At 47.5% G+C, this 922746-nt stretch carries 804 protein-coding genes, 61 tRNA genes, 22 rRNA genes, 1 other RNA gene, 3 pseudogenes and 3 riboswitches (2 of these 894 running past the window's edge); of the genes and pseudogenes, 473 read left to right on the forward strand and 418 right to left on the reverse strand.

Features of this window, described 5'->3' with window-relative positions:
• On the forward strand, positions 1–51 hold the end of the coding sequence (locus VV1_RS03540) for a DMT family transporter (protein WP_011078806.1). The gene continues 822 nt to the left of window position 1, outside the view; the window shows 51 of its 873 coding nt (coding positions 823–873); its start codon lies beyond the left edge, outside the window; it ends in the stop codon at positions 49–51.
• A 73-nt stretch (positions 52–124) separates the two neighbouring features.
• Here the strand turns inward: VV1_RS03540 and VV1_RS03545 are convergent, their stop codons facing one another.
• The gene (locus VV1_RS03545; RefSeq protein ID WP_011078807.1) at positions 125–688 is read right to left on the reverse strand and encodes a LysM-like peptidoglycan-binding domain-containing protein; all 564 of its coding nucleotides are present in this window, start codon (positions 686–688) and stop codon (positions 125–127) included.
• A 287-nt stretch (positions 689–975) separates the two neighbouring features.
• Between VV1_RS03545 and bamJ the strand changes: the two genes are divergently transcribed.
• Together bamJ and VV1_RS03555 are read left to right on the forward strand one after the other, a co-directional pair.
• A complete protein-coding gene (gene bamJ / locus VV1_RS03550) occupies positions 976–1536 on the forward strand; it encodes a BamJ family beta-barrel-assembly machinery protein (RefSeq protein WP_011078808.1) in 561 nt (186 codons plus the stop codon).
• A 133-nt stretch (positions 1537–1669) separates the two neighbouring features.
• Positions 1670–2165: pseudogene (locus VV1_RS03555) on the forward strand (DUF2780 domain-containing protein).
• Positions 2166–2431: 266 nt separating this feature from the next.
• Here the strand turns inward: VV1_RS03555 and rplQ are convergent.
• The 48 genes from rplQ to VV1_RS03795 all read right to left on the reverse strand — a co-directional run bounded on the left by rplQ (position 2432) and on the right by VV1_RS03795 (position 47339).
• Positions 2432–2815, reverse strand: coding sequence for a 50S ribosomal protein L17 (rplQ, locus tag VV1_RS03560; protein ID WP_011078810.1), 384 nt, complete (start codon positions 2813–2815; stop codon positions 2432–2434).
• A gap of 26 nt (positions 2816–2841) precedes the next feature.
• Complete coding sequence (locus tag VV1_RS03565; RefSeq protein WP_010445384.1) at positions 2842–3834, reverse strand: DNA-directed RNA polymerase subunit alpha; 993 nt, start codon at positions 3832–3834, stop codon at positions 2842–2844.
• 23 nt (positions 3835–3857) lie between these two features.
• A complete protein-coding gene (gene rpsD / locus VV1_RS03570; RefSeq protein ID WP_011078811.1) occupies positions 3858–4478 on the reverse strand; it encodes a 30S ribosomal protein S4 in 621 nt (206 codons plus the stop codon).
• A 27-nt stretch (positions 4479–4505) separates the two neighbouring features.
• Positions 4506–4895 (reverse strand): 30S ribosomal protein S11, encoded by a 390-nt coding sequence (gene rpsK / locus VV1_RS03575; protein ID WP_001118870.1) that lies wholly within the window; start codon positions 4893–4895, stop codon positions 4506–4508.
• Positions 4896–4913: 18 nt separating this feature from the next.
• Complete coding sequence (gene rpsM / locus VV1_RS03580; RefSeq protein WP_011078812.1) at positions 4914–5270, reverse strand: 30S ribosomal protein S13; 357 nt, start codon at positions 5268–5270, stop codon at positions 4914–4916.
• Positions 5271–5416: 146 nt separating this feature from the next.
• Entirely contained in the window at positions 5417–5530 is a 114-nt protein-coding gene (gene rpmJ / locus VV1_RS03585; RefSeq protein ID WP_000868186.1) for a 50S ribosomal protein L36, read from the reverse strand.
• A gap of 38 nt (positions 5531–5568) precedes the next feature.
• Complete coding sequence (gene secY, locus VV1_RS03590) at positions 5569–6903, reverse strand: preprotein translocase subunit SecY (protein ID WP_011078813.1); 1335 nt, start codon at positions 6901–6903, stop codon at positions 5569–5571.
• A 20-nt stretch (positions 6904–6923) separates the two neighbouring features.
• On the reverse strand, positions 6924–7358 hold the full coding sequence (gene rplO / locus VV1_RS03595) for a 50S ribosomal protein L15 (RefSeq protein WP_011078814.1): 435 nt from the start codon (positions 7356–7358) through the stop codon (positions 6924–6926).
• Between the two features lie 6 nt (positions 7359–7364).
• Positions 7365–7541, reverse strand: a complete 177-nt coding sequence (gene rpmD, locus VV1_RS03600; protein ID WP_011078815.1) for a 50S ribosomal protein L30 — start codon at positions 7539–7541, stop codon at positions 7365–7367.
• Positions 7542–7548: 7 nt separating this feature from the next.
• Positions 7549–8052 carry a 30S ribosomal protein S5 gene (gene rpsE / locus VV1_RS03605; RefSeq protein WP_011078816.1) on the reverse strand — a complete coding sequence of 168 codons (504 nt, stop codon included), beginning with the start codon at positions 8050–8052 and terminating at the stop codon, positions 7549–7551.
• Between the two features lie 14 nt (positions 8053–8066).
• Positions 8067–8420: a 50S ribosomal protein L18 gene (gene rplR, locus VV1_RS03610; protein ID WP_011078817.1), complete on the reverse strand. Its 354-nt coding sequence runs from the start codon at positions 8418–8420 to the stop codon at positions 8067–8069.
• A gap of 9 nt (positions 8421–8429) precedes the next feature.
• Positions 8430–8963 carry a 50S ribosomal protein L6 gene (gene rplF, locus VV1_RS03615; RefSeq protein ID WP_011078818.1) on the reverse strand — a complete coding sequence of 178 codons (534 nt, stop codon included), beginning with the start codon at positions 8961–8963 and terminating at the stop codon, positions 8430–8432.
• Between the two features lie 12 nt (positions 8964–8975).
• Positions 8976–9368, reverse strand: a complete 393-nt coding sequence (rpsH, locus tag VV1_RS03620; protein ID WP_011078819.1) for a 30S ribosomal protein S8 — start codon at positions 9366–9368, stop codon at positions 8976–8978.
• A gap of 30 nt (positions 9369–9398) precedes the next feature.
• Positions 9399–9704, reverse strand: coding sequence for a 30S ribosomal protein S14 (rpsN, locus tag VV1_RS03625; protein ID WP_011078820.1), 306 nt, complete (start codon positions 9702–9704; stop codon positions 9399–9401).
• 17 nt (positions 9705–9721) lie between these two features.
• Positions 9722–10261, reverse strand: coding sequence for a 50S ribosomal protein L5 (rplE, locus tag VV1_RS03630; protein WP_011078821.1), 540 nt, complete (start codon positions 10259–10261; stop codon positions 9722–9724).
• A gap of 26 nt (positions 10262–10287) precedes the next feature.
• Positions 10288–10605 (reverse strand): 50S ribosomal protein L24, encoded by a 318-nt coding sequence (gene rplX, locus VV1_RS03635; protein ID WP_011078822.1) that lies wholly within the window; start codon positions 10603–10605, stop codon positions 10288–10290.
• A 13-nt stretch (positions 10606–10618) separates the two neighbouring features.
• Positions 10619–10990: a 50S ribosomal protein L14 gene (gene rplN, locus VV1_RS03640; protein WP_011078823.1), complete on the reverse strand. Its 372-nt coding sequence runs from the start codon at positions 10988–10990 to the stop codon at positions 10619–10621.
• A gap of 162 nt (positions 10991–11152) precedes the next feature.
• Positions 11153–11407 (reverse strand): 30S ribosomal protein S17, encoded by a 255-nt coding sequence (gene rpsQ, locus VV1_RS03645; RefSeq protein WP_011078824.1) that lies wholly within the window; start codon positions 11405–11407, stop codon positions 11153–11155.
• Entirely contained in the window at positions 11407–11598 is a 192-nt protein-coding gene (gene rpmC, locus VV1_RS03650) for a 50S ribosomal protein L29 (RefSeq protein ID WP_011078825.1), read from the reverse strand. Before rpmC ends, rpsQ begins: the two co-directional genes overlap by 1 nt.
• Complete coding sequence (gene rplP / locus VV1_RS03655) at positions 11598–12008, reverse strand: 50S ribosomal protein L16 (protein WP_004728605.1); 411 nt, start codon at positions 12006–12008, stop codon at positions 11598–11600. Before rplP ends, rpmC begins: the two co-directional genes overlap by 1 nt.
• 11 nt (positions 12009–12019) lie before the next feature.
• Positions 12020–12721, reverse strand: coding sequence for a 30S ribosomal protein S3 (gene rpsC, locus VV1_RS03660; RefSeq protein WP_011078826.1), 702 nt, complete (start codon positions 12719–12721; stop codon positions 12020–12022).
• Positions 12722–12739: 18 nt separating this feature from the next.
• Positions 12740–13072 carry a 50S ribosomal protein L22 gene (rplV, locus tag VV1_RS03665; protein WP_005528535.1) on the reverse strand — a complete coding sequence of 111 codons (333 nt, stop codon included), beginning with the start codon at positions 13070–13072 and terminating at the stop codon, positions 12740–12742.
• Between the two features lie 10 nt (positions 13073–13082).
• Complete coding sequence (gene rpsS, locus VV1_RS03670; RefSeq protein ID WP_011078827.1) at positions 13083–13361, reverse strand: 30S ribosomal protein S19; 279 nt, start codon at positions 13359–13361, stop codon at positions 13083–13085.
• A 21-nt stretch (positions 13362–13382) separates the two neighbouring features.
• Positions 13383–14207, reverse strand: a complete 825-nt coding sequence (gene rplB, locus VV1_RS03675) for a 50S ribosomal protein L2 (RefSeq protein WP_011078828.1) — start codon at positions 14205–14207, stop codon at positions 13383–13385.
• Between the two features lie 16 nt (positions 14208–14223).
• Entirely contained in the window at positions 14224–14526 is a 303-nt protein-coding gene (gene rplW / locus VV1_RS03680) for a 50S ribosomal protein L23 (protein ID WP_011078829.1), read from the reverse strand.
• A complete protein-coding gene (gene rplD, locus VV1_RS03685; RefSeq protein ID WP_011078830.1) occupies positions 14523–15125 on the reverse strand; it encodes a 50S ribosomal protein L4 in 603 nt (200 codons plus the stop codon). The genes rplW and rplD overlap by 4 nt, the downstream gene beginning before the upstream one ends.
• 16 nt (positions 15126–15141) lie before the next feature.
• Positions 15142–15771 (reverse strand): 50S ribosomal protein L3, encoded by a 630-nt coding sequence (rplC, locus tag VV1_RS03690; RefSeq protein ID WP_011078831.1) that lies wholly within the window; start codon positions 15769–15771, stop codon positions 15142–15144.
• A 14-nt stretch (positions 15772–15785) separates the two neighbouring features.
• Positions 15786–16097, reverse strand: a complete 312-nt coding sequence (gene rpsJ / locus VV1_RS03695) for a 30S ribosomal protein S10 (RefSeq protein ID WP_004410492.1) — start codon at positions 16095–16097, stop codon at positions 15786–15788.
• Between the two features lie 1555 nt (positions 16098–17652).
• Positions 17653–22206, reverse strand: a complete 4554-nt coding sequence (locus VV1_RS03700; protein WP_011078833.1) for an SslE/AcfD family lipoprotein zinc metalloprotease — start codon at positions 22204–22206, stop codon at positions 17653–17655.
• A 749-nt stretch (positions 22207–22955) separates the two neighbouring features.
• Positions 22956–24296, reverse strand: coding sequence for an MBL fold metallo-hydrolase RNA specificity domain-containing protein (locus VV1_RS03705; protein WP_011078835.1), 1341 nt, complete (start codon positions 24294–24296; stop codon positions 22956–22958).
• Positions 24297–24359: 63 nt separating this feature from the next.
• Positions 24360–24659 (reverse strand): GIY-YIG nuclease family protein, encoded by a 300-nt coding sequence (locus VV1_RS03710; RefSeq protein WP_043920916.1) that lies wholly within the window; start codon positions 24657–24659, stop codon positions 24360–24362.
• A 1463-nt stretch (positions 24660–26122) separates the two neighbouring features.
• Positions 26123–27289 (reverse strand): nucleotide sugar dehydrogenase, encoded by a 1167-nt coding sequence (locus VV1_RS03715; protein WP_011078838.1) that lies wholly within the window; start codon positions 27287–27289, stop codon positions 26123–26125.
• 175 nt (positions 27290–27464) lie between these two features.
• Entirely contained in the window at positions 27465–29417 is a 1953-nt protein-coding gene (locus VV1_RS03720; protein WP_011078839.1) for a polysaccharide biosynthesis protein, read from the reverse strand.
• A gap of 24 nt (positions 29418–29441) precedes the next feature.
• Complete coding sequence (locus VV1_RS03725; RefSeq protein WP_011078840.1) at positions 29442–29996, reverse strand: sugar transferase; 555 nt, start codon at positions 29994–29996, stop codon at positions 29442–29444.
• Between the two features lie 3 nt (positions 29997–29999).
• A complete protein-coding gene (locus VV1_RS03730) occupies positions 30000–30911 on the reverse strand; it encodes an NAD-dependent epimerase/dehydratase family protein (RefSeq protein WP_011078841.1) in 912 nt (303 codons plus the stop codon).
• A complete protein-coding gene (locus VV1_RS03735) occupies positions 30908–32038 on the reverse strand; it encodes a glycosyltransferase (protein ID WP_011078842.1) in 1131 nt (376 codons plus the stop codon). Before VV1_RS03735 ends, VV1_RS03730 begins: the two co-directional genes overlap by 4 nt.
• Positions 32025–33434 (reverse strand): heparinase II/III family protein, encoded by a 1410-nt coding sequence (locus tag VV1_RS03740; protein WP_224655478.1) that lies wholly within the window; start codon positions 33432–33434, stop codon positions 32025–32027. The genes VV1_RS03735 and VV1_RS03740 overlap by 14 nt, the downstream gene beginning before the upstream one ends.
• A 208-nt stretch (positions 33435–33642) precedes the next feature.
• Positions 33643–34764: a glycosyltransferase gene (locus tag VV1_RS03745; protein ID WP_011078844.1), complete on the reverse strand. Its 1122-nt coding sequence runs from the start codon at positions 34762–34764 to the stop codon at positions 33643–33645.
• Positions 34761–36482, reverse strand: coding sequence for a heparinase II/III family protein (locus tag VV1_RS03750; RefSeq protein WP_011078845.1), 1722 nt, complete (start codon positions 36480–36482; stop codon positions 34761–34763). The genes VV1_RS03745 and VV1_RS03750 overlap by 4 nt, the downstream gene beginning before the upstream one ends.
• Complete coding sequence (locus VV1_RS03755; RefSeq protein WP_011078846.1) at positions 36451–37575, reverse strand: glycosyltransferase family protein; 1125 nt, start codon at positions 37573–37575, stop codon at positions 36451–36453. Before VV1_RS03755 ends, VV1_RS03750 begins: the two co-directional genes overlap by 32 nt.
• Positions 37529–38728 carry a hypothetical protein gene (locus VV1_RS03760; protein WP_237282471.1) on the reverse strand — a complete coding sequence of 400 codons (1200 nt, stop codon included), beginning with the start codon at positions 38726–38728 and terminating at the stop codon, positions 37529–37531. The genes VV1_RS03755 and VV1_RS03760 overlap by 47 nt, the downstream gene beginning before the upstream one ends.
• A 65-nt stretch (positions 38729–38793) precedes the next feature.
• Complete coding sequence (locus VV1_RS03765; protein WP_011078848.1) at positions 38794–39942, reverse strand: polysaccharide biosynthesis protein; 1149 nt, start codon at positions 39940–39942, stop codon at positions 38794–38796.
• 39 nt (positions 39943–39981) lie between these two features.
• Positions 39982–41253, reverse strand: coding sequence for a UDP-N-acetyl-D-mannosamine dehydrogenase (gene wecC / locus VV1_RS03770; protein ID WP_011078849.1), 1272 nt, complete (start codon positions 41251–41253; stop codon positions 39982–39984).
• Between the two features lie 188 nt (positions 41254–41441).
• Complete coding sequence (wecB, locus tag VV1_RS03775) at positions 41442–42566, reverse strand: non-hydrolyzing UDP-N-acetylglucosamine 2-epimerase (protein ID WP_043920918.1); 1125 nt, start codon at positions 42564–42566, stop codon at positions 41442–41444.
• Positions 42567–42649: 83 nt separating this feature from the next.
• A complete protein-coding gene (locus VV1_RS03780) occupies positions 42650–44833 on the reverse strand; it encodes a polysaccharide biosynthesis tyrosine autokinase (protein WP_011078851.1) in 2184 nt (727 codons plus the stop codon).
• 210 nt (positions 44834–45043) lie between these two features.
• Positions 45044–45484: a low molecular weight protein-tyrosine-phosphatase gene (locus tag VV1_RS03785; RefSeq protein WP_011078853.1), complete on the reverse strand. Its 441-nt coding sequence runs from the start codon at positions 45482–45484 to the stop codon at positions 45044–45046.
• Between the two features lie 277 nt (positions 45485–45761).
• A complete protein-coding gene (locus tag VV1_RS03790; protein WP_038964895.1) occupies positions 45762–46121 on the reverse strand; it encodes a four helix bundle protein in 360 nt (119 codons plus the stop codon).
• 81 nt (positions 46122–46202) lie between these two features.
• Positions 46203–47339: a polysaccharide export protein gene (locus tag VV1_RS03795; RefSeq protein WP_011078856.1), complete on the reverse strand. Its 1137-nt coding sequence runs from the start codon at positions 47337–47339 to the stop codon at positions 46203–46205.
• Between the two features lie 629 nt (positions 47340–47968).
• Here VV1_RS03795 and VV1_RS03800 point away from each other — a divergent pair.
• The 12 genes from VV1_RS03800 (at position 47969) to VV1_RS03860 (ending at position 60446) form a co-directional block, all read left to right on the forward strand.
• Positions 47969–48229 carry a hypothetical protein gene (locus tag VV1_RS03800; protein ID WP_011078857.1) on the forward strand — a complete coding sequence of 87 codons (261 nt, stop codon included), beginning with the start codon at positions 47969–47971 and terminating at the stop codon, positions 48227–48229.
• 346 nt (positions 48230–48575) lie between these two features.
• Complete coding sequence (locus tag VV1_RS25520; protein WP_425086440.1) at positions 48576–49190, forward strand: hypothetical protein; 615 nt, start codon at positions 48576–48578, stop codon at positions 49188–49190.
• A gap of 311 nt (positions 49191–49501) precedes the next feature.
• A complete protein-coding gene (locus tag VV1_RS25065; protein WP_243742144.1) occupies positions 49502–49960 on the forward strand; it encodes a hypothetical protein in 459 nt (152 codons plus the stop codon).
• 269 nt (positions 49961–50229) lie between these two features.
• Positions 50230–50940, forward strand: coding sequence for a hypothetical protein (locus VV1_RS25070; protein ID WP_243742143.1), 711 nt, complete (start codon positions 50230–50232; stop codon positions 50938–50940).
• Between the two features lie 32 nt (positions 50941–50972).
• On the forward strand, positions 50973–51704 hold the full coding sequence (locus VV1_RS03825) for a YjbF family lipoprotein (RefSeq protein WP_011078863.1): 732 nt from the start codon (positions 50973–50975) through the stop codon (positions 51702–51704).
• Positions 51701–52498, forward strand: a complete 798-nt coding sequence (locus VV1_RS03830) for a capsule biosynthesis GfcC family protein (RefSeq protein WP_011078864.1) — start codon at positions 51701–51703, stop codon at positions 52496–52498. The genes VV1_RS03825 and VV1_RS03830 overlap by 4 nt, the downstream gene beginning before the upstream one ends.
• Before the next feature lie 2 nt (positions 52499–52500).
• Positions 52501–54750, forward strand: a complete 2250-nt coding sequence (locus VV1_RS03835; RefSeq protein ID WP_011078865.1) for a YjbH domain-containing protein — start codon at positions 52501–52503, stop codon at positions 54748–54750.
• A gap of 274 nt (positions 54751–55024) precedes the next feature.
• Positions 55025–55966 carry an ADP-glyceromanno-heptose 6-epimerase gene (gene rfaD, locus VV1_RS03840; protein WP_011078866.1) on the forward strand — a complete coding sequence of 314 codons (942 nt, stop codon included), beginning with the start codon at positions 55025–55027 and terminating at the stop codon, positions 55964–55966.
• 171 nt (positions 55967–56137) lie between these two features.
• Positions 56138–57118: a lauroyl-Kdo(2)-lipid IV(A) myristoyltransferase gene (gene lpxM / locus VV1_RS03845; protein WP_011078867.1), complete on the forward strand. Its 981-nt coding sequence runs from the start codon at positions 56138–56140 to the stop codon at positions 57116–57118.
• 2 nt (positions 57119–57120) lie between these two features.
• Positions 57121–58179 (forward strand): lipopolysaccharide heptosyltransferase II, encoded by a 1059-nt coding sequence (gene waaF / locus VV1_RS03850; protein ID WP_011078868.1) that lies wholly within the window; start codon positions 57121–57123, stop codon positions 58177–58179.
• A complete protein-coding gene (gene waaA, locus VV1_RS03855) occupies positions 58173–59432 on the forward strand; it encodes a lipid IV(A) 3-deoxy-D-manno-octulosonic acid transferase (protein WP_011078869.1) in 1260 nt (419 codons plus the stop codon). Before waaF ends, waaA begins: the two co-directional genes overlap by 7 nt.
• A gap of 12 nt (positions 59433–59444) precedes the next feature.
• The gene (locus tag VV1_RS03860) at positions 59445–60446 is read left to right on the forward strand and encodes a hypothetical protein (protein WP_011078870.1); all 1002 of its coding nucleotides are present in this window, start codon (positions 59445–59447) and stop codon (positions 60444–60446) included.
• 50 nt (positions 60447–60496) lie between these two features.
• Here the strand turns inward: VV1_RS03860 and VV1_RS03865 are convergent, their stop codons facing one another.
• From VV1_RS03865 to VV1_RS03915, 11 genes are read right to left on the reverse strand one after another with little or no spacing between them, the layout of a single operon-like run.
• The gene (locus tag VV1_RS03865) at positions 60497–61438 is read right to left on the reverse strand and encodes a Gfo/Idh/MocA family oxidoreductase (protein WP_011078871.1); all 942 of its coding nucleotides are present in this window, start codon (positions 61436–61438) and stop codon (positions 60497–60499) included.
• Between the two features lie 15 nt (positions 61439–61453).
• Positions 61454–62416 carry a Gfo/Idh/MocA family oxidoreductase gene (locus tag VV1_RS03870; protein ID WP_011078872.1) on the reverse strand — a complete coding sequence of 321 codons (963 nt, stop codon included), beginning with the start codon at positions 62414–62416 and terminating at the stop codon, positions 61454–61456.
• Positions 62409–63110, reverse strand: coding sequence for an acylneuraminate cytidylyltransferase family protein (locus VV1_RS03875; RefSeq protein WP_011078873.1), 702 nt, complete (start codon positions 63108–63110; stop codon positions 62409–62411). The genes VV1_RS03870 and VV1_RS03875 overlap by 8 nt, the downstream gene beginning before the upstream one ends.
• Positions 63111–63113: 3 nt before the next feature.
• Positions 63114–64160 (reverse strand): nucleotidyltransferase family protein, encoded by a 1047-nt coding sequence (locus VV1_RS03880; protein ID WP_011078874.1) that lies wholly within the window; start codon positions 64158–64160, stop codon positions 63114–63116.
• Between the two features lie 17 nt (positions 64161–64177).
• Complete coding sequence (locus VV1_RS03885) at positions 64178–64663, reverse strand: GNAT family N-acetyltransferase (protein ID WP_013572540.1); 486 nt, start codon at positions 64661–64663, stop codon at positions 64178–64180.
• Entirely contained in the window at positions 64653–65648 is a 996-nt protein-coding gene (locus VV1_RS03890; RefSeq protein ID WP_011078876.1) for an aspartate aminotransferase family protein, read from the reverse strand. Before VV1_RS03890 ends, VV1_RS03885 begins: the two co-directional genes overlap by 11 nt.
• On the reverse strand, positions 65632–66795 hold the full coding sequence (gene neuC / locus VV1_RS03895) for a UDP-N-acetylglucosamine 2-epimerase (protein WP_011078877.1): 1164 nt from the start codon (positions 66793–66795) through the stop codon (positions 65632–65634). Before neuC ends, VV1_RS03890 begins: the two co-directional genes overlap by 17 nt.
• Positions 66795–67796 carry an N-acetylneuraminate synthase gene (gene neuB, locus VV1_RS03900; RefSeq protein ID WP_011078878.1) on the reverse strand — a complete coding sequence of 334 codons (1002 nt, stop codon included), beginning with the start codon at positions 67794–67796 and terminating at the stop codon, positions 66795–66797. Before neuB ends, neuC begins: the two co-directional genes overlap by 1 nt.
• A gap of 8 nt (positions 67797–67804) precedes the next feature.
• The gene (locus tag VV1_RS03905; protein ID WP_011078879.1) at positions 67805–68797 is read right to left on the reverse strand and encodes a GNAT family N-acetyltransferase; all 993 of its coding nucleotides are present in this window, start codon (positions 68795–68797) and stop codon (positions 67805–67807) included.
• Between the two features lie 9 nt (positions 68798–68806).
• Positions 68807–69949: a LegC family aminotransferase gene (locus VV1_RS03910; RefSeq protein WP_011078880.1), complete on the reverse strand. Its 1143-nt coding sequence runs from the start codon at positions 69947–69949 to the stop codon at positions 68807–68809.
• A 12-nt stretch (positions 69950–69961) separates the two neighbouring features.
• A complete protein-coding gene (locus tag VV1_RS03915; protein WP_011078881.1) occupies positions 69962–71152 on the reverse strand; it encodes a UDP-N-acetylglucosamine 4,6-dehydratase in 1191 nt (396 codons plus the stop codon).
• A gap of 140 nt (positions 71153–71292) precedes the next feature.
• On the opposite strand from VV1_RS03915, the gene VV1_RS03920 reads away from it, so the two are divergent.
• Positions 71293–72291, forward strand: coding sequence for a hypothetical protein (locus VV1_RS03920; RefSeq protein ID WP_011078882.1), 999 nt, complete (start codon positions 71293–71295; stop codon positions 72289–72291).
• A gap of 10 nt (positions 72292–72301) precedes the next feature.
• Here the strand turns inward: VV1_RS03920 and VV1_RS03925 are convergent, their stop codons facing one another.
• From VV1_RS03925 to VV1_RS03935, 3 genes are read right to left on the reverse strand one after another with little or no spacing between them, the layout of a single operon-like run.
• The gene (locus VV1_RS03925; RefSeq protein WP_011078883.1) at positions 72302–74137 is read right to left on the reverse strand and encodes a DUF3413 domain-containing protein; all 1836 of its coding nucleotides are present in this window, start codon (positions 74135–74137) and stop codon (positions 72302–72304) included.
• 44 nt (positions 74138–74181) lie between these two features.
• The gene (locus tag VV1_RS03930) at positions 74182–74892 is read right to left on the reverse strand and encodes a 3-deoxy-D-manno-octulosonic acid kinase (RefSeq protein WP_011078884.1); all 711 of its coding nucleotides are present in this window, start codon (positions 74890–74892) and stop codon (positions 74182–74184) included.
• 43 nt (positions 74893–74935) lie between these two features.
• On the reverse strand, positions 74936–75325 hold the full coding sequence (locus VV1_RS03935) for a diacylglycerol kinase (RefSeq protein ID WP_011078885.1): 390 nt from the start codon (positions 75323–75325) through the stop codon (positions 74936–74938).
• Positions 75326–75426: 101 nt separating this feature from the next.
• On the opposite strand from VV1_RS03935, the gene VV1_RS03940 reads away from it, so the two are divergent.
• Together VV1_RS03940 and VV1_RS03945 are read left to right on the forward strand one after the other, a co-directional pair.
• Complete coding sequence (locus VV1_RS03940) at positions 75427–76488, forward strand: glycosyltransferase family 9 protein (RefSeq protein WP_011078886.1); 1062 nt, start codon at positions 75427–75429, stop codon at positions 76486–76488.
• Positions 76473–77264: a glycosyltransferase family 2 protein gene (locus tag VV1_RS03945; RefSeq protein WP_011078887.1), complete on the forward strand. Its 792-nt coding sequence runs from the start codon at positions 76473–76475 to the stop codon at positions 77262–77264. The genes VV1_RS03940 and VV1_RS03945 overlap by 16 nt, the downstream gene beginning before the upstream one ends.
• Here the strand turns inward: VV1_RS03945 and VV1_RS03950 are convergent.
• On the reverse strand, positions 77233–78267 hold the full coding sequence (locus VV1_RS03950; RefSeq protein ID WP_011078888.1) for a glycosyltransferase family 9 protein: 1035 nt from the start codon (positions 78265–78267) through the stop codon (positions 77233–77235). The genes VV1_RS03945 and VV1_RS03950 overlap by 32 nt on opposite strands.
• An 86-nt stretch (positions 78268–78353) precedes the next feature.
• On the opposite strand from VV1_RS03950, the gene coaD reads away from it, so the two are divergent.
• The gene (coaD, locus tag VV1_RS03955) at positions 78354–78848 is read left to right on the forward strand and encodes a pantetheine-phosphate adenylyltransferase (RefSeq protein WP_011078889.1); all 495 of its coding nucleotides are present in this window, start codon (positions 78354–78356) and stop codon (positions 78846–78848) included.
• Between the two features lie 76 nt (positions 78849–78924).
• Here coaD and VV1_RS03960 read toward each other — a convergent pair whose 3' ends face one another.
• From VV1_RS03960 to VV1_RS03990, 7 genes are all read right to left on the reverse strand, one after another.
• Positions 78925–80901, reverse strand: coding sequence for an LTA synthase family protein (locus VV1_RS03960; protein ID WP_011078890.1), 1977 nt, complete (start codon positions 80899–80901; stop codon positions 78925–78927).
• Between the two features lie 146 nt (positions 80902–81047).
• Positions 81048–81857: a bifunctional DNA-formamidopyrimidine glycosylase/DNA-(apurinic or apyrimidinic site) lyase gene (gene mutM / locus VV1_RS03965; protein ID WP_011078891.1), complete on the reverse strand. Its 810-nt coding sequence runs from the start codon at positions 81855–81857 to the stop codon at positions 81048–81050.
• Positions 81858–81886: 29 nt separating this feature from the next.
• Positions 81887–82384, reverse strand: a complete 498-nt coding sequence (locus VV1_RS03970; protein ID WP_011078892.1) for a hypothetical protein — start codon at positions 82382–82384, stop codon at positions 81887–81889.
• 281 nt (positions 82385–82665) lie between these two features.
• Complete coding sequence (gene rpmG, locus VV1_RS03975) at positions 82666–82836, reverse strand: 50S ribosomal protein L33 (RefSeq protein ID WP_011078893.1); 171 nt, start codon at positions 82834–82836, stop codon at positions 82666–82668.
• Between the two features lie 15 nt (positions 82837–82851).
• Positions 82852–83088, reverse strand: a complete 237-nt coding sequence (gene rpmB, locus VV1_RS03980) for a 50S ribosomal protein L28 (RefSeq protein WP_011078894.1) — start codon at positions 83086–83088, stop codon at positions 82852–82854.
• A 311-nt stretch (positions 83089–83399) separates the two neighbouring features.
• Positions 83400–84074 carry a RadC family protein gene (gene radC, locus VV1_RS03985; RefSeq protein WP_011078895.1) on the reverse strand — a complete coding sequence of 225 codons (675 nt, stop codon included), beginning with the start codon at positions 84072–84074 and terminating at the stop codon, positions 83400–83402.
• Between the two features lie 113 nt (positions 84075–84187).
• Positions 84188–85855: a methyl-accepting chemotaxis protein gene (locus VV1_RS03990; RefSeq protein WP_011078896.1), complete on the reverse strand. Its 1668-nt coding sequence runs from the start codon at positions 85853–85855 to the stop codon at positions 84188–84190.
• Positions 85856–86136: 281 nt separating this feature from the next.
• Here VV1_RS03990 and coaBC point away from each other — a divergent pair, with 281 nt between their 5' ends.
• The 3 genes from coaBC (at position 86137) to VV1_RS04005 (ending at position 89025) form a co-directional block, all read left to right on the forward strand.
• Positions 86137–87342 carry a bifunctional phosphopantothenoylcysteine decarboxylase/phosphopantothenate--cysteine ligase CoaBC gene (gene coaBC / locus VV1_RS03995; RefSeq protein ID WP_011078897.1) on the forward strand — a complete coding sequence of 402 codons (1206 nt, stop codon included), beginning with the start codon at positions 86137–86139 and terminating at the stop codon, positions 87340–87342.
• A 150-nt stretch (positions 87343–87492) separates the two neighbouring features.
• Entirely contained in the window at positions 87493–88083 is a 591-nt protein-coding gene (gene slmA / locus VV1_RS04000) for a nucleoid occlusion factor SlmA (RefSeq protein WP_011078898.1), read from the forward strand.
• Between the two features lie 3 nt (positions 88084–88086).
• Positions 88087–89025: a Kdo(2)-lipid IV(A) acyltransferase gene (locus tag VV1_RS04005; RefSeq protein WP_011078899.1), complete on the forward strand. Its 939-nt coding sequence runs from the start codon at positions 88087–88089 to the stop codon at positions 89023–89025.
• 213 nt (positions 89026–89238) lie between these two features.
• On the opposite strand, the gene pyrE is transcribed toward VV1_RS04005, so the two are convergent.
• On the reverse strand, positions 89239–89880 hold the full coding sequence (gene pyrE, locus VV1_RS04010) for an orotate phosphoribosyltransferase (RefSeq protein ID WP_011078900.1): 642 nt from the start codon (positions 89878–89880) through the stop codon (positions 89239–89241).
• 226 nt (positions 89881–90106) lie between these two features.
• On the reverse strand, positions 90107–90823 hold the full coding sequence (gene rph, locus VV1_RS04015; RefSeq protein WP_011078901.1) for a ribonuclease PH: 717 nt from the start codon (positions 90821–90823) through the stop codon (positions 90107–90109).
• Positions 90824–91015: 192 nt separating this feature from the next.
• On the opposite strand from rph, the gene VV1_RS04020 reads away from it, so the two are divergent.
• Complete coding sequence (locus tag VV1_RS04020) at positions 91016–91882, forward strand: YicC/YloC family endoribonuclease (protein ID WP_011078902.1); 867 nt, start codon at positions 91016–91018, stop codon at positions 91880–91882.
• Positions 91883–91949: 67 nt separating this feature from the next.
• Here VV1_RS04020 and VV1_RS04025 read toward each other — a convergent pair whose 3' ends face one another.
• The 8 genes from VV1_RS04025 to VV1_RS04060 all read right to left on the reverse strand — a co-directional run bounded on the left by VV1_RS04025 (position 91950) and on the right by VV1_RS04060 (position 99827).
• Positions 91950–92921 carry a DMT family transporter gene (locus VV1_RS04025; RefSeq protein WP_043920920.1) on the reverse strand — a complete coding sequence of 324 codons (972 nt, stop codon included), beginning with the start codon at positions 92919–92921 and terminating at the stop codon, positions 91950–91952.
• A gap of 114 nt (positions 92922–93035) precedes the next feature.
• On the reverse strand, positions 93036–93416 hold the full coding sequence (locus VV1_RS04030; protein ID WP_011078904.1) for a hypothetical protein: 381 nt from the start codon (positions 93414–93416) through the stop codon (positions 93036–93038).
• Positions 93417–93573: 157 nt separating this feature from the next.
• Entirely contained in the window at positions 93574–93999 is a 426-nt protein-coding gene (locus tag VV1_RS04035; protein ID WP_039552275.1) for a phosphate-starvation-inducible protein PsiE, read from the reverse strand.
• A 143-nt stretch (positions 94000–94142) separates the two neighbouring features.
• Positions 94143–94982 carry an ABC transporter ATP-binding protein gene (locus VV1_RS04040; RefSeq protein ID WP_011078906.1) on the reverse strand — a complete coding sequence of 280 codons (840 nt, stop codon included), beginning with the start codon at positions 94980–94982 and terminating at the stop codon, positions 94143–94145.
• Between the two features lie 10 nt (positions 94983–94992).
• Complete coding sequence (locus VV1_RS04045) at positions 94993–95862, reverse strand: ABC transporter ATP-binding protein (RefSeq protein ID WP_011078907.1); 870 nt, start codon at positions 95860–95862, stop codon at positions 94993–94995.
• A gap of 26 nt (positions 95863–95888) precedes the next feature.
• A complete protein-coding gene (locus VV1_RS04050; protein ID WP_043920921.1) occupies positions 95889–97715 on the reverse strand; it encodes an extracellular solute-binding protein in 1827 nt (608 codons plus the stop codon).
• Positions 97716–97756: 41 nt separating this feature from the next.
• On the reverse strand, positions 97757–98800 hold the full coding sequence (locus tag VV1_RS04055) for an ABC transporter permease (RefSeq protein ID WP_011078909.1): 1044 nt from the start codon (positions 98798–98800) through the stop codon (positions 97757–97759).
• A gap of 1 nt (position 98801) precedes the next feature.
• Entirely contained in the window at positions 98802–99827 is a 1026-nt protein-coding gene (locus tag VV1_RS04060; RefSeq protein ID WP_011078910.1) for an ABC transporter permease subunit, read from the reverse strand.
• 833 nt (positions 99828–100660) lie between these two features.
• On the opposite strand from VV1_RS04060, the gene VV1_RS04065 reads away from it, so the two are divergent.
• The 13 genes from VV1_RS04065 (at position 100661) to VV1_RS04125 (ending at position 116442) form a co-directional block, all read left to right on the forward strand.
• Positions 100661–103249, forward strand: a complete 2589-nt coding sequence (locus VV1_RS04065; RefSeq protein WP_011078911.1) for a TonB-dependent receptor — start codon at positions 100661–100663, stop codon at positions 103247–103249.
• 83 nt (positions 103250–103332) lie between these two features.
• Positions 103333–104097 carry a DUF3450 domain-containing protein gene (locus VV1_RS04070; protein WP_043920922.1) on the forward strand — a complete coding sequence of 255 codons (765 nt, stop codon included), beginning with the start codon at positions 103333–103335 and terminating at the stop codon, positions 104095–104097.
• Between the two features lie 2 nt (positions 104098–104099).
• Entirely contained in the window at positions 104100–105461 is a 1362-nt protein-coding gene (locus VV1_RS04075; RefSeq protein ID WP_011078913.1) for a MotA/TolQ/ExbB proton channel family protein, read from the forward strand.
• Between the two features lie 9 nt (positions 105462–105470).
• Positions 105471–105998, forward strand: coding sequence for a MotA/TolQ/ExbB proton channel family protein (locus VV1_RS04080; RefSeq protein WP_011078914.1), 528 nt, complete (start codon positions 105471–105473; stop codon positions 105996–105998).
• Positions 105999–106079: 81 nt separating this feature from the next.
• Entirely contained in the window at positions 106080–106487 is a 408-nt protein-coding gene (locus VV1_RS04085; RefSeq protein WP_011078915.1) for an ExbD/TolR family protein, read from the forward strand.
• Positions 106488–106491: 4 nt separating this feature from the next.
• Entirely contained in the window at positions 106492–107124 is a 633-nt protein-coding gene (locus VV1_RS04090; RefSeq protein ID WP_011078916.1) for an energy transducer TonB, read from the forward strand.
• A gap of 10 nt (positions 107125–107134) precedes the next feature.
• Positions 107135–108352: a tetratricopeptide repeat protein gene (locus VV1_RS04095; protein ID WP_011078917.1), complete on the forward strand. Its 1218-nt coding sequence runs from the start codon at positions 107135–107137 to the stop codon at positions 108350–108352.
• Between the two features lie 285 nt (positions 108353–108637).
• Complete coding sequence (gmk, locus tag VV1_RS04100) at positions 108638–109261, forward strand: guanylate kinase (RefSeq protein WP_011078918.1); 624 nt, start codon at positions 108638–108640, stop codon at positions 109259–109261.
• 127 nt (positions 109262–109388) lie between these two features.
• Complete coding sequence (rpoZ, locus tag VV1_RS04105; RefSeq protein WP_011078919.1) at positions 109389–109661, forward strand: DNA-directed RNA polymerase subunit omega; 273 nt, start codon at positions 109389–109391, stop codon at positions 109659–109661.
• A 34-nt stretch (positions 109662–109695) separates the two neighbouring features.
• The gene (spoT, locus tag VV1_RS04110) at positions 109696–111816 is read left to right on the forward strand and encodes a bifunctional GTP diphosphokinase/guanosine-3',5'-bis pyrophosphate 3'-pyrophosphohydrolase (RefSeq protein WP_011078920.1); all 2121 of its coding nucleotides are present in this window, start codon (positions 109696–109698) and stop codon (positions 111814–111816) included.
• 87 nt (positions 111817–111903) lie between these two features.
• Entirely contained in the window at positions 111904–112590 is a 687-nt protein-coding gene (gene trmH, locus VV1_RS04115) for a tRNA (guanosine(18)-2'-O)-methyltransferase TrmH (protein ID WP_011078921.1), read from the forward strand.
• Positions 112591–112701: 111 nt separating this feature from the next.
• Positions 112702–114783 carry an ATP-dependent DNA helicase RecG gene (recG, locus tag VV1_RS04120; RefSeq protein ID WP_011078922.1) on the forward strand — a complete coding sequence of 694 codons (2082 nt, stop codon included), beginning with the start codon at positions 112702–112704 and terminating at the stop codon, positions 114781–114783.
• A gap of 255 nt (positions 114784–115038) precedes the next feature.
• Complete coding sequence (locus tag VV1_RS04125) at positions 115039–116442, forward strand: uracil-xanthine permease family protein (RefSeq protein WP_011078923.1); 1404 nt, start codon at positions 115039–115041, stop codon at positions 116440–116442.
• Positions 116443–116518: 76 nt separating this feature from the next.
• On the opposite strand, the gene envZ is transcribed toward VV1_RS04125, so the two are convergent.
• The 3 genes from envZ to greB all read right to left on the reverse strand — a co-directional run bounded on the left by envZ (position 116519) and on the right by greB (position 119312).
• On the reverse strand, positions 116519–117817 hold the full coding sequence (gene envZ / locus VV1_RS04130; protein ID WP_011078924.1) for a two-component system sensor histidine kinase EnvZ: 1299 nt from the start codon (positions 117815–117817) through the stop codon (positions 116519–116521).
• A gap of 92 nt (positions 117818–117909) precedes the next feature.
• Positions 117910–118629: an osmolarity response regulator transcription factor OmpR gene (gene ompR, locus VV1_RS04135; RefSeq protein ID WP_011078925.1), complete on the reverse strand. Its 720-nt coding sequence runs from the start codon at positions 118627–118629 to the stop codon at positions 117910–117912.
• Between the two features lie 200 nt (positions 118630–118829).
• Positions 118830–119312: a transcription elongation factor GreB gene (gene greB / locus VV1_RS04140; protein WP_011078926.1), complete on the reverse strand. Its 483-nt coding sequence runs from the start codon at positions 119310–119312 to the stop codon at positions 118830–118832.
• 235 nt (positions 119313–119547) lie between these two features.
• On the opposite strand from greB, the gene VV1_RS04145 reads away from it, so the two are divergent.
• Positions 119548–121872 carry a Tex family protein gene (locus VV1_RS04145; protein ID WP_011078927.1) on the forward strand — a complete coding sequence of 775 codons (2325 nt, stop codon included), beginning with the start codon at positions 119548–119550 and terminating at the stop codon, positions 121870–121872.
• A gap of 215 nt (positions 121873–122087) precedes the next feature.
• On the opposite strand, the gene VV1_RS04150 is transcribed toward VV1_RS04145, so the two are convergent.
• Entirely contained in the window at positions 122088–122558 is a 471-nt protein-coding gene (locus VV1_RS04150; RefSeq protein WP_011078928.1) for a hypothetical protein, read from the reverse strand.
• 137 nt (positions 122559–122695) lie between these two features.
• Positions 122696–123463 (reverse strand): pimeloyl-ACP methyl ester esterase BioH, encoded by a 768-nt coding sequence (bioH, locus tag VV1_RS04155; protein WP_011078929.1) that lies wholly within the window; start codon positions 123461–123463, stop codon positions 122696–122698.
• A gap of 88 nt (positions 123464–123551) precedes the next feature.
• Between bioH and VV1_RS23080 the strand changes: the two genes are divergently transcribed.
• The 4 genes from VV1_RS23080 to cysQ all read left to right on the forward strand — a co-directional run bounded on the left by VV1_RS23080 (position 123552) and on the right by cysQ (position 126489).
• Positions 123552–124262, forward strand: coding sequence for an amidophosphoribosyltransferase (locus VV1_RS23080; protein WP_043920923.1), 711 nt, complete (start codon positions 123552–123554; stop codon positions 124260–124262).
• A 130-nt stretch (positions 124263–124392) separates the two neighbouring features.
• On the forward strand, positions 124393–124977 hold the full coding sequence (gene nfuA / locus VV1_RS04165; RefSeq protein WP_026050270.1) for a Fe-S biogenesis protein NfuA: 585 nt from the start codon (positions 124393–124395) through the stop codon (positions 124975–124977).
• 115 nt (positions 124978–125092) lie between these two features.
• Positions 125093–125647 (forward strand): ADP compounds hydrolase NudE, encoded by a 555-nt coding sequence (gene nudE, locus VV1_RS04170; protein WP_011078932.1) that lies wholly within the window; start codon positions 125093–125095, stop codon positions 125645–125647.
• 14 nt (positions 125648–125661) lie between these two features.
• On the forward strand, positions 125662–126489 hold the full coding sequence (gene cysQ, locus VV1_RS04175; RefSeq protein WP_011078933.1) for a 3'(2'),5'-bisphosphate nucleotidase CysQ: 828 nt from the start codon (positions 125662–125664) through the stop codon (positions 126487–126489).
• 127 nt (positions 126490–126616) lie between these two features.
• Here the strand turns inward: cysQ and VV1_RS04180 are convergent, their stop codons facing one another.
• From VV1_RS04180 to gspC, 12 genes are read right to left on the reverse strand one after another with little or no spacing between them, the layout of a single operon-like run.
• Positions 126617–127378 (reverse strand): type II secretion system protein N, encoded by a 762-nt coding sequence (locus VV1_RS04180; RefSeq protein WP_011078934.1) that lies wholly within the window; start codon positions 127376–127378, stop codon positions 126617–126619.
• Between the two features lies 1 nt (position 127379).
• The gene (locus VV1_RS04185; protein WP_011078935.1) at positions 127380–127871 is read right to left on the reverse strand and encodes a type II secretion system protein M; all 492 of its coding nucleotides are present in this window, start codon (positions 127869–127871) and stop codon (positions 127380–127382) included.
• 7 nt (positions 127872–127878) lie between these two features.
• Positions 127879–129078: a type II secretion system protein GspL gene (gene gspL / locus VV1_RS04190; RefSeq protein ID WP_043920924.1), complete on the reverse strand. Its 1200-nt coding sequence runs from the start codon at positions 129076–129078 to the stop codon at positions 127879–127881.
• Positions 129047–130069, reverse strand: a complete 1023-nt coding sequence (gene gspK, locus VV1_RS04195; RefSeq protein WP_011078937.1) for a type II secretion system minor pseudopilin GspK — start codon at positions 130067–130069, stop codon at positions 129047–129049. Before gspK ends, gspL begins: the two co-directional genes overlap by 32 nt.
• Entirely contained in the window at positions 130062–130763 is a 702-nt protein-coding gene (gene gspJ / locus VV1_RS04200; protein ID WP_011078938.1) for a type II secretion system minor pseudopilin GspJ, read from the reverse strand. The genes gspK and gspJ overlap by 8 nt, the downstream gene beginning before the upstream one ends.
• A complete protein-coding gene (gene gspI, locus VV1_RS04205) occupies positions 130750–131112 on the reverse strand; it encodes a type II secretion system minor pseudopilin GspI (protein ID WP_011078939.1) in 363 nt (120 codons plus the stop codon). The genes gspJ and gspI overlap by 14 nt, the downstream gene beginning before the upstream one ends.
• Positions 131105–131809 carry a type II secretion system minor pseudopilin GspH gene (gspH, locus tag VV1_RS04210; protein ID WP_080553400.1) on the reverse strand — a complete coding sequence of 235 codons (705 nt, stop codon included), beginning with the start codon at positions 131807–131809 and terminating at the stop codon, positions 131105–131107. Before gspH ends, gspI begins: the two co-directional genes overlap by 8 nt.
• On the reverse strand, positions 131736–132179 hold the full coding sequence (gene gspG / locus VV1_RS04215; RefSeq protein WP_011078941.1) for a type II secretion system major pseudopilin GspG: 444 nt from the start codon (positions 132177–132179) through the stop codon (positions 131736–131738). Before gspG ends, gspH begins: the two co-directional genes overlap by 74 nt.
• 53 nt (positions 132180–132232) lie before the next feature.
• Positions 132233–133450, reverse strand: coding sequence for a type II secretion system inner membrane protein GspF (gene gspF / locus VV1_RS04220; protein WP_011078942.1), 1218 nt, complete (start codon positions 133448–133450; stop codon positions 132233–132235).
• Positions 133450–134949, reverse strand: coding sequence for a type II secretion system ATPase GspE (gspE, locus tag VV1_RS04225; RefSeq protein WP_011078943.1), 1500 nt, complete (start codon positions 134947–134949; stop codon positions 133450–133452). The genes gspF and gspE overlap by 1 nt, the downstream gene beginning before the upstream one ends.
• Entirely contained in the window at positions 134949–136970 is a 2022-nt protein-coding gene (gene gspD, locus VV1_RS04230; RefSeq protein ID WP_011078944.1) for a type II secretion system secretin GspD, read from the reverse strand. The genes gspE and gspD overlap by 1 nt, the downstream gene beginning before the upstream one ends.
• A 36-nt stretch (positions 136971–137006) precedes the next feature.
• Complete coding sequence (gene gspC / locus VV1_RS04235) at positions 137007–137882, reverse strand: type II secretion system protein GspC (protein WP_172665345.1); 876 nt, start codon at positions 137880–137882, stop codon at positions 137007–137009.
• Between the two features lie 384 nt (positions 137883–138266).
• On the opposite strand from gspC, the gene hslR reads away from it, so the two are divergent.
• The 4 genes from hslR (at position 138267) to VV1_RS04255 (ending at position 143586) form a co-directional block, all read left to right on the forward strand.
• Positions 138267–138653 carry a ribosome-associated heat shock protein Hsp15 gene (hslR, locus tag VV1_RS04240; RefSeq protein ID WP_011078946.1) on the forward strand — a complete coding sequence of 129 codons (387 nt, stop codon included), beginning with the start codon at positions 138267–138269 and terminating at the stop codon, positions 138651–138653.
• A 31-nt stretch (positions 138654–138684) separates the two neighbouring features.
• A complete protein-coding gene (gene hslO, locus VV1_RS04245) occupies positions 138685–139560 on the forward strand; it encodes an Hsp33 family molecular chaperone HslO (protein ID WP_011078947.1) in 876 nt (291 codons plus the stop codon).
• A gap of 333 nt (positions 139561–139893) precedes the next feature.
• Positions 139894–141522 (forward strand): phosphoenolpyruvate carboxykinase (ATP), encoded by a 1629-nt coding sequence (pckA, locus tag VV1_RS04250; RefSeq protein ID WP_011078948.1) that lies wholly within the window; start codon positions 139894–139896, stop codon positions 141520–141522.
• Between the two features lie 123 nt (positions 141523–141645).
• Positions 141646–143586 (forward strand): AsmA family protein, encoded by a 1941-nt coding sequence (locus VV1_RS04255; protein WP_011078949.1) that lies wholly within the window; start codon positions 141646–141648, stop codon positions 143584–143586.
• Positions 143587–143601: 15 nt separating this feature from the next.
• On the opposite strand, the gene VV1_RS04260 is transcribed toward VV1_RS04255, so the two are convergent.
• Genes VV1_RS04260 through VV1_RS04270 form a run of 3 tightly spaced genes read right to left on the reverse strand, consistent with a single transcriptional unit; the run spans position 143602 to position 145921 of the window.
• Complete coding sequence (locus tag VV1_RS04260) at positions 143602–144528, reverse strand: bifunctional GNAT family N-acetyltransferase/hotdog fold thioesterase (RefSeq protein ID WP_011078950.1); 927 nt, start codon at positions 144526–144528, stop codon at positions 143602–143604.
• Positions 144529–144570: 42 nt separating this feature from the next.
• Positions 144571–145005 carry a D-aminoacyl-tRNA deacylase gene (dtd, locus tag VV1_RS04265; protein WP_011078951.1) on the reverse strand — a complete coding sequence of 145 codons (435 nt, stop codon included), beginning with the start codon at positions 145003–145005 and terminating at the stop codon, positions 144571–144573.
• Complete coding sequence (locus tag VV1_RS04270) at positions 144980–145921, reverse strand: virulence factor BrkB family protein (protein WP_011078952.1); 942 nt, start codon at positions 145919–145921, stop codon at positions 144980–144982. Before VV1_RS04270 ends, dtd begins: the two co-directional genes overlap by 26 nt.
• A 44-nt stretch (positions 145922–145965) precedes the next feature.
• Between VV1_RS04270 and VV1_RS04275 the strand changes: the two genes are divergently transcribed.
• A complete protein-coding gene (locus VV1_RS04275) occupies positions 145966–146607 on the forward strand; it encodes a DUF2959 domain-containing protein (protein WP_011078953.1) in 642 nt (213 codons plus the stop codon).
• A gap of 57 nt (positions 146608–146664) precedes the next feature.
• Here the strand turns inward: VV1_RS04275 and VV1_RS04280 are convergent, their stop codons facing one another.
• Both VV1_RS04280 and typA read right to left on the reverse strand, forming a co-directional pair.
• On the reverse strand, positions 146665–147186 hold the full coding sequence (locus tag VV1_RS04280) for an AAA family ATPase (RefSeq protein ID WP_011078954.1): 522 nt from the start codon (positions 147184–147186) through the stop codon (positions 146665–146667).
• Positions 147187–147262: 76 nt separating this feature from the next.
• Complete coding sequence (gene typA / locus VV1_RS04285; RefSeq protein WP_011078955.1) at positions 147263–149092, reverse strand: translational GTPase TypA; 1830 nt, start codon at positions 149090–149092, stop codon at positions 147263–147265.
• A gap of 530 nt (positions 149093–149622) precedes the next feature.
• On the opposite strand from typA, the gene glnA reads away from it, so the two are divergent.
• The 5 genes from glnA (at position 149623) to gepA (ending at position 157024) form a co-directional block, all read left to right on the forward strand.
• Complete coding sequence (gene glnA, locus VV1_RS04290; RefSeq protein ID WP_011078956.1) at positions 149623–151032, forward strand: glutamate--ammonia ligase; 1410 nt, start codon at positions 149623–149625, stop codon at positions 151030–151032.
• A 197-nt stretch (positions 151033–151229) separates the two neighbouring features.
• Positions 151230–151766, forward strand: coding sequence for a DUF4124 domain-containing protein (locus VV1_RS04295; RefSeq protein ID WP_011078957.1), 537 nt, complete (start codon positions 151230–151232; stop codon positions 151764–151766).
• Positions 151767–151894: 128 nt separating this feature from the next.
• On the forward strand, positions 151895–152947 hold the full coding sequence (glnL, locus tag VV1_RS04300; protein ID WP_011078958.1) for a nitrogen regulation protein NR(II): 1053 nt from the start codon (positions 151895–151897) through the stop codon (positions 152945–152947).
• Positions 152948–152965: 18 nt separating this feature from the next.
• Positions 152966–154375 carry a nitrogen regulation protein NR(I) gene (gene glnG / locus VV1_RS04305; protein ID WP_011078959.1) on the forward strand — a complete coding sequence of 470 codons (1410 nt, stop codon included), beginning with the start codon at positions 152966–152968 and terminating at the stop codon, positions 154373–154375.
• Between the two features lie 117 nt (positions 154376–154492).
• On the forward strand, positions 154493–157024 hold the full coding sequence (gepA, locus tag VV1_RS04310) for a phosphodiesterase GepA (protein WP_011078960.1): 2532 nt from the start codon (positions 154493–154495) through the stop codon (positions 157022–157024).
• A gap of 77 nt (positions 157025–157101) precedes the next feature.
• On the opposite strand, the gene hemN is transcribed toward gepA, so the two are convergent.
• From hemN to VV1_RS04335, 5 genes are all read right to left on the reverse strand, one after another.
• Positions 157102–158493 carry an oxygen-independent coproporphyrinogen III oxidase gene (gene hemN, locus VV1_RS04315; protein WP_011078961.1) on the reverse strand — a complete coding sequence of 464 codons (1392 nt, stop codon included), beginning with the start codon at positions 158491–158493 and terminating at the stop codon, positions 157102–157104.
• Positions 158494–158637: 144 nt separating this feature from the next.
• A complete protein-coding gene (locus VV1_RS04320) occupies positions 158638–159126 on the reverse strand; it encodes a DUF2489 domain-containing protein (RefSeq protein WP_011078962.1) in 489 nt (162 codons plus the stop codon).
• 8 nt (positions 159127–159134) lie between these two features.
• Positions 159135–159680, reverse strand: coding sequence for a Der GTPase-activating protein YihI (gene yihI / locus VV1_RS04325; RefSeq protein ID WP_011078963.1), 546 nt, complete (start codon positions 159678–159680; stop codon positions 159135–159137).
• Positions 159680–160318, reverse strand: coding sequence for a class I SAM-dependent methyltransferase (locus VV1_RS04330; protein ID WP_039555099.1), 639 nt, complete (start codon positions 160316–160318; stop codon positions 159680–159682). Before VV1_RS04330 ends, yihI begins: the two co-directional genes overlap by 1 nt.
• Positions 160319–161057: 739 nt before the next feature.
• Entirely contained in the window at positions 161058–161675 is a 618-nt protein-coding gene (locus VV1_RS04335) for a c-type cytochrome (protein WP_011078965.1), read from the reverse strand.
• A gap of 158 nt (positions 161676–161833) precedes the next feature.
• On the opposite strand from VV1_RS04335, the gene yihA reads away from it, so the two are divergent.
• Entirely contained in the window at positions 161834–162484 is a 651-nt protein-coding gene (yihA, locus tag VV1_RS04340; protein WP_013572586.1) for a ribosome biogenesis GTP-binding protein YihA/YsxC, read from the forward strand.
• Between the two features lie 563 nt (positions 162485–163047).
• Here the strand turns inward: yihA and spfP are convergent.
• The 3 genes from spfP to hemB all read right to left on the reverse strand — a co-directional run bounded on the left by spfP (position 163048) and on the right by hemB (position 167945).
• A complete protein-coding gene (spfP, locus tag VV1_RS25575; protein ID WP_438356636.1) occupies positions 163048–163095 on the reverse strand; it encodes a small protein SpfP in 48 nt (15 codons plus the stop codon).
• Positions 163096–163288: 193 nt separating this feature from the next.
• Positions 163289–166084 (reverse strand): DNA polymerase I, encoded by a 2796-nt coding sequence (gene polA, locus VV1_RS04345; RefSeq protein ID WP_011078967.1) that lies wholly within the window; start codon positions 166082–166084, stop codon positions 163289–163291.
• An 817-nt stretch (positions 166085–166901) separates the two neighbouring features.
• Positions 166902–167945 carry a porphobilinogen synthase gene (gene hemB, locus VV1_RS04350; RefSeq protein ID WP_011078968.1) on the reverse strand — a complete coding sequence of 348 codons (1044 nt, stop codon included), beginning with the start codon at positions 167943–167945 and terminating at the stop codon, positions 166902–166904.
• A gap of 148 nt (positions 167946–168093) precedes the next feature.
• Here hemB and VV1_RS04355 point away from each other — a divergent pair, with 148 nt between their 5' ends.
• Entirely contained in the window at positions 168094–168864 is a 771-nt protein-coding gene (locus VV1_RS04355; RefSeq protein WP_011078969.1) for a TatD family hydrolase, read from the forward strand.
• A 328-nt stretch (positions 168865–169192) separates the two neighbouring features.
• Here the strand turns inward: VV1_RS04355 and tatC are convergent, their stop codons facing one another.
• From tatC to rmuC, 7 genes are all read right to left on the reverse strand, one after another.
• Complete coding sequence (tatC, locus tag VV1_RS04360) at positions 169193–169942, reverse strand: twin-arginine translocase subunit TatC (protein ID WP_011078970.1); 750 nt, start codon at positions 169940–169942, stop codon at positions 169193–169195.
• A gap of 66 nt (positions 169943–170008) precedes the next feature.
• Positions 170009–170401 (reverse strand): Sec-independent protein translocase protein TatB, encoded by a 393-nt coding sequence (gene tatB, locus VV1_RS04365; RefSeq protein ID WP_011078971.1) that lies wholly within the window; start codon positions 170399–170401, stop codon positions 170009–170011.
• A gap of 3 nt (positions 170402–170404) precedes the next feature.
• A complete protein-coding gene (gene tatA / locus VV1_RS04370; RefSeq protein ID WP_011078972.1) occupies positions 170405–170641 on the reverse strand; it encodes a Sec-independent protein translocase subunit TatA in 237 nt (78 codons plus the stop codon).
• A 51-nt stretch (positions 170642–170692) separates the two neighbouring features.
• Positions 170693–172327 (reverse strand): ubiquinone biosynthesis regulatory protein kinase UbiB, encoded by a 1635-nt coding sequence (ubiB, locus tag VV1_RS04375; protein WP_011078973.1) that lies wholly within the window; start codon positions 172325–172327, stop codon positions 170693–170695.
• A complete protein-coding gene (locus VV1_RS04380) occupies positions 172324–172929 on the reverse strand; it encodes a ubiquinone biosynthesis accessory factor UbiJ (RefSeq protein WP_011078974.1) in 606 nt (201 codons plus the stop codon). The genes ubiB and VV1_RS04380 overlap by 4 nt, the downstream gene beginning before the upstream one ends.
• An 8-nt stretch (positions 172930–172937) precedes the next feature.
• Positions 172938–173720 (reverse strand): bifunctional demethylmenaquinone methyltransferase/2-methoxy-6-polyprenyl-1,4-benzoquinol methylase UbiE, encoded by a 783-nt coding sequence (ubiE, locus tag VV1_RS04385; protein ID WP_011078975.1) that lies wholly within the window; start codon positions 173718–173720, stop codon positions 172938–172940.
• A complete protein-coding gene (gene rmuC, locus VV1_RS04390; RefSeq protein WP_011078976.1) occupies positions 173720–175306 on the reverse strand; it encodes a DNA recombination protein RmuC in 1587 nt (528 codons plus the stop codon). The genes ubiE and rmuC overlap by 1 nt, the downstream gene beginning before the upstream one ends.
• 131 nt (positions 175307–175437) lie before the next feature.
• On the opposite strand from rmuC, the gene VV1_RS04395 reads away from it, so the two are divergent.
• Positions 175438–176346 (forward strand): DMT family transporter, encoded by a 909-nt coding sequence (locus tag VV1_RS04395; RefSeq protein ID WP_011078977.1) that lies wholly within the window; start codon positions 175438–175440, stop codon positions 176344–176346.
• 17 nt (positions 176347–176363) lie between these two features.
• On the opposite strand, the gene VV1_RS04400 is transcribed toward VV1_RS04395, so the two are convergent.
• From VV1_RS04400 to trxA, 21 genes are all read right to left on the reverse strand, one after another.
• Entirely contained in the window at positions 176364–177191 is an 828-nt protein-coding gene (locus tag VV1_RS04400; protein ID WP_011078978.1) for an HDOD domain-containing protein, read from the reverse strand.
• 167 nt (positions 177192–177358) lie between these two features.
• A protein-coding gene (locus VV1_RS24520; RefSeq protein WP_133295485.1) for an IS630 family transposase occupies positions 177359–178394 on the reverse strand; the annotation gives its coding sequence in 2 pieces (ribosomal slippage) (positions 177359–177934 and positions 177936–178394; 1035 coding nt in all).
• A 351-nt stretch (positions 178395–178745) separates the two neighbouring features.
• Positions 178746–178822: transfer RNA gene (locus VV1_RS04415), tRNA-Asp, on the reverse strand.
• A gap of 31 nt (positions 178823–178853) precedes the next feature.
• Positions 178854–178969, reverse strand: a 5S ribosomal RNA gene (gene rrf, locus VV1_RS04420).
• A gap of 123 nt (positions 178970–179092) precedes the next feature.
• A 23S ribosomal RNA gene (locus VV1_RS04425) occupies positions 179093–181980 on the reverse strand.
• 339 nt (positions 181981–182319) lie between these two features.
• Positions 182320–182395 (reverse strand) — tRNA-Val (locus tag VV1_RS04430).
• A 14-nt stretch (positions 182396–182409) separates the two neighbouring features.
• Positions 182410–182485, reverse strand: a tRNA-Ala gene (locus VV1_RS04435).
• A gap of 14 nt (positions 182486–182499) precedes the next feature.
• A tRNA-Lys gene (locus VV1_RS04440) sits at positions 182500–182575 on the reverse strand.
• Between the two features lies 1 nt (position 182576).
• A tRNA-Glu gene (locus VV1_RS04445) sits at positions 182577–182652 on the reverse strand.
• A gap of 67 nt (positions 182653–182719) precedes the next feature.
• Positions 182720–184262, reverse strand: a 16S ribosomal RNA gene (locus VV1_RS04450).
• Positions 184263–184591: 329 nt separating this feature from the next.
• A 5S ribosomal RNA gene (gene rrf / locus VV1_RS04455) occupies positions 184592–184707 on the reverse strand.
• A 123-nt stretch (positions 184708–184830) separates the two neighbouring features.
• Positions 184831–187718 (reverse strand): 23S ribosomal RNA (locus VV1_RS04460).
• A 279-nt stretch (positions 187719–187997) separates the two neighbouring features.
• Positions 187998–188073: transfer RNA gene (locus VV1_RS04465), tRNA-Ala, on the reverse strand.
• 10 nt (positions 188074–188083) lie between these two features.
• Positions 188084–188160, reverse strand: a tRNA-Ile gene (locus VV1_RS04470).
• 62 nt (positions 188161–188222) lie between these two features.
• Positions 188223–189765, reverse strand: a 16S ribosomal RNA gene (locus VV1_RS04475).
• Positions 189766–190228: 463 nt separating this feature from the next.
• Positions 190229–190942, reverse strand: a complete 714-nt coding sequence (gene fre / locus VV1_RS04480) for an NAD(P)H-flavin reductase (protein WP_011078982.1) — start codon at positions 190940–190942, stop codon at positions 190229–190231.
• 14 nt (positions 190943–190956) lie between these two features.
• Entirely contained in the window at positions 190957–191229 is a 273-nt protein-coding gene (locus VV1_RS04485; RefSeq protein WP_011078983.1) for a 2Fe-2S iron-sulfur cluster-binding protein, read from the reverse strand.
• Positions 191226–193079 (reverse strand): 4-hydroxy-3-polyprenylbenzoate decarboxylase, encoded by a 1854-nt coding sequence (ubiD, locus tag VV1_RS04490; RefSeq protein ID WP_011078984.1) that lies wholly within the window; start codon positions 193077–193079, stop codon positions 191226–191228. The genes VV1_RS04485 and ubiD overlap by 4 nt, the downstream gene beginning before the upstream one ends.
• 92 nt (positions 193080–193171) lie before the next feature.
• Positions 193172–194164, reverse strand: coding sequence for a hypothetical protein (locus tag VV1_RS04495; protein WP_011078985.1), 993 nt, complete (start codon positions 194162–194164; stop codon positions 193172–193174).
• A 103-nt stretch (positions 194165–194267) separates the two neighbouring features.
• Positions 194268–195527, reverse strand: coding sequence for a transcription termination factor Rho (gene rho / locus VV1_RS04500; RefSeq protein WP_011078986.1), 1260 nt, complete (start codon positions 195525–195527; stop codon positions 194268–194270).
• A gap of 198 nt (positions 195528–195725) precedes the next feature.
• Positions 195726–196052 (reverse strand): thioredoxin TrxA, encoded by a 327-nt coding sequence (trxA, locus tag VV1_RS04505; RefSeq protein WP_011078987.1) that lies wholly within the window; start codon positions 196050–196052, stop codon positions 195726–195728.
• Positions 196053–196163: 111 nt separating this feature from the next.
• On the opposite strand from trxA, the gene rhlB reads away from it, so the two are divergent.
• Positions 196164–197471 carry an ATP-dependent RNA helicase RhlB gene (gene rhlB / locus VV1_RS04510; RefSeq protein WP_011078988.1) on the forward strand — a complete coding sequence of 436 codons (1308 nt, stop codon included), beginning with the start codon at positions 196164–196166 and terminating at the stop codon, positions 197469–197471.
• Positions 197472–197478: 7 nt separating this feature from the next.
• Positions 197479–198972: a guanosine-5'-triphosphate,3'-diphosphate diphosphatase gene (gene gppA / locus VV1_RS04515; RefSeq protein ID WP_011078989.1), complete on the forward strand. Its 1494-nt coding sequence runs from the start codon at positions 197479–197481 to the stop codon at positions 198970–198972.
• Positions 198973–199052: 80 nt separating this feature from the next.
• Here the strand turns inward: gppA and VV1_RS04520 are convergent, their stop codons facing one another.
• The 3 genes from VV1_RS04520 to recQ form a co-directional block, all read right to left on the reverse strand.
• Positions 199053–199724 carry a 7-cyano-7-deazaguanine/7-aminomethyl-7-deazaguanine transporter gene (locus VV1_RS04520; protein ID WP_011078990.1) on the reverse strand — a complete coding sequence of 224 codons (672 nt, stop codon included), beginning with the start codon at positions 199722–199724 and terminating at the stop codon, positions 199053–199055.
• Positions 199725–200000: 276 nt separating this feature from the next.
• Positions 200001–200315, reverse strand: coding sequence for a DUF3630 family protein (locus tag VV1_RS04525; RefSeq protein ID WP_011078991.1), 315 nt, complete (start codon positions 200313–200315; stop codon positions 200001–200003).
• Complete coding sequence (recQ, locus tag VV1_RS04530; RefSeq protein WP_011078992.1) at positions 200308–202143, reverse strand: ATP-dependent DNA helicase RecQ; 1836 nt, start codon at positions 202141–202143, stop codon at positions 200308–200310. The genes VV1_RS04525 and recQ overlap by 8 nt, the downstream gene beginning before the upstream one ends.
• Positions 202144–202324: 181 nt before the next feature.
• Between recQ and rarD the strand changes: the two genes are divergently transcribed.
• The 3 genes from rarD (at position 202325) to VV1_RS04545 (ending at position 204869) form a co-directional block, all read left to right on the forward strand.
• Positions 202325–203239, forward strand: coding sequence for an EamA family transporter RarD (rarD, locus tag VV1_RS04535; RefSeq protein ID WP_011078993.1), 915 nt, complete (start codon positions 202325–202327; stop codon positions 203237–203239).
• A 73-nt stretch (positions 203240–203312) separates the two neighbouring features.
• Positions 203313–204110 (forward strand): AraC family transcriptional regulator, encoded by a 798-nt coding sequence (locus tag VV1_RS04540; RefSeq protein WP_193387259.1) that lies wholly within the window; start codon positions 203313–203315, stop codon positions 204108–204110.
• Between the two features lie 87 nt (positions 204111–204197).
• Positions 204198–204869: a LysE family translocator gene (locus tag VV1_RS04545; protein ID WP_011078995.1), complete on the forward strand. Its 672-nt coding sequence runs from the start codon at positions 204198–204200 to the stop codon at positions 204867–204869.
• 692 nt (positions 204870–205561) lie between these two features.
• On the opposite strand, the gene uvrD is transcribed toward VV1_RS04545, so the two are convergent.
• The gene (gene uvrD, locus VV1_RS04550) at positions 205562–207736 is read right to left on the reverse strand and encodes a DNA helicase II (RefSeq protein ID WP_011078996.1); all 2175 of its coding nucleotides are present in this window, start codon (positions 207734–207736) and stop codon (positions 205562–205564) included.
• Between the two features lie 265 nt (positions 207737–208001).
• On the opposite strand from uvrD, the gene VV1_RS04555 reads away from it, so the two are divergent.
• From VV1_RS04555 to VV1_RS04570, 4 genes are all read left to right on the forward strand, one after another.
• Positions 208002–208262, forward strand: coding sequence for a BufA1 family periplasmic bufferin-type metallophore (locus VV1_RS04555; protein WP_011078997.1), 261 nt, complete (start codon positions 208002–208004; stop codon positions 208260–208262).
• Positions 208263–208379: 117 nt separating this feature from the next.
• The gene (gene bufB / locus VV1_RS04560) at positions 208380–209255 is read left to right on the forward strand and encodes an MNIO family bufferin maturase (RefSeq protein WP_011078998.1); all 876 of its coding nucleotides are present in this window, start codon (positions 208380–208382) and stop codon (positions 209253–209255) included.
• An 11-nt stretch (positions 209256–209266) separates the two neighbouring features.
• Complete coding sequence (locus VV1_RS04565) at positions 209267–210040, forward strand: HvfC/BufC N-terminal domain-containing protein (RefSeq protein ID WP_011078999.1); 774 nt, start codon at positions 209267–209269, stop codon at positions 210038–210040.
• Positions 210033–210479, forward strand: coding sequence for a DoxX family protein (locus tag VV1_RS04570; protein WP_011079000.1), 447 nt, complete (start codon positions 210033–210035; stop codon positions 210477–210479). Before VV1_RS04565 ends, VV1_RS04570 begins: the two co-directional genes overlap by 8 nt.
• A 36-nt stretch (positions 210480–210515) precedes the next feature.
• Here VV1_RS04570 and tsrA read toward each other — a convergent pair whose 3' ends face one another.
• The gene (gene tsrA, locus VV1_RS04575) at positions 210516–210800 is read right to left on the reverse strand and encodes an H-NS-like global regulator TsrA (protein WP_011079001.1); all 285 of its coding nucleotides are present in this window, start codon (positions 210798–210800) and stop codon (positions 210516–210518) included.
• A 94-nt stretch (positions 210801–210894) separates the two neighbouring features.
• Complete coding sequence (locus VV1_RS04580) at positions 210895–212055, reverse strand: multidrug effflux MFS transporter (RefSeq protein WP_011079002.1); 1161 nt, start codon at positions 212053–212055, stop codon at positions 210895–210897.
• A gap of 139 nt (positions 212056–212194) precedes the next feature.
• Between VV1_RS04580 and VV1_RS04585 the strand changes: the two genes are divergently transcribed.
• On the forward strand, positions 212195–213136 hold the full coding sequence (locus VV1_RS04585) for a LysR family transcriptional regulator (protein ID WP_011079003.1): 942 nt from the start codon (positions 212195–212197) through the stop codon (positions 213134–213136).
• 156 nt (positions 213137–213292) lie between these two features.
• A complete protein-coding gene (locus tag VV1_RS04590) occupies positions 213293–215080 on the forward strand; it encodes an aminopeptidase P family protein (RefSeq protein ID WP_011079004.1) in 1788 nt (595 codons plus the stop codon).
• 183 nt (positions 215081–215263) lie between these two features.
• Here the strand turns inward: VV1_RS04590 and thiH are convergent, their stop codons facing one another.
• From thiH to VV1_RS04630, 8 genes are all read right to left on the reverse strand, one after another.
• A complete protein-coding gene (thiH, locus tag VV1_RS04595; RefSeq protein WP_011079005.1) occupies positions 215264–216388 on the reverse strand; it encodes a 2-iminoacetate synthase ThiH in 1125 nt (374 codons plus the stop codon).
• Between the two features lie 36 nt (positions 216389–216424).
• Positions 216425–217198 carry a thiazole synthase gene (locus tag VV1_RS04600; RefSeq protein WP_011079006.1) on the reverse strand — a complete coding sequence of 258 codons (774 nt, stop codon included), beginning with the start codon at positions 217196–217198 and terminating at the stop codon, positions 216425–216427.
• Positions 217199–217202: 4 nt separating this feature from the next.
• Positions 217203–217412, reverse strand: coding sequence for a sulfur carrier protein ThiS (thiS, locus tag VV1_RS04605; protein WP_011079007.1), 210 nt, complete (start codon positions 217410–217412; stop codon positions 217203–217205).
• On the reverse strand, positions 217393–218229 hold the full coding sequence (locus VV1_RS04610; protein WP_011079008.1) for a HesA/MoeB/ThiF family protein: 837 nt from the start codon (positions 218227–218229) through the stop codon (positions 217393–217395). Before VV1_RS04610 ends, thiS begins: the two co-directional genes overlap by 20 nt.
• Positions 218219–219553, reverse strand: coding sequence for a thiamine phosphate synthase (locus VV1_RS04615; protein WP_011079009.1), 1335 nt, complete (start codon positions 219551–219553; stop codon positions 218219–218221). Before VV1_RS04615 ends, VV1_RS04610 begins: the two co-directional genes overlap by 11 nt.
• A 2-nt stretch (positions 219554–219555) precedes the next feature.
• On the reverse strand, positions 219556–221499 hold the full coding sequence (gene thiC / locus VV1_RS04620; RefSeq protein ID WP_011079010.1) for a phosphomethylpyrimidine synthase ThiC: 1944 nt from the start codon (positions 221497–221499) through the stop codon (positions 219556–219558).
• 146 nt (positions 221500–221645) lie between these two features.
• Positions 221646–221744: riboswitch (TPP riboswitch) on the reverse strand.
• 71 nt (positions 221745–221815) lie between these two features.
• On the reverse strand, positions 221816–222196 hold the full coding sequence (gene crcB, locus VV1_RS04625) for a fluoride efflux transporter CrcB (RefSeq protein ID WP_011079011.1): 381 nt from the start codon (positions 222194–222196) through the stop codon (positions 221816–221818).
• A 123-nt stretch (positions 222197–222319) separates the two neighbouring features.
• A complete protein-coding gene (locus VV1_RS04630; protein ID WP_011079012.1) occupies positions 222320–223705 on the reverse strand; it encodes a multicopper oxidase family protein in 1386 nt (461 codons plus the stop codon).
• 402 nt (positions 223706–224107) lie between these two features.
• Here VV1_RS04630 and VV1_RS24530 point away from each other — a divergent pair.
• Positions 224108–225083, forward strand: a protein-coding gene (locus tag VV1_RS24530) for an IS630 family transposase (protein ID WP_133295518.1) whose coding sequence is annotated in 2 segments (ribosomal slippage) — positions 224108–224506 and positions 224508–225083 — 975 coding nt in all. Because the reading frame shifts where the segments join, the coding sequence is not laid out codon by codon here.
• A 103-nt stretch (positions 225084–225186) separates the two neighbouring features.
• Here the strand turns inward: VV1_RS24530 and VV1_RS04645 are convergent.
• From VV1_RS04645 to VV1_RS04685, 9 genes are all read right to left on the reverse strand, one after another.
• Positions 225187–225263: transfer RNA gene (locus VV1_RS04645), tRNA-Asp, on the reverse strand.
• 31 nt (positions 225264–225294) lie between these two features.
• Positions 225295–225410 (reverse strand): 5S ribosomal RNA (gene rrf, locus VV1_RS04650).
• A gap of 123 nt (positions 225411–225533) precedes the next feature.
• Positions 225534–228421, reverse strand: a 23S ribosomal RNA gene (locus VV1_RS04655).
• A 280-nt stretch (positions 228422–228701) separates the two neighbouring features.
• Positions 228702–228777, reverse strand: a tRNA-Ala gene (locus VV1_RS04660).
• 10 nt (positions 228778–228787) lie between these two features.
• Positions 228788–228864: transfer RNA gene (locus VV1_RS04665), tRNA-Ile, on the reverse strand.
• Between the two features lie 62 nt (positions 228865–228926).
• Positions 228927–230469, reverse strand: a 16S ribosomal RNA gene (locus tag VV1_RS04670).
• A 435-nt stretch (positions 230470–230904) separates the two neighbouring features.
• Positions 230905–231432 carry a menaquinone-dependent protoporphyrinogen IX dehydrogenase gene (gene hemG / locus VV1_RS04675; RefSeq protein WP_043921081.1) on the reverse strand — a complete coding sequence of 176 codons (528 nt, stop codon included), beginning with the start codon at positions 231430–231432 and terminating at the stop codon, positions 230905–230907.
• A 9-nt stretch (positions 231433–231441) separates the two neighbouring features.
• A complete protein-coding gene (locus tag VV1_RS04680) occupies positions 231442–232899 on the reverse strand; it encodes a TrkH family potassium uptake protein (protein WP_011079016.1) in 1458 nt (485 codons plus the stop codon).
• Between the two features lie 45 nt (positions 232900–232944).
• On the reverse strand, positions 232945–233568 hold the full coding sequence (locus VV1_RS04685; protein ID WP_011079017.1) for a YigZ family protein: 624 nt from the start codon (positions 233566–233568) through the stop codon (positions 232945–232947).
• 247 nt (positions 233569–233815) lie between these two features.
• Between VV1_RS04685 and fadB the strand changes: the two genes are divergently transcribed.
• The 3 genes from fadB to acuI all read left to right on the forward strand — a co-directional run bounded on the left by fadB (position 233816) and on the right by acuI (position 238304).
• Positions 233816–235987, forward strand: a complete 2172-nt coding sequence (gene fadB / locus VV1_RS04690; RefSeq protein WP_011079018.1) for a fatty acid oxidation complex subunit alpha FadB — start codon at positions 233816–233818, stop codon at positions 235985–235987.
• A gap of 12 nt (positions 235988–235999) precedes the next feature.
• On the forward strand, positions 236000–237163 hold the full coding sequence (fadA, locus tag VV1_RS04695; protein WP_011079019.1) for an acetyl-CoA C-acyltransferase FadA: 1164 nt from the start codon (positions 236000–236002) through the stop codon (positions 237161–237163).
• A gap of 160 nt (positions 237164–237323) precedes the next feature.
• Positions 237324–238304 carry an acrylyl-CoA reductase (NADPH) gene (gene acuI / locus VV1_RS04700; protein WP_011079020.1) on the forward strand — a complete coding sequence of 327 codons (981 nt, stop codon included), beginning with the start codon at positions 237324–237326 and terminating at the stop codon, positions 238302–238304.
• Between the two features lie 71 nt (positions 238305–238375).
• Here acuI and VV1_RS04705 read toward each other — a convergent pair whose 3' ends face one another.
• Positions 238376–239317, reverse strand: coding sequence for a LysR family transcriptional regulator (locus VV1_RS04705; protein ID WP_038963351.1), 942 nt, complete (start codon positions 239315–239317; stop codon positions 238376–238378).
• A 152-nt stretch (positions 239318–239469) separates the two neighbouring features.
• On the reverse strand, positions 239470–239655 hold the full coding sequence (locus VV1_RS04710; RefSeq protein WP_011079022.1) for a hypothetical protein: 186 nt from the start codon (positions 239653–239655) through the stop codon (positions 239470–239472).
• A gap of 131 nt (positions 239656–239786) precedes the next feature.
• Here VV1_RS04710 and tusA point away from each other — a divergent pair, with 131 nt between their 5' ends.
• The gene (tusA, locus tag VV1_RS04715; RefSeq protein ID WP_011079023.1) at positions 239787–240032 is read left to right on the forward strand and encodes a sulfurtransferase TusA; all 246 of its coding nucleotides are present in this window, start codon (positions 239787–239789) and stop codon (positions 240030–240032) included.
• A gap of 40 nt (positions 240033–240072) precedes the next feature.
• Here the strand turns inward: tusA and VV1_RS04720 are convergent, their stop codons facing one another.
• Complete coding sequence (locus VV1_RS04720; protein WP_011079024.1) at positions 240073–240333, reverse strand: hypothetical protein; 261 nt, start codon at positions 240331–240333, stop codon at positions 240073–240075.
• A 159-nt stretch (positions 240334–240492) separates the two neighbouring features.
• A complete protein-coding gene (locus VV1_RS04725; RefSeq protein WP_011079025.1) occupies positions 240493–241047 on the reverse strand; it encodes a TMEM165/GDT1 family protein in 555 nt (184 codons plus the stop codon).
• 480 nt (positions 241048–241527) lie between these two features.
• Between VV1_RS04725 and glyQ the strand changes: the two genes are divergently transcribed.
• Positions 241528–242445 carry a glycine--tRNA ligase subunit alpha gene (gene glyQ, locus VV1_RS04730; protein WP_011079026.1) on the forward strand — a complete coding sequence of 306 codons (918 nt, stop codon included), beginning with the start codon at positions 241528–241530 and terminating at the stop codon, positions 242443–242445.
• 13 nt (positions 242446–242458) lie between these two features.
• Positions 242459–244540, forward strand: a complete 2082-nt coding sequence (gene glyS, locus VV1_RS04735; protein WP_011079027.1) for a glycine--tRNA ligase subunit beta — start codon at positions 242459–242461, stop codon at positions 244538–244540.
• An 81-nt stretch (positions 244541–244621) separates the two neighbouring features.
• Here the strand turns inward: glyS and VV1_RS04740 are convergent, their stop codons facing one another.
• Entirely contained in the window at positions 244622–244984 is a 363-nt protein-coding gene (locus VV1_RS04740) for a hypothetical protein (RefSeq protein WP_011079028.1), read from the reverse strand.
• A gap of 298 nt (positions 244985–245282) precedes the next feature.
• Between VV1_RS04740 and VV1_RS04745 the strand changes: the two genes are divergently transcribed.
• On the forward strand, positions 245283–246539 hold the full coding sequence (locus VV1_RS04745) for a valine--pyruvate transaminase (RefSeq protein WP_011079029.1): 1257 nt from the start codon (positions 245283–245285) through the stop codon (positions 246537–246539).
• 37 nt (positions 246540–246576) lie between these two features.
• Positions 246577–248820, forward strand: a complete 2244-nt coding sequence (locus VV1_RS04750; protein ID WP_243742142.1) for a bifunctional diguanylate cyclase/phosphodiesterase — start codon at positions 246577–246579, stop codon at positions 248818–248820.
• Here the strand turns inward: VV1_RS04750 and VV1_RS04755 are convergent.
• The 5 genes from VV1_RS04755 to dnaA all read right to left on the reverse strand — a co-directional run bounded on the left by VV1_RS04755 (position 248801) and on the right by dnaA (position 255763).
• Complete coding sequence (locus VV1_RS04755; RefSeq protein WP_011079031.1) at positions 248801–249235, reverse strand: Hsp20 family protein; 435 nt, start codon at positions 249233–249235, stop codon at positions 248801–248803. The two genes, VV1_RS04750 and VV1_RS04755, sit on opposite strands and share 20 nt — an antisense overlap.
• A 435-nt stretch (positions 249236–249670) precedes the next feature.
• A complete protein-coding gene (gyrB, locus tag VV1_RS04760) occupies positions 249671–252088 on the reverse strand; it encodes a DNA topoisomerase (ATP-hydrolyzing) subunit B (protein ID WP_011079032.1) in 2418 nt (805 codons plus the stop codon).
• 18 nt (positions 252089–252106) lie between these two features.
• Positions 252107–253186, reverse strand: a complete 1080-nt coding sequence (gene recF, locus VV1_RS04765; RefSeq protein ID WP_011079033.1) for a DNA replication/repair protein RecF — start codon at positions 253184–253186, stop codon at positions 252107–252109.
• A gap of 9 nt (positions 253187–253195) precedes the next feature.
• The gene (dnaN, locus tag VV1_RS04770; RefSeq protein WP_011079034.1) at positions 253196–254296 is read right to left on the reverse strand and encodes a DNA polymerase III subunit beta; all 1101 of its coding nucleotides are present in this window, start codon (positions 254294–254296) and stop codon (positions 253196–253198) included.
• Between the two features lie 60 nt (positions 254297–254356).
• Complete coding sequence (gene dnaA / locus VV1_RS04775; protein WP_011079035.1) at positions 254357–255763, reverse strand: chromosomal replication initiator protein DnaA; 1407 nt, start codon at positions 255761–255763, stop codon at positions 254357–254359.
• A 312-nt stretch (positions 255764–256075) separates the two neighbouring features.
• On the opposite strand from dnaA, the gene VV1_RS04780 reads away from it, so the two are divergent.
• The 23 genes from VV1_RS04780 (at position 256076) to glmU (ending at position 276209) form a co-directional block, all read left to right on the forward strand.
• A complete protein-coding gene (locus VV1_RS04780; protein WP_011079036.1) occupies positions 256076–256828 on the forward strand; it encodes an amino acid ABC transporter substrate-binding protein in 753 nt (250 codons plus the stop codon).
• 81 nt (positions 256829–256909) lie between these two features.
• On the forward strand, positions 256910–257581 hold the full coding sequence (locus VV1_RS04785; RefSeq protein WP_011079037.1) for an amino acid ABC transporter permease: 672 nt from the start codon (positions 256910–256912) through the stop codon (positions 257579–257581).
• On the forward strand, positions 257578–258315 hold the full coding sequence (locus VV1_RS04790; RefSeq protein WP_011079038.1) for an amino acid ABC transporter ATP-binding protein: 738 nt from the start codon (positions 257578–257580) through the stop codon (positions 258313–258315). Before VV1_RS04785 ends, VV1_RS04790 begins: the two co-directional genes overlap by 4 nt.
• A gap of 227 nt (positions 258316–258542) precedes the next feature.
• On the forward strand, positions 258543–258683 hold the full coding sequence (rpmH, locus tag VV1_RS04795; protein ID WP_011079039.1) for a 50S ribosomal protein L34: 141 nt from the start codon (positions 258543–258545) through the stop codon (positions 258681–258683).
• A 46-nt stretch (positions 258684–258729) separates the two neighbouring features.
• Positions 258730–259053: a ribonuclease P protein component gene (gene rnpA / locus VV1_RS04800; protein WP_013572637.1), complete on the forward strand. Its 324-nt coding sequence runs from the start codon at positions 258730–258732 to the stop codon at positions 259051–259053.
• Complete coding sequence (yidD, locus tag VV1_RS23095) at positions 259020–259277, forward strand: membrane protein insertion efficiency factor YidD (RefSeq protein ID WP_072599185.1); 258 nt, start codon at positions 259020–259022, stop codon at positions 259275–259277. Before rnpA ends, yidD begins: the two co-directional genes overlap by 34 nt.
• A 2-nt stretch (positions 259278–259279) precedes the next feature.
• A complete protein-coding gene (gene yidC, locus VV1_RS04805) occupies positions 259280–260899 on the forward strand; it encodes a membrane protein insertase YidC (protein ID WP_011079041.1) in 1620 nt (539 codons plus the stop codon).
• Between the two features lie 117 nt (positions 260900–261016).
• Positions 261017–262378 (forward strand): tRNA uridine-5-carboxymethylaminomethyl(34) synthesis GTPase MnmE, encoded by a 1362-nt coding sequence (gene mnmE, locus VV1_RS04810; protein WP_013572640.1) that lies wholly within the window; start codon positions 261017–261019, stop codon positions 262376–262378.
• Positions 262379–262425: 47 nt separating this feature from the next.
• Positions 262426–262860, forward strand: a complete 435-nt coding sequence (gene mioC, locus VV1_RS04815) for an FMN-binding protein MioC (protein WP_011079043.1) — start codon at positions 262426–262428, stop codon at positions 262858–262860.
• Between the two features lie 468 nt (positions 262861–263328).
• Positions 263329–265227 (forward strand): tRNA uridine-5-carboxymethylaminomethyl(34) synthesis enzyme MnmG, encoded by a 1899-nt coding sequence (gene mnmG / locus VV1_RS04820; RefSeq protein ID WP_011079044.1) that lies wholly within the window; start codon positions 263329–263331, stop codon positions 265225–265227.
• Positions 265224–265859, forward strand: a complete 636-nt coding sequence (gene rsmG, locus VV1_RS04825) for a 16S rRNA (guanine(527)-N(7))-methyltransferase RsmG (RefSeq protein WP_011079045.1) — start codon at positions 265224–265226, stop codon at positions 265857–265859. The genes mnmG and rsmG overlap by 4 nt, the downstream gene beginning before the upstream one ends.
• A 10-nt stretch (positions 265860–265869) precedes the next feature.
• Positions 265870–266643, forward strand: coding sequence for a ParA family protein (locus VV1_RS04830; RefSeq protein ID WP_011079046.1), 774 nt, complete (start codon positions 265870–265872; stop codon positions 266641–266643).
• 24 nt (positions 266644–266667) lie between these two features.
• A complete protein-coding gene (locus tag VV1_RS04835) occupies positions 266668–267549 on the forward strand; it encodes a ParB/RepB/Spo0J family partition protein (protein WP_011079047.1) in 882 nt (293 codons plus the stop codon).
• A 189-nt stretch (positions 267550–267738) separates the two neighbouring features.
• Positions 267739–268128 (forward strand): F0F1 ATP synthase subunit I, encoded by a 390-nt coding sequence (locus VV1_RS04840; protein WP_011079048.1) that lies wholly within the window; start codon positions 267739–267741, stop codon positions 268126–268128.
• An 8-nt stretch (positions 268129–268136) separates the two neighbouring features.
• Complete coding sequence (atpB, locus tag VV1_RS04845; protein ID WP_011079049.1) at positions 268137–268949, forward strand: F0F1 ATP synthase subunit A; 813 nt, start codon at positions 268137–268139, stop codon at positions 268947–268949.
• Between the two features lie 52 nt (positions 268950–269001).
• Positions 269002–269259 carry a F0F1 ATP synthase subunit C gene (gene atpE / locus VV1_RS04850; protein WP_011079050.1) on the forward strand — a complete coding sequence of 86 codons (258 nt, stop codon included), beginning with the start codon at positions 269002–269004 and terminating at the stop codon, positions 269257–269259.
• A gap of 71 nt (positions 269260–269330) precedes the next feature.
• Positions 269331–269801 carry a F0F1 ATP synthase subunit B gene (atpF, locus tag VV1_RS04855; RefSeq protein WP_011079051.1) on the forward strand — a complete coding sequence of 157 codons (471 nt, stop codon included), beginning with the start codon at positions 269331–269333 and terminating at the stop codon, positions 269799–269801.
• A 14-nt stretch (positions 269802–269815) separates the two neighbouring features.
• Positions 269816–270349: a F0F1 ATP synthase subunit delta gene (gene atpH / locus VV1_RS04860; RefSeq protein ID WP_011079052.1), complete on the forward strand. Its 534-nt coding sequence runs from the start codon at positions 269816–269818 to the stop codon at positions 270347–270349.
• Positions 270350–270362: 13 nt separating this feature from the next.
• Positions 270363–271904 carry a F0F1 ATP synthase subunit alpha gene (gene atpA, locus VV1_RS04865; RefSeq protein ID WP_013570873.1) on the forward strand — a complete coding sequence of 514 codons (1542 nt, stop codon included), beginning with the start codon at positions 270363–270365 and terminating at the stop codon, positions 271902–271904.
• 43 nt (positions 271905–271947) lie between these two features.
• Complete coding sequence (atpG, locus tag VV1_RS04870; protein ID WP_011079054.1) at positions 271948–272814, forward strand: F0F1 ATP synthase subunit gamma; 867 nt, start codon at positions 271948–271950, stop codon at positions 272812–272814.
• 35 nt (positions 272815–272849) lie between these two features.
• Positions 272850–274253: a F0F1 ATP synthase subunit beta gene (atpD, locus tag VV1_RS04875; RefSeq protein WP_011079055.1), complete on the forward strand. Its 1404-nt coding sequence runs from the start codon at positions 272850–272852 to the stop codon at positions 274251–274253.
• An 18-nt stretch (positions 274254–274271) separates the two neighbouring features.
• Entirely contained in the window at positions 274272–274694 is a 423-nt protein-coding gene (locus tag VV1_RS04880) for a F0F1 ATP synthase subunit epsilon (protein ID WP_011079056.1), read from the forward strand.
• A gap of 153 nt (positions 274695–274847) precedes the next feature.
• The gene (glmU, locus tag VV1_RS04885; protein ID WP_011079057.1) at positions 274848–276209 is read left to right on the forward strand and encodes a bifunctional UDP-N-acetylglucosamine diphosphorylase/glucosamine-1-phosphate N-acetyltransferase GlmU; all 1362 of its coding nucleotides are present in this window, start codon (positions 274848–274850) and stop codon (positions 276207–276209) included.
• A 59-nt stretch (positions 276210–276268) separates the two neighbouring features.
• On the opposite strand, the gene VV1_RS04890 is transcribed toward glmU, so the two are convergent.
• Positions 276269–277009 carry an amino acid ABC transporter permease gene (locus VV1_RS04890; protein ID WP_011079058.1) on the reverse strand — a complete coding sequence of 247 codons (741 nt, stop codon included), beginning with the start codon at positions 277007–277009 and terminating at the stop codon, positions 276269–276271.
• A 107-nt stretch (positions 277010–277116) separates the two neighbouring features.
• Here VV1_RS04890 and VV1_RS04895 point away from each other — a divergent pair, with 107 nt between their 5' ends.
• On the forward strand, positions 277117–277893 hold the full coding sequence (locus VV1_RS04895) for a transporter substrate-binding domain-containing protein (RefSeq protein ID WP_011079059.1): 777 nt from the start codon (positions 277117–277119) through the stop codon (positions 277891–277893).
• 68 nt (positions 277894–277961) lie between these two features.
• Here the strand turns inward: VV1_RS04895 and punC are convergent, their stop codons facing one another.
• The gene (punC, locus tag VV1_RS04900; RefSeq protein ID WP_011079060.1) at positions 277962–279167 is read right to left on the reverse strand and encodes a purine nucleoside transporter PunC; all 1206 of its coding nucleotides are present in this window, start codon (positions 279165–279167) and stop codon (positions 277962–277964) included.
• A gap of 151 nt (positions 279168–279318) precedes the next feature.
• Between punC and punR the strand changes: the two genes are divergently transcribed.
• On the forward strand, positions 279319–280239 hold the full coding sequence (gene punR, locus VV1_RS04905) for a DNA-binding transcriptional activator PunR (RefSeq protein WP_011079061.1): 921 nt from the start codon (positions 279319–279321) through the stop codon (positions 280237–280239).
• A 19-nt stretch (positions 280240–280258) separates the two neighbouring features.
• On the opposite strand, the gene ilvA is transcribed toward punR, so the two are convergent.
• The 5 genes from ilvA to ilvG are packed head-to-tail and all read right to left on the reverse strand — an operon-like array spanning position 280259 to position 286538.
• Positions 280259–281788 (reverse strand): threonine ammonia-lyase, biosynthetic, encoded by a 1530-nt coding sequence (gene ilvA, locus VV1_RS04910; RefSeq protein ID WP_011079062.1) that lies wholly within the window; start codon positions 281786–281788, stop codon positions 280259–280261.
• A 3-nt stretch (positions 281789–281791) separates the two neighbouring features.
• The gene (ilvD, locus tag VV1_RS04915) at positions 281792–283633 is read right to left on the reverse strand and encodes a dihydroxy-acid dehydratase (RefSeq protein WP_011079063.1); all 1842 of its coding nucleotides are present in this window, start codon (positions 283631–283633) and stop codon (positions 281792–281794) included.
• A gap of 12 nt (positions 283634–283645) precedes the next feature.
• Positions 283646–284584 (reverse strand): branched-chain-amino-acid transaminase, encoded by a 939-nt coding sequence (ilvE, locus tag VV1_RS04920; protein WP_011079064.1) that lies wholly within the window; start codon positions 284582–284584, stop codon positions 283646–283648.
• An 11-nt stretch (positions 284585–284595) separates the two neighbouring features.
• Positions 284596–284880, reverse strand: coding sequence for an acetolactate synthase 2 small subunit (gene ilvM, locus VV1_RS04925; protein ID WP_011079065.1), 285 nt, complete (start codon positions 284878–284880; stop codon positions 284596–284598).
• A gap of 11 nt (positions 284881–284891) precedes the next feature.
• Positions 284892–286538 (reverse strand): acetolactate synthase 2 catalytic subunit, encoded by a 1647-nt coding sequence (gene ilvG / locus VV1_RS04930; RefSeq protein WP_011079066.1) that lies wholly within the window; start codon positions 286536–286538, stop codon positions 284892–284894.
• 469 nt (positions 286539–287007) lie between these two features.
• Here ilvG and VV1_RS04935 point away from each other — a divergent pair, with 469 nt between their 5' ends.
• Complete coding sequence (locus VV1_RS04935) at positions 287008–288531, forward strand: YifB family Mg chelatase-like AAA ATPase (protein ID WP_011079067.1); 1524 nt, start codon at positions 287008–287010, stop codon at positions 288529–288531.
• A gap of 38 nt (positions 288532–288569) precedes the next feature.
• Here the strand turns inward: VV1_RS04935 and VV1_RS04940 are convergent, their stop codons facing one another.
• Positions 288570–289544: a DUF2860 domain-containing protein gene (locus VV1_RS04940; protein WP_011079068.1), complete on the reverse strand. Its 975-nt coding sequence runs from the start codon at positions 289542–289544 to the stop codon at positions 288570–288572.
• 142 nt (positions 289545–289686) lie between these two features.
• Between VV1_RS04940 and yihG the strand changes: the two genes are divergently transcribed.
• Entirely contained in the window at positions 289687–290568 is an 882-nt protein-coding gene (gene yihG, locus VV1_RS04945) for a 1-acylglycerol-3-phosphate O-acyltransferase, YihG family (RefSeq protein WP_011079069.1), read from the forward strand.
• 53 nt (positions 290569–290621) lie between these two features.
• On the opposite strand, the gene VV1_RS04950 is transcribed toward yihG, so the two are convergent.
• The 5 genes from VV1_RS04950 to VV1_RS24900 form a co-directional block, all read right to left on the reverse strand.
• The gene (locus tag VV1_RS04950; protein WP_011079070.1) at positions 290622–291227 is read right to left on the reverse strand and encodes a thiol:disulfide interchange protein DsbA/DsbL; all 606 of its coding nucleotides are present in this window, start codon (positions 291225–291227) and stop codon (positions 290622–290624) included.
• Between the two features lie 32 nt (positions 291228–291259).
• Complete coding sequence (locus VV1_RS04955; protein ID WP_011079071.1) at positions 291260–292246, reverse strand: serine/threonine protein kinase; 987 nt, start codon at positions 292244–292246, stop codon at positions 291260–291262.
• Positions 292247–292297: 51 nt separating this feature from the next.
• The gene (gene ccoG, locus VV1_RS04960; protein WP_011079072.1) at positions 292298–293719 is read right to left on the reverse strand and encodes a cytochrome c oxidase accessory protein CcoG; all 1422 of its coding nucleotides are present in this window, start codon (positions 293717–293719) and stop codon (positions 292298–292300) included.
• 275 nt (positions 293720–293994) lie between these two features.
• Positions 293995–294261: a YihD family protein gene (locus tag VV1_RS04965; protein ID WP_011079073.1), complete on the reverse strand. Its 267-nt coding sequence runs from the start codon at positions 294259–294261 to the stop codon at positions 293995–293997.
• Between the two features lie 118 nt (positions 294262–294379).
• The gene (locus VV1_RS24900; RefSeq protein ID WP_011079074.1) at positions 294380–294547 is read right to left on the reverse strand and encodes a hypothetical protein; all 168 of its coding nucleotides are present in this window, start codon (positions 294545–294547) and stop codon (positions 294380–294382) included.
• A 316-nt stretch (positions 294548–294863) separates the two neighbouring features.
• Here VV1_RS24900 and VV1_RS04970 point away from each other — a divergent pair, with 316 nt between their 5' ends.
• Complete coding sequence (locus VV1_RS04970; protein WP_043920927.1) at positions 294864–295658, forward strand: sporulation protein; 795 nt, start codon at positions 294864–294866, stop codon at positions 295656–295658.
• 152 nt (positions 295659–295810) lie between these two features.
• The gene (gene trhA, locus VV1_RS04975; RefSeq protein WP_011079076.1) at positions 295811–296455 is read left to right on the forward strand and encodes a PAQR family membrane homeostasis protein TrhA; all 645 of its coding nucleotides are present in this window, start codon (positions 295811–295813) and stop codon (positions 296453–296455) included.
• A gap of 47 nt (positions 296456–296502) precedes the next feature.
• Here trhA and VV1_RS04980 read toward each other — a convergent pair whose 3' ends face one another.
• The 5 genes from VV1_RS04980 to def form a co-directional block, all read right to left on the reverse strand.
• Positions 296503–297948 (reverse strand): TrkH family potassium uptake protein, encoded by a 1446-nt coding sequence (locus VV1_RS04980; protein ID WP_011079077.1) that lies wholly within the window; start codon positions 297946–297948, stop codon positions 296503–296505.
• A 9-nt stretch (positions 297949–297957) separates the two neighbouring features.
• Positions 297958–299334 carry a Trk system potassium transporter TrkA gene (gene trkA, locus VV1_RS04985; protein WP_011079078.1) on the reverse strand — a complete coding sequence of 459 codons (1377 nt, stop codon included), beginning with the start codon at positions 299332–299334 and terminating at the stop codon, positions 297958–297960.
• Positions 299335–299390: 56 nt separating this feature from the next.
• A complete protein-coding gene (rsmB, locus tag VV1_RS04990; RefSeq protein WP_011079079.1) occupies positions 299391–300671 on the reverse strand; it encodes a 16S rRNA (cytosine(967)-C(5))-methyltransferase RsmB in 1281 nt (426 codons plus the stop codon).
• Between the two features lie 83 nt (positions 300672–300754).
• The gene (gene fmt, locus VV1_RS04995) at positions 300755–301702 is read right to left on the reverse strand and encodes a methionyl-tRNA formyltransferase (protein WP_011079080.1); all 948 of its coding nucleotides are present in this window, start codon (positions 301700–301702) and stop codon (positions 300755–300757) included.
• Between the two features lie 31 nt (positions 301703–301733).
• Complete coding sequence (gene def, locus VV1_RS05000; RefSeq protein ID WP_011079081.1) at positions 301734–302246, reverse strand: peptide deformylase; 513 nt, start codon at positions 302244–302246, stop codon at positions 301734–301736.
• Positions 302247–302384: 138 nt separating this feature from the next.
• On the opposite strand from def, the gene VV1_RS05005 reads away from it, so the two are divergent.
• Genes VV1_RS05005 through VV1_RS05020 form a run of 4 tightly spaced genes read left to right on the forward strand, consistent with a single transcriptional unit; the run spans position 302385 to position 305660 of the window.
• Positions 302385–303482: a LysM peptidoglycan-binding domain-containing protein gene (locus VV1_RS05005; protein WP_011079082.1), complete on the forward strand. Its 1098-nt coding sequence runs from the start codon at positions 302385–302387 to the stop codon at positions 303480–303482.
• Positions 303482–304585: a DNA-processing protein DprA gene (dprA, locus tag VV1_RS05010; RefSeq protein ID WP_011079083.1), complete on the forward strand. Its 1104-nt coding sequence runs from the start codon at positions 303482–303484 to the stop codon at positions 304583–304585. The genes VV1_RS05005 and dprA overlap by 1 nt, the downstream gene beginning before the upstream one ends.
• 2 nt (positions 304586–304587) lie before the next feature.
• Entirely contained in the window at positions 304588–305067 is a 480-nt protein-coding gene (locus VV1_RS05015; protein WP_011079084.1) for a DUF494 family protein, read from the forward strand.
• A 23-nt stretch (positions 305068–305090) separates the two neighbouring features.
• A complete protein-coding gene (locus VV1_RS05020) occupies positions 305091–305660 on the forward strand; it encodes a DNA topoisomerase family protein (protein ID WP_011079085.1) in 570 nt (189 codons plus the stop codon).
• Between the two features lie 64 nt (positions 305661–305724).
• Here VV1_RS05020 and VV1_RS05025 read toward each other — a convergent pair whose 3' ends face one another.
• The gene (locus VV1_RS05025; protein ID WP_011079086.1) at positions 305725–306858 is read right to left on the reverse strand and encodes a 5-(carboxyamino)imidazole ribonucleotide synthase; all 1134 of its coding nucleotides are present in this window, start codon (positions 306856–306858) and stop codon (positions 305725–305727) included.
• A gap of 3 nt (positions 306859–306861) precedes the next feature.
• Positions 306862–307347, reverse strand: a complete 486-nt coding sequence (purE, locus tag VV1_RS05030; protein ID WP_011079087.1) for a 5-(carboxyamino)imidazole ribonucleotide mutase — start codon at positions 307345–307347, stop codon at positions 306862–306864.
• A 180-nt stretch (positions 307348–307527) separates the two neighbouring features.
• Between purE and tsaC the strand changes: the two genes are divergently transcribed.
• The 4 genes from tsaC (at position 307528) to VV1_RS05050 (ending at position 310267) form a co-directional block, all read left to right on the forward strand.
• Positions 307528–308085, forward strand: coding sequence for an L-threonylcarbamoyladenylate synthase type 1 TsaC (gene tsaC / locus VV1_RS05035; protein ID WP_013570891.1), 558 nt, complete (start codon positions 307528–307530; stop codon positions 308083–308085).
• Between the two features lie 28 nt (positions 308086–308113).
• Positions 308114–309031 carry an oxygen-dependent coproporphyrinogen oxidase gene (gene hemF / locus VV1_RS05040; RefSeq protein WP_011079089.1) on the forward strand — a complete coding sequence of 306 codons (918 nt, stop codon included), beginning with the start codon at positions 308114–308116 and terminating at the stop codon, positions 309029–309031.
• 135 nt (positions 309032–309166) lie between these two features.
• Positions 309167–310000 (forward strand): shikimate dehydrogenase, encoded by an 834-nt coding sequence (aroE, locus tag VV1_RS05045; RefSeq protein WP_011079090.1) that lies wholly within the window; start codon positions 309167–309169, stop codon positions 309998–310000.
• A gap of 3 nt (positions 310001–310003) precedes the next feature.
• On the forward strand, positions 310004–310267 hold the full coding sequence (locus tag VV1_RS05050) for a DUF1488 family protein (protein WP_011079091.1): 264 nt from the start codon (positions 310004–310006) through the stop codon (positions 310265–310267).
• Here VV1_RS05050 and VV1_RS05055 read toward each other — a convergent pair.
• Positions 310257–310823, reverse strand: a complete 567-nt coding sequence (locus tag VV1_RS05055; protein ID WP_011079092.1) for a gamma carbonic anhydrase family protein — start codon at positions 310821–310823, stop codon at positions 310257–310259. The two genes, VV1_RS05050 and VV1_RS05055, sit on opposite strands and share 11 nt — an antisense overlap.
• Before the next feature lie 475 nt (positions 310824–311298).
• On the opposite strand from VV1_RS05055, the gene VV1_RS05060 reads away from it, so the two are divergent.
• The 7 genes from VV1_RS05060 (at position 311299) to VV1_RS05090 (ending at position 316765) form a co-directional block, all read left to right on the forward strand.
• Positions 311299–312843: ribosomal RNA gene (locus VV1_RS05060) — 16S ribosomal RNA — on the forward strand.
• A 67-nt stretch (positions 312844–312910) separates the two neighbouring features.
• Positions 312911–312986, forward strand: a tRNA-Glu gene (locus VV1_RS05065).
• Position 312987: 1 nt separating this feature from the next.
• Positions 312988–313063 (forward strand) — tRNA-Lys (locus VV1_RS05070).
• Positions 313064–313091: 28 nt separating this feature from the next.
• Positions 313092–313167: transfer RNA gene (locus VV1_RS05075), tRNA-Val, on the forward strand.
• A gap of 278 nt (positions 313168–313445) precedes the next feature.
• Positions 313446–316333 (forward strand): 23S ribosomal RNA (locus VV1_RS05080).
• A gap of 123 nt (positions 316334–316456) precedes the next feature.
• Positions 316457–316572: ribosomal RNA gene (rrf, locus tag VV1_RS05085) — 5S ribosomal RNA — on the forward strand.
• A gap of 102 nt (positions 316573–316674) precedes the next feature.
• Positions 316675–316765 (forward strand) — tRNA-Ser (locus VV1_RS05090).
• A gap of 114 nt (positions 316766–316879) precedes the next feature.
• Here VV1_RS05090 and VV1_RS24535 read toward each other — a convergent pair.
• A pseudogene (locus tag VV1_RS24535) lies at positions 316880–317915 on the reverse strand (IS630 family transposase).
• Between the two features lie 83 nt (positions 317916–317998).
• Entirely contained in the window at positions 317999–318889 is an 891-nt protein-coding gene (gene ilvY, locus VV1_RS05105) for an HTH-type transcriptional activator IlvY (RefSeq protein ID WP_011079095.1), read from the reverse strand.
• Positions 318890–319030: 141 nt separating this feature from the next.
• Here ilvY and ilvC point away from each other — a divergent pair, with 141 nt between their 5' ends.
• Complete coding sequence (gene ilvC / locus VV1_RS05110; protein WP_011079096.1) at positions 319031–320515, forward strand: ketol-acid reductoisomerase; 1485 nt, start codon at positions 319031–319033, stop codon at positions 320513–320515.
• Between the two features lie 195 nt (positions 320516–320710).
• Here the strand turns inward: ilvC and ubiK are convergent, their stop codons facing one another.
• From ubiK to VV1_RS05130, 4 genes are all read right to left on the reverse strand, one after another.
• Positions 320711–320962 carry a ubiquinone biosynthesis accessory factor UbiK gene (gene ubiK / locus VV1_RS05115; protein WP_011079097.1) on the reverse strand — a complete coding sequence of 84 codons (252 nt, stop codon included), beginning with the start codon at positions 320960–320962 and terminating at the stop codon, positions 320711–320713.
• Between the two features lie 145 nt (positions 320963–321107).
• On the reverse strand, positions 321108–324227 hold the full coding sequence (gene vmeD, locus VV1_RS05120) for a multidrug efflux RND transporter permease subunit VmeD (RefSeq protein WP_011079098.1): 3120 nt from the start codon (positions 324225–324227) through the stop codon (positions 321108–321110).
• Between the two features lie 11 nt (positions 324228–324238).
• Positions 324239–325345 carry an efflux RND transporter periplasmic adaptor subunit gene (locus VV1_RS05125; protein WP_011079099.1) on the reverse strand — a complete coding sequence of 369 codons (1107 nt, stop codon included), beginning with the start codon at positions 325343–325345 and terminating at the stop codon, positions 324239–324241.
• Positions 325346–325362: 17 nt separating this feature from the next.
• A complete protein-coding gene (locus VV1_RS05130) occupies positions 325363–325944 on the reverse strand; it encodes a TetR/AcrR family transcriptional regulator (protein ID WP_011079100.1) in 582 nt (193 codons plus the stop codon).
• A gap of 167 nt (positions 325945–326111) precedes the next feature.
• Here VV1_RS05130 and rep point away from each other — a divergent pair, with 167 nt between their 5' ends.
• A complete protein-coding gene (gene rep / locus VV1_RS05135) occupies positions 326112–328130 on the forward strand; it encodes a DNA helicase Rep (RefSeq protein ID WP_011079101.1) in 2019 nt (672 codons plus the stop codon).
• Positions 328131–328191: 61 nt separating this feature from the next.
• On the opposite strand, the gene VV1_RS05140 is transcribed toward rep, so the two are convergent.
• On the reverse strand, positions 328192–328596 hold the full coding sequence (locus tag VV1_RS05140) for a c-type cytochrome (RefSeq protein ID WP_039552050.1): 405 nt from the start codon (positions 328594–328596) through the stop codon (positions 328192–328194).
• 302 nt (positions 328597–328898) lie between these two features.
• Here VV1_RS05140 and VV1_RS05145 point away from each other — a divergent pair.
• The 10 genes from VV1_RS05145 (at position 328899) to VV1_RS05190 (ending at position 337271) form a co-directional block, all read left to right on the forward strand.
• A tRNA-Arg gene (locus VV1_RS05145) sits at positions 328899–328975 on the forward strand.
• A gap of 38 nt (positions 328976–329013) precedes the next feature.
• Positions 329014–329089: transfer RNA gene (locus VV1_RS05150), tRNA-His, on the forward strand.
• 26 nt (positions 329090–329115) lie between these two features.
• Positions 329116–329192: transfer RNA gene (locus tag VV1_RS05155), tRNA-Pro, on the forward strand.
• 74 nt (positions 329193–329266) lie between these two features.
• Positions 329267–329342 (forward strand) — tRNA-His (locus VV1_RS05160).
• Positions 329343–329366: 24 nt separating this feature from the next.
• Positions 329367–329443 (forward strand) — tRNA-Pro (locus VV1_RS05165).
• A 1279-nt stretch (positions 329444–330722) separates the two neighbouring features.
• A complete protein-coding gene (locus VV1_RS05170) occupies positions 330723–332438 on the forward strand; it encodes a dipeptide ABC transporter ATP-binding protein (protein ID WP_011079103.1) in 1716 nt (571 codons plus the stop codon).
• A 75-nt stretch (positions 332439–332513) separates the two neighbouring features.
• Positions 332514–334070, forward strand: coding sequence for an ABC transporter substrate-binding protein (locus VV1_RS05175; RefSeq protein WP_011079104.1), 1557 nt, complete (start codon positions 332514–332516; stop codon positions 334068–334070).
• Between the two features lie 151 nt (positions 334071–334221).
• Positions 334222–335199, forward strand: coding sequence for an ABC transporter permease (locus VV1_RS05180; protein WP_011079105.1), 978 nt, complete (start codon positions 334222–334224; stop codon positions 335197–335199).
• A gap of 2 nt (positions 335200–335201) precedes the next feature.
• Entirely contained in the window at positions 335202–336140 is a 939-nt protein-coding gene (locus tag VV1_RS05185) for an ABC transporter permease (protein WP_011079106.1), read from the forward strand.
• 186 nt (positions 336141–336326) lie between these two features.
• A complete protein-coding gene (locus VV1_RS05190; RefSeq protein ID WP_011079107.1) occupies positions 336327–337271 on the forward strand; it encodes an SPOR domain-containing protein in 945 nt (314 codons plus the stop codon).
• Positions 337272–337328: 57 nt separating this feature from the next.
• Here the strand turns inward: VV1_RS05190 and VV1_RS05195 are convergent, their stop codons facing one another.
• Positions 337329–340055 carry a hypothetical protein gene (locus VV1_RS05195; protein WP_011079108.1) on the reverse strand — a complete coding sequence of 909 codons (2727 nt, stop codon included), beginning with the start codon at positions 340053–340055 and terminating at the stop codon, positions 337329–337331.
• A gap of 252 nt (positions 340056–340307) precedes the next feature.
• Here VV1_RS05195 and VV1_RS05200 point away from each other — a divergent pair, with 252 nt between their 5' ends.
• Positions 340308–341171: a hypothetical protein gene (locus VV1_RS05200; RefSeq protein ID WP_011079109.1), complete on the forward strand. Its 864-nt coding sequence runs from the start codon at positions 340308–340310 to the stop codon at positions 341169–341171.
• 21 nt (positions 341172–341192) lie between these two features.
• Here VV1_RS05200 and VV1_RS05205 read toward each other — a convergent pair whose 3' ends face one another.
• The 5 genes from VV1_RS05205 to VV1_RS05225 form a co-directional block, all read right to left on the reverse strand.
• A complete protein-coding gene (locus tag VV1_RS05205; protein WP_011079110.1) occupies positions 341193–342761 on the reverse strand; it encodes a hypothetical protein in 1569 nt (522 codons plus the stop codon).
• An 8-nt stretch (positions 342762–342769) separates the two neighbouring features.
• Complete coding sequence (locus VV1_RS05210) at positions 342770–343342, reverse strand: sigma-70 family RNA polymerase sigma factor (RefSeq protein ID WP_011079111.1); 573 nt, start codon at positions 343340–343342, stop codon at positions 342770–342772.
• A complete protein-coding gene (locus VV1_RS05215) occupies positions 343339–344778 on the reverse strand; it encodes a hypothetical protein (protein ID WP_011079112.1) in 1440 nt (479 codons plus the stop codon). Before VV1_RS05215 ends, VV1_RS05210 begins: the two co-directional genes overlap by 4 nt.
• A 28-nt stretch (positions 344779–344806) precedes the next feature.
• Complete coding sequence (locus tag VV1_RS05220; RefSeq protein WP_011079113.1) at positions 344807–346141, reverse strand: serine/threonine protein kinase; 1335 nt, start codon at positions 346139–346141, stop codon at positions 344807–344809.
• A 152-nt stretch (positions 346142–346293) separates the two neighbouring features.
• The gene (locus tag VV1_RS05225) at positions 346294–347091 is read right to left on the reverse strand and encodes a chromosome segregation ATPase (protein WP_011079114.1); all 798 of its coding nucleotides are present in this window, start codon (positions 347089–347091) and stop codon (positions 346294–346296) included.
• 100 nt (positions 347092–347191) lie between these two features.
• Between VV1_RS05225 and VV1_RS05230 the strand changes: the two genes are divergently transcribed.
• A complete protein-coding gene (locus VV1_RS05230; protein WP_011079115.1) occupies positions 347192–348088 on the forward strand; it encodes a response regulator in 897 nt (298 codons plus the stop codon).
• 75 nt (positions 348089–348163) lie between these two features.
• Complete coding sequence (locus VV1_RS05235; protein WP_011079116.1) at positions 348164–349171, forward strand: substrate-binding domain-containing protein; 1008 nt, start codon at positions 348164–348166, stop codon at positions 349169–349171.
• Between the two features lie 50 nt (positions 349172–349221).
• On the opposite strand, the gene edd is transcribed toward VV1_RS05235, so the two are convergent.
• Together edd and VV1_RS05245 are read right to left on the reverse strand one after the other, a co-directional pair.
• On the reverse strand, positions 349222–351018 hold the full coding sequence (gene edd, locus VV1_RS05240) for a phosphogluconate dehydratase (RefSeq protein WP_011079117.1): 1797 nt from the start codon (positions 351016–351018) through the stop codon (positions 349222–349224).
• Positions 351015–351536: a gluconokinase gene (locus VV1_RS05245; protein ID WP_011079118.1), complete on the reverse strand. Its 522-nt coding sequence runs from the start codon at positions 351534–351536 to the stop codon at positions 351015–351017. The genes edd and VV1_RS05245 overlap by 4 nt, the downstream gene beginning before the upstream one ends.
• Positions 351537–351688: 152 nt before the next feature.
• Here VV1_RS05245 and VV1_RS05250 point away from each other — a divergent pair, with 152 nt between their 5' ends.
• The 4 genes from VV1_RS05250 to VV1_RS05270 all read left to right on the forward strand — a co-directional run bounded on the left by VV1_RS05250 (position 351689) and on the right by VV1_RS05270 (position 355282).
• Positions 351689–353065: a GntP family permease gene (locus VV1_RS05250; protein WP_011079119.1), complete on the forward strand. Its 1377-nt coding sequence runs from the start codon at positions 351689–351691 to the stop codon at positions 353063–353065.
• A 9-nt stretch (positions 353066–353074) separates the two neighbouring features.
• The gene (locus VV1_RS05255) at positions 353075–353686 is read left to right on the forward strand and encodes a bifunctional 4-hydroxy-2-oxoglutarate aldolase/2-dehydro-3-deoxy-phosphogluconate aldolase (RefSeq protein ID WP_011079120.1); all 612 of its coding nucleotides are present in this window, start codon (positions 353075–353077) and stop codon (positions 353684–353686) included.
• Positions 353687–353954: 268 nt separating this feature from the next.
• A complete protein-coding gene (locus tag VV1_RS22970) occupies positions 353955–354752 on the forward strand; it encodes a M23 family metallopeptidase (protein WP_011079121.1) in 798 nt (265 codons plus the stop codon).
• Positions 354752–355282, forward strand: coding sequence for a hypothetical protein (locus VV1_RS05270; protein WP_043920928.1), 531 nt, complete (start codon positions 354752–354754; stop codon positions 355280–355282). Before VV1_RS22970 ends, VV1_RS05270 begins: the two co-directional genes overlap by 1 nt.
• Before the next feature lie 167 nt (positions 355283–355449).
• Here the strand turns inward: VV1_RS05270 and gorA are convergent, their stop codons facing one another.
• On the reverse strand, positions 355450–356805 hold the full coding sequence (gene gorA, locus VV1_RS05275; RefSeq protein WP_011079123.1) for a glutathione-disulfide reductase: 1356 nt from the start codon (positions 356803–356805) through the stop codon (positions 355450–355452).
• A 137-nt stretch (positions 356806–356942) separates the two neighbouring features.
• Positions 356943–357782 (reverse strand): 23S rRNA (adenine(2030)-N(6))-methyltransferase RlmJ, encoded by an 840-nt coding sequence (locus tag VV1_RS05280; RefSeq protein ID WP_011079124.1) that lies wholly within the window; start codon positions 357780–357782, stop codon positions 356943–356945.
• Positions 357783–358055: 273 nt separating this feature from the next.
• On the opposite strand from VV1_RS05280, the gene prlC reads away from it, so the two are divergent.
• Positions 358056–360098 (forward strand): oligopeptidase A, encoded by a 2043-nt coding sequence (gene prlC / locus VV1_RS05285; protein ID WP_011079125.1) that lies wholly within the window; start codon positions 358056–358058, stop codon positions 360096–360098.
• Positions 360099–360178: 80 nt separating this feature from the next.
• Here prlC and asnC read toward each other — a convergent pair whose 3' ends face one another.
• Positions 360179–360643, reverse strand: coding sequence for a transcriptional regulator AsnC (gene asnC, locus VV1_RS05290; RefSeq protein ID WP_011079126.1), 465 nt, complete (start codon positions 360641–360643; stop codon positions 360179–360181).
• A 126-nt stretch (positions 360644–360769) separates the two neighbouring features.
• On the opposite strand from asnC, the gene VV1_RS05295 reads away from it, so the two are divergent.
• From VV1_RS05295 to VV1_RS05305, 3 genes are all read left to right on the forward strand, one after another.
• A complete protein-coding gene (locus tag VV1_RS05295) occupies positions 360770–363898 on the forward strand; it encodes an EAL domain-containing protein (protein ID WP_193387260.1) in 3129 nt (1042 codons plus the stop codon).
• A 109-nt stretch (positions 363899–364007) separates the two neighbouring features.
• The gene (locus VV1_RS05300; RefSeq protein WP_011079128.1) at positions 364008–364787 is read left to right on the forward strand and encodes a class I SAM-dependent methyltransferase; all 780 of its coding nucleotides are present in this window, start codon (positions 364008–364010) and stop codon (positions 364785–364787) included.
• Positions 364788–364946: 159 nt separating this feature from the next.
• A complete protein-coding gene (locus VV1_RS05305) occupies positions 364947–365444 on the forward strand; it encodes a hypothetical protein (RefSeq protein ID WP_011079129.1) in 498 nt (165 codons plus the stop codon).
• A gap of 91 nt (positions 365445–365535) precedes the next feature.
• Here VV1_RS05305 and VV1_RS05310 read toward each other — a convergent pair whose 3' ends face one another.
• Both VV1_RS05310 and uspA read right to left on the reverse strand, forming a co-directional pair.
• Positions 365536–366426, reverse strand: a complete 891-nt coding sequence (locus VV1_RS05310; protein ID WP_011079130.1) for a carboxylate/amino acid/amine transporter — start codon at positions 366424–366426, stop codon at positions 365536–365538.
• A gap of 65 nt (positions 366427–366491) precedes the next feature.
• Positions 366492–366917, reverse strand: a complete 426-nt coding sequence (uspA, locus tag VV1_RS05315) for a universal stress protein UspA (RefSeq protein WP_011079131.1) — start codon at positions 366915–366917, stop codon at positions 366492–366494.
• Between the two features lie 167 nt (positions 366918–367084).
• Here uspA and ftnA point away from each other — a divergent pair, with 167 nt between their 5' ends.
• The 3 genes from ftnA (at position 367085) to VV1_RS05330 (ending at position 369312) form a co-directional block, all read left to right on the forward strand.
• The gene (ftnA, locus tag VV1_RS05320; protein WP_011079132.1) at positions 367085–367612 is read left to right on the forward strand and encodes a non-heme ferritin; all 528 of its coding nucleotides are present in this window, start codon (positions 367085–367087) and stop codon (positions 367610–367612) included.
• An 86-nt stretch (positions 367613–367698) separates the two neighbouring features.
• A complete protein-coding gene (gene uspB, locus VV1_RS05325) occupies positions 367699–368022 on the forward strand; it encodes a universal stress protein UspB (RefSeq protein WP_011079133.1) in 324 nt (107 codons plus the stop codon).
• Positions 368023–368124: 102 nt separating this feature from the next.
• A complete protein-coding gene (locus VV1_RS05330) occupies positions 368125–369312 on the forward strand; it encodes a BaiN/RdsA family NAD(P)/FAD-dependent oxidoreductase (protein WP_011079134.1) in 1188 nt (395 codons plus the stop codon).
• Positions 369313–369393: 81 nt separating this feature from the next.
• Here the strand turns inward: VV1_RS05330 and VV1_RS05335 are convergent, their stop codons facing one another.
• From VV1_RS05335 to hemC, 4 genes are read right to left on the reverse strand one after another with little or no spacing between them, the layout of a single operon-like run.
• Complete coding sequence (locus VV1_RS05335) at positions 369394–370575, reverse strand: heme biosynthesis protein HemY (protein ID WP_011079135.1); 1182 nt, start codon at positions 370573–370575, stop codon at positions 369394–369396.
• Positions 370572–371783: a uroporphyrinogen-III C-methyltransferase gene (locus VV1_RS05340; RefSeq protein WP_011079136.1), complete on the reverse strand. Its 1212-nt coding sequence runs from the start codon at positions 371781–371783 to the stop codon at positions 370572–370574. The genes VV1_RS05335 and VV1_RS05340 overlap by 4 nt, the downstream gene beginning before the upstream one ends.
• Positions 371784–371797: 14 nt before the next feature.
• On the reverse strand, positions 371798–372529 hold the full coding sequence (locus VV1_RS05345; RefSeq protein WP_011079137.1) for a uroporphyrinogen-III synthase: 732 nt from the start codon (positions 372527–372529) through the stop codon (positions 371798–371800).
• A gap of 1 nt (position 372530) precedes the next feature.
• The gene (hemC, locus tag VV1_RS05350) at positions 372531–373469 is read right to left on the reverse strand and encodes a hydroxymethylbilane synthase (protein ID WP_011079138.1); all 939 of its coding nucleotides are present in this window, start codon (positions 373467–373469) and stop codon (positions 372531–372533) included.
• A 363-nt stretch (positions 373470–373832) separates the two neighbouring features.
• Here hemC and VV1_RS05355 point away from each other — a divergent pair, with 363 nt between their 5' ends.
• The gene (locus VV1_RS05355) at positions 373833–376367 is read left to right on the forward strand and encodes a class I adenylate cyclase (protein ID WP_011079139.1); all 2535 of its coding nucleotides are present in this window, start codon (positions 373833–373835) and stop codon (positions 376365–376367) included.
• A gap of 116 nt (positions 376368–376483) precedes the next feature.
• On the opposite strand, the gene cyaY is transcribed toward VV1_RS05355, so the two are convergent.
• Positions 376484–376798: an iron donor protein CyaY gene (gene cyaY, locus VV1_RS05360; protein ID WP_011079140.1), complete on the reverse strand. Its 315-nt coding sequence runs from the start codon at positions 376796–376798 to the stop codon at positions 376484–376486.
• A 75-nt stretch (positions 376799–376873) separates the two neighbouring features.
• On the opposite strand from cyaY, the gene lptM reads away from it, so the two are divergent.
• The 7 genes from lptM to VV1_RS05395 all read left to right on the forward strand — a co-directional run bounded on the left by lptM (position 376874) and on the right by VV1_RS05395 (position 384128).
• Complete coding sequence (gene lptM / locus VV1_RS25525) at positions 376874–376990, forward strand: LPS translocon maturation chaperone LptM (protein WP_013570924.1); 117 nt, start codon at positions 376874–376876, stop codon at positions 376988–376990.
• Between the two features lie 48 nt (positions 376991–377038).
• A complete protein-coding gene (gene lysA, locus VV1_RS05370; protein ID WP_011079141.1) occupies positions 377039–378292 on the forward strand; it encodes a diaminopimelate decarboxylase in 1254 nt (417 codons plus the stop codon).
• A gap of 10 nt (positions 378293–378302) precedes the next feature.
• Complete coding sequence (dapF, locus tag VV1_RS05375; RefSeq protein ID WP_011079142.1) at positions 378303–379133, forward strand: diaminopimelate epimerase; 831 nt, start codon at positions 378303–378305, stop codon at positions 379131–379133.
• Positions 379134–379175: 42 nt separating this feature from the next.
• Positions 379176–379877: a DUF484 family protein gene (locus VV1_RS05380; protein ID WP_011079143.1), complete on the forward strand. Its 702-nt coding sequence runs from the start codon at positions 379176–379178 to the stop codon at positions 379875–379877.
• The gene (xerC, locus tag VV1_RS05385; RefSeq protein WP_011079144.1) at positions 379846–380796 is read left to right on the forward strand and encodes a tyrosine recombinase XerC; all 951 of its coding nucleotides are present in this window, start codon (positions 379846–379848) and stop codon (positions 380794–380796) included. Before VV1_RS05380 ends, xerC begins: the two co-directional genes overlap by 32 nt.
• A complete protein-coding gene (gene yigB / locus VV1_RS05390; RefSeq protein WP_011079145.1) occupies positions 380793–381509 on the forward strand; it encodes a 5-amino-6-(5-phospho-D-ribitylamino)uracil phosphatase YigB in 717 nt (238 codons plus the stop codon). Before xerC ends, yigB begins: the two co-directional genes overlap by 4 nt.
• A 129-nt stretch (positions 381510–381638) precedes the next feature.
• Positions 381639–384128: a bifunctional diguanylate cyclase/phosphodiesterase gene (locus VV1_RS05395; RefSeq protein ID WP_011079146.1), complete on the forward strand. Its 2490-nt coding sequence runs from the start codon at positions 381639–381641 to the stop codon at positions 384126–384128.
• A 49-nt stretch (positions 384129–384177) separates the two neighbouring features.
• On the opposite strand, the gene VV1_RS05400 is transcribed toward VV1_RS05395, so the two are convergent.
• Positions 384178–384783: a tRNA-uridine aminocarboxypropyltransferase gene (locus tag VV1_RS05400; RefSeq protein WP_011079147.1), complete on the reverse strand. Its 606-nt coding sequence runs from the start codon at positions 384781–384783 to the stop codon at positions 384178–384180.
• Positions 384780–386330, reverse strand: a complete 1551-nt coding sequence (locus VV1_RS05405) for a COG3650 family protein (protein ID WP_011079148.1) — start codon at positions 386328–386330, stop codon at positions 384780–384782. Before VV1_RS05405 ends, VV1_RS05400 begins: the two co-directional genes overlap by 4 nt.
• A gap of 41 nt (positions 386331–386371) precedes the next feature.
• On the opposite strand from VV1_RS05405, the gene VV1_RS05410 reads away from it, so the two are divergent.
• A complete protein-coding gene (locus tag VV1_RS05410) occupies positions 386372–386842 on the forward strand; it encodes an EVE domain-containing protein (protein ID WP_011079149.1) in 471 nt (156 codons plus the stop codon).
• Between the two features lie 97 nt (positions 386843–386939).
• Here VV1_RS05410 and VV1_RS05415 read toward each other — a convergent pair whose 3' ends face one another.
• Positions 386940–387770: a Cof-type HAD-IIB family hydrolase gene (locus tag VV1_RS05415; protein ID WP_011079150.1), complete on the reverse strand. Its 831-nt coding sequence runs from the start codon at positions 387768–387770 to the stop codon at positions 386940–386942.
• Between the two features lie 180 nt (positions 387771–387950).
• Entirely contained in the window at positions 387951–388949 is a 999-nt protein-coding gene (locus VV1_RS05420; RefSeq protein ID WP_011079151.1) for an alpha/beta fold hydrolase, read from the reverse strand.
• Between the two features lie 63 nt (positions 388950–389012).
• Between VV1_RS05420 and rhtB the strand changes: the two genes are divergently transcribed.
• The 7 genes from rhtB (at position 389013) to VV1_RS05455 (ending at position 395287) form a co-directional block, all read left to right on the forward strand.
• Positions 389013–389630: a homoserine/homoserine lactone efflux protein gene (rhtB, locus tag VV1_RS05425; RefSeq protein ID WP_013570931.1), complete on the forward strand. Its 618-nt coding sequence runs from the start codon at positions 389013–389015 to the stop codon at positions 389628–389630.
• Between the two features lie 53 nt (positions 389631–389683).
• On the forward strand, positions 389684–390907 hold the full coding sequence (locus VV1_RS05430) for an EAL and HDOD domain-containing protein (protein ID WP_011079153.1): 1224 nt from the start codon (positions 389684–389686) through the stop codon (positions 390905–390907).
• Between the two features lie 106 nt (positions 390908–391013).
• Positions 391014–391349 carry a metalloregulator ArsR/SmtB family transcription factor gene (locus VV1_RS05435; protein ID WP_011079154.1) on the forward strand — a complete coding sequence of 112 codons (336 nt, stop codon included), beginning with the start codon at positions 391014–391016 and terminating at the stop codon, positions 391347–391349.
• Between the two features lie 29 nt (positions 391350–391378).
• Positions 391379–392380, forward strand: a complete 1002-nt coding sequence (locus tag VV1_RS05440) for an ArsJ-associated glyceraldehyde-3-phosphate dehydrogenase (protein WP_011079155.1) — start codon at positions 391379–391381, stop codon at positions 392378–392380.
• Positions 392380–392889, forward strand: a complete 510-nt coding sequence (locus tag VV1_RS05445; RefSeq protein ID WP_011079156.1) for a phosphatase domain-containing putative toxin — start codon at positions 392380–392382, stop codon at positions 392887–392889. Before VV1_RS05440 ends, VV1_RS05445 begins: the two co-directional genes overlap by 1 nt.
• A 67-nt stretch (positions 392890–392956) precedes the next feature.
• Entirely contained in the window at positions 392957–394174 is a 1218-nt protein-coding gene (gene arsJ, locus VV1_RS05450) for an organoarsenical effux MFS transporter ArsJ (RefSeq protein ID WP_043921083.1), read from the forward strand.
• Between the two features lie 99 nt (positions 394175–394273).
• On the forward strand, positions 394274–395287 hold the full coding sequence (locus VV1_RS05455; protein ID WP_011079158.1) for an acyltransferase: 1014 nt from the start codon (positions 394274–394276) through the stop codon (positions 395285–395287).
• Here the strand turns inward: VV1_RS05455 and VV1_RS05460 are convergent.
• The gene (locus VV1_RS05460; protein WP_011079159.1) at positions 395284–395613 is read right to left on the reverse strand and encodes a DUF2500 domain-containing protein; all 330 of its coding nucleotides are present in this window, start codon (positions 395611–395613) and stop codon (positions 395284–395286) included. The two genes, VV1_RS05455 and VV1_RS05460, sit on opposite strands and share 4 nt — an antisense overlap.
• 235 nt (positions 395614–395848) lie before the next feature.
• Between VV1_RS05460 and VV1_RS05465 the strand changes: the two genes are divergently transcribed.
• The 4 genes from VV1_RS05465 (at position 395849) to VV1_RS05480 (ending at position 398954) form a co-directional block, all read left to right on the forward strand.
• Positions 395849–396217, forward strand: a complete 369-nt coding sequence (locus tag VV1_RS05465; RefSeq protein WP_013570937.1) for a hypothetical protein — start codon at positions 395849–395851, stop codon at positions 396215–396217.
• 1031 nt (positions 396218–397248) lie between these two features.
• Positions 397249–397869 carry a lysoplasmalogenase gene (locus VV1_RS05470; protein WP_011079161.1) on the forward strand — a complete coding sequence of 207 codons (621 nt, stop codon included), beginning with the start codon at positions 397249–397251 and terminating at the stop codon, positions 397867–397869.
• Positions 397870–397945: 76 nt separating this feature from the next.
• Positions 397946–398167 (forward strand): YecH family metal-binding protein, encoded by a 222-nt coding sequence (locus VV1_RS05475; RefSeq protein ID WP_011149125.1) that lies wholly within the window; start codon positions 397946–397948, stop codon positions 398165–398167.
• Positions 398168–398360: 193 nt separating this feature from the next.
• On the forward strand, positions 398361–398954 hold the full coding sequence (locus tag VV1_RS05480) for a YhgN family NAAT transporter (RefSeq protein ID WP_011079163.1): 594 nt from the start codon (positions 398361–398363) through the stop codon (positions 398952–398954).
• A gap of 65 nt (positions 398955–399019) precedes the next feature.
• Here the strand turns inward: VV1_RS05480 and VV1_RS05485 are convergent, their stop codons facing one another.
• Together VV1_RS05485 and rsmD are read right to left on the reverse strand one after the other, a co-directional pair.
• Positions 399020–399286, reverse strand: a complete 267-nt coding sequence (locus VV1_RS05485; protein ID WP_011079164.1) for a DUF1145 domain-containing protein — start codon at positions 399284–399286, stop codon at positions 399020–399022.
• Between the two features lie 18 nt (positions 399287–399304).
• Positions 399305–399898, reverse strand: a complete 594-nt coding sequence (rsmD, locus tag VV1_RS05490; RefSeq protein ID WP_011079165.1) for a 16S rRNA (guanine(966)-N(2))-methyltransferase RsmD — start codon at positions 399896–399898, stop codon at positions 399305–399307.
• A 205-nt stretch (positions 399899–400103) separates the two neighbouring features.
• Here rsmD and ftsY point away from each other — a divergent pair, with 205 nt between their 5' ends.
• The 6 genes from ftsY to glpG all read left to right on the forward strand — a co-directional run bounded on the left by ftsY (position 400104) and on the right by glpG (position 405662).
• Positions 400104–401291: a signal recognition particle-docking protein FtsY gene (ftsY, locus tag VV1_RS05495; RefSeq protein WP_011079166.1), complete on the forward strand. Its 1188-nt coding sequence runs from the start codon at positions 400104–400106 to the stop codon at positions 401289–401291.
• A gap of 20 nt (positions 401292–401311) precedes the next feature.
• A complete protein-coding gene (gene ftsE / locus VV1_RS05500) occupies positions 401312–401989 on the forward strand; it encodes a cell division ATP-binding protein FtsE (RefSeq protein WP_011079167.1) in 678 nt (225 codons plus the stop codon).
• Positions 401976–402944: a permease-like cell division protein FtsX gene (gene ftsX / locus VV1_RS05505; RefSeq protein ID WP_011079168.1), complete on the forward strand. Its 969-nt coding sequence runs from the start codon at positions 401976–401978 to the stop codon at positions 402942–402944. The genes ftsE and ftsX overlap by 14 nt, the downstream gene beginning before the upstream one ends.
• Positions 402945–403120: 176 nt before the next feature.
• A complete protein-coding gene (rpoH, locus tag VV1_RS05510; RefSeq protein WP_011079169.1) occupies positions 403121–403978 on the forward strand; it encodes an RNA polymerase sigma factor RpoH in 858 nt (285 codons plus the stop codon).
• Positions 403979–404414: 436 nt separating this feature from the next.
• Positions 404415–404735: a thiosulfate sulfurtransferase GlpE gene (glpE, locus tag VV1_RS05515; protein WP_011079170.1), complete on the forward strand. Its 321-nt coding sequence runs from the start codon at positions 404415–404417 to the stop codon at positions 404733–404735.
• 84 nt (positions 404736–404819) lie between these two features.
• Entirely contained in the window at positions 404820–405662 is an 843-nt protein-coding gene (gene glpG / locus VV1_RS05520) for a rhomboid family intramembrane serine protease GlpG (RefSeq protein ID WP_011079171.1), read from the forward strand.
• Between the two features lie 48 nt (positions 405663–405710).
• On the opposite strand, the gene VV1_RS05525 is transcribed toward glpG, so the two are convergent.
• Positions 405711–406121, reverse strand: a complete 411-nt coding sequence (locus tag VV1_RS05525) for a flagellar basal body-associated protein FliL (RefSeq protein WP_011079172.1) — start codon at positions 406119–406121, stop codon at positions 405711–405713.
• A gap of 172 nt (positions 406122–406293) precedes the next feature.
• On the opposite strand from VV1_RS05525, the gene VV1_RS05530 reads away from it, so the two are divergent.
• Both VV1_RS05530 and ubiA read left to right on the forward strand, forming a co-directional pair.
• Positions 406294–406833, forward strand: coding sequence for a chorismate lyase (locus VV1_RS05530; RefSeq protein WP_013570943.1), 540 nt, complete (start codon positions 406294–406296; stop codon positions 406831–406833).
• The gene (ubiA, locus tag VV1_RS05535; protein WP_011079174.1) at positions 406834–407688 is read left to right on the forward strand and encodes a 4-hydroxybenzoate octaprenyltransferase; all 855 of its coding nucleotides are present in this window, start codon (positions 406834–406836) and stop codon (positions 407686–407688) included.
• A gap of 89 nt (positions 407689–407777) precedes the next feature.
• On the opposite strand, the gene plsB is transcribed toward ubiA, so the two are convergent.
• Positions 407778–410207 (reverse strand): glycerol-3-phosphate 1-O-acyltransferase PlsB, encoded by a 2430-nt coding sequence (plsB, locus tag VV1_RS05540; RefSeq protein WP_011079175.1) that lies wholly within the window; start codon positions 410205–410207, stop codon positions 407778–407780.
• 317 nt (positions 410208–410524) lie between these two features.
• Here plsB and lexA point away from each other — a divergent pair, with 317 nt between their 5' ends.
• Together lexA and VV1_RS05550 are read left to right on the forward strand one after the other, a co-directional pair.
• Entirely contained in the window at positions 410525–411148 is a 624-nt protein-coding gene (gene lexA, locus VV1_RS05545; protein ID WP_011079176.1) for a transcriptional repressor LexA, read from the forward strand.
• Between the two features lie 187 nt (positions 411149–411335).
• Positions 411336–412148: a class I SAM-dependent methyltransferase gene (locus VV1_RS05550; protein ID WP_011079177.1), complete on the forward strand. Its 813-nt coding sequence runs from the start codon at positions 411336–411338 to the stop codon at positions 412146–412148.
• A 53-nt stretch (positions 412149–412201) separates the two neighbouring features.
• Here VV1_RS05550 and sthA read toward each other — a convergent pair whose 3' ends face one another.
• On the reverse strand, positions 412202–413602 hold the full coding sequence (gene sthA, locus VV1_RS05555; protein ID WP_011079178.1) for a Si-specific NAD(P)(+) transhydrogenase: 1401 nt from the start codon (positions 413600–413602) through the stop codon (positions 412202–412204).
• Between the two features lie 284 nt (positions 413603–413886).
• On the opposite strand from sthA, the gene fabR reads away from it, so the two are divergent.
• Positions 413887–414528 carry an HTH-type transcriptional repressor FabR gene (gene fabR / locus VV1_RS05560; protein WP_011149134.1) on the forward strand — a complete coding sequence of 214 codons (642 nt, stop codon included), beginning with the start codon at positions 413887–413889 and terminating at the stop codon, positions 414526–414528.
• The gene (locus VV1_RS05565; RefSeq protein WP_011079180.1) at positions 414528–414908 is read left to right on the forward strand and encodes a YijD family membrane protein; all 381 of its coding nucleotides are present in this window, start codon (positions 414528–414530) and stop codon (positions 414906–414908) included. Before fabR ends, VV1_RS05565 begins: the two co-directional genes overlap by 1 nt.
• 57 nt (positions 414909–414965) lie before the next feature.
• Here VV1_RS05565 and trmA read toward each other — a convergent pair whose 3' ends face one another.
• Positions 414966–416075 carry a tRNA (uridine(54)-C5)-methyltransferase TrmA gene (trmA, locus tag VV1_RS05570; protein WP_011079181.1) on the reverse strand — a complete coding sequence of 370 codons (1110 nt, stop codon included), beginning with the start codon at positions 416073–416075 and terminating at the stop codon, positions 414966–414968.
• A 154-nt stretch (positions 416076–416229) separates the two neighbouring features.
• Positions 416230–416425: riboswitch (cobalamin riboswitch) on the forward strand.
• 52 nt (positions 416426–416477) lie between these two features.
• On the opposite strand from trmA, the gene VV1_RS05575 reads away from it, so the two are divergent.
• From VV1_RS05575 to murI, 3 genes are read left to right on the forward strand one after another with little or no spacing between them, the layout of a single operon-like run.
• The gene (locus tag VV1_RS05575; protein WP_011079183.1) at positions 416478–418298 is read left to right on the forward strand and encodes a TonB-dependent receptor domain-containing protein; all 1821 of its coding nucleotides are present in this window, start codon (positions 416478–416480) and stop codon (positions 418296–418298) included.
• Positions 418299–418346: 48 nt separating this feature from the next.
• The gene (locus tag VV1_RS05580) at positions 418347–419030 is read left to right on the forward strand and encodes a Dph6-related ATP pyrophosphatase (protein WP_043920930.1); all 684 of its coding nucleotides are present in this window, start codon (positions 418347–418349) and stop codon (positions 419028–419030) included.
• A gap of 33 nt (positions 419031–419063) precedes the next feature.
• Positions 419064–419855 carry a glutamate racemase gene (murI, locus tag VV1_RS05585; protein ID WP_011079185.1) on the forward strand — a complete coding sequence of 264 codons (792 nt, stop codon included), beginning with the start codon at positions 419064–419066 and terminating at the stop codon, positions 419853–419855.
• Here murI and VV1_RS05590 read toward each other — a convergent pair.
• Positions 419833–420279, reverse strand: a complete 447-nt coding sequence (locus VV1_RS05590; protein ID WP_011079186.1) for an RNA recognition motif domain-containing protein — start codon at positions 420277–420279, stop codon at positions 419833–419835. The genes murI and VV1_RS05590 overlap by 23 nt on opposite strands.
• Before the next feature lie 531 nt (positions 420280–420810).
• Here VV1_RS05590 and VV1_RS05595 point away from each other — a divergent pair.
• The 7 genes from VV1_RS05595 (at position 420811) to VV1_RS05625 (ending at position 426189) form a co-directional block, all read left to right on the forward strand.
• Positions 420811–422353, forward strand: a 16S ribosomal RNA gene (locus VV1_RS05595).
• Positions 422354–422420: 67 nt separating this feature from the next.
• A tRNA-Glu gene (locus VV1_RS05600) sits at positions 422421–422496 on the forward strand.
• 1 nt (position 422497) lies between these two features.
• Positions 422498–422573 (forward strand) — tRNA-Lys (locus VV1_RS05605).
• 28 nt (positions 422574–422601) lie between these two features.
• Positions 422602–422677 (forward strand) — tRNA-Val (locus VV1_RS05610).
• A gap of 277 nt (positions 422678–422954) precedes the next feature.
• A 23S ribosomal RNA gene (locus VV1_RS05615) occupies positions 422955–425842 on the forward strand.
• A 123-nt stretch (positions 425843–425965) separates the two neighbouring features.
• Positions 425966–426081 (forward strand): 5S ribosomal RNA (gene rrf, locus VV1_RS05620).
• Between the two features lie 31 nt (positions 426082–426112).
• Positions 426113–426189, forward strand: a tRNA-Asp gene (locus VV1_RS05625).
• 229 nt (positions 426190–426418) lie between these two features.
• Here VV1_RS05625 and VV1_RS05630 read toward each other — a convergent pair.
• The 4 genes from VV1_RS05630 to VV1_RS05645 all read right to left on the reverse strand — a co-directional run bounded on the left by VV1_RS05630 (position 426419) and on the right by VV1_RS05645 (position 429253).
• The gene (locus VV1_RS05630) at positions 426419–426952 is read right to left on the reverse strand and encodes an IS630 family transposase (RefSeq protein WP_011079187.1); all 534 of its coding nucleotides are present in this window, start codon (positions 426950–426952) and stop codon (positions 426419–426421) included.
• A 25-nt stretch (positions 426953–426977) separates the two neighbouring features.
• Positions 426978–427259 (reverse strand): helix-turn-helix domain-containing protein, encoded by a 282-nt coding sequence (locus tag VV1_RS05635; RefSeq protein WP_013570954.1) that lies wholly within the window; start codon positions 427257–427259, stop codon positions 426978–426980.
• A 126-nt stretch (positions 427260–427385) separates the two neighbouring features.
• Positions 427386–428726, reverse strand: coding sequence for a CDP-diacylglycerol--serine O-phosphatidyltransferase (gene pssA / locus VV1_RS05640; RefSeq protein WP_011079189.1), 1341 nt, complete (start codon positions 428724–428726; stop codon positions 427386–427388).
• An 89-nt stretch (positions 428727–428815) separates the two neighbouring features.
• On the reverse strand, positions 428816–429253 hold the full coding sequence (locus tag VV1_RS05645; protein ID WP_011079190.1) for a GNAT family N-acetyltransferase: 438 nt from the start codon (positions 429251–429253) through the stop codon (positions 428816–428818).
• A gap of 63 nt (positions 429254–429316) precedes the next feature.
• Here VV1_RS05645 and murB point away from each other — a divergent pair, with 63 nt between their 5' ends.
• Positions 429317–430360 (forward strand): UDP-N-acetylmuramate dehydrogenase, encoded by a 1044-nt coding sequence (gene murB / locus VV1_RS05650; protein ID WP_011079191.1) that lies wholly within the window; start codon positions 429317–429319, stop codon positions 430358–430360.
• Complete coding sequence (gene birA, locus VV1_RS05655) at positions 430357–431325, forward strand: bifunctional biotin--[acetyl-CoA-carboxylase] ligase/biotin operon repressor BirA (protein ID WP_011079192.1); 969 nt, start codon at positions 430357–430359, stop codon at positions 431323–431325. The genes murB and birA overlap by 4 nt, the downstream gene beginning before the upstream one ends.
• Before the next feature lie 31 nt (positions 431326–431356).
• Here the strand turns inward: birA and coaA are convergent, their stop codons facing one another.
• On the reverse strand, positions 431357–432280 hold the full coding sequence (gene coaA, locus VV1_RS05660; RefSeq protein ID WP_011079193.1) for a type I pantothenate kinase: 924 nt from the start codon (positions 432278–432280) through the stop codon (positions 431357–431359).
• Positions 432281–432491: 211 nt separating this feature from the next.
• Between coaA and VV1_RS05665 the strand changes: the two genes are divergently transcribed.
• The 13 genes from VV1_RS05665 (at position 432492) to rpoC (ending at position 446402) form a co-directional block, all read left to right on the forward strand.
• Positions 432492–432567, forward strand: a tRNA-Thr gene (locus VV1_RS05665).
• Positions 432568–432614: 47 nt separating this feature from the next.
• Positions 432615–432699: transfer RNA gene (locus VV1_RS05670), tRNA-Tyr, on the forward strand.
• Between the two features lie 35 nt (positions 432700–432734).
• Positions 432735–432809, forward strand: a tRNA-Gly gene (locus VV1_RS05675).
• Between the two features lie 14 nt (positions 432810–432823).
• A tRNA-Thr gene (locus VV1_RS05680) sits at positions 432824–432899 on the forward strand.
• Positions 432900–433000: 101 nt separating this feature from the next.
• Complete coding sequence (gene tuf, locus VV1_RS05685; protein ID WP_011079194.1) at positions 433001–434185, forward strand: elongation factor Tu; 1185 nt, start codon at positions 433001–433003, stop codon at positions 434183–434185.
• Between the two features lie 232 nt (positions 434186–434417).
• Entirely contained in the window at positions 434418–434798 is a 381-nt protein-coding gene (gene secE, locus VV1_RS05690; RefSeq protein ID WP_011079195.1) for a preprotein translocase subunit SecE, read from the forward strand.
• Positions 434799–434811: 13 nt separating this feature from the next.
• Positions 434812–435360 (forward strand): transcription termination/antitermination protein NusG, encoded by a 549-nt coding sequence (nusG, locus tag VV1_RS05695; RefSeq protein ID WP_011079196.1) that lies wholly within the window; start codon positions 434812–434814, stop codon positions 435358–435360.
• Between the two features lie 142 nt (positions 435361–435502).
• Positions 435503–435931, forward strand: a complete 429-nt coding sequence (gene rplK, locus VV1_RS05700) for a 50S ribosomal protein L11 (RefSeq protein WP_011079197.1) — start codon at positions 435503–435505, stop codon at positions 435929–435931.
• Positions 435932–435935: 4 nt separating this feature from the next.
• Positions 435936–436637 carry a 50S ribosomal protein L1 gene (rplA, locus tag VV1_RS05705; RefSeq protein ID WP_011079198.1) on the forward strand — a complete coding sequence of 234 codons (702 nt, stop codon included), beginning with the start codon at positions 435936–435938 and terminating at the stop codon, positions 436635–436637.
• 290 nt (positions 436638–436927) lie between these two features.
• Positions 436928–437416 (forward strand): 50S ribosomal protein L10, encoded by a 489-nt coding sequence (gene rplJ / locus VV1_RS05710; protein ID WP_011079199.1) that lies wholly within the window; start codon positions 436928–436930, stop codon positions 437414–437416.
• 60 nt (positions 437417–437476) lie between these two features.
• The gene (gene rplL, locus VV1_RS05715; protein WP_011079200.1) at positions 437477–437845 is read left to right on the forward strand and encodes a 50S ribosomal protein L7/L12; all 369 of its coding nucleotides are present in this window, start codon (positions 437477–437479) and stop codon (positions 437843–437845) included.
• Between the two features lie 250 nt (positions 437846–438095).
• Positions 438096–442124, forward strand: a complete 4029-nt coding sequence (rpoB, locus tag VV1_RS05720) for a DNA-directed RNA polymerase subunit beta (protein WP_011079201.1) — start codon at positions 438096–438098, stop codon at positions 442122–442124.
• A 75-nt stretch (positions 442125–442199) separates the two neighbouring features.
• Positions 442200–446402: a DNA-directed RNA polymerase subunit beta' gene (gene rpoC / locus VV1_RS05725; RefSeq protein WP_011079202.1), complete on the forward strand. Its 4203-nt coding sequence runs from the start codon at positions 442200–442202 to the stop codon at positions 446400–446402.
• Between the two features lie 141 nt (positions 446403–446543).
• Here rpoC and VV1_RS05730 read toward each other — a convergent pair whose 3' ends face one another.
• Entirely contained in the window at positions 446544–447038 is a 495-nt protein-coding gene (locus VV1_RS05730) for an Rsd/AlgQ family anti-sigma factor (protein WP_011079203.1), read from the reverse strand.
• A 194-nt stretch (positions 447039–447232) separates the two neighbouring features.
• Between VV1_RS05730 and nudC the strand changes: the two genes are divergently transcribed.
• From nudC to hemE, 4 genes are all read left to right on the forward strand, one after another.
• Entirely contained in the window at positions 447233–448018 is a 786-nt protein-coding gene (gene nudC / locus VV1_RS05735) for an NAD(+) diphosphatase (protein WP_011079204.1), read from the forward strand.
• A gap of 105 nt (positions 448019–448123) precedes the next feature.
• On the forward strand, positions 448124–448609 hold the full coding sequence (locus VV1_RS05740) for a hypothetical protein (RefSeq protein WP_011079205.1): 486 nt from the start codon (positions 448124–448126) through the stop codon (positions 448607–448609).
• A 4-nt stretch (positions 448610–448613) separates the two neighbouring features.
• The gene (locus tag VV1_RS05745) at positions 448614–449354 is read left to right on the forward strand and encodes a hypothetical protein (RefSeq protein WP_011079206.1); all 741 of its coding nucleotides are present in this window, start codon (positions 448614–448616) and stop codon (positions 449352–449354) included.
• Positions 449355–449668: 314 nt separating this feature from the next.
• The gene (gene hemE / locus VV1_RS05750; RefSeq protein WP_011079207.1) at positions 449669–450736 is read left to right on the forward strand and encodes a uroporphyrinogen decarboxylase; all 1068 of its coding nucleotides are present in this window, start codon (positions 449669–449671) and stop codon (positions 450734–450736) included.
• Between the two features lie 115 nt (positions 450737–450851).
• On the opposite strand, the gene VV1_RS05755 is transcribed toward hemE, so the two are convergent.
• Positions 450852–451445 carry a uracil-DNA glycosylase family protein gene (locus tag VV1_RS05755; protein ID WP_011079208.1) on the reverse strand — a complete coding sequence of 198 codons (594 nt, stop codon included), beginning with the start codon at positions 451443–451445 and terminating at the stop codon, positions 450852–450854.
• 3 nt (positions 451446–451448) lie between these two features.
• Positions 451449–452375: a D-2-hydroxyacid dehydrogenase gene (locus VV1_RS05760; protein ID WP_011079209.1), complete on the reverse strand. Its 927-nt coding sequence runs from the start codon at positions 452373–452375 to the stop codon at positions 451449–451451.
• A gap of 66 nt (positions 452376–452441) precedes the next feature.
• On the opposite strand from VV1_RS05760, the gene VV1_RS05765 reads away from it, so the two are divergent.
• Complete coding sequence (locus VV1_RS05765) at positions 452442–453032, forward strand: YjaG family protein (protein WP_011079210.1); 591 nt, start codon at positions 452442–452444, stop codon at positions 453030–453032.
• A gap of 53 nt (positions 453033–453085) precedes the next feature.
• Here the strand turns inward: VV1_RS05765 and VV1_RS05770 are convergent, their stop codons facing one another.
• Positions 453086–454174 carry a CNNM domain-containing protein gene (locus VV1_RS05770; RefSeq protein WP_011079211.1) on the reverse strand — a complete coding sequence of 363 codons (1089 nt, stop codon included), beginning with the start codon at positions 454172–454174 and terminating at the stop codon, positions 453086–453088.
• A gap of 264 nt (positions 454175–454438) precedes the next feature.
• On the opposite strand from VV1_RS05770, the gene hupA reads away from it, so the two are divergent.
• Together hupA and VV1_RS05780 are read left to right on the forward strand one after the other, a co-directional pair.
• A complete protein-coding gene (gene hupA / locus VV1_RS05775; RefSeq protein WP_011079212.1) occupies positions 454439–454711 on the forward strand; it encodes a nucleoid-associated protein HU-alpha in 273 nt (90 codons plus the stop codon).
• A gap of 52 nt (positions 454712–454763) precedes the next feature.
• Entirely contained in the window at positions 454764–455456 is a 693-nt protein-coding gene (locus VV1_RS05780; protein ID WP_011079213.1) for a DUF1481 domain-containing protein, read from the forward strand.
• Positions 455457–455534: 78 nt separating this feature from the next.
• Here VV1_RS05780 and purD read toward each other — a convergent pair whose 3' ends face one another.
• A complete protein-coding gene (gene purD, locus VV1_RS05785) occupies positions 455535–456824 on the reverse strand; it encodes a phosphoribosylamine--glycine ligase (protein ID WP_011079214.1) in 1290 nt (429 codons plus the stop codon).
• Positions 456825–456881: 57 nt separating this feature from the next.
• Positions 456882–458474, reverse strand: coding sequence for a bifunctional phosphoribosylaminoimidazolecarboxamide formyltransferase/IMP cyclohydrolase (purH, locus tag VV1_RS05790; RefSeq protein ID WP_011079215.1), 1593 nt, complete (start codon positions 458472–458474; stop codon positions 456882–456884).
• 270 nt (positions 458475–458744) lie between these two features.
• On the opposite strand from purH, the gene zntR reads away from it, so the two are divergent.
• Positions 458745–459143 carry a Zn(2+)-responsive transcriptional regulator gene (gene zntR, locus VV1_RS05795; protein WP_011079216.1) on the forward strand — a complete coding sequence of 133 codons (399 nt, stop codon included), beginning with the start codon at positions 458745–458747 and terminating at the stop codon, positions 459141–459143.
• Positions 459144–459202: 59 nt separating this feature from the next.
• Here the strand turns inward: zntR and VV1_RS05800 are convergent, their stop codons facing one another.
• The 10 genes from VV1_RS05800 to VV1_RS05845 all read right to left on the reverse strand — a co-directional run bounded on the left by VV1_RS05800 (position 459203) and on the right by VV1_RS05845 (position 470819).
• Complete coding sequence (locus tag VV1_RS05800) at positions 459203–460843, reverse strand: methyl-accepting chemotaxis protein (RefSeq protein WP_011079217.1); 1641 nt, start codon at positions 460841–460843, stop codon at positions 459203–459205.
• A 254-nt stretch (positions 460844–461097) separates the two neighbouring features.
• Complete coding sequence (gene fis / locus VV1_RS05805; protein WP_000462885.1) at positions 461098–461394, reverse strand: DNA-binding transcriptional regulator Fis; 297 nt, start codon at positions 461392–461394, stop codon at positions 461098–461100.
• Between the two features lie 23 nt (positions 461395–461417).
• The gene (gene dusB, locus VV1_RS05810) at positions 461418–462386 is read right to left on the reverse strand and encodes a tRNA dihydrouridine synthase DusB (protein ID WP_011079218.1); all 969 of its coding nucleotides are present in this window, start codon (positions 462384–462386) and stop codon (positions 461418–461420) included.
• Positions 462387–462525: 139 nt separating this feature from the next.
• Complete coding sequence (gene prmA / locus VV1_RS05815) at positions 462526–463413, reverse strand: 50S ribosomal protein L11 methyltransferase (RefSeq protein WP_011079219.1); 888 nt, start codon at positions 463411–463413, stop codon at positions 462526–462528.
• Positions 463414–463533: 120 nt separating this feature from the next.
• On the reverse strand, positions 463534–464880 hold the full coding sequence (accC, locus tag VV1_RS05820) for an acetyl-CoA carboxylase biotin carboxylase subunit (protein WP_011079220.1): 1347 nt from the start codon (positions 464878–464880) through the stop codon (positions 463534–463536).
• 12 nt (positions 464881–464892) lie between these two features.
• Entirely contained in the window at positions 464893–465357 is a 465-nt protein-coding gene (accB, locus tag VV1_RS05825; RefSeq protein WP_011079221.1) for an acetyl-CoA carboxylase biotin carboxyl carrier protein, read from the reverse strand.
• 60 nt (positions 465358–465417) lie between these two features.
• A complete protein-coding gene (gene aroQ / locus VV1_RS05830) occupies positions 465418–465867 on the reverse strand; it encodes a type II 3-dehydroquinate dehydratase (protein WP_011079222.1) in 450 nt (149 codons plus the stop codon).
• 296 nt (positions 465868–466163) lie between these two features.
• Positions 466164–468116, reverse strand: a complete 1953-nt coding sequence (acs, locus tag VV1_RS05835; protein ID WP_011079223.1) for an acetate--CoA ligase — start codon at positions 468114–468116, stop codon at positions 466164–466166.
• A gap of 174 nt (positions 468117–468290) precedes the next feature.
• The gene (locus tag VV1_RS05840; protein ID WP_011079224.1) at positions 468291–468926 is read right to left on the reverse strand and encodes a 3'-5' exonuclease; all 636 of its coding nucleotides are present in this window, start codon (positions 468924–468926) and stop codon (positions 468291–468293) included.
• A 66-nt stretch (positions 468927–468992) separates the two neighbouring features.
• The gene (locus VV1_RS05845) at positions 468993–470819 is read right to left on the reverse strand and encodes a DUF294 nucleotidyltransferase-like domain-containing protein (RefSeq protein ID WP_011079225.1); all 1827 of its coding nucleotides are present in this window, start codon (positions 470817–470819) and stop codon (positions 468993–468995) included.
• Between the two features lie 213 nt (positions 470820–471032).
• Here VV1_RS05845 and VV1_RS05850 point away from each other — a divergent pair, with 213 nt between their 5' ends.
• Positions 471033–472223 carry a 3-phenylpropionate MFS transporter gene (locus tag VV1_RS05850; protein ID WP_011079226.1) on the forward strand — a complete coding sequence of 397 codons (1191 nt, stop codon included), beginning with the start codon at positions 471033–471035 and terminating at the stop codon, positions 472221–472223.
• A 92-nt stretch (positions 472224–472315) separates the two neighbouring features.
• Positions 472316–475747 (forward strand): hybrid sensor histidine kinase/response regulator, encoded by a 3432-nt coding sequence (locus VV1_RS05855; protein ID WP_011079227.1) that lies wholly within the window; start codon positions 472316–472318, stop codon positions 475745–475747.
• 109 nt (positions 475748–475856) lie between these two features.
• Here the strand turns inward: VV1_RS05855 and VV1_RS05860 are convergent, their stop codons facing one another.
• From VV1_RS05860 to aspA, 10 genes are all read right to left on the reverse strand, one after another.
• On the reverse strand, positions 475857–476318 hold the full coding sequence (locus tag VV1_RS05860; RefSeq protein WP_043920931.1) for a DUF6795 domain-containing protein: 462 nt from the start codon (positions 476316–476318) through the stop codon (positions 475857–475859).
• Between the two features lie 60 nt (positions 476319–476378).
• Positions 476379–476858, reverse strand: coding sequence for a DUF6795 domain-containing protein (locus VV1_RS05865; protein WP_225484578.1), 480 nt, complete (start codon positions 476856–476858; stop codon positions 476379–476381).
• Positions 476859–476917: 59 nt separating this feature from the next.
• Positions 476918–477463 carry a DUF6795 domain-containing protein gene (locus tag VV1_RS05870; protein WP_043920932.1) on the reverse strand — a complete coding sequence of 182 codons (546 nt, stop codon included), beginning with the start codon at positions 477461–477463 and terminating at the stop codon, positions 476918–476920.
• Positions 477464–477664: 201 nt separating this feature from the next.
• On the reverse strand, positions 477665–479368 hold the full coding sequence (locus VV1_RS05875; protein ID WP_011079228.1) for a sodium:solute symporter family protein: 1704 nt from the start codon (positions 479366–479368) through the stop codon (positions 477665–477667).
• A gap of 12 nt (positions 479369–479380) precedes the next feature.
• On the reverse strand, positions 479381–479647 hold the full coding sequence (locus tag VV1_RS05880) for a DUF4212 domain-containing protein (RefSeq protein ID WP_011079229.1): 267 nt from the start codon (positions 479645–479647) through the stop codon (positions 479381–479383).
• 215 nt (positions 479648–479862) lie between these two features.
• The gene (locus tag VV1_RS05885) at positions 479863–480486 is read right to left on the reverse strand and encodes a MarC family protein (RefSeq protein WP_011079230.1); all 624 of its coding nucleotides are present in this window, start codon (positions 480484–480486) and stop codon (positions 479863–479865) included.
• 148 nt (positions 480487–480634) lie between these two features.
• Positions 480635–481270: a response regulator transcription factor gene (locus VV1_RS05890; RefSeq protein ID WP_011079231.1), complete on the reverse strand. Its 636-nt coding sequence runs from the start codon at positions 481268–481270 to the stop codon at positions 480635–480637.
• Between the two features lie 185 nt (positions 481271–481455).
• Entirely contained in the window at positions 481456–483237 is a 1782-nt protein-coding gene (locus VV1_RS05895) for a protein-disulfide reductase DsbD (RefSeq protein WP_011079232.1), read from the reverse strand.
• A gap of 142 nt (positions 483238–483379) precedes the next feature.
• On the reverse strand, positions 483380–484687 hold the full coding sequence (locus VV1_RS05900) for an anaerobic C4-dicarboxylate transporter (protein WP_011079233.1): 1308 nt from the start codon (positions 484685–484687) through the stop codon (positions 483380–483382).
• A 155-nt stretch (positions 484688–484842) separates the two neighbouring features.
• Positions 484843–486294: an aspartate ammonia-lyase gene (gene aspA, locus VV1_RS05905; RefSeq protein WP_011079234.1), complete on the reverse strand. Its 1452-nt coding sequence runs from the start codon at positions 486292–486294 to the stop codon at positions 484843–484845.
• 308 nt (positions 486295–486602) lie between these two features.
• Here aspA and VV1_RS05910 point away from each other — a divergent pair, with 308 nt between their 5' ends.
• Positions 486603–487133, forward strand: a complete 531-nt coding sequence (locus tag VV1_RS05910; protein ID WP_011079235.1) for an FxsA family protein — start codon at positions 486603–486605, stop codon at positions 487131–487133.
• Between the two features lie 89 nt (positions 487134–487222).
• On the opposite strand, the gene trmL is transcribed toward VV1_RS05910, so the two are convergent.
• The 4 genes from trmL to VV1_RS05930 form a co-directional block, all read right to left on the reverse strand.
• On the reverse strand, positions 487223–487696 hold the full coding sequence (gene trmL / locus VV1_RS05915) for a tRNA (uridine(34)/cytosine(34)/5-carboxymethylaminomethyluridine(34)-2'-O)-methyltransferase TrmL (RefSeq protein WP_011079236.1): 474 nt from the start codon (positions 487694–487696) through the stop codon (positions 487223–487225).
• A gap of 107 nt (positions 487697–487803) precedes the next feature.
• Positions 487804–488412, reverse strand: a complete 609-nt coding sequence (locus VV1_RS05920) for a superoxide dismutase (RefSeq protein WP_011079237.1) — start codon at positions 488410–488412, stop codon at positions 487804–487806.
• 76 nt (positions 488413–488488) lie between these two features.
• Positions 488489–489877: an envelope stress sensor histidine kinase CpxA gene (gene cpxA / locus VV1_RS05925; RefSeq protein WP_011079238.1), complete on the reverse strand. Its 1389-nt coding sequence runs from the start codon at positions 489875–489877 to the stop codon at positions 488489–488491.
• Between the two features lie 3 nt (positions 489878–489880).
• On the reverse strand, positions 489881–490564 hold the full coding sequence (locus VV1_RS05930; protein ID WP_011079239.1) for a response regulator: 684 nt from the start codon (positions 490562–490564) through the stop codon (positions 489881–489883).
• A 188-nt stretch (positions 490565–490752) separates the two neighbouring features.
• Between VV1_RS05930 and VV1_RS05935 the strand changes: the two genes are divergently transcribed.
• The 3 genes from VV1_RS05935 to pfkA all read left to right on the forward strand — a co-directional run bounded on the left by VV1_RS05935 (position 490753) and on the right by pfkA (position 493545).
• Positions 490753–491268 carry a CpxP family protein gene (locus VV1_RS05935; RefSeq protein ID WP_011079240.1) on the forward strand — a complete coding sequence of 172 codons (516 nt, stop codon included), beginning with the start codon at positions 490753–490755 and terminating at the stop codon, positions 491266–491268.
• A 119-nt stretch (positions 491269–491387) separates the two neighbouring features.
• Positions 491388–492296 carry a CDF family cation-efflux transporter FieF gene (gene fieF, locus VV1_RS05940; protein ID WP_011151351.1) on the forward strand — a complete coding sequence of 303 codons (909 nt, stop codon included), beginning with the start codon at positions 491388–491390 and terminating at the stop codon, positions 492294–492296.
• Positions 492297–492582: 286 nt separating this feature from the next.
• On the forward strand, positions 492583–493545 hold the full coding sequence (pfkA, locus tag VV1_RS05945) for a 6-phosphofructokinase (protein WP_011079242.1): 963 nt from the start codon (positions 492583–492585) through the stop codon (positions 493543–493545).
• An 80-nt stretch (positions 493546–493625) separates the two neighbouring features.
• On the opposite strand, the gene VV1_RS05950 is transcribed toward pfkA, so the two are convergent.
• Positions 493626–494972, reverse strand: a complete 1347-nt coding sequence (locus VV1_RS05950; protein WP_011079243.1) for an MATE family efflux transporter — start codon at positions 494970–494972, stop codon at positions 493626–493628.
• A 251-nt stretch (positions 494973–495223) separates the two neighbouring features.
• Here VV1_RS05950 and VV1_RS05955 point away from each other — a divergent pair, with 251 nt between their 5' ends.
• From VV1_RS05955 to VV1_RS05965, 3 genes are all read left to right on the forward strand, one after another.
• Positions 495224–495514, forward strand: a complete 291-nt coding sequence (locus VV1_RS05955; RefSeq protein ID WP_011079244.1) for a co-chaperone GroES — start codon at positions 495224–495226, stop codon at positions 495512–495514.
• A 73-nt stretch (positions 495515–495587) separates the two neighbouring features.
• Positions 495588–497228, forward strand: coding sequence for a chaperonin GroEL (gene groL, locus VV1_RS05960; RefSeq protein WP_011079245.1), 1641 nt, complete (start codon positions 495588–495590; stop codon positions 497226–497228).
• Between the two features lie 342 nt (positions 497229–497570).
• A complete protein-coding gene (locus VV1_RS05965) occupies positions 497571–498125 on the forward strand; it encodes a VC2662 family protein (protein WP_013570978.1) in 555 nt (184 codons plus the stop codon).
• A gap of 102 nt (positions 498126–498227) precedes the next feature.
• Here the strand turns inward: VV1_RS05965 and VV1_RS05970 are convergent, their stop codons facing one another.
• Positions 498228–498722, reverse strand: a complete 495-nt coding sequence (locus tag VV1_RS05970) for an MgtC/SapB family protein (RefSeq protein WP_011079247.1) — start codon at positions 498720–498722, stop codon at positions 498228–498230.
• A gap of 49 nt (positions 498723–498771) precedes the next feature.
• Positions 498772–499794 (reverse strand): EF-P beta-lysylation protein EpmB, encoded by a 1023-nt coding sequence (epmB, locus tag VV1_RS05975; RefSeq protein ID WP_011079248.1) that lies wholly within the window; start codon positions 499792–499794, stop codon positions 498772–498774.
• Positions 499795–499826: 32 nt separating this feature from the next.
• Between epmB and efp the strand changes: the two genes are divergently transcribed.
• Entirely contained in the window at positions 499827–500393 is a 567-nt protein-coding gene (efp, locus tag VV1_RS05980; protein WP_011079249.1) for an elongation factor P, read from the forward strand.
• 226 nt (positions 500394–500619) lie between these two features.
• Positions 500620–502023: an SPFH domain-containing protein gene (locus tag VV1_RS05985; protein ID WP_011079250.1), complete on the forward strand. Its 1404-nt coding sequence runs from the start codon at positions 500620–500622 to the stop codon at positions 502021–502023.
• Positions 502024–502091: 68 nt separating this feature from the next.
• Here the strand turns inward: VV1_RS05985 and frdD are convergent, their stop codons facing one another.
• The 4 genes from frdD to frdA are packed head-to-tail and all read right to left on the reverse strand — an operon-like array spanning position 502092 to position 505443.
• Positions 502092–502469, reverse strand: a complete 378-nt coding sequence (gene frdD, locus VV1_RS05990; RefSeq protein ID WP_011079251.1) for a fumarate reductase subunit FrdD — start codon at positions 502467–502469, stop codon at positions 502092–502094.
• Positions 502470–502481: 12 nt separating this feature from the next.
• On the reverse strand, positions 502482–502865 hold the full coding sequence (gene frdC / locus VV1_RS05995) for a fumarate reductase subunit FrdC (protein WP_011079252.1): 384 nt from the start codon (positions 502863–502865) through the stop codon (positions 502482–502484).
• 2 nt (positions 502866–502867) lie between these two features.
• Positions 502868–503626: a succinate dehydrogenase/fumarate reductase iron-sulfur subunit gene (locus VV1_RS06000; protein WP_011079253.1), complete on the reverse strand. Its 759-nt coding sequence runs from the start codon at positions 503624–503626 to the stop codon at positions 502868–502870.
• Positions 503626–505443 (reverse strand): fumarate reductase (quinol) flavoprotein subunit, encoded by a 1818-nt coding sequence (gene frdA, locus VV1_RS06005; RefSeq protein WP_011079254.1) that lies wholly within the window; start codon positions 505441–505443, stop codon positions 503626–503628. Before frdA ends, VV1_RS06000 begins: the two co-directional genes overlap by 1 nt.
• Positions 505444–505847: 404 nt before the next feature.
• Here frdA and epmA point away from each other — a divergent pair, with 404 nt between their 5' ends.
• From epmA to VV1_RS06030, 5 genes are all read left to right on the forward strand, one after another.
• Positions 505848–506819 (forward strand): elongation factor P--(R)-beta-lysine ligase, encoded by a 972-nt coding sequence (epmA, locus tag VV1_RS06010; RefSeq protein WP_011079255.1) that lies wholly within the window; start codon positions 505848–505850, stop codon positions 506817–506819.
• A gap of 8 nt (positions 506820–506827) precedes the next feature.
• On the forward strand, positions 506828–507196 hold the full coding sequence (locus VV1_RS06015) for a VanZ family protein (RefSeq protein WP_011079256.1): 369 nt from the start codon (positions 506828–506830) through the stop codon (positions 507194–507196).
• 122 nt (positions 507197–507318) lie between these two features.
• Complete coding sequence (locus VV1_RS06020; protein WP_011079257.1) at positions 507319–507954, forward strand: TetR/AcrR family transcriptional regulator; 636 nt, start codon at positions 507319–507321, stop codon at positions 507952–507954.
• Positions 507955–508087: 133 nt separating this feature from the next.
• Positions 508088–509041 carry an acetyltransferase gene (locus tag VV1_RS06025; RefSeq protein WP_011079258.1) on the forward strand — a complete coding sequence of 318 codons (954 nt, stop codon included), beginning with the start codon at positions 508088–508090 and terminating at the stop codon, positions 509039–509041.
• A 128-nt stretch (positions 509042–509169) separates the two neighbouring features.
• Entirely contained in the window at positions 509170–510495 is a 1326-nt protein-coding gene (locus VV1_RS06030) for an IS4-like element ISVvu2 family transposase (protein ID WP_017790637.1), read from the forward strand.
• Between the two features lie 53 nt (positions 510496–510548).
• Here the strand turns inward: VV1_RS06030 and VV1_RS06035 are convergent, their stop codons facing one another.
• The 5 genes from VV1_RS06035 to VV1_RS06055 form a co-directional block, all read right to left on the reverse strand.
• Positions 510549–511712, reverse strand: coding sequence for a murein hydrolase activator EnvC family protein (locus VV1_RS06035; RefSeq protein ID WP_011079260.1), 1164 nt, complete (start codon positions 511710–511712; stop codon positions 510549–510551).
• Between the two features lie 20 nt (positions 511713–511732).
• Positions 511733–512554, reverse strand: a complete 822-nt coding sequence (cysE, locus tag VV1_RS06040; RefSeq protein ID WP_011079261.1) for a serine O-acetyltransferase — start codon at positions 512552–512554, stop codon at positions 511733–511735.
• Positions 512555–512593: 39 nt separating this feature from the next.
• Positions 512594–513631, reverse strand: coding sequence for an NAD(P)H-dependent glycerol-3-phosphate dehydrogenase (gene gpsA / locus VV1_RS06045; RefSeq protein WP_011079262.1), 1038 nt, complete (start codon positions 513629–513631; stop codon positions 512594–512596).
• A 183-nt stretch (positions 513632–513814) separates the two neighbouring features.
• Complete coding sequence (secB, locus tag VV1_RS06050; protein ID WP_011079263.1) at positions 513815–514282, reverse strand: protein-export chaperone SecB; 468 nt, start codon at positions 514280–514282, stop codon at positions 513815–513817.
• Positions 514283–514465: 183 nt separating this feature from the next.
• Positions 514466–514900 carry a rhodanese-like domain-containing protein gene (locus VV1_RS06055; RefSeq protein ID WP_011079264.1) on the reverse strand — a complete coding sequence of 145 codons (435 nt, stop codon included), beginning with the start codon at positions 514898–514900 and terminating at the stop codon, positions 514466–514468.
• A 414-nt stretch (positions 514901–515314) separates the two neighbouring features.
• On the opposite strand from VV1_RS06055, the gene gpmM reads away from it, so the two are divergent.
• Positions 515315–516847 carry a 2,3-bisphosphoglycerate-independent phosphoglycerate mutase gene (gpmM, locus tag VV1_RS06060; RefSeq protein WP_011079265.1) on the forward strand — a complete coding sequence of 511 codons (1533 nt, stop codon included), beginning with the start codon at positions 515315–515317 and terminating at the stop codon, positions 516845–516847.
• 59 nt (positions 516848–516906) lie between these two features.
• Here the strand turns inward: gpmM and VV1_RS06065 are convergent, their stop codons facing one another.
• The 4 genes from VV1_RS06065 to rsgA form a co-directional block, all read right to left on the reverse strand.
• The gene (locus VV1_RS06065) at positions 516907–517794 is read right to left on the reverse strand and encodes a DMT family transporter (RefSeq protein ID WP_011079266.1); all 888 of its coding nucleotides are present in this window, start codon (positions 517792–517794) and stop codon (positions 516907–516909) included.
• Between the two features lie 116 nt (positions 517795–517910).
• Positions 517911–519326 (reverse strand): SLC13 family permease, encoded by a 1416-nt coding sequence (locus VV1_RS06070; protein WP_011079267.1) that lies wholly within the window; start codon positions 519324–519326, stop codon positions 517911–517913.
• A gap of 160 nt (positions 519327–519486) precedes the next feature.
• The gene (asd, locus tag VV1_RS06075; RefSeq protein WP_011079268.1) at positions 519487–520344 is read right to left on the reverse strand and encodes an archaetidylserine decarboxylase; all 858 of its coding nucleotides are present in this window, start codon (positions 520342–520344) and stop codon (positions 519487–519489) included.
• Between the two features lie 108 nt (positions 520345–520452).
• Entirely contained in the window at positions 520453–521511 is a 1059-nt protein-coding gene (gene rsgA, locus VV1_RS06080) for a small ribosomal subunit biogenesis GTPase RsgA (RefSeq protein WP_011079269.1), read from the reverse strand.
• A gap of 131 nt (positions 521512–521642) precedes the next feature.
• Here rsgA and orn point away from each other — a divergent pair, with 131 nt between their 5' ends.
• The 10 genes from orn to VV1_RS06130 all read left to right on the forward strand — a co-directional run bounded on the left by orn (position 521643) and on the right by VV1_RS06130 (position 523345).
• Entirely contained in the window at positions 521643–522188 is a 546-nt protein-coding gene (orn, locus tag VV1_RS06085) for an oligoribonuclease (protein WP_011079270.1), read from the forward strand.
• Between the two features lie 156 nt (positions 522189–522344).
• Positions 522345–522420, forward strand: a tRNA-Gly gene (locus VV1_RS06090).
• Between the two features lie 33 nt (positions 522421–522453).
• Positions 522454–522529 (forward strand) — tRNA-Gly (locus tag VV1_RS06095).
• 33 nt (positions 522530–522562) lie between these two features.
• Positions 522563–522638, forward strand: a tRNA-Gly gene (locus VV1_RS06100).
• Between the two features lie 33 nt (positions 522639–522671).
• Positions 522672–522747: transfer RNA gene (locus tag VV1_RS06105), tRNA-Gly, on the forward strand.
• Between the two features lie 34 nt (positions 522748–522781).
• Positions 522782–522857, forward strand: a tRNA-Gly gene (locus VV1_RS06110).
• A gap of 55 nt (positions 522858–522912) precedes the next feature.
• Positions 522913–522989 (forward strand) — tRNA-Met (locus VV1_RS06115).
• Between the two features lie 42 nt (positions 522990–523031).
• Positions 523032–523108: transfer RNA gene (locus VV1_RS06120), tRNA-Met, on the forward strand.
• A 41-nt stretch (positions 523109–523149) separates the two neighbouring features.
• Positions 523150–523226: transfer RNA gene (locus VV1_RS06125), tRNA-Met, on the forward strand.
• A 42-nt stretch (positions 523227–523268) separates the two neighbouring features.
• Positions 523269–523345, forward strand: a tRNA-Met gene (locus VV1_RS06130).
• 575 nt (positions 523346–523920) lie between these two features.
• Here the strand turns inward: VV1_RS06130 and queG are convergent.
• Complete coding sequence (gene queG / locus VV1_RS06135; protein ID WP_011079271.1) at positions 523921–525042, reverse strand: tRNA epoxyqueuosine(34) reductase QueG; 1122 nt, start codon at positions 525040–525042, stop codon at positions 523921–523923.
• 191 nt (positions 525043–525233) lie between these two features.
• Between queG and tsaE the strand changes: the two genes are divergently transcribed.
• The 8 genes from tsaE to hflC all read left to right on the forward strand — a co-directional run bounded on the left by tsaE (position 525234) and on the right by hflC (position 534362).
• Positions 525234–525698 carry a tRNA (adenosine(37)-N6)-threonylcarbamoyltransferase complex ATPase subunit type 1 TsaE gene (tsaE, locus tag VV1_RS06140; protein WP_026130582.1) on the forward strand — a complete coding sequence of 155 codons (465 nt, stop codon included), beginning with the start codon at positions 525234–525236 and terminating at the stop codon, positions 525696–525698.
• Entirely contained in the window at positions 525692–527410 is a 1719-nt protein-coding gene (locus tag VV1_RS06145) for an N-acetylmuramoyl-L-alanine amidase (RefSeq protein ID WP_011079273.1), read from the forward strand. The genes tsaE and VV1_RS06145 overlap by 7 nt, the downstream gene beginning before the upstream one ends.
• Before the next feature lie 8 nt (positions 527411–527418).
• The gene (gene mutL, locus VV1_RS06150) at positions 527419–529413 is read left to right on the forward strand and encodes a DNA mismatch repair endonuclease MutL (RefSeq protein WP_011079274.1); all 1995 of its coding nucleotides are present in this window, start codon (positions 527419–527421) and stop codon (positions 529411–529413) included.
• Between the two features lie 4 nt (positions 529414–529417).
• Positions 529418–530365: a tRNA (adenosine(37)-N6)-dimethylallyltransferase MiaA gene (gene miaA / locus VV1_RS06155; RefSeq protein WP_011079275.1), complete on the forward strand. Its 948-nt coding sequence runs from the start codon at positions 529418–529420 to the stop codon at positions 530363–530365.
• Between the two features lie 177 nt (positions 530366–530542).
• Complete coding sequence (gene hfq / locus VV1_RS06160; protein ID WP_011079276.1) at positions 530543–530803, forward strand: RNA chaperone Hfq; 261 nt, start codon at positions 530543–530545, stop codon at positions 530801–530803.
• A gap of 41 nt (positions 530804–530844) precedes the next feature.
• Positions 530845–532134: a ribosome rescue GTPase HflX gene (gene hflX / locus VV1_RS06165; RefSeq protein WP_011079277.1), complete on the forward strand. Its 1290-nt coding sequence runs from the start codon at positions 530845–530847 to the stop codon at positions 532132–532134.
• A gap of 45 nt (positions 532135–532179) precedes the next feature.
• A complete protein-coding gene (gene hflK, locus VV1_RS06170) occupies positions 532180–533379 on the forward strand; it encodes an FtsH protease activity modulator HflK (RefSeq protein ID WP_011079278.1) in 1200 nt (399 codons plus the stop codon).
• Between the two features lie 2 nt (positions 533380–533381).
• Positions 533382–534362: a protease modulator HflC gene (gene hflC / locus VV1_RS06175; protein WP_011079279.1), complete on the forward strand. Its 981-nt coding sequence runs from the start codon at positions 533382–533384 to the stop codon at positions 534360–534362.
• Positions 534363–534442: 80 nt separating this feature from the next.
• On the opposite strand, the gene VV1_RS06180 is transcribed toward hflC, so the two are convergent.
• Positions 534443–534628, reverse strand: a complete 186-nt coding sequence (locus tag VV1_RS06180; protein WP_011079280.1) for a DUF2065 domain-containing protein — start codon at positions 534626–534628, stop codon at positions 534443–534445.
• Positions 534629–534801: 173 nt separating this feature from the next.
• Here VV1_RS06180 and VV1_RS06185 point away from each other — a divergent pair, with 173 nt between their 5' ends.
• Both VV1_RS06185 and motX read left to right on the forward strand, forming a co-directional pair.
• Entirely contained in the window at positions 534802–536118 is a 1317-nt protein-coding gene (locus VV1_RS06185) for an adenylosuccinate synthase (RefSeq protein WP_011079281.1), read from the forward strand.
• 234 nt (positions 536119–536352) lie between these two features.
• Complete coding sequence (gene motX, locus VV1_RS06190) at positions 536353–536988, forward strand: flagellar protein MotX (protein ID WP_011079282.1); 636 nt, start codon at positions 536353–536355, stop codon at positions 536986–536988.
• A 104-nt stretch (positions 536989–537092) separates the two neighbouring features.
• Here motX and hmpA read toward each other — a convergent pair whose 3' ends face one another.
• The gene (hmpA, locus tag VV1_RS06195; protein WP_011079283.1) at positions 537093–538277 is read right to left on the reverse strand and encodes an NO-inducible flavohemoprotein; all 1185 of its coding nucleotides are present in this window, start codon (positions 538275–538277) and stop codon (positions 537093–537095) included.
• 130 nt (positions 538278–538407) lie between these two features.
• Between hmpA and nsrR the strand changes: the two genes are divergently transcribed.
• Positions 538408–538833, forward strand: coding sequence for a nitric oxide-sensing transcriptional repressor NsrR (gene nsrR, locus VV1_RS06200; protein WP_011079284.1), 426 nt, complete (start codon positions 538408–538410; stop codon positions 538831–538833).
• A 63-nt stretch (positions 538834–538896) separates the two neighbouring features.
• On the opposite strand, the gene VV1_RS06205 is transcribed toward nsrR, so the two are convergent.
• Positions 538897–540303, reverse strand: coding sequence for an amidohydrolase (locus tag VV1_RS06205; protein ID WP_013570995.1), 1407 nt, complete (start codon positions 540301–540303; stop codon positions 538897–538899).
• Positions 540304–540553: 250 nt separating this feature from the next.
• Between VV1_RS06205 and rnr the strand changes: the two genes are divergently transcribed.
• From rnr to VV1_RS06260, 11 genes are all read left to right on the forward strand, one after another.
• Positions 540554–543007 (forward strand): ribonuclease R, encoded by a 2454-nt coding sequence (gene rnr / locus VV1_RS06210; protein ID WP_011079286.1) that lies wholly within the window; start codon positions 540554–540556, stop codon positions 543005–543007.
• Positions 543008–543044: 37 nt separating this feature from the next.
• Positions 543045–543788: a 23S rRNA (guanosine(2251)-2'-O)-methyltransferase RlmB gene (gene rlmB / locus VV1_RS06215; RefSeq protein WP_011079287.1), complete on the forward strand. Its 744-nt coding sequence runs from the start codon at positions 543045–543047 to the stop codon at positions 543786–543788.
• A 94-nt stretch (positions 543789–543882) separates the two neighbouring features.
• Positions 543883–544569: a phosphoglycolate phosphatase gene (locus tag VV1_RS06220; protein ID WP_043920933.1), complete on the forward strand. Its 687-nt coding sequence runs from the start codon at positions 543883–543885 to the stop codon at positions 544567–544569.
• Positions 544570–544704: 135 nt separating this feature from the next.
• Positions 544705–545721, forward strand: a complete 1017-nt coding sequence (trpS, locus tag VV1_RS06225; RefSeq protein WP_011079289.1) for a tryptophan--tRNA ligase — start codon at positions 544705–544707, stop codon at positions 545719–545721.
• Positions 545722–546191: 470 nt separating this feature from the next.
• Positions 546192–547283 carry a porin gene (locus tag VV1_RS06230; RefSeq protein WP_043877340.1) on the forward strand — a complete coding sequence of 364 codons (1092 nt, stop codon included), beginning with the start codon at positions 546192–546194 and terminating at the stop codon, positions 547281–547283.
• A 23-nt stretch (positions 547284–547306) separates the two neighbouring features.
• Positions 547307–550447: an ExeM/NucH family extracellular endonuclease gene (locus tag VV1_RS06235; protein WP_011079291.1), complete on the forward strand. Its 3141-nt coding sequence runs from the start codon at positions 547307–547309 to the stop codon at positions 550445–550447.
• Between the two features lie 142 nt (positions 550448–550589).
• Positions 550590–551168, forward strand: coding sequence for an aminodeoxychorismate/anthranilate synthase component II (locus VV1_RS06240; protein WP_011079292.1), 579 nt, complete (start codon positions 550590–550592; stop codon positions 551166–551168).
• A gap of 350 nt (positions 551169–551518) precedes the next feature.
• The gene (locus VV1_RS06245; RefSeq protein WP_011079293.1) at positions 551519–552730 is read left to right on the forward strand and encodes an aspartate aminotransferase family protein; all 1212 of its coding nucleotides are present in this window, start codon (positions 551519–551521) and stop codon (positions 552728–552730) included.
• Between the two features lie 235 nt (positions 552731–552965).
• The gene (astA, locus tag VV1_RS06250) at positions 552966–553985 is read left to right on the forward strand and encodes an arginine N-succinyltransferase (protein WP_011079294.1); all 1020 of its coding nucleotides are present in this window, start codon (positions 552966–552968) and stop codon (positions 553983–553985) included.
• 17 nt (positions 553986–554002) lie between these two features.
• Positions 554003–555460, forward strand: a complete 1458-nt coding sequence (gene astD / locus VV1_RS06255) for a succinylglutamate-semialdehyde dehydrogenase (protein ID WP_043920934.1) — start codon at positions 554003–554005, stop codon at positions 555458–555460.
• Between the two features lie 212 nt (positions 555461–555672).
• Positions 555673–556464, forward strand: coding sequence for a DUF1338 domain-containing protein (locus VV1_RS06260; RefSeq protein ID WP_011079296.1), 792 nt, complete (start codon positions 555673–555675; stop codon positions 556462–556464).
• A gap of 210 nt (positions 556465–556674) precedes the next feature.
• Here VV1_RS06260 and crp read toward each other — a convergent pair whose 3' ends face one another.
• From crp to VV1_RS06290, 6 genes are all read right to left on the reverse strand, one after another.
• Entirely contained in the window at positions 556675–557307 is a 633-nt protein-coding gene (gene crp, locus VV1_RS06265) for a cAMP-activated global transcriptional regulator CRP (protein ID WP_011079297.1), read from the reverse strand.
• A 242-nt stretch (positions 557308–557549) separates the two neighbouring features.
• Positions 557550–558419, reverse strand: coding sequence for a phosphoribulokinase (locus tag VV1_RS06270; RefSeq protein WP_011079298.1), 870 nt, complete (start codon positions 558417–558419; stop codon positions 557550–557552).
• Positions 558420–558547: 128 nt separating this feature from the next.
• The gene (locus tag VV1_RS06275) at positions 558548–558760 is read right to left on the reverse strand and encodes a YheU family protein (protein ID WP_011079299.1); all 213 of its coding nucleotides are present in this window, start codon (positions 558758–558760) and stop codon (positions 558548–558550) included.
• 55 nt (positions 558761–558815) lie between these two features.
• Positions 558816–559793, reverse strand: a complete 978-nt coding sequence (locus VV1_RS06280; protein WP_011079300.1) for a hydrolase — start codon at positions 559791–559793, stop codon at positions 558816–558818.
• Between the two features lie 145 nt (positions 559794–559938).
• Positions 559939–560418 carry a TIGR02444 family protein gene (locus VV1_RS06285; RefSeq protein ID WP_011079301.1) on the reverse strand — a complete coding sequence of 160 codons (480 nt, stop codon included), beginning with the start codon at positions 560416–560418 and terminating at the stop codon, positions 559939–559941.
• A complete protein-coding gene (locus VV1_RS06290; protein ID WP_011079302.1) occupies positions 560415–562337 on the reverse strand; it encodes an ABC transporter ATP-binding protein in 1923 nt (640 codons plus the stop codon). Before VV1_RS06290 ends, VV1_RS06285 begins: the two co-directional genes overlap by 4 nt.
• A 202-nt stretch (positions 562338–562539) precedes the next feature.
• On the opposite strand from VV1_RS06290, the gene kefG reads away from it, so the two are divergent.
• From kefG to VV1_RS06315, 5 genes are all read left to right on the forward strand, one after another.
• Positions 562540–563118: a glutathione-regulated potassium-efflux system ancillary protein KefG gene (kefG, locus tag VV1_RS06295; RefSeq protein WP_013571005.1), complete on the forward strand. Its 579-nt coding sequence runs from the start codon at positions 562540–562542 to the stop codon at positions 563116–563118.
• Entirely contained in the window at positions 563102–564904 is a 1803-nt protein-coding gene (gene kefB, locus VV1_RS06300; protein ID WP_011079304.1) for a glutathione-regulated potassium-efflux system protein KefB, read from the forward strand. The genes kefG and kefB overlap by 17 nt, the downstream gene beginning before the upstream one ends.
• Before the next feature lie 2 nt (positions 564905–564906).
• Positions 564907–565113 (forward strand): YheV family putative zinc ribbon protein, encoded by a 207-nt coding sequence (locus VV1_RS06305; protein ID WP_011079305.1) that lies wholly within the window; start codon positions 564907–564909, stop codon positions 565111–565113.
• Between the two features lie 95 nt (positions 565114–565208).
• Positions 565209–565808: a peptidylprolyl isomerase gene (gene slyD / locus VV1_RS06310; RefSeq protein WP_011079306.1), complete on the forward strand. Its 600-nt coding sequence runs from the start codon at positions 565209–565211 to the stop codon at positions 565806–565808.
• Positions 565809–565934: 126 nt separating this feature from the next.
• Positions 565935–566876, forward strand: coding sequence for an isoaspartyl peptidase/L-asparaginase family protein (locus tag VV1_RS06315; RefSeq protein WP_086016916.1), 942 nt, complete (start codon positions 565935–565937; stop codon positions 566874–566876).
• Between the two features lie 94 nt (positions 566877–566970).
• On the opposite strand, the gene VV1_RS06320 is transcribed toward VV1_RS06315, so the two are convergent.
• Both VV1_RS06320 and VV1_RS06325 read right to left on the reverse strand, forming a co-directional pair.
• Positions 566971–567198: a SlyX family protein gene (locus tag VV1_RS06320; protein WP_011079308.1), complete on the reverse strand. Its 228-nt coding sequence runs from the start codon at positions 567196–567198 to the stop codon at positions 566971–566973.
• A 2-nt stretch (positions 567199–567200) separates the two neighbouring features.
• Positions 567201–568181 carry a WD40 repeat domain-containing protein gene (locus tag VV1_RS06325; protein ID WP_013571009.1) on the reverse strand — a complete coding sequence of 327 codons (981 nt, stop codon included), beginning with the start codon at positions 568179–568181 and terminating at the stop codon, positions 567201–567203.
• A 128-nt stretch (positions 568182–568309) separates the two neighbouring features.
• On the opposite strand from VV1_RS06325, the gene fkpA reads away from it, so the two are divergent.
• The 11 genes from fkpA to bfr all read left to right on the forward strand — a co-directional run bounded on the left by fkpA (position 568310) and on the right by bfr (position 576585).
• Positions 568310–569092, forward strand: a complete 783-nt coding sequence (gene fkpA / locus VV1_RS06330) for an FKBP-type peptidyl-prolyl cis-trans isomerase (RefSeq protein WP_011079310.1) — start codon at positions 568310–568312, stop codon at positions 569090–569092.
• 151 nt (positions 569093–569243) lie between these two features.
• Positions 569244–569966: a helix-turn-helix transcriptional regulator gene (locus VV1_RS06335; protein WP_011079311.1), complete on the forward strand. Its 723-nt coding sequence runs from the start codon at positions 569244–569246 to the stop codon at positions 569964–569966.
• On the forward strand, positions 569963–570358 hold the full coding sequence (tusD, locus tag VV1_RS06340; protein ID WP_011079312.1) for a sulfurtransferase complex subunit TusD: 396 nt from the start codon (positions 569963–569965) through the stop codon (positions 570356–570358). The genes VV1_RS06335 and tusD overlap by 4 nt, the downstream gene beginning before the upstream one ends.
• Positions 570355–570711 (forward strand): sulfurtransferase complex subunit TusC, encoded by a 357-nt coding sequence (tusC, locus tag VV1_RS06345; protein ID WP_011079313.1) that lies wholly within the window; start codon positions 570355–570357, stop codon positions 570709–570711. Before tusD ends, tusC begins: the two co-directional genes overlap by 4 nt.
• An 8-nt stretch (positions 570712–570719) precedes the next feature.
• The gene (gene tusB, locus VV1_RS06350) at positions 570720–570995 is read left to right on the forward strand and encodes a sulfurtransferase complex subunit TusB (RefSeq protein ID WP_011079314.1); all 276 of its coding nucleotides are present in this window, start codon (positions 570720–570722) and stop codon (positions 570993–570995) included.
• A gap of 171 nt (positions 570996–571166) precedes the next feature.
• On the forward strand, positions 571167–571541 hold the full coding sequence (gene rpsL / locus VV1_RS06355; RefSeq protein WP_011079315.1) for a 30S ribosomal protein S12: 375 nt from the start codon (positions 571167–571169) through the stop codon (positions 571539–571541).
• A gap of 117 nt (positions 571542–571658) precedes the next feature.
• The gene (gene rpsG / locus VV1_RS06360; protein WP_011079316.1) at positions 571659–572129 is read left to right on the forward strand and encodes a 30S ribosomal protein S7; all 471 of its coding nucleotides are present in this window, start codon (positions 571659–571661) and stop codon (positions 572127–572129) included.
• A 75-nt stretch (positions 572130–572204) separates the two neighbouring features.
• Positions 572205–574304, forward strand: coding sequence for an elongation factor G (gene fusA, locus VV1_RS06365; RefSeq protein WP_011079317.1), 2100 nt, complete (start codon positions 572205–572207; stop codon positions 574302–574304).
• Positions 574305–574454: 150 nt separating this feature from the next.
• Positions 574455–575639: an elongation factor Tu gene (gene tuf / locus VV1_RS06370; protein WP_011079318.1), complete on the forward strand. Its 1185-nt coding sequence runs from the start codon at positions 574455–574457 to the stop codon at positions 575637–575639.
• A 207-nt stretch (positions 575640–575846) separates the two neighbouring features.
• Complete coding sequence (locus VV1_RS06375) at positions 575847–576035, forward strand: (2Fe-2S)-binding protein (protein WP_011079319.1); 189 nt, start codon at positions 575847–575849, stop codon at positions 576033–576035.
• 73 nt (positions 576036–576108) lie between these two features.
• On the forward strand, positions 576109–576585 hold the full coding sequence (gene bfr, locus VV1_RS06380) for a bacterioferritin (protein ID WP_011079320.1): 477 nt from the start codon (positions 576109–576111) through the stop codon (positions 576583–576585).
• 96 nt (positions 576586–576681) lie between these two features.
• Here bfr and galE read toward each other — a convergent pair whose 3' ends face one another.
• Positions 576682–577692, reverse strand: coding sequence for a UDP-glucose 4-epimerase GalE (gene galE, locus VV1_RS06385; protein ID WP_011079321.1), 1011 nt, complete (start codon positions 577690–577692; stop codon positions 576682–576684).
• A gap of 178 nt (positions 577693–577870) precedes the next feature.
• The gene (tpiA, locus tag VV1_RS06390) at positions 577871–578641 is read right to left on the reverse strand and encodes a triose-phosphate isomerase (protein ID WP_011079322.1); all 771 of its coding nucleotides are present in this window, start codon (positions 578639–578641) and stop codon (positions 577871–577873) included.
• Positions 578642–578943: 302 nt separating this feature from the next.
• On the opposite strand from tpiA, the gene VV1_RS06395 reads away from it, so the two are divergent.
• Together VV1_RS06395 and VV1_RS06400 are read left to right on the forward strand one after the other, a co-directional pair.
• Positions 578944–579291, forward strand: coding sequence for a 5-carboxymethyl-2-hydroxymuconate Delta-isomerase (locus tag VV1_RS06395; RefSeq protein WP_011079323.1), 348 nt, complete (start codon positions 578944–578946; stop codon positions 579289–579291).
• A gap of 57 nt (positions 579292–579348) precedes the next feature.
• Positions 579349–579771 carry a DUF805 domain-containing protein gene (locus tag VV1_RS06400; RefSeq protein WP_011079324.1) on the forward strand — a complete coding sequence of 141 codons (423 nt, stop codon included), beginning with the start codon at positions 579349–579351 and terminating at the stop codon, positions 579769–579771.
• A 67-nt stretch (positions 579772–579838) separates the two neighbouring features.
• On the opposite strand, the gene VV1_RS06405 is transcribed toward VV1_RS06400, so the two are convergent.
• The gene (locus VV1_RS06405) at positions 579839–580177 is read right to left on the reverse strand and encodes a DUF3135 domain-containing protein (protein WP_011079325.1); all 339 of its coding nucleotides are present in this window, start codon (positions 580175–580177) and stop codon (positions 579839–579841) included.
• Between the two features lie 245 nt (positions 580178–580422).
• Between VV1_RS06405 and VV1_RS06410 the strand changes: the two genes are divergently transcribed.
• Positions 580423–581049, forward strand: coding sequence for a helix-turn-helix transcriptional regulator (locus VV1_RS06410; RefSeq protein WP_011079326.1), 627 nt, complete (start codon positions 580423–580425; stop codon positions 581047–581049).
• 72 nt (positions 581050–581121) lie between these two features.
• On the opposite strand, the gene glpX is transcribed toward VV1_RS06410, so the two are convergent.
• From glpX to priA, 9 genes are all read right to left on the reverse strand, one after another.
• The gene (gene glpX / locus VV1_RS06415) at positions 581122–582129 is read right to left on the reverse strand and encodes a class II fructose-bisphosphatase (RefSeq protein ID WP_011079327.1); all 1008 of its coding nucleotides are present in this window, start codon (positions 582127–582129) and stop codon (positions 581122–581124) included.
• A gap of 216 nt (positions 582130–582345) precedes the next feature.
• Positions 582346–582588, reverse strand: coding sequence for a cell division protein ZapB (gene zapB, locus VV1_RS06420; RefSeq protein ID WP_011079328.1), 243 nt, complete (start codon positions 582586–582588; stop codon positions 582346–582348).
• A gap of 221 nt (positions 582589–582809) precedes the next feature.
• Positions 582810–583331 carry a ribonuclease E activity regulator RraA gene (rraA, locus tag VV1_RS06425; RefSeq protein WP_011079329.1) on the reverse strand — a complete coding sequence of 174 codons (522 nt, stop codon included), beginning with the start codon at positions 583329–583331 and terminating at the stop codon, positions 582810–582812.
• A gap of 75 nt (positions 583332–583406) precedes the next feature.
• Entirely contained in the window at positions 583407–584324 is a 918-nt protein-coding gene (locus tag VV1_RS06430; RefSeq protein ID WP_011079330.1) for a 1,4-dihydroxy-2-naphthoate polyprenyltransferase, read from the reverse strand.
• A 165-nt stretch (positions 584325–584489) separates the two neighbouring features.
• Complete coding sequence (hslU, locus tag VV1_RS06435) at positions 584490–585821, reverse strand: ATP-dependent protease ATPase subunit HslU (protein ID WP_011079331.1); 1332 nt, start codon at positions 585819–585821, stop codon at positions 584490–584492.
• Positions 585822–585848: 27 nt separating this feature from the next.
• Complete coding sequence (gene hslV, locus VV1_RS06440; protein WP_011079332.1) at positions 585849–586403, reverse strand: ATP-dependent protease subunit HslV; 555 nt, start codon at positions 586401–586403, stop codon at positions 585849–585851.
• Between the two features lie 151 nt (positions 586404–586554).
• Entirely contained in the window at positions 586555–587112 is a 558-nt protein-coding gene (locus tag VV1_RS06445) for an SPOR domain-containing protein (protein WP_011151294.1), read from the reverse strand.
• Between the two features lie 109 nt (positions 587113–587221).
• Positions 587222–588229 (reverse strand): DNA-binding transcriptional regulator CytR, encoded by a 1008-nt coding sequence (gene cytR, locus VV1_RS06450; protein ID WP_011079334.1) that lies wholly within the window; start codon positions 588227–588229, stop codon positions 587222–587224.
• A gap of 228 nt (positions 588230–588457) precedes the next feature.
• The gene (gene priA / locus VV1_RS06455) at positions 588458–590662 is read right to left on the reverse strand and encodes a primosomal protein N' (RefSeq protein WP_011079335.1); all 2205 of its coding nucleotides are present in this window, start codon (positions 590660–590662) and stop codon (positions 588458–588460) included.
• Positions 590663–590942: 280 nt separating this feature from the next.
• Between priA and rpmE the strand changes: the two genes are divergently transcribed.
• Entirely contained in the window at positions 590943–591164 is a 222-nt protein-coding gene (gene rpmE, locus VV1_RS06460) for a 50S ribosomal protein L31 (protein ID WP_011079336.1), read from the forward strand.
• Between the two features lie 278 nt (positions 591165–591442).
• Positions 591443–592720 (forward strand): malic enzyme-like NAD(P)-binding protein, encoded by a 1278-nt coding sequence (locus VV1_RS06465; protein WP_011079337.1) that lies wholly within the window; start codon positions 591443–591445, stop codon positions 592718–592720.
• Positions 592721–592806: 86 nt separating this feature from the next.
• On the opposite strand, the gene metJ is transcribed toward VV1_RS06465, so the two are convergent.
• Positions 592807–593124, reverse strand: a complete 318-nt coding sequence (metJ, locus tag VV1_RS06470; RefSeq protein WP_011079338.1) for a met regulon transcriptional regulator MetJ — start codon at positions 593122–593124, stop codon at positions 592807–592809.
• A 211-nt stretch (positions 593125–593335) separates the two neighbouring features.
• On the opposite strand from metJ, the gene VV1_RS06475 reads away from it, so the two are divergent.
• The 3 genes from VV1_RS06475 to metF all read left to right on the forward strand — a co-directional run bounded on the left by VV1_RS06475 (position 593336) and on the right by metF (position 598007).
• Positions 593336–594502: an O-succinylhomoserine (thiol)-lyase gene (locus VV1_RS06475; protein ID WP_011079339.1), complete on the forward strand. Its 1167-nt coding sequence runs from the start codon at positions 593336–593338 to the stop codon at positions 594500–594502.
• Positions 594502–596913: a bifunctional aspartate kinase/homoserine dehydrogenase II gene (locus tag VV1_RS06480; protein WP_011079340.1), complete on the forward strand. Its 2412-nt coding sequence runs from the start codon at positions 594502–594504 to the stop codon at positions 596911–596913. The genes VV1_RS06475 and VV1_RS06480 overlap by 1 nt, the downstream gene beginning before the upstream one ends.
• 200 nt (positions 596914–597113) lie before the next feature.
• Positions 597114–598007 carry a methylenetetrahydrofolate reductase gene (gene metF / locus VV1_RS06485; RefSeq protein ID WP_011079341.1) on the forward strand — a complete coding sequence of 298 codons (894 nt, stop codon included), beginning with the start codon at positions 597114–597116 and terminating at the stop codon, positions 598005–598007.
• A 106-nt stretch (positions 598008–598113) separates the two neighbouring features.
• On the opposite strand, the gene VV1_RS06490 is transcribed toward metF, so the two are convergent.
• From VV1_RS06490 to argE, 3 genes are all read right to left on the reverse strand, one after another.
• Positions 598114–598653 (reverse strand): PadR family transcriptional regulator, encoded by a 540-nt coding sequence (locus VV1_RS06490; protein WP_013571025.1) that lies wholly within the window; start codon positions 598651–598653, stop codon positions 598114–598116.
• A 615-nt stretch (positions 598654–599268) separates the two neighbouring features.
• Positions 599269–601902 carry a phosphoenolpyruvate carboxylase gene (gene ppc, locus VV1_RS06495; RefSeq protein WP_043921084.1) on the reverse strand — a complete coding sequence of 878 codons (2634 nt, stop codon included), beginning with the start codon at positions 601900–601902 and terminating at the stop codon, positions 599269–599271.
• A 219-nt stretch (positions 601903–602121) separates the two neighbouring features.
• Positions 602122–603258 (reverse strand): acetylornithine deacetylase, encoded by a 1137-nt coding sequence (argE, locus tag VV1_RS06500; protein ID WP_011079344.1) that lies wholly within the window; start codon positions 603256–603258, stop codon positions 602122–602124.
• A gap of 148 nt (positions 603259–603406) precedes the next feature.
• Between argE and argC the strand changes: the two genes are divergently transcribed.
• The 4 genes from argC (at position 603407) to argH (ending at position 608640) form a co-directional block, all read left to right on the forward strand.
• The gene (gene argC, locus VV1_RS06505) at positions 603407–604411 is read left to right on the forward strand and encodes an N-acetyl-gamma-glutamyl-phosphate reductase (RefSeq protein ID WP_011079345.1); all 1005 of its coding nucleotides are present in this window, start codon (positions 603407–603409) and stop codon (positions 604409–604411) included.
• 22 nt (positions 604412–604433) lie between these two features.
• Positions 604434–605225 (forward strand): acetylglutamate kinase, encoded by a 792-nt coding sequence (argB, locus tag VV1_RS06510; RefSeq protein ID WP_011079346.1) that lies wholly within the window; start codon positions 604434–604436, stop codon positions 605223–605225.
• Between the two features lie 88 nt (positions 605226–605313).
• Positions 605314–606525 carry an argininosuccinate synthase gene (locus VV1_RS06515; protein WP_011079347.1) on the forward strand — a complete coding sequence of 404 codons (1212 nt, stop codon included), beginning with the start codon at positions 605314–605316 and terminating at the stop codon, positions 606523–606525.
• A 240-nt stretch (positions 606526–606765) separates the two neighbouring features.
• On the forward strand, positions 606766–608640 hold the full coding sequence (gene argH / locus VV1_RS06520) for an argininosuccinate lyase (protein WP_011079348.1): 1875 nt from the start codon (positions 606766–606768) through the stop codon (positions 608638–608640).
• Between the two features lie 162 nt (positions 608641–608802).
• Here the strand turns inward: argH and VV1_RS06525 are convergent, their stop codons facing one another.
• Positions 608803–609075, reverse strand: coding sequence for a DUF3624 domain-containing protein (locus VV1_RS06525; RefSeq protein WP_011079349.1), 273 nt, complete (start codon positions 609073–609075; stop codon positions 608803–608805).
• A 272-nt stretch (positions 609076–609347) separates the two neighbouring features.
• Between VV1_RS06525 and oxyR the strand changes: the two genes are divergently transcribed.
• On the forward strand, positions 609348–610247 hold the full coding sequence (oxyR, locus tag VV1_RS06530) for a DNA-binding transcriptional regulator OxyR (protein WP_011079350.1): 900 nt from the start codon (positions 609348–609350) through the stop codon (positions 610245–610247).
• A gap of 70 nt (positions 610248–610317) precedes the next feature.
• Here the strand turns inward: oxyR and VV1_RS06535 are convergent, their stop codons facing one another.
• Positions 610318–612831 carry a penicillin-binding protein 1A gene (locus tag VV1_RS06535; protein ID WP_011079351.1) on the reverse strand — a complete coding sequence of 838 codons (2514 nt, stop codon included), beginning with the start codon at positions 612829–612831 and terminating at the stop codon, positions 610318–610320.
• 139 nt (positions 612832–612970) lie between these two features.
• Between VV1_RS06535 and pilM the strand changes: the two genes are divergently transcribed.
• The 14 genes from pilM to rplI all read left to right on the forward strand — a co-directional run bounded on the left by pilM (position 612971) and on the right by rplI (position 624285).
• Positions 612971–613978 carry a type IV pilus assembly protein PilM gene (pilM, locus tag VV1_RS06540; RefSeq protein ID WP_011079352.1) on the forward strand — a complete coding sequence of 336 codons (1008 nt, stop codon included), beginning with the start codon at positions 612971–612973 and terminating at the stop codon, positions 613976–613978.
• Positions 613968–614558, forward strand: coding sequence for a PilN domain-containing protein (locus tag VV1_RS06545; RefSeq protein ID WP_011079353.1), 591 nt, complete (start codon positions 613968–613970; stop codon positions 614556–614558). The genes pilM and VV1_RS06545 overlap by 11 nt, the downstream gene beginning before the upstream one ends.
• Positions 614551–615141 (forward strand): type IV pilus inner membrane component PilO, encoded by a 591-nt coding sequence (locus tag VV1_RS06550; RefSeq protein WP_011079354.1) that lies wholly within the window; start codon positions 614551–614553, stop codon positions 615139–615141. The genes VV1_RS06545 and VV1_RS06550 overlap by 8 nt, the downstream gene beginning before the upstream one ends.
• The gene (locus tag VV1_RS06555; RefSeq protein ID WP_011079355.1) at positions 615131–615643 is read left to right on the forward strand and encodes a pilus assembly protein PilP; all 513 of its coding nucleotides are present in this window, start codon (positions 615131–615133) and stop codon (positions 615641–615643) included. Before VV1_RS06550 ends, VV1_RS06555 begins: the two co-directional genes overlap by 11 nt.
• Positions 615644–615656: 13 nt before the next feature.
• A complete protein-coding gene (locus tag VV1_RS06560) occupies positions 615657–617441 on the forward strand; it encodes a type IV pilus secretin PilQ (RefSeq protein WP_011079356.1) in 1785 nt (594 codons plus the stop codon).
• 201 nt (positions 617442–617642) lie between these two features.
• Entirely contained in the window at positions 617643–618161 is a 519-nt protein-coding gene (gene aroK, locus VV1_RS06565; protein ID WP_011079357.1) for a shikimate kinase AroK, read from the forward strand.
• A gap of 32 nt (positions 618162–618193) precedes the next feature.
• A complete protein-coding gene (gene aroB / locus VV1_RS06570) occupies positions 618194–619285 on the forward strand; it encodes a 3-dehydroquinate synthase (protein WP_011079358.1) in 1092 nt (363 codons plus the stop codon).
• 50 nt (positions 619286–619335) lie between these two features.
• The gene (locus tag VV1_RS06575) at positions 619336–620832 is read left to right on the forward strand and encodes an AAA family ATPase (protein ID WP_011079359.1); all 1497 of its coding nucleotides are present in this window, start codon (positions 619336–619338) and stop codon (positions 620830–620832) included.
• Between the two features lie 79 nt (positions 620833–620911).
• A complete protein-coding gene (locus tag VV1_RS06580) occupies positions 620912–621739 on the forward strand; it encodes a Dam family site-specific DNA-(adenine-N6)-methyltransferase (RefSeq protein WP_011079360.1) in 828 nt (275 codons plus the stop codon).
• Positions 621740–621860: 121 nt separating this feature from the next.
• Complete coding sequence (gene rpe, locus VV1_RS06585; protein ID WP_011079361.1) at positions 621861–622529, forward strand: ribulose-phosphate 3-epimerase; 669 nt, start codon at positions 621861–621863, stop codon at positions 622527–622529.
• A 346-nt stretch (positions 622530–622875) separates the two neighbouring features.
• Positions 622876–623247, forward strand: coding sequence for a 30S ribosomal protein S6 (gene rpsF, locus VV1_RS06590; protein WP_011079362.1), 372 nt, complete (start codon positions 622876–622878; stop codon positions 623245–623247).
• A gap of 8 nt (positions 623248–623255) precedes the next feature.
• Positions 623256–623558, forward strand: a complete 303-nt coding sequence (gene priB / locus VV1_RS06595) for a primosomal replication protein N (protein ID WP_011079363.1) — start codon at positions 623256–623258, stop codon at positions 623556–623558.
• A gap of 16 nt (positions 623559–623574) precedes the next feature.
• Entirely contained in the window at positions 623575–623802 is a 228-nt protein-coding gene (gene rpsR, locus VV1_RS06600) for a 30S ribosomal protein S18 (RefSeq protein ID WP_000090472.1), read from the forward strand.
• A gap of 33 nt (positions 623803–623835) precedes the next feature.
• Positions 623836–624285: a 50S ribosomal protein L9 gene (gene rplI, locus VV1_RS06605; RefSeq protein ID WP_011079364.1), complete on the forward strand. Its 450-nt coding sequence runs from the start codon at positions 623836–623838 to the stop codon at positions 624283–624285.
• Positions 624286–624369: 84 nt separating this feature from the next.
• On the opposite strand, the gene VV1_RS06610 is transcribed toward rplI, so the two are convergent.
• Positions 624370–625131 (reverse strand): DUF481 domain-containing protein, encoded by a 762-nt coding sequence (locus VV1_RS06610; protein WP_013571038.1) that lies wholly within the window; start codon positions 625129–625131, stop codon positions 624370–624372.
• A gap of 173 nt (positions 625132–625304) precedes the next feature.
• Between VV1_RS06610 and VV1_RS06615 the strand changes: the two genes are divergently transcribed.
• Genes VV1_RS06615 through VV1_RS06625 form a run of 3 tightly spaced genes read left to right on the forward strand, consistent with a single transcriptional unit; the run spans position 625305 to position 629008 of the window.
• Positions 625305–626699 carry a replicative DNA helicase gene (locus VV1_RS06615; protein WP_043920935.1) on the forward strand — a complete coding sequence of 465 codons (1395 nt, stop codon included), beginning with the start codon at positions 625305–625307 and terminating at the stop codon, positions 626697–626699.
• Positions 626671–627789: an alanine racemase gene (gene alr, locus VV1_RS06620; protein WP_011151272.1), complete on the forward strand. Its 1119-nt coding sequence runs from the start codon at positions 626671–626673 to the stop codon at positions 627787–627789. Before VV1_RS06615 ends, alr begins: the two co-directional genes overlap by 29 nt.
• A 7-nt stretch (positions 627790–627796) precedes the next feature.
• Positions 627797–629008, forward strand: coding sequence for a BamA/TamA family outer membrane protein (locus VV1_RS06625; protein WP_011079368.1), 1212 nt, complete (start codon positions 627797–627799; stop codon positions 629006–629008).
• A gap of 53 nt (positions 629009–629061) precedes the next feature.
• Here the strand turns inward: VV1_RS06625 and VV1_RS06630 are convergent, their stop codons facing one another.
• Positions 629062–629481, reverse strand: a complete 420-nt coding sequence (locus VV1_RS06630; RefSeq protein WP_011079369.1) for a secondary thiamine-phosphate synthase enzyme YjbQ — start codon at positions 629479–629481, stop codon at positions 629062–629064.
• Between the two features lie 320 nt (positions 629482–629801).
• Here VV1_RS06630 and pgi point away from each other — a divergent pair, with 320 nt between their 5' ends.
• A complete protein-coding gene (gene pgi / locus VV1_RS06635) occupies positions 629802–631454 on the forward strand; it encodes a glucose-6-phosphate isomerase (protein WP_011079370.1) in 1653 nt (550 codons plus the stop codon).
• Between the two features lie 100 nt (positions 631455–631554).
• Here the strand turns inward: pgi and VV1_RS06640 are convergent, their stop codons facing one another.
• Positions 631555–632016 (reverse strand): chemotaxis protein CheX, encoded by a 462-nt coding sequence (locus tag VV1_RS06640; RefSeq protein WP_011079371.1) that lies wholly within the window; start codon positions 632014–632016, stop codon positions 631555–631557.
• Positions 632017–632041: 25 nt separating this feature from the next.
• Positions 632042–632491 carry a zinc uptake transcriptional repressor Zur gene (gene zur / locus VV1_RS06645; RefSeq protein ID WP_011151269.1) on the reverse strand — a complete coding sequence of 150 codons (450 nt, stop codon included), beginning with the start codon at positions 632489–632491 and terminating at the stop codon, positions 632042–632044.
• A gap of 293 nt (positions 632492–632784) precedes the next feature.
• Here zur and dusA point away from each other — a divergent pair, with 293 nt between their 5' ends.
• The 15 genes from dusA (at position 632785) to VV1_RS06720 (ending at position 648392) form a co-directional block, all read left to right on the forward strand.
• Positions 632785–633765: a tRNA dihydrouridine(20/20a) synthase DusA gene (dusA, locus tag VV1_RS06650; RefSeq protein ID WP_011079372.1), complete on the forward strand. Its 981-nt coding sequence runs from the start codon at positions 632785–632787 to the stop codon at positions 633763–633765.
• A 158-nt stretch (positions 633766–633923) separates the two neighbouring features.
• Complete coding sequence (gene pspG / locus VV1_RS06655) at positions 633924–634142, forward strand: envelope stress response protein PspG (protein ID WP_011151268.1); 219 nt, start codon at positions 633924–633926, stop codon at positions 634140–634142.
• Positions 634143–634239: 97 nt separating this feature from the next.
• Positions 634240–634902, forward strand: a complete 663-nt coding sequence (locus VV1_RS06660; protein WP_011079374.1) for a TIGR04219 family outer membrane beta-barrel protein — start codon at positions 634240–634242, stop codon at positions 634900–634902.
• A 148-nt stretch (positions 634903–635050) separates the two neighbouring features.
• The gene (locus VV1_RS06665) at positions 635051–635281 is read left to right on the forward strand and encodes a hypothetical protein (protein ID WP_011079375.1); all 231 of its coding nucleotides are present in this window, start codon (positions 635051–635053) and stop codon (positions 635279–635281) included.
• 93 nt (positions 635282–635374) lie between these two features.
• Complete coding sequence (locus tag VV1_RS06670; RefSeq protein WP_011079376.1) at positions 635375–637246, forward strand: assimilatory sulfite reductase (NADPH) flavoprotein subunit; 1872 nt, start codon at positions 635375–635377, stop codon at positions 637244–637246.
• Positions 637246–638982 (forward strand): assimilatory sulfite reductase (NADPH) hemoprotein subunit, encoded by a 1737-nt coding sequence (gene cysI, locus VV1_RS06675; protein ID WP_011079377.1) that lies wholly within the window; start codon positions 637246–637248, stop codon positions 638980–638982. Before VV1_RS06670 ends, cysI begins: the two co-directional genes overlap by 1 nt.
• The gene (locus VV1_RS06680) at positions 638975–639751 is read left to right on the forward strand and encodes a phosphoadenylyl-sulfate reductase (RefSeq protein ID WP_011079378.1); all 777 of its coding nucleotides are present in this window, start codon (positions 638975–638977) and stop codon (positions 639749–639751) included. Before cysI ends, VV1_RS06680 begins: the two co-directional genes overlap by 8 nt.
• Positions 639752–640269: 518 nt before the next feature.
• Positions 640270–641812 (forward strand): 16S ribosomal RNA (locus VV1_RS06685).
• Between the two features lie 67 nt (positions 641813–641879).
• Positions 641880–641955: transfer RNA gene (locus tag VV1_RS06690), tRNA-Glu, on the forward strand.
• Positions 641956–642232: 277 nt separating this feature from the next.
• Positions 642233–645120: ribosomal RNA gene (locus VV1_RS06695) — 23S ribosomal RNA — on the forward strand.
• 123 nt (positions 645121–645243) lie between these two features.
• Positions 645244–645359, forward strand: a 5S ribosomal RNA gene (rrf, locus tag VV1_RS06700).
• Positions 645360–645389: 30 nt separating this feature from the next.
• Positions 645390–645466, forward strand: a tRNA-Asp gene (locus tag VV1_RS06705).
• A gap of 53 nt (positions 645467–645519) precedes the next feature.
• A tRNA-Trp gene (locus tag VV1_RS06710) sits at positions 645520–645596 on the forward strand.
• A gap of 224 nt (positions 645597–645820) precedes the next feature.
• Positions 645821–646951: an FIST signal transduction protein gene (locus tag VV1_RS06715; protein WP_011079379.1), complete on the forward strand. Its 1131-nt coding sequence runs from the start codon at positions 645821–645823 to the stop codon at positions 646949–646951.
• 1 nt (position 646952) lies between these two features.
• Positions 646953–648392 (forward strand): sensor domain-containing diguanylate cyclase, encoded by a 1440-nt coding sequence (locus VV1_RS06720; RefSeq protein ID WP_011079380.1) that lies wholly within the window; start codon positions 646953–646955, stop codon positions 648390–648392.
• Between the two features lie 29 nt (positions 648393–648421).
• Here VV1_RS06720 and VV1_RS06725 read toward each other — a convergent pair whose 3' ends face one another.
• Positions 648422–649756, reverse strand: a complete 1335-nt coding sequence (locus VV1_RS06725) for a cation:proton antiporter (protein ID WP_011079381.1) — start codon at positions 649754–649756, stop codon at positions 648422–648424.
• A 193-nt stretch (positions 649757–649949) separates the two neighbouring features.
• On the opposite strand from VV1_RS06725, the gene metH reads away from it, so the two are divergent.
• On the forward strand, positions 649950–653630 hold the full coding sequence (gene metH / locus VV1_RS06730; RefSeq protein WP_011079382.1) for a methionine synthase: 3681 nt from the start codon (positions 649950–649952) through the stop codon (positions 653628–653630).
• Between the two features lie 81 nt (positions 653631–653711).
• Here the strand turns inward: metH and lysC are convergent, their stop codons facing one another.
• Entirely contained in the window at positions 653712–655061 is a 1350-nt protein-coding gene (lysC, locus tag VV1_RS06735; protein WP_039554802.1) for a lysine-sensitive aspartokinase 3, read from the reverse strand.
• Positions 655062–655181: 120 nt separating this feature from the next.
• Positions 655182–655360: riboswitch (Lysine riboswitch) on the reverse strand.
• 215 nt (positions 655361–655575) lie between these two features.
• Here lysC and VV1_RS06740 point away from each other — a divergent pair.
• The gene (locus VV1_RS06740; protein ID WP_011079384.1) at positions 655576–656697 is read left to right on the forward strand and encodes a pyridoxal-phosphate-dependent aminotransferase family protein; all 1122 of its coding nucleotides are present in this window, start codon (positions 655576–655578) and stop codon (positions 656695–656697) included.
• 64 nt (positions 656698–656761) lie between these two features.
• On the opposite strand, the gene VV1_RS06745 is transcribed toward VV1_RS06740, so the two are convergent.
• The 4 genes from VV1_RS06745 to VV1_RS06760 all read right to left on the reverse strand — a co-directional run bounded on the left by VV1_RS06745 (position 656762) and on the right by VV1_RS06760 (position 663262).
• The gene (locus VV1_RS06745; RefSeq protein ID WP_011079385.1) at positions 656762–658525 is read right to left on the reverse strand and encodes a PglL family O-oligosaccharyltransferase; all 1764 of its coding nucleotides are present in this window, start codon (positions 658523–658525) and stop codon (positions 656762–656764) included.
• A gap of 66 nt (positions 658526–658591) precedes the next feature.
• Entirely contained in the window at positions 658592–661414 is a 2823-nt protein-coding gene (gene uvrA / locus VV1_RS06750; protein ID WP_011079386.1) for an excinuclease ABC subunit UvrA, read from the reverse strand.
• A 142-nt stretch (positions 661415–661556) separates the two neighbouring features.
• On the reverse strand, positions 661557–662429 hold the full coding sequence (gene galU / locus VV1_RS06755; RefSeq protein WP_011079387.1) for a UTP--glucose-1-phosphate uridylyltransferase GalU: 873 nt from the start codon (positions 662427–662429) through the stop codon (positions 661557–661559).
• Positions 662430–662614: 185 nt separating this feature from the next.
• The gene (locus VV1_RS06760) at positions 662615–663262 is read right to left on the reverse strand and encodes a response regulator transcription factor (RefSeq protein ID WP_011079388.1); all 648 of its coding nucleotides are present in this window, start codon (positions 663260–663262) and stop codon (positions 662615–662617) included.
• Positions 663263–663561: 299 nt separating this feature from the next.
• Between VV1_RS06760 and VV1_RS06765 the strand changes: the two genes are divergently transcribed.
• From VV1_RS06765 to tldD, 26 genes are all read left to right on the forward strand, one after another.
• Positions 663562–664101 carry a single-stranded DNA-binding protein gene (locus VV1_RS06765; RefSeq protein ID WP_011079389.1) on the forward strand — a complete coding sequence of 180 codons (540 nt, stop codon included), beginning with the start codon at positions 663562–663564 and terminating at the stop codon, positions 664099–664101.
• Positions 664102–664253: 152 nt separating this feature from the next.
• On the forward strand, positions 664254–666251 hold the full coding sequence (gene csrD, locus VV1_RS06770; RefSeq protein WP_043877331.1) for an RNase E specificity factor CsrD: 1998 nt from the start codon (positions 664254–664256) through the stop codon (positions 666249–666251).
• Between the two features lie 12 nt (positions 666252–666263).
• Positions 666264–667724: a hypothetical protein gene (locus VV1_RS06775; RefSeq protein ID WP_011079391.1), complete on the forward strand. Its 1461-nt coding sequence runs from the start codon at positions 666264–666266 to the stop codon at positions 667722–667724.
• The gene (locus tag VV1_RS06780) at positions 667721–668371 is read left to right on the forward strand and encodes a type II secretion system protein M (RefSeq protein WP_011079392.1); all 651 of its coding nucleotides are present in this window, start codon (positions 667721–667723) and stop codon (positions 668369–668371) included. The genes VV1_RS06775 and VV1_RS06780 overlap by 4 nt, the downstream gene beginning before the upstream one ends.
• The gene (locus tag VV1_RS06785; protein WP_011079393.1) at positions 668364–668684 is read left to right on the forward strand and encodes an MSHA biogenesis protein MshK; all 321 of its coding nucleotides are present in this window, start codon (positions 668364–668366) and stop codon (positions 668682–668684) included. The genes VV1_RS06780 and VV1_RS06785 overlap by 8 nt, the downstream gene beginning before the upstream one ends.
• A 15-nt stretch (positions 668685–668699) precedes the next feature.
• Positions 668700–670346, forward strand: coding sequence for a pilus (MSHA type) biogenesis protein MshL (gene mshL, locus VV1_RS06790; RefSeq protein WP_011079394.1), 1647 nt, complete (start codon positions 668700–668702; stop codon positions 670344–670346).
• Between the two features lie 7 nt (positions 670347–670353).
• Positions 670354–671202: an ExeA family protein gene (locus VV1_RS06795; protein WP_011079395.1), complete on the forward strand. Its 849-nt coding sequence runs from the start codon at positions 670354–670356 to the stop codon at positions 671200–671202.
• Entirely contained in the window at positions 671199–672320 is a 1122-nt protein-coding gene (locus tag VV1_RS06800) for a tetratricopeptide repeat protein (protein ID WP_043920937.1), read from the forward strand. The genes VV1_RS06795 and VV1_RS06800 overlap by 4 nt, the downstream gene beginning before the upstream one ends.
• Complete coding sequence (gene mshE / locus VV1_RS06805) at positions 672317–674041, forward strand: MSHA fimbrial ATPase MshE (protein ID WP_011079397.1); 1725 nt, start codon at positions 672317–672319, stop codon at positions 674039–674041. The genes VV1_RS06800 and mshE overlap by 4 nt, the downstream gene beginning before the upstream one ends.
• 9 nt (positions 674042–674050) lie before the next feature.
• Entirely contained in the window at positions 674051–675271 is a 1221-nt protein-coding gene (locus VV1_RS06810; RefSeq protein ID WP_011079398.1) for a type II secretion system F family protein, read from the forward strand.
• A 3-nt stretch (positions 675272–675274) separates the two neighbouring features.
• A complete protein-coding gene (locus tag VV1_RS06815; RefSeq protein WP_039554781.1) occupies positions 675275–675736 on the forward strand; it encodes a hypothetical protein in 462 nt (153 codons plus the stop codon).
• 78 nt (positions 675737–675814) lie between these two features.
• Positions 675815–676393 (forward strand): prepilin-type N-terminal cleavage/methylation domain-containing protein, encoded by a 579-nt coding sequence (locus tag VV1_RS06820; RefSeq protein WP_011079400.1) that lies wholly within the window; start codon positions 675815–675817, stop codon positions 676391–676393.
• Between the two features lie 33 nt (positions 676394–676426).
• Complete coding sequence (locus VV1_RS25345; protein WP_011079401.1) at positions 676427–676882, forward strand: type II secretion system protein; 456 nt, start codon at positions 676427–676429, stop codon at positions 676880–676882.
• A 52-nt stretch (positions 676883–676934) separates the two neighbouring features.
• Entirely contained in the window at positions 676935–677420 is a 486-nt protein-coding gene (locus VV1_RS06830; RefSeq protein WP_011079402.1) for a type II secretion system protein, read from the forward strand.
• Positions 677420–677986 (forward strand): prepilin-type N-terminal cleavage/methylation domain-containing protein, encoded by a 567-nt coding sequence (locus tag VV1_RS06835; RefSeq protein WP_011079403.1) that lies wholly within the window; start codon positions 677420–677422, stop codon positions 677984–677986. The genes VV1_RS06830 and VV1_RS06835 overlap by 1 nt, the downstream gene beginning before the upstream one ends.
• Positions 677986–678675 carry a PilW family protein gene (locus VV1_RS06840; protein WP_011079404.1) on the forward strand — a complete coding sequence of 230 codons (690 nt, stop codon included), beginning with the start codon at positions 677986–677988 and terminating at the stop codon, positions 678673–678675. The genes VV1_RS06835 and VV1_RS06840 overlap by 1 nt, the downstream gene beginning before the upstream one ends.
• Positions 678665–679081, forward strand: a complete 417-nt coding sequence (locus VV1_RS06845; protein WP_011079405.1) for a hypothetical protein — start codon at positions 678665–678667, stop codon at positions 679079–679081. The genes VV1_RS06840 and VV1_RS06845 overlap by 11 nt, the downstream gene beginning before the upstream one ends.
• A 3-nt stretch (positions 679082–679084) precedes the next feature.
• Entirely contained in the window at positions 679085–683344 is a 4260-nt protein-coding gene (locus VV1_RS06850) for a DUF6701 domain-containing protein (RefSeq protein WP_011079406.1), read from the forward strand.
• A gap of 153 nt (positions 683345–683497) precedes the next feature.
• The gene (locus VV1_RS06855; protein ID WP_011079407.1) at positions 683498–684541 is read left to right on the forward strand and encodes a rod shape-determining protein; all 1044 of its coding nucleotides are present in this window, start codon (positions 683498–683500) and stop codon (positions 684539–684541) included.
• 56 nt (positions 684542–684597) lie between these two features.
• Entirely contained in the window at positions 684598–685488 is an 891-nt protein-coding gene (mreC, locus tag VV1_RS06860) for a rod shape-determining protein MreC (protein ID WP_011079408.1), read from the forward strand.
• Positions 685478–685966 (forward strand): rod shape-determining protein MreD, encoded by a 489-nt coding sequence (gene mreD, locus VV1_RS06865; RefSeq protein ID WP_011079409.1) that lies wholly within the window; start codon positions 685478–685480, stop codon positions 685964–685966. Before mreC ends, mreD begins: the two co-directional genes overlap by 11 nt.
• 4 nt (positions 685967–685970) lie before the next feature.
• The gene (locus VV1_RS06870; RefSeq protein ID WP_011079410.1) at positions 685971–686531 is read left to right on the forward strand and encodes a Maf family protein; all 561 of its coding nucleotides are present in this window, start codon (positions 685971–685973) and stop codon (positions 686529–686531) included.
• A 22-nt stretch (positions 686532–686553) separates the two neighbouring features.
• Complete coding sequence (gene rng / locus VV1_RS06875; RefSeq protein WP_011079411.1) at positions 686554–688023, forward strand: ribonuclease G; 1470 nt, start codon at positions 686554–686556, stop codon at positions 688021–688023.
• Positions 688024–688033: 10 nt separating this feature from the next.
• On the forward strand, positions 688034–691921 hold the full coding sequence (locus VV1_RS06880) for a YhdP family protein (protein ID WP_011079412.1): 3888 nt from the start codon (positions 688034–688036) through the stop codon (positions 691919–691921).
• A gap of 10 nt (positions 691922–691931) precedes the next feature.
• Positions 691932–692756 carry a carbon-nitrogen hydrolase family protein gene (locus tag VV1_RS06885; RefSeq protein WP_011079413.1) on the forward strand — a complete coding sequence of 275 codons (825 nt, stop codon included), beginning with the start codon at positions 691932–691934 and terminating at the stop codon, positions 692754–692756.
• 22 nt (positions 692757–692778) lie between these two features.
• A complete protein-coding gene (gene tldD, locus VV1_RS06890; protein WP_011079414.1) occupies positions 692779–694224 on the forward strand; it encodes a metalloprotease TldD in 1446 nt (481 codons plus the stop codon).
• Positions 694225–694405: 181 nt separating this feature from the next.
• On the opposite strand, the gene VV1_RS06895 is transcribed toward tldD, so the two are convergent.
• Complete coding sequence (locus VV1_RS06895) at positions 694406–695785, reverse strand: PhoH family protein (RefSeq protein ID WP_011079415.1); 1380 nt, start codon at positions 695783–695785, stop codon at positions 694406–694408.
• 521 nt (positions 695786–696306) lie between these two features.
• Here VV1_RS06895 and rapA point away from each other — a divergent pair.
• The 3 genes from rapA (at position 696307) to VV1_RS06910 (ending at position 701221) form a co-directional block, all read left to right on the forward strand.
• Complete coding sequence (rapA, locus tag VV1_RS06900; RefSeq protein WP_011079417.1) at positions 696307–699216, forward strand: RNA polymerase-associated protein RapA; 2910 nt, start codon at positions 696307–696309, stop codon at positions 699214–699216.
• 233 nt (positions 699217–699449) lie between these two features.
• Positions 699450–700202, forward strand: coding sequence for a bifunctional tRNA pseudouridine(32) synthase/23S rRNA pseudouridine(746) synthase RluA (gene rluA / locus VV1_RS06905; protein ID WP_011079418.1), 753 nt, complete (start codon positions 699450–699452; stop codon positions 700200–700202).
• A gap of 56 nt (positions 700203–700258) precedes the next feature.
• Positions 700259–701221, forward strand: coding sequence for a D-2-hydroxyacid dehydrogenase (locus VV1_RS06910; RefSeq protein WP_011079419.1), 963 nt, complete (start codon positions 700259–700261; stop codon positions 701219–701221).
• A 59-nt stretch (positions 701222–701280) separates the two neighbouring features.
• On the opposite strand, the gene VV1_RS06915 is transcribed toward VV1_RS06910, so the two are convergent.
• The 5 genes from VV1_RS06915 to arcA all read right to left on the reverse strand — a co-directional run bounded on the left by VV1_RS06915 (position 701281) and on the right by arcA (position 705804).
• On the reverse strand, positions 701281–701670 hold the full coding sequence (locus tag VV1_RS06915) for a RidA family protein (RefSeq protein WP_011079420.1): 390 nt from the start codon (positions 701668–701670) through the stop codon (positions 701281–701283).
• Positions 701671–701778: 108 nt separating this feature from the next.
• The gene (gene pyrI / locus VV1_RS06920) at positions 701779–702240 is read right to left on the reverse strand and encodes an aspartate carbamoyltransferase regulatory subunit (protein WP_011079421.1); all 462 of its coding nucleotides are present in this window, start codon (positions 702238–702240) and stop codon (positions 701779–701781) included.
• 14 nt (positions 702241–702254) lie between these two features.
• Positions 702255–703184 carry an aspartate carbamoyltransferase gene (gene pyrB, locus VV1_RS06925; protein WP_011079422.1) on the reverse strand — a complete coding sequence of 310 codons (930 nt, stop codon included), beginning with the start codon at positions 703182–703184 and terminating at the stop codon, positions 702255–702257.
• Positions 703185–703443: 259 nt separating this feature from the next.
• Positions 703444–704448 carry an ornithine carbamoyltransferase gene (gene argF / locus VV1_RS06930; RefSeq protein WP_011079423.1) on the reverse strand — a complete coding sequence of 335 codons (1005 nt, stop codon included), beginning with the start codon at positions 704446–704448 and terminating at the stop codon, positions 703444–703446.
• Positions 704449–704583: 135 nt separating this feature from the next.
• Positions 704584–705804 carry an arginine deiminase gene (arcA, locus tag VV1_RS06935; protein WP_011079424.1) on the reverse strand — a complete coding sequence of 407 codons (1221 nt, stop codon included), beginning with the start codon at positions 705802–705804 and terminating at the stop codon, positions 704584–704586.
• Positions 705805–706368: 564 nt separating this feature from the next.
• Between arcA and rraB the strand changes: the two genes are divergently transcribed.
• A complete protein-coding gene (gene rraB, locus VV1_RS06940; protein WP_011079425.1) occupies positions 706369–706791 on the forward strand; it encodes a ribonuclease E inhibitor RraB in 423 nt (140 codons plus the stop codon).
• A 155-nt stretch (positions 706792–706946) separates the two neighbouring features.
• Positions 706947–707723: a glycosyl hydrolase 2 galactose-binding domain-containing protein gene (locus VV1_RS06945; RefSeq protein ID WP_011079426.1), complete on the forward strand. Its 777-nt coding sequence runs from the start codon at positions 706947–706949 to the stop codon at positions 707721–707723.
• Between the two features lie 5 nt (positions 707724–707728).
• Here the strand turns inward: VV1_RS06945 and VV1_RS06950 are convergent, their stop codons facing one another.
• A complete protein-coding gene (locus VV1_RS06950) occupies positions 707729–708223 on the reverse strand; it encodes a GNAT family N-acetyltransferase (RefSeq protein WP_011079427.1) in 495 nt (164 codons plus the stop codon).
• A 46-nt stretch (positions 708224–708269) separates the two neighbouring features.
• On the reverse strand, positions 708270–708680 hold the full coding sequence (locus tag VV1_RS06955; protein ID WP_039554750.1) for a DUF2061 domain-containing protein: 411 nt from the start codon (positions 708678–708680) through the stop codon (positions 708270–708272).
• A gap of 273 nt (positions 708681–708953) precedes the next feature.
• Between VV1_RS06955 and VV1_RS06960 the strand changes: the two genes are divergently transcribed.
• Together VV1_RS06960 and VV1_RS06965 are read left to right on the forward strand one after the other, a co-directional pair.
• Positions 708954–710126, forward strand: a complete 1173-nt coding sequence (locus VV1_RS06960) for a YjgN family protein (protein WP_011079429.1) — start codon at positions 708954–708956, stop codon at positions 710124–710126.
• Complete coding sequence (locus VV1_RS06965) at positions 710126–711121, forward strand: M48 family metallopeptidase (RefSeq protein WP_011079430.1); 996 nt, start codon at positions 710126–710128, stop codon at positions 711119–711121. The genes VV1_RS06960 and VV1_RS06965 overlap by 1 nt, the downstream gene beginning before the upstream one ends.
• Before the next feature lie 95 nt (positions 711122–711216).
• Here VV1_RS06965 and VV1_RS06970 read toward each other — a convergent pair whose 3' ends face one another.
• The 3 genes from VV1_RS06970 to pepA all read right to left on the reverse strand — a co-directional run bounded on the left by VV1_RS06970 (position 711217) and on the right by pepA (position 716179).
• Entirely contained in the window at positions 711217–714072 is a 2856-nt protein-coding gene (locus VV1_RS06970) for a valine--tRNA ligase (RefSeq protein ID WP_011079431.1), read from the reverse strand.
• A gap of 85 nt (positions 714073–714157) precedes the next feature.
• Entirely contained in the window at positions 714158–714607 is a 450-nt protein-coding gene (locus VV1_RS06975) for a DNA polymerase III subunit chi (protein WP_011079432.1), read from the reverse strand.
• A 63-nt stretch (positions 714608–714670) separates the two neighbouring features.
• Positions 714671–716179: a leucyl aminopeptidase gene (gene pepA / locus VV1_RS06980; RefSeq protein WP_011079433.1), complete on the reverse strand. Its 1509-nt coding sequence runs from the start codon at positions 716177–716179 to the stop codon at positions 714671–714673.
• Positions 716180–716371: 192 nt separating this feature from the next.
• Between pepA and lptF the strand changes: the two genes are divergently transcribed.
• Positions 716372–717472 (forward strand): LPS export ABC transporter permease LptF, encoded by a 1101-nt coding sequence (lptF, locus tag VV1_RS06985; protein WP_011079434.1) that lies wholly within the window; start codon positions 716372–716374, stop codon positions 717470–717472.
• Positions 717473–717475: 3 nt separating this feature from the next.
• Positions 717476–718549, forward strand: a complete 1074-nt coding sequence (lptG, locus tag VV1_RS06990) for an LPS export ABC transporter permease LptG (RefSeq protein WP_011079435.1) — start codon at positions 717476–717478, stop codon at positions 718547–718549.
• A 101-nt stretch (positions 718550–718650) separates the two neighbouring features.
• Here lptG and VV1_RS06995 read toward each other — a convergent pair whose 3' ends face one another.
• On the reverse strand, positions 718651–719127 hold the full coding sequence (locus VV1_RS06995; protein ID WP_011079436.1) for an RDD family protein: 477 nt from the start codon (positions 719125–719127) through the stop codon (positions 718651–718653).
• Positions 719128–719315: 188 nt separating this feature from the next.
• Here VV1_RS06995 and VV1_RS07000 point away from each other — a divergent pair.
• A tRNA-Leu gene (locus tag VV1_RS07000) sits at positions 719316–719400 on the forward strand.
• Positions 719401–719677: 277 nt separating this feature from the next.
• Here VV1_RS07000 and cod read toward each other — a convergent pair.
• Entirely contained in the window at positions 719678–720961 is a 1284-nt protein-coding gene (gene cod / locus VV1_RS07005; RefSeq protein ID WP_011079437.1) for a chitin oligosaccharide deacetylase, read from the reverse strand.
• A 268-nt stretch (positions 720962–721229) separates the two neighbouring features.
• Between cod and VV1_RS07010 the strand changes: the two genes are divergently transcribed.
• The 16 genes from VV1_RS07010 to VV1_RS07085 all read left to right on the forward strand — a co-directional run bounded on the left by VV1_RS07010 (position 721230) and on the right by VV1_RS07085 (position 734380).
• Positions 721230–721535: a PTS sugar transporter subunit IIB gene (locus tag VV1_RS07010; RefSeq protein WP_011079438.1), complete on the forward strand. Its 306-nt coding sequence runs from the start codon at positions 721230–721232 to the stop codon at positions 721533–721535.
• Positions 721536–721623: 88 nt separating this feature from the next.
• Positions 721624–722955 carry a PTS sugar transporter subunit IIC gene (locus VV1_RS07015; protein WP_011079439.1) on the forward strand — a complete coding sequence of 444 codons (1332 nt, stop codon included), beginning with the start codon at positions 721624–721626 and terminating at the stop codon, positions 722953–722955.
• A gap of 53 nt (positions 722956–723008) precedes the next feature.
• A complete protein-coding gene (locus VV1_RS07020) occupies positions 723009–723317 on the forward strand; it encodes a PTS lactose/cellobiose transporter subunit IIA (protein ID WP_011079440.1) in 309 nt (102 codons plus the stop codon).
• A 9-nt stretch (positions 723318–723326) separates the two neighbouring features.
• Positions 723327–724649, forward strand: coding sequence for a 6-phospho-beta-glucosidase (locus VV1_RS07025; protein ID WP_011079441.1), 1323 nt, complete (start codon positions 723327–723329; stop codon positions 724647–724649).
• 19 nt (positions 724650–724668) lie between these two features.
• Positions 724669–725427, forward strand: coding sequence for a chitin disaccharide deacetylase (gene chbG, locus VV1_RS07030; RefSeq protein WP_026130615.1), 759 nt, complete (start codon positions 724669–724671; stop codon positions 725425–725427).
• A 95-nt stretch (positions 725428–725522) separates the two neighbouring features.
• A complete protein-coding gene (locus VV1_RS07035) occupies positions 725523–726518 on the forward strand; it encodes a LacI family DNA-binding transcriptional regulator (protein WP_011079443.1) in 996 nt (331 codons plus the stop codon).
• Positions 726519–726587: 69 nt separating this feature from the next.
• The gene (locus VV1_RS07040) at positions 726588–726995 is read left to right on the forward strand and encodes a VOC family protein (RefSeq protein ID WP_011079444.1); all 408 of its coding nucleotides are present in this window, start codon (positions 726588–726590) and stop codon (positions 726993–726995) included.
• 94 nt (positions 726996–727089) lie between these two features.
• Entirely contained in the window at positions 727090–728346 is a 1257-nt protein-coding gene (locus VV1_RS07045; RefSeq protein WP_011079445.1) for a cyclic di-GMP phosphodiesterase, read from the forward strand.
• A gap of 507 nt (positions 728347–728853) precedes the next feature.
• Positions 728854–730396 (forward strand): 16S ribosomal RNA (locus tag VV1_RS07050).
• A gap of 62 nt (positions 730397–730458) precedes the next feature.
• Positions 730459–730535, forward strand: a tRNA-Ile gene (locus VV1_RS07055).
• Positions 730536–730545: 10 nt separating this feature from the next.
• Positions 730546–730621 (forward strand) — tRNA-Ala (locus VV1_RS07060).
• A gap of 279 nt (positions 730622–730900) precedes the next feature.
• A 23S ribosomal RNA gene (locus VV1_RS07065) occupies positions 730901–733788 on the forward strand.
• Between the two features lie 87 nt (positions 733789–733875).
• Positions 733876–733991 (forward strand): 5S ribosomal RNA (gene rrf, locus VV1_RS07070).
• Between the two features lie 49 nt (positions 733992–734040).
• A tRNA-Thr gene (locus VV1_RS07075) sits at positions 734041–734116 on the forward strand.
• A gap of 8 nt (positions 734117–734124) precedes the next feature.
• Positions 734125–734240, forward strand: a 5S ribosomal RNA gene (rrf, locus tag VV1_RS07080).
• Between the two features lie 63 nt (positions 734241–734303).
• A tRNA-Asp gene (locus VV1_RS07085) sits at positions 734304–734380 on the forward strand.
• A 334-nt stretch (positions 734381–734714) separates the two neighbouring features.
• On the opposite strand, the gene VV1_RS07090 is transcribed toward VV1_RS07085, so the two are convergent.
• The 15 genes from VV1_RS07090 to mutY all read right to left on the reverse strand — a co-directional run bounded on the left by VV1_RS07090 (position 734715) and on the right by mutY (position 741929).
• Entirely contained in the window at positions 734715–735446 is a 732-nt protein-coding gene (locus VV1_RS07090) for an oxygen-binding di-iron domain-containing protein (protein WP_011079446.1), read from the reverse strand.
• A 17-nt stretch (positions 735447–735463) separates the two neighbouring features.
• The gene (locus tag VV1_RS07095; protein ID WP_011079447.1) at positions 735464–736075 is read right to left on the reverse strand and encodes a hypothetical protein; all 612 of its coding nucleotides are present in this window, start codon (positions 736073–736075) and stop codon (positions 735464–735466) included.
• A gap of 164 nt (positions 736076–736239) precedes the next feature.
• Positions 736240–736315: transfer RNA gene (locus tag VV1_RS07100), tRNA-Asn, on the reverse strand.
• Between the two features lie 40 nt (positions 736316–736355).
• Positions 736356–736431 (reverse strand) — tRNA-Thr (locus VV1_RS07105).
• 35 nt (positions 736432–736466) lie between these two features.
• Positions 736467–736542 (reverse strand) — tRNA-Asn (locus VV1_RS07110).
• A gap of 39 nt (positions 736543–736581) precedes the next feature.
• Positions 736582–736657, reverse strand: a tRNA-Phe gene (locus VV1_RS07115).
• 7 nt (positions 736658–736664) lie between these two features.
• Positions 736665–736740, reverse strand: a tRNA-Thr gene (locus VV1_RS07120).
• A 58-nt stretch (positions 736741–736798) separates the two neighbouring features.
• Positions 736799–736874 (reverse strand) — tRNA-Phe (locus VV1_RS07125).
• Positions 736875–737107: 233 nt separating this feature from the next.
• Complete coding sequence (locus tag VV1_RS07130; RefSeq protein WP_011079448.1) at positions 737108–738733, reverse strand: methyl-accepting chemotaxis protein; 1626 nt, start codon at positions 738731–738733, stop codon at positions 737108–737110.
• A gap of 234 nt (positions 738734–738967) precedes the next feature.
• Positions 738968–739043, reverse strand: a tRNA-Asn gene (locus tag VV1_RS07135).
• Between the two features lie 14 nt (positions 739044–739057).
• Positions 739058–739133 (reverse strand) — tRNA-Thr (locus VV1_RS07140).
• A 54-nt stretch (positions 739134–739187) separates the two neighbouring features.
• Positions 739188–739263: transfer RNA gene (locus VV1_RS07145), tRNA-Phe, on the reverse strand.
• Between the two features lie 100 nt (positions 739264–739363).
• Positions 739364–740503 carry a membrane-bound lytic murein transglycosylase MltC gene (mltC, locus tag VV1_RS07150; protein WP_011079449.1) on the reverse strand — a complete coding sequence of 380 codons (1140 nt, stop codon included), beginning with the start codon at positions 740501–740503 and terminating at the stop codon, positions 739364–739366.
• Between the two features lie 79 nt (positions 740504–740582).
• Positions 740583–740855 (reverse strand): oxidative damage protection protein, encoded by a 273-nt coding sequence (locus VV1_RS07155; RefSeq protein WP_011079450.1) that lies wholly within the window; start codon positions 740853–740855, stop codon positions 740583–740585.
• A 21-nt stretch (positions 740856–740876) separates the two neighbouring features.
• Positions 740877–741929, reverse strand: coding sequence for an A/G-specific adenine glycosylase (gene mutY, locus VV1_RS07160; RefSeq protein ID WP_011079451.1), 1053 nt, complete (start codon positions 741927–741929; stop codon positions 740877–740879).
• A gap of 165 nt (positions 741930–742094) precedes the next feature.
• Between mutY and trmB the strand changes: the two genes are divergently transcribed.
• The 3 genes from trmB to VV1_RS07175 all read left to right on the forward strand — a co-directional run bounded on the left by trmB (position 742095) and on the right by VV1_RS07175 (position 744541).
• Positions 742095–742814, forward strand: a complete 720-nt coding sequence (gene trmB / locus VV1_RS07165) for a tRNA (guanosine(46)-N7)-methyltransferase TrmB (RefSeq protein WP_011079452.1) — start codon at positions 742095–742097, stop codon at positions 742812–742814.
• Between the two features lie 126 nt (positions 742815–742940).
• Complete coding sequence (gene glsB / locus VV1_RS07170) at positions 742941–743861, forward strand: glutaminase B (RefSeq protein ID WP_011079453.1); 921 nt, start codon at positions 742941–742943, stop codon at positions 743859–743861.
• Between the two features lie 53 nt (positions 743862–743914).
• Positions 743915–744541, forward strand: a complete 627-nt coding sequence (locus tag VV1_RS07175; protein ID WP_011079454.1) for a DNA-3-methyladenine glycosylase family protein — start codon at positions 743915–743917, stop codon at positions 744539–744541.
• A gap of 1 nt (position 744542) precedes the next feature.
• Here the strand turns inward: VV1_RS07175 and hemW are convergent, their stop codons facing one another.
• From hemW to VV1_RS07210, 7 genes are read right to left on the reverse strand one after another with little or no spacing between them, the layout of a single operon-like run.
• Positions 744543–745712 carry a radical SAM family heme chaperone HemW gene (gene hemW, locus VV1_RS07180; RefSeq protein WP_011079455.1) on the reverse strand — a complete coding sequence of 390 codons (1170 nt, stop codon included), beginning with the start codon at positions 745710–745712 and terminating at the stop codon, positions 744543–744545.
• Positions 745713–745721: 9 nt separating this feature from the next.
• Entirely contained in the window at positions 745722–746324 is a 603-nt protein-coding gene (locus VV1_RS07185; protein ID WP_011079456.1) for an XTP/dITP diphosphatase, read from the reverse strand.
• Positions 746325–746334: 10 nt separating this feature from the next.
• Positions 746335–746766, reverse strand: a complete 432-nt coding sequence (locus tag VV1_RS07190; protein WP_011079457.1) for a DUF4426 domain-containing protein — start codon at positions 746764–746766, stop codon at positions 746335–746337.
• 42 nt (positions 746767–746808) lie between these two features.
• Complete coding sequence (yggU, locus tag VV1_RS07195; protein ID WP_011079458.1) at positions 746809–747099, reverse strand: DUF167 family protein YggU; 291 nt, start codon at positions 747097–747099, stop codon at positions 746809–746811.
• Positions 747099–747656, reverse strand: coding sequence for a YggT family protein (locus tag VV1_RS07200; protein ID WP_011079459.1), 558 nt, complete (start codon positions 747654–747656; stop codon positions 747099–747101). Before VV1_RS07200 ends, yggU begins: the two co-directional genes overlap by 1 nt.
• 41 nt (positions 747657–747697) lie before the next feature.
• Positions 747698–748516, reverse strand: a complete 819-nt coding sequence (gene proC, locus VV1_RS07205) for a pyrroline-5-carboxylate reductase (protein WP_011079460.1) — start codon at positions 748514–748516, stop codon at positions 747698–747700.
• Positions 748517–748550: 34 nt separating this feature from the next.
• Positions 748551–749261 (reverse strand): YggS family pyridoxal phosphate-dependent enzyme, encoded by a 711-nt coding sequence (locus VV1_RS07210; RefSeq protein WP_011079461.1) that lies wholly within the window; start codon positions 749259–749261, stop codon positions 748551–748553.
• Between the two features lie 24 nt (positions 749262–749285).
• Between VV1_RS07210 and VV1_RS07215 the strand changes: the two genes are divergently transcribed.
• Both VV1_RS07215 and VV1_RS07220 read left to right on the forward strand, forming a co-directional pair.
• On the forward strand, positions 749286–750323 hold the full coding sequence (locus VV1_RS07215) for a type IV pilus twitching motility protein PilT (RefSeq protein ID WP_011079462.1): 1038 nt from the start codon (positions 749286–749288) through the stop codon (positions 750321–750323).
• An 18-nt stretch (positions 750324–750341) separates the two neighbouring features.
• Positions 750342–751448, forward strand: coding sequence for a PilT/PilU family type 4a pilus ATPase (locus tag VV1_RS07220; RefSeq protein WP_011079463.1), 1107 nt, complete (start codon positions 750342–750344; stop codon positions 751446–751448).
• A gap of 92 nt (positions 751449–751540) precedes the next feature.
• Here the strand turns inward: VV1_RS07220 and ruvX are convergent, their stop codons facing one another.
• From ruvX to rsmE, 4 genes are read right to left on the reverse strand one after another with little or no spacing between them, the layout of a single operon-like run.
• On the reverse strand, positions 751541–751963 hold the full coding sequence (gene ruvX, locus VV1_RS07225) for a Holliday junction resolvase RuvX (protein ID WP_011079464.1): 423 nt from the start codon (positions 751961–751963) through the stop codon (positions 751541–751543).
• A 21-nt stretch (positions 751964–751984) separates the two neighbouring features.
• Positions 751985–752548 carry a YqgE/AlgH family protein gene (locus tag VV1_RS07230; protein ID WP_011079465.1) on the reverse strand — a complete coding sequence of 188 codons (564 nt, stop codon included), beginning with the start codon at positions 752546–752548 and terminating at the stop codon, positions 751985–751987.
• 54 nt (positions 752549–752602) lie between these two features.
• On the reverse strand, positions 752603–753556 hold the full coding sequence (gene gshB / locus VV1_RS07235) for a glutathione synthase (protein WP_011079466.1): 954 nt from the start codon (positions 753554–753556) through the stop codon (positions 752603–752605).
• A 14-nt stretch (positions 753557–753570) separates the two neighbouring features.
• A complete protein-coding gene (rsmE, locus tag VV1_RS07240; protein WP_011079467.1) occupies positions 753571–754302 on the reverse strand; it encodes a 16S rRNA (uracil(1498)-N(3))-methyltransferase in 732 nt (243 codons plus the stop codon).
• Between the two features lie 237 nt (positions 754303–754539).
• Here rsmE and VV1_RS07245 point away from each other — a divergent pair, with 237 nt between their 5' ends.
• Positions 754540–755874: a hypothetical protein gene (locus tag VV1_RS07245; protein ID WP_043921085.1), complete on the forward strand. Its 1335-nt coding sequence runs from the start codon at positions 754540–754542 to the stop codon at positions 755872–755874.
• A 45-nt stretch (positions 755875–755919) separates the two neighbouring features.
• Here the strand turns inward: VV1_RS07245 and VV1_RS07250 are convergent, their stop codons facing one another.
• From VV1_RS07250 to metK, 4 genes are all read right to left on the reverse strand, one after another.
• Positions 755920–756615, reverse strand: coding sequence for an endonuclease (locus VV1_RS07250; protein WP_011079469.1), 696 nt, complete (start codon positions 756613–756615; stop codon positions 755920–755922).
• Positions 756616–756717: 102 nt separating this feature from the next.
• Complete coding sequence (locus VV1_RS07255; RefSeq protein ID WP_011079470.1) at positions 756718–757224, reverse strand: SprT family zinc-dependent metalloprotease; 507 nt, start codon at positions 757222–757224, stop codon at positions 756718–756720.
• A 73-nt stretch (positions 757225–757297) separates the two neighbouring features.
• Positions 757298–758092: a DUF2189 domain-containing protein gene (locus tag VV1_RS07260; protein WP_011079471.1), complete on the reverse strand. Its 795-nt coding sequence runs from the start codon at positions 758090–758092 to the stop codon at positions 757298–757300.
• Positions 758093–758344: 252 nt separating this feature from the next.
• Positions 758345–759499 carry a methionine adenosyltransferase gene (gene metK / locus VV1_RS07265; RefSeq protein WP_011079472.1) on the reverse strand — a complete coding sequence of 385 codons (1155 nt, stop codon included), beginning with the start codon at positions 759497–759499 and terminating at the stop codon, positions 758345–758347.
• A gap of 328 nt (positions 759500–759827) precedes the next feature.
• Here metK and tkt point away from each other — a divergent pair, with 328 nt between their 5' ends.
• Positions 759828–761822, forward strand: coding sequence for a transketolase (tkt, locus tag VV1_RS07270; protein WP_043920938.1), 1995 nt, complete (start codon positions 759828–759830; stop codon positions 761820–761822).
• Positions 761823–761873: 51 nt separating this feature from the next.
• Here tkt and VV1_RS07275 read toward each other — a convergent pair whose 3' ends face one another.
• On the reverse strand, positions 761874–762110 hold the full coding sequence (locus VV1_RS07275) for a hypothetical protein (protein WP_013571101.1): 237 nt from the start codon (positions 762108–762110) through the stop codon (positions 761874–761876).
• A gap of 200 nt (positions 762111–762310) precedes the next feature.
• On the opposite strand from VV1_RS07275, the gene epd reads away from it, so the two are divergent.
• The 4 genes from epd (at position 762311) to mscS (ending at position 767047) form a co-directional block, all read left to right on the forward strand.
• The gene (epd, locus tag VV1_RS07280) at positions 762311–763351 is read left to right on the forward strand and encodes an erythrose-4-phosphate dehydrogenase (protein WP_011079475.1); all 1041 of its coding nucleotides are present in this window, start codon (positions 762311–762313) and stop codon (positions 763349–763351) included.
• Positions 763352–763501: 150 nt separating this feature from the next.
• Positions 763502–764662 carry a phosphoglycerate kinase gene (locus VV1_RS07285; protein ID WP_011079476.1) on the forward strand — a complete coding sequence of 387 codons (1161 nt, stop codon included), beginning with the start codon at positions 763502–763504 and terminating at the stop codon, positions 764660–764662.
• A gap of 149 nt (positions 764663–764811) precedes the next feature.
• Positions 764812–765888, forward strand: a complete 1077-nt coding sequence (gene fbaA / locus VV1_RS07290; protein ID WP_011079477.1) for a class II fructose-bisphosphate aldolase — start codon at positions 764812–764814, stop codon at positions 765886–765888.
• Between the two features lie 295 nt (positions 765889–766183).
• Positions 766184–767047: a small-conductance mechanosensitive channel MscS gene (mscS, locus tag VV1_RS07295; RefSeq protein WP_011079478.1), complete on the forward strand. Its 864-nt coding sequence runs from the start codon at positions 766184–766186 to the stop codon at positions 767045–767047.
• Positions 767048–767115: 68 nt separating this feature from the next.
• Here mscS and VV1_RS07300 read toward each other — a convergent pair whose 3' ends face one another.
• The gene (locus tag VV1_RS07300; protein WP_011079479.1) at positions 767116–767736 is read right to left on the reverse strand and encodes a LysE/ArgO family amino acid transporter; all 621 of its coding nucleotides are present in this window, start codon (positions 767734–767736) and stop codon (positions 767116–767118) included.
• A 127-nt stretch (positions 767737–767863) separates the two neighbouring features.
• On the opposite strand from VV1_RS07300, the gene VV1_RS07305 reads away from it, so the two are divergent.
• Complete coding sequence (locus VV1_RS07305; protein ID WP_011079480.1) at positions 767864–768760, forward strand: LysR family transcriptional regulator ArgP; 897 nt, start codon at positions 767864–767866, stop codon at positions 768758–768760.
• A gap of 128 nt (positions 768761–768888) precedes the next feature.
• A complete protein-coding gene (locus VV1_RS07310) occupies positions 768889–769581 on the forward strand; it encodes an oxidative stress defense protein (RefSeq protein ID WP_011079481.1) in 693 nt (230 codons plus the stop codon).
• Positions 769582–769640: 59 nt separating this feature from the next.
• Here the strand turns inward: VV1_RS07310 and serA are convergent, their stop codons facing one another.
• The 5 genes from serA to zapA form a co-directional block, all read right to left on the reverse strand.
• The gene (gene serA, locus VV1_RS07315; RefSeq protein WP_011079482.1) at positions 769641–770870 is read right to left on the reverse strand and encodes a phosphoglycerate dehydrogenase; all 1230 of its coding nucleotides are present in this window, start codon (positions 770868–770870) and stop codon (positions 769641–769643) included.
• Positions 770871–771129: 259 nt separating this feature from the next.
• The gene (gene rpiA, locus VV1_RS07320; RefSeq protein WP_011079483.1) at positions 771130–771786 is read right to left on the reverse strand and encodes a ribose-5-phosphate isomerase RpiA; all 657 of its coding nucleotides are present in this window, start codon (positions 771784–771786) and stop codon (positions 771130–771132) included.
• Between the two features lie 52 nt (positions 771787–771838).
• The gene (locus tag VV1_RS07325; protein ID WP_011079484.1) at positions 771839–772438 is read right to left on the reverse strand and encodes a 5-formyltetrahydrofolate cyclo-ligase; all 600 of its coding nucleotides are present in this window, start codon (positions 772436–772438) and stop codon (positions 771839–771841) included.
• 3 nt (positions 772439–772441) lie between these two features.
• Positions 772442–772626, reverse strand: a non-coding RNA gene (gene ssrS / locus VV1_RS23130) — 6S RNA.
• 6 nt (positions 772627–772632) lie between these two features.
• Positions 772633–772944, reverse strand: coding sequence for a cell division protein ZapA (zapA, locus tag VV1_RS07330; RefSeq protein WP_011079485.1), 312 nt, complete (start codon positions 772942–772944; stop codon positions 772633–772635).
• Between the two features lie 246 nt (positions 772945–773190).
• Between zapA and VV1_RS07335 the strand changes: the two genes are divergently transcribed.
• Genes VV1_RS07335 through VV1_RS07345 form a run of 3 tightly spaced genes read left to right on the forward strand, consistent with a single transcriptional unit; the run spans position 773191 to position 776202 of the window.
• On the forward strand, positions 773191–773766 hold the full coding sequence (locus tag VV1_RS07335; RefSeq protein WP_011079486.1) for a YecA/YgfB family protein: 576 nt from the start codon (positions 773191–773193) through the stop codon (positions 773764–773766).
• A gap of 14 nt (positions 773767–773780) precedes the next feature.
• Complete coding sequence (gene ubiH, locus VV1_RS07340) at positions 773781–774956, forward strand: 2-octaprenyl-6-methoxyphenyl hydroxylase (protein ID WP_011079487.1); 1176 nt, start codon at positions 773781–773783, stop codon at positions 774954–774956.
• A 13-nt stretch (positions 774957–774969) separates the two neighbouring features.
• The gene (locus VV1_RS07345) at positions 774970–776202 is read left to right on the forward strand and encodes an FAD-dependent 2-octaprenylphenol hydroxylase (RefSeq protein WP_011079488.1); all 1233 of its coding nucleotides are present in this window, start codon (positions 774970–774972) and stop codon (positions 776200–776202) included.
• Positions 776203–776284: 82 nt separating this feature from the next.
• On the opposite strand, the gene VV1_RS07350 is transcribed toward VV1_RS07345, so the two are convergent.
• From VV1_RS07350 to ygfZ, 3 genes are all read right to left on the reverse strand, one after another.
• Positions 776285–776491: a DUF1107 domain-containing protein gene (locus tag VV1_RS07350; RefSeq protein ID WP_011079489.1), complete on the reverse strand. Its 207-nt coding sequence runs from the start codon at positions 776489–776491 to the stop codon at positions 776285–776287.
• A 588-nt stretch (positions 776492–777079) separates the two neighbouring features.
• Positions 777080–777592, reverse strand: coding sequence for an aminoacyl-tRNA deacylase (locus tag VV1_RS07355; protein ID WP_011079490.1), 513 nt, complete (start codon positions 777590–777592; stop codon positions 777080–777082).
• Positions 777582–778556 carry a tRNA-modifying protein YgfZ gene (gene ygfZ / locus VV1_RS07360; protein ID WP_011079491.1) on the reverse strand — a complete coding sequence of 325 codons (975 nt, stop codon included), beginning with the start codon at positions 778554–778556 and terminating at the stop codon, positions 777582–777584. Before ygfZ ends, VV1_RS07355 begins: the two co-directional genes overlap by 11 nt.
• A 196-nt stretch (positions 778557–778752) precedes the next feature.
• On the opposite strand from ygfZ, the gene VV1_RS07365 reads away from it, so the two are divergent.
• Positions 778753–779013, forward strand: a complete 261-nt coding sequence (locus VV1_RS07365) for an FAD assembly factor SdhE (protein ID WP_011079492.1) — start codon at positions 778753–778755, stop codon at positions 779011–779013.
• Positions 778982–779413, forward strand: a complete 432-nt coding sequence (locus VV1_RS07370) for a protein YgfX (RefSeq protein WP_241750887.1) — start codon at positions 778982–778984, stop codon at positions 779411–779413. Before VV1_RS07365 ends, VV1_RS07370 begins: the two co-directional genes overlap by 32 nt.
• A 27-nt stretch (positions 779414–779440) precedes the next feature.
• Here the strand turns inward: VV1_RS07370 and nadB are convergent, their stop codons facing one another.
• Complete coding sequence (gene nadB, locus VV1_RS07375; protein WP_011079493.1) at positions 779441–781048, reverse strand: L-aspartate oxidase; 1608 nt, start codon at positions 781046–781048, stop codon at positions 779441–779443.
• Between the two features lie 350 nt (positions 781049–781398).
• Between nadB and rpoE the strand changes: the two genes are divergently transcribed.
• The 14 genes from rpoE to VV1_RS07445 all read left to right on the forward strand — a co-directional run bounded on the left by rpoE (position 781399) and on the right by VV1_RS07445 (position 793804).
• Positions 781399–781977 (forward strand): RNA polymerase sigma factor RpoE, encoded by a 579-nt coding sequence (gene rpoE / locus VV1_RS07380; protein ID WP_011079494.1) that lies wholly within the window; start codon positions 781399–781401, stop codon positions 781975–781977.
• A 27-nt stretch (positions 781978–782004) separates the two neighbouring features.
• Positions 782005–782625: a sigma-E factor negative regulatory protein gene (locus tag VV1_RS07385; protein WP_011079495.1), complete on the forward strand. Its 621-nt coding sequence runs from the start codon at positions 782005–782007 to the stop codon at positions 782623–782625.
• Entirely contained in the window at positions 782622–783599 is a 978-nt protein-coding gene (gene rseB, locus VV1_RS07390) for a sigma-E factor regulatory protein RseB (RefSeq protein ID WP_011079496.1), read from the forward strand. Before VV1_RS07385 ends, rseB begins: the two co-directional genes overlap by 4 nt.
• A complete protein-coding gene (locus VV1_RS07395; RefSeq protein WP_011079497.1) occupies positions 783596–784066 on the forward strand; it encodes a SoxR reducing system RseC family protein in 471 nt (156 codons plus the stop codon). The genes rseB and VV1_RS07395 overlap by 4 nt, the downstream gene beginning before the upstream one ends.
• A 113-nt stretch (positions 784067–784179) precedes the next feature.
• On the forward strand, positions 784180–785973 hold the full coding sequence (lepA, locus tag VV1_RS07400; protein WP_011079498.1) for a translation elongation factor 4: 1794 nt from the start codon (positions 784180–784182) through the stop codon (positions 785971–785973).
• 106 nt (positions 785974–786079) lie between these two features.
• Positions 786080–786979, forward strand: a complete 900-nt coding sequence (gene lepB, locus VV1_RS07405) for a signal peptidase I (protein WP_011079499.1) — start codon at positions 786080–786082, stop codon at positions 786977–786979.
• Positions 786980–787001: 22 nt separating this feature from the next.
• Positions 787002–787679 carry a ribonuclease III gene (gene rnc, locus VV1_RS07410; RefSeq protein WP_011079500.1) on the forward strand — a complete coding sequence of 226 codons (678 nt, stop codon included), beginning with the start codon at positions 787002–787004 and terminating at the stop codon, positions 787677–787679.
• Positions 787672–788634: a GTPase Era gene (gene era, locus VV1_RS07415; RefSeq protein WP_011079501.1), complete on the forward strand. Its 963-nt coding sequence runs from the start codon at positions 787672–787674 to the stop codon at positions 788632–788634. Before rnc ends, era begins: the two co-directional genes overlap by 8 nt.
• Positions 788635–788719: 85 nt before the next feature.
• Positions 788720–789451 carry a DNA repair protein RecO gene (gene recO, locus VV1_RS07420; protein WP_011079502.1) on the forward strand — a complete coding sequence of 244 codons (732 nt, stop codon included), beginning with the start codon at positions 788720–788722 and terminating at the stop codon, positions 789449–789451.
• On the forward strand, positions 789448–790179 hold the full coding sequence (pdxJ, locus tag VV1_RS07425) for a pyridoxine 5'-phosphate synthase (RefSeq protein ID WP_011079503.1): 732 nt from the start codon (positions 789448–789450) through the stop codon (positions 790177–790179). The genes recO and pdxJ overlap by 4 nt, the downstream gene beginning before the upstream one ends.
• Positions 790180–790560, forward strand: coding sequence for a holo-ACP synthase (acpS, locus tag VV1_RS07430; RefSeq protein WP_011079504.1), 381 nt, complete (start codon positions 790180–790182; stop codon positions 790558–790560).
• 291 nt (positions 790561–790851) lie between these two features.
• A complete protein-coding gene (locus VV1_RS07435) occupies positions 790852–792132 on the forward strand; it encodes a hypothetical protein (RefSeq protein WP_011079505.1) in 1281 nt (426 codons plus the stop codon).
• Positions 792133–792144: 12 nt separating this feature from the next.
• Positions 792145–792552, forward strand: coding sequence for a hypothetical protein (locus tag VV1_RS07440; RefSeq protein ID WP_026130621.1), 408 nt, complete (start codon positions 792145–792147; stop codon positions 792550–792552).
• Positions 792533–793804: a GGDEF domain-containing protein gene (locus tag VV1_RS07445; RefSeq protein ID WP_052298468.1), complete on the forward strand. Its 1272-nt coding sequence runs from the start codon at positions 792533–792535 to the stop codon at positions 793802–793804. Before VV1_RS07440 ends, VV1_RS07445 begins: the two co-directional genes overlap by 20 nt.
• A 102-nt stretch (positions 793805–793906) precedes the next feature.
• Here the strand turns inward: VV1_RS07445 and barA are convergent, their stop codons facing one another.
• On the reverse strand, positions 793907–796693 hold the full coding sequence (gene barA, locus VV1_RS07450) for a two-component sensor histidine kinase BarA (RefSeq protein WP_011079508.1): 2787 nt from the start codon (positions 796691–796693) through the stop codon (positions 793907–793909).
• A 172-nt stretch (positions 796694–796865) separates the two neighbouring features.
• On the opposite strand from barA, the gene rlmD reads away from it, so the two are divergent.
• From rlmD to rpoS, 13 genes are all read left to right on the forward strand, one after another.
• The gene (gene rlmD, locus VV1_RS07455) at positions 796866–798182 is read left to right on the forward strand and encodes a 23S rRNA (uracil(1939)-C(5))-methyltransferase RlmD (RefSeq protein ID WP_011079509.1); all 1317 of its coding nucleotides are present in this window, start codon (positions 796866–796868) and stop codon (positions 798180–798182) included.
• A 95-nt stretch (positions 798183–798277) separates the two neighbouring features.
• Positions 798278–800503, forward strand: coding sequence for a GTP diphosphokinase (gene relA / locus VV1_RS07460; RefSeq protein WP_011079510.1), 2226 nt, complete (start codon positions 798278–798280; stop codon positions 800501–800503).
• Between the two features lie 232 nt (positions 800504–800735).
• Positions 800736–801545, forward strand: a complete 810-nt coding sequence (gene mazG, locus VV1_RS07465) for a nucleoside triphosphate pyrophosphohydrolase (protein ID WP_011079511.1) — start codon at positions 800736–800738, stop codon at positions 801543–801545.
• A 191-nt stretch (positions 801546–801736) separates the two neighbouring features.
• Positions 801737–803374, forward strand: coding sequence for a CTP synthase (gene pyrG / locus VV1_RS07470; protein WP_011079512.1), 1638 nt, complete (start codon positions 801737–801739; stop codon positions 803372–803374).
• Between the two features lie 77 nt (positions 803375–803451).
• Entirely contained in the window at positions 803452–804753 is a 1302-nt protein-coding gene (eno, locus tag VV1_RS07475; RefSeq protein ID WP_011079513.1) for a phosphopyruvate hydratase, read from the forward strand.
• 244 nt (positions 804754–804997) lie between these two features.
• Entirely contained in the window at positions 804998–805279 is a 282-nt protein-coding gene (gene ftsB, locus VV1_RS07480) for a cell division protein FtsB (RefSeq protein WP_011079514.1), read from the forward strand.
• On the forward strand, positions 805279–805992 hold the full coding sequence (gene ispD / locus VV1_RS07485) for a 2-C-methyl-D-erythritol 4-phosphate cytidylyltransferase (RefSeq protein ID WP_011079515.1): 714 nt from the start codon (positions 805279–805281) through the stop codon (positions 805990–805992). The genes ftsB and ispD overlap by 1 nt, the downstream gene beginning before the upstream one ends.
• Complete coding sequence (gene ispF / locus VV1_RS07490) at positions 805989–806465, forward strand: 2-C-methyl-D-erythritol 2,4-cyclodiphosphate synthase (RefSeq protein ID WP_011079516.1); 477 nt, start codon at positions 805989–805991, stop codon at positions 806463–806465. The genes ispD and ispF overlap by 4 nt, the downstream gene beginning before the upstream one ends.
• A 35-nt stretch (positions 806466–806500) precedes the next feature.
• Positions 806501–807544 (forward strand): tRNA pseudouridine(13) synthase TruD, encoded by a 1044-nt coding sequence (gene truD, locus VV1_RS07495; protein WP_011079517.1) that lies wholly within the window; start codon positions 806501–806503, stop codon positions 807542–807544.
• A gap of 5 nt (positions 807545–807549) precedes the next feature.
• Positions 807550–808317 (forward strand): 5'/3'-nucleotidase SurE, encoded by a 768-nt coding sequence (gene surE / locus VV1_RS07500; RefSeq protein WP_011079518.1) that lies wholly within the window; start codon positions 807550–807552, stop codon positions 808315–808317.
• Between the two features lie 2 nt (positions 808318–808319).
• The gene (locus VV1_RS07505) at positions 808320–808946 is read left to right on the forward strand and encodes a protein-L-isoaspartate(D-aspartate) O-methyltransferase (RefSeq protein WP_011079519.1); all 627 of its coding nucleotides are present in this window, start codon (positions 808320–808322) and stop codon (positions 808944–808946) included.
• Positions 808947–808989: 43 nt separating this feature from the next.
• Positions 808990–809886 (forward strand): peptidoglycan DD-metalloendopeptidase family protein, encoded by an 897-nt coding sequence (locus VV1_RS07510; protein ID WP_011079520.1) that lies wholly within the window; start codon positions 808990–808992, stop codon positions 809884–809886.
• 80 nt (positions 809887–809966) lie between these two features.
• Positions 809967–810959 carry an RNA polymerase sigma factor RpoS gene (gene rpoS / locus VV1_RS07515; protein ID WP_011079521.1) on the forward strand — a complete coding sequence of 331 codons (993 nt, stop codon included), beginning with the start codon at positions 809967–809969 and terminating at the stop codon, positions 810957–810959.
• A 75-nt stretch (positions 810960–811034) separates the two neighbouring features.
• Here the strand turns inward: rpoS and mutS are convergent, their stop codons facing one another.
• Positions 811035–813596 (reverse strand): DNA mismatch repair protein MutS, encoded by a 2562-nt coding sequence (gene mutS / locus VV1_RS07520; RefSeq protein WP_011079522.1) that lies wholly within the window; start codon positions 813594–813596, stop codon positions 811035–811037.
• 83 nt (positions 813597–813679) lie between these two features.
• Here mutS and pncC point away from each other — a divergent pair, with 83 nt between their 5' ends.
• The 23 genes and pseudogenes from pncC (at position 813680) to luxS (ending at position 832836) form a co-directional block, all read left to right on the forward strand.
• A complete protein-coding gene (gene pncC, locus VV1_RS07525; protein ID WP_011079523.1) occupies positions 813680–814183 on the forward strand; it encodes a nicotinamide-nucleotide amidase in 504 nt (167 codons plus the stop codon).
• A 133-nt stretch (positions 814184–814316) separates the two neighbouring features.
• The gene (gene recA, locus VV1_RS07530; RefSeq protein ID WP_011079524.1) at positions 814317–815366 is read left to right on the forward strand and encodes a recombinase RecA; all 1050 of its coding nucleotides are present in this window, start codon (positions 814317–814319) and stop codon (positions 815364–815366) included.
• A 103-nt stretch (positions 815367–815469) separates the two neighbouring features.
• The gene (gene recX / locus VV1_RS07535) at positions 815470–815931 is read left to right on the forward strand and encodes a recombination regulator RecX (RefSeq protein ID WP_011079525.1); all 462 of its coding nucleotides are present in this window, start codon (positions 815470–815472) and stop codon (positions 815929–815931) included.
• A 179-nt stretch (positions 815932–816110) separates the two neighbouring features.
• On the forward strand, positions 816111–818693 hold the full coding sequence (alaS, locus tag VV1_RS07540; protein ID WP_011079526.1) for an alanine--tRNA ligase: 2583 nt from the start codon (positions 816111–816113) through the stop codon (positions 818691–818693).
• Between the two features lie 196 nt (positions 818694–818889).
• Positions 818890–820076 (forward strand): annotated as a pseudogene (locus VV1_RS07545) (aspartate kinase).
• A gap of 91 nt (positions 820077–820167) precedes the next feature.
• Positions 820168–820359 carry a carbon storage regulator CsrA gene (gene csrA / locus VV1_RS07550; protein ID WP_011079528.1) on the forward strand — a complete coding sequence of 64 codons (192 nt, stop codon included), beginning with the start codon at positions 820168–820170 and terminating at the stop codon, positions 820357–820359.
• A 380-nt stretch (positions 820360–820739) separates the two neighbouring features.
• Positions 820740–820832: transfer RNA gene (locus tag VV1_RS07555), tRNA-Ser, on the forward strand.
• Positions 820833–820861: 29 nt separating this feature from the next.
• Positions 820862–820938: transfer RNA gene (locus tag VV1_RS07560), tRNA-Arg, on the forward strand.
• A 23-nt stretch (positions 820939–820961) separates the two neighbouring features.
• Positions 820962–821053 (forward strand) — tRNA-Ser (locus VV1_RS07565).
• A gap of 84 nt (positions 821054–821137) precedes the next feature.
• Positions 821138–821214: transfer RNA gene (locus tag VV1_RS07570), tRNA-Arg, on the forward strand.
• Positions 821215–821304: 90 nt separating this feature from the next.
• Positions 821305–821381: transfer RNA gene (locus VV1_RS07575), tRNA-Arg, on the forward strand.
• 44 nt (positions 821382–821425) lie between these two features.
• A tRNA-Arg gene (locus tag VV1_RS07580) sits at positions 821426–821502 on the forward strand.
• A gap of 89 nt (positions 821503–821591) precedes the next feature.
• Positions 821592–821668 (forward strand) — tRNA-Arg (locus tag VV1_RS07585).
• Between the two features lie 42 nt (positions 821669–821710).
• Positions 821711–821787, forward strand: a tRNA-Arg gene (locus tag VV1_RS07590).
• Positions 821788–822293: 506 nt separating this feature from the next.
• Complete coding sequence (locus tag VV1_RS07595) at positions 822294–822551, forward strand: oxaloacetate decarboxylase subunit gamma (protein ID WP_011079529.1); 258 nt, start codon at positions 822294–822296, stop codon at positions 822549–822551.
• Positions 822552–822582: 31 nt separating this feature from the next.
• The gene (gene oadA, locus VV1_RS07600; protein ID WP_086016918.1) at positions 822583–824367 is read left to right on the forward strand and encodes a sodium-extruding oxaloacetate decarboxylase subunit alpha; all 1785 of its coding nucleotides are present in this window, start codon (positions 822583–822585) and stop codon (positions 824365–824367) included.
• A gap of 9 nt (positions 824368–824376) precedes the next feature.
• Positions 824377–825507, forward strand: coding sequence for a sodium ion-translocating decarboxylase subunit beta (locus VV1_RS07605; RefSeq protein ID WP_011079531.1), 1131 nt, complete (start codon positions 824377–824379; stop codon positions 825505–825507).
• 119 nt (positions 825508–825626) lie between these two features.
• Entirely contained in the window at positions 825627–826577 is a 951-nt protein-coding gene (locus tag VV1_RS07610) for an NADP-dependent oxidoreductase (protein ID WP_011079532.1), read from the forward strand.
• On the forward strand, positions 826571–827032 hold the full coding sequence (locus tag VV1_RS07615) for a YqaA family protein (protein WP_011079533.1): 462 nt from the start codon (positions 826571–826573) through the stop codon (positions 827030–827032). Before VV1_RS07610 ends, VV1_RS07615 begins: the two co-directional genes overlap by 7 nt.
• Positions 827033–827041: 9 nt before the next feature.
• Positions 827042–829900, forward strand: coding sequence for a M16 family metallopeptidase (locus VV1_RS07620; RefSeq protein ID WP_011079534.1), 2859 nt, complete (start codon positions 827042–827044; stop codon positions 829898–829900).
• Between the two features lie 158 nt (positions 829901–830058).
• Positions 830059–831624: a glutamate--cysteine ligase gene (gene gshA, locus VV1_RS07625; RefSeq protein ID WP_043920940.1), complete on the forward strand. Its 1566-nt coding sequence runs from the start codon at positions 830059–830061 to the stop codon at positions 831622–831624.
• 37 nt (positions 831625–831661) lie between these two features.
• Positions 831662–832267 (forward strand): transglycosylase SLT domain-containing protein, encoded by a 606-nt coding sequence (locus VV1_RS07630; RefSeq protein WP_223370886.1) that lies wholly within the window; start codon positions 831662–831664, stop codon positions 832265–832267.
• Positions 832268–832317: 50 nt separating this feature from the next.
• Complete coding sequence (gene luxS / locus VV1_RS07635) at positions 832318–832836, forward strand: S-ribosylhomocysteine lyase (RefSeq protein ID WP_011079537.1); 519 nt, start codon at positions 832318–832320, stop codon at positions 832834–832836.
• Positions 832837–832925: 89 nt separating this feature from the next.
• Here the strand turns inward: luxS and VV1_RS07640 are convergent, their stop codons facing one another.
• The gene (locus tag VV1_RS07640; protein ID WP_011079538.1) at positions 832926–834203 is read right to left on the reverse strand and encodes an HlyC/CorC family transporter; all 1278 of its coding nucleotides are present in this window, start codon (positions 834201–834203) and stop codon (positions 832926–832928) included.
• An 86-nt stretch (positions 834204–834289) separates the two neighbouring features.
• On the reverse strand, positions 834290–835084 hold the full coding sequence (locus VV1_RS07645; RefSeq protein ID WP_011079539.1) for a cytochrome C assembly family protein: 795 nt from the start codon (positions 835082–835084) through the stop codon (positions 834290–834292).
• Between the two features lie 213 nt (positions 835085–835297).
• Between VV1_RS07645 and ffh the strand changes: the two genes are divergently transcribed.
• The 5 genes from ffh (at position 835298) to rplS (ending at position 838933) form a co-directional block, all read left to right on the forward strand.
• Entirely contained in the window at positions 835298–836674 is a 1377-nt protein-coding gene (ffh, locus tag VV1_RS07650) for a signal recognition particle protein (RefSeq protein WP_011079540.1), read from the forward strand.
• 274 nt (positions 836675–836948) lie between these two features.
• Positions 836949–837197: a 30S ribosomal protein S16 gene (gene rpsP, locus VV1_RS07655; RefSeq protein WP_011079541.1), complete on the forward strand. Its 249-nt coding sequence runs from the start codon at positions 836949–836951 to the stop codon at positions 837195–837197.
• A 15-nt stretch (positions 837198–837212) separates the two neighbouring features.
• Positions 837213–837761: a ribosome maturation factor RimM gene (gene rimM, locus VV1_RS07660; RefSeq protein WP_011079542.1), complete on the forward strand. Its 549-nt coding sequence runs from the start codon at positions 837213–837215 to the stop codon at positions 837759–837761.
• Between the two features lie 27 nt (positions 837762–837788).
• Entirely contained in the window at positions 837789–838538 is a 750-nt protein-coding gene (gene trmD, locus VV1_RS07665; protein WP_011079543.1) for a tRNA (guanosine(37)-N1)-methyltransferase TrmD, read from the forward strand.
• 41 nt (positions 838539–838579) lie between these two features.
• The gene (gene rplS, locus VV1_RS07670; RefSeq protein ID WP_011079544.1) at positions 838580–838933 is read left to right on the forward strand and encodes a 50S ribosomal protein L19; all 354 of its coding nucleotides are present in this window, start codon (positions 838580–838582) and stop codon (positions 838931–838933) included.
• Between the two features lie 207 nt (positions 838934–839140).
• On the opposite strand, the gene yacG is transcribed toward rplS, so the two are convergent.
• From yacG to nadC, 8 genes are all read right to left on the reverse strand, one after another.
• A complete protein-coding gene (gene yacG / locus VV1_RS07675) occupies positions 839141–839335 on the reverse strand; it encodes a DNA gyrase inhibitor YacG (RefSeq protein ID WP_011079545.1) in 195 nt (64 codons plus the stop codon).
• Between the two features lie 62 nt (positions 839336–839397).
• Complete coding sequence (gene zapD / locus VV1_RS07680; protein ID WP_011079546.1) at positions 839398–840138, reverse strand: cell division protein ZapD; 741 nt, start codon at positions 840136–840138, stop codon at positions 839398–839400.
• A 32-nt stretch (positions 840139–840170) separates the two neighbouring features.
• Entirely contained in the window at positions 840171–840779 is a 609-nt protein-coding gene (gene coaE, locus VV1_RS07685) for a dephospho-CoA kinase (RefSeq protein WP_011079547.1), read from the reverse strand.
• Between the two features lies 1 nt (position 840780).
• Positions 840781–841650, reverse strand: coding sequence for a prepilin peptidase (locus VV1_RS07690; protein WP_011079548.1), 870 nt, complete (start codon positions 841648–841650; stop codon positions 840781–840783).
• Between the two features lie 93 nt (positions 841651–841743).
• Positions 841744–842970 carry a type II secretion system F family protein gene (locus VV1_RS07695; protein ID WP_011079549.1) on the reverse strand — a complete coding sequence of 409 codons (1227 nt, stop codon included), beginning with the start codon at positions 842968–842970 and terminating at the stop codon, positions 841744–841746.
• Between the two features lie 47 nt (positions 842971–843017).
• A complete protein-coding gene (pilB, locus tag VV1_RS07700; RefSeq protein WP_011079550.1) occupies positions 843018–844706 on the reverse strand; it encodes a type IV-A pilus assembly ATPase PilB in 1689 nt (562 codons plus the stop codon).
• Entirely contained in the window at positions 844706–845152 is a 447-nt protein-coding gene (locus VV1_RS07705) for a pilin (protein WP_011079551.1), read from the reverse strand. Before VV1_RS07705 ends, pilB begins: the two co-directional genes overlap by 1 nt.
• Before the next feature lie 219 nt (positions 845153–845371).
• The gene (gene nadC / locus VV1_RS07710; RefSeq protein ID WP_011079552.1) at positions 845372–846259 is read right to left on the reverse strand and encodes a carboxylating nicotinate-nucleotide diphosphorylase; all 888 of its coding nucleotides are present in this window, start codon (positions 846257–846259) and stop codon (positions 845372–845374) included.
• A gap of 92 nt (positions 846260–846351) precedes the next feature.
• Between nadC and ampD the strand changes: the two genes are divergently transcribed.
• The 5 genes from ampD (at position 846352) to lpdA (ending at position 854409) form a co-directional block, all read left to right on the forward strand.
• The gene (gene ampD / locus VV1_RS07715) at positions 846352–846924 is read left to right on the forward strand and encodes a 1,6-anhydro-N-acetylmuramyl-L-alanine amidase AmpD (RefSeq protein ID WP_011079553.1); all 573 of its coding nucleotides are present in this window, start codon (positions 846352–846354) and stop codon (positions 846922–846924) included.
• 388 nt (positions 846925–847312) lie between these two features.
• Positions 847313–848080, forward strand: a complete 768-nt coding sequence (gene pdhR, locus VV1_RS07720; protein ID WP_011079554.1) for a pyruvate dehydrogenase complex transcriptional repressor PdhR — start codon at positions 847313–847315, stop codon at positions 848078–848080.
• A gap of 53 nt (positions 848081–848133) precedes the next feature.
• Complete coding sequence (gene aceE, locus VV1_RS07725) at positions 848134–850794, forward strand: pyruvate dehydrogenase (acetyl-transferring), homodimeric type (protein ID WP_011079555.1); 2661 nt, start codon at positions 848134–848136, stop codon at positions 850792–850794.
• Positions 850795–850813: 19 nt separating this feature from the next.
• Positions 850814–852724, forward strand: coding sequence for a pyruvate dehydrogenase complex dihydrolipoyllysine-residue acetyltransferase (gene aceF / locus VV1_RS07730; RefSeq protein ID WP_011079556.1), 1911 nt, complete (start codon positions 850814–850816; stop codon positions 852722–852724).
• A gap of 257 nt (positions 852725–852981) precedes the next feature.
• Complete coding sequence (lpdA, locus tag VV1_RS07735; protein WP_011079557.1) at positions 852982–854409, forward strand: dihydrolipoyl dehydrogenase; 1428 nt, start codon at positions 852982–852984, stop codon at positions 854407–854409.
• Between the two features lie 131 nt (positions 854410–854540).
• On the opposite strand, the gene VV1_RS07740 is transcribed toward lpdA, so the two are convergent.
• Positions 854541–855158, reverse strand: a complete 618-nt coding sequence (locus VV1_RS07740; protein ID WP_011079558.1) for a LuxR/HapR/OpaR family quorum-sensing transcriptional regulator — start codon at positions 855156–855158, stop codon at positions 854541–854543.
• A gap of 391 nt (positions 855159–855549) precedes the next feature.
• Between VV1_RS07740 and hpt the strand changes: the two genes are divergently transcribed.
• Positions 855550–856080: a hypoxanthine phosphoribosyltransferase gene (hpt, locus tag VV1_RS07745; RefSeq protein WP_011079559.1), complete on the forward strand. Its 531-nt coding sequence runs from the start codon at positions 855550–855552 to the stop codon at positions 856078–856080.
• A 99-nt stretch (positions 856081–856179) separates the two neighbouring features.
• Here hpt and can read toward each other — a convergent pair whose 3' ends face one another.
• Complete coding sequence (gene can / locus VV1_RS07750; RefSeq protein ID WP_011079560.1) at positions 856180–856848, reverse strand: carbonate dehydratase; 669 nt, start codon at positions 856846–856848, stop codon at positions 856180–856182.
• A gap of 241 nt (positions 856849–857089) precedes the next feature.
• Here can and VV1_RS07755 point away from each other — a divergent pair, with 241 nt between their 5' ends.
• The 3 genes from VV1_RS07755 (at position 857090) to VV1_RS07765 (ending at position 860622) form a co-directional block, all read left to right on the forward strand.
• On the forward strand, positions 857090–858760 hold the full coding sequence (locus tag VV1_RS07755) for a SulP family inorganic anion transporter (protein ID WP_011079561.1): 1671 nt from the start codon (positions 857090–857092) through the stop codon (positions 858758–858760).
• Between the two features lie 166 nt (positions 858761–858926).
• Positions 858927–859850: an ABC transporter ATP-binding protein gene (locus VV1_RS07760; protein ID WP_011079562.1), complete on the forward strand. Its 924-nt coding sequence runs from the start codon at positions 858927–858929 to the stop codon at positions 859848–859850.
• A gap of 1 nt (position 859851) precedes the next feature.
• A complete protein-coding gene (locus VV1_RS07765) occupies positions 859852–860622 on the forward strand; it encodes an ABC transporter permease (RefSeq protein WP_011079563.1) in 771 nt (256 codons plus the stop codon).
• 97 nt (positions 860623–860719) lie between these two features.
• On the opposite strand, the gene panC is transcribed toward VV1_RS07765, so the two are convergent.
• From panC to sfsA, 7 genes are all read right to left on the reverse strand, one after another.
• Entirely contained in the window at positions 860720–861625 is a 906-nt protein-coding gene (gene panC, locus VV1_RS07770; RefSeq protein ID WP_011079564.1) for a pantoate--beta-alanine ligase, read from the reverse strand.
• 12 nt (positions 861626–861637) lie between these two features.
• Positions 861638–862432 (reverse strand): 3-methyl-2-oxobutanoate hydroxymethyltransferase, encoded by a 795-nt coding sequence (gene panB, locus VV1_RS07775; protein ID WP_011079565.1) that lies wholly within the window; start codon positions 862430–862432, stop codon positions 861638–861640.
• 23 nt (positions 862433–862455) lie between these two features.
• Positions 862456–862941, reverse strand: coding sequence for a 2-amino-4-hydroxy-6-hydroxymethyldihydropteridine diphosphokinase (folK, locus tag VV1_RS07780; protein ID WP_011079566.1), 486 nt, complete (start codon positions 862939–862941; stop codon positions 862456–862458).
• The gene (gene pcnB / locus VV1_RS07785; protein ID WP_193387261.1) at positions 862938–864305 is read right to left on the reverse strand and encodes a polynucleotide adenylyltransferase PcnB; all 1368 of its coding nucleotides are present in this window, start codon (positions 864303–864305) and stop codon (positions 862938–862940) included. Before pcnB ends, folK begins: the two co-directional genes overlap by 4 nt.
• 79 nt (positions 864306–864384) lie before the next feature.
• Positions 864385–865266: a tRNA glutamyl-Q(34) synthetase GluQRS gene (gene gluQRS, locus VV1_RS07790; protein WP_043920941.1), complete on the reverse strand. Its 882-nt coding sequence runs from the start codon at positions 865264–865266 to the stop codon at positions 864385–864387.
• A gap of 62 nt (positions 865267–865328) precedes the next feature.
• A complete protein-coding gene (gene dksA, locus VV1_RS07795) occupies positions 865329–865775 on the reverse strand; it encodes an RNA polymerase-binding protein DksA (RefSeq protein WP_011079569.1) in 447 nt (148 codons plus the stop codon).
• 132 nt (positions 865776–865907) lie between these two features.
• Positions 865908–866624: a DNA/RNA nuclease SfsA gene (gene sfsA, locus VV1_RS07800; RefSeq protein ID WP_011079570.1), complete on the reverse strand. Its 717-nt coding sequence runs from the start codon at positions 866622–866624 to the stop codon at positions 865908–865910.
• Positions 866625–866690: 66 nt separating this feature from the next.
• Here sfsA and hrpB point away from each other — a divergent pair, with 66 nt between their 5' ends.
• From hrpB to acnB, 4 genes are all read left to right on the forward strand, one after another.
• Positions 866691–869153 carry an ATP-dependent helicase HrpB gene (gene hrpB, locus VV1_RS07805; protein WP_043920942.1) on the forward strand — a complete coding sequence of 821 codons (2463 nt, stop codon included), beginning with the start codon at positions 866691–866693 and terminating at the stop codon, positions 869151–869153.
• A complete protein-coding gene (mrcB, locus tag VV1_RS07810) occupies positions 869150–871519 on the forward strand; it encodes a penicillin-binding protein 1B (protein ID WP_011079572.1) in 2370 nt (789 codons plus the stop codon). Before hrpB ends, mrcB begins: the two co-directional genes overlap by 4 nt.
• A 67-nt stretch (positions 871520–871586) precedes the next feature.
• Positions 871587–873926, forward strand: coding sequence for a patatin-like phospholipase family protein (locus tag VV1_RS07815; RefSeq protein ID WP_011079573.1), 2340 nt, complete (start codon positions 871587–871589; stop codon positions 873924–873926).
• Between the two features lie 270 nt (positions 873927–874196).
• Positions 874197–876794 (forward strand): bifunctional aconitate hydratase 2/2-methylisocitrate dehydratase, encoded by a 2598-nt coding sequence (acnB, locus tag VV1_RS07820; RefSeq protein ID WP_011079574.1) that lies wholly within the window; start codon positions 874197–874199, stop codon positions 876792–876794.
• A 61-nt stretch (positions 876795–876855) separates the two neighbouring features.
• On the opposite strand, the gene VV1_RS07825 is transcribed toward acnB, so the two are convergent.
• The 3 genes from VV1_RS07825 to VV1_RS07835 form a co-directional block, all read right to left on the reverse strand.
• Positions 876856–877992 (reverse strand): glycerate kinase, encoded by a 1137-nt coding sequence (locus VV1_RS07825; RefSeq protein WP_011079575.1) that lies wholly within the window; start codon positions 877990–877992, stop codon positions 876856–876858.
• 14 nt (positions 877993–878006) lie between these two features.
• Positions 878007–879272 carry a GntP family permease gene (locus tag VV1_RS07830; RefSeq protein WP_011079576.1) on the reverse strand — a complete coding sequence of 422 codons (1266 nt, stop codon included), beginning with the start codon at positions 879270–879272 and terminating at the stop codon, positions 878007–878009.
• A gap of 87 nt (positions 879273–879359) precedes the next feature.
• A complete protein-coding gene (locus VV1_RS07835; protein ID WP_011079577.1) occupies positions 879360–880556 on the reverse strand; it encodes a sugar diacid recognition domain-containing protein in 1197 nt (398 codons plus the stop codon).
• 70 nt (positions 880557–880626) lie between these two features.
• On the opposite strand from VV1_RS07835, the gene VV1_RS07840 reads away from it, so the two are divergent.
• The 6 genes from VV1_RS07840 to VV1_RS07865 all read left to right on the forward strand — a co-directional run bounded on the left by VV1_RS07840 (position 880627) and on the right by VV1_RS07865 (position 886702).
• Positions 880627–880995, forward strand: a complete 369-nt coding sequence (locus VV1_RS07840; RefSeq protein ID WP_011079578.1) for a YacL family protein — start codon at positions 880627–880629, stop codon at positions 880993–880995.
• A gap of 191 nt (positions 880996–881186) precedes the next feature.
• Positions 881187–881525 carry a P-II family nitrogen regulator gene (glnK, locus tag VV1_RS07845; RefSeq protein WP_013571157.1) on the forward strand — a complete coding sequence of 113 codons (339 nt, stop codon included), beginning with the start codon at positions 881187–881189 and terminating at the stop codon, positions 881523–881525.
• Between the two features lie 27 nt (positions 881526–881552).
• Positions 881553–882782: an ammonium transporter gene (locus VV1_RS07850; RefSeq protein ID WP_011079580.1), complete on the forward strand. Its 1230-nt coding sequence runs from the start codon at positions 881553–881555 to the stop codon at positions 882780–882782.
• Positions 882783–882935: 153 nt separating this feature from the next.
• On the forward strand, positions 882936–883949 hold the full coding sequence (locus VV1_RS07855) for a Fe(3+) ABC transporter substrate-binding protein (RefSeq protein WP_011079581.1): 1014 nt from the start codon (positions 882936–882938) through the stop codon (positions 883947–883949).
• Between the two features lie 99 nt (positions 883950–884048).
• Positions 884049–885674, forward strand: a complete 1626-nt coding sequence (locus VV1_RS07860; protein WP_011079582.1) for an ABC transporter permease — start codon at positions 884049–884051, stop codon at positions 885672–885674.
• Positions 885674–886702, forward strand: a complete 1029-nt coding sequence (locus VV1_RS07865; protein WP_011079583.1) for an ABC transporter ATP-binding protein — start codon at positions 885674–885676, stop codon at positions 886700–886702. Before VV1_RS07860 ends, VV1_RS07865 begins: the two co-directional genes overlap by 1 nt.
• 64 nt (positions 886703–886766) lie before the next feature.
• Here the strand turns inward: VV1_RS07865 and VV1_RS07870 are convergent, their stop codons facing one another.
• The 14 genes from VV1_RS07870 to hemL all read right to left on the reverse strand — a co-directional run bounded on the left by VV1_RS07870 (position 886767) and on the right by hemL (position 909543).
• On the reverse strand, positions 886767–888179 hold the full coding sequence (locus VV1_RS07870) for a phosphoglucomutase/phosphomannomutase family protein (RefSeq protein ID WP_039554575.1): 1413 nt from the start codon (positions 888177–888179) through the stop codon (positions 886767–886769).
• Between the two features lie 71 nt (positions 888180–888250).
• Positions 888251–890656: a glycoside hydrolase family 94 protein gene (locus VV1_RS07875; RefSeq protein ID WP_011079585.1), complete on the reverse strand. Its 2406-nt coding sequence runs from the start codon at positions 890654–890656 to the stop codon at positions 888251–888253.
• A gap of 90 nt (positions 890657–890746) precedes the next feature.
• Positions 890747–892666, reverse strand: a complete 1920-nt coding sequence (locus VV1_RS07880; protein WP_011079586.1) for a beta-N-acetylhexosaminidase — start codon at positions 892664–892666, stop codon at positions 890747–890749.
• 9 nt (positions 892667–892675) lie between these two features.
• The gene (locus VV1_RS07885; protein ID WP_011079587.1) at positions 892676–893566 is read right to left on the reverse strand and encodes a glucosamine kinase nucleotide-binding domain-containing protein; all 891 of its coding nucleotides are present in this window, start codon (positions 893564–893566) and stop codon (positions 892676–892678) included.
• A 1-nt stretch (position 893567) separates the two neighbouring features.
• On the reverse strand, positions 893568–895289 hold the full coding sequence (locus VV1_RS07890) for a glycoside hydrolase family 9 protein (protein WP_011079588.1): 1722 nt from the start codon (positions 895287–895289) through the stop codon (positions 893568–893570).
• A 75-nt stretch (positions 895290–895364) separates the two neighbouring features.
• A complete protein-coding gene (locus VV1_RS07895; protein ID WP_011079589.1) occupies positions 895365–896360 on the reverse strand; it encodes an ABC transporter ATP-binding protein in 996 nt (331 codons plus the stop codon).
• Between the two features lie 37 nt (positions 896361–896397).
• A complete protein-coding gene (locus VV1_RS07900; RefSeq protein WP_011079590.1) occupies positions 896398–897381 on the reverse strand; it encodes an ABC transporter ATP-binding protein in 984 nt (327 codons plus the stop codon).
• Between the two features lie 2 nt (positions 897382–897383).
• Entirely contained in the window at positions 897384–898409 is a 1026-nt protein-coding gene (locus tag VV1_RS07905) for an ABC transporter permease (RefSeq protein WP_011079591.1), read from the reverse strand.
• Positions 898410–898411: 2 nt separating this feature from the next.
• Positions 898412–899398, reverse strand: a complete 987-nt coding sequence (locus tag VV1_RS07910) for an ABC transporter permease (RefSeq protein ID WP_011079592.1) — start codon at positions 899396–899398, stop codon at positions 898412–898414.
• 168 nt (positions 899399–899566) lie between these two features.
• Positions 899567–901240, reverse strand: coding sequence for an ABC transporter substrate-binding protein (locus VV1_RS07915; protein WP_011079593.1), 1674 nt, complete (start codon positions 901238–901240; stop codon positions 899567–899569).
• Between the two features lie 940 nt (positions 901241–902180).
• Positions 902181–905570, reverse strand: a complete 3390-nt coding sequence (locus VV1_RS07920; protein ID WP_011079594.1) for a response regulator — start codon at positions 905568–905570, stop codon at positions 902181–902183.
• Between the two features lie 246 nt (positions 905571–905816).
• Positions 905817–906839 (reverse strand): 16S rRNA (guanine(1207)-N(2))-methyltransferase RsmC, encoded by a 1023-nt coding sequence (gene rsmC, locus VV1_RS07925; protein ID WP_011079595.1) that lies wholly within the window; start codon positions 906837–906839, stop codon positions 905817–905819.
• A gap of 73 nt (positions 906840–906912) precedes the next feature.
• The gene (locus VV1_RS07930) at positions 906913–907998 is read right to left on the reverse strand and encodes an AI-2E family transporter (protein WP_011079596.1); all 1086 of its coding nucleotides are present in this window, start codon (positions 907996–907998) and stop codon (positions 906913–906915) included.
• Between the two features lie 249 nt (positions 907999–908247).
• Positions 908248–909543: a glutamate-1-semialdehyde 2,1-aminomutase gene (gene hemL, locus VV1_RS07935; RefSeq protein WP_011079597.1), complete on the reverse strand. Its 1296-nt coding sequence runs from the start codon at positions 909541–909543 to the stop codon at positions 908248–908250.
• A gap of 286 nt (positions 909544–909829) precedes the next feature.
• Here hemL and erpA point away from each other — a divergent pair, with 286 nt between their 5' ends.
• The 3 genes from erpA (at position 909830) to VV1_RS07950 (ending at position 914584) form a co-directional block, all read left to right on the forward strand.
• On the forward strand, positions 909830–910171 hold the full coding sequence (gene erpA / locus VV1_RS07940) for an iron-sulfur cluster insertion protein ErpA (protein WP_011079598.1): 342 nt from the start codon (positions 909830–909832) through the stop codon (positions 910169–910171).
• A 125-nt stretch (positions 910172–910296) separates the two neighbouring features.
• Positions 910297–911391, forward strand: a complete 1095-nt coding sequence (locus VV1_RS07945; RefSeq protein WP_011079599.1) for an efflux RND transporter periplasmic adaptor subunit — start codon at positions 910297–910299, stop codon at positions 911389–911391.
• 10 nt (positions 911392–911401) lie between these two features.
• Positions 911402–914584, forward strand: coding sequence for an efflux RND transporter permease subunit (locus tag VV1_RS07950; RefSeq protein WP_011079600.1), 3183 nt, complete (start codon positions 911402–911404; stop codon positions 914582–914584).
• A 72-nt stretch (positions 914585–914656) separates the two neighbouring features.
• Here the strand turns inward: VV1_RS07950 and shyC are convergent, their stop codons facing one another.
• Complete coding sequence (gene shyC, locus VV1_RS07955; protein ID WP_011079601.1) at positions 914657–915949, reverse strand: peptidoglycan DD-endopeptidase ShyC; 1293 nt, start codon at positions 915947–915949, stop codon at positions 914657–914659.
• Between the two features lie 127 nt (positions 915950–916076).
• Here shyC and tyrS point away from each other — a divergent pair, with 127 nt between their 5' ends.
• On the forward strand, positions 916077–917264 hold the full coding sequence (gene tyrS / locus VV1_RS07960) for a tyrosine--tRNA ligase (protein WP_011079602.1): 1188 nt from the start codon (positions 916077–916079) through the stop codon (positions 917262–917264).
• Positions 917265–917307: 43 nt separating this feature from the next.
• Here the strand turns inward: tyrS and VV1_RS07965 are convergent, their stop codons facing one another.
• From VV1_RS07965 to VV1_RS07975, 3 genes are all read right to left on the reverse strand, one after another.
• Complete coding sequence (locus VV1_RS07965) at positions 917308–917724, reverse strand: YbaN family protein (protein WP_011079603.1); 417 nt, start codon at positions 917722–917724, stop codon at positions 917308–917310.
• Positions 917725–917798: 74 nt separating this feature from the next.
• Positions 917799–919229 (reverse strand): serine-type D-Ala-D-Ala carboxypeptidase, encoded by a 1431-nt coding sequence (dacB, locus tag VV1_RS07970; RefSeq protein WP_011079604.1) that lies wholly within the window; start codon positions 919227–919229, stop codon positions 917799–917801.
• A 94-nt stretch (positions 919230–919323) separates the two neighbouring features.
• The gene (locus VV1_RS07975) at positions 919324–920346 is read right to left on the reverse strand and encodes a porin (RefSeq protein ID WP_011079605.1); all 1023 of its coding nucleotides are present in this window, start codon (positions 920344–920346) and stop codon (positions 919324–919326) included.
• Positions 920347–920874: 528 nt separating this feature from the next.
• Here VV1_RS07975 and greA point away from each other — a divergent pair.
• On the forward strand, positions 920875–921348 hold the full coding sequence (gene greA, locus VV1_RS07985; RefSeq protein ID WP_011079607.1) for a transcription elongation factor GreA: 474 nt from the start codon (positions 920875–920877) through the stop codon (positions 921346–921348).
• A 72-nt stretch (positions 921349–921420) separates the two neighbouring features.
• Here the strand turns inward: greA and yhbY are convergent, their stop codons facing one another.
• Positions 921421–921717 carry a ribosome assembly RNA-binding protein YhbY gene (gene yhbY, locus VV1_RS07990; protein ID WP_011079608.1) on the reverse strand — a complete coding sequence of 99 codons (297 nt, stop codon included), beginning with the start codon at positions 921715–921717 and terminating at the stop codon, positions 921421–921423.
• A gap of 138 nt (positions 921718–921855) precedes the next feature.
• Between yhbY and rlmE the strand changes: the two genes are divergently transcribed.
• Together rlmE and ftsH are read left to right on the forward strand one after the other, a co-directional pair.
• Positions 921856–922485 (forward strand): 23S rRNA (uridine(2552)-2'-O)-methyltransferase RlmE, encoded by a 630-nt coding sequence (gene rlmE, locus VV1_RS07995; RefSeq protein ID WP_011079609.1) that lies wholly within the window; start codon positions 921856–921858, stop codon positions 922483–922485.
• Between the two features lie 107 nt (positions 922486–922592).
• Positions 922593–922746 carry the beginning of an ATP-dependent zinc metalloprotease FtsH gene (ftsH, locus tag VV1_RS08000; RefSeq protein ID WP_039468633.1) on the forward strand. The gene runs 1799 nt beyond the window's last position, so only the first 154 of its 1953 coding nucleotides appear in the window; it begins with the start codon at positions 922593–922595; its stop codon lies off the right edge, out of view.

Below are 922746 nucleotides of genomic sequence, written 5' to 3' on the forward strand. Positions count from 1 at the left end.
GAGTGGTTACATGCCAGGCAACGGAAACATCGCTCTCCATCATCGAGCTAGAAAAAAAGAGCTCGCATAAACGCAATAAGGCGCTCAACGCGCCTTATTGGGACTGATTCATAACACCGCAGCGCTACTTGCTGCGGCCAAAACCACCATCAGACAAGCGGAAAAACATCACTGAAGTGGTGCCTTTTTCCAACTGTAAAATGTCCAATTGGCCAGTGTCATTAAGCTTAAAACGCACCAACTGACCTTGCTTGATCTGGCTGAGCGGTTTGTCATCCCCTTCGATGCGCACCAGTGCATTGAGATCCGACATCGACAATTGATTATTACGAAACACCTGAGAAAGGGTGTCACCATCACGCACTAGGTATTCCTTCCAGCTATTGGACTTTAAGTTGTTCTGCTCTTCTGTGCGTTGCTGGCTTAACCCGGTAGTATCAATATCCAAAGCAATACGCTGCGGCGTGCTAGGCTCTGACACTTTGAGCTCTGGTTCGCTACTTGGCCACAGTAACAAGACAAACAGGACAGGAACCAAAACATAAAGCGCACGTTGATGTAAACGTGGCAACGTTGCCCAAAACTGCTTTACGTTGGACAAAATACGCTGGTAATCAAATTGAGCAATACGCTGTTTACACAGCGCCAGATAATCTACCTGAGCCTTCTTCTTTCTACGTCGATTCATGCTAGTGCTTCTCCAAACCCTTTGCACTCAGTATAAAAATACAAATTGGCTGAGTATAGTGCTTTCCGATGACAGTGAGTCATTACAAGGTAAAAATGGTTAAAAAGCGTGAAGGAAAACGTTCCTTTTACACGGCCATTCGCCCCTCGGTGAGAGATGGGCCATTTAAACCTGTAGCCTAAACTGTTATCCTTTCGCTTTCATTCGTTCAATAAGAGTGACTTTTATGTCCTGACATTAAATTTGAAACCGTAGAAGAGAAAGCAAGCTACGGTATCGGCCTACAAATGGGCCAGCAGCTAGCAGGTTCAGGTCTTGATGGCCTAAACGTTGCAGCCATCGCAGCGGGTATCGCCACATCTCTAACAGGCGACATGCCAGCGGTAGAAGTAGACGAAATCAACAAAGCGCTACACGAGCTATACACTCGCGCAGAATCTGCGCGTGCAGAAGCGGCAAAAGCCGCAGCGGCTGACGGCGAGGTATTCCTAAAAGACAACGCGCTTCGTCCAGAAGTAACGGTTCTTGAGTCTGGCCTGCAATACGAAATCATCACCGAAGGTAATGGCGAAATCCCAACGTCAGACAAAACCGTACGTGTTCACTACCATGGCGAACTGGTTGACGGCACCGTTTTCGATAGCTCAGTATCACGTGGCCAACCAGCGCAATTCCCAGTAACGGGTGTGATTAAAGGTTGGGTTGAAGCACTACAACTGATGCCTGTAGGCTCTAAATGGAAACTGTACATCCCACACGATCTTGCTTACGGCGAGCGTGGTGCGGGCGCGTCCATTCCTCCATTTGCAGCACTTGTATTTGAAGTAGAACTGCTAGACATCGTTTAATCTAAACTTGTAGCATTTCTCATAACGGCGACACATTGTGTCGCCGTTTTTTTTGGATAATACTGAAACCATTCAAAACAAGAATATTCGGTTGCGACAATACCGAAAATAAGTCAGAAAATAAGGAAATATTATGTACAAGAAAATCGCTATCGCCGCCTTTGTCAGTGTTGCACTTATGGGATGTCAAACGACATCGAAACAAACTCAAACAGGTACCGAAAGTGGCTATAGCGAAATCGCTAATGCGGCGCTGATGGGCGCAGTTCAAACATGGTCTCAAAAAGGAGCTGCCGATAGCGATCTCGTCTCCGCGATACAAAATAGCACTAATGTGTCATCTGAACAGGCTATTGGCGGGATCGGCTCACTACTCGCGTTAGCTCAAAACTCATTGAGCAGTAACGAAAACAATGAGTTATCGGGGCTCATTCCGGGATTTGATTCTTTACAGTCAAGTGGCTTGACGGCTTTAATTAGTAATAACGAAACGGTTAAGAGCGCATTTTCTGCATTGGGCTTAGATCCAGCTCTTATTTCAACCTTTACACCGATCATCCTAAGCGCACTACAAAAACCAGGGCGCAAGCTCAGGTTTGCTAGATAGCCTTTCTTCTATCTGGAAATAAGCGAAGCGAGAAGCGAGAAAATGTTGAAGGGTTGGCGCAGTGCCAACCCTTTTCTTTAAATTCGATAATGAAATCCAAATTAGGACCCAGTGCTGTCTGCAACTTTTGACTCTCTCTCCGCGATCTCATCTCGAAGAACGGAGTTCGCTCGCGATTCTCTGAGCGAAGCTTTCTCAAAGGAAGTAAGGTGTGGCTCGTTATTTCCTTACCTTACAAACGCAAAAAAGCCGAGCTAATGCTCGGCTTTTCTGTTCTTACGAACCTGATTACTCAGCAGCAGCTTCTTCAGCAGCTGGGCGATCTACAAGCTCAATGTAAGCCATTGGAGCTTTGTCACCAGCACGGAAGCCAGCTTTTAGGATACGAGTGTAACCGCCCTGACGAGCAGCAAAACGTGGACCTAGTTCGTTAAATAGCTTTGCAACTACTTCGTTGTCACGAGTACGTGCAAACGCAAGACGACGGTTAGCAACACTGTCAGTCTTAGCTAGTGTAATCAAAGGCTCAACTACGCGACGTAGCTCTTTAGCTTTTGGCAATGTAGTCTTGATAACTTCATGACGTACAAGAGAGCTAGCCATGTTGCTGAACATCGCTTTGCGATGTGAGCTGTTGCGGTTGAGTTGACGACCACTCTTACGATGGCGCATGACCTAATCCTTCTAACTAGTATCGATTAATCTTCAGCGATTGATGCAGGTGGCCAGTTTTCTAGGCGCATGCCCAGAGACAGACCACGTGACGCAAGTACGTCTTTAATCTCAGTAAGAGATTTTTTACCAAGGTTTGGCGTTTTAAGTAGCTCAACCTCAGTACGTTGTACTAGATCACCGATGTAGTGAATCGCTTCTGCTTTCAGACAGTTAGCAGAGCGAACTGTTAGTTCAAGATCGTCTACAGGACGCAGTAGGATCGGATCGAATTCTGGCTTCTCTTCCTTCTCCTCAGGTACACGTACATCACGAAGATCTACGAACGCATCCAATTGCTCAGCAAGAATAGTTGCTGCGCGACGGATTGCTTCCTCAGGTTCAAGAGTACCGTTCGTTTCCATATCGATAACAAGCTTGTCTAAGTCAGTGCGCTGTTCTACACGAGCTGCTTCTACAGCGTAGGCAATTTTGTCTACTGGGCTGTAAGTAGCGTCTACGAGTAGGCGACCGATTGGACGCTCATCTTCTTCAGTATGGATACGAGCTGAAGCTGGAACATAACCACGACCACGTTCTACTTTGATGCGCATTGCGATCTCTGCGTTGTCATCCGTTAGGTGACAAATTACGTGTTCAGGGTTAGCGATCTCTACATCACCGTCATGGGTGATGTCACCTGCAACCACAGGGCCCGAGCCTGATTTGTTCAGTGTAATGAACACTTCATCTTTGCCTTCGGCAACGCGTACAGCCAAACCTTTTAGGTTTAGTAGGATTTCAAGAATATCTTCTTGAACGCCTTCTTTAGTGCTGTACTCATGAAGAACGCCTTCAATTTCTACTTCTGTTACAGCACAACCTGGCATAGAAGATAGAAGAATACGGCGAAGTGCATTACCTAGAGTATGGCCGAAACCACGCTCCAATGGCTCAAGAGTTACTTTTGCGTGGGTCGAGCTGATCTGTTCGATGTCAACTAGACGTGGCTTAAGAAATTCTGTTACAGAACCCTGCATTGTGTCCTCTCTTTAGTTTAACCTTACTTAGAGTAAAGCTCGACGATCAATTGTTCGTTGATGTCAGCTGATAGATCTGAACGTTCAGGCATACGCTTGAATGTACCTTCCATCTTGCCAGCATCTACTTCAATCCAAGTTGGTTTTTCACGTTGTTCAGCAACTTCTAGAGCTGCTTTGATACGAGTTTGCTGTTTAGCTTTCTCGCGAATTGAAACAACGTCGTTAGCCGCTACTTTGAAAGAAGGAACGTTTACAACTTTACCGTTTACTAGGATAGCTTTGTGGCTAACTAGCTGACGTGCTTCTGCGCGAGTTGCGCCAAAGCCCATGCGGTAAACTACGTTATCAAGACGACCTTCAAGAAGCTGAAGTAGGTTTTCACCTGTGTTGCCTTTAAGACGAGCAGCTTCTGCGTAGTAGTTACGGAATTGTTTTTCTAGAACGCCGTACATACGACGTACTTTTTGCTTCTCACGAAGCTGAACGCCATACTCAGATAGACGACCGCGACGAGCGCCGTGTACACCTGGTGCGTTATCAATTTTACACTTGGTATCGATCGCGCGAACACCAGACTTAAGGAACAAGTCAGTGCCTTCACGACGGCTAAGCTTCAGCTTAGGACCCAAATATCTTGCCATGATCTTTCTCCAGTAATCTAAAAAACGTTATACGCGACGTTTCTTAGGTGGACGACAACCGTTATGAGGGATTGGTGTAGCATCAACGATGTTGGTGATGCGGAAACCAGCTGCGTTCAGTGCGCGAACAGTAGATTCACGACCTGGACCAGGACCCTTAACCATAACTTCCAAGTTCTTTAGGCCGTATTCTTTAGCCATTTCAGCACAACGCTCAGCAGCAACCTGTGCAGCGAACGGAGTAGACTTACGAGAACCACGGAAACCTGAACCACCAGCAGTAGCCCATGCAAGAGCATTACCTTGACGGTCAGTGATAGTTACGATTGTGTTATTGAAAGAAGCATGGATGTGCGCAACGCCATCCGCAACTTGCTTGCGTACGCGCTTGCGCGCGCGAGTTGGTTGTTTAGCCATTGTACTCTACCTTCCCGATTATTTCTTGATCGGCTTACGCGGACCCTTACGGGTGCGAGCGTTGGTTTTAGTACGCTGTCCACGTAGAGGTAGACTGCGACGATGACGAAGACCACGGTAACAGCCAAGGTCCATAAGACGCTTGATGTTCATAGATACTTCACGACGTAGATCACCTTCTACAGTGTACTTAGCTACACCATCACGCAGTTGATCGATCTGCTCTTCAGTTAGTTCACTGATCTTAACATCTTCAGCAATACCCACGTCAGCTAGGATAGCTTTTGAGCGAGTTTTACCGATACCGTAGATCGCAGTTAGAGCGATTACAGCATGTTTCTGATCAGGAATGTTAATGCCTGCAATACGGGCCATTATTCACTCCTAGGTTTCATAAAAGAATTATCCGCAGCAAAGCCCGTGTCGGATACGCTGCGGGATACTACTTCTTTTGCACGCAAAAGGTAGGCCGAGGAATATACTCGACACTACCTTTTATTTCAAGTAAAAATTTCTGCTGATTAGCCTTGGCGCTGCTTGTGCTTTGGCTCACTGCAAATCACGCGAACTACACCGTTACGCTTGATTACTTTACAGTTACGGCAGATTTTTTTAACGGAAGCACGAACTTTCATTGCTAAACTCCGTAATTGAAACTGAAACTACCGCCGGATTAACGACCGTAGCCTTTCAGATTCGCTTTCTTCAACACAGACTCATATTGATGAGACATCATATGTGTCTGTACCTGTGCCATAAAGTCCATAATTACAACAACTACGATAAGTAGTGATGTACCGCCGAAGTAGAAACGTACGTTCCACGCGACCATCATGAACTCCGGAATCAGACAGATAAAGGTAATATAAAGCGCACCAGCTAAGGTTAAACGCGTCATTACTTTATCAATGTACTTGGCTGTCTGCTCGCCTGGGCGGATACCGGGTACGAATGCACCTGACTTCTTCAGGTTATCTGCTGTTTCACGCGGGTTGAAAACCAACGCCGTGTAGAAGAAACAGAAGAAAATAATCGCTGCTGCATAAAGCATTACATATAGCGGTTGACCAGGACTTAGAGCCAATGACACGTCAGTTAACCAACCGAACGCGCTGCTTTCACCATTCTGACCGAACCACTGGGCCAATGTTCCAGGGAACAGGATAATGCTTGATGCGAAAATCGCAGGAATTACACCAGCCATATTAATTTTCAATGGAAGGTGCGAGCTTTGTGCTGCAAATACTTTACGACCTTGTTGACGCTTCGCGTAGTTAACAACGATACGACGTTGACCACGCTCCATGAAAACAACGAAGTAAATTACAGCAAAAGCCAAAACTGCAATTAACAGCAGAAGAAGTACATGCAATTCACCTTGACGCGCTTGCTCGATTGTTTGACCGATTGCCGAAGGCAATCCAGCAACAATACCTGCAAAGATCAGTAATGAAATACCATTACCAATTCCACGCTCAGTAATTTGTTCACCTAACCACATTAAGAACATGGTACCGGTTACTAAACTCACGGTTGCAATTAGCGTAAACATGGTTTGATCGATAACGACCAGATTGTCGACCATGTTTGGTAAGCCAGTTGCAATACCAATAGCCTGGAATGTTGCAAGTACAAGCGTGCCGTAGCGTGTGTATTGGCTGATCTTACGACGGCCTGCTTCACCCTCTTTCTTGAGTTCAGCTAACGCTGGATGAACTACAGTTAGCAACTGGACAACAATAGATGCCGAAATATACGGCATGATGCCCAGAGCTAAAATAGATGCACGCTCAAGAGCACCACCGGAGAACATGTTAAACATTTCAACGATGGTACCTTTTTGCTGTTCGAACAAATCGGCAAGTACAGCAGCGTCAATACCAGGAATCGGCACAAAAGAGCCAGCTCGGAATACTAAAAGTGCACCAATTACGAATAATAAGCGCGACTTCAGTTCACTTAAGCCGCTCTGAGCACTACGAAAATCTTGTCCTGGTTTCTTAGCCATCTGTACCTCGTTCCTCGAGATTATTCCTCGATTTTACCGCCTGCAGCTTCGATTGCAGCTTTAGCGCCTTTAGTCACACGTAGACCTTTAACAGTCACTGCCTTGTTGATTTCACCAGAAAGAACGATTTTCACGTTCTCAATGTTTTTGGTGATAACGTTAGCAGCTTTAAGGCTGTTTAGATCAACCACGTCACCAGTTACTTTCGCTAGCTCAGCTACGCGAACTTCAGCAGACACTAGGCTCTTACGAGAAGTGAAACCGAATTTTGGTAGACGTTGTTTTAGAGGCATCTGACCGCCTTCAAAACCTGGACGAACTTTACCGCCAGAACGTGACTTTTGACCTTTGTGACCGCGGCCACCTGTTTTACCAAGGCCAGAACCGATACCGCGACCTACACGCTTAGGAGCATGCTTAGAGCCAGCAGCCGGTGATAGAGTATTCAAACGCATTTCTGATTACTCCTCAACTTTAACCATGTAGTAAACCTTGTTGATCATACCGCGAATGCACGGAGTATCTTCAAGTTCTACTGTGTGGTTGATACGACGAAGACCTAGACCACGAAGTGTAGCTTTGTGCTTAGGTAGACGACCAATTGAGCTTTTAGTTTGTGTTACTTTGATAGTTGCCATGGTGTTCTTACTCCGAAATAGCTTCAACAGTTAGACCACGTTTAGCAGCAACCATTTCTGGTGACTTAACGTCTACTAGCGCATCAATCGTTGCACGAACGATGTTGATTGGGTTAGTAGAGCCGTACGCTTTAGACAGTACGTTGTGTACACCAGCAACTTCTAGTACTGCACGCATCGCACCACCTGCGATAACACCAGTACCTTCTGCAGCAGGCTGCATGTAAACTTTAGAGCCCGAGTGGCGACCTTTCACTGGGTGGTGAAGTGTGCCTTCGTTAAGTGCGATAGTAACCATGTTACGACGCGCTTTTTCCATTGCTTTTTGGATCGCTGCAGGTACTTCACGAGCTTTGCCGTAACCGAAACCTACACGACCGTTACCGTCACCAACTACTGTTAGTGCAGTAAAGCTCATGATTCGACCACCTTTAACCGTTTTAGAAACACGGTTAACTGCGATTAGCTTTTCTTGCAAATCATTCGCTTGAACTTGTTGTTCTTTAGCCATCTTCCAACCCTACCTTAGAATTTCAGACCAGCTTCGCGAGCAGAATCTGCTAGCGCCGCTACTCGACCGTGGTATTGGAAACCAGAACGATCGAATGCAACAGTAGATACGCCTTTTTCAAGAGCGCGCTCTGCTACAGCTTTACCAACTGCTTTAGCTGCTTCGATGTTACCAGTGTATTTCACTTGCTCACGGATCGCTTTTTCTACAGTAGAAGCTGCTGCGATAACCTCAGAGCCGTTTGCTGCGATAACTTGAGCGTAAACGTGGCGAGGAGTACGGTGTACTACCAGGCGAGTTGCACCAAGTTCTGCAATCTTACGACGTGCACGTGTAGCACGACGGATGCGAGATGCTTTCTTATCCATAGTGTTACCTTACTTCTTCTTAGCTTCTTTACTACGCACATTTTCATCTGCGTAACGAATACCTTTACCTTTGTAAGGCTCAGGCGCGCGGTAAGCACGAATGTCTGCTGCAACTTGACCGATCAACTGCTTATCACAACCAGTTAGAACGATTTCAGTTTGGCTAGGACACTCAGCTTTGATACCCGCTGGCAATTCATGCTCAACTGGGTGAGAGAAGCCAAGAGTTAGACCAACCGCATTGCCTTTGATAGCAGCACGGTAACCTACACCCTTAAGGATTAGCTTACGGGTAAAGCCTTCAGTAACACCTACAACCATGTTGTTAACTAGAGCGCGAGCAGTACCTGCTTGTGCCCATGCGTTAGCAACACCTTCGCGAGGACCGAAAGTTAGCTTGTTTTCTTCCTGAGCGATAACTACTGCGTTGTTGATAACGCGAGATAGTTCACCTTTAGCACCTTTTACAGTGATTTCTTGGCCGTTCAGTTTCACCTCTACGCCAGCTGGAATAGCGACAGGTGCTTTAGCAACACGAGACATATTCTACTCCTATTAAGCTACGTAGCAGATGATTTCACCACCAAGACCTGCTTTACGAGCAGCACGGTCTGACATCAGACCCTTGGAAGTGGAAACTACAGCAACACCTAGACCACCCATAACAGATGGCAGATCGTCTTTCTTCTTGTAGACGCGCAGACCTGGGCGTGAAACACGCTTAAGTTGCTCGATTACTGGTTTAGCTTGGAAGTACTTAAGAGTAACTTCTAGCTCAGGTTTTGCTTCGCCTTCAACAGCGAAGTCAACGATGTAACCTTCAGCCTTTAGTAGTGCAGCGATTGCAACTTTCAGCTTTGAAGAAGGCATTTTAACAGCAACTTTGTTTGCTGCCTGACCGTTACGAATACGGGTCAGCATATCCGAAATCGGATCTTGCATGCTCATATGATTTACTCCAAATGATTAAAGTGGCAATTACCAGCTAGCCTTACGAAGTCCAGGAATCTCGCCTTTCATGCAAGCTTCACGAACTTTGATACGGCTCAGACCGAATTTACGTAGGTAACCGTGTGGACGACCAGTTTGGTTACAACGGTTGCGCTGACGTGACGCACTAGAATCACGTGGAAGAGTTTGCAGTTTTAGAACCGCATTCCAACGATCTTCTTCAGATACATTTACATCGCTGATGATAGCTTTTAGAGAAGCACGCTTTTCAGCGAACTTAGCTACTAGCTTTGCACGTTTTGCTTCACGTGCTTTCATTGATTGTTTAGCCATAACAGTAACCCTTCACCTTACTTACGGAATGGGAAGTTAAAGGCAGCCAGCAGAGCACGGCCTTCCTCATCAGTACCAGCAGACGTCGTAATAGTGATGTCTAGGCCGCGTACACGATCAACTTTATCAAAGTCGATTTCCGGGAAGATGATTTGCTCGCGAACGCCCATGCTGTAGTTACCGCGACCGTCAAAAGACTTAGCGTTAACACCACGGAAGTCACGTACACGTGGAAGAGCGATAGAGATTAAACGCTCCATAAAATCCCACATACGTTCGCCACGCAAGGTTACTTTACAACCGATAGGGTAGCCTTCGCGGATTTTGAAACCTGCAACAGATTTACGCGCTTTAGTGATAAGTGGCTTTTGACCAGAGATCGTTGCCATATCAGCAGCTGCGTTTTCTAGCAGTTTCTTATCGTTGATAGCATCGCCCACACCCATGTTAAGGGTGATCTTTTCGATTCTAGGGACTTGCATGACGCTTGTGTAACCGAACTGTTTGGTCAGTTCAGCGACTACAGACGACTTGTAGTAATCATGCAGTTTCGCCATAGTAGAACTCCAAATTACTTTCTAAATTAGTTAGAAACAGTTTCACCGTTAGACTTGAAGAAACGAACCTTTTGGCCGTCTTCAAAACGGAAACCGATACGGTCAGCTTTACCAGTAGCTGCGTTAAAGATCGCCACGTTAGAAACGTCGATTGCTGCTTCTTGCTCTACGATACCGCCTTGGATACCTAGTGCAGGAACAGGTTTCTGGTGTTTCTTAACAAGGTTGATACCTTCAACGATAACTTTACCAGTTGCTAGGACCTTAGTTACTTTACCTTTCTTGCCTTTATCTTTACCAGCAAGAACGATTACTTCGTCGTTACGACGGATTTTAGCTGCCATTTTTTGCCGCTCCTTACAGAACTTCTGGAGCCAGTGAAACGATCTTCATGAACTTATCGCCACGAAGTTCGCGAGTCACAGGACCAAAGATACGTGTACCGATTGGTTGCTCAGTGTTGTTGTTTAGCAACACACAAGCATTTCGGTCGAAGCGAATGACAGAACCGTCTGGACGACGTACGCCTTTACGGGTGCGAACTACCACCGCCTTCAGAACGTCACCTTTTTTAACTTTACCGCGAGGAATTGCTTCCTTAACAGTAACTTTGATAACGTCACCGATATGTGCATAACGGCGGTGAGAGCCACCCAGAACCTTAATACACATTACGCTGCGAGCGCCTGAGTTATCAGCTGCGTCCAGCATACTTTGCATTTGGATCATGTTAGTGCTCCGCTAAATATTAAAAAAACTAGACCCTCTCGGGTCGGGCTGCCTCTTTATAAGGGACGCGAATTGTACCACCCTTTTTTGTGATTGGGTAGTCAAAAAATAAACGGCCCCAAAAAAATTTTGGAGCCGTTTATATTCATAGAATAGTGAAGATTAGATCTTCGCTTTTTCTACAACTTTTACCAAAGTCCAAGACTTAGTCTTAGACAGTGGACGACATTCACGAATTTCAACAGTGTCGCCAATGCCACACTCGTTGTTTTCGTCATGTGCGTGAACTTTAGTCGTGCGCTTAACGAATTTACCGTAGATAGGGTGCTTCACCATGCGCTCGATAGCAACAACGATAGACTTGTCCATCTTGTCGCTAACAACACGACCTAGTTGAGTACGAATTTTGTCGCTCATTATGCGCCTGCCTTCTCAGTCAAAACAGTTTTCACACGTGCGATATCACGGCGTACAGCTTTCAGAGTATGAGTTTGCTGTAGTTGACCAGTTGCAGCTTGCATGCGCAAGTTGAACTGTTCACGTAGCAAATTCAATAGCTCAGAGTTAAGCTCTTCAACGCTCTTTTCGCGTAGATCTTGTGCTTTCATCACATCACCTGCTTAGTTACAAATGTAGTCTTGAATGGCAGTTTGCGAGCCGCTAGGCGGAACGCTTCACGCGCCAATTCTTCAGGTACACCATCAACTTCGTACATAACCTTACCAGGTTGGATTTGGGCTACCCAGTACTCAACGTTACCTTTACCCTTACCTTGACGAACTTCAAGTGGTTTTTCAGTGATCGGCTTGTCTGGGAACACACGGATCCAGATCTTACCTTGACGCTTGATGTGACGCGTCATAGCACGACGTGCAGCTTCGATTTGACGAGCAGTCAAACGACCACGGCCAACAGCTTTAAGACCAAAAGAACCAAAGCTAACTTCAGTACCTTTAGCTAGACCGCGGTTACGACCAGTATGAACCTTACGGAACTTAGTACGTTTAGGTTGTAGCATCTGTCGACTCCTTACTTACGGCCTTTACGCTGCTTCTTAGGCTTGTCAGCCTTTGGCTCTGCAGCTTCAGTTGCTGCTGGCATACCGCCTAGGATCTCACCTTTGAAGATCCAAACTTTAATGCCGATTACACCGTATGTGGTGTGAGCCGAAGAAGTTGCGTAATCAATGTCTGCACGTAGAGTGTGTAGAGGCACACGGCCTTCACGGTACCACTCAGAACGTGCGATTTCAGCGCCGCCTAGACGACCGCTTACTTCCACTTTGATACCCTTAGCACCTAGACGCATTGCGTTTTGTACCGCACGCTTCATAGCACGACGGAACATTACACGACGCTCTAGCTGAGACGCGATGCTGTCACCAACAAGTTGCGCATCTAGTTCAGGCTTACGTACTTCAGCGATGTTAATTTGCGCTGGTACACCTGCAATTTTCGCTACAGCTGTGCGTAGCTTCTCAACGTCTTCACCTTTCTTACCGATAACAACGCCTGGACGAGCAGTGTGAATAGTCACACGGATGCTCTTAGCAGGACGCTCGATAACGATACGTGATAGAGACGCTTTTGAAAGTTCCTTAGTTAGGAACTGACGTACCTTGAAGTCGCCGTCTAGGTTGTCAGCGAAATCTTTGGTGTTAGCAAACCATGTAGCATTCCAAGGCTTAACGATGCCTAGACGAATACCATTAGGATGTACTTTTTGACCCATTGCTTACTCTCCTAGTCTCTAGCGATCTGCTACAACAACAGTGATGTGGCTTGAACGCTTCAAGATACGATCCGCACGACCTTTAGCACGAGGCATAATACGCTTCATGGTTGGGCCTTCATCTACAAAGATTTTTGCGACATTCAGATCGTCAATATCTGCACCTTCGTTGTGCTCCGCGTTAGCGATAGCAGACTCTAGAACTTTCTTAACTAGTACAGCAGCTTTTTTGTTGCTGAAAGTTAGGATTTCAAGAGCTTGGTCAACAGATTTACCACGAATTAGATCCGCAACTAAGCGAGCTTTCTGAGGCGAAATGCGAGCAAAGTTATGTTTAGCAATAGCTTCCATTATTTACTCCTTAACGCTTCTTAGCTTTCTTATCCGCAGCGTGACCGCGGTAAGTACGAGTTGGTGCGAATTCACCCAGTTTGTGACCGATCATTTCTTCGGTAACGAAAACTGGAACGTGCTGACGACCATTATGGACAGCGATGGTCAAACCGATCATCGTAGGGATGATCATTGAACGACGGGACCAAGTCTTAAGTGGCTTTTTGTCTCCGCTTTCCACCGCTTTCTCTACCTTCTTCAGCAAGTGTAGGTCAATAAATGGACCTTTCTTGAGAGAACGTGGCATGGCGATTCCTCTTTATATAGATTACTTGTTACGACGACGTACGATGTACTTGTCAGTGCGTTTGTTGCTACGAGTCTTGTAGCCTTTAGTTGGTACACCCCAAGGTGAAACTGGATGACGGCCACCAGAAGTACGACCTTCACCACCACCGTGTGGGTGATCTACTGGGTTCATTACCACACCGCGAACGGTTGGACGAACACCACGCCAGCGACTTGCACCAGCTTTACCAAGCTCACGAAGCATGTGCTCAGAGTTACCAACTTCACCGATTGTTGCGCGACCTTCAGATAGAACTTTACGCATTTCGCCAGAACGTAGACGGATAGTTACGTAAGAACCATCACGAGCTACTAGCTGAGCGTAAGCACCCGCTGAACGAGCCAACTGTGCACCTTTACCAGGAGTCAATTCAACACAGTGAATTGTAGAACCTACTGGGATGTTGCGCATTGGTAGAGTGTTACCCGCTTTGATCGGTGCATCAACACCAGATTGGATAACGTCACCAGCTTGCATACCTTTAGGTGCAATGATGTAACGACGCTCACCGTCTGCGTACAGAACTAGAGCGATGTTTGCGCTACGGTTTGGATCGTATTCTAGACGCTCAACTTTCGCTGGGATACCGTCTTTAGTACGTTTGAAGTCAACTACACGGTAGTGTTGTTTATGACCACCACCGATGTGACGTACTGTGATACGACCGTTGTTGTTACGACCACCGTTCTTAGAGTTTTTCTCTAGAAGAGGTGCGTAAGGCTTGCCTTTGTGTAGGTCAGCGTTAACAACTTTAACAACGTGACGACGACCAGCCGAAGTCGGCTTACATTTAACAATAGCCATTATTCAACTACTCCTGTTATTCCGCGCCGCCAACAAAGTCAAGATCTTGACCTTCTTTCAAAGTAACGTACGCTTTCTTCACGTCTGAACGACGGCCTTGGCGTAGACCTTGACGCTTGGTCTTACCCTTAGTGATAAGAGTATTTACAGACTTAACTTCAACTTCAAATAGCTGTTCTACAGCTGCTTTGATCTCTTTCTTAGTTGCATCTTTAGCTACTTTGAAAACGATAGTGTTCGCTTTCTCAGCTGCCATAGTTGCTTTTTCAGAGATGTGCGGTGCACGTAGAACTTTTAGTAGACGCTCTTGAGTGATCATGCCAGCATCTCCTCAACTTGCTTAACTGCATCAGCAGTCATTAGAACCTTGTTAAACGCGATTAGAGAAACTGGGTCAATACCAGCTACGTCACGTGCGTCAACTTTGTATAGGTTACGTGCAGCTAAGAATAGATTCTCGTCTACTTCGCCAGTTACGATAAGCACGTCGTTTAGCTCAAGTTCTTTAAGCTTAGCAACTAGCTCTTTCGTTTTTGGTGCTTCAACAGAGAAGTTATCAACAACGATTAGACGCTCTTGACGAACTAGCTCAGAAAGAATGCTCTTCATCGCACCACGGTACATTTTCTTGTTTACTTTTTGGCTGTGATCTTGTGGTTTCGCAGCAAAAGTAACACCACCTGTACGCCATAGTGGGCTACGGATTGTACCAGCACGTGCACGGCCAGTACCTTTTTGACGCCATGGCTTAGCACCACCGCCAGAAACTTCTGAACGTGTTTTTTGAGCACGAGTACCTTGACGAGCACCTGCTGCGTACGCAACAACTACTTGATGAACAAGAGCTTCGTTGAACTCACGTCCGAAAGTAGCTTCGGAAACAGTTAGTGCAGCAGCACCTTTAACCATCAATTCCATTACTTACTCCTAGACGTTATGCTTTAACAGCTGGTTTAACGATCACGTTACCGCCAGTTGCGCCAGGGACTGCACCTTTAATAAGAAGCAGATTGCGCTCAGCGTCAACACGTACGATCTCTAGGTTTTGAGTCGTTACACGCTCAGCACCCATGTGACCTGCCATTTTCTTGCCTTTAAATACGCGACCTGGAGTCTGACATTGACCGATAGAACCAGGAGCACGGTGAGACAATGAGTTACCGTGAGTCATATCTTGAGTGCGGAAGTTCCAGCGCTTAACAGTGCCTTGGAAACCTTTACCCTTAGATGTACCAGTAACGTCTACTTTTTTAACTTCGTTGAATAGCTCAACAGTTAGTTCTGAACCAACTGCAAACTCTTCGCCGTTTTCTAAACGGAATTCCCAAAGACCACGACCAGCTTCAACGCCAGCTTTAGCAAAGTGACCTGCTTCAGCTTTGTTTACGCGGTTAGCTTTCTTTGTACCAGCTGTAACTTGGATTGCTGCATAGCCGTCAGTCTCAAGAGTTTTCACTTGAGCAACACGGTTCGCTTCAACCTCAACAACAGTTACAGGGATAGAAACGCCTTCTTCAGTAAATACGCGGGTCATGCCCACTTTACGACCGATTAGACCAATCATTCTTCTAATCTCCCTTAACCTAGGCTAATTTGAACGTCAACGCCTGCAGCAAGGTCTAGACGCATCAGAGCATCAACAGTTTTGTCTGTTGGCTCAACGATGTCGATTAGACGCTTGTGAGTACGAATTTCGTACTGGTCACGAGCTTTCTTGTTAACGTGTGGAGAGATAAGAACGGTGAAACGCTCTTTACGAGTAGGTAGTGGGATTGGACCACGAACCTGTGCGCCAGTGCGCTTAGCTGTTTCAACGATTTCCGCTGTTGAAGCGTCGATTAGTTTGTAATCGAAAGCTTTAAGGCGGATACGGATACGTTGGTTCTGCATGAGACAGAGCTCCAATATTAAAAATTACACAAACAATATCGCCACTCAAACTCGTTAAGACGAGAGAATGCCGATTGATTTATGTGAAACCGTAGCATCCAAGATTAGGACGCATTGTCAGTTAATTTTCGATTAACCATGTATCTATGGAAGGAACGCTATCAGATAGGAACACTAAAATAGATAAGCTAATTGTATTAACTGCGAACATAAGCTGAGTATACATTACCCCACAACCGAAGCTGCTGGCTCCTCGCTGCTCATTGGTTCACAACTGAACAAGTCAGTGCGGCGTATTATACAGATCACAGTTTTGCTTGCAAGGGCTGTTTGAAAAATAATCGGAGAAAGATTCAGACGATTAAGATCCTCGCAACCTGGAGTAGCCGAGATACAACTCACCTCACTCAATACACATGGCAGATAAACACAATCGCTATAATGGAGCTCAATACCCTCCCCGTACCACCAGCCGTCATTCCCGTGTACACGGGAAACCATTTATCCACACACACCGAATCCTGCGTTAAAACAAAAGCTCACAACGGTAAAACGTACACAGGGCCATCAAACATTTACCGATAGTGAGGCAGTACGACCAACCCACGGTGCTTGCCGTATCATGGGGCTCCGCGTTCGCGGGGATGACGAGCTTTGAGGCTATGGCATAGATAGGAGCACCCATCCTCTATCCGCATTCCTATCTCTCAGCCGCCTCCCCCTGCTGTCATTCCCGTGCACACGGGAAACCATTTATCCGCACACACCGAACCCTGCGTTAGAACAAAAGCTCGCAACGTTAAAACGTGCACAGGGTCATCAAACATTTACCGATAGTGAGGCAGTACGACCAACCCACTGCGCTTTCCGTACCATGGGTCCCCGCGTTCGCGAGGATGACGAGCTTTGAGGCTATGGCATAGATAGGAGCGCCCATCCCCTATCCGCATTCCTAACTCTCAGCCACCTCCCCCTGCTGTCATTCCCGTGCACACGGGAAACCATTTATCCGCGCACGCTAGATGCCGCGTTTGGAGATACACTCACCACAACAGACAGCAAGAACAACGACAATGCAGTAGTAATACCTACCCTCCACGCTCGCCGTTCCATGGGTCCGCGCGACCGCGAGGATGACGAGATAAAAGAAGGAAAGAAAAAGCCGATCGAAGATCAACGCCAAAGAACAAAAACTCTGAACACCGCCTCCCCCTGCTGTCATTCCCGTGCACACGGGAAACCATTTATCCGCACACGCCAGATGCCGCGTTTGGAAATACACTCCCACAACAGACAGCAAGAGCAACGACAATACAGTAGTAATACCTACCCTCCACGCTCGCCGCACCATGGGTCCCCGCGTTCGCGAGGATGACGAGATTAAAGATGAAAAAGAAATGAATCGACCTAGAGCTCAAATATAAGTCAGAAGTGCTGGAAACTAGAGAGCTAGGATCTAGGAACTAGGAACTAGGAACTAGAAAACTAGAAAACTAGAAAGGCAACTGCAACTTAGCACGAAAACAAAGGCCCTAGAGAACTAGGGCCTTGTCTATTATCTTGATAACTGATTTATCGCTAATGGATCACGTTGTGGCTTAGGCAACTTGAGCTCTTTCACCTTGTCTAGCCCACTTTGCGTAATCCCGCCTTCATACCTTGGTGTTGGGTCACCTGGGTAGAGAAACGCTTTAGACCCCGGATTCCACGCTTGGAAGAAAGCACTCAGATCCGTTTGAGCCGCATAAGAGGCGCAAAGCATCAACATGTCACTCTTTCCAAACCCTGACGCTTGGCATATGTTCTCACCTTTTAGCTCAGACAAACCCTCAGTCTTATTACGCGTTAATCGATGCATTAACTTAAAGAGGTTCCACCCTGTGACCCCTTCTTTTGAGCTGTAGTAACTTGGCAACTCATCGCCATACCACTGCTGAATATCAAATTCATTCTCAGCCCACTCTTTCAGTTGTGCAAACATCACTAAGCGTTCACCCGCACCGCCCGCGCCCCATGCATAGCCATTCTCCATACGCACAAAATCTGGCGCGATTCGGATATCTTGCTCAACGCGCGCCATTTTTCCTAAGTACTGATCCTGCATGTACAACGCCAGTAGGTTATTCACCACTTCCGTTGCGCCATCTACATTAAACGGTGCCTCTGCGGCGTTATGTCCAACCTCATGCCATAACAGCCAGCTGTTCAGTGGCGCTGTATTTAGACTTTGGCTCTTAGCATTAAAGCTCCCATTCATCACTGGGTAACCAGAGTGAGCCGCGCCAATACTGATCGCAACATCATTTACAAAGTGATGGCGATTATTAGGATTACTTGGACTGGTCGCTTGACGATTTAAGCGCCCTTCAACCCCTTCATCGCGAGCGTAAAAATCATTGAGATCCGCCGAAAAACGATCGAGATCCCGGGCGAACTGTTCGATACCACCAGAGTAACCAGAAGCATTTAAGTTTGCTTTCGGGGCAGTAAAGATAAAGGTATCTGAAATCACCTCACCCATTGGCGCAGGAGAGCTCAGTGGATTTTGCCATTTGCCCTGTTTATACAGAGGCGCATCGACCGTGCCAGTAAACGTTAAGCTCACTTGCTCGCTATTGCCACCTTGGGCATAAATCAAACCACCATAAGGAACGGTAAACTGCTGACTTGTGGCATGGCTGCCACCAATGACGAACGACTTGGTCATTCTTGGCGGGCGCTGCAAACCAAGCTCATGTTTTTCGCGACCAGTTAAATCATCCGCCAAAGCGATAGTGATAGTGACGGGCGCTTCCTCCCCAGCCACCGATACCGTAAACGGCTGCTGCGCGACCGCCCACTGCCCTGTTGGCTGACGGTTGCCCGCAAACCATGCGGTCGTCAAATTACGCATATCCAAAGTAACATTGCGGCCACCCGCCCCTTCACCTGCTTCTCCGGGGAATGCACGGACATCCACCTTGATGTCTAAATCCCAAAAAGAGCGACCAAGCATTAATCGGGTTAACGGTTTTTCCATATAGTTGAGCGGGTAGCTAGGGTTCATTTGACCGGCATACTCACCAGCCTCATCACCATAGACCATGTTCAACCGGTTCAATTCAGATTTCACCTCTTCTGGGCAATGGGTATTACCGCCTGCCACATCATTGGTGTAACAGTTTAAGAATTGGGTAAAACGCTGGAAACCTAACTCATCCTCACTGCTTGATTCGTAGCGATAATCGAGGTCGTTCCATAGCCAAACCGTCATATTCTGGTAAATACGGTTGAGATCAACACTGCTTAGACGCTCACCCACTTTCCCTTTGGTACGGAAATAGCGCTCATGCTGATACAGCGCCTCAATATTGGTCCCTAAGTTAGCCGCTTTCACCATGGCTTGCGATTCAGCTTCACCAAGTTTGAGCTCAGTGTAATGAGGCACATGCATACCCCCACCAGTGGGTATGCCGTTCCCTGGGCGGTATTCCAAACAGTTCACTTCATAATGAAATTGGCTATCGTGACACTCTTGATAAGCGGGTTCTCCGTCTACCAAGAAAGCGTTCAAAATACGTTGCTTTGCCTTGGCAAGGCTGTCTTGATCCAATATAGGCTGTTGATGTTCATCGACAACCACATGGCCCTCTTTATCTTTGCGCCAATGCTGTGATTCATCAATAAAGGCGACGTTAATGATCGGGTTGCCATCTTTATCCAGTTTTGGCTCGCCATGCTCATCCAACTCAGGCCAACGTGCGATCTCTAGATTGGGTTTATCGTCTGGCTTGCCTTCTACTTGATATTGCCACTCAACCGAACCATCGTCGTTAATGGTGTACGGCAATACTGGTTTACCATCCGCGCCTTGTACCGCCGCATAGCGCTCCAATACCCAAATACCGTGCTGACGCTGATTGCGCGGGCGATCAGGATAACCGCCACTTGGTCCATTGCCATTTGGCACCACACTTTGCCCCATGCCAAACGCGATGCCAGCACTATCGAGTAGCCGAGCAACTTCACCCGCGTTAGCACGATTGATGATGGTTTCCATCATCAAAACATTGCCACCACGATTCACGTAGTCGATGAGATCCGAGACATCTTGCTGGCTCAATTTAGGCTTATTGATATTGGCACTCATTGGCAGATCGTAAGCGCCGATACCCGCATGACCTAAATACTCATACCCATTGATGATCACAACGGGCATCGCTTCAGGGTCAAGATAGCCAAAATCAGAGAGTTGCTCCGTTTTAGCCGCTAAACGAGGGTCGATAACAAAATCGGCCCGCTCGCCCATCACTTGACCATGACGCTTAAAGTAGACATAAGGAATATTGGTGCCAACCGTCAGCTCTTGCGCTGATTTGCCGGTTAAATAACGCAGCGTGTTAGCAAAGAAGTTTGCCATGTCGTCAGTGTCGCTGGATTGCTTACACGAGCCATCTTGATTCACCCCGCCATTCCAACTAAAGCCATTCGGGCAAACCAACACACTGTTGTAGCGCGCGTTGCCCATCACCATCACTTTGCCTTTGCCCAACTCACCAATGCTCATGAAAGGCAGATTGAAGGTCGCCGTTTCCGCCGACACTTTTTCTGGCACAACAGAAGAAGGGGCTTCGGTGATAAATGCCAGACCTTGCGCATCCCAAGCTTTCGGTTGACCAAAGTCGATCCAGTAATTGTTGTCGTTACGAGCCATCATGACCGGAAACGCGCTATTGGCAATATTCACCGCCGCCTGGCCACGTGCATTACCTGTACTCCCGTAGAAGTTGGTACTGTCATGGAACACATGGAAACGTTCTACTTTTTTCCATCCGGCTTGCTGCACTTGGTGAGTAGCCCCCCAAAGTTTTTGGATATCCGCTTGAATGCGGCTTGCTTGCGGATCGAGTGCGCCTTTAACCACTGGCAGCTCAAAGTTAGAGCGAGCAGATGGCTTGGCGAGCTGTTGATCGATATCCGCAGCGAGACCATGAGCAAATTGCTGTTCAAATTCACCCGGAACCAGTTGCGTTTGACCTCCCCCCACGTCAAGTAACGTATCATCACTATTAAGCGACAAAGAGATCGCTTCATTGACCACGTTCGGATAGAGGGCAAAAACCTCCGTGACTTGTTGAGGAAGCGTTACTTTACTGTCAGTACGGTCGGCATAACGATGCACCAGTTTTTCAACGTTTTTCCCCTCATTTCCTTGAGCAAGTTCTGTTAGCTGGAAGGCCGTTTTGTTGCCACGTATCTCACCCAGTTCAAACGTATCGATAGCAAAACTGATGTTTTCGCCCCAAGAGAATTCAAAGCGGCCATCACCGATCATATTTCCTTGCTTATCGACTCCAGTGACACCTCGACCATGAGCACTGAAATACGCAATACCATTGACAGGCAAACCTTGCTCATTAAGCAACTGTGCTTGAGTTAAGATAACTTCGCTCGGTTTATAAACCAGAGACTCTTCAGCACTTGCTGACACAAAACCACTCGTTAAGTCACTCGATGCGCCAGGCGTCACCGCCGGTGGAACATCGGGCACGTGCGTTGTAGGCTGCTTATCCACTTGGTTATCATTGCTCACTTTCTCGGTGATCAACGCTCGAAACTCATCAACAGGCATATCTAGGTTGTGGTCAAAATAATGTTCGAACGTGAGCGCATCGCGTGACGAAGACAAATCCAGCTCTATTGTATTGCCCTGAGTGCTACCGATGTTTTTAATCAGCGTTTGAATATTGCTCAAGCGTACTGGTGAAGCTTTGTATTCATCGGCTTGAGCCAGCGACAAGACTTCCACATTGACGGCACGACTGCGAGTTTGTTCCGCAACGTATGGGGTTGTGAAGGTTGCAAGTGTGCGACCTTGCACCATGCACACGACATCCTCTTTTTGAGGAACATCGAACTGATTTGCTGGCCCACCATTACACTCAATCGAACCACTCAACATCAAATGCCCATCCAAAGATAAGGCGCTGACGATGATCGGGTCATCAACCCCAATATCGGGCAGCTCTGGTTCAACCGTTGGAGGGAGAACGGGTGCAAGTACTCGATCTTCACTGCCACAAGCCACTAGCATAGAAGCAATCAAAAGCGACAAAAGGCTTCGTTTCAAGATGTCATCCTTCTTAAGAATACATTGAACAAGCAGACTTTCTTAATTAGCTCAAAACAAAAAAGAAAAGACGAAAGAACTGCAATTTACTTAATTTTAAAGCTCATTTTTTACAGTTCAATATTCTATATATGGATTCAAATTTGGGAAATAGAAATAAATCGCTACCTCCGAAAATGTGGCAGAGATAGAGATTTAGTAATAAAGAACCAGGGCACCAGCCATCATTCCCGTACTCACGAGAACTCATCCACACACCAGATACCACGTTTGGAAATGCTCTCACCGCAACAAACAACGAGAACAACGTCAATACAGTAGTAATACCAACCCACAGCACTTGCCGTACCATGGGTCCCCGCGTTCGCGAGGATGACGAGATAAAAGACGGAAAGAATAAGCCGAGCTAAGATCAACAGCAAAGAACAAAAAACTCAGCACATCGCCGCCACACCACCAACTGTCATTCCCGTGCACACGGGAAACCATTTGTCCGCACGCGCCGGATGTCGCGTTTGGAAACACACTCGCCACAACAGACAACAAGAGCAACGACAATACAGTAGCAATACCTACCTACTACACTCGCTATACGATGGGTCCCCGCGTTCGCGAGGATGACGAGATAAGAGATAAGAGATAAGAGATAAGAGATAAAGGACTAGGGACTAGGGACTAGAGACTAGAGACTAGAGACTAAAGCAAGTAAAAGACAGAAATGGAGAGTAGCAACAAAAGAAACGGAAAACCTAGAACCGCATAGCTCCAAGCAAACTTTGTTTTGCATCGTCTTCACCATGGATCAAATGGATCTCCTTCGGCTTTTGCGCAATACCTTGAATAAACGCCAGTAGATCGGCTTGGTCTGCATGGGCCGAGTAGCCAGACATCGTATGTATCTGAGCGCGAACCTCCACCATTTTCTGCTCAATTTGTACCATTTTCTCACCAGTCTGAATCTCACGCCCCAAAGTACCGCTCGCCTGATATCCAGCAAACAACACATCCGTACGCTCATCTGGCAACAACGCTTGGAGATAGTCCATAATCCGGCCACCTTGGCACATGCCAGATGCAGCAACCACAATCGCTGGCTCCCCCGTTGATGCGAGACGATTCACTAATGCTTTATGTTGGCGATAATCATCTATCGTTATGCACTGCTCAAAGGCCAAAGGATGACGATGAACCTCCAGCCGCCGCTTCGCCTCCTTTCCCCATAGTTTTTTAAATCGGCGATACGATTGAGTTACTCTTTTGGCTAATGGCGAGTCGAGAATAATAGGGATGTCGGTGCCGATATTATGCTCAAATATCAACTGCTCAATATCAAACAACAACTCTTGTGTGCGGCCCACACTAAACGCCGGAATCAAGATGGTGCCACCGTCTTGCAATGAGCGATTGATGATCGACTTGAGGCGCTCTCCTCTTTCTTCAACGCTTTCATGCAATTTGTCACCATAAGTGCTTTCTATATACAGATAATCGGCTCGAGGAGGAGAAATGGGATCTGGCAGCAACGGCGTATTTCGAGGCCCTAAATCACCAGAAAAAACCACAATTTCGTCGTTTGGTAGCTTAAACTCCAAATATGCCGAGCCTAGTATATGACCTGCAGGATTAAAACGCAGATAGAGGTAGTTTTCTAAAGCATGAGAAACAGAGCGCGAAGCCCGATTGCCATTTTTTATGCGAGGAGTCAGCCTTAGCCATTCTCCATACTTCACAGGTTTTAAGCGTTTTTTGACCAAATCGAGCACTTGGTGTAACTGCTTGTGGTTTAAGCCTAGCTGTAACCTTAACCCATCCTCCAACATCAGCGGAACAAGTTCAGCAGTCGCTTCCGTACAGTAGATAGAACCAGAAAATCCTGCGGCAAGTAGCCAAGGAATACGACCAATATGATCGATATGCGCATGAGTCAGCACTAAGGCATCAATATGTTTGACAGGGAAATCCACTTCTGGAGGCCGCGCATCTTTCCCTTGGAAAAGCCCACAGTCGATTAAGAGCGCGATACCCGCAGCGCGAAACTCATGACAAGAGCCTGTGACGGTATCCTTTCCCCCATGGTGAATGACTTGCATGCTTACTCCTTGCTCCCCTAAAGCACTCCTTCACAACGAAACGGCACAAAGCTAATAACGCACTTATCGGATCGTAGTACGGAGATTTTTATACACATCCAACCAATGAGGATTGGCACTTTCAATTAATTGAATCTTCCATTGTCGATTCCACTTTTTTAGCTGCTTCTCTCTTAAAATCGCATCACTCATGGCTTCAAACTGTTCAAAGTATACAAGATGCACCACTCGGTACTTTTTGGTAAAACCGTCACTCTCACCATTCTTGTGTTGCCAAATGCGCTTAATGAGATCACCAGTCACACCAATATATAAAGTGCCATAGGGCTGACTTGCCAGAATATACACACATGGAAGGCTCACCAAGTTTCTCCTGGTAACTCTATTGGTTTTGACGAATCAACGTAATAGGGAAACTAACACGCCAGTAACAAGCCATTTGTGAAGATGAAGGAACACGCGAGGAAGTTGGCAAAAATACATACTAAGGCGACATTTACACTACCAACCGTCATTCAACCGTATCCGCCGCCAGTCGTCATTCCCGTGCACACGGGAAACCATTTATCCACATGCGCCGGATGCCGCGTTTGGAAATGCACTTACCGCAACCAACAACTATATAGAGCAAAACCCACAAAAACACCGGCAATTAAGCGGTAATACCAAGCCACAACACTCGTTGAACGATGGGTCCCCGCGTGCGCGAGGATGACAAGATAAGAGACAGAAAAAGGCTAAAAGACCGAAGTTAGAAGGAAGAAGTTGGAATAACAAAGATGAGACAGACACATCAACAGCGCAACTCTCAAATAAACACTCAGCACACCGCCACGCCCCCCTGTCGTCATTCCCGTGCACACGGGAAACCATTCATCCACACGCGCCGGATGCCACTTTTGAAAACACACTCACCGCAATAGACAACATAGAACACCCCAACAGCAACACTGGCAGTAAAGCGGTAACACCCAACCACAACACTCGCTATACGATGGGTCCCCGCATCCGCGAGGATGACGAGATAAGAAAAGAAAAAGCAGAGCTAAGTTCAACTCCACCACACCCCCAGCCGTCATTCCCGTGTACACGGGAAACCATTCATCCACACGCGCCGGATGCCGCGTTTGGAAACGCACTTGCCACAACCAACAACTACATAGAGCAAAACCGACAGCAACACCGGTAGTCAAGCGGTAACACCAAACCACAACACTCGCTATACGATGGGTCCCCGTGTGCGTGAGGATGACGAGATGAGAGACAGAAAAAGGCTAATAGACCGAAGTTAGAAGGAAGAAGTTGGGAATAACAAAGGATGAGACAGAAAACATCAACAGCGCCACTCTCACATCAACACTCAGCACACCGCCGCCACGGCCCACAGCTGTCACTCCCGTGCACACGGGAAACCATTCAACCACACGCACCGGATGTCACGTTTGGAAACATACTCACCGAAATAGACAACATAGAACAACCCAACAGTAACACGTCAACGTAGCGATAACAACGAGCCGCACGCTTGCTATACGATGGGTCCCCGCGTGCGCGAGGATGACGAGATGAGAGACAGAAAAAGGCTAATAGACCGAAGTTAGAAGGAAGAAGTTGGGAATAACAAAGGATGAGACAGAAAACATCAACAGCGCCACTCTCACATCAACACTCAGCACACCGCCGCGACGCCCCACAGCCGTCATTCCCGTGCACACGGGAAACCATTCATCCACACGCGCCGGATGCCGCGTTTGAAAATGCACTCACCACAACCAACAAATACAGACATGCCACCGACAACCATGCTCGCTATCTAGTCAAATGCTTCAGTCACTACCAAACAAATCACGGGTGTAAACTTTATCTGCAACGTCAGTTAATTCTTTCACCATGCGATTTGAGACTATCACGTCCGCTGTTTGCTTAAACTCATTCAAATCTTTGATTACACGAGAATGGAAAAATTCAGCCTCTTTCAAAACAGGCTCATAAACCACAACTTCAATGCCTTTGGCCTTGATGCGTTTCATGATTCCTTGAATCGAGGAAGCGCGAAAATTATCCGACCCTGCTTTCATGATTAAACGATAAATACCTACGACTTTGGGCTCGCGCTTCAAAATCGACTCAGCAACAAAATCTTTGCGAGTACGGTTAGCATCAACAATGGCACCAATAATGTTGTTGGGTACATCTTGGTAATTCGCCAACAGCTGTTTGGTATCTTTAGGTAGGCAATATCCACCATAACCAAATGATGGGTTGTTGTAGTGATTGCCAATACGAGGGTCTAAGCCAACCCCTTCAATGATCTGGCGAGCATCTAAACCATGCGCTTCGGCATAGGAGTCCAACTCGTTGAAGTAAGCGATGCGCATCGCCAAATAAGTGTTTGAAAACAACTTGATCGCTTCAGCTTCGGTTGGGTTAGTCAGCAAAATGGGCACATCCCTTTTCTCGGCAGCGTTGGCAAATAATTCCGCTATTTGCTGCCCACGCTCACTTTGTTCTCCGATGACAATACGAGAAGGAAAAAGATTGTCGTACAGCGCCTTACCCTCACGCAGAAACTCAGGAGCAAAGAGAATATTGCGCCTTTCCACTTGAGTGCGCATTCTTTCTGTAAACCCGACTGGCACAGTTGAACGGATAAGAATCGTGGCATTCGGGCTAATTTGAATCGCATCTTGAATCACCTGTTCAACAGAAGTCGTATCAAAACCATTGGTAATGGGATCGTAGTTTGTAGGAGTAGCAACAATAATCAGCTGCGCATCGTGGTAGGCAATCTGTGGTGATGTGGTGGCCGTAAGCTGAAGTGCCCCCGACGATAAGAACCGCTCAATATCCACATCTACGATAGGGCTACTTTTGGCATTGATTTGTTCGACTCTTTTAGAGTCTACATCGAGCAGAATAATGGAATGGTACTGTGCCAAAAGTGCAGCATTAGCCAGGCCGACGTAGCCAGCCCCAACGACGGTGATTCGCATAACATTTCCTGTCATTGACAACGTTACACGCTATATCAACAACTGAATGTTACACCTCTAAGACGCTAAGATAACAAGAAAGGAAGATAAAGGCCGATATGGCTGAAGAGAAATAGGACGTGAAAAAAGAAGGAGCTTGCCAAGGCTTACTCCCTTTTTTTCTAGTGCGAATAGACTAAGCGGTGACTTTAATCTCAACCACCTTATCTTTAGAGGCATTGAGCTTTCGCTTGGCATTCCAAACTAAATCACCAATACCGTCTGTAGGGTTAAAGCCTGTAGGTGTTTCCAACAAGATTTGACGGATGGTTTCATGATCAAACTCGTGACAGGCTTTGTCTAAGTTGTCGAGAATCTGATTAAACTCTTCGAGCGGCAAAAATTGCTCGTTCGCAGTCATGATTCGTTCGTGATCGGTGCCTTCCACATTGTCACCAATCAATAACTCTTCATAGAGCTTTTCACCAGGGCGAAGACCTGTAAATTTGATTTCGATATCACCGTTTGGATTATCAGAAGACTTAACTTCAAGGCCTGATAACTGAATAAGATTTTTCGCCAGATCGACAATCTTAACTGGCTCACCCATATCCAACACAAACACATCGCCACCTTTGCCCATTGCACCAGCTTGTATAACGAGCTGAGCAGCTTCAGGAATGGTCATAAAGTAGCGGATGATATCTGGGTGGGTAACGGTAATAGCCTGCCCTTCTTCAATTTGACGCTTAAACAGTGGAATTACCGAGCCTGAAGAGCCAAGCACATTACCAAAGCGCACCATGCAAAAACGCGTACCGTTCACTTTGTCATTTTCTTTTGCCGCCAAGGCTTGCAGTGCAAGTTCTGCCATACGTTTAGAAGTGCCCATCACATTGGTTGGGCGCACCGCTTTGTCTGTTGAGATCAACACAAAAGATTCCACACCAGCTTCAATAGCGGCTTTCGCGCTGTAGTAGGTGCCAAATACGTTGTTGCGAACCCCTTCCACCACATTGTATTCCACCAAAGGAACGTGCTTATAAGCCGCTGCGTGATAAACCGTTTGCACGCCAAACGCTCGCATTGTGGCACTTAGGCGGTTGATTCGCTGGACAGAACCTAACAAGGGTATGATTTCCACTTCAAGCTGCATAGCTTCCACCATGCCAGACAGCTCTTTATCGATTTCGTACAAGCCGTATTCTGATAACTCAAATAGAATCAAGGTCTTTGGCTTTTGGCGTACAATCTGACGGCAAAGCTCAGAACCGATTGAACCGCCTGCACCAGTGACCATCACCACTTTACCGTGAATATTGGCTTTCATGAGTTCAGGATTCGGCTCGACAGGGTCTCGGCCGAGCAAGTCTTCAATGGCAACATCTTTAAGCTCATCGACCGTGGCGTTGCCATTAACGATGTCTTTAAAGTCTGGAACCGTTAATACTTCTACGGGTAAGTGCAGTAATCCGTCAATAATGGCTTTACGCTCAGAGCGTGTAGCTCTTGGCATGGCCAGCAAGATTTTTTCAATTTCTTGCTTTTCAACCAGACGAGAAATTTGCTGGGAAGAGTGTACGGTTAAGCCTTGGATAATGGTGTTTTCAAGAGAAGGATCATTATCAATAAACCCTTTCACTTGGTAGGTTTCCGCATTGCGAAGCGCAATGGCCAACTGGCGCCCTGTACTTCCCGCACCATATATCAGTACACGCTCGCACCCTTTACGGCTAGCCTGCACGATTAATGACCGCACCATCATGCGTGCACCACCGCACAACAGTGCTAAAAACGTCATGTAGATAACAGGCACTGTACGAGGCACTTCTGCATTTAAAAAATACGCAAAAGTTGTGATCGAGAGTGCGGAAATCAACGCACCAAGCACCACCACGGTAAGCGCATGAAAGGTGAGATAACGCAGTACCGCTCGGTACAAGCCTAGCCTTGTAAAGGTGATTAGGGTAACAACAACCGTGCCCGCGAGTGTTAGCCATGTTTCCGCAGAAACGGAAACAGCCACTTCACCATGACGCACCCAGATTGCCATGAAAAAAGAAAAGGTAATCAATAAGGTATCTATGGCCAAACTGATCAAGCGCTTATGCACTCGAGGTAAAGACCATATGTAAGCCAACTTATCCATAAATCGTATTCACTTTTAGTATCGTTATGATTTTTTTACTGCATCGCCCGAGCCGCTACCCGTGACTGTCATAATTATATACTTAAAGTAGTTTTTTATCGTTAGAGTATCGATCATTTCTCGGTCGGTCTTAGCGAGTAGCTGAGGAGTAGACATATCGATGTTTTGCACCTGTGCCAAGCCTGTGATGCCTGGTAGGACATTGTATACGCCTAAAGCATCACGCTCTTTAATCAACTCTTCTTGATTGAACAGATTCGGGCGAGGACCGACTAAACTCATTTCACCTTTCAGTACATTGATTAACTGTGGCAGTTCATCAATCTTAGTTTTACGCAAAAAAGCGCCTAACTTAGTGATTGAGCTAGTACTCGCTAAGTGAGAAGCGACTGATTGGGTATCCACCGACATTGTTCGAAACTTAACTAGTTTAAAAGGCTTTCTGCTGCGACCTACTCGCTCCTGAACAAAGATAGGCGAGCCAGTATCAAACAAACCGATAACGGTAACGACAACCAATATTGGCCATAAAAACAGCAAACCAAAGAATGCTGCGAGAAAATCTATTAGACGAATCATTTGTTACTTATCCGTATGTTTTAATAAAGCCATCGATTGTTCCATCGCAAATGGAGGAGTCCAACCCAAGACTTCTTTGATATTGCAAGAGTCAACTTCTAAGTTGCCATAGAGTTGCTCAATCATAGCAGATTTACCAGTCAGCTTCCCTGCAAAGCCCATTAAGCCCACAGGAACTGGTAATTGGAACACCTTCTTACCTAACCCTTTAGCAATAGCATTCGTAAATTCCTTAATCGAAACCGTTTCACCATCACTCGCTAAAAAGGTATGTCCTGCTGCATTTGGATGAGTAGCACAAGTAACCAAAAGATCTGCGAGGTTTTGCACTGAAATGAAATCACGTCGATTAGTCGCTAAGCCAAACGGTAAGACTGGTAGTCTTTTAATCAACTTAGTTAACATTCCAAAGTTACCTGGTGCATCTGGACCATAAACCAAAGTTGGACGCACGATAACAACCTCAAGACCAGTTTCCTTCGCAATTTTTTTTAGACCAATTTCAGCATCGTATTTAGATTGGGCATAATCGTTGTGAGGAGAAGGTTCAGAATCTAAAGCAAATGGTTCTGCCTGAGTAGACGTCCCATTGACGCCAATAGAACTCACAAACACAAAGCGACGAACGCCAGCTTCAGCCGCTTTAGTCGCCAGTCTTAATGTGCCAGCAACATTCACTCTGTTGTAATCTTTTGATGAAAAAGAGTGAGAATGAGCAAGTCCTGCAAGATGGATGATTGTGTTTACATTATCAAATGCTCCATCCCAGACAGTTTTCCCATCTATAGAATCAACAAGATAACCATCTGAAAACGTAACCTCATCAGTTGCCCTAAAGACAGCTTTCAAGTCCCCTCGACCCAATGCAAACAGGGTACTCCCCACAAAACCACTCGCCCCTGTAACCAAAATCATTTTAATCCGATCTCACAAACAAATTTTTTTACTGCGCTTTCCCGAATAAAATTTTTATGAATTAAATTTCTATTCAAGTTTGCGTCAATTGTTGACTGACCATTGAAAATCTTGCTAATTGCTAGGTCAAACATTTCCTGGTTTTTAGGTTCTATAAATTCAATTCCTGAAAAATCACTAAAAAAAGATTCCAGTTTTATGTCTCCACCATAAATCACTCGCTTACCAGATGCCAAGTATTCATAAAGCTTAGATGGAATAGCAGTTTGAAACTCCTCTGTAAGTTGCGCAAACAAAACATCAGTTTGCTCATAGAGCCCTAATACTTGCTCCCAAGAAAGTCGACCAGTAAGTACTATATTCTTTAGGTTCCTCTCTAAAACCAAGCTCCTGATTCGTTCAAGATCATTTCCTCCACCCACTATATTAAACTTGAAGTTAGGATGAGATTCAGCGAGTTCTACCATAAAGCTCAAATCTTGAGCCAATCCAACATTACCTATGTACGATATTACTAGATCTTCAGTAGAATCTTTTTCTTGGATAAGCACCATTTTCTCAAACTGTTCAATAGATATACCATTTGATATCAACTTGGTCTTTTCTTCAAATCCAATACTTTTTAGATGAGAAAGTTCAAATTTATTGGAAACAGTTATATAGTCTGCAAATCGGGATAAATACCAAAACAGAAACCTATAAAATCTTTTAAAAAAATAATGAGTGATATTATTATCTTTAAGATATTCCCAAGTAAGATCTCTTACATCCAGGATCTTAATGTTACATTTAATAAATGGCAATAGTAAAAGTAAAAACATAGATGGCATTGTAATAAAAGCAATATCAGAACTACAACTTACTTTCTTATATTTCACTAGGAGTTGAAAGGTTAGCTTCAACTCTAAAAATGCTCTTTTAATAAAAGACCCGCTAACTATCTTAGGTTCATCCAGCATAATCTGCTTAGCATCAATACTTTCAAAATTATAAAGTGCACCTTTGGGTTGAAAAATGTTTATACTATAACCTAATTTACCAAACTCAAAAATAAATGGAAGTAATCTATTCTTTATAACCGGCTCATCACACAAAGGATAGCTAGTAATTATACTAATTGCTTTCATTTACAACCTCAATTTTTGAAGTCAAACATTTAACAAAACTAACACATATCGTCTTGTTATTATCAGACAGCCCAAAACCTGGATAATATTTTGAATCAACTAGAGTAATAGAGTAAGAACCAAAAAAACTAAATTTAACAACGACATTGGAAATGTTCAACATGGCAGAATCGTTTGCAATATCTAACACTATAACATCTGGATGAAAATGGAAGAAGGCAACACTTTCAAATCTATCCGTATTAATTAAGTCATGTATTTTAATCAACTTCTCTGATATTTCAAATTTCCTGGTATGTATCACTTTAGGTTTAAGTCTTTGATATCCATCGTGGTACCCTTCAATTATAATGTTATCTAAATCATCTGACCTGACATTTATAATTTCCGTCTTAGCTCTTCGTGCAACTCTAAATCCGGCCCACATTTCAGAAGAGTTTTGATTATCAACAACTACAGTATTATGGCATGATGTACTGCGCTGCAATTCACGCTCTTGATCATTACCATATTTAGACACACCTGAATTTACAAGGAAACGAGCATCGCCAATATCTAGCTCAAAACTTAAATTGTCAGCATGAGCATGCCCTGGTAAATATGACGGTCCTATCTGAGCAAAATCGGCAATCAGCTTAAAGTTGTCATTCTTAACCACAAAATAACCAGATCCAGACAAGTGCTTAAAATAACATTTTGGCAGAGGCTTCGGCAAATCTAAATTTAGCATGCTTGCATATGAAAAAATATCGTCTAGATTTGGGGAAATACCTAACGTCGAGTCATTAAAAAACGCCACATCCCCATCAGAATGAGACATATATATAGACCATTCAAAACACTTATAAACCAATTTTCCAATATCTTCAATTAAAATGTTATCAAAGCCAAAGCGAGCTTTTAAAACATTATATATATCCAGCAAGTCGAACAACATGATATTATTATACATCGGTGATAATTCAAAGTGAGCACCATCACTTAGAAATTGCTCTTTCAATTCATCACTTAAAATACTTAGCCCTAGTTTTAACGCTTTAGCACCTACTTCCCCATACAAGTATGAGCCCACTATAGTTAGAGCCTTTGCATTAGCAAATAAATGATTGCCTAAAAGGTGGAACTCCACATTTGCAATTAGCGACTGAGTTTGTTCAACTATAGATTTTTCAATCTTATCGTTATAAATATTTCTTGTCTGTAAGAATTTAATCCAATTAACAAGTCTTAAAGAGATAACATAAGGCTCATAAGAAACATGCTTATGATATTCAACAGCATCCAACCAACTGGAGATGTAACTCAGCGCTATTTCATCATCTAAGTCGTGTATATAATCGAAATAGTGAAGATTGAATAACCACAAATGAGATGCAGGAGCACTCCATGTTGACATATCTACTATTCTTTCTTCATTTAGAAGATTAAATTTATCACTATATACTTTTTGATTTATAGACACCATGTAAAAGTTCAAATCATGATGTTTAAATAAATAAGAAGAATCACCTATCGAAAAATTCTCAATCGGTAATTTTCTCTTAAGTCTATAGAATACCTGCTTGAATTTAAGAAACTTTAAAGTATACAAGTACAAAAAAAATTTATTTAACATCACTACCCAAGTGTTTTTTAATTTCAATGAGATACTGTTCGCAACGACTAATCCAAGTGTGCTCATTAGAAAAAAAAGTAACTATCTCATTTTTGTCTAACTCAGTATTATTAGAATAAATCATTGGAAGAACTTCATCTATAGAGTTTTTGTAAAAATAAACCGACTCTGGAGAGATATTTTTCCTTTTAGCCAAAATATCATATGGCTGACCGAAGGATGTTGATATTATAGGTAAACCCAGCGCTAAATATTCAAATAGCTTCGTCGGAGAACCATAGTCAGCGATAGTACCTTCTTTATAAGGAAGCAACAAATAACAATCTCCATCCAAGCCCCCATTTTCTATCAATTGATTTAAATTGTACCGTCCATAAACGAAAACATTATCACAACTTTTTGATATTTTTTTAAGCTCTTCTTCTTGCTCACCAGCACCATGTAAGTGAAGCTCAAAACTAGAGTTATTCGAAATAGTTTTGGCAGCTTCGACTAGTGAATAATAATGATGGTACATACCAAAATATATCAACTTCTTTTTAGTACTTTTCTTTGTTTTAATCTTCTCATACGGTAATAACTCGCCAGCGTTTGGCAATTCGACAACATTGCGGTTAAACTGACTTAATTCATTTTTAAGCTTGCCAGAGACACAATTTAAGAATGGAGCTCTAGAAATCAAGAACTGTTCTATAGGCTTAATAATTTTAGAAATTAATCTCTTTTTGTAAGAATCACCAGAAGACCATTGATGATAACCAAGACCATTGACCTCAAAACCCCACCTGTTACCAAACATCATAGTAAACAAAAACAAATTTAACCAACCTAGCGAAGTTGAGTATCTAACTATAACAAAGTCATAATCATTCTTACGTTTTAACAATTCAAAAACACAATGTAGATACCAAAAAAAACAATTACACAATGGAATAACAAGCAAATTACCCGTGGTGCTATGTATGTGTTTACTAGTTGACTTAGATGAAAAAACATCTACAGACACTTCGTTACCCAACAACCCAGAAACAATACCCTTCGCGTGAGTTACTCGACCATTACAACCTAGTTCAAAAAAGTCTTTTCTCGCTAAAACATATGCCAACTTCATATTAAACTCATATAATAATCAGGGTAGTAATTTTTATTTTCAACAACCAAATCTCGAGCGCAATATAAACTCACTCCAGAATTGTTTTTAATTAGCGTAAAGAATAGTTTTTTTTCACTCCTTACATTCAAAGTTCCAAAAACATCATCAAAAAATACGAAATCAGGTTTATCTACATAACTAACATTATGATTGGTATTTCTCTTATTCTCTAAATAACATTTCCTATTCTGATTGTAGCTATATGTACCATTATCTTGATATAACCATTCTCCATTCAAGTTGAGCGTTATAGATAAAATATCATCATGATGATGGCCTGGTATAATCCTCCCTTGACAAGATGTTTTAATCGTCATAAACAAGCCATCTCCCTTAACAACCAACAAACCAAACGATGGAAAGTACCTATAGGAAACATCCTTAGCAACGTGATTAAATAATAATGACATTGATTGCAACTCAACGTTAACAACTTCATTATCTAAAGTAGATAGCGTTATAAAATCAGCCGATTCATCAACTTTAAGTATATTATCAAAACCTAGCAAATGATTAAAATTCGACCAGGACATTTTATTTTCACTTACCAACGGGTACAACTTAATTATCCTCCCACTGTCGTTATCTCCAATCAAAGGAAACTCTCCATCAGATGTGGCAATTGACTTAAAAAACTTAATCGCTTTATTAATACGTATAAAGTAATCAACTTTTGAATCATCTGACCTAAGTTTCAACTCAATTGGGCACATGGGGTATTTGAACAACAACTTCAACACTTTAATAAAATCAATACATTTTAATATTTCTTTATGTTCCTCTCTCACTCTTAAAAAATATAACAGTGATTCTATATTTAGCTTATGATACCCAGTGGACAATTCGGCCCCACCACCATCATCCAATATATGCACGTTCAATTCACAATTTATTTCTTTATTTGCAAAACTAGCCAATAAAGAATAATCATCATCTTTAGAGTATCTGAGTGAGGCATATAACAAACCGAACAAACCGACAAAATAATGATTATTTCTAATACCTCCTCGCCACTCAACATTAGACATCATGTGACTAATAGAATAGCGGATATAACTTTCAATCTCGATCAGTTCAATCTGTTCATTATCTCTAGCACTACAAATATCCAATGCTAGTATCATATTTGTTAACCTAATTGATACCTCCATAGAATAGTACCAGTTAATTCCTTTCATTGGTGGATTACTATTAATAAATATCTTCAAGTGCCTAACCATTGCCTCTTTATATTTAACTTCCCCTGTTAAATAATATGCAATGGAAAAAACAACCAATTGATGCAAGCGAGAAAACTCCCAAGGAACTTTTATATCAGCACTTTCAGTTGGGCGAAGAACAGTATCCCTATAATAGATATCCGAAGCCCATAGATATTTATTAATATAATCAAATGAAAAATATTTCGATACTTCCTCTCCAATATCCACAATCTCATATCTATATATGTAATATTTACCTTCCAATTGATAATCAGCAGTACGTATTATTTGATTTTTATCATGAGAGTCAATTATCTGGAGGATCAAGCCTTCATCAAAAACGACTTTAGGAGGAATAACATTTGAAACGTCGAGCTCGAATTTATACAGTTTCCTCCTCATAATCTGGTCAAAAAAACGCCTTTTAAACTCTTTGTTTACTCTAAGGATTTTTTTTGCTATTGAATATATCATTCAGTTTTTCTTCTTGTGATTTCCACTTTGTGGCTATTATACTAGATTTAGAAGGTCTAATTTTTTTAAAGTCATTAATTGATTTTGCAATTTTTTCCGAACAACTACCATCAGTATCAGATATATAAACCCCCACTTCTCGATACTCTTGGAATATTGGATTATTGCCCGATATTACTGGTATATTTCTACTTAACGATTGGTATAGTCGATTTGGAGCACATAGCCAATTGTTCATATTGCCTTTTTTGTAGAAAACAAGTGAAGCAACTGAGCGATCAATGTAGTTTACTAATTCAAGTTGAGGAACTGAAGGTTTAATGAAAATATAGTCACTATGGCCATCAAATTTCTTTAATTTTATATTCAGTGATTCTTGAATAGGCCCTACAAATATAACTTTAACTTTCTCTTTGATCGCTGCCTGAACGATCTCAAAAAATGCACGATCCTCCCTCATACCACCTTGACAAAGAAAGTACTCATCACCGTTTAACCAAGTAACTATTGATGGATCAATTTCACCAGCCTTTCTTTCGTAAAACACTTCATCTGGATAATTATTAATAATTGTAAATTGCACGTTATCATTCAAACAGTTATTAATATATTTAGCCCTTTCATCACAAGCAACTATATTCATATCTGATAATGACAGTGCCTTACGATAAAATATTTTCTTCCATTTACTCTTTAGAAATGAACTTGGTGGCAACTCATGTTGATCCCAAACAACTTTAAAGTCAGCTCTAGTTAAGTGCTTTATAATCCTCAATATATAAACCATTCCTATCGATTCAAAATTATGAATCCAACAAACGTCTGGCTTTTCATCGAGAAATTTCGAAACATACCTCATATACATTTCAATAATTTTAAAAGCAACTAGATTACCCTTAGGAAAGATCATTCTTGTTTTTAAATTATGCCTAATGACTTGAACACTCTCGTATTCGCTATCGATGTCATCGTGCCTATTTTCAAAGCTTGATATTACAACTCTACTAAATTTACTAAGTGTTCTTGCTTCCTTCCTAACTCTATCATCAAATGCTAGAGAAGGAGTCCTTATTAACATTAGTATTTTTTCCACGAATCACCACATTTAAAAAAATAAAAACAAAGATAAATAATAAAATATTTTTCGGATTTAGATAGCTATTAAACTGTGAGGCCTGAGAAAGTTGGAGTGATAAAATAGAGCTATATACTAAAAATATCAAACTTAAATCTCTATTTTTTATAGAAAACAAAAAACGCTCAAAGAAAAATATTAACAATGGCAAAGTTACTATATATAAAATTGTAGCAAACGTACCAAAATTGGCATATATTTCACCAACAGCAGGTACTGACATAGAACCATCATAACCAATATATTCATAATGAATTATTTTCGGTAAATATATTGGTTCAAAAGGAAACAGCCCCATTGGGTTAATAAAAGTCGTACCGTAATAATAGCCAACATTTTCTACATGCTTAATTGTCAAAGCCACTGATTCAGAATAAACACCAATAATTCTATGAATAATTGATAATGGCATATCAAACAGGTAGTAACTTAACTCCCTCCCAGGAAAGTATATCACATAGAATACAAAGACAAGAATTATAGATATTATCGTAAGATAAATAATTTTTTTAACATTAACCTTTCCATTAGATAGAATTCTGGTCATAAAGACAGCGAATAAAAGAATTATTATCGGCATCTTATGCAGGAATATAGAAACAGTAAAAAATAGATATATCAGTGTTAAAAATTTTTTAGTTCGACTTTTACTTGCCAAGATCGTCATAGATGCAAGTAAATACGACAAGTTGTAGAAAATGAATGTAATCCCTGCATTTTCTCCTGTAGCTAACTCAGAGCGCAAGCCAATAATCTCTTTAGCATTAGCTCCCTGTACTAACAGACTTACTATTTGGTAAGGTCCTTTTGATAAAATATAGTTCAAGAAAAACATCAAGTGCACTAATAACAAAATATTAAGTAGCAACTTGAACTTACCAAGAAATTTCAACTCAGCTTTATAAGCTCCTCCAGCCAAACCATAACACAAGTTAATCATATATATTGGTAGAATAGATACTGATAAAAAGCAAAGAATTATCATATACTCCACTGATTCCAAGTTTCCTCGATAATAAAAATTATCTCCATCTAATGAGTAACCAGAACCAAGCAGTATAAAAAGAAAAACACCAAGGAAGTATGAGTATACCACTGGATTATTTTTCATATTCCCTATCCTAAATAAGTAACATAGAACAGGGAATGACAAGACCATGACTAACAAATAATTCATTAAATACTTCTTATATACAACCTAAAAATATAGGCGTTTTGTGAAAAATACCCAACTATAAATGATATAGCCATTCCAACTACTCCAATCTTAGGTATAAGAATAAAAGATAATGAAATTAAAACAAATAATAATAAAAACACTGAAATAACTAAGTTTCCGTACATCCCCTTAACCTGGATCATTTCTGAGCATGGGCTTAAAAATGTTGATATAAAAGATGATAGCAACATCAATACAAGGGCAACATCTAGTCCGTCACTAGAACCCAAATCAACATACTTAACTAGATATCTAGTTGATACGAAATAGGTTACTGCAATAACGGGAATCATAAAAATAGCAACACGAAACGAGTAATAAAATATATTCCTCTCTGTGTTACCTTGCGCAAAATATGGTAAAAGGAACTTTTTTAGCGCTGTATTTATTACATTGATAGCCGTATATATTGAAAAAACAAACATCCATATTTTTATTTCACCTCCATCTATTGATAGATTACCAACTAAGCTAACTGGTATACTTGCCAGTGCGGGAAGAATTGAGAAATAAACCAATAAATATTTTTTGTTTTTTAAGAATGCTCGTTTGTTCTCTACACAACTTTCTAGAACTTTATTTCCAGAACAAGAAAACAAATTTACCAATGCATAAGAAGCAAAAAATGAAGTCAACCATAGAATATGACTATCTTTACCTTCATATAAATATAGAACTGCATTTACGAGAACAATGTAAATTCCAGTTCTCGCTAAACTAAAGCGTAAGAATTTTTTCGTATCTAATTCTTTTTGATAAAAGGTGCGCTCTAACTCATATTTAACTATTATGTACGAACATGTATAAACAAATATTAATTGTTCCAGGTTCAAAGAAAAAACAAAACATGCCAAAGTCACTGTAAGGCATAAAAGATATTTTTGACTCTTAATTGCGCTTAAAATATCATTTTCACTTTTAGAAAGAATAATAATTCTATTAGTAAGTCCAGATACTATACTTGCAGAAAACAAGCAAGACGTAGTTAAGATTGTAAATGTTAAATACTGTTGATTACTAAGATGCTTTATCGCTAGTAAACCAACAAACATCGTTATGGCTTGTGGCACTCCTAGCGAAATTACAAACAAAATGATCTTTTTCATTTAAATTTCACTCCCCTAAAAAGAGGAGTGCCTATTATCTCAACCCCATACACCCTTTGTATCGACTACGATTCCATTGCTAGGTATATCTGATACTTTAAAGTTAGTATGATCAACCAGCATCACATGGATGCTAGCTTCAAGTTTTGCAAAATCTAAACTAGTTAATTCTACATTTTCTAATTTTTTAGGTACTACATCTATATTTGGCTCGATTGCTATAACTCTTCCATTATGCATTTCAGCAATTTTTTGTGTTATTGCCATTGCTGGACTTTCACGTAAGTCATCAATATCTGGTTTAAATGCTAAACCATAGCATGCAATAGTCACATCTTTAGCGGTTTTGTCTGGGTTGGCTTGTAAAAAGTCTGCAATTGCTAATTTTACTTTGTTAATCACCCACTGCGGTTTGCTATCATTGACTTTGCGTGCCGTATGAATAATTTGTGCTTCTTCTGGTGTTTTTGACACAATAAACCAAGGGTCAACAGCAATACAGTGACCGCCTACACCTGGGCCAGGCTGGAGAATGTTGACACGAGGATGGCGGTTTGCCAGAGCGATTAGCTCCCATACGTTGATGTCTAGCTTGTCACAAATAATAGATAGTTCATTGGCAAAGGCAATTTGTACATCGCGAGAGCTATTTTCGGTAAGTTTCGCCATTTCCGCGGTACGCGCGTTGGTTACTACGCATTCACCTTGAACAAAAGTTTTATAGAGTTCAACCGCACGCGCCGAACACTTAGCTGTTAAACCACCAATTACTCGGTCGTTTTCAACTAGCTCACGAACTACATGGCCAGGCAAAACGCGCTCGGGGCAATGGGCAATGTTCACATCCGCGTCTTCACCGTGGGCTTGCGGGAAGGTAAGATCTGAACGAGCTTCAGCGAGCCAAGCTGCCATTTGCTCGGTTGCACCAACGGGTGAGGTCGATTCTAGAATCACCAAGTCACCTTTTTTCAGTACAGGGGCAATCGCTTTACTAGCTGCTTCAATGTAAGAAAGATCAGGTGCTGGGATTTCGCCCTCTGCACAAGGTAAAAATGGTGTTGGCACGGCAATCAAAAAGGCATCGGCCGCTTCTGGTGTAGTGGTTGCTTTTAAGTAGCCGCCGCTGACTGCAGCATGCACCATCATATCGAGATCTGGCTCTACAATATGAATCTTACCTTGATTAATGGTATCAACAGCGTGTTGGTTAACATCCACACCAATCACTTTCTTTTTACGCGATGCAAACATCGCCGCTGTAGGTAAACCAATGTAGCCTAAGCCGATTACTGAAATGGTTTCAAAAGACATTTTTGTGAGTCCTAATGTTATTTTATAAATTTAGTTCTAGGTTCTAGGTTCTAGGTTCTAGGTTCTAGGTTCTAGGTTCTAGGTTCTAGGTTCTAGGTTCTAGGTTCTAGGTTCTAGGTTCTAGGTTCTAGGTTCTAGGTTCTAGGTTCTAGGTTCTAGGTTCTAGGTTCTAGGAGATAGTTTAATAGTTACTTGCACAGAGAATCGAGAATTCTTTGGCACGCTTTACCATCACCGTATGGGTTATGGGCAAAGCTCATTGCTTGATAGGCTTCGCTATCGCTAAGCAAGGTGTTTAGGTTGGAGACGATTTTTTCCACATCTGTTCCCACCAGTTTAACTGTCCCTGCAGCAACCGCTTCGGGGCGTTCGGTTGTGTCGCGCATCACTAACACGGGCTTGCCAAGGGATGGCGCTTCTTCTTGAATACCACCGGAATCGGTGAGAATAATGTTCGCTCGGTCCATTAAGTAGATAAAGGGCAAGTATTGTTGCGGCTCAATCAGCAGCACATTTTCCACGCTACCTAGAATACGATTAACCGGTTCACGCACGTTAGGGTTTAAATGCATAGGGTAGAGAATTTGCACCTCAGGGTGCTGTTTTGCGGTTTGGGCTAGTGCTTCACAAATACGCTCAAAACCACCGCCAAAGCTTTCTCGTCGATGGCCAGTCACCAAGATGAGCTTTTTGTTTTCATCTAAGTAAGGGAACTGTGCGGCTAAGGTTGCTTTTAGATCAGCATCTTGCTCAATTTTCTCTTTCACCATTAGCAGCGCATCAATTACCGTATTGCCAGTGACGAAAATATTCTCTTCTGAGTAATTCTCTTGCAGCAAATTTTGCTGCGAGGTTTCTGTTGGAGCAAAATGGTATTTGGTTAACGCACCGGTGAGCTTGCGGTTAGCTTCCTCTGGCCAGGGTGAATAGATGTTGCCTGTGCGCAGGCCTGCTTCAACATGCCCAACAGCAATTTGCTCATAATAGGCTGCTAAGCTGGCGGCAAACGTTGTAGCAGTGTCGCCGTGAACGAGTACGACATCGGGTTTAAATTCCTGCAAAACAGGTTTTAACTCTAACAAAATTCGCGCCGTCACTTCATTGAGCGTTTGACCTGCTTTCATCAGGTTTAGATCATAGTCCGGAGTAATTTCAAACAACTCTAAAACTTGATCGAGCATTTCACGGTGTTGAGCCGTTACACAACATTTTGCTTCGAAACGTTCATCCGCCGCTAAAGCATGCACTAATGGCGCCATTTTTATTGCTTCTGGACGTGTTCCAAAAACCGTGAGAACTTTCTTCTTTGACATATAACTAACCAACAATAATTTAGATACAAAATTCTGGAGATACTGAGGAGATAACAGCCGAATAGCAGTTCTCCCCGGTTAATTTAAGCTTTATTACTCTCACCATAGCTATAGTTGTAGTAACCGTAGCCATAAGATGAAGAAGCTTTTTTCTCTATCGCGTTTAGAATCACGCCTTTTACTTCGATGCCCGCTTGCTCAAAGCGGCTACGTGCCACATCGATCTCTTTCACCGTGTTTTGACCAAAACGAGCGACCATTAATGTGGTGCCCGCAATTGCACCCACTATGCTTGGATCAGTTACTGCGAGTACTGGTGGTGTATCAATGATAACTAAGTCGTAGTGTTCACTTGCCCAATCGACGAGTTCTTTAAAACGAGGGTGCATTAGCAGCTCTGAAGGGTTTGGTGGCACTTGGCCGCGGGTAATGATGTCCAAGTTCTCGACTTTGGCAGATTGCACTGCGACGTCTCTTGTTACTTTCCCGCTGAGCAGATCCGATAGGCCATTTTCCCAATTCAAACCAAAGCACTGCTGCAAGTAGCCTTTGCGCATATCTGCATCAATCAGCAATACTTTTTGCCCTGTTTTTGCTGCTACCGCAGCAAAGTTGGTGGAGACAAACGACTTACCAATGCCAGGCGCTGGGCCTGAGATCATCAATACGTTGTTTTTTGCTTCCATCATCGCAAAGTGTAAGCTGGTGCGAAGGCCACGCAACGCCTCAATGGAAAGATCGGCTGGGTTACTTTCCGCCAGTAGCGTCAAATCTGTATTGCGCTTCTTGCGAGCAAGCTTATTGGCAAGCTCTAGCTGTAGGTTCGATTTAGGAACACTTGCATACACAGAAAGGCCAATCTGTTCAATTTCATCTGGGGTTTCTACACCGCGATGAAGTGCGGCTTTAACCAGAACCAAAGCCACACTGAGCATGCCACCTAACAGAGTCGCAAGCACTACGATCAGAGGTTTCTTCGGTTTGACCGGTTTTGCGTAACTTTGCGCTTCATCGAGAATACGCACGTTACCTACGGTACCTGCTTTGATGATGCTGAGTTCTTGGACTTTGTTCAGTAACTGAATGTAGATCTGTTGGTTAACTTCTACATCACGCGTCATGCGCAGCACTTCACGCTGTGTTTTAGGCAGTTTTTGCACCTGCTGGTTTAAGCGCTCGCGCTCTTTAAGTAGCGTTTCTCGCTTATCGAGTAGAGAACGGTATGCAGGATGGTCTTTGGTAAAACGTTGGCTGATTTCACTTTCTTTGAAGGTCAGCTCGTTTAGCTGTGCTTCCAGTTTAACCATCACATCCAGAGTCGATTTGGCTTCTAAGCCTAAGTCGATCGACTCATTGTCTTGACGGAATCGATTCAGTGTATCTTCTGCCGTTGTAAGGCTGTTTTTGATGTCTGGTAAATGGCCTTTTAAGAAAGTTAAGCTTTTTTCCGCTTCCGCCGAATTTCGCTCAACGTTTTGTAAGAAGTAGGTTTGGCTAATATGGTTGAGAATTTCACTGATTTGCTTACGGTTTTCACCTTCAAAACTCAGCATTAAAATGCCCGTTTGCTTACCACGCTCACTGATCGCTAAGTTCTTTTTCAGCCACTCAATCGCCTCTAGGCGGCTCTGTTGCGATAGAGAAAACTCTTGCTCATTGTGGGAACGTAATTCCGTAACAAACAGCTCGTAACCGTCATTTTTTGCTAGCTCTCCCGCAACACCTTGCAGCACCACTTGCTCATCACCACGTACTAATTGATACGTTTTCTTCTCTGAATCCAGCACCACTAAGGTATGCTTCATCTCTTGCGCGTATTCTGGCACTGCATAACGGCTGATTTCGATTTGGTTTACCTTTCCAGCGATGCGAGCCAACCCCTTACCAATGACAGGCAAGTATTTTGACTCTGCTACTGTGGTCAAATTGAACTTATCTACCGTGTCACCCAAAATCATTCGCGATTTGATGATTTCGATTTCCGTTGTAGCAGAAGATTCTTGTGAGAATAACTCCCCCATATCTCCACCAACTAAAGAGCCTATCCCACCTTTGCTTTTTTCTTCGATTTGCAATAAAGCATCCGCTTTATAGATAGGTGTTGAAAGTAGCGCAACCGCGACTCCACCAACCGCAAATAAGAAGGTTGTTACTAGGATGATCCATTTTGCATCCAAAAGAATGCCAAGCAGCTTGCCTAAATCGATTTCGTCAGACGAGTTATCAACGGAAGATCGGTTTTGTGGTGTTGTCATTGTCTCGTTCATTTCCGGGTTGGTGGATTTATGATTTGTTTGTTGGAAAAACGGTCCTGTGGTCCTGTGGTCCTGTGGTCCTGTGGTCCTGTGGTCCTGTGGTCCTGTGGTCCTGTGGTCCTGTGGTCCTGTGGTCCTGTGGTCCTGTGGTCCTGTGGTCCTGTGGTCAAGGCTAAAAGCATTGCAAAGGAATACAAGCGTCTAGGTCAGTTTTTCCTTTTATTACAATTTCTTTGCCCAGGCTTGTGCGGCTTCGTCAATCAACTGATAAGCGTGCACGAAGGCTTCTTTGCTTTGACGGTACGGATCGGGGATATCTTTTTGCCCGATCCATTGGCCGAATAGCATAGTTTTTCCGCGAGCTTCTGGGGCGATTTGTGTTAATGCTTCCATATGGCCTTTTTCCATGACTAGGATCAGATCATATTGGCTACACAGCGCAGAGGTAAGTTGCTGTGATTGATGGTTTTCTACATCAACACCATTCTCTTTTGCCACTTCTATCGCCATTGCATCGGCTGGCTTACCAATTAAACGGCTTTTCTCTGCTGCAATACCGGCAGAAGCAACGGTTTTATTCGGAAGTAGTTTTTGTAGCACACGCTCACCAGTTGGAGAGCGGCAAATGTTACCGACACAAACGACTAAGATTTTGTTAAACATGAGTAATGCCTATTGAATTATTGGTCCTGTGGTCCTGTGGTCCTGTGGTCCTGTGGTCCTGTGGTCCTGTGGTCCTGTGGTCCTGTGGTCCTGTGGTCCTGTGGTCCTGTGGTCCTGTGGTCCTGTGGTCCTGTGGTCCTGTGGTCCTGTGGTCCTGTGGTCCTGTGGTCCTGTGGTCCTGTGGTCCTGTGGTCCTGTGGTCCTGTGGTCCTGTGGTCCTGTGGTCCTGTGGTCCTGTAAAACAGGAGAGCAACAGCCACACCAATTATGTCAAGTGTTATCGTACCGTGCCTTTGCGAATTTTGATCAACTTCGCCAGCATGACAGAAATATGTTTAGCTTCTTGAACGAATACCATTCCCTGCTCTTTGCTGAGGTAACCCAGCTCTATCGCGATGTAGAGTTGAGTAATCATTTCTCCACAAGAGCCCTTAGCAATATATAAGAATCGCGCTGATTCTTTGGCCGTTTCCCTTTCCTCACCTTCTGAAATATTGGAAGGGATGGAAAGGGAACTTCGCGTTATCTGATCAACCAATGCATAGTTTTTACAGCGATGAAGGGCTTTGACGATATCAACAGAAAGTCTTGAACTCTTTTTCCATACTTCAAGCCTCTCAAATCCCAAAACCCTCATCAACCATCCTTGCTTACACGAGACTTATCCAATCCATTAGCCCCTAGGACCCAAGGGCCATAGGACCGCTTTTAAATTATCTTACGGCCACGTTTTAACGCGTAGAGCACCTTCAGTTAGGTTGTTGAAGCCGTTGATCGTTGGTAATAACTGACCAATTACACGGTTCCAGCGAGAGATCGGTGCGGCGGTCACATAAACGATATCGTATGGTTTTAGATCGAATTCTGTGCCAATCACTAGTGCAGAGGCATCTTTAATATTGAGCTGATAGATGTCCGCCATGCGTTCAGATTTGTTGTCTGACGTACGGATAACGAACACACCAGTTGCATCTGCTGAGAGCTCGTTGATGCCGCCGACACTGCTGAGTGCTTCCGTCAGGCTCATGCCTGAACGATCCATTTTAAGCAGTTTGGGATCTTTCACTTCTCCCATTACAAACACTTTTTGGCTGTCGTTGCGTGGCACGTGGATGATATCGCCCGGCTCTAATAAACGGTTTTGCGTTAAATCACCGCGCTGCATAAGCGCGTAAAGAGAAATAGCTTGCTCTTCACCGTTGCGAGTAAGCGTCACGTTGCGCCAATCGGCATCTTCCGCTAGACCACCAGCACGGTTAACCGCATCAAGAATGGTTAAAGGGATATTGGTGATGGCTTGTTGGCCTGGATTTTCAACTTCACCAGTAATGTAAGCTTTTTTAGAGCGGAACGCGGCAACGTTGACATCGACCTGTGGGCTTTCAATAAATTTCGCAAGACGTTTAGCGATATCGGCGCGGATCTCACGCACGGTTTTATCTGCCACTTCTACAGTGCCAATGTAAGGATAGAAAATGGTGCCATCTGCATGCACCCAGTTACCTGCTTCAGATGCACTACGGTAAGAGCCTGCGGGAATCGTCAGTTCAGGGTGATCCCAAATGGTAACGTTAAGAATGTCGCCAGGGCCCACTTTGTATTCATAGCGTGCGATCTGCACATCAAGTTCTGGGTTTGCGCGAGAAGCAAAATGCTGCGCTTTGGCGTATTCCGTGACCGATTGAGCGTTTAGCGGATACAGATTAACCACCTCAGAAAGGTTACTTTCTTGGCTGCTATCGTTCACTTCAACAAGGTTTTTATTATCGGTGGATAGATGTGAGCCGGGTACAGTACAACCGGCAAGCAAGGCAGGCGCTAGCATCGCTAGCAGAAGTTTTGTTTTTAGTTCCATGTAAGCCAAATCGTCTAAATTAAGAGTGTTTACAGCACTCTTGAATGAGCAAAGGTTCGATTGAACACCATTTCTTTCTAACGCTTTTGAAAGCATAGGTATTCAACATAGTTAAAGGCGTTTTCCTTAACCGCATTTAACTATACTTTATAGCCTAGCTCCCACACTGACTGCGATTTTAAGCAGCTTCGCACAACATTCTACGCTAACTGAACGTAAGAAAATGTAAGAACCCGTTAAAAGTGTGGTTTTCCACCCATATTTGTGGCTTTTTTGACACGCTACCGCCCTTTGGTAAGCACGCAAAACCACATAGCGCTGGGACAATTTGCTGCGCAATAGCTCTAATAATGGCTTGCTGCAACAAAGTACTGACGTTTTATGACACCACTGAGTATTGTGTCATTATTAATATTTTTTATGGGCGGTTATTATCCATATTGTGGCTTAGAGCACAATGATTTTTGCTACGCAAACGGTACTATCAATGAGATAAAAACCATAAATTCACATCGTTGCAGCTACAACTAATTGTTTACATTCCGTCCAAATTCTACCTAAAATAAACACCGGAGCTATTAAAGTTCCGACATCGATGTTTGAAAACGTATATATACAAAGGAATAATCATGAAAAAAATCGCATTAGCAGCGTTGATTGCACTAGGTGTGTCTTCTACTGCATTTGCTGCGGGTGAAGCTGCAACAGCAACTACAGCAACTAGTACAACTGCTTCTACAGGCGCAGCAGCAGGTGCAGGCGCAGGTGCAGCTGGCGCGGGTGCAGCAACAACTGCAGCAGTAGCGGCAGGTGCAGCAGTAGCGGCAACAGCGGTTGTTGTTTCTTCAAACAACACTACTGGTACTACTGGTACTACTGGTACTAACTAAGTTTTAGTGCTTTAGTCTCTAAGCCAACACTTGAAAGAGTGTTGGCTTTTTTGTTTTAGGGAAAGTGAACGTAAGTTGCTGGGATTGTTGTGTTCAACGTTAGTGATGGCGGGTGCTGACGGATGGTTCCCCGCGTCCGCGAGGATGACAAAAATAAGAAAAGAAAAAGCAGTAAGTGCAGCGGCAAAGAACAAAAAACTCAGCACACCGCCGCCGCCCCCCTAGTTGTCATTCCCGCGCATGCGGGGATCCATTCATCCACACGTGCCAGAAGCCGCGTTTAGAAATAACACTCACCGCAGCAGACAATAACTAAAGTTACACCACCAACAACACGGATAATGAAGTGCTAAAACCAAGCCACGGCGCTTGCTACACGATGGGCCCCCGCGTTCGCGAGAATGACAAAAATAAGAAAAGAAAAAGCAGAGCCAAGTTCAGCGGCAAAGAACAAAAAACTCAGCACACCGCCGCCACGCCACCAACCGTCATTCCCGTGCATACGGGGGATCCATTCATCCACACGTGCCAGAAGCCGCGTTTGGAAATGTACTCACCGCAACAGACAACAACGAAAGCGAAACCAACAACAACAATGAAGCGCGAAAAACGTGCCACGGCGCTCGCTATCCGATGGGTCCCCGCGTTCGCGAGGATGACAAAAACAAGAAAAGAAAAAGCAGAGCTAAGTTCAGCGGCAAAGAACAAAAAACTCAGCACACCGCCGCCACGCCACCAACTGTCATTCCCGCGCATGCGGGGATCCATTCATCTGCACGTGCCAGAAGCCGCGTTTGGAAATGCACTTGCCGCAACAGACAACGACGAAAGCGAAACCAGCAGCAACAATAAAGCGCTAAAACCGAGCTACAGCGCTCGCTATACGATAGCTCTCCGCGTTCGCGAGGATGACAAAAACAAGAAAAGAAAAAGCAGAGCTAAGTTCAGCGGCAAAGAATAAAAAACTCAGCACACCACCGCCACGCCCCCAACGGTCATTCCCGCGCATGCGGGGATCCATTCATCCACACGTGCCAGAAGCCGCATTTGGAAATGCACTCACCGCAACAGACAACGACGAAAGCGAAGCCAACAGCAACACAGGCAATGAAGTGCGAAAAACAAGCCACGGTGCTCGCTATACGATGGGTCCCCGCGTTCGCGAGGATGACAGTGTGAGAGAACTGATCCGCACCACCAGCAACACGAACAATAAAGCGCTAAAACCGAGCTACAGCGCTCGCTATACGATAGCTCTCCGCGTTCGCGAGGATGACAAAAACAAGAAAAGAAAAAGCAGAGCTAAGTTCAGCGGCAAAGAACAAAAAACTCAGCACACTGCCGCCACGCCCCCAACTGTCATTCCCGCGTATGCAGGGAGCCATTCATCCACACGTGCCAGAAGCCGCGTTTGGAAATGTACTCACCGCAACAGACAACAACGAAAGCGAAACCAGCAACAACACGGATAATGAAGTGCCAAAAACGAGCCACGGTGCTCGCTATCCGATGGATCCCCGCGTTCGCGAGGATGACAAAAATAAGAAAAGAAAAAGCAGAGCTAAGTTCAGCGGCAAAGAACAAAAAACTCAGCACACCGCCGCCACGCCACCAACTGTCATTCCCGCGCATGCGGGGATCCATTCATCCACACGCGCCAGATGCCGCGTTTGGAAATACACTCACCGCAACAGACAACAACGAAAGCGAAGCCAGCAGCAACACGGATAATGAAGTGCTAAAACCGAGCCACGGTGCTCGCTATACGGTGGGTCCCCGCGTTCGCGAGGATGACGGAGTGAGAGAATTGATCCGCACCACCAGCAACACGAACAATAAAGTGTTAAAACCAAGCCACAGCGCTCGCTATACGATGGGTCCCCGCGTTCGCGAGGATGACGGAGTGAGAGAATTGATCCGCACCACCAGCAACACGAACAATAAAGCGCTAAAACCGAGCTACAGCGCTCGCTATCCGATGGGCCCCCGCGTTCGCGAGGATGACAAAAATAAGAAAAGAAAAAGCAGAGCTAAGTTCAGCAGCAAAGAACAAAAAACTCAGCACACCGCCGCCACGCCCCCAACTGTCATTCCCGCGCATGCGGGGATCCATTCATCCACACGTGCCAGAAGCCGCGTTTGGAAATACACTCACCGCAACAGACAACGACGAAAGCGAAACCAGCAGCAACAATGAAGCGCGAAAAACGAGCCACGGCGCTCGCTATACGATGGGTCCCCGCGTTCGCGAGGATGACGGAAATAAGAAAAGAAAAAGCAGAGCTAAGTTCAGCGGCAAAGAACAAAAGACTCAGCACACCGCCGCCACGCCCTCAACCGTCATTCCCGTGCATACGGGGATAAATTCATCCATACATGCCAGAAGCCGCGTTTGGAAACGCACTCACCGCAACAGACAACGACAAAGCGAAACCAACCACAACACGGATAATGAAGTGCCAAAACCGAGCCACAGTGCTCGCTATACGATGGGTCCCCGCGTTCGCGAGGATGACAAAAATAAGAAAAGAAAAAGCAGAGCTAAGTTCAGCGGCAAAGAACAAAAAAACTCAGCACACCGCCGCCACGCCACCAACTGTCATTCCCGCGCCAATAAGGATGGCAAGACAGAGGCTTCACTTGACGATTGTTTAATCTCTCCTTTTCTCATTACGCCTTCCATAGTACCCTTGAACACTATTTTTTATTGATGGATTCCTACCAACAACAAGGTTGTTAGTCGATGATAAATCTCCCTTTTCAGCAGGCTATTTTGCCTCGTTTTCTTATGCGTAGTGCAGCCGTAGCCAGTTTGATTCTCCTTTCCGGTTGTGTGCAACGTTTCGATGACATGAGCACCACGCTACATGAAGCGTTCTTTGGCGCAGAAGACATTACCCAAACCTCTCAGCAGGTGTTAGCACTTCCCTACGCCAGTACTTATATGCGAATTAATGACGGCCAGCGCATTTTCATGGTGCTCGGCTACGCTGAGAAAAACCCAGACAACAATCAACTACAGCTAAAATGGGTTTCTTCAGACGGCGGGATGATTGTGACGGAAAACGGCCGAGTGGTTAAAACGCTTAATCTTCCTTATGGAAATCTTATACGTAGAGAGGTGGATTTAACGCACTCTCAACAAGCAAAATCTTGGCAAGCCAACCTTCAATGGCAAAGCCAGTATGATTGGAAGACACAAGGCTCCGATAGCAATAAAGGGAAGCATTACGGGTATCTTGGCGATGTGACGCTCACGCAAATGGGGAGTGAAGAGGCTATTTCCGCTATTTGGCAGCAAACGTTAACCATTTGGCAAGAGAACATCTTCTTCCCTCAATTAGATACCACGGTGCAAAACCAATACTGGGTTAATGACAGTGGTCAAGTAATGAAGAGCATTCAATATCTTGGGCCTGAAATGACGCGCATTGAATTCGAGATCTTGAAACCGTTTGCGGAGGCTGCACAATGAAAAATGGCTTTTCCTTTGTCACTCTGTTGAGTGGAATTGTGGCGTCTGCATTGACTCTTTCACCTAGCGCTGTAGCTAGTTCACAAGAGAGCAATATTCAGCAAGCCACTCAAGTGGTATTGCTCAATCACGATTTACAACTCAACTACCCACAACCGGTTCGTCTTGAGCAAGTGCTCTTGGATGCCCAGCAGCAAAATCGCCAACAAAATGGCTCGTCGAATGCACAAGCATTAAGTTTTCATGAAGGCTTCCAGCTGTTTAATCTTAACAAACAAGCCGAGACGGATGCACTGCTACAGCACGTTCGCCAGCAACTTATTGAACTCGCTAAAGATGAAGATTATCGCCAGGCCAGCCAGCTTTTACTAACGCTACTGGAAAAACATCAATACGGTTATCGCGAAAATATTAATTTGGATATTGATGCGGTTCGTTTGAAAGCGGATCTCAACCCTGCCCTACCGGGTCACTATGCCTTGAAACAAGCCTCACGCGAGAACAAGGTGCTTTTATTAGGATTAATTGACCAAAAAACAGTGCCTTTTTCTGCAGATCTCGACGTAGCAGATTACATTGCCACTAGCACATTGAATAACAATGGCAATAAAAGCGAGGCATGGGTGATCGCGCCAAATGGCAACAGTAGCAAAGTGGGTTATAGCTACTGGAATAATCAGCATATGTCCGTGCTACCTGGCTCTACGATTTTCATTGGCTTTAACTCCAGTAATGATGAGCTTCAGGCGCTAGAGAGCGACATCGTCAAACTATTAGGGATGATCAAAGGTTAATTATGACGTACTTAAATTCCTCATCAGAAATCCCAAGCGTTGGCTTTCGCTCTCAAATTTCCGCCGTTTGTCTTGGTGTACTCTCCGCGCTCGCAGGCGTAACTTCTTTGCATTCACAAGCCTCTGAGCTTGAAACCGTGACACTTCGCCCCTCACAAACTGATTTTGGTGGCGTGGGTTTAATGCAAATGCCATCTGGCCGTATGGCAAAAGAAGGTGAATTCAACTTTGGTGTTAACCTCAACGACGATTATCAACATTATTACACCTCGCTGCAGTTGTTCGATTGGTTTGAAACCACCATTCGTTACACGCGTGTGCCGGATATGCTGTTTAACCCGAACCCAGATTACAGCGGCGATAATCTCTATACCGATAAAGGTATTGATTTCAAAATACGCCTTTGGCAAGAGAGCTACTGGTTACCTGAAACCTCAATTGGTATTCGTGATTTTGGCGGGACAGGTTTATTTGATGGCGAGTTTATTGCCGCGACCAAACGGTTTGGCCCTATCGACTTTACCCTAGGTATGGGATGGGGTTATATCGGCCAAAGCGGCAATTTTACCAACCCATTTTGTAAAGCCAGCGACAAGTTTTGTGAAAGGCCGAGTGATTATAAAGGCTCAGGTGGCAGCGTTGATTTTGAGCGCTGGTTTAAAGGCCCTGCTGCCCTCTACGGCGGCATTGAATATCAAACACCGTATCAACCGCTGCGCTTGAAAGTGGAATACGATGCCAACGATTACAGCCAAGATTTCCCTTATGTTCAAGGTGGTAAGCCAATGCCACAACATACCCCTTGGAACTTTGGCGTACTCTATCAACTTGGGGATTGGGGCGATGCTAAGCTAAGTTATCAACGTGGCGATACACTGACGTTTGGTTTTAATCTCTACACCAATTTTGATGATCTCAAAGCCGTTTGGCGAGATGAACCAAAGCAAGCCGTTACGGGAAGACCAAGCGAAGGCAACACCGATTGGCAAGCAGTCGCCCAGCAACTAGACAGCAACGCGGGTTATCAGCAAAGCACCTTGTATGAACAAGGCGATGCTTTGGTGATTGCGGGTGAGCAGGTTAAATACAGTGATATAAAAGAAGCGCAAGATCGCGCCGCCACGATTTTAGCCAATAACGCACCAGACTACATCACTACCTATAAGATTGTTGAAACGCGCAATGGCGTGGACTTAACACAAACCGAGTTTGATGCAGAAGCTTATAAACAAGCGGCGACGTATCAATACCTTGGTGCCAATAGCCGTGAGCTAGGCAGTACCAGCGAGCCCGATTACCGTGAAAACGCAAAACCATTGACGACACATCGCGAGCGCTGGAACGCAGGTATTTCTCCTGTGTTGGCGCAATCATTGGGTGGCCCTGAAGCGTTCTACTTGTTCCACCTTGGTTTTAATACCGAAGCGAACTATTGGCTAACCAACAACATCGAAGCGAGCGGCTCTATCTACGTCAACCTTGCCGATAACTACGACAAGTTCAACTACGTAGAGAAAGATCCTCATATTTCGAACTTCGCCGTGCCGCGCGTGCGAACGATGTTCCGCTCCTACGTGAGCGATAACCCTGTTCGTCTAAACCATATGCAGCTCACTTGGTTTGCTCAACCTACGCAGCAAGTCTATACCCAGATGTACGGCGGTTATTTGGAAACCATGTTTGCTGGTGTGGGTGGTGAAGTGCTTTATCGTCCATTAGGTAAAAACTGGGCGCTGGGCTTGGATGCGAACTTAATCTCACAGCGTGACCCAGATAGCTGGTTTGCTACGTTTGATGAACCGTTTGTTTATTACGATGGCTACGATGCCTCTAACTGCAAACCAAACGATGTTGGCTGCCAAGCTTACGTGCTTGATAAAGGCACAACGGGTCAACTTTCGGCTTACTACATGCCTCAGTGGTCTTTGCTAGAGAACACGTTATTTAAAGTCAGCGCGGGTAAGTTCTTGGGCGGTGACAACGGGGTACGCGTCGATTTCTCCAAACAGTTTAAATCCGGCATGATTGTTGGCGCATTTGCGACCGTGACGGACCTGACGACAGAGGAATATGGCGAAGGCAGTTACAACAAAGGCTTCTATATTTCGATTCCATTTGATGCGATGACGATCAAACCAAGCACGGCGCGTGGTGTTTTTGCTTGGCAACCAATCACGCGAGATGGCGGTCAAACACTGAGCCGCAAGTACGAGCTATTTGAAGTGACCAACGCGAGAAGCCGTTGGTATTAAGAGAGAAGGGTCTAGGGTCTAGGGTCTAGGGTCTAGGGTCTAGGGTCTAGGGTCTAGGGTCTAGGGTCTAGGGTCTAGGGTCTAGGGTCTAGGGTCTAGGGTCTAGGGTCTAGGGTCTAGTTTTCTTATTTCTCCACTCTAGGCAACTGAATTCTCATCTGATTGGGAATTCAGTTGCCTTCATACGAAGAACCCAGGTTAAGACCAAGTTCTAGCACCCTCCTCCTTTTCCTGATAAAATTTTTTGGCATTTTTAACCTTAGGTGGAAGATTTATGATCATCGTAACTGGCGGCGCTGGCATGATTGGCAGCAACATTGTTAAAGCCCTCAACGAGATTGGTATCAATGACATTCTGGTTGTCGACAACCTGAAGAACGGTCGAAAGTTCAAAAACTTGGTTGATCTAGACATTACCGATTACATGGATCGAGATGACTTTCTCACTCAGATCATGGCGGGTGATAACTTTGGCCCAATCGAAGCGGTCTTCCACGAAGGTGCTTGCTCTGCAACAACAGAGTGGGATGGCAAGTACATGATGCTCAACAATTACGAGTATTCAAAAGAGTTACTTCACTACTGCCTAGAGCGTGAAATCCCATTCCTATATGCTTCTTCTGCTGCCACTTACGGTGAGACCACTGTCTTTAAAGAAGAACGCGAATACGAAGGTGCGCTCAACGTTTACGGCTATTCAAAGCAGCAATTCGATAACTACGTTCGCCGCTTATGGCAAGATGCCGAAGAACATGGCGAGACGCTATCGCAAATCACAGGGTTCCGTTACTTCAATGTTTATGGCCCACGTGAGCAGCATAAAGGCAGCATGGCATCGGTTGCTTTCCACCTTAACAACCAAATCCTTGCGGGTGAAAATCCAAAACTGTTCGCAGGTAGCGAGCAGTTCAAACGTGACTTCATCTACGTTGGTGACGTGTGTAAGGTAAACTTGTGGTTTATGCAAAATGGCGTTTCTGGCATCTTCAACTGTGGTACGGGCAACGCTGAGTCTTTTGAAGAAGTGGCAAAAGCTGTGATCAAGCATCATGGTAAAGGGGAGATTGAAACTATTCCATTCCCTGAACATCTAAAAGGCGCCTACCAAGAGTTTACTCAGGCAGATCTCACAAAACTGCGCGCCGCTGGGTGCGATGTTGAGTTTAAGACTGTCGCTGAAGGGGTCGCGGAGTATATGGCGATTGTTAATGGTTAGGTTCTAGGTTCTAGGTTCTAGGTTCTAGGTTCTAGGTTCTAGGTTCTAGGTTCTAGGTTCTAGGTTCTAGGTTCTAGGTTCTAGGTTCTAAAGTGTGTATCTCTGGCGCCTAGGAGTAAAGAGCTAACTCATGAATCTTAGCAGACGCTATGACTAGAATATTGACAAAACATGAAAACTGAACGAAACGACTTCGATCCTAAAGCATATCACCCCACCTTCCAGTGGGGTTTTCTTGCTCCTAAATACTGGGGTACTTGGATTGCTATACTTTTTGCTATTCCAATTACATTTCTACCAGTAAGCATCAAACGACGAATTGCTCGTACGATTGCCAAAGTTCTCATAAAGAAACGTAAAGGTACTATTCACAATGCATGGGTAAACTTGCACCTATGCTTTCCAGAGCGCTCTCACGAGGAACGAGAACAGATTCTGTTTCGCTGTTTAGAGACTGCAGGCATTTATTTGCTGACCTTCGCGTCCTTAACAACTCGCAGCAAGAAGTGGCTCACACGAAATACCAACATTAAAGGAATGGAACACCTCCAAGCTGTGTTAGACCGAAAATCGAATGTGATTTTGATGGTACCGCATACGTGGACCATTGATATTCCTGCCATCGTACTGGCATCTAGAGGACTGCCAGTCGTGGGTTTTTCAAAACCTCAAAAAAATGCACTAACAGATTGGCTAATGCATCGCCAAAGAGTGCAATATGGTGGAAAAATATTTGAGCGAGATGCGGGTGTAAACCACTTTATCCGAGCAATCCGCAAAGGCTATCTAGGCTATTATTTAGCCGACCAAGATCATGGACGTGAGCAACGAAGCGTATTTGTTGATTTCTTTGCTGCCACTAAAGCGACACTACCCGGTGTGGGTAAATTAACCAAGGTAGCCAAAGCAGAAGTTGTTCCTATGGTCTCAAAACTCGATGTAGACACAGGACAATTTAATGTAGAGTTTTTCCCAGCATGGGAACACTTCCCTACAGAGAACGAAGAGACTGATGCGCGCAAGATGAATACACATATCGAAAATGTGATCGCTGAGTCCCCAGAGCAGTATATGTGGATTTTCCAACTTTTGAGGACTCAAGAAGATAAAACCGCCCCCAACCCTTATCGCGATCCACGGTATATGGACTAGCTATGACAAAAATTTTAATCATTGGCCCTTCTTGGGTCGGCGATATGGTGATGTCACAATCACTCTATACCACGCTAAAACAGCAACATCCCGATGCTCTCATTGACGTCATTGCTCCTGGATGGTGTAAACCGATCTTGGAGCGGATGCCTGAAGTCAACCGAGCGATTGAAATGCCGCTAGGCCATGGCGAGTTCAACCTGTTAGGCCGTCGTGAAATCGGTAAATCCCTACGTGAGTTTGGTTATGACCACGCTTACGTCTTGCCTAATTCAGCGAAATCCGCCTTAATCCCATGGTTCGCCAATATTCCCAAACGTACAGGCTGGCGTGGCGAAATGCGTTATGGGCTACTGAACGATCTTCGACCAAACAAGAAAGCTTTTCAGTATATGGTCGAACGTTATGTGGCCTTGGCTCACCCACGTGAGCAAATGATCGATTCCTCATCGTTAGGTGGGCTAGAAACCTTGCCTCGCCCTAAATTGTCTATTCATACTGATGCTCAGCAACAAACACTAGCGAAGTTTAGTCTTACGGTGCAGAGCAAAGTGATCGGTCTTTGTCCTGGTGCTGAATTTGGGCCCGCCAAAAAATGGCCGGAAAATCATTATGCCGAAGTCGCCCACGCCATGTGTCAACAAGGTCATCAAGTATGGTTGTTTGGTTCGCAAAAAGATCGCGATACCTGTAATGGCATTAAACAAAGCGTACCTAGCGAATTTCATCACCAAATTCACGTATTGGCTGGCGAAACCAGTTTAATTGAAGCGGTGGATCTACTGGCGGCTTGTCACACGGTTGTCAGCAACGATTCAGGCCTAATGCACGTCGCGGCGGCGGTTGGGTGCAATGTCGTCGCGGTATATGGTTCAACATCACCAAAATACACACCGCCTTTGGCAGAAAACGTAGAAATTGTTCACACCGATATCGAGTGTCGTCCCTGCTTTAAGCGCGAATGCCAATACCAACACCTCAAATGCTTGTCTGAACTGACACCAAAACAAGTGTTAGATAGTATTCGTAAACTCGACGCCATTGCGGTGAACGCATGTTAGTGAGATTGCTCTACACACTCCTACTGGCTTTAGCGGCACCTTTGCTGTTGTTTGGTTTGTATCGTAGCAAGCCAAACAAACCCAAGTTTGGCCAACGTTGGAAAGAGCATTTCGGCATCACCCCAAAGCTTGATGGGCAAAACCAACCACTCTGGATCCATGCTGTTTCTGTCGGAGAAAGCCTCGCGGCAATTCCGCTAATTAAAGCAATTAAAGAGAAAACGCCAGACCAAGTGATTGTTGTGACCACCACCACGAGCACAGGCGCAGAACAAATCGCAAAATTAGGGAACTTAGTTGAACATCGCTACATGCCTATCGACTTCGCCTTTGCGGTTCGTGGTTTTCTTAAAGCGATAAATCCGGCTAAAATGCTGATCATTGAGACAGAACTGTGGCCCAACACCCTCGCAACCGTGCACAAAGCCAATATCCCGATTATCGTGGTCAATGCTCGTTTATCAGAAAAATCTCAGCAAAACTACGCCAAAGTTCAGTCGCTATTTAATCTTATCCACCCTTGCTTGAGTAAAGTCCTTTGCCAATCCCAAGCGGACGCTGATCGTTTCGCCCAACTTGGCGTCCCGACAAACAAACTCTGTGTGACGGGCTCGATCAAATTCGATATCCATATCTCCGATGAAATCAAACATCAAGGAGCGGAATTACGTACTCTGCTTGGCCAACAAAGGCCTGTGTGGATAGCCGCAAGTACCCACAAAGGCGAAGATGAACAGGTATTGGATGCTCATAGACAAGTGTTAGACACGCATCCAAATGCACTCTTAATATTAGTGCCCCGCCACCCAGAGCGTTTTGACTCAGTCTTCGAATTATGCCAAACACAAGGTTTCGAAACGGTAAGGCGTACACAAGCAAACACCATTGCTGACTCCACGCAAGTGTATCTGGGTGACACAATGGGTGAGATGCTGATCTTACTCGGTGCAGCTGATGTCTGCTTTATGGGCGGAAGCCTAGTTGGAGACAAAGTCGGCGGGCATAATGTGTTAGAGCCAGCAGCTTTGGGAGTTCCGGTTATAACAGGGCCGAGCTATTACAACTTTACTGAAATTATCGATAAATTAATGGCCCAAAAAGCCATTATGATTGGTGAGGATAAAACGCAAATTAGCACATACTTATTGCTGCTATTATCTGAACCAGAAGCTCGAAAAAGACTTGCGTGGAATGCCTATACCTTTTTACAAGCAAGTATGGGTTGCACCCATAAAATCATTCACTCGCTTTAAGCCGAGACTATCATGAACATATTTGTTGCTACATCACCATTTCAGTACATTTGCGCTAATGAAGCGAGAGTTGCCTATCAAACTCAAAACAATATCCTTTTTCTCGTCAAACAAAACCGAGAGCCTGGAATCAGTCAACTGAATCATGTTTTCTGTTCAAATGACTGGGATCATGTTATTTGGGTAGAACGTCATCAACGCACGTTTAATGTACCGAAAGCCATCAAACAAGCCATCCGTATTAATGGTGGCAGTAAAACATTCGAGCGTTTTTTCTATGCCGAATACAACGCTTGGCGAACAAAGTTGATCCGTCGTAATCTCACTTTTTCGCAAGAAATCTATTTTGATGATGGAACAACTACGGTTTTTGAATACGAACGCTATATTCGCGATGAAAAAACCTTCTACCGACCTCGCTTTGTGCAAGACAGTTTGATCCGCTTACAAGGCCTAAAGCCCATTGGCCATCTTGAGCATTTTCCACAGTTTGAAATCTTTTCCATTTTTGACCTGCTGGATCCCATCCATCCACACCGCCAAAATGACTTCAGTGCGCTAAAAGCAAAATATGGTAATCAGCCGGTTTACTCAGCAGATGCGCCAGTCGGGTTTCTCGGACATGGCGCCGTCGGTGGCAAAAATGGCAAATGCATCGACACTTATCTGTCGGAAGTCAAACAGTTTGTCCGCTACGCCAATGGCCAAGTGATGTACTTTCCTCATCGCACCGAGCTACCAGACGTAGCGAATGAGATCAAGAACATGGCCAATGTCATTTACCACCACTCCTCTCTACCACTAGAGATCGAACTGCTGGATAAAGGCATTTGTCTCTCTGCGTTATATGGCACCTACTCCAACGCTCAGTACAGCCTCTCTGTTCTGTATCCCGATTTACCGGTTTACAACCTGATCCCAAGTGGCGAAGGCATTAACCAAACGAGAAAAGATAGCTATACCGTTATCCATCGATTGTTTGAAAAAATTGCCATCCCAAACGTACAAATTTAATAAAAAAGGCCTTTCATTCGAAAGGCCTTTTCTCTATCAATGCGAGTTTATCAAGATTGATAACCCGCCATTTTTTCATAGATAGGGAACAGTGAGCACTGCTCTTCTAAACGACACAGTAAACGCGCATCATCGCCCAAGAAAGCTTCCACCTGCTTAAATAAACCAGGCTTAAACTCTTTGTCAAGAGCATCATCAACTTCAACCGCCACTAACGGAATCGTGCCTCTTTTTTGCACTTGTAGTGCTTCCATTGGTCTGAATACGTAGCGATTTTCTTTGGTTAATACTTCAACAGACCAGCGACCAGCCGATTCCCAGTTTGCGGCATAATTAAACAAGGCACCTTGTTCTGTCATTCCCGCGCCAGAAAATACTGACCCTGCTTGATGCCAGTTTAGGCTGCCTTGAATAAAGCAGCAGATATCTCGAGGCTTGCCACCCAAGTAGAACGCCAGATCGGCAACATGAGTCGAATTAGCTAAGAACCACTTGTTTAACACCTCTTGAGGTTTGTCGATTTTTTCAATGACATGCGCCCATTCTGTCAGTTCAAAGTTGAATGAAGTGACCCCACCTTCCTGCTCAATCAAGCGCTGCGCTTCCAGTACTGAGGAGAAGAAACGACGGTTATATGCAATATAAACCGCACAACCATGCTGCTCACTGAGTTGGCGCAATTCTTCGATTTCCGCCAGTGTGGTGGCACCTGGTTTTTCGACCAGAATTTTTTTTACGCCCGCTTCGATGAGTTGCTTGGTGGTTTCATACAGTTGAGCGACGCCCACGCTCACAATCGCCGCCTCTGCTACCGCCTTGGTATTGGCAATATGCTGCGCTAATCCACCACAAATCACTGCTTTACCCGTTTTTTCAGTGAACGATGCTGCTGAGTCACTACCACGGCCGACCACCTGATAATCACAGCCTTGAGCATCGAGTACTTTGGCATAGTCAATCGACATCAAACCAGAACCAATTAGCCAGATCATACTTACTCCTCAATATTAAGTAATTGGGCAAGCGTCCAAATGAACGTTAAGGGTTTTCGATAGGTGCTCAAGGACCACCTCAATAAATGGGGTATGCAGCGAGCATGATTGCGTAAACGGCGTTAACTGACACTGATTGGTCGTCAACAGTTCGGTGACATTCGCTCCCGTCAGTTGGCTTTGGAACAGCGGAGTGTGGCTATGTTGTGTCGTTGTGCCATCTTGGCTAAACAGCCAGGTTTGCTCCACTTCGTTAACAACATGGCGTGAGAGACCATTGTCGATAGTCACAGCTAAACTTGGGATGAGATCTTGGCCACTTTCAATTCGTAACGTGTTTACACCAATGGCATATTCGATCGCGCCTGTCACTTCATAAAAGCCTGCACGCTTACTTTCAATCAGCTCAGCATCCAATGCCACATTGGTAACTTGTAGCGCAGCACTGTCGACAAGGTAAGAGAACAAATCGATAAAATGAACGCTATTACATGCCATACCCCAAGCGTTACCTTTAACGGTCATGTTCACTGGCTGACTCGTATCCAAATAAGATTTAAGCTCTTGGTAACTTGGGAAAATACGGCGTGGGCAGTTCACCCAACCTTGTACTTGATGCTGCTCAAGTAAAGCTAGGATCTCAGGATAATGCGCCAACTTTTGGAACAGTACCTTTTCAAAAATGATGTGTTTGACGCGGTTCGTACTCAGCAGTGCTTTGGTAACGTCGGCACGAACTTGCGCAGCAGTAGCGATGATGCAAACTTCAAATGCCTTAGAATCAGGTAACGTGGTGCTATAGCTGATCTGGCTATTGTCATTGCCCCACTCCACTTGCTGAGCACGTTCTTCAGCAATATTCAGTGAGTCTTGTGACGGATCGACAACAGTAATATCTAAGCTTTCAGTCGCAGCCAGTGCACCTTGCAAATGGCGGCTACCCAATTGTCCCGCACCGATGATCAATAACTTATGCATTTTGTTCCCTATATTTTAATACCGTTTCTGCAATCAGAAAATCCAACTCATGGTCAATATCAACCGAGCTTTCATTATCCATTACATAGGCAAATATGTTTGAAGATAAGAATAGCGAGTTTTCTTGGTAGAATCTGCTCACTCTTGTTAAGTAGATTGCACCATTAATTCGATAGTAATCAGGAAGATCCTGACTTCTCAACTGGCTAACTTCATGACGGATAAAATCGGCCATCGAGCGATCGTCTGGTAAGGTATTAGCCCAAAGTGGCGAGTGATCACAAGGGCACACTGACACGACGGCATCCGCCGTATGCGCTATAAGTTGCTCGATCGCGTGGCGGATGTCATCCGCACTGCGAATTGGTGACGTGGGTTGTAACAGTAAGACAAAATCAAACTCTTCACCTTGTGCGCGATAAAAATCCAGCGCATGACGGATCACATCGGAACTGGAACTGGTGTCGGTGGCTAACTCTGGTGGGCGGATAAACGGCACCTCTGCCCCCGCTTTTTTCGCAATCTCCGCAATCTCGTCACAGTCCGTCGTCACCATGACGCGAGCGATCTCTTGCACCGCTAAGGCGGCATCTATTGTCCATTGGATTAGAGGCTTACCATTTAAATTTTTGATGTTCTTGCCTGGTAGCCGCTTGCTGCCCCCGCGGGCAGGAGTAATCGCCAGTATTTTCATTATTTATAAACCTAACGTGAGAATATCCACTTGTGCACGCTTATAGTCGTCCATGCGACCAATATCTAGCCAATATTCATGAAATGGAAATACATGGATGTCTCGGCCAATTTGCTGTTCAAACAAGGTTGGCATATCTAAGTATTCTCCTTTCGCCACCGAAGTAATCAGCGATTTGTTCAACACATAAATGCCCGCGTTGACATGAAAGCGGTAGGTCGGTTTTTCCACAATCCCAGTAATTTTGAAATCTTGAGCTTCAATTACACCAAAAGGCACTTGATATTCAAACTCACGGACACACATGGTCGCTTTTGAGTCATTTTTATTATGGAACTCAAGCACATCTTCAAAGTTGATCTTGGTCAGGATGTCTCCATTCATCACGATAACGGGCAGATCTGGCAGACTATCTGGTAGCAAGCCTAACGCACCGCCAGTGCCTAATGGAGTTTCTTCATGAATATATTGAATCGACACGCCCCAACGCGAACCATCGCCCAAAGCTTCATGGATCATTTCTGGTAAATAATGGGTTGAGATATAGAAATTACTAAATCCTGATCGAATAAAACTCAAGATGACCGTTTCTAAGATCGGGCGCTCACCCACTTTGAGTAATGGTTTAGGGCAGTTATCCGTCAATGGTTTAAGGCGAGTCCCAAAGCCTCCTGCCATTAAAAAGACCGGATTGGCGTATTCGGGTTTATGTAACAAGCCATGCAATGTTTCCAAGCCAATCACGATCCCATTACTTAAGATTGGAATGGCATGCAGCTCTTTGCGTTCCATCAAAGAGAGAATATTGTCTCTCGACATGCTGACATCGGCAGTGGTTGGCTGGGTATTCATCACCAAATCAACACTGTCTTCCAATGAGGCATCTCTTAAGATGGCACGACGAATATCACCATCGCTGACCGTTCCTAACAACTTGTTCTGCTCATCTACGACTAGGGCTAGTTTCAACGCTTGTTGATCAATAGTCCTCAACACAGAACGAATCGAAGCGGAGGGTGAGACTAAAATCTTTTTCCAGTTGTGGCTCATGCGTATGCCTTATTTGCTTAGAGACTGTATTTAATAAATTTTACTGGTGTTGGGCTTTGTGCTAATTGGCGATATTCGCATTCATCGGTAGCCCGAAAACCCAGCGCAGTAGCGGTCTTGACCGAAGCAATGTTGCTTTCCGCAATCCATGCAACTTGCATGGTGAACATAGGTTCAATGTGTTCCAGTCCAAGTTTGATCATTATCTTGGCGAGTCCACGTCCAGCATATTTTGCCGAAACGCCATAAGAGATTTCGACCGTATTATTGAGACAATCTTTATCGACACAAAAGTAACCAATTCGCACATTGTTCCCTTTGAGAATATAGATATCTCTATTTTCATTGTTCAGCATCGCCGTGTAGTGTTCAAGTAAACAAGTCCTATCCGGCGCAGTATTAAAACCTGACCAATAAATACTTTGGCTTTCCGATTTGATTGCGTGATAAAAGGTAAAGTCAGATTTATCTGCCAAAACAAGGGTCAGATGGTCAACATTCATCGGCATACTCCATGATCATATTGCAGACACGCTCAATGTCTAACTTCGAGTATCTTGAGTCCAAAGGCAATGACAGTAAATAATCACTCAGCTGATTGGAGACCATCGACAACTGGGGCCAATGCACAGCCAAGAAAATCTGGTGCTGCATGAGTTGCTTTCTAACGGCATCCCGATTTTTCAGGACAATGGGTAAAAAACTTGGGAATTCAGGCACCACATCAAGATAGAGATGCTCCGGCAGCAAGTGTTTGGCTAAGGCGAGATTGCTCTGTCTATGCTGGTTTTCTTGATCCAAAGTACGATAGAACGTGTTGGCCAGCATACTGCTGCGTCCACTTGGCTGATAGATCCCCTGTGAGGTATCGAGCAGGTGCTCCGCTGCGACAAACGATGCTAAATAAGAAGCCTCATCACCCAGACCATCGGTGAGATATTTCGCTTTAAGATCTTTGGCTTGATATTTAAGCTGAGCAAAATTCGCCAACGATTCGACCGTCACCGTCGCCAGTGCTCGATTGGAAATCAGCTGACTGTAGTCTGGAATCGCGGTGATTTTTCTTAAGCTATTGAAATAGACCCAATGACATGGGTTGTCAAAGTGCGGCTTACTGATGCCAAACACGTCATCGAGGATAAAGGGAATTGTTAAGGTCGCCAATAGATTGTCTAAACTAACCGTTTGCGCGCCAAAATATCGCACCAAATAAACTGCATCAATCCCAAGCAACGATTCACTGTTGAGATCAATCGACAAATCTGGGTTTACCCGATAGAAATCGAAGTTCACTTCTTGTTCGATTAATACATCAATAACGATCTGACAAATAAAATCTGGAACCAGTATCTTTTGATGTTTTAACCCCATTGACTCAAGCGCCCATCGTAACGATGAGCGCCCAGAGTTGGTGACCCCATAATGAAGATGGTCCGATAGCAGCTCTTGCTCACCACCAATCGTTTTTTGATTAGTATTCGACATCATAGAACTTCTTGGATTTCAATTTGCTCAAGTCGACTGACTTAATGATACTCACCAACTTTTGCGAACTGTTGCCCTGGCCGTAAGGATTAATGACCGTGTGGAGTCGCTCTTGGAAAGCATCTGTATAGATAGTAGCAATGGCGTCGATAATCTGCTGCTTTTCAACCTCAACGTCAATGGTGCTATCAGCTCGTACTCGCCCTTTTTGACGAGAGCCGATATTAATCGACGCTATTCTAAATGAAGGGGCTTCTACGATACCACTCGACGAATTCCCGACCACCGCATCGACATATTGCAGAGCAGACAAATAGCGCAACTGCCCCAACGAGGTAAACGCCACTGACTTGTCTTTATGGTCGACCACGTACTGATCAATCATTTTGTTGATCAGACGGCCACCCACATCTGCATTCGCTTTAGTGAAAATGATCAAACAATCATCAAGAGTATCTAATGCCGCAAGGATATGGTTAAAATCCGCTTCAATCTCATCAACTGATTGGGTTGTTTCCGGATGATAGGTAAACAGCAGATTTTTCTTTTTTAACTTCACGCCAATAGACTCTTCAAAGGCACTCTTAGAGAGCAACTCCATTCTTAGAATGTTATCCAAACCCACTTCACCAATATTAAACACTCGATCTGGACTTTCACCCATTTGAATGACACGTCGAGAGTATTCTTCCATCGCAGTGAAATGCAGTTGCGACAGTTTGGTGATCGCATGACGAATGAGTTCATCAATCGCCCCTTCTGTTAACTCGCCGCCATTGAGGTGAGCGACTGGAATACGCGCAATATTGGCCGCCGACACAATCGGGATCAACTCGTAACGGTCACCAAGTACCACGACTAAATCCGGTCGCAACTCTTCAAAGGCTTCAGCAAAACTGATTTGGGCCAAGCCCATACTTTTACTCACTCCCACTGGGGTATCTGAAGAGAGTAAGATCTCAATTTGCTTGTTAACACGAAAACCATCATCCAAGATTTGCTGATTGGTGTAACCAAACTCTGGCGACAAATGGCTGCCAGTAGAGATGATTTGTAACTCAAGTTGCGGATCATTTTGAATATCATCCAGCAAACATTTCAGTAAGCCATATTCCGCTCGCGTGGCGGTGACTACACAGATTTTACGCATTAGATCAGCTCTCCAATCTGGTAATCTTTCTTCGCTATAGAGCCAACCACTTCATCCCAACGCGTTGGAGAAATACCATTACCTGGACGTTTAATTTCTAACATATCTGCACAGATGATGCTGCCCGCCATGATCGGCTTGCCAGCCACTAAGCTCTTGCGCACAATGTTACGGTTTTCCTGTTCGGTTTTAGTGGGTACCTTCCAGCCATTACCCAGAGCTTGTTCAATATTGCGGATCGCAGTGACCATGTCGGCGAGCTCTTGTGGCTCGAGGCTAGCTTTATGATCCGGCCCAGACATGGTTTTATCTAGCGTGAAATGTTTTTCAATCACTTTCGCGCCTAGCGCCACCGCTGCTACTGGTATTTCAGTACCCAACGTATGATCAGAGTAGCCGACAATAATGCCCGGGAACGCTTGTTCGATCGTCTTCATCGCCAACAAGTTAACGTCTTCTGGCGCGGTTGGATAATCGGTTGTCGCGTGTAAAACCGTGATCATGTCGAGTGATAAGCCCGCGTCGCGCAACGTCACCACCGCATGCTCCACTTCCGACAAATAGCCCATCCCCGTTGACAAGATCACTGGCTTGGCAAAGCTCGCTATATGGCGTAGAAATGGTGTGTTGGTGAGCTCTCCCGAGCCAATTTTGAATACGGCTTGTAAGCCATCTAAAAATGTGGCGCTTTGCTCTTCGTCTGGCGTTGACATAAAGGTAATACCTTTATCATCACAGTACGACTTTAATTCTGTAAAATCATCGTAGCTCAATTCCAAACGCTTCAGCATTTCAAATTGCGTTTCTTCACGTTGAGTGTTTTCAACTTGATATTCCGCCATTTTTGCGTCTTCTGTTACCAGTAATTCGGTTTTCCAAGTCTGGAACTTCACCGCATCGACGCCCGCATCCGCCGCCGCATCAATCAACTGTTTGGCTAAACGAATATCACCATTATGGTTTACACCGGCCTCAGCGATGATAAATGTCTTGTTTGTCATAAGTACCTCTAAGCTCGGTATAACTGGAATAACTTTGGTGCTTGGCGTTGCGGGTTTTGCTCAATCCACAACTGATTCAACTGGTGCCTCTTCTCTGGTAAGAAATCTAATCCAGCAATATAAAAGGCTCTATTGAGTGGTGAGAACTTGCTCTTAAACTTAAATAAACTGTCTTCTGGTGACGATGTCCGTCCCCCGCCTAACATCATATATCGGCATCCCTGCGCTTTTGCGTGTTCAAAAGCAGCATCCAACAGTAAGTAATTGCCATTGTCTTTCGCCAACTCTTGGTTGTTTGCTGAAAGATGATAGTGGGCAAGCTCATTGCTACACATAAAAAAGCCAATCGAGGCATATTGTTGCTCTTTTTGGATGGCGAGCAAGCTGACCCCTTGGATTTTCATTAAAGCCTCAAAATATGGCTCTTTAAAGTAAAAGAAGTCACTTGCGGTGTTCTTTTGCATCGTATCGTAATACATACTCATAAACTCACTGAGCGGTACATGTTCGTACTTTACCGTTAAGTTGTTCGCCGCTTTTTTCACAATATTACGCGTAGTTTTGGAATACTGCTGTCGACGCTCTTCACTGCTTTGCTCGAGATCCACGATCACGACTTGACGTTCAGCAAAATGCATATCAAATAGCGCATTGTTTTCAGCCAACGAATTGAAAGGGTGGAAGCGAATAAACTCACACACAATACGTTGCTGCTGGCAATGCTCGCGATACGCCGTAAACGCCCGTTGTAGAAAAGCAGGAGCGTCACAGTTTGATAGTGGCCCACCATAGCCATATGGCGTCTCTAAATCGTAAAGCTCTTCTTGTACCTCAACCCCAGCAACATGACTAATACGATGTTTAAGTGCCGTGAACCTCACATAGTGTTCGCCTTCTTGATAGGTGTACTCAAAATGATCACATCCCTGTTCATACAAGGCTGAGTAAGCACGTTGATAATAAATATCAGCCGATAAATCTGTGGTAGGAGCTATAGTCATCTTGTTCCCTTACGCAACCGGCGTACTCGGTAAGTTAATCAGGTGTGCTTCAATAAACTCTGAATGGGTCAAATCCCCGCGCAGGGCTTGTTCGAACATTGGCAAACGATGCATTAACTGCCAAATTGGGCGAGTCATTACGCCAGCGGCATTAGTTTGCTCAAGCAGTTCATTGCGCTGCTGTGCATCCGCGCAAATGATGGCATTGAGCCAGTAGTTAGATTGCGCGTATTCTGGCTCGACCACAAAGGTCACATCGCTGCTGGCGAAAAACGCTTGGTATTGATGTGCCAGTTGGCGTTTTTGAGCCAGATAGTGTTCAAGTACTTCCATCTGCGCACAACCCAGCGCCGCATTTAAGTTCGGCATGCGGTAGTTAAACCCTGGCTCATCATGGAAGAACTCATACGGGTGCGGCACTTTCGCCGTCGTAGTCACATGCTTAGTGCGTCTGCCCGCTTCTTCACTCCCGCAAAGCACCATACCGCCACCACCTGTGGTAATGATTTTGTTGCCGTTGAAACTCACCGCACCAAAATCACCGATTGTCCCCGTGTGCTTACCCTTGTAAAACGAGCCTAGGCTTTCCGCAGCATCCTCGACTAACGAAATATTCCATTTCAAACAAACAGCAACCAGTTCATCCAATTCTACCGGATGACCAAAAGTGTGCATTGGCACCACGGCTTTGATTCTTCTGCCCGTTTGCTTATGGATGCAACCTGCCTCAGTGACTTGTGCATTATCTTCTAAGAAAGCACTCATCGCTTTAGGGCAAAGCCCCAAGCTTACAGGGGAAACATCCACAAAAATCGGCTCGGCGCCCATGTGATAAAGCGCATTACAAGTAGCAACAAACGTCAGCGCTTGTGTGATCACCAAATCACCACGTTCAACCCCTGCCATGTAGAGGGCTGCGTGCAAGGCTGCGGTACCATTGACCGTCGCCACCGCCTTTGGAGTACCAGTAAACGCTTCCATTTTACGTTCAAACTCATCGACAAACTTACCGACGCTGGAGACAAAGGTGCTGTCAATGGTTTCCATCACATACGCTTTCTCATTGCCCGCAAAAGTAGGGGCATGCAACGGAATAAAATCTTGGGTTTGGTATTGGTCGCGTACAAACTCAACCAGTAACTGTGCGTTCATTCTTCTTCACCCTTACATCTTGCTATCGAGGTATTTGCCCGTTTCTTTATGACCGAAATCGGGGATCATCGTAAAGAAGAGCGCCACAATCTGCTCTTTGCTCCAAGCTCGTTGACCTTTCATTTGGGCAATTTGTTCTTCAAAAAGACTCAACAGCTCCGGTTGATACAGAGGTTCATTTTTGATGATGCCCAAATTTTCAAAACGTGCCATATCAAGCACTTCTTTATCAGTGAAAAACTCTTCGAAATCCTTTTCACCCGTCGTATCACTTTCGGTGAAAAGACAAGGCCATTTGCCTTGTGCTGGTAGTGTTTTGGCGAGCTCACGCGCTTCATCTTCATTGGCACACAAGTGAGGCTCGTAACCACGTTGCTTGAGGTACTTCACTGCAATGTCGGCAAAAGTGATCAGATGCAATGCTTCACTGAGTTTCGGGAAGAAAATGTCGCGATTTTCACCAAAAATACACGACATCAAACACAGCTCACCCGATTCTTGAGGGGTAACAAAATAACGTTTGATATCATTTGGTGCGACAATCGGCTGATTTTTTTGGATACGTTGGTTAAAACCATGCAACAGTGAACCATCAGAAAAGGCCACGTTAGCAAAACGCGCAGTTGAGATGGCAATTTGCTCACTCTTACGCATCAAGAACATTTCCATAATGCGTTTGGACGCCCCCATCATATTGACTGGGTTGGCCGCTTTATCCGTCGAGACACAGAAGTACTTTTTAACGCCAGCATCAATCGACTGTTGAATCGTCTTATCAGTGTTGAATACATTGACATCGATCATTCGCATTAAGGTAAATGGGTCTTTCTCACTGCGAACATGCTTAAGTGCAGATAAGTTCAATACATAGTCATATTGGCCATCCGCCTTAATAAACGCATCATACTCAATAGAACCGATGTCCAACGCGAATGTTTGGAAATCGCCATCTATGTAACCGAATGAACTGCGAATATCGCGGACCAACTCCACCATATTGTTCTCACTGATATCAACAACGTGCAACTTCTGCGGATGGCGCTTAAAGATTTCTTTAGTGACCGCTTGGCCAATCGACCCCGCACCGCCAAGAACAAGAAAGCGTGACTCTGAAACGATACGAGATAGCTCAGCTTCATGCTGAGCAATGTCTTGAGTAAACAGCGCGTCGGTACGACCGATAAGAGGTAGAATTGGGTTCATAGTATTTATCATGTAATTGTTTCAACTGCCTAAATTATACTATAGACTTAAACATGATTAAATCTTACCACGCAACCATGTTTGCGATGTCAGCAAACAAAGATGCTCAACCAAAGTAGACAACTGCACCTCTTCTGACTATGAACCTTTTTCTCTCTACCTCACCACTCCAGCTCATTTGCTGTATAGAAGCTAAACGCTTTTATAACACAAAAAACAATATCTTAATTCTAAGAGAAGAACGTTCTTCAGCAGGTAATGAGCAGATTAACAAGCTACTAGATAAGAGTGAGTGGGATTCAGTACTAATACTGAAACGAAATAGTAAGATTTGGAACACAGCACGACTTATACATAAGATAAAAAGTTTAAATCCAAGCTTGCAGTTCGAGCATTTCTTTTTTGCAGATTACTTGGCGTGGAGAACCAATGTTCTTCTCGCAAACATAAAAGCTAGCAATGAAGTCATGCTCGACGATGGAACAAATACAATATCAACATTCAAGACTCTTATTGAAACTGAACAGCATGTTTATCGGAACAAAAGAAGTCGAGATATACTAATGTCTGCTCTTGGTATTAAAAAAGCTAGAGTGATTTATCCAAGAAAAACATTCCGCCTTTTCACTTTTTTTAATCTAGTATCTAAAAAATTCCCCATTGATAGAAACGATTTCATCACACTGAAAGAAAGACTTAATATAAATTATTGTTTTTCAGAAACAGCCCCAGTCGGCTTCATCGGTCAAGGTCTGGTTGGCAGTCGAGGAATGAAAATTACGGAATATTGCAACCTGTTAAAAACAATTATAAAAAAGCATCCGAGAGGACTCATTTATTTTCCACATAGAAGTGAAACTAAAGACGTTGAAAATATAGTAAGGAGCATCAATGGTGTCGACTACAGAAAAACGTCTTGTCCAATTGAGTTCGAAATATCTAATGAAGAAATAAAGCTATCCACCATTTATGGTATAACATCCGCAGCTTCATTTACATTAAGTAAAATCTACACCAACATACCAATCTATGATATCGAAGTTCCCATTGAAAAATACGAAATGCCATTACTTGGGGAAACTTTGGAATCATTAAGAAAAGAAATTGGGTTACCTTATGCAGAGTTGCCAGATTGGTAACCCCTCGACTCTATCGACTAAATCGACTGATCTGCTCTAAGGCTTGCTGCAGATAGGTAAAATTCGGTTGTTGATCTTTCAACTGGCGATTGGTTTTGTCCATAAATTGGTACTGGCCACCGCCACTCACTTCTAGGATATTGTCATCGGTAATAATGGCATAACCGCTGTAGTTTGAGGAAATGATCCAATCACGTTTTACTGCATCACCGAGTAAATCTTCGCCAACCGAGTAATCTTTCACATCGTTGGTCACCCCGAGATAGTGCTTCATCAACGTCGGTACAACATCTTGGTGGCTAGTGAGCGCTTCGCTACTCCACTGCATCTTCGCCGCATCAACGCCAGGGCCAAAGATAGCAAACGGCACGTTGACCTGCGCATCGGTAAAGTTGCTGTTGTGCCCCCAGAAGTTGAGTTTGTTGTCATTCATCTCTTGCCCATGGTCACCGGTAATGATCACCAAGGTGTTTTCCAGATCGCCACTCTCTTTGAGTTTATCGAGCACTTTTGTTGCCATTGAATCGACATAACGCACACTGGTTTTGTAGCGATTGAAAAATGGCGTCGGATCCGTGTCGTTGTGCAGCTTGAGATAATTCACCTCTTTGAGTATCGGTTCGTATTTCGGCTCAAAATCTGCAGGGAAATCGTAGCCATGTGGCGCATCGTAAAACAAGAAAGAGAACGTTGGCTTCGACTTATCACGTTGATCGTACCAAGCTAACCAATCTTGAGTGAGGTTAGCATCCAGCTCAGACGGGCGACCACCTTCAGAGCCAATACGTAAGTTTTCCACTTTGGTGAAAACCGTTTGATTGAATTCCGGTTTACGCAACTGAGCGGCAGTGAAAATACCTAATTGGTAGTCCAGAGCCTGTAGACGGTCGATCAGTACCGGGCTTTGTTGGTTTGCTAAGAAGCCATGCCAGTAGGTGCCCGGAATGCCGTAGAAAAGACCAAAGATACCTGTACGAGTCGCGTTGCCTGTCGCGATGTGATTATTGAAAACCACACCCGACTGCGCGTATTTCCACATGTTTGGCGTATTGTCTGCGTTGAAGGTATCGGCACGCCAAGAATCCACCACCAGCAACATAATATTGAGCGGTTTCTCTACAGGTTGTGTTTGAAGTGGTGCTAATGGGTAATTCAAATCATTTTTGCGTTTAAACGCCAGTGCCTTTTGACGCTCAAGCGCCTCTTCATCCACCCAACCTTGTTTGCGCATAAATTTATCTGCTGTAGCAGGATAAAACAGCGGTAAATAGCGCTTCACCGTGGTCACCGGTTGATAGGCATGCGCTGCGGCCCAAATATGAATCGCATTGGTGGCCAGTAGCGCAGCAAAGGTCAACAACGCAAATTTGCGGCCAAGTTTCAGCGCTCTGACGGGTGCACCATTTTCTAGCCAGCGAATTGTCCACCACTGAGCGGCCAACAACAAAGCAACACCGCCAATCACCATTAACCAAGTGATCAACGGAAAGCTAACAATTTGCCCCGACATCACGAGCTCTAGCACCACCGCATTAATATGGAATCGATACTGTGCAAACACGATGGTATCAATAAACAAAGTCGCGACGCCTAACGAAGCAATTAGAGCTTGGGTACCATTACGAAATGGTTTCGGCAAAAATAAGGTGGGAATGGTCACCAAACCAATGAGCGCAGCAAGCAGCGTCATCTGCCCCCAAGTACCAGCAAGAATAAAGGTGATGCCTAATGGATCCGTCGGGAACTCTGGCAGAAAGGCGAAATAACGACTGGCAATCAACATTAACACCAAAGCGTTAATTAGAATAAACCAGCCGTGAGCGTGCAGCTTTTGCTTAAAAGACATGTAACTAACTTCCTGAGACTTACGTCTATTAATGAGAATAGCGATTATTGTTGACTTTCGTAGCCTGTCAGTAAGGCGTGAAAATCTTTGTCGTGCCAGTGAATACTTCGCTTCACTCGCTCTTTGTTAAATGAGCGTTTGAGTCGATCTAAGTTCTCTTGTTTCCAACCATCCCCAGCTTGCGGATAGCATTTATCAAAATCGATAATCCAGATCGTTTCCTGCGCATCAATCAGAATGTTGTGAATATTAAGATCGGTATGATTGACGCCAACGCGATGCATTTTCGCAATTTCGACACCGATTTTTTGGTAAAGCTCCGCACTCAGTGAGTGTTTTTGCAGTATGGTCACTAAATCTTGCGCATTGGCAATGCGTTCACTCAGCAAGTCCGCTTGGTAAAAAAGCCCTTTTCTCATCGCATAGGCTGCGATCGGTCTCGGTACATTGACCCCGGCTTCGCGTAATTGTTTAAGCAGATGAAATTCTGCGAAACTGCGTGTTGCAGACCAGCTTTGAAACCAATAGTGATCTTTCACCAACTTGCCGAATAGTCCACCGCGACGATAGTGACGCAGTGCTGCTGTGATCTTGGGCAGTTGCACAAACCACGTGGTGCCGCGCCCAGTGGCACTTCCCACCACTTTGTTTTGTGCTTGCCAATACTGCGGGTCAAATAAAGCCAGCTCTGGCGAACTCACCCATTCGCTGTCGTAACAAATTCGACTTTGACCAAACTGCTGTTGTTCAATCATGCTTTACCACCACCAATCATGCTTTACCACCACCAATCATGCTTTACCACCAATAGTGACTACCAACGATATAAAGCCATGTAAAACCAGCGAAAATCAACGCCACCAGCACCGCCGCAGAACCAATGTCTTTAGCTCGGCCACTGAGTTCGTGATGCTCCACCCCGATGCGATCCACTACCGCTTCCACCGCTGAATTCATTAATTCAACAATCAGCACCAGCACAACCACCGCAAGCAACGTGATACGTTCAAGCATCGATACATCAAACCAAGTCGCTAGCACTATTGCAACGACGAGCAAAGCAAACTCCTGACGAACCGCAGCCTCATGCTTAAATGCCGCTTTCAAGCCCTGAATCGAGTAGCCTGTGGCTTTTATTATGCGCTTAATACCAGTATTGCCTGGCTTGCCTAAATTTGGCTGAGTCATAGAAGGGATTGCCTTATCGTTGCCATCAATGAAAGAGGGGTATTTTACATTTATCTTGGGTATCTGCATAATTTAGCCAGATATTTTTTTGAGCAGAACTTATGCCGCTTTTTGAACAAGCCCCAAACTCCGTCTGTTTCCTACGTTTGTCCGCCATTGGTGATGTTTGCCATGCGGTCGCTGCCGTTCAGGCGTTGCAACGCCACTGGCCTTCCACCAAAGTGACCTGGGTGATTGGCAAAGTCGAAGCGCAACTGCTACAAGGTTTAGAAGGCGTTGAGCTGATCGTTTTTGATAAAAAGCAGGGGCTCGATGGCATGAAAGCCGTTTGGCGCCAGTTGAAAGGGCATCGTTTTGATGCGCTTGTTCATATGCAACTTGCCCTAAGAGCAAGCATAGTCACTCTTGGCATCAAAGCCACGTATAAGGTTGGCTTTAACTTTAAACGCGCAAAAGAAGGGCAATGGCTGTTCACCAATCGCAAGATCTCCGATACAGAATCTGCGCACGTCTTAGACAGTTTCTACTCGTTTATCGAATATTTGGGTGTGCCCCGAACGCCTCCTCAATGGCAATTGCCCATCAGCGATGCTGATCATCACTTTGCCCAAGAGACCCTCGGTGACCAACCCACCCTTGTCATTTCGCCGGCAGCCAGTAAGGATGAGCGTAACTGGTTGGCAGACCGCTACGCGGCATTAGGTGATTATGCTTATGAACAAGGCTATCAAGTGGTGATTTGTGGTTCTCCCGCTGAACGCGAAAAAGCCTTGGCTGCGGATATTCTACGCCACATGCAGCACCCTGCGCTGAATTTAGTGGGTAAAACCAACCTCAAACAACTCACCGCACTATTAAACAAAGCTGCCGTGGTATTGGCGCCCGACTCTGGTCCCGCGCACATTGCCACGACCCAAGGCACCCCCGTCATTGGCCTTTATGGACACAGTAACCCCAAGCGCACCGGACCATACAATAACCTCAACGAGGTAGTGAGCGTCTATGAGCAATTTATTGTCGAACAACACGGCAAAGCGGCTGAAACTCTGCCTTGGAGCACTCGCGTTAAAGGCGATCATATTATGCAAGCAATCTCGGTCAGCGATGTGATTCACAGCTTTGACCACATCACGAAAAAGGAATCAGCATGTCTGAATCAATAAACAAGCCAACGCTCGCCGTGGCTCTGATTGTTAAAAATGAAGCCGCTAACTTGGATGCCTGCTTAAAAACGGTTGAAGGTTGGGTCGATGAGATCGTTATTTTGGATTCAGGCAGCAGCGATGAAACCGAAGCCGTTGCCAGACGCTACACCGACAAATTCTTTATTAACAAAGAGTGGCCGGGCTTTGGCCCACAACGCCGTCTTGCTCAGCAGTATGTTGAATCCGATTATGTGCTTTGGCTCGATGCCGATGAGCGTGTCACACCTGAGCTGAAGTTGAGCATTCAACAAGCGGTAGAATCCAATGAAGCGAATACCCTTTACAGCATGTGTCGCCTAAGCTGGGTATTTGGTCGTTATATCCGTCACTGTGGCTGGTATCCTGATCGTGTGGTGCGTCTCTATCCTACCAAGTTGACTCAATACGACGATGCGTTGGTGCATGAGAAGGTGGAAATCACCAAAGCAATGAAAGTGAAAGAGTTACAAGGGGATGCCATCCACTACACTTACAACGACTTGCACCATTATTTGGTGAAGTCTGCCGGTTATGCCAAAGCATGGGCAGAGCAACGTGAGAAACGAGGTAAAAAGAGCAGCATCTCTCAAGGCGTACTGCATGCCATTGCTTGCTTTGTCAAAATGTACATTGTCAAAGCGGGCTTTTTAGATGGTAAGCAGGGCTTTCTGTTGTCGCTACTTTCCGCGCACTCCACACTGGTGAAGTACGCGGACTTGTGGATCAGGACAAGTACGGAGAAACCCAAGGATTAAGCTGCACCAGCGCCGCATCAATGTCGATGCGGCTCATATCCGCTTCCATTGCTTCACCGCCACCTTTTGGTGGGCAAAACGCCAGATGGCGTCCTTCTGAGTTGAGTGGTCTCCAGCGCAATGGCGTTGAAGAACGCTTACTTGGAAAAAATCCGACAGTTGGAACATCCAAGGTCGCCGCAATATGCAACGGTCCTGTTGAGCCAGCAATAAATAGATCAGCGCAGGCAATGGAGCGCGTAAAGTCGACAAGGCCTTCATTCTTGTCATACACCACCCCTTGGCCACCTAACTGAGCGTATTCTTTCAATAGCTGTTGTGCTTTTTCCGTTTCCCCCGGCCCCGCCGTGACAATCAGTTGAAAATCTTGCTCGATCCCTTTTAGCAACTCGGCATATTGTGACAATGTCAGGTTATTGGCTGAGCCACCCGTGCCGGCATGCACCATCACCCAAGCCTTATGCGCTTCAATGCTGAGCTGTTCGCTGAGCTTGAGTTTTTGCACACTCAATTCGGTTTCGTCAAACGAAAGAAAAGGCGCTTGAGGCTCAACTGCCGTGACTTTTTGCTCATTCAAGAAGGTGCGAATGAGATCAAGATTGTACTGATATTCCGGTTTGGCGGATTGTGAGCGTTTCTGCTTAATTCTGCGGTTATAAAAAATCTGTGCGATTTTTGTTGCAGGTGCCAAGCGATACTTAATGCCCGCTTTCCACACGAGTAACGCATTATACGTTGTCGAAAACAAGTTGATTGAGGCATCAAACTGACGTGACTTGATCTCCTGAACCAACTGCTTCGTGGCTTCTTTGCCTGCCTTTTCAGTTGGGTCCAATAATACATCGTCAATCCATGGGCAAAGTCGCGCCAACTCTTGCGTATAACTTGGTACTAAAGCGGTAATGTGCGCTTCTGGCATCGATTGCTTGAGCATGGCGAAACTTGGCCACGCAAGCATAAAGTCGCCAATTTTATCATTCCGGATAACCAGTATTTTTTTCATTGTTCTGCTGCCGTTTGATTTTTATGTCGTCATGATACATGCATATTGATAGCATGTAGACATTTTGAGCTGAAGAGTATTCCAACGTGTCGAAAAAAGCCCTTTCCAGAGTTGTCTACCCAGGCACTTTTGATCCGATTACTAATGGCCATCTCGATTTAATCGAGCGTGCGGCAAAAATGTTTGATGAGGTAATCATCGCTGTTGCGGCCAGTCCAAGTAAGAACACCATGTTTACCCTCGAAGAACGTGTTGATTTCGCCAGACAAGTCACCCGTCATCTCGACAATGTCACCGCACAAGGCTTTAGCGGTTTGATGGTCGATTTTGCACGCGCGGTTGATGCAAATGTCTTAATTCGCGGCCTACGCACCACCGTCGACTTTGAATACGAATTTGGCTTAACCAATATGTATCGTCGATTGCTGCCAGGGCTTGAAAGCGTCTTTCTGACCCCTTCGGAAGAACATGCCTTTATCTCTTCCACCATCGTACGTGAAGTGGCCATTCATGGCGGCGATGTAACGCAATTCGTTCCCACCGTGGTGGCAGAAGCACTGCATCAAAAGAAAAAAGTGTGAGAAATAAAACAAAACCCGCCCGATGAAGCACCTGAAAGCGGGTTTCTCTTTTTTATTGCTGCGTGGGCTGACAATGCTATGGTTGCGTGACCTGCAAACGCAAATAGTCATTCATCAATTTACGGTAATCCGCTGCCCATTCGGGCTGAGGGTTAGCAATGGTTGTTTCTTGCGAATACAACCCATCGCCCCATGGGTAAAGCCGCTCTGGCTTCGACGTGCTATATGCACCCTGCTCTGTGATCACTCGAGACGCATTAAAACCGACATTGCTCACACCCTGAGTTGAGAGCATATTTTCCCCGCCAAGAGAGACATACTGCTGCGCAGATAAACTCAAATGGTAGAGCGTAGGAAAAATATCGCGATGAGAACCGATACGACTTGGATCATACTGATGTTCCACATGCTGTAGGATGCTTTCAGGCACATAGAGATAGAAAGGCACCCCAAAGGTCAAGCCAAACTCTGCCTCTTCATCGATGGCTAAGTAACGCACGCGATGATCGCCAGAGGCCGCAATGACGGTTTTCTCAGCCAATGGGGATTGCTTCACACCATGGACAAATTGACCTAGAGAATCGTTCGCGTATTGGTAGGCTTGCAACAAATCATCCGCCTCTTCCTCCATTGGACCCAGCAAGGTTTTTAATCGCTCACTTGCTTTAACAGGCTTAGCCTGATAATCGCTCGGGGCGCGAAATGGCGAGTGGTTGGTCACCGTCATGATGTAAATCAGCGTCGGTTGCGTGGCTTCATCAAGCACTTTACGCGCAAACTTGAAGGTAAACGCATCGGGCACGCCCCAAGTATCGGCATGTTTAGCGGCATCAGGAAAGGCGTTTTTAATGCTGTTTTCATCGTAAACCTGATCAAAACCTTGTACCGGCAAATAATTGGACAAGTTACGCCACATCCCATTGCCACCGTAGATAAACACCACACGATAACCTGCCTGCTTGTACGGTAACACCGCTGAGGATGCCAACGGTTTTTTCTGTGCACTGGAGTGGCTGATCGTCGGAACATCGCTGTGCATTAGCATCATTACGATGCTATCAATGGTTGCCGAAGTGCCAGCCATAAAACGTTTGAAAACAAAATCTTGCTCAAATCCTTCACGTAATGCTCCTAACAAGTCGTTACTTTGAGCATCGTCTTCAATTAACACGTTGGTGCCCATCCCCTCCATCAGTGCCATCACCACATGCGGGGGATTTTCCGCGAGATAGGCATTCTCTGGCGTGGCGAAGTAAGGTGTAGGCTGTCCAAGCACTTTCATCATTTGCGCTTCCACCGCTTGAGCAGAAATAGGCTCAAATTTCGATTGCTTCTTATAGTCACTTTTTGCCCAATCGAGCGCCATAAAGGCATTAGGGGTGATGATATTCAGTAGCTTGTTATCTGACACATTGGCGTGATAACGCTTAAGTGGCAAGGTACCGATGGATCCTCTTGCGATCACCACATAAAGCAGAATCATCACCACAATGACTGCCGTCGTATAACTCCAATGACGAGGCATGAAACGGCGTTTTTGTAAACGCTCAACCAGCCACTGCGCGCCAACTCGGCTCAACCATGCCACGGCAAGCGAAACGAAGAAGGAGCGCAAGATCGGGTAATCTTCCCAAGCATTTTCTAATACCGCTTCGGTATCATCATCGAATAAACCAAACGCAAACACGTCAATATAGTTGCCATAAGTGACGTAGTAGTAATAGTTGCCGATGGAAAAGGCCGTGAGTAAAAAGAAAATCACAAACGCATAATTGGGAACGGCGCGTTGCCAGAGCGAAAAACCTCGAGCAAAGGCCGCCAATATCAGCCCGGCTAAAAATAATGGCGCAAAAGCAATCGCAATGATTTTGGCATCAAAACGCGCCCCCACCCAAAAGGCTCGGAATAGATCATTGCCTAGTCCAGTAAGATCAGAGAAATCTGCGGCCAACAATAAAAAAAGGCCGCGAGAGACCGTAAGCAGTAGTAACGCCGCAACGATTAAAGAGAAAATGATGCGCATCGCTCGGCGCGCATTTTGCTGGAAATCCATTGACTAAAAACCTAACGGGTGAGCACTAAAGGGCGCACATCATAGCATAGAGAGCAAATTGCACCTCAACTCTGGGTGTCAAAGCAGTGATCAAACACACGGACGATCGGCATTTCTATCTCAGCCTTCAACCCGTTTCAGGTTCATTAGCACTGACAGTAAGAACAGTAGAAGGTATTGCGTTGCCCTATCTTCTGCTCTTGAATCGCTTCGCCGCATTCTGGGCATGGTTCTCCCGCTTTTCCATACACTTGCAATTCTTGGGCAAAATACCCCGGCTTACCATCGGCTTGGGAAAAGTCTTTCAATGTCGTGCCACCTTGCTCAATCGCCGTTTGCAAGGTTTGCTTGATGTGGCTCACCAAGCGTTGCCATTCCTCGGCACTGAGTGACATCGTCGCTCTGGTCGGCAGGATGCGTGAGCGAAACAAAGATTCGCTGGCATAGATGTTCCCCACACCCACTACGATTTTGTTGTCCATAATAAACTGCTTCACCGCAACGCGTTTTCCTTGCGCTTTTTCAAACATGTATTGCCCATCAAAGGCATTCGTTAGCGGCTCTGGACCAATATTACCCAACACATCATGGTCTTCCCCTGGCGCTGCATAAAGCCAAGCACCAAAGCGACGTGGATCGTTGTAACGCAGCACTTTGCCATTAGAGAGTTTGAGATCGACGTGATCATGTTTGCCTGCTGGGAAGTCAGCGTCCAGCACACGCAATGAACCGGACATGCCTAAATGCACAATCGCACTGCCGACATCGGTTTCGATGATCAGATATTTGGCTCGGCGGCCAATATGACGAATCACTTGCCCTTGCAGCTTTTTTAGCTCACTTGGAATGACCCAGCGCAGTTTTGGGGTACGGAAAATCAGTGATTGAATGGTTTGATTGAGCAAATGCGGCGTAATGCCCATTCGGCTCACTTCCACTTCTGGTAATTCAGGCATGGTGGCTCCAAGGTCAAAATGCTCAATGTCTAGTAGGGAAACAAATAATCGGTTGAAACTGAAATGGCAATCCATTGGTCTTGCCAATTCTTAAAGACCCAAAAATCCGTAAGACGGTAAAACGTGATTCTTTGTGGCTCTTCCTGATCTTGGTACCACACTTCGATGGTTTCTGGTTCAATCAATTGTGGCGCCAATTTTTGCATTGTCGCCTCATCCAATTGCGTCCCGAGTAACGATTGCCATCTCTGCGCCCACTCTTGCGGAGAAATGGAGAGCTCACGCGCGGTAACCCACATTCCCTTTTGCCACTCTAAGCTATTATCGGAAAGCTGGATGGAGAGTAACTGAGTCTCGGGGTTCAATAGAGAAGGATAGCCGTTGATACTTTCAATCTGAGTCGTGCTCTGATCGTCAAGCAAATAGGTTTTGATCAACGTCGGGGCATTGATGATCACAATAAAGAAGGTGATGCCAGCGATGAGGATATTATTCCATCTCCGGCGACGCTTTGGTGAAACCCGCATATTCTCAATCCTGACTGATAACTGAGCAAAGTATACCAACCAAGAGAAAAGCGAGGTACTAGTTTTCTAGGTTCTAGGTTCTAGGTTCTAGGTTCTAGGTTCTAGGTTCTAGGTTCTAGGTTCTAGGTTCTAGGTTCTAGGTTCTAGGTTCTAGGTTCTAGGTTCTAGGTTCTAGGTTCTAGGTTCTAGGTTCTAGGTTCTAGGAGGATCTTAAAAAACAGCAAATAAAAAACCCAGCTCGAAAGCTGGGTTTTCTACAATCTTCAAAGAGACTCAATCAATTACTTGATTTTCGCTTCTTTGTACACAACGTGCTGGCGTACTACTGGATCAAATTTTTTGATCTCGAACTTGCCTGGCATGTTGCGCTTGTTTTTGTCAGTTGTGTAGAAGTGACCAGTATTTGCAGTAGATACTAGACGAATTTTCTCACGAATGCCTTTCTTAGCCATTGCTAATTCCTCTTATTAAACGTTTTCGCCGCGTGCACGCATATCAGCTAGAACAACATCGATGCCTTTCTTATCGATGATGCGCATGCCTTTTGCAGTCAGGCGTAGTTTAACAAAACGTTTTTCGCTCTCTACCCAGAAACGATGAGTTTGTAGGTTCGGCAGAAAACGACGCTTAGTAGCATTTCGTGCGTGTGAGCGGTTGTTACCAACTGCAGGACGCTTACCAGTTACTTGGCATACTCGGGACATGAATGTCTTCTCCAAATCGTTTCAGCTCGATATCAACCTTGGTGGCCGAACCTCATCAATTAGAGGTCAAATACCATTATGGAAAATCCATACAAGGCTATCAAAGGTCGCGCATTATACTAACTTGCCATGCATTGCTCAAGACCCGAACAGATCCTTTTTACAGGTTTTCGTGATCTTTTTTTAGACAGCACGTTTTCAAGTAGTCCAAGCTGAATGTAAGTTAAAAATTTTGAGTGGCGAGGATTGTAGCAGAAACTCACTTATGAACAACAAAAAGTTTGCCTGTCAAGAGCGATGATTTTATTAACTCAAATCCAGCCTCTTTCTGCAAAGGAAACCACTTCCCCATCGCCCACCACAAAGTGGTCCAATACCCGTATATCCACTAAGCCCAATGCGTCACTCAAACGTCGAGTAATTCGCCGATCTGCTTGGCTTGGCTCTGCTACGCCTGAGGGATGGTTGTGCGCCAATATTAAAGCTGCCGCATTATAGTGTAAGGCTCTTTTAACAACTTCCCGAGGATAGACCGAGGCGGCATCGATGGTGCCTTCAAACATCACCTCATCTTTAATGACACGATTTTGATTATCGAGGAACAACACATAAAACGCTTCTCGATGGCGATCGCGCAGCATGGAAGAGAGATAAAGCTTAGTGTGCTGTGGACTGGTGAGCGCATCACCACGTTGCAATGTTTCGGCCAAATAACGTTGCGTCATTTCCAAAACAGCTTGTAATTGAACGTATTTTGCCTGCCCCAATCCTTTGTGACGGCAAAAGCTCTGTTCATCGGCGGAAAACAGTTTTCTCAGCGAGCCAAAGTCTCGCAATAAAAAATCGGCAAGTTCAATTACGTTCATTCCTTGTGTGCCTGTTCGCAAAAAGATCGCAAGCAACTCGGCATCAGACAAAGATTGAGGCCCTCGCTGAAGCAACTTTTCTCTTGGCATGGATTCACTAGGCAGGTTTTTTAGGCTCATCGTCTCTCTCAGTCATCTTAGATGCGCCTATTGCAACGAGAAAACCAGCAAAGTCTAGTATGACGATGCTGGTTCGTTATTAATAGAAGACAATAATGTAACTGAGCATTTTATCAGAGCTTAAAGTGACCGACCAAATCATGCATTTCTTGGCCAGATACACTCAAGCGTGTGCTAATGGTTTCCGACTCTTGTAAGTTGTGATTAATCTCATTAACGATTTGCTGAATGGTGACCAGGTTTTGATTGATGTCCTCAGCGACCGCGCTCTGTTGTTCAGCGGCGGATGCCGTTTGAATGCCCATATCACGGATCATTTCCACCGCCGACTGGATACCAGCAAGTGATTCTTTGATTTGCACTGACTCAAGCGCCGTTTGTTCGCCACGCTCTTGGCTGGCAGACATAGTGGTGACCGCTCTGGCCACACCATTTTGCAACTGCTTAAGCATATCGCCAATTTCCAGCGTGCTGTTTTGTGTGCGACTCGCTAATGAACGAACTTCATCGGCAACCACGGCAAATCCGCGGCCTTGCTCTCCCGCACGCGCCGCTTCAATGGCGGCATTCAATGCCAGTAAGTTCGTTTGCTCGGCAATTTCGCCTATCACTTGCAACACTTTGGTGATTTGATCGGTCTGTTGGCTAAGCTGAGAAATGGCGTCTGAGGTGATGTTCACTTCGTCGACCAATTTACCAATCCCTTCTATCGCGTGATTCACTTCGACTTGCGCTTCTGAGATCTGCGCATTGGCAGAATCAATGGCCTGCGCCGTGGCATGGGTATTGTTGGCGACTTCTCTCGCCGTGGCGCTCATTTCCGTCACGGCGGTGACTACTTTATCCGTCTCCAAACAGTGCGTTTGCATTTGGTTACTGGCTAACGAGGTTTGTTGATCCAGCCCAGAGGCAGCGCTTTGCACTGTTTGCGCCGAGCTGCGAATATCGACCATCAAAGGATGCAATTTGTCCATAAACTGGTTGAAGGCTTTGGCCACTTCCCCCACTTCATCTTGGCTTTCGACACTCAAACGAGCGGTTAAATCGCCACCGCCTGCCGCTACATCTTGCAATGAGGCCGCGATATGTTGCAGCGGCAAAATCGCCCGAGAAACAATCACGCTGATCACACCACACGCAATCAATAACCCCACCAACGTGAATCCAATCGCCGATAAGGTATGCTCATTCAAACTGGCAATACTTTGTACACGATGCTCTGCCACTTGCGTGTCGATATCGTCAATGTAGATCCCTGTGCCGAGTACCCAATCCCATTTTGGTAGATATTCCGCATAACCCAATTTAGGCGCTTGCGCATTGATGGTCGGCTTGTGCCAAGAGAAATAAAGAAAGCCATCGCCTTTTTGTGAAGCGTCAATCAACCCCGCTATCACCGCGACACCATTGTCATCTTTCATGCCGTAAAGGTTTTTACCTTCCAACTCCGGCTTGATCGCGTGCAGCGTGTTGACGCCTTTGGAATCATAAGCAAAAAAGTAACCATCACTTTCAAAGCGCATTGCTTTCAAAATCTGTTTGGCTTGTTGTTGATTGTTGCCATTCACATCCGCGTCATACAGCGGTTTAATGGCGGTGACGCCCATCATCAAATAGGCTTTTAACTCGCTTTTGCGCGTTTCAATCAGCTCATTTCGATATTCGCTGAGTTCAACGTCTAAGCTTTTTACACTGTTAAAATAGAAAACCGCTGTCACCATCGCTGTCAGCAGCACTAATGGGATTAACGTTAGCAGCAATAATTTGTTCCGACTCTTCATAACAAGTTCCGTCGCTATCCATATGATTGTTTTAATTTTTAAGAGGTATCGCAAACATTATCTGGTGTCTATTTAGTCAATGTCTGTGAGCAACGTGCTGTTTCTCTGATCTCTTTGTCGAGTTTGTCTTCAATTAGAGAAGTAAAACCGCCCTGGTCGTTTCTCTATTATTCAGGCGAACAATCCGATCCCAACCTTGCACTATCAATCGCCTATCTTTCAATCACCTGAGCAGATAATTTGTGTTAGGATCGGCAACAGTTATTTTGGAGAGTAATCAAATGCAAACATTGGCAGGAAAGAAGATTCTACTGGGTATCAGTGGTGGTATTGCGGCCTACAAATGTGCAGACCTCACCCGACGTCTTAAAGAAAGAGGCGCAGAGGTGCAAGTGGTGATGACCAAAGCCGCGAAAGAATTTATTACCCCGCTCACGATGCAGGCAGTCTCTGGCCGACCAGTCTCGGATAGCTTGCTTGATCCCGCCGCCGAAGCCTCAATGGGCCACATCGAGCTGGCGAAGTGGGCCGATTTAATTTTGCTTGCTCCTGCCACTGCGGATCTGATTGCTCGCATGGCCGCTGGCATGGGCAACGACCTACTGACCACCTTAGTGTTGGCCACTGACGCCCCTGTTGCGGTCTCTCCAGCGATGAATCAACAGATGTATCGCAACGTCGCGACCCAAGAGAACATTGCGACTCTGAGCCGACGCGGTATGGAAATCTGGGGCCCAGCGGCTGGCGAACAAGCGTGTGGCGATGTGGGCCCAGGCCGTATGTTAGAGCCGATGCAGTTGGTTGCGTTGTGCGAACAATTCTTCCAGCCAAAACCGCTGCAAGACAAATCGATTTTGATCACTGCGGGTCCAACTCGCGAAGCCATTGACCCTGTGCGCTACATTACCAACCACAGCTCAGGCAAAATGGGTTATGCGCTGGCGCAAGCCGCAATGCAATTGGGTGCGAATGTGACACTTGTCAGCGGCCCGGTTTCTCTGCCAACCCCCGTCAATGTCAACCGCATCAACGTCGACAGTGCCCAAGAAATGTATGACGCCGTGATGGCTCAGGCATCTGATCACGATATCTTCATCAGTTGCGCGGCCGTGGCAGATTACCGCCCAGCTACAATTGCTGAGCAAAAACTGAAGAAAACTGACGACAGTGATGAAATGACCATCACTATGGTGAAGAATCCCGATATCGTCGCGTCTGTCTCCGCCATGACGGAGAATCGTCCTTTTACAGTCGGCTTTGCGGCAGAAACCAACGACGTTGAAGTGTACGCTCGCCGTAAACTGGAAAAGAAAAAGCTCGATCTGCTCTGCGCGAACGACGTGTCCGTGGAAGGGCAAGGCTTCAACAGCAGCGACAATGCGATTACGCTTTACTGGTCACAGGGAGAGAAAGCCCTGCCACTCAACAGCAAAGCGGTATTAAGTATGGAGATCTTGAAACAGATCCAAACCCTGATGGGTCACTAATCGACATATCGCCCTCCGTTATTGATCAGGTTATTCGTACAGCTTTTTGCTAAACGATCTCACAAAACCTGATCGATACCTGATGTCTTGAACTGGGCATGCTGATATAATCGCAGACGAAAAAACGTCTATTCAAAAGGAAGTTAATCAATGGCAGGCAGTAAAAAATCAAACCGCCGTGAAGAGATCCTCCAAGCTCTTGCTCATATGTTGGAGTCTGCGGAAGGGGCATCGCGTATAACCACCGCGAAGTTGGCACAACAGGTGGGCGTATCAGAAGCGGCACTTTATCGCCATTTTCCAAGCAAAGCGCGTATGTTTGAAGGTTTGATTGAGTTTATTGAAGAAGCCTTGATGTCGCGTATCAACCGTATCTTAGATGAAGAGAAAGACACGCTAGAACGTATTCGTTTGGTACTGCAACTGCTGCTCGCCTTTGCGGAGCGCAACCCAGGGTTAACGCGTATTATGTCCGGCCATGCGCTGATGTTTGAAAATGAACGACTGCGCGATCGCATTAACCAACTGTTTGAACGCATCGAAACTCAGCTGCGTCAGATTCTACGTGAGCGCAAATTGCGTGAGGGGAAATCCTTCCCTGTCGAAGAGAAAATCCTCGCCGCTCAGTTACTAGGCCAAGTGGAAGGCAGTTTGAATCGCTTCGTTCGTTCCGATTTTAAATACCAACCAACTGAAAATTTTGAGGAATACTGGGCATTGCTCAGTGCACAGATTAAGTAATTTATGGCAACTGCAACAAAACCTGCGTTTTCAATTTCGCTGCTTCACCCTAAATACTGGCCTGTTTGGCTAGGCTTTGGCTTACTTGCCATCCTTGTCACCATCCTGCCGTACAAATTGCAACTTTGGCTAGGTCGCGGTCTTGGGCAATTTTCCATGCGCTTCGCCAAAAGCCGTGTGCATGTCGCTCATCGTAACTTGGAGCTGGCCTTTCCAGAAATGGGCGAGCAAGAGCGCGAGGCCATTGTGGTTGAAAACTTCAAAAACACCGGCTTAGCATTGTTTGAAACGGGCATCGCCTGGTTTTGGCCAGATTGGCGCATCAAACGTCATGTTGTTTTTGGTGACACCCGAGAACTGATGGAACTGGATGCCAATAAGAAAGGGGTGTTAGTGGTGTGTACGCACTCACTTAACCTTGAGATCACTGCACGTGCCTTTTCATTGTTTGCGCCCGGTTATGGCGTGTATCGCCCACATGACAACCCCGCTTACGACTTTATTCAAACTTGGGGTCGCACCCGTTGTGGCAACCAAATGGTGGATCGTAAAGATGTCAAAGGCATGTTGAAAATTCTACGCGGTGGTGGCCGCTTGTGGTACTTGCCTGACCATGACTATGGCAACAACCATGCGGTATTTGTCCCCTTCTTTGCAGTACCCGATGCGTGTACAACAGCAGGAACAGGCGTATTAGTGGATGCGAGTAAGTGTGCGGTGATCACCGCGTCTAGTTTCCGCAAAGGCGAAACGTATACGCTAGAAATCGACCCGGATATCAGCGACCAATTCCCACGTAAAGACGCGGTTGGTGCGGCAACGGTGATGAACCAAGCGATTGAGAAAGTGATTTTGCGTGGATTAGATCAATGGATGTGGCTGCACAAACGCTTTAAGAGCATGGCTGACCCAAGCCAACCACGCGGCATTCGTTATAAATAGTTAGGTTCTAGGTTGCTAGGGACTAGAAGCCTATATAACTAGATAACTAGATAGCTAGATAACTAGATAACTAGATAACTAGATAACTAGATAACTAGATAACTAGATAACTAGATAACTAGATAACTAGATAACTAGATAACTAGATAACTAGATAACTAGATAACTAGATTCTAGGAGCTGCTTTTCCTAGAATCTAGCCCCTGCCTTTACTTAGATCCCGTATTGGGCGCGATACGCTTTCACCGCATCAAGATGCTCGGCTGCATCGCCTTTCTCTTCCAAGAAAGTGATCAAATCCGACAAGCTAACGATAGAAATCACTGCACAAGCGAAATCACGTTCAACTTCCTGAATCGCCGACAGCTCACCCTTACCTTTTTCTTGGCGGTCAATCGCCACCAATACGCCAGCCAGATCGGCACCATTGGCTTGGATGATTTCCATAGATTCGCGAATCGCTGTGCCCGCAGTGATCACGTCGTCCACCAGCATAATGCGCCCTTCTAGCGCAGAGCCAACCAAGTTACCGCCTTCGCCGTGATCTTTGGCTTCTTTACGGTTGAAGCAGTAAGGCGTGTCGATATCGTGGTGATCGGCAAGTGCAACCGCTGTCGTAGTCGCGATTGGGATACCTTTGTATGCAGGGCCAAAGAGTACGTCGAACTCAATGCCAGAATCCGCTAACGCCGCCGCATAAAAACGACCTAGGCGTGCCAAGTCACGACCTGTATTGAAAAGACCAGCGTTAAAGAAATATGGGCTTTTACGGCCAGATTTCAACGTAAACTCGCCAAACTTAAGGACTTGTTTCTCTAGTGCAAACTCAATAAATTCACGCTGGTATGCTTTCATTACTTTCTCCGTCTATAAGTTTCTAGTTCCTAGCTTCTAGTCCCTAGAAAGATAACTAAAACTATAAAAGTGTTTTCAAAATAGATGTCTTTACGCGAGGCAGCGAGACTTTTCAGCGCCTGAGCAGAGTGCGCTATGTGATGGCGTGAAAAGTTAAAGCGAACAACGCGGCTCAGTTCTCTATACAGAAAACAAAAAAATAGCCCCCAAATGGGAGCTATCTAAATCAATTGGCTAACGCCGCCTTCTGCGCGGCGACGATCTCGCTAATGCCCTTTTTGGCCGACTCTAGCAGAGCCAGCAATTGTTCATGGCTAAATGGTTCGCCTTCTGCAGTGCCTTGGATTTCGATCATCTTGCCTTCTTCCGTCATCACCACGTTCATGTCGGTATCAGCCGCCGAATCTTCCACGTATTCCAAATCGCACAGTACATCTTCACCCAAAATGCCGACTGAAACCGCGGCCACATGGCCTTTCATTGGGTTTGCTTTTAGCTTGCCACTGTCAACAAGGTGTTGGAATGCATCCGCCATCGCCACGCTAGCGCCACTGATTGACGCGGTGCGCGTACCGCCATCGGCTTGGATCACATCACAGTCAACGGTGATCATAAACTCGCCCATCGCTTCCAAATCCACGACTGCGCGCAGGCTACGTGCGATCAAACGTTGAATTTCCATGGTACGACCGCCTTGCTTGCCATTGGCCGCTTCACGACGAGTACGTGAATGAGTTGCGCGTGGCAGCATGCCATATTCCGCCGTCACCCAGCCTTTACCTTGGCCTTTTAGCCAACGAGGCACCGATTCTTCCACGGTCGCATTACACAGCACCTTGGTATTACCAAACTCAACCAGCACGGAACCTTCCGCATAAGCCGTGTAGTTACGAGTAATTTTAATTGGGCGCACTTGGTCTGCCGCGCGATCATTTGGACGCATGGATGAATACCTTTTCTGGGGATCGATTTGATTGGGGGTGAAGTATAGCGGAAACCACCGCAAGGCACTAGGGAAAGGCTCACGGTTTTTAGCTCACAGTTTTAGCAACAATGCTTCACGCCTAGCCGCAACGCCATTCTGTGCTACTATTGCCAAGCGTTATTTTCAAAGATGATAAAACAGGAAAATTCGATGATTTACAGCATGACCGCATACGCGCGCAAAGAGATCAAAGCCGATTGGGGCAGCGCGGTATGGGAAATCCGCAGTGTTAACCAACGCTACCTAGAAACTTACTTCCGTATGCCAGAGCAGTTCCGTGGTCTAGAACCCGTGCTGCGTGAGCGTTTCCGCCAGCGCCTTGCTCGCGGCAAAGTCGAGTGCAGCCTAAGATTTGAAGCCAACCCAGCGGCGCGCAGCGAACTGACGATCAATGAGACCTTAGCGAGCCAAGTAATTGGTGCCGCAAAGCAAATCATGCAGCTCACTGGTGAAGATAGCCGCATCAACCCATTCCAAGTGATGCAGTGGCCTGGTGTGATGGAAACGCCAGAGCAAGATATGGACGCCATTAATCAGCAATTGTTGGCCGCTTTTGACCAAGCACTTAACGAGTTTATCGAAGCGCGCGGCCGTGAAGGCGACAACATGAAAGCCTTGATTGAGCAGCGCCTAACAGCCATCACCGCGGAAGTGGTGAAAGTACGCGCCCGCATGCCAGAAATCATTGAGTGGCAGCGTGAGCGTCTGTTCTCGAAATTCGAAGAAGCCAAGGTGGAACTGGATGCTTCTCGCGTAGAGCAAGAGCTGATCATTTTGGCGCAGAAATCGGATGTGGCAGAAGAGCTGGATCGCCTCGATTCTCACGTTAAAGAAACCACCAACATTTTGAAAAAAGGCGGCGCCGTTGGCCGTCGTTTGGATTTCATGATGCAAGAGTTCAACCGTGAATCCAACACACTCGCTTCAAAATCGATCGCCACTGACATCACCGCTTCAGGTGTTGAGCTTAAAGTGCTGATTGAACAAATGCGTGAGCAGATCCAAAATATCGAGTAACTTCTGACTCAATAACGATTTGATAAAGCCCCGAGATTCGGGGCTTTGTTTTGGGTAACGTTCTCGTCTAAACGTTCAGCTCCTTCATACATCGCTCGCACAGCACTGGCTTTGACTTAATGCGCTTGCGGCCAAAACGAGCCCAAAACTGAGGTTCTGCTTTGGTCACAAAAATCCCACCGAGTAGTGGCAACAACAAAACCACCGAGGTCGAGGAAATACTGTTGCCTGACATCCAAGTAGAAAGACTCAGTGCGATCAACGGGAAAAACAAGAAACAAATCGAAGCGGTAAAGGGCGTTGAAACCTGGCCCAGTTTGAAATAGGCCACAATGCCACCCACGCTGGCAAAGACCCCCAAGTAAATGACAGATAACATCGACACTTGAGAGAAGACTGAAAACGCCGGCTTTTCAATTATCCAAGATGCCGTCAACAACAGCATGGATGCCATCAAACTCGGCAGCGCGTTGTACGTCAACACTGGAATGTCTTGGCAATACTTCTGCACGCACACATACATCACGGCATGAATGGCAACTGCGCCACCAAGCGCAAGAAAACCAAGTAGATAGTCGTCTCCGCCCAGACTCATCTCTTTCGCCAAAATCAGGACCAAACTGAGTACGGCGATCAACAGCCCAGCCGTTTGCAAACGACGCAACGTCAATCCGAGAAACCATCTCGACGTGATCATCACCGCGATAGGCATGGTGGCAAAAATAATCGAAGCCAAACCTGACGAAATATACTGTTCACCAAAAATCATCAAGGTAAACGGGATCGCAAAATAAAAAATCGCGACGATGAACATCCAATGCATTTTTCCTTTTGGAAAAAAGAGTGGCTGTCTAAGACGTTGCCCGAGTATGAGCAGCAGAGGGGCGGCAATCAAAAATCGTAGCCCAGTAGCGAAAATAGGCGGAATAGTTTGCACGGCAATCTCCATGGCAAACCATGTGGTTCCCCAAATTAAACATACCGAGAGAAACAACAACGCAGGTAGAGACTCAGCAAAAGTAAATCGATGAGTTTTCATTTTTGAATTCCTATCACTAGGTGGTGCAAATAGTAATCTATTCACACGCATGACTAATTCACACGGCATAGCGTGCAATAAGGTTTTGGGCAGTAAACCACTGCGAGATAGGAATTACGCTATTGGGGGACGATAGTGGGTACGCATCTCTGCGCTGGTGTAAATGACAATCGGGCTTGCAATCCATTCATTACGATATGGCGCTTCGTCAGTATATTGCTGGCTTTCAATCACCGCAGCCCCCATCGAATGTCCATAATGGGTACAACATTGGTTTTGATAGCAGCGACCACCGGGCTCACAACAGCCTGGCTCGTCCTTTTCTACCGCTTCCAACGACCAATCACAGTAGCTCACATTCGTGATGTCGTTGCTCATCTTATGATGAAGGTTTGATGGTGGCTCCGTCTGCGCACGTGCAAACCCGCTTGATAGCAACAATGCCATCAAGAGACTCAACAGAAGCAACAGGTTCGCGGTGCCTTTACGCAGCATCACACTCTCTCATTCAGCGGTGAAACGGGTCACTGTGACGATACTCATCCAAGGAGTAAGAGACAAGCGGCCTTGAGATGACTTTACACTTTTTTAACCTAGTCACTCCCACCATCCATTCGGAGTGAAATAAACCCGCACGATGGCGGGGCAATAATCATTCGTCTTTTTCTGCTGTGTGATTATCCACATACGGCCAGTAGTGGTGACCCACACGTATCAGCAACGTGGCAGCCGCCAAAACAAACGCAGCAACAGAGAGCCAAACCACAAGGGTCGCATCGAGTTCTTTCATCCCTAACGTGATGTAACGTGCAATCGCCATCATCGCTATATAAATCGGATAGCGGACTGGAATCTTACCGTTCATCACAAACTGCTGCACCATCGCCAGCACTTCGAGATAAATAAACATCAAAAGGATGTCGGTGAGTAGCACCCGTTTTTCCACAAACACATGAATGAATTCTTGCACCATGGCATAAAGCGTGGCCAGCGTAATGGCAACCAGCAAGACCGCTTCCAAGATATGAAAGATTTTTAAGAATGGGCGACTGAATGATTTAGGTAGATGTGACGGCACTTGTAACATTCCAAGCAAAACAATGAATTAAGCTGGCAGTGTAACATGCGGTATTGGCTAAGCAGAAGAGAGCGTCTCTTTCGGCTCAGCCAAACACGACAAAAGCCGTGGGTTTGGCTGAGTTGGATCGGATGTAAGCGTCGTTACGCCACATCTTGTTGCTGCTCGGCTTTGCGTTTGTGTTTGCGATATTTGGGATGGGTAATTGGAATCGCAGACAAGAGTTTTTTGGTGTAATCGTTTTGTGGATTGGCGTACACCTCTTTGGCGCTGCCCTCTTCCACCACTTTACCAAAGTACATCACTGCCACTTTGTCGGAGACGTGTTTCACCACCGACAGATCGTGCGAAATAAAAATGATCGCCAAATTCATCTCTTGCTGAAGCTGCAGCAATAAATTGAGGATCTGTGCTTGCACGGACACATCCAACGCAGAGACCGACTCATCACAAATGAGCAATTTAGGCTTTAACGCAATCGCGCGTGCAATACCAATACGCTGACGTTGACCACCAGAAAATTCGTGTGGATAGCGATTGACAGCCTCAACAGGCAAGCCCACTTTCACCAATAACTCTTTCACCCACGTTTTACGCTCCTCCGGAGTGCCTATTTTGTGGATGATGTAAGGTTCTTCCAAAATCATGCCAATGGTGTGACGCTGATTGAGTGATTCCATTGGGTCTTGAAAAACAATTTGCATCTCTTTGCGCAGTGGGCGCATCTCTTTGGGAGAAAGCTTGGTGATATCGCGCCCTTCAAAGAAAATTCGCCCTTCCGTTGGTTCATACAGTTTAAGCAGCGTGCGCCCTAAGGTGCTTTTGCCACAACCCGACTCGCCAACCAAACCTAAGGTTTCCCCTTGGTTGACCGATAAACTGACGCCATCCACCGCTTTGACAGTATAGCCTTTACGAAACAAGCCTTTGCCAGAGACAAAATGTTGCTTGAGATTTTCAATCCTTAATACTTCTTTACTCATCCTGAATTCCTTAGCTCCTCTGACTGACTTCAAACATGCTGCTATCCATCGGCTTAATGTCGATGAGCTGCTTAGGCTCACTGTCCAAGCTTGGCATTAAGCCCATCAACCGCTCAGTGTAAGGGTGCTTAGGATGATCAAACAGTTCAAAAATCTCTGCGTACTCAACAATCCGACCACCGTACATGACCGCGACGTCATCGCACACTTCCGCCACCACACCCAGATCGTGCGTAATGAAAATCATCGCCATACCCGTTTCTTGTTGTAACTCGTTCATCAGTTCCAAAATGGATGCCTGAACGGTCACGTCCAACGCGGTGGTTGGCTCGTCACAGATCAAGATATCCGGCTTGCACGCCAGTGCCATCGCAATCATCACTCGCTGACGCATCCCACCAGATAGGTTGTGCGGGTACTCATTGAGGCGCTTCTCTGGCAGTGGAATTTTCACTTTTTTCAGCATCTCAAGCGCGTACTCGTTGCGAGCGCGTTTATCCAAATCCGGGCGGTGCAACTCTAAGACTTCGTTAATCTGGCGACCAACGGTGTGAACTGGATTAAGCGCCGTCATTGGATCTTGAAAAATGATGGAGATTCGATCACCACGCATCGCGTACATCTGCTCAGCAGGCAGCGTCACCAAATCGGTGCCGCGATAGAGAATTTGTCCATTCACAATCTGACCATAAGGCTTGGGCAACAACCCCATGATCGACATGGAAGTGACACTTTTGCCACTGCCAGACTCACCAACCAGTCCCAAAGTGCGTCCTGCGCGAACGTCAAAGTTGACGCCGTGCAATACCTTGACTGGGCCATCATCGGTGGTGAAAGAGACCTCAAGATCTCTGACACTCAGAATCACATCATCCTGCATCGTGCTTCCCTCTTTTGGCCAACTTATCATTTATAGGTGTCATCAATGACCGTCACAGGAGCAAACGCCTTCCCTGCTTTAATGGCTTTTTCAGTTTCTTTCTTCGCGTCTTTATCGATCCAGAATGTCCCTAAACCAATCGCACCACCACTGGTAAATAAGACTTCCGATTTTTTGGTCATCGCCTTTTGTGGGTACTTCAACCAGCGCCAGTAACCCACACGGGTATACGGTACCATGTAGCCTGGAACAATCAGGTTCGCATCGCTAATAATTTGCTGAATTTGATGGGAATAGCTGTACTTCTTCTCCAAATCAAATTCGTTTTTGTACGCCATGATTAACTTGTCCAGTTCAGGCGTGCTGAAATTGGTGTGGTTATTGGTTTGTGGGCGATTCGCATTGGCCGAATGGAAGTACTCCCAATAAGCTGGCACATCGGAAGTACCCATATCTAAGAACGCCAGTTCATGCTTTTTCTCGAGGATGAATTTAAACGCAGAGGAACCATCCACCAGTTTTAGTTCAAACTCCAATCCTGCTTTCTTCGCTTGCTCTTTCAAATACGCGATACGTGGCGTGTGGTGAGCATAACCATAGGTGATGGCGAAACTGAGACGCTGCCCTTTATCGTTGACCCGCACCCCATCGGCACCAATTTGGTTAAAGCCCGCCGCTTCAAAGTAACGAATGGCTAATTCCGGATCAAACTTAGGCGGCACTGGGTTAGGCAAGTCGTATTTACCATGGCCAGAACCGAGCGCGTGAGGCTTACGTGAGTAGTCACCACGGGTGATCTTATCGATCATGCCATCGTAATCTGTAGCATGCATGATCCCTTTACGCACATTGAGATCATCCAGCAGAGGCGTGGCAACGTTCATCCACAGTCCACCCGCGCCTTGCGGGGTTTGGTTGTAACCCCAGAACTTCTCGATGTAGCCTTTTTGGTACGGTTCTGTGTTGGATTTGTCGTGCCACAAATCGGGTAGGATTAGGCCAAAAGTATCCAAATCGCCTTTTTCGAAATGCTTCATCGCGATGTCGTTATCGCGGATCACCGTGATACGGATTTTCTCCACATTGTAACGGTGTTGATAATACTTGTTGCTATACCCCCACCAATCTTGACCAACGTGTTTGAAGGTGACGCTTTTGCCCTTCTTAATGTCATCAAGGTAATAAGCGTTGGTGGTTGGCTCAGCTTTGAAGTTGTATTTGCGCACGAAGTTATCGTCGATGCCGTCGCCATTTTCATCTTTCGCTGGCTTGGCATAAAAGTGCGCAGGTCGCGGACGAAGCGCGCCTAAGGTATAGAGAAGATCTTCTTGGTTTTTCTCAACTTTGCTCACCGCCGCGAAGGTGTGCTGATCAATTTTCTGCACATCGTCAATCACATTGGTGTAGTACTCGTTATACCAAGGTGCTACCAAATCTTTTGAGCGGTAAAACTTGAGCATAAAAACGAAGTCATCGGCAGTCACGGGTTTGCCGTCCGACCATTTGGCATTGGGGTTTAATTTGAAATAAACCGTGCGGTTATCCCTAGCGAAGGCCCATTCATTGGCTAAGGCCGGGATCCACTCCAACGTGTCTGGATGTTGGTCTACCAGCGCAGGTGTCTCATCGAGGAAAAACGAACGCAACCCTGAGTTAGAATCAGGCCCAACACTGCGTAAAGTTTGTGGAAAGCTTTGAATGAAAGTACGGAATGTCCCGCCAAATTTGGCATCTGAAGAAGCAAACAACGGCTCATCCCAGTTGGTCTGCCAGTTCACATCCGCAGGTAAAGTGGTGGCGTAAACACCAGCACTCATCAGCGATAACGCTGTGGTTAGTAACGTTTTTTTCATCATTATGTCCCTATATTATCCGTTCCAACAGTATTGACCATCTAAACGTAACGGGTGAATTTTTTCGGATCAAAGGCTGCACGAATGGCTTCACCAATAAAGGTCACCATCACCAACACAGCAACGATAGAGCTCACCACTGAGGCCACAATCCAAGGCGAATCCAAGTTTGATTTCCCTTGCTGTAGCAGTTCACCCCAACTTGGCGTTGGCGGCATCAATCCTAGTCCTAAGTAATCCAACGCCGTTAATGCCGTAATATTGCCAGCGATGGTAAACGGCGCTAGCGTCACGATCATCACCATGGTATTTGGCAAGATATGCTGGAAGAGAATCCGCGAAGTTGAAGCACCAAGCGCTTTGGCCGCCAGTACATATTCGCGCGCTGACTCTTTATAGGTCATGGTACGCATGTACCACGTCATGCCCATCCAACCAAATAGAACGTTGATGCCAACAAAGAGCGCGAAAGTCGGTTGCACAATCGAGACCAAAATCATGATGACGTACAAAAACGGCACCATCGACCAGATCTCAATCAGTCGCTGGACAAACAGGTCAAATTTGCCGCCCCAATAGCCCATCGCACAGCCCACCGCAGTACCAATTGTATAAGAGATGGCCATCGTCAGCAGTGCGAACCCCATCGCGGTCCGAAAACCGTACACCAGTCGCGCGAGAATATCGCGACCAATCACATCGGTACCGAGATAGTGTTTTGATTCTGCACTGGGCGCTGTCGGCGGAAAATCGCCCGAAAAGTCCTGTTCGTAGGGGTTCCATGGCACAATCGGCATGATCACGAAGTTGCCGGACTCTTCCGCTGCAAACTGTTTTTGCAACTGGCGATAGTTGGCTTCACCCGCAGACTCTTGCCCAAACTCACTGCCACTTCTCACATCACTGATGACGGGAAAGTAATAGTGGCCATCGTATTTCACCATCAAGGCTTTGCTGTTGATCAGCAATTCAGCGAACAGCGATAACACCAACATTGCAGAAAGAAGAATGAAAGACCAATAGCCACGCTTGATCGCCTTGAAGCTTCTTATTTTCTTTTGAGTTAACGGACTCACTTTGATCATATTAAGCTCCAAACTTCACACGAGGATCGACCAGCGCAACACAAACATCGGAAATGATATTTCCTAGCAGGAGAAGCACCGCATTAATTGCCACAATACCCATTACAACAGGATAATCACGCTCAATGATCGACTCATAGCCTAATAAGCCTATGCCATCGATATTGAAAATAACCTCAATTAAGAACGCACCAGTCATAAAGAAGAGTAAGGAATTACCAAAATGGCTCGCGATAGGAATTAAACTATTTCGTAAAGCGTGTTTGCGTACTGCCGTTTTAAACGGCAAGCCTTTGGCGATTGCGGTACGAATATAATCCGATGACAAGTTCTCCATCAGGTTATTTTTCATCGTCAATGTCAACGTGGCAAAGTCACCAATCAAATAACAGATAAGTGGCAATACCGCGTGCCACATGACGTCTTTCGCACGCTCAAAAAACGTCTCCAAATCATCAAAATCATCGCCGACAAAGCCCCCCATCGGGAACCATTCCAAATGGTAGGAAAAGAGTGTGATCAGCAGAACACCCACCACATAACCGGGCAGCGCATAGCCAACAAAAATTAGAATCGACGAGGCGGAATCAAAAACCGAACCATGCCGAAGCGCTTTGTAATAGCCCAGTGGAATAGAAATGAAGTAACTGATAAAAAAGGTCATTCCACCGTAGAAGAGGGAAACCGGAAGACGCTCTGCGATCATGTCTCCCACCGGTTCGTAATAGCGAGTGGACTCGCCGAAATCTAACCTAACCAGCTTGCTTAGCCAATCCAAATACGCCTGTGCAACAGGTTTATCCAAACCATAAAAGGCATTGAGTTCCGCCATTTGCTCTTCAGACAGTGCCGAGTTGCCCCCGGCAGTGGTCATGGCCGCAGCACCGTCGCCTTGTGCCTGCATTTTAGACAGCATGCGTTCCACTGGACCACCAGGAACAAAACGGGTAATAGCAAAGATAAGAATAGTAATTCCTAGGAAAGTAGGAATGACCAGCGCCAGTCGGCGCAGAAAATATGACAGCATATACAACTACTCCATGTCGACTGCCTATAAATTAGAGTTTGTTAAATTAATAAATAATCAAATTCTAACTTATCTAGAGAATTAGGAACTTAATTGAAATAAGTCGGTCGAAATGTTCATCCTGAACAGCTTCAATCTCTGGAATTCAAGTTCAACGCCAGATATTAAGCGCCATATGTATCTTGAAATAACCAAAGCTTCAAGTATTTGTGATGAAAGCATGACAAATTACCAACCACATCTAAATTCTATAAATAAATTTGTAAAAAAATATAAAAGACTGCTCATTTTCCAATCACAGAATATCAAACTGTAATGAATGGGGCTTTTGCACTACATAAAAATGCAATATTGCACAATAAACAGTCAGCCATTCTAACAGTTAAAAAACGCAAAAACCATGATGAGCCCTTATGATACAAGGGGTATCATAATTTGATACCACCAGACTCATCTTACCAGTTTGCACAAAAATGAAGCATAAAACATCATTCAGTTTAAAGCTTCAGCCAAATGAGATTAATCAACACATTTCACTACAATAGATCCACCCTCCAACACATACCATTAGATAATGCGCACAACACAAAATACGGTGTTTTATTGAAACATTTCACAATAAAGTGCGCCAAATCACAGATAATCATGCTGTATATATAACTTAATTTAAAATTTTACATATTTTTTACATTTCATTAGCCGTGCATCCCACTGGTTTGACTTGCAAAATTCATCTCATGTATATCTGTCGCGAAACGTTAACGAAACATTAACGTCACATTTGGTCGTCGTTCAGACCAAACATAGGAATTAAGCAACACGGAGCAACACGGATGTATAAAAACACAACAGCCTTATCCGTTGCGATCAGCCTTGCATTGGGTACAGCAGCCATGTCCCCGATAGCTTTCGCAGAAGAGCAGCAAGTCGAGCAACTACAAAAGATGAAAGTCACCGGTTCACGAATCTCAACCACTGAGATGGAAGGACCTTCTCCTGTCACCGTCATTACCAGCAAAGATATTGCGGCGAAAGGTTTTAACAGCGCACAAGACATTCTCAACAGCTTGACGCAAAACACAGGTGGTACACTCGCGCAAACCAACTCATTCTCGTTCACTCCTGCAGCACAGTCCGTTAACCTTCGTGGTCTAGGCGCTTCACGTACGTTGATTTTGATCGATGGCCGTCGCATGCCGCAGTACCCACTGGCACAAAACGGCGTTTCAAACTTCCAAGACATCGGCCAAATCCCTGTATCAGCGATTGAGCGTGTGGAAGTAATGACTGACTCAGGTTCGGCCATCTACGGTTCTGATGCGATCGGCGGTGTGGTTAACTTTATCCTCAAGAAAGACTTCGACGGCGTGTCAGTGAAGGCGCGTTATGGCGATGCCACTGAAGGTGGCTACGAAAACGGCCGTCTTGATATCGTTGCGGGTAAAGACATGGAAGATAAGCGTGTTTTGTTTGTTGCGCAGTTAGCGGGCAACGAAATGCTGCAACAAAGCGACAGAAGCTGGGCGGGTGACGATAACTCTGATCGCTCTGCCTTTGGCGCTTACTCTAGCTACGGTGCGAGCTTTGTTGAAAAAGGCACCGGCAACGTTCTAACACCTGCGGTCAATGGTAAAACGTGTCAAGACGTTGTGGGGGAACATGGTATCGATCGCGCCGATGGCAAGTGTGGCTTTAACCGCTCAGCGTATCGCTCCTTAAAACCAGAAAACAAACAAGTCGACCTACTACTTCGTGGTGAAATGGATCTTAATGATGATCTGACTGCGATGGCAGAAGCGCGTTTCGGTTACAAATCTACCTCTTCCATTTTCGAACCGAACCCATACGACGTTGAAACAGACGCAAAGCACTCACGTGGTGAAGGTAAATACACTCGTCGTTTGGTGGAATTTGGCCCACGTGAAAGCAATACGGAAGCGAACGCATTTGGCTTGACCACAGGTTTAACTGGTTTACTGGCAAATACCTACGATTGGGAAGTGTACGCCAGTTACTCTGAGCAAAAAGTCGAGACCGACAACCCTGCAGTGTTGAACACTCTCGATCAAGCGGTTCAAAACGGTTACATCGACCTACTCGATACGATCTCTGCTGCCGACGTTGCCAAATACAGCGGCCGCTCAACCAAAGAAGCGTACTCAAAACTCTACTCCATCAATGGCTCACTTGCTGGCGATCTAGTGGAACTGCCTGCCGGCATGTCTGGCTTTGCGGTTTACGGTGAATGGAACCGTACCGATTACAACGAATCTATCGATGCGATCACCAAATCAGGCGGATTCTCTGGTCTAGGCGGCACCTCTGGTGGTGGTGAGCGTGATCAAATCGGTTTAGGTGTGGAAGTGCTTATTCCAGTACTGGAAGACCTAGAAGTGACGCTAGCGGGTCGTTATGACCACTACTTTGATGATTCAGCAACTGGCGGTGCCTTTACACCGAAAGCGTCGATCGCTTACCGTCCTACCGATACCCTATTGCTACGTGGTAGCTACGGCCTTGGTTTCCGCGCACCAGACCTAAAACGTCTGTTTGGTGAAGAGACCAAAGCGTTTGGCTCAGGCTTCGATCCACAACTTTGTGCTTCTGTCGGCGGTACTGGCCCTAACGACACCATTCCTGAGTGTTCAACACAGTACTTTGATACGGTAAACGGTCCAAACGCCGAGCTTGAAGAAGAAACCAGCACCAACATCAACTTGGGCCTAGCGTGGGAACCTGTGGATGATCTTGGTTTAACCGTTGACTGGTACCACATCAAAATGGAAAACGTGGTATCCGCACCTTCTTACCAAGACGTTATCAACGATCCGTCAAAGTACCCAGGTACCCAAGTGGTTCGTAACCCAGATGGCACCATCAAAACCGTTATTTATGGCCCAGTAAACCAAGCGTTTGAAACTCGCTCGGGTATCGACTTGTCATTGGGTTATGCGTACGACACGGTGAGCATGGGTTCATTCTCAACCAAGTTCTCTATCACTAAGATCTTGATTGCAGAATCTCAAGAAAGCAGCAGTGAGCCAGTGATCGATGAGCGTGACTTCCTACCGGAATACACCGCGACATTGAACCTAGGCTGGGCATACCAAGACGTGAACGTGAACCTATTTGGTAAGTTCCGCGACGAGATGTGTACAAGTTACGCGAACGACTACTACTTCGAAGATTGTGATGCAGCGAAAAAAGCGGGTTACGAAACCAAGATCTCTAGTATGACAACGTGGAACCTAACAACGTCTTACCAATTCAACGAAAGTGGTCGTGTCACTCTAGGCATCATCAACATGTTTGATAAAGAGCCGCCAAAAGATCCTCTAAACGACACTTCTCCTTTCTACGCAGACACTTATGACGATCCAATTGGTCGCCAAGTGTATGTTGAGGCGTCTTACGACTTCTAGATAGCAACACTTTGTAAACCCTTTTGGCGCGGGAAATGCCCGCGCCCTTTTCGACTGACAAAAACACTGACAAGGATGCAACCATGACGTTAAAGAAATTTGGCGTGAGTGCACTCACCGCAGCGATGCTGAGCCTAACAGGCAGCGCGTTAGCCGCAGACGCAGGAAGCGTGATTTCCACTCAGGCAGGCACCAATAAAGCCGCTCAAGTCTCTCAAGACAAAATCGATGGCTACGCGGATAGTACCGACACCATGCTCGCCGAATACAAGGCCATCATGCGCCAAGTAGACAGCATGAAAGTCTACAACGAGCAGATCAATCGCATGGTGCAATCGCAGCAAGGCGAACTGGATTCATTAGATCGCCAAATCGCGCAGATTGACCAAACCGCGATGGAAGTGGTGCCACTGACTTTAAAAATGATTGATGCGCTCGACGAAATCGTCACGCTCGATCTGCCGTTCCAAACCAAAGAACGCAACAAACGAATCAACGAACTACGCGAACTAATGGATCGCGCAGACGTCACCACCTCGGAAAAATTCCGCAAAGTGATGGAAGCGTACCAAATCGAAGAAGGCTTCTCTCGTTCCATCGAATCTTACAAAGCCAGCTTAGATCGCAATGGTGAAGTGGTGACTTACGACTTCCTACGCATTGGTCGTACTGCGTTGCTTTACCAATCGCCAGACGGTGTTGAAACCGGTATGTGGAACCAGCAAACCCGCCAATGGGAAGCGCTGCCTGAAAGCTACCGTATTGCCGTGCAGCAAGGAATTCGTATCGCGAAGAAACAAGCGCCACCGGCTCTGATCAAATTGCCAGTGTTTGCTGGGGAGGAATAATCATGAAAGGATTCAAAACCATCGCCGCCGCACTGCTGGCTAGCCTGTTTATGGTCTCCAGCGCGCATGCGGAAGCACCAAAATCACTCAACGAACTGCTCAAGAACGTCAAATCGGAAAGCATCGTTGAGTCAAAAGAAAACAAAGCGCGTGAGCAAGAATTTCTTGCCGACCGCAACAAACAAGCGGAGCTGCTCAAGCAGGCAAAAGCCCAACTCAAAGCCGAAACGGCACTGGGTGAGCAACTGAAAGCCACCTTTGACGACAACGACAAAAAGCTGACCGAACTGACTGAAACGTTACGCCAACGTTCAGGCACTTTGGGCGAAATGTTTGGCGTGGTTCGTCAGTATGCGGGTGAATTCAAAGGCCTATTCAACGCCTCTCAGAACGCAGTTCAGTTTCCACAACGTGACGCTTTGCTCACCAAACTGGCCGAGAGTAAAGAGCTGCCTTCCACCGAAGAACTCGAGTCGTTCTGGCACACCGTGCTGCAACAGATCATTGTGTCTGGGGAAACCTCAACCACACCTGCAACCGTGGTTTACGGCGAAGGTAAAGAAGCCGTACGTGATGTCACCTTGGTGGGTGAATTTAACGCCATCGCTGATGGCAAATACGTTACCTACGTCCCTCAAACCGGCAAGTTCGAAGAGTTGTCTCGTCAACCACGTGCCAATATCACCCGTCATGTAGCGGGATTTGAATCCACCTCTTCAAGCTATGAGCCGCTATTTATTGACCCTTCTCGCGGCGTCATTTTATCTCTCTTGGTACAAAGCCCCACCGTAAAAGAACGCATCGACCAAGGTGGTATCGTGGGTTACGTGATTCTCGCCATGGGTGCATTAGGCGCATTGATTGCCCTATTCTGTTACCTACGTTTACTGGTGATCGGCGGCAAGATGCGTAAGCAAGCCAAATCTGATGCGGTGATTGAAGGCAACCCACTGGGTGAAGTGATTCAAGCGTATCAAGATCACAAAGGCGACAACTTGGAAGATCTAGAAGCGAAACTGGATGAAATCATTCTACGCAACGCGCCTAAGATCGAGCGATTCATTGTCTCCATCAAACTGTTTGCTTCCGTTGCGCCACTACTGGGCCTCTTGGGTACGGTAATGGGGATGATCGGCACCTTCCAAGCGATCACTCTCTTTGGTACTGGCGATCCGAAACTGATGGCCGGCGGTATCTCGGAAGCACTCGTGACCACCATGCTTGGTCTGGTTGTGGCCATCCCACTGCTGTTCTTCTACACCTTAGTACACAGTAAAGGCCGTCGTTTAGTGCAAACCCTTGAAGAGCAAAGCGCTGGCTTTATTGCTCGCTACCAGGAAAAACTGCACACAGCCGAACGCTAAGGAGGCGCTATGTGGTGGTTAATTGAAGAGTTAGAGTCCATCAGACGATTCCTTGGCATGGGTGGCGACGTATTGGTCGCGATCTTTGTCCTCAGCTTCATGCTGTGGGTCGTTTTGCTGGAACGCTGGTTCTACTTTATCGCCGTCGCTCCTCGTGCCATGAAGCAAGCTCTTGCCACTTGGACCGAGCGCACGGAGCACACCAGCTGGAACGCCAGAATGATCAGACAGGAGATCATCTCCCGTCAGGATATCGAGAATAAAAAAGGGTTACCGATCGTCAAAGTGTTGATCGCCCTCTGTCCACTGCTTGGTCTTTTAGGCACCGTGGTGGGCATGATTCAAGTATTCGATATTTTGGCCATCGTCGGAACAGGAAGCCCTCGCGCCATGGCGTCAGGGATCTCAAAGGCAACCATTCCAACACTTGCAGGAATGGTGGCATCGCTATCGGGGTTGTTCTTTAGCACCCGCTTAGATCACTTAGCGAAAGTCACCACTCGTAAACTGGAAGATAAGTTGAAGCATATTGCCTAATACCAATGGCAGAGCGATCGCCTTTTCTCTCTATCGCTCTGGCTGATTTGGTATCAATAAATGGAATTAGAGGTATAGGTCATGAAAAGACGCTATAGCAGTGACAGTAATGATGAAATGGCCATTGATATGACCCCGATGCTCGACATCGTTTTCATCATGTTGATCTTCTTTATTGTAACAACGTCATTTGTAAAAGAAGCGGGTATCGATGTGAACCGCCCTAGTGCCAACTCGGCACAAACCGTCGCCAAAGGCAACATCATGGTCGCGGTTGGCGCGGCGGGTGATGTCTGGATCGACAAGCGACGCGTCGAAGTCGATGCGGTCCGTGCCAACGTTGAACGCCTGCGTGCAGAAAGCCCAGATGGTGCAGTGGTCATCCAAGCGGATGAAGAAGCGAATGCTGGTGTGGTTGTAAAAGTGATGGATCAGATACGCATGGCTGGTGTAGCCAATATCTCCATCGCCGCGACCAACAAGGATTAAGCTTATGCGTTATCTGGCCTCAATTGCACTGGCGCTCGTTGTCTCCCTCGGATTGTTCTGGGGGATGGACAAGCTGGTAAATAAAGAGCGCCACGAACTGGCATCGAACGATGATCTGCGCATGGTGGATTTCATTCGAGTCAAACCCGAAGAAAAAGTACAGGAGAAAAAACGCGAGCTACCCAAACCGCCACCACCGAAACGTCCACCACCACCGCCGGAGATGAAGATCACCTCCACAGTAAAACCGGTGATGGAACAGATCCCTATAGACATGCCCAAGCTGGATCTGCCCGTCAACATTACTGGTGGTTCCGTTCTTGGTCATTATTCCCAAGGTGGCGGGGCACAAGTAGCTGGCACTGGTGGTCCGATGCCATTAGCGACTTTCCAACCGCAAATGCCGCGTAAAGCCGCCAAAGCGGGATTGGAAAAAGGTTTGGTTGTTCTTGAGTTCACCGTCAACGAGCGTGGCGGGGTGGAAGACATCAAAGTTCTCAAAGAGGAACCTCGCCGCATGGATTTGGGTAAAGAAGCACGGAAAACCGTGTCGAAATGGACCTTTAAACCCAAGATGGTCGATGGCAAACCTGTGAGCTCTCGTATGGCTCAAGAAATTGAGTTCTCGGTAAATTAAGGAGTCAAACATGATGAAATCATTCAAAAATGTCCTGGCTTCCCTCACCTTGATTGCTGGTGTGATACTCACACCAGCGCAAGCGAAAGAAGCTCCGGAACTGTCTGACCGTACCTTCCGTACTGTGAATAAGGTGCAGGAACTGATCGCAACAGAGAAATACTCTGCGGCATTGGAAAAGCTCTCTGACGCGCTGGAAGGCACCACCAAAAAATACGATCGCGCGGTACTGCTGCAACAAACGGGCTTTTTGTACTCCCTCAAAGAGGATTACAAAAATGCGGCAAAATACTTCGCGGAATCGTTAAAACTGGAGGCTTTACCGGTTCCTGTGGCTCAGCAAGTGCGTTATAGCTTGGCCCAATTGTACCTTTCTGAAGAAAAGTACAAACAGTCGGTAGAGACGATGAAAACGTGGTTTGAAATCGCCAAAACCACCGATGAAAAGCCTCAAGCCCATGCGTACATCACTCTCGCCAGTGCCTACGTTCAAATGGATGATTACAAAAACGCGATTGCACCTACCAAGCAAGCCATCGCAATGAGTAAGAATCCAAGTGAATCCTGGTATCTGCTGTTGATGGCATCGCACTACGAGCTGAAGCAATTGAAAGAAGTGGTGGGCGTTTTAAAAATACTCACCACAAAATACCCAGAGAAAAAACGGTATTGGATGCAGTTGTCGGGAACCTATATGGAACTCAACCAAGAGCGCAATGCCCTTTCTGCACTCGAAATGGCTTACAAAATGGGGCTACTCGATGAAGAGAAAGAGTTTCTTCGCTTGGTGAATTTCTTAGCGTACCAAAACATCCCATACCGAGCGGCGAAAACGCTGCAAACGGAACTGGATAACGGCAATATCACGCGAAATCAGGACAATTTGGAGCGTTTAGCCAGTTTTTGGCAACAAGCAAAAGAACTGGATAAAGCGATCGACACTTATCAACAAGCGTATACTTTGGCCCCTACTGCCAAGAGCCAAATTCGCATCGCGCGTTTGATGCTTCAAGATAAGCAGTTTGATAAAGCGACCGAGTTTACTGGTACGCCAGCGGCTGATGCCAAATTGGATCAAAAAGCAGAGCTGGAATACGTTCGTGGCCTTGCTTACTTTGAACTGAAAGATTCTCAGCGTGCGTTACGCTCAATGCAAAGTGCTGCTCAGTCAGAAAAAATGCGCCAAGTGGTTAGCCCTTGGATCACATATCTGGCGGGTCAAGGATAACCAAACGTCTGAATTGTTAGCAATTCTGGCATCTGGTTAAGTGTGAGTCAGTCGCACGTGTCTGGGGAAGCTTGTCTTCCCCTTTTTTCTTCTACACAACAGGCAAATCGCGTTCATTTTGGAGACAACTTCAACTGGCAACCACCCTCAGTTCGTGATACTCTTCGCCTCCATTTTTCTGGCCGAAAAGTCATCAACTGGTGAATTTTAGATGGTCAGTGCTATCTTTTAGTAGCAGATATTCCCTATCCGCTCTCAATCCAAACCAAACGTGGACTAAAACAGATGGGCAAAGGTACTCTTTACATCGTCTCTGCTCCAAGCGGTGCAGGCAAATCCAGCTTAATCTCCGCGATGCTGGAGAAAAACCCGACTTACGCAATGAAAGTGTCGGTCTCTCACACCACACGTGGCATGCGCCCAGGTGAACAAGATGGCGTGCACTACCACTTTGTCGAGAAAGAGCATTTTGAAGATCTGATTACCAAAGGCGAGTTTCTGGAATACGCAGAAGTGTTTGGTAACTACTACGGCACCTCACGTGTTTGGATTGAAAACACCCTAGATAAAGGCATTGATGTTTTTCTCGATATCGATTGGCAAGGCGCTCGTCAAATTCGTGAGCAAATGCCACACGCTAAGAGCATCTTTATCTTACCACCATCCAATGGTGAACTTGAGCGTCGTCTTAATACACGTGGTCAAGACAGTGAAGCGGTGATCGCCAAGCGTATGGCGGAAGCGAAATCCGAAATCTCGCACTACAACGAATACGATTACGTGATCATCAACGATGATTTCGATACTGCTTTGATGGACTTTAAAGCCATTATCCGAGCAGAAAGATTGAAGCAAGACAAACAAGCTGCTAAATATAGCGGTATGCTTGACGCGCTTTTAGCGGAATAAGACCCCAGAAAGCATTCTGTGGCACTAATAATACAACTCAAGGTACCTCAAGCTAGACACTGAGAACTGAGAGCCTGTATACTTTCTCGTCATTCAAAAAAATTTAGTTAACTAATTTGGAGTTCTCATGGCACGCGTAACTGTTCAAGACGCTGTTGAAAAAGTTGGCAACCGTTTCGACTTGGTTCTGATTGCGGCTCGCCGCGCTCGTCAAATGCAAACTGGCGGCAAAGATTCACTAGTGCCGGAAGAGAATGATAAGCCAACCGTTATCGCTCTACGCGAAATCGAAGAAGGCCTTATCACTAAAGAAGTGCTTGATGCGCGTGAGCGTCAAGAGCAACAAGAACAAGAAGCAGCAGAACTAGCGGCCGTTAGCAGCATCGCTCGCAACCGTTAATTCGCCTTAAAACACAACATCCCGGGCCCATAATTTGTATCTATTCGATAGCCTCAAAGACGTTGCCCAAGAATACCTTACAGAGCCTCAACTTGAGGCTCTGCGTCAATCTTATGTGGTAGCGCGAGATGCCCATGAAGGGCAAACCCGCTCAAGCGGTGAACCGTATATCATCCACCCAGTCGCGGTGGCGCGCATTCTGGCCGACATGCGCCTGGATGTTGAAACTCTACAAGCAGCGTTACTCCACGACGTCATCGAAGATTGTGACGTCAGCAAAGAAGATCTCGAAGCGCAATTTGGCCATACGGTGGCAGAGTTGGTTGATGGGGTTTCCAAGCTGGATAAGCTGAAATTTCGCGATCGCAAAGAAGCACAAGCGGAAAACTTCCGCAAAATGGTGCTGGCGATGGTACAAGATATTCGCGTTATCCTGATCAAACTGGCCGACCGTACTCATAACATGCGTACCTTGGGCGCACTTCGCCCAGATAAAAAACGCCGAATTGCCCGCGAAACCCTCGAAATCTATTCACCTTTGGCTCATCGCCTTGGTATCCACAATATTAAAACCGAATTGGAAGAGCTCGGCTTTGAAGCCCTCTACCCCAATCGCTACCGCGTATTAAAAGAGGTGGTGAAATCGGCGCGTGGTAACCGCAAAGAGATGATCCAACGTATCCACAGTGAAATTGAAGGCCGCTTGCAAGAAGTGGGCTTACAAGCGCGCGTCTTAGGTCGTGAAAAAAATCTTTTCTCCATCTACAACAAGATGAAAACCAAAGAGCAGCGCTTTCACACCATCATGGATATTTACGCGTTTCGTGTCGTGGTCGATACCGCCGACACCTGCTATCGCGTACTCGGGCAGGTGCACAGCTTGTACAAGCCTCGTCCTGGTCGTATGAAAGATTACATCGCGGTCCCCAAAGCCAACGGCTACCAATCGCTGCATACCTCGATGGTGGGTCCTCATGGCGTCCCGGTGGAAGTGCAAATCCGCACCGAAGACATGGATCAAATGGCGGACAAAGGGGTTGCGGCTCATTGGTCTTATAAAGGCAATGGCGAACGCACTGGCACTACGGCGCAAGTGAAGGCGCAGCGCTGGATGCAAAGCTTGCTGGAACTTCAGCAAAGCGCGGGTAACTCCTTCGAATTCATTGAGAACGTAAAATCGGATCTCTTCCCGGATGAGATTTACGTCTTCACACCGAAAGGCCGCATTGTTGAACTGCCTGTTGGGGCGACGGCGGTGGATTTTGCCTACGCCGTGCATACCGATGTTGGTAATACCTGCGTTGGTGCACGTGTCGATCGCAATCCATACCCACTGAGCAAAGCGCTGAAAAATGGCCAAACCATTGAAATCATCAGTGCGCCAGGCGCCCGTCCTAACGCAGCTTGGCTCAACTATGTGGTGACTTCTCGTGCGCGCACTAAGATTCGCCAAGTGCTGAAAACCATGCGTCGTGAAGAGTCGATTACTCTTGGTCGCCGTTTGTTGAATCATGCGCTCGGTGAGCACTCACTTGCCGACATCAGCCCAGAAAATCTCAACCATGTCTTGAGCGATCTCAAAATCCAATCTTTGGATGATCTGCTTGCGGCCATCGGCTTGGGTGAGCGTATGAGTATCGTGATTGCTCGCCGTTTGTTAGGTGATGCAGACGAGCTCACAGAACTGCGTTCAAACGACAGCAAAACCAAGAAGAAGCTGCCAATTCGTGGCTCAGAAGGGTTACTGCTGACGTTTGCCAACTGTTGTCATCCAATCCCAGATGATCACATCATTGCCCATGTTTCACCGGGCAGAGGCTTGGTGGTTCACCGTGAGACCTGTCCAAACGTACGTGGCTACCAACGCGAGCCCGATAAGTACATGGCGGTGGCTTGGTCAGACGATTACGATCAAGAGTTCATCGCGGAACTTAAAGTCGATATGCTCAACCATCAAGGTGCTTTGGCAGAACTGACTAACGTGATTTCCAAAACGGGTTCAAACATCCATGGCTTATCGACTGAAGAGCGTGATGGCCGTTTGTATACTGTGACGGTGCTGCTGACCACCAAAGATCGCGTGCATCTTGCGGGCATCATGAAGAAGATTCGCGTCATGCCATCTTGTTCACGCGTGCGTCGTCGCAAGAACTGATCTCCGCATTCGATCGCTTTTCATCGCCCTTGAAATCAAGGTTTCAAGGGCTTTTTATTTTTATCAGAAAGCCAAATTCAAAATGTTATGAATGAAGAACGTTATCAGAGAATCCAACAAGTTTTAAAAGCACGTCAAACCGATCTCACCCTGTGCCTTGAAGAAGTGCATAAACCCAATAATGTGTCAGCAATGATCCGCACTGCCGATGCCACGGGATTGCACAAAGTGCATGCTGTGTGGCCCACCGAGCAGATGAAGACATTGAAAAACACCTCTGCCGGTGCAAGAAACTGGGTGGAAGTGGATACGCATGATTCCATCGCAGACGCCGTGAGCGCTTTAAAAGCACAAGGGATGCAAGTGTTGGTGACCAACCTCTCTGATAGCGCCGTCGATTTTCGCCAAATCGATTACACCCAACCGACCGCCATCATTTTGGGCAGCGAAAAGATTGGCGTTTCCGAGCAAGCCAAGGCACTGGCGGATCAAGACATCATGATTCCTATGGTGGGCATGGTGCAATCACTCAACGTTTCTGTGGCTTGCGCGGTGATTCTGTATGAAGCGCAGCGCCAACGTGAAGCCGCGGGTATGTACCAAAACGACGAAAGCTCAATTGATGCCGAAACCATCAACCGCATTTTGTTTGAGCGTGGCCACCCGGTGTTGGCCAAAGTCGCCAAACGCAAAGGACTCGCTTACCCACCACTGGATGATGCCGGACAAATTGTTGCGGATCCTGACTGGTGGGCAGACATGCAAAAGAAATAGTCGTTATCTAGTTATCTAGTTTTCTAGTTTTCTAGTGCCTATTTTTTCCTGTACAAAAACACAGCCTAATGGTTAACATAACGCTATGTTTATCATTGTCTTGAGGCCAATATGTCTGCCCAACTGTTATCTGCTATCCCCCTCACATCCCTCAGTGGGGTCGGTGCTAAGGTGGCTGAAAAACTGGAGAAAATTGGCCTAAGCAGCGTGCAAGACCTGCTGTTTCACTTGCCACTTCGTTACGAAGACCGCACCCGCATCTACCCGATTGCCAAATTGCATGCTGGATTGTGGGCCGCTGTGCAGGGCCATGTGATGCAAGTGGATACCTTGTTTGGTAAACGCAAGATGTTGACGGTGAAGCTCAGCGACGGGAATGGCACCATCACGTTGCGTTTTTTCAACTTTACCGCGGCAATGAAAAACAATTTTGCTGAAGGTAAGTTAGTACACGCTTACGGCGAAATTAAGCGCGGTAATATGGGGCTGGAGATCGTTCACCCAGACTACAAGTTTTTCGCCCCAACGCAGAAGCCCGATGTGGAACAGAGCTTAACGCCTGTTTATCCTACCACCGATGGCTTAAGGCAAATCACGCTACGTAACCTCACAGACCAAGCCATCGCCCTGCTCGATAAAGCCGCGGTTCAAGAGTTACTGCCTGCCGGGTTGTATGACCAACAACTGACCATGGGGCAAGCGCTGCACATTATCCATCGTCCTTCGCCGGAGATTAATCTGGAACTGTTCGACGAAGGGAAGCACCCTGCCCAAGTTCGCTTAATTATGGAAGAGTTGCTGGCTCAGAACTTATCCATGCTCGCCGTGCGCAGCAAAGGTCAGCAAGATGTCGCGCTGCCACTTCCCCCCGTCCACCAGCTTAAACAACAGCTGTTAGCCCAACTGCCTTTTTCACCGACCAATGCCCAAGCGCGAGTGGTGCAAGAGATTGAAGAAGATTTGCAAAAAGCGCATCCGATGATGCGTTTGGTGCAAGGGGATGTCGGCTCGGGTAAAACCTTAGTGGCAGCCTTGGCCGCGGTACGCGCTATCGAACATGGCTACCAAGTGGCGCTGATGGCGCCCACCGAATTGCTGGCCGAGCAGCACGCGATCAACTTCGCCAATTGGTTTGAAAAAATGGGCATTCCCGTTGGCTGGCTCGCAGGCAAGCTCAAAGGTAAAGCCAAAGAAGCCGAATTAGCCCGCATTGCCAGTGGCGAAGCGAAAATGGTGGTCGGGACACATGCGCTGTTCCAAGAACACGTGGTGTTTGACCATCTTGCTCTTGTGATCATTGATGAACAGCACCGCTTTGGCGTGCATCAACGCTTGGAACTGCGCGAAAAAGGCGCCAAACAAGGCGCTTACCCACATCAACTGATCATGACTGCTACTCCGATCCCTCGCACATTGGCCATGACCGCTTATGCCGATTTGGAAACATCGGTGATCGACGAGTTACCGCCGGGACGAACCCCTATCCAAACCGTCGCGATTCCCGACACCAAACGCGAGGACATTGTCGAGCGCATTCGTCATGCCTGCCTCAATGAGGGTAAGCAGGCGTATTGGGTCTGTACCCTGATTGATGAATCGGAAGTATTGGAAGCCCAAGCGGCAGCAGACACTGCCGAAGAGCTGCAACGTAAATTGCCTGATGTGCGCATTGGTTTGGTGCATGGCCGAATGAAACCGGCTGAAAAACAAGCGGTGATGCAAGCGTTCAAAAACAATGAATTGCATCTTTTGGTGGCCACCACAGTGATCGAAGTCGGGGTCGATGTGCCCAACGCCAGCTTGATGATCATCGAAAACCCCGAGCGCTTGGGTCTCGCACAATTGCACCAGTTGCGCGGTCGCGTCGGTCGAGGCTCGGTAGCAAGCCACTGCGTATTGCTCTATCACGCTCCGCTGTCCAAAACAGCGCAAAAGCGCCTCTCGGTATTGCGCGAAAGTAACGATGGTTTCGTCATTGCTCAGCGCGATCTTGAGATCCGTGGGCCAGGTGAGTTGCTCGGCACCAAACAAACCGGCCTAGCGGATTTCAAAATTGCCGATCTCGTCCGCGACCAGCGCCTTATCCCCGAAGTTCAGCGCGCTGCACGCTACATTCACCACAATTACCCACAAAATGCCGCCGCGATTATTGAACGCTGGTTGGGCGAGCGTGATATTTATTCTAAGGCGTGATCCACGCCTTTCATTGACCATCTTCTCTTCGCTCCCTGTCGAATCCATCATCCTGTTTAGTCAATAGAAAATAGCAAACGATTGCTTTTTAGAATAATCGCCCTATAATGCCGCACAAATTGTGAGGATGACTTTTCTCACCTTCCCAACCAGAGCGGATTTCTGAATAACAGCAATCACAGATGATGACATCCGTTCACCTTGGCCTCCCATTCAGCGAGCGCTAAGTCTGCGTACAACAATTAGGAACATACCATGACAACGCCGAACCCGACGCGTAAAACGGATCTGATCTATCAACTCAACGATCGTCCACCTTTGCCTCAAACTTTGTTTGCTGCACTGCAGCACTTGCTGGCGATGTTTGTCGCTGTGATCACTCCATCCTTGATTATTTGCCAAGCGCTTGGCGTGTCTGCCGAACAAACCAACACCATCATCAGCATGTCGCTGTTTGCTTCGGGCATTTCTTCCTTTATTCAAATCCGCACTTTTGGTCCGATTGGCTCTGGGCTGCTGTCTGTACAAGGCACCAGTTTTAACTTCTTAGGTCCAATTATTGGCGCTGGTTTAGCGCTGAAGGCAGGCGGCGCCAGCGTTGAGAGCATGATGGCGGCGATTTTTGGCACCATTTTGGTTGCCTCGTTTGCAGAGATTCTCCTTTCACGCGTGCTGGAATACGCGCGTCGCATCATTACGCCATTGGTTTCTGGCATCGTCGTGACCTTAATTGGTTTAACCCTGATTCAAGTCGGCTTGGTATCGATGGGCGGCGGCTACGCGGCCCTGGGCGATGGCACTTTTGGCAGCCTCGATAAGTTGGCGCTGGCGGGCACCGTACTGGGCCTGATTGTGTTACTCAATCGCGCCAAGAACCCTTACGTACGCGTGGCGTCGATTGTGATAGCCATGTTGGTGGGCTATGTCATGGCCTACTTCATGGGCATGGTAGACACTCGCCAAGCCAGCAGCAGCGCACTGATTGCCTTACCAATCCCGATGCAGTTTGGTCTGAGTTTCGACTGGTCGCTGTTTATTCCACTGGTTCTGATTTTCCTCATCACCGCGCTGGAAGCGATTGGTGATATTACCGCCACCTCGGAAGTGTCTGGCGAACCAGTCAAAGGCCCGGTGTATATGAAGCGCATTAAAGGCGGCGTATTGGCCGACGGTCTGAACTCGGCATTGGCGGCGGTATTCAATAGTTTCCCAAACTCCACTTTCAGCCAAAACAACGGCGTGATCTTGCTAACGGGTGTCGCAAGCCGCTACGTCGGTTACTTCATCGCCGGCATGTTGGTACTGCTTGGTCTGTTCCCTGGCGTTGCTGGTTTTGTTCAGTTGATTCCGGAACCAGTTTTAGGCGGTGCAACCATCGTGATGTTCGGCACCATCGCCGCTGCAGGTGTGCGCATCATTTCTCGTGTTGACCTCGATCGCCGTGCCATTCTCATCATGGCACTGTCGTTCTCGATGGGTTTAGGCATTGCGCAGAAACCGGAGATTTTGCAGTTTATGCCTGAGTTCATTAAGAGCATTTTCTCTTCCGGCGTTGCTGCTGGTGGCATTACCGCGATTGTGCTTAACCTTCTTCTGCCTGAAAAGCTTCAGGGTGAAGAAGAGGAAAAGGCGCACGAGCCCGCGACTGTAAAGCGCTAATCTACACAAAGAAAAAGGGTTGCCGACTGTGGCAACCCTTTTTTAACCCAATGACCCTTCCTAAATAGGGTTACGACTAACGTTCGCTGGTCGGAAAGCTCAACTGTACTTTGAGCCCACCTTCGCTGCGGTTGTTCACCACCACCGAGCCGTGATGCTGGCTGACAATACGTTTGACAATGGCCAGCCCTAAGCCGGTTCCTTCGCTACCACGAGCCGTATCGCCACGGGTGAAAGGTTCAAACAACTTCGCCACTTGTGATTTTTCAATCCCTGGGCCGTTATCTTCCACACACACCCACACCAACTTGCTGTCTGCGGTCATCCCCGTGCTGATTTTCACCCATCCATTACCATAACGCAGCGCATTGACCACTAAGTTGCTTACGGCACGCTTAATCGCAATCGGGCTGCCAAAAGCGGTGCGAATCGAAGGCTGGAAGGCGGTCTCAATCTGCACTTCGTAACCCCCTTCGGAGCTCGCCACATCCCCAGAAATACCATTGATGTCGACCTCGGTGAAACTTTGCGTATTCACCGGTTTGAGGTAGTCCATAAACTGGCTGATGATCTCATTACACTCTTCAGTATCACTGATGATCCCTTCCGCTAAATAGCTGTCTTCTGGTGACATCATTTCAGTCGCAAGGCGAATTCGTGTTAACGGCGTTCTTAAATCATGGCTAATACCCGCCATCAACAACGCACGGTCAGCTTCCAACTCTTGAATGCCGCGAGACATTTGGTTGAACGCGCGCGTCACCGCACGGATCTCTGTGGCCCCTTTTTCTGGAAGCGGTGGAGGGATTTCCCCTCGACCGACTTCCTTGGCCGCCTTCTCCAGCGCGATGAGTGGCCGGTTTTGTAAACGGATAAACAGCCAACCACCAGCGATGATCAACAGCGCCACAATCAAACTGTTGCGAAACAGTGGAGCGAAATCTTCTTCTTGCAGTTCAGAGAGCGGAATGCGGATCAGTGAGCCTGGAAGCGCGTCAATTTTCATCCACAAAATGTAGCTTTCGCTGCCCAACAGCAGACGCACTTCGGTTGGCGAACCAAGCTCGTGAGTCATCTCTTCACTCATCAAATCGATGGTCATCGCATGGTCAAACTCTTTGGCTTGTTCACTATCTTCCGCGTGCACCGTCACACCAAGTTGCTCCAAAACCTGCCGACGCAACGGCGCATCCGCCATCAGTGCGCTGTCGTCATCGAGCACCAAATTCAGCTCATGGGCGAGGATTTTGTTGAACTGCTGCAAACTCGGCAATAGCGCGTAGTTGAACACCGCGTAATAGGAGAACACTTGACTGGCGAGCAGCAACGTAATGAAGATAAATATCGATTGGGTAAAGGAACTACGAAAACGCATCAAAGACCTCGGCAGCTAGGTAGAGTACGAAGGTAGAATAAACAACAATCCCTGGTCAAAGCCAGGGATTGGAGAAGAATCATCATGTCAGATTAAGCTGGTTTGCCATCAGGAACAAACACATAACCTAGGCCCCATACAGTTTGGATGTAGCGAGGTTTGCTTGGGTCCTCTTCCAACATACGACGTAGGCGAGAAATTTGTACGTCAATGGAACGTTCCATCGCGGAGTATTCACGTCCGCGCGCCATGTTCATCAACTTGTCGCGCGACATCGGTTCACGCGCATTGGTCACTAGCGATTTCAGTACCGCAAATTCACCCGAGGTGAGTGGCATCGGCTCATCACCACGGAACATTTCACGCGTGCCCAAGTTCAGACGAAACTCACCAAACTCGACAATTTTCTCTTCCGCACTTGGCGCACCTGGCAGCTCGATGGTTTGACGACGCAACACCGCTTTAATACGCGCAAGTAACTCACGTGGGTTGAACGGTTTTGGCAGGTAATCGTCCGCACCCACTTCTAAACCCACGATGCGGTCAACCTCATCCCCTTTTGCTGTCAGCATCAGGATAGGCAACATGTTGTTGGCATTACGCAGACGACGACAGATCGAAAGACCATCTTCACCAGGAAGCATTAAATCCAGTACCATTAAGTGGAAGTTTTCACGGGTCAATAGGCGATCCATCTGTTCCCCATTGGCGACACTGCGCACTTGGAAACCTTGTTCTGACAGATAACGCTCCAACAACGCACGCAAGCGAGCATCATCATCAACCACTAAAATTTTAAAATTCTCTTGCATGTGTCCGTCCACCTATTTCATAAGCTTCCACCAAATCTGGTTCGGTAAAATGTAACACCGATTATCCATTTATGGCGCAAAGAATTGTTAATCTTTATTACTTTTAGCGGATGCACCACCCGCTTGCAACGTCGTACGTCACTAATCGTTAAGATAAAACAAACCCGCACGAGGCGGGTTTGAAAAGGTGACAAGAGAAATCACTCCCCTTTATCGTATTCGATCGAGTTGATGAACCACTCTTTGATGCCGCTTGGGGTTGGCACTTGCACTTCGTCATCGACTTCTTTTTTCAACAGCGCGCGTGCCATCGGCGAGTCAATCGAAATGTAGCCTTTGGCATCACCGTAAATTTCTTCTGGGCCGACGATGCGAAATTTCATCACTTCGCCCGCTTCGTTTTCAATTTCCACCCACGCACCAAAGAAGACTTTGCCCTCTTGCTGCGGTGCGTAATCAACGATTTTGACTTCCGGTAAAAACTTACTCAAAAAGCGCACACGGCGATCGATTTGACGTAGCAAACGCTTGTTGTAGGTGTAGTCGGCGTTTTCTGAACGATCGCCGAGGCTCGCCGCCCACGACACTTTCTGCGTGATCTCAGGGCGGTGCTCTTTCCACAGATAATCGAGCTCTTGCTTGAGCTTGTTGTACCCTTCACGGGTAATCATTTTGGTTTTCACGAACTTTCCCTTAATGGCTCGAACGGAATCAGATGGAGCGAAAAGTAACGAGTTTTGCCGCGCTTTGCCAGTCACCTGCGAAGATTTGACGCAATACTCTCAAAAGCGGCGGTAAAACGTGTTATTGATCACCGACATGAACGCAGGTCACTCAGCCACTCTCCCACAAGGGTAGAAACTGACGCGAACTGTCCCCATATTAGACCCACTAACGAAGAACAAAGAGATCCCACGGATGAGCCAAGCTATCTGTCGTCTGATTGCTCAAGAGCTGAATGTTCGCCCTGAGCAAGTCACTGCTGCCGTTGCCCTAATTGATGATGGCAACACCGTTCCTTTTATCGCCCGTTACCGTAAAGAGGTAACTGGTGGGTTAGATGATACTCAATTGCGCAACCTTGATAGCCGTTTGTCCTATCTGCGCGAGCTGGATGACCGTCGCCAAACCATTCTTAAATCGATTCAAGAACAAGGCAAACTTACCGCTGAACTGGAAAGTGAGATCCTCACTGCCGACAGTAAAACGCGCCTTGAAGATCTGTATCTGCCTTATAAGCCAAAGCGCCGTACCAAAGGGCAAATCGCGATTGAAGCAGGCCTAGAGCCACTGGCCGATACACTTTGGAACCACCCACAAACCGAGCCTGAAAGTGAAGCGACCCGCTACATTAATGCCGACAAAGGGGTGGAAGACAGTAAAGCCGCACTCGATGGCGCACGTGCCATCATCATGGAGCGCATTGCCGAAGACGCCAACTTGCTGGAGAAAATTCGCCAGTACCTCAATCGTCATGCCGAAATTGTGTCACGCGTGGTGGCGGGCAAAGAGCACGAAGGCGAGAAGTTCAAAGATTACTTTGAGCACAACGAAGCGATCAGCAAAGTGCCTTCTCACCGCGCTTTGGCGATGCTGCGCGGCCGAAATGAAGGTTTCCTCAGCCTGACGCTCAATGCCGATCCACAGCAAGAAGAAAGTGTACGCCAATCCTATTGCGAGACCCTGATTGCCGATCACTATGGCGTGACGCTGAGCAGCGCCCCTGCTGACAACTGGCGCAAGCAGGTCATCAGTTGGGCGTGGCGCATCAAGGTTTCAATGCACATGGAAACCGAGTTGATGGCGGCAATGAAAGAGCGCGCGGAAATCGAAGCGATTGAAGTGTTCGCCACCAACCTCAAAGATCTGTTGATGGCTGCGCCTGCGGGCCCACGCGCAACGCTTGGCCTTGACCCTGGCCTGCGCACCGGTTGTAAAGTCGCGGTGGTGGACGCCACCGGTAAAGTGCTGGCCACCGACACCATTTACCCACACGTGCCGCAGAACCAGTACGATCGCGCCATGCAAACGGTGGCGGCCTTGATCAAGCAACACAACGTCGATTTGATTGCGATTGGTAACGGCACTGCTTCACGCGAAACCGATGCCTTTGCTGCAGATTTGATTAAACGTGGCAATCTCAAAGTACAGAAAATCATGGTCAGCGAAGCAGGCGCTTCGGTCTACTCTGCCTCAGAACTGGCGGCCAAAGAGTTCCCGAACATGGACGTGTCACTGCGTGGCGCGGTGTCGATTGCTCGTCGCCTGCAAGACCCACTGGCCGAACTGGTGAAAATCGATCCGAAATCGATCGGTGTCGGCCAATATCAGCACGACGTGAGCCAATCCATGCTGGCCAAACGCCTTGATGCGGTGGTGGAAGATTGTGTAAACGCGGTCGGTGTGGATGTGAATACCGCTTCTGCCGCACTGCTGACCCGCGTGGCTGGTCTCTCGACCACGTTGGCGCAGAACATTGTCGATTTTCGTGATGAGAATGGCCGTTTTGACAGCCGTACCACGCTGAAAAAAGTGCCACGTTTGGGGCCAAAAGCGTTTGAACAGTGTGCGGGCTTCCTGCGCATTATGGATGGCAAAAACCCACTCGATGCCTCTTCGGTTCACCCTGAAGCCTACCCTGTGGTCAAAGCAATTGCCGAGAAAAACCAAAAAGCGGTCAAAGCGCTGATTGGCGATTCGAGCTTCCTGAAAGGATTGCGCGCAGTGGATTACACCGATGAACACTTTGGTGTACCAACGGTGACCGACATCATCAAAGAGTTGGATAAACCGGGCCGTGACCCTCGTCCTGAATTCAAAACCGCCACCTTCGCCGAAGGCATTCATAATGTGTCCGATCTCGAAGTGGGGATGATTCTTGAAGGGGTGGTATCAAACGTGGCCAACTTTGGCGCCTTTGTTGACATCGGCGTTCACCAAGATGGCTTGGTGCACATTTCAGCGCTGACCGATCGCTTTGTTTCTGATCCGCGTGAAGTGGTTAAAGCGGGCGACATCGTCAAAGTCAAAGTGATGGAAGTGGATGTGCAGCGCAAGCGTATCGCACTGTCAATGCGCCTCAGTGATGAGCCAGGGCAAGACAATCGCAGCCAACGCGCTGCCACACCACGTGGCCAACAAGAGCGCCGCGCTCCATCGCCACGTCGCCATGACAACGACAATACACTTGGCGGTGCCATGGGTGGTGCATTTGCCGCCGCGTTTGCCAAAGCGAAAAAGTAACAACCTCATTATCCCCAAATTGCTTGGAGTCGCAGGTAGGCGGCAAGTGAGTGAATCCCCATGAGCATAGATGAACTATGCAATTGGGGTGAACGAACGTAGCCAACACCGCTTCAGCTTCAAGCAAAAAGGGGATGGGTTACTGAACGAAAATAAAACCCACTATGCTTCCATAGTGGGTTTTTATTGTCAGTCACTGCGGTGGTGTTTGCTTGCTATAACACCGCAATCACTTCTGAAGGGGTATGAGGCGCGACAGAGTGACCGTAATGGTACTTGATGATCGCTCGACGCTTCTCCATGATCCCTTCTCTTATCGCCGCATCCAAGATACGTTTGGGCAGACGATAGCGCATTGCGTAGCCTTTACCCTGTTCTTCACTGTAACTTCGCAGTGCCAGAAGTCCAAAAAGCCGCTCAAGCGTGTCTTTGGGGTCTTCATGATAGACCGAGATCTCTTGCGTATTGGTTTCCATCTCATAGCCAGGGTGCTCTGAAGGATCCCACGAAGATTGACGTCGGCGTTTATCATCACTTTTGACTTTACGTTCCGCGTTAGATTTGGCCAACGCAACGGTTGGCGCCACAGGTTCACGCACTCTATTATCGCGCGCGGCCTGCTCTGTCTGCACATTTACCGATGGGGCGATCAGTGGCACACTCACAGTGGTCGGTGACACTATCATCGCGATACCTCCTCAAAGAATCGCCCTACCATGCACATCACTGCACAGCCCCAAAACCGCTTCACTAACCGTAGTAAGTTGCCTTGGTTACTTCTTGTATCGACCAATATTTGAACAGGTTTAATTTTATTTTTCGCTTACTTGCCGGCAAAGCTCAGCAACTGGTGGCAAAAGCTCTCTGGTTCAGTGATAAAAGGCGCGTGTGACGACTGGGTGAAAATGAACTGCTCACTGGCGGGTAACACTTTCTCGAGATCCTGCGCCACCTTGATCGGCACCAACCCGTCCAAACGGCCATACAGACGCAACATCGGCATCGTTAAGTGCGGCAGATGGTCACGCAAGTCCACCTCCGCCAGCATTTGCAGCCCAGCCAAAAGTGATTGGGGGTTGGGTTGCGGGCGCGAGAACACCGCTTGTTTGAGGTTTTTTACATCTTGTCGCGCAGAGGGGCTGCCCATGGCTTGCAGCGCCATAAAACGCTCTACCGTGGTGTGAAAATCTTCACTCAACTGCTCAGTAAAGGCGCTCAATACTTGCGGCTGAATGCCACGCCAACGCGCTTCTGCAGCGAACTTGGGTGAACTCGCCACCGTCACTAACTTGCTGACGTAATCGGCGTGATGCAGCGCCATGTGCGTCGCCACCAGACCACCTAATGACCAGCCAACCCAAATGGCTTGTTTCGGTGCATGCTCGAGAAGCTGCTGGGCAATCTCTTCTAAACTTGCCGCATGAAGATGGGCACTGTGACCATAGCCAGGCAGATCCACCACATGCAAACGAAAGTGCAGCTCCAGCCTTTCAACCACCTGCTGCCACACTGCGCCATTCATGCCCCAGCCATGCAACAACACCAAATCGGGCCCCTGACCTTGTGTTTGCCAGTGTAAATCTGTGCTCATCTTCCCTCTTACTCCTACTTTTTCCAGCCTCAAGCGCCACGTGTGGTCGAGTACGCTAGCGACACGATTCATTCGCCCCACTGCCCGTATGTTAACCGATTGGCTTAGTGAAAAAATACTCCGATCTCTTCCTCGCCTCTGTCATCTGTGCGGCTTGCCGATGAATCACGACCATCACCCGCTTTGGTGCCAGCACTGCCTAACCCTGTTCGATGCCGAACCGCGTTGCCAACGTTGCGGGCTGCCGACGTTAACGGTTGTCCCCCAGTGCGGCCAATGTCTGAAATCTCCGCCCCCTTGGCAAAGGCTTTACTGCCTCACGCCGTATCGCTTTCCAACCTCACACTACGTCAATCAAATCAAACATCAGCGCAAGTTCTGGTACTGTGCCAGCTTGGCACCTTTGCTCATCCAACGCATTGACCGCCCCGCGCCACTGCTGCTCTCTGTGCCAATGCATTGGCGTCGGCAATGGCTACGAGGCTTCAATCAAAGCGATGTGTTGGCGGCGCAACTGGCCCGTAGATTAAATCGCCCCTTCCTTGCTCACGCGTTTACTCGTTTATTGCACACTCCGCCACAGCAAGGGCTCAATAAACAGCAGCGTCAGCGCAACTTAGCGGGTGCCTTTCGCCTCAATCGCTCGGCTCTGCCCCATGCGATTCCCAAGCATGTCGCGATTGTCGATGATGTGGTCACGACGGGCAGTACGGTACGACAATTATGTCAATTACTGCTTGCAGTCGGCGTGGAAAGCATTGATATTTATTGCCTCTGCCGAACTCCCGAGAAGGATTAAGTTGGATGTCACTGTCGCTTGACAGTGTGGTGTGCGCTCTAAAGCATGTTTTCTCATCAAAACACTAGATCCTTTCGTTATCAGGAGTAAAATGGCGTCAATAACCTACAAATTTACTCGGGTATTCGTCGTGTCAAATATTACTATCACTGAAGCAGCACAAACTCATTTTGCCAATCTATTGGGCCAGCAGCCTGATGGAACCAACATTCGTGTTTTCGTCGTCAACCCAGGCACACAAAACGCAGAATGCGGCGTATCTTACTGCCCACCTGAAGCGGTAGAAGCTACCGATACCGAAATCCCATACCAAAGCTTTTCTGCCTACGTTGATGAACTCAGCTTGCCGTTCCTTGAAGATGCGGAAATTGACTACGTGACCGACAAAATGGGCTCACAGTTAACACTGAAAGCGCCCAACGCCAAAATGCGTAAAGTCGCGGATGACGCGCCACTGCTTGAGCGCGTTGAATACGCGATTCAAACTCAGGTGAACCCACAACTTGCTGGTCACGGCGGCCACGTGAAACTGATGGAAATCACTGACGCTGGCGTTGCGATTGTTGCCTTTGGTGGCGGCTGTAACGGTTGTTCAATGGTCGACGTGACGCTAAAAGAAGGCATCGAGAAAGAGTTACTACAGCAATTCTCAGGTGAGCTAACGGCAGTTCGCGATGCCACTGAGCACGATCGCGGCGATCACTCATACTACTAAGTTATTCTCATTTTGGTTATAACTGAGACGAAATTTAAAGGTTGGCACACTTGGGCCAACCTTTTCTTTTAGTATATATTCCAGTCATCAATGTTTTGCAGGAGGAATCAACGTCATGAGCAGAAGGAAAGAACCCGATATTCTCAATCGTAATGTCGTTGCCCAATCACGACTCTTTTCTATCGAAAGCCTTGAACTGCGTTTCTCCAACGGCGAAGAGCGAATTTACGAGCGCCTCAAACCAAGCGGTAAAAATGCCGTGATGATGGTTCCCGTTACTGAGCAAGGTGACCTATTATTAGTGAGAGAGTACGCTGCAGGTACAGAGCGCTATGAGCTTGGCTTCCCTAAAGGGCTTATTGATCAGGGAGAAAGCGCCGAACAAGCAGCGGATCGGGAATTGAAAGAAGAAATCGGCTTTGGCGCGAAACAATTAACGCCATTGAAGCAAGTGGTGCTGGCTCCTTCCTATTTCTCAAGCAAAATGACGCTGTTTTTGGCACAAGATCTGTATCCAGAAACATTGGAAGGCGATGAGCCAGAGCCACTTGAAGTGGTTCGTTGGCCACTCGCGCAGGCAGAAGAACTTCTTCATCACTTAGATTTTTGTGAATCCCGCAGTATCACAGCGCTACTATTGGCACTGAGAGCACTTCGACCGGCCAAGTAGTAAGGAAGAGAGTTATGCCTACCTCACAGGATTTATCGGCACTGTTGCCGCAAGTTATCGATATTGCTCGCACCGCGGGGCAATTGATTCTGGATATCTACCAAAGTAAGCAGTACCAAGAATACACCAAAAGCGATGAGACGCCGGTCACCAGCGCCGATCTCGCCGCGCACAAATTGATCAACCAACGACTGAGTGAGTTAACCCCAGACATTCCAGTGCTGTCTGAAGAAGCGGCGGATATCAGCTTGGAACAACGCGCGCAATGGAACCGTTACTGGTTGGTGGATCCTCTTGATGGAACGCAGGAGTTTATCGCCCGCAGTGGGGATTTTGCCACCATCATCGCCTTAGTGGAGAACAACAAGCCGGTAATGGGCGTGGTGTATGGTCCGGTTTCAGGCGTGACCTACTATGCGTATCAAGGTAAAGGCGCATGGAAGATCCCTGAGATGAACGAAAGCTTGAAAATTCAAACCCACAAACATGAACTGCCCGGACAAAACATCGCGATTGCCATCAGCCGCCGTCAGGACATCAATCGCATCACCAACCGCATGAGCAGCAGTTGGAATTACGATTTGGTGCCGTTAGGCTCTGCGGCGTTGAAAGCGTGCTTGGTCGCGGAAGGAGCCGTGGATTGCTATTTGCGCCTTGGTCCGACTGGGGAATGGGACACCGCGGCGACACAATGTATCGTGGAAGAAGCTGGCGGACGCATCCTCAGCACCTACTTGGAACCGCTTTCTTATAACGAACGAGACACCTTGGAAAATCCGAACTTCATCGTATTAGGCGATGCCGATTTGCCGTGGAACGACATTTTGCAGGTCAAAGGCTAGGGACTGTTGACCTAGCTGCCGGCGGAAAGTCCCAGTGAAACGTGCCAACGGAAACGTAAAAAGCGAGCTCTGCTCGCTTTTTTTGTGCCATTAATCTTTCTTTGCGTTCAGCGCCAAGGCAGTCTCGCTAAAAGCGCCCTTGGTAGTCAAACTCATACTGCCCTTGACCATTCGGGTTCCCTAGCCAGCTCAGCTGTGATTTCATCGCCGCTGGGAATTCTGCACCCGGTTTAAACCAAGCCGAGGTCGTGTATTGACGATTTGGCGTCACTTGAGCACTGAATTGCGCGCTGACTTGGGCGCTTTGTTGCTCGCCCTTCACCGACAATTGGCTATTTTCACAGGTGAAATCGGAAATCACCGGCCCCAAGTCCAATGCGCCGATCGGGGTACCGACTTTACTGGCACTCCACACTAACGTGCCCGTGCCACTGGCGCACCAAGGCGCTTGGTAAACCGCGTGACGCACGTTCACTTCCACTTGCCCTTCCACTTGCAGAGGCAAAGGCATGGGCAAACGTGAGGCCACTTTTTCCGCGGGTAACGAAGCGACAAGATTTTCCACATACGCCCCTTGGCCAAGACCATAGCCGACCAAACCTTTGCCACGCAGATTCAAATCGCTGCCGCGACCAAAGCGCAATGCGTATTGCACGTTACCGGTGAACAATTTGCTGGTTTGAAAATCCCAATGCACCTCACCAAAGCTCTGACCTTGCCAACGAATGGTGCTTGCACTGCCCTGCCACACCGTACCGGAGGTGCCCTCAATCGTCAGGCCACGCACGGGTGGCAAATAATTGAGCGCAAAGCTAACCGGAATGCTCGACAGTAAACTGATGCTAAAAAAGAGAACAAAAATCAGGCTGTAAATAATCGCGCGCTTCACCCTAGCCTCGCTTAAACTGTAATCGGTTAACTTCCACTAGACCGGACTCTTTACCACGGTCGATGTCCATGAATTCCACTTCAATGCCTTGCTTCTCTTTCAAAAAGGTAAGCCAATCCACTAAACGGTTAAATGGCATCGGAGCGACCCACACTTGCAACATCTCATTGCGGGGCTGAACACGTTGTAGCTCCACCTTAAATTGGCGCGCGGATGACGCAATTACTTGGTTTAGCGGCTGATTGGAAAACGACACACCGCCACTGGCACGTAAACCGGTGAGCTCATCGGCTTTCTCACTCACCCAACTGAGTAGCTGTTTCTCACTTTGGATACGTAACTGAGCTTGCTCAGCGCGCGCATTGATAGGCTGCAAAACGCCCCAGTAAATCAGCCCGATAAGACCGAAGACACCACACACCACCACTAAACGTTGCTCACGCTGGCTAATGCTGCTCCACCAAGCTTGGAACATATTGAGTAAATTTGTCATCTGCTCCTCACTTACGCTTTAACACAAAGCTGCCAATCACAGCGTCGCCAGTGCGGTTAAGCTGCCCTTGCTCCACTTGGAACTGCTCGCTCAACTTCACGCGTGCCTGTTCAAAAATTTGGAAATCGTTACTTTTCGCCTGAATGCGGACTTCGCCTCGATTCCCATCGTATTTGATGCTCAGCACTTCAAAGTTCTTCACTTGGCCAATGGTACCCGGCAATTGTGCCATCCACTGCAACATCGAATCACCCGCGCCCCCCCCAGACAAACGGCGAATTTCGTCTTCCATTTGGCGTTTGAGGTAACTGACGGTTGGGATCTTGTTTCGGCCCGGCATCACTTGACGGAAAATGCGCTCGCTCTCTTCTCGATACGCCTGTGCTTGCGACTCATAGCGCTGAATCGTGAGCACTTGTTGCGCGACCAACGCGGCGATCAATAAGCTGCCACTGATCGCCACCTTCTGCCACACTTTCCAGTGCTTAAAGAACGAGCTTTTCGGCTTAAACTCACCGGTTAGCAGCGAGAATTTACCATCGGCAACGCCTTGGCTGAGTAACGCCATGGTCATTTCCACTGGGCGACTCAGCCAATGCGCTTGACCTTGCTGCTCAGGCAACGAGCTAAAGCAGGCCACAGAAAGGGGTTGCTCGCCGGCAAGGGCATTCAAATAGACGGGCATCCAGCTGTCGTCGACTGCGCTGCCTTGGCAGGCAGAATGACGGAACAACCACTGCTCTCCCAACTGCGCGGCGCTGATGCCTTCGTCGTCGAGTGGCAGCGCCAGTGAGTCTGGCAGCACACGTTTGACATCCAAACCTTGAGCGCGAAATGCATCAAGCATATGTTGCAACCAACGTCGATCCACACCACACACTTGCGCTTTGCCATTCTCTTTGGCCAACACAGAGAAATGCAAATCGTCCACATCTTGGGCGATTTCATCTTCCAGCAGGTAAGGCAACATCGACTCAAACTGACGTGAAGCGCCCGGTGGGATGTCCACTTCGGTTAACACCACATCGCTGGCCGCGACCAGCACTACGATCGGCCTCTGCTCAGCATAATTTTTGAGATCGTCCAGTTGTTGCCAATCCGACAACTCCCCACTGGCGATCACTTCTTGTTGGCTTGATGACCAAACCAACCAAGGAATGGGGCTATATTGTTCGCTACTCAGCCGAACGGTCAGAAACTCGCTCACTGATTCCTCCAAAACGGCGACGCACAACGGTCACGGTTTCTCTGTTTTTACTGTACATAAGGCTGCGAATTCTCACCCGAGAGTCCTCGACTAACACCTGTGCATCCAATTCAAAGTATCGGCTATCAACGCCAAGATACGCTTTTGCTAGTTTTTTGATTTCTTCGCTGATGCCCGCCATTTCAGACTCTGAAAGAAAAGCATCAATGTTCGCCCAGCCATCAAAGGGGCGTTTTTCTATCAGTTGCTTGGCATCAGATTCACTCAACGCAGGCGAAAACAGCGCCACCAGCAAAGCGGCTTGCTCAGCGCTGATGGTATTGACGTTCAAGCGCCACTCATCGGTCGGTAAAGCACAGACCAAAGGCTGCAGCGTTGCCATCATTTCACCCGACACTTGGTAAACCGCGCGCAGTTCACTGCTATCAGCAATGTACCCATTCGCCGCCAAATAGGCGGGTTTCATCCCTTCATAAGTCGAGTCTTCCACCCCAGAAGAAGAGCGCACCGCGTCATTGGGATCGACAAACTCCCACATGGAGTCGGCAATCACTTCGGATTCATAACTTTCAACGCCTGACTCTTCGAGCAAAGCACGAAAGACTTTCACCAAATAAGGACGCTCTACCGCTGCGTCTTGCATCACCACGGGAGAGAGGGCATTGAGATTAAAGCACGCTTGCTTATCAAAAATGCGTCCTTTCGCTTGGCCATAGTCCAAGGGATAGGTTTTCTCTTCCAAGGCCCAAGGCTGGTTTAAGTTAATGGTGTCACTGTCTTTGTAACTTTGCTCAATACCGACCTTCGCCAACGCTTCCACGCCAATGCTGTACCAGTACGCTTGCTGATAGCTGATCTGGTTAGTGCCACGCTTAAACTGTGCAAACAAACGCTCAGACATACTGCCGGCGATGGTGGCCATAATGGCCAGCAACAGCAAAATGATGATCAGGGCCACTCCAGATTGGCGCGAGCGGTTCGATTTAGCCATTGTTGCCTGCTCCACCACTATTGTTTTGCCCGGAGTCTTCGCTACCTGACGCTTGTTTTTGCAAATTCCCCTCTGGAGTGAGGTAGGTTCGCGCGATCTTTCCGTAATCTTTCAACGTCAGCTCTACCGAGATCGCCGCCGGCAAGGTCAACTCGTTGCTCCACTCATTACTCCACTGTTTGCCGTCATAAAAACGCACATTAAGCTCTTCCACATCACTGAGTAACGGAGTCACGACCCCTTCTTGCCCTGCTGGGGTATCTGGGTAACGCCACCATACTCGCTCTAAACGCTCATCTTTGATGCGATAACCCACTTTGGTGACCTCCCCGCGAGGGAATTGCTGCTGCGGATTGTGCCAACCTAAACGCGCGAACATGATGCCTTTGCTGTCTGAATCTAAGAGGTAATCCGCCCAATGCAGCAGTTTTTTGCTCGGCTCTTCGCCGTTGGTGCGTGTTTGACGCAGCGCTATCTGGCGAAAATCGCTGTCCATCATCACCAAGGCACGTTGCAATTCATTCAATCGTACGGTGCGCTCTTGTGATAACTCATTGCTGCGTTGCACCTGATTGACCACCTGATACGCGGCCACACTTAAGGTGGCAAAAATGGCAATCGACACCAACACTTCGATGAGGGTAAAACCACGTTGGCGCGTGTTTCTCTTTCGACACGTTTTATTTCGCCACATAGCTTCTCACCGTAATCATTGGGCTGGCCTGCTTTTCTGCTGCCACACTCACATCAAACGCTTTCAGCAGCGGTTGAGTCGTGGCTACAGGAGCCACTTTCCAATACCACGTTTGCCCCGCTAACTCTTCTTCACCGTTGCTGGCTTTTAGATTTTTGGGGTTGAGCATCACCATCGCCATTTGATTGTCTGCCACCATGGCAGCAAACATCTTCTGCTCCAAATAACCGACGGTGTTGATGTGCTGGCTAACGGCACGGATCACGCTCATCGCCGCAGTGGCAAATATCGCCAACGCCACCAGCACCTCAAGCAAGGTCATGCCTGCGTATTTGCGTCGTCTAACCATCGTCTTGCTCTTCTTCACCGGGAGCCAGCAGAATAATCTGCCCTGTGTCTTTGGCTCGTACTCGCCAACCATTTTCGGTCGCGTCCTGATCGTTGGGATAAAAAGACAATGAAAACGGCGTCAATTCTCCGCTGGATAAAATGAAAATCTGCGGCGGTCGCTGTTTTTTCTCTTTTTCTTCTTCGGCAAACATCTCTTCATCAAACAGAGAGCCCGGCTTGAACAGGCGATCGTCTTGCTGCCATGCCCCTCCCCCTAAGGTCAGTTGCATCGCTACTTCATCTTCAAGCTCGGTGGTGGCGGGGATTTTATTCAACTCCAACGTCTGCCAGCCATCGGCTTCCAATTTGAGTAAGGTGTAGCGTGATTTTTCTTCCTCGACCCGAACACCAAAGTCTTTACCACTGAGCACCGCCTCTTCGTTGAGGAGCTGTAATCGTTGGTAAAAACTCTGCGCGTATTTCTTGCCCCGCTCGTCACTGCGAGTGGGAAGGGTGGCGATAACCGCCACCGCAGTCAGAGACAACAACACCAGCACCAACAGAATTTCGATCAGTGTAAAACCCGCTAAGCGAGATGAAAAAGGTGGTTTCAAGTGGTTGCCTCTTCGACTCAACGTCCTGTTATTGGAAGTCTTGCATGTTCCAGTTGCCAATATCTGCCGCTGCGCCTTCACCGCCTTCTTGACCATCTGCACCTAAGGTGAAGATATCAATCGTGCCTTTGTCGCCAGGGCTCATGTATTGGTACTCGTTACCCCAAGGGTCTTTTGGCAGACGCTTGATGTAACCGCCATTACGGTAGTTGCGTGGCTCTGGGCTGCTTGGCTTAGTCACCAACGCTTCCAAACCTTGATCGGTGGTTGGATACACGCTGTTGTCTAATTTGTACATGTCCAGCGCATTTTCCAACGCGACGATGTCGGTAATGGCTTTTTGCTGGTCAGCCTTTTCTTTGTTACCTAGCAGGTTAGGGACAACGAAACTGGCCAGAATGCCCAGAATCACCACCACAACCATGACTTCAAGCAGGGTGAAACCCGCCTGTTTTTTTGCTTTATTTTGCATTGTTTTCTCCAGAATAATGAGGCCGAATGACCAAGCCACTCAGCACCCCAAAATCAGCCACTCATTAAATTATTCATTTCCAGCATCGGCATCAGTGTCGCCATCACAATGAACAACACCAATCCCGCCATTAGCGCAATCAACGCTGGGGTAAAAATACCCAACGCGATATTGACCGTCGATTCAAAACTTTGATCTTGGTTGTCCGCGGCACGCGTCAGCATGCTTTCCAACTCACCACTTTGTTCTCCACTGGCAATCATGTGCAACATCATTGGTGGAAAAAGGCGAGTTTGATCCAAAGCTTTACGCAGACTGGCCCCTTCACGCACACTGTCTGCCGCCAATAAGACCTGTTGTTTGACGAATTGGTTCGACATCACATCGACCGCCACACGCATCCCTTCCAAAATGGGAATCGCACTGGAGGTACAAATGGATAAGGTGCGAGCAAATCGAGCGGTGTTCAACCCTTTCGAGATTTTGCCCAGTAGCGGCAGGCTCAGTATGCGGCGATCCCACGCCATGCGAACATTGGGCTTTTTCAAGGCCGTTTTGAGTAGGTAAATGGCAAACACGATGCTTCCCAACAGCAATAATCCCCACTCTTGAACAAACTCACTCGCCGCCAATAAAAATTGCGTCGACTGTGGCAGCTCTTGACCCATTTGGATGATCGGCTCGACGATTTTGGGTACCACTGTGGCGAGCAAAAACGCCACAATCGTGACAGCAAACACCACCAATACCACCGGGTAAATCATCGCTTGCAGTAACTTAGAACGCATCTTCTGGCGATTTTCACAGTAATCGGCCAAGCGCTCTAACACCGCATCCAAATGACCCGATTTTTCCCCTGCCGCCACCATAGAGCGATACAGTTCATCAAAAATATGCGGGTAGTCTGACAGGCTGTCTGCCAAGGTGTAACCTTCGGTGACTTTGGCCCGCACCGCTGCCAACATACCTCGAATACGAGGCTTCTCTGCTTGATCGGATACCGCTTTGAGACACTCCTCCAGCGGCATACCCGATTGCACCAGGGTCGAGATCTGACGAGTAATCAACGACAGTTCGGGAGTGGAAATGCCCCGCTTAAAGCCACCTGACGATTTGCTTTTGGCCAACTTGGCTTTGGTTTCCATCACCTCGATGGGCACCATGCCTTGCTCTTTCAAGCGTTGGCGTACTTGGCGGGCATTGTCGCCTTCCAAGGTGCCTTTTTTGGTGCGCCCTTTTGCGTCGAGCGCTTTGTATTCAAACGCCGCCATTAAGATTCCTTGGTCACGCGCATCACTTCTTCCAGTGACGTCACGCCTTGCAACACTTTGTCTAAACCGTCGCTGCGAATGCTCGGGGTATGTTCACGAATGTATTTGTCCATCGCCTGCTCTCCCGCTTCAGCATGGATCAGCTCTTGAACTTTATCGTCCACCATCAACAGCTCATGGATACCGGTACGGCCACGATAACCTTTGTGGTTACATTTTTCACATCCCTTGGCACGATATAAGGTCAGCGCATCTTTCTTCTTCGCGCCAAACAGTTTGCGCTGCTCTTTGTCCGCCTCGTACGGTTCTTTACAGTCTTGGCATAAAGTCCGTACCAGGCGCTGAGCCAGCACGCCCAGCAGTGAAGAAGAGATCAAAAAGGGCTCAATGCCCATGTCACGCAGACGGGTAATTGCACCTACGGCGGTGTTGGTGTGCAAGGTTGACATCACCAAGTGACCGGTCAATGACGCTTGTACGGCAATTTGCGCGGTTTCCAAGTCACGAATTTCCCCGACCATCACCACGTCTGGGTCTTGACGCAAAATGGCTCGCAGACCACGAGCAAAGGTCATGTCGACTTTTGGGTTCACTTGGGTTTGGCCGATACCATCAATATCAAATTCGATCGGGTCTTCCACCGTTAAGATGTTGCGCTCGTTGCTGTTCAGCTCTTGCAGGCCAGCGTACAAGGTGGTGGATTTACCCGAACCCGTTGGACCTGTGACCAAGATAATGCCGTGAGGACGCGAGATAAGATGACGGAAATTGTCGTGGTTCACCGGTGTCATGCCTAGGCTATGCAGGTCAAGACGAGTGGCGTTTTTATCCAGCAAACGCATCACCACACGCTCGCCGTGTGATGAAGGCATGGTCGATACACGCACATCGACAGCGCGACCACCGATACGCAGTGAAATACGGCCATCTTGTGGCACACGTTTTTCTGCAATATCCAGTTTGGCCATAACTTTAACACGTGACACCAACAGCGGCGCCAGTTTGCGACTCGGAGACAGTACATCGCGCAAAACGCCATCGACGCGGAAACGAATCGACAGAATTTTCTCGAACGTTTCGATGTGAATATCCGACGCCCCTTCTTTGATCGCTTCGCCCAACATGGCGTTGATCAATTTGATGATCGGCGCATCGTCTTCCGTTTCGAGCAAATCTTCATCTTGCGGCAACTCTTCAGCCAAAGAGAAGAAGTCATCATCCGAGCCAATGTCCTCCATCAGCTGACGCGCTTCTGACGAGTCGCGTTGGTACGCTTCGGTCAGTTTTTTTTCAAACGCTTCAGCGGCAATGGCTTGAGGGACAAACGTCTGTTTGAGCACACGACGCACTTCAACTAACGCCTGCGCATTGAGAGGCTCAACGTAGTAAAGTACCGGCGGCCTTTCTGGGTGCTCGACTTCCAGCACCATTTTAAAGCGGTTAGCAAAACTAAACGGTAAACGGCGATACGATGGCGCCGTATCCAGTATATCTACCATTACTGCTGTTCCATTTGATCGATAAAGGCTTGAATTTCAGCCGGATGGCGTTTGTCTTCACCAAATTTCGGCAACACAGGAATGTGGCCATCATCCATCAATTTAAGGCCCTGATCCGCTTTGTAAAGCTGTTCGGCGCGAATGTAGTTGTACTTACGCTGGGTAATACCATCGGCCGTCATGCCATCACGAATGATAGTTGGCTTGATGAACACCATCAGGTTTTTCTTTTCAACTTGAGTATTGGTTGATTTAAACAAATGCCCCAGCACGGGAATATCCCCTAGCAGTGGCACTTTTGATTCACTCTCTAGCGCACGTTCATCAATCAAGCCGCCGAGCACCAACATTTGGCCATCTTGCACAATCACCGAGGTATTGAGCTGACGCTTAGCAAAACGTACGTCCACCGCGCCATTGGCACCCAAAACGTTTGACACTTCCTGTTCAATATTCAGTTGAACCGAGTCGCCTTCGTTAATTTGTGGCACCACTTTAAGCTTGATGCCCACTTCTTTGCGGTCAACGGTTTGGAATGGGTTGTCGTTATTGGACCCCGCTGTGGAGCCTGTGATGACCGGTACTTCTTCACCCACAATAAATGAGGCTTCACCGTTATCCATTACGGTAATACTTGGGGAAGACAGGATATTTGAGTTGGAATCACTCGATACCGCGCTAATCAACGCCGTCCAGTCACCCATCACGACACTGAGGGCCGCGCCATTGACCTTAGACAATGCAGAAGCCAGTGTTGAATAGTCCCCTTTTTCAGTGTACTGACGATCCACCCACTGATTTTTATCTGGATCCCAACGGCTTTCAGTCTTAGTTGTATCCTTTGCTTCCTCTAGACCAATCATTACTTGGCCAATCGATGCCCCTGTATTACTGTACTGGATCATCGCACCCGTTTCCAGGTTACCCCATTGCACACCCAAGTTCACACCATCGCCCTCTGCCATTTCGACAATCAAGGCTTCAATCAGCACTTGTGCACGGCGAATATCTAACTGGGTAATCACATCTTGCAGCGCCAACATAATATCGGGTGGCGCAGTCAATACCAGTGAGTTGGTGCCTTGATGCGCGGCGATCACCACATCGTTGCGCTGTGAAGACGCGCCCTTTTGACCAGAGTTTTTCTCTGCTTGTAAGTTGTCTGAGACCCCTTTCAATACGTCGACTAAGTCTTCCGCTTTGGCGTACTTGAGGTAAACAACACGGTTGTTGCCTTTGCTCGCCATTTCCACATCAAGTTGGCGAATCAAACGCTTCAAGCGATCACGCACTTTGGGATCACCCGAAATCAAAATCGAGTTGGTGCGCTCATCGGCCACCAATTTTGGCTGCAAAAATTCTGGGGTGTTTTTCGCATCGGTAGTGCGGTTTAGCGCATCAACAATACGGACCATTTCCGCCGCCGACGCATTACCTAGCTCTACCACTTCGATTTCGGTATCGCCCGCTTGGTCCACACGTTTGATGATTTCTGCCAAACGATTCACCACCGCTGCACGGCCCGTGATCAAGATGATATTGGCCGGATCATAGTGCACCACGTTACCAGCGCCCGCATTATCAATCAGTTGGCGTAGCAAAGGAGACAGCTCTCGCACGGAGACATTGCGCACCGCAACCACGCGTGTAATGACATTGTCGCCCTTCACGGTGTCATCACTGACCACGGGAATGGCGGAGGTTTTGGAATCTTTGGATTTGACGACTTTCAGTACGCCATTTTCCATTTCAACCACCGCGTAGCCATACACTTCAAGTACGTTTAGGAAAAAGCTGTAGTACTGCTCTTCATTTAATACGTCGTAGCTGCGTACATCAATTTTGCCTCGCACCGAAGGGTCGACAATGATGGTCTTTTCTAAGTTTCGACCGACAATATTGATGAACTCTTGAATATCGGTGCCTTTAAAGCTTGCACTAAACTCGTTTGCCAGCACGCCGCTTGAGCAGGCTAAGGTACCTGCGAGTAACCAAGCGCTTTTGCTAAACCAATGTTTCACGTTTATCTCCCTGAACTTACGCTTTGAGCCTAAGTGTTAAAACTGGATGTAAATATCATGCTGCTGTCCGTCTCGTTCCACCGTGAGGTTCAACTCGGTGAGCTCTGAAACAGCATTAAAAATTTTGCCCATGGCGGCTGGGTCGGTGAGATCATTGCCATTTAACTGCACAGCAATGTCCCCATCTTGTAACCCAACGGCTTCAAACAGTTGTGGGCTTTTTCCCGGACTCACGCGATAACCAATCACTTTGTCTTCTTGCTTCACTTGAGACAAACGCACGTATTGGAAAATCTTCTGCGGATCGGCGGTAATTTCTTCTCGAATTTGCGCTAGCTGCTCATCCGTATCTGGCGGGTTATTCTTAGCGATCGTCGATGACGGAATGACACGCGGAGTAGATTCAGACAATTTCTTGTATTCCACGCCTTCAAGCATCAGGGTCTCGTCACGCCCTTCATTATCGATGATCACACGATCAACCAGAACTGCTTTTAACTTAGCGCGAGTGCCTTCGATTTCTTCCCCAACCCCGTAGGTTGCTTGCTGACCACGGTTGGCGATAACGGCCAAGCTGGTTTGAGGATTGCTGCTCGCCACCGCCCCAACTAACACCAAATTTAGCCGCGTTTTAGGCGCGTCTTGCACCACCGGCTGGCTGACAACAGGCTTAGGTTTATTCTCGTTGTAAACCCCAAACAAATTGATGGCTTGCAGATCGGCGAGGTTTAATCGCTCACCTTGTTTACCTTGTGCGTTTTGCTGCGGTGCAGGTCGCCAAGCGACGATCTGCGTATTGCTCTCTTGTGTTAGCCAGACGACTTGCCCTAAAGTCCAGCCTGTCAAAGCCACCAGCACGCCTGCTAATAAAGCACTCGCTCGACTCTGAATCATGCCGTTGTTAGCAATCATCCGCGTCAGCAATGGGCTATTGGCCAATCCGGCACTCAGCTCTGATGGTTTCACTCAATCGGTTCCTTTCACTGTTTAAATTTTGCGCTTTCACTTTCTTTGCTTGAACGCACTGCGATTTATCTTTCTTTATTCGACTGAAGATAATCGCTCGCACTTTTCCTGATCAAGGTGGAAAAATGCTCTCCTAAAACAGCACGTTATGCTGTTGTTGCGTCGATAAATCTCGCTTCGACACAGAGCTTTGCACTATATCACAGCTTGCTTGTGACACGCCTCTCTGATTCCGATTTTGCCAACTGCCTTGAAAAATTTGCGGTAAGTCACCATTGTAAAGTGCAAGATTCAATCATTCACAGCAGTGATTAGAGAGTAAAAGTGACCATGAGTTCCCCAAATGAAGCCGTTAGGCTCGATAAATGGCTGTGGGCTGCAAGATTTTACAAAACCCGTTCAATCGCTCGCGATATGGTCGATGGCGGTAAAGTCCACTATAATGGCCAACGTGCAAAGCCCAGTAAGATTGTCGAAGTGGGCGCGGTATTGAAACTTCGCCAAGGCAATGAAGAAAAAACGGTTGTGATAGAAAAGCTATCCACTCAGCGACGTGGCGCACCAGAAGCACAAACGCTCTATAGCGAAACGCAAGAGAGCCAAGCAAAGCGAGAAGCACAAGCAATGCAACGTAAACTCAACGCGCATAACCCAAGTCCAGATCGCCGCCCAGATAAAAAGCAGCGCCGCGACATTATCAAATTTAAACACCAGTAAAAGCCGGAAAATACCTACGAGGAATCGCTAAATGGCAAGCAATGTTTTGAATCGCTACTTATTTGAAGATCTTTCAGTACGTGGCGAGTTGGTACAACTGGATGAAGCGTATCAGCGAATTATTTCTAGCAAGGATTATCCGGCAGCCCTACAAAAACTGCTTGGTGAGCTATTGGTTTCTACCACTCTTCTGACTGCAACTTTAAAGTTTGAAGGCTCAATCACGATTCAGCTACAAGGTGATGGCCCTGTTTCACTGGCTGTGATCAATGGTGACAATGAGCAGAAAATCCGCGGTGTGGCTCGCTGGGAAGGCCATATTGCCGACGACGCGACCCTACACGATATGATGGGCAAAGGTTATATGGTCATCACCATCGAACCGAAAAAAGGCGAGCGTTACCAAGGTATCGTTGGCCTAGAAGGTGACAACCTTGAGCAAGTTCTGGAAGGCTATTTTGAACGCTCTGAGCAGTTGAAAACCCGCATCTGGATCCGTACGGGCGAGCACGAAGGCAAAGCACACGCAGCGGGTATGCTGATTCAAGTCATGCCTGACGGTACTGGTTCAGAAAATGATTTTGAGCATCTGGAGCAATTGACCAATACGGTGAAAAACGAAGAGTTGTTCACGCTACCAGCAAACGAGCTACTTTACCGTCTCTACAATCAAGAGCAAGTGCGTCTGTTTGAACCGCAAAATGTCGAGTTCCGTTGTGGTTGCTCACGTGAACGCAGTGGCGCGGCGATCGTGACCGTCGACAAAAATGAAATTTATGACATTTTGGCATCTGATGGATCCGTTTCTTTACATTGTGATTACTGCGGCACGACTTATTCGTTTGATGAATCTGACGTCAACAAGTTGTACGAAGAGGCAGCATCGGAGCCAAAAACGCTGCATTAATTTACCCGCTTTACCAAGCACGTAATTTACCCATCAAAAGGCCAGCTTATGCTGGCCTTTTTGTGATCAAAACCCGATAAAACATGGGTTTATACGTAATTAAATAACCCCTTAATTTTTGGCAATTAATAATTCTTTTGATCTAGCGCAAAGGTTTGCGTGCGCGATAAACTATCTCAGCCAATATGTGACGGGACACCTAAAACCATAGGAAAATTAAGGGTAATTTTTGAACTATATCCCTGTTTTCTCCCCCACCCGTTGTTAGCATGGTGAGCAGAAAAATTAATAAATTCTTACAAAATCCCTACAAAAATCCTATAAGGAGCACCTATGACCGTTATGGAACATACAAAGGCTGCATCAATTGATCTAACCAAGCATGGTCTTCGCAACGTAAAAGAGGTTGTGCGCAACCCAAGTTACGAAATGCTGTTTGCAGAAGAGACTCGAGCTGATCTCGAAGGCTACGAAAAAGGCGTAGTGACAGAGCTCGGCGCGGTGGCTGTAGACACAGGCATCTTCACTGGCCGCTCACCAAAAGACAAATACATTGTGAAAGATGCGACAACCGAAGAACATATGTGGTGGACAACACCAGCCGTCCCGAACGATAACAAGCCAATCACACAAGAAGTGTGGAATGACCTAAAACAACTGGTCACTAACCAGCTTTCTGGCAAGCGCGTTTTTGTCATTGATGGTTATTGTGGTGCCAACCCTGATACCCGTCTTAGCATTCGAGTCATCACCGAAGTGGCGTGGCAAGCGCATTTCGTTAAGAACATGTTCATCCGCCCAACCGAAGAAGAATTGGCCAGCTTTGAGCCTGATTTCGTGGTGATGAACGGTGCAAAATGCACCAACCAAAAGTGGAAAGAGCACGGTCTGAACTCTGAAAACTTCACGGTGTTTAACCTAACTGAGCGCATGCAGTTGATCGGCGGTACTTGGTACGGCGGTGAGATGAAGAAAGGCATGTTCGCGATGATGAACTACTTCCTGCCTCTTAAAGGCATTGCGTCGATGCACTGTTCTGCCAACATGGGCAAAGAAGGTGATGTGGCGATCTTCTTCGGTCTATCTGGTACGGGTAAAACAACGCTGTCGACCGATCCAAAACGCGCGCTGATTGGCGATGACGAGCACGGCTGGGATGACGACGGTGTGTTTAACTTCGAAGGTGGTTGTTACGCGAAAACCATCAAGCTGTCGAAAGAAGCTGAGCCTGATATTTACAATGCCATCCGCCGCGATGCACTGCTTGAAAACGTAACTGTTCGCAATGACGGCTCGATCAACTTTGATGATGGTTCGAAAACCGAGAACACTCGCGTTTCTTACCCAATCCATCACATTGAAAACATCGTTAAGCCAGTATCAAAAGGCGGTCATGCCAACAAAGTGATCTTCCTTTCTGCCGATGCGTTTGGCGTGTTACCTCCGGTGTCTAAACTGACCCCAGAACAAACTAAGTATCACTTCCTATCTGGCTTTACTGCGAAGTTGGCTGGTACTGAGCGTGGTATTACTGAACCAACACCAACTTTCTCTGCGTGTTTTGGTGCCGCGTTCCTGACGCTTCACCCAACCAAGTACGCTGAAGTACTGGTAAAACGTATGGAAGAAGCAGGGGCAGAAGCCTACCTCGTCAATACCGGTTGGAACGGTAGCGGCAAGCGTATCTCAATCCAAGATACGCGCGGTATTATCGATGCGATCCTTGATGGTTCTATTGAAGAAGCGCCAACCAAACACGTGCCTATCTTCAATCTAGAAGTACCAACATCACTTCCTGGTGTGGATCCAACCATCCTTGATCCACGTGACACTTACGTTGACCCGCTACAGTGGGAAAGCAAAGCGCAAGATCTTGCTCAACGCTTTATCAACAACTTCGCTAAGTACACCGACAACGCGGAAGGTCAATCACTTGTGGCTGCAGGCCCACAACTCGATTAGTGACCTAGCTACGAAAAGCAAACTTAAGCCCCTCACCTGAGGGGCTTTTTTATTGAATCGTTGCGAAAATTAAGCCAAGCTTATCTGCACTTATTTGCAAACGTTAGTGATCAGTAGGCAGGGATGAAAAAAGCACTAATCAGTGTCGCGCTTTTGTTGATTGTCATCGCTCTAATTCCAATCAGCATTCTAGTGAGCTTACAAACGCGCTATGCCAGCCAAGTGTTTAATCAGCTCAGTCAGTTCAGCGGGCTTGGCATGCAAGCTGAGTTGGTCCACTATCAGTATCCTGACCATTTTTCGTTTAAGAATGTCTCTTTTGCGCATAATGAAGTGAGCTATGTTGAACAGTTGGAGATTTGGCTAAGCCCAGATCTGTATGCCAACGGACGCGTGCAAATTGCCAGTGTGTTACTGGATGGTTTGAGTCTACAAACCGGTCTTTCCCGCTCGCCAAAAACGTTTATTCCCAACACCGTACAGATTCACCAATTGGCCATTTCAAACCTCGATTACGCCGACAACCAGTTGAGTGCGCGCGGTATTAAGTTTCAGGTAAAGCAACCTCAATGGCAACGCAGCGATCAGTTCATTCCTTTCGGTGAGATTCAGTTCTCCGCACAGCAGCTTTACTGGCAGGGCGAAGCGTTTAACCAACCTTTGCTCGATATCGATTACAAACCTCAAGACAGCACCCTTTATGGTCTGTCTTTGTCTTGGCGTGGCGCGAAAGTCTCTGGCCAAGCGGAGCAATACCCGCAAGGTTGGTCATTGGTCAATGTCACCGTTGAAGGTCTCGATTTATCACAGCAGCAACTCACGTCCATTTTGGCTAAGCCATGGAAGAGGTTTGGCTCGCAGATTACCCACATCAACAGCTTGGACATCTTACGCAGTTCACTCGCGTTAGAAGATTACCGCTTGATCAACTTTGAACTGAGTAGTGAAAATTTGACCTTGCCTTTCTCACTTTGGCAGCAGCAACAGGGGCTCATTTCCTTCTCAGCAGAGAGCGTGCAAGATCAGCACAACGTGTGGGTTGAGCCGCGCATCAAATTCACCCTCGATCCCAACGCCATTAACGTAGAGGAAGCGTCTGCTCAGTGGCAACAAGGGAACCTTCTCTTCTCTGGCACACTCAAGCCCGATGCGATAGCGCTGGATCAGCTCATGGTCAACAACGTGAAGTGGGCGGCAGAGCAACCTGGCGAAGGCGCATGGCTTTGGCAATGGCTTGAAAATACGTCACACGTGAGTGTAGAACGACTGAACATCGAGCGCAGTCAGTTTATCCAATTGATTCGCCAGCCTTACTGGCAGCTCTCTGGTCTCAATATCGATGGGGAAAAATTGCTGCTCAAACAAGAGCAACAACTCGGATTGTGGCAAGGCAAGCTGCGGGCCACGGCGGCCAACGCCAGTTATCAAGATATATTGAGCTCCCATCCGCTAGTGGAAATGCACAGCGACGATGGGCTTTGGCAACTTGACCGTCTCTTTGCACCGCTCAAACAGGGTTATATTGAGGCTTATGGCCAATTGCAACTCAACAGTTTAAGTAAACCGTGGCAAGCCACACTTAATGCAGATGGTTTACCCATGGGCTTATTGCTGTCACAGCTGCCATTGCCTTTTGATCTCAATGCCATCAGCAGTATTGATGTCAGTGCAACGGGGTTGGGTGGCGACTGGGCGATGTTTTCCCATTCACTGACCGGTGGCGTTCATGCTCGCCTACACGAAGCCTACACGCCATTTGATGAAGGGAACATTCTTCCTCTGCAAGTCTCTGAAATCAGCTTGAGTATGGAGAGAGGCAAACTCACCCTCGCTCCCGTCAAACTGCAAGGCCCCGACATCGAGGGCACGATCGGTGGTGCGAGCGATCTTACTGCGCCGGAACAAGGTGGCATTCGCTACCAAGTAAAAATGGGCTGCCAACAATTGAGTGGCGATATGATGTCAGACGAACATCAACGCGTAAATCAATGCCCAGAGCAAAGCCAAGCGGCGCAAGAGACTCCACTGGCTCAAACAGAAGAGGCCGAAAACGCGGCCTCTTAATGCAGTCAAATTCCATTACGCCTGCTGCTGTTCCAATTGCTTTTTGTAGTTCGGCAGCAGCATGTAAGTACCGGTAAACTCCACCGCCGCGACATCACCACTGTAAATGGTCACCAAGATAACAATGCGCGCTTTACGGCCACTGGCAAGGCGATCTAAATCGCCACTGATCCCATCGAGCGAGGTGCTCGCAATCGGCGTTTTATCCACTGGATGACGATAGCGAATGTTGCTGTCTGCCAGCACGATATCGCCTTTCAAACCACGCTCTTTGAGTAACAGCCACGCCATCCCCCACCCCGTTAGCGTCGCCAAGGTAAAGGCTGAACCCGCAAACAAGGTGTTGTGGGGGTTGAGATTGGGATTAAGCTGCGCGCAGCACTCAAATTGATAACCGGTGTATTGGTTAATTTTGATGCCCATTTTGTCGGCGATTGGAATTTGCTTTTCCCAACGGTCTTGCAGCTCGGTGCACCATTCTGGTTTGCGCAGCACATTCGCCATCGGGTCCAATGGCTTCACCATTTGTTGGTGACGAACAGGTCCGCGCTCGTCAGTCAGCTCACCGCGACGTTCAAAACCATTCTTTTGATAAAAGGAAATGGCATCTTCACGCGCGTTACACACTAAGCGTTTCGCCCCTTCTTGACGCGCTAGCGACTCTAACGCAACCAGCACTAACGAACCCATGCCTTTGCTGCGGCGATTGCCTTTGACCGCCATATAACGAATTTGACCTTCATTATCCGGCGTGATGTAAAGACGGCCAATCGCAATCGGACGACCTCGGCCATCCACAATCATACGATGATGGCTCATCGGATCGTATTCATCGCGCTCAGAGCCTATCGGCATGCGCCAAGGTTCGCGCAGCATTTGCCAACGGAAGTGGAAATACTTGTTCAGTTGATTGTCCGTTTCTGGGGTGATCAGTTTAAACATAAAATTCCTTTTCCATGCATTATTCGCCCGTTTTTGGGGTCACTATACCTGTAACCAAAACGTCACTGGGCCATCGTTAATTAACGAGACTTTCATATCCGCAGCAAATCGTCCACGCTCCGTTGGTAGCACTTGCTGACACAAATCGGAGAAATAGTCGTATAAACGCTCAGCATCAGCAGGATGTGCACCACGAGAAAAACCAGCACGCGTGCCTTTTTTGGTATCGGCAGGCAAAGTAAATTGCGAAACCACCAACACCTTACCGTCCACTTGCTGCACGTTGAGGTTCATTTTTCCTTCGCTGTCTTCAAACACGCGGTAGGTCGTGACTCTCTCCATCAAACGCTTGGCTTTGGCCTCATCGTCGTCTTTTTCTACGCCGAGTAACACCAAAAGTCCCTTGTCTATCTGACCAACCACTTCACCATCGACGCGTACAGCCGCTTCACTAACTCTCTGAATCAAAGCGATCACGTTGAGTATCCTTTTCTAATTCTGTGTCATTGTTTGGCAACGATTGTATCACGTCCTCAGCTGGCCTCCAGTGCTCCCGTTCACCGAGTGCAGCGGTGACTTCAGCACCGATTAAAACAATCAACCAACAGAGATACACCCAAACAAAAAGAATCGGAATGGCGGCTAAAGCGCCGTAAATCAGTTGATACGACGGAAACTGTGTAATGTACGCAGCAAAACCTTTTTTACTAAGCTCAAATAACACCGCCGCAATCATGGCACCAACGACAGCATGAGAAAACTGCACCTTCTTATTCGGCACCAACAAATAAAGACCAACGAAGGCCGAAGAAGAGAGGATAAATGGCAGCCAACGCAGCAACTGATCGTAAACGGTCGAGATCGCTTCACTATCAAGTAAACGCAGTGAGGTGATGTAAGAGGTGGCCGCAATACTGGCTCCGACCAAAATCGGCCCAAGCGTCAACACCATCCAATACATCGAAAACGAGAACACCGCACGACGCTTCTTCTTCACTCTCCAAATATAGTTGAGATTCTTGTCGATGTTGGAAATCAGCATCAACGCCGCCACAAACAGAAACGCCGCCCCCACCGCCGTCATTTTGCCCGTGTTCGCGATAAACTCTTGCAATGCCGCATGAACAGCGTCTCCCGATGCGGGTACAAAGTTATTGATAATGAAACTTTGCAATACGCTACCAACGTTCTCAAAAACGGAAAACTTCGACAAAATGGATAAGAGAACGGTGAGCATAGGAACAATCGAAAGTAGCGTGATATACGCCAAGTAACCGGCATTCACATTAATCCGGTCATGATTCATGCGCGCTATCAAATAACGAACAAATGCAATGCCCGCTTGCGCCCTTTGCGGCAATCTCAACTTGTCACTGCCAAACAACTGGTTCATAGTCCTAACCATACGTAACTTAAATAGATCATTGAGAAATAAGCATGCCTTATTTAATCACCATACTACTAACGATTTTTGCCCTGACTGGTTGTCAGTCCGCATACTACTCTGCAATGGAAAAAGTGGGTTACCACAAACGTGAGATCATGGTCGACCGAGTCGAAGACGCCAAAGAATCTCAGCAAGAGGCCCAACAAGAGTTTACCAGCGCCTTGCAGGCTTTATCCAGCCTAACCCAATTTAATGGCGGTGAATTGGAAGAGGTGTATAACCAAATCAACGACCAGTACCAAGAGAGTGAAAAAGCGGCGCAGGAAGTGCGCGATCGCATTGCAGCGATTGAAGATGTCTCGGATGCTTTGTTCGATGAATGGCAACAAGAGCTCGCACTTTACACCAATGCCAAGCTGCGCCGCTCTAGCGAACAAAAGCTCAAGGAGACCAAAGCCTCTTATCAACAGATGCTCAAAGCGATGAAACGAGCGGAGCAAAAAATGACGCCAGTGCTCAACACGCTGCGCGACAATACCTTGTATTTGAAACACAACCTCAACGCCAGCGCCGTTGGTTCGTTGCAAGGCGAGTTCATGAGCTTGGAAAAAGAGATCGCCAATGCCATCTCGCAAATGAACGCTGCAATAGCCGAATCCGACAAGTTCTTGCAAAAACTCAACCAGCAGTAAGCTTCTCAAACCTCCTGCTTTCGGGAGGTTTTTTTGTTGCGCCTCGCTAGAGGCTGTTCACCTTACATACTGCAGAATAAACGCCACTCGCTCAGCCACACTTCCCCACGGCACTTCCACCACTTGATAGCCTAGCTCACGGTAGCATTCCACCAACATTTGATGAATCTGCAACGCTTCGGCAAACGTGTGTGGCCGCACTTCGTCTTGGACATAAATGGACGACTCTGGTTTGCAGACGAACACTTTGGCGTAATAGCCTTGACTGGCCTGATGCAACGCGGTGGGCACCTCACAGCGCCCCATTTTGAGATAGCCAATGATATCGGGAATGGCGCGGTCGAAAAACGCGACTGTGGCACCACTGGCTTGGCGCTTTTGCTCACTCATCAACGCCAAACACAACTCAGCGAACGCGGGAAGATTGGTCCAGGGCAGAATGCCGTCAGCGCGTACACTTTGCTCCTCGATCAATGTGCGAGAGCCTTCCGCAAAAGTCATGTAACCCTGTGCCGACAGCGCATTAATTAACGTGGTTTTACCCGCTCCGGGGCCACCACTGATGATCACCAAATCCATGTTTTGCTCCTAAATAAACAAAAACCCTGAGTCGTTGCCAACTCAGGGTTTCTCATTTAATTAACCGAAAGCGTAATTACTTCGCTTCGCGAGAAGCACGTTTACGATCGCTTTCCGTTAGGAACTTCTTACGAATACGGATGTTTTCCGGCGTTACTTCTACTAGCTCGTCGTCATCGATGAACTCTAGTGCTTGTTCTAGGGTCATCGTGATTGGCGGCGTTAGCACCTGTGCGTCATCCGTACCAGAAGCACGAACGTTGGTTAGCTGCTTGCCTTTCAGTGCGTTTACAGTTAGGTCGTTATCACGGCTGTGAATACCAATAACCATACCTTCATACACTTCCACACCGTGACCGATGAAGAGACGACCACGCTCTTGCAGGTTAAATAGCGCGTTAGTTAGCGCTTTACCCGCTGCGTTCGCAATCAATACACCGTTGATACGTTGACCGATGTTACCGCCTTTGTGTGGGCCGTAGTGATCAAACGTATGGTAAAGAAGACCTGAACCCGAAGTCAGTGTCATGAACTCTGTTTGGAAACCGATCAGACCACGAGATGGCATCATAAAGTCCAAACGAACACGGCCTTTACCATCTGGAGACATGTCTTTCAGTTCGCCTTTACGCATACCGATCTTCTCCATAATGCCACCTTGGTGTTCTTCTTGAACGTCGATGGTTACGGTTTCGAACGGTTCCATTAGCTGGCCGTTTTCTTCTTTCAGGATTACTTCTGGACGCGATACTGCAAGCTCAAAGCCTTCACGACGCATGTTCTCGATCAGGATAGATAGGTGAAGCTCACCACGGCCTGAAACACGGAATTTGTCTGGATCTTCTGTTTGCTCAACGCGCAGTGCTACGTTGTGAACCAGTTCCTTCTCAAGACGCTCAAGGATGTTACGTGAAGTCACGTATTTACCTTCAAGACCCGCAAACGGAGAGGTGTTTACTTGGAACGTCATGGTGACGGTTGGTTCATCAACAGACAATGCTGGCAACGCTTCTGGCTTGTTTACATCACAGATGGTGTCTGAGATTTTTAGCTCGCCAAGACCAGTGATTGCGATGATGTCGCCCGCAGTTGCTTGTTCAACTTCGTGACGCTCAAGGCCCATGTAACCCAGTACCGTGCCCACTTTACCGTTACGTGTTTTGCCATCAGCACCAACGATGGTTACTTGTTGGTTTGCTTTCACTTTACCACGAGTCACACGACCAACACCGATAACACCCACGTATGAGCTGTAATCGAGCTGAGAGATTTGCATCTGTAGTGGACCATCAAGGTCAACATTTGGCGCATCAACTACATCAACGATCGTTTGGAATAGTGGTTCCATGTCTTCGCCAGTTTCGCCTTCTTCTAGAGAAGCCCAACCGTTAAGTGCTGAAGCGTAAACCACTTTGAAATCGAGCTGTTCGTCAGTTGCACCTAGGTTGTCGAATAGGTCGAACACTTGGTCCATAACCCAATCAGGACGCGCACCTGGACGGTCGATCTTGTTGATTACAACGATTGGCTTAAGGCCGTGTGCGAATGCTTTTTGCGTTACAAAACGCGTTTGTGGCATTGGGCCATCTACTGCGTCAACGATAAGCAGTACGCAGTCTACCATCGACATAATACGCTCAACTTCGCCACCGAAGTCCGCGTGTCCCGGGGTATCTACGATATTGATGCGGTAGTCATTCCAACGGATAGCGGTGTTTTTCGCCAAAATGGTAATGCCACGCTCTTTTTCGATGTCGTTCGAGTCCATGACTCGCTCTTCTACATCGCCGCGAGATTGTAAAGTGCCCGATTGCTGCAGCAATTTATCAACCAGTGTTGTTTTACCGTGGTCAACGTGCGCGATGATCGCGATATTTCTTAATTTATCAATCTGTGGAGTCGTCATGGATTCTGATTCACTTGTTTAGACAATATTACTCAAACCGCTCACTTTTTAAACAAAGCCCGGTTTGATTAAAAAAACGGCCATAATGTACCAGATTTTGATAAAAAACCCAGAAATATGTGATCTATTCGTGAGTATTTTTCTTTTATTGACGCTAATCGCCCCTCTTCAACCCCAACCATTTCTCGAGCCGCCTCACTCTATCAAGCTTTTATGCAAAGATGAGCACACGATCGTTGACAAAAGCAACAAACAGGGGCGAAATGGATCGCGCTTATGATTCACAATGGTGCAACGAACATTAATTCGCACCATTAAGGTGCACTCAAGGATCATTTTGGTGCACAAAGGAAGAGCGGATGCACACAAAACAAAGCAAGTGCATGATTAATATGGACTTAAAAAATTGGCACGCTTTTAGCTTTGTAAGAATCAGCATCGATTAATAAGAATGAAATGAAATTAATCAATGCTGGATTCCAAACCGAATCTGACTATTACCGCTTTAATAACACTGGAGGTTATCCAAGATGTCAGTAGAAAACGTTTTATCGCTGATCCAAGAAAACGAAGTTAAGTTTGTTGACCTGCGTTTTACCGATACTAAAGGTAAAGAGCAGCACATCTCTATTCCTTCTCACCAAATCGATGCTGACTTCTTCGAAGACGGTAAAATGTTCGATGGTTCGTCTGTTGCTGGCTGGAAAGGTATTAACGAATCAGACATGGTGATGATGCCTGACGCATCTTCAGCTGTTCTAGACCCATTTACTGAAGAAGCAACGCTAAACATCCGTTGTGACATCCTAGAACCTGCAACGATGCAAGGTTACGACCGTGACCCACGCTCTATCGCGAAACGCGCTGAAGAGTACATGCGCTCTACTGGTCTTGCAGACACCGTTCTAGTTGGTCCAGAGCCAGAGTTCTTCCTGTTTGACGATGTAAAATTCGCCACTGACATGTCGGGGTCTTTCTTCAAGATCGACGACGTAGAAGCGGCATGGAACACAGGTTCTGACTACGAAAACGGTAACAAAGGTCACCGTCCAGGCGTGAAGGGTGGTTACTTCCCTGTAGCTCCAGTGGATTCTTCACAAGACCTACGCTCGGCAATGTGTCTAGTGATGGAAGAGATGGGCCTTGTTGTTGAAGCGCACCACCATGAAGTAGCGACAGCGGGTCAAAACGAGATCGCAACTCGCTTTAACACACTAACGACTAAAGCAGACGAGATCCAAATCTACAAGTACGTGGTACACAACGTTGCACACGCATTTGGTAAAACAGCAACCTTTATGCCTAAGCCACTCGTCGGCGACAACGGTTCTGGTATGCACGTTCACCAATCACTAGCAAAAGATGGCGTGAACCTATTTGCTGGTGACAAGTACGGCGGTCTATCTGAAATGGCGCTTTACTATATCGGCGGCATCATCAAGCACGCACGTGCACTAAACGCGTTGACTAACCCATCAACCAACTCGTACAAGCGTCTGGTTCCACACTACGAAGCACCAGTTATGCTAGCTTACTCTGCGCGTAACCGTTCTGCCTCTATCCGTATCCCAGTGGTACCAAGCCCGAAAGCGCGTCGTATCGAAGTTCGCTTCCCAGATCCAGCAGCAAACCCATACCTAGCGTTTGCAGCCATGCTGATGGCTGGTCTTGACGGTATCAAGAACAAGATCCACCCAGGCGAAGCAATGGACAAAGATCTGTACGATCTACCAGCAGAAGAAGCGGCAGAGATTCCAAAAGTAGCGGAATCGCTAAAACAAGCGCTAGAGTACCTAGACAACGACCGTGAGTTCCTAACTGCAGGTGGCGTATTCTCTGATGATTTCATCGATTCTTACATCGAGCTGAAAACAAAAGAAGTTGAGCGCGTAAACGTTGCGGTTCACCCACTAGAGTTCGAACTATACTACTCAGTATAATTTGCTCACTATGTAAACTTTGTAACCTTAGTTACATCAATTTTAAGGCTCGCCTCGCAGGCGAGCCTTTCTTTTATTTTCCAAATGTAAACCGAGTAATAACATAACCTTGCTATAACAAAAACTATATCGGAACCCTGCACTCCGCAGAGGCTTCGTTCTATTAACGTGAACTCGCATCTCTTTGGAGGTGAACAATGAAATTGCTTTTTGCTCTGGTTCTCTCTTTGAGCGCCCCTTTAGTGTGCGCCCAAACTGTCTACACTTGGGTCGATGACAACGGCGTGCTCCACATGAGCGATACCCCCAACAATGGCGCGAAAACCGTCAAACTGCCCGATCTCGAAGCCAGTGCCCCCCCTCCTCAAGTGGAATCAACCCAATCTCTCGATAAACCAGCAGAGCTGACCAAAGAGAAACCGAAAAGCCAACAGCAAGAGGCGGTACCTCTTGCGTTGACACTGGCGTCTCCCAGCCACGATGCCACGATTCGCAGTAATCAAGGGATCATCACCATTCAGGTTCAAACCAACCGTAAGCTGGACATTGGTGAGCAGCTGCAACTGGTGTTTGATGGCAATCGCTACGGTGCTCCACAAACCTCAACATTGTGGCAGCTCAAAAACATCGACCGCGGCACGCACATTATTGCCATTCAGGCCGTACGAAGCGGCAAGCTTATTGCATCAACTAGCCCTATATCAGTGCATCTTCATCGCACCAAGATAAAATAGCGGCTTGCAGGCAATATTAAGTAGCTGATAGACGGAAATTCTCCTTTCTCTTGTCTTTGTAATCCGCCATACTGAATTCATTTGCACCAACTTAGTGCAATGCACCAGAAGATAACAAAGACAAGGATGTGAAGGTGAATTCCGCTCTCTCAAATACCATACTCAGCAACATGGTGACTGCGACGCTCATCTTGGATGATGAGCTGCAAATACACCACGCCAATCCTGCGGCAGAGCAATTGTTTTCTCAAAGTGCCAAGCGGATTGTGCACCACCCACTCTCGCAGTTGATTCAGCATGCGTCGCTCGATCTCGCCTTGCTTTCACAGCCATTACAAAGCGGACAAAGCATTACCGACAGTGACGTCACTTTCGTGGTGGATGGCAAACCTTTGTTGCTGGAGGTTACAGTCAGCCCGATTTCAATCGAAAGAGAGCTGATGCTCTTAATGGAGATGCGTAAAGTCGACCAACAGCGCCGAATCACTCAGGAGATGAACCAGCACGCCCAACAACAAGCCGCAAAGCTCTTGGTGCGAGGCCTCGCTCATGAAATCAAAAACCCGCTAGGAGGTCTACGTGGCGCAGCACAACTGCTGGAAAAAATGCTGCCCGATCCTTCATTAACGGAATACACCCAGATCATTATTGAGCAGGCAGACCGATTGCGCGCGTTAGTCGACCGGCTACTGGGCCCACAAAAACCGGGCAAAAAACAACAAACCAACCTTCACCAAGTTCTCGAAAAAGTTCGCCAACTTGTGGAGCTGGAGTCCGAACAAACGCTGGTCATCGAGCGAGACTATGATCCAAGCTTGCCCGATATTTACATTGATGCTGACCAAATAGAGCAGGCGATGCTCAATATCGTTAGCAATGCTTCGCAAATTTTGGCTCACCAAGAGGATGGTAAAATCTCCATTCGCACCAGAACGGTGCATCAGGCCAATATCCATGGCCAACGCTGCAAAGTGGCGGCCCGGATTGAAATTATGGATAACGGGCCAGGTATCCCCGTTGAGCTTCAAGATACTTTGTTTTACCCCATGGTCAGTGGTCGAGAAGGCGGGACAGGATTAGGTCTTTCTATTTCTCAAAACCTTATTGATCAGCATAACGGCAAAATTGATGTCGAAAGCTGGCCAGGGCACACCAATTTTACGATTTATCTGCCAATTTAACGCTGCAAGGAATACGTCATGAGTAAAGGCTATGTTTGGGTTGTCGACGACGACAGTTCGATTCGCTGGGTAATGGAAAAAACCTTATCCTCTGCCAACATCAAATGCGAAACCTACGCCAACGGCGAAAGTGTATTGATGGCGTTAGAACGTGAAGTCCCGGATGTTTTAGTCTCCGATATTCGCATGCCAGGCATCGATGGCATTGAACTGCTGCGTCAAGTGCATGAGAAGTGCCCGAATTTGCCCGTCATCATCATGACGGCACATTCGGATTTGGATGCGGCGGTTAACGCGTACCAAAAAGGGGCGTTTGAGTACCTGCCAAAACCCTTCGATATCGATGAGACGCTGACGCTGGTTGAGCGCGCCATCGCGCATGGCCAAGAACAAAAGCGTGAACAAATGGCTTCAGCGCAGACCCACACCGCGCACACCCCAGAAATCATCGGTGAAGCACCGGCGATGCAAGAGGTTTTCCGCGCCATTGGTCGCCTGTCTCGCTCTTCCATTTCAGTGCTGATTAACGGTGAGTCAGGCACTGGTAAAGAGCTCGTCGCCCATGCTTTGCACCGCCACAGTCCTCGCTCAAGCAAACCCTTTATTGCGTTGAACATGGCAGCCATCCCAAAGGATTTGATTGAGTCCGAACTGTTTGGCCACGAAAAAGGCGCGTTTACAGGTGCCAACTCGGTGCGCCAAGGTCGATTTGAACAGGCCAACGGGGGCACGTTGTTTCTCGATGAGATCGGCGACATGCCGCTTGATATTCAAACCCGCCTCCTGCGCGTGCTCGCAGACGGTCAGTTCTATCGTGTCGGTGGCCACTCACCAATTAAAGTGGATGTCCGTATTGTCGCGGCGACCCATCAAAACCTCGAACGTTTGGTGCAACAAGGCAAATTTCGTGAAGACCTTTTTCACCGCCTCAATGTCATTCGCGTGCAGATCCCAGCCCTTCGCGAGCGCAAGCAAGACATCGAAAAACTGACCCAGCACTTCTTGCTGCGAGCCGCAGAAGAGCTCGGTGTAGAAGCCAAAACACTGCATGGCAGCACTGTGGAAATACTTAACCGTTTGAACTGGCCAGGCAACGTACGTCAGTTGGAAAACATTTGTCGCTGGCTTACCGTAATGGCCAGTGGCAGTGAAGTGTTGCCAAGTGATTTACCTAGCGAGTTGGTCAATGAAAAACGCGTGGTGGATGACAACAACGCTTCTGGCACTTGGCAAGAAACCTTGTCGAACTGGGCTGAGCACGCATTGGAATCTGGAGAAAAAGAACTGCTGGCTTATGCACTTCCTCAATTCGAACGTATACTGTTAGAAGCAGCACTAAAGCACACCAATGGACACAAGCAGGATGCCGCCAAGGTTTTAGGCTGGGGACGCAACACGTTGACGAGAAAACTAAAAGAGCTGTACTAACCACACTCACCCGATACCGTCGCGTCTGCCCATTTGGCTTATTCGGTTTTGCGCCTTTTTTCGACACGTTCGAACACAGGTGCAAACCCCAAGCACTCAAGGAGAGACGCTTTTTCTATGTACGAGCTCAACGACAGCAGCAAAATTTCTCTCAAAGCAGCAGTCATCACCCCTTTTGTGGTGATTTTTCTCTTATCGATCAGCTTAGTCATTCTCGTTCAACGACACAGCTATGAACGTGCCGTGGTTGATCTCAGTAACAAGCAACTCTCTGCGTTAACGGAGAATGTACAAACTCATCTCACTGAGTATTTAGGCGCACCGTTTGATGCAGGTTTGGCGATGGCACACACCATCAGCTTCAATCACCTCTACAAAGCTGATGATACCTCACAGTTGCAAGACTATTTTTTGAATGCTTTTCAAACCCTGTACGCCGATATCCCACAACTGGATGTGATTGGCTTTGGCTCGGAAGCAGCGGATTACATCGGCTTTCGCAAAGAGAGCAACGGCACACACACATTAATGATTCAAGATGACCGCACCGACAGCAAATTGGTCATTTATCGCGGCGATCAAATCAGCAAAGAGATTGTCTCGGTGATCCCCAACTACGATCCGCGCGTGCGACCTTGGTACGCACCCGTTGCTGAAAAGCGCCAAGTGATGTGGTCATCCATCTATGCTAATGCTGACGAGCGCCAAGAAATCACGCTTTCCGCCCTCTCGCCGGTTTACGACAAGCAACATTTTGTCGGCGTGATGGTTACTGACATTCGCATCAATACCTTCAACGCGTTTTTAAATCGCTTGCAGGAGAAAACCAAGGCGACCGTCTACATCATGGATAACGATCAGCGCCTCGTCGCACATTCCGCTCAAGGCAGCGTGGTGTCATGGGGGACCGAGTGGTCGAAAAAGGGCGACCGACTGTTAGCCACCGAAAGTGCCGACCCTATCATTAAGCAGCACGCAGAACGAGCGAAAGCAGAACGCATGTTGCAACATGAAGAGGCACAACAATTTGAGTTCGAAACCAAGAATGAACGTTATTTCAGCCTCTTGTCGCCATACACCGACCAATATGGCCTCACGTGGTTTATTGGCATTTCCATCTCTGAAACCGAGCTTCTTGGCGTATTGCCGAAGTCACAACAGCAAAGCTGGCTGATCGGCATACTGGTAAGTGCGATTGGGATGTCTTTCTGCTTAGTCATTTTCAGCCGTATCACTCGTCCTATTACGGCCACCGCCACGGCAGCAAGAAATTTGGCCAACGGCAATTGGGATAGCTCAATGCCAAAACCTGGCCGCATTCATGAAACCAGCTTACTGGTCAACGCCTTTAACGAAATGGCCAATAACCTCAAAGCGTCCTTTAAAGCCCTGCATAATCAACTGGTGTTTGATTCCCTGACCAAGCTGTACAGCCGAGAAGGATTGATTGATGTAAGTAAGCGCAAACTTACTGAGTCTGGCAGTTTATTTATGCTTGGGGTTAATCGCTTTCGCGATATCAACGACAGCTTGGGACATCACAACGGTGACCAACTGCTGATCAAAGTCTCCGAACGAATCCAAACCTTGTTTGACGATCAGTTTTTGCTCGCTCGCACAGGAGGAGACGAATTTGCGATATACGCTCCCCACATCAATCAAAGCGAAGAAGTGACGTTGACGGTGAATCGCCTTCAGCAACTCTTCATTGCCCCGTTTTATATGAATGATGAAAGTGTGGTGATGAAGGTGTCGATTGGTGTCGTGATCACCGACAGTGATAGCAACATGACACGCTGGCTACGGAATGGCAGCATCGCACTGAGCAATGCAAAACAAGATGTTTCGGGCGTCAGTTACTATCGTCCTGAAATGGCCGACGCTTCGAAATTTCGCACTCAAATGCTGGCAAAAATCCAAGATGGTATCGACAGCCAAGAATTTATCCCCTATTACCAACCCATTATTGAGCTTAAGAGCGGCAAAGTGATCGGTGCTGAAGCACTGGCACGCTGGCTCAGCAAACAAGGAATTATCTCCCCACTCGATTTTATCCCTATCGCAGAAGACAGTGGCCTGATTCAAAAAATTGGCAGTCAGATTTTACGCCAAGCCTGCCATGATTGCGCCAAAGCGATCGCCGCTCAGCACTGGGATGCTCGCTTTCAACTGCATGTGAACATTTCCGTCAATCAACTGCTTCGCGATGACTTTGTCGCTGAGGTTTCGCAAATTTTGCAGGAAACGGGGTTAGCTGCCACTAACCTTACGTTGGAAATCACCGAGTCGCGCTTGGTTGAAAGCGCACATGGCACATTAGACAACATGCACAAGCTCCGTGCTTTGGGCATTAGCATTGCCATTGACGATTTTGGTACTGGCTATTCCTCTCTCGCCTATCTGCATTCGCTGCCGTTTGATTGCCTGAAGATAGACCGAACGTTTGTCGAAAAATTAAATCGCCAAGAAATCAACAATTCCGTTGTCGCCGCGGTGGTGAACATTACTAAAGGGTTCAACGTTAATGTTGTGGCTGAAGGGGTTGAAACCAGCTTGCAAGCCGAGCTGCTGATGGAGTTAGGATGCACCCTAGCGCAAGGTTATCTCTATAGCCGCCCGGTGCCATTTGATGAGTGGCCATCGCTATAAGCACAAACCGTTGAGATACATTAAAAATGCCAGCGTTTTCGCTGGCATTTGTATTTAAAGAGGCATCGATGCTGTGTTTAGATCACACGAGAAAACTGCTGCTGACGCGCTTTGGCTCGCAAGTACTTATCAAAGCACATACAGATATTGCGAATAAGCAAACGGCCACGAAGTGTCACGCGGATCGCTTGTTCATCCACTTCCACCAGCGCATCATCAATAAAGGTCTGTAGCAATTGTAGGTCTTCTTTAAAGTACTGATTGAACGTCACGGCAAACTGCTTCTCAATCGCCACTTTGTCGAGTTTGAAGTTACAAATCAGCTGTTTGATCACTTCTCGACGCAATAAATCGTCACCATCCAGCGCAACACCCTTCCACAGAGCATGACGTAAATCATTCACTTGTGCATAGTACTTTTTCAGCTCTTTTTGGTTTTGCGCATAGGCATCGCCAATCATGGAAATGGCCGATACACCAAAGCCAACCAAGTCACACTCTCCTTGCGTTGTGTAGCCTTGAAAGTTGCGATGCAGCACGCCATTACGCTGAGCCACCGCCAGTTCATCGTCAGGCAACGCAAAGTGGTCCATGCCGATGAATTGATAGCCCGCATCGGTCAACGTCGCGATGGTGTTTTGCAGAATCGCCATTTTCTCTTCCGCTTTCGGCAGATCTTCATCTTTGATTTTGCGCTGCGCAGCAAAAAGCTGAGGCATGTGAGCGTAGTTAAACACCGACAATCGGCCTGGCTGCATGCTGAGGACTTGTTCTAACGTTTTGGCAAAAGAATCTCGATCTTGCTTAGGCAAACCGTAAATCAAGTCAAGGTTGGTTGAACGGAAGCCGAGCTGCTTCGCGCGCTCAACCATCGCGAAAATAAATGCTTCATCTTGCTCGCGATTGACCAGCTTTTGCACTTCTTTGTTGAAGTCTTGCACACCGATACTCAGGCGGTTAAAGCCTTCTGCACGTAGGTGACCCAGCATTTCCAACGCAATTTCTCGTGGGTCAACTTCAATACTGATTTCGGCTTCCGCTGTGAAGGTGAACTCTTCACGCAGCAGTGTCATCAAGCGGGTGATTTGCTTAGCACTAAGAAATGTTGGTGTACCACCACCAAAATGCAATTGCGTTACGCGACGACCTTGCAGTAAAGACGCACGTTGGCGAATCTCATGCTCCAACACATCCAAATACTCATCCGCTTTGTGCGAATGGCGTGTTATCACCTTATTACAGCCACAGTAGTAGCACAGCTTATGGCAAAACGGGATGTGAATGTACAGGGATAGCGGTCGCTCTGGGTATTGCGTGCAAGCCATATCGTAGTCAGAAATGGTAAATGCTTCATGAAACTCAAGCGCCGTTGGGTAAGACGTATAACGCGGACCTGAATAGTTATATTTGTCTAATACCGCTTGGTCCCAAACAATTTGTTGGTTCGATTCAAGGTTCTGATTCGACATGGTGGTACTTCCATAAAATGCTGTGGGGCGCTATTTTGCCACATCAATGAGACGCTCATGGCGCTGTGATATGGCTTTTTTATCGCCAATTTTTAGAAGTGCTAGCCTGATCACGATAGCCCTACTCAAAAGTAGGGCTATGGATTAGATCATCTGAATATGGATTTGATTATTCAGCGGCTTCACTTTCTGTTGCAGAGTTTTTAACTCTTCAATCACCGCTTCGCTGAGGCGACCTTCCGCTTTGTGGCGCTCAAGGTTTTGCTTCATGCGTTGCTGTTTCTCCAGCTTTTGTCTCTCTTCGCCACGCGCCATATCTTTTACGATGTGGTAAAGCTCCGCAATGGCGGGATAAGTGGCATCGAAGTCGACGCGTTCCTCACCTTGAACGTAGTCCATGATGCAATAAACCCGAATCGCAATTTCGGATAAGTCACACTGACCCTGAATGCCCGCAAGGCATAGGGTATTTACGCTATCAAAGATATTGGCGTTGCGCTTCTCTATCGCCAATTTTTGATGCTGGAGCTGCAACTCCTTTTGCTTTTTAAGCTGGAGTAGAAGGTAACCAGCATACGACGCTAAACCAAGAATGATTGCGCCACCAAGAATGGCCAGTAGGGTTACACTCATCCGTTCGCTTATCCTTTGTAATCATCCATATCAAAGTCTTCAAAATCCGCCAGCAGATCATCATCAGAGCGTGATTTGCGCACTGGTGCTTCTTCTTCAAACTCTTCTTCCGCTTCTGGCTCTAGCAGACCAAGCTGGCTCATCAACTGCTCGATGCGATCCAGTTTTTCATCCACGTATTGCTGTAGACCACGGCCTAGGTTTTCACCTGATTCGATGCGGTCAAGCAACACGTTCAGTTTCGCATCATTTTCGAGCATCTCGAGCTCTTGTTCTGCAGACAGACGACGCTCTTGTTTCGTCAGCTTTTTCGCTGGCTCAACAATCAATGGAATTTTCTTTTTGCTGCCTAAACGCGGATCACGAACCTGCGAAGAGCCGTGTTTTTGCTGCGCACCTTCTTCCGAATTGCGACCGCCCGCTTTTAGGCCTTTACGTTTTTTATCTTTCTTGCGTAAACGACCAGCAACATCTGACTCTGAACGATTACGGGTAACCATAAATTCCGGGGCGCCAGCGGCACCCGGCTTTCTCGATTTTTTCTTACGACTCATTACTGGGTCTTCCTCAGTAAAATTACATCTTTGCCAATAAATTCAAGTTCGAGCTTATCTCGCTCTGCCAGATACTGAAACGTTGCTTGGCTAAAAAAGATCACATGCGTGGGGTCATTTTTATAGTGCCAGTTCGCAAACGCTTCTCGATCAATCACCATTTTGGTCATTAGACCGATCCAGCCTCTGGGTTTAACTAAATTCAACCATTGTTGCCACACCACATTGGGTTCATAGAGGTGCTCGATCACCTCAGTAGCCGTCATGAAGTCATACTCTCTTCTCAGCACTGAACGGTCTGGATGATAATAGAGATCGTACAACGACATAACGTGACCATGCTCTTCTAGCATCAGTGAGAGCGTTGGTCCGGGTCCACAACCAAAATCCAGTCCATTTGATTGGGGTGCGATTCGTTCTAAAAGAGGATCGGTAATACGCGATAAGAAGCGGCGATAACCGAGGTCCAATGGATTGTTCTCATGCAGATCATAGTGAGATTTTTCAGTTTTTGCATCCAAGCGTTGCTCGGGATTAACAAACACCAACTCACAGCGCGCACATTGCAGATACTCACGACGCTTGTCAGTAAAATAGTGCAGAATCTGATCATGCTGACATAAAGGACAAGTATGCATTCGGACTTCCTCAAACAGGGATGCGAAACATACCAGAAAGTCGACCCAGATTGGAGAGCCAACGGGCAAATAATCACCAATTTCGTAAAAAAACGGCCAAAATAAAAAAAGCGACAGCCATGCTGTCGCTTTCCGAACGGCCACTGAGTGGCCAAAACTGTGTTGCACTCATTCAGTGCACCAATAATCCATTTGTTTTTCGTGCTTTCCATGCCAAAAGGTGTTGTTCGTCATCTTCCTGATGATTTTTGGCTTTCCATCGACTTCCTGTATCACGGCTTACTCCCTAAGCCTGATCCTTTACCCTGTCTTAACCTTTAGACGAGATGACCATCCTTATCTGACCTGTATCCTACAGGTCTAACGTCCTTTTCTCCGACTACCAAGCGATCCGTTGCTTGCATCCTTGGAGACCATCTTGGTCTGAATCCTTCACCAACTCCCTGCTGGTGATGCCTAATTTACCTTGTCATCAAAATGAAACAAGCGAGTGAAAACGATTTCGTCGACGTTTTTAACTTAATTTTTATTTTTCTCTATTTATCAATGCATTAAATAAAGCACTTAGACAAAGGCGGGAAAAGAAATGGCAAATGTCTTACAAAGACTAAGGCGATTTGTCTTTTCTCTTCTTTTCTACCTAAACCATGTGAGTACATGGCTATCAAAAAAGAAAACGCCCTAGTACAGTAGTACCAGGGCGTTTTCATACAACCTTTGCTCGAGCGGTTCAGGCTAATTAGTGAAGACCACCAACATATTTAGACAGAATCTCAATGTCTTCGTCGGTCAGTTTCTTCGCGATGTCACGCATCATTGCATTCATATCATTGCCACGTGACGCGTCGCGGAATTTAACAAGTTGAGCTTTGATGTAGTCAGCATGCTGACCTGAAATTTTAGGGAAACCTGAAAGCTCAGTACCGTTACCACGAGGGCCATGACAAGCAATACATGCTGCAATACCACGGTTGGCATCGCCTGCGGTATAAAGCACTTTACCTTGCTCCACCACATTTTCTGGCGTGGTGTTGTGAGAAATTGGCAGTGAGGCATAATAAGCCGCGAGATCCGCCATGTCCTGTTCACTTAATGGCATAGCCATGCCACTCATAACCGGATCGTAACGACCTTGCTTACCAGCACTTTCCATACCTAATTTGAGATCTTTCAACTGCTTCTCAAGGTATTTGGCGTGTTGACCTGCCAGTTTTGGGTAAGTAGTGATTGCACTGTTGCCGTCAGCACCGTGACACGCAACACACGTTTGGGATTTTGCTTTACCAGCTTCAATATTACCTTGGGCCCATACTGAGCAGCTGGCTATAAGACTCAAAATTAGCGCTAATTTCTTCATGACATTCCATTATAATTATCAAGCTTCCAGTACCACGGATGTGAACATACCGAGTACACTCATGGTACAATAGGCGACCTTATGCCGAGCACGGTTATTTTACACAATTTCACAAAAAAGTAATCAATCGACTACACAAAGTCGAGATGGAGTTAACAGTGAGCGTAAAAATTCATTACCAAAACACGCATTTCATCACTAGTGCACCCGATATTCGCCATTTACCCGCTGATGAAGGGATCGAAATTGCGTTTGCAGGACGCTCAAATGCTGGTAAGTCCAGTGCACTGAATCGCTTAACCAATCAGAAAAACTTAGCTAAGACCTCGAAAACCCCAGGTCGTACTCAGTTGATTAACTTGTTTAAAGTCACGGAAGGTTGCCACATTGTCGACCTACCTGGGTACGGCTTTGCACAAGTGCCACTTGAAATGAAAAATAAGTGGCAAAAATCACTTGGTGAGTATTTGCAAAAACGCGAATGCTTGAAGGGCTTAGTGGTACTGATGGACATTCGTCATCCAATGAAAGATCTCGACCAACAGATGATCTTTTGGGCAATTGAAAGTCGTATCCCTGTGCAAGTACTGCTGACAAAAGCAGACAAACTGAAGAGCGGTGCGCGTAAAGCGGAATTGCTCAAAGTGCGCAAGTTGGCGGAAACCTTCGGTGGGGACGTACAAGTGGATGTCTATTCCTCCCTCAAAGGGCTTGGGGTGGATCAGCTTAGAGCCAAACTGGATACTTGGTTTGCACCTGCGCTTGCTCACCTGCTGGAAGACGAAGAAGGGTCAAATTCAGCCGAGTAAAACGGATAACCATCGCTTCGCTCTCAAAGCCCTGCTGTTTATAAGCAGGGTTTTTTGTGTCTCTTCTTACTTGGCGGATTGGTCATCACTGAATACGCCTTTCCGTCATTGTTCAGCGCAAAGTTCTCTCCTTTAGATACAAAAATCCCCGCCATCCTGGCAGGGAAACGGGAGAGAAAAATCGGTAGTTATTGTTATGCTTTGAAGCATTACCGATGTTTGTTTCTATTTCAATAGCTCAGTCATTGATGAAAATGACACACCCTCTCAGCTTTCGCCCTCTAAAAACCATCTAACTAACTGATAAAAATAAGAAATACATCAATAACATCCTATTTATATATGCACTTAGTTTTCCAAGAGAAATAATCAGAGTGTGAGTGGTGTAAATTTACATATTGATATAACGCTCTGTTGCGTTCGTTTTTCAATCTGAAACCGTATAAAAAGAAACAAACAAGAGGCGTTAAGAATGGAGATGCGATATAGATATGATTTAATTGAAATTTTATTTAGCCCAATAAAAAACGCCCCAGTCAAATAACCTGACTGGGGCGGCTGAATCAGCCTAATCCAATAACGTGAAACAAAAGGTCTGAAAGATAGAACATCTTACCTCTGTACCCTACGCGTACTAATGTACAACAATTGGTCAGAATTGCAAACTTTTTCTGTAGTTTTTTTTCATGATTTTTTTATTTAACTACAACTCAACAATATTTCTGCAAACTTTTTTGATGCTAAAAAAAAGCCAGAGTTTGTGCTCTGGCTCATGATATTTATTCGTTTTTGTACAAAAAATGCTTAATGCGCTTGATCCCAGTTGTCACCATGGCCAGCTTCCGCCACCAAAGGAACATTTAACTGTGCTGCAGATTCCATCAATTGTTGTACTTTACTTTCAATTTCGGTCAAACAGGACTCTTCCACTTCAAACACCAGTTCATCGTGTACTTGCATCAGTAATTTGACTCGACCATTGCCTTCCTCTTGAATCCACTGATCCACCAACAACATCGCTTTCTTGATGATGTCTGCTGCAGTGCCCTGCATTGGAGCGTTGATCGCCGCACGTTCTGCTGCTTTACGACGCATCACATTGCGAGAGGTAATTTCCGGTAGATGCAAACGACGACCAAAAATGGTTTCAACATAACCATGTTGAGCGGCATTTGAACGTGTGTCTTCCATGTACTGCATGACACCAGGGTAGCGCTCGAAATATTTATCCATATAAGCTTGTGCTTCACCACGCGGAATTCCAAGCTGTTTCGCTAAACCAAACGCACTCATGCCATAGATAAGACCAAAGTTGACGGCTTTGGCTCGACGACGCTGCTCACTGGAGACTTGTTCAATCGACACGCCCATGATTTCTGCCGCGGTTGCCGCATGGATATCTTTGCCTTGCTGGAAGGCGTCAAGCAGTGCTTGGTCACCAGACAAGTGCGCCATAATACGCAATTCAATCTGTGAATAGTCGACCGCAAGAATTTTATAGCCATGTGGCGCAACGAACGCTTGGCGAATACGGCGTCCTTCTTCATTACGAATTGGAATATTTTGCAAGTTTGGATCGGTTGACGATAAACGACCAGTAGCCGTCACGGCTTGATGGTAAGACGTATGCACGCGCCCTGTGTGTGGGTTAATCATTTTCGGCAGCTTATCGGTGTAAGTCGATTTCAACTTCGCTAAGCCACGGTACTCCATAATGACGCTCGGCAGTGGGTAATCCAACGCGAGTTCTTGCAACACTTCTTCTGCTGTAGAAGGGGTACCTGAAGGCGTTTTCTTGATAACAGGTAAACCCATTTGCTCAAACAAGATGGTTTGCAGCTGCTTTGGCGAGTTCATATTGAATGGCTGGCCTGCGATTTCATACGCTTTTTGCTCTAACTCTCCCAAGCGCACAGCGATCTCTTGAGATTGCGCAGACAGTTTCATGTCATCAATCAACACACCAGTCCGTTCCATACGTGATAACACTGGCACTAATGGCACTTCAATCTCTTGATAGATGGCGTTGAGTTTCTCATCTTGTTCAATATTGGCAAACAAGCGGTTGTGCAAACGCAAGGTGACATCCGCGTCTTCGGCGGCATAAACCGCAGCTTCATTCAGATCAATTTGATTGAAAGTCAGCTGATTCTTGCCTTTGCCAGCCAATTGCTCAAACGAAATACAACTGTGCTGTAGGAAGCGCAGTGCCAAGCTATCCATGTCGTGCTTGCCGCCCACGCTGTTGTACACATAAGAAGCCAGCATGGTGTCGTGCTTGATGCCCTTCATCTCAATACCATAGCGAGCCAGCACTGAGGCATCGTACTTCAAGTTTTGGCCAACTTTTGCCTTCGTATCATCTTCCAGCAGTGGCTTAAGTTGAGCCAGCACCCAATCGCGATCAAGTTGCTCCGGAGCATCCAGATAATCGTGTGCGACAGGCACATAGGCAGCTTCACCTTCTGCCACAGCAAATGACAGGCCCACTAAGTTAGCGACCATGTAATCAAGGCTGTCCGTTTCGGTATCGAAGGCAAACAGCTCTGACGCTTTCAGCTTGTCCAACCAAATGTCGAATGTCGCTTGGTCGAAGATGGTTTGATATTGGCTACGGTCAATATTCGCCGCAGCATTGTTGATTTCACTTTCAACCGGAGATGCGCCACTGCGTACCGAGGTTTGTGCTTTTTCATCCGCTTCAACAACACCAGTGCCACCTTCTAGTAGCTCATTGAGCCAAGATTTAAAGGCCAGTTGGCCATAGAGCTTGATCAGCTCATCTTTATTTGGCTCTGTTTTTAAAAGGGATTCTGGCGTTTCTTGCAATGCAACATCAAGCTTGATCGTCGCTAGCTGATAAGACAGCAACGCATTGTCTTTGTTGTCCACCAGCTTCTTCGCCATGGTTTTTGAGCCGCGGAAGCTCAGTGCCGCAATGTCATCCAAATGGTCGTACAACTGACTAAGACCACCAATACCTTGCAGCAGAGCTGTGGCGGTTTTATCACCCACACCAGGCACGCCAGGAATGTTATCGACCTTGTCACCCATTAACGCGAGATAATCGATGATCAGTTCAGGTGGAATACCGAATTTCTCAATGACCCCTTCTCTGTCCATCACGACATTGGTCATGGTGTTGATTAGGGTAATGTTGTCGTCCACTAACTGAGCCATATCTTTATCACCGGTACTGATCAGCACCGGCATCCCTTGTTGAGAAGCTTGATAGGCCAGCGTACCAATCACATCGTCCGCTTCAACACCTTCAATAGCAATCAAGGGAAGCCCCATTGCTTTAATAACTTGATGAAGAGGTTCTATTTGGCAACGCAGATCGTCCGGCATTGGTGGTCGGTTGGCCTTATATTCCGGATACATATCGTCGCGAAAGGTTTTGCCTTTGGCGTCAAACACCACCGCAATACGATCAGAAGCAAACTGACGCATCATGCTGCGCAGCATGTTCACCACACCGTAGACCGCATTGGTTGGGATATCACCATTACTCATGGTGCCAGGATAGGCATGAAACGCTCGATAGAGGTAAGAAGAGCCATCAATAAGAATTAATGGATTTTCAGGAATAGTGGCCATAGTTGTCGTTATCCAGCAGAGAATAAAATGATCTGCTAAGGATGCCACGTCTAATCCAGTGAATCCACGCTCTCGCATAAAATCCGTTAGCTAAGATGTCACAATTAGCTCACATTTTCCTCTCCATCTGTGGATAAGTCTGTTTATATTAATTATCCACCGGATATTCAAGTCGTTAAAACCAGTATAAAAATGAAAATATCACATTGAAAAATAAGACAAAATATCAAGATCGAAGCGAAAGAAAACGATCATTTAGCGATCATCCATTGTGGACAAAGATAATCACTGAGAAAAAATAAGTCTTTCTGTACAGAAAAAAACCAATAAAAAAAGCGACATCGTTTGATGTCGCCTAGCAAAATTGCGGTGAAGCTAATTCGTTGAATACGGCAGCTTAACCATAAAGCTATAAATTACACTGGAAGCAATGTGAGCAATGTCGTGTCAAAAAGAATTCGTGCAAGTTCAGAGCAATTTGTATCATCACCTTTTCAACACCGTTGTTTGGGGTAAATCAACATCCTTGTGAACTTTTCCTCATTCCCTAAGACGCCTTAATAATAACAATTCTCATTTGCATGTCAACTATCAAATGAGAAAAAATCTCATTTATTTACCGTGATACTCAAGCTTTATGAGCCATTTAATTTGGACTCTCATGTTTCTATATTATTTTCAAAGAGATATACATTAACGCTCCCTCTTAGTGAGCACATACCCATCAAGCAAAGCGCTTTTTTGATTGTTATCTTCCTGACAAAACGTAAAAAGGCTGGCACAAGCCAGCCTCATAACCTCGCAAGAGGGATTACCACTATTCAGTTTTCAAGAATTGCGCCGCTTGCGCATTGTCTTCCGCTAACCATTGTGCGACATCTTTGGCAAAGTAAGTCAAAATGCCATCCGCACCCGCTCGTTTAAAGCAAAGCAACGATTCCAACACCGTTTCACGCTCTTTCAACCAACCATTTTGAATCGCGGCTTTGTGCATCGCATATTCGCCCGACACTTGATAGGCGAATGTCGGTACTTGAAGCTCTGTTTTAACACGGCGTACAACATCGAGGTATGGCATGCCCGGCTTCACCATCACCATATCGGCACCTTCATTGATGTCTAATGCTACTTCGTGCAACGCTTCATCGCTGTTGGCGGGATCCATTTGGTAGTTCTTTTTGTTTCCACCTTTTAGGTTGGATGCAGAGCCCACCGCATCACGGAATGGCCCGTAGTAGTTGGATGCGTATTTGGCGGAGTAAGCCATGATTTGAGTATGAATGTAACCCGCTTCCTCTAGAGCGTCACGGATACGGCCAATTCGACCATCCATCATATCTGAGGGAGCCACTACATCCGCACCCGCTTCCGCATGCGACAACGCTTGTTTGATCAGAACTTCCGTTGTCTCATCATTCATCACATAGCCTTCTTCATCAATGATGCCGTCTTGACCATGGGTGGTAAAAGGATCAAGTGCAACGTCTGTAATGACGCCCATTGCTGGAACGTGCTCTTTTAATGCACGCACTGCTCTCTGAACCAAGCCTTCAGGGTTATAAGCTTCCGCGGCACAAAGGCTTTTCGCGTCTTGATTCACCACAGGGAAAAGAGCAATCGCTGGCACACCAAGCTGAGCAAGGTACTGTGCTTCTTCAAGCATCAAGTCAATGGAAAGGCGCTCTACGCCAGGCATAGATTCAACACTCTCACGACGATCTTTACCCATTAAGATAAACATCGGGTAGATCAAGTCGCTAACCGATAGCTGATTCTCCGCCATCAAACGACGACTGAACTCATGCTTGCGCATACGGCGCATACGGCGCGCTGGGAATGGGCCTTGAATAGATACAGACACTCTCGTCTCCTTGTCTGGTGTACAGAATTGGCAAAATCATATCACTACGAAGGCTGCGCGCCAGCAACAATAAAGAAAAATCGCAAAAATGACCAAATGCTCACACTGGCGTATACTCTGCACACCTTTTGAACGCTGAGATAACCTAATGATTGACACTCATGCCCATATTTACGCCAAAGAATTTGACCAAGACCGCGACCAAGTTGTGCAACGCGCGCTTGAGCAGGGCATTGAAAAAATCTTACTACCCAATATCGACCTCGATTCCATTGAGCCGATGCTACGCACCGAAGCCGCGTACCCAGACATATGCCATTCAATGATGGGGCTGCATCCATGTTATGTGGACAATAATGTGAAGCAGACGCTCGAGACGATCCACGCTTGGTTTGCAAAACATTCGTTCATTGCTGTCGGTGAGATTGGTATCGACTTGTATTGGGATAAAACGTATCAAAAGGAGCAAGAGTGGGCCTTTGCCACTCAGCTTAATTGGGCAAAAGAGCTTAAACTGCCCGTTGTCATTCATACGCGAGATTCCATTCAAGAAACTCTCAAACTCCTAAAAGCCGAGCAAGACGGTACATTGAGTGGGGTATTTCACTGCTTTGGTGGTTCAATTGAAGAAGCCAACGCCATCAACGACCTTGGTTTCCATCTTGGTTTAGGCGGGGTCACCACCTTTAAGAATGGTGGCATGGACAGTGTCATTCCAAGCCTAGATCTCAACTATGTGATTCTCGAGACGGATTGCCCTTATTTAGCCCCCGTTCCACATCGCGGCAAACGGAATGAACCTGCTTATACCCGATTGGTCAATGAACGGATCGCCGATCTACGACAACTCTCCAATGAGGAAGTGGCTAAAATAACCTCAGAAAATGCCAAACGTTTGTTTCACTTACTGGATAAATAATGAGTGCCACTTAATGAGCAATTAGATAAAACCTTGTTTTTACTGTGTAAATAGTAAATAGACTCATCACTTTTAAGCAATAAATATGAGATCAGAATCACATCCACTAATGGCATTATAAGTGAATTGCATATATGATCTCTGCCACAAAAATCATAACAAAAGTGAGAAGTTACATGTGTAATCACAGTATTCACTTACAACGTCATCATCGCTCCTTCTGGCAAAAAATCATCGGCATCAAAGAGATTTATATTTGCCAAAATTGTGGTCATACGATCAAAGTGAGATAAAAAAAGCGGCTTCATTTCATGAAGCCGCTTTTTTATTATTCTTGCTCTTGTTCTTCGCTTTCCTCTTTGCGGGTATAGAAACGCGCAAAGAATAAACCGACTTCAAACAACAAACACATCGGAATGGCCAATAGGGTTTGCGAAATCATATCTGGCGGAGTTAACAGCATCCCTACGATAAACGCACCAACAATAATATAGGGACGTTTTTCGCTTAAGCTCTTCGGATCGGTTGCTCCTGTCCAACACAGCAAAATGATCGCTACTGGTACCTCAAAAGCAATACCAAATGCTAAAAACAGCGCTAAAACAAAATCCAAATAACTGGCGATGTCGGTGGCAAACTCCACACCTCCTAAAGAGATGGCGGTGAAAAAGCCAAACACCAGGGGAAAGACAACGTAATAGGCAAACGCCACGCCGCAATAAAACAACAACGAACTGGAAACCAACAATGGCATGATTAAGCGACGCTCATGCTTATACAAGCCAGGCGCCACAAAGGCCCAAACCTGATAAAGAATAAACGGCACAGCCAAAAAGACCGCCACGATCAAAGTCAATTTGAGTGGCGTGAAAAACGGTGAAGCCACATCCGTTGCGATCATCGTCGCCCCTTCAGGAAGACGCTCCACCAGCGGCGCCGAGATAAACTCGTATATTTCACCAGAAAAATAGATTAGGCCGACAAAGACAATCAACACTGCAAGGATCGCTTTCAATAAGCGATTACGCAGTTCTAACAAGTGGCTAATCAAAGGTTGAGTCTGCTCAACGGTAGACATGTCAAACCTCTAGAATCAAAACGGATCAAAAAAGAGCTACCCAAAGAGTAGCTCCCCTATGTGAGACTATTCGGACTTGGTATTTGCCGCCGATGTTTTTGTCGCCTCTGTTTGATGAGTCGCGTCACTAGACGAGCTGGACGTGGCTTCATTTTTGGCTGACACATCTGCGTATGGGCGATTCACCGACTGAGCAGCTTGTTTTAGCTGCTCCACGGACGCTTTCAGGTCTGGCGAAAGTTCTTCCATCCCCATTTGCTCTGCTTTACGCAAGTTTTCTTGTAGCTCCTGAACTTTGAGTTCATGAGCTAACTCGTCTTTAACGCTATTTGCCATGCTTTTCGCTGCACTAACAAATCGCGCCACACTACGAATCGCATGCGGCAAACGCTCTGGCCCTAAAACAACCAGACCCACGACAAATATCAATACCAGTTCCCAAAAACCGATATCAAACACTTATTACGCCTGCTCTTTGTCTTTTTTACTTTCGGTCGCAGCTTGTTTGCTTTGCTGCTCTAGACTTTTCGGCTCAAAGTCTGCGTCTTTCTTCTCAGACTCTTCTTCGTTCATCGCTTTCTTGAAGCCTTTAATTGCGCCGCCTAAATCACTACCAATACCGCGCAGTTTTTTAGTTCCGAATAGCAATACAACGATGACAGCAATAATCAACAGTTGCCAGATACTGATACCACCCATTCTTTTTACCTCGGGTCTTTTGTAACAAAAATTAGATCAAGAGTTTAACGTCTAACGACGATAAGCTCGCCAACTGAACAGCCAAAATGTGACGCCTGCAATAGCCGTCGCCAGTGAAAGCTGTTCATAAGTGTGGTCCACCAATATTGCCGAGCATACGACTAATGTGGCCCCAACGCCAAATAAAAACTTTCCTGTTGCCTGCTGGCGCTTGCTGGCTCGATAGCCTTGGTAAAGCTGATCCATTCTCTGGTTCATCGCTTTGCCCTGTTTGAGGCTGTCATACAGCAACTCCGGCAGTTCAGGTAATTTTTCCGCCCAATAAGGCGCGCGGTCTTTTATTGCATTGATCAACGCCTTAGGACCAACTTGATTCATCATCCACTCTTCAAGGAAGGGTTTTGCGGTTTCCCAGAGATCAAGCTGAGGATAAAGCTGGCGCCCTAATCCTTCCACATACAGCAAGGTTTTTTGCAATAACACCAGTTGCGGCTGAACTTCCATATTGAATCGCCTTGCGGTATTGAATAGGTTCAATAACACATGACCAAAGGAGATTTCACACAACGGTTTGGCAAAAATCGGCTCACAGACAATACGAATCGCAAATTCAAATTCATCAATATTGGTGTCTGCCGGTACCCAGCCAGAGTCCACATGCAGCTCTGCCACACGTCGATAATCACGATTAAAAAACGCCAAAAAGTTTTCCGCTAAATAGCGTTTATCTTCGCTATTTAATGTGCCAACAATGCCACAATCCAAACCAATCCATTGTGGGTTCTCGGGATGTTCAGGGTTAACAAACACGTTCCCTGGATGCATGTCTGCATGGAAGAAGCTGTCGCGAAAAACTTGGGTAAAGAAAACACTCACCCCTCTTTCTGCCAACAACTTCATGTTGGTGCCATTCGCTTTCAGGCCTGCAATATCCGAGACTTGGATGCCGTATATTCGCTCAGAAACCATGACAGTTTCATTACTAAAGTCCGGATAAACTTCAGGAACGTATAACTCTTCGCTGTCGGTAAAATTACGTCTTAGCTGTATCGCATTGGCCGCTTCGCGACGCAAATCAAGCTCATCCAGTAAGGTTTTCTCATACTCTCGAACCACTTCGATCGGTTTAAGACGACGTGCTTCAGGCATTGCTTTGGCGACTATACGCGCCATACGTCGCATCAGTTTTAGATCTGCATCAATGATGGGACGAATATCTGGGCGAATGACCTTTAATACCACTTCTTGGTTAGTCGTTTTCAGCTTGGCGGTATGCACCTGCGCAATGGAGGCCGACGCTAAAGGAACTAGGTCAAAATCACTAAACCAGGTTTCTAAAGGCCCACCGAGCGCTTGCTCCATTTGTGCTTTCGCCAATGCACCATCAAAAGGCGAGACTTGATCTTGCAGCAGTGCAAGCGGGTCTGCAATGTGAGGAGGAAACAGATCGCGACGAGTAGACAACATCTGGCCAAATTTAATCCAAACAGGCCCTAACTCTTGCAGTGCAAGACGCAGACGATCCCCTAACGGTTTTTCTGGATGCTGATTTTTAAGCCAAAACAAGCTTTTGCGCATCCAACGTGGGGCTTTGGCAAGTTGATGGTCTGGCAGTAGGTCATCCAAACCATATTCAAGCTGAACTTTAATGATGCGATAAAGGCGCTTTAGCTCTGTCGGGGTCATGCTTTCTCCAACAGTTTTTGCAGACGAGCTTCTAGTCTGGCGAGTTCACTTTTGACCTCGTCTACTTGGTCACAGAAGTAAGCCACTTCCAATGGTCCAGGTGCCAGACGCCATTCTTCGGTAATCACCTGAGCAAGATGATGCTGCTGCTTTTTCGCTTGACGCCCGACGAAGCCACCGACATTCTTTACACCCTGAGCCAAAGAGTGAGCGACCACATCCCCAGTGACACGCGATACCCATTCCTCGACATCCGGTTTTGCATCCGTGATGAGCTGAGCAAATTTCTGCGCTAATTGAATATCCCCCTCAAGGATCAGCTTGTCTTGCTTAATCAGCTTCGTGATATTGGCTTGCTCTCTCAGCTCAGGCAACACCGCCAATTTAAGCGACAAATAACAATCCGGTTGGCCTTCATAATTGGCTAATACATCGATCTGTTGGCTAAAAATAAACGTCAACGTTTTGTTCAGCTCCTGGAGATGAACTTGGATCACTTGCCCCTTTAAACGTAATAAACGCTTTTCGAGATCCGGATTGTCTTTCACCAGCACATTGAGGCTAGTTTCAATCACTGCGGTAATGAGTGGTTCAAATGGCATAGAGGCTCCTAAAATTTGTAGCCACGATGCAGGGCAACAATGCCACCCGTCAAATTGTAGTATGAGGTATTTTCAAAGCCCGCTTCTTGCATCATCCCCTTAAGGGTTTCTTGATCAGGGTGCATGCGAATCGATTCGGCCAAGTAACGGTAGCTATCGGCATCGTTCGCAACTAACTCACCCATTTTCGGTAATAGATGGAAAGAGTACGCATCATACACCTTGGATAACGGGTCAAAGACAGGTTTGGAAAATTCCAATACCAACAAACGACCACCCGGCTTGAGCACTCGGAACATCGAACGAAGCGCTTTATCTTTGTCAGTCACGTTACGTAGGCAGAAACTGATGGTAATGATATCAAAGTAATCATCCGGAAATGGCAATTCCTCGGCATTCGCTTGTACGTAATGAACGTTACCGACAATGCCGCTGTCTCGTAGCTTGTCACGACCGACATTGAGCATAGAATTATTGATGTCAGCAAGAATGACATGGCCCTTTTCACCCACGATACGGGAAAACTTGGCCGTCAAATCGCCTGTGCCACCACCTAAATCTAATACTCTCTGACCAGGACGAGCACCACTGCAATCGATGGTAAAGCGCTTCCACAAACGATGAATTCCCCCTGACATCAGGTCGTTCATAATGTCGTATTTGGCTGCGACTGAATGAAATACTTGAGCAACCTTAGCGACTTTTTCTTCTTTCGCTACGGTAGTGAAACCAAAATGCGTGGTTTCTGATGATTCTAAAGCTGTATTCGATTGCACGCTGATGTCCGTCATTATTTTTCCTCTTGGGCAGTGCGGTTCGATTGAGGGCCGAAATGGTTTTCTTGGCCCAAGACTGCGGTCGAATAGTTTACTTTATCCTCAACGGGATGTCTTTCTACTAAAGAGTCATTTTGTGCTAATTGAGTTAAATCCGCCGAGATAGGGCGTTTGACTTCAACACCCAGCTCTTTGAAACTTTCAGCCTGACGAATGACATTTCCTCGCCCGGTCACTAATTTGTTCATTGCCCCTTGGTAACTTTGGTTAGCTTTATCCAGCGCTCCGCCTAAGTTTTGCATATCATCAACAAACAAGCGCAGCTTGTCGTATAGCTTGCTTGCTCGCTGTGCAATGATCTTCGCGTTCTGGCTCTGACGCTCATTGCGCCAGAGGTTATCAATGGTTCTCAAAGCAACCAGTAACGTGGTTGGACTCACCAAGATGATATTTTGCTCCATCGCGTCTTTGACGAGGCTCGGATCAGCTTGTATTGCCAATTGGAAAGCGGGCTCGACCGGTATAAACATCAGCACATAGTCCAAGGAGTGAATACCTCTGAGCTGGTGATAATCTTTTATACTTAACCCTTTAATGTGCGCACGAATCGCAGCAAGGTGATTGGACAACTCAATGTCGCGCTCGCTGTCCGACTCCGCATGGAAATAGCGCTCATAGGCTACCAACGTCATTTTGGAGTCGATCACCACTTGCTTATCTTGAGGCAAATAGACGATCACATCGGGTTGATAGCGTTTACCCGCTTCATTTTGCAAACTGACCTGAGTTTGGTATTCATGCCCTTCACGTAATCCTGATTCCGCAAGCACACGCGCCAGCACCACTTCTCCCCAGTTTCCTTGCTGTTTATTATCTCCTTTGAGCGCTTGCGTGAGATTCACGGCTTCACGAGTCATCTGCTCATTCAAGCGTTGTAAATTTTTCAACTCATGCACGAGCGTATGACGTTCTTTTGCCTCATGACTAAAACTATCATTGACCTGCTTCTTAAAGCCTTCTAACTGCTCTTTTAAGGGTGACAATAGTCCTTCTAAACTGAGGCGGTTTTGTTGATCAACCTTAGCGCTTTTCTCTTCAAAAAGTTGATTAGCAAGATGCTCAAACTGCTGTTTCAAGCGCACCTCTGCTTGTTCCAGAATTTGCAGCTTCTCCTGATTCGCTTGAGTCAGTTGCTCATGGCGAGCCTGCTGCTCACGCAGTTGTGTCTCTAACTTTGCGTTGCATTCCCTTAGCGCCGTTAACTCATCAAAGTATTGTTGACGCTCTTGTTTTACCGCATCGAAGTAGCGTAGTTTTTCAATTGCGGCCATCAACTTACCATGAGTCTGTTTGACCTCATAAGCTGCCTGATCGCGCTCCTGATCATAATCATCTAATTCTGTTTGGAGCTGTTGCATTCCGTGCTGCAGTTGTTCGATTTTACTGGCAGATAAACGTTGTTCACTTTCTAGCTGTTGTTGCAACAACTGATTCACCACCGCAAGCTTCTGGCGCTGCCACCAAGCGGCTAAAATTGCGGTCAATAGCGAAGAAAAAAGGGTCATCAGAAGGGAAGCTTGGTTATCGATAATCCATTGCATAGTAAGGCGTTCTAAGAAAAGAGATGCGTGTTTCAATGGTATTTACATACTGGATAAATGTCCAGTTTGTTGCACAGAAAATCCTCGCTTACACTAGGTGCTTTGCTTGCTGACTATCATTTTGAGGATTTATGAACGAGCGTCGCGCCCTAGGATTCGGGCTTTCTGCTGTATTGTTATGGTCTACTGTAGCGACCGCCTTTAAACTTACGCTCGCTGAGTTTAGTCCAATCCAAATGCTCACCATAGCCAGTGTTGTTTCTGCAATGGCCCTTCTCGCGATTTGCGCCTTGCAAGGAAAGCTGACACAGATCAGTGCTACTTTCTTATCAAATCCTTGGTATTACTTACTGCTAGGGTTGATTAACCCATTAGCCTACTACCTCATTTTATTTAAGGCCTACGATCTATTACCTGCCTCTCAGGCCCAAGCGATCAACTATAGCTGGGCCATCACACTGACACTGATGGCCGCTGTGTTTCTTGGACAGAAAATTCGTAAGCAAGATTGGGTAGCCTGTGTATTCAGCTACGTTGGTGTGATTGTCATTGCGACAAAAGGCGATTTATTAGGACTGTCATTTGAAAGCCCTGTGGGCGTAGCGCTAGCACTCACCTCGACTTTACTTTGGGCTGGCTACTGGATCCTCAATACTAAAAACCAAGCCGATCCTATTGTTGGTGTGTTGCTTGGTTTCTTAGTCGCGATTCCTTTTGCCATTGCTTTGACGGTAATCGAAGGCCAGTCATGGGGGCAGATTTCGATGCAGGGCTGGCTTGCTGTCACTTATGTTGGCCTGTTTGAGATGGGAGTGACTTTTGTCCTATGGCTTTCTGCACTAAAACTCACCAATAACACAGCAAGGATAAGCAACCTCATTTTCGCCTCACCATTTATCTCTCTCATGCTGCTTTCCTCCATAATTGGCGAGGAAATTCACCCTACAACCCTCATTGGCTTGATGCTCATTATTGCAGGGCTGGTGATTCAGCAGATCAAATGGGGCAAAAGAAAGCTCGCTGCCGCGGATCACTCTTAACTGATGCTGGCTTACTGCTAACTAAACATGTTGTAAGCCATTTCACTTCCTTGCCCTCTGATTTGATCGATCACAAAGGCGCGTCCGGGAGTAATGCCCAGCGCCGCTGCCGCAGGGTGTTCAGCCAAGTAATGTTGCTTTTCCTCTTCTTCTAACATCGAATCCCAGCGCTTATTGATGTCTCTTGCCAAGTAGAGCAAGCAAGCTAACCGCTTGGCTATCTTAGCCTTGCCAGGATGATTGATGTTTTCAATGGCGTCTTTCATTTCTGGCGGAAACTTCCAAGCTTCGGCGAGCTTCGCTCCAAGTTCCGTCGCATCCGTGCCCAAGACCTCTCTTTGTGCACTTAACGGAGACTGCCCTTCCGCGATTTTATTACTGATTTCTATCGCTTGTTCTGGCACCAATGAGTGAATCATCAACTCTCCAATATTGTGCAGCACACCCGTCGTAAATACTTCATTGGCATCCAACTTCGCTTGATCTGCTAGCTTGCTCGCAATCATCGCGACCTCAAAGGTATTGGCCCAATAATCCTTGATATTCAATGTTTCAATTTTAGGGAACGCGCTGTAGAGAATTGAAGAAGAAACAAGAGTGCGAACAGCCCCACTCCCAACACGTATAACCGCTTCATTGAGGTTGGAAAGAGGTTTGTTACCGGCAAAATGTGCCGAGTTAGCCATTCTGAGTAATCGAGCACTGAGTACCTGATCCATCGCCAATTTTTTTGATAGCTCAGAAAAATCAAAATTATCTCGATTGACCATCTCAAGTAATTCTTGCAGCACACTCTCAATCCGAGGTAATTCGTTGAGACGTGAAATCAGAGCTTCTTGGGACATACCTCTCTCCTTAGACTGTCGTGTTACTTAATTAATATAGGACACATTAAGCAAGATAGACTCCTCGTTCTCTATTTAGTTTTTGGTATTGATTTAAAGCCAGTTAGGGGTTTTAAATCAACTAGAGTGGAAGAGCCCAGAAAATTGGCTAATACCAATCTGGAAAATTAACTGTTCAGGTCTATCCAGCTTCTCGAGCACATCTGTCTGACTCTGGCCGAACATTCCAAAAAACTATTCCAAGCCCTACATACTTTGGAGACAATGTCTTCGTAATCCGCAAAAGATTGATTGGCGAGATAGTGTTGTCTTAACCAACTCCACACTTGTTCTATCGGGTTTAGCTCTGGTGAATATGGCGGGAGCTTGATGATACTGACATTGTCAAATGGCTCAGCAATGTCATTTGTATGCCAACCCGCGCCATCCATAATGACCACTGCGTGACGACCTTTTTCGGTCACCGCGAAGAGTTGCTTCAGATGCTCAACCATAATGTTCTTGTTAACCCAAGGAACGACCATTGCCTCACCAATACCTCTAGCGGGGCATACTGAGCCAAACAAATACGCATATTCAAACTGCTGCTGTTTTACCACTCTTGGTCTTGAGCCACGCTCAGCCCAAAGTCGAGTTGTCGTGTTTTGCTGGCCAAATCTTGCTTCATCTTGAAACCAGACATCGACGTTATCAAGCCCCATGTGACCGGGGATCTTAAGGATCGTTTCAATTTTGAATTTTTTTAAAATCGTCTTGGATTTGCTGGGATTGACGAGGGTGTTTGGAGCGTGAAGTTATCCAAGCAAAGCCCATATGGTTGAGCAAGTAGTAGATCGAATCTGGGTGGTAGTGTTTGCCAAATTCATTAACGATATAAGCATGAATATCGTTACCAGTTAATCGACCGCCAGACGAATCCATCGCTCGAGCTTTTATATACTGACTTAATTGTTCTCGCTGCTCCGCGTTAAGAAATGCTGGGCGACCCGTTCTTGGTTTCTCTTGCAGTCCTTCAAGCCCTTCTTCAAGGAAGGTTTGTACCCATTTATTCACACTGGCTCTGCTTACCTTAAGGAACTTAGCAATTTGGGTTCGAGAGTGACCATCTTTAAAATGGGCCAATGCGAGCAATCGCATCTTCATTTGAATCGATTTTTGTTGGCTAGCAAGTTTTTTGAAATCAATGTTATTAAGACTGTCCATAGCGTCATTTATCACGAAGAAGTAACAGCCTTAATTAGATCATATTTTTAGTTAGGTTGGTATAAGTTGGATGAGTACAAACAAAAAGACCCAGCATGTCAGCTAAGGTCTAGCATAAGTAGTAAACAGCAAAGCTTTCAACTCTGGCATAAGCGGGATGCACTCCCCTTAAAAAAATTCACTACGCTTAAAACGACCAAACCCAGTCTGAAGACTGGGTTTCTAAATAAGTGGCTGACGGCTGGGGTGGCAGTCAACGGGCAAACCTTTTGCGGGACTCGTTGGTCACAGACCAAAATAATACAACAGAAACAAAAAGACCTCAGCATTTCTGCTGAGGTCTGGAATAAGTGGCGGAGCGGACGGGACTCGAACCCGCGACCCCCGGCGTGACAGGCCGGTATTCTAACCAACTGAACTACCGCTCCGCACTGGTTAGACCTAAAGTCTAAATTAAAAGCCTGGCGATGTTCTACTCTCACATGGGGAAACCCCACACTACCATCGACGCTATTTCGTTTCACTTCTGAGTTCGGAATGGATTCAGGTGGGTCCAAAACGCTATGGTCGCCAAGCAAATTCTGTTTTTGTCTTCACTTTTTCTAAAAAAGTGAAAGCAAAAAATCTGGAAAGCTGCTTATGTTCTCTACACATTCAATGTTCTTACATCGAGTCCATCAAAACCCTTTGGGTGTTGTATGGTTAAGCCTCACGGGCAATTAGTACAGGTTAGCTCAACGCCTCACAGCGCTTACACACCCTGCCTATCAACGTTCTAGTCTCGAACAACCCTTCAGGATACTTAAAGTATCAGGGAAGACTCATCTCAGGGCTCGCTTCCCGCTTAGATGCTTTCAGCGGTTATCGATTCCGAACTTAGCTACCGGGCAATGCGTCTGGCGACACAACCCGAACACCAGAGGTTCGTCCACTCCGGTCCTCTCGTACTAGGAGCAGCCCCCTTCAATCTTCCAACGCCCACGGCAGATAGGGACCGAACTGTCTCACGACGTTCTAAACCCAGCTCGCGTACCACTTTAAATGGCGAACAGCCATACCCTTGGGACCGACTTCAGCCCCAGGATGTGATGAGCCGACATCGAGGTGCCAAACACCGCCGTCGATATGAACTCTTGGGCGGTATCAGCCTGTTATCCCCGGAGTACCTTTTATCCGTTGAGCGATGGCCCTTCCATTCAGAACCACCGGATCACTATGACCTGCTTTCGCACCTGCTCGAACCGTCATTCTCGCAGTTAAGCGGGCTTATGCCATTGCACTAACCTCACGATGTCCAACCGTGATTAGCCCACCTTCGTGCTCCTCCGTTACTCTTTGGGAGGAGACCGCCCCAGTCAAACTACCCACCAGGCACTGTCCGCAACCCCGATTAGGGGCCAACGTTAGAACATCAAACATACAAGGGTGGTATTTCAAGGACGGCTCCAACGCAACTGGCGTCACGTCTTCAAAGCCTCCCACCTATCCTACACATGTAGGTTCAATGTTCAGTGCCAAGCTGTAGTAAAGGTTCACGGGGTCTTTCCGTCTAGCCGCGGGTACACTGCATCTTCACAGCGATTTCAATTTCACTGAGTCTCGGGTGGAGACAGCGTGGCCATCATTACGCCATTCGTGCAGGTCGGAACTTACCCGACAAGGAATTTCGCTACCTTAGGACCGTTATAGTTACGGCCGCCGTTTACCGGGGCTTCGATCAAGAGCTTCGCTTACGCTAACCCCATCAATTAACCTTCCGGCACCGGGCAGGCGTCACACCGTATACGTCATCTTACGATTTTGCACAGTGCTGTGTTTTTAATAAACAGTTGCAGCCACCTGGTATCTGCGACTCTCGTCAGCTCCATCCGCAAGGGACTTCACCATCAAGAGCGTACCTTCTCCCGAAGTTACGGTACCATTTTGCCTAGTTCCTTCACCCGAGTTCTCTCAAGCGCCTTGGTATTCTCTACCCGACCACCTGTGTCGGTTTGGGGTACGATTCCTTACAATCTGAAGCTTAGAGGCTTTTCCTGGAAGCATGGCATCAATGACTTCACTACCGTAGTAGCTCGACGTCGTGTCTCAGCCTTAAGAGTGTCCGGATTTACCTAAACACTCAGCCTACGCACTTGAACCTGGACAACCGTCGCCAGGCCCACCTAGCCTTCTCCGTCCCCCCATCGCAATTGTAAGAAGTACGGGAATATTAACCCGTTTCCCATCGACTACGCCTTTCGGCCTCGCCTTAGGGGTCGACTTACCCTGCCCCGATTAACGTTGGACAGGAACCCTTGGTCTTCCGGCGGGGAGGTTTTTCACCCCCCTTGTCGTTACTCATGTCAGCATTCGCACTTCTGATACCTCCAGCATGCTTTACAACACACCTTCAACGGCTTACAGAACGCTCCCCTACCCAATGTTCAAAGAACATTGCCGCAGCTTCGGTTTACAACTTAGCCCCGTTACATCTTCCGCGCAGGCCGACTCGACTAGTGAGCTATTACGCTTTCTTTAAATGATGGCTGCTTCTAAGCCAACATCCTAGCTGTCTAAGCCTTCCCACATCGTTTCCCACTTAGCTGTAATTTGGGACCTTAGCTGGCGGTCTGGGTTGTTTCCCTCTCCACGACGGACGTTAGCACCCGCCGTGTGTCTCCCGGATAGTACTTACTGGTATTCGGAGTTTGCAAAGGGTTGGTAAGTCGGGATGACCCCCTAGCCTTAACAGTGCTCTACCCCCAGTAGTATTCGTCCGAGGCGCTACCTAAATAGCTTTCGGGGAGAACCAGCTATCTCCGAGTTTGATTGGCCTTTCACCCCTAGCCACAAGTCATCCGCTAATTTTTCAACATTAGTCGGTTCGGTCCTCCAGTTGATGTTACTCAACCTTCAACCTGCCCATGGCTAGATCACTCGGTTTCGGGTCTATATCCAGAGACTATGGCGCCCAGTTAAGACTCGGTTTCCCTACGGCTCCCCTAGATGGTTAACCTTGCCACTGAATATAAGTCGCTGACCCATTATACAAAAGGTACGCAGTCACACCACGAAGGTGCTCCTACTGCTTGTACGTACACGGTTTCAGGTTCTATTTCACTCCCCTCACAGGGGTTCTTTTCGCCTTTCCCTCACGGTACTGGTTCACTATCGGTCAGTCAGGAGTATTTAGCCTTGGAGGATGGTCCCCCCATATTCAGACAGGATAACACGTGTCCCGCCCTACTCGATTTCACTGAACATGCATCGTCAACTACGGGACTATCACCCTGTATCGTCGGACTTTCCAGACCGTTCGTCTAACACATGTAAAGCTTAAGGGCTAATCCAATTTCGCTCGCCGCTACTTTCGGAATCTCGGTTGATTTCTTTTCCTCGGGGTACTTAGATGTTTCAGTTCTCCCGGTTCGCTTCATTGAGCTATGTATTCACTCAATGATACTGGCTTATGCCAGTGGGTTTCCCCATTCGGAAATCGTAGACTCAAGTGGCTGTTACTGCCTCATCTACGCTTATCGCAAGTTACTACGTCCTTCATCGCCTCTGACTGCCAAGGCATCCACCGTGTACGCTTAGTCACTTAACCATACAACCCCAAAGGGTCTTTGTTAAACAACCAAAGTTGCTATCTCATTATTTGAATGAGCGAGATAGCGTTGATTTTGCCGGACTCAATTTCGAATAGTCACTAAAAGTGACCTTCCCAAGAACACTTGAATGTGTTTGTTGGTGTTTGTCTTAAAGACAAACATTGAGAACTTTACAAACAACAATAAATTGTTGTTTTGTCAGCTTTCCAAATTGTTAAAGAGCAATGCAATTCTCTACGAGAAACACACTTTTTAAAGACTCTCAGCGTCGAAAAATCAACCACAAACATAAAGAAGGTGGTTTTCATCAAGAAACACTAAAAATATTTAAAGAGTGGTGGGCGATACCGGGTTCGAACCAGTGACCCCCTGCTTGTAAGGCAGGTGCTCTCCCAACTGAGCTAATCGCCCATTGCATTCAAGAATGGTGGAGCTATGCGGGATCGAACCGCAGACCTCCTGCGTGCAAGGCAGGCGCTCTCCCAGCTGAGCTATAACCCCAACTCTTGAAGTAATGGTGGGTCGTGCAGGATTCGAACCTGCGACCAATTGATTAAAAGTCAACTGCTCTACCGACTGAGCTAACGACCCATGGTATCCCGTAGGGGAGTCGAACCCCTGTTACCGCCGTGAAAGGGCGGTGTCCTAGGCCTCTAGACGAACGGGACACTAAGATACTCTAAACTTTCTAAACCGTATCAATCTGTGTGAACACTCATCGCAATAATCATCGTATAAGGAGGTGATCCAGCGCCAGGTTCCCCTAGCGCTACCTTGTTACGACTTCACCCCAGTCATGAACCACAAAGTGGTGAGCGTCCTCCCGAAGGTTAAACTACCCACTTCTTTTGCAGCCCACTCCCATGGTGTGACGGGCGGTGTGTACAAGGCCCGGGAACGTATTCACCGTGGCATTCTGATCCACGATTACTAGCGATTCCGACTTCATGGAGTCGAGTTGCAGACTCCAATCCGGACTACGACGCACTTTTTGGGATTCGCTCACTTTCGCAAGTTGGCCGCCCTCTGTATGCGCCATTGTAGCACGTGTGTAGCCCTACTCGTAAGGGCCATGATGACTTGACGTCGTCCCCACCTTCCTCCGGTTTATCACCGGCAGTCTCCCTGGAGTTCCCGACATTACTCGCTGGCAAACAAGGATAAGGGTTGCGCTCGTTGCGGGACTTAACCCAACATTTCACAACACGAGCTGACGACAGCCATGCAGCACCTGTCTCAGAGTTCCCGAAGGCACACCTGCGTCTCCGCTGGCTTCTCTGGATGTCAAGAGTAGGTAAGGTTCTTCGCGTTGCATCGAATTAAACCACATGCTCCACCGCTTGTGCGGGCCCCCGTCAATTCATTTGAGTTTTAATCTTGCGACCGTACTCCCCAGGCGGTCTACTTAACGCGTTAGCTCCGAAAGCCACGGCTCAAGGCCACAACCTCCAAGTAGACATCGTTTACAGCGTGGACTACCAGGGTATCTAATCCTGTTTGCTCCCCACGCTTTCGCATCTGAGTGTCAGTATCTGTCCAGGGGGCCGCCTTCGCCACCGGTATTCCTTCAGATCTCTACGCATTTCACCGCTACACCTGAAATTCTACCCCCCTCTACAGTACTCTAGTCTGCCAGTTTCAAATGCAGTTCCGAGGTTGAGCCCCGGGCTTTCACATCTGACTTAACAAACCACCTGCATGCGCTTTACGCCCAGTAATTCCGATTAACGCTCGCACCCTCCGTATTACCGCGGCTGCTGGCACGGAGTTAGCCGGTGCTTCTTCTGTTGCTAACGTCAAATGATGCCGCTATTAACGACACCACCTTCCTCACAACTGAAAGTGCTTTACAACCCGAAGGCCTTCTTCACACACGCGGCATGGCTGCATCAGGCTTGCGCCCATTGTGCAATATTCCCCACTGCTGCCTCCCGTAGGAGTCTGGACCGTGTCTCAGTTCCAGTGTGGCTGATCATCCTCTCAGACCAGCTAGGGATCGTCGCCTTGGTGAGCCCTTACCTCACCAACTAGCTAATCCCACCTGGGCATATCCTGACGCGAGAGGCCCGAAGGTCCCCCTCTTTGGCCCGTAGGCATCATGCGGTATTAGCCATCGTTTCCAATGGTTATCCCCCACATCAGGGCAATTTCCCAGGCATTACTCACCCGTCCGCCGCTCGCCACCCGAGAAACAAGTTTCTCTGTGCTGCCGCTCGACTTGCATGTGTTAGGCCTGCCGCCAGCGTTCAATCTGAGCCATGATCAAACTCTTCAATTAAAAGTTTTTTTGAAGCTTGCGCTTCGGCTCAATGAATACTGAATAAATTGACTGTGCCGATACTTAGTATCGTTTTGGTCACTCAGTTCATTGATAAATCTTTTGGATTATCATCAACGAGTGCCCACACAGATTGATAGGTTTATATTGTTAAAGAGCTTTGCTTTCAGCGCTTTAGCACTTAAGCAGGACGCGTATAATACGCTATTGACTCTGTAAGTCAACATAAAACTCTAAGCTTTTTGCTTAAAACTTTATGGTGACTGGTCTAATTAAAGACAAGTCGAACCTTTTGTCTTCACTTTTTGAAAAAGTGAAAATAAATAGGAGCCTGGCGATGTTCTACTCTCACATGGGGAACCCCCACACTACCATCGACGCTATTTCGTTTCACTTCTGAGTTCGGAATGGATTCAGGTGGGTCCAAAACGCTATGGTCGCCAAGCAAATTCTGTTTTTGTCTTCACTTTTTCTAAAAAAGTGAAAGCAAAAAATCTGGAAAGCTGTTTATGTTCTCTACACATTCAATGTTCTTACATCGAGTCCATCAAAACCCTTTGGGTGTTGTATGGTTAAGCCTCACGGGCAATTAGTACAGGTTAGCTCAACGCCTCACAGCGCTTACACACCCTGCCTATCAACGTTCTAGTCTCGAACAACCCTTCAGGATACTTAAAGTATCAGGGAAGACTCATCTCAGGGCTCGCTTCCCGCTTAGATGCTTTCAGCGGTTATCGATTCCGAACTTAGCTACCGGGCAATGCGTCTGGCGACACAACCCGAACACCAGAGGTTCGTCCACTCCGGTCCTCTCGTACTAGGAGCAGCCCCCTTCAATCTTCCAACGCCCACGGCAGATAGGGACCGAACTGTCTCACGACGTTCTAAACCCAGCTCGCGTACCACTTTAAATGGCGAACAGCCATACCCTTGGGACCGACTTCAGCCCCAGGATGTGATGAGCCGACATCGAGGTGCCAAACACCGCCGTCGATATGAACTCTTGGGCGGTATCAGCCTGTTATCCCCGGAGTACCTTTTATCCGTTGAGCGATGGCCCTTCCATTCAGAACCACCGGATCACTATGACCTGCTTTCGCACCTGCTCGAACCGTCATTCTCGCAGTTAAGCGGGCTTATGCCATTGCACTAACCTCACGATGTCCAACCGTGATTAGCCCACCTTCGTGCTCCTCCGTTACTCTTTGGGAGGAGACCGCCCCAGTCAAACTACCCACCAGGCACTGTCCGCAACCCCGATTAGGGGCCAACGTTAGAACATCAAACATACAAGGGTGGTATTTCAAGGACGGCTCCAACGCAACTGGCGTCACGTCTTCAAAGCCTCCCACCTATCCTACACATGTAGGTTCAATGTTCAGTGCCAAGCTGTAGTAAAGGTTCACGGGGTCTTTCCGTCTAGCCGCGGGTACACTGCATCTTCACAGCGATTTCAATTTCACTGAGTCTCGGGTGGAGACAGCGTGGCCATCATTACGCCATTCGTGCAGGTCGGAACTTACCCGACAAGGAATTTCGCTACCTTAGGACCGTTATAGTTACGGCCGCCGTTTACCGGGGCTTCGATCAAGAGCTTCGCTTACGCTAACCCCATCAATTAACCTTCCGGCACCGGGCAGGCGTCACACCGTATACGTCATCTTACGATTTTGCACAGTGCTGTGTTTTTAATAAACAGTTGCAGCCACCTGGTATCTGCGACTCTCGTCAGCTCCATCCGCAAGGGACTTCACCATCAAGAGCGTACCTTCTCCCGAAGTTACGGTACCATTTTGCCTAGTTCCTTCACCCGAGTTCTCTCAAGCGCCTTGGTATTCTCTACCCGACCACCTGTGTCGGTTTGGGGTACGATTCCTTACAATCTGAAGCTTAGAGGCTTTTCCTGGAAGCATGGCATCAATGACTTCACTACCGTAGTAGCTCGACGTCGTGTCTCAGCCTTAAGAGTGTCCGGATTTACCTAAACACTCAGCCTACGCACTTGAACCTGGACAACCGTCGCCAGGCCCACCTAGCCTTCTCCGTCCCCCCATCGCAATTGTAAGAAGTACGGGAATATTAACCCGTTTCCCATCGACTACGCCTTTCGGCCTCGCCTTAGGGGTCGACTTACCCTGCCCCGATTAACGTTGGACAGGAACCCTTGGTCTTCCGGCGGGGAGGTTTTTCACCCCCCTTGTCGTTACTCATGTCAGCATTCGCACTTCTGATACCTCCAGCATGCTTTACAACACACCTTCAACGGCTTACAGAACGCTCCCCTACCCAATGTTCAAAGAACATTGCCGCAGCTTCGGTTTACAACTTAGCCCCGTTACATCTTCCGCGCAGGCCGACTCGACTAGTGAGCTATTACGCTTTCTTTAAATGATGGCTGCTTCTAAGCCAACATCCTAGCTGTCTAAGCCTTCCCACATCGTTTCCCACTTAGCTGTAATTTGGGACCTTAGCTGGCGGTCTGGGTTGTTTCCCTCTCCACGACGGACGTTAGCACCCGCCGTGTGTCTCCCGGATAGTACTTACTGGTATTCGGAGTTTGCAAAGGGTTGGTAAGTCGGGATGACCCCCTAGCCTTAACAGTGCTCTACCCCCAGTAGTATTCGTCCGAGGCGCTACCTAAATAGCTTTCGGGGAGAACCAGCTATCTCCGAGTTTGATTGGCCTTTCACCCCTAGCCACAAGTCATCCGCTAATTTTTCAACATTAGTCGGTTCGGTCCTCCAGTTGATGTTACTCAACCTTCAACCTGCCCATGGCTAGATCACTCGGTTTCGGGTCTATATCCAGAGACTATGGCGCCCAGTTAAGACTCGGTTTCCCTACGGCTCCCCTAGATGGTTAACCTTGCCACTGAATATAAGTCGCTGACCCATTATACAAAAGGTACGCAGTCACACCACGAAGGTGCTCCTACTGCTTGTACGTACACGGTTTCAGGTTCTATTTCACTCCCCTCACAGGGGTTCTTTTCGCCTTTCCCTCACGGTACTGGTTCACTATCGGTCAGTCAGGAGTATTTAGCCTTGGAGGATGGTCCCCCCATATTCAGACAGGATAACACGTGTCCCGCCCTACTCGATTTCACTGAACATGCATCGTCAACTACGGGACTATCACCCTGTATCGTCGGACTTTCCAGACCGTTCGTCTAACACATGTAAAGCTTAAGGGCTAATCCAATTTCGCTCGCCGCTACTTTCGGAATCTCGGTTGATTTCTTTTCCTCGGGGTACTTAGATGTTTCAGTTCTCCCGGTTCGCTTCATTGAGCTATGTATTCACTCAATGATACTGGCTTATGCCAGTGGGTTTCCCCATTCGGAAATCGTAGACTCAAGTGGCTGTTACTGCCTCATCTACGCTTATCGCAAGTTACTACGTCCTTCATCGCCTCTGACTGCCAAGGCATCCACCGTGTACGCTTAGTCACTTAACCATACAACCCCAAAGGGTCTTTGTTAAACAACCAAAGTTGCTATCTCATTATTTGAATGAGCGAGATAGCGTTGATTTTGCCGGACTCAATTTCGAATAGTCACTAAAAGTGACCTTCCCAAGAACACTTGAATGTGTTTGTTGGTGTTTGTCCTAAAGACAAACATTGAGAACTTTACAAACAACAATAAATTGTTGTTTTGTCAGCTTTCCAAATTGTTAAAGAGCAGATTTCTTTCGAAACCATTTTTAAAGATTCTTAAGGAAAAACCCTTAAAGATGGTGGAGCTAAGCAGGATCGAACTGCTGACCTCCTGCGTGCAAGGCAGGCGCTCTCCCAGCTGAGCTATAGCCCCATCGTTTGAGTGGTGGGTCTGAGTGGACTCGAACCACCGACCTTACGCTTATCAGGCGTACGCTCTAACCACCTGAGCTACAGACCCACTAGATACTCTAATCTAAACCGTATCAATCTGTGTGAACACTCATCGCAATAATCATCGTATAAGGAGGTGATCCAGCGCCAGGTTCCCCTAGCGCTACCTTGTTACGACTTCACCCCAGTCATGAACCACAAAGTGGTGAGCGTCCTCCCGAAGGTTAAACTACCCACTTCTTTTGCAGCCCACTCCCATGGTGTGACGGGCGGTGTGTACAAGGCCCGGGAACGTATTCACCGTGGCATTCTGATCCACGATTACTAGCGATTCCGACTTCATGGAGTCGAGTTGCAGACTCCAATCCGGACTACGACGCACTTTTTGGGATTCGCTCACTTTCGCAAGTTGGCCGCCCTCTGTATGCGCCATTGTAGCACGTGTGTAGCCCTACTCGTAAGGGCCATGATGACTTGACGTCGTCCCCACCTTCCTCCGGTTTATCACCGGCAGTCTCCCTGGAGTTCCCGACATTACTCGCTGGCAAACAAGGATAAGGGTTGCGCTCGTTGCGGGACTTAACCCAACATTTCACAACACGAGCTGACGACAGCCATGCAGCACCTGTCTCAGAGTTCCCGAAGGCACACCTGCGTCTCCGCTGGCTTCTCTGGATGTCAAGAGTAGGTAAGGTTCTTCGCGTTGCATCGAATTAAACCACATGCTCCACCGCTTGTGCGGGCCCCCGTCAATTCATTTGAGTTTTAATCTTGCGACCGTACTCCCCAGGCGGTCTACTTAACGCGTTAGCTCCGAAAGCCACGGCTCAAGGCCACAACCTCCAAGTAGACATCGTTTACAGCGTGGACTACCAGGGTATCTAATCCTGTTTGCTCCCCACGCTTTCGCATCTGAGTGTCAGTATCTGTCCAGGGGGCCGCCTTCGCCACCGGTATTCCTTCAGATCTCTACGCATTTCACCGCTACACCTGAAATTCTACCCCCCTCTACAGTACTCTAGTCTGCCAGTTTCAAATGCAGTTCCGAGGTTGAGCCCCGGGCTTTCACATCTGACTTAACAAACCACCTGCATGCGCTTTACGCCCAGTAATTCCGATTAACGCTCGCACCCTCCGTATTACCGCGGCTGCTGGCACGGAGTTAGCCGGTGCTTCTTCTGTTGCTAACGTCAAATGATGCCGCTATTAACGACACCACCTTCCTCACAACTGAAAGTGCTTTACAACCCGAAGGCCTTCTTCACACACGCGGCATGGCTGCATCAGGCTTGCGCCCATTGTGCAATATTCCCCACTGCTGCCTCCCGTAGGAGTCTGGACCGTGTCTCAGTTCCAGTGTGGCTGATCATCCTCTCAGACCAGCTAGGGATCGTCGCCTTGGTGAGCCCTTACCTCACCAACTAGCTAATCCCACCTGGGCATATCCTGACGCGAGAGGCCCGAAGGTCCCCCTCTTTGGCCCGTAGGCATCATGCGGTATTAGCCATCGTTTCCAATGGTTATCCCCCACATCAGGGCAATTTCCCAGGCATTACTCACCCGTCCGCCGCTCGCCACCCGAGAAACAAGTTTCTCTGTGCTGCCGCTCGACTTGCATGTGTTAGGCCTGCCGCCAGCGTTCAATCTGAGCCATGATCAAACTCTTCAATTAAAAGTTTTTTGAAGCTTTCGCTTCGGCTCAATGAATACTGAATAAATTGACTGTGCCGATACTTAGTATCGTTTTGGTCACTCAGTTCATTGATAAATCTTTTGGATTATCATCAACGAGTGCCCACACAGATTGATAGGTTTATATTGTTAAAGAGCTTGCTTTTCGAGAAGCTTTTCTCTCAAAGCGGAGGTGCATTCTAGCGAGTTAATTTGAAGAGTCAAACACTTTTTCAAATTTATTTTCTCAGAAGCTTTTGCCTCACCCGACCTTGCTGAAGCCTTACGCTGTCTGCCGTGTCGGTGGATGCGCATTATAGGGAAGGCAGTTTCATTGGCAACCCCTAATTTGAAAAAAAGTCACCAAAAGCGTTTGTTTGATTACAAAGCCAACAATGTGGCGCAAAAGAGAGCAAAACACCCCCTTTCGCGACTAATAAGATGGGGTAAATGATAGGACAAACTTAAATAAAGGCGTATGCATCAGCAAACATTCTTTCACGCTTAGCTTGTTTTTGCTGTGTAAATTGCTCTCTTGCTAAGCCAGCCATCTCAAATCGACCTGCGATGTAAATATCGTAGTTTTCCAAACTACTGAAATCCTCGTGGATGGCTTGTAATACGTTACCCACTTTGCCCTGCCAATTCGCAGGAGACTCTTCCACGACGGAAATAAAATGCACATTCGCATTTTGGCTGGCAATCAAAGCCAACTCTTCGCTCGCGTAAAGTTGTGAATAATCTCTAGCGCCCCAGTAAAGATAAATTGAGTTTGGCTTATTCTGCGCGATACAGTGATCGAGAATAGAACGTACATAACTAAAACCCGTTCCACCAGCAATGAGTAACATCGGTCTTTCGCTCTCTTCGCGGATCCACGCATCGCCATGTGGTGCATCGATATCAATATAGCTATCGTTATCCAATGCATTCTGCATCACCTCCACCACTTCAAGTGCATAAGCATTATGTTCGGCAGCACCGATATGTAACTCTAACTCCCCTTCGTGACGACAAGGGCTACTGGCAATGGAAAATGGACGCTTGTCTTTCTCACCCATCACCACCATGAGATATTGACCTGCTTTAAAGGAGACTGGTTTTTCAGGATGCAATAGGATCTGGTAAGTGTTGCTGGCTAGTGGCTTAATCGACTTTACTTTACATTGAATTGTCATGGTATTCCTCTGACTTACTCTTCGGCGAAGGTAAGTTCTAAATTACTTTCTGTATAGGCCAGACAAGGAAATATCCAGCCTTGTCGTTGTTCTTGTTCAGTTAATAGTGGCTCTAGTTGATAACGAATCTCTCCAGAGACTTTTCGGCACATGCACATGGCACATGAACCCATTTGGCAACGGTTTGGAAACGCAATGTTATTGTTGAGCGCAGCGTCCAAAACCGTTTCACCTTCTCTAACGACAAAAGAGATATCCATAGGAAGAAGGCGTACCATATGGCTCATAGAATACCGAACTCCTGCCAAAGCGCATCGACTTTAGCCACAAGTTTAGGATCTTTTTTAATCGGTTTTCCCCATTCTCTCGTGATTTCTTCAGGGTACTTATTGGTGGCATCAAAAACCAATTTAGCGCTACAACTCTCACTACCGTCTATCTTCAACGTATCGCGTGCTGGATCCATCCGCGTAGTGATCGCCCAGATGATGTCATGCCAATCATCGGCTTTGACATCGTCATCACACACCACGATAAATTTATTGCGCTGTTTGACGCTCTCGACTTGCCATAAGCTTTCTACCACTTCTTTGCATTGCCCAGCATGGGTTTTATTGATTTTAACAACCATAAACTGACCACTCGCAACCGCTGGCACATAGATATCTGATATTAGAGGATGGACCGCTTTAAGTGCATTCACATCGATACCAATCTGCGACGCAAACTCTGTGGACACCGTCGCCCCTTGCAATGCTAGCTCCGCCTCCCATTTTATGGTGGCATCTAGGCCCATCTTTGAACCTAACCCAGCCACAGGTGAGGCAAAATCGAGAGAATCTATCGGCGTGCTCTCAATAAATAGAGAGTCGAGTATTGGGTTCATATTTTCCGTCATCGCCTTAACGACATCATCCCAATCACGCGCATTCACTGATTCATCACACACCACTACATACTTGGTATACATGAACTGACGTAAAAAAGACCAAACGCCCATCATCACGCGTTTCGCATGGCCTGGGTATTGCTTTTTCATCGTCACGACAGCCATTCGGTAAGAGCACCCTTCCGGTGGCAGATAGAAATCTTCTATTTCAGGGAACTGCTTTTGCAAGATTGGCACGAAAACTTCATTGAGGGCCACCCCTAATACCGCGGGTTCATCTGGTGGGCGACCAGTGTAAGTACTATGATAGATAGGCTCTTTACGCATCGTAATATGCGTGATGGTAAAAACGTGGTGCTTTTCCTTTTCATTGTAATAGCCAGTATGGTCACCATAAGGCCCCTCATCGGCATACTCGTTTGGGTCGATATAGCCTTCGAGCACAATCTCTGCACTCGCGGGGATTTCGAGATCATTGCTGACGGACTTAACCACTTCGGTTTTACTCCCACGCAAGAGACCTGCAAAAGCATATTCCGAAAGTGTATCTGGTACTGGTGTCACCGCCCCTAGAATGGTGGCAGGATCCGCACCGAATGCAACCGACACAGGAAAAGGTTTTCCGGGGTATTTTTCCATCCAGTCACGCAGATCCAAAGCCCCACCTCGGTGTGCTAGCCAGCGCATGATGATTTTGTTTTTCGCGATTTTCTGTTGACGGTAGATTCCCAAATTTTGGCGCTTCTTGTTGGGACCTCGCGTAATGGTTAATCCCCAAGTTAACAGTGGCGCAACATCATCTTGCCAGCAGCTCATCACGGGAATCTTGTCCAGATCAACCTCTTCACCTTGCCAAACCACTTCTTGGCATGCTGCTTTGCGTAAACGCTTCACAGGCATATTTAAAACTTGTTTGAACACAGGCAGCTTATCCAAAGCGTCTTTAAAACCTTTAGGTGGCTCAGGTTCTTTGAGATAGGCAAGCCACTGCCCAACCTCACGCAATTCTTTAACTTGTTCTCTTCCCATCCCCATCGCAACACGCTCAGCGGTACCAAATAAGTTTGTCAACACTGGGATATCGTAACCAATTGGGTTTTCGAACAGTAAAGCCGGGCCGCCCGCTCGTAGTGTTCGGTCACTGATCTCGGTCATTTCATAGGCGGGATCAACTGGGTGAGTAATGCGCTTTAATTGCCCTTTCTTCTCTAGGTGATTGAGGAAGTCGCGTAAATCCTTAAAACTCATAGGCCTTCTACATGAAGTGGGTAAACTTGAGGCAGTATAACAAAACGCATTTCGATAGGATCCGCTAATTTTGTGAGGCTATTTTGCAACTTTTATTTTAAAGCTTGTGCGATGAGATGACGCTTAACCGGGTAGCCACCCGATAATACCTCTTGCAACCATCCCTCATGACCTTGTTTACTGAGCTCTTTCGCCACCAGCACAGCATCATCAGGCAGAGCCATTCTCGTAATAAGAAACTGCTTCACGTCTTGGGAGAGCGGATGTTTACTTGCCAGCGCCTGAATCGCTTGTTCTTTCAGGCTTGGATTCAACGCTGCCGCCATCACTTGTTGCAACGCCTGTTCATCTCCCATAGACGCCAAACGTGTTAACTCTGCTTGGCTGTTGTGATCCGCTTTCATCCGCCACAATAGATGATACACATCTGGACGCTCGCTCACTTGAGCAAAACGCACGACGACGGCGGAAGAAGGTAACCAAGTGGTGATGGGCTTATCGACTAATTGATTCACTAATCGATCTAACGCTTCTGGCGATAAACTGTCCAACTCTTTGAGTAGCAAAGATTCACGCAATTGAACTTGATGAGTAGAGCCTGAGAGCCACGTCTGCAAATCAAGCTTTCCTTGCTCCGCTAATAAAATGAACTCCAACGTGGATTGGTCTTGTTTCCAACGTTTGATAAGTCGACTGGCAATGGCAGGATAGTTAAACGCAGGGACAGTAAACTCGTAACCATCCCCTTTTTCAACCACTTGGTAAGCTGGTGTTTGCTTGATTTGTGAATCGACAAAAAGCGCCATCCGAGGCGTTAAGATCACTTGATTTTTCTCAAGCTTATCGAGCAAGACATAACGCACCACTTCTTGTTGAGGGAGTGCCAATCGTTCTAAAGAAAACTTCAGCTCATTTGTTTTGTCGCGAAGTGCATAATCCAAAAGTTCAGAGACTTTGCTCTCGACTTGTTGATCTTGAAGCCACTGCTGCACCGTGTCGGCTGGCACTTCCTTCGCCAACGCAATCTGCGGCATCCAAAACAGTGATAAAGAGAGGAGTAGCGACGACAACAATCCATGTTGCATATTAACCTCCTGTTAACATTCAAATCCATTCTGAACAGTTATTCGGCTAAATGCAAACAAAAACGCCACTCGAGGTGAGTGGCGTTTTCTTAAAGTCAGTCTTTTATTGACGGCGCATTGCGTCAAAAAATTCATCGTTGGTTTTCGTCATCGCAAGCTTGTCGATGAGGAACTCCATCGCGTCTGTTTCGCCCATAGGATGAACAATCTTACGCAGAATCCACATTTTCTGTAGTTCATCTGGCTTCGTCAGCAACTCTTCACGACGAGTACCAGAGCGGTTGAAGTCAATCGCAGGGAATACACGTTTTTCCGCGATCTTACGGTTCAAATGCAGTTCCATGTTACCAGTACCCTTGAACTCTTCGTAGATCACTTCGTCCATCTTAGAACCTGTGTCAACCAACGCAGTCGCGATAATGGTTAAGCTACCGCCTTCCTCAACATTACGCGCCGCACCGAAGAAACGTTTTGGACGATGCAGTGCGTTTGCGTCCACACCACCAGTCAGTACTTTACCTGATGAAGGGACAACGGTGTTGTATGCGCGAGCAAGACGAGTAATTGAGTCAAGTAGAATCACCACATCTTTCTTGTGCTCAACGAGACGCTTCGCTTTCTCGATAACCATTTCTGCAACTTGAACGTGGCGAGAGGCTGGCTCATCGAAAGTAGAAGCAACCACTTCACCTTTCACTAGACGCTGCATCTCGGTCACTTCTTCTGGACGTTCGTCAATCAGTAGAACCATCAACACACACTCAGGGTGGTTGTAAGTGATACTCTGCGCAATATTTTGTAGCAGCATGGTTTTACCCGCTTTTGGCGGAGCAACAATCAAACCACGTTGACCTTTACCAATCGGCGATGCCAAATCCAATACACGCGCTGTGATGTCTTCTGTCGAACCATTACCACGCTCCATCACCATACGCTCATTCGCGTGCAGCGGCGTCAAGTTCTCAAATAGGATCTTGTTGCGAGCGTTGTCTGGTCTATCATCGTTAACCGTGTTGACTTTCAACAGTGCAAAGTAACGTTCGCCATCTTTAGGTGGGCGAATTTTCCCTGCAATCGAGTCACCAGTACGTAGGTTGAAACGACGAATTTGGCTTGGTGATACGTAGATATCGTCCGGACCAGCTAGGTACGAACTGTCTGCACTACGTAGGAAACCAAAACCGTCTTGCAGAATTTCCAGAACCCCATCGCCAAAGATATCTTCGCCGCCTTTCGCGTGCGCTTTGAGGATTGCGAAGATGATGTCTTGTTTACGTAAACGCGCCAGGTTTTCCAGACCCAAGCTTTCGCCAAGCTTGACCAGGTCTGATACCGGTTTGTTTTTCAATTCGGTAAGGTTCATGGTGGTGGATTCTTGTTTAGTCAAAATAAGATCTGTTTTCTAGTTAAGATGGATTTGGTCTCAGGATCGACCAAGAAGAGAAAGTTGTTTAATTAACGTGCGATAAATTAGCACTAAATAAAACTCTAGTCCAGAGTTTGAAAAAAACAAAACCGCGCATTTTGATATTGCACGGTTTTGTTATTAATCACTTATGGATTATAGGTTCGCATCCAAAAACTCTTTCAATTGAGTTTTTGACAGTGCGCCCACTTTCGTCGCAGCTACGCTGCCGTTTTTGAAAAGCAGCAGGGTTGGGATGCCACGAATACCAAACTTAGGTGGTGTGCCCGCGTTGTGGTCAATATTCAGTTTGCCGATAGTGAGTTTGCCTTCGTACTCTTCTGCGATTTCGTCCAGGATTGGGGCAATCATCTTACAAGGACCACACCATTCTGCCCAAAAATCAACTAGTACTGGGCCTGCAGCGTTGATAACGTCGTTTTCGAAACCTTCGTCAGACAGCTGCAAAATCTTGTCACTCATCTTCCACTCCAATGTGTTTTTCGAAACTGGTTGGATGATAACCAGTAATTTGATGCTCTATTGGAATGTATTTGCTTTCTTAATGCAAGCTTTAGCTGATATTCTATAGCCATGAAAAAGACGCATATCACAGAGCAAAAGTTCGCCGATTTGGGTTTAAATCCCCAAGTTGTTGAAGGATTGGAAAAAAAAGGGTTTGAGTTTTGTACCCCTATCCAAGCCTTGGCGTTGCCGGTACTGCTCTCCGGCCAAGACATCGCAGGCCAGGCCCAAACCGGGACTGGTAAAACGCTCGCGTTTCTTACTGCTACCTTTAACCATTTGTTGACCACACCTGCACACGAAGGCCGTCAGCCAACCCAGCCACGTGCCATCATCATGGCGCCAACACGTGAGTTAGCGATTCAGATCTACAACGATGCTGAGCCTCTAATCGCAAGTACTGGCATCAAAGCAGCCCTCGCTTACGGCGGTGAAAGCTATGATAAGCAGTTAACCAAGCTACAAGGTGGCGTTGACGTTCTGATCGGCACCACTGGTCGTATTATCGATTTTTACAAGCAGCGTGTGTTTAACCTCAATAACATTCAAGCGGTTGTGCTTGATGAAGCCGATCGCATGTTCGATTTGGGTTTCATTAAAGACATTCGTTTCTTGTTCCGCCGTATGCCAGCACCACAAGAGCGTCTGAACATGTTGTTCTCAGCAACGCTTTCTTACCGCGTGCAAGAATTGGCGTTTGAGCACATGCATAACCCAGAGCACGTTGTGGTTGAGCCTGAACAAAAAACTGGCCACCGCATTCAAGAAGAGCTGTTCTACCCTTCTAATGAAGATAAAATGGCGCTGCTACAAACACTGATTGAAGAAGAATGGCCAGATCGCGCGATCATTTTCGCTAACACTAAATATAAGTGTGAATCCATCTGGGCTCATCTTGCTGCCGATGGTCACCGTGTTGGCCTGCTCACTGGTGATGTTCCACAGAAGAAACGCGAAAAGATTCTTGAGCAATTTACTCAAGGTTCTGTAGATCTCCTCGTGGCAACCGACGTGGCAGCTCGTGGCCTGCACATACCGCAAGTAACGCATGTCTTTAACTACGATTTACCTGATGACTGTGAAGACTACGTTCACCGTATTGGCCGTACTGGCCGTGCTGGTGCAAGTGGCCATTCGATCAGCTTTGCTTGTGAAGACTACGCCATCAACTTGCCAGCAATTGAAGAATACATTGAGCACACCATTCCGGTCTCGGATTACGATTCAAGTGCCTTGATCCAAGATCTACCAGCGCCAGTCCGTACACCTTCTGCGCGTAATCAGCAACGCCGCACGAACACTGGCGGTGCACGTTCAGGTGATCGTAAGTCAAACAACCGTCGTCCACGACAACCGCGTCAACACAAGGAAGCGTAAACCGTTTATGAGTCAGGCAGGCAATTCTCCGCTTTATGCAGCCATCGATCTCGGGTCGAATAGTTTTCATATGCTCGTAGTGCGTCATATCGATGGCAGCGTTCAAACTATGGCTAAAATCAAACGCAAAGTGCGTCTTGCCGCTGGGCTTGATGAACACAATGCGCTCAGTAAAGAAGCGATGCAGCGAGGATGGGATTGCCTGAGCTTATTTGCGGAACGGTTGCAAGATATCCCCGCAGAGCACATTCGTATTGTTGGCACAGCCACACTGCGCACCGCCACTAATGTCGATCTGTTTCTGCAAAAGGCCAATCAAATCCTTGGCCACCCGATTGAAGTCATTTCTGGGGAAGAAGAAGCCGCGACGATTTACAAAGGCGTGGCGCACACCTCAGGGGGAAGCGGCCGACGCTTAGTGGTGGATATTGGTGGCGCGAGCACCGAGCTGATCATCGGTGAGGGGTTTGAAGCCAAAGCGCTGACGAGCCTCAAGATGGGTTGCGTAACTTGGCTGGAAAACTTTTTCAAAGATCGCCAACTCAGTGCACGCAACTTTGAGGCCGCCATTGAAGGGGCCAAGCAAACCTTATTACCGATCCTGGAGCAATACAAATCACTCGGTTGGGATGTTTGTGTGGGCGCTTCCGGTACCGTACAAGCTCTGCAGGAAATCATGTTAGCGCAAGGCATGGACGAGGTCATTACCCACGCTAAGCTTAAGCGCTTACAAAAACAGGCCATGCTTGCGGATCATCTCGAAGAACTTGAAATTGAAGGGTTAACCCTCGAAAGAGCACTGGTCTTCCCTAGTGGTTTATCGATTTTGATCGCTATTTTCGAACTGCTGGAAATCGACGCCATGACGCTTGCTGGCGGCGCTTTGCGTGAAGGCTTGGCTTACGAGATGATGAGTGAGTTACGCCAAGATGATATTCGAGCACGCACGATTGGTAGCATCCAGAGTCGTTACCAGCTCGACAGTCAATATGGTCAGCAAGTCGCGAATTTGGCCTTAAAGCTGCTGCAACAAGTGGGCGACGTGATGTGGATCCCTGAACCACAAGGGGCCATGTTGCTAGAGACCACAGCCAAACTGCATGAAATTGGGTTGACCATTGATTTCAAAAAAGGTGGTGAGCACAGTGCGTATCTGATGCAGCATCTGGATCTTCCAGGGTTTACTCGCGCACAGAAATTCTTAATGGGTGAAATTGCCCGTCGTTATCGTGAAGGCTTAACCTCGCTCCCAGAACAGCATGCACTGTCTGGCAACAGCGGCAAGCGCCTGCTGCGTTTATTACGCTTGGCCGTGATATTGTCGCATCGCCGTCAGCCATCCTTAGAGCCTGAGGTGACCCTGAGTGCTGAGGGTGACAAACTCACTTTAGCGATTGATGCGCAATGGTTGGAAAACAATCCACTCACTGCAGCGGAACTGGAACTGGAAGCCAACCGCCAAACCGACATTGGCTGGCCTTTGGTTATAGAAAGTCGCTAGCTCACAGAGAATAAAAAATCCCGAACCATGATGATTCGGGATTTTTTGTTTGTGCCACTCGAAATGAGAGCAACTGGCCATTAACGTGATGCGGAAGCAACCGTAAAGTGAGGATTCACCGCGGTCAACTTCTTAATCAAGTAATTCAATAGCACGCCATACATAGGGACAAACAGACCCAAGCTGATCACCAGTTTAAAGCCATAATCCACCAGCGCAATTTCCGTCCAGTGTTCCGCCATAAACGCGTCTGGGCTTTGATAAAACGCGATAGCAAAGAACGCCAACGTATCCAGCGCATTACCAAATAGCGTCGAGCAAGTCGGTGCGACCCACCACTGTTTCATCTGGCGTAGACGGTTGAAGACGTGCACATCGAGGATCTGCCCTAGCAAATACGCCATAAAGCTGGCGATCGCGATGCGTGCAACAAATAAGTTGAACTCACCAAGATGAGCAAAGCCTTGGAACTGCCCTTCAAAGAACAATACCGATAACGCGTAAGAGACAATCAACGCCGGCATCATCACTAAGAATATGATTTTACGTGCCAACTTAGCACCAAAAATGCGGACGGTGAGATCAGTCGCAAGAAAGATAAATGGAAAGGTGAAAGCGCCCCAAGTGGTATGAAAACCAAAAATGGTAAACGGTAGCTGAACAAGGTAATTGCTCGATGCGATAATGACCAGATGGAACAGGGCCAAATAGATAAGGGCGTTGCGCTGCTGCGCAGGGGTAAAGTTACTCATGCGATACCTTTTTAGTTTGGTTTGGGGGCGAGGGAACCCAAATCGAGTCTTCTCCAACAGGAAAACACTCTTACCAACAATGTAAAATGAAAATGTTTCCGTTCATCGTTTTGCCGATGAAGCGGCGGGCGATTATACATTAATCGATATCAAGTACAAGCAGTGAGCGGTACGCAAACGATTGAACACCATTTCGCCGCTAGCAGAGCCAAAATGCATCGATAAAAAAGGGATGTTTCATGTGAAACATCCCTTTGAAAATGAAAGATTTCGCACCTAAAAACCTTTGGCAAAAAGTTGGGCTAAGTAGTCCATTACCTCTCGGCTATCATCCACAGTTAATGACTCAAACCACACCGCCTCACTGTAATGTTCCGCTTTCAGGAACAGATGTGTCTCTTCAAAATCGACCAACCAGCTGTGCACGTCGCCATCCCACTGTTTTTCCACCGCTTGAGCAGACAACAGTTTGAGAAGCCGTTCAGCCAGCGCGGGAAAGGTATCAAGATTAAAGCGTGGCGTGCGAATCAACAATCGACCTTCTTGCGCCATGTATTCCGTTAAACCAAATTCCTTGTTGTTCTCATCCATAATGAGTGATGTGCTCCTGAATCAAATCTAAAAACGGATCCGCGTATTTTTCTAGTTTGCGCTGCCCGACGCCGCTCACCGCGAGCATTTCACCATATGAAGTCGGCAATATTTCAGCCATGTCGATCAGCGTGGCATCACTGAACACCACATAGGGTGGGATCTCTTCCTCATCGGCAATCGATTTGCGTAGCTTACGTAATTTGGCGAACAGCTTTTTGTCGTAATGTTTGTTCGATAGCTTATCTGCTTTGGCACTGCGCGCGGCAGTATCTAAACGTGGCACCGCCAGCTCCAACGTCATATCACCACGCAGCAATGGCCTTGCTTCTTCAGTTAACTGCAAAGTCGAATTGCGGGTGATGTTTTGAAACAGCAGCCCTTTGTGGATCAGTTGGCGGAAAATGCTCACCCAATAGTCATGGCTGTGATCACGCCCTAAACCGTAGGTCGAAATCTTATCGTGGCCATGTTCCCGGATACGAATGTTTTGCATCCCACGCAACACTTCCACTACGTAGCCCATACCAAAACTCTGATTAACGCGATAAACACACGACAACGCTTTGCGTGCTTCTTCCGTCGCATCAAAATGCTTCGGCGGGTCTAAGCAAATATCGCAATTGCCGCAAGGCTTCTCGCGGTATTCACCGAAATAGTTCAGCAGCACTTGGCGGCGACAGGTTTGCGCCTCAGCAAAGGCACTCATGGCATTGAGCTTATGACTTTCCACTTGTTTTTGCGGGCCGTCGTCTTTCTCATCCAACATGCGGCGCAACCAAGTGATGTCTGCCGGATCGTAGAGCATCATTGCTTCGGCGGGCAGGCCATCACGCCCTGCTCGACCCGTCTCTTGATAGTACGATTCGATATTGCGTGGAATATCAAAATGCACCACAAAGCGCACATTGGGTTTGTTGATCCCCATACCAAAGGCCACTGTCGCCACCACAATCTGGATGTCGTCTCGTTGAAACGCTTCTTGCACATAAGCGCGCTCATCGGCGTCCATACCAGCGTGATAACCCGCCGCTCGAATATGGTTGTTGCACAGCTTCTCGGTCAGCATTTCGACTTTCTTACGGCTACCACAATAAATAATGCCGCAATTGCCTTTCTGGCTTTCCAAATAGCGAATCACTTGAGAGACCGGCTTGTGCTTCTCCACTAGGTCATAACGAATGTTGGGGCGATCAAAACTGCCGAGATAAACGTGAGGCTCATTAAGATGTAAGCGACTTAAAATGTCTTTGCGCGTCGCATCGTCTGCCGTGGCCGTTAGCGCCATAAACGGCACGTGAGGAAAATGATGCTTCAATTGCCCTAACGCGGCGTACTCGGGGCGGAAATCGTGTCCCCACTGAGAGATACAGTGCGCTTCATCGACAGCAATCATCGCCAAGGGCAAATTTTCCAGCCGCTCAATAAAGTCGCGCATCAACACCCGCTCTGGCGAAACGTACACCAATTTGAGCTGTCCCGCGTGCATGCGGTTGTAGACGCTGAGCAAAGCGTCACGTGATAAGGTCGAGTTGACACATTCTGCCGCGACACCATTGGCTTTAAGTTGGTCAACCTGATCTTTCATCAGCGAAATCAAAGGGGAGATCACTAAGGTAATACCCGGGCGTACCAGAGCAGGAATTTGATAGCACAGCGATTTGCCGCCACCGGTGGGCATGATCACCAAACTATCTTTCCCCTCAACAGCCGCCTCGATCACCGACTGCTGCCCCTCACGGAAGGTCTGATAGCCGAACACCTGTGATAAAACGCTTTGGGGCGTCATCGAGCCATCGGAAGGGTCGGCAAGCAGCGTGGAAGTCATGAACAGTCTCAGTATTGGTCTTGATGGTGGTCTCGAAAGCACTCAATATTGCGAAATGCCCAAGATAATGAGGGCACATTGTAATGGCGTTTGATGGTGAATTAAACCGCAAAATACTAGGTGATTCCGGACCTCGCTCTTATACTGACCCATCCTTGATAACTAAGTTGGCTATCGTTCAATGACCGCAGAAGAACAACAAAAAGCACGCCAAGGGGTGTTACTCGCCTTAGGTGCTTATACCATGTGGGGCATCGCGCCCATCTATTTTAAGTCGCTCGCGGCGGTCTCTCCGCTCGAAATACTCAGCCATCGCGTGGTGTGGTCTTTTTTCTTGCTCGCCGCCCTGCTCCATTTTGGCCGTCATTGGCGCACCGTGCGCGACGTTTTAACCAGCAAGAGCAAGATGCTCTATCTGGTCACGACCGCCATTTTAGTCGGCGCTAACTGGTTAATTTTTATTTGGGCGGTCAATGCCAACCACATGCTTGACGCCAGTCTTGGCTATTACATCAACCCACTGATCAATGTGTTGCTCGGCATGCTGTTTCTTGGCGAGCGATTACGTAAGTTGCAGTGGTTTGCAGTCACCTTAGCGGCTTGTGGCGTGCTGGTGCAGCTTATCGTGTTTGGTTCGGTACCGATCGTCGCGATTGCTCTCGCCTTTAGCTTTGGCTTCTACGGCTTGCTGCGTAAAAAAGTCAGCGTTGATGCCCAAACCGGACTGTTCATTGAAACCTTAGTGATGTTGCCAGCCGCAGCGATTTACCTGTTGTTTATTGCTGCTACCCCCACCTCTAATGTGTTGGCCAACCCTAGCCAGCTCAATCTGCTGCTCATTGCCGCAGGTGTCGTTACGACGCTGCCTTTGCTCTGCTTTACTGGCGCCGCCACTCGACTCAAGTTGTCCACCTTAGGCTTTTTCCAATACATAGGCCCAAGTTTGATGTTCTTACTGGCCGTGTTGATTTACGGTGAAGCCTTCACCAGTGACAAAGCGCTCACCTTCGCCTTTATCTGGGGGGCACTCGTGGTATTTAGTTTCGACGGCTTACGCTATCGCCGCAACAGCCGAAAAACCGCACTCAGCCACTGATCGTTTTTTACAAGACAAATGCCATTGAGCTCGCTAAGCTTGGTCACAAACTGACCAAGCTTTTTTGTACTCTATGGAGCAGATCCACTACATCCCAACACAAGATGACAAGCTCAGCCTGATTGATGCGAAGTATCAGAAGTTTGCCTTTTCACGGCACTATCATCTGGATTTCCATATCGGGCTGATTACTCATGGCGAACAGCAGTTCCATTCACAGGGTTGTCGTCATCACGTTGGTCATGGGCAGATTGTTATCATGCCTCCTGACGAGCTGCACGATGGCCATTCCAAACAACAAGAAGGCTATCAGGTGAATGTGTTTGCGATCGAACCTCATCTGTTAAGCGATCTCGCCGATCTTAAGCAAAATGGTCAAATTATCAGCTTTAATCAGATGATCATCTCCGATCCTGTGGTTTTTTCACAACTTCGTAACCTGCACGCTTGGTTGCGCAGTAAAAACATCAGCCAACTCGCCCAAGATTGTTTGCCATTTGAAGGGTTTAGCACCCTTTTTGATCGCTATGGATCCACTTGCCGCCAAAAAGCCGTACCACTGGGTCAGCAATCGTTGGCGACACTCAAAGAGTTTCTACTGGCGAATCTCGATCAACCTGTGCGCTTAGAAACACTGGCACAACTCTGCCAACTTTCCCCCACTCAATTTCAGCGCCAGTTCAAAACCAGAATGGGCATGACACCCTATGCATGGCTGAGCCGCTTACGTTTAGAACAAGCGATGAAGCTGCTTCAAGCGGGCCAATCCAGCACTGAGGTGGCGCACCAAATTGGCTACTATGACCAAGCACATTTCAGCAAAGCCTTCAAACAGACCTACGGTATTACCCCATCGCAAATTGCACGTTAGTGTTGCCTGTGTCAGTTTTTTACAAGCGCAAAGCCGCGCAACCCGAGACAATCTACACTCGATTTTGATGATGCACGAGAAACACTCATGAACGAACTGACGATTTTACTGACGCTGGCAAGCGTCCACTTTATTGCTTTGATGAGCCCCGGCCCCGACGTGGCACTGGTCGTGCAAAACGCAAGCCGCTATGGCCGCCAAACGGGCCTTTTTATTGCCCTCGGTTTGTCTGTTGGCATTTTGCTGCATTCTCTATTAAGCCTGACGGGCGTGAGTTACTTGGTCCACCAGCAACCGATGTTGTATGCCTTATTACAACTGCTGGGTGGCAGCTATTTGCTCTATTTGGGCATTGGCGCGTTGCATTCCGTATTACGTCATTGGCGTCAGCCATCGGTGAATCCCACCATCACTCAACGGCAGTGGACGCTGAACACGAAACGCCAAGCTTTTCTCAAAGGCTTTGCCACCAACATTCTCAATCCCAAGGCGTTAGTGTTTTTTGTCAGCCTGCTATCGAGCTTAATCCCAGCAACCATGTCGCTCTCTGGCAAGGCCACAGCGGTGATGATTTTATTTGCGTTGTCATTTCTTTGGTTTGCCAGCTTAGCGTGGGCGCTCTCTGGTCGCCGAATGCAACAGCATTTACACAAAGCGAGTGTCTATATTGATGGCATTTGCGGCGTTTTATTCTGCTTAATTGGCGCAGGCATCCTCTACAACACGGTGATTCATCAAGTCATCAGCCAAGTTGCATAGTTTTTTGCTCTTCGCCGTGTAAGAGATCTCTCACAAACAAGTAAGCCAATGTCGTTTTTTACCTAAGACACTGGAGAGAAAATAACACTAACCACATGATTTTATTGAATATGAATGCTTTTTAGCCATGTTATGTATGTAGAAATGTGCGCTGGATCCGTTGTTGGTGCTGGGGAAAAAGTTACTATGAATACGTCGGAAGGATGCTGACACGGAACAGGAAATGACTACGGATTAGGTCATCTTCAGGAAGGAGATACGGTTATTCAGGATGAATAGTCGGCATGGAAAGCAAATTGGACATTGAACGGACGCAATAGTAACTAGGATGGTTACTACTAAGGAAGGCAATGGACACCTCTGGATGAGGCAAGGACTGAACATCAGGAAGATGTCAGGGACACCGCTCAGGGAACAAGTGATGTGAGCCAACGAGGATTGTTGGTAGACCAGGATAGGTCAAGGACACCGCTAGGAAGGCGACGAAAGGATTAAGCTGACGGATTCAGCATACTATCAAGGATTTGATGCAGGGAGCACTTTAGTAGCTGGATTGCTGCAAGTAAGACCATAACCCCGAAGGGCGTAAGCCCTCGGGGTTTTTCTTTGCTTGCTATTTGTCCCCGCTCACTGAGACATAAAAAACGGCGCCTTCAGCGCCGTTTGCAGATCGAAGATCGATCGATAAACCATCACAGTTTTTCCAGCCTCGCGTAAGCGGTCACTAGCCACTTGATTCCTTCCCCATTGAAGGCCACTTGAACTCGACTTTGTGGCCCACTGCCTTCAAAGTTGATGATCGTCCCTTCACCAAACTTTGGGTGACGCACACGAGAGCCGAGCGAAAAGCCCGTTTCATTGAAGCTCTCTTTGACCACAGTTTGGCTAAAGCGACCACTGCTGGCAGGACGGCTGACTTGCGCTTTCATGCGCACTTCATCCAAGCAGCTTTCCGGCAGCTCTCGGATAAAACGTGATGGTTTATGATATTTGTCTTGCCCGTACAAACGACGCATTTCAGCGTAGGTAATATAGAGCTTCTGCATTGCCCGAGTCATGCCCACGTAGCACAAACGGCGCTCTTCTTCTAAGCGGCCCGCTTCTTCGGCGGACATCTGGCTCGGGAACATGCCTTCTTCCACGCCCACCATAAACACCAATGGGAACTCCAATCCTTTGGCGCTGTGTAAGGTCATCAGTTGTACCGCATCTTCGAAATCGTCCGCTTGACCTTCACCCGCCTCCAAAGCGGCATGGGTTAAGAAAGCAGTGAGCAAACTCATCTCTTCGGCTTCTTCCGGTTTTTCAAACTGACGTGTCGCCGTGACCAACTCTTCCAAGTTCTCAATGCGAGCCTTGGACTTCTCGCCTTTCTCTTGCTCATACATGGTGTACAAGCCTGAGGATTTGATCACATGGTCGGTTTGAATGTGCAGTGGCATTTCAAAGCTGTCGTCTTCCAGCGCCGTGATCAGCTCGATAAAGCGACTTAACGCACCAGCAGCACGCCCCGTTAACACTTTTTCTTCGATCAAAGCGATACTGGCTTCCCACAAGGTGCAGCCACGATCGCGCGCGGCAAAACGCACCGTTTCCAAGGTTTTGTCCCCTAAGCCACGCGTTGGAGTATTAACCACACGTTCAAAGGCCGCGTCGTCATTGCGGTTGGCGATGAGGCGCAGATAGCTCAATGCATCTTTGATCTCTTGGCGCTCGAAGAATCGCATCCCGCCGTAAATGCGATAAGGCAAACCCGCTTGAATCAACGCTTCTTCCAGTACACGCGACTGGGCGTTATTGCGATAAAGCATCGCTGCGTCGTTCAACACGCCGCCTTTGTCCTGCCACTCTTTGATTTTGTTCACCGCAAAACGCGCTTCATCCAATTCGTTGTAAGCAGAATAAATCGAGATCGGTTCACCTTCGACGCCATCGGTCCACAGCTCTTTGCCCATACGCTCGGTATTGTTGGCAATCAAGGCGTTTGAGGCTTCTAGGATGGTTTTGGTCGAACGGTAGTTTTGCTCGAGGCGAATGGTGTTGACGCTCGGAAACTCAAGGGTGAACTTTTCGATGTTTTCCACTTTCGCGCCACGCCAACCGTAAATCGACTGGTCATCATCACCGACGATCATCACATGGCATTCAGGCCCCGCCATCATACGCAGCCAAGCGTATTGAATGTTGTTGGTGTCTTGGAACTCGTCCACCAAGATGTGTTTAAAGCGCGCTTGATAGTGTTCGCGGATAAATTTGTTCTCACGCAGTAGCTCATGCGCACGCAGCAAGATCTCCGCAAAGTCGACCAAGCCTGCGCGATCACACGCTTCTTGATAGGCGGTGTACAACTGTAGGTAGGTTTTGGTCACGGGATCGTGGTAGGCATCGATGTGCGCAGGGCGTAATCCTTCGTCTTTTTTGCCATTGATCCACCAAGCGACTTGGCGCGCTGGCCACTGTTTGTCATCCAGGTTTTGCGCTTTGATCAGTCGCTTAAGCAAACGTTGTTGGTCGTCGCTATCAATAATTTGGAAATCTTCCGGCAGCTTGGCATCCAGATAGTGCGCTCTGAGAATTCGGTGGCAAATACCGTGGAAGGTGCCATTCCACATGCCCGACGCACTGCCCATCATCAACTCTTCGATTCGACCACGCATCTCCGCCGCCGCCTTATTGGTAAAGGTCACAGACATAATAGAAAACGGAGAAGCCTGCTCGACTGACATTAGCCAAGCAATGCGATGCACAAGAACGCGCGTTTTACCACTGCCTGCGCCTGCCAACACCAGCAAGTTTTCCAAAGGTGCAGCAACAGCCTCACGCTGTTTGTCGTTCAAGCCATCGAGAAGAAGTGAAGGATCGATCATGATAAGAAGCTACTGGTTATTTATACAGAAACAAGGATTATAACCTAAACCGTGCTCGCTTTTCAGACTAAATTGCAATTTAAGAAAAAGGCATCAACCAGTTACAAATCATAGAGATAGTTACAGGCGTGATGAATTTATAAAAAATAATCGCCATTTTTTTGAAAGTTTTTCCCGCAACTTGCTGTCCTTTTAACCAAGCAAGTGAGTCCACTCGGACGCACGAGCTCAATAAGTAAAGGAAAATCAGTCTGAGGAAAGAACCATGAAAAAATCAAATCTTGCTGTTACTGCTGTTGTTACCGGTTTAATCGCAATGGGTGGCACTATGCTGACTGCAGCGCCTGCTATGGCGGCAGAAAAAGAGAAATGCTATGGCGTAGCCAAAGCGGGCAAAAATGACTGCGCCACCAAAACCAGCTCTTGCGCTGGTACGGCAAAAGAAGACAACCAAAAAGACGCTTTCGTGGTTGTTCCTAAAGGCTTATGCGGCAAATTGGCCGGTGGTAACACACAATCTTCTTAAGCCCCTTATTGAGGTGAACACCACCGCAAAACAGCAGGAGCACAGAGGCTCAACCGTGCTCCTCCTTTCTCACCTCATGTCACACCGTCCGCAAATTTTGCCGCAGGGAGTCTAACGATGTCGAACACTGAGTTTCATCCCCATATTGGTGTTGGGCTTAGACTGCCCCATCACGATCATTTTCATCACCATCGACCAGCGTTGTCTTGGTTGGAGATTCACAGCGAAAATTACTTCCAACCCAATTCTTTCCACCGCCAGCAACTCAACCAAATGGCGGAGCATTACCAAATCAGTTGCCACGGGATTGGTTTGTCGCTCGGTTCTGTGGCTGGGGTTAATCCACAACATTTATTACGCTTAAAACAGTTGGTTGATGACTTACAACCATTTTTGGTTTCGGATCATCTCAGCTGGAGCGAAAACGGTGGCCACTACTTTAATGATTTGCTGCCTTTGCCCTACACAGAGGAAGCACTCGAGGTTTTTTGCCGTAACGTGCTGCATGTACAAGACGCACTAAAACGGCCGATCTTGATCGAGAATCCTTCCAGCTATCTCAAGTACCAACATTCCACCATCAGTGAATGGCAGTTTTTGACTGAGGTGCAGCGTCGTACCGACTGCCGCTTGTTGCTCGATCTGAACAATGTCTATGTTTCTGCGTTTAACCATGGTTTTGATTGCCAAACCTACCTTGAGGCGATACCAGCAGCGTGCGTTGACGAAATTCACCTTGCCGGCTTCACTATTAAATCGTTAGAGCAAGGAGAGATCTGGATTGATACCCATAGCCAGCCGGTGTCTGCCGAAGTTTGGCAATTGTATCAGCAGTGGATTGCCCAGCACGGCAGCCGACACACCTTGATTGAGTGGGATTTGGATTTGCCCCCCGTCGATGTGCTGCTCAACGAAGCAAAAAAAGCCGACACTCTGTTGCGAGCGTCTCTGCTTCATACCAACCCAATGCACCCTTCACTAGCGTTAGGTTAACAGGAGGCCAAATGCAACTCGCCGAATTTCAACACCAGTTTCGCCAAGCACTACATTATCAAGCCAGTGGTGAATCCTGCGGCATTGTTAGTGACCAATTCAGTGCCGAGCAGCGGATACAAATTTACCGCAATAACTTTGTCATGAGTCTCAATGAAGTGTTAGCACTTACTTACCCCAAGACCTTAGCGTTGTTGGGAGAAGAATGCTTCGAGCAAATGGCGCGCCAACACGTACTCTCTGTGCCATTACACACTGGGGATGTGTCGCAATACGGGCGTGGATTTGCCAAGACGTTGGAACGTTTCCCCAACGTGAGCCAAGCGGTACCCTACTGTGTTGAGTTTGCGCGCTTGGAAGATCAACTCGATGAAAGCCAACAGCAACAAAATGAATTCCAGATACCGCGATATTGGCAATCCCTAGAGCAACTTTCACAACTCGAACCAGCACAGCATCAGGCGTTGGTGCTGCACCTTTTTCCCGGTTGCACGGCTTTTCGTTCCCACTACGCCGTTTTTTCACTCTTTACGGCGATTGAAACACAACAATTCGATCAACTTGAGATTGCGCAAAGCGAGCAAGGGATATTGCTCTGCCATCAAGCAACACCGCCGCGCTGCATAACGATGACGCCCGCACAATACGAGTTGGTCTGTTTGCTTGAACAACCACTTCCCCTCGCACAGATACCCGCACCTTTGCTTGCTGAACTGGCTTTTCTGTTCGAACTGGGTATTTTCGCGGGTTTTTCTCTCGCACCACAAGGAGGCTCCGATGCGTGAATGGCTGAATCGTTATGACACTACCGTTACCCACTTACAATCTTGGGTGGTGCCCGGAGTATTACTATTTTGTCGCCTTTGGGTGGCGTGGGTTTTCTTCAATGCTGGATTAAGCAAAATCACCTCATGGGATAGCACTCTCTATCTGTTCGAGTTGGAATATCAGGTGCCTATTTTACCCTGGGAGTTGGCCGCTTATCTCGCCACGGCGGCCGAGCTTAGCTTACCGATCTTACTCGCCCTCGGCGTGTTCACCCGCATCACCAGCCTAGTGCTATTTGCCTTTAACGCGATGGCCGTGATCTCCTACCCGCTTTTGTGGGAGAAAGGGTTTTACGATCATCAACTATGGGGGCTGATGCTGCTGATGACGTTTCTTTGGGGCGCGGGGCGAATTTCGCTCGATCACTGTTTTCGCCAAGAAATAGAGAAACGCTAGAAAGAAAAATCCCCGCTCAAATTGGCGGGGATTCTTTTATTTGTTCTGTAGATAAGCAAGCAGCTCGTCAGCGGAAATACCTTGCTCGGCAAGCTCTTTCGCCATGGATTCAACCTGCTCTCCTTTCCGAGAATTGATAACCTGCTGAAACTGATAAACGATATCTCTGAGAACATGCAGTGGCACCTGTTTTGCTGCACTGCGAATACGCTCTTCACTTTGATTGCCCAGTTCAACGAGCAACTTGCCGAACATAATTTTCTCTGGTGACTCTTCCATTTGTTCAAGGATTCGAGCCATTTCATATGTGGTTAACGACATTACCTATCAATTCCGTTAAGTGTCGAATGGTGGAGTGAGCGACAAATATACACGGCTTCGCCATACAGTAAAACTCTAAATTGGCGTTGCGTGGTTAAGCCACCACGCCTTTGCTGTGCCACTGGCGGCCCAATTTTGAAAACAGAATCCCTAATGCCGGAACCAGCAGCCACATTTGAATCGCAATCATCAGTTGAGGTTCTAACGCAAAACGCTGCATGGTGCCCACTAACAGACCCGCACCACTCATTTGGAATAAGCCCAGCAGTGCGGCAGCCGTGCCGGCTTTATCGCCAAATGGCTCTAACGCTTTACCTGCGGCGGCACCAAGAATCCAAGCAAAGCCGACGGATGACAGGAAGATAGGCAACATAAAGGCAAATGGCGTCGCGGTTTCTGCCATCACCAACATGACTACGCCAGCGATCGCCAGAGTCACCACGCCCACCACCAGTGTATTGTGAGTACCCCATTTATCCATGAACTTAGGTGCCAGCATACAAGCCGCGATATTGATCGCCGCGTTGACACCAAACCAGAAAGTAAATTGGTTCATGGTTAGGCCAAGCCCTTCCATCAACACCACAGGTGCTGAGGTTACGTAAGCGAGGATCACCGCCATCGCCAGCAAACACAGCGTGGCATGGAAAACAAAAGAAGGGGTACTCAACACGGCCCAGTAGCGGCTGAGTTTAAACACCGCTTGTTTTTCCGTCGCCGGGTTGCTCTCGCGCATGTTAAACAGCATCAGCGTGCCAACGACAACGGCAAAGCCCGCCATAAAACTGAAGTTAGCGCGCCAGCCAAACTGCTGGGTTAGCCAGCTACCCAGAATGGGGGCAAGCGCCGGAATGAAACAAATGGCCCCGTTAAGATAGCTGATCATTTTGCCACTTTTCTCTGGGCCGAAAATATCGCGAACTGTCGCAAAGGCTGCTACCGATGTTGCACACGCACCTAAGCCTTGTAGCAGACGGGATACCAACAACCATTCAATATTCTGCGCGCTCCACGCCAATAAAGCGCTCAGTGCATAGATGGTGATACCGCCCAATGCAACAGTTCGACGTCCGAGTTTATCTGCTAACGGACCGGCAAACAGTTGACCGACGCCCATCGCAAATAGGAACCAAGTAATCGTGTCTTGTGCTAATGCGTGTTCAACCGAAAAGGTATTGGAAATAAGTGGCAACGCGGGAAGATAAATATCAATTGCCAACGGGCTGAACAACACAAGCAAGGTTAACAACGCCATTTGTAATTTACTGGTTTGGCTCTGACCTGACACAAAACACTCCAAATTGAACAAGAACTTTGATGAGAGTTTAACCGCCTCGTGATATGAACGGAAATGATGTATATTCATCGCTGATATTCTTATTGGGAAATTCAGAATGAACATCGAAAAACTCTCCCGCCTCGACCTTAATCTCCTAGTCTGCTTGAAAGTGCTGTTCGAGGAACTCAATGTGACTCGCACTGCGCATCGACTTTGTTTAAGTCAATCAGCGGTGAGTAAAGCGCTGGCAAAACTGCGCCAACAGTTCGATGATCCCTTATTCGTTCGACATTCACACGGGCTTACTCCGACAGCGCGAGCGCTGTTTCTCAAACCGAAACTGGATCTGTTGATCAATCAGTTAGAGCATCTTACTTTGCCGGAAGAGTTTCACCCTGAAAGCAGCGAATACCGCTTTCGTATTGCCGCAGTGGAAAGTGTGTATCCCCTGATCTTGCCGCACTTTCTGCCATCGATTTTCCAGCAAGCGCCCAACGTCACCATCAGCACTCATTCATGGTCAGAACAGACCTTCAAAATGTTGCAGCGCGGTGAACTGGATTTGGGTATGACTGGCAAAGACATCGACATCAACGATGCCAAGCTCACCATGCTGCCGCCGTTTGATATTTGTGAGCAGGAAATTTATCGCGACAATCAGATGTGCGTAGTGCGAAAAAACCACCCAGCGCTGCAGCAGCCTTGGCATTTGGAAAACTACTTATCGCTGCGCCACGTGCAAGTACGCTGTGACGGTAATGAACGCTGGCTGTTAGATTATCGCCTCGCAGATATTGGCCGTGAGCGCGATATCGCCATCACCGTACCCGACTTCAATAGTGCCGCGAACCTCTGTTCTTACACCGACTTTGTCTTCACCGCACCCAGCCACTTTGTCTTGCTCGCCGCCAAACAACTCGATTTACAGGTGCTGCCTTTGCCGATCGAATTTCCACCGATGGCATACACTCTGTTTTGGCACAAAGACAGAGAAAATGACCCAGCCTTAAGTTGGCTACGCAACATGATCACACAGAAAACCCTGCACCTTAGGTAAAAATTTCGCCAATTGATTGCGCTGTTGGGCTAAAATGAGTAGCTTAACCGCCGATAGTCCTCCGGGCTCATCTATGGTCTGTGGTCCTTACATGGAAGATAAGGAGCAGCTCCCAACCTGAGCAAACGGAGCAAAAAGAACAAAGGAATCGTACAGATGCACAAATCAACTCACGAGCGTGTTGTTGCCATTCGCACTTGGTTGCAGCAGCACAATATCGACGCCCTACTCGTCCCACACGAAGACGAATACCTAGGTGAATATGTTCCCGACCATAACGAGCGCTTACATTGGCTAACTGGCTTTACCGGTTCCGCCGGCGCTGCCGTTATCACCCAAGAAAAAGCCGCCATGTTTGTTGATGGTCGCTACACTGTTCAGGTGACCAAACAAGTTCCTGCCGATTTGTTTGAGTATCGCCATTTGATTGAAGAGCCAGCGCTTGAATGGTTGCAAGAAAACCTCGCTCGTGGTGCATCTGTGGCCATTGACCCACGCATGCACAGCGCCGCTTGGCTAAACATGGCACAAGCGAAATTGGCGGGTGTGCTTGAGCTTACCATTCTCGACAGCAATCCGATTGATGAGTTGTGGCATGATCGCCCACAACCTGTGGTTTCTGACGTTCGACTGATGTCGACAGAGGCCGTCGGCCAAAGCTCTGCCGATAAACGCGCGAACATCGCACAGCTGATCACAAAGCAAGGCGTTGATAGCGCCGTTATCACCGCGCTAGATTCGATTTGCTGGTTGCTCAACGTCCGCGGTTTGGACGTCTCTCGCTTACCAGTATTACTGTCCCACGCGATTCTGCATGCTGATGGCCAGGTAGAGTTCTTCCTCGATCCTGCTCGCTTACCTGAAGGGTTTGATGTTCATGTCGGCCAAGGGGTGCACGTTTTCCATCCTGAGACGCTGCAAGCTCGCCTTGAAAGCTTGACGGGCAAAAAAGTTCTGCTCGATGCCGGCACCAGTAACGCATGGTTTAAACTGGTTCTGCAAAACGCAGGCGCCGTCGTTGTCCCGGGTGCAGATCCTTGTTTGATGCCGAAAGCCGCCAAAAATGCGGTTGAAATTTCCGGCATGAAAGCATGTCACCTGCGCGATGGTGCTGCGATGGTCAAGTTCCTAAGTTGGCTTGACGCACAAGTGGCACAAGGTATTTTGCACGATGAAGCAACTTTGGCCGACAAACTGGAAGCCATTCGCCGCGAAGATCCCACTCTGAAGGATTTGAGTTTCGATACCATTTCGGCAGCCGGCAGCAACGCTGCGATGTGTCACTACAATCATCAAAACCAGCCTCAACCAGGCCAACTCAGCATGGATACGCTCTACTTAGTTGACTCTGGCGGCCAATATCTTGATGGCACCACCGACATCACTCGTACGGTTGCCATCGGCCAACCTTCAGCAGAAATGATCAAGCAGTTTACTTTGGCTCTGAAAGGCCATATTGGTGTGGCTCGCGCTCGTTTCCCGAAAGGCACTCGTGGCTATCAAATTGATACCCTGGCTCGTCAACACCTATGGGCGGAAGGCTACGACTATGATCATGGTACTGGTCACGGTGTGGGCCACTTCCTGAGCGTGCATGAAGGCCCAGCCAGCATTTCAAAACGTCAGATCGACGTGCCTCTTGTCGAAGGGATGGTGCTCTCTAACGAACCAGGTTACTACCGCGCGGACGCGTTTGGTATTCGTATCGAAAACTTGGAATTAGTGGTTGAGAAGCAAACCCAAGGTGACTTCCCTATCTTGACCTTTGAATCTCTGACTCGCTGTCCAATCGACAAACGTAACATCAATGTCGATATGCTCACGCGTCCTGAACTCGCTTGGCTAAATGACTACCACCAAAAAGTGTGGGATGACATTAGCCCATTGGTTGAAGGTGACGCGCAAGTTTGGCTACGTGAAGCGACGCTACCACTCAGCCACTGATAAGCAAATAGACACTGTCATTTGCAAACAATAGAAAAAGGGTTAAGGCATTTTGCCTTAACCCTTTTTGTTTCACGTGAAACATATCCACATGCCACTTTCGCTCTTTGCTGACATTATCGAACCGCGCTCAGACTCGCTCGATAACGACTGTATTGCCTAAGATAAGATTAGCTTTTTTGGTTAAGAGAAGCGAGCCCCAGAATAGGCGGCATGCCAATCGCGCCATACGGGATCGAACCCTTTACTACGAATCATCTGCTCCACTTCCGCCGCACTCCTTTCATCACTGATCTCAAACTGCTCGAGTTCAACATCAGGCATCGCATAACCGCCCGGCTGAGTTTTCGATGCCGCTGACATCGACGTAATACCCAGTGGCAGTACGTTATCGCGAAACAGTGCCGATTCGCGTGTAGACAACGATAGCTCGACTTCTGGATTAAACAAACGATAGGCACAAATCAGCTGAACCAGCTGCTTATCACTCATTACCGATTTAGGCTGCAACGCCCCTGCGCAAGGACGCAAGCGAGGAAATGAAATTGAATAGCGTGTCTGCCAATAGGTACGTTCCAAATAGTCCAGATGCGCAGCAACGTAGAAGCAGTCCGTACGCCACTCCTCCAAGCCGATCAGTGCACCAATGCCAATTTTATCGATCCCCGCTCGCGCCAAACGGTCAGGCGTTTCGAGACGATAGTTGAAATTGGTTTTGTTGCCACGCAAGTGATGTTGTGCGTAAGTCGCAGGGTGATACGTTTCCTGATAAACCATCACAGCGTCCAAACCCAAAAGCTTCAACTCTTGATAATGCTCTTGGCTAAGCGGCTGCACTTCCATCGCTAGATAGTTAAAAGCGCGTTTGATTTGCGGCAGCACTTGGCGGAAATAATTCATACCAACCTTGCCTTCATGCTCACCCGTCACCAGCAAAACGCTGTCAAACTTCATTGCCTTAATCGCCGCCATTTCTGCATAGATTTCTTGCACCGTGAGTGTGCGGCGCTTTAGGCGATTCTCCATCGAGAAGCCACAATACGTACACGCATTGGCACAGAGATTGGAAAGATACAGTGGTATATAGAGCGATAACGTATTACCAAAACGTTTACGGGTTAACGCATAGGAACGCTGCGCCATCGCTTCTAGATAGTGCTCCGCGGCTGGCGAAATCAGCGCTTTAAAGTCTTCTAAATCGAGTTTGTTTTTACTCAGCGCTCGCTCGACATCGAGCGCGGTTTTAGAGTAGATCGATAATCGAATATCGTCCCAATTGAGCTGATTAAAATGTTCGACGAAACTCATGGTGTTGCTCCGGTCAACAGACGGCCCTTTCTTTTGCTAAGAAAGGCACTCATCGAGAAAAGAGGTCAATGGGCTGGATGCCACCGCATGCGACACTTTGCCTGCAAGCCCCGACTCATACGCCAAACGCCCTGCCTCAACCGCCAATTTGAATGCACGGGCCATGGCGATGGGATCGCGTGCAGCGGCGATCGCGGTATTCACCAGCACCGCATCAGCACCCAGTTCCATCGCATAGGCAGCATGAGACGGTGCGCCAATCCCCGCATCCACCACAACAGGAACCTTCGCTTGGTCGATGATGATTTGTAAGAAGTCTTGCGAAACCAAGCCTTTGTTTGAGCCAATTGGCGCTCCCAAAGGCATGACGGCAGCGCAACCTACTTCTTCCAATCGCTTACACAACACCGGGTCTGCATGGCAATAAGGCAACACCACAAAGCCGTCTTTGACTAGCTGCTCTGCTGCCGCCAATGTTTCAATCGGATCGGGCATCAGGTATTTCGGATCGGGATGAATTTCCAATTTCAGCCAATTAGTGCCCAATGCTTCACGCGCTAAATGCGCGGCAAAAATGGCGTCTTTGGCGTTTTTGGCACCAGAGGTATTAGGTAGCAAATTAACACCCGCTGACAACAGTGGTGACAAGATGTCATCTTGCTGATTGTGGATATCCACCCTTTTCAGCGCCATAGTGGCGAGCTGTGAACCTGATTGTTCGATGGCTTGTGACATCAATTGGCTGTTGGCAAATTTACCGGTGCCCGTGAACAAGCGAGAATGAAATTGTTTGTCTGCGATTTTGAGCATGTGCTTATCCTCCAGCAATCGCCTGAAATAGTGAGATAGCATCACCACGACTGAGCGTTTTGGTTTGCCATTCGCTGTGTGGGACAACTTGATTATTGATTGCAAACACACAACCCAAGTTAGGTAGTGAAAGATGCTCAATAATGGATGCCAAAGTCGCATTGGTTGGCACCTCGTAGCTTTCGCCGTTGATACTAATTGCTATGGTGTTCATTGCTTGATTCCTGTTTCTGAATCTGACAAACGCGGCAACTTGGATCTTTCACTACTGCCAAATGCTGCCAACTTAACTTGAGCCCATCAAACAGATGCAACTGATGGCAAGTGGTTTGAAACGCGCCCGTTGCCAGCTTTTGAATCGTTGCGATTGCCTGATAATTTCCCATTAGCCCCACGACAGGGCCAATCACCCCAGCATCACTGCACTTGGTCTGCATGGCATTTTCTGCAAATGGAAATAGGCAGTGGTAGCACGGAGGGTTTACTGAACTCGCGGCCGACGAGGTATCTTGCTGGGATTGGATTGAGTGGTATGAGCTAAAATCAAACGCAATGAATTGCCCTTTCCAGCCAATTGCCGAGGCCGACACTAATGGGGTACGTTGATTCAGGCAGGCTTGGTTGATCAGTTGGCGCGATGGAAAGTTGTCCGTACAATCGAGCACAATGTCCGCCAACATCACTTCCAAGTTGAGACGTTCTTCATCCAAACGGTGGCTAATGGTGCGAACGCGCAATTCTGCATTGAGCTGCTTCAATTGCTCTGCGAGTGCATCCACTTTGGGGCTGGCGAGATGTTGCTGACGAAACGCAATTTGACGCTGCAAGTTACTCTCTTCAACCACATCATCATCCACCAACACTAAATGGCCAACGCCCGCAGCAGCCAAATAAAGCGCCGCTGCGTTACCAAGACCACCGCAACCGATGATCAGCACATGTGCTTGAAGTAAGTTGGCTTGCCCTGACTCACCAAATTCCGTTAATGCAATTTGTCTTTGATAACGAGTAAAGAGCCGATCAACCAACATGATTGGCCTCACTTGTTGGCTCAAGACTATGTGTGGATACTGAGTCTAAACGCAGCAGTGTTGTGTTAGGTGCCATCACTTGCTTGAAGTACTCTATTACCGCTTTCACATCTTTCGCCAAGGTAATCGCTCTCACTACCGCTAATGAAGAGACACCACATTGCCATACTGTCGCCGCATTGCTTTGATCAATACCACCAATGGCTACCGTGGGAACGCCGGTGATGGACTCATCATAAGGTATGGTATCAATCAATTGCTGATAGAGTTTTAATCTCACCAGCCCTTGCGGTAATGAAGGCATTTGTTTTGTGGTGGTCGGGAAAATGTGCCCCAATGCGATGTAACTTGGCTGGAGTTGAACAATGCGTAACAGCTCATAATAACCATGCGTAGATAACCCTAACGCAATGCCTGCATTCGTCAGGGCGGCTAAATCAGCCACCTGCAAATCTTCCTGCCCTAGATGTACGCCATAGGCTTGATACTGAATAGCTAACTGCCAGTAGTCGTTGATATAGACTTTCGCGCCATAGTCACGACCTAGCTGGATCGCACGCACAATCTGTTGCTCCAAATCGACTTGGTTTGGATCTTTAATCCGCAATTGGACCGTTTTAATCCCCAAAGGCAATAACTTCTCAATCCAACTGACATCATCAACCACCGGATAGAGCCCTAACTGTTGAGCGATAACCCGCGGAAACGCTTTTGTTAGCCCTTCTAGATTGTGGCTTGGTAAGATGCCGAACTCATCCAAATGCAACACTGGTGTAGGAAACAAAGCAAAATCCGACACCCATGTTTCACGTGAAACATTCAACATCGCACGCGCCAAAGTAAGGCAATCTTCGATTGGGAAATCAAGAGCACTGAGCGTGACCACCCACGCTAAATGTCGATAAATCGATTCTACGCTCTCGTTTTGAGAGTGGTTTTGTCGTGATAAAAATCGTAGTGCGCGAGTTTCATCGGCTAAAGGATGTTGCCAAACATCAAACGCCTCACCTTGCTCCCCTTGCAAATTGATCAACAGCGTCTTGGCCTTGCACTCTGAGCCCAAATAACTGGATACCTCTGTCAGAGCAAGCGAATGATGGTAGTGAAGCGCAAAGTCATGCGCTCCGAGATGACGACTATCGTTATGGATAAGATCCGTCTCGAATACGACTGTTTTGGCTGAAGAAATCAGTTGCAGTGTACGAGTTGGGCTGACGCCCAACTCTATATGGTCAATGGCAAAACCTTGCTGCTTTGCCAAGAGCAAACACTGCTGAATTTCTCCCGTCAGCTCAATAATGGCAGAAGGAATCAGCAGTCTCATACTTAACCCTCTGCCACTTCTTCGTGACTCACTGCAGGATGGTACAACTCCGAACCCGACGCTTTGAATTCCGCGGACTTTTGCTTCATTCCTTCCAATGGGTCATCCAACAGCTTCACTTCTATCGCCTGTCCTGCCTCACCTTGTTGCCCTTTAGCGTACTCACGAACCTCTTGCGAAATCTTCATCGAGCAGAATTTTGGACCACACATCGAACAAAAGTGTGCCACCTTGCCTGATTCCTGAGGTAAGGTTTCATCGTGGAATGCACGCGCCGTATCGGGGTCAAGAGAGAGATTGAACTGATCTTGCCAGCGGAACTCAAATCGTGCTTTTGACAAGGCATTGTCACGTACTTGTGCACCCGGATGCCCTTTAGCTAAATCCGCCGCGTGTGCAGCCAGTTTGTAGGTTATCAAGCCGGTTTTCACGTCTTCTTTATTGGGTAGACCTAAGTGTTCTTTTGGCGTTACGTAGCAAAGCATGGCACAGCCATACCAACCGATCATGGCTGCACCAATCCCAGAAGTAATGTGGTCATAGCCAGGGGCAATGTCGGTGGTCAGTGGACCCAAGGTATAGAATGGTGCCTCATGACAATGCTTGAGCTGCTCATCCATATTCTCTTTAATCATGTGCATCGGTACATGCCCAGGACCTTCAATAATCACTTGGACATCGTATTCCCACGCGATTTTGGTCAGTTCACCCAATGTTCTGAGCTCGGCAAACTGCGCTTCATCATTGGCATCGGCAATCGAGCCAGGACGCAAACCATCACCTAATGAGAGCGCTACATCGTACTTCGCACAAATCTCACAGATCTCGCGGAAATGGGTATAGAGGAAACTCTCTTGATGATGTGCCAAACACCACTTAGCGATGATCGAACCCCCACGCGAGACAATGCCCGTCACGCGTTTCGCCGTCATTGGGATATAGCGCAGCAGCAAACCAGCATGAATCGTGAAGTAGTCCACCCCCTGCTCAGCCTGCTCGATCAACGTATCACGCATCACTTCCCACGTTAGGTTCTCAGCAACGCCATTGACCTTCTCTAGTGCTTGATACATAGGCACGGTTCCAATCGGTACTGGGCTGTTGCGTAGAATCCATTCGCGAGTTTCGTGAATGTTTCTCCCCGTCGACAGATCCATCACCGTATCACCGCCCCAACGAGTCGACCACACCAACTTCTCCACTTCTTCTTCAATCGACGAGGTCACCGATGAGTTACCAATGTTGGCGTTAACTTTCACAAGGAAGTTGCGGCCGATGATCATCGGCTCGGATTCTGGGTGATTAATGTTGGAAGGAATGATCGCGCGACCTTCCGCCACTTCACGACGCACAAATTCTGGGGTAATTTCCTTAGGTAGATTCGCACCAAAGCTTTGCCCTGCATGCTGCTGAGTCAAAACTTCATCTTGATATTTGGCGCGCCCCATGTTCTCGCGCAAAGCGATGTATTCCATCTCCGGGGTGATGATTCCCTTACGCGCATAATGCAACTGAGTGACACAATACCCAGCTTTGGCGCGACGGATGCGAGGCAGATTGCCATATCTCAACTCGTCCAGCGTTTCATCTTCTAAGCGCTCTTTCGTGTAGACCGAGCTGACATCATCAAGCACTTCGGTATCAGCACGCTCTGCAATCCACTCTTCTCTTAACTTAGGAAGGCCATTATAGAGATCGATTTGATGGGTCGGATCAGTGTAGACACCCGAAGTGTCATACACTCTTACCGCTTCGTTTGGCTGAAAGATCGGTGCCTCTTTGGTCCCGCCAACTAAGCTGTCTGCCAAGGAGATTTCGCGCATTGGCACTCTAATGTCTGAGCGAGAGCCCTCGACATACACTTTGGTGGAATTGGGATACGGCTGCACAGAGAGTGTATCGATGAATTGTTTAGCTTCCAGTCTCGCTTGCTTGCGATTCGACATAGCATTTTTCCTTTCTTGTTATGCTGGATAAAAAGGTTTTGGACAAAAATGCTTGGCGGAAAGTTGTGACAAGAGGCGTTGAACACACAATTTAGAGTTTCAATTTGTGGATTCAAGCTTTGATAAGACACCAGTTCGCACTGGTACAAGTATCTTCTCTTGTTCCCTTCGCAGGTTCTAACCTGATCAGGTTCAACGGATCCCGAATAAACGGTCTCAGCCCTAAGGCACTCCGACAAGTGAAACGATTATATGAAATCGGCTTGGTTAAACCAAGCCGACCTGTTTAAAATTTAACTCAATTTCGCCCATTGCTTCACGATTTAAGTAATTGGAAGCCTACCCAAGCAGCAGTGATACTCAAGGTCACGTTTAACACTACGTTTAAGCCCATTTTGAAAAATGCGCCTTGCTGCATCAGCAATACGTTATCCATCGAGAATGTCGAGAACGTTGTTAGTGCACCCAAAAAGCCCAAACCGATTATTTGTCGCCATGGCTCTGTCGCCAACAACTCACTCTCAAAGGCGGCAATTAAGAGACCCATAATAAAAGAACCGACCACGTTTACGGTTAACGTGCCATAAGGAAAACCTCTGCCTAACAGCACAACACAGAGCTCTGACACTAAGTAACGAGAACAAGCGCCAAATGCGCCGCCCAAAGCAATGAAACCCAATATCGCAAATTGACTCATAGCAACCTCACAAATCTAATGGCCACATTGTAGCCACATCCACACAGAGATCGAGTACAAAAAACAATAATTTCATTTAGACAATGTATCTGTGAATTGCCAAGATTTAAAAAGTTACAGGAGTCACTTTACTTCAATATATCCCATTAATCCGGTTTTCATATGTTCAATCACGTGGCAGTGATACATCCAGCGACCGGGGTTGTCCGCAACAAACGCCGCTTTGGCACTGCCATTCTTACCTAGCAAAACAGTATCCGTATGAAACGGTTCTGCGAGCGTCTGGCCATTTAATTCCAATACGGTAAATGTGTGCCCATGCAAATGAATGGGGTGATGGTATTGCGTCACGTTCTTAAGATTAAATATGTAGGTCCGCCCTCGTTCTAACGTCGCTAACGGTGCTGGAATTGAATCTTGGCTCATCCCCTCCCAAGCGCGTTTATTCACCAACCAAAACGTCGGCAGAGCTTGGCCAGATTTATCCATCGGAGTAACAGCACCTTCCCACTCGAAGACAAAATCAATTTGTTCAGCCGTATCTAAATCTAACGGCGCAATAGGGTTGAGCGGCAATGTTGGCAATATATTCTGGTTTAATAGGTCCGATTCAACCGATTCGAATGCACAAAGAGGAAACGGAAACTTCCCTTTCATTTGTCGCACATAGAAACGCTCTCCAACACCTGGAGCAATTAACCCGACATCAACCCTCATTCCAGGCCCAATCTTGTGTTCAGAGAGCTTATAAGGGGTTTTTATTGGGTTTCCATCTATTGCTATAACCCATGCGTCCACACCTTCAATAGCGATAGGATAAGTGATGGTATTGTCCACATTTGCGATTCTCAGCCTCGTCATCGCATTCGCTTTCAACGGATAGATGGGCTCATGGACGCCATTCACAGTTCCCCACTCACCAGGAGTTCCCATGCGGGCACTTAAGCGTGGGACCAATAACGATTTCCACTCACCTTTCTCATTGAGATGCCAATGCTTAAGCATTAGAGCATGGTCTTCATCAAAAGAAACTGGCTCTGCTTCATCAACAATGATTAACCCAACTAGCCCCATACCTAGCTGCTTGACACTGTTCATATGCGGGTGATACCAAAATGTCCCTGCGTCAGGTGGAGTAAAGCGATAGGTAAAGCTCTCCCCTGGCATAACGGGTTTTTGACTCAAAAAGGGAACACCATCCATCTCAATAGGTACACGCAAACCATGCCAATGGATTGTCGTTGGCTCGTTGAGTTTGTTGGTGAAGTGAATGATCACTTCTTCTCCTTGTCGACAACGAATCGTAGGGGCAGGGATAGCACCATTAAAGGCGAGCACATCCGTAGCAAAACCAGGCACCACCTCAGCAGTAGCCGGTTCTGCAGTCATCTCATAGACAAACCGCCCATGATGAAGCGATGTTCTACGCGAAAGTGAACACGCAGGGAGAAGCGTTAATGCGGAAAACGCCAATGAAGTTTGAAGAAAGTGGCGGCGAGAAATATCCATATGTGGCCTACTGATTTGATTTATTGCCTAAGTGTAACTAAATATTAATAATCATTCTCAACAATCTATCAAAGTAATGCTAAAGACTAGTTGATATGCTGACAGATGAGTCAAAACGCAAATGTATTAGATTACAGCCTAGATTTAACGCAGTTGAGAGAGGGTTAAGGCTGTCTAGTTCAAGATGCAACCAAATGGAATCTGGATGGTTAGCCTCAGTAGCTAAGAGATAAGTTGTATAAGTACAAACAAAAGACCCCAGCATCTCTGCTGAGGCCTAGAATAAGTACTAAAATAAGCGGGACATATTCCCCTTAAAAAATTCACTACGCTTAAAACGACAAAACCCAGTCTGAAGACTGGGTTTCTAAATAATACCAACCTAACTAAAAATCTATTCAAATGAAGATGCGATTGCTCGCATTGGCCCATTTTAAAGATGGTCACTCTCGAACCCAACTTGCTAAGTTCCTTAAGGTAAGCAGAACCAGTGTGAATAAATGGGTACAAACCTTCCTTGAAGAAGGGCTTGAAGGACTGCAAGAGAAACCAAGAACGGGTCGCCCTGCATTTCTTAACGCGGAGCAGCGAGAACAATTAAGTCAGTATATAAAAGCTCGAGCGATGGATTCGTCTGGCGGTCGATTAACTGGTAACGATATTCATGCTTATATCGTTAATGAATTTGGCAAACACTACCACCCAGATTCGATCTACTACTTGCTCAACCATATGGGCTTTTCTTGGATAACTTCACGCTCCAAGCGCCCTCGTCAATCCCAGCAAATCCAAGACGATTTAAAAAAAATTCAAAATTGAAACGATCCTTAAGATCCCCGGTCACATGGGGCTTGATAACGTCGATGTCTGGTTTCAAGATGAAGCAAGATTTGGCCAGCAAAACACGACAACTCGACTTTGGGCTGAGCGTGGCTCAAGACCAAGAGTGGTAAAACAGCAGCAGTTTGAATATGCGTATTTGTTTGGCTCAGTATGCCCCGCTAGAGGTATTGGTGAGGCAATGGTCGTTCCTTGGGTTCACAAGAACATTATGGTTGAGCATTTGAAGCAGCTCTCCGCGGTGACCGAAAAAGGTCGTCACGCAGTGGTCATTATGGATGGCGCGGGTTGGCATACAAATGACATTGCTGAGCCATTTGACAATGTCAGTATCATCAAGCTCCCACCATATTCACCGGAGCTAAACCCGATAGAACAAGTGTGGAGTTGGTTAAGACAACACTCTCTCGCCAATCAATCTTTTGCGGATTACGAAGACATTGTCTCCAAAGTATGTAGGGCTTGGAATAGTTTTTTGGAATGTTCGGCCAGAGTCAGACAGATGTGCTCGAGAAGCTGGATAGACCTGAACAGTTAATTTTCCAGATTGGTATGACATGAGCAAGATGCATTCCTTTCCAAGGAAATTCATCACACTGAAAACGACAAAACCCAGTCCGAAGACTGGGTTTCTAAATAAGTGGCGGAGCGGACGGGACTCGAACCCGCGACCCCCGGCGTGACAGGCCGGTATTCTAACCAACTGAACTACCGCTCCGCACTGGTTAGACCTAAAGTCTAAATTAAAAGCCTGGCGATGTTCTACTCTCACATGGGGAAACCCCACACTACCATCGACGCTATTTCGTTTCACTTCTGAGTTCGGAATGGATTCAGGTGGGTCCAAAACGCTATGGTCGCCAAGCAAATTCTGTTTTTGTCTTCACTTTTTCTAAAAAAGTGAAAGCAAAAAATCTGGAAAGCTGTTTATGTTCTCTACACATTCAATGTTCTTACATCGAGTCCATCAAAACCCTTTGGGTGTTGTATGGTTAAGCCTCACGGGCAATTAGTACAGGTTAGCTCAACGCCTCACAGCGCTTACACACCCTGCCTATCAACGTTCTAGTCTCGAACAACCCTTCAGGATACTTAAAGTATCAGGGAAGACTCATCTCAGGGCTCGCTTCCCGCTTAGATGCTTTCAGCGGTTATCGATTCCGAACTTAGCTACCGGGCAATGCGTCTGGCGACACAACCCGAACACCAGAGGTTCGTCCACTCCGGTCCTCTCGTACTAGGAGCAGCCCCCTTCAATCTTCCAACGCCCACGGCAGATAGGGACCGAACTGTCTCACGACGTTCTAAACCCAGCTCGCGTACCACTTTAAATGGCGAACAGCCATACCCTTGGGACCGACTTCAGCCCCAGGATGTGATGAGCCGACATCGAGGTGCCAAACACCGCCGTCGATATGAACTCTTGGGCGGTATCAGCCTGTTATCCCCGGAGTACCTTTTATCCGTTGAGCGATGGCCCTTCCATTCAGAACCACCGGATCACTATGACCTGCTTTCGCACCTGCTCGAACCGTCATTCTCGCAGTTAAGCGGGCTTATGCCATTGCACTAACCTCACGATGTCCAACCGTGATTAGCCCACCTTCGTGCTCCTCCGTTACTCTTTGGGAGGAGACCGCCCCAGTCAAACTACCCACCAGGCACTGTCCGCAACCCCGATTAGGGGCCAACGTTAGAACATCAAACATACAAGGGTGGTATTTCAAGGACGGCTCCAACGCAACTGGCGTCACGTCTTCAAAGCCTCCCACCTATCCTACACATGTAGGTTCAATGTTCAGTGCCAAGCTGTAGTAAAGGTTCACGGGGTCTTTCCGTCTAGCCGCGGGTACACTGCATCTTCACAGCGATTTCAATTTCACTGAGTCTCGGGTGGAGACAGCGTGGCCATCATTACGCCATTCGTGCAGGTCGGAACTTACCCGACAAGGAATTTCGCTACCTTAGGACCGTTATAGTTACGGCCGCCGTTTACCGGGGCTTCGATCAAGAGCTTCGCTTACGCTAACCCCATCAATTAACCTTCCGGCACCGGGCAGGCGTCACACCGTATACGTCATCTTACGATTTTGCACAGTGCTGTGTTTTTAATAAACAGTTGCAGCCACCTGGTATCTGCGACTCTCGTCAGCTCCATCCGCAAGGGACTTCACCATCAAGAGCGTACCTTCTCCCGAAGTTACGGTACCATTTTGCCTAGTTCCTTCACCCGAGTTCTCTCAAGCGCCTTGGTATTCTCTACCCGACCACCTGTGTCGGTTTGGGGTACGATTCCTTACAATCTGAAGCTTAGAGGCTTTTCCTGGAAGCATGGCATCAATGACTTCACTACCGTAGTAGCTCGACGTCGTGTCTCAGCCTTAAGAGTGTCCGGATTTACCTAAACACTCAGCCTACGCACTTGAACCTGGACAACCGTCGCCAGGCCCACCTAGCCTTCTCCGTCCCCCCATCGCAATTGTAAGAAGTACGGGAATATTAACCCGTTTCCCATCGACTACGCCTTTCGGCCTCGCCTTAGGGGTCGACTTACCCTGCCCCGATTAACGTTGGACAGGAACCCTTGGTCTTCCGGCGGGGAGGTTTTTCACCCCCCTTGTCGTTACTCATGTCAGCATTCGCACTTCTGATACCTCCAGCATGCTTTACAACACACCTTCAACGGCTTACAGAACGCTCCCCTACCCAATGTTCAAAGAACATTGCCGCAGCTTCGGTTTACAACTTAGCCCCGTTACATCTTCCGCGCAGGCCGACTCGACTAGTGAGCTATTACGCTTTCTTTAAATGATGGCTGCTTCTAAGCCAACATCCTAGCTGTCTAAGCCTTCCCACATCGTTTCCCACTTAGCTGTAATTTGGGACCTTAGCTGGCGGTCTGGGTTGTTTCCCTCTCCACGACGGACGTTAGCACCCGCCGTGTGTCTCCCGGATAGTACTTACTGGTATTCGGAGTTTGCAAAGGGTTGGTAAGTCGGGATGACCCCCTAGCCTTAACAGTGCTCTACCCCCAGTAGTATTCGTCCGAGGCGCTACCTAAATAGCTTTCGGGGAGAACCAGCTATCTCCGAGTTTGATTGGCCTTTCACCCCTAGCCACAAGTCATCCGCTAATTTTTCAACATTAGTCGGTTCGGTCCTCCAGTTGATGTTACTCAACCTTCAACCTGCCCATGGCTAGATCACTCGGTTTCGGGTCTATATCCAGAGACTATGGCGCCCAGTTAAGACTCGGTTTCCCTACGGCTCCCCTAGATGGTTAACCTTGCCACTGAATATAAGTCGCTGACCCATTATACAAAAGGTACGCAGTCACACCACGAAGGTGCTCCTACTGCTTGTACGTACACGGTTTCAGGTTCTATTTCACTCCCCTCACAGGGGTTCTTTTCGCCTTTCCCTCACGGTACTGGTTCACTATCGGTCAGTCAGGAGTATTTAGCCTTGGAGGATGGTCCCCCCATATTCAGACAGGATAACACGTGTCCCGCCCTACTCGATTTCACTGAACATGCATCGTCAACTACGGGACTATCACCCTGTATCGTCGGACTTTCCAGACCGTTCGTCTAACACATGTAAAGCTTAAGGGCTAATCCAATTTCGCTCGCCGCTACTTTCGGAATCTCGGTTGATTTCTTTTCCTCGGGGTACTTAGATGTTTCAGTTCTCCCGGTTCGCTTCATTGAGCTATGTATTCACTCAATGATACTGGCTTATGCCAGTGGGTTTCCCCATTCGGAAATCGTAGACTCAAGTGGCTGTTACTGCCTCATCTACGCTTATCGCAAGTTACTACGTCCTTCATCGCCTCTGACTGCCAAGGCATCCACCGTGTACGCTTAGTCACTTAACCATACAACCCCAAAGGGTCTTTGTTAAACAACCAAAGTTGCTATCTCATTATTTGAATGAGCGAGATAGCGTTGATTTTGCCGGACTCAATTTCGAATAGTCACTAAAAGTGACCTTCCCAAGAACACTTGAATGTGTTTGTTGGTGTTTGTCTTAAAGACAAACATTGAGAACTTTACAAACAACAATAAATTGTTGTTTTGTCAGCTTTCCAAATTGTTAAAGAGCAAGATTTCTTTCGAAACCATTTTTAAAGATTCTTAAGGAAAAACCCTTAAAGATGGTGGAGCTAAGCAGGATCGAACTGCTGACCTCCTGCGTGCAAGGCAGGCGCTCTCCCAGCTGAGCTATAGCCCCATCGTTTGAGTGGTGGGTCTGAGTGGACTCGAACCACCGACCTTACGCTTATCAGGCGTACGCTCTAACCACCTGAGCTACAGACCCACTAGATGCTCTAATCTAAACCGTATCAATCTGTGTGAACACTCATCGCAATAATCATCGTATAAGGAGGTGATCCAGCGCCAGGTTCCCCTAGCGCTACCTTGTTACGACTTCACCCCAGTCATGAACCACAAAGTGGTGAGCGTCCTCCCGAAGGTTAAACTACCCACTTCTTTTGCAGCCCACTCCCATGGTGTGACGGGCGGTGTGTACAAGGCCCGGGAACGTATTCACCGTGGCATTCTGATCCACGATTACTAGCGATTCCGACTTCATGGAGTCGAGTTGCAGACTCCAATCCGGACTACGACGCACTTTTTGGGATTCGCTCACTTTCGCAAGTTGGCCGCCCTCTGTATGCGCCATTGTAGCACGTGTGTAGCCCTACTCGTAAGGGCCATGATGACTTGACGTCGTCCCCACCTTCCTCCGGTTTATCACCGGCAGTCTCCCTGGAGTTCCCGACATTACTCGCTGGCAAACAAGGATAAGGGTTGCGCTCGTTGCGGGACTTAACCCAACATTTCACAACACGAGCTGACGACAGCCATGCAGCACCTGTCTCAGAGTTCCCGAAGGCACTCCAGCGTCTCCGCTAGATTCTCTGGATGTCAAGAGTAGGTAAGGTTCTTCGCGTTGCATCGAATTAAACCACATGCTCCACCGCTTGTGCGGGCCCCCGTCAATTCATTTGAGTTTTAATCTTGCGACCGTACTCCCCAGGCGGTCTACTTAACGCGTTAGCTCCGAAAGCCACGGCTCAAGGCCACAACCTCCAAGTAGACATCGTTTACAGCGTGGACTACCAGGGTATCTAATCCTGTTTGCTCCCCACGCTTTCGCATCTGAGTGTCAGTATCTGTCCAGGGGGCCGCCTTCGCCACCGGTATTCCTTCAGATCTCTACGCATTTCACCGCTACACCTGAAATTCTACCCCCCTCTACAGTACTCTAGTCTGCCAGTTTCAAATGCAGTTCCGAGGTTGAGCCCCGGGCTTTCACATCTGACTTAACAAACCACCTGCATGCGCTTTACGCCCAGTAATTCCGATTAACGCTCGCACCCTCCGTATTACCGCGGCTGCTGGCACGGAGTTAGCCGGTGCTTCTTCTGTTGCTAACGTCAAATGATGCCGCTATTAACGACACCACCTTCCTCACAACTGAAAGTGCTTTACAACCCGAAGGCCTTCTTCACACACGCGGCATGGCTGCATCAGGCTTGCGCCCATTGTGCAATATTCCCCACTGCTGCCTCCCGTAGGAGTCTGGACCGTGTCTCAGTTCCAGTGTGGCTGATCATCCTCTCAGACCAGCTAGGGATCGTCGCCTTGGTGAGCCCTTACCTCACCAACTAGCTAATCCCACCTGGGCATATCCTGACGCGAGAGGCCCGAAGGTCCCCCTCTTTGGCCCGTAGGCATCATGCGGTATTAGCCATCGTTTCCAATGGTTATCCCCCACATCAGGGCAATTTCCCAGGCATTACTCACCCGTCCGCCGCTCGCCACCCGAGAAACAAGTTTCTCTGTGCTGCCGCTCGACTTGCATGTGTTAGGCCTGCCGCCAGCGTTCAATCTGAGCCATGATCAAACTCTTCAATTAAAAGTTTTTTGAAGCTTTCGCTTCGGCTCAATGAATACTGAATAAATTGACTGTGCCGATACTTAGTATCGTTTTGGTCACTCAGTTCATTGATAAATCTTTTGGATTATCATCAACGAGTGCCCACACAGATTGATAGGTTTATATTGTTAAAGAGCTTTCTTCTTTTGTGAATCGCATCACTTCGGAAGAGGCGGCTATTTTAGCGAGTTAAGTTTTAGTGTCAACCACTTTTTTCAAAACTTTTTTCAGGTGATTCACCTGGCTAAATGCCTTGACTGATAGACTCTGGTTTCTTTCGAAGCCTTGCCGTGTCAGCGAGGGGGCATTATAGAGATCGGCGTCACGTTGGCAAGCCCTTTTTCACGTTTTTTTTTGATTTTTCTATCGTTCGTTTAAAAAAGAGTCAAAACAAGCAAAAAGTGCAGGTTATTTCTACAAACAAGCAAACTTCTCAGAGAATTGGCGTACTTTCTTCCAGTTGGTGTACTCCACTTCTTTACTGGTGTCCGTCTCTCCGCCAGTTAATGTCATGATGAGTTTGATCATATTTCTATCAAACCAGTTATATCTGGGATAATAGAGCGCGCCAGCGAAAACACCGATTAGGTTAGGCTGCCAAGGAGACTTTTTAAGAAATGTTCGAATATAAGCGCTTCCCTCTGGCGTATCTTTCCCTTGCTCTTCTTTTCTTGCGGTTAGGTTGACGCAAAAGAACGCCACTTTATGTTCATTCAACTGAGTTAGGTTATGCTGGATAAATTGATAGAGCTTTTGATTCAAATGACCATAGCGAATCGACGCGCCAATCAGCACTTTGTCATAAACAGAAAAATCCACCGTATCGATGTCATGTAGATTCTTCACATCACATTGATAGCTCGGTAACTGTTCTTCTATATATTGAAGGATTTTCTTGGTCTGCCCCTCACGGGAAGAATAAAGAAATAGGGCTTTCACTATCATTTCTCCTTAACTGCGCCAAAACGTAGGGGTTAGCAATATAAGTAAGGTAAAGATTTCTAAACGACCAAAGAGCATAGACACCACCAAAACCCATTTGGCTTTATCGTTCACATCCGCAAAATGCACTGCAACTTCCCCCAAGCCTGGGCCTAGGTTGTTTAGCGTCGCTGCGACGGCTGAAAAAGCGGTAAGTTCGTCCATTCCTGTCGCAATAAGTGCGAGCATACAAACGACGAACACCAATGCATAAGCGGAGAAGAATCCCCACACCGCATCCACCACACGTTGCGACAGAGCATTGCCACCCACTTTGATGGTGTAGACCGCTCTAGGGTGAACTAAACGCTTAAGTTCACGCGCACCTTGCAACGTGAGCAATAAAATCCGAATAACTTTCATACCACCACCGGTTGAGCCTGCACATCCGCCAATAAAAGAGGAGAACAGCAGTAACACGGGTAGAAATAGTGGCCAATCTGAAAATCCCGTGGTGGTGAAACCCGCAGTCGTTGAGATGGAGACTGTTTGGAACAACGCTTGGTCGAAGGCATCGTAAATGGAGTCGTAAGAATGGTGTGCCAACAATAATAAAAAGCAAATGACAAACAGCAGTGCTTGAATAAAGATAAACGCTCTAAACTCTGGGTCTTTCCAATAATATTTTGGATGAACACCGCCAGAGGCAAAGGCGGCAAAGTGAAGTGAGTAGTTACATGCCGAGATCAGCAGGAAGATAACCGTGATTAAGTTAATCGCATAGCTATCGAAATACCCCATACTGGCGTCGTGGGTAGAAAAGCCACCAATCGCGATGGTCGAGAAACTATGGCTAATCGCATCAAACGGCGTCATTCCCGCCAACCAGAAAGCTCCCGCACAAGCGATAGTCAGGCTCAAATAGATATACCACAGCGCTTTAGCCGTTTCTGCAATACGCGGGGTCATTTTACTGTCTTTGACTGGACCAGGAATTTCAGCACGATACAACTGCATGCCACCGATGCCGAGAACCGGCAAAATCGCGACCGCCAGCACGATGATCCCCATACCGCCAAACCATTGCAGTATCTGGCGATAGAACAAAATCGCTTTGGGCAGTTCATCTAAACCGACGATAACCGTCGCACCCGTGGTGGTCAGCGCGGAGAAGGATTCGAAAAACGCATCGGTGATCGAAATACTGGGGTTATCAGCGATCAGGAAGGGCAACGCACCAGCACTGCCGAGTACGGTCCAAAACAGCACCACAATTAAAAAGCCATCGCGCGCTTTGAGTTCGTGTTTATGCCTACGGTTTGGAAACCAACACACGGTGCCGCAAAACAGCAGCACAAAAAAGGTCGTAACAAAAGGAACACCCGCACCATCGCGATAAATAAGCGCCACCAACGCGGGCGCAAGCATAGTGACACTGAAGAGTGCGAGCAACAGCCCGACAATACGGATAATTGAACGAAATTGCATGGGTGATTGAATCAATAAAGTCGACAGACTTCCTAGTTGTTATTGTTATTTCCCGATATAAGGCGTCACGAGCGCTTTTGCACTGCTTTTGTTGATCATGGTTTGAGTAAACATCTCCACGTTTCTCACTTCCAGTTCAACCACCAGCACGACGCTCTCACTGTATTGAGCGTCAACCTCAACAGCGTTGAATTGCTGCATTATAGATTGCGCAATTGGTACGAACGCATAGTCTAACTCCAGTCTGAGTTTTGTGGTTATTTTTTTCTCAATTGTTTGAAGCAGCTTGAGCGCCTGCTGCACGCCACCGCCATACGCTTTCACCAATCCACCGGTGCCAAGGCGAATACCACCATAATATCGTGTTACGACTGCGGTGATCTCACCAACACCCGACCCAGAGAGCTGCGCCAAAATCGGCTTTCCAGCTGTACCAGATGGCTCGCCATCATCACTAAAACCCCACTTCATTGAATCCTCTGGTCGCCCAGCAACAAACGCCCAACAGTTATGACGCGCATCGGCATGTTGCGTTTTAATCCTCTCTACAAAAGCTTTTGCCGCCTCTATCGTCGGGGTATGAGCAAGATAAGTAATAAAGAGACTCTTTTTGATTTCTTCTTCAAATTGAACCGCTTGGGCTGGGATGAGGTATGGATTTTCGTTCATGACATTCGCACTATCAACAAGAACGGCAAGTGTAGCATGCCCCTATTCAGAGTGCATAAGATCTGCTTTAACGCACAATGTTAAACACTTGTTTAAAAAATGTATTGAAATTAGACAATCCGAGGTCCACACTAAGCAAACTGGTCTAACCAGAATATAAATACAACACTTTCCACTATACCTACATCGGCGAATGTGCGCCTTAGGTATACAGACAATCCAAGATTGTATGTCATGGAGATAGACAATGATTTACCAAGCCGAAACCCTACAGGTAAAGGAAGTACAAGATGGAGTGGCAGAAATCCTTTTCTGCGCGCCAAATTCCGTCAATAAGCTCGATCTAGCAACCCTTGCTTCACTCGACAAAGCGCTTGATGCGCTCACCGCTCACTCCGGTCTGAAAGGCGTAATGCTTACATCAGACAAAGAAGCCTTTATTGTCGGAGCAGATATCACTGAGTTTTTAGGACTGTTTGCCAAGCCAGAAGAAGAGCTCGACCAATGGCTTCAATTTGCCAATAGCATCTTCAATAAATTGGAAGATTTGCCCGTTCCGACTGTCGCGGTTGTCAAAGGGCATACCTTAGGCGGTGGATGTGAGTGTGTACTTGCTACCGATTTACGCATTGGTGATAAAACCACCAGCATTGGTCTTCCTGAAACCAAACTCGGCATTATGCCTGGCTTTGGCGGTTGTGTGCGTTTGCCGCGCGTGATCGGCGCAGACAGCGCCATGGAAATCATCACTCAAGGCAAAGCTTGCCGTGCAGAGGAAGCTCTAAAAATTGGTTTGCTTGATGCTGTCGTCGATTCCGATCGCCTCTACGCATCCGCCCTGCAAACACTCACCGATGCCATCAATGAAAAAATTGACTGGAAAGCACGTCGCCAGCAAAAAACCTCAGCGTTAACGCTAAGCAAACTCGAAGCGATGATGAGTTTCACCATGGCCAAAGGCTTGGTGGCTCAAGTAGCAGGGCCCCACTACCCTGCACCAATGACCGCCGTTGTCACGATTGAAGAAGGTGCCCGTTTTGCACGCAATCAAGCGTTAGACATCGAAAGAAAACATTTCGTTAAACTGGCGAAGTCAGAAGAAGCCAAGGCCTTGGTGGGTCTTTTCCTCAATGACCAATACATCAAAGGCATCGCGAAGAAAGCAGCAAAATCCGCCAATAAAGAGACCCAACGTGCAGCAGTGCTGGGCGCAGGTATTATGGGGGGCGGCATAGCCTACCAATCTGCTCTCAAAGGTGTGCCCGTGATCATGAAAGACATCGCCCAAGCATCACTGGATCTGGGCATGACGGAAGCGTCAAAGCTACTCAATAAACAGCTTGAACGTGGCAAGATTGATGGCTTTAAAATGGCCGGCATTCTCGCTTCTATTACACCAAGCCTTCACTACGCGGGCATCGATAACGCCGATATCATTGTTGAAGCCGTGGTCGAAAACCCGAAAGTGAAAGCAGCCGTGTTAAGTGAAGTGGAAGAGCAAGTGAGCGAAGAGACCGTTCTCACCTCGAACACCTCGACCATTCCAATTAACTTGCTGGCCAAATCACTCAAACGACCAGAGAACTTCTGTGGTATGCACTTCTTCAACCCAGTGCATCGCATGCCTTTAGTCGAAATCATTCGTGGCGAACACACCTCCGATGAAACCATCAACCGTGTCGTTGCTTACGCAGCCAAAATGGGCAAATCCCCAATAGTGGTCAATGACTGCCCAGGGTTCTTTGTGAACCGCGTGCTGTTCCCATACTTTGGCGGTTTTAGCATGTTGCTGCGCGATGGTGCCGACTTCACTCAAATCGATAAAGTGATGGAACGTAAATTCGGTTGGCCAATGGGCCCTGCTTACTTATTGGATGTGGTCGGTATTGATACCGCACACCACGCTCAAGCCGTCATGGCGCAAGGGTTCCCTGAGCGCATGGGTAAACAAGGTCGCGATGCGATTGATGCCTTGTTTGAAGCCAACAAGTATGGCCAGAAAAACGGCAGCGGTTTCTACACGTACACCATGGACAAGAAAGGCAAACCGAAGAAAGCATTCAGTGATGAGATCGTACCGATTCTTGCTCCTGTTTGTGCCGCTCAACAAGCCTTTGATGATCAAACCATTATCCAACGCATGATGATTCCGATGATCAACGAAGTGGTGCTTTGCTTGCAAGAAGGCATCATCGCCTCAGCGCAAGAAGCGGATATGGCGCTGGTGTATGGCCTTGGTTTCCCTCCTTTCCGTGGTGGTGTATTCCGCTACTTAGATAGTGTTGGTATTGCAAACTTTGTCGCAATGGCACAGCAGCATGTTGAACTTGGCGCTATGTATCAGGTTCCACAAATGCTTATTGATATGGCTGAAAAAGGGCAAACCTTTTACGGCGCGCAACAGCAAGGTTCTATCTAAGGAGTTCCCACAATGAAAAATGTCGTAATTGTCGATTGTCTACGTACGCCAATGGGTCGCTCTAAAGGTGGCGCCTTCCGCCACACTCGAGCAGAAGATCTTTCTGCCCATTTGATGAAAGGGATTCTGGCGCGTAACCCACAAGTTAACCCAAGTGAGATTGAAGATATCTATTGGGGATGTGTTCAACAAACCCTAGAACAAGGCTTTAACGTAGCGCGAAACGCAGCGCTGCTGGCAGGTTTGCCAATTGAAATTGGCGCGGTGACGGTCAACCGTCTCTGTGGCTCATCGATGCAAGCGCTGCACGATGGTGCGCGCGCCATCATGACTGGTGATGCAGAGATCTGTTTGATCGGCGGTGTTGAGCATATGGGCCACGTGCCAATGAACCACGGTGTGGATTTTCACCCGGGCATGTCGAAACACGTTGCCAAAGCGGCGGGTATGATGGGCCTAACCGCTGAAATGCTTGGCAAGCTGCACGGCATTAGCCGTGAGCAACAAGATGAGTTTGCCGCACGCTCTCACGCTCGCGCGCATGCAGCAACGATGGAAGGTCGATTCAAAAACGAAATTCTGCCCACCGAAGGGCATGCCGCGGATGGCACCTTGTTCACCTTGGATCATGACGAAGTGATTCGCCCAGAAACCACAGTGGAAGGGCTTTCTCAACTTCGCCCTGTGTTTGATCCGGCCAATGGCACCGTCACTGCTGGCACATCCTCTGCGTTGTCAGATGGTGCATCTGCGATGTTGATCATGAGTGAAGAAAAAGCCAATGAGCTTGGCGTGACGATTCGTGCTCGTATTAAAGGCATGGCGATCGCCGGTTGCGATCCGTCCATCATGGGTTACGGCCCTGTACCTGCGACGCAAAAAGCACTTAAACGTGCCGGTCTATCGATTGAAGACATGGATGTGATTGAGCTAAATGAAGCGTTTGCAGCGCAATCTCTACCGTGTGCGAAAGACCTAGGTCTGCTGGATGTGATGGATGAGAAGGTCAACCTTAACGGTGGCGCGATCGCTCTTGGTCACCCACTGGGTTGCTCGGGGGCTCGTATTTCAACAACTCTGATTAACCTGATGGAAGCCAAAGACGCCAAATACGGCCTTGCGACCATGTGCATTGGTTTAGGTCAAGGCATTGCAACGGTATTTGAACGCCCTTAACCTTGTCGGTTAAACGCCTTCACTCACTAAGAGCGGCTTGAGCCGCTCTTAGTTTATGCACAGAACGCATTGCTATAATGCTAAAGTTTCATTTTATTCATAGTTCACTTGCGCCTACACTTATCCCGTTTGACCTATCTGCAATCGCTGGAGAAATCTCATGTTTCACGCTTTAGTTCTTAATCAGGAAGAAAAACGCACCATCGCCACTATTGAACAAATGGATGAGTCTCAGCTACCCGAAGGCAACGTGCTGGTGGCCGTTGACTATTCATCTCTCAACTTTAAAGATGGCTTAGCGATCACGGGGAAAGGCAAAATCATCCGCAACTTTCCGATGATTCCAGGTATCGACTTAGCAGGTACTGTCATTGAATCACAAGACGGGCGCTACCAAGCAGGGGATCAGGTTGTGCTCACGGGTTGGGGTGTCGGCGAAAATCATTGGGGCGGAATGGCGCAGCGTGCGCGTCTTAACGCTGATTGGTTAGTGCCGCTACCAACAGGAATCGACAGCAAAAAAGCAATGATGATTGGTACTGCGGGTTTCACCGCCATGCTGTGTGTCCAAGCACTGCTCGATGCTGATATCAAACCAGAAGCGGGAGAAATCCTTGTCACCGGCGCAAGTGGCGGTGTCGGCTCTGTGGCCGTGACACTCTTGGCTCAACTCGGTTACCAAGTGGCAGCGGTGACTGGTCGTGTTGAAAAAAACGGCCCACTACTCAAACAACTTGGCGCCAGCCGCATTATTGATCGGGTTGAATTTGAAGAGCCCGCTCGCCCACTAGAAAAACAAATTTGGGCTGGCGCAATCGACACCGTTGGCAGCAAAGTACTGGCAAAAGTGCTAGCGCAAATGGACTACAACAGTGCGGTCGCTGCATGTGGCCTCGCGGGCGGCTTTGATCTGCCAACCACCGTCATGCCGTTCATTCTACGTAACGTTCGCCTACAAGGTATCGACTCAGTAATGTGCCCAACAGAAAAACGCATCGCAGCGTGGGAAAAACTGGTAGCGCTACTGCCAGAAAGCTACTTTGAACAAGCGTGTACCGAAGTTGAACTCAGAGAAGCGGCAAAATACGCGGAAGACATCACCAATGGCCAAGTGACCGGTCGCGTGGTCATCAAGCTGTAGATCTTGCCGTACAAATAGCGAAAAAAAGCCGAGTCACACTCGGCTTTTTGCTGTTCTTTCGCCCGCTTGCGTTAATCGAGCCCCATATCTTCAATACGTTTGGCAATCAGCCGACTGCACTCTTCACGCACGACGGAGCGCAACCATTCTTGAGCCGGAGAATGTTCACATCGCGGATGCCAAATCATCGAGTAATCAAACGGGGTAAACTGAAACGGCAACGCTTTCACCACCAAATCGTAACGCTCAGCGACCAAGTAGGCTAAATCGGCGGGGACGGTAATGATCAATGGCATGGTGTCCACTATCGCCAGTGCCGCTTCAAGATGATAGGCACGCAGCACCATCTTACGTTGCGGTTGGTCGACTAACGCCTGCTCGATCAGCGCTTTCACACCATCACTGATGGCAATCATGGCATGGGGATAATACAGATAATCTGCCAGGCTCATCTCTTTTCCCGCGAGCGGATGCTGTTTGGAAAGCAAACACAGCACCCCCACTCGGCCCAAGACTTCGCTACGCAGCGGTTCAACCGGACCTGTGGGACGGCAAATCGCCAGATCAGCCCCTTCATACGTCAACTGATCCGCCAAGCGATCGTGTTGCAAAGGAAGAAAATGAAACGACACATTGGGCGCTTCTTGGTAGATCCTCGGCAGAGCAAACGGCAAGATCGTCTGCATCGCGTAATCAGTGGTGGCGATGGTAAACGTTTGAGTGCAGAGATGAGGATCAAACTCAGATGGAGAGAGCAATTGACGTAACGATTCCAGTGGCTCGCCGAGAGCCCGATCGATCTCCAAGGCTTTTTCAGTCGGCAATAAATGCTGCCCTTCACGCGTAAACAGCGGGTCGCCAAGCAAATCGCGCAAGCGCCCCAACACTCGACTCATCGCAGATTGACTGAGATTCAAACGCACTGCGGCTTTGCTGACACTGCTTTCTTCAATTAACACTCGCAGCGCCACCAGCAAATTCAGATCTCGACGGTAAATCTCTTCCAACTCCACGTTGAAGCTCCTATCCACGCCCATGTTTATGGCAATTGTACTCTTCAGGCAAAAAAAATCCCGCCTTTCAGCGGGGAAGCCCAAGAAAAATGGGGATAGTGTCGGAATGAAGTGTCGTTAAATTGGTGAGCGTAGGTTTGTTAACAAAAGCGCTAATTCTCTTGTTCTTCAGATGCACCGGACCATCGATGCATCTCAATCCAAATCCCGATGATGGTTGCGCTCATACCTAAAATAGGCATCAATGAGGTTTCTGCTGGCGTTCTGAACACGAGTGCACAAAACGAGATGAAGCACAAAACCGAATAAATGGTCAATCTATCTAATGCTGTTAGCATCGCTCCCTCCGCCAGTTGTTACCAAATTGTTAACTAAAGTTAAAACAAAATGATCGCTTTGCCAAGTGGTTATTGAATATTTTTTCTACGAAAGTAGAATTCACCGCTAAGTAAGTTAAGAGAATCACATTATGAGCTTTAATCCTGAACTGGCGACCAAGACCTTAGAGGCGGAAGGACTACGCTGCCCAGAGCCAGTAATGATGGTCAGGAAGACAATTCGAACCATGCAAGACGGTGAGGTTTTACTGGTAAAAGCGGATGATCCATCCACCACCAGAGACATTCCAAGCTTTTGTCGCTTTATGGATCACCAACTCATTGCGGCACAAACCGACGAGCTACCCTATCAGTATCTGATTAAAAAAGGCTTATAACGCGAGATAAAAAAACGGCAGCCACACGGCTGCCGTTTCTTTATTGGTCGTATTCGATAGTGCGAATTTCCGATTGCAGTTTATTCAACTGCTTTTTCATCGATCGCATCTCTTCATGCATTGGAATGATGTGTGCGACTCGAATCCACGCTTCAACAGTCAATCCTGTCAAAATAAAGGATCCCGCCACAATTGGTAGCCACATATCTGTTAAAACCATTGCCAACAAACAGAGCGCCAAACCAAAAGTGAATAAATAACTCTGACTTTTTGGGGTCATCCCCATGTAACGTGTAAGCATAAACTAGCCCTCTCGCTATCATTCACAAGAATAAGGTAGCATGACAATCATGACACGGATATGTCCGAGGTCACGCTACTGCAAGATGGCTCTGACAATCAGATAATAGACTGTTATTTAACTGATATTTATCTCTATTTTCTCGCTAGGCATCGCGCTTTAAAATAAAGCTGCACCAGCCGCTAACGCGACAAATAGAGCTGCTGTGACTTTGCGGATTAACGCCAGTGGCAGTTTATCCGCAGACAGTTTACCAATCAGCACCACAGGGGCATTGGCCAGCAACATACCAATGGTGGTTCCTAACACAACCCAAGTCAGTGCATCGGCATACTGCGCGCCGAGAATGGACGTCGCGATTTGGGTTTTATCCCCCACTTCAGCAATAAAGAAAGCGATGAAACTGGCCACAAAAGGACCTCGGTTTGAGATCTCTTCTTCGTCATCCAACTTATCGGGAATCAACACCCATCCCGCCATGGCTAAGAAACTGGCCACCACCACCCACTTCAACACGTCGGGAGAAAGATAATCGGCAACAACGACACCCAGCCAAGCAGCCAAGGCATGGTTGGCAATCGTAGCGAAAAAGATCGCAGCAATGATTGGGATTGGTTTGCGGTAACGGCTGGCTAACAGCAGAGACAACAATTGGGTTTTATCGCCAATTTCGGCTAAGGCGACAGTAGTAATTGAAATAGCTAAAACGCTCACGACATGCTCATTGGGGCGGGATAATTATAGTAACCATAGACAAACCCCACGCCCCACCCCGGTTCGTGTTGTTTGTCTAAGGTCTTGCTAAACTTGAAAGGCTTCAAGTCTCGAACGCCATGGTGATTTGGCACCAATTATGTTGACGGACGAACTCGATGAAAATGGCTTTTCATCCAGTAAGCTACTCCCCAAAGACAGGCGCAATTCTAGCCAGCTTACGGCAACATCTCAAGTGTGAAATCCGTCAAAAACTCCCTTTTAGGAAAAATTCAGCCGATAACGCGGTAAAAATCCATTAAACGAGAAAATTGCCCACGAATTAATCAAGATTAGCTCTACTCCCATGCTGAATATCTGGGTATACTTGATCGTTATTTTATTCAACCGTCATTACCTTCATTCACCCCTGTTGGCAGCAGAAAACCCAACAAATTCGATGAATGAATCCGTAATAAGAGAATCGCGCGAACCTGACTTATGCAAAAATACGATATCAAAACCTTCCAGGGAATGATCCTCGCGCTGCAGGATTATTGGGCTCAAAATGGTTGTACCATTGTTCAACCGCTGGATATGGAAGTGGGTGCGGGTACCTCTCACCCAATGACTTGTCTACGAGCGCTTGGCCCAGAGCCAATGTCGACAGCTTACGTACAACCTTCTCGTCGTCCGACCGATGGCCGTTACGGTGAAAACCCTAACCGTCTACAGCACTACTACCAATTCCAAGTTGCGCTAAAACCGTCGCCAGACAATATTCAAGAGTTGTACCTAGGCTCTCTAGAAGTTCTTGGTATTGACCCACTGGTTCACGACATTCGCTTCGTGGAAGACAACTGGGAAAACCCAACGCTAGGCGCTTGGGGTTTAGGCTGGGAAGTTTGGCTAAACGGTATGGAAGTGACTCAGTTTACTTACTTCCAACAAGTCGGCGGCCTTGAGTGTAAACCGGTTACTGGTGAGATCACTTACGGTATCGAACGTCTTGCGATGTACATCCAAGAAGTTGACTCGGTTTACGATCTGACTTGGAACATCGCACCTGATGGCAGCAAAGTGACTTACGGTGATATCTTCCACCAAAACGAAGTAGAACAATCAACTTACAACTTCGAGCACGCTGATGTGGATTTCCTGTTCAGCTTCTTCGAACAATGTGAGAAAGAGTGTCAACAACTGCTTGAGCTAGAAAAACCACTCCCTCTACCTGCCTACGAGCGCATTCTAAAAGCGGCTCACGCGTTCAACCTACTCGATGCTCGCAAAGCGATCTCAGTAACTGAACGTCAACGCTACATCCTGCGCATCCGTAACCTGACTAAATCAGTGGCAGAAGCATACTACGCATCACGCGAAGCACTTGGCTTCCCAATGTGTAAGAAAGAACAAGCGTAAGAGGTAGAGTAACATGGCAAAAGAATTTTTAATCGAGCTAGGTACTGAAGAACTGCCACCAACGCAACTTCGTACTCTGGCTGAAGCATTTGCAGCAAACTTTGAAGCAGAGCTAAAAGGTGCTGAACTAACGCACGAAGGTGTGAAATGGTACGCAGCGCCTCGTCGCCTTGCACTGAAAGTCACCGCATTAGCCGAACACCAAGCAGACAAAATCGTTGAAAAGCGTGGTCCTGCCGTTTCTGCCGCTTTTGATGCAGACGGTAATGCAACCAAAGCCGCTCAAGGTTGGGCACGTGGTTGTGGCATCACGGTTGATCAAGCAGAGCGCATGATCACTGACAAAGGCGAATGGCTGCTGTTCAAACAAGAAGTCAAAGGCCAACCAACGGCTGATATCGTGGTTGAGCTGGCAGCAAAAGCGCTAGCAGGTCTACCTATCGCAAAACCTATGCGTTGGGGTAACAAAACCACTCAATTTATCCGTCCAGTAAAAACGCTGACTATGCTCATGGGTTCTGACCTTATCCAAGGTGAAATCCTAGGCGTAGCCTCTGATCGCGTTATCCGTGGTCACCGCTTTATGGGTGAGCGCGAGTTCACTATCGAATCTGCAGAGCAATACCCATCGATCCTCGAAGAGCGCGGTAAAGTGATGGCAGATTACGAAGCGCGTAAAGCCATCATTCTTGCTGACGCACAAAAAGCAGCAGCGGCAATCGGCGGTATCGCTGATCTAGAAGATGACCTAGTCGAAGAAGTCACCTCTCTGGTTGAATGGCCAGTGGTACTGACCGCTAAGTTCGAAGAAGAGTTCCTAAAAGTCCCAGCTGAAGCATTGGTTTACACCATGAAAGGTGACCAAAAGTACTTCCCTGTCTACACCGAAGACAAGCAGCTACTGCCTAACTTCATCTTCGTGTCTAACATCGAATCGAAAGAGCCTCGTTATGTGATTGAAGGTAACGAGAAAGTAGTTCGTCCACGTCTTGCGGATGCGGAATTCTTCTTCAACACGGACCGTAAGAGCAAGCTCATCGATCGTCTGCCAATGCTAGAAAACGCGATTTTCCAACAGCAACTTGGCACCATTAAAGACAAAACCGATCGCATCACTGAACTGGCTGGCTACATTGCTGAGCAAATCGGTGCGGACGTTGAAAAATCAAAACGCGCAGGTCTACTTGCAAAATGTGACCTAATGACATCAATGGTATTCGAATTTACCGATACTCAAGGTGTGATGGGCATGCACTACGCTCGCCATGACGGTGAAGCGGAAGAAGTAGCAGTGGCACTAAACGAGCAATACATGCCTCGTTTCGCTGGTGATGACCTACCATCAAATGGGGTATCCTCCGCCGTTGCGATGGCAGACAAGCTCGACACCATCGTGGGTATCTTCGGTATCGGTCAAGCGCCAAAAGGTTCTGACCCATTTGCACTGCGCCGCGCATCACTCGGTGTACTGCGTATCATCGTTGAATACGGTTACAACCTAGACCTTGTTGACCTAGTAGCGAAAGCGAAATCACTGTTCGCCCAACAAGATGGTACTAGCCGTTTAACTAACGATAACGTTGAGCAAGAAGTGATTGAGTTTATGCTGGGTCGTTTCCGCGCTTGGTACCAAGACGAAGGCTTCAGTGTCGACATCATCCAAGCGGTATTGGCACGTCGTCCAACGAAACCTGCTGACTTTGACCAACGTGTTAAAGCGGTTTCTCACTTCCGTGAACTGGAAGCGGCAGAAGCACTGGCGGCAGCGAACAAACGTGTCGGTAACATCCTAGCGAAATTCGATGGCGAGCTAGCAGCAGACATCGACCTTGCGCTACTGCGAGAAGACGCAGAGAAAGTACTGGCTGAAAACGTGGAAGTGATGACAGAAGCGCTTGAGCCAGCATTTGCCACTGGTAACTATCAAGAAGCGCTAAGCAAACTCGCTGACCTACGTGAGCCTGTGGATGCATTCTTCGATAACGTAATGGTTATGGCTGATGATGAAGCACTGAAGACCAACCGTCTAACGCTCCTGAACAACCTGCGTAACCTGTTCCTACAGATCGCTGACATTTCTTTGCTTCAAAAGTAATTCATGACTTTTGAAGTGATTAAGAGATAAGCAAAAGGGAAGCATCGGCTTCCCTTTTTTGTTTCTCGGCATCCAAACGGCTTAGTTGGTGGCCTCTTGTTCGCAGCGAGCAAAGTCATAATGCTCTTCACGACCACCTTTCCCTTTGAATCCCATGCGAACGACAAAGCCTTGGCGCAAAGCGTTGATCATATCTTCACATGCCCACTCGTACCCGCCTTTCTTAATTGCGTGGGTATCCCATTGATAACCTTCTGGCACCCAAACGTAGTAATCAATATAGCCTTCATCGGTGACTTTTAAATCTTGGATCTCTTTTAGTTCATCTTGTAATACTGCCACCAGCTCAGGGGCTGCTGTTGGTGCACTGGCTTGATAGTTCATTGTGTTACACGCGGTTAAGCCTGCCAACATGGTCAATAATAAGCACTTTCTCATTTTCATTGTAATTCCATTTAGTTATGTAATGCGCACGCATAATACATTCACAGTAAGCATAATAACAAAGCCATATGGCGTTCTAATTTATCAAAATGTTATATGGATCATCCGCTCTTACATTTGCTGAATTTTTCTTCTTTACCGAGAGGGATTTCGTGGGAAAAAGTTTCAGCTTACGAGTAATTTCACGCTTTTACTCTCTGTTACATTCAGGTATGTTCAACTATTACTCTATCAGCCAGCAACGTACTGGCCATTTAGGCACACAAAAGCAATCACAATGAATTAGGTATAACAACAAATGCAGTTTTCAAAATTTGGCGAAAAGTTTAATCAGTATTCTGGAATAACCCAATTAATGGACGATTTGAATGATGGTCTGCGCACACCAGGTGCCATCATGCTCGGTGGAGGTAATCCTGCCGCTATCCCAGCCATGCTCGAATACTTTCACCAAGCCAGCGAAAACATGCTCTCTAACGGCGAATTGCTTGCAGCACTGGCAAACTACGATGGTCCTCAAGGTAAAGATGTCTTTGTTAAAGCACTGGCTCGCTTACTCAAGGAGACCTATGGTTGGAATATCAGTGAAAAGAACATCAGTTTGACCAATGGCAGCCAAAGCGGCTTTTTCTACCTGTTTAATCTTTTTGCTGGTCAACAACCCGACGGCTCACATAAAAAAATCTTGCTACCGCTGGCGCCAGAATACATCGGCTATGCCGATGCGGGGATTGATGAAGATATTTTTGTCTCTTATCGTCCTGAGATTGAGCTTCTCGATAATGGCTTGTTCAAATACCACGTGGATTTCGAACAACTCAAACTGGATGAATCTGTCGCTGCGATTTGTGCCTCCCGTCCAACCAATCCAACCGGTAACGTGCTGACAGATGAAGAAATTCGCAAGTTGGATCAGTTAGCCAGAGACAACCAGATTCCCCTCATCATTGATAACGCCTACGGTTTGCCCTTTCCAAATATTATCTTTGAAGATGTTGAACCATTTTGGAATGAAAACACCATTCTGTGCATGAGTTTGTCCAAACTAGGGCTCCCTGGGGTTCGCTGTGGCATCGTCATTGCGAATGAAGCCGTGACCCAAGCCCTGACCAATATGAATGGCATTATTAGCCTCGCTCCAGGCAGCGTTGGCCCTGCTCTCGGTCACTACATGATAGAAAAGGAAGATCTACTGCACCTCAGCTCAGAGGTGATCAAACCGTTCTACCAACAAAAATCGCAACGCGCGGTTGAACTGCTCCAAGCCGCCATGCCCGATGATCGCTTCCGTATCCATAAACCGGAAGGCGCGATTTTCTTATGGTTGTGGTTTGATGAGCTTCCTATCACCACCATGGAACTGTACCAACGCTTAAAGGCTCGAGGCGTGCTGATCGTGCCAGGGGAATACTTCTTTATTGGCCAAGAAGATAATTGGGAGCATGCCCATCAGTGTTTGCGCATGAACTATGTGCAGGATGATGAGCTCATGCAGAAAGGCATTGCGATCATTGCTGAAGAGGTCAATCGTGCCTATTCTGAAAGAGAGTCCTAATTTTTAATACCTTAAAATAATGAAAACGGGTTTGCTCATGTTCAATGAGCAGATCGGTTTTACCTTTTTGCTCTATTTCGTTTGGTGTGCATGGATGAATACCTTTCTCAATATAAAGCATCCCCTCATTGCGACGTTGCTCTTATTTGCGTCAATACTCTCAATCACTTTGTGGATTATCCATTTAGTGACCGACGCCAATTTGCGCGAAAAAGAGCTATTGGTGAGTCAAGTCGCGATGACTCAAGCAAAAAACTTAGAGAAGGAACTGCACACCGCGTTGATCGCCTCCACGCAAATCCTTGCCGTCGAAGTGATTCAAAACAACGGTAACATGGAGAATTTTGAAGAATACGCGCAAGAAATTCTCTCTTTAAGCGAAGTGATCTCCAATCTTCAATTGGCACCGAATGGCATCATTCAATTCATTTACCCTCTCGCTGGCAACGAAAAAGCCATTGGTCACAACTTACTCAAAGACGATGCAAGAAAGAAAGAGGCGCTGAGTGCCGTGGAGTCAGGCAAGCTCACTCTCGCTGGCCCATTTACCCTAAAACAAGGTGGAATAGGCATGGTTGCTCGCCGACCCGTGTTTCTTAAACTGCAAGATAAAAGCGAGTTTTGGGGATTTGTCTCCGCGCTGATTTTGTTAGAAAACTTAATTGCCAGCAGCGACCTTCAAGAGTTACAGAAAGACAACCTTCGTTTTCAACTCTCGCGCATCCACCCCGACACCAACCAAGTTGATGTCTTTTATGGTGAGTCGATATCTCAAGACTGGATCAGCAGCCAGGTCACCATTGACGTGCCCAACAACCAATGGACGCTCATCGTTGGTCTACCACAAAGCCAGCAACTGTTTGGCTCTGCGTTAATTCAATTGGCCATTGCTTTAATAGTCAGTGGCTTCGCCAGTTTTTGCTTTTTTTACTACGTCACACTACCGAAGAAGCTGCAACATGCCGTCGAAAAAAAGACATTTCAGCTCAAAAAGCTGGCCAATACTGACATGCTTACTGGATTGGACAATCGGCGAAAATTCACGGATGTGCTTAACCAGATTCTACAAAAATCAGACGCATTGGCGCATTGCCACGCCCTGTTGTATCTCGATATCGATAATTTCAAACAGATCAATGACCAACTGGGCCACTATGTAGGAGATCAAGTGCTAAAAGTCGTGGCCCAACGCTTATGCCACCACGTTTCCGATGCACAATCGATCACACGAATCAGTGGTGATGAGTTCGCCGTTCTCCTTGAATATCAAGAGATCGACAGCCTCAAAGCGCGTCTTTCTGCGCTGATTGTCGCACTATCACAACCGAGTGAACATATTCCGAACTCTCATCGCCTAACCGTCTCCATCGGCGTCGTGCTTATTCCACAAGATGGCCAAGACCTCACGCTACTGATGCAACACGTGGATTTTGCGATGTATCAAGCCAAGAGCCAAGGTCGCAACCAGTATTGTTTTTTCGATAGGCTCATGAAGCTCAGAGATGATGAGAAAATCCAACTCATTGAAAGTTTGAAGATCGCCATTGAGCAAAATCAGTTTGTGCTTCATTACCAACCTATCTATGACATTCGATCACACCAGATACATTGCTATGAAGCCCTTATCCGTTGGCAACACCCAACGAAAGGTTTACTCTATCCCGCGAGCTTTATTGAGCTTGCAGAGCAAAGTGGTTTGATCAATGAGATTGGCGATTGTGTCCTTGCTCAAGCCTGCCAATTTATTGCACAAGCAGCACCAGAGAAACCGATCGTGTCGATCAACATTTCCGCCAGCCAACTGTCCGATCCTCAACTCTTTGAACGGTTTATCGGCATTATCCAGCAGTATGGTGTAGATGCGCATTCACTGAAGTTTGAGCTGACCGAAACCACCTTGATGCAAAATATTCAGGCCTGTATCAATATCTTGCTCAAGTTTAAACAACTGGGTATACAGATAGCGATTGATGATTTTGGTACCGGCTATTCTTCATTGGCGATTTTGAAAGACGTGCCAGCCAACTACTTAAAAATTGATAAGTCGTTTATTGACCAAATCAATTCCAATACTGGCGATCAGAAAGTCGCGCAAAGCATCATTACTTTGGCGCATCATCTTGATATGCAGGTGATAGCGGAAGGGATTGAACAGATTGAGCAAGAAGAGTTGCTTGCTCAATTTCAATGTGATTTTGGGCAAGGCTACCTGTTTGGTCGCCCTGCCCCAGTCGACTCGCTGCTATTTAACAGCACAGACATCAATTCTCGAGCAGTTTAGTGCCACCTATAGCAATCTTACGTGGTTGCATCGCTTCTGGAATTTCACGCACCAAATCGATGTGCAGTAAACCATTTTCCATCGATGCCCCCACCACTTTGACGTAATCCGCTAGCTGGAATTTACGCTCAAAGTCGCGCTCTGCAATGCCTTGATAAACGTAGTTTTTGCCTTCTTCGGCTTTGCGTTCACCCTTCACGATCAACATGTTTTCGTTTTGCGTCAAATCGAGCTGATCTTCAGAAAAACCTGCAACTGCCATCGTAATACGGTAGTTGTGCTCATCTTTTTGTTCAATGTTGTATGGAGGGTAACCGCCAGAACTGTTTTTGGCTGCGCTGGCTTCCATCAGGTTGAACAGACGGTCAAAACCAATCGCATTACGGTATAGTGGTGAGAAATCTACATTACGCATAATCCTATCCTCTTTTAAGCAATAGTCTTAGCCCAGATAAACCTATCTTGTTGGCGTGTTTATGCAAGAAAACGCCGAGCTAAGGGATTCGATAGTCCACTCCACAACCCAACTTTGGGGACGGGGACATGGTGTCGAATCTAGGGTCAAATTGAGTGCTAAAACTCAGTATCCTCTCTTGAGCGATCTGGTTTAGCGATGCCAGAGGTGCTGTTCTTCTCTTGTTGAGCAAGCTAGCCATCCCTCTTCCTAATTAGATATAAGGCCTAGAAATGGGGTTTCAAGGGATCAGAAAAAGAATTTTTCAGTCTGTGCTGTCAGGGTCTAGGGTCTAGGGTCTAGGGTCTAGGGTCTAGGGCAGTTTTTCCTGCCCTAAGTAAAAATGCCACCTCTTGCGAGGTGGCATTTTCATTAATGTTGATAGCGTCTTATCGATTACACGTCTAGGTTCGCTACTTTCAATGCGTTTTCTTCGATGAAGTTACGACGTGGTTCAACTTGATCACCCATCAAGGTCGTGAACAGCTCATCCGCACCAACGGCATCTTCAATGGTCACACGCATCATGCGGCGAGTTTCTGGATCCATGGTGGTTTCCCAAAGCTGATCTGGGTTCATCTCACCCAAACCTTTGTAGCGTTGTAGGCTCAAACCACGACGAGATTCCTTAATCAGCCACTCAAGCGCACTTGCAAAGCTGTTCACGGGTTGAGTACGTTCACCACGCTGAATATACGCACCTTCTTCGATCAAACCGTCCAGCGCATCCGCCAGCTCTGCCAGTTTCTGGTATTCTTTCGAGTTGATCAGATCCACGCTCAGTGGGTACTCGTGCATCACACCGTGGGTACGAACCACAATCTTCGGTGAGAACAGTCCGCGCTCTGCATCGTGTTCGATTTCAAAGCTGTATTGGCTTGCGCCCACTTCTTTGGCGTTCAACTGAGTAACCAGTTGCTCTGTCCATGCCGCCATTGCTGCTTGATCGGCAAACTGTGTTTCGCTGAGACGCGGAACATAAATCAGTTCATGAATCAGTGCACGTGGGTAACGACGGCTCATACGATCCACCAGCTTGATCGCTGCATTGTATTGCTGAACCAGTTTCTCCAGTGCTTCACCGGCCAATGCTGGTGCGTCTGGGTTCACGTGCAGTGCTGCGTTATCCAATGCCAAGGAAATTTGGTACTGGTTCATCGCATCTTCATCTTTAATGTACTGCTCTTGTTTGCCTTTCTTCACTTTGTACAGTGGTGGCTGAGCGATATACACGTAACCACGCTCGATAAGCTCAGGCATTTGACGGTAGAAGAAGGTCAACAGTAGCGTACGGATGTGCGAACCATCGACGTCCGCATCGGTCATGATGATGATGTTGTGGTAACGCAGTTTGTCTGGGTTGTACTCGTCACGACCGATACCACAACCTAGTGCAGTGATCAGCGTTGCGACTTCTTGAGAAGAGAGCATCTTGTCGAAACGCGCTTTTTCTACGTTTAGAATCTTACCTTTTAGCGGTAGGATTGCTTGGTTCTTACGGTTACGGCCTTGTTTTGCGGAGCCGCCTGCCGAATCACCCTCCACTATGTAAAGTTCAGACAGTGCAGGATCTTTTTCCTGACAGTCAGCAAGTTTACCAGGAAGGCCAGCAAGGTCTAACGCCCCTTTACGGCGTGTCATTTCACGCGCTTTACGTGCTGCTTCACGCGCACGTGCGGCGTCGATAATCTTAGAACAAACGGTTTTCGCTTCGCTTGGGTGTTCGGCCAAGAAGTCGTTCAGTTTGTCTGCCATGAAGGATTCCACTGCGGACTTCACTTCACTAGAAACCAGTTTGTCTTTGGTTTGGCTTGAGAATTTTGGATCCGGCACTTTTACTGAAACAACAGCGGTCAAACCTTCACGCGCATCGTCACCAGAAGTCGCGGTTTTCGCTTTCTTCGAGTAGCCTTCTTTGTCCATGTAGCTGTTCAGTGTGCGCGTCAATGCCGCGCGGAAACCCGCTAAGTGGGTACCACCGTCACGCTGTGGGATGTTGTTGGTAAAACAGTAGATGTTTTCTTGGAAACCATCGTTCCACTGCATCGCCACTTCAACCGCAATACCGTCTTCACGCTCGGCATTAAAATGGAATACTTTTTCATGGATGGGGGTTTTGTTGCGGTTCAAGTGAGTGACGAACGCTTGAATACCACCTTCATACATGAAGTGATCTTTCTTATCTTCTTCGCGCTCATCAAACAGTTTGATCGACACGCCAGAGTTCAGGAAAGAGAGCTCACGTAGACGCTTCGCTAGGATGTCATAATGAAATTCGATGTTGGTGAAGGTTTCAGCACTTGGCCAGAAACGTACCGTGGTACCGGTTTTTTCGGTATCACCGATGATAGCAAGCGGTGCATCAGGCACACCATGACGATAGGTTTGGCTGTGGGTATGACCACCACGATGAATCGTCAACAGCACTTTTTCAGACAGTGCGTTTACCACCGAAACACCTACACCGTGAAGACCGCCAGACACTTTGTAAGAGTTGTCGTCAAACTTACCACCAGCGTGCAGTACCGTCATGATAACTTCGGCAGCAGACACGTTCTCTTCTGGGTGCATTTCGGTCGGGATACCACGGCCATCATCGCTAACAGAAACTGAGTTATCCTCATGAATCGTGACTACGATATCTTTACAGTGGCCTGCTAAGGCTTCATCAATTGAGTTATCCACCACCTCAAAAACCATGTGGTGCAGACCGGTGCCATCATCTGTGTCCCCGATGTACATACCCGGACGCTTACGTACCGCATCCAGACCCTTCAGTACCTTAATACTCGATGAATCGTAATTGTTCGACATGAGTTACTCTCTCATTATTTATCCTTGCTCGATTACACCCTGCTCCACATGAAACAGTCGGCCAGAGTCATCGCGCATGTCGCTGATCTGGTTTTCCGTAATCGAACTTACAAAAACTTGAGCCCCCGTCTGTTTCAAGCAATCAGCAAGACGCTTGCGACGTTGACTGTCTAATTCAGAGGCAAAGTCATCTATGAGATAGACGCATTGCTTACCGGTTTTTTCCGTTAGGTGCTGGCCTTGTGCCAAGCGGAGCGCACACACCATTAATTTCAATTGGCCACGCGATAACACATCTTCCACCGGGGTGTTATTCACTTTTATCCGTAAATCGGCCTTATTTGGCCCGCTAACGGTATAGCCTAGCGTTTGATCGCGCTCGAAATTCTCTTCCAGTATTTGTTGGTATGGGGTTTCTTTTTCCCAGCCACGATAATACTTCAATTGGATATGAAATTCTGGCAAAAATTCTTGGCACAACTGTTCCGCTTTGCTTTGCATTTGGGCAACGTAATCGGCGCGCCATTGGCTAATCAACTCGGCCAAACGTGCCATTTCCTTGTCCCAATAACTCAGCTCTTGATAGCTCTTTGCCGACTTCAACAACGCATTACGTTGTTTGTTGAGGCGCTTAAAACGCCCCCATGCATCATAAAACGCGGGCTCAGTATGAAACACGCCCCAATCAATAAACGCTCGACGATGCTTGGGCCCATCCGTTAATAAATCGAAGCCTTCGGGATGAATCAATTGCAATGGCAACACTTGTGCTAGCTGCGCTAACTTTTGCCCAGATTGACCGCCTATTTTAACCTCTGTTGTGCCATCACGCTGCTTATTAATGCCGATCGGTAGCTCAAATTGATCCGAGTTCAAAAAACGACCATAGACAAACAGTTGATCACACTCATTTTGAATCACGCGTCCGGTCAAAGCACTTTTAAATGAGCGCCCATGACCGAGCAAATAGATGGCTTCCAAGACACTGGTTTTGCCACTGCCATTCGGACCAATAAGAAAGTTAAAGCCTGGCGACAGTGCAATGTCGCAGGCTTTGATATTACGAAACTGCTGAATAATCAGACGAGAAAGCGGCATTCAATCAGCTTATAGACGAATTGGCATAACCACGTACATGGCGCTGTCGTCATCGACATTTTCAACCAGAGCACTGGCGTTGGCATCCGACATTGAGATTCGTACTTGTTCACAACGCAAGGTGTTCAACACATCCAATACGTAGCTAACGTTGAAGCCAATCTCAATCGCCTCGCCCTCGAAGCTCACATCCAACATCTCTTCCGCTTCTTCTTGCTCTGGGTTGTTGGCGGTAATGCGCATTTCACTGCCAGCGAGGTTAACGCGAACGCCACGGAATTTTTCATTCGACAAAATCGCCGCGCGTGAAAACGCTTGGCGTAATTCATCACAACTCGCTTCCAGCGTTTTGGTTGTGTGTTGCGGCAACACGCGACGGTAATCCGGGAAACGACCATCCACCAACTTAGAAGTAAAGACAAAATGGTTTACTTCGGCGCGCAGATTTGAGCTGCCAATTTGCAGCGTGACGGGTTGCTCTGGTGTATCCAGCAATTTAACCAGCTCTTGCACACCTTTACGCGGTACGATGATCTGCTTTTGTGCAAAGTCAGCACTCAACGCTGCCTGCGCCACAGCCATACGGTGACCATCGGTCGCGACACTGCGCAGTGTGCTGCCCTCAATTTCAAACAACATGCCATTGAGGTAGTAGCGTACGTCTTGGTTCGCCATCGAGAATTGTGTTTTCTCAATCAGCGCGCGCAATTCGCCCTGAGTGAGGGAGACTTCCACTTCACTTTGCCAATCTTCAATATTCGGAAAATCATTGGCCGGCAGAGTGGCCAACGAGAAACGGCTTCGCCCGGAGCGCACTTGCACGCGATCACCTTCCAATACAAACGTGATCACCGCATCGTCGGGTAATCCACGGCAGATATCGATAAACTTGCGCGAAGGAACCGTAATACTGCCCGCTTCAAACTCCCCTTCCAAGGTCACTTTACTGATCAGCTCCACTTCTAAGTCCGTGGCGGTCATTGACAGTTGACCATTTTCAACGTTGATCAGCAAATTACCGAGGATCGGTAGCGTTGGTCGCCCACCGAGTGCACCGGAAACCTGTTGAAGGGGTTTAATAAAATGACTACGTGCGATAGTAAATTTCATGCTTGGCTCTTTACGCTGTCCGCTTCAATAAAGTGTTTAGAATTGTGTCATTCTAACCGATTAAGACGACAGGGTGCGAATCAAGTTAGAGTAATCTTCTTTAATATCGTGGCTCTCTTCACGCAGCTGCTCAATCTTACGACACGCATGCAGCACTGTGGTGTGGTCACGGCCACCAAACGCATCGCCGATTTCCGGCAAGCTGTGGTTGGTAAGCTCTTTGGCCAATGCCATGGCTAATTGGCGAGGACGCGCAACCGAGCGAGAACGTCGCTTAGAGAGTAGATCGGCCACTTTAATCTTGTAGTATTCCGCAACCGTCTTTTGAATGTTGTCGATGGTCACCAGCTTCTCTTGCAGTGCCAATAGGTCACGCAGTGCTTCACGCACAAAATCAATGGTAATTGGGCGGCCAGTAAAGTTGGCATTGGCGATCACGCGGTTTAATGCCCCTTCTAGCTCACGAACATTAGAACGCAGACGCTTAGCAATAAAGAACGCCACTTCATCGGCAAGATGGATTTGGTGATCTTCGGCTTTCTTCATCAAGATCGCCACACGGGTTTCCAGTTCTGGCGGCTCAATCGCCACCGTCAAACCCCAACCAAAGCGTGATTTCAGGCGATCTTCTACCCCGCTGATCTCTTTTGGATAACGATCCGAAGTCAGGATAATCTGTTGGTTGCCTTCCAATAGCGCGTTAAAGGTGTGGAAGAACTCTTCCTGCGAACGCTCTTTGTTAGCAAAGAATTGAATGTCATCGATAAGTAAGGCATCAACACTGCGGTAGTAACGTTTGAACTCTTCAATTGCGTTATTTTGCAGGGCTTTAACCATGTCTTGCACAAAACGCTCAGAGTGCATGTAAACCACTTTGGCGTTGGGCTTGTTATCAACAATGGCGTTGCCAACGGCGTGCAACAAGTGGGTTTTACCTAAACCGGTGCCGCCGTATAAGAACAGTGGGTTGTACGCCCCACCAGGGTTATCCGCCACCTGACGTGCTGCGGCCAAACCCAATTGGTTCGACTTACCTTCGACAAAGTTATTGAACTTATGCTTAGGGTTCACATTTGAGCGGTGATTGATGTCAGCGATCGCTTGAGCATCATCATCCCAAGTTTTGTGTACTGGCTTACGCGCTTGCAATTGTGCGGGTGCCGACGATTCGGCCGCCACATCCGCTGGTGTGCGAGTTGGTGCTGGCTTAGGTGCAGCCACAGGACGGCTGCCGACTTCAAAACGCAAGTTAGGAATGTCATGACCGCAATATTCTTGCAATAAACGATTAATGCTATTGAGGTATTTGTCTCGCACCCAATCCAAAACAAAGCGGTTTGGCGCGAACAGAGTGAGCGTATTGTCATTGAGCTCCGCTTGTAACGGGCGAACCCACATACTGAATTCTGTAGCTGGTAGCTCTTCTTGAAGCCGTTGCATACACTGCAACCAAAGCGAAGATGACACGGTGCCCCCACTGAGTACGAAATTAATCTGAAAAGATTGGCAATTTTACCTGTTGATAACCAAGATCGCCAGCGATTGATCGACGATCCAGTGAATAAGATCCAAGTTATTCACAATAATTTCGCTTGATTTTTGCGGATCAACACATCTTGCCCAATGATTACCCACAAGACGATCCACTTTTCCACGGATCTTGGCGATTTATCCCCAAAACAGACTGTTCATCTGGTTATGGTTAATAACAACTAGTTATTTATTCTATTGAGATAAATCACATTAACATCACCTCCCATAAAGATAAGGAGTCACAAGATGAATAACTGGATTAAAGCGAGTATTGCTGCCATCGCGCTTTCTGTAGCAACTTTTCAGGCGGTTGCCGAAGAAGTGGTTAAAGTGGGTATGTCTGGCCGCTACTTCCCATTCACCTTTGTAAAGCAAGACCAACTGCAAGGTTTTGAAGTGGATATGTGGGATGAGATTGGTAAGCGTAATGGCTACAAAGTCGAATACGTAACCGCAAACTTCTCAGGTCTGTTTGGCTTACTTGAAACGGGTCGCATCGATACCATTTCCAACCAAATCACCATGACGGATGCGCGCAAAGCCAAATACCTTTTTGCTGATCCTTATGTGGTAGACGGCGCTCAGATCACCGTACGCAAGGGCAATGACAGCATCAAAGGCGTTGCAGACCTTGCAGGTAAAACCGTTGCGGTCAACCTAGGCTCAAACTTTGAGCAGCTATTACGCGATTACGATAAAGACGGCAAAATCAATATCAAGACTTACGATACCGGTATTGAACATGATGTTGCGTTAGGACGTGCCGATGCATTCGTGATGGATCGCCTGTCAGCACTAGAACTGATCAAGAAAACCGGTTTGCCACTACAATTGGCAGGTGAACCGTTTGAAACCATCGCTAACGCATGGCCATTTGTGAACAACGAACGTGGCGTGAAGCTGCAAGGTGAAGTCAACAAAGCCCTTGCTGAGATGCGCGCAGACGGTACGGTTGAGCAAATCTCAATCAAATGGTTTGGTGCAGACATCACCAAATAAAGCGAATAGCGCTCGTCACAGCTTTCTTTTTTAAGGTGGAATTTGCGATTCCACCTTTTGTTTTCTTTAAGGGTAACTGGTATGGGATTTGATTTTAACTACATGCTAGAGCTACTGCCGATTCTGCTCAAATACCTCGGCACCACCATGGAAATGGCGATTCTGGGTCTGGTTTTCTCTTTGGTCTTGGCGGTAATACTGGCCAATATTCGTGTGTTCCGCCTCCCCATCCTCGATCCACTCAGCCAACTCTACATCAGTTTTTTCCGTGGCACACCGCTGCTGGTACAACTGTTCTTGCTTTACTATGGCTTACCTCAAATCTTCCCAATCATGGTTGGTCTCGACGCGTTCAGTGCTGCCGTTATTGGTTTAACACTGCATTTTGCCGCCTACATGGCAGAAAGCATTCGCGCCGCGATTATTGGTATTGACCGTAGCCAGATGGAAGCCAGCTTGTCGGTAGGCATGACCACCTCTCAAGCAATGCGTCGCGTTATCTTGCCACAAGCCACTCGCGTCGCTTTGCCATCATTAATGAACTACTTTATCGACATGATCAAATCCACCTCTTTGGCTTTTACGCTAGGCGTAGCGGAAATAATGGCCAAGGCGCAAATGGAAGCTTCGTCTAGCTTCCGCTTCTTTGAAGCCTTTTTGGCTGTCGCACTCATCTATTGGGGTGTCGTACTGGTGCTAACCCGAGTGCAAATTTGGGCCGAGAACAAACTGAATAAGGCGTATGCGAGATGATCAAATTAGACAATATCCACAAACGCTTTGGCGACACAGAAGTACTCAAAGGCATTGATCTGACCATCAACCAAGGTGAAATCATCGTCATCATTGGTTCAAGTGGGACTGGCAAATCCACCTTGCTGCGCTGTGTTAACTTTCTAGAGCAAGCGGACCAAGGCAAAATCACCATTGATGACATCAGTGTCGATAGCCAACAACACACCAAAGCCGAAGTGCTTGCGCTGCGCCGCCGCACTGGCTTCGTGTTTCAAAACTACGCGTTATTTGCCCACATGACGGCGCGACAAAATATTGCCGAGGGTTTGGTCACCGTTCGCGGCTGGAAAAAAGAAGACGCTCTGAAACGCGCACAGCAAATCTTGGACGACATTGGTCTGGGAGAAAAAGGCGACAGCTACCCGGCGGCCCTCTCTGGTGGCCAGCAACAACGCGTCGGTATTGGCCGCGCCATGGCACTGCAACCCGAACTGTTGCTTTTTGATGAGCCAACTTCGGCATTGGATCCAGAATGGGTTGGAGAAGTCCTCTCATTAATGAAGAAGTTAGCCAACCAACACCAAACGATGCTGGTGGTCACCCATGAGATGCAATTTGCCCGAGAAGTGGCGGATCGCGTGATCTTCATGGCGGAAGGCAAGATTGTTGAGCAGGGATCTCCACAGGATATCTTTGGAAATCCACAGGATCCTCGCTTACAAAAATTCCTGCGCCAAGTAGGAATGGAGTAAAGATCCCGACAAAGATCGCGAGATCCTTGAGATTTTACTCACACTCCGTATAATCGCCCGGCGGATTTGTTGATACACCACAAAGATTGACACTTTGTGTGACTGTGATTACAATTCCGCCTCTTTGTTGAGAGGCGTCGGTGAACTCTTCTTTATATAGAGAAGAAAACAGACCCACGCCGGGTTAACTTAGAACCTAAAACTACTGATCAGTAAAGGTAATAACAATGGCTACTAAACGCACTTTTCAACCTTCAGTTCTAAAGCGCAAGCGTACTCACGGTTTCCGTGCACGCATGGCGACTAAGAACGGTCGTAAAGTAATCAATGCACGTCGTGCGAAAGGCCGTGCGCGCCTGTCAAAATAATCGCTAGCTTATTTTGAATACGTACGCGTTCAATCGGGAGTTACGTTTGTTAACTCCCGAGCATTATCAAAACGTCTTTCAGCAAGCTCATCGAGCTGGCTCTCCTCATTTCACTATCATTGCTCGCAATAATAACCTTTCTCATCCTCGTTTAGGCTTGGCTGTACCCAAGAAGCAAATCAAAACTGCCGTTGGTCGCAACCGATTCAAACGCCTAGCCCGTGAAAGCTTTCGTAACACACAACATCAACTTCCCAATAAAGATTTTGTTGTGATCGCCAAGAAAAGCGCGCAAGATTTGAGCAATGAGGAACTGTTTAAGTTGTTTGATAAGCTATGGCATCGCCTGTCTCGCCCCTCGCGTGGTTAACAATCGGACTCGTCCGTCTTTATCAAGGTCTTATCAGTCCTCTCCTTGGACCGCGCTGTCGTTTTACTCCAACCTGTTCTACATATGCCATAGAAGCGTTGAAAGCTCACGGTTTTGTAAAAGGGTGTTGGTTATCAGGCAAACGTCTATTAAAATGCCACCCTTTGAATGAAGGGGGCTTTGACCCCGTTCCACCAGTCCAAAAACAAGACAGAGATAAATAACGATGGATTCTCAACGTACTCTCCTGGTCCTGCTTCTGGCGCTGGTTTCTTTCTTGCTGTTCCAACAGTGGCAAGTCGCAAAGAACCCAGCCCCTCAAGCCGTTGAACAGGCTCAAACAAGCAGCACTTTACCTGCACCATCTTTTGCTGATGAACTGGACCCAGCGCCAGCGCAACAAGCGTCAGCAAAACTCATCACGGTAACAACGGATGTGTTGACTCTGTCAATCGACACTGTTGGTGGTGATGTAGTGGCTGCGGATTTGAACCAATATTCTGCAGAACTCAATTCTGCGAATGCCTTCGAGCTTCTTAGAGACACTCAAGGTCATCAATTCATCGCACAAAGTGGTCTGGTTGGCCCACAAGGCATCGACCTAAGCAGCAACAATCGTCCAAGCTACCAAGTGAGCGCGGACAGCTTTACGTTAGCTGACGATCAAAACGAATTACGTATTCCAATGACCTACCAAGCGAATGGCTTGGAGTACACCAAAACCTTTATCCTAAAACGTGGTAGCTACGCGATTGACGTTGAGTTCGATGTCATCAACAAATCAGGTAACAACGCAACGTTAGGCATGTACGCACACCTACGTCAAAATCTGATGGACGCGGGCGGCAGCATCACCATGCCAACCTACCGTGGTGGTGCTTACTCAACCGAAGATACTCGTTATAAAAAATACAGCTTCGAAGATATGCAAGATCGCAATCTGTCTCTTACTCTGACCAATGGTCAAGGTTGGGCAGCAATGATCCAGCACTACTTCGCTGCGGCGTGGATCCCACGTAACGAACCAGGTGCAAACCTGTACACTCGCGTGATTGGCAATATGGGTGACATTGGCGTTCGCATGCCAAACAAAACCATTGCTGATGGCGATAGCGCACACTTCACCGCAACCCTTTGGGCTGGTCCTAAACTGCAAGACCAAATGGCGGAAGTCGCACCAAACCTTGACTTGGTTGTCGATTACGGCTGGTTGTGGTTCATCGCGAAACCACTGCATTGGCTACTGTCTGTTATCCAAAGCTTTGTGGGTAACTGGGGTGTGGCGATCATCTGTCTGACCTTCATCGTTCGTGGTGCGATGTACCCACTGACAAAAGCACAGTACACCTCAATGGCCAAAATGCGCATGCTACAGCCTAAGCTGCAAGCAATGCGTGAGCGCATCGGTGATGACCGTCAGCGCATGAGCCAAGAGATGATGGAACTGTACAAGAAAGAGAAAGTTAACCCACTCGGTGGCTGTCTTCCTCTCATTCTGCAGATGCCTATCTTCATCGCTCTGTACTGGGCATTGATGGAATCGGTTGAGCTGCGTCACTCGCCGTTCATCCTATGGATTCACGACCTTTCAGCACAGGACCCATACTTCATCCTGCCGCTATTGATGGGTGGATCAATGTTCCTAATTCAGAAGATGAGCCCAACGACTGTGACCGATCCTATGCAGCAGAAGATCATGACCTTTATGCCGGTGATGTTTACCTTCTTCTTCCTATGGTTCCCATCAGGCCTGGTTCTATACTGGCTAGTATCGAACATCGTTACTCTGATCCAGCAGTCTTTGATATACAAAGCACTGGAGAAAAAAGGCTTACACACTAAGTAAGTGACAACAGAGTAAAGAAAGGCGGCCAAAAGGTCGCCTTTTTGTTTTCGGCTGATTACAATTCAGCTAATTGATTCCCTGACCAGACAAATGGTCGTTAAAACGATAGGCTCATTTATGACAACAGATACGATTGTCGCCCAGGCTACAGCGCCGGGCCGAGGTGGTGTCGGGATTATTCGTGTTTCTGGCCCGCAAGCCGCTCAAGTTGCCTTGGAAGTAACAGGTAAGACGCTAAAAGCGCGCTACGCTGAATATCTCCCTTTTAAAGCCCAAGATGGTAGTGAACTTGACCAAGGGATCGCCCTGTTCTTCCCAAATCCTCATTCATTTACTGGCGAAGATGTCCTTGAGTTGCAAGGCCACGGCGGCCCTGTGGTGATGGACATGCTGATTAAACGCATCCTGACCATCTCTGGTGTTCGCCCCGCAAGACCAGGGGAGTTTTCTGAGCGAGCCTTCCTTAACGATAAGATGGACCTCACGCAAGCTGAGGCGATCGCAGACCTGATTGATGCCAGCTCCGAAGAAGCGGCCAAATCAGCACTCCAATCGCTACAAGGGCAATTTTCTAAGCGAATTCATACGCTGGTGGAATCTCTCATCCATCTGCGCATCTACGTTGAAGCGGCCATCGATTTTCCTGAAGAGGAAATCGACTTCTTAGCCGATGGTAAAGTGGCGGGCGATCTGCAAGCCATCATCGACAACTTAGACGCAGTACGCAAAGAAGCCAACCAAGGCGCGATTATGCGTGAAGGGATGAAAGTGGTGATTGCGGGTCGACCAAATGCCGGTAAATCGAGCTTGTTGAATGCGCTATCAGGTAAGGATTCCGCGATTGTCACCGACATTGCTGGCACCACACGTGATGTCCTCCGTGAGCATATCCATATCGATGGCATGCCATTGCACATCATCGATACCGCTGGTCTGCGTGATGCTTCAGACGAAGTAGAAAAAATCGGTATCGAGCGCGCTTGGGATGAGATCCGTCAAGCCGATCGCGTACTCTTCATGGTCGATGGCACCACCACCGACGCCACCGACCCTAAAGAAATCTGGCCAGACTTTATTGATCGCCTGCCAGAACAAATCGGCATTACCGTGATCCGCAACAAAGCGGATCAAACCCAAGAATCACTCGGGATCTGCCATGTTAGTCAACCGACGTTGATCCGTTTGTCGGCCAAAACAGGTCAAGGCGTTGATGCATTGCGTAATCACCTAAAAGAGTGCATGGGCTTTTCTGGCAACAGTGAAGGTGGCTTTATGGCAAGACGCCGACATCTGGATGCACTTCAGCGCGCCGCAGAGCACCTGCTGATTGGCCAAGAACAATTGGAAGGGTATATGGCCGGAGAAATTCTTGCAGAAGAACTCCGCATCGCTCAGCAGCATCTCAACGAGATCACGGGCGAGTTTAGTTCCGACGATTTGCTCGGACGTATTTTCTCTTCATTCTGTATCGGAAAATAACTTCAAAGCGTGGCCATTGGCTGCGCTTTTTCATTTAAGGACATACTATGATTCACATCATCACAGGCAGCACACTCGGTGGCGCAGAATACGTGGGCGATCACTTGAGTGACCTACTGCAAGAGGCTGGGTTTGAAACCACCATTCACAATCACCCTCAGTTAAGCGAAATCCCTAATCAAGGCACCTGGTTGATCATCACCTCTACGCATGGCGCAGGCGAATATCCAGACAACATTCAGCCTTTTATCCACGCTCTGCAAGCGACCCCACCGAAAATGAGTGATGTTCGTTATGCTGTTGTAGCGATTGGAGACTCCAGTTATGACACTTTTTGTGCCGCGGGTCTGCACGTCCACGCGTTACTGACTGACATTGGCGCCAGTGCGATCACTCAGTGTCTGACCATTGATGTGCTCAGCCATACCGTACCAGAAGACGCCGCCGAAGTTTGGCTAAAACAACATATCGAGCAGTTTTGATGCCTATTGCGGGGGAAGCACTCCCTCGCTTTTCCCTTCTGTGAATAACCTTTCTACAAATCCCATCATCAATTCGACGAAAAATCACACGATCCATCTGTGGATAAAATAGAGAAGATCCAGTGTTTTTCCTATAGTTATCCAAATAATAACTTTTACACTTCGCGTCCCCTGTGCATAACCACCCATTTTGATCCCAGGTAATCCTTATGTAGATCAAATCATGATCACACGATATGATCCAAATAAGATCCATGATCTTGTTGATCATTTTTAACTTATCCACAGATCACCTCGATCCTAATAATAGATCCAATAAAAGATCATATATAAAGATCTTTATATATATTTAGTGGGATGATCTCGTGATTCGCGAGACGAAAACAATTTTCACTCATCCACAAAAGAAGGTAGAATATCGCTCTTTTTCTCTCACTGTTGAATCCTTTGAATACCTGAGGTCAGTTCATGCTTTATCACGAAACATTTGACGTCATTGTTGTCGGTGGCGGACACGCAGGAACGGAAGCCGCACTCGCATCAGCACGCACCGGTCAGAAGACCTTATTACTCACGCACAATATCGATACCTTGGGCCAAATGTCTTGTAACCCAGCCATTGGTGGTATTGGTAAAGGGCATTTGGTCAAAGAAGTGGATGCGATGGGTGGTTTGATGGCGCAAGCGATCGATCACGCGGGTATTCAGTTTAGAACACTAAACGCCTCGAAAGGGCCAGCAGTGAGAGCAACACGTGCACAAGCCGACCGAGCGCTTTACAAAGCTTACGTGCGTGATTTTCTCGAAAATGCGCCGAATCTGACCCTTTTCCAACAAGCAGTGGATGACTTAATTGTCGAACAGGATCAAGTTCGTGGTGTGATCACGCAAATGGGATTAAAGTTCCATGCCAAAGCGGTCGTTCTGACGGTAGGTACTTTCCTTGGTGGAAAGATCCACATCGGTTTGCAAAGCTCTTCTGGTGGACGCGCAGGGGATCCTCCTTCGATCGCGTTGGCCGATCGTCTGCGTGAACTGCCATTTAGAGTCGATCGACTCAAAACGGGTACACCACCACGCATCGATGCACGTAGTGTCGATTTTTCTGTGTTAGAAGCACAACACGGTGACAATCCAACGCCTGTATTCTCCTTTATGGGCGATCGCACTCATCACCCACGTCAAATTCCTTGTTTCATTACCCATACCAATGAACAGACGCATGAGGTGATTCGTAACAACCTTGATCGTAGCCCAATGTACGCTGGTATCATCGAAGGTATTGGCCCTCGTTACTGTCCTTCTATCGAAGACAAAGTGATGCGCTTTGCCGATAAGAACAGCCACCAAATCTTCATCGAACCAGAAGGTTTAACGACTCACGAATTGTATCCAAACGGCATCTCCACCAGCTTGCCATTTGATGTGCAGGTGCAGATTGTTCGTTCGATGAAAGGTTTTGAAAACGCGCACATTGTTCGCCCTGGTTACGCAATTGAATACGATTTCTTCGATCCACGTGACTTGAAACAGACTTACGAAACCAAGTTTATCCAAGGTTTGTTCTTTGCTGGCCAAATTAACGGCACGACTGGTTACGAAGAAGCAGCCGCACAAGGTTTGATGGCGGGTCTCAATGCCAGCTTGTTCAGCCAAGAGAAAGAAGGTTGGAGCCCACGTCGCGATCAAGCCTACATGGGCGTATTGATCGACGATCTCTCAACCATGGGTACCAAAGAACCATACCGCATGTTCACATCGCGTGCGGAACACCGCTTGTTACTGCGTGAAGACAACGCGGATCTACGTTTGACAGAAAAAGCACGCGAACTCGGCTTGGTCGATGATGCTCGTTGGGCTCGTTTTAACCAGAAGATCGACAATATGGAGCAAGAGCGTCAACGTCTGAAATCGACGTGGATGAATCCGGCTTCTACTGGTATTGAAGAGCTTAACCAATTATTAAAATCACCAATGAACCGTGAAGCCAGCGGTGAAGATCTTCTTCGTCGCCCAGAGATGACTTATGAGCAGCTCACTTCGTTGGCCGCTTTTGCACCTGCACTCGACGATCTTGAAGCCGCAGAACAAGTGGAAATTCAAGTGAAATACGAAGGCTACATCAAGCGTCAGCAAGATGAGATTGAAAAATCCCTGCGTCATGAACACACCAAATTGCCAGCGGATCTTGATTACAGCGATGTGAAAGGCTTATCCAACGAGGTGGTACTTAAACTCAACACCGCCAAGCCCGAGACATTGGGGATTGCATCACGCATTTCTGGTATTACGCCTGCGGCCATTTCGATTTTGCTGGTTCACTTAAAGAAAATCGGCATGTTGAAAGTGGGAGAAGAAAACGCATGAGTGCTCTTCGCCAAAAACTGGATGCTTTAATCGAGCAAACCGATTTGCAGGTCAATGAACGTCAACGTGAACAACTGTTAGGTTATGTGGAACTGCTCAATAAGTGGAACAAAGCCTATAACCTGACCTCTGTGCGTGATCCGCAAGACATGCTGGTGAAACATATTCTCGATAGCATCGTAGTAGCGCCTCACCTTGACGGTGAGCGTTTTATCGATGTGGGTACTGGACCTGGATTGCCTGGTATTCCGTTGGCGATCATGCATCCAGAGAAAACGTTCTTTTTGTTGGACAGCTTAGGTAAGCGCATTCGCTTTATCAAACAAGTTCTCCATGAACTAAAGATTGAAAATGTGACCACGGTGCAAAGTCGTGTCGAAGAGTTCCAGCCAGAAGAAAAATTTGATGGTGTTCTAAGTCGCGCATTTGCTTCAATGACAGATATGGTGGAGTGGTGTCATCATCTACCGAAAACGGGTCAAGGTGTCTTCCTTGCTCTAAAGGGGCTGCACCCTAAAGATGAAATTGATCAGCTTCCTGAGTGGTGCAGTGTGACGGAGATCATATCTTTGACTGTTCCTGAGTTGGAAGGGGATCGCCATCTAGTAATCTTATCGCGCAAGGATAATTAGCGAGGTCATCGTGGGTAAAATAGTAGCAATTGCCAACCAGAAAGGTGGTGTGGGTAAGACAACAACGTGTGTCAATCTAGCAGCGTCAATGGCCGCAACCAAACGCAAAGTATTGGTGATAGATTTGGACCCACAAGGTAACGCTACGATGGCGAGTGGTGTGGACAAATACATGGTGGATGCCACCGCATACGACTTGCTGGTTGAAGAAACCCCATTTGACCAAGTGGTGTGCAAAACGACCACTGGAAAATATGATCTGATTGCGGCGAATGGCGACGTCACCGCCGCAGAAATCAAATTGATGGAAGTGTTCGCGCGAGAAGTCCGTCTAAAGAACGCTTTGGCGTCAGTTCGCGATAACTATGATTTCATCTTTATTGATTGTCCTCCTTCTTTAAACCTTCTTACAATCAATGCCATGGCTGCGGCGGATTCCGTGCTGGTGCCAATGCAATGTGAATATTTTGCATTAGAAGGTTTAACGGCTCTTATGGATACCATTAGTAAGTTGGCGGCAGTGGTGAACGACAAACTCAAAATCGAGGGATTGTTGCGTACCATGTACGATCCTCGCAACCGCCTGTCTAATGAAGTCTCCGATCAACTCAAAAAGCATTTCGGCAGTAAAGTCTACCGTACAGTGATCCCACGAAACGTGCGCTTAGCAGAAGCGCCAAGTCATGGGAAACCGGCAATGTACTACGACAAGCACTCTGCAGGCTCAAAAGCGTATTTAGCGCTGGCGGGGGAAATGCTGCGTCGAGAAGAAATCCCAGTTTAACCTTCACCAAAGGAATTCATACCAATGTCTAAGCGTGGTCTAGGAAAGGGGCTGGATGCACTGTTGTCTACCAGTTCATTAGCTCGTGAGAAACAACATATCGCCACTCAGAGTCAGGCACTTTCCGCGGAAGGAGAGTTGACCGATATTGCGGTAGGTCAGTTGCAACCTGGGGTATACCAACCACGAAAAGACATGTCACCACAGGCGCTGGAAGAATTGACGGCCTCGATTCAGTCGCAAGGCATCATTCAGCCGATCGTGGTTCGACCGGTGCAAGATGGCCATTTTGAGATCATTGCCGGTGAGCGACGTTGGCGAGCCGCCAAATTAGCAGGGTTAAAACGCGTTCCTTGCTTGATCAAGCATGTCGAAGATCGTGCTGCTATCGCCATGGCGTTGATCGAAAATATTCAGCGCGAAGATCTTAATGTGATCGAAGAAGCGCAAGCGCTTGAGCGATTGCAAGACGAGTTTTCTCTGACTCATCAGCAAGTGGCGGATGTGATTGGTAAGTCACGTACTGCGGTGAGCAACCTGCTTCGACTGAATGGCTTGGAGCTAGAAGTGAAACAGTTTGTTGCACAGAAACTGCTCGATATGGGTCATGCTCGTGCCTTGTTAGCGTTGGAAGGCGAGCAACAAGTGGAAGTGGCTCAGCAGGTCGCCAGCAAAGCGCTCACGGTTCGTCAAACTGAGCAGTTGGTAAAAAAATGTCTCACACCTAAGGTTGAAGAAAAAAATCAGCCAAAAGATGAAGAAACACAACAAATATCACAAAAACTAAGTGAAACGTTGGGAGCAAAGGTTTCTTTAGTGAGAAATGGCAATGGAAAAGCCAAATTGACGATAAGTATTGATGAGCCTCACAAATTAGAGCAACTAATTGCCAAGCTAGAGAGCTAAATGAGATAATTGATTTAGGTCAATTATGTAAAAAAGCAATTTTTGTACGAAAGTTGTCGGTTTGTAAACAAAACTGTAAGTTTTTGCTGCGTTTTAATTGCAATCAGTTGGACTCACCGTATAATTTTCCGCAACTTCCCAGACCCTCAAAAACGGAGGAGCCGTGGGATTTACTAGAGGTACGAATACATGGTAGCTGCGTTGGCTAGGCCAGGACGAGAGCTTGCAAAGCAATTGTTAATGATCGAGTCCGGCGCGGTTATTTTTGTGGCAGCAGGAGTGGCTTTGGTTGTGAATGCTGAGTGGGGATTTTCCTCGCTGATAGGCGGCGGCATTTTTGTTGTCGCCAATGCAGTATTTTCTGTGTGTGCATTCTTGTTTGTAGGAGCGAGAGCGTCAAAGTACGTTGCTATCTCTTTCTACACGGGTGAAGCGCTGAAAATTCTCATTACAGTAGTGCTGTTTTCTGTCGCCTACATGTATATGCAGGTGGAACTTGTTCCCCTGAAACTAACCTATTTGCTGGTTCTTGGTATTAATATCTTTGCGCCAGCGCTATTCATTAACAACAAAAAATAGGATGAGTTATGGCTGCGCCAGGTGAAGCGCTAACACCTTCCGGTTACATCACTCACCACCTTACTAACCTTTCAACTTACAAGTTGGGGCTAGTGGCGGAAGAGTCGAGTTTCTGGAACGTACATATCGATAGTCTGTTTTTTTCTTGGTTTACAGGGTTAATTTTCCTCGGAATTTTTTACGCTGTAGCTCGAAAAACAACAGCCGGTGTACCAGGTAAGCTTCAGTGTGCTGTTGAAATGATCGTAGAATTTGTCGCGACAAACGTCAAAGATACGTTCCATGGACGCAACCCGCTGATTGCACCTCTAGCACTGACTATCTTTTGTTGGGTATTTTTGATGAACTTGATGGACTTAGTTCCAATCGATTTCCTTCCATACCCGGCAGAGCATTGGCTCGGTATTCCTTACTTGAAAGTAGTACCTTCAGCTGATGTGAATATCACCATGGCTATGGCACTAGGCGTATTCGCTCTGATGATCTATTACAGCATCAAAGTGAAAGGTCTAGGTGGCTTTGCAAGAGAATTGGCTTTACACCCATTCAACCATTGGACAATGATTCCGTTCAACCTACTAATCGAAGTGGTATCGCTACTGGCGAAACCTCTTTCTCTTGGTATGCGTCTATTCGGTAACATGTTCGCGGGTGAGGTTGTATTTATTCTTTGTGCGGCAATGCTACCATGGTATCTACAATGGATGGGCTCGCTACCATGGGCGATCTTCCATATTCTGGTAATCCTGATTCAGGCCTTCGTGTTTATGATGTTGACAATCGTATATATGTCAATGGCTCACGAAGACAGTGATCATTAATTTTGTTTATTCTTATTAGACTTTTAGTTAATCGCTATAATTGGAGATAGTAATGGAAACTGTACTAAGCTTTTCTGCAATCGCAGTAGCAATCATCGTTGGTCTGTGTGCTCTAGGTACTGCAGTAGGCTTCGCGGTTCTAGGTGGTAAATTCCTAGAAGGTGCTGCTCGTCAACCAGAAATGGCTCCTATGCTTCAAGTTAAGATGTTCATCATCGCTGGTCTACTTGATGCGGTTCCAATGATCGGTATCGTAATCGCACTTCTATTCACGTTTGCAAACCCATTCGTAGGTCAATTAGCTGGTTAATCATCGGTATTGAGCGGCATGCGTCAGCGTGTCCTTGATGAACACTAATTCCGAATAGAGGGGTAGCTGTTGTGAATATGAACGCAACTCTGCTAGGTCAAGCAATCTCGTTTGCTATGTTTGTGTGGTTCTGTATGAAGTACGTATGGCCACCAATCATGCAAGCGATTGAAGAGCGTCAGAAGAAAATTGCTGACGGTCTACAAGCAGCAGAACGTGCTGCAAAAGACTTAGATCTAGCACAAGCTAATGCTTCTTCTCAATTGAAAGAAGCAAAGCGCACAGCAACTGAGATCATCGAACAAGCGAACAAACGTAAAGCTCAAATCTTGGATGAAGCTCGCGAGGATGCACAGACTGAACGTCAAAAAATCCTAGCGCAAGCGGAAGCTCAACTTGAAGCTGAACGTAATCGTGCACGCGATGAACTGCGCAAACAAGTTGCAACTCTGGCTGTAGCTGGTGCAGAGAAAATCCTTGAGCGTTCAATCGATAAAGATGCGCACAAAGATATTCTCGATAACATTACTGCAAAACTTTAAGTTTGGGGGCGAACATGGCTGATTTTACAACAATCGCGCGCCCCTATGCTAAAGCAGCCTTTGACTTTGCGGTAGAGAAAGGCCAACTAGACCAATGGGGTCAAATGTTGTCTTTCGCTGCTGAAGTAGCCCAAAACGAACAAATTAGTGAGCTGTTATCTGGCTCAATGTCAGCCGACAAACTGGCTGAACTGTTTATTGCGATTTGTGGCGAACAAGTGGATGAATTTGGTCAAAACCTTCTTAAGGTGATGGCGGAGAATGGTCGTCTTGCGGCCCTTCCTGATGTATGTACCCTGTTCTTCGTTTTGAAGAAAGAGCATGAGAAAGAGATTGATGTAGAAGTGATTTCTGCAACCGAACTTTCTGATGAACAATGTGCAAACATCAGTCAGAAACTTGAACAGCGTCTAGAGCGCAAAGTTAAGCTGAATTGCAGTGTAGATGAGGCCCTACTAGGTGGGGTGATAATTCGAGCCGGAGACTTAGTCATCGATAACTCAGCTCGCGGTCGTCTGAATCGCCTGAGCGATGCATTGCAGTCTTAATGGGGATTGGAGCATGCAACTTAATTCCACGGAAATTAGCGATCTAATTAAACAGCGTATTGAATCTTTCAACGTTGTTAGTGAAGCTCGCAATGAAGGTACTATCGTATCGGTAAGCGACGGTATCATTCGCATTCACGGCCTAGCGGACGTGATGCAAGGTGAAATGATTGAATTACCGGGTGGCCGTTATGCACTAGCACTTAACCTTGAGCGTGACTCGGTTGGTGCGGTAGTAATGGGTCCATATGCTGACCTTAAGGAAGGCATGAAAGTAACAGGTACTGGTCGTATTCTTGAAGTGCCAGTTGGTCCTGAGCTATTGGGTCGTGTAGTGAACACACTAGGTGAGCCAATTGACGGTAAAGGTCCAATTGAAGCGAAATTAACGTCACCTGTTGAAGTGATTGCACCAGGTGTAATCGACCGTCAGTCGGTTGATCAACCTGTACAAACTGGTTATAAGTCAGTTGACTCAATGATCCCTATCGGTCGTGGTCAGCGTGAACTTATCATCGGTGACCGTCAGACTGGTAAAACAGCGATGGCGATCGATGCGATCATCAACCAGAAAAACTCTGGTATTTTCTCTATCTACGTAGCGATTGGTCAGAAAGCTTCTACTATCGCCAACGTAGTGCGTAAACTGGAAGAGCACGGTGCTCTGAAGAACACAATTGTGGTTGTGGCTTCAGCATCTGAATCTGCTGCACTGCAATACCTAGCGCCATACGCAGGTTGTGCAATGGGTGAATACTTCCGTGATCGCGGCGAAGACGCACTGATTGTTTATGATGATCTATCAAAGCAAGCGGTCGCTTACCGTCAGATTTCTCTATTGCTAAAACGCCCACCAGGCCGTGAAGCATTCCCAGGTGACGTATTCTACCTTCACTCTCGTCTACTAGAGCGTGCAGCTCGTGTAAACGCAGAGTATGTAGAGCGTTTCACTAACGGTGAAGTAAAAGGTAAGACAGGTTCTTTAACCGCTCTTCCTATCATCGAAACTCAGGCTGGTGACGTTTCTGCATTCGTACCAACCAACGTAATCTCGATCACCGATGGTCAGATCTTCCTACAAACTGAGCTATTCAACGCGGGTGTACGTCCAGCGGTTGATCCAGGTATCTCAGTATCTCGTGTAGGTGGTTCTGCACAAACGAAAATCATCAAGAAGCTGTCTGGTGGTATCCGTACAGCACTAGCGGCTTACCGTGAACTTGCAGCGTTTGCTCAGTTCTCTTCGGATCTTGATGAAGCGACTAAGAGACAGTTGAACCACGGTCAAAAAGTAACTGAACTGATGAAGCAGAAGCAATACGCTCCGATGTCAGTGTTTGACCAGGCTCTAACTATCTTTGCGGCAGAGCGTGGCTACCTAAGCGATATCGAACTTTCTAAAGTTCTTGATTTCGAAGCAGCTCTACTATCGTACGCTCGCGGTCAATACGCTGAATTAGCAGCTGAGATCGACAAGACGGGTGCTTACAACGATGAAATCGAAGCTCAGTTGAAGAAACTGACTGACGACTTCAAAGCAACCCAAACTTGGTAATAGGTCGGTGGCAGTGGCTGCCACCAACTAATGGAGAGTAACGATGGCCGGCGCAAAAGAGATACGTAGTAAAATCGGGAGTGTTAAAAGCACTCAGAAGATTACGAAAGCGATGGAAATGGTAGCAGCTTCAAAAATGCGTCGTTCGCAAGACGCAATGGAAGCTTCTCGTCCATACGCGGAAACAATGCGTAAAGTGATCGGTCATGTGGCAAATGCAAGTCTAGAGTATCGTCATCCGTACCTAGATGAGCGTGAAGCCAAGCGTGTTGGTTACATCATCATTTCAACGGACCGTGGTCTGTGTGGCGGCTTGAACATCAACGTGTTCAAAAAAGCGGTTACAGATATGCAGGCATGGAAAGAGAAAGGTGCTGAGGTTGAGCTTGCGGTAATTGGCTCAAAAGCGACAGCTTTCTTTAAACATGGCGGCGCGAAAGTGGCAGCTCAGGTTTCAGGTTTGGGTGATAGCCCAAGTTTGGAGGACCTGATCGGTTCGGTTAGCGTGATGCTAGAAAAATATGATGAAGGTGAATTGGACCGTTTGTACCTTGTATTTAACAAGTTCGTAAACACCATGGTTCAACAACCAACGATCGATCAATTGCTACCTTTGCCTAAATCGGACAGCAAAGATATGCAGCGTGAGCATTCATGGGATTACATCTATGAGCCAGAACCTCAGGCTCTACTCGATGCACTATTAGTGCGTTATGTAGAATCTCAGGTTTATCAAGGTGTAGTTGAGAACCTTGCTTGTGAGCAAGCGGCTCGAATGGTTGCTATGAAGGCTGCAACTGATAACGCAACCAACTTGATTGACGACTTAGAACTTGTGTACAACAAAGCCCGTCAGGCTGCGATTACACAAGAACTATCGGAAATCGTTGGTGGTGCAGCAGCGGTTTAAGCTTAGGTTAAACGAAACAGTTTAGAGGATTAACGATGGCTACAGGTAAGATCGTACAGATCATCGGTGCGGTAGTCGACGTAGAGTTCCCACAGAGCGATGTACCAAGTGTATACGACGCTCTAAACGTAAAGGACTCAAAAGAGCGTCTTGTTCTTGAAGTTCAACAACAGCTAGGCGGTGGCGTAGTTCGTTGTATCGTAATGGGTAGCTCTGATGGTTTACGTCGTGGAGTTGAAGTAGTAAATACAGGCGCTCCAATTTCAGTACCAGTAGGTACTAAGACCCTAGGTCGTATCATGAACGTGCTTGGTGATGCGATTGACGAGCGTGGTGAGATCGGTGCAGAAGAGCTGTACTCAATTCACCGTCCAGCGCCAAGCTACGAAGAGCAGTCAAATGCGACTGAACTTCTAGAAACAGGCGTTAAAGTAATCGACTTGATTTGTCCTTTCGCTAAGGGTGGTAAAATCGGTCTATTCGGTGGTGCAGGTGTAGGTAAGACCGTTAACATGATGGAACTTATCAACAACATCGCACTGCAACACTCTGGTCTATCTGTATTCGCAGGTGTAGGTGAGCGTACTCGTGAGGGTAATGACTTCTACCACGAGATGCAGGAAGCGGGTGTTGTAAACATCGAGAAGCCTGAAGAATCAAAAGTAGCGATGGTTTACGGTCAGATGAACGAGCCTCCAGGTAACCGTCTACGTGTTGCACTGACTGGCCTGACAATGGCAGAGCGTTTCCGTGACGAAGGTCGTGACGTTCTACTGTTTGTCGATAACATCTACCGTTACACACTTGCTGGTACAGAGGTATCTGCACTGCTAGGCCGTATGCCTTCAGCGGTAGGTTACCAGCCAACTCTTGCAGAAGAGATGGGTGTACTTCAGGAGCGTATCACGTCAACGAAGCAAGGTTCTATCACGTCTGTACAGGCGGTATACGTACCTGCGGATGACTTGACTGACCCGTCTCCAGCAACAACGTTCGCGCACTTGGATGCAACGGTTGTACTTAACCGTAACATCGCAGCGATGGGTCTATACCCAGCGATCGACCCACTGGATTCGACGTCTCGTCAGCTAGACCCACTTGTTGTAGGTCAAGAGCACTATGACACTGCTCGTGGTGTTCAGCAGACACTTCAGCGCTACAAAGAGCTGAAAGACATCATCGCAATCCTAGGTATGGACGAGCTATCTGAATCAGATAAGCAAGTGGTTGCGCGTGCACGTAAGATTGAGCGTTTCCTAACTCAGCCTTACCACGTAGCGGAAGTATTTACAGGCGACCCAGGTGTTTACGTACCTCTTAAAGAGACTCTACGTGGCTTCAAAGGTCTACTAGCTGGTGAATACGATGACATTCCAGAGCAAGCGTTTATGTACTGCGGTACTATCGACGAAGCTATTGAGAATGCTAAGAAGCTATAAGGCTAACTAGGAGGCGATATGGCAGCAATAACCTTTCATCTGGATGTGGTAAGCGCGGAGAAGAAAATCTTTTCTGGTCGCGTTGAAACGTTTCAGGTGACCGGTAGCGAGGGTGAGCTGGGTATTTTCCATGGCCACACACCGCTGCTGACCGCTATCAAGCCTGGTATGGTGCGTATTGTTAAACTTCACGGCGAAGAAGAGTTCATTTATGTCTCTGGTGGTATCGTAGAAGTTCAGCCTGGTACTGCAACAGTACTGGCTGATACTGCGATTCGTGGTGAAGAACTAGACGCAGCGAAGGCAGAAGAAGCAAAACGTCGTGCGAAAGAGAACATTCTCAACCAGCATGGCGATATGGACTTCGCACAAGCGGCCAGTGAACTGGCTAAAGCCATTGCTCAGCTTCGTGTTATCGAGCTGACAAAGAAACGTCGTTAATTTTAGCGGTGTTTTAATAGTGATAAAGGCGGTCAATTTGACCGCCTTTTTGCTTAATTTTTATTAGAAATTTTTATCCATAAGTTAACTATTCGTCATTAGCTGGGTAAAATAGCCGACAGAATTTTTGGCAACGTCAATAGGTTATAAATAATGAAATTTAGCGCGGTGATTCTCGCGGCGGGGAAAGGAACCCGTATGTACTCCAATATGCCGAAGGTACTGCATACGCTTGCAGGCAAACCAATGGTGAAACATGTGATTGATACCTGTACGGGTCTTGGAGCACAGAACATTCATTTGGTCTACGGCCACGGTGGCGACCAAATGCAAGCTGCTTTGGCAGAAGAGCCAGTTAATTGGGTGCTGCAAGCCGAACAATTGGGTACTGGTCACGCGGTGGATCAAGCCTCTCCTCAGTTTGAAGATGATGAAAAAATCTTGGTTCTTTACGGCGATGTTCCGCTGATTTCCTCTGAAACCATTGAAAGCTTGCTTGACGCCCAGCCTAAAGGCGGCATTGCGCTGCTTACTGTCGTCTTGGATAACCCAACGGGTTACGGTCGTATCGTGCGTAAAAACGGTCCGGTGGTGGCGATCGTTGAGCAAAAAGACGCGAATGAAGAGCAAAAATTAATTAAAGAGATCAACACGGGCGTAATGGTGGCGACTGGTGGTGATCTGAAGCGTTGGCTTGCAGGCTTAAACAATGACAACGCTCAAGGTGAGTACTACTTAACAGACGTCATTGCTGCTGCGCACGATGAAGGCAATGCGGTTGAAGCGGTTCACCCAGTTAGCCCAATCGAAGTGGAAGGGGTGAATGATCGCGCTCAGTTGGCTCGTCTAGAACGTGCATTCCAAGCAGCCCAAGCGAAAAAGCTGCTTGAGCAAGGCGTGATGTTGCGTGATCCTGCACGCTTTGACCTACGTGGTGAACTGCAGTGTGGCCTTGATGTTGAGATCGATGTGAATGTGATCATTGAAGGTAACGTCTCCCTTGGTGATAACGTCGTTATCGGTGCTGGCTGTGTGCTTAAAGACTGTGAAATCGATGATAACACCATCGTTCGTCCATACAGTGTTATTGAAGGTGCGACGGTGGGTGAGCAATGTACCGTTGGTCCGTTTACTCGTCTGCGTCCTGGTGCTGAGATGCGTAACGACTCTCACGTGGGCAACTTTGTCGAAGTAAAAAATGCACGTATTGGTGAGGGGTCTAAAGCCAACCACCTGACTTATCTTGGCGATGCTGAAATCGGTCAACGCACCAATATCGGCGCTGGTACCATTACCTGCAACTACGATGGTGCAAACAAATTCAAAACCATTATCGGTAACGATGTGTTTGTTGGTTCAGATAGCCAACTGGTCGCTCCGCTGACGATTGCTGATGGTGCAACGATTGGTGCCGGTACCACCTTGACCAAAGATGTTGCAGAAGGTGAGTTAGTGATTACTCGCGCCAAAGAACGCAAAGTTACAGGCTGGCAACGCCCAGTTAAGAAAAAGTAATTATCGCTGGATAACAAAAACGCCGCTGCAATAGCGGCGTTTTTTTTGATGATGACGAACTAATGGCTGGGAATGGCACTGCGCTTTTCTAGCCAACGTACGGCTTGAGACACCATCAAGATCAACAGCAAATATTCCAGCACTAAGAAAGTATAAATCTCTAGAGGTAAGTACTCATTCACCACCAACTCATTGGCTCGCCTCGTCAAATCACTTAGACCAATGACACTGACCAATGAGCTCATCTTGAGAATATAAACAAACTGGTTGCCGAGCGCGGGCAGCATCTGACGAAATGCTTGCGGCAAAATCACCAAACGCATTTTTTGCCAATAGTTGAGACCAAGCGACTTTGCTGCTTCATGTTGGCCACGACCGATAGATTGAATGCCACCGCGAAATACTTCTGCCATAAATGCACTTTCCGCGATCGTCAGTGCAATAATTCCCGCCCAATAATGGTCTAGTGAAACATCGAGTAATGTGGGTAGGCCGTAATACACCCACAACAGCAGAACCAACACGGGAATGGCACGTATTACTTCAACGTAAATCCGGTTTAAGCGTTGTAGGGATTTGCGGGGAGAAAGGGCCGGTAGGGCAACCATTAAGCCCAGAGTCATGGCAAACAGCATACTGAGTAGCGATACGCTGATGGTGTCGGCAAAGCCAGCGATAAGAAACTTCACGTTCGTTAGGCCTTGCTCGGTCGTCGGATCAAGCACATACCAGCCCCATTGATAGTCAGAACAGCCAGTGAGTGGCAGTAACATCATTAAACATAAATATCGACAGGTCACACTACACCTTATATCAACTAAAAAAATGGTTGTGTTGCTGCTATGTTATCAATGATGTAACGCGAAATCTCAACTAATTACGGAACAATAAGTTAAAGGAAAATAAAATGAAAAAAACTTGGTTAGCGTTGGGGCTTGGTTTGCTTGCTGCGTCCACTCTGGCTAATGCACAAAGTCGTTTGAATGAGATTCTCGACAACGGGGTATTAAGAGTCGGTACGACTGGGGATTGGAACCCTATGACGATGAAAGATCCGGCCAATAACAGTTATCGTGGTTTTGATATCGATGTCACGACTGAGCTGGCGAAAGACCTCGGCGTCAAAGTTGAATACGTGGCGACGGATTGGAAAACGTTAGTTAATGGCATCACCGCGGATAAGTATGACATTACAGGCAGCGCATCACTGAGTATGTCTCGCGCGAAAGTGGCAGGTTACAGTCAGCCTTACTTTTATCTTGCGTTTGTGCCTGTGGTGCAGAAAAAAGATCTCGGTAAGTACTCTGATTGGAGCGATTTTGATAAAGCGGATGTAAAAGTGGCGGCAACTCTAGGTACCGTACAAGAAAAAATGGTTAAGGAGTTTTTCCCTTCCGCACAGCACATCGTGATTGAAGCACCAGCCCGTGATTTCCAAGAACTGTTGGCCAAACGAGCGGATGTCTCTGTGACCTCAAATGTGGAAGCGGCGACGCTGGTGGAGAAATTTCAGCAATTGGCGATTGTGCCAGTCAAAGAGCCGCGCAAGCCGACACCGATCGCCATGCTATTGCCACAGGATGATCAAGTTTGGATTAATTACGTTAACCATTGGGTTGAACTGAAAAAGACACAAGGTTTCTTTAAACAGACCGCAGAAAAATGGGGACTCAAAGGGTTATAACTGGCTATTAGCCTCGCCTCGAAATATAAAGCCGCATACTTATTATGCGGCTCTTGTGTTGCTAGAGATTAGATCTCTTCATCACTCACTACGCGTGCATTGTCTGGTGTTGTGAAGTGCTGCGACAACTCTTTGTTGGAGACGATATAGCCGATCCAAAGTCCGCCCATACAGAGAACAATCGCAATACCGGTAACCGCTTGCGCTTGGCTAGCAAGAGCGGCGACCAGCGCGCTAGATAAGCTGCTGACGGTGATTTGTAAGCTGTTTTGCAAACCTGCGGCTGTGGCTGGGCTTTGCTTAGCACTGGCAAGTGCGCGGTTAACCACGATAGGGTAAAGGGCACCATTTGCCACGGCAATCAAACAGAATGGCGCTAAGATTGGCCAAATAGACGTTAATTGCCATTGTGATGCGATGAAAATCAGCAGCGCTGCGACGCTAAACAGACCAATCAGTTGACGCAGGACTTTTTCATCACCAAATTTACGCACACCAACTTTACCTAAGTATCCACCGACCATAAACGCGATGGTTTGCGGCACAAAGCTCATGCCGATGTCTTTGGCATCGTAGCCAAGCTGCGCCATGATTTCAGGCATACCTGTCAGGTAAGCAAAGAAAGCGGCAGACGCGGTGGCGAACATCATTACATTGCCCAAATAGGTTTTTGAGCTGAGTAGATGTTTGATATCCGATTTTACACTGCTTTGCTTTGGCTCATTGGCGACACTAGGTTGTGCCATGGTCGCCGCAACCAAGACCAAACCGAGTACCGTTAACGCGACAAAAATACTGTGCCAACCAAAACTATCAGCCAACACAACACCCAACTGAGGGGCGAGCGCAGGAGAAAGTGCTACCAGCGGCATAATGGTGGCAAAAATTTGTTGGCTACTGCTGGAGTAACGTTTGATGACCATGGCTTGCCAGATCACGGCTGGCGCGCACACCCCGATCGCTTGAACAAAACGCAAGCTGAGCAGTTGCCAAACTTGATCACTGAACGCCAAACCCAATGAGGCCAGCGTAAACAGAGCGAGGCCAGCTGCCAAGGTATTGCGGTGACCAAACTTATCAGAGGCAAGACCCCAAAGCAGTTGACCGACTGCCATGCCGACTAAAAAGACCGTTAAGGAAAGCGCGATCTGTTCTGGTCCGGTCATAAAGTCGATTTCCATCGCTTTAAACGCAGGGAGATACATGTCTGTTGCGACAAAGCCGAGCATCGAGAGGGCTGCAAGATACACAAGCTGTAATTTTGAAATGTTCATACTTATTCCATTCAATTTTTTTCACTACAAATGTTTTGTGATCAGTTGGCGCCAACCCTGATTTATATGCCCTGCTATTCTATTTTTCGCTTTTGAGAAAATAAAACGCTAAAATTCATGGTTATCAATCAAAATTTTTGAAAGGTAAGCTGTGTTTTCAAAGCCATCGCTAGAAATGTTGGATACCGTCGCTCGTTTAGGCAGTTTTACTGCCGCCGCTGAGGTGTTGCACAAAGTGCCCTCGGCCATCAGTTATGGTGTGCGTCAGGTGGAACAAGAACTTGGCGTGTTGCTGTTCCGCCGTTTACCGAGAAAAGTAGAACTGACCCCAGCAGGTGAGCTGTTCATCGCCGAAGCGAGAATGCTGCTAAGGCAGATGGAAGAAGTGAAATCGCAGACGCGGCGCGCGGCGCAAGGCTGGCAATCCACGCTGAAGTTGACGCTGGATAACGTGGTCAAGCTCGACAAACTCAAGCCTTTGGTCGAGGATTTCTATCGCGAATTCGATTTTGCAGAACTGCAAATCAATATGGAAGTGTTCAATGGTTCTTGGGAGGCGATTGCCCAAGGGCGCGCGGATATCGTCATCGGCGCCACCTCGGCCATTCCTGTTGGGGGCGATTTTGAAGTGCGCGATATGGGACGATTGGATTGGGCGTTTGTTATGTCTCCAGCGCATCCTTGCGTGCGTCAGCAAGTGCTGACAGAAGCGTTTGTCAGTCAGTTTCCCGCGATCTGTTTGGATGATACCTCCAGTGTGCTACCCAAGCGCCATACTGGACATTATCCGCAGCAGCGTCGTCTGTTGTTGCCCAATTGGTACAGTGCTATCGAGTGTTTAAAAAATGGCGTAGGCGTGGGTTATATGCCGCGTCATATTGCCATGCCACTGATCAACGACGGTGTGCTGGTGGAAAAGGTGCTACCGGACGACAAACCGCTGAGTCAATGTTGTCTGGTGTGGCGAAAAGATGACAACCACAAGTTGATTCAGTGGATGGTGGACTACTTAGGAAACTCACATCAACTGCATCAAGATTGGTTGCTGAGCGAAACAAAACGCCCTGTCTGACAGGGCGTTTTTAACAGCATTAGGAAAGAAAGAAACGGTAGGATGGGTTATCCGTGACATCTTTGCATTGGTAGCCAAGTTCGCGCAAATGCGCCGAAAAGCGGGATAAATCACTCTCATCAAGCTCAAAACCACACAGTACGCGGCCATAATCGGCTCCATGGTTGCGGTAGTTAAACAGGCTAATGTTCCAGTGTGTGCCCAGCGTGCTCAGGAACTTAAGCAGCGCGCCTGGGTATTCTGGAAACTCAAAGCTGTATAAGCGCTCTTTGAGTGGTTTGGAGGGTTTACCGCCAATCATATAGCGTACGTGCAGCTTGGCCATTTCATCCTCAGAAAGGTCCACCACTGGGTAGCCGCCTTCGCGTAAGTCGCGAATGATACCATCCAACTCCTCTTGACCATTTTGCAGACGAACGCCGACAAAAATATTGGCCAGCGAGTCGTCGTTGTAACGGTAGTTGAACTCCGTCACCGCACGGCCACCAATCAAATGGCAGAACTCAAAAAACGCCCCTTTGCGCTCTGGAATGGTCACCGCAAGTAAGCCTTCGCGTTTTTCACCTAGCTCACAGCGCTCGGAAACATAACGTAAACCGTGGAAGTTGGTATTGGCACCCGAAAGCACGGTACCCAAGTTGTGTCCTTTGAGTTTGTGTTTCTCGGCATACTTTTTCAGCCCCGCCAGCGCCAGTGCTCCGGAAGGCTCAGCAATCGCACGGGTGTCTTCGAAAATATCTTTGACCGCCGCGCAGATTTCATCACTGGAGACGGTGACGTGATCGTCAATGTAGTGCTGGCATAGACGGAAAGTTTCATCGCCAATGCGTTTTACCGCCACACCATCAGCAAACATACTGACTTGATCCAGCACCACAGGCTCACCAGCATCCAATGCCGCCTTAAGGCAGGCAGAATCTTCAGGTTCCACCGCAATGACTTTGATCTCTGGCATCAGCTGTTTCACCAACACCGCCACACCAGCGGCTAAGCCACCGCCCCCAACAGGGACGAAAATGTGGTCGAGATGGCCGTTTTGCTGCAGCATTTCCATGCCGATGGTGCCTTGCCCAGCAATCACTAAAGGATGATCGAAAGGCGGGACAAAAGTGTAGCCTTTCTCTTGCGAAAGACGCTCGGCTTCGGCTTTGGCTTCATCGAAGTTGCTGCCGTGCAAGACGACTTTGCCGCCAAAGCCGCGCACTGCGTCGACTTTGATATCTGGCGTCGTGCGAGGCATCACGATGGTGGTTTCAATGCCAAGGCGTGTGCCTGACAGAGCCATGCCTTGCGCATGGTTGCCCGCAGAGGCAGTAATCACCCCCGCGTCCTTCTGTGCTTGCGACAGATTGGCCACCATATTGTAAGCGCCACGTAATTTAAACGAATGCACCGGCTGGCGGTCTTCACGTTTGATCTGCACATTGTTGCCAATACGTGCGGACAAACGCGGCATCTCTTGCAAGGGGGTGACGGTCGCCACTTCATACACAGGAGCGCGTAGTATCTGGCGCAGGTAGTCTGCGCCAGTTTGTTGGGTTAATGACATTGCTTAGCCCTCAAGCTTTGACTTGTCTCTTACCGCACCTTTGTCGGCACTGGTTGCCATGCTGGCGTAGGCTTTCAGTGCAAACGACACTTCGCGTTGGCGAGAGACGGGTTTCCAGCCAAGCGCGTCTTGTTCTGCTCGGCGCTCTGCCATTTCTTGATCGGAAACTTGCAGAGAAATCGTGCGATTTGGAATGTCGATGGCAATCAAGTCGCCCTGTTTGACCAAACCGATCGCGCCGCCGTTGGCCGCTTCTGGTGAGGCGTGGCCGATGGAAAGACCCGATGTGCCGCCAGAGAAACGTCCGTCGGTCAGTAGCGCGCACGCTTTGCCTAGACCCATCGATTTCAAATACGTGGTAGGGTAGAGCATCTCTTGCATGCCTGGGCCGCCTTTCGGGCCTTCGTAGCGAATCACCACCACATCGCCCGCTTTGACTTTGCCACCCAAGATACCTTCCACCGCGTCTTCTTGGCTTTCAAAAACCACAGCAGGGCCAGTGAATTTTAGAATGCTTTCATCCACACCCGCCGTCTTAACGATACAGCCATCCAGCGCAATATTGCCTTTGAGGACAGCAAGGCCACCATCTTGGCTAAAGGCGTTTTCTTTGGTGCGAATACAGCCTTGGGCGCGATCGTCATCCAAGGTATCCCAGCGGCAATCTTGCGAGAATGCTTGGGTGGTACGAATACCCGCAGGGCCTGCACGGTAGAAGCGTTTCACCTCTTCCGAATCGGTCAGCATGATGTCGTATTGGGCAAGCTGTTCTTCCCAAGTGAGGCCAAGCACCGTTTTCGATTGATTGTGCAGCAGGCCCGCTCGGTTAAGTTCGCCCAAAATACCGACCACACCACCTGCGCGGTGCACATCTTCCATGTGGTATTTCTGGGTTGATGGCGCCACTTTACATAGGTGAGGCACCATGCGTGACATGCGATCGATGTCTGTCATGTCAAAATCCACTTCACCTTCTTGCGCTGCGGCTAAGAGGTGTAAAACGGTGTTGGTTGAGCCGCCCATGGCGATGTCTAGCGCCATGGCGTTTTCAAACGCGGCTTTGGTCGCAATGTTGCGCGGCAGTGCGCTTTCATCATCTTGCTCGTAGTAACGCTTGGTCAGTTCGACAATGCGTTGGCCTGCACTGATAAACAGTTGTTTACGATCGGCATGCGTTGCGAGCAAAGAGCCGTTACCTGGCTGAGAAAGGCCAAGCGCTTCGGTGAGGCAGTTCATCGAGTTGGCGGTGAACATACCTGAGCAGGATCCACAGGTAGGGCAAGCACTGCGCTCGATCTGTTCGCTCTGCTCATCCGAGACTTTAGGATCCGCGCCTTGGATCATGGCATCGACCAGATCCAGCTTGATGATCTGATCCGAAAGCTTAGTTTTGCCCGCTTCCATTGGTCCACCCGAGACAAAGATCACCGGGATATTAAGGCGCATTGACGCCATCAGCATTCCCGGGGTGATTTTGTCACAGTTGGAGATACACACCATGGCATCGGCACAGTGCGCGTTGACCATGTACTCCACCGAGTCGGCAATCAATTCACGAGAAGGCAGTGAATAAAGCATGCCTCCGTGGCCCATGGCGATACCATCATCCACCGCGATGGTGTTGAATTCTTTGGCAATGCCGCCTGCTGCTTCAATTTCTCTTGCCACCAATTGACCAAGGTCTTTCAGGTGCACGTGGCCCGGTACGAACTGGGTAAAGGAGTTGACCACGGCAATAATCGGTTTGCCGAAGTCTTCATCTTTTACGCCCGTAGCACGCCATAGTGCACGTGCACCGGCCATGTTGCGACCATGAGTGGTGGTGGCTGATCTGTATTTAGGCATTCTGTTGTCTCCCTACTTCTTCTCTGGGTACACGTAATCTAACCAGCCCCACTTATCTTCGGTGGTGCCATTGAATAAGCCAAAGTAGGCTTCTTGAACCGCTTTGGTGATTGGGCCGCGTTTGCCTGCGCCCACTTGAATTTGATCGACACTACGCACCGGAACCACTTCTGCGGCAGTGCCCGTCATAAACACTTCGTCTGCCAAGTAGAGAGCTTCACGTGCGATGTTGGCTTCACGGACTTCATAACCCATCTCACGCGCGAGTGTCATGATTGAGTCACGAGTGATGCCTGGGAGAATCGCAGCCGTCGCTGGTGGTGTGGTGATGACGCCATTTTTGATCACGAAAATGTTTTCACCGGCACCTTCTGAAAGGTAACCATCAACACTTAATGCAATCCCTTCGGCATAGCCATGTCGACGTGCTTCACCACCAACCAGTAGAGAAGAGAGGTAGTTACCGCCTGCTTTCGCTGCGGTTGGAATCGTGTTTGGCGCAGCGCGGTTCCAGCTGGATACCATGGCATCAACGCCATTTTCCAACGCTTCTTCCCCTAAGTAAGAGCCCCAAGGGAAGGCGGCAATGATCAGATCCATTTCGGTATCTGTGGGAGGACAAACGCCCAAGCCTACGTTGCCAACAAACGCCAGTGGGCGAATGTAGGCGTTATCCAGCTTGTTTTGACGCAGAGTTTCGCGAGTCGCTTCCATGATCTCTTCCACCGAAAAGGGGATTGGGAAGCGGTAAATTTTGGCAGAATCTTTCAGACGCTGCGCGTGTTCTTGGTGACGGAAGACAATCGGCCCTTTTGGCGTGTTGTAACAGCGAACCCCTTCAAATACCGAGGTGCCGTAGTGCATGGCGTGAGTCAGAACGTGTACATTCGCTTCTGCCCAGGGAACCATCTTGCCATTAAACCAGATATAATCTGCTGTTTTCGTTGCCATTATTGCCTTCCTTATGCACTTACGTGTTGTTGTAGATTGTTGTTAGGGAGTTCGTCGTTACGAATCTTCATCACCTCAACACTACGAATATCCCACAATTTTTCAATTTGATTGGTGAGAAATGAGATAGGGCGATCGCTGTCTACGATGATTTCGACACTGGCGACCTTACTCTCATGGTTTTGCGTCGCAGCAACTTGTTTGATGACAAAGCCGCGGTGGCGAATGACACGGAGAACACGCTCTAACAGCACGGGTTTGTCATCGGCTTTGATGTCTAATAAATAACGTTCCATCAGTGGCTCTCCTAGGTGTTTTCCAACATATCACTGTTTGACGCACCTGGCGGTACCAGTGGCCACACATTTTCTTCTTCATCAATCAACACATGTAGCAAGTAAGACGTTTTGCTTGCGAGCATCTCTTTGAGTGCCGGTTCCACTTCTTCTTTCTTGGTAATGGTTTTGCCCGGAATATCGAAGGCTTTCGCCAACATGACGAAATCAGGGTTGTCATCAAGGATGGTTTCACTGTGACGACCATCGAAGAACAGCGATTGCCACTGACGCACCATGCCAAGACGTTGGTTGTTCAACAACACGATTTTGACTGGGATTTGGCGGCGCTTCAGCGTGCCTAACTCTTGGATGTTCATCATGATTGAGCCATCACCAGAGATCAGCACTGATTGTGCGTCCGGCCTTGCTACCGCTGCGCCCATCGCCGCTGGCAAGCCAAAACCCATGGTGCCAAGGCCCGCTGAGGTAATGAAATTTTGTGGCTCGCGTGGCTGAATGTGCTGCGCTGCCCACATCTGGTGTTGGCCTACGTCGGTGGAGACGATGGTGTTGTCTGGCATCAGATCGGAAAGTTGCTTGAGCAGCCCCGGCGCATAGATGAGCTCTCCTGGGTGGTCGTAACGCCACTTAAAGCCGCTGCGTAAGCTTTCACAGTGATGAACCCAAGGAGAAATATCACGTGTCAGTTCTAACTGAGGCAGGATGACATTGATATCGCCACGTAAAGGCGCATTCGCGTGACGCAGTTTATTGATTTCTGCCGCGTCGATATCAATGTGGATCACTTTGGCGTGAGGGGCGAAGGTTTCTAATTTGCCCGTCACACGGTCATCAAAACGTGCTCCCACCACCAGCAAAAGATCCGCTTCTTGCACCACGAGGTTGGCCGCTTTGGTGCCATGCATGCCGAGCATGCCCAAATAGTGAGGATCGTGACGCTCGATGGTACCTAACCCTTTTAAGGTGCTGACGGCAGGCATTGGGTTGAGGCGTAAAAATTCGCGTACCGTGTGGGTCGCTTTAGCCAGTTGCACACCACCACCGACGTATAACACCGGGCGGGTGGATTGATCGAGAAGCGTTTGGGCTCGAGCCACATCAACTTGGCTGACTTGGGGTAATGCTGGAGGCGTAAAAGGAGGAAGCAATTCAACAGGCGCTTTTGCAAGCTGGACGTCTTTGGCGATATCGACAATCACTGGGCCCGGTCGTCCGGTTTTGGCCACTTCAAAGGCTTCTGCCAAGGTTGGGGCCAGCTCGTTGATGTCGGTCACTAAGTAACTGTGTTTAGTACACGATAGCGACATACCAATCACATCCATTTCTTGGAATGCATCGGTGCCGATATGAGAACTGGCAACCTGACCGGTGATGGCAACTAACGGCACTGAATCAAGAAAGGCATCGGCTAAACCGGTGACAAGGTTGGTGGCTCCGGGACCCGATGTGGCCATACACACCGCAACATCCTGCGTGGCTCGCGCCATCCCAATCGCTGCCATCGCAGCCCCTTGTTCATGACGACACAAAATGTGTTCAACACCACCGTCATACAAGGCATCGTAGATTGGCATGATGGCACCACCAGGGTAACCAAACACGGTTTTGATGCCTTGCTGTTTTAATGCGGCAACGACTAACTCTGCTCCTGTCATCGTTGGCCTCCTTGGCTACTTTTTTGGTTGTAGCCGTTTCCATACATCTTGCACATAGCGTGCGCTCCCATACTTCCCGTCATTTCTGAACTGTCTAAAAGTGATTCAATCAGTTTAGAACTTCGCCAACCCATGGCTGAAAAAAAACCCCCGAACTTTTCAGTGCGGGGGTTTGTCAATCTAGTGGTTATTTTGCGCCCACTCTCCCCCGCGCGGTGCTAATGAGGACCACGATAATCAGGTTAATCAGAGAGTTAATTTGAGCGGCAAAGTTCATCTGTCTGTCGTTAAAATGTTGTGTAATGTTCTACGAAATTGTTTGCGTCACTAGTGGTAACACACAAAACTGTTTCGTGACAAGCAAAAAGTCATTCTTTTTTCACATTTAAGCCTCATCGCTTCACGCTATATAACAGTTCTGTATAAAAAAACTTGTATTTATAGAACAACTAAAATTGAAGAGGCAGTGATGGGGTTGGCGATTATTCATAGCCGCGCCAGTGTGGGCGTCGAAGCGCCTTCAGTGAGCGTGGAAGTGCACATCAGTAACGGTTTACCGGGATTTACCTTAGTGGGGTTGCCGGAAACCACCGTGAAGGAGTCAAAAGATCGCGTACGCAGTGCGATCGTCAACAGCAACTTTCAATTTCCTGCCAAGCGGATCACCGTCAACTTGGCACCTGCCGATCTGCCCAAAGAAGGGGGACGTTTTGACTTGCCGATCGCACTTGGCATTTTGGCCGCTTCTGAGCAGATCTCCGTTCAGTTTCTTCAGCAACATGAATTTGTCGGTGAATTAGCCTTAAGTGGTGAGCTGCGAGCGGTGAAAGGGGTGCTGCCAGCCGCTCTTGCCGCCAAAGGGGTCTCCCGCAGTTTGGTGGTACCTCATGCGAATGGGGATCAAGCCGCCTTGGTGGGTAAGAACATGCATAAGTCGGCGTGCTCGCTGATTGAAGTTTGTGCCCATTTATGTGGCCAGCAAGCCCTGTCATTACATCAAACCAAGCAAGCATTGCAGCCCTCATCACACAGCCGAGATTTACAAGACATCATTGGTCAGCAACAAGGAAAGCGCGCGTTGGAGATTGCCGCTGCGGGCAATCACAATTTATTGTTTTTAGGGCCTCCAGGGACGGGCAAAACCATGCTGGCGTCACGTTTGCGAGATTTGTTGCCTGAAATGAGTGAGGAAGAAGCGATGGAAACGGCAGCGGTGGCTTCTTTAACACAAAGCGATATCAATGAGCATAATTGGAAGCAACGGCCGTTTCGCGCACCGCATCACTCGAGTTCTATGGCGGCGTTGGTGGGCGGTGGAACCATTCCGCGTCCTGGAGAAATCTCACTCGCCCACAACGGCTTACTATTTTTGGATGAGATGCCGGAATTTGAGCGCAAAGTGCTCGATTCAATGCGCGAGCCGCTAGAGTCGGGGGAAATCATCATTTCACGAGCGCAAGGTAAAACTCGTTTTCCTGCTCGATTTCAGTTGGTCGGAGCGCTGAATCCGAGCCCCACGGGCTATTACGAAGGGAACCAAGCTCGCGCCAATCCTCAGGCGATTTTGCGTTATTTAGGCCGTTTATCGGGTCCACTTTTGGATCGTTTTGATATGTCACTCGAGATCCCCGCATTACCCAAAGGCACATTGGCGGAAGGGGGAGACCGAGGTGAACCAACGGCGGTGGTGAAGGCGCGAGTGGCGCAGGCGAGAGAGCGAATGCAGCATCGTAATGGCAAGGTGAATGCCCTATTGGGCAGCCGAGAAATCGAAGCGTTTTGTCCACTAAGTAAGCAGGATGCCGAGTTTCTTGAAACTGCGTTGCACCGTTTGGGGTTATCGATTCGTGCGTATCACCGCATTATCAAAGTGGCGCGAACCATTGCCGATTTAGAAGGCGCACCTCAGATCATGCGTGCGCACTTAGCCGAAGCACTCGGTTATCGGGCGATGGATCGCTTGCTCAAACAGCTCACTCTGCAAGCGGTTTAATCGTGGTAAACCTTAGATTAAACCGCCTTGGCGATGAGTTAAAACTTGTAGTTTACGCCAACAGAAAGTAAGTAATCACTCTGCTCGTAAAACTCGATATTGGAGTCGGTTTGGTTGTACCCAGCCAGAGCAACGAAAGACCAATCGGGGGAAGAGAAAAGTTGGGCATACTCATAAGCAAGAAATAGGCTGAGCTGCTGGTCTTCACGCGTTTTGCCAAACAGTTGACTGGCGGCTTGATAATCTTGCACTTTATAACCCGCGGTCAGAACTAAGCGGTGCTTAGCAAACAGATTAAACCAACTCACTTCAGCCCCGAGTGAATCATAAGAGGCCGCTTTGCCATCTGCTTGATGCTTTAAGTAAACCACAGCTGGCTGAACAAAGCTGGTGGGTTTGAGTCGGTAGCGGTAATCCAGTTTGGCGTAATAACTCTCTCCATCACGTTTGAGGCTTGGATCGGTGATGGTGTCTTTATCCAGTTCTTTGGTGCCATATGCGGTGTCGAGGTTAACATTGCCACCCCAGAGGTTGTGAAACTGCAGTCGGTACGCAATACCACTTTCATCGGTGACCGTGCGTTTTTGGTTGAGCAGATAAGGATCTTGCCAAGTTTCTCCAGACATCACGGTTGGCAACAATGAAAAATCAATCACCACGCCAGAGCTCAATTGGTATTGATAACCTAACTCAAAGGCCAGGGTACCAACAGCGATGTCCTCTCTTGCGGTACCGAGGTAAAACTGCTGTTCGAGCTGCTGACCAAAGGTGTAAGCGATGTTCCCCAATGGTGCAAACAGAGCGGCACCTTCGCGGCTGGCGCTGCTTGAGTAGTTGCTGATGGTTGCATCCGTTTCCGTATTAAAGTGTGACTGAGAGGCGCCATAGCCAGTCAGTAGTGAGATTTCCCCACTAAACCCTGCGGTGTCACTCAGTCCTGCTTGCGCCATATGACTGAATATCAGTGCGGTGGTGATTAAGATTCGGTTTTCCATTGCAGATCCTTGAGCCATTCATCCTGACGAGGGTGGTTTGCCACAGTTTCGGTCACAAACTAATCTGACCATTTTGACAAAGATTCCAAACTGGGCCGGGAGCAGTATAATTACACGCTGTTTTTTTCTTCATCGAATATAAGAGTTTTCGAACATCACTATGTTGGCATATCTGTTACTTTTTATTAACGTTTTTTTGGTCATTCTTAATTCTGCAATGTGCTCGATGACGATCTGTTTGATTGCGATCGTCAAACTGGTCTTGCCGACTCAAGGGCTGAAAGCGAAAGCAACCGATGCGGCCAACAAAATGATGTGGTTGTGGGCGACGATAAACGCGGTGATTCTCGCTCTGTTTAACCGCATAGAATGGGATGTCGAAGGCGGCGAAGGGCTGAAAAAAGAGGGATGGTATCTGATGATCAGTAATCATCTTAGCTGGACTGATATTGTGGTGTTGTGCTGCGTGTTTAAGGATCGTATTCCCATGCCCAAGTTCTTCCTCAAGCAACAACTGCTGTACGTGCCCTTTATTGGTATGGCTTGTTGGGCATTGGACATGCCGTTTATGCGCCGTTATTCCCGGGAATACTTGATCCGTCACCCAGAAAAGCGCGGACAGGATTTAGCAACGACACGTCGTTCTTGTGAGAAGTTTCGCCATACGCCCACCACCGTAGTCAACTATGTGGAAGGCACTCGCTTTACGACTGAAAAGCGTAAAAAAAGTAACGCGGGGTATGATTATTTGCTGCAGCCGAAATCCGGCGGTATCGCTTATACACTCGCGGCGATGGGTGAGCAGTTTGATCACATTATCGATGTGACGTTAGCCTACCCGAAAAATACCGATAAACCTTTCCAAGATATGTTAATGGGTCGGATGCGCAAAGTGGTTGTAAAGATTCGTTTGTTGCCAGTGGATGATCAGGTGAAAGGGGATTACTTCAACGATAAGCCGTATAAACGCCAATTTCAGCTCTGGTTAGGGGATGTTTGGCAAGAAAAAGATCAGTTGTTGAAAGAGATCCACAAAGGATAAACATCAGGGAGCACAGCGGCTCCCTGTTTTGTTGGTGAGTTTTTGTTGGGTGTTTACTGTTTTTTCAGCAGGAAGTTCACCAGTTCGAAATACTCATCCATGGTTTTGATGCCTTGAGCCTGCACCAGGTATTTGTTGTTTACAATCACCGCAGGTACACCAGAAAGGCCACTGTCTTTAAACTGCTTGTCAAAACGGCGCACCATCGAATCCACCGCGAAACCGTTAAAGGCTGCATCGAATTTATTCGCATCAACGCCTTCATCAAGGAAGATCTGGCGCAGTTCCGCGTCATCTTTTGGCGCTTTACGCATGTTGTGGATGCGGTTGAACATCACTGGCACCATTTTGTCTTCGACTTTAAGTGCGATCATGGTGGCGTACGCTTTGCTCATTGACGGCCCCATCGCACCACCCATAAAGGAAACGTGGTTTTTTTGCAGTTTTACCCCTTCCGGCAACTGTGCTTTGAGTTGCTGGATGATAGGTTCGAACGTATTACAGTGCGGGCAGTAGAAAGAGAAAAACTCACTTACCATGGGCTTTTTAGAAACTTGCGTATCCAGCACCTTGTAGTGTTCACCTTCTTTAAATTGGGTTGCTGCGTTGGCTGTCAGGCTGAGTAACAGCATCGAAAAAAACGCGAACAGTTTCTTCATCTATTTATTTCTCCGTTATGTTATTGAGGCAGTTACCATTGTGGCATCAATGAAAGAGGGGGTTCTTCCAATGCGGCGATTTGTTCTTTAAACGCCAATACCTGACCTTCCCAGTATTTTGGCTCATTAAACCAAGGAAAAGCGAGTGGGAACGCAGGGTCTTGCCATCGTTTTGCTAACCATGCCATATAATGCACCATTCGTAGACCACGCAAAGGCTCGATCAGTTTCAACTCTTGGTGCGAAAAATCACTAAATTCGCCATACGACTCCAGCAAAATATCGAGTTGCATGAGCTTTTCTTGGCGATCACCATTGAGCAACATCCAGAGATCTTGAACCGCAGGGCCATTGCGGGCGTCATCTAAGTCAACAAACATCGGGCCATCACGCCATAAAATATTGCCGGGATGACAATCACCGTGCAAGCGGATAGCGTGAGTGTCTTTTGGCCACTGCGCTTCGATGGCGGCGATGAGTCGGTCGAGATCCTGAAAGAAGCTGTTCTCTAAATGCATCGGGATCATGTTGCATTGTTGCAGGAGTGCACGTGGCTGATAGAGGTACTCATCTAGCCCTATGCTAGGTCGGTGCTGGAATCTCTGTTTTGCACCCACTTGGTGAATTCGACCGAGGAAGCGGCCAACCCACTCGAGTTGATCGAGATTATCCACTTCAAATTGACGGCCACCGACGCTGTTGAACAAGGCAAATTGGTAGCCTTGATAATGATGTAGGGTGGTACCGTTGATGTTGACCGGCGCGGCAACAGGAATGTCATTTTCCACCTGCTCTTGAGTGAACTGATGTTCTTCAACAATTTGTGCCGGCGTCCAACGCTCTGGGCGATAAAACTTCACCACAAAACGGCGACGCTCTTCATCGGTGAACTGGTATACGCGGTTTTCGTAGCTGTTGAGAGGCAATAAACCTGATTCAGCGCGAATGCCGATGCTCTCAAGGGCATACCACATAAAATCGGGCGTTAATGCGTCAAAATTGAATGCGCCTAGCGACATAGTAAATAAAAAGGCTCATTGCTGAGCCTTTGTCCATGAATTGGGTTGAAGTTACAGTTTCTTGATGAAACGGCTTTCTACTTCAATGGTGAAGTCGTTGCTCTTGTCGTCCAGTATAAACTGAATCGTGCTAATTGGAGAGGAGAGCTTCTCGGGATCCACGCCAAGACTGAGTGGTAAGTTGAGAACTTCGCCTGGGTTGACCTGAATGGTTTGCTTACCATACCAAGTTACCTCACTGAGCCCCTTCACATCCAAGTGATATTCTTGCACTTGTTGAGTTTTGTTGATGATTTTGAGGGTGTAGGTGTTTTCCACTTCACCGGCACTGTTGACGCGGAACAGCTGGTTGCGATCGCGAATCACGCTGAGGCCCGCAGGGTCAACGGCAGCAATTTGTGCGAAGAACAAACCCAACATCACCAGCAATACCAAGCCATAACCGATCAACTTAGGTCGCATGACTTTGGTGTGTTTCCCAGACAGACGATGCTCGGTGGTGTAGTTGATCAGCCCTTTTTCATAGCCCATTTTATCCATGGTGGTATTACAGGCATCGATACACGCACCACAGTTAATACACTCGTATTGCAGGCCATCACGAATATCAATCCCCGTTGGGCACACTTGCACACACAGATCGCAGTCAATACAGTCACCTAACCCGAGCTGCTTCGGATCGGCTTTGCGTGAACGTGGGCCACGCTGTTCGCCGCGCTGACTGTCATAACCGACGATAAAGGTGTCTTTATCAAACATCGCTGATTGGAAGCGCGCGTATGGGCACATGTGCAAACAAACGATAGAGCGCATCCAACCTGCGTTGGCGTAAGTACAGATGGCAAAGAACATCACCCAGAAAACAGGCCAGAAGCTGGCGTTAAAGGTAAAGAAATCCACCACCAGTTCACGCACCGGGACAAAATAACCGACGAAGGTGAAGCCTGTCGCGAGCGCGATGGCAAACCACGCGACATGCTTTGCGCTTTTTCGCATGGCGAGATTGGGCGTCAGTTTGCCGGAATCTTGCTTGCGGCGTTTGTTGGCGCTGCCCTCGAGTTTCTCTTCAAACCAGATGTACATAAAGGTCCAAACGGTTTGTGGGCATAAGTAGCCACACCACACTCGGCCCAAAAACGTAGTGATGAAAAACAGACCAAAGGCGGCAATCATAAACAGCAAGGCCAGCAAGGTCAGGTCTTGTGGGTAGAGGGTAGTGCCGAAGAAGTTGAACTGTTGGCTACCGATATCCAACAGAATCGCTTGGCGATCGCCGTAGGAAATCCATGGAGTTAAGGTAAATAGCAGCAGCAAAAACCAGCCACCATATCGGCGCAGTTTTTGGAATGTGCCTTTACTCTCACGTACGTAAATGCGGTTATTTGGGTTAAACCGATCCCCCTTGCCTTTGTGGGTCTTGGGGTTAAAGGTTTTCGGAGTCACATCTTTGATATCGATTTTATCCTGACTCATGGATTGATCCTTCTTAGGCTTTAATGGCGCAATTTCTCTTGGTTTGCGCTCACTGACTTTGCTCACAAATGCCGATGTGTTTATACACAATCAGGCTTTGCTAATATTTTAGTAAAAACTGATGGACGACGATTATACAATCAATAACATTTGTATTTCTTTAAGGCTATCAACCTTTAACAACAAAAAGCAGGACAATTAACGCAATTTTTCGCTGAACAGTGGCAGAAAATAAAAAAGCGACCAGAAGGTCGCTTAGTGAATGAGTTGTTAACTTATTTAATGATACCGCGTGCGCGTAGAATCGCTGTTTTGAAATCATCTTCTTGGTCTTTTTTCAGGCCTGGAATCATTTCATCTTTCGCACTGTTACGCATTTTTAGGTGGTAGATCAGCACATCGTCAGTCAGCTCTTCTAGCTTGCCGTGATAACCCGCTTCGCCCGCTAGCTTGACGATAAACTGCAGTAAGTTCATCTCTTGGTCTTTTTGCCATTCTGGCTCAAGCAACTCAAGTAGCTCTTCAATACGGTGACACTTCATTTCTTTCTCCACAAATTTTATAGGTCTTTGGCGTAAAGGTATCAAATTGCTTGGCGAAGCAAAATAACAAACCGAGTGGAGAGAAAGAAAAAAGCGCAGCGGTGGCTGCGCTTTTTCATTAAGCGGCTTGAACGACTTTAGCCGGAGTCTGCGGCATAAGTGCATTTTTCTCGACCAAGGTCATACCTGAAGCCGTTTTTTTGCTTGTCGGAGCTGCGGCAAAGCCGCTACGACGACGCATCGCACTGCGATTGGTGTGCGAGAACCTGACTGTTGTTGGGCGCATTAAGTTACCTAACTGTCAGGCATATCCATTGCCAATGTAATGGCCTACATTTTTATGAGTTGAGCTTCAGTTGAGTGAAGGTTGGCTCTTTCTGGCTTTCGCCAATCCAAATAAAAGTGTAGGAATAATGATATGCATGCATATCGAACATAGAGTAGCACCGTTATGGTGATCGATCGATAGTTGAGCAGTGGCAGCGATAAAAAAATGTCTGCAAAACGTTACAGTATTGATAAATATCCGATGAGATGTGAGCTAGATAGTAGTACTCAATCAGACATTATCAGTACTATCAGAACAGCAGCAGGAGGTGCGTATGTCATTTTTGAAGAAAACCCTCGCCAGTTTTGGTATTGGAAGCGCGAAAGTCGATTCCATCTTACAGCAAGAAGTGCTTTACCCTGGTCAAGCGGCCAATATTAAGGTGCATGTTTATGGCGGTTCGAGCGAGCAAGAGATCGACAATATTCATTTGAAGCTGTGTTGTCGTTACATTGCGGAAGTGAAAGAAGATCGCGGCAGCAGCTCTCAAGGGCAGCAAACTCGCCGTGTGCCACAAAGTCATGTGCTGGCCAGCTGGAGTCTGCCATACGCATTTGTCATCAAACCGAGTGAAGAGCGGGTGTTTGATGTTGCGTTAGACATTCCGTTCAACACCCCGATTACCATTGGTGATGCCAAAGTGTGGTTGGAAACCGGTTTGGATATCGCTTTGGCGATTGACCCAACAGACAAAGACATTCTCACCGTACGGCCTGATCCTATGATGGACGGCATTTTTACCGCTTTGGAAGAGCAAGGGCTGCGTATTCGCCAAGTGGAGTGTGAGGAAGTGAAAGGCTTTGAACTGCCCTTTGTGCAAGAGTTCGAGTTTGTCCCAACCACTGGGCCATTTCATGGTCGTTGGCGTGAGCTGGAAGTGGTGGCTTATCGTTCCCCAAATGAGCTGAAGTTGTGGTTTGAAATTGATCGCCATCGTGAGGGGGGAAGAGGCATGCTGGCCAGCTTGTTGGGGTTAGGAAAACTACAGCGTGAGTTGGTGTTACCACTGAACTTATCGGCAAAACAGGTGGGAGAGACAGTGCTGGGTTATTTAGAAGAAACGACCTAGCATTCACTAACATGATGATGGTAAAGCGAAAAATACGCCCTCATTTTAAGCTGACATCAAATAACCAAAATTTAACCTTTTTAGCTTACACGTGTAAGCTAAGTGTGACATACTAGAGCAACTATTCCATTAGAGGTTTCAGTGTATTTGCTATGTCAGTCAGTCAATATAGTGTGCGCGAAGAAGTGGCGAATGCGGTCACACACGGGTTAGGCATGATTTTTGGTATTGTTGGTTTGGTGATGCTGTTGGTGAAAGCCACGGAGCACCATGCCGACGGGCTGACCATTGCCAGCATGGCGATTTACGGGTCGAGCATCATTGTGCTGTTTTTGGCCTCGACGCTTTACCATGCCATTCCTTACCCTAAGGCGAAACGTTGGCTCAAAACCTTTGACCACAGTGCGATTTATCTGCTCATTGCGGGAAGTTATACCCCGTTCCTGCTGGTGAGTTTGCGCACGCCTTTGGCGATCGGCTTAATGATTGTGATTTGGTCGATAGCCTTGTTGGGCATCATTATGAAAGTGGCGTTTGTTTATCGCTTTAAGCGCTTCTCGTTGGTGAGTTATCTGTTGATGGGTTGGTTGTCACTGATTGTGATTTACCAATTGGCGATCTCATTAGAGATTGGAGGCTTGACGCTGCTCGCTGCAGGTGGATTGATTTATTCGCTCGGGGTTATTTTCTATGTGGCGAAGAAGATCCCCTACAATCATGCCATTTGGCACTGTTTTGTGTTGGCCGGTTGTGTGTGTCACTTCCTCGCGATCTATCTTTATGTGAACCCGGTTTAAACCGGGTTCTTTGTTTTGGGGCGGTAGATAGAGCCCCAAAACAAAACTTAACGGCGCCAGAAAGCAGGAAAAAATAGCACCAATAAGGTGAGAATTTCTAAACGTCCCATCAACATGCCGAAACTGAGTAGCCACTTAGCGGCATCAGGCAGTGGGGCAAAGTTACCCGTTGGCCCAATGATGCTGCCCATGCCTGGGCCGACGTTGGCCACTGCGGTAATTGAGCCAGAAATACTGGTGACGGGATCAAGCCCCATCGCGCTTAAGCCGCCCGCAATGGCGATGATGGTAATGAAGAACATTAAACCAAACGCCACCACAGAGCGCACAATGTCATCATTCACTGGTCGTTGATTGTAGCGTTGGACAAAAATGCCTGATGGGTGAATCAGTTTCATGATCTGTTTATTCAGCAGTGTCATGGCGATCTGGAAGCGGAAGATCTTAATACCGCCAGAAGTGGAGCCTGAACACGCGCCAGCCATCATCAAAAACGCAAATAAGGTCGTAGGGAGTGCGCCCCAAGCGGTGAAATCTTCTAGGCCGAAGCCCGTCGTCGTCACCACAGAAACAATGTTAAACATCGCCACGCGCAGTGCATCGGCAATGGTATAACCGTCACGAATCACCAACCAAGCTGAAATAACCAAGCTGGTGCCTAAAAACAGGTAGGTAAAACCGCGTACTTGAGCGTCTTTGATCAAAGCATCAAGGCGGCGCTTGCGCATCGCAGAAACAAACAACAAAAATGGCAAACCACCCAAGAACATAAATAAGGTGGCGACCCAGTGTGCGCCGTTAGAAAAATGGTTCATTGAACCATCAGAAGTGGAGTAGCCGCCCGTTGAAAGCGTGGTGAAGGAATGGTTGATGGCATCAAACAGGTTCATGCCGGTCAGTAGATACCCAATCAAACAGAGCCCGGTGAGTACCAAGTACACCACCACAATGTTTTTCGCTACGGTTTTGGCTCTTGGGCTGCTTTTGTCTGACCAATCGGAAGATTCTGTTTGGAACAGCTTCATCCCACCGACGTTAAGCATCGGCAACACCGCAACGGCCATCACAATAAAGCCAATTCCTCCAAGCCATTGTAAGATCGAACGCCACAGCAAAATACTCGGAGCCATGTTATCCAAACCGCTCAGCACGGTGGAACCGGTGGTGGTGATACCAGACATGGTTTCGAAGTAGGCGTCAGTAAAGCTGATGTGGTTGATAAACATAAACGGTAGCGCGGCAAACGCGCTGGCGATGGTCCACACCAAACTGGTGATGAGGAACATGTCGCGCACACTGAGTTTAAAGTGTGCGGTGCGGCCAATGCTCAGGCAGACAAACGCGGCAAAATGGGTGATCAACACCGCTTGGCCGAAATCAAGAAAGCCGCCTGTGCCAGTAAAAAAGGCCACAAGGGTAGGGACGTACATGAAAAGGGCGAGCTTGGAAAGCACTAGCCCAATTACAGACAGTACGGGACGAAAGTTCACCATAGGAAAATCCTAGAGGAAGAATGGGCTCGGCTGGAACAAGGCTTCGACGTCTGGTACGTATTTCTTATCGACCAAGAACATCACCACGTGATCATCTTGTTCAATCACGGTGCGGTCATGGGCAATGAGCACCTCTTCACCACGCACAATCGCACCAATGGTGGTACCCGGTGGCAGTTTGATGTCGCCAACGGCGCGGCCCACCACTTTCGAGTTGCTTTCATCACCGTGTGCAACCGCTTCAATTGCTTCAGCAGCGCCGCGGCGTAGAGACGATACGTTAACGATGTCGGCACGACGAACGTGGGTCAATAGCGCTGAAATGGTCGCTTGTTGAGGTGAAATGGCCACATCAATCACGCCGCCTTGCACTAGATCGACGTAAGCACCACGCTGGATCAGCACCATCACTTTTTTGGCACCCATGCGTTTGGCCAACATCGCCGACATGATGTTGGTTTCGTCCTCGTTGGTGAGGGCGATAAAGACGTCGACCTGGTCGATGTTTTCTTCCGTCAGTAGCTCTTGATCGGCAGCATCACCACAAAACACGATGGTGTTTTCCAACTCTTCTGACAGCTTTTCTGCTCGCTGTAGGTTGCGCTCAATCAGCTTTACGCTATAGGTTTGTTCTAAACGCTTGGCTAAGCTGGCGCCGATGTTACCACCGCCGACGATCATGATACGGCGATAAGGTTTTTCCAGTCGCTGTAACTCGCTCATCACAGAGCGAATGTGGTTACTGGCGGCAACGAAAAAGACTTCATCATCGGCTTCAATGATGGTGGTGCCTTGAGGACGAATCGGACGGCCTTGGCGGAAAATCGCGGCAACACGGGTATCAATGTGAGGCATGTGTTCGCGTAAGGCAGAAAGTGCGTTACCCACCAACGGGCCGCCATAGTAAGCTTTTACGGCAACGAGGCTGACTTTTTCTTCCGCAAAGCTCACCACTTGCAATGCACCAGGGTATTGAATCAAACGTTCAATGTAGCTGGTCACCAGCTCCTCGGGGGCAATCAAATGATCGACAGGAATCGCGCCGGATTTAAACAGTGCTTCTTTTTGCGCCAAATATTGTGGCGAACGGATGCGAGCAATGCGGTTTGGGGTGTTAAACAGAGTAAAGGCGACCTGACAGGCTGCCATGTTGGTTTCATCGGTATTGGTCACGGCCACCAGCATATCGGCATCTTGTGCGCCTGCTTCATGCAATACGTCTGGGTGACTGGCATGGCCATTCACCACTCGCAAGTCATATTTATCCTGCAGCTCTCTGAGGCGATCGCCATCCTTATCGACGATGGTGATGTCGTTGTTTTCGCCAACCAGGTTTTCTGCCAGTGTGCCACCCACCTGACCTGCACCAAGAATAATGATTTTCATACTCTGTTCTCGTGATTCGAAAAAGGCGACTGAAGAGGCTTCAATCGCCCATTTACTTATGCTTGCTTAACTAGCACGGCATAGTAGAAGCCATCCATATCTTCCTCTCCGGGAATAATTTGGCGACCAGGATTCTCGCGCTCAGAGCCAACCAGTTGTGCTGCTGAGGTTCTGGCGAGAAACGCCTTCACTTGCTCCACATTTTCCATTGGCGTGATTGAGCAAGTGGCGTAAACCAAGGTGCCACCTGGCTTGAGTTGTGCCCACATGGCATCAAAAATTTCGCTTTGTAACTGTGCTAACGCAGTGATGTCTTCTGCTCTGCGCAGCCATTTGATGTCTGGGTGACGACGAATCACCCCGGTTGCAGAGCAAGGTGCATCGAGCAAAATACGGTCAAATTGCTCGCCTTGCCACCATTGTTCAGGATTGCGTGCATCACCGCAAATCACTTTTGCTTGAAGATTGAGGCGTTTCAGGTTTTCCGTCACTCTTTTCAAGCGTTGTTCATCGCAGTCCAGTGCCACGACTTCACGAGCAGAGACTCGTTCTAAAATGTGCGCGGTTTTACCACCAGGTGCCGCGCAGCAATCGAGGATCAGTTCGCCATCTTTAGGTTGTAGATAGTTAAACGACAGCTGTGCGGCGGCATCTTGCACAGAAACCCAACCTTGCTCAAACCCTGGCAAGCTGTGTACATCACAAGGGGCGGCCAATTTTATGGCGTCCATCGCTTCACTGTGCAGAGTGCTATCAATGTTTGCATTTTTGAGCAGTTGCAGATATTCGTCGCGATCATGATGAGCGTGATTCACGCGTAGCCACATCGGCGCTTTGTTATTGTTGGCTTCAACAATCGTCTGCCATTGCTCAGGGTAAGCATCTTGCAGGATTTTCAGTAGCCAACTTGGGTGAACGTATTTGCCGGCATTGTGGCTGACAGAAAACTCATCCAATGCTTGTTGTTCACGCTGATAGTTGCGCAAAACCGCATTGATCAAGCCGCGTAAGCGAGGACCTTTCAGCGCTTGTGCGCCTTCCACCGTTTCACCAACCGCCGCGTGTGCCGGAATACGCATGTGACCTAACTGGTATAAGCCAACCAAAATGAGGTGATGAAAAACACGTTGTTTACCTTTGAGAGGTTTATCCATCAACTTACCGGCAATGCTCTCTAAACGAGGCAGGTAGCGTAATGCGCCGTAGCAGATCTCTTGCAGTAAGGCGTGGTCGCGAGGGCGAATGGATTGTTGAGCTTCAGGAAGGGCGGTCGATAGAGAGTTGCCTCGGTCGACAACTTGATACAAGACGTTGGCAGCCGCAGCGCGAACATTCATGATGAGTACCTTAAAGTTAAAGAGGGCGTCTCTGCCCTCGTAAAGTTCTTAAACTGGGCAAAAATGCCCGATTGCTTGGCAGGTTAACTCAGTACACTGCCAACTTCAAACCAAGCGGCGCGAGCGTTGAGAACATCTTGTACTGGCATCGCTTTTTTGCCTGGAATTTGGATCTGCTCCAATACTAGGCAGCCATGGCCAGTGGCGACATAAATGCCGCTTTTATCCGCTTTGAGGATGGTCCCCGCGGGTGCGTCATGACTGCTGGCTTCGACGCGGCTTTGCCACACTTTAATGCTGTTTTCTGCCACTTCGAAATGGCTCATTGGCCATGGATTGAAAGCACGAACACAACGTTCGATGTGCTCTGCATCGTCTTGCCAATTGATGCGTGCTTCTTCCTTGCTGAGTTTCTTGGCGTAGTTTGCTCGCTCGTCATCTTGCTTAATTGCGATGGCTGTGCCAGCGGCGATATCTGCCAAACACTCAACCAGTACCACAGGGCCAAGCTTGGCCAATTTATCGTACATGGTGGCGCTGGTATCGCTTGCGTCGATCGGCAGCGTGGCAATTTTCAGCATGTCGCCGGTATCTAAGCCGATGTCCATTTGCATGATGGTCACGCCCGTTTCAGCATCACCCGCCCAAATAGAGCGCTGAATCGGTGCTGCGCCACGCCAGCGAGGCAGAATCGAGCCGTGGACATTGATACAACCCAATTTCGGTGTATCTAACACCGCTTGTGGTAATAACAAGCCATAAGCGACCACGACCATGATGTCAGCATTGAGATCCGCGAGGGCTTGCTTGGCTTCGTCAGACTTAAAGTTTTCTGGTTGGTAAACCGGAATGTTGTGTTCCAAAGCAATGGTTTTGACAGGGCTTGCTGTGAGTTTTTTCCCGCGACCGGCTGGGCGATCAGGTTGGGTGTAAACTGCAATGACTTCATGCTCCGAAGACAACAACGCCGCCAAATGTTGGGCGGCGAAGTCCGGAGTACCTGCAAATACAATACGTAAAGGCTTGCTCAAGGTACCTTCCTTCTTATGGTATCAGCGCAATTTAGCGCTGTTTCTCGTTAAAGCGTTTGATTTTGGCTAGCTTGTCTTGGATACGCTTGCGCTTTAGCGGTGATAGGTAGTCGACAAACAGCTTACCTTGCAGGTGATCCAATTCGTGTTGAATACAGATAGCCAGCAAATCATCGGCTTCGAGGGTAAATTCATGACCATCACGATCTAACGCTTTAACCGTGACTTCAGCGGCGCGTGGCACGAGTGCGCGGGCACCTGGGACCGATAGACAGCCCTCTTCAATGCCATCTTCGCCACGCTTTTCTAAAATTTCAGGATTGATTAACACCATCGGCTCGTTACGGCTCTCAGAAATATCAATCACCACAATACGTTGATGGATGTCGACTTGCGTTGCGGCAAGGCCAATACCTTCTTCGTCATACATGGTTTCAATCATGTCATCGACGATTTTTTGGATTTCTGGTGTCACCTTTTCAACCGGTTTGGCTACTGTACGAAGACGATCATCCGGGAATGTTAATACTTGTAATACAGACATATGCACTCGAAATGTTGAACTGTGCCGAAACAGCACAAACCTTGTTGGCTCAATTCTAGACATTTTATAGCCTAAATGACAGCATCCTAGCAGCAATTTCCCATTTGTCGCTTCGCTAATCCATCTAGGAGTTAAGGCATGAACTCAGTGCTGCAAGCCGCTTCACGCGCATTGTTACCCTTGTTGTTTAGTGTGAGTGTGGCTGCCCAGGAGTCGCCAGCTCCGTTAAACATCAAGCCAGACGCACCTCAAACTTATGTCGTCGTAAAAGGAGATACCCTTTGGGATATCTCAGCGCTCTATTTGGATAGCCCTTGGTTGTGGCCGCGTTTGTGGCAGATCAACCCTGATATTGATAACCCTCACTTAATCTACCCTGGCGATAAGCTCTCGTTAGTTTGGAAAAACGGTCAGCCGATGTTGAGTTTAAAACCGGTGGTGACATTGAGCCCGAAAGCTCGAATCACGGAGAAAAAAGCGGTACCAACAGTAGATGAAGGGTTGGTTCTGCCTTATCTGCAATCTGACCGACTACTGAGTAAAGAGAAGCTCAGCAGTGTCGCGCGCGTGATGGGAACCAGCGATGGACGAAAATACCTTGCCAAAGACGAGCGTATTTTCATCAGCGGCCAACAAACGGAAACCCATTGGGCGATTTATCGTCAAGTGCAAGAGTTTGAACGAGCAGATCCCGATGCCAACATGATCGCGCTACGTGTGGTTGCACAAGGTGAGCTTAAAGAATCGGCACAAGACTATTCCGGTATTGAAGTGACCAGTCAGCGACAAGAAGTATTGATCAACGACATTGCATTGCCGCAATCTGAAAACCTCGTCGAAGAACTGTCTACGACCTTTTATCCTGCGCCAGCCCCTCAAGATGTGGATGCCAAGATATTGGGCAGTATTGATGGCATCGATTACAGTGCACCAAGCCAAGTGGTGATTTTGGACAAAGGGAAAGTGGACAATTTACGCCAAGGGCATATTTTCGAACTCTATAAAGCCTCAAACAACGTTTATCGTAGCAGTGACAGCCAATTCAGCTACGAGAAAAGTGGTTCTTCTGATGAGATATCCTTGCCGAAAAGTCGCATTGGTGAGTTGATGATCATTCGTCCTTACGAATACTTCAGCTTGGCGTTGATCACCCGCAGTACTCAACCGATCAGTCGTGACATTTTGGTCGTGGCGCCAGTGCAAGTTGACGAATCAGTGACGGCGCAAACGCCCTGATGAGTCAGGATGAACTGCATGCTTGGTTAGCACTCAGTTTTACGCCCAATATTGGGGTTAAGAAGCTAACCAAGTTACTCAGTATTGATTCCCCGCTCAATATTCTGCGTTACTCCCAAGAGCAGCTACTGTCGCTGGGGCTGTCGTCCCAGCAAATCATCACCTTGCGAAGTAGTGCTCAGCAAGACGCTGAAGCCGCCCTTCAATGGCAGCAGCTTTCCTCCCAGCATCATATTCTTACCCTTCATGATGGCCTATATCCGCCGCTGCTTAAGGAAACGGCTTCACCGCCTTGCCAACTGTTTGTACAGGGTGATCCTCATTGCTTAACCAAGCCACAAATTGCGCTGGTGGGGAGTCGTCATGCGACCATGCAAGGGTTGCAACATGCTCGCGACTTTGCGGCTCAACTGGTACAGCATGGGTTGGTGGTGACCAGTGGTTTAGCGCTTGGGATTGATGGCCATGCCCATGATGGTGCGCTGAGAGCGGGAGGCGAAACCGTTGCCGTTCTTGGTTCGGGCTTCCAACATATTTATCCCGCTCGCCACAAAGGCCTTGCCGAGAGAATTGGTCAGCAAGGTGCGCTGGTTTCGGAGTTTCGTCCCAATACTAAAGCCAAAGCCGAACATTTTCCTCGTCGAAATCGAATCATTAGTGGCTTGTCTCTGGGGGTTTTGGTGGTCGAAGCGGCAGAGAAAAGCGGTTCTTTGATTACCGCCCGTTATGCCGCTGAGCAAGGTCGAGAAGTCTTTGCTTTGCCTAACTCTCTCCATATTACCAATGCACGCGGCGGAAACTTGCTGATAAAAAGCGGAGCGTGTTTAGTCACTGGGGTAGAAGATGTGCTGAGTGAAGTGCAAACTTTGCTCGACTGGTCGACAAACCAACAAGCGGATTTATTTTCTTCCTCTAATACGGAAGAACAATTGCCATTTCCTCAGCTGTTAGCTAACGTAGGTAATGAGGCTACACCAGTTGATATTCTAGCAAACAGGACCAATATACCTGTGCAAGAAGTCATGATGCAGCTCTTGGAGCTTGAGCTTTCAGGGCATGTTGTTGCAGTTAACGGTGGCTATATTCGAAGGGGGAGGGGCTAGCTATGATGATGGATATACTGATGTATCTATTTGAAACCTACATCCATAGCGATGCAGATTTACAAGTGGATCAAGATGAGCTTGAAGACGAATTGCTTCGAGCAGGATTTCACCAGCAAGATATCTACAAAGCCCTTCTTTGGTTAGAAGAGCTGGCGGCGTTACAACAAAGTGATGCCCATTCTGCGATTTCACGTTGCAGTGCGGTTTCTTCGACACGGGTTTATTCGCCAAAAGAAATGCAACGACTTGATATTGAGTGTCGTGGTTTTTTGCTATTTCTCGAACAGATCAATGTGTTAACCACTGAGACTCGTGAAATGGTTATCGATAGAGTGATGGGGTTGGAAACCAACGAGTTCGAGCTTGAAGATCTCAAGTGGATTATTTTGATGGTGCTATTCAATGTTCCCGGCAACGAGAACGCCTACACGCTAATGGAAGAGCTGTTATACACCAAAGAGCAAGGCATTCTTCATTAAACTGTTCCGCGAATACGGTAGCTATGAGTAGTAAAATTGATCGCACTTTGTTTTCCGCTCACGAGCACGCGCTTGAGCATACGCCTTGTCCGCAATGTGGTGGAGAGTTGGTGTTAAAACACGGTAAGCATGGCGCGTTTTTGGGGTGTAATCAGTACCCACAGTGTGATTACGTCAAGCCCCTTCATCAAAATGATGGCCATATCGTCAAAGAATTGGGGGTTGCTTGCCCTGAATGTGGTAACGAGTTGGTGCTTCGTCAAGGGCGTTACGGTATGTTTGTCGGGTGCAGCCATTACCCACACTGCCATCACATTGAACCAATCAATCAGCCTGAACCTGAGCAGAATTCCAAAGCGTTGTTTGCTTGCCCTGAGTGTGGCAAAGGACACTTAGTTGAGCGTAAAACTCGCTTTGGTAAAACCTTCTATGCCTGTGATAACTATCCGAAGTGTAAGTTTGCGGTGAACTTACCGCCAGTCAAAGGGCATTGTGAAACATGCGGTTTTCCCTTGTTGGTCGAGAAGAAACTCGCCAGTGGTGTGAAGCTACAATGCGCAAGCCGCAAATGCCAGCATACTCAATCGCGTTGAGTTCACATTGAAAAGGGTCGCACATGGCGCCCCTTTTACTCTTTATGCATAAGCACAAGCTTTGCTACGCTTGCCACTTTTTTGCAAACTCATGCACCGCGGGGAAGGCTTTCTCATCCAATACATTGGCGAGAGCACAAAGGCGGCGCTGTAGCTCTCCGCTGTAATCACCACACACGTTGATATGGCCCATTTTTCGGCCGGCGCGTTTCTCTTTGCCATACCAATGAATATGACAACCGTCCATCGCCATCACGCTTGCGGGCAGAGTATCTTCACCAAGGATGTTGATCATTGAGGTTTCACGAACCAGCTTAGTGCTCCCAAGTGGTAAGCCACAAACGGCACGCAAATGATTTTCAAACTGGCAAGTTTCTGCTCCTTGCTGGGTCCAATGGCCGGAGTTATGAACTCGAGGTGCAATTTCATTGACCAGCAATTGTCCGTCGACATCGAAAAATTCAAGCGCCAACACACCAACGTAGTTCAATGTTTCAGCAACAGCAGTAAACATGTGTTTGGCTTGCTCTTGTAGGTCCGGTGAGTCGATTGCCGTTGAAAGGCTTAACACGCCATTAACGTGAATGTTTTCTGCCAGTGGGTAGACTTCGATTTGCCCTTCTTTACCACGAGCGCCGATCAATGAAACTTCACGTTGAAATGGAACAAATTCTTCAGCGACAATCGCTTGAGTTGGCGTAGCAGCGATACAAGCTGCCATTTCTTGCCAAAGGGTTTCAATTTGTGCGGCATCTTTTAAGCGCCATTGCCCTTTACCATCATAGCCACCTAATGCGCTTTTCAACACCATAGGTATCCCAACGTGTTCAATCGCTTTATTGAAGTCTTCACGCGTTTCAATGACGTAGTAATTGGCATTGCGTACGCCTGCATGGTCAAGCAAGGCTTTTTCCAAACGACGATCACCGCCAGCCTTAATCGCCTCACTACTTGGAAGAAACTTGCCACTCGCTTGGCAGATCGCCAATACGTCATGAGGAATGTGTTCAAATTCTGCAGTGATCACATCAACGTATTCAATCGCTTGCTCCAAGCCGTGACCAAGGAGATGCAATGTCAAAGGATGAACGACATCACCCGTTGTCACATCGTAGGCAGAAATCTGAATATTCAAAGGCGCACCGGCTAACGACATCATACGTGCCAATTGCCCTGCGCCTAGAACCAATACGTGCATGATTTAGTCCTCTGCAGGATTTGGGTTAGCGAGGACGCTTTCAGTTTGCTCACTGCGGAAGGCTTCAACTTTGGCCATGATATTTTCGTCGTGAGTTCCAAGGATTTGCGCAGCGAGAAGACCCGCGTTCGCGGCACCGGCTTCACCAATGGCCAATGTACCTACTGCGATGCCTTTTGGCATTTGCACAATAGAGTAGAGAGAGTCGAGCCCTGATAAAGCACGTGATTGCACGGGTACGCCCAAAACGGGCAAGCTGGTAAATGCCGCTGCCATGCCCGGCAAATGCGCCGCGCCACCTGCACCGGCAATAATCACTTTCAACCCACGCTCTTTGGCGGTTGAGGCATATTCAGCGAGGAGATGAGGAGTTCGATGTGCTGAAACCACTTTGGTTTCGTATTCCACGCCAAATCTGTCCAGCATTTCTGCTGCCAGTTTCATGGTTGGCCAATCTGATTTAGAACCCATGATGATACCGACTTTCATCTCAAACTCCTTCAAGCTGCATAATTGGGTGAGCTGATCAATTTTGTGCGCATTATACGAGGTTTTTTACCTCAAGCAAACGTTTGCTTTTGAGTGGAAACCACCATGCGCGTTTTTCGCTGGCATTCGGCTGGTTATTGGCTTATTTGTAATAGGTTGAGTGTCTAGAGAGAAGAAGTGGTGAGTAATTTACAACAAGTCGTGAAGGCGTTAAAGCAAGGTCAAGTGGTGGCTTACCCGACAGAGGGAGTGTTTGGCTTAGGTTGCGATCCTGATAATGAGGTGGCCATTGAGCGTCTTTTGACGATTAAACAGCGACCCAGTGACAAAGGCTTGATTTTGATCGCTGCTGATTTTCAACAGCTCCAACCGTATCTCGATTTAACAAGCTTGTCAGCGGAGCAACTTCAGCGAGTTTTTGCCACTTGGCCCGGTCCTTATACATGGGTCATGCCTGCAAGTGCTCGGGCATCGGCGCTCGTCACGGGCTATCGTCAGACCGTTGCGGTTCGTGTGAGTGATCATCCTTTGGTGCAAAAGTTGTGCAGTGAGTATGGAAAGCCGCTAACCTCTACCAGTGCGAATTTGTCGGGCCAAACGGAGTGTAAAACCGTTGAGCAGGTTCAAGACCAATTGGGCAGCCAGATCTCTGTCATTTTGTTTGGTGAGATTGGTGAGCGCCATCGACCTAGTGAAATCCGCGATGCTCGTACAGAACAATTATTAAGACAGGGATAACCCTGCTCAGCTTCAAAAGGTAGTTTAGATGTCCACAATAGATAAAGAAGCCGTCAAGCTTTACTTGATGCAGTTACAAGATCAAATTTGTCAACGACTTGAACAAGAAGATGGCAAAGCAACATTTATAGAAGACGCTTGGTATCGAGAGCCAGGAGATCGATTGGGTGGCGGTGGCCGGACGCGCGTTATGCGTGATGGTAACGTGTTTGAGCAAGGGGGGGTTAACTTCTCCCATGTGCAGGGTAATGCAATGCCAGCTTCTGCAACGGCGCATCGTCCAGAATTGGCTGGGCGCCGATTCGAAGCCATGGGCGTTTCGCTCGTCATGCATCCTCACAATCCTTACGTTCCGACATCGCATGCAAACGTGCGTTTCTTCATTGCTGAAAAAGAGGGGGAAGCACCGATCTGGTGGTTTGGTGGTGGGTTTGACTTAACTCCCTTCTATCCGTTTGAAGAGGATTGCCAATTTTGGCACAACACCGCCAAGGAAGTGTGCGCGCCTTTTGGTGCTGATGTGTATGCGCAGCATAAAGCTTGGTGTGATGACTATTTTTATTTGCCTCACCGCGGTGAAACTCGAGGCATCGGCGGCCTGTTTTTTGATGACCTCAATCAGTGGGAGTTTGATAAGTGCTTTGACTACATCAAAGCCGTTGGTGAAGGGTATTGCGATGCTTACTTACCCATTGTTGAGCGTCGTAAAGTGACAGAATATGGCGAGCGTGAACGCGAATTCCAGTTGTATCGCCGTGGCCGCTATGTTGAGTTTAACCTAGTGTATGATCGCGGGACTTTGTTTGGCTTACAAAGTGGGGGGCGTACGGAGTCGATTTTGATGTCGATGCCACCACTGGCTCGCTGGGAATACAGCTATGAACCGCAGGCTGATTCGCCAGAAGCAAGCCTTTACCAGCATTACTTAAAACCGAGAGAATGGTAAGAAAGGAATCTCCTCTTCTATTGCTCTTTTCTATATAGATAGATAGTGATAGGGTCATCGTTAATCAGATGGCCCTGTTTTCGCTATAGCTAAGCAAGAGCGAAATAGCTCGGTAAGAACAACAAAGGTAAGGAAATGACTCAACAAATCGATCGTTATGCCGTGTTTGGTAACCCTATCGAACACAGTAAATCGCCATTTATTCACACCTTGTTTGCTCGCCAAACCAACCAGCCTTTAATCTACACCGCAGAAACCGCGCCAAAAGAGGGGTTTGTTGAGGCAGTGAAAGCGTTTTTTGCTGAAGGGGGAAAAGGGTGCAATGTGACTTTACCTTTTAAGGAAGAGGCGTATCAGTTTGCGAGTCGTTTAACGGAGCGAGCCCAATTGGCTGGCGCAGTGAATACACTAAAAAAACTGGATGATGGCGATATCATTGGTGACAACACTGATGGCGCTGGCCTTGTGCAAGACTTGTTGCAGCACCAAGTTGTGTTAGCAGGTGCACGTATTCTAGTGATAGGCGCTGGTGGTGCCGCTCGTGGCGTGCTTAAACCACTACTCGACCAGAAACCAACCTCTCTCACCATTACGAATCGTACTTTCTCTAAAGCTGAAAAACTGGCTGTGTTGTTTGCTGCCTATGGATCTGTTACCGCAAAAGAGATGAATACAGTGACGGAAGAGTACGATGTTATTATCAACTCTACGTCTGCCTCATTGAGTGGTGAGTTACCTGCCCTCTCTTCATCTATATTTGCCGCCAACAGTACTAGCTATGACATGATGTATGGCAAGGGCGATACCACCTTCAATCAATGGGCTAAGCAACACGGCGCTGCTCATGCCTATGACGGGTTGGGTATGTTGGTTGGGCAAGCTGCCGAAAGTTTCATGCTATGGAGAGGGTTGCGTCCCGGGTCTAAACAAATCTTGCGCGAGTTAAGAAAAAATCTTGAAGGGCTATAAGCGATGAATCAAGCCATCTTATTTCCAGACATGCAATCTTGGGATGAAGCGTCACAATCAGTGAACTTCGCCGCGCAACAATCGGGTGCACTAATAGAGTGTTTTGTGGCGAAACATAAGCTAGAAAAATTATCGGGCTTAGAGCTCGATACTGAGCAAGCGGTGATCGCTGCTTTTATTGATTACCGATTTGATCTGGAAGAAATAGCAGAAGAGTTAATAGAAGATGAAGCCTTCAACGAAGAAGGCCATATCATTATCGATTAGTTTGTCTTTCATGAAGGTCTTTTACTTCAGTTAAATAGTCATTCTTGTTTTGGACATAGTTGTCCGCTGACTTTAGTAAAAAAGCTCGTTCTTTCTCTGATAGAGGGCGAGCTTGTTTTATTGGGCTACCAACATAAAGATAGCCGCTTTCTAATCTTTTCCCTGGCGGTACTAGACTGCCCGCACCAATCATCACGTCCGATTCAACCACGACATCATCTAAAACAATCGCCCCCATACCAACCAACACACGATCGTGAATATCGCAGCCGTGCAGCATCACTTTGTGGCCAATGGTCACGTCATTACCAATCAGCAAAGGGTAGCCATGAGGATTTTCTGCGTTTTTATGGGTCACGTGCAGCACGCTGCCATCTTGAATGTTAGTGCGAGCTCCGATGTGGATATGGTTAACATCGCCACGTGCCGCAACCAATGGCCAAATACTCGAATCATCACCTATTCGAATATCACCGACAATGACTGAGGTTGAATCGATATAGACGCGTTCGCCTATTTGGGGATGAATGCCTTTATAACTTCTAATCGAACTCATTTTTCCTCCTAATAAAGCCTGATGAATGGTGATATCGGGTGAGAAGAGTAGCAAAAACTCATCGTTTAGAATAAAAAACACTCAAACGATAGAAAAATCAAAAAAAACGTGAAAAAGGGCTTGCCAATGTGACGCCGATCTCTATAATGCCCCCTCGCTGACACGGCAAGGCTTCGAAAGAAACGAGAGCCCATCAGCCAAGGCATTTAGCCAGGTGAATCACCTGAAAAAGTTTTGAAAAAAGTGGTTGACACTAAAACTTAACTCGCTAAAATGGCCGCCTCTTCCGGAGTGATGCGATTCACAAAAGAAGAAAGCTCTTTAACAATTTAAACCTATCAATCTGTGTGGGCACTCGTTGATGATAATCCAAAAGATTTATCAATGAACTGAGTGACCAAAACGATACTAAGTATCGGCACAGTCAATTTATTCAGTATTCATTGAGCCGAAGCGCAAGCTTCAAAAAAACTTTTAATTGAAGAGTTTGATCATGGCTCAGATTGAACGCTGGCGGCAGGCCTAACACATGCAAGTCGAGCGGCAGCACAGAGAAACTTGTTTCTCGGGTGGCGAGCGGCGGACGGGTGAGTAATGCCTGGGAAATTGCCCTGATGTGGGGGATAACCATTGGAAACGATGGCTAATACCGCATGATGCCTACGGGCCAAAGAGGGGGACCTTCGGGCCTCTCGCGTCAGGATATGCCCAGGTGGGATTAGCTAGTTGGTGAGGTAAGGGCTCACCAAGGCGACGATCCCTAGCTGGTCTGAGAGGATGATCAGCCACACTGGAACTGAGACACGGTCCAGACTCCTACGGGAGGCAGCAGTGGGGAATATTGCACAATGGGCGCAAGCCTGATGCAGCCATGCCGCGTGTGTGAAGAAGGCCTTCGGGTTGTAAAGCACTTTCAGTTGTGAGGAAGGTGGTGTCGTTAATAGCGGCATCATTTGACGTTAGCAACAGAAGAAGCACCGGCTAACTCCGTGCCAGCAGCCGCGGTAATACGGAGGGTGCGAGCGTTAATCGGAATTACTGGGCGTAAAGCGCATGCAGGTGGTTTGTTAAGTCAGATGTGAAAGCCCGGGGCTCAACCTCGGAACTGCATTTGAAACTGGCAGACTAGAGTACTGTAGAGGGGGGTAGAATTTCAGGTGTAGCGGTGAAATGCGTAGAGATCTGAAGGAATACCGGTGGCGAAGGCGGCCCCCTGGACAGATACTGACACTCAGATGCGAAAGCGTGGGGAGCAAACAGGATTAGATACCCTGGTAGTCCACGCTGTAAACGATGTCTACTTGGAGGTTGTGGCCTTGAGCCGTGGCTTTCGGAGCTAACGCGTTAAGTAGACCGCCTGGGGAGTACGGTCGCAAGATTAAAACTCAAATGAATTGACGGGGGCCCGCACAAGCGGTGGAGCATGTGGTTTAATTCGATGCAACGCGAAGAACCTTACCTACTCTTGACATCCAGAGAAGCCAGCGGAGACGCATGGTAGTGCCTTCGGGAACTCTGAGACAGGTGCTGCATGGCTGTCGTCAGCTCGTGTTGTGAAATGTTGGGTTAAGTCCCGCAACGAGCGCAACCCTTATCCTTGTTTGCCAGCGAGTAATGTCGGGAACTCCAGGGAGACTGCCGGTGATAAACCGGAGGAAGGTGGGGACGACGTCAAGTCATCATGGCCCTTACGAGTAGGGCTACACACGTGCTACAATGGCGCATACAGAGGGCGGCCAACTTGCGAAAGTGAGCGAATCCCAAAAAGTGCGTCGTAGTCCGGATTGGAGTCTGCAACTCGACTCCATGAAGTCGGAATCGCTAGTAATCGTGGATCAGAATGCCACGGTGAATACGTTCCCGGGCCTTGTACACACCGCCCGTCACACCATGGGAGTGGGCTGCAAAAGAAGTGGGTAGTTTAACCTTCGGGAGGACGCTCACCACTTTGTGGTTCATGACTGGGGTGAAGTCGTAACAAGGTAGCGCTAGGGGAACCTGGCGCTGGATCACCTCCTTATACGATGATTATTGCGATGAGTGTTCACACAGATTGATATGGTTTAGAAAGTTTAGAGTATCTTAGTGTCCCGTTCGTCTAGAGGCCTAGGACACCGCCCTTTCACGGCGGTAACAGGGGTTCGACTCCCCTACGGGATACCATGGGTCGTTAGCTCAGTTGGTAGAGCAGTTGACTTTTAATCAATTGGTCGCAGGTTCGAATCCTGCACGACCCACCATTTCCTTCCACGGGAAAACAAATAATGTGGGCGATTAGCTCAGTTGGGAGAGCACCTGCCTTACAAGCAGGGGGTCACTGGTTCGAACCCGGTATCGCCCACCATCTTTAAGCATTCTTGCGAGTGTGTTTAAAAATGGTTTCGAAAGAAATCTTGCTCTTTAACAATTTGGAAAGCTGACAAAACAACAATTTATTGTTGTTTGTAAAGTTCTCAATGTTTGTCTTTAAGACAAACACCAACAAACACATTCAAGTGTTCTTGGGAAGGTCACTTTTAGTGACTATTCGAAATTGAGTCCGGCAAAATCAACGCTATCTCGCTCATTCAAATAATGAGATAGCAACTTTGGTTGTTTAACAAAGACCCTTTGGGGTTGTATGGTTAAGTGACTAAGCGTACACGGTGGATGCCTTGGCAGTCAGAGGCGATGAAGGACGTAGTAACTTGCGATAAGCGTAGATGAGGCAGTAACAGCCACTTGAGTCTACGATTTCCGAATGGGGAAACCCACTGGCATAAGCCAGTATCATTGAGTGAATACATAGCTCAATGAAGCGAACCGGGAGAACTGAAACATCTAAGTACCCCGAGGAAAAGAAATCAACCGAGATTCCGAAAGTAGCGGCGAGCGAAATTGGATTAGCCCTTAAGCTTTACATGTGTTAGACGAACGGTCTGGAAAGTCCGACGATACAGGGTGATAGTCCCGTAGTTGACGATGCATGTTCAGTGAAATCGAGTAGGGCGGGACACGTGTTATCCTGTCTGAATATGGGGGGACCATCCTCCAAGGCTAAATACTCCTGACTGACCGATAGTGAACCAGTACCGTGAGGGAAAGGCGAAAAGAACCCCTGTGAGGGGAGTGAAATAGAACCTGAAACCGTGTACGTACAAGCAGTAGGAGCACCTTCGTGGTGTGACTGCGTACCTTTTGTATAATGGGTCAGCGACTTATATTCAGTGGCAAGGTTAACCATCTAGGGGAGCCGTAGGGAAACCGAGTCTTAACTGGGCGCCATAGTCTCTGGATATAGACCCGAAACCGAGTGATCTAGCCATGGGCAGGTTGAAGGTTGAGTAACATCAACTGGAGGACCGAACCGACTAATGTTGAAAAATTAGCGGATGACTTGTGGCTAGGGGTGAAAGGCCAATCAAACTCGGAGATAGCTGGTTCTCCCCGAAAGCTATTTAGGTAGCGCCTCGGACGAATACTACTGGGGGTAGAGCACTGTTAAGGCTAGGGGGTCATCCCGACTTACCAACCCTTTGCAAACTCCGAATACCAGTAAGTACTATCCGGGAGACACACGGCGGGTGCTAACGTCCGTCGTGGAGAGGGAAACAACCCAGACCGCCAGCTAAGGTCCCAAATTACAGCTAAGTGGGAAACGATGTGGGAAGGCTTAGACAGCTAGGATGTTGGCTTAGAAGCAGCCATCATTTAAAGAAAGCGTAATAGCTCACTAGTCGAGTCGGCCTGCGCGGAAGATGTAACGGGGCTAAGTTGTAAACCGAAGCTGCGGCAATGTTCTTTGAACATTGGGTAGGGGAGCGTTCTGTAAGCCGTTGAAGGTGTGTTGTAAAGCATGCTGGAGGTATCAGAAGTGCGAATGCTGACATGAGTAACGACAAGGGGGGTGAAAAACCTCCCCGCCGGAAGACCAAGGGTTCCTGTCCAACGTTAATCGGGGCAGGGTAAGTCGACCCCTAAGGCGAGGCCGAAAGGCGTAGTCGATGGGAAACGGGTTAATATTCCCGTACTTCTTACAATTGCGATGGGGGGACGGAGAAGGCTAGGTGGGCCTGGCGACGGTTGTCCAGGTTCAAGTGCGTAGGCTGAGTGTTTAGGTAAATCCGGACACTCTTAAGGCTGAGACACGACGTCGAGCTACTACGGTAGTGAAGTCATTGATGCCATGCTTCCAGGAAAAGCCTCTAAGCTTCAGATTGTAAGGAATCGTACCCCAAACCGACACAGGTGGTCGGGTAGAGAATACCAAGGCGCTTGAGAGAACTCGGGTGAAGGAACTAGGCAAAATGGTACCGTAACTTCGGGAGAAGGTACGCTCTTGATGGTGAAGTCCCTTGCGGATGGAGCTGACGAGAGTCGCAGATACCAGGTGGCTGCAACTGTTTATTAAAAACACAGCACTGTGCAAAATCGTAAGATGACGTATACGGTGTGACGCCTGCCCGGTGCCGGAAGGTTAATTGATGGGGTTAGCGTAAGCGAAGCTCTTGATCGAAGCCCCGGTAAACGGCGGCCGTAACTATAACGGTCCTAAGGTAGCGAAATTCCTTGTCGGGTAAGTTCCGACCTGCACGAATGGCGTAATGATGGCCACGCTGTCTCCACCCGAGACTCAGTGAAATTGAAATCGCTGTGAAGATGCAGTGTACCCGCGGCTAGACGGAAAGACCCCGTGAACCTTTACTACAGCTTGGCACTGAACATTGAACCTACATGTGTAGGATAGGTGGGAGGCTTTGAAGACGTGACGCCAGTTGCGTTGGAGCCGTCCTTGAAATACCACCCTTGTATGTTTGATGTTCTAACGTTGGCCCCTAATCGGGGTTGCGGACAGTGCCTGGTGGGTAGTTTGACTGGGGCGGTCTCCTCCCAAAGAGTAACGGAGGAGCACGAAGGTGGGCTAATCACGGTTGGACATCGTGAGGTTAGTGCAATGGCATAAGCCCGCTTAACTGCGAGAATGACGGTTCGAGCAGGTGCGAAAGCAGGTCATAGTGATCCGGTGGTTCTGAATGGAAGGGCCATCGCTCAACGGATAAAAGGTACTCCGGGGATAACAGGCTGATACCGCCCAAGAGTTCATATCGACGGCGGTGTTTGGCACCTCGATGTCGGCTCATCACATCCTGGGGCTGAAGTCGGTCCCAAGGGTATGGCTGTTCGCCATTTAAAGTGGTACGCGAGCTGGGTTTAGAACGTCGTGAGACAGTTCGGTCCCTATCTGCCGTGGGCGTTGGAAGATTGAAGGGGGCTGCTCCTAGTACGAGAGGACCGGAGTGGACGAACCTCTGGTGTTCGGGTTGTGTCGCCAGACGCATTGCCCGGTAGCTAAGTTCGGAATCGATAACCGCTGAAAGCATCTAAGCGGGAAGCGAGCCCTGAGATGAGTCTTCCCTGATACTTTAAGTATCCTGAAGGGTTGTTCGAGACTAGAACGTTGATAGGCAGGGTGTGTAAGCGCTGTGAGGCGTTGAGCTAACCTGTACTAATTGCCCGTGAGGCTTAACCATACAACACCCAAAGGGTTTTGATGGACTCGATGTAAGAACATTGAATGTGTAGAGAACATAAACAGCTTTCCAGATTTTTTGCTTTCACTTTTTTAGAAAAAGTGAAGACAAAAACAGAATTTGCTTGGCGACCATAGCGTTTTGGACCCACCTGAATCCATTCCGAACTCAGAAGTGAAACGAAATAGCGTCGATGGTAGTGTGGGGTTTCCCCATGTGAGAGTAGAACATCGCCAGGCTTACTTACTGTCTTTAGGTTATTCCTTTTTGTAAAGTGATGTCTAAAGACAAAACTAAAACCTAGCATTATATAAGTAAGACTAAGTTTTAGGACAATTTGTGGAGAGATGGCTGAGTGGTTGAAAGCACCGGTCTTGAAAACCGGCGTACGTTAATAGCGTACCTAGGGTTCAAATCCCTATCTCTCCGCCACTACATAGAAAGCCTGCAAAGTAATTTGCAGGCTTTCGTCATTTCTGGTGTTTGATAATAAGAAGGGATTTGTGTCAAACCCCTAGTTGTCAAATATCATACCAATATGGAAAATTAACTGGTCAGGTCTATCCATCTTCTCGAGCACATCTGTCTGACTCTGGCCGAACATTCCAAAAAACTATTCCAAGCCCTACATACTTTGGAGACAATGTTTTCGTAATCCGCAAAAGATTGATTGGCGAGAGAGTGTTGTCTTAACCAACTCCACACTTGTTCTATCGGGTTTAGCTCTGGTGAATAGGGTGGGAGCTTGATGATACTGACATTGTCAAATGGCTCAGCAATGTCATTGGTATGCCAACCCGCTCCATCCATAATGACCACTGCGTGACGACCTTTTTCGGTCACCGCGGAGAGCTGCTTCAGATGCTCAACCATAATGTTCTTGTTAACCCAAGGAACGACCATTGCCTCACCAATACCTCTAGCGGGGCATACTGAGCCAAACAAATACGCATATTCAAACTGCTGCTGTTTTACCACTCTTGGTCTTGAGCCACGCTCAGCCCAAAGTCGAGTTGTCGTGTTTTGCTGGCCAAATCTTGCTTCATCTTGAAACCAGACATCGACGTTATCAAGCCCCATGTGACCGGGGATCTTAAGGATCGTTTCAATGTTGAATTTTTTTAAAATCGTCTTGGATTTGCTGGGATTGACGAGGGTGCTTGGAGCGTGAAGTTATCCAAGAAAAGCCCATATGGTTGAGCAAGTAGTAGATCGAATCTGGGTGGTAGTGTTTGCCAAATTCATTAACGATATAAGCATGAATATCGTTACCAGTTAATCTACCGCCAGACGAATCCATCGCTCGAGCTTTTATATACCGACTTAATTGTTCTCGCTGCTCCGCGTTAAGAAATGCTGGGCGACCCGTTCTTGGTTTTTCTTGCAGTCCTTCAAGCCCTTCTTCAAGGAAGGTTTGTACCCATTTATTCACACTGGTTCTGCTTACCTTAAGGAACTTAGCAATTTGGGTTCGAGAGTGACCATCTTTAAAATGGGCCAATGCGAGCAATCACATCTTCATTTGAATAGATTTTTGTTGGCTAGCAAGTTTTTTGAAATCAATGTTATTAAGACTGTCCATAGCGTCATTTATCACGAAGAAGTAACAGTCTCAATTAGATCATATTTTTAGTTAGGTTGGTATGACAGGCTTTGCATTGCTGCTTAAATCACGATGTACTTACTTTCAGCAACTTTCCATAAGGCTTGAATTAGGGGATTTTCGAGTTGAGATTTGATGCAGCATACCCCCAACTCAAAAGGTTTAATGGGAGCGACTTTTAGTCTCTGTATTTTCTCTTTGACTGGGCTGTTGTTGATCACAACATCCGGAGCAATACCGATACCACACCCCAAAGCTACCATACTCACAATCGCTTCATGACCTGAAACCTGAGCATAAATATTGGGTTTAATTTTCATCTTTTTAAACCAAGTATTCGCCCTTTCTCTAGCGGTACCTGCTTCAGGAACTATATAGGGGATCGAAGACCAATCAGGCTTATCACGGTTCATTTCATCCGTGAAACTGCTCACTCCTTGAGGTGCAATTACAGAGAGTGGAATTTCGCTGATGGGCTCAAAAGCCACTTTTGCTGGTACTGTGTCTGGTTTGGCGGAAATAGCAATATCAGCCTCTCCGTTCAGAATTTTATCCATGGCTTGTGCAGGATCACCGGTAGATATTTTGAATTCAATAAAAGGATGTTGTAGTCGAAATTCAGAAAGAAGTTCTGGCAAGTGGCTATAGCTGGCGGTGACGGAACAAAATAAGCGTATTTCCCCTTTGAGTTCGGTTTCTGAATAACGGTTTTGTAATTGATACTGTTGCCATTCGTTAAGCATTTTAAGTGCAACTGGCATCAGTTTTTTACCTGCAGGTGTTATTTCAACACTACGATTGTCTCTAGTGAAGAGTTGCTGGCTAGTTTCTTCTTCTAGCTTTTGAATTTGACGACTGAGCGCGGATGGACTGATGTGCATTGCTGCTGCCGTCTTGGCAAAGTTTTTACTATCACAGAGGTGAATAAATAGCTGTAAGCTTTTGATGTTCATTGTATATGTCTTTCCGTGTTGCACTATTTGCAATTACTAATTGTGAATATATCACTTTGAGCAACTTAAAGTCTGTTTTAGTATGAATTCATTCGGTGAGTAACCACCGACCGTGATGGATGAATTTTAAGGAGAGCCCTGATGGCGAACTATTTCAATACTTTGAACCTTCGTGAGCAACTAGACCAATTGGGTCGTTGTCGTTTTATGGATCGCAGTGAATTCGCTACAGAGGCGGATTACCTTAAGGGTAAAAAAGTCGTCATCGTAGGTTGTGGTGCGCAAGGCCTAAACCAAGGTCTAAACATGCGTGACTCCGGTCTTGATGTTGCTTACGCGCTACGTCAAGCCGCGATTGATGAGCAGCGTCAATCATACAAAAATGCTAAAGAGAACGGTTTTGAAGTGGGTAGCTATGAAACGCTGATCCCTCAAGCTGATCTTGTTGTTAACTTGACACCAGATAAACAGCACACCAATGTGGTTGAAACCGTAATGCCCCTAATGAAAGAAGGCGCGGCTCTTGGCTACTCACACGGTTTTAACGTTGTTGAAGAAGGCATGCAAATCCGTAAAGACCTAACGGTTGTTATGGTGGCGCCTAAGTGTCCTGGTACAGAAGTTCGTGAAGAATACAAACGTGGCTTTGGTGTTCCTACATTGATTGCTGTTCACCCAGAGAACGATCCAAAAGGTGAGGGTTGGGACATTGCGAAAGCTTGGGCGGCTGCGACTGGTGGTCATCGTGCGGGTTGTCTTGAGTCTTCATTTGTTGCTGAAGTGAAATCAGACTTGATGGGTGAGCAAACCATTCTATGTGGCATGCTTCAAGCTGGTTCTATCGTATGTTACGAGAAGATGGTTGCGGAAGGCATTGACCCAGGTTACGCAGGTAAGTTACTGCAGTACGGTTGGGAAACCATTACTGAAGCACTGAAGTTCGGTGGTATCACTCATATGATGGACCGTCTATCAAACCCAGCGAAGATCAAAGCATTTGAGCTTTCTGAAGAGCTAAAGGATCTGATGCGTCCTCTGTACAACAAACACATGGACGACATTATCTCAGGTCACTTCTCTAGCACTATGATGGCTGACTGGGCGAATGATGATGCGAATCTGCTAGGCTGGCGCGCTGAAACGGGTGAAACGGCGTTCGAAAATTACCCATCAACGGATGTTGAAATCTCTGAGCAAGAGTACTTTGACAACGGTATCTTAATGGTTGCAATGGTTCGTGCTGGCGTTGAACTGGCGTTTGAAGCAATGACGGCTTCTGGCATTATTGACGAATCGGCTTACTACGAGTCGCTGCATGAGTTACCACTTATTGCCAACACAATTGCACGTAAGCGTCTATACGAGATGAACGTGGTTATCTCAGACACAGCGGAATATGGTAACTACCTGTTTGCTAATGTGGCAACACCGCTACTTCGTGAGAAGTTTATGCCTTCGGTAGGGACAGATGTGATTGGTAAGGGGTTAGGTGAAACTTCTAATCAAGTTGATAACGCGACACTCATTGCCGTAAATGAGACTATCCGCAATCACCCTGTTGAGTACATCGGTGAAGAGCTGCGTGGTTACATGACTGACATGAAACGTATCGCTGTTGGTGGCTAAGTCTCGCCTTTCCACCTATTCTCATTCTAGTGTCTAGAAAAGGGCGCTAACAAAACTCCAGGCAGACTGGGGTGATAAATACAAAAGAAAACACAACATGTAATTAAAAGGCTTGGTCTCTGACCAAGCCTTTTGTTTATTCGCTTATCGCTGCTTTAGAACGAAGAAAAACGCCCTAACTGTCGCGTTTGGGGATTACTTATCAGCGAGCTTTGCTTCAAGCTCTGACAGTTTCTTTTCCATCTCACTGAGCTTTTGACGAGTGCGCAGCAAGACTTGCGTTTGCACATCAAACTCTTCACGGCTAACCACATCAAGCTTGTTGAGTTGGCCTTGAATGACTTGACGGATTTTTTGATCCACATCCGCACCTAAATCCTTAACGGGTTGTGGCATAGAGTCGTGAATTTGTTTTGCAATCTGCTCAATTTTCTTTGGGTCAAACATGAGGTAGCTCCTGATTTCTTTGTTGGTATTCTATGTAATTGACTGGTGAAAGTCGCTATCTCTGGCGTAAAAAAGCGACACAGATGTAGTGTGAAAAGTAACAAAAAGGCCGCATAAGCGGCCTTTCGTTTATATTGCATCGCAATTACTGTTCTGCGATTTGGCGTTGAGCGGCTTTTGCTTCATCCACTCGAGCGAGTTTTTCCAAATCTTTATCTTCTACAAACACAGGTAGCGGTTTGTGTTTTTCAGCGAGGTAGCTGTAAATCACAGGCAACACGAATAAGGTAAACAGTGTACCAATCGCTAGACCTGCGACGATAACGATACCGATGCTGAAGCGTTGAGCGGCGCCAGCGCCCGTTGCATACATTAGTGGGATCAAACCAGCAATCATAGCCGCCGTCGTCATTAGGATTGGACGAAGACGTACTTTCGCCGCTTCCATCACCGCATCGATACGAGACCGCTTGTTATGTAACTGCTCTTCTTTGGCCACCTCACAAATCAAGATGCCGTGCTTGGTGATCAGGCCAACCAAGGTAATCAGGCCCACTTGCGAGTAGATGTTCATCGTCGCAAGACCCCATGCCAACGCAATCAAAGCACCACAGATCGCCAGTGGCACCGATACCATGATAACGATTGGATCGCGAATCGATTCAAACTGAATCGCCAATACCAAGAAGATAATCGCCAAAGCAAGACCAAAGGTGGCGTACAAGGCGCTGCCTTCTGTAACAAACTGACGAGCTTCACCCATGTAGTCATGGTTGTAGCCAGTTGGTAGCTTGCTGCTAGCAATGTTTTCGAACCAATTGATGGCATCGCCCATCGCTGTGCCTGGTGAAGGTACTGCGCCGACGGTAGCGGAGTTCAATTGGTTGAAGTGAGGCAATGAACGAGGTTCAGCGATAACATCGATGGTGATCAAGCTACCCAGTGGCACCGCTTTGCCATCGGCAGCGCGCACATAGTAGTTCTTCATCGACTCAGGGTTCAAACGCCATTTACGTTCCACTTGCGGGATCACTTCGTAAGAGCGGCCATTAAGGTCAATGCGGTTGACATAGCCGTCAGCCATCATGGTTCCTAGCGTGATACCAATATCTTGCATCGTAACGCCATACGCGCCCGCTTTGTCTTTGTCGATCTTGATTTTCATCGTCGCAGAGTCGTATTTCAGATCCAAATCTGAATACACAAACAACGGACTTGAAGTCACTTCCGTCAGAATGTCACTGGCGATGGTGTACAAGCTCTCAAAGCTATTTGGTGTGGTAATCACGAACTGGATTGGTAGACCAGAGCCTGCGCCTGGAAGTTCTGGCATTTGGAAAGCCGTCACTGCCATACCTGGGACGTTGGAAACCAAACCACCCACACGCTTAGTGATTTCCGCTTGGCTCGCTTCACGCTGGCTCCATGGCTTCAATGTTGCTAGACCAAAGGCTTGGTTCGAGTTTGGCACCCCAGTAAACACCTGAGCAAACTCAACCTCTGGCTGATCAGACAGAATTTTGTTTACGTCATTCATGGTGTTTTGTAGGTAATCCAAGTTTGCGTTGGATGGGCCAGTACCCATTAACATCACCACGCCTTTATCTTCTGAAGGCGCCAATTCACTTGGAATGAACTTAAATAGAACAGGCAGCGTACCAAAAACAATCAGTGCGAAACCGATCACCACAGGGCGATGGTCCATGACCGCTTTGAGCATTTTTTCGTAGCGGTTGGTCATGCCATCTAGCACATGATGCACTTTCTCTTCAAATTTGCTTGGCTTTTCATGTGCCTTTAGCATCTTCGAACACATCATTGGCGATAGTGTTAACGCGATAATACCGGATACAAATACCGAACCCGCAAGGGTCAGAGCAAACTCTTTAAACAGCGAACCAGTGATGCCTCCCATGAGCGCAATCGGTGCGTACACCGCGCCAAGTGTGAGCGTCATGGCGATAACCGGTACCGCAATTTCACGCGTACCTATGATGGCGGCACGGAATGGCGATTCACCCTCTTTGATGTGGCGGTCGACGTTTTCTAGTACGACGATCGCATCATCCACCACCAGACCGATAGCCAAAACCATCGCCAGCAGTGTCATCAGGTTCCACGAGAACCCCATCGCTTGCATCACCATCGCCACACCGATCAATGACAGTGGAATGGTGACGATAGGGATGATAACGGCGCGAAACGATCCCAAGAATAGGGTGATCACCACCAGTACGATCACGGCTGCTTCAACAATGGTTTTCACAACTTCGTGAATGGACTCATTGATGGCGATGGTCGAGTCGTACATCACGTTCATCTTGATATTGCTAGGCAGGTTGCGCTCAAGCTGAGGAAGCAGTTTAAGAACATCTGCCGCAATGTTAATTGGGTTGGCACTTGGTGCTGCGTTGATGGCGGCTACCACGGCTTCTTGGCCATTTGCGCTGGCGCGGTAAACATCATGGCTTTTTTCCAGTGTGACTTTTGCGATATCGCCTAAGCGAATCACTTCACCATCACCCGATTTCACCACCAAGTTTTCCAGCTCTTGTACGTTCGAGACCTGAGTATCGGCACTGCCGTTGTACAGGACAAATTCGCCCGTTACCTGACCCGTTGCCGATTGGTAGTTGTTGGCGTTGAGTACGCCCATCACGTCGGTTGCAGTGAGGCGTAGTGCGCCCATTTTGGCAGGATCCAGCCACACGCGTAGTGCGTATTTCAAGCCACCATAGAGGTCAACTTTCGACACACCATTGATGGTGAAAAGTTGTGGGTTAATCACGCGCTCTAGGTAGTCCGTGATTTGGCTTGATGACAGCTCATCACTGGTGAAGCCGATATACAGCACCGCCGTTGTCGAACCGGTCGACATGGTCACCGTTGGGTCTTCGGCTTCTTTTGGTAACTGCGATCGAACCGAGTTCGTTTTGGCCAAAATATCCGCCAAGGCGGCATTTGGATCGGTATTGAGCTTCATGTTCACCGTGATGGTTGATTTACCCAGCACCGATTGTGAGGTCATGTAGTCAATATTATCGGCCTGCGCAACGGCTTGCTCCAAAGGTTGAGTAATGAAACCTTGGATCAAATCGGCACTGGCGCCGTAGTAACTGGTGGTTACCGTTACGACGGTATTGGTCATTTCAGGGTATTCTCGCACCTGCATCTTGAACACCGCTTGTAAGCCAAGCAAGGCGATCAAAAAGCTGATGGATACCGCTAAAACTGGACGTTTTATAAAAACATCAGTAAAGCGCATGATGCCTCCAATTACAGCATAGGGGTTTCAGCCGGAGGTGTAATCGCGTCGCTTTCGACAACACGAACCTTGGCATCGTTACTCAAGCGAACCTGGCCAGATGTCACCACCTGATCACCCACTTTTACGCCATCGAGAATGTGTGCGATATTCCCAGTGCGTTCACCCACTTTCACCACATGTTGTTTCACGCGCTGCACGCCGTCTTCTTCCGTTAGAATGTAAACATTGTCACCGTAGAGCGTAAATGTGATCGCCGTTTGTGGCAGTGTGACTTGGTCTTCTAACTTCGGCAGAATGATGTTGGCACGGGCAAACATACCACTACGCAGTTTTCCGTCGCTGTTTGGAATATCTGCTTGTATTTGAATCAAACCACTTTGGATATTGACAGCTGGTTCAATCGCAGTGATTGAGCCTTTGAATGGGTTTTGCGGATAAGCATCGACAAAAATATCCACTTCCTGACCGAGATTGATGCGAGAAATATCGTTTTGCGGCACGGTAAAACGTAAGCGCATCACGCTGGTGTCTTCCAAACGTACGATATCAGAGCCTGCTTGCAGATATTGGCCTAGGTAGACATTACGAATACCAATCACTCCAGAGAATGGTGCTTTGATCTCACGGCGTGCAATCGAAGCTTTCAAGCTTTCAATATCGGCTTTTAACGAGTAGTAATTGGCTCCAGCTTCATCGTACGCTTCTTTTGAAATCGAGCCTTTTTTGAAGAGGCCTTGATAGCGTTTGTACTTCGCTTCTGCCGCTGGCAGTTTTGCTTCACTGCTCTTCAGGTTGGCTTTTTCTACATCAGAGTCGAGCAGAACAAGCGGTTGGCCTTCTTTTACTTGTGTGCCGGATTCAAAGCGGATCTGTTTAATGACACCGCTGGTTTCATTGGCAATCGTCACACCTTGGTTGGGTTCGATAAAACCGATCGCTTCAATCACAGGTATCCAGTCGACCGGTTTCACTTCTGTGACCGTTACTGGGAATTCTGGCTCAGGACGATTTGCCAGGTATTCGGCAATTTTCTTTTGTTTGAAGAGGTTGAAACCTATCACGCTGCCAAACAGCAGAATGGCGATAAGTAACATAAAAAAGGTCCACTTTTTCATTCTATTAAGAACTCCAATTAGTGATTAATGATTGCATCCCAGCTGGCGTCGATGGCAGCGTCAAGTGCCTTGTCATCCAGTTGGTAAAAGCCTAATGCGTGTTTTTTCGCTAGCCTGACGCTGGTCTCCAAACTTAGACCAAACAAAATTTCGTTATCCAGCGTTTTGAACACCCCTTGCTCCTTGCCCATATCGAACATTAAAGCAACTTGGTGAAACATTTTCTTTTCTAGCTCGCGGGTTTTGTGGCTATTCGAGCAAGGTAGTGATTCGTACTGAATACGGTTGCTCAAAGTAGACAAGTTTGAAGCCGCTAAATTCCATGTGTTTAGCCACATGGTGCGATATTGTTGTTTCAAAGGCATATCACGGGTTACGTTGGCTTGAATCGCCGTGGCAACTCGTTGAGTAATACGTAGCCTGAGTTCATCCAGCAGGTGTTCTTTATCGTCAAAATAACGATAAATCGTACCTGCTGCGACGCCTGCTTCTTTGGCCAATTTACTCATCGATAGACCCTGAAAACCGGACTCCGCAATCAACTTCTCTGCCGCAGCCAGGATTTGTTGTTGCTTGTCGTTCTGCTCTTCAGATGACATGGGTTATCCACCAGTGAATGAACGTTCATTCATTATAGCGGAAACAATAGCCATATTGGCAAGTGCTATGTGTGCTATTGAGTAAAAATCTTGTCAATGAGGCAATGGCAATCTCATCACTCGACGACTATTATATGGGCCTCGATTTTTGACCACAGATAAGCGCTATGAAACTGAATCCAAGACAAGACGAAGCCGTGAAATACGTATCAGGTCCCTGCCTCGTGCTTGCGGGTGCGGGTTCAGGCAAAACACGCGTGATCACCAATAAGATTGCCTATTTGGTGCAACAGTGTGGCTACAAAGCGCGTAATATTGCGGCGGTCACCTTCACCAATAAAGCCGCACGTGAGATGAAAGAACGTGTGGGACAAACACTGGGGAAAGGGGAATCAAAAGGCCTGATGGTGTCAACCTTTCACACGCTTGGTTTGAACATCATCAAACGAGAGTATCGCCATCTGGGTTTGAAGTCGGGCTTTTCCTTGTTTGACGATCAAGATCAGCTTGCACTGCTTAAAGAGCTGACTGAAAAACAGCTGGATGGCGATAAAGATTTGCTGCGTCAGTTAATGAGCACCATCTCAAATTGGAAAAACGACATGCTCTCACCAGAGCAGGCCGTGGCACGCGCGCAAGGCGAACAGCAGCAGTTGTTTGCCTTCTGTTTTGAGATGTATCAGAAGCAGATGAAAGCGTACAACGCCCTTGACTTTGATGATCTTATCTTGCTGCCTGTATTACTCCTTCGTGGGCATGATGAGGTGCGTCAATACTGGCAAAATCGTATCCGTTACCTTCTGGTCGATGAGTATCAAGACACCAACACCAGTCAATATGAACTGGTGAGACTGCTGGTGGGTGAGCGCGGACGCTTAACCGTGGTGGGGGATGATGACCAATCGATTTACTCTTGGCGTGGGGCGAAACCGCAAAACTTAGTGTTGCTGGGGCAAGATTATCCCAACTTACGCCTGATTAAATTGGAGCAAAACTACCGTTCGACCAGCCGTATTTTGCGTGCGGCGAACATCTTGATTGCCAATAACCCACACGTGTATGAAAAGTCGCTCTTCTCGGAAATTCCCGATGGAGAAAAACTCAAAGTGCTGTTGGCCAATAATGATGAGCATGAGGCGGAGCGCGTCACGGGGGAAATCATTGCCCACAAGTTTCTCAATCGCACCGACTATCGTGACTACGCCATCCTCTATCGTGGTAACCATCAATCGCGTCTCATCGAAAAGTCGCTGATGCAAAACCGCGTTCCTTATCGACTGTCTGGTGGTACGTCTTTCTTTGCGCGCGCGGAGATCAAAGACATCATGGCGTATTTGCGAGTGTTGGTGAATCCGGATGATGACAACGCATTTTTGCGCATCGTCAACACACCTAAGCGTGAAATTGGCCCTGTGACGCTGGAGAAGTTAGGCAGCTATGCCAACATGCGTGGCAAAAGTTTATTTGAAGCCAGCTTTGAACTTGGCCTTGAGCAGCATCTGACCGGACGTGGTCTCGATAATTTGCGGCGCTTTACTCATTGGCTGGTGGCGATTGCCGATCAAGCAGAGAGGGGAGATACCGTGGAAGCGGTGCGCTCGTTGGTGCGAGATATTCATTATGAGGATTGGTTGTACGAAACATCTGCCAGCCCGAAAGCCGCAGAAATGCGCATGAAAAACGTCTCTGATCTCTACTCTTGGATTGTCGCAGATTTAGAAGGTGACAATAACGATCAAGAAGAGAAAACGTTGAAAGAAGTGGTTCAACGTTTGACACTGCGTGACATGATGGAACGTGGTGAAGAAGATGAAGACAGTGATGCCGTACAACTGATGACACTGCATGCGTCTAAAGGTCTGGAATTTCCATATGTGTACCTGATCGGGACTGAAGAAGGGATATTGCCGCACCAAACCAGTATCGATGAAGATAACGTCGAAGAAGAACGTCGCTTAATGTACGTCGGCATTACGCGTGCGCAGCGAGAGCTGACTTTCGTGATGTGTAAAGAGCGTCGTCAATATGGGGAGTTGATCAAACCCAGCCAAAGTCGCTTCCTAGACGAGTTGCCTTTCGATGATGTGGAATGGGAACAAACCAAAAAGCCAGTGACACAGGAAGAAAGAATGGCCAAAGGCCAAGCGCACATTGCCAACTTACGTGCCATGTTCAACAAGAAGTAGCGTTAGTCAAATAAGAAAAGGGCTTGGAAAACCAAGCCCTTTTGCTTTAGGAAACTTTGTTTTATAGACCTTTGATCATGTGATCAATCGCGGCAATGATTTCGTCGTCAGAACAGTCCATACACGTACCGCGAGGAGGCATGGCATTAAAGCCCTCAATCGCGTGCTTGTTCAACACATCATGACCTTGTGCGATACGAGGAGCCCAATCTGCAGCATTGCCCGTTTTTGGTGCGCCATTTACCCCAGACGAGTGACAAGCAATACAAAAAGTGCCGTAAACTGTTGCGCCATCACGCGGTCCGGTTGGTTCAGCTTTGACTGGCTCACTACCTGCTAGATAAACATCACCTACTGGCTTGATGCGCTCTGCAATGGCATCGTGGTCAGTACTGGTAGCCATAGCTGCCGTAGAAAAGGTTAAAGCAGCGAATAAAACGCTAATCATTCGTCGAGACATATCCATTAAACTCACTTTACATTCCCAAGGTAAGTCAGCTGGCTTACCAAACATTTATATAGTTAGAGTGCTGTTTTGATTTAACGGTAAATTATCACTGTTAAATCAATGTAAATAATGGGTGATTATATCCCGTTAACTTGTTGCAATAAACAACAAGTTATCAGCTACAGGGGCTGAATCACATCTGTTATTTACATTTGTAGCCAGATAACTGACGAAAAAGAGACCAAACGGAAAAAAAACTAAAAAAAACACTAGACGCCATAGTGTGAACTACGTATTATTCCACTCCGCCGATAGGGCATGCGCCCGTAGCTCAGCTGGATAGAGCGTTGGCCTCCGGAGCCAAAGGTCGAAGGTTCGAATCCTTTCGGGCGCGCCATTTGGATGCCTGGGGGAGATATCGGTGAAAAAACAATGGTGGCTATAGCTCAGTTGGTAGAGTCCCGGATTGTGATTCCGGTTGTCGCGGGTTCGAATCCCGTTAGCCACCCCATTCTTTTCTAAGAATGAAACATTTGTCGGTGAATAGCGCAGCTTGGTAGCGCATCTGGTTTGGGACCAGAGGGTCGGGGGTTCGAATCCCTCTTCACCGACCACTATTATTTGGGTTTTGCTAAAGGCGAGGCTCAGGTTTATGGCTTAAATAAGCGGTAAACATGACAATCTGATGGTGGCTATAGCTCAGTTGGTAGAGTCCCGGATTGTGATTCCGGTTGTCGCGGGTTCGAATCCCGTTAGCCACCCCATTCTTTGTTTAAAGAATAAAATTTCGGTGAATAGCGCAGCTTGGTAGCGCATCTGGTTTGGGACCAGAGGGTCGGGGGTTCGAATCCCTCTTCACCGACCACATTCTAAAGCCTCACTAGCAATAGTGGGGCTTTTTTACATCTTGTATTAAATGCTGATGATTTTGTGTGCATACTGGGTCGGGGTCTGGAAGCCCAGCCGCGTCGAATCCCTCTTCACCGACCACATTCTAAAGCCTCACTAGCAATAGTGGGGCTTTTTTACATCTTGTATTAAATGCTGATGATTTTGTGTGCATACAGGGTCGGGGTCTGGAAGCCCAGCCGCGTCGAATTCCTCTTCATCGACCACATTCTAAAGCCTCACTAGCAATAGTGGGGCTTTTTTACATCTTGTATTAGATGCTGATGATTTTGTGTGCATACTGGGTCGGGGTCTGGAAGCCCAGCCGCGTCGAATTCCTCTTCACCGACCACATTCTAAAGCCTCACTAGCAATAGTGGGGCTTTTTTACATCTTGTATTAGATGCTGATGATTTTGTGTGCATAGTGGGTCGGGGTCAGGAAGCCAAGCCGCGTTAAATCCCTCTTCACCCCCACCGTAGAAAGCCTGCTTTTGTCACCGGCTTTCGTTGTTTTGGCATCGTGGACTAAAGCGTCTGTGCGATCTTCTTCTCTCTACGGTTCTCATTTTCTTGCCTCAACCCACGAGCCTTACTGGGTATGCCGATGCGCTCGCTTTTGTCTCTGATAAGAGACGTTTAAGGCTTTCTAAGCGAAGTTGCTGATGAACCTCTCAATCTGAGAGGAAATCTCCCCTTTCTCATAACGCGTGGCTCTTTTGTGTCTATATTTTAGTTTCTTGGCATTTAACACTTTGATTTTCAAACACCAGTGAGTTCCTAATGTTGTGAAGGAAAAACACAGCGGATACCCAGTGTCTATAATTCCATATTTAGCATTTTATGCTTAATGATTAGTTACACACTAAGCGTATTAACTGGTTTTTCTAAATGGAATAAAGTGTTGTTTTGTATTTGTTAATATTCACATGAAAAAATCTCACGGTAGATTGTGATGAATAATTGGCCTTTTTTGGCGACACTTTCTAGCAAAAATGCCAACTGGCACACAAAAAATGTTGTTCTGATTTTTGTTAAATATCTATTAACGAATATTTATTCGATATTTTTGCCTTGAAATTAACCGATTGCTGGCTGTTAAACTTTAATTGTTGCTTTTTTGTGTGTTTTTTGCCAAATTGTGTTCCGACCTGATTTTTAGAGTAATATTCTGCAATCAGAAGGGATTCATTGGTTTGTTGAATGATCATCGTGTTTGATTATTCAGCACCACAGACAAGGCAGTAGAGGTCTGAAATGTCACTATTAGAAGTGAAAAATCTTCGTATCGAGTATCCATCGCGGCATGGTATTCATGCGGCGGTGAAATCGTTGTCGTTTAATATTGAACGAGGCGAAATTGTTGGCGTCGTCGGTGAGTCGGGTGCGGGCAAGTCAACCGTAGGTAATGCGGTGAGCGATTTGTTGAGCCCTCCTGGTCGTATTGCCAGCGGTGATGTGTTCCTTGATGGCGAAAAAATTTCAGGCCTTTCTCCAGAAGCAATGCGCAAAGTGCGTGGCTCTAAAATTGGTTTTATCTTCCAAGATCCCATGACCTCGCTCAATCCTCTCTTTACTGTTGAACAGCAGTTAAAAGAAACCATTCACGCCAATATGAATGTCTCTGACGAAGAGGCTTACACGCGCGCATTGTCATTAATGAAGCAGGTGGGCATCCCTCAACCTGAAAACCGCTTAAAGCAGTATCCTCACCAGTTTTCTGGCGGTATGCGTCAGCGTGTAGTCATTGCGATTGCCCTAGCGGGCGAGCCGGATTTGATCATTGCCGATGAACCCACCACGGCACTCGATGTGTCGATTCAAGACCAAATCCTCAACCTGATCCGTGAGTTATGTATTAAGCATAACGTGGGTTGCATGTTGGTCACGCACGACATGGGCGTGGTATCGAACGTGACTGACCGTGTTGCTGTTATGTACCGAGGTGACTTGGTTGAATTTGGTCCAACGGCCAAAGTGTTGGGCAACCCAGATCATCCTTATACGCGCAGCTTGATTTCAGCGGTACCACGTTCGGATAGGAAGCTTGATCGCTTCCCTCTGGTCAGCTACATCGAAGAAGCGAGTGAATTGCAGCCTCTTGATATTAAAAATCACTGGCTGGGTCAGAGTGAAGATCAGAGAAAATACACCGGACCACTGCTTAATGTGGAAAATGTTAACTTGCGTTTCGTCACTAAGGACTCGCTGTTTGAGAGCCGTCGTGAGTATGTGCAGGCATCAAATAACGTTAGCTTCCAAGTGCATGAAGGGGAAACCTTTGGCTTGGTGGGGGAATCGGGTTCGGGTAAATCCACTATTGCACGAGTCATTGCCGGGCTGTATGCGCCTAACTCAGGTAAGGTGACGTTTGAAGGTATTGACCTTACCGCATTGACCTCAGAAAAAGCGCGCCGTCCTTTGCGTCGCCAAATGCAGATGGTCTTCCAAAATCCATACACTTCGATGAACCCGCGCATGAAGATTTTCGATATCATCGCGGAGCCCATTCGTTTCCATAAGTTGACCAACAGTGAAGCGGAAACGCGCCAAATCGTGAACGATCTCTTGGAGCACGTTGGCTTAGGGCGAATGGCTGGGGTGAAATATCCACATGAATTTTCGGGTGGCCAGCGTCAGCGTATTTCGATTGCGCGCGCATTGGCGACTCGTCCACGTCTTTTAATTTGTGATGAGCCCACCTCGGCACTGGATGTCTCGGTTCAAGCACAGATTCTGAATTTGCTCAAAGATCTACAAAGCGAACTGAACTTAACCATGCTGTTTATCAGTCATGACCTTCCGGTTATCCGCCAAATGTGTGACCGAGTCGGTGTGATGCAGATGGGGACTCTGCTCGAAGTCGCACCGACTGAGCAACTGTTCCGCTCTCCACAGCATGAGTACAGTAAGCACCTGATTTCCTTGATGCCAGAGTTCACTGGTTTGAGGGAAGAGGTGAAAACGGCATAACCAAGCTTGCTTGGCACAATAACAGACGCAAATACAACAACTAGGGATTCGGATTCCCGCATAAGGAGTTATGCAATGAAAACCATGAAAAGCAAACTGACCGTGGCTTTAATGGCTGCAGGCCTAAGCCTGAGTGCTGCTGCGGCAGACATCAAAGTTGCTTATGATGCAGATCCAGTGTCACTTGACCCGCACGAGCAGTTGTCTGGTGGTACGCTACAAATGTCGCACATGGTGTTTGATCCACTAGTTCGTTATACCCAGAAATTGGATTTTGAACCTCGCTTGGCTGAAAAATGGGAACGTGTCAACGACACCACCTACCGCTTCCAGCTGCGTAAAGGGGTGAAGTTCCATTCCGGTAACGAACTGACGGCAGATGATGTCGTGTGGACATTCGATCGTCTGAAAGATTCTCCAGACTTTAAAGCGATCTTTGAACCGTATGAAAAAATGGTCAAAGTGGACGATTACACCGTTGAGTTGGTGTCCAAAGGGGCTTACCCATTGGTACTGCAAACCGCCACTTACATCTTCCCAATGGACAGCAAGTTCTACTCTGGCACGACAGCCGATGGCAAAGACAAAGCGGAAGTGGTGAAGCACGGTAACTCATTTGCTTCGACCAATGTATCTGGTACTGGCCCGTTCATCGTCACTTCTCGTGAGCAAGGCGTGAAAGTAGAGTTTGAGCGCTTTAAAGATTACTGGGACAAAGAGTCAAAAGGTAACGTAGATAAGCTGACGCTTGTGCCAATCAAAGAAGACGCGACTCGTGTGGCTGCGCTCCTTTCTGGTGGTGTTGACATGATTGCGCCAGTGGCGCCTAACGATCACCAACGTGTGAAAGATGCGAAGGGCATCGAGCTTGTGACGCTGCCTGGTACGCGTATCATCACTTTCCAAATGAACCAAAACAGCAACGAAGCGCTGAAAGATGTGCGCGTGCGTCAAGCGATCGTTCATGCCATCAACAATCAAGGTATCGTTGATAAGATCATGAAAGGTTTCGCGACAGCGGCTGGCCAGCAGGGCCCTGAAGGCTACGCGGGCTACAACGCGGAGCTGGTTCCTCGTTTCGATCTGAAAAAAGCGAAGCAGTTGATGAAAGAAGCGGGTTATGAGAAAGGCTTTACGCTGACGATGATCGCGCCGAACAACCGTTACGTTAACGATGCGAAAGTGGCTCAAGCGGCGTCTGCCATGCTATCGAAAATCGGTATCAAGGTAGACCTAAAGACCATGCCTAAAGCGCAATACTGGCCTGAGTTTGATAAGTGTGCAGCAGACATGTTGATGATCGGCTGGCACTCAGACACAGAAGATTCGGCGAACTTCTCTGAGTTCCTCACCATGACGCGTAACGAAGAAACGGGCCGTGGTCAGTACAACTGTGGTCACTACTCAAACCCAGAAGTGGACAAGTTGGTGGAAGCGGCGAACGTAGAAACCGATCCTGCTAAACGTGCAGCGATGCTACAGAAAGTCGAAACCACGCTGTACAACGAAGCAGCATTCGTTCCTCTACACTGGCAAAACCTAGCGTGGGGCGCGAAATCTACGCTGGATATCAAACCAATCGTCAACGCGATGGACTTCCCATACTTTGGTGACTTGGTAGTTAAAGAGTAACACTCGCTTTCTCCCACTCAAGCGTTGGGTGGGATGAGTGATTTTAGGCGCTCAACTTTGTTTCAGTCGGGTTGAGCGCCGTTTTCAGACTGAAGTTTATATGGCCGTGATAGCGAACGGGCATAGTCATGGATAGCAAAAGGGGCAAGGAATGTTTTCGTTTCTGGTCAAGCGCCTGTTTCAGGCACTGATAGTGATGTTTGTGATCAGTTTAGTGGCGTTTGCCATTCAGGATAACCTAGGCGACCCGTTGCGTGAGCTAGTGGGCCAGTCAGTTTCAGAAGCAGAGCGCCAAGCGCTGCGAGATGAACTTGGTCTAAACGATCCCTTTATCACCAAATACACACGCTTTATCGGCGCTGCATTGCAGGGCGATTTAGGCACTTCATACTTTTTTAAACGTCCTGCGGTGGATGTGATTCTTGATAAACTCGTTGCCACTCTAGAGTTGGTGTTTGGCGCGACCGTATTAATCATCGTCTTTTCGATCCCGCTTGGGGTTTATTCCGCGATTCATCCGAAGAGTTTCTTTACCAAAGTGGTCATGGCAGGCAGTAGTATCGGTATTTCGATCCCCGTTTTCTTAACCGCGATCATGCTGATGTACGTCTTCTCGATTGAGCTGCAATGGCTGCCATCCTATGGGCGAGGGGAAACGTATAACCTACTCGGTTGGGAATCGGGCTTTTTTACTATTGATGGCTTAAAGCACTTAGTGCTGCCTTGTATCGCGTTGGCGTCGATCATGCTGCCACTGTTTATTCGTCTGGTGCGTTCAGAAATGCTGGAAGTGCTGAGTTCGGAATACATCAAATTTGCCAAGGCGAAAGGTCTCGCGCTGAACAAAATTTATTACCAACATGCGCTCAAAAATACCATGCTGCCAGTGTTAACCGTTGGTGGCGTGCAGATTGGTACCATGGTGGCGTACACCATTTTGACTGAAACCGTGTTCCAATGGCCGGGAACAGGCTTCCTTTTCCTTGAGGCGATCAACCGCGTGGATACCCCACTGATCACCGCTTACGTCATTTTTGTCGGACTGATTTTCGTGGTGACCAACACCATCGTTGACCTGCTGTATGGTTTAATCAACCCGACCGTGAACTTAACAGGCAAAGGAGCATAATCATGGAACACGTTAATAAAGCTCCTTCTGTATGGGGACGCTTTAAAGAATCGGATTTTCTTTACTATTTTAAACGCGACAAAGTGGCGATGAGCAGCTTCGCAGTGTTCATGCTGTTTTTGCTGTTGGCGATTGCCGCGCCGTTAATCGCGCCGAGCAACCCATATGATCTCTCATCGATTGACATTATGGACGCGGAGCTGCCGCCATCTTGGATGGAAGGTGGTGATGAAAACTTCGTGCTGGGCACCGATGAGCAAGGTCGCGATATTCTTTCCACCATCTTATATGGTTCGCGTCTGTCGCTCACCATTGGCTTCTTGGCGGTGGCGCTGCAGCTGTTTTTGGGCATCGTGATTGGCCTGTCGGCGGGTTACTTTGGTGGCCGTATTGACAACTTCTTGATGCGTTTTGCGGATGTTCAGCTCTCCTTCTCGACCATGATGGTGGCGATTATTGTCTCGGCGATTTTTAAAGCCAGTTTCGGCAGTGATTTCTACAGCCAATATGCGGTGGTGATGCTGGTGGTGATCATCGGTGTGGCGGAATGGCCACAATACGCACGTACGATTCGCGCCTCGGTATTGGCGGAGAAGAAGAAAGAGTACGTTGAAGCGGCACGTGTGATGGGCTTTAAAGCACCGCGCATCATGTTCCGTCATATTCTGCCGAACTGTTTATCACCGATTTTGGTTATCTCAACCGTGCAAGTCGCCAACGCGATCATGTCGGAAGCGGCGCTCTCGTTCTTAGGGCTGGGTTTGCCCGTTGACCAACCGTCATTGGGCGCATTGATCAGCATTGGTTTTAACTACATCTTCTCCGGCGCTTGGTGGATCACCGCCTTCCCTGGCATTGTGCTGGTGACGCTGGTGTTAGTGATCAACCTATTGGGTGACTGGTTACGTGACGTATTTAACCCAAAAATCTACAAAGGGTGATCTGAGCTGATTGATTTATAATCGGAAAACTACCTAAACTAAGAGTCGTAAGCCAATTACGGCTCTTTTTTTGCTTGTCATTTTTTATTCACCAGGACGCGGCAAATTTTTGGCCTTACAACGTGTTGTAGGCAGCAGTCTGAGCGTCACTGAACAATTCATTGATGAAACGGGTAGAGTGAAGTTATGGAACTAAGCAAATCGGCACGCTTGCCGATCTTCAAACCTCAACGATTGTGGCTGATGGCGGCATTGTGCTTTTTGGGTGTTGCTACTCCTGCAGCGGCGGAAGGCTTTCTATGTGAAGCCACACAGGCAAGCACCAACGAATTACCCATGTTAGATAAAGCCTGCCCGATTGGTGATGGTGTTTGGGGTAAAAAAGCGCCCAAAAGCGGCAAAGAGGATTTCTTTTGGATTCAATGCGGTATTTTAAATCAGCCAATGCCACTGGCCGACGCCAAACCGCTTTACAAGCAGATCACCACCGATGTATGGATGAAACCAGAAAATAAAACCTATCGTTGTTTGATTGGCCCGTATCAATCTTTTTCCCAAGCCAGCAAAGATCTTAAACAGGTCAAAAAACTGGGCGATTACCGAGAGGCCTTTATTCGATTTGTTAAGCCACATTCTGCGGTAAAACCGGTAACAGCCAGCAAAGAGGCGAAGGCGATAACCAAGCCTACCGCCCAAAAAGCACAACCGAAAGCACCGGCTGCGGCCAAAAAGCCAATGGCAGCCCCTGCGCAGGCGACCTTGGCCACAACGCCAGCTAAGCGTAGTAACGATGACTCTTCATCCATCGACATTCGTAAAAGTGCCGAGTTAAAAGGTCGTACTTATGCAGTGCCTTATTTGATGGATGATGAGCACCAGTTTTATATGGAACACAACCAAGCATGGAATCGCTTGGATTACAGCAGTGCGGAAGTGGTGTGCAGTGATCTGCACATGCGTTTGTTAACCGAAGAGGAATTTTTTACCCTGCTGGACTCCAAAGTGATGGAAAACCAGCAGTGGCCAATGCAGTTGCCTTATTGGGGAAGAGGAAAAAAAGGCTTCTTTACCGATGGCCGTGTGACGCAGGTAAAAGGCTCTTCATTGCTCAATGTGCTGTGTGTGAAGTAGTTGGATGAAATCAAAAACAAATAAGCCCCGCGATGCGGGGCTTACATTATGATGTCTCTAATTCGTCATTAAAGGCATTGCTTTAACCAGTTTATCCATGGCTTCTTGGTTGTGGCTGAAGAGCGAGTATTGAGCTGGAGATTCATAACCATTGACTTCTTTACTCCATGTAATGCCGATGTAAAAGTCACCAAAGTCACGATGGACATATCGAACACGCGTCTTCTGATCTTCACGTTCTTCTTCTAGCTCTGCTCTTTCCAAGCCGGCCATGTCTTTAACGCTTTGCCATGTTCCTGGCGTGTTAAAGCCTTCTGGCAGAATCGAGTTGTCTTGATATTGGTTATTGGCTTGGTACTCTCGTTTGCCGTACGAGTAACTCAGTTTCGGGCCATCCAGTTCAGGGTGATGCTGACCATCGCCTTCCACCGACATGTAGTACTCGACTTTGCCTTCAGCGATTTGTGTGTTCACTGCTAGGGTTTGGTCAAGTGGTGTTGATGCCGAATCGAGCCAGAACAGCTCCTGATTGTTGATTTTCACAATAATTTGATAGTGACCATTGTTGCTGTTTTGGTACAGCATTTCGTAGTTCCAGTTAGTGTCAACTCCCTCATCACTGTGATGCGCTGTCAATGTGCCGTCATTATTGAGTGTTACTGGCCAGCAATCTTTATTGGTGCTTTCCAAATATCCAGAGACCTTGTTAAGCGCGCTAAGTGTGTTGATAGGATCTGGCGCACCGTTGGAATCACTGATGTTAGATTTGAAGACTTGATAACCTTCTCTTTCTTGATCGCCCCAGCACCATTCAAATGTACCGTTGGTATTGAGTAGTGAGGCGTAACCAATTTCTCCATCACGATCGGCAAAGCTGCCCATAACCCATTGCTGATTGTTAAAGTGTTGCTTGGTAAATCCTAAAGAAACTGGAGGAGGAGTGTCAGCTGCTTTGACTTCAGGAAGTGCAATGCGCGTCATTTCTGAAATAACACCATCTTCCGCATCTGGGTAGATCCCAGCAGCAATATAAAACTCACCGTTGGTGCTTGCTTCTAGAGGCGTACCCGAGATGGTTAGAACACCCATGTTGTCAACTGCGACCTTAATACCCGCAACACTGGTATTGTGATCTTGATTTTCCCCTTTCATACCAGCGAAGTACTCAACAGGACCATGAGCGTTAACGGCTTTAAAAATATCATCCAGTGTGATGCTGATCTGCACGCTTGGCAGCGGTTCATTCACTTTTAGGTCAACAAGCTGTGATGTGATTTCGCTTTGTAGGTTTGCTAAGGCGTTTGTGTTCACTTCAAAACTTGCGATAGGTTTCGCATCCACCTGCTTTAACACAAAGCTCTTTGAAGTACGTTCAATACCATCGAATGCGCTAATGGTGATGGTTTCACCGGCGGGGTAAGTATTCGTTGGCGTTCCCGCAATTTTCAGTTCTTTAGTGCCGCCTACAGCGATGACCGACAGTTCTAGTTCCTTGATGGTTGAACTTGCATCAATGATAAGTTCATCACCATCCGCATCGGCGAACAGGTTGTCGATACGGTATTGTTCATTCGTCACCGCCACGCCTTGAGTCAGTTCGATACTACCAATCCAAGCTTGCAGGTCTTCGGCGATTTTAGGGACGATAGTTGGCGCGCTGTTTGGTGTTTCAACTGTCAGCGTAAAGAGGGTAGATACCTTACCGACAACTGCCGCTTCTGCATCGATATCTGTACCAGTGATTTGCAAAATATAGGATTGGCGGACAGGGGTGAGTTCACCTTTGATGGTCAGTGAGCCACCATTGTTAGCCGTGATGATTAGACCACTAACGGCTTGGTTGTCGATCGGGTCGATCACTTGCACGTCTAGTGCAATGTTGTTGTTGTCACTATCAGAGAACAATGCATCTTGGCCAACTGCCAGATCTAAAGTGAGATCCAAGCTATGTGACGTGCTTGGTGTGTTCAACTGCGCTCTGATGTTGTCGGCAACACTCTTATTCACTATTAGCTTGTTGTTGACGGTGACTTGCACATCCCCTGACGGAGTAACTTCAACGGTTGGCTTAAAGTTTGGCTGGTCTAACTTATCTTGGTTTTCAGGTGCAGTAACAATTTTATTTGCTTCTTGAGCAATTTTTAGTGCGTTTTCAGCTGTGTAGTTAACGCCTGCATTGACTTTGGACTCTGTGAGAATCTGAGCAGTCTTATGCAATGCATGGTTTTTCGCGGCGATAACATCGGTAAACGCGATATTTCCTGTGATGCCAAGCGTCTCGTTAACTTCTGTTTTGGCTTCTTCAATTTTTTCTTTTGTTGGGTTTGCGCCTGCTTGAACGACAACAAGGTCTGTGAGAGGAGAAATGACTTTTTCACCCGGCAGGGTACGAAGAACCACTTCATGCGCCATCGCTTGAGTTGGATGATCCATATCGATGGTGTATTTGCCCGCATAAGTGTCGGCGTCATACTGGGTTAGAGCAGTTTGAACGGTGCCGCCCGGAGTGAGCGTTTGCAGTGCCAGCACACCTTGTGTTCCTGCAGGGATTGTTCGACGGCCTTCTTTATCCGTTAGACCGAAAATCGTATCGCTGCCGATATCGAGCTTGCCGTTGTTGTCTTTATCAAGAAACACTACTGCTTGATTAAAGTAACCGTCAAAGCCTGTCACGATAATGCCGCCAGGTGCGACGTTGCCATTAGAACCTGAACCACTGTCTGAACCGCCACAACCGGTGAGGGCGATCGCCACTGACGCTGCTAGTAAACTAACCTTTTTCATCTAAGAGTCCTTTGCTTCTTTATTCTGACTAAATTGAATAACGCACATCGTTAGAGTCTTCTTTCATCTTTTTATAAATCATGCGAAAGAAGGGAGAATTTCGGGGCTTTTTTATCCGGTTAGAGCGGGAGTTTCAAGGCACGAAAAACAGCGAAAAAACCGTAAAATTTATTTTAATTTTTTTATCAGTAGCGGGGTTGGCAAATGGATCGTGCGGGTTAACATCTGGGCCCAAAATTTAAGGAGAAACAGATGAAACAGTGGGCTAGGTTAATCACTATTGGCGCGTGTTTAGGCTCAGCATCGGCTGGGGCGCAAGCGACCCTTGATAAGAGTAAATATGGTTACTCTTACTTTACCCTTGGCTTTGAGAATGTGGTGTATGAAGAGCTGTTTCCCGGCTTAGACTCCGATGCCAGTGTGGTGAGCCCTGTGCTGAATACTGGCGGGCTTTATCACATCAATACGCGCTTTGATTTTTCCATTGATGCGTTAGCGACCTTTTCGCCGATGAGTGCCACCGAAGAGTGGCATAAAAACGGTACGCTGATTCAAACCAACCAGTTTGAATACTTGAAAGCGGCAACCAACATTTTGCTGCATTACAAACTGCAAGATAACTGGCGTGTGTTGGGCGGGACATCGTTGACCTATCAAACCTACAAACGCTATGGCCTGAAAAACCACAATGGTTACGTCAATGATGTGTTTCGCGAAGGCAATACGTGGGAAGAGAAATCGACGGATATTTTCCTCGATGCAGGCGTAGCCTACGATTCTGGCCACCTGTATGGGGAGAGCGATTGGCGTGTTAGTGGCCGTTGGATCTTCGGTGTGCCGATTTGGAGTGTCACTGAAAACTCACGTTTTGAAGACATTCAATTTAACGACTTCGGTTTTAGAACCAATGCGGAAGCAACCCTTAGCTATCAGATCATGCCAGGTTTGCATTTGGGGTGGTTTGTGATGCTCGGTTACGAGAAACGCTTCGAGTCTGATCCGCAACGAGTGATGTATACCACAGCAAGTGGTGTGGAGAAGCAAGGTCAAGCTTGGTTGCCAGAAGCACAAACTTGGACACTCAACACGGGATTACAAGCGTTGTGGAACTTCTAATCCCGTTTGTTGGGCTCAATTTCACAATTGCGGGTGGTGGTAAATCAGATTGATTTTCAACTCCTCCAACAGGTGTGCGAATTGCGGTTTCGGGCGCAGGATGTAGCTGTAAATCTCGCCTTGTTGCAGATCGTTGTCATCTCGGTAGTCATGATTGATGGCCAAAGAGCGCTTGTTTGGTCCGGATGGAAAGACAAAACAGGCGACCGAGGAGACGCCATCCTCGTTGTGGCTGTAGGAGATGACATCTTCGTAGTCGCCCCGCCCCGCAATGACGGAGAGCTCAAAGTAAGGCAGCAGGGTGGTGCAATCAAAACTGCCGCTAACGCGATGAATGTTGAGGTCGGAGTCAAAGCGCTGATAAACCGTGGGGTCCGCGGCTTGACGCTCGTAGATGTAGTTACCGACTTCTGCGGGAAGGTAATTTTGCTCAGCGTCGATAAAGAGGTAGTCAAAAAAGGTCATCTCATAAAGCTTTCGACCCGTTTCCACGTTGAGCCTTGCCTCCATCGCGGCTTTGTCGGTGAGCATGGTGTAAGTTTCATACTGGTTGCCGTCATGCACCGTGGTGAGGTGGTTTACCAACCCTTCCGTGAGGTTGGATGGGTAGCTTTGGCGAGTCATCCAGGTTTGTTTGGCATCAAAGGCGGACTGACTGCTGGTGAGAATCAGCTTATCGTCTTGCTGCTCAAACTCGCCAATCAATTTAAGTTCTTCATCGCTCGGACATTGGCGACGATTGCGCGCTGAGGCGAAATAGACCTGATGATTGATCAGCTTCCACGCTTGGCAGTAAATCACCTCATAGGGATAACGAATACCCGCCAAGGTTTGGGTGGTTTCTAAGCGATAGAAGGTTTGACCAATCAGTGGATGGTCAAATGGTGCGGCTGTTTCACCAATCGCGGGCAGGTCAAAATAAGCTTTTACCCACGCTTGGTCGTCGCTGCCGTGGTGATCATCGCGTGCTGCGATCATCAGTTGCGGTTGAGCAACGGCTTTGGTTGCGGTGCCTAAAATCTGCACGGTACCCAGATTGCGGATTTTTAACCCCGGCACATTGATGCGTACGGTGAGGGTGAGAAAGTCGTCATCGGCATCCACAAACAGTTGATCAATGTTGAGGGAATAGTGAATGGGCGCGCCTTGGTCGAGCTCCCAGCCGAAAATCTGACTCTGGATTTGTCTGGCCACTTCAGCGTTGAGCCTAGGTTTGCTGTTTGCGCCAACGCCTTTGGCAAGTTCTTTGTCGGAGACAATCACAGTGGTGCCCGATGCGCTGCTTGGCAGAGCGATTTCGAGCTCTTCCTCTGGCGTTGGTGTTTGCCCAGTTTCCTCTGATGGTGGCGTAGGCAAAATGGCTGCCGCCTGAGTGAAGAGAGGCGAAACGTGAAGGTTCGCGTTTTGGGTTGGCGTTGTCGTGTTTGGTACCTTGCTTTCAACCGAAATGGCTTTGGCATGTGGCGCTGCTACGCGGGTTTCTGCCTCAGACAGCACACTCGAGGTCGCTTGGCTTGAAGAGAGCCAAAACCACATTCCAGTGACAAACGTGATGGCGAAGACGACGAATAGGGGCTTACGGTGAGTCATGATCCGGATTATGCCATTCGTGATTGCAGCCAACTGCGTGAGAACTTGAGGTCTTTTTCAATCAAACTGGCACTGCATTCGAGTAACTCACTGATCTCTTGGTTTTTCATCCCCATCAAGTACTTCAGTTTGAGCGCGTTGGACTGACGAGGGTAGCGAACACTGAAGTTATCCAGTGCTTTGTCCATGATGATCAACTGCTCAAATTTTTCCTGATGTTCACTCGGTAGCTGTGTCACTTGCTGACGTTTTTGTGCTTGCAGTGAACGTGCATTGTCGATCAAGATTTGGCGCATCACTTTGGCGGCCATGAGGAAAAAATCGCGCTTGCCGCTGATTTCACTCATGTCGCTGGTGGAAAGCTTAAGGTACGCATCGTGGATCAAAGCGGTGGTGCTGTTCACGCTGTCTGCCAACACTTCGTTTTCAAGACCATACTTTTCGGCGTTGCGCTCGCGTTCTTGCTGGGCAATTTTGCGCAGTTGTAAGTAGGCGAATTGATACAGCTGGCTTTCGGCTTCTTTGTCACCGGCTTGCCACTGCTGAATGATATGGGTAAGAGAAGTCGATTGTGCACTCATGACGGCTCTCCTTGTTGTTTAACGAATTCGGAAATGGTGTAAGTATCAATGCGATCAGAGCCATCACGCTGAGGTGAGACTTGCTGTTGATAGCGATACAAGATGCCCTGATCCCAATTTTGTCCGGCAGGGAGGTATTCCCATGTGGTGTATTGCGCTGGGTAAGGTTGTGGAAACCAGCGCACCATTACGTTCATCTGCTCTAATTGTGCGTGGCCAGAGGCATTACGTAACCACCACATATCTTTATACTCTTGTGTCACATCTTGGCGATAGGCTGATGCCGCCAGCGGGCATGACGACACATTGCTTGGGCCAAGCCACACTCGGCCATCGACAATGTTTAAGCAGCGTTCTGTGAGGGTTTGATCTTGGTATTGGGTTTCTTTCCAGATCCCTTCATAGGCGATGCGTTGGCCTTTTGCTTCTGGGTAGGTAAACCAGAGGGACTCAGCCTTATTGCTGTGTGCGACTTGGGCTTTGCGTCCCAAACCTTGCATTTTCCCCATCAGCAGCTGCGTTTGAGGGTCAAAATTCAGGGCCACGGAGCGGTATTTCCAATCGCCTTCGTCATCGAAATCTTCCAGTGAGAAACCGTTGAGATCGTGACGCGTGCAACCTTGGCTCGCACAGCCAACAACCCCTTCCCATTGCTCAAAATGGCTCAGTGGTTCAACGGTTTTTTCTCGATAGGCGTGCTGTCGGTTGAGGTAACAGCCGTTGAAATAATCGCCAACGCTCGGGTACTGAATCAGGCTGTCGTGGGTCACTTCAAAGCTCATGACCCCGACTGGGGTACGATAATCAGGGCGATCAAGATGGCGTAAATCGAGGGCGCAAGCACGTCCTTGCCAGTCTTTTTTGTTAATGATGATATTGCGCAAGCGTACATTGAGTGGGGAGAAAATCACCTCCTCGGAGGTGAAATGCTGCTCGATATAACGCTGGCTTTGGTTGAGGTGTTCAACCGCTTCTTTGACGGAAACCAGTTCGACGTCCAGTTGGTTTGTGGAAGAATCAAAAAAATTGAGGTCGAGCCCTTGCAACTGCTGCTGCAATTTGGGATCGGACAACAGTTTGTTCAATAGTACGATTTCATCACGATTCTCAGGGGTGCTGTCGAGCGAGAGCAGCAAGCGAGTCATATTGATGCTGCGGCTCGGTTTCGTGCTGGCGAGGGTCGGCGTGATGACTTCTTGACCCGATAAGGTGGTCAGCAAGTAGCCGCTATCATCATTGCCCAAGAAAAAACTCACCACATCGCCGGGATGATACTGAAACGCCCCTTTGTGAGTGGTGCCAGAAAGGTTTGAACTGGTTTTGTAGTACAGCCCCGTCACCGGAGAATCGATGAAATAGCCCGTTTTTGGGGTGGAGGCTTGGCAGTAAAAAGCGCTCAAACCCAGGCATAGCGTGAGAGTGTGTAACAGTTTCATGGTCTATCTTCGCTTATCCTATCGGCATTCAGGGGTGCTGGCAGTTGGGTTGGCAATCCACCTCAACCACTTGTTTCTCTGGTGTGGGGGTGATCATCGCCAACAACATTTTCTGTTTGATGTGCTTGGGAATATCAGGATTGGATAAGATTCGCCGCCGCGTGATTTCGAGCATCGAGCTCACCGACATTTGTGCTAACTGATTACCTTTGGTGTGGAACATCAAACGCGTCACTTCGTACATCATCTCTTCTGCAATGAGCTTTTCCTGTTCAAGCTGACGGTTTTTGTTGATCAGCGTGCTGGTAAACATCACGCCCGTCATCACCAAAAGCGTCAACAGGAAGGTCGGCATTGGTCTTCTTTGGATTAAGCGCTTAGTGGTGTAGAGCGGAATGTGCTGTTTGAGGGAAATAGGACGGCACGCCAGCATGTTCTCAATATCGACGCGTAATTCGCTCACGCTTAAGTAGCGCTGCTCCGCGATCGCTTGGGTGGCTTTCTCGGCAATAAAGCAAAGGTCGGAGCGCTTTTTCATGTGCGGGAACAGCAGCTGCAGGATTTTCCCGAGCGAGTAGATATCGCTTTGCTGAGTTAAATAGCCCCCCGATTTTTGCTCAGGGCTGGCGTAATGTTCGCTAAACGCAACCAAGCCAGTTTTGCCTTGTTGCTTTGCTTGGTCACTGACTTTTTGCGTTAAGTTAAAATCGAGTAACTTTGGCCGCTGAGCGTGGTCGATGAGAATGTTTTCTGGCTTAAGATCCGCGTGTAAGACCTGATTGTGGTGCGCGTGCTCGACCGCTTGGCACAGTTGCAGAAACAGGGTGAGCTTGGCTGTTTGATCCAGCGTGTGGTGTTTGAGGTAGGTGTCGAGTGTTACGCCGTCGACTTGCTCCATCACAATGTACACCGAATCTTGGTAGACCCCGCCATCAAAGACTTTGGCAATACAGGGGTGATTAAGCCTGGCCAGTAACTGCGCTTCATCAAACAGTGCTTTCTTACCGAGGACTTTGGTCAGAGAGGGTTGAATAAACTTGATGGCCAGTTGTTGTTCAAACGTTTCGTCAGCGCGGTAGGCCGCGTACACCACCCCCATGCCACCTCGGCCGAGCTCGTGAGTGAGCTGATATTTGTCGATCAGTTGGCCGGCCAAATCGAGCGAGGTATCGGTGGCGTGATGGGCGTGAAAACCCAGTAATTCGGTGAGGGGCTCGCTCTCTTGCGGTTGCATGAGAGGGGTTAACGCTCGATAGACTTCCGGGGCGTCTTGTTCGAGTTGTTGGAGCGCTTGTTGTTTTTCTTCTTCATTGAGATCCAGCAAGCGATAGAACACTTGCGTGGTACTGGTACCTAGCTGCACGACGATAACGATTTCTTATATTTTTATTAGCAGCTAGTTTATAAGAAATTTGTATTATAGGTGAGAATTTTCTTACGAGTGAGAAAGTATAAAGCACAATTTATGAATTCAGCCGAGATCTGTGAAATGTTGTCAGGCAAAAGTTGAGAACATCAGCGATCTTCGTTTTCCAGTTTTTGTGTCAGTTCCAGATATTTCTGCTCGATAAACGCCTTTTCTTTGTTGACGTGCATCAGCTGTTTTTGCATCGCAAGTAGCTTCTGTTTGAGCTCATCACTGGCAGCGCCACTCGTGCTGGTAGAAGCCTGATTGGCCAACTGCTGTTTGTAGTTCTCAATGGTGGCGAGCAGTTGATCCTTCTCTTTTTGAAAGCCTTGCTCGACATCTTGAAAGCCACCGCTTTCGCTGATCATGATGTATTCCCGCTCCAGTTGCTCAAACTGTTTCTCAATATCCTCTTTCTGCTTGCGTAGGCCATCAACGGTATCATTTTGTTCAAGTAATTTGGCTTTGGCTTTACGCAGGCCACGCACGCTTTTGTCGAGATCCCCCTTGAGTTTACGAATCAACTGTTGGGATTTACTTAGCTTTTGATTTAACGCTTCAATGGAGGCGAGGTCTTGCTCACTGGGATTTTGGCTGGCGGCTCGAATCTCGGCCACCTGTTTTTCCAGCGCTTGTTGAATTTGAATGAGTGCATTGAGCGTGTCGCGGTTCTCATTGCTGTAGTCGATGGCGTGATTGACCGACTCCTCACACATGGCGATAGTGGCTGGCGAAGCCGCATCGCTGGCCACGGTGTCGCTGGCTGGGCGCATGGCTTTGCGGAACTCACGCAGCATCAACCACAGCAACACAAACCAAGCCAACAAAATCAGCAAGCCAAGGTTGATGCCCAGCATCAGCAACAACTCTTTATCCCAAGATTGGTCGAAGAACTCGAACGACATCGCGTGCTTACCTCGTTTAATCGCGTATTGATAAGTTTAGAAGCTGCGACGAATTGTGCCTATAATTTAAACACTTCTTGCAACTGGACGCGCATCAACGGTGAAAATACTGATTGTCGATGACAGCAAAGCAACGCTGGAAATTGTTCGCAAAGCCCTGCTTGGGTTTGGCTATCGTCGCTTGTCGATTGAAAAGACCAACTGTGCTCGTGAGGCACTGGAAAAAATGGCGCATTGGCGTCCGGATATCGTGCTGACGGATTGGCATATGCCAGACATGAGTGGCTTGGAACTGGTGCAAACCGTTGCCTCCCGTTTTCCTGAGGTGAAAATTGCGATGATCACCACCGTTGATGATGACGAGCAGATTGCCCAAGCAAAAGCGGCGGGGGCCAGCTTTGTGTTGAGTAAACCGTTTGATGACGATGCATTGCATCGCAAGCTGTTGCCATTGGTGCAAGGGGCGGAAGAGAGTGAAAAAGCGTTTGATGAGCTGGTGGAAATCCAAAAAGAGCTCGCCTTGCCCAAGTTAAGTCAGTTGGAGAAGCTACTGCGAAAAGTGGTGCATGATGAGATTGCCCTCACCAATATCCGCTTACAACAGTTTGATGAAAGCAAAGTGCCCTGCATGATTGCCATTTATGAAGATGGGGAAACGCAAAAGCCACGCGCGGTGGCGGTGCTGGATATTTACGCGGTGTGCGTGCTGGCGAGTGCCAATACGCACATTACGGCAGAACAACTGAGCCAAGCCATCCATAAAAAAATGGTCAGCAAAGCGATTTTAGACACATGCCAGATGGTGTTGGATAAATCCTCTTTGGCATTTTTGGACAGCTTAACGCGCAAAAGCCTACGGCTAAAAAGCGTCAGTTTTGTGCCAGAAGCGTTTGATAAGTTGAAGGTGCTATTTAGCAAACCCGCCGATAAACGCCTCGATTTCTCCTGCCAGTTAGGGGAGATGGCGCAGGGGAAGATCACATTGGTGGGTTTTTAGCACTGCACCTTGGTTGTGTGTGAGGATCGGATTGGTCATAATGTTACAAGTAACATTAATGACAAAAATCTTTTTATGGCTCAACACAATAAGAAACCGCGCACCACTTTGCAGGATGTGGCGGATCAAGTCGGCGTGACCAAGATGACGGTATCGCGCTACATGCGCAATCCCGATTCGGTGGCGGAAAAGACCCGCGAGAAAATCGCCACTGCGATTGAACAGATGGGGTACATCGAGAACCGTGCCCCAGCGATGTTGTCGAAATCCTCTAGCCGAGCAATTGGGATCCTGCTGCCTTCTTTGTCCAACCAAATTTTTGCTTCCTTTGTTCAGGGCATTGAAACCGTCACCAAAGCGCATGGTTATGAAACCCTCTTGGCGCACTTTAGCTACGATGAGCTGGAAGAGGAGCGCAAAATCGCGTCGCTGCTCTCCTATCAGGTGGATGGTTTGATTCTAACGGAAAGCCACCACACCGAACGCACGATGCAGATGATCAAAAACGCAGGCATTCCCGTAGTGGAAACCATGGAACTGCCAGCGCAGCCAATCGATATGGCGGTGGGGTTAGACCACGAAGATGCCTCTTACAGCGTGGTTAAACGCATGTTGGCTTCGGGTAAGCGTACCATTGTGTATTTTGGTGCACGCTTGGATACGCGTACCAAACTGCGTATGCAAGGCTATGATCGCGCCATGCGTGAAGCTGGCTTAGAGCCGAAACACGTGCTGACGGGCGAACACTCCAGTTTCTCGTTGGCGGATGAGCTGTTAGAGCGCGCCTTAGCGACGTATCCAGAGATGGATGGGGTTTTTTGTACCAATGATGACATCGCCATCGGTACCTTGCTGTGCGCGCAGCAGCGTGGCATTGAGGTGCCGAAGCAACTGGCCATTGTGGGCTACAACGCATTGGATATCGGCCAGACGATTCGTCCGAAATTGACCAGTGTCGATACGCCGCGTTTTCAAATTGGTGAGAAAAGTGCCGAGTTGTTGCTGGCCCGTTTGCGCGGTGAAACGTTAGAACAAAATGTGGTGGATATGGGCTACCGCATTACCGCTGGCGAGAGTGTGTAACTCAGTCGATGTGATTAAAAGCAAGGGCGCGATAAACGCGCCCTTGTTGATCAGACGATAAAACTCGCACCGTGTTCGGCGCTAGACACCGATTGGCGAAGGGTGCTGAACAGATTGCGTCCCCAAGTTTGCTGGCTTGCCTCGGTATCGATTTCAAGCATGCAGCGACCTGTGGTGTCGCTGAGGTTGTTTAACTCGCCTGTCTGGCAATCGACACGAATTACATCACCATTACGCACTAAGCCAATCGCGCCGCCACGAATCGCTTCTGGAGAGACGTGAATGGCCGATGGGATTTTACCTGAAGCGCCAGACAAACGGCCATCGGTCACCAGCGCCACTTTAAAGCCCGCCTTTTGCACATTGCCGAGAATCGGCATCAACTTGTGTAGCTCTGGCATGCCATTGGCAGCTGGGCCATTGTGCGTCACCACCACAATGCAATCTCGGTTGAGCTCACCACGTTGGTACGCCGCTTCCACCTCATGTTGGCACTGGAACACCAGCGCTGGCGCTTCAATCACGCGCTGATCTTCTTTCACCGCAGAGACTTTCACCACCGCTTTGCCCAAATTGCCAGTCAGCACTTTTGTGCCGCCTGTGGATTGGAAAACACAGCATTTGTCGGCGATCACATGGCTATCGAAGGTGCCCTCACATGGTGTCCAAACGAGCTTGCCGTCGACAAGGCTTGGTAGGCTCATTTGGTCGTCGAACTCGCCAAACACTGGCTTGACGTCACGATGCAGCAGAGCCGATTCATTGAGACGATGCAGCAGCGCAGGCACGCCACCCGCTTGTTGGAAGGCGTTCATGTCAGCGGGGCCGTTCGGGTATACGCGTGCTAGCAGCGGTACCACGTCAGAAAGATCACTGATGTCTTGCCAAGTGAGCTCAATACCCGCAGCGCGCGCCACAGCCAACATGTGAATGGTGTGGTTGGTGCTGCCACCGGAAGCAAGTAGGGCAATGATGCCGTTGATCAGGCTCTTTTCAGTGACCACTTCAGCCAGTGAGCGGAAGTGAGCCGAGCTGGCGGTCATGGCCGCCATTTTGATCGCCGCGTGTTCAGTGAGCGCGTGTCGGAGCTCGGAGTTTGGATGGATAAACGCTGAGCCGGGTAACATCAATCCCATCGCCTCAAACACCAGTTGGTTGGTGTTGGCGGTGCCGTAGAAGGTGCACGTGCCAACGGAGTGGTACGCGCGACACTCCATATCAAGCAACGCGTCTTTGCCCACTTCGCCCGCCGCGTATTTTTGGCGAACATCGACTTTTTCTTCATTGCTGATGCCAGTCGCCATGAGACCCGCTGGCACAAATGCGGTAGGCAGGTGTGCGTAAGACAGTGCACCCATCAGTTGCCCTGGGGCGATTTTGTCGCAAATGCCGAGCAGCAAGGTGGCATCAAACACATTGTGGCTCAAAGAGAGGGCTGTGGACTGTGCAATCAGATCACGAGAAAACAGCGACATATCCATGCCCGCTTGGCCTTGAGTGACACCATCGCACATCGCAGGGACACAGCCAGCGACCTGAGCAGTATGGCCATACTCTGCCAGTGCGCGCTTAATTTGCTCTGGGTAGTGCTGGTAAGGCTGGTGGGCGCTGAGCATGTCGTTGTAGGCGCTGATCAGCGCCACATTGGCATGAGTAAAATCGAGGATGTTTTTCTTTTCTGCTGAACAAGACGCCGCCACCGCGTGCGCTAAGTTGCCACACGATAAACCAACACGTCCTTTGCCCGCTTTGGCTTGCTCTTCGGTGCGTGCAACAAACGCCGCACGTGTTGCCTGGCTGCGTTCCACCAAGCGCTGAGTGACCTCTAAAATGATGGGATGGGTCATGCTTGTGCCTCATCTTGCTCTAGAATTAACTCGGCCGCGTTGGTGACAACCTCTTCGATAGTGGTATCAATGCTCACCAATAGAGTGCGAGGTTCACCATCGGGGCGCTCAAGTGTTTCAAACTGGCTATTGACCATGTTCTCTTTCATGAAGTGGCCTTGACGCTGGCGCATGCGCTCAAGAATGAGTGACTTATCGCCATCAAGGAACAAGAAGGTGACATTGTTGTTGCCGTCGCGGATTTGATCGCGGTAGCTCTTTTTCAGCGCTGAGCAGACGATAATGCCGTGCTCATTTTTGCTTTCAAGGCTATACGCCGCATCACGAATACGCTCCAGCCACGGCTTGCGGTCGTCATCGTTCAGTGGCTGGCCAGAGGCCATTTTCTGAATGTTGGCGCGTGGATGGAGATCGTCACCATCAATGAATTTACGCCCCAGCTTTTCTGCCAACAGCTCACCAATTGTGGTCTTTCCGCTTGCGCAGACACCCATCACAATGACACTACTACCCGCCATAACTTGTCCTCATAACTAAACTTGCGCGTGATCTCAAATTTGAAATTCACTTTGAAATATGGGTTTATCTTATTCATGTTATCGGTAACATGTTACCGGTAACGTAAATAAATGTGAACCACAACACAAACAATAATTCGAAAGGTGAAATTATGGAGCAATTAGCCCACACCCCTGATCCTACATATCTTTTAACCATAGCAGCGCTGGCGATTGCGGCGTTGCTCGTGCTGATCATCAAACTCAAAGTGCATGCTTTTGCCTCACTGACCATTGTCAGTTTAGGCACCGCCATTGCCACAGGCGTGACCTCGGACAAAGTGGTGCCCACCATGATGGGTGGCTTTGGCGGCACGCTCGCCTCTGTTGCACTGTTGGTCGGCCTTGGCGCCATGATTGGTAAAATTTTGGAAGTGACAGGCGGGGCCAAAGTGCTGGCCGACACGCTGATTGGTCGCTTTGGTAAAGATCGCGCCCCGTTCGCGCTGGGTATTGCGTCGCTGCTGTTTGGTTTCCCAATCTTCTTTGATGCCGGCCTTGTGGTGATGATGCCTATCATCTTTAGCGTGGCGAAACGCTTTGGTGGCTCGCCAATCAAATACGCCTTACCGTCTGCGGGTGCGTTTGCGGTGATGCACGCCTTTGTGCCTCCCCATCCGGGCCCGGTGGCGGCAGCGGAATTTTTGGGTGCCAACATCGGTTTGCTGCTGGTTGTGGGTATCCTGGTTGCGATTCCAACTTGGTATCTTGGCGCGTACCTATTTGGTTTGTACGCGGGTAAGAAATTCGACATCCCACTTTCTAAAGCATTTTTTAACAGCGATGCGATTGTCGATGAAAGCAAATTGCCAAAATTTGCCACAGTAATGACCATCTTAGTGCTGCCCGTATTACTGATCTGCTTGGATACCGGCCTAAACACGCTGGCAGTAGCGGGGGTGATTGATGGTAAAACACCGTTGGTGGAATTCCTTCGCATGCTAGGTAAAACGCCAGTCGCGCTTCTTATTACCTTGATCGTGTGCTTGGTGGTGTTTGCCAAAGATTACGGCATGGCTAAACTTGAAAAATTGTGTGGCGACTCACTGGCTCCGATCTGTGGCGTTATCCTCGTTACTGGTGCGGGCGGCATGTTTGGTGGCGTATTGCGCGCCAGCGGCATTGGTAATGCCTTGGCCGATGTATTGACCGACACAGGCATGCCAGTGATTGTGGCTGCGTTTGTGATTTCAACCTGTTTGCGTGTGGCGCAAGGTTCTGCCACCGTGGCACTGACGACCACCGCTGCGCTGATTGCCCCGGTTGTGGCGGCAACCACAGGTTTGAGTGAGTTAGACCTCTGCTTTATCGTGATTGCTATCGCAGGCGGTGCAACGGTACTTTCTCACTTTAACGATTCTGGTTTCTGGCTGGTCTCTCGTCTGCTTGAGATGGATGAGAAAACCACGCTGAAAACTTGGACGGTAATGGAAACCTTGCTTGGTGGTATTGCTTTCCTTATCGTCGCTGTATTGAGCTTTATTCTTTAGAGGTTATCTATGACAACACTTGAACAACGATTAAGAGAGATCAAAATCGTCCCAGTTATCGCTATCAACGATGTAGCACATGCCTTGCCATTGGCAAAAGTGTTGGTAGAAAACGGTTTGCCCTGTGCGGAAGTGACATTCCGCACTGAAGCGGCGGCGGAATCCATTCGCATCATGCGCGAAGCCTACCCTGATTTGTTGATTGGTGCGGGCACGGTATTAACCACAGAACAAGTGGACATCGCCATCGAAGCGGGCGTGGATTTCATCGTCAGCCCAGGCTTTAACCCAACCACAGTGAAATACTGTCAGCAACGCGGCGTGACCATTGTACCGGGCGTTAACAACCCAAGCTTGGTTGAGCAAGCGATGGAAATGGGTTTGCGCACCCTGAAGTTCTTCCCTGCTGAGCCATCAGGCGGCGTCAACATGCTTAAAGCGCTGACGGCGGTTTACCCAGTGGAATTCATGCCAACAGGTGGCGTGAGCCCATCTAACGTGGAAGATTATCTCGCGCTGAAATCGGTTGTCGCGTGTGGCGGTACTTGGATGGTACCAACCGCCATGATGGACAGCGGCGATTGGGAAGGCATTGCCGAACTGGTTCGTGCGGTGAAGTAAAACACGATTTTTGCACAGCAATAAGGCTATAAATTAAATTGATAGCCTTATTGTTTGATTTTTAAGTAGTTATCCGTTCAAGCTTTATATTTTTTATTGTTAATAAAGCACTATTTACATAAGTATCATGAATGTTTTTATATTTTTTGAAGTTGATTCTAAAGTATAAAAATTATAAGTTTTTTTAATATATTCTATTGTTTAATTGTTTTGTTACTAATTTTATTCATATATCTTCAGGTTATATTTGTAACTGGATGAGCTCTGAATGAATAAGTTGGTAATTAAAGGTAGTGTCGGAATTGATGGTTGTAATAATGTCAATGATATTATTAGTGTGCAGAAGGCGATAAATACTCTGTCTAAGAAATATTTTCAAATACAACCGTTGAAAGTCGATGGAAGTTTGGGACGTAAGCCTGAAAAATCTAAAACTGTTATTCAAATTAATAATGTTCAAAAACATATTGTTAATATGATAAGAACAGATGGCAGAATAGATCCCAATGGAACATCAAATAAAAAGATAAATTTAGCATTGAACAGAATAGTTAGTATAGAAAGCCAATCTGTTCCTATCCTAACTAATGCTTCTTTTCCATTGGAACAAGTGCCAACAGAGAGCTATACCGTTGCTCCTAGAAGTTTTGGTTCTAATCGAGGTGCTAGGAAGCATGCTGGCTGTGACTTGTACGCTAAAGAGGGTAGTCGAGTCTTTGCAATGGCGGATGGTGAGATTATGAAGTTCTATGAATTTTATGGTGGTACCTATGCGTTGGAAGTTAAGCACGGAAAGGCTGTAGTGCGTTATGGTGAGATATCTGGTCGATTGCCTGATGGGGTATCTATTGGAGCCAAGATTCAACAAGGACAACATATTGCCTATGTTGGGAAAGTGGTCTTAAAAAGCGGGTGGACAGGTGAAATGCTGCATTTAGAGATCTATGATGGAAGTGCTACTGGTATTTTAAGAGCTCCTTTATCAGAAAGCCCTTACCAAAGAAGGAAAGATCTCATAAACCCAACGGATATTTTGAATATGGCTCAAAAAAGGTTACCAAGCTAATGAAGTCAGTATTTTTTCTGTGTGGTTTTGCATTGTGTTTTAGCCAAGCATCTTTTTCTAAAGATAACTTTCTGAGAAATGAATACAACTTGGGTGAGATATTAGACGCAATTAAATTTGATGCAAATAATGATTCGATCGAGGATTTTATTTTAGCAGCAAACCAAATCACGGTTGAGAACAGTGATCAGACGTATGTCATTACTTCAAATCTAGATGAGATACAATGCAAAGCTCATGTTAACTCTGACCAAAAAGAAACTAAGTTGCTGATTTTACATGGCCAGTCAAGAGAAGTGCATCGTCTTTCCCAGGCTCATTTGATCCTGCCCTGTGTGGGCGATTTTCATGGCGTAAAATATGGCATGTCATTTATTTCTCAACAGGCGTTATCGAAAAGTTTGGGGTATGATTTGGTTTCTGACCCCAACCAGATGCTCGTGGTAATACCAACAGAAGCTGGAATCGATACATACTTATATTGGACAGGGGAACGCTATCAGCTCTTTTATCCCCCAGAAGAACCCTAAAAGAAGGCCATCGTTTGATGGCTTTCTTTTATACTGGCTAACCCTTAGTTTTACCCGCCGTTGTTCTTTATGAAAATGGATCTCCGTGTTTCATTTTAGCCGCCCCAATAAAAAATGGCCGCCAAAAAGGCCGCCATCTTACTTTGATTGTCACTGTGCTTCGCGCCTTAGCGCATGGTAACGAATTCTTCCGAACCGGTTGGGTGGATAGCCACAACCGAGTCGAAATCGGCTTTGGTTGCACCCATCTTCATCGCGACACCGAAACCTTGAATCATTTCGTCCACCGCGAAACCGATGCCGTGCAGGCCAACCACTTTCTCATCTTCACCCGCACATACGAGCTTCATCTTGCATGGCTGACGGTGTTGGGTCACGGCGGTGTACATCGCAGTAAAGCCTGATGTGTACACTTTCACGTTCTCTTCACCATATTGAGCGATCGCTTCTGGCTCAGAAAGACCAATGGTGCCGATAGGTGGGTGGCTGAACACGACAGTTGGGACCAAGTCATAGTCCATCTTCGCGTTGGGTTTGTTGTTGAACAGGCGCTCAGAAAGCTGACGACCCGCTTTCACCGCAACAGGTGTGAGCTCGATACCGCCTTCCATAATGTCACCCACACAGTAGATGCCAGCAACGTTGGTTGCTTGGAACTCATCGACTTTGATGTAGCCGCGCTCGTTGGTTGCTACGCCGGTTGCGCTCAGGTTGATGGCATCAGTCGCTGGGTGACGGCCGATTGCCCAGATAAGCTGATCAACGTTTTGGCTTTCACCGTTTTCTAGATGAAGCGTTAGGCTGCCATCGGCTTCTTTGACCACTTCTTTTGGTACCGAGTGGGTGTGCAGTGTTGGGCCTTCTGCCGCCATCACTTCCACTAAGGTGTCGATGATCATTGGGTCAAAGCTGCGCAGTGGCGACTCTTTACGGCAGAACAGATGGGTTTCTGTACCAAGGGCGTTGAGCACGCCAGCGATTTCCACCGCAATGTAACCCGCGCCAACGACAGCAACACGTTTTGGTTGCTCTGCAAGGTCGAAGAAGCCGTTTGAATCGATGCCGTATTCCGCGCCAGGGATGTTTGGAATGGTCGGGCGGCCACCCACAGCGATCAGAATGTGATCGGCGGTGTAGTGCTCACCGTTTACTTCCACGGTTTTCTCATCGACAAACTTAGCGAAGCCTTTAATCACGTTGACTTTGTTGTTGCCTAGCACGCGATCGTAAGATTGGTGGATGCGGCCAATGTACGCTTGGCGGCTCTCAACCAGTTTGCTCCAGTCGAAGCCTTTCACTTCCACATCAAAGCCGTAGTCAGGAGCGTATAGGCTCATCGCTTCTGCGATCTGCGCGCCATGCCACATCACTTTTTTCGGTACACAACCAACGTTCACACAAGTGCCGCCGAGATCTTTTGCTTCGATCAGCGCCACTTTCGCGCCATACATCGCCGCACGGTTTGCTGAAGCGATGCCGCCACTGCCGCCGCCGATACAGATATAGTCAAAATGCGTTGCCATTACTTTCTCCTGTCTGGCAGGGGCGATTTACTCGCGTGCTCCCTGCGTATTTTTCATTCATTTCATTTTTATATGGAGGACAGATTGGTTGAACTCAATCTGTCGTACGGAAATTCTTTGGGTGTTGCGTCTCTCTTTTACTCAGGAACGATCCACTCTACCTTCCAATGACCGGTTGCCGGCGCAATTGCTTCCTTAAGGAAAGGCAAAATTTGTTGCATCTGGCTTTCTAGTTTCCAAGGTGGGTTAATCACAATCATGCCTGAAGCGGTCATGCCGCGCTCGTTGGTATCCGGTGACACGCCCAGCTCAATTTGCAGAATCTTGCGAATGCCTAGTCCTTCCAGCCCTTCTAACATGTCGTCGATGTCGCAGCGGTTGACCACAGGGTACCAAATCGCGTAGATGCCAGTTGCCCAGCGTTTGTGGCTTTGATAAATCGCTTGCACCACATCACGGTACTCTTTGGCCAACTCGTAAGGTGGGTCAATCAACACGAGACCACGGCGCTCTTGCGGTGGCAAGCTGGCTTTGAGGCGTTGAAAGCCGTCTTCTTTGTAAATGCTGACTTGGCGATCGCGGTGAAACTCTTGTTCCAGTAGCGGGTAATCGCTTGGATGGAGCTCTGTCAGAACCATGCGGTCTTGATCGCGCAATTGAGCACGTGCGACGCGTGGTGAGCCAGGGTAGTAACGCAGTTTATCGCCATTGTTGAGGGCTTTGATCGAATCGATATAGCTGGCGATGTCGGCAGGCAGATCGCTGCGATCCCAAATACGCGCGACGCCTTGTTTGTATTCGCCCGTTTTCTCTGACCATTCGTGGGTCAAATCGTAACGGCCAACGCCCGAATGAGTGTCATGGTAGACGAAGGGTTTGTCTTTTTGTTTTAGCGAGTCCAGAATCAAGCTCTGAACAATGTGTTTTACCACGTCGGCATGGTTGCCGGCATGAAAGCTATGACGATAACTTAGCAAAATTCACTCTCGTAACACTCTTGGTAGAGTGTGGTCAGGGATTAATAGGGCGATTATATACCCAACTGACGCCGATGTTCAGGATTCTCTCTGAGTCACAAAAAAGTTAATCGTCAATTCGTATTGAAATGTGAACCTTTAACCCTCATTTAGTATCAAAATGTAAGACCAATTGGCGACAGTCGAGGAAAATCGCGTATTATTATTGTGAATAAGCGAGCCATCGATGGACAGTTGGCCACGATACTGAAGAGTCAAACAAAAGGAATTTATATGTCTAATCCACTCCTTACTTTTACGGATCTGCCTCCGTTTTCTCAAATCAAGCCAGAGCATGTGTTTCCTGCGGTGGAACAGGCGATTGCCGATTGTCGTGCCAAGATTGAACAGGTGCTTGAAGGCAATAATACCCCTAGCTGGGAAACGGTGATTGCGCCGATCGAAGAAGTGGATGATCGTCTCAGCCGTATTTGGTCACCCGTGAGCCACATGAACTCTGTTGTCAACAGCGACGAGCTGCGCGACGCGTATGAAAGCTGCCTGCCAATGTTGTCGGAATACGGCACTTGGGTCGGCCAGCACAAAGGTCTGTTTGAAGCGTACAAAGCGATTAAAGCCAGCGAAGCGTTTGCCAAGTTGACCACAGCACAACAGAAAACCATTACCGATGCATTGCGTGATTTTGAGCTATCAGGCATCGGTCTGCCTGCGGATGAGCAAAAGCGCTATGGCGAAATCAGCAAGCGTATGTCAGAGCTGAGCTCTAAGTTTTCCAACAACACGCTAGACGCCACCATGGGCTGGACCAAGCACATCACCGATGAGAAAGAGTTGGCAGGCATGCCGGAATCGGCGTTGGCGGCCGCGAAAGCCGCCGCTGAAGCCAAAGAGCTCGACGGTTATTTGATCACGCTGGACGTGCCGTCTTACCTGCCAGTGATGACTTACTGTGACAACCAAGCTCTGCGCCGTGAAGTGTACGAAGCGTACGTGACTCGCGCGTCGGATCGCGGTCCAAATGCCGGTAAGTGGGACAACACCGAGATCATCAACGAGCAGTTGAAACTGCGTCATGAAATTGCTCGCATGCTTGGCTTTAACACCTACAGCGAAAAGTCTCTGGCGACCAAAATGGCGGAAAACCCAGCGCAAGTGTTGGGCTTCCTCAATGACTTAGCCACCAAAGCCAAACCACAAGGTGAGCGTGAAGTGGCAGAGTTGCGTCAGTTTGCTGAGCAAGAGTTTGGCGTGTCTGAACTCAATGTGTGGGATATCGCTTACTACAGCGAAAAACAAAAGCAGCACCTGTTCCAAATTTCGGATGAAGAACTGCGTCCGTACTTCCCTGAGTCGAAAGCCGTCAGCGGTTTGTTTGAAGTGCTCAAACGTGTGTTTGGCATGAGCGTGAAAGAGCGCGAAGGCATTGACGTTTGGCACAACTCAGTGCGTTTCTTCGATATTTTCGATGCGCAGGGCGCGCTGCGTGGCAGCTTCTACCTCGATCTCTATGCGCGTGAACACAAACGTGGCGGCGCTTGGATGGATGAATGCCGCGTGCGCCGTATTAACGCACAAGGCGAGCTGCAAACCCCAGTGGCGTACCTGACGTGTAACTTCAACCGCCCAATCGGCGACAAACCAGCGCTGTTTACGCACGATGAAGTGGTCACCTTGTTCCACGAATTTGGCCACGGTATTCACCATATGCTGACTCAAGTCACCACGGGTGCGGTGTCTGGTATTAATGGTGTGCCTTGGGATGCGGTGGAGCTGCCAAGTCAGTTCCTAGAAAACTGGTGTTGGGAAGAGGAAGCGTTGGCGTTTATCTCTGGCCACTATGAAACGGGTGAGCCGCTGCCAAAAGCGATGCTAGAGAAGATGTTGGCGGCGAAGAACTTCCAATCGGCGATGGGCATTTTGCGTCAGCTTGAGTTCGGTCTGTTTGACTTCACCCTGCACACTGAGTTTGACCCTGAAATTGGCCCACGCGTGCTCGAAACGTTGGCTGAAGTGAAGCAGAAAGTCGCGGTACTGCCAGCGGTCGAATGGGCGCGTTTCTCCCACAGCTTTGGCCACATTTTTGCGGGCGGTTACTGTGCGGGTTACTACAGCTACCTATGGGCAGAAGTGCTCTCTTCTGACGCATTCTCGCGTTTTGAGGAAGAAGGTATTTTTAATGCTGAGACAGGTCAGAGCTTCCTCAACCATATTCTTGAGATGGGTGGCAGCGAAGAGCCAATGGAGCTGTTCAAACGCTTCCGTGGCCGTGAACCACAAATCGATGCTTTGCTACGCCATTCCGGTATTGCGGCTTAACTCGATGAAGCAAACTAAGCATCACAAGGTCAGCCTAACGGCTGGCCTTGTTTTTTGCGGTACGCTAAGTTTGTTGCGAGCTAAGGGTTGACGTTGCGATTGATCGGGTTTTGCAGCGAAATCAGCGTTTCGGTCGATTGCACTTCGTCGATCGCTTGCAGTTTGTCGATCAGCACAAATTGCAGTTCTTCAATCGACTTACACATCAACTTGACGAAGATGTTGTACGCGCCCGTGGTGTAATACGCTTCCACCACTTCATCCAATGCGTTGAGTTTTTCCAGCGCGGAATGATAGTCGCGCGCCGCATTGAGGTTGATGCCGATAAAACAGCACACGTCGTAGCCGAGTTTTTTGGTGTTGACCACTACTTCGGTACCTTCAATGATCTCCGCCGCTTTCATCTTTTCGATGCGCACGTGAATGGTGGCAGGACTGACGTTGAACTGTTTAGCCATCTCTGCATAAGGCGTTTTCGCGTCCGCCATCAGCGTTTTCAATATAGCGCGATCCAAATCATCAATCTTGGCATTGGCTGAATGCATTGTCTGTCCCTTTTCTAATCAGCATATGGGTATAATACTAACAAGGGCAGCTTATCTTTCACAATCAAGGTTTTTTGCTCATAGGCGGAATGAGAGGAAGGTGAGCCAGTGCGATTTTGTTTTTCCATGTTGATAATGCTATGCAGCTTTTGGGCAAGTGCCCATGAGAAAAATATTTTAGTGGTGCACTCTTACCACCAAGGTTTCTTTTGGACTGACTCCTTCCAGCTTGGCCTCGCACAAACACTCGGTGAGCGCGACATCGCTCTGCGTGTGCTTTATCTCGATACCAAACGCAACCAAAGCGCCAGCTTTCTCAATCAGCTTTACTTTCTCTACAAAACCAAAGTGGAACAAGAACGCTTTGATGCGATTGTGGTGAGCGATAATGTCGCACTGCAGTTGATGCAGCGTTTGGCGGAGCCACTGGCGGGCACGCCGGTGATTTTTGGTGGCATTAATAATTACACGCCAGAAATGCACGCGGGTTTGAATGCCACTGGCGTGATTGAAGATATTGATTTGCTGTCGAACGTGTCGCTGATTGAGCGTTTGCAGCCCCAAGCACAGCAAATTTTTGTGGTAACGGACCATTCGATCACGGGCGTCGCGCTGCGCGCGCAGGTGGACAAGTTTTTGTCCCGCTATCCTGAGTATCAGCAAAAAGTACAACATTTAGTGCCGAATACGCTGGCCGAGTTGATTGAGCGTGTGCAAACGCTCGATTTAGACAGCGCGGTGCTGTTTTGGGCTTATTACCGCGATGCCGATGGTACGTTGAGTGATGATGACGATTGGCAGGAACTCAACCGCGTCAGCAGAGCACCGATCTACATGGTGCACGATCTCGGTCTTGGTCATGGCGCGGTCGGCGGTGTGATTCAAAGTGGTTACAAGCAAGGTTTTGCAACGGGTGAAGTGTTGAACCAAGTGCTGGGCTCACCCGCCTCACCTTTACCGAAAGTGAAGGTGGTGGAGCCTGACATCAAACTGGATTATCAAGCCGTGGCGCGCTGGAAGTTAGGGGTGGAAGGCGAGCCAGCCTCGGTGTTGGTCAATAAACCCGAGCCATTTTCAGTGCGTTACGCGCAAGAGATCCGCCTCTACAGCGCGGTATTTGTGATGTTGGTGCTGGTGATTGTGCTGTTAGTCTATTACTTGCGCCGTATTCAACAGAGCGAAACGTTAGCGCGTGAAAGTCAATCGATGCTCGAGTCAATTTTCGACCAGAGTTTGCAATACATCGGTATTTTAGACCGAAACGGCTGCTTGGTTTCCAGCAATGCACAATTGCAAGATCTGCTGTTTTTCCAAGGGGTGCCGCTAGATCGCCCTTTATGGCAACACCAACATTGGGAAGACGCATCTGCCTCTCGTTTGGCTGACTATTTTTCTGCGACGGAAGCGCAACTGAGCACCTTTGAAGCGGAGATTTGGAGTCGCAATCTCGGCGCGATGATGCTTGAAGTGTCTCTCAAACCGCTGCATAGCGTGGGAGATCAGCGAGGACAATACTTGTTTGAAGCACGAGACATCACCTCACGAAAGTTGATGGAAGAGAAGCTCTACAAACGTGAGTCCAACTTACGCAATTACTATGAGCAGCAGCCGGTGATGATGGTGACGCTGGATAAAAACAATCGTATTCAGCAGGTAAACCGTTTTGCTCAGCAGCTACTGGGCTATCAACCCTTAGAAATGCTCGGCCATCTGCTGCAAGAATTCTATTGTGATGCTCAAGCCATGACGCCAAGGCAAATGCTGCTGCAACCGACACCAGCACTGCAAGGGGTTTGGCGTCGAGAGATTGAGTATCGTCACCAAGACGGCAGCGCGGTGTGGATACGCGAAAACATTCGTCCATTGACCGAGTCCGGGCAAATTTTGATTGTTGGCGAAGACATCTCCCACAACAAGCAGCTGGCTCGTCAGTTGGAATACCAAGCCAAATACGATTTGTTGACCGATACCTTTAATCGGAACCAATTTGATATTGAACTCAAACGCGCGCTGCGCGAGGTGGAAAGCCATCGCCGTGTGCATGCGATGCTCTATATCGATTTGGATCAGCTTAAAGTGCTCAACGATACCGCAGGGCATGATGCGGGGGATGGGGCCATTCAATTTTGCGCCAGCATGTTGGAAGAGGTGTTGCCGCATACCGCGATTTTGGCGCGCTTAGGGGGCGATGAATTTGCTGTCTTACTCAAAGACAGCAATGAACACACCGCCATCGGTGTGGCGAAAACCATCATTGCTACATTGAGCAGCCAGCCTTTCATCTGGGAAAAAGTGCAGATAAACCTAACCTGCTCGATCGGCATTCGTATGATTGACCATACGGCCGAATCGCCGCAAATGGTGCATGCGCAGGCAGATACTGCCTGTCATGCGGCCAAAGAGCAGGGGCGTAATCGCTTCAAATTGTTTAGCTTGGACAGCGAAGAGTTACAACGCCGTCAGCAGGAGATGGAGAGTGTTAACCTAGTCCATGACGCACTTGCTAACGACCGTCTAGAACTCTTTGCTCAACGCATTATTCCACTCAGCAAAGAGTGCGACAAAATGCACTTTGAGATCCTAACGCGCATTCGTGACAAACAGGGGGAGTATCTCTCGCCTGCGATCTTTATGCCAGCATCCGAGCGCTACAACATTGCCCACCTGATTGATGAACAAGTGGTGACCAAAACCCTCGACTGGCTTGAGGCGCGCCCAGATGCGCTGCACCAGCTCGGTCGATGTTCGATAAACCTTTCGGGTCACTCGATGGGCAATCCAGAGTTTATGGCGTTTTTGCTCGACCGATTGACCAACAGTGTGATTCCTTGCCATAAACTCTGTCTGGAAATCACCGAAACCGCCGCGATGAAAAACGTCGCCTTAGCGATGGACTTCTTTGCTCAAGTGAAAGCACTTGGCTGCTTGATTGCGTTGGATGATTTTGGTTCAGGGCTGTCATCGTTTGGCTATCTCAAGCAATTGCCCGTCGATGTGGTGAAAATCGACGGCATTTTTGTGCAAGACATGCATCGCAATGAGAGCGATCACATCATGGTGCGAGCCATCAATGAGCTGGCACAGCAAATGGGTAAGCAAACCGTGGCTGAGTTCGTTGAAAACAGTGAAATTATTGCGTTACTGACAGAACTCGGTGTGGATTACGCCCAAGGCTACGTGATTGGTTATCCAACGCCATTGGCAGAGCTGGTGGCACAATGGCAGGACGAGTTTACATCGCGAAGTGGGTCTTGAGAGAATGCATCGCCCAGTTTAGGGCCGATGGAATCGCTACAGTTCCAGCCTTGCTTGCGGTAAACTCGCCAGCCAGTTCCTCATCCATGACGATTTTTCGGAGCACCCTGTGCAACTACAACTGATTTGTGAAGATGCGGCTTTACAGCCTTATCTCGACGCCATTGCCAGCAAATGGCAACTGACCCACGACGCAGACAGCCATTTCGCTCTTGTGCTGACGTTCGAGCGTTTGGAGTTGCGTAAGCTTGATGAACCTAAGCTGGGGGCAATTTATGTCGATTTGGCAGGCGGTGCGGTTGCGCATCGACGCAAGTTTGGTGGCGGCAAAGGGCAAGCCATAGCCAAAGCCGCGGGGCTCAACAAAGGGGCGACACCGACGGTTTTGGATGGCACGGCAGGGCTTGGGCGTGATGCGTTTGTCTTGGCCTCGCTTGGGTGCAAGGTGCAGATGGTGGAGCGCAACCCTGTTGTGGCCGCTTTGCTCGACGATGGCTTAACCAGAGCGAAAAAAGATGATGAAATCGGTGCTTGGGTGAGTGAGCGTATGTCACTGCTGCACGCGTCAAGCCACGATGCGCTCGCCGCGTTAGCCAGCGATGCCGAATTTGTTCGTCCCGATGTGGTCTATCTGGACCCAATGTACCCGCATCCTGAGAACAAAAAGAAAACCGCCTTAGTGAAAAAAGAGATGCGCGTGTTTCAATCTTTGGTGGGAGCAGATACCGATGCCGACGCGCTGCTCACACCGGCGTTAGCATTGGCGACCAAGCGTGTGGTGGTGAAGCGCCCAGACTATGCAGAGTGGCTCGATGGCGTTAAACCCAGCATGGCGATTGAGACCAAAAAGAACCGTTTTGACGTCTATGTCAACGCGTCGATGAGTTAAGCGCTTTTCCCCTCAATCTCTCCTTTTCTTTCCTGTCGCGCAGAAAGAGTCACATTTCTGCGCTTGCCAATTTGCCGCACTCGCTGTATATCTAACTAAGAATTATTATTATTCAAATTGTCGGTAATGTGCAGGCATGGTTTGTGTTGGAGTAGTCGCATGACAAAACGCTTTTGTAAGATGGATAGAAGAGAAATCGCCAGTCAATTGGGTGAGATTCATCAGTTGGTTGCAGCGCCCAAATACCTGTGCCGATCTTGTGCGCGTGCGTCTTCATCGAAAAGTTCGCTGTGTAAGCCGCAAGCCATTCCGAGCCTAAAATCGAAAGCCAAACCCTTGGCGGTAAAGGCTGCCACGCTACCCTCGCCAACGTCGATAGCCGAGAATCAACGTCCGCAAACATTACTGACGGCGGAGTCGGTGAGTGCGTTTGACATTAATTTGCCATCACTGGGTAAAAAACAACTTAAGCAAGCCAAACAGGCGCTGAAAAAACAGCGCAAATACCATAAGAAACTGGCGAAGTTAGCCAAGCAAAAAGTCAAACAACTGCAAAAGCGTGAAAAGTTGGAAGGAAAACTCAACAAATACAACGGCATTTTACGAGTGTTAAGCCACAAACAAGTATTGCAAGGCAGTGCCGATCAAGTGCACTAAGCGTGCTTAAGCAAGAATAACGACTCAGCCCACCGAATGGTGGGCTGAGTGCATGTGGGTCATTGAAGCAGGGCGCTAGGCGAGATAAGGGCTAGGCTTGTGACGCTTTGCGAGCAAAGTCGCGTTCCACTTTGGCTTTGACCCAAGTTTCATTCAGCCACAGCGAAAACAGAATGACCCCGCCGCCCAATGTTAGGCGCAGAAAATCGACATCGCGATTCCAAATCACGATGTTGACGATAAGCCCCGCTGGCACCAAAGCGTTGTTCATTACCGCCAAGGCTCCAGCATTAACCAACGTTGCCCCTTTGTTCCAGGCAAAATAGCCCAAGCCAGATGCAATCAGGCCTAAGTAAATCAAAATTCCCCATTGCAGTTCGGTGGTGGGCAGCTTGCTCGGATTGCCCATTAAAGCAAACGCCACTAAGGCCACACACAGTGCACCAAGGTAGAAGTAGCCAAATACCGTGTGTTGTGGCAACTCGAGTTGCTCTTTCTCCATGATGTATTTGTAGCCCACTTGGCCAATGGCAAAACAGAGGTTTGCTCCTTGCACCACCAAAAAGCCCAGCAAGAAGTTCGGGTTAATGGTGGCAAATTTGATAAAGACGGCGCCTAATACGGCGATGATGGCCGTCACCAAATACCAAGGAGAGAAGCGCCCGTGCAGCAAATCGTAGATCAGCGTGACGTAGATCGGCGTAAAGACGGTGAACAGCAACACTTCAGGAACAGACAGCAGCAGAAACGATTGGTAATAGAAGCAGTACATCAAGCCGAGCTGGAAGCCGCCGACCACCATTAATTTACCGATCAGACGCTTGCTGACCCCTTTGAATTTGAGGAAAGGAACAAACACGACGCTGGCGAGTGCTACGCGCATCAGCACCGAAAACCAAGAATCCACCTGACCGGCGAGGTAAACGCCAATCAAGCTAAATGAAAATGCCCATAACAGGGTGACTGCGGAGAGATAAAACATAGTGATAACGAGTAAATAACAAATGTCCGCAGTCTACCGATTTGCCGAGAAGGGCAAAAGCAAAATCACTCTTTAAGTGGTACAACCAACATATCAACCGGAGAGCAGTTGATCAGTTGACGAGTAGAAGAGAGCAGTTTACTCCAAAAATCTTGGTGATGGCCGCACACCAGTAAATCCACTTGGTACTCACCAATGGTGTCACACAGTTCATTGCTTAAATCGCCGCTGCCGACCAAGGTATGAGTGATCGGGAAGTTGGCATATTCCGCCAGATTCGCCAGTTGTGTGCGCGAGGCTTCCATCGCCTGATGTTGTGCTTCGGCCATGTTGATGTCGATAAGTCCGGTGTACAGCTCGGCGTAATTCACATCAATATGAATAAAGGATACTTTCGCTTCTAAAGCTTTTGCTAAAGAAACAGCTTTATCGATCAATAGCTTGCTGTCGTCAGAAAGATCAACCGCGACTAAAATGTGTTGATAACTCATGGTGTGCTCTCCTGTATCGTTTTCCCCCTCGGGTATAGTTAAAACATAGCACTTAGGTGAAGAGTTTTTTGCCAAAGGGATCTCAGATCCAATCCCATGTAACAAAGAGTTATCGAATTTTTCGTGGTATAGTAGCTCAAAACGGATACAAACAATCAGGAGTCCTCATGCTGTCTCAGACTATGGTCGAACAATTGAATGCGCAAATTAATCTGGAATTTTTCTCATCCAATCTATACTTACAAATGAGTGCTTGGTGTGAAGATAAAGGATTTGATGGCGCAGCACAGTTTTTAAGAGTGCACGCTGTGGAAGAGATGCAACACATGCAACGCCTGTTCACTTACGTCAGCGAGACGGGTGCATTACCGATTCTGGGCGCGATTGCAGCACCAAAACATGATTTTGCAAGCTTGGGTGAAGTGTTCCGCGAAACGTATGAACATGAACAAATGATCACTCAGCAGATTAATAAGCTCGCTCATGTTGCGTTTACCAGTCAGGATTATTCAACCTTTAATTTCCTGCAGTGGTATGTCGCAGAGCAGCACGAAGAAGAAAAATTGTTCAAAGGGATTTTGGACAAAATTGAACTTGTTGGTGAAGATGGCAAAGCCCTGTTCTTCATCGATAAAGATCTGGCACAAATGGCGAAAGAAGGTTCATCTTCAATCATGGATGCTCCAGCAGCTTAACGGAACAGCCAGTTTCCGTTAGCGGGTTAGAAAGACATTGATTGTCTTTTTCTCTTGAGCATTGATGAAGATGTAGGGAGGAAAAGATGATCAATGGAGATATTATCCTGTTTGCGCTTATGGTGGTAACGGGGGTTAACCTCGCTCGTTATCTTACCGCTCTTCGTTCACTGATTTATATCATGCGTGAAGCGCATCCACTGTTATATCAACAAGTGGATGGTAACGGATTTTTTACCACTCACGGCAATGTCACCAAACAGGTGCGACTCTACCACTATCTGAAAAGCAAAGAGTACCACCATCATCACGATGAAGTTTTTACTGGGAAATGCGATCGGGTAAGAGAGTTATTCGTCCTGAGTGTAAGCTTGACCGGTGTGACTTTGTTGGCTGCATTTCTTCTGTAGCCAGTGCTTGGAAAATAACCCCCTTTGCCGTTAGAATAGCGGCGAAAAAGTAAGGATGTGCCAACTGCACATCCTTTTTTATTGTCAGAGAGATTTTCCAGCATGAGTAACAAGTTTGATGTGGTGGTGATTGGTGCCGGTGCGGCGGGATTGATGTGTGCTGCCGAGGCAGGCCGTCGTGGCCGCAAAGTGTTGGTGCTTGACCACGCGAAAAAGCCAGGCCGCAAAATTCTCATCTCCGGTGGTGGTCGTTGTAATTTCACCAACAATGAGGTCTCGGCGAAAAACTACTTGTGCCGGAATCCCCATTTCGTCAAATCCGCCCTGTCGCAGTACAGCAACTGGGACTTCATTTCGATGATCTACAAGTATGGCATTGAGTTTGAAGAGCGCGACCATGGTCAGTTGTTCTGCCTCGACTCTGCCAAAGAGATCGTCAACATGCTGCTGAGTGAGTGTGACCAGCCGAACATTGCCCAGCGCTACCAGGTACTACTCACCGAAATCGAGAAAACCGAGCAAGGTTTTGTGCTGCGTGCTGGCGCAGAGGCATTTGAATGCCAATCTCTGGTGGTGGCGACGGGTGGCTTATCGATGCCAAAACTGGGCGCGACCCCTTTCGGCTATAAAATCGCTGAGCAGTTTGGTATTCCAGTGGTGCCGACCACCGCAGGCTTAGTGCCATTTACGCTGCATAAGCAAGACAAAGAAGATTTTGCTGAGCTCTCGGGGATTGCCATTCCGGCGGAGATCACCGCAGAAGATGGTACGTTGTTTAAAGAAGCACTGCTGTTTACCCATCGCGGCTTATCTGGCCCTGCGGTGTTGCAAATCTCCTCGTATTGGAAGGCTGGTCAAGCGGTGAGCATTAATCTGGTGCCTGAGGTGGATGTGCTGGAGCTGCTGCAACGCAATTTGGAAAAACACCCAAATCAGAGCATGAAAAACACGCTGGCGAAAGTGCTGCCTAAGCGCCTCGTCGAAGTACTGATCGAGCGTAACGAGCTGACGGACAAACCTCTTAAGCAATACAATGGAAAAGAGCTGCAAGAGATTGTCGAGTATTTGGAGCATTGGAAAATTGCGCCTAATGGCACTGAGGGCTACCGCACGGCGGAAGTCACGTTGGGCGGTGTGGACACCGATTACCTTTCCTCAAAAACCATGGAGTGCAAAACCGTCCCAGGGCTGTACTTTATTGGTGAAGTGATGGATGTGACAGGTTGGCTTGGCGGCTACAATTTCCAGTGGTGCTGGTCGAGCGGCTTTGTCGCGGGGCAGTGGGTGTAAGCTCAAGGAAACACCAATAAAAAAACAGAGGGACGGTTCAACCGTCCCTTTGCTTTTACAGGTTATCTCTTTCACCAAGAATCAGTGATTTTGTACCAGCGTCAGCGCTTTACGTGACACTTCATGCGCGGCTTTGTTGAGGTTTTGCTTCTCAAGCGCATCGGCTAGGAAAGCGTAGTCGGAAACACTCGAACGTACTTTCAGTGCCGTTTCAAAGTGCGACTGTGCTTGTGGCCATTTGCCTTCACGGAAATACAACTGCGCCAGTGCGCTGTGCGCTTCGGCGTTGTGGTTGTCGTTTTTCACATTCTGTTCGAGCATCACAATCACAGGATGCACATCGCTAAGGTTGAGTTGTGGCAGTAGTGCGTACAGCTCTGGCGATGGTGATTTTTTCAGTGCTTCTTTGATCACGGTGAGTGCTTCGTGGTCGGCTTTACGGGCAATCAACTGTTTGGCAAAGCAGGCCACCAAATGTGGATCTTGTTTGACTTTGCGTGGCAGTGTATTCCAGTGTTTGATTAATCCTTCACTGCCTTGCTGCCCAGCAACGTCGGCCAGTAAACCGCACTGAGCTCGTTGGTGCATCTGTTCGGCGTCCTCTGGGGAGATCAACGCTTGCTTGTTGAGTGTTGGCAAGAGGTCAATCAGAGGCTGCCATAACTTGAGCTCTAGGTAAGTGGTTTTGAGCAAGTTCAGCACAATCGGATTATTAGGGTAGCGACCTTTGAGAGACTGCAAGCTATCAAACGCCAGCGCAAATTCGCCCTCTCGTACCAACTGCTTTGATCGGGTTAGCTCTACCGCCAAGTAGGCATTTTCTTGCTCGGCAGCCAATGCTAAGTAGTGATCGCGCTTGGCTTTGTCACCTTGGCCATCCGCTGCTTCTGAGGCCACTAAGTAACAAAGCAGAGGCATGTCATGATGGTTGGCCCAGCGTGTCACTTTCTTCTCTGCGCCTTTCCAGTCGCCTTCCAACAACTTGATGATGCCTTCGTTGGTGTAACGACGAGAGCGGCGCATTTTGCGTACGCTAAACCAGTTCCACGTGGTGAAACCGGTATAGAGTACTTTTTTAACTAGGTATTCTAAGCCAAACAAACCGGCCAAAGCCGCGACAATGAAAATCACCAAGGTGGTGACGCTCATTTCAATCGTGGTGTTGGCGATCGAGATCAGCACATAACCCTGCTGGCCAGAAAACTGGGTACCGACAAACAGCCCGGCACCAAGCACGACAAAGAGGAAGATCAAACGAATCATTGCTGCGCCTCCGTGCTGGTCATGCTAGTGACTTCACGGCGTAGACGTTCACGAATTACATCCGCCAATTGATTTTGCGTTTGCAGTTTTACAGGGTATTGCACCTGAATTTTTTGCTCGCTGAGCTGTTTCAACGACTGAGTAAACTCTTTCACCGTGTTGTTATCTTGGTTAAAGAACGCTTGCGACCACGCTTCTGCGGTGGTGAGTGAGGTGGTGTAAACCTCACCTTGTTCTTGATAGACCGCTTTGATGGCGGTTTCGATCTTCGCTTTGATGTTCTCTTTCAGATAGAAGTGCTGCTCTGGCGACAACAGTGGAATGACGTTGCCATCGCGAGTACGGAAGGTAATAAAGTTCTCTGAGAAGGCTTTGAGCGACGCCATTAAGTTGTTTTGCCAGTTGTTGATGTCGTCAGAGACTTGTTGTTTCTCGACGGTCTTCGCTTCTGGCAGAATGGCATTTGCCAATGGCAATTGGTCGACTTGTTGTTGCAGTGCGGTCAAACGCAGTACTAAACCATCGCGGTCAATCAGTGGAATGGTTTTCAGATCGGTAATGTCTTTGGCCATCGCTTTGCGCAGAGGCACGAGGCTTGGATCGTTGAGTGCCGCGATGCGTTGGTCGGCACTTTCCATCAAGCTGGTGGCACTCACGACGTCATGCTCAAGGAACAGTTTTCGGCCCGCCAGTTTGACGAGGTAGTCGGCTTCCGCCAATAACCAATCGTTCGGGCGACGGCCTTTTACGTCCGCCATTGCAAGTTGCAAGCTTTCGATGCTTTTCTGCTGCTGAGCCAGCACCACTTCTGCTTTGTGAGTGACTTCGGTCGCTTTGGCGACGGTCTCTTGCTTCACTTGGTTAAGCTCAGTGCTCATCGCGCTTTGCGTTTGTTGCAACTGATTTTGCAGCGCAGCGATTTGTGCCTGATATTGGCTGTTTTGCTGTTGAAGCTGGAACGCCACGCCGCCAGTGCCCAACAACGCAATGATGATGGCAAGGATACTGAGTTTTTGGCTCGGTTTTTTATCTTCTTTCTTTGCAGCGGCTGCTGGTGGCGGTGTTGTTGGTGTCACCGTTGGTTCATCGGCTGAAACGGACGCAGTCGATTCGGTGTTCGATGTTTCTGGCGTGGAGGCGTCAGAGGTTATTGGTTGAGAAGTTGTTTCTTCAGGCTTATTTGGCTCGTTATTTTTTTTACTTGTCATGAGTTTGTCCTGTGTTACTTAGGCTGGAGAGCAGCCAGTAAATCTTTGTTCGAGGCACTTCCTACATTGCAAACCTGAGTAAAGCCAAGTTGGGTCGCAATGGCAGCAATACGTTCGCTGGGAACCAGCAAGCGTTGTTGATATAACCAAAATTTACCCTCATCACTCATTTGAGCGTGGAGGTAGTCGAGTTGTTCTGCACTGGTGACAATCAGAGTGTCGACTCCCTGATCGCGCCATAAGGTGAGAGAGCTTACCGCATCAAAGGGGATCAATTCTCTCTGGTAGGTCTCACAATACCGGACGTCAGCCCCTCGTTGGCTCAATGCCTGATGTATCAGTTCTCGTCCGCCGTTACCGCGCAGAATCAATACGCGTTTTCCTGCTATCCGATTGAACACTGGGAGTTGTAGGAGGTGCTCGCTATCACTGACCGTCGGGTAGTTTACGTCTTGGTGGGTAACTTTGCTCAAATAGTGTGCGGTTTTTTGACCAACGGCAAGGTAAAGCGCGTTTTGCGGCCAGTTTTGTTGCTGTGCTTTGAGGATGTGTTCGGCGCATTGCACCGCATGTTGACTCACTGCGATGATCACATCGCTTTGTTTCAGGTCGTTGGCGAGGGTGTTGAGTGAGCTATTCGCAACGATATCAATAAGAGGGTGCTGGAGTGCAGGGACTCCAGCTTGTTGAAGCAGTTGGCAAAGCGCTTGGCCTTGCTCGGCTGGCCTTGTTACCAGTACCGCCATGTTATTCGTGGTCTTGGTACAACTTGGTGAGGATCTCTCTGGCACCCTCATCCAGCAGTTGATTGGCCAATTGCACGCCTAATTGTTCCGCCTGCGCGCGAGGGCCACGAATTTCACCACGGACGATTTCGCTGCCATCTGGCTCGCCCACCAACGCACGGAGCCAGATCTCATCGCCCTCAAGCAGCGCATAGCTACCGATTGGCACTTGGCAGCCGCCTTCTAAGGTGAGGTTCATGGCGCGTTCGCATTTGACGCGATCGGCCGTATCGGCGTGGTTCAACGGTTCGAGAAGTTTGAGAATACGCTCATCGTTAGTACGACATTCAATGCCCACGGCACCTTGGCCGACGGCTGGGAGCGATTGTTCTGGCTCAATAAAGCTGCGGATGCGCTCTTCCAGCTCAAGACGTTTCAAGCCAGCGGCCGCGAGAATGATCGCGTCGTATTCACCTGCATCGAGTTTGCTTAAACGAGTGCCGACGTTGCCGCGCAGTTCTTTGATCACCAAATCTGGGCGATAGGCTTTCAATTGACATTGACGACGCAAGCTACAAGTGCCGACAACCGCGCCTTGAGGCAGTTCATCAACATGATGGTAGGTGTTTGAGACAAAGGCATCGCGAGGATCTTCACGCTCACAAATCGTCACCAAACCTAAACCTTCTGGGAAATCCACTGGCACGTCTTTCATCGAGTGAACGGCGAGGTCTGCACGCCCTTCCAGCATTGCCACTTCGAGCTCTTTGACAAAAAGGCCTTTGCCACCCACTTTGGCAAGAGGGGTATCAAGAATCACGTCACCTTTGGTCACCATGGTCACCAGCTCGACTTCCAAGCCCGGATGGGCTTTTTGTAGCGCGTCTTTTACGTAGTAGGCTTGCCATAGAGCGAGGGGGCTTTTGCGTGTTGCGATTCGGATTGGCGTTGAGTGTGTCATTGTCTTCCCAATATCTTGAACGTTCTGATTTGGGCTAATCCTACCACTCTCACTGCTAAAGTCTTACTGTTAGTTGGTGGAACTGATGCTAGGGTTAACGAAATGGTACGTGAGACTGAAATAGTGTGATTGGATTCTCATTTGGCGGATGGACTATTATTAGTTATAAAGATTACAAGCGACACTTAGCCGCCGAGTTTGAGGCCGTGTTCTGCCTACCACCAATGCGATTTGTTGTGGTGAAGAATGCAGCGCATTTGTCTTTACCAATACGGATGGAAGTGTTAAATTGATCACGTTTTTTAGCCAGGATGGCTCAAAACTTATGCAGACGTGTCTCAATATTGAAACCAAGGATATCCCTTGCAGGCTTATACCGAAAAATTAATCCAGCGATTAGATACCCTCAACCGGCAACGCATCGAGCGTGCGCTGGCGCTTATGGATTTGCAAAGTCAGCAAGTATTTCACCTCATCCCGGTTTTACTGCACTTTAATCACCCCGCTATTCCCGGCTATTTTGACGCTGATGTTCCCTTTGGGGTGCATGGGCTTAAGCTCAACGATATTCAACAGCAGTTTGTTGATGACACGGAGTTAACCCTAGGTCAGTCCTTACCTCGCGCGCCGCATGCGCAAATTCTTGGTCTCTATACCATGGGCAGTACCTCGTCCATTGGCCAAAGCACCTCCAGTGATCTCGATATTTGGGTCTGCATTCCTACACAAATGGGCCATGACGAAAGAGAGAGCCTCGCCAATAAATGCTTACTGATCACCGATTGGGCGCAGATGCATGGCGTAGAAGCCAACTTTTTCTTGATGGATGAAGATCGTTTCCGCAGCAACCGCTCGGAAGAGATGACGGGTGACAACTGTGGTTCGTCACAGCATATGTTGCTGTTGGATGAGTTTTATCGTTCAGCGGTACGTCTTGCTGGGCAGCGTTTGTTGTGGCAAATCGTGCCGCCTGAGATGGAAGAGTGCTACGAACAATACGTGGCAGAGCTGTGCAATGGTGGCCACATCAATTGCAATGAGTGGATCGATTTTGGTCAACTGAGCCGCATTCCTGCTGAAGAGTACTTTGGTTCGAACTTGTGGCAGCTCTACAAAAGTATCGACTCGCCATACAAGTCGGTCTTGAAGGCAATTTTGCTTGAAGCGTATTCGTGGGAATACCCACACACGCAACTGCTGAGTATCGACAGTAAGCGTCGTTTCTTTGCTCATGAGCCAGATCTCTATGGGATGGATGCGTACTATCTGATGCTGGAGAAAGTCACTCGCTATCTCGAACGCATTAATGACCACACACGTTTGGATCTGGTGCGTCGCTGCTTCTACCTCAAAACCCATGAAAAACTCTCGCGTGAACCGGGTGTCGGTTCCGTGGCGTGGCGCCGTGAAGCGTTGCACGAGTTGACCAGCCAATGGCAATGGTCGCAGGAAGTGATTGTCGAGTTAGACAACCGACGTAACTGGAAAGTGGAACAGGTCAAAGTGGTGCATCATGCCTTGCTTGATGCCTTGATGCAGAGTTACCGTAACTTGATTCAGTTTGCGCGTCGCAACGATATTACCTCGGCGATTAGTCCTCAGGACATCAGTATTCTTGCGCGTAAGCTCTATGCGGCGTTTGAAGTGTTGCCGGGTAAGGTGACGCTGCTCAACCCACAAATTTCTCCAGATTTGCACGAACCCGATTTGAGTTTTATTGAAGTGCGCGAAGGGCGCATCAATAAGTCCGGCTGGTATCTGTATAAGCAACCGCTGATTGCGCACCGTATTTTAGGTCAACCTTACCTTGAGCATCATGAATACTTAAGTAAGTTGGTGGCGTGGGCCTTCTTCAACGGTTTGATCACTGAGTCCACCCGTTTGCACGCGGTGGTGCGAGAAGCACAGCTCGACATCGATAAGTTCTATCAGATGGTGAGTGATTTACGTAATACCTTCTCGCTGCGTAAACGCCGTCCGACCATGCAAGCGTTAGCCAGCCCATGTGAAATCAGCCAATTGGCGATGTTCATCAACTTTGAAAACGATCCAACCGCAGAGCTGTCTGGACGCTCACTAAAAGTCGATCTCAAGAACGCTGACATTTTCAGTTTTGGTACGGAACAGAAATGTTTGATTGGCAGTGTTGACCTGGTTTATCGCAATTCTTGGCATGAAGTGCGGACTCTGCATTTCCGTGGCGAAACCGCGATGTTGGATGCACTGAAAACCGTGTTGGGCAAAATGCACCAAGACGCGATTCCGCCAGAGTCGGTGGATGTGTTCTGCTACAGCAAAAACTTACGCGGTGTGATGCGCAATATGGTGTATCAACTGTTAGCTGAGTGCATTGATTTGCGCCTTAAGCCGGTGGAGCAAGAAAAGCGTCGCCGTTTTAAAGCGATTCGCTTGGCGGCCCAAACCTTCGGTTTGTTCTTTGAACGTCGCGGCGTGTCGGTGCAGAAGTTAGAAAACTCGGTCGATTTTTACCGCAGCATCTCCACCAATAAACTCAAGGGCTCACCTCTGTTGATGCTGGATCGTGAAGACGACTATCATCTGCCGCCCGTGGTGGATGGTTTTGCCAGCGAAGGCTTGATTCAGTTTTTCTTTGAAGACACGGAGAAAGGCTTCAACATTTATGTGTTGGACGAAGCCAACCAAGTGGAAGTGTATCACCAGTTTAGCGGCTCTAAAGATGAGATGATCGCCAGCGTGAACAGCTTCTACACCGCGGTGAAAGACGACAAGCATGTTGCCTCGAAATGCATTAACTTCAACTTGCCTCAGTATTACCAAATCATTCATCCGCAAGAGGAAGGGCAGGAGTCGTACATTATTCCTTATCGTAACGATGCCTGTACTCAAACGAAGATGTCCAAAGCGGTCAACGTATAGTTACCTAGCCGCTTAATGGCTTAACGATAGCTACGCGTTTTAGTCTACTCGAAACACAAAGAGCACCGAAAGGTGCTCTTTGTGTTTGTGCGTTGCTGGTGTGAGACGACGTTGGTTTAAGCCCAATCGATCGATTCACCCGCGTGCTTTTCACACTCTTGTTTGACCATGTGTGCAAACTCAACGCCAGTCTTGGAGCAAATCCACTGACCCGCTTTGTATTGGAAGTGGAAACCGCCGGATTTCGAGGCTAACCAAATTTCTTGCATCGGCTCTTGGCGATTGATGATGATTTGGCTGCGGTCATCAAATTCTAACGTCATCACGTTGCCCGTGGTTTCGTAATCGATGTCTGCGCCTGATTCATCAATCGCTTCTTCAATGAGTTGTAGCTCGTTATCCACTAGTTGATGAAATTCAGTATTGTTCATCCTATCTATCCTATTGCTTTTCCTGAGTGTGGTGCGATTATAGGGGGCATTGAATCAATAATCACGATATGCAAAATGAAAAAAATACTTACTGTGCTGTTAACCTTGTCGGTAGCGCTATTGGCCGGATGTGGTCAATCGGGCGCTTTGTACATTCCAGATGACGCTCAACAATCTGAGCAATCACAGTAGGCATCGCAACTGATTTAGCAGTCGACCATATTATAAGGGAAGTGAATTTTGGATTATTTCAATTATCAGGACGATGGTCAGCTCTGGGCGGAAGAGGTTTCCTTAACCAGTCTGGCTGAGCAGTACGGCACACCTCTGTATGTTTATTCGCGTGCGACGCTAGAGCGTCACTGGCATGCGTTTGACCGCTCGGTAGAAGGGCATCCTCACCTGGTTTGTTATGCGGTGAAAGCCAACTCGAACCTGGGGGTACTGAACACCTTGGCGCGATTAGGCTCTGGTTTTGACATCGTATCCGGTGGTGAATTGGAGCGGGTGTTGGCCGCTGGCGGCGACCCACGTAAAGTGGTGTTCTCTGGTGTGGGCAAAACCGAAGCGGAAATGCGCCGTGCGCTTGAACTCAACATCAAGTGTTTTAACGTCGAATCGGAACCTGAACTTGAGCGTTTGAACCGCGTTGCGGGAGAGTTGGGTGTGAAAGCGCCAATCTCACTGCGCATTAACCCGGATGTGGATGCTCAAACCCACCCTTATATTTCAACGGGTCTGCGCGACAATAAATTTGGTATCGCCTTTGACCGCGCGCCAGCGGTATACCAATTTGCCCAGAGCCTAGCAAACCTTAACGTCCAAGGTATCGACTGCCATATCGGCTCGCAGCTTACCGCAATTGAACCGTTTATCGATGCGACCGATCGCTTGCTTGCTTTGATTGATGATTTGAAAGAGCAAGGCATCAACATTCGCCACCTTGATGTGGGTGGTGGTCTTGGCGTGGTGTATCGTAACGAATTGCCTCCGCAGCCATCTGAATACGCCAAAGCGCTATTGGGCCGTTTAGAAAATCACCAAGATTTGGAACTGATTTTTGAACCAGGACGCGCGATCGCTGCGAACGCGGGCGTATTGCTGACCAAAGTAGAATTCCTCAAGCACACAGAACACAAAAATTTCGCCATCATTGATGCAGCGATGAACGATTTGATGCGCCCTGCGCTGTACCAAGCGTGGCAAGACATTGTGCCCGTTCAGCCTCGCCAAGGCGAAGCGGTGACTTATGATCTCGTGGGGCCAATTTGTGAAACGGGAGACTTCCTCGGTAAAGACCGTTCACTGGTGTTGGCAGAGAACGATTTGCTAGCGGTTCGCAGTGCGGGCGCTTATGGCTTTGTCATGTCGTCCAACTACAACACTCGTGTGCGTGCGGCGGAAGTGATGGTGGATGGCAAACAGCATTATCTGGTACGCCAGCGCGAAGAATTGCGTAGCTTGTGGGAACTAGAACACATTCTTCCGGAGTAACGAGCTTTTTATGCATTTCCATTTTTCTAAAATGCACGGTTTGGGTAACGACTTTATGGTGGTCGACTGCATTACTCAAAACGTTTACTTCTCTCAAGAGCTGATCCGCCGTTTGGCGGATCGCCATACTGGCGTTGGCTTTGACCAATTGCTGGTGGTGGAAGCACCTTACGATCCTGAGACGGATTTCCACTATCGTATTTTCAATGCCGATGGCAGTGAAGTGGAACAGTGTGGCAATGGCGCGCGCTGTTTCGCTCGTTTTGTTCGGATGAAAGGGCTGACCAATAAATACAGCATCAGTGTCAGCACCAAGAAAGGCAAAATGATTCTTGATGTGGAAGAGGACGATCAAATTACCGTCAACATGGGTGTGCCGGAGTTTGAACCGAACAAAATCCCTTTTCGCGCCAAGCAAAAAGAGAAAACCTACATCATGCGTGTTGGCGAAAAAACGCTGTTTTGTGGTGCGGTGAGCATGGGCAACCCACATGTTGTGACTGTGGTGGATGACGTCGATAGCGCAGAAGTGGAGACGTTAGGACCATTGCTTGAATCGCATGAGCGTTTCCCAGAGCGCGTCAATGCCGGATTTATGCAAGTGGTCAACCGTGAACAGATCCGTCTGCGCGTGTATGAGCGTGGTGCGGGTGAAACGCAGGCTTGTGGCAGCGGTGCGTGTGGCGCGGTGGCGGTCGGCATCTTACAAGGCTTGTTGGATGAAAATGTCACCGTGAGTTTGCCCGGTGGCGATTTGCACATTCATTGGCAAGGTCCGGGTAAGCCACTTTACATGACTGGCCCTGCCACTCATGTGTTTGATGGCCAGCTCTCTTGTTAAGCGCTATCCGCTCGTTGAGTTTGTATCGTTAGAGGAAACGTTTTGTCTTACCCTGAAGCCGATGCTCTGACCGCCGAAGTGGTGGCGGAGTATCTTCAAGATCATGCCGATTTTTTTGTTCATCGTCCGGAGTTGGTCGACCGCTTGAACTTTCCGCACCCGGAGCAAGGTACCGTCTCCTTGGTGCATATTCAGCTGAATCGTCAGCGTCAGCGTATCGAAGCGTTGGAAGAAGAGATCACGACCTTGATGTCTTTGGCAGCGAACAACGATCGCACCTTTTATGAGTTCATGGACCTGCAAGAGCAGATCCTGCGTTGCCGCGATTTTCAACAAGTAGTCAAAGCGATTGAGCAAAAAGCGCATGAGCTTGGTCTGGTGGCCTATGTGCGTTTGCTGAACCAATGTGAAGCAAAGCATCAACTGAGCATGGAAAACTATCAGCGTTTTGCCACCAACCATCTCAATGGCAAATCGGCGTATTTGGGCCGTCTGCGCAACGCTGATCGCGAAGCGCTGTTTGGTGATTTACCTGTGCCAGAAATGGGCTCTTACGTGGTCTTGCCGCTGGTGAAGCAACATCCCCTTGGTTTGCTGGCGTTTTCCAGTGCCGACGGTGGTCATTTCCAACCGGAGATGGATACCTTGTTCTTACGTCATCTCTCATTAGTGGTGGCCCATTTAGCTCAAACCCTTGCCTGGCAATTGCAGCATGACGACAGCGTCAAACACACCACTGCCTAGTGGCCTGAGAAAGCCGCTTGATCAGTTCTACGAGTACTTGCGTGCGGAGAAAGGCTTAAGCCTGCACACCCAGCGCAACTACAAGCAGCAACTGGAAACCATGGCGGAACACTTACACAGCATGGGGCTCAAAGCGTGGCCGCAAGTGGACGCAGGTTGGGTGCGCCAACTGGCGGGCAAAGGGATGCGCGAGGGGATGAAGGCGAGCAGCATCGCGACGCGTCTGTCTTCGCTGCGCAGCTTCTTCGACTTTTTGATTTTGCGTGGCATCCTCACGGCCAATCCAGCCAAAGGGGTTTCGGCTCCGCGTAAAAAACGTCCTCTGCCCAAAAATCTCGATGTTGATGAAGTGAATCAACTGCTTGAAGTGAATGAGGATGATCCGCTGGCCATCCGTGATCGCGCCATCATGGAGCTGATGTACGGTGCGGGATTGCGCTTGGCCGAATTGGTCGATATCGATGTCCGTGATGTGCATTTGCGCAGTGGCGAAATTCGCGTGATCGGTAAAGGCAACAAAGAACGCAAAGTGCCTTTTGCTGGCATGGCGGTCGAGTGGGTCGGAAAATGGCTAAAAGTGCGCAGTGGTTTGGCAGACCCAAGTGAACCGGCGTTGTTTGTCTCGAAGCTGGGCACGCGCATTTCCCATCGCAGTGTGCAAAAGCGCATGGCGGAATGGGGTCAAAAACAAGCCGTGGCGAGCCATATTACGCCGCACAAACTGCGTCACTCATTTGCTACGCACATTCTCGAATCGAGCAATAACCTGCGTGCGGTGCAAGAATTACTTGGTCACGAAAACATTTCGACCACGCAAATCTATACACACCTCGATTTCCAACATTTGGCCGATGTGTATGATCAAGCGCACCCAAGGGCGCGTAAAAAATCTTCTCAACACAAAGAGGAAGATGAATGAAACATTACCGCCCGCTGCAGCCGATCGCGGCAATGACCTTCGACTTAGACGATACCTTGTATGATAACCGTCCGGTGATTGAACGCTTGGAGCGTGAGGTGTTGGCGTGGCTCGCCGCGCAGCATCCTGCGACACAAGTGATGAGTCATAGCGATTGGTCTCAGTTAAAGCGTGAAGTGGCGGCAAGCTCCCCGCAATTGCGCAGTGATGTGACGCAGCTGCGTCATCAGCAACTGACCCAGGCATTTTTGCGTCTTGGGTACGATGTGGTGGCAGCGCAGCAAGCGGCGGATGAGGGTGTTGCGGTAGCGTTGTATTGGCGCAGCCAATTGGTAGTGCCATCAGAAACGCACCGTGTCATGAGATTACTGGCGGACAAGCTGCCTTTAGTGGCGATCACTAATGGTAACGTGGATGTCGCGGCGATCGGTTTGCAAGGCTACTTTCAAGCCATCTTAAAAGCGGGCCCTGATGGAGTGGCTAAACCAGCGGGCGATCTGTTCCAGCGTGCGGAGCAGATCTTGCAGTTGCCGGCGCAGCGCATTCTCCATGTTGGCGACCACTTGCTCTCGGATGTACATGGTGCCAATTTGCATGGTTTTATGTCGTGCTGGATCAATCCAAAGCAGATCAATCTACGTCAGCAAGCCAAAGCCAAAACTCTTCCTAATTTAGAAATCAATGAATTAAGTCAGTTACTCCTACTTTTGTAAGCCCGCTCTCAATCCTATCAATCTTCCCCGCATAACGCTGGTTTTGCTGGAAAAAGCATCATAAATTAGAATTCTCACAATTGGAACACGCAGGGTTTGCGCCCATTTGACGTCGGGGTTGATACGGATATGCAGACTTTCTCGTTCTGGGTCGAGGATCTTACGCAGTTGCAAGCGATGACCACCGATTATCGCTGGGATGCGCACAATACCTATTTGGTGCAGATTTTCTCCACTCAGACGGCCTCTATCACACAGGGATACGCACGGCATCTGTTGGCGCATTTGCCGAATGTGGACATCATTGGCCACAGTACGCAGCACACCATTTATGGCGGTGAAATTTTAACCGGCGGGTGTTTGGTGGTGATCGCAGAATTTTGTCACACCACACTGACTTCGGCAGTGGTGTCCTATTCAGGATCCGCAGAACTGGATGGTTACGATTTATACCAAGCATTGCAATTAACCCCCGCCAGCCGAGCGGTGATCAGCTTTTCCGTGCAAGTAGAGCGGCAAGATTACCCGCTGTACGGCGCGTTCAATGAAGGTATCGCAACGCCAGTGTGTGGCGGTTTAGCACAAAGTGGCGCTGACGGATGTTGGGTGCTGCACCAAGACCAGCTCTACACGCAAGCAGTGGTGGCCGTGGCTTTGCACAGTGAACAGCTTAAAGTATGGACCAGCGCGTACTCAGAGTGGAACCCGGTTGGCATGTATCATGCCGTTACGGCCGCCGAAGGGCAGCGTCTCATTTCTCTTGGCAATAAGCCGGCCTACGAGGTTTACAAGCGCTATTTGGCCGATGGTCATGAACTCTCGGCTAGCCATCTGCTCAATTTTCCGCTCTACCGAGAACGAGGCAAACACAAAGAGGTGTGTGCGGTACGTGAGATCCACCACGATGGCAGTATCTCTTTCGATAAAACTTGGTCTATCGGCGATCAGGTGCGTTTTTGCTACAACCACCCTTCGTTAACTCTAGAGCAGCTCAAGCATGGCGTGGTGGAGCTGGCACTGCATCAACCGGAAACGGTGTTTATCTACAACTGTGCGTCTCGGCTCGACTTTATCGATGGTTGCCAAGAAGTGGCGCCTTTTCATCAGATCACGACCAGTCACGGCAGCTACTGCATGGGTGAGTTGTATCACGACGGTCTACAGCAAGAGATTTTGCACCACAGTTTGACCTATCTGGCGATGCGCGAAAGCGATGAAGTGACCGAACTCAAACTGCCCGCTGATGATGTCGACAGCACCATTTCACCGCTGTTTTGTTTGATTCGTAATGCGATTGCCGATCTCGACCAGGTGCAGTCCCATATGGAGTATCAACTAGAGCGGCAAACGCTGAAACTGCAAGAAAGTTATCGCCGTGACAGTCGCACAGGGTTACAAAATCGCATCGCCCTGAAAGAGTATTTGTCGACCATTCGCGATGATGAACATTTGTTGACCTTAAAGCTGCTCAACTTCAGCCACATCAATGAAAAGTATGGCTATCAAGTCGGCGATGAGCTGCTGCGTATGTTGTCGGTGAGTTTCTTAACTCGTCTCAGGCGGCGTTTGGGCAAACAGGCAGATATGCAGTTGTACAGCATTGGTGTTGGCGAGTGGGCATTTGTCTTTCGTGCTGAAATTTGTGGTGAGACCATCAAGCAGCAGTTTACCCGTTTTGCCGATGTGATTGAGCAGACTAACTTTGAACCGTCTGGCTTGGAACAAGTGGATTACCTGTCAATTTCATTGTGCGGTGGCTTGGCCAGCCGGCGAGATTTTCCGCAAGCCAGTGGTGACGAACTGCTGCTCAAAGCGATTGAGGCGCGGCGCGCTGGAGTGCGTAGCAACACCCATATTTGCAACGCCAAAGACATTCAGGTGAGTGACGAGCGACGCAAAGAGCAACTGGCTTGGCTCAGTTGCGTCAGTCGGGCAATCTTGCAGCAAAATATCGTCACTTACGCGCAGCCTTTGTTTCACGCCGACGGCACCACTCCCTACTCACAAGAATGTTTGGTGCGAATCGTCGAAAACGACGGACGCATTATTTTACCAGGGCAGTTTTTGCCAATTATTGCCGACACCCACCTCTATACCCGTTTGAGCCGCCATATGATTCAAAGCACCTTGAACTATATGCGAGAGAGAGACGGGATGTTTTCGATTAACCTTTCCCCGCAAGACCTGATGAGCGATAAAACCATGCTGCTATTGGAAACGGCGATTCGTCAGCTCAATGACCCTAGCCGTATCGGTTTGGAGGTGTTGGAATCGGAGCAGATCAAAGATTATGGCCGGATGATTGAAGTGTGCAGCCATTTCCGTCAGTTGGGGGCGCGCATCATTGTTGACGACTTTGGCTCGGGTTACTCCAACATCGACGAAATTATTAAGCTTGAGCCAGACATCATCAAACTCGATGGCAGCTTGATCCGCAACATCGACCAAGACAGCAAACAGCGCAAGATCGCCAGTCAGTTGGTGCGCTTGTGTCAGGTGCTGGAAGCGAAAACGGTGGCGGAGTTTGTCCACAATCAGCAGGTGTGTGAAATCGCCCAAGACATGGGAGTGGATTACTTACAGGGCTATTATCTCGGCCAGCCAAGTCGTTTATTCTGAGGGGTACGGGTTAGCCCTAGATGGAGCATCAGGGCTAACCTCTGTGTTGTTAAGGCTCGCTTTTTAGCGCGTGGCCACTGCGATCGGCATGAAACGCCGCCAAATAATGGCGCAGCAGTTCGGTCATTGACGTGGCGTTGTGTGCTTCACCGAGTTGTTTCACTAACTCTGCCGCAATCTCTAAGGTGCACAGGTTGCCTTGTTGCTGATTGCGTCTTAGTTGATAGTTCGACGCGCTGTCGCCGTGTAAAGCGAGCTGTGGCAGTGCTTTTAGCCACTCGCTTTTGTTGAGCATCTTTCGTGCTTCCTGCCATGTGGCATCAAGAATGATAAACAGTGGCTGGCGCTGGGTTTGCTGGGCGCGCTCTTTTATTTGAGTCAGGGTGATACTCTGTTCACTGGGGTAGAGCACCACAGGCATAAACTGCGCATCGCTAAGGAGATCCAATAACGCTTGCGGAGGCGCTGCGCGTTGCCAAACGAACTGGCGCACGGGCAAACGGCACCAATGCAGTAATTTCCCGGTATTGGTTTCTCGCTCGACCTCATTGGGGTGCATCAATAGCACCAGTGCGACCTCACTTTGCAGTGATGGAAACTGGTCACACAAGCATTGATAACGCAGCCCACACTGAGGGCAGGCTTGTGGCTTCACAGTTTCACTCCTTCGCGTACCGGGCTGATGCCATCAGAAAACAGTTCTACCTGACTGATCTGCTCACCAAGCGCGACAGGCGCAACGCTCGGATTGAGTGGATAGCTAATACCATCATATTGCATCAGGTGTGACTGAGCTTTGGCGCCGCCGCCACTGACGTTGAAGATAAGATCTTGCCAGCCGTGGTTGCGTTGATTGCCGAGGTAAATCGGTGTGTTCACCAAGGTAATGCGGCTATTGAAGCGCCAAGTTTCTTGATGATTTTCAAAAATCAGCAGGGTACAGCCACCCGAGCCGCACCAATCCAATTGCGCCAGCAGTTCTTCTTTGCCATCTCCATTGAGATCGTACGTTAGCCAGCGGTATTGGTTATTGCTTGGATCGGTTTTGTGCAGACGAAAATACTCACGTATTGCCTGATCAACATCGCGACGAAACTCCGCGCTGGAGGCTACGTTACGGGTGTCTGTGGGAACGGCAGTTTGAGTGGTGATGGGAGTGTCACTCATCATTTCACCTGCGGCGGCGGGATACAAAATCAGCCCCCCTTGAGCAATCGGATAGACCACCTTGCCGACTTTTTCCTTGTCCGCTTTCAGCTGTGAGCCCGTGCGGGTGAAAATGCGTTCGGTGACTAATTTTTGCCCCTGATGATGCGTCATCACGACTTGGATCTGGTTGGGATTGAGTTGCTGCCAGTAGCCTTTTTCCACCAAAGGACGCTCTTCATTGGCATAGAGATAACGCGTTTCAGCGCTGTGGTCTGCGTTGAGCTGCATGTGCACGCTAAAACCGGAAGATTGGGTTGAGGTGGCTGTGTACAAACCACCCCAACCGAGCGTGGCATCGATGTTCGAGGTGGTGGCACAGCCAGATAGCTGGGTATCTTGCCAGTCAAGCGTTGCTTTCCATCCGTAAAGGCTGTTGCTCATGGTGTCTTTGCACAAATTTTCGCTGAGGAGCAATTGGCCGTCATCAAACTGATACTCGCGTTTTCGGGGGCTGAGTTGGCTGCGGCTAATCACACGCGTTTGCTCTTGTTTGCTCAGTTGCTTGATGGTCAGCTGATTGGCAGCAAAATCGATACGCCAGTTGGGCTCATTACCAAATGCTTGCGTTGGGCGAGCGGCTTGCTCGCAGCGGGTTGGGTTGCTGGCATCGACTAAGTTGAGTTGCTCCACCACAAACAACGCATCGTATTCCGAAGCAAAACCTTCATCACCGGTGGTTTTTAAATGGCCGATCACTTCGCCATACATGGACTGATAGGGCAGGCTGGTCAGCGCCATCAATTGCTGACGTTGCTGAGCACTTAGCTGTAGCCAATATTGCTGCGTACTGCCGCAAGGTGTGATGTATTGTGCTTCATGGCCGACGACCAAACTGCCTGACAGCATAAAGCTCTGTGCGATCACCGACTCTGGCTGGCTGAGATTGGCCGTTGGCAGCACAGGAGCAGATTGAGTGGCGACGGGGGCGCTGGTTGAACACGCTTGTAACAGCAACAGTGTCGATAGGGCGACTGGGTTTTTAAACGCCTTCATGTTATATCTTTCTCCATCTCTAAATCTGCTTGGACCGCATTATGGCATATTGGTTGTTTAAAACTGAACCGGACACCTTTTCTATCGACACTTTACGCGTACAAAAGGTTTCATGTTGGGAGGGAGTGCGAAATTATCAGGCAAGAAATATGCTGCGTGATGAGGTTAAAGAGGGCGATTGGGTGATGATTTACCACTCCTCGTGCAAGCAGGTTGGCGTGGCAGGGATCGCCAAAGTGGTTCGTGAAGCCTATCCCGATCATTTTCAATTTGATGCCAACAGCGACTATTACGACGCGAAATCAACGCCAGAAAAACCGCGTTGGATAATGGTCGATGTGGAATTTGTGCGCAAAACCGAACGGGTGATCCCTTTGGCGGTGTTGAAAGCCATGCCCGAGTTGGAAAACATGCCATTGGTGAAAAAGGGCAATCGCTTGTCGGTGATGCCAGTGACGGAACAAGAATGGCAGGCAATTTTAACCAAAGAAAAACTGCCGAGCCGCCGTTAGTCTTGCCGATGTGAAGCAAGGTTGGCTCAAATGAGTAACAGGTAAAAATAAAACGGGGCAGCGTGACGCTGCCCCGTGGTCATTGATGGTGCCGTATTTATAGCAGATGCTTTTGCAGATAGTGCGCCACGGCATCGTCGGCATTGCTGCCAATGATTTCGTTGTCTGGCAGGGCTTTCTTCACTTTTTCGTGAGAGGTTTCCATCACCAACCCTTTGCCCGCCATCGACAACATTTCCACGTCGTTCATACCATCGCCAAAGGCCACACAGTTTTCCAGTGTCAGGCCCAGTGATTCTGCGACCGCTTTCAGCGCGTCCCCTTTTGACACTTCCGCAGCCATCACTTCCAAACACCAAGGCGTTGAGAAGGCAATATTGAGTTTATCGCCAAAGGCTTCACGCAACTGGTTTTCAAAGCCAACCAGATGCTCGTGATCTTGCTCTGGATGGGTGAAGAAGATTTTTGCAATGCCGTCAGTCGGTGCGTTGTCGATATCGTAAACCTTATAGGTAAAGCCCGTCTCTTCATGGAACTTGCGCATCACTTCGTCTTCACGGTTGAGGCGCCAGTCTTCGTTTTGGTAAAGATGAACGAAGATCTCAGGGTCTTGTTTGACAATATCAATCACCGGCTGCACAAGCTCGGCCGGAACATTTTTGCTGTACATCAGTTGGTCATGCTGGTCATGAACACGAGCACCGTTTGAGGTGATCATGTAGGCAGGAATGCCCACTTGAGCGCGAATGCCGGCCACATCGATATGGTGACGGCCAGTGGCGAAAATAAAGGTATAACCTTGCTCATGCAGTGCTTTGAGCGTCTGCTTGGAGAATTCGCTGAGTTGGTGATTCGGTGCCAGCAGCGTGCCATCCAGATCGGAAGCAACGATTTTGGTGATCTCTTTATTTGGCAAGCTCGCAGTCATACGGCCCTCTTATGTCAGTCGGATGTGTTCAGGAAACAGGAAACGTTATCGACACAGGCCATTGCCTGAGTCGGTAGAAAGTGACACAACGTCTATCCAGCTTGGATGCCTGTCTAGACGCTGTTCACTAGGGGGATGCTGGCTAGTGTATGTGAAAAGCGGAGAGAAAAAGAGGGTAAATTAAGCTTGGTTGCTTTCCTCTTTCTGCAAAAAGCGGAACATCGCGCTGAGTGCTTGATTACGGTAGTGGTCTTTCTCAAACAACAATTCATGTTGCGCGCCTTCAATCGTCACCATTTCGCTGCGCTTGTTGGTTTTGTGCAGCTTTTTGAAAAACTGCGACTGTGCTTGATTGCTGACGATGCGATCGCCCCCCGCCTGCAACAGCAACACCGGAATGGTGAGCTGGCGCGTCAGCAAAATGCACTGTTTGGCGGCCATTAAGCCTTGCCACACCCAACGGGTGCTCGGGCCACCCACTTGCAGCTCGGGCTTGTCGCGATACAACTGTCTAAACCATTGATAACGCGCTTGGCTCTGGCTAAGCGGGTTATCTTCAAAGGGCTTCTCATAATAACTTTTGTGTCCCGGCGCATAAGTAGGCGTTGGGTACACGGCGGTGAGAATTTGGCTGACCGCCATGGCCACTGGACTCAAATACCAAGGGAGATCGATACCAAACATCGGCGCACTGAGCACCAACTTATCAAAACCATGTTGTGGGTGGGTTTGTAAGTAGCGCGTGGCGACGGCACCGCCCATCGAATGAGAAACAATGTGTCGCTGCTGATAAGGAGAGAAATCAAAGTGCGCAATCACGGCTTCCATGTCGAGAATGTAATCATCAAACTCGTAGACGTGACCAATATCAGAGTCTTTGACCAGGCGATCTGATAAACCTTGGCCTCGATGATCGTAGCTGTAGACGTCATAGCCTTGACGGTAGAGATCAAACAGAAGTTCTTGGTACTTCCAAGCAGATTCGATTCTGCCATTCACTACCAGCACCGCCTTTTTGTGTTGCGGGTTGGTCAGCTTACACCAATACAACTGCATCTTATCGCGCGTTTTTAGGAAACCCTCTTGTCGCTGCTGCCATAGGGCAGCGATCGGACCACCTATTGCTTGCTCAAATAAAGCCTCTTGCGTATAAGAGAGAGGTGAGCTGTTATTAACCATTAAATAAATACCTGATCATGCGTTTCTGTAGTCAATGATCAGAGAATTATCGGGGAAATGCAAATGGATACCCATGTTTGGTTGGCGTATGTTGTGACCGCAATCGTTTTCAGTTTGGCACCGGGCTCTGGCACGGTGAACTCAATCAGCAATGGCCTCAGTTATGGCACGCGAAAATCGCTGGCTTCCATTGTGGGGCTGCAAATTGGTTTGGCGGTCCATATTGTCCTGGTTGGGGCGGGCATTGGCGCTTTGGTGGCACAATCGGCGACGGCATTCACGGTGATTAAGTGGGTGGGTGCAGTGTATTTGGTTTGGCTGGGCATTCAAAAATGGCGTGATACGTCAAGCCTCGCGACGGCCTCGCAACAACATGCCATTTCCAGTACTGCGCTATTGCGCAAAGCGGTGCTGATCAATCTGACCAATCCGAAATCAATCGTCTTTCTAGTGGCGCTGTTTCCGCAATTTATCGATCCAAGCCAAGATCAAGTGACCCAGTTAGCGGTGTTAGGCATCACGACCGTGGTGATTGATGCGTTTGTCATGCTCGGCTACACCACCTTGGCATCTCAACTGGGGCGTTTTATCCGTTCAGAGAAAGTGATGGGCAAAATAAACAAAGTATTTGGTTCAATGTTTATGGGTTGTGGGGCATTATTAGCAGCTGCAAAATCATAACTAGCAGTGATAAATTCACTGGTTAGTCACTGAGCATAAGAATAAAGCACTAAATGAATACCACATACGTCGCACGGCAGCCGATCTTTAATCGGAAGAAACATACCTTAGGTTATGAACTTTTGTTTCGTGACGGAGAGAGCAATGCCTATCCGGTACACATCGAATCAAACCGCGCGACCTATCGCCTGATAGTGGAAAACTTTCTGTCCGTAGGCACCAATCCGGCCATCGCTTCTTCACGCTGTTTTATCAACTTTCCGTATCAAACCTTGATTCGCCGTTTGCCACTCAGTCTGCCGAAAAACAAAGTCGTGATTGAGGTGCTGGAAACGTGTCAGCCAACGGATGAGCTGCTTGACGCCATTCGAGATTTGTATCGTGAAGGCTATGTGATCGCGCTGGATGACTTCACCTTAACCCCGGAGTGGCGACGTTTTTTGCCGTATGTGCACATCGTGAAATTGGATGTGATGGATTTGGGGATGGAGAAGGCGTGTGAGTTGGTCAAAGAACACTTGGCACGGCGCGTGAAATACCATTTCTTGGCAGAAAAAGTGGAAACGGCAGAAGAGTTTGAACTGGCGAAAGAGGCAGGATTTAAATTCTTTCAAGGCTACTTTTTTAGTAAGCCAGAGGTAGTGCAAACACGTTATGTCAGCCCTGAGCAGACCGTGGCGTTGGAGTTGTTTCGTGAAGTGTGCAAGAGCGAGCCAGATTTTGACCGCATTGAGCAGATCATTTCGCAAGATGTGGCGTTGTCTTACAAGCTGTTGCGTTTCGTCAATACTCAGTCGACTCGTCTTGAAGTCACCATCAGTTCGTTTCGCCAAGCACTGATTTACCTTGGGCAAGACAAGCTGAAAATGTTCGTCTCTCTGGTGGTGGCGTCTTATGTCTCAACCAACAAGCCGCGTGAGTTGTATAACCTCTCGCTGCAACGCGCGCAATTTTGTGAGTTGATGTCTCGTCGTCACCCTTTCAGTAAGCACAACGAACAAGGCTTTATGATCGGTTTGCTGTCGATTCTCGATGCGATGATGGATCTGTCGGTGGAGTCTTTGGTTAACCACCTGCCATTGAGCGAAATTGCGAAACAGGCATTACTGTGTCGTGGCGGTGCTTATGGGGCATTGATTGCACTCGAGGAGTGTTTCGAACAGGCAGACTGGCGTGGCATTGAGCAGTGGTGTGAACAACTGGGTTTGTCGATAGAAGAGGTGCGTTACGAATTGGTCGAAGCGCAGCGTTGGTCGCAGGAGTTTGCTCTGATCTAAACTGACACCACGCAATATGAATTTTTGATGACAACTGAGCCGACGCGTTGACGTCGGCTTTGTTTTTTCTCAATATATACGCATATCCACATATAGGAATGTAAGCATGCTACCACACCAGTTTTTTAAACTGCTTTCTGATGAAACTCGCGTTCGTTGCCTGATGCTGGTGGCTCGTGAAGGCAAGATTTGTGTTGGAGAGCTCACCTATGCCCTGCAAGAAAGCCAGCCGAAAGTCTCTCGTCATTTGGCACAGCTGCGAGCCAGCGGGCTGCTGGTGGATGAAAGACAGGGTCAATGGGTCTTTTATCGCCTCTCCGAACAGTTGCCTGGTTGGATGAAAAAAATGGTCGATGATCTGATTGCTTCCAACTGTTTAAAGCAAGTTTATCAACAAGATATTGCGCGCCTGCATCAACAAGATCGTGTGGCGTGCTGTTAAATTGAAATTGAATCATTAGGGAATAGACCATGACTATCAAAGTGGGAATTAACGGATTTGGCCGTATTGGCCGCTTGGCAATGCGCGCGGCCTTTGATTGGCCAGAATTGGAGTTTGTTTTAATTAATGATGTGGCGGGGGATTCTACCACATTGGGCCATTTGTTGGAGTTCGATTCAGTGCAGGGGCGCTGGCACCACGAGGTGACGGTGCAAGGTCAGCAATTGCACATCAATGGCCACGTGATTGAAACCACTCAACAGCGTGACATCAGTGCGGTGGATTGGTCGGGCTGTGATGTGGTGATTGAAGCGACAGGCGTACATCGCAAAAGCCGCTTCCTTAATCAATACCTCGAGCAAGGCGTGCAACGTGTGGTGGTCAGCGCTCCAGTGAAAGAAGAGGGCATTGCCAATATTGTGGTGGGTGTGAATGACGAGATCTTCAACCCAGAGCAGCACCGCATTGTGACTGCAGCCTCGTGCACCACCAACTGCATTGCGCCAGTGGTGAAAGTGATTCACGAGAAACTCGGTATCGAACAAGCATCATTTACCACTATCCACGATCTCACCAACACGCAAACCATTCTTGATGCGCCACACAAAGATTTGCGTCGTGCCCGTGCCTGCGGCATGAGCTTGATCCCGACGACCACAGGCAGTGCCACGGCGATTGTGGAAATTTTCCCAGAATTGAAAGATCGCATTAACGGTCACGCGGTGCGCGTGCCTCTAGCGAATGCCTCACTGACCGATATTATTTTTGATGTGAAGCGTGACACCACTGCTGAAGAGGTCAACGCGTTACTCAAAGAAGCCTCGCAAGGGGAGTTAAACGGCATTCTCGGCTTTGAAGAGCGCCCATTGGTGTCGATTGATTATCGTGGCGACCAACGCTCAACCATCGTCGATGCCCTCTCTACCATGGTGGTGGGTACACGCATGGTGAAGATTTACGCTTGGTATGACAACGAAATGGGCTACGCGACCCGTACCGCAGAGCTTGTGCGTAAAGTAGGAGCGGCATAATGGCAACGTCAATCACCAACCACCCTGTTTGGCAATTGGACCTACCGTCTGGCGCATTGGTCTTAACACCTTGCCCTGGTACCAAAGGGGTCGATTTACGTTCGTCATTGCAACAGTTGGCGGACAGCGGTGTACAAGCCGTTGTGACGGCGCTGGGCGATGCGGAACTGGCGAGTAAAGAGGTCGCAGAGCTTGGCCAGTTGGTCGTCGAGCTCGGCATGCGTTGGTATCAAATCGAAATCGAAGATGACTGCGCGCCAGATGAGACCTTCGCCGTGCATTGGCAGCAAGCCAGCCCAGAGCTGCAAGCCATTCTCCGTGATGGTGGCAAAGTGGCGCTGCACTGCATGGGCGGCTCCGGTCGCACCGGATTGTTCGCCGCCCATTTGCTGCTAGAGCAAGGCTGGGCATTGGACGACATTATCCGTGAAGTGCAAGCGTTGAGACCCGGCGCCTTCACGCGAGAAGTGCAGTTGAGCTACATCGAATCTGTGGCAAACGCACAGTGAGCAGCCATTAGAGCTTTTGGATCATCATGATCCAAAAGCTTGTTAACCTGTACACAGAGGGCTAATGATGATCGCTCAACTGAGCAAAAGTGTCCGCCAATACATGCTGGTCACGTTTAACTATTGGAACTTTACCTTAACCGATGGGGCACTGCGCATGCTGGTGGTGCTCTATTTCCACGACCTTGGCTACTCGGCGCTGGCGATTGCCTCGCTGTTTTTGTTTTACGAGTTTTTTGGCGTGGTGACCAACCTGATTGGTGGATGGTTGGGGGCAAGGCTCGGGCTCAATAAGACCATGAACATCGGCTTGGCCATGCAAATCATCGCGTTGTTGATGTTGGCAGTCCCCGCCGCTTGGCTGACGATTCCTTGGGTGATGGCCGCGCAAGCACTTTCTGGTATTGCCAAAGATTTGAATAAGATGAGTGCCAAAAGCGCCATCAAAACCTTGGTACCGGACGAGCAGCAAGGCGCATTGTTCAAGTGGGTGGCCATTCTGACGGGTTCGAAGAATGCCTTAAAAGGGGCGGGTTTTTTCCTCGGTGGTCTCTTATTGGCTGTCCTCGGTTTTCAATACGCGGTACTCGTCATGGCGGGGGGACTCACCCTAGTATTGATTGGCAGTTTGGTTAGCCTAGAGTCGGAGATGGGCAAAGCGAAAAACAAGCCGAAGTTTAATGAGATTTTCTCCAAATCGGCGCCTGTCAACATTCTCTCTGCGGCTCGCCTCTTTCTCTTTGGTGCGCGAGATGTCTGGTTTGTGGTGGCACTGCCCGTTTACCTTGGCAGCGTATTTGGCTGGGATCATCTTTGGGTCGGAGGCTTTCTTGCCTTATGGGTCATGGGGTATGGCGTTGTGCAAGGCATCGCGCCGCGCATTACAGGGAAAGCGCAAGGTCGAGTGCCGGATGGTCACAGTGCTTTTTACTGGGCCGCGTTATTGGCATTGCTAACAGGAGCCATTGCCTATGCGGTGCAACAAGCGTGGCATCCTCAGCAAGTGATCGTGATTGGCCTGTTGCTATTTGGGGCGGTGTTTGCAATTAACTCCTCCCTTCACTCTTATCTGATTGTCAGTTATGCCAAAGGCGATGGCGTCTCATTGGATGTGGGTTTTTACTATATGGCCAATGCCATGGGCCGTTTGATCGGCACACTATTGTCGGGGTGGATCTATCAAGAATTCGGTTTGGCTGCTTGCTTGTGGGTCTCTTGCTTCTTCTTGGCTTTGACGACGTTAATTTCAATCAAGCTCCCTCGCTTTGCAGCGAAAACCGCCTGATCGCAGTGTGTGAATTCTAACCAAAAGCTGACGCATGATTTCATGCGTCAGCTTTTTTTATTGCTATAGTCAAAGCCATGAAAAGCAAGAGGATAGAGAATGCGCGAAAGAGTTCAGTTTTTTGATTTGCTACGATGTGTCGCGGCGGTGGCCGTGATCGCCATTCATGTGCTTGCGCCTTATCGTCATGAGTTAGGGGGGATTCCTTTTGAACAATGGGTGACGGCCGTTGGTATCAATGGTATTTCTCGTTGGGCGGTACCGGTTTTTATTCTTATCACTGGCGCCCTGATGCTCAGTGACACTCGGCCATTTGATCTGCCTTATTATGCTCGTCGTCGTTTAGGTAAGGTGCTGATCCCTTTTCTCTTTTGGTCGTTGTTCTATGCGCTCCTCTCCGGCTTGAGTGCGAGCGGTTTTGATGGCAGCAAAGTGACAGAAGTGCTCAGCAACAGCCCAGAGCATGCTACTTATTACCATCTTGGTTTCTTCTATTATTTTATTCCGCTCTATTTTGTGATTCCGATGTTCCAGTGGCTTGTTCGCCATCAACGTCAGGACATCCTCTATCTCTTTACCGCGTTATGGTTGTTCACCACTGTGTTGTATCTGGCGGGTATCGATGGCCCTTGGAGCTACGAGCTATGGCTGTACAGTGGCTACCTTCCTCTTGGCTATCTGCTCTTTAGCAAAGTCCCGAATCAACGCTCAGTGGTCGTTGGGTCGGTGCTGCTGGGGGGAATGGCATTGGCTGCCACGGTTATCATGGTGGTAAGTAATAGCCTTGTTGCAGGGGAATACACCGTCGGGCGTTGGCTGTCGTATAAAACCATCAATGTGGTATTGGCGGCATCGATGGTGTTTGTGCTGTGTCGCTATGTGGGCGAGCGGTTGTCGGCTCAATGGCAAAAGTGGGTGGCGTTGATCAGCCGCCACAGCTTAGGCATCTATTTATTGCATCCTATTTTTCTATGGCCAATGAAAGAGTTGGGCTGGTATCAGGGTCATCCTGCGTGGGTGATCCCGTTATGGGTCGTGCTGAGTGGGGCGGGTGCCTTAGCGTTGAGTTATCTATTTTCGCTCTCCGCTAAGACACGTTGGTTGTTGCCTTAGCGCTTCAGGGCAAAGTGAAGAAACTTGTCGCCCTTGTAGGTGAGCTCCCCTTTATCGCCGGGGTTAAGAGCGTGGAAATAGTGCACACCGACCTGAAACTCGCGTTTGGGTCCGAGAGCGCCACGTTGTACGTAGATCCAATACTCTTGATCATCTTCACCAGGCTGAGCATCGGCAATAGGGATGACTTGTTTATCAAGCACAGTGACCTGTACTTTTTGTTCTGGGGCGTTATTGCCTTGAATATGAGTACGATAGAAACGAACGAAGAGCCAGCCACCAATAGCAATCAATGCGAGTACGGCAAAAACAAAGGAAATAGGCATGATGACCTCCAGTCTGAATGAGTGTCTCATTTTACAGAACCTAGTTGCCAAACAAGGGGTTGCCAGTAGCGAATCGTGATCTAGAGATAAGAGACGATAAAATTTTCGGCGCATATCACATTCTATATGCGTATGAGAGCACAATTTTGAGTCTATGCGGCTCACTTGGCTCGAAATGTGAATCAAACTGTAGAAGAATAGAATGAAACAAACACTCGAGCGAAAGGAGGGCACGATGTCAGAAATCGAACAAGTGGTCACTCGTACCCGTAGATTAGAGACTTTGTTGCGCACTCAATATCATGCTGAAGGTAAAGGGTTGCATCAGCTGGTGACGAGCTGTGAAGAGCGTCTGCCACATGACGTGATTGGTAAGCTCCGTTTTATTGCGACGGTACGCAATAAAGTCGTGCATGAAGATAATTATCAGTTGGACGATAAACAGAGCTTTTTGGCGGCATGTGATGAGTGTGAAAAAGAACTGACACCAAGAAGTGGCCGATTTATCTGGCGGGTGGCGATTTTACTGATGCTTTCCATGACATTGGGGGCAATGGCTTTTTACTACGCGAACTGGGACGTACTTAGCCAGCATTTTAAATAACGGTCAATTGGGAAAAATGAACTGAGGCAATTCGCGGAACACGGAGTCAGGCGTGAGCTGAGCGATTGGTCTTACAATGTCTAATTTGTGTATGAAAGACAATAAAAAACGGGATGCGAAAGCATCCCGTTTTTTATTTAGATTCTGAAACTTAGTACATCATTGGTAGTGTCATTAAACCAACGATAACTGCGATCATTACTAGTCCTTGCTTTTGAGAAGAAGACATCACAACACTACCTCCACTAACGGTTGATGAACTCTATGTGTGCAATATAGCATCGATTTTAAGGCTTGATCAATAGATCTTTTAAAATCTCTTTAAAAAAATAACTTAACTATGATTAATTGACCTTGATGCCCCAATAAAACAGTGTTTTTTGGGTGCTTTTAAATTGCTCTTATTTGTATTTTCTTGATTATGTGTTCTTTAACTTTTTGTTTTTAATTGGCTTTTTGTTGGTGTGATATTGCTCAAATAGTGTCTAGTGCTCTTTGTCTGGTGTTGGTGGTTCTTGCTGCTCTTTTGGCTTAATAGTCGTGTTTTTTGATGGTGTGGATTTGAAATTCAAGAAAGTCAATAGAGGCTGTATGGGGGATTTATCATTGGATGAGAAAACAATGATGTGATTAGTGGTCTATTCTGGTTGTACCAGATTGAGAGCGGGTTTTCCTTTCTTTTGATGTTTAAGTTGTTGAATTTATTCTTGTTGTTTCTGCTATATTCTGCTTTTTAATTTTGTTTTTTCAGTCTATTGTTATTCATTCCCTCTGATAATGTTCGACTTATTTTACTTTGAGTTGGTTTAACGTTTGCTTTCTGTGTTTTGTCACGCTTTTCATCTAGAGGCTCTGAATTTAAAACGCGTTGCTGTGAGCCGATACTGTAAACTTACAGTTTTGCTCTAAGCTATGGCTTGCTTCACAATAAGCAGTGATTCGCTATCAAGATCCAACTTTCGCCTTTTACTGCTTTACATAATCCTCTTGCTACCTAGACTAGCCGCGTAACAAAGAGAAGGGTAATACAGATGTGGAGTTGGCTAGCGATAGGCTTATCTGGAATGACATCCGTTTTGGGTGCTCGTCAAGCGAGTCCATTTCAGTCACTGTTTTTTAAAGTGTTCACTCTGGTGTTGTTATTGATCTTGGTGTTGACCCAAGGGCCAGACTCTGGGCACAGCTATTGGATTGCCGCAGGACTGTTAGTGTCGATTTTTGCCGACACGCTCCATTCTTTGAAATCAAAAAAAACGCTCTATTTTTCAGGCTTTCTCCTCGCGCAGCTTTGTTACAGCAAGTCTTTCTGGTTACAACTCAATGGTGATATCGTTTGGTGGCTCCTTGCCTTACTGTTGGCGGCGAGTATCGTGGCGTTTTTCTTACTCCTTCCTCAATTGGATTCATTGGTTTTTCCTGTCGTGATTATGGGCATTATGCTGGTGCAGTTGGCTTGGGCTGCTGGAGAAGTGTGGCTCCAAGCAAGCAACTTCTCCAATGCGATCGGTTTTACCGGAACTTTAGTCATGATTTATTCTGCTCTGGCGTATGCGATTCACGGCTATCGAAAACCGATGAAGCGTGCCTATGTTTGGGTGTCGGGCAGTTATTTTGTCGCACATGCTTTGATCGTGGCTTCTATCATCTATTGAGCTGTTTTAGGTCAAAACACGATTTTTATAAAAGGTTAAGCTGGGGTCACTTGACGTGTTACAGGACGCCTAATCCATGAATGATATCCATGCTCACAATCTTCTTCATCTCCTTAAAGAACAACCGATGGACCGTGCAGAATTGCTTGCGCATTTCGGTGGCGATACCCGTTTTCATACGTGCAAATTACAAGGGCTCGACTTGGACTCACTGCTGAGCTTTTTGTTGGAACGAGAAAAAATCAGTGAGCAGCAAGGAAAATTCTGTGTAAATCTGGCGCGAATCTGTAATCACTAAGCGGTTTTTCTGAACGCGGTGGTGCTTGTTCGTTAGGCAAATTACCCGTTATTCTGATTCTTTCACGACTTGATTACGGGCCATCTTGATCAAGTCGTTTTGTTTGCCCGCAAGCCTTTCGGCGTTTGTGCGCGCCTGCCTCCCAACGCCATTTGGTATATACTCTCGCCATTGTTGTATTTTGAGAGCACCTATGGACATTCTTGCTGCAGCCACCATGCTGTTCCTTATCATGGACCCGTTGGGGAATCTTCCCATTGTTTTATCTATCTTGAAGCACATTGATGCTAAGCGACGTCGCAAGGTATTGATTCGTGAGTTACTGTTTGCCCTCCTCATTTTGATGTTATTCCTATTTGCGGGGCAGAGCATCATGAAGTTCCTTCAGGTGGAACCGGAAACGCTCAGTATCTCGGGTGGTATTATCTTGTTTATAATCGCAATCAAGATGATCTTCCCCAGTGCAGGCAGCATTACCGGTTTGGCAGCAGGTGAAGAGCCTTTTATTGTACCGATGGCGATACCGATGATTGCTGGGCCTTCTGTGATCGCGGCGTTGTTGCTGCTTTCTTCACAGCACCCAAATAACTTAACTGATTTGTCGATTGCTGTGCTGATCGCGTGGTTTGCGACCTTCATCATTTTGATGTTCTACAGCTTTTTCCACCGTATTTTGGGTGAGCGCGGCTTAAAGGCGGTTGAACGTTTGATGGGATTGTTGCTGGTGATGATTTCAACCCAAATGTTCCTCAACGGTGTTAAAAGCTATATGGGCGCCGTGAGCTAATCTGAATAACGGGATAAAACAATGCCGCTCTAGGGAGCGGCATTGTTATTTCTAACGGGAAAGAATTACATCATATATTTGCGTCGAATATCGAGCAGGGCAAAAATACCAAATATCAGGATGGAATTCTTTTCCCAGCGCGTCATGGTAATTTTGTCACCAAACGCGCCGACGAAGATCAGCATTTGTAGTCCATGCATGATGAACAAAAATGCCGTCATGATGTAGAGCACAATGGCGGCATTCCCCGGAAATGGGGAGAAGATATTAAACAACAGGATTAACCACACAAATGAGATAGCGGCTTTCGCTAAAAATAGCAGTGCTTTCATTCCAAGATCCTTTGCTAACTATTGGCGTTCATAGAGGCGATAGCTGACCTGTCCAGCAGTTTTTTCTCGATGCAAATGCCAAGAAGCTGGCAGCGCTTCAACCTGTAACTCTTTTTCTGTCTCAATATAAATCATTGCATCCTCTGCCAGCCAGCCATTTTGCTCCAGCAAAGTCACGGCTTCGGCAAGCAGTCCTTGGCGAAATGGCGGGTCAATAAACACCACGTGATGCGGTGTGCCTTGCTGCTTAAGGAATTGCAGTGCATCGCCTTGAATCACTTTGATATTATTTGCCTTTAGTGCTGTGACATTTTGTTGCAATTGAGCAAACGCTTTGGGGTTTAACTCCAACATGGTGACTTGCTCTGCCTGACGTGATGCCGCTTCAAAACCTAAGCCGCCAGAGCCGGCAAACAGATCCAAACAGCGAGCGCGAGGGATATCCTGTGCTAACCAGTTAAACAGCGTTTCTTTGACTCGGTCAGTTGTAGGGCGCAAGCCTTCGGCGTCATGCACGGGCAGCTTTCGCCCTCGCCAAAGGCCACTAATGATGCGTACACAGCCAGTTGTTGGCTTATTTTGTGATGTGTTTTGCTGGCGACGTCTTACCATAGATTTTTTGACCGCTAATAAAGTGTTACTATAGCCAATCGCCCAGGCCTAAAGCCTGGATATTGCCCAGAATTTGATAGTGACAAAGTGTACCATTATTCCGCCGAGAAAAACGGATCACATGCGTATACCAGTCGCGATTGTCTCTTTGCCTGCGCATCAGCAAAGATTCAACCCAGTATATAAGAAACCAGGATATCTCCCGATGACGGAAAAGAAAAAGCGCGGATTACTATCGTGGCTTGGCTTTGGTGACGATGACCAAGTAAAACAACCAGAGCCTGCACAATCAGAAGAGGTGATCAGCGAGTCTGACGAAAAAACCGTAGAGAGCGTTGAACCGATTGCCAGTCAAGAAGTGGTTGAAGAGGTGGCGGCAGAACCAATCAGCGAACCAGCAACTGAAGAACCCGTTGAAGTGACACCTGTGGTGGTTGAAGCACCGCGCGTGCAAGAACAAGAAAAACCAACAGAAAGCTTTTTTGCGCGTCTAAAACGTAGCTTGAGCCGCACGAAAGCCAATATCGGCGCGGGTTTCTTTGGCCTATTTAAAGGTAAGAAAATCGACGATGATCTGTTTGAAGAGTTGGAAGAACAGCTACTCGTTGCGGATGTGGGTATGGATACCACGTTGAAAATCATCGAAAACCTAACAGAAAAAGCGTCTCGCCGTGACTTAAAAGATGGTGAGGCTCTGTATGGTTTGCTCAAAGAAGAGATGGCGGAGATCCTCTCTAAGGTTGAGCAACCATTGCAAGTGGACAGCAGCAAAACCCCTTACGTTATCCTGATGGTCGGGGTAAATGGTGTGGGTAAGACCACCACCATTGGTAAGTTGGCGAAACAGTTCCAAAATCAAGGTAAGAAAGTGATGTTGGCGGCGGGCGATACCTTCCGTGCGGCGGCCGTTGAGCAGTTGCAAGTGTGGGGTGAGCGTAACAATGTCCCAGTGATCGCACAGCACACTGGCGCAGACAGCGCATCGGTGATTTATGATGCGATTGAAGCAGCTAAAGCGCGTGGGGTTGATGTGGTGATTGCCGATACCGCGGGTCGCTTGCAGAACAAGAGCAACTTGATGGAAGAGCTGCGCAAAATTGTCCGAGTAATGAAGAAAATCGACGACTCCGCACCGCATGAAATCATGTTGACCTTGGATGCGGGTACTGGTCAGAACGCCATCAGCCAAGCGAAACTGTTTAGCGATGTCGCGCCGATCACCGGGATCACCTTGACCAAACTGGATGGCACGGCTAAAGGCGGCGTGATCTTTGCTATTGCCGATCAGTTTAACATTCCTATTCGTTACATCGGTGTGGGTGAAGGGATTGAGGATCTCCGCCCGTTTGAAACCCAAGAGTTTATCGACGCGCTATTTAGTCGAGAAGAGTAAGCATTAGAGAGGAATAACCGGTGATCCGATTTCAGCAGGTAAGTAAAGCCTATCGTGGCGGCCGTCAGGCCCTGCAAAAAGTCGACTTTCATTTACGTCGTGGCGAAATGGCATTTTTAGGTGGACACTCAGGTGCCGGTAAAAGTACCTTGCTGAAATTGATCTGTGCCATTGAGCGGCCTACTGATGGTCGCATCAGCTTCAATGGTCATGACATCACACGCATTCCGAATAAAGACGTGCCGTTTTTACGTCGTAATATCGGCATTGTTTTCCAAGATCACCGCTTACTGATGGATCGCAGTGTTTACGACAACGTGGCACTGCCGATGCGCATTGAATCCATCTCAGAGAATGAGATAAAACGCCGAGTCTCGGCGGCTCTCGACAAAACAGGGCTGCTTGATAAAGCCCGCTGCTTGCCTAGCCAACTTTCTGGTGGTGAACAGCAACGTGTCGGCATCGCTCGCGCCGTGGTCAATCGCCCAACCTTGTTGTTGGCCGATGAACCAACGGGCAACCTTGACCCTGAGTTGTCCAACCGAGTGTTGCGTTTGTTTGAAGAGTTCAATCGTGCTGGCGTGACCATTTTATTGGCGACACACGACATCAACTTGGTTAACTCTCGTCCTCAGTATCGTCATTTCGAACTTAACCAAGGTTTTCTCAGTGAGGTAGAAGATTATGGCCGCGAATAAACGCCTTAAAAAGCCAGCGAGCAAATCGACCTCGAATCGCCCTAAGACAGACGGTTTTGTTTCGATTCATATCAAGCAAGCCAAAGCCTCCTTCAAAGCGATCTGGCATCGCCCGCTGGGGAATATTTTAACCTTAGCGGTCATCTCCATGGCATTAGCCATGCCTGCCTGTTTGTATTTGCTTGGTAAAAACATCGCCGTTGCCACCTCGCATGTCACGTCGCCAGCACAAGTGAGTGCCTACTTGCGTGAAGGCGTACCAGAAGCTCGAGTCATGGTGCTCAAAGATGAGTTGGAAACGCAGCAAGATGTTGAATTGGTGGAGTACATCTCTCCGCAGCAAGGCTTAGAGCATCTCAGCCAGTATTCCGGTTTTGACCAAGCGTTAAGCTTACTGGAAGATTATGCCCTACCGGGCGTCTTGGTGATCACCCCAGCGGTGGAAGAGAACAACGCCATCAAAGCGTTGGCGCAACAACTGCGTCAAGAAGAAGACATTACTGATGTGCGTCTAGACGAAGATTGGTTAACACGGTTAGATGCAATAAAAACGGTCGCGACAATTATTGTCATGACCTTGACACTGTTAATGTTGGGTGCTGTATTTTTAATCGTTGGCAATACCTTGCGCTTTAATGTGCTCGCCAACAAAGAAGAAATTCAAACCATGAAACTCATTGGTGCGACAGACAACTTTATTCTGCGCCCCTACTTATATTCAGGAATGTGGTTTGGTTTACTCGGCGCGGTATCGGCGTGGTGTTTTACCGCGCTGATTACGGTGTTGTTGAATGGTGCCGTTGCGGATCTCGCGGCTTTATACGACAGCCAATTTCGTCTTATTGGCCTAAGTTGGGATGAATCCTTGTTGCTTGTGATGACAGGGACCTTCTTAGGTTGCGTGGCGGCAAAAGTATCGGCGCAGCGCCATTTAAAAGAAATTGAACCTGTTTAAGTGATGCGGGTCTTATAGTAGGCAATCGTCACAAAGAATCAAATTTGATTGACTTGTATAGACGATTTGTTTATGGATAATTGCTAACCCTGCTTGAAACTGATTCATCTTCAGTTCAAGATAACGGCGCTAATTTGCAATGTATAACTCCAGATCAGAGATTGATGAGGAATTGAATGACAACTCAAGCGTATCCGATGGCACTAGTAACGCAAGATAGCCTTGATGGCTACATTCGCTCGGTGAACAGCTACCCAATGCTGACCGCAGACGAAGAACGTGATCTAGCTGAACGTCTACACTACAAAGGCGAAATTGAAGCGGCAAAAGGGCTGATTCTCTCTCACCTGAGATTCGTTGTTCACGTTGCCCGCGGTTATTCTGGCTACGGTTTACCAATGGCTGACTTAGTACAAGAAGGCAATATTGGTCTCATGAAGGCGGTAAAACGCTTCAATCCAGAAGTTGGGGTGAGGCTAGTTTCTTTTGCGGTTCACTGGATCAAAGCGGAAATTCACGAGTACGTACTACGTAACTGGCGTATTGTGAAGATCGCGACCACCAAAGCGCAGCGTAAGTTGTTCTTCAACCTACGTAAGTCGAAAAAACGTCTTGGTTGGTTTAACAATGGCGAAGTCGAAACCGTGGCTCGTGAGTTGGGCGTAGAACCGGCAGAAGTGCGAGAAATGGAATCGCGTTTGGCGGCGGTCGATTCGACCTTTGATTTGCCAAATGAGGAAGACGATTCTAGCTCGGTATCAACCGCTCCTGTCCTTTATCTGGAAGACAAATCTTCAGATGTTGCGGACAACCTAGAAGCGCAAAACTGGGAAGCTCACACCAATAACCGCCTTGCGATGGCATTGGCTAGCCTTGATGAACGTAGCCAACATATTGTTCGCTCGCGTTGGTTGGACGATGATAAAGCCACGCTGCAAGATCTCGCGGAAATGTATGGTGTTTCTGCGGAGCGAATTCGTCAGCTTGAAAAGAACGCGATGAAGAAACTGAAGATGGCCGTCGGCGAGATTTAGTTCTCTTACGAAACCATTTAAGAATCAGCAAAAGCCGAGATCAATGATCTCGGCTTTTTTGTTGCCTGTCACAACATCATGGCGAGTATTTTTGATCGAAATTGAGTGACGAAAATGATCACGAAATGATGCCAAGCCTGTGAATAACTCTGTGAAGTAATTATTTATCAACTGTTCGAAAGCTGGATGAAATCAGGGCTTGAAGAGGAATTTTATTTGGGGATAGTTATAAAACTACACACAGAAAGATCAAGATCCTTACTACATGTAGTGGATCAAAATGGCACAAAACACTTTATCAACGCAATCCACAGATTTATCCACAGATGATGGATAAATGTACGCTTGTCAAAGACCAGAAGAACTGTGTGTCTAAGTTTGGCTCTGTCTGGAAGGTTACATCCCAGCAGAACAAATAACGAAAATGAGAAAGTATATGGAACAGTTCAAGCATATTGATGTACAAGGCGCGCACGCGCTCATCAGCCGTGGAGAAGCACGTTTGGTGGATATTCGTGACCCACAATCTTTTGCTGTGGCTCATGCCCAATCGGCCTTTCATCTAACCAATGATTCGATCGTAAACTTCATGCAGCAGGTGGAGTTTGAACAGCCTGTTTTGGTGATGTGTTACCACGGCATCAGCAGTCAAGGGGCGGCTCAGTACCTAGTCAATCAAGGTTTTGAAGAGGTGTACAGTGTCGATGGTGGTTTTGAAGCTTGGCATCGCGCCAGTTTGCCCGTTGAAGCAAGCTGATCCCTTTAGAAAGAAGGGCTTTTGCCTAATGGCCTTTGATGTGGAAGAATGAGGTTCGATTTTTCGTCTAACTGAGGTTCCTCTATGCAGCGTCTTATTGTGTTGAACAATCCAAGGATGGCGCAGGCTTTTATCGACTACATGGCGTCTCGACAAATTGATTTGCGAATGATGCCTGAAGGTGAAGGACAGTTTGCCTTATGGCTGATGGACGATCAGCATTGGGTTGAAACCGAAGCAGAGCTCAAACAGTTTTTGGCGAATCCTGGTGACAGTAAATACAGCGCTGCATCTTGGGATATGGCGGAAACGCGCAAAACTCAGTTCAGTTACCGAAGCCCCAGTTTACTGGCGATGGTGAAAGCGAAAGCGGGTCCTGTCACCATGGCGGTGATGGTCGCCTGTGTGGCGGTTTATGTGCTCATGATGTTTGGTTGGGAAAGCGCGCTTTTAAGTGCGATGCATTTTCCGGCAGAAGCCGCGCAACAATGGCAATTATGGCGTTGGGTGAGCCATGCACTGCTGCACTTCTCGGTGACCCACATTGTGTTTAACTTACTGTGGTGGTGGCAGTTTGGTGGCGACATTGAACAGAGATTGGGTAGCGGTAAACTACTGCAAATCTTTGTCATTTCGGCCGCACTCTCTGGCGCTGGTCAGTTTTGGGTTGAAGGAGCGAACTTTGGTGGTTTATCTGGCGTGGTTTATGCCTTGCTCGGTTACGCTTGGATTTTAGGTTATCGCGTGCCTCACCTTGGCTTATCAGTGCCTAGGCCCGTGGTCGCTTTTATGCTGGTATGGCTTATTCTTGGTTACGTTCAACCCTTTATGGCGATTGCCAATACTGCTCATCTCGTGGGTTTGTTGTCTGGTATGGGGCTGGCCTATCTCGATTCCACCAAGCAAAAACATCAAAAAGCGGCCTAGGCCGCTTTTTGCTTTATAACTTAAATAGAATCAGCCGAGCTGAACATGCTACTGATAGAGGTATTTGGTAAACAGCAGGTCAGCAATGACGGTTTTGCCCGTTTCTGGCAATAAGATCTCATTGAGTTTTTCGACCAAATGCTTACGCAAATCTTCACGTCCAGCCAGTGACTTCACCGTGTCTTCACTTTGCTGGCCCAGCAACTCAACCACAGCGTCTCTGATCAGCGGCTGATGGTGTTCGACCAACGCCAAATCCGCATTGCTCATGACCATGATGTCGATGCGCACTTGGATGTAACCCAGTTTCTTGCCTTTGGTATAAAAGTTGGTGGTGAGGTCTGGCTCAAGGGTGAAATACGCAAGTTGAGGGCCAGTCTGTTCTTCTTCGGCATGCAAAGGTAAAGAAAAGAGCAAGCTGAAGGCGATAATTATTTGGGCTATATAACGTTTGTACATATTTCTGACTTTTCTTTCTTCTGATCACGATACTCGAAACGCTTTTGTCTTGTTACAATAGGCGGTCCAAATGTCACTATAAGTTATTACAATCTTTACGGTGGCTCATTACCGTAAAGTGACGCTTTATTGTACGCACAACGCGACTAAAAGCTACTAATTGAATACTAGTATGAATCAGCCAAACTCGCTCTATCTTGCTTTGTTAATAGAAGCAAAATGGCAAAATCCTGAAGATTTTCACTTTTCTAGTGACTTTGCTAAGCACTGGTTACTGGAGCAAGGCTCCTTGTCTCGCCGTTTGGCGCGTCATTGCCAACATCTGACCGTTGAGTTGATGCGCAATGAAAAAAGTGGTATGGGCCAATTAACAAGGCAAGAGACTCAGGGATTGTCGCCTGAGATTTGCTTGATCCGAGAGGTAGTACTATCCGGTGATCAAACTCCGTGGGTGTTGGGGAGAACGTTGATCCCTGAAACCACCTTAGCTGATCAGCCCTACGACTTAGCCACGCTGGGTGATATTCCTTTGGGGCTCACCGTGTTTAGTGCAGAGCAAGTTGAGCGTGACGCATTGCAAGTGGCTTGGATCGAAACGCCGCAAGGGCGTTTACTCGCCAGACGTTCTCGTTTATGGATGAACCACAAACCGATGTTAGTGGCAGAACTGTTTTTACCTGATGCACCGATTTACTCCAGGGAGAGTGTGTAAATGTCAGTAGAAAAGGCCAAGGCGTATTGGCAACTGATGAGGATGGACCGACCAATTGGCACGTTACTGCTGCTTTGGCCAACCTTGTGGGCGTTGATTATTGCTGCGGAAGGGACTCCCGATTGGCATGTTTTGCTGGTCTTTGTGTTGGGCGTGGTGTTGATGCGCAGTGCCGGTTGCGTGATCAATGACTTTGCCGATCGTAAAGTGGATGGTCATGTTAAGCGTACTCAACAGCGGCCTCTGCCTTCAGGTCGCGTGACGGCGAAAGAAGCGATTATTCTGTTTTTGCTGTTAGGGATCAGCTCTTTTTTGTTGGTGTTGACCATGAACCCACTCACTATCCAGCTCTCATTTGCCGGTATCGTGTTGGCGTTCATTTACCCTTTTATGAAGCGCTATACCCATCTACCGCAGTTGTTTCTTGGCTTAGCGTTTAGCTGGGCAATCCCAATGGCATGGGCAGCGCAGGCGAATGAGTTGCCTTGGGTGGTGTGGTTTGTGTTTGCGATTAATGCGTTGTGGACCATTGCGTACGATACCCAATATGCGATGGTTGATCGCGATGATGACGTTCACATCGGTGTTAAATCGACCGCTATTTTGTTTGGCCGCCACGACAAGTTAATCATCGGCCTGTTGCAATTGCTGACGTTAGTGATGCTGGTTTGGCTTGGCTTGCATTACCAATTGGGGCAAAGTTTTTATTGGAGCGTACTGGCCGCCGGTGCGCTATTTGTTTATCAGCAGCATCTGATCCGTCATCGTCAGCGAGAGTTGTGTTTCCAAGCATTTCTCAATAATAACTATGTCGGGATGGTGCTGGCGCTCGGGTTATTTGTCGCGTTTTGGTAGACCGCACTGAGTCTGCTTGATGCTGGTTGCACAGCAAAACAAAAAAACAAAGGCATCCACGGGATGCCTTTGTTGTATTTAATGCTGGCTTACGCCGATTTGAGTTGGAAGACACTCTCTTCAATCGTGAGCTTCACTTCTGGGTAGAGCAAGGCGTAGAGCAAAGTAGCAAATTGTGCGGTTTTCTCACCGTCGCAGTTGCCGTCACTATCAAGGTAGCCTTGCTGTTTTAACGTGCTAAACAGAGAGGCGAACACACCTTTGTCGAAGTACTCCGGCGCATTGATACCGTGTAAGCGAGTCAAACGCTGAGCGATGTCTTGGCTCTTTTGTTCCAAATCCGCTTTAGCCAATTCAGGATTGGACACCAGCAGATTGAAGGCAATCGAGTAACGCTGAAGCGTTTCAGAGATGGTACGACCGAGCAAAACAAGCGTGAGGGTATTCGCTTGATTTTTCGCAACCTTATCTTCTTTCAGGCTGATCAGATCCTGCGATACCAACTCGTTTAGCACTTTCACAACCAGTTCATCGAGCTCTTCTTCTTTGTGGCTCAAGAACAGTTCCGCTTTCAGGAATGGGTAAATCTCCGCCACTTGCTGCTGGATTTGGCTCACGGTTAGATTTTCCTGACGAATGATCATCTGTGCAATCAGCGATGGTAGCGCGAACAAGTGGATGATGTTGTTGCGGTAGTAGGTCATCAAGATCGACTGATTACGATCGAGCGAAATGATGTCGCCCATGGTGTCGGTTTCGATGACAAACTTATCCAATGAAATCGCGTGTTCTACCAGAGCTTCGGCGCTTTCAGAAGGCACGGTATAGGTCTTCGAGTACGGCACATTCTTCAAGAGCTGTAAGTAGCACTCAATCTGATGGATTAGGGAATCTTTAGAAAGCGCCCGCTGACGTGATGCCAGTAATGCGGTGGCACACAAGGTCAATGCGTTCGCTGCTGCGGCGTCGTTAATGTGCGTCATCATCTTATTCGCCAACTGGTTCACCACAGGATTGATCCATTGAGGTCGGCTCGCGCCCATTGGGTCGATGTCTTTGGTCCACTCAGGGGCATGCTCGTTGAGGTATTGGTTGAGCGGGATAGGCTCACCAAAGTTGACATAACCCAAGCCAAAGTTACGCAGTTTGCGCAGTGTGCGCAGCACAAGACCGGCGTTTTCTTTCTCTTTACGTTTACCACGCAACTCTTTGGCGTAGGTTGCTACTTCCATCACGTGCTCGTAGCCAATGTAAACCGGCACTAAGGTGACTGGGCGATTTAGCCCACGCAGCATGGCTTGAATGGTCATCGCCAACATGCCGGTTTTAGCTGGCAGCAAACGACCCGTGCGCGAGCGGCCACCTTCCGAGAAGTATTCTACCGAGTAGCCTTTGGCAAAGAGCTCTGCCAAATATTCGCGGAAAATGGTCGAATAAAGACGATTGCCCTTGAAGCTACGACGAATAAAGAATGCCCCGCCGCGGCGGAAAATCGGCCCCGCAGGGAAGAAGTTGAGGTTTATGCCTGCGGCAATATGCGGTGGCACCATCCCTTCGTGATAAAGCACGTAAGAGAGCAGCAGGTAGTCCATGTGGCTGCGATGGCAAGGCACATACACAATCTCATGACCATCTTGCGCTAGACGGCGCACCGTCGCGGCGTTGTTGATGTTAAGCCCCTGATAGAGCTTGTTCCAAAGCCATCCCAGCAAGCGATCGCCTTGTTTCACCAAGGAGTAGGAGAAGTCTGCTGCAATCTCATCCATGATGTCTTGCGCTTCTTTACGCGCTTTCTCCATCGAGATGTTTTTGTTTTTGGCTTCTTCCTCAATCGCTTGCTCAATGGCTGGCGATTTCATCAAACGAGCAAACAGCACTTGGCGCGAAGGCAAGTCTGGGCCAGAAGCCGCCAGTTTTTGACGTGAGAAGTGAATGCGAGCTACGCGTGCCAACTTGTGGGCAATCGAGCTATCTGTACCGTGTGATTGTGCCATGTAACGCAGTGAGACCACAGGGCTAAAGCGCACAAGGCAATCACGACCGGCGGTGATCACTGCTTTGGCTTTTTGCAGGCCATTCATCGCTTGTAGGTAAGGCTTATTGTTGCCTTCTTTACCCGGCTTACGTCCCCACAATACGGTGGCAGGAATTACCTGAACATCCAGTTCGCTGTCTTCCGCGTGGAGCGCCAGTAAATCGGAGAAAAGGGCAATCGAATCACTTGGTACATCGTTATCGCTTTGAACCAACGTTGGTCGAGAGGCGATAAACACATAACGTTTGAGTGATTTGCCATGGATCTCAAGCGGAGAAAGTGGATCGGGTAATCCTAACTCGAGTGCGTGTTTTTGGAGCGTTAATAGGTCCACGGCCGAGCGAAAAGGCAGGGCATAAACAATGGGCTTATTAATATCGATGTGGTGATCGTCGATTGGATTAGAAGGAATCGCAGTGCCTTTCACCAACGCCGACAGCGGTAGCTTCAGTAATGAATGTGAAAATGATTGTCCTGAAGACATATAGGTTCACAGCCTCAATAGAATTCAAACATACCCAAACTTATTTCTGTTACTGAATGATTCCAGTAATAGGAATAAATCTGAGCGATAATTTTTAAGCGGCAAGGATACCAGAACTGGTCAAACCTTTTAACTTAATTGAGTATGGATTAGACGAATTTCCTTAAATTGCGTTGAACCGAGCGGGTCAAGCACGGCGTTTTAAACACAAATGTTCGCCAAAAAGAGAGAAGAAATTAAAAAACAATCAATTGGGTTTCCATTTGTACAATTACTGGATATACTCACAGTTAACTGTATAAAAAGACAGGTGACCTATGAAGCCGTTAACGCCACGCCAACAACAAGTTTTCGATCTGATTAAAAGCAAGATCGAAGTGACTGGAATGCCACCCACTCGTGCGGAAATTGCGCGTGAGCTGGGTTTTCGCTCTGCCAATGCGGCAGAAGAACATTTAAAAGCGCTTGCTCGTAAGCAAGTGATCGAAATTGTCCCGGGTGCCTCTCGTGGTATCCGTATTCTGCTTGAAGAGGAAGCGGCGAATGATGAGCCAGGTTTACCTCTGATTGGCCGTGTTGCGGCAGGGGAGCCGATCTTGGCGCAAGAGCATGTGGAAATGCACTACCAAGTGGATCCGAGCATGTTCCGACCTCAAGCCGATTTTCTTTTGCGCGTTCATGGCGAAAGTATGAAAGACATCGGCATTATGGATGGTGACTTGTTGGCTGTGCACAAAACACAAGACGTGCGCAATGGGCAAGTTGTGGTCGCGCGCGTTGAAGATGATGTAACGGTAAAACGTTTGGAACGTAAAGGTTCAACCGTGCTGCTCCATGCAGAAAATGAAGAGTTTGCACCTATCGAAGTGGATCTCACTAGCCAGCAGCTGACTATTGAAGGCATTGCCGTGGGTATTATCCGCAATACGGATTGGATGTAATACGCGCAAATGTGCAAAGCAATGCTCAATAAGCTCCGTTTCTGCGGAGCTTATTTGTTTTGTCTCGACCCCATTTGACGATCGTTTCTCAATAAGGCGTCAGTGAGGATGCATCGCACGGATTGAAATTGAAATTGAGATTTATTATCATTAAGTTCTTTTATGGAACGATGAGAAAGGTCTCGTGATGTCTTCAATCAAACAGTCATCGGAAAAGGGATATCCGGTACCAGCAAGATTGTTGCAGCCGTTGTGGCTTCGTAGCCGAGAAAGCTTGGTCGACGGAGGGTTAATCTATGACCCGATTGCCGCAAAAGCCTGTTTAAGTTGTAAGCTTGCGCCTGAGTGTTTATCTGGCGATGTAGCGCAAAAACAGCTGTTACACGCGACCTTAGCGCAGCAGTGCGATCAACAAGTCTCGCAGTTTTTACAGCAGCACCCAGAAGGGTGGATTATTAACGTTGGTGCTGGTCTCGATACGCGCTTTTATCGTCTTGATAATGGTCGATGCCATTGGGTGGAGTTGGATGTTACGGAAAACTTGCTCTGGCGTCAGCGATTATTCCACAAGAACGAACGCTACCAGCAACAGCATGGCAGCGTCGATGACCTTTCTTGCTTAGAGCAACTGGCGATCAACGACAAAACACCAGTATTGATCGTGTGTGAGTTGGCGCTGCTCGATTGTCCATTGACTCAGGTTGCTAACTTTGTGCAATTGCTAGGACGACGCTTTGTGTCTGCGCAGGTGTGCATGGTATTGGCGGGAGACTTAACCGACAGTAGCCTGGGGCAGAAATTGGGCTCTGATCGTTATGCGCATGCCATGGCAGCGCCGGCAGAACAAGTTTTGCAGTGGCTCCCTTGGGCACAATGGGTCAAAGTGTTTTCTCCCTTCGATCGTTTCTGTGCACGTTGGAAAACATGGCAGCGTTGGCTCAGTAAAATACCCATGCTGAAACATCGTCTTACTCCCGTCGTGGTCCATATGAAATGGTAAAAAAAACAGCAGGAATTCCTGCTGTTTTTGTTTGGGAAGTGGGTGTTTTCACACTAGAACAGACGGTTGAGTCCATTGAGTGCAGCAACACGATACGCTTCGGCCATGGTGGGGTAGTTGAAGGTAGTATTGACGAAATACTCGATGGTATTGGCTTCGCCTTTTTGCTCCATGATCGCTTGGCCAATGTGAATGATTTCCGCCGCGCGTTCCCCAAAGCAGTGAATACCAAGAATTTCTTTGGTTTCACGATGGAAGAGGATCTTCAAGCTGCCGATGTCTTTGCCGGCAATCTGCGCACGAGCCAGATGTTTGAACGAAGAGCGGCCAACTTCATAGGGTACTTTCGCCGCGGTTAATTCTTGTTCTGTTTTACCAACCGAGCTGATTTCCGGAATGGTGTAAATCCCCGTAGGGATGTCATCAATCAGATAGCCATCGGCTTTGCCCTTAGTGATGGCTTGCGCTACAAAGCGCCCTTGGTCATATGCCGCGCTCGCAAGACTTGGGTAACCAATCACATCGCCTACCGCGTAAACGTGTTCCACTTCGGTTTGGTAATTGCCATCGACTTTCAATTGGCCGCGAGAGTCACCTTGAAGCCCAACTGCAGGCAGGTTCAACTTGTCAGTGTTACCAGTACGGCCATTGGCGTAAAGCAAGCAATCGGCTTTCATCTTCTTGCCCGATTGAAGATGAACAATCACCCCATCTTCGGTGCCTTCAATGCGTTCATAGGTCTCGTCATTACGGATCACGACGCCGCTGTTCCAGAAGTGATAGGAAAGTGCATCGGAAACTTCGTTGTCCAAAAAGGCCAGTAAGCGATCGCGTGTGTTGATGAGGTCGGTTTTCACCCCCAAACCACGGAAGATGGATGCGTATTCACAACCAATCACCCCTGCGCCATAAATGATGATGTGGCGAGGGTCGTGTTTTAGACTGAGAATGGAATCGCTGTCGTAGATTCGCTCATGATTAAAGTCGACATCGGCTGGTTGATAAGGCCGAGAGCCAGTAGCAATCACAAACTTATCCGCCGTATACACTTCTTCAGTGCCGTCGTTTTGCGTCACGCTAATGGTGTGCGCATCGGTAAAACGGGCGGTTCCGAAAATCAATTGGCACTGATTGCGATCATAAAAGCCTTGGCGTAAGCGAGTCTGCTTGTCGATAACGGATTTCGCATGGCCGAGAATGGTTGAAAATGTGGCGTGTAAACTGGAGTTGTTTTTGCAAAACAGCGGGTTGCTGTTGAATTCAATAATACGGCTAACCGCATGGCGCAGCGCTTTGGATGGAATGGTGCCCCAGTGAGTACAGCCGCCGCCAACACTGCTCTCTTTTTCCACCACGGCAACTTTCAGGCCTGCTTTGGTTAAACCCATTGCTGCCCCTTCACCGCCAGGGCCGCTCCCGATAACAATCACATCGAAGTGATTCGCATGCGCCATGATTTCATTCCTTGTTATATTTGCTTAACATTGCTTTAGCGAGATTTTAACTGATTATACCAGCAGGTAAACAGCAGGCTCGGTAGAGAGTGGAAGTGATCACGCACATTTCACGAAAACCAATCAATGGCATGGCGAATGTCGATAAATTGAGCACAAAAGATTGCATAACCGCCTTGGCCAGTAGTAACGTGCTCGCCATGGCGCATCATCGCTTATCGCTAGCTGTGATTCGCGCTATAGTAACGGCCGGAAGCCAATTTAAGATAAGAGCAAACATCATAATGAAATCAATGGGTATTCGCGCACAGCAGAAAGAGAAAACGCGTCGTTCTTTGATTGACGCGGCATTTAGCCAATTGAGTGCTGATCGCAGTTTTTCCAATCTCAGCTTGCGAGAAGTGGCCAGAGAAGCGGGCATTGCGCCTACCTCGTTCTATCGCCATTTTAAAGATATGGATGAGTTGGGTTTAACCATGGTGGATGAAGGTGGTTTGCTGTTACGTCAATTGATGCGCCAAGCACGTCAGCGCATCGTCAAAGAAGGCAGCGTGATCCGCACTTCGGTGGAAACCTTTATGGAGTTTATCGAAAGTAGCCCAAACGTATTTCGCCTATTGTTAAGAGAACGCTCTGGAACTTCCGCGGAATTTCGCGCTGCGGTTGCGCGTGAGATGCAGCACTTCGCAGCAGAGCTTACCGAATATTTAATTAGCACGGGAATGAACCGAGAAGAGGCGTTGGCGCAGGCTGAAGCGTCGGTGATTCTGGTTTTTAGTTCCGGTGCAGAAGCTTTAGACTTAGACCGACGCGAGCGTGATGAGCTGGCCGAGCGTCTGATTATGCAGTTGCGAATGGTCGCCAAAGGTGCGTACTGGTATCGCAAGGAACGTGAACGTAACCGATTAAAAGGTGAGATAGAATAATGTCTAATGATAATGAAAATAACGTGAATCGCAGTTCGGAAAGGAAGACGTTGGTATTGGCGTTGATCACGGGGATGTGTGGCGATGCTATCCTTTCTTGGCTGACCATGAGCGAAGTCTCTTTCTCCATTTTCCCTATTATTGCCTTAGTGCTGGCTGTGCAGGCACTCTACCGTGAGTACCTCAATCATCCCGTGTCGGAAGAGATCCCTTTGGTTGGACTGGCGTGCTTTTTTGTCGGGGCGTTTGGTCACTCGGCCTTTATTAAAGCTCAGCACCCTGAAGCAGGATCGAACTTCTTCGCGATCATGGTGGTGTTACTGCTGCTGGCGTGGATTGGCAGTAAGCTGGGATACATTCGTCGCCCAAGTGCCGATTAGTACGATTTTAGAGAGAAAAAAACGAGCCATTCGCGGCTCGTTTTTGTTTGATACTGCTTAGGCTTTACGCTCTAGCATCACACCCGCTTCCATGTGGTGGGTGTACGGGAACTGATCGAACAGAGCAAAGCGCGTGATGTGGTGTGTTTCGCTCAGAATGTCTAAGTTCTCTTTTAATGTCTCTGGGTTGCAAGAGATGTATAAAATACGCTCGTAACCTTGCACCATTTTACAAGTGTCTACATCCATGCCAGAGCGTGGTGGATCAACAAAAATGGTGTTGCAGTTATAACTCTTGAGATCGATGCCATTGTCTTTCAGGCGACGGAATTCACGCTTCCCTTCCATTGCTTCGGTAAACTCTTCAGCTGACATGCGGATGATTTGCACATTCTCAATCTTGTTCGCAGCGATATTGTATTGCGCCGATTCCACCGATGGCTTTGCCAATTCCGTGGCCAACACGCGCTCAAAATTTTGCGCCAGCGCAAGGGAGAAATTGCCGTTACCACAGTAAAGCTCCAATAAATCGCCTTGGCTTTCTTGGGTACAATCGACCGCCCATTCCAACATTTTCTCTGCGACTTTGCCGTTCGGTTGAGTAAAGCTGTTTTCTACTTGTTGGTAGGTGTAAGGCTTGCCGTTGACGTCGAGCTTTTCGACCACGTAATCACGGTCTAGGACGATCTTCATTTTACGTGCGCGACCAATGAGGTTGAGGTTAAACCCTTCGTCATTCAGGCGCTGTTTTAAAGCTTTAGCATTTTCAATCCAAGCATCATCCAATTGGCGATGGTAAAGCAAAGAAACCAGAATCTCGCCGCTCAGAGTGGAAAGGAAATCGACTTGGAACAGTTTACGACGTAGCGACTCATTGTCTTTCATCGCGTCAATCAGCAAAGGCATGAGATCGTTGATCAAGCGGCTTGCTGCCGGAAACTGGTCAACACGGTATTTTTCACGCGTCTCTTGGTTGAACATGATGTAGTACATCTCTTCCCCTTCATGCCAAACGCGGAACTCAGCGCGCATGCGATAGTGCTGATCTGGAGACTCAAACACTTCCAGCTCAGGGGCTTGATAAGGTGCGAACATATCGGTTAAGCGTTGCACTTTTTCTGCTAACTGTTGCTGATAGCGTTGTGGGTTTACATCAAGAGTCGCCATGAATTAATACCTTTCGGGTGCTTTAGAGATAAAGAGCGCAGATTTTATTCAATCCCCGTTCATTGTCCAGTGACAAGGGGAAATTGATAAGTACTACTGTGTAAAAATATAGCTTATGCCAATTCTAACTGGACAAATAATCAATCGCTTAATAGTATGCGCTTCAAGCTGGTGCTATCTGGAAGTATAGATGGCTGAAAAGGGAATCCGGTGTGAATCCGGAACTGACGCGCAGCGGTAATAGAGAACGAAAGCTTAATCAGACACTGCACGATGGAATCGTGTGGGAAGTCAGGCAAGTAGGTTAACAGCTCTTGAGTCCGAATACCTGCCAGCAACTGAGCAAACACTGGAAGCCTTATCTTCATGCTCGGTAGGATTTACGCGATTTAGGATTACAATATGCAAAAATCTCTTTTAGCGATAGCCATGGCATCGCTGCTTACCCCTGTCTCTTATTTACACGCTCAAGAAGTGCAAACCAATGACACTGTTGTCGTAACAGCTAACCGCTTTGAGCAGCCACTTGCCGAAGTCATCGCGTCAACGACGGTGATTTCAAAACAAGAAATTGAAGAAACGCAAGCGAAATCCTTGCTTGATGTCTTAAAACGAGTTCCCGGTATCGAGGTTTCTCAAAGTGGTGGTCGCGGTCACTCAGCTTCCGTATTCATTCGTGGTTTTAATAGCAATCAAGTCTTATTTTTAGTTGATGGTGTTCGTATTAACTCGGCTGCAGGCGGGATCAGTTTTAACCATATACCTGTAGGTATTATTGAAAGAGTAGAAGTGATTAAAGGCCCAGGTGGGGCTCTATACGGTTCCGATGCAATTGCTGGTGTGATTAACGTTATCACCACGTCCAGTGAATCGAGTGAAGGTTCCGTCGTCTCTCTAGGGGCGGGAAGTGACGCGCAGAAGGAAGCGAACTTTTCGACGACTAGGGCTTTTGCTAATGGTGGCGTGCTGAAACTTGCTGGTGGTTTTGAAGAGACAGAAGGGTTTGATATCAAGGACCCAGAAACTGGCTTGAACTATGGGTATGAGAGCCAGAATCTTTTTGCCTCCTATTCCCAAGCGTTCAATGATGAATTTTCCGGATCAGCGTCAGTGCGTTGGTATGACAGCTTAACGGAATATGATTCAGGGGGTAAAAATTACGGTTACTCTGAAAATCTAAGTATCACGGCGGATGTTCAGTATAGCGGTTCCCGTCTAAGCTCGACTTTACGAGCCAACCAGCAAGCGATTGAAAACTTGGACTACTCACAAGCTGAAGGCAAGGATAACGCGGGAACGGTCAAGAAAATCGCGTTAACCAACCTGCAGTTCCTCAATCAGTATTTGATATCAGAGGGCATTACCATTGGCGCAGGTGCAGATTGGCGCAAAGAAAAGCTCGATGATGATGCTTTAAGCTATGGCTATCCAGACAAATTAGCTGGAGAGTCTCGTAGCACGACCGGTGTTTATCTTTCTACAGACCTCCAATTGGGCGATTTACAAGTGACGGGGAGTGTACGTAATGACAAGCATGACACTTACGATAATTATCGAACGTGGTCACTAGGAACGCGCTATCAAATCACAGAGTCTCATTCTGTTAGGGCGACGTTTGGTACTTCTTTCAAAGCGCCGAGTTATTCGGACTTAACCAATAACCCAGATTTGAAACCTGAAGAAGCGATGAGCCGAGAAATTGGCTATACGGGTGAGTTTGCTCTCTTCACCGTGGATGTTGCAGCGTATGACAATGATGTCGACAACCTTATTATTTGGTACGAAGGCTCACCTTGGTGGTACCCAGAGAATGTGGATGCAACATTAAAAGGGCTTGAGATTACGGGTTACTTCAATACTTGGTTTGTTCATCACACGGTTGTCGCGGAATTTAAAGATCACCAAGATTCTGGCGGGAACAAATTGGCCAAACGCGCAGATGAAAACTACAAATGGTTGATGGATGCCTCGTATGAGAATTTCGACGTTAACCTGACTTATACCTATACAGGGGAAAGATTGGGCAATCCTAAAGAAGTTAGCGATCCGAAGAATGAGTTACCATCGGTAAGCTTGTGGGATGCGTCGGTTGGGTATTGGATTTCTCCTGATCTGGTTGTTCGTGCGCGAGTAGACAATCTAACAAACGAGAAGTATCAAACCACATTGAGCTACAACGCTCCAGAGCGCAGATACTTCGCGAATCTAACGTATCAGTTCTAACTCATTCTCCAAACCGCCTTCGGGCGGTTTTATTTTTCAGAGTACGTGATGAAAAAGAAGGTTGTTATTAGTTGGTCAAGTGGCAAAGATTCCACTCTGACCTTATTGAGATTAATGGAGCATCCAGACTATCAAGTCGTCGGTCTCTATACGACATACGTAGATAATGAGGTCCCTTTTCAGGCAACCCCATTAGCAGTGGTTGAGATGCAAGCTCAGCTACTCAACTTGCCGCTGATTAAAATTGCCTTGCCGCAAGTCTTTCCGTCAAACGAGGTGTATCAACAAACGATAGTTCATGCACTGCAAGCCTCTGCAATTGAGCTTGATGCTGTCGCCTTTGGTGATATGTTCTGCAACGGTATTGCCGATTATCGACGTAGCTATATTGAGCCTGCTGGGTGGGAGTGTGTGTTTCCGCTCATTGGTGAATCGAGTCTCGATCTGGCCCACGAAATTATTGCGCGCGAGATTAAAACCATACTCGTTACGACGGATGGACATGCGCTCAAGCCTGACTGGTGTGGGCGCTGGTACAATCGCGAGCTGTTGGCGTCGCTTCCTGCTGATGTTGACCCTTGTGGCGAGGATGGAGAATTCCATACGCTTGTGGTTAAAGCGCCTGGTTTTGCGGGTGAAATACGTTTGCAGTTGACGGTACAAGAATCCGATGGACGATTCACCTATCAAAGGTATAACGCAACGTTGCTAAATCAGCATGAGAGAGTATGATTTGGTCGTTTTATTCTAAGTAGGTTTATCAGAGTGGAAAGTTCAAATCAGCCGAATGTATTGATTTTTGATTCCGGTGTTGGCGGGTTGTCGGTTTTTCAGGAAATCAACAAACGACTGCCTGAAGTGAACTACTACTATTTGTTTGATAACCAAGCCTATCCCTATGGCGAACTATCGCAAGAAACCTTACTGGCAAGAGTGGAAGCGCTGGTGGTCAAAATGACACAGCAATTTGCGATAGACCTTGTCGTCATTGCCTGCAACACTGCCAGCACCATTGTACTCCCCACCTTAAGAGCGAAGTTGCCTATTCCAGTTGTTGGTGTCGTGCCAGCGATCAAACCGGCTTCTCTTTTGGCGAATCGAGCCGTGGGTTTAATTGCAACGCCAGCAACGGTGACTCGTCAATACACACACGACCTCATCCGTGATTTCGCGCATGAGAAAGAAGTTGAGTTACTTGGTTCGACTCGATTGGTGGACATCGCCGAAGAGAAGCTAAGAGGGCGTCAAGTCGATCAGCAAGAGCTGGCAATGATACTCAAACCGATGAAACACAAAGTGGACGTGGCGGTATTAGGATGCACCCATTTCCCATTGCTAAAAGAAGAAATACAGCAAGTGCTGGGTGATGAGATCATTTTGGTTGATTCTGGAGAAGCGATTGCTCGTCGCGTGCAGAGCCTCCTCCATCAATTATCACCACAAAGTACCAAGACACCGTGGCGCATCTTTAGCACAGCGCAGCCTTGGGATGAAGCTGCGCTGAATGGGTCACTAAAAACGATGGGGTTTAACGCTATAGAACTTTATCCTCTATAGGGTGTTTCATTTCATTTGCAATGCGAACTTTCAATGTACGTTGCGCATACTCCTTTTCATTAAGTGCATTGATAGCATTTTCAGCATCTCCACTGGCCATCACCACAAACCCAAAGCCTCTTCTTTTACCCGTACGCTTATCTTTCATCAAACGTACACCATAAACTTGGCCGTGTTGTGCAAACAGTTCGCGAACATGAGTTTCATTCGCTTTATAGGGAAGGTTACCCACATAAAGTGTTTTGGTTGGAAGCGAAGAGTCACTATCAGTAAGAGTTGGCGTGTGTGGAAAAAAAGAGAGAAGTAAAGTTGTAAGTACAACACCAATAACAAAACTGATGGCAGGATAAATATCGAGCTGCGAGAAAATGAAACCACCCAAAATGGCCAGAGCGGCACTCGCAATAACTTTTTTAAACGTCATATTGGATTACTACATTAGGGTACAGACAAAAATGAATGCCTATTAACAAAATAGACACACAAATCTTAAGTTTATGCTTAGTCTTTTTCCAACGTAATGGTGTGATGAGGGTCAAATGTGCCGAAAATATATGCAAAAAAGACCAATTTGATGCTTTGTTAAGCGATCAAAATTAAATTCGAAAAAAAGTATTGCGCACGGAAAAGAACTCCTTATAATGCCGCCTCACTGACACGGAGTGAGACAAACATCACAAAGTAAGTCAGGAAAGAGATGAAAGAAAGTTTGAAAAAAACGCTTGACTCTCGAAAATAGCGTTGTAAGATACGCACCCCTAACGAGGCGGTGGCAAAGCCACTAAGAAAGTTAGAAGCTCTTTAACAATTTAAACCTATCAATCTGTGTGGGCACTCGTTGATGATAATCCAAAAGATTTATCAATGAACTGAGTGACCAAAACGATACTAAGTATCGGCACAGTCAATTTATTCAGTATTCATTGAGCCGAAGCGAAAGCTTCAAAAAAACTTTTAATTGAAGAGTTTGATCATGGCTCAGATTGAACGCTGGCGGCAGGCCTAACACATGCAAGTCGAGCGGCAGCACAGAGAAACTTGTTTCTCGGGTGGCGAGCGGCGGACGGGTGAGTAATGCCTGGGAAATTGCCCTGATGTGGGGGATAACCATTGGAAACGATGGCTAATACCGCATGATGCCTACGGGCCAAAGAGGGGGACCTTCGGGCCTCTCGCGTCAGGATATGCCCAGGTGGGATTAGCTAGTTGGTGAGGTAAGGGCTCACCAAGGCGACGATCCCTAGCTGGTCTGAGAGGATGATCAGCCACACTGGAACTGAGACACGGTCCAGACTCCTACGGGAGGCAGCAGTGGGGAATATTGCACAATGGGCGCAAGCCTGATGCAGCCATGCCGCGTGTGTGAAGAAGGCCTTCGGGTTGTAAAGCACTTTCAGTTGTGAGGAAGGTGGTGTCGTTAATAGCGGCATCATTTGACGTTAGCAACAGAAGAAGCACCGGCTAACTCCGTGCCAGCAGCCGCGGTAATACGGAGGGTGCGAGCGTTAATCGGAATTACTGGGCGTAAAGCGCATGCAGGTGGTTTGTTAAGTCAGATGTGAAAGCCCGGGGCTCAACCTCGGAACTGCATTTGAAACTGGCAGACTAGAGTACTGTAGAGGGGGGTAGAATTTCAGGTGTAGCGGTGAAATGCGTAGAGATCTGAAGGAATACCGGTGGCGAAGGCGGCCCCCTGGACAGATACTGACACTCAGATGCGAAAGCGTGGGGAGCAAACAGGATTAGATACCCTGGTAGTCCACGCTGTAAACGATGTCTACTTGGAGGTTGTGGCCTTGAGCCGTGGCTTTCGGAGCTAACGCGTTAAGTAGACCGCCTGGGGAGTACGGTCGCAAGATTAAAACTCAAATGAATTGACGGGGGCCCGCACAAGCGGTGGAGCATGTGGTTTAATTCGATGCAACGCGAAGAACCTTACCTACTCTTGACATCCAGAGAAGCCAGCGGAGACGCTGGAGTGCCTTCGGGAACTCTGAGACAGGTGCTGCATGGCTGTCGTCAGCTCGTGTTGTGAAATGTTGGGTTAAGTCCCGCAACGAGCGCAACCCTTATCCTTGTTTGCCAGCGAGTAATGTCGGGAACTCCAGGGAGACTGCCGGTGATAAACCGGAGGAAGGTGGGGACGACGTCAAGTCATCATGGCCCTTACGAGTAGGGCTACACACGTGCTACAATGGCGCATACAGAGGGCGGCCAACTTGCGAAAGTGAGCGAATCCCAAAAAGTGCGTCGTAGTCCGGATTGGAGTCTGCAACTCGACTCCATGAAGTCGGAATCGCTAGTAATCGTGGATCAGAATGCCACGGTGAATACGTTCCCGGGCCTTGTACACACCGCCCGTCACACCATGGGAGTGGGCTGCAAAAGAAGTGGGTAGTTTAACCTTCGGGAGGACGCTCACCACTTTGTGGTTCATGACTGGGGTGAAGTCGTAACAAGGTAGCGCTAGGGGAACCTGGCGCTGGATCACCTCCTTATACGATGATTATTGCGATGAGTGTTCACACAGATTGATATGGTTTAGAAAGTTTAGAGTATCTTAGTGTCCCGTTCGTCTAGAGGCCTAGGACACCGCCCTTTCACGGCGGTAACAGGGGTTCGACTCCCCTACGGGATACCATGGGTCGTTAGCTCAGTTGGTAGAGCAGTTGACTTTTAATCAATTGGTCGCAGGTTCGAATCCTGCACGACCCACCATTTCCTTCCACGGGAAAACAAATAATGTGGGCGATTAGCTCAGTTGGGAGAGCACCTGCCTTACAAGCAGGGGGTCACTGGTTCGAACCCGGTATCGCCCACCATCTTTAAGCATTCTTGCGAGTGTGTTTAAAAATGGTTTCGAAAGAAATCTGCTCTTTAACAATTTGGAAAGCTGACAAAACAACAATTTATTGTTGTTTGTAAAGTTCTCAATGTTTGTCTTTAGGACAAACACCAACAAACACATTCAAGTGTTCTTGGGAAGGTCACTTTTAGTGACTATTCGAAATTGAGTCCGGCAAAATCAACGCTATCTCGCTCATTCAAATAATGAGATAGCAACTTTGGTTGTTTAACAAAGACCCTTTGGGGTTGTATGGTTAAGTGACTAAGCGTACACGGTGGATGCCTTGGCAGTCAGAGGCGATGAAGGACGTAGTAACTTGCGATAAGCGTAGATGAGGCAGTAACAGCCACTTGAGTCTACGATTTCCGAATGGGGAAACCCACTGGCATAAGCCAGTATCATTGAGTGAATACATAGCTCAATGAAGCGAACCGGGAGAACTGAAACATCTAAGTACCCCGAGGAAAAGAAATCAACCGAGATTCCGAAAGTAGCGGCGAGCGAAATTGGATTAGCCCTTAAGCTTTACATGTGTTAGACGAACGGTCTGGAAAGTCCGACGATACAGGGTGATAGTCCCGTAGTTGTAGATGCATGTTCAGTGAAATCGAGTAGGGCGGGACACGTGTTATCCTGTCTGAATATGGGGGGACCATCCTCCAAGGCTAAATACTCCTGACTGACCGATAGTGAACCAGTACCGTGAGGGAAAGGCGAAAAGAACCCCTGTGAGGGGAGTGAAATAGAACCTGAAACCGTGTACGTACAAGCAGTAGGAGCACCTTCGTGGTGTGACTGCGTACCTTTTGTATAATGGGTCAGCGACTTATATTCAGTGGCAAGGTTAACCATCTAGGGGAGCCGTAGGGAAACCGAGTCTTAACTGGGCGCCATAGTCTCTGGATATAGACCCGAAACCGAGTGATCTAGCCATGGGCAGGTTGAAGGTTGAGTAACATCAACTGGAGGACCGAACCGACTAATGTTGAAAAATTAGCGGATGACTTGTGGCTAGGGGTGAAAGGCCAATCAAACTCGGAGATAGCTGGTTCTCCCCGAAAGCTATTTAGGTAGCGCCTCGGACGAATACTACTGGGGGTAGAGCACTGTTAAGGCTAGGGGGTCATCCCGACTTACCAACCCTTTGCAAACTCCGAATACCAGTAAGTACTATCCGGGAGACACACGGCGGGTGCTAACGTCCGTCGTGGAGAGGGAAACAACCCAGACCGCCAGCTAAGGTCCCAAATTACAGCTAAGTGGGAAACGATGTGGGAAGGCTTAGACAGCTAGGATGTTGGCTTAGAAGCAGCCATCATTTAAAGAAAGCGTAATAGCTCACTAGTCGAGTCGGCCTGCGCGGAAGATGTAACGGGGCTAAGTTGTAAACCGAAGCTGCGGCAATGTTCTTTGAACATTGGGTAGGGGAGCGTTCTGTAAGCCGTTGAAGGTGTGTTGTAAAGCATGCTGGAGGTATCAGAAGTGCGAATGCTGACATGAGTAACGACAAGGGGGGTGAAAAACCTCCCCGCCGGAAGACCAAGGGTTCCTGTCCAACGTTAATCGGGGCAGGGTAAGTCGACCCCTAAGGCGAGGCCGAAAGGCGTAGTCGATGGGAAACGGGTTAATATTCCCGTACTTCTTACAATTGCGATGGGGGGACGGAGAAGGCTAGGTGGGCCTGGCGACGGTTGTCCAGGTTCAAGTGCGTAGGCTGAGTGTTTAGGTAAATCCGGATACTCTTAAGGCTGAGACACGACGTCGAGCTACTACGGTAGTGAAGTCATTGATGCCATGCTTCCAGGAAAAGCCTCTAAGCTTCAGATTGTAAGGAATCGTACCCCAAACCGACACAGGTGGTCGGGTAGAGAATACCAAGGCGCTTGAGAGAACTCGGGTGAAGGAACTAGGCAAAATGGTACCGTAACTTCGGGAGAAGGTACGCTCTTGATGGTGAAGTCCCTTGCGGATGGAGCTGACGAGAGTCGCAGATACCAGGTGGCTGCAACTGTTTATTAAAAACACAGCACTGTGCAAAATCGTAAGATGACGTATACGGTGTGACGCCTGCCCGGTGCCGGAAGGTTAATTGATGGGGTTAGCGTAAGCGAAGCTCTTGATCGAAGCCCCGGTAAACGGCGGCCGTAACTATAACGGTCCTAAGGTAGCGAAATTCCTTGTCGGGTAAGTTCCGACCTGCACGAATGGCGTAATGATGGCCACGCTGTCTCCACCCGAGACTCAGTGAAATTGAAATCGCTGTGAAGATGCAGTGTACCCGCGGCTAGACGGAAAGACCCCGTGAACCTTTACTACAGCTTGGCACTGAACATTGAACCTACATGTGTAGGATAGGTGGGAGGCTTTGAAGACGTGACGCCAGTTGCGTTGGAGCCGTCCTTGAAATACCACCCTTGTATGTTTGATGTTCTAACGTTGGCCCCTAATCGGGGTTGCGGACAGTGCCTGGTGGGTAGTTTGACTGGGGCGGTCTCCTCCCAAAGAGTAACGGAGGAGCACGAAGGTGGGCTAATCACGGTTGGACATCGTGAGGTTAGTGCAATGGCATAAGCCCGCTTAACTGCGAGAATGACGGTTCGAGCAGGTGCGAAAGCAGGTCATAGTGATCCGGTGGTTCTGAATGGAAGGGCCATCGCTCAACGGATAAAAGGTACTCCGGGGATAACAGGCTGATACCGCCCAAGAGTTCATATCGACGGCGGTGTTTGGCACCTCGATGTCGGCTCATCACATCCTGGGGCTGAAGTCGGTCCCAAGGGTATGGCTGTTCGCCATTTAAAGTGGTACGCGAGCTGGGTTTAGAACGTCGTGAGACAGTTCGGTCCCTATCTGCCGTGGGCGTTGGAAGATTGAAGGGGGCTGCTCCTAGTACGAGAGGACCGGAGTGGACGAACCTCTGGTGTTCGGGTTGTGTCGCCAGACGCATTGCCCGGTAGCTAAGTTCGGAATCGATAACCGCTGAAAGCATCTAAGCGGGAAGCGAGCCCTGAGATGAGTCTTCCCTGATACTTTAAGTATCCTGAAGGGTTGTTCGAGACTAGAACGTTGATAGGCAGGGTGTGTAAGCGCTGTGAGGCGTTGAGCTAACCTGTACTAATTGCCCGTGAGGCTTAACCATACAACACCCAAAGGGTTTTGATGGACTCGATGTAAGAACATTGAATGTGTAGAGAACATAAACAGCTTTCCAGATTTTTTGCTTTCACTTTTTTAGAAAAAGTGAAGACAAAAACAGAATTTGCTTGGCGACCATAGCGTTTTGGACCCACCTGAATCCATTCCGAACTCAGAAGTGAAACGAAATAGCGTCGATGGTAGTGTGGGGTTTCCCCATGTGAGAGTAGAACATCGCCAGGCTTTTAATTTAGACTTTAGGTCTAACCAGTGCGGAGCGGTAGTTCAGTTGGTTAGAATACCGGCCTGTCACGCCGGGGGTCGCGGGTTCGAGTCCCGTCCGCTCCGCCACTTATTCCAGACCTCAGCAGAAATGCTGAGGTCTTTTTGTATCGGTTGTATTATACCAATCTGGAAAATTAACTGGTCAGGTCTATCCATCTTCTCGAGCACATCTGTCTGACTCTGGCCGAACATTCCAAAAAACTATTCCAAGCCCTACATACTTTGGAGACAATGTCTTCGTAATCCGCAAAAGATTGATTGGCGAGGTAGTGTTGTCTTATACCAATCTGGAAAATTAACTGGTCAGGTCTATCCAGCTTCTCGAGCACATTTGTCTGACTCTGGCCGAACATTCCAAAAAACTATTCCAAGCCCTACATACTTTGGAGACAATGTCTTCGTAATCCGCAAAAGATTGATTGGCGAGAGAGTGTTGTCTTAACCAACTCCACACTTGTTCTATTGGGTTTAGCTCTGGTGAATATGGCGGGAGCTTGATGATACTGACATTGTCAAATGGCTCAGCAATGTCATTTGTATGCCAACCCGCGCCATCCATAATGACCACTGCGTGACGACCTTTTTCGGTCACCGCGGAGAGCTGCTTCAGATGCTCAACCATAATGTTCTTGTTAACCCAAGGAACGACCATTGCCTCACCAATACCTCTAGCGGGGCATACTGAGCCAAACAAATACGCATATTCAAACTGCTGCTGTTTTACCACTCTTGGTCTTGAGCCACGCTCAGCCCAAAGTCGAGTTGTCGTGTTTTGCTGGCCAAATCTTGCTTCATCTTGAAACCAGACATCGACGTTATCAAGCCCCATGTGGCCGGGGATCTTAAGGATCGTTTCAATTTTGAATTTTTTTAAAATCGTCTTGGATTTGCTGGGATTGACGAGGGTGCTTGGAGCGTGAAGTTATCCAAGCAAAGCCCATATGGTTGAGCAAGTAGTAGATCGAATCTGGGTGGTAGTGTTTGCCAAATTCATTAACGATATAAGCATGAATATCGTTACCAGTTAATCGACCGCCAGACGAATCCATCGCTCGAGCTTTTATATACTGACTTAATTGCTCTCGCTGCTCCGCGTTAAGAAATGCTGGGCGACCCGTTCCTGGTTTTTCCCTCACTCCTTCTTATCCTTGCTAGATGGCTATTAAATATCGCGGGAGTTTGCCGTCATTCGGGGAGTTCCACATATAAAAAAGCCCAACGTGTCGTTGGGCTTAAGTAGTGTTTTAAATGTGCTGTCAATGCTAGAGAATTCTCTTTAGTACGCCATCGGCTTTAATGCGAGTGATCTTTCGGACTAACTTCTGAACCACTTCCGGATATTCTTCGACTTTCTCAAGTTGTTTGTATGTACAAATTAACTGAGTGTGCTGGAGAATATTGTCGACCTCAGAATCAAACTGTTCTGTTAGTTGCGCAAAATCATCTCGGATCAACAAACCATTTTCGAGATCCAACGCCCAAGCCCTAGGATTGAGATTGTTTCCTGTCAGCAGCATGTAGCGTTTATCAACCCAAATGCCTTTAAGATGGAAGCTGTTATCGCCATCTTTCCAGAGTCGAATAGAAAGGTTTCTTGCTGCTATTTGAGCTTCATAAGCTTTAGCAAACTTGCGTAGGTTCAGCTCATATAAATAGGGTAAACCACCAATCGTCTTGAATTCTTTGTCTGGTGCGATGTAAAAGTCGTTAGCGGTCTTATCGCCTACAACAATCGTCACCTTTACGCCACGTTTTAACGCACGTTTCACGCCCTTCGCGATATCTTTAGGAAAGTTGAAGTAGGGCGTACATATGAATATTTCACTTTGAGCTGCATCAATCAACTTAGCGATGTTTTGATTGAGGAAATTACGCCTCTTTCCTAAGCCAACCATGGGGGTGATGGAAAATTGATGTTCGGCAGCCTCTTGAGATTCAAAGCGATACTTAGCGCGAGCTAACGCTGATCGAAATTGACGAATTGCGGTCTTAATTTCTTTGGTTTCGGGGCGATCTTCTTTTGCCAAATCATTCACGGCAGGGTGCGCTATCATTTCGTTCTGGACGAAATTGAACATGGTGTCTGCAAGAGATTCATTATGAATGACGTGGTATCGATCAAAGCGATAACGCTCACTGTACTGAAGGTAGACGTTGTTTAGGCTCGCTCCGCTGTAAATCACCGTATCGTCGACAATGAAGCCTTTTAGATGGAGTACACCAAAGACTTCCCTACCGCGAACTGGAATGCCGTAAACAGGGATTTTGTGTTGATATTTGTTCGCAAACGCTTTGTAAAGCGCAGCATTACCTTCAGATTTTTCAGCACCGATCAAGCCACGTTGTGCTCGGTGCCAATCAACGCATACGCTGATATCTAAACCCGGATTGCGTTGCTTAGCTTCGTATAGCGCTGTCAGTATTTCTCGCCCGGCCTCATCATCTTCGAGATACAAAGCCACTAGGCAGATACGAGAGGTCGCTTTTGCGATCGCATCTATCAAGCGAGTCCTGAAGTCTTTCGCTGTATGAAGAACTTCCAGAGCATCAGCATCCACAGCAATGCTGGGCAGCTGTGCAAAAGGATTCCTGCTAGCCATCATATGGGGTGTATTACCTTCGTTATGTGCAGTATTGCAAGCTGCCGATTCTACCAAATTTATTAAATCCAATACCAGAAAAGCGCGAATTCTTAGCGGATTTGTGCTTGATATTGCATAGGAACGAGATCTTTGCCACTTTCTGAATAGCGTAGAAACTTTTGTTTCAGTGAGTTAGGCAACTGTTCGGACGAAACCGTCACGAACGAATGTTGAGCATAAAAAGGTTCGAGGTGTCGATAAGCAAAGCAAAAGACCTTTTCGTTGAGAAGCTCTTCAGCACAGTACTTGAGCAAGCAATGCGCGATCCCTTTTTCTCGCTGGCTGGGTATGACCAGCATGCCGGTCATCAGTTGATGTTCTTCAACCCGACGAAAGCGTACAACGCCAATGGTCTGCTTATCTTGAATTGCTACGACAATCTGCTCATCTTTTTTTACCTTCGTGCCCGGATAATGGGCCTTATAGAGCTTTTTGATGATAGGAACTTTGATGGGGTCCAGTACTTCAAAGTGAATTGAATGTGTCATGGCACTGTGCCTGCGGGATAAGTGTTGTAGAATGGGCAAAGTTTAAGTTAATACGTTGATGCTATGCAAATTAAGCAAAATATCTCTTTAAAGCCGTACCATACTTTCGCCATTGAGCAATGTAGCCATTATCTGGTTGAGGTGGGTAGTGTGGATGAACTCGTCGACATCTACGCCAACCCAGATTTCCGTGAGTTGCCAAAGCTCATTCTTGGCAGTGGCAGCAATGTGCTCTTTACCCAGCCTTTTTCTGGTGTCGTGGTGGTGAATCGTCTTTCTGGCAAAACGTTAAGTGAGGACGAATCGTTTTACTATATCCACGCTGAGGGGGGAGAGGATTGGCCCAACTTGGTGGAGTGGTGTGTTCAACAAGGGATTGGTGGTTTAGAGAACCTTGCCTTGATTCCTGGTTGTGCAGGCTCGGCACCGATTCAGAATATCGGTGCTTATGGGGTTGAATTTAAGGATGTGTGCCAGTACGTGGATATTTTGATGCTGGACGATTTTTCTCAACGTCGCCTCAGTGCTGAAGAGTGTCAATTTGGCTATCGTGACTCAGTATTTAAGCATGCCCTCTATAATCAATGCGTAGTGATCGCGGTGGGGTTAAAATTGCCTAAAACGTGGCAAGCGAATAACAGTTACGGCCCGTTGCAGGAAATTGCAGAGCATGAACTTTCACCAATGAGTATCTTTCACAAAGTTTGTGAAGTTCGTAGAGAGAAATTGCCAGATCCAAAGCAGATCGGCAATGCTGGCAGCTTTTTTAAAAACCCCATTATCGATAAAGCCCATTGGCAGCAGCTAAAAGCTCAGTTTCCTAACATCGTTGCGTATCCTGCTGGTGAACAGATGAAAGTAGCCGCTGGATGGTTGATTGACCAGTGCGATTTTAAAGGGGTGCAAGTTGGTGGTGCTCAAGTGCACCCGAAACAAGCGTTAGTGTTGACTAATGCGCAGTCATGTACCGCGCAAGATATCATCCAGTTGGCCAGCCTTATTTGCGATGCGGTGTGGGACAAATATCAGATTGCACTTGAACATGAAGTTCGCTTTATCAGTACTGTCGGTGAGACCTGTTTAAGTGAGCTAAGAGTAGAGTCATGAGAAAAGAGCACGTTGTTAAACTGCATTTATTAAAACGCCTAGCCGATGGACAGTTTCATTCTGGAGAGACGTTGGGTCATGAACTTGGTATTTCTCGAGCGGCGATCTCAAAGCACATTAACGCATTGCAGGATTGGGGAGTCGATGTTTATCGAATTCAAGGGCGAGGCTATCAACTGGCTCAGCCGATGACGCTGCTTGATGAGCATCAGCTGGTTGAGCAAAGTGCAAATAATGTTGAAGTGATCCCTGTGATTGACTCAACCAATCAGTATCTACTGGAACGTATTGAAAACCTTCAAACAGGCCATGTTTGTTTGGCTGAGTATCAATCACAAGGGCGAGGCCGACGAGGGCGGCAGTGGTTTTCGCCTTTTGGCTCCAACCTGTATATGTCGATGTACTGGCGTCTGGACGCTGGGATGGCAGCAGCGATGGGATTGAGTCTTGTTGTGGGGATTGCTGCGGTTGAAGCGTTGGAAACATTAGGGGTTCAAGGTGTGAAACTGAAGTGGCCTAATGATGTCTACTACCAAGATAAGAAATTGGCCGGAATTTTGGTCGAGATGACTGGCCAAGCCGGAGGCGCTGCTCACTTGGTGATTGGAATGGGTCTAAACATGCAAATGCAGGCAGATTGTCATTCCATTGATCAACCGTGGACAGCGCTCAGCCAGATTGAATCTGGAGCAAGGCTAGATCGAACAGAACTGGCTTTGACGTTAATGGCGAAATGGCGTGAAGCCCTTTCTGAGTATGAACAATGTGGTTTAAACGGCTTCATCGAGCGTTGGAATCGATTGGATAACTTTAAAGGCCGCCAAGTTAAGTTATTGATTGGCCCTAGAGAAATTCATGGTGAAGTTCAAGGCATTGACAGTCAAGGTGGCGTTATTCTAAAAACCGTGGAAGGGATTCAAACATTTGTGGGTGGTGAAATCTCTTTGCGAGCTAACGATCAGTAACGAAATCGAATGGTATTCTGAGTCAGTGTCTCTATTTACGTAGCAGAATCTCTTCAACCAAGTGATTTGGGCCCTTGCGCAGAATCAGCTGAGCTCGCTCTTTGGTTGGCAAAATGTTTTCCGTTAAATTAATGCCGTTAATGTCTCGCCAAATCTGTTGCGCTTTCTCGATGGCTTGCTGCTCGCTAAGTTGAGTATAGTGACTAAAGTACGAGCCAGGTTGAGTAAACGCGCCTTTACGGAACTTGAGAAAGCGCTCCACATACCATTGTTCTATCGTATTGCTTTCAGCATCAACGTAAATTGAGAAATCGAGGAAATCAGAAACAAAAACACGATGAGGATCGTGTGGATAGTCCATGCCACTTTGCAGCACATTCAATCCTTCGATGATCAAAACATCGGGGCGATCTACTTTCTTTACTTCCTCCGTAATGTCGTAAGTAATATGCGAGTAAACAGGAACCTCAAGCTCCGGTTTACCTGCTTTGACATCAGAGACAAATTGCACCAGCTTCTTCATATCATAAGATTCTGGAAAGCCTTTCTTATGCATGATACCGCGTTGATCCAGCTCTTTCTTTGGATAGAGAAAACCATCAGTGGTGACCAGTTCGACTTTTGGATGATTTTCCCAGCGAGAGAGTAGAGCACATAAGACCCGAGCGGTGGTGCTCTTACCTACAGCCACACTGCCTGCGATACCGATGACGAAAGGAGGAGCGTGTTCATCATTATTCAAAAACTGATGGAGCACCGAATTGCGGCTCTGCCTTGCCTGCACATAAAGATTCAATAATCGGGAAAGAGGGAGATACACTTCCACGGCTTCTTGCATGGTGAGATTTTCATTGATCCCTTGCAATGCTTTTAAGTCTTCTTCAGACAACGTCATTGGCACTGAATTACGTAATTCAGACCAAGTCGCGCGACTAAATGACAAAAATGGGCTCATATGAACGCTTCCTTTCCATGTGAATCGTGAAAGAGAATGCAAAATACATCATGAGTAACAGAAAGCAAATGACAATAGTGAATCCTCATTGAAAAAAGAGAGAATTGTGTGATTTTGCGTCAGGTGATTCTGTTTTATCAAAAAATCAGATTTTTTTGTAAAAAAGCTATTGCAAGCAAAGAAATGATTCACTAGAATGCGCTCCACTTATGCCGACTTAGCTCAGTAGGTAGAGCAACTGACTTGTAATCAGTAGGTCACCAGTTCGATTCCGGTAGTCGGCACCATTCTCTCCCACTTAATAGTGATTGTAGTGAGAATGGTTGAAAAATTTGGAGGGGTTCCCGAGTGGCCAAAGGGAGCAGACTGTAAATCTGCCGGCTCCGCCTTCGATGGTTCGAATCCGTCCCCCTCCACCATATTCTTTAGGAAATAGCTCTCAGAGTTACGTGTTGCGGGCATCGTATAATGGCTATTACCTCAGCCTTCCAAGCTGATGATGCGGGTTCGATTCCCGCTGCCCGCTCCACTCACAATTTGAGTGCTGATATAGCTCAGGTGGTAGAGCGCATCCTTGGTAAGGATGAGGTCGGCAGTTCGAGTCTGCCTATCAGCACCAGCTCTCAAAGTTATTTCCTTTTGATATAAGATTTACCAATTATCTTTTTTGGTTGCGTGGTCAATTCGGGCCACCTAAATCCGTACCTAGAGGGACAACTCATGTCTAAAGAAAAATTTGAACGTGTAAAACCGCACGTAAACGTTGGTACTATCGGCCACGTTGACCACGGTAAAACAACTCTAACTGCAGCTATCTGTACTACTCTTGCAAAAGTTTACGGCGGTGCTGCTCGTGACTTCGCATCAATCGACAACGCTCCAGAAGAGCGTGAGCGTGGTATCACAATCTCTACTTCTCACGTAGAGTACGACACTCCAGCTCGCCACTACGCACACGTAGACTGTCCTGGACACGCTGACTATGTTAAAAACATGATCACTGGTGCTGCACAGATGGACGGTGGTATCCTAGTTGTTGCTGCGACAGATGGCCCAATGCCACAAACTCGTGAGCACATCCTACTAGGCCGTCAGGTTGGTATCCCTTACATCATCGTATTCATGAACAAATGTGACATGGTTGATGATGAAGAGCTTCTAGAGCTAGTAGAAATGGAAGTTCGTGAACTTCTATCTGAGTACGACTTCCCAGGTGATGACCTACCAGTTATCCAAGGTTCTGCACTAGGCGCACTAAACGGCGAAGAGCAGTGGGAAGCGAAAATCATCGAACTAGCTGAAGCTCTAGATACTTACATCCCAGAGCCAGAGCGTGCAATCGATCTACCATTCCTAATGCCAATCGAAGACGTATTCTCAATCCAAGGTCGTGGTACAGTAGTAACTGGCCGTATCGAGCGTGGTATTCTGAAAGTTGGTGATGAAGTAGCAATCGTAGGTATCAAAGATACTACAACTACTACATGTACTGGTGTTGAGATGTTCCGTAAGCTTCTAGACGAAGGTCGTGCGGGTGAGAACGTTGGTGCCCTACTACGTGGTACTAAGCGTGATGAAGTAGAACGTGGCCAAGTACTTGCTAAGCCAGGTTCAATCACTCCACACACTAAGTTCGAATCAGAAGTATACGTACTTTCTAAAGATGAAGGTGGTCGTCACACTCCATTCTTCAAAGGCTACCGTCCACAGTTCTACTTCCGTACAACTGACGTAACTGGTGATATCTCTCTACCAGAAGGCGTAGAAATGGTAATGCCTGGTGACAACATCCAAATGGTTGTTGAGCTAATCTCTCCAATCGCGATGGACGAAGGTCTACGTTTCGCGATCCGTGAAGGTGGCCGTACTGTTGGTGCTGGTGTTGTTGCTAAAATCTTTGAATAAGATTTGACGAACAGCTAGTAAAAAGGGCATCATTTGATGCCCTTTTTCTACGCTCAATATAATTTTTGCTGCTTTATTGTGCAGGGTTATCTTGAGTGAAGAAGAATTGATTGAGAAGTGAAGCTTAATCAGAATAAATACGCTGTCGCTAACTGTGTGCAGCGATATGGAGTTTGCCCTGCAACAGCGGGGTTATTGTCGTCTATATTAAGACTTGTGACAGGTTGGTTTTATGAAAGCAAATAATGCTGAAACTCCTGATAGCTCTAATGCAGCAGATACCTTTAAGTGGGTAACCACTTTTGTACTGCTTGCTGCCGCTGTTGTGGGTAATTACCTGTATGGTGAACTTTCTGTGGTGATTCGCGCTGCAGGTGTTGTTGTACTTATTGCTGCTGCGCTTGGTGTGGCTGCAACAACAACAAAAGGTAAAGAAGCGATTGTGTTTGCCAAAGAATCACGTATGGAAGTGCGCAAAGTCGTTTGGCCTACTCGCCAAGAAACTATGCAAACAACGTTGATCGTTTTGGCTGTAAGTATTGTAATGGCTCTGGTTCTGTGGGGCATTGACGGCATCATGGTTCGTCTAATTGCTTTCGCAACTGGGGTATAGAGGGTTTTAATTCATGAGTGAAGCTCCTAAAAAACGCTGGTATGTGGTTCAAGCCTTCTCTGGATTTGAAGGCCGTGTCGCTCAGTCTCTTCGTGAGCATATCAAAATGCACGGTATGGAAGAGTATTTTGGTGAAGTTCTAGTGCCGACTGAAGAAGTCGTAGAAATGCGTGCAGGTCAACGCCGTAAGTCTGAGCGTAAGTTCTTCCCTGGTTACGTCCTTGTTCAAATGATTATGAATGATGAATCATGGCACCTCGTTCGTAGTGTGCCGCGTGTCATGGGCTTCATTGGTGGTACTTCTGACCGTCCAGCTCCGATTTCTGATAAAGAAGCGGATGCGATTCTTAATCGCCTAGAGAAAGCGAGTGAAGCGCCTCGTCCACGTACTATGTACGAAGTGGGTGAAGTGGTTCGTGTTAACGAAGGTCCATTTGCTGACTTTAACGGCACGGTTGAAGAAGTGGATTATGAGAAGAGCCGCCTGAAAGTGTCTGTATCGATCTTTGGTCGAGCGACACCGGTAGAGCTTGAATTTGGTCAGGTTGAAAAACTTGATTAAAAAAGCACCTTAATTGGGCTTGTACTAGGCGCGAATTATGACTATAATTTCGCGCCTTTTTGCTTCTATTGAGCAAAAAGTTTTGTTGATAACGGGGAGCTGATCAAAGATTAGCGTTTGAACCCAAGAATTAGGTATTATCATGGCTAAAAAAGTTGAAGCTTATATCAAGCTGCAAGTTGCTGCTGGTATGGCAAACCCAAGTCCACCGGTTGGTCCAGCACTAGGTCAACGTGGTGTTAACATCATGGAATTCTGTAAAGCGTTCAACGCAAAAACAGAATCAATGGAAAAAGGTCTTCCTGTTCCTGTTGTTATCACTGTATACAGCGACCGTTCTTTCACGTTCGTAACTAAGACTTCACCTGCTGCAGTTCTACTGAAGAAAGCTGCTGGTATCAAGTCTGGTTCAGGTCGTCCAAACACTGAAAAAGTGGGTACTGTAACTGACGCTCAAATCCAAGAAATCGCAGAAGCTAAAGCTGCTGATATGACTGGTGCTGACATCGAAGCGATGAAGCGTTCTATCGCAGGTACTGCTCGTTCAATGGGCCTAGTGGTAGAGGGTTAATATCATGGCAAAACTAACTAAGCGCATGCGCGTTATCCGCGAAAAAGTTGATGTAACTCGTGAATACGAAATCAACGAAGCTGTTGCTCTTCTTAAAGAACTAGCGACTGCTAAGTTTGTTGAGTCTGTTGATGTTGCTGTAAACCTAGGCATCGATGCTCGTAAATCTGACCAAAACGTACGTGGTGCAACTGTACTGCCACACGGTACTGGCCGTGACATCCGCGTTGCAGTATTTGCACAAGGTGCAAACGCTGAAGCAGCTAAAGAAGCTGGCGCAGATATCGTTGGTATGGAAGATCTAGCTGAGCAAGTTAAGAAAGGCGAAATGAACTTCGACGTAGTTGTTGCTTCTCCTGATGCAATGCGCGTTGTAGGTCAACTAGGTACTATCCTAGGCCCTCGCGGTCTAATGCCAAACCCTAAAGTTGGTACTGTAACTCCTAACGTTGCTGAAGCGGTTAAGAACGCTAAAGCTGGTCAGGTTCGTTACCGTAACGACAAAAACGGTATCATCCACACTACTATCGGTAAAGTAGACTTCTCTGCTGAGCAAATCAAAGAGAACCTAGAAGCACTTCTAGTTGCTCTTAAGAAAGCTAAGCCATCTTCAGCTAAGGGTTCTTACCTGAAGAAAGTAAGCATCTCTACTACGATGGGTGCTGGTGTTGCTGTTGATCAGGGTACCCTGAACACTCAAGCATAATCTATTTGCTTAGGCGCAAAAATTATGTATAATTTTGCGCCTAATATTTGTGGTTGGGGCTGAACTTTGGTTCTTTGAGTAATTTGTTACTCTATGAATTAAGACCCAGTCTCCGTCCAAGACCGTAGGTGCCAGTTTTCGAACTGACTTAATTTTCCTACGTAGATGGTGCCCGAACTGACAGAAAGCTCTATGTAAATAGTTACCTTTCTTCTGGGAAAAGCACCTCAATAGCTCTCACTGTTGTGATAATAGTGAGTGGTGTAACAACAACCAGGAGTTAATCCAAGATGGCTTTAAATCTTCAAGACAAAAAAGCAATTGTTGCTGAAGTCAACGAAGCTGCCGCTGGTGCACTTTCTGCAGTTGTAGCTGACTCTCGTGGCGTATCTGTTGATGCGATGACTACTCTACGTAAACAAGCTCGTGAAGCGGGTGTTTACATGAAAGTTGTTCGTAACACACTAGCACGCCGTGCGGTTGAAGGTACTCAGTATGAGTGTCTAACTGACACTTTCACTGGTCCTTCTCTAATCGCGTTCTCTAACGAGCACCCAGGTGCTGCAGCGCGTCTTTTCAAAGACTTCGCTAAAGAGAACAAAAAATTCGAGATCAAAGCTGCTGCATTTGAAGGCGCGCTAACTGACGCTGAAGTTCTAGCAACGCTACCAACTTACGACGAAGCAATCGCACGTCTAATGATGTGTCTGAAAGAAGCTTCTGCAGGCAAGCTGGTTCGTACTATCGCTGCTATCCGCGATCAAAAAGAAGCTGCGTAATTCGCATTGCTTTTTACTGGTTGCTTAATAAACTTATTGTTGACTTAAAAGAGAATTGTTATGTCTATTACTAACGAGCAAATCCTAGACGCTATCGCAGAAATGTCTGTAACACAAGTTGTTGAACTAATCTCTGCAATGGAAGAAAAATTCGGTGTTACTGCAGCTGCTGCTGTAGTTGCAGGTGGCGCAGCAGCTGGTGCAGCTGTTGAAGAGCAAACTGAATTCAACGTTATCCTAGCTTCTGCTGGTGCTAACAAAGTTGCTGTAATCAAAGCAGTACGTGGCGCAACTGGTCTTGGCCTGAAAGAAGCTAAAGCTCTAGTTGACGGCGCTCCAGCAGCACTGAAAGAAGGCGTTGAGAAAGCTGAAGCTGAAGCTCTTAAGAAAGAGCTAGAAGAAGCTGGTGCAACTGTTGAGATCAAGTAATTATTACTTAGTCTCCTAGCCTAACGGCTAATGGCTGGTGGTTTTTTAACCACCGGCCTTTTTGCGCTGTAGGGTATAGGCGAATTTTCCTGCTGTTTAAGCGCCTTTATCCAAGCAAAAAACATTTCATTCATTCGCAATGAAATGTCACTACAGTAAACAGTTATATTAGTCTCTGTCCCTTACCCCCCTTAAGAAACTAGGAGCGGGCGGACAGTTTGGGTCACTTATCAGCGAGCTGAGGAACCCCATGGTTTACTCTTATACCGAGAAAAAGCGCATCCGTAAGGACTTTGGTACTCGTCCACAAGTTTTGGACATTCCATACCTGCTATCGATCCAGCTCGATTCGTTCGATAAATTTATCGAACAGGATCCTGAAGGACAGTACGGTCTTGAGGCTGCTTTCCGTTCTGTATTCCCTATTCAGAGCTACAATGGTAATTCTGAGCTGCAATACGTTAGCTACCGTCTTGGTGAGCCAGTTTTTGATGTTAAAGAATGTCAAATCCGTGGTGTAACTTATTCAAAACCACTTCGCGTAAAGCTACGCCTAGTTATTTTTGATAAAGACGCGCCTGCAGGCACTGTAAAAGACATTAAAGAACAAGAAGTCTACATGGGTGAAATTCCACTCATGACAGACAATGGTACCTTTGTGATTAACGGTACCGAGAGGGTTATCGTATCTCAGCTACATCGAAGCCCAGGTGTGTTCTTCGACAGCGACAAAGGTAAGACTCACTCTTCTGGTAAAGTTCTGTACAACGCGCGTATCATTCCTTACCGTGGTTCATGGCTTGATTTTGAGTTTGATCCTAAGGACAACCTGTACGTACGTATCGACCGTCGTCGTAAGCTACCATCAACCATCATTCTTCGTGCACTAGGTAAGAGCACTGAAGAGATCTTGGATACTTTCTTCGAAAAAGTGAATTTCGAAGTGAAAGACCAGACGCTAATGATGGAGTTGGTACCAGATCGCCTACGTGGTGAAACGGCAACGTTTGATATCGAAGCAAACGGCACTGTCTATGTAGAGAAAGGTCGTCGTGTTACGGCACGCCACATCCGTCAACTTGAAAAAGAAGGCGTTGATCAGATCGAAGTACCGGTTGAGTACATCGTAGGCAAAGTGTCGTCAAAAGATTACATCAATGAAGCGACTGGCGAGATCATCGTTGCAGCGAACCAGGAAATCAGCCTTGAAGCATTGGCTAAGCTATCTCAAGCTGGCCACAAGCAGCTAGAAGTCCTGTTTACAAACGATCTAGACCATGGTCCATTCATGTCAGAAACACTACGCATCGACAGCTCTGTTGATCGTATTTCTGCACTGGTAGAAATCTACCGCATGATGCGCCCTGGTGAGCCACCAACGAAAGAAGCTGCTGAAGCTCTATTCGAAAGCTTGTTCTTCTCTGAAGAGCGTTATGACCTATCGACTGTTGGTCGTATGAAGTTCAACAGCTCCATTGGCCGTGATGATGCAGAAGAGCAAGGCACACTTGATGAAACTGACATCATCGAAGTGATGAAGAAGCTGATCGCTATCCGTAACGGTAAAGGCGAAGTGGACGATATCGACCACCTAGGTAACCGCCGTATCCGTTCTGTTGGTGAAATGGCTGAAAACCAATTCCGTGTTGGTCTAGTACGTGTTGAACGTGCAGTGAAAGAACGTCTGAGCCTAGGCGATCTTGACGCAGTGATGCCACAAGACTTGATCAATGCGAAGCCAATTTCTGCGGCAGTAAAAGAGTTCTTTGGCTCTTCTCAGCTGTCTCAGTTTATGGACCAAAACAACCCGCTATCAGAAGTCACGCACAAGCGTCGTATTTCTGCATTGGGTCCTGGTGGTCTTACTCGTGAGCGTGCTGGTTTCGAAGTTCGAGACGTACACGTAACTCACTACGGCCGCCTATGTCCGATCGAAACGCCTGAAGGTCCAAACATCGGTCTGATCAACTCTCTATCAGCATTTGCACGTTGTAACGAGTACGGCTTCCTAGAGACGCCATACCGTCGTGTTGTTGATGGTGTTGTGACAGACGAAGTGGATTACCTATCAGCGATCGAAGAAGGTCAATTTGTTATCGCTCAGGCGAACGCGAAGCTGAACGAAGATGGTACTTTCGCTGATGAGCTTATCACTGCTCGTCAAAAAGGCGAATCTGGTCTGCACCCACGTGAACATGTTGATTACATGGACGTTGCAACCAACCAGGTCGTATCTATCGCAGCATCGCTAATCCCGTTCCTAGAACACGACGATGCTAACCGCGCTCTAATGGGTGCGAACATGCAACGTCAGGCGGTTCCTACTCTGAAAGCAGAGAAACCACTTGTAGGTACAGGTATTGAGCGTAACGTAGCGGTTGACTCTGGTGTAACGTCGGTTGCTAAACGCGGCGGTATTATCCAGTCAGTTGACGCATCTCGTATCGTGGTGAAGGTTAATGAAGAAGAGTTGATTCCTGGCGAAGCTGGTATCGATATCTACAACCTAACCAAATACACTCGTTCTAACCAAAACACTTGTATCAACCAACGTCCATGTGTGATGCCGGGTGAACCAGTGCTACGTGGTGATGTGCTTGCTGATGGTCCTTCAACAGACCTAGGTGAACTTGCACTTGGTCAGAACATGCGTATCGCGTTCATGCCTTGGAACGGTTACAACTTCGAAGACTCGATCTTAGTATCTGAGCGCGTAGTTCAAGAAGACCGCTTCACGACTATCCACATTCAAGAACTGACTTGTGTGGCGCGTGATACCAAGCTGGGTTCGGAAGAAATCACAGCGGATATTCCAAACGTAGGTGAATCTGCTCTGTCTAAATTAGACGAGTCAGGTATTGTTTACATCGGTGCTGAAGTGAAGGGTGGCGACATCCTAGTTGGTAAAGTAACGCCAAAAGGTGAAACTCAGCTAACGCCTGAAGAGAAGCTACTACGTGCAATCTTTGGTGAAAAAGCATCTGACGTTAAAGATACGTCACTACGTGTACCAAACTCTGTTTCAGGTACCATCATCGACGTTCAAGTTTTCACTCGCGATGGCGTAGAGAAAGACAAGCGTGCGCTTGAAATTGAACAGATGCAGCTGAAAGAAGCGAAGAAAGACCTTACTGAAGAATTCCAGATTCTGGAAGGCGGTCTTCTAAACCGTGTTAAAGCGGTTCTTCTATCAGGTGGTTACTCTGAAGCGAAGCTAGATACAACTGATCGTAAGAAGTGGCTAGAACTGACTCTTGAAGACGACGCACTGCAAACTCAGCTTGAGCAACTTGCAGAGCAGTACGACGAGCTAAAAGCAGACTTCGATAAGAAGTTTGAAACCAAGCGTCGTAAGATCACTCAAGGTGATGACCTAGCGCCTGGCGTACTGAAGATCGTTAAAGTTTACCTAGCGGTGAAACGTCGTATCCAGCCTGGTGATAAGATGGCGGGTCGTCACGGTAACAAGGGTGTAATCTCTAAGATCAACCCTGTTGAAGACATGCCATACGATGAGAAAGGTCAGCCTGTAGACATCGTACTTAACCCATTGGGTGTACCTTCGCGTATGAACATCGGTCAGATCCTAGAAGTACACTTGGGTCTAGCAGCGAAAGGTATTGGTGACAAGATCAACCAGATGGTGAAAGAGCAGCAAGAACTCGCGAAATTCCGTGAATTCCTGCAAAAAGTTTATGATCTAGGCGAAACTCGCCAGAAAGTAGACATTGCTTCTCTGTCTGATGAAGAAGTTCGTACTCTGATTGGCAACCTACGTGGTGGCTTACCGATTGCGACTCCAGTATTTGACGGTGCGTCTGAAGCATCAATCAAAGAGCTACTGAAACTTGGCGGTCTGCCAGAGTCCGGTCAGCTAACTCTGTTTGATGGTCGCACAGGTGATGCGTTTGAGCGTCCTGTAACCGTAGGTTACATGTACATGCTGAAACTGAACCACCTTGTAGATGACAAGATGCACGCACGTTCTACTGGCTCGTACAGTCTGGTAACTCAGCAACCACTAGGTGGTAAAGCTCAGTTCGGTGGTCAGCGTTTCGGTGAGATGGAAGTATGGGCACTAGAAGCATACGGTGCTGCTTACACGCTACAAGAAATGCTAACGGTTAAGTCGGATGACGTTAACGGCCGTACTAAGATGTACAAAAACATCGTAGATGGTAACCACGCGATGGAACCAGGCATGCCTGAATCGTTCAACGTACTGTTGAAAGAGATCCGCTCGCTAGGTATCAACATCGAGCTAGAAGACGAACAGTAATCCGTCCGGGTTATTTGGTAGAAAGCAGCCAGTTTCACACGGCTGGCTGCTTTTAACTCCTTACAGGAGCTGATTGTGAAAGACTTATTAAACTTTCTGAAAGCACAGCATAAGACCGAAGAATTTGATGCAATCAAAATCGGTCTGTCTTCACCAGACATGATTCGTTCATGGTCTTTTGGTGAAGTTAAAAAACCTGAAACGATCAACTATCGTACGTTCAAACCTGAACGCGATGGTCTATTCTGTGCGCGTATCTTTGGCCCAGTAAAAGACTACGAGTGTCTTTGTGGTAAATACAAGCGCCTGAAGCACCGTGGTGTGATCTGTGAGAAATGTGGTGTAGAAGTTACTCAGACTAAAGTTCGTCGTGACCGTATGGGCCACATCGAACTGGCTTCTCCAGTTGCTCACATCTGGTTCCTAAAATCGCTACCGTCTCGTATCGGTCTACTCATGGATATCCCTCTACGTGATATCGAGCGTGTTCTTTACTTCGAAATGTACGTAGTCACTGAACCAGGTATGACGGATCTAGAAAAATCTCAGATGCTCACTGAAGAAGAGTACCTGGATCGTCTAGAAGAGTGGGGCGATGAGTTTACTGCGAAAATGGGTGCGGAAGCGATCAAGGACCTACTAGGTTCAATGGATCTGCATGCTGAAGTTGAGCAGATGCGCGAAGAGCTAGATACCACTAACTCTGAAACTAAGCGTAAGAAACTGACTAAGCGTTTGAAGCTGGTTGAAGCGTTTATCTCTTCAGGCAACAACCCTGAGTGGATGATCCTAACTGTACTTCCAGTTCTTCCGCCAGATCTACGTCCTCTAGTACCACTAGATGGCGGTCGCTTTGCGACTTCAGATCTGAACGACCTATACCGTCGTGTGATCAACCGTAACAACCGTTTGAAGCGTCTTCTAGAGCTAGCAGCTCCGGACATCATCGTACGTAACGAAAAACGTATGCTGCAAGAGTCTGTTGATGCGCTACTGGATAACGGTCGTCGTGGTCGTGCGATCACAGGTTCAAACAAGCGTCCTTTGAAATCTCTTGCTGATATGATCAAGGGTAAACAAGGTCGTTTCCGTCAGAACCTTCTAGGTAAACGTGTAGACTACTCTGGCCGTTCTGTAATCACAGTAGGTCCATACCTTCGTCTGCACCAGTGTGGTCTTCCTAAGAAGATGGCACTTGAGCTGTTCAAACCATTCATCTACAGCAAGCTTGAAACTCGTGGCCTAGCGACGACAATCAAAGCGGCGAAGAAGATGGTAGAGCGTGAAGAAGCGGTCGTTTGGGATATCCTAGACGAAGTAATCCGTGAACACCCAGTACTATTGAACCGTGCACCGACACTTCACCGTCTAGGTATCCAGGCGTTCGAACCAGTACTGATCGAAGGTAAAGCGATCCAGCTACACCCACTTGTGTGTGCGGCGTACAACGCGGACTTCGATGGTGACCAAATGGCGGTTCACGTACCTCTAACACTAGAGGCACAGCTTGAAGCTCGTACTCTGATGATGTCGACAAACAACATTCTGTCGCCAGCGTCAGGTGATCCGATCATCGTACCTTCTCAGGACGTTGTATTGGGTCTGTACTACATGACTCGTGAAATGATCAACGCGAAAGGCGAAGGCATGTACCTAGCAGGTCCTGCTGAAGCTGAAAAAGCATACCGCACTAAAACTGCGGCGCTACACGCTCGCGTAAAAGTTCGTATCACTGAGACAGTGGTAGATGAAGATGGTCATAGCACAACAGAAACCAAGATGGTGGATACCACTATCGGTCGTGCAATGTTGTGGCAAATCGTACCGAAAGGCCTACCGTTCAGCATCGTTAACCAAAAGCTAGGTAAGAAGCAGATTTCTAACCTACTTAACGAGGCATACCGTAAGCTAGGTCTGAAAGACACAGTAATCTTCGCTGACCAAATCATGTACACCGGTTTTGCTTACGCTGCACTTTCTGGCGTGTCTGTTGGTATCGACGACATGGTTGTACCACCAGCGAAGTACACGGAAATCGCAGAAGCGGAAGAAGAAGTACGTGAAATCCAGGAACAATACCAGTCTGGTCTTGTAACTGCGGGCGAACGTTACAACAAAGTGATCGATATTTGGGCATCAACCAACGATCGCGTAGCGAAAGCGATGATGGAGAACCTTTCTTCTGAAACGGTTATCAACCGTGACGGTGAAGAAGAGCAACAAGAGTCTTTCAACAGCATCTACATGATGGCGGACTCAGGTGCTCGTGGTTCTGCAGCTCAGATTCGTCAGCTAGCGGGTATGCGTGGTCTGATGGCGCGTCCAGATGGTTCAATCATCGAAACGCCGATCACTGCAAACTTTAAAGAAGGTCTAAACGTACTTCAGTACTTTATCTCAACGCACGGTGCTCGTAAGGGTCTTGCGGATACGGCACTGAAAACAGCGAACTCGGGTTACCTAACTCGTCGTCTAGTAGACGTAGCACAAGACGTGGTTGTAACAGAACACGACTGTGGCACGCTAGAAGGCGTTGAAATGATGCCTCATATCGAGGGTGGTGACGTTAAAGTAGCACTGACTGAGCTTGCGCTAGGTCGTGTGGTTGCTGAAGACATTGTTAAGCCTGGTACTGAAGAAATTCTTATCCCGCGTAACACGCTATTGGATGAGAAATGGTGTCAGATCATCAATGACAACTCAGTTGACAAGATCACTGTACGTTCTGTTGTAACGTGTGACTCTGACTTTGGTTGTTGTGCGCAGTGTTACGGTCGTGACCTAGCACGTGGTCACCTAGTGAACCAAGGTGAAGCAGTGGGTGTAATTGCTGCTCAGTCTATCGGTGAACCAGGTACACAGCTAACAATGCGTACGTTCCACATCGGTGGTGCGGCATCGACAGCAGCAGCAGAAAACAGCGTTCAAGTTAAGAACAACGGTTCTGTTAAGCTGAACAACGCGAAATTCGTTATCAATAAAGATGGCAAGCTAGTAATCACTTCTCGTGCTTCTGAGCTGACTATCATTGATGAATTCGGTCGTACCAAAGAGAAACACAAACTGCCTTACGGTTCTTCACTGAGCAAGGCAGATGGCGACGCAGTAACTGCTGGTGAAACAGTAGCAAACTGGGAAGCGCACACCATGCCAATCATCACTGAAGTGGCAGGTCGTGTTCAATTCGTTGACATGATTGATGGTGTAACTGTTTCTCGTCAAACAGACGATCTAACAGGTCTATCTTCAAGCGAAGTGACGGATGCCGCGGCTCGCCCAGCAGCAGGTAAAGATATGCGTCCAGCTATCAAACTTGTTGATGCGGCAGGTAACGATGTAATGATCCCTGGTACTGATATGCCAGCTCAATACTTCCTACCTGGTAAAGCGATCGTGAACATCGAAGATGGCGCTGAAGTAGGCATTGGTGACACTCTAGCTCGTATTCCTCAGAAATCGGGCGGTAACAAAGACATCACCGGTGGTCTACCACGCGTAGCTGACCTATTTGAAGCTCGTAAGCCGAAAGAGCCAGCTATCCTTGCAGAATACTCTGGTACTGTAAGCTTCGGTAAAGAGACCAAAGGTAAGCGTCGTCTGATTATCACTCGTGAGGGTGGTGAGACATACGAAGAGATGATTCCTAAGCATCGTCAGTTGAACGTGTTCGAAGGTGAGCGTGTTGAACGTGGTGACGTAATTGCTGATGGTCCAGAAGCTCCACACGATATCCTGCGTCTACGTGGTATCCACGCAGTGACCCAGTACATCGCGAACGAGGTTCAGGAAGTTTACCGTCTGCAAGGCGTTAAGATTAACGATAAGCACATTGAGACTATCGTTCGTCAGATGCTACGTAAGTGTACTATTACTCATGCTGGTGACTCTGAGTTCTTACCAGGTGAGACAGTAGAATACTCACAAGTGAAGATTGCTAACCGTAATCTAGAAGCAGAAGGCAAAGAGCCAGCTCGCTTCGAACGTGAGCTACTAGGTATCACTAAAGCGTCTCTTGCAACTGAATCGTTCATCTCTGCAGCATCGTTCCAGGAAACGACTCGCGTACTAACAGAAGCAGCAGTTTCTGGTAAACGTGATGATCTACGTGGCCTGAAAGAGAACGTGATTGTAGGTCGTCTGATCCCTGCTGGTACAGGTTTTGCGTACCACCAAGATCGTCAGGCGAAACGTGCTCAAGAGCAAGAAGGCCCATCTGCTGCGCAAGCAACGGATAACCTAGCGGCGCTACTGAACGCAGGTTTCTCTTCAGACGAGTAATCGCTGATTGAAGCATAAAAAAGGCACCTTTCGAGGTGCCTTTTGTTTATCTATTGCTTGCGCATCGTTTGTCTAGCGACAAAATAAACCCGCATACAGCGGGTTTATCGAGACAATCGAAATCGGAGGCTTGATGGATAGCTAAGCGCCCGGCGGGACGGAAAGGCTATCAGCAATCAGTTGAATCAAGTGATCTTCGACCTCAAAGCGTAATTCAATGATTTCACCAACCTTCGAGAGATCGGGTTCGAAGCTTTCAAGAGGATCATCTTCACCCACACTTGCGTACATATCTGTGAAACTGAGCAAAGGTTCGGTCGTGAGTACGATTTTTGCGTAGGTTTCATTAATCTCTGTCGTGGCTTCAAAACCTGTGGCGCGCCATTTATCCATGACCATGTCATAAATCTTAAAGTGGCCTTCAGAAATATAGTCGACTAAGTGCTGACAGAATTGCTGTAATTCGTGGGGAGAGGGAAGTTCTAAAACGTTGGATTTGGTTGAACAGGGCTGCAGTGCAGCAAGCTTACAATATTCGACAATCAACGATTGACGAGTTTCTAACCAATGGTCAATGACTTCACTAGAGCCACCCCATTGTTCTTGTGTTTGTTTGAATTTTTTTAGCATGACCATGCCCTCATGAGCTCATCACGAAACCGTGATCGTTTCCTTTGCATAGTGAAGCCAGTACCTTGGCAAGTTGACCAACCGGATACAAACTCTTGTCCTTCCTAGAATTTATAGCTTGAAACGACATCGTCTACAAATTCTGGTATGAAATTAGATTGCCAGTAAAATGAATCAACTGCAAGCAATGAGGAATAGGAATGTTATCGAATAGTGACAGTAAGCATGGCCAGAAAGCATATTGGTGCGTTGTATCGGGCAGTGACCTTTGGCTGGTGGACGGGCAACTTCCCCTTGCAACAAGCAATGAGCTCAACTTAGTGGCAGAAAAGGCGCAGAAAATCGGCAGTTATAACAACCATCCCGTCATGTGGCTCAACGAAGCAGATGTCGAGCAGAGTTTAGAAATGCACTCGCTGCGCGAGTGTTTGCATTTTCCTGAACCTCTCTTTTTGCTCATGAGCAAAGCCATTCAATATGGCCATATGACGCAAACAATGCGTTTTTGTCCTCAGTGTGGTGGACGCAACCACCTCAATCACAACCAACTCGCGATGCAGTGTGGGGAATGCCGGACCTTGCATTACCCGAGAATTTTCCCATGTATTATTGTTGCGGTGCGGAAACAGCAGCATATTTTGTTGGCACAGCACCCCAGACACCGTAGTGGTATGTATACCGTGATCGCTGGTTTTGTCGAGGTCGGTGAAACGTTGGAGCAGTGCGTCGCTCGAGAGGTGAAAGAAGAAACTGGTATTGAAGTGACCAATATTCGTTACTTTGGCAGCCAACCTTGGGCATTTCCTTCCAGTATGATGATGGCCTTTTTAGCGGATTACCACGCTGGAGAGTTGAAACCAGACTACAGCGAGTTAGCGGATGCTAAATGGTTCACCAGTGACAATTTGCCCCCCGTCGCACCAACAGGCACGATAGCTAGAGCATTAATAGAACAAACATTGCTTAATATGAGATCTGACTCGTAACTGTATAAAATAACAGCACTTAATCATTTTTGAGACACTTTTATTGATACTCTAATCGGGATGTTATTCTGTAATGATAATCTTATAAATAATGGAGTATGAATTATGAAAGCAAGTTATTGGTTAGGTGCCTTGGTCATTCTGACATTGTCAGGAGCCGCAAATGCCAGCATTGAGATCAAAGCGAAGCGGATGCTGACTGAAAAAACCATGACGGAAAATATGGCGAAGGTGCAAAGTGCATGCGGAAACCAAACGCTGCAGGCCAATATCGATTGGAGTGCTTGGGATGGCTACAACTTTTCGGAAGAAAGATTGGACCCGGTAAAAACCACCGGTTGGCTTGGTGGTCTGATCAACTACATCTATGACGATATGGTGAAGCTTTGCACGACGACTGAACATGCCGAATTATACAAAGCAGAGTTCCAAAAAGTAGAGAAGATCCAATTTGCAGGTCAGGAGTCAATTAAAGCTCGCAAGTCCTCATTCGCATTAGCAGATGGCGGCAAAGTGCTGAATGTTTCGTTGAATCCGAATGCAGCGTATGACTCTTCGACGTTGAAGTACATCAAGCAAGCTTGGAACTAATGACATGAAGAAGACCATTCTCTCTCTCTTAGCCATGTCATTAAGTTTTTCAGCCAGTGCGAGCGACGCTTACAGTATGGAAGATTTGAAGGCGCTGCAAGCTTCGCAAAGTTGGCAAGAATTATTGGCACATGCGAACGATATTCGCCCATCACAGCGTGACACTCAGTGGAAGGCGTTAGTGGAGCAAGCAGCACTGGGTTCTTTTACTCAGTCTATCCAAGCGGGAAATAGCGACAAAGCGATTTATCTTGGGCAAGAAGTGCTACAGGTGTATCCATTTTTGAGTCAGTCAGACGCTTTCACGCAAACTTTCTCTGAACAGTTGGTCAAAGCGGCGCAACCGTGCGTGCGTTACTCTGCTGAAAGCTGTGTGGAGAATTATGGCAATCTGCTTGCAACCTTATCGCCCAAAGCGGAGTTGAGCTTTGCTGAAGGGGTTAAAGTTTACCAGAACGTATCTAAGTCTCTATCAGTGCCATTTTTTGCTTCTGCGGTGAAGCAATCATCTCAATACTGTGCGGATGAAAAAGTAGCGAATGCGCTGCTGTACACTTTAGATCGCCCACAAAATGCGAATTTTGCCTTGGCAAAAGAAGTGGCAACCACCGTTTGTGTCGGGACGGCTTTAGCAAATTTTGAAAATTATGTTATCGAATCCAAATCGGTTCGAGCGGCTCTTTGTCCGACTTATGTCAGCAAAGGCTATGTAAAAGGCATCATTAAACAAGTGTGTGAATCTTGATTAGATGCAACTTAAATGTGAAAGGTCACCAGATTGGTGGCCTTTTAATTTGTTGAAAAATAAATAAAAAAAACCCTCCGAGAGGGAGGGGGTAAGTAAGATGTCGTTATGAGATGCTGAACACTGAGTGTTCAGTTTGTAATTATAGTTTTCGCTAGCGAACAAATTTTTAACACTGTTACTTGTTGGGTGCAAACTAAGCATTGATTTAAAAGTTAATAACTTGATCCAGGGCGCAAAGCAGGCGGTATTTTGTGCTAAATCAGTGTTAGAATGGCGCTCTTATAAAAAAGCCTAACAACTGGAATTACGGAATGACTGAATTAAAAAATGATCGTTATCTGCGTGCATTACTGAAAGAGCCTGTAGATTGCACACCGGTATGGATGATGCGTCAGGCAGGTCGTTACCTACCAGAATACAAAGCAACGCGTGCTCAAGCTGGCGATTTCATGTCTTTGTGTAAAAATGCAGAGCTTGCGTCTGAAGTGACTCTTCAACCACTGCGCCGCTTTCCGCTGGATGCTGCCATTCTGTTCTCTGATATCCTGACTATCCCAGATGCGATGGGATTGGGTCTGCGCTTCTCAACAGGCGAAGGCCCGATCTTCGATAACCCAATCACATGCAAAGCAGACGTCGAAAAAATCGGCGTGCCGGATCCAGAAGGTGAGCTGCAATATGTCATGAACGCTGTGCGTCAAATCCGCAAAGACTTGAACGGTGACGTACCGCTGATTGGTTTTTCTGGTAGCCCGTGGACACTCGCCACTTACATGGTTGAAGGCGGCAGCTCAAAAGCCTTCACTAAGATCAAGAAAATGATGTACGCAGAACCACAAACTCTGCACCTACTTCTCGATAAGCTAGCAGACAGCGTTATCGAATACCTAAACGCGCAAATTAAAGCAGGTGCGCAATCAGTGATGGTATTTGATACGTGGGGGGGCGTACTGACGCCGCGTGACTACAACCTCTTCTCACTGCAATACATGCATAAGATTGTGGATGGCCTGATTCGTGAAAACGATGGCCGCCGTGTACCCGTGACGCTCTTTACGAAGAATGGTGGCATGTGGCTAGAGCAGATTGCGGCTACGGGTTGTGATGCCGTTGGTCTTGATTGGACCATCAACATTGCAGACGCAAAAGCGCGTGTCGGTGACAAAGTGGCCCTGCAAGGCAATATGGATCCATCGATGCTCTACGCATCTCACGATCGCATTCGTGAAGAAGTGGCCTCTATCCTAGAAGGATTTGGCCATGGTGGTACTGGACACGTGTTCAACTTGGGTCACGGTATCCATCTTGACGTTCCACCAGAAAACGCAGGTGTCTTTGTTGAGGCGGTTCACGAGCTTTCTAAGCCATACCACCAATAAAAAGCACTCTCTGTTAGCCATTAAAAACCAGCTTCGGCTGGTTTTTTGTTTGTCGGTTCTACCTCAGCGGTGTACAGCGAAAGGTGCTTTTGGGTTGCCATGATCTCAATGCTTTTTAGATCTCAACCTTGCTCGGGGAAAGTAGCTGATGCACTTGTTGGCGAAGGTAGGGCACGGTTTGTTCTTCAAACCAAGGATTCTTTCTCAACCACAGTGTATTTCTTGGCGAGGGATGAGGAAGTGGCAGGTAATCGGGTAGCCAAGCTTGCCAATTTTGTACCGTTTCAGTCAGTGTTTTTGGTTTGTTCGACAGATAACGGTTTTGTGCATATTGACCAATCAACAGTGTCAGTTCGATATTGGGTAAGTGTTTCAGTAAGGCCTCATGCCACAGTGGTGCGCACTCTTTTCGTGGCGGAAGATCGCCAGATTGCCCTCGTCCGGGATAGCAAAATCCCATCGGCATGATGGCGATCTGTTTTGGGTCATAAAAAGTCGGCTTTTCAATGTCTAACCACACTCTTAAGCGATTACCACTGGCATCATTCCACGGAATGGAAGTGTGGTGGACTTTGGTGCCTGGCGCTTGTCCGATGATCAAAATTTTCGCCTCTGAGTGAGCTTGAACCACAGGGTTAGCACCTAGCGGCAAGGCGGAGGCACACACTTGGCAAGCCCGGATTTGAGTTAACAGCGGCTCAAGTGGCATGCATCAATACCCTTTGGTGAAGCTGACTTGATGGTTGAGCGGGTACCCTTCAAGCCAACGATGGTAATTTTCTGCAAACAGCGCCATCACTTTCTCAGGAAAGCTCAGCGCGGCAATATGCGGCGTGATAGTGATTTGTTTGAGCCCCCAAAATGGATGATCCGTGACGAGGGGTTCTTGTTCAAATACATCTAAGAACGCATGTTCAACCCAGTGATTTTTAATCGCCAAAAGTAGTGCCGCATTGTCAATAACGTCCCCACGTCCAACATTAAATAATAGAGCATGACGACAGTGACTTAGGCTCGCTTGGTTCAACAAGTGGTGAGTGTGTTTTGTGCTAGGCAGAGTGTTGACTACGATGTGCGCTTGCTTCAAGGCCGCTGCCAGCTCATTGATGTGATAGGTTTGCTGAAAATGGCTACCGTTTGGCGGAATGCCTGTGCGATTGACGCCAATGGTGTGTAACCCCATCGCCGAGCAGGCATGCGCAAGATGATTACCTATGCTCCCAGTGCCTAAGATGGTGATCGTTTTGCCCTCTAGGGAAGAGTAGGGATGCGGTTGCCAGAGACGTTGCTGTTGCTGCTCCGCATAGCGGGCCAAGTGGCGATAGTGTTGAATGGCGTAGCCGATGACGTATTCCGCAATCAAGGGGCCAAAAATCCCACGGACATTGGTTAGCTTGTAATCTCGTCGTAACTCAGGTTGCATGAGCGCGTTCACGCCAGCGTAAGTCGATTGTAGCCATTCGAGCTGATGGCACTCAGACAAGCGTGGGGCAATGTGAGGTGGCGCCGCGAGGATGATATTGGCTTGCTCGATGTCCTCAGTGAGTGCTAAATCGGGTAACGCGTGATCAGCAAGCAGTTGGCGATAGGTCTCGTTGTCTTCGGTAACAATGAAAATCTTGTGTTTTGACTGATGCATTAACTTTTTTCCCTGTGGCGAATCAAGTACACTTCCGCTGTCTTTTTCCGCAATGATTGAGTGATTATGCTACAGAATCCCCTACAGGTCCGTTTAGAAAAACTGGAACCTTGGCAACAAATAACCTTCATGACGTGTTTGTGTGAACGTATGTACCCGAACTACGCCATGTTTTGTGATAGCACTGGTTTCGCGGAACCAAGAGGTTATCGCAACATTTTAGACAGTGTATGGGAAATTCTCACGGTGAAAAACGCTAAGGTGAATTTTGAGCGTCAACTTGAGAAGTTGGAAGAGATCTTCCCTAGCGCGGAAGAGTTCGATCTTTATGCGGTTTATCCGGCCATGGATGCGTGTCAATCTCTCTCCACCTTATTGCACGGTTTGCTTGATCGCGACTATCTGTTCGACTCTATGATTAAGATCAGTCAGCAGTCGGTGCAAACGGTGGTGGATTTAGAGCAAGCTCAAGGCAGTGAAGCGATCACCAATGAAAACCAGAAAGCGAACGAAGCGGTTTGTGCTGAATGGGATGTGCAGTGGGCGATTTTCCGTCCTTTACGTGAAGCACAAGAGCGTGATATCGACTTGATTAAAGATTTACGCCAAGAGTTGAGAGATGATCCGATCAGCAACTTGGGCATCACTCTGTCGTAATGATAAACAAAAGGCTCCAATGGAGCCTTTTGTTGTTTTGACACTTGAGTAAGCTACGACTTCGTTTTGTCGTTACTTCCTTCATCTTCATCGTCGTCGCGGCTTTCAATCATACCATGCTTGTTTTTCCAGCGTTCCCAACGTTGGTAAGCCAGTTCTTGCATGTCTTGGCTCTTGTCAGCTTCGTCGATGATCTCTTCCCCGAGTAGATATTCAAAAATATCTTCTAAGGTGACGAGGCCGAGCACGGTGCCATACTCGTCAACCACGATAGAAAGTTGCAAGCGTTTTGCCATCATTTGATCAAACGCTTTAGGCAAAGCAAGCGTGTTCATGATGACGTGAATAGGGCGCATCACGGAACCCAGTTGTTTCTCTCCTGCCCCAGATTGCTGCAGTTTGAATAGCTCTAAGCGGTGGACAAAACCAATGATGTTGTCTTTCTGCTCGCTGTAAACCAGTGGGCGTGAGAAAGGCGTTTCCTTGTGTTGTGCCAAAAATTCGTTGATGGTCATGGTTGCTTCAACGCGAAAGACCACGGGTCGAGGCGTCATCACCTGTGTTACTGGCACATCTTGAATGCCGAGCAAGTTACTCAGAATTTTAGACTCACCCTCGGCAAACTCGCCGCTTTCACGCGCCAAAATCGCCATGGCTGACAGCTCATCGCGCATTTTTGGGGTTTCTTGATTGCGAGCAAGACGCTTGGTGATTTGCTCAGAGAACCAGACAAAGGGTGTTAGGGCCCAGACCATCCAACGCAAGGTGCTGGCGGCTGAAGGCGCCAGTTGTCGCCAGTAAGTGGCTCCAATGGTTTTAGGGACGATTTCCGAAAGCACAAGAATACCGAGCGTTAGGACACCAGAGAATACCCCCAACCATTCGCTGCCGAAAACCACTGCCGCTTGCGCACCCGCTGTCGCAGCACCAATGGTGTGAGCGATGGTGTTCAGCGTCAGGATGGAAGCCAGTGGGCGATCGATATCCGCTTTGAGTTTCGTCAGTTGTGCCGCAGCTGGGTGCCCTTGTTGTCTGAGCTGGGCGATGTAACTCGGACTGATGCTGAGCAAGACGGCTTCTAGCACCGAACAAATAAAGGAAACACCAATAGCAATCGAAATATAGATAGTAAGCAGTAGCATAGTTGCCCTTGAAGAAATCCCTCAATCACATCTGCCGTGAGGTAAATCGTATTATAGGAGTATGGCAGCCCCTTATAAATAGGTGCTTTGAGGCTGAAATCCAAGAGCTTTATGTGGTTATTCGGTAACAATTTGTGAGTTATTACTCAGAAAACGGTTAAAAGTAAGGCATTGAAGCGAAAGAATGACGACAAACCTTTGCCAGACGGGGGCTTTATGCTTTAGAGTGAAATGAATTCGATAACCTATGAGAAGGGAAACCTAATGAACAAGACCCAATTAATCGACTTTATCGCAGAGAAAGCAGACCTATCTAAAGCACAAGCGAAAGCTGCTCTTGAAGCTACTCTTAACGGTGTGACTGACGCACTAAAAGAGGGTGACCAGGTTCAACTAATTGGTTTTGGTACATTCAAAGTAAACCACCGCGCAGCACGTACTGGCCGTAACCCTAAAACGGGTGATGAGATCCAAATCGCTGCAGCAAACGTTCCTGCATTCGTAGCAGGTAAAGCACTGAAAGAATCAGTAAACTAATTGCTCTGCACCGGAGATTCTCTCCGGTGCCTTTTTTAAATTGCCTGACATCATGAAAAAACGACTGCTCTCCCTGACTGCCCTCCTAATCCTTGCTGGTTGTTCTTCAGCACCAAGACCAAACCTGGAACAATTCACTCATTTCTCTGGTGGCCAGACGATGGGCGATGCGACGAGTTTCTATTGGGTGACGGACAAACTGACAGGGCCGCATAAAGCGTCGGACTATGTTTTTTCTGGTGATTACGGTTGGTATCAAAGCGAATATCGCTGGGATGAAGGCGCATTACGAGAGTTGATTCGAGAAGGTGAGCAGCTTGATAGCAAGTTAGGCTTAGTACCTTATCGAATCCACGTTCGATTTAATGTTGAAGGGGATGCGGTTTATCAGCAGTATCGCCTTAACGGGAAAGTTCTCCCTATCCAAAAAGAACAGTTGCAGCGCTACCAATACGAAGCGGATGCATTGGTTAAAGAGACCAAGCAGCAAGCGCGCGAGGGCTTGGAGTTGGTCCAAGGGTATTGGGATGGGGAAACGTTTGAAACCTGTAGTGGAGAGGAATATTCGAAACTTGAGTTTAATCAGACCCTCCCAGGATTTGTGGTTAACCGCTTGGCCAGTGTCGACAGCTATGTGGCGTTTTTAGGCAAAAAATCTTCACGTCGTTTGGAAGTAGAAACGTTACTGTTATTAGATGAAGACGATCGAGACTGCGTGGAAAAGCCCGTGTTGCTTGAAGAGTAAGACTTACTCCGTTAGACGAATGAAAAGACAAAAGGCGCAAAATGCGCCTTTTGTTTTCTTTGCCAACTGATGTTGTTGTTATTTTTGTTGCTCGCGAGCGATAGCACGGTAGCCAATATCGTTGCGGTGGAACATGCCTTCCCAACGGATCTGTTTTGCCAGCTCGTACGCGCGTTGCTGCGCTTCTGATACGCTGTTGCCCAGTGCGGTGGCACAAAGAACACGACCACCGTTTGTTACGATATCGCCCTCTTTATTTTCAGTGCCAGCGTGGAAGACTTTTTCGCCTTCAATTTCAACTTGAGGTAGGCCAGAGATCACGTCGCCCTTGTTGTACGCCGCTGGATAGCCACCCGCTGCAAGCACAATACCGATCGATGCGCGAGGGTCCCACTTGGACTCGACTTGATCCAGTTTCTTGTCGATGGCCGCGAGGCACAATTCCACAAGATCCGATTCCATGCGCATCATGATAGGTTGCGTTTCTGGGTCACCAAAGCGGCAGTTGTACTCGATCACTTTTGGTGTGCCATCTTTGTCAATCATCAAGCCGGCATAGAGGAAGCCCGTGTATGGGTTACCTTCGGCTGCCATGCCACGCACGGTAGGGAAGATCACCTCTTGCATAACACGGTTATGGATCTCTGGTGTCACCACTGGTGCGGGTGAGTAAGCGCCCATACCGCCGGTGTTTGGACCGGTGTCTTTATCGCCGACACGCTTGTGGTCTTGGCTGGTGGCCATTGGCAGTACGTTTTCGCCATCCACCATCACGATGAAGCTCGCTTCTTCGCCATCAAGGAACTCTTCGATCACCACGCGGCTGCCTGCCTCGCCAAAGGCGTTGCCTGCGAGCATGTCTTTGATTGCTTCTTCCGCTTCTTCCAGCGTCATCGCGACAATCACGCCTTTACCTGCCGCAAGGCCATCTGCTTTCACCACGATTGGCGCGCCTTGTTCACGTACATAGGCCAGTGCTGGCTCGATGTCCGTAAAGTTTGCGTACGCCGCCGTCGGGATTTGGTGACGAGCAAGGAAGTCTTTGGTAAATGCTTTAGAGCCTTCAAGTTGCGCAGCCGCTTGGGTAGGGCCAAAAATTGGCAGGCCTGCTTCATAAAACGCATCAACGACACCCAGTACGAGTGGCACTTCAGGACCGACGATGGTCAGTTCAATGGCTTTCTCTTTAGCAAACGCCACTAAACCGGCAATGTCTTCAACGGCGATGTTGACGTTTTCTAGCTTAGGCTCAAGTGCGGTACCAGCGTTACCCGGCGCGACGAAGATTGTCTCCACATTGGGGTTTTGCGCGGCTTTCCAACCTAGAGCGTGTTCACGACCGCCGGAACCAATTATCAATACATTCATCTCATCATCCTCAAATCTTGCAAAAAGAGGTGCCTGATAAGGCACCTCTGATAAAAACTAGTGGCGGAAGTGGCGCATGCCCGTAAAAATCATCGCCATACCGTGTTCATCTGCGGCGGCAATCACTTCGTCATCACGCATCGAACCACCAGGCTGAATTACACATTTAATGCCAGCTTCTGCTGCTGCATCAATACCGTCACGGAATGGGAAGAAGGCATCAGAGGCCATGACGCAACCCTCAACTTGTAGGCCTTCGTCTGCCGCTTTAATGCCAGCAATCTTCGCTGAGTAGACGCGGCTCATTTGGCCAGCGCCCACACCAATAGTCATATCGCCTTTAGAGTAAACAATCGCGTTCGATTTTACGTACTTCGCCACTTTCCAGCAGAATAACGCGTCTTTGAGTTCTTCTTCCGTTGGCTGGCGCTTAGACACGACTTTAAGGTCATCTAGGCTGACCATGCCTTGGTCGCGATCTTGAACCAGTAGGCCGCCGTTCACGCGTTTCACGTCAAAGCCCGTTGTCTTCGTTGTCCACTCGCCACACTCAAGCAGACGAACGTTTTTCTTCGCTGCCACCACTTCCATCGCTTCAGCCGATACCGAAGGGGCAATGATGACTTCAACAAATTGGCGCTCAACAATAGCGGTGGCCGTTTCTGCGTCTAGCTCTTGGTTGAAGGCGATGATGCCGCCAAATGCGGATGTCGGATCGGTTTGGTAAGCGCGGTTGTACGCCTCTAGGATGTCTTTACCTAGCGCTACGCCACATGGGTTAGCGTGCTTAACAATGACACAAGCTGGCTCATTAAACTCTTTCACACACTCAAGCGCTGCGTCCGTGTCTGCGATGTTGTTGTAAGAAAGGGCTTTGCCTTGGATTTGGCGAGCGGTAGCAACCGATGCTTCTTGTGGGTTGGCTTCAACATAGAAAGCGGCTGCTTGGTGGCTGTTCTCACCGTAGCGCATGTCTTGTTTTTTGATGAACTGCTGGTTGAAAGTGCGCGGGAATTTGCTCTCTTCATCACCTTCTTTGTTCTCTCCGTATGAAGGAACCATAGTGCCGAAGTAGTTCGCGATCATGCCGTCGTAAGCAGCGGTGTGTTCAAAGGCTGCGATAGCGAGGTCGAAACGCGTTTCTAGAGTAAGCGACGTGTCGTTGGCGTCCATTTCTGTGATGACGCGATGGTAGTCTGAAGCGTTGACAACGATAGTCACGTCTTTATGGTTTTTCGCCGCAGAGCGAACCATGGTTGGGCCACCGATGTCGATGTTTTCAACCGCGTCAGCCAGTGTGCAGCCTTCTTTAGCGACAGTTTCTGCGAATGGGTAGAGGTTAACCACCACCATGTCGATCGGGTTAATGCCGTGTTTTGCCATGACCTCATCGTCTTGGCCACGACGACCGAGCACACCACCGTGAACTTTCGGGTGAAGCGTTTTAACGCGACCGTCCATCATTTCTGGGAAACCAGTGTAGTCAGAGACTTCAGTGACTGCGATGCCTTGCTCTGCAAGTAAACGAGCAGTACCGCCAGTCGATAAGATATCGACACCGCGCTCAGCAAGAGCTTGCGCAAACTCAACAATACCGGTTTTGTCTGATACGCTGATAAGCGCACGGCGAATAGGACGAGCGTTGTTCATGCTTCCAATTTCCTCAAATTCACGGAGTTAAACTAAAGATATTTGCCAAAAATGAACTTGTTTTTACCTCTTGGGGTAAAATATTGGCCAGTTTTGGAAAAGACCTTTGTCTCGCTTTTCTGGTAAGAAGACAGTCTCCCTCATTTGATGGCGCGTATTCTAACCAATTTATTACATAAAAGCTCGCGCAATCGTTTGGCATCTCAAAAATAATTGCAAAAAACTCGAACTTTAAGAGAAAAAGTAACGAGATAGTTAATAAGGAAAGTTATGTTTCAGATAGGTGAATTGGCGAAACGTTGTGGTGTGAGCGCGGATACGCTGCGTTTTTATGAAAAAAATGCCCTGATCAAGCCAGCTGGTCGCAGTGAATCCGGTTACCGTCTTTACAATTACGAAAACCAGAAGCAGGTGGGGTTCATTCTAAAAGCCAAAGAACTCGGTTTGAGTTTGGAAGAGATCAAAGAGCTGCTGGAGATCAAACTCGAAGCAACAGAACACAGTTGCGCCGAGGTGAAAGCGATCACTTCTGCTAAGTTGGCACTCATCGATGAGAAAATTGCCGAATTAAACAAAATTCGTCGGGCACTGAAAAAAATTAACGACGCGTGCTGTGGCCATGTGGAAGACAATGCCAGCCACTGTTCCATTCTTGCTGCTTTAGAATAACAGACGGCTTAGGCCATTAATGACCTAAGCCGATCGTAAGTTTGCTCATTCTATTGGCGTTACACCTTGAACGCAGCAAAGTTGACTTGCAATTGGTTACCGCTAGCCATCAACTGCTCGCTCGCTGCAGCGACTTGATTGGCTTGTGCTGCCGTTTGTTCACTGTGATCGACAATTTGCAGCAGATTGTGGTTAATGAGCTCAGTGGCCGATGTTTGCTCTCCGCTGGCAAGAGCAATGTGCTGGTTGAGCTGCAGAATCACAGCAATTTGCGCATCGATATCACTTAGGGCTTGCTGTGCCAAGCTGGCTTGTTGTTGGGTTTCGGTGGATTGACGCTGTGTTTGTTCCATCGATAAACAGACATCGTTGGCGCGTTGTTGCAACTGCGCGATGATGTGTTGAATTTCATCGGTACTGCTGCTGGTGCGCGTAGCCAATGTGCGTACTTCGTCAGCGACCACTGCAAAGCCACGGCCTTGCTCACCCGCTCGGGCGGCTTCTATTGCAGCGTTGAGCGCAAGTAAATTGGTTTGCTCGGCCACACCCCGGATAACTTCCAACACTGAGCCTACTTTTTGGGTTTCTTTGGCTAGCTCTTGCACATTGAGCTCTGTTTGGGTCACGGTGTGTGACAAGGCATGCATGTAGCCAGAGGCTTTTTCAATGATGGCACTGCCTTCTTTGCCTTTCTCTGCGGCAGTCTGCGCTGCACTGGCTGCCTCTTGAGCCGAATCGGCCACTTGCATATTGCTGTCGTGCAGTTGCTTCATGGCACTGGCAACGGAATCGACCGAGTGCTGCTGGGCGGTGGCTTTTTCGAGTGCATTTCTTGCCACTTGGGTCAGCTCAGAGGCAGAGCCGGTGACATCACGTGTGACAGGGGCAATGCCTTGTACGATGAGGCGGATCTTGCTGGTGAATTGGTTAAACGCACGGGCGATTTGTGCTAACTCATCTTGGCCGTCGGCAGGCAGTTGCTTGGTCAGGTCGCCATCTCCTTGTGCAATATCCTCTAAAGCGCGCTGCGTCGCTCTACAAGGCTGGGTAATGCTGTTGCCTATCCAGCCAGCCAGTAACAACATCACTGCGCCTGTAAGGCTCAACTGGAGAAGGGAGGCGCGAATACGCTGCCACACCAGCGCTTCGACATCATCGATATAAACGCCACTGCCGGTAATCCAACCCCACGGCTGGAACATTTGCACATAAGAGACTTTTTCCACATCGACGTCTGAACCCGGCTTTGGCCACATGTAATGGACAAAGCCAGCCCCGGATGTTTTTGCCACCGAAACCATTTCAACAAACAGCGCCTTGCCAGTCGGATCTTTCACTGCGCTTAAACTCTTGCCGTTCAGTTGCGGTTTCATCGGGTGCATGATCATATTGGGCTGATCATCGTTAATCCAAAAGTAATCTTCTTTTTCATAGCGCAGCTGGCTAATGGCCGCCTTGGCTTGCGTTTGCGCCTCTTCGCGAGACAAGCGCCCGGCTTGTTCTTGCTGATAATAGTGCTGCTGCAAACTCACGGCCGCTTCGACCAAGTGGCGTGTTTTGACCTGCTTGGCTTCCATCAAATCACTTTGATAGGCGTAGAGCAGAGCGATAAATGGAAGCAGCAATAGTGATGTAATCACGAAGGTGAGTACATAAAGTCGCTGTTTGATGTTAATGACGCGCAAGCTAGAACCGACCATACCAATCACTCCTTGAAGGGTTGGGAAACATTTGTTGATTGTTATTGTTTTTTCAATGTAACAAATTGATAACAGCTTCGTATATGCGACGAAAGGCGAGATTTGAAAGTGATGACGGTTTTAAAGCAAAGGTTGGGTAGCGTTACAGGAGAAATGTGCTACTGCGTAGAAAAGAGGGCATAAGAATCGATAAAAGAAAACCGCCCGCGGGAAACTCCAGCGGGCGGTTTGAAAGCGATCAAACTAATCAGGGATTAGTTCATGCCGTATTTTTTCAGTTTCTTACGAAGAGTACCGCGGTTGATGCCCATCATGGTTGCTGCGCGAGTTTGGTTACCGCGAGTGTACTGCATGATGGTATCTAGTAGTGGCTGTTCAACTTCAGCTAGAACTAATTCATAAAGTTCAGTGACTTCTTGACCGTTTAGTTGAGCCAAGTAGTTTTTAAGAGACGCTTTAACAGAATCACGTAGTGGCTTTTGCGTGATCTGATCTTGTGATGTTACGGTAGTTACTGTTAAAGCTTCTGAAGTCAGATTTTGTTCGAACATATTCGGTCTAGCTCTTCTCTTAATTATGATGCAACGTTATCAAAATAACCTTCGAGCGCTTCAAGTTGCAGCATAGCTGCGTCGATAGCGTTGAAGGTACGGCGAAACTCACTCGCTTGCTCATGTTCTTTTAGATACCAACCCACGTGCTTACGCGCGATGCGAGGGCCTAAATACTCACCATAAAACTCATGGAGAGCCTGAACATGACCGAGCATAATGCTTTTTACTTCCTCAATCGGAAGTTCAGGCATTGTGGTGCCGTTTTCCAAATAGTGATGGATTTCCTGGAAAATCCAAGGACGACCCTGGGCAGGGCGTCCAATCATTAAAGCGTCTGCGCCGGTGTACTCCAGTACATACTTGGCTTTTTCCGGGCTATCGATATCACCGTTTGCGATAACCGGAATGGAAACTGCCTGTTTAACGGCTTTAATGCTGTCGTATTCGGCCTCACCTTTGTACATACAGGCTTTGGTTCTGCCATGCAGAGCAAGAGCTTGTATGCCGCAGTCTTCGGCTAATTTAGCGATGTGAATACAGTTTTTGTTTTCTGTATCCCAGCCAGTGCGGGTTTTCAACGTTACAGGAACGTCCACTGCGTCAACCACCGCTTTCAAAATCTGTTCGATAATGTCCGGGTATTTGAGCAGCGCGGAACCCGCCAGCTTTTTATTCACTTTTTTTGCTGGGCAACCCATGTTGATATCGATGATTTGCGCACCATTTTCAACACTGAATTGCGCAGCATCTGCCATCAGCTGTGGATCGCTGCCCGCGATTTGTACAGAGCGAATGCCCGATTCGCCTTCATGCACCATGCGTTGCTTCGACTTCGACGTTTTCCATAGCTGCGGATTAGAGGACATCATTTCACTGACGGCCATTCCCGCACCATAACGAAGGCACAACTCTCGAAACGGTCTATCCGTTACTCCGGCCATCGGCGCTACGATTAGTTTGTTCTTAAGTTGATAATTTCCGATCTTCAAAACGTCGTCACAGCTTCATACCAGCAAGGGCGCGCATTTTACGCATTTTTTTTCTGCGTGAAAAGACTAATATTTGAGCATTGACAAATTGTTTTTGCAATTTGTATGAATTTCAAACAATTACCCCTGAAAGTCTTGTCTAGCCTTGCTTGCGACCAGAGATGCGACACCATTCACTTTGCTCAACGATTGGATCAATGTGAAGCTCATCACGGTAATAGTTGGCCACATCTTCTGCTTGGGTATCCAATACGCCCGACATCGCTAATTGGCCATTTGGTTTGACAAGCCCCTTGATGATCGAAGAAAGCTCACGCAGTGGTGCCGCCAAAATGTTTGCGACAACAACGTCAGCAAGCAGACCTTCCGGTTGATCTTGAGGCAGATAAACATCCAGTTGATCGGCAACGCCATTACGTTGGGCGTTGTCTTTCGAAGCGAGAAGTGCTTGAGGATCAATGTCGATCCCGATGACTTTTTCTGCACCCAGTTTGATCGCTGCGATCGCCAAGATGCCAGAGCCACAACCAAAATCGATAACGGTTTTACCCGAAAGATCAAGGCTCTCTAGCCATTCAAGACACAGTGCTGTGGTTGGGTGAGTACCCGTACCAAACGCAAGGCCAGGATCCAGCATCACGTTCACTGCGGTGGGATCGGGAATGTCACGCCAGCTTGGGCAGATCCACAAACGCTGACCAAATTTCATTGGGTGGAAGTTGTCCATCCACTCGCGTTCCCAATCTTTATCTTCTAGCTGCTCAATTTTGTAAGCAAAGCCTTCAGCCAGCATGTTGCTTGCTTTGATTTGCGACATGATGAGCTGAGTGTCCGCCTCTGCGTCGTACAGTGCCAGGACATCCGTATCACCCCAAAGACGCGTTTCACCAGGCAGTGGCTCGAAGACAGGGGTATCGTGCGCATCTAGGAAAGTCACCGATAGCGCGCCAGTCTCTTCCATAAGCATATCGCCGATAAGCTCAGCGTTTTCGTTGGTCGCATTGAGTTTGATTTGAATCCAAGGCATGAGTGCATACTCTTAATGTTTAAATTTGGCGCAGAGTTTAGCAGACTTTCCCTGCAAACGAAAAAATCCGCTCAATGAAAAATGCCCACCGAAGTGGGCATGGTAACCAGTGCGCTGCGCTTAGTGCTGAAGGCCGAGTTTTTTCTCTAGGTAGTGGATGTTGGCACCACCGTGCTGGAAGTTTTCATCGTTCATGATGCTCACTTGCAGCGGAATGTTGGTCTTGATGCCTTCAATGAACATCTCACCCAGGGCGTTCTTCATACGTGCAATCGCAACGTCACGGTTTTCACCGTAAGTGATCAGCTTACCGATCATTGAGTCGTAGTGCGGTGGCACGGTGTAGCCGCTGTAGATGTGCGATTCCCAACGAACACCCATACCGCCTGGTGCGTGGAAGCGTTCAATCTTACCTGGAGACGGTAGGAAGCGTTCTGGGTCTTCCGCGTTGATACGACATTCAATCGCATGGCCACGGATCTTAATGTCGTTCTGCGTGAATGACAGAGGCTGACCCGCCGCAACGCGCAGCTGTTCTTTGATCAGGTCAACACCAGTCACCATTTCAGTCACTGGGTGCTCAACCTGAATACGGGTGTTCATTTCAATGAAGTAGAACTCACCGTTTTCGTAGAGGAATTCGAATGTACCTGCACCGCGGTAACCGATCTCTAGACATGCACGAGTACAACGTTCGCCGATGTACTTACGCATCTCTTCAGTAATACCTGGAGCTGGTGCTTCTTCAACAACCTTTTGGTGACGACGCTGCATTGAACAATCACGCTCACCTAGGTGGATAGCGCCGCCTTGGCCATCTGCAATCACTTGAACTTCAACGTGACGTGGGTTTTCTAGGAATTTCTCCATGTAAACCATGTCGTTGTTGAATGCTGCTTTTGCTTCTGCACGCGTCATGGCAATTGCTTGAACGAGGTCTGCTTCTTTACGAACCACACGCATACCACGACCACCACCGCCACCAGAGGCTTTGATGATCACTGGGTAACCAATACGTTTCGCGTGTGCTCGGTTTTTCACTTCGTCGTTATCAAGTGGACCATCAGAACCAGGTACACATGGAACGCCCGCTTTTTTCATTGCAGTGATAGCCGATACTTTGTCACCCATCATGCGGATGGTGTCCGCTTTTGGACCCACAAAGATGAACCCGCTACGTTCTACTTGTTCAGCAAAGTCTGCGTTTTCAGACAAGAAACCGTAACCTGGGTGGATCGCCACCGCGCCAGTCACTTCTGCTGCTGAAATAATGCGAGGAATGTTCAGATAGCTGTCGATACCACGAGCAGGACCGATACACACAGTTTCATCTGCCAGCAGTACGTGTTTTAGATCGCGATCGGCGGTGGAGTGCACGGCAACGGTTTTGATGCCGAGTTCTTTACACGCGCGAAGGATACGAAGTGCGATTTCACCTCGGTTCGCGATGACTACTTTATCTAGCATAGCGAACTCCGCTTATTCGATAACTACAAGTGGTTGGTCAAACTCAACAGGCTGGCCGTCTTCAACAAGGATTGCTGTTACCACGCCAGATTTGTCGGCTTCGATTTGGTTCATCATCTTCATCGCTTCAACGATGCACAGTGTTTGACCTGCAGTCACAGATTGGCCCACTTCGATGAATGCTTTCGCATCTGGACTTGGAGAGCGGTAGAAAGTACCGACCATTGGAGAAAGAACTTGGTGGCCTGCAGGTACTGCCGCCGCAGCTGGCGCTGCTTCTGCGGTTGCGACAGGTGCTGCTGCAACTGGCGCAGGTTGCGCGACAGGTGCCGCAGCGTAGTGCATTGGAGCAGGCGCTGCCATCATTTGACCGTGACGACTGATGCGTACCGACTCTTCGCCTTCAGAGATTTCTAGCTCAGCAATGCCAGATTCTTCAACTAGTTCGATAAGCTTTTTGATTTTACGAATATCCATCTTTTCTTTCTCTTTTATCTTGTGAGTAAGACAACCCTAAAGGGTTGCAGAGTGTTGGGTTTACTTTGCCTGCAGACGAGCAATGGCTGCCGACAGAGCGAATTCATAGCCTTGCGCCCCTAAGCCACAAATCACGCCGAGCGCTTTGTCCGACAGATAAGAGTGATGTCGGAACGGCTCACGAGCGTGTACGTTGGAGAGGTGCACTTCAATAAAAGGGATGGCAACACCCAGTAGCGCATCACGTAGCGCAACACTGGTGTGAGTAAAAGCCGCCGGATTGATGATGATGAAGTCGACGTTGCCGTGTGCGGCATGGATGGCTTCAATCAATTCATACTCACGATTCGATTGCAGGTGTTCGAGCTCGATGCCTGCAGTTTGCGCCTGTTGTGTCAGCGTATCGACGATTTGCGGCAAAGTTTGGTGACCGTAATGACCCGGCTCACGCAAACCCAGCAGGTTAATATTTGGACCGTTCAGGACCAGAATTCGTGATTTTGCAGACATGTTGACGCTATCTTCCTTTAACGTGAGTGGAACCAGCATATTCCCAAAAATACGAGAAATCGGCACGAGATTTTTGTAAAAAACGCGCAAATTTTTCAAAATCGACCAAGATTATAGCCAATTCATTACAATTAGCAGCAATTTACTGGTCTAATCTCCCTGTTTGCCGTGGATTTTCTGTAACCAGCTTAACAAAAAACAAGATTAACCTTTCTTACAGTATGGGTAATGATAACGGCAAACAAAAAAGCCACTCTTATGTAGAGTGGCTTTGAGGGTGTTTTGTTTAAAACGGATTAAACCAGTTCGGCTTTTTCTGCGATCAGCTTATCAACTACGCTTGGGTCGGCCAGTGTTGAGGTGTCACCCAAGTTGCTGGTGTCTCCCGTGGCGATCTTGCGCAAAATGCGGCGCATGATTTTACCTGAACGAGTTTTCGGTAGTGCATCTGTCCAATGCAGTACGTCTGGTGTTGCGATGGGGCCAATCTCTTTACGTACCCAATCTTTCACTTCTTTATGCAGCTCTGCGGTTGGATACTCGCCCGCATTGAGGGTGACGTAGGCGTAAATTGCTTGGCCTTTGATGTCGTGTGGAATGCCAACAATCGCCGCTTCAGCAATTTTCGGGTGTGCCACTAGGGCGGATTCAATTTCCGCTGTACCCATACGGTGGCCAGAAACGTTTAATACGTCATCCACACGGCCTGTGATCCAGTAGTAACCATCTTCATCGCGGCGCGCACCATCTCCGGTAAAGTACATGCCTTTAAAGGTTGAGAAGTAGGTTTGTTCGAAACGTTCATGGTCACCATAAACCGTGCGCATTTGACCTGGCCAAGAATCGAGGATAACGAGGTTACCTTCTGCGGCTTGGTCTTCGATCACATTACCCATGTTGTCCACCAGTGCAGGCTGAACACCAAAGAATGGGCGCGTTGCAGAACCCGGTTTCAGCGCGGTGGCGCCTGGCAGTGGTGTGATCAAAATGCCGCCAGTTTCGGTTTGCCACCAAGTATCGACAATCGGTGATTTCTCGTTGCCGATGGTTTTGTAGTACCACTCCCACGCCTCTGGGTTAATAGGTTCACCCACAGAGCCCATGATGCGTAGGCTGCTACGATCTGTACCTTCGATCGCTTCGTTGCCTTTTGCCATCAGCGCACGAATGGCCGTTGGTGCGGTGTAAAGAATGTTGACTTGGTGCTTATCGACCACTTCACTCATGCGGCTGGTGTTTGGATAGTTTGGCACGCCTTCAAAGAGAATGGTTTTCGCGCCGTTTGCCAGTGGACCGTAAACCAGATACGTGTGGCCAGTGATCCAACCCACGTCGGCCGTACACCAGAAAGTTTCGCCTGGCTGGTAGTCAAACACGTACTTAAAGGTCATGGTCGCGTAGACCAGATAGCCGCCCGTGGTGTGCAGCACGCCTTTCGGTTTGCCGGTTGAGCCTGACGTGTAGAGGATGAACAGCGGATCTTCAGCTTTCATCTCTTCTGGTGGGCAAACGTCAGAGACTTTTGCTGTCGCTTCGTGCCACCAAACATCACGATGTTCGTGCCAATCAATGTTGCCGCCAGTGCGCTTGAACACCACCACTTTGCTGATGGTTTTCACTTCTGGGTTGGTTAGTGCTTCGTCCACATTCTTTTTCAGTGGCACCGCGCGACCACCACGAACGCCTTCGTCGGCCGTGATGACGACTTTGGCATCGGAGTCGATGATGCGGCCAGCCAGTGCTTCTGGTGAAAAACCACCAAAGACGATGGTGTGCACCGCACCAATACGGGTACAGGCCAACATCGCAACCGCTGCTTCAGGGACCATTGGCATGTAGAGACACACCACGTCGCCCTTGCGTACGCCTTGCTCTTTGAGTGCATTCGAAAAACGACACACTTCGGTATAGAGTTCGTTGTAAGTCAGAGTTTTGTCGTCCTCTGGGTTGTCGCCTTCCCAAATGATGGCGACATCATCGCCGCGCTCTGCTAGATGGCGGTCAATACAGTTTGCTGAGACATTGAGCGTGCCATCTTCAAACCAGCGAATATCAACGTGGCCAGTATCAAAAGACGTTTGTTTGACTTTGGTGAAGGGCTTAATCCAGTCAACAATTTTGCCGTGTTCACTCCAGAAACGTTCTGGGTCAGTGACGGACTGCTGGTACATGGCTAGGTAGGTATCATTATCCGCATGGGTATGGGCTTTGATGTTCTCTTTTACCGGATAAATGTGGGCTTCACTCATTGTCTTTCTCCTTGTGCCTTTGTCTTCGCGATGCGGTTTTATGATGTTTTAAACACGCCTCAATCACGAAAGGGGGAATCCGTATGCCTCTAACTGTCAATCAGTTGGAGGCTTTCGACAATTAGACTTTAGGATATAGCGAGTGCTGATGGGGTGTTTTTTCTCCGACCACGATCACGAAGAAGCATAGGGCAATGACAGGCTCGGCAAATCGCCACGAGTGAGTCGCACAAACACCAAAGCCGCGGCAATGGCATCTTGCAGCGCATCGTGTTTGTCTTGGATGGGCAAGTCGAGATGGCGACAAATGGCGTCCAAACTCAAATCGAAATAGGCGTTGGGTAGATGTTTTTCCAGCTTGTCATGGTAGATCTGGCTGACTTCCACCAGTGGATTGGCCAAGGGAAAACCGAGGTGGCGTAAGCAGGCTAAATCGAGGATCTTCTTATCGTAGCGGATGTGGTAGCCCACCAAGGGGCGATTACCGATGAAATCAATCAGTTTGAGCAGTGCTTCTTTCTCGCTCAACCCATCGACCAAGTCTTGGTGGCGGATCTTGTGAATTTTCACTGAACCAGAATCGAGAGACTGTGGCGCACGCAAACGCACCTCGAACGGTTTACTGGTGATGATGCGATTGTCGATGATCTTGGTCGCGGCAATGGTGACGAGTTCTGCGCGGTTGGGGTCAAGGCTGGTGGTTTCACAGTCGAGAGAGACATACTCTTTATTGTTTGGCGCACAAAACAGCGACTGATAGGGCGAGCCTTTCAATCGGTAGTACCAGTAGTTGCGCCGAAACCAGTTCATAGAGATTCCTATTTCATTAAGACCTTAGCCGTATAGCCTTTGGTCGTGATGGTCAATTGAGCCAAGTTAATCTTTGATTTGATAGTGATAACCCAGCCACTGTTTGAACTTTTTCACCACGTGCAAACTGTGGCGCAGTAAATCTCGCTCGGTGCGATCCAGCAGTTTTAAGTTGAGTTTGTTATTACTGTGCTGCTCTGTCAGTTGCTGTGCTAGGCGCAATTTAAAAAACAACTTGAGTGCTTCGCTTAGGTTTGCGGCCGTGCTTTTTTCCAACACGTTGCGTGCCACTAACCCCTCAATGCGGTCGAAGGTGTTGTTGTCGTGTAAGGCGTATTCCAAGCTCAAAGCGCGAATGCCGTGCACGATAGGAAAGATGCCGCCTTGTTTGATGTCGAGGCCGCTTTTGTCGGCCTTGACGTTGCCAAAAAGGGTGAGGGGAACTGAAAAGTTCAATGCAGGCCGAGTGAACTCGGTCAAAATCAGTTCTTGATCCGCCATCAACTCGGAGAGGTGCTGTTTCACGGGCTCAAGCAATGCCTTATTGCCCGCAACGGCATGTGCATCGGCAAAAATCGCTAAATCCATCACCGTTTCTGGTTTGGCACTGCGTACCCATGCGGTGAGGGTTTTGCGCCAATCACTCTGACTTTTGACCCACTTAGGGTTATTGACCATCACATTGCCAGGGCAAAGCGGATAGCCAAGTTGCTGCAAGGTGTGTGTCAGTTGTTGCATCACCACGCCGCTTTGTTGCCATTCCAAACCATCTTTGATGATCAGCGCGTTGTCTTGGTCGGTTTTGAGGATTTGTTCCCCACGCCCTTCTGAGCCTAAAACGATCAAACAACAGTGATCGTGAAGGGCGGGTGGAACAACCAACTCAAAGGCTTTCTCGATGATCTGTTCATTGACGGCAGAAATCAGCTCCATGATGAAGCGAGTGCGAATGCCGTTTTTCAGCAAACTTTCCACTAACTGACGCTGGCGATTGGACGCTAAGGCCAGCTCTTCAACACTGGAGGCGCGCGCGATGCTCAAAGTGAGCACGTGGGAATGGGTGGAGAAGGCGCTGAGAATTTGCGTCATGTCCAACATGCCCACAGCTTGATGGCCATCGCACACCATGAGGCGCTTCATACGATTGCGCGTCATGGTGATCATCGCATTAAAGAGAAAATCACCATCATCGACGTGGAAGACGGGGAAGGTGGCAATATCACCCACCGGAGTGTCGAGCGGCTTATCATCGAGCATCACCGAGTGGAGCATATTGGTGCGGGTGACAATCGCATAAGGGTGTGCATTGGGATGATTGAGTAGCCGCCCATCGTCATCATGGAGGCGTACCAAGGCGGCATCGATACCGTTCTCTTTAAGTGTGCGCGTGACCTGATTGATCGGCATCTCAGGCGACAAAATCTTCGGTGGATGATAGATGGCTTTATCAACTTTGGTGAGAATGAACTCAGCAAGATTTTGTTGCTGCTGTGCCGCCTCTATCAGCTCTTGGCGCTTGGCGAGGTTGTTATCAAAATAAGCGGCGAATTGGCCATTTTCATTGTATAGCTCGAGAAAAATGGCCTTGGGCAGCAAATAGCTTAAGGTATCTTCGAGCGCGACATACTGATGACGTACGGTTGGTTCAAATAAGGCGCGCACATCAAACATATCGTCATTGGCATAGTGAGCAAACACTTCTTGCTGGTTGGCAGAACGCTCTTCAACCGCGCCTTTGATTAAGATATGCAGATGCGGTGACGGTTGCCCAGCGGCGAGCACCACATCTTTAGTGCGAAAATAGGCCACATCAAGTGAAGAACGTAAAAGGTGTTGTTGCCCCTCGCTCAAGCGATCAAACGGGGGAGATTGCATATTAAATTTATCAGGCATGGCAGCGTCCAAAACCAGCAAGGCATATGCTCTAAGTCTGACAAAATTCTCCTGACTCTCCAGACGACTTTGGTCTAATTCACTCCAATTAGGCCGATTAGAGGAAACAATCTGTCGCGGAGAATTCCCTTTTTCTCATCTGCAAGGCAAGTCATAATGGCGCCGATTTTTCTCTCGTCAGTTTTTAGGTCAACAGACCCTAGGATCACCATCATGTTCAAACCGTCTCCTTATGGATGGATATCGCAGTATTTTCTCGGTTTCTTTTTTGCCTATGGCGTCTATCTGCCATTTTGGTCGCTGTGGTTTAAAGAACAGGGCGTCTCCTCCACTGACATCGGTTTGCTGGTCGGTATCGGCTTAGCGACACGCTGTGTGGCGAACATGGTGATCACGCCACGTATCCATAAGGCTGAGCACATTATGCCGGCGTTACGTTGGCTCAGTTTTGCGGCGTTGATTTTTGTCGGCTTCCACTTCTTTACCGGTGGCAGCTTTTGGCTGATGGCGTTAGCGACGGTACTGTTTAACTTGTGCTGTGGCCCCGTCGTGCCGCTATCCGATGCGCTTGCCAACTACTACGCAAGATTGAAGATGCTCGATTATGGTCGCACCCGTTTGTGGGGCTCGATCGCCTTTATCGCGGGCTCGACCGTGGTGGGGTATCTGATTGCTCTCTATGGCACCGACATGATTCTATACACCGCCTTGGTGGGGGTGTTTATTTCCTTACTGCTGAGTATGCGCAGTGCCAATGTGATGCCGGTGACGCGCAGCGAACATCACAGTGAAAGACCGAAACTGACGCAACTGCTGACCGACGGCCCTGTGGTGAAATTTTTGCTACTAGCGGCTCTGATTCAGGGCAGTCACGCCGCCTATTACAGCTTTAGTGCGATTTACTGGCAGCAAGCGGGCCATTCGGAAGAGATCATCGGCTATTTGTGGAGCCTTGGTGTGGTATCGGAAGTGGCGGTGTTTGCGTTGAGCAAGCGCTTGTTTGCGGGCTGGTCGCTGCGTGCGTTGTTTGTCGCGGCATCGATTGGCGTCATGTTGCGCTGGGGGATCACCGCCTCGACCACGTTGTTGTTGGGTTTGGTGTTGGTGCAGTTGCTGCACGGCGTGACGTTTGCGATGGCGCACATCGCAGCCATTCAATACATTCAAAATTCAGAAGAGCACAAAATGGTGGCGCTACAAGCACTGTACAATGCGCTGCCACTGGGGGCCTTTATTGCGGCGATGACGGCCTTTAGTGGTTGGGGCTTCGAGCATTGGGGCGCGAACGTATTCTGGGTGATGGCGGCCATGGGGCTGGTGGCACTGTTCATCAAAGTCGCGCCTGTCACCAGCCAGGTTCAGGACGTTAGCGTGGTGAAAGCGGAGCCCAATGCACAGAATTAATCCTAAGAGATTGAGATTAAAAACTATCCTTAGTTAAATGAAACCTCTCCCGTATGGAGAGGTTTTTTATTGAGCAAGAGAAAGGATGTCACATGCAAGGATGGTTGGTGATACCCGTATCGTTAGCGTATTTAGGAGTGTTGTTCCTCATCGCTTGGTATGGAGATAGGCAAAAAAATTGGTTGGCACGTTGGCGGCCTTGGATCTATAGCCTATCGATTGCGGTTTACTGTACCTCTTGGACGTTTTACGGCACGGTGGGGCAGGCGAGCAATAATCCTTGGTCTTTCTTGCCGATCTACATTGCACCGATTCTGGTCTTTACTCTTGGTTGGCGCGTCTTGGCGCGGCTCATTCTCGTTGCCAAGCGCGAGCACATTACCTCGATTGCGGACTTCATTGCTGCGCGCTATGGCAAATCGCAAGGGCTTGCGGTGGTGGTGACTTTAATCGCTGTGGTGGGAATTTTGCCCTATATCGCCCTGCAATTGCGTGGCATTACGATGGGGCTTGAGATCATCGCGCCAGATCTCTCAAGCCGTTTTGGCTATCAAGACTCAGGCGTTTCTTGGTTTGTGGTGGGGGCACTGGCGATATTCACCATGCTGTTTGGCACCCGTCATATCGACAACACCGAGCATCACCGCGGCATGATGATGGCGATAGCTTTTGAATCGATCGTTAAGCTGGTGGCGTTTCTCGTGGTGGGAATGTTTATCGTCTGGCTGGCGATGCAGCATCAAGAGGTCGATCTCAGCCGTGTTGCCGCCGCCACGTACCAATCGCCCAATATCGCGACCTTGCTGATCCACACCTTGCTGACCATGCTGGCGATTGTCTGTTTGCCGCGTCAGTTTCACACCATGGTGGTGGAAAATGAACGCGCGCAAGATCTGCATACCGCGCGCTGGCTCTTCCCGCTGTATTTGATTTTGATGGGCATTTTTGTGCTGCCGATTGCGTGGGCGGGGCAAAGTTTGCTCTCTGGCAGCCCTGCCGATACTTATGTGATCAGCTTGCCGATGGCGTTTGGCGCCAATGACATTGCTTTATTGGCCTTCCTTGGTGGCACGTCCGCTGCCAGTGGCATGGTGATTGTGTCCACCATCGCGCTCGCCATTATGGTCTCCAACGATTTGGTGATGCCATTGCTACTGCGCCGCATGCGGCTGTCTAACCGTAATCACCACCATTTTTCAGGTTTACTGCTGCGTATTCGTCGAGCGTTAATTCTGGTGTTGTTAATTGGCGCATGGGGTTTCTATCAAGCGCTGGACGCAATTCATTCGCTCTCAGCAATTGGCTTTCTCTCATTCGCTGCGATCACCCAGTTTGCTCCAGCTTTGATTGGCGGCATGTACTGGCGCCAAGGTAACCGCAAAGGGGTGTATGTTGGGCTGGCGGCGGGTTTTACTTTATGGCTGATTACATTGATGAGCCAAACCGACATGTTGGCCGGCGATGCGCAGAGCAACTTGCTGATTTGGCTGATTACACCACCAGAGGTATTAGGGGAGATGGGCGTGAAGGCCTCTGACTGGGGGATGTTCCTCAGTGTCACCGTCAATGCGCTCTGCTTCCTTGTCGTCTCGATGCTAACGCGTCCAAGCCTAAGTGAGCGCTTACAATCGGCGTCGTTTGTTGGTACGCCATTGCCCGAAAATGAAAACATCAGCCTCTATCAAAGCCGCGTCACCGTGGGTGAGTTGGAGATGCTGGCCTCACGCTTTGTTGGGCGCAATCGGGTGAAAAATGCCTTTGCTCACTATTGGTCGCAGCAAAGAGAAACCTTATTGCCGAACCAACAAGCTCCCTCGACCTTGATTCGTCATACTGAGCGGGTATTGGCGGGGGTGTTTGGTGCTTCGTCGGCGAAGTTAGTCCTTACTTCGGCGCTGCAAGGCAGAAACATGCAATTGGAGGAAGTCGCAACCATCGTGGATGAAGCGTCTGAGTTGTATGATTTTAGCCGAGGCTTATTGCAAGGGGCGATTGAGCATATTGGTCAAGGCATTGCCGTGGTGGACAAACAGCTTCGGCTGGTGGCATGGAACCAACGCTATTTGGAGCTGTTTGAGTTTCCGCCTGGGCTGATACAAGTGGGCCGGCCGATTGCCGATGTGATTCGCCATAATGCCGAGCAGGGTTTATGTGGCCCGGGAGACCCAGAAGATCATGTGCGTCGCCGAGTCTATCATTTGGAACAAGGCTCGCGGCATACCTCGTCACGCATTCGCCCCGATGGACGCGTGATTGAAGTGCAAGGTAACCCCATGCCCGGCGGCGGCTTTGTGATGAGCTTTACCGACATCACTGTGTTCCGTGATGCAGAACAAGCATTGAAAGAAGCCAATGAAACGCTCGAAGAACGTGTTCATTTACGTACAAGAGAGCTTGAGCAGTTGAATAAACAGCTGGTGGTGGCAACGCAGCGTTCGGAGCTGGAATCACGCTCTAAATCGCGTTTTTTGGCTGCCGTGAGTCACGACTTGATGCAACCACTCAACGCAGCGCGTCTGTTTGCCTCATCACTCTCGGAAGTGGCCAAGGACGATGAAAGCCGCAAGCTGGCGCATCACATTGAAAGTGCCCTCGGGGCTGCGGAAGATTTGATTGGTGATTTGTTGGATATCTCGCGACTGGAATCGGGTAAGTTGGATGTACACGTGCACGGTTTTGCCATCAATGATGTGTTATCGAATTTGAATGCGGAATTTAGCGCACTGGCCAAACAGCAAGGCATCGAGTTCTGCATGATCCCGTCGTCACTCAATGTCACGTCTGATCCAAAATTGCTGCGCCGTGTGGTGCAGAACTTCCTGACCAATGCGTTTCGATATAGCCCTAATGGCAAGGTAGCGCTTGGGGTGCGCCGAGTCGGTGAGCGGGTGCGTATCGACGTATGGGATAACGGGATGGGCATTGAAGAAGATAAGCAGCAAGAGATCTTCGAAGAGTTTAGCCGTGGTACCCAAGTGCGCTCCGATCAAGGATTGGGTTTAGGGCTCGCGATTTCCAAAGGCATCGCGCAAGTGTTGGGGCATGAGATTTCGATGCGTTCATGGCATGGCCGCGGCAGTGTGTTTTCTATTACTCTGGATCGTGCTCAGCAAGTGCAAGCGTTGCCGACGGCAGAGCCTGCCCAAGCGCACTCTGAGTTAAGTCACTTACGTATTTTGTGTGTCGATAATGAGCCCGATATTTTGGTTGGCATGGAGAATCTGCTGGCGCGTTGGGGGTGTGAAGTGAAAACCGCTACTGACATTGTGCAAAGTTTGAAAGCACTGGACGGTGGTTGGCATCCGGATGTGATTTTCTCCGACTATCGTCTTGATGAAGGTCGCACAGGTTTAGAAGTGCTCCAGCAATGTAAGCTTAGATTAGGCAGCCGTTTTGAAGGGGTGATCATCAGCGCCGATCGCACCGATGACATGATGCAAGGCATCAAAGCCAATGGTTTTAGCTTTATTGCCAAACCCGTTAAACCGCTCAAGCTGAGAGCGGTGTTGAACCGAGTGGCGTGAGGTGCCTTCTCCAAAAAGAGCTGCCATGGTTGGTATTAAAATGGCAGCTCTTTGTGAATGTCTTGGCTAAGAAAAAAGTTGTGTTGATACGCCAATAATGATCACCTGCTTAATTCTCTATATATCCTGACTCTAATGCACCATGAAGGTCGCAGATAGTATGAACTTCATACCCATCATGATCTTTTTTCTTAGCATCAAATATAAAATATTTCTCTTTTGAATTAATGTCGCAAGTGAGATTGGATAAATTTTCTGACATGAAAGTAAATATGCTATATCCAGGTAAATATGAACGCCATAAGTATTTGTATTCAAGGTCACGTTTTATGCTTAATGATGTGCTGACCATTTTGGGGTCAAAAATGCTTGGTGTCTTTATTGTTGAAATACTGACAGCTTCAAAAAAGAACTCACCATTTTGATTAGTATATGCCTTTAATTCTTTTGTGTCATTCAGAGCACTGATTTCAAGGGTGACTTCAATATTTGCCGCAAGGATACCATGATTAAAAATTCTCCCGTGAATTTTTGGTGTTAAGTCATATGTTTTTTGTTTAAATATGTCCATGACGTAGACCTGGTAGGAGACGGTTAAGAAAAAAGTATTATTAAATGATGTATTGCCTTTTTAATCCTTTTGCCTTTTTTCTCTACGCTTATATCCATTAATTTTACATCTACTTAGTACCATCAAATCGACACCATGTGGAACAACAGGGTTTTTAAAATAGTATTGATATTGATTAGAGTTTATCTCGCATTTTGTGTTTTTAAGATTGTCAACAATAAGATCAAGTGGCTCATCGTAATCTAGTATTGAATGCCATAGATATATTCTCTCTTCTTCATTTACTAGGTAAATACCAAAGTAAGAGTAAGCCTGATTTAACGAGAATTTCTTCAACCATTGAGAATGAATCATGGGTTCAAAATGAAAATATCCATTCAGATCAGTTTTGGTTTTATCTTCATATCGATGTTTTAAAAAACTACCCTCAAGATAAATCTCTTTATTTGCTAAGATTTTTCCATCCTGAGTAAGATGTCCAGAGATCTCTGGACTTAAGATGTAATCATTCTTTTTTAAGAAACCCAAAATATTTATCATGTTATTTATACTCAATATTGGTGAGATTTAAATTATGATCGCTTTATATGAGACGTTTTTTAAATACTCTCGTATTTTTCTCTACGCTTATATCCCTTAATTTCACATCTGCTTAGTAGCATCAAATCAACGCCATTAGGTACTACAGGGTTTTTAAAATAGTAGAGATAATCAGGTGTTCTGATGTTGCAATTAAGGTTATTTAAGTTGTTTTTAATGAAATTAAATGGTTGTTCGTATCCCAATATGGATTCCCATAGATATGTCTTTTCATTTTCAATTAAAATGTAAATACCAATATAAGAATAAGCTTGATTTAACGGGGATTTCTTCAACCATTGAGAATGAATCATGGGATCAAAATGAAAATACCCATTCAGATTAGTTTTGGTTTTATCGTTATATCGATGTTTTAAGAACCCGCCTTCAAGATAAACGTCTCTATTCGCAAATGCTTGTCCGTCTTGAGTCAGGTGTCCAGAGATCTCTGGACTTAAGACATACTCATTTTTTTTAAATAAATCAAAAATGCTCAACATATTACCTTTGCTTACTATTGGGAAAGAAACTAAGAGCAGGGTTAATATTATCTTAGTGATTTTCATTTTTAGTCCGAAAACAAATGGTGACTAATATATAGGATGTTTTTTTCTTGATAAGAAAGAATGTTTTTTTTGAGATTAATATCGTGTTTGTCGTGTAATTAATAAGTTTGATACTTTGTGCACAACAAAAAGCCGATGCAGTTGCATCGGCTTTGCTTTTCCTCGGAGCTCAATCCCTACAATAAAGCTCTAAAGTGTGGATCAATGGTCGTGAGCTGCGCCAGCGCCTTTCGGGTAGCGGATAGACTCAACCATTTCTTGTACATCTGACGGTACTTCGGCAGTGAACTTGTTCACGACAATTGCTACCACAAAGTTCAGACACATACCTAGTGTACCAATGCCCTCAGGGCTGATACCGAACAACCAGTTATCCGGTGTGCTCGCAGCTGGGTTAATGAACTTGAAGTACACGATGTAAGCCGCAGTAAAGGTAATACCTGCCAACATACCCGTGATAGCGCCTTCTTTGTTCATCTTCTTATAGAAGATACCCAAGATAATCGCAGGGAAGAAGGATGAGGCTGCCAATCCGAAGGCGAATGCCACAACCTGTGCTACAAAGCCTGGAGGGTTAATACCCAAGTAGCCCGCACCGACGATGGCAATCGCTGACGCAATCCGCGCGGCCATTAACTCCTGTTTATCGGTCATATTGGGCCTAAAGCCTTTCTTCAACAAGTCATGCGAAATGGCGGTTGAGATAACCAATAGTAGGCCTGCTGCGGTAGAGAGTGCTGCTGCCAGACCACCCGCTGCCAATAGTGCCACAACCCAGTTTGGTAGTTTTGCTAGTTCTGGAGAAGCCAGTACGATGATATCGCGGTTGATCTTCATCTCGTTGCGCTCATCGCCAGAGTAGAACATCTTGCCATCGCCATTCTTGTCTTCCCAAGCCACTAGGCCAGTGCTTTCCCAGTTTTTGTACCAGCTCGGTGCTTCTGTGCCTGCGACACCTTGCATGTCTGGACCATTGATGGTGTCGATCATGTTAACGCGTGCAAACGCTGCCACAGCCGGTGCGGTGGTATAAAGAATCGCGATGAACACCAATGCCCAACCAGCAGAGATACGCGCATCAGATACTTTCGGTACGGTAAAGAAGCGAATAATAACATGTGGAAGACCGGCAGTACCTACCATGAGCGCCGCACAGATGAAGAAGACGTCAACCATGCTCTTCGATCCATCGGTATAGGCGGTGAAACCGAGCTCCTGTGTTAGACCATCCAGTTTGGTGAGTAGATACTCATCGCTACCTGCCATGGTCGAACCGAAGCCAAGCTGAGGGACAGGGTTACCAGTCATCATCAAGGAAGTGAAGATCGCTGGAACCATGAAGGCAAAGATAAGCACACAGTATTGCGCTACCTGCGTATAGGTGATGCCCTTCATGCCGCCCATAACCGCGTAGAAGAACACGATCGCCATACCGATGATGATACCCATGTTGATGTCAACTTCGAGGAAGCGTGCGAATACCACACCCACACCACGCATTTGACCAGCAACGTAAGTAAACGATACGAAAATAGCACAGAATACCGCAACCAAACGCGCCGTTCTTGAGTAGTAACGGTCGCCGATGAAATCTGGCACGGTGAACTTACCAAACTTACGTAGATAAGGGGCTAAACAAAGGGCGAGAAGTACGTAGCCACCGGTCCAACCCATCAGGTATACCGTACCATCGTAGCCGATGAACGAGATAATACCTGCCATAGAGATAAATGATGCCGCAGACATCCAGTCCGCTGCGGTTGCCATGCCGTTGGCGACTGGGTGAACACCACCGCCAGCAACATAGAATTCACTGGTTGATCCCGCACGGGCCCAGATTGCGATGCCGATATACAGAGCAAAAGTGATACCGACAAGAATAAACGTCCAAGTTTGAATATCCATTTCCTAAACCTCTTAGTCTTCCTGCACGTTGTACTTCTTGTCCAGCGCATTCATGCGGACAACGTAGACAAAGATCAGCGCCACAAAGGTGTAGATCGACCCTTGCTGAGCGAACCAAAATCCGAGCTTGAAGCCACCAAACTGAATGGCATTAAGTGCATCGACAAATAAAATTCCAGCGCCGTATGACACTAAAAACCATACTGCTAGCAGTGATCCCATGATCCCCAAGTTTTCCTTCCAGTAGGCTTGAGCATGTTCTGTTGATTCGAACGCCATGGCCTTCTCCTTGTGTTTATCGTCTGAATAGATAAGTGTTAACGTAATGTTGCATTTCCTAAGATAGCAGTGTTGAGTCAAGGGATCTGTGCAACTTTAGTCGGGGCGATAAAAAGCAAAAACGCCCGAAAAATGGGCGTTTAGTGAGATGGATAGCAGATTTGAGGATGTTAATTTGATGTTAAATTAGCCAAAGGTCTAAAACATCGCACGTGCTACAGGTAAAAATCTTTAATTCCTTGCAGCAAATTGTTGAGTGCGACGGCGGCGAGGATCAAACCCATCACACGGCTGATGATGGCAGCGCCAACATTGCCAATCCATTTTTGAATCGTGTTGGCTCCGAGTAACAGAACCAGTGTGATCAGCAAGACCGCCAACATGACGCCCGCGGTAATCGCTTGATCAGCAAAGGAATAGCGATGGTTGTCTGTCAGCATCACCACCGCCATCATGGCGCCAGGTGACGCGATGGAAGGAATGGCCAGCGGGTAGACGGCCAAATCTGCGAGGGCGGATTTATCCAACTCTTCGCTTAGCTTCTGCTCTTGCTCAGGTTTACTTTCACCGAAAATCATACTCAGTGCGAATAGCAATAAAACCAGCCCACCCGCAGCCTGAAAGGCGGGTAGTGGGATCTGCATCGCTTCAAGCAGCATTTGCCCGGCGATTAAGAAAAACAGCAATACCCCTGCTGAGATACCAACCGCTTTGAGCGCGACGAGACGACGCTGCTTGGCGGTCAGATGTTGGGTTTGCGAAAGATAAACAGGCACTGAACCAACAGGGTCAATCACGGCCCAAAGAACAACAAATTGAGTGATGAGAATACTGAGCAAGGTATGGCCTCCCAGAGTTAATAACAGAGGGATGAAAAAGACAGCCCATTTGGCTGCCGAGGTATTTTACTCAAGGTATTAAAAATTTGCGTCATTAAAATGTGAACTAATATAACGAAAACTTCTGAATACCGAGTTTGGCGTTGAGTTATTGCTCGGGCTCTAGCTGCTGTAACAAGATCACCGCTTGGGTACGATTTTTCACCCCAAGTTTGCGGAAAATAGCCGTCATATGTGCTTTGATGGTGGCTTCAGAAACATTCAGCTCATAAGCAATTTGCTTGTTGAGCAAACCATCGGAAAGCATCCCCAGTACTTTGTATTGCTGTGGTGTTAACGCGGCGATTTTCTCGGCCAAGTCATTACAGGCGGCGTTATTGGTGATCAATCCTTCAGGGAAATAAGGATCGCCATTGAGAACTTGGTTAAGTGCGGAAACCAGTGTGCGCATATCACTCGATTTAGGAATAAAGCCAAAAGCACCGTGGCTTTTTACTTGTGTGACCACCGCAGGTTCTTCACTAGCAGAGACCACAACGATGGGCAGGTCGGGATACTCTGCACGGAGATGGATCAAACCTGACATGCCATTGGCTCCAGGCATTTTGAGGTCAAGCAGCAGTAAATCCGGCTCTTCTTCGCGTATAAGAAGGTTCAGCAACGCATCGAGTGAGTCCGCTTCTAGCAAGTTGGCCCCACTGACCGCCATATGCACAGACTGAAACAGCGCATTACGGAACAGGGGGTGATCATCAGCGATGATGATGGTGTAGGTCGAATCCATGACGTTAAACACTTTTAACTATTTCGTTAATGGAATTATTGCAGCTTTAAGAGTGTGGACAATCTTTATACGCTAAAAGTCTGATGTAAATCGACTTTTATTAGAGAGTTTGCATATACCTCCGTTGTGAAGGTGAGAATGTGGTAAGAAAAAACGCCAGCAAGGTTTGCTGGCGTTTGAATCGGTTAGTTGGAAATTCGTTGAATATGCTCCAAGAAAGGCGCCGCTTGCATAAAGCCAGTGAGTCGAGCGTTTGAAACCGGATTACCTTGCGCATCCCAAAAATCGATCGTTGGTAGGCCGAGCACTTGTTGGGCCTGTAGCAGCTCAATGTCCTGTGCTTGGTTACGCGTCACGTCGGCTTGAAGCAACACAAATTGTTTGAGTTGAGCTGCCACGGCTGGGTCGTGGAAAGTGTATTTCTCGAACTCTTTACACGCCACACACCAATCGGCATAAAAGTCGAGCATTACAGGTTTTTTGGCTTGCTTGGCTAACGCCAATTGTTGTTGAAGCTCTTCGACGTTGCGGATTTTAATAAAGCTCACTTCACTGGTTTGAGTCTGTTGAGAGCTGTCAGTAAACCAATAATTGAGGGCAGGCTGAGCGGACGCAAACAGACCCAGCACGGCAATGATGCCCACCGCGCTTTGCTTCCAACCACCAAACTCCAAACTATTTTTCACATGGTAAAGCCAGCCAAACGCCGCGATACCCAAGGCAGACCACAGCGCGGTTGACCACATTTCAGGAAGGATGCGCTCCAATAGGAAGATTGGCGCTGCCAGCAATACAAAACCAAACAGCGTTTTAACGCGATCCATCCAACCGCCCGCTTTGGGGAGCAGTTTATTTCCAAACACCGCGACTAAAATTAAAGGGATACCCATGCCCATGGCTAAGGCATACAGCGCAACGCCCCCCGTTAAGAGATCACCACTTTGTGCCACGTACAGCAGTGCCCCAGAAAGTGGGGCGGTGGTACAAGGCGAGCACACCAAACCGGAAATGGCACCCATGGCAAAAACACCTGCACTGCTGCCCCCTTGCTGCTTATTGCTCAAATTGTTCAGCCAAGTTTGTACGCTGCTAGGCAGTTGTAAGGTGTACACCCCAAACATCGAGAGCGCTAAGGTGACAAAAAGAATACTCAGGCCGATCAACACATAAGGGTGCTGCATGGCGGCTTGGAACTGTAAGCCAGCGGAAGCGACAACCAGACCCAGTAAGGTATAGGTCAATGCCATGCCTTGAACATAGACCAGAGAGAGCCCAAGCGCGCGTCGCTGACTCAGTTTACCGCTGCCTAATACGATGCTGGTCAGAATCGGGTACATCGGCAATACGCAAGGGGTAAAGGCCAAGCCAACACCCAGTGCCAAAAACAGCAGTGGCGTCCACCAGTTATCCGCTAAGCCCGAAGCCAACTGATCTTGCTGGGTCAGAGGTTGAGGCGTTGATGTATCGAGAGGGTTGGCGGTCTGTGTCGGCATTGTTGCTGGTGCCATGTCACCATTGGTAAACGAGGTAATGTCGATCACTCGTGTTTCAGGTGGATAGCAAAAGCCCGCTTTGGCACAGCCTTGGTATTGTACGATCAATTTTGCACCCGGCTGCCAGTCTTGCATTGGGATGTTAACGAACAATGGGTTGGTATAAATATTCACATCACCAAAAAATTCATCACGGTAGGGCTGACCGTTTTCCATTTGAATGTCACCCAATACAACGTTTTCTGCGCTAAATGAAAGACGCTGTTGATAGAGGTAGTAACCCTCTTTGACTTGCCAGTCTAGGGTGATGCGGTGATCTTGCTGGAAATAGTTAAAAGGAAAAGCCTGATCAACAGGCACAAAATCATTCGAGCCAGAAGCAAAACTGCTGTTTTGGTTATTGCCAAACAGCGCCATGGCGGGTGAGGAAAGCACAAGCAATCCAGCAACAAAGAAAGTCAATAATGCGCGCATAGTGAACAAAATATGGGAGTGAATGGAGTTAGTCTAACCCAATCAGACCCAGAAACGGTGCAGAAAGTTTCAGCGATAGGAAGGTTATGTGCAGAAAATTAAAAAAGGGAGCCGAAGCTCCCATGAGTAAGACTCGTTTTACTTAGATAAACAGGCTACCGAAGGCAAAGCCAAGCGCAACCGCAGAAGCGATGGTCGCTACACCCGGAATAAAGAATGGGTGGTTGAACACGTACTTACCAATGCGGGTTGAACCTGTATCATCCATCTCTACGGCAGCCAATAGTGTTGGGTAAGTTGGTAGAACAAACAGCGCACTCACGGCAGCAAAAGAAGCGACCGCAGTAAGTGGCGCTACACCAATCGCCAGTGCCGCAGGCATAAGCGCAACCGTAGTTGCGCCTTGTGAGTACAGCAGCATAGAGGCAAAGAACAGCACCAATGCCAGCATCCAAGGGTAGTCAGACAGCAAAGCACCAGCGACATCTTTAATGCCATCGACGTGAGCATTAACGAAGGTAGAACCTAACCAAGCCACACCTAGTACACACACACATGCAGTCATACCTGAACGGAACGTCGCTGCCGAAGGGATTTTCGATGCATCGATCTTAGTGAACATCACAATCGCTGCCGCGGCAGCCAACATCACTGTCATGATCGCTTCGTTACGGCCAAGCGCTGGGTTTTCAATTAGACCAACAGAGCTGGAAATTGCCGCTGCGTAGCAAACCACAAACGCAATCGCGCCAAGGAAGATGTAAGTCGCGGTTTTAGCCGTTGGCAGGATTTCACGTTGTGTTTCAGTGCTGAGCTTGATCAGACCTTTTTCAAGGCGATCTTGATACTCAGGATCGTCTTTCAGCTCGCTACCCATGTAGTTCGCCACCAAAGCGCCGATCATACACGCCACAAATGTGGTTGGGATACAAACCGCAAGCAGTGTTAAGTAGTCCACACCAAACGGTGCCAACATGGCCGCAAATGCCACCACGGCCGCAGAAATAGGGGAAGCGGTAATCGCGATTTGTGATGCGACAACGGCAATCGATAATGGGCGAGAAGGACGCACGCCTTGCCCTTTTGCTACTTCGGCAATCACAGGAAGCGTTGAGAATGCGGTATGACCGGTACCCGCCATCAACGTCATTAAGAAAGTGACGATAGGCGCGTAGAAGGTAATACGTTCAGGATGTTTGCGCAGGAAGTTTTCAGCAATTTGAACCAGCCAATCCATACCACCAGCCACTTGCATTGCCGCAATGGCTGTGATCACAGACATGATGATCAAAATAACGTCAACAGGAATAAATGCTTGTTTGGTTGGTACGCCTAGAATCAGCGACAGGACAATAACACCCGCACCACCAGCGAAACCAATACCAATGCCACCAATTCGTGCCCCTAAATAGATAAAGAGCAGAACGACTAATAACTCGACCGCTACCATAGATTGTTACCTCATATATTTTATTGATTCTGATTAGCGAAACGCTTTGCCTAAAGCGCTTGAATAATCAGAAGTAAAATAAATACTTGTTATTATTATGGTTATTAATAAAGAACGGCAAAAAGGGCCCGCTAAGGAGCCCTTTCTCTTTACGATTATTCGTAACGTTTTGCTTTGTAAGTTGGGTGCATGAAGTTCTGCACAGACAGGATGTCATCCAACTCTTCAGATGTCAGCAAGCCACGCTCAAGCACTACTTCACGGACGCTCTTACCGGTTTCCGCACAGATCTTACCAACGATGTCACCTTCGTGGTGGCCGATGTATGGGTTTAGGTAAGTAACGATACCGATAGAGTTGTAAACGTAGTTTTCACAGATCTCTTTGTTCACAGTGATGCCGTCGATACACTTGTCACGTAGGTTCACACACGCGTTTTGTAGTAGTGAAATCGATTCAAACATCGCTTGACCAATCACAGGCTCCATTACGTTCAGCTGTAGCTGACCGCCTTCGGCTGCGAAAGAAATCGTGTTGTCGTTACCCAGTACTTTGAAACACACTTGGTTAACCACTTCTGGGATAACTGGGTTAACTTTTGCTGGCATGATTGAAGAACCGGCTTGCATTTCTGGCAAGTTAAGTTCGTTCAAACCAGCGCGAGGACCAGAAGAAAGCAGACGCAAGTCGTTACAGATCTTAGACAATTTCACCGCTAGGCGTTTTAGAGCGCCGTGTGCCATTACGTAAGCACCACAGTCTGAAGTTGCTTCGATAAGGTCTTCTGCTGGAACCACTGCTAGGCCAGTCACTTCCGCTAGGTGTTTCACGGCAAGTGCTTGGTAACCAGGAGGTGTGTTCAAGCCAGTACCGATTGCCGTTGCACCTAGGTTCACTTCAAGAAGTAGCTTCGAGGTGTAGTCTAGCGCACGGATCTCTTCGTTTAGCGTCACTGCCCAAGCGTGAAACTCTTGACCTACTGTCATTGGAACCGCATCTTGCAACTGAGTACGGCCCATTTTTAGGATGCCGTTAAACTCTTGAGATTTCAGCTCAAACGCACCTTTTAGGTATTCAATCGCTTCCATCAATTTATGGATGCTGTTGTAAACCGCAATACGGAAGCCCGTTGGGTAGGCACAGTTGGTTGATTGGCTCTTGTTCACGTGATCGTTTGGGTTCACCACGTCGTAATCGCCTTTCTCTTTGCCCATTAATTCTAGAGCAATGTTGGCAAGTACTTCGTTGGTGTTCATGTTCACAGAAGTGCCCGCACCGCCTTGGAATACGTCTGATGGGAACTGATCCATGCATTTGCCAGTTTCCAACATTAGGTCACACGCTTGAATGATGTAATCCGCGACATTCTTAGGAATTGCGCCCAATTCTTTGTTAGCAAGCGCAGCGGCTTTTTTGGTCATAACCATGCCACGAACGAATTCTGGTACGTCAGAAATAGTGACATTTGAGATGTTGAAGTTTTCGATGGCGCGCAGCGTGTGAATACCGTAGTAAGCGTCAGCCGGAACGTGACGTTGGCCTAATAGATCTTCTTCAATACGAGTGGCCGGAGTTGATGCTTTTGGAGCTTCAGTTAGGGTAGCCATAACAGGATCCTTAGATAATAATTCTGATATTTAAGTGATTGGTTAGCCATTTTCTGCAATCAGAATCCATTCATCAGAGTATTTGGCTGTAAAATCCGTCCTGACTTATGTGGCACATGATACTGTACCTTGCGCATAAAAATAGTAAGTGGATCACCTTTTTCGCTTTTATTTCGTCAATATTTTGCAAAGTATGAACAGCATGTGAATAACTCTAAAGGGGTAGTCAAAAAACACGCATTTTTACAGGATAAATTTGAGTCACTGCACGATTTGCCATTACACTGAAATCAACTAAGGGGGAGCTCGTGTTTCCAATATTATTACTACTGTTTATCTGTGTACCCATTGTTGAGATCGCTCTCTTCATTCAAGTTGGTGGCTTTATCGGTTTATGGCCGACAATTGGCTTAGTGCTGATTACGGCGTTTGTTGGGGCGTCTTTGGTTCGCAGTCAGGGGTTGCAAACTCTGATGTCGGTGCAACAACGTTTGCAGCAAGGTGAGTTACCAGCGCAACAGATTGTCGAAGGTGTGATGCTGGCGGTGTCGGGCGTATTGTTGCTCACTCCAGGCTTTATGACCGATGCCATGGGCATGATTGTGTTGATTCCAGGTCCAAGAGCTGCGATTGCCCGCTACTTGATGAGCAAGGTAGTGGTAAATGGTGCAGGCGGTGGGTTTCACTCTCACTATCATAGCGAAGGCTTCGACCGCAGCCCGTTCGAACAAGACCCGTTTTATCGTCAGCCTTTTAATGATGGTAAGCAAGGCCAGACGTTCGAAGGGGAATATGAAAGCAAAGACAAACAAGACGATGAACAGAATCGTCTGCGTTAATTTGAACAAATTCTCGTGTGATGAAGTTTGATGACATAGAAAAGCCGGAGTATTCCGGCTTTTTTGATCTTGTTGGCTAGGCGGTGATGTTATTTCGCCCCTTGGAACCCTAGCTGACGCCATGCCTCAAAAGCAATGATCGCGACAGCATTCGATAAATTTAAGCTGCGCGCGTCAGGCATCATAGGAATACGAATGCGTTGCGACATCGGTAGGCTTTCAATCACTTCCATCGGCAGACCACGTGTTTCTGGACCAAACAGCAGTACATCGCCTTGACGATATTGCGCGTCCACATGATGGCCAGTGGTTTTGGTGGTGCAGGCAAAAATACGATATTCACCACGCTGCTCGAGATAGTCGAGGAACGCTTGGTAGTTCTTATGGCGTGTGACACGAGCAAGATCATGATAATCCAAGCCAGCACGGCGCACCTTCTTCTCTTCAAGATCAAACCCAAGCGGTTCAATTAAGTGCAAATTTGCGCCACAGTTGGCACAAAGGCGGATGATGTTGCCAGTGTTTGGCGCAATTTCTGGTTCGTATAGAGCAATATCAAACATGGTATCGAGCGAATATGGTCAAAAGAGGGGGCCAGTATATACCCAAGTTTGAAGGCTTGGGTATAAAAGTGCCCGATAAGCGACGGTGCTCCGGTGAGCGGTGATGTTTAGCCTATTGCTTGAGCATAATTTTGCTCCACCACTTGCCAGTCGACCACATTCCACCAAGCATCAATGTATTCTGGGCGGCGATTTTGATAGCGGATGTAGTACGCATGCTCCCAAACATCGAGGGCGAGGATCGGTTCGCCACGTACGCTGGCAATATCCATCAGTGGGTTATCCTGATTGCTGGTGGAGGTGATATGAATATCACCCTCTTTGACCACTAACCATGCAAAGCCAGAGCCAAAGGTGTTGACGGCGGCTTGGGAAAAGGCCTCTTTGAACGCCGCAAAAGTGCCAAACTTTTCTTGAATCGCGTGGGCGAGCGCGCCTTGAGGTTGCCCTCCACCATTGGGAGACATGCACTGCCAGTAGAGAATATGGTTGTAGTAGCCACCGCCATTATTGCGCACTGCAGGGCTGTGTTGAGAGATGCTTGAGAAGATCTCAGTGAGCGTTTGATGCTCAAGCTCACTGCCTTGAATCGCCGCGAGAAACTTATCGTAATAGGTTTTATGGTGTTTGCTGTAGTGCACTTCCATGGTTTTTGCATCGATGTATGGCTCTAATGCATCGTAGGAATAGGGAAGCTCAGGGAAAGTGTGTGACATGGTAAATCCTCCGGTGATGAAGGATTTACCATAATCTTAATGATAACCATTATCAACTGCGATCTTTGTAAGGGTATTAACGCCTTTTCACCAGTGGAAGAGTAATGGTGACTCGCAAACCGCCAAGATCGCTGCGCTCAGCGTTTATGGTGCCGCTGTGCTGACGAATCGCGCTTTCGGTGATGCTTAAGCCGAGCCCGGTTCCTCCAGAATGACGATCCCGAGCGGTAGAGACTCGATAAAACGGACGGAAAATGGCTTCGAGTTCCTCTTCAGGTACCCCTTCACCATTATCATCCACCACGATATGTAGTGTGTCGTCGATGGCTTGAATAGCGATGATCACTTGGTCTTTGCCGTAGTAGATGGCATTGCGAATGATGTTTTCGATCGCGCTCATCAACAGCTTAGGATTACCGGAAATATGTCGCTCGGGTAACGGGGTGTATTGCAATACTTTGCCCATTTGTTCCGCTTCAAATTGTGCATCTTGAATGATCTCTTCCCATAGGCTGGCGACGGGCTGCTCTTCACGATCCAAATGGCTGTTCATCTGCATGCGAGACAGCTCCAGCAGTTCACTGATCATCTGTTCCAAACGTTGCGCTTCGGTATCAATTCGTTGCAGCTCATTACTTTCGCCCTGTTTGCGTGTCGCAAGCGCATTGGCCATTCTCAAGCGGGTTAGTGGCGAGCGCAGTTCATGGGAAATATCCGACAGCAACCGTTGCTGACCTGAAATCATCTGATTGACCGCTTCGACCATGCGGTTGAAGCTGGCGCCGGCTTGGCGAAACTCCGAGGTACCTTTTTCTAAAGAGGGATCCGTGACAAATTCCCCTTTAGCGACACGTTGCGCCGCTTTTTCTAAGCGTCGTGCGGGTTGGCTGAGTGCCCACGCTAGCCACAGCAGTAAAGGGGTACTGACCAGCATCACAGCCAGTAGTAGCTGAAATGGATGATCAAACATACGCAGTAAAAAAGGCGGTGGTTGGTTCCAGCGCATCCCAACGTAAAGTAAGTACTCTTTGTTCGCTAGCGTCACTGGCAGTGGCCCTGAGAGCATAAAGCGGCCATAGAGTTTTTGTTTCGGTTGATCGGGTTGTTCAATCGAGGTGACGAAGTTTTTCAGCGCCTTGAGTTGAAAATCCCCTTGCTTCAAGGTGGTGAGGATATTGCCATCGTAATCGGTGATGAAAAAGCGCGGCCGGCCATCTCGCCCATGGCGATCGCCGGGGCGCTCCATGCGAAAGAGAATGCGACCAAGATCAGTTTCGCCACGATATTGCTTCTCGATCTCCTGCTTGGCTTCAATAAAGCGATCGTATTGATCGGCCGGAATATTGCGTGCCTTACGAGGATCAAGGTGGGGCAAAGCCAAGACGGCCATCAGCACCAAAAACATGGTAAACCAGAAGATCGCAAAAATTCGCCCATACAAACTGGTGATTTTCGGCAAGCGCATCGGTTACTCCACAATCATTAAGTAGCCACGGCCACGTAAGGTTTTAATTCGAGATTTGCCATCCGCACGTTCAGGGAGTTTTTTCCGCAAATTCGAAACGTGCATATCAATGGCACGGTCAAAAGCCGCTAGGCGTTTACCGAGCACATCCAAGCTGAGCGTCTCTTTGGTTAATGTGCTCCCTGGGTTTTGCATAAAGTGGCTCAGCAAGGCGAACTCGGTCGCAGTGAGGTCAAGTTGAGTGCCAGCGCAATACGCTTCCAATCGGCCCGGATAAATTTTCAGATCTTGATACTCAATGCAATCGCTGCTTTTCGGGGCTTTCGTCGCACTGGTGCGGCGCAAAATCGCTTTGATACGTGCCAGCAGTTCACGATCACTGAAAGGTTTGGGCAGATAGTCATCCGCACCCAGCTCCAAGCCGATGACACGATCGATCTCTTCCCCTTTGGCTGTCAGCATTAATACTGGCGTGTCCCACTGTTCACGTAACTTCTTCAACGTATCGATGCCGTTGAGTTTGGGCATCATGACATCGAGTAAGATCAAATCAATCTCTGCCGATAAGGCTTGTAAACCCTGCTCACCGTCGTTCGCCTCGGTGACATTAAAGCCTTCATAGCTTAAGACTTCTGTCAGCAAGCTCGTCAGTTCGGTATCGTCATCAATCAACAGGATGTTTGCCATAGTAGGGCCTTTCTCTCAATCAGTTCTCTTTAATATTACTGTGAAATGACCGCAGGGAAGAGGAGCAAAGTCGCTCTTTACGATACTTTACGCTCTCTATACGTCACTTTACCTTGCAGTTTGTATTCTACACTCAAGCGCTGTGAGAACAGCTCAAATGAACCACCGACATGAGTAAGGAATTGATTATGAAACTTGCAAAAAAAATGGTACTCGCTGCTGTTGTCCTTCCACTAACACTAGGTACTGCCAGCGCTTTTGCTTTTGGCGGCGGTAAAGGTCATCACAAAGGGCCTGACGGCGAATGTGGCATGGGGATGGATCGTGGCATCTTACGTCAACTTGACCTGACCGATGCACAGAAAGAGCAGTTGGATGCGATGCGTGGCAGCAACCGTGCACAAATGAAAGAGATGTATCAAGGCAACTTCGCAGCAAACCAGGCTGAGCGTCAAGCACAGCACGCTAAAGTACAGGCCTTGTTACTGGCGGACAATTTCGACCAAGCCACGGCCAATGAGCTTGCGAAACAGATGGCGGAGAAACAGGCAGAGCGCCGTGTGAAAATGCTGGAAAAACAACATCAAATGTTGAGCATTTTGACTCCAGAGCAAAAAGCAAAGTTCGTTGAATTGCAAAACGAGCGTATGCAAGAGTGTGGCGACAAAATGCAAAAACGCATGGAAAAGCACGCGAAAAACTGATCTGTGCGGTATTCACTGACTTGAGCAAAAAGGCGATCTTCGGATCGCCTTAAATGTATCGTACTCATTCCCGCTTGAGCGCGTTATACTGCGAGCAAGGCTTTTTTCATCGAATGATTATGAAACACCAATACGCACGTTTAGTGACGATGGCTGCTTGGACGGCAACCGCAGTCGCAACTCTACTTCTCCTCGTTAAAATAGTGGCTTGGTGGGTGACCGGCTCTGTGAGCTTACTTGCCTCGCTGATCGATTCATTCCTCGATATTGCGGCGTCTGTCGTCAACTTAATTGTGGTGCGTTATGCGCTGCAACCTGCTGATGAGGAACACACTTTTGGCCATGGCAAAGCGGAATCGCTCGCGGCGTTGGCTCAAGCGATGTTTATCTCAGGTTCCGCGGTCTTTTTGATCCTCAATGGTATTGATCGCTTCTTCCGTCCTCATGAGTTGAACTCTCCAGAATATGGCGTATTCGTCAGCTTGTTTGCTATGGTGGTGACATTCGCCTTGGTGACATTCCAAAAATACGTGGTGAAGAAGACCGGTAGCCAAGCCATTGCGGCGGACTCTCTGCATTATCAAAGTGACCTATTCATGAATGCGGCCATTATGGTGGCGTTGGGGCTAAGCTATTATGGCGTTGGCCAAGCCGACGCGGTGTTTGCCGTCGGAATCGGGCTGTTTATTCTGTATAGCGCCTTCAAAATGGTGATGGAAGCGATCCAAACCTTGCTCGATCGCAAGCTGCCTGATGAAGAGTTAGAACAAATTCGCTGTGAATGTCTCGCGGTAGAGAATGTTCTGGGGGTGCATCAACTGCGCACTAGAATGTCAGGGCCGACGCGCTTTATTCAGCTTCATCTTGAGTTGGACGATGATCTGCCGTTGATCAAAGCGCACCAAATTGCCGACGAAGTGGAAGAGCGGTTGCTGGCGTGTTTCCCTGATGCCGATGTATTAATCCACCAAGATCCTTATTCTGTGGTGATTGTCAGTGAAAAAGAACAGATAGAACAACAGTGGTAACGCTCGAAAAAATACGCTTATCTTCAGGACAAATAAGCGGTTGTTGACTATCTTTCCAACAGCCTCTATTAAGATTCGTGATCCTGATGTGAATCAACAAAGTTTGAGTGCAAAACTGTAATACTCTTACATAAGTAGAAAAGTTACATAAAAATGTGTGTTTTCATTGGTATTCCTGTAGAGGAAATGTAACATTACGCACAGTTTTTCGGATTATATTGGTAGCTGACTAACAGCTATTTTTTAAAGATTATTAAATATTGATTTCTAAAGATCGAGGGTGAGCATGATTAAGAAGATCGGTGTTTTGACAAGTGGTGGTGACGCCCCTGGTATGAACGCAGCAATCCGTGGTGTGGTACGTACTGCACTGGGTGCTGGTCTTGAAGTTTATGGTATCTATGATGGCTACCTAGGCTTGTACGAAGGCCGTATTAAACAACTTGATCGTTCAAGCGTTTCTGATGTGATTAACCGTGGTGGTACGTTCTTGGGATCAGCTCGTTTCCCAGAATTTAAAGAAGTTGCGGTACGTGAAAAAGCGATTGAAAACCTAAAAGCACACGGTATTGATGCGCTTGTGGTTATCGGCGGCGACGGTTCGTACATGGGTGCGAAGAAACTGACTGAAATGGGTTACCCATGTATCGGTCTACCAGGCACGATTGACAACGATATCGCAGGTACGGATTACACCATCGGTTACCTAACGGCGCTGAACACGGTTATCGAATCGATCGACCGTCTACGCGATACTTCATCTTCTCACCAGCGTATTTCTATCGTAGAAATCATGGGTCGTCACTGTGGTGACCTCACTCTGATGTCTGCTATCGCAGGTGGCTGTGAATACATCATCACACCAGAAACTGGCCTAGATAAAGAGAAGCTGATTGGCAACATCCAAGACGGCATTTCTAAAGGTAAGAAACATGCGATCATCGCGCTGACTGAGCTGATGATGGACGCGAACGAACTGGCAAAAGAGATCGAAGCGGGAACGGGTCGTGAAACTCGTGCCACGGTTCTTGGTCACATCCAACGTGGTGGCCGTCCAACGGCGTTCGACCGTGTTCTTGCGTCTCGTATGGGTAACTACGCGGTTCACCTATTGATGGAAGGTCATGGTGGCCGTTGTGTTGGTATCGTGAAAGAGCAACTTGTTCACCACGACATCATCGATGCAATCGAGAACATGAAGCGTCCAGTTCGCAATGATCTGTTCAAAGTAGCAGAAGAGCTATTCTAAGCAGAATAAACTGATTATCTGAGCAAAGGCTGCGTTATCGCAGCCTTTTTCATATCGGTGGCTTCTACCAGACGTCAAATCTAAGGCACTAATGTGGCCAATTGCTGTTTGCGTTGCTTAAGGGCGTAAAGATAGCTGCACAACCCGACCAAAATGTTGCCCACCGCAATGCCAATAAACAGCCCTTCAATGTCGTAGAGCCAACTGCCTAGGTATGCCGCTGGCAGGGTAAACACAAACAGCCGAATTACGCTCCAGCGGAAGGCGTTGAGTGGTTGGTGCATGGCATTTAAACCGCTGACCAGCATCATCACAATGCCTAAAAAACCGTAGCTGATCGGTACCACCAGCAGGTAATGCCAAAGCAAATCTCTTACCGCTTGCTCTTGTGAGAATAGAGCGGCGAGCGGAATACTGAGCGGCACCATCATCAAAAACACCAAACCTTGAAACAGCACCGAAAAGCGCATGCTGACGAACAATCCTTGGAACGCTCGTTGTGGGTTTTTCGCGCCAAAGTTTTGCGCCATAAAAGGCGTCAGAGCAGAGGTGAGTGCCATGAGGACCAAAATCAAAATCGATTCAATGCGTTGTGCCGCCCCATAAGCGGCAACAGCAGCGGTGCCGTGGCTGGACAGCATCATCATTAAAATGGCGCCAGAGAGAGGGTTCATTGCGTTGGAAAGCGCAGCCGGAGTGCCGACCTTGAGAATCTGCTGCCAATCCTCTTTTAAGCGTTGCCATTGTGGCAGGCCGAGCAGCCGCTCACGCTGAATCAAAACGTAGAAAGAGCCAATCAGCGCACCGAGCCAACTCAACGCACTCGCAATCGCTGCGCCTTGAATACCGAGCTCAGGAAATGGGCCGATACCAAAAATCAGCAGCGGGTCGAGCACGCCGTTGATAAGCCCAGCGAGCATCATGATTTTGGCTGGGGTCTTAGTATCTCCGGTGGCACGAATGGCACTGTTTCCTGCCATCGGAATCACCAGTAATGGGATGGTGAGGTACCAGACATGCATGTATTGGCCGATGAGGGGAATCAGTTCCTCTTTCGCACCAAGCAAGGTAAATAAGGGGGTGACAGTAAAGAAGCCGAGTGTGGAAGCGAGCGCAACCAGCACAACCGCCAATAGCAAGCCATGGGTAGTAAAACGTGCGGCTTGATGCGCTTCTCCTTGACCTAATAGACGACCGATGCTGGTCGATAGTCCGACCCCGATGCCCATCGTAATGCAGTTAACGGCGAAGGTGACGGGGAAGGTATAGCTGATCGCCGCCAGTGCTTCGGTGCCAAGTAGTGAGATGAAAAAGGTGTCGACCAAGTTAAACATCAGGATCGCCACCATGCCAAATATCATGGGGACGGTCATTTTTCGTAGCGTTTCCGCGATGGGCGCGCTCAGCAAGCCATGTTTATCAAGCATCAATCATCACCAGAAGGCATCACCAGAAGGTGCAAAAGCGCTAGGATACAAGAAATGTGTGCGAGGGGCGAGCGAGCTGTTTTTAAGCAATCCTTTGCCAAAGCCTCGGAACTTTTAACTTAGTCACAAAAAAATCCTCACGCCCCCTTGGGATCGTCATGATCACCCCCTATATAGTTAGCACTAGGCCTAGAAGCCCTGCTTCAGGGTAATTATCAAATAAACATGGAATTTTTCAGGAGAGACGACCGATGAACATTCGTCCATTACATGATCGAGTTATCGTAGAGCGCCAAGAAGTTGAATCTAAATCTGCTGGTGGCATCGTTTTAACTGGTTCTGCTGCGGAAAAATCAACTCGCGGTGTTGTTCTAGCTGTAGGTAAAGGCCGCATTCTAGAAAACGGCACTGTTCAGCCGCTGGACGTTAAAGTTGGTGATACTGTTATCTTTGCAGAGAGCTACGGCACTAAGACTGAAAAGATCGACGGTAAAGAAGTTCTTATCATGTCTGAAAACGACATTATGGCTATTGTCGACTAATAGCAATCGTTGAGTAATTTTTTGCTCTGATTCAAAACGAAATCCAAAACAGAATTTAGAAAGGAAATCAAAGATGGCTGCTAAAGACGTTAAATTTGGTAATGACGCTCGCGTAAAAATGCTAGAAGGTGTCAACATTCTAGCTGACGCAGTAAAAGTAACACTGGGCCCTAAAGGCCGTAACGTGGTACTCGACAAATCTTTCGGTGCACCAACGATTACAAAAGATGGTGTATCGGTCGCGCGTGAAATTGAACTTGAAGACAAGTTCCAAAACATGGGCGCACAAATGGTGAAGCAAGTGGCTTCACAAGCAAACGACGTCGCGGGTGACGGTACGACAACGGCGACGGTACTTGCGCAAGCTATCGTAAATGAAGGTCTTAAAGCGGTTGCTGCGGGTATGAACCCAATGGACCTTAAGCGTGGTATCGACAAAGCTGTGGCGGCTGCAGTTGAAGAACTGAAAGCGCTATCCAAAGATTGCTCAACCAGCACTGAAATCGAGCAAGTAGGCACCATCTCTGCGAACTCCGATTCAAGCGTGGGTAAAATCATTGCGGAAGCAATGGAAAAAGTGGGCCGTGACGGTGTTATCACGGTAGAAGAAGGTCAAGCACTGCACGATGAGCTAGACGTTGTAGAAGGCATGCAGTTTGACCGTGGTTACCTATCACCATACTTCATCAACAATCAAGAGTCTGGCAGTGTTGAACTAGAGAGCCCATTCATCCTATTGGTTGATAAGAAGATCTCGAACATTCGCGAACTTCTACCAGCACTTGAAGCGGTAGCAAAAGCCTCTCGTCCACTGCTGATCATCGCAGAAGATGTGGAAGGTGAAGCGCTCGCTACACTGGTTGTGAACAACATGCGCGGCATCGTGAAAGTGGCGGCGGTGAAAGCGCCTGGCTTTGGTGATCGTCGTAAAGCTATGCTACAAGACATTGCTATCCTAACAGGTGGTACGGTGATTTCTGAAGAAGTGGGTCTTGAGCTTGAAAAAGCAACTCTAGAAGATCTAGGTCAGGCGAAGCGTGTTTCTATCACCAAAGAAAACACCACCATCATTGATGGCGTGGGTGAAGAAGCGATGATTCAAGGCCGTGTTGCTCAAATTCGTCAGCAAATCGAAGATGCAACGTCAGATTACGACAAAGAGAAACTGCAAGAGCGTGTGGCTAAACTGGCTGGCGGCGTTGCCGTTATCAAAGTTGGCGCTGCGACTGAAGTTGAGATGAAAGAGAAGAAAGACCGCGTAGAAGATGCACTACACGCAACTCGCGCAGCGGTTGAAGAAGGTATTGTTGCTGGTGGTGGTGTTGCCCTCATCCGTGCGGCTTCTAAGATTGTAGACCTACAAGGCGACAACGAAGAGCAAAACGTCGGTATCCGTGTAGCACTGCGTGCTATGGAAGCGCCACTTCGTCAAATTACCAAGAATGCGGGCGATGAAGAGTCCGTGGTTGCGAACAATGTTCGCGCTGGTGAAGGTTCATACGGCTACAACGCAGCAACGGGTGTATACGGCGATATGCTAGAGATGGGTATCCTAGACCCAACAAAAGTAACGCGCTCTGCGCTGCAGTTTGCGGCATCGGTTGCTGGCCTAATGATCACCACTGAAGCAATGGTGACTGACCTACCACAGAAAGACTCTGGTATGCCAGATATGGGTGGTATGGGCGGTATGGGTGGCATGGGCATGATGTAATCAGCCTACCCGCTGTCAATATTTGAAAAAGCTGAGGAGCGATCCTCAGCTTTTTTTTATCGCTGAGAATGTGTCGTTTATTCAAGAATATGAACAATATCCGATATAAGATGAGATTCATATTCTACACTGCTACTGAGATGCATATGAATGTAACTTGGTAAGTGCATGAAAAATAGAATGTTTTAAAATGGTTTTGTCAAATGGATGAAAAAACATTCAGACATTTGACAAAACAATGACTTGGCAAAATTGAACGGCGTACATAATAAGTCGATGGGTACGGGAGTCGGCATCGCGCCGCCGGTACTTAACAACTCATAGTCAGTGGAGACTCAACCAATGAAAAAAATCTTAACAGCAGCAGTGGTAACCGCGTTAACGTCAACAGCGGCAATGGCAGCAACGCCTGTAATGTTTTCTTCAATCAATAACTTTAACGCGCCAGATGACAGCGCTGTGGCGGGTGTTCGTGTTGCCGCACTCTACGGTAAAGTCGATAACTTGAAAGGTGTTGATCTAGCGGTGGTTGGTCTCTCTGAAACCGACACAACAACAGGTGTTAACTTAGGTATCTTTGGTGCATCGAAAGTAAACCAAGAAATGACTGGTGCGTCATTGGGTTTCTTCAACTGGAATACTGGCCAAACCACAGGTGTTAACCTTGGTGCAGTGAACTTGACCAATGATGTTAAAGGCGCAAACGTGAGTTTTGTGAACTACTCGGAAGGCAACACCATGGTCGATGTGGGTGCGGCAAACTTCTCGGATACTTCGACTGTTCAGGTGGGCGTATTCAACAAAACCGCAAAAATTGAAGGCGTGCAAATTGGCCTAATCAACTGTGCGGACAACGGTTTCTTCCCTTGCTTCCCAATCATTAACTTTGCGAAGTAAGCTCAATCGAGAGTTAAGTTCTCGATAGTATAAAGAAACCCCAGCCAATAATGGTCTGGGGTTTTTGTTTTTAGCAGTGAGCAAAGATAGCCATATACTGGTTTATTTAATCAGGCGTGAACTGCGGCGCTGCTGAATTTTTTGGTGAACGCCTCGGCGCAGCGCTTGAATGCGGTTTTCTGCTTTGTCGACGCCGAGCAACACTGTCAGGGCAAGCACCGTCATGATCACAGATTGTTGCATCAGCCCTAAACCAATCATCATTCCCATCGACGCCAACACCCAGATGACTGCAGCGGATGTTACTCCGTGAATTTTCCCATCTTGAGTCATCATCACACCTGCACCTAAAAAGCCCACACCGGTAATGATTTGTCCAAGCACACGGGCTTGATCAAGAGTATTCGGCGAGAGGTAGACCGCCATAGACATAAAAAAGTAGGTACCAGAAATAATCAAAATAGAAGTTCGAATACCCACTGGCTTGCCACGAGTTTGCCGCTCGGCACCGATTAAGAGCCCATTGACCGCACAGCACAATAAGGCGACCCAACTAAACGGCTCAATACTGAGTAGGGAATCTAAGGTTAATGACATAAAGGCTTCCTAAAATAAGAACAGAGAAAACGCAATGAACAAGCGTGAGTTATTCAAGATAGAGATCCAGTGGGGTTTTACTTGGACGGCCACCGATTTCTCGAGTCAGGGTTGGGACAAGATAGCCAGACACTTGCGTGATCAAGCCGTGCATAATCGCTTTGGCCTCTTGATCGGAAACATAAAAATGTGCCGCGCCTTGAACCTTATCCAACACATGTAAGTAATAGGGCAAAATGCCAGCATCAAACAGTGCTTCGCTAAGATGCACTTGCGCTTCGACGCTATCATTCACTCCTTTCAGCAGCACGCCTTGATTCAATAATGTCACACCTATGCGTTTTAACCGATGCAGTTGCGAGGTTAATTCGGCGTTGATCTCATTGGCATGGTTGATGTGCGTGACCAAAATGACTTGCAAACGCGTTTGTTCTAGCAACTGGCACAGTGCCGTTGTGATGCGTGCGGGTATCACCACAGGTAAACGCGAGTGAATGCGTAGTCGCTTGATGTGGGGAATGTCAGCAATACGTTCGATTAACCACTGTAACTCATCATCTTTGGCCATCAAGGGATCGCCACCGGAAAAGATCACTTCATTCAGTGCGCTATTTTGTGCAATGTAATCGAGGCTTTGCTGCCAAACCGTTTTGCTGCCTTTGTTGTCTTGATAAGGAAAGTGACGGCGGAAACAATAGCGGCAGTTAATCGCGCATCCTCCTTTGACGATCATCAGCGCACGATTGTGGTACTTGTGGAGTAAGCCAGGAATCGCATTGTCTTGCTCCTCAAGGGGATCGACAGAATAACCCGGATGGATTTCATGCTCTTCGCTAACGGGTAACACTTGGCGCAAGAGTGGATCATTCGGATTACGTTTTTCCATTCTTTCGACAAAACTTTGCGGCACGCGTTGTGCGAACAATCCACGTGCTGAGAACCCGTCTTGCCAAGGTGTTGGATCGATTTCCAACATTTTGAGCAAGGTTGCAGGATCAGAGATCCCATTCGCTAGCTGTTTGAGCCAGTTTTGCTCAACAGATTCGACTTTTCGGGGTATTATGTGCGGCATTGAATTTAGCTCTAAGAATGTAAGAGGACAAAATGGCTACAGTTAGCACTAATGAATTTAAAGGCGGCCTAAAACTCATGATCGATAGCGAGCCTTGCGTTATCTTGGAAAATGAGTACGTAAAACCGGGTAAAGGCCAAGCGTTCAACCGCGTTAAAATTCGTAAACTTCTTTCTGGTAAAGTGCTAGAGAAAACATTCAAGTCTGGTGACACTTGTGAAGTGGCAGACGTAATGGATATCGACCTAGATTATCTATATTCAGACGGCGAATTCTACCACTTTATGAACAACGAAACGTTCGAGCAAATTGCAGCAGACGCAAAAGCTGTTGGTGAGAACGTTAAGTGGTTGGTTGAGAACAACACTTGTATGTTGACACTTTGGAACGGTAACCCTATCGCGGTAACACCACCAAACTTTGTTGAGTTAGAAGTGATTGAAACCGATCCTGGTCTAAAGGGTGATACTCAGGGTACAGGTGGTAAGCCTGCAACACTATCAACCGGTGCTGTTGTTCGTGTACCGTTATTCATCCAAATCGGTGAAGTGATCAAAGTCGACACGCGCAGCTCAGAGTACGTGGGTCGCGTGAAGTAATATCAGCCTGATAGTTTCTAAAAAGGTCGCCTTGGCGACCTTTTTTGCGTTTTGTTCAAAACAATAACTCCGTCCAATATTCGGAAAAAGTTAATTATTTTGGTGAATCTTTCGACTATTCCTTCCTGTCTTAAATTGTTACATTTGTACCTGTTGTTGATGAGGTAGATAACACCTTGGTTTATTTAGTTTTATCTCATAAACAACCATGCAAAGGAGAATAATAATGAACAACTCAAACCTAGGACAAAGTTTGAAAGTGGAAGAAAGACGTCAGTTGCTTCGTCGTGGCATCAAAACGGCGATTATTGGTGTGCCGTTGTTGGCGCTAGGGCTTACCATCAATAGCTCGGTGTTAATGACCGATGCGGGCTATAGCTACGTGCACCAGAACAATATTACTGGTGAGTTGGATGTGTTTACCGAGCCCGGTATTCATTTTCGCATGCCATTTTTATCGAAAATCACGCAGTATGATCAGGTGATCACGGTGTCGTTTGGCAACAACGCAGGTGAGGATTTCTATCAGCGTTTGGACCCGGTGCAAGTGCGATTTGCCGATACGTATATAGGGCAAATTCCAGTGACGTTCCGCTTTAAGTTGAGCACCGATCCGGATGCGTTAATCAAAATGCACCGCGAGTTTCGCAACAATAGCAACCTGATTGATGCACTGTTGGTGAAAAACGCGCGTAACGTCACTGTGATAACCGCTACCCAGTACACGGGTGAAGAGTTTTTCCAAGGTGGCTTAAACCAGTTCAAGTCGAAACTGGGTGATCAATTACGTGAAGGGATTTATCTGACCGAGCGTCGCCAAGTAGAAGTGGAAGAGTTGGATTTGGCTCCGGTTGGCGTTGATCAATCAAATGCGAATCAGCTACAGCGTACTAATCAGCTAGTATGGAAAACCGTACCAGTGTTGGATGGGACTGGTCAGCCGATTCGCCAAGATAATCCACTGCAGCAATATGGTATTCAGGTGACTCAGGTCACCATTGGTGATCCCCAGCCTGAAAAACAGTTGGATCAATTACTGGCGGATAAGAAGCGCTTAGTGGCTGATCGTATTCGAGCCATTCAAGAGCAAGAAACATCGAAAGCACAGGCGGAAACAGAACAACTTCGTAAAGAAATTCAGCGTACTCGTGAAGTACAAGACGCTCAGCGTCAAAAAGAGTTGGCGATCATTTCTCAGCAGAAAGAGGTGGAAGTTGCGCGCCAAATCGCTGAACGAGAGATCGTCGAAGTGGAGAAGACCAAGCGTCTTGCGGAAGTGGAAAAAGAGAAAGAGCTGGCGATAGCGGAAGCTAACCTTGCGATTCAAAAAGCCAACTCACTTTCTGCTGAGTTTGAAGCGAAAGCGATTTTAGAAAAAGGTCGTGCTGAAGCGGAAGTGCTTAAAGCGAAATACGCGGCATTAGGGGCCAACCGAGAAGTGTATTTGGCTGAGCTAAATCGAGATGTGGCCAATTCGCTGTACAATAATCTGCAAAACTTCCAAGTGCAGATGCCACAGAACTACATTGGTGGTAGCGATGAAACGGGTTTGAAAACAAACTTAGACGTCATTACAGGGTTCGGCGCACTTGGTTTGATGGACCAAACCAAGAAAGTGGTCAATAAATAAACCACTTGAAGCAGTGACAATAAAAAAGCTGGCGACAAGCCAGCTTTTTCTTTTTCAGTGCGCCATGCTTACAGCATGAAAATGAACACCACCGCCAATGCTGAAATCAATCCAGCAACCGCGTAACAGGCAATTTTGCCGACCACGCCAGTGTGGAATTTGAGATCATGCATGCCGTGGTGAACACGGTGCATCGCATGCCACATTGGTAAGGCCAGTGTCGCGATGATAAACAATGCGCCGATGATGCTGGTGGCAAAGCTCACCACTCGGTCGTAACTCAGTGCTTCTGCATTGATCACGCCCATTGGCACGAGAATACCCAGCACCAAAACAGTAACTGGTGTGATCATGGCAAACCAAGTACCACCTGCACCAAACAAGCTCCACCAAACTGGCTCATCAGAACGTTTTGGCGCTCTATCTACGTTGTAATTCGGTTTCATCGTTAAAGCTCCTTACACCACGATAAGTACGATCAGTGAGATAAATGCCACCGCCGCCCACTGAGCGAGCACGATGATTTTCTTATCAACAGGTTTGCCCTTCAAACGAATTGGCATGACCTGAGGCATCATACTGAAGAAGGTATGAGCATGCAGTAGGCTGCCGAGTAAGGCGACGATGTTAATCGCGATCACCACTGGGTTCGCCATAAAGTTCAACCACGTTTGCCAAGCTTCTGGCCCTTTCACCAGAGAACCCAAACCGACAGTCAGGAACAAGGTGAAGAGAATCAATGGCAGCACAGTGGCTTCACGTAGCATGTAGAAGCGGTAGAATGGGTGATCTTTCCACCAAGTGCGTTTTACTTCACGAACGTAAGGTTTACGATTGCTCATTCTTATGCCTCCACTTTCTTTGGTGAACCATCAGGTTTCAGCATTGCAATGACGAAGTCCATTGATGACTCGACTTTGCCTTGGTTAACCGCGGCAGCAGGATCAACATTCTTCGGACAAACTTCAGAACAATAGCCAACAAACGTACAGCCCCACGCACCGTTTTCGCCATTGATTAGCTTCATACGCTCTGCTTTACCATTGTCACGGCTATCTAGGTTGTAGCGGTGTGCCAAAGTCAGTGCTGCTGGACCAATGAACTCTGGGTTCAAACCGAACTGCGGACACGCTGCGTAGCAAAGACCACAGTTAATACAACCCGCGAACTGCTTGTATTTTGCCAGCTGTTCAGGGGTTTGTAGGTTAGTACCATCTTCTGGCTTGCGGTCGTTGCCAATGATGTAAGGTTTGATCGCTTCTAGGCGCTCGATGAACGGCGTCATATCGACAATCAAATCTTTCTCGATTGGGAAGTTTGCTAATGGCTCGATTTTCACGCCGTCTGGGTAGTCGCGCAGGAAGCTCTTACACGCCAGTTTTGGCACGCCGTTGACCATGATGCCGCACGAGCCACAAATCGCCATACGACAAGACCAACGGTAAGAGAGGTTTTTGTCGAGATGATCTTTGACGTAGCCCAGAGCATCAAGTACCGACATGGTTTCATCAAACGGGACTTCGAAAGCCTGAAAACGAGGTTCTGCGTCTGTTGCTGGGTCGTAACGCAGAATGTCTACTTTTTGAATGCGGTTTGCCGACATTATGCTTGCTCCTCTGCGTTTTTCTCTGCGGCCTTAGCGGCTTCTTCAGCGGCAGCTTTCTCTGCTGCTTCACCATACAAACGTGCTTTAGGCTGAGACTTAGTGATGGTCACGTCGCTGTAGCTGATGTTTGGTGCTTGATCTTCTTGGAAGAAAGCCAAAGAGTGCTTGAGGAAGTTCACGTCATCACGATCGGTACAGCCGTCGTCAAGACGTTGGTGAGCACCACGAGATTCTTTACGTAGAATCGCGGAGTGAACCATTGCTTCCGCCACTTCTAGGCCGTAACCCACTTCGATTGCGTAGAGAAGGTCAGTATTGAATACCTTGCCTTTGTCTTTGATGCTGATTTTCTTGTAACGCTCTTTCAGTTCAGTGATTTTCTCGATCGTTGCTTGCATCAGATCTTCTTGGCGGTAGATACCACAGCCCGCTTCCATGGTGTGACCCATTTCCGTGCGGATATCTGCCCAGTTTTCATCGCCTTCTTGGTTCATTAGCGCTGCGATACGCTCTTCAACCGCTTTCACTTGTGCAGCGATAGACGCTTCGTTCCAGCCCTTGAATTCCGCTGCGCGTTTCACCGCTTGCTCACCCGCAACGCGGCCAAACACTACAAATTCTGCTAGTGAGTTCGAACCAAGGCGGTTTGCACCGTGCAGACCAACAGAAGCACATTCTCCCACCGCGAACAGGCCTTTAATGCGTGTTTCACACTGTTTGTCGGTTTCAATACCACCCATGGTGTAGTGAACCGTTGGACGAATTGGAATCGGCTCTTTTGCTGGGTCAACGTTGACATACGCTTTGGCGAGTTCACAAATGAACGGTAGACGCTCTTGCAGATACTCTTCACCTAGGTGGCGCAAGTCTAGGTGTACCACGTCACCGAGTGGGTGCTTGATGGTGTTGCCTTTCTGCTGCTCGTGCCAGAATGCTTGAGAAACTTTGTCACGTGGACCAAGTTCCATGTATTTGTTCTTCGGCTGACCAACCGGTGTTTCTGGGCCCATGCCGTAGTCTTGCAAGTAACGATAGCCGTTTTTGTTGACAATGATACCGCCTTCACCACGACAACCTTCGGTCATCAGGATACCAGTGCCTGGTAGGCCCGTTGGGTGGTATTGCACGAATTCCATATCACGTAGAGGAACGCCGTGACGGTAAGCCATAGCCATACCATCGCCCGTTACGATACCGCCGTTGGTATTGCAGTGGTAAACACGACCAGCACCACCTGTGGCAAGTACCACTGATTTTGCTTTGATGGTGACCAACTCCCCTTCTGCCATATGGATGGCGATCAGGCCTTGAACTTCACCTTCATCAACAAGCAGATCCACCACAAAGTACTCATCAAAGCGTTTGATGTTTGAGTACTTCATCGAAGTTTGGAATAGGGTGTGTAGCATGTGGAAGCCAGTTTTGTCTGCCGCAAACCACGTACGCTCAACTTTCATACCGCCAAAGCGACGAACGTTGACTTCGCCATTCTCCTTACGGCTCCATGGGCACCCCCATTGCTCCATTTGGATCATTTCGCGCGTCGCGTTTTCAACAAAGTATTCAACAACATCCTGTTCACAAAGCCAGTCACCACCACCAACGGTATCGTTGAAGTGATTGTCTAGGCTATCCTCATCCTTGATAACTGCTGCTGAGCCACCCTCTGCTGCGACCGTATGGGAACGCATTGGGTAAACCTTAGAAATTAAGGCTACTTCCAGATCCGGGTTTGCTTCAGCCGCTGCAATAGCAGTACGAAGACCAGCGCCGCCTGCGCCGATGACTGCGATATCTGTGATGATAGTTTGCACAGTTATCCTCCAGTGTGTGAGTGCGGAAATCCGCTTGTTATTGTGAGATAGGGGCGTAGGCAAACGCATACTCCCCAAAAGTAGTAGTGACAGTGTAGAAGAGCTTTGTGATAGAAAAATTGATGTATTTAGGTTTTTGCTTCGGAAATGCAAATATGAGCATAGAATTTATAGGTTATGTGATAACTGTCACGGCAGCTTGTCTTGAGGATTCAACTGCTTGAGCGGCAAGGTGTTAATTGGATGTTGCCGATGATTTTTATCATCAATAATCGCAACCAATTTGTTGCTGTTTTTAGCTTGTACAACGTTGTTTTTGTGCTCAATGGCGCTTGAGAAGTTGCTTGCAAAGGCTGAAGAAGGTGGTAAGTTCCACCGCAGAGTTATTGAGTTGAGAGTCAAAAATGCAAGCCGATTGGAAACCGACCGCATCAATCGAACAACTGCGTCAACGCGCCGTTTTGATTGCCAATATCCGTCAATTTTTTGCCCAGAGAGGGGTGTTGGAAGTGGATACGCCAGCGATGAGCCACGCCACGGTTACCGATATCCATCTGCATACGTTTCAAACCGAGTTTGTGGGGCCCGGTTATGCTCAAGGTCGCCACCTTCACTTGATGACCAGCCCAGAATTCCATATGAAGCGCTTATTGGCGGCTGGAAGTGGCTGTATCTACCAAATGGCCAAGGCATTTCGTAATGAAGAGAATGGCCGTCACCACAATCCTGAGTTCACCATGCTGGAGTGGTATCGCGTTGGCTTTGATCACCACCAACTGATGGATGAAATGGATGATTTACTGCAACTGATACTCAAGTGTGGCACTGCTGAGCGCATGACGTATCAGCAAGCGTTTCTAACTGTGCTGGGTGTTTGTCCGCTAGAAGGCTCCATGGCGGAGCTGAAAAGCGTTGCGGCAAGGTTGGGTTTGAGTGATATCGCAGAACCAGAAGAGGATCGCGATACCTTGCTACAACTGCTCTTTAGCATCGGTGTGGAAGCAAAGATTGGTCAGCAGGTGCCAGCATTTGTTTATGATTTTCCTGCCTCTCAAGCAGCATTGGCAAAGATTAACCCGAATGATCCTCGTGTTGCAGATCGTTTTGAGGTGTACTTTAAGGGCATTGAGCTAGCCAATGGTTTCCATGAGCTCGACAACCCACAAGAACAGCTGACACGATTTGAGCAAGACAACGCGAAGCGTATTGACATGGGGCTGACTCCACAACCGATAGATTACCATCTGATTGCGGCATTGGAGTCGGGCTTACCGGCTTGCGCGGGAGTGGCATTGGGCGTTGATCGCTTGATTATGTTGTCGCTTGGTTGTACTCACATTGATGAGATCACCGCTTTTCCTTTTCCTATTGCGTGAGAATCGCTATGAAAAAACGGTATTTGTTGCTTATTTATGCGTCCTTAATCGCATTTTTATCATTACGTTCTTCGAGCGGATTACAAGATTGGGGCGACATTCCGAACCTAGATAAGCTGCAGCATTTCATGGCGTATAGCTGTTTCTCGCTGCTCGCAGCAGTCAGTGTAAGGCATTGGTGGCAACGTGGTGTGGCTGCTTTAGCCATTTTTCTCTTTAGCGGAGGGATCGAACTGGCACAAGCTTACGTCGGTAGGGAAAGCTCGTGGTTTGATCTGTTGGCGAACTTATCTGGGATTATACTAGGCTTACTAACGTATAAGCTCTATTGCGTTTATCGATCTCGAAATGTGAAATCGATATACTCCAATGACTAGGTCGTTTTTCTCTTTTTCCTAATATACGATTTTATTCACGGAATAGGATCGGTTAGCAGGGGAAGATAGGCGAGCCCAGTGAGCAAGTTTTATCTTTCTAAGAAAGGGATTACACCACAATAATGAAAACACGTGAGAAGATCGTGCATGCTGCCCTTGAGCTGTTTAATCAGCACGGTGAGCGCAGCATCACCACTAACCATATTGCTGATCATATTGATATTAGCCCAGGTAACCTTTACTACCACTTTCGCAATAAACAAGAGATTGTGCGCGAAATTTTTGCTTTGTATGCGCAAGAACTGATTGAGCGCTTTACTCCAGTTCAAGAAAACCAAGAAAGTTTGGTGTTGTTGAAGCGCTATCTTGATTCGATCTTCACCTTGATGTGGAAGTACCGTTTTTTCTACGCCAATTTGCCTGAAATCCTCTCTCGCGATGAAGAGTTGCATCAACAATACATTGAAGTTCAAGATAAGCTACAAGCCAACCTAGTGGCGATTATGCGCGAGTTTGTTTCCCTTCAACTACTTGAATTAAATGAAGATGAACTCAAGTCCTTAGTGCGAACTTTGCACCTGATTGCGTGCAGTTGGTTAGCGTATCAGTCCGCTATGTCGCCCAAAGTTGCGATCACCGAGCAAATGGTACAGCAAGGCATGTTGCAAATGATTGCCGTGGTGAAGCCGATTGCGACGGAGCAAGGTATGGAGCAGTTACTGCTGCTCGAAGATGGCGTGCGCGCCCTGCACGGCTAAACATCTCACATTCAAGACATCCCTCTTATATATGACCATAAAGCATCATTCATGACTTTATGGTCGTTGACTTCTCTCCCTCACATCGGAAAATATCCAATAAATAATCAAACAGATATGGATATCTTCTCCGATGAATTACGACATCTTTAATGGCGATGCTGATGGCATTATTGCCTTGTTGCAACTGAGACTTGCCGAGCCGAGATCCGCGACGTTGGTCACTGGTGTAAAACGCGATATCAAGCTGGTGGAGAAAGTGGCAGCACAAGCGGGCGATCATTTGACGATCCTCGATATTTCGATGGAGAAAAACATCGCTGGAGTGCAAGCCGCCTTAGCGGCCGGGGCGCAACTGTTTTATGCCGATCACCACAAAGCGGGAGAGATTCCGGCTCACCCCCATCTCGATGCTCATATCGATTTAGATGCCAACATTTGTACAGCATTGATAGTGGATAAGCTGTTAGACGGACGTTTTCATCACTGGGCCATTACCGCCGCGTATGGCGACAACTTGATCGCGCGCGCTGATGAGCTCGCCATCAAGGCGGGTTTGAATGAACAACAGAGAGCGCAGTTGTGCGAGTTGGGCACGTTAATCAATTACAACGGTTATGGTGAGAAGTTGGCTGATTTGCATTTTGACCCCGCTGAGCTGTTCTTGAGTTTGCTCGCCTACTCATCTCCTTTCGATGTGATTGCCGATGCCAGCTCGCCTTACCATCGATTAAAACAAGCCTATGAGCACGATTTATATGTAGCGCAAGCTGTGTTACCAAAGCATCAAAGTGACAAGTTGGCTTTGATAGAGCTGCCAGATACGCCAGCGTCGCGCCGAATCAGTGGGGTGTTTGGTAATTTATTGGCAAATCAGACACCAGAGCGAGCTCATGCGGTTCTGACGCGCAATCAAGATGACACTTACACTGTTTCTCTACGTGCTCCGTTAACCAATAAACAAGGGGCGGGTGATATTTGCAGCTCGTTTGCCACGGGTGGGGGGCGAGCAGCAGCAGCAGGCATTAATGCCTTAACCGCAGAAGAGTTGCCCCGTTTTATTGAGGTGGTGGAAGCCTACTACTAGGTGGCAACGCGAACGAAAAATGGGAGCCTTGGCTTAATGCCGATCAGTTAAGAGATAAATGATCGGTTGAACGATCCTGCAGATGGCTTATAAAGGCTCTAAGTTTCTAAAACTTTGAGCCTTTTATTTTGCAATTAACTACAGCCCTAACACTCGCCAATCGTTATGCCCCCAATACTGAACAACTTGGAAAACTCAGTGACATTCTTTGCCCTGATTTCATCAACCAATGCTTAGAAGCTTCTGGTGTGGCCACTATTCGTAAACGTCGTATCCCTCTCGACATGGCCGTTTGGGCGGTCGTTGCTATGTCGCTTTACCGACAAGAGCCTTTGTGGTCAATTGTCTCCAAAGCGCAATTAATGTTGCCCGGGAAGCGAAGTCTGGTTGCCCCTAGTGCTATCGTTCAAGCGAGACAACGGCTCGGGGCTGATGCAATGAAAGAAGTATTTCATCAAAGCCAGAGCTTATGGAATGAAACAGCTGACCATCCGACTTGGTGTGGATTAAAACTCCTCGCTGTCGATGGCGTGGTATGGCGAACGCCAGACACTAAGGAAAACCGTGATGCGTTTCAATCTGCGTCAAATCAGAATGGTGAAGGTAGCTTTCCTCAGGTGCGTATGGTTTGCCAGATGGAGTTGACCAGTCACATGCTGGTCGCCAGTGCTTTCGCGAGTTACAAAACCAATGAGATGATATTGGCGGAACAGTTGATTGAAACAACACCAGACTACAGCCTCACAATGTTTGACAGAGGTTTTTACTCTCTTAGCCTTCTTCATCGTTGGGCAAATACAGGTAATGAAAGGCATTGGCTAATGCCAATGCGCAAGAATACTCAATTTACTGAAGTTAGAAAGCTGGGTCGCAATGATCGGATTGTCGAACTCAAGACAACGCCTCAAGCGAGAAAGAAGTCCCTGTCACTACCTGAAACCATCGAAGTTCGCCTGATAAAGAAAACTATCAAAGGGAAAGAAGTGAGTATCTTGACCTCGATGACTGATCATCGTCGTTATCCGCCAGCGGAAATAGCAGAGCTTTACAGTCATAGATGGGAAATCGAAGTGGGATATCGTGAAATGAAGTCTTCACTTCTGAACAACGAGTTCACACTGAGAAGTAAGAAGCCAGAGATGGTAAAACAAGAACTATGGGGCTTATTGCTTAGCTATAACATTATTAGATATCAGATGGTTAACATGGCTAAAGCTGTGCCTGGCATCTACCCCAACCAACTGAGCTTCACAACGTGTGCTCACTCTATCATTCACGTAATTTTGGGGTTCTGGTTGGAGTCAGCGGGAACAATCCCTAAGCGCATTACTCACTTGCAAGAAGAGGCGATACACCATGTTTTGTCCATTAAACGAGAAGAGCGGATATATCCGAGAGCAATAAAACCAAAGGCAAAGAAATACCCCAATAAAAAAGCCAGTCAGCTTAACTGACTGGCATTAAGCCTTGGCTCCCATTTTTGTTGGCAAGGATTGAGGTTCACACCTCAACGGACCAGCCAGTTACGCGGGTTTTGCGCTTCACTATTGCGGCGAATTTCGAAGTAAAGTGAAGCTCGATCTTGCCCGCCCGTGTCGCCAGCAAGGGCGATCACTTCGCCAGCGGTGACTTTGTCGCCTTCTTTTTTCAACAAAGCCTGGTTGTAGCCATACAAGGTCATGTCGCCTTTGCCGTGGTCTATCAACACCACGAGGCCATAGCCTCTTAAATACTCAGCAAATACCACCGTACCAGGGTAAACCGACTTGACTTGTTCACCATAGCGAGCTGCGATAACAATGCCTTTCCAGTTGATTTGTCCCGTCTGTTTGGTTCCGAATTGGTGCAGTATTGAGCCTTTTAATGGCCAAGGGAGCTTCCCGGCTTGTTTGGCCAAACCGTCCATAGGAATGGCATTGCGTTTAGCCGCTTTAGCAATTTCTGCTTTCAGACGAGTTTCATTACGCTGCAGCTCTGCGAGGTAGTTTTTGTCGCTGGAAATACTTTGTTTGATGTTACCGAGTGTCTTTTTACGCTGGCCTTGAGTTTTCGCCAGTTGTTCGTGTTTCGTCGATTGTTGCTTGAGTAAAGATTCGATCTGACTTTGCTCATTCAGCAACTGCTGCTGACTTTGTTCAAGTTGTTTCTTGGTGGATTCTAACTCGTTGATGGTTTCCGCTCTCGCTTTGGCGAGATGCTGGAAATATTGGCTAATGCGATCTTCTTCGACGCCCTGTTGCAGTAATGAGGCAGAGGCATTGGCTCTTTGGGTGACATAGTAGGTCTGGATGAGGGTTTCTAAGCGTTCAGTTTGCGCTTTCTTTTGGCCTTCAAGTTCATCCATTTTGCGTTGCAACTGCCCCACATTCGCTTTTGCCGTGGCCAACGCTTGCTTAGTTTGCTTAATCTCTTTCTCTAATTGCGCGATGCTTGTCTCTTGGCTGCGCAGCGATTTTTGCAACTCGTCGAGCTGCTTCTCTTGATTCGATAAGGCTTTTTGCTGGCGAGAAATTTCATTTTTGACCCCTTGTAGCTCACTTGGACTCGCCCCATTGGTCGGGAAGCTCAGAACAGTAAGAAGAACGCAGGTGGAAAGGAAAAAAAAGCCTGATTTGTTGGTTTTCTGTTTTGCCACGTACGTTCTTTCCTGAGCTATCAATGAAATAAGCATTGCGCTTGTTAGGCGCGCTGTTAGATGCCGTCACCGTCAATGAAGTTAGGGTATTTCCCGTTAAAGCCTTGATCCATATCGAGAGAAGGCTTGTCGGATTGCGGTCTCCCTACAATTCGTGCGGGTACACCAGCGACGGTAGTATGCGGTGGAACGGGTTGAAGTACAACGGAGCAGGAGCCAATTTTTGCACCTTCTCCAACTTCGATATTGCCAAGGATTTTTGCCCCAGCTCCGATCATCACCCCTTCGCGGATCTTAGGATGTCGGTCGCCGCACTCTTTACCAGTACCACCTAACGTCACGTCTTGCAGGATGGATACATCATTTTCGACGACAGCGGTTTCCCCGATCACGATACCTGTTGCGTGATCCAGCATGATGCCTTTGCCGATACGAGCCGCAGGGTGAATATCCACTTGGCATGCCACCGAGATTTGATTTTGCAGATAGGTCGCCAGCGCGTAGCGGCCTTGTTTCCACAACCAATTTGCCACGCGATAGCCTTGCAAGGCATGGTAACCCTTTAGGTAAAGCAGTGGGATAGAATACATAGAAACAGCCGGGTCACGATTCACCGTCGCACAGATATCGCAGGCGGCAGAATCGGTGATGTTAGGGTCAGCCGCAAAGGCTTCTTCAACCACTTCACGCACTGCCATCGCCGGCATGGAGGCTGTGTTCAGCTTATTGGCTAAAATGTAGCTCAACGCAGCACACAAGCTTTCATGCTTGATGATGGTGGCGTGATAAAAACTGGCAAGCATCGGCTCTTGCTCCGATAGCTCACGGGCTTCTTTGACAATGCTCTGCCAGACTTTTTGTTTTTCACAGTGTTTCATGGCGTATTCTCACTACTTTGGAATGGGGCCAAAGTGTCCTTATTTTCCTTCGGATTTCTTATCGCGAGCCAGCAGATCTTGCGCTGCCAGGCGCGCATCCTTTCCTTGATATAATACTTGATAGATTTGGTCAACAATAGGCATCTCAACGCCCATACGTTGTGCCAGCATCCACACCTCTTTGGTGTTGCGGTAGCCTTCGACCACTTGGCCAATATCCGCTTGCGCCGTATCGACGTCTTTTCCTTGCCCAAGTGCAAGACCAAAGCGGCGGTTACGTGATTGGTTGTCGGTACACGTCAGCACCAGATCGCCCAAACCTGCCATGCCCATAAAGGTTTCTGGTTGTGCTCCAAGCGCAGCCCCCAAACGACACATTTCCGCCAAACCACGAGTGATTAATGCGGTACGAGCATTGGCACCGAAGCCAATTCCGTCAGACATCCCTGCACCAATGGCGATGACGTTTTTCACCGCGCCACCGAGTTGCATGCCAGTGAAATCACTGTTGGCATAAACACGGAAGGTTTTGCTGCAGTGGATTTTTTCCTGTAGGTCTGCGACAAACTGCGCATCTGGTGAGGCGACTGAAATCGCAGTTGGCATGCCTGCAGCCAGCTCTTTGGCAAAGGTTGGGCCTGACAACACGGCCAACGAGTAGTGTTCACCCAGTACATCAAACGCGACGTCTTTTAGAAGGCGACCGGTTTCAGGTTCAAGACCTTTGGTGGCCCAGCAGATACGAGAATCATCACGCAGATAGGGTTTTAAGCTATTGAGCACAATACCAAACACATGGCTTGGTACGACAACCAACAGATCTCGGCTCGCTTGCACGGCTTTTGCTAAATCGGATTCCACAATCAGGCTCGGTGGGAACTCAATACCGGGCAGGAATTCGTGGTTTGCGCGATCCGCCTCGAGCTTAGCCATATGCTCTGGTTCATGTCCCCAAAGGACAACGTTGGCACCGTTACGTGAAAGTGAGATTGCTAATGATGTGCCGTACGAACCTGCGCCGATCACAGTCATTGAAATCTCTTTGCCGTAGGCGTTATTAACCAGTGTTTGAGTCATGCGTTTACCTGATGGTTGGTTTCATGATGATTGGCAGAGTATACCCTCATTAAAGCGAGCTTGGGTATCGCTTACCTAAGTTAGATCCAATAAAAAATGCACATAACATCGTGTTTTAGGATGCATGTGCATTTCTTTTAATGCCTTTCACTGTGGCCAGTGAGAGGGGAATTCCATACGGAATTAAGCTTGTTCTGCACCTTGTTGTGCAGCTTGCTGTTGTAGGTAGTTCATGAACAGCGCATCAAAGTTTACTGGCGCTAGGTTCAGTTGAGGGAACGTACCTTTCACCACTAGGCTTGAAATGGTTTCACGCGCATATGGGAATAGGATGTTTGGACAGAATGCACCTAGGCAGTGAGCCAATTGACCTGCTTCCATCTTCTCTGCTGTGAAGATACCGCCTTGTTGCACTTCACATAGGAATGCCGTTTCTTCTGCGTTTTTCACGGTGACCGTCAAACGTAGAATGACTTCGTAAACGCCTTCACCTAGCTCACGGCTTTGCGTATCTAGATCCAGTTTCACATCTGGGTTCCACTCTTTTTGGAACATGACTGGTGAGTTTGGCGCTTCGAAAGAAACATCTTTTAGGAAGATACGTTGGATAGCAAAGTGTTGTTGGGTATCTTGTGGTGCTGCTTCAGCCATTTTTAAATCCTTCAATATTCGTTAAATCAGACTTGTCGCTTCAAGCCTTGAATGTGTCTGCCCTGAGACTAACCGAGCCATTCATCAATGACCAGATCAACCCGTCATTACGTGCCAAGTATCACAACTTAGATGATTAACTGCTTTGATAATAACCAGTTATCTGACGGGTTTTAGTGGGGATTAACGTTTGCTACGTACCAAAGGTAAGTTTGCTTCGCTCCACGAAATCAGACCGTTTTTCAATACGCTGACGTTTTCAAAACCCGCTTTAGCCAACAGGTTAGCGCTTTCTTGCGCGGTTTGGCCTGTTTTGCATACTACGATGATTGGGTCAGATTTACGGTTTTCAAGGCTACCGAAGTTACCGTTCTTGATGTCTGATGGCAAAATGTGAACTGCGTCGGTGATGTGACCTTTTCTGAACTCGTCTTTCGCACGAATATCGATCACTTGGCCGTTTTCACGGTTTACCAATGCGGTAAGTTCGTTGACAGTAATGATCTTGTACGCGGCGGTAGCCGATTTCACGAAGCTCATTATCACGGCGATCACTAGGCCAACCCATGCCAAAAACATGATCATATTTTGCTGAATAAAGTCGATGTACTCTTGCATCTTGTTTGCTCTCGAACCATAAGCGGAAAAATAAAGTGGCAAGGAGTATAACGAGGTTAGTCGCGAGTGGCGAGTGAGTTAAAACTTTCTAACCAATAAATGGGATCTTATCTCGCCTCATGTCGGTTTGGGCTATCGAAGTGATTGGCGATATCGACTTTAGAAAAGAGTCGAAGTGGTGGATTATAATGGCAATGAAATCTTTCTGCCCAAGCGAAACTATAATTGGTGGTTGGTTAAGCGCCTTTTTCTTTATGGCCTGTAAGAATACAACGGGGGTTCGCCAACATAATTTGATCTTATCCTACAGTTTTGCTTAAAAAGTGTAGTAAAATTACGCTAGTTTTGTTTCAAGGCAAACAGGGAATGAGCCCTAAGTGCCGAAAGTTACTGAAATTTGACGAGGTCATCACTATGTCTGCTAAGAAGCCTTTGGCTCTAGTTATCCTTGACGGTTACGGTTACCGTGAAGACACAGCAAGCAACGCTATCGCAAACGCAAAAACCCCAGTTATGGACGCGCTGATTGCGAATCAACCAAACACGCTTATCTCTGCTTCTGGCATGGATGTCGGTCTGCCTGACGGCCAAATGGGTAACTCTGAAGTGGGTCACACCAACATTGGCGCAGGTCGCGTGGTTTACCAAGATCTCACTCGTATCACGAAATCAATCCTAGATGGTGAATTCCAGCAAACGGCAGCGCTTGTTGAAGCGATTGACACTGCAGTGAAAGCGGAAAAAGCGGTTCACATCATGGGTCTGATGTCTCCTGGTGGTGTTCACTCACACGAAGACCACATTCTTGCTGCGGTAGAAATGGCAGCAGAGCGTGGCGCTGAGAAGATTTACCTACACTGCTTCCTTGATGGTCGTGATACACCACCACGTAGTGCAGAAGGTTCTCTACAACGCTTCCAAGATCTATTCGCTAAGCTAGGTAAAGGCCGCGTGGCATCTTTGGTGGGTCGTTACTACGCCATGGACCGTGATAACAACTGGGATCGCGTTCAAGTGGCTTACGATCTTCTTACTCAAGCGAAGGCAGACTTCACTTATGACTCAGCAGTAGCAGGTCTTGCTGCCGCGTATGAGCGTGGTGAAAACGATGAGTTCGTTAAAGCGACAGAAATCAAAGCGGAAGGCCAAGAAAGTGCCGCAATGCAAGATGGCGATGCGGTGATCTTCATGAACTACCGTGCAGACCGTGCACGTCAAATCACCCGTACCTTCGTCGCTGATTTCGCTGGCTTTGAACGCGCAGTATTCCCTGCAGTGAACTTTGTGATGCTGACTCAATACGCAGCAGACATTCCTCTTGCTATCGCATTCCCACCTGCATCGCTAGAAAACACCTACGGTGAGTGGTTGTCTAAGCAGGGTCAAACGCAGCTACGTATTTCTGAAACTGAGAAATACGCACACGTGACTTTCTTCTTCAACGGTGGTGTGGAAACGGAATTTGCAGGTGAAGAGCGTCAGCTTGTCGCTTCTCCTAAAGTGGCGACTTACGACCTTCAACCAGAAATGAGCTCAACTGAGCTGACTGAGAAAATGGTTGCGGCGATTAAGTCTGGTAAGTACGACACCATTATCTGTAACTACCCGAATGCGGACATGGTTGGTCACACTGGTGTTTATGAAGCTGCAGAAAAAGCGATTGAAGCGCTGGATGCAAGCGTTGGCCAAGTGGTTGAAGCGATCAAAGAAGTGGGTGGTCAGCTATTGATCACAGCAGACCACGGTAACGCAGAAATGATGGTTGACCCAGAAACCGGCGGTATCCACACAGCTCACACTAGCCTACCAGTACCACTTATCTATGTCGGTGACAAAGCTGTTGAGTTCAAGGAAGGCGGTAAACTGTCTGACCTAGCACCAACTATGCTGTCTCTAGCGGGTCTAGAGATTCCAGCAGAGATGACTGGCCAAGTATTGGTTAAGTAAGCTTGCTAAACAGCTAAATGGAAGCCCGAGCATGACTCGGGCTTTTTTGTCTCTGTGCGTCACTGAACTAAGATGGCTGTCCCCGCCACTGCGACGAAGGCACCAAGCCACGCGTAACGATTGGGGCGTTGTTTGGTGTAGATCCACAGTATTGGCAATAACATGATTGGGGTTGTCGAGGAGAGCAAGGCGACCATTCCGACATTCCCATCGCGCAAAGCGTACAGGATCAACGTCATGCCCACCGCCATGGCGAGAAAGCCGTTAATGGCGGTAATGGTAAAGATACGCCCATTCATTTTTTGTGTTGCCCGAGAAATTTTTGCGCCAGTGGCTCGTAGGAGGCAATGTGCCACAAAAGCGCTGATCATACGAATCGCTGATGCTGCGACAGGATCGATGTCAGTCTGCATCACTGGCTTGGCAATAATGCCCCCTAGTGCTTGGCATAGAGCCGCCAGTAACCCCAAGGCGATGCCGATCCAAGCTGCACCTTTGACGGTTTCCAGTGCATTCTGACTTTGTCCACGTCGGCCAAAAAAGATCGCCAGAACAACGCCGGAAAACACCAGCAGCGATCCGAGTAGCTCCATTGACGTCATACTTTCGCTAAATAGAAAGTAACCGAGAATGGCGGAAAAGACGGCATGGCAAGAGAAGAGCAAGCCCGCTTGGCGAGGTCCCATACGATTTAAGCAAGCAAATAGCGCGGTATCGCCAATAAAGATGCCAATTAAGCCTGAAAACATCATGGGCGTGATGTGCTCTGCCATGACACTCGACCAGCCTCCGGTAAACAGAGCCATACTGGAGAGCATGACCGCCGTGCATCCCATTCGCCAACGACTGTAAGCAAACGACCCCAAATGCTGAGCCGGCGTGACCGAAAGTAAACTGGCGATCGCCCACAGTAGTGCTGCGGCCAGTGCAAGCCATTCAAATCCCATTGATTGTGTGATCCCTAATTGAAGAGATCGACAATATGCCTCAAGTTATCATCTTGGCAAAGCACAGACGTGACTTTCTCCGCCTTGTGGTCGTGCTTTCTCATTATCCTCTCTCATTAAGCGAGAATCAAAACGGCCCCATAGACGATGGCTAAGCCAATCACACCGATCAGCAAGCCGACTTTGGCCATGTCTTTGCTCTCGATTAGGCCGGTAGAGTAGGCGAGCGAGTTGGGAGGCGTTGATACAGGAAGAATCATCCCGAGCGAGGCTGAGAATGCCACCACCACCAGCAAGCCTTGTAAGCCTCCGACGGCTTCTAAACTGCTCATTGAGGTACCGATGGCGGCCGCGATTGGCATCAACAAGTTGGCGGTCGCGGTATTGGACATAAAGTTCGCCATAAGCCAGCAGACTAAGGAGAGCGATACGATGATGGCAAAAGGCGACAAAGCTTCATAATTGATGGCATGCGCTAAGGCTTTCGCCAGCCCGGTTTTTTCCAAGCCGATACCAATGGCAATCCCCCCCGCGACCAGCCAAAGTACGTCCCAGTTGATCAGCTTGAGTTCTTCTTTGCCCATAATGCCCGTCAATGTAAACACTGCCAGCGGAATGATGGCCACTACATAGGTATTCATGCCGTGCAATTGCGTGGTCATCCATAGCAAAATCGTGGCGGCAAAGGTGATATACACCACCACGGCACGCCAGCTTTTCTTGAACTTGCCGTCTAATTTCAGCGTCATTTTCGCTTCGCTAGAAGGAAAGAGTTTCTGCAATAAAAGCCAAGCAATGGTCAACTGAACAAGAACAAAGGGTAAACCCATTGCCATCCAGCTGAGAAAGTCGATGCTGTTTTCTCCAGTTAAATATTGCAACGCAATGGCGTTGGGCGGGGTACCAATCGGGGTCGCAATACCACCCGTGTTCGCCGCAATTGGGATGCACAATACTAGCGCTTTAATGCCCAAATCGCCTTTCGGTGCCGAGGCAACGATGGGCCCCAATAACGCCAGCATCATGACCGTAGTCGCGGTATTGGACATAAACATCGAAAACACGGCGGTAATCAGCATCAATCCCAACATAATAAATTTGGGTTGCTGGCCAAAAGGCTTGAGCAGTACCCGAGCGAGGTTGTTATCTAACTCGTATTTTGATGCGGCAATGGCGAGTGCAAATCCGCCCATGAAAAGGATGATGATTGGCGAGGAAAACGCAGAAAAAATGTCGGTATAACCAATCAACTCACCGAGATCGTGTCCGGCGGGCGGGGTACGGAACAGGTGTAATCCTTTATCGGAAATCATGATCAGCTCGAGAGCGATGATCAGAATTGAAGTGGCAAAAACGGGCACGGGCTCTAAAACCCAAAGTAAGGCTGCAAGTAGAAAGATGGCCAGTAGTCGATGTTGAATGAGCGTCAAATCATCGATAGGAATCGCATCGATGGGCATTAACAAAATGCCGATAGGGAGCGCAAAACAAACCAGCAGCTTCCATACCACAGTCATGTTCAATTTCTGCATTCATCACACCTCAAGATTTCACGTGAAAACTTAGGTTAATTCATTGTGCAAAGAACATCTTAGAGGCGGGTTGAAGTTTCTGAATTCCGTTGATTTTTTATGAAGAGTTTTGTTTTTCGTCAAGAAAAAGCCCCAACGGTTGTTGGGGCTAAAAATAAACTTATTGCTGGTGGGCGTATGGGGTGCCCATTACCGTTGGTTGGCCATTGGCCATCGACTCATCAAAGCGAATCGCGTCTTTGGCAAAAAGGTTAATGACGGTTGATCCGAGTTTGAAGCGACCCATTTCTTCGCCCTTCTTCAAGATAACCGCATGGTTACCAGAAGCAGGATAATCCCATTTGTATACCGTATTGCCACGAGGTGGGGTAATGGTACCCGCCCATACTTGTTCAATACTGCCAACAATGGTCGCACCAACAAGCACTTGAGCCATAGGACCAAACTCAGTATCAAAGATACACACCACGCGCTCATTGCGAGCAAATAGGTTGGGTACATTCTCTGCTGTCAGAGGATTCACCGAGAAAAGATCACCAGGAACGTAAATCATTTGGCGCAGAGTACCATCGCATGGCATGTGTACACGGTGGTAATCACGAGGTGACAGATACAACGTCGCGAAGCTACCGTCTTTAAATTCTTCAGCAAGAGCAGCATCACCGCCTAACAGCTCTTGAGCGGAGAAGTCATGCCCTTTCGCTTGAATCAATTGGCCGTTGGTAATAGGGCCAAACTGGCTGACACAAGCATCCGCTGGGTGGGTAATGATCGCATCACCTTCAGCAATTGGACGTGCGCCTTCTTTTAGCTCACGCACAAAGAACTCATTGAACGTCTTGTAGTGTTTAGGATCGGCGTGTTTCGCTTCATCCATATTGACGTTGTACTGCTTGATAAACCAGCGAATGATCGCTGTGGTCAGGCTGCCTGCTTTGGCGGAAGCCAATTTACCCACTAGGCGAGTCAGGCCATGTTGTGGGATCCAGTACTGCAGTCCAACTTTAATCTTATCCATTATAAATACCGATGATGTCTGTTTGATTCTTGTTTCGGGCGCGTGATGTTACTGAAAATTATTCCACTTGTCAGTAATCGGTGACGAAAACTTACACAACAATACGCGTTATAAGTCCGCTTTCTTATTGCGCGAATATTGGCGATTGGCTTTGTTCTCCGCCATGCTTTCAATAATGCGATGGTAATTATCGTAGCGTACTTCGCTGATCTCACCATTTTCTACAGCCTCACGAATGATACAGCCTGGATCATCCGCGTGCTTGCAATCTCGGAACTTGCAGCCACCCAAGTAAGGACGAAACTCAAGATAGGCTTTGGTGATTTCTTCTGGCTCCAAGTGCCAGAGCCCAAACTCACGAACCCCTGGAGAGTCGATCAAGTTACCACCTGACGGAATGTGATAGAGGCGTGCTGCTGTTGTCGTATGTTGGCCCAAACCGGATAGCTCGGAGATTTCCCCTTCTTCGATATCCAGCTCAGGAATGAGCGCATTCACCAAGCTCGACTTACCCACGCCTGATTGTCCGACGAAGATATTGATGCGATCTTGCAATTGCGCTTCGAGCTCTGCAATGCCAGCGCCAGAGCGTTTGCTCACATAAAGGATCTTGTAGCCAATTTTCTCATAGTCAGCCAACCACTCACGATACGTAGCGAGCTCGGCTTCTTGCAACAAATCGATTTTGTTTAACACCAACAGCGGCTCGATACCAAGGGTCTCTGCCGCAATCAAGTAGCGATCAATGATATTGAGTGACAACTCTGGCAGCACCGATGAGACAATGACCATTTGATCAATATTGGCCGCAACGGGTTTTAAACCATCGTAATAGTCAGGTCGAGTTAACACTGAAGTACGCGGCTCTACAGCTTCAACCACGCCTGAAATTCCGGCCATTGACTCTAAGCCTTTGCGCCAAATGACCTTGTCACCGGAAACCAGTGATTCAATACCTCGACGCAAATTACAGCGCTCAATCAGCCCGGTTTCGGCATCTTCAATATCTGCGTGTTGACCGAAACGTGTGATCACTAGCCCTCTACGGCTATCACCCAACATTGCTTCATCCCATTGAATGGTGTCGGCTTGTTTCTTCAGTCTTTTTTGTTGGTTGTCGCGTACACGACGTACTTGACCCTGAGTTAACTTCTTCTTTTTTGCCACGATATCTACTTTATTTGTTCGCTGATAACGAGCTAAGTATGACGACTTTCGCTACATTATCGAAGTATCTTGTTATTACTATTTTGAGGTATAGTACCTCTTTTAGCAGCAAACAAATAGGCAACTCATCTATGTCCTTTAGCGATCAGAACTTAATTTGGATCGATCTTGAGATGACAGGCTTGGATCCTGACGTTCATAAAATTATTGAAATAGCGTCTATCGTCACCGATAGCGAGCTAAACATTTTAGCCGAAGGACCGGTACTTGCGATTCATCAGTCAGAAGAGGAACTCGCAAAAATGGATGAGTGGTGTACCAATACACACACGGGTAGTGGTCTCGTAGAGCGAGTGCGTGGTAGTCAAATTACTGAGCAGGAGGCGGTTGAACAAACCATCGCTTTCTTAGAAAAGTGGGTACCTAAAGGAGTATCGCCAATCTGCGGTAACAGCATTGGGCAAGATCGTCGTTTTTTGTACCGCCATATGCCTGAGCTTGAAGGCTATTTTCACTACCGTTATATCGACGTCAGTACTTTGAAAGAATTGACTAGAAGATGGAATCCGGAAGTATTGAAAGGTTTTTCTAAGCAGGGAACTCACCTAGCACTCGACGATATTCGGGAATCTATTGCAGAACTTAAGTTCTATCGCCAAACCATTTTTAAGATTTAGTATTGATTTCACGCGCTAGGGCGATGAATTTTTAGCTGCTTTGTGCGCTTTTTCATCGAACGGAAAAAATTTAAGGATTTTTTCTACGAAGGACTTGCATCACAAAAAAATGCTCTTATAATTCGCAGCCCTGAACGACGTAAAACGTTGTTGATTGCGACACTAGCTCAGTTGGTAGAGCGCAACCTTGCCAAGGTTGAGGTCACGAGTTCGAACCTCGTGTGTCGCTCCAAATTACAGTTCTCATCGTACTTAACGATGACATGCGACACTAGCTCAGTTGGTAGAGCGCAACCTTGCCAAGGTTGAGGTCACGAGTTCGAACCTCGTGTGTCGCTCCAAATTACAGTTCTCATCGTACTTAACGATGACATGCGACACTAGCTCAGTTGGTAGAGCGCAACCTTGCCAAGGTTGAGGTCACGAGTTCGAACCTCGTGTGTCGCTCCAAATTACAGTTCTCATCGTACTTAACGATGACATGCGACACTAGCTCAGTTGGTAGAGCGCAACCTTGCCAAGGTTGAGGTCACGAGTTCGAACCTCGTGTGTCGCTCCAGTTTACAGCCCTTATCGTGCTTAACGATGACATTGCGACACTAGCTCAGTTGGTAGAGCGCAACCTTGCCAAGGTTGAGGTCACGAGTTCGAACCTCGTGTGTCGCTCCACTTTCTTTCAAGTGGATGAAATAGCCTTTATCGTGCTTAACGATAACAATACGGACGCGGGGTGGAGCAGCTTGGTAGCTCGTCGGGCTCATAACCCGAAGGTCGTTGGTTCAAATCCAGCTCCCGCAACCAATTTCAAAGCTCTCACTGTGCTTAACAGTGACACAATACGGACGCGGGGTGGAGCAGCTTGGTAGCTCGTCGGGCTCATAACCCGAAGGTCGTCGGTTCAAATCCGGCCCCCGCAACCAATTTCAAAGCTTTCATTGTGCTTAACGATGACATACATGGACGCGGGATGGAGCAGCTTGGTAGCTCGTCGGGCTCATAACCCGAAGGTCGTTGGTTCAAATCCAGCTCCCGCAACCAATTTCAAAGCTCTCACTGTGCTTAACGGTGACACAATACGGACGCGGGGTGGAGCAGCTTGGTAGCTCGTCGGGCTCATAACCCGAAGGTCGTCGGTTCAAATCCGGCCCCCGCAACCAATTTTCGGACGATGACAATTCCTTGTTTTGTGCGAAAGATGCTATCCCGTCATGCAATGAGGCGGTGATCATCACCTTCTGTACTGCTCTTTCAATAATGCTGCGAAGCATGAATCCCTAAAATGAAACCCATGTCCGATACAGATGTTCGGATGTTTTTGTCGTTTCACTTTTCTACCTTAAAAACCACTGTCTCTCTTAGCATAGAAAGATAGGGTGTTTCCCTTGTTCATTAACAGACTTATCCACAGAAAATGAAATGTGGATAACTTGGTTGATAACAATGAGTAGACAACATATTCCTCTTGTCAAGAAAGGATCTTTTTTCGTTTTTACAATTAATGTTTAAATGCGTAAATTTGTATTTATTTGTTTTTAAAGGGTTTTTGCGTTTTTTCTTGATTTTAATGACGTTGCTTTTTGATCATTAAGCTCTGCTTTATTGATCCTAGTCATTGATTGGATATGTGTTTAACTTTTTTTGTCTTCGAGTTTGTAAGTAACTTTGCTAATTTTTTCCACATTTTGAAATTTGAGATGGGAATCAAATATTGCAACGCAAAAATGTGTGGTTGTTATCTTGCATCTCTTGGTAGCCCTTTATCGACGATGCGTATCAGTCTTTGCTTTTTTACATCAAGGGAGAAGTGGCCAGCTTGGGCTGCTTGTTCTTCCAATGCCCAGTTGATGTGTTCATCCAGTAATTCACTCATTCCCTTGCGAGACTCAAGAGCCGTGACGATTTGTGGAGAGAAAGGTGCGTTGCCCATCGCGACGGCAATATTTCTGAGCCATTGCAGATGGCCAATGCGGCGAATCGCGGAGCCTTCCATGTTTTTTAGGAAAGTCGGTTCGTCCCACTGAAACAATGCAATGAGCGAGGCGTTGTTCAAGGGCGATCTCCGGTGGAAGTCACCTTGTTGCGTCAAGTCTGCGTAACGGTTCCAAGGACACACTAATTGGCAGTCATCACAGCCATAAATTCGATTGCCAATTGCTTTACGAAACTCTGGCGCGATGATTCCGTCGTGTTCGATGGTGAGATAAGAAATGCAGCGACGAGCGTCGACAACTTTGTTATCGACAATAGCTTGGGTGGGGCAAGAGGTGATACAGGCTTGGCATTTTCCGCACGCCTCTTCACTGGCTTGGTCTACTGGTAATGGTAAATCAATCAGCAGCTCGCCTAGGAAGAACCATGAACCTGCGTCTTTATCGAGAATGAGCGAATGTTTTCCTGTCCAGCCAAGCCCAGCTTTTTGAGCTAAGGGGCGCTCTAGGATCGGTGCTGAATCAACGAAAGGGCGATAGCCAAATTGACCCACTTCGGCTTCAATTTTTTTTGCGAGGGCAGAAAGCTGCTTGCGCACTAATTTATGATAGTCACGGCCGAGAGCGTAGCGGCTAATATAACCTTGTGTCGGATCCGCGAGATCGGCTGCGAATTGCGCTTGAGGAGGCAGGTAGTTCATACGAACACTGATCACTCTTACGGTTCCTGGTAAGAGTTCGGCTGGACGTGCGCGCATCATGCCATGTCTTGCCATCCAATCCATGCTGCCGTGATAACCTGCGTCGAGCCATTTTTGCAACTGTGCTTCGTGCTCCGTTAAATCAATGTCGCAGATCCCGACTTTTTCAAAGCCGAGTTCTTTTCCCCATTGTTTTATTTGCTGTGCAAGTTGCTGGTAATCCATGGTGACTGCCTGTTCAAAACGGACGCGGATCTTACTGGATCTTCACGTTAGGTTCTAGCACAACCCTCAATCGAGAGCGATTTTTCGTTGAAATGACAATTGGGTGCTTGTCTCTCAAAATGGACACGGTTTACTATTCGTGTTCTTTTGATTTTTATATAGTCAACTTCGATATTCAGAGATACATGATCATGAACGCAAAACAGTTCGAACTGAAAGATGAGCAGGCGACCATACTGCTTGGAACACAACTCGCCCATCTTTGTTCTCAACAGACCACGATTTACTTACACGGTGATCTTGGGGCTGGAAAAACCACTTTTAGCCGTGGTTTTGTAAGAGCGCTTGGTCATGCTGGTAACGTAAAAAGCCCAACCTATACCTTAGTCGAGCCTTATCAGTTAGCCGATTGGCAAGTGTATCATTTTGATCTTTACCGTTTGGCCGATCCTGAAGAGCTCGAATTCATGGGCATTCGCGACTATTTTACCGCGGATGCGATCTGCTTAGTGGAGTGGCCGGAGAAAGGGGAAGGTCTCCTCCCTAAACCGGATCTGGATATTGATATTCGCTATCAAGGTGAACAACGTATTGCTCAGGTAAAAGCAAATAATGACTATGGCCTAAAGCTGCTCAGTAAATTGGAGTTATGTTGAGTTTAAAGCGCATTCAAAAAGCAGCAGTTTGGCTGTCTGCTCTTTACTTTTTGATCCCTTCTTTAGTTTGGGCCAATGTTTTACAAGGCGTGAGGGTATGGCCTTCACCGGATGAAACTCGAGTGGTAGTAGATTTAGCGGACGAAGCAAACTTCAGCTATTTCTCATTGACCAAGCCTGATCGTTTAGTGGTGGATCTGAAAAGTACATCACTCAAAACTAAGCTGCCGATTACCGTCAGTGATAGCCCGGTGCTGTCTCGCATCCGTCAAAGCTCACCGCCAGAGCAAGGCACCTATCGTTTGGTGTTTGAGTTGAAGAAAAGCGCCCCGGCTGAATTGTTCAAGTTGGCGCCAACCCCTGGAGGTGACTACGGGCACCGCTTGGTGATCGACTTACCGCACAAAGCTCGCAGTACAACGACATCGAGCAACAATAATGCGAAACCGCAAACGGTGAATAAGGACATTCAATCTGTTCAACGAGCGGAAGAAATTTTGATCGTGATTGATCCCGGCCATGGGGGTGAAGACCCAGGTTCGATTGGTCCGACGCGTCGCTATGAAAAAAATGCCACATTGAGCATTTCACACAAAATTGCCGCAGAGCTTGACGCGGTTCCTGGTATCAAAACCAAGCTGACGCGTTCTGGGGATTACTTTGTCAACCTCAACCGCCGCGTGGCGATTGCTCGTGAAAACGACGCACACCTGTTGATCTCTGTGCATGCGGATGCTTTTACTTCACCGCAACCACGTGGTGGATCGGTGTTTGTGTTGAATACCCGTCGCGCGAACACGGAAATTGCACGTTGGGTTGAGAATCACGAAAAGCAATCTGAAATCTTGGGTGGTTCAGGCGCGGCGTTTACGAACATCAATGATAAGAACGTCAACCAAACCTTACTGGATTTACAGTTTAGCCACTCGCAGAAAGAGGGCTACAAACTCGCCACAGAGATTTTGTCGGAAATGGGAAAAGTTGCGCAGTTGCATAACAGCCAGCCAATCAACACCAGTTTGGCGGTTTTGCGCTCCCCACAAATCCCTTCAGTACTGGTAGAAACAGGATTTATCTCCAACCCAACCGAGGAAAAACTGCTGTTTCAGCGCGCACACCAAGATAAGCTGGCTAAAGCGATCTCAAAGGCAGTGCTGAAATACCTGAAAGATAATCCACCGGAAGGAACGGTGTTTGCCTCCAGTGCGAAGCCGATTGTTCACACCGTTAAACGGGGTGAGTCGTTAAGTGTGATCGCTGAGCGTTATGGCACTTCAACGCAAACGATCATGAAAGACAATCAGTTAAAATCTTCAACTCTGTCGATTGGTCAAACGTTGAAAATTCACCGTGGTGTGCCCGGACCTAAGGTGATTGCGGCTCAACCGAATACCGTGGAAACCAAGACCATTACCCACAAGGTCAGCAAAGGTGAATTTTTGGGCATGATTGCCGATCGTTATAAAGTGTCGGTCGCTGATATTCGTCGAGAGAATAAGCTCAAGTCTGACACCTTATGGGTAGGGCAGAAATTGAGCATCACCGTGAACTTGAAAGATCAACCGATCCGCAAACACACGGTAGCTCGTGGAGAGTTTCTGAGTAAAATTGCAGCCAAGTATGGTGTGAGTGTTTCGAGCATCCGCCAAGCGAACAACTTGCGTTCCGATGAGCTGGCAATTGGGCAGGTATTGATTATTCCAAATAAATAGGCAGAGAGATGACGATCCGGATACTACCAGCGCGTTTGGCGAACCAGATAGCGGCTGGTGAAGTGGTTGAACGCCCCGCTTCTGTGGTCAAAGAGTTAGTGGAAAATAGCCTTGACTCAGGGGCAACTAAGATTGACATCGATATCGAGAAAGGCGGCGCAAAGCTGATTCGTATCCGTGATAACGGCTCTGGTATTGTGAAAGATGAGCTGGGCCTTGCGCTAAGTCGACACGCAACGTCAAAAATCCACACCTTGGACGATCTGGAAGCGATCATGAGTCTTGGGTTTCGTGGAGAAGCGTTAGCCAGTATCAGTTCAGTATCGCGTTTGACCCTTACCTCTCGCCCTGCAACGCAAGAGCAAGCGTGGAGTGCTTATACGGAAGGGCGGGATATGCAGGTAAAACTGCAGCCTACCGCTCACCCGATTGGTACCACCGTTGAAGTGGTCGACCTGTTTTTTAACACCCCCGCCAGACGCAAATTTCTTCGTACTGAGAAAACCGAATTTGCTCATATTGATGAGCTGCTAAAACGGATTGCACTCAGCTGCTTTGATGTGTCGATAACCTTACGCCACAACGGCAAAGTGATCCGCCAATACCGTGCTGCACACAATGATCTTCAGGCAGAAAAACGCTTAGCCACCGTTTGTGGTCAAGCGTTTGTACGTTGCATGCTGAAAATAGAGCTAGAACATCAAGGCCTCAAACTTCACGGTTGGATCACCACGCCAGAAGGGGCTCGCCAGCAAAGTGATCTGCAATATTGTTATGTTAATGGCCGGATGATGCGCGACAAGCTCATCAATCATGCCATTCGCCAAAGCTATGAGACGAGCTTAAAGCCTGAGCAATTTGCCGCTTATGTTCTATTCATTGAGTTGGACCCACATCAAGTTGACGTCAACGTTCATCCGGCCAAACATGAAGTGCGATTCCATCAAGCCCGCTTGGTGCATGATTTTATTTATCAAGCGCTTGCAAGTGCGTTGGCGCAAAGTGACAGTATCGAGCAACCGCAAATCAATGAGTCAGCTTTTCATTATCAAGCCGAGCCAGAAGTTGCTCCACAAGGCAGCTTTCCTGCCGAAAGTAATGAGGTTCCACAAGCGGTTTATCATGCGATTGAAAAAGCGCCAGCCTATCCACGAAAAGCAGGACAAGAGCAACAGTTACAGCCAGTAGCACCTTTGGAAAGCTCGTTTTCTAGTGAACAAGGCCGTGAAGTTTCACCTGCGCCACACAATGAGCGCAAGGCTTGGATGGAGTCACGATCCCCTGCGCGCCATACAACATCTTCAAATCAGAGTGAACGCTATGGCGAGCCAGCACCCAGCAAACAGCAAGTCAAAGCCTATGCTGAGTTACTTCATACCCCGGATTTTCCGTCCCAGAATGTGGAATGTCATCCGTCGCCCTCTATCGCCTCTCCTGTCCAAGAGTTAGGGAAGGCGGTATCTGTGGTGGCGCAACGTTATCTTTTGACGACAACGAAGGCGGGTTGCCAACTGATTTCTCTTGCTCGTGCAGAGTTCTATCGAACCCTTGGGCAACTGAATGGCGATAAAGCGCCATTGAAGTCTCAGCCTTTGTTGGTGCCGCTTTCGCTAAAACTGGAAAAAGGGTTGGTTCATGCCGCGCAAGAGCATCAAGATCGTTTTGCTCGCATGGGGATCCTCTTCAAAATGCGTAATGAGAAAGCCCTGATGGTGATGGGGGTGCCTGCGCCATTAAGGCAACAAAATTTACAACTTCTTATTCCAGATCTGTTATCTTACGCCGCTTCGCAAGCCCAGAAGGAAGAGCTGGCACAAAATGACACGGCGATGGCGCAGTGGTTGGCGTTGCGTGTGGCAAAAGTGAAAAGCCACTATACACTTTCTGAGGCGATACAAATTATTTCGGAACTCGAACAACTCTGGCAAGAGAAGCTCCCGCTACAGGATTCTCAACTGGTCACGAGTGTCGATTTCTCGGCAACGATTGCACAACTGACATGACACCATGACTGAACAATTACCTTTAGCTCTGTTTTTAATGGGGCCGACAGCATCGGGAAAAACGGAATTAGCAATCCGATTGCGTCAACGATATCCAGTTGAACTTATCAGTGTCGACTCTGCTCTAATTTACAAGGGCATGGATATTGGCACTGCCAAACCTGATGAACGCGAGCAACAACTGGCACCGCATCGTTTGATCGATATTTTAGATCCGACCGAAGCCTATTCTGCGGCTGATTTTCGTCGTGATGCTCTCGCAGCAATGAACGAGATCGTTGCACAAGGCAAAATTCCGCTGCTTGTTGGTGGAACTATGCTGTATTTCAAGGCGTTACTCGAAGGTCTGTCACCACTTCCTGCTGCAAATGCTGAAATACGTCAGCAAATTGAACAAGAAGCATTGACGAAAGGTTGGTCAGTATTGCACGATGAGCTTCAAGAGATTGATCCTGTATCGGCAGCGAGAATACACCCGAATGATCCGCAAAGATTGTCGCGTGCATTGGAAGTTTATCGAATTTCAGGTAAAACTCTTACTGAGCTGACGGAAACGAAAGGGGAAAGTTTACCGTTTCGTGTCAAGCAGTTCGCAATAGCTCCCAAGGAAAGGGCAGAGCTCCATCGTCGTATTGAACTGCGTTTCGATAAAATGATGGAAGCCGGATTTGAACAAGAAATGAGAGCCTTGTATACACGCAAGGATCTTCATCCGGATCTTCCTTCCATTCGATGCGTCGGTTACCGACAGATGTGGGACTATTTAGACGGGAATTGCACTTTAGATGAAGCGATCTATCGTGGTATCTGTGCAACTCGTCAATTGGCCAAGCGACAAATTACCTGGTTGCGCAGCTGGGATAATTTAACTTGGTTGGATAGCGAAAACATTGAACAGTCACTAGAAACTCTCTCAGAAGCCATAGCATCTGATAGAGATAGCTGTGTATAATGTGATCGTTTTTGCGTGAATACACTCTAAGAAGGATCAGTTTCTGGTAACTTGCTGTTTAGGCTGCTAGTAACTAAGGGTGTTTTTTGTTCGTTTAGCTCAGATGCAAAGGCATTTTCTTTTGCAGTGCACCACTAGCTAAATAATTACAACTACAAATTAAATAAGGAAAATAAAATGGCTAAGGGGCAATCTCTACAAGACCCATTTCTAAACGCACTCCGTCGTGAGCGTATCCCTGTATCGATTTACCTAGTAAACGGTATCAAGTTGCAAGGTCAGATCGAGTCGTTCGATCAATTTGTGATCCTGCTGAAGAATACAGTAAACCAGATGGTTTATAAGCACGCAATTTCTACTGTGGTTCCTGCTCGTCCAGTGAGTCACCACAGCGGCGAGCGTGGCTCAGATCGTCCAAGCGAGAAATCGGAAGATTAATTTCGTTATCGATCATTTAAACACTTTAAGGAGTTGATTGCTTGTTTGACCGTTATGAATCCGGTGAGCGAGCCGTACTTGTTCATGTCAACTTCACGCAACAAGGCGAGTGGGAAGACCTTGCAGAATGTGAAATGTTGGTTTCTTCCTCAGGGGTAGAAACGTTACAGGTCATTACTGCAAGTCGTCAATCACCACACGCCAAATACTACGTCGGAGAGGGAAAGGCTCAGGAAATTGCTCAAGCTGTGCAATTGACCGGAGCTGAAATCGTGATATTTAATCACGCCCTCTCTCCTGCCCAAGAGCGCAACCTCGAAAGATTGTGTCAGTGTCGAGTCATCGACCGTACCGGTCTGATTCTGGATATTTTCGCCCAACGAGCTCGTACCCACGAAGGTAAACTTCAAGTGGAGTTGGCTCAGCTTCGACATATCTCTACTCGCTTAATTCGCGGTTGGACGCACCTTGAGAGGCAAAAAGGTGGTATTGGCTTGCGTGGACCTGGGGAAACTCAGCTTGAAACAGACCGCCGTTTACTGCGTGAGCGTATTAAAGCGATTTTGCGTCGTCTAGAAAAAGTAGCGAAACAACGTGAGCAAGGGCGCCGTGCCCGAAATCGTGCAGAAATTCCAACCATTTCTTTGGTCGGGTATACCAACGCAGGGAAATCCACCCTGTTTAACCGTATCACTGAAGCTGGGGTTTATGCTGCCGACCAATTGTTTGCGACGTTGGATCCGACTCTGCGTAAGATTGAACTGGCGGATGTAGGGCCAGCCATTTTGGCGGATACGGTCGGATTTATTCGACATCTACCACATGATCTGGTCGCAGCATTTAAAGCAACCTTGCAAGAAACGCAAGAAGCTGACATTTTGTTACATGTTGTTGATGCCAGTGATGAGCGTTTTCGTGAGAATATTCAAGCTGTTCACGTAGTACTAGAAGAAATCAATGCTCACGAGATACCAACACTCGTGGTGATGAACAAGATAGACAATATGGAAGACCAACGTCCACGTATTGAGCGCGATGATGAAGGGGTACCCCAAGTCGTCTGGCTTTCTGCGATGGATGGTCAAGGTATCGATCTTCTGTTTGAAGCGCTGACGGAACGTTTGGCTTCAAGCATGGTGGAGTGCCAGTTGCGAATCCCTCCACAACATCAAGGACGGTTTCGTAGTACATTCTTCCAGATGAAATGTATTCAACAGGAAGAATATGATCAGGATGGTAACTTGTTGATCGATATTCGAATGCAGCAAGTAGATTGGTCTAGACTTGAAAAAAGAGAAGGGGCAGTTTTGAGTGACTTTATCGTTACTTAAAGGACTGCTACAGTATAACGTCATATCAAATGATGGAGCTTTCTAATGGCGTGGAATGAGCCTGGAAATAACAACGGCAACAATGGCCGCGATAATGACCCTTGGGGTAACAATAATCGTGGTGGTCAGCGTCCGGGAGGACGAGACCAAGGGCCGCCGGATTTGGATGAAGTGTTTAACAAACTGAGTCAAAAGCTGGGTGGTAAGTTTGGCAACAAGGGAGGGCGTGGGCCTTCAATTGGTGGTGGCGGTGCAATTGGCTTTGGTGTCATTGCCGTTATTGCCGTACTTGTCTGGGTTTTCGCAGGCTTCTACACCATTGGTGAAGCGGAGCGTGGCGTGGTGTTACGTCTAGGCAAATACGATCGTATCGTTGATCCTGGTCTAAACTGGCGCCCACGTTTTATTGACGAAGTCACACCTGTGAACGTGCAAGCCATTCGCTCGCTGCGTTCATCAGGTACGATGCTGACTAAAGACGAAAACGTTGTGACGGTTTCGATGGATGTTCAGTATCGTGTTGCGGATCCTTACAAGTACCTGTTCCGAGTGACTAATGCGGATGACAGCTTACGTCAAGCGACAGACTCGGCACTACGTGCCGTGATCGGTGACTCATTGATGGACAGCATTTTGACCAGTGGTCGTCAGCAAATTCGTCAAAGCACTCAACAGACGCTAAACCAAATCATCGACAGCTATGACATGGGCTTAGTGATTGTGGATGTGAACTTCCAGTCGGCTCGTCCGCCTGAGCAAGTAAAAGATGCATTCGATGATGCGATTGCGGCGCGTGAGGATGAAGAGCGTTTCATTCGTGAAGCCGAAGCGTACAAAAATGAAATCTTGCCAAAAGCAACAGGCCGCGCAGAGCGTCTGAAGAAAGAGGCTCAAGGTTACAGTGAACGCACCATCAACGAAGCGTTGGGTCAAGTGGCTCAGTTTGAAAAGCTGCTGCCTGAATATCAAGCTGCACCGAAGGTTACGCGTGATCGCCTCTACCTAGATACGATGGAAGAAGTGTATTCAAGCACATCGAAAGTGCTGATTGATTCTGAATCAAGTGGCAACTTACTTTACTTGCCGATTGATAAGTTGGCGGGTCAAGACTCTCAAACGGATACGAAGCGTAAAACGAAATCATCTTCGACTTACGATCAAATCCAATTGGAATCAGAGAGCTCGGCTGACAACACTCAGAACACGCAGTCTCGTTCAACAGGTTCACGTCAAGGGAGATACTAAGAATGCGTAAGTTAATGATCCCTGTACTGGTTCTTGTACTTGCAACCCTATTAATGTCGTTGTTTGTCATCCCAGAAGGTGAGCGTGGTATTGTGGTTCGTTTTGGTCGAGTACTCAAAGATACCAATGACGTTACCCGAGTTTACGAACCTGGTTTGCATTTCAAAATGCCGTTGTTTGATCGTGTGAGAACATTAGATGCACGTATTCAGACAATGGACGGACGTTCAGACCGTTTTGTGACGTCAGAGAAAAAAGACGTCATCATCGATTCGTATGTGAAATGGCGTATTGAAGATTTCGGCCGCTACTATCTTGCAACGGGCGGTGGCAATACGCTAACCGCAGAAGCGTTACTTGAGCGTAAAGTGACCGATATTTTACGTGCAGAAATCGGTGCTCGTGAGATCAAACAGATTGTGTCTGGTCCGCGTAACGGCGATGTGTTGCCAGAAAGCGTGACCAGCGCGGAAGTGAGCACTGAAGCGGCGCGTCAAGCTCTGGAGATCGATGGTGAACGTGACCTGATCATGTCGAATGTATTGAAGGATACGCGTGAAAGTGCCATGAAAGACTTGGGGGTTCACGTGGTGGACTTCCGTATGAAGAAAATCAATCTTCCGGATGAAATCAGTGAATCTATCTACCGTCGTATGCGTGCAGAGCGTGAGTCAGTTGCGCGTAAGCACCGTTCTCAAGGTCGTGAGAAAGCGGAAGTTATCCGTGCTCAAGCTGAGCTAGAAGTGGCGACTATTCTAGCTGAAGCGGACAAAACAGCGCGTGTCACACGTGGTGAAGCGGATGCTAAAGCAGCGAAGATTTACTCTGATTCTTACAACAAAGATCCTGAGTTCTTTAGCTTCATGCGCTCATTGAAAGCGTATGAGAAGTCATTTGGCACTAAGAGCGATATTCTTGTGTTGGATCCAAAGAGTGAGTTCTTCCAGTATATGAACAACGCAAAAGGCGCCGCAGCAAACTAACACGGTGACCTTGTGTTTTGATGAAAAGGCTCCGTTGGAGCCTTTTTTCTTGTCTAAAACTGGCGTATTAAGGGATAAATTTAACTCATCATGTAAGCGATAACCGCACCAGCCACGACAAGGCAGCCTCCAATGCGGCGTAACTGATTATCGGGTTGCTCACTTAACTGTGCTACCATATTTCGCCACCCTCTCGGAGCCAGCAATGGCCCCAATCCTTCCACAATCAGTACCAGCCCAAGCGCCACCCAAAGTGAGTTCGACATTGCATAAATCCGCAGTGAAAATAAAGTGAAATATTATCAGTGATATGATGGTGGCAAAAGTGGCCGTGCTGAGGAATGACTGAACGGAAGGGATCGCTGTGCACAAAAAATGACTGCAAGATGCGTAATTCGGTGCTAGAATCCTTTTTTAACTATCAATCAGACTTGGAAAGATGGCAAATAACGTAGTCGTTCTGGGCACCCAATGGGGTGACGAAGGTAAAGGTAAAATCGTTGACCTTTTGACTGAAGATGCAAAGTATGTGGTTCGCTACCAAGGCGGTCATAATGCTGGTCATACACTAGTAATCGACGGTGTTAAAACCGTTCTTCACTTAATTCCATCAGGTATCCTACGCGATAACGTAAAATGTGTTATCGGTAACGGTGTAGTACTTTCACCTGAAGCGCTAATTAAAGAAATGAAACCTCTTGAGGAGCGCGGTATTCCAGTTCGCGAACGCCTATTCATTTCTGAAGCTTGTCCTCTCATTCTTCCTTACCATGTTGCTATGGACCAAGCTCGCGAAATTGCTCGCGGTAAAAAAGCTATCGGTACAACAGGCCGTGGTATTGGTCCTGCATACGAAGATAAAGTGGCTCGCCGCGGTCTACGTGTTGGCGACCTATTCGATATGGAAGCGTTTGCAGAAAAACTAAAAGAAGTAATGGAATTCCATAACTTCCAGCTAGTGAACTTCTACAAAGCAGAAGCAGTAAGCTACGAAGAAGTGCTTGAGCAAGCGAGAGGCTATGCTGAGCTACTGACTTCAATGGTGATTGATGTTACTGACGAACTAGATGCAGCACGCAAGCGTGGCGATAAGATCATGTTCGAAGGTGCTCAAGGTACTCTGCTAGATATCGACCACGGTACTTACCCATACGTAACCTCTTCTAACACAACCGCTGGTGGTGTTGCAGCAGGTTCTGGTTTTGGTCCTCGTTACCTTGGCTATATCCTTGGTATCGCAAAAGCTTACTGTACTCGCGTAGGTGCTGGTCCATTCCCGACTGAGCTTTACGATGGTCAAGAAAAGCAAGATCCAGTGGGTAAACACCTAGGTACTGTTGGCCACGAGTTTGGTGCAACAACGGGTCGTCTACGTCGTACTGGTTGGTTTGACGCTGTGGCAATGCGCCGCGCAATCCAAATCAACTCTGTTTCTGGTTTCTGTCTAACCAAACTTGATGTTCTAGATGGTTTGAAAGAACTGAAAATCTGTACTGGTTATCAGATGGAAGACGGTTCTGTTCTAGAAGTTTCTCCAATGGCGGCAGAAGCGTTTGAGAAAGTGACGCCAATCTACGAAACCATGCCAGGTTGGTCTGAGAACACCTTCGGGGCCAAGTCTCTAGAAGATCTACCACAAGCGGCGATCAACTACATCAAGCGTATTGAAGAGTTGACTGGCGTGCCAGTAGATATCATCTCTACAGGCCCAGATCGTAACGAAACGATCGTTAAGGTTCATCCATTCGAATCTTAATCGCGAACTCAGATGACAACGAAACCGGCCTCTTGGCCGGTTTTTTGTATTCTCTAATGGGAGTCATTTTCCACTGCACTCAAGCTGGTGAAAAACTATACTAGCTGTGGCAAGCTATTGCCGATAAGCGGCAATTTTTGTCTAAAGCTAAGCGGTCTTTTGCCGATAATGTTATCAAGCCTGTGATTTCAAAGAGACGCGTTGGCTGAGGATAAACATTAAAGAGTGATGAATATGAGATTACGAACAGTAGCTGCTTCGCTGCTGTTGGTGTTGAGTGCTCCTTTTTCTAAAGCGAATGTCGCAGAAGTCGGAGCGCCCGTACCGATTTATACCGAAGCAGAGCTTATTAAGCTGATTGAGCAAAATAAGCACCTTGAGCGTGTGCGCGCGGATAATTGCCAGCTGGTGGAAGATATCGTGGCGCGGGCAACGAGAATTAACCTACCTGCGTACGAGTTCCTTTATGGTGATATGCTGGCGTGGGGTGTGTGTGTAGAGCAAGATGTTGAACTCGGGCTCTACTACATGGAAAACGCAGCCCACCAAGGGCTACCGGCAGCGTTAGAGCAACTGGGGCGCTACTATTCACGTGGTACCTTAGTGCAGCAAGACAAAGAAAGAGCGATTCCCTACCTTCGCGAAGCGGCGGCCATGGGTAACCTCAATGCGCGTATCCATCTTGCTGAACTGTTGCTGCGTGATTATGGCAGCCCTTTGGATTACGAAGATGCCTATCGCTGGCTCTACAACTCAGTCACTGCTGACCAACGTCAGCACCAACGAATTTCAATGCTGCGCCAAGGTTTAGAGCAGCGCATGCCAGAGAATATTATCGCCCGAGCGAAAAGGCGAGATACGTTCTGGTAATACCTTGTCATCACTCTTCTCTCTTTGAATGCCAAAGCCCACCAACTCGGTGGGCTTTTGTGTCTTGTGTGGTTGAGTTCAACGAACCTTGTCGCACTCTAGTACTAAACCACTTTGTGTGGGCCAAAACATTCGTAATGGAACTGTTGTTCAGGCACTCCCATCTCAAGCAATTGTTTGGCTATAAACTGCATAAAGCCAACAGGGCCACAGAAGTACACTTGTACATCAGCCTGTTTGAGGACGGTTTCAATCTCATGCAGGTTCACCCATCCACTGAACTGGAAATCGTCACCGATTTTATCGTCTGAGTTTGGTTGGTTGTACCAAACTAACGAATTGAAATGCGGATGCGTTTCAACCAATTGTTTGACGTGTTGTTTAAATGCGTGTTGTTGGCCATTTTCAGTTGCATGAATCCAAGTCACCGGCGCTTGATGCTCGGTTAGGCTTTCAAGCATAGAAAGTGTTGGCGTGAGGCCGACACCCGCAGAGATAAGCACGACTGGTGCCGTTGGCGCGGCATCAAGGAAAAAGTCACCGGCAGGCGCCGCGAGTTTGACTTTGCTGCCAACGTCGAGATGATCGTGCAGATAGTTAGAGACTCGGCCGCCTTCTTCACGTTTCACTGAAATGCGATAGCAATCAGGACGTACAGAGGATGACAAGCTGTATTGGCGAATTTCTTGATTTTCAAACTGCTCATCGTTGATGTAAATCCCTAAATATTGCCCTGGTTTGAAGCTAACGACAGAGCCACCATCGACGGGCTTAAAGACAAAGCTACAGATGTGCGCACTCTCGTATTGTTTTTCGACCAGTTCAAACTCTCGCAAGCCACGCCAGCCGCCGGTTTGCGATTGGTTGTCTTGATAAATTTGCTCTTCTCGCTGAATGAAGACATTCGCCAGCACACCATAAGCTTCAGCCCAGGCATCGAGCACAGCTTGCCCCGGAGAGAAAAGTTCATCAATGGTTGCCAGCAAGTGACCGCCGACAATTTGATATTGATCGGCAGTGATCAGAAAGCTGGAGTGCTTGTGAGCGATTTTTTCTACCGCGCCTAAGAGTGCAGGCAGATTGTCAATGTTGCTGGCGTAGGCGCAGATGGCGTTGAACAACGCTTCTCGTTGGTCACCATTGCGTTGGTTGCTCATGTTAAAGATATCTTTGAGTTCAGGATTGTGCTCAAACATACGTTGGTAGAAATGGGCGGTCAGTTTTGGTCCTGTTTCGGCCAACAGGGGGGCGGTCGATTTTACAATGTTAATGGTGTTTTCGCTGAGCATAGCGGGCTTCCTATTAGGATTATTTGTTTAATTTTAAGTTGCATCTGTAATGCATGTTTAAAGTTGTATCTCAAATGTATCTTTCAATCAAGAAAAGTTTTAGACTTTCTTCACCAGAGAGGAGCCCACCATGCAACTGACGAGCTTTACTGATTACGCCTTGCGCACCCTGATTTATCTCGCGTCGTTGCCGGATAATGAACAGACCAATATCACCGATGTGACTGAGCTATTTGGTGTTTCACGCAACCATATGGTCAAGGTGATCAACCGTTTGGGGCAGTTAAACTACATTCAAACCGTAAGAGGAAAAAATGGTGGGATCCGCTTGAATCGCCCGGCGAAGACGATTTTAGTTGGAGAGGTTGTGCGAGATTTGGAGCCGTTGGATCTTGTCAATTGCTCGGTGGAGTTTTGCCATATTACACCCGCATGCCGTTTGAAGGAGCGCTTATATCGCGCGAAGCTGGCCTTTTTGGCGGAGTTGGATGATTGCTCGATCGCTGAGCTGTTGGATGACAACGCAGAGCTCCTGATCTTGCTGCAAAAAGCCTAACTGGCGTTGCCAGTATGCCCTATCCAAAGATAGAGCACACTGTTGCTGCAGAACGTCGCGGAGTTAGCGAATCTCTTCGCCCGAGTCGAGCACGGTTTTGCGAACGATGTCGGTAAAGGCCAGTGCTTCTTGGCGAATTTGTTCCTCATTCACCGTGTTGATTTGGCGCTCTTGCATGATCAGCTTGCCATCAACAATGGCATGGCGCACATTGCCGCTGTTGGCTGAGTAAACCAAAGCAGAGTATGGGTTGTAAACGGGGACCATATTTGGCGCTTTGGTATCGATAACGATGATGTCCGCTAGTTTGCCGACTTCAAGAGAACCGATTTTATCTTCCATATGCAGTGCTTTTGCTGCGCCCATGGTCGCCATATCGATCACTTTGAGTGGTGGCATGGCTGCACGATCGTGATTGACCAGTTTGTGTACTTTCGCCACTTGGTTGAATTCATCAATGGTGCTCAGCGTGTTGCCCGACATTGGACCATCGGTACCCAAACCAATACGCACGTTTTCGTCGTACATCTTGAGGGCTGGGGCGACACCTTTGGCGGACTTAATGTTGGCACTCATGTTATGAGCCACGCCCATATCGGCCTGCTTCACTAACTCAATGTCTTTGTCGTCGACCAAAATCATGTGAGCGCCGACGAGGTTGGCATTCAATGCGCCGATTTGATGCATGTACTGCACCGGTGATAAACCGTTTGATCGTTCAGCAATCTTTTCTTGCTCACGGGTGGATTCGGCTAAGTGAATCAAAACAGGCACGTTCTTTTCTAGCGAGAGCTTCGCAATTTTCTGTAGCGTTTCTGTGGTGTTAGTGTAGGGCGCGTGCGGTGCAAACGCTGGGGTAATTCTTGGGTGATCTTGGTATTGGTCGATAAAGTTCAGAGCGTATTGAATGCCTTCATCTGCGTTTTTGGCATCGGCGACAGGAAACTGAATCACACTCTGGCCAAGCACGGCACGCATACCAATTTGGTCGACCGTTTTCGCCACTTCGTCTTCGAAGTAATACATGTCTGCGTAGGTCGTTACGCCGCCTTTGAGCATTTCAACGTTCCCCAAATTTGCGCCGATGCGCACCATATCGCGTGACACCAGTTTGGCTTCTAATGGGAAAATGTAGCGATGCAGGCGGTCAGGCACATCGTCACCTAATGAGCGAAATACCGTCATCGACACATGCGTGTGCGTGTTGATTAAACCCGGCATTACGATATCGCCATCGACATCAAGCACTTGTTTTGCTTGATACTGCTTTGCCACATCCGCATCACCCACCGCGATGATTTTGTTCTCTTTTACCACTACAGTGCCGTTTTGATACACCACTTTGTCTTTGTTCATGGTGAGGATCATGGCATCGGTGATCATAAGATCCGCAGGTTGTGCGGCATAACTCATGGACGAAAACAGGCTCATGCCTGCGATGGCAGCAGCAATTACGTTACGTTTCAGCATTCTATTTTCCTTGGAACAGGCATCGGTATAGTTTGCCGCGATAGTAAGAGATTCATGATGAATTGCAAACGTTTGCTCTTTGGTTTGCATACTTCTGTGATCTTGGCACGGAGATGTAAACGAATCAGAAGAATGATGAAAAACTATGAAAAATAAGTGTTAATTTGCTGAAACTGCGACGCGTGGCTGTAGCTTATGAGCAGAGTCAGATATACTACAACCATACCTTCCTTGCTAAATAGGCGTGCCTATGTCAGACGTTATTCAAAACGATCCTTTTGCCGATCGTGAATCAGAAAATTACGAAAATCCCATTCCAAGTCGTGAGTTTATTTTAGAGTTTCTCGAACAAGCTGGCGTACCGATGAATCGCAATGATTTGTTCGAAGCACTGCAGTTAAAAGACGAAGATCAATATGAAGGGCTAAGACGCCGTTTGCGTGCAATGGAGCGCGATGGGCAGCTCGTCTTTACTCGTCGTCAATGCTATGCCTTACCTGAAAAATTGGAAATGATTAAAGGGTACGTGATTGGTCACAAAGACGGCCACGGTTGGGTTAGACCAGAAGGCAGCGTGAACAAAGACGATGACATTCTGCTGCCTCATCACCAGATGAAAACCTTGATTCATGGCGATTTCGTTTTAGTGCAACCGACGGACAACAGCAAGCGCGGCCGCAGGGAAGGGCGTTTAGTGCGTGTGTTGGACGAGCGCAAAGCGCAAATCGTTGGGCGTTTTTTCCTTGAGTATGGCTATTCCTATGTGGTGCCGGATGATTCACGCATTAGTCATGACATTCTCATCCCAAATGAGCACAAAGCGGGCGCTCGCATGGGCAACGTGGTGGTGATTGAAATCACCGATCGTGGTGCTCGCTCACGTGGCATGATGGGCAAAGTGGTGGAAGTGTTGGGCGAAAATATGGCGCCGGGTATGGAAACGCAAATTGCCATTCGTACACACCAAATCCCTCATGAGTGGCCGGAAGAAGTCGATAAACAGATCGCGAACTTAGGCGAAGAAGTGCCTGAAGAAGCGAAGGTTGGTCGCGTGGACTTACGTCAACTGCCGTTGGTCACCATCGATGGTGAGGACGCTCGTGACTTTGATGACGCGGTTTACTGTGAGAAGAAAAAAAGCGGCGGCTGGCGCTTATGGGTGGCGATTGCGGATGTGAGCTACTACGTTCGCCCTGACTCGGCGCTCGACAAAGAAGCGATCAACCGCGGTAACTCGGTTTATTTCCCATCACAAGTCGTTCCTATGTTGCCAGAAGTGCTGTCCAATGGCCTCTGTTCGTTGAATCCTCAAGTGGATCGCTTGTGTATGGTGTGCGAAATGACCATTTCAGATAGCGGTAAGCTGTCAGGTTACAAGCACTATGAAGCGGTGATGAATTCCCACGCCCGCTTGACTTACACCAAAGTAAGCCAAATCCTTGAAGGGGATGAAGAGCTGCGTGAGCGTTACGCGCCACTGGTGCCACACCTTGAAGAGTTGCATGCGATGTACAAGGTGCTCAAAGAAGCGCGTGATCAGCGCGGGGCGATTGAATTTGAAACCGTGGAAACCAAGTTCATCTTTAACGCCGAACGTAAGATCGACCGTATTGAGCCTGTGATTCGTAATGATGCACACAAGATCATCGAAGAATGTATGATCATGGCCAACATTGCGTCTGCCTCGCTGGTGGAAAAAGCCAAAGAGCCTGCGCTCTATCGTATTCACGAATCGCCAGGAGAACTTCGTCTGCAAGGCTTCCGCGATTTCTTGGGCGAGTTAGGCTTAGATCTGAAAGGGGGCTTGGAGCCATCACCGACAGATTATGCGGATTTGGTGAAGCAAATTGGCGAACGTGCCGATAAAGAGCTGATCCAGACCATGTTGCTGCGCTCAATGAAGCAAGCGGTGTACAACGCAGATAATGCCGGCCACTTTGGTTTGGCCTTGCAGCGCTACGCGCATTTCACCTCGCCGATTCGTCGTTATCCGGATCTGTTGTTGCATCGTGCGATCAAATATCTGATCGCTAAAGAGAAAGGCCAAAATCAAGATCGCTGGACGCCAACGGGTGGTTACCACTATTCATTTGATGACATGGATTTCTATGGCGAGCAGTGTTCAATGACCGAGCGTCGCGCCGATGACGCCACACGCGATGTTGCCGATTGGCTCAAATGTGAATACATGCAAGATCACGTGGGTGACGAACTTGATGGGGTGATTGCCAATGTCACCAGTTTTGGTTTCTTTGTTCGTCTGACGGAATTGCACATCGATGGTTTGGTGCACATTTCGACGCTGGCCAATGACTACTATCAATTTGATCCGATTGGTCAACGACTTATCGGTGAAAGCTTTGGTCACATTTACCGTTTAGGCGACGCCGTCAAAGTGAAAGTGCTGGCGGTGAACTTAAATGATAAGCAAATTGACTTTGAATTGGTGGGAACAAGCCGTAAGCTACGCGGCGAAGGCAAAACCGCGAAGAAGCGCGTCGCGGAAGCGAAAGAGAAAGCCAAAGCGAAGAAAAAAGGTGTCGCTCGAGCATCGAAAGCGCCAATGCGTCACGAACCTGTCGTCGAACCGACCAAGCGTCCGGAAGAAAAAGACGGCAAGAAAAAGAAAGTGAAAAAAGCGCAGAAGAAAAAACCACACAGTAAACCGAAGAAAGCCAAGCGCAGTAAAAACGCGGCGGAGTAATCGGTCCGGTATCTTCTACGAGTAAACAGGTTAACTCATGAGTAATGAATTTATTTACGGCATTCATGCTGTAAGAGCCGTTCTGGACAAAGAGCCAGAGCGTTTTATTGAAGCCTATGTGCTAAAAGGGCGTCAGGATGACAGACTGATGCCGATCCTCAACGAGCTGCAAATGGTGGGCGTGTCACTGCAACAGATGACACGCAAAACCTTGGATGACAAAGCGCACGGCGCAAACCATCAGGGCATCATTGCACGGGTAAAACCGGCCAAGCAGCTGAATGAGAACGATCTGGATGACATTTTGGCCAAGCACGCTTCGCCACTGTTGTTGATTTTGGATGGGGTGACCGACCCACACAACCTTGGCGCATGTTTGCGTAATGCCGATGCTGCGGGTGTGGCGGCGGTAATTGTACCGAAAGACAAGTCAGCACCGATGACCGCGACCGTCAGTAAAGTGGCGTGTGGCGCAGCCGAAACGGTGCCTTTGGTGCGCGTGACCAACTTGGCGCGCACCATGCGTCATCTGCAAGAGCAAGGTATTTGGATTGTGGGTACGGCGGGTGAAGCAACGCACGATATCTATCAAGCGAAGCTGACGGGCTCTTTGGCCATTGTGATGGGTGCAGAAGGGGATGGCATGCGCCGTTTAACCCGTGAAACCTGCGATGACTTGATCAAAATCCCAATGGCAGGGGCGGTTTCTAGCCTCAATGTTTCCGTGGCCTCTGGCATCTGTTTGTTTGAAGCGGTGCGTCAGAGACTGGCATCACAATAACCACTTCGGTATAGTGAGCGGATGAAATTGAACACAAGGATGGCAATGACCATCCTTTGTTTTTAGTGAGCCAAGTTTAGTGAGCCAAGTAGTGATGACTCAACAAGAGATAAAATTAATCGCCTTCGACCTTGATGGCACCTTGCTAGACAGCGTGCCAGATTTGGCCGTTGCGGCGGATCAAGCGACACGTGCAGTCGGTTTTCCGGGAGTAACCGAGTTGCAAGTTCGTGATTACGTCGGTAATGGCGCAGACATTCTGATTGGTCGTGCCTTGAGCCAAAGCTTAACCATCAACCCAGAGTTGAGTGATGAATTGAGAGCTCAGGCGCGTGAGCTGTTTGATGATTTCTATCAGCAAACTGGTCATAAGCTTAGCCACCTCTACCCAACGGTGAAAGAAACGCTGAAAGAGCTGCACCAAGCGGGCTTCACCTTGGCGTTGGTGACCAACAAACCCAGCAAGTTTGTTCCGGATGTGTTGCAGCAGCACGGCATCGCTGATTACTTTGTCGATGTGCTCGGTGGTGATTCATTCCCAGAGAAGAAACCCAACCCAATCGCACTCAATTGGCTCATGGAAAAACATCAGATTCAGCCAACCGAGATGTTGATGGTGGGCGACTCTAAGAACGATATTCTGGCAGCAAAAAATGCTGGTTGTGCCTCGTTTGGTTTGACCTATGGCTACAACCATGGCGAACCTATTGCCGCCTCTGAGCCGGATTTCGTTGCCGATAGCTTGGCGCAATTGCTTGATGTGGTGCTCGTTTCTGCTTGAAGTGCGATTCGTCTCCGCTCAATGCGGTGAAAACCACTAGAAAAATACTCGCTAATGAGTACACTGAGAAAACCGTGCGCTGAGTCTGCACGGTTTTTCATTTATTTAGATTAAGAAGTCAAAGGAATCATCCCCATGAGCAAACCCATCGTATTGAGTGGTGTTCAACCGTCAGGTGAACTAAGTATCGGTAACTACTTGGGTGCTCTACGTCAATGGCAACAGATGCAAGACGACTATGATTGCCAATACTGTGTGGTAGACCTTCATGCGATTACGGTTCGTCAAGATCCGAAAGCGCTGCATGAAGCGACCCTCGACGCATTGGCCATTTGTCTCGCAGTTGGTGTTGATCCGAAGAAGAGCACGCTATTTGTTCAGTCACATGTACCAGAACATGCTCAACTTGGTTGGCTTCTTAACTGTTATACCCAAATGGGTGAATTGAGCCGTATGACTCAGTTCAAAGACAAATCAGCCCGTTACGCCAACGATGTTAACGTTGGTTTGTTTGGTTACCCAGTGTTGATGGCGGCAGACATCCTCCTTTACGGTGCACATCAAGTACCCGTGGGCAGCGATCAGAAGCAGCACCTAGAACTGGCTCGCGATATCGCGACACGTTTCAACAACATCTATTCACCAGAAAACCCAATTTTCACCATTCCTGAGCCGTACATTCCAACGGTGAACGCGCGTGTTATGAGCCTACAGGATGCGACGAAGAAGATGTCGAAATCGGATGATAACCGTAAGAACGTGATCACTCTGCTTGAAGACCCGAAATCGATCATCAAAAAGATCAACAAAGCGCAAACCGATACCGAAACGCCGCCACGCATTGCCCATGATTGGGACAATAAAGCGGGCATTTCCAACCTGATGGGACTGTACTCTGCGGCCACTGGTATGAGCTTTGAAGAGATTGAAGCCAAGTACCAAGGCGTAGAAATGTATGGTCCATTCAAGAAGGATGTCGGTGAAGCATTGGTGTCGATGCTTGAGCCGATTCAAGCGGAATATCACCGTATTCGTGAAGATCGTGGCTACATGAATGAGGTGATGCGCCAAGGGGCAGACAAAGCATCAGCACGCGCAGCGGAAACGCTAAAGAAAGTATACGAAGTGGTTGGCTTTGTTGGTCGCCCTTAATTCGGACATATTTTTTGACTATTTTGAGGTCGCCGTTAGGCGACCTTTTTTATTATTATAAATCCACTAATTTATACATTGCTAATATAAGCTAAATTTCATATCACATCTCAATAATTACAACTGAGTTGTAGCTCTAATTTATTTAAATTCATTTCATATTATTTATATTGATTCTTTTATCTGTTGAAAATATAAATCAGCCCATATTAATAGTTTTATAATTGTGAAACATTTCGCATTTAGACTGCATCTCACTTTTCTTTTTTCACCAAATAGAGACATTACTCTAGTTTATTAATGTGCTGGTTAAACCCTAACCGTTGTTGCCTTCAGATAAGGTGACTGGCTTTGTGCGCCCAAAATTTGACCGATATCTATTTCGTTGGCCAATCACTGAAATAACAGAGCCCTGTTTAACCGATACAAACAAATTCCCAAATTGGATATCGAGATACAAGGAAATAGCAATGTTGAAACGAAATGCAGTGGCAATGGCGATCTCCTCGCTATTGATGGCGTCCGCAGCGCAAGCCGCCACCATCTACGAAAATGAGAACGGAGACTATCTCAAGCTGTATGGTGAAGTCGGCGTGGGTGGCCACATTGGTGCGAACTTTGAGTATGGTGAGTTTTACACCGACGAGAAAAGCTACATTGATGACTCTTTCGCAACCATGGGTGTGCGTGGCAAGAATGGCCGAATGCACTACCGCTTAGAGTTGGATTATGAGCGCGAAAACTGGCAATACGGATCGGGTGATTTAGTCCTGAGCATCGATAAATTGTTCCTCGGCTATGACTTGCTGGAAAGCAATGATTTCAACCAATACATCGAAGTGGGCTTAACCGATACCGCGTTTGACGACTACGACAAATGGGGTGACTTCACGTTTGATACCACGGTAGAAACTGGTGAAGCGGGTGACCAAGATATGACCATCAAATACGAAGGTCGATTCTTCTCGGACATCAAAGTGGGGGCGTCATACACCTACGGTGGTAAATCGTCATCGGGCTCTGAGCTAGGCGATATCGTCAATGGTTACTTGGGTTACTTTGGTGAGCGCTTCTCTGCGGTTGTTGGTCTAGAAGGCCGTGGTGGCTCTGATGGTAAGTCGAAATACGGTGAACAGCAGCTGCTTGGTTTTGGTGCGCGCTTTGCGGTAACAGAGGCGATCCATTTAGGCTTTAACGCCTTCCTTGAGAAAGAAGACATTGCTCAAGATAAAACCTTGGTCTCAACCGATCCGACAACAGGTGAGAGAAGCTACGTTTACAACAATTTCCAAACGGAAGAAAACAAAGGTGCGCTTGTGTCGGCTAAGTACATCTTTACCCCTCAGTGGGAGTTCACTGCATCGTACAACTTCGAGCAGTACGAGAAGTGGGATAACACCAGCGATGTTTGGGATGGTAAAGACAACAGCTGGGGTAAAGAGCGAGTTTGGGGCACCTTGGGTGTGAACTACAAACCAACCAAGTCAACCGTGATTGCATTGGAAATGAACACGGGTGAAGCGGCACAAGATGCGTATGCATACGCACGTGTGTACTTCTAATCGGTCAGAGAGGATTTAGGGAAATGAACAAAAAAATGACTTTGCTTGCTGGTGCGATTAGTAGCGTGTTAAGTGGCGCAGCGCTGGCAGATATTAATGACATCATCATCACTGAGTATGTTGAAGGTTCAGCGAGCAACAAAGCGGTAGAAATCAGTAATATTGGTACAAGCAATTACACTTTTGATGGCACGCTATCACTGTATTATTCGTCTTATAAAAATGTTATCAAGAATTCAAAAGGTCAGAATGTACTTGAAGGCATCACTTTAGCACCAGGAAAAAGTATCGTGGTTGTGAATGGTGATTCAAGTACAGAACTTCGCCAGTACGTAGAGCGCCTCGGTGGTAAGGATGCTCTTGTTGTCGCTGGTACTTACGATCAAGTTCAGCATTCAGCAATGAATTTTAATGGTGATGATGCGGTTTGGCTAGGTGTTGGCTCTGATGCTTCTGGCGTTAAAGATATTTTTGGTAACTATGGACATAGTGGCGACAAGATCTGGGCTGATCAAACCATGCGCCGTAAGTCAGGATCTAAACCATCTACGACTTACCAAGAGGCGGAGTGGGAGAAACTGAGCATCAATGCCTTTGGTGGTTTAGGGCATCCAACGGATGTGAACGATGAGCCACTTCCTCCTCCTCCAGCAAATCTGCCTTGTACTGATGCAGAGGGCACAGTTAGCCACAAAACCATCGGCGAAGTGCAAGGTGAAGCTTACTCCTCTCCTTTGATTGAATCGGGCTATACCTCAAAAGACGAATATCTTGTCACGGGTGTGGTCAGTGCTGTGGCCACTTCGTTGGTTAAAGGTTTTTATCTGTACGATGACAATGCCGATGGCAACGTGAAAACATCGGACGGTGTTTTTGTGAAAACATCGGGCGCGGTAAGTAAAGATATGATCGGCCAGCAGATTTGTGTGCGCGCTAAGGTCAATGAAGACTACGGTATGACCACGTTGCTGCCAACGGGCAATATTTGGGAAGTGAAAAACAGCACACCTGTTGCAGTGACACCGGTAAAACTGGAGCGTATCGATAGCGACGATGAAACATTCCGTTCAACGCTAGAGCGTCTTGAAGCGATGCCAGTGGTGCTGGTGGAAGATATGGATGCCGCGGAAGGCAACCAGGATATGCGTGTATCACGTACGTTTAGCTTTGACTACAGTGCGAAGCGCAACAATATGGTCATCGCTTATAAGCGTCCAAACCCGCAACCAAACCAAGACCATGTAGCGGGCAGCGATGCCGCGAAGGCGCAAACCGCGCAAAACAAAGATTACCGCATTGTGGTGGAATCGGATGAAAAACCAGCCGATGGTAAGATCCCATACTACCCAGAGTTCGCTAGCGATCCACACAACAACTACATCCGTATTAACGATTCCGTTGTAGGCATGACTGGGGTACTTCACTACTCATACAATGAGTTCCGTTTGATCCCAACAGCCAATGTGACGAAAGCGAATTTTGTTCACAACACACCACGCACATCGTCGCCAGTGATTAAAGAGTCGTACGGGGATGATGGCTTTACCATCAAAGTCGCGACGCAAAACGTGTTGAACTACTTCAACTCGCCATACGGTGGTCATGACAACCAGTTTGGTGACAACCGTGGTGCAGAGTCTCAGCAAGAGTTTGAGCGCCAACAAGCGAAAATCGTCGAAGCGATCTACGGCTTGGATGCGGACATCGTTGGCTTGATGGAAGTGGAAAACAACGGTTTTGGTGATTTCTCGGCGATTCGTGAACTGCTAGAAGCGATCAACGCGAAGTACTACAAAGAAAACTACAAAGATCGTTTTGCGCGTGAGTCGATCCACAACCGTTACGTCTTTGTCGGGTTTGATAAAAACGGCGACCAAGTGCTGGATCAGTTTGATACGATCGGATCGGATGCGATCACCACGGGCATCATTTACCGCCCATCGAAAGTGTCAGTGATCGCCGGTAAAGTGATCCCAATGCCTTGGCAGGACGCGCCAATGATCGTCGATGCAGACGGCAAGCCAGTAGTTGATGGTAAAGGTGAGTTGGCTGAAAGCGGTAAAAACTATCAGCGTAACACCGTTGCCGCGACCTTCCGCGTGCTCAATACAGGTAAACAGCTAACCGTTTCAGTGAACCACTTGAAATCAAAAGGCTCAACCTGTTGGGATGATTACGTTGGTACCAAAGCGGTCGATGATGATGCGCAAGGCTCGTGTGAAAACTTCCGTGTGGCTTCGACTTACCATCTAGGTCAGGAAATGGCGAAGATTGGTGGTGACCAGATCGTTCTCGGCGACATGAACTCTTACGCACATGAAGATCCAATGCTGGTGCTAACGAGTAACCCGACGAAAAAAGCACTAAAAGCAGCGGATTACATCAAAGTGGGTAATAAGTGGCAGTTCAACGGTGAGCAAGGTCCTGTCATTACTCAAACCTTTGGTTTTATCAATGCCGTTGACTACAAGACGCCAGCAGGTGAGACCTCTTGGAGCTACTCTTACAATGACGAAGTGGGCTCACTCGATCACCTGTTGATCACCTCCTCGTTGAAATCACGTCTTGTGGACGCCGTCGATTGGCACATCAATGCGCCAGAATCAACGCTGTTTGACTATTCGAACAAGTACAAAGGCGGTGATTTGAATGAAGCGAACCCATTCTACAAAGCAGATGCGTTCCGCTCTTCAGACCACGATTCAGCGCTTGTGACCATTGGTTATAAATACGGTGAAGCGGGTGAAAGCCAAGTGGTGATCGGCACTAAGAGTGATCGTGCTGACGTTTACTTCCCTGTATCAGAAAGCGTGAAGAACGGCGACGTGGCTGAGCTCACCATTTCGCCAGCGCCACAAGGTGTGGTTCCTCTGCGTGAAACTGTCGGTAAAGATGGTGCTCAGACACTACGCTTCGATGTGGCTGGTTTGCCAAAAGGTGAATACACCATGACTATGCGTGTGCTTCGCTCAGCAGCAACTCGCGCAGCGGCAGATGAAACGGTGGTAGAAAGCAAATCGATGACGGTTACTGTTGCGAAGCGTGATTCAAGCAACGTCAAACCAGTTGTACCTGCCTATGATGGTTCTGGTGGTGCATTTGGCTTCGGTGCGCTGCTATCACTGTTCGGTTTTGGTTTCTTACGTCGCCGCCGTTCGCTATAAGCATAAAGTGTAAACCCTTAAGGCCAGCAATTTGCTGGCCTTATTTTTGTTCTATCGGTCAAAAGGCTTGCCTTTCGCGACTGGTGCTGCAAAATACCGCCCTTATCTATCCGTTCATCTTTGAGTGAGTTGTTGTTTTCCAATGCTATTGATCATCGATAATTACGATTCGTTTACTTACAACCTTTACCAGTACTTTTGTGAACTGGGCGCACAGGTGCAAGTGGTACGTAATGATGAGATTGATCTGGCGGGTATCGCACAACTAAACCCCACACACCTGGTGATCTCTCCTGGGCCTTGTACGCCAAACGAAGCGGGGATTTCGCTGGCTGCGATTGAGCACTTTGCCGGTAAACTGCCGATATTGGGGGTGTGTTTAGGCCATCAAGCGATCGCGCAAGTATTTGGTGCGAAAGTGGTGCGAGCCAGACAAGTGATGCACGGCAAAACCTCGCCTATTACGCACAATGGCCGAAGCGTCTTCAAAGGGTTGAACAATCCACTGACCGTGACGCGTTACCACTCACTTGTGGTGGAAAATGGCTCGCTACCAGCGTGTTTTGAGCTCACCGCATGGACAACTCATGCCGATGGCAGCATGGACGAAATCATGGGCTATCAGCACAAAACACTGGCGATTGATGCGGTTCAGTTTCACCCAGAGTCGATCAAAACTGAGCAAGGACATCAGTTACTAGCGAACTTTCTAGCGCGCTAATCCTGATCGCGATCACCTTTCTTAACATTTTCTTCATCTTTTTTTGCTTTTGCGATGAGTGAAAAACTATTCGCGCCGTTCTGCATTCTGTTTTCATTTTTCTTACCACATCAGCAAGCTTCTGCACTTTTTAAAAAAGTGCTTCAATAATTTACCAACTTGATGCATAAATAGTCATTAATAGTGACTATCAGGATTTGCACCCCGAACCAAAAAGAATAAATCACTATTGAAATCGTTAATTAATTGTAAATACAATGCCGCATCAGCGTAAATGCAAGACAATATTTGCCGAACAGTGAAAGTCGGTGTAATTCGCTATCTGCTGCGGTATCGAGAGGGAATGTGTAATGACAGTGGAAATGAAAGTAGAGCGTGGATTGTTCGATGAGGTGATGGTGCCTTGTTACAACCCAATGGAGATGATTCCAGTTAAAGGGCAGGGCTCTCGAATTTGGGACCAAAACGGTAACGAGTATATCGACTTTGCTGGTGGTATTGCGGTGAGCTGTTTAGGTCATTGTCACCCAGTGATGGTGAACGCACTGACAGAGCAAGCGGGTAAGCTTTGGCATTTGAGCAACGTTATGACCAATGAGCCAGCGTTGCGTTTGGCAAAAAAACTGACCGAAGTGAGCTTTGCTGAACGTGTGTTCTTTGCCAACTCAGGCGCGGAAGCCAACGAAGCCGCACTGAAACTGGCGCGCCGTTATGCCGCAGATGTTTATGGCCCAGAAAAATCAGAAATCATCGCGTTTAAACAAGGTTTCCACGGACGTACTTTCTTCACCGTGACGGTGGGTGGTCAGGCGGCGTACTCGGATGGTTTTGGTCCGAAACCGGGCGACGTTACTCACCTTCCTTACAACGATATTGAAGCACTGCAAGCACACATTTCAGACCGTACCTGTGCGGTCATGATGGAACCGTTACAAGGCGAAGGCGGCATCATTCCACCAACAGCGGAATTCATTCAAGCCGTGCGTGAACTGTGTGACAAACACAATGCGCTGCTGGTATTTGATGAAGTGCAAACGGGCAATGGCCGTACGGGCGAGTTCTATGCTTACCAAGGTCTGGGCGTCACGCCCGATATTCTCAGCACGGCAAAATCGCTTGGTGGTGGTTTCCCTATCGGCGCTATGCTCACCACAGCGAAACTGGCTGAACACCTAAAAGTGGGCACGCATGGTTCAACCTATGGCGGTAACCCATTGGCTTGTGCCGTGGCAGAGGCTGTGGTCACAGAAGTGTCTAAACCTGAAACGCTACAAGGCGTGAAAGAACGTGAACAGTGGTTCCGTGAAGGATTAGCTAAACTGAATGAGAAATACCAAATCTTCGCTGAAATCCGTGGTAAGGGATTATTGCTTGGTGCTGCACTGAATGAACAATGGAAAGGCCGTGCTCGTGATGTGTTGGTAGCTGCAGGCAAAGAAGGTTTATTAGTGTTGGTGGCGGGCGCAAACGTGGTGCGTTTCACACCTTCACTGGTCATTACTAAACAAGAAATCGAAGAAGGTTTCGCGAAGCTAGACAAAGCGATCGCTTCTCTAGTCTAAGCGCTGCTTATGCCGAACATTCACCCATGGAAGCGGGTGAATGTTCGATGCCTTTCCTAGGAGCTAACGCATAGAACCTAGGGCCTTCTATCCCCTTACTATTTGAAGTTGCAGGCGCGTTGGCTATGCTCGTTCCCCTAATCACATAGTCTATCTATGCTGATGGGGATGAACTCACTTACCGCCTACCTGCAACGTCAATTCGTTTGGGTATGTGCATCTGGAGGGAGTATTGATGCTAGTTGTTCGCCCTATTGCAATGTCGGACTATGAATCTTTGCACACCTGCGCTGTTGAGTCAGGGCATGGATTCACTTCTCTACCGGTTAACGAAGAGTTGTTAACCAATCGAATCAAACATTCTGAATACAGTTTTGCCAAAGCCAATGTGACCGAACCCGGTGACGAAGGCTATCTGATGGTCGGTTTTGACAGTGAAACGGGTGAGGTTGCGGGAACTACAGGTATCGAAGCCTCAATTGGCTGGGATGTGCCGTTTTACTCGTATCACATCAGCAAGATTGTTCACTCATCGCCGAAATTAGGCGTTAACAATGTCGTGAAACTGCTGACCTTTGGCAATAACTACACCGGTTGTAGCGAAATTTGTACCCTATTTTTGCGCGAGAAGTTTCGTCAAGGTTTGAATGGTCGCCTGATGTCTAAGTGCCGTTTTCTGATGATGGCAGAGCATCCACACCGTTTCTCTCAAACCATTTTTGCCGAAATGCGCGGTGTTTCTGATGCGCAAGGCAATTCGCCATTTTGGCAGTGGTTGCAAGAGCACTTTTTCTCAATCGATTTCACCATGGCGGATTACCTTACGGGTATCGGTAAGAAAGGTTTTATTGCCGATTTAATGCCAAAGCTGCCGATCTACATCAACCTGCTCAGCCCAGAGGCGCAAGCGGTGATTGGTCAAGTGCATGACAACACAAGACCTGCGTTGAAGTTGTTGGAAAGAGAAGGGTTTACCAACCGCGGTTATGTCGACATTTTCGATGGTGGTCCAACGGTGGAATGCGATTTGCGCAATATTGAATCGGTGCGCCATTCCGTACGTGCGAAAGTGCGGATCAGTGAGCATTCGAGCTCAAAAGCGTTCTTAATTGCCAATACTTCATTTGAGGATTTTCGTGCGACTGCCGCCAAAGCAGCGTATGACCCAGCAACATCAAGCGTGATTTTATCTCCAGCCGTCGCCGAAGCGTTGAACGTTGAAGATGGTCACTACGTACGCATGTTGCCGCAGTAAACAGAAAGGAAGAGATGATGACACAGTGGATTGCAGGTGAATGGGTCGAAGGTTTAGGTGAAGAGTTTACCTCTCTCTCCCCGTATGACAATCAGGTTGTTTGGCGTGGCAAGGGAGCCACGGCGGAACAAGTGGAGATGGCGGTGAAAGCAGCGCGCCAAGCGTTTGTTGGCTGGAAAACATTGTCCGTTGCCGAGCGAGAGGCGGTGGTGTTGGCCTTTGCTGAGCAAGTGAAAGAGAACAGTGAAGAGATCGCCCAAGTGATCGCCAAAGAAACCGGCAAGCCGCTTTGGGAAACGCGCACTGAAGCGGCGGCCATGGCGGGTAAAATCGCCATTTCGATTCGTGCGTACCATGAGCGTACCGGCGAGTCGCAAAAAGAAGCCGCAGGCAACCAGATTGTTTTGCGTCACCGCCCGCTTGGTGTGATGGCGGTCTTTGGCCCGTATAACTTCCCGGGTCATTTACCCAATGGTCACATTGTGCCTGCGCTACTAGCCGGTAACACTGTGGTGTTTAAACCTTCTGAGCAAACCCCGTGGACGGGCGAGCTTGCCATGAAGCTGTGGCAAGCTGCAGGCCTGCCTCAAGGGGTGATCAACCTGGTACAAGGTGGCAAGGAAACGGGCATTGCTTTGGCGGAATCGAAAGGCATCGATGGTTTGCTGTTTACGGGAAGTGCCAACACAGGTCATTTATTGCATCGCCAGTTTGCTGGTCAGCCGGGCAAGATGCTGGCACTTGAGATGGGCGGCAACAACCCTATGGTGATCACCGATCACTATGGCGATCTTGATGCCACCGTCTACACCATTATCCAATCGGCTTTTATCAGTGCCGGGCAGCGTTGTACCTGTGCACGTCGTCTCTACATCCCATTGGGTGAGAAAGGCGATGCACTGATCACCCGCTTGGTCGAAGCGACCAAGAAGTTGCGTGTTGATCAGCCATTTGCAGAACCTGCTCCCTTCATGGGACCACAGATTTCGGTGGCTGCTGCAAACTTCATTTTGGCGGCGCAAGCTAACCTGCAATCGCTTGGTGGAGAGAGCTTGATTGAAGCCAAAGCGGGTGAGGCGGCATTTGTCACGCCGGGTATTATCGATGTCACCAACATTGCTGAGTTGCCCGACGAAGAATACTTTGGCCCATTGCTGCAAGTGGTGCGTTATCAAACACTAGAGCAAGCGGTTGAGCTCGCCAATGATACCCGCTTTGGTTTATCGGCTGGTTTGGTGTCAACTGATGATGGTGAGTGGCAATATTTCGTTGATCATATTCGTGCTGGCATCGTCAATCGTAACCGTCAGCTAACGGGCGCGAGTGGTGATGCTCCGTTTGGTGGCCCCGGTGCGTCGGGCAACTTGCGCCCAAGTGCGTACTACGCCGCGGATTACTGTGCCTATCCAATGGCTTCGATGGAAGGGGAGGAGACATCACTCCCTGCAACGTTAAGCCCAGGCGTCGAACTGTAAAATAATAATAAGGGCGTGTTAGTCGCCCAAGGGTGCAGTGGGATCGAGCCTGAGTCACTGTGGCCCAACTATAAGTGAGGTTTTTTACACCTCGGTCATCGCCGTCACAGGTTGATGGCGATGTCGGTTGCACTCTGGACAGCAACCGCCATCGCCATTTTTCCATTTACGCTATAACCGACAACGTGAATCTACAACAACAAGGAGGCGTTATGACGCCAGCTGTTCTCTTTCAATCGCTATGGAATGACTATATTCAACGTTTGTGTCCTTCCGCTGCAAAAGTTCATCAACTGCTAGAAGAAGATGAGCCATTGATCAACGACCACATCGCTTTGCGCACATTTAATGTTGCTCCGCTGGGTATCGAGACGCTAGCCAAGCCATTTCTAGAGCTCGGCTATGTGGCGTGTGGTGATTACCTGTTTAAGAGCAAAAAGTTGATTGCCAAGCACTTTGAGCATCCCGACCCGACCCAACCTAAAGTGTTTATCAGCGCACTAAAAGTGGATGAATGCTCGGAGGCGTTACAAGCCATCGTCGAAAAATTGGTGGCGCAAGTCGACGCTTCACGTCTAGAAGACAGTGCATTTTTACACGGTGGTCGTTTATGGGATCTGTCGTTTGTTGATTACCAAACCCTAGCAAAAGAAAGTGAATACGCGTCTTGGCTGGCGGCTCATGGCTATGGTGCCAATCACTTTACCGTCAGTGTCAATCAGCTCAAGGCGTTGGACTCGGTCAAAGGCGTGAATGATCACTTACGCAACGCAGGCTTTGTCATTAACGAAGTGGGTGGTGAAGTCAAAGGCTCACCTGAGGTGTTGCTCGAGCAATCCTCGACCATGGCCGACAAAGTGGCGGTGCACTTTAGCGAGGGCAGTGAGATCGTACCTGGTGGTTTCTACGAATTCGCCAAGCGTTACCCGATGGACAATGGTGAGCTTTACCCAGGGTTTGTGGAAGCGTCTGCCGATAAGATTTTCGAAAGCACTAATGGTTAACAGAATCGAGAACGGGCTGCGCCCTGAAGGTTCGAGAATGCTTTGCTGTGAGAGATTTTAACACTCGAAATCTGAGAGGGTTTAGTCTCGAAGGAGGAAGTTTGCTGCTGAAGCGTAGTGCTCTTGACTTCCAATACCTGTCTCTGTGAAACAAAAAAGCCACTCATGTTGCCATGAGTGGCTTTTGAAATTGTTCATCGTTAATGGAAATTAACGAGTACCGTAAACAACGATAGTCTTGCCGTGTGCAGAAATCAGGTTCTGCTCTTCGAGCATCTTCAAGATACGACCTACTGTCTCACGAGAACAGCCAACGATTTGACCGATTTCTTGACGAGTGATCTTGATCTGCATGCCATCTGGGTGCGTCATCGCATCTGGTTGTTTAGCCAGATTCAATAGCGTCTGAGCGATACGACCAGTTACGTCTAGGAATGCTAAGTCACCCACTTTTTGGCTGGTTACTTGCAGACGGCTTGCCATCTGAGCAGATAGACGCATCAGGATGTCAGGGTTGACCTGAATGAGCTGACGGAATTTCTTGAATGAGATTTCTGCGACTTCACAAGGTGATTTTGCACGAACCCATGCGGTACGCTCTTGACCTTCTTCGAACAGGCCTAGTTCACCAATAAAGTCACCTTGATTTAGGTAAGAAAGGATCATTTCTTTACCTTCTTCATCCTTAATTAGTACCGCCACAGAACCTTTTACGATGTAGTAAAGCGTTTCTGCTTTTTCGCCCGCATGAATGAGCGTGCTTTTTGATGGGTACTTATGAATATGACAGTGTGAAAGAAACCACTCTAGTGTTGGATCGGTTTGAGGTTTACCTAGAACCATAATATCTCACTTCCTCTGCAGGGTACGCTTGCCGCTATCCATATTTTAGCGAAGCCTTAATCTTGGCTTCCTAGAATAAGAGCTGTTAACTAAGGCTGCAAGCTATCTTGTGTTTCGGTTTGAAATAGTATCCTTTTTCGAAAACGATTTCTTGATTTTAATCGTGCCGAGTATCGGATTTTTTAAGCAAAACTGTGCACATGATCACGGTATGAAAAGTAATCGCTCTCCGTGCTGAGTTTTTATCCAATTTTGCCCGTTTCAATCAATTGTTGCAGGATAGGCTGCACAATTAATTCCATAGCAAAACTCATTTTTCCTCCCGGCACCACAAGGGTGTTGTGGCGTGACATGAACGAGCCATCGATCATCGCCAGTAGGTATGGAAAATCAACGTTTTTGATTCCTCTAAGACGAATCACCACAAAGCTTTCATCAAGGCTTGGGATGCCTTTGGCGTTGAGCGGATTGGAGGTGTCGACCGTTGGAACTCGCTGAAAGTTGATGTGAGTACGAGAAAATTGCGGTGTGATGTAATTCAGATAGTCATCCATTGAGCGCACAATCGAATCCATCACGGCCTCGCGTGAATGGCCGCGATCTCGGGTATCTCGCACGTATTTCTGTATCCACTCTAAGTTGACGATCGGCACCATGCCTATCAAGAAATCGACGTGTTGCGCGACATTCACTTCGCCATCCACCACGCCACCGTGCAGTCCTTCATAAAACAGCACATCGGTATTTTCCGGTAGCTTTTGCCATGGGGTAAAAGTGCCGGGCATTTGGTTATAGGGTACCGCTTCGTCAAACGTGTGCAGATAGCGGCGCACTTCACCAGTGCCAGATTTACCGTATTGGCGGAAAAATTCGCCTAGAGCTGGGAAATCGTTGGCTTGAGGGCCAAAATAGCTGATATGACGGCCTTGTTCTTTTGCCTTGCGAATTTCGACGTCCATCTCTGGACGGGTAAAACGGTGGAAGCTATCCCCTTCGACCCATGCGGGCTTGATGCTCATCATATTGAACATCTTGCGGAAAGCTTCGGAGGTGGTGGTGGTGCCGGCACCGGATGAACCTGTGACGGCTATTATTGGGTGTTTTGCAGACATGACAGACCTTGTCGTATTCAAACTTACCTGTTGAGCGGGAATCGGCCTCCCGCGGAGCAATCGTTTGTCCCACTATAGCACGTTCACTTTGCTTGTCATGGGATAGGATTCGGTAAAGTGTGGCGCAGCTAGAATTTTTGTTTTAACTGAATATCCACGGTTTCGTGTAACTCAGAGAAAACCACCACCGCTTCACCGCATTCCAGTTGCTGCTGTACTTGTGCGATTTTTTCTTCTAGTGAGTATTCACTTTCACCGTAATCGGTGCCTTCACGCAGGACAAACTCGCGAATCAAATTGCTCAGTGCCTCAGGGCTGATTTGTTGCCATGGAACGATCATAAATACCTCTTTATTCTATGCTCGTGAGTGGATTTGTCGGCCGACAGGGGCGCTATTATCCAGAAACCGCCATACTTTCATAGTAGGCGGGCAGCGCTTCTTCTAGCCAAAATCGCGGTTGCAGTGCGGTTCCGCTGAGAAAACCGACATGACCACCGTGATCAAACAGTCGATAATCGATGTTGTCTGGGAGCACAAACTTAGGGATCACTGCGTCGGTCATAAAGGGATCGTCTTTCGCGTGAATGATTTGAGTCGGAATGCGAATATCACGAAGTTTGTTGAGCCCAGAACACTGCTGATAATAATCGGCGGCATCTTGAAAGCCGTGCAGCGGGGCGGTGATCAAGTCATCAAAGTCGTACAGTCTTGTTACTCGTTTAATCGCTTGATAGGAAAGATCGAGTTCGCCAGCCAGCAAATGGTGCTTACGCAGTGCATTGCGTTTGAGCGAGGAGAGTAAGTAGCGACGATAGACGCGCGAAAACCCTTGCTCAATACGTTGCGAACAAGCGGACAAATCCAGAGGCGCAGAGACGATGGTCGCTGCATCCAGCCGTTCGTCTCCCTGATACTTGGCAAGGTAGTTGGCCAGCATATTGCCCCCTAAGGAGATGCCCACGGCGACTTTGACCGTGTGAGGAAACGCGTCGTGCAAATGCGTAAGAAACAGTCTTGCATCCTCAACTTCGCCGGAGTGGTACGCGCGCGCGAGGCGATTGGGCTTACCGCTGCAACCACGAAAATGCATCATCACCGCCAACCAACCAGCGTCAGCAAACGCTTTCATTAGACCATTGGCGTAAGGGCTATAGAAGCAGCCTTCAAGGCCGTGAAATAACACAAACAAGGGTTTGTTTTTGGCTTGATCATTGTGTGGAGATTCGCTCCAAGCGAGATCCAAAAAATCACCGTCAGGCGTATCCAGCGTTTGCCATAAAGGTTCAAACAAGGCTTTTTTTCGAATTAAGCGCGGCAATAAGGTTTGTAGGTGTGGATTTTTTATCCCAGCTGCGGCGGTAAACTGAGTCATGTGTGTTGCTCTTTGAGTTATTTGGATCAGCGAGGCATTTCACTGATCTTTGTATGCGTGATACGAGTTAATTTAGTCCTTCTGCTCAACTTTTCGTCAATCATTGAGGGTAATGTTCTTTGTGAGACGGGCTCAGGATCACACTTCAACCGAGTTTCTGCGACGGTGAGGCAACGGCGAAGGCGTTGTAGAGATGCGCGGCACCGAGATGTTGGCAGTAGCGCTGTGTGAGCGGCTGTTGCTGGTTGGGTGACAGCGTTAGGGTGTTGATGCAATCAACGAGATCGGATTGTTGCTGCTTTTCCAATTGCAGTTCAAATTGCAGTGCTTCGCGATAGAGGGTATCCGGCAGATGCTGTTTAAACTGGCGGCGGAGATCGCGATAGGTATGCAGTAGGGTTTCAGAGCGGCCCAAGCAGGCTTGTACTTGGTGCCACTCTTGCTCTTGAAACGTCAGTTGTTGTTCATCGAGCCATTTGAACAGCAACAGTAAGTTGACGTTGCCGTTAAAGTTGTTCTGCAAAGCAAGGCACGCCTCTTTCACTTCTCGAATCGAATAATATTGTAGGCTGAATTGCCACAGCCTTTCGAGGGTAAGTGAAGGTTGGACGTGCTCTGAACTCATTGGCTATTGAACTCCTGTTCCATCTGTTCCAGTACTTCCTGTTCTGCCATCCACTCCATTTCAATCTCTTCGAGAGCGGATTTACTTTGTGCTTGCAGCGCCAGTACTTGAGTAAGTTTAGCTTTATTTTCGGCATCATACAGTGAGTTATCAGACAATTGCTGCTCTGCTTCTGCCAACGCTTCGCCCAACTTATCCATTTTCGCTTCTAACTGTGTCAGTTTTTTGCGAATTGGTGCGGTTAACTTACGAAAATCGGCTTCACGACGCTTTTGCTCTTTTTTCGCTGCGGCACTGTTGCTGCTGTCTTTGGCAGGCATTTCTGCGGCCGCTTCGCGACGCTCCGCTTTTTGCTGTTCAGTGAGCCATTTGTAGTAGTCATTGAGATCACCATCAAATGGAGCCACTTGGCGATCGTGCACTAGGTAAAGATCATCGGTGGTCGCGCGGATCAAATAGCGATCGTGTGAGACGATCACCATCGCGCCTTCAAAGGTTTGCAGTGCCAGTGTCAGCGCTTGGCGCATATCTAAGTCTAGGTGGTTGGTCGGTTCGTCGAGCAGCAGTAAGTTTGGTTTTTGCCAGACGATCAACGCTAACACTAAGCGAGCTTTTTCTCCGCCTGAAAATGGCGCCACTTTCTCCAGTGCTTTGTCACCGTGAAAACCAAAACTACCCAGATAATTACGCAGTTCTTGTTCGGTTTTATCTGGCGCGATCTGCATCATGTGTTGCAGTGGCGTTTCTTCGGGATGCAAGGTTTCCAATTGGTGTTGAGCAAAGTAACCAATTTTGACGCCTTGCGAGTAAGTCAAATCGCCACCTTGGGCTTTCAACTCTCCGGAGAGGAGCTTGATCAGCGTTGATTTACCAGCGCCGTTGCGGCCGAGCAAACCAATGCGGCTGCCTGGCACCAGATTAAGACGAATTTTATCGAGGATGAGGTTGTCACCGTAACCGGCAGAAACGTCATCCATCATCATGATCGGATTTGGCAGCGCGGCAGGTTCACGAAATTCAAAGCTAAATGGGTTATCAAACTGTGCGGGGAGCACTTTTTCTAACTTCTCCAGCGCTTTGATGCGGCTTTGCGCTTGGCGTGCTTTGGACGCCTTGTAGCGGAAACGATCGATGTAGCTTTGCATGTGCGCCATCTGCTTCTGCTGCTTCTCAAACATCGATTGTTGCAGGATCAGTTTCTGAGCGCGCTGGTTTTCAAATGATGAGTAGTTACCGGTGTACTCATTGAGTTTCTGGTTTTCAATGTGAACGATGCGGTTCACGATTGGGTCGAGAAAATCACGGTCGTGCGAGATCAGCATCAAAGTACCTGGGTAGCTTTGTAGCCAACGTTCTAGCCACATGACAGCATCAAGGTCTAAGTGGTTGGTTGGTTCGTCAAGCAGCAACAGATCAGAACGACACAGCAGGGCTTGAGCAAGGTTGAGACGCATGCGCCAGCCACCCGAAAACTGGGTCAGGTTCCAATGCATCTGCTCTTGGCTAAAACCTAAACCATCCAAAAGCTCTGAAGCGCGTGCACGAATGCTGTAGCCGCCAATGGTTTCAATTTTACCGTGCAATTCAGCAATGCGAGTCCCTTGTTCTTGTGCTTCGGCTTCCGCCAACTGGCGTTCAAGCTGACGATATTCACGATCGCCATCAATCACATATTCAATGGCGCTGCGTTCTAAAGCGGGCGTTTCCTGTGCGACCCAAGCTAACTCCCAATGTTGAGGAGAGCTAAATGAGCCCGCATCAATCGAAAGTTCGTCTTTAATTAAGGCAAACAGGGTGGATTTACCACAGCCATTTTTGCCGACAAGGCCGATTTTATCACCCGGATGAATCGTTGCGGATGCTTGGTCAAGGAGAGGAGAGCCGCCGCGCAGCAGCTGGATATCTGAAAAGGTAATCATGTCGTTCTGCTTAGTTTATCAATGCTGTTTATTCGTGCACTTTCTTGCTGCGCATAGTAGGAGGAAAGAGGATAAATGTCGATCATTATGCAAATATGAGTATGATGAGTAACAAGTGAGTAACACTTTGTTTTATTAGCTTCCACGCAAGTTCAAGGGGAGCCGATCACAAAGACGATAAATGGGACGAATGGAAGACGCCATGATGATCAATAGCGCGATAACAAAAAAACAGCCCAAAGTTTTGGTGATTTATGCCCACCCGGAGTCACACACGTCCGTGGCCAATCAGGTCATGATTAAGAAAATCTCCTCATTGTCGCACGTGACCATTCGTGACCTTTACGCCATCTACCCAGATTTCTTTATTGATGTGAAAGCCGAGCATAAATTGTTGCTTGAGCACGATGTTATTGTTCTGCATCACCCTATGTTTATGTATTCCTGCCCTGCGTTACTCAAAGAGTGGATTGACCGTGTGTTGGGCAAGGGCTTTGCGTTTGGGCAAGGCCAAGCGTTGGCGGGGAAGTATTGGCGCAGCGTCATCACCACCGGTGGCAAAAAAGAAGCATTTAGCGCCAAAGGCTACAATAAATACCCACTCGAAGAGATTCTGCAGCCATTTGAATTAACCGCGGCACTGTGTCAAATGCACTGGATTGAACCCTTAGTGCTCTATTGGGCGAGAAACGTCTCTGATGTAGAACGCTATCAACACGCCGAGCAGTATCGGCAGTGGCTCAACGATCCGTTAGGAGGTTTTGATGGCTCTCACCAGTGATTTTTTACAAACCAGTGTGGTCTTTCTCTCTGCTGCGGTAGTCGCGGTGCCATTGGCGCAGCGCTCTGGATTGGGGTCGGTCCTGGGTTATCTGCTGGCAGGCGTGGCCATTGGCCCATGGGGATTGGGGCTCATTAGCGATGTTGACGCCATCTTACACTTTGCCGAGCTTGGCGTGGTACTGCTGCTGTTTCTGATTGGTTTGGAGTTGAATCCGAAAAAATTATGGCAAATGCGCGGTCCTATTTTAGGCTTGGGTGGCGCTCAGGTGGTGATCACCACCTTACTGATTGCCAGCATCATCCAATGGTTTAGCGTGAGTTGGAATACTGCGCTGGTGATTGGAATGGGGCTTGCGCTCTCCTCCACCGCGATTGCGCTTAAAGTACTTGAAGAGCAAGGGCTTGCAAGAACGGAAACGGGTCAGTCTGGCTTTGCCGTGTTGCTGTTCCAAGATATTGCCGTTATTCCTATGCTCGCGTTGTTGCCGCTCTTGGCGGGAAGCGGCATGAGTGGCGATTGGCTGAGTTCCTTACTGACCTTCTCTGCGGTGGTTGGGCTTTTGGTTGGCGGACACTTTTTATTGCGACCGCTGTTTCGCTATGTGGTGCTCACTGGAGTCAGAGAGCTGTTTACCGTCACCGCTTTACTGGTGGTGCTTGGTATTGCGATGCTGATGCAGCAGTTGGGTTTATCGATGGCTCTTGGCACTTTCTTAGCTGGGGTATTGTTGGCGGAAAGTGAATATCGCCACGAGCTAGAGATTGCGATTGAGCCTTTTAAAGGGTTGCTACTTGGCTTGTTTTTCATTGCGGTCGGCATGGCGGTCAACTTAGGGTTACTGGTGGTCCATCCGATAGAAGTGATTTCTGCGGTGTTGGGATTGGTGGCGCTTAAAGGAGCAGTACTTTACTTGTTGGGGCGTGTGAGTCGTATGCGTGCGAAAGCGCGCAGCCGTATGGCGGCGATTCTCAGCCAAGGGGGAGAGTTTGCCTTTGTTATTTTTACTGCGGCGAGCAAAGAGGGGCTGCTCAATCCCAGTGAAGTCTCGTTCTTACTGGTGGTGGTGAGTTTGTCGATGGTCACCACCCCGCTATTGCTCAATATTCAGAAATGGTGGTATGCCCGAACGTTAAATCAAGAGAGTGACGTGCTGGCACCGGATGTTGTGGATACGGAGCCGCGAGTGATCATTGCGGGTTTTGGCCGTTTTGGTCAGATTGTCGGCCGCTTACTGTATGCCAACAAGATCAAAGTGACGGTCTTAGAGAGCGATGCTAGCCAGATCCAACTGTTACGGAAATATGGCTACAAGGTTTTTTATGGTGATGCCACTCAGTTAGATTTGCTACGAGCGGCAGGCGCGGCCAAAGCCGAAGCGTTAGTGATTTGTACTGATTCACCGGATCAAGTGATGAGTATTGTTGAGTTGTGTCAGCAGCATTTCCCGAATTTGAAAGTGTTGGCGCGAGCACGTAGTCGCGTAGAAGCTTATCAATTGCTCAGTCATGGTGTGAGCACTTATTCGCGTGAGACCTTTTTAGGTGCGCTTGATCTTGGGCGTCAAACCTTAGTGGAAATCGGCATGCACCCCTATCAAGCAAAGCGGGCAGAAGCGCATTTTCGCAAGCTAGATAATGCTATGCTTAAAGAGCTATTGCCGCAGCACAATCAAGATAAAAAATTGGCACAGCGTGCTAAAGAAGCGAGAAAAGAACTAGAAGAAATCTTTGCGCATGAGATGGAAAACGATCATCAGTCGCGAAATTTCTGGGATGAAAGGTAGTCATGTTAGTGAAAAGCAAAAAACGTTTTATTGCTGGGGCCAGCTGTCCTTCGTGTCAGCAGCAAGACACTCTATTGTGGTGGAGTGAGAACAATATCGAGCTGGTGGAATGTGTCGAGTGTGACTTCAAAGAGCAACGCAAGCCAAAGTCTGTAGATAAAAATAAACACGCGGATCAGGAAATGATCGGTATTTTTAAGCCGGAATAATTGAGTTTCTCAGATTGATCCCCATAATATCGGCATTGATATTTGGTTCTGACTGATTGGGATTGGTCAGGCAAATTAACCTCTCTGGAGTAGTTATGAAAATTGAAAAGAACGTGGTTGTTAGCCTTGCGTATCAGGTAAAACTGGAAGATGGCATTGTGGTTGACTCTTCAACAACCGATGCACCACTGGATTACTTGCACGGTCACAACAACCTAATCACTGGCCTAGAAAACGAGCTTGAAGGCAAAGTGGCGGGTGATAAATTCACAGTGACAGTTGCTCCGGAAGATGCGTACGGCGAGCACAACGATGCGTTGGTTCAACGTGTACCAGCGGAAGTATTCCAAGGTGTTGACCAAATCGAAGTGGGCATGCGTTTCCTTGCTGACACAGACCAAGGTCCAATCCCTGTTGAAGTGACTGAAGTTGATGGTGATGAAGTGGTGGTGGATGGTAACCACATGCTAGCTGGCCAAACACTGACATTCGACGTAGAAGTGGTTGCTGTTCGTGAAGCGACAGCGGAAGAGATCGAGCACGGTCACATCCATCAAGGTGGCGGTTGCTGTGGTGGTCATGATCATGACCATGATCACGACCACGAAGGCGGCTGTTGTGGCGGCGAAGGTCACGGCCACAGCCACGGCGAAAAAGACGGTTGCTGCGGTGGCGGTAGCTGCGGTTCACACTAATTGAACCCATCTCTCGAATAAGTCGGGAGAGTTTAGGTAAACAAGCGCAAGCGGAGAAATCTGCTTGCGCTTTTTTCTATTCTACGCTCAGATATTGGCCAAGGATTCTTAATGAGTAGAGCCACGATGAACAAGCCTTTTTCCATTGCCATTCACGGTGGTGCCGGCACCATTTTACGCAGCCAGATGAGCGATGAGCTCAAAGAGGCCATTTTGTCCGATTTACAACACGCGGTCAGAGCGGGGTATCAATTACTTGAGCAAGGAGCCGATGCATTGGATGCGGTGGTGGCTGCGGCCAAAGTGTTGGAAGACTCGCCGAATTTCAATGCAGGAAAAGGTTCGGTGCTGACTCACAATGAAATGGTGGAGATGGATGCCTCTGTGATGCATGGACGAGAGCTCAAAGCGGGGGCCGTTGCTGGGGTTCGCCATATCAAAAACCCCATAGAGCTGGCGCGTGATGTGATGCAAAACAGTGCTCATGTCCTACTCATTGGGGAAGGGGCGGAGAAATTTGCTTTTGAGCAAGGCCAGCAGTACACCGAACAGGATTATTTCTTTACTGACCGACGCTATGAGCAACTGCTCTCGATGCGTGAAAAAGGCTTGTTTGCGTTGTCGGAAGCCAAATATCCCGATGATAAAAAACATGGCACGGTGGGTGCGGTGGCGCTGGATCAGCAAGGCAATCTTGCGGCCGCTACCAGTACGGGCGGTGTCACCAATAAAAAATATGGCCGCGTTGGCGATTCTGCGCTGATTGGCTGTGGCACCGTGGCAAAAAATGGCGTGGTGGCGGTGTCGACGACTGGCGTGGGCGAGTTCTTTATTCGTAAGCGTGTGGCCGAAGATGTTGCGGCGCGGATGCGCTATCTCAACGAAGATGTGCATACGGCGTGTGAGCAGATTATTCACGGAGAGCTGAAGAGCATGGGTGGCGAAGGCGGTTTAATTGCGGTTGATGCGCAGGGGGACATTCACTTTGCCATGAACAGTTCCGGTATGTATCGAGCGGCCATCAATACCCAAGGCGAGCTTTGCGTGAAAATCTACGCTGACGAATAAACAACGCAACAAGCCGCCATCCTACTATCCGTAACAAAACACTAAGCCCAGCAGATTTGCTGGGCTTGGTTGAGTTTGAACTTAACTTTTGAGTTTAGTAGTGCGGTGGTGGTGGCTCTTTTGCTGGGTCTACCATGTTTGAGCTGTCCATATTCTTCATTTTGCCGACCACATACTTCATCTGATCTTGCATCTTGGCAATCAGCAGTTGCTGCTGCGTCAGAGCGTCGTTCAGTTCTTCAATCGTCTGTTCTTGAAACGCCACCTGACACTCCAAGTCATTGATGCGGTTTTCAAGCAATGCGATGGTTTTTTCTGTCATGCTTAATTCTCCAATGGCCATGCTTGGGCGATGCCTGCAGAGGTTGCCGTAATCACTCGGCGCTGAGCATCAAAAGCGGCATCATACACTACCGCGCGAGGAGGGCGAGCATCTTTTAACGGTTCCACCTCATAACTTTCAATTTGTTTACCGCTGGTGGTATTCCAAACCGCGACTCGACCTGAAGGGGTTCCTGTCACCAGTAAACGACCATCATCAGAAAAACGTGCCGTAGAGAAGATTAACTGGCGTGACCAACTTTTTAATTGGCTAATTTGTTGACCCGTTTTCAAATCCCACACAATCGCTTGGTTGCCGCCATCAGAGGTGAAGGCTAATTGGCCGTCACGTTGTAAAGCAACACGATTGACGCGCTCTTCGTGCTCAAAGGTGCGCATGACTAATCCTGTTTCGGTATCCCAAAGGTAGGCTTTGTAATCATTTCCGCCAGTCAGTGCGAAACGGCCATTGGCGGAGATGGCGACAGAATTCACTTTTTCTCGGTGAGCAAGGAACTCCATTCGCCGTCCGGTGACTAAGTTGACGTAAATGGCTTTCCCGTTGGACAAACCAAGGAGGACTTGTTCGCCGTTGCTGCTGATATCAACATCACGGATCAATCCGTCTGAGATCGACCAAAGACCTTCAGACTGGCTTAAGCCAAGATCCCACACCGCAAAGTTCATTTGCGTGGCGGTCACCGCGAAGCGGCCGTTATCAGAGATTCGGATGTTGGACACGACGTTGGCTTCAGGATCTTGCTCGCCGAGTTGGGCAAGTTCTTTGCTCTCGACCAAATCCCACAGCACCAAATGGCGTTGGGTTGAGTAGAGCAACGCAAAACGGCCATCACGACTTAAGGCGAAACTGGTGGAACCTTGTGGTTCGATTTCCCAACGTTGTTCATCCTGCGTAGAAAAAAAACAGCCATTTAACAGAGGAATGACAATTAGCAAGAGTAAGGAATGAAGAATTCTTTGCATCACATCTAATAATCCGGTTTGTGTCCCAAGACATATAGCTAGTATATTGGTATAACAATCGACTTCACCAATCTGTTATGAGATTTGTGGACAATAACCAATGGTTTATCCATTAATTGGAGAGTTTAATGAAATCAGTTTTAAAAGTGTCACTGCTTGCAGCTACTGTAATGCTGGCAGTCGGCTGTCAGAAAGAAGAAGCAAAACCAGCAGCCGCACCACAAGCAGAGCAGGTACAGGCAGAAACCGGTAAAGCGGTTCACTTTAAATCAGAAGATGACAAAGCGGCTTACGCGATTGGCGTGTCGTTTGCTAACTACCTAAGTGCAAGCCTAGACAAGCCAAGTGAAATTGGTATCAACCTAAATAAAGATTTGGTGCTTAAAGGTATCGAGCATGTTTTTGCTGGTAACCCTGAGCTGAATGAAGAAGAAACACGCGCGGCACTAGAAGCGCTAGATAAGCGCGTAGCTGAAACCATGCAGAAGAAAGCGGCAGAAAAAGCAGAAGCTGCAAAGAAAGCCGGTGATGAATTCCGCGCTGAGTTTGAAAAACAAGAAGGTGTGGTGAAGACGGACACTGGTCTTCTATACCAAGTGATCACGCCTGCTGAAGGTGAGAAACCAAAAGACACCGACACAGTTCAAGTTCACTACAAAGGTACATTAACAGATGGTACTCAGTTCGATAGCTCTTACGATCGTGGTGAGCCAGCAACTTTCCCACTGAACCGAGTTATCCCAGGTTGGACGGAAGGTGTTCAATTGATGCCAGTAGGTTCTAAGTTCAAGTTCGTTATTCCACCTGAGCTAGCGTACGGCGCGCAAGACACGCCAAGCATTCCAGCGAACTCAACATTGGTGTTCGAAGTCGAACTATTGAAGATTGAAAACGGCGACAACGCGCAGTAATTTGCAATAGTTTCGCAATCAAAAGGGCTCGAATCATTCGAGCCCTTTTTTGTTCTAAGTCACTAGTTCGTCACTTAGCTAGGTGTTCTGCTCAAAATTTCTGATAAACTTACAGCAATTTGTTGATTATTCGCTCTAAGGCTAAGAAAAAGTGACAACGACAGAAACACTAACTGCAGATATGTTGCTCGAAATGGAGTCCGTTCATGTGAAGCCATTTACTGAGCACGACAAAATCATTCTTCGTTCTTATGAAGCCGTGGTTGACGGGATTGCCAGCCTGATTGGGCCATTTTGTGAGATCGTTTTACACTCGCTGGAAGATTTAAATACCTCTGCGATCAAAATCGCGAACGGTGAGAACACAGGCCGTCAGGTCGGCTCCCCAATTACCGATTTGGCGCTCAAAATGTTGCGTGATATCGAAGGGTCTGAGCGTAACTTCTCACGTTCGTACTTTACTCGCGCCAAGGGCGGGGTATTGATGAAATCGATCACCGTCGCAATCCGTAACGGAGACAATCGTGTCATTGGCTTGTTGTGTATCAACGTCAATTTGGATGCACCATTCTCGCAAGTGTTGCAATCTTTCATGCCAACGGAAGAAGCGAAGCAAGCGGCTTCCTCTGTTAACTTCGCAAGCGATGTGGAAGAGTTGGTGGATCAAACGGTTGAGCGCACCATTGAAGAAATCAATGCCGACAAATCCGTCTCCAACAACACTAAGAACCGTCAAATTGTCATGGAACTGTTTGATAAAGGCATTTTTGATATTAAAGATGCCATCAACCGAGTGGCTGACCGACTGAATATTTCCAAACACACGGTTTACCTCTACATCCGTCAGCGTAAAACTGAGGAAGATGAGAAGTGAGCACGTTACGCTACACTTTGGTGGTGAATGGCTCAGTGTATGGTAGCCAATCGGCGCGAACGGCGTATCAATTTGCTAGCGCTTTGATAGAGAAAGGGCATACCTTAGTGAGTGTCTTTTTCTATCAAGATGGCGTTACCAATGGCACTGAGCTCACCGTGCCTGCTAATGATGAATTTCATTTGACCAAAGCATGGCAACAGTTGGCAAAGCAACACAATGTAAGGCTGGAGACCTGTGTCGCTGCCGCACTGCGTCGTGGTGTTGTTAGCCAATCTGAGGCCTCGCAGCATGGCCTGTTGCAACATAATCTGGCGGACGGGTTCGAACAAGCAGGTTTGGGCAGTTTGGCAGAAGCGATGTTAACCCAAGATAGAGTGGTGCAATTTTGAGTCAGTTAACGTATCTCTTTCGCACCGCGCCACATAGCCACTCTTCTGGTAGAGAAGGCGTTGATGCGTTGCTAGCGGCCTCTGCGTATTGCGAAGCGATCAGCGTGGTCTTCATCGGTGATGGTGTCTATCAGTTGCTGGCAGGTCAGCAAACGGCATCCATTCTGTGTAAAGATTATGCACCAATGTTCAAGTTGTTTGATTTGTACGATATTGAGCACGTGTACGTTTGCCAGCAATCGCTGCAGCAACGTGGCTTAACGAGTGAAGATTTGCTCATTGAGGTCGAGGTGGTTGACACTGCGCAGCTACAAGGTGTTCTTCATAACTCGGCGCAACTGCTTTCATTCTAAGGAATATCATGCTTCATTTGATTAAGAGCTCTCACGCCTTGGAAGAGGCTCTACTCCTCTGCACGGCTTCTGACGCCATCGTCTTATTGGAAGAAGCGGTTTATGCCGCCACATCTGTGCACCCATTGCAGTCACTCTTACCTAAACAGGGCGTCTATGTGTTGCACGGTGATGTGCTGGCAAGAGGCCTTGAATCGCGACTAAGCACCAATATCGCCATGGTGGACTACCACCAATTGGTTGATTTAACGGTGGAACATTCACCTTCCCTAACGTGGTCGTAACCCATTCTTCTGTGCTTGTAGAGGAGAGGAAAACCAGTTGGACAAAAAAGATCCGTATATTTCTTGACACACTTCTCACTGCTGCATAGAATTTTGCGTCCCTAACTCGCTTGCGTGGTTGGGGATTAGATTTTTCACAAAGCTTACTTTAAGTAAATCAGGAGCTAGTTAATGGCAACTATTAACCAGTTGGTACGCAAGCCACGTGCGAAGCAAGTTGTTAAAAGCAACGTGCCAGCACTTGAAGCGTGCCCACAAAAACGTGGTGTATGTACTCGTGTTTACACAACTACACCTAAAAAACCTAACTCAGCACTTCGTAAAGTTTGTCGTGTACGTCTGACAAACGGCTTCGAAGTAACATCGTACATCGGCGGTGAAGGTCACAACCTTCAGGAGCACTCGGTTGTTCTTATCCGTGGTGGCCGTGTTAAAGACCTTCCAGGTGTTCGCTACCACACAGTACGTGGTGCACTTGACTGTGCAGGCGTGAACAACCGTAAACAAGGTCGTTCTAAGTACGGTGTGAAACGTCCTAAGTCTTAATGCCCTTCTTGTTACAAGAGAAGCGTTAAGTAAGGCCAAACACTAAAATTAAATTTTAATTTTGAAGAAACTGAAAAGTTTTGGATAACCTGAAGAATAAGACAACGGAGAATATCCATGCCACGTCGTCGCGTTATTGGTCAGCGTAAGATCCTTCCAGATCCAAAGTTCAAATCTGAACTGCTGGCAAAATTCGTTAACATCCTTATGGTTGACGGTAAAAAATCTGTTGCAGAGAAAATTGTTTACACTGCACTAGACACTATGGCTGAGAAATCTGGTAAAGATCACTTAGCTGTATTTGAAGAAGCTCTTGAAAACGTTCGCCCAGCGGTAGAGGTTAAATCTCGCCGTGTTGGTGGTTCAACTTACCAAGTTCCAGTAGAAGTACGTCCGGTTCGCCGTAACGCACTTGCTATGCGTTGGTTGGTTGAAGCTGCGCGTAAGCGTGGTGAAAAATCTATGGCTGCTCGCCTAGCTGCTGAAATGCTAGACGCGTCAGACAACAAAGGTACTGCTGTTAAGAAACGTGAAGACGTTCACCGTATGGCAGAAGCGAACAAAGCATTCGCTCATTACCGCTGGTAATACCTTCTGTGCTGCGAGGTCCTCTCGCAGCACTTTTCTACACTCTAAGGAATCCCTTAGTAAGAGGATACAATCGTGGCTCGTAAAACTCCTATTGAGCGCTACCGTAACATCGGTATCTGTGCTCACGTAGATGCAGGTAAAACAACCACAACTGAGCGTATTCTGTTCTACACTGGCCTTTCTCACAAAATCGGCGAAGTTCACGATGGTGCTGCAACCATGGACTGGATGGAGCAGGAGCAGGAGCGTGGTATCACAATCACATCTGCTGCGACTACGACCTTCTGGCGTGGTATGGAAGCACAATTCCAAGATCATCGCGTAAACATCATTGATACCCCTGGACACGTTGACTTTACTATCGAAGTAGAGCGTTCTCTTCGTGTACTAGATGGTGCTGTGGTTGTGTTCTGTGGCTCATCTGGTGTTGAACCTCAGTCTGAAACTGTATGGCGTCAAGCAGACAAATACCACGTTCCACGTATGGTATTCGTTAACAAGATGGACCGTGCAGGCGCAGACTTCCTACGCGTTGTGGACCAAATTAAAAATCGTCTTGGTGCAAATCCTGTTCCGATTCAACTAAACGTTGGTGCGGAAGAGGACTTTAAAGGTGTCATCGACCTAATCAAGATGAAAATGATCAACTGGAATGAAGCCGATCAAGGCATGACCTTCACTTATGAAGAGATTCCAGCGGACATGATCGAACTTGCTGAAGAATGGCGCAACAACCTTGTTGAAGCGGCAGCGGAAGCAAGCGAAGAGCTAATGGATAAGTACCTTGAAGAAGGTGAGCTGACTGAAGCTGAGATCAAACAAGCCTTACGTGCTCGTACACTAAACAACGAAATCGTACTTGCTACTTGTGGTAGTGCGTTCAAAAACAAAGGTGTTCAAGCGGTATTGGATGCAGTGATCGAATACTTACCATCGCCAATTGATGTTCCTGCTATCAAGGGTATCGACGAAAATGACAACGAAGTTGAGCGTCATGCTGACGACAACGAGCCGTTTTCTGCGTTGGCATTCAAGATTGCAACTGACCCATTTGTAGGAACGCTAACCTTTATTCGTGTCTACTCTGGTGTGGTAAATACAGGTGATGCTGTTTACAACTCCGTGAAGCAAAAGAAAGAGCGTTTTGGACGTATCGTTCAGATGCACGCGAATAAACGTGAAGAAATTAAAGAAGTTCGCGCAGGTGACATCGCAGCAGCGATTGGTCTGAAAGACGTTACAACGGGTGATACTCTCTGTAACTCAGATCATAAAGTGATCCTTGAACGAATGGAATTCCCTGAGCCAGTGATTCAAATCGCGGTTGAACCGCGTTCGAAAGCTGACCAGGAGAAAATGGGTATTGCACTAGGTAAACTGGCTGCAGAAGATCCATCATTCCGCGTAGAAACGGATGCGGAAACTGGTCAGACGCTGATCTCTGGTATGGGTGAACTACACCTAGATATCATCGTTGATCGCATGAAGCGTGAATTCAGCGTGGATTGTAACGTAGGTAAACCTCAGGTTGCTTACCGTGAAACTATTCGTGGTAAATCGGAAGTTGAAGGCAAGTTTGTTCGTCAATCAGGCGGTCGTGGTCAATATGGTCACGTGTGGATCAAACTTGAACCTTCGGAACCTGGTGCAGGTTTTGTCTTTGTTGATGAAGTGGTTGGTGGTGTTATTCCTAAGGAATACATCAGCTCGGTAGCGAAAGGTATCGAAGAACAAATGAATAGTGGTGTGCTAGCGGGTTACCCAGTACTCGATATTAAAGCAACACTATTTGACGGTTCTTACCACGATGTCGACTCGAGCGAAATGGCGTTTAAGATCGCTGGTTCGATGGCATTCAAGAAGGGCGCACTAGAAGCGCAACCTGTTATTCTTGAGCCTATGATGAAGGTTGAAGTAACCACTCCAGAAGACTGGATGGGTGACGTGGTGGGTGACTTGAACCGTCGCCGCGGCATCATTGAAGGTATGGATGAAGGCGTGGCTGGTCTGAAGATCATTCGCGCTCAAGTGCCACTCTCTGAGATGTTTGGTTACGCTACCGACCTGCGCTCTGCGACTCAAGGTCGTGCCTCTTACTCGATGGAATTCTTCGAGTATGCAGAAGTGCCTAAGAACATTGCGGAAGCAATTGTCGCAGAACGTGGCTACTAATCGGGAGTATTGATCGTGAAAAAGGTTCTTTTTTGCAGATCAATACGTCCAAATATTGCGCTGACGAGCGTTGGCGCATAAAATAACAATTTCTGGCGCGTCTCGATCAATTCTGATCGTGGCGAATCATAACTAGGAAGGAACACGAACGTGTCTAAAGAAAAATTTGAACGTGTAAAACCGCACGTAAACGTTGGTACTATCGGCCACGTTGACCACGGTAAAACAACTCTAACTGCAGCTATCTGTACTACTCTTGCAAAAGTTTACGGCGGTGCTGCTCGTGACTTCGCATCAATCGACAACGCTCCAGAAGAGCGTGAGCGTGGTATCACAATCTCTACTTCTCACGTAGAGTACGACACTCCAGCTCGCCACTACGCACACGTAGACTGTCCTGGACACGCTGACTATGTTAAAAACATGATCACTGGTGCTGCACAGATGGACGGTGGTATCCTAGTTGTTGCTGCGACAGATGGCCCAATGCCACAAACTCGTGAGCACATCCTACTAGGCCGTCAGGTTGGTATCCCTTACATCATCGTATTCATGAACAAATGTGACATGGTTGATGATGAAGAGCTTCTAGAGCTAGTAGAAATGGAAGTTCGTGAACTTCTATCTGAGTACGACTTCCCAGGTGATGACCTACCAGTTATCCAAGGTTCTGCACTAGGCGCACTAAACGGCGAAGAGCAGTGGGAAGCGAAAATCATCGAACTAGCTGAAGCTCTAGATACTTACATCCCAGAGCCAGAGCGTGCAATCGATCTACCATTCCTAATGCCAATCGAAGACGTATTCTCAATCCAAGGTCGTGGTACAGTAGTAACTGGCCGTATCGAGCGTGGTATTCTGAAAGTTGGTGATGAAGTAGCAATCGTAGGTATCAAAGATACTACAACTACTACATGTACTGGTGTTGAGATGTTCCGTAAGCTTCTAGACGAAGGTCGTGCGGGTGAGAACGTTGGTGCCCTACTACGTGGTACTAAGCGTGATGAAGTAGAACGTGGCCAAGTACTTGCTAAGCCAGGTTCAATCACTCCACACACTAAGTTCGAATCAGAAGTATACGTACTTTCTAAAGATGAAGGTGGTCGTCACACTCCATTCTTCAAAGGCTACCGTCCACAGTTCTACTTCCGTACAACTGACGTAACTGGTGATATCTCTCTACCAGAAGGCGTAGAAATGGTAATGCCTGGTGACAACATCCAAATGGTTGTTGAGCTAATCTCTCCAATCGCGATGGACGAAGGTCTACGTTTCGCGATCCGTGAAGGTGGCCGTACTGTTGGTGCTGGTGTTGTTGCTAAGATCTTCGCATAATTCTTTGAATTAAACGAAATCTTGCACTCTTCTTCAATTTGAAGAACAGCGCACAAGAAAAGAGGAAGCTTTGGCTTCCTCTTTTCGTTTATATAAAACAGAGCTCGCTTAATAACAAAATAGTCTAAAAACACGCATTACATAGCATGGTAATGATAATGATTATCTATTATATTTAACATCGTAATTGATAGGTTGAGTTGTAATATGTACGTTTGTTTGTGTCATGGTGTTTCAGACAAGAAAATTCGCAAGCTTGTTATTGAGCAAGGTGTTGCGGATATTCGCGGAATCAAAAAGTGCACTGCATTGGGAAGTCAATGTGGCAAATGCATACGTATGGCGAAAGAGATTATCAACGAGACTGCTCCGGCACTATTCAAGCAAGCCAGTTAACCTAAACGGCTTTCTTTTTGACACCTTCTCAATTGGTTCTACAGTTATAGAAGCCAAAGAGGAGGGCTATGTCATGAAAGGCGATCCAATAATTATTCAACATCTCAACAAAGTATTAGGCAATGAACTGATTGCCATCAACCAGTACTTTCTCCATGCCCGCATGTATAAAGATTGGGGGCTCAAGCACCTCGCGGACAAGGAATATCACGAATCAATCGATGAGATGAAGCATGCAGACCATCTTGTTGAGCGCATTTTGTTTCTTGAAGGCATCCCAAATCTGCAAGACCTAGGTAAGCTCATGATTGGCGAAGATACTCAAGAAATGCTGGAGTGCGATTTAAAGCTAGAGATGGCTGCCATTCCCGATCTAAAAGCGGCGATTGCCTACGCAGAAGATGTGCACGACTATGTGTCACGTGATCTTTTCCAAGATATCTTAGAAGACGAAGAAGAGCATGTGGATTGGCTTGAGACGCAACTAGGCCTTATTCAATTGACGGGTATTGAAAACTACTTACAGGCCCAGTTTGTTGATGAGGATTAATCTGACCTCTATTTCTAACGTACCCACAAGCAAAAGGCGAGTTCTCACTCGCCCTTATTGTGTTAGCAATACAGCAAAACGTGTCAGTGATGGCGATTACTCATAGCCATTTGGGTTGTTGGATTGCCAACGCCAAGTATCTACCACCATGGTCTCTAGTGAGCGTGTCGCTTTCCATCCCAATACTTGTTCCGCATAGGCAGGATCGGCCCAGCATTCAGCAATATCACCGGCACGGCGAGGTTTGATTTCGTAAGGAATAGGACGCTGAGCCGCTTTTTCAAAAGCAGCGACCATTTCAAGTACGCTATTCCCTTGGCCGGTACCAAGGTTAAAGATATGCAATCCTGCTTGCTGCCCCACTTTATTCAAAGCCGCCAAATGACCGTCTGCAAGGTCAATGACGTGAATGTAATCACGAACCCCAGTGCCATCTGGTGTTGGATAGTCGTCACCAAATACGCCCAGTTTTTCGCGTCGACCAACCGCAACTTGAGCGACAAAGGGCAATAAGTTATTTGGAATGCCTTGAGGATCTTCACCAAGCAAACCCGACTCGTGAGCGCCAACGGGATTGAAATAACGCAGCAGGGTGATGCTCCAATCAGGATTGGCTTTGTGGAAGTCGGTCAGACACTCTTCCACCATCAATTTGCTCCGCCCATAAGGGTTGGTGGCTGAGGTTGGGAAATTTTCACGGATTGGTACGGAGGCGGGATCACCATAGACGGTGGCTGACGAACTGAAAATAAGGCTCTTAACACCAGCTTTATCCATTTCTCGGACAAGATTTAGGGTGCCTGACACATTGTTATCATAATACATCAGAGGTTTTTCAACCGATTCTCCTACTGCCTTTAGGCCTGCAAAGTGGATGACGCCCTGGATATCGTGCTGAGCAAAGACGTGTTGCAGAATCTCACTGTCACGAATGTCACCTTGATAGAAAGTGGGGCGCACGCCTGTGACCTGTTCAATGCGATCGAGTACCAGCAATTTGCTGTTATAAAGATTGTCCAAAATGATGGGCGTCATTCCTGCTTCGATCATCTGAATACAGGTGTGGCTGCCAATATAACCGCTGCCACCGGTGACCAGTATGTTCATAGTTGTCCTCTGAAATTATATTTCCAATTATCTAGCCAAATTAACTTTGTGAGTTTATTAGAAAAGATTCTCGATGAACAGAATAGGGCAAAACCAAATTCGAGAAATGTTGAGGCTAAAATAAAGGGCGTATTCCCGAAGAAATACGCCCTAAATACAAAGATAGGATGGCGTTGAATTACGCTTTCATTTTCGCTGCTGCTTTCGCGATCGCTGCGAAGCTCTTAGCATCTAGAGATGCGCCACCAACAAGAGCACCATCGATGTCTGGTTGTGCGAAGTAAGCTTCCGCGTTTTCTGGCTTAACAGAACCACCGTATTGGATGATCACTTGCTCTGCTACTGCAGCATCTTTTGCTGCGATCATCGCACGGATAGAGGCGTGGATACGCTGTGCATCTTCTGCTGTTGCAGCTTTACCTGTACCGATCGCCCAGATTGGTTCGTAAGCGATGATGGCACCGTTTAGCGCTTCAACACCGTATGCGTCGATCACTGCGTTGATTTGACGTGCACAAACGGCTTCAGTTTCGCCTGCTTCGTTTTGCGCTTCAGTTTCACCGATACAGAAAACTGGTTTTAGACCATTTTCTTTCAGGAATGCAAACTTCTTCGCTACGAACTCATCTGATTCATTGTGGTATTCACGACGCTCAGAGTGACCAATAATGATGTGAGTAGCACCAAAGTCTTTTAGCATTGCAGGAGACATGTCGCCAGTGAATGCACCGCTGTTGTTGATGTCAGTGTTTTGTGCACCAAGAATGATCTTGTTGCCACCTTCAGCGATTAGGCGCTCTGCAAGGTCGATGTAAAGTGCTGGCGGCGCTACCGCTACGTCTACACCTTCAACGCCTTCTAGTTCAGCGTTTAGACCAGTTAGCAGTTCAGCAACCATAGTTTTGCTGCCGTTAAGTTTCCAGTTACCCATCACTACAGGACGACGCATAGGAATATCTCCATATCTTTATTGAATCGAAGTCTTCACAGGCGAACCAATGAAGCCAATTTATGTAAAAAATCTACGTAGGAATATAACAGAAATATGTGGATAGATCATGACTCGTGTCATTTCTTGTCGCTTTCTTTGGCTGGTCAGAGCGCGTCAAACTCACTGATATTTCGCTCAGACGAAAACGATTGGTGATCTATCCTGCATAACCATAGCCAATTACTCGGAATTTGTCGGTGAGCTTGGTATTACTCTATGTCAGCGTTACCAATCGAAAATCGGCAACAAAAGGAAGTATCATGCCAAATCTAGTCTTAGAGTATTCAAATTCCGTTGAAGAACGCGTCAATATTCCCGGTTTATTGGAGGATCTTCACCACATTGCCATCAAAAGTGGCTTGTTCGACGCGCCATCGGTTAAGTCGCGAACGCTGCGCTGCCACCATTGGTTGATCGGAGAAGAAGGGGACAGTGTCGACTTTATTCATGTTAGCTTTGATTTATTATCAGGACGAACCGAAGAACAAAAACGAGAACTCTCGCGCCAATTGATGGCAGCTCTTCAGGAAACCGCTAGCCATGTGCGCAGTTTGACGGTGAATATTCGAGATATGGATAAGGATAGTTTTCAGAAGGTGGTAAACTGATCCCCATTGCGTTACTTTTTGGGTAACGGTGGTGTATCTGGTTTGGGATTGTATTTGATGTCGTTAAAAGAACTGCTTTTTTCTTTCCAAGGTCGTATCGGCCGTAAAACATATTGGCTTTGGAATTTGTGTTATTACTTGGGTATTTTGGGTTTTGTGACCGCAGTGTCGAAGTTATTCCCTGCCTATAGCTATATTTTGCTACCGATCTTCTTACTGGCTTTACTCATCCCAGATTTAGCGGTGACTACAAAACGCTGGCATGACCGCAATAAATCGGCGTATTGGTTAGTACTGAACATACCTTTGATCTTAGGCCGTTTGGCGACGCCTTTGTCTGCTCCTTTAGCACAAGAGCCGAGTGGCATGGAGACATTGATTGGCTCGATAGCGTTGCTATGTGGTGCTTGGATTTTGTTAGAGTGTGGTTTTCTCAAAGGGACAGAAGGCAGCAACCGTTATGGCGAGCCTGAACGCTAACTAAGAGATTGAATCGTATCTGAAACCAATAAGGCCCCATTGTGGGCCTTATTGGTTTTCGCTCAAACTAATAAAAGCCTTTGGGTGCAAAAGGTATCACTTCTGCGCTGGGTGCTTGTAATTCTGAGCCATCACTGTCCAGTGCTTCACGAAATTTGACCATCTGTTTGGTTAACTCATTCATCAAAACCACGTTAGTGTGGACGGGGTTTTTACAACGGCTAATCACCAAATCGATATGGCTTTGCTGTGCAAGTAACCTCTCTCTCATGGCCTCAGAAGCTGATTGAATCATCTCCTGACACATATCTTGCTTGAATTGATTAAACGCATCTGGATTCTCTGCGGCGAGCGCCATCATCTCATCAAACGATGGTAACTGTTGCTCCGTTTGAAGACTGCCCATAACGACTCTCCCTGTGTTCTGCTGTTGATAAAATAAACAGTATCTATACACAAAGCATATGTCAGATTCGGTAAATGGAAAGGGAGGAAATTGCTTGTCCAAAAAATGATACAGTGAGTTCGACTTTGAGATGAGCAGAGTTAGATGGTCGATGAAGAGAGAAGCGTCTCTACTCCTGGAGATTATCAAGCCTTTTCTTTACTAATCCTATGGCGCATAATATCTGCACAGGGCAAGAGGGAAACATGAAGACCATAGATAGGATCATTCAATCCATAAAACGAGATGGGGCGGTTACCGCAAAGCAAATAGCGACTGATTTGGGTATGACAACCATGGGGGCCCGCCAACATTTGCAGAGTCTGGAAGAGGATGGTCTGGTGCATTTTCACGATGTGAAGGTGAAAATCGGCCGTCCAACTCGTCATTGGTCTTTAACGCAAAAGGGACATGAGCAGTTTGCTGATCGCCATGGCGAGTTAACGATTCAGGTTATCGATGCCGTAGAGGCGTTGTTTGGTGCTGAGGGCCTAGCAAAGGTGGCGGCAGAGCGTGAACAAAAAACGTTTTTGCACTATCAAAAGGCGTTAGCTACGTGTTTGGATCTGACCAGTCGACTCGAAACGCTTACCCTGATGAGAGAAGAAGAAGGCTACATGGCAGAGCTAGAAAAGACGGATGAAGGCTACCTGCTGACGGAAAACCATTGCCCGATCTGTAAAGCGGCGCAACGCTGCCCAAGTTTGTGTCAGTCGGAGTTGAATGTGTTCCAAAAGTTGCTTGGTGATGAGTGCCACATCGAGCGCAGTGAGCACATTATTGAAGGCCAGAGGCGTTGTGCTTACCGCATTATAATCGCGAATGGTGGATAGATATTCTGTGTAAGACTTTTAATGAAGAGGGCTGCCTATTAGGCAGCCCTCCTTTCATGTTCTCTTTGTATGTTAAAGAATGATCGCTTTCACTTCGTCATCTTTGCGCTCAAGATAATGAATCGACTTGATACGACGAATTGTTCGACAACGGCCACGAATCAGCAATGTTTCAGTGGTTGCAATATTGCCTTGACGGCTGATGCCTTCAAGTAGATCGCCTTTAGTGATGCCTGTTGCGGAGAAAATGACGTTATCACTGCGTGCCATGTCTTCCAGTTTTAGCACTTTGTTCGCTTCCACGCCCATTTCAGCGCAGCGCTCGAGCTCGAAATCCGCAAACTTGCGGTTTTCTTCGTTATCGCCTTTTACTTCGTTACGGGGTAAAAGACGACCATGCATGTCGCCATCCAATGCGCGAATGACGGCCGCTGAGACAACCCCTTCAGGTGCACCACCAATACAGTACATCACGTCAACTTCACTGTCTGGCATGCAGGTAAGAATCGAAGCGGCCACATCACCATCCGGCACAGCGAAAACACGAACACCCATGCGTTGCATCTCGGCGATCACCTCATCATGACGAGGCTTTGCAAGGGTAATCACCACCAAGGTATCAAGCGTTTTTCCAAGCGCTTGTGCGATGTTCACGAGGTTTTCTTTAAGTGGCTTGTTGAGATCGATCACTCCTTTTGCACCAGGGCCAACCACCAGTTTTTCCATGTACATATCCGGTGCTTTTAAAAAGCTCCCTTTTTCACCGGCAGCCAGTACCGCAAGAGCGTTTGATTGGCCCATCGCGGTCATGCGCGTCCCTTCGATTGGATCGACCGCGATATCCACTTCATCACCACCTAGGCCAACATTTTCGCCAATGTAAAGCATCGGGGCATCGTCGATTTCACCTTCACCAATAACAATTTCGCCACTGATGTCGGTTTTATTCAGCAGGGTGCGCATGACTTCTACTGCAGCGCCATCCGCCGCGTTTTTGTCACCACGGCCTAGCCATTTATAACCCGCTAGAGCAGCGCCTTCTGTGACGCGGGAAAAGGCCATCGCTAAATCGCGTTTCATGTTGTCTCCAAAAAAGTGTTAAATCGAAGGAAGAGTAAAATTGCCGCGATTCTAGCACAAAATGTAGGGAAAACGTTTGCTAAATTCGGTTTAAAGGCGAAAATCGAGGTGCGAGGTGCGAGGTGCGAGGTGCGAGGTGCGAGGTGCGAGGCCCAAGGCATAAACGCTCTTAGGGCCTCGTATGTGGTGTCTAGGTTTTTCCCTAGAAGCGGAGAATTACTCGACGTCTTCCATTTTGCCAAGAAGCGCGCGAATGCGTTCTTGCCATTGAGCATGCTCTTGTTGAGTTTGCTGCGCTTTTTGCTCAAGTTGTTCACGTTGAGCGCGTAGTTCATTCGCTTCCGTTTCCAACTTAGCTTTGTCTTCTTTAAGCTCGTCTACTTCCATTTGTAGCAAAGCGATAGTATCGACAGCGGTCTGAATTTTAGCTTCTAGTTTTTCTAATACTTCAAAAGACATCTTGGCCTACCTATATTGATTCGGTTACGAGTGTAGCCCTTGCTACTACTCAAGTCTGTTAGCCTCATTCTACTCAGCACAAGGCCGAGAAACACGCCCTATATTGAATAATTTGCATCATTCGGTCAAAAAAACAGCGCATCTTTACGCCGCGCTGACTTTTGCTCTGTTTTGACTGCTTGCTCAATAGAAAAAAGCGTCAAAGTGACGCTTTTTTCTCTTTAATCGAGCAGCTCTGGCTCTTCTTCATCTTCTTCAAGATCGGCACTGAGAGGCTCTTGGGAGAGAATGATGCCCGTTGTATCTGCATAGAGGTAGTCTTCTGGAAGGAAGGTCACCCCACCAAAATTGACGGGAACATCCACTTCGCCAACACCCTGCATGGCAGCACCCACTGGAATAGAGGCTAAAGCTTGAATGCCGATATTCATATCTTCCAGCTCGTCCACTTCACGCACACAGCCGTAGACAACGATGCCTTCCCATTCGTTCTCTTCCGCTATCGCGGCAAGTTCGCCGTCAAGTAATGCTCGGCGCAATGAACCACCACCATCAACCAAAAGTACACGGCCAACACCATCTTGTTCCAGCGTTTCTCGAATGAGGGCATTGTCCTCAAAACACTTGACTGTGGTGATTTGTCCGGCAAAGGAAGCGCGGCCACCAAAGTTACTGAACATAGGCTCGACTACATCCACTTGGTCCATATAGATATCGCAAAGGGCTGAAGTGTTGTATTCCATGGCATACCTTCTTTGGTCAACGAGATTTCTTTTGAGTATATCCGTGCATTAAGTCATTGCAATGACAATTAATGATTAACTAACAAGAGTTTGAGCTACCACAACAGTTGCAAACAAAATATTGGTGACGAGTGAGCATTTCACGACGACTGGCATCATAGGGGCAATTTGTGCAGGTTTCTCAGTTTGCCAAACGGCTTTACCATGATTAAAGAGCACTATTAGGCTGAATAAAAATGGCAGACAGAGCCAAATGGAGCTAGGTTGCAGCAACAAGTAACTTGCAAAGGCCATTAAGGCGCCACCGAGTAAAGCGAAATGGTACTGTTTAGCACGTTGTTGCCCAAGTCGTACGGCAACGGTGCGTTTGCCACAGGCCGCATCATTCTCAATATCACGCATGTTGTTGATATTGAGCACGGCAACAGCCAATAATCCACATCCCAAAGAAGGCAGCAGCAGTGCGGTATCTAAGTGGCCAGTGTGGAGAAAGTAAGTGCCCGATACACCCAGTAAACCAAAGAAAATAAACACAGACAGATCACCCAGCCCAACATAGCCGTATGGCTTGCTACCCATGGTATAAGCAATGGCGGCAAAGATGGCCAATACACCGAGACCAATAAACGCAAGAATACTTTGCAGGCTGCTCAATGCGTAAAACACCAGACACAAACCGGAGATCATGGTCAAAATAATATTAAACACAATGGCTCGTTTCATCGCTTGAGCAGAAACCGCACCAGACTGCATGGCGCGCATTGGCCCTAATCGTTTGTCGTTATCAGTTCCTTTCACGGCATCGCCATAATCGTTTGCTAAGTTAGAAAGGATTTGTAATAGCGTTGCGGTAACAAAGGAGAGTAACGCGATCACAGGTGAAAATTGACCGAATGAATAGGCTAATACGCTGCCAGTTAAAATGGAAACAAGCGCTAAAGGAAGTGTTTTCGGACGAGCGGCATCCAGCCAGATACGCAATGACTGATTCATGAATTTTTCGTGCTAGTAAATAGAATCGTCAGTATACGAAGAAAAGCGCACTGAAGAAAGGTTAGCTTAAGGGAGCGCAATACGGCTAAATGCAAAGACGCTAGGTGAGAAGAGGAAGAAAAAGGGCGAGAGAAATAATGCTCTCGCCCTTGCTACTCAAGAGGATTACAGGATGAAACGGCTTAAGTCTTCATCTTCGACAAATTCGCCGAGACGTTGCTGCACGTACGCTGCATCAATCACAAACTTGGTGCCTGATTTTTCCGTTGCATCGAATGAGATTTCATCCATTAGGCGTTCCATCACAGTATGTAGACGGCGAGCGCCAATGTTTTCAGTAGTTTCATTCACGGTCCAGGCAGCTTCTGCAATTTGCGTGATGCCGTCTTCCGTAAATTCGATATCCACATCTTCTGTCTTCATCAGAGCGACATATTGCTCTGTAAGTGATGCTCTTGGCTCGGTCAGAATACGCTTGAAATCGTGGCTTGAAAGCGCCTCAAGTTCAACACGGATCGGCAGTCGACCTTGCAGTTCAGGAATCAGGTCAGAAGGCTTAGCAACTTGGAAAGCACCAGAGGCAATAAACAGAATATGGTCGGTCTTTACCATACCGTGCTTGGTGGAGACAGTACTGCCTTCGATAAGAGGCAACAAGTCACGTTGTACCCCTTCTCGAGACACATCAGGGCCTGAACTCTCGCCGCGTTTACAGATTTTATCGATCTCATCGATAAACACGATGCCATTATTTTCTACACTGTAGATGGCTTGCTCTTTAAGTTCATCTTGATTGACCAGCTTAGCGGCTTCTTCTTCAATCAGTGCTTTAAAGGCGTCTTTGATTTTCAATTTGCGCTTTTTACTGGTGTTGCCAGCTAGGCTCTGGAACATCCCTTGTAGCTGGTTAGTCATCTCTTCCATACCAGGAGGTGCCATGATTTCCACGCCCATCTGTGGCGCTGCGACATTGATTTCAATTTCTTTGTCGTCGAGCTTTCCTTCACGCAGTTTTTTACGGAAGATTTGGCGAGTGTTCGAGGTATCTTCGCTTTGCTCGTTCTGGCCCCAAGCATCGCGAGGTGGTGGTAGGAGCGCATCAAGGATTCGTTCTTCCGCGAGCTCTTCTGCACGGAATTTGACTTTTTCCATCGCTTGCTGATGAGTCAGCTTTACTGCCACGTCAGTCAGATCGCGAATAATGCTTTCCACTTCTTTACCCACATAACCCACTTCGGTGAATTTGGTGGCTTCCACTTTTATGAAAGGTGCGTTGGCCAACTTCGCAAGACGACGAGCGATTTCGGTTTTACCAACCCCAGTTGGGCCGATCATCAGAATATTCTTTGGCGTGACTTCTACGCGCAAGCTTTCTTCAAGTTGCATTCGACGCCAGCGATTACGTAGTGCAATTGCCACAGAGCGTTTTGCATTGTCTTGACCAATGATGTGTCGATTCAGTTCATGGACAATTTCACGAGGAGTCATTTCAGACATAATCATTCCTTACAATCTGTGGGCGAATTAAGCTTGGCTGAGATTTGGCAATTCTGCTGGGATCTCGAGCTCTTCGATGGTGTGGTTGTGGTTGGTAAACACACAAATATCACCCGCAATGTTCAATGCTTTTTCTGCGATTTCGCGTGCATCGAGTTCGGTATTTTCCAATAAAGCGGTCGCGGCTGCTTGTGCATACGCCCCTCCAGACCCAATCGCGATCAAATCGTTTTCTGGCTGTACCACGTCGCCATTGCCTGTGATGATCAATGACGCCGTTTCGTCTGCCACGGCCAATAATGCTTCAAGTTTACGTAATGCACGATCGCTGCGCCAATCTTTCGCCAGTTCAACGGCCGCTTTAGTTAGGTGGCCTTGATGCATCTGCAGCTTACTTTCGAAGCGTTCAAATAGAGTAAACGCATCCGCCGTGCCGCCAGCAAAGCCAGCCAGAACTTTGTTGTTATATAAACGGCGAACTTTACGCGCATTGCCTTTCATTACCGTGTTACCCAGAGATACTTGTCCATCCCCGGCGATGACGACTTTATTGTTACGACGTACAGAAACGATGGTAGTCACGAGTAGGCCTCTTGATTCTTTTCTATATGGAGTTGATCCCTATATGGGGGAGGGTAAAAAAGAAATCAAGGCTCAAGGTTTGGAATGGAAGGTTAGGGGGGGAAAGGGATGCAAAGAAAAGGGGCGAATTACAAGCCCCTTTGGATGAGAATTATTGTTCTTCTTGCCAGATGGCACACGGTTCAATTTTGGCGCGTTGCAATTTATGGCGATCGCGTTCAGCGTCACGTTTTAGCTTATATGGTCCTAAGACCACACGATACCAATCACTGCCTTCTTTCTTTTTGACGGTACTGGTAATACCTTGAAAAGCGATGTCGAGTTTACGATGTTCCGCTTGTTCACGCTTTTTGTAGGCGCCACACTGCATAATGTAAGGAATCTTAGGCACTTCTTGTTCTTTGGCCACCACTTCGATTTCTCGATTTGGTAAGCTTTCAACGTATTGCCATTTTTCTTCTGGTGGAGGTGGCAGTTCTTTTTTCGCCGGCGGTTTAGGTTTGCTCACCGGTTTGTTTTCTGCAACGGGTGTTGGCGGCTCTGGGTCATTGCTGAGGGTATACAAACCATAGCCAAAACCACCCAGTAGCACGATGGCTAACAGGCCGGCAAGCCAAGGTTTTTTTCTACGAGGAGCTGCTTTTTTGGTCGGCTTTTTAGGACTACGACCACGTCTTACATAATCTTTAGCCACGGAAAATACAAACAATTGTTATGCTAGCCCGCTATGGTAATGCAGAATGCCAAGCGTTAACAGGGAAACGTCGCAGAAAAGGAAGCGAGGCTGCAAATAACCTCGCTGCCGGTTGGTTTTGGTTTTAGCGTAAGCCCGGAGGCGCTGCGCTACCACGAACCACCAATTTGGTTTCAAGTAAGCGTGAGCCACTGTGAATGTCATGTCCTTTCAGCAGCTCTAACATCATCAGCATCGCTTGACGACCAATCTCATAGCGTGGCTGTGAGATGGTGGTTAGTGGAGGATCGCAATATTGGGCAAACTGAATGTCATCGAAGCCGACAATCGACAGATCTTGCGGTACTCGGAAGCCCAATTTTTTCGCTTCTTGAATCGCCCCGATAGCCATGGTGTCACAATGGCAGAAAACGGCAGTTGGCGCGTCATTCATTTCTAGCAGATGACGGATCGCTTTCGCCCCACCTTCAAAAGAGAACTCAGACTCAACACAGTATTGTGGGTTCATTGTGATGCCTGCACGGCGCAAAGCTTGTTGATAGCCTTGTTGTCTAAACTGACAAAGTGCTGCGGATTTTGGCCCTGAAATTTGGGCGATGCGTTTGTGGCCCAATTGGGTCAGGTAGTTCACCGCTTCAAATGCTGAGGTCAAGTTATCGATATGAACCGTCGGCAGTTCGAGATCGGGGGCGAACTCGCAAGCCATGACCATCGGAGGAAGATTTTTCTGTTCTGGCTTGCTCACATCAAACGGTAAGTCGGTACCGAGCAACAGCATACCATCCGCTTGCTTGGTAAAAACGAGATTGACGAGTGAGCTTTCACGGCGCTTTTGTTGGCCGCTGTCACCGAGTAGAACCAAATATCCCTGTTCAATGGCGGCATCTTCAATGCCACGAATGATCTCTGTGTAGTAAGGATCACAAATGTCAGGAACGATCGCGACGATAGTGCGTGACTCGTTGCGGCGTAAATTGCGTGCCAGCGAGTTTGGGGAATAACCAGCTTCCAACACTGCATCTTCCACACGCTTACGCGTTGTGGCGGATACTTTGTCTGGATTCATCAGCGCTCTCGAAACCGTTGCCGTTGAAACTCCTGCAAGCTGGGCAACATCCTTCATTGTCGCCATATACTAACCCTCTCAAAATGTTCGCCAATTATGACGTTTAGTTATTGTTCTGATTCGGAAAATAAAATCGAATTATGAGTTGCCTCGTTGTAATTTGAATAGTCTATTCAATTCTTTATTTAAAGTTACGGGCGAATTAACAAAATCCGCATTTCATTCGTGATGTTCATCACGTAAAGAAGCAAATTGTTGCAATTTTCAACGTTAGAGTGAGGTGGTAAACGTTTGCTAACTCAGATCCTGTGGCTCAATATCCAAATTCCAACGTACTTTTTTCGCATCTGGTAACAAATCGATAGCAGGTTTCGTGCTCGAGAGTATTTTCTGCATCAAGGAACGATGTTGAGTTTGAAGCAGAAGCTGCCAGCGGTATTTGCCCGCACGTTTGGCCAGTGGAGCGGGGGTTGGACCGAGCACGAGACAAGTGTGATCAAACAAGGGATGCGACTCGAGAGTCATACGCACTTGACGTAAGAATGTTTCGACGATTTCGCTGTGATTGGCTTCTGCGCGAAATAGCGTTAGAAAACTAAACGGGGGAAGTTGGGCAATTTTCCGTTCTTCCAGTGCAGACTGCGCAAAATGCCGGTAATCCTTGGTCAACAGAGCTTTGAGCAAGGTGTGTTCTGGATGGTGGGTTTGTAATATCACTTCGCCAGGTTTGCTAGCACGCCCTGCTCGTCCGGCTACTTGAATAAACAACTGAGCCAATCGCTCGGACGCTCGGAAGTCACTGCTGTACAGTGACCCATCAACATCCAATAGCGCCACTAACGTCACGTCTGGGAAATGATGGCCTTTAGCCAGCATTTGCGTGCCAATTAAAATTTGGTATTCCCCTTTGCGAATGGCTTCTAAAGCGCTTTCGAGGCTACCTTTGCGTCGTGTGCTATCGCGGTCGATGCGAATTGCTTTGTAGTCAGGAAAGAGGGTCGTTAACTGGTTTTCCAGTTGCTCAGTGCCGACACCAACCGTCACCAGTTGTGTCGAACCACAACCTTGGCATTGATGGATAATAGGTTGTTGAGAACCACAGTGGTGACAGCGGATTTCATTGCTGTACTGGTGATAAGTGTAATAGGCATCGCAGCGTTTGCATTCGGCAATCCAACCACATTCATGACACATTAACGCAGGGGAGAAGCCTCGACGGTTGAGAAACAGCATCACCTGATTGCCCGCTTTTAAATGACGACGCATTTCAGCAATGAGTGGCGCTGATAGGCCGCTTTCCAGATAGAGCCCTTTGACATCCAGCACTTTGTTGGTGGTTGGCACGGCCACTCCTGCTCGTTGGGTTAGCGAGAGATGATGATATTTGCCCGTAAGTGCGTTGTGTAAGGTTTCTAACGCGGGCGTAGCTGAACCGAGAACAATTGGAATGCCTTCTTTTGCCGCTCGCATCACTGCCACATCGCGAGCATGGTAACGCAAGCTATCTTGCTGTTTGTACGAAGCGTCGTGCTCTTCATCGACAATGATGATCCCTAGCTGGGCAAATGGGATCAGTAGTGCAGAGCGTGTACCAATGACAATGCCCGCCGCTTTATCTCGTGCGGAAAGCCAAGCGTTGAGACGTTCCGTATCATTAAGACCAGAATGGATGACGGCGACTGGCACATCAAACCGTTGACGAAAACGATTGATGGTTTGTGGTGTTAAACCAATTTCAGGGACCAACACCAGAGCCTGTTTGCCTTGTTCCAAAATGGGTTTGATCAAGTTGAGATAAACTTCGGTTTTGCCTGAACCTGTGACCCCTTCCAACAGATAACAGCCAAAGTCTGTCTGGCTGTTAACGGTCGCAATGGCAATGGCTTGCTCTTGGTTGAGTTTCGGTTTATCGACGGGATGTTCAATCGGGTTACCCCACCGAGTTAACTGTGGCGTTTTTTCTTCACAGCTGATCCAGCCTTTTTCTTCTAAGGTGCGTAAGGTTGTGGATGCCACTTCCTCATCCAAAAAGGCTTGGTGAGGCTGAGGGCCATTAGCAAGCATATTTAATACTTTCGCTTGCTTTATCGCACGACTGTTTAACCCTTGCATCAACTGGTTTTTGCCTAACTCGGTCAGTTGCCATTCTTGTAGAGTGGCAAAGTCAGCCGCTTTGCCTTTTCTTAGTGCCGCGGGGAGGGCGTTATGCAGTGTTTCACCTAAGGGATATTGGTAAAAGTGGCTACACCAAAGTAATAAACTGTAGACGGAATCGGGCCAAATAGGACGATGATCCAACACCGCTTTAATGGGTTTAAGTTGCTCGCGTGGAAAGTCTGATTCTTGAACCAAAGCGGTGACAATGCCAGTCAAGGTTTGTCGTCCAAATGGCACACTCACGCGACCACCAATGATCGGAAAAAGGTGTCCAGGAACGAGATAATCAAATTGTTTATCGAGTGGCACTGGCAGCGCAACACGAGCAATGGATGGACGCATAACGTGGTGTTTCATGGCAAAAATAATGACTTACAGTCTAATGGAAGCGAGGTAGAAATACGAGAAAAGGGCATGCACGAACAGAGAGAGAAAAACTGTATAAAAAACTAGCGGAAAATCGCGGAAATAGGTTGATTCGAAAGAGACGATTCATTACTATATCGCGCCTTAAGATATGGCTTTAATTCTGTTTCAGCGGTATCTGAGTTTTATTTTTAACTGCGTGTGGTGTGCGGCAAAGACTCGTATAGCGACACGGCCTACTATTTGAGGTTATCCCATGAAAGCTGGTATCCATCCAGAATACAAAGCAGTAAACGCAACTTGTTCTTGCGGCAACTCTTTCGTTTTCAACTCTACTCTAGATAAAGAATCTATCCACCTAGACGTATGTGACAAGTGCCACCCATTCTACACTGGTAAGCAACGTATCGTTGATACAGGCGGCCGTGTTGATCGCTTCAACAAGCGTTTCGGTGCTCTATCAAGCGGTAAGAAATAATAGCGTTAGCTATTGCTGTTTGAGAAAAAAGGTCGCTTATGCGGCCTTTTTTGCATTCAGCGTCTAGGTGACGCTTTCTCTCAAGCACCATCCCTTATGCCATCTGGTCTTACTTCTATCTTATTCACAATTTTTATAGATTTGCCTCGCAATCTTGGCTAGGAAGATTGACTTATATCAATTAGAATTTCTCTCTAAATTGAACAAAAAGGCAGAGTTTTTGTTCAAGCTAAAGTGTTCCCCCCTTTACCGTACACGCAAAAAGAGAATAACCATTTATGTCCGATGACAATAGCCAGCAAATGACCCCTGAAGAAGTACTTCGCCAACAAGCTCTTGATTATCATGCTTTGCCAACGGCGGGTAAAATTGCCGTCGCTCTAACCAAACCTGCGGAAACCGCTAAAGATCTTGCTTTAGCTTACAGCCCAGGTGTTGCAGAGCCGGTTCGCGAAATCGCACAGAACCCAGACAACGTTTACAAGTACACCTCAAAGGGAAATATGGTGGCCGTTATCTCTAACGGTACGGCAATTTTGGGTCTAGGTAACTTAGGTCCTTTGGCATCAAAGCCAGTAATGGAAGGTAAGGCACTGCTGTTTAAGCGTTTTGCTGGTCTTGATTCTATCGATATTGAAGTGAAGCATCGCACCATCGACGAATTCGTGGATACGGTCGCGAACATTGCAGATACCTTTGGTGGTATCAATTTAGAAGACATCAAAGCACCAGACTGTTTTGAAATTGAAAAACGTCTGATTGAGCGTTGTGATGTGCCAGTGTTCCATGATGACCAACACGGAACGGCCATTGTCACCGCGGCTGGTATGCTGAATGCGATCGAACTGCAGGGTAAGAAGCTAAACGAATGTATTATTGTTTGTCTTGGTGCGGGTGCGGCTGCCGTGGCGTGTATGGAGCTGCTGATCAAATGTGGCGCGATGCGTGAAAAGATCTACATGCTGGATCGTAAAGGTGTGATTCATACACGTCGTGATGATCTCAACGAGTACAAGCAACTGTTCGCCAACAATACAGACAAGCGCACACTGGAAGATGTGATCAGCGGTGCGGATCTCTTCCTTGGCGTGTCTGGTCCAAACCTAATGCCTGCAGAAGCGCTGAAGCTGATGGCGGATAAACCGGTTGTGTTTGCGTGTTCAAACCCTGATCCAGAAATCAAGCCAGAGTTGGCGCATGAAGTGCGCAGCGATCTTATCATGGGTACAGGTCGCAGCGACTATCCGAACCAAGTGAACAACGTGTTGTGCTTCCCATTCATTTTCCGTGGCGCTCTGGATGTTCGTGCTAGTGAAATTAATGATGAAATGAAGTTAGCAGCGGTTGAAGCGATTCGTCAATTGGCGAAAGAGCCAGTGCCAGAAGCAGTATTGAAAGCGGCAGGTGTTGAATCGCTGAGCTTTGGCCCGCAATACATTATTCCCAAACCAATGGATTCACGTTTGCTGCCTCGCGTGGCGAAAGCCGTTGCTCAGGCGGCCGTTGATACCGGTGTGGCTCGTATTCCAATGCCAGAAAACTACATGGCCGAGTAAATCACAGCCTAAACAAACGGGACGCTTTAAGCGTCCCGTTTTTGATCAGATACCACTTTCCCCCGGTGTGGTAAAGCTAACGAGGTTTAGTCGTCATACGCTTCAAATTCGATACCCATCGCCGTCATCAATTCTTTGGCTTCTGTTGGGATATCATCCGGGCGATCTTTTCTGAGATCTTCATCCGTCGGCAGTGGCTGGCCAGTGTACGCATGCAGAAATGCCTCACACAACAACTCACTGTTTGTTGCGTGGCGTAGGTTATTAATTTGACGACGAGTACGTTCATCCGTCAGAACTTTTAGTACTTTAAGCGGGATAGAAACGGTAATTTTTTTTACTTGCTCGCTTTTCTTTCCATGCTCTGCGTATGGACTTATGTATTCGCCATTCCAGTCAGCCATTGCGCACCTTCAGAGTAATAATCGGTTAATAAAAATTGTAAGCGGAGATTTTAGCTGGATTTACCGCCATAAGCAAAGACATATAGACGTCTAGAAGTGTTGACGTCTTAAATTTTGATGGTTAAAGTGACAACTATTAATGGAGAGGAAGGCGTTCCGATAACAGTAGCGCATTCTTATTAAGAATTCATCTTCGCAGAAAGGAAACATCATGAGTCACCGCAAGCCAGCCACGATTGCCGTTAGAACGGGCATCGAATCCGATACTCAATACCGTGCCGTTGTGCCACCGATCTATTTGTCGACGAACTATGGTTTCTCTGCCTTTGGCGAAGTGCCTAAATACGACTATACCCGCTCAGGCAACCCAAATCGTGGTCTACTAGAGCAAGCGTTGTTTGAGCTCGAATCTGGTAAAGGTGCGGTGGTCACAAACTGCGGGACATCAGCACTTAACTTGTGGGTGTCTGCTTTTTTAAGCCCTGACGATCTTATTGTGGCACCTCATGATTGTTATGGAGGTACCTACCGTCTTTTCAATACTCGAGCGAAGAAAGGGGATTTTAAAGTCCGCTTTGTCGACCAATCCGACAGTGCTGCACTGGATGCGGCGTTGGCGCTTAACCCCAAACTGGTGTTGCTTGAAACGCCTTCCAACCCGCTCGTGCGTGTGGTGGACATCGCGGAAGTGTGTGAGAAAGCCCATAAAGTGGGCGCGTTGGTGGCGGTCGATAACACCTTTTTGACACCGGTGTACCAAAAGCCTTTGGAGCTGGGGGCAGACTTTGTGATTCACTCGACAACCAAGTATATCAATGGGCATTCTGATGTGATTGGCGGTGTGGTGATCACTAAAACCGAAGAGCACGCAACAGAACTATCGTGGTGGGGGAACTGCCTTGGCGCAACCGGTACGCCATTTGATAGCTATATGACGCTACGTGGTATCCGTACATTGGGGGCACGTATGCGCGTGCATGAAGAAAGTTCGCAACAAATTCTCTCTTATCTGCAAACTCAAGAGTTAGTCGGTACCATTTATCACCCGAGTTTGCCAGCGCATCCCGGTCATGAGATCGCCAAAAAGCAGCAATCGGGCTTTGGATCGATGTTGAGCTTTGAATTTGCTGGCAGCTTTGAGCAATTGAAAGTGTTTGTGAAAGCGCTAGATTTGTTTTCATTAGCGGAGTCACTTGGTGGTGTCGAAAGCTTGGTTTGTCATCCGGCATCTATGACTCATCGTGCGATGGGAGAGGAAGCACTCGCAGAAGCTGGCGTGACGCAACAGTTATTGCGTTTATCGGTGGGGCTGGAAGATGCGCAAGATCTGATTGCCGACCTCAAGCAGGCCTTTCAACAAGCGAAGGAGAGCTGTTAATGAGTCAAGTTCGACAACTGCACAAATTTGGTGGAAGCAGCCTTGCGGATCCGGATTGCTATCGTCGTGTGGTGAACATCCTCAAAGAGTACTCGGGTGATAACGATTTAGTGGTGGTGTCGGCAGCGGGCAAAACCACCAACCGCTTGATTGAATTTAGTGAGGCGCTGGAGAAGGACGGCCGTTTGGCGCACGAAGCATTGCAAGCTTTGCGTCAATATCAAACCGGATTGGTGGAAGCACTGATCGCGTCGAACCAGCGTAGCGAGCTGCTTGATCAACTTGCTGATGAGTTCAGCACGTTGGCCGAGTTCTCCGCACCACTCACAACCGCGCAAAAAGCAGCGATCTTAGGCCATGGAGAAGTGTGGTCGTCACGTCTACTGGCTTCGTTGTTGAATCAACATGATCTGGCCGCGGTGGCTCAGGACGCGCGTGCGTTTTTACGGGCCGAAACCGGTACCCAACCTGAAGTGGATCGAGCTCGTTCTTATCCTCTGATTAAAGAAGTGTTGGCGCAGCACTCACATCGCCGTGTGGTGATCACCGGCTTTATGGCGCAAAACCAAGCAGGCGAAACGGTCTTATTAGGGCGCAATGGCTCTGACTACTCTGCTACCGTGATTGGTGCGCTGGCGGAAGTGGCTAAAGTGACGATTTGGAGTGATGTGGCTGGGGTGTACAGCGCCGACCCTCGTTTGGTCAGTGACGCTTGTTTGCTGCCGTTACTGCGTTTGGATGAAGCCAGTGAACTTGCGCGCTTAGCCGCTCCAGTCCTGCATAGCCGAACATTACAGCCAGTGGCACAAAGTGCCACCGAGCTTAATCTGCGCTGCAGTTACACCCCTGAGTCAGGTTCTACCCGTATTGAACGCGTGTTGGCGTCTGGGCGCGGTGCCAAAATCATCACCTCGCTTGACGATGTTATGTTAGTGCAGTTGAACTTCTCTGCCGGTCATGACTTTGAGCGCCAGCAGCAAGAGGTATTGCGTGCACTCAAACGCGCGCAGTTGGAACCATTGGCGTTTGAAGCACAAAAAGATCAATTTAAGCTGCGCTTAGCGTATACCACAGAAATTGCTGGTGGCGCTTTGGCACATCTGCAAGAGTTGGGTTTGGCCGCCGAGATCAAGCTGAAAGAGGGCTTTTCGCTGGTCGCCGCTGTCGGGGCTGGAGTGACGAACAATGCCAGCCATTGTTTTGGTTTCTATCAGCAGCTGAAACACTCTCCTGTGGAATTCATTTCTGAAGCTGAATCAGGATTGAGTTTGGTTGCGGTGATGCGCCGAGTCGATCTTCCGGTACTGGTGAAAGCGATCCATACCCAATTGTTTCAAGCCCAGAAGCGCGTGGCATTGGCCCTGTGTGGTAAAGGTAATATCGGATCCAGTTGGTTATCTCTGTTTGCGCAGCAGAAAAGTGAGTTGGAAAAACGCCATGGTATGAACTTTGAGTTGGTGGCCGTGGTGGATAGCCAAACTTATCTGTTCAATGAACAAGGTTTAGATGCCGCAGCAGTACACGCGCATTTTGATGATGACTCGGTACCGAATGATGGGGCCAATTGGTTACAACGATTGAGTTCAATCCAAGACTATGACGAAGTGGTGGTGTTGGATGTCACGGCCAGCCGCGAGTTGGCTGCGCAATATTTGGATATTGCCCATCAAGGTATGCACCTCATTTCCGCGAATAAAATTGCGGGCTCAGCGAGCAGCGATTATTACTACCAAGTGCAAGATGCCTTCAGCAAAATTGGCCGTCATTGGTTGTATAACGCAACCGTGGGTGCTGGCTTACCGATTAATCACACGGTGAGAGATTTACGCGAAAGTGGTGATGAAATCGTGGCACTTTCTGGCATCTTCTCTGGCACGCTCTCTTGGCTGTTCCAGCAGTTTGATGGTTCAGTACCGTTTGCAGAGCTGGTTGATTTAGCTTGGCAGCAAGGCCTCACTGAACCGGATCCTCGCAGCGATTTAGATGGTTCAGATGTGATGCGTAAGCTGGTGATCTTGGCTCGCGAATCAGGCTTAGACATTGAGCCTGAAAACGTGAAAGTGGAATCTTTGGTGCCTGAAGAGCTTAAAGAACTTTCTCTTGACGATTTCTTTGACCAAGCCCACTTATTGAGTGAGCGTTTGCAAGAGCGTCTAACTAAGGCGCAGCGTCAAGATCAGGTGCTACGCTATGTTGCTCGTCTAGAAAAAAACGGTAAAGCTCGTGTCAGTGTTGAAGCACTACAACGAGAGCATGCTTTGGCAAACTTGTTGCCGTGTGACAATATCTTTGCCATTGAGAGTAAATGGTATCGTGATAATCCTTTAGTGATTCGTGGCCCGGGGGCTGGGCGTGAAGTGACTGCTGGCGCAATTCAGTCTGATCTCAATCGCTTAGCTGGCTTGTTCTAAGAGAAGGCGGATGATTTGATAGGGACCCAAGCGGTCCCTTTTTTCTACTTGAACTATGCTCATTATGAACTTGAGAAAAATTCATAATCACAAGGTTGACATTAAATCGTATTCAATACATTCTGTGGACATATAGACGTCTAAACGTCGATTTAAGGATTGAGATTTATTTTGTGGCGAAGGGTCACAGGGAGAGGAAGATGGGATACACGCACGCTAGTCATATCGACGCTTTAAATCAGAATATCGCTGAGTTATCAGACAATATCAACGTTTCCTTTGAGTTTTTTCCGCCAAGTACGCCGCAAATGGAAGAAACGTTGTGGAATTCGGTGCATCGTTTAAAAACACTGCAGCCTAAGTTTGTTTCTGTGACTTACGGTGCGAATTCAGGTGAGCGTGATCGCACACACTCAATCATTAAAGAGATTAAAGCGCAGACGGGCTTAGTTGCAGCCCCACACTTAACCTGTATTGATGCCAGTCGCGAAGAGTTGATCAATATTGCCAACGACTATTGGGCGAACGGCATTAAAAACATCGTGGCACTGCGAGGTGATATTCCTCCTGGTGGTGGTGCGCCAGATATGTATGCGTCGGATTTGGTGACGCTACTCAAGTCATTGCACGATTTTGATATTTCAGTGGCAGCGTTCCCAGAAGTGCATCCAGAAGCGAAAAGTGCTCAAGCGGATCTACTCAATCTAAAACGTAAGGTGGATGCTGGGGCAAACCGTGCAATCACACAGTTCTTTTTTGATGTAGAAAGCTACTTACGTTTCCGTGACCGCTGTGTGGCAGCTGGCATTGACGTTGAAATTGTCCCTGGCATTCTGCCAGTTTCTAACTTCAAACAAGCTTCTCGCTTTGCTGCGCAGAATAACGTTAAAGTGCCTGGTTGGATGGCAAAGCAGTTTGAAGGCTTAGATGATGATCCTGTGACGCGTCAGCTTGTAGGTGCAAGTCAGGCCATTGATATGGTTCGTATCCTCAGTCGTGAAGGCGTGAAAGATTTCCACTTCTATACCTTAAACCGTGCAGAAATGACTTACGCGCTTTGTCATACCTTAGGGGTTCGTCCAAAGAAAGCATAAGTTGACTTTCTATCTCTCCCTCATATAAAAACGGCTCCCTTATCAGGAGCCGTTTTGCTATCTCAAATCATCACCGCCACATTGTCTAGCGTATGTGGCTGGTGGATTAGCCGAGGATATCCAGTTCGGCTAACACTTCTTCTGCCCAGCGTACCCAAGCTTCACGCATCATCAAATTACGTCGCAAGGTGAGGCGCTCTAGGCGGCCTTGCTTATCCAGTGTCGATGGTGTCGCGTAGTAAGCGGCTTCAATTTCTTTGTAGTGTGAGACAAGCTTGCGAGACTCTTCTACTAACTCAGCAAGCTGAGCGCGGTAAGGCGCAGAGGGTTGTACTGAGCAAGCCATCAGTTTTGCTGAAAACTCGTCGCGTACAGTTGGGTGAGCTGTCGGTTGATCAAACCACTCACCTAATGCTGAGCGTCCAGCGTCGGTAATTGAATAAACTTTGCGATCCGGCTTGCCTTCTTGCGGTTCCAATACACAAGTTACCAGCTCTTTCTCTGCCATTTTATTCAGCTCACGGTACACCTGTTGGTGACTTGCTTTCCAAAAGTAGCCGATAGAAGCGGAGAATTCTTTAGTGATATCGTAACCGGTCGCATCACGAGTGCTTAAAACGGTTAGAATTACGTGTGGTAATGACATGTCTTCAATCCAAATGGTCAATAAACTTATGAACAAGCTGCCTGCACGGCGTTTACATTCTTGTTGATGCAATTTGTTTATGTGCAGTCAGCACCAACAATGTTGGTCCTGTCACCTTTAAAGCCGTTTATCACCTAGGGTGGATGGAGCGATTCCATCAGGCTGCAGAAATAATATTTTGATGTGTGATCCGCAGCGGATGAGTAGTATATCTAAATAATAAGCATAAAGTGGAATAGCAGGACAATATTACCCAAAAAACTAACAAAATGCTCAATAGTGAATTTTGGTAGAATAACACGCTTTAAATGTGCGTCATTTCGTTTTTAATCTAGCTTAATATTCTGGTTTTTTGTTGTTGTGCTTACATGGTGATGGTGATCTAGAGCACAGAATGAGTAATTTTTATAAAATGCCAGCAAGGATGAATTGTGGCTGAAATGAGTTCTTGAAACGCCTGATGATGCTTTCCGCTTAATGAGAGAAGTGGGGAGAGAATGTCAGTTGCAAGAGGAAAAATGGCATGAGGCCATTGAAGAATGAGAGTGGTATTGGATGGGTTCCGAAACCAAAAGAGCTGGCGTAAGTCGCCAGCTCTTTTACGTCTAAATGAACTTAACCTGTGTTACGCATACCTGCGGCGATACCCGCGATGGTCACCATCAACGCTTCTTCAAGCGCTTCCGATACCACGCCTGCTTGGCGAGTGCGGTAAAGCAGTTCTGCTTGAAGCATATTCAACGGTTCGATGTAGATATTACGTAGTCGAATAGACTCTTGACCCCAAGGATCGCTTTGCATCAAGTTCTCGTTGTTTTCGACGTTAAGCACGGCTTTGATGTCGCTTTGCAGCTGATCACGTAAACGATCACCCAGAGGTAGCAGCGATTTGTCGGCGAGACGTTCATCATAGTAACGAGAAATCTCACTGTTACACTTGAGGTACACCATCTCAAGCATGCCCAAACGCGTGGAGAAAAATGGCCATTCACGGCACATTTCTTCCAAAAGCGCTTGATGGCCTTTGTCAATCGAGTACTGAATCGCTTCACCAGCACCTAACCACGCAGGCAATAGCAAGCGGTTTTGGCTCCAAGAGAAAATCCAAGGAATCGCACGTAGGCTTTCCACGCCACCATTTGGGTTACGCTTGGCAGGGCGAGAGCCTAGAGGCAGTTTACCCAACTCCAGCTCAGGTGTTGCTTGGCGGAAGTAAGGGACAAAGTCTGGCTCACCACGAACCACACTGCGGTAGGCTTCACAGCTTACTTGCGACAGCACTTCCATCAGATCGCGCCACTCTTGTTTTGGCTCTGGTGGTGGTAGCAAATTAGCTTCAAGGATCGCACTGGCGTACATGTTGAAGCTATTAACGGCCACATCAGGCAAACCGAGTTTGAAGCGAATCATCTCACCTTGTTCGGTGACGCGTAGGCCGCCTTTCAAGCTCTTTGGTGGTTGAGAGAGCAGCGCTGCATGAGCGGGTGCACCGCCACGACCAATGGTACCGCCACGGCCGTGGAATAAGGTCAGCTCAATGCCTTCTTGTTCAGCGACGTTCACTAAGGCTTCCATTGCATGGTATTGAGCCCAACCCGCCGCCATTACGCCCGCGTCTTTTGCTGAGTCGGAATAACCGATCATCACCATTTGATGGTTTTGAATAAAGCCACGATAGAGGTCAATGCTCATCAATTGTTTGATCACCGCTTCGGCGTTGTTTAGATCGTCGAGCGTTTCAAACAGCGGGCAAACGTCCATGCGATAAGGACAGCCTGATTCTTGCAGCAGTAGATGCACCGCGAGTACATCAGAGGCAGTCTTGGCCATCGAGATGACGTAAGCACCAAACGCTTCACGAGATTGCGCGGCAATGATTTTGCACGTATCGAGCACTTCTTTCACTTGCTCTGAAGGTTGCCAGTCACGTGGTAGCAATGGGCGCTTCGATGCCAATTCATTGGTCAAGAACGCGATTTTGTCTTGTTCGCTCCAGTGATTGTAATCACCAATGCCTAAGTAACGTGTCAGTTCTGAAAGGACGTCAGCGTGACGGGTACTTTCTTGGCGAATGTCCAAGCGAACCAGATGCACACCAAACGCTTTGACACGACGCAGTGTATCGAGTAGTGAGCCTTCGGCGATCATGCTCATGCCACATTCGCGTAGTGACTGATAACAAGCGAAAAGAGGATCCCAAAGTTGCTCAACACTTTGCAGCGGCGCTTTTACTGCCAGCTTCTGGCCGTTAATTTTCGCATCCAGGATCTCTTTGGTATCACTCAGCAGCGTGCGCAGTTGTTTCAGGATGGCACGATAAGGCTCGTGTTCATCTTCACCTGCCAATTGACGAACGGTGTCATTGCACTTGGTCATTGACAGCTCGCTGATCAACTCATTGATGTCTTTGAGGTAAAGATCCGCCGCTTTCCAGCGCGAGAGTAGCAACACTTCACGTGTCACAGTATGGGTCACAAACGGGTTGCCATCTCGGTCACCACCCATCCAAGATGAGAAGTGAACAGGGCGAGCATCAATTGGCAAGCCTTGGTCTAGATAGTCTTTGAGCTTTTCATCGAGTTCGCGTAGAAAATCTGGCACTGCTTCCCAGAGTGAATTTTCCACTACGGCAAACCCCCACTTCGCTTCATCGAGTGGTGTTGGGCGCTGTTTGCGAATCACGTCTGAGTGCCAGCTTTGTGCGATAAGTTGCTCGAGGCGTTTTTCTGTCTTGTGGCGCTCTTTGTAAGAAAGATCGCTCAGCTCTAACTTAGACAGGCATTCGTTGATTTTGACCAGTTTATTGATCATGGTGCGGCGCGTGATTTCCGTCGGGTGCGCAGTCAGCACCAGTTCAATGTTCAATTCACGAATCGCTTGGGCGGTATCGAGTTTATTGATGCCGTTTTGACCAAGCTTAGCAAACAGCGTATTGATCGCATCCGGCTCACACACGTGTGCATCGCAATGGCGAGAGATGGTGTGGTATTGCTCGGCAATGTTGGTCAAATTCAGAAATTGGTTAAAAGCGCGAGCCACCGGGGTGAGTTGCTCATCTGGCAGGCTTTTGATTTCTTCAATCAGGTTGTTACGATCAGCCTGATTGCCTGCGCGGGCAGATTTGGAGAGCTTACGAATGGTCTCCACCTTCTCTAAGATTTCGTCGCCATGGGCCTCTTGAATGGTGTTACCCAATAAGTGCCCCAACATGCTGACATTACTCTTGAGCGCGGCGTATTTCTCGTTCATTGTCATCCTGCCTCGTAAAAAAATTACATCCATTGTTCCTTGTTAAGCCACCAATCTAGCGAAATTTAATATATTTAGTCAAATAAAGCAGACTAAGTTTGCAAATATTCGCTCGCTGTTCTGACTTAAAGCAAAGTATTGCTTTGTAAATAAACGATATTGAAAATTTATTACAATTTATAAGGCAGAGTGGCGCAAGGCAACTCTGCCGACATGCAGCTAAAAACAGTATTTGCGCATTGCTTTACTAAGCACGTCAATCGTCGGGTCGATAAAGTCAAACGCCAAGAACTCATCTGGCTGGTGAGCTTGGTCGATAGATCCCGGACCCAGCACCAGTGTGGGGCAGAGCTGCTGCAAAAATGGCGCTTCGGTACAGTAGTTCACGGTTTGTGATGGTGTACCACAGAGCTCTTCTATGCCATGAATAAATGGATGATCATGTTGGCACTCGTAACCTGGGATTGGCTCGTGCAGTGGCACGATCTCAATCCGTCCCGGCCATTTTGCTTCCACCTCTTTGAGTGCCCCACGCAACAGATTATCCAAACCGTCGAGGCTAATGCCAGGAAGAGGTCTTACGTCATAATGCAACTCGCAGCAACCGCAGATGCGGTTGGCACTATCGCCCCCATGAATATGGCCAAGGTTAAGAGTGGGAGATGGGATAGCAAATCCGGGATTGTGATACTGCTTGATTAACGTATCACGCAGTTGCATCAGCGCGAACAGGACTTCATGCATGATCTCGATGGCATTGACCCCTAATGATGGATCAGAGGAGTGGCCCGATTTCCCTGTGACCCGCACGACATTGGCGACATGGCCTTTGTGCCCACGAACAGGCACTAAACTCGTTGGCTCGCCAATGATGCAGTAGTCAGGTTTAAAGGGGGTATGCGCACTAAAGTGGCGCGCACCGAGCATGGTGGTCTCTTCATCACACGTCGCCAGCACATAAAGGGGTTTATTTTGTCCTTTCCAATCCATGCGTTTGGCGGCTTCATAAATAAAAGCAAAAAAGCCTTTCATGTCAGCGGTGCCTAAACCATAGAACTTGTTGTCTTTCTCGGTGAGTTGGTGAGGGTCAAAGCTCCAACGGCCTTGATCAAAAGGCACCGTATCACTGTGTCCAGCCAACAGTAGGCCACCCTCTCCCTGACCTTTCTGTGCCAATAAATTGTATTTACCCGGTTCGACTTCGGTGACGTCCACATCAAAGCCCAATGCCGCAAACCAATCGGAGAGCTTTTCGATCACCGCCTGGTTGCCTTGATCCCAACTTGGGTCGCTAGAGCTGATGGATGAGGTGGAAATTAAGCCACGGTAAACATCAAGAAAACTCGGTAATTGCATAGATTATTCACTTCCCCTGTTGACAGTTGGGTAACAAAAAGGTAAAACACATATTAACTCATATTTAATGAATAAAAAATCAATATAAAGTAATTTTTAAATATGAATAGTCACTTTTACGCTTTCTTAAGTTTACGGATGTACTGAGATGTTAAAAACCACAATCATAGGTGCCAGCGGTTACACAGGCGCTGAATTGGCACTGATGGTAGAGAAACACCCAGAGCTCACGCTAGCAGGTTTGTATGTATCCGCCAATAGCACTGATGCGGGCAAGTGCATTTCTCAACTGCATGGCAAACTTGCGGGTGTGATTGAAATGCCCGTGTTGCCGCTAACGGATCCGCTCGGGGTAGCCCAAGACTCGGATGTGATCTTTTTAGCGACGGCACATGAAGTCAGCCATGACCTTGCTCCGCTCTTTTTGCAGCAAGGTTGTCAGGTGTTTGATCTCTCAGGTGCATTCCGTGTGAAAGGGGATGATTTCTATACTCAGTTTTACGGCTTTGCGCACCAGCACAGTGAGTGGTTGGACAAAGCGGCATATGGTTTGGCTGAGTGGAATGAAGAAGCCATTAAAGCCAGTCAATTGGTGGCGGTCGCAGGGTGTTACACCACAGCGGCACAATTGGCAATTAAGCCGTTGCTGATCTCTCAGTTAGTGGATACCAATCAATGGCCGGTAATTAACGCCACCAGTGGTGTCTCTGGAGCAGGACGTAAAGCGTCGATGACCAATAGCTTTTGTGAAGTCAGCTTACAGCCTTATGGCATTTTTAATCACAGACACCAACCGGAAATCGTTCACCATCTTGGCTGTGATGTGATCTTCACGCCTCACCTTGGCAACTTCAAACGTGGCATTTTGGCGACGATCACCATGAAGTTGCAGGATGGTGTGACGAAAGAACAAGTTGCGCACGCTTTTGCGCAAGCCTATGACAGAAAACCTGCGGTGCGCCTCAAAGGGGATGTTATTCCACGCATTCAGGATGTCGAATTTACCCCATTCTGCGATCTTGGCTGGAGGGTTCAAGGTCAACACATCATCGTGATTTCGGCCATCGATAACCTATTAAAAGGGGCATCGAGCCAAGCGATGCAGTGCCTAAATATTCACTACGGTTTTTCACCACTAACAGCCTTGCTGTAACGCTTTGGGTAAGGAAAAGAAGATGACACAACCAAGCTTAAATCCTCTTGTAATCAAATTAGGTGGTGCGGCGCTATCGTGCAGCCAAACCTTGAGCCAACTATTTGGAGCCATTGCCAGCTACCAACAAAAAGAGCAGCGACAAATCGTGATTGTGCACGGTGGCGGTTACCTGGTGGATGAGCTGATGGAAAAGTTACAACTTCCGACAGTGAAGAAAAACGGTTTACGTGTAACACCTTACGATCAAATTCCGCTGATTGCAGGCGCGCTCGCAGGAACAGCGAACAAATTGCTACAAGGACAAGCGATGGCGGATGGTCTGAATGCCATTGGATTAAGCCTTGCCGACGGTGGCTTATGTCAGGTTGAAGAGTTGGATCCAGAGCTCGGAGCGGTGGGCAAAGCGACGCCAGGAGATTCAAGCCTGCTGCAAACGATTTTGAACGCAGGTGCCTTACCGATCATCAGCTCAATTGGTTTAACAGCGCAGGGGCAGCTCATGAACGTCAACGCTGATCAAGCCGCCGTTGCAGTGGCTGGGGCATTAGATGCGCAACTGGTCCTTCTGTCTGATGTGAGTGGGGTGCTCGATGGCAAAGGACACTTAATTAAGAGCTTAAACCAACAAGAAGCCGATGCCTTGATTGCCGGTAAGGTGATTACCGATGGCATGATTGTCAAAGTCCAAGCAGCCTTAGAAGCCGCAAACGATTTAGGGCGAGCGATTGAAGTCGCAACTTGGCGCTATCCAGAGAATCTGGAAAAACTGTTTGCCGGAGAAAGTATCGGTACCCAGTTTTTACCAGCATAACTATTTGAATGAAAAAGTTAACTCAACAAGATTAAGAAGTCGTATGGCACTGACCGCCGAGTGCAGGCCAGACAAATGGAGAATGGAAATGAGCAAATTAAATGTCAATAAAGTGGTTGTCGCTTACTCAGGCGGTTTGGATACGTCAGTGATCATTCCTTGGTTAAAAGAGAACTACGATTGTGAAGTGGTGGCCTTTGTTGCTGATGTGGGTCAGGGCGAAGAAGAGCTTGTCGGTATTGAAGAGAAAGCCAAAGCTTCTGGTGCCTCAGAATGTTATGTCGTCGATCTGAAAGAAGAATTGGTCGCTGACTACATCTACCCAACACTGAAAACGGGCGCTTACTATGAAGGCAAATACCTCTTGGGGACGTCTATGGCGCGCCCGGTGATTGCCAAAGCACAAGTTGAAATTGCCCGTAAAGTGGGGGCTGATGCATTGTGTCACGGCTGTACTGGTAAAGGGAATGACCAAGTGCGTTTTGAAGGCGCCTTCGCCGCATTGGCCCCTGATCTGAAAGTGATTGCGCCTTGGCGTGAATGGGATCTTGTGAGTCGTGAGCAGTGTTTAGACTACTTGGCTGAGCGCAACATTCCTTGTGCTGCCTCGTTGACCAAAATCTATTCTCGTGACGCGAATGCGTGGCATATCTCTACGGAGGGTGGCGTACTAGAAAGTACCTGGAATGCACCGAATGAAGATTGCTGGGTATGGACCGTCGATCCAGAGCAAGCGCCGAATGAAGCGGAATACGTTACCCTGCAAGTTGAAAAAGGTGAAGTTGTGGCCGTGGATGGTGAGCAAATGACGCCGTACAACGCGCTGGTTTACTTGAACGAAAAAGGGGCGAAACACGGTGTTGGTCGTATCGACATTGTAGAAAACCGTCTAGTTGGTATGAAGTCTCGTGGTTGTTATGAAACCCCAGGGGGCACCATTATGATGGAAGCGCTGCGTGCGGTTGAGCAGTTGGTGCTGGACAAAACCTCTTTTGAGTTCCGTGAAGAACTGGGTTTAAAAGCGTCTCACCTTGTCTATGATGGTCGCTGGTTCACACCACTGCGTAAATCGATCATGGCTGCGGCAGATGAATTGGCGCAGGATGTCAATGGTGAAGTCGTGGTGAAGCTGTATAAAGGCATGGCAACAGTGACACAGAAACGCTCTGAAAACAGCTTGTATTCCGAAGCGTTTGCAACCTTTGGTGAAGATGAAGTGTACGATCAAAGCCACGCAGGCGGCTTTATCCGCCTTTACTCACTTTCTAGCCGAATTCGCGCACTCAATAGCCAGAAATAACCAGCGCGGTTATTGTTGAATACAAGAAAGGCTCAGCAGACATCTGCTGAGCCTTTCTTGTATGGGAGGCTTAAAAATTATTCATGAATAAATATGTAAAAATAATGAATTTATACTTTATTTTTTGGCGAGTTTGTCGTAACGTGGGCACATAACAATACCTGCATTCCTTACCATGAATGGGTAAGGGATCGAGCAACACACTTACACCGGTTAGCAATAGTCATCAGGAGAGACGCAATGGCATTATGGGGCGGAAGATTTACCCAAGCGGCAGATACCAGGTTCAAAGATTTTAACGATTCGCTTCGCTTTGATTACCGACTGGCCGAGCAAGACATTGTCGGCTCTATTGCTTGGTCTAAGGCGTTGTTGTCAGTCAATGTACTGAGTAAAGAAGAGCAGCAAAAACTGGAGTTTGCGCTGAACGAATTGAAACTTGAGGTGATGGAAGATCCGCATCAAATTCTTCACTCCGATGCAGAAGATATTCATTCGTGGGTTGAACAACAACTGATTGGAAAAGTGGGTGACCTGGGTAAAAAGCTTCATACTGGTCGCTCGCGCAACGACCAAGTCGCCACAGACCTGAAATTATGGTGTCGCCAGCAAGGGCATCAGCTGCTGTTAGGATTGGATAAATTGCAGACGCAAATGGTGAATGTGGCAAAACAGCACCAAGCCACGGTCCTGCCGGGTTATACCCATTTACAACGCGCTCAACCGGTGACGTTTGCACATTGGTGCTTGGCCTATGTGGAAATGTTTGAGCGTGACTATTCGAGATTGAGCGATGCACTGACTCGTCTTGACACCTGCCCGTTAGGTTCAGGAGCGTTAGCGGGCACCGCGTATCCGATTGATCGTGAGCAATTGGCACAGGATTTGGGTTTCCGTCGTGCGACACGCAACTCACTGGATTCGGTCTCTGATCGCGATCATGTGATGGAGTTGATGTCAGTTGCTTCGATCTCCATGTTGCATTTATCTCGTCTTGCGGAAGACATGATTTTCTACAACTCTGGCGAGTCGGGCTTTATTGAGTTAGCCGATACGGTGACTTCAGGATCGTCCTTGATGCCACAAAAGAAAAACCCTGATGCGCTAGAACTGATCCGTGGCAAAACGGGCCGCGTGTATGGCTCTCTTGCGGGCATGATGATGACGGTAAAAGCCTTACCACTGGCGTACAACAAAGACATGCAAGAAGACAAAGAAGGGCTGTTTGATGCTCTTGATACTTGGAACGATTGCATGGAGATGGCAGCGCTTTGTTTTGATGGGATTAAAGTCAATGGAGAGCGTACGCTTGAAGCGGCGAAACAAGGTTACGCCAACTCGACGGAACTGGCCGATTACTTGGTGGCCAAAGGGATCCCATTCCGCGAAGCACACCACATTGTTGGTGTTGCGGTGGTCGGGGCTATTGCACAAGGCTGTGCGCTTGAAGAGCTATCGCTTGAGCAATTGCAATCTTTCTCTCCCGTGATTGAAGCCGATGTTTACCAAATTCTGACCATAGAGTCGTGTCTTGAAAAGCGCAGTGCGTTAGGTGGGGTATCACCAAAGCAAGTGGCGTATGCGGTTGAACAAGCGGATAAGCGCCTTGCTGCGCGTGATACGACGTTAGTTAAGGTACGTCCTGCTCGCATCACCGATATTGAAACTTTAGAGAGCATGGTGGCTTATTGGGCAAACCTAGGGGAAAATTTACCGCGTACACGCAGCGAGATTATCCGCGATATCGGTTTGTTTGCGGTGTCGGAACATCAAGGTCTGGTGACCGGCTGTGCATCCCTTTATATCTACGATTCTGGTTTGGCAGAGATCCGCTCTTTAGGCATCGAAGCGGGTTGGCAGAGACAAGGTCAGGGAACGGCAGTGGTTCAGTATCTGATTGATAAAGCCAAAGACATGGCCATCAAAAAGCTGTTTGTGCTGACTCGTGCCCCTGAGTTCTTCCTGAAACAGAACTTCGTGCAAACCTCGAAGTCGCTGCTTCCTGAGAAAGTCTTGAAAGACTGCGATCAATGCCCACGACAGCATGCGTGTGACGAAGTCGCGCTCGAATTCAATCTAAGTGAGCAGATTATTTCTCAGGTTAAAGTTGCATAGCGTTTGTTTTCATTGGAAATTTAGTTCAGGCGATAAAAAAGATCAAAAAAGATCGTATTTTATGGGAACTATCAGAAAGCAGTGCAGTCTATAAAGTTACCACTGCTTTTTCTTAGAAATATCTAGGAAGACCCCGACACCGAGATTGGTAGCGGGGTTTTTTTATTTCTGCTTATCACGCTGTTTTTCACTGAGTTTGCGAGCCTGCCAAGGCAAAATCACGTACTTCATCCATAAATGCAAAAAGAGCAAAAGGTTAAAAGCAAATCCGGCCACGATCAGGGCAATTGATTCGATTGAGGTAGGGTTGTCTCTGAATGCGAACCACCAAATGATCCAGCATACAACGGACAACACGGTCAATTGATCGAGGCAGCGCTGGCATCGACCTATCTTTTTCCAAAACCAGTGTTGAGAGCAATCGTTACATGACATGTGGTCAGTCCATGGATAAATTGAGTAAAGTTTCATGACAAAACCTGCCGCCTATTGGGTATAGTATAAAAGTAACGTACGGAAACTTAAGTACAATATGAAATAAAAACCGCTGTGAGGTGGTCGTTATTTGCTTGCGGCAAATTTCCTTTGTTCTGGCGTCGAGAGTGGGATGAAGATGAAACATCTCATCATTAAACACGACGAAAAATTTTGATAGTTATTAGAATCTGATGTTATGTTTTTGATAGCTATATTCTATTGAGGTGGGTATGAACATTCGCGATTTCGAATACCTAGTGGCTTTGGCAGAGCATAAACATTTCAGAAAAGCAGCTGAAGCGTGTTTCGTGAGTCAACCAACACTAAGCGGACAAATTCGTAAACTGGAAGAAGAGATAGGGACAACGCTACTTGAGCGCAGCAGTCGTCGAGTGCTTTTTACCGATGCTGGTTTGCAACTTGTTGAGCAGGCAAAAAATATTCTCAAAGAGGTCAAAACCTTTAAAGAGATGGCAAGTGGTCAAAGTGGGGCGATGACAGGGCCGATGCATATTGGCTTTATTCCAACGCTGGGCCCTTATTTATTGCCAAAAATTGTACCTCAACTCAAAGAGCGTTTCCCTGAGCTGGAGCTGTTTTTGCACGAAGCACAAACACAACAGTTAGTGCGACAGCTCGAAGATGGCAAACTCGATTGCTTAGTACTGGCGTCGGTAGCAGAGACTGAACCATTTAAAGAAATTGAAGTGTATAACGAACCATTAAGTGTTGCGGTGCCATGCCATCATGAATGGGCTGCGCTCGAACAGCTGGATATGTTAGAGCTCAATGGAAAAACCGTATTAGCGCTTGGGGATGGTCATTGCCTTCGCGATCAGGCGTTAGGATTTTGTTTTGCGGCAGGTGCTCGTGATGATGAACGCTTTAAAGCGACCAGCTTGGAAACCTTGCGCAATATGGTCGCTGCAGGGGCTGGGATTACCTTGCTGCCAGAGCTCTCGGTACCAAAAGAGAAGCAAAAAGATGGCGTGTGTTATATCAAAGCGGTCAATCCGGTGCCTTCGAGAACGATCGTGGTGGTTTATCGCCCAGGCTCTCCGCTGCGTGCGCGTTTTGAGCAGTTGGCGGCAACCATCAAAGAGCTGCTCGTGAGCGGTTCAGAGCAGTAATGTTTGTCTGCTCCGCCAATAAATAAAAAGGTTGCCAAATGGCAACCTTTTTTGTGTTTGACTGGCTAACTTAGAACAGCGCTTCTTCATCACTGGAAGAGGAATAGATGCTTTCTTCCTCGACGCTAGAAACATACTCAGTCGGCTCTGTCCCTTTAATGAAGTACTCAAACATAGCGCTGTCATCGGTCTTGTTGGTTAATAGCCCGGTTTCACGATCGATGCGCACACGCACTATATTCGCGGGTAACACTTTTTCATGTTCAGGCACGCCTTCTAAAGCCAGTTTCATAAAATCAATCCACGCTGGCAATGCAGTTTTCGCTCCAGATTCGGCCCCAGAGGTTTGTTTACCATCTAAGTTGGCGTTAGTGGTGGTTTTTCCGAGCGTGCGACTATGGTCATCAAAACCTACCCAAGAAATCGCGACCACACCCGGGCCATAACCGTTATACCAAGCGTCTTTGGAATCGTTGGTTGTACCGGTTTTACCGCCGATATCGCGTCGACCCAACGTTTGTGCACGCCAGCCTGTGCCATTCCAACCTGTACCTTCACGCCAGTTACCACCCCCCCAGATGTTGCTGTACATCATTTCGCGCATGATAAAAGCATTCTGTTCGCTGATCACTTGCTTGGCAAATGGCTGAGTGCTCTCGGTGCTTTCACCATTCTCATTCTCTACAATGGTTTGCGTGGCCACTGGGCAATCTTGCTGACAGATGGTTTGTGGCTGTGACTCAAACACGACATTGCCATAAGGATCTTCAATATGGCTGATGTAATAAGGCTCTACATAGTAGCCCCCATTGGCAAAAACCGAGAATCCCTGTGCCATCTTCATTGGGGTTAAGCTACCTGCACCCAAGGCAATGGTTTCTGAACGTGGCAGTTGGTCGAGCTCAAAACCAAAGCGAGTGAGGTATTCACGCGTTTCATCCAGCCCGACTTCACGCAGAGTACGAACCGCCATGACGTTTTTCGACGTTGCTAAGCCAATACGTAAACGGGTTGGGCCAATGTAAGTCGGAGGAGAGTTCTTAGGACGCCATGCTGTACCTTGGCTCTCATCCCATTTGTTGATTGGTGCATCGTTGATCAGCGTGGCCAGAGTCATGCCGTTATCAATCGCCGCCGAGTAAATAAAGGGTTTGATACTCGAACCTACTTGGCGAACCGACATGGTGGCACGGTTAAACTTGTTGTGAACAAAGTTAAAGCCACCCACGAGGGAAAGTACCGCGCCATTATCAGGGTTCATGGCGATAAAGGCGGTATTGGCGTTAGGCACTTGACTTAAGTGCCAGCTTTCCTGGCTTTCGCCTTTGTCATCGGTAGTCACTACTTTGCGAACCCAAATTTGCTCGCCCGGCGCTAAGATGTCTTTGGCTGAGTTTGGTGCACTGCCTTGACGTTCATCAGTGATGAACTTGCGCGCCCAGTTCATGCCTGACCATGCGATGGTTTGGCTTTGTTCACGTTTAACCCAAATGGTTGCGTTTTTGCTTTCAACCTTGGTCACAATCGCTGGAATCAATTCGCCGTAAGTCGGTTGGTTGCTCAGATGATCGTCCATCTTCGCTTCATCCCAAGCGGCTTCGCCTGCTTTCCACAGCACACTTTCTTCACCACGGTAGCCGTGACGCTCATCGTAGGCTAATAAGTTGTCAATCGCGGCTTTGTTGGCTGCGGCTTGGAGCTTAGAGTCGATGGTCATGTAGACATTCATACCGGACGTATACGCTTTCTCTTCGCCGTACTCCTGTACCATCCATGCACGCGCGAGCTCAGCCACATAAGGAGCACTGACCTCGATCTCCGCGCCGTGGAATTGAGAAATCAATGTTTCCGCTCGTGCTGCGTCATACTCTTCTTGGGTGATGTATTTTTCATCCAACATGCGCATTAGGACGACGTTACGACGATTGGTTGCGCGTTCTAGCGAATAGATAGGGTTCAGTGTCGATGGTGCTTTTGGCATACCCGCCAAAGTCGCAATCTCGCTTAAGGAGAGATCTTGCAAATCTTTGCCAAAATAGACTCGAGCTGCCGCCCCAAAACCGTATGAGCGATAACCAAGGAAAATTTTATTAACGTAAAGCTCCATGATCTCCTGCTTGCTCAGCAGTTGCTCAATATGGATGGCGATAAAAATTTCTTTCACTTTACGCATTAACTTCTTTTCATTCGAGAGGAAGAAGTTACGTGCCAATTGCTGAGTAATGGTACTTGCGCCCTGTTTAGCGGAACCTGACATCGCGACAACTAACGCCGCTCGGGTAATACCAATCGGGTCGATACCGTAATGATCATAGAAACGGCTATCTTCAGTCGCGATCAGCGCGTGGATCAGCGATTGAGGAATTTGGTCGTAGGTCACTGGAATGCGACGCTTTTCACCAAATTGCGCAATTAATTTCCCATCTTGGCTAAACACCTGCATCGGAGTTTGTAACTCAACATTTTTGAGTGTCGCCACATCTGGCAGTTCTGGCTTAACGTACTGATAAAAGCCAAAAATTGTTGTGACTCCAAGAATTATGCAAATTAATGCAAATATAAGTAAACGCTTTATGAACTTCACCGGAGAATCCCTGTTTAGTTGAGGCTGTATGACGGCAAACCCTTGTACTCTAGGCTAAAAAGTTAGCTCTGCTGCTATTAACTCTTATTTGACGGTTAATAACAACCTCTGAGCTAAAGAAAATGGGAGCTGTTTTGAGATGGGTAAGCCGTTCGTTACCGGAATTGATATTGGTCATCGTAGCCTCAAGGCTGTCATTCTGAAACCTTATGGAGAGCACTACGCCCTGTTAGGGTACAAAGAAATAATCATTAAAGACGGTATTTTCTCAGATAACCACACTCTGAATCATCAAGAAATTGTCAATAGCCTGAAAGAACTGAAGAAGGAACTGCCTCTTTTCCGTTATCAGGTGGCACTGGCGGTGCCTGATAGTTCAGTGATTAGTAAGATGTTATCGATCGATGCGGAGTTGGATGGTCGAGAGCGAGAATTCGCTATCCTTCAGGCGTTTGCACATCAGTCGCCATTTCCTGTCGATGAATTATCGATTGATTATGTCCAATTGGTCGAAGAAACCAGCAAAACGAATCATAGCTATCAAGTTTACGCCACCAAAAAAGAGGTGGTGGAAAGCCGTGTGCGTGTCGCAGAAGAAGTGGGACTGAAACCCGTGCTGGTAGATGTGCATGCGCATAGCCTGTGCAACATCTTAACGTTAGCGGCAGAGCGCCATCCAGATAAAGCTAGCTATTGCTTGTTGGATGTGGGTTATGACACCTCCTCTTTGGTGATGTCGCGTCGCAACGAACCGCCTTTAGTTAAAGAATTTGCCTATGGGGTGTCTCACCTCAATGCGTCGATAGGCGACGATCTGACTTCTCCTGATGCTCATGAGAAAACCGACATCTTTAATAAAGAACTGACAGAGCGAGTTCGTCGGCAATTGCAGCTGTTCCAATCTATGGATAGCCAAAGCAAAGTGAATGGCCTCTGGATCTGCGGTGAAGGCGCGATTACTCCGTTGTTGAGTGAAACGTTGCAGAGAAAGCTGAGTTTGGAGTGCGAAGTCCTTAATCCTCTGGCTCTGTTTGAGCAAAAAACGGCGAAAAGAAAGCGCCGTATTGTTGATTGGCACCATTTTTCGGTGGCAGCGGGATTAGCGATTGGTGGCATTCAGTGGCTGGAGGATAGCCATGCAGCATAAGATCAACCTGTTACCTTGGCGTGAACACAAGCGTGAGGAGCATAAACGTCGTTTTGTCAGTCTGGTCGCATTAGGTGCCCTGATCGCGGTCGGTATTCAGTGGGGCATTGGCCAGTACTTTTCATACCAACAACGTTTGCAGCAAGAGCGTCTCGATTATCTTACCCACTATATCGCACAGTTGGATCAGCGTATCCAAGCGATGAACATTGCCAAGGAAGAGCATAGCCAGATCCTCGCTCGACTCAAGGTTGTCGAGTCGCTTCAAGCGGAACGCAACAAAACCACCGCATTTATGAACTTGATGACGGAACTGATCCCTGAGGGGGTGTATGTCGACAAGATCAAAATGAACACCAACGACGTTGAGTTGGCTGGCATAAGCGATAGTACCGCTCGACTCGCCACCATGTTGGATAATTTGGAACGTTCCACCTTTCTAAAAGAAGTGGAAATGCATTCGATTGTTCATGACAAGAAGCGTTTTGGTAAGAGCTTCCAGACGTTTACCGTCTCTTTTGTGTTTGATGAACATGCCGATTCTGCCAATACGTTGGCCAAGGAGGGGAATCATGGCTAGTTGGCAAGATCTCGATATTGATGAAATCACAGATTGGCCGATTTTACCGCAGGCGGCGGTTGTCGTGTTGCTGATGTTGATCATTCAAGGTTTTGGTTATTGGTTCTATCTCAAGCCGGAAACGGAAGTGTTGCAAAGGATGGTCACAGAAGAGCAAACGCTGAAAATCTCGGCTCGAATTAAGGCGACCAAAGTGGCTGCCTTGCCGCAACTTCAATCGCAACTTGATGAACTGACTCAGCGCTATGAATTCTTACTTAAGCAACTGCCCGTGCAGAAGGAGTTGGCGACAATGTTGGCGTCGGTCAATGAACTCGGCATTCAAAGTAAGCTCACGTTTACACGTATCGATTGGGGGGAAAAGCAAACCAAGGATTTCCTTTACCAACTGCCTTTGAATATTGAGTTAACCGGGGATTATCACGATATCGGTGAATTTTCTGAAGCGATTGCCCGCTTGCCTCGCATTATCAGTTTTACCGATGTGACTTGGCATCGAGTGAGTATGGAAAGCAGCACCTTGCACTTCCGAGTAAAAGCGAACACCTATCAGTTCAAGTCGGAGGCTGTCCATGAGAAGTAGTTTATCGCTCGTCGCTGTGCTGGTCTTGCTATCGGGTTGTCGAGCGAATACCGAACCGATGGAAGGTTTTATCCGCCAAGTTGAATCGGAAGCACGTCAAGAAATGGCCAAGTTACAGCCAGAGCGCGAGTACATCCCGATTGATTACTTAGCTCGAGAAAATCGCCGTCCTTTTGAATTACCTAAGGAAGCCGTGATTGCCTCTCAACCTGTCGTTAAGAAAGACTGCTGGCAGCCACCTTCACGGGCTAAAAATGGCAAGTTGGAGCGTTATCCACTTAGCCAATTGCGTCTGAAAGGGGTGATGGGGAGTGGCAATACCATTGCCGGTCTCGTACAGACTCCACAAGGCAAAGTGGAGAAAGTTCACCCAGGGCAATTTATCGGCCAGAACAATGGCAAAGTGACCGTAGTAACGCCGTCTTACATATTGATCAATGAAACCCTTCCTGATGGTTTAGGTTGCTGGCAGCAACGTAAAGTCAGACTGGCATTGAGATAGGCAAGAAATTTTAGTGATTTGTGAGTTGATGATGAAAAACAAAATCCAATTGTTTCCGGGAATGCTTTCCCAATTCGTCTGCCTGTTGTCTGTTTGCATCTTTACCACCTTTGCAAACGCACAATCTGAAGCAGAAAATGCGCTCAAGAGCATCGATTTCAGAACCAACGCTGCCAAAGATGCGATTATCATCGTTGAATTGGCAACGCCTGCAACGGTGGTGGATTTGAAACCGGTAGCGGAAGGATTGAGCATCGAGTTGATCAATACCTCGGTCAAAGATGAGCAGCTCTATCTGCTCGATGTCAAAGATTTCTCGACCGTGGTTGAAAGTATCGAAGTGTTCAGAGAAGTGTCCAAAACCCGTCTTGTTGCGAATGTTAGTGGTGAATTTCGTCACGACTATCGTCTGTCTGGACGCTATCTCGAGGTGACAATTTCTCGCATCAAATCGGAACAAGAAGCCCGTGAACAAAGTGTGTTGGAAAAAGAAGGCAAGTTGATTTCTATCAACTTCCAAGATATTCCAGTGCGTAATGTTTTGCAGCTTATCGCAGACTACAATGGCTTCAACCTCGTGGTGTCTGATTCCGTGACTGGTAATGTGACGTTGAGATTGGATGGCGTACCTTGGCAGCAAGTGCTCGATATCATTCTTCAAGTGAAAGGTTTAGATAAACGTGTTGAAGGCAATGTTGTGCTCATCGCTCCTCAAGATGAATTGGATTTGAGAGAGAAGCAGCAGCTTGAGAAAGAGCGTCTGGCGGAAGAGCTTGGCTCCCTCAAATCGGAAATCATCAAAGTCAACTTTGCCAAAGCGTCAGACATCGCTGAGATGATCAATGGCAAAGAGTCGGTCAGCATGCTGTCAGAGCGTGGTAGTGTGGCGATTGATGAACGGACAAACTCTCTTTTGTTGCGTGAGTTACCCGAAAACATCGAAGTGATTCGAGAAATTATCAATTCGTTGGATATCCCAGTCAAACAGGTACAAATTGAAGCGCGAATTGTTACGGTGAACGAAGGCAATCTTGATGAGCTTGGTGTACGTTGGGGTTTCACCTCCATCAACGGCAGCACAACTGTCGGTGGTTCAATCGAAAACAACCTTGCAACCATTGGTCTCTACAATGCAGGTAGTGGTAGTGGCAGTGGTGACTCAGGTAGCGGCGGCAGTGGCAGTGAAGGCGGTTCGGCCTCCATTGATGATTTCCTCAATGTCAATCTTGCTGCGACCTCTGCAAACGCCTCAAGTATTGCTTTCCAAGTGGCTAAATTGGGGTCGGATTTGTTGTTGGATCTCGAACTCTCTGCACTGCAACGCGAATCAAAAGCGGAAATTATTTCTAGCCCTCGTTTGATCACAACCAATAAGAAGCCTGCTTATATCGAGCAAGGTACGGAGATCCCTTATCTAGAGTCTTCCTCCAGTGGAGCTACCACGGTTTCATTTAAGAAAGCCGTGCTTAGCCTGAAAGTGACCCCACAGATCACGCCTGACAATCGTCTCGTGTTGGATTTAAGCGTTACACAAGATAGACCCGGCGAAATTGTCAAAACAGGCACTGGAGAAGCGGTTGCGATTGATACTCAGCGCATCGGTACACAAGTCTTGGTCAATAATGGTGAAACGGTAGTGTTAGGCGGTATCTTCCAACACAGTATTACCAATACCACGGACAAGGTTCCTCTGTTAGGCGATTTACCTTTATTGGGGGCGCTTTTCCGCCGTAGCTATGAAAACGTGGGTAAACGTGAATTGCTGATATTTGTCACACCTAAGGTTATCTTGCAGTAGTGCTGGTGGAGATTGATCGCGAGTGACAGAGCAATTAGATTAAAAATAAAGTTGCAATAGCGGCACCATACCTTGATAATTTCGGGTCTTATCACGAGTATCTGTGAGGAATTGGTGCCACAAGCGCATATTGAATCGGGATTCATCCGAATTATTCTTGTGGCGATGTCATTGAATTAACGTTGTAAATTACTGCTAAACATGGCTGAGAAACGTAATATTTTCCTTGTTGGCCCAATGGGCGCTGGCAAAAGCACAATTGGTCGATACCTAGCTCAACAACTCCACATGGAGTTTTTGGATTCTGATACTGTTATTGAAGAGCGCACAGGCGCTGACATCTCTTGGGTATTTGATGTTGAAGGTGAAGAGGGTTTCCGCAAACGTGAAGAAGCGGTTATCAACGATCTGACACTAGAGCAGGGTATCGTATTGGCAACGGGCGGTGGCTCGGTGAAAAGCCGCGAAAACCGCAATCGTCTTTCTGCACGTGGTATTGTGGTATACCTAGAAACGACTATCGAGAAACAGCTAGCTCGTACTAACCGTGACAAAAAACGTCCGTTACTACAAACGGATAATCCACGTGAAGTACTAGAATCACTGGCTGGTGAGCGTAACCCTCTTTACGAAGAGATCGCGGATTACACCGTTCGCACTGACGATCAAAGTGCAAAAGTGGTAGCCAACCAGATCGTAAAAATGCTAGAAGAAAGCTAAGTTAAGTCTTTCTTTTATTGTGGAGTGCAACCATGGAACGGATTACGGTCAATTTAGCTGAACGTAGCTACCCAATCACAATAGGCGCCGGGTTGTTTGAAGATTCGGCGCACCTATCTTCTCTCACTGCTGGGCAGAAAGTGGTCGTGATTACCAATGTCACGGTAGCCCCTCTCTATGCGGATAAAATTCTTTCTTTATTGCAATCTTTAGGTTGTCAGGCCTCGTTGCTTGAACTGCCTGATGGAGAGCAATACAAGAGTTTAGATACCTTTAACCAAGTAATGAGCTTTCTTCTCGAGGGAAGCTTTGCCCGTGATGTCGTGGTTATCGCACTAGGTGGTGGTGTAATTGGTGATTTAGTCGGTTTTTCTGCCGCTTGTTATCAACGTGGTGTGGATTTTATTCAAATTCCAACCACGCTGTTATCCCAAGTGGACTCTTCTGTTGGTGGAAAAACGGCAGTTAACCATCCACTAGGCAAAAACATGATTGGTGCATTCTATCAGCCGAAATCGGTGATTATTGATACCAACTGTTTGAAAACTCTTCCTGAACGAGAGTTTGCTGCGGGTATTGCTGAAGTGATTAAATATGGCATCATTTATGACGCTGAGTTTTTCACTTGGCTCGATGAGCATCTTGATGCGCTGTATTCATTAGATGAACAAGCATTAACTTACGCCATCGCACGCTGTTGCGAAATTAAAGCAGAAGTGGTGGCGCAAGATGAAAAAGAGTCAGGCATTCGCGCTTTATTGAACTTGGGCCATACGTTTGGACACGCGATCGAAGCTGAGCTCGGCTACGGCAACTGGTTACACGGTGAAGCCGTTGCTGCGGGTACTGTCATGGCGGCACGCACCGCACAGTTACAGGGTATGATCGATCAGCAGCAATTTGATAAGATTTTCTCTATACTTAGCAGAGCTAAGCTGCCAGTACATACACCAGAAAGTATGACGTTTGACGATTTCATGACTCATATGATGCGCGATAAGAAAGTGCTATCAGGGAAACTGAGATTAGTCTTACCAAGCAGTATTGGTACCGCTGAGGTCGTGGCTGATGTTCCTCAAGAGGTCATTCGTCAAGCCATTGAAGATTGTCGCACAATCAATTAATCAAACCTTAAAATAGCTCCATCAGGGGCTATTTTCACAAGGAATCGCTGATGAGCCGTGCTTTGCCTAATGTACTTGAACTGGATTCTCAAACCGAGCTTTTAGAACGTCTTGAGTTATTGACTAATTTTGGCTCCAACCTTATCACTATTAATGGTGCTAAAGGATTTGGTAAGTCTTGGTTAGCGCAACGTTATCTTGAGCAGTATGCGCAGGAAAAAAATCAATGTTTAGTTCTGTGCCATCCTAGTCAAGATGAAAGCCAGCATCGCACGCTTATTCTTAGCCAGCTTGTCAGTGAGCCGTTGTTTAATCCGCACGATGCTTTGATTGAAAGTGCGGAGCGCCTTTTTGCTGATCAAGCTTGTGACTTTGCCATTGTTATTGATGATGCTCATCTGTTAAGTGAGGCGCTTGTCTCAGAGCTATGGATGTGGGTGCTGGAAGCTCAGGCTAACCCTCAATGGACCGTCAACGTCTTGATGTTTAGCGAATCAGGTCAATTAGAGTCACTGTTGACGCGCTTAGGCTACGGGCAGGAGCATAAACCAGTCGACCTTGACATTGAAAGGCTGAGTGAAACGGAAGCGATGCGCTTTTTTGAAAACCTGGTGGTTCGTTACATCGACGAAGCCAATGAGAAAAAAGTGCGTGCCGCATTTAAGAAAGTAGACCCGATTCCAGGGGCAATTATGGCTTTAGGAGATCTCAAGGTGGAAAAAAGGATCATTATCCGCTCGATAGTGGCATCACCGGTAAATATCGTGCTCACCGTACTGATATTATTGCTGCTCGCCGCGGCAGGCTATTGGTGGATGTTCAGCCAACCAACTGCCGATGAGAAAGCGCAAGAGATTTCACGAACGCTGGAACAAACAGTGATTCCCACTTTAGAGCCCACTGCCGAAACCCAGGTGATAGATGCCGAGCAAAAAACAGAGCTGGCTCGACAGCAAGCCGAGGCATTGTCTTTACAAGGTGCACAAGATGATACCGACGCACTCCCCCCAGCGGTGAAAGAGATGACCACTAGCGTTGGCATTAGCGATCAAGATCAGCAACGTGTTGTGATTGAGTCAGATGTCGTGGACGCATTGTTGGAAAATAAGCCTCAGCAGGCTGATACCAGTAAGATGGATGCCTTGGTGGCCGCGAACACGCAAACGACCCCTGTAATCGAAGCGGATGCGCCAGAAAAAATCAACCAAACGCCAGAACAGGATCAAGCGCCTGCTGTTGTGCGTTTTTCCTTTGCTCGTGAAGAGTTGAAAGCGTTGTCACCAAGAGGTTACACATTGCAACTGGCGGCGATGACGTCGTTGCAAGATGTTCAAGCCTTTTTAGATAAACACCAGTTGCAGAATCAAGTCCGTATTTATCCGACGCTGAGAAACGACACGGAGTGGTACATCGTGACCTACCGCGATTATCCCACTATTCAAATGGCTCGAGATGCGGTGAATGAACTGCCGAAATCTCTCCAGTCGCTTGGCCCATGGGCAAAATCGCTCAGTCAGGTACACCGAGAGATAGACCGAGTGAAATAAACCTGAGTTTCGTGGGAAAATATGTTACATTCCGCACCCTTGAAATTGGGTTGATAGATAGAGCAGTAAAGAGCATTCGATGAAAAAGCAGCGAGCCTTTCTAAAATGGGCAGGCGGAAAATATGGCCTTGTGGAGGACATCCAAAAGCACCTACCGCCGGCTCGTAAACTCGTAGAACCTTTTGTCGGAGCGGGTTCCGTATTCCTCAATACGGATTATGAGCATTATCTTTTGGCCGATATCAATCCCGATTTGATCAACTTATACAATTTGCTCAAAGAGCAACCTGAGCTCTACATCAGTGAAGCAAAACGCTGGTTTACGCAAGAGAACAATCGTAAAGACGCTTACTTGAGCATCCGTAGTGAGTTCAACAAAACCGATGACGTGATGTTTCGCTCATTAGCGTTTCTCTACATGAACCGTTTTGGTTTCAATGGCTTATGCCGTTACAACAAAAAAGGCGGTTTCAATGTGCCTTTTGGTTCGTACAAACAACCGTATTTCCCTGAAGCGGAATTAGAGTTTTTTGCGGAGAAAGCGCAGAAAGCGACGTTTGTATGCGAAGGTTATCAAGAGACATTTCGTCGTGCACGCAAAGGGTGTGTGGTGTATTGCGATCCACCGTATGCGCCACTTTCAAATACAGCCAATTTTACGTCATACGCAGGGAATGGTTTCACATTGGATGATCAAGCTGCCTTAGCGGATATTGCGGAAAAAACCGCGAGCGAAAGAGGCATTCCAGTACTTATTTCAAACCACGACACCAAACTGACACGCCGTTTGTATCATGGTGCGGAGCTGAATGTCGTTAAGGTCAAGCGCACTATCAGCCGTAACGGCGGTGGGCGTAACAAAGTGGATGAACTAATGGCGCTTTTCCACAAGCCAGACATCAGTTAACCCCATCGATTCATTCTCTACATTCACACTATTTCACCGAAATGGTGGATCTCCACACTGGCTTCGGTAAAATTGCGCGCACATTGGTTTGCTGTTTTGCTCGTGATTACTGAGGTCAGGTATGAAAGATTTTCTTATTGCTCCATCCATTTTGTCTGCAGATTTTGCTCGTCTAGGTGAAGATGTTGAAAAAGTCTTGGCGGCTGGGGCGGATGTTGTCCATTTCGATGTGATGGATAACCACTATGTTCCGAACCTCACTTTCGGCGCGCCGGTGTGTAAAGCGCTACGTGATTATGGCATTACCGCGCCGATTGATGTGCATTTGATGGTCAAACCGGTCGATCGCATCATTCCCGATTTTGCCAAAGCGGGTGCGTCGATGATCACCTTCCATATCGAAGCGTCTGAGCATGTCGATCGAACCTTGCAATTGATCAAAGAGCACGGCTGTAAAGCGGGTGTTGTACTTAACCCTGCGACGCCGTTGGCGCACCTAGAATTCATCATGGATAAAGTGGATCTCATTTTATTAATGTCGGTGAACCCTGGCTTTGGTGGGCAGTCATTCATTCCTCACACTTTGGATAAGCTGCGTGCAGTACGTAAGATGATTGATGCGACTGGGCGTGATATCCGCTTGGAGATTGATGGTGGTGTGAAAGTGGATAACATTCGTGAAATCGCCGAAGCGGGTGCGGATATGTTTGTTGCAGGTTCAGCCATTTTTGGCCAACCAGATTATAAAGCCGTGATTGACGAAATGCGTGCAGAGTTGGCTAAAGCGTAAATTCCAGAAGCGAGGTTGCTAGATGAGTAGCTTCCTCGCATTCTAGTTTTCTAGTTTTCTAGTTTTCTAGTTTTCTAGTTTTCTAGTTTTCTAGTTTTCTAGTTTTCTAGTTTTCTAGTTTTCTAGTTTTCTAGCTCCCTAGCTCCCTAGCTCCCTAGCTCCCTAGCTCCCTAGCTCCCTGGTCCCTATCTTCCTCGCTCTCGGTTGTTTAAAAATACTCCTTGCTTAAACTGAGCCCTTTCTGTACTATTTGCCGTCCTTAAACTCGGTCAATAACCCTTAGTTCCTTGCTTCCTCTGGATGACTGAGCCAAATGTGGAAGCTAATAATCCGTAAGGAGCAAACAATGCGTCATTACGAAATCGTATTCATGGTGCACCCTGATCAAAGCGAGCAAGTTGCTGGCATGATCGAGCGTTACACAGGTTCTATCACTGAAGCTGGCGGTAAAATCCACCGTCTAGAAGACTGGGGTCGTCGTCAACTGGCTTACCCAATCAACAAGCTTCACAAAGCTCACTACGTTCTAATGAACGTTGAAGCGGACCAAGCTGTAATCGATGAGCTAGAAACTGCTTTCCGTTACAACGATGCAGTTCTACGCAACATGATCATGCGTACTAAAGCAGCTATCACTGAGCCTTCAATCATGCTTAAGCAGAAAGAAGAACGCGCTCCTCGTCGTGAAGCTGAAGCGAAAGAATTCGCTGCTGAGTAATTGATTTTATGACCAATCGAATGGAGCTGAGCGGCACTGTCGTGAAAGATCCGATTCGAAGCCAAAGCCCTGCTGGAATCTCACATTGTCGATTTTGGCTCGAGCATCGCTCGGTAGTGGTTGAGGCGGATTTACCAAGACAAGTTTTCTGTCGAATGCCAGTGGTTGTCAGCGGTAAAGGGTCACAAGACATAACTCAACAAATAGTTTTGGGCAGTAACATTAAGGTAAGTGGCTTTGTTGCTTATCAGACCGGCCGAAATGGCGTAGGTAAATTGGTGTTACATGCCGATGACATAATTCATATTTAAGATCAGGAGATAGCCCATGGCTCGTTTCTTCCGTCGTCGTAAATTCTGCCGTTTCACTGCAGAAGGCGTACAAGAGATTGATTACAAAGACGTAGCAACTCTTAAAAACTACATCACTGAAGCTGGTAAAATCGTACCTAGCCGTATCACTGGTACTAGCGCTAAGTATCAGCGTCAACTAGCTCGCGCGATCAAGCGTTCTCGTTACCTAGCTCTACTACCGTACACTGATAAGCATCAGTAATCGGTACCGTTTATTAAGAAAGAGGATTAAACAATGCAAGTTATTCTACTTGATAAAATCGGTAACCTAGGTAGCCTTGGTGACACAGTAAACGTTAAGTCTGGTTACGCTCGTAACTTCCTTATCCCTCAGGGTAAAGCAGTTATGGCAACTAAAGGCAACGTTGAAATGTTTGAAGCTCGTCGTGCTGAACTTGAAGCAAAAGTTGCTGAGCAACTAGCTTCTGCAGAAGCTCGCGCTGAGAAAGTAAACGCTCTAGAAGCAGTAGTTATCGCTTCTAAAGCTGGTGACGAAGGTAAACTGTTCGGTTCTATCGGTACTCGTGACATCGCTGATGCAATCACTGCAGCTGGCGTTGAAGTTGTTAAGAGCGAAGTTCGCCTTCCTGAAGGTGCTCTACGTACAACTGGTGAGTTCGAAATCAGCGTTCAACTTCACTCTGAAGTATTCGCGACAGTTAAACTACAAGTTGTTGCTGAGTAATATTCAGTATCAAGACGAAATTTTAAAGCACCTCTCTGAGGTGCTTTTTTTATTGCTTGAGTTTATCGTATCAGAGGATTGAGATTAGAAAGCAAACAGCAGATTGACAGAGAACACGCTGTCAGCTTTGCTTAGACCATCGGGCACTCGGTCGTGGTATTGGCGAGAGTGGGCGATCTTAAGGGCAATGTCTTCGGTAATGTTATTGGTCAAACTTAAATCACTGTCGGTTCGCGTATTGCTGTGACCACTGACGACCGTAATATCGGCCGAGAGACGCAAATTCTCTAACGCTTGCCAACTGGTTTTTAAATTGCCACGGAAAATCCCTTCTTCGACGATTTCAGGGAAAATAATGTCATCGTCATCAATTTCATCCAGATTGGGCTCTTGATAACGAAAGCCAGGACCGAATTCGAACTCAAGTACAAAGGTATCCGTACTGGCAAACTGATAACCCAAACCCGCTGAAATTGTGTAGTCTTTGAAGTACGCACTGTAGCGTGAATCAATGCCTTTAAAGCTGCCGTAAAGGTAGGTCTTAGGGGATAACTTGTAGTCAGATTGCAGGCTGTAAGTTGACGTGCGCTTATCTTCTTCGCCATCTTTGTATAAATTGTAGAATTTCCACTCTCCATTTGAGCGGTGGCGACCTTCCGTGTATTCCCCACTGAGCCGTGCGTTGAGCGCTTGAGAATCCGAGTTGCCTGAGTGAGCTTGATAGCCAAACTCTACTTCACTTTTCCACGGAGAGGGAAGGGCGATGTCCTTATCCAAATTATCTTCAGCATAAGCAGTTAGGCTAACGGCATATAGACCTAACGACAGAAACCAGCGATTGGACACGAACACCTCTTATAATGTGAGCTTATGGCTCAGGATAGTACGAACATACGAGAATAGGTGCGTCAGCCTAAAGTTAAAACTTGTCAGATGGGCAACAAACTCTGCATGCGGAGGCGCGCATCTTAAACCATTTTGAGTATAATGACGCTAAATATAAGTTACAGAGTGTAGTCATGGCGGATAATCGAAAACGCAAAATTCCGGATAGCCAAGTAGATGCAATAAAAGTTCCTCCTCATTCCTTAGAAGCTGAGCAATCGGTGCTTGGTGGTTTGTTATTGGATAATGAACGTTGGGATACGGTTGCTGAGCGTGTGGTCAGCAAGGATTTTTATAGTCGTCCCCACCGTTTGATTTTCGATGCCATTAAAAGCATTTTGGAAGAGAACAAGCCGCTGGATCTGATTACCCTGTCCGAGCATTTAGAACGCCGTGAGCAGTTGGAAGATGTCGGTGGTTTTGCGTACCTTGCCGATTTGGCGAAGAACACGCCAAGTGCTGCCAACATTAATGCCTATGCTGATATCGTTGCTGAGCGAGCTTTAGTACGTAATCTGATCAGTGTGGCCAATGAAATTGCGGACGCGGGTTATGATCCTCAAGGCCGTAGTTCGGAAGATCTGCTCGATCTCGCTGAGAGTAAAGTATTCGCCATCGCGGAAGAACGCACCAGCGAAAACGAAGGCCCACAAAATGTCGATTCCATTCTAGAGAAAACCTTAGAACGTATCGAGCTACTGTACAAGAGCCCGCAAGATGGTGTCACCGGGGTGGATACTGGCTTTACGGATCTGAATAAGAAAACCGCAGGCTTGCAAGGCTCTGACCTTATCATTGTCGCCGCACGTCCATCGATGGGTAAAACCACCTTTGCAATGAACTTGTGTGAAAACGCCGCGATGGATCAAGACAAGCCTGTGCTTATTTTCTCACTGGAGATGCCCGCGGAACAAATCATGATGCGTATGTTGGCCTCTTTGTCTCGTGTTGACCAAACCAAGATCCGTACCGGTCAGCTGGACGATGAGGATTGGGCGCGTATTTCTTCGACCATGGGTATTTTGATGGAGAAGAAGAACATGTACATCGATGACAGCTCTGGTCTAACGCCAACGGAAGTGCGTTCACGTGCGCGTCGTGTGGCGCGTGAGCATGGTGGTTTATCGATGATCATGGTCGACTACCTTCAATTGATGCGCGTGCCAGCTCTCTCGGATAACCGTACTTTGGAAATTGCGGAGATTTCTCGCTCACTGAAAGCATTGGCGAAAGAGCTGAATGTACCCGTGGTGGCCCTGTCGCAGTTGAACCGCTCGCTAGAGCAACGGGCAGACAAACGTCCTGTGAACTCGGATCTGCGTGAATCTGGCTCTATCGAGCAGGACGCCGACTTAATCATGTTCATCTATCGAGACGAAGTATATAACCCTGACAGCGCGCTGAAAGGTACGGCGGAGATCATTATTGGTAAGCAGCGTAACGGTCCTATCGGTTCGGTGCGGCTGACATTCCAAGGACACTGGTCTCGCTTTGACAATTATGCAGGCCCGGCGTTTGATGATGAGTAACACGATGAATTACATGAAAGCCGCCACGGCTTGTATTGACCTTGTGGCTTTGCAACACAATTTGCAGTTGATCAAACAGCAAGCCCCGCACAGTAAGTTGATGGCGGTGGTTAAGGCAAATGGTTATGGTCATGGTTTGCGTCACGTCGCTAAGCATGCGGTTGGTGCTGATGCCTTTGGGGTTGCGCGAATTGAAGAAGCGCTACAACTGCGAGCGTGTGGTGTTGTTAAACCCATCTTGCTTTTAGAAGGATTTTACTCGTCGGGTGATTTGCCTGTCTTGGTGACCAATAACATTCAAACGGTGGTGCACTGTGAAGAGCAACTGCGCGATTTGGAAAATGCTGAGCTGGAAACGCCTGTAGTGGTTTGGCTGAAAATCGACAGCGGTATGCATCGTTTAGGGGTTCGTCCTGAGCAATATCAAGCGTTTGTTGAGCGTTTGCATCAGTGTCCGAATGTGGCCAAGCCTTTGCGCTATATGAGCCACTTTGGTTGTGCTGATGAGATGAATAACGAGATGACGCCGAAACAAATCGAGCTATTTTTATCGCTGACTCGAGGTTGCAAAGGTGAGCGCTCACTCGCAGCTTCCGCAGGATTACTGGCTTGGCAAGAAAGTCAATTGGAGTGGGTGCGACCGGGTATCATTATGTATGGTGTTTCTCCATTTGGTGACAAGACCGCCTCCGAGTTAGGCTACAAACCAGTGATGACCTTAAAGTCTCATTTAATTGCGGTTCGAGATGTCAAAGCGGGCGAGTCAGTGGGATATGGCGCAACTTGGATCAGCGAACGCGATACCAAAGTAGGGGTAATTGCTATTGGTTATGGTGATGGCTACCCACGAACCGCACCCAACGGAACTCCCGTGTTGGTCAATGGCCGTAAGGTGCCGATTGCCGGTCGAGTCTCTATGGATATGCTCACCGTGGATCTCGGCCCCGACGCAACCGATCATGTCGGTGATGAGGCGATTCTTTGGGGCGCAGATTTACCAGCGGAAGACGTGGCGCAGCATATCGGCACCATCGCTTATGAGTTAGTGACTAAACTTACTTCACGCGTTGAAATGTCTTATAGCGAATAAATCAATAATGAAATCAAAACCTGTTTTTCGCTTGGTGGTTGCGGCAACTGGCTTGTGCGCTCTGCCAACTTGGGCTGATGGTTGGCCAAGTTGGTCTCCAGAAACGGCCGTGGTTCCTTACTATTTTGTCAGTGATAGCATGGGTAATACTCTGGGTGTCGCTGGACTTGCAAAGCACGTAGGGCAAGCTAATGCTTCTGTGTTAGGTACCGCGCTTTATTCTGACAAAGGAAGCTATGTCACTTATCTTTCGGCAACAAATTACCAAGTGGGTGATTTCTGGTTGCTCGGTGCGGAAAGCTATCAGGGGAAGTTTGTTGATTACGACTATTACCTTGGAGCTAACGCCAGTAATGATTCAACAGCGGCCGATCGAACGATAGCGACAGGTAAAGAATCAATCACGCGTTTCTCCTTCCGCTATATTGTGCCTTGGGGGCATGCGGCGTTTCGTGGAGCGCGTGCGGCATTAGAACCCACTCGGCAAATTAAAGGCTTCTCGCCAGATCGCAGTGGCATCACCACCATTGAGTTTCAGCCGTTTCATACCTCTCGAGAGATTAACGCGATTGCTGGCCAAGATAGCGACTCTAGCGGGCTCAGTTTGAAGTTGGATTGGGATAACCGAAATGATGTTCGCAACCCTACTCAAGGCTTTCGCACTCGACTGGACATCACCTACGCAGATGAAAACTGGGGCAATGACAGCGATTGGTTGAAGTATGAGTATTCCAGTAGTGGCTTTTGGAATCTCGGTGGTGTCGATGATCTTCTCGACCAACAAGTGTTTGCGTTTAACTTCTATATTGCCGATACGCCTACTTGGAATAATTGTAATACTCAAACATGTCAAAGACCGCCAGAGTTTGATCAGGTAAGTCTAGGTGGTTTATACCGATTGAGAAGTTTTTCCTCTGGGCGTTTTCATGGCAAATCGGCCATCAACTACAGCGCTGAGTACCGTGTTTTACCCAAATGGCAACCTTTGGATGATATTCCAGTGCTGAATATCTACGATATCCCTTGGTGGCAATGGGTCGCTTTTGTCGATATGGGACGAGTGAGCGACGAAAGCAGTTTCTCTGAACTGCACAGCGATATGCAGTGGAGCGCAGGTGGTGCCGTGCGTTTTCAAGTGGAAGGCATTGTGGTGCGAGCCGAAATGGCATGGGGAAGTGAAGAGAGCCTTTTTCGTGTCATGGTCAATCAGCCGTTTTAACGTTTGCCACACCTTATCATCACTCAAGCCGAGCTATTTGCTCGGCTTGTTTTTTATTCCCCATAGAGCGTGGCCATTATACGACGTTGTCCACCATGATCTCGATGTTCGCCTAAGTAGATCCCTTGCCAAGTACCTAACGCTAAACGCCCCTGAGAGATTGGAATAGTGAGATGGCATCCTAATGTTGAGGCTTTTATGTGGGCGGGCATATCATCATCGCCTTCATAATCATGCTGATAGTAAGGGGCCCTTTCAGGAACAAAGCGATTAAAGTGTTGCTCCATATCATGTCGAACGGTGGGGTCTGCGTTCTCATTGATGGTCAAACTGGCTGAGGTATGTTGGATAAAAAGATGTAACAAACCAACGGATAATTTTGATAGTTCTGGTAATTGTTGTTCAATTTCATCAGTGATCAGATGAAAGCCACGCTTTCGGACGGGTAGGGTTAAACACTTCTGATACCACATATCTCATTCCTTATAATCTATTTGGCAAATGGATAATTCAACGCTATCTTTGGTTGCAGCGTATTAGAGAGACAACACACTATAGTGAGCCATTATGCTAAGTGGCTTGCTCAAAACAGAAACGGTTTACGTGACTTAACTCAAAGAGCGCGCAGCACGAGTGCGTCATAATTGCACTCTGAAAAAAAATTACAAACTTAAGGTTGTCTTGCACGAGAGTGCAGTCGACAATCACCATTATTTTTTGCTAAATCGGGGATTCCACCAGTTTTCGCTAGACTGTATGGAATAGAACCTACTGTAACATCGGGATAAATACCATGTTGAAAACTATTAATCCAACGCAAACACAAGCTTGGAACGCGCTGACAGCGCATTTTGAATCTGCACAAGATATGGATCTGAAAGATCTTTTCGCTCAAGACGCAGCGCGTTTTGATAAGTTCTCAGCACGTTTTGGCAGTGATATTCTTGTCGATTACTCAAAGAACCTTATCAACGAAGAAACGTTAAAACACCTATTCGCACTAGCGAAAGAAACGGAACTAAGTGCTGCTATTAAAGCAATGTTTAGTGGTGAAGCGATCAACCAAACGGAAGGTCGCGCGGTGCTCCATACGGCGCTACGTAATCGCTCAAACCAGCCAGTCCTGGTTGATGGTGAAGACGTGATGCCAGCGGTAAACGCAGTACTTGAGAAAATGAAATCGTTCACTGACCGCGTTATTGGCGGTGAATGGAAAGGTTATACAGGTAAAGCGATCACAGATATCGTCAACATCGGCATTGGCGGTTCAGACCTCGGCCCTTACATGGTGACGGAAGCGCTTGCACCATACAAAAACCACCTAAACTTACACTTTGTTTCTAACGTTGATGGTACTCACATCGTTGAAACACTGAAGAAAGTCGATCCTGAGACAACACTCTTCTTGATCGCGTCTAAGACGTTCACGACTCAAGAAACCATGACAAACGCTCACACTGCGCGTGATTGGTTCCTAGCTACGGCTGGCGATCAAGCACACGTTGCTAAGCACTTTGCGGCACTTTCTACTAATGCTCCAGCGGTATCTGAGTTCGGTATCGACACAGATAACATGTTTGAGTTCTGGGACTGGGTTGGTGGTCGTTACTCTCTATGGTCAGCCATCGGTCTTTCTATTGCACTTGCTGTCGGTTATGACAACTTCATTGAGCTTCTAGAGGGTGCTCACGAGATGGACAACCATTTCGTCTCTACAGAGTTAGAAAGCAACATTCCTGTTATTCTTGCCCTGATTGGTATTTGGTACAACAACTTCCATGGCGCTGAGTCAGAAGCTATTCTACCTTACGACCAGTACATGCACCGCTTTGCGGCGTACTTCCAGCAAGGTAACATGGAGTCGAACGGCAAATACGTTGACCGCAATGGTAACCCAGTGACTTACCAAACTGGTCCAATTATCTGGGGTGAGCCTGGTACTAATGGTCAGCACGCGTTCTACCAACTGATCCACCAAGGCACCAAGCTGATCCCTTGTGACTTCATTGCACCGGCTGTGAGCCACAACCCAGCAGGTGACCACCACCAGAAACTGATGTCAAACTTCTTTGCACAAACAGAAGCGTTGGCATTTGGTAAAAATGAAGAAACCGTCAAAGCGGAATTGGTTAAAGCCGGTAAAAATGCAGAAGAAGTGGCGGCGATCGCCCCATTCAAGGTATTTGAAGGTAACCGTCCAACCAACTCTATCTTGGTTAAGCAAATCACCCCTCGCACACTGGGTAACCTGATCGCCATGTACGAGCACAAAATTTTTGTTCAAGGCGTTATTTGGAACATCTTCAGCTTTGACCAATGGGGTGTGGAGCTAGGTAAACAACTAGCAAACCAAATCCTACCTGAGCTAGCTGATGGTTCTGAAATCAGCTCACACGACAGCTCGACCAATGGTCTCATTAACGCATTTAAAGCTTTCAAAGCGTAATGTGCGAATAGAAAAACAAAGGTCAGCATTTGCTGACCTTTTTTATGTTCGTAATAGCGAAACAAAAAAGGTTGGCCAAAGCCAACCTTTCATTTATTGATTATTCGAAACAGATTTCGATGAACGCGTTACCCCATTGAGAGGAAAATGGCATGATGATGATCGAGCCTTCGCACTTGTGGCGAATCGTGTGACCTTTGCCTGAGACCACAACAGGTGTCGCCATATCAAAATCGAAGCCACTTTCAGCGAGAATACGTTTTGCTCCACCAGTAACCATATTGGTGATTTCACCCACCATATCGGTTACTTCTTCATTCAATCCATTTGGTCGCTCACCCAGCATGTTCTGCATGATTTCGAGCGCAAGCCCTTCATCAAAGGTAATTGACATCGAGCCGCGTGTTTGCGCCCCGACCATACCAATAAGGCCAGAAACATCACCACGGGCAATCTCATCTTTTTTGATTCGTGGTTTCTGAGGCTTCAATTCCAGTGAAGCCATCGTTTTTAGAACATTCATTAGAGATGCTAAAAACGGGTTTACAAATTCAGCGCGCATAACGTTCTTCTATATCTTTATTCTTTCACTCTGAGAGACAAGTTTTACAGGTACCGTGAGTTTCGATCACTTGATTGGTCAATTTAAAGCCGTATTTCTCAGCATTATTGGCCAACAAGGATATCAGTGTATCATCCTGAAGTTCAACGACATCCCCACATTTATCACAAATAAGTAATTGGAAAAAATGTTGGTTTGCGTTGCAAGAGCAGCAGGAGATAAAACTGTTGGTCGATTCAACCCGATGAATAAAGCCCTGCTCCATTAAAAATTCCAAAGCGCGATAGACGGTAGGAGGTTTGGCTTGAGGTTCGCTCTCCTTGAGCTGCTCCAGTAATTCATAAGCGCTGGAGGCTCTTGAGTTTGAACAAATCAGTTCAAAAACTCGCTTACGTTGCGGAGTCAGTCGGACTCCTCGTGCCGAACATATGCCTTCTATTTGCTCAACTAGTGTCTGGTCCAAAGCTTTCACCATAATGATTGGACTTTCTTAATAATAAACTATTTCTATACGAAGATCGTTGAGAAACCGATAAAAATCCAAATAAGCTTTTATCTTTGTCACAAACGGTCAGTGTTCGCCCAACAATAAAACGAAACCTGACTCAGGTAAAGCGAGTGTAGCGCATCCCGACATGAACCATTACAATATCGGACCAAAATTTTGATATGAAGCCAACCCGAATAATTAACCGTGCAAAATATGAGCACTTTGCGCCGTTACTTATGCGGATTGCTTCGGCTCCTTTGTTGTTAAGGTAAATACTTATGACTCACTCTTGTCGTCTTTCTGTCGCTCCTATGCTCGATTGGACCGATCGCCATTGTCGTTACTTTCATCGCTTGATGACGAAAGAAACCTTGCTCTATACCGAAATGATTACGACTGGAGCAATTATTCATGGGAAAGGGGACTTCCTTGCTTATAACCAAGAAGAGCATCCTGTCGCGTTGCAGTTGGGTGGTTCAAACCCTCAAGATCTTGCCACTTGTGCCAAGTTAGCAGCAGAGCGAGGCTATGACGAAGTAAACCTGAATGTCGGTTGCCCGTCAGATCGTGTCCAGAATGGACGTTTTGGTGCTTGTCTTATGGCTGAGCCTCAATTGGTTGCGGATTGTGTCGCTGCAATGAAAGAGGTCGTGGATATTCCGGTGACGGTGAAAACCCGTATTGGTATCGATGATCAAGACTCTTACGAGTTTCTCACTGACTTTGTCTCCATTGTTTCTGAAAAAGGTGGCTGCGAACAGTTTACTATCCATGCGCGTAAAGCATGGCTGAGTGGCCTAAGCCCGAAAGAAAACCGTGAGATTCCACCACTGGATTACCCACGAGCTTACCAACTGAAGAAAGACTTCTCTCATTTGACGATTGCAATTAACGGTGGCGTGAAATCCTTAGAAGAAGCGAAAGAACACCTACAACATCTAGATGGCGTGATGATCGGTCGCGAAGCATATCAAAGTCCTTACTTACTCGCGTCAGTGGACCAAGAGTTGTTTGGCAGCCAATCGCCGATTAAGAAGCGACGTCAGATCGTGGAAGAAATGTATCCTTACATCGAGCAGCAGCTTGCCAACGGTGCTTACCTTGGCCATATGACTCGTCACATGCTAGGGCTATTCCAAAATATGCCAGGTGCACGTCAATGGCGTCGCCATATCAGTGAGAATGCCCACAAACCAGGCTCTGGTATTGAAGTGTTGCAGCAGGCTTTAGCCAAAATACCGCAAGAATTGGATGTGTAAATTTCACCATTAGGTGGTAAAAATCACCAAGTTACGCTTTATCTTGAAGCCCTTAGCTTTTGTGTTTAAGGGCTTTTTCTTTATTTTTTAAATGGTTATTTGAATTTGAAAAGTTGGTACAGATTCTGCTCCTTACAAGAAAACAAAGGAGATAGATGATGTTAGAGCTGATTTTTATTTTGGTTTTCGCAGCAACCTTGTTGGTGACGGGGATTACAATGATGACAGTGTTTGCTGCTACAGGTATTGCGCTGGTGGTGATGATTTTGCTCGGCATGCTCGGGTTTGTTTTGAAGTTATTGCCTTGGTTAATTGTTATCGCCGTGGCTATCTGGTTTTTTAAGCATGTGGTCGCGCAGCCCAGATACAAATCGTAATTGGAGCGGATTTTGTTGAGTGTGTGAGCTGAGATTGTGATAGGATCCCCGCTCAGCTCATCCAAGGTTAACTCAGTAAAATCGGAGTATTACTCTCATGCGTAATAAAATCGCCACCATTTGTGCACTATTGGCGCCATTAGGCCTGTTTTCTGCGACCTGCCAAGCCAGTGTAGAAACGACGGTAGGCGCCGAATTTTGGAATGTGAAAACGAAAGTCAACGAAGTTGACCGTGATCGTGCTGCTACTGGGAGTTATTACGCATCTATTGAGCATGAAGTGAAATATTTGCCAGACATGCGTGTGCGTTACTCTTCGATTGATGCCGATTACATGGCATTCGATAAGTTGGATCTGACGCTTTACTTTAATCTGCTTGAGCACGATTTGATGCACTTTGATGCGGGTATTACCTTTAGCGATTTGAGCAACACCAAGTATCTCAATGTTGCGGACTTAGCCGAAGGCGAGTCTTCGTTTGATGAGATGATTTGGGCTTGGTATGGCTACGGTGAAATTAACGTACCAAAAACCAATTTTGATGTGATTGGTGAGATGAACTTTGGTAACAACAAAGGCATCAAGAGTACAGATTTGATGGCAGGTATGCAGTATCGATTGCCTTTTGAGGGTTCGGAAGTGGCTTTACGTGCGGGTTACCGCGTGATTGACTTGGAAGCCGATGCTTTCGCTTCCTCTTTAGGTAAATCATTTATCTTCGCCCATGGCTGGTTTTTAGGAGCGCAATACCGCTTTTAATCACTAATGAGAATTTAGAAAGGCCGCTATGTTATAAGCGGCCTTTTTTTATATCTCTTATCTATAAAATACGGCAAATAATTCGCATTGGTGGCAAATTCGTCCATGCTTATTGATGTCATCATCAAAAGTCAGACAGGGACAGTGTATGACCATTACCGAGTTAAGAAACTTATATCGAGAGAAGCAGTTGGTTGAGGCGATCATTGAACCTTCCATACAAGAGGGGGCATGGGTGGTGGAGTTCCGCCATGCGAGAGGTGGCTTTGTTTTGCTGACAGACAGCCATGGCGAAGAGTGCCAGTATCAAGATCTTGATGAAGCGTCCAAATCCGCAATGGCGGTCGGCTTTCAACAAGTCAGAGTGGAAACCCGCTGATCTCTCAGGCTTTGCTTACTTCCAAAAAGTTATAAAACATTCACTTCTATTCTTTCTTGTTATTAAAAAGAGTGGTTAATCTATCGTCACGCAATGAATAGGGATGTCGTGACTATGTCTTCTCAAAAGAAAGTGTCATCAGGAAACACTACTCCATCAGGATTGGCTGGCTTAGCTAGCCCACTCAACGATCAACAAATTAATCTATTACAGCAGATTTCAGATTTATCACCGCAGCAATTGGCTTGGGTGAGTGGCTACTTTTGGGGATTGTCGCAAAGTGCCGCGCCATCCGCTGTCACGCCTATCGCTCAAGCGGTTTCGGCTGTGGCCGCTAAACCCGCAGGAAAACTGACGATTATCTTTGCTTCTCAAACAGGCAACGCCAAAGGGGTTGCTGAAGCGCTAGAGCAAGAGGCAAAAGCAGAAGGTATTGCTGTTCAGCTATTTGATGCGAGCGATTACAAAGGTAAAAACTTAGCCAATGAAACTCATGTCATTATTGTCGCGTCCACCAATGGTGAAGGTGAAGCGCCAGATAACGCTATCGAGCTGCACGAGTTTCTCCAGTCAAAGAAAGCCCCCAAATTACCAAACCTGCAATACGGTGTGATTGGTTTAGGGGATTCAAGCTATGAATTCTTCTGTCAGACGGGCAAAGATTTCGATTCGTATCTTGCCAAGCTTGGTGCGACGCCATTCATCGAACGTGTCGATTGCGATGTCGACTATGATGCATCCGCAGCGCAGTGGCGAAAACAGGCGCTAGAAAAAGTAAAAGATGCTTTGTCTGCGGGAGTTGAAGCTGACGTGGTTCAATTGCCAGTCGCGCAATTGGCTGCGGGGCATGCTCTCTATACTAAGCAAAAACCTTATGCTGCGACGCTGCTGACCAGCCAAAAAATCACAGGCCGAGATTCAGGTAAAGACGTTCGTCACGTTGAAATTGACCTAGCAGGCTCCGGAATCACTTATCAGCCGGGAGATGCCTTAGGGGTGTGGTTTGAGAATAGTGGTGAGTTAGCCAATCAAGTGCTAGCCAAAGTGGGATTGTCTGGGGTGGAAAGCGTTGATGTGGACGGTGAAAGCCTCTCTATTCACAGTGCTTTGGTGAGTAAGTTTGAAATTACTTCTTCTAATCCTCAACAAGTCGAAAAGTTTGCCCAGCTTTCCGGTAGCAAAAAGCTGCTAAAACTGGTGGAAGAGAAAGACAAGCTGCGTGAGTACGCAGGTAATACTCAGCTTGTGGACCTGTTAGCGGAAAAGCAAACCAAACTTACGGCAGAGGAGTTGGTGGGGCTACTGCGTCGCCTTACTCCAAGGCTTTACTCCATTGCCTCGAGCCAAACGGAAGTGGATGAAGAAGTTCATCTCACCGTTGGTTTGGTTGAATACGATGTTAAAGGTGAGAAACGTTTTGGAGGCGCTTCTGGTTATTTAGCGCAACGTCTAGAAGAAGGTGAGCAAGTAAAAGTATTTGTAGAGAACAACAATAACTTCAAGTTGCCAGCAGACGATAACGTCCCAGTCATCATGGTTGGGCCTGGTACGGGTATTGCACCTTTCCGCAGTTTCATCCAAGAGCGTGATAACCGCGGTGCAGAAGGCAAAAACTGGTTGTTCTTTGGTGATCGTACCTTTACGCAAGATTTCCTCTACCAGGTTGAATGGCAGAAGTATCTGAAATCCGGCCTGCTGACGAAACTCGATGTCGCTTTTAGTCGTGACCAAGCAGAGAAAGTCTATGTGCAGCAACGCATCTTAGAAAATGCAGCGCAAGTATGGCAGTGGATTCAAGAAGGCGCTTATCTCTACGTCTGTGGTGATGCGAACCGAATGGCAAAAGATGTTCATCAAGCCTTTGTCGCAGTCGCAGAGCAAGAGGGCAAGATGTCACGCGATGACGCAGAAGAATTTATTAACGACTTACGTAAAGCAAAACGTTATCAAAGGGATGTGTACTAATGACTTTTTCTATTGAAAATAATAAGCAGGTTGTATTAGGCGAAGAATTAGGAAAGTTGTCTGATAACGAACGCCTTAAAACGCAGAGTAACTTCCTACGTGGCACGATAGAGCAAGATCTACAAGACCGAATCACGGGCGGATTTACCGCGGATAACTTCCAGTTGATTCGTTTCCACGGTATGTATCAGCAGGATGACCGTGATATTCGTAACGAGCGCGCAAAACAGAAACTAGAGCCTCTACATAACGTTATGCTACGTGCACGTATGCCTGGTGGTATCATTACACCCAAACAATGGTTAGCGATTGACAAGTTTGCTACCGAGCATTCACTTTATGGCAGCATTCGTCTGACCACACGTCAAACGTTCCAGTTTCACGGTGTGCTTAAGCCGAACATTAAGCTAATGCACCAAACGTTAAACAGTATTGGTATTGATTCAATCGCTACCGCTGGTGATGTTAACCGTAATGTCTTGTGTACCACCAATCCGGTTGAATCTGAGCTGCATCAAGAAGCCTACGAGTGGGCGAAAAAAATCAGTGAGCATTTACTGCCTAAGACAAAAGCGTATGCCGAAATTTGGTTAGACGGTGAGAAAGTTGAAACCACGGAAGACGATGAGCCGATCCTAGGTAAAACTTACTTACCGCGTAAGTTTAAAACGACCGTTGTGATCCCTCCGCAAAATGATGTGGACGTTCATGCGAACGACCTCAATTTTGTGGCGATTGCTGAAAAGGGCAAATTGATTGGCTTTAACGTGCTAGTGGGCGGCGGTTTGGCGATGACACATGGTGATACATCGACTTACCCACGTCGTGCCGATGATTTCGGCTACATTCCACTAGAGAAAACGCTGGATGTCGCTGCTGCAGTCGTCACGACGCAACGTGATTGGGGAAATCGCTCGAATCGTAAAAATGCTAAAACCAAGTACACCTTAGATCGCGTAGGTACGGATGTCTTTAAAGCGGAAGTCGAAAAGCGTGCTGGGATTAAGTTTGAGGTTAGCCGCCCTTATGAGTTCACCGAGCGCGGCGATCGCATTGGTTGGGTTGAAGGGATTGATGGTAAGCACCATCTCACCCTGTTTATTGAGAATGGTCGTTTACTCGATTATCCTGGTAAACCACTGAAAACAGGTGTGGCAGAAATCGCTAAAATCCATAAAGGTGATTTCCGTATGACGGCCAACCAAAACTTAATTGTGGCAGGAGTCTCCAAGAGCAACAAAGCCAAAATTGAGAAGTTGGCGCGAGAACATGGTTTGATGGATGAGGGTGTCAGCGAGCAACGCAAAAACGCTATGGCGTGTGTGGCGTTTCCAACCTGTCCGCTGGCAATGGCAGAAGCGGAGCGTTTCCTACCTCAGTTTGTGACGGATGTTGAAGGGATTCTGGACAAGCATGGTTTAGATAAAGAAGACAACATCATTTTGCGAGTCACGGGCTGTCCTAATGGTTGTGGTCGTGCAATGTTGGCGGAAATCGGTTTGGTGGGCAAAGCGCCAGGACGCTATAATCTACATCTAGGTGGCAACCGCGGTGGTACGCGAGTTCCAAAAATGTATAAAGAGAACATCACTGACAAACAGATCTTAGAAGAGATTGATCAGCTTGTTGGTCGCTGGGCAAACGAACGCCTTCCTAACGAATGCTTTGGCGATTTCACTGTTCGTGTTGGCATTATTGAAGAAGTCATCATTTCTAAAAGGGATTTCTATGCTTGATTCTGTTGCTTCAACGCTGCAGCTATCAGAATTACTCTCGTTAACCAAGGCGGAGCAAAGTATCCGCCTTGCCGAAATCAACGTTGAGTTAGAGATGCTGTCAGCTCAAGAGAGGGTCGCTTGGGCTCTGCAAAATTTGGAAGGGGCACACGCTGTTTCGTCGAGTTTTGGGATTCAAGCGGCTGTCATGCTGCATTTGGTATCGAAGCAGCAAGCCGATATTCCCGTCATTTTGACCGATACGGGCTACCTATTTCCTGAAACGTATCAATTTATTGATGAGTTAACTAAATCTCTAAACCTAAACCTTAAAGTATACCGAGCGAATGAGAGTGCAAACTGGCAGGAAGCTCGATACGGTAAACTGTGGGAGCAAGGTATAGAAGGAATAGAAAAATACAACAAGCTTAATAAAGTCGAACCTATGCGTCGTGCACTGAATGAGCTTAATGTTAAAACCTGGTTTTCCGGATTACGCCGAGAGCAATCTCAGTCCCGAGCAGGCCTACCTATTCTGTCGATACAAAATGGAGTGTTTAAATTCTTGCCTGTAGTTGATTGGAGTAACAAAGACGTACACTACTATTTAAAAGAACATGGTCTTTCATATCATCCCCTTTGGGAGCAGGGCTATCTTTCTGTAGGAGATACGCATACAACTCAAAAATGGGAGCCAGGGATGAGTGAAGAAGAAACTCGTTTCTTTGGCTTGAAGCGTGAGTGTGGACTTCACGAAGAAGATAATGAACAAGATGGTTCTGGTATTTAATAATAGAGAAGCTCAAAGGCCGCAGATGCGGCCTTTTTATTTAGCTACAAAACGGACGTTGTGGATAACCTTGTGGGTATTTTGTTGGTTTGTTTTGGGTAAAGTTGGATAAATGGCGCTTTGAATGGATTTTGTTCGCTTAGGCTTTGTTTTTGTAATTTTTTCAAAATAACACTTGCCAATGTGAGCGGGATCTCTATAATGCCACCTCATCGACAGGGCAAGGGCTCACAAGGGTTTCAAGCTTGTTCGATAGGCCAGAAAGAAAAATGAAATAATTTTGAAAAAGTGTTTGACACTGAAAATTATCTCGCTAGAATGGCCGCCTCTTCCGAAGTGATGTGATTCACAAAAGAAGAAAGCTCTTTAACAATATAAACCTATCAATCTGTGTGGGCACTCGTTGATGATAATCCAAAAGATTTATCAATGAACTGAGTGACCAAAACGATACTAAGTATCGGCACAGTCAATTTATTCAGTATTCATTGAGCCGAAGCGAAAGCTTCAAAAACTTTTAATTGAAGAGTTTGATCATGGCTCAGATTGAACGCTGGCGGCAGGCCTAACACATGCAAGTCGAGCGGCAGCACAGAGAAACTTGTTTCTCGGGTGGCGAGCGGCGGACGGGTGAGTAATGCCTGGGAAATTGCCCTGATGTGGGGGATAACCATTGGAAACGATGGCTAATACCGCATGATGCCTACGGGCCAAAGAGGGGGACCTTCGGGCCTCTCGCGTCAGGATATGCCCAGGTGGGATTAGCTAGTTGGTGAGGTAAGGGCTCACCAAGGCGACGATCCCTAGCTGGTCTGAGAGGATGATCAGCCACACTGGAACTGAGACACGGTCCAGACTCCTACGGGAGGCAGCAGTGGGGAATATTGCACAATGGGCGCAAGCCTGATGCAGCCATGCCGCGTGTGTGAAGAAGGCCTTCGGGTTGTAAAGCACTTTCAGTTGTGAGGAAGGTGGTGTCGTTAATAGCGGCATCATTTGACGTTAGCAACAGAAGAAGCACCGGCTAACTCCGTGCCAGCAGCCGCGGTAATACGGAGGGTGCGAGCGTTAATCGGAATTACTGGGCGTAAAGCGCATGCAGGTGGTTTGTTAAGTCAGATGTGAAAGCCCGGGGCTCAACCTCGGAACTGCATTTGAAACTGGCAGACTAGAGTACTGTAGAGGGGGGTAGAATTTCAGGTGTAGCGGTGAAATGCGTAGAGATCTGAAGGAATACCGGTGGCGAAGGCGGCCCCCTGGACAGATACTGACACTCAGATGCGAAAGCGTGGGGAGCAAACAGGATTAGATACCCTGGTAGTCCACGCTGTAAACGATGTCTACTTGGAGGTTGTGGCCTTGAGCCGTGGCTTTCGGAGCTAACGCGTTAAGTAGACCGCCTGGGGAGTACGGTCGCAAGATTAAAACTCAAATGAATTGACGGGGGCCCGCACAAGCGGTGGAGCATGTGGTTTAATTCGATGCAACGCGAAGAACCTTACCTACTCTTGACATCCAGAGAAGCCAGCGGAGACGCAGGTGTGCCTTCGGGAACTCTGAGACAGGTGCTGCATGGCTGTCGTCAGCTCGTGTTGTGAAATGTTGGGTTAAGTCCCGCAACGAGCGCAACCCTTATCCTTGTTTGCCAGCGAGTAATGTCGGGAACTCCAGGGAGACTGCCGGTGATAAACCGGAGGAAGGTGGGGACGACGTCAAGTCATCATGGCCCTTACGAGTAGGGCTACACACGTGCTACAATGGCGCATACAGAGGGCGGCCAACTTGCGAAAGTGAGCGAATCCCAAAAAGTGCGTCGTAGTCCGGATTGGAGTCTGCAACTCGACTCCATGAAGTCGGAATCGCTAGTAATCGTGGATCAGAATGCCACGGTGAATACGTTCCCGGGCCTTGTACACACCGCCCGTCACACCATGGGAGTGGGCTGCAAAAGAAGTGGGTAGTTTAACCTTCGGGAGGACGCTCACCACTTTGTGGTTCATGACTGGGGTGAAGTCGTAACAAGGTAGCGCTAGGGGAACCTGGCGCTGGATCACCTCCTTATACGATGATTATTGCGATGAGTGTTCACACAGATTGATATGGTTTAGAAAGTTTAGAGTATCTTAGTGTCCCGTTCGTCTAGAGGCCTAGGACACCGCCCTTTCACGGCGGTAACAGGGGTTCGACTCCCCTACGGGATACCATCTTTAAGCATTCTTGCGAGTGTGTTTAAAAATGGTTTCGAAAGAAATCTGCTCTTTAACAATTTGGAAAGCTGACAAAACAACAATTTATTGTTGTTTGTAAAGTTCTCAATGTTTGTCTTTAGGACAAACACCAACAAACACATTCAAGTGTTCTTGGGAAGGTCACTTTTAGTGACTATTCGAAATTGAGTCCGGCAAAATCAACGCTATCTCGCTCATTCAAATAATGAGATAGCAACTTTGGTTGTTTAACAAAGACCCTTTGGGGTTGTATGGTTAAGTGACTAAGCGTACACGGTGGATGCCTTGGCAGTCAGAGGCGATGAAGGACGTAGTAACTTGCGATAAGCGTAGATGAGGCAGTAACAGCCACTTGAGTCTACGATTTCCGAATGGGGAAACCCACTGGCATAAGCCAGTATCATTGAGTGAATACATAGCTCAATGAAGCGAACCGGGAGAACTGAAACATCTAAGTACCCCGAGGAAAAGAAATCAACCGAGATTCCGAAAGTAGCGGCGAGCGAAATTGGATTAGCCCTTAAGCTTTACATGTGTTAGACGAACGGTCTGGAAAGTCCGACGATACAGGGTGATAGTCCCGTAGTTGTAGATGCATGTTCAGTGAAATCGAGTAGGGCGGGACACGTGTTATCCTGTCTGAATATGGGGGGACCATCCTCCAAGGCTAAATACTCCTGACTGACCGATAGTGAACCAGTACCGTGAGGGAAAGGCGAAAAGAACCCCTGTGAGGGGAGTGAAATAGAACCTGAAACCGTGTACGTACAAGCAGTAGGAGCACCTTCGTGGTGTGACTGCGTACCTTTTGTATAATGGGTCAGCGACTTATATTCAGTGGCAAGGTTAACCATCTAGGGGAGCCGTAGGGAAACCGAGTCTTAACTGGGCGCCATAGTCTCTGGATATAGACCCGAAACCGAGTGATCTAGCCATGGGCAGGTTGAAGGTTGAGTAACATCAACTGGAGGACCGAACCGACTAATGTTGAAAAATTAGCGGATGACTTGTGGCTAGGGGTGAAAGGCCAATCAAACTCGGAGATAGCTGGTTCTCCCCGAAAGCTATTTAGGTAGCGCCTCGGACGAATACTACTGGGGGTAGAGCACTGTTAAGGCTAGGGGGTCATCCCGACTTACCAACCCTTTGCAAACTCCGAATACCAGTAAGTACTATCCGGGAGACACACGGCGGGTGCTAACGTCCGTCGTGGAGAGGGAAACAACCCAGACCGCCAGCTAAGGTCCCAAATTACAGCTAAGTGGGAAACGATGTGGGAAGGCTTAGACAGCTAGGATGTTGGCTTAGAAGCAGCCATCATTTAAAGAAAGCGTAATAGCTCACTAGTCGAGTCGGCCTGCGCGGAAGATGTAACGGGGCTAAGTTGTAAACCGAAGCTGCGGCAATGTTCTTTGAACATTGGGTAGGGGAGCGTTCTGTAAGCCGTTGAAGGTGTGTTGTAAAGCATGCTGGAGGTATCAGAAGTGCGAATGCTGACATGAGTAACGACAAGGGGGGTGAAAAACCTCCCCGCCGGAAGACCAAGGGTTCCTGTCCAACGTTAATCGGGGCAGGGTAAGTCGACCCCTAAGGCGAGGCCGAAAGGCGTAGTCGATGGGAAACGGGTTAATATTCCCGTACTTCTTACAATTGCGATGGGGGGACGGAGAAGGCTAGGTGGGCCTGGCGACGGTTGTCCAGGTTCAAGTGCGTAGGCTGAGTGTTTAGGTAAATCCGGATACTCTTAAGGCTGAGACACGACGTCGAGCTACTACGGTAGTGAAGTCATTGATGCCATGCTTCCAGGAAAAGCCTCTAAGCTTCAGATTGTAAGGAATCGTACCCCAAACCGACACAGGTGGTCGGGTAGAGAATACCAAGGCGCTTGAGAGAACTCGGGTGAAGGAACTAGGCAAAATGGTACCGTAACTTCGGGAGAAGGTACGCTCTTGATGGTGAAGTCCCTTGCGGATGGAGCTGACGAGAGTCGCAGATACCAGGTGGCTGCAACTGTTTATTAAAAACACAGCACTGTGCAAAATCGTAAGATGACGTATACGGTGTGACGCCTGCCCGGTGCCGGAAGGTTAATTGATGGGGTTAGCGTAAGCGAAGCTCTTGATCGAAGCCCCGGTAAACGGCGGCCGTAACTATAACGGTCCTAAGGTAGCGAAATTCCTTGTCGGGTAAGTTCCGACCTGCACGAATGGCGTAATGATGGCCACGCTGTCTCCACCCGAGACTCAGTGAAATTGAAATCGCTGTGAAGATGCAGTGTACCCGCGGCTAGACGGAAAGACCCCGTGAACCTTTACTACAGCTTGGCACTGAACATTGAACCTACATGTGTAGGATAGGTGGGAGGCTTTGAAGACGTGACGCCAGTTGCGTTGGAGCCGTCCTTGAAATACCACCCTTGTATGTTTGATGTTCTAACGTTGGCCCCTAATCGGGGTTGCGGACAGTGCCTGGTGGGTAGTTTGACTGGGGCGGTCTCCTCCCAAAGAGTAACGGAGGAGCACGAAGGTGGGCTAATCACGGTTGGACATCGTGAGGTTAGTGCAATGGCATAAGCCCGCTTAACTGCGAGAATGACGGTTCGAGCAGGTGCGAAAGCAGGTCATAGTGATCCGGTGGTTCTGAATGGAAGGGCCATCGCTCAACGGATAAAAGGTACTCCGGGGATAACAGGCTGATACCGCCCAAGAGTTCATATCGACGGCGGTGTTTGGCACCTCGATGTCGGCTCATCACATCCTGGGGCTGAAGTCGGTCCCAAGGGTATGGCTGTTCGCCATTTAAAGTGGTACGCGAGCTGGGTTTAGAACGTCGTGAGACAGTTCGGTCCCTATCTGCCGTGGGCGTTGGAAGATTGAAGGGGGCTGCTCCTAGTACGAGAGGACCGGAGTGGACGAACCTCTGGTGTTCGGGTTGTGTCGCCAGACGCATTGCCCGGTAGCTAAGTTCGGAATCGATAACCGCTGAAAGCATCTAAGCGGGAAGCGAGCCCTGAGATGAGTCTTCCCTGATACTTTAAGTATCCTGAAGGGTTGTTCGAGACTAGAACGTTGATAGGCAGGGTGTGTAAGCGCTGTGAGGCGTTGAGCTAACCTGTACTAATTGCCCGTGAGGCTTAACCATACAACACCCAAAGGGTTTTGATGGACTCGATGTAAGAACATTGAATGTGTAGAGAACATAAACAGCTTTCCAGATTTTTTGCTTTCACTTTTTTAGAAAAAGTGAAGACAAAAACAGAATTTGCTTGGCGACCATAGCGTTTTGGACCCACCTGAATCCATTCCGAACTCAGAAGTGAAACGAAATAGCGTCGATGGTAGTGTGGGGTTTCCCCATGTGAGAGTAGAACATCGCCAGGCTTTTAATTTAGACTTAGGTCTAACCAGTGCGGAGCGGTAGTTCAGTTGGTTAGAATACCGGCCTGTCACGCCGGGGGTCGCGGGTTCGAGTCCCGTCCGCTCCGCCACTTATTTAGAAACCTCGCTAATTAGCGGTTTGTTTTAGATATAAGAAAAATTTAGGGGTGTAGCTCCAATTGGCAGAGCAGCGGATTCCAAATCCGCGTGTTGGGAGTTCGAATCTCTCCACCCCTGCCATATTTAAGGCTCTGAACGAAAGTTCAGAGCCTTTTTCATATTCCATTTTAGAGTATGTAAACTTCTGTTGTTGGTGACTATATCATCGATCCCATATTCCCTTTCGCATCTTCTTTGTTTCTGAAAGCGCCCCTCTGTCTGCTTATTTTATTTCACCTTCAGTATTTGCTCTTGAATGATAGGCAAAAGCAACTAACTTTAATTTAAAGGGATGGGAGCGCATCATGAAGATTGAGCAAATTGTATGGCAAGAAGGTCATTGGCAAGGTTTATCTTCCTCCAGGCAGTTAGATAGCATAAATACATTAATCATCGTGTTTGGACGAGCGAGTGATACATCGCTCGAGCAGTTAAGCGCTCAGATGCCCTACTCCCAAGTCATAGGTTGTAGCACAGCAGGAGAAATTATTGACAATACGATTCTTGAAGATGCTGTAGTTGCAACCATCATACTATTTGAAAAGTCGACAATTCATCTAGCGAGTGCACACATCGAAGACGGAATGAGAGCAAGTTTCAACATCGGAGTTCAGTTAGGTCAGGAGTTATCTTCTCACAAGGATAATTTAAAACACGTCTTTGTTCTGAGTGATGGTTTGCTCATTAATGGGGGGCATCTTGTTGAAGGCTTTCATTCTGTCTTGCCGAAAAACATTAAAGTGACTGGCGGGTTAGCGGGTGATGGTGAGCGGTTTGAGCAAACAACCGTGATTTCAGGAAACCGATCTAGCTCCGGGCTTGTGGTTGCGTTAGGGTTGTATGGTGAGCATTTGTCGGTAGGGTATGGTTCACGTGGCGGTTGGTGTCCTTTTGGCATGGAAAGAAAGGTAACACGTTCAACCGATAATGTTCTTTATGAGCTTGACGATCAGGATGCTTTGTCTATATACAAAACGTATTTAGGAGACTTAGCACAAGAACTGCCCGCTAGTGGTTTGCGATTTCCCCTAGAGATTAGTGTACCTGGTCAAGAGCTAAAGCTTGTGCGCACGTTACTCGCGATTGATGAGGCGCAAGGATCGATAACGTTTGCAGGCAACGTACCCAAAGGCGTCACTGCTAAATTGATGAGAGCCAGTTCAGAATCGCTTATTGAGGGGGCGCGTAATGCCGCGAGTTTGTGCCATCACGATAGTTCATCTCCTGCGTTGGCTATCTTAATCAGTTGTGTAGGAAGGCGCTTACTGTTGAGGCAGTTGGCTGAAGACGAGGTTGAGGCGGTGAGCGAAGAGTTAGGCGAAAATACTCGGGTATGCGGTTTTTACTCGTATGGTGAGATTGCCCCTAGTTCGGAGGAAGGAAGCGCAGATCTGCATAATCAAACCATGACCATTACTGTTCTGTCGGAAATATAGTATGCATCGCTTACTGCAGCGACAGCTCAGAAAAGTATTTCCGCAAGGTCTCCCCGATGACCCTAAAATTCAATTGTTGGTTGAGTTGGTGGAGTCTGGCTATCAGTCCTTCTCAGAGCAACTCACGATATTAGAGCGTTCACTAGACATTAGCAGTGATGAGCTCAATCAACGCAACCAAACCTTAAATTCGATTTTGGACTCATTGCCTGACATGAGTTTATGGATGGATAAAGATGGCATTATTCGAGATGTCAGAATTGGTCATTTTGACCCTCCACTACTTAGCCATGATACTGATACGGATTGCATTTTTGAGCTCCCTTTCATCAAAGCATCTAGCGAGTTTCAAGCTTTTCTTGAGAACTATCAGTCACGTGGTGGAAGAAGCGAAGACATCGCATTTCAGTTGGATGACCACGAATATAGAGTGAGGGCGAACATTACTGCTGTCGGGAATCATCGTTGGCTGCTTGTGTTACAAGACATCTACCTGCGTAAAAAGCTCGAAGAGATGCAATATCAGCGTTTACAACAATCGAAACGTGCTGAAAAACAACTACAGCAGCTCGTAAACTCTGCTCCTATTGGTATTTTGATTTGCGATCCTCGATTGAATATTTTGATGACGAATGATTTTATTTGTCAGCTATTTGGTATGTCTGAACAAGATGTGTTGTCCCACCATCCTATGGATTTTATCTCTTTGCGCAGCCGGGATTTATTCCAGCGTTATATTCAAAAAACCATTAACGAACAAGATAGTCAGGAAATTGCTCGTGCGGATTTGTTACTCATGCTGCCGGAAAAGAAAGATATTCCGATTGAGATGGCCTTCAGCCGCTTAGTTTTTGAAGGCAAACCAATGATCATCATGTCGATCACCGATATCAGTGAACGTAAAAAGCTTGAAGCCATGTTGCGTAATCTGGCGGCGACCGATCCGCTTACAGGTGCATTTAATCGCCGTAGTTTTATGGAGCAAGCCGAAAAATCAATCAGAACGTGTCAACGTTGGAACTGTCCACTGTCAATCATGATCCTAGATATCGATCACTTTAAACAATTCAACGATAGCTATGGTCATGCCGCTGGTGACTTGGTCCTTGTTGAACTTGTTAAGATGGCTGATTTATCAACACGAGAAATAGATATTATCGGTCGTCTAGGAGGAGAAGAGTTCGCCGTTGTGCTACCGGGATTAGGTGAAAAGGAAGCATTTGAAGTGGCGAAGCGATTACGAAGCGTTGTGGAAAACATGCAAGTCAATTATGAACAGCAACCGTTACAAATGACTATTAGCATTGGCGTGGCAACATTGCAGCCGTCGGAGCTTAACACACCTCTCGAACAATTGATGAAACAGGCTGATGAAGGCCTCTATTACGCAAAAGCGCATGGTCGAAACTGTGTTATCTCACCACTGTTAATGAATGGCTGAAGTAAAAAGGGCCCTAAGGCCCTTAATCATTATGATGTAATGGATTCTGTCTTGCCCTCAGGAACAGTCACCGAACTTTGCTTCGCTTCGAATTCAGCTTCTGATTTTTTGGCTTTCTCGATCATTGGAGTGATGGTTGAACCCTGAACCAATATTGAAAAAACCACCACCGCGTAGGTCATCACCAGAATAATCTCTTTCACGTCGATGAGTTTATCTGAAATAACCCAGATACCCGATGGAATTGAGAGTGCCATCGCTAAGGCCAAGCCACCGCGCAACCCGCCCCAAGTGAGGATTTTAATTGACCATGGATTGTATTGGCGGAAGCGTTTAAAGCCGATATAGGACAAAAATACGCTGAGGTAACGAGCGATTAAGACCAGTGGAATAGCGATGGCCATCAAAATCCAGTCCTCTTGATGGAATTTAAACAGCAACATCGACATACCAATCAGAAGGAAAAGCACACCGTTAAGAAACTCATCCACCAGTTCCCAGAAATGATCGAGATGATCTTCACTCTCTTTAGAGAAGCCGATGAATCGTGTCCAGTTACCAATCATAATGCCAGAGACCACCATTGCTAATGGACCAGAAACATGGAGCACTTCTGCAAAAGCATAACCTGCCGTTGGGATGCCAATGGTGAGTAGTAGCTCCATTGAGTGGTCATCAGTGGCACAGATAAGATAATGGAAGAGTAACCCCAATGCGAAACCATACAAAATACCGCCGATGGCTTCCTGGATAAACAACATGGTAACGCTACCTACCGTGGGTGTTTCGTGGCCAAATGCGATGGTAAACAAGGTCACAAAAATCACAAGGCCAAAACCATCATTGAAGAGTGATTCCCCTTCAATTTGCGTTGAGATTCTACGAGGTGCCTTGAGTTTTTTCACGATAGCCAAAACGGCGATCGGGTCGGTCGGTGAAATGAGTGCACCGAAAAGCAGGCAGTAAATCAGATCAAACTGAATACCAATGAGCTGGCAAATGCCATACAGAGCAAAACCAATAAAGAAAGTAGAGAAAAGTGTCGCACCTAGCGCCAACACGGTAATTTCCCATTTTTGGTCTTTAAGGTTGGGTAGTTTGATACCTAAACCACCGGCAAACAATAAGAAGCCCAAAATACCTTTGAGGAGGAAATCTTCAAAGTCGATGCTCGACATGGTTTGTGTGGCGATTTCAGTTAAGTGGAACCAGTTGTTCTGACCAGCAATTAAAATAAGTAATGAGAGCACCATTGAACCTGCGGTAATCGCGATGGTAGTCTGCATTTTGCCTATCTTGCTGTTTACAAAAGCAATCAACATTGCTGCAGCGGATAGAAAGCAGAGAGTATAGTAGACCGACATACAGTTCTCTATTTGTAACAATTTGTGAACGAAATTCTCCTCGTTTGATGAGCAAATAGCAATCTCTTTTTCCTAGTAAAATAGTCCAAGAGGATTGCAGGCAAAATAGTCAAAATTAGTATTTTTAGACGTCTAGACTCCTGAAAATTGTGTGATAGGATGTCAACATTAGAAAAAGGAATGAGGCGGTACTGTGGGAAGTCAAATCAGAGCGCAGATTGAAGCGCAACTAAAACAGAGAATCTTGTTGATTGATGGTGGTATGGGCACCATGATCCAGGGCTATAAGTTGCAGGAGCAAGATTATCGTGGTGAGCGTTTTGCTGATTGGCATAGCGATTTAAAAGGCAATAACGACTTACTGGTGCTAACTCAGCCACAGTTGATTAAAGAAATTCATCATGCCTATCTAGAAGCGGGTGCCGATATTCTTGAAACCAACACCTTTAACGCCACCACCATCGCGATGGCCGACTACGATATGGAAAGTCTGAGCGAAGAGATTAACTTTGCTGCCGCGAGGTTAGCACGTGAAGCTGCGGATGAGTGGACAGCCCAAAATCCTGCGAAACCGCGCTATGTGGCGGGGGTGCTTGGCCCAACCAACCGTACTTGTTCCATTTCGCCAGATGTAAACGATCCGGGTTATCGCAACGTCAGCTTTGATGAGCTGGTAGAGGCGTATTCTGAATCGACTCGTGCACTGATCCGCGGTGGTTCTGATCTCATCCTCATCGAAACTATTTTTGATACCTTGAACGCGAAAGCGTGTGCTTTTGCAGTGGATTCGGTGTTTGAAGAATTAGGCTTCGCACTCCCTGTCATGATTTCGGGCACCATCACCGACGCCTCAGGTCGAACGCTTTCCGGTCAGACGACGGAAGCTTTTTACAACTCTCTTCGTCACGTACGTCCGATCTCTTTCGGCTTAAACTGTGCACTTGGGCCCGATGAACTGCGCCCTTATGTTGAAGAGCTTTCTCGAATTTCTGAAACGTTTGTTTCTACTCACCCGAACGCGGGTTTGCCGAATGCCTTTGGTGAGTACGATCTCTCTCCAGAAGAGATGGCGGAACACGTCAAAGAGTGGGCGCAAAGTGGTTTTCTCAACCTGATTGGTGGTTGTTGTGGCACCACGCCAGAACATATTCGCCATATGGCAATGGCGGTGGAAGGGGTGAGTCCTCGCGTGTTGCCTGAGATTCCAGTTGCCTGTCGCTTATCGGGCTTAGAACCGCTGACTATTGCCAAAGATACCCTTTTTGTCAACGTGGGTGAGCGTACTAACGTTACTGGTTCTGCACGCTTTAAACGCTTGATCAAAGAAGAGCTGTATGATGAAGCGTTGGACGTTGCGCGTGAGCAAGTTGAAAACGGTGCGCAAATCATCGACATCAACATGGATGAAGGGATGCTCGATGCAGAAGCGTGCATGGTGCGTTTCCTTAACCTATGTGCATCTGAACCAGAAATCTCCAAAGTGCCGATCATGGTCGACTCCTCTAAATGGGAAGTGATCGAGGCTGGCCTGAAGTGCATTCAAGGCAAGGGCATCGTGAACTCTATTTCTCTCAAAGAGGGGAAAGAGAAGTTTGTCGAACAGGCGAAACTGATTCGTCGTTATGGCGCTGCGGTGATCGTGATGGCATTTGATGAAGTCGGCCAAGCGGATACGCGTGAACGCAAACTGGAGATTTGTACCAAAGCCTATCGTATTTTGGTCGATGAAGTCGGTTTCCCACCGGAAGATGTCATCTTCGACCCCAACATTTTCGCTGTTGCAACGGGCATTGATGAACACAACAACTACGCGGTCGACTTTATTGAAGCGGTGGCGGACATCAAACGCGATCTTCCGCATGCAATGATTTCTGGCGGGGTATCGAACGTTTCCTTCTCATTCCGTGGTAACAATTACGTCCGTGAAGCGATACACGCTGTGTTCCTTTACCACTGTTTTAAGAACGGGATGGACATGGGCATCGTGAATGCTGGCCAGCTCGAAATTTATGACAACGTGCCTGAAAAGTTACGTGAAGCGGTCGAAGATGTCGTACTAAACCGCCGCGACGATGCCACTGAGCGTTTGTTGGAGATTGCCGAAGAGTACCGTGAAAATGCCGTGGGCAAGCAAGAAGATGCGTCGGCGCTAGAGTGGCGTACTTGGTCTGTCGAGAAACGTCTTGAGCATGCTTTGGTTAAGGGAATCACCGAATTCATCGTCGAAGACACCGAAGAAGCGCGCTTAAATGCCAGCAAACCACTGGAAGTGATTGAAGGTCCTCTGATGGACGGCATGAACGTGGTGGGCGATCTGTTTGGTGAGGGCAAAATGTTCTTACCACAAGTGGTGAAATCCGCACGCGTCATGAAGCAGGCGGTGGCTCACTTGGAACCCTTCATCAATGCGTCAAAACAAGCGGGTTCTTCGAACGGCAAGATCCTATTGGCGACGGTGAAAGGGGATGTACACGACATCGGCAAAAACATTGTTGGCGTGGTGCTGCAATGTAATAACTACGAGATCATTGATCTCGGTGTGATGGTGCCGTGTGAACAGATTTTGAAAGTCGCGAAAGAGCAGCAAGTCGACATCATTGGCCTGTCTGGTTTGATTACCCCATCACTCGATGAAATGGTGCACGTAGCCAAAGAGATGGAGCGTCTTGGTTTTGATTTGCCATTGTTGATTGGCGGCGCGACCACATCAAAAGCGCACACTGCGGTGAAGATTGAACAAAACTACTCACATCCTGTTGTGTACGTAAATAACGCCTCTCGCGCAGTTGGTGTTTGTACCTCGTTACTCTCTGATGAGCTGCGTCCTGCGTTTGTTGAACGCTTACAGGCTGATTATGAGTTGGTTCGCGATCAGCATAATCGCAAGAAGCCGCGTACTAAGCCGGTGACGTTAGAAGCGGCACGTGCGAACAAGGTGGCAATTGATTGGCAAAGCTACACGCCTCCTGCACCGAGTCAGCCTGGTGTACACGTGTTTGATGACTTTGACGTGGCGACGTTACGCCAATACATAGACTGGACACCATTCTTCCTCACCTGGTCATTGGTGGGCAAATACCCAACGATTTTTGAGCATGAAGAGGTGGGTGAAGAGGCGAAGCGTCTATTTGGAGATGCCAATGAGTGGCTAGATCGTATCGAACAAGAAGGGTTACTCAAGGCACGTGGTATGTGTGGCCTGTTTCCTGCGGCAAGTGTTGGTGATGACATAGAAGTCTATACCGATGAGTCTCGCACTCACGTGGCGAAAGTGTTGCACAATCTTCGTCAACAGACGGAGAAACCCAAAGGGGCGAACTACTGTTTGTCAGATTACGTTGCGCCAAAAGAGAGTGGTAAAAAAGATTGGATCGGCGCTTTTGCTGTGACTGGTGGGGTGAACGAGCGTGAGCTCGCAGATCAGTTCAAAGCACAGGGTGATGACTACAACGCCATCATGATTCAAGCGGTTGCCGATCGTCTAGCGGAAGCTTTTGCAGAGTATCTGCATGAACGTGTCCGTAAAGAAATTTGGGGCTATGCTGCCGATGAAAACCTTTCAAACGAAGAACTGATCCGCGAGAAATACCAAGGGATCCGTCCTGCACCGGGTTACCCTGCCTGTCCAGAGCACACCGAGAAAGGGCCGTTATGGGAACTGCTTAACGTAGAAGAGACCATTGGCATGTCACTCACCAGCAGTTACGCGATGTGGCCGGGAGCTTCGGTATCAGGATGGTATTTCTCTCATCCCGATTCTCGTTATTTTGCCATCGCACAAATTCAGCAAGACCAAGTGGAAAGCTACGCTGAGCGTAAAGGTTGGGATCTCTTGGAAGCCGAAAAATGGCTTGGTCCTAATATTAATGGCTGATACTGGCCAGCGTTGAGCAAACGAAAAGGTCACAGCGATGTGACCTTTTCTCTTTGGATCAATGTGATCTTGAAACGATGTTTAGCGTTCAAAAAGATCTTGATGCAGTTTTTGGATCACGCTCTTAGAGTCGTGTGCATCGACTAAGAAGCAAAGGTTGTGATCACTTGCCCCGTAACAGATCATACGCAAATTGAAATCCCCTAAGGTGCTGAAGACTTCTTTAGCGTAACCCTTTGTCTCCATATGATTGCCGATCAAGGCCACCAGACAAAGGTTGTGCTCGACTTCAACAGTGCATAGCTCTTCAAGCTCCTCTCGCGCGGCCTGTGGCAGTTCAGGTGCACCACCAGAAGTGTCCGTTTTGTCTAGAGTGAGGGAAACGCTGATCTCTGAGGTTGTGATCAAATCCACGGAGATTTTATGTTTTGCGAGAATTTCAAATACTTTGGCTAAGAAGCCGTACGCATGGAACATTTTCGCACTGCGTAAGGTGACCATAGTCTGATTGCAACGCAGTGCCAGTGCACGGAAAAGCGGCGAGCTTTGTGCTTCGTGGCGAATCCAAGTACCGCCTTTTTCTGGCTCTTTTGACGATCCGACAAAAACTGGAATGTCGTGACGAAGGGCTGGAACGAGCGTTGATGGGTGCAGAATTTTGGCACCAAAGTTAGCCATTTCAGACGCTTCTGCAAAGCTGATTTCTGGAATTGGCGCTGCTTTCGCCGCAATGCGAGGATCAGTGGTGTAGATCCCTGGAACATCGGTCCAAATCTCTAGGCCACTTGCTTTAACGCCTTCGGCAATCAAAGCCGCACTGTAATCACTGCCACCACGGCCTAAGGTGGTGGTATTACCTTCCTCATCCGAGCCGATGAAGCCTTGAGTCACTACCACGTAATCGCGGCAAAGTGGTAAAAGCTTCTCTTGCGCCAGCTCTGCAATCTTTGCCACGTCAGGTTCTGCGCGGCCAAAGTTGTCATCTGTGCGTAGGACTTCTCGAATATCAAATCGCACCGCGTTGACTCCACGCTCACGCATCAACTGGGCCAGAATATGAGTCGACATCAACTCACCACACGCGACCAAGTGGTCGGTGAGTTTATTGCTGGCTTGAATCGATGCGGCTTCAGCAAGGCTAGTGATGGTATCTAGAATGGCATACACTTCCGCCGCCGCTTCTGTTGCATCTTCCAATTGATTGAGAATCGCGTCATGAATTTCAGCCAATTGGGCTAGAAGTTCAGCGCGTCTTTCCTGTGATTGAACACCATTGGCCAACTCTACCAATAGGTTAGTGACGCCAGAGCATGCACTGCTTACCACTAAGCGTGTCTCTGGATTGTTTTCAATAATGGCCGAGCAACGACTCATTGCCTCAAAGTTTGCAACACTTGTTCCACCAAATTTCGCTACATTCAATGCGCTCACGGCATTTCTCCCACGACTTCCGAAAAATATTAACCGTTGGTAATCCAACATCCGATGTTTGTTTTGGTGAGGAAAGGGGCAGAGCAGTTTAGAGAGGTCAGTTTGAATAATCAGAAAATCCATCTCAGAAGCTCTTCATCAGGCTGAGCTGATGACAGTTGATGGGACTCAACCCAAGTCAACCGACAGATCAAATCCTGCAATTTTGATCTACCTCGGCACTACTCCCCCTGAATGTTCTGTGTTGGAGTTGCGGCTCCACAAAACATCTGCCTGGGCAGTGCTCCTCTTCTGCAAAAAGCTTAAACATTGAACGTTTTTCACACTCCAATGTCAACGCTTAATTCGATCGTGATTGAAAGTTTTTATTAACAAATTTGTGACACTGGTTTGACCTCTAAGACTGTCGGCTAATTGCTGTCGTTGCTCGTTTGCTTTAGTGTGGAGAAACATAATTTGCATTAAAACGATTACGCTGTCCGTTAACCTTTTTCACGCTTAGCAAGGAGCCGGTATGTCAATTCAAAGCTTTATTCCACCACGCCGTATTTTAATGGGGCCAGGACCGTCTGATATTTCCCCGCAAGTATTACAAGCACTTAGCCGCCCAACCGTGGGGCACTTGGACCCGCTGTTTATTCAGATGATGGATGAGCTCAAACAATTGCTTAAATACGCCTTTCAAACTAAGAATGACTTTACCATTGCGGTCTCTGCGCCAGGCAGTGCGGGAATGGAAGCGTGCTTTGTGAACCTGATTGAACCGGGAGATAAAGTCATCGTCTGCCGCAATGGCGTGTTTGGTGAGCGCATGCGTGAAAATGTCATTCGCGCTGGTGGTGAGGCGATATTAGTGGATGATGAGTGGGGAACACCAGTCTCGATTGAGAAGGTCGAGCAGGCCTTAACGCAACATCCGGATACCAAAATTCTGGCTTTTGTTCATGCAGAAACATCGACAGGCGCAAGAAGTGATGCGGAGACACTGGGGAAATTAGCAAAACAATATGGAGTGCTGACGATCGTTGATACGGTCACTTCGCTGGGAGGCATTCCGCTTAAAGTCGATGAATGGCAACTTGATGCTGTGTATTCCGGTAGTCAAAAATGTCTCTCTTGTGTCCCGGGTCTTGCTCCTGTGACGTTTTCTTCTGCCGCCATTGAGAAAATTCAGTCACGTAAAATACCCGTGCAAAGCTGGTTCTTAGACCAAAGCTTAGTGTTAGGGTATTGGAGTGGGGAAGGAAAACGCAGTTATCATCATACCGCACCCGTCAACAGTTTGTATTCACTGCACGAAGCGTTGTTGATGCTGAAAAATGAAGGCCTGGAGAACGCTTGGGCGCGGCACGAAAAGATGCACAACAAGCTGAAAGTGGGTCTCGAAAAATTGGGGTTCCAATTTGTGGTCGATGAAGCGTACCGTTTGCCTCAACTCAACGCGATCTATGTGCCGGAAGGTATCGATGAAGCGAAAGTGCGTAGCCATTTGCTTGAAACCTATAACTTGGAAATTGGCGCCGGTCTAGGAGCGTTAGCTGGTAAAGCGTGGCGTATAGGCTTGATGGGTTACGGTGCGAGAGAGGAAAATGTCGCGTTATGTTTAAGAGCGCTTGAAGAGTCGCTCACTCAATAATCTTTGGTCAGTTAACAATAAAAAAGCGAAGCTGGTGAGCTTCGCTTTTGTATTACATGACAAACTACTGACCGGACGACACGGAGTGAGACAATGCCGCTGACGGTGGTTGATAGTGAATGTTGCTGAAGTCGTTTTTAGGGAAGAGGAATTCAGCTTCCGTCTTTACTTGTTCTGCCTTACTCAAATCGCCAAGCCCTTGGTAGGCTAAGATTAAATTGGAATAAAACGCTGGTCTTGGCTTGGTCTTAATAATGTCAAGGGACCAATCAATATAGGGCTGAATCAATTTGGCATCTTGTGTTGCTAAGCCAATGTTGAGGTAGGTGCTGTAGACATCCCAATCGAAACGATCTTTCCACACCACGGGATTGGTGACGCGTTGTAAGAGATCTGGATTGACTGGGCGAGTGGTTTCAAACTTGGTCAGCACGTAGTTAGTATGCAGGGCGCTCAGCATGTAGAAAGTGGTCAGTATCGGCACCACTAAACTGGCGATTCGTAATGCCGTTTTACTGATGCGAGAAAAATTCACGCTTTTGACTTTCGCTACACGTTGATCAACCCAATAGATGAGTATGATGAAAATCAGCCAGTGTGCCGCAGAGTGATAAAAAGGGTACTCCAGTTGACTGTGTAGTACGATCGGCACAAACAAGGCAAACATGGCCAAACGCGTGCCTTTCTTGGCACTGTAGATTCGGTTCAATACCAAGATGGCTGCGAGAAAAATCCCTAATAGTGGAACAAGCCCACCTTCTACACCCCAATAGAGTAGCTCGTTATGTGGATGATCCATCGCCGGAAGTGCTGGTGGATATTGCTTGTTGAGTAAGTGCTGCCTTGCCGTGTACAAGGTGTAAGCCGATTCAAAATTGCCGTAACCGTAGCCAGTAAAAGGCTTCTCTATCAGCATGTCGAGTGCTTGTGGGAAGGTATAGGCTCTTGCTGATTCTAAATTGGTTTTCTGCCCCGCCAAATTGCTCTCGGTGCTTTGAAGTAGCGCACCGGATAAGCTTAAACCCAGAATAATGGACCCCAGCCAACCCCAAAAACGAATTTTAGTACCAAATCGGTAGAGATAGGGCAGCAACAAAAGAGTGGCAATCATAGCGGCTAGCCAACCGGTACGAGAGGCTAACACCACGATCAAAGGGACGGTGAGCAGTGGAATCAAATAGAGTAAAGTGATTTCACTCAGATGCTTATTGTATTTGTGTGGCTGTCTCGCTAGTAGGTAGCCAGAAATAATTAACCCCGTTGCAAGGAAGCTTGCCATCACATTGGGTTGTTGAAATATGCCATATGGTCGATTTGACAGCGTGTCATACCCCATCCAATTACCGGGTTTGAGCCAAAGGAACTGGTAATAACCGATGAAGGATTCGATCACGACAGCCAATACGACCAGCCATAACAAGCGTTGTTTGTATTTATTACTAAAGCTAAATTGTTGCAGTAACACAAAGAAGCCAAAGCCAGCCCAGAGGCCAACTAAGCGACTCACCGACTGCATGTAGTGACTGTTGGCATAAAAAAGTGGCACGGTCAGAATGAGACAACTGACAAATAGGCCAATGGTCAGTTTGGAATAACGTAAATATTGCTGGCTAGCAAGCTGGTAGCAACCAAGCGCAAAGACAAAGGAGAACGCAATCCAAGTGGTTGGGTTGAAAGAGAGCGCAAGCCCCGCGCCTCCAGGATTGGGCATAAAGAAATGCATAGCGACGAGAAAGAGGATCGCCAGTGCCAGTAAAAACTTTTTGTTGAGAGGCACTTGTGCCTTAGGTTCTGCTAATTGCGTACCGCTTACGTGTATCGTTGCCATAACGTGATTCTTAATCTGAAAAAAGAAACCAGCTTTACGCTGGTTTCATCACTTTACCTGTTTTTTCTATTTCAACATAGGCTTAAGGAAGCGTGCGGTATGCGAACCTTCGATCTGCGCCACATCTTCAGGTGTTCCTTGGGCAATGATTTCCCCTCCACCTTGGCCACCTTCTGGACCTAAGTCGATGATCCAGTCGGCCGTTTTGATCACATCTAAATTATGCTCAATCACGACAACGGTGTTGCCATGATCACGTAAGCGATGCAAGACGGTCAACAGTTGCTGGATATCGTGGAAGTGTAGGCCCGTTGTTGGTTCATCCAAAATATAAAGGGTTTTGCCCGTATCGCGTTTGGACAACTCACGAGCCAGTTTTACCCGTTGTGCTTCACCGCCAGAGAGGGTGGTGGCCGCTTGACCTAAACGGATATAAGAAAGACCAACATCCATTAAGGTTTGCAGTTTACGCGCGATGACAGGGACAGGAGCGAAAAACTCATGAGCGTCTTCAACGGTCATCTCTAGCACTTCATCGATGCTCTTCCCTTTGTAGTGTACTTCTAACGTTTCACGGTTGTAGCGCTTGCCTTTACACACATCACAAGGGACGTAAACATCAGGTAAAAAGTGCATTTCAACCTTGATAACACCATCACCTTGGCAAGCCTCACAGCGGCCACCACGAACGTTAAAGCTGAAACGCCCTGGCTTGTAGCCACGAGAACGAGACTCTTGGGTGCCGGAGAACAGCTCTCGAATCGGAGTGAAAATCCCCGTATAGGTCGCTGGATTCGAACGCGGTGTGCGGCCGATGGGGCTCTGGTCGATATCGATGACCTTATCAAAATGCTCTAAGCCTTTAATAGACTTATAAGGCGCTGGTTGAGCTGTGGTCGCCCCATTGAGTTGGGTATGAGCAATTTTGAAGAAGGTGTCGTTAATCAGTGTTGATTTACCCGAACCAGAAACCCCAGTGATACAACTGAATAGCCCGACAGGCACCGAAAGATTGACCTCTTTAAGGTTGTTGCCACTGGCTCCAATGAGCTCAACCGTTTTGTTCTTATCTCTTGGTGTGCGTTGAGTCGGCACAATAATCTGCTTGGCTCCGCTCAAGTATTGTCCGGTCAAGGAATCTGGATTGGCGAGAATCTCGGCCATTGTTCCTTCGGCAACCACTTGGCCACCATGTACGCCTGCACCAGGACCAATGTCAATCACATGGTCGGCACAACGAATCGCATCTTCATCATGCTCTACGACTAATACGGTATTGCCGAGATCGCGTAAGTGCGTCAGTGTTTTGAGTAAGCGCTCATTGTCACGCTGGTGAAGGCCTATTGACGGTTCATCGAGCACGTACATCACGCCAACCAAACCGGCACCGATCTGGCTAGCCAGACGAATACGCTGTGCTTCGCCACCAGACAAGGTTTCAGCGCTGCGAGACAGGTTCAAATAATTGAGGCCAACGTTGACTAAAAACTGCAGTCGATCGTTGATCTCTTTCATGACCTTCTCCGCAATTTGAGCTCGCTGCCCTTCGAGTTTTAAGGTGGCGAAAAAGGTCAATGCATCCGCGATACTCAACTCGACGATTTGTGGCAATGTCGTGTCATTAATAAACACGTTGCGTGCTTCTAGGCGCAGACGAGTTCCACCACAACTGGTGCAAGGTTTGGTGGAGATATATTTTACCAACTCCTCTCGTACCGAGTTAGATTCGGTGTCGCGATAACGGCGCTCGAGTGTATTGAGAATACCTTCAAATGGATGGCGTTTAAGACGAATGTCGCCTCGATCGTTGATGTACTTAAATTCGATTTCAGTGCGCCCTGAGCCTTTTAAGATGACCTCTTGGATGCGTTTTGAAAGCGAATTAAAAGGGGCATGTAAATCGAAATCGTAATGCTCAGCCAGCGAGGTGAGCATTTGGAAATAGTAATAGTTCTTCTGATCCCAACCACGAATCGCCCCTTGTGCAAGACTTAAATTGGCATCTTGAATCACACGTTCTGGGTCAAAATATTGCTGTACCCCGAGGCCATCACAGGTGCCACAAGCCCCTGCTGGGTTATTGAACGAGAACAAACGTGGCTCAAGCTCTTGCATACTATAACCACAGTGGGGACACGCAAAATTGGCGGAAAAAACGATCTCTTCACCGTCACCCTCCATAGGGGCAATCACAGCGATGCCACCTGAGAGTTCCAGTGCCGTTTCAAAGGATTCTGCGAGCCTTTGTTGTAAATCGCCACGCACTTTAACGCGGTCAACCACCACTTCAATGGTGTGCTTTTTGTGTAACTCTAGCGTTGGTGGATCGGTGAGGTCACAGGTCTCTCCGTCAATACGCGCACGGATAAAACCTTGAGCAGCAAGATTCTCTAATGTTTTAACGTGCTCGCCTTTGCGCTCTTTCACGATGGGGGCGAGCAACATCATTTTGGCACCTTCAGGCAGCTCCAGCACTTTGTCGACCATTTGGCTAATGGTTTGAGCGGCTAAAGGGACTTGATGTTCAGGACAGCGAGGCTCACCAACGCGGGCATACAGTAGGCGAAGGTAGTCATACACTTCTGTGATGGTTCCTACGGTTGAGCGCGGGTTGTGTGAGGTGGATTTTTGCTCGATAGAAATGGCTGGCGAGAGGCCTTCAATGTGGTCAACATCGGGCTTTTCCATCAATGAAAGAAATTGACGAGCATAAGCAGAGAGGGATTCAACATAACGTCGCTGACCCTCTGCGTACAAAGTGTCAAATGCCAAAGAAGACTTACCTGAGCCGGATAAGCCCGTAATAACGATCAGTTTATCTCGGGGAATGGTGAGATTTATGTTTTTGAGATTATGGGTACGTGCTCCGCGAACTTCTATCTTGTCCATCTTTGATGCTCTGTGTAATACCAACAAGTTGAGCAAGTATTACATAGTGTGAGAAATGTGCAATAAAATACTGGATAAAAAAACAGTTAAAAATAAGGCGCTTTATTTAAAGCGCCTTACGTCTCGGTTTAGAGGAAGTTGATTACTTCTCTTTTTGCGTACTGAATTTACCCAATTCAGACGTCTTCTCATCTTTCAGATAAAGGTTTTGGTAGCAATAGTTGGTTGCTTCGATATAGCCTTCAACGCTGCCGCAATCAAAACGACGACCTTTAAACTTATATGCCAATACACAACCTGCTTTTGCTTGTTTGAGTAGTGCGTCGGTGATTTGAATTTCCCCGCCTTTACCTGGTTCAGTTTGCTCAATCAGATCAAAAATATCTGGGGTAAGAATGTAACGACCAATAATTGCAAGATTACTTGGCGCGGTACCAGGTTCTGGCTTCTCCACCATGTTGTCTACGCGGAAGAGATCGTCTTTGATCATTTCGCCAGAGATCACGCCGTATTTATGAGTTTCATTTTCAGGTACTTCCTGAACAGCAACGATCGAACAGCGGAACTGCTTAAACAGCGCGACCATTTGTGCCAAGACACCTTGTTCTTCATTGACACAAAGGTCATCAGCCAGTACGACGGCAAAAGGTTGATCCCCAACGAGTTCACGGCCCGTTAAGATGGCGTGCCCTAAGCCCTTCATTTCACGCTGGCGAATGTAGGTAAAGTTCGCGGAGTCGATCAAAGCACGTACATCTTCCAATAGGGCTTCTTTGTTGGTACCACTAATCTGATGTTCTAATTCGTAGTTTTTATCGAAGTGATCCATGATTGAATGCTTACCACGACCAGTAACAATGCACATTCCGTCCATACCCGCTTGGATGGCTTCCTCCACACCGTATTCGATCAGAGGTTTGTTCACCACTGGCATCATTTCTTTTGGCATCGATTTGGTCGCAGGTAAGAAGCGAGTGCCGTAGCCAGCGGCAGGGAAAAGGCATTTTTTAATCATTGAATAGTGTCCTTATCAAATCGAACTCCTCACCGAAACAATACGCACGTAAAAATTAAAGCCGAGCGCGCAGCATTTCCTTTGTGGTGTGTTGTTCCATAAACAGTTAGTTATCATTAGGGGCGATTCTAACCTGTTATTTTGTCATACGTTACACTCTAAAGGAAAATTCGCGATCTTCTTACTTATGAGATCAAATTTTGGTCAGCCCACGCGGCAGCTTGGACACGATTCTTCACGGAGAGCTTTCTAAAGGTTTGATAGAGATGCGACTTTACGGTGAATTCACTAATGAAAAGATCTTCGGCGATTTGAGAATTTGACTTGCCAGACTGCACGCAGCGTAACACTTGAATTTCTCTCATCGTGAGATCCACATTCACTGGTGAAGTGTGTGAACAAACCATATTTCGATAGTAGTGGATGAGTTGTGCACTGACGTCGCGTGGCAGCCAGCTTTTGCCATTAATCACCGAATTTAGTCCTTTGGCCATGTCTGTAATGGCGGTGTCTCGGTAGAAGATCGCTTTGCACTGGCCAAAACCGATCAGTTCCTCAGTCGTCAATCGGCTAGGTACATTACACAGGACCGTTTCAAACCCTTTCCATATCAGGGGTAGGTTTTTAATTTCTCTCAACAGCACCTTATGTTGCTGATGATCAATTAATAAGATGCGATTACGATGATTGGGATCAGCTTGCATGAGCGTTGCCGGGGTAATCACAGGGATCTCCATTTGAATCTGTTTAGCTAATACCGTGACGAACTCAGGAGTTTGTTCGTTTTGCAAACTGATAAAAAATGGCTTCCGCGCGTAAGAAGATTTTCTCATAACAACCTCCATTTATGGTTAATTATTGAATAAGTCGAATGCGCGGGTGCAACGTTGTCATCATTAAATCGCACAGGCTACTGGCAGAATAGCGAAATGCGTAGAATTTCATATGGATAAGTAAATGAGAGATTTATTAGCGCAAAAAAACGTTTAGTCGCTCCTAAATCTTGCAATTTTTAGCTTGGTCTGAGGTGATGGATAACACACAATTTGGCGACTATTTTTACCATAGCTAAAAGCGTGCTATTCTATTGCGCTAACTATTTATTAATACCGAAAGTTAAACGGAGCACATCATGGCCAGCCGTGGAATTAACAAAGTAATCTTGGTAGGGAACTTAGGTAACGACCCTGAAATTCGTTACATGCCAAGTGGCGGTGCGGTGGCGAATATCACCGTTGCAACTTCAGAAACTTGGCGCGACAAAGCGACAGGCGAGCCGCGTGAGAAAACAGAATGGCACCGTGTGACGTTATACGGCAAGCTGGCAGAAGTCGCGGGTGAATACCTACGCAAAGGTTCTCAAGTCTACATTGAAGGACAACTGCAAACGCGCAAATGGCAAGACCAAAATGGTCAAGACCGTTATTCAACTGAAGTCGTTGTACAAGGCTACAATGGCATTATGCAAATGTTGGGTGGTCGTCAGCAGCAAGGTGGCGCCCCAGCGATGGGTGGTGCTCCGCAGCAGCAACAAGGTGGTTGGGGTCAGCCTCAACAGCCAGCCGCACAGCCGTCTTACCAAAAGCAGGCTCCAGCGCAACAACAGCCAATGCAGTCTCAGCCTCAGTACAATGAGCCGCCAATGGACTTTGACGACGACATTCCGTTTTAAGCCGTCGCTAAATTATATAGACGAAAGCCGCGATTCCCGCGGCTTTTTCAATGACACTTCTCACATCTACTGAGAGTAGATTGTTAACCATTCACTTATCAAGTATATAGAAATAAACGGTATATGATGAATGGAAAAGGAATTCGGTGTTCATGAGGTATACCCCGACTCTCAAACTCAGTACTCGACTTGTAGCCTTCGTTACAATGATCGTTATCAGTGCCATGTTTATCCTCTTTATTGGTGGCACTCTCTCATTTAAAAAGCTTGGTCAGGAATATCTCAACCACTATTTGGCGGGCATTGTCGAAGTGTTGGATAAAGAGATGGAGGATCCTGATGCCGCATATTCTATGCAGCGTTGGATGCCGAAAATGCTGCAAGCTTCCAATATCGTAGAAATGAAGCTTTCTACCGATTCTGGGGTGGTCTACCGTTTCAAGGACACCTCGCCACAAATTGACGTCAATCGCCTTTATGAACAAAGTTATGTGCTTCAGCGTAATCCCGGGTATCGCGTCGAGTTCAAAGCGACACCGCCTTACGTTGGCTTTGGTTATTCGTTTCAAGCGTTGTGGTCGATTACCTTAGCGGTTGGCTTGATCATTTTTTGTTTAATGCGTGGTGTGAAATGGCTGAAAGAGCAGCTATATGGCTCAGAGCTATTGGAAGAGCGCGGACGCATGATTCTGGCAGGACGAGTGGAACAATACGCCAAAGGTGACGAGCGAGAGTGGCCTTACACGGCAAGTGAAGCGTTAGACATGCTGATTGAAGAGCTGCGCGATGCACGTCAAGAGCGCAGTCGCTTTGATACGTTTATTCGTACCCAAACTTTTCTGGATAAATTGACGGGCACGGCGAATCGGGTGTTATTTGACAATAAACTGGAATCGGCGCTGCATGAGAGTGGGGCGCAAGGTGCGGTGTTATTGATGCGCATTGCGGATTGGAAAAGTGTGTCAGAAGAAAATGACAAACAAATGGCCGATGAATTTGTTATTGAAGTGGGCAGCCTCATTTCCAATTTGGTTCAGCGTTTTCCTGAAGTGGTCTTCTCACGCTATTACCCGTCCGACTTCGCTCTCTTTATCCCTCATTTAGGTGCCAAAGACGTCGCCAATCTGGCGTCGCAGTGCATTCGTCAGCTGGAGAAACTCAATCCCCCTTACCCACTGGATAAAGAAAACTGGTGTCACATTGGTGTCACTATGTATCAGGAGGGGGAACGACACAGCCAAATTATGGATGAAGCGGAAACCGCACTGCGAAGTGCTCAATTACAGAGCAATAATAACTGGAGTCGATTTAAGAAGTGGAATCATATTGATGAAACAAGAGGTAGTGTGAAGTGGCGTACCATTTTTGAGACAGCCATGTCGACTGAAAATGTGCTAGTCTTCGGACAATTGTCTTATTTATTAGACGGACAGCAGTTAAATCCATTGCATACTGAGTTAACATGTCGAATTGTTGATCCAGAAAACGGCATTGTGAAAGCCTCTCGCTATATGTCTGCGTTAAAGCAGGTTGGGTTTGAGAGTCAAATGGACCGCGCGGTCATCGGCAAAGTGTTTGCTCATTTGCGTGCAAATTCTGAGAATATCGGCAAATTGTCACTGAATTTACACGTCACGCCGTTTGCCAACCGTCATTATTTCAAATGGTTCCGAGACGAACTGCTACAGTTACCTAGTGAGTATCGAACAAAATTGAGTTTTGAGTTTGTTGAAAGTCACTTAGTAAGGCATCTGGATTATATGAGACCTGTGGCAAAAATGTTGTCAGGTTTGGGGTGCCAACTGGTGGTCGGGCAAGCTGGTAGAACCATTGTGAGTACGCATTATTTGAAAGATTTGGGTGTGGATTACTTAAAATTACATCGAAGTCTGACAAAGAAAATAGAACAACGCCATGAAAACCAGTTGTTTGTTCGTAGTATGCTGGGCGCGGGCGCAGGGACGAAAGTGAAAGTCATTGCGGTTGGCGTTGAAACCAAGCAAGAGTGGTCAACCTTGGTTGAGCTAGGCATACATGGTGGACAAGGGCGCTATTTCTCCGTTGAAAATCAGTGGTTACCGCCAGTCGTGACCACTGTGGAAGAAAAACAAACGAAAACGGCAAGACGCAATCGCTGGCGTCGAAAATAAGAAGAAAAACAGATGAATGTGAAGTCATTGCTCGAAAAATTGAGAGGCCAAGCTAATGGCGGGGAGCAGCGTTTTGTCATGCTTCAGCCTGATGCCGTCTACTTTGCCGCTCAAGGCGAGTTGAGTACCGAAAGTGCTACGTCTCAAGCGCTTTTTGAACCTATCGATGAGAGTTGGGAAAAAGCACTTGAGAAAGTTCTGCAGTTACAGTTCACGCCTGGTGAAAAGGTGACTGTGTTACTGGCCAGCCATCATTACCAAGTTTTTCAAATAGAAAAGCCAGCGATCCCACGAGAAGAGTGGCCGTCTGCTTTACCTTTCCTAGTCAAAGATCTTATTTCTGAACGCCCAACAGAAATTGTCGCTGACGGACGTTTACTTCCGAATAGCAGCAAACTGCAAGTGTATGTTCTGCCGAAAAAGATCGTGGATAAACTGCTGGATTTGATTGTTCGAAATCAGTGCGAGTTACATTCGATTGTTCCCGAAGACGAAATTTGGGCGCACAGCGCTGGTGAGTTGGCCAATTTTCTTCTATTGCAACGCAGCGCCAAAGGGCAATTCAAACTCGGTGCCTTTGTTGAACACACGCCGATGTTCCAACGAACCATTCGTTCCGTTTTTCCTCCATTAACTGGTGAAGCAGCCAGTGCCCTTCAGCTTGATGGGCTGGCTCTGGAGCTACAACGTTCCATCGATTATCTCTCATCACAAATTAAAGGTGTCTCCCTCAATCAGCTTAAAATTTGCTGTGATGAAGAGGACCACGCAGAGCTTGTCTCGGCGCTCAATGAACGATTAAGTGCGAATGCCTCAGTATTAGATGACGAGGGAAGACTCTCTGGCAACATCGTAGTGGATTGTGCAGCGCAGCTCGGTAAGGCTGAAATCAATCTTTATCCTGAGCACCTTAAGCCTAAAAAAGAGCTGTTCACGCTCAATAATGTAGCGGCTGGCTGGGGAGGCATCGCGGCGATTTTCTTGATGGTGTACGCCTTCGCGTTATGGCAGCAACGCGCCATCGATAATCAACTTGCTAATGTGCAAGCGGAATCTCATCAACTGACTCAGCAGCTTAGTCAACTGCAAGCCAAGTTAGACCAGCATAAACCCTCTTCAGAAAAACTGGCGGCGGTGGAGCGCTTAAAAGTGAAAGTTCGAGCGCAAGAAGCGTCGCTCAACGCGATTAGCCAATACGATACGTCATTGCAAACAGGGTATTCTGGAATGATGTTGTCGCTCGCGAAGCTCGGCAGAAATGACATCTCACTGACGGACATCAGTGTGGTGGGGGCGAATTTAGACGTGAAAGGCCTTGCGATCAGTGCTAATGCGGTGCCGAACTGGGTAAACCAGTTTAAGCATGAACTGCCTCTGGTTGGTCGCAGCTTTGATAAGGTGAAAATCGGACGTAACGAAGACGATGTCATCACGTTCGAACTCAAAACGAAAGCAGAAGGTAAAGGCCAATGAAGCAGCAGTGGAATGCTTGGAATGACAAGTTTCTTGCCTTAAGTGGCCGAGAGAAGTGGCTGATTACGCTCTGTGGTTTGGTGGTGATTGTACTGCTGTTGTTTACCTTGGTGATTGAGCCTGCTTGGAAGCAGTTAGCGGCGAAAAAAGAACAACTGAGTAGCACCATTCAGCTTAATCAGAAGCTACAAGGCGACATTCTGGTAATTCAGGCTAAGCTCAATAAAGACCCGAATAGAGAAATCGACATCGAAATGAAGAGCTTATTGGCGCGAAGTCAAGAACTCGGCATGCAGTTGTCTGAAGTGATTGGCAATCTGCTTTCTCCTAGCCAAATGGCGGAATTACTGGAGACGGTACTCGATAAAAGCAGTGGCGTTAAGTTGATTTCATTGGAGTCGTTGCGTGCAGAGCCAATAGAGGGTAACCCAGAAAATTCTGAGTATTCGGGGTATTACGTTCACCCAGTGCGATTAGAAATGACTGGCGACTTTTTCGCGATTCAAGGCTATTTGAGTAAGCTTGAGAATTTGCCAGTGAAATACTATTGGCGCCGCTTCCACTACCAAGTAGAGGAGTATCCTCAAGCTCGCGTGGTGTTGGAAGTGTATACGTTAGGAACAAGACAGGAGTTTATTGGTGGTTAGATTTCTTCTGTTATCACTGTGTTTCGCTGGTGGAAATGCGTATGCGACTCAAGATCCAACGGCTCCGCTAGGTTGGACGAAGCCCGCTCAAACCAAGCCAAGTGCACAGAGACAATATCGCTTACCGACGTTACAAAGCATCGTCTGTCAGTCACCGAAAGAGTGTGTGGCGATTTTAAATGACGATGTGGTCAGTGTGGGCGAAACCATACGCGGTTATAAAGTCACTCAAATTGATTCTGATGTGGTGACATTAAAGCGAGGCTCCAAGCTGTGGAAATTAGAGCTTTTTAATCTGGATATAAAAGAATAATAAGGTTTGAATCAAATGCGCAAGATTGTAGTTGGAATTATCATTGCCTCGCTAATGGGGTGCTCTATGGGGCACAGAGATCCCGTTGAAGTCAAACAGACCTTAAACCAGTCCATCAATGAGGCCAATAGCCGAGCACTGGATGAGCTGCCACCTTCTGTGGAAGAGGACTTAATGCCGGAACTGGAAGCGGCCAATACGGCAGGCAGCAATACGGTGAAGCGTTTTCGCATTAAAGCCAGTGGCGTTGAAGCAAGGCAGTTTTTCACCTCCCTGATCAAAGGCACGGAGTTCAGTGTCGCAGTTCATCCCGATGTAACAGGGCGTATCACGCTGAATGTCAGTGATGTGACGCTCGATGATATCTTATTGATCGTACAAGATATGTATGGCTACGATGTGATTAAAACGGGCAAGGTTATTCAAGTTTACCCCGCTGGTTTGCGCACCGTGACCATCCCGGTCGATTATATCCAGTTTCAACGCTCTGGTCGCTCTTTAACCAGTATCGTGACCGGCTCTGTGACCTCGACGGGCTCTACCAGCTCCAGCGGTGATTCTGATTCTAATTCCAATAACAGTTCGAATAACTCCAATAACAGCGGAGATAACACAACCACAGCCAGTGGCGGCACCCGCATTGAAACCATTACGGAAAGTGATTTCTGGCCGTTATTGCAACAAGCAGTGGCGGGCTTAATTGGTTCAGGTAAAGGACAAAGTGTCGTCGTGACACCTCAAGCGGGGGTGATTACTGTTCGTGCTTTCCCGGATGAGATTCGCGAAGTAAGGCAATTCCTCGGCATTTCTCAAGAGCGCATGCAGCGCCAAGTCATTCTTGAAGCCAAAATTCTTGAAGTCACCTTGAGTGACGGCTATCAACAGGGGATCAATTGGTCGAACATCTCAGCGTCGATTGGTAATTCTGGCAGCATCGTAGTGAACAGACCGGGCTCTACCGTATTACCTGGCTTGGATGCCATTGGCTCACTGCTCGGTGGGCAAACCAATGTAACGATCTCTGATGGTAGCTTTGAAGCGGTATTAAGTTTCATGTCTACTCAAGGTGATTTGAACGTGCTTTCTAGCCCGCGCGTTACCGCATCGAACAACCAGAAAGCAGTCATCAAAGTGGGTAACGATCAGTATTACGTCACCGCGTTGTCAAGCAACGTGGGCAATGATGATAAATCTAAAGCTGTGCCTGAAGTGACGCTAACGCCATTTTTCTCGGGTATTTCTCTCGATGTGACGCCACAAATTGACGATAAGGGCAATGTGTTCTTGCATGTACACCCTGCGGTGATTGAAGTGGAAGAAGAAACCAAGCAATTGAATCTGGGCGGTGACTTCCAAAACGTCACTCTTCCTTTGGCCAAAAGCTCTATTCGTGAATCTGATTCGGTGATTCGTGCTCGTGATGGTGACGTGGTGGTTATTGGTGGTTTGATGAAGTCGAACACGATTGAACGCGTGTCTAAAGTGCCATTTTTGGGTGATATTCCAGCCTTGGGCCACCTGTTCCGCAATACATCGAACTTAACGCAAAAAACGGAACTGGTTATTTTGCTTAAGCCAACGGTAGTGGGTGTGAACACTTGGCAGAAAGAGCTAGAGCGTTCAAGGGATCTGCTTCAAGAATGGTTCCCTGATCAGCAGTAGTGTAACCATGTATTTGCAGCACTTTGGTTTTCACACTCAGCCTTTTTCGCAGACCCCAAACACCGAATTGTTTTTGGGGTTAGCACCGCACTTTGAAGCGATTCAAACCGTCATGGCGGCGCTGGACATGGGAGAGGGGATCGTCAAAGTGACTGGGGAAGTGGGCACTGGTAAAACCATGGTGTGCCGCATGTTGATTGATCAACTGAGCGATAAGGTGAACTTGGTTTATCTACCCAATCCCGTGTTGAGTGGCCATGAGTTGCAAATGGCCATTGCGCGCGAAATGGGGCTAAAAACCTATGATAGTGTCAGTTTGGTACCACTGATCCAAGACTGTTTGATAGGCATGCGTCAGCGTGGTATGCGTACGGTGTTGTTAGTGGATGAGGCTCAAGCATTGCCATTGGAGGCGATGGAAGCATTGCGTCTGTTTGGCAATTTAGAAACCGAGCAAGAGAAATTGTTACAGATAGTGCTATTTGGTCAGCCTGAGCTCGATGAACGTATCGCCCAACATGAGTTAAGGCAATTTCGTCAGCGTATAACGTTTAGCTGCCAACTACGACCACTGACGATTGAAGAAGGTGTTGCCTTTATCGATAGTCGCTTAGCGAAGGCGGGAGATGGTGAGCATCAATACCTCACCACAGAGCAAAAGAAAGCACTTTGGCGCGGGGCTGGTGGCATTCCTCGTTTAATCAACCAGTTGTGCCATAAGGCGTTTTTGTTGGCTTATATGCAACAACAGAAAAATGTCACTAATCAACATTTATTTACCGCGATTCATGACACTTATGATGCGTGTAAACCTTTGTTTAAAACCCCGGTATTGTGGGGATGGAGAGCATCTTGAGCGAAATAAACAAAGCGCTTGCTGAATTGGCAAGTCAGAAGTCGCAACCTGCTCAACTGCAAAGAGCGGAGCTGCCAAAAGTGACCTCGGTGAAACCGATTGTATGGATTGCCACTGGATTCGGTTTGAGCTTAGCCGTTGGGGGTTGGGCAATCACACAATCCGCGCCTGTTAGCCAAAATTACTCTGAGCCAGTGACCACGACGGTCGTCACGGTTGCCGAAGAAACCTTACGCTCTCCGACACAAAAAACACCATCCGAGGGAGCGCAAAGTGTCACTGTTTCTCAACCAAACATCGTCACGACTGCGCGAGTGGAAAAGGCAACATCTGTTGCTCCCTCTTCGGTAAAACCAGCAACAGCGCCAAGCAAATCGGAAACAACGCTGGTAGCGAAAGCCGCTGTGAAACCATCGGCTACGGAAAATCAGCTGGTTTCTCACTCAGTACCAAGCCAAGTGAAGGCTCAAGCCCCCGCTGCACAAAATACGCCAGCGGTGGAAAACAGTATGTTGGTTGAACAAGTTGAGTTAACCCAAGAACAACTAGCCGAAAAAGCCATTGGTCGAGCGGAAAAAGCGCTGGATGCCAATAACTTACAAAATGCTTTGTCTGCCTACAGCGACGCTCTGCGCCATACACCCAACAACGAAGTGGTGAGACAGAAATTAGCGGCACTCTATTTTGGTAAAGGAGACAGCCGCAAAGCGTATGAATTGCTTCAGGCTGGGATTGCTCTCAATCCAGAAGGGGAAACCTTACGCATTGCATTAAGCAAAATGCTGATCAAAGCCAATCAAAATGAAGCTGCGCTCACCCCCTTGGTGGCACTGTACGATGATTCTGGAAAAGAATATCTCGCGATGCGCGCCGCGTTAGCACAAAAAATTAAGAAAGATGACATTGCATTAGAAAGCTATCAGCGCCTGAGCCAAATGGACAGCGAAAATGCACGCTGGTGGCTAGGGTTGGCGATTCAACAAGAGCGGGCATTGGATTTCAAATCGGCGCAAGTGTCTTATCAAGCCGCATTGAGTAAAGTCGGAATATCCAATCAATCGCAACGTTTTATCAAAGATAGACTCGCGCTGTTACAAAATTTGGAGAGTGCACAATGAAAGTAAGATTAAGAAAGCGACTTGGTGATCTTCTTGTAGAGGAAGGCATTATCAATGAAGCGCAACTTGATCAAGCACTCGGCGCGCAAAGAAGTGGTGGGCGTAAGCTTGGCGATACGCTGATTGATTTGGGTTTTTTGTCTGAACAACAGATGCTGGCGTTTTTGTCGCAGCAACTTGATCTGCCTTTGATTGACTTAAATCGAGCCACGGTCGATATCGATGCAGTGCAGTTGCTACCAGAAGTGCATGCTCGTCGTCTACGTGCATTGGTGATTGGCCGTAATGGCGACACGTTGCGCATTGCGATGAGTGATCCTGCGGACCTTTTTGCACAAGAAGCGTTGATCGGTCAGCTAGGACAATATGGCATTGAGTTTGTTATCGCGCCAGAAAGGCAATTGGTGGAAGGCTTTGACCGCTATTATCGCCGTACCAAAGAGATTGCCAACTTTGCCGAGCAGTTGCAAGCGGAACACCAAGTCAACGATGCATTCGATTTCAATATTGAAGATGACGACAGCGATGAAGTGACGGTTGTTAAGCTCATCAACTCGATGTTTGAAGACGCCATTCAGGTGGGGGCGTCGGATATCCATATCGAACCAGACGCCAATGTGTTGCGTTTGCGCCAACGTATTGATGGCGTGTTGCACGAAACCTTGCTGAATGAAGTCAACATCGCGCCAGCATTGGTACTGAGATTGAAACTCATGGCCAACTTGGATATTTCAGAAAAGCGTCTGCCACAAGATGGCCGTTTTAACATCCGCTCCAAAGGTCAGTCGGTGGATATCCGTATGTCGACCATGCCAGTTCAGTATGGTGAGTCGGTGGTAATGCGTTTGCTCAATCAATCTTCCGGAGTCAGAAAATTAGAAGACTCCGGTTTGCCGGACGATCTTTTAGTGCGTCTGCGCCGACAGTTGAAACGTCCGCATGGCATGATCCTTGTTACTGGCCCTACGGGTTCTGGTAAAACCACCACGCTGTATGGTGCTCTAACAGAATTAAACCAACCGGGGAAAAAGATCATCACAGCGGAAGATCCGGTTGAATACCGACTGTCGCGTGTCAACCAAGTGCAGATCAATCCGAAGATCAACCTTGATTTTTCCACGGTGTTAAGAACGTTCCTCCGTCAGGATCCCGATATCATTTTGATTGGTGAGATGCGTGACCATGAAACGGTTGAAATTGGCCTGCGAGCGGCGCTGACCGGTCACTTAGTATTGAGTACCTTACACACCAATGACGCCGTAGACAGTGCGCTTCGTATGATTGACATGGGGGCACCTGGTTATCTGGTCGCGAGTGCCGTACGTGCTGTGGTCGCGCAGCGATTGGTGCGCCGTGTCTGTCCGGATTGCAAGACAGAAGATCATGTTGGCGAGTCACGCAAAGCGTGGTTGGCACAACGCTTCCCAAATCAAGTGGAAGCGGGTTTTGTGAAAGGGCGCGGTTGCCAAAACTGTAACTTAACAGGCTATCGCGGCCGTATTGGTGTGTTTGAAATGCTGGAACTTGAACATGGAATGATGGACGCGTTGCGCGCCAATGATGCCGTCGAGTTTGCGCATGCTGCGCGTCGTTCGCCAGGCTATAAACCTCTGTTAGCGTCGGCAATGGAGTTGGCGCTACAAGGCGTAGTGAGCTTAGACGAAGTGATGAATTTAGGCGAAGGTGACTCCTCTGGGGTTGCTGAAGCGATCATTATGTAAGGTTAAACCATGGCAACCTTTCATTACCAAGGCAGAACGCTTGACGGCAACAAAGCCAATGGACAAATCGATGCGGTGACCTCAGAAGCGGCTGCTGAGCAACTGATGAACCGAGGGATCATCCCAGTATCGATAACCCAAGGCAAAACGGGGTCTGGGCTCGATTTTGATCTCAATGCGTTATTCGCTCCTGCGGTGCCATTGGAGATCTTGGTGCTCTTTTGTCGCCAGTTGTACAGCTTGACCAAAGCAGGGGTGCCATTACTGCGCTCGATGCGTGGTTTGGTGCAAAACTGTGAGAATAAGCAACTTAAGGCAGCCCTTGAAGAGGTCGTGGCAGAGTTGACCAATGGTCGCAGTTTATCGGCGTCCATGCAGTTACACTCAAAAGTGTTTAGCCCTTTATTCGTCTCAATGATTCATGTTGGGGAAAATACGGGTCGACTGGATCAGGCTTTATTGCAACTGGCCAATTATTACGAGCAAGAGCTGGAAACACGTAAACGAATTAAAACCGCCATGCGTTACCCGACTTTTGTGATCAGCTTTATTGTGGTGGCGATGTTTATCCTTAACGTCAAAGTGATCCCACAGTTTGCGTCGATGTTCAGTCGATTTGGGGTGGATTTGCCATTGCCGACGAGAATTCTGATTGGCATGTCAGAATTTTTTGTTAACTACTGGATGCTGTTGGCGGGATTCATCGTAGGGCTTATCTTTGGCTTCAAAGCGTGGGTCGCGACGGCGGATGGCCGAGAGCGTTGGGATAAATGGCGATTAAAGTTGCCCGTCGTTGGTGGGGTGGTCAACCGTGCTCAGCTGTCGCGTTTTTCACGCACGTTTGCGCTGATGCTCAAAGCGGGCGTGCCACTGAATCAGTCACTGGCATTATCGGCAGAAGCGATGGGCAACCGTTACTTAGAACTGAAGATCCTTAAAATGAAAGCCGACATTGAAGCGGGTAGCCAAGTCTCTGTCACGGCGATAAACAGCGGTATCTTTACTCCTTTGGTGATTCAGATGATTTCTGTTGGGGAAGAGACGGGTCGTATTGACGAGCTCTTGATGGAGGTCGCGGATTTCTACGATCGAGAAGTGGATTATGATCTGAAAACCCTCACTGCTCGCATTGAGCCGATTCTGTTAGTGATCGTGGCGGGTATGGTATTGGTGTTGGCGCTGGGTATTTTCCTACCAATGTGGGGAATGCTCGATGTTATCAAAGGTTAGCCTGTGATTCGGGATAGTCATCGTGCCAGCCTAGTGCTTTGGTTGGCATTAGTATTGGTGATTATGGCGGTATTTGTGCAGTGGTGGCGACCAGTTGAATCGGAGGCGTCCAAAACGGCTGCCCAAGTCTCAGTAAAGCGAATGTTAGAGCGAGCGAACCTGTATAAGCAGGAATGGCTCTTGCAGGGAAAACCTAAGCAGATAGAGATGGATGGACAATCCATTCCTCTTTCTACTTATGGATGGGTGCCCTTAATTGGTGAAAATGGGCAGCTAGATTGTCAGAGATGGTTAGACTTTCACTCTCCAGAACGTCGTATTTTGGAATCTCATTTAACCAATGTAAGCGAAAGTAAGATAAATGAAACCTATCAATGTCAATTTAACTACCAGAATGGCTTATTGATTGTGGTAAGTCAGCAACATAAGATATTGAAAATTAGTGTCGAAAATATGGCAGAATGATATTTTTTGACGCATTAGTCTATTTTGATATTCAAAGATAGGTATAATAGCCGAAAACCTATAAGTGAAAGGTTGAGTATGAAACAAAATCAAAACGGTTTTTCTTTGGTTGAATTGGTTGTGGTGATCGTGGTTGTCGGTTTATTGGCAGTTGCGGCGCTACCACGCTTCTTGGATGTCACTGACGCTGCGAAGAAAGCCAGTATTGAAGGTGTAGCAGGTGGATTTGCGACGGGGGTTTTATCTGCGCGAGCGCAGTGGGAAGCCGAAGCTCGTCCGTCAAGAAACATCAATAGCCAAGAGCAAAATACCGTCAACTACGATGGTGTCGATTTTTGGTTAACGCGTTCTAAAGACGCTTCGAATGCCGATACGGGCTTCCGAGATGGTTATCCTTGGGGCTTGGCGGGCAACTTTGCGAGTTATCCAGCGGCGCTAACTGGCCAAATGTGTGTAGACTTAATGGAGAACCTTCTGCAAAACCCACCAAAGGTTGGTATTGAAGGCTCTGGCACCACAAGTGATAACGGCTTCAAATATTCCGCATCTGCTGACTCAGCAAATGCTAAATGTACTTATATTCAACTTGACGGCAATACTAAGCATCAGTTTGAATATGAAGCGAAAAATGGTCGTGTGACCGTAACTTTGCAGTAACCCTGCACGATTTAAACATAGAGAGAGAACACTATGAAAAGACAAGGCGGTTTCACCCTGATTGAGTTAGTTGTGGTGATTGTAATTCTAGGTATTTTGGCAGTAACTGCGGCTCCGCGTTTTCTAAATCTGCAGGATGATGCGCGTTCATCGGCGTTGCAAGGATTGAAAGGTGCAATGGCAGGTGCTGCAGGTATTGTATATGGTAAGGCTGCAATTGAAGGTCTTGAAGCGATTTCTTCAGGTCGTTCGATTTCTGGAGCAAATGGGAACAATATCAACCTTGTTTTTGGTTATCCTGAAGCCTCAGCTAATGGTATTGGACGCGCAGTTGCTGGTATTGACGAAGATTGGTCAGTGATCTCATCAGGTACTGGAACAATCACGTATGGTTTCGAGAATAATACTGCATGTTTTGTTACTTATGCTATTAACGCAACAGCAGCTACCGCTCAGGAGCCTGCAATCACGGTCACCGAATGTAATTAAATAATAAAGGCCAGCTTAGCTGGCCTTTTATTTCTGCCGAACAGCGTAAGCTATGATAAAGCGTGCACAAGCTGGTTTTACTCTCGTCGAGCTGATCGTGGTGATTCTACTGCTCAGTATCGTCTCTGCTTATGCTGCCAGTCGCTATATTGGCACTGGCAGTTTTTCTGCGTATGCCGCGCAAGAGCAGGCGATTTCGATCATTCGTCAGCTTCAAGTCTATCGTATGCAGTCCAACACCACGAATTCTGCCAATCCAAATTTTGAGTTAACCGCCAGCGGTGGTTGTTTAGGTTCAACCGCAGGTTGTACTGCTGCCAGCACGCCTCAGGCCGCGGAATCACGCAGTGATGTGATGCGCCTCGATGGTGTTTCCGTCTCCTCGACAATTTCTCCTATTCGCTTTGATTTGCGTGGTAATCCATTGCAGACCAATGGTTCTGCTCTTAACAGTGTCACCATTACCTTTACGGCCTCCGGAGAGAGTGCTTCGGTTTGTATCAATAGCCAAGGCTACGTGAGTGGTGGGGGCTGCTGATGAAAAAACAGCAAGGGATGACACTTATCGAAAGTATTGTGGCGATGGTATTGATTGCCGTTGCTATGGTGACCTTGACCAGTTTGCTCTTTCCCAATGTAAAAAATTCCGCGGCGCCGCACTACCAAACGCGTGCCATTGCGTTAGGACAAGGCTTTATGAGCCAAATTCTCGCACGTGGTTTCGATCACAACAGCAATTTTGATGGTGGCAGTACACGTTGTGGTGAAGATGGCGTGTTGTGCACTACTGCTGATGGCTTGGGCGCAGAAGAGGCTCAAGTGGTCGATTATAACGATGTCGACGATTATATTGGTTGTTGGTATACCACCAATACCCAATCTCAATGCCCAACGGGTTCGGTTCAAAAGTCATTAGCGGATGTCTTTGGCAGTACCATCAACACCGAATATCCGAATTTTCGGGTTGATGTGCGTGTGTTCTACGATGGCAATATGGATGGCAGTGACGATGGGGCTGTGAGTACCCTAAAGCGCATTGAAATGGCAATACACGCCGGTCAATACGGGCCGTATCCTCTTGTTGCCTATAAGGGGAACTATTGATGAGTTCTCGTGGTTTTACCTTAGTGGAAATGGTGCTGACGTTAATTGTCGGTAGCATTTTGGTGCTGGGCATTGCGGGCTTTGTTGAGCTCGGGACAAAAGGCTATGCGGATTCAGTAGACAGGCAGCGTATCCAAACACAAGCCCAATTTGTGTTAGAGAAATTGTCTCGTGAATTTCGTCATGCTGTGCCGAACAGTTTCAGTGACAGCGGCAATTGTTTGTCTTTTTATCCAATTGTCTATTCGGGCTTTTACGCCGTGGAAGGCAATGATATTCGTTTTTTGATAGGCAATTCGAATGTTACGCCACCGTTGGCCAACGGGCTAAGCTTGGTCATTAATCCAAGTCGTCAGCAAGATCTTGTTAACGATTCATTTGATGTCTCAGGGTTAACTAACGGCGCGGGTTATTTTGCGGTGTTAAACCAAGCCGCCAGCTTAGAAAGTAATTCCATCAACCGTCGACACTATATTTTTAACGCCAATGGTCGTGTTGAATATTGTTTTACCGCAGGGCGGATCAGTCGCAACGGTGTGCAAGTCGCCGATAGTGTTTCCGCAGCAAGCTTCAACTACTTAGAGCCGACACTGCAGCGTGGTGGGTTAGTGCATATCAAGCTGACGTTTACGCAAAATGATGAATCGAGTCATTACCAACAAGATGTGCAGGTGCTCAATGTTCCCTAATCGACGTAAGCAACAAGGAAACATGCTGGTGGTCGCCATCTTCGTCATTGTGGTGATGGGTTTTCTCGCCTCTTCATTGACGCGTATTAACTGGTCTAACAGCGATAATTTAACGCGTGAGCAGCTAGGTACTCAAGCATGGCTCATGGCGCAATCTGCCAATGAGTGGGCGTTAACTCAGCTCTATCCACTTGGCGTATCAGCCTCGGTGTCTACTGCATGTACTGCCATTCAAGGTGCAACGCCAAATGTCAGTGCCAATAGCCCTTGCCGCAATCCACAAATTAGTTGCCAATCAATTGGTACATTGCAAGGTGAGACTTTTTATCGCCTTGAGGCGAGCGCAGTCTGCGGGAGTGGTATAGTTGAAGTAGAGCGTAGACAAGAAGTATGGGTGAAGGAGTAAGTAATGAAACGTTATATTCAATTGCTGTGGCTTACTCTTGTTATGCTGTTTTTTACTCCATTGAGTTATGGAGCGTCATGTAGTGTGCATGGTGAGTCAGATTTTACCATTTCCTTTCGTGTTACTGGTTCAAATACTTACCAACAGTTTTATCTAAAGCAGGGAAGCCATGGTCATGTCCTTTGGTATACCCATCAGGAAAGAGTGGGTAGCTCTTACATCTTTAACGAACAAAATCTTGAAATTGGAACGAGCTATGATGTTCGTATCACTAGTGATGCAAGTACTAATCGCCTCAATTATTATCGGAAGAAAGCGTCTTCTTCCGATTGGCAGTTTATTGAAACCAAGATTCAAGATCTGCACAACGGCAACCTAAGTCCAGTCGATGGGGGAACAATTAGTAATGTCTCATGTGGAGGTGGCATTACTACGCCTCCCACCTATTCAAACAATGCACAATTCGAGTTTGGCACACATATTTGTCAAAGTATGCCTTGTAGTATTCCTCTAACAAAAAATTATACCTACACGCCACTTGTATTTGTCATGCCGACAATTGATTCAAGTAACCCGGATGCCGATGCGCCATCGACCTTGTATGTGTCATCTAACTTAGACTCGAATTCGACATCATTCACGATTAATCAAAGAACAAAAAATATATCAGGTAGCAACTTCACTCCGATTGCTATGACCTCGGTGAGTTACTTAGTGATTGAACCCGGTGTTGCCTCATTTGGTGGACATCAAGTACTAGCGGGATATATCAATAGTAACGCTGTCGCTTCCAAAAGTGGCAGTGACAGTTTTTCTCAAGTGAACTTCTCTTCTTTTGGATTGAACTCATTTAATGCCGATCCTGTGTTGTTGCACCAAATTCAAACCAACAACAATGCAGATAAATGGATGACATCGGGGCGGGTTTTACAGAGCTCATCAACAGCGAGAAGACAATCTGCCCAACTCTTTTTAGAGCTATCGGCTTCTTTAGTCTCTGGTTATAGCTACAAACAGGAAAAGATAGCTTTTCTAGCGACACTGCCAACTTCAGCCAATATTGCTGTAGACAACAATTTAGTTCAATTTAGTAATACTTTTCGTACGCCAAGTCAGTCGTTACCTGAACCGATGCAAGATGGGTGTGACAGTTATGCGACGACATCGCTGTCCAGCTTATCTGGTGTTGTTGCCAAGAAACAGGAAAGAGCAGGTGGACATGGAGGCTGGTTGCGTCGATGCAGTATTCAAAACAACGAAGTTAGCTTTGTTGTCGATGAAGACTTTAGTGATAGGAGCCACATTCGAGAGTATGTTGGCTATTTTGCATTTGAGCAACAAAGGCCGAGTATTGATTTGTGTCAGTACTTTCCTCAACCTGCACAAAGCTGGAAGTCGGGCAGTGAATTGAATATTCAAAATAATGGCAGCTCAATATCCGGTTGGTCAACAGACTACGTTAATGCGTACTTAGCAAACGGGGCTCTAAAAGTCGGTTTTGACACTATTTCTTATCATGCAGGATTATCTGGAGCATGTGATGTCGGTAGTTGTACTAGTGGTGGTTTAAAGGCGGGAACACCAAATCCCATTTCGCCTTCGTTTACCAGTACTGCAAGTTTATCTATTGATCAATGGAACTACGCAAGTATCTGCGATGGAAATTATTGTAGTTACTCAAACAGTGGTAGTAATGAAGTTACAATTACGATTCTTAAACCGCTGAATACGTTGACAGTAAATGGTTATAACACCCTTTCATTTAAAGTTGTGTTTAATGATGTTGGTGGACCTTATGGAACGGAAGTGAGGAGTTACAATCCTGGAGGTAAGGTTGAAACAGTCTTAAAAGCCAACGGTCGCTATGCTTTCCGAGATATCACTTTTTCAGGGACTGGTGGAAAGTTCAGTTTTGAAAGAGGTGTTGTTCTCTATGTTGTGAATTCATTTGTTCAAAACAACACAACCATCATGAATGATCTAGGTGGGCTAAAAGATATGATCATTTATGGACCAACGGCCACATTTAACTTCAATACTCCTACATCAGATTTTGCTGCGCAGATTTTAGGGGATAGTGTGACGTTCAGTAACCCGATTACGTTACGTGGAGCAGTAACAACGAATCGGTTAACGATGAGCACCGGAAACATTGAAATTATTGGAGAAGGGGCGTGTCTGACACCAAGTTCAAATTATACTTTAGAACTTGTTCCAAGTAGTGATATCGCGTTGACCTGCGAAACCCTAACGCCGACTGTTCGTGTGCTTGATAATGGTGTTTTAGCAACAAATTTCTCGGGATCGGTGACGGTGCTAGTTGATGGTATACCTCAGCAATTGACTCCTGTTAATGGCGTCCTTGAACAGACATTGTCACTCACTGTGAACCAAACTAAAACGGTTGCTGTTGAGGCCTACATAAATGGTGACCAAGCTAATACGACGGTAACAGGGCAATATCAGTTTGTCCCCTTCAAATTTGCCATTGATGACCAGTATGTTGTCGCGAGTAAACCTCAATCTGTTGAAGCCCAAGTCATGGCGTGTGACTCAGGAAACGTGGTTGATATTGGTTACAATGGTACGCCAGTTATCACATCAACATTGACCCAGCCATTAGGCGGTATGGGTGTACTGACTTATTCTCCAGTATTTGCTTCTGGTACTAGTACGAGTGATTTGACCTTTACTGATTCTGGAGTCGTGCAAGTGCAGTTGGAAGATGGAAACTTTGATTGTACTGGAGTGCAAGGTTGCCCTATTGAAGGTTCAAGTACATTAAAAGGCCAGTTCGTTGTGAACTCTCGCCCGTGGACGTTTGCAATCTGCAGTGGTGAAACGCCTGCGTTGCCCATGGATGGCACTTCATCCTCGGGGACTAAATTCAAACTTGCCTCTGAACGCTTTAACCTTCACGTAAAACCAATTGTTTGGCAGAGTGGTGGTGCTGTCTCAGGAGAGATTGAAACCAGCAGCTACTGTAATGCAGCGATTACCCAAAACTTCTTTGCCAGTAATGCGCCCAGTGCGGTCGTTGAGATGAGCAGTGCCTTGCACTCCCCAATGGGAGGGAGCACAAGTGTGTTACTTCAAGGAGACAATGGACTGAGCAAAGTACACAACATTGGCAGCGGTAGTGGTACAAATCAACACTATGATTTCACTCAGCTCTATTGGGATGAAGTGGGCAGCTTGAAAGTCATGGCGGATGCACAGACCAACTATCTGGGAATGGATATTAATTTGGGCTACCGCAATATCGGCCGTTTTGTGCCTGAAAAATTGGTGTTAGTGAGCAATAGTTGGACGTATGCGACCGGGCATTCGGGATTCGCGTACATGAACCAACCCATTGAACACGCTTTTAGTGTTGAGGCGCAAAATGCTTCAGATCAAGTGACGCAGAATTATGGCTTGTTCGATTCAGCGTATGTTTCAGCCGTTTCTTATTTCAATGTTGATAACGCGCACAAAGAAATCGTTGATCGGGTGAAAGATTATTCAACGTTAACTTGGCAACAACCTGCTTGGTCTTTAGGGAAACTCAACATATCACTTGCTGATTTTGAGTTCGCCAAAAAAGCGACTGCGTCGACACCCTATACCACAGAGCCTGATGGGCCCTATACGCAAGGTTTTGGCTTGTGGGCCAGTACGGTGGTGGATGGCGTTGATTTTGAAAATAAAGAGTTGGAAGTGCATGATAGTGGCGCCATCGTCAAATCGGGCAAGGCATTTTCTGAGCAGCCAGATTTCCGCTATGGACGCATGCGCTTGCAAGACGTGGGTGGCTTTACTGGCAATCAAATTGAAGTGCCGTTAAGTGCGGAATATTGGAATGGCAGCCAGTTTGTCACCAATGGGGACGATTCTGGCAGTGACTTCGATGGCAGTCAGTTCTGTCGTCAGCTGATTTGGCATAGCCAAGCGCAAACCAGCAGTAATGCTTCACTTAGTGGCAGCGGTACCGTCTCGGTTGGGCGCTCGGATCAACTCTCTGCTCAGCAGTCGACAACCGATACCGACAATCAAATACGCGAGCAGGTGCGATTTTGGCTGCGCGTCAGCGATACCACCTTGCAAAAAGTCGCTACCACAGATAACGATATTCAGTGTAATGGCAGCGGTGCTCGTCCGTGGCTTCGTTTCAATTGGCGTAATTTAGGCGATGAAGACCCTAACGCTGTCGTCACCTTTGGAATTAACCGTGGAAACGATCGGGTTATTTACAAAGGTGAATCGGGCTTAACGGGCCAATAAATAATGTGGATTTTTTGCGCTAAGTAAGGAATCTGTAAGAATTTGGGGCTTTGAGCCCATGTTTATACTTCAATGCCTTGCTGTCACAGCAAGGCATTGGTACATTTAGGACAATTTTTATCTTCTATTTTCTTGCAGGATGAGCGAAGAATATTGTTAAAAAAACTTCGTGGCATGTTTTCCAACGACCTATCGATCGATTTAGGTACCGCCAATACTCTTATTTACGTTAAAGGCCAAGGCATTGTGCTAGACGAGCCTTCAGTAGTTGCAATCCGTCAGGACCGTGCAGGTTCAGCGAAAAGTGTCGCAGCCGTTGGTCACGCAGCTAAGCAAATGCTTGGTCGTACACCAGGCAATATCTCCGCGATTCGTCCGATGAAAGATGGCGTGATTGCGGACTTTAACGTGACAGAAAAAATGCTTCAGCACTTTATTAAGCAAGTGCACGACAACAGCATTCTAAAGCCAAGCCCACGTGTATTGGTGTGTGTGCCTTGTGGTTCGACGCAAGTTGAGCGTCGCGCAATTCGTGAATCTGCGTTGGGTGCAGGGGCTCGTGAAGTCTTCTTGATTGATGAACCAATGGCGGCAGCAATCGGCGCGGGTCTGCGTGTTTCTGAACCGACCGGTTCTATGGTGGTCGATATTGGTGGTGGTACCACAGAAGTGGCGGTGATCTCGCTAAACGGTGTGGTGTATTCTTCTTCTGTGCGTATCGGTGGTGACCGTTTTGATGAAGCGATCATCAACTACGTGCGTCGTAACTACGGCAGCTTAATCGGTGAAGCGACGGCAGAGAAAATCAAGCATGAAATCGGTTCTGCTTACCCAGGTGATGAAGTGCATGAGATTGAAGTTCGTGGTCGTAACCTTGCAGAAGGTGTGCCACGTAGCTTTACTCTAAACTCAAATGAGATTTTAGAAGCGCTGCAAGAGCCACTATCAGGCATTGTTTCTGCAGTGATGGTTGCGCTAGAGCAGTGTCCGCCAGAGCTGGCATCAGATATTTCTGAAAACGGCATGGTTCTCACTGGTGGTGGTGCGCTGCTGAAAGATCTTGATCGTTTGCTGACAGAAGAAACAGGCATCCCTGTAGTGATCGCAGAAGATCCACTGACTTGTGTGGCTCGTGGCGGCGGTAAAGCACTAGAAATGATCGACATGCACGGTGGCGATCTATTCTCTGAAGAATAACGGTGATGGTTAAGCGCCGCGGCGTTTAACTTTCAAACCTAAGGTTCTAAAACAAAATGAAGCCAATTTTTGGTAGAGGTCCTTCTCTACAATTGCGTCTTTTTTTTGCTGTCATTACATCAGCCAGCCTCATGCTGGCTGATGGTCGCTTAGATGCTTTCTCTGGTGTTCGATATTTCCTCAATAGTTTAGTCGCACCGATCCAATATACTGCTAACTTACCACGCAGCATGTTTGACGGTGTCTATGAGCGTTTTAGTACCCGTCAGTCTCTGCTTGAGGGGAATCAAAATCTCAAGCGAGAAGTATTGAGACTGAGAAGTGATCTTCTGCTACTGGAACAGTACAAAGAAGAAAACCAGCGCCTGCGTAAGCTTCTTGGCTCTTCGTTTGTGCGTGATGAAAAAAAAATGGTCGCCGAAGTGATGGCGGTCGACACCTCTCCTTATCGTCATCAAGTGGTGATTGATAAAGGTCGTATTGATGGCGTCTACATTGGTCAGCCGGTGATCAACGAAAAAGGCATCGTTGGACAAATTACCTTTGTCGCAGCGCACAACAGTCGCGTGTTGTTGCTTAGTGATGCAAAAAATGCGATTCCTGTGCAGGTGGTTCGCAATGATATTCGTGTGATCGCGTCAGGAAATGGTGATATCGACGAAATTCAGCTCGAACATATTCCAACCAGCACCGACATTCAAGTCGATGATCTATTGGTGACATCTGGTCTTGGGGGCGTATATCCAGAGGGGTACCCCGTGGCTTACGTTACCTCCGTTGAGCATGACACTCGCCGAGAGTTTGCGGCAATAAAAGCTAAGCCTGTGGTGGAGTTTGATCGCTTACGCTACCTATTGCTGGTTTGGCCAAATGAAGATCGCCAACATAAAGTGTTGAACGCCAACGTAGATGAACATGCAACTCAAGAGGTGAGTGATGGCGAATAGTGTGCTGCGCAGCAAGATAGTTATTGGTGCGAGCTTCTTCGTTGCCTTGGTATTGCAGACCATTCCTTGGCCCGGTGCATTGGATTTGTTTCGTCCTTCGTGGCTGTTGTTAGTGACCTGTTACTGGGTACTGGCACTGCCGCATCGTGTTAACGTTGGCAGCGCGTTAGTGCTTGGTCTTTTGTGGGACCTCCTGATTGGCTCGACATTAGGCATTCGCGGCATGATGCTGTCGATCGTCGTGTATTTGGTCGCGTTGAATTTCCTCGTTATTCGCAACATGGCATTGTGGCAGCAAGCCTTGCTTATCGCCTTCTTAAGCGTGTTGCTAGAAGTATTCATATTCTGTGGTGAATATTTGATCCAGGACGTAGTATTCAACCCATTATCGCTATGGACCGCAGTAATTAACTGTATACTTTGGCCATGGGTGTTTTTACTGTTACGGCGCGTTCGTCGTCACTGGCATGTAAGGTAAGACGATGCACAAGCTGGTTTTAGCCTCAGGCTCACCAAGGCGTAAAGAGTTATTGGCGCAACTTGGTTATACGTTTGATGTCGTGTTACCGGATATCGAAGAATGCAAGGCGGAACAAGAGACGGCCGCTGAGTATGTGTTGCGCTTGTCGCAACAAAAAGCACAAGCAGGGTTGGCTTTAGTGTCAGAGTCCTCCATCGTGGTGGGCTCCGATACCGTCGTGGTGTGTGATGGCCAAGTCTTAGAAAAACCACACCATTTTGCTGATGCTCAGCGAATGCTCACGCAACTTTCAGATCGTCGTCATCAAGTGATGACGGCGGTGACTGTCGTAAGTGCAGAAAAACAACACTCTATCGTCGTGACGACAGAGGTGTGGTTCAAGAAACTGACTCAAGAAGAAATCGAACAATATTGGCAGTCAGGTGAACCATGCGATAAAGCAGGCAGTTATGGAATTCAAGGTTTGGGTGGACGTTTTGTTACCCGTATTGAGGGCAGCTATTCCGCTGTCGTAGGACTCCCTTTGTATGAAACAGACCAACTGCTGCACGAATTCATATAATTTCAAACATTGAGGTGTGCACATGAGTGCAGAGTTGCTGCTAAACGTGACCCCGAGTGAAACTCGCGTGGCCATGATTGAGGGTGGGGTACTCCAAGAAGTCCATATTGAACGTGAAGCCCGTCGTGGCATTGTCGGAAACATCTACAAAGGCAAAGTAAGCCGAGTTTTGCCGGGTATGCAAGCGGCTTTCGTTGATATCGGTTTGGATAAAGCCGCCTTCCTCCACGCGTCTGATATTGTTCCTCATACGGAATGTGTTGCTGAAAATGAAAAGCAGCAATTCCAAGTACGCGATATCTCTGAACTGGTCCGCCAAGGGCAAGACATTGTTGTGCAAGTGGTGAAAGATCCGCTGGGCACCAAAGGGGCTCGCCTCACCACTGACATTACGCTGCCTTCTCGTTATCTCGTCTTTATGCCGGGCGCTAGCCACGTTGGTGTTTCACAGCGTATCGAAAGTGAGTCAGAGCGCGAACGTCTGAAGAAAATTGTTAGCCATTACTGTGATGAACATGGTGGCTTTATTATCCGCACGGCGGCGGAAGGCGCTGATGGCAAAGAGTTGTCACAAGATGCGGCATTTTTGAAACGCCTGTGGCTCAAAGTCATGGAGCGTCGTAGCAAATACAAAACCCGTTCAACGTTGTACGGTGAGCTGGGGTTGGCGCAACGTATCCTTCGCGATTTTGTCGGAACCGAGCTGGATAAGATTTTGGTCGACTCTCGTCAAGAATTTGAAAACTTGAAAGAATTTACGTCAGAATACGTTCCAGAATTGACGGATAAGCTCGAGCTTTACGAAGGGGATAAACCGATTTTCGACATGTACGATACGGAGAACGAGATTCAACGTTCTTTGGAGCGTAAAGTGGAGCTGAAATCGGGTGGGTATCTGATCATTGATCAAACCGAAGCGATGACTACGGTGGACATCAATACCGGGGCATTTGTTGGCCGCCGCAATCTTGAAGAAACGATTTTCAACACCAACATCGAAGCGACGCAAGCCATTGCACGTCAACTGCGTTTACGTAACTTAGGCGGTATTATCATTATCGATTTCATTGATATGTCGTCAGAAGAGCATCGTAAGCGAGTGCTTACCTCGTTAGAAAATGCCTTAAGCAAAGATCGAGTCAAAACCAACATCAATGGCTTTACTCAGCTTGGTTTGGTGGAAATGACCCGTAAGCGCACACGTGAAAGCATTGAGCACATTCTCTGTTCAAGTTGTCCAACGTGTGAAGGGCGCGGCAGTGTCAAGACGGTAGAAACCGTATGTTATGAAATTCTGCGTGAAATCACCCGAGTCAACCGAGCTTACGATGCGGACAAATTTGTCGTGTACGCTTCGCCAGCGGTGGCAGACGCTTTGCATGGTGATGAGTCCCATGCTTTGGCAGAGTTGGAAGTCTTTATTGGTAAGCAAGTACGCATTCAAGCCGAGCCTTTGTATATCCAAGAGCAGTTTGATGTCGTGATGATGTAATGGATAGTTTGTGATTTCTGGTTTTACCCTATTTTGGCGAGCGGTGTTGTGGTTATTAGTCACCCTCTTGTTGCTGCTCGCCATCTTGGTCACTGGGCTGCGCATTGCGTTGCCGCAGATGAACCAATTTCAAGATGAAATCAAAACCTGGGTCAAGCAGGGCACCGGGTTGGATGTCTCTATTTCCAGTGTTTCGGGTTCTTGGCGTAATAGCCATCCTTCGGTCGCTCTTCAGGGCTTTGAAGCCTTCTTACCTGGAGAGAAAAAGGTCAATATTTCCGTTGATGAAGTGCATATTGAGTTTGACCTGCTGGAATCTATTCTGCGTCTGCAACCTGTGGTCGCCAATCTCAATATGAGTGGTTTAGCGCTCGACATTCGCTCGATAGAGCTTGTCGCCGCTGAAGGTCCTCCTACTCGAGAAGCCTCTTCTGAATCGCAAGAATCGTCTAACTTAATCAAGCAACTGGATAATCTTTTGCTGCGTCAGTTAGAAGAGTTCTCCGTCACGCAATCTAAAATCTGGTACCAATCGGTGTCGGGCGAAAACCGCCGTCTTGATATTGACCGTTTACGCTGGCGCAATCAAGGTGCGCACCATTTAGCGGAAGGCGTGGTGAGTGTTGCTGGGACCAATCTCAATGCTTTGTTAGTGAGTGCCAACTTTGTTGACCACGGCTCTTTGTTAGATGTCAGCGGAGAGTTTTACGTCAATGCTGAAGAGATCGCGGTTACCCAATGGTTAACGCGCTATGTCAAGAAAGAGACGGGGATTGATTCTGGCAAGATCAGTTTGAAATCTTGGTTGACGTTGCAACATTCTCAGCCACGCTATGCGTTTGTCGAATTGCTGCCATCTGAGTTGAGCTGGACGGAAAATGGCCAACATGAGCTCACTCTGGAGTCTGGTATTTTAAAACTCTCTCCCGATGGAGAAGGCTGGAAGGTGAGTGGTCATTCACTGACACTCCGTACCGATGAGATTGAATGGCCTCAATTGGACATTGCCTTTGATTGGCAACCACAAGGATGGAAGCTCAACTTATCCCAATTGAGTCTTGAAGCGCTGCTGCCGATGGCCAAGTTGTTACCCGACTCTGATCAAACCACCCAAATACTGCAAAAACTGCAGCCAAGTGGCACGGTGGAAGATATCCGTGTGGCTATGTCAGGCAGTGATCTGGATTCATTACGTTATTCTGCAGAACTAGACAGTTTGGCGATGCAGCAGTGGGATTTGCTGCCGGGCTTTCATCATGTCAGTGGGACGCTGTTTGGTGACGTGACGCAAGCCAAAGCATCGATGTCAGTGATTGATGATGTTTTCCCTTATGGCGAGGTATTTCAAGCCCCACTTAATATCAAGCAAGGACAAGTGGATATTGTTTGGCAGAACGATCAAAACGGTTGGCGCTTATGGGCCGACAAAGTGACGGCAGCAACACCGGATCTTCAGGTGTTGGGGGCGTTTCGTCTTGATTTTCCAAAAGACAAGAGCCCGTTTTTGTCCTTTTATGCCGAGGCCGATGCGTATAACGTCGGTGAAACGTGGCGCTATTTACCCACCTTAGCGTTAGGACGGGAGTTAACGGACTACCTTTCTACGGCCATTCAAGGCGGCAAGGTCAATACCGCGAAGCTGCTTTGGTATGGTGAACTGGCGGATTTCCCTTACACCAAAAATGACGGCATGTTCCAAGCTTGGGTCGGCTTAAAACAAGGCAAATTCAGCTTTGATACCGCTTGGCCGCCCATTACCGATTTGCAACTGGATCTGCTATTCCAAAATGACGCCATGTATTTGGATTCCAAATCTGCCACGCTAAAAGATGTCAAAGCGAGCCGAATTACTGGCCGTATTCCTGAATTAGCGGAAGGTGGACATATTGAGATTGAAGCGAAAGCGACCGCCGCAGGTAATGCTGTGCGTGACTACATGACCGCCACGCCGCTGGTGGATTCGGTGGGTGCGGCGCTGACGGCGCTACAAGTACAAGGGCCCGTCAAGTCTGAGTTCCAACTGAATATTCCGTTTACCAGTGACAAAGAACCACGAGCATGGGGATACGCTGAACTGGCGGGCAATCGTGTCGACATTGATGCACCGCCAATGACGCTGGAAAAAGTCTCGGGAAGGATTGAATTTGACAATGATGTGGTTAAAGCCTCTGGGCTTTCCGCTCGTTTGTTAAAGCAACCCATTGCCATCGATTTTGCTGGAGAAAGTGCAGATTACGGCTATAGCGTGGTGATCAACACCTTGGCGGATTGGGATGTAAAACCGTTGGTGCCTTACGTGGGTGAGCAATGGTTAGGCCGACTTTCTGGTCACGCGCCTTGGACCATGGATATCGATCTGCAATTAAACGATGTTGGCTTTACCTACCAAGTCGACCTTAATGCCAAGTTGAACAGCGTTGCAAGCCGATACCCCTATCCACTGAATAAGAATGTTGGCGAAGCGTGGCAAGCTCGCATGCAGGCTTCGGGCAATCAAGAGTCGATCACTGCACGTTTGCAAATGCCCAATGCCAAGTACCAAACGGAAATTGATATTACGGGCAAAGTGCCTGTGTTGAGTGCAACCAACCTGGTGCTGGGCAGTGGTGGCTTCAAAATTAGCCCAGTGGTGGGCCACCATGCCTTGATTCGTACCGAATACTTTGACCTCGACCAATGGCTGAGTGTGTTGAGTCAACCGCCAAAAGGCGCGACATCGAAACTGGCACAAATGGATACGCCAGAGATTCCATTGCCTACACGTATCAAAGTCGAAACGCCAACCTTAATGCTCAGTGGCATCGAGTTTCATGATGTGGATTTCTCGGCACGGAAGAAAAATCTCAATTGGCAGTTCAACCTGAAAAGCCAAGAGGCTGTAGGACAGGCGAACTACCTTGAACCTTACGACTTGGCGGTATCATTAGAGCGTTTGCATCTTTATGTACCAGGGTTGGATGAGAAGAAAGCGCAGGGTGAGTCCTTACTTACCGCGGAGAGTCCGGAAGCGCCATTGATCAGTCAGTTTGATCGCGAATTTCATCAACTGATGCCAAACTTAACACTGAACATCGATGATTTTTGGTTGCAGGGCTACAAAGTTGGCAAGGTGAACATTGATTTGCAGCGGCAAGGCAAAGCTTTGGTGTGGAAAAATATTTCACTGGTCAGTGGCTCAAATCGCGTGGATGTGAATGGCGACTGGACATTGGATGGGGAAACCAGTCAATCGCGCATGAATCTCAAGGTGAAAAGTGATAACAACAGCGATTTGATGGAGCGATTTGGTATTACCTCCGGCATTCAAAAAGCGCCGTTTGAAATCACCTCACAAGTGATTTGGGATGGAGCGCCTTGGTCGATGCGGGTAAATACGCTCGATGGTGATGTGCAAACCGAATTTGGCAAAGGCATCATTACTGACGTGAGCGGCGCGGCTCGTTTGTTGGGACTATTTAGTCTCGATTCCATCATTCGTAAAATGCAGCTCGATTTTACCGATGTGTTCGACAAAGGCATGGCGTTTAACTCGATTAAAGGCACGGGTAAGATCCAAGATGGCGTGTTTGTGACCAATGATATTGAGATGGATGCCTTAGCGGGTGCGATGAAAATTCGCGGGCTTGCCAACATGGTGACTCGAACGGTAGACGCGGAAGTGCAGTTTACTCCAGATATTACCTCTGGCATCCCGATGTTGACGGCGTTTGCGGTTGCGCCACAAACGGCACTCTACGTGTTGGCGATTTCCACCGTGATTTCGCCGGTTGTGGAAGTGTTTACCCAAGTTAACTATTCCGTCAAAGGGCCGCTTGACTATCCAACGGTCAGTGAAATTTCGCGTAGCCGTGGTGAGTTTGAACTCCCAGAAAAACTGCGCAAAGAAGCGCAAGAATAAGGAGCGAATGATGGAAAGGATTGCCATTATTCAAATGACGTCGACGTCAGACTGTACAGACAATGTGGCTTATATTGAGCATTGGGCAGAGCAGGCGGCCCTTCTAGGGGCAAGTTTGGTGGTGACCCCAGAAAACGCCTTGCTGTTTGGTGGCAGAGAGGATTACCACCAGCATGCCGAACCGCTTGGTAATGGCCCATTGCAACAGGCCATGGCGCAGCTTGCCAAACGGCTGGCAGTGACCCTGGTGATTGGCAGCATGCCGATTCGCCAAGGGCATGACGTTACCACTACCAGCTTGGTTTTTGGCCCCAATGGCGAACGTCTTGGTCATTACAGCAAGCTGCACATGTTTGATGTGGAGGTCAGCGATGGCCATGGGCATTACCGTGAATCAGACAGCTTTTTGGCTGGCGATCGCAGCAGTGTGGTGGCCACGCCCATAGGCCGTTTAGGGCTTTCCATTTGCTACGATGTTCGCTTTCCGGCGTTGTACCAAACACTACGTCAAAAGGGAGCCGATATTTTGTTGGTGCCCGCGGCGTTTACTGCGGTGACTGGAGAGGCGCATTGGGAAATACTCTTGCGCGCTCGAGCGATAGAAAATCAGTGCTGGGTGATTGCCGCAGCACAAGGCGGAATGCATTCCGCCAGTCGTGAAACGTGGGGCCACTCTATGGTCATTGACCCTTGGGGGAAAGTCGTCGCACAATTACCGCAACAAGGTGATTTGCTGCTTGCAGAGATAGACTTAGCCTTAAGTGACACGATTCGACGTAAAATGCCAGTGGTGAAACACAGCCGTTTTACTCATTTACTAGACAATAAAGATTGAATAACAAGGCAGAGCCAAGCTTATGAGCATAAATCAGATTGAAGAAGCGCTGTTAGCACCCGGGGGCCTGACGGCAGAGGATATCGCTGCTACGTTAGGCAGTATTGCGACGCGTCAAATTGACTATGCCGATATCTATTTTCAATCCAGTTGGCATGAGTCACTGGTGTTGGAAGACAGCATTATCAAAGATGGCTCATTTAACATTGATTGTGGTGTCGGCGTACGTGCCGTGACGGGTGAGAAAACGGGTTTCGCCTATTCTGATCAAATTCAGTTGGATGGTTTAAAGCAAAGTGCGATTGCGGCACGAGGCATTGCTCAACAGGGGCAAAATGGCCAAGTTCGCGCCTTTAAACGCAGCGAAAACCAGCACTACTATGCCGCAGTCAATCCACTGGCGGGATGGGAAAAACAACAGAAAACCGAACTGCTTAAATCATTGGATGCTTACATTCGCACTAAAGAACCGCTGATTAAAGAGGTGTCGATTAGCCTCAGTGGCGTGCATGAGCAAATGTTGGTGGCAGCGACGGATGGTACGTACGCAGGGGATATTCGTCCTTTGGTTCGTCTTTCCATTAGTGTGTTAGCTGAGAAAGGCGAACGACGCGAGCGCGGCAGTGCGGGTGGTGGTGGCCGTTTTGGCTACGATTTCTTTATCGGTGATGAAGACGGCGTCCAACGCGCGTTTCATTTTGCCGATGAAGCAATTCGCATGGCGTTGGTGAATCTAGAAGCCGATGCCGCACCAGCGGGCAGTATGCCAGTGGTTCTCGGTTCTGGTTGGCCGGGCGTTCTGCTGCATGAAGCGGTCGGTCATGGTTTGGAAGGCGATTTCAACCGTAAAGGATCTTCGGTCTTCTCTGGCAAAGTGGGCGAACAAGTGACTTCTTCTTTGTGCACCATTGTTGATGATGGCACCTTGAAAGATTTGCGCGGCTCACTGAACGTCGATGACGAAGGGGTGAATGGCCAGTACAACACGCTGATCGAAAATGGTGTGTTGAAAGGTTACATGCAAGATAAGCTCAACGCGCGTTTGATGGGGGTTAACCCAACGGGTAATGGCCGCCGTGAATCGTACGCGCATTTACCGATGCCGCGCATGACCAATACCTATATGTTGCCAGGTCAGCATACCCCAGAAGAGATCATTTCGACGGTGAAGAAAGGCTTGTACGCGCCGAACTTTGGTGGCGGTCAGGTGGACATTACTTCCGGTAAATTTGTGTTCTCGACCTCAGAAGCGTATTTGATTGAAGATGGCAAGATCACCCGTCCAGTGAAAGGGGCGACCTTGATCGGCTCGGGGATCGAAGCGATGCAGCAAGTCTCGATGGTGGGTAACGATCTCAGCATCGATCGCGGTGTCGGCGTGTGTGGTAAAGCCGGGCAGAGCATTCCTGTTGGCGTTGGTCAGCCAACCCTCAAGTTGGACTCGATCACCGTAGGTGGTACTGAGTAATCTCATGAAATTAAAGGGGCGACGTGTTCGCCCCTTTTTCTTTGCGAGTCAACTTGTTTACTTATTGCGACTCTAACAAGTACCCTAGCCCCTAGCCCCTAGCCCCTAGCCCCTAGCCCCTAGCCCCTAGTTCCTAGTTCCTAGTTTCTAGTTCCTAGCTCCTAGTTCCTCTCTTTCTCCACTACAAATTCTCCTCGGCAAACTCAGCCAAGCGACTGCGCACCACGCCATTGAGGTGGACGTTGGCGCTGCCTTCAAAGTTTTTAAAGCGCTCAACCATGTAAGTTAATCCTGAGGTAACTGGGGTGAGGTAGTGAGAGTCGATCTGCGCAAGGTTACCGGAACAGACGATCTTCGTCCCTTCGCCGCAGCGAGTAATAATGGTTTTGATCTGCGAGGCGGTGAGGTTTTGACACTCATCGAGCAGAACAAACGCATTTTGGATCGAGCGGCCGCGCATAAAGTTGATCGACTTAAACTGAATGTTGGCTTTGTCGACGATGTATTTTAGCGAGCCTTCGGTACAGTGATCGTGCTTGTGCAGTGCTTCTAAGGTATCGGTGACCGCTGCCAGCCAAGGCATCATTTTTTCTTCTTCCGTACCCGGTAAGAAACCGATTGACTCGCCAATGTCTGGGGTGTTTCGCGTGACGATGATCTTATCGAACATGCCTTTTTCAATGGTTTGTTCAAGCGCAGCCGCAAGTGCCAGTAAGGTTTTACCGCTGCCCGCCGCACCAGTAAGAATCACAAGATCGATATCAGGATCGAGCAAGGCGTCCAATGCCATCGCTTGGTAGATATTTTTCGGTGTGATGTCCCATGCTTTGCGGTGCATCAGGCGCTCACGGCTGAGATCGAGCAACGTCAATTTGTCACCATCGATGGTTTCGACGCGGCCAACGAAATCACTTTCCTCAGCATCCACTACGTATTGATTGATAAACGTCGGATCAAACGGCGCTCGATCCAGCTTATGGAAAGTGCGTCCTTCCAAAGCGTAGCTTTCAACCTGATCGACTTGGCTCCAGAACTCACCTTCTCGCACTTGGTAGCCTTTGGTGAGGTATTGAATGTCATCAATTAATTGGTCGGTGCGGTAATCTTCCACATACCGCACCCCTGCGCCTTTGGCACGTAGGCGCATGTTGATGTCTTTGGTGACCAACACCACTTCGCGTGGGGCACGCTTGTTTTGTAGGTAGAGCACAGCATTGAGGATACGGTTGTCGCCCGCTTTATCTGCGAATGCTTTGACGGTTTCTTGCAGTTCAAAATCGGCCAGAATAGAAATGGTGCCGCGGCCTTCGCCCTCTTTCGAAACAGGAATACCTTCTGAAATTTCATCAGGTGTCGCGTCTTTGAAAAGATCTTCCAACGCCCGAATGGCCACGCGTGCATCACGGGCCACATCTCGTTTGCTGTCTTTGATTCTGTCGAGTTCTTCAAGCACCGTCATAGGGATGACGACGTCATGCTCTTTAAAGGAATAAATTGCGAAGGGTTCGTGCAGCAGTATGTTGGTATCAAGTACAAACAGTTTCCGATCAGTATCGCCCATAGCGTCTCCTTGCCGTAAAGCCGGCTTTGCTCAAAGTACACTAAGCGGAAGAATGCGCTTCCTGCTTAGCATCTTGCCTGCAGAAGAGGTCGTGAGCATTCGGCGTAATATACCGACAGAGGCACCAATTGGGGCGCTTATGGCATGTCAACCGAGTAGCGAGACGACTTACTGCAAACCCGTGTTGATCCAAATCGATTACGTTAAAGCTAGCATGAATTGTGCCGAGTCATCTTTCTGACGCGTTCATGTTGGCTTAATTCGAGTATACGTCATTTTTGGAACACCAGGACTCACAAATGACACGCTTTCTTTACATTTTGATTTCATCGTCACGGCTTGAAAAAAATATTGGGATTCCGAGTGTTTGAGCGTGACCTCCATCACGCCATCAAGTAAGATTAGCGGCCTTTTTCTGCGGCGATTTCTTCATCGATTGATAATTGATTTGTCCCGTTTGGCGGTGACAAAAAGCAGAACTAAGCTTTTAAGATTCACAATTAAAACGAGGTAGTCTATTCATGGCATTTGCTTTGGGGCAGCGCTGGATCAGCGATACGGAGAGCGATTTGGGTTTAGGTACGGTAGTGGCGTTAGATGCTCGCACCGTGACACTGATGTTTGCAGCATCAGAAGAGAACCGAGTTTACGCCAGTAACGATGCGCCGGTAACCCGAGTAGTTTTTAATGTCGGTGATGTGGTTGAGTGTCAAGAAGGTTGGTCACTCAAAGTGGAACAAGTAGTGGAAGAGAACGGGTTATATACCTACCTTGGCACGCGTGAAGACACTGAAGAAACTGGTGTTGCACTGCGTGAAATCTTCCTGAGCAACCAAATTCGTTTTAATAAACCGCAAGACAAAATGTACGCCGGTCAAATCGATCGCATGGACAACTTTGTGTTGCGTTACCGCGCACTCAAAAATCAATATGAACAACACCGCAGTCCAATGCGCGGCCTCTGTGGTATGCGTGCGGGCTTGATCCCTCATCAGCTCTACATTGCCCACGAAGTGGGTCGTCGTCATGCGCCACGCGTATTGCTGGCGGATGAAGTGGGTTTGGGCAAAACCATTGAAGCGGGCATGATCATTCACCAGCAAGTGCTGCTTGGCCGTGCTGAACGCATCCTGATTGTGGTGCCTGAAACGTTGCAACACCAGTGGTTGGTGGAGATGATGCGTCGTTTCAATCTGCATTTCTCTATCTTTGATGAAGAACGCTGTGTCGAAGCGTTTGCCGAGTCAGATAACCCATTTGATACCCAGCAGTACGTACTGTGTTCACTCGATTTCTTGCGTAAAAGTCGCAAGCGTTTTGAGCAAGCGCTCGAAGCCGAATGGGATCTGCTGGTGGTGGACGAAGCGCACCACCTTGAGTGGAGCCAAGACAAACCCAGCCGTGGCTACCAAGTGGTAGAAGGCTTAGCAGAACGCACACCCGGTGTGTTGCTGTTGACCGCAACCCCGGAACAGCTTGGCCGTGAGAGTCACTTTGCCCGCTTACGCCTTCTCGATTCAGACCGTTTCTACGACTACGCTGCGTTTGTTGAAGAAGAAGCGCAATACGCGCCAGTTGCGGATGCGATTACCGCGTTATTCTCCGGCGTGAAGCTGGCGGATGAGGCGAAAAACCAAATTACCGAACTGCTTTCTGAGCAGGACGTTGAGCCGCTGTTCCGCATCATCGAAAGTAATGCTGACGAAGAGAGCAAAGCGATCGCTCGCCAAGAGTTGATTGATAATTTGATGGACCGCCACGGCACTGGCCGTGTCTTGTTCCGTAACACCCGTGCGGCGATCAAAGGCTTCCCTGTGCGTAATGTGCACCTGTTGCCGATGCCGATCCCAACCCAATACACCACCTCGATGCGTGTTTCGGGCATGATCGGTGGCAAGTTGGCCCCAGAAGCGCGTGCGATGAAAAACCTCTACCCAGAAGAGATCTTCCAAGAATTTGAAGGGGAAGAGTCGAGCTGGTGGCAGTTTGACTGCCGAGTAAACTGGTTGCTGGAAAAGCTGAAAGCGCAACGCAGTGAGAAAGTTTTAGTGATCGCTTCGCGTGCCAGCACGGCATTGCAACTTGAACAAGCGTTGCGTGAGCGTGAAGGCATTCGTGCCACCGTTTTCCATGAAGGTATGTCCATCCTTGAGCGCGACAAAGCCGCAGCTTACTTCGCGCAAGAAGAGGGCGGCGCACAGGTGTTGATTTGTAGTGAAATCGGCTCTGAAGGTCGTAACTTCCAATTTGCTAACCAGTTGGTGATGTTTGACCTGCCATTCAACCCAGATTTGCTTGAACAGCGTATTGGTCGTTTGGACCGTATTGGTCAAAAACGTGATATCGATATTCATGTGCCTTACCTGCAAGGAACCGCACAAGAAGTCTTAGCGCGTTGGTTTAATGAAGGCCTCAATGCATTTGCTGAAACTTGCCCAACAGGCCGCACTGTCTATGACCAAGTCTCCGATCAACTGATCGAGATGTTGGCATCGGGTTCCAATGAGGCGTTGGATGACGTGATTGCGGAATCGGCCAAACTGAATCAAGCGTTGAAAGCCGATCTTGAGCAAGGGCGTGACCGTCTGTTGGAAATGCACTCCAACGGTGGGGAGAAAGCGCAGCAAATCGTGGCGGAAATTGCCGCCAAAGATGGCGATACCAACCTAGTGAGTTTTGCACTTAGCTTGTTTGACACCATTGGTTTGAACCAAGATGACAAAGGTGAAAATGCCATCGTGGTGACGCCGTCGGAGCACATGATGGTGCCGAGCTACCCAGGTTTGCCGTACGAAGGCGCGACGATTACCTTCGATCGCGATACGGCGTTGTCACGCGAAGACATGCACTTTATCAGTTGGGAACACCCAATGATCCAAGGCGGCATTGATTTGCTGATGAGTGAAGGGGTGGGCACCTGTGCCGTTTCTCTGCTCAAGAACAAAGCATTGCCGGTCGGCACTTTGCTGCTAGAGCTGATTTATGCGGTGGACGCGCAAGCGCCGAAACGCAGTGGTATTGGCCGCTTCTTACCTCGCACGCCAATTCGTTTGATGATGGACGCTCGTGGCAACGATCTCTCTGGTCAAGTGGAGTTTGAAAGCTTTAACCGTCAATTGAGCCCAGTGAATCGCCATTTGGCGAGCAAATTGGTTTCGTCGGTGCAAAACGATATCCATCGTTTGATTGAAGCCGGTGACCAGTTGGTGGTGGAAAATGTCGAAGCAATTCGTCAGCAAGCACAGCAAGAGATGCAGCAGAGTCTTAATAGTGAACTTGAGCGTCTGCAAGCATTGAAAGCGGTCAACCCGAACATTCGTGATGAAGAAATTGAGGCGATTGACGCGCAAATCAAAGAGTTGAACGGTTACATCTCGAAGGCGCAATTCCAATTGGATTCACTGCGTCTGATTGTGGTGAGCCACAACTGATCCCGAGTGATCCGTTAAACGACCATCGGCTCCTTTACTGGAGCCGTTGGGTTATGACAATATGCCCGTTATCCCCTTCCTACTTGAAGCTGCAGCGGCGTTGACTACGTTCGTCCTCTGGGTCGCCAGCCCGGCCCAATTACATAGTCTTCTATGTTCATGGGGATGACCTCACTTGCCGCCTACCTGCAACTCCAAGTAGTTTGGGGACATTTTTATAGTGAGACTTTGCTATGGCGATGCTTGAGTACCTTCCACCGACCGATCCTTGGACGGAGATTATTTTCGAAGATGACCATATTTTGGCGGTCAACAAACCTTCGGGATTGCTTTCGGTTCCGGGGCGCTTGCCAGAGCATCACGACAGCATGTGGAGCCGCTTGCAAGAGCAGTATCCTGAGATCCAAGTGGTGCATCGCCTGGATATGTCGACCTCAGGTTTAATGGTGTTTGCCAAGAACAAGCGCGCAGAAGCGGCATTAAAGAAGCAGTTTCAATACCGTTTAACGCATAAGGTCTACTACGCACGCGTGTGGGGCCATGTAGAAGCAGATTCAGGCATGATTGATTTGCCACTGATTTGTGATTGGCCAAACCGACCGATGCAGAAGGTGTGTCATGAACATGGCAAGCCATCGCAAACGGCGTTTCAAGTTGCCAAACGCGAAGTGCATGCCAATGGAGCACAAACCACGATTATGCGCTTATTACCTGTGACGGGGCGTTCGCACCAGCTGCGTGTGCACATGCAGGCATTGGGGCATCCGATTGTCGGCGATGAATTTTACGCCCAAGGTGACGCGTTTACCTTCTCCGAACGCCTCGAATTGCATGCCGCAGAGCTGAGCTTTTATCATCCTAAGAGCCATTGGCTACGCAGCTTATTCGTTCCTTGTGACTTCTATCCGGATGCCGAAGAGATGATCTTTTCATATTTCGATCCTGCGCGTAAATTACCGGATTACAAGTCGCTGCCCAAGAGCTAGGCTCTCGCCTTTCACGTTTTCGATTTCTTTTCACTGGCAGTGCGTAAGGAGTTTTTATGTCGCTGCCTGTTGTGGTTTTTCTCGATCGCGCCACCATTCCTGCCCACATCACCCTGCCGACTTTGGCGTTTGAGCATCGCTGGGTTGAATACGATTTCACGTCGCCAGAACAAGTGATTGAACGTCTGCAAGCGGCCGATATTGTCATCACCAATAAAGTGCTGCTCGACCAAGCATTGTTAGCGCAGTTGCCGAACTTACGGATGATTGCGGTCGCTGCAACCGGATTTAACAATGTCGATGTGGATTTTTGCGCGGAAAAAGGCATTGCCGTCGCGAATGTGCGAGGCTATGCGACGCGATCGGTGCCTGAACACGTGATTGCTATGCTGTTTGCGCTGCGTCGTAACCTGTTTGGTTATCATCAAGACATTGCTGCCGGTGTATGGCAACAGGACAAGCAGTTTTGCTTTTTTACTCATCCCATTGGCGATGTGGCAGGCTCGACGTTGGGCATCATTGGCTCTGGCGCGTTAGGGCAAGCGACGGCGCAATTGGCGCAAGCATTAGGCGTGAAGGTGTTGTTTGCTGAGCGAAAAGGGCAAAGCGATTGTCGTCAGGGCTATCACCGTTTTGAAGAGGTGTTGGCGCAAGCCGATGCGATTTCCCTTCATTGCCCACTTTCAGCGCAAACACACCACTTAATCGGCGCGGCGGAGCTGGCCAGCATGAAAAGCAACGCGATTTTAATCAATACTGGGCGTGGTGGCTTAGTTGATGAACAGGCTTTGGTCGAGGCGTTGAAAAAGGGCGACATTGCGGCGGCTGGCGTAGATGTGTTTAGCACAGAGCCTGCCGATGAAACCAATCCGCTGCTCGCGAATATGCATTTGCCAAACTTGCTGCTCACGCCGCATGTGGCGTGGGGCAGTGATTCTGCGATTACTCAGTTGTGTGAGATTTTGCTGGAAAACATCAACGCCTATTGGCGAGGCGAAACGCTCAACCGTTTGGTGTAGCGAGCAGCAATGAAAAAGGGTGACCTGATGTCACCCTTTAAAATCGGTTGGATTGGCGATTATTTACGAACCGCGATCGCTTCGATTTCGATGCCCACGTCTTTTGGTAGACGAGCCACTTCCACACATGAACGTGCTGGGTAGTGCGCGACGTTGTGCTCGTCGAAGAAGTTACCATACACCTCATTTACTGTGCCAAAATCGTTGAGATCTTTAACGAATACCGTCATTTTCACGATGTCGCCTACAGTCAGGCCAGAGGCTTCGACCACCGCTTTGACGTTGTCGAGCGATTGGCGAGCTTGCGCTGCGATGTCTGCTGGCACTTCGCCTGTTGCTGGGTTTACTGGGATTTGGCCAGAGGTCAGTACCATATTGCCTAGGTCTACGCCTTGGATGTATGGGCCGATTGCAGCAGGTGCTGAGTCTGTATGAAGTACTTTAGTCATTATTATGTTCCGTCTTGATTGCAAGGAAAACAAAGAGCGTTCAGTGTGCCGTGAAAGAAATGATTGGTAAAGAAAAAATCCCCGCTAGGTAGGCGGGGATCGTATCGATTAACGCTCAGTGACGATCTCTCGGGAGAAGACTTTTTCACAATATTTACACTTCAAACGTACGTCGCCTTTTTTCTCAAACACGCGGAAGTTACTCGCGACTGGCTCATTGTGCGTAATGCAGTTGGTGTTTGGGCACTCAAAGACATCACTGACAAACTCAGGCAGCTCCAACGCGAGCTTCTTCACCACTTGGTAATCTTCAATTTGATTGACGGTGGCGTGAGGCGCGTAAAGGGCCAATTTGCTCGCTTGCTCTTCGTTGATAAACACGTTTTCAATCTTGAGCAAATCTTTGTTACCCAGAGCGGATGAAGGCAAATTTAAGCCAATGGTGACGCGCTGCGATGAGTTGTGCATATCAAACAGTTTCAACACCTTGATGCCTACTTGCGCTGGGATATGGTCGATCACTGTACCGTTTTTAATCGCTTCAACCTGCAATTTTGTCTCTTTGTTCATCTTGATTCTCCTACTTACAGTGATTCGTTCAGTACCAGTGCCAACAAGGCTTCACGAGCGTAAACGCCGTTGCCTGCTTGCTGGAAGTAGTAAGCGTGCGGTGTTTTGTCGACGTCAGTGGTGATCTCATCCACACGTGGCAGTGGATGCAGCACTTTGAGGTTCTCACGTGCGCCTTCCAATAGCGCTGCGGTGAGGATGTAGGCGGATTTAATGTGCGCGTATTCCGATTCATCGAAACGTTCTTTTTGTACGCGCGTCATGTAGAGAATATCCAGCTCAGGGATTACGGTTTCCATGTCTGTGTGCAGGCTGTAGCTGATGCCAGCTTCATCCAGATCTTCAAGAATGTAATCTGGCATTGCCAATGCGTCTGGCGCAACAAAGAAGAAGCGGATGTTGTTGAATTTTGCCAAGGCTTGCGTCAACGAGTGTACGGTGCGGCCATATTTTAAGTCACCGACAAACGCCACATTCAAGTTGTCCAAACGACCTTGCGTTTCGGAGATGGTGAACAGATCAAGCAGCGTTTGAGTTGGATGCTGGTTCGCACCATCACCGGCGTTGATCACCGGAACACCGTTAGAAAATTCAGAAGCCAGACGCGCAGCGCCTTCTTGTGGGTGACGCATGACAAAAGCATCCACATAGTTCGAGATGACTTGTACCGAGTCAGACAGCGTTTCGCCTTTTTTCGCCAGTGAGGTGTTACCACCATCGTCAAACCCAATGACATCGCCACCGATGCGTTGGATGGCCGTTTCAAACGACAGGCGAGTACGGGTGGAAGGCTCGAAGAAACAACTCGCGACGACCTTGTTCTTTATCAGCTCTGGGTTTGGCTCTGCTTTTAACTGACCTGCCGTTTTGACAATCAATTCCAGCTCAGCGCGGCTAAGCTCTGGAATGGAGATAATGTGCTTCTTATAAAGCGAGTTTGTCATAATCGTCTTCCCTATCTGAATGTTTCAGGCATAAAAAAGCCCCCCATGACGGGAGGCTTCAAAATTCTATTGGTTGAACAAATACAATGGTAGAAGAAACAACACCATGCAGGTGGGATTGCGTACCTGCTCGTCGTGTTTTGTTACTGCGATGATCCATTGTTATTTACCAACCCTCGGACAAATTGCCGAGCATTATACGCGTAAGAAAAGCGAGCGCAAGCGATTACATCAAGCTTTAGGTCTGAAATGTAATCGATTAACTGCCTAAAGTTGCGACCATCACGGCTTTGATGGTGTGCATGCGATTTTCGGCTTCATCAAACACAATCGAATGCTCAGATTCAAACACCTCTTCGGTCACTTCCAAGCCTTTCATACCAAACTTGTCAGCCACTTGTTTGCCAATGGTGGTTTCGTCGTTGTGGAAAGCCGGTAGGCAATGCATAAATTTGACATTCGGATTGCCAGTTTGCTTGAGGACATTCATGTTGACTTGATAAGGTTTCATCAATGCCACGCGCTCATCCCAAGCCTCTGGTGATTCACCCATGGAGACCCAAACATCGGTATAGAGGAAATCACAGCCTTGTACCCCTTCTGCGACATTTTCAGTCAGGGTAATCTTGCCGCCGGTTTGTTTGGCAATGGCTTGGCAGGCGGCCACGAGTTCTTCATCGGGCCAGTAAGCTTGCGGGCCAACAAGGCGAATATCCATGCCCATTTTGGCTGCGCCCACCATCAACGAATTGCCGACGTTATTACGCGCATCACCAAGGTAGGCGAATTGAATGTCGGCAAGTGCTTTGCCTTGGCTGTGTTCAAGCATGGTGAGGAAGTCAGCAAGAATTTGTGTGGGATGAAATTCGTCGGTTAAGCCATTCCATACCGGGACGCCAGCGAAAGCACCGAGCTCTTCGACGATCGCTTGACCAAAGCCACGATATTGAATGCCATCGTACATGCGACCCAACACTCGCGCAGTGTCTTTCATCGACTCTTTATCACCAATTTGCGAGCCAGAAGGGCCGATATAGGTGACTTGTGCGCCTTGATCAAAGGCGGCGACTTCAAAAGCACATCGGGTACGAGTTGACGCTTTCTCAAAGATCAATGCAATGTTTTTGCCCAGTAGTTTCTTCTGCTCAGTGCCAGCGTATTTGGCTTTCTTTAGATCAGCAGACAGATCGATCAAAAACTGGATCTCTTTTGTCGAGAAGTCCAACAACTTGAGGAAGTTGCGATTCCGGAGATTAAATGCCATGACTCGTTCCTTATTTATCCATCGTCATGGCACTAGTAAAACATAGAAATGCTACTTTTGTGAATAATTATTTTAAAATTAAGCATAAAAAAGCCAACTTAAAAAGTTGGCTTTAGTGAGAACATTAGCACGAAGTTAGATATCATCACGCTCAATCGGGCAACTCATGCAGCGTGCACCACCACGGCCACGGCCTAATTCATTCCCCGGAATGGTGAGAACTTCAATGCCCGCTTTATCGTATTTTTCATTGGTGTAGACGTTTCGTTCATAACCAATCACCACGCCTGGTTTCACGGTTAACACGTTATTGGCATCGTTCCACTGTTCACGTTCTGCCTCATAACTGTCACCACCGGTGGTAATGATATTGAGGTGATTCAAGCCCAGTGCACGTTCAATGGCGTGCAAATAGTTATGCAAAGCTTCTACTTGCATCTCGCCATTGCCTTTTGGCGTTAAGCGCCAAGTATGCAGATCTTTACGCATGATCTCTGGATAAACAGAAAAAGTATCAACATCCATGTGTGTCATCACCGTATCTAAGTGCATGCACGAACGATGTTTGGGCAGTTCAATGGCAATCACTTCTTTTGCTTGGCCATGTTTAAACAGGTTGGCCGCTAAGTTTTCCACTCCTTGTGGGGTAGTGCGCTCTGACATGCCAATCAGCACGGCGCCTTTACCTATCACTAACACATCGCCCCCTTCAATGTTGGCGTTGTCGTAATGGAGGTCTTCGTTGCCAAAGTATTTGATGAAATCTTGCCCCGCAAAGATGGGGTGCCACTGATAAATCGCCCGCAAATGGTTGGTCTCACGTTGACGTGCGGGTTTCATCATTGGATTGAGCGATACACCACCATAAACCCAACATGAGGTATCACGGGTAAAGAGATGATTCGGGAGCGGTTCAATCACGAAGTCTAATGGCTGCTTCATGCGCGGCAGCATAGAGGCCGACTGAATGGGTAATTCAGAGTAAGCCAGACCACCCAGCAAAATGGTGGCAAGGTGTTCGTTGTCCATCTCAGAAAGGTAACGACGTAAGTCGCGCGCAAAAATTGGGCCGTAGCGAAAATCGGAGATTTGAACATCTAACAGCCACTGCTTTGCTTCTGGCACGGCGAGGGTATCCACCATCAAATCGTGCAGAAGTAGCACCTCAACACCTTGTTGGCGCAACGTATCGGCAAACGCATCGTGCTCTTTACCTGCCGCCTCAACCAGTAAGACATCGTCAAACAGCAGTTCATGACAATTTGAAGGGGTAAGGTGGGTTAGGGCTCTTTCTGGTCGATTAAGAAGGACTCGGCGTAACTGACCGACTTCAGAACCTACATACAACTTACTCATTTTGCATCCTTACAGTTTATCCTGGCGCTATTTATGACAATCTTTTGTATAAGATGCAAATCATCTGGCTTTGTTTAAGTCCTGCATTATTGGTTATTTTTGGTTTTAAATTCCAATCTAACCGCTTTCTCTGGATGTTTATTTTGTTTTGTGGTGTTTAAAAAAAGTACGGCAGGATTGATTTTTTATGCGTAAACGGTGCTTTGCTTACTTTGAGTCTTTTTGAATAAAACGTGATTTTTTATTCAAAAAACTGCATTTTATCGTTCGGCTTAGGCGTTATTCATTCTAGAAGCGCATTTGTTTACTGCATGAAGTCGCGCGATAAGGGCAATTCTATTTATCTATATTTCATCTTCTTGGCGTTAGGATGTTCTGAATATTAATAAATTGGCACTATTGTTAAAAATGTGTTGTTTTGCATTGTGGTGACGGCCCATTTTGAGGTTAAGCAGCAAAAGATAGGTTGTATGTCGCTTTGTCGGTGGCTTTTCTAGGCGATCCATGCCATATTTCACCGCAACAAATTGATCCAATTTAGAGTAACGATTCCGGAGCTAAAACATGTCTCACGAAGATGAATATCTATCAGTAGAAGAGTTAATTGAGATTCAAAAGGAAGAGACTCGCGATATTATCGCTGCTCTGCTTGAAGATGGCAGCGATCCTGAAGCACTGTATGAAATCGAGCACCACCTATTTGCTGAAGATTTCGACACCCTAGAAAAAGCGGTTGTTGAAGCATTTAAGATGGGCTTTGAAGTGCTGGAAGCTGAAGAAACTGAAGATGAAGACGGCAACAAGCTGCTTTGTTGTGATGCAACCATGCAGTCGACGCTGGACGCTGAAACCATTGATGCTCAAGTAGAGAAGTTGGTTCATCTCGCTGAAAAATACGACATCATCTATGATGGTTGGGGCACTTACTACGAAGGTGAAGATGCGCTATACCAAGATGACGACGAAGACGAAGACTTCGAAGACTAATAAAACAAGAGCCGGCGATTGCCGGCTTTTGTTTGTGTTCCGTTTGCTCGCATGGCGTTGTTATTCATCTTGTTACACTCATACGGAGAACAGCGCTCGCTCATTGGCAGGGTTGTGTATATAATGCGGCAAACTTGATCTAGCTCAATTATGATATGCAACTCTCACTCACTGGTTATTGGCAACTTTCCCCGCTTACCGATCTCTCTATTCCACAAGATGATCTCTGCTTTCCCGCGCCACTAAGCGAGATTTTGCCTGCTTCCCTCTCTGAGCAAGCCATTGCGGCGCAAGAATGGCACTTGATGCACGACATCGAAGTGGATGACAGTTTGCTGGCTTATCCTGCGGTTGAGATGGTGCTTGCTGGAGTGGATTACCATGCCGAAGTGCGCTTAAACGGCATTGCTGTGTTTGATTGTGATAAAAGTCAGTTTGAGTATCGCAAAGATATTCGTCCTTATCTGCAACATGGACGTAATCGCTTTGAAATTCTTTTTCTCGAAGAGGAAGAAGAATTGCTGTTTGAGGAAGACAGACTGGCATTGTGCGAGTTAGGGGCAAATGCCTATCAACCCAGTGACGAAAGAATGGGGATCTGGCGAGAGCCGTATTTGCAGTTTATCCGCCACGTTCGTCTTGATTGCGTGACGACCGAGCAAATCTGGCACCATGGTGGTGGGTGTGAATTTAAAGTGGATCTCTACTATCAAACCTACGTATCGGGTTTGATTTCAGCTTCAGTCAAGTTTGATGGCCGCCGCTACAATATCCCTCTGGATCTGCGCAGCGATCATGCTAGTGCTTTATTTCAAATTGACGCCCCCAGCCCAGCAACACCATATCAATTAGAGATTGAGCTTGATGGTCAGACGCTGAGCGCACCCGTTGTGCTCGATGAGGCGATTTCGGTTACCCACTTTGTCCGCTAGTTGCCTTATAAATGGCAAATCATCACCACTTCACAAGCGTCATGTCCGGTTTGCCCGAGTGGCGCTTGCAGATGTTCAAATCCGAGCTTTTCATACAGAGCAATGGCTTCTTTCAAGCAGGCAGTGGTTTCTAGGTAACAGCGTTGATAACCCATCTTTTTCGCGGCGCTGCGGCTGAGCGAAACGATTTTCTTGGCCAGACCCTGCCCACGGCAAATGGGTAAGAAGTACATTTTTTGTAACTCGCAGACACCTTCGACCCCTGCTAGCGCAGAAAAGCCACCTCCACCGACGATCTTCCCTTGATGTTCCACCACCCAATAGGCGGCATTTGCTTGTGAGTAGATGCTAAAAAGATCGTCTAGGGTTGGATCGGCAACACTGTAGCCTTTATCGGCGGTTAACCCATACTCCGCCGAGACTTGACGAATCACATTGGCGATTGAGGCGTTGTCTTCAACGGTGATAGGGCGCAAGACAAAGTCCATTTTTTCTGACATAAGACCAATCGTATTTCAAATTATGATGGTCAAAACTATAGAGTCACTACACGGTTGGGTGCAAACAAAAACTGTGCGAATCGAGGGTTTGTTTTGCCGCGCTGTGGCGCAACCAAACCTTCTCATGGAAGTAGTACACTACGGTGTTAATAGACGGTTCGAGTAATGCCATCACCCCACCGACAAACGCATCACCTGTTAACAAGTAAACCACGCTAAACGCCACGCTGAAATGCACGGTAGCAAAACTGGCGGTCTTGATTTTCGTCATCCACTGACGCGCTTTGAGCGCTGGCACGGTAGACCATGCTTTTTCATGGAAGTAAAACGCAATGGTATTGACCGCAGGTTCAATCATCGCAATCAAACTGCCGATGAGGATATCGCCCGTTAAGATGTAGGCAACAGTGAAAGCGACCGTAAAATGAAGTGCTGCAAAGGTAATGGTCTTTTTCATAATCTTATCTCTCATGATGCGTTTGGCTCGTTTTGCCACTGGTGACAGTATCATGGGAAAGTTACGAAAGTTAAAATCGATTAAATTTATTATTTTAATAGTCAAATGCTATTGGTTGTGCTTATTGATTGATTCATATAAATAATTAGTTGATAAAATAAACCCTTGTCACTGAATGTATTTCGGACGTTCGGTTAAAATTACACGCTTTTTATAAAGTTAATGTTTGATTAATCAATAATAAATCGAAAAACAACGTCAGGATAAAAATGAATGGACACTAAGCACATCACGAACTCAATTCAATTTAAAGGCCAAGGAGGGGAGTTCTTTGGTATCTGGATCGTCAACATCTTATTGTCGGTGATCACGCTAGGCATTTACTCAGCCTGGGCCAAGGTTCGCACCAAGCGCTACTTTTATGGCAACACCTTTATCGCGGGTGATAATTTCGAATACCACGCGCAACCGATGCAACTTCTCAAAGGACGCTTGGTGGCACTCGCTCTAGTGGTGATTTGGGTGGTAGCAAACTCATTCTTTCCATTAGCATCGTTGGTGTTGCTTGCGCTGTTCTATGTGGCGCTCCCTTGGCTTCTCTGGAGTAACGCCCGGTTTGATTCTGCTATGACCAGTTATCGAAATGTCCACTTTGCTTTTAATGGCTCGTTGAAAGAGGCTTATATGTCGATACTAGGTCGCGGTCTCGCATCGTTGCTTATTATCGCGATTTACATTGCTATTGTGGTGGCTTCAGCCAATGCGTCCGCGATGGTCGCTACACTATTAGGCTTTGGTACCTTGGTGCTGATGTTTGTTTTGTACGCTTGGGTAGTCGCAGGTATTCACCAATATTTTGCCTCGGGTTATCAGTATGGGGATTGGAAGTTTGTCGCTAAGATTGAAACGGGCTTCTTCTTGAAAACATACTGTAAAGCGATGCTGATTGGTTTCTTAACCGCAGTGGCTTTTATGATTGTGATGGGCACGTTTGTATTGGGCACTGACATTATGAATATCTTTGCTGGCGAAGTGGACCTGCTGGAAGGGAAAGGGGATTTTGCGTATGTGGTGTTGACTTATCTGGTGACGATTACGATGTCACTGGGTATCACCGCCTATACGACGACTCGTATCCGCAATTATGTTTTCTCGAGACTGACCGCAACGGCAGAAGCTCAGTCTGAGACGGAGTTTCGTTTTGCGTCAACCTTTGGTGTTTGGGACTACATGAGTTTGATAGTCACCAACTTCTTGTTGCAAGTGATCACGCTTGGCTTGGCTCGTCCTTGGGTGATGGTGCGCACCTCTCGCTACGTTGCTAGCCATACTGGTGTCATTGGAGATATGGATACGCTGAAAGCAACCGATCAAGATTCTGCGGTGAAAAACGCCATCAGTGATGAAGTGGCGCAAGCGTTTGATCTTGGCCTCAGTATCAGCTAATGCGCATCTTTGGAACCGCATTCCCGCCTCGTAGCTCAGAGCGCTGTGAGGCGGAGATCGACACTTCTCAACCACACTTGCTTGCTCTGCATGTGAATGGGGAGATTTTCAGTGCTGATTACCATTACCTGCACATCAGTGAGCCTGTAGGTCGCTTACCTGTGCGTATTTCCTTTCCGAATGGTTGGGTGTTTGTCACTGAGCCCAGTACGGCGTTATCGAAGTGGCTAGGTTTTCATAAAAAGCAAAGCTTTGTTGATCGAATGGAAGGTAACATCCCTGCTTGGATTCTTTCGGCTATGGTGTGTTTGGCGGTGATCGCGGGGTGCTATTACTATCTGTTGCCTTGGGGAAGTCAGAAGATCGCTGAGAGCTTACCGGATTCCTTATCTATCGCTGTTGGAGAGCAGGTGCTGGATTCGCTTGATTTGCAGTTGCAACCCAGTCAATTACCTGAGGAGCAGCAGAGCGCTATTCGCCAAAGAGTTCAACAGTTTGCGCAGGTATTGCCAGAGTTGCCGTATGACATCAAGGTGGAGTTTCGCTCAATGCCAGAAGGCGCCAATGCGTTTGCGCTCCCCGGTGGGACGATTGTTTTGCTTGATGAGCTAGTGGCGCTTGCACAAACCCAGCAACAGTTGGACAGCATCATTCTGCATGAGATGGGCCATGTCCATCACCGTCATATGATGAAGCAAGTGGTTCACTCCACCATTCTTTCGGTAGCGGTCTCTCTCATCACAGGAGAAAGTTCTGGGATTGTTGATAACTTAGCGGGGGTTGGGGTGTTTATCGTTTCCAATGGTCAGTCTCGTGAAGCGGAAACGCAAGCGGATCTGTACGCGAAAAAGGCAATGAAGCAGATCTATGGCACGAGTGAGCCGCTGGCTGAGATGTTCGAGCTGTTCAAAACGCAGGAAATGATGGATATTCCGGAATGGTTTAGTTCTCACCCTAATTTTTCCGAGCGAATTCAAGCCGCAAGGGAAGAGTAGCCAAGCATGCTTTGCTAAAATCGTGGTGCACCGTAGAGGATAAATACAAAAAGGCAGCGATAACGCTGCCTTTCGTTTTATGAAGCTAACAAGAATTACAGTGCCGCGATGGTCGCTTTTTGCTCTTCAAGTTTTGCCAAGGTTTCTTGGTAGCCTTCCAGCTTCTCACGCTCTTTCGCGATAACCGCTTCAGGGGCTTTGGCGACGAAACCTTCGTTACCCAACTTACCTTCGATGCGCTTGATTTCACCTTGTGTCTTCGCCACTTCTTTATCCAAACGAGCAAGCTCTGCATCTTTGTCGATCAGGCCCGCCATTGGGATCATCAGTTCAGATTTCGCCACAAGTGCTGTTGCACAGGCTGGTGTTTCTTCGCCCGCAGCCAATACACGAACCGACTCAAGTTTCGCTAGTGACATCAATACTTGTTTGTTCGCTTCTAGGCGCGCTGCATCTTTCTCGTCTGCTTTTAGCATCACTTCCAGCGGTTTGCCTGGGTTGATGTCGTATTCAGCACGTAGGTTACGGATGCTAGTGATGAACGCTTTCACCCATTCGATGTCGTCTAGCGCTTCTTGGTTGAAGTTCGCTTCATCGTATTGAGGTAGAGATTGCAACATGATTGTCTCGCCTTCCACTCCGTCTACTAGTGGCTTGATGCTTTGCCAGATCGTTTCGGTGATGTAAGGAATCACTGGGTGAGCCAGACGTAGCGTCTTCTCAAGTACCGTGATTAGTGTACGGCGAGTACCACGTTGTTGCGCTTCAGTCCCTTTCCATAGAACTGGTTTAGTCAGCTCTAGGTACCAGTCACAGAATTGGTTCCAGATGAATTCGTACAGCGTGTTTGCTGCCATATCGAGACGGTAGTTGTCGATATGGTTGTTGAATGCTTTCGCTGCCAGTTCAAACTGAGACTCGATCCATTTGTCCGCTAGTGAGTATTCGATCTCACCTGCGCCAAAGCCACAATCTTGCTCTTCTGTGTTCATCATTACGTAACGGCTTGCGTTCCATAGCTTGTTACAGAAGTTACGGTAACCTTCAAGACGCTTCATATCCCAGTTGATATCGCGACCTGTTGATGCCATTGCAGCAAGCGTAAAGCGTAGCGCGTCAGTACCGTAGGCTTCGATACCGTTTTCAAATGTCTTACGCGTGTTCTTCTCGATCTTCGCTGCTAGCTGAGGCTGCATCATGTTGCCAGTGCGCTTCTCTACTAGAGACTCTAGGTCGATACCATCGATCATGTCGATTGGGTCAAGTACGTTACCTTTCGACTTAGACATCTTGTCGCCGTTTTCGTCACGGATCAGACCGGTCACATAAACGGTTTTGAATGGGACTTGTGGCTTGCCATTTTCGTCTTTGACGAAGTGCATGGTCATCATGATCATGCGCGCAACCCAGAAGAAGATGATGTCGAAACCAGTTACTAGCACGTCTGAAGGGTGGAAGACTTTCAGATCGTCAGTTTGCTCTGGCCAGCCTTGTGTACCGAACGTCCATAGTGCAGAAGAGAACCAGGTATCCAGTACGTCTTCGTCTTGGTGTAGTTCAATCACAGACTCTAGGTTGTGGTTTTGACGAACTTCTTCTTCGCTGCGACCGACGTAAACATTGCCTTGGTTGTCGTACCAAGCAGGGATACGGTGGCCCCACCAAAGTTGACGAGAGATACACCAGTCTTGAACGTCACGCATCCAAGAGAAGTACATGTTTTCGTATTGCTTAGGCACGAATTGGATGTCGCCATTTTCTACGGCTTCAACCGCTGTTTTCGCTAGAGGCGCAGTACGTACGTACCATTGGTCAGTCAGCATTGGTTCAATAACCACGCCACCACGGTCGCCATAAGGCACTTGTAGATCGTGATCTTTCACTTCTTCAAGCAGACCTAGTTCGTCGAACTCTGCCACGATCGCTTTACGCGCTGCGAAACGCTCCATGCCGTGGTATTTAGCAGGTAGCTCAGTTCCGTAAGCATCGCTTGGCTCGCCGTTGGTCGTGAACACTTCTGCCGCATCACGGATGTTGGCGTCAAACGTCAGAATGTTGATCATTGGTAGCTGGTGGCGCTTACCCACTTCGTAGTCGTTGAAGTCGTGTGCTGGGGTAATTTTCACACAGCCAGTGCCTTTTTCCATGTCTGCGTGCTCATCGCCCACGATAGGGATGCGGCGATCAACGATAGGCAGGATGATGTCTTTACCGATCAGATCTTGGTAACGTGGATCTTCTGGGTTAACAGCAACACCGGTATCACCTAGCATGGTTTCTGGACGAGTTGTTGCAACAACGATGTAATCTTTGCCATCTGCTGTTTTAACGCCATCGGCTAGCGGGTAGCGGAAGTGCCACATGTGGCCTTTAGTGTCTTTGTTCTCTACTTCTAGATCTGAGATCGCTGTGTGCAGTTTAGGATCCCAGTTAACTAGGCGCTTACCGCGGTAGATGAGGTCATCTTCGTATAGGCGCACGAATACTTCTTGAACGGCATTAGACAGGCCATCATCCATGGTGAAGCGTTCACGATCCCAGTCTACTGATGCGCCAAGACGACGAAGCTGCTTAGTGATGGTGCCGCCTGATTCGCCTTTCCATTCCCAGATTTTGTCGATGAAGGCTTCGCGACCGTAATCGTGTTTGGTTTTGCCTTCTTCTGCAGCGATCTTACGCTCAACAACCATCTGAGTAGCGATACCTGCGTGGTCAGTACCGACTTGCCAAAGGGTATTTTTACCCTTCATACGCTCACAACGGATCAGTGTATCCATGATCGTATCTTGGAACGCGTGGCCCATATGTAGGCTACCAGTGACGTTCGGTGGCGGGATCATGATGCTGTATGATTCTTTTGACGTGTCACCGTGTGGTTTAAAGTAGCCTTGCTCTTCCCAAGTCTTATACAGATCTTGTTCGATTGAGGTTGGGTTGTATGTTTTTTCCATGGGAGCTTAATCTGGTTAAGTTAATCTAGGTCAATCTTTATAAGTGAACTCTCTATTGGGAGAGCTTAACTATAAGGATTGACCGCTAGTTGTGTTCAATTTCGATTGTTTGCAGTTGGTAACCTGCTTGACGGTAGATTTTATACCTTTCTCGCGCGAGCTGTTTAGCTTTTTCTTCGCAAGGGACGAAGTCTACCACCTCAGCAAACTTGTTCGCAAAGGTTGTCTCATTTTTCGCCAAATTTATTACCAGTTGGCGGTTCCAGCTTGGCTTGACACCTTCGTGACCTATCTCAATATTGGTGGCGTATTTTGGACCTTCACCGACCAAATTATGCGCAACAAACTGAGCGGGCTCAACTTGCCAAAAGTACTCTGCAATTTGCTCTGCGTGACGTTTACTTTCTCCATTGAGATACACCTTCGCCCCTTGCTTGGCAAAATGGTGGGCAAGGAACACTACGTAGTGAGCAAAACCTTCTGGCGTTGCTTGTGGGGTGTGTTCTCGGACAATGTAAAACGTGGCTCTTTGCATAGCTTGTTCGTCTCTCTGGCGATGAAAAAAAGGGCCTTGCGGCCCTTTTTACATTGACTTGAATTATTCTTCAGTCTCTTGGCCACTGCGATTTAGCAGGAATTGGACCAGCATAGAGACAGGACGACCTGTCGACCCTTTGGCTGCGCCAGACTTCCATGCTGTGCCTGCGATGTCTAGGTGTGCCCAGTTGTATTTCTTAGCAAATTTAGACAAGAAGCATGCTGCAGTGATGGTACCACCAGGACGGCCGCCAATGTTTGCCATGTCGGCAAATGGGCTCTTTAGCTGTTCATGGTATTCATCCGCCATTGGTAGGCGCCAAGCACGATCGCTGGATTGTTCAGAAGCATTGACGAGCTCATGAGCAAGAGGGTTGTGGTTAGACAGAACACCAGTAATGTGGTGACCTAGTGCAATAACACAAGCGCCAGTGAGCGTCGCAACGTCAACCACGCAGTCTGGTTCAAAACGCTCAACGTAAGTCAGTGCATCACACAGTACCAAACGACCTTCTGCATCGGTATTGAGTACTTCTACGGTTTGACCTGACATAGTCGTTAGGATATCACCTGGACGGTAAGCGTTGCTGCCTGGCATGTTTTCACAACCAGCAAGTACGCCAATCACGTTGACTGGTAGGTTCAGTTTTGCCAGCGCTTTCATCGTGCCGAATACGGAGGCTGCGCCACACATGTCGTATTTCATTTCATCCATGCCTTCGCCTGGTTTTAGTGAAATACCGCCTGAATCGAATGTTAGACCTTTACCGACAAGAACAATCGGTTTGGCTTCTGAATCTGGATGGCCTTTGTATTCGATGATAGACATCATCGATTCATTTTTCGAACCGCGACCGACCGCTAGGTAAGAAGACATACCCAGTTTTTCCATCTCTTGTTCACCGATGATTTTGGTGGTGATGGTTTCGTAGTCATCTGCCAGACGACGCGCTTGAGAGGCGAGGTAAGCTGGGTTTGCGATGTTTGGTGGCATGTTGCCAAGGTCTTTACAGGCTTTCACACCTGAAGCAATCGCCAAACCGTGAGTGATGGCTTTCTCACCAAGGTTCAGTTCACGACGAGTTGGTACGTTGAAGACAAGCTTACGTAGTGGGCGACGTGTTTCTGGCTTCACGCTCTTGAATTGATCAAAGGTATACAGGCCATCTTTCGTTGCTTCAACCGCTTGGCGCACTTTCCAGTACGTGTCACGGCCTTTAACGTGCAGTTCAGTTAGGAAGCACACCGCTTCCATAGAGCCTGTTTCGTTAAGTGTATTGATGGTTTTCTGAATGATCTCTTTATATTGGCGCTCACCAAGCTCACGCTCTTTACCGCAACCAACCAAAAGAACACGTTCAGAAAGCACACCTGGAACTTGATGCAGCAGTAGCATCTGACCTGGTTTACCTTCTAGATCACCACGGCGAAGTAGTGAACTGATGTAACCGTCACTGATTTTATCGAGCTGTTCGGCTACTGGAGAAAGGCGACGTGGTTCAAACACACCAACAACGATACATGCGCTACGTTGTTTCTCTGGACTGCCACTTTTTACACTGAACTCCATGCGTACTCCTACATCCTGAAGACAAATAGTTCTAAATGTTAGATAATGACCGCTTACTTGTTGAATTCTATTCTCGGTCTACTCTGTAAGTTACAGATTAACATTTAGTCAGTTTTTTTGAAAAATAAAAGGTTCAACGGGAAATTATAGTGATTCGACCAAAAAAACAAGTTTTGTATAGGTAATTTCAGCGTGATTATTGTTAGATATTTGATCCGCGAAACACTCAAGAGCCAATTTGCGATCTTTTTCGTACTTTTTTTGGTGTTTCTCAGCCAGCAGTTCATTAGTGTGTTAGCGGATGCGTCGGATGGCGATATTCCGGCCAGTTTGATCATGTCGATTGTCGCGTTGAACATGCCATCGATGGGACTGTTAATGTTACCACTCAGTCTGTATATCGGTATTTTGATTACCTTTGGTCGACTTTACGCGGAAAGCGAAATCGTGGTGATGAACGCCACGGGTATTGGGAATAAGTTCCTGATTCAAGCTGCATTGTATTTGGCGGTGATCACCTCCGGCGTAGCTGCGTTCAACTCATTGTGGTTGTCTCCTTGGTCGATGGATCGTGTTGAGCAATTGACCGAACAGGTTGCGGCTGAAAATAGTGTCGATTTATTAAAGAAAGGCCAATTTCAGTTCACTCCTGATCGCTCTTCGGTGGTTTTCATTGATGATATCAAAGATAAACAGCTGTCTAATGTGTTTGTCGCACAGCTTATGCCCAGAGATTCCATTCTACCGAGTGTGATGTTCGCTAATGGCGGTGAGGTGAAAGAGCTGTCTGATGGCCGTCAGATCATCTCTATGAAGCAAGGGACACGCTACGAAGGCGTACCAACTCGCGTGGAGTATATGATCACTGAATTTGAACAATACGACGGTTTAATTGGTCAACGTTCGGTCAAACAGCGAGGGCGAGATTGGGATGCGATTCCAACGCTGGAGCTGATTGGTAATCCTGACCCAGAAGCGCAAGCTGAGCTGCAATGGCGGGTTTCCCTATTCGTTTGTATCCCTCTACTGACCATGCTGGTTATCCCACTTTCAGCAGTGAGCCCGCGCCAGGGGCGATTTGCCAAAATGGGGCCGGCTATCCTCATCTATCTTGCGTATTTCTTGTCGATCAGCGCAACGAAATCTGCGTTGGAAGAGGGGGATATTTCTGCCTCGATTGGTATGTGGCCTATTAATGGTTTGCTACTGCTGGTGGCGATTATGGCGAACTTTATGGACAGCATTGCCGTTAGACGAATCAAAGACAATTTTAGAAAGAAGAGGCTAGCGTAAATCGTGTTTAAAATTTTAGACCTTTACATCGGTAGAACGATCGTTGCAACCACCTCTTTGGTATTGGTCACCTTTGTTGGCCTTTCTGGCATCATTAAGTATGTTGAGCAATTGCGTAAAGTGGGCAAAGGAACGTATGACCTCTTGCATGCGTTGTACTTTGTTTTATTGAGTATTCCTCGCGATATCGAAATGTTTTTCCCAATGGCCGCCTTGCTTGGTGCTCTGATTGGGCTAGGAATGCTGGCGTCGAGTTCAGAATTGGTGGTGATGCAGGCTGCTGGTTTTTCTAAGCTGGATATCGGCGTCTCCGTGTTAAAAACCGCAGTACCGTTAATGCTGGTGGTGATGGCGCTGGGCCAGTGGGGCGCACCAGACGCACAGAAAATGGCTCGTGATTTGCGTTCATTTGCCTTATCTGGCGGTAGCATTGTTTCCGTGCGCAGTGGTGTTTGGGCCAAAGATGCCAATGACTTTATCTTTATCGGTAAGGTAGATGAGGACAAGCTCTATGGGCTTAACATGTGGAAGTTTGACCAGAATAAGAAGCTGCAATCGGTCATTTTTGCCGAAGAGGTTGATTACCAACAAGACAATCGCTGGTTGATGCGTTACGTGCAAATTACCGATATGCAAGATGAGAAAGTCATTTCCAAACATTCATTAGAGCAGATGGAATGGGAAACCTCATTGGCTCCCGATAAATTAGCTGTTGTGACGGTAAAACCGGAAGAGCTTTCTCTCAGTGGACTCTATGACTATGTGACCTATCTCAAAGCCTCCGAGCAAGATGCTTCTCGCTACGAGTTAGCGTTCTGGCGCAAGTTGACTCAGCCCATTTCGATTGCAGTGATGATGTTGATGGCATTGTCATTTGTGTTTGGTCCGCTTCGAAGTGTCACTATGGGGGCGAGAGTGATCTCAGGTGTGATTGCGGGTTTTGCTTTTTACATTTCCAGCGAGTTCTTCGGGCCTTTGACGTTGGTGTATGGTATTCCACCAGTGTTTGGCGCAGTGGCTCCGAGTATTGTGTTCTTTATCGTTGCCGTGATGTTGTTGAACCGAAAACTGCAATAAATAATGGGATTGACTCGCGAAAGAAAAGAAGATGGAAGGCAATATGCCTTCCATTTTTTATGGTCTCTTTAACTCGAGCGCCTAGATTGTTTAGCTTGGGATTATCTGACTTTAGGCAGCAAAACGACTTCTGTTTTGGCCCAAATGTCGTGAAAGCCCCTTTTCTTCGGATCGATTGGCACAGTGAAATTTGCCAAACCAAACGCAGAAGTTGCAATGCGTATTAGAGCTTGAGTTGGAGTAATCATCGAACCGTCGTGATTACGTACTTGAATCTTCCATGCTCGCATTCCAAGTGTTTGGCCTGCTCGAGTCCAAAAATAGACTAAGAAGTAGATCCAGACAGCGGCAAGATAGAAAGTAAAGAGCGGGCTGATGATTGGGTGTCGGCTGAGTAAATCAGCGGCATCCACATATTCGCCATAACTGATCAAGCCCATCCCATTTAGGGCAAACAGTATGGCCATCACGACCCCGGCTGCCATCATTTCTAAAGCAATAATAATCAAAGCGTCATAAAAAAGTGCCGCAAGGCGACGAAAAAGCCCAGCAGGCGGTAATGTTGTAGTAGTCATCATCGTTCACTTACCTTTCAAATTGTGCGTCAGGATATAGATTCAACCCTATGAAGAAAAGAGAGCTAGAGCACACTGTGTTCATTTGTGGCGAAAACTTAGGCAAACGGTAATTATTTCAATCTTTTGCTCTTGCACAACCGAAAAGCTTACGTATAATGCCAAGCATCGAAAGGCAATAGCCTAAAGATGCCGGTGTGGTGAAATTGGTATACACGACGGATTCAAAATCCGTTTCCTTCGGGAGTGGCGGTTCAAGTCCGCCCACCGGTACCATACATAGAAAGGTCGCTTTTATAGCGGCCTTTCGTCGTTTTGGGCTTTTGGAAAACGCTCTTTGCTTTCTTTCTGCATTTGTATTGCTTTTTCTCCTATGCCGCCGCTTTTCTAGCACTAAGTGTTCAATCAAGCAGACTTTGTCACAAGTACCTTAATTTAAAATGCTTCAATCACTTCGTTGAGCTCTTAAGCGAGTCGTGTTTCTCCGACATAAACGAAAAAAGCGCGGAGAAGACTCCGCGCAAACTATCTACATTGTGATAGCAGGAACAGCTTATAGAGCTGTGAATAAGGTGTTCTGTGTGTCAGGTGTCCACGTTACCTGTGAGACATGCGGAACATTGACGAGATAGCGTACTCCTTTGTAGCTCACCACATCGCCTTGAGCGTACTCCACATTCAACATCCAGTTCGTTGCTGGATCTGCATTAGTCCATAGGCTAGAAGTTGCTGAGGGTGCCCAATCAGCTTGCGCTGTGTGGCTGGTGACGGCTTTGTAAACCGTCCCTTGATGAAGGACATAGGCGCCTGTTGAGTAGGTTGTATTGACCTGCCACTCTGGTGTGTAATTGTCCATCGTATCAAAGACGTATCCTGCCTCTTTGGCAATACGGATGAACTCTGCCAGTTTTGGTAGGTTTTGTGTTGCCCCCATACCGCGTTTGCCATCTTCGAATAAGAATTCATGAGTTAAGACAATCACTTTGTCCGCATGTAATGGTGTACCGCAAGGGAATTGTTGGGCTTTAGAGTTGATCGGATTGATGGTGGTAGGAGCACAGCTGTTTAAAGCAGCATCAACATAGCTCAAAAATGGAACCGCTTCCGTTAAGCTGTTTGCTGGCATCGCAATTCCCCAGTTTTCTGGTGCCCAATCCACATCCCAGCCGTGCGTTTGATAGCCTTTATTAGCCAAAATGTTCTGTACTTCAATGGATGCTTTGACGCTGTTTGATGGGTTGTCGGGATCACAAACATAACCGGGTTCCCATGGTTTAAGATTGTCCGATGTCGCACAGAGGCCATCTGCTTTAAAGCTTTTCGTCACACGCCAACCGTTAGTGTAGGGAAGACGAGCAAGCTCATCACCCTTATAGTTTGGGTAGCTGCTAATGGAAGGGAAGTAGCGCTCCAGAACCGCAAGGTTTTGTTCAAAGGTTGCAGCATCATAAACAGGATCTTGATAGGAGTTGATTTGATGATTACCTGTTGCATTACATTCAGCCCCGCTGTTTGGGCCAAATTCTTCCACGCAGTTATGGATCATGTGATCGTAACTGTGGTTCCCCACGATATGGCCAGAGTCGAGAGCCAACTTGAGCGCCTCAAGTGCTCGGTCTTCATTTTCATCCCCAATTCCATCTAAGTGCCAAGCATTGAAATAGAACGTGGCTTTAATTCCGCCTTCATTGAGCACTTGAATGACATCAAGGCTCGCGTTAATTGGGCCGTCATCAAAGGTTAAATAAATCGTGCCTTTTGGGCTTGTTTGTGCCAAAGCACTTCCTGAAATAACGATACTCGCAGCAGTAAGTAAAGCCAGTTTTTTTAATTTCATTTTTCTATCCTTTTTGAAATTAATTAATAATGACGTTGTTAGTTTTATATTGATAAAAGTGTTTTTATATTCGCTAATTAAATAACGATTAATCAAAATCGTTGCTCTCTTCTTGGTTATTATCCTATCCATGATTACCAATCTAAAAATAGGGTTAATTGTTCGAAATGAGATTTTGTTCACGAACAATGCAACCGGTTGCGCTTTTTTGCATGGATTTATTTTGCTACAGTTTTTAGGTCAGATTTTGAACAAGGGAAAATAAGTGATGAAAAAGATTTTGTTATGCTGTAGTGCGGGCATGTCAACGAGTATGCTGGTCAAGAAAATGGAGCAAGCTGCCGCGAGCAAAGGGATCGAATGCAAGATTGATGCGTTATCTGTCAATGCGTTTGAGGAAGCGATTAAAGAATACGATGTTTGTCTGTTAGGGCCGCAAGTGCGATTCCAACTCGAGTCTTTACAGAAGACGGCGCATGAGCATGGTAAGAATATTGCGGCGATCTCTCCGCAAGCTTACGGAATGATGAAAGGTGATGAAGTTCTTCAGCAAGCGCTAGATTTAATTAACTAATTCGCGAACGTAAAATTTTAAGAAGTTAATCAGGTCATATATTAAATATGGCTAAGGGTTGCTTTGTCTAAAAATAAGGAAGGATTCTATGAAGCTTTATGATGCGATAATTGGAGTTGTTGAAAAATATATTGCTCCAATAGCGGCTAAAGTTGGTAATCAGCCTCACGTGAGAGCGATGCGTGATGGTTTTATCGTGGCCATGCCATTTATTATTGTTGGTAGTTTTATTTTAATTTTTGCTTTTCCACCTTTTTCAGAAGATACCACTAATACTTTTGGTCGAGTGTGGTTAGATTTTGCTACTAAGCACTTCGATACCATTATGATGCCCTTCAATATGTCGATGGGGATCATGACGATATTTGTCTCGTTGGGGGTCGCTTACAGTTTGGCGAAAGCTTACAAAATGGATGGCATCACGAGTGCTGTGTTATCACTGATGTGCTTTTTGTTGGTGGCAGCACCGGCTAAAGATGGCGCTTTATCGATGGCACACATGGGCGGAACGGGAATCTTCACTGCAGTGATGTGTGCCTTCTTCGCGGTGGAGCTCTATCGCTTTATGAAGAAGCATAACATTACCATTCGAATGCCAGAACAAGTTCCTCCTGCGATTGCACGATCCTTTGAGGTTCTGCTACCAGTCTTAGCGATTTTTATTACGCTCTACCCGCTGAGTTTATTCGTGCAAGCCCAATACGATATGTTGATTCCAGATGCGGTTATGGCAATGTTTAAACCTCTGATCAGCGCATCCAATACACTTCCTGCTATTATTGGTGCCTTGCTGGTCTGTCAGCTATTGTGGTTTGCTGGTATTCACGGTGCGGCCATTGTTGTTGGCCTGCTTTCTCCTATCTTCCTAACTAATATCAGTGCAAACATTGATGCGTTCGTTGCCGGACAGCCAGTTCCAAACGTCTTTACTCAGCCATTCTGGGATTTCTACATCTTTATTGGTGGCTCTGGTGCGACATTAGCGCTAGTGATGTTGATGTCTTTCAGCCGTTCAGCGCATTTAAAGAGCATTGGTCGTATGAGTGCGGTACCAGGACTCTTCCAGATTAACGAACCCGTTATCTTCGGTAGCCCTGTGGTGATGAACCCAATTCTCTTCCTACCATTTGTTTTTGCTCCGGTGATTAACGCCACCATCGCTTATTTTGCTGTGCAGTTTGGCTTTGTTGGCATGGGCGTAGCGACAACGCCTTGGACAACTCCGGCCATCATCGGTGCATCGTGGGGAAGTGGCTGGACATTTACGCCGATTCTCCTCGTTGTTGGGTTACTGATCCTTGATCTCTTCATCTATCTGCCATTTTTCAAAATGTTTGAGAAACAGATTCTGGAGCAAGAGCAACCCAACACAGAATCTCAAGAGCAGCCACAAGCCAGTGGCCAAGGTGTTACCGCTTAATTTATCGAGATTTGAGGCTGCGAAGTCGCAGCCTCTCTTTGGAGGAGAGAAAAATGGAACAAGAACTGGTGGTGATGGAAATCATTTGTAATGCAGGTGAAGCAAGAAGTTTGTGCTTTGAAGCATTGAAATTATCACGGCAGAAAGAGTTTGTGCTGGCGGACGAAAAACTGGCTCAAGCAAAGGAGTGTTTGAACAAGTCACACTTAGTGCAAACGCAGCTGATTGAAGAAGATCAAGGTGAAGGCAAAGTGCCTATGACATTGGTCATGGTGCATGCACAGGATCACCTTATGACGACAATCTTGGCTCATGAGCTTGCAGTAGAAATGGTCGAACTTCATAAGCAGTTGGCTGGATGAGGAAGTCTTATGTCTAGAAAAGGACTAAAACTTGCGATTATCGGGGGAGGCAGTAGCTATACCCCTGAGTTAGTCGAAGGTGTATTAAAAAGAGCAGCATTTCTGCCAGTAGAGCAAATCCATTTTGTCGATATTGAGGCGGGTGCAGAAAAACTGGAGATCATTCGTCAGTTATCGCAAAGAATGGTGGATAAGGTTGGCGCTAAGATTGAGATCAAAGCTGGCTTTGATCGTAGAGAAGCGATCTTGGGTGCCGATTTTGTCATGACACAATTTCGTGTAGGCGGATTAGCCGCCCGAGCCAGTGATGAGCGCATCCCATTGAAGTATGATGTGATTGGTCAAGAAACCACTGGGCCAGGTGGGTTTGCTAAAGCCCTGCGCACCATCCCGGTGATCCTCGATATTTGTCGAGATATCGAAGAGCTAGCACCTGAAGCTTGGATGCTGAACTTTACCAATCCAGCAGGGTTGGTCTCCGAAGCGGTAAGCAAGTACTCCAAGGTGAAAAGCATTGGCTTATGCAATGTGCCAGTTTCAATGCAAATGATGATTGCAGAGATGATGGATTGCGAACCCAAGGAATTGCAGCTTGAGTTTGCTGGCCTTAATCACTTGGTATGGGTACATAACGCTTGGCTAGACGGAAAAAATATCACGGAGACCGTGTTGGAAAAAGTTGGTGATGGTGCCAATTTCAGCATGAAGAACATTTGGGAAGAACCTTGGGATCCAACCTTCTTAAAAGCTTTAGGGGCCATTCCTTGTCCTTATCATCGCTACTTTTATCAAACCGACGCAATGTTGGCTGAAGAGAAGCAAAGCGCGCGAGAAAAAGGCACGCGAGCTGAGCAGGTGATGGAAACAGAAAAAGCGTTGTTCCAGCTTTATCAAGATCCCGGTTTAGATCATAAACCCGAAGAGTTAGAGCAACGTGGTGGGGCGTACTATTCAGATGCTTCATTAAACTTGGTGGATGCGATTTACAACAACCGAAACAGTATCCATGTGGTTAACGTCTTAAATAATGGTGCGATAAATACGTTGCCGGATAACGCCGTGATTGAATGCAGTTCTGTGGTAGGAAGTTGGGGAGCTAAGCCGATTGCTATAGGCACTTTGTCACCAAAACTCAGTGGACTGTTACATCAAGTGAAAGCCTATGAACAATTAGCGATCGAAGCTGCTGTTCATGGCGATTACCATCAGGCCTTGATGGCATTAGCGAATAATCCATTGGTTCCTGATATTGGTAGAGCTAAGCTGATTTTGGACGATATTCTCCAAGAAAATGCAGAGTACTTACCGCAGTTTAAGTTAACCTCTCTTTAATAATAAGGTGGATGTTGAGATGAAAGTTATTTTTAACGCTGACGATTTTGGCCTCACGCGAGGGGTGAATGATGGCATTGTCCATGCTCATTTAGATGGCGTAGTACGCTCAACTACGATGATGGTTGGTATGCCCGCAGAAGCCCATGCAGTTGAGTTGGCTAACCATTTGCCAGAGTTAAAAGTGGGCCTTCATCTCAGATTCACTGCGGGGAGACCGCTAACGGAAGAGCAAAACCTAGTCGGCAGAGACGGCGATTTCACTCCTTATGGGCAATTTTGGCATCGACGAGACTACGATCCTATTGCGATACACAACGAAGCGGTAGCGCAAGTTGAGTACTTTTTAGCGCTGGGATTGAACTTGAGCCATATCGATAGTCACCACCATGCGCATACTCATCCACAGTTTGAACCTGTTATTTACGACATTGCGAGAACCTATCAAGTACCGCTGCGAAGCACGGGATTGGCTGGTGAAGAAGAGTTTGGTTGCCGCTATCACTTTACCGATCATTTCTATGACAAGCGAGTAGGGCACGATTCGCTGATACAGCACTTGTTGACGTTAAAAGAGCACTATGACGTTGTAGAAGTGATGTGTCACCCCGCCATCGTGGACACTGCGTTAGAAGCTTGCAGTGGTTATGCCAAACAAAGAGAACTTGAACTGGCCATTTTAACCAGTGATGAACTCAAGCTAAGTTTGAGAAAGCATGATATCGAAGTCACGGATTATTCCGAGTTGATTTTTGCACCACTGCACAGCTGTGTATGATTAAGACTGCCAGCATCGCCCCCTAGTCACCTTTCAAGTTGCTGGCAGTCACTTTTTATGAAGAAGCTCTGAGCGCTTCGAATTGGGTTGAAGGAATGGCAAGAATTAAAGATGTAGCAGAGCTTGCTGGTGTAAACCGCTCTACCGTATCGCGCATTATTAATGGCGAAGGCAAATTTAAAGAAGAAACCAAGAAGAAAGTTGAATGGGCGATGGCGCAACTCAACTACCGACCAAGTGCTATAGCGCGCTCACTGGCCACATCTTCTTCCAATATGGTGGGGCTATTAGTTACCTACTATACAGGTGGTTTCTTCGGAGAAATGATGGACCGTGTTCAAACCGAGTTAGATCAACACAATAAATTTCTCATCACCGCTCAAGGACACCATTCCGCGCAAGGTGAACGAGATGCAATACAACGCTTTCATGACCTACGTTGTGATGGCTACGTCTTGCACAGCCGTTACTTATCTGATGATGATTTGAGAGAGTTAGCTCAGCAAACAACACCGTTCGTCTTATTAGATAGATACGTCGAAGGATTGGAAGAACGTTGTATTACCTTCGATCATCGAGCAGCTAGTTTGATCGCTGTGAATCATCTAATTCATCAAGGTCATCGTCAAATCGGTTGCATTACTGGCCCAAGCCAACGGTATAACAGTCAACTGAGAAAACAAGGCTATCTAGATGCAATGAAGCAGATAGAGCATCAAGGAGGGGGGGCATTATGCATTGAAGGTGATTATGGTCGAAAAAGTGGCTACCGCGCGATGCAAGTTTTGCTTGAACGTGAACCTACATTGACGGCGGTATTTTCTTGCAGTGAAGAAATGACGATTGGTGCACTGCAATATTTGCATGAGAAGAAAATCGCAGTTCCAGAGCAAATATCTATAGTCAGTTTTGATAGTGTCGATCTGTGTGAGAGCCTTTATCCGACCGTGACAGCGGTGCATTTCCCGATTAGTGAGATGGCGGAAGTGGCGGTTCAAACCTTGATTCATCTCATCAAAGATCAACCACTCACCCCTTTAGACGGTTTTCAGCCGATACTAAAAAGGCGGAATGCAGACCGTACAATTTAATCGAATCAGACACCTGCAGTAAGTTGAATTGTTGACTATCTTTGTAAGAGACATAACAAGGAGAGAGATATGTATCAACTTACTCCCTACCTTTACTTTGCTGGACGCTGTGCAGAAGCTCTCGAATTTTACCATCATTGCTTTGGTGGACGCGTAACCAACATCCGTTTGTTCAAAGATGCCCCTCAATATATTGAATCGGTAGAACCTGATTGGATTATGCATGCCGAATTTGAAGTGAATGGTATCCATCTGATGCTCTCAGACGGTGTCGTTGCCAAGGAGTTAGCGGGAAACAATATGGCGTTGTCTCTGTGCGTTGATGATCTCGACATACAACTAAAGTTGTTTGATCAATTGGCTGATGGTGGGCGAGTGATGATGCCTTTAACTGACACCTTTATTGGCAGTCGTTTAGGAAAGGTTGAAGACAAATTTGGTATTCGTTGGATGATTCACTGTAAATTTACAAATTGATAGTGATTGGAAATGTGAATTGTTATTGATGAATTAATTGACAAAATCCACTAAAATTTCGCCTTTGTTTTGGAAATTTTGGTCTTAACGAGAAGTGGCAACTATCAAAATTACAGTAGATCGTATTCAACCTGGATTACATATACGTCTGCCGTTGAAGTGGAACGAGCACCCTTTTCTTTTTAATAGCTTCAAGATCAAGGATCAGGAACAAGTGGAAATGATTCGCCACTTGGGCGTGAAGTGGGTCTTCCTCAATGTTAATCAGAGTGATACGCAGCCATTGCCTGCCAATCAGCAAAACCTTTCTGAAAGTGAACAGCAATCTGAAAAACTTGATGGCGAAACCAAAAAGCTTTGGGATGAAAAGCAAAAGCGTATCGAGAAGTTAAGTTCTTACCGACGTCGTGTCATTCAATGCGAAAAAGAATTTGAACGTTCGTTGGCGAGAATGCGCTCTGTCATGACCAAAATTCGCAATCGTCCGACCGATGCGGTTGATGAAGCAAAACAACTCATCGATGACATCGTTGAAAAATTGATGAGTGATGACAATGTGACCCTTCATCTCATGAATGGGAAAAGTGAATTTGAAGATATCTATTTTCACTCATTAAACGTGTCCGTCATCGCGATGATGATAGGCCGTGCAAAAGGGTTTAGTGCGGCACAGCTAAAAGAACTTTCATTTGCCGCTTTGTTTCACGATATCGGTAAAATAAAAATTCCCTCTGCGATTGTCCGTAAGCAAACGCCACTCACTGATCCTGAGTTTAATTACCTCAAACTGCATACCAAGTACGGATTGGATTTAGCCAATACAGTAGATGGTTTTCCAGATAGTGCAAAAAAGGTCATTGCGCAGCATCATGAGCTCAATGATGGTTCCGGTTATCCTGATGGTTTAAAGGAAAATGAAATTGACGAGCTGACACAAGTGATTGCGGTGGCGAATGCTTTCGACAATTTATGCCATCACAACATTCCTGCAGAACAGAAAATTCCCTACACCGCACTATCTCATCTATATAAGAACTGCAAGCACCTCTATAGTGCCGAGAACCTGAATATTCTCATTAAGTTCATGGGAGTGTTTCCACCAGGTACGGTCGTACAACTTTCCAATAACATGGTCGGGCTGGTCATTTCCGTCAATGCGGCTCATCTACTGTATCCCAATGTTTTGATGTACGACCCAGCAGTACCAAGAACTCAGGCGCCCATCATCGATTTAGCGGACAAAGATATAAAGATAGTCAGTGCAATTCATCCTAATAAATTACCTGACAAAGTGAGAGAGTACTTAAACCCTCGCTCACGAATTTCTTATTTCTTTGATAGTGACGATTAGTTATCCACAGAATTTTGTGAATATCTTCTTTATATATTGAAGATAAAACTACGACAAATAAACGTTTGAGTGAATAATCATCACTCGAACGTTTTTTTTAGAAAAAATGGCAAATAGCACTTGCCAATGAAACTACCTTCCCTATAATGCGCATCCACCGACACGGCAGACAGCGTAAGGCTTCAGCAAGGTCGGGTGAGGCAAAAGCTTCTGAGAAAATAAATTTGAAAAAGTGTTTGACTCTTCAAATTAACTCGCTAGAATGCACCTCCGCTTTGAGAGAAAAGCTTCTCGAAAAGCAAAGCTCTTTAACAATATAAACCTATCAATCTGTGTGGGCACTCGTTGATGATAATCCAAAAGATTTATCAATGAACTGAGTGACCAAATCAAGTTGGTAACAGCCTTGAGCTGTTTTGTTTCACTTTTTTAAAAGTGAAAGCCAATAAGAGCACAGTCAATTTATTCAGTATTCATTGAGCCGAAGCGCAAGCTTCAAAAAACTTTTAATTGAAGAGTTTGATCATGGCTCAGATTGAACGCTGGCGGCAGGCCTAACACATGCAAGTCGAGCGGCAGCACAGAGAAACTTGTTTCTCGGGTGGCGAGCGGCGGACGGGTGAGTAATGCCTGGGAAATTGCCCTGATGTGGGGGATAACCATTGGAAACGATGGCTAATACCGCATGATGCCTACGGGCCAAAGAGGGGGACCTTCGGGCCTCTCGCGTCAGGATATGCCCAGGTGGGATTAGCTAGTTGGTGAGGTAAGGGCTCACCAAGGCGACGATCCCTAGCTGGTCTGAGAGGATGATCAGCCACACTGGAACTGAGACACGGTCCAGACTCCTACGGGAGGCAGCAGTGGGGAATATTGCACAATGGGCGCAAGCCTGATGCAGCCATGCCGCGTGTGTGAAGAAGGCCTTCGGGTTGTAAAGCACTTTCAGTTGTGAGGAAGGTGGTGTCGTTAATAGCGGCATCATTTGACGTTAGCAACAGAAGAAGCACCGGCTAACTCCGTGCCAGCAGCCGCGGTAATACGGAGGGTGCGAGCGTTAATCGGAATTACTGGGCGTAAAGCGCATGCAGGTGGTTTGTTAAGTCAGATGTGAAAGCCCGGGGCTCAACCTCGGAACTGCATTTGAAACTGGCAGACTAGAGTACTGTAGAGGGGGGTAGAATTTCAGGTGTAGCGGTGAAATGCGTAGAGATCTGAAGGAATACCGGTGGCGAAGGCGGCCCCCTGGACAGATACTGACACTCAGATGCGAAAGCGTGGGGAGCAAACAGGATTAGATACCCTGGTAGTCCACGCTGTAAACGATGTCTACTTGGAGGTTGTGGCCTTGAGCCGTGGCTTTCGGAGCTAACGCGTTAAGTAGACCGCCTGGGGAGTACGGTCGCAAGATTAAAACTCAAATGAATTGACGGGGGCCCGCACAAGCGGTGGAGCATGTGGTTTAATTCGATGCAACGCGAAGAACCTTACCTACTCTTGACATCCAGAGAATCTAGCGGAGACGCTGGAGTGCCTTCGGGAACTCTGAGACAGGTGCTGCATGGCTGTCGTCAGCTCGTGTTGTGAAATGTTGGGTTAAGTCCCGCAACGAGCGCAACCCTTATCCTTGTTTGCCAGCGAGTAATGTCGGGAACTCCAGGGAGACTGCCGGTGATAAACCGGAGGAAGGTGGGGACGACGTCAAGTCATCATGGCCCTTACGAGTAGGGCTACACACGTGCTACAATGGCGCATACAGAGGGCGGCCAACTTGCGAAAGTGAGCGAATCCCAAAAAGTGCGTCGTAGTCCGGATTGGAGTCTGCAACTCGACTCCATGAAGTCGGAATCGCTAGTAATCGTGGATCAGAATGCCACGGTGAATACGTTCCCGGGCCTTGTACACACCGCCCGTCACACCATGGGAGTGGGCTGCAAAAGAAGTGGGTAGTTTAACCTTCGGGAGGACGCTCACCACTTTGTGGTTCATGACTGGGGTGAAGTCGTAACAAGGTAGCGCTAGGGGAACCTGGCGCTGGATCACCTCCTTATACGATGATTATTGCGATGAGTGTTCACACAGATTGATACGGTTTAGATTAGAGTATCTAGTGGGTCTGTAGCTCAGGTGGTTAGAGCGTACGCCTGATAAGCGTAAGGTCGGTGGTTCGAGTCCACTCAGACCCACCACTCAAACGATGGGGCTATAGCTCAGCTGGGAGAGCGCCTGCCTTGCACGCAGGAGGTCAGCAGTTCGATCCTGCTTAGCTCCACCATCTTTAAGGGTTTTTCCTTAAGAATCTTTAAAAATGGTTTCGAAAGAAATCTGCTCTTTAACAATTTGGAAAGCTGACAAAACAACAATTTATTGTTGTTTGTAAAGTTCTCAATGTTTGTCTTTAGGACAAACACCAACAAACACATTCAAGTGTTCTTGGGAAGGTCACTTTTAGTGACTATTCGAAATTGAGTCCGGCAAAATCAACGCTATCTCGCTCATTCAAATAATGAGATAGCAACTTTGGTTGTTTAACAAAGACCCTTTGGGGTTGTATGGTTAAGTGACTAAGCGTACACGGTGGATGCCTTGGCAGTCAGAGGCGATGAAGGACGTAGTAACTTGCGATAAGCGTAGATGAGGCAGTAACAGCCACTTGAGTCTACGATTTCCGAATGGGGAAACCCACTGGCATAAGCCAGTATCATTGAGTGAATACATAGCTCAATGAAGCGAACCGGGAGAACTGAAACATCTAAGTACCCCGAGGAAAAGAAATCAACCGAGATTCCGAAAGTAGCGGCGAGCGAAATTGGATTAGCCCTTAAGCTTTACATGTGTTAGACGAACGGTCTGGAAAGTCCGACGATACAGGGTGATAGTCCCGTAGTTGACGATGCATGTTCAGTGAAATCGAGTAGGGCGGGACACGTGTTATCCTGTCTGAATATGGGGGGACCATCCTCCAAGGCTAAATACTCCTGACTGACCGATAGTGAACCAGTACCGTGAGGGAAAGGCGAAAAGAACCCCTGTGAGGGGAGTGAAATAGAACCTGAAACCGTGTACGTACAAGCAGTAGGAGCACCTTCGTGGTGTGACTGCGTACCTTTTGTATAATGGGTCAGCGACTTATATTCAGTGGCAAGGTTAACCATCTAGGGGAGCCGTAGGGAAACCGAGTCTTAACTGGGCGCCATAGTCTCTGGATATAGACCCGAAACCGAGTGATCTAGCCATGGGCAGGTTGAAGGTTGAGTAACATCAACTGGAGGACCGAACCGACTAATGTTGAAAAATTAGCGGATGACTTGTGGCTAGGGGTGAAAGGCCAATCAAACTCGGAGATAGCTGGTTCTCCCCGAAAGCTATTTAGGTAGCGCCTCGGACGAATACTACTGGGGGTAGAGCACTGTTAAGGCTAGGGGGTCATCCCGACTTACCAACCCTTTGCAAACTCCGAATACCAGTAAGTACTATCCGGGAGACACACGGCGGGTGCTAACGTCCGTCGTGGAGAGGGAAACAACCCAGACCGCCAGCTAAGGTCCCAAATTACAGCTAAGTGGGAAACGATGTGGGAAGGCTTAGACAGCTAGGATGTTGGCTTAGAAGCAGCCATCATTTAAAGAAAGCGTAATAGCTCACTAGTCGAGTCGGCCTGCGCGGAAGATGTAACGGGGCTAAGTTGTAAACCGAAGCTGCGGCAATGTTCTTTGAACATTGGGTAGGGGAGCGTTCTGTAAGCCGTTGAAGGTGTGTTGTAAAGCATGCTGGAGGTATCAGAAGTGCGAATGCTGACATGAGTAACGACAAGGGGGGTGAAAAACCTCCCCGCCGGAAGACCAAGGGTTCCTGTCCAACGTTAATCGGGGCAGGGTAAGTCGACCCCTAAGGCGAGGCCGAAAGGCGTAGTCGATGGGAAACGGGTTAATATTCCCGTACTTCTTACAATTGCGATGGGGGGACGGAGAAGGCTAGGTGGGCCTGGCGACGGTTGTCCAGGTTCAAGTGCGTAGGCTGAGTGTTTAGGTAAATCCGGACACTCTTAAGGCTGAGACACGACGTCGAGCTACTACGGTAGTGAAGTCATTGATGCCATGCTTCCAGGAAAAGCCTCTAAGCTTCAGATTGTAAGGAATCGTACCCCAAACCGACACAGGTGGTCGGGTAGAGAATACCAAGGCGCTTGAGAGAACTCGGGTGAAGGAACTAGGCAAAATGGTACCGTAACTTCGGGAGAAGGTACGCTCTTGATGGTGAAGTCCCTTGCGGATGGAGCTGACGAGAGTCGCAGATACCAGGTGGCTGCAACTGTTTATTAAAAACACAGCACTGTGCAAAATCGTAAGATGACGTATACGGTGTGACGCCTGCCCGGTGCCGGAAGGTTAATTGATGGGGTTAGCGTAAGCGAAGCTCTTGATCGAAGCCCCGGTAAACGGCGGCCGTAACTATAACGGTCCTAAGGTAGCGAAATTCCTTGTCGGGTAAGTTCCGACCTGCACGAATGGCGTAATGATGGCCACGCTGTCTCCACCCGAGACTCAGTGAAATTGAAATCGCTGTGAAGATGCAGTGTACCCGCGGCTAGACGGAAAGACCCCGTGAACCTTTACTACAGCTTGGCACTGAACATTGAACCTACATGTGTAGGATAGGTGGGAGGCTTTGAAGACGTGACGCCAGTTGCGTTGGAGCCGTCCTTGAAATACCACCCTTGTATGTTTGATGTTCTAACGTTGGCCCCTAATCGGGGTTGCGGACAGTGCCTGGTGGGTAGTTTGACTGGGGCGGTCTCCTCCCAAAGAGTAACGGAGGAGCACGAAGGTGGGCTAATCACGGTTGGACATCGTGAGGTTAGTGCAATGGCATAAGCCCGCTTAACTGCGAGAATGACGGTTCGAGCAGGTGCGAAAGCAGGTCATAGTGATCCGGTGGTTCTGAATGGAAGGGCCATCGCTCAACGGATAAAAGGTACTCCGGGGATAACAGGCTGATACCGCCCAAGAGTTCATATCGACGGCGGTGTTTGGCACCTCGATGTCGGCTCATCACATCCTGGGGCTGAAGTCGGTCCCAAGGGTATGGCTGTTCGCCATTTAAAGTGGTACGCGAGCTGGGTTTAGAACGTCGTGAGACAGTTCGGTCCCTATCTGCCGTGGGCGTTGGAAGATTGAAGGGGGCTGCTCCTAGTACGAGAGGACCGGAGTGGACGAACCTCTGGTGTTCGGGTTGTGTCGCCAGACGCATTGCCCGGTAGCTAAGTTCGGAATCGATAACCGCTGAAAGCATCTAAGCGGGAAGCGAGCCCTGAGATGAGTCTTCCCTGATACTTTAAGTATCCTGAAGGGTTGTTCGAGACTAGAACGTTGATAGGCAGGGTGTGTAAGCGCTGTGAGGCGTTGAGCTAACCTGTACTAATTGCCCGTGAGGCTTAACCATACAACACCCAAAGGGTTTTGATGGACTCGATGTAAGAACATTGAATGTGTAGAGAATAGAAACAGCTTTCCGAATTTTAAGAATTTGCTTGGCGACCATAGCGTTTTGGACCCACCTGATTCCATTCCGAACTCAGAAGTGAAACGAAATAGCGTCGATGGTAGTGTGGGGTTTCCCCATGTGAGAGTAGAACATCGCCAGGCTTTTAATTTTTGAAACCCGCTTTCAGAGCGGGTTTCTCAAGTTTTAAATGCTGATATGGCTCAGTCGGTAGAGCGCATCCTTGGTAAGGATGAGGTCCCCAGTTCGATTCTGGGTATCAGCACCATGATTTTGCTTAGCGACCATAGCGCTTTGGACCCACCTGATTCCATTCCGAACTCAGAAGTGAAACGAAGTAGCGCCGATGGTAGTGTGGGGTTTCCCCATGTGAGAGTAGGACATTGCTAGGCTCTTATTTGTTTTTTGCTTTTAAAAAGTAAAACAAAACTTAGACTCAATAGTCTAACCAGTGCGGAGCGGTAGTTCAGTTGGTTAGAATACCGGCCTGTCACGCCGGGGGTCGCGGGTTCGAGTCCCGTCCGCTCCGCCACTTATACCAAGCCTCAGTTGAAAAACTGGGGCTTTTTTACGTCTGGATGTTTGGGTTTACTCTAACGTCGAATGAGTTCTGCTTGATGAGTTCCGCTTGAATGCAAGTCTGGCCGTCCCTTGCCGCTCTAAACTGTGTTTTGTTGTCTGCGATTACAGGTCTCTCTTACTGAAGGTGATTACTCGCTGATAGCTCCTCTGATTGGCATAGCATGCTTCCATTATGGCTTCATTACCTATGGTACGTTACTCTTAGAGTCGCTTAGGCATTTATAGGCTGCTACTTTCTTTTGAATCCTCACTTTCTGTCTTTTTAAGTGTTGGGATAACAGTAATTAAACTGCAATACCGACTTCTAACTTATCTAGCCAATCTAAAAAACGTGGTACGTCATCACCACGGAAAATACCGCCGTGTTGCGGGCACATCATCTCTATATCCAGTTGGCTTACCTTGTCAATCCATGCTGATTTGGCTTTTTCCGATGGCATCCAACGTTGATGAAAATAGGCCATTTTCTCGATATGACTACCAAAGTCTTCAACGAAAAGTGGCGCGTCGATACGATCAAGTGCGGCGCCAATATCTCCGGACATTAAGATCTTTGCTTCAGGGTCATAGACGGAAAAATTTCCTGAAGAATGCATATAGTGGGCCGGAATAAATTGAATATCTAACCCTGCTAATGACACCGTTCCACCTTGATCTTTGATCGGAGCAAAGGTGATAGATTCCATACCAAAATGACGAATAAAGCCTTCCCAAAGCCAAGGTGAATGGAGCGTTGCTGAGGGGAGGGTTTTATCCCAAAGTCCAAGAGAGGAGATGATGTCGGGATCTTGATGCGATGCAAATAGATGGGTAATTTGCTCAAGTGATATTTCTTTCACAACACTGCTGAGCATGGCAGAGAAAAGCTCGATACCACCAGGGTCGAGGAGCATCGCCTGGCCGTTGTGTACCAGCATATACTGATTAGTATCGATGATTTTGTCAGGCTTATGAGGATCTCTACCAAACATCAACCAACGGTGGGAGCCTTCTTCATAGAGAATTTCTGAGCGCATAATTTTTAATGTCCTTATTACAAAAAGAGCGAAAAGAGTTTAAGAGAGAGTGAAACATGATGGCGAATTGCATCAGAGAATTCCGTTACACTATCGGCGATAGCGTTGAGTTGAATTCGGTAACGCTCGTCGACTTTAGATGCTTCAACGCTGAGCATAGTCGATATGATCTGAGCGATGCGCAGTTGGTCATAGAGCTCCTGAAGGGCTTCCTTTAGGGATTTAGCTTTGAGAGTAAATAAGGTGTTGAGTTGCTGATAATCTTCGTTAGCACGCTGTTTGGCTTGATTTAAACTGGATAGAAATATTGCTTCTTTGCTGCTTTGTTCCACACGATTCAACTGCTTTAACACAAATTGAGCACGAGTTCGCTCTGTGGCAATTTGACTGAGTTGTTGAGCTTGTAGATTGATGGTATTTGAAGAATGAAATGTCAGGAGGACGAGCTCATCAATGGAATCCGTGACGGGTCTAAATCCTGCTGCACTTTCTCCCGCTCTTAGAGCAAGCGCTCTGGCATTACTGGCAACCAGTTGTAGTTGTTTCGCAATTTTTAACCCTCGATTTAACTCTGCTGATACTTCAGTGGCAATAACGAATAGAGGTTTTCGTTCAATGGTGTCTCTCATTAACTCGCTCAATACACAGTTTGTTCTTATATAGGTATAGAGCTGAGTTGCATATTTGCCAATGCCTAAGGTTCTAAAATTGGCAGCGAGAAAAAGGAATTGAACGGAGATGAGCTAATGATAGATGTGAAAAAGCCGCATCAATGATGCGGCTTTTTCTAAGGTGGCTCCTCCTGCTGGGCTCGAACCAGCGACCTGCGGATTAACAGTCCGTCGCTCTACCGACTGAGCTAAGGAGGAACTATTCTGTGTTTCTTGCAATGCAAGATAACGTTATAAATGGTGCCGACTACCGGAATCGAACTGGTGACCTACTGATTACAAGTCAGTTGCTCTACCTACTGAGCTAAGTCGGCGCCTAAACAACAAGCTTTCGCTTATCCTTTGAAAGTGGCTCCTCCTGCTGGGCTCGAACCAGCGACCTGCGGATTAACAGTCCGTCGCTCTACCGACTGAGCTAAGGAGGAACTATTCGGTTATTGTGTGTTAGCACAACTTAAAATAAGTGGTGCCTCGAGGCGGAATCGAACCACCGACACGAGGATTTTCAATCCTCTGCTCTACCGACTGAGCTATCGAGGCAAAAGAATGGTGCCGACTACCGGAATCGAACTGGTGACCTACTGATTACAAGTCAGTTGCTCTACCTACTGAGCTAAGTCGGCGCACTATATTCTTTTTAAATTGTCGTTCGTACGTTAAGCACCAACGACTTTAAATTCGTGGTGCCCGGAGGCGGAATCGAACCACCGACACGAGGATTTTCAATCCTCTGCTCTACCGACTGAGCTATCCGGGCGACGAGGTGTATTAAACGGTTTTTCGCTTTCTAGGTCAATATAAAAATGCAAAAAAAATATCGTTTGCTGCTTTTGTGCCCGCTATGGGGTGTTTTTATTCGTTTTAAACGATGGAAGTACAGTATATAAACATCTAAGCGACATTTATTTATCAGATTTAATGGGATGGACAGCGATTCCAGCAATAAAAAAGCACGCGATAAGACGTGCTTAGTTAGAAAACAGGTTTAGTTTAATGCTTTACGGAAAAATTATTGACCCAGTTTTCGAGTTGGTTCGCTAAGGTCGCCAAGCTGCGCGTGCTGTTGTGACTCTCTGTGACGACGCTGGTAAGCTGATTGCCGCTGTCTTCAATCATGTTGATACGCTGTGCAATATCATCACTCACTTGTGTTTGTTCTGCGGCGGCGGTCGCAATTTGTTGGCTCATGGTACTGATGGATTCCAAGGCTTGAACGATCTGTTGCAACGCTTCTGAAGCTGTTTGCGATTCAACAACGGTGCTTTGGCTGGTCTCCGCACAGATTTCCATGGTTTGGATGGCATTGCGAGAACCTTGTTGCAAGTTATTGATCATCAACTGGATCTCTTTAGTGCTGGATTGGGTTCTTCCTGCAAGGTTACGTACTTCGTCCGCGACGACGGCAAAACCTCTTCCTTGCTCGCCAGCTCGAGCAGCCTCAATCGCAGCGTTGAGGGCCAACAAGTTGGTTTGCTCCGCAATATCGCCGATCACATCGAGCACTTTTACAATGTTGTTCACGTCTTTATCGAGATCTGCCACCGCTTGGCTGGCGGTGCCTAACTGGCTTGCCAATCCTTGGATGTTGCTGACGGTATTGTGAATCAGCACCTGTGTATGTTTACTCTGTTTATCGGCTTCATCCGTATTGTTGGCCGTATCACTGGCGGAATCGGCGACGTGATTTGCAGAAGAAGCCATTTCTGTCATCGCTGTTGCTATCATCGCGGTCGACTGTTGCTGCATCGCAGTGAGGTTGGAAATGGTATCGCTACGGCTTTCAACGGACGCCAGTTCGTCACGCAGTGCGTGCATTGAACGTTCTAGGTTGCTGATCATCTCGGCTAAGGAGAGGCTCATCTCTTGCACGGCCTGGTAAATACTGCCTTGTGGCGCTTTATTGTCGAAACTGGTTTGGATGCGACCTTTTGCAACGTCTTGTACTGCGTTGCGCACATCATTTGGCTCGCCACCCAACAGATTCAGCATTTTATTGATGGAAACAATCAAGCCACCCAAAATCGTGCCTGCAATCACAAGACAAAGGACCAACTGCCATTGGGCGGTAGACCAAAAGCGAGCATTCACTTCATTGAAGCCGATACCCGTACCGACAACCCAACCCCAGTGTGGGGTTCTTTCTGCGATTGAGAGTTTTTCCTCAATCGAGCCATCGGCCAGTTTTTGCGTCCAAGTATATTCCACCAGTTGGCCTGTTTTTCGGCCAAGCACATCTAGGATTAACTGGCCAACGCTGTTGCCATTACCATCTCGAAAATCATGAAAACTGGTGCCATGAAGTTGTGGATCTAATGGAGTGGCAATAAAGATCATTTTTTCATCGGCAACGTAAACATACTCATTGTCTTTGTAGATGTTATTACGCAGTAGTCGAGTGGCTAATGCTTTCGCTTCTGGCTCAGACATTTTTCCTTCTACGGCCATTTTCTCGACTTCGGTCAGGATGCTATAAGCGCTGCGAAAGAGTTCGGTTACTCGTGCTTTGTTATCTAGATTACTGGCCACCCTTAGTGTCCAAAGGCCAGTAGCGGTTAACGCGAGTAGGGCAATTAAGATAATTCCCGATAATAAATAAGCTTGTGTCTTAAGTTTCATAAAAATGCTCATATTGTAGTCACAATGAACACGGCAAATGCTTGGTTTGTCCGTTTAATTGAAATGAAATATTAATGTAGCACGAGTGAAACAAGTAGCTGCTTAGCGTCAAAGCATGATCGTGATTAAATTTATAGCGTGAAAAAAGTATAAATGGAGGAAAAGTAATGAATTGGCAGGGAAATAAAGCGCAGAAATGAAAAAAGCCAAGTCTTTCGACTTGGCTTTTAAAGGTGGCTCCTCCTGCTGGGCTCGAACCAGCGACCTGCGGATTAACAGTCCGTCGCTCTACCGACTGAGCTAAGGAGGAACAAATTTTAATAATGGTGCCGACTACCGGAATCGAACTGGTGACCTACTGATTACAAGTCAGTTGCTCTACCTACTGAGCTAAGTCGGCACACTATATTCTTTAATTATCGCTTGTACTATTTGCACCAACGATTTGAATTCGTGGTGCCCGGAGGCGGAATCGAACCACCGACACGAGGATTTTCAATCCTCTGCTCTACCGACTGAGCTATCCGGGCGACGGAGCGCTATTAAACGGATTTTTTATCTGCCTCGTCAACCGATTTTTGCAAAAAAAGTAAAAAATTGATCATTTGCTTAGAAAATATTCATTTGTAATCAAAGAGAATGTCCTTGATTAAAGTCTTGCTTGAATTTGGTTACTTTTTCCAAATAACGGCGAGCTTCCGCATTGGGGTGTTTTTTGGTTAATGCCCAATAAACTTGATTGGGTTGCAATGCGTTGAGATCGCGCATTGCGCGCTTGCGATCGTTGCGATTAAAGGTGTTGAGTACACCGCCTGTACCACCGTTGTAGGCTGAAATCATCGAATATTCGAGAGATGTTGGATGATTGACCTCTTTCAGATAGCGGTTTTTCAACAGATAAAAATAGGCCGTTCCGGTGTCGATATTGTTTTCTGGGTTAAAGAGATATTCCGGACTGGGTTCGCCACTGCGATTTTTAACCAAGTTGAACACATCGCGGCCTGCGGTTTTCGGTACGACTTGCATTAAGCCATAGGCGTTTGCCCAGCTCACGGCATAAGGGTTGAAACTGCTTTCGGTTTTGATGATGGCGTAAATCAGATCTTCGGGAATGTCGTACTTTCTTGAGGCGCGGCGTACGATATCGGCGTATTTATAACTGCGTTTGTCTACGTGGTCTGCCACCATGGGAATTTCAACGTAGTAGGCTTTCTTAAAATCAACCGTACGTGTCTTGAGTTTATTGGCGATCAGATAATCGGCAAAGCGATTGGCGCGCCAAGTCCACTGGATAGCTTGTTTGTCTTGATCTAACACTTGATTGTAGAGAAAAGGTTGCCCTTCCAAGCGGATCTCTTTGGAGGAGAAAAGATCGACATTGGCCGGATCATCTGGAGTTAGCAAGGTAGTGATAATGGCATTTTTCAGGTGCTGTTTGGGTTCTGTGGGTGAAACCGTCTCAATGAGGATGGTGCCATTGCTAAAGTTGACATCGGCTCGGCTGAGGTAATTATCTATGTATTTCACATAGTTACTTTTGCCTGCCATTTTTATTTCTCGGCTCCCCCAGCGTTTTTCAATATTGCCTGAGAAGCTGTTGATCAAAGCATCCAGTGCTGCCGTGTCTTTTTCAAATTGTCCTGGCAGCTCTGCGAGATTTTTAGCAAAGCGGTTGGTCGGTTGGTAATTGACGTCATAGATGTTTTCGATAAATTCGCGGCTACAACCGGTTAAGAGCAATGCAGCTAAAAAATACCCAAACTTTTTCATCGTTTACCTATTCAAACCTAAAAAAATGACACCAAAGCGTTGGCTATGATGTCATTGATTAACCATGAAGAAAACCAGATTATTTGCTCGGTGGTGTGTAACCTTCGATATGGACTTCTTTACCTTCAAAGAGGAAGTTAACCATTTCAGTTTCGAGCAATTTGCGGTGTTCAGGATCCATCATGTTGAGCTTTTTCTCATTGATCAACATGGTTTGCTTATGCTGCCACTGACCCCAAGCTTCTTTAGAAATGTTGTCAAAGATGCGCTTTCCAAGCTCTCCTGGGTACAACTGAAAATCTAAACCATCAGCTTCTTTGTTTAGACGAGCACAAAACACAGTGCGGCTCATAATGACTCCTTAAATAAAGCATTAACGAAGTTCATGGGGCAAGCTCTCCAGCAACTGTTTGACGGGAGCCGCTAACCCAACTTCTCCGGGATTGGCTAAGTTATACCAAAGACCATTGCTGGCTTCCATCACCATGTCAGGTTGCTTTGATAGGTCCAGCAAAATCGGAGTGATGTCGAGATGGTAATGGCTAAAAGTATGGCGAAAAGCAATTAAGGTGTTTTGTGTGCGAATGTCACCCTCTTTTATGCCTCGCTTCTCGAGCAGTGCTTCAAGTTGTGCATGCTCATTTTGCGGAAAGCAAAACAATCCGCCCCAAATGCCACTTTGTGGCCTTTGTTCCAACCACACTTGATTGTTGTAGTGCAACATGGCAAACCATGTCTCTTTGACGGGTTTCTCTTTTTTAGGCTTTTTGCCGGGATAGTCCAGTGGGTTACCTTGTTTGTTGGCTTGGCATAGCTCGGCTACCGGGCACAATGTGCATTTGGGTTTGCTGCGTGTGCAGACCATTGCCCCCATATCCATCATCGCTTGGTTGTATTTATCGACATCGGTGTTGGGTGTGTGTGCTTCCGCTAATTGCCACAATTGGTTTTCGACCGTTTTTTGCCCAGGCCAACCTTCAACGGCAAAGGCGCGAGATAAGGTGCGTTTCACATTGCCATCAAGAATGGCATGTGGCTGTTTGTGAACGGAAGAGAGCACGGCAGCGGCGGTAGAGCGGCCAATCCCCGGCAGAGCATTCATCTGCTCCAGTTCCAATGGAAATTCACCATGATATTGCTCAGCCACCATTTTCGCGGCTTTGTGCAGATTGCGTGCGCGAGCGTAGTAGCCTAACCCCGTCCATAGATGAAGCACTTCATCTTGCTCGGCGTTGGCGAGATCAACTACGGTCGGAAAGCGCTGTAAAAAACGTTGGTAATAGGGAATTACGGTCGCAACTTGCGTTTGTTGCAGCATAATTTCCGATAACCAAACGCTGTAGGCGCTCTTATTGTGTTGCCAAGGAAGGTTTTTTCTTCCGTAGGCGTCATACCATTTCAAAATGGCGCTGGCAAAAGGTGTCACGACATGCTCTGTGTTCTATTATTTGTAGGCAAAATTGCACCACAGATTGTGGTGAAAGTACAACCGACAAAGTGTGGGGATAATGGTTTTTATTGATAACACTTGCACCAAAGAAAATTCTTTGGATAATCCCCGCTTTGATTAATCAATGTGCAGGCAGAATCCATGAGTGAAGTCACCACTAACGAATACAATGAAGACGGCAAGCTGATCCGCAAAATCCGCAGTTTTGTTCGTCGCGAAGGCCGTTTAACCAAAGGTCAAGAAAATGCGATGAAAGAGTGCTGGCCAACAATGGGTATCGATTACCAAAAGCAACTTCTTGATTGGAAAGAGGTATTTGGTAACGATAATCCTGTCGTGCTTGAAATTGGCTTTGGTATGGGCGCTTCTTTGGTTGAAATGGCGAAAAATGCCCCTGAAAAGAACTTCTTTGGTATTGAAGTGCACAGCCCTGGCGTTGGTGCGTGTCTGTCAGACGCTCGTGAAGCGGGCATCAGCAATCTGCGTGTGATGTGTCATGATGCGGTTGAAGTGTTTGAGCACATGATTCCGAACGACAGCCTAGCCACTTTGCAATTGTTCTTCCCAGACCCATGGCACAAAAAGCGCCATCACAAGCGTCGTATTGTACAGCTTGAGTTTGCGGAAATGGTTCGTCAAAAGCTGATCCCGAATGAAGGTATCTTCCATATGGCGACGGATTGGGAAAACTACGCTGAGCACATGATTGAAATCATGAACCAAGCGCCAGGTTACCGCAACATTGCCGAAGCAGGTGATTATATTCCACGCCCTGAAGAGCGTCCGCTGACCAAATTCGAAGCGCGTGGCCATCGTCTCGGCCACGGTGTGTGGGATATTAAATTTAAGCGAGTGAGCTAATCGCGGATTTATTGTTTGACTGGTTTTTATAAAATCAGCACACTGCGAAAAAGAAGAGCCAACATTGAGAAATGTTGGCTTTTTTGACCCTACAATAAACACAATAATGGTTTGGTAAAGTCTGTCATGAAGCCAACAAAAGAACTGCTCAACGAAATTTTGCATGAAGTTCGCCCTTTGATTGGGCGTGGGAAAGTCGCCAACTATATTCCTGCTTTGGCCAGAGTGCCGGCGCATAAGCTTGCTATCGCGGTGTACACCAATCAAGGTGAGGTGATCAAAGCGGGAGATGCCGATGAGGCGTTCTCGATTCAATCCATTTCTAAGGCGCTGAGTTTAACTCTCGCCATGGGCCTGTATCAGCCGGACGAAATTTGGCGTCGAGTGGGCAAGGAGCCTTCTGGACAGGCGTTTAACTCGCTGATTCAGTTAGAAATGGAGCAGGGGATTCCGCGCAACCCGTTCATTAATGCGGGGGCGATTGTGGTGGCCGATCTGCTGGCCAGCCGTTTATCTGCGCCACGCCAGCGTTTGCTGGAATTTGTCCGCCAGCTTTCTGGTGAAACGCATATCTGTTACGACAAAGTGGTGGCGGCCTCTGAAATGATGCACAGCGACCGCAATGCGGCCATTGCCTATCTGATGCGCTCATTTGGCAATTTTGAGAACGAAGTGATCCCGGTGTTGAACAACTACTTCCATGCTTGCGCATTGAAAATGAGTTGTGTCGATTTGGCTAAGACCTTTAGTTATTTAGCGAACAAAGGCGTGTCGGTACACACAGACCAACGCGTTATTAGCCCAGTGCAAACTAAACAGCTCAATGCCTTATTGGCAACCTGTGGCTTGTACGATGGGGCGGGGGAGTTTGCGTATCGCGTGGGAATGCCGGGCAAATCGGGCGTGGGCGGCGGGATCATCGCCATCGTGCCGGGGGAAATGACCATTGCGGTTTGGTCACCAGAGTTAGACCCGTCAGGAAACTCGTTAGCGGGCACGAAAGCGCTAGAGTTGCTTTCTGAGCGAATTGGGCGTTCGATTTTTTAATACCCCAATCTTTCAGGATCCATGAGGGATAAGGGAAATCGCAAGGAGGCGAGATGCCACACCAAACAAGCCAGCAAATTCATCAAGCGCTGCTGATGCAGTGCCAATCTTTTCCGTTTCTGTGTTCCGTGCTGGAGCGCAATGGCCCACGCACACTTGAGCGGCAACCGACGTCGAGTTTTCTGCCTTACTTAAGCCGAGCGGTCGCCGGGCAGCAATTGTCGGTTAACGCAGCGAAGACCATCTGGCGACGTGTAGAGTCGTTGAGCGCAGAGAAGGGCTCTTTGCAACAGACGTTTGTTGATGAACACTATCAAGCACTGCGCGATTGCGGGTTATCGAATGCCAAAGTCAAAACCATTTTGGGCATCAATCAGGCCCTGATGGAAGGGGCGCTGGACAGTGCATTTTTGGCCAGTAATGATCCCCAGACGATTGTGAAGCAGTTAACGGGTTTATGGGGGATTGGGCCTTGGACGGCAGAGATGGCGCTGATGTTTTTCTTTGGCATGCCTGATGTCTGGTCTGCTGGTGATGCCGCTCTGATGCGTGGTCTCTCATCGTTGGCCGAAAAAGAAGGCGTTGATGCAGAAGCTATTTTATCCGCAGCCACGCCTTATCGTACCTATCTTGCTTTGCATATCTGGGAGATGCTGGATGCCGAACTGCTCTCCGAGTAGGTTACTCTTCAGCCATAAACGCTTCGAGCAAGTCGTTTAGGAACAGCTTACCTTTCTCTGTGATTTGCCAACTGGTTTCGTTGTCATTCAAATAGCCCATCTCAACGGCCCATTGAATGGTTGTCTCGATAAAACTCAGTGGTAGCCCTGTTGTATCAATGAAATCTTGTTTAGGGCACGCTTCCATCAATCTAAAGCGATTCATAAAGAACTCGAACGGACGATCGATCTCTTCGACCAACTGTTCGCTATCAAGATAGGGTTTGACCATATTTTGATGCGCCGCCAAGTAGCCCTTCGGGTGCTTAATTTTGGTGGTGCGAATGATGCGACCGTCAGCAAAGCTCAGTTTGCCGTGTGAGCCACAGCCAATCCCTAAGTAATCACCAAAACGCCAGTAGTTAAGATTGTGCTGACATTGATAACCGGGTTTGCTGTAACCGGAAATCTCATACTGCACGTATCCCGCTTGTGTGAGTTTTTGATGACCTCGCTCAAAGATGTCCCACAACTGGTCGTCGTCGGGGAGAGCCGGCGGTTTGTAGTAGAACATGGTATTTGGCTCAATAGTGAGCTGATACCAAGAAAGATGAGGCGGATTAAGTTCAATCGCTTTGTCCAGATCGGCCAGAGCTTGTTCGATGCTTTGATCGGGCAAACCGTGCATGAGATCGAGGTTAAAACTGTTCAAGCCAATTTGATGAGCCAGTTTCGCGGCGTTCACTGCTTCATCTTGGCCATGAATACGCCCCAAACGCTCAAGTTTTTGCTGCTCAAAACTTTGTACACCGATGGAGATGCGCGTGACCCCTGCTTTGCGATAGCCCGCAAAGCGCTCAGCTTCGATGGTGCCGGGATTGGCTTCCATGGTGATCTCGATCGAAGGCGTAAAGGGAATGCGTTTTTCGATCCCTTGCAAAAGATCTCGAATGCCTTCTGCTGAGATGAGGCTTGGTGTGCCTCCACCGATAAAAATCGAGTGCAGTGGTCTTGGCGCGCGGTGAAGCTGATACTTTTCGATATCACGGTCAAGATCTTCCAGCAGCGCATTGATGTACATCTGCTCTGGGATCTGCTCTTTGAGCGCGTGAGAGTTGAAGTCGCAATAAGGGCACTTTTGTACACACCATGGGATGTGAACATACAAACTGAGTGCAGGGGGCGTTAACATGCGAGCACCTTACACCAAAGGTTGTTCACGTAGCGTAGCAAAAAGCTGTTTCAATGCTTTGCCACGATGAGAGAGTTGTTTCTTGCGCACAGGTTCAAGCTCGGCAGAAGCGCAGTTGTCTTCTGGGACGAAGAAGATTGGATCGTAGCCAAAGCCATTGTCACCGTGTGCTTGCGTTAAGATGCGGCCTTCCCATTTGCCGTGGCAGACAATGGGTGTCGGGTCGTTTTCGTGGCGCATCAACACCAACACACAATGGAAACGCGCGGTGCGTTGCGCTTCTGGCACACCTTCCATCGCTGTTAATAGCTTTTCTAAATTCTCTTGATCTGAGGCTTTCTCTCCTGCGTAACGTGCAGAGTAAATCCCAGGAGCGCCCTGAAGAAAATCCACTTCTAAACCTGAATCATCCGCAATCGCTGCAAGCCCGGTCTCTTTAGCTGCGTGACGCGCCTTGATGATGGCATTTTCAATGAAAGTTGTGCCCGTTTCAGCCACTTCAGACACATTGAATTCGCTTTGTGCGACGACATCAAAACCGAAATCGGCAAGTAGGTCTGCCATTTCGCGAACTTTGCCTTGGTTACCTGTGGCTAATACGATCTTTTTCATGGTGTTCTCGTTATTCTTCAACATAAAACTTTTGGGTAAATTTGAGTTTGCCTGCGCCTTTGATGCCTGCGTTGACATCCAGATCGAAGGTCAGGGTCTCTTCGTGGCTGATCGGCAACTCCGCTAAATAATAAATCGCGCTCCCTTCTTGGACACGCTTAAATTCCAGAGTACGAATTTGGCCGAGTAAATTCTTGGCTTGGCCGGATATTGTGGCATCCAGTGCTGGTTTTCCTACACGGCTTTTGTCCAACACACTGATGTTGATAATGGCACTGTATTCGTTACGTTTTAGCCCATAGCTTCTCGCCACTTTGGCGGTTAAAAAGGTGGAATTGAATGCGATGTAATGCACTTCCGCATCTTTAATGGTTTTGAATTGTTCTGCCCATGTTGGTAGGGCCATCAGGCAACTCAGTAACGCAACCATCCATTTGTTCATTGTAGACTTCCTTACTCGTTATTGGCGGTAAACAAAAAGCCATCACAAGATGGCTTTCACTTCGTCTGGTATTTGTTGTGGAGTGTGAACACGCACTTGTTTGTGCCGTCCGAGTTCTCCTTTTTCTATCGTGACCAGACTTTTAGCAACTTTAAACCACTTACCCAGTAACTTGGTTAAATGCCCATTTGCTTTCCCATCGACGGGGGGCGCGGTGATGGCAATTTTCAGTTCATCACCATGCAAGCCAAGGATTTTATCACGACTTGCTTTGGGTTGGATGTAGAGACGAAGCACTACATCCTCACCATCAAGCCAAACCGTTTGGCTCATTACAACTGATACCAAATCGGGCCAATCACATCGCCCATCAGGAAGTTGGCAAATTGCAGAGCGATGAACAGCACCAGCACGCTTAAGTCAAAGCCCCCCATGGCGGGCAAAATACGACGAATCGGTGCCAGCATAGGTTCTGTTAATTGATGGAACACGTATTCGATAGGGCTGCGACCTTGGCTCACCCAGCTCAGAATCGCACGAATCAACAGTACCCAGAACAACAGACCACCTGCGGCTTTCACCAGTGACAGTAGGCCAAGGTAGAGGAAATCGGCACTAAAGGTGACGGAACCACTAGACGCAATTAGGATCAGCGCAACAAACTTCAACACACATAAGACGTAGGCAAACAGCACAGTGGCGAGATCGATACTGCCAATCGATGGGATCACACGGCGCAGCGGGCCAATTACGGGTTGGGTTGCTTTGACGATAAACTGCGAAAATGGATTGTAAAAATCCGCACGCGCGGCTTGCAGCCAAATTCGTAAGATCACGACCATGATATAGAGATCAAACAGCGTCGAAATCAGAAAACTCATTGCATTCATAGATGCCCCTTAAAACGTAGAGCTGCTAAGCAGCCAGGTGATTAAAACAGTTTTTCCATCTCTTGCGCGCGAGCCACTGCCGCTTGCATGGCTTTGGCTACGATATCAGAGAGTTGATGTTCATTGAAAGTGCGCAATGCTTCGGCGGTGGTCCCTCCTTTCGAGGTGACGTTCTCGCGCAGAGTCGCCAGTTCGGTGTCTGGGTTTTCCACTACCATACTGGCCGCCCCCAATGCGGATTGCTGAACCAGCAAACGAGCGGTTTGTTTATCAAACCCTTGCGCCATCGCTTCAGCTTGCATGGCTTCCATAAAGAGGAAGAAGTACGCTGGAGCACTGCCTGCCGCCGCAATAACGTGGTTAATGCCCGATTCTTCATCGACCCAGCAGGTTTTGCCGACCGCTTGCATTAACTGCTCGGCAAAGTGGCGATCTTGCTCGGCCACTGAGGCTGGCGCATATAAGCCGCTCATGCCTAACCCGAGTTGTGATGGGGTATTGGGCATGACGCGCACTAAGTTGAGTTGAGTGGCGAGCATGTCATTTAATCGTGCGCAATTGATGCCTGCGGCAATCGAAATAACCAGCTTATTGGAGAAATCGACGGATTGCAGCGGTTTGCACACTTCTTCCATCATTTGCGGTTTGACAGAAAGGACGATCACGTCTGCTTGCGTTGCTGCCATGAGATTATCGCTGGTGGTCTGAATGCCAAACTGCTGCTCAAGGGGTAAACGACGCGTCTCGCTGGGTGCGGTGGCGGTGATTTTATCGGCAGGGTAACCGTTCGCCACTAAGCCAGAGACAATGGCTCTCACCATATTGCCAGCACCGATAAAAGCGATGTTCTTATGTTCCATATTTCTGTTCCGCTAGTAAGTAAAAGTCGCCGAGTTACGCTTTGTTGCTGTAATCGCGATGGCCAAAAATGGCGGTGCCAATACGCACCATGGTTGAACCTGATTCGATGGCGGCATCCATGTCGCCACTCATGCCCATCGATAAAGTGTCCACGCTTGGATAGCGTTGAACCAAGCGTTGTTGTAGCTCAGCAAGCGGTTGGAATGCAGCCAACTGAGAAGCGTGGTCATCGACGTTTTCAGGGATTGACATCAACCCTCTTAACGTGAGGTTCGGGAGGGTAGAAATCAACTCAGCAAGTGCAAATATTTCCTCACCGGATACGCCTGACTTAGAGGCTTCGCCGCTGGTGTTCACTTGGATCAGCACTTGCAGCGGAGGGAGCTCGGCTGGGCGTTGATCATTTAAACGTTGAGCGATTTTGTCACGATCAATGGTATGTACCCACGCAAAGTGCTCCGCCACTAAGCGACTTTTATTCGATTGAATGGGGCCGATAAAATGCCACTCGATGGATTTCTCAGGGTGTTGCTCGGCAAAAAATCGGACTTTTTCTACGCCTTCTTGCACGTAGTTCTCACCAAAAGCCCTTTGACCTGCATGATAGGCTTCGAGAATCGCCTCGACAGGTTTGGTTTTACTGACCGCTAAAAGTTGCACTGAGTCTCGAGCTCGTCCACACTTTTGCGTAGAGTCGTGAATCTGTGTGGTGATATGTTCAATGTTTTGTTGAATACTGTTCATCGCAAGTCTTTTAAGGGAAAAATAATGGATATCACTGAGTTACTGGATTTTAGTGTAAAACATAACGCATCAGATCTACATCTTTCTGCGGGTGTGCCTCCTATGGTACGCATAGATGGCGATGTAAGAAAGCTCGGTGTGCCCGCATTTAATCATGCTGATGTGCATCGTTTGGTTTTTGAGATCATGAACGATTCACAGCGCAGTGAGTTTGAAGAGAAGTTGGAAGTCGATTTTTCCTTTGAATTGCCTAACGTAGGTCGTTTTCGTGTTAACGCCTTCAACCAATCTCGCGGCTGCTCTGCGGTGTTTCGTACCATTCCAACCAATATCCCAACCTTGGAAGAGCTTGAGTGTCCGCAAATTTTTGAAAAAATTGCGAAGTGTGAAAAGGGCTTGGTGTTGGTCACCGGGCCGACAGGTTCGGGTAAATCGACCACGTTAGCGGCGATGGTGGATTACATTAACCGCAACTACAACAAACACATCCTGACCATTGAAGATCCGATTGAATTTGTTCACCAAAATCAGAAATGTTTGATTAACCAACGCGAAGTTCATCGCGACACCCACAGTTTTAAAAATGCCCTGCGCAGCGCATTGCGTGAGGACCCAGACGTTATCTTGGTGGGTGAGTTACGTGACCAAGAGACCATCAGCCTAGCGCTTACCGCGGCAGAAACGGGTCACTTGGTGTTTGGTACGTTGCACACCAGTAGTGCAGCAAAAACCATTGACCGTATTATCGATGTGTTCCCTGGCAGTGACAAAGACATGGTGCGCTCAATGCTTTCTGAATCATTGCGCGCCGTTATCGCACAGAAATTGCTGAAACGCATTGGCGGTGGGCGAGTGGCGTGTCATGAGATCATGATGGCAACGCCAGCCATTCGTAACTTGATCCGTGAAGACAAAGTGGCACAAATGTACTCCATTATCCAAACGGGGGCTGCGCACGGCATGCAGACGATGGAACAGAATGCGCGTCAGTTGATTGCACAGGGCAAAGTGGCCAAAGAAGAAGTCGACGCCAAAATTGAGATTGAAACTATCCAGTTTTAACTGAGGTCTGCAATGAGCATGGATTTAAACAAGATTTTAGAAGGGATGATCACGCTTAAAGCGTCGGATCTTTATATCACGGTTGGTGCCCCCGTGCTGTTTCGTGTCGATGGCGAGCTGCGCCCGCAAGGCGAAAAATTATCGCAAATTGAAGTCGCTCAACTGCTGGATGGGGCGATGGACGAAGAGCGGCGCGCTGACTTTCGCAAAAGCCGCGAGTCAAACTTTGCCATTGTGCGAGATTCGGGGCGTTTTCGTGTCAGTGCCTTCTACCAACGAGAGCTTCCTGGTGCGGTGATTCGCCGCATTGAAACCAACATTCCAACCTTTGAGGAACTTAAGCTGCCTCATGTTTTGCAAGACTTAGCGATTGCCAAACGTGGATTGGTGCTGGTGGTGGGCGCGACGGGCTCTGGTAAATCGACCACCATGGCTGCGATGACGGGATATCGAAATACCCACCGTAGTGGACACATTTTGACGGTGGAAGATCCGATTGAATTTGTCCACGAACATAAACGCTGTATTGTCACCCAGCGTGAAGTCGGTTTGGATACGGAAAGCTATGAAGTCGCACTAAAGAACTCGCTGCGTCAAGCGCCAGATATGATTCTAATTGGTGAGATTCGCAGTCGGGAAACCATGGAATACGCCATGACCTTTGCTGAAACGGGTCACTTGTGTATGGCGACACTGCATGCCAATAACGCCAACCAAGCACTGGAGCGCATCTTACACTTGGTGCCTAAAGAACAAAAAGAGCAGTTTTTGTTTGACCTTTCCATGAACTTAAAAGGGGTAGTTGGTCAGCAGTTGATTCGTGATAAAAATGGTAAAGGTCGTCACGGTGTGTTCGAGGTGTTACTTAACAGTCCGCGCGTGTCGGATTTGATCCGTCGTGGCGATTTGCATGAGCTGAAAATGACTATGGCGAAGTCGAAAGAAGTCGGTATGCAGACCTTTGACCAATCACTCTATACATTAGTAGTGGAAGGCAAAATCAGCGAAGAAGACGCCATGCACAGTGCCGATTCCGCCAACGATTTACGTTTGATGCTGAAGACGCAGCGAGGTGATATTAGTTCCCCCGGCTCATTGGCGAACGTGAAGATTGATATGGATTAGTTCGACAGTGCTAAAACACCATGAAAAAACGAGAGACTAGAAGTCTCTCGTTTTGTGTTTAGGGAGTGCGAAGGTGAAGAGTCTTCTGTGAGTTAGCCCCACTGAGCTTCAAACCAACTCTCTAAAATAATCACCGCAGATTGGCAATCAACATTACCTTTGCTCAAAGCTTTGTAACCGCCCATAGAGAACAGCTCAGAACGCGCTTCTGTAGTCGATAGGCGTTCATCATGCAATTCAACCGGAAGACCAAAGCGCCCTTGTAGGCGCTGAGCAAACTTCTTCGCGCGTGGGGTAATGGTTTCTAAGGCCTTGCCGTGCAAATCTGTCGGCAGTCCCACCACCAATAAATTGGGTTGCCACTCTTTGATTTGCTTTTCAATCTCATCCCAATTTGGAATGCCGTCATTGGCTTTGAAAGCCTTCAGTGGTGATGCGGTGCCAGTAATTTCTTGGCCGATGGCACTACCAATGCTTTTGGTGCCAAAATCGAATGCCATGATGGTGCGAGACATAAATAACCTAAGTCAAACGGGTTAAGCGTGACCAGCTTGATCGGAAAGCTGAGACGCGTGAATTCCAAGCATTTGCACGGCTTTTTGCCAGCGCATTGCTATCGGTGTGTCAAAAATAATATCAGGATTGGCTTCAACCGTGAGCCACGAGTTTTCCGCTAATTCGGCTTCGAGTTGTCCAGCACTCCAGCCTGAGTAACCGAGTGCGACGATGTAGCTGCTTGGTTCCGCTTCTGTGCCAAGCACAGTCAAAATGTCCTTTGAGGTCGTAACGGAGATCTGCTCGGTCATTTGTAAGCTCGACTCATAGAAATCTTTCGGTCTATGGAGAATGAAGCCGCGATCTTCAGCGACTGGCCCGCCATTGTAGACTGGCTTGGTCAGACTTGAGGTGTTCAACTGAGGATGAACAGGCTGGACATCGACTTGCTCGAGCATTTTGCCCACGGTGATATCAATAGGCGCGTTGATCATTAAGCCCATTGCGCCTTCTTCATTATGTTCACAGATATAGATGACGCTGTGCTGAAAGTAGGGATCTTTCATACCCGGCATCGCAACCAGAAAATGATTTGTCAGGTTCATACAGGACTCCAATCTGTTACAGCAGAGCCATCGCTGGCTCTGCAACACTCATGTTTAAGCTTGAGCTTGTAAACGACGTTCAATCGCGTCCATTAGTTTACCGGTAATCGAGATATCGAAGGCAGCTTCAATTTCGCGAATACAGGTTGGACTGGTGACGTTAATTTCCGTCAGTTTATCGCCTATCACATCCAAGCCAACAAAAATAAGCCCTTTTTCTTTTAATGTTGGAGCCACTGCGTTTGCAATTTTTAGGTCGGTTTCGCTCAGTGGTCGAGGTTCACCGCTGCCGCCAGCAGCCAAGTTACCACGAGTTTCCCCTTTAGCAGGAATACGTGCTAAGCAATAGGGCATCGGTTCGCCATCCACCACCAGAATCCGTTTGTCACCGTTGCTGATATCAGGCACGAAAGTTTGCGCCATTGCGTAATTTTGGCCATGGTTGGTCAGTGTTTCGATGATCACTGAAACGTTAGGATCATTCTCTTTCACACGGAAAATCGAAGCACCACCCATACCATCCAGCGGTTTTAAAATGATGTCGCCATGCTCTTGGCGAAACGCTTTAATTTTCTCTGCTTTGCGCGTCACGATCGTGGTTGGCGTTAGTTCTGGGAACCAAGCGGTAAAGAGTTTTTCATTGCAATCGCGCAAGCTTTGAGGCTTGTTGACGATCAAGGTGCCTTGCTCTTCCGCACGCTCTAAAATGTAGGTCGCGTAGATGTACTCCGTATCAAATGGAGGATCCTTACGCATCAAGACCGCATCCAGTTCCGCCAACTCGATGGTTTGTTCTGATGTGAACTCATACCAACCATTAGGATCTTCTTTCAGTTGCACCACTTTGGTGTCAGCAATAGCAATGCCTTGATCTAAGTGTAGATCATTCATCTCCATATAATGGATTTCCCAACCGCGACGTTGAGCTTCTAGCATCATGGCGAAGCTAGAATCTTTTTTAATGTTAATGGACGAAATTGGATCCATTACGATGCCGAGTTTGATCATCACTGTTCTCCGTGTTATCCCAGATCGCCGAAACGAACCTGTAAGGCAGTAATTGCCGTTAACGCTGCCGTTTCTGTGCGCAATACACGTGGTCCTAGCAGTGTTTCTTCAAATTGATATTGTTGTGTCATGTCGATCTCTTCAGAAGAGAGACCGCCCTCAGGACCAATCAGCAAGCGTACTTTTGTGACAGGCTCTGGCAGGGTATTGATGGAGTATTTTGCGCGTGGGTGTAGATTGAGTTTAAGTCCATCGTACTCTTCTGCACACCAAGCTTCTAAAGACATGATTGGGCGAATTTCAGGAATGGTATTACGGCCACACTGCTCACACGCGCTGATCGCGATTTTTTGCCACTGGGCCAGTTTTTTCTCGAAACGTTTTTCATCTAGCTTCACACCACAACGATCAGAAATCAGCGGAGTAATGGTATTCACCCCCAACTCTACCGATTTTTGGATAGTGAACTCCATTTTTTCACCGCGGGAGATGACCTGCCCAAGATGAAGATCGAGCGGGGACTCACTGCTACGTTCAACCCTTTCACTGAGTTCTACCATCACACTCTTCTTACCCACTTCACTGATCACGGCGGGAAACTCAGCGCCACTGCCGTCAAAGAGCAAGACTTCTTGGCCTTCTTTCATGCGTAACACACGCCCGATATGGCCAGCAGCGTCATCACTAAGTGCAATAACGCCAAGGTGTTGAATGGTTTCTGGATGATAAATTCGAGGGATACGCATGGTATTTCAAGTTCCTGACTACGCGAATATTTAGAGACTAACATGGATGCTGCGAGGGTAAAAAACAAGTCAGTTAAGTAATTTAAGCGTGAGTTCATAATTTAAGGAGGATTTGATTGTAATTCATTCTTGGTGTGAATACTTTCTTTCGTTCTTGATGCTTTAGCTTTTGCGAATTTACTCAATGGCTTAGGTGGTTTAAGAGATAAACAATAATGAAAAATAATGGAAAGTGTTATGAATAAGACCAAACTGGCAATGGTTTGTGCATTGCTAACAACGATGGCTGGGTGTAACTCAGGATCATCTTCTGATGGCCCTGGTGAGCTTGGTAGCCCTAACATCAAAGGGGATCCTTCACTGGATAAAATTTATTCCTACCAAGAGAGTGATTTATCCACCACGGCCATCGAGTGTGCCAAGATTTACAAACAAAATCTGTCTTGCTCGTTGGAAAAAATACGCCCAATCGGTGCTAATCGAACCGAGGATATTACCCTTGAAGAGATTCAAAGTAGGCTGCTCGTATCACATCAATGGATGGCAGAAAGCTTTATCGCAGCACTTAAAGCGATAAATGATCAAGATTTGCTGAATTTGTTCAAACCACTGAACACGATAGTCCTGAGTTATGACATCCGTCCTTCTTTTTATCATTCACGGACTGCATCAATGTACATTGATGCTCGCTACCTTTGGCGAGATTACTCCGATTGGAGAACGATTCATCAACAAGACGATTATCGTAAGGAGTTCGCTCGAGAGTTTACGTACGAAAATGCGTCTCGCTATGTCTATGGCCAGACACTTAACTACGTAACAGTCTCCAATCAGTATGATTCGAAGCGAAATAGCACTCGCAGTGCAGAGAAGATTGCCCCCGGCCTATTTAGGCTGTTGGCGCATGAACTGGCACATGCCAATGATTTGCTTCCACCCAACGACCTACTTCAGCTCGCTAGCCGTGGCACTATCCTTAATGAGATTGAAGATGCCAATCACATCTACTCTCAGCTTAGCTCCGCACACGGTTTAACGTCGCAACTGCTTCTTGAGGCGGCTGCGACATCGTTTCATGGTAAACCGATGACGGACCTAGTGAGAAATTCAACGGGAGAGCAGGCTGGGGGAGAATTTGAAACAGACGGTGCCGCTGCCTTTTATGGCTATTCGACCGAGCGAGAAGATGTCGCAACGTTGTTTGAAAGCTATATGATGCACAAAAAATATGGCGCTATTGATGAAGTGGCCTTTGTAAGCGTTCCCCAAACTGAAGCATACACCTGCGATGACTGGAAAATACTTTGGGGACAAAGAGATCGTTTATCCGATAAAAATGTACGCAGTAGAGCACTGTTTGTTGCTCAGCAAATTCTCGATCAAACGCCTCAAGTAATCGAGGAGAATTTGCCTCCTGTTTCCTCAGTGCCAACGGCGATGCCAATAGGAAAAGGGTGGTGTGAGACTCTAGGGGCTAATTATGATAGTGCCGCAGGTGCTCGTTTTGCTGCTCCGTATTCTAAAGCAGGAGAGCGCTTTGGTTACCTAGAAGATATCGGTGCTAAAGAGTGATCATTTGCTCGTAACATATATCCCAGCCAAAGAGCTGGGATATTTTTATCTCACGGTACAGGATTGCTGCACAAACGGATTATGATTGCCTTGAATCTTGGCAATGCGATCATCTCTTGTGCACTCCCATTCATCAACGGGGTATGATTTGTTCCAAGCCTGCATCAGTTGCTGTTGTTGCTTGGAAAGCTGAAAGCCATACTCTTGACTCATGTAGAGATAGGTTCGAGCAATAGACCCACGAGCTCTGTCTGGCGGCATGACTTTACGTTGTTTGAAGTTGACCTGCATTTCACAGCGCCCATAACTGACACCATCCATGCCATTCCACTGACTGAAGTTGAAGTTTGAACGATCGCCATTGACTTCACCGATCGCTGGCGTGAGGTTGTGTAAGTCTGCTTCCATCAAGCGAAACTGTTGATCATTTTTACTGCAGTTTTTGCGCCCACCTTTTTGCCAGCATTGACGCTGGTGGCCAAATTGCCAAGCAGGGACGACATGTTCCCATTCTATACGCGATGCGCGAGTTTGCTGTTTGCGTACTTGGTAACCACATGTCTCCAAGTTAGGAATGCCTTTCTTGCCTTGCCATTCAATGTCGCAGCCACAGTAAAAGCTAATGGGATGATCTTGGTAGATCTTCACCGCCTGTTGTTTGGCGGCAGAGAAGGAGCTAGGTGGCGCGGCCTGGATCGCAAAGGCAGTGAACGAGGCAATAAAAATGAATAATCGCTTCATGCTAAAAGTCTTTAAAAAGTATGACTTTTAGCATTCTAACACGCGTATTTTATTCAATGTAATAAGTAAGTTAATAATAGCAACAGGGGGGGGAGTGCCAAGCTATGAGAGTTGGATGCCGGTGAAGATCAAGGTTTGTCGGCACTTTTGGCAGGTATAGCTTGCCTCATTACGCAGAACTTTGTTGTGGCGACGGATGGTTAGCGGAAACTCGCGACATTGGCAGCGATATTGGAAGGTTTTTCCTTGCACGGAAGCGACAGCAAATTGATGTGTCGTGTTGGCGGGCAAGAGAAAAACTCCTTGCATGATGGATTGCCATTCTGCGCCATGAGGTTTAACTCGGCCATATAACTGATAAGTGAGCAAGTGAGCCACTTCATGAGGAATCACTTCTTCCAAGAAAGCCGTTTTGTTCTCTTTGAACAAAATCGGGTTAAGACGAATTTGATTGAGTTGCAGATACGCCTTACCCGCCGCTTTGCCTCTCAATTGATAGCTAAGAAGTGGCATTGGAAATTGGCGCTGAAAGTAGCGGTTGGCTTTATCGATACAAGCGTGCAGTGCTTTTTGGGCTTGGTAGTGCAGCTCAAACTCGATCTTTTTCATCAAAAATTTGCCCTCATGGTGTGATGAGGGCAAATAATAGCATTATCTGTTGATGCTTCTAGGGGCAAAGACCCTAGTGGTGTTTTTTCTTGATGGTTTCATGGTAGGCGTGCCAAGTGGCGTAGCCAAGTATCGGCATGGTGAAGAGCATACCAATGCCATAAGTGGCAAAGCCAATTAGAATGCCGCCACAAATAATGGCTGCCCAAACAATCATTGTCGGAATGTTGGACTTCACGGCATTAAAGCTGCTGAAAACCGCTGTCATCATATCGACTCGGCGTTCCATCATCATCGGAATCGAAAACGCAGAAATGCTAAAGACGATACTGGCCAAGACGAAACCAACGAGTGAACCAATCACTAAGAAAGGAAGAAACTCTGTGAGTGGTGCTCCTTGCACAGAAGGGTAGAGGGCATGGAGTAAAGCGGCAATGCGCATCCAGAAAATCATGCACACCGCTAACAGCACCGCAAAGGCCCATTGAGAAGAAGAGTTGCGGCCAATGGCTTTCATTGAGTGGAGTAGGCTGGCGCTATGGCCGCGTTCTCTTTCCCAACTGGCATCATACAAACCAAGCGCAAGAAATGGGCCGATGAGCATGTATACCACCAAGCTGGGCATTACCACCAAATGAGTCCCTTGCCACTCAACCAGCAACACAATACCTATGGCGGCAGCCATGAAGCATAAGCCATAAAAGGCGCTGATAAGTGGCATTCGAATGAAGTCATGCAAGCCAAGTGCTAGCCAGTGAAACGGGGCGGACACACTGAGTTGGTTACATGGAATAGTGCGAGCGTATTCGTGATCGGGAACGTCCTTTCGTTTTTGCTCCAGATCCGACGGGTCTACGGTACGAGGCATAGCTCCTCCTTGATCGATTCACTGTCAGACTGACGTTGACTGTCAGTAGGTTTCAGGTGCGGGGCAAGATCTCTTTTATTACCTTTAGCATCTGTTTTGTTGTCGTTAAGATGAGAGATAAATCTCATTTAACATTTATTTAACTATCGTTGGAGTTAGTTAAAAATACAAATGCCGTGGCGAATTTTTCGTCGCACAAATGAAAAAGCCTTCGCATTGAGCGAAGGCTTTAGAGAATGAGGTGAGGTTATCTTACTTGATACCAGCAAACTCACGCAGTAGTGCTGCTTTGTCAGTCGCTTCCCATGGGAACTCTTCGCGACCGAAGTGACCGTATGCTGCGGTCTTCTTGTAGATTGGCTGAAGTAGATTCAGCATCTCTTGTAGACCGTATGGACGTAGGTCGAAGAACTGACGTACCGCTTCAATGATGATGTCGTGTGATACTTTCTCAGTACCGAATGTTTCCACCATGATAGAGGTTGGATCAGCAACACCGATTGCGTAAGACAGTTGGATTTCACAGCGATCTGCCATACCCGCCGCGACGATGTTTTTCGCTACGTAACGTGCTGCGTAAGCAGCTGAACGGTCTACTTTCGATGGATCTTTACCAGAGAAAGCACCACCACCGTGACGAGCTGCGCCGCCGTAGGTATCAACGATGATCTTACGACCAGTCAAACCACAGTCACCCATTGGACCACCGATAACGAAACGGCCAGTTGGGTTGATGAAGTATTTTGTTTCTTTGTTTAGCCATTCAGAAGGAAGAACTGGCTTGATGATCTCTTCCATAACCGCTTCGCGAAGATCCGGTGTGGAAATAGAATCGCAGTGCTGAGTTGAAAGAACAACCGCATCAATACCAACAATTTTGCCTTGCTCGTATTGGAAAGTAACCTGTGATTTTGCATCAGGACGCAACCATGGCAGTGTGCCATCTTTACGAACTTTCGCTTGACGCTCCATCAAACGGTGAGCGTAAGTGATTGGTGCTGGCATAAGAACTTCAGTTTCGTTACATGCGTAACCGAACATGATGCCTTGGTCGCCCGCGCCTTGCTCTTTAGGATCGGCTTTATCAACACCTTGGTTGATGTCTGGAGACTGTTTACCGATAGTGTTCAGTACTGCACATGAGTTTGCATCGAAACCCATATCTGAATGTACATAACCAATTTCACGCACCGTTTCACGAGTTAACTCTTCGATATCAACCCATGCTGAAGTGGTGATTTCACCACCAACCATTACCATGCCGGTTTTTACGTACGTTTCACATGCAACACGCGCTTTTGGGTCTTGTTCAAGAATCGCATCAAGAACCGCATCAGAAATCTGGTCTGCAATTTTATCTGGATGACCTTCTGAAACCGACTCAGAAGTAAACAGGTGCTTAGCCATGAGAGCTCCACTTTTTTAATCTATTCTGCTGTGAGAATGCATGCTCCAGCAGTAGGAAATACAATAATGTTTGTAGGTGTTTCTACATCTAGACGTCTATTCTAGTTTTGAATGCTCGAATTACAAGCTCTTTTTTATTATTAGCGAAAACCAAACGTTTGCTTAATTGAGCGAGAAAATGTTTTTTTCTCAGCGAAATGACATTAAGTCGCTTACATTTCCACAAATTCTTCAGGTAAATCGTTTGCAGTCGAGAGATTGCTTTGCGAAAATAATCGCCACTCGATTTTCTATGTTATCAATTCGCTTAATGCACTCAGGAGCAGACATGCCTTCTCGTAAACATCTCGCTAATGCAATCCGCGCACTCAGCATGGACGGCGTACAAAAAGCAAACTCAGGCCACCCAGGCGCACCTATGGGTATGGCGGACATCGCTGAAGTTCTTTGGCGCGGCCACCTAAACCACAACCCATCAAACCCTGAATGGGCTGACCGCGACCGTTTCGTACTGTCTAACGGCCACGGCTCTATGCTGATTTACTCGCTACTGCACCTTAGCGGTTACGAGCTATCTATCGACGACCTAAAGAACTTCCGTCAATTGCACTCTAAGACTCCAGGTCACCCAGAGTACGGCTACGCACCGGGCATCGAAACAACAACTGGCCCGCTAGGTCAAGGCATCACCAACGCGGTTGGAATGGCAATGGCTGAGAAAGCGCTCGCAGCGCAGTTCAACAAACCTGGCCACGACATCGTTGACCACTTCACTTACGTGTTCATGGGCGACGGCTGTCTGATGGAAGGTATCTCGCACGAGGCATGTTCTCTAGCGGGTACGCTAGGCCTTGGTAAACTGATTGCATTCTGGGATGACAACGGCATCTCTATCGATGGTCACGTTGAAGGCTGGTTCTCTGACGATACGCCTAAGCGTTTTGAAGCATACGGCTGGCACGTCATCCCAGCAGTAGACGGTCACAATGCGGAAGCGATCAACGCAGCAATTGAAGCCGCTAAAGCAGATCCTCGCCCAACTCTAATTTGTACTAAGACTATCATCGGTTTTGGTTCACCAAACAAATCGGGTTCACATGACTGTCACGGTGCACCACTAGGCGCGGAAGAAATTGCAGCGGCACGTGAATTCCTAGGTTGGGAACACCCTGCATTTGAAATCCCTGCTGATGTATACGCAGAGTGGGATGCAAAAGCAGCTGGCGCTGAAAAAGAAGCGGCGTGGAACGCGAAGTTCGATGCGTACGCAGCGGCTTACCCAACAGAAGCAGCAGAGCTTAAGCGTCGTCTAAACGGTGAACTTCCTGCAGAGTGGGAAGAGAAAGCAAACCAAATCATTGCCGATCTTCAAGCAAACCCAGCGAACATCGCATCACGTAAAGCATCGCAAAACGCGCTAGAAGCGTTTGGTAAAATGCTGCCAGAATTCATGGGCGGCTCTGCTGACCTAGCGCCTTCTAACCTCACCATGTGGTCGGGTTCTAAGTCGCTAGAAGCCAACGACTTCTCTGGTAACTACATCCACTACGGTGTACGTGAATTCGGTATGACTGCGATCATGAACGGTATCGCACTACACGGTGGTTTCGTACCTTACGGCGCAACCTTCCTAATGTTCATGGAATACGCACGTAACGCAATGCGTATGGCGGCTCTGATGAAAGTGCAAAACATCCAAGTGTACACGCACGATTCTATCGGTCTTGGCGAAGATGGCCCAACTCACCAACCCGTTGAGCAAATCGCATCGCTACGTCTAACGCCAAACATGAGCACATGGCGTCCATGTGACCAAGTGGAATCTGCAGTGGCATGGAAACTGGCGATTGAACGTAAAGATGGTCCATCAGCACTGATTTTCTCTCGTCAAAACCTAGCACAGCAACCACGCAGCGCTGAGCAAGTGGCAGACATCGCCAAAGGTGGTTACATCCTGAAAGACAGCGATGGTAAGCCTGAGCTCATCCTAATCGCAACGGGTTCAGAAGTTGAGCTAGCAGTGAAAGCGGCAGAACAACTAACCGCTGAAGGTAAGAAAGTACGTGTGGTTTCAATGCCTGCTACTGATACTTTCGACAAACAAGACGCGGCTTACCGTGAAGCAGTACTGCCATCAGACGTAACGGCACGTATCGCTATCGAAGCGGGTATTGCTGACTTCTGGTACAAGTACGTTGGCTTCGACGGTCGCATCATCGGTATGACGACTTTCGGTGAATCAGCACCAGCAGATCAACTGTTCGAAATGTTCGGTTTTACGGTAGAAAATGTGGTGAACACAGCGAAAGAACTTCTCGCGTAAGCTGAAGAAGATAAAAGAAAAACCGAGCGTCAAAGCTCGGTTTTTTTGTGCCTATTCAAATTCTTTTCCCCAATTGTCCTTCTCTTTGTGCCCACATTCCTTGCAGGTGACATAGCGATCCATATCGTAATAGTGACCGCCATTTATCAGGGTATGAGCCCAAAGCTTTAAAGTTCCAAGAATCGTTTTATCCGTATCATAGCGACTTGGCTTACGGACCAGCACTTCTGAGTGCGGTGTTTCTTTATTGCATCGCTTGCAAAAGTGAGCAGCGGGAAAACCAGACATACGCGTTTCCTTTTGGTGATCAAACAAGGAGCTAAAGTGCCAAGTGAAATACGCGACGTCTCAATTCAATATATTGGTGAAATGAATGTCTCTGGAAGTGAAAAGAGAGTTTACCGCGACTGAGATCACTTACTTAATGCGTTTAGCCCGCGTATCGGGTACTATCTGTGACACGAAATTTTTGGTGAGGCGAAGGATAGATGCTAAAAGTTGCGATCAATGGATTTGGACGTATCGGTCGTAATGTTCTGCGCGCCGTGTATGAAAGCGGTAAGCATCAACAAATTAAAGTGGTCGCGGTTAATGAGCTTGCTCAACCAGAAGCCATGGCTCACTTGCTACAATATGACACCAGTCATGGCCGTTTTGGCAAGAGAATCTCCCACGATCAAGAACATCTCTACGTTCACCATGACGCCTGCCCTCAAGGTAAGGGAGAGTTTGACTCTATCCGTATTCTGCACCTTTCCGAAATCAATCTTCTGCCATGGCGTGACCTCGAGGTCGATCTGGTCCTCGATTGTACGGGCGTGTTTGGTTGCCAGGCTGATGGGCTAGAGCACATCAAAGCCGGAGCGAAGAAAGTGCTGTTTTCGCATCCAGGTGCCAGTGATCTAGACAACACCATCATCTATGGTGTGAACCATGAAACCTTGAAAGCTGAGCACAACGTCGTTTCCAACGGTTCGTGTACCACTAACTGTATTGTGCCGATCATTAAAGTGTTGGACGAGGCATTTGGCATTGAATCTGGCACCATTACCACCATTCACTCTTCGATGAATGATCAACAAGTGATTGATGCCTACCATAGCGATTTACGCCGCACCCGAGCCGCAAGCCAATCCATTATTCCGGTGGATACCAAGTTGCATAAGGGAATTGAAAGAATCTTCCCGAAATTTTCCAACAAATTTGAAGCTATTTCAGTGAGAGTGCCGACAGTAAACGTCACTGCAATGGATTTAAGTGTCACGATTAATACAAATGTGAAAGTTAATGACGTAAATCAAACCATTGTTAACGCATCTCAGTGTACATTACGTGGCATTGTTGACTATACTGAAGCGCCGCTCGTTTCCATCGACTTTAATCACGATCCCCATAGCGCGATTGTCGATGGTAGCCAAACTCGAGTCAGTAACGGGCATTTGGTGAAAATGCTGGTTTGGTGCGATAACGAATGGGGCTTTGCGAACCGTATGCTGGATACTGCGCTCGCAATGCAAGCTGCCCAATAGTCGTATCGGCAGCGTCGGAGAGAATTTATTTTTAGCCTTGAAATAAATTCGTAATGACTCCATATCAATAACCAGTTTGAAGAATTAACAGGCTTGGCAGGGTTGCCGAGTTTTCAAAAACTTTATTTTTAATATTTGAGAGGACACATCATGTCTGTAATCAAGATGACTGACCTGGATCTAGCAGGTAAACGTGTATTCATCCGTGCTGACCTAAACGTGCCAGTAAAAGACGGTAAAGTAACTTCTGATGCACGTATCATCGCATCTCTTCCTACTATCAAGCTATGTCTAGAAGCTGGCGCGAAAGTAATGGTCACTTCTCACCTAGGTCGTCCTACTGAAGGTGAATACGCAGAAGAGTTCTCTCTACAACCAGTTGTTAACTACCTAAACGACGCGCTAGATTGCGAAGTGAAACTGGCTAAAGATTACCTAGATGGTCTTGAGCTAAACGCTGGTGAACTTGTTGTTCTTGAAAACGTTCGCTTTAACAAAGGCGAGAAGAAAAACGACGAAGAACTTTCTAAGAAATACGCGGCACTATGTGACGTATTCGTAATGGATGCATTCGGTACGGCTCACCGTGCACAAGCGTCAACTCACGGTGTGGGTATGTTTGCTGAAGTAGCGTGTGCTGGTCCTCTACTTGCTGCTGAACTAGAAGCACTAGGCAAAGCAATGAGCAACCCAGAGCGCCCGCTAGTTGCTATCGTTGGTGGTTCAAAAGTGTCTACTAAACTAACGGTTCTTGAGTCACTATCTAAAATCGCTGACCAACTTGTTGTTGGTGGTGGTATCGCGAACACATTCATCGCAGCTGAAGGTCACAATGTAGGTAAGTCTCTATACGAAGCGGATCTTGTTGAAACTGCACAAAAACTGATGAAAGAGTGTGCAATTCCTGTCGCGACTGACGTAGCGTGTGCAAAAGCATTCGACGAGAATGCAGAAGCGGAAATTAAACATGTTTCTGAAGTACAAGACGATGACATGATCTTCGACCTTGGTCCAGACTCAACGGCTGCACTAGCTGAAATCATCGCAAATGCGAAAACTATCCTGTGGAATGGCCCTGTTGGTGTATTCGAGTTCAAAAACTTCGAAGCGGGTACTAAAGGTATTTCTGAAGCGATCGCTCAGTCTCCAGCATTCTCTGTAGCAGGCGGCGGTGACACTCTAGCGGCTATCGACAAGTTCGGTATCAAAGCAGACGTATCTTACATCTCTACTGGCGGTGGTGCGTTCCTTGAGTTTGTAGAAGGTAAAGTACTTCCAGCAGTTGAAATGCTAGAAGCACGCGCTAAGTAATTAAACGAAGGCGGGGGTAACTCTCCCGCTTTCTTGTTTGCGGCACATCTCATTTTTGCTAGAATAGCGCGAGTTGTGAGCAAACGTTTGCAAGAATTTAAACTTAACGAGTTTTATTTTTAAAACGACAGATAAATAGGATTACATCCATGTCTAAGATCTTCGATTTCGTAAAACCAGGTGTTATCTCTGGTGATGACGTTCAGAAAGTATTTGAAGTAGCAAAAGAAAACAACTTCGCTCTTCCTGCTGTAAACGTAGTAAACACTGACTCAATCAACGGTGTTCTTGAAGCAGCTTCTAAAGTGAAAGCGCCAGTTGTTGTTCAGTTCTCTAACGGCGGTGCTGCTTTCTTCGCTGGTAAAGGCGTGAAACTTGAAGGTCAAGGTGCTCAAATCCTTGGTGCTATCGCTGGTGCGAAATACGTACACGCAGTTGCTGAAGCTTACGGTGTGCCAGTAATCCTACACACTGACCACGCTGCTAAGAAGCTACTTCCATGGATCGACGGTCTACTAGACGCAGGTGAAGAGTTCTTCGCTCAAACTGGTAAGCCTCTATTCTCTTCTCATATGATTGACCTTTCTGAAGAGTCTCTAGAAGAGAACATCGAAATCTGTGCTAAGTACCTAGCGCGTATGGAAAAAATGGGTATGACTCTAGAGTTTGAACTAGGTTGTACTGGTGGTGAAGAAGACGGCGTAGACAACTCTCACATGGATCAGTCTGAGCTATACACTTCTCCAGAAGACGTTGCTTACGCTTACGAGAAACTGATCCCAATCAGCCACCGTTTCACTATCGCAGCATCTTTCGGTAACGTGCACGGTGTTTACCAAGCAGGTAACGTTGTTCTAACTCCAACTATCCTACGTGATTCTCAAGCTTACTGTTCTGAGAAATTTGGTATTGCTCCAAACGCACTAAACTTCGTATTCCACGGTGGTTCTGGTTCTTCTGAAGCAGAAATCAAAGAGTCTATCAGCTACGGTGTTATCAAAATGAACATCGATACTGATACTCAGTGGGCAACTTGGGATGGTATTCGTCAATACGAAGCGAAGAACCACGATTACCTTCAAGGTCAAATCGGTAACCCAACTGGCGAATCTGCGCCAAACAAGAAATACTACGATCCACGTGTATGGCTACGTGCTGGCCAAGAGTCAATGGTTGCTCGTCTAGAGAAAGCATTCGCTGACCTTAACGCAGTTGACGTACTGTAATTCTGAACAGAATGATTTGCAGACAAAACCCGCTCTCTGAGCGGGTTTTTTTATACCACTTGCTGACGGATAGAAAAACTCTGGCACAGTTTGAAATAATTGCTTAATCTTGATCAGCGATATTGAACGGAGTGTAAATCTCTGTTTTGACAGCTTTTGCAAAAACCTGACTTTGCAAAATGTCAAAAATGAGATATCGTGCCAAAATTCTGACGCACATTCAGATGACTAACAAGAACGGGCGTATATATAACGCCAGTACCATTTTTAAAGTCATAACTTGAGGAATAACATTATGGCAGGTGAAACAGTGGGGATTGATACCTCATTAGTGGATGGTCTAAATCAGGCTGAAACTTGGCTAACCAACAATTCAGATCTACTGATTCAGTACGGTGTGAACATTATTTCTGCGATCGTCATTCTGTTCATTGGTAACATCATTGTGAAAGCCGTTGCGAACAGTGTATCGAAAGTTCTTAATAAGAAAGAAATGGACAAAGCGGTTGTGGAGTTTATCCACGGTTTAGTTCGTTACTTGCTGTTTGTTATCGTATTGATTGCCGCTTTAGGCCGTGTTGGTGTTGAAACCGCCTCTGTTGTTGCAGTGATCGGTGCGGCGGGTCTTGCTGTTGGTCTTGCTTTGCAAGGTTCTCTATCAAACTTTGCTGCTGGTGTTTTGATCGTTGCATTCCGTCCGTTTAAATCGGGTGACTACGTGGAAATCGGTGGTGTAGCGGGTTCTGTTGAAGCGATTCAGATCTTCCAAACGGTCTTGAAAACTCCTGACAACAAGATGGTGGTTGTACCTAACTCAGGTGTGATTGGTGGTGCGATCACTAACTATTCTCGCCATGCAACACGACGTGTCGATCTAATGATCGGTGTTTCATACAAATCGGATCTGAAGAAAACGAAACAAGTGATCCGTGAGACGCTAGAAAAAGATGCGCGTATTTTGAAAGATCCAGACATGACGATCGGTGTTGTCGCCCTGGCAGACTCATCAGTGAACTTCGTGGTACGCCCATGGTGTAAAACAGAAGATTATTGGAATGTTTACTTTGATTCTATGCAAGCTATCAAAGAAGCACTGGATGCGAATGGCATCGAAATTCCATTCCCACAAATGGATGTGCACCTAAACAAGGTGGACTAAATCCAAATCGAAAAAAGCGAGGTTACGACCTCGCTTTTTTGTTTCCGTCAAAGCACGGTTTATTGCTGTTAAGCCAAAAGAGACTTAGTAAGAAGCGCAGCGATGGTAAACATCATAGCCGCCACCGCAATGTCGATCCCTCTCTTCACTTTAGGCTTTGATAATGTTGGCCCTAGTTTTGCGGCACCCATGGAGAGTGCGTAGAACCAAGTGAACGATGCCAGTGTTGTTCCAATCGCAAAGGCAATGCGATCGTGACCTTCAAATTGGCCGCCAATCGAGCCTAAAATCACAACCGTATCCAAATACAGATGTGGATTTAATACCGTAACAGCCAAGGCACCCAAAATGACCGTTCTGCGTCCACGAGCAATCACTTCATGATGCTTCTCAACTTGCTCGATGGGTTTAAAGGCGCTTTTGAGCGACATCAAACCGTAAACACTGAGAAAGGCAATACCGCCTAATGTCACCACGGTAAGCAGCAGTTCATTTTGCGAGAGAATAGCACCACCGCCAAAAATACCCAGAGAAATAAACACCATATCTAAGACACTGCAAACAGCTGCAGTCGTTAAATGGTGGTTACGTTTGATGCCCTGATTGAGAACGAAGGCATTTTGTGCCCCAATGGGAATAATCATGGTGGCACCTAAACCAAAGCCTTGTAGTAACACCCAAAAATTCACGATAAACCTCGGTAACAATGATCTAATGATAAAGAGAATGTGAGCAAGGTATCGTTTTAACTGGCATAAGTATAATTAATGATTTTAATCCTATATAAGCAAGACTGATTTGTTTGAGGGAAGTGTAATGCGTGGTTTAGATTACAAATGGATAGAAGCGTTAGATGCTGTCGTTGCACAAGGTGGATTTGAGCGAGCCGCGGAAGAATTGTACATCTCTCAATCGGCGGTATCACAGAGAATTAAACAACTAGAGCGCTTTTTGGCGCAACCAGTGCTAATACGTGAACAGCCACCTAAACCAACACCTGTGGGAAAGAAGTTGTTAGGTTTGTATCGACGCGTGCGCATTCTTGAACATGAGCTGATTCCTGAGCTCATGAACGATGACACAGCAAAGCCCATTCAACTGGCTTTGGCAACCAACGCGGATAGTTTGGCTACGTGGTTACTGCCAGCACTCAAAGAGGTGATGACACTGCGACAAGTAGAACTTAATTTAGCCATTTATGGAGAATCTCGCTCCATTGAAAAGCTAAAGAGCGGTGAAGTTGCTGGTGCGATAAGCCTTGAGTCGCAACCCATTGCGGGGTGTAAAGCCGACTACCTTGGGCGAATGGATTATGTTTGTGTCGCCAGTCCGGATTTTTATCAACGTTATTTTGCTGCAGGGGTGAATTACCAAACGTTGCGTAAAGCGCCTGCTGTGTCTTATGACCAATATGATGATCTTCATAACCGTTTTTTGCACGACCATTTCAACATCTCTCGCGATTCCATCATCAATCATAATGTTGGAAGCTCAGAAGCGTTTGTCCGTCTTGCCGTTTCAGGAATTGCCTACTGCTTGATTCCTAAACTGCAAATCGAACAAGAGTTGGCGTCGGGCGTACTGATGGACATCACGCCAGGATTTTTATTGTCTTACCGTATTTATTGGCATCATTGGCAGCTAGAGAGCGGGGTGTTGAAGGAAATTTCGCAAGCGATTGTTCAATACGCACAAGCTCATTTACCCCAGTAGAGGCGACTCAGGGGAGCATTAGCACAGAGATAACAGAGTCAAAGTTGTGTAAGAAGTGTTCATGAGATATTGGTTAATCTGCTAAACCTTCTATTATCAAGACAGTTTCTTTACAGAAGGTTTATGGCATGAAATGGTTTCCTACAAGCGTGGTGCTTTCGGCAAGTTTGGTCGCGGGTTATGCAATGGCAGAGGCCCCCAACTTCGCTCACCTGTCAACAACGGGTTATGGTGAAGTGGTTGCAAAACCGGATATGGCGATATTTACGGTGAAAGTGGTGGATTCGACCATGACCGCAGAATCCGCCAAACAGTCAGTTGATACCACAGTGGATGCTTTTTTAGCGGCTTTAACCAAGGCGGGAGTGGATAAACAGCAAATCACCAGTACCAATCTCTATCTTGCACCTCAATATCATTACCCGAAAAATGAAAAGCCAGACCTCGTTGGTTACCGCGCTTCTCGTAGTGTTACGGTGAAAGTCGCCAACTTAGCAAACCTTAATGCCTATCTCGATCTTGCGTTGAATGCGGGGATCAATCAGGTAGATAATATTCAGTTGTTGGTTAGTAACGAGGCGGAATATCAGCAGCAAGCTCGCCTTGAAGCGATTAAAGATGCGCAGCAGAAGGCGGGATTCTTGGCGAAAGGGTTTGGTAAGTCGCTAGGGGAGGTATGGCAGATCAACTACAACCAACCCAATGTGCAACCAGTGCTGATGCGCACCATGATGATGGACGCAAAATCGGAAAGTAACAGCTATCAAGACTCAAGCTTAATCATTCGTGATCAAGTCGACGTGACGTATAAGCTTGATTAAGTTTTAGCAAAATGATGAATAAAATAAAGGGCAGGATAACCTGCCCTTTGCTGTTTTTATTAGTGAAGGATTCGAGCTCGAATTGTGCCTTCGATCTCTTTAAGTTTGACCAGTGCTTCTTCAGAGCGCTCGGTTTCTACGTCAATCACCACATAACCAATATCGGCTGAGGTCTGCAGGTATTGACCGGCGATGTTGATGCCTTCTTCAGCAAAAATGGTGTTGATTTGCGTCAGAATGCCCGGACGGTTTTGGTGAATGTGGAGTAAGCGTGAACAGCTACGATGCTCTGGCAGTGACACTTCTGGGAAGTTAACACTGGATAGCGTTGAGCCATTGTCTGAGTATTTCGCCAGTTTGCCAGCCACTTCAACACCAATGTTCTCTTGTGCTTCTTGAGTTGAGCCGCCAACGTGTGGAGTAAGAATCACATTGTCAAATTTTTGCAGTGGAGATTCGAATGGTTCAGCATTGGTGGCAGGTTCAACCGGGAAAACGTCAATCGCTGCACCAGCAATATGACCTGATTCGAGTGAATGGCATAGCGCTTCAATATCGACCACGGTGCCACGAGCTGCATTGATGAAGATAGAACCAGGCTTCATACGAGCAAACTCTTCTGCACCCATCATATTTTTGGTTTCTGGCGTTTCTGGTACGTGTAGAGAAATCACGTCACACTTGTTGAGCAGTTCGCTCATGGTTGGGATTTGAGTCGCATTACCTAGCGAGAGCTTGTTCTCGATATCGTAGAAATAAACACGCATGCCTAGGTTTTCAGCAATAATACCAAGCTGAGTACCGATATGACCGTAACCAATAATGCCTAGACGTTTCCCACGAGCTTCGTAAGAGTTGTCGGCACTTTTTTTCCAAATTCCGCGATGAGCCAAAGCGTTCTTTTCTGGAATACCACGTAGAAGCAGCAGGATTTGGCCAAGAACCAGCTCCGCTACACTGCGAGTGTTTGAGAAAGGCGCGTTAAACACAGGAATACCACGTTTGGATGCTGCATTTAGATCCACTTGGTTGGTACCAATGCAGAAACAACCGATCGCTACCAGTTTTTGTGCCGCATTGATCACTTCTTCAGTTAAGTTGGTACGAGAACGAATGCCAATGAAGTGCGCGTCTTTAACCGCTTCAAGAAGAGCATCGTCAGAAAGTGAGCCTTTGTGGTATTCGATATTGGTGTAACCCGCAGCTTGCAGCACTTCTACCGAAGAAGGGTGGAGGCCTTCAAGAAGTAAGATTTTTATTTTCTCTTTTTCCAGTGAAACTTTGGCCATTGTTTTCGTCCTTAAAATGGAAAGGTGGGCTAATTTGGCGCACGTTAAACAAAATCGTTAAGAGCAGTGAAATTAACAGTTTTGGCGGAGGACAAACGTTTCCTTGTGCGTCTTCTGCTCAATAAAGTAACAAAAAATTTTTGTTTTGGGTAAGAAAATTACGGAATAAGAGATAATTTTCTTCAAGAAAGTCATAAAAAACGGCGCCCTTGGGCGCCGTCTGTAATCAAATAACGGAAAATAGCGCAAAACCAGCTATTTATTCCTCAATTTTGGCGCCTTCTGGAGTGCCGGTAATGACCACGTCAGCACCGCGATGAGCAAATAGGCCGACAGTGACGACACCTGGGATGCCGTTGATCTGATCTTCCAGCTGTTTTGGATTGGTGATCTTCATACCGTAAACATCAAGGATGACGTTACCGTTGTCAGTAATCACCCCTTCGCGGTAACAAGGATCACCACCCAGTTTAACCAATTGACGCGCAACGTATGAGCGAGCCATTGGGATGACTTCAACAGGAAGAGGGAAAGTCCCAAGAACATCGACAGCCTTTGTGCCATCAACGATACAGATAAACTTGTCCGCAATCGCCGCAACGATCTTCTCGCGAGTGAGCGCCGCGCCACCGCCTTTGATCATTTCACGATCGGCGTTGATTTCGTCCGCGCCATCAACATAAATGTCTAAAGATGCGACTTCATTGCAGTCGAAAATTTTAATACCTAGCGCTTCAAGTTTCTCTGTTGATGCAACAGAGCTGGATACCGCACCTTTGATCTCTTCACTCATGGTTCCAAGAGCATCGATGAAGTGATTAACCGTTGAGCCTGTTCCTACGCCAACAATGCTGCCTTTTTCCACATATTTGAGCGCTGCCCAACCAGCGGCTTTTTTCATTTCATCTTGAGTCATGCTCATCTCCTGAATTGATGAAGGATAGTTCGTGCCGCGCGATTATAACGAGTTAAACGTCGTTTTCCCATTGCCAGATTTGGCTTGGGGTCACGATCTTAGGCAAAGGAATATCCCAAACTTCGCAAGGTAGCTGCTCAACATGCTGGCAATCATGGGCGATACCGATAGGCTTGGCACCTAAGCCAGTGCGAAACCAACGCTCTAAGGTGCGGTCATAGTAGCCGCCTCCCATACCGAGCCTTTGCCCTGTACTGTCAAAGGCGACCAGTGGCGTACAAATTAAATCAAGCTCTGCGAGTGGGATGATATGACGTTTATCAAGCTTGGGCTCAAGGATACCGTAGCGGTTGTAGATCAAATCGGTGTGGCGATGGTAGTGCAGAAAAAGAAGCTGCCCTTTGGAAAAAGGATGGATGACCGGGAGATACACTTGCTTACCCAGTTCCCAAAGCCATTCAATCAACGGTTTGGTATCGAGCTCTCCGTCAGCAGAAAGATAGAGGGCGATGTGTTGCGCGTCAGTGAGTTCATCGAGCTGGGCAAAGTGGGCTGTCAAATCCAGCGCAGCTTGATATTGAGTATCACTGCATAATTGATTGCGTCTTTGGCGGATAAGTGTACGGATGTCTTGCCGGGAAAGATTTTGCATAGAGGATACCCCAGAGTGCCGTCGCGGATTGTGGCCCTTGAACCAGCTGGTTCAAGGCGGATCGGCAATGATTACCGTAGGCTTCTCGGTACGGGCCAAGCTTGCTCAATAGCGATCAAGTACCAACCCTTTGGTGTTGCTTATCGGCTCAGGGACTTTAATCCGGCTGACAAACACTCCAGGGTAAAATGCTGTTATTGCGCCGATCCTTGCGTGACTTTCATTAGCGCTTTATCAAGCGAATCGGTGAGCTGTTCCATTCGCTCTACCATCAGTTGTTGCTGTTCATTGCTCGCACTGCTCTTGCTGTTGAGCTCGTAACAGATGTTCAGTGCCGCGAAAGTCAGTAACTGGATCTCATTAGTTACCTTAGTACGTTCGCTCATCTCTTTCAAACGGGCATCGAGATCTTGAGCAGCTGCGACCAACGCCTCTTCCTGCCCTGGAGGACAGTTAACACGGGTGATTTTGCCAAGAATTTCAACGTCTACCGCTTGGTTGCTCATGATGGATTAACTCTATAACGCGCGAACTGAGATGCTGTACTCAACAACGACTGAGGAACAAACTATAGGTAAAGCGCTATCAAGATTCAAGCATTTCACAACGTCTTGAGATAAATGTGACAACAAGAAGTCAGTTATTGGACAATTTGCTCATTTGCTATGCAGAAAACGCGTTTATCATCGTTTTCGCTCAAGGCGCTAAATGGTAGGATTACTCCCCACAGATGATCACTATGAAGAAAGACAATGAGTAAAAATCAACTTCCAAGCTACCAAGTCGTTGCTGATGAAATGAAAATGGCCACTCTGGCGGTAACTCCAGCGGAACTGCATGGATTACTTGCAGGCCTGATCAGTGGTGGTTTGTCACAGCAAGATCAAAGTTGGCAGCCAATGTTGTTTGATTATACCAATGATGGCATGGGTTGGCCGAGTGCGGCGTTGGAACAGGCGCAAGCGTTGTTTAACGTGACTTCAGCTCAGTTAACCAGTGATGAAATGGTGTTAAACCTGTTGTTGCCAAACGCAGAAGGTGAAGAAGCCATTTTTGCGTTGGCGGATGCCCTTTCTGATTGGGTTAATCATTATATTTCTGGTTTGGGCTTAGCGGGAGCAGCGTTCAACAAGGCGTCAGAAGAGGCGAAAGAAGCACTGGCGGATCTCGAAGAGATGGCTCGTCTCGGTGTTGATGAAGACGACGATTTGCAAGAGCAAGCAGAGTTGCTGGAACAAGTTATTGAACATGTTAAAGCGTGTACGTTGCTGATTCATGCAGAGTTTGGCGCCAAAACGTCTTCCTCTGAAACCCCGACCATTCATTAATCTTAGGGGCGGAAATGACGCAATATGATGTTGTAATTGCTGGCGGAGCAATGGCTGGGGCGACGCTCGCTTTGGCACTTTCGCACCTGACGGATAATAAATTGAACGTCGCGGTTGTCGAACCTTATCAGGTGGATACCAGTCACCCGGGGTTCGATTCTCGCTCAATAGCACTCTCATATGGCACCGTTGATATTTTGCGTCGTTTCCAACTCTGGTCATCGATAGCGCCTTGTGCCACGCCGATTACGGATATTCACGTTTCTGATCGCTCTCATCTGGCAATGACCGATATTTCCGCGCAACAAGTTGGCGTTGACGCACTGGGTTATGTGGTGGAGTTGGCGGATGTTGGGCGTATCTATCAGTCGTTATTGCAGCGTTGTGAGTCCATTTCCCTCTACACCCCTGCCGCAGTGGAACGCGTGGAGCGATTCACGGATAGCGTTGCGGTGCATTTGAATAATGGAGAAACGCTGCAGGCAAAACTGCTGGTGGCCGCTGATGGGGCAGTCTCCAATTGTTGCCAGCAACTGGGCATGCCCCTTGCGCAGCATGATTTTGAACAAACCGCTGTCATTGCTAATGTTGTGACAGAACAGGCGCATCGTGGGCGTGCGTTTGAACGCTTTACTGAGCATGGTCCAGTCGCGTTACTGCCGATGTCTGACAATCGCATGTCTTTGGTGTGGTGCCTGCCTCCGGATTTAGCTGAGCAGGTGATGTTGTTATCTGAAGAGCAATTTTTGGCACGTTTGCAGCAAGAGTTTGGTTGGCGGTTAGGTCAAATGCAAAAAGTGGGCATGAGGGCGAGTTATCCGCTGATATTACGTCATCGAGAACAGAACATCTCTCATCGCTTTGCTGTGGTAGGTAACGCGGCGCAAACCTTACATCCGATTGCAGGACAAGGGTTTAATCTTGGTATTCGCGATGTGGCCTCATTGGCAGAAGAGATCACCAAACAGCTTGATGATGTTGGGGCGTATTCTTCTCTTATGCGCTTTAAGCAGCGCCGTTGTGGTGACCGACAAAACACCATTTGGATGACGACCAGTTTGGTACACCTTTTCTCTAATGATTACCTTGCACTCAGAGTGGCTCGCAACCTCGGGCTAGTGATGATGGATAATCTTTCTGGGCTGAAACAGCCACTATTACGCCAGACATTAGGTCTGGTGAGCCGATAGCGAGTAAAACAAAATGATACAAAGTGTGGATGTGGCGATCGTTGGCGGTGGCATGGTGGGACTGGCGCTGGCCGCGGCATTTAAAGACAGTGATTTGCGTGTAGCAGTGATTGAAGGGCAGGCTCCAAATCTGCAAATGAATGAACTGCCGGATGTGAGAGTTTCCGCGCTCAGTCGTTCCAGCGAACATATCTTAAAAAATCTGGGTGCTTGGCAATCCATTGTGGAAAAACGAGCCTCTCCTTATGTGGCGATGGAAGTGTGGGATCAAGACAGTTTTGGCCACATTGACTTTAGTGCGGATGCGATGGCACAGCCGGATCTTGGCCATATTGTTGAAAATCGCGTCATTCAACTGGCACTTTTGGAGCAGGTTAACAAGCTGGATAATGTGATGGTGCTGATGCCTTGTCAGTGTCAATCGATGAGTGTAGGAGAGAGCGAAGTGTGGTTGTCGCTCGACAATGGTCAGGCGCTCACGGCCAAATTGGTGGTTGGTGCTGATGGCGCCAATTCTTGGGTTCGACGTCAGCAGGATATCCCGCTAACTCATTGGGATTATGGCCATTCTGCGATCGTAGCCAATGTTCGCACCGTCGAGCCACATGGCTCAGTTGCACGTCAAATTTTTACTCCTCAAGGACCTTTGGCCTTCCTGCCAATGTCTGAAGAGAACATGACCTCGATTGTGTGGTCGACTGAATCACTGCGCGCAACGAGTTTGATGGCGATGTCAGACCGTGAGTTCAATAAGGCGCTGAGTGCCGAATTTGATATGCGTTTGGGACTGTGCGAAGTGGTTGGGGAGCGTTTTAGCGTGCCACTGAAAATGCGTTTTGCTCGAGATTTTGTCAAAGAGCGTGTCGCCCTGATTGGTGACGCTGCACACACAATCCATCCGTTGGCGGGGCAAGGTGTGAACTTGGGCTTGCTCGACGCTGCCAGTCTGGCGCAAGAGATCCTCGCGCTTTGGCAACGTGGTGAAGACATTGGTACCAAGCGCAACCTGCGTCGTTTTGAACGTTGGCGTAAAGCGGAAGCGGCGCAAATGATTGCCGCGATGCAAGGTTTTCGAGAGTTGTTTGCCGGCTCTAATCCGTTGAAAAAGTTCTTACGTGGCGTTGGTTTGACAATGGCAGGACACCTTCCGGGTGCTAAAGAGCAAATCATGAGACGTGCGTTGGGATTGGATGGCGAACTTCCTGAGTTGGCGAAACGTCGTCAACCAGAGCTGATTCGCTCATAGTGAGAATAAAAAGAAAGGGCTGAAAATCAGCCCTTTCTTTTTTTTGAATTCAGTGGGTTATCTTGTTTTATCGACAAGACAATTAAGCGTAGGCACAGCGCAGCTTCATGATCTCCTGATTGACTTCTTTCACGGTTTGAAAATGCTTTTGCTCAGCTTTTGCTGGCAGGATCAATTTACCATTATCAAACTCAAATTTTCCTACGCCGTAAATGTAAATTCTTCCCTTAAATAGTCGACTCACGTGTTTAGCAATCATACCTGGTGTATAGCGCTTAAACAGTCTCATACTTACTTTCCTTTTTTCTCAATCAGCTCCGCTAGTCTAACAGTTACTGTGACTTAAATGTGTGACATCTCTGGATTAAAATAGAGCTAAGTCTTTCGTGTTTAGATAATTGTGCTGAGCTAGACAAATTTCCCCATAATTGCCCTCAATTTAGTGAGGTTAAGCTCAAAATGGTCATGCAAACGGAACCTTAATGTTATCTGTCTCTTTTCGAATCATGGTCACTCATGTTTTACGTGACGCATTAAGCAATAGTTTTGTTACAAGAATAAGAATAGTTGGTAATTATTTGTTACGCACTATGAGGTGGCTATTTATGGGGAAAAGATTCACTCGAATAGGTTGGAGCCTAAAAAAAAGCCCGCAACAGCGGGCGAATAGTCACAGATGCATTACACAAAAGTGGATTTCCTGACTAAGGTCAGTGGATTCACTTGGGTCAACTGAACGCTCATTGAGCGGTCAATCAACAAATTCAGGTTATCCTAAAATAATCGCCGTGACTATTTATGTTTTTAATGTGACTAAAAATTCTGTTGGGATTTTTCTGTTGATTTGAAGTTGATCACAAATTGTGGGCGCAATCGATTACTTTTGGTGGGTTGGGAATGTGCCTAGCTCACTAGAACGACAAATGTCAGCCCAGATGGGGGGGCTGAGTTGAGCTAGGCTTGTTAACGATAAAGCCACTCCTGCCATATTGTTTCCGCTGCTGATGGTGACCATCGACTCCGCTTGGAGTGCATGGTCAAAGACAATCGGCATAGGGGTTTTCAGTAACAGGGGAGTCACGGTGCCCAGTTGATATCCTGTAATTGCATAAATTTGCGAACTGTCAACACAGGTCATGCGCCGATAATCCATTAATGCTCTGACTTTTTTCGGATCAACAGCGCGATCGCCTGGTGCACACGCCAGTACATAGCGATCACTCATATCACGCAGCAAAATGCATTTGACCATTTGCGCAGGACGAATCCCCCGCTGTTTGGCTGCATCTTCGATGGTGGTTGCTGGTGTTTGATGAGGCAACAGACGATAGGGCACCTGTTGCTCATCAAGATAGCGGGTCAATGCTGTGGACAAATCACTATTCGTCATCGAGGGAATACGGTAGGGGCTCTCGTTGCCACAATTGCTCACTTTGACCTGCTAGGCGAAATTGCGTCTCGGGCTCCAGATCATTTGGTAGCACAAAGAGTCCGGTCGCGCGCCCATCATCAAAGTGATAACTCACCAACGCTTCACCAGCCGCGCGCCAGTTATCGCCCACACTGCGTTCCAAGCTGATCGTTGTCTCTGGTGCTGATGGTGCTATGGTGCCAGAGAGTCGATACAGAGCTCGCTTGTTGATGCCACGATATTTGGCTCGTGCAACGGTCTCTTGGCCTGTGTAGCAGCCCTTTTTAAAGCTGATGCCATTCACCGCCTGCAAATTTACCGCTTGAGGAATGTGCTCATTTTGGGCAAAAGCAGGGATGCGTGGAGCGACTTCTAGGATATCGTAAAGATCCCAAAGAGCGTGGTCACACAACGGCGCTGTCGCCAACATGGCAAGCACTTCATCTTGTTGGTTTGCATCTACGACCAATAACCAGCGCTGTGGTGAGATCTTTACCGCTGTCCCTTGGGCAAAGGTTACCACTGCCGCCTCTGCATTGTTGGTCAGTTTCGCGATGGCTTGTTCCGCTTGTACACCGCAAACGCCCAGCAAGATGGCATCGCTAACATTGATTTCAACCTTGGCAAAGACGGCGTATTTTTTGAGTTCACGCAACTCCACGTCAATGGCTGACTTATCTTGCAACATTGCGTAGCCGTCGGCGTAATGAAACAGACGGAAGACACTCCACAGCTTGCCTTTTGCATCGCAGTGGCCGCCCCAAGTCACTTGATCCGTTTCTAAAGAAACGACGTCGCAAGTCACCTGACCTTGAAGGTACGATTTTTTATCGTTACCTGTCATGGTAATCAGACCAAGATTATCTAATAAGCTGACGGCGAGCTCTGGTAACGCTTGTTGGCTGCCAAGTACGCATCGTTGGATTGGTTGAGTCGATTGCATGTTATTCGCTATCCATAAAGTCGATTTATTGAGGTATGTTAATCTGCAAGTGACCATTTGTCAGCAGAGGAAATGTAGGGGCTTCCCTTTGTTGAGATGCGATTGCTACTCAGTTTGTGACATATCTACTAGTGGCAAATCGGTAGCCTTGTTACACTCCGCGCTAAATTATAAATACTTTGGTGGGGAATAGCCGATGTACACTACAGAAGAAAAAGCACGTATCCGCTGGGCATGTCGCCGTGGCATGTTAGAGCTGGACGTGGTTGTTATGCCTTTTTTTGAAGAGTGTTTTGAGAAGCTCAGCGAACAAGAACAACGTGACTTCGTCTCTTTATTGGAGTGCGATGATCCCGATTTGTTTACTTGGGTGATGGGGCATGGACGAAGTGAGAATCTTGGTCATGCGTCAATGGTAGATAAAATTGTCGCACACAACCTCAGTAAGGTTCGTTAACCTTAATCTCAATGACTCTCGTGGCGCTCGGATGGTTGATGGCTTGATTGCTATCAGCATCATCTGGGCGTTACTTTTTTCTCCCTTTCCGCTTGTTGTCGTAGTCGCCCTGTTTTACCCCCTCTATCAATTTCAAACCATACATGGTTTCTGTTATCCCGCATGGCAAGGTGCGGTGTCTGTAAACGCTTCTGGGGCCATTAAATATCAACGGCAGGTTGAGCATATCCACTCATTGAGTTTGTTGTTTTATTGGTGGTTTGTTTCAATAAAGCTGGCCAATGGGCGGCGCTATTTGATTTGGCGAGATAGCTGTCAGGATTCGGATTATCGACAGTTGATGATTGTGCTAAAACAGTGGCAACAAAAAGGGGAACTGAATTCGTTCCCCAAGTCATAAAAAAAGATGAACAGTGATAAAAGTGGTTTACTCTTCTGGGCGCAAAATCGTCGGGCCACTGTTTTCAAGTTGCTCAGGGTAATCGAGTGTGTAGTGTAAACCGCGGCTCTCTTTCCTTTGCATCGCACAACGAACCATCAGCTCTGCGACTTGCAGTAAGTTACGCAGCTCCAATAAGTTATTGGATACGCGGAAGTTACTGTAGTATTCATGCGTCTCTTGTTGCAACATTTGAATGCGACGCAGTGCACGCTCAAGGCGCTTGTCAGTGCGTACAATACCCATGTAATCCCACATAAACAGTCGCAGCTCATGCCAGTTGTGTTGGATGATCACTTCTTCATCACTGCAGGTCACTTGGCTTTCGTCCCAGCTTGGTAAGCTGGACGCTAAGTCGACTTGTTTGTGTTTTTTCAAAATGTCTTTTGCTGCCGCCCATGCATAAACCACACACTCCAACAAGGAATTTGAAGCCATACGGTTTGCTCCGTGTAGGCCAGTGTAGCTCACTTCGCCGATGGCATAGAGATTGTGCAAATCTGTTTGCCCATTGGTATCGACCATCACACCGCCACAGGTGTAATGTGCGGCCGGAACGATGGGGATCGGCTCTTTGGTCATATCAATGCCCAAATCCATCAGACGTGAGTGGATCATTGGGAAGTGTTTGGTAATGAACTCAGCGGGTTTGTGGCTGATATCAAGGTACATGCAGTCAGCGCCAAGACGTTTCATTTCGAAGTCAATTGCTCGTGCCACGACATCACGAGGAGCCAGCTCTTCACGCGGGTCAAAATCGGGCATGAAGCGTGAACCATCCGGACGACGTAAATAGGCGCCTTCACCACGTAATGCTTCTGTCAGGAGGAAGTTGCGAGCTTCTGGGTGGTATAAACAGGTTGGGTGGAATTGGTTAAATTCCATATTGGCCACGCGACATCCTGCGCGCCAAGCAATCGCAATACCATCACCAGAAGAAACATCTGGGTTGGAGGTGTACTGATAAACTTTTGATGCGCCACCGGTCGCGAGCACGACAAACTTCGCCTTAACGGTTTCCACATGCTCTTGATTTCGGTTCCAGACGTACGCGCCGATCACTTTATTTTTATCGCCGCCAATTTTGTCTTCGGTGATCAAGTCGAGGGCATTATGACGCTCTAAAACATGAATATTAGGATGGTTGTGAGCATTGTCTTGCAGCGAGGTTTGCATCGCCATGCCTGTGGCATCGGCTGCGTGCAAAATACGGCGATGGCTATGGCCGCCTTCGCGGGTTAAGTGATAACGCGGTTCGTCATCAGAGTCGTCCTCTTCACGATCAAAGGGCACACCGCCATCAATTAACCATTGCACACACTCTTTGGCGTTTTCAGCGATGAACTTCACCGTTGCTTCTTCACAGATGCCGTCTCCGGCGATCAGAGTGTCTTGAACGTGTGACTCAATACTGTCTGATTCATCGAATACCGCAGCGATACCACCTTGAGCATAGTAGGTTGCTCCCTCGCTACGAGGTCCTTTACTTAACACGATAACTTTGCAGTGATTGGCGACGCGCAAGGCCAACGACAAGCCAGCAGCTCCGCTGCCCACCACTAACACATCACATTCATGTTCACGGTTTGCGTTCATAAAATTTTCAAAATCCCGGTCTAAAGTGAATGAGTTCACTTTGTATAAATCCGCACATCATGTGCTTCCAGTACACGCAAAAACGCCGATTTACATCGGCTAGAAAGGCAATCTGAGATTAATGCCATTGCTTTTCTCACTCCATCCCTCCAAAATCAGCGACAGAGAGTGTTTATTACATCACATTGCGCCTCAATAATTGACAAAAAATTTCACTTAAGTGGGAACTTTCTTGATTGGCGCGAGTCACAATAGTGCTCAAGTAAGCAGTGGTGTCAATACTACATTTTGCATAATTATTGCCCATATCTGAGATATGTGGAGCATAACGAATAGGAGTATCCGCTCGAATGAACGAGCAGTTGACCGATCAAGTATTGATTGAGCGAGTTCAGAGTGGCGATAAGCAAGCATTCAATCTTTTGGTGGTGAAGTACCAAAACAAAGTCTGCAATCTTATTTCCCGATACGTTAGTAATCCTGGTGATGTCCCTGATGTAGCGCAGGAGGCTTTTATTAAAGCTTACCGAGCTATTCCAAGTTTTCGTGGCGAAAGTGCCTTCTATACTTGGTTGTATCGCATCGCAGTGAATACGGCGAAAAACCACATTGTTGCCCAGAGCCGTAGGCCACCCGCCAGTGATGTGGATGCTGATGAAGCTGAATTATATGAGACAGGTAACGCTTTGAAAGAAATTTCGAACCCTGAGAACCTCACGTTGTCCAATGAGTTGAAGCAAGTGGTTTTTAGTGCGATCAATGCGTTACCAGAAGATTTAAAAACAGCAATGACTCTACGAGAGCTTGATGGCTTGAGCTATGAGGAAATTGCAGAAGTAATGGATTGCCCTGTAGGAACGGTACGTTCGCGTATCTTCCGTGCTCGTGAGGCGGTGGAAAAGAAAATTCAACCTCTTTTGCAACGCTAGTACCAGTAACAACAATGGTGAATTAGAATGGCTGACAAAGAAAAGCTTTCGGCGCTCATGGATGGCGAAATTGTCGATAAGGCTTTGATCAAAGAGATCGCTCAAGACGATGACGTTTTGGCCTCTTGGCGCAATTACCACTTAATCGGTGATGTTATGCGTGGTGAAGCACCACAACAGCCCGAGTGGAATATTGCTGAAAGTGTCGCACTAGCGTTGGAAAACGAACCCGCGCACAGTTTACATCAGCAAAAAGTCATTGAGCTTACTCAGATGCCTCCAGAGTCACAACCTTTGCCACAACAGGCAAGAAGGCAGTTACCAACGTGGTTGTCTCAGTTTGGCCAAGTCGCGGTTGCGGCGTGTGTGTCCCTTGCGGTCATCCTTGGCGTGCAACAATACGGTGGCAGTGATCCCGCGGCGCCTCAAGCGGATCAATTACCTGTGTTGCAGACAATTCCGTTTGCCGGCAGTGCTGAGCCAGTGAGTTTGACGCGTGAATCGGTCGAAAAATCGATGAGCGAATCGTCAATTCAAGAGCAGCGTAAACGCGTTCATGCTATGTTACGTGATTATGAGCTCCAGCTAAGATTAAATAGTGACTCATCTCATATTGCAGGTGAGCAATCTACATCGGAAATTGAATGAAGAAATTCCTGTTCAGTGTCTGTGCTCTGTTCAGTGTGATGACTCCCCAAGCCTTTGCCAGCGATAAGCCGGCGGAGGCTTTATTGCATCAAATGAGCGAAGCCAGTCAAAATTTGAGCTACGAGTTAGCTTATATTCTTATCAAGAAAAACAGCATAGAGCCTTTACTGTATCGTCATGCCAGTAAAGAAGCGCAGCAGTATGCGCATCTGATTTATCTTAGCGGCCCTGTGCGCGAAGTAATTAAACGTGGTCATGAAGTCAGCTATATAGAACCTGGTGTGGAGCCGTTTACCATTCAAGCCGGAGAAATGGTTGCCCCGGTCATGCCTATGTTAGGCAGTGACATTGATCAACTGCACAAGTTTTATGATTACGTGCAAGTCGGCCGAGCACGTGAAGCCGGCTCTCCTACGCAAGTGATCCGTATTGTGCCGAAAGATGGGTTACGTTATTCCTACGTGGTTTGGATTGATGAGCAGAGCAAGCTGCCTTTACGCGCCGACCTAGTGGATCGTGACGGTGAGGTGATTGAGCAGTATCGTGCCATTACATACACCGTGAATCAGAAAATTGCCGACCTAATGAGTGGTCTTGAAGATGTGCAGCTACCTGCTGTTCTGACTTTACCGAAAGGGGAAGTGGAGAAGAGTAACTGGCGTGTGTCATGGACTCCGGAAGGATTTGTTGCCAACGACCTAAGCCGTTATCGCTTGGCATTGACAGATCAAATGGTGGAAAGCCAGCTTTTCACTGATGGCTTGTTTAGTTTCTCTGTTTATGTCGCAGAGAAAGACGATCATTCGTTGAAAGGCCAATTGGTACGTCAAGGCCGCCGTACTTTGCATAGTGTGGTGGTGGGTGAGCATGAAATCTCTGTGGTGGGAGATATTCCGCCAGCCACTGCGCAGCGTATCGCTCAATCGGTCACCTTCACGGCTGAACTTAATCAGAATAAGGCAAAACCGCAATGATGACCGCACTCGCCACCGTCACCCAAGTGACACCGAATGACCATGGGTTTGAGGTGGCGTTGAGTTGTGAGCAGCAAACCAGTTGCAGCAGTTGTTCTTCACAAAAAAGCTGTGGAACAGGGGTTGTCAGTAAAGCGTTTGGTAACAAAAGTTTACTTTGGCATTTAGAGACTCAGCGACGACTTCACGTTGGTCAAGTGGTTGAAATAGGCATTCCAGAGCAAAGCCTTCTTCAATCGGCGATGTTGGTGTATCTGCTGCCTATCGTTGCGATGCTGCTGGGGGCTTTGTTTGGCCATCTGGTGCTTTCTCCATGGTTAGAGATGGGAGAGGGGGCGGTAGTACTGACCTCGATGCTTTTTGCGTTTATCGGCATCCTCTTAGCAAAAAAACTGGCTCAGCCGCTTGAGCAGAAAAGTGCTGCTCAGGTCGAGTTGATGAGAGTGTTTGGTGAACCTATCGCCTAAATTATGATGCGCCCAGAGTTGAAATTGGGTAGAATCTGCCAACTTAACTGAAATGCCGCCAATGAGCGGCGTTTCTATGTCCCAGAATAACAGAGTTTAGTCACCCCAAATCTATGAAGCACATTCGTAATTTTTCGATTATCGCCCATATTGACCACGGCAAATCGACCCTATCAGACCGTTTAATCCAAGTTTGTGGTGGATTGAGCGACCGTGAAATGGCAGAACAAGTTCTAGACTCCATGGAGTTAGAGCGTGAGCGTGGAATTACCATTAAAGCGCAGAGTGTGACCCTCGACTATAAAGCCCAAGATGGTGAAACTTACCAGCTTAACTTTATCGATACTCCGGGACACGTTGACTTTTCTTACGAAGTATCTCGCTCGCTGGCCGCGTGTGAAGGTGCTTTGTTGGTGGTGGATGCAGGTCAGGGCGTTGAAGCTCAAACGCTTGCAAACTGTTACACCGCAATTGAAATGGATTTGGAAGTTGTTCCAATCCTAAACAAGATTGACCTTCCTGCGGCAGAGCCTGAGCGTGTGGCGGAAGAGATTGAAGACATCGTTGGTATCGATGCGATTGATGCGGTTCGCTGTTCAGCCAAAACCGGTCTTGGCGTTGATGATGTGCTAGAGAAGATCGTTTCTGCGATCCCAGCACCAGAAGGCGATCCTGAAGCGCCACTGCAAGCACTGATCATTGACTCGTGGTTTGACAACTACCTTGGCGTTGTCTCTCTTGTGCGTATTAAACACGGCAAGCTGAAGAAAAACGACAAGATCAAAGTGATGAGTACGGGCCAAGTTTGGGGTGTAGACCGTTTAGGTATCTTCACACCAAAACAGATCGATACGACAGAGCTCAACACTGGCGAAGTAGGCTGGGTGGTTTGTGGTATTAAAGACATTCTTGGCGCACCTGTTGGTGATACGTTAACTCTGGCGAAAAATGGTGCAGAGAAAGCGCTGCCAGGTTTTAAGAAAGTGAAACCTCAGGTATACGCAGGTCTGTTCCCGGTTTCCTCTGACGATTATGAAGCGTTTCGCGATGCACTAGGCAAACTCAGCTTAAACGACGCGTCACTTTTCTATGAGCCAGAGAACTCGGCTGCACTCGGTTTTGGTTTCCGTTGTGGCTTCCTTGGTATGCTGCACATGGAGATCATTCAAGAGCGTTTAGAGCGTGAATACGATCTCGACCTGATCACTACTGCGCCAACGGTAGTTTACGAAGTGCTGACCACCAGCAAACAGACTATCTATGTTGATAGCCCTGCGAAATTGCCTGCGGTGAATGACGTGGCAGAAATTCGTGAGCCAATCGCACGTTGTAATATTCTTGTGCCAGCGGATTACCTAGGTAACGTGATTACCTTGTGTATTGAGAAGCGTGGTACTCAGGTAGACATGGTTTACCACGGCAACCAAGTCGCATTGACGTACGATATTCCGATGGCGGAAGTGGTACTGGATTTCTTCGACCGTTTGAAATCGACCTCGCGTGGTTATGCGTCGCTTGATTACGGATTCCAACGTTTTGAAGAGTCGAACATGGTGCGTGTAGACGTGTTGCTAAACGGCGATAAAGTCGATGCTTTGGCGATCATTACTCACAAAGATCAGTCTCAGACTCGTGGCCGTCAATTGGTTGAGAAAATGAAAGAATTCATTCCTCGCCAGATGTTCGACATCGCGATTCAAGCCGCAATTGGTAACCACATTATTGCGCGTTCTACTGTAAAACAGCTACGTAAAAACGTATTAGCGAAGTGTTACGGTGGTGACGTGAGCCGTAAGAAGAAACTACTGAAGAAGCAGAAAGAAGGTAAGAAACGCATGAAGCAAATCGGTAACGTTGAGCTACCGCAAGAAGCTTTCCTAGCGATTCTCCATGTAGGTAAAGATTAACAGTTTGAACTTACATCTTGCTTACCAGTCATAAGACGGTAGATATCCAAATAAGTGAAAGGGTTACGGCTCTTTCACTTTCGTATTTTTTAGATAAGGGAAGTCCATGGCGAATACATTCTCACTGATTTTGGTCATCGTCACGCTGATCACAGGTGTGGTTTGGTTGCTCGAAAAACTGGTTTGGGCCAAGAAACGCCAACAAAAAGTGGCGGAGATTGAAAGTCAAACGGTTAATGGGTTAGATGCACAAACTCTCGCAAAGGCGAAAATGCAGCCTTGGTGGGTGGAAAACAGTGTCTCTATCTTCCCGGTTATCGCCTTTGTTTTGGTGTTACGCTCGTTTATCTATGAACCGTTTCAGATCCCTTCAGGCTCAATGATGCCGACTCTGCTTGTGGGCGATTTTATTCTGGTAGAGAAATACGCTTATGGCTTGAAAGATCCGGTTTGGCGAACCCAGTTAGTGGAAACGGGTAAGCCAGAGCGTGGCGATATTGTTGTCTTCAAATACCCACCGTCACCTAACATCGACTACATCAAACGAGTGGTCGGTTTGCCTGGTGATACGGTACGTTATAACCGCCAAAAAGAAATCTGTATTCAGCCAAAAGGTGAGAGCGTCTGTCATATGGCGATCCGCAATAACGTTGTGGAAAGCGAATTTATTCAAGACGGCATCAACCTAACGCAAACAGATGAACAATTGGGCGAAGTAAAACACCAAATTTTGGTTAACCCACTGCGTCAAGACCGCGTAGAAGCGTATGCGCCTCGTGCTGGTGTGAGTGAATGGGTGGTACCACAAGGTCAGTATTTTGTGATGGGTGACAACCGTGACAACAGTGCTGATAGCCGTTACTGGGGCTTTGTACCAGAAGCTAACCTAGTAGGTAAGGCCGTGGCGATTTGGATCAGCTTCGAGTTTGATCGTGGTTCAGATAGCGTGCTGCCTTCTTGGATCCCTACTGGCGTGCGTTTTAACCGCATCGGCGGTATTCACTAACTTTGATGATTATCGGAAAAGTATGAATTCTCCAATTGAGAAACTAACCAGACAGCTCGGCTATCAATTTCAAGATGACGAGCTGCTCAATTTGGCGCTGACTCACCGCAGCGCCAACAGCAAACATAATGAACGTCTTGAATTTCTGGGCGATTCAATTTTAAGTTTTGTCATTGCTGATGAACTTTATCATCGTTTCCCGAAAGTAAATGAGGGAGACATGAGCCGCATGCGAGCGACGTTAGTGCGCGGTAATACATTGGCAGAGCTAGGCCGTGAATTCGGTTTGGGAGATTACTTAAAATTAGGTCCAGGCGAGCTGAAAAGTGGCGGTTTCCGTCGCGATTCGATTCTGGCTGATGCCGTTGAAGCCATTATCGGTGCCGTTTATCTAGATAGCGATCTAGAAGTGGTGCGCGGTATTGTACTCAATTGGTACACCTCTCGTTTGGAAGCCATCAAGCCTGGTGTTTCACAGAAAGATCCCAAGACACGTTTGCAAGAGTTCTTGCAAGGCAGAAGAAAACCGCTGCCTGTTTACACAGTGACTAATATTAAAGGTGAAGCACACAATCAGGAATTCACGGTTGAGTGTGATATCGCGGGTATGGATAAGCCCGTTGTCGGTAGAGGTACCAGCCGCCGCAAGGCAGAACAAGCGGCTGCGGAATTGGCTCTGGAGCAGTTAACCAATGGCTGATAATGAATTTGATATCGATGCGTTTTTCTCGACAGAGAAGAAAAGCACATCTTCTGAAAACCAGCATTGTGGTTTTATCGCCATTGTTGGTCGTCCTAATGTGGGCAAATCGACCCTACTGAACAAAATTCTTGGTCAGAAAATCTCGATTACTTCGCGCAAACCACAAACCACGCGTCACCGCATTATGGGCGTGGATACTGATGGCGATTACCAAGCGATTTACGTCGATACTCCGGGATTGCACATCGAAGAGAAACGCGCCATCAACCGTTTGATGAACCGCGCAGCCAACTCATCACTCAGTGATGTGAACTTGGTGTTTTTCTTGGTCGATGGGACCCATTGGACCAACGACGATGAAATGGTGCTCAATAAGCTGCAGAAAGCGAATTTCCCAGTCGTATTGTGTGTCAACAAAGTAGACAACGTACAAGATCGCAATGAAGTGATGCAGCACATGATGGAAATGTCGAAGAAAATGAACTTCGTCGATGTGGTGCCTATTTCTGCTAAACAGGGTAAAAACATCGATGTGCTGCGTAAGCACGTTCGTGACCACTTGCCAAAAGCAGTGCACCATTTCCCTGAAGAGTATGTGACGGACCGTTCGCAGCGCTTCATGGCGTCTGAAATCGTGCGTGAAAAACTGATGCGTTTTACCGGTGACGAACTGCCATACTCAGTGACGGTGGAGATCGAACGTTTTGACTACAACCCGGAAACTGATGGTTTCCACATCAACGCGTTAATTTTGGTTGAGCGTAGCGGCCAGAAGAAAATGGTGATTGGTAAAGGCGGTGAGAAAATCAAAACCATCGGACGAGAGGCTCGCCTCGATATGGAAGAACTGTTTGGTCGCAAGGTTTACCTAGAAACTTGGGTGAAAGTGAAATCAGGTTGGGCAGACGACGAACGTGCGTTGCGCTCATTGGGTTACATTGACGACCTCTAACTCGGTTAGCGAGAGTTATCGCTCCGATCGTATCTTGTTAAGGAGCCTAAGTGGCTCCTTATTTTTTGTGGAATAGAAGCACAGCATGAACGCGCCTGACGGTTTACAGCGATGTTTTGTTCTCCATCGTCGCCCTTATAGCGAATCCAGCCTGATCTTGGACATATTCAGCGAAGAGTTTGGTCGCATTACCTTAATGTCGAAAGGGGCACGCAGTAAGCGATCAAATTTAAAAGGGGCACTCCAACCGTTTACCCCCTTACTGCTGAAATGGTCTGGCAAAGGTGCAATGAAAACCTTACGCCAAGCTGAGCCGATCAGTTTAGGCCTGCCTCTGACGGGCATTAATCTCTATTCTGCATTGTACGTGAATGAGCTGATTGGACGCGTTCTAATGCAAGAAGTGTCGATGCCCGGACTGTTCCATGACTATCTATTTGCCTTAACGGAGCTTGCCCAAGCGGACAATCCTGAACCGGCTTTGCGCCGTTTTGAGCTCGCGTTGCTGGCTGCGATGGGCTACGGCGTGGATTTTTTGCATTGTGCTGGCACTGGCGAGCCGATTGATCCGCAAATGACTTATCGCTACCGAGAGCAAAAAGGGTTTATTGCGTCAGTGCGGCGTGACAACCTGACGTTTTTGGGCAATGAATTGATTGCCATCAGTGAGCGTCGCTTTCTCACGAAAGAGCAACTTCAAGCGGCAAAACGCTTTACACGAATAGCCTTAAAGCCGTATCTTGGCGGCAAACCTTTAAAAAGTCGGGAATTGTTTATACAGATGAGGATTCCCCGAACACGGAGTATGGAAAAATGAGTTCAATTTACCTGGGTGTTAACATCGACCACGTCGCCACTTTACGCAATGCCCGCGGTACTAAGTATCCTGATCCTGTCCATGCCGCAGAAGTGGCAGAGCGAGCGGGCGCGGATGGCATTACCATTCATTTACGCGAAGACCGTCGCCACATTACCGACCGTGACGTTCGTATTCTGCGTGAAACCCTGCAAACGCGTATGAATTTAGAAATGGCTGTCACAGATGAAATGATCGAGATTGCCCTCAAAACGCAACCTGAATATGTTTGCTTGGTACCTGAAAAGCGTGAAGAGCTCACCACCGAAGGCGGGTTAGATGTTGCTGGCCATTTAGACAAAATCAAAGCTGCGACGGAAAAATTAACCGCAGCGGGCATTAAAGTCTCCCTATTCATTGATGCAGATCGTGAACAAATTGATGCCGCCAAAGCGTGTGGCGCGCCTTTTATTGAGCTTCATACGGGTCATTACGCGGATGCCGCGACAGAAGCCGACCAATTGGATGAGCTGAAGAAGATTGCTGCAGGCGCAAGTTACGCAGCGGATTTGGGTATTACGGTGAACGCAGGTCATGGTTTGACTTACCACAACGTGGCACCAATTGCGGCATTGCCTGAGATTTACGAGCTGAACATCGGCCATGCGATCATTGGTCGTGCGGTATTTGATGGTCTCCATAAAGCGGTAGCGGACATGAAAGCCATCATGGTTGCGGCTCGTCAGTAAATGGCTATTGTTGGACTGGGTACCGACATTGCTGAAATCGAGCGAGTGGAAAAGGCACTTGCTCGCAGTGGTGTTGCGTTTGCAGAACGGATCCTCTCTGCGCAAGAAATGGAAACGTTTGTCAGCTTAAAACAGCAAGGGCGTTTTCTTGCTAAGCGTTTTGCGGCCAAAGAAGCTGCCTCTAAAGCGTTAGGAACAGGGATCGCTCACGGTGTCTCTTTCCAAGACTTCACCATCAAGAATGATGACAATGGTAAACCCTATCTGCAGCTTGCTGGTAGAGCGGCAGAACTGGCCCATCAAATGGGGGTTTGCCACACCCACCTTTCTCTTTCCGATGAGCGTCACTACGCTGTCGCAACGGTCATCTTCGAATCTTAATTAGAAGCGCTTTATCGATATTTCAGCGAGATAAGGCGCTTTTATAAACTTTTCATATTTGTCTGTCTTTTCACAAATTCCAAAAATACTCTTTTAGTTAGTGATCTTTGTTCCAAATGATCGTGTCGATTGTTGATTAAATTGCATATACTCTAGGGGTGTAGGGTTTTTAAATATAACAATCATAAATACAAGGTTGGCCAGTTTATCCTTTTTTATTCGCTAATTTTTAACTTGAATGGGTCGGTTTAAAAGCAGTATAGCGATGATTTCATTAAGAAAGGCGGTGCCATGTTGAGTGTTGCTTTTTGGCCTTTTAGGCTCTCTTTTCTCACCCTGCTGGGTCTTTTACTCAGCAGCTCATGTACCGCTTCAGCGAATGAAGTGGCGTTTTCAGGTTTCGGCTCTGTGGGTTATAGCTACGAAAATGAGCCCGATATCGGCTATTTGCGTAACATTTCTCAGCCGCCTGATGTTGAACGCAACGGCTCATTTCTTCCCGATTCAAATTTTGGTGTACAGGTTGATTGGGCGCTGAATTATCAATGGTCGCTCACTGCACAATGGGTGCTAGAAGATCGCGTTGAGCAAGATTTTAATAACGTCACCGAGCTGGCGTTTATTCGCTACTTACCCGATGCCAACTGGGATTTGCGCATCGGCCGTGTTGGCCTGAATGCCTATACCGCAGCAGACAGCCGACGGATTGACTACGCCCACCTCTGGGTTCGCCCACCTCAAGAGCTTTACGGCAGTATTTTTTATGACTCAATTGATGGTCTTGATGTTACGTATCGCTCTTCGATTAACGAGGTGAACTGGTCTGCCAGCTTGCAATATGGCGCCATTTCTCAGGTAATCGAAGATGAGCGAACAAAAGATCATTCAGAGGCCAGTTCAGATCATACGTTGGCCATCGCACTGACGTTTGATTACCACGAGTGGAGTGGACGTTTTTCTTTTGTTGATGTGGCGGATTTAACGGTCTCACTTGGTCCAAACAGCCAACAAGCACAACTGGGGATTGCCCAGTTAGCGCAAGCAGGATTGGGGGCGGCCAGTTTAGAGGCGGCTGAGATTTACGCCCAATCCAACATCAATGGAGAATCGGTAAAGTACTGGCAGGTCGGGCTTGGTTACTTTGATGGCGAGTGGCAGATGCAGTCCGAGCTTTTTTATGTGGCAGGTATGAAGCAAGCCATCCCGCAAGGTAGTGGTGGCTATCTGATGTTAGGGCGAAGCATTCATCGTTTTACGCCTTATGCAACCGTATCGTTTTTTGAGCCAGCAAGAGACATCGTTAAAGCACAAAGCGATTGGGGGCTCATCTCCCCTCAGTTAGGGCAATTTCAGCAACTCATCATTAGCGGCATCAATTCCACTTACATCGATCAGAATACCTATTCCTTAGGCATACGCTGGGATATTCACCCGCAAGTCGCGATCAAAGGGCAATTTGACTACATCCAGATTCACGATGTGGGATATGGCCTTTGGGCGGCTGACGGTCGTTCATCAACTCAAGGGCGCGACGTTCAGCTTTACACCCTTAGTGTGAACTTTATTTTTTAGGGGGAGATGAAGATGAGATATCTAATTTCCCTCCTAGCCAGTTTGGTGATGATGCCCGTTTACGGCGAAATTTTTGTGGTCGTTAGCCATGAGAGCGCCATTCATCAAATGAACGAAAGCGAAGTGGCGGATGTGTATTTAGGCCGAAAACGCTCTTTTGGCCGCGTGGACATTACGCAAGTTTTTGACCGCAGTGATGAGGTTCGAGCGCGCTTTTTTGGCAAAGTGGCCAATATGCGCACCAGTCAGATTAACGCGTATTGGGCTAAGCTTAAATTTTCAGGACGGATGCGAGCGCCTGATGTGATTGAAACCGACATTGAACTGGTTGAGCACTTGCTTGCCAACCCAAATGCCATTGGCTATATGCAAACTTCACCTCCTGAGGAGTTAAAGGTGGTTGCCACAATTTATGAATAACTTGCCGAGACATTCATTAGCGAATCGCCTGCTGAGATTTGTTTCGATATGCGCGATTGTCTATCTAGTGCTTTTGCTGGCGCTGATGATTCCGTTTGGCTTTAAAAATGCGAAGCAAGCGCATACGGAGTTAGAACAAAAATTGGTGTTGTCTCTCTCTAACTCGGCGGCCATCGCGTTGTATGTCAATAACCATGAGATTGCCGAAGAGGTGATTGACTCTTTGCTGCTGCATGATGAAATCAATGCTGTGCGTCTTGAAAGTTTAGAGGGCGTGACGTTTGACAAAATCAAACCGGGGCAGTTTGAAAAAGACATGTGGCTGCACGCGAATCAATACCCTTTACTCTCACCAGTGGATGCCAAACCATTGGGGATTCTGTATGTGCACGACAATCATTTGGTGATTCAACGTAAAACCCTCGACAAAGTGCTTTACCAGATTTTGTTTGTTTTGCTGCAGTTTTTGATGACGTTTGTGGTCATTGCGTTGGTGGTAAAACGCATCATCGGTAAGCCATTGAGGGCGCTATCGATTGCGGTGTCGCGTGCCACTCCAGGACAGGTGAAAACCGTTGAAGTGGATGATATCAATCGCAACAACGAAATCGGTTTGGTGGCCAGTAGCATCAACACCTTTATTGAAAACTCGCATCAGGCACTGATCCGAGAGAAAGAGCTACGCTCTCAGATTGAACGTTGGGAAATCTACTACCGTGGTATGGCGGAGCAAGACACCTTAACTGGTCTCAAAAACCGTTTGGGCTGTGAAAAACACTTTTCACACATGAAACACAGTGAGGCTTATTTATCACTGTTACTCATTGATTTAGATGGTTTTAAAGCAGTCAATGACAGCCATGGGCATGCAGTGGGTGATGCCGTGTTATCCACCATCGCGAATCGTTACCTTCATCTGACCCAAGAGCATTTTAATCAAAGTGTCGTTGGGCGGATTGGTGGGGATGAGTTTGTCATTTACTTGCCACATCGTGATGGGCCAGAAAAAATGGAAGCCTTTTTGTTGGCGTTTGCTGAGCAGTTAATTGAGTCGAGCAATACGCCGATTGAAGTGAAACAACTGCAAGTACATGTCGGTTGCAGTATCGGCATTGCGACGGCAACGGCCGCAAAAGCCGATATGGAGAAGTTGCTGCTTCAAGCTGATAATGCAATGTACCTTGCCAAACAGGATGGAAAAAACACTGCGCGTTTTTTTCGCCGACCGGTTAGCCAGTCGGTAGGTAACTGATCCGTTCAATGGGTTGTCGTAGGGCCGTGAAGAGACTGTTTGTTGAGAAAGAAAATTGTTGAGAAAGAAAACCGCCGTGACGGCGGTTTTCTTTTAATGGCATTAGGCGAGATACAACTGCGCGGTGGTGGATACCTTGAGCATCTCATCTTGCAGTTCAAACAGTTCAGGCTCGACATCCATCAGATCGGCATCGCTGCGCAGGGATTGCTCAATGGTGGCACAGAGCGCCTTTAAGCGTGGTACACCACAGTAAGAGCTGCTGCCATGCAGCTTATGGATGACATGAATCAGTTCGTCACGCGGGTAGTCTTCCTGCTCTAACGCGAGCTCGACAACACTCTCTACTTCCGGAATGAATTCCACCAACATTCTCAGCATATCTTTTGCCAAATCTTCCTTGTTAGCAGATTGCTTCAGTGCTGCTTGCCAATCGATGATGATGTCGCTGCTGCGTGCGATGTTCTGCTGCACACTGCTCTCTTCGGTCGCAATATAGCTTGGTGAGATCTTTTCAACTTGGCTATCGCAGGTGTTGGGATTCCAGTGGATCAGCACTTGCTGCAAAATATGCTCTTCGATGGGCTTGGTGAGGTAATCATCCATGCCTGCCTTGAGTAGGCGGTCACGCTCACCGCTCATGGCGTGTGCCGTTACCGCGATCACTGGCGTGTTGGCATTGAGTTCGGTTTGTTTGATCAACTTACAAGCCGTCACTCCATCCATCTTCGGCATCTGAATATCCATAAAGATCAGATCGAACTGGCGGCTGGTAGCAATATCGACCGCGTCTTGGCCTGAACTGCAAGAGGTGACCGAAACCACGCGTTCTGCAAGGAGCGCGGTGATCAGTTTGAGGTTGGCTGGGTTGTCATCTACGGCCAGTACCGACAGGGAAGAGCGCTCTGCTTGTGCGTTTTCAGGCGCCGGAAGCAAAGGTTGTAAGGTTTGTTTTGCCGCGAGGCTTTGCAGCAGTTTTCTTCGACCTAGCGGCTTGGTTAAACATTGAATGCCAAAACGTTCGGTCAATTGATCCGCCAGAGCTAACTCGGTGCTAGGGATGGCCAGAATGGTGTTGGCAGAGATGTGCAGTGCTCGGCTTAACCAGTTTTCAATGGTTTCCAATTCGTACACTTGGTTTACCGCCAAACTCAGCAGAACAAAATCGTAGCCTTTGGCATTGTCTGGTAAGAGCGAGCGGTAGGTGACATTGATGCCTTCTTGCGTTAAGACTTGCTGGGTGACCGCCGCCGCTTGCATGTTTGGCTCAACCAACAGCAGTTCTTTGCCTTGCAGATATTCGGCTTCTATCGAATCGCTCATTGGCATTTGCGTGGAGTGCAGACGCAAGGTGAACCAGAAGGTTGAACCTTGGTGAAGTCGGCTGGTAAGGCTGATCTCACCGCCCATTTGACTGACCAGTTTCTGGGTGATAACCAACCCAAGGCCGGTGCCACCGTAGCGGCGAGAAATACTGGCGTCGGCTTGACTAAAGGCTTGGAAAAGCTGCGCTTGTTGCCGCTCAGAAATACCGATACCCGTATCTTTCACCATAAATTGCAGGTCAATACTGTCGCCCGATTGAGCTCGCATTTCCACACTGACATCGATGTTGCCACGTTCGGTAAACTTGATTGAGTTACCCACTAGGTTGGTCAGTACCTGCTGAATACGCAATGGATCGCCCACCACGCCTTCTGGGATACGCGGATCAATCTTCAACGTGATCTCTAACCCTTTTTCGTGCGCGCTAGTGGCTTGAAGGCTGATAACCTCTTCTAGGCTTTCACGGAAATCAAATGGAATGTTTTCCAGTGCTAGCTTGCCAGCTTCCAGTTTCGAGAAGTCCAAAATATCGTTGATGATATTGAGCAGGTTGTTGGCCGACTTTTCAATGGTCTGTAGATAGTCGGTTTGGCTGTTAGTCAGCTGCGTTTTGAGCATCTGACGAGTAAAGCCGATCACGCCGTTGAGTGGTGTACGCAGCTCATGCGACATATTGGCGAGGAACTCGGATTTGACTCGTGCCGCTTCTTGGGCGCGTTTTTTGGCGATATCCAGTTCAACGTTTTGAATCTCAAGCTGCTCGAGTGTTTCTCGTAAGTCGGAGGTGGCTTGGTCAATGCTGTGCTGCATCTCAACGTGATATTCCGACAACGAAATCGCCATCGCGTTGATACCGTTTTTCAACGAATCCAATTCCCCGTGCATTTTGCCTTCAATTCGCACATCCAATTGACCACGGCGAATACGGTCGACGACGTTTTTCATGTGCGTAATCGGCTGGGTAACATCCTGCATTAGGCGCGAAGCAAACACGCTCGCTAAGCCCAAACCAAGGATTAACACTAGGAAAGCGGAGAAGACTTCTTGGTACTGTTGTAGGCGCAGTGAAGAGAGGTCTAACTCAACGGCAATGTAACCAATGGCTCGGGTGGCTTCGCCTGGCTCGGCCAAATCACTCAAATAGTGGCCTTCCGATAGTACAGGAACACGCAAAATCATGGTGTCGCTGCGGATTTCCGCATTGCCCAAAAGAGGGATCGGTTGGTCTTTCGGGTAGGTTAACGACTCAAAATTAGGGTGAAAGTTAGAGGTAACGAACAGTTCGTGTTTGCTATCAAAGACGGCAATACTGCGCACCAAATTGGAATTTTTGCGGTGAGCATAGCTGACTAAGCGTCTCACGGCCTCTCGACTTTCAGAAAGCAGATGAGGCTCGCTGGCGATGGCGATCGGTTCAATAATGCTATTGCCCGTGGTGATCACCTGACGTTCCAGATCTTGATAGCGATTGAAAGAGAAAAAACTACTGAGCAACAACCCGATGATCAAGGTTGGCGCTAGGGTGAGCGTAATTACACGTGCTCGTAAGCCATATCTGGTCATGTTATCTAATTACATCAAGGTCTGGATATGGGAAAATAGGCGCCACTAATATGTCAGTGACCCAGCCGGATAGTCGCTAAGCATAATCACAACCGCTCACAGGCACAACGATTGCGCAGCAGAATAGTGAAGCGGTAAAACAAATTTGAGTAAATCATTCAGGTAATTGAGCATGGCACGTTTTTTCCAACCGAAAAAGAAACTTCAACCCGAAAGCAAACATCAGCAGGTGTTGGTGGAAAAACTCGACCATCAAGGGGCGGGGATTGCCTATCTCAACAAAAAGCCACTTTTTATTGATGGCACTTTACCGGGGGAAGAGGTGGTGACGCAGCTGACGGAGAGTAAAAGTAAGTTTGCGCGCGGTAAACTGATCAAATTGCTCAAACCAGCGGCGGAACGTGTTGAACCATTCTGTTCTCATTTTAATCAGTGTGGTGGTTGCGACATGCAGCACATGGATTACCAAGCTCAACTGGCTTATAAGCAGCGCACTCTGCTGCAACTGATGAAGAAATTTTCCGGCAGTGAGATCCTTTTATCACCACCAGTAACGGGGCTTGAGAAGGCGTATCGTCGTCGTGCGCGCGTCAGCCTGATGTGGGACAAAAAATCGCGCCAGTTGCAGTTTGGATTCCGCCGTAAACAGAGCAAGCAAATCGAAAACGTTACTCAGTGCCCGGTATTAGTGGCTGAGCTTGAGTGTTTGTTGCCAGAACTGAAAGCGATCTTGAGCCATTTCCAACATCCTGAACACTTAGGCCATGTTGAACTGGTTGCGGCAGATAACGGTGCGGTCATCACGCTTCGACATACAGGCCCATTGTTGGATGAAGACGTGGCTAAGCTACGTCAATGTGCAGAACAACATCAAGCCACGCTGTACCTTATGCCCGCAAGCGATCAGCTCGAGCGTATTTCTGGCGAAGCGCCGTACTACCAAGAAATTGGCTTTAAAGTGCCATTTGAGCCAAACAACTTTATTCAGGTGAACCAAAAGGTAAACCAACAGATGGTGGTTCAAGCGCTTGAGTGGTTAGACCCGCAAAGCAGCGACCGTGTGTTAGATCTCTTCTGTGGTCTAGGAAATTTTAGCTTGCCGATCGCCAGTAAAGCTAAGTCGGTGACTGGGGTGGAAGGGGTGGACGAAATGGTGCAAAAAGCAGCAATCAACGCCTCTTTGAACCAAATCAATAACGCGCAATTTTTCCACGCTAATCTGGAGCAGGATTTTGTTGGGCAGCCTTGGGCGAGCGAGAAGTTTGATAAGATTTTACTCGATCCTGCAAGGGCTGGCGCAAGCGGTATCATCGAGCAGGTTTCCGCACTCGGTGCGAAAAGAGTGGTTTATGTTTCGTGTAATCCTGCTACCCTTGCAAGGGATAGCCAAAGCCTGTTGGAGCAAGGTTATCGCTTAACCAAATTAGGTATGTTGGACATGTTCCCTTATACCAGTCACCTTGAATCGATGGCGTTGTTTGAAAAATAAACCACATGGTGAGAAAGCCATCGTTTGATTGGGACAAAACGAACTAACTGGGATGCTGTTAGTCGAAACTGAAAAAGCAATATTAGGATAATAAGATGGTTGCGGTAAGAAGCGCACATTTGAATCAAAACGAACAGTTTGAGCTGGAAAGCTGGGTGGCAAGCCTGAAACAAGACGCGGGCGTCTCCAAGCGCCTTATTGAAGTTTATCGCCACTGTCAGACCATTCTGCAAGGTCATGAACACGCCGAACTTCTGTTGTGGCGAGGGCGAGAAATGATTGAAATTCTCGTCACCTTATCCATGGATAAGGCCACCTTGGTTGCCGCGCAACTGTTCCCATTAGTCTCAAGTGGTGCTTTTGCACGCGAGCCATTAGAAGAGCACTACAGTAAAGAGATCATCAAGCTGATTGATGGTGTGGATGAAATGGCGGCGATTGGTCAGCTAAACATTACTCTTGAAGGCAGTGCGGCTTCGGCGCAAGTCGACAATGTGCGTCGCATGCTGCTGGCGATGGTGGATGACTTCCGCTGCGTGGTCATCAAATTGGCTGAGCGTATCTGCAATCTGATTGAAGTGAAAAAAGCGCCAGATGAAGTGCGCCGCGCCGCAGCCAAAGAGTGTGCCAATATCTATGCACCACTGGCCAACCGTTTAGGCATTGGTCAGTTAAAGTGGGAAATCGAAGATTACGCTTTTCGCTATCAACAGCCAGATACCTACAAGCAAATTGCTAAGCAGTTATCTGAGCGTCGTATTGTGCGCGAACAATACATCAAAGACTTTGTTGATGACCTTTCTGAAGAAATGAAAGAGTGTGGCATTAACGCCGAAGTCAGTGGCCGTCCTAAACATATCTATAGTATTTGGCGCAAAATGCAGAAGAAGAGCTTAGCGTTTGATGAGCTGTTTGACGTGCGTGCGGTGCGGATCATTGCCGATAAACTGCAAGATTGTTATGCCGCATTAGGCGTGGTGCACACCAAATATAAACATCTGCCAAGTGAGTTCGACGACTATGTCGCCAACCCAAAACCGAATGGTTACCAGTCGATTCATACCGTGGTGCTCGGCCCAGAAGGCAAAACCATCGAGATTCAAATCCGCACCAAGCAGATGCATGAAGATTCGGAACTCGGGGTAGCCGCGCACTGGAAATACAAAGAAGGCAGCAGCAGCGGCCGCAGTGGTTACGATGAGAAAATCACCTGGCTACGTAAACTGCTGGATTGGCAAGAAGAGATGTCAGATTCTGGCGAAATGCTTGACGAGCTGCGCAGCCAAGTATTTGATGACCGCGTGTACGCCTTTACCCCGCGTGGTGATGTCGTCGATTTGCCAATGGGCGCAACGCCGCTCGATTTTGCCTACCATATTCACTCAGAGGTGGGGCATCGCTGTATCGGCGCCAAGGTGGCAGGGCGCATCGTCCCATTCACCCACAAACTCAATATGGGCGATCAAGTTGAAATCATCACCCAGAAAGAGCCGAACCCTTCCCGCGATTGGTTAAACCCGTCATTGGGGTTTGTGACTTCAGGTCGTGCTCGGGCGAAAATCAACGCTTGGTTCCGCAAACAAAGCCGTGAGAAAAACCTCGAAGCTGGCCGTGAGATCCTTGAAAACGAACTGGCGAAAATTGGTGCAACGCTAAAAGATGCAGAGCAGTACGCCGTAAAACGTTTTAACGTGAAGTCAGCCGATGAGTTGTACGTGGGTGTTGGCAGTGGTGATTTGCGTATTAACCAAATCTTGAACCATATTAATGCGTTAGTGAACAAACCAACGGCTGAAGAAGAAGATCGTCAAGCACTCGAAAGACTGCAAGAAGCGGGCAATAAAGCCGCAGGTAGCCCAACTCGTCCACGCAAAGATGCCGTGGTTGTGCAAGGGGTAGATAACCTGATGTCTCACTTAGCCCGCTGCTGTCAACCAATACCGGGTGATGAGATCTGTGGTTACATCACGCAAGGTCGAGGCATTTCAGTACACCGAGCCGATTGTGAACAGCTTGAAGAACTGCGCCACCACGCCCCAGAACGTATCATAGATACCGTTTGGGGAAGTGATGTTGTCGGCTCGTACATGTTAACCGTGCGCGTCGAGGCGATGGAGCGAAGTGGTTTGCTAAAAGACATCACCACCATGCTGGCGAATGAGAAAATCAAAGTCATCAGCATGAAGAGTCGACTTGATTACCGCACCCATCTCAATGTGATGGATTTCGAACTCGAAGTGACCAACATTGAAGTACTGACTCGCATCATGAAGCGTGTTGAGCAGATCAAGGATGTGATGTTGGTAAAACGCCTCGGCTAATTTTTACGTTGTACTTGCTGTTTTTACTGCGTTAACTTCGCTTTCTCGCTCAATCACATGGTGAACCATGCTCAGGAGCCTCGAAAGCTTGTTGCCTTGTCAAAACAACAATTACTTAGTGAAAGGCGAGTATTGATAAAAATCCACGCAGTGTTGTAAGCGAAGTAATTTAAGGTGAGTGGTTTTGACTACTCACCTTTTTCTTTAGATAGAAAGGGTTAAGGAACAGAAAATGAGTCATCCAATTGAACAATTAGAACAAATCATGGCGAAGCTGCGTGACCCGCACAGTGGCTGTCCTTGGGATTTAAAGCAGAGCTTCGACACCATTGTTCCTCACACTATCGAAGAAACGTACGAAGTGGTGGATGCGATTCATAATCGCGATTGGCTTAATTTGCAGGAAGAGTTGGGCGATCTGTTGTTCCAGGTGATTTTCTACAGCCAATTAGCAAAAGAGCAGGGGTTGTTTGATTTTTCCGCCGTGGTAGAAACCGTGAACGAAAAACTGACACGCCGTCATCCCCATGTGTTCGGCCAAGTCGAATTTGAGACAGAAGCACAAATAAAAGCCAATTGGGAAGCAGAAAAGGCCAAAGAGAAAGCACAAATAGGCAAAAATGAGCAAAGTATTCTAGACTCAATACCAAACTCTCTACCTGCGTTAATGCGTGCTACAAAGATCCAGAAAAAATGCGCTCATTATGGTTTTGATTGGGATTCACTCGGGCCTGTGGTCGACAAAGTCAAAGAAGAAATTGAGGAAGTGGTGGAAGAGGCGCTTCAAGTCGATGTCGATGATGAAAAAGTGGAGCTTGAGCTGGGGGATCTGCTGTTTGCCACCGTCAACTTAGCGCGTCATTTGCAGGTCAATCCAGAAGCGGCATTGAGCAAGGCTAATCTCAAGTTTTCTAATCGATTCAAACAAGTAGAGCAAGGTGTACACGCAAAAGGTAAGAAGCTTGAAGAGTGCGATTTAGCAGAGTTGGATGCCATTTGGGATCAAGTGAAGCGCGCGGAACGCAGTCAAGCTGCCGAGTAGAAATTTGAGACACATTTGACTCAACTATTTTTTATTCAACTCGATTGGTGTTTATCCACTTTGATTTGAAGCAAAAAATAAAAAATTGGCGTGTGATAGATTTCACGTTGTGGCGGTTAGGGTCTTCTGGTATATTTTCGTCCCGTCCAGAAGAAATCCGTTTCCCTCATTCAACCAATTTCAGGTTAAACATGACGACAAATTACATTTTTGTTACTGGCGGGGTTGTATCCTCTCTAGGTAAAGGTATTGCAGCAGCATCTCTTGCAGCGATTTTAGAAGCTCGTGGTCTTAAAGTGACTATGATGAAGCTTGACCCTTACATCAACGTTGATCCAGGCACAATGAGCCCAACTCAACATGGTGAAGTGTTCGTTACAGAAGATGGCGCCGAAACAGACCTAGACCTTGGTCACTACGAGCGTTTCATCCGCACTAAGATGACTAAGCGCAACAACTTCACTGCAGGTCGTGTTTACTCAGACGTTCTCGCGAAAGAGCGTCGCGGTGACTACCTAGGTGCAACTATCCAAGTTATCCCTCATATCACAAACGATATCAAAGACCGCGTGATCAATGGTTCTCAAGGCCACGACGTTGCGATCGTTGAAGTGGGTGGTACTGTTGGTGATATCGAATCTCTACCATTTATGGAAGCGATTCGTCAGCTAGCCGTTGAAATCGGCCGTGAACGCGCTATGTTCATGCACCTAACACTTGTTCCTTACCTTGCAGCTGCAGGCGAAGTGAAAACAAAACCGACTCAGCACTCTGTTAAAGAGCTGCTATCAATCGGTATCCAACCAGATATCCTAGTTTGCCGCTCAGATCGCATGATCCCAGCGAACGAGCGTAAGAAGATTGCGCTATTCTGTAACGTTCCTGAGAAAGCGGTAATTTCCATGAAGGACGTAGACTCTATCTACAAGATCCCTCAACTGATCAAATCTCAAGGTCTTGATGATCTCGTTTGTGCACGTTTTGGCATTAATGCGCCAGAAGCGGATCTGTCTGAATGGGAACAGGTGATTTACGAAGAAGCGAACCCAACTGGTGAAGTTACTATCGGTATGGTGGGTAAATACATCGAACTACCTGATGCGTATAAATCAGTAAACGAAGCGCTTAAACATGCAGGTTTGAAAAATCGCTTGAGCGTTAACATTAAATATGTAGACTCTCAGGACGTAGAAACCAAAGGCGTTGAAGTTCTGCAAGGGCTTGACGCAATCCTTGTACCTGGTGGCTTTGGCGACCGTGGTATCGAAGGCAAGATTCTTGCAGCGAAATACGCTCGTGAGAACAAGGTTCCTTACCTAGGTATTTGCTTAGGTATGCAAGTGGCACTGATTGAATACGCGCGCAACGTTGCGGGTATGGAAGGTGCACATTCAACAGAATTTAACAAAGACACCAAGTACCCTGTGGTAGGTTTGATCACGGAATGGGTAGATAGTGAAGGTAACGTTGAAGAACGTACTGAATCGTCAAATCTTGGTGGTACGATGCGTCTAGGTTCGCAGCTATGTCACCTAGCGAAAGGCACTAAAGCTCGTGAGCTATACGGTAGCGATACGATCCATGAACGTCACCGCCACCGTTACGAAGTGAACAATAATCTTCGTCCACAAATTGAAAAAGCAGGCCTAAAAGTATCCGGTCTGTCTGCGGACAAGAAACTGGTTGAGATGATCGAAAACCCGAACCACCCATGGTTTGTGGCTGCTCAGTTCCACCCAGAGTTCACTTCTACGCCACGTGACGGTCACCCACTGTTCTCTGGCTTTATTAAAGCAGCGGGTGAAAACGCGCGCGGCGAACTGAAGTAAAAGGATACGGGCGGTTGCAAAGGTTGTGCTGCCGCCCTTTAAATTTGACATTTATATTTGAACGAGAGGAAACATTAATGTCTAAGATCGTTAAAGTTCTAGGTCGTGAAATCATCGACTCACGTGGTAACCCAACTGTTGAAGCTGAAGTACACCTAGAAGGCGGTTTCGTAGGTATGGCGGCAGCTCCATCTGGCGCATCTACTGGTTCTCGCGAAGCGCTTGAGCTACGTGACGGTGACAAAGCACGTTTCCTAGGTAAAGGTGTTCTTAAAGCGATTGAAGCGGTAAACGGTGCAATCGCTGACGCGCTAGTTGGTAAAGATGCGAAAGATCAAGCAGCGATCGACGCTATCATGATCGAGCTAGACGGCACTGAAAACAAATCTAAGTTTGGTGCGAACGCAATCCTAGCTGTTTCTCTAGCTAACGCTAAAGCAGCGGCTGCTTCTAAAGGCATGCCTCTATACGAGCACATCGCTGAGCTAAACGGTACTGCTGGTCAGTTCTCTATGCCTCTACCAATGATGAACATCATCAACGGTGGTGAGCACGCTGACAACAACGTTGACATCCAAGAGTTCATGATCCAACCAGTTGGCGCAAAAACTCTGAAAGAAGCAGTTCGCATGGGTGCGGAAGTATTCCACAACCTAGCTAAAGTTCTTAAGTCTAAAGGCTACAACACTGCTGTTGGTGACGAAGGTGGTTTCGCTCCTAACCTTAAGTCTAACGCTGAAGCGCTAGAAGTTATCGCAGAAGCAGTTGCAGCAGCGGGTTACGTACTAGGTAAAGACGTTACTCTTGCTATGGACTGTGCAGCATCTGAGTTCTTCGACAAAGAAGCTGGCATCTACAACATGAAAGGTGAAGGCAAAACGTTCACTTCTGAAGAGTTCAACCACTACCTAGCTGGTCTAGTTGAGCAATTCCCAATCGTATCTATCGAAGATGGTCTAGACGAGTCTGATTGGGCTGGTTTCGCACACCAAACTCAACTTCTAGGCGACAAGATCCAACTAGTTGGTGACGATCTATTCGTTACAAACACTAAGATCCTAGCTGAAGGTATCGAGAAAGGCATTGCTAACTCTATCCTTATCAAGTTCAACCAAATCGGTTCTCTAACTGAGACTCTAGCTGCAATCAAGATGGCTAAAGACGCAGGTTACACAGCAGTAATCTCTCACCGTTCTGGCGAAACTGAAGATGCAACTATCGCTGACCTAGCGGTAGGTACTGCAGCAGGTCAAATCAAGACTGGTTCTATGAGCCGTTCTGACCGTGTTGCTAAGTACAACCAACTAATCCGTATCGAGGAAGCTCTAGCTGGTCGTGCTCCTTTCAACGGTCTTAAAGAAGTGAAAGGCCAAGCTTAATTCTTAATTGAATTAATCGCTTAGTTTGAAACTTTCAAAACACCTCGCTTTTGCGGGGTGTTTTTTTATCGCCAATATTTCTGCGAGTCCCCCTATCTTCGATAAATAAAAAAGTGACCGTGCATCAGACTCTGTCATTCTCTTCACTTGCTTCTGTCTAACCCTCTCTAGAGCCAATGAGCTAATTGTGCTATAAACAGGGCTTCATCAATCTTTCCTTCTAATAAGTCATAAGTAAATTGCCATGCGACTGTTTATTCTCGTTTTAACCTTACTGTTTGGTTGGCTGCAGTACACCCTGTGGTTTGGTAAAAATGGGGTTTCCGATTACTACACGATTGAAAGTGATATTGAAGCGCAGCAATTGGTGAACACCAAGTTGCAGGCAAGAAACAGCGAAATGTACGCAGAGATAGATGACTTGAAGCAAGGTCTTGATGCCATTGAAGAGCGTGCTCGTCACGAGCTGGGTATGCTGAAAGAAGGGGAGACGTTCTATCGCATTGTCGGTGAGGAGAATCAATAATGGCGCGTAGTATGACGTCATTGGTCGCAGTGGTACCAGCCGCAGGTGTCGGCAGTCGAATGAAGGCAGACCGACCAAAGCAGTATTTGCAGATTCACGGCAAAACCATTTTAGAACATACCATCGAAAGGTTGCTCTCTCACCCGGCCATTACACAAGTCGTCGTTGCCGTGAGTGAAGACGACCCCTATTACTCAGAGCTCGCCATTGCGCAGCATCCCGATATCGTTCGTGTTGCTGGTGGGAAAGAGCGAGCAGATTCGGTGTTATCGGCGTTACGTTTCCTTTCGCTGCAGCAACAAAAAGCAGACTGGGTTCTCGTGCATGATGCTGCAAGACCTTGTGTTGCTCATCAAGATATTGATGCCTTGATTGAACGCTGCTCTTCGCATGAAACGGGTGGGATTTTGGCGACGCCCGTACGTGACACCATGAAGCGCGCCAACGCACAACAAATGATCGACCATACAGTGGATCGCAATGCACTTTGGCATGCCTTAACGCCGCAAATGTTCAAAGCCGAAGTACTGACAGACGCGCTAAGCGATGCGTTGGCGCAAGGTGTGGCGATTACCGACGAAGCCTCTGCGCTAGAGTGGCGAGGAGAGCTGCCAGCTTTAGTTCAAGGATGTTCGAGTAACATCAAAGTCACTCAACCTGAAGATCTTGCTTTAGCGGAATTTTATTTGAGCCGAGAAAAGGATAGAAAATGATTAGAATTGGTCACGGTTTCGATGTACACAAATTTGGTGGCGAAGGCCCGGTTATCATCGGTGGTGTTGCGGTTCCTTATGAACAAGGACTTATTGCTCACTCCGATGGTGATGTTGCTTTACATGCGTTAAGCGATGCTCTGCTGGGGGCGATTGCCGCGGGTGATATTGGTCGCCATTTCCCAGATACGGATGACAAATGGAAAGGGGTAGACAGTCGAGAATTGTTGAAAGACGTTTATCGCCGAGTCAAAGAACAAGGTTACAAACTGGGGAATGCGGATGTGACCATCATTGCGCAAGCGCCCAAAATGGCCCCTTATATCGATGCCATGCGTGAAGCTATCGCTCACGACTTGGAAACCGATATTCGTAACATTAATGTCAAAGCGACAACAACCGAGCGTTTGGGTTTTACAGGACGCAAAGAAGGTATTGCAACGGAAGCCGTTGTGTTACTGATTAAGCAATAATATTAGCATTAGCAAAACTGGCAGTGGATAGTTCTATGACAGACACTTTGGCTTCTCTGGCCTATTTAGCGGGTAAACCAACCGCACAAGCAAAAATCAAAGCAAAACCAGAACATTTTCAGGTAAGAGAAGACTTAGGTTTTGAGTTCACTGGTTCTGGTGAGCACTTGATGGTGCGCATTCGAAAAACTGGTGAGAACACCTCCTTTGTTGCCAATGAATTGGCGAAAGCATGTGGCGTGAAATCAAAAGACGTCAGTTGGGCTGGCTTGAAAGATCGCCACGCGGTGACGGAACAATGGCTTAGTGTCCATTTGCCTAAAGCGGAAACACCGGATTTTTCCGCTTTCCTCGCACAGTACCCATCGATTGAAATTCTCACGACCGCTCGTCATAACAAGAAATTACGTCCTGGAGACCTTGTTGGGAACGATTTTGTTGTGACGCTATCCGAAGTCTCGGATGTGGACGATGTGCTCAAACGTCTAGAGACGGTTGCAAAACTCGGTGTTCCAAATTACTTCGGTAATCAGCGTTTTGGTAACAATGGCAATAACCTGCAAGAAGCAAAACGTTGGGGTAGAGACAATGTTCGTAGCCGCAATCAAAATCAACGTAGCCTCTACTTGTCTGCTGCGCGTTCGTGGATCTTCAACTTAATTGTCTCGGCGCGACTTGAGCAATCACTGTTTGATAAGGTTTTGCTTGGCGACATCCTGTTTAAGGGGGATGAACAGCTATTGGTGAGTGCAGAAAATCATGCGGATCTCCAGTCTCAATATGATGCTGGCGACTTGGTGATCAGTGGTGCCTTGGCTGGCGATAATGCCTTGCCGACTCAAGATGACGCGTTGGCGCTAGAGCAAGTGTTCTTAGATGCTGAACCCGATCTTATGGCGCTGATTCGCGGCAATCGCATGAGACACGATCGCCGAGCGATCGCATTGAAGCCAGCCAATCTCAGTTGGCAAGTGGATGGCAATAACATCATCCTGACTTTCTCGCTCGATGCTGGCTCTTTTGCTACGTCTATTATCCGCGAGCTAGTACAAGAAATCGCGTTTGAAAGAGAATTCTAATTATCATGGAAGATAAGCAAGCTAAACCGCTGCGCATTTTGCTGAGTAATGACGATGGCGTTTTCGCAGAAGGTATTCGCACGTTAGCCAGTGAGCTAAGAACATTGGCAGAAGTGATCATCGTTGCTCCGGATCGCAATCGCTCAGGAGCGTCGAACTCGTTAACACTGGAACAGCCGCTGCGAGTGACCTGTGTTGAAGAAAATGTGTATTCAGTGCAAGGCACGCCGACAGATTGTGTCCATTTTGCTTTAAACGAACTACTGAAAAATGATCTCCCAGACTTAGTGTTAAGTGGCATCAATCATGGCGCCAATCTGGGGGATGACGTGCTTTATTCGGGCACGGTCGCCGCAGCGATGGAAGGGCATTTTCTTGGCGTGCAGTCGATCGCTTTTTCTTTGGTTGGCAAAACCCACTTTAAAACCGCAGCAACCATTGCCAAGCGGATCGTTGAGCAACATTTAGCGAAACCTATTCCGACCAATCGTTTATTGAATATCAATATTCCGGATCTGCCGCTCGAACAGCTAGAAGAGATACGAGTGACTCGTTTAGGCGCGCGCCATCATGCAGAGAATATGATCAAGCAGCTTGATCCCCGTGGTCATGAAATCTATTGGTTAGGCCCTCCGGGTAAAGAGCAAGATGCGGGGGAGGGAACCGATTTTCATGCGATTGAACAAGGCTATGTGTCCATTACACCACTGCAAGTTGATTTAACTGCCCATGAATCGCTCCGAGCGATGGATACTTGGCTAAAGGAAAAGTAATCATGAGCAATCCTCAAGCAGAAAGATTGGTTCATTTCTTAGCGGTCAATGGCATCCGTGATAGCGAAGTGCTATCTGCCATCGCTCGTGTACCGAGAGAGTGTTTTTTGTCACAAGCTATGATGCATCAGGCTTATGACAACAACGCATTGCCTATTGGTCAAGGTCAGACGATCTCTCAGCCCTATATTGTGGCCAAAATGACGGAACTTTTGCGTCTCAAAAGAGACAGTAAAGTATTGGAAATTGGCACTGGATCGGGTTATCAAACCGCAGTATTAGCGCTTCTGGTTGAGCATGTATATTCTGTTGAGCGAATCAAATCTTTACAGTGGGATGCAAAACGTCGCTTAAAACAGTTGGATATTTACAATGTCTCGACGAAGCATGGCGACGGCTGGCTTGGTTGGGAAAATAAAGGACCTTTTGACGCGATCATTGTGACCGCCGCAGCGGAAAGTGTTCCACCAGTGTTACTTCAACAATTGAATGATGGTGGCCGCATGGTACTCCCTGTTGGTACGGATGAGCAGCAGTTGATCTTGATTGAGCGTCAAAAAGATCAGTTTGTTTCCCAAGTGATTGAAGCGGTGAACTTTGTGCCGCTGATCGCCGGAGACTTGGCATAATTTGAGATTAGGTGTGAGTAAGCGTCTTTATTTACGTGGGTCAATGATTCTCAGTACAGCTTTACTGGTAGGCTGTGCTGCGCATATTCCTGCGCCGGTAACGGGATTGAGTAAAGACTATAACGCGGTTGATCGTGGTAGCTATCGTGGCAGCTACTACGAAGTTGAAAAGGGCGATACGCTGTATTTTATATCCTACGTCACAGATAAAGATGTAAATGAGTTAATCCGTTTCAATAATTTGACAGAGCCTTACACGATTTATCCGGGCCAGAAACTCAAGTTATGGGCACCTGCTTATGTCGCACCCAAATATGGCCAAACGGTAGAAGCCCCTGTTACCACTGTGGTTGCTGCGTCAACTGTCGCGGTGGTGGCTCCCAAACCAACACCGACAACGCCAAAAAAATCGAATAATAACTCTACTCAGAAACCCGCAAAACCTGCGCCTCAAGTGGTTAAAAAAGATCCAGTTAAGGGTATTGATCAATCCAAACCAAAGGAGTATGTTGGTTCAAAAGGTAAAGAAAATGTTAAACCTGTCACTTCACCACCACCGGCAAATAACCAAAAAATAGCCAAGTGGCAGTGGCCAACAAAAGGGAGAGTAATCAAAAACTTCTCTGCAGGAGAACAAGGAAATAAAGGCATTGATATCGCAGGACAGCGAGGTCAGCCTATCGTTTCAACGGCAGGAGGTACCGTGGTTTATTCGGGTAACGCGCTAAGAGGTTATGGCAATTTAATCATTGTTAAACATAACGATAATTACCTCAGTGCGTATGCGCATAACGATCGGTTGTTGGTATCGGAAGGGCAAAGTGTTAAAGCTGGGCAACAAATCGCCACAATGGGCAGTTCTGGAGCCAAAACAGTGATGCTGCATTTTGAAATTCGTTACCAAGGTAAATCAGTGAATCCAAAGCGCTATTTACCGTAAATCAACTTTGAAACAACTTGCGACACAACTAGCGACATTTAAAGTTGTAATGTCTTGCTAACTCGCCATGGGGAGGCGTTATGAGTATCAGCAACACAGTCACCAAAGTTAAAGATTTCGATGTTAATCAGATGGATGATGATTTTAACGACGATATCGAGATTAATGAAAAAGAAGATCTTACCGAAGAAAAAGTCAAACTTCGCGAGGAGTTTGATGCCAGCAACAAGAGCTTAGACGCGACGCAGCTCTATCTAGGAGAAATTGGCTTTTCTCCACTATTAACCGCAGAAGAAGAAGTGCTTTATGCTCGACGTGCATTACGAGGCGATGAAGCCGCGCGTAAACGTATGATTGAAAGTAACTTACGTCTAGTGGTTAAGATTTCCCGCCGTTACAGTAATCGCGGTCTGGCACTGCTTGATTTGATTGAAGAGGGTAACCTTGGTTTGATCCGTGCGGTAGAGAAATTCGATCCAGAGCGTGGTTTCCGCTTCTCGACTTACGCAACATGGTGGATTCGCCAAACCATCGAACGTGCTTTAATGAATCAGACTCGAACCATCCGTTTACCTATCCATGTTGTTAAAGAGCTGAACATTTATCTACGTACGGCGCGTGAGCTTTCTCAAAAACTCGATCATGAGCCAACCGCTGAAGAGATCGCTGCGCAACTGGATATTCCGGTTGACGATGTGAGCAAAATGCTGCGTTTGAACGAGCGCATTAGCTCTGTCGATACGCCGATTGGTGGAGATGGAGAGAAGGCGTTATTGGATATTATTCCTGATGCAAACAACTCAGACCCAGAGGTTTCAACGCAAGATGAAGACATGCGTGTTTCCTTGATTCATTGGTTGGAAGAGCTCAATCCGAAACAAAAAGAAGTGTTGGCACGTCGCTTTGGTTTGTTGGGCTATGAGCCTTCAACACTGGAAGAAGTTGGGCAAGAGATTGGTTTAACTCGTGAGCGAGTGCGCCAGATTCAGGTTGAAGGGTTACGTCGCCTCCGTGAAGTTCTGATCAAACAAGGTCTGAATATGGAAAATTTGTTTGATATCGATATGGATTGAATCTGCATTCTCCAATAGAAAAAAGGCTATGGAATCATAGCCTTTTGTCATTTTAGTGATGTTCGTTTTAAAATGTTAGAGCATTTTCTTTAAACGATATAGGGCTTCTAACGCTTGGCGTGGGGTCAGATCATCCGGATCGATGCTGGCCAACGCTTGTTCTACTTCACTTGGCTCTGGAATGAGGCTTAATTGGTTAGCGATATCCACCGTTCTTGCTTTCGGCTGCGAACCCTCTGCGCTGAGTAGCTCAAGTTGAGACAATTTTTGACGGGCGTTTTTAATCACCGTTTTTGGAACGCCCGCTAACCCCGCCACCGCCAAACCGTAGGATTTGCTTGCCGCCCCCTCTTGTACGGCGTGCATAAAGGCGATGCTGTCGCCATGCTCAACCGCATCAAGATGCACGTTGGCCAAGTGAGGGAGTTGATTTGGCAGTTCTGTCAGTTCAAAGTAATGCGTCGCAAATAGCGTCATTGCCCCAATCTGAGTCGCAAGCCAGTGTGCGCTTGCCCACGCTAGGGAAAGACCATCATAGGTACTGGTACCACGGCCAATTTCATCCATCAAAACTAAGCTATTTGCTGTCGCGTTGTGCAAGATATTGGCTGTTTCTGTCATTTCTACCATGAAGGTTGAACGACCTGACGCGAGATCATCCGATGCACCAATTCGAGTAAAGATGCGATCAATTGAGCCAATGGTGGCCGATTCTGCAGGAACGTAAGAACCAATGTGCGCCATTAAAGCAATCAATGCGGTTTGGCGCATGTAGGTGGACTTACCCCCCATGTTTGGACCGGTGATGATCAACATTTTACGTTGGCTGTTCAGTTCAATTGGGTTGGCAATAAAGGGATCGGAAGTGACTTGTTCTACCACAGGGTGACGACCCGCGGTAATGTGAACGACGGGATCTTTGGTCAAATTTGGGCGGCAATAATCCAGCGTATCAGCACGCTCCGCCAAATTTTGCAATACATCCAATTGTGCAACCGCTGCTGCCAACTCTTGCAAACGGGCTAGGTGAGGTAGCAATAAATCAAAGAGCTCTTCCCACAGTTGCTTTTCAATGGCTAATGCTTTCGATTTTGAGTTGAGAACTTTGTCTTCGTGCTCTTTCAGTTCAGGAATGATGTAACGTTCAGCGTTTTTCAGCGTTTGACGGCGAACATAGTGTGGTGGAACCAAATGGCTTTGACCGCGGCTTACTTGGATGTAGAAACCGTGGACATTGTTGTATCCCACTTTCAGCGTATCGATACCGTGGCGATCACGCTCTTCCTCTTCGAGTTTTTCCAAGTAGCCCGTGGCACCGTCTGCAAGATCGCGCCATTCATCCAAATCTGCGCTGTACCCTTCGGCAATGACACCTCCATCGCGAATCACTACTGGCGGGTTTTCTTTAATGGCACGTTCGAGCAACTCACACACATCATCCATTGGAGCGGCTGCCGTGGCCAGTGATTTGAGATGGCTATTGCCCAGTGAAGACAACGTCTGAGCCAATTCGGGTAGCTGTTGCATCGCATGGCGTAATCGCGCGAGATCGCGTGGACGTGCAGAGCGGAGTGCTAAGCGAGCCAAAATACGTTCAATATCGCCGATTTGTTTCACCACGGGATGAATATCGCTAAATAGAGCTTGTTCTTTCAGTTCGGCGATGGCGTCTAGGCGATGCTCTCGCGTGGTAATACAGCGCATTGGTTGATGGATCCAACGTTTCAGCATCCGGCTTCCCATCGGCGTCGCACAACGATCCAAAACCGCAGCAAGCGTGTTGTCACTTCCGCCAGCAAGGTTTTGAGTCAGTTCGAGATTGCGTCTGGTCGCGGCATCAAGGATAACCGAGTCATCTTGGCGATCATAAGTAAGCGCGCGGATATGAGGAAGTGTTGTACGTTGAGTATCTTTGACATACTGGATCAAGCAACCTGCGGCGCACAATCCTAAAACCGCATTTTCTACGCCAAAACCGACCAAGTCTTTGGTGCCAAATTGCTGGTTGAGCTGTTGTTTGGCCGTTTCGAGTTCGAACTCCCAAACTGGACGACGACGGTTGCCGTTACGACCTGTCATCAAATGAACGGGCTCAAAATCTTCTGGGAAGAGTAACTCACGCGGAGAGGTGCGTTGTAGCTCAGCTGCCATTGCCTCTTCTGACTGGGGTTCAACCAATTGGAAACGCCCAGAGGTGACATCCAAGGTGGCGTAGCCGAATTTACCATTGTGGTGATAAATCGCGGCAATTAAGTTATCCAAACGTTCAGACAGTAAAGCTTCATCCGTTACCGTACCCGGCGTGACAATACGAACGACTTTGCGCTCTACTGGGCCTTTACTGGTGGCAGGATCGCCAACTTGTTCGCAGATCGCCACCGACTCCCCAAGCTGAACCAATTTGGCTAAATACCCTTCAACGGCATGAAATGGCACACCCGCCATCGGAATGGGTTCTCCTGCCGAAGCGCCGCGCTTGGTGAGAGAAATATCCAGCAATTGCGACGCCTTCTTTGCATCATCGTAAAAAAGTTCGTAGAAGTCGCCCATGCGATAAAACAGCAAAATATCTGGATTTTCTGCCTTCAATCTGAGGTATTGCTGCATCATTGGGGTATGTTGTTGTTCAGCTTTCACGGTTTTTATCTTTAGTTTGGACTGTTTGCGGCTTAGGATACGTGAATCACTGATAGTGTAAAAGAGAGAAAAGGGAAATCGGCATGCAATCACTAATACAATTATCAGAACAACTGGGTGAGCGTCTTTTGCAACAAGGTGAAGTGTTGGCTACGGCCGAATCGTGTACTGGCGGTGGCGTTGCAAACATAGTCACGGAAGTCGCAGGCAGCTCGGCTTGGTTTGATCGTGCATTTGTCACTTACAGCAATGAAGCAAAACAAGAAATGTTGGGGGTGGCAGAAAAAACCTTGGCCGACTTTGGTGCGGTCTCGGAGGCGGTGGTCAAAGAAATGGTACTGGGGACTTTAGCCCATTCGAATGCAACTATCGCGGTTGCCATTAGCGGTATTGCAGGGCCGAGCGGCGGTAGCGCGGAAAAGCCTGTTGGCACCGTTTGTTTTGGTTTTGCGGATAAGCATGGATGGCTACGTTGTGAGACTTGCTATTTTGCTGGCGATAGAGCAAAAGTTCGCATACAAGCGATTGAATACAGTTTAAAAGTCTTGTGTGATGCGCTACTGAAAAATGGCAGTGAACGTCAATAACAGGCGAAATTTTTTTATACAGGGGTGGACACTGTACAAATCAACAGTATAATGAACCCCAACATGACAAACATTGTCGACCCTATTTCGACATAATTACCTATCACCTGAGAGTGACTATCTGGAGAGAGTAATGGACGAGAACAAACAGAAGGCTCTGGCCGCCGCACTAGGTCAAATTGAAAAGCAGTTCGGTAAAGGTTCAATCATGCGCCTAGGTGACAACCGTGCGATGGATGTTGAAACCATCTCGACAGGTTCACTATCTCTGGATATTGCGCTGGGTGCGGGTGGCTTACCAATGGGCCGTATCGTTGAAATTTTTGGTCCAGAATCTTCAGGTAAAACCACGTTGACCCTTGAGCTGATCGCTGCGGCTCAACGTGAAGGCAAAACTTGTGCGTTTATCGATGCCGAGCACGCGTTGGATCCTGTGTATGCGAAGAAGCTTGGCGTTAATATCGACCAGTTGTTGGTATCTCAGCCTGACACCGGTGAACAAGCGTTGGAAATCTGTGATGCTCTTGCTCGCTCAGGTGCGGTTGACGTTATTGTTGTCGACTCTGTTGCAGCATTGACGCCAAAGGCAGAAATCGAAGGTGAGATGGGCGACTCGCACATGGGTCTTCAAGCTCGTATGCTATCTCAAGCGATGCGTAAGTTAACGGGTAACCTAAAGCAGTCTAACTGTATGTGTATCTTCATCAACCAGATCCGTATGAAGATCGGTGTGATGTTTGGTAACCCAGAAACCACAACGGGTGGTAACGCACTGAAATTCTACGCTTCTGTTCGTCTTGATATTCGCCGTACTGGTGCGATCAAAGAAGGTGATGAGGTCGTGGGTAACGAAACGCGCATCAAAGTGGTGAAGAATAAGATCGCTGCGCCGTTTAAAGAAGCCAACACTCAAATTATGTACGGCCAAGGCTTTAACCGCGAAGGTGAACTGATTGACCTAGGCGTGAAATGTAAGCTGATTGAAAAATCAGGTGCTTGGTATAGCTATAACGGCGACAAAATTGGCCAAGGTAAAGCGAACGCTTGTAAATACCTGAAAGAAAACGTAGATGTCGCAAAAGTACTGGATACGAAATTGCGTGAAATGTTGCTTTCTCCAGCAAACATCAACGATGAATCGGCAGAGTTAGTCGAAGAAATGCCAGAGCAAGAAGAGTTTTAATTTCAGCCTCTATTTTATTAAGCCCTGCAATGCAGGGCTTTTTTCTTCTATTTTCCATTTCGGATTCATTGTTATTACTTATCCCCCTATTTAAGGAGTTCTGATGCATCATCGCTTTACGCCGCCAATGATGAGTTGCAAAGACACGGCGATTCAACTGCTCAGTCGACGAGATCATGGCCAGTATGAGTTGAGGCAAAAGCTCACAGTTAAAGGGTATGCTAGTCAAGATATTGAAAGTGCAATGCATTTTTGCTTGGAACATGGTTATCTCGATGATCTTCGTTATGCCAAAAGCCAAATTCGACAACACGTTGGAAAAGGGCATGGCGAAAGACGCATACGGCAGGAGTTATCGCTTAAACAAGTGTCTGATTCTGTCGTTGAAAATGCATTTGCGGAAGAGCCACAAGATTGGTTTGAGTTAGCCAAATCCGTTGCGATGAAAAAGTTCAACGGAGTGAAGGCCAAAGAACAAAAAGAGTATGCAAAACAAGTTCGCTTTCTCCAATATCGTGGTTTCTCATTTGAACAGATACGTTATGCTTTGAGCGATGAAGCATAATGTTTCCGTAAGTTCCATGCCAATTTTCTCTCCTCACATTCGTGAAGAAATCATGATTTCCCGCGATTAAACGATTTTTTCATTTCATCCGCTCTTTTCCATAAGAAAACTAGTCGAAGCTTTAAGCATGATCTACAATACGGCAAAATTCTAACTCGACTATTTTCAGGAAGAGCTGCATGTACATGAGCACTGATGAGGTTCGTAACGCGTTCCTCAAGTTCTTTGAGAGCAAAGGACACCAAATCGTAGACAGTTCATCGTTGGTTCCACATAACGATCCAACCCTGCTATTTACTAACGCAGGTATGAACCAATTTAAAGATTGCTTCTTAGGCGCCGAAAAGCGTGCCTACACTCGAGCAACTACGGCTCAACGTTGCGTACGTGCAGGTGGTAAACACAATGACCTAGAAAACGTAGGTTTTACCGCTCGTCACCATACTTTCTTTGAAATGCTAGGTAACTTCAGCTTTGGTGACTACTTCAAAGAAGACGCGATTGCTTTTGCTTGGGAATTCCTAACTGAGACGCTAAAACTGCCAAAAGATCGCCTTTTGGTCACGGTTTACGAAACGGATGATGAAGCTTTTGATATCTGGAACCAAAAAGTTGGTGTTCCAGCTGATCGCATCATTCGCATCGGCGATAAAAAAGGTGGCAAGCAGTACGAGTCAGACAACTTCTGGACTATGGGTGACACGGGCCCGTGTGGTCCTTGTACTGAGATCTTTTATGACCACGGTGAACACATTTGGGGCGGTCGTCCTGGCACTCCTGAAGAGGATGGTGACCGTTTCATCGAAATCTGGAACAACGTTTTCATGCAGTTCAACCGCCATGCCGATGGTACGATGGAGCCGCTTCCTAAGCCGTCTGTTGATACCGGTATGGGCATTGAGCGTATTTCTGCCATCATGCAGGGCGTACATTCAAACTATGAAATTGATGTGTTCCAAAAGCTAATCAAAGCGACAGCTGAAATCGTGGGTTGTGAAGACCTATCAAACCAGTCGCTACGCGTTATCGCAGATCACATCCGCTCTTGTTCATTCCTAATCGCGGATGGCGTTATGCCTTCAAACGAAGGTCGTGGTTACGTGCTACGTCGCATCATTCGTCGTGCTGTTCGTCACGGTAACAAGCTAGGTGCACAAGGCGTATTCTTCCACAAACTTGTCGGCGTATTGGCTGAAGCGATGGGCAGTGCCGCGGACGAACTGAAGAAGCAACAAGCGGTTGTTGAAAAAGTACTTCGCATCGAAGAAGAAAACTTTGGCCGCACACTAGAGCGCGGCATGGTTATCCTCAATGAAGCACTCGATGCACTTGAAGGTAAAGAACTTGACGGTGAGACGGTATTCAAGCTTTATGACACTTACGGTTTCCCTGCTGACTTAACGAACGATGTTGCTCGTGAACGAGAGTTCACTATCGACGAAGCTGGTTTCGAGAAAGCGATGGAAGAGCAACGTCAGCGTGCTCGTGAAGCTGGTCAATTTGGCACCGATTACAACGCGAAAATCAAAGTAGACGCACAATCTGAATTTTGTGGTTACACCTCAACACAAGAGCGTAGCGATGTGGTTGCTCTGTTTGTTGAAGGTGAAGAGACCGCAACGCTTTCTGCAGGCGACAAAGCGATCGTCATTCTGCAAGAAACGCCTTTCTACGCTGAATCGGGTGGTCAATGTGGCGATAGCGGCGTGTTGAAAACAGAATCCGGTCTATTCCAAGTGGAAGACACCCAGAAGTTGGGTAATGCCATTGCACATCACGGAGTGTTGGTTGAAGGTGTATTGGCAAAAGGTGATCAAGTTACTGCGATCGTGGACGCTGAGCGCCGCGCTGCCATTTCACTTAACCACTCTGCGACGCACTTGCTTCACGCCGCTCTACGCCAAGTGCTTGGTGAGCACGTAGCGCAAAAAGGCTCATTGGTGAAGGCAGAGAACTTACGCTTTGACTTCTCACATCTAGAAGCGGTTACGGCAGCAGAGCTGAAAGAAGTTGAGCGTCTGGTGAATGCTCAGATTCGTCGTAATCATGCCATTGAAACCAACATCATGGACATCGAATCGGCGAAGCAGAAAGGGGCTATGGCGCTGTTCGGTGAGAAATACGATGACGAAGTTCGTGTGTTGTCTATGGGTGATTTCTCTACCGAACTTTGTGGTGGTATTCACGCATCAAATACCGGTGATATTGGCTTGTTCAAGATCACTTCAGAAGGTGGTATTGCGGCGGGTATTCGCCGTATTGAAGCGGTAACTGGCGAAGCTGCGTTGGAGGCAATTGACGCTCAAGCTCGTAAGTTTGAAGAGAAACTTCAAGATGCAGCGAATAAAGCGAAGTCGCTAGAGAAAGAAATTCAACAGCTTAAAGACAAGTTGGCTTCACAAGCAAGCGCAAACTTGATTGATCAAGTAAAAGAAATTGCGGGTGTGAAAGTCTTAGTAGCGAAGCTTGACGGTGCTGATAACAAAGCGCTGCGCGGCATGGTGGATGAGCTGAAAAACCAAATGGGCAGCGGCATCATTATGTTGGGTAACGTTGCTGATGACAAAGTGGGCCTTATCGCGGGTGTGACCCAAGATTTGACTTCAAAAGTGAAAGCAGGCGAGCTCGTTAACATGGTTGCGCAGCAAGTGGGTGGTAAAGGTGGTGGCCGCCCAGATATGGCACAGGCTGGTGGTACCGATAGCTCGGCTCTACCTTCAGCTCTGGCATCTGTCGACGCGTGGATCGCTGAACGTCTTTAATTTATAAATCATAACGCTCAATCAAAGTTTTTTTGATTGAGCGTATTTTTTTTGTGTCAACCAAGTGGTTTAATTGGCGGAAATTTAAACAGACCAATTACACTACTTGGTTTTTTATGTAACTACTGCGGAATATTTGTCAGATCAAATAGGAAGTGGTCCGAATGAGACTTTGGTCTTGGGAAGGTGAAGACTGGTGAAAAAATCCCTTATCGTGCAAAAGTTCGGCGGAACCTCTATGGGTTCGATTGAAAGAATTCATACAGTGGCTGAACACATCATTAAGGCGAAAAATGATGGTAATCAAGTTGTCGTTGTTGTCTCTGCGATGGCAGGTGAAACCAACCGACTATTGGACTTGGCTAAGCAGGTAGATAGTGTACCTACGGCCCGGGAACTTGATGTTTTGCTCTCTGCTGGTGAGCAAGTGTCTATGGCACTGCTAGCAATGACGCTGAATAAATTAGGCTATGCAGCGCGCTCACTTACCGGAGCACAAGCGAATATTGTGACGGATACTCAGCACAATGACGCGACGATTAAACACATTGATACGACGCCAATTAACGAGCTACTTGAACAAGATCAGATCGTGATTGTCGCAGGTTTTCAGGGTGTGAATGAAAATGGGGATATCACCACTTTAGGTCGAGGCGGCTCCGATACGAGTGCCGTGACATTAGCTGGCGCATTAGCGGCTGATGAATGTCAAATCTTTACCGACGTTGATGGTATTTATACGTGTGATCCACGTGTGGTTAAAACGGCTCAGAAGCTGGACATTATCGATTTTCCTTCCATGGAAGAGATGGCCAGAAAAGGAGCTAAAGTACTGCATTTGCCTTGCGTTCAATTCGCTTGGGAAAATGAAGTGCCGCTGCGCGTGCTTTCGACCTTCGAGATTAATGAAGGGAGTCTGGTTAAAGGAGAAACTGGCACACAAGCTGTATGCGGTATAGCACTGCAACGCGATCTTGCCATGATTAAGGTCTCTAAAGAGTCTTTATCCAGCCTGACAAAGCAATGTCAGATGTTGGGTATTGAAATTTGGAATGTGATCGAAGAAGCAGATTGGGCAGGTATCATGATAAAACAGGATGCTTGTGCTAAGTTGGATCTGGTTTTCAGCGATAAAATCCGTAATAGTGAAGCAGTAAGCTTGTTGACCGTCGTCGGTCTTGAAGCGAATTCATTGATGCAACATGCATGTGATGCACTGACAACACAAGGTATAGCGATTCGTCATCAATGTGTGACGCCGTTGTCCAGTATGTTAGTTGTATCTCCTGAGAGTGTCGATCAGGCAGCAAACTACTGCACGATGCTTATATTAGTTCTAACGAAGCCTTAAATATTCAGCAGAAACAAGCCTTTTTAGGTTAATTTTCACAAACATGGTAGTTTACGAAAATATAACTTTTGTTGGATAATAGCCTCGTAGCTAGAGATTTAGAGATTACTCAAGGAGCAAAGAATGCTAATTTTGACTCGCCGCGTAGGCGAAACACTGATGATTGGTGACGAAGTGACAGTAACGGTACTGGGTGTGAAAGGCAACCAGGTTCGTATTGGTGTGAACGCTCCTAAAGACGTTTCTGTACACCGTGAAGAGATCTACATGCGCATTCAGGCTGAGAAAGGCAACGTTACCCCAGGTAACTACTAAGCTTAATCTCTGAATGATAGAGGCTGACCATAAAGGTCAGCCTTTTTTATATCTGCAATTTCTTAAATGCTTTTGTTCCGGGAATGAGAAAGTAGAAGGGCGACGCAACCTCCAACTTGGCAATGTTAGAGGCGGGGACTTTCGTGTTTAGCACAAGAAAATTTCGTAAGTCATAGCTCAGATAATTTGCTCATTTGGTCGTGTATTTCATCGGGAAGCAATAAGGTCGTTTTCTTGCTTAAAGGTTGTTTTTACAGCAACAAAGTTCATTAATCACACGTATTGATTAAATAGGCAACGCTTGAGCGGTATTGCGCTATTTTTTCAAAGAAAATGTTTGACTTATTTTTGGTAAATCGTAATATGTGCCTCCGCAAGACGGTGAGGTGGCCGAGAGGCTGAAGGCGCTCCCCTGCTAAGGGGAGTATACGGTTTATCCCGTATCGAGGGTTCGAATCCCTCCTTCACCGCCATTCTTGCGAATCGTTTTACGATGAATTGCGCGCTCGTAGCTCAGCTGGATAGAGTACCTGGCTACGAACCAGGCGGTCAGAGGTTCGAATCCTCTCGAGCGCGCCATATCGTAAAACGGAACAAAAGACGGTGAGGTGGCCGAGAGGCTGAAGGCGCTCCCCTGCTAAGGGAGTATACGGTTTATCCCGTATCGAGGGTTCGAATCCCTCCTTCACCGCCATTTATTGACAAGTGAGTCAATTTTTTTGTTCCAAAAGAAATTATTTGTGATAGACTTCACAACTCTCTTGGTAGAGAATATTGCGCGCTCGTAGCTCAGCTGGATAGAGTACCTGGCTACGAACCAGGCGGTCAGAGGTTCGAATCCTCTCGAGCGCGCCATCTCTTCTACTGGAAATTTCTTGTATAGAATAAAGGGGCTAAGCTCCTGATATTGGAATAGCGAAAGCGGTTTTGATATCAAACACCTGCGCGTCCGTAGCTCAGCTGGATAGAGTACCTGGCTACGAACCAGGCGGTCAGAGGTTCGAATCCTCTCGGACGCGCCACTTTCTCTTTTGAAGGTGAGAAGGTAAATTAAAGAATATATTGCGCGCTCGTAGCTCAGCTGGATAGAGTACCTGGCTACGAACCAGGCGGTCAGAGGTTCGAATCCTCTCGAGCGCGCCATTTCTTCAAATGAATATTCTTTTAACAATTAAAGGGGCCAAGCTCCTGATATTGGAATAGCGAAAGCGGTTTTGATATCAAACACCTGCGCGTCCGTAGCTCAGCTGGATAGAGTACCTGGCTACGAACCAGGCGGTCAGAGGTTCGAATCCTCTCGGACGCGCCACTTTCTCTTCTGAAAGTGACAAGGTGAACAACAGAATACTGCGCGCTCGTAGCTCAGCTGGATAGAGTACCTGGCTACGAACCAGGCGGTCAGAGGTTCGAATCCTCTCGAGCGCGCCATCATTGAAAACCCTGCATGAAAATGCAGGGTTTTTTCTTATGTCTACGTTTTGTTCTCGTGAGCATTGGATTTTAGAATCCCCTTGCTCTTCATCATTTCTGGACAATCGATTTATTCTTAGCGGGTGTTTCACATCTCGCCCATCAACGCCATTCTTTACCAATCAAAAGAAACAATGAGCATTCAAATGTTTCCAAAGTGTTAAAATTGTTATTGTTTTTAATTCTTATAATTCAAAAGCTTATTGATGTTCTTTTATCTCTATCGCAGTTTTGTTCGAACTTCTGCAGTAAATTGATGAATGTCCATATTAAGTATCAGGAATTTGGGCAAATATTTTAGTTTATGTGATCTGTGTGGTGAAAAAGCAACCAATAGTGCAGGATGCTCTGAAACCTTTTTAAACAAAATTGACAATATTTAACCAATCTAGATAATCGATTGGTCGGGATTGTGTATAAATCATGTCCTGCGTTATGTCAGGATGACACAGAAAGGAAGCAAGATGACAAATATTGGAAGCCTCTTAGTTGATGCGGCAGCCCTAATGGTAACGGGAATGGGGGTCGTATTTATTTTTCTCACCATTCTTATTTTCCTCGTTCGCTTGATGTCGAAATTGGTACCGCAAGAAGTGCCACCACCGATCACAGCGCCTAAAGCGGTAAAGAATCAAGCCAACCACACTTCAACAGTGAGTCCACAGGTCGTCGCGGCAATTTCTGCAGCGATTCATCAGCATCGCGCCTCGGTTGCGAAGTAGTACAACAAAGGAATAAAAGGAGTTTATGAGCATGTCTAAGCCACTAGCAATTACGGATGTGGTCCTACGTGACGCCCATCAATCACTGTTTGCGACTCGAATGCGCATTGAAGACATGCTGCCTATTGCAGCAGAGTTGGATAAAGTGGGTTATTGGTCGCTCGAAACCTGGGGTGGTGCCACCTTTGATGCGTGTATTCGTTTCTTAGGGGAAGATCCGTGGGAGCGTTTGCGTGAACTGAAGAAAGCGATGCCGAATACACCAATGCAGATGCTACTGCGTGGTCAAAACCTGCTGGGTTATCGTCACTATGCCGATGATGTGGTTGAGAAGTTTGTTGAGCGTGCTCATGCCAACGGTATGGATGTTTTCCGTATCTTTGATGCGATGAACGACGTGCGTAATTTCCAAAAAGCGGTTAAAGCAACGGTGGATGTTGGTGCTCATGCGCAAGGGACGCTTTCTTACACTACCAGCCCGGTTCACAATACTGATACTTGGGTCGATCTCGCCAAACGTTTAGAAGACTTGGGTTGTCACTCGCTTTGTATCAAAGACATGTCTGGCTTACTTAAGCCTTATGAAGCGCAAGAATTGATTACGCGCATTAAAGCCTCTTGTGATATCCCATTGGCGCTGCACTGCCATGCCACTACGGGTTTGTCGACCGCGACGGCAATTAAGGCGGTAGAGTCGGGCATCGATATTTTGGATACTGCGATTTCATCCATGAGTTGCACCTACGGTCACACGCCAACGGAAACCGTTGTGGCGATGTTGCAAGGTACTGAGCGTGATACCAATTTGGACCTTGCTCAAATAGAACCTATTGCCGCGTATTTCCGTGAAGTCCGTAAGAAGTACGCTAAGTTTGAAGGTCAATTGAAAGGGGTGGATTCTCGCATTCTGATTGCTCAAGTTCCTGGTGGTATGCTGACCAACATGGAAAGCCAATTGAAAGAGCAAGGCGCGGCGGATCGTATCGACGAAGTTCTTGAAGAGATCCCTCGCGTGCGTGAAGATCTTGGTTTTATTCCATTGGTGACCCCAACCTCGCAAATTGTCGGCACTCAAGCGGTCATTAACGTCCTGACGGGCGAGCGTTATAAGAGCATCACCAAAGAAACGGCAGGCGTTCTCAAAGGCGAATATGGCGCCGCACCAGCTCCTGTGAATGCGCAGTTGCAAGCACGTGTACTGAGCGGTGCTGAAGCTGTCACTTGTCGACCTGCTGATTTACTTGAAGCGGAATTGCATACACTGACCGACGAACTGTTGGCAAAAGCACAATCAGAAGGCATTCAATTGGCTAAAGAGAGTGTTGATGACGTTCTCACTTACGCACTCTTCCCGCAAGTTGGCCTTAAGTTCCTTAAGAATCGTGGCAATCCTGATGCATTTGAGCCAGCACCGACTCTTGAGGTGGCTCAGCCAACGGCGACGAAAGCCGTTAATGGTGCCGTTGAAGCTTACAGTGTTCGTGTTGATGGCCAGGTATTCCATGTTGAAGTTGGGCCTGAAGGCCAATTGACTTCGGTGACACCAGCTGCTGCGCCAGCGAGTGCTCCTATCGCGGCTCCTGTTTCGGCAGTACCAAGCGATGCGGAAGCGGTATCGGCTCCGCTGGCAGGTAACATCTTCAAAGTTCATGTTCAAGCAGGAAGCTCGGTTGAAGAGGGCGATATTCTGCTGATCCTCGAAGCGATGAAGATGGAAACTGAAGTCCGCGCTGCTCGTAGTGGTGTGGTGCATGAACTGAATGTTAAAGAGGGAGATGCCGTGACAGTAGGCTCACCTCTACTGAGTTTGGCGTAAGGATGTACCATGGATGGATTAATCACGCTTTGGTCTGAAACGGGGATTGCCCACTTTGAACTTGGGCAAATCTGTATGATCGCAGTCGGTTGTGTACTGCTGTTTTTAGCCATTAGTAAAGGCTTTGAGCCTTTACTTCTGTTACCTATTGGCTTTGGTGCCATTTTGGCTAATATCCCGAATGCGGGCTTTACCGAGCCGGGTGGATTGCTTTACTACGTGTATTACATTGGTATTGAATCTGGCGTTTTCCCACTGCTTATTTTTATGGGCGTTGGGGCAATGACGGATTTTGGTGCCTTGATTGCCAACCCTAAAACCTTATGGCTCGGTGCAGCCGCGCAGTTTGGTATTTTTGCCACGCTGTTTGGTGCGATTCTATTGAACTATGTGCCGGGCATGGAGTTTTCTATGGAGGATGCGTCGTCCATCGCCATCATTGGTGGCGCGGATGGCCCAACAGCCATTTTCCTCGCCAGCCGTCTCTCTCCCGATTTACTCGGTGCGATTGCGGTAGCAGCATACAGTTACATGGCTTTGGTTCCTATTATTCAGCCGCCGATCATGAAGGCGCTCACAACGCCGGAAGAGCGTAAGATCAAAATGGCTCAACTTCGTCATGTCGGAAAAGTGGAGAAAGTGCTTTTCCCGTTGGCGGTATTGGTGATGACCATCTTGTTCCTTCCTTCTGCAACGCCGCTGGTAGGGATGTTCTGTCTGGGGAACTTGATGCGTGAAGCGGGTGTGGTGGAGCGTTTGTCAAAAACGGCACAAAACGAGCTGATCAACATCGTGACTATTTTCCTTGGCTTAGGCGTAGGCTCGAAACTACAAGCTGAGCACTTCTTGAATGTGGAGACATTGGGCATTCTTGCATTAGGTGCGGCAGCGTTCAGTATTGGTACTGGCGCGGGCGTGCTGATGGCGAAGCTACTCAACAAGTTCTCGGAAGAAGACATCAATCCGTTGATTGGTGCCGCAGGGGTTTCTGCTGTACCAATGGCGGCGCGTGTGGTGAATAAAGTGGGCTTAGAAGCCAACTCACAAAACTTCTTGTTGATGCATGCAATGGGGCCGAATGTGGCGGGTGTATTGGGCAGTGCGGTAGCCGCCGGTGTGCTATTGGCTCTGGTCGGCTAATCTCGCTGTGAATTGTCAGTCAAATTGTGTCATCACAATTAACTTCGGTTAACAAAATGGTTTATAGTCAAAGGGATGCTTCGGCATCCCTTTCTTTTTGTCCTTAGGAACGGCTGATTATGGAAAATAAGCAAATCGTTATTACAGAATTTGGTGGCCCTGATGTACTGGCTATCCGTTCAAGTCAAATGCCTGAACCCAAACCTGGTCAGGTTCTCATTAAAGTCTATTTTTCAGGTATTAACCCTATCGATGTTAAAACGCGTGCAGGGCTGGGGTGGGCGGCGGCACAGAATAAGGACAAATTACCTTGGGTGCCCGGTTATGACATTTCTGGCAAAGTAGTCAGTTGTGGTGAGAACGCGGAGCGCTTTGTCATCGGCGATACCGTTGCCGGTTTCGTCGGTTTCCCATTAGAAGGCGGTGGTTACAGCCAGTATCTTTGCGTGGACGAAGACGCATTGAGTCTGGTGCCAGGTTCAGTCACCTTAGAGGGGGCGGCGGTACTTCCACTAGCCGGGCAAACGGCAGCACAAGCGCTGAACAAAGCCCAAGTGAAAGAAGGGGAGCGTGTGCTCATTCTTGCTGGCGCAGGAGGCGTTGGCCATTTGGCCGTGCAAATCGCCGTTGCCGCGAAAGCCGAAGTGTATACGACGTGCAGTGAACGCAATTTAGATTACATGGCAACGTTGGGTGCTCATGCTATCAATTACCAATTTGCTCCTGCTTCAGAGCGTTTGAGTGATGTGGATGTATTGATTGATCTGGTTGGTGGTGATGTCGCCCTTGATGCCTTGAAGTGCTTAAAAGACAACGCCAGAGTTGTGACGGTGCCGACGCTGAGTGCAGAGATGATCTGTGAAAAAGCCAAACTTCTCGGGTTTGAGGCAACGGGGATGCTGGTGGAGCCCGATCCTCAGCAGTTGGATACATTGCTGTATATGGTGGGCGTTGGCTTACTTAAAACAGAAATTCAGCGTATCTATCCGATGCATGAGGTCAGTGATGCGCACAAACAAATCGAAACAGGGCATACCCGAGGAAAAGTACTACTGGATATGCAATGTTAGAAACCTTTAATGGATGGTTTGCAGAGGCGGCATTGTGGTTTTCCGACTCTGCACTTTGGGTATTGTTTTTCACTGGTTTTCTCAGTGCAACCTTATTACCTGGAGGCTCAGAGGCGAGTTTGATCGCGACCTTGTCTCTTAATCAATTTCCAATTTCACACATCATTATTGTCGCGACGCTAGGAAATACCCTTGGTGGGTTAACTAACTATTGGTTAGGTTTGCTGTTACCAAATCGAACTCAACAAGAAAAACATGGTCATACCGCTTTGAGGTGGTTAGCCAAATACGGCTATTGGGGGCTGTTTTTTAGTTGGCTTCCTGTGATTGGCGATCCTCTCTGTTTAGCGGCCGGTTGGCTGCGAATGAAATTTCTTCCTTGTCTGGTGCTTATCGCACTGGGGAAAGCGGTACGCTACAGCGTGCTGGCTATGCTTTATATCGGACTATTCTAAGGAAAAAGCATGAAAAAACTGATGCTGAGTGCCTGCTCTCTTTTTGTCCTCGCTGGTTGTTCTTCCGTAAAATCGGTTTCTGTGCCGTTTTTTTCTTCATTACCAGAAGGGGTGACTCTGATTGAAGAGTCGTCAGCGCAAGCGGGTAAAGTCAAAATCCCGTATGAAAAATATCGTTTAGAAAATGGCTTAACCGTCATTTTGTCACCCGATCACTCCGATCCCTTGGTGCACGTTGACGTCACTTACCACGTCGGCTCGGCTCGAGAAGAGATTGGTAAGTCAGGCTTTGCGCATTTCTTCGAGCATATGATGTTCCAAGGCTCGGAAAATGTGGGTGATCAGCAACACTTCAAGATCATTACGGAAGCCGGCGGGACACTGAATGGCACCACAAACCGAGATAGAACCAACTATTTCGAAACTGTGCCAGCGAACCAACTTGAGAAAATGTTGTGGTTAGAATCGGATCGCATGGGCTTTTTGCTTGATGCCGTCTCGCAGCGTAAGTTTGAGGTGCAACGCGACACCGTGAAAAATGAGCGCGCTCAACGCTATGACAACCGCCCTTACGGTTTGATTTGGGAAAAAATGGCGGAAGCGATGTACCCTGAAGGGCACCCTTATTCGTGGCAAACTATTGGTTATGTTGAAGATCTTGATCGTGTCGACGTCAATGACCTGAAAGCGTTTTTCTTACGCTGGTATGGGCCTAATAATGCCGTGTTAACTATCGGTGGTGACATAGATACCGATCAGACATTGGAATGGGTGAACAAGTATTTTGGTTCGATTCCTCGCGGACCTGAAGTGGATAATGCACCGAAGCAGCCTGCAACCCTGAAAGAAAATCGCTTCATCACGCTGGAAGATCGTATTAGACAGCCGATGGTGATGATGGCGTGGCCGACGACTTACAATGGTGAAGAGCATCAAGCCTCGCTCGATGCATTGGCGAGTTTACTAGGGGAAGGCAATAATAGTTTGCTGTACCAAAATCTCGTAAAAACGCAAAAAGCCGTCGACGCTGGTGCCTTCCAAGATTGTGCTGAATTGGCTTGTACTTTCTACGTGTACGCGATGGGAGACTCAGGAGACAAGGGAGATTTGGCCAGTTTGTATCAAGAGCTGATGCAGACCTTAGATGAGTTTAAAGAGAAGGGCGCCGATGGGAAACGCCTTGAGCAGATCATTGGTAAAGCAGAAGCCGATGCCGTGTTCTCATTGCAAAGCGTCAGCGGCAAAGTCAGTCAGCTCGCTGCAAATGAGACCTTCTTTGCAACCCCTGATCGCATCGAATATCAATTAGATCAATTACGCGCGGTGACGGCGGATTCGGTCAACCAAGCCTATCAACAATTTATTGATGGCAAAAACAAAGTGACTTTAAGCGTGGTGCCTACGGGCAAAACGGATATGGCGGTGCAAAAAGCCAACTTTGTGACGCCGGCGAGAACCTTGCCTGAATACCAAAAAATCACCGATGATCAGTTGGCTTATCGTAAAGCGGAAGACAGTTTTGACCGATCTCAAATGCCATCTGCCGGAGAGCCAGTGAAAGCAGAAATGCCAGATCTGTACAAAGTGCATTTTGATAACGGCAGCGAGTTACTCGGCGCTGTCAGTGATGAAACGCCAACCGTATTGATGCAGTTCCGCTTCCCTGCAGGGAGCCGATTTGACCCGGTAGGCAAAGAAGGGTTAGCTAAACTCACCGCAGCTATGATGGAGGAGGGGACAACTTCTCGCAGTGCAGAAGAGTTACAAGCGGAGTTGGACAAGCTGGGCAGTAACATCAGTGTGTCAGCCGAGCGATACAGCACGACAGTTACGCTTTCTGCATTAGAGAAAAATTTACCAGCAACGTTGGAAATTTTTCAGCAGATGATCCGGTCTCCTGCGTTTGATGAGGATGATTTTGCCCGTGCGAAGAAGCAAATGATCGAAGGGGCTGTTTATGAGCAGCAGCAACCAAGCTGGATGGCTTCGCAAGCGACACGCCAAGTGATTTATGGTGACACGCTGTTTGCTCGTTCCAGTGATGGCACGATGGCTTCTTTACAAGGGCTCACGCTGGCTGATGTCAAAGCATTCTATCAATCGCACTACACACCACAAAGCACACAGATCGTGGTCGTGGGGGATTTAAATCGCCGAGAAATGGCTAGTCAATTGGCATTTTGGAAAGCATGGCAGGGTGAGGCCGCGCCGCTGTATCGCCCGCAAGTTGTGAAGCCATTAAGCGATTCAAAAATCTACTTGGTGGATAAGCCGGGAGCACCACAAAGCGTCATCCGCATGGTACGCCTTGGTTTGCCGTATGATGCCACCGGTGAGATGTTCCTAAGCCAATTAGCGAACTTTAATTTGGCTGGCAATTTCAACAGCCGTTTAAATCAGAATCTGCGTGAGGACAAAGGATACACATACGGGGCGCAAGGCTACTTTGCCAGCAATCTCGAAACCGGTGTCGTGGTGTTTGATGCGCAAGTACGCGCTGATGCAACCATTCCTGCGTTAATGGAGATGGAGAATGAACTGAATGAGTTTTCTCAATCTGGTATGACGGATGATGAGCTGCATTTCATGCGTCAGGCGGTTGGTCAACAAGATGCCTTGAAGTATGAAACTCCCGGACAAAAAGCGCAGTTGATCGGTAATATTCTCCGTTACAGCTTAGATGAAGATTATCTCAAACAGCGCAACGCGATTGTGGAAAGCATTGATAAAGCGCCGCTTAACGATTTGGCGAAGAAATGGTTTGACCCGAATGACTATCAGATGATCGTTGTTGGGGATGCAAAAACGCTTCGCCCACAATTGGAAAAGTTGAATAAAGCCGTAGAAGAGCTTGAAATCATCCGATAGAGTACACATTTAGTAGCGAAGAGTATTGGCTCTTCGCTACTTGTTGTTGGTCTGGATACCCTTTTGAATACGCAGAAGGGTATCCAGACCAATTCGATTTCCGACAATTCAGTTTGCAGGTGTGACGCTGCAAGCTTCTGATATAAGTGAATTTCATTTTGACTGATTTTGCTGCGCGACTTGAGTTAGTTGCAAGAAACCCAGAAGTGTTTAAACAGTTTGGCCGTGGTGTGGAGCGTGAAACGTTACGCTACAGCCAAAATGGTCGGATAGCCACCACCATGCATCCTCAAGGCTTGGGTTCTGCGTTTACCAATCAGTGGATCACCACCGACTTTGCAGAGTCGTTGTTAGAATTCATTACCCCTGTTTCTCATGACATCGATGTTTTGTTGGGCCAGTTGGATGACATTCATCATTTCACTCAAACTCAGTTGGGTGAAGAGAAAATGTGGCCGATGTCGATGCCTTGTTATGTCGAGACTGAAGATCAAATTACTTTGGCGCAGTACGGCAGCTCAAACTCGGCCAAAATGAAAACCCTCTATCGAGAAGGCTTGAAGCGCCGCTATGGTAGCCTCATGCAGATCATTTCCGGCGTGCACTTTAACTTCTCATTTCCTGAGAGCTTTTGGGATGCGCTGCATGGTGAGCAAACAGAAGATGAGCGCCAAGCAACGAAGTCGGAAGCCTATTTTGGCCTAATTCGTAACTATTACCGCTTTGGTTGGCTGATCCCTTATTTCTTTGGTGCGTCACCCGCAATGTGTTCCTCGTTTCTTCAAGGGCGTGAGACGTCGTTGCCTTTTGAAGCGTTGGGGAAAACTTTATATTTACCTAAGGCGACGTCGCTACGCTTGAGTGATTTGGGCTACACCAATAGCGCTCAAAGTGTACTGACGATTGGCTTTAACAGCATTGACGAATACCTAGAAGGGCTAACTAAAGCCATTCGCACACCTTCGGCTGAGTTTGCCAAGTTGGGTGTGAAGGAAAATGGCGAATATCGCCAGCTCAACAGTAACGTACTGCAAATTGAAAATGAGCTCTATGCTCCGATTCGACCGAAGCGTGTGGCAAAAAATGGTGAGAAACCATCAGAAGCACTGGCGCGAGGTGGGGTGGAATACATCGAAGTTCGCTCGCTGGATGTGAACCCATTTACGCCAGTGGGTATCACGGAAACTCAAGTGCGTTTCCTCGATTTGTTCTTAACTTGGGCTGCCTTGTCTGAGTCGCAACCAATGGATCAATGTGAACTGGCTTGCTGGCGAGAAAACTGGAACAAGGTGGTGGTATCTGGTCGTGAGTATGGTTTAGAGCTGCAGATCGGTTGTAAAGGTGAAAAGCTTAGCTTACAAGCTTGGGCTCATCGTGTGTTTGCAGAGCTGCGCCAGTTAGCGGAAGTGATGGACAGTGCTCACGGTGACAATCAGTACAGCCTCGCTTGTAGTGAGCTGGAACAGTGGATTGACCATCCAGAAAAAACGTTGTCTGCACAGCTACTTACTTTGATTCAGCAAAATGGTAGTTTGGGAGCAACGGGGTGTGAGTTGGGGGGGGCATATCGTGAGCAAAACTTAGCGCATCACTATCGTCACTTCTCTCTGCAGCAAATGGAACAAGAAGTTGCGCTCTCCCTCATTAAACAGAGCCAAATTGAACAAGCCGATGAGGTGGATTTCGATACCTATTTGGCCGATTACTTTGCCTACTTAAAATAGGGAATCGGCAATGACAGGAGCCTCTGCTGAAAGAGGGATGAGTAAGATTGCTCGTCGTGTGTTGTTGCTCGGTTTGGTGGGGTTATCTGGCTGTGCGACTACCCCGCCGGCGCAGCAAAATAACTTATGTGACATTTTCCGTGAGAAACCTCGCTGGTATAAAGATGCCTTAGCGATGGAAAAGGAGTGGGGTACCCCGATTCAAGTCGCGATGGCGTTTGTCAAACAAGAAAGCAGCTTTCGCCACGACGCAAGACCGCCAAAAGACTATATACTTGGGTTTATTCCTTGGGGCCACGTGAGTAGTGCGTATGGTTATGCTCAAGCACAAGATCCGGCTTGGGAAGATTTTCAGCGTGCCACAGGACATGGCGGCTCACGGACTAACTTTGATGACTCATTGATGTTCATTGGTTGGTATACCAGTGAAACACGTAAGCAGTTGGGGGTTTCCTTATGGGACCCTTACAATCAGTATCTCGCTTATCACGAAGGTCGAGGTGGTTATCAGCGTAAGAGCTATCAAAGGAAGCCCTCGCTCATCAAGGTAGCCCGTAAAGTGGAACAACAAACAAAAGATTATGGCTGGCAGTTAAAACAGTGCCGTCAAGAATTGGAAGATAATCGAAGCTGGTTTTTCTAAATCAGTAAAGTCCTCTGAGCATCAAGGACGAATAGAGCAGGAGAGAAGTAATGCCATTATTAGATAGTTTTACCGTTGACCACACTCGCATGCATGCACCCGCGGTGCGTGTGGCAAAAACCATGCAGACGCCAAAAGGCGACACCATTACCGTGTTTGACTTACGTTTCACTGCACCTAACAAAGATATTTTGTCAGAGAAAGGCATTCACACTTTGGAGCACCTGTACGCAGGCTTTATGCGTAAGCATCTTAATGGCGCATCGGTTGAGATCATCGATATCTCACCGATGGGTTGTCGTACCGGTTTCTACATGAGCTTAATTGGTGCGCCGAGTGAGCAAGACGTGGCATCTGCGTGGACGGCTTCGATGGAAGATGTGTTGAAAGTGGAAAGCCAAAACAAGATCCCTGAGTTGAACGAGTATCAGTGCGGTACCGCAGCCATGCACTCGCTAGATGAAGCGAAGCAAATCGCACAAAACATTCTGGCAGCAGGAATTTCGGTGAATAAAAATGATGAACTGGCATTGCCAGAAGCGATGTTGAAAGAGCTCAAAGTGGATTAACCCATCGCGTACTAACATCATAAAAAAAGAAAGGCCCAGTGTTCACGCTGGGCCTTTTCATTCCTTGGTGTAAAGTCGGGCTAATGCCGTTAGGTCGTTTTGCGTTTTCGCTTAGGAAAGACTTTTACCGACTTAATTCGGTTTTCTTCAAGTTCCACAATTTCCATCGCGTGGCCGGCCACTTTCACACTGAGGTGGCTTTCTGGAATGTCTTCTAAGTGCTCCAAAATTAAGCCATTGAGTGTTCTAGGACCATCGGTTGGCAGTTTCCATTTCAAACCTTTATTGATATCACGGATGTTGGTGCTTCCTTCAATAAGGAAACTGCCGTCGCCTTGCGGAGTAATCTCATCTGAAAGGCTTGGTGCAATCGAGGTGGTAAATTCACCCACGATCTCTTCTAGAATGTCTTCCAGTGTCACTAGGCCGATAATATCGCCATATTCATCGACAATCAGGCCGATGCGCTGTTTATTGCGTTGGAACTTGAGTAGCTGAACATTGAGTGGGGTGCTTTCGGGAATGAAATAGACCTCATCTGCCGCTCGTAGCAAGGTCTCTTTGTTGAACTCATTCTTCTCAAGCATCAAGCGATACGCTTCTCGTAACCTTAACATACCAACGGCTTCGTCGATTTTGTCGCGATACAAGACAATGCGGCCATGAGGAGAGTGAGTCAGCTGACGGACAATGGATTTCCAATCGTCATTGATATCAATGCCGGTAATCTCATTACGCGGGATCATGATGTCATTCACCGTGACGTGTTCTAAATCCAAAATGGAAACCAGCATATCTTGGTGTCGCTGGGGGATTAAGCTGCCCGCTTCGTTTACCACGGTACGCAATTCTTCGGAGCTGAGATTGTCTTCGCCGTTGTGTTGCGCTTTCAAACCAAGTAAGCGAATGAAACCATTGGTAATAAAATTCACCAACATCACCAAAGGCGAAAGCAGTTTCATCAAAACCACCAGCAAAATGCTGCTCGCGTATGAAACTCGTTCAGGATAGAGTGCGGCCACGGTTTTAGGGGTGACTTCTGCAAAAACCAAAACGACTAAGGTAAGGGCACCGGTTGCAATTGCAACACCCAAATCACCATAAAGGCGCATGCCGAGAATGGTCGCAATGGCGGAGGCAAGAATATTGACAAGGTTGTTACCGATAAGAATCAAACCAATTAATCGGTCTGGGCGGCTCAGTAACTTTTCGACACGCTTAGCCCCTTTGTGCCCAGAATTGGCGAGGTGCTTTAAGCGATATCGGTTCAGTGACATCATCCCTGTCTCTGAACCAGAGAAATAGCCTGAAATGACGATAAGACACGCGAGTAGCGCAAATAAGATACCCGTAGATATGTCGTCCAAAACTCAAATTTTCCTTTTGTTATCCTGATAAATGACAGTGCTATTACGCGTTATAGCTGTCCTAAAAATGACAGTACATTATGGGTTTAGCTCAGTATGATCTCTTTTACAAAGCGGCTACCAAAATAGGCCAGGGTTAATAAAGTTGCCCCTGCGACAGCAAACCAGGTCACTTTTTTTCCGCGCCAGCCTTTTTGATAATGCCCCCACAGCAACGTGGAGTAAACCAACCAAGCGATAAACGACAGCACCGCTTTATGCGCTTTTCCTTCCGCAAACATATCGTGAACAAAAACAAACCCAGTTGCCAACGTTGCCGTTAACAGTAGATTGCCGATCATAATGATTTTAAACAGCTGTCTTTCCACCATTAACAGTGGCGGTAGGTTTGGATTAATGACTAATGATTTTTTCGCTTTCAGTTTATGGTCTAGCCAAGCCAATTGAAGTGCGTATAGCGCGCCAATGGTCAACGTGGCATAAGAAAACAGTGCCAAGGAAATATGGATTAACAGCTTAGGGTCATTCTCTAAATGCTTAATGAAAGTGCTGGGTAAAAACGTCGCAGCAGAGAGATTAATGGCGGCAAAGCTATAGACGACAGGCAATAAGAACCATAAACGGTTTTTAAGCATCGCGGCACTCATCACCAAGGAGATGATGAAGCTGATCAACGACGCGACATTTAAAATACTGAGATTTTGACCATACCCTTCAAAAATGAGATCGCTCAATAGCCACGCGTGAAAGACCAGTGCCAAAGAAGCACTAATTAAAACGGTTTTGGCCTTTATCCCCGTTTGGTGTGCAAGTCCCGGAACGATCGTGGCGATGGCTAATCCGTAGAGAATCGTGGCACCAATGGCAATTATGCTGTCCATATATCCTGAAAGTTGGTCAATAGAATGGGGCAAGTATACCTTGCAACTGAGCTCTGGGCTACGTTGAATAGAGATCAATGATAAGAGTTGAGATATTGAAATTAATAACTTATCCCCAATAGTGTGGAATAGAGCCGTTTCGCGGGTATCTCTGATTCCGTGGCTAAGGTATACTCACCCCAATTTATCGCCGGATTAAGCGTAGAGAACACAATGTTTGAGAATTTAACGGATCGATTATCCAAAACGCTGAAGAATATCAGTGGCAAAGGTCGTCTGACAGAAGACAATATCAAAGATACCCTGCGTGAAGTACGAATGGCACTGCTTGAGGCCGATGTTGCCTTACCTGTGGTGCGTGAATTTGTCGCTCGCGTAAAAGAAAAAGCCGTTGGTGTGGAAGTGTCGAAATCACTCACTCCCGGTCAAGAGTTCATTAAGATCGTTCAAGGTGAACTTGAAGCGGTCATGGGTGAATCGAATGAAGCGCTAAACTTAGCGGCGCAACCGCCAGCGGTTATTTTGATGGCGGGTCTACAAGGTGCGGGTAAAACCACCTCAGTCGGTAAACTATCGAAGCTGCTAAAAGAGCGCGATAAGAAGAAAGTGTTGGTTGTATCAGCCGACGTTTACCGTCCAGCGGCAATCAAACAGTTAGAAACATTGGCGAGCGACATTGGTGTTGACTTCTTCCCTTCTTCTGCTGACCAAAAGCCGATTGATATCGCCAATGCCGCTATCGACCACGCGAAAAAGAAATTCTTTGATGTTTTGATCGTCGATACCGCAGGTCGCTTAGCGATTGATGAAGCGATGATGGGCGAGATCCAACAACTTCATAGTGCAATTAACCCAGTGGAAACGCTGTTTGTTGTTGATGCCATGACGGGTCAAGATGCCGCCAATACCGCCAAAGCTTTTGGTGACGCTCTGCCACTGACGGGGGTCATTCTGACCAAAGTGGATGGCGATGCGCGTGGTGGTGCTGCGCTGTCGGTACGTCATATTACAGGTAAACCAATCAAATTCTTAGGTGTGGGTGAAAAGACCGACGCACTTGAGCCATTCCATCCTGATCGTGTTGCTTCACGTATTCTGGGCATGGGGGATGTTCTGTCGCTGATTGAAGATCTGCAACGCAACGTTGATACCGAAAAAGCGCAGAAACTGGCGCAAAAGTTCAAAGAGAAAAAAGGCTTTGATCTTGAAGATTTCCGTGAACAACTTGGTCAGATGCAGAACATGGGGGGCATGATGGGGATGCTGGATAAGCTACCTGGTATGTCTCAATTGCCGTCGGACATCAAAGATAAAGTCGACGACAAGATGTTCAAACAGATGGAAGCGATCATCAACTCCATGACGATGAAAGAGCGCCAAAACCCAGATTTGATTAAAGGTTCACGTAAAAAGCGTATCGCTGCTGGTTCTGGCACCCAAGTGCAAGATGTGAATCGCCTGTTGAAGCAGTTTACCCAAATGCAAAAGATGATGAAGAAAATGCAGAAGGGTGGCATCAAAGGCATGATGCGCAATATGCAAGGCATGATGGGTGGTATGGGCGGTGGATTCAATCCATTCGGCCGATAACATGATTTAGGCTCTAGCACTTGTTTGTAGCTAGAGCCTAGCATTCTCCTCAATCCTCAATCCTCAATCCTCAATCCTTAGCCACTTTTCAACTTGTTACCTCCATCACAAACTCAAAAATGAATTTATGTTGGTGAAAAAGTAACAACCCCCTTGCATTCATGCCTAATAAGAGTAAAATTCCGGAGCTTTATTTTGGTACGAGACCCCAAACTGTTTAGTGATACATGGTTTCTGGGGTTAATTTTATTTTTGAGAAAGCAAAGAGGACGACATGGTAACCATTCGTTTGGCACGTCACGGCGCTAAAAAGCGTCCATTTTATCAAATCGTAGTAGCGGACAGCCGCAATGTTGCAACTGGCCGTTTCATCGAGAAAGTTGGTTTCTTTAACCCAACTGCACAAGGTCAAGAAGAAGGTCTACGTATCGACCTAGATCGCGTTAACCACTGGGTTGGTCAAGGCGCATCTCTATCTGACCGTGTTGCTAAGCTAGTTAAAGACGCTCAAAAAGCGGCTTAATTAAGAAACTAGTGTATGTCGATGAAAGGTAAAGAAACAATGAGTGATGAGCGTATTGTTGTTGGTAAATTTGGTTCTACTTACGGCATTCGTGGTTGGCTCAAAGTTTTTTCCTACACAGACAATGCCGAAAGCCTATTTGATTACAGCCCTTGGTACGTTAACCAAAAAGGCGAGTGGGTCGAGTTCAAGGTGGAAAGCTGGAAGCGCCATAACAAAGGTATGGTGGCTAAGCTGGAAGGTCTAGATGTTCGCGAAGACGCGCATCTCCTGACTAACCTTGAGATCGCTATTGACCCTGCTGTACTACCTGAATTGTCAGAAGATGAATTCTACTGGCGAGAATTGTTTGGAATGCAAGTGGTAACCACCAATGGTTACGATCTGGGTGTCGTTACTGACATGCTAGAAACGGGCTCAAACGATGTTCTCGTAGTAAAAGCAAATCTAAAAGATGCTTTTGGGCAAAAGGAACGTTTAATTCCGTTCCTTGAAGAGCAAGTGATCATCAAAGTTGATCGCGAAGCTCAACGGATCGAAGTTGACTGGGATCCTGGATTCTAATCTCCAAAGCTACAGAGCGAGATAAACATGTGGGTTGGCGTAATTAGCCTTTTTCCTGAAATGTTCCGTTCTGTTACTGATTTTGGAGTAACAGGTCAAGCGGTTAAAAAAGGTCTTTTATCGATTGAGACTTGGAATCCTCGCGATTTCACTCACGATAAACATCGCACAGTTGATGACCGACCTTATGGTGGTGGCCCTGGTATGTTAATGATGGTTCAGCCTTTGCGCGATGCCATTCATGCAGCCAAACAAGCCTCACCAGGTAAGACGAAAGTCATTTACCTTTCTCCTCAAGGTCGTAAGCTCGACCAACAAGGAGTGGAAGAATTGGCAACCAATGAGAACTTGCTTCTGATTTGTGGCCGATACGAAGGGGTAGATGAGCGCATCATTCAATCTGAAGTTGACGAAGAATGGTCAATCGGAGATTTTGTGATGACGGGTGGTGAAATACCAGCCATGACGTTGATTGATTCTGTCTCACGGTTTGTTCCGGGAGTATTAGGGGATTTTGCGTCGGCAGAAGAAGATTCTTTTGCTAATGGCTTGCTAGATTGCCCTCACTATACGCGTCCTGAAGTGTTGGATGGCAAAGAAGTACCTGAGGTACTGATGTCCGGCAACCATAAGGAAATTCGTCGTTGGCGACTAAAACAGTCGTTAGGCCGCACCTGGCAAAGAAGACCAGAGCTCCTGGAAAACCTAGCTCTGACTGACGAACAGGAACAATTACTTGCTGAGTTCATTCAAGAAACTCACCATAAGCGCAAGTAACCTATTTAATTTAGTATCAGTTTATTCTAGGAATATTAAAAATGAGTAACATCATCAAAGCTCTTGAGCAAGAGCAAATGAAACAAGACCTACCTAAATTTGCACCAGGTGACACTGTTGTTGTTCAGGTTAAGGTAAAAGAAGGTAACCGTGAGCGTCTACAGGCGTACGAAGGCGTTGTAATCGCTATTCGTAACCGTGGTCTACACTCTGCATTCACTGTTCGTAAGATCTCTAACGGTGAAGGTGTTGAGCGTACGTTCCAAACTCACTCTCCAGTTGTTGATAGCATCGAAGTTAAACGCCGTGGTGCAGTACGTCGTGCCAAGTTGTACTACCTACGTGAGCGTTCTGGTAAGTCAGCTCGTATCAAAGAGAAACTTGCTAAGAAGTAATGCTATAACTAGCGTTCTCATAGTATTAGCGGAGACTATTTGGTCTCCGCTTTTTTTTCGTTCATCTGCATGAGGACACGATTCTCGAGGGTGTCTTGATTTATTGATTGCTTAAATAGCGGCAATAAAAAAGGTTGATGCGTGAACATCAACCCTATTTAATCACTAGAAAACTAGAAAACTAGAAAACTAGAAAACTAGAAAACGTTAATACTGCTCTTCAGACCAACCGTCACTGTCAGACATATCTGGCGCACCCGGTATGGCATTTTCTTCATCGGCCCATTCGCCAAAGTCGATCATTTGGCATTTTTTACTGCAGAAAGGGCGATGAGGGCTTTGCTCTCCCCATTCCACATTGGTGCCACATTGAGGGCATTTAACTATGGTTATTTTTGTCATAAAGATAGAACCGTAAAACAAAGTGGTTTACTAAAAATAGTGATATTCATTCTGTGTGGACGTTAACTGCATACTGCCAGTTCAAAATGAACATCTTGGCTGCAGGCTTGCCCAGTTTCAAAGTTGATGAATTTGATCGCAAAGCGGTTTTTGTGTCCAGAAATCATCGGATAGACACCATACTCCATGGGAATATGAAGGCGAAGAATGTTCGCTTCTTCTGCATCGCTTTGGAAAAATCCATTGAGTGCGGTTTGAGATCTGAAATGACCAGCTTCTCGTGCCAGTTTTAGCCACAAGTTTAATGCGTCGGAGAGCGGTTTAAGGCTATCCAACCACTGTCGTGCATCTTCGATCTTTCTCTCAATGGGCAAATTCAACCAATAGTGCAGAGCTGGAAGATCAAAACAGCAAGAGCCGCCTGGAAGACTAAATCGCTGACGAATTGAGCTGAGGAAGCGATCTTCCTTTAATGATTGGCCAAAACGCGGTGCCTGCATAAGAGCGGCATGGGTACGATCGGCCTCATCAAGTAATGAACGCAGTGTCGCTTGATCAACCCCTTCGACATTTAACCAACTGCGATAGAGTAGGCGCTGTTTCTCAATGTCTTTCGCAAGCTCGCTCTTTAACTGAATTTGTTCAAAAATTTCGATGAGATCGAAGATAGAACGAAAAAAGAGTTGGTGCTGGTGCGGCTCTGAAAATGAGGCGGCAGTATGTGCCTGTCTAAGCAGTGATTCGACTCTCAGATAAATGCGAGTCTTTTCATTGAGTGGATGTTCGAAGTTATGCGTGGTCATCTAGCGGGCCTGTCGTCGTCTCTGACTTATTTTCACCGATTTTGCTTGCTCATGGCTAGGTACTTTTGGTGTAAATCTGTGATTTGCTGCAAAAGATCTTGGTCTTTTGACTCATTTTTAATCACATCGTCTGCCAAGGCGAGACGTTCGTGTCTGCTTGCCTGAGCCTTGAGTATGGCACGAACTTGTTGTTCATCAACACTGTCACGATCCATGGTTCGCTGTAATTGTGTTTTTTCTTCAACATCCACGACCAAAACGCGGTCGCACAGAGTCTGTAGTTGGTTTTCTACCAACAGCGGTACAACGAGCAAAGCGTAAGGGGATGAGACCTGCGCCAGATCCTCGATCATTTTACGACGGATCATAGGGTGCAGTAGCGCGTTGAGCCATTGCTTTTCTTCGCTATGGGCAAAGATACGCTGACGAAGTTGTCCACGATCGAGTTCGCCTTCACAAGTCAGAATATCAGCACCGAAATGGTCAACAATCGCGGCCAGTCCCGCACTTCCGGGGGCAACTACCTGACGAGCGACAATGTCTGCGTCGACGATATCGATAGCAAAGTGTTGTTGAAAAAGATTGGCCACCGTTGTTTTTCCGCTGGCGATACCACCAGTCAATCCAATCACTAAAGCCATATTACGCCCCTATAAGATAGTTGAGATACCAAGACATCAAGCTATCTCCCCACATCAAGGCGACCCAACCAGCAATGGCCAGATAAGGCCCAAATGGAAAAGCCATCTCAATACCTTGCTTTTGCAATCTGAGTTGAATGAGACCAAAGATCAGCCCGACAACCGAAGAAAGTAAGATGATCATCGGTAGATATTGCCAGCCGAGCCAAGCTCCAAGTGCCGCAAGCAATTTAAAGTCTCCGTAACCCATGCCTTCTTTCCCTGTCAGCAATCTGAAAAGGTGATAAACGCTCCAAAGGCAGAGATAGCCTGCCATCGCACCGAACACTGAATCTTGCAGAGATACTGGGCTTATCTCTAGTAACGCTAGCGCGATGCCTGTCCACGTCAGCGGCAGTGTCAGTTGATCAGGCAGTAGCATGGTATCTAAGTCGATGAAGGTGGCGGCGATCAACACCAAAGTAAAACCAATCAGTGCTACGGTAATCGGTGCATAACCGAACTTCCAAGCGACTAGGCCGCACAAGAAGGCGCTCAGTGCTTCAACAAAAGGATAGCGAGCACTGATTTTCGTCTGGCAATGGTGACATTTTCCTCTTAGAGCTAGCCAACTAAAGACAGGAATATTATCTCGAACTCGTATTGGGGTATGGCACGAAGGGCAACTTGAACGCGGCGTGCTTAATGTTAGGGTTTCTGTCGGTGGTGTGATGTTGTATTCAGGAAAGGACTCTGCACACTCTTGGCGCCATTCCAGTTCCATTATTTTCGGTAGACGGTAGATGACGACGTTAAGAAAGCTGCCTACCAGTAAGCCAAACAGGGAAGCTAAACCAATATAAAGCCAAGGGTAGTATTGTAACGCGTCCATATAATCGTCGTTCTCTTTGTGGTGTGGGCAAAAATAGCTCAAGCAAGCCAATAGCTTGCTTGATATTACAAAAGGTAAACTGCGAGGGTTATCTTATCCCAGAACACTCATTAAATTAAAGATCGGCAAGTACATTGCGGTGACCAATCCGCCGACGACAACGCCCAGAAAGACGATGATCAACGGCTCGAGAATTTTACCGAGGTTGTCGACGGTGTTATCCACTTCAAACTCATAGATGGTGGCAATCTTGTTCAGCATATCGTCCATTTGGCCAGATTCTTCACCAATCATCACCATTTGCAGCACCAATTCTGGGAAAGCAAGGCTGTTGCGCATGGCGATGTACATTGGCATCCCGGCAGCGGTGTCACGATAAACATCTTCAATCGCATATTGGTAATGTAGATTGCCAGCGGTTTTACTGGTGGTTTTTAAACTGGTGAGGATCGGGATACCTGCACTGAAACTGGTGGCCAATGTGCGGCTAAATTTGGCAATCGCCGCTTTGGATAAGACCCCACCAATCACAGGGATCTTTAAACTCAAGCGTGACATTTTTAAGCGAAATGCGGGTGATTTTTTGCTTAGACCGCGAAGTAAATAGATAGCGCTGAACAACGTAATGAAAAACCAACTGCTGTAGGCTTGCACAAAATCAGACAGGTCTAAGACTTTTTGCGTAAACCAAGGCAGTTCTGCGCCGAATCCGGTGAACATTTTGCGAAACTCGGGAATAACCTTGGTCAGCATTAAATAAGAGACGCCCAACGCGACCAGCACGACCATGCAGGGATAAATTAGCGCCTTGATCACTTTTGCTCGCAACTGCTCATTTTTTTCCCGATAAAAAGCGAGACGTTCAAAAACTTGATCAAGATTACCCGATTGTTCACCAGTGGCGACTAAGTCAACATAAATGCCATCGAATTGTGGGCTGGCACTGCGAAGCGCTTTGGATAACGGCGTGCCCGCTTCAACGGCTTTGCTCACATTGGCTAAAATCGACTTCATCTCGGCTTTGCGATGGTTGTCAGCAACCAATTTAAGTGATTGGAGAATAGGGACACCAGTGGTCAGCATGGTGGCGAGTTGGCGGGTAAGCAGTGTGATGTCTTTGCCTTTGACTTTATGGCTTAACCTCGTGAAAACTGACACACTGGATTTTTTGATCTTTTTGATCTGGATATGCTGCATTTTCAGCTTATCACGCACTTCAAGCTCGGTGAGCGCCAGCGTGTTGCCGGAAACTTTTTTTCCAGCTCCGTTAATCCCTTTCCATTGATAGTTTTTGATTTGTGAATGGGTTTTAAGCTTCATATCGCTTCCTTCAGTGCGATGAGTATCGAAAAAACAAACTATAAAAATTACAAATAGAGGACGCGTTGCAGCTCTTCTAAGCTGGTGATGCCCTGTTTGAGTTTTTCAAGGCCGGAATCTTTGAGTGTCATCATGCCTTTTTGCCGAGCAAGCATCTCCAAGCTTTGTACCGAGGCGCCTTTAACGATCGCCTCTGCAAGCTGCTCATCAAAAGGCATGACTTCGTATATACCGACACGACCGGAATAACCATGAGTACAATGATGGCAACCCTGTTTATCAGCTTGATAAATCAAGTCGTCAGCTTTTAGACCGAGTAACTCAAATGTTGCGTTGTATGGATGAGGTTGCTTGCAATGGCTGCATAACCGACGAGCCAGACGCTGAGCAATGATCAAACTCAAGGATGAAGCTAAGTTAAAGCTGGCGATCCCCATGTTAGATAGACGAACAATGGTTTCAGCAGCCGAGTTGGTATGTAAGGTGGATAGTACAAGGTGGCCGGTTTGGGCTGCTTTGACGGCGATCTCGGCGGTTTCCAAATCTCGAATTTCCCCCACCATGACGATATCTGGGTCTTGACGGAGAAAAGAACGCAATGCTTCTGCAAAACCAAAACCAATTTTGGGTTTCACTTGCACTTGGTTGATTCCCGGGAGGTTAATCTCGACTGGGTCTTCCGCAGTGGATATATTCACTTCTGGCCGGTTAAGTAAACTCAAGCCTGTGTACAGAGAAACGGTTTTACCGCTTCCTGTTGGGCCTGTCATCAAAATCATTCCTTGCGGTTTGCGCAGGGCATCGAGGTAGAGCTGCTTTTGTTGCGGGTTGTAGCCTAACTTATCAATATCCAAGCTACTGCTCGAGCTGTCGAGAAGTCGCAACACAATTTTTTCACCAAACAGTGTGGGTAAGGTGGAAACACGCATATCAATCGCGGTTTCTTGGTTAAGGCGCAGCTTAATCCGTCCATCTTGTGGCAGACGCCTTTCCGCAATATCCAACTTAGAGAGGATCTTGATCCTCGCGGATAAACGGCGGCTTAAATGGCTTGGGGGCTGCTGCACTTCCACCAAAATACCATCGCAACGCAATCGCACGCGGTATTGGTTTTCGTACGGTTCAAAATGAATATCAGATGCGCCTTTGCGTACCGCATCCAGCAGGATTTGGTTGATAAAGCGGCTAACGGGGGATTCATCTTGGCTTAAGTCTTCAATTGACTCGACTTCGTCATCTGAAACCTCGACCAAATTCGCCAGCTCATCTTGGTGAATCTCTTTTAACCCAGAGCTTTGGCTCTGTTTGATGCTCTTTCCATAGAGTCTACGAATTGCCGCTTGCAGTTCTTGGCAATCGGCTAAAACAATCTCCACTTGCACGCCTGTGGCAAAACGGAAATCATCTTCAGCTTGAATATTGGTAGGGTCTGCAACCGCGAGTATTAAACCAGCGTTGCTTTTTTGCAGTGGCAGCGCTTGGTGACGGGTGATTAGCTCACGTAATCCAAGTTGATTACACAGCTCTTGGTAGTCATATTGGTTGAGGTCAGTGCGTGGTAAGCCAAAAATCGCGCTTAGCTGCTCGGTTAATTCATCCGGCTGGAAAAATCCCAGTCGCAACAAAGCTTCCGGTGCTGTCACACCAGAAGCTTGTATTGTCTCTCGACACGCTTGTTCTTGCGTTAGGCTAAGCTGATTGGCCTGACGCAGAATAGTGGAGAGATTCGACATCATTAATAAGTGGCAGTACAACTATTTGGACGAGAATCTGCAGGTACATTTTTTGTCGCACAGCTCCAACCAGTAGTGTTGTTTTTCGAGTACTGGACTGAGGCAGTTTTGCCTTTGAGTGTACCTTCGGTAAAGGCAAAAGTTGCTGTTCCACCACTAGTACCAACTGGCAACAGTGTTATGGTACCAAGAGCATTCATTGTTGAAGTGCCGCCAACTAAATTGGCATTGTTTGGAAAAGTTCCGCCATTTTCTTGCTGATACATATCAATGTTTGTTAGTAATCCTCTTACTGTTGCTGATGCCGATGCAACTTCAGTTTTTTGAACGTAATTCTGATACGCTGGAATAGCAACAGCAGCCAATACACCAATAATCGCCACCACTATCATTAACTCAATCAAGGTAAAACCTTGTTGTTTCTTGGTTTTGTTCAATTTCTTCATCATGATTTCCTTTAATCTATCAAATTCGCTCCGCGAGCTTGCGGCTAGATTATGCAAGGAGTAGACGAGTGGAAATCACACCAAGAGCATCACTCGAGTGATTTAAAATTCTTTGCGCTTTATTTACATCTGGTTACTTACAAGATGCGATGCTGCCCCAAAATTTCGCAGCTCAAATAAAAACGGGAGCCTGAAGCTCCCGTTTTGTGATCTGGTCGGTATCTATTTGAAACGCATCGATAAATCCATCGCTTTTACATGCTTGGTCAGAGCGCCAACCGAAATGTAATCTACGCCGGTTTCCGCGTATTCTGCGATGGTTTCTAATGTCACGTTGCCTGAGTTTTCCAGTGCTGCGCGGCCTGCGTTAATTTCCACCGCTTGGCGCATCATCTCGGTGGTGAAGTTGTCGAGCATAATAATGTCAGCACCCGCGTTAATGGCTTCACGCAGTTCATCGAGGTTCTCAGTTTCCACTTCCACGGGCTTTCCAGGTTGCAGCTCTTTTGCTTTGGTGACTGCTTGAGTGATGCCACCGCAGGCAATGATGTGGTTTTCTTTAATTAGGTAAGCGTCAAACACGCCAATTCGGTGGTTGTAGCCGCCGCCACAGGCCACAGCGTATTTTAAGGCGCTGCGTAGGCCAGGGATGGTTTTGCGCGTATCTAATAAGCGACACTCGGTATGCGCAATTTTTGCTGCGTATTGTGCGGTGATGGTCGCGCAACCAGAAAGGGTTTGAATAAAGTTCATCGCGTTGCGTTCGCCCGTCAGCAAATCACGAGCAGGACCAATGAGTGTACAAAGCGTTTGATTTGGTTCGACTTTGTCGCCATCTTTTACGTGCCATTCAATGGTCACTTTGCCGCCGAGCTGTTTGAACACTTCATCTGCCCATGCTTGGCCGCAAAATACGCCGTGTTCGCGAGTGATGATGGTCGCTGTATTAATGGCCTCTGCTGGGATAAGCGCGGCCGTCACATCATTGTCAGCGTTTAGCGAACCACCCAAGTCTTCTTTCAGTGTATCGGTAACCGCTCGGGTGATTTCGATAGGGAGTTGTTGCTTCAAATAATCAAGGCGTTCTTGGCTGTTATGTGTGTTCTTCATCGCAAATCTTATCTTGAAAGGGGAATTGCAACGCATGATACTCTGCGTAGGCAATAATTTCAGCAGTTAATTGACAAGCCCATGGAGATGATATGCAAGCTGTGATCACGCAAGGATGGTTGGAGGGCGTTAAGCGAGTTTCATCGCCGTTTTTTGATGCGAGACCTCAAGGAAAGCCAATTTCTCTGCTGGTGGTGCACAATATTAGCCTGCCTCCTGGTCAATTCGGTGGCCGCTATATAGAGGACTTTTTTCAAGGCCAGCTTGACCCAAGCGAGCATCCTTTTTTCCAAGTGATTCATCAGATGCGCGTCTCGGCTCACTGCTTGATTAAAAGAGATGGGGAAGTGGTGCAGTTTGTCTCTTTTGATGATCGCGCTTGGCATGCTGGTGCATCCAGCTTTGCAGGGGTTGAGCGTTGCAATGACTATTCGATAGGTATTGAGCTTGAGGGCAGTGATTTTGTCGCTTATACCGAAGCGCAGTATCAAGCGTTAAGCGAGCTCAGCAAAACCTTAATGCGCCAATATCCGCACATCACCCTTCCTCGAATTACTGGCCACCAATACATTGCACCGCTGAGAAAAACTGATCCCGGTTTAAGTTTTGACTGGCGTTATTATCGAACTTTACTTTCTCAAAATGGGGCGGTTGCAAAAATGTAAACCAATCGCAAGGTTGTCACAAAAGGGTAAGCATCATGGCTTACCTTTTTTTATATCGAAAATTATTTCGTCTTGTTAAAAGTTAACTACGTTTAATCATGGGGTAAGCGACTTGAGGGGCAAATGAGGCAAAATATTTTGTCTTTTTTTGTTTTTCTTTCACCGTTTTGCTAGCACGCCCTTTCCCCATCTGTTTACTATTTGTAATTGGTAAGACCAATTCTATTGCCGTTTTAATGAACGAATGTTAGCAAAGTGTTGAAGCGTGAGCTGTTCTATGATTTAGGTCAATTTTTGGCTGGACAGTTGCGTTTTAATTATGTTAATTTCTGCACCAACTTAGAATTGGTATTACCAATTAACAGCAAAGAGAAAAAGAATAATAAATATGGCTTATCAAAGGATTCGTCAGCCGAAACTTTCTGATGTGATTGAACAAGAGTTGGAAAGATTGATCGTCGAGGGAATATTGGCACCGGGGCAACAATTGCCACCAGAACGCGAACTGGCCAAACAGTTCGAGGTGTCTCGTCCTTCTGTACGTGAAGCAATTCAACGCTTGGAAGCCAAACGTCTGCTTACTCGTCGTCAAGGCGGTGGCACGTTTGTCAGTGAGAACATTTGGAAAAGTTTCTCTGATCCTCTGCTAAATTTATTATCCAGCCACTCTGAAACACAGCTTGATTTACTTGAATCGCGCCATGCGATGGAAGGTATTTCTGCGTATTTCGCTGCATTGCGTGGTACCGAGCAAGACTTTGCCCGCATTCAGGCTTGCCTGGAAAAGATTAGCGCAGAGCAGACAAAACAGAATGTAGAAGCGGAAGCGGCCGCGGTGATGGCGTTTTTGGTTGCATTAACCGAAGCCTCGCACAACGTCGTGCTGCTGCATATTGTTCGTAGTCTCTCGCCGTTACTGGAGCAAAATGTCTTACAGAATCTGAAATTACTGCACCGCCGCGCTGAAGTGGTGGAAAAAGTCAGTAAACATCGGGCTAATATTGTGGATGCGATTGTTTCTGGTCAGCCAGAAAAGGCGCGTGAAATGTCCCATTCGCATTTAGCGTACATCGAAGAAACATTGTTGGATTTGACTCGTGAAGAGTCACGTAGAGAACGCTCTTTACGTCGAATTCAACGAGGTAATGAGTCTTAATCGGACTCATTGCAAGTTTAACGTAGATCCAACCAACAGAAGGATAGATCGCCATGTCTGATATGAAGCATGACGTAGACGCACTTGAAACTCAAGAATGGTTACAAGCACTTGAGTCAGTAGTTCGTGAAGAAGGTGTAGAACGTGCACAGTACCTATTAGAGCAAGTTCTAGACAAAGCTCGCCTAGATGGCGTTGATATGCCGACTGGCATCACAACCAACTACATCAACACGATTCCAGCGAACCAAGAACCAGCTTACCCTGGTGATACTACGCTTGAGCGTCGAATCCGTTCCATCATCCGTTGGAACGCAATCATGATCGTTCTACGTGCTTCTAAGAAAGACCTAGAGCTAGGCGGCCACATGGCGTCTTTCCAGTCTTCTGCAGCATTCTACGAAACCTGTTTCAACCACTTCTTCCGTGCTCCAAACGAGAAAGATGGTGGCGATTTGGTTTACTACCAAGGCCATATTTCTCCAGGGATCTACGCACGTGCTTTCGTTGAAGGTCGTCTAACGGCTGAGCAACTAGACAACTTCCGTCAAGAAGTGGACGGCAAAGGTATCCCATCATACCCGCACCCTAAACTAATGCCTGAGTTCTGGCAGTTCCCAACCGTATCTATGGGTCTAGGTCCGATTTCTGCGATCTACCAAGCGCGCTTCCTGAAGTACCTTGAAGGCCGTGGCATGAAGGATACCTCTGAGCAGCGTGTATACGCGTTCCTAGGTGACGGTGAGATGGATGAGCCAGAATCACGTGGTGCTATCTCTTTCGCTGCGCGTGAAAAACTAGACAACCTATGTTTCCTAATCAACTGTAACCTACAGCGTCTAGACGGTCCTGTTATGGGTAACGGTAAGATCATTCAAGAACTTGAAGGTCTGTTCAAAGGTGCTGGTTGGAACGTAGTGAAGGTTATCTGGGGTAACAACTGGGATTCACTACTAGCAAAAGACACCACGGGTAAGCTTCTTCAACTGATGAACGAAACCATCGATGGTGACTACCAAACATTCAAATCGAAAGATGGCGCGTACGTACGTGAGCACTTCTTTGGTAAGTACCCTGAAACTGCAGCGCTCGTTGCAGACATGACTGACGATGAAATCTTCGCACTTAAGCGTGGTGGTCACGAGTCTTCTAAACTGTACGCTGCATTCAAAAATGCACAAGACACCAAAGGTCGTCCAACGGTTATCCTAGCGAAAACGGTTAAAGGTTACGGCATGGGTGAAGCGGCAGAAGGTAAGAACATCGCGCACCAAGTTAAGAAGATGGATATGACTCACGTGCTACATCTACGTGATCGCCTAGGTCTTCAAGACATCCTAACTGACGAAGCAGTGAAAGAACTTCCATACCTAACTTTGGAAGAAGGTTCGAAAGAATACGAATACCTACACGCTCGTCGTAAAGCACTGAAAGGTTACACGCCGCAGCGTCTACCTAACTTTACCCAAGAGCTTGTTATTCCAGCTGTTGAGGAGTTCCAACCTCTGCTAGAAGAGCAGAAGCGTGACATCTCTACAACTATGGCGTTTGTACGTACTCTAAACGTACTGCTTAAAGATAAGAACATCGGTAAGAACATTGTTCCTATCATTGCCGATGAAGCACGTACATTCGGTATGGAAGGTCTGTTCCGTCAAATCGGTATTTACAACCCGCACGGCCAGAACTACACGCCACAAGACCGTGACATCGTTTCTTACTACAAAGAAGCAACGTCAGGTCAGGTACTGCAAGAAGGTATCAATGAGCTAGGTGCTATGTCTTCATGGGTTGCGGCGGCAACGTCATACTCGACCAATGACCTACCAATGATCCCGTTCTACATCTACTACTCTATGTTCGGTTTCCAACGTGTTGGCGACATGGCATGGATGGCGGGTGACCAACAAGCTCGTGGTTTCCTACTTGGTGCAACTGCAGGTCGTACAACGCTAAACGGTGAAGGTCTACAACACGAAGACGGTCACTCACACATCATGGCAGGTACTGTACCGAACTGTATCTCTTACGACCCAACATTCGCTTACGAAGTTGCAGTTATCCTACAAGACGGTATCCGTCGTATGTATGGTGATCAAGAGAACGTGTTCTACTACCTAACTCTGATGAACGAGAACTACGCAATGCCAGCAATGCCAGAAGGCGCTGAAGAAGGCATTCGTAAGGGTATCTACAAGCTAGAAACTTACACGGGTTCGAAAGGTAAAGTTCAGCTGTTGAGCTCTGGTACTATCATGAACGAAGTGCGTAAAGCGGCTCAAATCCTAAGCGATGAGTACGGCATTGCGTCAGACGTTTACTCTGTAACGTCGTTCAATGAAGTGACTCGTGATGGTCAAGCGTGCGAGCGTTACAACATGCTTCACCCAGAAGCAGAAGCGCAAGTACCTTACATCCAAACAGTAATGGGTACTGAGCCTGCAATCGCGGCGACTGACTACATGAAGAACTACGCAGAGCAGGTTCGTGCATTCATTCCTGCTGAGTCTTACAAAGTGCTGGGTACTGACGGCTTTGGTCGTTCAGACAGCCGTGAAAACCTACGTCGTCACTTCGAAGTGAACGCAGGTTACGTGGTTGTTGCAGCGCTAACTGAACTGGCGAAACGTGGTGACGTTGAGAAATCTGTGATTGCAGAAGCAATTAAGAAGTTCGACATCGACACTGAAAAAACTAACCCGCTATACGCTTAATTGAAGGTAGGAAAGAATAATGGCAATCGAAATTAATGTACCTGATATCGGTGCGGATGAGGTTGAAGTTACTGAGATTCTTGTAAGCGTTGGCGACAAGGTTGAAGAAGAGCAGTCTCTCATTACTGTAGAAGGCGACAAGGCTTCTATGGAAGTACCCGCCTCTCAAGCGGGTATTGTAAAAGAAATCAAAGTTGTTGCTGGCGATAAAGTAACAACAGGTTCTCTCATCATGGTCTTTGAAGTTGAAGCGGCCGGCGCTCCGGGTGCAGCAGCGGCTGCACCAGTTCCTGCTGTAGCACCAGTCGCTGCACCTGCAGCAGCAAGTGAACTGAAAGAAGTTTGTGTACCGGATATCGGTGGCGACGAAGTTGAAGTGACTGAAATCCTAGTTGCTGTTGGCGATTCCATCGCTGAAGAGCAATCTCTACTGACAGTAGAAGGTGACAAAGCTTCAATGGAAGTACCAGCACCATTCGCAGGTACTCTAAAAGAAATCAAAGTGGCAGCAGGCGATAAAGTGTCTACTGGCTCACTCGTGATGGTATTTGAAGTGGCGGGTTCGGGCGCAGCAGCACCTGCACCAGTTGCAGCAGCAGCTCCGGCGGCGGCTCCAGCAGCAGTCTCTGGAGTAAAAGAAGTTAACGTTCCTGATATCGGCGGCGACGAAGTTGAAGTCACTGAAATCATGGTTACCGTTGGCGATACAGTCTCTGAAGAGCAATCTCTGATTACTGTAGAAGGCGACAAAGCATCTATGGAAGTACCTGCACCTTTCGCTGGTACGGTTAAAGAAATCAAAGTTGCAGCTGGTGACAAAGTTTCTACTGGTTCTCTAATCATGGTGTTCGAAGTTGCTGGCGCAGCGCCAGTTGCAGCAGCGGCACCCGCTCAAGCAGCGGCACCCGCTCAAGCAGCAGCTCCAGCTCCAGCGGTAGCTCCAGTAGCAAAAGCGGAAGCTCAAGCAACAACTAGTGATTTCAAAGAAAACGACGAGTATGCTCACGCATCTCCAGTGGTTCGTCGTCTAGCTCGCGAGTTCGGCGTAAATCTTTCTAAAGTGAAAGGTTCTGGTCGTAAGAGCCGAATCCTGAAAGAAGACGTTCAAGCTTACGTGAAAGACGCACTTAAGCGTCTTGAGTCTGGTGCAGTTGCAGCGGCTTCTGGTAAAGGCGATGGCGCAGCGCTTGGCCTACTACCATGGCCGAAAGTGGACTTCAGCAAGTTCGGTGAAACAGAAGTTCAGCCACTATCTCGCATTAAGAAGATCTCGGGTGCAAACCTACATCGTAACTGGGTAATGATCCCTCACGTTACACAGTGGGATAACGCGGATATCACTGAGCTAGAAAACTTCCGTAAAGAGCAAAACGCGATTGAAGCGAAGAAAGACTCGGGCATGAAGATCACGCCACTTGTGTTCATCATGAAAGCGGCAGCGAAAGCACTAGAAGCATTCCCAGCGTTCAACTCTTCGCTATCAGACGACGGTGAAAGCTTGATTCTGAAGAAATACGTGAACATCGGTATTGCGGTGGATACGCCAAATGGCCTAGTGGTTCCTGTCTTTAAAGACGTGAACAAGAAAGGCATCTACGAGCTATCTGAAGAACTGATGGTGGTTTCTAAGAAAGCACGTGCTGGTAAGCTGACTGCAGCGGACATGCAAGGTGGCTGTTTCACGATTTCAAGCCTAGGTGGTATCGGTGGTACTGCGTTTACACCAATCGTAAACGCGCCAGAAGTGGGTATCCTTGGTGTGTCTAAGTCTGAAATTAAGCCAGTTTGGAATGGTAAAGAGTTCGCTCCTCGCCTACAACTGCCTCTATCTCTATCATATGATCACCGTGTGATTGATGGTGCAGAAGGTGCGCGCTTCATTACTTACCTAAACGAGTGCCTATCTGACATTCGTCGTTTGGTTCTGTAATCGACGTGAACATTGAGAGGCGGCCTAACAGCCGCCTCTGTTAATAGAATTATCGGACAATTGGATGACAAGCGAGCACGCGTGTGTTTTTTGTCCATCGAATTGTCGTCTGGCTCACAGGCTAAATTGATTTACTTTTCACACCATTAACATCTCTGTAAACTGTTGGCGGTCTGAAAATGTTTAAAACAAACCACTCTTAAACAAAAATCAAAACTCACTCAGCCTGTTAGGGATAATGACTACAAGAGGTCAAAATGAGCAAAGAAATTAAAGCCCAGGTGGTAGTACTTGGTGCCGGTCCTGCTGGTTACTCCGCTGCATTCCGTTGTGCAGACTTAGGTCTGGACACTGTTCTTATTGAACGTTACAACACCCTTGGTGGTGTGTGTCTGAACGTGGGTTGTATCCCATCGAAAGCACTGCTTCACGTTGCGAAAGTGATCGAAGAAGCAAAAGCGCTTGCTGAGCACGGCATCGTATTTGGTGAACCTCAAACAGACATCGACAAAATTCGTCTTTGGAAAGAAAAAGTAATCAACCAGTTGACTGGCGGTCTTGGCGGTATGGCGAAGATGCGTAAAGTGAACGTGGTGAATGGCTTTGGTAAATTCACTGGCCCTAACACGATTGAAGTAGAAGGTGAAGACGGTAAAACCGTGGTTAACTTCGACAACGCGATCGTCGCTGCAGGTTCTCGCCCAATCAAATTGCCATTTATCCCACATGAAGACCCACGTATTTGGGACTCAACTGATGCGCTTGAACTGAAAGAAGTACCAGGAAAGCTGCTGATCATGGGTGGTGGTATCATCGGCCTAGAAATGGGTACCGTTTACCACTCGCTAGGTTCACAGATCGACGTTGTGGAAATGTTCGATCAAGTGATTCCAGCGGCAGACAAAGATATCGTGAAGGTTTACACCAAGCGTATCAGCAAGAAATTTAACCTAATGCTGGAAACGAAAGTAACGGCAGTTGAAGCGAAAGAAGATGGTATCTACGTTTCAATGGAAGGCAAAAAAGCACCAGCAGAAGCTGAGCGCTATGATGCGGTTCTTGTGGCTATCGGTCGTGTACCAAATGGCAAACTGATCGACGGTGAAAAAGCGGGTCTTGAAATCGATGAGCGCGGCTTCATCAACGTTGACAAGCAAATGCGTACTAACGTTCCTCACATCTTTGCTATCGGTGACATCGTTGGTCAACCAATGCTAGCGCACAAAGGTGTGCATGAAGGCCACGTGGCTGCAGAAGTTATCTCAGGTAAGAAGCACTACTTCGATCCTAAAGTGATTCCTTCAATTGCTTACACTGAGCCAGAAGTGGCATGGGTTGGTAAGACTGAGAAAGAAGCAAAAGCAGAAGGCATCAACTACGAAGTGGCTACGTTCCCATGGGCAGCATCGGGTCGTGCAATCGCCTCTGACTGCGCTGACGGTATGACAAAGCTGATCTTTGATAAAGAAACGCATCGCGTTATCGGTGGTGCTATCGTTGGTACCAACGGTGGTGAACTGCTTGGTGAAATCGGCCTTGCTATCGAGATGGGTTGTGATGCTGAAGATATCGCACTGACAATTCACGCTCACCCAACGCTACACGAATCTGTTGGTCTAGCGGCGGAAGTGTTTGAAGGTACAATCACTGACCTACCAAACGCGAAAGCGAAGAAGAAAAAATAATCTTCTTAGCGAGTCGTCAAAATAAAACCGCTGAATCATCAGCGGTTTTTTATTTCTTCAAAAACGGCCCCACGTTTTTGAAGAAATAAAAAAGGTTGGCCGTAGCCAACCTTGATATGAGGTTACTGGTGTTATTCGTGCTCGCGTTTATAGATGCATAGCATGTCTAAGTAGCTGCTGACCAGTTTGCTGAGCTCTGCGGTATTGTTGGTACGGTTTGCTTGAACAAACAGCGAGTAACAAATGCCGTGGAACAAGTTCGCCAAATCTTCTGGGTTGTGTTGGTCACACACTTCACCACGCTCAATGGCTTTGATGAACATGTTTTGTACCAGTAATTGATTAGTACGGTTGGTGGTGACAAACAGAGGCCAAACTTCATCACGCGTCGACGCACTCCACTCGAACCAAACTTTCAACCAGTGATTGTCTTGCACCACAAGCTCAATCATTGCGTTGGTGATGTTGGCGATGTTTTCTTTAGCGTGAAGATCCAAATCGATGTTGTCAGATAGGAAATTAGAAAACTGACGAACGACATGGTTAAGCACTTCGTCTACAAGATCTTCGCGAGTTGGGAAGTAGTTGAAGACGGTCGCCACAGAAACTTGCGCAATTTCAGCGATGTCTGCGTGACCACCACGGCCAATGCCACGACGAGCAAACACTTCCAGTGCAATTTCCATGAGCTGCTGTTTACGTTTTAGCGGAGATAAGCGAGTTCGCGGTCTCTTTGCGATTGAGTCCATAGGTTGTTTCCTTACCAATGAGTTGGGGTACCGAGCTCGGGAACGGCTTAGCTGTTCCTATTGATTGTTTTAATAATTGCTTTTAGCTCCATGAGTGTAATGGTGCATATGCATTGGGTCAATAACTTATGGTGAATAAATGAACAGTAATGTCAATATTGATATCTATCTTGAGCAACTTTTATTTAAATTGGCATCGAGATCTCGTTTATTGATGTGATAGTAAATAGCGTATTGCACTGGCACAACTTCTTCCTTTGGGGGTTAAAGATTGCTTTGCGGAGTGTTACACTACGCGAGAATTTCAGGTGAACGTTTGCGTATTGACCTAAGCGACACTTTGCTCGGGTACGAAACTCACCATTAGCAACTATAAAACATTGAGTACAGTATGAAACATACAGTAGAAGTTATGATTTCTGAGCAGACCGTTCAGGAACGAGTTCGTGAATTAGGTAAACAGATTACTGCGCATTACCAAGGCAGTGAAGATCTTGTGCTAGTCGGCTTGCTACGTGGTTCGTTTGTTTTTATGGCGGATCTTGCTCGTGCCATTGAACTCACGCACCAAGTCGATTTTATGACGGCTTCTAGCTACGGTAATACAATGGAAAGCTCGCGTGACGTTCGCATTCTGAAAGATCTCGATGATGACATCAAAGGCAAGGATGTCTTGATCGTCGAAGACATTATCGACACAGGTAATACTCTGAACAAGATTAAAGAGATCCTGTCTTTAAGAGAACCTAAGTCTATCGAAATTTGTACCTTATTAGACAAGCCTTCACGTCGCGAAGTGCCTGTTCCAGTGAAGTGGATTGGCTTTGAGATCCCTGATGAGTTTGTTGTGGGTGTTGGTATCGACTACGCACAAAAATATCGTCATCTTCCTTTCATTGGTAAAGTGGTTCCACAAGAATAAGTGGGCAAAGGTTGAGATAAATAATGGCCCGCTGATACAGCGGGCCATTTGCCATGTTATCTCTAGAACACGGATTGTGTCGGCGGTCTAACGATGGCGCTATTCGTGAAACTTCATCACATCGCTATTGAGGATTTTTGCCATCGCAGCCTGATAGTTGACTTCGAGTGACTCTCGGCTGTAGCAACGCACGCCAATATCTTGCAGAAGGCCATCACCAATGCCATAGACAACGCCGTGAATTTCCACATCTTGTCCACGCTCCCAAGCGCTTTCCATAATCGTAGAATTGCCCAAGTTGTAGACTTGTTCTGCGACATTGATTTCACACAGTTTGTCGCCCCATTTCTCCTTCGGGAGCTCACCCAGCCAGTTACGATGCTTGAGGTAGAGATCGCGAATGTGCAGTAGCCAGTTATTGATCAAACCAAGGCGAGGATTTTCAATCGCAGCGTTTACCCCCCCACAACCGTAATGGCCACAGATGATGATGTGTTTGACTTTCAACACGTCAACAGCGTATTGCACAACCGAGAGGCAATTTAAATCGGTATGGATCACTTGGTTGGCTACATTACGATGAACAAATAATTCACCCGAGTAAAGTCCTGTCAAGCGTTCTGCAGGAACGCGACTGTCGGAACAACCAATCCAAAGAAAGCCGGGATTTTGCCCTTCTTCTAATTTGGAGAAATACTCCGGTTGATGCGATTTGATCTCTTCGGACCATTTCGAGTTATTTTCAAATAGTTGCTTGATTTCCGGCATGTTGCGTCTTACTTCCCTAAAAATTCTTGCATCACTATACACAATGTTACAATTTACCACCCGAAATAAATTGGCAGAAAAGCACTCATCTGACTAGTTATGGCATAAAAAATCATAAACTTAGCCGTTAACCAAACCATAAGTTATATGGTGTGACTTATGAGATCTAATTAACACTTAACGAAATAGGTTAACTTTTGCTAAAGTTGCGCGATTTATGTTTTTTACAGGGAGCTGAGTGATGTTTGGAGATCGTTTTAACGATATCAATCTGAAAGGGGATCTGTTTGGTGGGGTCACCACAGCCATTATTTCTCTGCCACTGGCATTAGCATTTGGAGTGGCCTCTGGCGCTGGGGCTGAAGCCGGTTTGTGGGGAGCGATTTTAGTCGGTTTATTTGCAGCGTTATTTGGTGGTTCATCTACCCTGATTTCTGAACCGACCGGACCAATGACGGTGATCATGACCGCGGTATTAACCAGCATGGTGGCGAAATACCCAGAATCTGGCATTGCCATCAGTTTTACCATCGTCATGATGGCTGGTGCCTTTCAGGTATTGATAGGCACATTGAAGTTAGGCAAATACATTACCCTAATGCCGTATAGCGTGGTGTCGGGTTTTATGTCTGGCATCGGCGTGATACTGATCATTTTGCAACTGTCCCCGTTACTTGGCCATGCTGCGCCTGCCGGTGGGGTTCTTGGCACACTTTCTGCGTTGCCTGAGACTATTTCCAACATGAAGTTTAGTGAGTTTTTCCTTGGCTTACTGACGTTGGGCATTCTGTTCTTTTTCCCTAAACAGTACCGCAAATATGTTCCTGCGCAATTGGTCGCGTTGGTGGCGGTCACGCTGCTTTCTGTCATCATTTTTGATTTTGACGATGTGCGCCGAATTGGCGAAATTCCAACGGGCCTACCTTCTCTTGTCGTGCCTGTGATTAATGGTGAAATCTTCACTGCGATGGTGATTGATGCTTTGGTGCTGGGCACGCTCGGTTGTATTGATACCTTATTGACGGCCGTGATTGGTGACTCTCTGACGCGTAAAGAGCATGATTCAGATAAAGAGCTGCGCGGGCAAGGTTTGGCGAACATGATCTCGGGTCTGTTTGGTGCGCTGCCTGGTGCGGGCGCGACCATGGGCACAGTGACTAATATTCAAGTGGGGGCGCGTTCTCCGTTATCTGGCGTGATTCGCGCCTTGATTCTGGCGCTGGTTGTTCTGGTCGCGAGCGGATTGACCGAGCCTATCCCAATGGCAGTTTTGGCGGGGATTGCGGTGTACGTCGGTTTCGGCATTTTGGACTGGAGCTTCATTCAACGCGCGCACCGCGTGAGCGTGCAAGGCATGGCGATCATGTATGGCGTGATGTTGCTGACGGTGTTTGTTGATCTGATTGTGGCGGGGGGGCTAGGTGTCTTCATTTCCAATATCCTTATTATCGAGCGCCTCAGTCGCGTGCAAGCCAAGCAAGTGAAAGCAATCAGTGACGCGGATGAAAACGATGTGCCACTGACGGACAGCGAGCGTGGCTTGCTTGATCGTGCTAATGGCAAAGTGCTGTTTTTTTACCTCTCTGGCCCGATGATTTTCAGTGTCTCGAAAGCGATCTCGCGTCAGCACAGCAGCATTGCCGATTACGAAGCGATGATTCTCGATCTGACCGACGTGCCGATGATTGATGTCACCGTTGGCCTCGCATTAGAAAACGCCATTAAAGATGCGCAAGAAGCTCAATGCGATGTCTACTTACTCTGCCCGAATGAGCGAGTTCGTGAGCAGCTTGAAAAGTTCCACGTGCTGGATTTGGTGCCGGATGAAAATACCTTTAAATTCCGCTATGAAGCACTCAACGCTGCGGTGAATAAAGTTGAGCAAGATGAGCACCAAGGCGCGTTTGTTTAAGCGTGTAAATCGGTGAATGAGTCGTAGAAAAACGCAGAGGTCTTCCTCTGCGTTTTTATTATCCGTGCGGGCAGTTTTTTATGATTAATTGCTAATGTAGGGTTGAAAAATCGCCACTAAAGCGTCATTTGATAGGCATCATAGAGAAAAAGAGCAATACAACATTATGTATGCATTACAAATTGAGCAGCTACGAAAAACGTATGCTGGAGGCTTCGAGGCGCTAAAAGGCATCAGTTTAGGCGTACAAGAAGGGGATTTTTATGCGCTGCTGGGGCCAAATGGCGCGGGGAAATCCACCACAATAGGCGTGATTTCTTCTCTGGTGAACAAAACATCGGGCAACGTCAAAGTTTTTGGTTACGACATTGATCGCGATTTGGAGTTGGCAAAGCAGCATCTTGGCTTGGTACCACAAGAGTTTAACTTCAACCAGTTTGAAACCGTGGAGCAGATCGTGTTGCAGCAGGCGGGTTATTACGGTGTGTCGCGTGAACTCGCCAAGCAACGAGCAGAGAAGTATCTGACTAAGCTCGATTTGTGGGAAAAGCGCAAAGAGCGAGCAAGAAATCTTTCTGGTGGGATGAAGCGTCGTCTGATGATCGCACGTGCTCTGATGCATGAACCTAAACTGCTGATTTTAGATGAGCCAACGGCGGGTGTTGATATCGAGCTGCGTCGTTCAATGTGGGAGTTTCTCAAAGAGATCAATCAAAAGCAGGGCATTACCATCATTTTGACCACTCACTATTTGGAAGAGGCTGAAATGCTGTGCCGCAATATCGGCATCATCAACCGAGGTGAGTTAATTGAAAACACCACGATGAAGTCTTTGCTGGCTAAGTTAGATGTGGAAACGTTCATTTTGGATCTTGCCCCAAATTCGCCGATGCCTTGTTTGGAAGGTGTGGTCTCATCTCGTGTTGAAAATGATTCTTTGGAGATTGAAGTGGAGAAAACCCAGCCGTTAAACCATGTGTTCAGTCAGTTGAGTGAGCAGGGGGTAATGGTCATGTCGATGCGCAATAAAGCCAATCGCTTAGAAGAGCTGTTTGTGAACATCGTGCGTGAACAGGTGAAGGAGAAGTAATATGTATCGTCTTTATTGGACGGCTTTTTGTAGCCTGTTAACCAAAGAGATTAACCGCTTTACTCGTATTTGGGTACAAACCTTGGTCCCGCCTGCGATCACGATGACGCTTTATTTTATTATTTTCGGGAGCTTGATTGGTTCGCGGATTGGTGAAATGAACGGTTTCAGTTACATGGAATATATCGTACCTGGTTTGATCATGATGTCGGTGATTACTAACTCTTATTCCAACGTCGCTTCATCATTCTTTAGTGCCAAATTTCAGCGTAATATCGAAGAGTTGCTAGTGGCACCCGTGCCAAATTACGTGATTATTTTGGGTTTTGTCATGGGCGGTGTCGCTCGTGGTTTGCTAGTGGGCGCCATGGTTACCATGGTCTCTTTGCTGTTCGTTGATTTGCAAGTTGAGCATTGGGGAATCATCATTGCGACGGTCTTTTTGACGTCGGTGGTCTTTTCGTTAGGTGGTTTGATCAACGCTGTTTTTGCCCGAACGTTTGACGATATTTCGATTATCCCTACGTTTGTGCTCACGCCATTGACCTATCTTGGCGGTGTTTTCTACTCCATTCAGTTATTGCCAGAGTTTTGGCAAGGGGTGTCGCAGATCAACCCGATTGTCTATATGGTTAACGCGTTTCGTTATGGTTTCCTTGGTGTTTCTGACGTGGGGATCGCTACATCGTTTACGGTGCTAAGTGCGTTTGTTGTCTTACTTTATGGCGTGGCGCACTACTTAGTGACACGTGGTATCGGCTTGCGTTCTTAACGAAAACGAATGTTCAGTTCACAGATAGCAAAAAGGGATTGCCGATGGCAATCCCTTTATTCTTTGTACGGGAAGTGTTTAGGTCAGTAATGAGACATCAGTGACTGTTTTCACTTTCTGACTCGGCGCTGTCGACTTCTTCTTTGCTGTCTTTCACCAACTCAACCACTTGATTGTCGATCAGGCGAGCTTTGCCCAAGAAAGCGGACATCAGAATAACGGCTTGCGTGCTCTCCGCGTTGACCACTTGTAGAGTACGTGCATCACGGATGAAAATTTCATCTGGGTGCAAGCCTGCGGCGCGCAATTGATCGCTGGCGTCTTCGATGATCGAAGCAAAGTCGTCACGGCCACCACGGATAGCACTGCTGATCCAACGCATGGTACGAGCCAAGACAGGCGCACGTTGGCGCTCATCAATGGTCAATAAGCCATTGCGAGAGCTCATGGCAAGGCCATCCATTTCACGCACGGTAGGAACACCAATAATCTCAATGTCCATTGCCAAATCGGTGGTCATTTTGCGAATGATAGCAAGCTGTTGGAAATCTTTTTCACCAAAGCAAGCCACATCCGGCTGAACAATGTTAAATAGCTTAGTAACCACTGTCGCAACGCCGCGGAAATGGCCTGGGCGCGATGCCCCTTCCAGCATGGTTGATAAGCCGGGGACTTCAACGAGAGTCTGCTTATCCAAGCCTTCTGGGTAGATCATTTCAGGTGTTGGAGTAAAGACCAGTTCAACCGCTTCACCGTTGAGTTTACTGAGATCGTCTTCCAAGGTTCTTGGATAATTATTTAAATCGTCAGCGCGATCAAACTGCATTGGGTTGACAAAAATACTGACGACCACGATATCAGCGTGCTCACGTGCTTTGCGCACGAGCGTTAAGTGGCCTTCATGTAAATTGCCCATGGTTGGAACAAAAGCAATTCGACGTCCTTCGCGTTTGAACGTTTTGATCTGTTCACGAAGGGCTGAAATTTCGGCAAAGGTTTGCATCTACATTATCCTCTAAGCAATGGTGTGCGCTTCATCAGGGAAGGTGCCTGCTTGTACTTGTTCCATGTACAGCGCCACGGCTTTGCGCATATCTCCTGTTTCTGCCAGGAAATTTTTCGAGAATTTTGGCATGTAATTGGCTGAAATACCAAACATATCGTGCATCACGAGGATTTGGCCATCGGTGACATTTCCAGCGCCAATACCAATCACGGGTACATCCAGCACTTGAGTAATTCGTGCTGCTAGCTCAGCAGGTACACACTCAAGTAGAACGATTTGTGCGCCTGCCGCTTGCAACGCCAGTGCATCTTTGACCATGCGATCGGCTTTTTCCTGATCGCGGCCTTGCACTTTGTAACCACCAAAAATATTAACGGATTGTGGTGTTAAACCGAGGTGGGCACACACTGGAACCGCACGCTCTGTGAGCATTTTTACCGTATCAACCAGCCAATCGCCACCTTCGATTTTGACCATGTTGGCGCCCGCTCGCATTAATTGCGCCGCGTTTTCACAGGCTTGCTCTGGTGTGGCGTAACTCATAAATGGCATATCCGCCATCAATAGACAATTTGGGCTACCCGCACGAACACAGCGTGTGTGGTAAGCAATGTCTTCAACAGTCACTGGAAGCGTGTCATTTTTGCCTTGCAACACCATACCAAGAGAGTCGCCGACCAGTAACACTGGCATTTCTTGGCTCTCAAAAAGTTGCGCAAAACTTGCATCGTATGCTGTTGAAGTCGCAAATTTACGACCTTCCTGCTTCCACTTAATCAGGTCATTAATGGTGATTTTTTTCATGATTTTTCCTTACCAGGATTTGGCTATGAATGCCAAATGCCGAGGCCATTCTTATCCACTATTGTGAGAAGTTGAGATAGCTCGGTCCCATCAGGGAGGGTTAAATTTGGTGCGATTTCAGCGAGCGGGTAGAGCACGAACTCGCGCTCCTTCATTCCGTAGTGAGGAATGGTCAATCGCTCGGAGTCGATCACCTCATCGCCGTAAAGAATAATATCTAAATCGAGGGTTCTTGGGCCCCAACGTTCTTCTTTACGGACACGCCCTTGTTCCAGTTCAATGGCTTGAGTGCAATCGAGCAGTTCCAACGGCGTTAATTCGGTTTCTATAGCAGCGACCGCATTGATGTAGTCTGGCTGATCTTGCGGGCCCATCGGGGAGCTGCTGTAGAGCTGTGAAGCGACAAGAAGGCGCGATTTTGGCAGCGTTTTTAGTGCATCAATGGCGCTCTTGGCTTGGCTAACAGGATCGGCAAGATTACTGCCAATGGCAATATAGGCAGTAATCATGATTTGGCTTTGCTCTTTTTCTTATTAAAAGAACGACGCTTACGGCCGGATTTTGAACTGCCAGCAGGGCCTTCGAGATCGTTTACCATCGCTAGGCGCATTTCACGACCTGCATTTTGGAACGTGCCCCACCACTTGGCCAATGTTGCCGTTTCACCGCCTTCGATCTCTCCTCGCATTTCTAGGAAGTCAAAACCAGCACGGAATTTGTTGAGTTCCATTAGGCGGAAAGCACGTTTACCGTTGCGACGAGGTAGACGCAGTTGCAGTTGCCAAATTTCACGGATGGTCGCGGTGTGGCGGCGCGGAATAGCTATCGAGCGCACCTGTTCATCAAGGATCAGGTTGCTCGCTTCCATGACGGCGTCGTAGTGACACAAATTGTGGCTATCCATCAATTTGTCTGCCAGCTCAAGCAGCGGATACCACAGCATAGCCGCAAACATGTAAGCGGGATTAATGCGCTTGCCTTCTTCGACACGAATGTCAGTGGAATCTAAGACTAAGTCCAACATCTGCTCAGCTTTGGAAGAGTAATCCTCGGTGAAATAAGCTGAGATCGCTGGGAACATTTGTTGGAATAGATTGTATTCACGCATGAGGTGATACGTTTCCAAGCCATGGCCCGATTGCAGTAGCTTAAGCGATTCTTCGTATAAACGCGCGGCAGGGATGTCTCTTAACAAGTACGCCATCTCTTCAATCGGTGCGGCCGTGTCTTCTTCGATATCGAAGTCGAGCTTGGCGGCAAATCGAATCGCGCGAAGCATACGTACAGGATCTTCACGATAGCGAGTCTCAGGATCGCCAATTAAGCGTACTAAGCGATCTTCAAGGTCTTCAACACCACCTGCATAATCATGGATCGAGTAATCTGCAATGTTGTAGTACATCGCATTGATGGTGAAGTCACGTCGTTCAGCATCTTCATCAATGGTGCCATACACGTTATCACGCAACAGCATGCCTTCTTTTGACTGCTGGGAGATCTGCGAATTGGCATCTTGGTGGTGTCCACGGAACGTGGCCACTTCAATGATTTCGCGACCAAACATGATATGCGCTAGTCGAAAGCGGCGACCAATCAGGCGGCAGTTACGGAATAACTGCTTTAGCTGCTCAGGTGTCGCGTTGGTTGCAATATCAAAATCTTTTGGGCTTTGTCCCAGCAGTAAATCACGTACGCCACCGCCAACAAGATAAGCGTCGAAGCCGGCACCATGAAGTCGGTACAGTACTTTTAGCGCATGGTCGCTAATCTGCTTGCGCGAAATATTGTGCTCTTGACGAGTAATGACATTTAAAGCGAGTTCCGGACACGTGGTGGAATCGCATGTTGTATATTCGTTTTTATTCATGTGCATCTGGCAACAGTGAATGATCATCACTTTGCATGGGTTAGTTTTTACGCCGATTTGGCCTGAATTTGCGCCCTATAATAGCTCACGCCGTGCCATTTGAGAATCGCGCCGTGATTTCTAGCGATTCGGGCAACTGATTTAAGCGCCAATTTTGTACACCCCAATGCAGAATTTCATCCAAATTGGCCTGATGAAGTTCTTTGGGAATGGCAAAACCTAGAAACGCCATCGCTTCAAGAATCATAGAGGCTGGATGTGTCAAATCAATGCCAGTGGCATGATTTTGTTTGGAGAGTTTGTTGCCATTTTTATCCATTGCCAGTGGCAAGTGCAAATATCGGACAGGAACTTGACCAAGCATGCGGTATAAGCTGATTTGACGACCGGTTGGTTCGATTAAATCAGCGCCACGCACCACTTCGGTCACACCCTGATCGATATCGTCCAATACCACTGCAAGATTATAGGCAAACAAACCATCACGGCGCTTGATGATGAAATCTTCTTGCGCGAGTTCGAGAGGAATGTGCATCTGCCCATGACGAAGATCGTCAAAATGAGTGATTGGCTGCGTCATTTTGAGACGAATAGCCCCTGCATCCAAATGCAATTCTTGGCAATGGCCGTTGTAATAGCCACCCATTTCTTTGATCTGCTTGCGACTGCACTGGCAGTAATAGGCTTGGCCACTTTGCAGCCAGTGGTCAATTTGCGCTTGATAGAGGTGATGACGCTGGCTTTGGTAAACCACTTCACCATCCCAAAATAAGTGATAAGTTTCGAGCGTTTTTAAAATCAAATCCGCCGCCCCCGGCATTTCTCGAGGCGGATCGAGATCTTCAATGCGCACTAACCACTGACCATGTTGAGATTTGGCTTGAAAGTAGCTGCCTAAAGCAGCAATCAAAGAGCCAAAATGCAATGGGCCTGATGGGGAAGGGGCAAAACGACCGATGTAGCTCATGGATGTCATCTCAAAACAAAAAGGGAGCATCAGCTCCCTTAATCATGTTAGGCAGGTTATTCTTAACCTTGCATTTGCTTCTCTTTGATCTCTGCAAGCGTTTTACAGTCGATACAAAGATCGGCAGTTGGGCGTGCTTCTAAACGGCGAATGCCGATTTCCACACCACAAGATTCACAGAAACCGAAATCATCATCTTTGATTTTATCCAGCGTCTTCTCAATTTTCTTGATCAGGCGGCGCTCGCGGTCACGGTTACGCAGTTCTAGGCTGAATTCTTCTTCTTGAGAGGCACGGTCAACTGGGTCAGGAAAATTCGCCGCTTCGTCCTGCATGTGGTGAACAGTACGGTCAACTTCTTCCCTAAGCTGATTACGCCAAGCTTCTAAAATCTTTCTAAAGTGAGCCACTTGGTCTGGTGACATGTATTCTTCACCAGCTTTTTCCTGATATGGCTCCACACCTGCAATGGCTAGGATGCCTAGCGTTTTTTTCTTCGATTCTGGCATACAGCATCTCCTACTTACACCTAGTCAACTGCTAAGCAGCTAATTTAAGGCGGGTATCTATAGCAGAAAGAGGCGGTGCTGGCAAACTATCAATCGTAAACTTAACGTCAATGTGAAGACCACATCATTTTTCTAGCTATTGTTAAACGCAATAGCAGAATTGAGTTTGATTTCAGTATTGCTGATCTCTGCTTTATAGCAGAGGACTTCAACTCCGGCTTTTTGTGCTTGTTTGAGTAATTGGGAATATTTGGCGTCTATATGGAGCGCCGCAGCAACTTTTTCAATACCTGAATGTAAAACAGCAAATAAAAGTATGGCTCTACTTCCATTTTGTGCCATTTCTGTGAGCTCTCGCAGGTGTTTTTGTCCACGGGTGGTCACTGCATCAGGAAAGAAGCCTTGTCCAGGCTCGGTGTCATCTAGCAAGGTGACACTCTTTACTTCTATATAGCACGCTGGTCGGTCGCTTGCGCTGAGCAAGATATCAATTCGACTATTTTCATGACCATATTTCACTTCAGTTTGAAGTCGCTCATACCCTGAGAGCTCTTTAATCCAGCCTTGCTCAATGGCTTCCACCGCGAGTTGGTTGGCGCGAATGGTATTGACACAGATAAGATGACCCTGCTCCGTTTCTGTAATTTCCCAACTGTGGGGGTATTTTCGTTTGGTGTTGTTGGAAGTGGAATACCACACTTTATCACCAGGGGTTGCGCAACCAGTCATAGCGCCGGTATTGGCACAATGAATCGTGCCTGTATCGCCGCTTTGATAGGTCACATCGGCGAGAAAGCGTTTATAGCGTTTTTGTAATAGGGCGCAATCTAGCGCGGGTTCGAAATGCATTTGCTTATTTAGACGAGTGGGTTTTTATGTACAATGTGGCCGCCATTTAAGCATAAGGACTCAACATTGTCACAATTGCCTATCCACGCCGTGATGCCACAACTGCTTCAAGCGGTCTCGCAACATTCACAAGTCATACTCAAAGCCGCACCTGGTGCGGGTAAATCCACTTATTTCCCTTTGCAGTTGCTGCTGAGTAATGAATTCAGCGGAAAAATCGTGATGCTTGAGCCACGACGCTTGGCGGCGCGCAATATTGCTCGCTATTTGGCGCAGCAACTTGGCGAAAAAGTTGGTGAGAGAGTGGGGTATCGCGTTCGTGGCGAAAGCAAGGTTAGCCACATGACCCAGCTGGAAATCGTTACCGAAGGGATCATGACGCGCATGATCCAAAGCGATCCAGAGCTGAATGGGGTTGATGTACTGATCTTTGATGAATTTCACGAGCGTAGTTTGCATGCCGATATTGCTTTGGCGCTTGCTCTTGAAGTGCAAGAAGCGCTGCGTGACGATCTGAAATTGGTGGTGATGTCGGCCACACTTGAGCAGCATGCTTTGCAATCTCTCATGCCTCATGCCAGTTTTATTGAATCTCAAGGTCGCAGTTATTTGGTTGAGCAGCGCTATCAGCCGCTAAAAACGAACGACTTTTTACCCAATGTGATGGCGAAAACCATCGAGCATCTACTGGCAACGGAATCGGGCTCTTTGTTGGCGTTTCTACCAGGAGTGGCTGCGATAAAACAAGTGGCTGAGCGTTTAGAGCATCTCAGTGAGCAAGTGGTGATCTGCCCGTTGTACGGTCAGCTCTCTTTTGCTGAGCAGCAAAAGGCGATTGAGCCCGCCAAAGCCGGTGAGCGAAAGGTGGTGCTGGCGACCAACATTGCCGAAACATCGTTAACTATCGAAGGGATCCGCTTGGTCGTCGATAGCGGTTTAGAGCGGGTGGCAAAGTTTGATTTGAAAACGGAGATCACCAAGTTAGAGCAAGTGCGTATCGCGCAATCGTCAGCCATTCAGCGCGCGGGGCGTGCGGGCCGAGTGGAAGAGGGGATTTGTGTGCGCTTGTACTCTGAAAGCCAGTACCAGCAAATGGCGAGTGTGCCCCTTCCAGAGATCATGCAAGCTGATCTTGCTCCGCTGATGATGGAGCTGGCGCAATGGGGAGTCAGTGAGCCAGAACAAGTGAAGTTATTGGATATCCCCTCTTCGGCAGCGGTACGTCAGGCCAAACAACTGTTGCGGCAATTGGGATTAATCTCTGGGCACCAATTGACGAGTGAAGGACAGCTGGCGCAGCGGCTTGGTGTTGAGCCGCGTATTGCCGCCATGTTGATCGGTGCTCAGCAACGCGACGAGACGCTTTTCGCTTCAGCCTTGGCAGTGGCGGTGATGTTGGAAGAGCCTGAGCGTAACATCAGCAACGTTTGTCACAGCTTACACCGCTGGCAGCAAAGCAAGCACGGTAAGACGACGCTACTCACTCAGCGTGCCAATGCACTGGCGAATAAACTCAATGGCACTTTCTCTTTAAAACGGGTGACCGAATCGGCTTGTGCCATTGCCGCTAGCTTGGCATTTCCCGATCGCATTGCTCAAAAACGAGGCCAACAGTTTGGCCGATATTTGATGGCAAATGGTCACGGAGCCGAGCTGCGTGAGGATGACCCTTTGGGGGGAGAAGAGTACCTTGTGGTGCTCGATCTGATGCGTGGCCAAAAAAATGCCAGCCAGATCCAATTGGCTATCCCGCTAGACCTATCGGCTTTGCAACAAAGCAATCCAAGTTGTCTTGTGAACCACGAGCACATTGATTGGGATGAAACCAAAGGGCGTTTACTGGCGGAAAAGCAGCGAAGAATCGGTGAACTGGTGGTGAGCAGAGAAACACTTGCTCAACCCGGAAAAGAAAAAATGACGCAAGCTTTACTCTCCTATGTCCGAAGAAAGGGGCTTGCGGTATTAGACTGGAGCGAAAAGTCCCAATCGCTACTCGAGCGTATTCGTTGTGCCATTGAGTGGTTGCCGGAACAGGCCTGGCCAGCGATGGATGATGCTAGCTTGCTCAGCGAGTTAGAGCAATGGTTGGAGCCGTATATGGCGCACGTCACAACGGTGAAAGACCTGGCTAAAATCAACCTCTGCGAAGCATTGAATGCTCGCCTTGGCTGGCCGTTGAATCAGCAATTGGATGAGTGGTTGCCTAAGTACTACACCTTACCAACTGGTACCCAACAAATGATTCGCTATCAACAAGGTGCTAACCCCGTACTTTCGGCACGCATGCAAGAGATGTTCGGTGAGCAAAGTTCGCCAACGGTGGCGCAAGGACGAGTAAAGCTCACCTTAGAGCTGCTTTCTCCTGCGCGTCGTCCTTTGCAAGTGACTCAAGACCTGGCCGGTTTTTGGGCTGGCGCTTACAAAGAAGTGCAAAAAGAGATGAAAGGTCGTTACCCTAAGCATGTTTGGCCTGACGATCCTGCCACTCACCAAGCAACCAATAAAACCAAAAGACAGTTACACTCATGACCCAAGAAAAAAAGTCGAACGACAGTAAGAAAACGACCACAAGAAAGCGCACCGCAAATCGTACTCCGAGAAAAACGACCAAAAAACGCAGCGCAGTGAAAACAGCAAAACGTCAATGGTTGAAGACGCTTTGGTCTTTGAGTTGGAAAGCGGGGCTCGCGCTGGTGGCAGTGCTGATTTTTGTCGGTATTTATCTCGATAGCGTGGTCAAACAACGTTTTGAAGGTCAGCTATTTCAACTGCCGACGGTGGTGTATGCGCGTATTCAAACCTTGTATGCGGGAGAAAATGTTTCTCGCCCGGAGCTGCAAAAAGAGCTCGATATCCTCAACTATCGTAAGGTGAGCCAGCCGAGATATCCCGGTGAGTATTCCTCTTCGTCGAGTAAGATTGAGCTTATTCGTCGCCCTTTTGAATTTGTCGATGGGCCAGAGGCTGATCGCCATGTGATGTTGCATTTTGACGCCTCAAGCTTAACTCGAATTCAATCGTTGGAATCCAAAGGGGATCTCGGTTATTTGCGCCTTGAGCCGAAGATGCTGGGCATGCTGGAAAAAGATACTGACGAGCAGCGCTTGTTTTTACGCCGTGAGCAATTTCCCGAGATCATGGTTGATGCTCTGTTAGTCACGGAAGATCGCGATTTCTATCAACATGATGGGGTATCGCCATTAGCGATTGCACGCGCGATGTTTGTTAATCTCAAAGCAGGCAGAACCGTGCAAGGGGGCAGCACCTTAACTCAGCAGTTGGCAAAAAACTTATTCCTTACCCAAGACCGCACCTTGTGGCGAAAAGTCAGAGAAGCGTATATCGCGCTGAGCTTGGACTATCGCTACAGCAAAGATCGCATTCTTGAAGCCTACCTTAACGAAGTTTATTTGGGGCAGAGCGGCAAGCAAGCAATCCATGGTTTTGGTTTGGCTTCTCGTTATTACTTTGGTCAACCGATCCAAGAGTTGCGTATTGATCAGTTGGCGATGCTGGTGGGGATGGTGAAAGGCCCGTCTTACTACAATCCAGTGCGCTTTCCTGAGCGCACCAAAGAGCGTCGTGACTTGGTGTTGCGTTTGATGATGCAGCAAAACATGCTCACCGCATCGGAGTACGATCAAGCCGCCAGTCGTCCTCTTGATATTCAAGATGTCCCACGTATTGCCAGCCGTCAGCCCGCTTATTTTCAGCAGTTGTCGATGGAGTTAAGGGCGAAAGTGGGCGAGGCTTTCCAAGGCGAAACGGGATTGCGCGTGTTTACTTCGCTTGATCCTATTTCACAAGACAAATTGGAAAAAGCGATCAGCAAAAAAGTCCCTGAGTTGGGGAAAGTGGCAGGGAATGAGCTCGAAGCGGCGGCCGTTGCCGTGGATCGTACCAGTGGTGAAATTCGTGCCATGGTGGGGGGTAAACGCACGGGATACGATGGTTTTAACCGAGCGATCAACGCCAGCCGTCCGATAGGTTCTTTGGTGAAGCCAGCCGTGTATTTGACGGCGCTAGAACAGCCTGAAAAATACACCTTAGCCACCACGTTGCAAGATACGCCATTAAGTTTGAAAGGCAGTAAAGGCTCGGTATGGGAGCCTCGCAATTTTGATCGACAGTTCCGCGGCGATGTGCCTCTTTATCAGGCGCTGGCGAAATCACTCAATGTGCCCACGGTTCGCCTTGGCATGCAATTGGGGATTGATCAGGTATCCGATACGTTGGCGAGATTAGGGGTAAATCGCAACGAAATTCGCCCAGTCCCTTCGATGTTCCTTGGTGCATTCTCTCTCACACCGTTGGAAGTGGCGCAGATGTACCAAACCTTGACCAATTCAGGACGAAAAGCGCCGCTCACTGCACTTCGTTCGGTGGTGGATTTGGAAGGACACGTTCTGTATCAGTCGTTGCCCAAATCCTCTCCTGCCGTGAATGAACAGGCAGCATGGCTAACCACGTATGCGATGAAACAAGGGGTAGCACAAGGCACAGGCCGTTATCTGCAAAACCAATTTGCGTGGGCTGCGCTCGCGGGCAAAACCGGCACCAGTAATGATAGCCGAGACAGTTGGTTTGTTGGGGTGGATGGCCGAGAAGTCACCACTATTTGGCTAGGTCGAGATGATAACCAGCCGACCAAGCTGACAGGCGCAAGTGGTGCGTTGCGAGTGTACGCTGAATACCTAAAACAGCGGACGCCAGAGAAGCTGATTTTGCCTTGGCCAAAAGAGATCACCACCTTGGGGTATCAGCAAAAAAGCGACGGTGAACTCTCGCTCGACTGCTCTAGTCAATTCACTCTGCCAGTGTGGGATAAACAAGGTGAATTAAAAGCACAGTGTGAAAAATCCTCTAACTGGTTGAATAAATTGCTCAGTTGGTAATTGTCCCCGTACCCAATTCGGTGTAAAACTGTTCAGGTTTCGTAAAACAATAAAGGAGAGCAATACCGTGTTCAAGGTCGACAAAGGATGGACAAATGGTTTGGCACTTTGGTCAACCTTGGCGTTTTTGGTATTGCTAACCCCTTTCTACAGTATAAAAAAAGCCGCTGCACAAGAGGCCGCTGTGGCAAAAGACGATGACAGGCCGAAAGTGGCGGTGGTTTTAGCGGGCGGTGGCGCTAAAGGCGCGGCGCACATTGGTGTGTTGAAAGCGTTGGAAGAGATGCAGATTCCGGTGGATTACATCACGGGCACTAGTATGGGCGCGTATGTTGGCGGCTTATACGCTACTGGTATGAGTGCAGATGAGATTGAAAGCTTTATCTACAGCATCGATTGGAACAGTGGTTATCGTGATCGCGTCGATCGTAGCCAGCGTCGTGTGCGAGATAAAGAGGCGGAAGACCGCTATCAGCTAAGAACCGACATCGGCTTGCGTTTTGGTGAAGTGCACGCACCACGTGGTTTTGTGCAAGGACAAAACATGTTACGCATTTTGCGTGAAACCACCGGTAACCTGAACGAATTTGACTCGTTTGATGATCTGGCGATCCCATATCGTTCTGTTGCGACGGACATCGTCGAGTTACAAGAAGTGGTGATTGATAAAGGCCAACTGGTGGATGCCATGATGGCCAGTATGTCCGTGCCTGGTGCGTTGCCCCCTTACGAGCTCAATGGGCGCATGTTGGTTGATGGCGGCGTTGTCAACAACATGCCGGTGGATATTGCCAGAGCCATGGGGGCGGATATCGTTATTGCTGTCGACATCAGTACCGATTACAAGCAGAAAGAAGACTTTACCAGCATGCTGGTGGTCGCAGATCAGCTGTCTAACTATCTTGTGCGCCGCAGCACCCAACAACAAGCGGAAAGCTTAGGTGGGCAGGATGTGTACCTGAGACCTGATGTTGGTCAAATGGAAACCACCGAGTTTGTCAAGATGCCAGATGCGTATCAGGCCGGGTACAAAGCAACCTATCAGATGAAAGAGAAGCTGCAGGCATTGCGACTCAATGGTAGCCAATATCAGCACTATATTGATGGTAAGCAGCAAGCACGAAAAAGGCTCAACTATGGTGACCAGACTCGCGTCGATCAAATCGTGGTGATCAACAATACCCACTACAGTGATGGTCTACTGACTCGTCGTCTTGATCTTGAAACTGGCCGAGTATTGAAAACAGGTGAAATTGAAGCGGCGATTGAAAATCTCTATGCCTTGGATCGCTTCGAATTGATCTCTTATCACTATGAGGAAGTGGACGGGATCAACCAACTCGTGGTGGTGGTGGATGAAAAATCATGGGGGCCAAATTACGTTAACTTTCGCTTTTTCCTTGAAGATGATTTCACCACAGACAGCCAATATGGTGTTGGCCTCTCGACCAACTTCACCGATCTGAATTCCCAAGGTGGTGAGTTGACCATTAATTTGGAAATGGGCACTGATAAATTAGCCGAGGCGGAGTTTTATTCACCGATCCTCTTCGGGCAAGAGCTATTTGCCACGGCAAAAACCACCTACAGCAGTGATAAACGCAGTATTCCATTTTCCGACTTTGACGAGCCGCCACTAGAAAGTGCCTACGATTATTTCCCGATAACCTACTCACAGTTTATTGGTGAGTTGGCGCTGGGATATCAACCAACCCTATGGCAAGAGCTGAAACTGGGTGCTCGCTACGCTAAAGGAGATATTGAGCTCTCAACCATTCAATCGGCTGGGTCGAGTAACTTCGAGCGCCTTGGTGCATTTGTGCAATATCGTTTAGATACCTTAGACAATTATGCTCTTCCCACGCGTGGCGCATACTTGGATATCGAATATTTGGTCTCCCATGATGAAAGCCCCGAGATATTTGAAAGTGACTTTACCGGCCAATCACAAAGTGACACGGTTCACGAGTTATCGGTGGCAGGACGCTTCGCGACCACGTATAAACGTCATACTTTGGTCGGATCGGCAGACTACGAAATTGTACAGAGCAAAAATAACTACATTCCACTGGATCCCAAATCGATCGGTGGTTTCTTAAATTTATCTGGTATTCCCCGTAATAGCCTGATCGGACAAAACAAATTCTTTACGAGCCTGGTTTATCGCTACCGTTGGTTTGATAATGACTTTGGCATGTTCGAAGCGCCCGTTTATCTTGGGGCTTCTCTGGAACACGGTGGTGTTTGGTCGGATACGACGCTGACCCTAAGCCAGGCTCCACTCTATAATGCCGCGAGTGTGTTTGCGGGCATTGACTCGCCGATAGGCCCAATTATTTTTGGTTATGGTCGCACTGAGAGAGATTTGGACGCGATCTATTTGATCATTGGTACATCGTTCCACTAGTGATGAAAAGTTGAACAAAAAAGACGAATAAATAGCTAAATTTAATGGGACTTTAGTCTTAAGTTGCTATGTTGGTCAAAGTGATGAGATTTTAATTTATCGTTAAATTTGCTATTCTGTCGCCCACAGTTTGGCCTCTGCGGCGCTGTTTCTCAATCATAATTGAATGAAAACATGGGCAATAGGGAGCCAAGTTTCCAAGGATGTTCACTCCTTTACTTTGAATCATAGTAATAACAAAAGGAGGAACCGCAATGAGAGGAAAAAGTCGTGCTTGAAGCCTACCGTAAACACGTCGAAGAGCGTGCAGCAGAGGGAGTTGTTCCAAAACCTCTAGATGCAGAACAAGTTGCTGGACTTGTTGAACTTCTGAAAAATCCCCCACAAGGTGAAGAAGAGTTTCTTCTAGACCTACTTGAAAACCGCATTCCCCCAGGTGTTGATGAAGCCGCGTATGTTAAAGCGGGTTTCCTTGCTGCGGTGATTCGTGGTGAAGCAAGCTCTCCGCTTGTCAGCCGTGAGCATGCGGCAAAACTGCTTGGCACCATGCAAGGTGGTTACAACATCGAACCATTGGTTGCCTTGCTTGATGATGAAGCTCTGGCGCCAATCGCCGTTGAAGCGCTGTCTCACACATTACTGATGTTTGACGTTTTCTATGACGTTGAAGAAAAAGCGAAAGCCGGTAATCAATATGCGCAACAAGTGCTTCAGTCATGGGCTGATGCAGAATGGTTCTTATCAAAACCTGAGCTTGCCGAAAAAATTACTTTAACCGTATTTAAAGTCACGGGTGAAACCAACACCGATGATCTGTCTCCAGCTCCGGATGCTTGGTCTCGCCCTGATATTCCTGTTCACGCGTTAGCGATGCTAAAAAATGAGCGTGAAGGCATTGTGCCAGATCAGCCTGGCAGCATTGGCCCGATCAAACAGATTGAAGCGCTAAAAGAACAAGGCCACCAACTTGTTTATGTTGGTGATGTTGTGGGTACAGGCTCATCGCGTAAATCAGCAACGAACTCAGTGCTGTGGTTTATGGGTGATGACATTCCTTACGTACCAAACAAACGTGCTGGTGGTTATGTCTTGGGTGGCAAAATTGCACCTATCTTCTTTAACACCATGGAAGATGCGGGTGCGCTACCGATCGAAGTCGACGTGTCCAAGCTCAATATGGGCGATGTGATTGATGTCTACCCATACCAAGGCAAAGTGGCCAACCATGCTACCGGTGACGTTCTTGCTGAATTCTCACTAAAAACCGATGTGTTGATTGATGAAGTTCGTGCAGGTGGCCGTATTCCACTGATCATCGGTCGTGGTTTGACAGAAAAAGCACGTCAATCACTAGGCTTAGCGCCGTCTGATGTATTCCGCAAACCAGCGGATGTTGCAGATTCGGGCAAAGGCTACACGCTTGCTCAGAAAATGGTGGGTAAAGCATGTGGCGTAACGGGCATTCGCCCAGGGACCTACTGTGAACCTAAAATGACCACCGTTGGTTCGCAAGACACCACTGGCCCAATGACGCGTGATGAGCTAAAAGACCTTGCTTGTCTTGGCTTCTCTGCCGATCTTGTGATGCAGTCTTTCTGTCACACGTCAGCGTATCCAAAACCTGTCGATGTGAACACACACCATACTCTGCCTGATTTCATCATGAATCGCGGCGGTGTGTCACTGCGCCCAGGCGATGGTGTTATCCACTCATGGCTAAACCGCATGCTGTTGCCTGATACTGTCGGTACAGGTGGTGACTCGCATACTCGTTTCCCATTGGGTATTTCATTCCCAGCAGGTTCTGGTCTCGTTGCGTTTGCGGCAGCGACAGGTGTTATGCCTCTGGATATGCCTGAGTCAATCTTGGTGCGCTTTAAAGGCGAAATACAGCCAGGTATTACGCTGCGTGATCTTGTCCATGCCATTCCTTATTACGGCATCAAGCAAGGTCTTTTAACGGTTGAGAAAGCTGGTAAGATCAACGAATTCTCTGGTCGTATTCTGGAAATCGAAGGGGTAGAACACCTCACGGTTGAGCAAGCGTTTGAACTGTCTGATGCATCAGCTGAGCGCTCAGCGGCAGGTTGTACAGTGAAACTTTCTCAAGCATCGATCGAAGAATACCTCAACTCGAACATCGTGATGCTGAAGTGGATGATTTCAGAAGGTTACGGTGATCGTCGTACTATTGAGCGTCGTATCGTTGCGATGCAAGAGTGGTTAGCAAGCCCAGAATTGATGTCGGCAGACCGTGATGCAGAATACGCACACGTGATTGAAATTGATCTCGCGGAAATCAAAGAGCCGATTCTTTGTGCGCCAAACGATCCAGACGACGCTCGTCTGCTTTCTGATGTTCAAGGCACGCAAATCGACGAAGTGTTCATTGGTTCGTGTATGACCAACATTGGTCACTTCCGCGCTGCGGGTAAGTTGCTAGAGAAGTTCAAAGGTCAGCTTGATACGCGTCTGTGGATTGCACCACCAACCAAGATGGACCGTGACCAACTGACTGAAGAAGGTTACTACGGTATTTACGGTCGCGCTGGGGTTCGTATTGAAACTCCGGGATGTTCGCTGTGTATGGGTAACCAAGCGCGCGTTGCAGACAAAACCACGGTGATGTCGACCTCAACACGTAACTTCCCGAACCGTTTAGGTACAGGTGCGAACGTCTATCTGTCATCAGCCGAATTGGCGGCAGTCGGTGCGATTCTTGGCCGAATCCCAACGGTAGAAGAGTACATGGAATATGCGAAACAGTTGGATGCAACGGCGGCGGATACCTACCGTTACCTCAACTTCCACCTGATGGGGCAGTACACCAAAAAAGCCGACACAGTGATTTTCCAACAGCCGGCTTAATAAAATCTTCGATAATAAAAAACCGCTGAATTTTCAGCGGTTTTTTTACGTTAAGTAAAGTTTAACGGCGAGTCATACAAAAAGCAGCGGCAACGTTTCTTGCCGTTAGTTCTACGTTTTCCGCGGCTTCTGCCAACGCGGTTGGCAGATCAACGGAGCGATTGACCACGGCGAAAACGGCATCGAGGCCATGCTCATGGACCACTCCGCAATCGGCCGACAGACAACCCGCGATGCCAATCACCGGCAAGCTGTGCTTTTTCGCTGTGCGCGCGACACCGATCGGGGTTTTGCCATGAATGGTTTGGCTGTCGATACGACCTTCACCTGTGATCACCAGATCCGCATCAGCAACGATTTCATCTAAGCGAACCGCATCCATGACAATCTCAATACCAGGGCGAAGCTCGGCGTTAAGCAAGCCTAGTAGCGCCGCACCCATACCACCGGCTGCGCCTGCACCGGCCATATCACGAACATCCACGCCAAGTTGCTGTTTAATGATCGCGGCATAGTGCGCTAAGTTTTTGTCCAAAATTGTGACCATCTCTGGCGTTGCCCCTTTTTGTGGCCCAAAGACAGCGGAAGCGCCTTTTGGTCCACATAGTGGGTTATCAACATCACACGCCACTTCAAGACGAACTTGAGCCAAACGAGGATCGAGTTGAGAGCAGTCAATCGTTGCCAATTTCGCTAGCTCACCGCCACCATGGCCAAGTGCATTTCCTTGTGCATCAAGTAGTTTGATGCCGAGAGCCTGCGCCATACCAATGCCACCATCGTTGGTCGCGCTGCCGCCGATGCCTACGATAATGTGTTTCACACCGTGGTCGAGGGCGGCTTTGATCAACTCGCCCGTCCCAAACGTTGTGGTGATGAGTGGGTTGCGCTGATCTGGTGTCACAAGGTGTAAGCCAGAAGCGGCCGCCATCTCGATGACTGCGGTTTTGCCTTCGCCGAGCAAACCAAAAAAGCCATCGACACGCTGGCCAAGTGGGCCCGTAACGGTATGTTCGATGATGGTGCCACCAGTGGCGTCAACCATCGATTGCACCGTTCCTTCTCCACCATCTGCCATAGGGAGCTTCACGTAGTGTGCATCGGGTAAGACTTGCTTAAATCCTTTTTCAATCGCGATGGCCACATCCATGGCAGTAAGGCTTTCTTTATAGGAATCTGGAGCAATTATAATTTTCATGTTTACCTCAATGCTTATACAAACAGACCAAATACGCCGAACATCATGACAGAGACAAAAGCGATCATTAAGCCAACCGCAGACTCATAAGGAATCAGTTTTAAACGCTCACGAATGTCCATATGAACAGCGCCGCCCGTTGCGTGGAAGAAGCTACCATGTGGCATATGGTCAAGAACAGTGGCACCAGAATGAATCATGGCTGCCCCCGCTAATGCAGGTACTCCCAGTTCAAGAATGGTGTGACTAAATACGTTAGATGCAACGGCGGTTCCTGCTGTGGTGGATGCTGTTGCAAGTGACATCATTGCACCGGAAATCGGGGCAAGGAGATAGGACGGTAAACCCGAAGCGGTGAGAATATCGATCAAGCCATTTTTAAGCCCTGAGTTTGCGATAATACCTGCGAGAGTACCTGTGCCAAGCAGCATGACGGCAACCGGTGCCATGCGCGAAAGGCCAGAGACTGCAAAGTGGTTGGTATCGGCGAATCGACCCATCACCACGGCACCGAGCAAACCGCCTAAAGGCAAGGCGATGAGCGGATCAACGTTGATGCCGGCAATTGGGCGTAAAGCCAATAGTGCAATTGCCACCAATGGCGCGACAATGGCAGCGCCAAATTTTGGCAGTTTGCTGTGATCCACTGCAATGACTTCGCTGGCCGCGACTTTAGACCCCTTATTGACCAGACGTTTCGCAATGAAATACGCCAATACCAAACCACAAAGACCAGGAATCACACCAGCTGCCATCACAGAGGTTAATGGCACATTAAAGGCATCAGCGGCTGCGATTGCATTGGGATTTGGCGACATTACGTTACCGGCTTTACCGCCCCCGACCATGGCAAGCAAAATCGCGGTTTTAGAGATATCAGCACGGCGAGCAATCGCCAACGCAATCGGAGAAACCGTAATGACGGCGACATCAACAAAAACGCCAACGGCAGTCAGAATCATGGTCGCCAATGCCAGGGCGAGAAGCGCGCGTGTTTCCCCCACTTTTTTGACGATCGTCTCTGCGATCGATGTTGCTGCGCCAGATTCAATCAAAACGCCAGCCAAAACACCGGCGGCAAGAATACGTAAAACCGCGGTCACAATACCTTGTGCGCCGCCGATCATTAGAGAAACTGTGTCGGTCAGTGAAACACCACCAATCACACCGCCGATAAGAGCGCCAATGATCATGCCGTACGCGGGTGGGACTTTTTTCAGTATGAGCGCAATGGCCACCACTAAGGCAGCTAAGGCTCCGAGGGTAGAGACTTCAATCATGTTCCATTTCCATATTATTGATAAGAGTATTTTTTGCTCGAATATAGAGATGGAATCTGATCGGGTCTTTAGTCGTTACAACAAATTTCACCCAGCTGACTGCTTTGTTTTTTGTGCATCTGCACAATTTCTTTGTTTTGAGGAGAACAACTCTAGCGCGATATAGAGTTGGAAGGTGTTATTTAAGTTATTGAAATTTAATGATGTTATATCTTCAATCTTTTCAATTCGATAGCGGAGGGTATTACGATGGATATGAAGCGCTTGGCAAGTTCGACATGCATCACAGTTCTGAGCAAAATACGCGGTGAGGGTTTTGAGTAGCACGCCTTTGCTGTCTTTTTTTTGCAGTTTCAGTAATGGAGCCTGCAATTGTTCGGCTTTCCAGGGTTGTGAAAGGAGATCGCTCATCAACACAGGTAGCTTATGATCTTGGTAGAAGAAAACCGTGCCAGATTGCTCAGCCATCAATTGCATGGTGAGTTTGGCGGTTTCAAAAGATTGGGCTAATCCTGCCAATCCTTCAAAGTAGTCTCCGAGCGCAATTTTAATTGAGAAGTTCCCTTCTTTACTTACCCGCTTTAGCAACTGGTTGATGCGCTTGGTTTCCACCTCTTTGGACCAACCGTTGTCGGTTAGGCTTATCGGTTTTAACACCACCACCTCGTTATTAGAGACAGATAAAATACCAACGAGATTGTCACGTTCAGGATACTCAAGTAGGTGAACGATCTGTTGTAAATGCTCCAACGAGAGTGAGGTTTGTTTATCAGGAAAAACCTTGACCACAGCAGCTATTCTCGGCTCACTCAAATTTAAGCCAAGTCGCTCTGCAATGGAGTTCAACTGGTTGTCATTCAGCGTCGCGCCAGAGATAAGCTGCAGAACCAACTCTTCCCTGTGTCGCTTATTCCATTGCACTTGAGACATGAGGGCTGCTTGCTCAACGATGAGCTCTGCGGTCATCTTAACCAGTTCGCCATAATGCTTCACTTCGTCTGGTGCGCCGGATACGCCAATGACGCCAATGACTTGTTCTAGAAAAAGGATTGGTAAGTTGATCCCAGGCTTAACCCCTTTTAAATGGCTGGCGGTGGCTTTATCGATCTCAACCACTCGACACTCCGTAATTGCGAGCACGGCACCTTCATGTTTTTGTTGCAGTCGCGATGGATCCCCCGAACCAATAATTCTCCCTTGATCGTCCATCACATTGACCGAATAGGGGATGATCTTCATGGTGCGTTCGACAATTTGCCGTGCAATAGTTTCGTTCAGTTTCATGCTTGAGAGTGGAGTCCAAGTGAGAATTTGTCGATAATAGTACCTGATCTCGTTATCAATAGAGAAAAACATGGATTACGAATTTAAGAAAAACATCCTAGATGGTCACTATTACTGCCATTGCTCAATGGACCATGAAATTGTTGGCCGTTGGGTTCAAGAAGAAATCGGCAAAGAGAGCACTAAAATCGCCCAAGTGCTGGCTTTAATTGTCGCCGCAAGAAGTAACCCGACAGAAGAGCTTTGCTTAAATGGCACCGAAATCAGCTTGATGATTTGTGGCGACGAAGTCACCGTGCAAGACAATGCACTGCTGCACAGTTACGAGCTTGAGGCAGAGAGCGAGTTCGAACTGTACGACTGTGAGAGTGTCGCATGTTGTGGTTTAGAAGACTTTGAACAGCTAATTCAGCAGTGGCAGTTGTTCGTTCGTCGTTGACGGATAGCTTGTTGCACATTTATTGAACACTTGCTTTATATTTGTGAATGGAGCGCACCATTATGGTGCGCTCCATTTTTATTTTTGTAACTTTTAAAATTAATTTCATTTAAAAACAATAGGATAAAAAGTTGGCACGTTGCTTGGATTATCTAAAGCGTTACAGGATGAACGCTTTCAGAGAGGATGCAATGAAACTAATTAACGCCATTATCAAACCTTTTAAGCTCGATGATGTTCGAGAAGCGCTGGCGGATGTCGGTATTGAAGGCATGACCGTTTCCGAGGTCAAAGGCTTTGGTCGTCAAAAAGGTCACACTGAACTTTACCGTGGTGCGGAATATCAAGTGGACTTTCTACCTAAAGTCAAACTGGAGATCGCAACGCAGGCTGAGAATGTTGACCGTGTGATTGAAGCGATCACCAAAGCAGCGCACACCGGAAAAATCGGTGACGGCAAAATCTTTGTTTACGACTTGAGCCATGCCGTACGTATTCGTACTGGTGAAACTGACGTTGAAGCACTTTAACGATTCAAAGGATTGGAGAGATACATTATGGAATTAACAACAACAGTCTCGGAACTACGCTACGCGCTCGATACCTTTTTCTTCCTTATTTCTGGGGCGCTGGTGATGTGGATGGCAGCGGGTTTCGCCATGCTGGAAGCGGGGTTGGTTCGTTCAAAGAACACCACGGAAATCTTAACTAAAAACTTCTGCCTATACGCGATTGCGTGCACCACGTATTTAGTCGTGGGCTACAACATTATGTACGTGGATAACAGTGAAGGCGGCTGGTTGCCTTCGATTGGCGCATTAATTGGTAGCCAAGCAGAAGGAGCCGATCACTCACTTGAGTCTGATTTCTTCTTCCAAGTGGTGTTTGTGGCAACGGCTATGTCAGTGGTATCTGGTGCGGTAGCGGAGCGTATGAAGCTTTGGTCTTTCCTACTGTTCTCTGCCATTTTGACTGCCTTTATCTATCCGGTAGAAGGTTATTGGACTTGGGGTGGCGGCTTCTTGTCAGCGGCGGGTTTTAGTGACTTTGCAGGTTCAGGCATTGTGCACATGGCAGGTGCAGCGGCGGCTTTAGCAGGTGTACTGCTACTGGGGGCGCGCAAAGGTAAATATGGCAAAAATGGTGAAGTATATCCCATCCCAGGTTCAAACATGCCATTGGCAACGTTAGGTACCTTTATTCTTTGGTTTGGCTGGTTTGGTTTTAATGGTGGCTCACAGTTAATGGTGTCTGACTTTGAAAACGCGACGGCGGTTGGGCAAATTTTCCTAAACACCAACGCCGCAGCTGCAGCGGGGGCCATTACCGCGCTATTGGTGTGTAAAACAACTTGGGGCAAAGCCGATTTAACCATGATTCTCAATGGTGCGCTTGCTGGTTTAGTTGCGATTACTGCGGACCCTCTTTCACCATCACCTTTGTATGCGGTGGCGATTGGTGCGGTAGCGGGTGCCTTGGTTGTGTTCAGTATCGTTGGTCTCGATAAGCTAAAAATTGATGATCCAGTGGGTGCGATCTCGGTTCACGGTGTGTGTGGCTTCTTTGGTCTCATGGTCGTACCAATCAGCAACGGTGATGCGAGTTTTCTTTCGCAACTATTTGGCGCAGCAGTGATTTTTGCTTGGGTATTTGGTGCAAGCCTTGCGGTTTGGGCAGTACTCAAAGCCACCATCGGCATCCGAGTATCGGAAGATGAAGAGATGGAAGGAATGGACATGCACGACTGTGGTGTTGGTGCGTACCCAGAATTCGTTACGGTAAAATAAGTTAATTAAGACATACTTGTTTACAAATAAAAATATCAAAAACCTGCTCATACCAGCAGGTTTTTTTGTTTTCCGTCATTGTTTTCTAAACTATGATGAATATAATAACGCTACTGATAAACGTTATCATTACGAATCTAAAGGATTGAATCAATGAAAAAGCTGCTTACTCTTTCTGCGCTTGCATGTGCGACGCTTGCTCCTACAGCAATGGCTGCTGAAGAGGTCAATGTTTACTCTTACCGTCAACCTTTCCTTGTTGAGCCAATGTTCAATGAGTTCACAAAGGAAACCGGCATCAAAGTAAACGTGATGTTTGCAAAAACTGGTATTGCAGAAAAACTCGCGCAAGAAGGCGAATACAGCCCTGCTGACGTAATTCTAACCGTAGATATCAGCCGTCTTGCAGAGCTAACAGACAAAGGTCTTGTTCAGCCAGTCAACAGCGAAATCATTGAAGCCAATGTTCCTGCTCAATACCAAGACAAAGAAAACGAGTGGTTTGCACTAACGACTCGTACTCGTAGCGTTTATTCTTCTCGTGATCGCGTTGGTAAGTTAGGCGATGCTTTCACTTATGAAGATCTTGCTAAGCCAGAATTCAAAGGCAAAATCTGTACTCGTAGCGGTAAGCACCCTTACAATATTTCGCTGGTCTCTGCGATGATTGCACACCACGGCGAAGCTGAAACCAAGAAATGGTTGGAAGGCGTAAAAGCAAACCTAGCTCGCAAACCTCAAGGTAACGACCGTGGTCAAGTGAAGGCAATTAAAGAAGGCCTTTGTGATGTTTCTCTAGGTAACAGCTACTACCTAGGTGCAATGGTTAACGATAAAGAGCAGAAAGTGTGGGCGGATGCGGTTTACATTAACTTCCCTAACCAGCAAACCACGGGTACGCACGTGAATATTTCTGGTATGGCGATGGCGAAATACGCACCAAATAAAGCCAATGCGCAGAAGCTAATGGAATTCCTAACAGGCGACAAAGCACAGCACATGTATGCGGAAGTGAACTACGAATACCCAGTGAAAGCGGGTGTGGAGCGTTCTGAACTTGTGGCTTCTTGGGGCGATTTCAAAGCAGACACCATTTCTCTAGATGACATCGCATCACATCACGCAGCAGCAATCAAACTGATTGATGAAGTGAAATTTGACCTTTAAATGAAACTAGGGGTATAACTATACCCCTATTTATTAAAGTGATATGAGATGTATTTGCAAACGCATCTGTGTTTCATACGCCCGTGCAGTTATTAGGCGATGAAAGAAAAAAAATACACATGGAAAACCAGTAGTGGGGCATTGGCTTTACTGCTGGTTTTGCCGATTTTGGCGATCTTCTATACCGCTGTCGGATACAGTGATGAGCTGTTTGCTCATTTGATGTCGACGGTGATGCCATCTTACATATTGAATACCATTCTTTTGACGACGGGCGTGTTAGTTGTCTCTCTCATTTTGGGTATTCCTAGTGCGTGGTTCATGGCCATGTGCAAACTTCCCACTGAAAAATGGTTGCAATGGGCCTTAGTACTGCCATTGGCTATGCCGGGGTACATCATAGGTTATATTTTTACCGATTGGTTTGATTTTGCTGGTCCTGTACAGATTTTACTGCGAGATCTCACTGGGTGGGGCCCAGGAGACTATTGGTTTCCTGATATTCGAACGGTAGCAGGGGCTACCTTCGTGCTGTCGCTCGTGCTCTATCCATATGTTTATTTACTCTGCCGCGCTGCTTTTATGGAGCAAAACGTCTCTTTACTGCAAAGTGCGCGACTCTTGAAGTGCAGTGCATGGGAGAGCTTTTGGCGTATTTCTATGCCACTTGCTCGTCCTTCGATTGCGGTGGGTTTGTCGCTGGTGGCGATGGAGACCATTGGTGACTTCGGCACTGTGAGCTATTTTGCCGTCAACACGCTCACCACTGCGGTGTATGACACTTGGCTTGGTTACTCCAACTTAAACGCGGCGGCAAAAATTTCAGCCTTAATGCTACTGATTGTCATCTTATTACTCAGTGCGGAGCGTTATAGCCGACGTAAGCAAAAGCTCTTCCAAGCGCAGTTCAATAGCCACGAAGATTTCCGCTATGAACTCAAAGGCTGGAAAATGTGGGCAGCACTGATTTGGTGTTGGGGTTTGGTCGCCATTGCCTTTATTTTCCCGTTGTTGCAGTTGGTGGACTACTCGATTACCTATTTTGAACAAAGTTGGACCAATGAATTTCGTCGCTTTGCCATGAATAGCCTTAAAGTCTCGATTGCAGCGGCCATCGTTGCGGTGATTGTCGCATTGATCGTCAATTTCAATCATCGTTTACACAATCAGAAAACCAGCTTGGCGTGCATTCGTTTATCGTCATTGGGGTATGCGGTGCCAGGCACCGTATTGGCGATTGGCATCATGGTGCCAGTATTGTCTATGGATCACTTGGTCAATGATGTTGCGAAATACATGGGATGGGGCAGACCAGGTCTGATTTTCTCAGGTACCATTTTTGCGATCATTTTTGCTATGGTCGTGCGTTTTTCTGCGGTGGCGATTGGCAGCATTGAAAGCAGCTTGAACAAAATCTCCCCTTCGCTTGATATGGCATCACGTACTATGGGCTGCCATGCCAATGCCATGTTGTGGCGTGTGCACTTCCCGCTGATCAAACGCGGCATGCTGATTGCTGGATTGTTGGTGTTTATTGAGTCGATGAAAGAGTTGAACGCTGCGCTGCTACTGCGCCCATTCAACTTTGAAACCTTGGCCACCTATGTATACAACTACGCCTCCGACGAGCGTTTGGAACTGGCTGCATTGCCGGCGGTGTTGTTGGTGTTGGTTGGATTGATCCCCCTTGTTATCGTTAACCGTTCACTGGAGCAGAGTCACTAATGAGTTGCGCACTATCGATTAAAAACCTGACTTGTCAATACGATGCTCAAACGGTGCTTGAGTCACTCTCTCTGGAAGTGGAACAAGGGCAGATTGTTTGTTTACTTGGGGCCAGTGGTTGCGGAAAAACCACTTTATTGAAAGCCATCGCAGGGCTGCTGCCTCTCTCTTCGGGAGAGATGAGTTTAAACTGCATGATGATCGATAATGGTGAGCATTGGGTGCCACCTGAGCAGCGTAATATCGGCATGATTTTCCAAGATTATGCGCTGTTTCCTCACCTGACTGTGGCAGAGAATGTGGCGTTTGGTTTGCGCGGTTGGAGCAGTGAAGCTCGCCAAAGCAAAGTCAAAGAAATGCTAGAGTTGGTGCATTTGTCTCCTTTTGCCGATCGTTACCCGCATCAGCTCTCGGGTGGCCAACAGCAACGAGTGGCGATTGCGCGTTCGTTGGCGTACAAGCCAGATTTGCTTCTGCTCGATGAACCGTTCTCGAACATCGACACACAAGTACGCCATGAACTGATTGCTGAGATTCGTAAAATCTTTAAGCAGCAAGGCGTAACAGCAATTTTCGTTACGCACAGCCGTGAAGAAGCGTTCGCTTTTGCCGATAAAATGGCGGTAATGAATCACGGTGTGATTGAACAATATGGCACGGCGTCTGAGTTATATTACAAACCGTCGAGCAAGTTTGTCGCGGATTTCCTTGGCGGCGGCAGTTACCTCCCAGCGAAGCGTTTATCGGAATCCGAGTTTGAAACCCATTTGGGTGTCGTTGAAGCTACTGCGCAGCAATCGATTTTGATTAATGATCCGTGTGAGTTGTTGTTGCGTCCTCAGCATATTCAAATCAGTGCCTCAGAGGAAAGCAGTATCCGTATTATGGAGCAGCAATTTATGGGTGATCACTGCCGCTATGTGATCGAAGCCAATGGCAATAAATTGTTAGCCAGTTCGGCGGAAGCGCTCAATATCGGACAAATGGTCTCGGTGAAAGTTGATACCCAAGGCATCTTGGCGTTTTAAACGAAAAAAGCCCGACCTAGGGTCGGGCAAATGGTACGTCATGTGAACAACCGTGAGGTTGCGTTTAAAGAGCCAGAAACTCTTTAAACTGATGAACGACCAGTTCGGCAGTCTCTTTATCCTGCATCTCAGCAAAAATTCGCAGCAAAGGTTCAGTACCGGAGAAGCGAGCTATCACCCAGCCTCCGTTTTTGAAGTACACTTTCGCTCCATCGTCATAACTGACTTTTTCGATCTCAAAGCCAAATTCAGGCAATTGTTTTTCGATATAAATCTTGTCATACAGCGATTGTTTTGCCGCTGGTTTGAACTTGCAGTCGCCCTCAGCCATGTAGGCATAGCCGTACTTGCTGTAGATCTCTTCTAATAGCTCAGAAAGCTTTTTGCCCGTCACGGAAATCATTTCAACTAATAGGCTCGATGCAAACACGCCATCTTTGCCTTTGATATGACCACGAATGGTTAAGCCGCCCGAACTCTCACCACCGATCAAAGAGTCGTCCGCTTCCATCTGTGAACTGATGTGTTTAAAGCCTACAGGCACTTCAAAACACTTCTCACCATGATCGGCAGCGATTTTATCCAACAGGTGCGTGGTGGCGATGTTGCGAACCACAGAACCTGTCCAGCCTTTGTATTTGAGTAGGTAGTAATACAATAGGATCAACACTTCGTTCGGATGAATGAAGTTGCCTTTTTCATCGATAATGCCCAAACGGTCTGCATCGCCATCGGTACCAATGCCGATGTCGTAGCCTTGTGCCGCCACAAGGTGCTTCAGACGATAAAGGGTCGCTGCGCTTGGGGATGGCATTAAGCCGCCAAAGTCAGGGTTCTTGCCATCGTTGATCACGTCGACATCACAGCGCCCATTGATCAATACCGTTTGCAGCGCGTTTTTCGCCACGCCAAACATAGGATCGATCAGCACGCGTAGATTGGCTTTTTTGATCGCTTCAATGTCGATGAAATTGATGATGGAATCGACAAACTCGTTCATCGGGTTGATGATGACAATTTGTTTGTCTTCTACCGCTTGTTCGAAATCGACACTTTGCACTTGATCCAAGGTCAGATGAGCAATTTGCGCTTCGATTTTCTGCGTGATCACTTCGTCCGCATCACGGCCACCTTCAATGAACACTTTCACGCCATTGTAGTCGGCAGGGTTGTGAGAAGCGGTAATACAGGCAGAGTAAGCACAGCCCATTTCTTTGGCCTTGAACATCACAATTGGCGTTGGGACAAATTTATTGATGAAGCTCACCACAATACCATTAGCGGCAAGGACTTCGGCAAACCAAGCGCCGGCTTTATCCGATAGAAAACGACGGTCATAGCCAATCACAAAACCGCGCTCAGCGACCTGTTCGTTATTGATGATGTTAGCTACGGCTTGTGCGACCAAGCGAACGTTATCTTTGGTGAACTCTTCGCCAATAAAAGCGCGCCAGCCACCGGTTCCAAATTTGATCATAATTCGATCTCCCTTAGGAAATGGCCCGTAGGCCATTTCCCAAACTATTTGCTAGCGATAACGTGATGGGATTAACCCAAAACGACCACAACCTCATTCACGGTGCCTTCTGCCTGCGCAGGAACGGCACCTTCGATCGCTTGACCATTTAATGTGATGGATTTAACGCCCTTAGAAACACCTTGTGGGTTTTCGACTTTGATTTGGTAAGTCGCGCCACGCCATTGACGAGTCACTTCAAAACCAGGCCACGCTGTTGGAATACATGGGTCGATCTCAAGTGAATCAAAACCAGTACGCACACCGAGAATGAAGTTGGTGGTGGCGTAGTAAGCCCAACCTGAGGTTCCCGTTAACCAAGGGTGGTTTGCACGACCATGGTCTTGGTGGTCACGGCCCATGATGAACTGAACGTAGGAGTACGGTTCTGCCATGCGCGTTTCAATGATGTCGTTTTGGTTGTATGGGTTGAGTGAGTCGTAAAGCTCCATTGCGCGATCACCACGGCCCAGTTTCGCTTCTGCAACCCAAGCCCATGGGTTTGGATGCGAGAAGATAGCGCCGTTTTCTTTCACGCCTTGGTAAACGCGAGTGACGAAACCAATATCATCGTTTGGTGTCGCGAACGATGGTGCGTTTAGGTGTAGGCCGTATTTCGAGAACAGGTACTCGTATACCGCGTCCATCGCCTTGATGCCGCGCTCGTGGCTGACTGCGCCAGACAGTACTGCCAGCGAGTTTGACTCAAGGTGCACTTTGCCTTCCACTTGGTCGAAGGTACCGATCTTGTCGCCATCTTTGGTCAAACCACGGATGTACCATTCGCCTTTCTCATCCCACAAATGAGTTTCACACGCTTCACGAACGCCGCTTGCCATCGCTTGGTATTTGTCTGTCGCCGCTTCGTCATTACGGAAGCGAGAAAGCTCTAGGAAGGCTTCCAGTGCCCAGAAATGCAGGAATGACACCATGGAAGACTCACCACCACCTAGGTTTAGACAGTCGTTCCAGTCTGCGCGTAGACCTTTACAGATACCCGTTTGACCGACGTATTCTGCGGAGAAATCCAGTGCCGCCATCATGTGTTCATACACAGTCGCGTTGCCGCCGTCTGCATAAGGAATCACTTCATCAATAAAGCCGATATCGCCCGTCTCTTTCACATAGTTCAAGATGGTTGGCACGATCCATAGGTGATCGTCGGAACAGGTGTCTTTGATACCGTGGATCTTGTCATCGTCAGATGGTGTTGGGACAACGGTTGGTGATTTTGATGGTTTAACATCCGCTTTTTCTGGATCGAACCAATCTGGATCAAATAGGTGTAAACCGTATCCCGCTTTCACTTGGCCGCGAAGCAGATCAACCAAGCGTTTGCGCGTCATTGCTGGGTTGGTGTGAGGAACCGAAATTGCGTCTTGCGCGGTATCGCGGTAACCCAAGCCTGTGCGGCCACCCACTTCAATGAAAGAGGCAAAGCGAGACCACACCACACACGTTTCTGCTTGGTATAGAGTCCATGCGTTGATCATGGTATCCAAACCTGCGTTTGGTGATTTCACTTGGAACTTCTCACAGCGCTCGTCCCAGTGCGCTTTGATACCAGCAAAGGCTTGATCGACTTTAGTGAGATCTTGGTATTTCTCGCGCAGTTTTGCGCCATTACCTTTACCTACACCTAAGATCACTGCAAAGCGTACTTTTTCGCCAGGTTGTAGAACGAATTGTTTGTGCAACGCGCCACAGTGGTTGTAACAGGTTTGTGCAGTGTTAGAACACTTACCTTGTGCCACAGCGATTGGGTTTGCTTCGTCGCGGTACATACCGAGGAAGACATCGCGTTGGCCGTCGTAGCTGTCAGCATCAAACGTGGCTGTCAGGTAGTAGAAACCTAAGAAGTCGTCGGTGTTGTAGTATAGATCGTACTCAATCACGCCATCTTTGTACTCGGTACCTGCAGAGTACAAGGACATCTGATGGTTTTGGTTGTCCGATTTAATGTGGCTGAAAGAAAACTCGACGTAGTTGAATGCACTGATGGTGCGCACTTCGTCAGAGGTGTTCTCGATTTCAACGTCCCAAACTTCCGCGTCTTCACCTTTTGGTACAAACAGGGTTTTGTTGGCAACAATGCCATTGTATTCACACTTAAACTTGGAATAAGACAGGCCGTGACGAACTTCGTATTTCGCCTGCTCTAGGCTTTTAGCCACAGGCTGCCATGAAATTGACCAGTAATCACCCGTTGCATCATCGCGTAGGTAGACATAGTGCCCCGGACGATCTTGAGTAAAGTTTGGACGGAACTTGGTCACACGGTTGTACTCAGGAGAGTGATAGAAAGAGTATCCCCCTGCGTTGTGTGAAATAACGGTACAGAATTTTTCGGTACCTAAGTAGTTGGTCCATGGTGCCGGTACATCCGGGCGAGTGATGACGTATTCACGATTGTCATTATCGAAATAGCCGTATTTCATTGTCATTTCCTTTTCAACAAACTGCTTGGTAAGGCAGTCAAAAACTAAAGCTAGTGAAAACTTAGGAAAGCGAGGCTTTCATTCGGTTGTTCATTTCCATGGCTGGCGATACTTGATGCCCTGTTTGTCCAGTAGCGGCAAGTGACCTTTCAGCCTTGATAAAAAGTCGTTCCAATCACGATGTTCTTTCTGTGTCCAACACGCTTCGGCGAGTGCAATAATGCGTGGGAAGACCATATAGTCCATTCGCTCAGGGTTATTGATGATTTCGCACCAAAGAGCCGTTTGGATTCCCCAAATTCGCTTATGAATTGGGTCGTCAGCCGGAATATTGGCAAGCGGCTCGTAGTTGTAGGCTTTTTCGAGTGGCAGTGGATTGGCCCAATCTACCCCCGGCTCTTCCGGTGCGTAATCTTGTGTCATATCGAGATAAGTGGTTTGAGCGGGTTGAAGTACCACATCAAAGCCTTGACGGGCGCAGTTCACCGCCGCTTCTTCACTTAACCACGAGTAAATCACGGTGTCCTTACTCACTTTGTCACCGTGTTGTGCTTCTTCCCATCCCAACATTCGCTTGCCAAGACTGCGCAGCTTTTGCTCGGCGTGACGCAGTAAGTGACCTTGCAGCTCCTTGTAATCCTGATAGCCATGTTGCTTCATCAAGGCTTGACAGCTTGGGCTGTTTGACCAAACCCCGTGAGGTACTTCGTCGGCACCAATATGAACGTAGGGTGCCGGGAACAGTTGGGCGATTTCTTCCAGCACACCATCTAAAAATTGATAGGTGGTGCTTAAGCCGGGATTAAGAACGTTATCGGAGTAATTTTGAATACTGCGATAGACGGTGTCGTCTTCTGCTTCTACCAGCATTTCTGGCAGCGATTTAATCGCTGCGCGACAGTGACCAGGAACGTCAATTTCAGGAATGACCATGATGCTGCGCTGCGCGGCGTAGGCGACCACTTCTTTGATCTCTTCTTGGCTATAGAACCCGCCATAACGCTGCGAAATATGGGTATATTGGGGCTCAATCGCTTCATCGACACCACGCCAAGCCCCTGTCTCTGTTAATGCTGGGAATGCTTTGATTTCAACGCGCCAGCCTTCATCGTCCGTTAAATGCCAATGAAAGGTATTGAACTTATAGTGGGCGAGGAGATTAATTAGACGCTTGACTTGCTCAACCGAGTGGAAGTGGCGAGAGCAATCCAACATCATGCCGCGATAGCGAAAACGTGGGCTGTCAGAAATTGAACAGCAAGCCAACTGGGCCTCTTGTGTGAGCGAGTTGTAATCAAGCAGTTGTAATAGGCTTGCGGTAGCGTGGACAAAGCCAGAGCTAGAGCCCGCTTCAACGCGCACTTGCTCTTGGCTAATTTTGAGTTGATAAGCCCCTTCATCCAGTGTTGGGTTGCTACGGTAAACGATTTCTCCCGCTTCGCTGGTGGCAAGTTTAAACTGATGCAAACGCGCCATTTCGTCCATGAGCCAAGTCACCGCGGAGTCCGCCAATGCGGATTGGCAGGTGATGGCTGACGATGGTGTGAGAGAAAAATGCCCAGCATCAACATGCAACGCATTTGCTTTAGGTAATAGTGAATAGGCGCTGGCTAACGTAGGAGCGATGGTTTCGCGTTCACGGTAGGGTGAAGCAAGAACGATCGGGGTGACATCGACGTTAGAGCGCACCTGCTCACCTTCATGGTGATACTCGACAAAAGCTTCATTCAATCCATCGGAATAAAAACGGAATGGATTGGTCAGTACGGTGAACTCACAATAGAAGTGATGATTGGCCGGTAGTACCAAGCTATCTGGTTTTAACTGACAGAAACTCCCAATTTGCGTTAAGGTGCCATGCGAAATGCTGCCTGGCTGAATAAAACGAGTAAAGGCAAAGGTTAAAGACCAGTTGGGTAAGTCTTGATCACTGAGGTTATGCAGCGTCATACCAAAACGGCAGTTTTGCTTTTGTTCTGAAAGGACAACCAGGTCGATACGATATTCCATAAACGATTCCTAATTTGTTGCCACGGCATAGAGGTTATGTTCGCTTTTACCTGCAAACATGAGTGCACCCTCTATGGCGTCATACTGAGCTTCAACGATCCACTGTTGTACTGGTGGAGAGAGCCACTTAACAATACGCTCGGCAATGCTGCCCATTAGACAGATGCGTGTTGCCCCGCGTTTATTTAAGGCAATCAGGAACATTTCAATGTCTTGCGCTGTTTGTTTTAGCATCTCGATCGCCAGTGTGTCGCCTTGTTCGGCATGCTGGAAGATCGCAGGAGAAAATTGGCCATAATCACGAGGTAAAGCGGTTTTTGACCACTCAACAATGGCATCCACGTCATGATGGAAATGCGCCATAACATGCTCACATAACGGTGTGTTTTCGCGGATCCCATCTTGAGCTAGGAGTACTTGTTGAATAAGACGAAGGCCCATGACAGCGCCGCCCCCTTGATCCGAAATAGGAAACTCACGGCCGCCAACCACGTGTTGAGTGGTGCCTTGCAGATAGATGCCACATGAACCCGTACCGGCAATCATGATGGCGCCATCTTGACCATTATGTGCACCAATACAGGCGCCGTAAGCGTCGGTATTGAGTGTCATGCTGGCAAACGGATGTGTTTGTTGCATAAAGCTTTGCCAAGAGGCTTTATGTTCTGCTCCGGCTAAAGCCAATCCTACATGCATGCGAGAAAAATCTTGTGTGGATAAACCGCCTTGTGTGGCCGCGTCTTGAATGGCCGAAAGAATCGATTCCATTGCCACAGAGGCGCCCAGCATAATGTTGGCACTGCCGCTTTTGGCTTCACCAATAAAGTGCCCTTGAGCATCTTTGATGCGTGCTCGGCAAGAAGTGCCGCCCCCATCGATTCCTACGTATAAATGCGTCATGTTATTTTCCTAGCGTGGCTGAGTTGTAGTGTGTCTGGCTCATGATCGCGAGAAGATACCAAGCCCCATGAGGGATCCATTGCTCTCCCCAGCGCCAGTTTTGTAATAAGTCGTCTTTTTGTTTTTCAGGATTAAAGGCAATGTCGTTTTCATCATCAAAGCCTGAAGTGATGCCGTTACAGACGCCCCCTTTGGCGTTGAAGAAACCGAATTGAGGCAAATAGTCAGGATTGTTACGACCATGCCCATCCAGCATACACATATCGTAAGGGTTGAGACCCAATACCCAATCGAGTGAGCGCTGAGCCAATACGGCCATCTCATGACTGAGGCGAGCATCTTGCAGATGAGGTTGCACCAAGTAAGCCATTGAGGCGATGGAGCCTAAACGCGCATTCTCACCTTGCCACCAGTACCCAGACTCATTGTTTTGCGCGACAAAAAACGCATCACGCTTATTTTCGTTTACGCCTTTGACATATTGTCTTGGGTAGCTAAATGGGTTATTCACTTTATGAGTAATGTTGAGCTCAAATTCACATGCTCGGTGCACGACTTCTCGCGCTTGTTCCATTAGTTCAGAGTTGTGTTCAATCGAGAGGTATTCGCACAGGGCAATAACAGGTAGGCCTGCTTCCGCTGCGTGGAAATAGGGACGAGAACCATCCAGATTGGCAGACCAATAATGGGCAAACTGCTCATCACTTTGCTGTCGAGTACACAAGCGTGATGCCCAAATTCGGCTTTCCGCGAGATAACGCTCTTCTTGAGTGGCACGATAGAGCTCAACAACCGCGAGCAGAGCGCAATACTCATCAATGATGTTTTCTTGACCATCGTTGAGGTATTGAGGGTTGTACTCTTTGAGATGCCAGTAACCATTCTCTGCAGCATTGAGGTATTTTTGTTGGTCAAATTCACCGTGTACATCGAGACGAGAGGCGGCCGCTAGCGCTGCGATGCTGACGCCGCCGCCTTGACGAAACCCTGCTTGATAGTCATCAGATTTATGACCTTGCTGAGTTTCGTAAGAGCAGATCTCGCGTTGTTTGATGTCTTTACTCCACTTATCGAACACCGTGGTATAGAAGAAGCCTTGGCTGTCTTGCATTCTGACGAGGAAATCCGCGCCATGCAGCGCTTCTTCTTTCAAACGTACTTGGCTGAAGGCGGGTAGGATCTCATGACCAGAGAGCAGTTCTAGCCCTTTAAGCATGTTCCAAACCACCATCGGCGTTTGCTGTGGGTTGAGATAATTGGCATACGAAAGATGGCTGAGGTATTTGCTCACGTCGCCAGATGCGTCGTACCAACCGCCGTGTACATCGACGGTTTTATTACGGTTTAACAGTGGTGCGTTGCGATCTTGCAGGTCAAAAATGCCGCCACAGCGCTGTGATTTAAAGTAATGCAGTACATCGGAAAAAGTTTGCTGCATCAGCAGCGATTGGCCGATAGTGAAGTTTGCTGAACGATGATTATCAAAACGAATATAGAACTCGCCGACTTGGTCGAAGTCTGAAAAATCAATCGTGTAAAAGTAACCTTGGTGCCAATTGGCGACTTTGCCCACTTTCTCGATTTCTAATGATGCCACGGTCTGATGGCCATTGGCGCACACCAATAAGGCAGCATAAGACGACAAACGCGACTTATTACTTTGAATGACCGCATGTTTGGGTCCACTCAGTTCGTAGCCTAGGTGATTGGTGAGTAGCAGCATTACAAATCTCCGACATGTCGCAAAATAATAGGTAGTAACAGTGAGAGCCAAGGCAACGCCTTGGCTCAATTAGGTTTAGTTTTCGAATAGGTAACAACGAACAAAGTGGTTTTCAGACAGTTGAGTCACTTCAGGCAGCTTCTCACGACATTTCTCTGTTGCGTGTTCACAGCGACCAGCGAAAGGACAGCCAACGGAATCTGGAGTCCAAAGTGGAATTTCTCCTTTGTTGCCTTTGAGCTTTTCATGAATGGATTTCGATGGATCTGGCACCGCAGAAACCAACAACTGCGTGTATGGGTGTTGAGGATCGTGAATGATCTCATCGGTATCCCCCCATTCCACCATGTGTCCAACATACATTACTGCCAGATCTTCCGCGATATAACGAGCCGTTGCGATGTCGTGCGTGATGTAAAGAAGAGACATCTGTTTTTCGAACTTCATCTCTTCCATCAAGTTAAGGACACCAGCGCGAATCGATACGTCCAGCATTGAGGTCGGTTCGTCGGCAAGCACCACTTCTGCGCCTACAGCAATGTTACGCGCCAAGTTGACACGCTGACGCTGACCACCAGAAAGCTGATGCGGAAACTTTTCTGCAGTGGCTTTCGGTGGAATCAAGCCCACTTGTTCAAGCAGGTCGTACACGCGCTCTTCCAACTCTTTCTTGTTACCCGGTGCGACCTTTTTGTGGATCAGTAGCGGGCGCGCAATATGGTGGAAGATATTGTGTGTTGGGTTGAGAGAACCAAACGGGTCTTGCCACACCATTTGGATCCCTTCGCGATAGGTCATGAGATCTTTCTTTGATGTGATCTCTTGAATATCACGCCCTTTGTACTCAATGACGCCATTCGTTGGGGCGTACATCTTGGCAATCATTTTGGCTGTCGTGGATTTGCCTGAGCCAGATTCACCCACGACAGACAGACCACGTGCTTTGTACATTTTGAACGACACGTCGTTGATCGCACGCATCTTGGTTTGTTTTAGAGCATTACTGTTGAGGGGAAAGTCTTTGACGACATTTTTACCTTCAATCAGTAGCTCGCCATATTCTTTGCTCATAATTGTCTCCAGTCTTCTTACTGCTTATTTCGTTGTGTTACAGCTTGTTTTGAGCAATCGGTTCGCCATAAAGGTGGCAGTTTGAGAAACGGCCTGGCTCGATTTGTCTTAAGCTAGTAGCGACTTTGGTACAGGTGTCATGCACTCGATCACAACGTGCCTGGAAACGGCAGCCCTGAGGAACCTCTAGTAAGTTAAGAGGGTTACCTGGGATACCTGTTAACTTGGTTTTTGGACCCGTTAACGGAGGGAAAGAGCTACCCAACCCTTTGGTGTAAGGGTGGTAAGGACTTTCCAAAATTTGTTTAGCGGGAGCGACTTCAATCAGTTCACCGGAATACATGATGCCAATGCGGTCTGAAAACTCGACCATCAACGACAAGTCATGGGTAATGAACAGAATCGAGAAGCCGAACTCTTCTTTCAATGCGTAGATTTTTTGCAAAATCTCACGCTGTACAACCACGTCTAGTGCTGTAGTTGGCTCATCCATGATGATCATTTTCGGATTGAGAGCCAACGCGATTGCAATAACCAAACGCTGACGCATACCACCAGAGAACTGATGAGGGTAGTCATGCAAACGGCTTGGGTGAATGTCCACGATCTCCAGCAAACCTTCTGCGCGACGTTTTGCCTGCTCACGCGTCATGTTGGTGTGGCGCATGATGACGTCACAGAATTGATCTTCCATCGTCAGTACTGGGTTCAGCGCGTTCATTGCACTTTGGAAAACCATCGACATTTCGCTCCAGCGGAATGCCTGCATGCGGTCATCGCTGTATTGCAAGATGTTTTCACCATTGAAGATGACTTCCCCGCCAGTGATAAACGCTGGCGGCTTGTGTAGACGCATCAATGAGAATGCAACGGTGGATTTGCCACAGCCTGATTCGCCTGCTAGGCCAAATACTTCGCCTGGTGCAATATCAAAGCTAACGTTGTTACAAGCGCGGACATCGCCCGCGTCTGTGATGTAGTCAACGCAAAGGTTGCGGATTGAAATAAGTGGTTCGGTCATGATTATTTATCTCCGCTCCAAAGTGCATTTTGCGGTGCCATTTCAGGCTCACGCTCTTTCTTGTCTTCTTTCGCTAGCTTCTGCCAGCGCTTCATTCCTTTGTGAGAACGAAGTTGTGGGTTCGCAATCTCATCGACCGCAAAGTTCAGTAATGCAAGGCCAGTGACGAGTAGTGTCAGTGCGATACACGGAGCAAGCAGTTCCCACCATGCGCCAATCAGCATTGAAGAGGAGGTCTGTACGTTGTACAGCATGATGCCCCAACTGATGGTGTTTGGATCGCCTAGACCAAGGAAGGAAATGATCGATTCCATGGTGATGGCGTACATTACCGAGCCGATGAAACTTGCACCCACAATTGGAATCAGGTTTGGCAGAATCTCAACAAAGATGATGCGCCATGAAGATTCGCCCAATACTTCTGCGGCTTTAACAAATTCTTTTTCACGTAGTGCAAGGGTTTGAGAGCGGACAACCCGCGCACCCCAGGCCCAGGAGGTACAGCCGATGATAATGGCAATGGTCATTGGCCCTGCTTCACCGATAAAGGCGGCAAGAACGAACAGCAATGGATACTGAGGAATAACCAGCATGATGTTCATCGCAGCGGTGAGAATGTCATCAACACGACCACCAAAGTAACCCGCTGAGATACCAATAACGGTTGCGAGGAAACACACGGTGATACCCGCACCAAAACCAACCGCAAGTGACACTCGTGCACCGTAAGCTAGTTGTGACCATACGTCACGCCCCATACGAGAAGTACCCAGTACGTGATCGGCTTTCTTCGACAGAAGAAGAGTACGACGGTCATCGGCAAGGTTGGTAGCAATCCAACCATTTGGATCTGCTTGCGCGGCTTTGACGACGAAACTTGGGTATTCGTGTGGGTTACCAGTACGTTTATCTGGAGCATGTTTGGTGATCAGCGGCGCTGCGACCGCCATAAAGATAAACAGACAAACAATGACCAAACCAACGCGAGCAATCGCATTACCTAGAATCAGCTTAAATAAGTTGTTCATGATTATTTGCCTCCCTTGCGTAGGCGAGGATCGAGTACGACATACAGCATGTCGGCAATCAGGTTAAATGACAGCATAAATAGAGTCATGATTAACAATTGGCCTTGTAGTACTTGGTAGTCACGTGCATTGATCGCATCAAGCAGGACTTTACCCAAACCTGGGTAGTTGAAGATGATTTCAACAATCAGTTGACCACCGATGGCCATACCGAGTGACATGGATAGAGCAGTCACACTTGGTAGCAGTGCGTTACGAGCTGCGTAGTTGAACACCACGCGGTTTTCGCTTAAGCCTTTGCCTTTCGCCATAGTGATGTAGTCTTCTGCTAGCAGGTTGATCATGTTGTTACGCATGTTCACCAAGAAGCCACCAATTTGAACGATAGACGCACAGAAGAGAGGTAGGACGGCGTGATAAGCAACATCCTTGAAGTAGGCCCAGCTCGTCCAATCTGGAATGGTACCAGGCGTGTATGCATAGCCCGTCGGGAACCAACCAAGACCGATTGCAAAGATAAATAGGGCTAGCATTGCGATAACCACCTGAGGTACAGCTTGAATAATCAACATACCTGGTGTGATGAATGCATCGTATTTACTACCACGACGCCATGCTGCGAAAATACCCAGAATAGAGCCGATTGAGAATGAAAGAATAACCGCAGTACCAGCTAGGAAAAGGGACCAACCAAATGCGCTGCCTAATAGGTCATTAACACTCAGTGGGTAGAATTTAATAGAAGTACCAAGTTCCCAGCTTAGAATGCTCTTAATGTAAGTGAAATACTGAACATAAAGGGGACCATCGACAAAACCTAGCAGTTTCTTCATTGCCTCAATACGTTCTGGCGTTACCTGTGTGGTTGCATTCGCAAACATCATGGTAACTGGATCGCCAGGCATTGCTCGAGGAATAATAAAGTTTAATGTTGCCGCGACTAGCAGCGCGACCATATAGAACGACAAACGTCTTAAAAAATAACCCATAACTCACACCTTACTCACCCAGACTTTTTCCCTGTTTCTGGTTTCAGGTCGCTCGTGACCAAATTCAGAGCGAAAAATCCCCTGACGACTGGCGCCATAAACAAACTAGGTCTGAGAGGGATTTTATAGCGGCGCACGGGATGCGCGCCGCGGGAGATGAACTTCTACTTATTTAACTGGTTTTAGGTCCAGTACGTGTAGTAGACGCTCTGGGATGCCTGCCCAAATGTTTGGACGGCCCTTCGGATTTTCTTCTGTCCACCAACCAGTGAAGCGCTTGGTGTTGTATTGGTACATGTAAGCACCAGACATTACAGGGATAGTAACTTGATCCGCTGCGATGATTTGCTGGATGCCATGAGCAATGGATAGCTGCTCTTTCTTGTCAGCCGTTTTGTAGAAGCTGTCAAGTAGGTTGTCCAGTTTGTCATTGGTGTAGAAGTGCATCGCGAAGCGTGGCATGCCTTCACCTTTCTGTAGTGCAGAGTTGTATGCACTGTTCCAGTATAGGTGTGGATCCGCACCGTGGAAGTAGTTGGTGTACGCCACGTCGTAAGTACCATCAAGCATTGCTTGGTTGTACACTGCGAACTCAGGAGTACGAGCACGTGCTTTAATCCCTACTTCAGCAAGCTGCTCAACCGCTAGTTGAACTGTGTTGTTGAAGTCAGTCCAACCGTTTGGAGATTGGATGAGTAGCTCAAATGGTTTGCCAGATGGAGTATCAACGAAACCGTCTTTGTTCACATCTTTAAAGCCAGCTTTCGCTAGAAGCTTCTTCGCGCCTTCAACGTTGTAGGTGTTGTAGCCTTTGTACTTGTTGTGAGTCTTTTCGTCAGACCACGCTTCGAATGCATAGCCAAGGCCAGATGCGAAGTCGTTCACTGTACCACCACCGTAGAATGCGATGTCGATGATAGTTTGACGGTCAAGAGCCATTGAGAATGCACGACGGAAATCAACGTTAGTCAGAGCTTCGTTCTTCGCTGCATCTGGGTTCTTGAAGTTCACAACGAACGCTTGAGTACCTGATGGTGGGTACCAGTACTGATGGTTAGGGCTCGCTGCTGCGTAAGTACGGTCAATATCTGGAATGAAAGAAGAGGTCCAGTCTAGCTCAGAGTTAACGATTTTACCCAATAGCTGGTCGTTGTTTGCGATCTGAGGTACACGCAGACAGTCAACTTCTAGGTTCGCAGAATCCCAGTAGTTAGGGTTACGACACTGAATGTATAGCTGAGGAGTGAAGGTGTCGATAACCGTAAATGGACCAGTACCTACAGGGTTTTCGTTCGTGAATGTTGTTGGATCTTTCACTTCTTTCCATACGTGCTCAGCAACGATAGGAACAAGAGAAATTTCGTAAGGTACGTTTGAGTTAGCTTCGCTTAGACGGAAACGAACTTGGTAGTCATTCAGTTTCTCTACGCTAGTTACCCACTTGTTGATACCACGTTGGTCAAGTTCTGGTTTGTTCTTAAGTAGAGCATAAGAGAACACAACGTCGTCAGCATTGAATGCTTGACCGTCAGACCATTTAACACCTTTACGGATGTCAAACGTTACGCTCATTAGGTCATCAGACATGCGGAAGTCTTCAGCAAGACGCATAACTGGCGTGTTGCCGTGCATCTCATTGAAAACAACTAGTGGCTCATAGATGAAGTCCGTTGTTGTGCGAAGGTTAGTCGCCAAGTACGGGTTAAAGTTACGTACCATTGTAGGGTAAAAATCAGGTACGATGGTCAGCTCACTACGAGCTGCCGCTGGTGCTGAAATGCTGGTCGCTGCTGCGGCGATAACTGCAGTTGCTAGAGCTGTCTTTTTAATATTGGCAAGCATAGCTGTTCCTTACTATTTTGCTTTCATTTCACAATGTTTGGAATGTCATCAATTGATAAACACTCTCCAAGACCTACCTCTGATAATCATTTACCAAAGTGGCCTGTAGGCCTTAGGCAAGGCTAAGAAAACACCTTAGCGAGAAAATAATCAAATAGCATTCCCGTTAAAAACGTTAAAACTCCTAACAACTCCGTTATAAACGTCATTTTTTTTATCTGAGTTGGTTTTTTGAGCAAAAAATGGACATTGATGTGTGTCGCATTGTTCTTAATGTAGGTAGGTGTCTGTTAGTGGTTACTTACCTCTCTGGCTCTTTGTACTATAGATATTAGGCTTCTGGTTCTAAATGAGGATCTCGCTCACACAGCAAAATGACGTTAATTAATCGACAAAAATTTAATCTGCCGTTCTGTTGTGATTGATCTCGCAATATGGTTTAAAAGTCCCCACTTTAGGCGAGAGTAATGGTTTGTACGATGAAAAAATGGCATTTTTTTCGCACTGAGTGATGGTTATTTTTAACTGAGAATAAAGTGCGTATTGGGCATATCTGCGTGGTTTTTATTCGCACATCATTAGCGGTGTTTACCACTTCATTTCTGCAGCGAAGGGGACAAGCAAAGGCAAAACATAACGCGCAGGTATCCCGCCTATATGGATGTGAGAGCGGTTTACCCTGCAATAACCGTAGGCGAGCAAGCGTTTCCTATAATCGTAAAGACATCCCCTAGCGCGTTTGCGCTTTAAGAGTAGTAGAGAGGCTCGAAATATCGTCAAGGACGTGTTGCGCTGTCTGATGACGGTAGAGCATGCTCATCAACACTGGAGTTGATATTGCTTGTTCTGAGGGGAAGTACGCAACTATCTGAAAGTTGGGCAAATGAAAAGCCCGACTCTTTCGAATCGGGCTGAAGTTAACGATAGACGCCCAACATTATTAGCTGGTGAGCAGGCGTTGTAATTTATCTCGCTGCATCTCAATGTAAGTACGCTCAGGACTTTGCTCTTTACAGTGCTCCAGAATGTACTCAATAGAACTCAACACGGTTCTCCAACGCGGCGTTTTTGGCAAGGTTTCAATTCGCATGTATTTATCAAGTGTGCGAGTTTGTAGCGTGCTGCGGTCGAGATAAACACGCCATAAACCACTTTGTTCAGCAAAGGTAAATTTGTTTTCACCTGTCACTGACTCCCAATAATCGAGTGCATGCGTCATCAAATCCACGAGGACTTCACGCATCAGCTCTTGCTTATTCTTATTGGTACCCAGCGCTTTGTCGGCCAGGCGAGTAAATTCTCCCCCTAGCTCTTTGAGGCTCTGTAAGCGCTCTTTGTCACCATCAAAGGCATAGCTTGAAAGGACTTCTACGGCGGTTTCTAGGTTGTGCACACGAGAAGCAGCAGCGCCTCCCCCGACATTAAAGATAAACATCGCATCAAGGCCAGACCCTTCTGGTAGTTTAAGGATATCCGTTTCAATATGCTGTCGAACATCGTCGACATAGATATCGATATTGCCGCAATAGTGCTGCTGTTTGACGGTTAAATATTTGGGTGCAATAAGTTCTTCTGCGTTTGAGCGCTTGAGTTGCTCTAAGCTGCGTTTGAACAGTTTACAGGCCGCGTCATTGGCAAAGCGAATACGCTTATCTTCACGAATACAGATAATGGCTTCTGGGGCCGATTCCAATTGTTCTAATAAACGCCCTTGTGTTTCCAGTAAGCTCGCTTCTACCATAGCACGTTGGCGAAGCTCCGCTTCAAGGCGATTATTTTCCAAGCGACGAGCTTCTGCTTTACTTGCCATTAAATGCGCTTTAATTCGGGCCGCAAGCTCTTGCTTATTAAATGGTTTGGTTAAGTAATCATTGGCCCCAGCTTCGAATCCTCGCACGCGATCTTCGCTCTGACTCAACGCCGTTAGCATGATAATAGGCAATTCTGCCATGTCGTATTGCTGTCGGAGTTGATGGCAAACTTGATAACCGCTCATGCCTGGCATCATTATGTCGAGCAACAGCAAGGCGGGTTTTTCATGTTCAATGAGTTCGAGAGTGTCTGGGCCATCTGAGGCCGTTTGCACTCGGTACCCTTCGATGCGTAGGAAACTTTCAAGCACGCGTAAGTTGACGGGTTCATCATCGGCCACAATCAGTAGCGGACCATTGGGATTTTCTGGCAGTGAGGAATTATCTAATGAGATCAATTCATTGCTATCTGGCGCTTGGAAGTGATGTTGATTTTGCATGACTTCCGTGGCACTGATTTCGTCTGCGCTGGCCAATGGCAAGGTGAAGCTAAAGGTGGTGCCAACCATAGGTTGACTGCTGACGTAGAGCGATCCTCCCATTAACTCGATAAGCTGACGGCTAATGGAAAGTCCCAGACCGGCACCTTGGCGATAACGACCAGAGTCGCGACCAGCTTGAATAAGCGGTTCGAAAATATGCTCCAACTGTTCTGCGGGAATGCCTTGGCCGGTATCGACGACTTGCACTCGAACTTTATCGTCAACCACATTGGCGGAAATGACGATTTTCCCTTCAGTGGTGTATTTGATCGCGTTGCCAATAAGGTTATACAGCACCTGTTCTAATCGCTGTGGATCGGCAGATACCGGCGCAACATCGTTAGAAACCTGATTAATGATGCGCAGAGTTTTGTTGCCCAATAAATGGTGAGAGAGCTCTAATACCAGTCGAGTTGCACTGGCCAAATTGACGGCGGACTTTTGAATATCCAAACTGCCATAGCGCATTTTGTGGTAGTCAAGCAAGTCATCCACAAGCGTAGCTAAGCGCTGGCCACTCTTAATAATAATGTCCAGTTGATAGCGCTGGTTAGAGGGCAGTGGGCCGTTTGCCCCTGAGATGAGGGTTTCTGCAATACCAATCATGCCATGCAGTGGAGTGCGTAGCTCATGAGAGGTCGTCGCCAAAAATTCATCTTTGAGCTTATCGGCCAATTGCAATTCGTCATTTTGCTTTTGAATCAGTTGTAGATTTTTCTCTAGCTCCGCATTTTGCGTTTTAATGAGCTGAATTTTATCGCGAATAGAGCGTTGCATTCGTTCAAAACTGATCGCTAAACGGCCAATTTCGTCTTTGCGCTCGGTATTAATCATGTTTTCATCGAGATCACCTGCAGAAACGCGCTCTGCAGCCCAAGTGAGTTTGAGTAGTGGTGAGGTGATGAAATTCGATAAGTAGTGAGATGAGATAAACACCAGCACGATCGCAATCAACATAGCGATGACGAACAGTTTTTCTAACTGATGAATGCGTGCAAACGCTTCTTTCTCCGGCAACTGAACCACTAACGCCCAGGTTTGACCTTTGAATGAAATTGGCGCATAGGCGGCGATGGTCGCCTCATCGCTGCTGTTGATATAAGTCCCCACATCCGTCAGTCCCGCGAGGGCCTTATCGACCACTTCAATACTGCTTTCGATATCGGTTTGCTTTGTGGTCATCGTGCGAGGTAAGTGGTCACTTCCAACCAGCAAAGTGTGGATAGCTGCATCTTTATTGATGTCTGCAATCAGTTTAGTGATGCCATTGTTGGGTAGCCTGAACATGGCGTAGCTGTGCAGATAGCCTTGCTGGATGATCGGTGCACCCAACCAAGCGACTTGTTTGCCATCTTCAACCGAGAAGTCGGAAATATAGACGGGGGTATAGTCTTCGTTTTGCTTGCGTTTTTCGCTGACGTCATTGGCCAATTGACGGAAGCTTTTGCCGAGCATGCTCTCTTTAAAAGGCCCTTCAATTAAGTTTGTGCCAAAGTTTTCATTTTTGTAGATGGAGTAGGTGACGTTGCCATCGAGATCCACCAACAAAATATCGTCAAAATCGGAGCGCTTCAAAAGCTCCAAATAGGCCCAGTGATAGCGCTTATGTAGTAAACGGTAGCGTTCACTACCAACAAAAGAGCTGGATTCCGGTAAAATCGACGTTTTTATTTGATCGCCAGACCCCTGAATATAGCGCTGTTGAGCGTTTTCTCGAGCCTGTTCCATATCCACGCCTAAGCTTTTGAAGGCGTTGACAAGCCCGTAAAATCGGCCACCACTCGCGTAAGCCAACTCTGAACGGACAAATCCCATCACTTCCGTTTCTTGTGCTTGGAAATAATCCAGGATCTGTTGTTGTTTGGTGTCTCGAACAGAAAGCAGGTGAGAAGTGCTCTGTTCTTGGAGATCTTTACTGTGTGATTGCAAAAAGAAAATCGCTGTGATGGTTAATGGCGTGATACTCAGCACCAAAAACGCAGTCATCAGAGTACTTTGAAGGCGTTTAAACTTCTGTTTGCGATAAAACTTAAACATACAATTTCGTCAAGGTTGTGAAGACAAGGTTTCGAATCAAAGTTGTGAATGCATGAATTTACTCTCGTTCAAGGCCAGTTTTGCGGAGATAAGAGTAAAAGGATTCAAATTTAACGAAATTAACGAGTTTTTTTACTTTGACAAGTAAGTTGTCATCAATTCGTGGAGAGTGGCGCAAAAATATCGAATGGGTGATGGAAATTGAGCAAAAGCAGCACAGTTAGACGCTGTGCTGCAGAAGAATCGTTATTTGCTGGCGTGGTATATCGAGAACTTATTGGTCTTATTTAGAGTCGCGCAATTACTGAATGCTTGCTCAATAATAGGTGGGTATTTGAGGAAGCTGTTTGCTACGATGATCAATTCGCCTTGCTTGTTCAAATACTGTGGCGCTTGGCCTAATAGTGTTTCAGCCGCTTTGTAATTGGTGTCCAAACCACTGTGAAATGGAGGGTTAGAGATGATAAAACGATAGTCATCAGCAGTATCGGAGTAGATGTCTGAAGCGAAAACGCGGCCTTGCAAACCATTGGCTGCCAGAGTTGCCTCACTTGACGCTAACGCGTATGCATTGATGTCACACATCTCGAGTTCGATAGCTGGGTTGCGCTTGGCCATGAATGCGCCAATAACACCAGCACCACAACCAAAATCCAACACCTTGCCACTTAAAGAGGGAAGCGTTTCCAGCAGTAATTGACTGCCTAAATCAAACTCGCCATGGCTAAAGACACCCGGTAGGCTTTGAATCTCTAATTGTTGTCCGTGAATATTGATGGAGTAATGACGGAACCAATCGGCTTGATTAAAGGCGTTTGGTTGCGTGTTGCATTGCCCCCAATAAAAGGAGCAGCGACGAGCTGAATCGTACTTGTTGACGGGGCCATACGCTTGGAACATTTTTTCGATGCTTTTAACACCAGAGCGATTCTCACCCACCACGACAATTTCGCAGCCAGAACCCAACTTAGCCAGCAGCATGGCGAGGAGATATTCCGCCTCTGCTTTTGCCTTTGGCCAGTAAAGCAGTAAGAGATCAGCTTGGCTATCTGCCTCAAGTTGCGAGCCAAAGTAGCTGGTGATCGTTGAATGGGCGCGAATTTGACGGAAATAGCTGTAATTCGACGTGAACACACTCACCGATTCACAGTGTTCAGCCAGTTCGAGTGGAAACAAATCTTCAACTTCCCCTGCGACGAGCACGTGCTTTCCGTTGAAATAGTCGAGTTGTCGTTGGGCAATTTGGCTAGGAGCAGTATAGGCAGACATGAAGTGGCGTCAGTTAGAAAAAAGTGGGCAGATTTTCTCATAATCTGCCCAGGACTTGAAGTAGTGGTGTTGGTTAGCTGTTGTCTTGCTGGTCAAGGAAGCCCTTAAACTCTTCCTCGTAAATATTAAATAGCACCATAGTGATAGCAAAAATCAGTGGCCCGTAGATCAGACCTATCAGTCCAAATAACTGAATCCCTCCCAATAGGGAGAAGAAGATCAGCAAGGTGTTCATTCCGCCACTGCCTTGCATTAAAAATGGTCTTAGTAAGTTATCTATTGAGCCAACAATAGCGATGCTCCAAATGGCAAGGAAGATAGCCCAACCAGTATCGCCGGTTAAGAACAAGTAGATGGTGGCCGGGATCCAAATAAGCGCGGTACCGACAACGGGAATGAAGGAAGCAAAGCCCATCATGGTGCCCCAGAAGAGCCCTGGGAAGCCCGCAAGCCACATCCCTAAACCACCGGCAATCCCTTGTGCAATCGCGGTGAGAAAAGAGCCCATTACCGCAGATTTAGAGACATTTTCAATCTCACTCAGCAGCTTATCTTCTTGGCTACGCGATAAGGGCAGAATATGACGAATCGCACTGATGATTTTGTCGTGATCGCGCAATAAGAAAAAGAGCACAAACAGCATCAAGAAAAAATCCATCAGGAAGTTGGTCGCGTCACCGAGTATTTTTGCACTGATGGCAACCAAGTTTGAACCAAATGATGTGGCGAGTTGGCCAATTTTTTCTGCAATGGATTTGGCGTCAATATTGTCAAAAGGTAAGTACTCATTAACCAGCTTTAGACCTTTAACAATCCACGGATGACCAAGCACTTGCTGGATACCGCCATGTGTCACCCACTGGTAGGTATTTTGCGAGAAAACAGACCCTTGCTGAACAATGGCAGCAAAAACAAACAACAAAGGCACAACGATAATAAAGGTTAAAACAACGCAAGAGAGCAAGGACGCCATATTGCGATGTTTGGGCATTTTGCTTTCAAACCAGTCGTGAATGGGAAACATCAATAGGGAAATGATGAACGCCATGATAATCGAGTTTATATAAGGCTCGACCAACAGGTAGCACGCAGTCCCTGCGGCTAACAACGCGACGATCAGCACCCAGTGGCTTGAGCTGATTTTAATTTTTTCTGGCACGGTAACAGTCCAATTAGTTGCAGTCTGTGGCTATAATGACCTGAAACTCGAAGCTTATCAACGCAATGGGGCGATTATGGGTTGTTGTAATAATGAGAAAGGCTGTGAAGCGAGAAAAGCATCACGACGTATTCCTTGGTTCGCGGTGACCATTGGTGTGCTCGCGCTGTTGGTGATATTTAATTGGCAATGAAAAAGGATCGCTGACTGCGATCCTTTCCTTATTTTTGTCGTTGAGCGTTGGCAATCTTACTTGCTTTCTGCTGCCAAAATCGCAAAACAACGATCTGCCGCTTCCAATGTCGCCTCAATCTCTTTGCTACCGTGAGCTAATGAGGTGAAGCTGGCTTCAAAGGCAGAAGGCGCCAAATAAACACCGTGATCAATCATGAGGTGGAAGAAGCGTTTGAAGCGTTCAATATCGCACTTAGTGACATCTTCATAGCAAGTGATCTGCTCTTGCTCAGTAAAGAAGAAGCCAAACATACCGCCCACTTGGTTGACCACAAGTGGAATACCATGTTGTGCTGCAAGAGATTTAAAGCCATCGGCCAGATGTTTGGTTTTTGATGCCAGGCGCTTTTCATTGCCTTCTTCACGCAGTAACGTTAAACAAGCGTAGCCCGCCGCCATGGCAACAGGGTTACCTGATAATGTTCCAGCTTGGTAAACAGGACCGGTTGGAGCAATGTATTGCATGACTTCTTTACGGCCACCAAACGCACCAACTGGCATGCCACCACCAATGACCTTACCAAGTGTGGTCAAGTCTGGCTTGATGTTGTAGTGAGCTTGTGCACCACCAAGTGCCACACGGAAGCCGGTCATCACTTCATCAAAAATTAGCAGTGCGCCTTCTTGATCGCAGATCTCGCGTAGCCCCTCGTGGAAGCCTTCCACTGGCGGAATACAGTTCATGTTGCCCGCCACCGGTTCAACGATGATACAGGCGATTTCACCCTTGTTTGCTGCAAACAGTTCTCGTACTGAATCGAGATCGTTAAATGTAGCGGTTAGGGTATGTTTTGCGAAATCGGCAGGCACACCTGGAGAACTTGGTTGACCTAGAGTCAAGGCACCAGAGCCCGCTTTAACAAGCAAGCTGTCTGCGTGGCCGTGATAACAACCTTCAAACTTTAGAATTTTATCTCGGCCAGTGAAGCCGCGCGCTAGGCGGATTGCACTCATGGTCGCTTCAGTACCTGAACTGACCATGCGTAGTTGCTCCATCGAAGGAACGAGCTCGGAAACCAACTCAGCCATTTTGATTTCCATTTCGGTCGGAGCACCAAAGCTGAGGCCACGTTGCGCAGCTTCAATCACTGCTTCACGAATCACCGCGTGGTTATGGCCCAAAATCATCGGACCCCATGAACCTACGTAATCGATGTAGGCTTTGCCATCCGCATCAAAAATGAAGGCGCCATCGGCTCTTTCGACGAAAATTGGCGAACCGCCAACGCCGTTGAACGCACGAACGGGTGAGTTAACGCCACCAGGAATGGTTTGCTGGGCTTTTTGATACAGCTCGGCTGATTTGGTCATGGGTTTATCCTCTTCTGATTGCTCGGACCAAGTGGCGGGCATTGTACCTCTCTCAACGGCAGTTAGAAATATTTTGCTTCGGTTTATGACTCTATTCACGGGATTTATAAAAATGTTCTGTTTAGATAATGAGTATTTGGCGAAACATTGTAGACAATACAGTGGTGAATACTTGAACGTATTGGTCAGGTATTGGATAATCTCGCGATAGCTAAAACAATACCATCGTCAGCGGCCTCTAATATCGAGATTGTCTGGCGGGAATACACGAGTGAGAGAGGTCGTCGTGAGCGATATTAATCTACCATTATCATTTTCTGATGCAGCAGCAGCACGAGTTAAGATGTTGATTGCTGAAGAAGAAAACCCAGCGCTTAAATTGCGTGTTTACATTACTGGCGGTGGTTGTAGCGGCTTCCAGTACGGTTTTACTTTTGATGAAAGCGTCAATGAAGGCGATACCACTATCGAAAACAGTGGTGTTACGTTAGTTGTTGACCCAATGAGTCTGCAGTATTTAATTGGCGGCGTTGTCGATTACACAGAAGGGTTGGAAGGCTCACGCTTTTTCGTCAACAACCCAAATGCAACAACCACGTGTGGTTGTGGTGCATCATTCAGCGTGTAGTCTCACCAACAGCTGATTATCAGGTGGTTGGCAAAACCAACCACCTCAGTTTTACGTATTAGGATGTCACGTAAAACTTGCTCCAGATTCCGTCTTGCTGAGCACAAAAATAAAAAGGACTTTCTATGTCTATCAAACAACAAGGCCGCCAGTTTATTCAGCGTCCGTGGCTAGTATCTCTTCTTATTATTCTCATCTTAGGTGCATGGCTTGGCTTTGGCAGTAGCAAAGCCGATGAAACATCGTCCACCAAAGCCGCGCAAGAAATTCCATTAGCGAAAGTCGTGTATCAAACATTCTTGGCTCAGCCAACGGCACGCAGTATTGATCTTTATGGTCGAACCGCGCCCAACCGCCAAGCTCGTTTAGGCGCAGAGATTGCGGGAAAAATCGTGCGTTTAGAAGTCGAGAAAGGCCAAGCGGTACGTAAAGGTCAGGTGATTGCGATAATCGATAAGCGTGATTTGGATTATCGCTTACAGCGCGCGAAAGCCATGCTTGAAGTGAAGCTGAAAGAGTTTAAGGCAGCGCAATCCTTGAAAAGTCGCGGTTTACAAGGCGAAGTCGCGTTTGCAACAGCAGAAGCCGCTTTGGTTGATGCAAAAGCCAATCTTAGCAATGTGGAAACCGAGCTGAGCAATACGGAGGTTCGGGCTCCTTTTGATGGCATCCTTGATAGCCGTTTTGTCGAAGTGGGGGATTTCGTTGGTATTGGCGATCCGGTGGCGACCGTGATCGATCTACAAAAATTGGTGATTGAAGCCGACGTCAGCGAAAGACATGTTCAGCATCTGGCGGCTAAACAGATGGCGCAAGTGCGTTTGATTGGCGGGCAGTTATTGCAAGGTGCTATTCGTTATGTTGGGCAAGTCTCTTCTCCTTCAACCAATACCTTTCCCATTGAAATTGAAGTCGACAACAGCCAGCATCGCATTCCTGCTGGTGTCAGCGCAGAAGTGCAATTAACCCTAGATCAGACATCCGCGATTAAAGTGACGCCAGCGATGTTGGCTCTTGATGAGCGTGGTAATTTAGGCGTCAAAACAGTGCAGAATCAGCATGTGCGCTTTGTTCCTATTCAATTGGTAAAAGCCGAGCAAGATGGCGTGTGGCTGTCTGGCTTGGGAGAACAGGTTGACATTATCGTGCTGGGGCAAGGTTTTGTTCGAGATGGCGATTTGGTTGATGCGACACCACAAACTGAACTCGTAACCAATTGAGGAGAGTGCCATGTTATCTGTGATAGATGCGGTTCTTTCCCGCTCTCGTACCATGATGACGCTGCTGGTGATGATTTTGCTGGCAGGCATTGGTACTTACATGACGATTCCCAAAGAATCGAGTCCAGACATCACCATTCCGATTATTTACGTTTCCGTTGGCCACCAAGGCATCTCTCCAACGGATGCGGAGCGTTTGCTTGTACGTCCGATAGAGCAAGAGCTGCGTTCTATCGAAGGGGTCAAAGAGATGACCTCGACGGCATCGGAAGGGCATGCTTCGGTTATGTTGGAGTTTACTGTGGGGGTAGACCTGGCAAAGGCGATGGCGGATGTTCGTGATGCCGTGGATCTCGCCAAGCCGAAATTGCCAGCAGACAGTGATGAACCAACAGTAAATGAGGTCACGCTGGCTTCAGAAGAGCCTGTGCTGTCTGTTGTGCTCTACGGTACGTTACCAGAGCGCACGATTGTTCAAGTTGCTCGTCAACTTCGAGACAAACTCGAAAGCTATCGCCAAGTTCTTGAAGTTGATATTGCGGGTGACCGTGAAGATATCGTCGAAATCATCGTCGATCCCTTATTGATGGAAAGCTATGGCTTGGATCAGGGAGATATTTACAATCTGATCGCGTTGAACAACCGAGTGGTGGCGGCGGGTTTTGTCGACACGGGTTATGGCCGTTTCTCGGTCAAAGTGCCTTCGGTGTTTGATTCATTAAAGGATGTCTTAGAGCTACCAATCAAAGTGGATGGTAAGCAGGTCATTACGTTTGCCGATGTGGCGACAGTACGGAGAGCCTTTCGCGATCCGGAGTCTTTTGCTCGTCTAGATGGTAAACCGGCCGTGGTACTCGATGTAAAAAAACGCGCCGGTGAAAATATCATCGAAACCGTTGAGTTGGTTAAACGAGTGATCGAAGAAGGTCAAAAGCGGGCAGATTGGCCAGATAACTTGCTGGTGAAATACACCTGGGATCAGTCGGAAGATGTTGAGTTGATGCTCAATGATCTGCAAAACAACATCTTGTCCGCGATCATTTTGGTGGTCATCGTCATTATTGCCATTTTGGGTGTTCGAACTGCGTTGCTTGTGGGGATCTCGATCCCAGGTTCTTTCCTCACTGGCTTATTGGTTTTGGCCGTGTTCGGTCTGACCGTCAATATCGTGGTGCTCTTTTCTCTGATCATGGCTGTAGGCATGCTGGTGGATGGGGCTATTGTGGTCACCGAGTTTGCCGATCGCCGCATGCAGGAAGGGGTCGAACGCAAACAGGCTTATCGTGACGCAGCCAAACGTATGGCGTGGCCGATTACCGCATCAACAGCGACGACGTTAGCTGCGTTTGCACCACTGCTTTTTTGGCCCGATATTACGGGCGAATTCATGAAGTATTTGCCTTTGACCTTAATTGCGACGTTAGCGGCGTCTCTCATCATGGCACTGTTGTTTGTGCCAGTATTAGGGGGCCTGATTGGTAAGCCGCAAAATGTCTCAAGTGAGAACCAGCGTCGTATGGTGGCTTTACACAATGGTGAATTCGACAAAGCAACGGGTATCACCAAGCTTTACTACCATACTTTGGCGATTGCCGTACGACACCCATTGAAGATCTTGTTGAGCGCGATCCTAATGGCCGGTGGTGTTGGCTTTGCCTATAACAAAGCTGGGTTAGGCGCGGAGTTTTTCCCTGAAGTCGATCCTCCTTTCTTTACGGTTAAAGTTCGTTCTTACGGTGACTTGTCGATTTTTGAGAAAGACGTCGTGATGCGCAACATCGAACAAGTGATGCTTGGGCATGATGAGTTTGAAAGTGTCTATACCCGAACCGGTGGTGATGACGAAATTGGCCAGATCCAAATTACGCCTGTGGATTGGCAATATCGGCGTAAAGTCAAAGAGATTATTGATGAGTTAAAACAAACCACATCCACATTCTCAGGGGTTGAGATCGAATATAAATTTCCCGATGCAGGGCCACCAGTGGAGCATGACTTGGTGATCGAGATGTCATCTCGTATCCCTGAGCACCTCGATGATGCAGCTAAAGTGGTGCGACATTGGGCTGACAACAACCCAGCGCTGACCAACTTGAGTGATACTTCCAGTAAGGAAGGGATCGATTGGCAAATCGACATCCGACGTGACGATGCATCGCGTTTTGCAGCTGACGCGACTTTGGTTGGCAATACGGTCCAGTTTGTCACTAATGGTTTGAAAATTGGTGATTACTTACCGGATGACGCCAATGAAGAAGTGGACATTTTGGTACGCTATCCGGAAGAAAAACGCGACATTGGCCGCTTTGATCAGTTAAGAGTGAAAACACCCGCTGGGCTTGTGCCGATTACCAACTTTGCGCAGATCAAACCTGAGCCCAAACAAGACACGATCAAACGGATTGATGGGCAGCGCGTGATCAACGTCATGGCGGATATGGTAGAGGGGTACAACTTAGCGCTTGAACTGCCAAAGATTGAGCAAGCGCTCAGTGAGCTTGGCTTGCCTGAGGGCGTGGAGTTTCGGATTCGAGGGCAAAATGAAGAGCAGGAGCATTCATCCGCGTTCTTACAAAACGCCTTTATGATCGCACTGGCGGTGATGGCTCTTATCTTGATCACTCAGTTTAATAGTTTCTATCAAGCGTTTTTGATCCTCAGTGCTGTGCTCTTTTCCACGGTCGGGGTTTTTGCTGGGCTGTTGATTTTCCAAAAACCGTTTGGCGTCATTATGTCAGGCATCGGAGTGATTGCGCTGGCAGGTATTGTGGTGAACAACAATATTGTATTGATCGACACTTATAACCAATTACGCCAACGTGGTTTAGACAAGGAAGAAGCGATCTTGCGCACTGGGGTTCAGCGTTTAAGGCCGGTGATGCTCACCACGGTGACGACCATCCTTGGGTTATTGCCGATGGTATTGGAAATGAATATCGACTTGATCAACCAAAAAATTGAATTCGGTGCACCAAGTACCCAGTGGTGGTCACAGTTGGCAACCGCTGTGGCGGGTGGTTTGGCGTTTGCGACGGTATTAACTTTAGTATTAACGCCATGTTTATTGATGTTGGGGCGAGAACATAGAAGTGTGAAAGAAGACGATGACGTCGAAGAAGATCTCATCGACGACGTTCATACTGACATTCCACCAGCAGCAAGCTCTGAATCTGGAAAAGTCGTCGGCTTGTAATCTCCAAACCCTATTAAGCAAAAGAGAGGCAAACCTTGCCTCTCTTTTTGCTTTTCGTGTGCTGACGCAGGGTTAGTTCATTGCCAGTAACTTACTGTAGCGCTCTAATTTATCAAGACGCAGTTTAGAATTGGCGATGAAGGTCTCTTTTGCTTGTCCGCTCAACGATTGAGCTTGAGGTAAGCTGACCGTTCTGGGGTTTTTGTGAACCCCGTTGACCAAAAATTCATAATGCAGGTGAGGGCCTGTCACACGGCCTGTCCCGCCTAAAGTACCAATACTTTGACCTTGTTTGACTCGTTGTCCGGTCTTGACCAATTTCTTTTGTAGATGCAAATACTTAGTCAGATAAGTGTTGCTGTGGCGGATAAACACGTAGTTACCGTTAAATTGGTTGTACCCCGCTTGTTGTACGACACCATCGCCAGCAGCCCAAATTGGTGTACCAACGGGCGCGACGTAATCGGTACCTCGGTGTGCTTTGACTTGTCCGGTAACGGGATGCAGTCGACGCGGATTAAAGTTAGAGCTTACGCGTCGGAAATCGATAGGTGCCCGCAAGAACGCTTTCTTCATTGCTCGCCCATTCTCGTCGTAATAGTTGCCTGTTTTGTCATCATAGATGGCGGTGAAGGTATCGCCTTGGTTACGGAAAATAGCAGCAATAATACGGCCACGACCGATGACTTCTCCTTCTACAACCTGTTCTTGATAAAGCACGCGAAAGCTGTCTCGTTCACGAATATCTTGTGCAAAGTCGATGTCCCAGCCAAAAATCCCGGCGAGTTCCATTATTTGATTAGCCGTCAATCCTGCGCTGATGGCGGCATTCCAAAAGTTTGAAGTAATGGACGCTTCGGCATACGCGTACTGGTAGTTCACTTCCTTATTATTAAGCTGAGAGTTGTAACCAGTATCACTTCGAGTAATTTCAAAGGTTTCGAAGGCATTCAGTTGGCGTTTGAGTTTGACCAATTGATCCTGTGCATCAAAGCCAAATTGCAGCATATCACCAGGTTTAAGGCGAGAAAGTTGAGTTTTGATCTCATCGTTGGTGGTGATCAATTGGTGTAATAAGGAAGCCGATAAGCCAATGCGTTGGAATAAGATGGCGGCGCTTTCCCCATCCTTCACGCGATAGCGTTCCCAACGATGCACTGAGGATTCGGTAGACAAAACGGGATTGATTGACAATCGCTGCATCTCGATGTCAATAGGGTAGTGGCGTCCTACTTCTAAACGGTTTTCTTTTGGGCGCAGTTCATTAGCATCAGGCAAAAGAAACAGAGCGACAAAAATCATCGCACTAAAAAAGCCGATCAGCACTTTGTGCAATATGGGAAGACGGGCAAAAATTGAAAGCATATCGGGTTTATACGGTTTATGAAGACAAAATTAACAACGGAATAGTCTAACTTGTTTCAAAAATCATCGCTATTCAAGTAAGATGTCCAGCTATTATATTTTGCCAAATTTGTGGGAGTGAACAAGCATGGCGAGCATTGAAGCCGCTTTAGCCGAGATTAAGCGCGGTGTTGAAGAGCTGATTCCAGAAGAAGAGTTAATCGCAAAACTAAAAGAAGGTCGTCCTCTTCGCATTAAATTGGGTGCCGATCCAACTGCGCCTGATATTCACTTAGGTCATACCGTCATTTTGAACAAGCTGCGTGCGTTTCAAGATCTTGGCCATGATGTGACATTTTTGATTGGTGACTTTACTGGTATGGTCGGTGACCCAACTGGTAAAAACTCGACGCGCCCACCGTTGACTCGTGAAGATGTGCTACGCAATGCTGAAACCTATAAGCAGCAAGTGTTCAAAATTCTCGATCCTGCGAAAACAAAAATTCAGTTTAACTCTGAATGGTTGTCTGAGCTTGGTGCTGAAGGCATGATTCGTCTTGCGGCAAACCAGACTGTTGCACGTATGCTAGAGCGTGATGATTTCAAAAAACGCTATGCAGGTGGTCAGCCAATCGCTATTCATGAGTTTATGTACCCACTTCTGCAAGGCTATGACTCTGTGGCGATGGAAACCGACGTAGAACTCGGTGGTACTGACCAGAAGTTTAACTTGCTAATGGGCCGTGAACTGCAAAAAGCGAACGGACAAAAACCGCAGGTGGTTTTGATGATGCCTCTTCTTGTTGGCCTAGACGGCGAGAAGAAAATGTCAAAATCCGCCAACAACTACATTGGTGTTAGCGAAGCGCCAAGCGAGATGTTTGGTAAGATCATGTCCATCTCAGATGACCTGATGTGGAGCTACTACGAGTTGCTTTCTTTCCGTCCATTGGAAGAGTTAGCTCAGTTCAAAGCGGATGTTGCAGCAGGTAAAAACCCACGTGATATCAAAGTACTGTTAGCAAAAGAGATCATTGCCCGTTTCCATAGTGAAGCCGATGCGGATGCGGCAGAGCAAGAGTTCGTTAACCGTTTTGCGAAAAATCAGATCCCTGATGAAATGCCAGAGTTTACTTTTGCCGCAGGCACACCAATGGCGAACTTGCTAAAAGAGGCTGAGCTATGTTCATCAACATCGGAAGCGATGCGTATGGTGAAGCAAGGCGCGGCTAAGATGGATGGTGAAAAAGTAGAAGACGCCAAAGCAGAACCAGCCGTTGGCACCTATGTGTTCCAAGTTGGTAAACGTAAGTTTGCTCGAATCACCATTGCGTAAGATGCGCCCCTAGGGCATCTCACTGCTATCGAAAAGCGCCTTCTTAAAGGCGCTTTTTTTCTGCTTGTTGATAGGTTTTGAAACGTAAGATGAACCAAGTTTCAAAGAGGAGAAGTGACAAAATGGCGTACTGCCAATGCGTACCGTAAGCCACAAAAAATAATACGCTGAGCATGGATACCCAAATCAACAGCAAAGAGTGAATTTTTTCTCGCCGCGTTAAACCTTGTTTCTTGTTAAGGCGTTGTGCTAAAGGGCCAAGCTTAGGATGGTTGAGTAGCCACTGTTGAAAAACAGGGGAAGATTTCCCGAAACAGTAAAGTGCCAATAGGATAAAGGGCACCGTGGGTAACAGTGGCACTGTGATGCCAATCGTGCCTAGAATGACACACGTCCAGCCAATGCAGTTGTAACCTTTACGGCGAAAGGCTTCTTTGTCTTTTATTGGGTGATGTTTCATGATGATATTCCCCAGCCAAATATCAACAAGTATGGCTGGGGTTTAGCTTAAATGGCAACTTGTGCTGTTTTTCGTCAGTTGTGTTTTACTTGTGTAAACTCAACTAAGTCTCGATAAAACTCACGCTCGAAGCGTGTGATAGGCGCAACATTACCACTCTCTTCACTTTTATCAGGGTAGTAATCGGTAATAAATTGAATGAAGGCGGCGCTTGGCTGTCCATTCTGATCTAAAACAAATCCTGCCATATTATAGCTGCCATAAAGTGAGCCACTTTTAGCGACGATCTGCCCTTTAACTGGATCACTGCGCATGCTTTGGCGGTACTTGAGGGTGCCGGACTCTCCGGATTTGGGCATTAATGCCACTAAACCGAGCTCTTTGTCGTGTTGCCAGATGTATTTTAAGATCGACATCATATCCATAGGGTTGATTCGATTATTACGCGACAAGCCCGAACCGTCGGCGAGTTGAGCGCGAGAAAGATCGATTCCCGCTTTGGAATAAAGGATCTGTTTCACCGCTTCAGTGCCATTGGCAAAGCTACCGGGTTGCAAGTAAAAGCGAGCCCCAATCGCTTTGGTAAGGTTGTCGGCAATAAGATTATCAGAGTCCTTTAACATGGTGTCTAATAACTCTGGCAAGGTAGCTGAAGAGTGGCTGGCAATGACATTGGCTTTGTTCGGCATGACGCCAATTTTAATTTCTCCACCAAGTTCAATTTTGAGCTGTCTCAACAAGGTATATAAGGTTCGACTCGTGTATTGAGTTGAGTCTTGAATCGCGAACTTAAGGGGTAACGGTTTGTCTCTCTCAACCAGACAGCCTTGCAATTGATATTGGTTGTTATCCCCCGTCAACAGCTCTAAGTCGCAATGATTACTCTGCTGGATCGCTTTAGAGACGGTTTTCGCATTGGTTGTGACGTGAATCGGGTACTGCTCTGGCACGTAAACTCGAGTATTGCCATCGGCCAATGTGTAAATAGAAGCCTGAGCGCAGTTCTCATCTAATGTGATGGCACTTGAAGGAGCACTGTAGCAAACACCCAAAATATCCCAAGGCCAACCCACAGCGCGCTCATAGCCTGTAAACACCGAGTTATCGAGCCAAAGGTCTCCACGAATGTTCGCGCCATTCTGCTGCTTGTAGGCTTCTAAAAGCTGTTTTAAATGTGCGGTTTTAAGCGTGGGATCGCCAGAGAAACGAATGCTGATGTCACGGCCATTGCTTAACAGTTCGGTGGTGAAGGCAAAGTCGTCTTCAAGTTCCAGTTTGGCCGCTAGGGCGGTGGCCAGTTTGAGTGTGCTTGCTGGAGGGAAAAAACGGGTATTTTGCGCTAAGGTTTGCCAAGAGGTTTGGTTTTGTAAGTCTTCTACCCAAATACTGCTTCTACTGCCATCTGGGAGGTTGCTTAGCGGTGAGTATTCTTCTGCCTGAATGGTGGAAGAAGTAGCAAGCAAGAAGCAAAAGCTCGATGTGAAAAGTGAAGCGAGAAAACGCATAGTGACAACCCAATCTATCTAGAATGGCTTGATTATAGCGAGGATAAAAAACGCCCGCTAGTTGCGGGCGTTTGCGATTCAGTCAAGGCTGAAATTAGAAGTCGTAACGTAGACCTAGTGCTAGCTCGTCTTCTGCATCTGCTTTAGAGATAGTTGATGTACCAATCTTGTCACCAGCGTCTAGCAGGTTGAAGTTGTATGATACGTAACCACGGAAGTTAGGTTTGAAGTAGTAGGTTGCGTCAACGGCAAAGTTATCAGTTGAAGTGTAGCCATCAGTTTCAGCATTGTTGTATGTTGTGGTGAATACAGTTTGACCCATTGTGTATTTCGCCGCTAGTTCATAACCAGTGTAGTCTTCTACAGAAGAGAAACCACGGTGTGAATAGTCACCATTTGTGCCGTAGTCTTTTTCACCATCAGTAAATACACCTGCAAAGTACAGGTCGCCCATAGTGTAAGACGCCGCTAGCATGTATTCATTGCTCTTATCTTGATCTGCGTAACCACCACCAAGCGTTAGACCAGTTTGGCCGATAGCGTAGATAGCCGATAGAGAGTAGCCATCTTTACCGTTGTCGATGTAAGTGTTATCTACATTATTCTTGCTTGAATCTGCACGGTCAGCAAAACGGTAGCTTGCTTTCACGCTTAGTGCATCGAATTGGCCTTTGTAAGACATCATGTTGTCTACGCGGTCAGCAACAGCGATTTTATCTGCCGCAGAGTTACCGTGGTAAGCCATGATATCGGTGAAGTCAGTGATAACACCTAGAGCGCCATCGTTTTTACCGTAAGTCACTTCACCAAACTTGCCACCTAGACCTGCGTAAGTGTAACGGTTGTCTAGATCGCTGCCATCAGCGTTGTCTGCAGTAGTGAATTCACCTTCGTAGAAACCAACGCCGTATAGGCCGTCTTGGATTTCTACTTTACCTAGGAAGTTAAGACGGATACGAGAGTTGTCTGCAACTTTACCATCTTTCATAGATAGGCGAGCTTCAGCACGGCCACCCATGTCTAGAGAAGTACCATCTTGGTTGTAAAGTTCAGCAGCGTTAACACCAGTTGCCACTGCAGCAGCAGATACAGAAAGTGCGATTAATGTCTTTTTCATTGTTTTGTTGTCCTAGTTTAGCTGTCCATAATCTTTTTGTTGTGAGACGAATATCTCACAGATTATCACTATGATTCTAGATTCATAAATGAGATGCATCTCAAATACTTGGCCAGAGTTATTGGTTGACGTCCAATGTTGTACAGCCAAAGTTCCATGATGGGTTAGTAAAATTATATAAATTCAACTTATGAACACTGTTCGATTGTGTGGTTGCTTTTGTTAAGTTGTTGTTTTTAAGTGTATTTGCATTGTTTTACATGCCTCTGACATTGATGATTTTTTATGGTTTTTTATCTATTTGTCGATATTTTGCTCGCATTTTTCACGGTGATATTGATGTGAAAATTGTCAAAATTGATAGGTGGTTTCGGCTTTTTGGCTTGGGTAAAAGCAAGAATGAAATTAAGGTGATTTAGGCTCAAAGTTTGTTTACACTAGGCGAAATTAATCCGTTCCGTGACTACCTGATCATTCGGTCAGGTAGGTTTTTTTTGTCCAAAGATGACTTTGGCATTGAGGTTGAAAATGGAAAAAGTTCCAATGACGGCTCGCGGCGAGCAATTGCTGCGTAAAGAATTAGAAAGACTTTTAAAAAGACGTCCACTGATCACTGAAGCGATCGCTGAAGCTCGTGAATTGGGTGACTTGAAAGAAAACGCAGAATATCACGCCGCTCGTGAAGAGCAGGGCATCTGTGAAGCTCAAATTCGTGACATCGAATATAAACTTTCTGTCGCTCAAGTGATTGATGTGAGCAAAATGGAAAATAACGGCAAAGTTATTTTCGGTGCAACGGTTACTTTGATTGACTGTGATACCGAAGAAGAAAAAACCTACCAAATCGTGGGTGATGATGAAGCGGACATTAAATCTGGCCGTATCTCTGTCAATTCACCGATAGCTCGTGGCCTTATTGGCAAGATGGAAGGCGACGAAGTGGCGATTTCAACGCCGGGTGGTATGAAAGACTTTGAAATTGATAGCGTTGAATACCGATAATTTCCTATCAATCGCACATCAAAAAGGTCGCCAATGGCGACCTTTCTTTTGTGACTAGAAGAAGCACTTAACTTACTTACGAGGAAGTTCAATCTTGCGCTCTTCAGATTGGCGATAAAGTACAAGTGTCTTACCAATTACTTGCACTTTCTCTGCGCCAGTTTCACGCACAATGGCATCAACAATCAGCAATTTTGTTTCACGATCTTCAGATGCGATCTTTATTTTGATCAGCTCGTGAAAGTCCAATGCGATTTCGATTTCGGCTAGCACGGCTTCAGTAAGTCCATTTGCGCCCATTAGCACAACAGGTTTTAAACTGTGAGCCAGGCCTTTTAGGTGCTGCTTTTGTTTGGTGCTTAGGTTCATTACGCCGCCATTTTTATTTAAACTAAGGGTTGAAAAAACCTATTTTAACGCCATCTATTGCTGAAGACTATAATTTATTAATTAATAGGAACGACCTATTAAATTGATAACTCTGCAACTGGCTTTGTTGAGACTAGAATGAGTAAACAAAAACATTCAGCGAGCTCTAGCCGCTGGTTAAAAGAACACTTTGACGACAAGTATGCGAATGAAGCCAGACGAAAAGGTTACCGTTCTCGTGCTATCTTTAAACTTGAAGAAATTCAACAAAAAGACAAATTGCTAAAACCCGGTATGACGGTTGTTGATCTGGGTGCTGCTCCGGGTGGTTGGTCGCAATACGCCATTGGAGTGGTTGGTGATAGTGGTCGTGTGATTGCTTGTGATATTTTGCCGATGGATTCCATCGCTGGTGTTTCCTTCCTTCAAGGCGATTTTCGTGAAGATGCGGTTTTGGAAGCGCTGCTTGAACGTATTCAACCTGACATGGTTGATGTTGTAATGTCAGATATGGCGCCAAATATTGCCGGTAACAACTCAGTCGATCAGCCAAGGGCAATGTATTTAGTTGAATTAGCTTTAGATATGTGTCGACAAGTTCTTGCACCTAATGGTAGCTTTGTCGTAAAGGTTTTCCAGGGTGAAGGCTTCGATGAATACGTCAAAGAAGTCCGAAACATGTTTAAAGTCGTAAAAATCAGAAAACCAGATTCATCGCGAGCTCGCTCACGAGAAGTCTTTGTTGTAGCCACTGGTTACAAAGGTTAACTATTTGCCCTCACAGGTAAAAGTTAACACTATAGATACAGGTTACAAACTGTAGTACCCTACCTTTAATTACAATTAGTTATCGAGAGGCTGACACCTTGAGTGACATGGCAAAAAATTTAATTCTGTGGCTGGTTATCGCTGTCGTGTTAATGTCGGTATTTCAGAGCTTTGGCCCTGGAGAAAGTAACGGCAGAGCAGTGGATTACACCACATTCGTACAGGAAGTTGGTCAAGGCCAGATTCAAGAAGCAACGTTTA

The organism is Vibrio vulnificus CMCP6 (genome assembly GCF_000039765.1).
Classification (GTDB): domain Bacteria; phylum Pseudomonadota; class Gammaproteobacteria; order Enterobacterales; family Vibrionaceae; genus Vibrio; species Vibrio vulnificus_B.

Bases quoted from the DNA above. Each gene is read 5' to 3' on its own strand.
- VV1_RS03735 (WP_011078842.1), bottom strand. From the start codon at position 32,038: ATGAAAGCAATTAGTATAATTACTAGCTATCCTTTGTGTGATGAGCCG.
- VV1_RS07505 (WP_011079519.1), top strand. From the start codon at position 808,320: ATGAGCAATCCTCAAGCAGAAAGATTGGTTCATTTCTTAGCGGTCAAT.
- ilvD (WP_011079063.1), bottom strand. From the start codon at position 283,633: ATGCCTAAATACAGATCAGCCACCACCACTCATGGTCGCAACATGGCC.
- VV1_RS06740 (WP_011079384.1), top strand. From the start codon at position 655,576: ATGTCAATTCAAAGCTTTATTCCACCACGCCGTATTTTAATGGGGCCA.
- motX (WP_011079282.1), top strand. From the start codon at position 536,353: ATGAGATTACGAACAGTAGCTGCTTCGCTGCTGTTGGTGTTGAGTGCT.
- VV1_RS06950 (WP_011079427.1), bottom strand. From the start codon at position 708,223: ATGTCAGAAAAAATGGACTTTGTCTTGCGCCCTATCACCGTTGAAGAC.
- VV1_RS06220 (WP_043920933.1), top strand. From the start codon at position 543,883: ATGACTCAACAAGAGATAAAATTAATCGCCTTCGACCTTGATGGCACC.
- metK (WP_011079472.1), bottom strand. From the start codon at position 759,499: ATGGCTAAGCACCTGTTTACTTCTGAGTCGGTTTCAGAAGGTCATCCA.
- frdD (WP_011079251.1), bottom strand. From the start codon at position 502,469: ATGAAACCGAATTACAACGTAGATAGAGCGCCAAAACGTTCTGATGAG.
- coaA (WP_011079193.1), bottom strand. From the start codon at position 432,280: ATGAGCCCATTTTTGTCATTTAGTCGCGCGACTTGGTCTGAATTACGT.
- VV1_RS06000 (WP_011079253.1), bottom strand. From the start codon at position 503,626: ATGTCGGCAAACCGCATTCAAAAAGTAGACATTCTGCGTTACGACCCA.
- can (WP_011079560.1), bottom strand. From the start codon at position 856,848: ATGCCGGAAATCAAGCAACTATTTGAAAATAACTCGAAATGGTCCGAA.
- ilvC (WP_011079096.1), top strand. From the start codon at position 319,031: ATGGCGAACTATTTCAATACTTTGAACCTTCGTGAGCAACTAGACCAA.
- gmk (WP_011078918.1), top strand. From the start codon at position 108,638: ATGGGCAAAGGTACTCTTTACATCGTCTCTGCTCCAAGCGGTGCAGGC.
- lpxM (WP_011078867.1), top strand. From the start codon at position 56,138: ATGAAAACTGAACGAAACGACTTCGATCCTAAAGCATATCACCCCACC.
- VV1_RS05970 (WP_011079247.1), bottom strand. From the start codon at position 498,722: ATGTCATTAACCTTAGATTCCCTACTCAGTATTGAGCCGTTTAGTTGG.
- ubiH (WP_011079487.1), top strand. From the start codon at position 773,781: ATGACGCAATATGATGTTGTAATTGCTGGCGGAGCAATGGCTGGGGCG.
- VV1_RS07875 (WP_011079585.1), bottom strand. From the start codon at position 890,656: ATGAAATACGGCTATTTCGATAATGACAATCGTGAATACGTCATCACT.
- atpE (WP_011079050.1), top strand. From the start codon at position 269,002: ATGGAAACTGTACTAAGCTTTTCTGCAATCGCAGTAGCAATCATCGTT.
- tusA (WP_011079023.1), top strand. From the start codon at position 239,787: ATGAGCTTTAATCCTGAACTGGCGACCAAGACCTTAGAGGCGGAAGGA.
- VV1_RS07395 (WP_011079497.1), top strand. From the start codon at position 783,596: ATGATGACCGCACTCGCCACCGTCACCCAAGTGACACCGAATGACCAT.
- rplA (WP_011079198.1), top strand. From the start codon at position 435,936: ATGGCAAAACTAACTAAGCGCATGCGCGTTATCCGCGAAAAAGTTGAT.
- rpmE (WP_011079336.1), top strand. From the start codon at position 590,943: ATGAAAGCTGGTATCCATCCAGAATACAAAGCAGTAAACGCAACTTGT.
- mltC (WP_011079449.1), bottom strand. From the start codon at position 740,503: ATGAAAAAGTTTGGGTATTTTTTAGCTGCATTGCTCTTAACCGGTTGT.
- VV1_RS05740 (WP_011079205.1), top strand. From the start codon at position 448,124: ATGAAAGCAAGTTATTGGTTAGGTGCCTTGGTCATTCTGACATTGTCA.
- rpsQ (WP_011078824.1), bottom strand. From the start codon at position 11,407: ATGAGCGACAAAATTCGTACTCAACTAGGTCGTGTTGTTAGCGACAAG.
- VV1_RS05485 (WP_011079164.1), bottom strand. From the start codon at position 399,286: ATGAAAGCACTGCTATTTTTAGCGAAAGCCGCTATCTCATTTGTGTGG.
- VV1_RS05005 (WP_011079082.1), top strand. From the start codon at position 302,385: ATGAACTCAGTGCTGCAAGCCGCTTCACGCGCATTGTTACCCTTGTTG.
- gspF (WP_011078942.1), bottom strand. From the start codon at position 133,450: ATGGCGGCGTTTGAATACAAAGCGCTCGACGCAAAAGGGCGCACCAAA.
- galE (WP_011079321.1), bottom strand. From the start codon at position 577,692: ATGAACATACTGGTCACCGGTGGCAGCGGTTATATTGGCAGCCACACC.
- VV1_RS06245 (WP_011079293.1), top strand. From the start codon at position 551,519: ATGACAGTGGAAATGAAAGTAGAGCGTGGATTGTTCGATGAGGTGATG.
- panC (WP_011079564.1), bottom strand. From the start codon at position 861,625: ATGCAAACCTTTGCCGAAATTTCAGCCCTTCGTGAACAGATCAAAACG.
- tusB (WP_011079314.1), top strand. From the start codon at position 570,720: ATGCTTCATTTGATTAAGAGCTCTCACGCCTTGGAAGAGGCTCTACTC.
- VV1_RS05050 (WP_011079091.1), top strand. From the start codon at position 310,004: ATGAATCAAGCCATCTTATTTCCAGACATGCAATCTTGGGATGAAGCG.
- rplB (WP_011078828.1), bottom strand. From the start codon at position 14,207: ATGGCTATTGTTAAATGTAAGCCGACTTCGGCTGGTCGTCGTCACGTT.
- hemF (WP_011079089.1), top strand. From the start codon at position 308,114: ATGTCCACAATAGATAAAGAAGCCGTCAAGCTTTACTTGATGCAGTTA.
- punC (WP_011079060.1), bottom strand. From the start codon at position 279,167: ATGAACATTTCAAAATTACAGCTTGTGTATCTTGCAGCCCTCTCGATG.
- VV1_RS04555 (WP_011078997.1), top strand. From the start codon at position 208,002: ATGAAAAAATCAAATCTTGCTGTTACTGCTGTTGTTACCGGTTTAATC.
- VV1_RS07705 (WP_011079551.1), bottom strand. From the start codon at position 845,152: ATGATGAAGAAATTGAACAAAACCAAGAAACAACAAGGTTTTACCTTG.
- VV1_RS05445 (WP_011079156.1), top strand. From the start codon at position 392,380: ATGGCAACGTCAATCACCAACCACCCTGTTTGGCAATTGGACCTACCG.
- VV1_RS06280 (WP_011079300.1), bottom strand. From the start codon at position 559,793: ATGACTCAGTTTACCGCCGCAGCTGGGATAAAAAATCCACACCTACAA.
- VV1_RS03935 (WP_011078885.1), bottom strand. From the start codon at position 75,325: ATGACTCAGCCAAATTTAGGCAAGCCAGGCAATACTGGTATTAAGCGC.
- VV1_RS06665 (WP_011079375.1), top strand. From the start codon at position 635,051: ATGACCATTACCGAGTTAAGAAACTTATATCGAGAGAAGCAGTTGGTT.
- VV1_RS25345 (WP_011079401.1), top strand. From the start codon at position 676,427: ATGAAAAGACAAGGCGGTTTCACCCTGATTGAGTTAGTTGTGGTGATT.
- VV1_RS06765 (WP_011079389.1), top strand. From the start codon at position 663,562: ATGGCCAGCCGTGGAATTAACAAAGTAATCTTGGTAGGGAACTTAGGT.
- VV1_RS07915 (WP_011079593.1), bottom strand. From the start codon at position 901,240: ATGCTTGCCAATATTAAAAAGACAGCTCTAGCAACTGCAGTTATCGCC.
- VV1_RS04030 (WP_011078904.1), bottom strand. From the start codon at position 93,416: ATGCTGCGTAAAGGCACCGCGAACCTGTTGCTTCTGTTGAGTCTCTTG.
- mutM (WP_011078891.1), bottom strand. From the start codon at position 81,857: ATGCCTGAATTACCAGAAGTGGAAGTGAGCCGAATGGGCATTACGCCG.
- VV1_RS07740 (WP_011079558.1), bottom strand. From the start codon at position 855,158: ATGGACTCAATCGCAAAGAGACCGCGAACTCGCTTATCTCCGCTAAAA.
- metJ (WP_011079338.1), bottom strand. From the start codon at position 593,124: ATGGCTGACTGGAATGGCGAATACATAAGTCCATACGCAGAGCATGGA.
- rpsM (WP_011078812.1), bottom strand. From the start codon at position 5,270: ATGGCCCGTATTGCAGGCATTAACATTCCTGATCAGAAACATGCTGTA.
- VV1_RS07755 (WP_011079561.1), top strand. From the start codon at position 857,090: ATGTTTGGAGATCGTTTTAACGATATCAATCTGAAAGGGGATCTGTTT.
- VV1_RS05900 (WP_011079233.1), bottom strand. From the start codon at position 484,687: ATGGTAGCGGTCGAGTTATTAGTCGTTCTGCTCTTTATCTATTTAGGG.
- VV1_RS04525 (WP_011078991.1), bottom strand. From the start codon at position 200,315: ATGGATGAGAACAACAAGGAATTTGGTTTAACGGAATACATGGCGCAA.
- VV1_RS07355 (WP_011079490.1), bottom strand. From the start codon at position 777,592: ATGACGAATAGTGATTTGTCCACAGCATTGACCCGCTATCTTGATGAG.
- VV1_RS04080 (WP_011078914.1), top strand. From the start codon at position 105,471: ATGTGGTGGTTAATTGAAGAGTTAGAGTCCATCAGACGATTCCTTGGC.
- VV1_RS07690 (WP_011079548.1), bottom strand. From the start codon at position 841,650: ATGGACGCGTTACAATACTACCCTTGGCTTTATATTGGTTTAGCTTCC.
- VV1_RS07830 (WP_011079576.1), bottom strand. From the start codon at position 879,272: ATGATTGAAGTCTCTACCCTCGGAGCCTTAGCTGCCTTAGTGGTGGCC.
- VV1_RS03825 (WP_011078863.1), top strand. From the start codon at position 50,973: ATGATAAATCTCCCTTTTCAGCAGGCTATTTTGCCTCGTTTTCTTATG.
- rpe (WP_011079361.1), top strand. From the start codon at position 621,861: ATGAAAGATTTTCTTATTGCTCCATCCATTTTGTCTGCAGATTTTGCT.
- queG (WP_011079271.1), bottom strand. From the start codon at position 525,042: ATGGATTACCAGCAACTTGCACAGCAAATAAAACAATGGGGAAAAGAA.
- envZ (WP_011078924.1), bottom strand. From the start codon at position 117,817: ATGCGTTTTCGTAGTTCCTTTACCCAATCGATATTTATCTTCATTACG.
- rplW (WP_011078829.1), bottom strand. From the start codon at position 14,526: ATGATCACTCAAGAGCGTCTACTAAAAGTTCTACGTGCACCGCACATC.
- VV1_RS04495 (WP_011078985.1), bottom strand. From the start codon at position 194,164: ATGCAACATGGATTGTTGTCGTCGCTACTCCTCTCTTTATCACTGTTT.
- fabR (WP_011149134.1), top strand. From the start codon at position 413,887: ATGAAATCAATGGGTATTCGCGCACAGCAGAAAGAGAAAACGCGTCGT.
- VV1_RS06830 (WP_011079402.1), top strand. From the start codon at position 676,935: ATGATAAAGCGTGCACAAGCTGGTTTTACTCTCGTCGAGCTGATCGTG.
- VV1_RS07695 (WP_011079549.1), bottom strand. From the start codon at position 842,970: ATGAAGCTTAAAACCCATTCACAAATCAAAAACTATCAATGGAAAGGG.
- rsmC (WP_011079595.1), bottom strand. From the start codon at position 906,839: ATGTCTGCCTATACTGCTCCTAGCCAAATTGCCCAACGACAACTCGAC.
- ompR (WP_011078925.1), bottom strand. From the start codon at position 118,629: ATGCAAGAGAATTTTAAAATTTTAGTGGTTGATGATGATGCTCGCTTG.
- VV1_RS06240 (WP_011079292.1), top strand. From the start codon at position 550,590: ATGCTATTGATCATCGATAATTACGATTCGTTTACTTACAACCTTTAC.
- mnmG (WP_011079044.1), top strand. From the start codon at position 263,329: ATGCTTTATCACGAAACATTTGACGTCATTGTTGTCGGTGGCGGACAC.
- VV1_RS06555 (WP_011079355.1), top strand. From the start codon at position 615,131: ATGAGAAGTAGTTTATCGCTCGTCGCTGTGCTGGTCTTGCTATCGGGT.
- VV1_RS07245 (WP_043921085.1), top strand. From the start codon at position 754,540: ATGAATAAGACCAAACTGGCAATGGTTTGTGCATTGCTAACAACGATG.
- trhA (WP_011079076.1), top strand. From the start codon at position 295,811: ATGTCAGTCAGTCAATATAGTGTGCGCGAAGAAGTGGCGAATGCGGTC.
- proC (WP_011079460.1), bottom strand. From the start codon at position 748,516: ATGGAACATAAGAACATCGCTTTTATCGGTGCTGGCAATATGGTGAGA.
- VV1_RS03860 (WP_011078870.1), top strand. From the start codon at position 59,445: ATGAACATATTTGTTGCTACATCACCATTTCAGTACATTTGCGCTAAT.
- surE (WP_011079518.1), top strand. From the start codon at position 807,550: ATGGAAGATAAGCAAGCTAAACCGCTGCGCATTTTGCTGAGTAATGAC.
- VV1_RS05745 (WP_011079206.1), top strand. From the start codon at position 448,614: ATGAAGAAGACCATTCTCTCTCTCTTAGCCATGTCATTAAGTTTTTCA.
- rpoS (WP_011079521.1), top strand. From the start codon at position 809,967: ATGAGTATCAGCAACACAGTCACCAAAGTTAAAGATTTCGATGTTAAT.
- pyrE (WP_011078900.1), bottom strand. From the start codon at position 89,880: ATGAAAGCATACCAGCGTGAATTTATTGAGTTTGCACTAGAGAAACAA.
- VV1_RS04940 (WP_011079068.1), bottom strand. From the start codon at position 289,544: ATGGCTCAAGGATCTGCAATGGAAAACCGAATCTTAATCACCACCGCA.
- VV1_RS03830 (WP_011078864.1), top strand. From the start codon at position 51,701: ATGAAAAATGGCTTTTCCTTTGTCACTCTGTTGAGTGGAATTGTGGCG.
- atpB (WP_011079049.1), top strand. From the start codon at position 268,137: ATGGCTGCGCCAGGTGAAGCGCTAACACCTTCCGGTTACATCACTCAC.
- VV1_RS06490 (WP_013571025.1), bottom strand. From the start codon at position 598,653: ATGTCATTACCACACGTAATTCTAACCGTTTTAAGCACTCGTGATGCG.
- VV1_RS03720 (WP_011078839.1), bottom strand. From the start codon at position 29,417: ATGGATAAGTTGGCTTACATATGGTCTTTACCTCGAGTGCATAAGCGC.
- pfkA (WP_011079242.1), top strand. From the start codon at position 492,583: ATGATTAAGAAGATCGGTGTTTTGACAAGTGGTGGTGACGCCCCTGGT.
- rpsN (WP_011078820.1), bottom strand. From the start codon at position 9,704: ATGGCTAAACAATCAATGAAAGCACGTGAAGCAAAACGTGCAAAGCTA.
- rplO (WP_011078814.1), bottom strand. From the start codon at position 7,358: ATGCGTTTGAATACTCTATCACCGGCTGCTGGCTCTAAGCATGCTCCT.
- hemE (WP_011079207.1), top strand. From the start codon at position 449,669: ATGACTGAATTAAAAAATGATCGTTATCTGCGTGCATTACTGAAAGAG.
- VV1_RS05330 (WP_011079134.1), top strand. From the start codon at position 368,125: ATGAGTAACAAGTTTGATGTGGTGGTGATTGGTGCCGGTGCGGCGGGA.
- VV1_RS03990 (WP_011078896.1), bottom strand. From the start codon at position 85,855: ATGAAGAGTCGGAACAAATTATTGCTGCTAACGTTAATCCCATTAGTG.
- rep (WP_011079101.1), top strand. From the start codon at position 326,112: ATGAAACTGAATCCAAGACAAGACGAAGCCGTGAAATACGTATCAGGT.
- hemC (WP_011079138.1), bottom strand. From the start codon at position 373,469: ATGACACACTCAACGCCAATCCGAATCGCAACACGCAAAAGCCCCCTC.
- VV1_RS06640 (WP_011079371.1), bottom strand. From the start codon at position 632,016: ATGCGCGCTGAATTTGTAAACCCGTTTTTAGCATCTCTAATGAATGTT.
- glmU (WP_011079057.1), top strand. From the start codon at position 274,848: ATGAAATTTAGCGCGGTGATTCTCGCGGCGGGGAAAGGAACCCGTATG.
- VV1_RS07015 (WP_011079439.1), top strand. From the start codon at position 721,624: ATGAAGCTTTATGATGCGATAATTGGAGTTGTTGAAAAATATATTGCT.
- rpoZ (WP_011078919.1), top strand. From the start codon at position 109,389: ATGGCACGCGTAACTGTTCAAGACGCTGTTGAAAAAGTTGGCAACCGT.
- VV1_RS07645 (WP_011079539.1), bottom strand. From the start codon at position 835,084: ATGGACAGCATAATTGCCATTGGTGCCACGATTCTCTACGGATTAGCC.
- pssA (WP_011079189.1), bottom strand. From the start codon at position 428,726: ATGATGGCTAGCAGGAATCCTTTTGCACAGCTGCCCAGCATTGCTGTG.
- mreD (WP_011079409.1), top strand. From the start codon at position 685,478: ATGGCGAATAGTGTGCTGCGCAGCAAGATAGTTATTGGTGCGAGCTTC.
- VV1_RS06995 (WP_011079436.1), bottom strand. From the start codon at position 719,127: ATGATGACTACTACAACATTACCGCCTGCTGGGCTTTTTCGTCGCCTT.
- rpsJ (WP_004410492.1), bottom strand. From the start codon at position 16,097: ATGCAGAACCAACGTATCCGTATCCGCCTTAAAGCTTTCGATTACAAA.
- rplS (WP_011079544.1), top strand. From the start codon at position 838,580: ATGAGTAACATCATCAAAGCTCTTGAGCAAGAGCAAATGAAACAAGAC.
- VV1_RS04685 (WP_011079017.1), bottom strand. From the start codon at position 233,568: ATGAACGAAAATCCATACCTCATCCCAGCCCAAGCGGTTCAATTTGAA.
- rpoE (WP_011079494.1), top strand. From the start codon at position 781,399: ATGAACGAGCAGTTGACCGATCAAGTATTGATTGAGCGAGTTCAGAGT.
- ygfZ (WP_011079491.1), bottom strand. From the start codon at position 778,556: ATGCAATCGACTCAACCAATCCAACGATGCGTACTTGGCAGCCAACAA.
- VV1_RS05435 (WP_011079154.1), top strand. From the start codon at position 391,014: ATGCTACCACACCAGTTTTTTAAACTGCTTTCTGATGAAACTCGCGTT.
- VV1_RS06915 (WP_011079420.1), bottom strand. From the start codon at position 701,670: ATGACTAAAGTACTTCATACAGACTCAGCACCTGCTGCAATCGGCCCA.
- chbG (WP_026130615.1), top strand. From the start codon at position 724,669: ATGAAAGTTATTTTTAACGCTGACGATTTTGGCCTCACGCGAGGGGTG.
- yihG (WP_011079069.1), top strand. From the start codon at position 289,687: ATGTTGGCATATCTGTTACTTTTTATTAACGTTTTTTTGGTCATTCTT.
- VV1_RS04750 (WP_243742142.1), top strand. From the start codon at position 246,577: ATGTTCAATGAGCAGATCGGTTTTACCTTTTTGCTCTATTTCGTTTGG.
- VV1_RS03790 (WP_038964895.1), bottom strand. From the start codon at position 46,121: ATGAGGGTTTTGGGATTTGAGAGGCTTGAAGTATGGAAAAAGAGTTCA.
- VV1_RS05470 (WP_011079161.1), top strand. From the start codon at position 397,249: ATGTGGAGTTGGCTAGCGATAGGCTTATCTGGAATGACATCCGTTTTG.
- rapA (WP_011079417.1), top strand. From the start codon at position 696,307: ATGGCATTTGCTTTGGGGCAGCGCTGGATCAGCGATACGGAGAGCGAT.
- alr (WP_011151272.1), top strand. From the start codon at position 626,671: ATGCAGGCCCGGCGTTTGATGATGAGTAACACGATGAATTACATGAAA.
- VV1_RS05210 (WP_011079111.1), bottom strand. From the start codon at position 343,342: ATGAGTGCACAATCGACTTCTCTTACCCATATCATTCAGCAGTGGCAA.
- glpE (WP_011079170.1), top strand. From the start codon at position 404,415: ATGGAACAGTTCAAGCATATTGATGTACAAGGCGCGCACGCGCTCATC.
- rsmB (WP_011079079.1), bottom strand. From the start codon at position 300,671: ATGAATGTTCGCGCTGCGGCTGCCAACGTCTTGTATCAAGTTGTCGAC.
- rplK (WP_011079197.1), top strand. From the start codon at position 435,503: ATGGCTAAAAAAGTTGAAGCTTATATCAAGCTGCAAGTTGCTGCTGGT.
- glnG (WP_011078959.1), top strand. From the start codon at position 152,966: ATGAGTAAAGGCTATGTTTGGGTTGTCGACGACGACAGTTCGATTCGC.
- VV1_RS03870 (WP_011078872.1), bottom strand. From the start codon at position 62,416: ATGCATAAGTTATTGATCATCGGTGCGGGACAATTGGGTAGCCGCCAT.
- VV1_RS03835 (WP_011078865.1), top strand. From the start codon at position 52,501: ATGACGTACTTAAATTCCTCATCAGAAATCCCAAGCGTTGGCTTTCGC.
- asnC (WP_011079126.1), bottom strand. From the start codon at position 360,643: ATGCATTCAGCCAATGCCAAGATTGATGATTTGGATCGCGCTATATTG.
- rluA (WP_011079418.1), top strand. From the start codon at position 699,450: ATGGCGATGCTTGAGTACCTTCCACCGACCGATCCTTGGACGGAGATT.
- VV1_RS06910 (WP_011079419.1), top strand. From the start codon at position 700,259: ATGTCGCTGCCTGTTGTGGTTTTTCTCGATCGCGCCACCATTCCTGCC.
- VV1_RS05480 (WP_011079163.1), top strand. From the start codon at position 398,361: ATGGACATTCTTGCTGCAGCCACCATGCTGTTCCTTATCATGGACCCG.
- gorA (WP_011079123.1), bottom strand. From the start codon at position 356,805: ATGGCAACGCATTTTGACTATATCTGTATCGGCGGCGGCAGTGGCGGC.
- VV1_RS03865 (WP_011078871.1), bottom strand. From the start codon at position 61,438: ATGATCTGGCTAATTGGTTCTGGTTTGATGTCGATTGACTATGCCAAA.
- trmL (WP_011079236.1), bottom strand. From the start codon at position 487,696: ATGTTTGATATTGCTCTATACGAACCAGAAATTGCGCCAAACACTGGC.
- bfr (WP_011079320.1), top strand. From the start codon at position 576,109: ATGAAAGGCGATCCAATAATTATTCAACATCTCAACAAAGTATTAGGC.
- frdC (WP_011079252.1), bottom strand. From the start codon at position 502,865: ATGAGCAATCGTAAACCTTACGTTCGTGAAGTAAAACGCACTTGGTGG.
- VV1_RS04400 (WP_011078978.1), bottom strand. From the start codon at position 177,191: ATGTCCCAAGAAGCTCTGATTTCACGTCTCAACGAATTACCTCGGATT.
- hemN (WP_011078961.1), bottom strand. From the start codon at position 158,493: ATGTCGAATCAGAACCTTGAATCGAACCAACAAATTGTTTGGGACCAA.
- rpsG (WP_011079316.1), top strand. From the start codon at position 571,659: ATGCCACGTCGTCGCGTTATTGGTCAGCGTAAGATCCTTCCAGATCCA.
- rmuC (WP_011078976.1), bottom strand. From the start codon at position 175,306: ATGCAATGGATTATCGATAACCAAGCTTCCCTTCTGATGACCCTTTTT.
- VV1_RS07220 (WP_011079463.1), top strand. From the start codon at position 750,342: ATGGATTTAAACAAGATTTTAGAAGGGATGATCACGCTTAAAGCGTCG.
- ppc (WP_043921084.1), bottom strand. From the start codon at position 601,902: ATGAACGAGAAATACGCCGCGCTCAAGAGTAATGTCAGCATGTTGGGG.
- fkpA (WP_011079310.1), top strand. From the start codon at position 568,310: ATGAAATCAGTTTTAAAAGTGTCACTGCTTGCAGCTACTGTAATGCTG.
- VV1_RS07305 (WP_011079480.1), top strand. From the start codon at position 767,864: ATGCGTGGTTTAGATTACAAATGGATAGAAGCGTTAGATGCTGTCGTT.
- acpS (WP_011079504.1), top strand. From the start codon at position 790,180: ATGGCTATTGTTGGACTGGGTACCGACATTGCTGAAATCGAGCGAGTG.
- VV1_RS05955 (WP_011079244.1), top strand. From the start codon at position 495,224: ATGAACATTCGTCCATTACATGATCGAGTTATCGTAGAGCGCCAAGAA.
- VV1_RS04755 (WP_011079031.1), bottom strand. From the start codon at position 249,235: ATGCGTAATGTAGATTTCTCACCACTATACCGTAATGCGATTGGTTTT.
- purH (WP_011079215.1), bottom strand. From the start codon at position 458,474: ATGAACAACGCTCGTCCTATTCGCCGTGCGCTTATCAGCGTATCAGAC.
- aroE (WP_011079090.1), top strand. From the start codon at position 309,167: ATGACTCAACAAATCGATCGTTATGCCGTGTTTGGTAACCCTATCGAA.
- cytR (WP_011079334.1), bottom strand. From the start codon at position 588,229: ATGGCGACAATGAAGGATGTTGCCCAGCTTGCAGGAGTTTCAACGGCA.
- recO (WP_011079502.1), top strand. From the start codon at position 788,720: ATGAACGCGCCTGACGGTTTACAGCGATGTTTTGTTCTCCATCGTCGC.
- VV1_RS04980 (WP_011079077.1), bottom strand. From the start codon at position 297,948: ATGGTGAACTTTCGTCCCGTACTGTCTGTAATTGGGCTAGTGCTTTCC.
- ffh (WP_011079540.1), top strand. From the start codon at position 835,298: ATGTTTGAGAATTTAACGGATCGATTATCCAAAACGCTGAAGAATATC.
- VV1_RS03905 (WP_011078879.1), bottom strand. From the start codon at position 68,797: ATGACTATAGCTCCTACCACAGATTTATCGGCTGATATTTATTATCAA.
- VV1_RS06545 (WP_011079353.1), top strand. From the start codon at position 613,968: ATGCAGCATAAGATCAACCTGTTACCTTGGCGTGAACACAAGCGTGAG.
- pgi (WP_011079370.1), top strand. From the start codon at position 629,802: ATGTTGAAAACTATTAATCCAACGCAAACACAAGCTTGGAACGCGCTG.
- eno (WP_011079513.1), top strand. From the start codon at position 803,452: ATGTCTAAGATCGTTAAAGTTCTAGGTCGTGAAATCATCGACTCACGT.
- VV1_RS03705 (WP_011078835.1), bottom strand. From the start codon at position 24,296: ATGCAAGTCATTCACCATGGGGGAAAGGATACCGTCACAGGCTCTTGT.
- mazG (WP_011079511.1), top strand. From the start codon at position 800,736: ATGAGTCATCCAATTGAACAATTAGAACAAATCATGGCGAAGCTGCGT.
- rplV (WP_005528535.1), bottom strand. From the start codon at position 13,072: ATGGAAGCTATTGCTAAACATAACTTTGCTCGCATTTCGCCTCAGAAA.
- VV1_RS06840 (WP_011079404.1), top strand. From the start codon at position 677,986: ATGAGTTCTCGTGGTTTTACCTTAGTGGAAATGGTGCTGACGTTAATT.
- VV1_RS07910 (WP_011079592.1), bottom strand. From the start codon at position 899,398: ATGGGTTATTTTTTAAGACGTTTGTCGTTCTATATGGTCGCGCTGCTA.
- yggU (WP_011079458.1), bottom strand. From the start codon at position 747,099: ATGAGCCAAACGGTTTGGCTTGATGGTGAGGATGTAGTGCTTCGTCTC.
- VV1_RS07615 (WP_011079533.1), top strand. From the start codon at position 826,571: ATGTTAGAAACCTTTAATGGATGGTTTGCAGAGGCGGCATTGTGGTTT.
- VV1_RS07920 (WP_011079594.1), bottom strand. From the start codon at position 905,570: ATGTTTAAGTTTTATCGCAAACAGAAGTTTAAACGCCTTCAAAGTACT.
- VV1_RS06065 (WP_011079266.1), bottom strand. From the start codon at position 517,794: ATGGGATTTGAATGGCTTGCACTGGCCGCAGCACTACTGTGGGCGATC.
- priB (WP_011079363.1), top strand. From the start codon at position 623,256: ATGACCAATCGAATGGAGCTGAGCGGCACTGTCGTGAAAGATCCGATT.
- nadC (WP_011079552.1), bottom strand. From the start codon at position 846,259: ATGAAGAACACACATAACAGCCAAGAACGCCTTGATTATTTGAAGCAA.
- VV1_RS07310 (WP_011079481.1), top strand. From the start codon at position 768,889: ATGAAATGGTTTCCTACAAGCGTGGTGCTTTCGGCAAGTTTGGTCGCG.
- VV1_RS05855 (WP_011079227.1), top strand. From the start codon at position 472,316: ATGCAAGGATGGTTGGTGATACCCGTATCGTTAGCGTATTTAGGAGTG.
- glpX (WP_011079327.1), bottom strand. From the start codon at position 582,129: ATGAAACGCGATTTAGCGATGGCCTTTTCCCGCGTCACAGAAGGCGCT.
- VV1_RS07630 (WP_223370886.1), top strand. From the start codon at position 831,662: ATGAGTAAGATTGCTCGTCGTGTGTTGTTGCTCGGTTTGGTGGGGTTA.
- rplX (WP_011078822.1), bottom strand. From the start codon at position 10,605: ATGGCAGCTAAAATCCGTCGTAACGACGAAGTAATCGTTCTTGCTGGT.
- VV1_RS05630 (WP_011079187.1), bottom strand. From the start codon at position 426,952: ATGGGGCTTGATAACGTCGATGTCTGGTTTCAAGATGAAGCAAGATTT.
- VV1_RS06575 (WP_011079359.1), top strand. From the start codon at position 619,336: ATGAGCCGTGCTTTGCCTAATGTACTTGAACTGGATTCTCAAACCGAG.
- prlC (WP_011079125.1), top strand. From the start codon at position 358,056: ATGTCTAATCCACTCCTTACTTTTACGGATCTGCCTCCGTTTTCTCAA.
- rpsE (WP_011078816.1), bottom strand. From the start codon at position 8,052: ATGGCTAAAGAACAACAAGTTCAAGCGAATGATTTGCAAGAAAAGCTA.
- barA (WP_011079508.1), bottom strand. From the start codon at position 796,693: ATGACCAGATATGGCTTACGAGCACGTGTAATTACGCTCACCCTAGCG.
- purE (WP_011079087.1), bottom strand. From the start codon at position 307,347: ATGAAAGTCGGTATCATCATGGGTTCTAAATCAGATTGGCCAACCATG.
- ubiB (WP_011078973.1), bottom strand. From the start codon at position 172,327: ATGACCCCGACAGAGCTAAAGCGCCTTTATCGCATCATTAAAGTTCAG.
- gspG (WP_011078941.1), bottom strand. From the start codon at position 132,179: ATGCAAAATAAAGCAAAAAAACAGGCGGGTTTCACCCTGCTTGAAGTC.
- VV1_RS06465 (WP_011079337.1), top strand. From the start codon at position 591,443: ATGTCCGATGACAATAGCCAGCAAATGACCCCTGAAGAAGTACTTCGC.
- fis (WP_000462885.1), bottom strand. From the start codon at position 461,394: ATGTTCGAACAAAATCTGACTTCAGAAGCTTTAACAGTAACTACCGTA.
- VV1_RS04070 (WP_043920922.1), top strand. From the start codon at position 103,333: ATGACGTTAAAGAAATTTGGCGTGAGTGCACTCACCGCAGCGATGCTG.
- VV1_RS04260 (WP_011078950.1), bottom strand. From the start codon at position 144,528: ATGTTTAAACTGATCACCCCAGAAACGGACAATCAACTGAACAAGTAT.
- dksA (WP_011079569.1), bottom strand. From the start codon at position 865,775: ATGCCAGAATCGAAGAAAAAAACGCTAGGCATCCTAGCCATTGCAGGT.
- VV1_RS04125 (WP_011078923.1), top strand. From the start codon at position 115,039: ATGACAACGCCGAACCCGACGCGTAAAACGGATCTGATCTATCAACTC.
- VV1_RS04145 (WP_011078927.1), top strand. From the start codon at position 119,548: ATGAGCCAAGCTATCTGTCGTCTGATTGCTCAAGAGCTGAATGTTCGC.
- zapA (WP_011079485.1), bottom strand. From the start codon at position 772,944: ATGAGCAACCAAGCGGTAGACGTTGAAATTCTTGGCAAAATCACCCGT.
- VV1_RS07190 (WP_011079457.1), bottom strand. From the start codon at position 746,766: ATGAACAAATGGATGGTTGCGTTACTGAGTTGCCTGATGGCCCTACCA.
- VV1_RS06660 (WP_011079374.1), top strand. From the start codon at position 634,240: ATGCGTAATAAAATCGCCACCATTTGTGCACTATTGGCGCCATTAGGC.
- lepA (WP_011079498.1), top strand. From the start codon at position 784,180: ATGAAGCACATTCGTAATTTTTCGATTATCGCCCATATTGACCACGGC.
- plsB (WP_011079175.1), bottom strand. From the start codon at position 410,207: ATGTCTTCAGGACAATCATTTTCACATTCATTACTGAAGCTACCGCTG.
- VV1_RS04965 (WP_011079073.1), bottom strand. From the start codon at position 294,261: ATGAAGTGTCACCGTATTGAAGAGCTACTTGAGTTGCTTGAGCCAGAA.
- ruvX (WP_011079464.1), bottom strand. From the start codon at position 751,963: ATGTCTCGCACCATCATGGCATTCGATTTTGGCACCAAAAGCATTGGT.
- VV1_RS07835 (WP_011079577.1), bottom strand. From the start codon at position 880,556: ATGAAACTGAACGAAACTATTGCACGGCAAATTGTCGAACGCACCATG.
- VV1_RS05730 (WP_011079203.1), bottom strand. From the start codon at position 447,038: ATGGTCATGCTAAAAAAATTCAAACAAACACAAGAACAATGGGGTGGC.
- VV1_RS03785 (WP_011078853.1), bottom strand. From the start codon at position 45,484: ATGTTTAACAAAATCTTAGTCGTTTGTGTCGGTAACATTTGCCGCTCT.
- accB (WP_011079221.1), bottom strand. From the start codon at position 465,357: ATGGATATTCGTAAAATCAAAAAGCTTATCGAACTAGTTGAAGAATCT.
- VV1_RS05345 (WP_011079137.1), bottom strand. From the start codon at position 372,529: ATGGCGGTACTGGTAACAAGGCCAGCCGAGCAAGGCCAAGCGCTTTGC.
- wecB (WP_043920918.1), bottom strand. From the start codon at position 42,566: ATGTCAAAGAAGAAAGTTCTCACGGTTTTTGGAACACGTCCAGAAGCA.
- VV1_RS06895 (WP_011079415.1), bottom strand. From the start codon at position 695,785: ATGGGCGATACTGATCGGAAACTGTTTGTACTTGATACCAACATACTG.
- VV1_RS04540 (WP_193387259.1), top strand. From the start codon at position 203,313: ATGGAGCAGATCCACTACATCCCAACACAAGATGACAAGCTCAGCCTG.
- VV1_RS06410 (WP_011079326.1), top strand. From the start codon at position 580,423: ATGAAGACCATAGATAGGATCATTCAATCCATAAAACGAGATGGGGCG.
- gspJ (WP_011078938.1), bottom strand. From the start codon at position 130,763: ATGTGGCGAAATAAAACGTGTCGAAAGAGAAACACGCGCCAACGTGGT.
- groL (WP_011079245.1), top strand. From the start codon at position 495,588: ATGGCTGCTAAAGACGTTAAATTTGGTAATGACGCTCGCGTAAAAATG.
- folK (WP_011079566.1), bottom strand. From the start codon at position 862,941: ATGATTACTGCCTATATTGCCATTGGCAGTAATCTTGCCGATCCTGTT.
- VV1_RS06180 (WP_011079280.1), bottom strand. From the start codon at position 534,628: ATGTCGAACTCACTTTGGGTGGCGCTTGGGCTGGTACTGATTGTGGAA.
- asd (WP_011079268.1), bottom strand. From the start codon at position 520,344: ATGGATAAGATTAAAGTTGGACTGCAGTACTGGATCCCACAACATGGC.
- rplL (WP_011079200.1), top strand. From the start codon at position 437,477: ATGTCTATTACTAACGAGCAAATCCTAGACGCTATCGCAGAAATGTCT.
- pdhR (WP_011079554.1), top strand. From the start codon at position 847,313: ATGGCTTATCAAAGGATTCGTCAGCCGAAACTTTCTGATGTGATTGAA.
- rplP (WP_004728605.1), bottom strand. From the start codon at position 12,008: ATGCTACAACCTAAACGTACTAAGTTCCGTAAGGTTCATACTGGTCGT.
- VV1_RS03925 (WP_011078883.1), bottom strand. From the start codon at position 74,137: ATGTCTTTTAAGCAAAAGCTGCACGCTCACGGCTGGTTTATTCTAATT.
- nudE (WP_011078932.1), top strand. From the start codon at position 125,093: ATGAGCAGAAGGAAAGAACCCGATATTCTCAATCGTAATGTCGTTGCC.
- pepA (WP_011079433.1), bottom strand. From the start codon at position 716,179: ATGGAGTTCAGTGTAAAAAGTGGCAGTCCAGAGAAACAACGTAGCGCA.
- VV1_RS06780 (WP_011079392.1), top strand. From the start codon at position 667,721: ATGAAGCAGCAGTGGAATGCTTGGAATGACAAGTTTCTTGCCTTAAGT.
- neuB (WP_011078878.1), bottom strand. From the start codon at position 67,796: ATGACAAACAAGACATTTATCATCGCTGAGGCCGGTGTAAACCATAAT.
- metF (WP_011079341.1), top strand. From the start codon at position 597,114: ATGGGATACACGCACGCTAGTCATATCGACGCTTTAAATCAGAATATC.
- VV1_RS04255 (WP_011078949.1), top strand. From the start codon at position 141,646: ATGAAAAAAGCACTAATCAGTGTCGCGCTTTTGTTGATTGTCATCGCT.
- VV1_RS04970 (WP_043920927.1), top strand. From the start codon at position 294,864: ATGTCATTTTTGAAGAAAACCCTCGCCAGTTTTGGTATTGGAAGCGCG.
- VV1_RS05340 (WP_011079136.1), bottom strand. From the start codon at position 371,783: ATGACAAGTAAAAAAAATAACGAGCCAAATAAGCCTGAAGAAACAACT.
- polA (WP_011078967.1), bottom strand. From the start codon at position 166,084: ATGGCCACTATTCCTGAAAATCCATTAATTCTTATTGATGGCTCTTCT.
- VV1_RS05245 (WP_011079118.1), bottom strand. From the start codon at position 351,536: ATGGCGGGTAGTAGTGTCATTGTGATGGGTGTCTGCGCAAGCGGAAAG.
- VV1_RS06580 (WP_011079360.1), top strand. From the start codon at position 620,912: ATGAAAAAGCAGCGAGCCTTTCTAAAATGGGCAGGCGGAAAATATGGC.
- VV1_RS05175 (WP_011079104.1), top strand. From the start codon at position 332,514: ATGAAAACCATGAAAAGCAAACTGACCGTGGCTTTAATGGCTGCAGGC.
- VV1_RS05420 (WP_011079151.1), bottom strand. From the start codon at position 388,949: ATGGTTAATAACAGCTCACCTCTCTCTTATACGCAAGAGGCTTTATTT.
- slyD (WP_011079306.1), top strand. From the start codon at position 565,209: ATGAAAATTGAAAAGAACGTGGTTGTTAGCCTTGCGTATCAGGTAAAA.
- VV1_RS06205 (WP_013570995.1), bottom strand. From the start codon at position 540,303: ATGCTGAAACGTAACGTAATTGCTGCTGCCATCGCAGGCATGAGCCTG.
- VV1_RS07620 (WP_011079534.1), top strand. From the start codon at position 827,042: ATGAAAAAACTGATGCTGAGTGCCTGCTCTCTTTTTGTCCTCGCTGGT.
- VV1_RS04630 (WP_011079012.1), bottom strand. From the start codon at position 223,705: ATGGATATTTCTCGCCGCCACTTTCTTCAAACTTCATTGGCGTTTTCC.
- pspG (WP_011151268.1), top strand. From the start codon at position 633,924: ATGTTAGAGCTGATTTTTATTTTGGTTTTCGCAGCAACCTTGTTGGTG.
- VV1_RS07255 (WP_011079470.1), bottom strand. From the start codon at position 757,224: ATGAAAAAGATCGAGTTTGAGCTGCACTACCAAGCCCAAAAAGCACTG.
- VV1_RS07840 (WP_011079578.1), top strand. From the start codon at position 880,627: ATGGATTACGAATTTAAGAAAAACATCCTAGATGGTCACTATTACTGC.
- VV1_RS04895 (WP_011079059.1), top strand. From the start codon at position 277,117: ATGAAAAAAACTTGGTTAGCGTTGGGGCTTGGTTTGCTTGCTGCGTCC.
- acs (WP_011079223.1), bottom strand. From the start codon at position 468,116: ATGAGTGAAGCCCACATTTATCCGGTAAAAGAGAACATCAAAGCCCAT.
- fadB (WP_011079018.1), top strand. From the start codon at position 233,816: ATGATTTACCAAGCCGAAACCCTACAGGTAAAGGAAGTACAAGATGGA.
- ubiK (WP_011079097.1), bottom strand. From the start codon at position 320,962: ATGTTTGACCCAAAGAAAATTGAGCAGATTGCAAAACAAATTCACGAC.
- VV1_RS25065 (WP_243742144.1), top strand. From the start codon at position 49,502: ATGACAAAAACAAGAAAAGAAAAAGCAGAGCTAAGTTCAGCGGCAAAG.
- VV1_RS04835 (WP_011079047.1), top strand. From the start codon at position 266,668: ATGTCTAAGCGTGGTCTAGGAAAGGGGCTGGATGCACTGTTGTCTACC.
- dacB (WP_011079604.1), bottom strand. From the start codon at position 919,229: ATGCGTTTTCTCGCTTCACTTTTCACATCGAGCTTTTGCTTCTTGCTT.
- VV1_RS05460 (WP_011079159.1), bottom strand. From the start codon at position 395,613: ATGCCTATTTCCTTTGTTTTTGCCGTACTCGCATTGATTGCTATTGGT.
- VV1_RS07335 (WP_011079486.1), top strand. From the start codon at position 773,191: ATGAGTAAAAATCAACTTCCAAGCTACCAAGTCGTTGCTGATGAAATG.
- coaE (WP_011079547.1), bottom strand. From the start codon at position 840,779: ATGGCTTTAGTGATTGGATTGACTGGTGGTATCGCCAGCGGAAAAACA.
- rsmD (WP_011079165.1), bottom strand. From the start codon at position 399,898: ATGGTAAGACGTCGCCAGCAAAACACATCACAAAATAAGCCAACAACT.
- rplR (WP_011078817.1), bottom strand. From the start codon at position 8,420: ATGGATAAGAAAGCATCTCGCATCCGTCGTGCTACACGTGCACGTCGT.
- rpsL (WP_011079315.1), top strand. From the start codon at position 571,167: ATGGCAACTATTAACCAGTTGGTACGCAAGCCACGTGCGAAGCAAGTT.
- trmB (WP_011079452.1), top strand. From the start codon at position 742,095: ATGAGTGAAGTCACCACTAACGAATACAATGAAGACGGCAAGCTGATC.
- VV1_RS03915 (WP_011078881.1), bottom strand. From the start codon at position 71,152: ATGAACCCAATTCTACCTCTTATCGGTCGTACCGACGCGCTGTTTACT.
- uvrD (WP_011078996.1), bottom strand. From the start codon at position 207,736: ATGATCGATCCTTCACTTCTTCTCGATGGCTTGAACGACAAACAGCGT.
- VV1_RS06625 (WP_011079368.1), top strand. From the start codon at position 627,797: ATGAAATCAAAACCTGTTTTTCGCTTGGTGGTTGCGGCAACTGGCTTG.
- VV1_RS05250 (WP_011079119.1), top strand. From the start codon at position 351,689: ATGGAGCAATTAGCCCACACCCCTGATCCTACATATCTTTTAACCATA.
- rpoB (WP_011079201.1), top strand. From the start codon at position 438,096: ATGGTTTACTCTTATACCGAGAAAAAGCGCATCCGTAAGGACTTTGGT.
- VV1_RS05645 (WP_011079190.1), bottom strand. From the start codon at position 429,253: ATGACACATTCAATTCACTTTGAAGTACTGGACCCCATCAAAGTTCCT.
- VV1_RS07250 (WP_011079469.1), bottom strand. From the start codon at position 756,615: ATGAAGCGATTATTCATTTTTATTGCCTCGTTCACTGCCTTTGCGATC.
- rpmD (WP_011078815.1), bottom strand. From the start codon at position 7,541: ATGGCAACTATCAAAGTAACACAAACTAAAAGCTCAATTGGTCGTCTA.
- tuf (WP_011079194.1), top strand. From the start codon at position 433,001: ATGTCTAAAGAAAAATTTGAACGTGTAAAACCGCACGTAAACGTTGGT.
- VV1_RS06185 (WP_011079281.1), top strand. From the start codon at position 534,802: ATGGCAAATAACGTAGTCGTTCTGGGCACCCAATGGGGTGACGAAGGT.
- crp (WP_011079297.1), bottom strand. From the start codon at position 557,307: ATGGTTCTAGGTAAACCTCAAACCGATCCAACACTAGAGTGGTTTCTT.
- oadA (WP_086016918.1), top strand. From the start codon at position 822,583: ATGTCTAAGCCACTAGCAATTACGGATGTGGTCCTACGTGACGCCCAT.
- crcB (WP_011079011.1), bottom strand. From the start codon at position 222,196: ATGAGTCAATTTGCGATATTGGGTTTCATTGCTTTGGGCGGCGCATTT.
- rnc (WP_011079500.1), top strand. From the start codon at position 787,002: ATGAATTCTCCAATTGAGAAACTAACCAGACAGCTCGGCTATCAATTT.
- VV1_RS04740 (WP_011079028.1), bottom strand. From the start codon at position 244,984: ATGAAAATGAGAAAGTGCTTATTATTGACCATGTTGGCAGGCTTAACC.
- glnA (WP_011078956.1), top strand. From the start codon at position 149,623: ATGTCAGTAGAAAACGTTTTATCGCTGATCCAAGAAAACGAAGTTAAG.
- VV1_RS05565 (WP_011079180.1), top strand. From the start codon at position 414,528: ATGTCTAATGATAATGAAAATAACGTGAATCGCAGTTCGGAAAGGAAG.
- VV1_RS03875 (WP_011078873.1), bottom strand. From the start codon at position 63,110: ATGAAAATACTGGCGATTACTCCTGCCCGCGGGGGCAGCAAGCGGCTA.
- rpmB (WP_011078894.1), bottom strand. From the start codon at position 83,088: ATGTCCCGAGTATGCCAAGTAACTGGTAAGCGTCCTGCAGTTGGTAAC.
- VV1_RS06405 (WP_011079325.1), bottom strand. From the start codon at position 580,177: ATGGGCAGTCTTCAAACGGAGCAACAGTTACCATCGTTTGATGAGATG.
- mshL (WP_011079394.1), top strand. From the start codon at position 668,700: ATGCGCAAGATTGTAGTTGGAATTATCATTGCCTCGCTAATGGGGTGC.
- VV1_RS07095 (WP_011079447.1), bottom strand. From the start codon at position 736,075: ATGAGAGACACCATTGAACGAAAACCTCTATTCGTTATTGCCACTGAA.
- VV1_RS07210 (WP_011079461.1), bottom strand. From the start codon at position 749,261: ATGAACAGTATTCAACAAAACATTGAACATATCACCACACAGATTCAC.
- fadA (WP_011079019.1), top strand. From the start codon at position 236,000: ATGAAAAATGTCGTAATTGTCGATTGTCTACGTACGCCAATGGGTCGC.
- mutL (WP_011079274.1), top strand. From the start codon at position 527,419: ATGACGATCCGGATACTACCAGCGCGTTTGGCGAACCAGATAGCGGCT.
- VV1_RS24900 (WP_011079074.1), bottom strand. From the start codon at position 294,547: ATGCGCCCAACAACAGTCAGGTTCTCGCACACCAATCGCAGTGCGATG.
- VV1_RS05025 (WP_011079086.1), bottom strand. From the start codon at position 306,858: ATGCACGTATTGGTTCTAGGCGCAGGGCAATTGGCACGTATGATGTCG.
- VV1_RS03795 (WP_011078856.1), bottom strand. From the start codon at position 47,339: ATGGAACTAAAAACAAAACTTCTGCTAGCGATGCTAGCGCCTGCCTTG.
- VV1_RS05475 (WP_011149125.1), top strand. From the start codon at position 397,946: ATGAATGATATCCATGCTCACAATCTTCTTCATCTCCTTAAAGAACAA.
- VV1_RS05125 (WP_011079099.1), bottom strand. From the start codon at position 325,345: ATGAAAAAGTGGACCTTTTTTATGTTACTTATCGCCATTCTGCTGTTT.
- VV1_RS04040 (WP_011078906.1), bottom strand. From the start codon at position 94,982: ATGAGTAAAGAAGTATTAAGGATTGAAAATCTCAAGCAACATTTTGTC.
- panB (WP_011079565.1), bottom strand. From the start codon at position 862,432: ATGAAAAAAATCACCATTAATGACCTGATTAAGTGGAAGCAGGAAGGT.
- VV1_RS04565 (WP_011078999.1), top strand. From the start codon at position 209,267: ATGCAACTCGCCGAATTTCAACACCAGTTTCGCCAAGCACTACATTAT.
- VV1_RS25070 (WP_243742143.1), top strand. From the start codon at position 50,230: ATGACAAAAATAAGAAAAGAAAAAGCAGAGCTAAGTTCAGCAGCAAAG.
- zntR (WP_011079216.1), top strand. From the start codon at position 458,745: ATGTTTCAGATAGGTGAATTGGCGAAACGTTGTGGTGTGAGCGCGGAT.
- VV1_RS03885 (WP_013572540.1), bottom strand. From the start codon at position 64,663: ATGAATGTTGACCATCTGACCCTTGTTTTGGCAGATAAATCTGACTTT.
- epd (WP_011079475.1), top strand. From the start codon at position 762,311: ATGCTAAAAGTTGCGATCAATGGATTTGGACGTATCGGTCGTAATGTT.
- VV1_RS07950 (WP_011079600.1), top strand. From the start codon at position 911,402: ATGTTATCTGTGATAGATGCGGTTCTTTCCCGCTCTCGTACCATGATG.
- VV1_RS07850 (WP_011079580.1), top strand. From the start codon at position 881,553: ATGGAATTAACAACAACAGTCTCGGAACTACGCTACGCGCTCGATACC.
- mreC (WP_011079408.1), top strand. From the start codon at position 684,598: ATGAAGCCAATTTTTGGTAGAGGTCCTTCTCTACAATTGCGTCTTTTT.
- VV1_RS06885 (WP_011079413.1), top strand. From the start codon at position 691,932: ATGGAAAGGATTGCCATTATTCAAATGACGTCGACGTCAGACTGTACA.
- VV1_RS07605 (WP_011079531.1), top strand. From the start codon at position 824,377: ATGGATGGATTAATCACGCTTTGGTCTGAAACGGGGATTGCCCACTTT.
- VV1_RS06680 (WP_011079378.1), top strand. From the start codon at position 638,975: ATGCTTGATTCTGTTGCTTCAACGCTGCAGCTATCAGAATTACTCTCG.
- VV1_RS04380 (WP_011078974.1), bottom strand. From the start codon at position 172,929: ATGCCATTTGAACCACTCATTACCGCAGTGATTGAAACTAGCCTCAAT.
- VV1_RS04395 (WP_011078977.1), top strand. From the start codon at position 175,438: ATGAACGAGCGTCGCGCCCTAGGATTCGGGCTTTCTGCTGTATTGTTA.
- VV1_RS05860 (WP_043920931.1), bottom strand. From the start codon at position 476,318: ATGGACATATTTAAACAAAAAACATATGACTTAACACCAAAAATTCAC.
- hslU (WP_011079331.1), bottom strand. From the start codon at position 585,821: ATGTCTGAAATGACTCCTCGTGAAATTGTCCATGAACTGAATCGACAC.
- epmA (WP_011079255.1), top strand. From the start codon at position 505,848: ATGCAAGCCGATTGGAAACCGACCGCATCAATCGAACAACTGCGTCAA.
- shyC (WP_011079601.1), bottom strand. From the start codon at position 915,949: ATGCTTTCAATTTTTGCCCGTCTTCCCATATTGCACAAAGTGCTGATC.
- glyS (WP_011079027.1), top strand. From the start codon at position 242,459: ATGGCAAAAGAATTTTTAATCGAGCTAGGTACTGAAGAACTGCCACCA.
- rhlB (WP_011078988.1), top strand. From the start codon at position 196,164: ATGAAAAAGACGCATATCACAGAGCAAAAGTTCGCCGATTTGGGTTTA.
- VV1_RS05020 (WP_011079085.1), top strand. From the start codon at position 305,091: ATGAGTAGTAAAATTGATCGCACTTTGTTTTCCGCTCACGAGCACGCG.
- edd (WP_011079117.1), bottom strand. From the start codon at position 351,018: ATGACCCATCCCATCATTTTAGAGGTCACTCAGCGCTTGGTGGAACGC.
- VV1_RS07880 (WP_011079586.1), bottom strand. From the start codon at position 892,666: ATGGAATATCGTATCGACCTGGTTGTCCTTTCAGAACAAAAGCAAAAC.
- VV1_RS07595 (WP_011079529.1), top strand. From the start codon at position 822,294: ATGACAAATATTGGAAGCCTCTTAGTTGATGCGGCAGCCCTAATGGTA.
- tyrS (WP_011079602.1), top strand. From the start codon at position 916,077: ATGGCGAGCATTGAAGCCGCTTTAGCCGAGATTAAGCGCGGTGTTGAA.
- VV1_RS05310 (WP_011079130.1), bottom strand. From the start codon at position 366,426: ATGTTTTATCTCTCCGCAGTCACCCTGTTATGGGCATTTTCATTTAGC.
- hupA (WP_011079212.1), top strand. From the start codon at position 454,439: ATGAACAAGACCCAATTAATCGACTTTATCGCAGAGAAAGCAGACCTA.
- VV1_RS04720 (WP_011079024.1), bottom strand. From the start codon at position 240,333: ATGCTTACACGTTACATGGGGATGACCCCAAAAAGTCAGAGTTATTTA.
- galU (WP_011079387.1), bottom strand. From the start codon at position 662,429: ATGATTAAAAAATGCCTTTTCCCTGCCGCTGGCTACGGCACTCGCTTC.
- VV1_RS04600 (WP_011079006.1), bottom strand. From the start codon at position 217,198: ATGCTCAAAATCGCAGACAAACAATTTCATTCTCGCTTGTTCACGGGC.
- VV1_RS06810 (WP_011079398.1), top strand. From the start codon at position 674,051: ATGGCAACCTTTCATTACCAAGGCAGAACGCTTGACGGCAACAAAGCC.
- lexA (WP_011079176.1), top strand. From the start codon at position 410,525: ATGAAGCCGTTAACGCCACGCCAACAACAAGTTTTCGATCTGATTAAA.
- thiC (WP_011079010.1), bottom strand. From the start codon at position 221,499: ATGTCGAATCGCAAGCAAGCGAGACTGGAAGCTAAACAATTCATCGAT.
- ilvE (WP_011079064.1), bottom strand. From the start codon at position 284,584: ATGGCAACGAAAACAGCAGATTATATCTGGTTTAATGGCAAGATGGTT.
- pncC (WP_011079523.1), top strand. From the start codon at position 813,680: ATGCAATCACTAATACAATTATCAGAACAACTGGGTGAGCGTCTTTTG.
- yacG (WP_011079545.1), bottom strand. From the start codon at position 839,335: ATGACAAAAATAACCATAGTTAAATGCCCTCAATGTGGCACCAATGTG.
- greA (WP_011079607.1), top strand. From the start codon at position 920,875: ATGGAAAAAGTTCCAATGACGGCTCGCGGCGAGCAATTGCTGCGTAAA.
- VV1_RS07230 (WP_011079465.1), bottom strand. From the start codon at position 752,548: ATGAACCTGACAAATCATTTTCTGGTTGCGATGCCGGGTATGAAAGAT.
- recF (WP_011079033.1), bottom strand. From the start codon at position 253,186: ATGCCGCTTTCTCGTCTGATTATTCAGCAGTTTCGTAATATCAAAGCC.
- glyQ (WP_011079026.1), top strand. From the start codon at position 241,528: ATGCAAAAATACGATATCAAAACCTTCCAGGGAATGATCCTCGCGCTG.
- VV1_RS05870 (WP_043920932.1), bottom strand. From the start codon at position 477,463: ATGAAAATCACTAAGATAATATTAACCCTGCTCTTAGTTTCTTTCCCA.
- ftsX (WP_011079168.1), top strand. From the start codon at position 401,976: ATGGCCGCGAATAAACGCCTTAAAAAGCCAGCGAGCAAATCGACCTCG.
- waaF (WP_011078868.1), top strand. From the start codon at position 57,121: ATGACAAAAATTTTAATCATTGGCCCTTCTTGGGTCGGCGATATGGTG.
- VV1_RS04335 (WP_011078965.1), bottom strand. From the start codon at position 161,675: ATGAAGAAATTAGCGCTAATTTTGAGTCTTATAGCCAGCTGCTCAGTA.
- rpsH (WP_011078819.1), bottom strand. From the start codon at position 9,368: ATGAGCATGCAAGATCCGATTTCGGATATGCTGACCCGTATTCGTAAC.
- wecC (WP_011078849.1), bottom strand. From the start codon at position 41,253: ATGTCTTTTGAAACCATTTCAGTAATCGGCTTAGGCTACATTGGTTTA.
- VV1_RS05430 (WP_011079153.1), top strand. From the start codon at position 389,684: ATGAATACCACATACGTCGCACGGCAGCCGATCTTTAATCGGAAGAAA.
- VV1_RS06035 (WP_011079260.1), bottom strand. From the start codon at position 511,712: ATGCTTATTTCATTGATAGCTCAGGAAAGAACGTACGTGGCAAAACAG.
- rpmJ (WP_000868186.1), bottom strand. From the start codon at position 5,530: ATGAAAGTTCGTGCTTCCGTTAAAAAAATCTGCCGTAACTGTAAAGTA.
- VV1_RS05930 (WP_011079239.1), bottom strand. From the start codon at position 490,564: ATGGCAAACATCCTGTTGATTGATGACGATACCGAACTGACGAGCTTG.
- atpA (WP_013570873.1), top strand. From the start codon at position 270,363: ATGCAACTTAATTCCACGGAAATTAGCGATCTAATTAAACAGCGTATT.
- VV1_RS04295 (WP_011078957.1), top strand. From the start codon at position 151,230: ATGAAATTGCTTTTTGCTCTGGTTCTCTCTTTGAGCGCCCCTTTAGTG.
- VV1_RS07900 (WP_011079590.1), bottom strand. From the start codon at position 897,381: ATGACCGAACCACTTATTTCAATCCGCAACCTTTGCGTTGACTACATC.
- VV1_RS06960 (WP_011079429.1), top strand. From the start codon at position 708,954: ATGGACACTAAGCACATCACGAACTCAATTCAATTTAAAGGCCAAGGA.
- arcA (WP_011079424.1), bottom strand. From the start codon at position 705,804: ATGAGTAAGTTGTATGTAGGTTCTGAAGTCGGTCAGTTACGCCGAGTC.
- zapB (WP_011079328.1), bottom strand. From the start codon at position 582,588: ATGTCTTTTGAAGTATTAGAAAAACTAGAAGCTAAAATTCAGACCGCT.
- VV1_RS05305 (WP_011079129.1), top strand. From the start codon at position 364,947: ATGACAAAACGCTTTTGTAAGATGGATAGAAGAGAAATCGCCAGTCAA.
- VV1_RS06320 (WP_011079308.1), bottom strand. From the start codon at position 567,198: ATGACAGAAAAAACCATCGCATTGCTTGAAAACCGCATCAATGACTTG.
- gepA (WP_011078960.1), top strand. From the start codon at position 154,493: ATGTACGAGCTCAACGACAGCAGCAAAATTTCTCTCAAAGCAGCAGTC.
- rpsF (WP_011079362.1), top strand. From the start codon at position 622,876: ATGCGTCATTACGAAATCGTATTCATGGTGCACCCTGATCAAAGCGAG.
- ampD (WP_011079553.1), top strand. From the start codon at position 846,352: ATGCAAGCTGTGATCACGCAAGGATGGTTGGAGGGCGTTAAGCGAGTT.
- nadB (WP_011079493.1), bottom strand. From the start codon at position 781,048: ATGAACGCAAACCGTGAACATGAATGTGATGTGTTAGTGGTGGGCAGC.
- oxyR (WP_011079350.1), top strand. From the start codon at position 609,348: ATGAACATTCGCGATTTCGAATACCTAGTGGCTTTGGCAGAGCATAAA.
- VV1_RS07860 (WP_011079582.1), top strand. From the start codon at position 884,049: ATGAAAGAAAAAAAATACACATGGAAAACCAGTAGTGGGGCATTGGCT.
- VV1_RS03950 (WP_011078888.1), bottom strand. From the start codon at position 78,267: ATGAAAAAAATACTGGTTATCCGGAATGATAAAATTGGCGACTTTATG.
- VV1_RS03920 (WP_011078882.1), top strand. From the start codon at position 71,293: ATGAACCTTTTTCTCTCTACCTCACCACTCCAGCTCATTTGCTGTATA.
- VV1_RS04950 (WP_011079070.1), bottom strand. From the start codon at position 291,227: ATGAAGAAACTGTTCGCGTTTTTTTCGATGCTGTTACTCAGCCTGACA.
- bioH (WP_011078929.1), bottom strand. From the start codon at position 123,463: ATGAGCACAGATTTACACTGGCAAACACAAGGTCAGGGGCCCGATTTG.
- orn (WP_011079270.1), top strand. From the start codon at position 521,643: ATGTCCTTTAGCGATCAGAACTTAATTTGGATCGATCTTGAGATGACA.
- VV1_RS05015 (WP_011079084.1), top strand. From the start codon at position 304,588: ATGATGATGGATATACTGATGTATCTATTTGAAACCTACATCCATAGC.
- hemW (WP_011079455.1), bottom strand. From the start codon at position 745,712: ATGTTAACGCCCCCTGCACTCAGTTTGTATGTTCACATCCCATGGTGT.
- VV1_RS05850 (WP_011079226.1), top strand. From the start codon at position 471,033: ATGTTCAAACCGTCTCCTTATGGATGGATATCGCAGTATTTTCTCGGT.
- VV1_RS05590 (WP_011079186.1), bottom strand. From the start codon at position 420,279: ATGACGTTTAAAAAAGTTATTGCGAGTGCCGCTCTGGCCATTTTGGGT.
- VV1_RS07965 (WP_011079603.1), bottom strand. From the start codon at position 917,724: ATGAAACATCACCCAATAAAAGACAAAGAAGCCTTTCGCCGTAAAGGT.
- rpsK (WP_001118870.1), bottom strand. From the start codon at position 4,895: ATGGCTAAACAACCAACTCGCGCGCGCAAGCGCGTACGCAAGCAAGTT.
- coaBC (WP_011078897.1), top strand. From the start codon at position 86,137: ATGCAAACATTGGCAGGAAAGAAGATTCTACTGGGTATCAGTGGTGGT.
- VV1_RS03940 (WP_011078886.1), top strand. From the start codon at position 75,427: ATGCCGCTTTTTGAACAAGCCCCAAACTCCGTCTGTTTCCTACGTTTG.
- def (WP_011079081.1), bottom strand. From the start codon at position 302,246: ATGTCTGTATTACAAGTATTAACATTCCCGGATGATCGTCTTCGTACA.
- VV1_RS05180 (WP_011079105.1), top strand. From the start codon at position 334,222: ATGTTTTCGTTTCTGGTCAAGCGCCTGTTTCAGGCACTGATAGTGATG.
- yidD (WP_072599185.1), top strand. From the start codon at position 259,020: ATGGCATCGCCTGTCTCGCCCCTCGCGTGGTTAACAATCGGACTCGTC.
- VV1_RS06260 (WP_011079296.1), top strand. From the start codon at position 555,673: ATGACGCCAGCTGTTCTCTTTCAATCGCTATGGAATGACTATATTCAA.
- tatA (WP_011078972.1), bottom strand. From the start codon at position 170,641: ATGGGTGGTATCAGTATCTGGCAACTGTTGATTATTGCTGTCATCGTT.
- rplI (WP_011079364.1), top strand. From the start codon at position 623,836: ATGCAAGTTATTCTACTTGATAAAATCGGTAACCTAGGTAGCCTTGGT.
- VV1_RS05200 (WP_011079109.1), top strand. From the start codon at position 340,308: ATGAAACAGTGGGCTAGGTTAATCACTATTGGCGCGTGTTTAGGCTCA.
- dusA (WP_011079372.1), top strand. From the start codon at position 632,785: ATGACTCACTCTTGTCGTCTTTCTGTCGCTCCTATGCTCGATTGGACC.
- thiS (WP_011079007.1), bottom strand. From the start codon at position 217,412: ATGAACACCATAGCAATTAGTATCAACGGCGAAAGCTACGAGGTGCCA.
- radC (WP_011078895.1), bottom strand. From the start codon at position 84,074: ATGAGCCTAAAAAACCTGCCTAGTGAATCCATGCCAAGAGAAAAGTTG.
- VV1_RS06285 (WP_011079301.1), bottom strand. From the start codon at position 560,418: ATGAGTTCAGAGCACGTCCAACCTTCACTTACCCTCGAAAGGCTGTGG.
- VV1_RS05880 (WP_011079229.1), bottom strand. From the start codon at position 479,647: ATGGCGTTCGAATCAACAGAACATGCTCAAGCCTACTGGAAGGAAAAC.
- rplC (WP_011078831.1), bottom strand. From the start codon at position 15,771: ATGATTGGTCTAATCGGTCGTAAAGTGGGCATGACCCGCGTATTTACT.
- VV1_RS07890 (WP_011079588.1), bottom strand. From the start codon at position 895,289: ATGCTGCTACTCACCAATCACCTAGGCTACGAACTGAGTGGACCCAAA.
- VV1_RS05755 (WP_011079208.1), bottom strand. From the start codon at position 451,445: ATGCCACTTGAGCCGCTGTTAACTCAAATCCGGGCTTGCCAAGTGTGT.
- VV1_RS06870 (WP_011079410.1), top strand. From the start codon at position 685,971: ATGCACAAGCTGGTTTTAGCCTCAGGCTCACCAAGGCGTAAAGAGTTA.
- tpiA (WP_011079322.1), bottom strand. From the start codon at position 578,641: ATGCGTCGTCCTGTAGTGATGGGTAACTGGAAACTTAACGGCAGCAAA.
- VV1_RS07350 (WP_011079489.1), bottom strand. From the start codon at position 776,491: ATGAGACTGTTTAAGCGCTATACACCAGGTATGATTGCTAAACACGTG.
- rph (WP_011078901.1), bottom strand. From the start codon at position 90,823: ATGCGTCCAAATGATCGCGCGGCAGACCAAGTGCGCCCAATTAAAATT.
- VV1_RS05215 (WP_011079112.1), bottom strand. From the start codon at position 344,778: ATGAAACTGTTACACACTCTCACGCTATGCCTGGGTTTGAGCGCTTTT.
- VV1_RS03730 (WP_011078841.1), bottom strand. From the start codon at position 30,911: ATGATTTTGGTTACAGGGGCGAGTGGTTTTGTGGGGAGTACCCTGTTT.
- VV1_RS04680 (WP_011079016.1), bottom strand. From the start codon at position 232,899: ATGCAATTTCGTTCAATTATCCGTATTGTCGGGCTGTTGCTCGCACTC.
- tldD (WP_011079414.1), top strand. From the start codon at position 692,779: ATGAGCATAAATCAGATTGAAGAAGCGCTGTTAGCACCCGGGGGCCTG.
- VV1_RS03740 (WP_224655478.1), bottom strand. From the start codon at position 33,434: ATGTCAACATGGAGTGCTCCTGCATCTCATTTGTGGTTATTCAATCTT.
- VV1_RS07010 (WP_011079438.1), top strand. From the start codon at position 721,230: ATGAAAAAGATTTTGTTATGCTGTAGTGCGGGCATGTCAACGAGTATG.
- VV1_RS05770 (WP_011079211.1), bottom strand. From the start codon at position 454,174: ATGCTACTGCTTACTATCTATATTTCGATTGCTATTGGTGTTTCCTTT.
- mioC (WP_011079043.1), top strand. From the start codon at position 262,426: ATGATTCACATCATCACAGGCAGCACACTCGGTGGCGCAGAATACGTG.
- thiH (WP_011079005.1), bottom strand. From the start codon at position 216,388: ATGAGTTTCGTCGAACATTTTAATCAGCTCAATTGGGACGATATTCGA.
- VV1_RS07020 (WP_011079440.1), top strand. From the start codon at position 723,009: ATGGAACAAGAACTGGTGGTGATGGAAATCATTTGTAATGCAGGTGAA.
- rnr (WP_011079286.1), top strand. From the start codon at position 540,554: ATGTCAGACGTTATTCAAAACGATCCTTTTGCCGATCGTGAATCAGAA.
- VV1_RS04615 (WP_011079009.1), bottom strand. From the start codon at position 219,553: ATGAGACTGCTGATTCCTTCTGCCATTATTGAGCTGACGGGAGAAATT.
- recG (WP_011078922.1), top strand. From the start codon at position 112,702: ATGTCTGCCCAACTGTTATCTGCTATCCCCCTCACATCCCTCAGTGGG.
- waaA (WP_011078869.1), top strand. From the start codon at position 58,173: ATGTTAGTGAGATTGCTCTACACACTCCTACTGGCTTTAGCGGCACCT.
- rplJ (WP_011079199.1), top strand. From the start codon at position 436,928: ATGGCTTTAAATCTTCAAGACAAAAAAGCAATTGTTGCTGAAGTCAAC.
- VV1_RS07185 (WP_011079456.1), bottom strand. From the start codon at position 746,324: ATGAAAAAGATCGTATTAGCCACAGGTAACCAAGGCAAAGTTCGCGAA.
- argH (WP_011079348.1), top strand. From the start codon at position 606,766: ATGGCATTATGGGGCGGAAGATTTACCCAAGCGGCAGATACCAGGTTC.
- miaA (WP_011079275.1), top strand. From the start codon at position 529,418: ATGACTGAACAATTACCTTTAGCTCTGTTTTTAATGGGGCCGACAGCA.
- glpG (WP_011079171.1), top strand. From the start codon at position 404,820: ATGCAGCGTCTTATTGTGTTGAACAATCCAAGGATGGCGCAGGCTTTT.
- aroK (WP_011079357.1), top strand. From the start codon at position 617,643: ATGGCTGAGAAACGTAATATTTTCCTTGTTGGCCCAATGGGCGCTGGC.
- rplE (WP_011078821.1), bottom strand. From the start codon at position 10,261: ATGGCGAAACTGCATGATTACTACAAGTCGTCTGTAGTCGCTGAACTG.
- VV1_RS04585 (WP_011079003.1), top strand. From the start codon at position 212,195: ATGAACATCGAAAAACTCTCCCGCCTCGACCTTAATCTCCTAGTCTGC.
- secY (WP_011078813.1), bottom strand. From the start codon at position 6,903: ATGGCTAAGAAACCAGGACAAGATTTTCGTAGTGCTCAGAGCGGCTTA.
- uspA (WP_011079131.1), bottom strand. From the start codon at position 366,917: ATGAGTTATCAACACATTTTAGTCGCGGTTGATCTTTCTGACGACAGC.
- ubiD (WP_011078984.1), bottom strand. From the start codon at position 193,079: ATGAGTTTTAAGGATTTACGCGACTTCCTCAATCACCTAGAGAAGAAA.
- VV1_RS07275 (WP_013571101.1), bottom strand. From the start codon at position 762,110: ATGTCTGGTTTTCCCGCTGCTCACTTTTGCAAGCGATGCAATAAAGAA.
- rarD (WP_011078993.1), top strand. From the start codon at position 202,325: ATGACCGCAGAAGAACAACAAAAAGCACGCCAAGGGGTGTTACTCGCC.
- astD (WP_043920934.1), top strand. From the start codon at position 554,003: ATGACACAGTGGATTGCAGGTGAATGGGTCGAAGGTTTAGGTGAAGAG.
- VV1_RS06955 (WP_039554750.1), bottom strand. From the start codon at position 708,680: ATGAAAAAGACCATTACCTTTGCAGCACTTCATTTTACGGTCGCTTTC.
- rplN (WP_011078823.1), bottom strand. From the start codon at position 10,990: ATGATCCAAATGCAAAGTATGCTGGACGCAGCTGATAACTCAGGCGCT.
- VV1_RS05765 (WP_011079210.1), top strand. From the start codon at position 452,442: ATGCTACAGAATCCCCTACAGGTCCGTTTAGAAAAACTGGAACCTTGG.
- VV1_RS05465 (WP_013570937.1), top strand. From the start codon at position 395,849: ATGTCAGAAATCGAACAAGTGGTCACTCGTACCCGTAGATTAGAGACT.
- VV1_RS05985 (WP_011079250.1), top strand. From the start codon at position 500,620: ATGAACAACTCAAACCTAGGACAAAGTTTGAAAGTGGAAGAAAGACGT.
- VV1_RS07200 (WP_011079459.1), bottom strand. From the start codon at position 747,656: ATGAATGCAATGAGTTTTCTGATTTCGACGCTGTTTGATCTCTATATC.
- tatC (WP_011078970.1), bottom strand. From the start codon at position 169,942: ATGTCTACCGTTGAGCAGACTCAACCTTTGATTAGCCACTTGTTAGAA.
- VV1_RS07825 (WP_011079575.1), bottom strand. From the start codon at position 877,992: ATGAAAATTATAATTGCTCCAGATTCCTATAAAGAAAGCCTTACTGCC.
- VV1_RS05295 (WP_193387260.1), top strand. From the start codon at position 360,770: ATGTTGATAATGCTATGCAGCTTTTGGGCAAGTGCCCATGAGAAAAAT.
- VV1_RS05525 (WP_011079172.1), bottom strand. From the start codon at position 406,121: ATGTACAAACGTTATATAGCCCAAATAATTATCGCCTTCAGCTTGCTC.
- VV1_RS06400 (WP_011079324.1), top strand. From the start codon at position 579,349: ATGTCGTTAAAAGAACTGCTTTTTTCTTTCCAAGGTCGTATCGGCCGT.
- hmpA (WP_011079283.1), bottom strand. From the start codon at position 538,277: ATGCTCAGCGAAAACACCATTAACATTGTAAAATCGACCGCCCCCCTG.
- VV1_RS07610 (WP_011079532.1), top strand. From the start codon at position 825,627: ATGGAAAATAAGCAAATCGTTATTACAGAATTTGGTGGCCCTGATGTA.
- VV1_RS05875 (WP_011079228.1), bottom strand. From the start codon at position 479,368: ATGGATATTCAAACTTGGACGTTTATTCTTGTCGGTATCACTTTTGCT.
- VV1_RS04270 (WP_011078952.1), bottom strand. From the start codon at position 145,921: ATGAACCAGTTGTTTGGCAGTGACAAGTTGAGATTGCCGCAAAGGGCG.
- cod (WP_011079437.1), bottom strand. From the start codon at position 720,961: ATGAAATTAAAAAAACTGGCTTTACTTACTGCTGCGAGTATCGTTATT.
- VV1_RS06820 (WP_011079400.1), top strand. From the start codon at position 675,815: ATGAAACAAAATCAAAACGGTTTTTCTTTGGTTGAATTGGTTGTGGTG.
- VV1_RS05895 (WP_011079232.1), bottom strand. From the start codon at position 483,237: ATGCGCGCATTATTGACTTTCTTTGTTGCTGGATTGCTTGTGCTTTCC.
- nudC (WP_011079204.1), top strand. From the start codon at position 447,233: ATGTTATCGAATAGTGACAGTAAGCATGGCCAGAAAGCATATTGGTGC.
- VV1_RS07285 (WP_011079476.1), top strand. From the start codon at position 763,502: ATGTCTGTAATCAAGATGACTGACCTGGATCTAGCAGGTAAACGTGTA.
- astA (WP_011079294.1), top strand. From the start codon at position 552,966: ATGCTAGTTGTTCGCCCTATTGCAATGTCGGACTATGAATCTTTGCAC.
- ilvG (WP_011079066.1), bottom strand. From the start codon at position 286,538: ATGACAGGAGCAGAGTTAGTCGTTGCCGCATTAAAACAGCAAGGCATC.
- VV1_RS06745 (WP_011079385.1), bottom strand. From the start codon at position 658,525: ATGGCAACGATACACGTAAGCGGTACGCAATTAGCAGAACCTAAGGCA.
- VV1_RS06070 (WP_011079267.1), bottom strand. From the start codon at position 519,326: ATGCAGAAATTGAACATGACTGTGGTATGGAAGCTGCTGGTTTGTTTT.
- hfq (WP_011079276.1), top strand. From the start codon at position 530,543: ATGGCTAAGGGGCAATCTCTACAAGACCCATTTCTAAACGCACTCCGT.
- pilM (WP_011079352.1), top strand. From the start codon at position 612,971: ATGGGTAAGCCGTTCGTTACCGGAATTGATATTGGTCATCGTAGCCTC.
- VV1_RS05055 (WP_011079092.1), bottom strand. From the start codon at position 310,823: ATGAGTTCGATTAGAAGTTATAAAGGCATTCATCCCCAAATAGGCGAA.
- accC (WP_011079220.1), bottom strand. From the start codon at position 464,880: ATGCTAGATAAAGTAGTCATCGCGAACCGAGGTGAAATCGCACTTCGT.
- VV1_RS23080 (WP_043920923.1), top strand. From the start codon at position 123,552: ATGTTAACCGATTGGCTTAGTGAAAAAATACTCCGATCTCTTCCTCGC.
- VV1_RS03750 (WP_011078845.1), bottom strand. From the start codon at position 36,482: ATGATATATTCAATAGCAAAAAAAATCCTTAGAGTAAACAAAGAGTTT.
- VV1_RS06630 (WP_011079369.1), bottom strand. From the start codon at position 629,481: ATGTGGTATCAGAAGTGTTTAACCCTACCCGTCCGAAAGCGTGGCTTT.
- VV1_RS06775 (WP_011079391.1), top strand. From the start codon at position 666,264: ATGAATGTGAAGTCATTGCTCGAAAAATTGAGAGGCCAAGCTAATGGC.
- VV1_RS04935 (WP_011079067.1), top strand. From the start codon at position 287,008: ATGGGGTTGGCGATTATTCATAGCCGCGCCAGTGTGGGCGTCGAAGCG.
- VV1_RS07865 (WP_011079583.1), top strand. From the start codon at position 885,674: ATGAGTTGCGCACTATCGATTAAAAACCTGACTTGTCAATACGATGCT.
- VV1_RS06480 (WP_011079340.1), top strand. From the start codon at position 594,502: ATGAGTCAAGTTCGACAACTGCACAAATTTGGTGGAAGCAGCCTTGCG.
- recA (WP_011079524.1), top strand. From the start codon at position 814,317: ATGGACGAGAACAAACAGAAGGCTCTGGCCGCCGCACTAGGTCAAATT.
- VV1_RS05845 (WP_011079225.1), bottom strand. From the start codon at position 470,819: ATGCCTGATAAATTTAATATGCAATCTCCCCCGTTTGATCGCTTGAGC.
- gyrB (WP_011079032.1), bottom strand. From the start codon at position 252,088: ATGTCGAACAATTACGATTCATCGAGTATTAAGGTACTGAAGGGTCTG.
- VV1_RS04095 (WP_011078917.1), top strand. From the start codon at position 107,135: ATGATGAAATCATTCAAAAATGTCCTGGCTTCCCTCACCTTGATTGCT.
- rpsC (WP_011078826.1), bottom strand. From the start codon at position 12,721: ATGGGTCAAAAAGTACATCCTAATGGTATTCGTCTAGGCATCGTTAAG.
- VV1_RS03960 (WP_011078890.1), bottom strand. From the start codon at position 80,901: ATGGATTTCCAGCAAAATGCGCGCCGAGCGATGCGCATCATTTTCTCT.
- ftsY (WP_011079166.1), top strand. From the start codon at position 400,104: ATGACGGAAAAGAAAAAGCGCGGATTACTATCGTGGCTTGGCTTTGGT.
- rfaD (WP_011078866.1), top strand. From the start codon at position 55,025: ATGATCATCGTAACTGGCGGCGCTGGCATGATTGGCAGCAACATTGTT.
- VV1_RS07855 (WP_011079581.1), top strand. From the start codon at position 882,936: ATGAAAAAGCTGCTTACTCTTTCTGCGCTTGCATGTGCGACGCTTGCT.
- typA (WP_011078955.1), bottom strand. From the start codon at position 149,092: ATGACGACTCCACAGATTGATAAATTAAGAAATATCGCGATCATCGCG.
- VV1_RS05950 (WP_011079243.1), bottom strand. From the start codon at position 494,972: ATGCTTGATAAACATGGCTTGCTGAGCGCGCCCATCGCGGAAACGCTA.
- serA (WP_011079482.1), bottom strand. From the start codon at position 770,870: ATGGCCAAAGTTTCACTGGAAAAAGAGAAAATAAAAATCTTACTTCTT.
- VV1_RS05550 (WP_011079177.1), top strand. From the start codon at position 411,336: ATGTCTTCAATCAAACAGTCATCGGAAAAGGGATATCCGGTACCAGCA.
- fbaA (WP_011079477.1), top strand. From the start codon at position 764,812: ATGTCTAAGATCTTCGATTTCGTAAAACCAGGTGTTATCTCTGGTGAT.
- VV1_RS04785 (WP_011079037.1), top strand. From the start codon at position 256,910: ATGGGATTTGATTTTAACTACATGCTAGAGCTACTGCCGATTCTGCTC.
- VV1_RS06835 (WP_011079403.1), top strand. From the start codon at position 677,420: ATGAAAAAACAGCAAGGGATGACACTTATCGAAAGTATTGTGGCGATG.
- VV1_RS05965 (WP_013570978.1), top strand. From the start codon at position 497,571: ATGAAAAAAATCTTAACAGCAGCAGTGGTAACCGCGTTAACGTCAACA.
- pilB (WP_011079550.1), bottom strand. From the start codon at position 844,706: ATGATGTCGAATCTCTCCACTATTCTGCGTCAGGCCAATCAGCTTAGC.
- VV1_RS04075 (WP_011078913.1), top strand. From the start codon at position 104,100: ATGAAAGGATTCAAAACCATCGCCGCCGCACTGCTGGCTAGCCTGTTT.
- VV1_RS06015 (WP_011079256.1), top strand. From the start codon at position 506,828: ATGAAAAAACGGTATTTGTTGCTTATTTATGCGTCCTTAATCGCATTT.
- ispD (WP_011079515.1), top strand. From the start codon at position 805,279: ATGGCGCGTAGTATGACGTCATTGGTCGCAGTGGTACCAGCCGCAGGT.
- VV1_RS03910 (WP_011078880.1), bottom strand. From the start codon at position 69,949: ATGAACGCACAGTTACTGGTTGAGTTTGTACGCGACCAATACCAAACC.
- VV1_RS06315 (WP_086016916.1), top strand. From the start codon at position 565,935: ATGAACAAGCCTTTTTCCATTGCCATTCACGGTGGTGCCGGCACCATT.
- VV1_RS05190 (WP_011079107.1), top strand. From the start codon at position 336,327: ATGGAACTAAGCAAATCGGCACGCTTGCCGATCTTCAAACCTCAACGA.
- mscS (WP_011079478.1), top strand. From the start codon at position 766,184: ATGGCAGGTGAAACAGTGGGGATTGATACCTCATTAGTGGATGGTCTA.
- dprA (WP_011079083.1), top strand. From the start codon at position 303,482: ATGAGTCAGGATGAACTGCATGCTTGGTTAGCACTCAGTTTTACGCCC.
- acuI (WP_011079020.1), top strand. From the start codon at position 237,324: ATGTTTCACGCTTTAGTTCTTAATCAGGAAGAAAAACGCACCATCGCC.
- VV1_RS04280 (WP_011078954.1), bottom strand. From the start codon at position 147,186: ATGGATTTGGTGATCATCAGTGGTGGCCCCGGAGCGGGTAAAACCACG.
- gspC (WP_172665345.1), bottom strand. From the start codon at position 137,882: ATGATTGCTAACAACGGCATGATTCAGAGTCGAGCGAGTGCTTTATTA.
- VV1_RS06230 (WP_043877340.1), top strand. From the start codon at position 546,192: ATGTTGAAACGAAATGCAGTGGCAATGGCGATCTCCTCGCTATTGATG.
- VV1_RS03760 (WP_237282471.1), bottom strand. From the start codon at position 38,728: ATGAAAAATAATCCAGTGGTATACTCATACTTCCTTGGTGTTTTTCTT.
- VV1_RS05935 (WP_011079240.1), top strand. From the start codon at position 490,753: ATGAAACTTGCAAAAAAAATGGTACTCGCTGCTGTTGTCCTTCCACTA.
- VV1_RS04880 (WP_011079056.1), top strand. From the start codon at position 274,272: ATGGCAGCAATAACCTTTCATCTGGATGTGGTAAGCGCGGAGAAGAAA.
- csrA (WP_011079528.1), top strand. From the start codon at position 820,168: ATGCTAATTTTGACTCGCCGCGTAGGCGAAACACTGATGATTGGTGAC.
- rpmH (WP_011079039.1), top strand. From the start codon at position 258,543: ATGGCTACTAAACGCACTTTTCAACCTTCAGTTCTAAAGCGCAAGCGT.
- VV1_RS07040 (WP_011079444.1), top strand. From the start codon at position 726,588: ATGTATCAACTTACTCCCTACCTTTACTTTGCTGGACGCTGTGCAGAA.
- ilvA (WP_011079062.1), bottom strand. From the start codon at position 281,788: ATGTCATTAACCCAACAAACTGGCGCAGACTACCTGCGCCAGATACTA.
- cyaY (WP_011079140.1), bottom strand. From the start codon at position 376,798: ATGAACAATACTGAATTTCATCAACTAGTGGATAACGAGCTACAACTC.
- VV1_RS06975 (WP_011079432.1), bottom strand. From the start codon at position 714,607: ATGCAAAGAGCCACGTTTTACATTGTCCGAGAACACACCCCACAAGCA.
- VV1_RS07035 (WP_011079443.1), top strand. From the start codon at position 725,523: ATGGCAAGAATTAAAGATGTAGCAGAGCTTGCTGGTGTAAACCGCTCT.
- VV1_RS06475 (WP_011079339.1), top strand. From the start codon at position 593,336: ATGAGTCACCGCAAGCCAGCCACGATTGCCGTTAGAACGGGCATCGAA.
- kefB (WP_011079304.1), top strand. From the start codon at position 563,102: ATGGCTCTCACCAGTGATTTTTTACAAACCAGTGTGGTCTTTCTCTCT.
- VV1_RS07130 (WP_011079448.1), bottom strand. From the start codon at position 738,733: ATGAAACTTAAGACACAAGCTTATTTATTATCGGGAATTATCTTAATT.
- VV1_RS05225 (WP_011079114.1), bottom strand. From the start codon at position 347,091: ATGTCGTTCGAGTTCTTCGACCAATCTTGGGATAAAGAGTTGTTGCTG.
- VV1_RS04085 (WP_011078915.1), top strand. From the start codon at position 106,080: ATGAAAAGACGCTATAGCAGTGACAGTAATGATGAAATGGCCATTGAT.
- VV1_RS06515 (WP_011079347.1), top strand. From the start codon at position 605,314: ATGAGCAAATTAAATGTCAATAAAGTGGTTGTCGCTTACTCAGGCGGT.
- VV1_RS04610 (WP_011079008.1), bottom strand. From the start codon at position 218,229: ATGTTGGTTGATCGGCTCTTTACTCGTTATCAAAGACAAATTGCATTA.
- atpH (WP_011079052.1), top strand. From the start codon at position 269,816: ATGGCTGATTTTACAACAATCGCGCGCCCCTATGCTAAAGCAGCCTTT.
- VV1_RS04020 (WP_011078902.1), top strand. From the start codon at position 91,016: ATGATTTACAGCATGACCGCATACGCGCGCAAAGAGATCAAAGCCGAT.
- VV1_RS04570 (WP_011079000.1), top strand. From the start codon at position 210,033: ATGCGTGAATGGCTGAATCGTTATGACACTACCGTTACCCACTTACAA.
- VV1_RS03715 (WP_011078838.1), bottom strand. From the start codon at position 27,289: ATGCGAATCACCGTCGTTGGGGCTGGCTACGTCGGCCTGGCTAATGCT.
- VV1_RS05405 (WP_011079148.1), bottom strand. From the start codon at position 386,330: ATGAAGGCGTTTAAAAACCCAGTCGCCCTATCGACACTGTTGCTGTTA.
- glsB (WP_011079453.1), top strand. From the start codon at position 742,941: ATGAAGCCAACAAAAGAACTGCTCAACGAAATTTTGCATGAAGTTCGC.
- argF (WP_011079423.1), bottom strand. From the start codon at position 704,448: ATGGCATTTAATCTCCGGAATCGCAACTTCCTCAAGTTGTTGGACTTC.
- VV1_RS05140 (WP_039552050.1), bottom strand. From the start codon at position 328,596: ATGGATATGTCTCGACGAATGATTAGCGTTTTATTCGCTGCTTTAACC.
- cpxA (WP_011079238.1), bottom strand. From the start codon at position 489,877: ATGCGCTTGCCGAAAATCACCAGTTTGTATGGGCGAATTTTTGCGATC.
- zur (WP_011151269.1), bottom strand. From the start codon at position 632,491: ATGGTGAAAGCTTTGGACCAGACACTAGTTGAGCAAATAGAAGGCATA.
- slmA (WP_011078898.1), top strand. From the start codon at position 87,493: ATGGCAGGCAGTAAAAAATCAAACCGCCGTGAAGAGATCCTCCAAGCT.
- VV1_RS05760 (WP_011079209.1), bottom strand. From the start codon at position 452,375: ATGCATCAGTCAAAACACAAGATTTTCATTGTTACCGAAGACAACGAG.
- aceE (WP_011079555.1), top strand. From the start codon at position 848,134: ATGTCTGATATGAAGCATGACGTAGACGCACTTGAAACTCAAGAATGG.
- VV1_RS06715 (WP_011079379.1), top strand. From the start codon at position 645,821: ATGAAGATTGAGCAAATTGTATGGCAAGAAGGTCATTGGCAAGGTTTA.
- ispF (WP_011079516.1), top strand. From the start codon at position 805,989: ATGATTAGAATTGGTCACGGTTTCGATGTACACAAATTTGGTGGCGAA.
- pyrI (WP_011079421.1), bottom strand. From the start codon at position 702,240: ATGAACAAAGAGACAAAATTGCAGGTTGAAGCGATTAAAAACGGTACA.
- VV1_RS06235 (WP_011079291.1), top strand. From the start codon at position 547,307: ATGAACAAAAAAATGACTTTGCTTGCTGGTGCGATTAGTAGCGTGTTA.
- trpS (WP_011079289.1), top strand. From the start codon at position 544,705: ATGAGCAAACCCATCGTATTGAGTGGTGTTCAACCGTCAGGTGAACTA.
- VV1_RS07365 (WP_011079492.1), top strand. From the start codon at position 778,753: ATGTACACTACAGAAGAAAAAGCACGTATCCGCTGGGCATGTCGCCGT.
- neuC (WP_011078877.1), bottom strand. From the start codon at position 66,795: ATGCGTAAAATCTGTGTAGTCACCGCCACGCGAGCGGAATATGGCTTA.
- VV1_RS07975 (WP_011079605.1), bottom strand. From the start codon at position 920,346: ATGAAAAAGACATTAATCGCACTTTCTGTATCTGCTGCTGCAGTGGCA.
- rpsS (WP_011078827.1), bottom strand. From the start codon at position 13,361: ATGCCACGTTCTCTCAAGAAAGGTCCATTTATTGACCTACACTTGCTG.
- lepB (WP_011079499.1), top strand. From the start codon at position 786,080: ATGGCGAATACATTCTCACTGATTTTGGTCATCGTCACGCTGATCACA.
- VV1_RS03880 (WP_011078874.1), bottom strand. From the start codon at position 64,160: ATGAGCCACAACTGGAAAAAGATTTTAGTCTCACCCTCCGCTTCGATT.
- VV1_RS04745 (WP_011079029.1), top strand. From the start codon at position 245,283: ATGCAGTTTTCAAAATTTGGCGAAAAGTTTAATCAGTATTCTGGAATA.
- VV1_RS07760 (WP_011079562.1), top strand. From the start codon at position 858,927: ATGTATGCATTACAAATTGAGCAGCTACGAAAAACGTATGCTGGAGGC.
- gspI (WP_011078939.1), bottom strand. From the start codon at position 131,112: ATGGTTAGACGACGCAAATACGCAGGCATGACCTTGCTTGAGGTGCTG.
- VV1_RS06430 (WP_011079330.1), bottom strand. From the start codon at position 584,324: ATGAATCAGTCATTGCGTATCTGGCTGGATGCCGCTCGTCCGAAAACA.
- ilvY (WP_011079095.1), bottom strand. From the start codon at position 318,889: ATGAACATCAAAAGCTTACAGCTATTTATTCACCTCTGTGATAGTAAA.
- trxA (WP_011078987.1), bottom strand. From the start codon at position 196,052: ATGAGTGACAAGATTTTGCAGCTGTCTGACGAAGGTTTCGAAAACGAC.
- VV1_RS05185 (WP_011079106.1), top strand. From the start codon at position 335,202: ATGGAACACGTTAATAAAGCTCCTTCTGTATGGGGACGCTTTAAAGAA.
- secE (WP_011079195.1), top strand. From the start codon at position 434,418: ATGAAAGCAAATAATGCTGAAACTCCTGATAGCTCTAATGCAGCAGAT.
- VV1_RS04025 (WP_043920920.1), bottom strand. From the start codon at position 92,921: ATGAAAACTCATCGATTTACTTTTGCTGAGTCTCTACCTGCGTTGTTG.
- lptM (WP_013570924.1), top strand. From the start codon at position 376,874: ATGAAAAAAATACTTACTGTGCTGTTAACCTTGTCGGTAGCGCTATTG.
- VV1_RS06760 (WP_011079388.1), bottom strand. From the start codon at position 663,262: ATGAGAAAATCTTCTTACGCGCGGAAGCCATTTTTTATCAGTTTGCAA.
- VV1_RS06850 (WP_011079406.1), top strand. From the start codon at position 679,085: ATGAAACGTTATATTCAATTGCTGTGGCTTACTCTTGTTATGCTGTTT.
- ubiE (WP_011078975.1), bottom strand. From the start codon at position 173,720: ATGACGGACATCAGCGTGCAATCGAATACAGCTTTAGAATCATCAGAA.
- VV1_RS07155 (WP_011079450.1), bottom strand. From the start codon at position 740,855: ATGAGCCGCACTGTGTTTTGTGCTCGTCTAAACAAAGAAGCTGATGGT.
- VV1_RS06670 (WP_011079376.1), top strand. From the start codon at position 635,375: ATGAATAGGGATGTCGTGACTATGTCTTCTCAAAAGAAAGTGTCATCA.
- rraB (WP_011079425.1), top strand. From the start codon at position 706,369: ATGTCTCACGAAGATGAATATCTATCAGTAGAAGAGTTAATTGAGATT.
- yhbY (WP_011079608.1), bottom strand. From the start codon at position 921,717: ATGAACCTAAGCACCAAACAAAAGCAGCACCTAAAAGGCCTGGCTCAC.
- argB (WP_011079346.1), top strand. From the start codon at position 604,434: ATGACACAACCAAGCTTAAATCCTCTTGTAATCAAATTAGGTGGTGCG.
- VV1_RS07345 (WP_011079488.1), top strand. From the start codon at position 774,970: ATGATACAAAGTGTGGATGTGGCGATCGTTGGCGGTGGCATGGTGGGA.
- VV1_RS07435 (WP_011079505.1), top strand. From the start codon at position 790,852: ATGTTGAGTGTTGCTTTTTGGCCTTTTAGGCTCTCTTTTCTCACCCTG.
- bufB (WP_011078998.1), top strand. From the start codon at position 208,380: ATGTCGAACACTGAGTTTCATCCCCATATTGGTGTTGGGCTTAGACTG.
- VV1_RS04185 (WP_011078935.1), bottom strand. From the start codon at position 127,871: ATGACAAATTTACTCAATATGTTCCAAGCTTGGTGGAGCAGCATTAGC.
- VV1_RS05395 (WP_011079146.1), top strand. From the start codon at position 381,639: ATGCAGACTTTCTCGTTCTGGGTCGAGGATCTTACGCAGTTGCAAGCG.
- rraA (WP_011079329.1), bottom strand. From the start codon at position 583,331: ATGGAATACAACACTTCAGCCCTTTGCGATATCTATATGGACCAAGTG.
- VV1_RS04840 (WP_011079048.1), top strand. From the start codon at position 267,739: ATGGTAGCTGCGTTGGCTAGGCCAGGACGAGAGCTTGCAAAGCAATTG.
- VV1_RS05575 (WP_011079183.1), top strand. From the start codon at position 416,478: ATGCAAAAATCTCTTTTAGCGATAGCCATGGCATCGCTGCTTACCCCT.
- zapD (WP_011079546.1), bottom strand. From the start codon at position 840,138: ATGACCACGCATAACTTCGAACATCCACTCAATGAAAAGACTCGCATT.
- VV1_RS05415 (WP_011079150.1), bottom strand. From the start codon at position 387,770: ATGACTGCGAGCTTGCCAAATAAAGAGATCACCAAAATCGTTGCTTCC.
- VV1_RS06965 (WP_011079430.1), top strand. From the start codon at position 710,126: ATGCGCATCTTTGGAACCGCATTCCCGCCTCGTAGCTCAGAGCGCTGT.
- VV1_RS05130 (WP_011079100.1), bottom strand. From the start codon at position 325,944: ATGTCATCTGAAGAGCAGAACGACAAGCAACAACAAATCCTGGCTGCG.
- VV1_RS04545 (WP_011078995.1), top strand. From the start codon at position 204,198: ATGAACGAACTGACGATTTTACTGACGCTGGCAAGCGTCCACTTTATT.
- rpoH (WP_011079169.1), top strand. From the start codon at position 403,121: ATGACAACTCAAGCGTATCCGATGGCACTAGTAACGCAAGATAGCCTT.
- rpsD (WP_011078811.1), bottom strand. From the start codon at position 4,478: ATGGCAAGATATTTGGGTCCTAAGCTGAAGCTTAGCCGTCGTGAAGGC.
- aceF (WP_011079556.1), top strand. From the start codon at position 850,814: ATGGCAATCGAAATTAATGTACCTGATATCGGTGCGGATGAGGTTGAA.
- gspE (WP_011078943.1), bottom strand. From the start codon at position 134,949: ATGGTAGATATACTGGATACGGCGCCATCGTATCGCCGTTTACCGTTT.
- rsmG (WP_011079045.1), top strand. From the start codon at position 265,224: ATGAGTGCTCTTCGCCAAAAACTGGATGCTTTAATCGAGCAAACCGAT.
- VV1_RS04485 (WP_011078983.1), bottom strand. From the start codon at position 191,229: ATGAGCCATATGGTACGCCTTCTTCCTATGGATATCTCTTTTGTCGTT.
- VV1_RS03800 (WP_011078857.1), top strand. From the start codon at position 47,969: ATGAAAAAAATCGCATTAGCAGCGTTGATTGCACTAGGTGTGTCTTCT.
- VV1_RS06945 (WP_011079426.1), top strand. From the start codon at position 706,947: ATGCAACTCTCACTCACTGGTTATTGGCAACTTTCCCCGCTTACCGAT.
- VV1_RS05455 (WP_011079158.1), top strand. From the start codon at position 394,274: ATGCGCGAAAGAGTTCAGTTTTTTGATTTGCTACGATGTGTCGCGGCG.
- cysI (WP_011079377.1), top strand. From the start codon at position 637,246: ATGACTTTTTCTATTGAAAATAATAAGCAGGTTGTATTAGGCGAAGAA.
- rpsR (WP_000090472.1), top strand. From the start codon at position 623,575: ATGGCTCGTTTCTTCCGTCGTCGTAAATTCTGCCGTTTCACTGCAGAA.
- cysE (WP_011079261.1), bottom strand. From the start codon at position 512,554: ATGAAACACTGTGAAAAACAAAAAGTCTGGCAGAGCATTGTCAAAGAA.
- VV1_RS05440 (WP_011079155.1), top strand. From the start codon at position 391,379: ATGACTATCAAAGTGGGAATTAACGGATTTGGCCGTATTGGCCGCTTG.
- gpmM (WP_011079265.1), top strand. From the start codon at position 515,315: ATGTCTGCTAAGAAGCCTTTGGCTCTAGTTATCCTTGACGGTTACGGT.
- sthA (WP_011079178.1), bottom strand. From the start codon at position 413,602: ATGGCGCATGCGAATCACTTCGATGTGATTGTTATCGGGAGCGGCCCT.
- VV1_RS05840 (WP_011079224.1), bottom strand. From the start codon at position 468,926: ATGAACTGGTTTCGGCGCAACTACTGGTACTACCGATTGAAAGGCTCG.
- fre (WP_011078982.1), bottom strand. From the start codon at position 190,942: ATGACAATTCAATGTAAAGTAAAGTCGATTAAGCCACTAGCCAGCAAC.
- VV1_RS07440 (WP_026130621.1), top strand. From the start codon at position 792,145: ATGAGATATCTAATTTCCCTCCTAGCCAGTTTGGTGATGATGCCCGTT.
- rplD (WP_011078830.1), bottom strand. From the start codon at position 15,125: ATGGAATTGATGGTTAAAGGTGCTGCTGCACTAACTGTTTCCGAAGCT.
- hpt (WP_011079559.1), top strand. From the start codon at position 855,550: ATGAAACATACAGTAGAAGTTATGATTTCTGAGCAGACCGTTCAGGAA.
- rsmE (WP_011079467.1), bottom strand. From the start codon at position 754,302: ATGCGTATCCCTCGAATTTATCATCCAGAAACCATTCAACACCTTGGC.
- VV1_RS06325 (WP_013571009.1), bottom strand. From the start codon at position 568,181: ATGCAAAGAATTCTTCATTCCTTACTCTTGCTAATTGTCATTCCTCTG.
- glnK (WP_013571157.1), top strand. From the start codon at position 881,187: ATGAAACTAATTAACGCCATTATCAAACCTTTTAAGCTCGATGATGTT.
- rpiA (WP_011079483.1), bottom strand. From the start codon at position 771,786: ATGACTCAAGATGAAATGAAAAAAGCCGCTGGTTGGGCAGCGCTCAAA.
- VV1_RS05920 (WP_011079237.1), bottom strand. From the start codon at position 488,412: ATGTCACACACTTTCCCTGAGCTTCCCTATTCCTACGATGCATTAGAG.
- VV1_RS03930 (WP_011078884.1), bottom strand. From the start codon at position 74,892: ATGATTGAACAACAGCAGTTTGGTCAAAGTCGAATTTGTTACGACAGC.
- VV1_RS04060 (WP_011078910.1), bottom strand. From the start codon at position 99,827: ATGCTGTCATATTTTCTGCGCCGACTGGCGCTGGTCATTCCTACTTTC.
- VV1_RS04520 (WP_011078990.1), bottom strand. From the start codon at position 199,724: ATGAGTAACTTTACCCCTGCGCAGCAGCGCAACGCCCTTATCTATTTG.
- sfsA (WP_011079570.1), bottom strand. From the start codon at position 866,624: ATGCATTTCGAACCCGCGCTAGATTGCGCCCTATTACAAAAACGCTAT.
- prmA (WP_011079219.1), bottom strand. From the start codon at position 463,413: ATGCCTTGGATTCAAATCAAACTCAATGCGACCAACGAAAACGCTGAG.
- VV1_RS22970 (WP_011079121.1), top strand. From the start codon at position 353,955: ATGAATAAGTTGGTAATTAAAGGTAGTGTCGGAATTGATGGTTGTAAT.
- VV1_RS06725 (WP_011079381.1), bottom strand. From the start codon at position 649,756: ATGTCGGTCTACTATACTCTCTGCTTTCTATCCGCTGCAGCAATGTTG.
- VV1_RS07905 (WP_011079591.1), bottom strand. From the start codon at position 898,409: ATGAACAACTTATTTAAGCTGATTCTAGGTAATGCGATTGCTCGCGTT.
- nsrR (WP_011079284.1), top strand. From the start codon at position 538,408: ATGCAACTGACGAGCTTTACTGATTACGCCTTGCGCACCCTGATTTAT.
- VV1_RS03545 (WP_011078807.1), bottom strand. From the start codon at position 688: ATGAATCGACGTAGAAAGAAGAAGGCTCAGGTAGATTATCTGGCGCTG.
- epmB (WP_011079248.1), bottom strand. From the start codon at position 499,794: ATGCCGCACATAATACCCCGAAAAGTCGAATCTGTTGAGCAAAACTGG.
- mnmE (WP_013572640.1), top strand. From the start codon at position 261,017: ATGACAACAGATACGATTGTCGCCCAGGCTACAGCGCCGGGCCGAGGT.
- VV1_RS07260 (WP_011079471.1), bottom strand. From the start codon at position 758,092: ATGCCTCGTACCGTAGACCCGTCGGATCTGGAGCAAAAACGAAAGGAC.
- VV1_RS04955 (WP_011079071.1), bottom strand. From the start codon at position 292,246: ATGTCGCTAGGCGCATTCAATTTTGACGCATTAACGCCCGATTTTATG.
- VV1_RS04355 (WP_011078969.1), top strand. From the start codon at position 168,094: ATGATTGACACTCATGCCCATATTTACGCCAAAGAATTTGACCAAGAC.
- relA (WP_011079510.1), top strand. From the start codon at position 798,278: ATGGTTGCGGTAAGAAGCGCACATTTGAATCAAAACGAACAGTTTGAG.
- aroB (WP_011079358.1), top strand. From the start codon at position 618,194: ATGGAACGGATTACGGTCAATTTAGCTGAACGTAGCTACCCAATCACA.
- VV1_RS04790 (WP_011079038.1), top strand. From the start codon at position 257,578: ATGATCAAATTAGACAATATCCACAAACGCTTTGGCGACACAGAAGTA.
- VV1_RS06025 (WP_011079258.1), top strand. From the start codon at position 508,088: ATGAATTACGACATCTTTAATGGCGATGCTGATGGCATTATTGCCTTG.
- tkt (WP_043920938.1), top strand. From the start codon at position 759,828: ATGCCTTCTCGTAAACATCTCGCTAATGCAATCCGCGCACTCAGCATG.
- trmD (WP_011079543.1), top strand. From the start codon at position 837,789: ATGTGGGTTGGCGTAATTAGCCTTTTTCCTGAAATGTTCCGTTCTGTT.
- VV1_RS04710 (WP_011079022.1), bottom strand. From the start codon at position 239,655: ATGCTAACAGCATTAGATAGATTGACCATTTATTCGGTTTTGTGCTTC.
- secB (WP_011079263.1), bottom strand. From the start codon at position 514,282: ATGGCTGAAGCAGCACCACAAGATACCCAACAACACTTTGCTATCCAA.
- truD (WP_011079517.1), top strand. From the start codon at position 806,501: ATGACAGACACTTTGGCTTCTCTGGCCTATTTAGCGGGTAAACCAACC.
- VV1_RS07510 (WP_011079520.1), top strand. From the start codon at position 808,990: ATGATTCTCAGTACAGCTTTACTGGTAGGCTGTGCTGCGCATATTCCT.
- VV1_RS04580 (WP_011079002.1), bottom strand. From the start codon at position 212,055: ATGGCGTTGTTAACCTTGCTTGTGTTGTTCAGCCCGTTGGCAATTGAT.
- VV1_RS06720 (WP_011079380.1), top strand. From the start codon at position 646,953: ATGCATCGCTTACTGCAGCGACAGCTCAGAAAAGTATTTCCGCAAGGT.
- VV1_RS06525 (WP_011079349.1), bottom strand. From the start codon at position 609,075: ATGTCATGTAACGATTGCTCTCAACACTGGTTTTGGAAAAAGATAGGT.
- VV1_RS04330 (WP_039555099.1), bottom strand. From the start codon at position 160,318: ATGCATACTTGTCCTTTATGTCAGCATGATCAGATTCTGCACTATTTT.
- VV1_RS05170 (WP_011079103.1), top strand. From the start codon at position 330,723: ATGTCACTATTAGAAGTGAAAAATCTTCGTATCGAGTATCCATCGCGG.
- VV1_RS06970 (WP_011079431.1), bottom strand. From the start codon at position 714,072: ATGGAAAAAACATACAACCCAACCTCAATCGAACAAGATCTGTATAAG.
- priA (WP_011079335.1), bottom strand. From the start codon at position 590,662: ATGCGTCCATCCATTGCTCGTGTTGCGCTGCCAGTGCCACTCGATAAA.
- nusG (WP_011079196.1), top strand. From the start codon at position 434,812: ATGAGTGAAGCTCCTAAAAAACGCTGGTATGTGGTTCAAGCCTTCTCT.
- hflK (WP_011079278.1), top strand. From the start codon at position 532,180: ATGGCGTGGAATGAGCCTGGAAATAACAACGGCAACAATGGCCGCGAT.
- VV1_RS06375 (WP_011079319.1), top strand. From the start codon at position 575,847: ATGTACGTTTGTTTGTGTCATGGTGTTTCAGACAAGAAAATTCGCAAG.
- pdxJ (WP_011079503.1), top strand. From the start codon at position 789,448: ATGAGTTCAATTTACCTGGGTGTTAACATCGACCACGTCGCCACTTTA.
- rpsP (WP_011079541.1), top strand. From the start codon at position 836,949: ATGGTAACCATTCGTTTGGCACGTCACGGCGCTAAAAAGCGTCCATTT.
- VV1_RS07025 (WP_011079441.1), top strand. From the start codon at position 723,327: ATGTCTAGAAAAGGACTAAAACTTGCGATTATCGGGGGAGGCAGTAGC.
- VV1_RS04045 (WP_011078907.1), bottom strand. From the start codon at position 95,862: ATGCAGGATGATGTGATTCTGAGTGTCAGAGATCTTGAGGTCTCTTTC.
- VV1_RS05255 (WP_011079120.1), top strand. From the start codon at position 353,075: ATGACAACACTTGAACAACGATTAAGAGAGATCAAAATCGTCCCAGTT.
- era (WP_011079501.1), top strand. From the start codon at position 787,672: ATGGCTGATAATGAATTTGATATCGATGCGTTTTTCTCGACAGAGAAG.
- VV1_RS05530 (WP_013570943.1), top strand. From the start codon at position 406,294: ATGAATCAGCCAAACTCGCTCTATCTTGCTTTGTTAATAGAAGCAAAA.
- VV1_RS07870 (WP_039554575.1), bottom strand. From the start codon at position 888,179: ATGATCAAATTTGGAACCGGTGGCTGGCGCGCTTTTATTGGCGAAGAG.
- VV1_RS03945 (WP_011078887.1), top strand. From the start codon at position 76,473: ATGTCTGAATCAATAAACAAGCCAACGCTCGCCGTGGCTCTGATTGTT.
- ftnA (WP_011079132.1), top strand. From the start codon at position 367,085: ATGCTGTCTCAGACTATGGTCGAACAATTGAATGCGCAAATTAATCTG.
- ilvM (WP_011079065.1), bottom strand. From the start codon at position 284,880: ATGGAACGTTATTTATTAGACATCAAAGCCGATGACAAACCCGTGCTG.
- VV1_RS07885 (WP_011079587.1), bottom strand. From the start codon at position 893,566: ATGACGCATTTATACGTAGGAATCGATGGGGGCGGCACTTCTTGCCGA.
- purD (WP_011079214.1), bottom strand. From the start codon at position 456,824: ATGAATGTATTGATAATTGGTTCCGGCGGTCGTGAACACGCTCTAGGT.
- VV1_RS03725 (WP_011078840.1), bottom strand. From the start codon at position 29,996: ATGATTCGTCTAATAGATTTTCTCGCAGCATTCTTTGGTTTGCTGTTT.
- trmH (WP_011078921.1), top strand. From the start codon at position 111,904: ATGAATGAAGAACGTTATCAGAGAATCCAACAAGTTTTAAAAGCACGT.
- gppA (WP_011078989.1), top strand. From the start codon at position 197,479: ATGAGTCAGGCAGGCAATTCTCCGCTTTATGCAGCCATCGATCTCGGG.
- rng (WP_011079411.1), top strand. From the start codon at position 686,554: ATGAGTGCAGAGTTGCTGCTAAACGTGACCCCGAGTGAAACTCGCGTG.
- VV1_RS03970 (WP_011078892.1), bottom strand. From the start codon at position 82,384: ATGCGGGTTTCACCAAAGCGTCGCCGGAGATGGAATAATATCCTCATC.
- hflC (WP_011079279.1), top strand. From the start codon at position 533,382: ATGCGTAAGTTAATGATCCCTGTACTGGTTCTTGTACTTGCAACCCTA.
- VV1_RS07215 (WP_011079462.1), top strand. From the start codon at position 749,286: ATGGATATCACTGAGTTACTGGATTTTAGTGTAAAACATAACGCATCA.
- VV1_RS04065 (WP_011078911.1), top strand. From the start codon at position 100,661: ATGTATAAAAACACAACAGCCTTATCCGTTGCGATCAGCCTTGCATTG.
- dnaN (WP_011079034.1), bottom strand. From the start codon at position 254,296: ATGAAATTTACTATCGCACGTAGTCATTTTATTAAACCCCTTCAACAG.
- VV1_RS03780 (WP_011078851.1), bottom strand. From the start codon at position 44,833: ATGAACGAGACAATGACAACACCACAAAACCGATCTTCCGTTGATAAC.
- ccoG (WP_011079072.1), bottom strand. From the start codon at position 293,719: ATGAGTCAGGATAAAATCGATATCAAAGATGTGACTCCGAAAACCTTT.
- VV1_RS06395 (WP_011079323.1), top strand. From the start codon at position 578,944: ATGCCAAATCTAGTCTTAGAGTATTCAAATTCCGTTGAAGAACGCGTC.
- recQ (WP_011078992.1), bottom strand. From the start codon at position 202,143: ATGACTTCCACGCTGCTTGCCGACCCTTCCGATGGCTCGATGACGCCC.
- aspA (WP_011079234.1), bottom strand. From the start codon at position 486,294: ATGGCTACCCTAACTGAAGCTCCAAAAGCATCAACTCCGGCCACTCGT.
- mrcB (WP_011079572.1), top strand. From the start codon at position 869,150: ATGACCCAAGAAAAAAAGTCGAACGACAGTAAGAAAACGACCACAAGA.
- tsaE (WP_026130582.1), top strand. From the start codon at position 525,234: ATGAACGCAAAACAGTTCGAACTGAAAGATGAGCAGGCGACCATACTG.
- aroQ (WP_011079222.1), bottom strand. From the start codon at position 465,867: ATGTCTGCAAAATCACGAATTCTGGTCCTGAACGGTCCAAATATTAAC.
- lpdA (WP_011079557.1), top strand. From the start codon at position 852,982: ATGAGCAAAGAAATTAAAGCCCAGGTGGTAGTACTTGGTGCCGGTCCT.
- yigB (WP_011079145.1), top strand. From the start codon at position 380,793: ATGAAACATTACCGCCCGCTGCAGCCGATCGCGGCAATGACCTTCGAC.
- VV1_RS05865 (WP_225484578.1), bottom strand. From the start codon at position 476,858: ATGATAAATATTTTGGGTTTCTTAAAAAAGAATGATTACATCTTAAGT.
- rplQ (WP_011078810.1), bottom strand. From the start codon at position 2,815: ATGCGCCATCGTAAGAGTGGTCGTCAACTCAACCGCAACAGCTCACAT.
- pcnB (WP_193387261.1), bottom strand. From the start codon at position 864,305: ATGCACATGAATAAAAACGAATATACAACATGCGATTCCACCACGTGT.
- uspB (WP_011079133.1), top strand. From the start codon at position 367,699: ATGATCAATGGAGATATTATCCTGTTTGCGCTTATGGTGGTAACGGGG.
- VV1_RS04005 (WP_011078899.1), top strand. From the start codon at position 88,087: ATGGCAACTGCAACAAAACCTGCGTTTTCAATTTCGCTGCTTCACCCT.
- arsJ (WP_043921083.1), top strand. From the start codon at position 392,957: ATGATCGCTCAACTGAGCAAAAGTGTCCGCCAATACATGCTGGTCACG.
- kefG (WP_013571005.1), top strand. From the start codon at position 562,540: ATGATGATCAATAGCGCGATAACAAAAAAACAGCCCAAAGTTTTGGTG.
- VV1_RS03565 (WP_010445384.1), bottom strand. From the start codon at position 3,834: ATGCAGGGTTCTGTAACAGAATTTCTTAAGCCACGTCTAGTTGACATC.
- rseB (WP_011079496.1), top strand. From the start codon at position 782,622: ATGAAGAAATTCCTGTTCAGTGTCTGTGCTCTGTTCAGTGTGATGACT.
- VV1_RS05335 (WP_011079135.1), bottom strand. From the start codon at position 370,575: ATGATTCGTTTGATCTTCCTCTTTGTCGTGCTTGGTGCCGGGCTGTTT.
- VV1_RS05195 (WP_011079108.1), bottom strand. From the start codon at position 340,055: ATGAAAAAGGTTAGTTTACTAGCAGCGTCAGTGGCGATCGCCCTCACC.
- VV1_RS07325 (WP_011079484.1), bottom strand. From the start codon at position 772,438: ATGCAAAATCTTTCCCGGCAAGACATCCGTACACTTATCCGCCAAAGA.
- VV1_RS07090 (WP_011079446.1), bottom strand. From the start codon at position 735,446: ATGCGCTCAGAAATTCTCTATGAAGAAGGCTCCCACCGTTGGTTGATG.
- gspK (WP_011078937.1), bottom strand. From the start codon at position 130,069: ATGGCTAAATCGAACCGCTCGCGCCAATCTGGAGTGGCCCTGATCATC.
- fieF (WP_011151351.1), top strand. From the start codon at position 491,388: ATGAAACACCAATACGCACGTTTAGTGACGATGGCTGCTTGGACGGCA.
- VV1_RS03745 (WP_011078844.1), bottom strand. From the start codon at position 34,764: ATGAAGTTGGCATATGTTTTAGCGAGAAAAGACTTTTTTGAACTAGGT.
- VV1_RS06795 (WP_011079395.1), top strand. From the start codon at position 670,354: ATGTATTTGCAGCACTTTGGTTTTCACACTCAGCCTTTTTCGCAGACC.
- yihI (WP_011078963.1), bottom strand. From the start codon at position 159,680: ATGAGTCGTAAGAAAAAATCGAGAAAGCCGGGTGCCGCTGGCGCCCCG.
- VV1_RS04590 (WP_011079004.1), top strand. From the start codon at position 213,293: ATGCACAAATCAACTCACGAGCGTGTTGTTGCCATTCGCACTTGGTTG.
- luxS (WP_011079537.1), top strand. From the start codon at position 832,318: ATGCCATTATTAGATAGTTTTACCGTTGACCACACTCGCATGCATGCA.
- VV1_RS06305 (WP_011079305.1), top strand. From the start codon at position 564,907: ATGTTAGTGAAAAGCAAAAAACGTTTTATTGCTGGGGCCAGCTGTCCT.
- VV1_RS05780 (WP_011079213.1), top strand. From the start codon at position 454,764: ATGAAAAAACGACTGCTCTCCCTGACTGCCCTCCTAATCCTTGCTGGT.
- hemL (WP_011079597.1), bottom strand. From the start codon at position 909,543: ATGACCAAATCAGCCGAGCTGTATCAAAAAGCCCAGCAAACCATTCCT.
- mshE (WP_011079397.1), top strand. From the start codon at position 672,317: ATGAAAGTAAGATTAAGAAAGCGACTTGGTGATCTTCTTGTAGAGGAA.
- VV1_RS06020 (WP_011079257.1), top strand. From the start codon at position 507,319: ATGAAAACACGTGAGAAGATCGTGCATGCTGCCCTTGAGCTGTTTAAT.
- ubiA (WP_011079174.1), top strand. From the start codon at position 406,834: ATGTCAGTAGAAAAGGCCAAGGCGTATTGGCAACTGATGAGGATGGAC.
- rho (WP_011078986.1), bottom strand. From the start codon at position 195,527: ATGAACCTTACCGAATTGAAAAACAAACCGGTATCAGACCTGGTCAAG.
- hslO (WP_011078947.1), top strand. From the start codon at position 138,685: ATGGCAAGCAATGTTTTGAATCGCTACTTATTTGAAGATCTTTCAGTA.
- VV1_RS06275 (WP_011079299.1), bottom strand. From the start codon at position 558,760: ATGATCGTTCCATGGCAACAAATCAGCCCTGAGGCACTGAGCAATTTG.
- VV1_RS06615 (WP_043920935.1), top strand. From the start codon at position 625,305: ATGGCGGATAATCGAAAACGCAAAATTCCGGATAGCCAAGTAGATGCA.
- pyrG (WP_011079512.1), top strand. From the start codon at position 801,737: ATGACGACAAATTACATTTTTGTTACTGGCGGGGTTGTATCCTCTCTA.
- birA (WP_011079192.1), top strand. From the start codon at position 430,357: ATGAGAAAAGAGCACGTTGTTAAACTGCATTTATTAAAACGCCTAGCC.
- argE (WP_011079344.1), bottom strand. From the start codon at position 603,258: ATGCAATTACCGAGTTTTCTTGATGTTTACCGTGGCTTAATTTCCACC.
- rplF (WP_011078818.1), bottom strand. From the start codon at position 8,963: ATGTCTCGTGTTGCTAAAGCACCTGTCGCTATTCCAGCTGGCGTAGAG.
- ftsB (WP_011079514.1), top strand. From the start codon at position 804,998: ATGCGACTGTTTATTCTCGTTTTAACCTTACTGTTTGGTTGGCTGCAG.
- VV1_RS03765 (WP_011078848.1), bottom strand. From the start codon at position 39,942: ATGAAAAAGATCATTTTGTTTGTAATTTCGCTAGGAGTGCCACAAGCC.
- VV1_RS06270 (WP_011079298.1), bottom strand. From the start codon at position 558,419: ATGTCTGCAAAACACCCAATAATAGCCGTCACAGGTTCATCCGGTGCC.
- VV1_RS05205 (WP_011079110.1), bottom strand. From the start codon at position 342,761: ATGACTCACCGTAAGCCCCTATTCGTCGTCTTCGCCATCACGTTTGTC.
- rlmE (WP_011079609.1), top strand. From the start codon at position 921,856: ATGAGTAAACAAAAACATTCAGCGAGCTCTAGCCGCTGGTTAAAAGAA.
- argC (WP_011079345.1), top strand. From the start codon at position 603,407: ATGTTAAAAACCACAATCATAGGTGCCAGCGGTTACACAGGCGCTGAA.
- cysQ (WP_011078933.1), top strand. From the start codon at position 125,662: ATGCCTACCTCACAGGATTTATCGGCACTGTTGCCGCAAGTTATCGAT.
- pyrB (WP_011079422.1), bottom strand. From the start codon at position 703,184: ATGACAAACTCGCTTTATAAGAAGCACATTATCTCCATTCCAGAGCTT.
- VV1_RS03890 (WP_011078876.1), bottom strand. From the start codon at position 65,648: ATGATGTCGAATACTAATCAAAAAACGATTGGTGGTGAGCAAGAGCTG.
- dapF (WP_011079142.1), top strand. From the start codon at position 378,303: ATGCATTTCCATTTTTCTAAAATGCACGGTTTGGGTAACGACTTTATG.
- VV1_RS07945 (WP_011079599.1), top strand. From the start codon at position 910,297: ATGTCTATCAAACAACAAGGCCGCCAGTTTATTCAGCGTCCGTGGCTA.
- xerC (WP_011079144.1), top strand. From the start codon at position 379,846: ATGACGACAGCGTCAAACACACCACTGCCTAGTGGCCTGAGAAAGCCG.
- uvrA (WP_011079386.1), bottom strand. From the start codon at position 661,414: ATGGACAAGATAGAAGTTCGCGGAGCACGTACCCATAATCTCAAAAAC.
- rhtB (WP_013570931.1), top strand. From the start codon at position 389,013: ATGGATACCCATGTTTGGTTGGCGTATGTTGTGACCGCAATCGTTTTC.
- atpD (WP_011079055.1), top strand. From the start codon at position 272,850: ATGGCTACAGGTAAGATCGTACAGATCATCGGTGCGGTAGTCGACGTA.
- tsrA (WP_011079001.1), bottom strand. From the start codon at position 210,800: ATGTCGTTAACCACATATGAAATGGCTCGAATCCTTGAACAAATGGAA.
- VV1_RS04275 (WP_011078953.1), top strand. From the start codon at position 145,966: ATGCCTTATTTAATCACCATACTACTAACGATTTTTGCCCTGACTGGT.
- rlmB (WP_011079287.1), top strand. From the start codon at position 543,045: ATGAGTAATGAATTTATTTACGGCATTCATGCTGTAAGAGCCGTTCTG.
- VV1_RS07385 (WP_011079495.1), top strand. From the start codon at position 782,005: ATGGCTGACAAAGAAAAGCTTTCGGCGCTCATGGATGGCGAAATTGTC.
- recX (WP_011079525.1), top strand. From the start codon at position 815,470: ATGCATCATCGCTTTACGCCGCCAATGATGAGTTGCAAAGACACGGCG.
- VV1_RS04055 (WP_011078909.1), bottom strand. From the start codon at position 98,800: ATGATCAAAGTGAGTCCGTTAACTCAAAAGAAAATAAGAAGCTTCAAG.
- trkA (WP_011079078.1), bottom strand. From the start codon at position 299,334: ATGAAAATCATTATTCTTGGTGCAGGTCAGGTGGGTGGCACACTGGCA.
- csrD (WP_043877331.1), top strand. From the start codon at position 664,254: ATGAGGTATACCCCGACTCTCAAACTCAGTACTCGACTTGTAGCCTTC.
- VV1_RS06290 (WP_011079302.1), bottom strand. From the start codon at position 562,337: ATGATTACCTTTTCAGATATCCAGCTGCTGCGCGGCGGCTCTCCTCTC.
- rpmC (WP_011078825.1), bottom strand. From the start codon at position 11,598: ATGAAAGCACAAGATCTACGCGAAAAGAGCGTTGAAGAGCTTAACTCT.
- VV1_RS07895 (WP_011079589.1), bottom strand. From the start codon at position 896,360: ATGAGCAAAGAATATGGCGAGCTACTGATTGAAGGTAAAAATGTCGTC.
- VV1_RS06550 (WP_011079354.1), top strand. From the start codon at position 614,551: ATGGCTAGTTGGCAAGATCTCGATATTGATGAAATCACAGATTGGCCG.
- pckA (WP_011078948.1), top strand. From the start codon at position 139,894: ATGACCGTTATGGAACATACAAAGGCTGCATCAATTGATCTAACCAAG.
- VV1_RS04320 (WP_011078962.1), bottom strand. From the start codon at position 159,126: ATGAGTGTAACCCTACTGGCCATTCTTGGTGGCGCAATCATTCTTGGT.
- VV1_RS04090 (WP_011078916.1), top strand. From the start codon at position 106,492: ATGCGTTATCTGGCCTCAATTGCACTGGCGCTCGTTGTCTCCCTCGGA.
- VV1_RS06145 (WP_011079273.1), top strand. From the start codon at position 525,692: ATGTTGAGTTTAAAGCGCATTCAAAAAGCAGCAGTTTGGCTGTCTGCT.
- VV1_RS04050 (WP_043920921.1), bottom strand. From the start codon at position 97,715: ATGAAAAAAACGTTACTAACCACAGCGTTATCGCTGATGAGTGCTGGT.
- alaS (WP_011079526.1), top strand. From the start codon at position 816,111: ATGTACATGAGCACTGATGAGGTTCGTAACGCGTTCCTCAAGTTCTTT.
- VV1_RS07765 (WP_011079563.1), top strand. From the start codon at position 859,852: ATGTATCGTCTTTATTGGACGGCTTTTTGTAGCCTGTTAACCAAAGAG.
- VV1_RS04780 (WP_011079036.1), top strand. From the start codon at position 256,076: ATGAATAACTGGATTAAAGCGAGTATTGCTGCCATCGCGCTTTCTGTA.
- atpG (WP_011079054.1), top strand. From the start codon at position 271,948: ATGGCCGGCGCAAAAGAGATACGTAGTAAAATCGGGAGTGTTAAAAGC.
- VV1_RS06845 (WP_011079405.1), top strand. From the start codon at position 678,665: ATGTTCCCTAATCGACGTAAGCAACAAGGAAACATGCTGGTGGTCGCC.
- bamJ (WP_011078808.1), top strand. From the start codon at position 976: ATGGGCCAGCAGCTAGCAGGTTCAGGTCTTGATGGCCTAAACGTTGCA.
- rimM (WP_011079542.1), top strand. From the start codon at position 837,213: ATGTCGATGAAAGGTAAAGAAACAATGAGTGATGAGCGTATTGTTGTT.
- rlmD (WP_011079509.1), top strand. From the start codon at position 796,866: ATGGCACGTTTTTTCCAACCGAAAAAGAAACTTCAACCCGAAAGCAAA.
- gluQRS (WP_043920941.1), bottom strand. From the start codon at position 865,266: ATGAGCTACATCGGTCGTTTTGCCCCTTCCCCATCAGGCCCATTGCAT.
- VV1_RS04150 (WP_011078928.1), bottom strand. From the start codon at position 122,558: ATGATAGTGTCACCGACCACTGTGAGTGTGCCACTGATCGCCCCATCG.
- rpmG (WP_011078893.1), bottom strand. From the start codon at position 82,836: ATGGCTAAGAAAGGCATTCGTGAGAAAATTCGTCTAGTATCTACTGCA.
- yidC (WP_011079041.1), top strand. From the start codon at position 259,280: ATGGATTCTCAACGTACTCTCCTGGTCCTGCTTCTGGCGCTGGTTTCT.
- VV1_RS06055 (WP_011079264.1), bottom strand. From the start codon at position 514,900: ATGCAAGAGTACATCGACTTTATTCAGCAAAATATGATCATGTTTTTG.
- gshB (WP_011079466.1), bottom strand. From the start codon at position 753,556: ATGATCAAACTCGGCATCGTAATGGATCCAATTTCGTCCATTAACATT.
- VV1_RS05580 (WP_043920930.1), top strand. From the start codon at position 418,347: ATGAAAAAGAAGGTTGTTATTAGTTGGTCAAGTGGCAAAGATTCCACT.
- VV1_RS05410 (WP_011079149.1), top strand. From the start codon at position 386,372: ATGGCATATTGGTTGTTTAAAACTGAACCGGACACCTTTTCTATCGAC.
- VV1_RS05890 (WP_011079231.1), bottom strand. From the start codon at position 481,270: ATGGATTCGACCTACACCATCATCATCGCTGATGATCACCCCCTGTTC.
- murB (WP_011079191.1), top strand. From the start codon at position 429,317: ATGCAAATTAAGCAAAATATCTCTTTAAAGCCGTACCATACTTTCGCC.
- VV1_RS05800 (WP_011079217.1), bottom strand. From the start codon at position 460,843: ATGGTCGGTTCTAGCTTGCGCGTCATTAACATCAAACAGCGACTTTAT.
- VV1_RS07175 (WP_011079454.1), top strand. From the start codon at position 743,915: ATGCCACACCAAACAAGCCAGCAAATTCATCAAGCGCTGCTGATGCAG.
- VV1_RS05235 (WP_011079116.1), top strand. From the start codon at position 348,164: ATGGCTCAACACAATAAGAAACCGCGCACCACTTTGCAGGATGTGGCG.
- efp (WP_011079249.1), top strand. From the start codon at position 499,827: ATGGCTACAGTTAGCACTAATGAATTTAAAGGCGGCCTAAAACTCATG.
- gpsA (WP_011079262.1), bottom strand. From the start codon at position 513,631: ATGACTCAAACACTGGTTAATAACGCCTACGGCAAAGAGATTTCAATG.
- VV1_RS05270 (WP_043920928.1), top strand. From the start codon at position 354,752: ATGAAGTCAGTATTTTTTCTGTGTGGTTTTGCATTGTGTTTTAGCCAA.
- vmeD (WP_011079098.1), bottom strand. From the start codon at position 324,227: ATGCGCTTTACTGATGTTTTTATAAAACGTCCAGTTTTAGCGGTATCC.
- trmA (WP_011079181.1), bottom strand. From the start codon at position 416,075: ATGGCGACTCTTGATGTAAACCCACAACGCTATCAGCAACAGTTAGCA.
- hslR (WP_011078946.1), top strand. From the start codon at position 138,267: ATGAGTTCCCCAAATGAAGCCGTTAGGCTCGATAAATGGCTGTGGGCT.